We start from the raw sequence: 899,649 nt of genomic DNA, 5'->3' as shown, positions 1-899,649 counted from the left end.
GGCGTCGGCAGCGTCGGGCTCGACGTGGCGCAACGGCTGGTCGCGTCTGGTGTTCAAACAGTGGGAATCATGGACTTCGATGCTGTCGAAGTCCACAACCTCGACCGCATGATCGGCGCGAAGCGGATGGACGCACTTCTCGGCCGGTCCAAGGTCAAGGTGGCTCGACGGCTCCTCGCCGCCCAGGCAACGGCAGCGTCACCGCGGATCCAAGCCCACGAGACGTCGATCTGCGAACCTGCCGGGCTCGCGCTCGCGCTCGACTACGACATCGTCATCTCTTGCGTTGACCGCCCCTGGCCACGCGCGGTACTCAACCAGCTCGCCTACTCGGACCTGATTCCGGTCATCGACGGAGGCATCAACATCGAGCCGGACGAGCTGGGCGGGCTGAATCGGGCGACTGTGCGGGCGCACACCCTCACGCCTGGCCGTCCCTGCATGGTCTGCATCCGCCAGCTCAAGCCTTCCATGATCGCCCTGGACCGAGATGGGCTCCTCGATGACCCGGAGTACATCGCCTCCTCCAGGATCGACCTGGAGCGAGCTGGACAGAACGTCGCCACAATGTCGACGATGGTGAGCGCCATGCTGCTCGCGCAGTTCGTTAGCCTTGTGGCTATGCACGGTACGGTGGGGGTGCCAACCGCCCGTTGCTTCCATTTCGGACACCACATCCTGGAACCGTTGGACGAGATCACGCAGCCCGGTTGCCGCTGGGAAGCGAACATCGGCGAAGGCGACCTCCGACTGCCTATTGCGACCGGCCACCCTGAGGCGCTCGCTACGATCGCCTCACGTCGTGCTGCCGCAAGGTCTCCACGGCACTGGTTAGTGACCCTCAGAGGGCTGATCGACATGAGGCGTTTCCGGGATTGAGGGGTGGATTTGTTGGCGGCGTTCCCGGTCACAAGCGTCTTAGCAGGATGTTATTTCCTAGAGAACTAGTTGATCCCTCGGCTCAGTCGTTTCCAGACTCGTGAGAACGATCGCAGGCCGTCAACGTCGGGGTAGCAGTATGGATGGTCAATCCTCACACCGGGTGGAGGGCGGAGTTTGCCCCGTCTCGCGCGCCCTTCGAGTGCTTCCCTAACTGACGCCTTGTCGACGTGGATTCGGACCGAAACGCATCGGACCATCTGCATTTCGAACCGATGAGTCTTGGCCAGGTCAACCATCACGACTGGGATGGTCATCGTTGAGACCACCTCGGACCGAACCATGCGCCGCACAGTCCCGTGGTCGTTTGCGTACCGAATTGTCTTCGTAGAGGGAAGCTGGCCGAGAACAAACACGCCCTCTTGCGCAGCAAGCCGCGGGGATATTTCTCGTCTCGGCGTCCAAAGGCGGACTTCACCGGAAGGAATGTCGCCGATCCGTTCGGCCGAATCTGTGGGCAGACGCGAACTTTGCTTCGGCACTAGCACCGCGAACACTCGACCCTCCACGTCGTCCAAGGTTTCGACGGCGAAGAAAACCCCGACCAGCGGATTTCTTGAGAAGTCGACCATTCGCGTTGGAATGCCGTGATGCTGGAGAAGAGCGAGCCACTCTAGGTCAGTTTGAGGCATTTCGGGAGGGGCCGTCACCCAGCGTCTGGCCTCGTCGAGCAACTCGCCTTCGGCTCGGTTGAGGTCGGAATTCGTGATGCTTGTTGGCGAGTCTGAAATGCGTGAGAGTGAAGACGAGAGCGCCCATCCAGCGTCGACTTGTCCACGCCAAAACGGCTCGCAGCCGATCTCTTCTGCGAGTAACTGAACCTCTTCTATCCACTCCGCAAGCTCGCTGGAGGTCGTGACAACGCGCTCGTGCATAGCGAAGTGATCGCCGGGACTGATCAACATTGGCGAACTACCCAATTGCAGACGACGCACATGCGGAAAACAATGCCCGATTCACGCGTGCGTCACCACCCCTCGTCGCCGCGACAACAAGCCCTCGCTTTGGGCAACCCGATGCATGGCAGCAGGTCTAGCTGGCGAGGGAGTATGGCCCCTCCGTCGTGAATTTCTTAGCCGATGTGGTGGGATCGTGATGGAACGATCGTCTCGCGATCCTTGGTTTGACGCGCCACCAGGATTTTCACGAATACCCCGCCACTCGGCTCCGACGGCTGGCGCGGCTCCCTCCGTGTCGTGCGGGGAGCTGGCGCGACCTCGCTCCCGCAACGGAGCGTGGAGGTTCAGGTCGTCTCCCCGCGAACCAGCTCCACTACGCTGTCGAGGTCCAGCTCGGCGGGTACGGGGTCCGGTGCCGGCCGGCGCGTGGACAACATGGCGAGGTCCCGAACGAGGGTGTCCATGATGAGTGGCTGGTTCACCGAGACCGTACTCAGTCGGGGTGTGATCAGCTGGCCGACAGCAGTTCGGTCGACTCCGACGAGAGCGAGGTCTGCGGGCACTCGCAGGCCGAGGACCCGCGCGGCGGCGAGAACGGCGATGGCGACGTCGTCGTTGTAGCAGCAGATGCCGAGCGGAACGGAATTCTCCGCGAGGGCCGGCCCGAGCGCTGCGGTGGCACCGTCCGTGTCGAGGGGGATACGCACGGTGAGGGGAGCGTCGAGGCCGCGCTCGCGGGCTTCGCGCTCGATGCCGTCGAGTCGAGGCGGTCCGAATGGATCGAGCCGCTTGTCATCGAGCGCTGCATACACCAGTCGTCGGGGTCCCGTACGCAGCAGTTCGCGGACCTGGATCCGTCCGACGTGGATATCGATGGGGTCCGGGTCGGCATCGACGGGGATGGGGGTTCGGCGTGGAACGACGCGCGTTCCGAAGGCCTCGATGCGCTTGCGCTGTTCGCTGCTGAAGACGCCGAAGTCGACGATCGCCGTCGGTCGCAGATCCAGAACGGAGGTCAGCGTCGCTTCGTCCTGCGTGTTTGCAAAGTGCACTACGACGCTCATCCCCTCTCCCGAGGTCGCGTTGGTCAATCGGTCGACCGCGTCTTGCAGGTGGGGGCCATAGGTGGCGTTGGGTACGACAACGATGATGATGTCGCTGAGGCCGGTAACCAGGGCCCTGCCTGCCCGTGATGGTCGGTAGTGGAGCGCCTCCGCTGCCTCGAGGACGCGTGCGCGCGTCTCCTCGGGGAACCGGTCATCGCCGTTGAGGATCTGGCTGACCGTTGAACGTGAGACACCGGCGGCCGCTGCGACGTCCTTGCTCGTCGCGCGCCGGGCGTACCGCACATCCACCGTCATCAGACCAGTTTGGCACATCAGAGTTGACACGTGACACTGGCCCGCTCTACCGTAGGTGTCGCGTGTCACTGACACGTGACACTTGCCGGCAATGTGACCGGTCCCAACGTGACGAGGGAGTCAACAGTGGCGAAGGATTCAACCCGGACGTCGGCAGAACAGCAGAGAGCGGCGGTCGCCGTGAGTGCCGAGGAGTCGTTGACAGCATCCCTGGCTGCTCATGCGGTGGGCGAGGCGGTTGATGACGCGAGCGGTCAGAAGCTCACAATCCGCGAGCGGCTCGCGTACGGTGTCGGCGACATCGGCGGCAACCTGATCTTCGCGCCCATCTCGGCCTTCCTGCTCTTCTACTTCACCGACACCGTCGGCATCGGCGCCGCTATCGCGGGCACACTGCTGCTGTTCGGTCGCGTGCTGGACGGCACGATGGACCTCGTCCTCGGGGCACTGATCGACCGGACGAACACCCGGTGGGGTAAGGCCCGACCATGGATCCTGTTCGCCACCCCGGTCGTGGTGATCTCGTTCATCCTGCTGTTCAACATTCCCGCAGGGCTCGGAACGGGGGCCAAAGAGATCTACGCGTTCGTCATGTACTTCATCTGCCTCGGCGTCGGCTTTGTCGGGTCGAACCTGGCGTATCACACACTGCTCTCTGTGATCACGAGCAACTCGAAGATGCGGGTCTCGCTCACTGTCATCCGCACGTTCTTCGCCCTCGTGACCACGCTGGTCGTCAACTTCGTCACGATCCCGGTCATCACGGCGAACGGAGGCGGGCAGGCAGGATGGACGATCATCTCGATCATCTACGGCGGGATCTCGGCACTCACCTTCTTGATCGTGTTCTTCGGCACGAAGGAGCGGATCAGGGGGACGATCAAGCAGGACGACGGAAGCAAGCTGCCGCTGGGCAAGTCGCTCGGAATCCTGTTCCGTAACCCGTACTTCTTCCTCGCCTTCGGCTTCTTCTTGCTGAACTACGTCCTCACCGGTACCGCCGGAGTGGGCGTGTACTACGCGAAGGATGTCCTCGGCGACCCGAACATCTACAGCTTCCTCGGATTGGTTCAGCTGCTCCCGCTGATCATCGGTCTCTGGTTCATGCCCGCCATCATCGCTCGCTTCGGCAAACGCAAGCTCATCCTGATCGGTGCCGTGGTCACCGTCCTCGGCTGCGCCATCTCGCTCATCGATCCGAGCAGTCTCACACTCGTCATCGTCGGTGGGCTGGTGCGCGCGGTCGGCGGTATCCCCGCTGCCGCTGGTCTCTTCGCCCTCGTCGCCGACGTCGTGGACTACGGCGAGTGGAAGAGCGGTGTTCGCCTCGACGGCATGACGTATTCGGCCGCGACGGCGGGCCAGAACTTCGGGGCCGGTCTCGGCGTGGCTCTCGTCGGCTGGCTGCTCGCCGCTGGGGCCTACAACGGCCAGGTCTCCGCCCAGCCTGCATCAGCCGTCAACATGGAGGTCTTCCTGTACCTCTGGCTTCCGCTGATCATCTCCGTGCTCATGGGTGTCATCATCTGGTTCCTGAACATCGACAAGAACCTCTCGCAGATCCAGCGTGATCTGGCTGCACGGCGAGCAGCGAACGCCGCGACGGGCGAGTGATGACGTCATCGTCGGCGGGTGCGCTGAACTGGGCGGTTGTCGGCACCGGCTTCATCTCCCAGCTCATCGCGAACGATCTCGCGTTGACCCCTGGCGCCGTCTGCTACGCGGTGGTCTCCAGGGACCAGACGAAGGCGAACGCGTTCGCGGACGAACGCGGGTTCCCTGTCGCATATTCAAACCTGCACCGGGCGCTGGCAGACCCCGACGTGGACGTTGTCTACGTCGGGACCCCGCACGCTACCCACGCGAGGATCGCAGTGGCGGCCCTGGAGGCTGGAAAGCACGTCCTCGTCGAGAAGCCGATCGCCGTCGACGAGGGCGACGCGCGACGCATCGCCGACGCGGCGGCACGCAGTGGTCGATTCGCGATGGAAGGCATGTGGATGCGGTTCCTCCCCGCCTACCGCGCAGCACTCGAGGAAGCGTCCTCCGGCGCGATCGGCGACGTCCGCAGCGTGCGGGCATCCTTCGGCCTGCCTTTCGATGCACCGGAGTCGCCACGGTGGAGCGCAGAACGGGCCAGCAGCACGCTGTTGGACCAGGCGATCTACCCGGTCACCCTCGCGCTCGACGTCCTCGGCGCACCCGATCGCGTCTGGGCGTCCGGTCGCATCCGGTCAGACGGAGTGGACCTCGCTGAGCACATGACCTTCGACTACGCGGACGGGCGATTCGCCCAGCTGGCCGCGTCGATGGTCGACTACGCGGAACCCACGGCGACCATCAGCGGCACGGAAGGCTGGATCACCATCCCGGCACCCTTCTGGTCGGCATTCGAGTACCAGAAGCGCAGCGGTCCGATACCGGATGCCCTCGCAAGGGTCGACACGACGACGTTCAGCCGCGACGGATTCGGCTACGTGCCCATGCTCGCAGCTGTCACAGAGGCGATCATGGCCGGCCTCACGGAGCATCCCACCCATCCATTGGCCGACAGCGTCGCGACGCTCTCGGTGCTCGACACCATCCGACTACGCATCATCGAAACAGCGCACGAACAGAGGAGCACCCATGAAGCGCACATCCTTCAATGACGGCTGGCAGTACCGGGAGAAGGTGAACCCTTTCGCAGAGCTGGCCGGCATCAGCGCACCGTTCGAAGACATCGCCCTCCCGCATGATGCCCAGATCGGCCGGGCCCGGGATCCGGAGGGTGATCGCGCCGTCGCGTTCTTCCCGCCTGGCGCGTACCAGTACCGCAAGACCTTCATGGTGCCGTCCGAGTTCGACGGGAAGCGGCTCGTTCTCGAGTTCGAGGGCGTCTACCGGGATGCGACAGTGCACATCAATGGGAACTTCGCGGGCCACCGCGCCTACGGCTACTCGGGGTTCGCGATCGACGCCGACACCCACCTGCGCCCCGGCGAGGAGAACACCATCGAGGTCGAAGCGCGAAACGGAGAAGACTCCCGGTGGTACACGGGAGCCGGGATCTACCGCAATGTCTGGCTCCACGTCGGCTCCGAGGTGCACATCCCTGTCGACGGCGTGAAGGTAACGACACCGGACATCGAGGCGGACGCGGCCATCGTCGAGGTGGCCGTGACCGTGGCGAACACCCGCAACCGCCGCGCAACGGTGTCTGTCAGCGTCAGCATCGCCGATTCATCGGGTGCGACGGTTGCCACCGGAACAGTGCCCGTGAGCGTGGAAGCCAACGGTTCGGCGTTGAGTCGGCAGCGGCTGCGAGTGGAAGCGCCCGCCTTGTGGAGCGCCGAAACTCCCGCTTTGTACAGCGCGCACGCCGAGCTGTCGGATGAGGTCGTCATTGACGAAGCCCATAGCTCATTCGGGATCCGCAAGCTGCAGGTCGATCCGGTCCGGGGGCTGCGCGTCAACGGTCATATGGTCAAACTGCGCGGGGCGTGCATCCACCACGACAACGGCATCCTCGGCGCGGCGACCTTCGGCGCCGCGGAGGAACGTCGGGTTCGCCTGTTGAAGGAGGCGGGCTTCAACGCGATACGGTCCGCTCACAACCCGATAAGCGTGGGGCTGCTCGAGGCGTGCGACCGGCTCGGCATGTACGTGATGGACGAGACCTTCGACATGTGGACGTCCGGGAAGATGTCACACGACTACTCCCTCCATTTCACCGAATGGTGGGAACGCGATGTCGAGGCGATGGTCGTCAAGGACTTCAACCACCCGAGCGTCATTCTGTACTCGATCGGAAACGAAATCCCGGAGACCGGTTCACCGGCCGGGGGGATCACCGGCCGGGCGCTGGCGGAGAAGGTCCGAGCGCTCGATCCCACGCGGTTCGTGACCAATGCCGTGAACGGCCTGTTGGCCGTGATGGACGATCTGAAGGCGATGGGTGCCCAAAGCGACGGCAGCCCAGATGAAGAGGTCGGCATCAACACGATGATGGCCAGCGGGCCGGGGGCCTTCATGAACAAGATCGGGTCGTCCCCATTGGTGACTGAGAAGACCGCCGAGTCGTTCGGGCTGTTGGACATCGCCGGGATGAACTACTTGGATGCGCGATACGTGATGGATAGGGAGCTCTTCCCGAATCGTGTGATCGTCGGGACGGAGACGTTCCCGACCCACATCGACAACAACTGGGGCCTCGTCACCGACAACGCGCACGTCATCGGCGACTTCACCTGGACAGGGTTCGATTACCTCGGCGAGGTCGGCATCGGCGCCCCGCAGTACCTGGCCGAAGGGGAGCAGCCGACCCTCAGCGTCGACTTTCCCTGGATCGCCGCCTGGTGCGGCGACCTCGACCTCATCGGAGACCGTCGCCCGGCGTCCTTCTACCGAGAGATCGTGTTCGGGCTCAGGTCCGAACCGTACATCGCCGTGAACCGTCCGGGACGCGAGGGCAGCTTCTATGCGGGCCCCTGGACCTGGAGCGACAGCCTCGCCAGTTGGACCTGGTCGGGTCACGAGAATGCTCTGCTGACCGTTGAGGTCTACAGCGACGCGGACGAGGTCGAGCTTGCGTTGAATGGGGAAGTGATCGGGACTTCCGCAGCTGGTCGTGATCACGCTTACCGAGCCGAGTTCCCCGTGGCGTACACACCGGGGACGCTGGTGGCCACCGCTATCCGAAACGGTGTCCGGGCGGAGTCCCACACGCTCGTCACGGCGGGGCCGGCGGTTCAGCTCCTGGCGGGAGTGGACGCCGAGACCGCTGACGGTATCCGGTTCGTCCGCATCGGAATCGCCGACAGCGATGGTCGAATCGTATCCGGCGCCGACCGGCTGGTCACCGTCGAGCTGGAAAGTGAGGGACGCCTGGTGGCGGTGGGGTCAGGGAATCCGGCGCCCGCCGACTCGTACTTGAGTGGGCGGCACACCAGCTTCGATGGTCGTGCGCTCGCGGTCGTGCAGGTGGCCCGTGACGCAACGGTCGAGGTCACGATCTCGGCAGACGGCCTTACAGCGGTGCGGCTGTCATTGACCGCTGATGAGATGGAGATCCTCGACGGCGAGAAGTCGCTCAGCGCTGTGTGATGATGTCAGACGAAACGGTGAAAGAGGGGTCGGACGGTCTGTCCGGCCCCTCTTCGTCCGCTGGGGCTTGGTAAGAGCGCGCCCATTTCGGCTGCCATTGCTCACGGTCTGACACCGCATCCGCGGACCGAGTCGCAGCCTCAGCGGTTCGTCATCTGTCCGGGAACGACGCGTAGATGAGCTCCGGGTTTGTCGGGTCGCCCTTGAACTCGCAGATCCACACTTGGGGCTGGCCGCCCTCATTGTTCCCGACCGAGGACGCGAAGATCGCTACGTGACCCGCGCCGTCCTCCTGAGCGTCTCTGAGGGTGTCAGGAGTGAGGGGCCCGAACTCGGTGACACCTGGACTCGCCTGCTCCCAACTCGAGTACTGGGTTCGAACTGCCTCTTGGCACATGTCTCGAAGCTGAACGGCATCGAAGCCCAGCACGGTGTAGTCGGCCGTCGACGGTGCCGACGTCTCCGTCGGAGTCGGTGTCGGGGTCGGAGCGGGGGTGACGGACGGAGGCTCCGTGTCTCGAACCTCCGGAGTCGCGGTGTGGACCATCGGTGCCGTGGCGGGCGTGAGGAGGTGGGCGCTCAGCGCGTAAGCGACACCGCCACCGGAAACCAGAAGCGCCGCGATGACCAGACCGACGATCAGCGCCACTCGCTTGCGCGTACTGGTTCGCCCGGCTCGGTCGGCGCGGGCAGCCTCCACGATGGCGTTCCTCCAGGCCGCACTTCGGCCACTGTCGAAGCGGATGTCGTCATTCATCGGAAGTCTCCTTCCATCGAGGCAAGCGGGGTCGTTTCGTGGAGCAGGGCGGCCAGCCGGGCCTTGGCCCGCGAGAGGCGTGACTTCACGGTGCCGGGAGGGACCTGCAATACCGCTGCGGCGTCGGCCGTGCTGAGCTCCTCGATGACGCACAACGCGAGGATGTCCTGATCTCTCCGCGACAAGCGCGGAAGCGCCGACCGCAGAGCGCTCCGTCGCGGGTCGGAATCCAGCCGGTCGTCGACCGCGTCACTGTGATCCGGTGCGTTCTCCTGCTTGGGCAGAACGGTGAGCACGTGTTGGTAGCGGCGTCGTGAACGGGAGAAGTTCCGGCCGACGTTGTTCGCGGTCACCAGGAGCCACCCGATGACCGAGCCGTCGACATCGCGCATCACCTCGCGCCGCCGCCACGCCTCCAAGAACACCATGCCGGTCACGTCCTCGGCGTCGTGCACCGACGGCGTCAAACGCAGGGCATGACGGAATACGCGGTCGCGGTGCAGGTCGAACAGGTCGCCGAACGCGTCCGGATCGCCCGCTCGAGCGCGTGCCAGCAGGGCCGGCTCATCGATGTCATCGCTTCTCACATCTCGATAATGTCCGAACCCGTGAAACGGTTCCCGCGACCCACGCGCCTGTCTGCATCCACAGCCGCCCGCTCAGCGCGTATACGTCTGCGAGGCGTATCGACGTGCTCAGGAGTAACCGCAGCTTGGGCTCCCTCAACGTCGCGTTGCTGTTTCTTCTGTGTGTCGGCCGCGATTCGGAGACGAGCCGCCCCTACGATGCCCCTGTGTCCCGTGACTTCACTGACGAGGAGCGAATACTCCTCCACTTCCTCACGACAGGCGAGGATCCGACAGCGAAACTCGCACGGGTTCAAGTTGGCGCAGCCAAGTTCCTTGATTACTGGGGTGCGCATGATCAAAGCTTCGAGATCGAACCGGGGCCGGATGTCACCCCGCTGCCAACCGGAGACGGAATTTACAGGCCCTCAGACAAGTACTTCACCTTGGCGTCGGGCGAACAAGGTGGCTTGATGCTGTGGGTCACGTCCGGCCTGATCACTTCGCTTGAGGTCTACGGGTATGGGGACGAGATACCGAGACTGCCTATTCCCGACGAGATCGCAGACACGCCACACCTTCGCTGAGACGCCTTACAACGTCCGCAAGTCGGTCGACGAGCGGGATGCGAAACGGGTCAGCCGGCGGAAAGCAGACCGAGCAGATCTATGTGCTTCCACTCGCGAGCGATGTCTGCGGCGGATTGACCATCGTCGTTGAGCGCAGTGCGGTCGGCGCCGTCAGCGATCAGCGCCGTTGCCGCTTCCGTGTTGCCGGCCTGGGCGGCGTACATGAGGGCTGTCCAGCCATCGCTGTCTCGGTGGTCGACGTCGGCACCGGCGGCGAGGAGACGTTGAACAGAACCAGAAGCGCAACCACCGGCTGCGGCAGACAGGGGGACCTCGTCCGTGCCTGCGTTCGGATCTGCCCCGGCGTTGAGGAGGAACTCGACTCCGCGTTCGTCTTGATCTCCTGACGCGATCGTCAGGGGGGTCCTTCCGAGATGGTCCATCGAATCGATAGTCGCGCCGGCCGAGATCAGGATCGCCATCGCTTGCACCTGCGCTCGCCTGGCGGCAGCGTGGAGCGGGGTCTCCGCATCGTCCGGATTCGGCGCGTCGACATCCGCCCCGGAAGCGATCAATTCCCTCAACTCATCGAGCCGGCCCAGCTGGGCGGCCCGATGAAGCGGTGGATCGTCGGCGAGCCACGCATCATCCCACCGTCCCCACCGCCCAGTGTCGGGACGATCGGACAGCTCGACGAATTCGTCCCACGTCGCCGGGGTTCGCTCGACTTCCGCGTCCCTGAACATCACGGCCAGTTCACCGGTCGGGCTCACAAGCACCTGGAAGCGGTACCGTCCATCGTCGAGAATGTCGAGCTCCTGCGAGAGGAGCTCGGTCGAACCGTCCAGGAGTCTCAAGGTCGCCACGTCGTCGGCGTCGTTCGCAACTGCAGTCGCGCCGAAGAAGCGCAGAGTAATCCGGGCAAGGCTCTCGAGCGCGTTCTCGGTGATGAAGGACAGCTCTGCGACACCGTCCGCACCGAGGCTCCATCGGCTCACGCGTCCGTCATGGACACTCATATCGAGGAGAGAACGTACACCGGCCGGCAGGGTCGACTGGATGCCGTCGATGTATTCGTTGTAGGCGACCAGGCGCGCGAGGTCTTCCTCGGAGTCCAGGAGAACCGAGTCGACCCCGTTCGCGCGCATCGCCACGATGGTCGAGTCTAGCGATACGCAGCGACCGAGTGCGGGCAACGGCGATGTTGCCGACGCGCCCCTTGCGGCTCGCTGGATGCGAGCGGAGGGTGGGGAGGTGATCCGGATCGGCTCGATCGTGTGGGGTGCCCGGGATGTGCCGCGCGCGGTGGAGTTCTGGTGTGCGGCGCTCGACTACAGGCCGCTCCGGGAGCCCGACGACGATTGGGCGCTGCTGGGGCCGGCGGACGGCCGCGCAGACCGCGCGACGGGTCCCCAGCTCGCGATCAAGCAGGTCGGCAGCGAGGCGAATCCGAGTCCGCGGCATCACCTTGACCTCTACGCGTCCGATCAGGCTGCGGAGGTTCAGCGGCTGATCGAGCTCGGTGCGCGGGAGGTCGACTGGGATTACGAGGACGATGCGGACTATGTGGTGCTGGCCGACCCTGACGGCAATCGCTTCTGCGTCGTCGACGCCAGCGAGAAGGCCCTGTGACGAGACGGTCATACGACTCCTCGGAGGTGCGCGTCCCCGACTCAGCCTGCCGGCGTCAACCGGTCGCCGTCTAGGCGCAGCAGGTAGCCTCCCGCGAAGGACCAGGAGCCCGGGTACACGGCGGTGGAGCTCCACAGCTTCGCGCCCGACTGCCGGTCATAGGCGACGAGGTCGCCACTCGGTTCGTTGGGGAAGACGTAGGTGTTCTCCGGCCCGAAGAAGAGCCCGGAACCGCTCGGGACATCCGGCACAGGTTGCGGAGCGCCCGTCGACGCTTCGAAGGTGCAGGTCCGGGTACCGTCGTGCTGGACGATGATGGCGTCGTGCTCACTATCCAGGTAAACAGTAACCAGAGGCGAAGGTCGCCCAGCGCCGGTCACCAGATCGCAGCGAGTCGCGGCTGCTGTCCAGAGGGAAGTCCCGGAGCTGGAGTCGATTATGGTGAGCTCCGATGTGGACACGACAGCGATGAGATCCGTCGGGCCGGAAAACCTCGTGTCCACACCGGGAGTCCCGGTCAGCGAGCGGACGACGAAGGTGTCGGAGTCCGGGGGTAGCTGCCTGACCCAGGTCGTCCCTCCCGAAGAGTCGAGACCGGTCAGCTCGACGGGCAGTCCAGAAGCGTCGTATTTCGACACCACAGCCGGGTGGGTTTCGGTGTTCAGGAAGGCGTTGATGCTCCATCCCGAATCCAGGCCTCCCGTCTCGAGATCGATGCGCCCGTACTCGTATGGGTAGCCCGTGGGGTAGGGCTCGTTCAATTGGATGCTGACAGGGAGGAAGTCGGACTCTCCCGCCGGCGGGTAGACCCACGAGGACTTTCCAGAGATGGCCGTGGACCAGCGAGGCGTCTGAGCGTCACGAGGATCGACCCGGACGATCGCGCCGGGAGTGGTCATGACGATGTCCCCGGAATCACCCGGCACGGCCACCGCGTTGAGGACGATGTCGGCCTTCTGACCCGCGAATTCCCCCTCAGTCCTGCCGGTGGCCAGGTCGATGACCTCGTGCGGTCCGTCCCCCAATATCTGGTCGGCGACGAGAACCCTTCCGGACGTACCGAGCACGATCACGTCGACGTCGTACATCGGCGCTGCACGCCAGCTCCACTCACGCGACCAGATGGCCGTACCCCGCTGGGTGTCGACGAGCGATAGCGAGACGTGCTGCAGGTCGTCCTGACAATCGGGGCTGCCGTCGCCCACGACGTGCGCTCCCAGCTGGACGAGGGCGAGGCCGTCCGCGATGTCGTAGATGTCGCGCTGCTCGCAGGATCGTCCCGTGCCCGGGAGGTCGAGGGACCACGAAGCTGCTCCGAGCTGGTCGACGTCGTGCCGCTGGATCGGCGTCGTCTGAACGGCGATCGGGCGACTCGTGGGCGTCGGGGTGGACGTCGGCGTCGGGGTCGGGGTGGGCGTGAGAGTGGTGCTCGGGGTCGGCGGGGGCGGGACGTCCGGCGACCCGAAGTGCAGGACGCCGCTGAGTGCGAGCGCGGCGGTTCCACCCGCGAGGAGAGCGGCCGCGCCGACGAGGCCCGCGACGACAGCGAAACGCGTGCGTGAAGGACGTGGCGGTGCGGTGGCGACCGTCTCGTGGAGGATGTCGCGGAGGATGGCGCTGCGCGCCGGGTCGAAGGCGGGTCCGGTGGCGGTCATTCTGCACCTCCTTCGAGGGCGGGGTGGATCGGTTCGGAGACGAGGGTGAGATCGCCGAGACGGCGCTTGGCGCGGGAGAGCCGGGACTTGACCGTCCCGACGGGGACGCCGAGAGTGCGTGCCGCATCGGCCAGCGGAAGCTCTTCCAGCACGCACAGCGTGATCACGTTCTGATCGGCGGTGGACAGGGTGGCGAACGCGTCACGGACGCGTCGGTCCCGTTCCCGGTTGTCGAGGTCCTCGGCGACGTCGTCCGCGTGATCGGGCGTGCGACCGGGTTCGGACATGCGGGTGAGCGCCGCACGGTAGCGGCGCTTGCCCCGTTCCAGGTTGTGGACGGTGTTGTTCGCCGTGACGAGCAGCCAGGCGATGATGGATCCGTCCACGACACGCACTGCGTCGCGACGGCGCCAGGCCTCCAGGAAGACGACCGCGGTGACATCCTCGGCGTCGTGCGGCTGGCGCACCAGTCGCAGAGCGTGGCCGAAGACGCGGTCTCGATGCTTGTCGAACAGCGACGTGAACGCGTCGGGGTCCCCGTCTCGCGCCCGGGACCAGGCGACCGCCTCGTCCAAACCAGCGTTGTGCATATCCCCTAGTGTCCGATGGGCCGGAAAGGTTCCAACGCCGACCCCGCCCCGACGATCAGGGGCGCGCGGTGAGGTTGCCGACGGCCCATTCGCCGAGCTGATCGAGGATCGGGAGCAGACGGCTGCCGCTGTCGGTGAGGCCGTACGAGACGGTCACGGGCGGGCCAGGCGTGACCGTGCGGACGACGAGGCCGGCTTCGGCCAGGTCTGCGAGGCGGTCGGAGAGCACGGCGTCACTGATTCCGGGCACGGCGTGACTCACTCCGCGGAAGGTGGAGGCGCCGCTGCCGAGAGCCGACACGATCATCCCGTTCCACCGCTTGCCGAGGACGGAGAACGCGAGGGTGACGGCAGCATCACAGCGGATGACATCGTGCTCGGGCGCGTCCATGTCCCAATTGTACGCATGCTACAGTTCGCATAGTCGCTATGTTTTAAAGAGCGACTATGACAACTGATGGGAGAAGCATGGAGCTGTACCGACTGGACGCCAGCATCACACCGGCCACCTCAGCGAGCCGTTCGCTCGCCGACCTGGTCGAATCCGAATGGCTGTCCACGCATCCCGATTCCCGGGTCGTCCGCCGCGACCTCGCCGCAGATCCGATCCCTGCGACGGCGTGGCCCGACGTCGTGACCTCGGGCGCCATCGCGGAGTCGGATCGTACGGATCGTCAGCGCGCAGCACACAGCCTCGCGACCCAGCTGGCCGACGAGCTGGTCAGCGCTGACGCACTGGTGTTCGCCGTTCCCCTCTACAACTACGGTGTCTCGCAGCATTTCAAGACCTGGTTCGACCTGGTGTACACGGATCCCCGGACCAACCCCACGGGCACGGCACTGCGTGGCAAGCCGGCCACTCTCGTCACCGTCCTGGGCGGCAACTACGCGCCCGGAACTCCCAAAGAGGGATGGGACCACTCCACCGCGTGGCTTCGTCGCGTCCTCGAGGACGTCTGGGGACTCGACCTCCGCGTCGTTCAGCGGCCCTTCACGCTCGTCGGCGTCAACCCTGCGCTCGACGCGTTCGCCGACGCGGCGGCGGAGCTGAAGCAGGCCGCCGAAGAGGAAGCCGTGCACTCGGGACGCCACATCGCACAGAGCGCCGGGGCCTCGCTCGCCGGATAGAGCTCACCCGAACGAGATTCGAGAACGGCGGCTGATCATCGGCCGCCGTTCCCGTTCGCCAGGAGGTCGTCCTGAGGCTCGATCGCCCGCCGGACGGCACTCACAGCTTCGTCGATGACCCGTTCACGCGCAGCCGCATCCTCCCGCTCCGACTCGTACACGAACGCGGTCGCACCTCGGCGGCTGCCGCAGTAGTCGATGATGCCGTGCTCGATCTGTGTTCGAAGGGCCTGCTCGTAGCCGTGGCGCTCGTACACTCCGGCGTCGTCGCCGGCGACCGGGATCAGGTGGATGGTGAGGCGGCCGAGATTGCGCCGGATGCCGTGCTCGGGGTCGATGGTGAACGCCCATCCGTTGACGAAGACGCGGTCGATCCACCCCTTCAGCTGAGCCGGCATCGACCACCAGTAAACGGGGAACACCAGGACCAGATGGTCCGCCCCATCCACTCTCCGCTGCTCCGCGATCACGTCGGGCGTGACGTGACCTCCCGTCAGATACGTGCGACGGTCGGCAACGGTGAAGCGAGGGTCGAAGCCCTCGGCGGCCAGATCGACGATCTCGACCGGTGACGGGTCCAACATGCTCGCGAGTCGGCGGGCGATCTGGTTGGTCAGAGAATCAGGCTCGGGATGTGCGGTGACGATGAGGGTCTTCACACTCCATCATCACCGGTTCGCCGCACGGAATCGCCTCAGTCGCAGGCTGTTGGTGACGACGAAGACGCTGGAGAGCGCCATCGCGGCCCCGGCGAGAAGCGGGTTCAGGAGGCCGAGCATCGCGACCGGGATCGCCGCCACGTTGTATGCGAACGCCCAGAACAGGTTGCCCTTGATCGTGCCGAGCGTGCGGCGGGCGAGCCGGATGGCGTCGCCGACGGCGAGCAGATCACCGCTCATCACCGTGATGTCGCCGGCGGCGATCGCTGCGTCGGTTCCGGTTCCCATGGCGATCCCCAGGTCGGCGGCTGCCAGTGCGGCGGCGTCGTTGACCCCGTCGCCGGCCATCGCGACGACGTGACCGTCCTGCTGCAGCCGCCGGATGGCATCCAGCTTTCCCTGCGGTGTGACACCGGAGCGCACATCCACGATTCCCACGCGTTCCGCGACCGCGTTCGCGGAGCCCGCGTTGTCGCCGGTCAGCAGCACCGGGGTCAGCCCGAGCCGGCGGAACTCGGCGATCGCCGCCGCGCTCCACTCCTTGATCGTGTCGCTGACGACCACGACGCCGCGCACCGCGCCGTCCCACGCGACCGCCACGGCGGTCTCGGCCTCGCCCTCCGCATCGCGGATCCGGTCGCGCAGCTCCGCGGGCAGCTCGAGTGCCCACGCGTCCGCCAGCCAGGATGCCCGTCCGACGGTGACGTGCCGGCCGTCGACGGCGGCCTCCACGCCGAGGCCCTGCTTGGAACGGAACGACTCCGCCCCGAGCAGCGCGATACGCCGGTTGCGGGCGCCCTCGACGATCGCCCGGGCGACGGGATGCTCCGAGCCGTCTTCGGCGGCGGCGGCGACTGCGAGGACGGTGCCCTCGTCTTCGCCCGCCGCCACGTAGACGTCGGTGAGGCTCATCCGGCCGGTCGTGATGGTGCCGGTCTTGTCCAGCACGATGGTGTCGATGCGGCGGGTCTGCTCCAGCACCTGCGGACCGCGGATCAGCAGGCCGAGCTGCGCGCCGCGACCGGTCCCGACCAGCAGGGCGGTCGGGGTCGCCAGGCCCAGTGCGCACGGGCAGGCGATGATCAGGGTCGCGACCGCAGCGGTGAAGGCGACCTCGACACCGGCGCCGAGCACCAGCCAGAGGGCGAGCGTGAGCAGAGCAAGGCCGATCACGACGGGGACGAAGATCGCGGAGACCCGATCGGCCAGCCGCTGTGCTTCCGCCTTTCCGGTCTGGGCCTCCTCCACCAGGCGGCCGAGACGAGCCAGTTCGGTATCCGCGCCGACCGCCGTCACCTCGACCACCAGACGTCCGCCGACATTCACCGTTGCGCCGGTGACGTGATCGGTGGGAGAGACCTCGACCGGGACGGACTCGCCGGTCAGCATGCTCAGATCGATCGCGGAGGACCCCTCGACCACCCGGCCATCTGTCGCCACCTTCTCGCCCGGCCGGACCACGAAACGATCGCCGACCGTGAGGGACGAAACGGGCACCCGGGTCTCGACTCCGTCAGCGAGCAGGGACGCGTCCTTGGCGCCGAGCTCCAGCAGGGCCCGCAGCGCTGCGCCGGACTTGCGCTTGGCGCGGGCCTCGACATAGCGGCCCGCGAGGATGAATACGGTGACGGCCGAGGCGACCTCCAGGTAGATCTCGCTCGCGCCGGAACCCGGTTCGGCGATCAACTGGAAGGTCATGTGCATGCCGGGTTGGCCGGCCATGCCGAAGAACAACGCGTAGAGCGACCACCCGAAGGCGGCGATGACGCCGACACTGATCAGCGTGTCCATCGTCGCGGCGCCGTGGCGCGCGTTCACCCATGCGGCGCGGTGGAACGGCCACGCACCCCAGACCGCCACGGGTGCGGCGAGGGTCAGGGTCAGCCACTGCCAGTTCGTGAACTGCAGCGCGGGCACCATCGACAGCACGACGACGGGCACGGTCAACGCGGTCGAGATGAGGAGGCGCCGCCGCAGCTCTTCCGCCTCCCGGTCGGCGGCCGATACGGCTGGTGTCTCCTCGAGCGGCGGTGCCGGGACGGCGGCTGTGTACCCGGCGGCTTCGACGGCCTCGATCAGCGTGGAGGTGTCCACGCCGTCGGCGGTGATCCGGGCTTTCTCGGTGGCGTAGTTGACGGTGGCCTCGACGCCCTCGATCCGGTTGAGCTTGCGCTCGATCCGGGTGGCGCAGGAGGCGCACGTCATCCCGCCGATCTCGAGTTCGACGGCTCCGCCGCTCATGCCGAGACCAGCGAGTATCCCGCCTCGTCGATCGCAGCGCGGACAGCGTCCGTGTCGAGAGGCGCGGCCGAGGAGACGGTGACCGTGGAGGTTCCGCCCGCGTTCAGATCGACCCGGACGGCCTCGACGCCGTCGAGTGCTTGGAGCTCTTCGGTGACGCTGGCGACGCAGTGCGAGCAGGTCATCCCGGCTACCAGGTAGTCGACGGAGGAGGCCGCCGTGGATGCGACAACCGTGTCCGCGTGACCGTGTGCGTCCGCGCTACAGGTGCAGGCGCTGTTCTTGTCGGTGAGACCGAGGTCGCCACGGGTGGACGTGGTGCTGCGCATGATGGTGTCTCCTTCGATTCGTGGTCGGGAACGGCCCGGCGCGGGTGGTCGGCATACCCCCTATGGGTATAGGTTATACCCGGGCCGGGTACCGGACAAATTGCTTCTCTGCCAGGATCGAGGAGTGACTCATCGGAGCTCTCGTGTCCTGGCGGCCATCGGAATCGTCGCGCTCGCCCTCACTGCGACAACCGCGTGCACGACGGGTGCCGGCTCGCCCAAGCCGAGTGCGTCCGTCTCACAGCCCACCACGAGCGCGAGCCCGAGCCGCAATCCTGACAGCGGGCAGGAGCCGGTAAAGGGAGCGGCCGAGAGTTTCTCGGCGTGGCTCGCGGCGTCGCGCGTCCCGGACGTCGACACGGCCTGTGCGGGACTGGCGCCCCAGCTCGTGCAGCGGATGATCGCAGAGCTCAACGCGAACGCGGGAGTCAACGTGTCCACGTGCGAGGAGATGATCGCGGCCACTGCTCAGCTGTACAAGGCGGCGGGACAGGACGCGAGCGTCGACATCGCCGTCCAGCACGAGACCGCCACCGACGCCACGCTGTTCGTCACCTACGGCGCCTCCGGAGACTGCGGAACCGTCGTGATGCACCGGCCCGGTACGGCCTGGATCATCACCGAGCAATCCCAGGAGTGCGCGCGCTGAGGGATCAGCCCCGCGGCCGATCGGCCAGCAGCCCGAGATCGCGCAGGCTCTCGGCCGTCTCCACGATCGTCTCGACGGCGGGACGTGGCCGGAGGCCCAGCTCCCGCTTCGCGCGCTCATTGTGGATGACGAGGGGCGCGGGCTCCTCGCCGGGCAGCTCCTCGGTGGGCGCCTGGGCGGCGAGGTCGCCGAGACGCTCGCGCAGCACGTTCGCGACGTCGAGGAACGTCATCGTCGGCCCGTCCGCCAGCACCAGGTAGCGGTTGCCCGCCGCTCCCGGGGTGGACATGGCGGCGAGATGGGCCGCCGAGACGTCCCGCACATCCGCCATCCCGAAGCGCTGCCGCGGGACCGCCGTGATCGTGCCGTCCAGCATCCCCGTGAAGTAGGCGAGCGACGACCGCGCGGAGGAGGTCAGGGTCGGGCCGGCGATCCACGTCGGGTTGACGGCGACCAGCTCGAGGTCGCCGCCCTCCCGCTCGACGAAGTCCCAGGCGGCGCGTTCGGCGACCGCCTTCGACAGCGGATAGGCGGGCAGGCCGGGAGTGGAAGGGTCGGTCCAATCGCTCTCGTCGTAGTCGCGGGCCGGCTTGGGCGAGTACCCGACGGCAGCGAACGACGAGGTGAGCACGACGCGGCGCGCACCGGCGTCCCGTGCGGCGCGCAGCACGCGCAACGCGCCGTCGCGGGCGGGGACGACGACCTCGTCGGGCACGGAGGACTGGATCATCGGCGACGCGGTGTGGTGCACCTCCTCGATACCGGCGAGGGCGCCGGCCCAGCCGTCGTCCTCGGTGAGGGATGCGGCGACGAACGAGAGGCCACCGGCGTCGACGCCCGCACGACGGACGGCGTCGCGGACCTCGTCCGCGCGGTCGAGCGAACGGACGGTGGTGCGGACCGCGGTGCCGGACGCCAGCAGGTCGGCCAGCAGCCGTGTGGCGAGGTAGCCGGTGCCGCCGGTGACGAGGGTGGTCGGAGCGGGGGATGTCATCGGAAGGTCTCCTCGAGTCGGGGAAGGATGGATTCGAGCTCGGCGTACGCCTGAGCCTCGGCGGCGGAGTCCGCGTGATCCCGCGCATCCCACAGGGCGGCCTTCACCCTCAGGTAGTCGAGGTGCACGCGGAGCGTCGCGATCTGCTCCTCGACGCGGTCGGCGTGCCGAAGCAGGATGTCGCGCTGCTCGGCCGCCGCCTCGCGTCCGCGCCGGCGGTTCGCCTGGTACGTGCGCATGTCCTCGATCCCGACGCCCATGGCGCGCAGGCAGGCGAGCACCTGGGCGGCGTCGAGGTCGCCCTCGGCGTACCGCCGGTGTCCACTGCGCTCGTCGCGCGCGATCGGGCCGAGCAGGCCGACCTCTTCGTAGTACCGAAGGGTCGGCTCGCTCAGCCCGCTCTGACGGGAGACGTCCTGGATGGTCAACGTGGTCATGTCCCCATCAGAACAGACCTCAAGCGCTTGAAGTCAAGCGCTCCGTCGCGACCGGCTCAGGCGGCCAGGTGCTGACGTGCGCCGAAGAGCGTCACCGGGGTCTGCTCGCCGTGGCCGACGCAGACGAAGAAGACGAACTCCGTCGCCGCAGGGACCGTGACGACGGCGGCGACGTTCTGCCACGGGTCGTCCGGGAGGTCCTGCAGGCGACCCAGCTCGAGCGGGCGGCGCTCGATGTCGCGGGCGAGCCCCTGGACGGTGAAGAAGGCGTCGAGCCCGGCATCATTGGCCGGGTCGCCGAGCCAACCGACCAGCGGAGTGTCGGTGGCGTCGCTGACGGGCAGCGCGGTGAAGATCGCCGAGATCGTCTCCTCGAGCGGCGAGTCGACCGTCACGCTGTCCGCGCGGTTCGGGACCGGGCGCGAGGTGATGGCGATCCACTGCCCGCTGGTGAGCGTGGTCAGGCGTGTGAGAAGGCGGCTGGGAACGGTGGAGCTGATATTGCGCAACATGGAAGTTCGGGTACTTTCCGTTACGGCGCCTCGAACGGGCCGGCGTGATGTCGGGTCACACACGGTTTCGGGACGCGTTATGAAGGCGCTCGCGTGGGCCACCGGGTTGTCGGGTTGGGAGCCTCGTGCGTTCGCGGCCGGTGATTCGGGTTCACCGGTAGCCCAAAACTACTCCGATGTCCTCCATAGCGCGGACACCAAAACGGGGGTCATTTGTCCCCCTGTGAAAGCGCTCAGCTTCCAGCCATGCGGGGCTGGAAACGTGGTAGCCGGACGTCGAAACGACAGCCGCCGACCGTGTTCCGCACGGAGACATCCCCGTCGTGTGCGGTGACGATGCCATGCACGATCGCCAGGCCGAGCCCGGCCCCGCCGGACACGACTCCGCTGCGGGGCGATCGCGCCGCGCTGCCGCGCCAGCCGGCGTCGAAGACCTTCGGCAGGTGCTCCTCGGGGATGCCGCCGCCCTCATCCACGACGCTGAGGACGACGGACGAATGCGCTCCCTCCCGCACCGACACGTGGATGGCCGAACCGGCGGGCGAGTGCTCGATGGCGTTCACGAGCAGGTTGTGGATGACACGGGAGAGCTCCCGCGCATCTCCCCACACGGTGAGGTCGCCGTCCTGCGATTCGTTCAACGACACCGACCGGGTCGCCGCGAGGGGAGCGAGGTCGGCGACGGCGTCGCTGACGAGGTCGTACATCGACAGCGGTCCGAGCTCCAGCCGCAGGGCTCCGGACTGGATCTTGGACAGCTCGAACAGGTCGTCGACCATGTGACTGAGCGTGTCGGTCTGACTACGGAGCTGGCGGTAGTACCGCTCCGGATCGGCCGCGATGCCGTCCTCGAGCGCCTCCGCCATGGCCTGCATCGCGGCGAGGGGCGTACGCAGGTCGTGCGAGATCCAGGCGACGAGTTCTCGCCGGGACTCGTCGAGCATCCGCACCTCTTCGCGTGACTCCGCGAGGCGTCGGGAGACGTCGGCGAGGTCGTGCGAGAGGGCGCTGAACTCGCTGCTGTCCTGCCGTTCCGCGGGCACCACCTGGCCGTCGCCGACCGCCCGCGCGGCGACGCGGAGCGTGCGGCTGGTGCGCACCAGCCCCATCCCGAGCACGGCGGCCACACCCAGGCTCGCAACCGCCGCGACGCCGATGACCCAGGCGAGCACGACGAAGTCGTGCGACGAGATGTACATCGCCCGGGCGATGGCGACCGTGCCGCCGACGATCGACGCGACCGCAGCGAGCACGACGACGCCGAGGCGGATCAGGATGGAGGCGCGGCGCAGCAGATGCAGCACCATCACGGCGATGGCGGAGATCACGATGGCGACGATGAGGCTGGTGCCGACGATCACGGCGAGGTCTCCGAGGGCGATCATGCGGACATCCTCAGACGCTCATCCGGTAGCCCACCGCCCAGACGGTGGTCAGATGGCGCGGCTTGGTGGGGTCGTCCTCGATCTTCTCGCGCAGCCGGCGCACGTGGACGGTGACCGTCGAGAGGTCGCCGAAGTCCCAGCGCCACACCTCTTTGAGCAGCTGCTCCCGGCTGAACACCTGATTCGGATGCTTGAGGAAGAACGCGAGGAGGTCGAACTCCCGGGCGGTCAGGGTGAGCTCGCGTTCCGCCTTGGCGACCGTGCGGTTCGACGGATCGATGGAGAAGTCGCCGAGGCGGAACGGCGCCTCCGGGGTGAGCGCTCCGACGCTCCGGCGGAGGATGGACTGCGCGCGCAGCACCAGCTCGCGCGGCGAGAAGGGCTTGGCGAGGTAGTCGTCCGCTCCGGCCTCCAAACCCTGGATGCGGTCGTCGGTGGACCCCAGGGCGGTGAGGAGGATGATCGGCACAGGCCGTCGGCTGCGGAGCCGACGAGCGACCTCGAGCCCGTCGATTCCGGGCAGCATGCGGTCGAGCACCACCAGGTCCGGCGGCGTGCGCTCGGCGAGGTCGAGCGCGCGGAAGCCGTCGACGGCCTCGTCGACGATGAGGCCCGCGGAGCGGAGATAGCCGCTGGCGACCTCCCGCACGGTGGGGTCGTCCTCCACCACGAGCACGCGGCGGTCGCGCAGGTCGCGCGCCGCGGCTTCCGACAGCGGGGTGGTCATGCGCTCAGCATAGGTCGGTGGGCTGCGGGTCGGGACGGGTCACGGGGACACCGGCCTGACCGTCCGTGTTTCGTAAGATTCTGACCGGCCGGGCGGAGGCGGCGCTGCATAGCGTCGAATCGTGATCGAACCCATCGACGTCGTGTTCCCGTGCCTGAACGAGGAGGAGGCTCTGCCGGCCCTGCTGGCGGCCCTGCCTCCGCGCTACCGCGCCATCGTGGTCGACAACGGGTCGACGGATGCCACCGCCGAGGTCGCGCGCCGGGGCGGAGCGCGCGTCGTGGACGAGCCGCGGCGCGGCTACGGCGCCGCGGTGAAGGCCGGCCTCGAAGCGGCCACCTCCGAGCTGGTGGTGGTGTGCGACGGCGACGGAACCATCGACCCTCGTCAGTTCGACGCTGTCGTCCGGCCGGTCGACTCCGGCGCGGCCGATCTGACGATCGGACGCCGTCGACAGACGAGCCGCTCGGCCTGGCCGTTCGCCGCGCGCGTCGCGAACCGGGTGCTCGCACGGCTGATCCGCTCGCGCACCGGCGCCCCCCTCTACGATCTCGGCCCTGTGCGGGCGGCTTACCGGGTGCCCCTGCTGGAACTGGGCGTCACGGATCGGCGCAGCGGCTACCCGGTGGAACTGGTGCTGCGCGCGCATCGGCAGGGATGGCGTCTTCAGCAGGTCGCGGTGGACTACCTCCCACGCGTCGGGAGATCCAAGGTGACCGGCTCGGTCCGCGGCTATCTGACGGCGGTGCAGGATGTCCGCCGGCAGCTGGCGGAGTCGGCGCGATGACCGCCGTCGCCGTGATCGCGAAAGAGTGCGTGCCGGGCAGGGTGAAGACCCGCCTGCAGCCCGAGTTCTCGGCTGAGGAGGCGGCGTCCATCGCCGCCGCTGCGCTGGCCGACACCCTCGAGGTCGCCGCGGCGCTTCCGGCCTCCCGCCGCATCCTATATTTCGACGGCGACGCTCTGCCCCCGGGGGCCGCCGGGTGGGAGGTGATCCCGCAGTCCGGCGGTGGGCTCGACGAGCGCATCGCCGCGCTGTTCGACACGATCGACGAACCGCTGCTGCTGCTCGGGATGGACACGCCGCACGTCGACCCGGCGGTCCTCGCCGGGGTGTTCGCCGACGACCCCGAGGTCGATGCCTGGTTCGGCCCGGCGACCGACGGCGGCTTCTGGGCTCTGGCGATGCGGAGGCCGAACGGCGTTCTGATCCGCGGCGTGCCGATGTCGACGGACCGGACGGGAGCCCACCAGTTCGAGCGGCTGCGCGCCGCCGGGTTGCGCGTCCGGCTCCTGCCACCGCTCACCGACATCGACACCGCGGCGGACGTGCCGATCGCCGCACGACGGTCGCCGGCGGTCGCGCGGGTGCTGACTGCTCTGCGCCCGAGCGGGGTGCACGCGTGAGCGCGGCCCTGGAACCGGCGACGGCGCTCCCGTCGGCCTGGGAGATTCCGGCCGACTTCGGCGGGGGCGGCGCCGAACCCTACGAGCTCGCTCTCCGTGCGGGCGGCGGACTCCTGACCGTCGTCAGCGACGGTGCCGACGATGACGCGGCTCCCCTGGACGTCTCCGCCTACCTCGCGCCCGCGACCGCGGCGGAACGCCGAGTGCTCGCCCTGACGTCCGGGCCCGTACTCGACGTCGGATGCGGCCCGGCCCGGATGGTCCGGGCGGCCATCGAGACGGGCAGACTCGCGCTGGGGATCGACATCTCGGCGGTGGCGGTCGGGCACGCACGGGCCAGGGGGCTGCCGGTGCTGCGCCGATCCGTCTTCGAGACGCTCCCTGCGGAGGGGACCTGGGGAGCGGTCCTGCTCCTGGACGGGAACATCGGCATCGGAGGGGACCCCGCCGCTCTGCTCGCCCGCGCTTCCGAGCTGCTGCGCCCCGGCGGGCGGATGCTCGTGGAGACCCACGCCGACGGGGACCGCAGCGCGCGCTTCGTGGCGCAGCTCGTGCATCCCGTCGGCGCCCGAAGCGGGTGGTTCCCGTGGGCCGAGGTGGGGGAACGAGCCGCCACCCGCCTGCTCGACGGGCTCGGGATGCAGACCGCGACCGTCAGGAGCGGCGGCCGGACCTTCGTGCTCGCCACACGATGACGCCCGACGCGATGGCCACGGCGAGAGCGATCGCGATCCACAGCACGGCGAGCCGGAGGCCGTAGTCGCCGGGCAGCACGGTCGCGTTACGCGGCCCTCGAGCCTGGGCGATCAGTTCGGGCACGACCATCGCGGTGAGCAGGGCGCCGACCGCGAAGCAGGGCTCGACGACCGCCACCACGGCCGTCGGCAGACGGCGCGACACGCGCCGAAGCAGGAGATCGACCACCGTGACGACCGGAACCAGCACCGCGTCGTGCAGCACCGCGGCGGCGGCGAGCCACAGCACCAGTCCGGCGATCTGCACGGGCTGCAGATCCAGGACGAGGAACACCCCGCCGACACCGATCAGGGCCGCTCCCAGCGCGCCGATGGCCGCACGCGTCCGTATCATCCCGGCATCACCTCGATCGAACTCAGCCACTTGGTCTGCAGGACGCCAGGACGGCCCGGCGCGATCACCCGCGCCGGGTAGCCGTGGTCGAGATCGAGGGTCCGCCCGTTCAGCGACAGGGCCACGAGCGTGCTCGGGTCCTCGGCGAACTCGGGCCCCATCGTCGTCATGCGGTAGGCGCCGCGCGGTTGCAGGCTGGTGACCAGGATGGTGGATGCGGCGGGCGCGCCGACAAGCGCGAGCAGGTCGCGCATCCGCACACCCTCCCACTGCGCCGTCGTGCTCCAGCCCTCGACGCAGGCGATCGGCAGGGTGGCGCGCGCGTGCGGCAGACCGCTGAGCCGGGTGCGGTCGAGCACCTCGGTGCGGTCGCCGCGACGGACGGTCAGGGTCCAGTCCGCGGCTTGGGCCGCATCCACCACTCCCGCTGCCTTCGCCGTGGTGTTCACGGGCACCTGCTGCGGGCCGTAACCCTGGACGCGCGGTGCGAAGGCGTTCAGCGGCGCCAGCCATCCGAACGACTGACCGGCGGTGAGGCCGACCGCCGCGATGCCGGTGGCGGCGATCGTGCCGAGAAGCGCCCGGCGCGTGACCCTCTGTGGCTCAGTCATCGGTGACGCTCCGGTCGGTCGCTGTGCTGCGGCGGCGCCAGAAGCGGACGATCGTCGGCAGCTTCACGGCGATATGGATCGCCAGCGAACCGACGATCACCCAGGCCAGGGCGTAATGCGTCTGCCGGAACGGGAACGGCCACGGGTACCACTGGTACGTGTTGACCAGCCCGATCGCCGGTTCGAGCAGGGCGCTCGAGACCAGCAGGGCGATGGATGCGCGCTCCAGCAGCTCCCGCGCCGACCGCACCGGCGGCCACAGGAACAACCGCGGGTAGACGGTCCACAGCTTGCCGAGCAGGAGCGGGAAGATCGCGATGCCGACGGAGACGTGAAGGCCCTGGGTAAAGGCGTAGACGCCCGGCCAGGTCGGGAACCGCATCCCCGGCAGCGGCTCCTGCAGCAGGTGGCTGTAGAGGCCGGTGAGGAAGCAGACCAGGAACGCGGTGGCGAGGAGGCGGCCGATCACGACCGTCGTCCGCGCGCTGCGGGCGGGTGCGGCGAGCACGCCGCGGGCGCCGGCCATCCGCTCGGCGAGGGCGCTCGAGACACGTTCGGTGACGGACATGGTCCGATTCTGATCGGCGGCCTGAGGCCGCACGCCCGGCAAATCTTACGATCCCCGAACGGGACGCCCGATCGCGCTGTGCGGCACCGCCGGGCCGGTCACACTCGACAGCGTGAAGATCGCCATCGTCTCCGTGCTGCTCGCTGCCCTGGCGGCCGTCACCGCGCTGTCGACGGCGACCCTCGGCGGGTTCGCGCCCGGGGCGAAGGTCGCGCTGGGGGTGGCAGCGGGGGCGGCCTGGCTGCTTGCGGCGGCGGCGTTCCTCGTGCTCCTCCGCGTCCGGGGGCGCGCGGCGCTCGTGCTCGTGCTCGCCGGGTCGGCGGCGCTCGGCTGCGCGGCGCTGGCCGGACCGCCCAACCTCAGCACCGACTCCGCACGCTACGCCTGGGACGGCATCGTGCAGGATGCGGGGCTCTCCCCCTACGCGCATGTGCCGGCCGCCGATGCGCTCGACCGGTACCGCGTCGCGTGGCTGTTCCCTGAGCCTGTGCGGGGAACGGACGGCGCGCTGCACTGCGAGGGGCTCCGCATCCAGCAGACGACATCGGTGCCGGACGGCGACGTGCTCTGCACCGCGCTCAACCGGCCGCAGGTGCCGACGATCTACCCGCCCGCGGCGGAGGCGTACTTCGCGGCTGTGCGCTCGGTGGTTCCGGTCGGCGCCGAGTACGCGCCGCTCCAGGTGGGCGGCCTGCTGCTCAGCCTCGGAACGACGGTGCTGCTGATGTGGGGGATGCGCGCTCGCGGCCTCGATGCCCGCTGGGCCGCCTTGTGGGGCTGGTCGCCGTTCGTCGCTTCGGAGGCCGTGACCAATTCGCACGTGGATGCGCTCGGCGTGCTCTTCATCGTCGCCGCGACCTTCGCCGCGACATCGGCCGGCTCGCCGGCCGCCTGGTCGGTTCGGCGCCTCGGCCCGGACGGGAGCCGACGTCGTGCGGCGCTCGCCGGGGTGTTGATCGGGCTGGCCGCCGCGGCCAAGTTCGTCCCGGCGATCGCCGCACCGGCTCTTGCGCGCCGCCGACCGATCACCACGACGCTGGCTGCCGCGGCCACCTTCACCGTCAGCTACATCCCCTATGTCGCCGTCACGGGCTGGGCGGTCATCGGGTACCTCCCCGGCTACTTGGACGAGGAGGGTTACGACAGCGGCTCGCGGTTCGCGCTGCTGTCTCCGTTCCTTCCGGGCCTGTGGGCGACGGGTGCGGCGGCGCTGCTCATCCTGGCCGCGCTTTTCCTCGCCTGGCGTATGTCGGATCCCCGTGCGCCGTGGCATGCGCAAACGGTGTCCGTCGGCGCTGTGCTGCTGATCACGAGCCCGAGCTACCCCTGGTACGCGCTCGTGCTCATCCCGTTCATCGCCCTGAGCAAGCGGTGGGAGTGGCTGGTCGTCCCGATCGCGCTGACCCTGCGGACCCTGGTGCCGGGTCATCCGCTCGGGACGCTCGTGGTGGCGGCGGCCGCAGCGGTGGTCGCGACGGCCACCGTGGTGCGCTGGCGCCGTGCTCGCGCCGAGCGTCGCATCCCCAACCCCGCGCGTACGACCCGGACCGAGATCTCGAACCCCGCCGAACGCGCGCCCGCATCGACCGCCCCTGCCCGAGAGGAGACATCATGACCGAAGCCGACATCGCCGTGATCGGAGGCTCCGGCCTCTACCGGCTGTTCGACGCCGACGCCGACGTGGAGACCGTCGTCGTGGAGACCCCCTACGGGCCGTCGTCCGGACCGATCCGCATCGGCGAGGCCGCCGGACGCCGTGTCGCTTTCCTGGCGCGGCACGGCGAGGACCACGCGCTCGCGCCGCACCGCATCCCCTACCGTGCGAACATCTGGGCGCTGGCCGCGCTCGGCGTCCGCGCGGTCGTCACCTCGTCCGCGGTGGGCGGGCTGTCCGACCGCGCGCGGCCCGGCCGGTTCGTCGTCCCGGACCAGCTGATCGACCGGACGGCGGGGCGTCCCGACTCGTTCTTCGATCAGGATGACGTGCAGCACCTCGCGGCGGCCGACCCGTTCGACCCGGTCCTCAGCGCGGCGGCGGTGAATGCGCTCGCGAGTCTCGGCGAGGACGCGATCCCGGAGGGGACCTCGGTCGTCATCCAGGGCCCGCGCTTCTCGACACGGGCGGAGTCGGCCTGGTTCCGGGCGGCGGGCGCCGACATCGTGAACATGACGCAGTATCCCGAAGCCGTGCTCGCGGCGGAGCTCGGCCTGGGTCTCGTCACCATCGCGTTCGTCACCGACACGGATGCGGGCACCGCCGCCGGGGAGACCGCCGACGCGGCCGATGCCGCACTGGTGCTCGAGCGGATGGCGCAGGCGGAGCCGCGCATCCGTGCCGCGATCGCGGCGACCATCGCCGCCGTGCCCGACGACTACCGGCCGCGCGCCCTCATCCCCGCGGAGGCGATCCGCCGCGTGCTGTCGGCACCGGTGGCGGTCGGAGGCGTCCGGTGACGCATCTGCTCGTGACGGGAGGGCTGGGATTCATCGGGTCGCACGTGGTGGAGTCCGCGCTCGCTCGCGGCTGGCGGGTCACCGTCGTCGACTCCCTGCGACCGGACGTGCACGCGAGCGCCGACATCCCCGACTGGTTCCTTGCCCTCCGCGGCGACACGGACCTGCTCGTGTGCGACGCCGGCGCGGTTCCGCCGACACTGCTGCGCTCGGTGGATGCCGTGTGCCACCAGGCGGCGAAGGTGGGGCTCGGCGTGGACTTCGCCGACGCCCCGGATTACGTCGACTCCAACGTCGGCGTCACGGCGCGGCTGCTCGCGTCGATGGCCGAGGCGGGGACGACCCGGCTCGTGCTGGCGTCCTCGATGGTCGTCTATGGCGAGGGGCTGTACCAGGACGGGGATCGCGTGGTCCAGCCGCCCGTGCGAGCGGTCGACGACCTCCGTGCCGGCCGGTTCGATCCGCTGGACCGGGCCGGGCGGCCGCTACGGCCCGTGCTGATCGCCGAAGACCACCCGACGGAGCCCCGCAACGTCTACGCGCTGAGCAAGCTGGCGCAGGAGCACCTCGTCCGCTCCTGGGCTCGGTCGACCGGCGGGCGTGCTGTCGCGCTGCGCTATCACAACGTGTTCGGCGCGCGGATGCCGATCGGCACGCCGTACGCGGGGGTCGCCTCCCTGTTCCGCTCGCGGCTGGAGGAGGGCCGTGCGCCGCTGGTGTTCGAGGACGGCCGCCAGCGCCGCGACTTCGTGGACGTGCGGGATGTGGCCGAGGCGAACATCCGTGCTGTCGAAGCTCTGGCCGCGCGACCGGACGGCGATGTGCGCGCCTACAACGTCGGCAGCGGAGTGGTCCGCACGATCGGGGAGTTCGCCCGCGCGCTCGCGGAGGCGATGGCGGGCCCGGCTCCCGTCGTGACCGGTGAGTTCCGGCTCGGGGATGTGCGCCACATCACGGCGTCGTCCGACCGCATCGCCGCAGAGCTCGGCTGGCGCGCGCGCCAGCCGTGGCCGGATGCGGTGCGCGCGTTCGCGTCGGCGCCGATGCGGCCACGCGCCGGGGCTTCCGTCTGAGTGCGGGTCCGCGTCTTGACGTGTCGTGACGCCGAGTGCTTGATTGGTCGGACCTGGCGAGGAGGCCACCATGGGGCGCACGATCTGCGACATGTCCGTCTCGCTCGACGGCTACGTCACCGGCCCGAACGACAGCCGCGAGAATCCCTTCGGCGACGGAGCGGACGGCCTGCACGCCTGGTTGCGGCCGACGGCCTCGGACGAGGACCGTGCTGTGCTGCAGAGCGTCATCGGCAGCGTCGGAGCGATCATCATGGGGCGGACGTCGTTCGAGAAGAACGAGGGCGACGGGGGATGGGGCGACGCCGGGCCGATGGGCGACGTGCCGGTCTTCGTGCTCACGCACCACCCGCCGGACCGGCCGTATCCCCCGGGGTTCACCTTCGTCTCCGACGGCGTTCCCGACGCCATCCGGCAGGCCCGGCAGGTCGCGGCCGACAAAGACGTGCACCTCTTCGGCGCCACCGTGATGCAGCAGGCACTCCCCCTCGGCCTCGTCGACGAGCTGCACCTCCATGTGATGCCGATGCTCCTCGGCGGCGGCACCCCGCTCTTCGGGCCGCTCGACGCGGCGATCGCGCTGGAGCGTGTCGGGGCGCAGCTCACCCCGGCGGCGACGCACCTGCAGTACCGCGTGGTCCGTTAGCGCCGCGTCAGAACTCCACCGGATCGCGGATGATCGGGCACGTCATGCAGTGGCCGCCCCCGCGTCCCCGGCCGAGCTCCGCTCCGACGATCGGGATGACCTCGACACCCGCGTCGCGCAGGAGCGCGTTGGTGGCCGTGTTCCGGTCGTACGCGTACACCACGCCCGGGCGTAGGGCGACGGCGTTGTTGCCGCTGTCCCACTGCTGGCGTTCCGATTCGTAGTTGTCTCCGGCGGTCTCGATGACGTGCAACCGGGGAAGGCCGAGCGCCTCCGCGACGACGTCCACGAAGGCGCGGTCGCCGTGGTCGATCACCCGGAGTCCGGGGGCGGCGTCTTCCGGGACGAGGGTGAACGTGTGAACGGCATCCATGATCTTCGGGTAGAGGGTGACGATGTCGCGGTCCGCGAAGGTGAACACGGTGTCCAGGTGCATGGCCGCGCGGAGCTTCGGCATCCCGGCGACGATGACCTGGGTCGCGGCGCCCTGCGCGAAGAGTGCTGCGGCCGCCTGCGTGATCGCGTGCCGCGACGTCCGCTCGCTCATCCCGATCAGGACGACGCCGTTGCCGACCGGCATGACGTCGCCACCTTCGAGGGTCGCCTGGCCCCAGTCCGCCTCCGGGTCGCCCCACCAGACGGTGGCGTCGCGGAAGTCCGGGTGGAAGCCGTAGACGGCCTTCATGAGCAGTGTCTCGTCGTGACGGGCCGGCCAGTACAGGGGGTTGAGTGTCACTCCGCCGTAGATCCAGCAGGTGGTGTCGCGGGTGTACAGCGTGTTCGGCAGGGGAGGCATCAGGTACTCGCGGACGCCGGTGGACTCCCGGGCGAGGGCGACGTAGTCCGTCCGGTAGTCGTCGGGAAGGTCGGAGGTGGCCAGTCCGCCGATCAGGTAGCGGGCGAGTTCGGAGGGAGCGAGCGAGTCGAGGTACGCGCGCGTCCCCTCGATGAGGCCGAGACCGACCTCGCCTGCGACGATCTTGCGATCGAGCAGCCAGGACTTCGCGTCCGGGTCGCTGACCGTCTCGGCGAGGAGGTCGTGGAGTTCCACCACGTCGACGTCGTTCGAGCGCAGGTCGGCGACGAATGCGGCGTGATCCCGGATGGCGTTGTCCACCCACATCACATCGTCGAAGAGGAGGTCGTCGGCGTTGCTCGGCGTCAGCCGGTGGTGGGCGAGCCCGGGCGAGCAGACGAGCACCTTCCGCAGCCGGCCGACCTCGGAATGGACGCCGTACGTGGGCGCTGGGGATGAATCCGTCATCGTTCCTCCTTGGATGAGACCTCAGATGCTGATCCAGCCGGCGGCGAGGGCGACGATGCCGGTGACCGCGCCGATGACCGCGACGGCCAGGATGATCAGCTCCCGACCGGTGAAGACGCGCCGCCCTTGCTCGCGGCGCGCCATGACGAACAGCACCGTCGCCGGCGCGTAGATGATGAACGAGAGCAGCACGAAGGTCACGCCCGCAGCGAAGATGAGGTACGCCGTATAGAGGGTCGCGAGGACGGCGATGGTCGTCTCGCGCCCCCAGCCGCGCGGGGCGTCGCCGTACGTCTCCCTCGTGATGACCAGCTTCATCGCGTAGCAGGCGACCAGGAAGAACGGGATGAGCGTCAACGCGCTGGTGAGATCGAGCGCCAGGTTGAAGGCGTCGTGCGAGAAGTAGGTGATCACCAGGATCACCTGCACGAAGATCGCCGTCATCAGCAGGGCGGGGACGGGCACGTCGGCCGCGTTCGAGCGCGAGAGGAAGCGCGGCATGTCGTTGTCCTTGGCGGCGACGAACAGCACCTCCGCCGCCATGAGCGACCAGGCCAGGTAGGCGCCCAGCACCGAGACGACGAGTCCGATGCTCACGAACCAGGCGCCCCACGGTCCCACGGCGGCGGCCAGCACGCCGGCCATCGACGGCTGCCGCAGCTGCGCGATCTCGCCCATCGGCAGCACGCCGTACGACACGAGGGTCACCGACGCGAAGGTGGCGAAGACGCTGAGGAACCCGAGGATCGTCGCCTTGCCGACGTCGGCGCGCCGCTTCGCGTGACGGGAGTAGACGCTCGCCCCCTCCACGCCGAGGAAGACGAAGACAGTCACCAGCATGGTGCCGGTCACCTGGTCGAACAGCGACCCGGCGTAGTCGGCCCCTCCCCAGTTCTCGGCGAACACCTGCGGTTTGAGCACGAACAGGCAGAGCAGGATGAAGACGACGATCGGAACGAGCTTGGCCACGGTCACGATGCGGTTGATGACCGCCGCTTCCTTGATGCCGCGGCGGATGAGAAAGAAAAACCCCCACAGCCCCAGCGACGAGATCCCGATCGCGAGGAGGGTGTCGCCGTCACCCAGCGCGGGGGCGACCGCGCCGATGGTGGACATGATGAAGACCCAATAGAAGACGAGTCCCATCCCGGCGCTCGCCCAGTAGCCGATCGCGGAGAAGAAGCCGAGGAACTGGCCGAATCCGGCTTTCGCGTACGCGTACACACCGGCGTCGAGCTCGGGTTTCCGGTTGGCGAGCATCTGGAAGACGAACGCGAGCATCAGCATCCCGACGCCCGCGATCGACCACGCGATCAACGAGCCGGCGACCCCGGTCTCCTGGGCGAACCGGCGGGGGAGCGAGAACACGCCCGCTCCGACCATCGACCCGACGACCATCCCGGTCATCGTCAACATGGACAGCTTCGCGGCGGGTGCGGCCTCCCGCGGTGCTGTCTCGTCTGTTCTCGTCACCGACCCTCCCCAGGGGTGCGCTGCGTCGTCCAGCGGGGAGGTGAGCACGTTCCCCGCCACACGGTTCGACGCGCACATTCAACTCGCCGGGCCGCCTGCTGGCAAGGACGGAAATCGGGGAGGGGAGCCTCCGGGCGCTACGGGAAGCGCGTCAGGATGAAAACGACCGCATAGTAGAGGAAGCCGACCGTCCCGATGATCATGCCGGCGATCGCGAGCCCGCGGCCACGGGCGATCCCCTGCCGGGCGGCGCGGAAACCGCGCGCGGAGATGACGGCGCCAAGGGCTCCGATGAAGCCGAAGACGAACAGGCTGACGCAGGAGATGACGAAACCCCAGATCGCCGGCTTGCTGAAGGGCAGCGGTTCGGGCGCAGGGACCGCCGGTAGCGCGCCAGGGAAGTGCGGGGGCAGCGTCGGCTCAGCGTCACGCGACGTGCCGTCGGGCGGGAACGACGGGGTGTCGTCGGTCATGGGCGACAATCCTTCTCGTGATGGCGCCCCGGGGGACGCGTACTCGGCGGTGTGAGCCTGACAGGCGTGGACAGCGTAGCCACGCGACGCTTCGCCCGTGTCTTTCCGCTCGGATCGGCGTCTGCGAATGCTCTCAGCCAGTCGCCGGATGGGCGGGTCGGCCATTGCGTTCGCCCGGCGCATCCGACAGCGTGTCACTGTGGTGCGGGGGATGCGGCGGGGAATCCGTCAGAGGATGCCGGCGGCCGGGGCGGCCCTAGCGCTCCTCGGCGGTCTGACGGTGGGATGCACTGTCGCGCCCGCCCAGGACGCGCCGACGCGCACCGCACATCCCGTCGCGGTGACGAGCCCCACCCCGATGCCGACTCCGACCGCCGACACCGGGCTCGCCGACGAATTCCAGTACCTTCCGCCGGCGGGGACCGTGATGGGCACGGGCAGGCTCGGCGATGTCGACGGGCACGCAACCGGGGACGTGACGGTCAGCGTCGCACCTGACCTACGGTTCCAGGTCGTGCTCAGCGGGTTCAGCACGACCGCACAGGGAGCGACCGTCGCGCTCAGTGTCGACCGGTTCGGGGCGACGGCCGGAGCGCCGACCGTGCCGGCGCACGACGACCCCGTCGGGGTTCTCGAGGCGACCAGCGGCGACCAGGTCTTGCCGTTCGATTCGAGCGGGCGGACAGACCGTGGCAACCTGTCGTACTTCAACAGCGTCGAGCTGGTGATAAACGGCACGGTCGAAGCAGCAGCGCCGATCACCTGGACCATCCCGGACTTCTACCCCGGCCTCACCGTGAAGGATTCCGGACCCCGGCCATACGCCCGTGGAACCGTGAGCCTGTACGACGGGCAACCCGCCGCCTACGCCGTCTGGGGCAACGACAATTCGCAGGCGGTCGCGGATCGCTTCGGGATCACCCAGGACCAGTTGTTCTACCTGAACCCGCAGTTGCGCCGCGGCGACACGACGCTGCTGCGCGACACGAGTCTGAACCTCAGCGTCGCGTATCGCTAGCGCGTGCGCCGCGGCCGCCCCCGCGGCTCAGGCCTCCCGGGTCTTCGGCGACCGCGTCGCCGTGTGCGACGGGTCGCGCTCGACCGCGCCGCCGAGCACCTCGTCGATGCGGGCGAGCAGTTCGGCGGGGATCGTCACGCCGGAGGCCTTGACGTTCTCGACGACCTGCTCGGGGCGGGAGGCGCCGATGATCGCCGTGGCCACGTTGTCGTTCTGCAGCACCCAGGCGACAGCGAGCTGCGCCGGCGTGAGGTCGAGCTCCTGCGCGATCGGCGTGAGCTCCTGCACGCGGGTCAGCACGTCATCGGTCAGCCAGCGCTTGACCGCCCCAGCGCCGCCCTTCTCGTCGGTGGCGCGGCTGCCCTCGGGCAGCGGCGCACCCGGACGGTACTTGCCGCTCAGCACGCCCTGTGCGACGGGCGACCAGACGACCTGCGAGATGCCGAGCTCCTTCGAGGTCGGCACGACCTCCGCCTCGATGACCCGCCACAGCGCCGAGTACTCCGGCTGGTTCGAGATCAGCTGGATGTTCAGCTCCTTGGCCAGCGCGTGGCCGGCGCGCAGCTGGTCGGCCGTCCACTCGCTGACGCCGATGTAGAGCGCCTTGCCCGCGCGGACGACGTCGGCGAACGCCTGCATCGTCTCCTCGAGGGGCGTCTCGACGTCGTAGCGGTGAGCCTGGTAGAGGTCCACGTAGTCGGTCTGGAGGCGCTGCAGGGATCCGTCGATCGACTCGAGGATGTGCTTGCGCGAGAGCCCGACGTCGTTGTGGCCCTTCGGGCCGGTCGGGCCGAACACCTTGGTGAAGATCTCCAGCGACTGGCGGCGCTCCCCCTTGAGGGCCTCGCCGAGGACGGTCTCGGCCATCGTGTTGGCGTAGACGTCGGCCGTGTCGAAGGTCGAGATGCCGGAGTCGAGGGCGGCGCGCACGCAGGCGGCGGCCGTGTCGTTCTCCACCTGCGAGCCGTGGGTCAACCAGTTTCCGTAGGTGATCTCGGAGATCTTGAAGCCGGAGTTTCCCAGGTATCTGAACTGCACTGTCGTTCCTTTCGCACCGCTGAAGCGTGGTCATCGCGATGCTAGGCCGCATCCGTTCTGCGAATCCAACAGGAGAATCTTCTCGGATTGAGTCCGCCGGTCGATGAATGCCCGAGTGACGCCCGTTAGCGCCGCACGATCGCCCGGGCGCCCGCGTCGTGCGGGAGGCGGAACGCCCCGACCAGCGGAAGCACGAGCAGCGCCGCCGCCAGCGCGAACGCCCAGTGGTAGCCGGGCAGCGGCGACCCCGTCACGCCCTCCGACACCGCCGTCGATGCGCGCACGAACACCGCAACGACCGCCAGGCCGAGCGCCACCGCGACCTGCTGCAACGCGGACGCCAGGGTGTTCGCGTTCGTGGTCTCCTCCGGCTCGATGTCGGCGAACTGGAGCGTGTTGTACGCACTGAACCCGACCGAGCGGAACACCCCGCTCACGATCAGCAGCAGGATCAGCACGGGAACCGGGGCGTCGGGACCGATCGCCACGAAAGCGAGGAGCACCAGCATCCCGAGCCCGTTCGACCAGATGAGGATGCGGCGGAAGCCGAACCGCCGGATCAACGGCGTCGTGAAGGGCTTGATGCCGAGGTTGCCGACGAAGACGGCGATGACCATGAGCCCGGCGACGGTCGCGCTCCAGCCGTAGGCGAGCTGGAACAGGAGGGTGAACAGGAACGGCGCTCCTGTGATGATCATCCGGTACACGCCGCCGCTGAGGTTGCCGGCGCGGAAGGTGGTCCGCCGGAGCACGCTCCAGTCGAAGAGGGTGTCCGTGCGCTGTCGAGACGCGACGATGTTCGCCCACACGACACCGGCGGAGCCGACGATCGCCACGGCGCCCACGATCTCCAGGGCGGGATCGTCGGCGCTGAGCGCTTCCGCCCCGGCGGTCAGCAGGATGAGGGCGAACGCGATCGTCAGGTACCCGCGCACATCGAACGGCGTTCCCCGCTGCGGCTCGGAGTGCGGGATGAGGCTCAGCCCGGCGACGACGGCCGCGATCCCGAGGGGCACGTTGATGAGGAAGATCCACCGCCAGCCGACGGTGTCGGTGAGGATGCCGCCCAGTGCGGGTGCGATCACGGGCGCGATCAGCGCGGGCCAGGTGAGGTAGGCGATCGCATCCAGGAGGTCGCGCGGTTCCGTCCCGCTCAGGACGGCCAGCCGTCCGACCGGGACCATGAGGGCCCCGCCGATCCCCTGCAGGACGCGGGCGAGCGTCAGCAGGGTCAGGGTCGGCGCGAAGGCGCAGAGCACCGACGCGACCGTGAAGACGACGATCGCGGTGAGCAGCACCGGCCGGATCCCGATGCGCACGGAGAGCCATCCGGTGGCCGGGATGCCCGCGGCGACCGCGAGCAGGTAGGCGACCATCGCGATGCTCAGCTCGGCGGGGGCGACCCCGAACTCGCGCGCCATCGTGGGCGCGGCGGTCTGGATGATCGTGCCGTCCAGGTTCTCCATGAAGAACGTGGCGGCGACGAGGAGTGCGAGTCCGCGATGGAAGGAGGCCGACGGTCTGGTCATCGCCCGCGTGCCTCCGCCCGCACCCGCATGGTCAGCGCGTGATGCGTCACGGTCAGCGTCGCCGCGATCACCGAGCCATTGGGGTCGCCGTCGAGCTGGATCTCCTGCGGTTCCTCGAACCGCACCTGCAGCTTGCGCGCCTGCGCGTACCGGATCGCCCGCGGCTCGGGCGTCAGTCGGCCGACGAACCGGCCGAATCCGGTCCGGTGCAGCAGGCGGTTGAAGGTCAGGCGGTAGCCGATGTTCGTCCAGCCTGCGCCGCGCCCGGGCCGCAGGATGACGGCGTCCAGCATCCCGTCGTCGATGGTCGCGGCCGGGATCAGCAGCAGTCCGGCGGTGAGGCTGCCCGAGTTCCCGACGATGACGGTGTGGGCGCGGGTCGACACCTCCGGCTCGTCGTCCAGGCGGAAGGTGAGGTCGAACTGCCGGTTGCCGAGGATGCTGCGGGCGATCGGGTCCGAGTACGCGAGCCAGCCGATGCGCTTCTTCAGCTCCTGGTTGGTCTTCGCGGCCATCTGGGCGTCCAGTCCGATCCCGGCCATGACGAGGAACGCGCGCTCCACCGACTCGCCGTCCGGCCGTTCGAGCGTCGCCAGACCCAGATCGACCAGACGGTCGCGGCCGGTGAAGGCGACGGTGACGGCCGCGCGCAGGTTGTTCAGCGGCAGGCCCAGCTCGCGGGCGAACAGGTTGCCGGTGCCCGAGGGGATGAGGCCGATCGGGATGCCCGTGCCCGCCAGAGCCTCCGCGGCCGCTCGCAGCGTTCCGTCGCCGCCCGCGACGACGATCAGCTCGGGCTCGGATGCGGCCGCATCCAGGACGGCGGCGCGCCCGTCGTCGGCCGCGCTGGTCTCGAACCACGCCGAATCCGCCCATGCGCCCGCGGACTCCTCCGTGGCGACGGCGGTGCGCAGGGCGGCGACCTGGACCTTGCTCGGGTTGAACACGACCGCCGCCCGCCGAGCCGGCATCGACGGGATCAGGTCAGAGCTCACTCGACCACCGTACGCGGAAGCGGGCCCCAGGAAGCGACCGGTGGCCGCACGCGTCGACGGGAGCCCGGTGTCGGGTCACCAGGCCCCCGTCTCGCGGGAGTCGCGCGACTCCCTGGTCTGCGACAGCTCGGGTGCGTCGCATCCCACTGTTGATACGCCTGCCGCGGCGGGACCCGGATGGCGGCGTACCCGAACGACGGTCACCCGGGCCCGACCCGGGTGATGCGCCGAAAGAATTCGGGGACAACATCGCCGGGGTCTGGGGCGAACCCTCATATGTTCGCACCGATGTCGCCGGAACACTAGGGGAAAGTTCGCCCGCGAGCGGGACATGCGACCAGAGCGGCGAATGCCACCACCGCGGCTCCCGCCAGCAGAAGCGCGACGGGCGCTACGGTGCCGCGCCCTGAGGTCGCGATGAGAACGCCGCCCATCGCGGAGCCGGCGGCGATCCCGATGTTCAGGACGACGACGAAGAGGCCGGTCGCCGTCGGGCGGAACGTCGCAGACGCCGTCCTCGCCACCCGCGCCTGAAGGACAGGAGGCAGGCCGCCGATCCCGAACCCGACGAGCGCGGTGCCCGCCGCGGCCAGCGGCTGAGGGAGTCCGGATGCCGGCGCGATGGTGATCAGCAGGATCCCAGTCGGCACGGCGGCGACCAGGGCAAGCAGCGCGGTTGCCGGATACCGGTCGCTCAGCGCTCCGCCGAGGAGGAGTGCGACGGCGCCGGCGAGGCCGGCCATCAGCAGCACGGTACCGACACCGTCCGGACCGATCCGGGCAGCGCCCAGCACCGGCACGATGTACGCGTACAGGGTCATGTACCCCGTCAACAGGAGCGCGCCTGCCGAGAGAAGCGCGGCCACCGGGATCGCCGAGCGATCGAGGGAGCGGGTCCGCGTCCCTCCCGTAGCTGCTCCCGGCAGCCGGGGAAGGCCCATGGCGAGCACGAGGGCGGAGACGATCACGAGGCCGGCCGCGCCCAGGAAAGCCCATTGCCACGCACCCGCCGCGGCCAGGGCGGCGCCCGCCGGGACCCCGAGGACGGAGGCGAGGGTTCCGCCACCGAGGACGACGGCCATGGCCCGGCCCAGCCGTTCCGGCGGGGTCAGCATCGGAACGTATGCGAAGACGACCGACCACGACACGGCGGCCGCGAGCGCCGAGACGAGGCGTGCCACGACCACGACGGCGAAGACGGGGACGACGGCGACGACGACGGTCGCGACCGCGAGTACGGCGAGCGAAACGACCAGCAGCGGCTTGCGGGGCACGTGCCGGGTGACCTGCATGGCGGGCACCGTGCCGATGACGATCGTGACGGCCCACACCGCGACCAGCGCGCCCACGGCTGATGCGTCGACGCCGAGAGTCGAGGACATCCCGAGGATGAGCGCGGGAGGGAGGAGTTCGGTGCTGACGGAGGCGAACAGGGCGAGGCCGAGGCCGAGCAGAAGCGGCGTCCGCGTGCGGGCGGTCGGAGACGAGGCGATGCTTGCCGGGGATGCTGTCATGCTCGTACCGTAAACATTGACATCGATGAGAAGGTCAAGTGGATGGGGAGGAACGGCATGAGAATCGGTGAGCTCTCCCGGCGCACGGGTGTCGCCACCCGTCTCCTGCGCTACTACGAGGAGCAGGGGCTTCTCGAGTCGACGCGGTCGCCCAACGGATATCGGGACTGCGCCGAAGAGGATGTCGACACCGTCCTGCGGATCCGCGGCCTGCTCGCCTCGGGGATGACGACCCGGCTCATCCGCATGCTCCTCGACATGGAGGGCGTGCGGGGAACCGTGTCTGCCGCTCAGTGCACCCGGACGGTCGCCGGAGAGGTTGCGGAGGAACTCGCGCGCGTCGAGGAACGGTTGCGCTGCCTCTCCCAGAGCCGCGAAACGATGCGGGAGTGGCTCACGACGGCCGGCTATCCGGAACTCCTCGCCGAACCGGCCTGACGGATCGGCGGTCGCGTCGGGCCGCTCAGACCTCGTCGGCGGGCGCCCGCAGCCCGGCCAGCAGGATGCGCACCATGCGGTCGGCTCGCGGCGAGACCCCGCCCTTCGGGCCGGCGCCGTGGCAGAGGTTGGCGACGGCGCCGAGCAGCTCCGCCGCATCCACCTCCTGCTCGATGTCGCCGGCCGCTCGCGCCGCGGCGAGGAGGCGATCGAGCGTCGGGGCGAGGTGTGTGGAGAAGTAGTCGGCCAGCGGCTCGTAGGCGGGGTCGCCGGAGTGGAGTGCCGCCGCGAGGCCGCGCTTCGTGCCGACGAACTGCGTGTAGCGCATGATCCAGCGATCCAGCGCCTCGCCCGGCGGGTAGCTCGCCTCGATCTCGGTCGCCGCGTCGGCGCAGGCGTCGATCTCGGCGCGGAAGACCGCGGAGATGAGGTCCGACCGCAGGGGGAAGTGCCGGTAGAGCGTCCCGACGCCGACGCCCGCGCGGTCGGCGATGGCGCGCACGGGTGCCTCCACTCCGGACTCGGCGAAGACCGCCTTCGCGGCCTCGGTCAGCGCGGTGACGTTCTGGCGGGCGTCGGAGCGCTTCGGCCGGTTCGCCGCGGGCGCGACGGCGTCCGAGGTCGCCGAGGTGCGGGTGCTGGCGGCCATGGCGACTCCTCCGGTGGCAGGCTGAAACGACGGGTGTTGTAAGTGGAACACTGTTCCGGTACAGTTCGACGTATCCGGAGTGACGTTCCGCTTCTTCGGATTCTAGAGCACGGCAGACGCCCGTGCCACGGCCTCATCACATCTGGAGCAGAAGCAATGCAGTATCGAACTCTCGGCCGCACCGGCATCAAGGTCAGCCCGTACGCGCTCGGCGCGATGATGCTCGGGGCGCTCGGAAACCCCGATCGCGCGGACGGTGTCCGCATCATCCACCGCGCGCTCGACGCCGGCATCAACTTCATCGACACCGCGGACCGCTACGGCGACTCCGAAGAGGTCGTCGGCGAGGCCATCGCCGGCCGCCGCGACGACGTCGTGCTCGCCACCAAGTTCTGGGGACCGGTCGACGACGACATCAATCACCGCGGCGCATCCCGGCGCTGGATCATGCAGGCCGTCGAGCGCTCGCTCCGGAACCTGAAGACGGACCACATCGACCTCTACCAGTTGCACCGGCCGGACCCGGACACCGACATCGACGAGACCCTCTCCGCACTCACCGACCTGGTGCGGCAGGGCAAAGTGCGGGCGATCGGCTCGTCCTCGATGCGCGGCTCGGAGATCGTCGAGGCGCAGTGGATGTCGGAGCGCCGCGGCTACGAGCGGTTCCGCACCGAGCAGCCGAACTACTCCATCCTCGACCGCGAGATCGAGCGCGAGATCCTCCCGGTCGCCCAGCGCTACGGCATGGGAACTCTCGTCTACAGCCCGCTGGCGGGTGGAACGCTCACCGGCCGCTACCGGGCCGGCGGCGAGAACGACAACTTCCGGTCGACCCGGACGGGGATGCGTCACTTCCGCGACGAGCGCCGGCTGGCGGCGGTCGAGGAGCTCATCCAGCTCTCCGATGAGGTCGGCGTGAAGCTCACCCACCTGGCCATGGCCTTCGTCATCGCGCACCCGGGCGTCACCTCGGCGATCGCGGGACCGCGCACGATGGAGCAGTTGGAGGACACGCTCGCCGGGGTGGATGTCGCACTGTCGGACGACGTGCTCGACCGGATCGACGCGATCGTGCCGCCCGGCGAGAGCATCGGCGCGATGGATATGGTCTACCGCGGCCCTGAGGTCGGCGACGCGTCTCTCCGCCGTCGTCCGGCCGCCGCGCGATCGGCGGCATAGCGCTCCGTGCCCACGAGGGGGCCGCGCACCAACCCCCCGGTACGGTGCGCGGCCCGGTCCTCGTCCGGTGGACGGAAGTTCAGGCCCCCGGAGCAGGGATGCACGTTCAGCGGGCGCCCCTTCTCGCCGTCCTGATCCGTGTCCCTATAGAGAGATGTCCGGACGGGGCGGAAAGGTTCCATTTCCCTTTCGAGCGCGGAAATCGGCGGCTCAGACCGGTGCGAGCGCCTCGAACGGCTCCGCCGGAAGGCGCACGTCGATGGCGTCGCCGGGCCGCACGATGCCGCCGGTCACGACGACGGCCATGACCCCGGCCTTGCGGACCGTGGCGCCGTCGGCGTCGGTGCCCACGACTTCCTTGAGCAGGCCGGGCTCGAACCGGTCGATCTGGACGCACGGGTTGCGCAGCCCGGTCAGCTCGACGACGGCCTCCTCGCCCAGGTGCAGGCGGGTGCCGCGCGGAAGGCCCAGCAGCTCGAGCCCGTCGGTCGTCACGTTCTCGCCGAGCTGGCCCGGCGCGACGTCGGCCGTCACCTCGTCGAAGAGCTCGCGGTGGATGAGGTGGACCTGGCGCAGGTTCGGCTGCGTCGGGTCGCGCCGCACGCGGGAGAGGTGCTGCACCGTCGCGCCGAAGTGCGCATCCCCTTCGACACCGAGGCCGGCGACCAGGGTGATGGACTCCTGCGGCGGCTTCGAGAAGCGGTGGTCGCCGTCGCTGTTCACCGAGATCACGCGTGCGGTCGTCATCCCCCCATCGTGCCCCATGTCCGTCGACTCAGAGCGCCGCGGCCCACTCGTCGACGGTGGTGACGGCGGCCTGGCGTGGGAAGACCTTTTCGGTGAGCACGCGGTGCACCTCGGGGTCGGCGTCGCCGCACGCGTCGGCGAGCACGGTGAGCCGGTAGTCGAGGTCGGCCGCCTGGCGCAGCGTCGACAGCACGACGCCGCTGGTCGCGATGCCCGCGAGCACGAGCTCGTCGGCGCCGAGGCCGCGCAGCAGCACCTCCAGGTCGCTTCCCGCGAAGGCGGAGACGCGCTTCTTCACCACGACCGCCTCCTGGCCGCGTGGTGCGAGCGCGTCCACGACCTGGGTCGCAGGGTTGTCGACCAGCATGGCGTCGCCGGCGCTCGCCGCGCGGCCGCCGAACGCCAGGTTGGAGGCGGTGATCTCCGGGTAGCCGGGACGGAAGGCGACGCGGACGAAGACCGGCGGGATGCCGTGGTCGCGTGCGGTGGCGAGGGCTCGGGCGGCCGCCTCGACCGTCGGCTCGAAGCCGGGGCGGCCGGCGATGCCGTTCTGGAAGTCCATCAGCAGCAGGGCGGTGGTCATCGGGGATCCTCTCGACGAATCTAGACAGGTACAACTGTGCAGTTTAGACTGTCGATATGAGCACAGGTCAACCGGATGTGACACCGCAACAGATCGCCGTCGACCTCCGGGCGGTGCTCGCCCGGCTTCTTCGCAAGCTGCGCGAGGCCACATCCGACGCCATCACGCCCTCGCAGGCGTCGGCACTGTCACGCCTCAGCAAGGGCGGCGTGTCGACGGTGAGCGCGCTGGCGATGGCCGAACGGGTGCGCCCGCAGTCGATGGCGGCGATCGTGGAGGCGCTGGAGGCGCTGGGCTTCGTCACCCGCAGCCAGGACCCGAACGACGGTCGTCGGCAGATCGTCGACCTGACCGAGGCGGGATGGGCGCAGGTCGCCGGCCAGAAGGAGGCGGGCCTCGCCTGGCTCGACCAGGCGCTGTCCGAGCAGGCGTCGAAAGCAGAGCTGATCACGCTGGCAGCCGCGACCGCGATCCTCGAACGGATCCTCGACTGATGGCTCTCAAGCCTCCGCCGCCCCATCGCTTCGATCGGCGCCTGCTCGCGCCGATGATGCTGGGGGCGGTTCTCAATCCCGTCAACACCGCCATCATCGCGGTGGCGCTCGCCCCCATCGGGATCGCGCTCGGGGCGCCGGCGTCCGAGACCGTGTGGCTGGTGTCCGCCCTCTACCTCGCCACGGCCATCGGCCAGCCGCTGGTCGGACGGCTGGTCGACATCTACGGCGTGAAGCGACTGTTCCTCGCGGGCGGCGCGCTGGTGGCGGTGGCGGGCGCGATCGGCCTCCTCATCCCGGCGTCCCACGACAGCATCTGGTGGCTGGTGGTCGCGCGGGTCGTGCTGGGCCTGGGCACGTGTGCGGGCTATCCGGCGGCGATGCACATGATCCGCGCGGAGGGGCAGCGCACCGGCGTCGCGTCGCCCGCCGTCATCCTCACGGTCCTCTCGGTGACGACGCAGACGGTCGCGGTCATCGGCCCGACCCTCGGCGGTCTGCTCATCGGAGCCTGGGGATGGCGCGCCACGTTCGCCGTGAACCTCCCGCTCGGCGTCGCCAGTGTCATCCTGGGCTGGATCCTCCTCCCGCGTACGACGGGCCTGGAGCCGCCGCGCGACCAGCGGCCCCGCATCGACTGCCTCGGCATCCTCTTCTTCGCGGTGACGATGCTCGCCCTGCTGGTCTTCCTGCAGAACATCTCGGTGGCGACGCTGTGGATGGTCGCCGTGGCGCTGGTCGCGGGCACCGGCCTGGTCTGGTGGGAGCTCCGGGTGGATGCGCCCTTCATCGATCTGCGCGTGCTCGGCGGCAACGGGCCGCTGCTGCTGACGTACACGCGCTCGCTGCTCACCGCGACGATCTCCTACACGTTCGTCTACGGGTTCACGCAGTGGCTGGAGGAGGGCCGGACGCTCAGCCCGACGGCGGCCGGCCTCGTGCTGCTGCCCGTGTTCGCCGCGGGAATCGGGGTCGCGCTGGCCTTCGGCCGTCGTCCTGAGGTGCTCTGGAAGCTCCTGATCGGTTCGGTCGCGCAGCTCGCCGCCGGCATCCTCGTGCTGTTCATGGGCGGGACGACGCCGATCTGGTTCCTCGTCGTCACGATGCTCGTGCTCGGCATCCCGCAGGGACTCAACAATCTCGCGATCCAGAACACGCTGTACCACCAGGCCGAGCCGGAGCGGATCGCGTCCTCGGCCGGGCTGTTGCGCACCTTCTTCTACCTGGGCGCCATCGTCGCGTCCGTCGTCTACGGCAACGTCTACGGAGCCCACGCCACCACCGGTGGCCTGCACGTGCTCGGCTGGGTCGTCATCGGCATCTCGGTGGTCTTCCTGCTGATCACCGTGCTCGACCGCAGCCTGCGGGCGATCGGCCACGAGGGCGCGGGTGGCGGGGATGCAGGCGGCGCGGATGCGGGCGGCAGCCCCTCCACCGGCGAACCGTCCGCTCGTACGATGAGGGCGTGAGCAGGTCACGACACTGGGGAGTCGTCGGTGTGCCGTCGAGTGCCGGCGGTCACACGCCCGGCATGGACCTGGCGCCGGCAGCGATCCGTGAATCGGGCTTGATCGGGCTGCTCGGCGAGCAGGGACACGACCTCCGCGACTACGGGGATGTGCCCGGCTTCCGGCGGCGACCCGATCCGGCGAATCCCGACCGGCAGAACATCGGCGAGGTGCATCGGGTCGCCGTGGAGACGGCGGGCGCGGTGGCTGCGGTGATCGGCGCCGGGCGGACGCCGCTGGTGATCGGCGGCGACTGCACCGTGACCCTCGGCGTGGTGGCGGGCTTCCGACGGGCGGGTGCGCCGACCGCGCTGCTGTACGTGGACGGCGGCCCCGACCTCTACACGCCCGGTCGCATCGCGTACGGCAACGTCGACGCGATGGGAGTGGCGCATCTGCTGGCTCTTCCGGGCAGCGACCCGATCCTGACGACCCTGCAGGGTGAGCCTCCGCTGCTGCGCCCGGGCGAGGTGGTCCTCTACGGCGATGCGCTCCCGGAGGACGGCGACGACCTCGAGCGCACCCTGGTGGAGCAGCTCGGACTCGTCCGTGTTCCGGCGACGCGCATCCACGTGGATGCCGTCGAGGCCGCGCAAGCGGCGCTCGCAGCGGCGGAGGCGGCGGGAGAGCGCTTCGTCGTCCACCTCGATGTCGACGTGCTCGGCCACCTGCACCTGCCGCTGGCGAACATGCCCAACCCCGACGCCGCCCCCTGGGGACTCAGCGTGGCGGAGGTCGTGGCCAGCCTGCGCGTGTTCTCGGACAGCGACCGGTTCGCCGGCATCGTGCTGACCGAGGTCAACCCGAACAACGCCCCCGACGACGCGGCGGTGCGGGAGTACGTGGAGCTGGTCGCGAGCGGGCTCGGCGGGTCGGCGCGAGAGGGCTGACGCCAGAGTGCGTGGAGCTTGCGGATCGACGGCGAGTATGTAACGATACATCGCAGCGATCTTGTATCGATACAGGGTCATCGATGAGGATGGAGAGCCGACATGGGTGCAGGTGGTCCTGCCGGCCGGTATTTCGCAGATCCGGCGCTGGCGGCGTTCGGCGGGCGATTCTACGTGTACCCGACGACCGACGGCTCGCCCGATTGGTCCTCCACCAGTTTCCGAGTGCTGTCGTCTGCGAACCTCCGCGAGTGGGTCGATGAGGGAGAGATCCTCCGGCTCGGCGAGGACGTTGCATGGGCGTCCCGCCATGCCTGGGCGCCGGCGGCCGCCGAGAGGAACGGCCTGTACTACTTCTACTTCACGGCCGAGGACAACATCGGGGTGGCGGTCGCGACCAGTCCGACCGGGCCGTTCATCGACTCCGGCCGTCCCATCGTCGCGGAAGGAGCACATTCGGGACGAGCGATCGACCCGTCGGTGTTCATCGACGACGACGGCGCTTCGTACCTGGTGTGGGGCAACACGGTGGCCCACACGGCCCGGCTCAGTTTCGACATGCTCAGCATCGACGAGGAGACGGTGACGTCGTGGACGCACCCCACCTTCCGGGAGGCTGCCCACATCCACCGCCGCGGCGACCTGTATTACCTCACCTGGTCGGAGAACGACACCCGTGATCCGGAGTATCGGGTCCGCTGGGCGGTGGGGACGAGCCCGACTGGGCCGTGGGAGGACCGTGGAGTGCTCCTCGAGCAGCGCCCGGCCGAGGGCATCCTGGCGACCGGTCACCATTCCATCCTCCGACTTCCCGGGATCGACGACTGGGTCATCGCGTATCACCGGTTCGCGATCCCAGGAGGGAACGGCTTCCACCGCGAGATCGTGATCGACCCGCTGCGGCACCTTCCCAACGGCGACCTGGAGCCGGTCACTCCAGGAAGCGCTGCAATCCGCTTGACCTCAACAGCAATACCCGAAACCCTCGACACCTAAGAGAAAGAGAAAGCAATGTCGCTTCACACCTCGGCGCCGACCCGGCGCCGCGTCATCCGAGCGCTGGTCGCCCTGACGGCGGTCGCCACCGCTGCCGCCGCGCTGACCGGCTGCTCCAGCGGCTCCGGTTCCGGCTCCAAGACCGTCACCTTCCTGTCCTGGGACCCGAAGACGACGATGCAGCCGCTGATCGACGAGTTCCAGAAGGAGAACCCCGGGCTCACGGTCAAGGCGTCCTACACGCCGCCCGTCACGCAGTACGTCCAGAAGCTGCAGACGCAGCTGGGCTCGAACACCGCGCCCGACGTGTTCATCATCACCGCGGAGAACAAGCACCAGCTGATGGACGGCGGTTTCGTGAAGGATCTCAGCGGTGAGTCCTGGATCTCGAACATCGCGCCGGCCGCGAAGGACACCTACAGCAAGTCCGGGAAGGTCTACGGCGCGGCCGTGGCTTCGTGGGGAGGCGGCATCCTGATCAATAAGGACCTGGCCGCGAAGGCGGGCTACACCGCTCCTCCGAAGACCTGGCAGGAGTTCATCGACCTCGGCACGAAGCTCAAGGACACGGGCGTCACACCGTTCTACGAGGCCGCCGACGGCATCCCGGTGACCCTCTCCGCCCTGCTCGGCGTCGAGAACGCCAGCCGGGACGGCAAGATGGACGACCAGATCTGGTCCGGCAAGACGAGCTTCGAGAAGACCTGGACCGACCCGGTGAAGACCTGGAACGAGCTGTTCGAGAAGGGCGTCGAGCCGCGCACCGCTGCCGGCCTCACCGGCGACCAGGTGCTGCAGCAGTTCGAGCAGGGCAAGGTCGCCATGATCGGCACCGGCTCGTGGGCGCTCGGCGGTATCAAGCAGGCCGCACCGAACCTGAACCTGGACTACCTCGCCGTCCCGAACACGAAGGGCGACCTCTACTGGTGTGGCGCCGTCTCGCCCGGATACGCGATCAACGCCAAGGCGAAGAACGCGGCCGGTGCGGAGAAGTTCGTCGAGTTCCTCCAGAGCAAGAAGGGGGTCGAGCTGTACCAGAAGGAGACCCAGTCGATCACCACGACAAAGGACTTCACGCCGGACCTCGACCCGTCCCTCTCCGCAATGGCCCCGGCCGTCCGCGACGGCAAGATCTACCTGCCCGCGGTCAACTGGCCGAGCCACGCCGACGCGATGACCTCCGAGTCCGTCGCGCTGCTCCAGCAGACGATCTCCGGCAAGATCACCCCGGAGCAGTTCGCTCAGGGGATGGACACCAAGCTGAAGTCCCTTCAGTAACGAACCAGGAGGGCGGGCCCGCGCATCGGGCTGCCGGACCCGCCCTCCTTTCCCTCCGAAGCGCCGAACGAGGAAGAACGCCATGGCAAACGCCACCACTGTGGAACGACCGCCCAGCATCGTGGGCGCCGGTTCCATCGAACGCACTCGGAGCCGGTTCCGCCGGGCCCGCGAAGGGTTCGCCGCCTACTGGTTCGTGCTTCCGATCATCGTCGTGTTCGTTGTCCTGTACCTCGTCCCGATGGTGCAATCGCTGTACTGGAGCTTCACCGACTACAACGGGTACGAAGCCTCTCCGCACTTCATCGGGTTCAAGAACTACGCCCGGATCTTCTCCGACCCCTCTATGCTCTCGGCGCTCGGCTTCACCCTGGCCTATGCCCTGCTCACGACCGTCGCGGTGACGGTCTTGGCGATCCCGCTGGCCATGGTGCTGAACCGCCGCTTCGTCGGCCGCGGTTTCGTCCGCTCCGTGTTCTTCTTTCCTGCCGTGCCCAGCGTCGCGCTGCTCGGCCTCGTCTGGACCTTCATCCTGTCTCCGCTCGGCTCCGGCGTGATCAACTCGGTGATCGGCCAGCTGGGGATCGCGCCCGTCCCGTGGCTGTCCGACGAGACCCTGGCCCAGTTCAGCGTGATCCTCGTTGCCGTCTGGGCGCAGACCGGGTGGCACGCCATGCTCTACCTCGCCTACATGCAGAGCCTGCCGTCGGACATCTTCGAGGCCGCGAAAATCGACGGCGCAGGGCGCTGGCAGGAGTTCCGCCACCTGACGTTGCCGCTGCTGACTCCGGCGATCACAGTCAGCCAACTGCTCCTTCTCACCGGAGGGCTGAAGGTCTACGACCTGCCGTTCACCCTCACCCACGGGGGACCGGGGTTCGCCACCCGCACGCTGACGCAATCGATCATCGAGAACGGCATCGCCCAGTCCGACATCGGCAAGGCCTCGGCGCTGAGTGTGCTCTTCCTTCTTGCGGTGGGGATCGTCATCGCCGCACAGCTCGTCATCTCCCGCCGACTCGAGGAGCGCTACTCGTGAAGAAAAGCAGGGGCATCCTCCTCAGCGTCGTGATGATCCCCATCGCGTGCCTGGTGGCCGTGCCGTTCTATTACATCCTGGTGAACACCCTGAAGACCCAGCCGGAGACGGCGGCGAACCCGCTCGCTTTGCCGAGCTCGCTGTACTGGGGCAACTACGTGCACATCTTCGAGACCATCCCGGTGCTGCAGAGCTTCCTCAACACGCTCTACGTCACCGTGGTCTCGATCGTCGTGATGCTGCTGGTCGGGTCGATGGCGGCTTTCGGGGTGCTGATCGGGCGCGGACGGTTCGCCGCCGTGATCGGTGTCATCCTCGTCATCGCCTTCGTCGTGCCCGGACAATCGACGCTCATCCCGCTCTACCGGATGCTCGCAGGCGTCGAACTCGTCGACTCCCTCAATGGCCTCATCGTCATGTACTCGTGCGGGTCGATCTTCTGCTACTTCCTGATCATCGGATACATGCGGACGCTCCCCACCGAGCTGTTCGAGGCGGCACGGATCGACGGAGCCGGCGCGTTCCGGGTCTACCGGTCGGTGGCTCTCCCGCTGATCCGTCCCATCCTGGTGACGGTCGGCGTGTTCCAGACGATGTGGGTGTGGAACGACTTCATCACCCCGAACGTGTTCATCAACTCCCCGGAGAAGCAGACGCTCGTGCTGCAGGTGTACACCGCGGTCGGTCAGTTCACGACCGACTGGCCCGCCTTCATGACCCTCAGCGTCATCGTCCTGATCCCGATGGTCATCTTCTTCATCGTGGCCCAGCGACAGATCGTCAGCGGGCTGGTGAGCGGCAGCGTGAAGGGCTAATCCTTCGCGATCGCGGCCGTGGACCCCCGCTCGACGACACGGAACGGGCTGACGAATTCCACGGCCTCATGGTCGTTGTCCTCGATCCGGGCGGCGAGAAGCTCCACCGCCGTCCGTGCCATGAGGTCGTGGTCCGGGTTCACGGAGGACAACGACGGGACGAGGAACCGACTGAACTCCACGTCGTCGAAGCCGATGACCTTTACCGTGCCGGGAACATCCACGCCGGCGTCCGCCAGCTCGCGGAGGACACCGAGGGCCACATAGTCCGTCACGCAGAAGATCCCGTCGAAGGGGATGCCGGAGGCGATCAGCCGACGGACCGACTCCGCTCCGGCCTCGGGAGTGAACTCCTCGATCTCCACGACCAGCGACTCGTCGAACGGGATCCCGTTCTGCTCGAGTGCGGCCCTGTAGCCCGCGTGGCGCAGGCTCGACGCGCTCACCTCGTCGGGGCCGAAGCTTCCGTGCAGGGCGACGATACGTCGGCAGCCCCGCTCGATGAGATGCCGCACTGCGGCCGCAGATCCGTCCACATTGGCCATTGCCACGTGATCCACGGGCCCCTGGAAGATCCGCTCACCGAGGATCACGACGGGATAGTCCACGTTGAGGAGATCGCGGTCGCTGGAGCCGAGCCCGACGGCGCTGAGGATGAGGCCGTCGTACATCCGCACCCGCGAGGCGGCAAGCGCGTTGAGCTCGCTCTCCCGGGAGCGCCCCGTCTGCTCGATGACCACGTTGAGGTCGTGACGGGCGCCGTGCTCGATGACGGCGGCGGCGAATTGGCCGTAGTAGGGGCGGTCGACCTCCGGCACGGCGAGGCCGATGGTGTGTGTGCGTCCTCGCCGGAGGTTGCGGGCGGCCACGTTGACGCGATAATCGAGCCGGTCGATCGTGTCGAGGACCTTCTGCCGGGTGGCATCCGCCACGTGCGGCCGCTTGTTGAGCACGTTGGAAACGGTCATCGGCGAGACGCCGGCCGCTTGGGCGATATCGCGTATGGTCACCATGGTGCAGCCTTCCCCGGTCCGACACTGGCAGCGTGACTATAACGTTACATCACGGCGGCCCGGGCGACGAAATGTCGTGCGGACCGCCTGTTTGTATCGATACACTATACGCGGAGGTCCTGATGACTGGGTACAACGAGGCGCTCATGTTCGCCTACTTCGCCAATGGACGCGATGCCGACGCCGAGCAGGTGCGGTTCGCCGTGAGCGCCGGCCGCGACCCCCGCGAATGGACGCCGTTGCGGGACGGAAAGCCGATCCTCGTCTCCGACGTCGGGGAGCGCGGTGCCCGCGATCCTTTCCTGGTCCGTGACAGCCGCACCGGGAGGTTTCACCTGTTGGCGACGGACCTGCGCGCCGTCCCGGACGACGACTGGGATCGCGCGGTGCGGTGGGGGAGCCGCAGCATCCTGGTCTGGCACAGCGACGACTTGGTGAACTGGAGCGGGCCGTCCCTCGTCCCGGTGGCGCCCGATAACGCCGGCAACGCGTGGGCGCCGAAGGCCGTGTGGTCGAGTGCCTGGGAGACGTGGGTGGTGTTCTTCGCGTCGGCGCTGTATGACGAGGGCGACAACCGGGCTCGTGCGGGCTACCAGCGCATCCTGATGACAACGACGGACGATTTCGAGCACTTCAGTCCGGCGGAGGTGTTCCTCGACCGAGGCCACGATGTGATCGACGCGGCCTGCCTGGAGTTCGACGGCGTCACGTACCGGTTCTCGGCAGACGCGCTGAGCGCCGAGCCCGCAGAGGCCTCTCAGCACGTGTCGCAGGAGGCGGGCACCTCGCCTCTCGATCCGGACTTCTCCCCCGTACGTCAGAGGGTCGGCGCGGCGGAGATCGTGCGCGGCGAGGGGCCGGCACCGTTCCTGGATCTGGGCGGCGACGGCGCGTACCTGCTCATCGACGAGTTCGAGCTCCGCGGATATCAGCTGTTCCACGCCGCCGACCCGGCAACCGGCGAGTGGACCCGCGTCCCCGATGCGCAGCTTCCGCGCGAGGCGCGTCATGGTTCCGTCCTGCCGATCACCCACGAGGAGCAGCAGAGGCTTCTGGCCGCCTTCAGCGACGCTCCGGCGCACGTCACCATCACCGTGGACGACAATGCTCCCGGAACCCCGATCAACCCGGACATGTGGGGCGTCTTCTTCGAGGACATCAACTCCTCCGCCGACGGCGGCCTCTACGCCGAACTGATACGCAACCGCGACTTCTCCTTCACCGACCGCGACCATCCGGACTGGGACGCCCTCACGGGGTGGAGCACGCGCGGCGCGGTCATCGTCGACGATCGTGCCGGCGCGTCGGGTGGCCGCGCCGTCGTCGTGACGGCGGACGACGCTCCGGCGACGCTGACCAATCACGGATTCGGCGGCATCTCCGTGCGCGGCGGCGTCGACTGCGACGTCACGATCGTCGCCCAAGCGCTGACCGGTCACCCCCAGATCGAGGTTCGACTGGTCGACGAAGGCGGTGAGCCCCTTGCGGATGCGGTGCTCGCGCTTCTGCAACCGGGTCCGGAACGCGAGCTGACGACGTCCATTCGGCCCCTGTCCGATGCGTCCACGGCCGCACTGGAGATCCGGGTGACCGGAGGGTCGGTGCGGATCTCCTGGGTGTCGCTGTTCCCGGGCGACACGTTCCGTCGAACGGACAACGGGATGCGGGCCGACCTCGCCGAGGCGATCGCCGACCTTCGGCCGCGCTTTGTGCGCTTCCCCGGTGGATGCGTCGCTCACGGGCTGGGTCTCGACAACGTCTACCGGTGGAAGGACACCGTCGGTCCGCTCCGTCGACGCCGAGGTGATGTCAATCTCTGGGGGTACCACCAGTCGATGGGACTCGGGTACTTCGAGTACTTCCGGTTCTGCGAGCAACTCGGAGCAGAGCCGCTGCCGGTTGTCGCCGCGGGGGTGTGCTGCCAGAACACGCCGGGCGGACAGGCCGGCTACTCGAGCGAGCAGATGGACAGCTACATCCGGGATGTGCTCGACCTGATCGAGTACGCCAACGGCCCCGTCGACTCCCGCTGGGGAGCCGTCCGTGCGGCCGCCGGACACCCCGAACCGTTCGGCCTGCGCTATCTGGGCATCGGAAACGAGGACGAGCAGTCCGTGCTGTTCCGCGACCGGTTCGCGCAGCTGCTCGACGCTGTCCGCGGCCGGCATCCCGAGATCACCGTTGTGGGCACCGTCGGGCCCTTTCCCTCGGGCTCCGACTACGACGAGGGATGGCGCATCGCCCGGGAACTCGGCGTCGACATGGTCGACGAGCACTCGTACAAGTCGCCCAAATGGTACTTCGAGCACCTCGACCGCTTCGATTCGTACGATCGTTCCGGGCCGGCCGTCTACGTGGGCGAGTACGGCTCGCGCGGCAACACGCAACTGTGTGCGCTGGCCGAGGCGGCATACATGATGGCGATGGAGCGCAACGGCGACATCGTGCGCCTGGCCTCCTACGCTCCTCTTCTCGCCAAGATCGGCGACACGCAGTGGGAGCCGGACCTCGTCTACTTCGACAACACCACCCTCCATCGCACGCTGAACTACCACGTCCAGCGCATGCACGCGGAGACTTCGGGGACCCGGGCCCTGCCTGTCACCCTCCACGGGGCGCCGCGGTGGGAGCGACAGCTCTCGGACCGGGTGACGCTGGCCGTCCGGGCCGCGACCGGGCAGCTCAGCGTGGACGCCGCACGACTGGAGCACGACGGAGGACGCCTCGATATCCCAGCCGCAACCGGAACCGGACGCCTTCGTTTCCCGCTCGACGTCCGCTCCGCGGACTACACCCTCGCTTTGGATGCGCGGCTCGACGGGGGATCGGACGGCTTCACCGTGTCTTTCGGCGACCTCGAATCGGACTACTACTTCGAGTGGAACTTCGGCACCTGGCAGAACCGGTTCCTCGTGCTCGGTACGGTCGCCGACGGTCTTTACGACGAATGGACCGAGCCTCTGCCGTACACGTTCACGGACGGCAAGACCTATCGCCTGGAGATCCGGGTCGTCGCCCGGGGACAGCACATCACCTGCCTCATCGACGGGGAGGTGGTTCACGAGGTGACCCATCCGGGCGATCCCGAACAGCGCGTCTCGGCGACGGCGGTCGTGGACGACCGCACCGGGACGACCATCGTCAAGCTGGTCAATGCCACCGGCTCGGAGCTTCAGGCTGACGTGGTCCTGGTCTCTGGCGCAGAGCCGGTGGAACGTGACGTGGTGACCTTGTCGGCGCCGCCCGACGCCGGCTGGCCCCGACAGGAGGCCCCCGGCGAACCGGTGGCCCAGCGGCGTGGCGGCGGAGCGTTGAGCGTTCCGCCCTTCAGCTTTACGACCGTCCGGCTCCTGCCGACCTGCTGACGCGCACGGCGTCAGCAGGAGCCGTCGGCGAGGCAGGAGTAGCGGGGCAGATCGTCGAGAAGAGGTTCGCTTTCGACCTGGGCATCGGCCGTCCGCTCGGTGATGAGGTGCTGGTACTGCTCGTCGAGCATGTGCAGGATCACCTGCTGCTTCACCGTTTCGAATGCGCCGGAGAACCGGTCCGGGTGCGCGGTGTAATACGTGCGGGCGGCGGCGTCGCTGCCGTCGAGGTCGCCGCGGGCGGCGAGCTCGGTCTGCGCCTGCTGACCCAGGTTGCCGAGCAGGTAGTCGATGAAGTCCGATTCGGAGAACTGTTGCGGGCCGTACACCGGCTGGCCCTTGTCAATCGCATTCGCGCGGCGAGCGTTCTCGTTCTGCCACGCGCGGACGAGCTGGTCGTAGGTCTGCGGCGCGTTCACGTGTGCGCTCGCGGCGAGCTGCAACTGCACGTGCAGTCGCACGACGTCGTCCTTCGCCTTCGCGACGAGCTTCCGGGCGGGGGTGACACCGTCGATGGGGGTCTGCCAGAACGCGGCTGACCCGATGTCGGCTCCGCGGGCCTGGTACTCGGCGACTATCGCGGATCGGTCGCGGGCGAGGTAGAGCGCAAGCTCGCGGACCGGAACCGGGATGCGGTCGACGGTCAGCACCGTCGCATCCGGTGCCGGGCGGTCGGCGATCGGAGCTGCGGCGGTCGCCGTGACGAGGGCGTATGTCAGGAAGCCGCCGGCGCCGAGGACGGCGACGACGGCGGCCGCGATCCAGACGACCAGGCGGGACCGCCCGGCCGGGCGTCGGATGACGCCCGGCCGGTCGTGGTCACGGAGCTGCGAGTGTGCTGATCTGGCTCGCATTGAGGACCTTGTTGTAGAAGTGCACGTCGTCGATCGTCCCATTGACCGGATCCACGGGCGACAGCGCCCATTCGGCGCCGCCGAGCACGGTCGCACCGATGGACTTCCACGGCGTCGTGTAGGACGTCGAACCTTGGAGCACACCGTTCACATACAGCGAGATCGTTCCTGCTCCCTGGTCGTACATCCCGAGCACGTGGTACCACGTGCTCGTGGATGCGGTGGAGGTCGCCGATACCGAGGTCGCCGTCGAGTTGGTGTCGTCGGCGCTGCGCATGGTGAAGGCGAATTTCCCGCCCGAGAGCTGCAGGTAGAACGGGCTGATGTTGAACCCGGACATGCTGGCGAAGGTCTGGTTGCCAGCCGTGCTGTTCAGGTTCACCCAGGCGCCGACCGCGAAGCTCTTGCTGGTGTCGACCGCCGACACCGGCGTCTCCGCGTAAGCGCCGGGGCGCCCCGGGAAGCTCAGCGCGTTGCTGCCGATCTTCCCGCTTCCTGCCCAGGCTGCGCCCGACTCGAGGTGACCGGTCGGGACGCCGCTCGTGACGTCGTTGAACGTCGAGCCGGCGCCTTCGTCCAGCTCGAAGTAGGCGGTGGCCCCGGTTCCGAGGGCGAACGCCTCCCGATCGGTGACGGTGCCCGGGATGGCGTGGACATCGTCGACGACCGCGTTGGCGAAGTCGACGGGTGCTCCGTTCCACTTCGCCTGTCCGATCTTCGTGTGGCCGGTCGCCTTCCAGCCTGAGCTCCAGGCGGTGGAGCCCTGGAGTACGCCGTTCACGTAGAGCTTGATCACGTGCGCGGTCGCGTCGTACTCGCCGATCACGTGCGCCCAGGTTCCGACGGTCGCGCTCGGCCCGAACACCTGCGCATAGGTGGAGGAGGTGGAGTCTGCACTTCGCACGGTGAAGACGTACTTCCCGCCCTCGAGCTGCAGGTAGAACGGGCTGACCGTCGTGCCGTCGATGCTCACGTACGTCTGGTTGCCCGTGAGCGATGAGGGCTTGACCCAGGCGCCGATCGTGTAGCTGGCCGAGGTGTCGACCGCGGGCGCCGACGCGTCGACGTAGCCGGTCGACGTGCCGTTGAGGGATACGGCGCCGGCGCCCATCTGCGCGGACGTCGTCCACGACGCTCCCGCTTGGAGGGTGGCCGGGTTCGCGTGACCGGAGGTGTCGTTCGCGGTGGTCCCGGTGCTCTCGTCGAACCGCCAGTACGCGCCGGCCGTGGGAGTGAGCGCGGAGACCCCGGCTCCGTTGTACGCGCCGATGTTCGGGGCGGCCGTCGCGGAGACAGCGTTGCCGAAGTAGTCGGCGCCTCCGTTGCCGGAGATCACCGCACCCGCGCCGATCGCCGGAGAGCCCGTGCGCAGCTGATAGACGGAGGCGGAGGAGCGTCCCTCGCCGGCACCGCCCGGGTTCAGTAGGAGCGGGTCGGCGGTGATCTTCGCACTGTCCGTCGGCTCGCTCGCCGGGTGCTGGCCGTAGAACAGGTTGTGCGACCAGGTGGTGTTCGTCGTCTGGTAGCCGCCCGTCCCGTGCTTGACGATCAGGTTGTTGGTGAAGTTCACGTTCCCCGGAGGCGTCCCGTTGGTCACGTCCCCGTTGTCACCCGGAGCCATGTACACGGTGTTGTTGTAGAAGTTGGCCGTGCCGCCGCTGGCGATGCCCTGCAGGGTCGCCCACACGGCGTTCGATGCTCCGTCGTTCTGGCTGATGTTGTAGCGGATCGTCGTGGTACCCAGGGCGCCGAACGTGGAGGAGCAGCAGAACTCGAGCGAGCCCCACGGGTTGTCGTGCGTGTAGTTGTACTGCAGCGTCCAGTTCGTGTTGTTGTTGTCGATATCGAAGGCTTCGCCGTCGTACAGCGCCCTCCAGTTGCGAGCCACCTCGTTGTATTGCAGCACGGCGTTGTTGGTCCAGCCGCCCCAGATCGCGGCGCCCGAGAACCGGTAGCCGCTGTCCGTCACGACGTTCGACTGGATGAGCGGCGCCGAGCAGAACACGCAGACGATGGAGTTGCCCCCCGCATTCGTGATCGTGTTGTTCTGGATGACGATGTTGGTGGAGTTGATGTTGTGGTTCAGGCCGATGGCCGAGCCGATGTAGATTCCGCCCGCATCGTCGTCTTTCAGCGTGTTCCCGGAGATGAGCACGTCATCCCACGCCGCTGTTGCGTTGTTGTCGGTCTGGTCGAAGGAGATCGCCGAGGTGCGCGAAGGCTGCGGGTCACCGTTCTGCCAGTAGCCGCTCACCTTGTCGATGAGGTTGTTGACCAGGTGGATTCCGTGGAGGGTTCCCGCGGTGTCGTTGTCCGCCAGGAACCCGGCGCGGGCGGCGTTGCCCGTTGCGGTGTTGGTGATCTCGAGGTTCTGGATCGTCCAGTCGTGCTGGTTGTGCAGGTAGACGGTCGCTGAGACGCCTCCGCCGGCGAGGAGCGGTGCGGCTCCGGTGCCGTAGGAGGAGATGACGATCGGGTTTCCCGAGGCTCCGGAACCTTGGGGAGTGAGCTGTCCGCTCCAGCTTCCGCCCTTCTGGAACAGGATCTGGTTGCCGGCGGCGAACGTGGTGCCGTTGAGCTTGGCCAGCGTCTTCCATGGTGTTGTCGTGCTGCAGCCGGTGTTGCTGTCGCTGCCTGTGGGGGACACGTAGTAGGTGGTGCATGCCGCTTGCGCGGCGGTCGTGGTGGCGAGCGGGAGGGCCAAGGCGGCCACCGCTCCCACGGCGAGCATTGCTGCCCGCCGTTTCCATATGCCTTTCACAGCTGTGCCTTTCTCCGTGGTCGGGGAGGGTCACCGGTGCATCGGTGCGCCGGGTGGAACGTGCCGGAGGGAGGCGGGGGCTCCCCCTCCGGCACGCGATCAGGGAGCGACGTGGAACGTCGCATCGGCTTGGTCGAGAGCTGTGGCGATCGGCTGCAGCTCGAGGACGTAGTTGTAGTGGCGGATGTACCGGCCGGGGTAGTTGTACGACTGGAACGAGCTCCAAGCCGAGTTGGCCAGGCCGGGGACCTTTTTGAAAGTCGCGTCGGCGGCAAACTGGGCGGAGTTGTCGTCGACGTTCAGCACCAGGTCGAAGTTCGAGTGCCGGAGGTAGGAGCCGGGGTAGTTGACCGACTCGAACGAGACATCGGTGGAGTCGGCGAGGCCGGGGACGACCTTCCACTGCGAGTCGGCTTGCGGGTCGAAAGGCAACGGATCGATGCGGCCGACCCCGTTCTGGTGGCGCACGTACCGGCCGGGGTAGTCCCAGGATTTCAGCCGCATCGTCGACGTGGTGCCGTAGGTGCTGATTAGTGCGTTGTACTCGGTCGAGGTGATCGGCTGAATCGTGTTGTGCTTGGAGCCCAGCGGGGCGGTGTAGTTCGCCTTGCTGACCGCGGTCCAGTTGCCGCTGGCGATGTCGCCCTGCCAGACATCGAATGTGTTGTTCGGGCAGTAGTTGTCGCCCCACAGCCACCAGGTGTTGGGATTGGTCAGGGAGCGCACCACCGTCGGCGCTTCCACGCACTGGCCCTGGGGGGGAGCGGTGACGTATTCGGTGAAGGATCCCGGGTTCAGGCTGGTCGACTTCGCCCCGCGCAGGGTCGCGTCAGAGCCGCGGTAGTAGAGGTAGTTCACGCCGTTGACGCCGGTGATCATGTCGGCATCGATGATGTTCCCCTGGCCGTTGTTGTCGAAGAACACCTGCGGAGTGGAAGCGGTGACGAAGTCGCTGGTGTACGAGACGAGGATTTTCGACACCGAAGAGCCGTTCGGGATGCCGCTGAACAGAATTCCGTACTGCTTGCGGCCGGCGTCCCAGAACACCTCGGGTGCCCAGGAGTAGGACTGCGTGTTCACTGCGTTGACGGTCAGCATCCGGTCAGACGACCAGTGGACGAGGTCCGGTGAGGTCCACACGTGGATCGCAGGATTCGCGGCGAAGAAGTCACCACCCGTGAGAATGTCGGTGGCGACCAGCACCCAGCTGCCGTCCTGCAGTCGGTACACGTACGGGTCGCGGATGCCCTTGGTGCCGGCGGTGGGTACCAGGATCGGTTGATTCTCGTGCAGCGGCGTCCACTCGAGACCATCGGGGCTCACCGCCAGGTGCACGGTGTTCGAGTCTCCCGAACCGTTCGGGCTCTCGACGAAGTACGCCATGACATAGTCCGCGTTGACGGTCGCAGCGCGAGCGGGCAGCGCTGCCGGTGCGGTGACACCGATCGCGGTGAGGGCGGCAGCGAACACCGCGAACGCAGCGAGCCGGAGTCTGCCATGGTGAGCGTGATACATCGTTCTCCTTTCGTCGGCACTGACGATATGGGGAGCACACTAACGGAGATTTTAACGATACACAACAAGAAATGTGGATCGATACATATGCTGACGAACAGTGAAAGTCAGCGAGAGAGGCGTGCCGCCGAGAGCGCGGCCGCCGCCGCATCCACTCGGTCGCGCACGACCTCGACGATCGCGTCCGGCGTCGACCGCGGCGTCAGCAGCGGGGCGGTCACCACGTCGCCGCCTGCCCGCTCGGCAAGCGTGGCGAAGTAGCCGGGCGCGAGCAGGTACGTCGCAACGACCACGCGGGCGCCGGGATGCGCCTCGCGGGTCTGCCGGATCGCCTCGGGCAACGGCGGGGTCGCCGCCGAGATGAAGCCGACCGTGACGGGTCGCGCCAGCCGCTCCGCCAGGAGCGCTCCGGTGGTGCGGCAGTCTGCGACAGCGCGGGCATCGGAGGAGCCGGCCGCCGCGAGCACGACCGCGTCGGAGTCGCGGAGGCCGGCTTCGGTGAGGCGCTGGAGGAGCGCGTCGACCAGGCGGGAGTCCGGTCCCAGGGCGCCGGTCACGGACGCGGGCAGGGGTGCCTCGGCCGCGCTGTCCGCCAGGTCGACATAGACGTGGTACCCCGCCGAGAGCAGCAAGGGAACGATGAGGGCGTCGTCCGCGAGCGCGGCGGCGGACGAGAGTGCGGTGGGCACGTCGGGCTGCTCGACGTCGACGTGGCAGCCCAGTACCGGCGCGTCCACGGAGGCCGCGACGCGTTCCACCAGACGGCGGACGGCGGTCTGCCCGTCGGGTGAGGACGTGCCGTGCGAGGCGGCGACGACGGCCGTCGTCACGCGTCCTCCAGCTCGATCTCGATGAAGCCGCCGACGATGCGGGTGCGGAAGGTCTGCAGCGCGAGAGCGGGGTCGGTGAAGCACTCGCCGGTCCCCAGGTCGTACACCTGCTTGTGCAGGGGGGAGGCGATGGTCGGGCGGTCGCCGCGGGAGCCCACGATGCCGCGAGCCATCACCGGTGCGCCGCCGTCCGGGTCCTCGTGCGCGACGGCGTAGACCTCGCGCGGGCCGAGGAGGAAGACGGCGATCTGGCGCATCCTCAGCAGCACGGCCTCGCCCCAGGACGGCTCCAGATCGCCGACCCGGCACGCGCGCACCCAGTCCGCGCTCCGGGACTCCGAGAGGGGGGAGGTCTGCGTGATCGTCATGCCCCGAGACTAGGCAGCCGATGTTTCAGGCGGCGGCCGCTGCTGTTACTTCCCCGTGAATCGGTCCTCACATGCGCCGGCGGCCTCTGTGCGTCGCATGTTAACGCGCGGTTACAACCGCGAAATTCGGGGGAAACCGCGTCGCCGTACGCTCGAAAGGCACGAGGCGGGAGCGAATCCCGCCGGTGCGGCGGCAGCCGCCATGACTGGAAGGGGCCCGCATGACCGGACGCACAGTGATCGTGGGAGGCGGACCGGCCGCCCATCGGCTGGTGGATGCGCTGGTCTCGCGCGGAGCCGGCGCGACAGCAGGCGAGCGGTCCATCGTGGTGCTGGCCGAGGAGCCGCACCTGCCCTACGACCGCGTGCAGCTGAGCAAGCGGCTGGCCGACGGCGACGTCGACCTCACGCTCGAGCCGGCCTCCCACTGGGAGGACGCCGCCGTCGAACTGCGCGTGGGCGAGGCCGTCACGGCGATCGACCGGGTGGCACGCACCGTGACGACATCGGCCGGGGCGGTCATCGCCTACGACGACCTGGTGCTCGCCACAGGCTCATCCGCTCCCGTCCCCGATATCCCCGGAGCCCACGCCAGCCGCGTGTACCGCACCATCGCCGACGTGGATGCGCTGGTCGCCGAGGTCGCGGACCTGCGGGAGACCCTGGGGCGCGCCCCGCGGGTCGCCGTGGCGGGCGGCGGACTGCTGGGGCTCGAGGCCGCGGGCGGTGTGGCGGCTCTCGGCGCGGAGTCGGTCATCATCCACTCGGGCGGCTGGCTCATGTCCGCCCAGCTGGATGAGGGGGCCGGCCAGGCGCTCGGCCGGCTGATCCGGGCGCGCGGCATCGACCTGCATCTCGGCACCCGGCCCCGCGAGATCCTGCTCGATGGAGGCGGACACCCGACTGCCGTCCGCTGCGCCGATGGACGTGCCGTCCCGGCTGACATCGTCGTCTTCGCGATCGGCATCCGGGCACGCGACGAACTTGCGCGCGACTCCGGCATCGCGACGGCGGAACGCGGCGGCGTGATCATCGACGAGGCGTGCCGCACCTCCGACCCGGCCGTCTGGGCGATCGGCGAGGTGGCGGCGATCGACGGCCGGACGGTCGGTCTGGTCGCCCCGGCCAATGCCATGGCGGAGACCGTCGCCGACCGGCTGCTCGGCGGCGACGCCACCTTCACCACCGTGGACGACGCCACGAAGCTGAAGCTCTCGGGGGTCGATGTCGCCAGCTTCGGCGACGCGTTCGCCCGTGAACCCGGCGCGCTCGAGATCGTCTACGCCGACCCGGCACGCGGGCTCTACCAGAAGCTGGTGGTCAGCGACGACGCCCGCACCCTGCTCGGCGGGGTCTTCGTCGGGGACGCCTCGCCGTACACGAGCCTCCGGCCGCTGCTCGGCCGGGAGCTGGACGCCGAACCGGCCGCCTACCTGTCCGCGGCGGGAGCAGAACCGCCCGCGGGCGGCGCGCTCCCGGACGACGCCCTGGTCTGCTCGTGCAACAACGTCACCTCCGGCACCGTGCGGTCCGCCGTGGAGGACGGCTGCCACGACCTCGGCGAGCTGAAGGCGTGCACGCGAGCCGGTACGCAGTGCGGGTCGTGCGTCCCCCTGGTGAAGAAGATCCTGGAGGCCGAGCTCACCCGCACCGGCGCCACCGTCTCCCGCGCACTGTGCGAGCACTTCGACCTGTCGCGCCAGGAGCTGTTCGAGTCGATCCGGGTGCTCGAACTGACCAGCTGGGAGGAGACGATCGCGCGTCTCGGTCGCGGCCGGGGCTGCGACATCTGCAAGCCGGCGGTGGGCTCCATCCTCGCCAGCCAGCACAGCCAGTACCCGCTGGACGGCGGCCGCGGACAGCTGCAGGACACCAACGACCGCGCGCTCGCCAACATGCAGAAGGACGGCACCTACTCGGTGGTGCCGCGCATCCCGGGCGGCGAGATCACCCCGCAGAAGCTGGCCGTGATCGCCCAGGTGGCCACCGACTTCGGGCTGTACACGAAGATCACCGGCGGCCAGCGAATCGACATGTTCGGTGCACGTCTGGAGCAGCTCCCCGAGATCTGGAAGCGGCTGGTGGACGCGGGCTTCGAGTCCGGTCAGGCCTACGGCAAGGCGCTGCGCAACGTGAAGAGCTGCGTCGGATCCACCTGGTGCCGCTACGGTGTCCAGGACTCGGTCGGGATGGCCGTCGACCTCGAACTCCGCTACCGGGGCCTGCGCGCGCCGCACAAGTTCAAGTTCGGCGTCTCCGGATGCGCGCGCGAGTGCGCGGAGGCCCGCGGGAAGGACGTCGGCGTCATCGCCACCGACAAGGGGTGGAACCTCTACGTCGGCGGGAACGGCGGCTTCCAGCCCGCGCACGCGCAGCTGCTGGCGTCCGACCTCGACGACGAGACGCTCATCCGCTACATCGACCGCTACCTCATGTACTACATCCGCACGGCCGACCGCCTGCAGCGGACGGCCCGGTGGATGGAGGACCTCGACGGCGGCGTCGAGCACGTCCGCGCCGTCGTCGTCGACGACTCGCTCGGTCTCGCCGACGAGCTGGAGGCGGCGATGGCGAAGCACATCGACACGTACGAGGACGAGTGGGCGGCGACGCTGCGCGACCCGGAGCGGCTGCGCCGGTTCCGGTCGTTCGTGAACGCGCCGGACACCCCCGACCCCTCGATCGCCCGGGTCGAGGAGCGCGGCCAGCTGCGCCCGGCCACCGCCGAGGAGCGCGCCGCAGGTCCCGTCCTCGTCGCGGGCTCGACCATCCCGGTCCGGCCGGGCGTTGCCGACAGAGGAGAGACACGATGACACGCACAGGAACCGTGACGCTCGTCGGCGGCGGACCCGGCGACCCGGATCTCCTCACGGTCGCGGCGGTGCGGGCGCTCGCCGCGGCGGACGTGGTGCTGTTCGACCGCCTCGCCCCGCATGAGACGCTCGCGGAGCTCGCACCGCACGCGCACCTGATCGACGTGGGCAAGCGGCCGGGACACCATCCCATCCCGCAGGACGAGATCGAGCGCATCCTCGTCCGGCACGCGCAGGAGGGCTCGGACGTCGTACGGCTGAAGGGCGGCGACCCGTTCGTGTTCGGCCGCGGCGGCGAAGAGGTGGAGGCCTGCCGACGGGCGGGCGTCCCGGTTCGCGTCATCCCGGGCGTGACGAGCGCGATCTCGGTGCCGGCCGCGGCGGGCATCCCGGTGACCCACCGGAACATCAGCAGGATGTTCACCATCGTCTCCGGGCACGCCCCGCTCTCGCCGGCCGAGCTGGAGCACCTGGCCGGCCTCGGCGGCACCATCGTCATCCTGATGGGGATCACGAACCTCCCCTCGATCACCGCGGGGCTGGCACGGTTCGGGATGGACCCGGGCATGCCGGTCGCGGTCGTCGAGCAGGGCTACTCCGCGCGGCAGCGCACGACGTTCGGGAAGCTGTCGACCATCCTCACCGAGTCGGTGCGGGCGGGCGTCGGCTCGCCCGCGGTGGTGGTCATCGGCGAGGTCGTCCGGCTGGCGAACGACGGGGATGCGGCAGCGGCCGCCGCCCTGGCGAACGCGGCCGCGGTGACGGGACCGTGAGATGAGCGACGAGCGCCCCGGTGTCGCGGCGTTCCGCCCCGACCAGCTGGCCGGATTCCGCATCGGCGTCACGAGCGACCGCCGCTCCGCAGACCTGATCGACGCGTTCGAGCGCCGCGGCGCCACGGTGCTGCACGCTCCGACGGTGCACATGCGTCACGCCGACGACGACGCCCCCGTGATCGCGGATACGCAGCGGATCCTCGACGCGGCGCCCGACGTGCTCCTGGCCACCACCAGCTACGGGATGCGCCGCTGGTTCGAGGTCGCCGACTCGGCCGGGCTCGGGGAGGCGCTGCAGTACACGCTCGCGGAGTCGACCATCCTCGTCCGCGGCCCGAAGGCGCGCGGCGCGGTGCGTGCTGCCGGTCTCGACGACGCCGGGATGAGCGACGAGGAGACCACCGCATCCCTCGTCGGCAAGGTGATCGCCGAGTTCCCGTCCGGGATCACCGTCGCGGTGCAGCTGCACGGTCAGCCCGACGAGGCACAGCTCCAGCGGTTGCGCGACGCCGGCGATACGGTGATCACAGTCGCCCCGTACTCATGGTCGGTCGCCGCGGACACGGACGAGCGCGTCACCCGCCTGGTCGAGGCGATCGCCGCCCGCCAGCTGGACTGCGTGACGTTCACGAGCGCCCCGGCGGTCGACGGCCTGTTCGCCGCGGCGCTGGCCCGCGGCCGGTACACGGACGTGGTGGATGCGCTGAGCAGTGACGTCGTCGCAGCCGGGGTGGGCCCGGTCACGGTAGCCCCGCTCATCGCGGCGGGGATCGACCCTCTGCAGCCGGACCGCTTCCGGATGGGCGCCCTCATCCGGCTGGTCTGCGAGCACCTGGAGGCGCGATCCACCCGCCGGATCACCACTCGGCACGGCGATGTCGAGCTGCGCGGGAGCCTCGCGATCGTCCGCGGGACGCCGATCCGGCTGACCCCGACCTCGCTGTCGCTCTTCCGGGCGCTCGTGGCGGCCAACGGTGCGGTCGTGTCACGCAAGGAGCTCTCGATCGCGCTGGCGGACGAGTCCGACCAGTACGACGAGCACGCCATGGAGGTCTCGCTCAGCCGGCTGCGGCAGAGCCTCGGAACGCCCGGCCTGGTGGCGACCGTCGTGAAGCGGGGATACCGGCTCGACGTGTGAGGCACCGTGACGCCGGCCGTCATCCCGGCACCGCCTGCGCCGCCGCGAGGAGGCTCGCGATCCGGCCCTTGCATCCCCCGCAGCCGGTGCCCGCGCGCGTCTCGCGGCCGACCTGCTCGACCGTGCCGCAGCCACCAGCCGCGGCCTCGGAGATGCGCCCGGCCGTCACCCCGTTGCACCAGCACACCGTCGCCTCCGGGCCCTGCGGGTCGTCCGCGAGAACCTGCCCGTCGTCGGCGGCATCCAGCCGGAGCAGCGCGGACGGCTCGGCGGGAAGCGCGCCGCCGCGCTCGAACAGCAGCGTCAGCTCGGCGCCGGCGTGGGGGAGCCCGACCGAGACGAACCCCGTGAGCGCATCGTCGCGGACCACGGTCTTGAGGTAGGCGCCCCGGGCCCGGTCGAGCCAGACGGCGACCTCGGCGCTCTCGTCCCAGGCGTCGGCCGCGTGGTCGCCTCCCGCGACCACGTCGAGGCCGGTCGCCTTCAGCATCACGACGGCTGGACGCTCGCGCAGCGCCACGGCGGCATCCGCCCCTGCGGATCCTCCGGCCGCCTCGGCGCGCAGGCGGCGAGCGAGGGCGGCGGCCTGGCGCCAGCCCGGCCCGATCAGCCCGGACGGCGCACCGGCGACGCGGCCGTCGGCTCCCGCGTTCTCGGGCGACGCGACCTGTGCGCAGTCGCCGAGGGCGAAGACGTCCGGGTCGCTCCAGCTGCGCAGCTCCTCGTCGACGAGGATGCCGGACGAGCACGCCAGACCGGCGGCCAGCGCCAGCTCCATGCGTGCGCCGACGCCGCAGGACAGCACCAGCAGGTCGCCCGCGATGTAGGTTCCGTCAGCGCAGCCGATGCCGTCGAACACCGGTCCGCCCGGCTCGTCGCGGAAGCCGATGCTCTCGGCGCGCGCATGCGCGGCCATGCCGACGCCGAGGGTACGGGCCGCGCGGCTGAGCATCCGACCGCCCGGCTCGTCGAGGTTGCGCGCCATCGGCGTCGGACCGTGATGGACGACGACGACCTGCGCGCCGTGCTCGGCGGCGAGCAGCGCGAACTCCATCCCGAGCACGCCGGCTCCGAGCACGACGATGGTGCCGCCGCCCGCGACCACGGGAGCGACGGCCTCGGCGTCGGCCAGGTCGCGCAGGGCGACGACGCCGGTGGGCAGGGGACGCGCACCCTGGTCGAGCGCGGCTCCGGGCGCCGCCGAGCGGTCGCGCCTGGCGTGCTGGAGGCCGTCGAGCGTCGGGATGTTGGCGCGCGCACCCGTGGCGAGCACGAGCCGGTCGTAGGGGAGCTCCTCGCCGGTGTCGAGCAGTACTCGCTGGCGCTCCCGGTCGAGCGCGACCGCCACCTCCCCGAGCCGGATGTCGGCACCGGCCGCGCGCGCCGCAGCGGTGTCCGTGAGGTCGAGGCGCTCGCGTGCGGCCGCCCCGACGGCGTATTCGGCGACGAGGACGCGGTTGTAGGCGTCCTCGCGCTCGGCGCCCACCACGGTGAGCGTCGCCTCTCCGTCGGCGATGGAGGGCAGCAGCTCCTCGACGAAACGGGCACCGACCGGGCCGTAGCCCACCAGCACCACGCGCAGGGGACGTCCGCTCATGCCGCCTCCTCTTCCACAGCAGAGCGGACCGTCACGGCGGTCCGCTTGAACTCGGGCATCGCCGAGATCGGGTCGACGGCCGCCTCGGTGAGCAGGTTGGCGCACTGCCGGCCGGCGAAGTGGAACGGCAGGAACACCGTGTCGAGGCGCATCCCGGTCGAGAGCAGGGCGCGTGCGCTCACGTCACCGCGCTCGTTGCCGACGATGACCCGGTCGCCGTCGGCGATGCCCAGCCGGGCGGCCGTCGCCGGGTGCAGCTCGGCGCGCACCTCGGGCTGTGCGGCGACGAGCTCGGGCACCCGGCGGGTCTGGGCACCCGACTGGTAGTGCTCGAGCAGGCGCCCGGTGATCAGGGTGAGTTCGCCCGGCCGTCGCCCTGTCGTGAGTTCGCGGGCCTGCACGGCGACGAGACGCGCTCGTCCGTCATCGTGGCCGAAGCGGTCGAGGAAGAGGCGGGGCGTACCCGTCGATCCGGCGGGGTACGGCCAGTGGGCCGCCTCCCCGGTCTCCGCCTGTGCGTCGAGGAGGGCGTGGCTGAGTCCCGAGTAGTCCGCGACACCGCCCGCGGAGGCCCGAGCGAGTTCGTCGAAGACCTCCGCCGGGTCGTTCGGCCACACCGACGGCGCATTCAGCCGGTGGGCGAGGTCGGCCAGGATGTCGAGCTCGCTGCGCACCCCGGGCGGCGGATCGAGGGCGCGTCGCCGTCGCAGGACGCGACCCTCCAGGTTCGTCATCGTGCCCTCCTCCTCCGCCCACTGCGTCACCGGCAGCACAACGTCGGCCAGCTCGGCGGTCTCCGACAGCACGAAGTCGCACACGACGAGGAGGTCGAGCGCCTCGAGGCCGGAGCGGATGGCGCCGGCGTCCGGGCCGGAGACGACCACGTTGGAGCCGTGGACGAGCAGCACCCGCACGCCGTCGGGCCGCTGCCCGAGCATCCCGAGCAGTTCCACCGCGGGGACGCCGGGGCCGGGGATGACGGCCGGGTCGACGTCCCAGACCGCGGCGACCGCAGCGCGGGCCGCCGGGTCGGTGATCTTGCGGTAGCCCGGCAGCTGATCGCATTTCTGCCCGTGCTCCCGCCCGCCCTGCCCGTTGCCCTGACCGGTGAGCGTGCCGTAGCCGGATCCGGCCCGGCCGACCAGGCCGAGGGCCAGCGCCAGGTTGATGGCGGCTGTCGCGGTGTCCGTGCCGTCCACGTGCTGCTCCACGCCGCGCCCGGTGAGGATGAAGGTCCCACGCCCGCGCGCGAGCCGGCGGGCGACATCACGCAGCTGCCCGACCGGGACGCCCGTGTGCTCCTGCACCCGCTCGGGCCACCATCCCGCGACGCTCCGGCGCACCGCGTCGAAGCCGGTCGTGCGCGCTTCGAGGTACGCGGTGTCGCCGAGGCCTTCGGCCAGCACCACGTGCAGCAGCCCGAGCAGCAGGACCAGGTCTGTGCCGGGCGCCGGTTGCAGGTGCACGCCGGCGCCATCCGCTGTGAGCTGCGCCGTCTGCGACCGCCGCGGGTCGACCACGATCAGCCCGCCGGCCGCCCGTGCGCCGGAGAGGTGACCGAGGAACGGCGGCATGGTCGCCGCGACGTTCGAGCCGAGAAGCAGGATGGTGTCCGCGTCGTCGAGGTCGGTGACCGGGAACGGCATCCCCCGGTCGATGCCGAACGCCCGGTTGCCCGCGGCCGCCGCCGACGACATGCAGAAGCGCCCGTTGTAGTCGATGCGCGAGGTGCCGAGCGCCAGCCGGGCGAACTTGCCGAGGAGGTAGGCCTTCTCGTTGGTGAGACCACCGCCGCCGAAGACGCCGACCGCGTCGGCCCCGTGATCGCGCCGGATGTCCGCCAGGCGCTCTGCGATCATCCCGAGGGCGTCGTCCCAGGTCGCCGGCCGCAGCTCGCCGTCGCGGCGGATCAGCGGGACGGTGAGCCGGTCGGGCGTGCGCAGGAGCTCCGCCGACGTCCAGCCCTTCTTGCAGAGACCGCCGCGGTTTGTCGGGAAGGCGCGCCCGCTGACCGTGACCGGGTTCGCCGCGAGCGGATCCGGGGTCAGGGTCATCGCGCACTGCAGAGCGCAGTACGGGCAGTGGCTGTCGGCGGCCATGGACGGCGTCGCCCTAGATCCGCACTCCGCGGCGACGCCCGTGCAGGGCCACGCCGACGGTCACGGCGAGCAGTACGGCGTACGCGGCGACGAACCACAGCAGGCCGGACTCGTAGCCGCCGGTCGAGGTCTTGGAGAGGCCGAGCACCTGCGGGATGACGAACCCGCCGTATGCGCCGAAGGCCGAGACGATGCCGAGTGCTGCCGCCGCGGTGCGCTGGGCGGAGACGTCGCCCGCCGTGCTGTGGCCGTCGGCGGCGCCGGCACGCAGGGCGAACAGCGTGGGGATCATCCGGTAGGTCGCTCCGTTGCCCGCGCCACTCGCGATGAACAGCACGAGGAAGAAGGCGAGGAACAGCCAGAAGTTGTCCAGCGGAAGGGTGAGGACCACCGCGAGTGCGCCCGCTCCCATGACGACGAAGGCCGCGATCGTGATGACGCTGCCGCCGAACCGGTCGGCCAGCCGGCCGCCGAACGGGCGGGCCAACGAGCCGACGAGCGCGCCGAGGAAGGCGAGCGAGAGCGTCGCGCCGGCCACCGGGAAGGCGCTGAACGACGGGAACTGGTCGGCGATCAGCTTCGGGAAGACGCCGGAGAAGCCGATGAACGACCCGAACGTCCCGATGTAGAGGAGGGCCATCAGCCACAGCTCCGGGGCCTTCAGCGCGGCGAGGGAGGCGGTCAGGTCGGCCCGGGCGTTGGTCAGGTTGTCCATGCGCCGCCAGGCGCCGACGATCGCCAGGATGATGAGCGGCACCCAGATCAGGCCCGCGAGGGGCAGCTGCAGGGTCGCGCCGGCTCCGATGGTGATGACGATCGGGACGGCGAACTGCGCGACGGCCGCGCCGAGGTTGCCACCGGCCGCGTTGAGGCCGAGCGCCCATCCCTTCTTCCGCTGCGGGTAGAAGAACGTGATGTTCGCCATCGAGCTGGCGAAGTTGCCGCCACCGAAACCGGCCAGCGCCGCGACCAGCAGCATCACGCCGAACGGCGTCTGCGGGTTGGCGACGCAGACGGCCAGGCCGATCGCCGGGATGAGCAGCAGGGCCGCCGAGATCATCGTCCAGTTGCGACCGCCGAAGCGGGGGACCATGAACGTGTACGGGAAGCGGAGTGTCGCCCCGACCAGGCTCGGCATCGAGATCAGCCAGAACGTCTGCGCGGTGTCGAAGGTGAAGCCGGCGGCGGGAAGCGACACCACCACGATCGACCACAGCTGCCACACGACGAAGCCGAGGAACTCGGCGAAGATCGACCAGCGCAGGTTGCGTCGGGCGATGGCGGCGCCCTGGTCGCGCCACTGCGCCGGGTCTTCGGCGTTCCATCCCTCGATCCAGCGGCCGGGGCGGACGGTCAGGGCGGCGCCGGGGGCGGTCGCTTCGGAAGCGGTCGACTCGGGGGTTGCGGTCCCGGTCGTGGCCGGAGCGGAGACGGTGCTGGTCATCGGTGGACCTCCTGCGGGGAACCTGCGGGTGAAGTGGGTGCCCCCACGCTAGGAAGCCCGTGTTTCCGCCGACCGCTCCGTGCGTGAAAGCGGCGTAACGAACACCTCTCGCCCGCTGCGCGCCGCTGTGAGGGGAACGTAACGGGGTGAGCGCACGGGGGCAACGGGCCCGTCATCGCGCCCGCATAGCGTGTGTGACAGATCCCCGGGAGGTGGAGATGGATGCGACCGCGCTGACCGTCGACGGCTATCGTGCCGCCGTGCTCGAGCCGGTGCGGCCCCTGCCCGCGGAGGAGGTCGCCCTCGCCGACGGCGTCGGCCGCGTTACCGCGGGCGACTGGGCCGCCCGACTCCCTGTCCCGCTGTTCGACAACTCCGCGATGGACGGCTTCGCCGTGCGGGCGGCCGACGTCGCGGGTGCGAGCGCGGCGAACCCCGTGACGTTGACGGTCGCCAAGGGTGCCCGCGCCGGTGACCACCGTCCGGTCCCGATCAGGCCGGGGGAGGCGGTGTGCGTGATGACCGGCGCGCCTCTGCCCGACGGGGCGGACGTCGTCGTCCCGATCGAGCTCACCGTCGCCGGTCGGTTCACGGGCGACGCGACCGTGACCCTGTGGCCGCCCGTCAAGTCGAACATCCGGCGGGCGGGGGAGGACGTCGCGGCCGGGGCGTCGCTGCTGCCGGCGGGCGCGACGCTCACCGCTCGCGGGCTCGCCCTGCTCGCGGCGACGGGGCACAGCACGGTCGCGGTGCACAGGCGTCCGCGCGTCGCGGTGGTCTCCAGCGGCGACGAACTGGCGGGAGCCGGCCGACCGTTCGGTGACGAGCGAGATGCGGCCGCCTGCGTCATCCCGGATTCGAACGCCGTCTACCTCACCGCGGCGGCCCGGTCGCTGGGCTGCGAGCTGACGGGCGTGCACCGCGCCGGTGACACCGAGGAGGCTCTGCGGGCGGCCCTCGACGCGGCGTCGCAGGACGCCGACGTGATCGTCTCGACCGGCGGCCTCGGCGCGGGAACGCACGACTTGCTCGGCCGGCTCGCCGCAGCATCACCGGGCGGGATGCTCGCCCGCGTCGCGATGCGGCCCGGACGTCCCCAGGCGCACGGCAGCTGGGGCGGCGTGCCGTGGCTCGCCCTCCCCGGAACGCCCACCGCCGCCTTCGTCTCGTTCGAGGCGTTCGTGCGGCCGGTGCTCGACCGCCTCGCGGGCAGGGCGACGACGGACACGTCGGGCGCGGAGGTCGTCTCGTCCGGCTGGGCCGGGTCCGCCGGGGCGGTGCGCTACGTGCCGCTCGCGGTGACCGACCGCGGCGACGGTGTATCGGTGACCCCGGTGGGGGCGCCGGGTGCGGCCTCCCACGCGCTGTCCGCGATGTTCACCGCTCCGCTCATCGGTGTGGTCGGAGCCGACATCGACGACGTGATCGCGGGTCAGCTCCTGCCCGTGATCGCGCCGGCCTGAGCGAACGGCTCGGTTCCTCGCGGCGGCTACTGGTGCCGGCTACTCCCGGCCGTGCCACTGCCGCCCGGCCCACGGGTCGTAGTCGGCGATCAGCGGCTCCTGCTCCGGGCGATCGGGCTCGGGAACATGCTGCAGGTTCACCCGGACGCGGTACCAGAGCGAGCTGGAGCCGCGCATCCCGTCGACCAGTTCGTCCGCCGGGTGCAGCTGCGCCGCGACGTCCGGGTGGGCGGCCTTCCACTGTTCGAGCGCATCCACCGCCTCCGGCTTCGTCTTCGTGCGGGCGACCTCGATGAGGGGCATCTGCGAGACGCGGCGCCCGGCGCCGTCCCCGCTGCGGGGCGGCTTCTCGGCCGGCCCCAGCTTCTTCGCGAGAGCGAGCAGGGCGTCCAGCGAACCGACGGCGTCGTCGATGCCCTCGTGTGGGTCGCCGCGCTCGGTGAAACGAGCGAGCACCGTCCGGACGGTGAACTCCTCCGGTCGCCGATCGCGCACCTCGTCCCAGTCGAGCGGGGTCGAGACGCGCGCGTCGGGCAGCGGCCGGATGGAGTAGGCCGATGCCACCGTGCGGTCTTTCGCGTTCTGGTTGAAGTCGACGAAGACGCTCTCGCCGCGCTCCTCCTTCCACCACCGGGCCGTCGCGAGCCCCGGCGCGCGGTTCTCGACCTCGCGGGCCAGCGTCTCCGCCGCGAGCCGCACGTCGACGAACCCCCACTCGGGCGCGATGCGGACCAGGATGTGCAGGCCGCGCGACCCGCTCGTCTTCGGCCAGCCGACCAGCCCGTGATCGTCGAGCACCTCCCGGGCGACGAAGGCGACGTCCACGATCTGCGACCAGTCGACACCCGGCATCGGATCGAGGTCGACGCGGAGCTCGTCGGGATGGTCGAGGTCTTCGGCGCGGACGGCATGCGGGTTGAGGTCGAGGCAGCCGAGGTTCGACACCCACGCGAGCCCGGCCGCATCCCGGACCACCGCCTCCTCCGCCGACGTGCCGCTGGCGTAGTGCAGCGTCGCCGTGTCGATGTAGTCGGGGTGCCCCTCCGGCACCCGCTTCTGGAAGAACGGCTCCTGCGTCAGCCCCTTCACGAAGCGCTTCAGCACCATCGGGCGGCCGCCCGCACCGCGCAGCGCGCCGTCCGCGACCGCGACGTAGTACTGCGCGAGGTCGAGCTTCGTCAGGCCGGGCTCGGGGAAGACGACCTTGTCGGGGCTCGAGATGCGCACCTCCTGCCCCTCCACCTCGAGGAACGTCTCGGACTTCTTCGACGGGCTCATGCCCGCCACGGTAGCCGTGCCCGCCCGGCCGGGCCAGGGTCGGTCGCGGCGTCCGCCCGTGCCCGAAACGGAGGACATCCCGGCCCTCCGGTCTCGAACTTCCTCCCTTCGTGGCCGATCCACGGCGCGTCGGGCCGGATCGCCTCCCTTTCCGCATCGGGCCGCCCGCCCCGGCGACGCGTCGGAAAGGGAGGAGAAAAGCAGGATGCGCCCGCGCGCCGACGAGAAACGGAGGCGTCCAGGACCGGAATCAGGCCCGATCGCCTCCGTTTCCGTGGCCCCGCCCGACATCGAGCGGATCGCCTCCGTTCCTGCCGCCCGCCGGCCCGCCGGCTCTGGGCCGCGGCGACGGCTGCTGCTAGCGTGCCGTTCGGGGGGTACGCGATGCGGCGATGGGTTCTCGCGACGGCGATGGCGGCGGTGGTCGCGGTGGGGTTGAGCGGGTGCGTGTTCCCGCCGACACCGTTCGACGGGAAGCGCACGGCGGAGGATCGCATCCCGACCGACCTCATCCCGGACGTCCAGGGCGGCGACATGTCCACCTCCCGTTACCAGGGCAGGGCCGACGGCTGGGACATCTACCTGCTGCGCGGCACGCATCCGTTCGGCATCTGCCTGGCGTACACCGACGGCACGCCGGAGCGCTCCGGCGCCGCGTGCTCGGGCGGAACCTGGGTGCGCACAGGGGTGCCCGACGGCGACGAGTTCGAGGTGAACCTGAACGGCTTCATCGACACCCCGAAACCCGGCCAGCACGTCCTCTCGCCCTGGGTGCGTCAGGTCAGGCAGGGAACCGGCGGGTGAGCGGACCACGGGGCCGGAGGCGCTGGGCCGGCCTGGCGATCGGGGTCATCTGCTGCGCCGTGCTCGTGGGAGTCGCGACGTTCTTCGTGCAGGTCCATGACGCGACCGCCGACTGGTGGCCGCGAGCTATCCCGACCCGGGTCCAGTACGACCATCGCAACTTCACGTGCGGCGACCTTCCGCGCAGGGACGACGTCGGGCCGGAGGCGCTGACCGGCCTCCAACCACGCGGACGCACGATCGGAGGCGGCGTCATCTACGCGCCCCCGGGTTTCGACCTGCCGGACGGCATCGTCGTCTCGGCCGATGGCGAGCTCCGCGCGTGCCCGCTCAGCGGCGGGACCTGACCTCCGAACCGTCCGCGGATTGACAGAGGCGCGCGGCCCCCTCCGTCGGACACAATGGGTGCCATGGGATCCATGGACCTCAACCCGCCCATCGAGGAGCACGACGGCGTGCGGGTCCACCGCGCGCTGTGGCGGCACTGGGGAACACCCGCGGCGATCTACGGGACGATCGTCTACGCCAGCGTGATCGCGGCGACCTCGGTCGACAACGAGGACAGCGGCTCGGCCGTCCAGATCCTCGTGTTCAGCCTGGTCAGCATCGTCGTGTTCTGGATGGCGCACGTGTACTCCGACGCGCTCGGGTTCCACGGCGACGCCGACCGCCTGGGCGACCGGATGCGCGACTCGCTGCGGCACGCGCTGTTCGAGTCGAGCGGGATGCTGGAGGCCGCGGTCATCCCGAGCGTCCCCCTGCTCCTCGCCTCGCTGCACATCCTCTCCGCCACTGCCGGCGTCTTCCTGGCCCTCTGGTTGTGCGTCCTGCTTCTCGCTCTGCTCGGCTTCCTGGTCTTCCGCGTGCGCGGCCGCGGAGTGTGGGTCTGCCTGGTGGGGGCGGTGGTGACCGGGCTGTTCGGCGTGGTCGTCATCGTGCTCAAGTCGCTGCTCTCGCACTGAGCCCATAGCGCCGGAGGGCGCGGCGCGGAAGCGTCCGTGACGGCATGTGTCGGCGGCGAAACAGTAGGACACGCAGCATCGACGCCGCTTGCGGACTCCCGCATCCTGATGCGCATCCCCCGATGCCAGAGGAGTCCCCATGCGTTCCCGTCCCACCCGTTCCCTCGGCGCCGCAGCCGTCGTCCTGACCGGCGCGCTGGCGCTGTCCGCCTGCGCCTCCGGCTCCGACGCCGCAGCAGGCGGAGGCACCAAGGTCGACGGCGGCACCATCGTGTACGCCCACCAGCAGGAACCGGCCTGCGTGTTCGGCGGCTGGATCGAGCAGGCCTACCTCTCGTACCAGGTGCTCGACAACCTGACGTCGCTGGATGAGGACCACAAGGTGGTCCCGTGGCTCGCGACCTCCTGGAAGCAGTCCGACGACGGACTGACCTGGACCTTCGACCTGAAGAAGGACGTGAAGTTCACGGACGGGACGCCGCTCACCGCCGCGGCCGTCGCCTACAACTTCGACTACTGGCTGAAGGGCGGCAACAGCACGGCGCTGGTCTGGCTCGACGGCTACTACAAGGATGCGAAGGCCATCGACGACACCACCCTCCAGATCGACCTCTCCCGGCCGTACCCGCGCCTGGCGGACAACCTGTCGCAGGGCTACTTCGGCATCCAGTCGCAGCACGCGCTCGAGACCCGCAGCAAGGAGCAGAACTGCGAGGCGCCGATCGGCTCCGGAGCGTTCATCGTCGACAAATGGAACCGCGGTCAGGACATCATCCTGAAGAAGAACAAGGACTACACGTCGCCCCCGGCCAACGCGAAGCACACCGGCGCGGCCTACGTCGACGAGATCGACTGGAAGTTCGTGGCCGACCCGACCACCCGCGTCGCCGCGCTGCAGGGCGGCCAGGTCGACGCCATCTACGACGTCCCCGCCGTCCAGTGGAGCACGCTGAAGTCCGGTGGCTACCAGCTGGAGAAGTACGTGACGCCGGGTCGTCCGCAGCAGATCTCGTTCAACACGCAGCAGGGTCCGTTCACCGACGAGAAGGTCCGTCAGGCGTTCGCCTACAGCCTCGACCGCAAGCAGATCGTCGACACCATCGGCCGGGGAGTCATCCCGTTCGAGGGCAACGGGGGTGTCAGCCAGGCGACGCCGGGCTACAGCGAGAAGGCGGCCGACTGGTACAGCCAGGACCTGAAGAAGGCGGATGCGCTGCTCGACGCGGCCGGGTGGACGCGCCAGGGCAGCACCGGCGTCCGCGAGAAGGACGGCACGAAGCTGACCGTCTCGCTGCCATACGGCGCAGGCTCGATCATCAACGCGGACGGCGCGGCCATCCTGCAGGGCGTGAAGGAGCAGGCTGCGAAGGTCGGCTTCGACGTGAAGCTCGTGCCGGTCCCGCAGAGCGAGTTCTTCTCGGGCAAGTACGCCGGGCCGGACACCCACGACCTGGCCGCCGGCTACTGGACGGCCGTCACCGCGGGCATCCTCTACATCAACTGGCGTCCGTCGACCCCTGACCACCCCAACTACTCCAACGCCGCGTTCTACAACGACCCGACGCTCGAGCAGTACATCCTCGACGGCAACTCGGCCCCGACCGTGGAGGCGCAGAACGCCGCCTACGAGAAGGCGCAGGACTACATCGCCGAGCACGCGCTGTCGATCGGCGTCTACGACCGGCTGAGCACGCTCGCGGTCGCGCCGAAGCTGCGCGGGGTGTGGCAGGAGAACGCACAGGGAGGACCGACGTTCTATGACGCCTACTTCGTCAAGTGAGCTGACCGCCGCTACCGCGTCGGGCGCCACGACGGGGCCGATCGCGCAGAACGCGATCCGGCCCCGCCGGGGTCGCGCGGTCACGATCACGCTGCTGCGCAAGATCGGCGCCGCCGTCGTGGTGCTGTGGGGTGCGGCCACGGTCGCGTTCTTCGCCCAGCTGGCGCTGCCTGGCGACCGCGCGACGACCATCCTCAACATCCGGGCCGGCCAGGCGCAGGCGCGCACCCCGGAGGAACTGGCGCAGATCAACCAGCAGTACGGGCTGACCAAGCCCGTGATCGTGCAGTACCTCGACTACCTCCGCGGGCTGGTGTCCGGCGACTTCGGCACCTCGTACCAGCAGTACCGGCCGGTCACCGCGGTGATCGGCGAGCAGCTCGGCAGCACGCTGACCCTCTCGTTGACGGCCATCGCGTTCGCGTGGCTGATCATGGTCGCGTGGGTCACGCTGACGGCCGGTCGCGGGCCGCGGCTGACGGCCTTCGGGTCGACGGTGGATGTGGTGACCGCCGGGCTCCCCGCCTACTGGCTCGGCATCATCCTGCTCCTGGTCTTCGGCCTCGGACTGCACTGGTTCCCGATCATCAGCGGATCTTCGCCCGCCGGGATCGTGCTGCCGGCGCTGACGCTGGCCATCCCGCTCGCCGGGTTCATGGCGCAGAGCGTGCGCACCGAGTTCGAGCGGTCGCTCGATCAGCCGTTCGTGCTGTCGGCGCGGATGCGCGGGATGGGCGAGTGGGGCATCCGGCTGCGGCACGTGCTCCGGCACGCGGTCATCCCGGCCGTGACGCTCTCCGGCTGGGCACTGGGCGCGACACTCTCCGGCGCGGTGATCGTGGAGTCGATCTTCTCGCGCCCGGGCATCGGCTCGGTGCTGGTCAGCGCGGTCAACGCGCAGGACCTCCCGGTGGTCACCGGCATCGTCACCCTGGTGGCGGTCGTGTATGTGGCCGCGAACCTCATCGTGGACGTCGTCTACACCGTCATCGACCCCCGGCTGGAGCTGACATGACCGCGCTCGGAACGCCTCCGTCCCCCGCCGCAGCGGCGGTCCGCCCGACGCTCGCCACCCGTCTCGGCCGTGTGCCGTGGGGGCTGGTGCTCGCGGTCGCCTTCGCCGTGCTCCTGCTGGTGGCCGTGATCGCGCCGCAGGCGCTGACGACGCATCTCCCGACCGCGATCGACTACCAGGCGGCGCTGCAGCCGCCGAGCCTCGCGCATCCCTTCGGCACGGACGAGTCCGGCCGCGACCTCTACACCCGCGTGGTCTGGGGCGCCCGCGACTCGCTGACCATCGGGCTCGGAGCTGCGGCCGTCAGCGTGGGTCTCGCGCTCGTGCTCGGTACGCTCGCCGCCCTCGGGGTGAAGCCGGTGGCGGTCGTGATCGACCGGTTCGTGGAGATCCTCTTCGCATTCCCGGCCCTGCTCCTCGCCCTGCTGCTGATTGCGATCGCCGGCCCGAGCGCCGCGACGCAGGTCTTCGCGGTGGGCATCGGAACCGCCCCCGGGTACGCGCGGATGATCCGCGGGCAGATCCTCGGAGCGCGCAACTCCGGGTATGTCGAGGCGGCGACCGCGCTCGGGCATTCGCGCTGGCGCATCCTGCGCGCGCACATCCTGCCGAACGCCCTGCGGCCCCTGGTGGCGGTGTTCGCGCTGTCGATCGGGCAGTCGATCGTGTGGGCGTCAAGCCTCTCGTTCCTGGGTCTCGGCGTCGCGCCGCCCGCCTCGGAATGGGGTGCCCTGCTGGATGCGGGGCGCCAGTACCTGACGACGGCGTGGTGGCTCGTCGTCATCCCCGGACTCGTGATCGTCGCCGTGGCGCTCGCCGCGACGACCATCGGACGGCACATCCAGGCGCGCCTGGAGAAGGGAGAGCGGTCGTGAGCATCAGTACGGAGACCACGGAGGCCACGGAGACCGACGCCATCGTCGAGGAGCTGGACTGGCCCGCGACCCGGCTGCGGGTGCGCAACCTCCGCACGGCGTTCCGGGTCGACGGCGCGCTGCGTCCGGTCGTCCACGGCGTGAGCTTCGACCTGCGGCCCGGGGAGTGCGTCGCCATCGTCGGCGAGTCCGGCTCGGGCAAGTCGGTCACGGCCCGCTCGCTGGTCGGCCTCGCGGGCCGCTCGGCGGTGGTCGAGGCGGACGAGCTGACCATCCACCACGAGGACGTCCGCCGGTTCGGCCCGCGCGAGTGGAAGCGCATCCGCGGCCGGGACATCGGGTTCGTGCTGCAGGATGCGCTGGTGTCGCTGGACCCGCTGCGCCCGGTCGGACGCGAGATCGACGAGGCGCTCCGCCTGCACGGCTGGGGTGGGCGCCGGGCGCGTCAGGAGCGGGTGCTCGACCTGCTGACGCGCGTGGGCGTCCCCTTCCCGGCCGTCCGCGCGAAGCAGCGGCCCGACCAGCTCTCCGGCGGCCTGCGGCAGCGCGCTCTGATCGCCTCCGCCATCGCCCTCGATCCGGACATCGTGATCGCGGACGAGCCCACCACCGCACTCGACGTGACGGTGCAGGCGCAGGTGCTCGACCAGCTCGAACTCATGAAGGAGCGTGGAGCCTCCGTGATCCTGATCAGCCACGACCTCTCGGTGGTCGCGCGGCTGGCCGACCACATCCTCGTGATGCGAGGTGGCGACGTGCTGGAGCAGGGGCCGGCCGGCCAGGTGCTCGGCTCGCCGGCGCACGAGTACACGCGCGCTCTGATCGCCGCGGTGCCGGGCGAGGCGACCCGCGGGCATGCGCTCACTCCGGGCGCCGCAGCGGTGCCGGTCAAGCCGCCGGCCGGCGCCGTGGTGCTGGAGGCGACCGATCTGGTGAAGCGCTTCCACACCTCCGACGGCACGGTCACCACGGCCGTCGACCGCGTCTCCTTCTCGCTGCGCGCCGGGGAGACGCTGGGCATCGTGGGCGAGTCCGGATCGGGCAAGAGCACCACCGCGCGTCTCGCGCTCGGGCTGGAGTCCCTCGACGGCGGAACCGTCCGGCTGCACGGACAGCCCTGGGCGCCGCTCGCCGAGAGCCGGCGGCGGGGTCTCCGGAGTCGGATCGCCGTCGTGTACCAGGACCCGCTGAGCTCGTTCGATCCGCGCTGGAACGTCGAGCGCATCCTGCTCGACGCGTTGCGCTCCGAGCGGTTCGCGTCGGCGGAGGAGCGGCGCGCGCGTGTGCTCGAACTGCTGGAGCAGGTCGACCTTCCCGCGAACGTCCTCCCGCGGTTCCCGCTCAAGCTCTCGGGCGGGCAGCGGCAGCGCGTCGCCATCGCCCGGGCGCTCGCACCGCGCCCGGACGTGATCGTGCTGGATGAGGCTGTCTCGGCGCTCGACGTCACCATCCAGGCCCAGATCCTCGACCTCCTCGCCGAGCTGCAGCGCGAGTCCGGCGTCGCCTATCTCTTCATCTCGCACGACCTCGGCGTCATCAGTCATCTCAGCGACCGCGTCCTCGTCATGAAGGACGGGGTGGTGGTGGAGGAGGGCTCGCCGGATGATGTCTTCGAACGGCCCGCGCACCCGTACACTCGTGCCCTGATCGCCGCCATCCCGGAGTTCGATCCGGCCGCGCGAGCCGCCACCACCCCTGAAAGCGAGACCGCCGCATGAGCGAACCCAAGCAGCTCTTCGTGAACCTCTTCGAGATGGCCTGTGTGAGCCACATCACGCACGGCCTGTGGACGCTGCCGGGCAACAACCGGGAGCGCTTCGCCGACCTCGACTACTGGCTGGAGCTGGCGCAGCTGCTCGAGCACGGCGGGTTCGACGGCATCTTCCTCGCCGACGTGATCGGTGCGTACGACGTGTTCCGCGGCGGCCCGGAGACGGCGCTGCGGGAGGGGCTGCAGAGCCCGAACCTCGATCCGCTGCTGCTCGTCCCGGCGATGGCCGCAGTGACCGAGCGGCTCGGATTCGGCGTCACGTTCTCGACCACCTACGAGCCGCCGTTCGCCTTCGCCCGGCGCATGTCGACGCTCGATCACCTGACCAAGGGGCGCATCGGCTGGAACATCGTCACCTCGTACCTGCCCAATGCGGCCCGCAACTTCGGCCTCGACGGCGAGGTTCCGCACGACGAACGGTACCGCTACGCCGACGAGTACCTCGACGTGCTCTACAAGCTGTGGGAGGGCTCGTGGGATGACGACGCGGTCGTCGCCGACCGCGCGGCCGGGGTGTTCACCGACCCGTCGAAGGTGCGGTACATCGACCACGTCGGGGAGCGGTTCCGCGTCGCCGGGCCGCACATCGTCCATCCCTCGATTCAGCGGACGCCGACGCTGTTCCAGGCGACCGGGTCGCCCGCGGGCATCGAGTTCGCCGGCCGGCACGCCGAGGTGGTGTTCACCGGCGGACGCACGAGCGAGGAGTTCCGGCGCAATGCCGACGGGATGCGCGAGGCGGCCGTGCGGCACGGTCGCGAGCGCGACGACATCCGCTTCATCGCGATGGCCGGCGTCATCGTCGGCCGGACGCAGGAGGAGGCGGAGGACAAGTGGCGCCTGTACCGCGAGCGCGCGAGCCTCGACGGCATCCTCGCGCACAGCAGCCTGCCGGTCGACCTGACCGCGTTCCCGCGCGACATCACCGTGCGCGAGGCGCTGGCCCGGGCGGAGTTCCCGGCGGAGAAGGTGCCGTACCTGCCGCTCGACACGACGGTCGGTCAGGCGCTCGACTTCATCAAGGTGGGCCGCGACGAGCGGTTCCTCGTCGTCGGCGACCCGAAGACCGTTGCGGATGAGATCGAGCGCTGGCTGGACGAGGACGGCCTGGACGGGATCAACCTCCGGCAGTACCACTCCTTCGACACGGCGCGCGACTTCGCCGAGCTGGTGGTCCCGGAGCTGCGTCGCCGCGGACGGCTGCCGGAGGAGGGTGCCACGTCGGGGACGCTGCGCGAGCGGCTGTTCGGGGCCGGAAGCTCCCGGCTCCCGTCGCGTCACATCGGCACCCGCTACCGCGGAGGAGCGAACCTCGATGTGCCGGTCGAGCCGCTGCAGTTGCACTTCGAGCACGCGGCGTCCTTCTGACGGCGGGTTCCCCGGGTTCCTGGTAGAGAACCGTAGATTGTAGAGTTTCTAGCCAAGCTAGGTATATCCTGACGCCACGGCCGGCCCGGCCGACAGCAGAAGGAGCATCCCATGGCGAAGAAGCCCGGGGAGACGGTGGTCTTCGAGTACGACGGCAACGGGGATGTGGATGTCCTCGAGAAGCGGAGCCGGCCGCTGCCGAATCCGAGCGCGGACGAGGTGCTCGTCGAGGTCATCGCGACGGGCATCAACCACATCGAAGGGTTCATCCGCACCGGTCGTGAGGAGGCGTGGGCGGACGAGCCGTTCCCGCGCGGCTCGGGCAGTGACTTCGCCGGGATCGTCGTGACCGGCGATCTCGGCGGGCGGTTCCGAAAGGGCGCGGCGGTCATCGGGCACGTCCGGACCGGCGCGCACGCGGAGCACATCGTCGTCCCGGTCGGCGCGCTGGTGGCGAAGCCGCCGCACGTGCCGTGGGAGGTGGCCGGCGGTCTGTACCTCGCGGGTGTGACCGCACTCGACACCCTCGACGACCTCCGGATCGGACCGGACGACACCGTTGTCGTGTCGGCGGCGGCCGGCGGCGTCGGCAGCATCGAGGCGCAGCTGGCCAAGCATCGCGGAGCCCGGGTCATCGGAACGTGCGGTGACCGCAACTTCGACTACCTGCGTCAGCTCGGCATCCGGCCGGTGCGGTACGGCGAGGCCATCGAGGAGCGCATCCGCGCCGAGGCGCCCGGCGGGGTCACGGCCCTGATCGACAACTTCGGGCAGGACGGACGCGCCATCGCGGAGTCGCTCGGCGTTCCGCCGTCGCGATACCGGTCGAGCGAGGACCGCCGCGACACCGAGCTGCGGCTGCTGCAGGACGACCCGGAGACCGTCGCGCACGGCACCGCGCAGCTGGGCCGTCTGGCGCAGTTGGCGGAGGAGCGTGCGTTCACCCTGCTGATCTCGGGGTTCTATCCCCTCTCCGACATCAAGTACGCCTACGACGACCTCCAGAACCTGCACTCGCGCGGCAAGATCGTGCTGGGGACGCATCCCGTCACCACGTACTGGACGCTGAAGACCCGCGACGTGCAGGAGGCGCGGGCGTAGCGTCCGCCGCCCGGGCCGCTTGCCCGCGGTTGCGGAAACGGAGGCGATCCGGGCGCATCCGCTCCCCGCCGCCTCCGTTTCCCGCTGTTCTCCGGCGCGCCGCGCCTCAACTCCTCCGTTTCCGCCGGTGACGGAAACGGAGGAGATCCCGGCTGACGCGCCGCCGTGGTGCGGGAAACGGAGGAGATGAGTTCGGAATGCGACTCGTCGCTCCTCCGTCGCCGACTCTTCGCGCCGTCCCCACCCGTGCCGTAGCGTGGAGCGGGTCGGCAAGAGGAGGGGTGTGCGTGGGCGATCGGAGGTCCGTGGACGCCGTTCCGTCCGCATCCGGCGCCCCCGCATCCACCCCCGTGCTCGCTGCGGAGGCGCGCGGCGTTCGGGTGCGGCACGACGGAGCCGCCGCCTGGACCCCTGACGGCATCGACGTCACCGTCGCGCCGGGGGAGGTGCTGCTCGTCCTCGGGCCGAGCGGATGCGGCAAGTCGACCTTCGCGCTGACCCTCAACGGACTCGTGCCGCACGCCGTCCCGGCCGATGTCGAGGGGAGCGTCCGGGTCGGCGGTGTGCTGACGCGGGACGCGACGGTCGCCGCGCTGAGCGAGCACACCGGCATGGTGTTCCAGGACCCGGATGCGCAGCTCGTCGCGCGCACGGTGCTGGACGAGGTGTGCTTCGGACCGGAGAACCGTCTGCTCCCGGTCGCCGAGGTCGAAGCCCGGGCTGAGTCGGCGCTCCGGGCCGTCGGCCTGTGGGAGCGCCGCGACGACGACCCCGACACGCTCTCCGGCGGAGGGCGTCAGCGGCTGGCGATCGCCTGCGCGCTGGCGCTCGACGCCCCGCTGCTCGTGCTCGACGAGCCGACCTCCAACCTCGACCCCGCGGGCGCGGAGGAGGTCTACCGTCTGCTCGGACGCCTGACGGCCGCGGGGTCGACGCGGTCGGTGGTGCTGATCGAGCACGATCTGGACCTGGCGCTCCCGATCGCCGACACCGTCCTCGTGCTCGACGCGGCGGGCCGTCCGTTCGCGTACGGTCCGTCGCGGGAGCTGATCCGCGACCGCGCCGAGGAGCTGAACGAGCTCGGCGTCTGGCTGCCCACCGCGACGATCGCGGCCCTGCGACTGCGCGCGGCCGGCATCCCCCTCGACCCGCTGCCCCTCACGGCCTCCGACCTCACCCGCGCCCTCTCCTCAGCCCCCGTCCCCCCACCGTCGAGTACGCAAACTTTGTACGCTGACGCGCCGGATCGTGTGCAATTCGTGCGTACTCGACGGCGGGCGGAGTCCCCCGAGGGCGAGGAGCACGAGGGCGAGGGGCACGAGGGGGATGAGCACGGGGCGGCGGTTCGCGTCGAGGGGCTGACGGTGCGGCGCGGGCGGCGGACCGTGCTGGAGGATGTGTCGCTGCGCGTCGGACGCGGGGAGTTCGTCGCGGTCGTCGGGCCGAACGGCGCGGGCAAGACCACGCTCGTGCAGGCGATCGCCGGGGTCGCGCGCGCCCCGCGCTCGACCATCGACGTTCTCGGGCTCGACCCGGCGCGGGCGTCCGTCCAGGCACTGCGCGAGACCGTCGGGTTCGTCTTCCAGAACCCCGAGCACCAGTTCGTCACGCACACGGTCGAGGACGAGCTGGCGTTCGGGCTGCGGCAGCGTCGCCTGCCCACGGCAGAGATCGCGGACCGAGTGGATGCGATGCTCGCGGTCCTGGGGCTCGCCGACCGCCGTTCGGCGCATCCCTTCCTCCTCTCCGGCGGGCAGAAGCGCCGCCTGTCGGTGGGCACGGCGCTCATCGAGGGAGCGCCGGTGCTCGTGCTCGACGAGCCGACCTTCGGCCAGGACCGCGCCCGCGCGACCGAGCTGCTCGACCTCCTCGCCGAGCTCAACCGCAGCGGCACCACCGTGATCGCCGTGACGCACGATCTCGGGCTGATCGGCGAGTACGCCTCGCATGTGGCGATCGTCGCGGACGGCCGGCTGCCCGTCGTGGGCGAGACGGCCCGCATCCTCGGCGAACCTGCGCTGCTCGAATCGCACGGACTCCGTCAGCCCGTCCTGGCGCGCGCCCTCGCGGACCCCGCCGTTCCCGAACCCCTGCGCGGCCTCACCCGGCTCGCCGACCTCCCCGCCGCCCGATGACCGCGACAGCCACCGCACCGCGTCTCGCGGAACGCCCACCCGGCTTCCTCGCGCGCCTGAACCCGCTCGCGAAGGTCGCCGCGGTCGTCCCCGCGTGGATCGGGCTGCTCGTCACCCGGGACGCGGTCGTGCCGCTGGTCCTCCTCCTCACGGCGGTCGTCCTCCTGCTGGTCGGCGCCAGGCTCTCACCTCGGGCGCTCGTGTTGCTCCTGCTCGGACTGCCGGCCGGCGTGCTCCTGACGGCGATCGGTTTCGGCCTGTGGGCCGAACCGGGCAGGTCCGCGGACGCGACCGTCCTCGTCGCGGTCGGCTCGTACGAATTCACGGTCGGCGCGCTGGTCGTCGGTCTGACGACCGCGCTGCGAATCGCCGCGATCCTCGCGCTGGCACTCGTCGGCGGCCTCACGACGAGCGGACCCGACCTCGCCCGCGCCCTCACCGCGCAGCTGCGTGTCCCGTACCGGTTCGCGTACACCGCGGTCGCGGCCTACCGGTTCGTGCCGCTCTTCGCCTCCGAGCTGGCCGCGATCCGTCGCGCGATGCGGGTGCGCGGCGTCGCACCCGGCCGCGGACCGGTCGCCGCCGTGCGCCGGGCCTCCGCGATGGTGGTGCCGCTGCTCGCCTCCAGCATCCGTCACGCCGACCGGGTCGCGCTCACCATGGAGTCCCGCGCGTTCGGTGCCCATCCGCGCCGCACCGAACGCACCCCACCCCAGTGGCGCGTGCGGGACACGGTGTTCGTCGTCGCCCTGTGGGTGCTCACCGCGGCGGTGCTCGTCCTGCGCTGACCCGCTGACCCGACTGTTCTGCCCCCAGTACAGGGGAATACGGCCCTCCAGCAGGGTGAAGCCGGGGTGAAAAACGCTCAGCTGCGTCCCCGATTCCGAAAGACTCCGGCAGTACCCGACGCGTCGCGTGTTCCCGCACCCTCGCGATCTCCCGACTGTTCTGCCCGAAGGACCACGTCTTGCTTACCCGACTCCGTTCGTTGTTCCTGCCTGCCCGCGGTGCCCACGCCCGCCGCCGTACGCTCCGCGCTCCGGCCAGTGTGGCCGCGGGCATCGTGCTCGCCCTGATCGGCGCGGTGGCCGTCGGCGCTCCCGCGGCCAACGCCGACGACCTCGGCTCGGGTGTGCTCAACCTCTCCAAGACGGCGAACGTCACGGAGGTCACCCCCGGCCAGAGCTTCCTCTACACGCTCAACTACGGCTGCTCGTCCACGACGACGGGATGCGTCAACGCGGTGCTGACCGACCCCGTCCCCGCGCCGCTGCAGATCGTGGGCAAGCCGACCGTCGTCGGAGCGGGCAGCGCCACCACGACGGTCAGCGGAAACACCGTCACGGTCGCCTTCGCCGACAGCGTCCCGAACACCGTCCCGGCGAGCACGGGTCTCGCCGCGGGCACGACCGGGTCGGTGCAGATCCAGGTCACCATGCCGCAGAACGTGGACAAGTCCCTCGACGGCACGCAGCTGACCAACAACGCGACCTTCACGGCGACGAACGCGTCGACCGTCAGCGGCTCCGTGCCGGTGACCGTGCACGTCCCGGATGTGATCACCGCGTCCGTGTCGAAGACCTGGACGCCCGGCTCGACCCAGTACAACCCGGGCGAGACTTCCCAGGTCGCTCTGACCGTCGCGAACACATCCAACATCCCCGCCACCAGCCTGACGATCGCCGAGCCGGCCGATCCGTCCGCCGCCGGCAACACCTTCGAGTTCTACGACCTCGCGGGCTTCGGCGCCGTGACCTTCCCCGCGGGAGCCGACCAGGTCCAGGTCATCGCGCTCACCGCGGGCGGCCCGGTCGATGGACCGGTCGGCGCGACCCCGCAGCTGTCCTCCGAGGTGCAGCCGGGTGACGTCACGGGCCTCCGCTTCGTGTTCTCGTCGAGCACCGGCGACACCATCGAGGCCGGCGGCACCGCCGGATCGGTCGCCCTCAGCCTGGTCCAGCGCGCGACCGGCCGCACCGGAGGCGCGAGCCTGGTAACCGGCGGAACGCGCACCAACCAGGTCGGCGCGACCGTCAGCACGTCGAGTGGAGACGGACAGGCGCCCCTCGCCTCCGCCCAGCAGATCGTCGCCCCGCTCACCGTCTCGGTCTCGGCCGACAAGTCGTTCGTCGACCCGCAGATCCCCGCGGGCGACTCGTCCGTGGCCACCGTCACCGCCAAGAACACCTCGACCGGACCGCTCACCAGCCTGACGGTGACCGAGCCGGGCTCCGGCACCTTCTTCACGAACAAGGTGACCTTCGGAGGCTTCACCTCTGCCGCCGCGTGGCCGCAGGGGGCGACCGGCGCCACCATCCACTGGTTCGTCAACTCGGGAACCGCCCCTGCCGATTCCACCGTCGACCAGGCCTCCGGTCTGCCCGGCGCACCGACGCTCAGCGCCGGGCAGTACCTGATCGGCTTCCAGATCGTCTACACCGGTTCGATCGCGCCTGGCGCCACCGCCAGCATCCCCTTCACCGTCAACACGACGACGGATGCGGGACCCGCCGGCTCCGGTTTCGTCACCTACCCGAACACCGCGACGGTCGAGGGCGCCAACCCCGCCGGCACTGCGACCGACACGGCGAACGCCAACCTCGACGTGTACTTCCCCGAGGTCAAGCTCACTCTCGACAAGACCATCACGCCCAGCACGGTCATCCCGGGCGGGACGAGCCTCGTCCAGCTATCGGCGCAGACGCCCACCGGTACCAGCTCCGTCCGGCCCGACACCATCGTGATCACCGAGCCGCAGGACACCGCGAGCGCTCCCTACTGGAACGCCTTCGACGCGACCGCGATCGCTCCGACCAGCGTGCCCTCCGGCTCGAAGCTGACGATCGAGTACACCACCGACGGCACGACGTGGAACACGCTGACCGTCGTCGACGCGACGGCCGCAGCCAAGACGTACTCGGCGACTCTCGACAGCGTGCTGCCGAACGGGACGACGCACTCCGACGTCCGCGGCCTGCGCTTCACCTTCACCGACGCCGACGGCTTCGGTCAGGCGACCAACGTCAAGCCGGCGATCACCTTCACCGCGCGCGGCGAGCTGCGCGACGGCAGCGGCCCGACCAACCCGGGCGCCTACCCGACCGTCACGCCGTACCAGAACTGCGCGGTCAGCCAGGCGTCCGGCACGGTCGCCGGCTCCGGCATCACCAGCCAGCCCGCCGTCGACTGCGACACCGTCGGCGTGCAGGCGACGCAGGGCGGTCCCGGCCCGCTGCTCGCGGCGAAGAGCTGGGACGGCACCAAGGTCGTCCAGGCGCAGTCCGGCACCACCACCGGCGTGACGCTCGGCTGGGGCAGCCAGGTCAGCGGGATGCAGTCGATGACCATCCAGGACCCGGCCGTGCCGAGCCCTATCGGCGGCAGCGTCTTCCAGGCGTTCGACCTGGTCCGCATCGACGCGATCACGCCGACGTCCACCGCGGGCGCGACCCTCGACCCGCAGATCCGCTGGGACAAGGTCTCCAAGGTCGAGCTGTTCGACGGGACGCAGTGGAACGACATCACGTCCGCCGCCTGCCCCACGTCCAACGCCTGTGACGGCGTCTTCCCGGGCTACACGCTCACTGCATCGCAGCGCGCGAGCACCCAGGGCGTGCGTCTGACCGTGATCGAGAGCCCGAACCGCGCCGCGCGCATCCAGTCGACGGGTGACGCGACCGCCCCCGCTGTCGGGAGCGGCGTCGCCAGCGTCAGCGCGAGCGCCCAGCCGAACGGCCGGACCGTGCACCTCGACCTCGCCATCCGCAACACCGTCCGGGGCGGCACGGCCACTGACTGGGTGACCGGCACCCGCACCTACAACCTCGGCGGATCGCCGGGGGCCGTCGACAACACGGTGCGTGTCGGCGCGCAGCCGTTCGTCGGCGACCCGGTCAGCCGTGACGCGAACGACCACGTCACGATCATCGACCCGACGTTCACCACGAAGGTGACGAAGACCGCCTCCCCGCAGACGCTCGTCATCCCGCAGCCCGACGTCCCGGCGTCCGCGTACCCGAGCACCACGTATGCGACGACGGCCACGAACACGTCCACGAGCAAGACCTGGCAGTTGCGCCTCTCCGACCCGACGGAGTGCGTGAACGCCACAACGTCCGACCCGTGCGTGTTCGCGCCCTACGACGCGGCGGCCAACCCGTTCGAGCAGCTGAACCTGACGAAGATCGTGGTCGACCTGAGCCAGGCGCCGGGCGTCCAGACGAGCGCCAGCAGCGTCTCCCTGCTCCACCTGGCGGCGGACGGCAGCACCACGACCCAGACGGTGACGCTCGCGCAGGCCATGGCCCTGACGCCGGCCGACCTCAGCGATGTCGTCGCGGTCAGCGCGCTCCTGCGCGGCACCAACGCCCAGGGCACTGACGGCACCGGCGGCACGATCGCGCCGCAGCAGAAGGTCGGCCTGACGCTGACGGCGCAGCTGCGCAAGACGACCCGCACCGGCGGAACGGCTCCCGTGCCCAGCACGATCCTCAACAACGCGCACGCCACCCTCCACGACGACGTCTACCCGGCCGTGCAGGCCGCCGATGAGCAGGGCGTCATGGTGACGCTGCAGAACGGCAACCTCCAGGTCACGACCGGCAAGACCTTCAACCCGACGAGCACCCTGCAGGCCAACCCGGTCGACCCCATCCAGGTCAACCTGCGCGCCCGTTCGACCGGGACCCTGTCGCCCAAGGTCCTCGTCATCGAGGATGCGGACGACAGCTTCTGGAACGCCTTCACCCTGAAGTCGTTCACGCTGCCCAACACGCCGACCGGCGCCGACCGGGTCCAGGTGGATGCGCGCACGGGTCAGGGCGCGAACGCCCAGTGGCAGTCGGGAACGCCGACCGCGATCGGTTCGGCGGCCCTCCCCGCCGGCGTCGCCGCCGCGGACGTGACCGGCCTGCGATACACCTACACGCGTGCAGACGGTGCCGCCTTCTCCGCTTCGGAGGACAAGGACGACGTCCGGCTGAACGTGTCGCTCCGCGCCACCCTGCGTGACGGCAGCGGCCCGGTGACCTCGACCGTCGTCGCTCAGCCCATGCCGGGCGAGACGGCCGCAGGCACCATCTCCGACACGGTCACCGCCGACGCGTCCTACAACGACGTGCACGCCACCCAGGCGAACGCCAGCGCGACCTTCACCGTCGACCCGGGCACCGCGAAGCTCCAGGTCGAGAAGACCAGCCCGGGTCAGGCGGCCTCCGGACGCGAGGTGAACTGGACCCTGCGGTTCAAGAACAGCGGAACCGGCAGCCTGGCCAACCCCGTCGTCACGGACACCCTGCCGGCGGACGGTTCCTTGCTCTACGTGCCGACCAACGTTCCGACGTTCAGCACCTCCACCGGCGGAACGCTGCCCGTCGACGGCGCGGTGATCACCCGCACCTACGACGCCGCGACCGGCACCATCCGGTTCACCTGGCCGGCCGGTTCGCAGCTCGCGCCCGGAGAGACCTACAGCATCACCATCGGCCTGCAGATCAAGCCGGGACTCGCCCCGGCGAAGACGGCGGTGAACACCTTCGGGGTGTCCACCGACCGCCAGCTCACCGGCGCGAACTGCACCGCACTCAACCCGGGCAACGGGCGCGCCGTGACCTTCGCGGGCAACACCTGCTCGACCAGCAACGTCGTGACGACGCTGTCGCAGGGGTCGTTCACCGCATCCAAGGGCGTCAAGTCGTCCACCGGACAGGCGCAGAACGTCGTCAACCCGGCCCTGCCCTGCACTGCCGACGCGGACGGCTACTACCGGTACCCGTGTGCGGCGGTCAGCGCAATCGGCGCGACCGACGACTGGAAGCTCGAGATGGTCAACGGCGGAAACGTCGCGGCCAAGACGCTGACCGCGGTCGACGTCTTCCCGTACCCGGGCGACACCGGCGTGGTCGACTCGTCGCCTCGCGGCTCCGTCTACTCGCCGAAGTTCCTCGGCGACCTGACCTTCCAGCCGACCGGTGACGCCGCGGGTGCGGTGATGACCTGGTACGTGACGACCGCCGCGAAGCCGTGTGCCGCCGACATCACCCCGGGCTCCTCCTGCCCCACCGGCGCGTGGATCCCGTCGAGCGAGATCGGCTCGACCGTCCAGGCAGCGGATGTGACCGGCGTCAAGATGGTCTTCGACTTCAGCGGCACCGCATCCGGCACCCTCGCGGCCGGCGCCGCCGTGAAGGTCACCTACACGAGCACGAACGTGCCGACCACCACGGCTGGCGACCACCGCGCTCCGGTGAGCGCCCCGGTCACCGCCGTCCGCGCCTGGAACTCGTTCGGCTTCTACCCGACATACGTGTCCGGCTCGCAGCCGGCCGGCCCGCAGGAGCCGATCAAGGCGGGCGTCATCCTCACCGGCGGTCCGCTGCAGATCACCAAGACCGTCACGGGACCGGCGGCGCAGTACGCGCCGACCAGCTTCCAGGCGGATGTCAGCTGCACCATCGGCGGCGTCGCCGTCGGTCTCGCGGCGAACGCGACGGTGACGCTCAGCGCGGCGAACCAGTACACCGCGCGGATCGACGGCATCCCGACCGGCGCCCAGTGCGCGGTCGTGGAACACGGCGCCGATGGCTCCTACGGTGAGGCGAGCCGGACGGTCACGCCCGGCTCGGTCACCATCGCGGCGGCGGACGCCTCGGCTCCCGTGCCGGATGACCAGAAGGTCTCCATCGTCAACGACTACGGGACGACCGACCTGACCGTGACGAAGCACGTGGACACCGCGGCGACGGCCGGCACCTTCGGGCCGTTCGGCGTGAGCGTGGTCTGCACGGCTCCGCTCGGCCAGAGCATCCCGCTCGCCGCCGGTGACGCAGCGTTCACGCTCCAGGATGGCGGGTCGCACACGATCAGCGGTCTCCCGGCGCGCTCCAGCTGCGTCGTGACGGAGACGGATGCGGACGGTGCGGCGGCCTCGCCGAACCACGTCGCGATCTCGGTCGACGGAGCAGCGGCGACCGACGGAACGCAGGCGACGGTGGTGCTCGGCACCGGCCCGCAGGCGACGACCGCGGACATCACCAACCACTACGCGGCAGGCGCCCTCGCGATCGCTAAGATCGTCGACGGCGATGCGGCGGCGGGATACGGCGACGGCCCGTTCACCGTCCACGTCACCTGCGTCTACGCCGGAGACCAGACCCTGTTCGACGGCGACCTCTCCATCGTGGGCGGCCAGACCCTGGCCGTCCCGGGTGTCTACCCGGCGGGCACCGAGTGCTCGGTGGTGGAGACGACCGACGGCGGAGCGACGGGAAGCACCGTGGACTCGCCGACCGTCACCATCCCGGGTGCGACCGACGGCTCCGTGCCGACGGTCACCGTGAGCGTGACCAACACGTTCTCGGCGGGCAGCGTGACGATCGTCAAGCAGCGCGTCGGTGACGGCGTGGCCCGCTACGGTGCCGGTCCGTTCACGGCGCAGCTCGTCTGCACCTGGCAGAAGGACGGCCAGACGCTCACCATCCCGCTGCCGAACGCCGGCCTCGTCACCCTCGACGATGCGAACGGCTACACGGCCACGGTGACCGGGCTCATCCAGCGCGCGCACTGCGACGTGACCGAAACCGCGACGGGCGGGGCGACCGCCGTGTCCATCGCACCGAGCAGCGGCGTCACCGTCCCGGCGGGGGCACCGGCCGAGGTGACGATCACGAACACGTTCGACACCGGATCGCTCGTCATCGACAAGAAGCGGATCGGCGACGGCGTCGCCTCGTTCGGAGCAGGCCCCTTCACCATGCAGGTCACCTGCACGTACGAGGTGGATGGGGTGGTCACCCCGATCGACCTCGGCACCGACGGCACCGTGGTCCTGTCGAAGGCGAACGGCTACTCGGCCACCATCGACGGCCTGATCGCCGGCGCATCCTGCGCCATCGAGGAGACGGACGCCGGGCTGGCGACCGCCACCACGATGGACCCGGCCGACGGCACGGTGACGATCTCGGCTGGCGCCGCAGCGACGGTCACCGTCACCAACCGCTTCGACGTCGGGCATCTGCGGATCGCGAAGACGGCCGACCGGGCGACGGCAGCCGTCGGTGACACGATCGTCTACACGATCACCGTCACCAACGACGGGCAGATCGACGCCAAGGATGTGGCCGTGACCGACCACCTCCCCAGCGGCATCCAGGTGCTCGGCGCCCAGCCCGCGGCGGCGAAGGCGACCGACGGCGAGCTGCACTGGGTGATCCCGGGCATCGCAGCGGGCGAGAAGGCCACCATCACGCTGGCTGCGAAGCTCATCGCGCCGCAGGACACGACCAACCGCGCCAGCGTCGAGACGCCGAACGGCCCGTGGGATCCGTCCACCGGCGACGAGCGGTGCGGTGACGGCGCGACGGCGTGCGCGACTGTGACCGATCCGCCCGTCCACGGGCTGGCGAGCACCGGAAGCGACCTGCTGGGATCGCTGGCCTGGGCGATGACCGCGCTGGCCGCGCTCGTCGCCGGCGCCGGCCTGCTCCTGCTGCGCCGCCGGCCGAGGCTCCGGAAGCGATGAACCAGACCCGATCTGGTCAGCGACCGGCCGAGGGAGAGGCTGGGTAAGCCCTCTCCGTCGCGCGGCGGGGAGGACGGGAACCTCCCCGCCGCACTTATTTTCCGAACCGGCGTCATGATCCGGCCCGTCGGCACTCTCTTAAGCGGGGTCGCTCGACAGGGCCCGCGAGCGCGGCGAATTCGGCCCGCCGCCTCGCGGTGCCGCTCGTGCGGTCGCGGTGGGCCGGGTTTTCCCGGCCCGGTCCACCGCAGCGCGTCCCCGGGAGGCGATCGCGGAGCGGCCGGGCCGCATCCCCCTCCGTTCCGCGCAGCCTGCCCTAACCACGAACGGACGACGCTGCTGCCGGGCGTGTGTGGGAACGGAGGCGATCGTGGGGCGGCCGGGCGGGATGGCCTCCGTTTCGCGCGTCGTGCCCGCGCGTCGCCGCGTATCCCCTCCCTTCTGTTGCAGTCACGAAGGGAGGATGCGGCCACCGGCGTGCCGCCTCGCTGCCGGGAACGGAGGGGATCGCGGGCCGGTCGGGCGGGATGTCCTCCGTTTCGTGTCCGCCGCCGGGGTGGCGGTACGTATCTCCTCTGTTTCTGTTGCAGTCAGGAAGGGAGGATGCGGCGGTCGACGCGCCGCGTCCATGCCGGGAACGGAGGGGGATCGCAGAGCGGTGGGACGGGATGTCCTCCCTTTCGTGTGGGCGGGCAGTGTGGCGGTACGTATCCCCTCCCTTTCCGTTGCCGTCAGGAACGGAGGATGCGGCCGCCGCCGCGCCGCGTCCCCGCGGCGAACGGAGGGGATTGTGGGGCGGCCGGGCGGAATGTCCTCCGTTTCGTGTGGGCGCGCGGTGGCTGTGTGGAGCTCCTCCGTTTCCGGTGCGGTCGGAAAGGGAGGATGCGATGGGCGGCGCGCCGCGCGCACGCGCGAAACGGAGGAGGTTTCGGGGGTTCGGCGGCGGGACGCCTCCGTTATTGGCGGCCGGGACGCGTGTCAGGGGAGGGTGACGGGCACGTCGCTCAGGACGCCGTGACGCGCGTCGGAGAGGTACACGGCGCCGATGCGGTGGTCGCCCGCGGTCCAGCTGTATATCTGAGACGCGTTGCCCGCCGCGTCGAGGGTGAGCGTGTACGGCGTCGACTCGCTGTCGGCCCAGACCTGCACGGTCGAACCGGGGATGCCGTGCACGGTGATCGCGACGGTACCGGGTGACCCCAGGGCGGTGACGGTCGGCACGATCGCCGTCCCGGCAAGCGGCGCGGACTCGGCCGAGACGTTGCCGAGCACGTCCGTCTGCCGCGCCGTGAGGCTGTAGTCGGGGGAGATCGCGATCAGCTCGGGCGACGTCCACGCGCCCTCGGCGTCTGCCGTGACGGTCGCGACAGCCGTGCCGTGGTCGGACACCACGATCGTCGCGCCGGGCTCCGCCGTTCCGGTGAGGATGGGCGCGAGCCGGTCGGCGAGGTCTCCGGTGCCCGTGTCCGCGCTGACGATGACCGGGGGAAGCGCCGTCCGGTCGACGCCGATCCGCACGGACGCCGGCGCCGACGTCAGGCCGCTCCGGGTCTGCGTGACGGAGACGTCCCAGGTGCCGTCCGCGAGTCCGCTCAGGTCGGCGTCGAGGGTCCACGAGCCGTCGGGCGCGACCGTCGCGCCGCCCAGGACGACGGAGGGAGACCCGGCCGGGGAGGCGTCGAGCCGGGTCACCGAGGCCAGGGGCGACCCGGTGACCGCGATGGTGGCGCCCGGTTCGCCGCTTCCGGTCAGGGGGAGGGAGGTCGCGGCGGTCTCGAATCCCGAGGGGAACGTCGAGGCGACGACGGGGGCCGCCGGAGGAACGGCCGGAGGGCTCACGGGGGGAGTGACGGGAGGCTCGACGGCCGGCACCGACGCCGACGGCACCGCCGGCACGGCCGGCACGGCCGGCGGCGCATCGTCCGGCGCCGGACCGGGATCGGGCACTACCGGCGCGGCCGGCGGCGGTGAACTTACGGGCGGCTCCGGCGCGGTGCCGGTCGGCGCACCGGGCGCGTCAGGCGCCGCGGCCGACGGTGCATCCGATGGCTGCGCGACGGTCGCATCCTGTCGAGTGGATGCGAAGAGCTGCGGCCCGAGGACGACCGCGCCGACCACACCGGCCGCCGCCGCCACTCCGACGATGGTCGCCCCGACGCCGAAGGCGGCTCCATGCCCCCCACTCCGAGCCGCGCGCCCAGCACGCGCCGCACCCGCCGCTCCAGCTGAATGGCCGCCAGCACCGCCGCCGCCAGCACCGCCGCCGCCAGCACCGCCGCCACCGCCGCCGCCGCCCCCAGCACCGCCGCCGGCACCAGCACCGCCGCCCCCAGCGATCACCGCGCCCCCGGCCGCACCGCCCGCCGCCACTGCAGCCCCGCGCTGCAGGCTGGCCGCGTACGCCGCGGCCCCGCCCACGCCGAGCAGCAGCGGAAGCAGCACGAGCGTCAGCCGTGAGCCGACGTTCTGCGCCTCCGCCGCCACGATCGAGCACTTGGCGCATTCGGTCAGGTGCCGTTCCAGCCGGGCGGTCTCGCGTTTCCCGAGTCCGCCGCGGCTGTAGGCGCCGAGGCGCTCGGTCGTCCAGCGGCAGTCGGATCCTTCGGGGCTGGCCGAGATGTGCGCCTGGATCCATGCCTGGCGCAGCCCTTCGCGCGCCCGGTACGCCAGCGCCGCCGTGCCGTTCGGGGTCAGCCCGAGCAGGGGCGCAACGGTCGCCGGGCTCATCCCTTCGACCTCGCTGTACCAGAGCACCTCCTGCCAGCGCTGCGGCAGCGAGCGGAACGCGCGGGCGGTGAGCGACCTGTCCAGCGCATCCATGCTGGCCGCCTCGGTCGTCTCCGGGTCTTCGATCGTCGTCGCGTCCTCGATGGGAACGTCGCGGCGGGCGCCGCCCCAGGCCGCTGCGACGTTGCGGATCGTGGTGAAGAGGTACGGCCGGAAGCCGGCGCTCGGTCCGCGTCCGTCCCGCACCGCCTTCAGGATGCGGGCGTAGGCCTCGGCGACGACGTCGTCCGGGTCCTCGGTGCTGAACGACCGGGCCACCGTCCGGCCGGCCGCGGCGTGACGCAGCCACAGCTCGGCGAACGCGTCGTCGTCGCCGGCGCGTGCGGACTCGACGAGGTCCGTGTCCGAACGGTCGGACACGGTCTCCTTCTGGTCGTCGTCGCGCACGCTGTGCTCGTCCGCCCGGTCAGCAGATCCCGGCGAGAGCCTGCCGTCGCCGGAGGTCGGTGGGTTCGTGGCGCGCGCCGCCGACGCACACCAGGAAGAGGAAGGGCGCACCGTCCCACGGCACGCGGATCGTGCTCGAGATGCCGTCGGCGCAGTCGACCAGCACGTCGTCGGGCAGGGCGAAGAGCTCTTGGCGCCGTCCGGACCCGTCGCTCGCCAGGCCCTGAACGGCGCCGGCCAGGTCGGTGAACCGCGGGTGGTCGTCCTCCACCGCCCAGCCGGCGAGCGGACGGAGGGTGTCACGGCTGATCGGGAGGATATCGAAGACCGAGGCGGCAACCTCCTCGAGGGAGGCGTCGACGGTCAGTGACCGCGTCCTCTCCAGCATGGGCGCATTGGCCGAGCCGAGGGCGAGCCAGTCGCCGGGGCGGAGGTCGTCGAGCAGGGCGAGCAGTGCGCCGGTCATCGGCGGCGCGAACGGGTCGGGCATGACAGGGGCTTTCTGTGTGCACGCCGAGAGCGCCCGTCGGGTCGCGGGCACTCTCGGCGTCGAGCGGGGTTCGGGTCTCCCGGATTCGGCACCGTTCGATCGGCGTCGATCTGAGCGGCAGCGTTTCGGGTCGCCGCCGCTGGCGCACGTTCGGGTCATGCACCACCTAAGAGATCGCGAATGTCCGGAATCATGACGCCGATTCGCGAAGTTTTTTCCGGTCACCGGCCGCCCGCGGTTTCCCGGACGCCGGCGGAGGTGGCCGGGGCGGACAGGATGCGCACCAGCTCGTCGCTGAACAGCCGGCCGTCCTCGACGACGGCGTCGTTCGCGAGGCACCGCCGCGCGAGCTCGTCCTGCTCGAGGCCGGTGAGGGCTGCGATGTCGGCGAGGCGGATCCATCCCGCTTGGGCGCGCGTCCGGATCGACTCGCTGCGCACGCCGAGCTCGGCGGCGACCAGCCGGGCCGGGTAAGCGGCGCGCAGCAGGCCGCTGATCACCTGGCGGGTCAGGAGGTAGGCCGCCCGCCGCTGCGGTCCGAGCGCCTCCCGCTCGTCGGCGTGGGCGTTGTGCAGGAGCGCTGCCAGGTCGTCCGGAAGGGCGCGGTGCCACCGCGATGCGCTCGGCGCGTCGAGGCCGGGGCGACGGAGAGTCGGGGTGCTCTCGTCGATGGTCATGTCGTTCCTCGGGTGAGGGAGGGGGCGGGATGGGTAAGCGGGCGTGCAAGAGAACGCTACGTGCCCCGGTGCCACCGGCGGACCGATTTCACCCTGCGCTCACCCTCCAGTCACCCCGGCCTCAGTCGCGCTCGACGAGCAGGTTGCGCGTGAGCGCGACGGCGATCGCATCCTCCCGGTTGTTGACGCCGAGCTTCCGGTAGACGCTTCGCAGCTGCGACTTGACCGTGTTGGCCGACACCACGAGGGCTGCGGCGATCTCCGCGACGGATCCGGTCTTCATCAGCTCCGCCAGCACAGCGAGTTCGCGGTCGGTGAGCAGCAGCTCCGGCTCGGCGACGGGGAGCAGCGAGCGCAGGGGCACATCCCGGGTCACCTGGCCGTAGCCGACACCGTCGAGGGCGGCGACGACCCGGTCGAGGTCGTCGGCCGGCAGCAGGGCGAGCGCCAGGCGCTGCTCGGTGCGTTCCAGGACCGCGCCCAGGTGCTCCACCACACCGCGGGTGCGGGAGGTGGGGGCGAGTCGGAGCAGCGCTGCGGCCTCCAACGCGGCCGCCTCCGCGGTCTGCCGCGCCGTGAGGGGGCCGCGGACCGCCGCACGGAGCTCGCTCAGCGCCGATCCGTTCCGGCCGAGCGAGACGTGCACGCGTGCCCGTGCGATGTGCTGGTCGGGGCCGGCGACCGTGTCCCGCTCGACGATGACGGAGGCGGCGTCGGGATTGCCGAGCGCGAGCTGCTGCAGGGCGCGCATCCGGCCGAGGTCGTTACGTGCTGCGGGCGAGCGCGCCTCGCCGGCCCTCATCGACGCGTACGCCTCGAGGCCGGCAAGGGCATCGCCGGGCCTGCCGTCCACCAGCAGGGCCAGCGCTTCGACGCGTGCCACTGCGATCCAGTGCTCGATGGTGCGTGGGTCGTGCTCCATCTCGGCGAGGTGCTCGCGGGCCGCGCCCGCATCCAACCGCTCGAGCGCCAGGATCGCCTCGGCAAGGCGGTAGAAGGTTCCGATGTACGTCTTCCGCTGCCGGTCCGTCCACGGACCGGTCCTCGCGTACTCGACGTGCGCGCGTGCTTCGGGGAGGTCTCCCTGGAGCGCGTGGATGCCCGCGAGCATGGCGAGGTTGCTGAACCCGGGGGAGGGCGCCGTCGTCGGGGAGGCGGCCAGTCCTTTCGCGAAGGTCTCCATCGCCTGCTCGATCTCGCCCGCGTAGTACAGGGAGACACCCACCTGCGAGTAGATGCGCGGGAGTTCGGTGAGCTGCTGCCGGTCGTCGTCGCTGAGGCCGTCGAGGGTCGCGACCGCGGCCGTCGCGGGTCCGACCGCCATGCCCGGCCGTCCGATCAGTCGGTACGCGCTCGCCTCTGCGGAGCGGATCAGAGCGCGGTCGACGGGACTCAGCGCGGCATTGCGCGGCGATCGGGCGGAGCGCACGGCGGTCACGAAGTAGCGCAGCGCCCGGACGCGGTGGAATCCGAGGCCGTTGTAGGCGATGCCCAGCAGCATGGCGAGCAGGGGATGCACGCGCAGTTCGGACACGGGGATGCGCTCCAGCAGGAGGCGGGTGGCCTCGCCGTGCGCGCTCAACAGCTGGAACCATCCCGTTCGCACGGCCGCCGTCGCGGCATCCCAGTCGCCCGCGTCGATCGCGTCCTTGAGCGCGTCGAGCGCCGCCCGGTCGGCGGATGAGCGCTCGGACTCCGAGCCGCCGACCGTCTCGTCGTCCACTGATCCTCCTGAATCCATCATTCACCCCTCGCCGGGCGCGCTGCGCCGCTGGGCCACATCGATGTACGCAACGCGTCCACCATCTTTCTTTATTCGCCGATCGAACTGTTTCGAGCCACGGGCCTGTCGGAAACCGGGCAAGATGAAATGCCTGTATTCGGAAGGAGGGGTGGGATGTCGACGAGCCCGACCCCGCGGGGGACCCGGCGGCTGAGCACGCGTGCGCTTCTCATCATCGCGGCGTTCGGCGCGCTCGGCGCGCTCCTGCTCATCCTCGTGGCGCCGGTGACCGCCCTGCTCGCGGCGCTCTTCCCGCCCGCGTACGCGCTCGCGGCGGGCATGCACAGCATCCTGCCGTTCCTCGCGCGCCGGCTGGTCGGCTTCGCCTGGACGACCACCATCGCGTTCGCGCTGGTCGGTCTGCTGGCGATCGGCTTCACACCGCTCGGCGCGCTCATCCTCATCCCGCTCGTGGTCGCGGGCGTGGGATTCGACATCACCCTGCTCGCACTCGGCCGGCGCGGGACGCTCCGGCCCTGGCATTACGCGGCCGGAGCGCTCGTCACGGCCGTCCTGCTGTTCCTGGTCTCGCTGCCGGTCATGTCTCCGGACGATCTCGCTGCGCCCATCCTGCTGCTCACCCTGCTCGGCCGCGTGGTGAGCCAGCTCGCCGCGGCCGGGATCGCCTGGCTGCTGGGCGACCGCGTGCTCCGTGCCGGCATCATGCGGGCGCCGACGGGAGACCGCGGCGACGGCGCGGAGCCCGCCCTGCGGCACTGAGTCGCGCTTCACGATCGTCACTCCCTTTCCACCAGCAGGTGACGGTCGAGCGCGATCGCGATCGCCTCATCGCGCGTGGAGACGCCGAGCTTGCGGTAGACGCTCCGCAGCTGCGACTTCACGGTGTTCACCGACACGTTGAGCTGGGCCGCGATCGCACTGTGCGATGGATGCTGCAGCAGTGTCGCGAGCACGGCCGTCTCCCGCGGCGTCAGGGGGATGTCCGGTCCCTTTCCGCGCACCAGCGCGATGATCCGGTCGAGCGCCAGCGTCTCGCCGTACCCGAGGGCGGCGAGGGCGTGGGTCACGCGGGCGAGGTCTGCCGCGGGGAGGAGTGCGAGGGGCAGGAGCAGCCCGCTCCGTTCGATGATGGCGCCGAGGTGGTCGACGACCGACGTCACGCGGTCCTCGTTCGAGAAGCGCAGCAGCGCCGCCGCCTCCAGCGCGACCGCCTCGGCACGCCGGCGCGTCGACAGCACCGCGTTCGCGAGCGGCCGCAGGTGCTGCAGCGCGGCGCCGTGCCGGCCGAGGAAGAGCTGCACGCGCGCTGATCCGATGCGCTTCTCGATCTCGCCGGCGTCGCGTTCGAGCACAGCCTCAGCCGATTCAGGATGCCCGAGAGCCAGCTCGAGGACCGCCCGAGCGGTCGCGAGCGCTGCCCGCACGGCGGCCGACCGGCCTTCCGGACCGCGGGCTCCGATCGTCTGGTCGAGGTGGGCGAGTCCGCGGCCGGGGTGACCGCAGACCAGCTCGAGCGTCGCGGCGGTGACGGCGTACGGCATCCAATGCGGCGTGGTCCGGAGATCGACCGCCGCGTCGGCGAGGTGCTCCCGCGCGGCATCCTGGTCGAGGTCGTCGAGCGCGAGGATCGCCTCCGCGACGCTCAGCAGCATGGCGTCGTCGTGTCGCAGCTGCGGAGTATGTGCGCGAGCCGTGCGGATGTGCTCCCTGGCTTCTCCACTGTCGCCGTTCCTCGCGTGGAGCAGGGCGAGCATCACCACGTTTCCGAGCGACGAGCCGGAGGCGACGGGATGCGCGTGCGCCAGGCCACGCTCGAACGCGGCAAGCGCCTCCCCGCTGTTGCCGGTGTACAGCAGGCTCGTGCCCACGTGCGCGTGCAGGCCGCTCACCGTGTCCGCGTTCCTCCGATCGTCCGCGCTCAGGTGCTCGAGCTCGGTCGCGGCCCCGCGGGCCGCGGCCACCGCGCTCTGTGCCCGGCCGAGTGCGAGGTGCACCTGCGCCTGGTCGGAGAGCAGGATGGCCCGGTCGATCCGGCGCAGGTCGCGATCGGGGTCGCCGAGCAGGGCGGCGGAGTCGCCGACCCGCCGCAGGCCGCCGGTGCGGTGCGGGTGCGCGCTCGGGTCGGTGTGGCCGGCCAGCAGCGTGAGCAGCGGTCTCTCGCTCACCGTCCCCGGTGGCAGCCGGCGGAGCGCGGTTGCGCGATCCGGTACCGGTCCGGCCAGGAGGTCGAACCATCGACGACGGACCACCTCCGCCGCCGCATCGGGGCCGCCCGACGCGAGGGCGTCATCCAGTTCGGACCAGGCCTGGTCGAAGAGCGTTCGCTCTCCGCGGCCGGTCGCGTGTTCTTCCGTTGTGCTTTCCGCTCGTTCCACGAGCTGTCCTCCGAAGTTCAGGACGCGCGTCCGCGCGTTCGAGAGCCCGGGAGGATGCAGGCGCCCGCGCAGAGGGGTCGCCCTTCTCCGGGTCTCAGGAGCGCGGGTCGACGCGTCGGCTCACGCCCAGGACGGGCGTCTCTTGAACCGGCGCGACACCGAAGCATGTTCGGGCCGCTGCTGTGAGTGGAGGCGTCGTGCCTCCATCCGGAGGAAGGGGATCAGCCGGGGCTGACGTCGTGGTCGCCCGGTGGAGCGGAGGAGGGTTCGGTCGTCCGCGCGGCGCAGGACGTGTCGTACGGCGCGAACGGCGGGATCCAGGAGTCGACGGGCTCGGCTGCGGAGCCCGAACCGCCGGAGCCGGACGAGGTCAGGACGCCCTCGGCCGACGAGGACGGGCTGAACGCGGGCCCGTGGATGGGGCCGTCGGCCGGAGTGGCCACGGCCGAAGCAGTGACCGGAGAGGGGGCGGGAGTGGCGGTCGGAGCAGGGGATGGCGCGGCCTGGTCGGCGGCGGAGTCCGCGTCGGATCCGGTGGCCGCGGGCGCAGTGGCGACGGCCGGCGCAGGAGCAGGTGCGGCCGCGGGGTCGGCGTTGCCGGTCGCGGTACCCGGGTCGGCGGTTCCGCCTCCGGGGGTTGTCGTCGCCGGGGGAGGCGTCGGCTCGCCGGCCGGCGGTGGAGGCGGGGTGGGCGACGTCGTGCCGCCTCCCGAGCCGGTGACCCCGTTGACCACGCCGTCGACGATTCCGACGACCGAACCCGTCGGCGTCGGGCCGAGGAGCGTGTCGACGACGCCGCCCACGACGGGCAGCGAGGTGACAAGCGGATCCACAGCGCCGGTGACCGGTGCGAGCACCGAGCCGACGAGGCCGCCGGATGTGCCGGAGCCGGAACCCGCGCTCTGCGGCGAGGAGGTGCCCGGGAGCAGCGCGCCGACCGTTCCATTGACGACGGATCCCAGCAGAGAGTGCTGCGGCGGCGGAGCCTCGTCAGCGGAGGCGGGAGCCGACTGGAACAGGAAGCCGAGAGCGGTCAGCAGACCGGCTCCGGCGAGCCCGAGCAGAGCGAGTCGCAGAGCTCTGCGGGGGGAATCGGCTGCGGCGCGCGGCAGAGGTTCGACCAACTCGGTCACGATTCCCCCTTTCGCACGTCGCTGATCGGGACTATAGCGAATATGTTGTCGTCGCGGTGGAATTCCCCGTTACGCGCGCTGCTCCAGCTGGCGCTCCCAGTCGTGCGGGACGCGCTCCGCGGGACCGGGGACGGTCTGGTTCTCCGGGTGGCTGAGCGGCGGAGCCAACTCGGGTCCGCCGACGAACCCCTGGCGGCGGTAGTCCCAGAACCAGTCCTCGCCGGGCTCGTAGCTGCGGATGATGGGATGCCCGGTCGCCTCGGCGTGCTTCGTCGCGTGGGTGTTCAGCGAGTTGTCGCAGCACCCGATATGGCCGCACGCGGCGCACCGGCGGAGGTGGAGCCACCAGCTGCCGGTCTCCGTGCATTCGACGCAGCCGGGACCGGACGGGGGAACGGTGGGGTCGATCGCTTCCGTGTGGGCGTGGTCGGTCATCGCTGCTCCTCGGTGTGTTCGGTGTCGCGGGTCTGTTCGGCGGGTTCGTCCAGCTCCACGATCCCGCCGGGCGGCACCATCCGCAGCCGGGCGGTGAGGCCGTGCTCCGCGAACGCGGCACGCACCTCCTCCTGCCCCTGGGTGAAGTGCGCCCACCCTTCCGCATGCACCGGCACGATGACGGCGTCGCCCAGAAGGATCGCCGCGCGGGCGGCCTTGTCCGCGGTCAAGGTGAGGAAGGCATCCAAACGCGCCGTGCGGGCGGCGCCGACGTGGAGGACTGCGATGTCGATCGGTCCGAGGTTCTCGGCGACCTCCTCGACGACCCGCAGCGAGGCGTTGTCGCCGCTCACGTACACCGTCGGCAGCCCGTCGCCGGCCAGGACGAACCCGAGCACCGGTCCCGACGACGCCTCGGTGCCGTCCGGCCCGTGCTGTGCGGGGACGGCGTGCACCCGCAGCTCGGAACCGTCCGGGCGCGGGATGGTCAGGTGTGTCCATGGGCCGAGCCCGCGGACGGTTCCCTCGACCCGCTCGGCGGCGGCCGTCGTGCTTACGGTCAGCGGGGCGTCGCGGACGAAGACGCGCCCCCGGTCGTCGAGGTTGTCCGGGTGCTGGTCGTGCGAGAGGAGCACCGCATCCACCGCGCCGATCTCCTCCGGCGTGCGGCTCGGTCCGGTCGTCTTCACCAGCACGCGCTCGCCGACGGGGTGGTCCCCGGGCGGGTCGAACGTCGGATCGGTGAGGATGCGCAGGCCGCCCAGGTCGATCAGGGCCGTCGGGCCGCCGATCAGTTCGATGCGGACGGTCATCGCTTCTCCTCTCCGCGCTGCGGTCGCCGGGTCACCCGCAGTCGCACGAAACGGTAGCCGATCCCGACGGCGATCACCACGATCCCGGCGACGATGGCGGCGACCGGGAGGGCGGCGACGAGCGCGACGCAGCCGATCGCGCCCGCGACCGCGAGCAGCCGCGGATACCTCCGGTGCGCGCGGTCCTGCGTCCACGCGGACGCATTGGCGATCAGGTAGTAGAGCAGCACGCCGAAGGACGAGAAGCCGATCGCGCCGCGCAGATCCGTGACGGCGACCAGCACGCAGACGACCAGGCCGACGGCGAGCTCGGCTCGGTATGGAACGCGGAAGCGCGGGTGCACGGCCGCGAACCACGACGGGAGGTCGCTGTGGCGCGCCATCGCGAGGCTGGTCCGCCCGATGCCCGCGATCATCGCGAGCAGGGCCCCGAGCGCCGCCGCGGCAGCACCGATCCGGATGACGACGCCCGGCCAGGCGGCTCCGCTGGTGTCGGCCACGGCCCCGAGCGGAGCGACCGCCTCCGCGAGCCCTGCCGCGCCGAGCGCGTGCAGCGTCGCGAGCGCGACCAGCACGTAGACGACGAGGGTGATGCCGAGCGCCGTGACGATGGCCCGCGGGATGGTGCGCTCCGGCTCCACCACCTCCTCGCCCATGGTGGCGATGCGGGCGTACCCGGCGAACGCGAAGAACAGGAACCCCGCCGACTGGAGGATGCCGTAGCCGGTGACCGCGGGTCCCGGCTGCGCGGCGCTCGGCGCGGTGTGCGTGAAACCGATGACGACCGCGACCGTCAGCGCGATCAGCGAGACGGCGACCAGGATGCGCGTCAGCAGCGCCGTCCGCGTCACGCCGACGCTGTTGACCAGCGTGAGCACGGCGACAGCCAGAATCGCGACCGGCTTCACCCACGGACCCGGCACGGCGTAGGTCGCGAACGTCAACGCCATCGCGGCAGAGCTGGCCGTCTTCCCTACGACGAACGACCATCCCGCGAAGAAGCCCGCCCACTCGCCGAGGCGTTCGCGACCGTAGACGTACGTCCCGCCGGAGGTCGGGTACTGGGCGGCCAGCTGGGCCGACGACGTCGCGTTGCAGAACGCGATGAACCCGGCGATCACGAGCCCGACGAGCAGCCCGGCCCCTGCCGCAGCCGCAGCGGGGGCGAAGGCCGCGAACACCCCGGCGCCGATCATCGACCCCAGGCCGATGCCGATGGCGTCGCCCAGGGTGAGGCGGCGAGCGAGGGCGCCCCCTCGATCCGGGCTGGATGCGGCGGTCACGGAGTCACGAACCGACCCTCCTCCGCATCGCGGCTCGACTGCTCGCGCAGCACGAAATGCTGCTTCTTGCCGGTCGCAGTGTACGGGAGCTCGGTGACGAAGGCGTATCGCCGCGGGCGCTTGTAGTCGGCCAGCGAGACGCTCGCCCGGCAGTGCGCATCCAACTCCCGGGCCGCCGCCTGCGCGTCCGCCAATCGTCCGGGGCGCGGCTGGACGTAGGCGACGACGATCTCGCCCCACTCGTCGTCCGGCAGACCGACCACGATGCTGTCGGCGACATCGGGATGCGCGGCGAGCGCCTCCTCCACCTGGACGGGATGCACGTTCTCGCCGCCGGAGATGATCATGTCGTCCTTGCGGCCCACGATCGTCACGATCTCGTTCTCGTCCCAGCTCGCCAGGTCGCCCGGGTACATCCACCCGTCGCGGAACTTGCGGCCCTCCTCCTCCGGATTGTGCATGTAGGCGTATCCGCTCTTCACGCTCCGCATGATGACCTCGCCGATCTCGTGGCCGTCCTTCGCGGCGAGGTCGTCGGGAGCGGCGACGCGGTCGTCGCCGTACACCTTCACCACCGCGACGTCGTCGTCCAGGCAGGCCCGGCCGGCGGCCCCGGCGGCGTCCGGCAGGTCCTCGGGCCGCAGGTAGGTGTTCCAGAAGGCCTCGGTCGTGCCGTACCCGTTGGCGATGCGGGGCGTCAGCACCCGCTGGTAGCGCAGCGCCGCCGCGCGATCGAGCGGGGCTCCCATCGTGACGATGCCGTGCAGCGAAGACAGGTCGCGCGGGTGCGCCTCCTGCGCGTCTGCGAGTCGCTCCAGATTGGTGGGGGCGCCGATCACGTAGGTCAACGCATGCTCCTGGATGCCGTCGAGCACCGTGTCCGGGTCGAAGCGCGGCAACGTGACGACCTCGGCTCCGACGTAGAACGCGGTGTTCGGCCCGGCGCAGTAGTTGCCGCCGCGGTGGAACCACGGCGACATGTTCATCGTCCGGTCCGTCGGCGCGAGAGGGAAGTGCATGATCACGTCGTGCGCGGTGAGCACCTCGTTGAGGCTGGTGAGGGGAACCGCCTTGGGCATCCCCGTCGTGCCGCTGGTGTAGAGGCGCGAGGTCTCGTCCCACACGCTCGCGCCCTCGGGGGCGCGGAACGACGGGGCGTCGGGGGCCAGAAGCTCCTCGAAGCGGATGGCGCCGTCGAGCAGCGGACCGTCACCGACCGCCGCGAGAACGGCCGGACGATGTGCGGCCAGCTCCAGGGCGGTCCGGACGCTGTCGCTCGCGGCGGCGTCGTAGACGAAGACCGCAGGACGGGAGTCGTCGAGGATGTGCGCCGTCTCGCCCGGCGCCAGCCGGAAGTTCATCGGGGAGCTGACCGCCCGGAGCCCCTGCGCCGCGACGTACAGGAACGCGAACTCCGGAGTGTTCATCAGCTGGTAGGCGACGATGTCGCCGACGCCCACCCCGCGCTCGGCGAGGCCGGCGACGAGGCTTCCCGTCACCTGTCCGAGCTCTGCGTAGGTCCAGCTCCGTCCGGACGGGGGATCGGTGATCGCGACGCGCGAGGCGTACCGGTGCGTGTTGCGTTCCACCGCCGAGGCGTAGGTGAAGTGCTGCTCGAAGACGGCACGCAGGGTGCTCGGATCGTACTCGGTGTTCGGCTGGATGCCGGCGTGCGATGTCGGGTCGGTGAGGGTCATGGTTCTCCTCGGGGACAGGGGGTTCAGGCGTCCGGTGGGCGTCGACTCCGTCTCGGATCGGTGGGGGAGGCGTCCCGGCCGAGTTCCGACCAGAACGGGGGTGCGACGACGGTGAGTCCACCGTCGACGACGAGGGTGTGGCCGGTGATGTACCCGGCGGCGGGGGAGGCGAGGAAGCGGACGGCCTCGGCGATGTCGTCCGCGGTGCCGACGCGGCCGAGGGGGATGCGGGAGGTCATCACGTCGAGGTCGGGGACGCCGGCGTTCCCGTAGAAGAAGTGCAGCGAGTCGGTGTCGATCAGGCCGCCGTTCACGGCGTTCACCGTGATGCCGTCGCGGCCGAACTCGGCGGCGAGGTGGCGGACCCACGACTCGACGGCCGCCTTGTCGGAGCCGATGGCGCCGTACAGCGGGAACGCCCGGTGGCTGCCGTAGCTCGTGACAGCGATGATGCGGCCGCCCGTCCGTCCGCCCCCTGGTCCGCCCGCGCCGCCGCGCATCCGCCCGGCCGCTCGCTGGGCGAGCAGCACGAAGGAGCGGACGTTGGTCGCCCACGACCGTTCCAGGTGCCGCGAGGTCAGCTCGGCCGCCGGGCGGAAGGCGGACGCCGCCGCGCTGGCGACGAGCACGTCGAGACGCGTCCCGTCCGGGAATTCGTCCGCGAACAGGCGGTCGATGTCCTCTTCGCTTTCCAGCTCGAGGCGGTGGGCCCGGGCCGAGCCGCCCGTGGCGGTGATCGCGTCGACGACCTCGGCGGCGGCGTCCGCCTCTCGACGGAAGGTCAGCACCACGTCCATCCCCTCGGCGGCCAGCGTCTCCGCGATCCTGCGGCCGATGCCGCGCGAGCCGCCGGTGACCAGCGCGCGTGGCGGCTCGTTCCGCGGGCGCACGGCCTGGTCGTCGGGATCCGGGGAGTTGTTCGTGGGGGCCTCCGTGGTTTCGGAGGACAGTCTAGAACCGTCGGAGGGTCCCTCCGGTACGGCGGGTGCGACGCACCGGATGGACCTCCGCCGAGGATCGGCGTACCGTCGCGCGGTCAGGACAGAAACGGAAGGACACGCAATGAGCGACGAGAAGAACCGCCCCGACGCCGACGACCTGCCCGACGGCTCCGGCTCCGACGGCAGCGCCCCCGAGCCCGGCGAGGACACCACCTCCGGCGGCGGCCCCGAGGACCCCTCCCACTAGCCCCCTCCGCCCCCCGCCCTCCGCCCCCGTCGAGTACGCAAAAACTGCACGCTCCGGAGCCCTCCGGCGTGCAGTTTTTGCGTACTCGACGGTGGGGGCGAGCGGCGGGATGGGTCAGCGGCGGTGGAAGGGGCGCACGCTGAGGGACTCGACGGTGCCGGCGGGCGGCAGGTCGACCGCGGTACGGACGGTCGCTGCGACCATCTCGGGCGTGATCGTGTACGTCGTGTCGTAGTCGAGCCCCTCGCGGGCGACGAGGGCGCGCTGCATATCGGTGTCGACCCGCCCCGGGTGGATGCTGCTGACGCGCACCCCGTGCGGACGCTCCTCCTCGCGCAGCGCGTCCGTGAGCGCCCGCAGCGCGAACTTGGAGCCCGCGTAGACCCCGCCGCCCGGCCCGCTGGCCAGCCCCGAGCCGCTGTTGATGGCGACCACCAGCCCCTCCGCCGCCCGCAGCGCCGGGAGCGCGCGCCGCGTGAGCGCGGCGACCGCGAACACGTTCACCTCGAACACGTGACGCCACACCTCCGCGTCGGTCTCCTCGACCGTGCCGCCGTCCTCCACGCCGGCCGAGTGCACGAGCACATCGAGGCGCTCGGGAAGCGGCGGAAGGGATGTGCCGGACAGGTCGGCGACCAGATCGGCCACGTACGGCTCGGCCGACGGCAGCTCGGCGACCACCGCATCCACCGCGGCGGCATCCCGCCCGCCGACCAGGATGTGGTGCGTGCGCCCGAGCTCGACGGCGATCGCCCGTCCGATGCCGCGCGACGCGCCGGTCACCAGCGCGATCGGCCGGTCCGGTCCCGCGGAGGCGGCGGACGAGGTGTCGGAGGGAGTGGATGCGGTCATGCCTTCGACATTACGGCCGATCGCTCCCGCGGTCCGCCCCGGTTGGCCCTCCGAACCCGCCTCGCCCTAGGGTGTGGGTGTGTCGGAGGTGCAGGCGTGAGCGAGATCGGTCGGCCTCCGGGCGTGCGCGAGGTCGCCGCCGCCGCCGGTGTCTCGCGCCAGACCGTCTCCCGCGTGCTCAACGATCACCCGAGCATCCGGCCGGAGACCCGTGCCCGCGTGCTCGCCGCGATGGCCGACCTCGACTTCCGCCCGAACCGGGCCGCCCGCATGCTGACCACTGCGCGCTCCCGGACGATCGGGGTGCTGGCCGCCTCGGCCTCCTCCCTTTTCGGTCCGGCCTCGAGCATCGATGCCGTCGAGAACGCCGGCCGTGCCGCCGGGTACACCGTCACCGTCGCCCATGCCGCCTCGCTCGACCCGGCCGACCTGCAGGCGGCCATCGGGCACCTGCGCGAGCAGGCCGTCGAGGGCATCGTGGTGATCGCGCCGCAGCAGCGGGTTCAGGATGCGATGGGCCAGTTCTCACTGTCCCTGCCGTCCGTGACGCTGCACGGTGCGGGCGGCGCCGGGGACGAAGGCGTCTTCGTGGACCAGGAACTCGGCGCACGCCTCGCCACCCGGCATCTCCTGTCGGCCGGCCACCGTCGCATCGCGCACCTGAGTGGACCGGGCGACTGGACGGAGGCGCGCGCCCGACGGGACGGCTTCCTCGCCGAAATGGCCGCCGCCGGCGCGGATGCCGTGGTGTCGCGCGAGGGGGATTGGACGGCGGCCTCGGGCGCGGTGATCGGTGCGGAGCTCGTGGCCGACCGCTCCATCCAGGCCGTCTTCGCCTCGAACGACCAGATGGCGCTCGGCGTGCTGCATGCCGCGCGGGTCGCGGGGCGTTCGGTCCCGGACGATCTGGCCGTCGTCGGCTTCGACGACATCCCCGAGGCGGCGTTCTTCGCACCGCCGCTGACGACGGTCCGGCAGGAGTTCGCGGAACTCGGCCGACGCTGCGTCGCCCGCCTGGTCGCGCTGCTGGAGGGCGGCGACCTCGCGTTCGAGGAGCCGGTCGCTCCCGTCCTCGTCGTCCGCGACTCCGCCTGACCCGCGTCCCGCGCCTCCGCCTCTCGCTCCGTCTCTCGTCCCTCCGCCCCGCCACATTTGCGCCAAATCTCGGGAAAGCGGCCTCCTTTCCCCACATTTGCGCCAAATCTGCGTCCCGCGTGGTGCTCACCGCGCCACAGATTCGTGCCGAATGTGCGGAATGCCCGTCCCATTGCGCACATTCGTGCCGAATCTGCGCTCCGCCGGAAGCTCACCGGCCCCGCCACATTTGCGCCAAATCTCGGGAAAGCGGCCTCCTTTCCCCACATTTGCGCCAAATCTGCGCCTCGCGTGGTGCTCACCGCGCCACAGATTCGTGCCGAATGTGCGGAATGCTCCTGCCTAAACGCACATTCGGCACGAATCTGCGGGTGCACGGGTTGGGGAGCCGGCGCAGCGTAGCGCAGCGACGCACCGCCGCCGGAGCACGGAGTGGCGCGCCCGGCGGTGCGTGACGTATGCTCGCTGTGTCAATGTGACCGGTCACAAAGGAGTGGATGCCCCATGGTCCCAGCCGACGTCGCCTCCGCGGCCCCCGGAGCCGCGGCCGCCGCCCGCGCCCACGAGGCCATCGAGTCGGGCCGCACCGCGCTCGGCATCGAGTTCGGCTCGACGCGCATCAAGGCCTGCCTGGTGGATGCGGATGACCCGTCGGTCGTCCTCGCCGTCGGCGCCCACGAGTGGGAGAACTCCTACGTCGACCGCCTCTGGACCTACCCGATCGAGGAGGTCTGGTCCGGCGTGCAGGAGGCCTACGCCGCCCTGGCCGCCGACGCGCAGACCCGCCACGGCGTCGCGCCGACCACCGTCGGCTCGCTCGGTGTCTCGGCGATGATGCACGGTTACCTCGCGTTCGACGAGGCGGGCGAGCTGCTCGTGCCGTTCCGCACCTGGCGCAACACGAACACGGGAGCGGCGGCGCGCGAGCTGACGGACCTGCTCGGCGTCAACATCCCGCTCCGCTGGTCGATCGCCCACCTGCACCAGGCCGTCCTCGACTCCGAGCCGCATCTCCCGCGCCTCCGCTCCGTCACCACGCTGGCCGGGTACGTGCACCGCCGGCTCACCGGACGCCATGTGCTCGGGGTCGGGGATGCGTCGGGCATGTTCCCGATCGACCCCGCGACCGGCGACTACGACGCCGAACTCGTCGACCGCTATGACCGGCTCGCCGCCGGCCGCATCCCTCCGCTCCGCGACCTGCTGCCCGAGGTCCTCTCCGCGGGAGAACCTGCGGGCGACCTGACCGCCGAGGGCGCTGCGCTCCTCGACCCGTCCGGCACGCTGCGTCCCGGCGCCACCCTGTGCCCGCCCGAGGGCGACGCCGGCACCGGCATGGTCGCGACCGCATCCGTCGCACCGCGCACCGGCAATGTGAGCGCCGGCACCAGCATCTTCGCCATGGTCGTGCTGGAGCGTCCGCTGGCCGAGGTGCACGACGAGCTGGATGTGGTGACCACCCCCGCAGGCGACCCGGTCGCCATGGTCCACTGCAACAACGGCGCCAGTGAGCTCGCCGAGTGGGCGGGACTCTTCGGCCGGTTCGCCGCCGCGTCCGGCCGCCCCACCGATCCCGACGCCGTGTTCGACACCCTCCTCCGGGAGGCGCTGACCGGCGACGACGACGCCGGCGGCCTGCTCGCCTACAACCACCTGGCTGGCGAGCCGATCGCCGGGCTCACCGAGGGCCGTCCGCTCCTCGTCCGCACGCCGGGCAGCCGCTTCACCCTCGGCAACCTGGTGCGCGCCGAGGTCTACGGAGTGTTCGCGACCCTGGCGCTCGGGATGCGCGTCCTCGCTCGCGAGGGTGTCGCGCTCGACAAGATGCTCGCCCACGGTGGCGTGTTCCGCACCGCCGGGGTCGCCCAGCGCTTCCTGGCCGGCGCCCTCGATGCTCCCGTCTCCGTCGCGCACACCGCATCGGAGGGCGGCGCCTGGGGGATCGCCGTCCTCGCCGCCTACCTGGAGGCGCGCGCCGAGGGCGGACAGGACCTCGACACGTACCTGCGCGAGCGCGTGTTCCGCGATGTCGCGTTCGAGACCGCCGAGCCGCGGCCGGAGGACGTCGCCGGCTTCGCCGCCTACCTCGACCGCTACGACGCCGGCCTCGCCGTGGAGCGCGCGGCCGTCACCGCCCTGCCCGACACCACCGCCTCCGCCGATCGCCCAACGGAAGGATCCGACCAGTGACCGACGCCCAGACCCCGGCCCCCGAGTCCCCGGCCGTCCGCGCCGTCCGCGAGCGCGTCGCCGCCCTGCACGCCGAGCTGGTCCGCTACCAGCTGGTCGTCTGGACCGGCGGCAACGTCTCCGGCCGCGTGCCGGGCGAGGACCTGTTCGTCATCAAGCCGAGCGGCGTCGACTACGACGACCTCGCCCCCGAGAACATGATCCTGTGCACCCTCGACGGCGAGGTCGTCCCCGGGTCGCTCGGCTCCGAACGGTCGCCGTCGTCCGACACCGCCGCCCACGCGTTCGTCTACCGCAGCATGCCCGAGGTCGGCGGTGTCGTGCACACGCACTCCACCTACGCGACCGCTTGGGCGGCGCGCGCCGAGCCCATCCCGTGCGCCATCACCGCGATGGCCGACGAGTTCGGCGGTGAGATCCCGGTCGGACCGTTCGCGATCATCGGCGACGACTCCATCGGCCGCGGCATCGTGTCGACGCTGACCGGCCACCGCAGCCGCGCCGTCCTCATGCAGAACCACGGCGTCTTCACCATCGGCTCCGACGCCCGCGACGCCGTGAAGGCCGCCGTCATGGCCGAGGACGTCGCCCGCACGATGCACATCGCCCGCCAGGGCGGCGACGTCGTCCCCATCCCCCAGGAGGCGATCGACCGCCTCTTCGACCGCTATCAGAACGTCTACGGACAGACCCCGGAAGGACCCACCGCCTGATGCCGAAGCTCACCACCTCCCTCGACGTCTACGAGGTCTGGTTCCTCACCGGGAGCCAGCACCTGTACGGACCGGAGACCCTCGCGCAGGTCGCCGAGCAGTCGCGCGCCATCGCCGACGAGCTGGGCGCGTCTCCCGACGTGCCGGTGCGGATCGTGTGGAAGCCGGTCCTCACCGACGCCGACGCCATCCGCCGCATCATGCTCGAGGCTAACGCCGACGACCGCGTCATCGGCGTGATCGCATGGATGCACACCTTCAGCCCCGCGAAGATGTGGATCGCCGGCCTCGACGCGCTGCAGAAGCCGCTGCTCCACCTCCACACCCAGGCGAACGTCCAGCTGCCCTGGGCCGACATCGACTTCGACTTCATGAACCTCAACCAGGCCGCCCACGGCGACCGCGAGTTCGGCTACATCCTGACGCGCCTCGGTGTGCCGCGCACCACCGTCGCCGGGCACGTCTCGAACCCGGTCGTCTCGGCACGCGTCGGCACGTGGATGCGCGCAGCGGCCGGCCGGGCCGCAACACGCACGCTGAAGCTCGCCCGCTTCGGCGACAACATGCGCTTCGTCGCCGTCACCGAGGGCGACAAGACCGAGGCCGAGCACGTCTTCGGCGTCCAGGTGAACACGTGGGGCGTGAACGAGCTGGCCGATGCGGTCGCCGCGGCGCCGGCCGACGCCGTCGACGCCCTCGTCGCCGAGTACGAGGAGCAGTACGACGTCGCTCCGGAGCTGCGCCGCGGCGGCGACCGCCACCAGTCACTGCGCGACGGCGCGGCCATCGAGCTGGGCCTGCGCTCGTTCCTGGAGGAGGGCGGTTTCGGCGCATTCACGACCAGCTTCGAGGATCTGGGCGCCCTGAAGCAGCTGCCCGGGCTCGCCGTCCAGCGGCTGATGGCCGAGGGGTACGGCTTCGGTGCTGAGGGCGACTGGAAGACCGCCGTCCTGGTGCGCGCGGCCAACGTGATGGGCGCGGGCCTGCCCGGCGGCGCATCCCTCATGGAGGACTACACGTACGACCTCACGCCCGGCGACGAGCGCATCCTGGGCGCGCACATGCTCGAGGTGAGCCCGTCGCTCAGCTCGGCGACCCCCACGCTGGAGGTCCACCCGCTGGGCATCGGGGGCAAGGACGACCCGGTCCGCCTCGTCTTCACGGCGGACCCGGGTCCCGCGGTCGTCGTGGCGCTGTCGGACGTGCGCGACCGGTTCCGCCTGGTCGCCAACGTGGTCGAGGTGGTCGAGCCGTCGGCTCCGCTGCCGAAGCTGCCGGTCGGCCGCGCGGTGTGGAAGCCGCAGCCCGACTTCACGACGTCGGCGACCGCCTGGCTGGAGGCTGGCGCGGCGCACCACACGGTGATGAGCACCGCGGTCGGGGTCGAGGTCTTCGAGGACTTCGCCCGCATGCTGCGCACCGAGCTCATCGTCATCGACGACACGACGACGCTCCGCTCGGTGCGTCGCGACCTCGACGCGAACGCCGCCTACTACCGCCTCGCGCGCGGCATCTGACGCATCACCCGCGGCCGGAGCCGGATGTCAGCTCCGGCCGCCGGGTGCCGGCAGCGACGCGACCACCATCTCCAGCAGCCGGTCCGCCTGCGCGAGGCCGCCCGGTCCGGCCGGGACCCGCCAGAGCGCGCTGAGGAGAAGCAGGATGTCGCCGGGGTCGGCTCCTGGCTCAATGTCGCCGTCGGCGACCGCTGCATCCAGCAGCCGTCCGATCGCGTTGGTCACCGGCGCGTAGGTGGCGTCGATCACCGCCTGCGCCGAGGGGCTGGCCAGCGCTTCCCCGAGCCCGTGCTTGATGCGCACCAGCTCGGCCAACTGCCTCGACCAGCTGCGAAAGGCGTCGAGCGGCGGTTCTTTCGCCAGCAGCTCGTCCACCGCGACTTCGAGCCCGTCGATCTCCGCCGCGTAGACGGCGAGCAGCAGCGCTTCACGCGTGGGGAAGTGCCGGTAGAGGGTTCCGGCGCCGACGCCGGCGAGCTTGCCGATCTGGTTGAGCGACACGTCGGGGTTCTCGCGGAAGGCCGTCGCGGCGACGTCGAGGATGCGCGCGCGGTTGCGCTGCGCGTCGGCGCGGGTTGCGTCGGCTCGTCGGGGTTCCGGCATGCGTCTCCTTGCTAAACGGAGAATTCTCCGTTACCGTCGTAAATCAAGCGGAGAGTTCTCCGCTCACGTCCATTCAAGGAGTTCTCATGCAGTATCGCAAGCTCGGGACCACCGGCCTCGATGTCTCCCCGATCGCCATCGGCGCCATGAGCTACGGCGAGCCTGATCGCGGTCACCCCGTCTGGTCGAAAGGAGAGGAGGAGGCGAGGCCCCTCATCAAGCACGCCTTGGAGGCGGGCATCAACTTCTTCGACACCGCCAACATGTACTCGAACGGCTCCAGCGAGGAGATCCTGGGCCGTGCACTCCGCGACTTCGCCGACCGCGACGACGTCGTGATCGCGACCAAGGTCCGCCACCCGATGCGGCCGGGCCCGAACGGCCGCGGCCTGTCGCGCAAGGCGATCCTGGCGGAGGTCGATCACTCCCTGCAGCGCCTCGGCACCGATTACATCGACCTCTATCAGATCCACCGAAACGACCATTCGACCCCGTGGGAGGAGACGCTCGAAGTGCTGAACGACATCGTGAAGGCCGGCAAGGTCCGTTATCTCGGGGCGTCGTCGATGTTCGCGTGGGAGTTCGCGAAGGCCCTCAACCTGCAGAAGCAGCACGGCTGGGCGCGCTTCGTCACGATGCAGGATCACTACAACCTGCTCGCTCGCGAGGAGGAGCGCGAGATGATCCCGCTCTGCCTCGACGAGGGCGTCGGCACCATCATCTGGAGCCCGCTCGCCCGCGGCCGCCTCGCGCGCGCCTGGGATGACGCGCGGGCGACGGCGCGCTCGGAGACCGACGGCGACTACGCCGACCTGCTGTACTCGCCGGCCGAGGAGGCATCCAATCGGGCCATCGTGAATGCCGTCGGAGAGGCCGCGGCGGCGCACGGTGTGAGCCGTGCGGCGGTCGCCCTGGCGTGGCTGCACCGCCAGCCGGTCGTCACCGCGCCGCTCGTCGGGGCGGGATCCATCCAGCAGATCGACGACGCGATCGCCTCCCTGGATGTCGAGCTCACGGAGGACGAGGTGACGGCGCTGATCGCTCCGTACACCCCGCGGTACGACTTCCAGGGCGTCTCGGACGAGGCGACGATGAACGCGATCCGCGCGCGGGTTCCGGGAATGGCCCTCAGCTGAGGGCCCCGCGAACTGGGGGTAACCGGGGTACAAACTATGTCCTCATTAACGGGGACTTCTGAGGATAACAAGCGTAGCCTCGAAAGCAGATGAGAAATCCTCATCTCGCCCGAAAGCTCGAGCGAAGTCAGATGAGACGCTCCTGGGGGAGTGCCGGAGACGGTCATCATGATCGCGCAGACCACACGTTCACCTCACCGCTGGCACCGCCGCACGCCGCGGACCTCGCATCGGCGCTCGCCGCTCGCGATCGTGCTGACCACGCTCCTCGCCGTCGCCACCGTGGTGGCGGGCTGCCTCGTCGGCGGCGGACTGTTCTACGCGGGCAGCGTCGCGTCGACCTTCAACTCGACGGTGACGCACATCCCGCGCGCGTTCCCTCCAGCGGAGACACGGCCGACCCCCGTCTCGACCGGCGCCATGAACATCCTGCTCATCGGCTCCGACTCCCGCGGGGATCCGACGACCGTCGGGCAGGCCACCGAGTCCAACCAGCGCTCCGACACCATGATGCTCGTGCACATCGACGCGGACCGGAAAGACGTGTACATCATGTCGATCATGCGCGACCTCTGGGTTCCGATCCCCGGCAAGGGCACGGCCAAGATCAATGCTGCGCTCGCGTGGGGTGGGACGCCGCTGGTGATCCAGACGGTCGAGCAACTGCTCCAGACGCACATCGACCACGTCGCGATCATCGACTTCCAGGGCCTCGAAGGGATGACGGACGCGCTCGGCGGAGTGGATGTGGACAGTCCGGTCGGCTTCACCACGGTCAAGAAGCCGCACTACACCTTCGTTCAGGGCATGAACCACCTCGACGGCGCCCAGGCTCTCGCCTTCGCGCGGGAGCGGTACGCGTTCCCGACGGCGGACTACCAGCGGGTGGCCAACCAGCAGGCCCTCCTGCGGGCCATCGTCTCCAAGCTGCTCAGCCGCGGGACGCTCACCGACCCCGCCGCCGTGACGTCTTTCGCCGGTGCGACCGGCCGATACCTCAGTCTCGACGAGCAGTTCGACCTCCCGACGATGATCGGGCTGGCGGCGAGCATGCGCCTCGACGGTCCCTCCAGCATCCACGCCTTCACGATGCCGACCGCCGGAACCGGGACCTCATCCGACGGTCAGTCGATCGTCAACGTGGATGAGGGGTCACTCCCGGCTCTCCGCTCCGCACTCGCCGACGATGCTCTCGGGACGTTCACCTCGGTGCACTGAGACCGGACGGGGTCAGGCCCGGCGCAGCATCCGCAGGCCGGCCGGCACCGACAGGGCGGCGACCGCGGCGACGAACACCACCAGCACCGGCACCAGCGGCCAGAAGATGAGCGCCACGCCGACGAGCAGCACGGGCACCGCCAGACCGATGTACGCGATGAGGAAGATCGCGGCGAGCACCTCACCGCGGCGCTCCGGGGCGGCCAGGGAGGCTGCCGCGGCGATCGCCGAGCGGAACTGCAGGCCGACACCGGCGCCCGCCAGCACGCCGCTCACCAGGAAGACCGCGAACGAGGCCGTCAGCACGCCGGCCGCGAGGCCCGCGAGCCCGACGAGCATGAGGACGAGGGCCAGGATCAGCTGCGCGCGGGAGGAGACCCGGGCGAAGACGATCTGCGAGATCGCCGACGCCGCGAACACCGCGAACGGAACGAACCCGGCCAGCAGGTGCGAGGTCTGGTGGAGGGTCACGACGAGCACGCTGGGCGCGAGAGACGTGAACAGACCGAAGACGGCGAAGCCAGCGAAGGCGGCGACGGCCGCGGCGGAGAACGCTCCACGCGCCTCGGCGGGCAGTGAGATCCGCTGCGGACGGTAGGCCGGGCGCTCTTCGGCGCGCTCCACCGTCTCGGGGACGAGGGCGACGGCGACGGCCGCGACCGCGAGCACGACGAGGAACACCGCGTACGGGAGCAGCAGCGGCTCGGGCAGGAACTGCGCGAACGCTCCGCCGATCAGCGGGCCGAGCGCGAGTCCGCCCGTGTTGACGACCGTGGAGACGGTCCCGGCGGTCGCGGGGCCCTCGTCCGGTCGGGCGACGGCGCGCAGCTCGCTGAGGTGCGCGGTCGCGCTGGCCGTGAGGGCGCCGACGCCGATGCCGGAGAGCGTGCGCGCGACGATCAGGCCGGCGACATCGTTCCAGACCAGGAAGAGCGCGGCGGAGACGATCTCGATGAGGACGGCGATGAGCACCATCCGGCGTCGGCCGGCGATGTCGCTCAGGTGGCCGATGAGGAAGAGGCTGGCGATGACGCCGACCGCGTACGCGGCGAAGATGACGGTGACCACCCAGGTGGGGAAGCCGTCGCGCGCCTGGTAGAAGGCGTAGAGCGGAGTGGGGATGGTCGAGAAGGCCATCACGGCGAGGAACGCCGCCGCGATGACCCAGAAGCCGGCGCCGTGGCGCAGGCGGAAGGAGCGCCGGGTGCGGCCCGGTGCGGTCTCCATCCGAGGAGTGGAGCCGGTGGGGGCGGAGAAGTCGAGCGTGCTGGTCATGCTTCGATAGTGCTCCTCGCTGCCTATCGAGTCCAACGGAAATAGACGATGCTGACGATCGTTCTGCTCGATAGTACGTAGGATCGACCCGTGGACACCCGTCAGCTCGAATACCTGGTCGCGGTTGCCGACGAGCGCAGCTTCACGCGGGCCGCCGAGCGCGTCTTCGCCGCACAGTCCACCGTGTCCGCGGGCATTCAGAGCCTCGAGCGGGAACTCGGTGCCGCCCTGTTCGAGCGGGACGCGCACGGCGTCCGCCCGACCGAGGTGGGCGAGGCGGTGATCGCGGAAGCCCGGGCGGCTCTCGAAGCCGTCGAGCGGATGCGTGACCTGGCCGGCGATCAGGGGCCGCTTCGAGGGACGGTGCGGGTCGGCATCTTCACGAATCTGCGGAGCGTCGACCTGCCCGGCATCATGGGCGAGTTCCACCGTCGCCACCCCGACGTCGACCTCCGGCTCGGCCCATCGCCCGGGGGCTCGACCGGCCTGGTCGAAGACGTCCGGCAGGGGCGGCTGGACATCGCGTTCCACGGCCTGCCCGAGACGGTTCCCGACCTCCTGACGCGCCATCTGGTCGACTCCCCGTTCCTGGCGGTGCTGCCGGAGGGACATCCCCTCGCGCGCCGCCGCTCGGTCGCGCTCGCCGACCTGGCGGAGGAGTCCTGGGTGGATTCGCGCGCCGGCTTCGGCAACCGGGTCACTCTCGACCGCGCGTTCGCGGCGCTCGGTCTGACTCGGCGCGTGCCCACCGAGCTGGCCGACCTCGGCGAGATCCCGCGCTTCGTCGCCGCCGGTCTGGGCGTGGCCGCCCTGCCGGAGCTCACGATCATCCCGGCCGAGGGAGCCGTCACGCGCCCGCTGCGGGAGCCGGTGGGCTGGCGACTGAACGCGATCGCCCGTCCACGCCCCGGCCGCGCCGCCGAGGCGCTGCTGACGCTGCTCGCGGAGCGCATCCACGGCGCCTGATCGGGCGCACCGGCCAGAGCTCCGCCAAGGCTTCCCTGCGCAGCCGAGATGCGCGAGACTCGGCCCGGGAGGTCACGTGAGCGGCGAACCGGACACCACGGAGGAGCTGCGGCATGAACTGCGGCACCGGATCAGACCCATGCGCGGCCGCGACCCGCGGGAGCGGGGTCGCACCACGACGCCGCTCGAGCTGCTCTACGACCTGACCTACGTCGTGGCGTTCGCCACCGCGTCCGACCTGCTCGCCCAGCAGCTCAGCCACGGGGACATCTGGCCAGCGCTCGGCGCCTACATCTTCGCCGTGTGGGCGGTGAGCTGGGCGTGGCTGAACTTCACCTGGTTCGCGTCCGCATACGGCAACGACGACCTCCTGTTCCGCATCGCGACGATCGTGCAGATGATCGGCGTGATCGTGCTCGCCTACGGACTCCCGGTGAGTTTCGAGCGGGCATCGCACGGGGAGAGCCCCAACAACCTGCTGATGGTGATCGGGTACATCATCATGCGTGTGCCGCAGATCCTGCTCTGGCTGCGGGCGGCGCGGGAGGATCCGTCCCACCGCAAGAACGCCATGTCGTACGTCCTCATCATCTCGGTCGCCCAGGTCGCCTGGCTGCTGACCGCGATCGTCCCTCTCCCGGTGGGGGTGACGGTGACCGCGCTGATCGTCGTGGCGCTCTTCGAGATGATCGCTCCCGTGGTCGCCACGCGCAGCTATGGCTTCTCGCCGTGGAACGCCGGACACCTCGCCGAGCGCTTCGCGCTGCTCACGCTGATCACGATCGGAGAGGTGATCGCCGCGACGACAGCCGCGGTCGGAACGCTGACGCAAGCGGTGGGATGGACTCTGGAGGCCGTGCTCATCGCCTCCTCGGGGCTCGTGATGGCGGCCGCCGTCTGGTGGACGTACTTCCTGGTGCCGTCACGGTGGGTGCTGGAGCGGCGGCCGGAGCGGGCGTTCCCCTGGCGGTACGCCCACCTGGCACTGTTCGGATCCATCACTGCGATCGGCGCCGGGCTGCACCTGACCACGATCGCCATGGAGCACGGCGGGGTGTCCTTGCTCGGGATCGCACTGGCGCTGGCGGTTCCCCTCGCGATCACCATCGTCCTGGTCTTCCTCACCTGGAGCGTGCTCCTTCATTCGTTCGACTCCACGCATCTGCCGCTGCTGCTGCTCACCCTTGCGCCGCTCGTCGGCGCGGTCGTCGTCGGCGCGACGACATATCCCGGGCAGGCGATCGACCTCGATCAGCGGGGGTCGCTGACGAGCCTCAGCGTGGTGATCGGGCTGGTGGCCGCCGGCGCCGTGATCGAGGTGGTCGGCCACGAACTGGTGGGCTTCGGGCACACCGTCCGTGCGTGGAAGGCCGACGCCGCGGCGCGGCCGGCCGGCTCAGTCGGTGCCGGGCCGAGCGTTGCCGACGGGGACGGCGTCTCCGGCCCCTGACGCCTTACGGCGGTCGCCCCGCGTCTTCAGGAGGCTGGCGGTCGCGGCGACCGCGATCGTCGCGCCGATGAAGAGGAGCGAGAACCAGGTCGGGATCTCGGGGATCCACTCCACATGCCGTCCGCCGTTGATGAAGGGAAGCTCGTTGACGTGCAGTGCGTGGAAGACGAGCTTGATGCCGATGAAGCCGAGGATGACGGCGAGGCCCTGCGACAGGTAGACGAGCCGCTCGAGCAGGCCGCCGATGAGGAAGTACAGCTGGCGGAGTCCCATCAGGGCGAAGGCGTTGGCGGTGAAGACGATGTACGCCTCGCTGGTGAGACCGTAGATCGCGGGGATGGAGTCGACGGCGAAGACCACGTCGATGAGGCTGATCGCGATGATGGTCAGCAGCATCGGGGTGACGAACCGGCGCCCGTCCTTCTTCACCGTGAGCCGGTCGCGGTTGTACTCGTCGGTGACGGGCAGGTGCCGCCGGATGAACCGCATGACCCGGTTGTTCGTCGGGTCGGAGTCGTGGGAGCCGAACGCCTGACGCCACGCCAGGAAGAGCAGGAGGGCGCCGAAGAGGTAGAACACCCACGAGTAGTTCTCGATGAGCCCGGCTCCGACGGCGATGAACGCGCCGCGGAGGATCAGCGCGATGATGATGCCGATCATCAGCACCTTCTGCTGGTACGCCTTGGGCACGGCGAACGCCGACATCAGCAGCAGGAAGACGAACAGGTTGTCGACCGAGAGCACCTTCTCGGTGAGGTAGCCGGCGAAGTACTCGCCGCCGTACGTCCAGCCGGACACCATGCCGATCCCGACGCCGAACAGCAGCGCCAGGCCGATGTAGAACGCGGACCAGCGGGCGGACTCGCCGATCGTCGGCTCGTGCGGCTTGCGCACGTGGGCGAAGAACTCGTAGACGAAGAACGCGATCGTGACGGCGATCGTGATGATCCAAATGAGCGGGGTGACCTGCACCGGGAACTCCCAAGGGGTAGGCGGAACGTCTCGCCAAGGTCTCCTCCGCCCCGACCGGATCGACGATCTCGGTTCGGGACCAGTGGCCCGGGATGCGATGGCGCATCCGTAATGACGGGCTCACTGCCGACGGGAGTACTCCCCTTGTTGTCGTCCAGCCTATCGGGATTCGTGCTGGCAGAGTTCTGGGAACCCGAAGGGAACTCGCTGCGGCCCGGCGGTCACAGGTCGGTGCCGGTGTGCTCCCTCAGCGCGGCGACGACCGCATCCTGGAACGTCCGATCGGTGGCGGCGGGATGCGGTCGCTGCTGCCGCTGGTGGTGCCAGTACGCCGAGGTGCGGGTCTCCGGGTCTTCGCCCTCGGCGAGCCAGACCTGCGTGCGGTGACCGAGCTCGAGGTGGTCGGGCGCGTTGCGGCCGCCCATCCGCGTGGGCACCCAGCCCGGGTCGACCGCGTTGCTGAACACGCCGGGTCGGAGGCGGGGGAGCGCCGCCGCGAGCGCCGTCACGATCAGTTTGCTGTCCGAGTACGACGCGGTGCGCGTCCGCCCCGACCAGTCGAGTCCCTCGAGCGTCGCGTGGCCGCCGCGGTGCATCCCGCTGCTGAGATAGACGTAGCGTTCGGCCGGGACCAGCGCGGTCAGGAGGTAGGGGGCGACCACGTTGACCGGGAGGATGCCCGGGCCGTCGATCACGCCGGCGTTGTGGATGATCGCATCCACGCCGTCGGCGTCCGCCACCTGTTCGGCGAGCGCCCGGACCTGCTCCTCGTCGGAGAGCTCCGCCGCCAGGATCACCCCGTCGTCGCCCAGCGCATCCCGGAGCTCGCCGGCCCGGTCCAGGCTGCGGACGTGGCCGACCACGGTGTGGCCGTGGTCCGCCAGCTCGCGCGCGGCACCGAGGCCGAGCCCGCTCCCCGCGCCGGTCACCAGAATCCTCGCCATGTCGTCCTCCTCAGTCGAGACGCCATCCACGTTCGGGGTTGGCGAAGATCGCGTCAAGGGCCTTGGCCGGCGAGGGCTCTCGCTCGACGGTGACCCGACGACCCGCATCGCAGATGCGCTCGATATCCGGCAGAGCTGGCGACGCGGCACCCGCTGCCCTGACCGCCGAGAGGCCCCTTCGGCCGGAATGTTCGCTCACCGAACGCAGTGCGTGACCCGTCGGGGGGTGCTCCGATCGGTCGGAGGGTGAGTGCGGGGTTAACCGTCTAGCCGACCGACCGGTCTACCGCTAACTTCGCGCTCACGCGGGTACCCGCCCACGTCAGAACCGAAGGTGATCCTCATGACTCACGACTCCGCACCGATCGACAAGGCCGCCGCCGGCCGCCACGCCGGCGAGACGGGAGAAGGGAAGCCCCGCCGCCGCGTCTCCGGCCGCATCCGCGCTCTTCTCGCAGGAGGTCTCGTCCTCGGCGTCGGCGCGACGGTCACACTCGCCGCCTGGAACGACTCCGAGTTCGCGACGGCGACCTTCCAGGCCGGCACGTTCAACCTGCAGGGCTCGACCGACGGGACCGCCTTCTCCGACCACGCATCGGCGCCCGGCGCGGCCCTCGGGTTCAGCGTGACCGCCAATGCCCTCTCGCCGGGAGACGTCGTCTACGCCCCGTATGCCGTGCGACTCGCAGCCAACACCACGAGTCCTGCCACCGTCACGGTTACGGCCCCGTCCACCTCCGGCACGGTCGCCGGGCTCACCTACTCGCTCATCCAGCCGAGCGCGTTCGGCTGCAACGCGAGCACCACCGGGACCGTGCTCGTCCCGGCGGCGACGGCTGTCGGCTCCGTGCCCGGCACCGTCACCTTCGAGCTCGCGCCCGGCGCACCGACCACGTCGAGTGGGGCTGCGGTCGACTTGTGCTTCGTGGTCACCGCGGGTGCCTCACTGACGCAGTCGCAGACGGGGAGTGCGACGTGGCAGCTGCAAGCCGCTTCGCACTGATCCGGTCCACGATCCTCAACGTCACAGCGGTCGGTGGGGTGCTGTGCATCGCTTGGGTGGTGGCGGCTCTCGTGTTCCACCTGAGCCTCATCATGTTCCGGACGGGCTCCATGTCGCCTGGCATCCCCGCGGGATCGCTGGCGCTGGTGCGCGAGATCCCGGCGAATGAGGCCCACGTGGGCGATGTCGTCACGGTGGACCGACCGGGGCTGCTGCCGGTGACGCACCGGGTCGTCGAGGTGACGGCTCCCGCCAGTGCGCCCGCGGGGACGCCCGTGGAGATCGTCCTCAAGGGCGACGCCAACCCGACCGTCGACCCGGCCCCGTACCGCGTGTCGACGGTCCGGATCGTGCTGTGGTCGCAGCCGGGCCTCGCCCGAGCCGTCGTCTGGCTCGGGCATCCTGCTGTCATCGGCTCGCTGACCGTGGCGACGACGGCGCTGGTGACGTGGATGTTCTGGCCGCGCCGTGCCGTCTCCCGCCACCGGACGGCGTGACCATGCGCGTACGGATGCTCGGAGCAGTGCTCCTCGCGGCTCTCACGGCGGTGGCCCTGCCGTCGCCTGCGCTCGCGGCGACGCCTCCGCCCGGGACCGGCCCGCTCGTCGTCACTTCGGACGGCGGCGACATCACCCATCAGCTCGTGCCCGGAGCTACGTTCGTCTGGCCGATCAGGGTGACGGCGGACGTCGGCCAGCTCGATTCGCTCCTCGGTGGCCTGAGCGTCCGCGGCGGTCTCGCGCGCTCCGACGACATTACCGCGGAGGTCGCGAGCTGCACCGTCGCCTGGGCCGCCGACGGCTGCCCGCCGGGGGAGCACCGCGTGCTCGCGCCGACGCCGCTCGATCGGCTTCCCCGGGCGCACACCGCACTTCAGGCGGGAACCGTGCCCCGGCCGGGGACGACCTATCTCGAGGTGCGCATCCACGTCGCCTCGGATGCGCGCATCCCCGACGACGGCTCCCTGACGGCCGTGATGTGGGTGGATGCCTCTGGGCCCGAGGGCGGGGCCTCCTCCGAGCCGACGCTCTCCCTCTCTTCCCTCGCGGACACCGGGAACAACCTTCCCGGGGCAGCTGCGATCGCCGTCGGCGCGATCGCAGCGGGCCTCCTTCTCGCCGGGGCGACCCGCCTGCTGCGGCGCTGGAGGCGAGCGCATGCCTAACCGGTTCAGGATGCTGGTCGCCCTGGGCGGCGCTGCGAGCCTCTTCGTCGGCCTGGTGACCGCGACGGCCGTCAAGCCGGTGGACGCGCAGTGGCTGGACCGCGAAGTGGCCACCGCGACGCTCACGGCGAAGACCATCCCTCCGCCGCTGCTCGCCGGGACGACGCCCTATTGCAGCTGGAACTCGGTGATCACCACCACGGCTCTGATCTTCACCTGGGCGCCTCCGGCGGGTTACGCATCCACGTCGGTCCGCATCACGGCGCAGAAGGGCGGCGCAACGCAAGTCATCACCGGGGCGACGACGACATCGTCGGGCGGCGTGTACACCACGACGGTCCCGGTCAGCCTTCTGAACGCGCTCGGCAGCCTTCTCGGCGCCACCGTCGTCATCCACCTGGCGGTTGTCGATCAACCGACCGGCTGGCTGTCGAAACCGGTGGACTACACCTGGACGATGACGCTGGCCGGGATCGCGGTCTCCTGCTCGGGGCAGCCGACCTGACTCGAACCGATGTCCCGACTCAGGCTGGCGGGTCTCCGGCGGAGGGGTCGGCTACTTCGATGACGACGGGCGAGTCCTGCGTCTCGTCCGGCATCCGCCAGACGCGCGCCACGGCCCCGACGTCGGGCACGGCTGCCAGGGGTAGCGAGCGTGCCGACATCGTTCGCGGACGCCATCGGGCGCGAAGGGTCGACCGGTCGGCCATGACGACCTGGATGTCGAACGTCGACACCGCTCCGTCCTCGGAGAGGTTGACGGCACGGTTCACGACTCGTCCGGTCTCTGCTCGTGCGTGGGACCGGACGTGCAGCCACCGCGTGTTCAGGGCCCGCTCCTGGTTCGCCTCGATGACCGACCCCCGGAATACCCCCCACAGCGATGCAGCGAGACCGGCGATGACCACGGTGAACAGCACGTCGAACCACAGCCCGGGGGTATCGGCCGTCCAGATCCCGGCGATCATGGCGCCGGCCGCAATCGACGCGCCTGTATTGACGACAGCCAGCACTGTTCGACCGGCGGCGCCCATGCGGTGAGGGAAACCGAGCTGCTGGGGTGGAGCGGCCGGCGCACCGAGAGAAGGGAGCAGGTGAACGACGTGCGCTTCGGCGTCATCACGAGGCGTTCTCCGAACCACGGCATCAGGATACGCGCCGAGTGGGCCGGCGGCCTCCTTTCCGACCGATGGAGGCCGCGGAAGACCCGCTCCGCGGGGAGCCGCCATCCGAGTGGGCCGCCGGTGAATATTCCCGACACGTCATTACGATGAAGTGGACGCCACTCCTTACTACCCGAACCTGGAGTACACGCAATGAGCACGTTCTCGGATGAGTCCGCGCACTCCTTCTCCGCGGGCGCCGACCCCGAGCCCGCGAGTGATGACGACATCCGGCTCACGATCGACCGGGACGTTCTCCGGCTGTTCCAGAATGCCGTCGACGCGGGCGACTACGACGCGGCGACGGCGGTCGTCCGGGATCACTGGTTCGACGTCGTCATCGGGATCCGGCTGGGCTTCGCGCAGGTCGCCGAGCGCATCCCGGCGGCAGAGCTTCACACGCGTCCGCTGCTCATGATGATGCTCGGAATCGCCTACAACCTGCAGCCGAACCGGCGGATGAAGGGGCTGCGCTACTTCGTCGGAGCGGCCCGGGCCGCGCGCCAAGGCGTAGACCGGGTTGGACCTGTCGACCGCGCGCTCATCCTCGCCAGCGAGAGCGCCGCCTACCGGCTCATCGGGCGCCCGCGCCTCGGGATCACACCGGCGCGGAAGGCCGTCGCCGCGCTGGACGGACTCACCCTGGATCAGCGCGCCGCCGTGCAGGCGCTGTCGCGCATCTACGCGCACGTCGGCACGACCCAGTACTACGCGGGTCAGGTCGAGTCGGCCCTGGAGACGTTCGAGAAGGGGATGGCCGAATCGCCTCCCACCGGCTACTCCTCCGGCTTCGCCAACATCGCGATGGCGGCCGGCATCCACGCGCTGAGGGGCGACATCCACGAGGCGATGGCCTTCATCGAACTGGCCCAGGACGAGCAGTGGACCGCCCAGCAGCGCTCCTGGTATCCGGGCACGTTCTACCGCGTCGCCGAGGCGATCGTTGCGCTGGAGCGGTTCGACGCCGCGGAGGCGCGGGAGCAGCTGGCGGCGATGACCCACGATCGCCGGACGATCGAGCACTGGCGCGCCATCGCGGCGACCGAGGCGCTCGCCGATCTCGTCGCGGGTCGGCCCTCGGCCGGGCTCGCGGGGATCGACGCGTTCGCCGCGCTGCGCGGGGCGGAGGGTCGCGGGGCGGCCGCTCGGCGCGAGCTCGCACCCTATCGGGCGCTGCTGCACATCGCGCTCGGCGACCTCGCCGCGGCGTCTGCGGTGCTCCGGCAGCTGGAGTCGGGCAGCGTCCACCGCCACGTGGGCCTCGCCCGCGTCGAACTGGCCTTCGGCCGCACGGGCGCCGCGCTCCAGCAGGTGCGCCGAGTCGCCGGAGCGCCGATGGACGCACGCACCCATGCGGAGGTGCTGGCCCTGGAGGCCGCCGCGCTGCTGCGCTTCGCGAGCGGACCTCGTCGGACGGCGGCCGTGGACGAGCTGGGCGAACTCCTCCGCGCAACGGGACAGCGGCTCGCCGTCGCGCTGGTTCCCGTCGACGACTTCCCGGCCGTGCGCGACGCCCTCGACGGCGCCGGCTTCGGCGACGTGCTCGCCGGCGTCCCCGCCCGCTCCCTCCTGTTGCCGCTGCCGGAGGGAGAGGCGCTGAGCAAGCGCGAGCTGGCCGTCCTCGAGGTCTACCTGCGCATCCCGCGCGTGCCCCAGGTCGCGGAGGAGCTCGGCGTCTCGGTGAACACGGTCAAGAGCCAGATCCGCAGCATCTACCGGAAGCTGGATGTGTCCAACCGCGACGAGGCCATCGCCGTCGCGCTCGACCGGCACCTGGTGCGGCTGCCCGACTGACGTTCGCCGCAGCCGGGCCGCCGCCCGGGCGCAGCACGATGCTCGATTCGTTCAAGACTTGACCCGGGCGCCATCCCTACGGTCGAACCATGACCGGAATCGAGCGATTGCGCGAGCTCCTCGACGGGGACGTCCTCACCGCGGACTCTCCCGGCTACGAGCGGGCACGCCGTCCGGAGAACCGTGCGTTCCGGGACACGCTCCCTGCTCTGATCGTGCTGTGCCGGTCGGAGGAGGACGTCGTTCGAGCGATCGCCTACGCGCGCTCGACCGGACTCCGCCTGGTGCCGAGGGGAGGCGGTCACTGCTTCGCGGGTCGGTCCTCGACCGAGGGGATCGTCCTCGACCTGTCGGCCCTGAACGAGGTCGCCGTCCATCCGGACGGGACGGCCCTGATCGGCGCCGGTGCTCGTCTCGGGGCCGTCTACCGCGCCCTGCACGTGCACGGGCGCACGCTGCCCGCGGGATGCGGGCCGAGCGTCGGAATCGCCGGGCTGACGCTCGGAGGCGGGATCGGACTGCTCGGCCGTGCCTACGGGCTGACCTGCGATCGGCTCCTCGGTGCACGCGTCGTCCTCGCGGACGACTCCGTGGTCGACTGCGATGCGCAGAACGAACCGGAGCTGTTCTGGGCGCTGCGCGGTGCCGGTGGCGGACAGTTCGGCGTCGTCACCTCCCTCCGCTTCTCCACCCTCCCGGAACCCGCAGTGTGCCGGATCGAGGCGCACTGGCGCGACATCGACCCGCGTGCGGTGCTCACCGCGTGGCAGTCGTGGGCTCCCGACGCACCGGATGAGCTCACCCTGAATGCGACGGTCGAGAGGCATCCGGATGGCTCCGGTCTGCGCGTCCACATCGACGGCGCGTCCACGTTGTCCGAGAGCCGCACGCGTGAACTCCTGCACGAGTTCGCGAGCCGCGCGGGCCGGCCCACGCTGCTGGCGGTGAGCGAGCCGATGCCCTACTCGGCTCTGAAGGACGCGCTGTCGGATGACGCGAGGTCGTCGAGCACGGAAAGCGTCCGCATCCGCTCGGAGTTCTTCGACCGTCCGATCGACGACGGCGCCGTCTCCGCGCTCGTGTCGTGCCTCGAGACGGGTGAGGGCTCACGCAGCCGACGCCTGACATTCACCGCACTGGCCGGTGCGTACAACCGCATGGCAGAGACCGCGACCGCGTTCGCCCACCGCGGGCAACGATTCCTGCTCGAGCACGCCGGAACACCGGGCGACCCCTGGATCGATGCGTCGTGGGAGCTCGCACACGAACATGCCTCCGGTCGCGTCTATCCCAACTTCCCGGACCCGGCGCTCGAGGATCCGCTTCGCGCGTACCACGGTGCGAACGGTCCCCGGCTGTCCGCCGTGAAGCAGCGCTACGACCCGCGCCGGTTCTTCGACTTCCCGCAGGCGGTTCCGCCCGCGGGTGCAGAACGCCCAACCGACAACACGAAAGAGGTTCACCCATGAGCAATGTGATCTGCGGCCTGGCCGTCTCCGTCGACGGCTACATCACCGGCCGCGAGCCAGGACCGGGCCGCGGGCTCGGCGACGGCGGCGTCCTGTTCGACTGGTACGGCAGCGGCGACGTGCCCAGTCAGGTGTTCGACGGTTTCCGTCTGACGGAACCGAGCGCACGCATCTTCGACGAGCTGGCGTCCCGCGTCGGCGCAACGCTCGCGGGCCACACCACCTACACCGACTCCAACCGCTTCGCCGAGGGGGCACCGCATCCCACCGCGCCGCTCGTCGTCCTCAGTCACTCGGACTTTCCGCCGGCCAACCCACGGCAGACCATCGTCAGCACCGGCATCCACGATGCCGTCGACGTCGCCAAACGCGCGGCGGCCGGAAAGGATGTCGGGCTGATGGGCGGAGTGCTCGTGACGGAGGCGCTCGCCGCCGGCCTGGTCGACGAACTGATCCTGCATCAGGTGCCGATCCTGCTCGGCGCCGGACGGCGCTTCTTCCACGAACTGCCGCAGCACATCCGGCTGGGGATCCTCGAGGTCGTCGCGGCCCCCGATGTCACGCACCTGCACTACGAGGTGAAGCGATGATCCTCGTCACCGGCGGCCTCGGGATGATCGGAGCGCACACCGCCGCCGCCCTCGTCGACCGCGGGCACGAGGTCGTCGTCACCGCCCACCGCACGACCGAGGTGCCGTCGTTCCTCGACGGACGCGTCACCGTCGAGAACGTGGACATCGCCGACCGGGACGCGTTCCTGGCGCTGGACGACCGACACGACATCCGGGACATCGTGCATCTCGCCGGCAGCATCCCGGAAACGGACCCCATCGAGTTCTTCCGGCGCGACACCGCCGGGCTCCTCAACGCCCTCGAAGCCGCCCGCAGGTGGGAGGTGGGCCGGTTCGCCGTTGCGAGCAGCATCGGCGTCTACACCGGCCGCCCCGAAATCCCATGGACGGAGGATCTCGACCTCCCGTCGGCCGATCTTCCGCACGCCATCGTCGCGTTCAAGAAGGCGGTGGAACCGCTCACGCTGTTCGCGCTGGCGGGGACCGGCGTGCACCCCGTGCTGTTGCGGATCGGGAGCACGTGGGGACCGCTCATGGACCCGGAATCGCCTTTCAATCCCATCCCGCCCGCTGTCGGAGCGCTGCGTCGGGGCGAGCAGCCACCGGCGCTGCATGCCGACGACGGCGGCGACTTCGGCTATGCCCCGGACACCGGTCGCGCGATCGCGCTCCTGATGACCGCCGACGTGCTGGATCACACCGTCTACAACGTCTCCAGCGGGCATCGCTACACCCACCGCGAACTCGCCGAAGCCCTGGACGCCGCATTCCCCGAGACGCCGGTGCGGTTGCTGGAGGGTCGCTCCACGGGACCGGGAGAACATCCGTACCTCGATATCTCCCGTCTCCGGGCAGAGACGGGTTTCACGCCGGAGTTCGACGTCGCGGCCGCGGTCGCCGACTACGTGGCCTGGCGCAACGCCCACAGCCGCTGAACCACCACGACCAGAGAGGGAGGAAGCCGATGGAAACGGTGATGGGAATCGCTCGATTCGTGTTCCACGCGGGTGCCGTCGATGAGTTCACACGACTGTCCAGACAGTGCGTGCAGATCGTCGAGCAGGAGGACACGGGGACGACGCTGTACGAGGTGTACCTCAACGCCGATCGGACGGAGGCGATCGTGATCGAGGAATACGTCGACGCCGCCGCGTTCTTCGATCACCTCGCACACATCGGGCCCGACCTGATGGCGGCCATCTCGGCAACCGGAACGCTCACCGGCGAGGTCCTGGGCAGCCCGAGCGCGGAACTGCGCGAACAGCTGGAGAACGCACCGGTCTCTCTTTTCGCTCCGCACTTGCGCGCAATTACCTGATTAAGTAAATATGGGCAGGTGACTCCTGCAACTCGTCCCTATCGGTCCACCGAAGAGCGTCGGCGCGAGATCGTCGACGCGACGATCGCGGTGCTGGCCGAGCGGGGCTTCGCCGCCACCTCGTTCGCCCGCATCTGCGAGGACGCCGGCCTCAGCAGCACACGGATGATCTCGTACCATTTCGCCGACAAAGCGGCCCTGATGCAGGCGGTGGTCGCGCACGTGGTCGACGGCGCGGCCGCCGTGATGGTGCCGGCGATGGAGGCCGCCAGCACCTGGCGACGCAAGCTCGCGGCGTACATCACCACCAACCTCCGGTACCTGGCCGACAACCGCCTCGCCGCGCGCGCGGTGATCGAGGTCGTCGCCAACGCGCCGCGCGCCGACAACGGCCTCCGGGAGGACACCTCGGCGCTGCTGCTGTCGGTGCTGCTCTCACACGGCCAGGAGGCCGGCGAGTTCCGCGAGTTCGACACCCTCGTGGTCGCGCGCTCGATCCGGGCGACGATCGACGCGTTCGCCACGACGATGCCCGGCTCCCCCTCCGCCACCGATGCGGCGATCGCCGAGATCGTCGATCTCTTCGACCGCGCGACCCGACAAGGAGAACCCGCATGACGTCCACCGTCGCTCACCCGCTCGAGGTGCATTCCGCTCTCGCAGCCGTCACCCGGCTCTGGGTGCTGTGCGCCGCCGTGTCCTTGACCGCCCTCGGTGTGGCGGCGATCCTGAGCGCGGTCGATCCCGCCGACGTGAACTGGGTGGTCTGGCTCCGTGGCGCCGTCGTCGCCGGAGCGAGCATCGTCTTCATCTTCGTCACCCGGGCCGCCGCGCGGGGCAACCGCACGGCCTACACCCGGATGCGGTGGATCTCACTGCTCGCGCCGATCGGCATCGTCGTGATCATCGTCGCACCGGACACGGGCTATCCGATCTGGATGAAGGTCGAGCAGGCTGCGGTCGGCGCCATCATCGCGATCATCGCGGTGTTCCTGAACAGGCGGGTCGTGCGCCGGGCGTTCGCCAGGGTTCGCTGACGACGGGGGTCGGAGAGGGGGGAGCATGGAATCGTATGTCGAGCGGCCGCCGACGCCGGCGCTCGCGCGGGTGGTGCGCACGATCTGGATCCACCGCACCGGCGACGCCCCGTACGTCCAACGCCACCTCCCGACCGGCGGTGTCGAGATCCACGTGCCGCTCGGCGGCCAGCCCCGGCTGATGGGGCCACTGACCGGGCCGCGGCTGGAGGTCATCCCGCCGCACACCACCATCGTCGGGGCCCGGTTCCTGCCCGCCGGCGCGCCGCCGCTGCCGGTCATGCTCGACGAACTGGTCGATGAAAACGTCGGTCTGTCGGAGGTGTGGGGCGGATCCGCGGAGCGCCTCGGCGAGGCCATGGCGCTGTCCGGCCGGGACGAGCGCGCCGTGGCCGTCCTGGAGGCGTTCCTTCTGAGGGAGTTCCGCGCGGCGGAGCGGATCGACCGGGCCATCCGGGAGGCCGTCTCCGCGCTGATGCCGTGGCGACCCCACGATGTCGGCGCCGTCGCGGCACATGTCGCGCTGTCGGAGAGTCAGCTGCGACGTCGCTCCCTCCACACGGTCGGGCTCAGCCCGAAGGTGCTTCAGCGGACCCTTCGCTTCCAAGGATTCCTGGCGCTGGCACAGGCCGGCGTAGCGGCGAGCGGACGACGCGGAAGCGATGGGATCGCCGGGATCGCCGTCGACGCGGGATACGCCGACCAGGCCCACCTGAACCGGGAATGCCTGCGATTGACCGGCCTCACGCCCAGCCGATTGCTGCACGGCGATGTCGAGCGCTGTGCCTGCGGCCACGACCACTCCGCGTCGTACCTTCCGTTCCTCGCCAGCCGCTCACCGGGGCTCACCCCAGCGCCGGAGCTTCTCCGGATCCGCCACGACCCAGAGGTGGTCGACGGCCCCGACGACGCCGTCCGCGACAACGACGGCGAAGACGCGTCCCTCACGGGAGGCGACGAGACCTGAGCGCCCGTTCATCGGCCGGACGTCCAGGCCGAGCGATGCGGGGTCGCCGAGCAGGCCGTGCAGGAGCGTCAGGCCCGAGGCGACGCCGACGGCCACCGGTAGGGATGCGTCGCCGCCGCAGTCGACCACCACGTGGACGTCCGGACCGAGCAGCCGACCCAGGGCCGGTGGGTCGCCGGCGAGGTAGGCGTCGCGCAGCGAGGTCGTCAGAGCGGCGGCCGCCGCGGCCGCCTCCGCCTCATGCCGCGCCCGCCCGCGCCGCGCCCGACCGGGCCCCCTCGGTGTGCGTGATCGCCTCATCCGTTCGTCCTCCGGCGACGACCTCGTCGCGGGTCAGCGGGCCCACCGGCTCCAAGCGGTCTTCGAAGAACACCCGGGCGAGAGCCGCCCGGAGCCGTTCGGTGGGCCGGAGCCGCCCGTCCTCGTCCGGCCTGGCGTCGACCGGGTGCACGGCGACCGGGCCGGCCAGGCGGTACCGCTCGGCCGCACCCACCGAGCCGTGGACCTCCACGTACTCGCCGCCGGGCAGCCGGACGATGCGCCCGGTCTCGTAGCCGTGCAGCAGGATGTCGCGGTCGCGCTTCTGCAGCGCGAGGCACACGCGCCGGGTGACGACGAACGCCACGACAGGACCCAGCACCACGAGCGCCTGGTAGCCGGCCACCACGGACTCCACCGTGAGGTGGAAATGGGTGGCCACGAGATCGGCGCTCCCCGCGCCCCAGAGGGCGGCATAGAAGACGATGCCCGAGACGCCGAGGCCGGTGCGCGTCGGCTCGTTGCGCGGGCGGTCGAGGAGGTGGTGGTCGCGGTGGTCGCCGGTCACCCACTCCTCGACGAACGGGTACACAGCGATCGCGAGCAGGTAGAGCCCGACCACCGCGAGGGGGATGAGGATGGCGAGCGTCCAGGTGCGGCCGAGCCACTCGAACTCCCAGCCGGGCGGGACGAGGCGGAGCGCTCCGTCGAGGAAGCCCGTGTACCAGTCCGGTTGGCTGCCCGCCGACGCGTCGCCGGGCGAGGAGGGTCCGTAGAGCCAGATCGGGCTGATCGTGACCGTCGCGGCGATGAGGACGATCGCGCCGGTCGCGATGGCGAGGAGGCCGCCCGCTCGCGCCGCCAGATTCGGCAGCACGGGGACCCCGACGATCCGCTCCTCCGTGCGGCCCGGGCCGGCGAACTGCGCCGGCTTGTCGAGGTACGCCCGTCGCGCCCGCGCCGCGAGCAGCAGCACGAGCAGCGCCGGCACCACGGCGACGTGGATGGGGTAGAGGTTCTCGATGATCCGCCCGGGGAACTCGCCCCCGAACAGCAGCGCGGACAGCCAGGTGCCGACGACGGGGATGCCGAGGACGATGCCCTCCACGATCCGCAGTCCGGTGCCGGACAGCATGTCGTCCGGGAGCGCGTACCCGCTCCAGCCGCCGAGCAGGGCGGTGATCAGCAGGCCGAACAGCAGCACCCACGACAGTCGGCGCGGACGGCGGAACGCGCCGGTGAAGAACGACACCGCCAGCTGCAGCATGATCGCGGCCGGGAGCAGGAGGCCCGCCCAGTGGTGCGCCTGGCGCACGAGCAGGCCGCCGGGCACCTCGAACGTGATCGCCAGCGTCGACTGTAGGGCCTTCGACATTTCGGCGCCCGCGAGCGGCGTGTACGGGCCGTCATAGGTCACGCGCGTGCTCGACGGCGTGTAGACGAACATGAGGATGAAGCCGGTCACGAACAGCACCAGGACGCACGCGAACGCGATGACCCCGAACATGTTCGTCCAGTGCAGCGGCACGCGCCGGGTCCGGAGCTCGTCGCGCAGTGCGGCGACACGGCGTCCTGCAGCGCTGTTCGAGACGACTCCGGCGAGCCGCGCCGTCGCGGAGGGCCGGTGCCTGCGGTCGACGGGCATCAGGCGGCCCTCCCGACGAGCTCGCGCGCGTCGGACGCTTCCGGCACGCCACCCCCGACGAACGCCCGGCGGGGATGCTGCACCGAGAGCAGCGACACGATGTCGCGGCCGAAGAACACGGCGCTCGCCCAGATCAGCAGCACCCGCACCTTGCGCTCCCAGGTCGGGATCGCGAGCACGTGATACCCGCGGTGCATCACCCAGGCGAGGAATCCCGTGATGACGATTCCGCGCCACTGGAAGATGCCCGTGCCGAGGCCGAGGGTCGCGACGACGCCGAGGCTGTGGTGCACGTAGTCCTTCGGCTGCTCACCGCGCAGGGTGGCGACGATGTTCTTCGCCAGCCGCTTGGCCTGCCGGACCGCGTGCTGGGCGTTGGGAACCGTGACGGCGCCGTCGATCGGGGACGCCAGGTCCGGCACCGCCGCGTCGTCGCCGGCCGCCCAGGCGTCCGGCACGACCGCGTCCGGCGTGCCCACTCGTAGGTCGGCGCGCACCATCACCGATCCGCGCGCCGTGACCGGCAGGTCGGTGTGGTTCGCGACGACCGGGTTCGCGCCGTTGCCGGCGGTCCACACGATGGTGTGCGCGTCGAACTCCGCACCGGTCGAGAGCACCAGGTGGCCGCCGTCCGCCGAGACGAGCTGCGCATCCAGGTGGATGTGCGCCCCACGGCGTTCCAGAGCCCGCACCACCCAGCGTCCCGGCTCGTCGGTCACCTCGGGGAGGATGCGGTTGCGCGCCTCGATCAGGTGGAACGAGAGGTCCGAGAAGGTCAGCTCGGGATACGACTTCAGAAGCGCCGTGGCCAGCGAGAGCGTCTCGCCGAACCCTTCGACGCCCGAGAACCCGCCGCCGACGAACGCGACGGTGAGCAGGCGGTTGCGCTCCGGTCCGGGCGGCAGCACCGAGGCGCGGTCGAAAGCGTCGAGCAGCCGATCGCGGATGGCGACGGCCTCCTCGACGTGCTTCATGCCGATCGCCTGCTCGGTGATGCCCGGGATGGGGAAGGTGCGGGTGACGGCGCCGGCGGTGACCACGATGATGTCGTAGCCCAGCGGGAACGGCTCGCCGTCCTTCGGCAGCACCGTCACCGTCTTCGACGCGTGGTCGATCCGGGTCACCGACGCGGGGATGAGCCGCGCGCGCTTCAGGTGGCTGCGGAGCGAGATGGCGGCATGCCGCGCCTCGATCGACCCCGCTGCGACTTCCGGGAGGAACGGCTGGTACGTCATGTACGGCCGGGGGTCGATCACGACGATCTCGGCTTCGTCCCTCCGCAGCTTCTTCTCCAGCTTCCATGCGGTGTAGAAACCGGCGTAACCGCCGCCCACCATGAGGATCCGGCGCATGAGTGCCTCCTGTCCGGCCGATGAATGTGCCTTCACCCGCTATGACCGGACAGCGTCCCGATTTGTGACATCGGGGGCGGGATTTCACGCCGGGACGGGGATGCGTTCCAGCTTCTGCGGGTTGAGCACCCACTGGAGGCGGCGGATGCCGTCGGCGGTGACGTCGAGCGCGATGAAGGCGACCACGGCGCCGTCGCGGACCAGCACGGCCGCGGGGCCGCCGTTGGCTTCGATGAGGCGAACGGTGCCGTCCCAGAACCGGTCGGCGAAGGCGTGGACGTACTTCGCCACCGTCTCGCGGGTGAAGACCGGGATGCGCGACGCCCGGGCCAGTCCGCCGCCGTCGGAGTAGCTGACGATGTCGGCGGTGAAGATGCGCTCGAGTTCGGCGATGTCGCCGGACTGCGCGGCCTCGAGGAAAGCCGCCAGCATCCGCTTCTGCTGGGCGTGGTCGACCTCGCGCACGTGCCGCTCCTCTGCCAAGTGCTTCCGCGCGCGGCTGACGAGCTGCCGCGCGGACGCCTCGGAACCCTGGATGATCTCCGCGATCTGCGGGTACGGGTAGTCGAAGGCCTCCCGCAGCACGTAGGCGGCGCGTTCGGTCGGCGTCAGCTTCTCGAGCAGAACGAGCACGGCGAACTCGAGCGCTTCACCGCGCTCGGCGCCGAGAGAGGGGTCGGCGCTGGTGTCCACGGGCTCGGGCAGCCACGGCCCGATGTACGTCTCGCGCTTCACCCGCGCCGACTGGGCCTGGTTGATGGCCAGCCGGGTCGCCGCGGTCGCCAGGAAGGCCGCCGGCTCGCGCACCGCCGAGCGGTCGGTGCGCTGCCAGCGCTCCCAGGTGTCCTGGACGATGTCCTCCGCGTCCGCGACGGTCCCGAGCATCCGGTAGGCGATGCCGAACAGGCGCGGCCGCACCGCCGCGAACGTCGCCGCGGCGGTGTCGAGGTCGTCCTGCTCCACTGGCCCCGTCATGGTCGAATGTTAGTGGCGTTCCTCCAGCCAGCGGGAGAACGTCGTCCCGCCGAACCGGTGGTCGGTGATCGCGGGGTCGTTGCCCGGCGTGAGCGAGCGGTCGTCGACCCGGCCGCCGTAGTATCCGGCGTCGGGATCCGTCGCCACGGTCCGCGGGTCGCCCGTCGCGGAGAACAGCCGGCGCGCCAGTTCGTCGAGCCGCAGGGGCTCCGGACCGGCGAGCTCCACGATCCCGTTCAGGGGCGCGGCGACGGCCACTTCGGCCAGGGCGGCCGACACGTCCGTCGCGGCGATCGGCTGCATCAGCACATCCGACAGCACGGCCGTGCCATCTGTGGTTGCCCCGTCGGCGAGCGCGCCGATGAACTCGAAGAACTGCGTCGCGCGCACGATCGTGAACGGGACGCCGCTCTCGTGCACGATGCGCTCCTGCGTCACCTTCGCCCGCATGTAGCCGATGTCGGGCATGCGGTCGACGCCCACGATGGAGAGGACGACGTGGTGGCGGACGCCCGCGGCCTTCTCGGCCGCGACGAGGTTGGTGGCGGACCGCTCGAAGAACTTGTGCACCGGGCCGTCCTCGAACGACGGCGCGTTGGGCGTGTCGACGACGACGTCCGCACCCTCGAGGACCGCGGCGAGCCCTTCGCCCGTGACCGTGTCCACGCCGGTCGACGGCGAGGCGGCGACGACGTCGTGGCCCGCCTCCTGCAGACGAGAGACGACTCCGCGGCCGATCAGGCCGGTCCCGCCGATGGCGACGATCTTCATGTGCTGCTCCGTTTCTGCGCGGACGCTCCGCGCGTCACCAGCTCTGACCGGACAGGTGCCCGGGATGTGACAGCGGCGCGCGACGTCTCCGCTCAGCGCAGCAGAGCGTGGTGGCGGGACACCTCCGTCTCGGCCGGCTCGCCGCTGACGCCGCGAGGATTCCGGATACCGGCCGCCGAGATCAGGCCGCCCAGGGCGAGCGCGATGGCCGCTGCCCCGGCGAGCTCGTGGAAGCCGGCGACCGCCGACATCGCGGCCCCCGCCGAACCCGCAAGGGCCACCGCGACGAGGCCGGCGACACGGGACACCGCGTTGTTCACGGCCGACGCGATCCCGGACCGTGCCGGATCGACGGCACCCAGGATGGTCGCCGTCAACGGAGCGACCGTGATCGCCATGCCCAGCCCGAAGACGACGACGGCAGGCAGCACCTCGGTCAGGTAGTCGGCGTCGCGCGAGATCCGCAGCATCAGAGCGAACCCGCCGGCCGCGACCAACGGTCCGACCGTCATCATCAGTCTCGGCCCCACCCGGCCGCTGAGGCGGCCGAAGTACGCGGACAGGGCGATCAGCACGATGCTGGACGGGACCATCGCGAATCCGGCGAGAGTCGCCGAATATCCGGCCCCCTGCTGGAGGAACAGCGCAAGCGCGAAGGTGCCGACAGCGACGCCCCCGTAGATGAAGGCCGTCGCCACATTCCCCACGGTGAAGTCGCGTGCCCGGAAGATGGTGAGGGGCAGCATCGGCTGCGCCGCCCTCCTCTCGCGCAGGACGAAGGCGACGAGCGCCGCAGCGCCGACCGCGAGCGAACCGAGGATCAACGGCGAGCCCCATCCATATCGTGGATGTTCGATCAGGGCGAACACCGGCAGACCGAGCCCGAGCACGCCGAGGCCGGCACCCGCCCAGTCCACCCGGGCGCCGGGCCGGTGGGGAGCGTCCGCGGGAAGGGCGCGGACGAGCAGCAGCGCAACGGCGATCGGCAGGAGGTTGATCGCGAAGACCCATCGCCACGACAGGGCATCGACCAGCACACCGCCGAGCACGGGCCCCGCGATGCTGGCGAGGGAGGTGATCGCCGTCCAGACACCGATCGCCCGGCTCTGCGCTGCGCCGTTGAATGCGCCGAGGATCAGGGCGAGAGAACTCGGCACGAGCAGGGCGCCGGCGACGCCTTGGAGTCCCCGAGCGAGCACGAGAATCGCCGAGGTGGGCGCGAGAGCGCACAGCGCCGAGGCGATGGCGAAGCCGAGGAGACCCCAGAGCAGCACCCGACGGCGCCCGAACAGATCGGAGAGCGACCCGGCGAGCAGGATGACCGATCCGAGCGTCAGGAGGTACGCATCCACCACCCACTGCTGGACGGCGAGGCCGCCTCCCAGCTCCCGCCCGATCGCGGGGAGGGCGACCGTCACGACGCTGCCGTCGAGGAAGGCGATGAAGGTCGCCACGACGGCCACCGCCAATACCGTTCGCTGTGGCGCCGTCATCCATCCGGTCATCGTCTGTCGTCCGTTCGTCATGGTCCCGGGAAGGTCCCGGCTCCGGCTCTGACCGGTCAGCCCACCGTTCTGTGACGGAGACGCCGAGCTGCGACCTGTCACATTCGCGCCGCCTGTTCGGTCGTACTGGGTGACGGCTGCACACGGCCGCCGTCGGATGAGCATTCGAGGAGACACGACATGAAGATCGTCGTCATCGGCGGGACCGGCCTGATCGGTTCGAAAGTGGTGACCCTGCTGGCAAGCCACGGGCATGAGGCGATCGCCGCCTCTCCGAACTCCGGTGTGAACACGCTCACCGGTGACGGAGTGGATGCGGCGCTCGCCGGAGCGGACGTCGTCGTCGACGTCTCGAACTCGCCCTCCTTCGAGGACCGCGCGGTGATGGACTTCTTCACCACCTCCACCAACACGCTCATCGCCGCAGAGCGCAAAGCCGGAGTGCGGCACCATGTGGCGTTGTCGGTGGTCGGCACCGAGCGCATGACGGACAGCGGGTACATGCGCGCGAAGGTCGCGCAGGAGCTGCTCATCCGCGAGTCCGGCATCCCGTTCTCCATCGTGCACGCCACGCAGTTCTTCGAGTTCGTGAAGGCGATCGCCGACGCCGCCACCGACGGCGACACTGTGCGCCTTGCGCCCGTGGTCATCAAGCCGATCGCAGCGGAGGACGTCGCCACCGCCGTCGCCCGCACCGCCGCCGGTTCGCCCCTCGGGGGAGTGCTGGAGGTGAGCGGACCGGAGGAGTTCCGGCTGACCGAGCTGATCGCGCGCGGGCTGGCCGCGCGGGGCGACGCGCGTCAGGTCGTCGACGATCCCGAGGCGCGCTACTTCGGCGCGCACCTCAGCGATCGGGAGCTCGCCCCCGGTCCGGATGCGGAGGTCTTCCCCACGACGTTCGCCCAGTGGCTGGACGCCCAGGCGGTGACCACCCCGTGACAAGCCGGTCCGGCCGAGCCGTGAGGTAAGAGCGGGAACACCGGGTTTCAGGCGGCCCACTCCCCGGGCATGCGCCAAGCAGACCACGGCTGGTCCCTCCCGCCGCCGGACCCTTCACACCCGATACGAGAGAAAGGCGTTCCCATGTCGATGACAGCGTGGCTGCCCTCGGTGCTCACCCGGAGGCGACAGCTCGTGGGCGAGCTGCGCGCCGCCACCGCTGCGCGCGATGCCCGACGCCTGCGACGGCTCCTCGACCCCGACGTCGCCGTCGTGGTGGATGCGGGTGAGGGCGACCGCGCGAAGGTCCGCGTGGTGCGCGGAGTGGAGGATGCCGCGCTCCTGCTCGCCTACGGCCTCGGCGCCCGGAGCGGACGGGAGGTCGTCGAACGCCCGGTGAACGGCCGCCCGGGCTTGCTGCTCCGCCGTGACGGGCAGCCGGTCGCGACGATCGCCGTGGACGTGACCGCGGGGATGATCAGTGTGGTCTGGGTGCGGCTCGGTGCCACCGTGCTTCGGCGCGGCAACGCCGTGCTGCCCGTGTGAGGGCGCGACCGCGACCCGTCCGGGATCCCGTCCTAGATCCCCCGGTCGTGCGAGATGCCCGCGCAGAGGTCGCCGCCCTCATCGAGCACGATCAGGCCGCCGTTCGAGTTGGCCGAGTCTATCAGGCGGCGCAGCCATTCCCGGTTGATCGCGGGCGGCCGCGGGCTGTCGTAGTGGAACCGGAGAGGGAGCGAGGAGTCCAGCCAGATGGTGCTCCGGCCGCTTCCGTTGGCCTTCGACTCGCGCCACGAAAGGGCGAAGGACTCCTTGCGCTGGAGCTTGGCGATGATGGCGACCTCCAGGTGGGCGAGGACGACGTCGTCGAACGACACCCGTGCTGAACCGTCGTAAGCGAGGTACCCCATCGGACCCACCTCCTGGCCATACCGTATCCATTCCGGCGGCCTCCTCTGCCTCCCGATTTCCGGCCGCGGCTCGCCGTGTCGTCTACTATTCGGGGATGAAGAAGCCAGCTCCCATCGAGGACGTGTCGATCGGCGGCGACGCGATCCGGCTCGGGCAGTTCGTGAAGTTCGCCGGACTCCTCGACTCCGGCGGGAGCGTCAAGGAGGCCATCGCCGACGGTGATGTCGACGTCAACGGCGAGGTCGAGCTCCGGCGCGGGCGACAGCTGCAGGTCGGGGATGTGGTGACCTTCGCCGGACACGCGGTGCGCGTCGCCCCCTGAGGTCACTTCCTCGGCAATCCCTCGGAAGTCGTAGACCGTCGCGACCCGCGACTGACTCGCGCCGCGGGCGCGGTCCGTAGCGTCGAGAAGGTGACCGCATCCCTCTCCCTCCGTCCGACGCATCCGGCGCGCACCGCTCCCCGCTCGCTTCCGGCCGTGCTGTTCGCCGTCTACCTCGTGCTGCTGGTGTGGGCCGTGCTGTGGAAGTTCCACGTGCCCGACTTCGGCGGGGAGGGCGTGCGCGCCGTCAAGCTGGTGCCGTTCGTCGCGAGCGAGGGGTTCGGCGTCAACCGGCCCTCCGAAATGCTGGCGAACGTCGCTCTGTTCGTGCCGTTCGGCGTCTACCTCGGGGTACTCGCGCCCCGGTGGCGCGTGTGGCCGGTCGCCGTCGTGGCGGCGCTCACCAGCTGCGCTCTGGAGGCGGCCCAGTACGTGCTCGCCTCGGGGAGTTCAGACGTCACCGACGTCATCCTGAATACGTCCGGCGCCATCGGCGGATTCCTCGTCCTGTCGCTCGCCCGGTGGGTGTCGCGCGGCCGAGCCGTGTCCGCCGTCTACTGGATGTGCTTCATCGTCACGGTGGCCGCCGCGGTGTTCGGCGCCTCCCTGCTCGGGTCGCCGCTCCATTCGCTCCCGCCGCTGCACCGCTGACGACCCGCGCCGCGGCATGCGATGGAGGTGTCACTCGTTCGGGGGTCATCCGACCTTTCTGGGGGTGAAGCCAGGGTGAAATTCGGCCGCAGCCCGCTGGGCCGCCGCTAGCGTGTGGCGCGGCGGGCACCGGTCTCGGTGGTGCTCCGCCGCTCCATGACGCAGGACGAAGGGGATGCTGCTGTGTCTGCACACCAGGATGGGCGCGGCCGCCGCCGCGAGGGACGAATCGCGTTGGGTTCGCCTTGGCGCTGGCTGGCCGCATTGGTCGCCGGAACGCTCGCGCTCGCCGCGGCGCTTGTCGGAGCGCCGGCGATGGCGGCGCCGGTCTACCAGATCGAAGCATCCTGGGCCGCAGGAACCCCGACGACCGTGAAGAGCGGCGACGTGGTCACCGGCGTCTGGCGCATCAACGTCAACGACGACGCCCCGGCGCCGTCGAACGACCCGGTGGACAACGTGACGGTCACGATCACGGCGCAGAACGGCCGCTACACGGCGGTCCCCTCGCTCTGTCTCACCACGGGCGTCACGCCCGCCTCCAGTATCTCCGCCGACGGGCACACCCTCGTCTGCAACGTCGGGACGCGCGACCAGGGCACCGCGGTGGTGATCCAGGCGCCCATCGTCGCCGACGGCGCGACCGGCGACCAGATCACCGCGGACGGCAGCATCGGCGGTCAGACCGCGTCGCTGAGCCCGATCGACATCACGAATCCGTTCGGGATGGACATCCGCTGGGGTGTCGGAACGCCGACCTACTCAGTGGGCAACGGTGGATTCCTGATCGATTACGAGTGGACGTTGAGCAAGGCGCTGGGAAGCGAAGCCGGGCCGCCGACCGTCATCTACAACCTCGACATCGCGTCCGCCCAGGGAGCGACCTCCGTCGACGCCCAGGGGTGCACCCCGTTCGCCGGCCCGGCGATCGCCAACGGTCACCCGTGGTCGGGCGGGACGCATCCGGCTTCGCAGATGACCGCCCCGGCAGGCAACTGCACGATCACCCAGACCGGCGCGACCACGTTCCAACTGACCATCACGGGTATCGATTACGCGCCGGCGAACCCGCCGACGCTGGACTCGGCCGGGAACCGCCTTCCTGTCGACCAGGTCGCACTCGCGTCCGGCTCAATCTGGATCCGCGTCAACACGACAGCCTCCGGCTCTGCTGTTCTGAACTCCGACGCTCCGACCTACACATCGGTCAGCGGGCAGACGGCCCAGGACGACCCGTCCAACAACGCGGAGTCGAAGGCGTGGACGACGCCGGGTGTCTATTCCTCCGGCTGGGGCCGCGGCTACACGAACAGCGGCGGCACACAATGGGACGACACGTACCGGGTCTCCGCGGGTACGACGGTCGGGCAGTACATGGACACCGCGTACCAGCTGCACACGGACCGTCCGGACGATCGGATCGTCGGAATGTGCTCCGCCCTCGACACGAGGTATGTCACCTACGCAGGCTGGGGATGGGCCCAGCCGGTGACCGATAACACCATCGGCGCCACGGCGGAGTACTACGTCGGCAATGACCCCACCGTCGACCCGACGAGCGCCGGCTACGACCCGAATGCCTTCGACTGTGGCTCGACGACCGGATGGACAACCGTCCAGCCGGCCGACCTCACCACGGTCAAGGCGATGCGCATCACCGGTACGCAGGGCCAGTTTGAGCAGCTGTCGGCGCAGTCGAACATCACCGCCGTCGTGTACCAGAAGATCAACCCGAATGTCCCCGCGGGTACCGACATCTGGTCGTTCTTCTCCGGGGTTATCGACTTCGGCGCCACGAGCGCGTGGTGGAACGGGCAGAGCTGCATCACGCCGACCGACGGCTCGCGCTATCCCTGCACGACCGGGTTCCGTGACGTACTCCGCATCGTGACCGCCACGCCCGCCGTCGCCAAGTCGGCCGACCGCTCGGTCGTCAGCCCCGGTGACCCGGCCGTCTACACGCTGACCTACTCGGCGAACGGCGCCGGCGCCATCCCGGCGACCGTTGACGGCTACCAGCTGGTGGACACGCTGCCGGCGGGCGTCACCTACGTGCCCGGCACCGCATCCCCGGAGCCGGCGGTGTCGACCAACGGCTCCGGCCAGCAGGTGTTGACGTGGACTCTGAACGGCGTCACCACGAACGCTGACCACGCCCTCACCTACCAGGCGGTCGCGGACAGCAGCGTGACGCCGGGTTCCGCCCTGGTCAACTCGGTCAGCGCCAGCTACGGCGGCATCACGAAGTCCGCCACCGCCCAGGTCACCGTCGCCACCGACGGCTACACGACCGTGGTGAAGACCGCCGACGCTCCGTTCATCCCGAACGTGAACGGCGACGGCACGGGCACGGGATCGTGGACGGTCACCGTGAAGTCGTACGACCCGGTCACCCAGCCGTTCACGGACACGATCGACATCCTCCCGTACAACGGCGATGGACGCGGCACCGCGTACTCCGGTTCGTACGCTCTCACCTCGGTGAACGCCCCGCTCGGAGCGACCGTGTACTACACGACCGCCGACCCGACGACCCTGTCCGACGACCCGTCGGCTGCGCAGAACGGCGCTGCCCCGGGCGACCCGACCGGCAACACCGCGGGCTGGACGACGACCATGCCGGCGAACCCGACCGCGGTCCGCGTGATCGGCGGCAGCCTCGCGCCGGGCGCCACCCAGCAGTTCGGCGTCCACATCACGACGAACGGCGTGAAGGGCGGCGACACGCTCGTGAACCGGGCGCAGGCGATCGCGGGTCACACCGCACTCGTGATGCGCACCTCCGCGGCCATCAGCGTGGCGAACTACTACTCCGCGATCATCCTCAAGGAGGTGCAGGCGGCCGACGGCACGTGGCACGACGCCAACAGCTCGGTCGACTACCCCGCGTTCCACTACGGCGACACGGTCCACTACCGCGTCACCGTGACGAACACGGGTCAGGGCACGCTGACGAACGTCGACCTGACGGATGACAAGAGCCCGACGGCCGGTGCCTTCCACATCGCCTCGCTCGCGCCGGGGGCGTCCGAGTCGCACGAGTACGACCTGGTGCTCGACGAGACCCTCCCGGGCGGCGGGTTCGTCAACACGGCCTGCGCCACCGCCGACACCCCGGCGGACTCGGGTATCGCTCCGACCATCCCCTGTGACCCGGCCGGCATCGACATCGCGGGCTACTCGGTCGTGAAGACCGCCGACCCTGCTCCCGGTTCGGTCGTGCGCTCGGGTGACGTCATCCACTACACGGTGACCGTCACGCAGCGCGGGCCGGTCCCGTCGGCGGCGTCCTTCACCGATGACCTCAGCAAGGTCGTCGACGACGCCACCTACAACGGCGACGTCGCAGCGGATGCGGGCACGGCGACCGTGACCGGCAGCTCGATCGCCTGGTCCGGAACGCTGGGTGTCGGTGCGGTGGCGAAGATCACCTACTCGGTGACCGTGAAGGATGCGCGCTCGATGGGCGACGGCACGCTCGACAACGTCGTGACCTCCGACGGCTGCGCTCCCGCCTCCGACTGCGAGACGGTGCACCGGTTCGGCAGCTACACCTTCGCCAAGACGTCGAACCCGGCGTCCGGCCACGCGGTGAAGACCGGTGACCGCATCACCTACACCCTCACCATCGCGCAGTTCGGTGCGGCGCCGGTGACCGGCGGCAACGTCTTCGACGACCTCAGCAAGGTGCTCGACGACGCGACGTGGGCCGGCGACCAGAAGGCGACCTCGGGAACCGTGACCCGCGCGGGCTCGACCCTCACCTGGACCGGTGACCTCGCCGTCGGGCAGGTCGTCACCGTGACCTACTCGGTGGTGGTCACCGGGGATGGCGACAAGCAGATCGCCAACGTCGTCACCAGCCCCGACGGTGGCGCGTTCTGCGTGCCCGCGCCGGACAAGAACCCGGACTGCGCCACCAGCCACCGCGTCGACGACCCGGCCGTGACGGCGGGCCTCGCCTCGACTGGTTCGACGATCGGCTGGGGTGTCGGCGGCCTGGCGGGCATCCTGCTCGCCGCCGGGGGAGCGCTGCTCTTCCTGCGCCGACGCCGCATCAGTAACACCTAGCACCCATCACCACGAAGGCCGCCGGGCGTCGCTCGGCGGCCTTCGTGCTGCGCCGGGTCCGAGGTCGGGTCGGGTCGCGTTCAGGCGGTCCAGGCGCGGAACAGGATCGTCTGCACCGGGATGGTCGTCGGCGCGGGCCCGTACTCCGCCGCAAGCCGTTCCTCCACCGCGCGGATGAGCGCATCCACGTCTCCGGATCGCGACCGCACCTGATCGGAGACCGGATTGCCGCGGATCAGGCCGTCCGCGAAGTCCGACCACGAGGCCACGGGCGCGTCGTGCGGCAGCACGTCGATGCGGAGTGAGCCGAACCCGCTGTCCTGCGCCAGCCTCCGCAGCCGCTCGACGTCGCTCATCCCGAACGGCACCCGGTAGAACGGCGGAGGGTCGTCGGGGAACGTCTCCGTCAGCAGCTGGTCGACAAGCCCGGCGAACCGGTTGCGGTCGTGGCTGTCCCACACGCTGAACACGTACACGCCGCCGTCGGCGAGCACGCGCCGCGCCTCCCGGAATCCCGCGCCGACATCCGGCAGGAACATGATGCCGAACTGGCACGCCACCGCGTCGAAGCTCGCGTCCTCGAACGGCAGCGCCTGAGCATCCGCGACCTGGATGCGCGTCCCGACCGGCACCTTGCCGGCGGCCCGCTGCAGCATCGCCTCGTTCAGGTCGGTGATGACGAGGTCTGCCCCGGGATTGTGCGCGACGATCCCGCCCGACGAGATCCCGGTCCCGGCCGCCACCTCGAGGATGCGTCCGGGCGCCGTCGACGCCACCGCCTCACCCAGCACATCGGCGTAGTGGCGGAAGAGAACGGGTCCGAGCTCCGAGTCGTAGAACTCGGGAATGGACCCCTGGAATCGCGCGGCGTCGTCGTCCACGGTGGAAGGGTACCGCCGCCGGTGCGGTTCGTGGAGGGCGGGTTGCGGCCTTACTCGCAGGCCACTCCGTCGCCGTCACGGTCCAGTTTGCGGGAGTAGCCCGGCTGACCGGCGTACAGCGGAGCCTTGCCGGCCGCGCGGACGGCCGTGCAGTTCGGGTAGTCCACGCTCGGTGCCGGTGCCGGTGCCGGTGCCGGTGCCGGGGCCGGAGCTGGTGCCGGTGGAGCCGGCGCGGGCGCTGGCGCGACGGGTGCGGGTGCCGGCGCAACAGGAGCCGGTGCCGGAGCCGGTGGGGTTGCTGTGGTGGTCGCCGTGGGCGTTCCCGTCTGCCTCCCGGAGGTCCCCTTGGTGACGGTGAGCTTCACCGTTCCCCCGCGTTTGATACTCGCGCCGGCTTTCGGCGAGGATTTCGTGACGGTCCAGTTGCTCTTCACGATCACGAACTTCGACCACTTCCACTTCAGCCCGACCGCCTTGAGCGCCTTGCTCGCGGCTGCGCCGTCGAGACCGACGACTTTCGGTACGACGACCTTCTTGGCCGCTGTCACGGGCACGGTGATGACGGTTTCGGTCGGAGCGGCCGTCGCGGGCAGGGGCGCGGTCAGCAGCGAGCCGATGACGGCTCCCGCGAGCACGACGGTGGAGAGCAGCATTCGGTTGCGCATGAGAGTTCCTCGGAGATTCGGGTGATCGCCTCAGTCTCGCGGCAGCGGCCGCTAGACGGCAGACCCGCATACGAGGGGTGATCGAGCGGTCGCGGCCGGTATGCTCCGGACCATGCGAAGTCGGGGGGCACGCGCCGTTGCCGTGATGCTGATTGCGGCCGGCGCGCTGACGACCGCGGGGTGCTCCGGCTCGGGGTTTCCCCGCTACGCGTCGTGCCTTCCCGCCCGCATGAACGTGGATCCTGCGATCGTCGCGCCGGGTGATGTCGTGACCGTCTCCGCCGATCCGCCCGAGTGCGATCTGAACTATGAGCCCGGCCACCAATACATCATTCGGCTGCGGGCCGTCGGGGTGAGTTCGCCGCCGATCAGGGCGGATGTGGATCGGGACGGGCGCTTCTCGACGACACTCCCCATCCCCGCCGACTTCCCGTTGGGGCCGGCGACCGTCGACGTCACGGGCAGCCCGTACGACGAGTGCGGCACGAGCGGCTCTGGCTCGTGCGCGGGATACACAGTGGCCGTCGAGGTGAGGTGACGGCGGCGCCCGCACGCCCCCGCCGCCTCCGCCCCCCACTGCCGCCGGAGAAGCTGCCGCCGCCGGTCCGGTTCGTGGAGGGCTGGTTGCGGCTCAGCGGAGGTCGCGCCCGGCCGTCTCTTCGATGAGCCGCACGCCCAGGAGTTCGCCGAGGACCGGCCCGAAGCGAGCGAGCGCATGGCGATGAACATCCGTCGACGCATCCAGCACGGGCGACGAGACCGAGGCCGCTCCGGCGAGCGCCGCCACCGCATCGAGCTCTTCCACGACACGGTCGACGCCGAAGGTCGTCAGGTAGTCGCCCCGGAACACCGCAGGCAGATGCTCCGCCAGCGCAGTGCTGCTGCCCGCACTGTCGGCGAGCAGGGCGTGCAGGTGCTGAGGCGCGAGACCATGGCCGGCGCCGATCAGCAGCGCTTCTCCGGCCGCCACGGCGTTGGCGAACCACAGGGCGTTCGCGAGAAGTTTCACGACGACACCGTCACTGGGGCGCGGGCCGCACAGGCGAATCCCGCCGTCCGCCGACAGTCGGTTCAGGATGGGCGTGGCACGGCCCACCGCGTCGGGCGCCCCGCCGACGTAGAACGTCAGAGTGCCCCCGGCGGCATCGCTGGGGCCTCCGCCCATCGGGGCGGCGACGACCTCGATTCCCCGATCGGCCGCCGTCTCTGCGAGAGCCGACGTCCTGTCCGGATCCCCCGAGGTGAGATCGACCCAGACCGCTCCGCTGTCGAGTGCCGGGAGCGCCTCGCGCATGACCGCGTCCGTCTCGCCCGGTCCCGGGAGCACGGTGACGAGTACGTCGCTCGACCGGGCGATCGCCGTGATCGACTCCATCCAGGTGGCGCCCGCATGCTCTACGGCTTCGCGCCGGGCGGGATCGATGTCGAACGCCGCCACGGGACCCAGCGCCGTGAGCCGGGCGACAATGCCCGAGCCCATCCGGCCGATCCCGACGAGGCCGATGCGCTGCTCGTCCATCGAGTCACCTTCCTGTCGCACGCATCGGCCGGTGCGCCGATCCCGTCACGCGTCGCCGTTGCAGCAGTGTCGCACACCTCTGGTTATCGTCCGGTCGAGGTGAAGTGAGCCGCGGGGGAGTCAGACGCCCCCGCCGCCTCCGCCACCCCCACCGCCGCCGGAGAAGCCGCCGCCGCCGGTGCCGCCGGACGACGAGCTGCTCGCAATGGTCGTGCTGGAGGAGATCCCGCTGACCATCTGGGAGAGCACGGCCGCGTTGAATGCGGTCTGACCGGCGTACCAGGTCGGGCTCTCTCCGGTCTCCTCGTAGAACCGTCCGAGCTCGGCGAGCCACTTCTTCTCCTCGCCGAACAGCACGGCCCAGGGGAGGAGGCGCTCGGTGAGGCTCAGCATCTCCCGCGGGTCGTTCACGGCGACGGGCACGCGCTCCGCCCCCTGCGGTGACTGCAGGTAGCGGATGCGGTCGGCCTCGGCGAGGTGCACGTACATCTTGAGGCCCTCCACGTACTCGCGGAGGGTGCTGCCGGTGGTGCTCAGGGGTGAGTGCGACAGCAGGATGGCGGTGACGATGAGAAGCAGGATGGCACCGATGATGATGCCGACGGGGAGCGCGCCTCCGAAGACGCCCGCGAGACACAGCACCGCGCCGACGATGGCGAGGAGGGTGGCGCCCAACGCAGTGAAGAACACCGCGCGGACCGCCCCGCGTGGTCCCGTCCTCCGGTAGCCGTAGCGGGTGGCGTCCTTGTGCACGCGCTTCAGCAGTGCGGCGATGGCGCGAGCGACACGCGAGTTGGACGAGCCGAGTTCGAGCGTCGTCCCGGGCGCGGGCGACGTGCCGAAGAGGGCCTGAAGGAACTGGAGCTCGTCGGCGGTCGGGTTCGGTTCGCGCAACGCCTGGCGTCCGGTCGCCTGAGCGGAGACGAACTCCAGCGTGTACGTGGAGCGGCCGAAGAATCCCGTGCTCTGCAGCACGCGCACTCGACCGGAGACCGCGAGGTCGAGCGTCTGCGCGGCGACCACCTTCTTGCCGCCGCCGGCGATGTCCGCCGCGAGGAGGAGCCCCTCCTTCGGCGGAACGTACTCGGGGATGATCGTGCCGCGTCCGGGAGCGTCGCGTAGGAGTCGCACACGCACGACGACGGCGCCGATGAGGGCGAGGATGCCGAGCAGCAGGCCGGCCACGGCCGCGAAGCCCCAGCCGGTGTCGAACAGTCCGTCGGCGCGCGCCGTGAACGTGCCCGCCGCGAACCCGATGGCGAAGGTGAGGTTCTCGTGCGGACCGAGCGTGTCGGCGGTGAAGCGGAACCCGTCGTCGATGCGCTCGACCGTCGCCGCATCCGTGGATCCCTGGGCGCCGCGGTACGCGGACGGGTCGCCCTTCAGCGCCGCGGCCACGTCGGGCGCGAGGTGCACGGTCGCCGTCACGCGGTCGAACGGTTGCGCCCACGCCGTGCCGTTGGTGTCCCAATACAGTTCGTCGTCGTCGGTGTCGCCGAAGTAGCGCGTGACATTCGTCTGCCGGTAGGTGATGACGTAGGTCTGATCGCCGTGCACGTAGTCTTTCGCCGCGATCGTCAGCGAGAGGATGCCGTCTTCGGAATCGCTCGTGTACGGACGCGGCGTCCCGTTCTGGTCGGTCACGGACACGACCTCCAGGTCGGTCGGGTGGCCGTCGTAGTCTTCGACCAGCTCACGCCGGATGCCGTGGTTCTGGTCGGTCTCGGGGAACCGGGCCACCAGCGTCTCCACGGTGGTGAGCGTCGAGTGCCCCTCCGCGTCGCGGCCCAGCCGGTAGTCGCCGTCGAAGCTCGCGAACGTGAAGTCGTCGACCCCGGCGGGGGCGATGGTGCCGACCGCCGTGCGGGCGTCTGCGCTCGCACTCACGGGACTCCCCGCGAGGATGAGTGAGCAGGCTGCCACGGCGAGCGTCGTCGCGATGAGTCGCCCGGCCCACCCCAACGGCCGTCGGCTTCGAGCGCGGACCCTCATCTTCCTCGCCGTCCTCCGCCCCCGGCGGTTCGCGTGGGCCGCTGGCCCTCCCGGCGGCACGCGTCCCATCCTGACACGGCTGCGTCCGTCGCGGTCGGTCACGCCCGCGAGACCGCCATCGTCTACCCTGATCCGCGAGCCCCGCACCGTAACCACTCAAATCGGTTGCAGCGCACGAAGTCACCAGTTAGGGTGGTTACATGCACGCCTTCCCCTGCGGTACGTCCGCTCTCGATTTCGTCGGCACGCTGCGTGCTCGCCGCAACGACGTACCGACGGAGAAGCTGGGCTCGCCGGAGGCGCTCGATGCGTGGTTCCTCGAGGCCGGCCTGATGGATCGGTCCCCCCGCGCCACCACCGCCGACCTCCAGAAGGCGGTCGAGCTCCGCGAGGCCGTGTACCGCGTCGTGCACGCCCGCATGATGGGCGCGCCTTTTGCGGAGGACGACCTGCGCGTGCTCAACTCCCACGCCGCCGGGCGCCCGATCACGCTCCAGCTCGACGAGAGCGGCATGATCGATCGCGCGGCGGAGATCGCGGAGGGGCTGTCGCAGATCGCTCGGCAGACCGTCGAGATCGTCGGCGGAGCCGAGGGCGACGTGCTCCGCGAGTGCGGCCGCCCCGAGTGCACGCAGGTCTACCTCGACCACTCCCGCGGCCACCGTCGGGAGTGGTGCTCGATGAAGACCTGCGGCAACCGGATGAAGGCGACCGCGTTCCGCGCCCGGCAGAAGCAGCCCGCCGCGACGGCGTAACGCCTACGCTTCGGTGAGTTCACCGCCCGGGCCGAGCTCGAGAGTCATCGTGAGACCGAGTCGGGCGAGGAATCGGTCGTCGTGGCTGACGACGAGCAGTGCGCCCCGGTAGTCGGCCAGCGCATCCACGAGCTGATCCACGCTGCTGACATCGAGGTTGTTCGTCGGCTCATCGAGGATGAGGAGCTGCGCGGGCGGGTCGGCGAGGAGCAGGCGCGCGAGGAGGATGCGGAAGCGCTCGCCGCCGCTCAGTGTCCCGACCGGTCGATCGACGGCGTCGCCCTTGATCAGCAGACGGCCGAGCCGGTTGCGGATGAGCGAGTCGGGGACATCCGGCGCGACCCGGCGGACATTCTCCAAGGCGCCCACGCTTTCGTCGACGCCGTCGAGCCGCTGCGTCAGGTAGCCGACCCGGTCGGTGTGGAGCACTCCGCCGGCGCGCCCGGGCTCCGCGTCACGGCGGTGGAGCAGCGACTCGAGCAGAGTGGTCTTGCCCACGCCGTTCGCGCCGACGACGGCGACGCGATCCGGGCCCTGAAGAAGGTAGGTGCGGTTGCTCCCGTGCAGCTCCGCGATGCGGCGACCGGCGGGTACGTCGGGGTCCGGCAGCTGCAGGGTGATGCGCTGATCCGGGCGGATGCGCGCCGCGGCCTGTTCGCGCGCCGCTTTGGCCGCATCCACCCGGTCGTCCAGTCCCGAACGCAGCTTGCCGGCGGAGGCCTCCGCACGCGAGGCGAGCCCGTTCATCAGGATCTTCGAGCCCTTCTTGTTCTCGTTGGCCGTCTTCGCGTTCCTGGCCCGCTTGGCCAGCCGGCTCTCGGCCTCGGCGCGCTGCCGCTGCTCCGCTTTGACGGCGTGCTGTGCTGCCGCGGCCGCCTGCACGGCATTCGCCTGCTGCTGGTCGAGTGCCGCCTTCCACTCGCTGTACGGGCCGCCGAAGGTCGTCAAGCGGCCGCCGTACAGCTCGGCCGTCTGATCCATCCGCTCGAGGAGGTCCAGATCGTGGCTGACGACCACGAGGGTTCCCGGCCAGTCGTCGAGCATCCCGGCGAGGAGGGCCTTCGTCGGGCGGTCCAGGTTGTTCGTCGGCTCATCCAGCAGGGTGATCGGAAGCTCTCGCACCCGCAGGCCGGAGATCGCGATCAGCATGACCTCGCCGCCCGAGAGGGTTCTCACCGGGCGGTCGAGGTCGGCCGCCGAGAAGCCGATCGCCTGCAACTGCACCTCCGCGCGCGACTCGATGTCCCAGTCGTCGCCGATGGTGTCGAAATGCTCCACGGAGGCGTCGCCGCCCTCGACGGCCCGGATCGCATCCAGCACCGGCCCGATGCCGAGGAGGTCGGCCACAGTGGCTGTGTCGTGCCAGGTCAGCGACTGCCGGAGATAGCCGACGTCCCCCGCGGTGGAGATGCTGCCGGTGGATGGGGTGAGCTCGCCGGCGATGAGGCGCAGCAGGGTGGACTTCCCGGCGCCATTGTCACCGACGAGGCCGGTGCGACCAGTGGTGAACGACCCGGAGACCCCCGAGAGGGCGGCCTGGCCGTCCGGCCAGGAGAAGGAGACGTTGGAAAGAACGATGGCAGACGTGCCAGTAGACATGTGAAGACCTTGACGAGAGAGAGCGGACGAATCGGAACGCAGTCGGCCGCGCGGTGGCGTTTGCAGGAGCCACCGGTGACCGGTGGCTACGCTCTGTCGATCTCGTCAATCAGCACCATGGCATGCTACCAAAGCCCGCCGGCCCGGCCTCTGGCCTCCTTGCCTCAGCGGCCAGGGGCTCGCGTCACGATCTGCTGGATGGTCCAGCTGTTGCCGTCGGGATCGCTGAACGATGCGTACGTGCCGTAGCTGTCTGTCGCCGGGTGGGGACCGGGCACCCGGTTCGCCTCGTCGGCCCAGTGGAAGATCCCGTCCGCGTCGTGCCAGAGCTCGCTGACCGCGACTCCGTGTTCGATGAGCGTGTTGCGCGCCTCGACGATGTCCGGAGTGATCAGGTGCAGGCCCTGCGCCGTGCCGGGCTCGGCCGTGGTGAGGTGGTCGCCGAAGATGACGGATGCCGCCGACCCTGGGGGAGTCACCTGAACGACCCGCAGCCCTTTGTCGGTGGAGAAGTCGGCGTCGAGGCGGAAGCCGATCCCCTCGTAGAAGTCCTTCGCGCGGTCGGTGTCGGCGACGGGGATGACCACGATCTCGAGCTTGAGTTCCATGTGCAGAGCCTTTCGATAAATAACCGTTTAGGACGGTTATGACCCTCTCATGCGGTCGCATAACCTGTCAAACCAGTTATTCTGAGCAGCCGGATGTCATCGCCGGGACTCTTCCTCGGCGGTCAGCTCGGCGCGGGCCGGCTCGCTCCACGACGTCAGGATGCGCAGCCCATCGCTGGACGGGCTGCCGTTCTCTGCGGTCAGCACCATCAGACGTTGGCCGCTGCCGTCGGGACTCTGCCACGTGTCGCAGTCGAGGGTGAGCTCGCCGACCGTGGGATGCCGGTAGTGCTTCGTCCCGTAGGTCGCCGAGTTGACGTGCCGTTCGGCCCACCAGGTGCGGAAATCGGCGTCGCGGAGCGACAGCTCCCCGACCAGCGCGGCGAGCTCCGGGTCGTCAGGATCTGCCGCCGCCTCCATGCGCAGGGCGGCGACCGCATCGCGGGCGTCGTGGTCCCAGTCGAGGTGCATGGCGCGGACACCGGGATGCAGGAAGAGCAGCCGCAGGTAGTTGCGCTGGGGCGCGGGTACGGCGCCGAAGTCCGTGAACAGCGCTGCGGCCGCACGGTTCCACTGCAGCACGTCGAGGCGGCGTCCGAGCACGAGTGCAGGGGTGTCGGTCAGCTGCTCGAGCAGTCGCCGCATCGCCGGTCGCACTGTCTGGCGGCTCCGTCGCCGCCGAGGGGTTGCGTCGGCCTTGTGCGCGACCTCGTAGAGGTAGGCGCGCTGGTCGTCATCCATTCGGAGCGCGCGTGCCAGCACGCCGAGCACCGCCGCGGAGGCTTGGACGCGTCCCTGCTCCAGTCGCGTGTAGTAATCGACGCTGATCGACGCGAGCGCAGCCGCCTCCTCCCGCCGGAGTCCCGCGACGCGTCGATGACCTCCCGTCTCCGGAAGGCCGACGTCCTCGGGCCGCAGCCGCGCGCGGCACGCCTTCAAGAACGCCCCGAGCTCGTGGAGCTCCGCCGATTCACTCATGGATTCAGTCTCCCGTCCGGAGCGATCGTGTGGGAGGGAAGGATTCTTCCCCGGCAGATTCCTGCTGCTTACCCCTGACTCGGCGGCGCAACAGCATGGGATCCGTCGCGGCAGCCGCCGCACGGAACCCCATCGAGAACGGACCCACCATGACCACACGAACCGACGTCACCTTCGAGAGCGCAGGCATCCCCCTCGCCGCTCACCTCTATGTTCCGGACGGAGCCGTCGCCGGTTCGCCGGCTCTCGTCGTCGGGCATCCCGGTTCCGGGGTGAAGGAGCAGGCCTCGGGCCTGTACGCATCGCGGCTGGCGGACGCCGGCTTCGTGACCATCGCCTACGACGCCGCCTACCAGGGGGCGAGCGGCGGAACCCCGCGCGGTCTGGAGGATCCCGGCCAGCGCATCGAGGACATGAAGGCGGCGGTGTCCTACCTGACGACCCTCGACCTCGTCGATCCCCGGCGCATCGGTCTCCTCGGCATCTGCGCTTCAGGCGGATACTCGCTCGCGGCGACCGCCAGCGACCACCGCATCCGGGCGCTCGCCACTGTCTCGCCCGCCGACGTCGCCCGTCAGTTCCGGTACGGCGCCGACGGCGCCCAGGATCCGGCGGTGTTCCAGGGCATGCTGGATGCAGCGGCCGCCGCACGCACGGCGCAGGCCGCGGGCGAGGATGTCGCCGGCATCCCGCTGTTCCCGGAGACGATCGAGCAGGCGCGCGCCGCCGGCGGTGAACATGGCGCCGAGGGCTTCGACTACTACTGCACTCCGCGGGCCGCACACGACCGCGCCGCCCGGACGTTCGACTGGTCGAGCGTCGACAAGCTCGCCACCTTCGACGCGTTCACCCAGGTGCCGCTGATCGGCGACCGCCCCCTCCTCATGGTCATGGGCTCGCGGGCGGTCACCGCCTGGATGGGGATCGACGCCTTCCAGCGCGCGGTCGGCCCGAAGGAGCTCGTCTGGGTGGACGGCGCGAGCCACGTCGACCTGTACGACCGCGACCCGTACGTCGCGACCGCCGTGGAGCGCCTGGCCGAGTTCTACGGTTGGACACTGGCGACGGAGGCCTGAGGAACTGGAGCGAGTGACGGGAATCGAACCCGCGCTATCAGCTTGGGAAGCTGAGGTTCTACCATTGAACTACACTCGCGCGGCCCGCGAATCCCAGTAAATCACTGGGATGTGAGGCTGCCGCCCAGACTACCCGGTCGACGGTTTTTGGCCAAACCCGGCCAAGCCCCGGCCGCGTCTCCTCACCCCTTGCGCGCCTCGATGAGGTGCCGGCTCGAGTACGTGACGAACACGCCGTCGCGCCGGATCACCTCATCGAGCTCGCGCAGTCGGTCCCGGTACGCGTCGACGGTGAAGCCGGGCACCCACCAGATGACCTTGCGCAGCAGGTAGACGACCGCGGCGATGTCGAAGATCTCTATCCGCGTGCGCGCCGTCTGCAGGTCGACGATCTCGAGGCCGGCACGTCGCGCGGCCGCCGTCTCGTCGTCCGGATGGCGCCCGCGGCGCGCGTCGGGCAATGGGCCGAGGAAGAACTCGATGAGTTCGAAGGCGCTGGCCGGCCCGACGTGCTGCGCGAAGTAGGTGCCGCACGGCGCCAGCACTCGGGCGATCTCCTCCCACCAGATCGTCGCGGGGTGGCGGCTGGTGACCAGATCGAACGCGCCGTCGGCGAAGGGAAGCGGCGGCTCATCGGGGTCGTGCACGACGACGACGCCAAGGGGATGCAGGAGGCGCGTCGCCTTGGCGACGTTGGGTGGCCACGACTCGGTGGCGACGGCCGTCGGGGGGAATGAACCAGCCTGCGCCAGCACCTCGCCACCCCCGGTCTGGATGTCGAGCGATGCCCGCGCGTGCGGCATCCGTCCGGCAAGCCGACGCGCATAGCCCCACGGTGGACGCTCCTCGGTCGCACGCCCGTCGAGCCACGAGAAGTCCCATCCCGTGACATCGGCGCTCTCGCCGAGGGCGATCAGCTCCTCGAAGGTGGATCCGGCCATGTCACGATCATGCCAGGCGCCGGATTCGCGGCCCAGCGGCCAGGCCGCCCCCACAGATGCCCGAGGCAAGGGTGATTACGGGGTGAAAAACGGCCAACCGTCCCCTCTGCTCCGCCAGGCTGTGCAATTGCCGGGGGCGTTTCGACACCCGGCAGACACACGTTCATCGAGTGCCCCTCCGACCGGGAGCACTCGAAGTGAGCAGCTAGGGGATGGGCTTGAGACTGCAACCGTTCAATCGACGTCGGCGTGCACGCACGGATCGCCGTGCCGGTACCGCAATCGGGGGACTGCGGTCCCGGAGGATCCGATCCGTCGCCGCCCTGGTCGTGTCGGGGCTCACGCTGGCGATCGCCGCGGGCGGGATGCTGATCGCGGCGCCGGCCGCATCGGCCGCTCCGGGTTCGCCGGGCACTCCCGGAGCCCCGACGACGCTCTGGAGTGAGGGTTTCAGCAACTCTCCCGTCGGGCAGCCGTCGCGTCTCAACAACTACGTCGGGACGGGCGGGATGCGGTACACCGCCTCCCCGTACTGGCTGTCCCAGGCGGCCTGCAACGGCACGATCACCGCATTCAGCGACGCCAATGACCCGGTCTGCGGCGCGACCGCCGCCCCGCAGGCGCAGGCCCAGATCCGACAGCTGTCCTACGCCCTCGGTCAGCTGGCCGGCGCGGCGAACCCGGCGGCGAACAAGGCCGTGTCGACCTTCACCGGCACGTTCCTGACGCCCGAGGACACCTCGCACCCGAACGAGATCGAGCTCGCGACCACCGGCCAGATCGCTCTCCCTTCGGCCAGCGGCCGCTTCCTGACGTTCTCCGTCGACGCCGCCGCGCAGTGCAGCACAAGCCCGCCGCTGCTGCGCTTCTACTACCGCACCGATGCGGGGGCCGAGGTTCCGGTCAGCCAGAGCGCGATCAACCCCTGCACCGCTCCCGGCGGCCAGAACTTCACGACGCCCGCCAGCACAGACGCCTCGGGTGCCGCAGTCGGCAGCGGCGTCTACCGTGCCGGGTCCTTCACGGCCAACGGCTCGTACCTGGCCACCGGCCAGGGCATCGGGATCGTCATGCGGAACGAGCAGACCGTTCCGGGCAGCCGCGGCAACGACGGCGGTTTCGACAACATCCGGATCCTGGATGTGACCCCGCAGCTCGACAAGTCGTTCAGCCCGGCGATTGCGGCGACCGGCGGTGTCTCGACCCTGACGTTCACCGTCACGAACACGAGCGACCTTGCGGCCAAGAACGGCTGGTCGTTCACCGACGCGCTGCCCAGCGGGCTCACCGTCGCCTCCCCGTCCAGCGCGGCCACCACCTGTCCGAGCGGCAGCGTGACGGCAGCTCCCGGGAGCGGGACGGTCGGCGTCACCGGCAACCTGGCGGCGGGCATGGCGTCGTGCACGGTCACGGTCAACGTGACGTCCGCATCCATCGGCTCTTTCACCAACGGCCCCGATAACGTGACGACCACCGGACTCGACAAGCCGGGCAACGCGACCGTCACCTTCGAGGCGCCTGCGCTGTCGCTGGTGAAGCACGCGGCGACGCCGGTGGATGTGAACGGCAACGGCATCACGGACACCGGTGACACCATCCAGTACACCTTCACCGTCACCAACACCGGCGACGTGCCGGTCAGCGGCATCGTCGTGAACGACTCGAAGGTTCCGGCCATCGACTGCCCGTCGACCACCCTCGCTCCGGGTGCGTCGCAGCTGTGCACCGCCGCGGACCCGTACACCGTCACGGCGGCGGACGCGCAGGCGGGATCGGTCGACAACACTGCGACCGTCACGGGGACCTCGCCCGCGGGTGAGACGGTGACGTCCAGCCCGTCGTCGACCTCCACCCCGGCCGAGGTCGCGGCGCCGGCTCTGTCGCTCGTCAAGTCGGCCGACCCGTCCGATGCCGGCTCCTACCAGCCGGGTCAGGTCATTGCCTACAACTTCGTGGTGACGAACACCGGCAACATCACGATGAACGGCATCGCGATCGACGAGACGGCCTTCTCGGGCACGGGATCTCTTCCGGCAGCGACCTGCCCGGTGGCGACGCTCGCACCGGGAGAACAGGAGGTCTGCACGACCAGCTACACGCTGACCCAGGCGGACGTCGACGCGGGCTCCCTGCAGAACACCGCCACGGCCACGGGAACCCCGCAGGGGTCCACCGTCGAGGTGCCCTCGGAGCCGTCCACGGTGACCATTCCGCAGGTGCCGGCTCCCGGGCTCAGCATCGTCAAGTCGGCAACCCCCGGCACCGTCACCGCCGCGGGCCAGCAGATCACCTACTCGTTCGTCGTGAAGAACACCGGCAACGTCACTCTGCACGGCGTCGTGGTCGACGACTCGGACTTCTCCGGAACGGGGACCCTCGGGGCGATCGATTGCCCCACGACCACCCTGGTGGCCGGCCAGGTCGAGACCTGCACCGCGGACTACACGGTCACCCAGGCCGACGTCGACACCGGCACGCTGACCAACAGCGCGACGGTGACGGGCACTCCGCCCACCGGCGACCCGGTGCCGCCGGTGCCGTCGAACCCGGTGGACATCACCATCCCCCGTGCGCCCACCCTCTCCATCGTGAAGACGGCGAACGTGCAGGCCGCGGCGGTCGGTCAGACCATCACGTACACGTTCGTGGTGAAGAACACCGGCAACGTGACCATCACGGACCCGCAGGTGTCGGAGGGCTCCTTCTCCGGTACGGGGACGCTCTCAGCGATCGACTGCCCGCAGGGATCGGCCAGTCTCGCCCCCGGTGACACCTTCACCTGCACGGCGGACTACACGCTGACCCAGGCGGATGTGGATGCCGGCAAGCTGACCAACACCGCCACCGCGATCGGCACCCCGCCTCCTGGCACGGACCTGCCGCCGGTGCCGCCGTCGACCTCGACCGTGACGACCGATCCGCACCCGGCTCTCGCCCTCGTGAAGACGGCCGACACGAACAAGGCCACTGCGGTCGGTCAGATCGTGACCTACACCTTCACGGTGACCAACGTCGGGAACATCACCATCACGCAGCCCAGCGTGAAGGAGGGTGCCTTCACCGGTCACGGGACGCTGTCGAAGGTCACGTGCCCGAGCGGCGCGACGCTCCGGCCCGGTGACTCGCTCACCTGCACGGCGACGTACACGGTGGTGGCCGCCGACCTCACCGGCGGCACACTGAGCAACACCGCCACCGCGACGGGCACGCTGCCCAACGGCGACCCGCTGAGCTCGGACCCGTCGACCGCGACGGTGCAGGAAGTGGCCGTCGTGGCGGCCGGACTGGCGTCGACCGGCAGCAGCATCGCCGGGTGGGCCGGGGGAATCGCCCTGATGCTCATCGTGGGCGGGGCCGCGTTCCTTCTGATCCGCCGCCTGAACGGGTCGAAAGCCGCCTAGCGGCAGGGTGAGGCCGGCTCCCCCGGCCGGCCTCACCTGCCCGAGCCCCCCACCCGGCGGCCCGGGGGTGAAGCCGGGGTGAAAACTCTGCGACGCCGTTGCGCTCCGTTCGGGGCATCCGGGAGACTCGCCGAGGACCGGCACGTCGATTCGCATCCGCAGAGACGTCGCGGCTCCGTGGCGGAGGGGAAGAGCGTGCGCTCTCGCAAGATGGATGGTCGGGCTGTGTCTGCGCGCTGGGGCGCCGCTGTCGCACTGGTCGTCGGCGCCGTGACGTTGAGCGTCGGCGTGCCGATCGCAGCAGCGGCGGACTCGGTGGTGAGCACGATCCCGGTCGCCTCCACGACGGCGTCGGCGACGCCCACCGTGGTGGTGTCGCCCGACGGCTCGCGGCTGTACGTGTCCGACACGAACGCCGGGACGGTGTTCGTCGTCGACACCGCCACCCTGACGGTGCTCGGGACGATTCCGGTCGCGGGTCCCATCGGGCTCGCGATCTCGCCGGATGGATCACGCCTGTACGTCGTGTCGACGAACCCCGCGAACGTCCTGGTCGTCATCGATACGGCGACGCGAGCGGCCGTCGCGTCCGTCCCGGTCGGGTCGTCGCCTGCGGGAATCGCGATCTCGCCGGACGGCTCCCGCGTGTATGTCAGCAACTCCAGCGGAAACGGGTCGACCGCTGTGTCGGTCGTCGACACCGCCACCAACACGCTCGTCACCAGCATCGTGGATGCGCCGGGGCCGCGGTCGATGATCGTGTCGCCCGACGGGAGCCGGCTCTACGTCTCGCACACCGCTCCTTCGTCTCACGACATCTCCATCGTCAGCACGGCGACGAACACGGTGACCGGAACCGTCGCGATCGGCGCGTTCGCGGACGCCGCGACCGGCTTCGCGATCTCGGCCGACGGCAGCACCCTCTACGTGGCGAGCGCCAACGTGGGCCTCGTGCGAGTGGTCGACACCGCCACGGGGACCGTCACGGCCGCCATCCCCGCCGGTCCCGGCGCGTACGATGTCGCCCTCACTCCCGACGGCACACGGCTCTACGTGACCGACTCGACCGCGAACGCGGTCTCGGTGATCGACACGGCGACGAACGCGGTCGTCTCCACGATCGCGGTCGGCGTGACGCCGCGCAGCCTCACCATCTCACCGGACGGCGCCTTCGCCTACGTCGCGAACACCACCTCGGACACCGTCTCCGTGATCGGGATCGACACGTTCCCCGCGATCACTACGACGACCATCCCGGGCGGCACGATCGGTTCCTCTTACTCGACCGCCATCGCGACGACCGGATCCCCGGCGCCGACGCTCTCCGTGAGCGTGGGAGCACTGCCTCCCGGACTCTCGCTGGCCGGCGGCATCCTCAGCGGCACGCCGACAGCCGTCGGCTCGTACACGTTCACGCTCGCCGCGAGCAGCACCGTCAGCGGCATCCCGGCGACGGCCACGCAGTCGTACACGCTCGTCGTCGCCGCCCTTCCAGCCAGCGCTCCGCTGAACCTGACCGCGACAGCCGCCGGCGTGACCGCCGAGCTCAGCTGGACCGCACCCACCTCCGACGGCGGGGACGCGGTCAGCGGATACCGCATCGAACGCAGCACGGACGGCGCCGCGTTCACCACGCTCGTCGGCGACACCCAGTCCACCGCTGTCACTTTCACGGATACCGGCGTCACCGCCGGCCACACCTACCGCTATCGTGTGTTCGCGCTCAACAGCGCCGGGGCGAGCGCGCCGTCCAACGTCGCTGCGGTCGCGTTCCCTGCCGTCGCCACGCCGGCCGGCAGCACCCCGCCGACGTCGACCGACGGCTCCGCCGCAACGGATGCGCAGAGCACGCTGGCCGACACGGGCAGTGACGTCACCGCCGGTAACGTCACCGGCCCGCTGTCCCTTGCGTTCGGTCTGATCGCGGCGGGCGTGTTCGCCGGCGTCGTACGTCGCCGCAGCCGGAAGGCCTGACCCCGCGGCCGACCGTCAGTCCGCCGCGTCCTGCACCTCGTTCTCCAGCTTCTCCTCGTCGACGGCGATCTCCCTCTTGGTGATCCCGGTCGCGTTGGTCAGCAGCCGTTCGATCTCGCCCGCCTCGCTCGGGTCGACGACGACCACGATCCCGGAACTCCCCGCGTGCAGGGTCTCGCTGATCGCCTTGAGGTCTTGCGCGGACGACTTCTTGGAGATGTGGCCGGCGAGCGCGCCGATGCCCGCACCCGAGCCGCCGCCCACGAGGAGCGCGCCGCCGAGCGCGACGGCTGGGAACAGCGCGACCACCAGGCCGCCGGCGAGCCCGATGGCCAGGCCCTTCCGGCCACCGTGGTGCTTGCCGCCGTCGTCCCGCTTCGGGATGGAGACCTTGCCCTCCTTGTCGCGTACCACCACCGCCGCGTCGAAGGAGGCATGGTGACCGCGCTCCTTGTAGTGGGCGTGGAGGCGGTCGAAGTCCGCCACCGCCTCGTCCTCGCTCGCGTACTGGGCGGCGATCGCCACATACGGTTGATCGGTCATTGTTCCTTCACCTTTCTTGACGTACTCAGTCGTCTTGACGTGCTCAGTCGTCCGGGGTCTCGACCTGCTCGAGCAGCGCGCCGTCCGGCACCGTGCCCGGGATGGTCTTCTCGTAGAGGAATGCGGCCGCCTCCGGCCACGCGCTCGCCTCCGCGAGCCGGTAGACGGCGACCGCCTGGGCGCCCGCGTAGGTCGTCGCGGCCCGGATCAGCGCGGGCGGAGCGGCACTCACCACGGGGAGCTGAGCGCTGAAATCGTCCTCATCCTCATCCGGGTGCAGGAAGAGGGCTCGGTACGTCTCAGCGCTCACGCGACACCTCCGGGCGGCTAACGGCGCAGTTCTCGGCCGTGCACCGTGACCGCGTAGATCACGAGCACGTCCAGGGCGATCGCGATGATCGACCACCACGGCTGCGCCGGCAGCGACATCACATGAGACACGGCGCTGATCGCGGCGATGATCACGACGACGACGCGCGCCCACGTGGCCCCCTGGAGCAGGAAGAGGCCGGCGAGCAGCATCAGCACGCCGACGATCAGCGACCACCACCCCCACGCCGCCACGTTGAACGAAGCCACGCCGCCCCCGGACCCGACGAAGTAGGCCGTGTTGGGGCCGATGATCGCCATGATCCCGTAGAACAGGTCGATCGCCGCCCCGATGAAGAGCATGACCGCCGCGAAATAAGCCCAGCCGATCCAGCCGGTGGTTCTGACGTCCGACATCTCGCACCTCCCAGTGATCCTGTTGGGCGAATGGTGCGCCTCCGACAGCGCTTCTGGCTATGCACCACTTGTCCCGGCCCCGAAGGGTCGGCGGCAGGTGCTGTCTAGCCGCGGCGCGTCAGGAGGTTCACACTTCGGCCATGAGTGAAGCCGACATCACGGCACCCACCACGCTCGGTCCCGGTTATGTTCCGGGTGGGATGCCGTTGAAGATCCATCTGGGCGAACCGGAGTACGCCGCCCTGGTCCGCATCGCCCAGCACCGGCACACGACCGCCGCGAAGATGGTCGAGGAGCTCGTGCTCCACGCCCTCGCGCGTGCCGACGTCCCTCCGCCGGTGCAGGGCCCCATCAAGCGCCCGCACACCACCTACGACGACGCGACCCAGGGGTTCCGCCGAGACTGAGCGCACACGAAGGGACAGCCGAGAACGACGGGTGCGCGACCACGCCCACCCGATAGGCTGGCCACGTGCTTCTCTCCGATCGCGACATCAAGGCCGAGCTGGGTGCCGGGCGGATCTCTCTGGAGCCGTTCGAGGCGGAGATGGTCCAACCGTCCAGCATCGACGTGCGGCTCGACCGGTTCTTCCGGCTGTTCGACAACCACAAGTACCCCTTCATCGACCCTGCGGAAGACCAGCCTGAGCTGACCCGTTTCGTCGAGGTGGATGCGGATCAGCCGTTCATCCTGCACCCCGGCGAGTTCGTGCTCGGGTCGACGTTCGAGCTGGTGAGCCTGCCCGACGACGTCGCGGCGCGCCTGGAGGGCAAGAGCTCGCTCGGCCGGCTGGGACTGCTGACCCACTCCACCGCCGGATTCATCGACCCGGGATTCTCGGGTCACGTGACGCTGGAGCTGAGCAATGTCGCTACGCTTCCGATCAAGCTGTGGCCGGGCATGAAGATCGGCCAGATGTGCTTCTTCCGGCTGTCGTCCGCCGCCGAGCGGCCGTACGGATCGGCGGAGTACTCGTCCCGCTACCAGGGGCAGCGCGGGCCGACGGCGTCCCGGTCGTACCTCAACTTCCACCGCACCGACGTCTCCACCACCGAGGCAGGACGTCCCGCCTGACCCGCACGCCGACCGAGAGGGGCACCATGAGCGAGACCACCGACGCGGCCTTCGCACGGGCCCTGATCAGTTCGGGTCCGATGCCGGAGAACCCGCAGCGGATGCACCTGTTCGGCCGGCTGGTCGGCAGCTGGACCGCCGATGTCCGGCTGCTCGACGAGCAGACCGGCGTGTGGAGCGAGTCCACCAACGAGTGGATCTTCGCCTACACGCTCGGGGGCCGGGCGGTGCAGGACGTCCTCGTCATCCGCGACGAGACCGACCCGGACGGCACCCGCGGCCGCGGCTCGACGGTCCGTGTGTACGACACGGCCCTCGGTGCCTGGCGGGTCAGCTGGTTCGGGGCGGCGGCCGGCGACTTCTGCACCCTGGTCGCGACGCCCTACCGCCGTGACGGCATCCGGCAGGACGGCACACAGACCGATGGCCGCCCCATCCGCTGGAACTTCTCCAACATCACCGACGACTCGTTCGAGTGGGACGGCTGGGTCTCCGACGACGAGGGCCGCACCTGGTGGCTCGAGCAGCACATCGACGCCACCCGCACGGGATGAGGCCGGCGCGGTGTTCGACGACTTCGACGCGCCGCAGCTCGACCGCTCGGTCTGGCTTCCGCACTACCTGCCCGCGTGGAGCTCGCTCGCCGAGACGCGTGCGAGCTACCTGATCCACGACTCCCGCCTGGAGCTGAGCATCCCGCCGGATCAGGGCCTGTGGTGCCCGGACGAGCACCAGCCCCCGCTGCGGGTCTCCGGGATGCAGACCGGCAACTTCTCCGGACCGGTCGGTTCGACCGTCGGGCAGCAGCCGTTCCGCGACGGACTGCGCGTTCGGGAGGCGCAGGAGGAGTTCCGCGGCTGCCTGGTCGACCGCGGCACGGTCGGCATGCGCGCCTCCCTCTACCTCAGCCCGCGGTCGATGGCCTCGCTCTGGCTGGTCGGCTTCGAGGACGAGCCCGAGCGCAGCGGGGAGCTGTGCGTGATGGAGGTGTTCGGCCGCGACGTCGAGGAGGACGAAGCGCTGGTCGGGATGGGTTTCCACGCGTTCCGCGACCCGCGCCTCGCCGAGGACTTCGAGCGCATCCGGCTGCCGATCGACGTGACCGAGCCGCACGCCTACGAAGCGCACTGGGACGGCGACGAGGCGACGTTCCGGGTGGACGGCCGGGTGGTGCGGATACTGGATGCGCCCCCGCAGTACCCGCTGCAGCTCATGCTCGCCGTGTTCGACTTCCCGGAGTGGCCGGATGACCGTGCGGGCGGAGTGTTCGTTCCCACGCTCTCGGTCGACCGGGTCTGGGCGAACTGATTCGTGCCATCAGGGATGCCTGCGCGGGCATACGCCGCGCTAGTTATCCACAGTCAATTTCACAGGTGGAAAATATGAGCAGGACTCACAGCTGGCCCGAAGCTTCGAGGCTCTGGTCGGCGTACAGCGCGGGCAACTGGAGGGTCAGCCAGGGGCTGAACGCCCACGGCGTCTCGCCGACGGCCGAGAGCAGAGAGCGCGGGTCGGCCCACGCCCACTCGGCGACCTCGCTCGCGGCGGGCGACAGCTCGCCGACGACCGTGGCGGTGTAGACCGGGCACACTTCGTACTCGACGATTCCCGCCGCATCCACCGCGCGGTAGCGGAAGTCCGGGAGCGCGATCGTCAGGTTGTCGATGCGGGCGCCGAGCTCGTGCTCTGCGCGCCGGACGACCGCATCCTCGATCGCCTCACCCGGGCCGGGGTGCCCGCAGAACGAGTTGGTCCAGACCCCGGGCCACGTCTTCTTCGTCAGAGCGCGGCGGGTGACCAGGATGCGACCCTCCCCGTCGAAGAGGTGGCATGAGAAGGCGAGGTGCAGCGGAGTGGATTCCGTGTGCACCGTCGCCTTGTCCGCCGTGCCGATGGGCGTGCCGTCCTCGGCGAGCAGCACGACCTCTTCGCGGGGTGGCGTCATGCGTCCATACTAGGCGCGCCATCCTGCGACCCGGCCGGGCGACCCGGCTGCCAGCCGAGGTTGCGCGCCATGGTCTCCAGCGTGCTCATCGTGGTGGCGTAGTCCTGCTCCGAGATGCCGTTCGCGAGCTCGGTGCGCACAGCCTGGACGCGGGTGAAGGCCTCGTCGTGAGCGGCGCGTCCCTCGTCGGTCAGCGTCGCGCGGTCGCCGTCGAACCAGACCCAGCCGCGCTCGACGAACTCGGCGAGGACGCGGTGGATGCGGTGGGCGCCCCGACGTTCGCCGCGGCGATCGCGGTCGAACGGGTGGTGGCGGTGGCCCCACGGTCCGCCGAAGTCGCGCGCGGGACCCGGGAACGGGTATCCGCCGGGGAAGGGGCCGCCGACGTGCGGCGGGTAGGCGGCGAAGGGGTGGCCGGCGCGCACGGTGCCGAAGGCGAACCCGCGGTCGAAGCCGCGCTCGTACCCGCGCTCGAAGGCGTTCGGGTGGTCGTGGCCGTGGTGGTGGTCGTGGTGCCCGCGCTGGTCACCGCGGGGGTCGTCGCCGTTGTGATCATGTGCGCCGTCGTGCTCGGGGGAGGGACCGGCCGGTCGCTCGTCCCGCGGCTCCTGGCCGCGCCATCCCGGGCGGAACCCATGGCCGTGGCCGTAGCCGCGCCCGAATTCACGGCCGCCGGACTTCTCCGGCCGGTCGCCTCGGTCGCCTCGGTTGCCATGGTCGCCTCGGCCCCCGTGCGGCATCCGGGCGGCGAGCTCGTCGGGAGTCGCGGGTCCGTCGGCGAGGGTGTGCAGGATGCGCCAGCTTCCGCGGCGCAGTCCCTGGTCGGCCAGCGCGTCGCGCATGCGGTCGTGCAGCCGGCCTTCGATCACGCCGAACCAGTATCCGGGCGGCGTCTGTGCGGGTGGTGTCTGTGCGGAGTCGTCGATGTTCGTCATCGTGGACTCTCCTTTCGATGTATGTACTGTTACAAGTAAATGTATAGTTACATGCATGAGCGATGGACGTCAAGAGGATCCGCCGATTCCGCCAGAGGCGGACATCGTCGCCATGGTCGAGAACGCACTGCTCGCGGTGCGCCGCGACCAGTCGCGGAGGCGCCCGCCGTGGGCCGACGGAATGCCCCACGGCCATGGGCACCACGGGGGTCGTGGCGGCCACTGGGGCAGCGGTCCCTTCGGTGCAGGACCGTTCGGGGCCGGTCCCTTCGCCCCCGGGTCGGGCGGGTCCGGGGCCGCGCCGGGCGGTCCCGGTGCACCGGCCGGCGCGCCCTTCGGCGACTCCGCGCGCCCCGGTCCCGGACGCCGGGGCCGCGACGGCTCCCTCGGCCGCATCGCCCGGGTGCGGATGCTCGAGGCGCTGGAGGGGGCAGAGGCCGACGGTCGCAGCCTGTCGGTGAGCGGCGTGGCCGAGGCCATCGGCGTCGACCAGCCACGCGCGAGCCGCCTGGTGCAGGAGGGAGTGGAGCGGGGACTCGTGCGTCGGGTGCCGGACCCGTCAGACGCGCGGCGTGCGCTCATCCAGCTCACCACCTCCGGTAAGGCTCAGCTGACCGAGCTGCGGTCGCACCGCCGCTCCGCGGTCGAGGCGGCGCTGTCGGCCTTCACGCCGGAGGAGGCACGCACCTTCGCCGAGCTCTTCGACCGCTTCGTGCGGGCGTGGCCGCGCCCCGGCGAGAGGGACGCTGAGAGCTGACCGCATCCTCTTGCCGCCGCCCCGGCCGCTCCCTATCCTGGGGCCCTCCCGGCTCGCGGGCGACGGCGCACCCGGTCGCATGAACCGCCTCACCTCGCTTCGCTGACGATGGTCGTCGAGCGGCCGGCGAGTTCAGAGACGAGACCCGCGATGACCGATAACGCCGCTTCCTCTCCCACCGTCGTGCTCGTGCACGGCGCCTTCGCCGACGCCGGCAGCTGGGCGGGGGTGGTCGAACTGCTGCTCGCCGAGGGCGTGAAGGTGCAGGCGCCCGCGAACCCGCTGCGCGGCCTGGCCGCCGACGCCGCCTACGTCCGCAGCGTGATCGAGCAGATCGAGGGTCCGGTGCTGGCCGTCGGCCACTCCTACGGCGGCGCCGTGATCACGAACGCCACGACCGGTCTCGCCAACGTGCGCGGCCTCGTCTACGTCGCCGCGTTCGCGCCGGACGAGGGGGAGGCGCTCGGGGATGTGGAGGCCGGCTCGACGGACAGCGTGCTGAACGCGGCGCTCAAGCCGGCGACGTATCCGACCGACGGCGAGCCCGCTCCAGAGCTCTACGTCGACCCGGCGCGGTTCCATGAGGCGTTCGCCAGCGACCTGCCGCCGGACCAGTCGGCCGTGCTCGGGGCGTCGCAGCGGCCCGTCGCCGCGGCCGCTTTCGCCGAGAAGACGGGGTCGCCCGCGTGGAAGACCCTCCCGTCGTGGGCCGTCGTCGCCGCGGGCGACAAGGCGGCCGGCGCCGATGTGATCCGCTCGATGGCCGAGCGGGCGGGCGCCGATGCGATCGAGCTGGAGGGCTCGCACGTGATCATGATCTCGCAGCCGCGGGCCGTGACCGACCACATCCTCCGCGCGCTCAAAGCGGTCTCCTGATGTCGGATGCGCTGGCGGGCAAGCTACGGCGGACGGAGGTGCAGCATCAGCCGTCGTCGATCCCTGGGCGCGAGATCGTCCAGGTGCTGACCGAGATCCCGGTGGGAGTGGAGTCGGGCTGGCACATCCATCCCGGTGAGGAGGTCGGCTACATCCTCGCCGGATCGGTCGAGATGCGCATCCACGACCGGCCGACGCTGCACCTGAACGCGGGCGACGGGTTCCTCATCCCGCCCGGCACGCCGCACAACGCGCTGGATGTGGGGCCGGGCACCGGCGAGATGCTCTCGACGTACATCGTGGAGGTGGGGGAGGCGCTCGCCGTCTTCGTCGACGAGGGCGACCCCGTCGTGGACTGAGCCGAGCCCCGCCCGTCAGGCGGCGGACCGGCGCGGCGCCCGCACCGGCAGGAGCAGCGCGAGGCCCGCCGCCAGCACGAGCACGATCGCGAGGATGCCCCAGTACTGTGCCCCGCCGACCGCCACGAACACCGCGAACAGCGTAGGCGCCAGGAATGACACCGCGCGACCGGTCGTCGCGTAGAGCCCGAACACCTCGCCCTCGCGCCCGGCCGGCGTCACCCGCGCGAGGAACGTGCGGCTGGCCGATTGCGCCGGCCCGACGAAGAGGCAGAGCACGAGGCCGCCCACCCAGAATGCGGCTGCGCCGAGGTCGTGCGTGAAGAACACCGCCAGGCCGGCGACGATCAGTCCGATGAGCGACGTCACGATCACCGACTTGGGGCCGAACCGGTCGTCCAGCCGGCCGGACAGCAGCGTGCTGACGCCGGCGACGACGTTGGCCGCGATGGCGAAGATGATGACCTGTCCGCTGGTGAACCCGAAGGTGCCCTGCGCAAGGATGCCGCCGAACGTGAACACGCCGACCAGTCCATCCCGGAACAGGGCGGACGCGATCAGGAAGAGGACGGTGTTCCGGCTCTCCTTCCAGAGCTTGCCGATGTCGCGCACGAGCACCGCGTACGACCGGAAGAAGCCCACGCGTGGGGTGCGCGCGTTCGGCGGGATCTCGGGCACGACGAACAGCACGGGGAGCGAGAAGATCAGCGTCCACGCCGCCGCGATCAGCGCGATGATGCGGATGTTGAGGCCGTCCTCGGTCGGAACATGCAGCAGACCGCCCGAGCCCGTCACCATCCCGAAGTACACGATGAGGAGCAGGACGATGCCGCCCAGATACCCGGCGCCCCAGCCGAACCCGCTCACGCGCCCGACCGTCTTCGGCGTCGACACCTGCACCAGCATCGCGTTGTAGTTGACGGTCGCGATCTCGTAGAACACCGTCCCGATCGCCACAAGCGCGACGCCGAGCAGGAAGTACGACGGCTCGCCGACCACGAAGAACATGGATGCGGTGACCAGCACCACGACGCCGGTGTTGACCCCGAGCCACAGCTTGCGGCGTCCCGATCCGTCCGTGCGCTGGCCGAGCACGGGAGCGAGCAGGGCCACGACCGCGCCGGCGATGCCGACGCCCCACGCCAGCCCGCTCGACAGCACGGCGACAGCGGCGTCGTACGCGGCATGCGCCGGTCCTGACGTACTGGCCTCGGCATCCCGAGCCGCCACGATCGACGGCGAGACGAAGAGGCTGCTGGTCAGGTAGACGGTGAACACGAAGGTCGTGATGACCGCGTTGAAGGCGGCTCCGCCCCAGTCCCAGGCCGCCCAGGCGACCACCCACCCGCGGGGGATGCGGCGGTCGGTCGCGCTGTCGGCGAAGAGCGGGCTCGCGGTCGTCACCAGGGCGTCGCCGTCGACGCCGCGGGGTTCGGCACCTGTCATAGCCACAGCGTAGGGCGTGGCGGGGAACGGCCGGTGAACGGCGCGGCTCCGCGACCGCACGGTGGCCTTTTGGGTGGCCGCACGGATTCAGCCCACCGCTGGGCCACCGGTATCGTGACGAGCACCCGACCCGTGGAGGTTCCATCGTGAGCACCGCCTCGTCCGCCCCGAACCCGTACGCCTGGGTGCGGCACCTGCTGCCCCGCGTGGTGATCGGCGCGCTGATCGCTGCCGCCCTCGTCGGCGTCTACGCCGTCATCCTCGGCCGGTTCGACGACACCTGCTGGCGGCTGATCGGCACCATCGCCCTGTTCGTCTTCTTCGCCCTGATCTCCTGGTACGACGCCGACGTCTCGGCGCGCCGGGCGCCGTGGTTCGGCGCGGTCAGCGTCGTCACGTCGGTGTACCTGTTCGGGATCGGGCTGTGGAAGGTATGGGTCCCGGACGTGCAGCCGGTCGACGGCCTGTACGGGTCCGACGGCTACGACCCGTGGTGGCAGCCGTTCTCGTGGTTCCTGCTCGTGCTGGTGACGCGGATCGGCCTGCTCCACATCCACCTGGTGCTGAACACGCAGCGCCGGTTCACCGGGCCGATCATGAGCAAGGTGACGGTCGCGACCCTCGTGCTCGTCGGGCTGCTGACCGCCGGACTGTCGCTGCCGCTGATCTGGACGCACGTCGACTTCGGCGAGACGTACTGGCGTCTGGTGGCCGTGGTGGCCATTCTGGATGCGCTCGGCACGGTGCTCATCCCGCTCACGTACTCGCTGTTCGGGCCGAAGGCGGCGCGCCCTGCGCCGGGCCCCTATGCCGGTCCGGGCGCGATGCCGTATGCACCGCCGCCGATGCAGGCTCCCGCCCAGGGCCCGACGTTCGCGCCGCCCGCGGCGCCGACCGCTGCTCCCGGCTGGACGCCGACCGCTCCTCCCACGCCCGTTGCGGCACCGGCACCGGCACCGGCACCCGCCGCCGCGCCCGCCTCCGCGGCGGCGCCCACCTCCGCCTACCCGCGCCTCGACGCCTCCGCGGGACTCCGGCTCGAATGGCCGCGCTACATCAACGGCCAGCCGCTCCCCGCGCGTCCCGATGGCTCGCCGGACTTCACCGGGGTGGTCGGCTACTGACCGCTCAGCGCGACGCGGGGAGGCTGTAGACCGTTCCCCGGTCGTCGCCGCGCACCTGCCGGTGCAGGTCCTCCATCGTGAGGTCGAGCTGGCTCGCGGTGCCTGCCGCTGCGGTCAGATCGCGCAACAGGCCGGCCGGCACCTCGCCGTCGTACTTGTAGTAGATCTTGTGCTCGAGGCTGGCCCAGAAGTCCATCGCGACCGTCCGCAGCTGGATCTCGACCGGCACCAGCACCGGCCCGTCACTGAGGAAGACGGGAACCTCGACGATCACGTGCAGGCTCTTGTACCCGTTCGACTTCGGATGCGCGATGTAGTCCTTCACGCGCAGCACCCGGACGTCGTCCTGCGCGGTCAGCAGGTCGAACACCCGGTACACGTCGGAGACGAAGCTGCACACGATCCGGATGCCCGCGATGTCGGTGATCGCCTCGCGGATCGCGTCGAAGCTCGGCTCGCAGTTCTTGCGGATCACCTTCTGCTCGATGCTCTCGGGCGACTTGAGGCGGCTCGAGAGGTGCTCGATCGGGTTGTAGTCGTGGAGCTCGGCGAACTCCTCGCGGAGGATGCTCACCTTGGTCGAGATCTCGTCGATGCCGAACTTGTACGGCATGATGAACCGCGCGAAATCGTCCCGGAACGCCTGCACCTCGCTGAGCGTCGCGGGGTCGATGTTCTGCAGCGCCTCGATGGCGCGCGTGGAGAGGAGCGGGGCTGCGGCGGGATCCGTTTCCATGATTCCGACGCTATCGACGGTGCTTGTGCGGCCGGTGTGAATCGCACCGGGCCGCGCGATGCCGGGCCTATGGTGACGCTATGGCCCACACGCTCACCGGAGACGCCGATCTGTTCCTGCCGGAGTTCGACGACCCGCCTGCCGAGCCGGGCGGACTGCTCGAGGAGTGGGTCCGCCGGGCGAAGGAGCGCGGAGTGCGCGAGGCGCTCGCGGCGACGCTCGCGACCACCGACGAGGATGGCGCGCCGGATGCGCGCACCGTCGCTCTGAGGCGGCTCACGGCCGCCGGCGTCGAGTTCGGCACGTCGTCGGACAGCCGGAAGGGACGACAGCTCGCGGACGATCCGCGCGCCGCCGTCGTGCTCTACTGGCGAGAGCTCCTGCAGCAGGTGCGGGTGACCGGCCGGGTGGAGCGGCTCGGCGACGACGAGTCCGACGACCTGTTCGCGCGCAGGACGCGTGAGGCGCAGGCCGCCACGATGGTGAGCGAGCAGGATGCGCCCCTCGACGACCTCGACCTGCTGCGCGCCGCCGCCCGCGACATCCTGGCCGCGGAGGGTCCGATCGGCCGGCCGGAGCACTGGTACGCGTACCGTGTGGTGCCGGACCTCATCGAGTTCTGGCACGGCAGCCCGGACCGCCTGCATCGTCGGCTGCGCTACCTGCGGGTCGACGGCGGCGCGTGGACGGTCTCGCGCGTCCAGCCGTAGTGGGCGGGGATGAAGCGGTGGACGGGGAGGAAACCGTGGATGCGACGGCCCGGCCGGTCCTCATCGTGTACTGCGCGCTGCCGGGCGCGGGCAAGACGACGGCGGCGCGCGAGCGGGCGCGCGAGATCGGCGCCATCGGGTTCAGCCCCATCCGTTTCAGCACCGACGAGTGGATGGCCGACCTGGGTCTCGACTACTTCGACCCGCTGCGCGACCGGGTGCAGGCGCGGCTCGACCGACTGTGGCGGGAGCTGCTCGAACACGGGCAGAGCGTGATCCTCGAGGACGGGTCGTGGACACGGGCAGAGCGCGACGAGCTCCGGCGGGTCGCGCGGCGTTCCGGTGCCTTCACCGAGCTGCACGTCTTCGACATCCCCGTCGAGGAGCTGTGGCGACGACTCGAAGGGCGCAACGAGCGTCCGGGCCGTGGAGAGGTTCCGATCACGCGAGAGCTGCTCGACGAGTCACTCCAGAGGTTCGAGGCTCCCGATGCCGCGGAACTCGCGCTGTTCGACCGTTGGATCGTGCACACCAGTGGATCGTGATCATCGCGCCAGGTAAGGTAAGCCTTACCTAATCTGGCGACGGGAGCTCCGATGGCACGAACCAACATGCAGGCGACGCGCGTGAAGCCGGAGCGCTCCGAGTTGCTCGTCCTGCACGTTCTGCGCCGCGAACGGATCTCGTCCGGGTTCGTCCGCGTGACGCTCGGCGGCGGAGACATCGAGCGGTTCGTGCCGCTGGGATACGACCAGTGGTTCCGGCTGTTCATCCCGGTGGGTGACGACTCGACCCTCGACCGGCTGCCCACGAAGCTCGACACCCTGGCCTACGCACGCTACCTCGCCATCTCGAAGGCCGTGCGCCCGGTGCTGCGCAACTACACCGTCCGGGCCTTCCGGCCGGACGGTCCCGAAGGGCCGGAGCTCGACGTGGACTTCGTCCTGCACCGGGCGGCCGACGGTTCCAGCGGTCCGGCCGCATTCTGGGCGGAGGGATGCGCGCGCGGCGATGCGGTCGCCATCATCGACGAGGGCCGCACCTTCGCTCCGGCCGCGGAGATCGCGCACCTGCGGATCGTCGCCGACGAGACCGGACTTCCCGCTGTGGCCGGAATCCTGGCCTCTCTTGCCGAGCGCTCCAGCGCCTCGCCCGGCGTCGAGGGCACCGCCGTCATCGAGGTGCCGAACCCGGACGACGTGCAGGAACTCATCGCGCCCGCCGGGATGGATGTGCGCTGGGCTGTCCGGGGCGAGCGCGGTGGCGTGCCGGGCGCGCTCGCCGCCGATGCCGCGCGGTCGCTCGCCATCCCCGCGGTGCGCTCGTACGGCTGGGCTGTAGGCGAGTCGGAGCTGGCGGTCGGGATGCGCAGGCATTGGCTCTCCACCGGCTCGGCGAAGGCCGACATCGTGTTCTGCGGATACTGGAAATCGCGGCACTGACGGGGAATACCCATCCCCTCTCCAAAGTTGAGTCTGGTGTACTCAAGTTTTGGGCTTGACGTCTTGACACCATCCCTCGTGGATGACAGTCTTGAGCCGTCGAGGCTCAAGTCTTGACCACAGACTTTCACGGCCACAAGCCAGCAACAAAGGAGAGAAGCACACATGTCACGTGCAGTAGGAATCGACCTCGGAACCACCAACTCCGTCGTCGCGGTGCTCGAGGGCGGCGAGCCCACGGTCATCGCGAACGCGGAAGGTTTCCGCACCACCCCGTCGGTGGTCGCCTTCACCAAGGACGGCGAGGTCCTCGTCGGCGAGACCGCCAAGCGCCAGGCGGTGACCAACGTCGACCGCACCATCTCGTCCGTCAAGCGCCACATGGGCACGAACTGGACCCAGGAGATCGACGGCAAGAAGTACACGCCGCAGGAGATCTCGGCCCGCATCCTGCAGAAGCTGAAGCGCGACGCCGAGCAGTACCTCGGCGACACGGTGACCGACGCGGTCATCACGGTCCCGGCGTACTTCAACGACGCCGAGCGTCAGGCCACCAAGGAGGCCGGTGAGATCGCCGGCCTCAACGTGCTCCGCATCATCAACGAGCCCACCGCTGCCGCGCTCGCGTACGGCCTCGACAAGGGCAAGGAGGACGAGCTCATCCTCGTCTTCGACCTCGGTGGCGGCACCTTCGACGTCTCCCTGCTCGAGGTGGGCAAGGACGACGACTTCTCGACCATCCAGGTGCGTGCGACCGCGGGTGACAACCGCCTCGGCGGCGACGACTGGGACCAGCGCATCGTGGAGTGGCTGATCAAGCGCTTCAAGGACTCCACCGGCGTCGACGTCTCCAAGGACAAGATCGCGCTGCAGCGCCTGAAGGAGGCGGCGGAGCAGGCCAAGAAGGAGCTGTCGTCGAGCATGTCGACCAGCATCCAGCTGCCCTACCTGTCGCTCACCGAGAACGGCCCGGCCAACCTCGACGAGACGCTCACCCGCGCCCAGTTCGAGCAGATGACCAGCGACCTCCTCGACCGCACCAAGAAGCCGTTCCAGGACGTCATCCGTGAGGCCGGCATCAAGGTGTCCGACATCGCGCACGTCGTGCTCGTCGGTGGATCGACCCGTATGCCCGCCGTCTCCGAGCTCGTGAAGCAGGAGACCGGCAAGGAGCCCAACAAGGGCGTGAACCCGGACGAGGTCGTCGCCGTCGGCGCCGCACTCCAGGCCGGTGTCCTGAAGGGCGAGCGCAAGGACGTCCTCCTCATCGACGTCACCCCGCTGTCCCTCGGCATCGAGACCAAGGGCGGGATCATGACCAAGCTCATCGAGCGCAACACGGCCATCCCGACCAAGCGCAGCGAGACCTTCACCACGGCCGACGACAACCAGCCGTCCGTCGCGATCCAGGTCTTCCAGGGCGAGCGCGAGTTCACCCGCGACAACAAGCCGCTCGGCACCTTCGAGCTGACCGGCATCGCCCCGGCCCCCCGCGGCATCCCGCAGATCGAGGTCACCTTCGACATCGACGCCAACGGCATCGTGCACGTGTCCGCCAAGGACAAGGGCACCGGCAAGGAGCAGTCGATGACCATCACCGGCGGGTCCAGCCTGCCGAAGGAGGACATCGACCGCATGGTGCGCGAGGCCGAGGAGCACGCGGCGGAGGACAAGAAGCGCCGCGAGTCCGCCGAGACCCGCAACCAGGCCGAGCAGCTCGTCTACTCGATCGAGAAGCTGATCAAGGACAACGAGGACAAGCTCCCCGAGGACGTCAAGAACGAGGTCCAGGGCGACGTGGACGGCCTCAAGACCGCCCTCGCCGGCGACGACGACGAGGCGGTGAAGACCGCGTACGAGAAGCTCAGCTCCAGCCAGCAGAAGCTCGGCGAGGCGATCTACTCCTCGGCGCAGCCGACCGAGACCCCGGCCGGTGAGGCGGGCGACGGCCAGCAGGCCGGCGAGTCCTCCTCCGACGATGAGGACGTCATCGACGCCGAGGTCGTCGAGGACGAGGAGAAGAAGTAATCATGTCGGACCAGAACGGCGGCTCCCCGGAGCCAGAACACGAGGAGCCGATCATCCGCGACAAGCGGAGGATCGACCCCGAGACCGGGAAGGTCCGGCAGCCCGAGGGTGAGCAGAAGGCGGACGACGCCGGCGAGCACGACCTCGCGCACGAGGAGCTCGTCGACGTCGGACCGGCCGAGAACCAGGAGGAGGGTCCCATCCTGAGCGATGACGACCTCGACATCCTGTCCGGCCAGACGACCGCCGAGCAGCTCGCGGCCGAGCGTCTCGCCGACCTCCAGCGGGTGACCGCGGAGTACGCGAACTACCGCAAGCGCACCGAGGCCAACCGTGAGATCGAGCGCGAGCGTGCGGTCGGCGATGCGGTGAAGGGGCTCATCCCCGTGCTCGACGACCTCGAGCGCGCGGAGAAGCACGGCGATCTGGGGGAGGGCAGCGCGTTCTTCACCATCGCCGCCAAGCTCCGGACCGCGGTCGAGCGTCTCGGCCTCACCCCGTACGGCGAGAAGGGCGAGCCCTTCGACCCGCAGATCCACGAGGCGATCTTCCAGCAGCCCACCCCCGGCGTGACGGCGGACACCGTCGCCGAGGTGGTCGAGACCGGCTACCGGCTGGGCTCCACCACCGTCCGGGTGGCGAAGGTCGTCGTCGCGGTGCCGGCCTGACCCGGCGACACGGCGCACGGCATGGCGGAGCGGCGGGGAACGGTTCCCGCCGCTCCGCTCGGCCCGTGCGCGCTCGATTTTTCATGCAGACTTCATCCACGAACACCGACAACGACTTGAGAGGAGGCGCCCGTGGCTAGCCAAGACTGGTTCGACAAGGACTTCTACAAGGTCCTTGGCGTCTCCAAGGACGTCAGCGAGGCGGACCTCAAGAAGACCTACCGCAAGCTCGCCCGCAAGTACCATCCCGACTCCAACCCCGGCGATGCCGCCGCGGAGGCGAAGTTCAAGGAGATCAGCGAGGCCTACTCGGTGCTCAGCGATCCGGAAGAGCGCAAGGAGTACGACCAGATCCGCGCCATGGGGACCGGTGCCCGGTTCACGGCTCCGGGATCCGGCGCCCAGGGCGGCTTCGACGACGTCTTCGGCGGGATGTTCGGCCAGGGCGGAGCGGGTGGCCAGCGCTACACCTTCCAGCAGGGCGGCGGCGACTTCGACGACGTCTTCGGCGGGCTCTTCGGCAACGGCCGGTTCGGCACGACGACCGGCGGGTTCCGCGGCTACGGCGGCCCGACGCGCGGCCGTGACGTGACCGCACACACCACCATCGACTTCGTGACCGCGACGCGCGGCGAGACCATCACGCTGCAGGCGTCCGACGGCAAGCCCATCAAGGTCAAGATCCCCGCCGGCGTCGCCGACGGGCAGAAGATCAAGCTGCGCGGCAAGGGCCAGCCGAGCCCGGACGGCGGGGAGGCGGGCGACATCGTGCTCACTGTCTCTGTGCGCAAGCACCCCGTCTTCGAGCGCGACGGCCTGAACCTCCGCGTCAACGTCCCGGTCACCTTCGCGGAGGCCGCGCTCGGCGCGACCATCGAGGTGCCGACGCTCGGCGGCGACCCCGTCAAGCTGCGCGTCGCCCCCGGAACACCGAGCGGCCGCGTGCTGCGCGTGAAGGGCCGCGGCGTCGAGACCAGCAAAGGCACCGGCGACCTGCTCGCCGTGGTCCAGGTCGCCGTCCCGTCGCACCTGTCCGCCGACGCCAAGGAGGCGCTCGAGGCGTTCGCCGCGAAGCTTCCCGACGAGAACCCGCGCGAGGACATCCTGGCCAAGGCTCGGAGCTGACGATGGACGAGCACAGCCAGGTCTTCGTGATCTCGATCGCGGCGGAGCTCGCGGGCATGCACCCGCAGACGCTCCGCCAGTACGACCGGCTCGGACTCGTCAGCCCCAGCCGCACGGCCGGCAAGTCGCGCCGCTATTCGATGCGCGACATCGAGAAGCTGCAGGAGATCGCCCGCCTCGGCTCGGAGGGCGTCAGCCTGGAGGGCATCCGCCGCATCCTCGAACTGGAGGATCAGGTGGGCGAACTCCGCGGCCGCGTCCGGGAGCTGGAGAGCGCCCTCGCGGACGAGCTCCTGAATCGTCCGGGCCGCCGCGTGTTCGCGGCGGGCTCGGAGGGCGAGGTCGTCTCGATGCGCGCAGGCACCCGCGTGCGCCGCAGCAACCAACTCGTCGTCTGGCGCCCTCTCGAGCGCTGACGCCCTCCGCCCTCCCTCCATCTTCCGTCGAAGTGCACGTCGTGGCTGCTAAATCCCCGAAATAGCCGCCACAACGTGCGCTTCGGCGCCGGGTCAGAGCGAGGAGACGCCCTGGCCGACGTAGAGGGTGTTCTGGATGTTGTGCGCCTCGGTCGCGGCGATGTCGTCGTCGATCCCGGCCCGCACCTCGCGCATGAGCTTGTGCAGTTCGGCGTGCTTCTCCGGGAGCCGTGCGTGGCCGGTGCTGTCCCACAGGTTCGAAACCGGCAGCGTGTCACCGGCCTCGACCGCGAGCGTCCACTCCTCCGTTGTGGCGACGGCGGCGAACTCCGACTGCATCGTCACCAGCACGCTGCGGTGGAGGGCGTCCGCCGAGATCGCGCCGGCCTCGTTGACGAGGTCGAGCGTGCCCGTGGCATCGGACAGGAACTCGACGGTGAACCCGAGCTCGGACGCATCCCGAGCCGTCCCCGCGCAGCAGTGCTGCGTCATGTAACCGGCGATGGTGACCGTGTCGACGTCGTTGGCCCGCAGCCAGCTCTCGAGATCGGTGCCGGGGAACGCCGAGACGCTCCCCTTGGTCACCACGTGCGCGGGCGTGCGGTCGATGATCGTCTCGTGCAGCGCGGCGCCGTCCGAGCCGCGCGCGAAGACCGGCGACCCCTCGTCCTCGATGTGCTGCACCACGACGACCGGCACGCCGTGATCGTCGGCCGCGTCCCACGCGACCTCGATGTTGGGGATGGACGTCATCAGATCCGGGTAGCAGATCTTCAGGTTCCCGGTCACGTACTCGTTCTGCAGGTCGATCACGATCAGCGCGCGCTTCATGGCTGAACTCTAAAGGTCTCGCCGTCGTGTCGACAGCGGATCTCGACAATATGCTCCTGGTCGAACGTCGGAGGTCCATGACAGGCTGGGCTCTACCACCTCACATTGGAGCCCAGAGTGCGAAATGTCTCTCGTCAGTACCGAACGATCGCGGCGGCGGCGATCATGGCCATCACCGGGGCCGGCTTGGTCATGCCGGCCGAGCCGGCAGCAGCATCAGCCGTCGACCCGTCCAGCCGGGTCAGCGCGCAGGCGCAGGAGGTCGGGCATGTGACCGCACGAGCAGAGCTGGTGGATCCCGGATGGACCACCTCGAACCCGGCGCGCGTGGGCGACGCCGTCGCCATCCGCACGACGATCGCCAACACCGGAAGTGTCGCGCTCAACGGCACGCGCTGGAACAGAGCCGACGACCCCGGCTCTCCGTGGGGCGTCCGAGAAGACCCGCTTCAGCCCGGGGAGCAGTTCGTCGCGACGCTGAAGCACGTCGTCACGCCCCTCGATCTCCGAGTCGGCTACATCGACTACACCGTGGAAGTGAGCGCCTATTGGGAGGCGTCCCAGGGCGGCTACCGGGTGCTGTCGGCCCGCTCGCAGGCCGTGACAGTGCTGCCCGCGGCGGTGGTCGGCGATGTCCAGCTGGTCGCGCAGGTCAACGGACTGTACGTGACGGCGGAAGACGAGGGCGAGCGGCCGCTGATGGCGAACCGGTCGCAGGCCGGGCTGTGGGAGCAGTTCACCGTGCTCAACAATGGCGACGGAACCGTCAGCCTTCGCGCCGGCGCCAACGGCAAGTACGTCGTCGCAGAAGATGAGGGCGCCAGCGCGCTCATCGCGAATCGCACCGCGATCGGCCCCTGGGAGAAGTTCACGGTCGTCCCCAACAGGGACGGCACGATCAGCCTGCTCGCGGTCGCCAACGGAAAGTACGTGAGTGCCGACAACCCGGGTACGGGGGCGCTCATCGCCAACCGGACGACCATCGGCGCGGGGGAGAAGTTCCTGATGCAGTAACAACTCGAGGTGGTCGGCGCCATCGTCGTCATCGACGACTCACCCGATGCTGCGAGGACTAGGCTTTTGCTCGGCCGCCCGCGCCCACAAGGCGCACCGGCGGCCGAGCGATGAAGCACACCGACTCCCACGAGGAAGCGACGATGAGAGCCCTGTTCAAGAGCGAGGCCGGGCCCGGCCTCGAACTGGTGGATGTCCCCGAGCCCGAGATGGGTCCGGAGGATGTCCGGATCCGCGTTCTGCGCACCGGCATCTGCGGCACCGACCTGCACATCCAGCGCTGGGACGATTGGGCGGCGTCGGCCGTGAAGGCCCCGCTCATCCCCGGCCACGAGTTCTTCGGCGAGGTCGTCGAGGTCGGACCGCTGGTCCGCGATGTCGAGGTCGGCGACCTGGTGTCCGGCGAAGGGCATATCGTCTGCGGCACCTGCCGCAACTGCCGAGCCGGCCGCCGCCAGATGTGCATCCGCACCCAGGGTGTCGGAGTGCAGCGCGACGGCGCCTTCGCCGAGCAGCTCGTCCTCCCCGCGACGAACGTCTGGGTGCACCACAGCGCCATCGAGCCGGAGGTCGGCGCCCTGTTCGACCCGCTCGGCAACGCCGTCCACACCGCGCTCGCCTTCCCGGTCGTCGGCGAGGACGTCCTCGTCACGGGATGCGGTCCCATCGGCCTGATGGCCATCGCGGTCGCCCGCCACGTCGGCGCCCGCTTCATCGTCGGCACCGACATCAGCGCACAGCGGCTCGAACTCGCGCGCGGGATGGGCGCCGACTTCACCGTGGATGTGTCGCAGCACGACATCCATGAGGCGCAGAAGGCGCTCGGGATGCGCGAAGGCTTCGACGTCGGCTTCGAGATGAGCGGCGCCCCCACTGCGCTGCCGTCGATGATCGAGAACATGAACCACGGCGGCCGCATCGCCATGCTCGGGCTGCCGTCGAAACAGATCGCCGTCGACTGGGGCATCGTTGTCACCCACATGCTGACCCTCAAGGGCATCTACGGCCGCGAGATGTTCGAGACCTGGAACGCCATGGGCGCGATGCTGCAGACCTCGGTCGAACTGCATGACGCGATCGCCTCGATCGTCTCCGACCGGTTCCCCGCCCGCGATTGGGAGAAGGGGTTCGCCGCCGCCGCGTCGGCGGGCGGGGGCAAGGTCATCCTCGACTGGACGGAGGTCTGAATATGTACGGGAGCTTCCGGGAGCACATCGCGACACAGCTGCAGGAGATCGAGGAGGCCGGCCTCACCAAGCGCGAGCGCAGCATCCACGGCCCCCAGTCGTCGCTGATCACCGCCGACGGCCAGGAGGTGCTCAACTTCTGCGCCAACAACTACCTCGGGCTCGCCGATCATCCGGCCCTCCGCGACGCCGCCAAGACGGCGCTCGACGACTGGGGCTACGGGATGGCCAGCGTGCGCTTCATCTGCGGCACCCAGGAGCAGCACCTCGAGCTGGAGCGTCGGGTGTCGCGGTTCCTCGGCACGGAGGCGACCATCCTGTTCTCCTCCTGCTTCGACGCCAACGGCGGCGTGTTCGAGACGCTGTTCGGCCCGGAGGACGCCATCGTCTCCGACGAGCTGAACCACGCATCCATCATCGACGGCATCCGCCTGTCGAAGGCCCAGCGGTACCGCTACAAGAACCGCGACCTGGCCAATCTGCGGGCACAACTGGAGGCGGCGCGGGATGCGGGAGCTCGCTTCACCGTCATCGTCACCGACGGCGTCTTCTCGATGGACGGATACATCGCCCCGCTCGCGGAGATCTGCGACCTGGCGGACGAGTTCGGCGCCCTGGTCTTCGTCGACGACTCGCACGCGGTCGGTTTCGTCGGGGAGCACGGCCGCGGCACGCCCGAGTTCTGCGGGGTGTCCGACCGCGTCGACATCTACACGGGCACCTTCGGCAAGGCGCTCGGCGGCGCCTCCGGCGGCTACGTCTCGAGCCGCCGCGAGATCGTCGACTTGCTACGCCAGCGCTCGCGGCCGTACCTGTTCTCGAACACCCTCGCGCCGTCCATCGTCGCGGGAACCCTCGCTGCGCTCGACCTGCTGGAGCAGTCCGACCATCTGCGGGCGCAGCTCGTCACCAACGCGGAACTGTTCCGGCGGCTGATGACCGAGGCGGGATTCGAACTGCTGCCTGGGGCGCATCCCATCGTCCCTGTCATGTTCGGGGATGCCGCGCTCACCGCGCGCATGGCCGACGAGATGCAGCGCCAGGGCGTCTACGTGACCGCGTTCTCCTACCCCGTGGTGCCGAAGGGCCGCGCGCGCATCCGCGTGCAGCTGTCGGCAGCGCACACGGAGGAGGAGATCCGCCGCTGCGTGGATGCGTTCGTCGCGTCGCGGGAGGCCGTCGCGGCGTAGGACGAGATTTGCGCCAAATCTCCGTTATGAGCGACGGATAACCGAGATTTGGCGCAAATCGTGAGGGCGTGGGCTCAGTCGTCGAGCGACGCGCGCGGCCGGCGAAGCGTCACACCGCGGCGGGCGAAAAACAGGCCGAGCGTGATGATCAGGAACACCGCGAGCACCGACAGGTCGACCATCGCGACCGTCCCGCCGACCGCCGCCGCCTGCGTCAGACCGCACGCCCGGCCGGTCTGTTCCGCCGCGCACAGGAACCGGTCTCCCTGGCCTGTCGCGCCGGTCTTCACCCACGATCCGATCAGCTGGTTGTAGCCGGTGGCCAGGCCTTTCACCAGGGTCGGGCCGGAGTGGCCTTCGCCGGGCACGGCCCAGTAGGTGACCTTCCAGCCGGCGTTCTCGGCGGCGGTCGCGGTGTCTTCGACCTGCTGGCGGAAGTGCGGGTCCTCCGCGCCGGCGACGAAGATCCCGACCGTCGGCCGGGGGTAGTCGTTCGCCGCGAGGACGTTGGCCGGCCAGGTCTTCTCGTACGCCACCTGGTCGCCGCCGAAGTAGCGGTCGCGGGTGACGGTCGGCCGGTACTCGCCCGGCTTGTCCGGCCCGGAGATGTCGATGACCGCTCCCCAGGTGTCCGGGTACTTCGCGCCCAGGTACGCGGCGCACTCGCCGCCGTGCGAGAAGCCCGCGATCACGCGGTCGGCGCGGTCCGGTGACGCCGGGAGGTTCGCGTCGATCCACGCGGGGACATCCTGCGACAGGTATGTGTCGAGCTTGCCCGCGGAGGTGTCGGCGCACGGCGGGTTCTTGTCGACGGCGCCGAGCTGGTCGACGACGAGCACGAACGGCGCCTGGTCGAGCCGCTGCTGCCCGAGGCTGTGCAGGGCGTCGAGAGTGGCTCCGAGCGTCGGGTTGCCGGGCTGCCCCATCATCATCTCGACGACCGGACGCGTGCCCGACGGGTCGCGCAGCCACCCGGGCGGCACGAACAGGTGCGCGGCCCGCGCCTCGAAGCCGGAGCGGGTGGCCGGGATGCGCACCGCCAGCTGGTAGCCCTCGGCGAGGGTCTTCGCCGTGACGGGGATGCTGCGGCCGGCGACGATGGGCCGGGCCAACGCCGGCTGCGCGGTGACACCGACCACTCCGACCGTCAGCACGGCTGCGACCGCGGCGACAGCGATGCGCGCACCCCGCTGCCCGGCCGACTGCAGCACGTCCCCGATCGCCAGCGGCAGCACGGTCGCGGCGAGCAGCACCGCGAACCAGCCGGCCCCGGTCAGATCCGGGCGGGGCAGCAGTACGACGCCGAGCACGACGAGGGCGAGTCCGACGAGCTGCCCGGCGATCACCGCGATGACCGTCGCGGTCGCACGGAACCGCCAGGCCCGGCGGGCGAACCGGTACGCCGGGTACGCGCCCACCACGACGAGGGCGGCGGCGAGCCAGGCGAGCGCGGACATCGTTGTCAGTCTAGGTGCGCCCGTGTCCGTGGTCCGGGAGGAGCCTGCGTCGGGCGTACGGTTGCTCAAGAAGGAGGCGCGATGATCGTCGACAACGCCGTGTACGTGGACGGCGTCCGCACCGAACCGCCGTCGCTCGAGGAGACCAGCGAGACGGTGCGCGACCGCGGAGGCTTCGCCTGGATCGGGCTGTACCGGCCGAGCGAGAGCGAGCTGTCCGCCGTGGCGAAGGAGTTCGACCTTCCGGCGCTCGCCGTCGAGGACGCCCTCTCCGGTCACCAGCGCGCCAAGATCGAGAAGTACAGCGACATGCTCTTCGTCGTCCTGCGGCCGGCGAGCTACGTGGACGAGACGGAGAAGGTCGAGTTCGGCGAGGTGCACGTCTTCCTCGGCGACGACTTCGTCATCACCGTCCGGCACTTTGAGACCCCCGATCTGGCGCGGGTACGCAAACGGCTCGAGGGGGATGCCGCGCTGCTGGCGCACGGTCCGATCGCGGCGCTGTACGGCATCCTCGACGAGATCGTGGACGAGTACGCGCCCGTCGTCGCGGGCCTCGAGGACGACATCGACGAGATCGAGGACCAGCTGTTCTCCGGCGACCGCGGGGTGACGCGGCGCATCTACGAGCTGTCGACCGAGGTGATGCACTTCCAGCGCGCCGTGGACCCCCTGAAGGATGTGCTGCGCAGCCTGCGCGAGGGCCTGATCGCCCGCGAAGCGGACGAGGGCCTGCGGGACAGGTTCCGCGACGTCGAGGACCACGTGATCCGCGTCACCGAACGCGCGGACGGCTTCCGTCAGATCCTGCAGAACGCGCTCACCGTGCACACGGCGCTCGTGGGCCGGCAGCAGAACGACGAGGTGAAGAAGATCTCCGGCTGGGCGGCGATCCTGTTCGCCCCGACCCTCGTCGGCACGATCTACGGCATGAACTTCCGCGTCATGCCGGAACTGCACTGGGCCCTTGGCTACCCGTTCGCGCTCCTGCTGATGCTCGGGATGGGCGTCGGCCTGTACGTCGTCTTCAAGCGGAAGGGCTGGATCTAGCCCCGCGTCATCCCACCGGCATGCGCACGCGTTCGTAGCGCACACGCAGGCCGTCGAGCAGGGCGGTGAGCCCGATCTCGAACGCCGCATCCGCGGGCGCCGTCGCGCCGAGCGCCCGGTCGCGCGCCGCGTAGGCCGAGGCGAACGACGGAACCTGGTCCTCCGCTCCGGACGGGTCGAACATGTCGGCGGGCGCGATCGCGTCGAGCGCCGAGCCCAGGATGAACGACTCGACCGCGACGATCGTCGGCAGCACCTCGGGTTCCGGCCACCCGGCGCGCACCATCGCCTGGACGACCGTGTCGTACATGTGCATCGTGCGCAGCGCGCCGGTCAGCGGTAGGGTGGCGAGCAAGGCGATCGTCGGGGGATGCGTCGCGAAGGCGAGGCGATACGAGTGCGCCCAGTCGAGCATCGCGGCATCCCACGGCAGGGTCGCGAACGCGCTGACGTCGATGCGGTCGGAGATGAGCTCCCGGACGCCGGCGATGACGTCTTCCTTGCCGTCGACGTGGTTGTACAGGGCGCTGGGCCGCACGCGGAGGGCCTGCGCGAGCCGCGCCATCGTGAAGCCTTCAGCGCCCGATTCGTCCAGCAGGCGGAGGGCGGCCTCGGCGATGAGATCGCGGGTCAGCACCGTCGTCTTCGGGCGCCCCACCCGACGCGCCGGGCGATCGATCTCGGCCATGCTCTTCCCCTCCGGCTCGATCACACCCTAGTATCTGACGAAATAAAAGAACGCCGTTCATTTTTCTGTAACACGGAGGCTGTATGAGCACGACCGTCTTCACCGGTGGCACCATCCTGAGCAGCTATCGCTCCGACGCCGTCGAGCACACCGCGGTCGCGGTGGAGGACGGTCGGATCATCGCGATCGACGCCGAGGCCCGCGCCCTGAGCGCCACGGCGGACGAGACGGTCGACCTGCTCGGCGGTGTGCTCGCTCCTGCCTTCGGCGACGGTCACGCGCATCCCCTGCAGGGCGGGCTCGAGAAGCTCGGTCCCCAGGTGCGGAGCTGCACATCGGTCGAGGAGATCGTCGCGTGCGTCACGGCGTGGGCGGACGCGCATCCCGAGCAGGAGTGGATCTACGGCGGAAGCTACGACGCGACCCTGGCGCCCGACGGGATGTTCGACGCGCGCTGGCTGGACGCCGCCATCCCCGACCGCCCGGTCGTGCTGCGGGCGTGGGACTACCACACGGTGTGGGTGAACTCGGAGGCGCTTCGGCGGGCCGGGATCGACGCGAGCACGCCCGAGCCGGCGCTGGGCCGCATCCCGCGCCGGTCCGATGGATCTCCGCTCGGCATCCTGCAGGAGCCCGGAGCGGTCGACCTCCTGATCCCGGCCGAGCCCGGGCGGACGCACGACGAGCGTGTCGAGGCCCTGCGGCTCGCGACCGCCGAGTATGCGGAGCTCGGGATCGCGTGGGTGCAGGATGCCTGGGTCGAACCGGCCGAGGTGGAGGCGTACCTCGAGGCGTCCACGTGCGGGCTGCTGTCGACGCGGGTGAATCTGGCCCTCCGCGCCGACCCCGTGCGCTGGCGCGACCAGGTGCCCGAGTTCGTCGAGTCGCGCCGCCGCGTCGAGGAGCTCGGCGACCCGCTGCTGACCGCCGGCACGGTGAAGGTGTTCGTGGACGGCGTCATCGAGAACCACACCGCGGCGATGCTCGCCGACTACACCGACACCCCCGGCGACCGCGGACTCCCCAACTGGGATGCGGCCGAGCTCACCGCGGCGGCGGTCACCTTCGACAAACTGGGCTTCCAGCTGCATCTGCACGCGATCGGCGACGCCGCGACGCGCACCGCCCTCGACGTCTTCGAGGCGGTCGAGAGCGCGAACGGCGCGCGCGACCGCCGTCCGGTGATCGCGCACGTCCAGGTCGTCGACCCGGTCGACCTGCCCCGCTTCGAGCGCCTCGGCGTCATCGCCAACTTCGAGCCGCTCTGGGCGCAGCTCGATCCGATGATGCTCGACCTGACCATCCCGCGCCTCGGCCCCGAGCGCGAACGACTGCAGTACCCCATCCGCACCCTGCTCGAGTCGGCGAGCGTCTCCTTCGGGAGCGACTGGCCGGTCAGCAGCGCCGACTGGCGCCCCGGAGTCGCGACGGCGGTGACCCGCCAGACCGAGCAGCGGGTTCCGGAGGCCGGATGGACCCCCGCCGAGCGCATCCCGCTCACCGACGCGCTGGAGGCCTACTCCTCCGGCGTCGCCCGCCAGGCCTTCGCGCAGCGTGCGCGCAGCGAGCTGCGTCCGGGGTCGTCCCCGGATCTGGTCTGGCTCGACACCGACCCGCGCCACGTGGACCCGCACGACCTGCGATCCGTCCGCGTGCTCGGAACCTGGGTCGCCGGCGTCCGCCGCGCGACCACCGTACGGAGCTGATACCCACCCCCGATTGCACCACTCCATCCCAGAGAGGCAGCACCACATGACCACGACCGACCTGCCGCCCCAGCCGCGGCTCAAGAGGGCGCTCGGCCCGACAGCCCTCGTGCTGTTCGGCCTCACCTACCTCGCCCCTGTCACCGTCTTCACGACCTACGGCATCGTGACCCAGTCGACCGACAACCACCTGCCGTCCGCCTACGTCGTCGCACTGGTCGCGATGCTGTTCACGGCACTCAGCTACGGCGCGATGGCGCGTGCGTTCCCGGTGTCCGGTTCGGCGTACACGTATACCCAGCAGACATTCGGCGGCCACATCGGCTTCCTGACCGGGTGGACGCTGATGCTCGACTACCTCTTCCTGCCGATGATCAACTTCCTGCTGATCGGGCTGTACCTCAACACGCAGTTCCCCGACATCCCGGGCTGGGTGTTCGCCCTGGCGTCGCTGCTGCTCGTGCTGCTCTTCAACGTGCTCGGAATCACCCTGGTCAACCGGCTCAACGTGGCGATCGTGGCCCTGTCGGTGCTTCTCGTCGTCGTGTTCGCGGTGCTCGCCATCAAGGAGCTGCTCACCAACCCGTCGTCCGAGACACCGAGCCTGATCGAGCCGTTCCTGCCCGGGAAGGGCGGCCTGGGTCCGATCTTCGCGGGCGCCGCCGTGCTCGCCCTGTCGTTCCTCGGCTTCGACGCAGTCTCGACCCTGTCGGAGGAGGCGAAGAACCCGAAGCGCGACATCCCGCGCGCCATCCTCCTGACCACTCTCATCGGCGGCGCGATCTTCATCGTCGTCTCCTGGCTCGGCGCCCTGGTGTACCCGGACTGGCGCGACTTCGCCCAGGTCGACTCGGCCGGGGTCGACCTCATGGCCAAGGTGGGCGGCACGTTCCTGACGTCGTTCTTCGTCGCCGTGTATGTGGTCGGCGCGTTCGGATCGGGGATGACGACCCAGGTCAGCGTCTCGCGCATCATCTACTCGATGGGCCGGGATGGCGTGCTCCCGCGCATCTTCGGCACGCTCCATTCGCGGTTCCGCACCCCGTGGGTGGCGGCGCTCGCGGTCTCCGTCGTGTCACTGCTGGCCCTGGTACTGACGCTGGATCAGGCCGCGACGATGATCTCGTTCGGCGCGCTGGCGGCCTTCTCGATGGTCAACCTCTCGGTGATCAAGCACCACCTCTTCCCGAAGGGCGGCCGTACCGCGCCCTCGGCCGGGGAGTGGGTGCGCTACGGCGTGCTGCCCGCGATCGGTTTCGTCCTCACCGTCTGGCTGTGGACGTCGCTCACGGCCACCACGTTCATCGTCGGGCTCTCGTGGATGCTCGTCGGCGTCGTCTATCTCGCCGTGTTGACCCGCGGGTTCCGCCGTAAGCCTCCGACGATGGACTTCTCGGAGAAGGAGGAGCTGGAGGAGGAGGCCGCGCGGGCCTCCTGAGCTCCCGGCCGCCGCATCCCTGCGGATGTCACGCCCTCCGGTCGCCTCTGATTGACTGGAGGGCGTGACCTCCGCAGCCTCCGATTTCCCGTACGACCGCCTCCGGCGGCGTCCGGATGTCGAGGCGCCGAACCTGTTCGCCGCGGACGCCGCCGACCGCCTGTTGGCCGACATCGCCGGCGATGCGGTGCAGCAACCGGGTCTCGTGGTGATCGGCGACGGCTACGGAGCGCTGACCCTCGCGGCCGCCGCCCTCGGTGCGCGCGAGATCCGCGTGCACCAGGACGCCCTGACGGGCGAGCGTGCCCTCGACGCGAACGCCGCCGAGCTGGAACTCGCCGGCACGTACGAGCACCGGCCGCTCGACGAGACGCTCGTGCGCGGTGCGCGTACCGTCGTGCTCCGGCTGCCCCGCAGCCTGGACGCCCTGCAGGAGATCGCGACACTGATCGCGGAGCACGCGAGGGCCGATGTCGTCGTCTACGCGGGCGGGATGCTGAAGCACATGACGACGGCGATGAACGACGTGCTCGGCGAGGTCTTCGGCTCGGTGGAGGCGTCCCTCGCGCGGCAGAAGGCGCGCGTGCTGACCGTGCGCGACCCGCATCCCGCCGCCGCCACCGTGCTCGACCGCTGGCCGGAGCGCGCCCGCGACACCGCCACCGGGTTGTGGGTGTGCGCGCACGGCGCGGCGTTCGCGGGGACGTCCATCGACATCGGAACGCGTTTCCTGCTCGGCGTTCTCGATGCGGCCGTCCCGGAGGCGCGCACGGCGATCGACCTCGGCTGCGGGACGGGCGTGATCGCGTCGGCGCTCGCCGTGGCGCGTCCCGCCCTCCGCGTCATCGCCACCGACCAGTCGGCGGCCGCGGTCGCGTCGGCCGCTGCGACCGCGACGGCCAACGGCGTCGCGGAGCGGGTCACCGTCGTCCGGGATGACGGGCTGTCGTCGCAGCCCGACGCGTCCGCGGACCTCGTGGTGCTGAATCCGCCGTTCCACATCGGGGGAGCCGTCCACACGGGGATCGCGCACCGGCTCTTCGCCGACGCCGGCCGGGTGCTGGCCCCGGGCGGGGAGCTGTGGACGGTCTGGAACTCGCACCTCGGCTACCGCGCGGCGCTCGAGCGTGCGGTCGGCCCCACGCGGCAGATCGCCCGCAACCCGAAGTTCACGGTCACCGCGTCGCGCAAGCCGGCCTGACGGGACGCCTCAGCTGCGCAGGACCTCGCGCACGCCGGAGACGACCATCCCCCCGGCGCCCAATCCGCGGGCCTTGTCGGCGGCCGCACGCGACGGGACGATGTGCGCGAGCACCGGCTTGCCGCTCCCGGTGAAGGTCCGCCAGGCATCCTCGCCGCCGTTGTAGTCGAGCCCGAGCCAGCTCCAGCGCTCGGCGGTGGAGGCGAACAGCTGCGGGTCGGAGGCGAGTTCCGCCCCGTAGTAATACCCCCAGGTGCGGAAACCGCGGCCGCGCGCATCCACGGGCCACTCGCGGGCGGTGCAGTAGCCCTTGGCGACGAACGTGTTGGTCGGGTGGTCGACCGTCGCCATGAGCGCGAACAGCTCGCCGAAGTGCTCGACGGGGACCACTTTCGGGTCGACGAAGATCGTGTGCGTCGCGGCGTAAGCGGCGATGAGCTCCTCGAAGCGGAGATACGGCTGGGCAGGCTGGCGTGGATCGTTCGTCTCGGCGGCCGAGATGCGGTGCTGCCGGACCTCCTTCCAGGTGTGCTCCGCCGCGACGAATCCTGAGGTGCCGGAGGTGCGGTCGAGCGTCTCGTCGTGCAGCCCGAACCAGACGCCGTCCGACGTGCGGGCCAGCGAGATCTCCAGGGCGTTGACTCCGGCCGCCACCGAGTTCCGGTACGCCTCCATCGACATCTCCGGCCAGTCGAGGGAGCCGCCGCGGTGGGCGACGGTGAAGCCCTTCCGGTCGGTGAGACGGTCGACCAGGAGCCCGTCCTCCGATCCGCGGAAGATCCGCGGCACGACATACGCACCGCCCGCGACGGCCGCCGCGCCGAGAATGCCGCCGGCGACCCCGCCGATGAGGGCTCGCCGCGAGATGCGTCGGGCAGGCGGGGCGGCGGTCTCCTCGTCGTCGGGCATGCGCAACCCTAGGCATCCCGGTCGTCGCCGATCAAGCGACCCGCTCGGGGGTGGAGCGTGGCGTCCGGCATGCACGGCAACCCGTTCCGTTGTGGATATGGATATTCACAACGTTTTCAGGGTGCAATCAGTAAATCGGCAACCGAATCCGTCGTCATTCGCTTGTCCTTCAGGCCGGATGTTGCTAACGTCCCCCTGTCGCACACCGACGTCGCGCCCCCGCCCGTCGACCAGTGAACCTCGAAGCCAGGGAGAGCAATGACGCAGACCAGTTCCCGGCCGGATGCCTCGCACGAAGGCGGCGCCGACCAGCACAGGGGAGACCACCACGGCCTTGCGGCCGATGGTGTGAGCGCCGCCGGGTCCATCGTGATGGCCGTCGCGGGCAGTGCGCCGGCCTACTCGATCGCGGCCACCACCGCGACGCTCGTGGGAGCGGCCGCGCTCGGCGCGCCCGCCGCGCTGCTGTGGTGCGGCATCCCGATGCTCGGCATCGCCTGGGCGTTCCTGTACCTCGGACGGCTCGACGTGAACGCGGGCGCCGCCTACTCGTGGGTCGCGCGGGCGCTCCACCCCATCCTCGGCTTCCTCTCCGGCTGGGCGCTGGTCATCTCGGCGACGATCTTCATGGTCGCGGGCGCCCTGCCCGCCGGGGCCATGACGGTCACGCTGTTCGCTCCGGAGCAGGCCGAGAACGTTTCGCTCATCACCGGTGTCGGCGCGCTCTGGTTCCTCGTCATGGCGGCGTGCGTGCTGTTCGGCGTGCACGTCACCGCGCGGGCGCAGTGGATCATGTCGGTCATCGAGGTCGGCATCCTCGTGCTGTTCGCGGTGCTGATGATCGTGCGGGCGGCGACATCTGCCCACGCCGGGCCGTCGTTCTCGTGGGATTGGCTGGGCTTCCAGCACCTCACCGGCCAGGGCGTCTTCGTGTCGGCGGCGCTGGTCGCGGCGTTCTACTTCTGGGGCTGGGATGTGTCCGCCAACCTCAACGAGGAGACGAAGGACGGCCACAAGAACGCCGGGTCGGCGGGCATCATCGGCGTCATCATCGTCTTCCTGCTGTTCGAGATCTTCACGATCGCGACGCTGGTGATCCTGCCGCAGAAGACGATCGAGGAGCACAGCGCCAACGTGCTGTCCGTGCTCGGCGACGCCGTGTGGCCGGGCATCGGCGGAAAGGTGCTGGTGATCGCCGTCGCGCTGTCGACCATCGCGACGCTGGAGACGACGCTCATCCAGGTCACCCGGACGCTGTTCTCGATGGGACGCGACAACACCATCCCGAAAGCGTTCGGGCGCATCCACCCGAAGTGGCGCACGCCGGCCTTCGCGACGCTGGTCGTCGTCGGAGTGTCGATCGTGCTGTTCGTCGGATCGAACTTCGTCGGCAACGTCGGCGAGATCATGAACAACGCCATCCTGTCCATCGGCATCCAGATCGCGTTCTACTACACGCTCGCCGGAGTGGCCGTGGTGGTCGCCTACCGGAAGGTGCTCCTGAAGTCGGTCAAGAACTTCCTCCTCATCGGGCTTTGGCCGGCCGCCGGTGCGGTCTTCATGGGCGTGATGTTCGTGATGGGGATCGTGCAGAACTTCCAGGACGACGCGATCGTCGTCAACATCCTCGGGCTCGGGCTGATCGTCCTCGGCGTCGTGCCGATCGCGCTCTTCTACCGCAAGGCGCGCGGGTACTACACGCGCCGCCCGCTCGAACTCCCCGACGAGCTCGACGCCGCCGCCCCCGCCAACGTCGACGACCGCGACCCCGCCGCTCGCTGACCCCTCCGCCCCCCGTCGAGTACGCACAAATTGCACGTCCCCGGAGCCGGGAGCGTGCAATTTGTGCGTACTCGACGGTGGGGGTTAGGCGGGGGCGACGGTGGGGGACGGGAGGGGACGCGGGCGGAAGGTGAGGATGGCGGCCGCGGCCAGGAGCGCTGTGAGGGCGATCGTCCAGCCGGCGGCGAGGAAGACGCCGTCGGGGCGGACGATCGACTGGCCCGCGAGCGCCTGCACGGTGACGAGCGCGAGCACGGCCCCGTAGGCCGCGGTCGCCACGACGACGAGGCGCGTGCGCACCCGGTCGTCGGCCAGCGGGCGCCAGCGCCGGCCCAGCCAGCCGAGCAGCACCGCGAGCAGCGGCAGCAGGTGCAGGGCGTGCATCCCGATGAAGTGCGGGATGCGGAGGTCGCCGCCGACGGTGCTCCACCCCAGCACCGGGAGACCCGGTCCGCCGTCGGCGAGACCGACCGTGTGGGCGCCGGCGATGCCGCGGAAGTCGGCCAGCTGCGCCGCCGTCGGCCCGGTCATCAGGTAGGCGAGCCCCATCCCGGCCAGCGCGATCACGGCGCCCGCGCGCACGGCGAGGGTCGTCGACCGCGTGCTCAGCCGCAGGAAGAACACGGCGATCGTCGTGAGGAAGGTGCACACGTAGAGCGTGGTGATCGAGATCGCCATGACGCCCCAGACCGCGCTCGCGAGCGGGGACGAGACGTTGAAGTGGCTGGTCGTCCCCGCAGCCGCGACACCGATGATCAGCACCTGCTCGACGATGAGGGCGACGGCGACGACGGTCCCCGCGGCGTGGGCGATCCGGCGCCATCTCGGCAGGTGGGCGATGAGCCACGCCCAGGTCACGCTGTACAGCAGGATGGACAGGGAGAACTTGAGCGGCTTGGCCCACGCCTCCATCCCGGTGATCTGATGCGGGTCGACCAGCAGCCCGACCAGGCAGACGATCGTGCTGACGATCATCAGGGCGGCGACCGTCATCAACGGACGATGCCAGGCGAAGACGGTCTTCATGAGCTTCTACTTTCTTCGGTGACGACGGCCTGAGCCATTCGTCGCAGTCCGAGCGAGAGGGTGTCGCCGAGCACGGTGCCGATCACCATGAGCTCGGTCATGCGCGACGGGTCGGGCAGGGTGGCGACCGCGCCCAGGTCGGCTTCGGCGTGGATGCGCGCGGCGGCGGCGTAGCGATCGAGATAGTCGTCAGGAAGGGGGAACCCCGAGCCGGCGAACGCGTCGATCACGCGCGCGGCGATCTCGTGGCCGATGTTGTCCTCGCAGTCGGTCCATCCGGCGCGGGCGGCCACCGCATCCACTCGCGCCAGTGCCTCGGGTGTCGGTTCGGCGACGTCCGAGACGGCGGAGCGCGAGAGCGCCTGCTGCGCGACGTCGAACGTGTGGGCGATAGGGGCGCCCGGCTCATCCAGTGCGTTCAGGATGGTCTTGACGGAGGCGATGGACAGCTTGCCCACCTCGAGCATGGCGCGGATCAGCCGCAGCCGACGCTCGTGCTCTTCGCTGTAGATGGTGCGGTTGCCGCCCACGCGTTCGCCCGCGGGCAGCAGCCCTTCCCGCACGTAGTACTTGATCGTGGCGGCGGGAGTCGAGGAGCGTTCGGCGAGTTCGGTGATCAGCACGCTCTGATAGTAACACTACCGGTAGCGTCACTACCAGTGCTTTGTCTGCTCGACCGCTAGCGTGAGGGCAGCGAAAGAGGAGGGGCATCGTGGGCAAGACCGTGCTGTACGCATCCGTGTCGGTGGACGGCTTCATCGCCGATGACGGCGACCAGCCCGGTCCGCTGTTCGACTGGCTGCTCGGCGGCGACGTGCCGCTGGACGACAGCGGCGTGCTGAAGGTGTCGCAGGCCTCGTACGACTACGTCCGGCCCTACTGGGATGGGATCGGGGTGACGATCGTCGGCCGTCACGTCTTCGACATGACCGACGGGTGGGACGGGACGCCCCCGGGCGGCGTCGAGCACGTCGTCGTCGTGACCCACCGGGGCAGGCCGGAGGGCTGGTTCCCCGACGCTCCGTTCACGTTCGTCGACGGCATCGAGGCCGCGATGCGCACCGCCCAGGAGCTCGCGGGCGACCGCGTGGTCGAGGTCGCGGCGGGAGATGTGGGCGGCCAGGCGCTCGCCGCGGGTCTGATCGACGAGGTCCGGATGGATGTGGCACCTGTCGTGCTCGGCGCCGGGAAGCGCTTCTTCGGGTCCGTCGCAGCGCAGCACCTCCTCGAGGGACCGGAGGAGATCGTGCAGGGGGACGGCGTGCTCCACCTGCGCTATCGCGTGCGTCGGTGACGCTGCGCTGACCCGGAGCCGAAGCGAGACGAGCGCCTTCGCTCGAGCTCCGGCAGGTGCGTGCGTTGGGCGTCCTCTCGATGTCCGCTATTGCGGGTGTCGCAGACGCTGCGAGCTCTCCCTTCTGCGCGCTGCCACGGCGCATCAATTCCCTGGTGAAGCCTGGTTTCGAAGCGATGAATGTGGCAGTCGCTCGCTGCTTCACGACCTCGCGGTCGAAAGGATCACGTATGGCCGAGTTTCCTTCTTCGCGATCGACGCAGCCAGTGTGGAGCGAGGAATCGTTGACGCGACGCACGGGCCTCCAGGGCTGCACGAACTCGCGATCGACGTCCTTTCAACGACGAGAGGAACGTGAGATGCGCTTTCGAGGATTGCAGTCTATGAGCCGGCGCGCAGCTTTTGCTGCAGCCGCAGCTGTGATGGCCATGGGTTTCGTTGCTGCCGTAGCAGCTCCCGCCGATGCGTCTCCCAGCGCCGCGCGCGCAGTCGGATCCGATTCCGGCACGACCGTCCCCGTCATCCCGGACGCCGAGTCCGCGGCCTCACTACCGTCGGCGCAGCAGGCCGAGCTGGCTGCTCTGTCATCCAGCAGCGCAGCGATCGAAGAGGCCACGGCGAACGGAGAGTTCGATTACGCTCTCGCCGTGCGGAGCGGTGCCGACGAGACCGTGGCCCGGGAATGGGCGCAGGGCGTACAGCTCGCTGGAGGCGTAGTCCGGAATGCGCCGAATCCGACATCCCTGACACAAATGCCCGTTCGGATCGCCGCCTTGGCTGCCTGCCGCGGCCAGAACAGAATCTGGACCGACTATTTGGGCGGACATGCGCGTTTCAGCTCCTGCGTCGTCCCGAAAGCCGTCGCTGCCCTTCAAGCTGGTGTCGGCGCGACGGCATTGGCAGCGACCATCGCCACGGCGGCCTCCATGGGCGTCGCAGCAGTGTCGGCCATCGTGCCTGCCCTCCTCCAATACAGCGTGTGGTCGATCGATGCCTGTAGCAAGAACGGGACCGGCGTAGAACTGGCGTTCGCCGGATTCGTATGCTGGGCCCAGTAGAGAGGGCGGTGACTGTGCCCATGATCGATCGGCTTACGCTGCTCCTGGTCGGGATCCTCACCGGGTCGGCGGCCACGCTCCTGGTGATCGGAATCTCGCAGATCGGAAGCGACCCCGACCTCACCGGACAACTCTCCAGCGCCGGGACTGTTCTCGCGGCTGTCGCCCTGGCTGTCACCGTGGCGTGGGTCAGTTACAGAAGGCGGCATCAGTCCCGATGAGCGCAGCGCCTGCGGCTCGGCGACGCCCCCGTCACGCCTCGTCGTGCTTGCGGCGCGACGGCGAGTCGAGCAGGGACAGGACGAAGAGCAGCGCCAGCAGGGCGAAGATGCTGAGTGCCGCGATGAGGTCGCTCCACGTGAAGGGGATGAGCGCCCCGTCGATCGAGAGGACGAACACCGTCTCGACGACGCCGAACGCGACGAAGAACAGGCCGAGCAGCACGCGGGTCGTCCGGACGTTGTGGCCGCGGCGGTGCACCTCCACGCGCCGCAGCTCCACCATCAGGGTCAGCAGCAGGAGCGGCAGCACCTGGGCCAGGGTCGCGGCCGTCTGGCTGTCCATCAGCACCACGCGCAGGTCGGCCGGATCCACCATGGCGACAGGCTACCGCTCCGTGGGCGTCGCGGCGCCGGGCTGAGGCACCATCACGGGCGCGCATCCCGCCAGGATGCGGTCGATCGCGTCGTGCTCGGCGGGCGCGACCCACAGGTGGTACCGAGCCTTGACGGCGACCTGCGCCGCCACGTACTCGCATCGGTACGGCTTCACCGGCGGCAGCCAGGTGGCGGCATCCCCGTCGGATTTCTTCGCGTTCGTCGGGCCGTCGACGGCGACGAGGTTCAGCGGGTCGTTCGCGAACTGCCGGCGTTGCTCGAACGTGAGCTGCTGCGCGCCGGTCTGCCAGGCGTTCGCGAGCGGGACGCGGTGGTCGATCTGCACCTCGGCCGAGGTCGCGACGCCGCGGCGGAAGCTGATCGTCTTCCCGGTGTACGGGTCGTGGAGGGTGCCGGAGGTGACCTTGCAGGGGCCGTCCCGGACGATGTCGGTCAGGTCGCGGGCGAGGATGAGGTCCCGCGTCGAGCAGGCCTGCCCGGGCAGATCCCACGCCGGGCCGAAGTCGCCGACCCGGTCGTAGCCGGTCTTCGGCGCCTTTCCCTTGACCGGGAGCGTGGCCAGCAGGGCTCGGGCGTCGATCGAGCCGGCCGGTGCCGCGGACGCTGGCACGGCCGCCGGCGGAGTCGCAACCGTGCCCGCCGGCTCCGCGGCGCTCACGACGACGGAGCATCCGGTCAGGAGCAACGCGGCGGCCACAAGCGCGGCGGAGGCGGACAGCCTCCGCCTCGTCCGTTCCTGATCCGTCTGGCGCACGAGATGCGATCCTATGCGCCGCCTCCGACACCGGACGGAGGCACGCCAGGGGCGGACGCGAAGCGTTCACCGTGCCAGAATGCGCGGCATGGATGCCGAACCAGCAGACGACCGCGCGGTCGTCGAGGAGCGCTACCGGCACTACCTCGACCGCTGCAACGAGCACCGCTTCGGCGAGTTGGATGCGTTCGTCGCGCCGGACGTTCACGTCAACGGCGTGCGCGTCGGCATCCACGAGTACGGCGCGGGGCTGGCCGGGGTCGTCGAGCTGTTCCCCGACTTCCGGTGGACGCTCGAGGAGCTCGTGGTCGACGGGGACCGCATCGCCGCCCGTCTCACCGACACCGCCACGTCGGCCGATGGCGAGCGCCGCATCCGCATCCAGGAGTTCGCCCACTACCGGCTGGCCGGCGGACTCATCGCGGAGGCCTGGGGAGACCTCGACCGGTGGCGCCTCGACGCGGCCCCGGATGCCGGTGAACCGACGAAAACAGCCTCCTGAACGGAATATCCCCTCGCCAATCAAAGTTGAGCCTAGTAGACTCAAGTTTGCCCACAGAGAAATGGGAAAGGAACCACATGGCGAACATGCAGGGTGCGCCCTCCACGCAGGAGGAGGCGAAGAGCGCTCTCGAACAGTACGGCGTGAACCTCACGGAGATCGCCAAGAGCGGCAAGCTCGACCCGGTCATCGGGCGGGATGCCGAGATCCGTCGTGTCAGCCAGGTGCTGACCCGGCGCACCAAGAACAACCCCGTGCTCATCGGCGAGCCCGGCGTCGGAAAGACCGCGGTCGTCGAAGGCCTCGCCCAGCGCATCGTCGCGGGGGACGTGGCCGACTCCCTGAAGGGGAAGCAGCTGGTCGCGCTCGACCTGTCCGCGCTCGTCGCGGGCGCGATGTACCGCGGCCAGTTCGAGGAGCGGCTGAAGGCCGTCCTCAAGGAGATCAACGACGCCGAGGGCCAGATCATCACCTTCGTCGACGAGCTGCACATCCTGATGGGTGCCGGCGGTGGCGAGGGGTCGGTCGCGGCCTCCAACATGCTGAAGCCGATGCTCGCCCGCGGTGAGCTGCGCCTCATCGGAGCGACCACACTCAACGAGTACCGCGAGTTCATCGAGAAGGATGCGGCCCTCGAGCGCCGCTTCCAGCAGGTCTACGTCGGCGAGCCGTCCGTGGAGGACACCGTCGCGATCCTCCGTGGTCTGAAGGGCCGCTACGAAGCCCACCATGGGGTGACCATCGAGGACTCCGCCCTCGTCGCCGCCGCATCCCTCTCGAACCGGTACATCACCGCCCGGCAGCTGCCGGACAAGGCGATCGACCTGATCGACGAGGCCGCTTCCCGGCTGAAGATGGAGATCGACTCGGCCCCGGTCGAGATCGACACCCTGCAACGCCAGGTCGAGCGCATGAAGCTGGAGGAGTTCGCCCTCAAGAAGGAGAAGGACGACGCCAGCAAGGAGCGCCTCGCGCAGCTGCGTGAGCGCCTCCATCAGCAGGAGGACCAGCTGGAGGAGCTGCAGGCGCGGTGGCGTGCCGAGAAGGCGTCGCTCAACCGCGTCGGCGAACTGCGGTCGCAGCTGGAGGAGGCCAAGACCCGGCGTGACGTCGCGCTGCGCGACGGCCGGTACCAGGAGGCGTCGCGGATCGAGTACGAGACCATCCCGGGCATCGAGCGGGAGCTGGCGGAGGCCGAGCAGGCCGAGCACGAGCACCCGCGTATGGTGAACGAGCAGGTCACGGCCGACGACATCGCCGCCGTGGTGGCGGCGTGGACCGGCATCCCCGTCGACCGCCTCACCCAGGGCGAGACCGAGAAGCTGCTCAACCTCGAGCACGAGCTGGGTCGCCGCATCATCGGCCAGAAGAAGGCCGTCCAGGCGGTGGCGGATGCGGTCCGCCGCACCCGGGCCGGCATCTCCGATCCGGGCCGCCCGACCGGCTCCTTCCTGTTCCTCGGGCCGACCGGCGTCGGCAAGACGGAGCTCGCGAAGGCCCTCGCGGCGTTCCTGTTCGACGACGAGAAGGCCATGGTCCGCATCGACATGAGCGAGTACGGCGAGAAGTTCTCCGTCTCGCGCCTCGTCGGTGCGCCTCCGGGGTACGTCGGCTACGAGCAGGGCGGTCAGCTGACCGAGGCCGTTCGTCGCCGTCCGTACTCGGTGATCCTGCTCGACGAGGTCGAGAAGGCGCACCCGGAGGTCTTCGACGTGCTGCTGCAGGTGCTCGACGACGGCCGCCTGACCGACGGCCAGGGCCGAACGGTCGACTTCCGCAACACCATCCTGGTGCTCACCTCGAACCTCGGAAGCCAGTTCCTCGTCGACCCGACGTTGACCCCGACCGAGCGCGAGGAGGCGGTGCTGCAGATGGTGCGGCAGGCGTTCAAGCCGGAGTTCGTCAACCGTCTCGACGACATCGTCGTCTTCTCCGCGCTCACGCAGGAGGAGCTGGGCGAGATCGTCGAGCTGGGCATCGACCACCTGATGCAGCGCCTCACGGAGCGACGGCTGGAGTTGGCGGTCACCCCGGACGCCCGGGCGTGGCTGGCCGAGCGCGGGTACGACCCGATCTACGGCGCCCGCCCGCTCCGCCGGCTGATGCAGCGCGAGATCGAGGACCGTCTCGCCACCGCTCTGCTCGCCGGCGAGATTCGTGACGGCGACCTGGTCCGGGTCGATCTGGACCGCGAGGCCGACCACCTGACGGTCGCCGCCGTCCGCGAGTAGTCCGCACGACGAAGGGCCCCTACCCGATCCGGCGATCGGGTGGGGGCCCTTCGCGTAGGCTCGAAGCATGCGTGCTGCTGTCATCCACGGAGAGCGCGATGTGCGCCTCGAAGACGTCCCCACTCCCACCCTCTACACCGGCTCCGGATCCGACGGCCTCGACGCCGTGGTCCGCGTCGTCGCCGCGTGCGTCTGCGGCAGCGACCTGTGGCCGTACCGGGGCGTGACCCCGACCGACGAGCCGCGGCGGATCGGCCACGAGTTCGTCGGTGTGGTGGAGGAGGTGGGCGAGAACGTCCGCACCATCCGGCCCGGCGACTTCGTCATCGCCCCGTTCTACGACTGCGACATGACGTGCGTGAACTGCCGCAATGGCGTCAGCACGTCGTGCCTGCACGGCGGCTGGTGGGGTTCGCAGGACCGCATCGGCGGCTTCGCCGACGGCGGCCAGGGCGAGTACGTGCGCGTTCCGCACGCCGACGGCTCCCTCGTCGCCACCCCGGAGTACCCGCGCGCCGAGCTCATCCCGAGCCTGCTGACGCTGTCGGATGTGATGGGCACCGGCCACCACGCCGCGGTCTCCGCCGGGGTCACTGAGGGGAGCACGGTCGTCGTGGTCGGCGACGGCGCGGTCGGGCTGTGCGCTGTGCTGGCCTCCGCCCGGCTGGGGGCGTCGCGGATCGTGGCCATGTCGCGGCACGAGACGCGCCAGGCGCTCGCCCGCGAGTTCGGCGCGACGGACATCGTCGCCGAGCGCGGCGACGCCGGTGTCGCCGCCGTGAAGGAGCTGTTCGACGGGATCGGAGCGGACTGCGTGCTCGAGGCCGTCGGAACCAAGGAGTCGATGGACCAGGCCATCCGCTCGGCCCGCCCCGGCGGCACGGTCGGCTACGTGGGCGTGCCGAACGGGGGCCCGGAGCTGCCGGTCCGCCCGCTGTTCCAGAGCAACATCGGCGTCAACGGCGGGGTCGCGCCCGTGCGGAACTACGTGGAGGACCTGCTGCAGGACGTCTGGTCGGGCGCCATCGAGCCGGGTCGCGTGTTCGACCTCGAGGTGCCGCTGACCGACATCGCCGAGGCGTATGCGGCGATGGACGAGCGCCGCGCCATCAAGACGCTCGTGCGGCCGTAAGCGTCGACGCAGACAGAACGGCGCCCGCCGGGGGATGAACACATCCCGGCGGGCGCCGTGTCGTTTGCGGTCCGGAGCGGATCAGCCGTGCACTTCGGCGATCTCGTCGAGCGGGCGGCGGGTGCGCGGCGCGGCCTCGCGCGTCCGCAGCGGCTCGGGCAGCGTCTCGGCGTCGCCGAGCACTCCCAGTGCGGTGACGGAGACCGGCACGAAGCGCTCGCCGAGCTGGAAGGCCTCACGCAGTGCGTCGGCGTCGAATCCGCCCATCTGGTGCGCGTGGAGCCCGTCGTGGTGCGCCTGGATCGTCAGGTGCGCGACGGCCTGACCGAGGTCGTAGGTCGCCCACCGGCGCTCCTTGCCCTCCTCGTCGACGACCTCGGCGGCCGCGACGATCAGGACGGAAGCGGATCCGGCCCACACGGTGTTGAAGCCGGCCAGGTTGGCGACGATCGTGTCGAAGGCCTCGGTGCCGCGCCGGGCGACGATGAAGCGCCACGGCTGCGTGTTCGCGGCCGACGGCGACCAGCGCGCCGCCTCGAGGGCGGAGCGCAGCGTGATGTCGTCGATCCCGATCGACGGGTCGAAGGCACGAGGGCTCCAGCGCTCGGCGAGCGCGGGCAGCAGCGGGGCGGACGTCTCGGCGACGCGCGCAGTGGCTTCGGCGATGGACATGGAACTCCTCCGGGGTGTTGGTACGGGGTCTACCGGCTCCATTGCCTGGCTATACACATGTAAACGCATCGGATTCGAGGAAATTCCCGCTGTCTATCCGCGACGACGCAGCGCACGCGATGCTGTGCTCGACCGCAGGTTGGGTGGTCCAGATCGAGAGGTGGATGCGATGTCCGAGGTGCAAGTCCGTTCCGGATGGGTGGGATGGGCGCTGTTCGCAGCGGTACTCCTGCTCATCGCCGCGATCCTCGATGTGTTCTACGGGATCGTCGCGCTGCTCGGCCCCTCGACCGGCTATTTCGTGTCGTCGTCGGGCATCCAGACGTTCAGTCTCACGGCGTGGGGCTGGTGGTCGATCGTGCTCGGTCTGCTGATGCTGATCGCCGGCCTGTCCCTGATGCGCGGTGCCCTGTGGGCCCGCATCTTCGCGGTGTTCGTCGCGGCGCTGCACGCCATCGGGCAGCTGATCGCGTTCCCGGCCCAGCCGTGGTGGTCGATCGCGATGGTGACCGTCGACCTCCTCATCATCTACGCGGTGACGGTCCACGGCAGGGAGCTGCGGCGCGACTGACCCGGGGGAGACAGGGGGCGAACGCCCGTCGGCACACAAGTGCCGACGGGCGTTCCGTGTGAACGGCACATGTCGCACGTGTAAAAGTTCGTAACATTCAGAGTGCCCCCCGACGCCCCTCCTCCGGGGTACAAGATTCGAGCATCCCGGGCGTGCCGCGCTTCACCCTGGGGTGAAGTCGAGTTCCATGCATTTCTGTCCGCTGATCGGCCTCTCTGCCTCACGCCTCCCGTCGAGAGGTGCTCATCCCGCATGCCATTCCGGCTGTCCGCGTGTCTGCGGACACCACCCCGAGGGGGACGGCGCGACACGCTGAGGATGCCCGTTCCACCCCCACTTGCGGGGGCGCTCCCACGCCCCGTAGAACTGACCTCACCCGAACCCGACCAGATCCCCAGTGCTGTGGATGCCACCCCCACCCCACCGTGAGAGGTCCCGTCCGTGTTCATCTTCCTGTTGCAGCTCCGCCACATGCTGGGCGGGCACCCCGAGTTCTACCTCTTCGCGATCTACTCGGCACTGATCTGGGTCATCTGGATCGTCAAAGTGCTCATGTCCCGCCGCTACCGCGCCTACACCGGCGAGTTCCACGGGACGACCAGCGTGGTCGTCCCGGTCGTGGACGAGCCGCTCGACCTGTTCCGCGACGTCCTCGGCCGCATGGTCGAGCAGAAGCCCGGCGAGATCATCGTCGTCATCAACGGCGCCCCCAACCCCGAGCTCGCCGAGGTGTGCGAGGAGTTCGCGCCGCTGGTGCGCTGGGTCCACACGCCCATCCCGGGCAAGCGCAACGCCGTCATGATCGGCACCAAGATGTCGACCGGCGAGATCACGGTCCTCGTCGACTCCGACACGATCTGGACCGAGGGAACGCTGGCGGAGCTGGTCAAGCCGTTCGCGGACGACCGCGTCGGCGGCGTGACCACGAAGCAGCGCATCCTGGAGCCCACCCGCAGCTGGATCACCCGCTGGGCGGACTGGCTGGAGAACTCGCGGGCGCTCTACTCGATGCCCGCGCAGAGCGTCGTGGGCCAGATCGGCTGCCTCCCCGGCCGGACCATCGCCTTCCGCCGCTCGATCCTGATGCGGGTCATGGACAAGTTCATGACCGAGAAGTTCCTCGGCGTCTTTCTCGAGGTCTCCGACGACCGGACGCTGACGAACCTCACGCTGAAGGAGGGTTACCGCACCGTCTACCAGCACACCAGCCTCGTCTACACGGACGCCCCGCTGAAGGTGAAGAAGCTCTTCAAGCAGCAGCTCCGCTGGGCGCGAGGCAGCCAGTACAACACCCTCCGCATGCTCCCGTGGATGCTCGGGCACGCCCCGGTGCTGGCGTTCTTCTTCGTGATGGACATCATCCTCCCGTTCATGCTGGCCGGAGTCATCGGCGGCTGGATCTACCGCTCGATCACCGGCGGCGGCTACAACTTCTACGAGGGCTTCCTGAAGTCCTACGGGATCGAGGGCGGCATCCTCACCGTCGTGGCCCTGATGGTCGCGTCCTCGGTGATCAGCATGTCCATCCGGCAGATCCGCCACCTCTCCGAGAAGCCCAGCGACTTCTTCCGCCTGCCGGTGTTCATCATCGTGTCGACGTTCTTCCTCATGCCGATCCGCCTGATCGGGTTCTTCCGGATGGCGCACGCCAGTGGATGGGGCACCCGCGCCGGCGCCTACGCCGGCGGTCCGGGCGAGATCAGCTCAGAGGAGGAGATCGCGGCGCACGCCACCGCGGGCGCTCCGTCGGGTCACACGCCCGCCGTGCTGCCGGACTCCGTCGGCGGCATGACCACCGCGACCGCGCTGGCCACCCGCACGCAGCTCGCGACGCGCGCCGAGGTCAAGGCGGCAGCGACCGCTCCCGCCCCCAAGGCCAAGAAGGCCAGCCGCCGCAAGCTCAACCCGCTCGCCGCCATCCCGTATCTGATCGGAATCGCGATCCTGACCCTGGAGGCTCTCTTCCTTGTCTGACCAGACCGCCCCCGCACGGGCCGCCGCCTGGTGGTCCCAGTCCAAGTCCCGCTCGCAGGCGACCGCCGTGGCCGCCCTCGTGCTCACGGCCGTCCTCGTCGGGATCTCCGCCTACGTCTGGGTCTCGCCGACCGGTGCTCCGCTCCGCAAGGCCGTCGACCAGGCGGCAACGGCCGTGACGCCCTTCGCGGCTCAGAACGCCGAACTCAAGCGCAACCTCGACAAGGCCACCGAGACGATCGCCTCGCAGAAGGGCAAGCTGACCGCGCTGCAGAAGGCGACGCTGGCGGCCCAGGCCGCTGCGGCCAAGCAGCTCGCCACCGCCCAGCAGAAGGCCGCTGCGGCGGAGAGCCAGCTCGCGAGCGTGAAGGCGCAGCTGTCCGCCGCCCAGGCGAAGGGCACCTCCGGCTCGACCGCGTCGGGCTCCACCGCCTCCGGCCACAGCGGCTCCGGTTCGTCCGGGTCGTCCGGCGGGGACGCCGCCGCGCCGATCACCGCGCCGGCCCGCGCCGACCTGCTCAATCCCGCCAAGCGCTACTACGGCATGTACACCGAGCAGGCTCCGTTCAACTGGGCCACCTTCGACGCCACCAGCTCGAAGGTCGGCGTCTCGCCCAACATGGTCGGCTACTTCAGCGGCTGGGATGAGACCTTCCGTGCCAACGCGGTCACCCGTTCCTGGCAGCAGGGCCGGATGCCGATGATGACGTGGGAGTCGCGTCCCATCGACGCGGGCAACGACACTGTCAATGCTCCGGCGTACTCGCTGCCGAACATCATCCGCGGCGACTTCGACTCGTACCTGCACCAGTACGCCAAGGACATCGTGGCCACCGGACTGCCGCTGGCGATCCGCCTCGACCATGAGATGAACGGCGTCTGGTATCCCTGGTCCGAGACCGACGGCCAGGGCAACTCGATCAACGGCAACAGCGCGGGCGACTACGTGAAGATGTGGCGTCACGTCCACGACGTCTTCCAGCAGGAGGGCGCCAACAACCTGGTCGTCTGGGTCTGGGCGCCGAACATCGTCAACAACCTGCCCGCCACGCACAAGGCGCCCGGCTACCTCGAGTCGCTGTACCCGGGCGACGCGTACGTCGACTGGGTCGGACTCTCCGGCTACCTGCGCCCGCCGTACAAGCCCGACAACGACTTCAGCTTCGACTACACGTTCAAAGCGAGCCTGAACGAGCTGCGCTCCATCACGAGCAAGCCGATCATCCTCGCCGAGGTCGGGGCGTCGGAGACGGAAGGCCACAAGGCCGCCTGGATCACGTCCTTCTTCCAGGCGCTCGCGAAACCGGAGAACGACGACATCATCGGCTTCTCCTGGTTCAACCTCGCTGTGACCAGTTACGTCGAAGGCGTCCGCGCCACCAACGACTGGCGCATCGACTCCCGGGCGGACTCGCTCTCCGCCTTCATCACCGGCCTGACCAGACCTGAGGACGACTTCGCCCTCACTCCCGCTCCCTGACCACCAGAAAGGACGATCGCCATGACCGCTCCCAAGAAGTCCAAGGACCAGCCCGCTCCCCGCATCAGCGTGATCGGCACCGGCTACCTCGGCGCCACCCACGCGGCCGCCATGGCCGAGCTCGGCTTCGACGTCGTCGGCGTCGACACCGACCCGCGCAAGGTCGAGGAGCTGAAGGAGGGACGCGCTCCGTTCTTCGAGCCCGGCCTGCCGGAGCTCATCCGCCGGAACGTCGCCGCAGGGCGTCTCACGTTCACGACCGACCTCGCCGAGGCCGTCGCCGTCTCCGATGTGCACTTCATCTGCGTCGGAACGCCCCAGCAGTCGGGCTCGTTCGCGGCCAACCTCTCCTACGTGGAGGCTGCGGCCCGCGGCATCGCCGAGAACCTCACCCACGATGGGCTCATCGTGGGCAAGTCGACGGTGCCGGTCGGGACGGGCGCGCGGCTCCGCGCGATCATCGCGGACGCCGTGCCCGCGGGGATCGACGTCGAGCTCGTCTGGAATCCCGAGTTCCTGCGCGAAGGCAAGGCGGTGGACGACACCCTCTCGCCCGACCGTCTCGTGTTCGGAGGAACCTCCGCGAAGGCCGAGGCCACCCTCCGCCGCATCTACGAGAAGCCGATCTCCGAGGGCTGCCCGGTCCTCGTGGCCGACCTGCCGACGGCGGAGCTGGTGAAGGTCAGCGCAAACGCGTTCCTGGCCACGAAGATCTCGTTCATCAACGCGATCGCCGAGGTCTGCGACGCAGCCGGGGCGGACGTCTCGCTGCTGGCGGACGCCCTCGGCCATGATGTGCGGATCGGCCGCCAGTTCCTCAACGCCGGCCTCGGTTTCGGAGGCGGGTGCCTGCCGAAGGACATCCGTGCTCTCATGTACCGCTCCAACGAGCTGGGAGCGCACGCCGCGGTCGGCCTGCTGCAGCAGGTGGACGAGATCAACATGGGTCGCCGTCAGCGGGTCATCGACCTGGCGCTGAAGGCGCTCGGGGGTTCGGTGCTCAACCGTCGTATCGGCGTGCTGGGTGCGGCCTTCAAGCCGCACACGGACGACGTGCGCGATTCGCCCGCCCTCAACGTCGCCGCCGCCCTGCACCTCCGCGGTGCGCAGGTCGTCGTCTACGACCCGCAGGCCCGAGAGACCGCCCAGCGGCTCTATCCCACCCTCGGGTATGCCGACTCGATGGACGAGGCGCTCACCGGAGCCGACCTGACGGTCGTGCTGACCGAGTGGGACGAGTTCACGACCGCCGACCCGGCCGCCCTGCGCGAACTGGTCCGGGGCCGGACGGTCATCGACGGCCGCAACTGCCTCGACGCCGCCGCCTGGAACCGCGCCGGCTGGAGCGTGCTCGCGATGGGCACCGTGCCCGAGCTCGCCCCGCTGGCCGACGACCTCGCCGCCCTCGCCCCCGTCCGCTGACCCGACCTCGCCCCCACCTTTCGTCGAGGTGCACGTTGTTGCGCAGTCGCACGGCGTGTCGGCCACAACAACGTGCACCTCGGCGAGGAAGACAAGGAGAACGACCATGACCAGTTACGTGACGAAGGCGGTTATTCCGGCGGCGGGATTGGGAACGCGCTTCCTGCCCGCGACCAAGGCCATGCCGAAGGAGATGCTCCCGGTGGTCGACAAGCCGGCCATCCAGTACGTCGTCGAGGAGGCCGTCACCTCGGGCCTCAACGACGTGCTCCTCATCACCGGCCGCAACAAGAACGCGCTCGAGAACCACTTCGACCGCAACGCGGAGCTGGAGGACGCCCTCGAGAAGAAGGGCGACCGCGACAAGCTCCTCAAGGTCAGCTACTCGACCTCCCTCGCCGACATGCACTACGTGCGGCAGGGCGACCCGAAGGGCCTCGGTCACGCGGTGCTCCGCGCCAAGATGCACATCGGGCACGAGCCGTTCGCGGTGCTCCTCGGCGACGACATCATCGACGCGCGCGACCCGCTGCTCGCGCGGATGCTCGAAGTGCAGCACGCGCTCAACACGACCGTCGTCGCCCTGATGGAGGTGCCGCCGGAGTCCATCCACCTCTACGGCGCCGCCGCGGTGGTCGAGACGGACGATGACGACGTGGTGCGGATCACCGGCCTCGTCGAGAAACCCAGTCGCGAGAACGCGCCGTCGAACTACGCGGTCATCGGGCGGTACGTCCTGCGGCCCGAGATCTTCGACATCCTGGAGAAGACGGAGCCGGGCAAGGGCGGCGAGATCCAGCTGACGGATGCGCTTGAAGGGCTCGCGACCGCTCCCGCCTGGACGGGCGGCGTGCACGGCGTCATCTTCCGCGGCCGCCGTTACGACACCGGCGACCGGCTCGACTACCTGAAGGCGATCGTGCAGATGGCCGTCGCCCGCGAGGATCTCGGGCCCGAGCTGCTGCCGTGGCTCAAGGAGTTCGCCACGAACGCAGGGCCGGCCGAGACCGCGCCGATCCCGACGTTCCCCGCGCTCCCGGTCGCCGTCCCGGCACCCGCCGCGGCCGCCGCAGCCGCGACGCCCAAGCCGCGGGTGAAGACCGCGGCTGCCAAGGTCGCGCCGACGCGCGAACTGGTCCCCGCTCCCGTCGCCTGACGGCGCCTTCGTACCGGCCCGAGTCGTGACCAGCTGTCACGACTCGGGCCGAGTCGCGACGGGGTGTCGCACTTCGGCTAGTCGAGGCCGAGCCGCTTGAGCGTGTGCTTCTCGCTGTGCCCCGGGTCGGTCTCGATCTCGTCGATCGCGATCGGGATGCTGGGCCCGACGGCGAGCCAGACAAAGCCGTCGCGGTGCACCAGCGGGACGAGATCCGTCGTCCCGTCGCGAAGCAGGGTGCGGACGCGCTTGAGCAGCGCATAGCCTTCGGACGGCTTGGTCACGTAGGTCTTCCGCCGGTAGTGGATGACGTGGGCGACGGTCTTCGCGCTCAGCCCGGCGATCTCGCTCTCGGTGAGTGGTTCCGCGGCCGGGCTGTCGGCCGGGGTCTCGGTTCGGGTGTCGGTCATGCGACGCACGGTACGCCGCCTGCGCTAGCGTCGACAGGTGCTCCTGCCTGACGCCGCCTCCCTCGACCGCCTCGCCGACCATGGCTGGCCGGCGCTCGAGCGCGAGCAGCTGGACGGGTGGACGCTGCGCGCCTCCTCCGGCGTCACCAACCGAGCGAACTCGGTGCTGACCTCCGGTCCCGTCGGCGATCTCGACTCCGCTGCGGATGCCGCTGAGCGCTGGTACGCGGCGCGCGCTCTCCCTCCGGTGTTCCAGGTGAGCCCGGCCTCGCATCCTTCGCTGACCGATGCACTCGGTCGACGCGGGTATCGCGACCACTCGCCGACCGACATCCTCGTCGCCGACCGTGCCGCCGCCGCGGTGGCCGCGGTCGATCCCGCGGTGCGGATCACCGATCGTCCGGACGACGCGTGGCTCGACACCTGGTGGTCCGTCGACGGCCGGGGCGGAGCCGCCGAGCGCGATGTCGCCGCGCGCATCCTCCGCGGCGGACCGGCGCTGTACGCCGCCCACGGCGACCCGGCCGCGCCGGACGCCGTCGCCCGGCTCGCGCTCGTGGGCGAGTGGGGAGGGCTCTACGCCGTCGCGACGCGCCCGGAGGCTCGGCGCCGCGGGCTCGCCCGCGCGCTCGTCCAGACGCTCGCCGGCGCATCCGCCGAGCACGGCGTCAGTGGCCTGTGGCTGCAGGTGCTCGCGGACAACGCCGCGGCTCACGCCCTCTACGCGTCGCTGGGCTTCCGGCCGGCATCGCACTACTCCTACTGGTCCTGACCCGAAGATTCGGCACGAATGTGCGGTATGGCCGCGGCTAACCGCACATTCGGCACGAATCTGCAGGGGCACGGGAGGCGCTACACCTCCGCCGCGCGCTCCGGTCGGTAGGAGGCCAGGAAGGTCCCGGCGTACAGCGCGGCCGCGACGAGGAAGCCGACGGCCATCACGTACGAGGCCCAATCGCTGCCGATCGCGATCGTGAGGACACCGGCGAGGAACGTGATCACCATCACGATCAGGCCCCACAGGGCGAGACGTTCGCCGACGCCGGCCGCACGGGCCGCGAGCAGGACGCGGATGCTGACGACGACGAGTCCGATCGCGATCAGGATGTGCAGGATGACGATGATCGTGTCGACCACACGGACGAAGGTGCTGTCCGGCTCGCCGATCAGGTTGGCCGCCATGCCGAGCAGGTACTGAACGGCGAGGGCCGTCAGTGCCTCGCGGGAGCGGCGGCGGAGGTGCGCGGCGGGAGTCACTGCTGCGGCGGATTCGGACATGAGCGCTCCTCGAGGAGAGACGGTTACGGAGTCGGCGTCATTCTGCTCTTCCCCGGCCCCGCGGCACCAGGGGCGGTCACGCGCCGAAGATCGCCCGCAGCTCCTCGATCGGTGCCTTCGGCCGGCGGTCCTCGAAGAGCAGTCCGTTCGTCTCCTGACCGGTGTCGGCCAATTGCGTGTAGCAGTAGCCCGCGAGGGGAGCGGACGACCGCACGGCGTCGACCAGAGCGCGCAGCCGCTCCACCAGGTCCGCCGCGCTGGTCGCCGTCGAGTAGCCCCAGGCGTCCTCCGGCCCGTTCTCGGTGTACGAGATGCCGCCGAACTCCGTCAGCATGATGGGGGCGTCGAGCCGCTGCTCAGCGTCGACCACCAGGCGACGGCCCGGGAGGGTGAACGGCGCGCCGAGGATGCCCTCGCGCGTCGCATACCGCTCGCGGACCCGCTCCGGATCGTGGTCGTAGTCGTGGATGGACAGGATGTCGGACGCCGCGTGCTCCCAGCCGTCGTTGGAGATGACCGGCCGGCTCGGGTCGACCGTCTTCGTGAGGTGCACGAGCGCCTTCGCGTACGACACCATCCGGGGGTCGTGGGCGAGGTGCTGGACGCCCCAGCTCTCGTTGAGCGGCACCCAGGTGACGATCGAGGGATGCGACCGGTCGCGGTCGAGGATCGCCGACCATTCGGCGACACTGCGCCGCACGGCCTCCGGGCTGAACGCGTACGCCGCCGGCGCCTCGCCCCAGACGAGCAGACCGAGCTTGTCGGCCCAGAACAGGAAGCGGGGGTCTTCGTACTTCTGGTGCAGGCGCGTCGCGTTGAAGCCGAGGTCGAGGATGAGCTGGGCCTCTGCCCGCAGGGCGTCCGCGCTCGGCGCGGCCGAGTGCGACTTCGGCCAGTAGCCCTGGTTCAGCACGGAGCGCAGATAGAGGGGACGGTCGTTGAGCAGGAACCGGCCGCCCTCGACGGCGGTCGAGCGCAGACCGAAGTACGACGCGACGACGTCGCCCGCGCCCTCCCCGCCGTTCAGCGCGACGGTCGCATCCAGCAGCGTGGGATGCGCCGGCGACCACAGCAGCTCCTCGTAGGCCTGCCCGTTGGTCTGGCGGTGGATGCGGAACGGGATCTCCGCCTCCCGCCCCGCGATCGCGGTCTCGACGCTCGCGAGCGGTTCGCCGCCGAGCTGCACGGTGATCCGCGCGGTCGTGCCCGCAGGCGCCGACCGGCTCAGGCGGAGCTGCGCCGTGACCTCGCCGGCCGGCACGTCGGCCAGCCAGTGCAGCTGCTCGACCCGTAGCGCGGGCGCGGCTTCCAGCCACACCGGCTGCCAGATCCCGGTGGTGCGGTGGTACCAGATGGAGTGCGGGTGATGCCGCCAATCCTGCTTGCCGCGCGGCTGCGCCACGTCGGCGGGGTCGTCCTGCGCGCGGACGGTGATGGAGAAGTCGCCGTCGCCGACGAGGTCGGTGATGTCGAGGGCGAAGGGGGTCGAGCCGCCTTCGTGCCGTCCGGCCGAGTGTCCGTCGATCCAGACCTCGCAGGCGTGGTCGACCGCGCCGAAGTTCAGCAGCAGGCGCTCGCCGGCCGGGACCTCGTCGCGCAGGACGGTGCGCTGGTACCAGACGACCGGATGGAAGCCGGTGTCGCCGACGCCCGAAGCGTCCGACTCGAACGGGAACGGCACCTGGATGACACCGGCCAGCGACCGGGACGACTCCCAGTGCTCGCGCAGCCCGCGGTCGTCGTCGTCGAATGCGAACGTCCACGGACCGGAGAGGTCGAGCCAGTCGGCCCGGACGAGCTGCGGCCGCGGGTAGCGGCCGTCCTGGGCGGTGGCCGCATCCGTGCGGCGTTCCTCGGTGAGCATCCCATTAGCATGCACGATTCGTGCAGCGCTGTAAAGTCGGAAATCCGGCGTTCAGGGGAGGGCGGGCGCGCTCTCCCGGGTGACCAGCGAGAAGGGCGCCAGCTCATGCCGGCCCATGCCGTCGAAGCCGCCGACGCGCTCCAGGAGCATCTCCACCGCGCGCGACGCGAGCCCGCGCATGTCCGGCGCGACCGAGGTGATCGACGGGTAGGTGACCGCCGTCATCGGCGTGTTGTCCCATCCCGTCACCGCGACGTCGTCTGGCACGTGGATGCCGCGCTCCTGCAGGGCACGCAGGGCGCCGATCGCGGCGAGGTCGTCGCGGCAGACCAGGCCGTCGAACCGCAGTCCGGCGTCGAGGGCGGCGCCGACCGCGCGCACCGCGTTGCCCGCCGAGACGGCGATGCTCGAGATCAGCAGCTCCGGTTCCGGCGTGATGCCCGCATCCTCGAGCGCCTGCTGGTAGCCGGCGATGCGGAGCTTCGACGTCCGCGTCGGGCGCGCGCTCTCGTGGCCGGCGAACGCTATCCGCTTCCGGCCGAGCGACAGCAGGTGCTCCGTCGCCGTCCTGGCGGCCTCCACGTTGTCGATCATGATGCGGTCGACGGTCAGCGGGGCGGCGTTCTCGCCCAGGACGACCAGGGGGATGTCGGTGCGCGACTGCGCCAGCTCGGCGGAGTTCATGACGCTCGGCTGGAAGATCATTCCGTCGACCAGGCCGGACTCGCCCGCGGAGACGACCGCGCGCTCGCCCTCGATCGTCCCCTCGGTCTGCTCCAGCAGCACGCGGTAGCCGCGGCGCTCCGCCTCGTCGGCGACCACACGCGCGAGCTCGGCGAAGTAGGGCAGCGTCACGTCGGCGAACGCCAGGGCCAGAAGCCCGGTCCGGCCGGTCGCGAGGCGGCGTCCCATGATGTTGGGGCGGTAGCCGAGCTCGTCGATCGCGCGCTGCACACGCTCCCGCATCGCCGGACTGACGTGCGCGTAGTTGCGGACCACGTTCGAGACGGTCTTCATGGACACGCCCGCGTGCTCCGCCACATCCTGAAGCCTGACGGCCATGGCGCCTCCTTCCGCGTCATCGATCGGGTGCCTGCGGGGTCACTCTACAGGGAGCCAACCAATGCAGACATTGTGAGGTTGACACGCTCTGTTCAGCGCTGTAAATTCGCCAAGCATGCCGAGTGTATCCGGCTCCAGCACCACCGATCACGCCGTCGGCCCGATGGAAGGGCTGCGTGAAAGGCTCACTCAAGGGAGAGATCACATGAAGAAGCGATTCGCCGCACGTGCGATCGCAGTGGCGGTCACCGCGGGCCTCGGGCTCGCGCTGACGGCCTGCGGAAGCAGCAGCTCCGGAGGCGGCGGAGACGTCTCCTCCGCCGACTACACCGGACCGAAGGTCACCATCAGCTTCTGGAACGGCTGGACCGGCGGCGCCGCTCCCGTGCTCGTGCCGAAGCTGATCGACAAGTTCAACTCCGAGCACAAGAACATCGTCGTCAAGGATGTCCCGATGGAGTGGGCGGACATCGCCCGCAAGATGCCCCTGGCCGTGAAGGCGGGCAAGGGGCCGGACGTCGCGGTCGGCCACGGCGACGACATCGCCACCTACGCAGCGCAGGGTCTCGTGCTCAAGGCGGACAGCATCGTGAAGTCCCTCGGCTACAAGGCCGACGACTTCCCGGAGGGGCTGCTCGACGCCGGCAAGTACAACGGCAGCCAGTACGCCGTGCCGTGGAGCATCACGCCGCTCGGCCTGTACGTCAACAAGGACGTCCTGCAGGCGGCCGGGGTCGACCCGAACAGCATCCCGCAGGACAAGGACTCCTACCTGGCGGCGCTCGAGAAGCTGAAGGCCGCGGGCGTCCAGGGCGAGTGGGTCGACGGTTACGTCTTCACCGGGACCTTCGAGTTCGAGAGCCTCCTCTGGCAGTACGGCGGAGACCTCTTCAACAAGGACGTCTCAAAGGCGACATTCAACTCGGACGCGGGCGTCAAGGCGCTCACCTGGATGACCGACCTCATCAAGAAGGGCTACAGCCCGGCCGACGTGGCGCAGGACGGCAACATCAACGCCCTCATCGCCGGCAAGACCGCCTTCAACTGGAACGGTGTCTGGCAGACCACCAACACCGCGTTCGACAAGCTGAAGTGGCAGGCGGTCGCCGTGCCGCAGATCGGTGACGAGAAGGCCGTCTGGTCGAGCTCCACCCACTGGATGTTCATGAACAACAAGGGCCAGGACAAGAACAAGACCGCCGCCGCGGCGACGTTCGTCAAGTGGATGAACGACAACTCGGCCGACTGGCCGAAGACCGGTGAGCTGCCCGCCAAGAACTCGGTTCGCGACGACCCGAAGCTGGTGCAGACCTACCCCAACCTGAAGCCGTTCCTCGACGAGCTGCCGTACGCGCACTACGAGCCCATCGCACCGGGCATCACCACGGTGGAGGCGACGATCACCGTCGCGGTGAACGAGGCCATCACCGGCAAGAAGGACCCGAAGCAGGCTCTGGATGACGCGGCCGCCAAGGCCGACACCCTGCTGAAGCAGAACAAAGAGAAGTACGGTGACTGACACCGCTTCGATCGTGGCGCCCCGGGAGACCGGGGCGCCACGCCCGTCCCGCTCCGGCAGGAAGGCCGGCCGACGGCCCGGCGCACCCCGGCGCACCGGCGTCGCCTACATCTTCCTGGCGCCGTTCCTCATCCTCTTCATCGTGTTCGTGCTGGCGCCCGCGGTGTTCGGCCTGTGGATCAGCCTCACGAACTGGAGCCCCTTCCGGGCCACCCAGAAGTTCATCGGGCTCCAGAACTACATCGACCTGTTCACCCCCGGCAGCGCGACGTCGGGCGACTTCTGGCAGTCGATGGCCGCGACCGGCATCTTCACACTCGCGAGCGTCCCCTTCCTCCTGATCATCCCGCTGCTGATCGCAGTGCTGCTCAACCAGAGGATCCGCGCCGGCTCGTTCTTCCGCGGTGTCTTCTTCGCCCCGTACGTGCTCGGTGTCGCCGTCATCAGCGTCATCTGGAAGTACCTCCTCGACACCCAGTCCGGCATCATCAACCACCTGCTGGGGATGATCGGCCTGCCCGACAACCTGCCCTGGACGGTCGACGTGCCGTGGGTGTGGGTCACGCTGGCCGGCGTCACCGTGTGGTGGACCATGGGCTTCAACACCGTCATCATCCTGGCCGGCTTGAAGGGCATCAGCCCGGACCTCTATGAAGCCGCCGCGCTCGACGGAGCGGGCGCCTGGCGCCAGTTCATCAGCGTGACGCTGCCGGGCCTCCGCCAGGTGATGACCTTCGTCATCACGATCACCATCCTCGCGAGCGCGAACATGTTCGGGCAGGCGTTCCTCATCACGAAGGGCGGTCCGGGCAACACGACACGCACGGCGATCATGTACATCGCCGACCAGGGCCTGTCCCAGAACAACCTGGCCGCCGCGGCGGCGATGAGCTACGTGCTGTTCGCCTTCCTCGCGATCATCAGCATCATCAACTTCCGCCTCCAGCGGGAGCGGGCAGAGAAGAGCGCCTCATGACGACGACGGCCCCCGAGAAGACCGAGACCCCCCGGGCCATCCGCGCGCGGCGCAAGCAGACGCCGCAGGCGGCAGCCCGCAAGACCCTGCTCTACGCCGTGCTGATCGTGCTGGCGCTGGTGGTCATCCTGCCGCTGGCGTGGATCCTGCTGACCTCGTTCAAGACGGACGGCGACGCCATCCGCAACCCGTACTCGGCGTTCCCGAACCCGTTCTCGACCGAGGCGTACACGACGCTGTCGAGCGGTCAGCAACCGGTGTTCCGCTGGTTCCTGAACAGTCTCGCGGCCGCTGCGCTGCAGACGGTGCTCATCCTGGTCACGGCGAGCATGGCCGCCTATGCGCTCGCCCGCCTGGAGTTCTGGGGCAAGCGGATCGTCTTCGGCCTGATCATCTCCACCCTGCTCGTCCCGCCGGTCATCTTCCTCATCCCGAACTACCTGATCGTGCAGAACCTCGGCTGGCTCGACACGATCTGGGCGATCACCATCCCGGGTGCGGCGAGTGCGTTCGGCGTGTTCTTCCTCCGGCAGTTCTTCGTGGGCCTTCCGGCGGAGATCGAGGAGGCGGCGCGGATCGACGGCGCCGGCGACTTCCGGATCTTCCTCCAGATCGTGCTGCCGCTGGCCCGCCCGGCGCTCGCGACGCTCGCGGTGCTGAGCTTCCTCGCCAACTGGAACGACTTCCTGTGGCCGGTCTACGTGCTGCTCAGCCCGGAGAACCTGACCTTGCAACCCGGTCTGTCGCAGCTGCAGGGCGCATACTCCACGCACTACGCCATCGTGATGGCGGGCGCCGTGATCGCGTCGGTGCCGGTGCTCATCCTGTTCTTCTTCGCGCAGAAGCAGATCGTCGAGAGCGTCGCCACCAGCGGGGTCAAGGGGTGAGGATGCGCCGCACGGCCGCTGTCACGGCGACGGTCATCGCTCTGGCGACGGCGCTCGCGGGATGCTCGGCCGGCTCGGAGCCCAGCGCGTCGCCGTCGAGCGAGGTCGCGCCCTTCCAGATCGACAGCGACTTCCCCGATCCCGGCGCGCTGGTCGTCGGCGACCGGGTGTACGCGTACGCGACCAACACCCCGGCCGTGAACGTGCAGGTCGCCACCTCCGACGACATGAAGACGTGGACGCTGAGCGACGAGGATGCGATGCCCGAGTTGCCGTCGTGGGCCGTGAAGGGCAAGACCTGGGCCCCCGGCCCGGCGGAGCTCGCCGACGGCCGGTTCGCCCTGTACTTCACCGCGTCGGACGCCGCCAGCAAGTTCCAGTGCATCGGCGTCGCGTTCGCCGACCGGCCGGAGGGGCCGTTCACCTCGACGGCGGACAAGCCCCTGGTCTGCCCGGAAGACGAAGGCGGTGCGATCGACGCCAGTGTAACCGCCGACGAGAGCGGCCAGCGTTACCTGGTCTGGAAGAACGATGGCAACTGCTGCGGCTACGACACCTGGATCTCCGCTCAGCCGCTGTCGGCCGACGGCGCCTCGCTGACCGGGCAGCCGACCCGGCTGATCAAGCAGACCGAGTCGTGGGAGGGCACGCTCGTCGAGGCGCCGGTGATCGTGCGCCACGACGACGAGTACGTGCTGCTCTATTCGGCCAACGACTACGCCAACTCCTCCTATGTGACCGGTGTCGCGACGGCGAAGAGCCTGCTCGGGCCGTACACCAAGGAGAAGGAGCCGCTGCTCTCGACCCCCGGCTCGAAGGGACGGTACCTCGGGCCCGGCGGCGAGGACCTCGTGACCTTCCATGGCAAGGACTGGATGCTCTTCCACTCCTGGGACGAGGCGTTCGCCTACCGTGGCATGCACGCCGTCCAAGTGACGTGGAAGGGCGGCCTGCCGGAGCTCGCGCCGTGACCGGTGCCCTCCTCCACGTGGACCGGCATTGGGGTCCGATCTGGGAGGGGTACTTCGCCGACCCGTTCGTGCTGCGTCTGCCCGACGGCGGGTACGTCGCCTACGGCACCCATCCGGGCAGCGAAGGCGACCGCGTGTTCGAGGCATTGCGCTCGCCCGACCTGGCGCAGTGGGAGAGCGCCGGGGCCGTGCTGGAACGCGTGGACGACACTCTCGGGGCGGACTACTGGGCGCCCGAGGTGGCCTACGCGCACGGCGCCTACTGGATGTACTACTCGGTCGGCCGCGGCATCGAGGGTCACCACCTGCGGGTGGCGCGCTCCGACTCCCCGGTCGGACCCTTCCGCGACCTCGGCGTCGACCTGACCCCGGGCGAGATCTTCGCGATCGACGCGCACCCGTTCCAGGACGTCGATGGCCGCTGGTACCTCTACTTCGCGCACGACGTACTCGACCACGAGCGCCCGGGCACCCACCTCGCCGTCGCGCCGCTCGACGAGGGGATGACGGCCCTGGACGGACCGCCGGTCCCGGTGCTCGCCCCCGACGCCGACTGGCAGCTGTACGAGCGCGACCGGCTCATCCACGGCCGCAGGTTCGACTGGCACACGCTCGAAGGGCCCGCCGTGCTGCACCGCGACGGGCGGTACTGGTTGACGTACTCCGGCGGCGCCTGGACGGGGCCCGGGTACGCCGTCGGCGTCGCCGCTGCCGAGCATCCACTCGGACCTTGGAGCCATGTGGACCAGCCGGCGCTGCTGAAGAGCGGAGGCGACCTGCGCGGTCCCGGCCACAACTCGCTCACCGTCGCGCCGGACGGCACGGACGTGATCGCGTTCCACTCCTGGAACGCGGACGCGACCGCACGTCAGCTGCACCTGGGCGCCCTGCGCATCCGCCGTGCTGTGCTTCCGTCGTTAAACCACGATGCCGGGCTGTGGGAAGACTAGGGTTTCTTCACACGGCCCGGCATACGTTTCGGGGTTACGCCGGATGGATATTCGGGTTCCTCCGCCGCTCTTTGAGACTACAGGAAAAGTCCCCATTGTGTAGGTTGAATGGAGGACAATTTTGTACCCCGGTCTGGCCCCAGTGCGAGGGGTAAGCGTCGCTCAAGCCTTCAGTTCCTGCGCGAGCGCGGCCACGAAGGCGTCGATGTCCTCTTCCGTGGTGTCGAATGCGCACATCCAGCGCACTTCGTTGTTGGCCGCATCCCAGTCGTAGAACCGGAAGTGCTGCCGCAGCCGGTCGGCGACGCCGCTCGGGAGGGTCGCGAAGACTCCGTTCGCCTGTGTCTTCTGGCTGAAGCCGACGCCCTGGATGCTGCCGTCGGCGATGCCCGCCTCCAGCGCCGTGCGCAGCCGAGTCGCCATCGCGTTGGCGTGCGAGGCGGAGCGCAGGTACAGGTCGTCGGTGAGCAGTGCGATGAGCTGTGCCGAGATGAACCGCATCTTCGACGCCAGCTGCATGTTCAGCTTGCGGAGATAGATCATCCCCTCCGACGCCTGCGGGTTGAGCACGACGACGGCCTCGCCGTAGAGCATGCCGTTCTTGGTCCCGCCGAAGCTGAGCACATCCACGCCGGCATCCGTCGTGAAGGCCCGCAGGGGGACGCCGAGGGTGGCCGCCGCGTTGGCGATGCGCGAGCCGTCCATGTGCAGCTTCATGCCGAGCGCGTGGACGTGGTCGGCGATCGCGCGGACCTCCTCCACCGTGTACGCCGTACCGAGCTCGGTCGTCTGCGTGATCGACACGACCAGCGGCTGAGCGCGGTGCTCGTCGCCCCAGCCCCACGCCTCGCGGTCGATGAGCTCCGGCGTCAGCTTGCCGTCGGGCGTCTCGACCGGGAGCAGCTTGATGCCGGCCACCTTCTCGGGCGCACCGGCCTCGTCGGTGTTGATGTGCGCGGTCTTCGCGCACACGACCGCGCCCCAGCGCGGCAGCATCGACTGCAGGCCGACCACGTTCGCCCCGGTCCCGTTGAACACCGGATACACCTCGACGCCCTCGCCGAAGTGCTCGGCGAAGACCTCGTGCAGGCGGGCCGTGTAGACGTCCTCGCCGTATGCGATCTGGTGGCCGTTGTTCGCGGCCGCGATGGCGTCGAGGATCTCGGGGTGCACACCCGCATAGTTGTCGGAGGCGAAGCCGCGGAGGGTGAGGTCGTGGAGTTGAAGCGTCACTCGTCCATCTTCCCAGGCTCGAGGGGGATGCGTCGGCCGTTGACCGCCGCCGCGTCCTGCTCCCACAGGCGCACGACCTCGTCTCCGAGCTGCGGCTCGAGGCCCTCCAGGGTCTTCACGACGAAGACGGTCGCCGCCGACTGGGGCGCCTGCTTGGCGAAGCCCTGCGCGATGGCGCGCACCCAGGCGTCGGCTGCCGCCTTCGCTGCAGCGTAGTTCGCGCCGCCCGGGTACGGTTTCTCGACCGCGGTCGACGAGACGATCGCCAGCCGGCCGGCGGGCGAGGCGACGAGGTCGTCGAAGAAGATGCGGGTGGTGTTGCGGAGGGTGCGGAAGGCCCGCTCCAGGAACTCCCAGTCCTCGTCGCTCTGGCCCGCGATCCCGCCGCCGCCGCGCCAGCCGCCCACGAGGTGGATGAGGCCGTCGATGTGGCCGAACTTCAGGTGGATGCGCATGGCCAGCTCGGCCACTGCATCCCGGTCGGACAGATCGCAGGGACGCGTCTCGACGCCCGGGACCGCGGCGGCCAGCGCATCCAGCGCCTCCTGTCGGGTTCCGACCGCCAGGACGGTTGCACCGGCTGCGATCAGCGCGCGGGCGACCGCTTCGCCCGACGCGCTGGTGGCGCCGGCGATCAGGACGAGCCGGCCGCGGACGGTGTCCGCGCCGAGCGGCCCGGCCTCCGAGGAGGGCCGGGCCGCCTGGTCCGCCGAGGGGGCGTCCGTCATGCCGCGTCCGTCGTCCCGGTGATGCCGGCCGTCGACTCGATGACGGTCGCCATCTTCTTGTTCAGTGCCTCGTAGAACATCGAGAGCGGGAACTCGTCGTCCAGCACCTGGTCGGTGTAGCCCTTCGGCGGTCCGGCCAGGACCTCGTCCGACAGCCCGCGCGCCCAGTTGGAGGCGGGGTGCGGGGTGAGGGTCTCGGTGAGCATCTCGTATGCGGCCAGCCAGTGCGCCACCTTCGGCCGGTCGATCGAACGCCAGTACAGGTCGTTGATCCGGTCGCTGAGGGCGATGACCACGTCGGAGACGTTCTCCCAGTCGATGGTGAGCTGGGTGTCCGTCCAGTGCAGCACGTTGTGCTGGTGCATCCACGCGAACAGCAGTTGGCCGCCGAGTCCGTCGTAGTTGCGCACGCGGCTGCCGGTGATCGCGAACCGGAAGATGCGGTCGAAGATCACCGCGTACTGCACCAGGTGCGCGTGGTCGCGGATGGCGCGCTGCGCCTCCGAGAGCTCGGCGTCGGGCAGGGCGCTGAGTTCGCGCTCCAGCTTCACCGACTCGCGGAAGGCGGTCAGGTCGCACCGCAGCTCCTCCAGCGAGTAGAGGAAGAACGGCATCCGCTGCTTGATCATGAACGGGTCGAACGGCAGGTCGCCGCGCATGTGGCTGCGGTCGTGGATGATGTCCCACATCACGAAGGTCTCCTCCGTGAGGTGCTGGTCGTCCAGCATCGCAGCGGCGTCGTCCGGCAGCTCCAGCTTGGTGATCTCGGCGGCGGCGCGCACCACCCGGCGGTACCGGGCGGCCTCGCGGTCCTGGAAGATGGCACCCCAGGTGAACGCGGGGATCTCGCGCATGGCCACGGTCTCGGGGAACAGCACCGCCGAGTTGGTGTCGTAACCGGGCGTGAAGTCCACGAACCGCAGGGCGACGAACAGCTTGTTGCCGTAGTCGCCGGCCTCCAGCTCCGCCACGAACTCCGGCCAGATCACCTCGACCAGCAGGGCCTCGACGTGACGGTCGGGGCTGCCGTTCTGCGTGTACATGGGGAACACGACCAGGTGGCCGAGCCCATCCACACGGTGCTGCTGCGGCTGGAACTCGTTCAGCGCGTCGAGGAAGTCGGGGACCCCGAAGCCCTCGTCCGCCCAGCGCGTGAAGTCGCGCTGCAGCGCGGCCAGGTAGGACGCGTCGTGCGGGAACGCCGGTGCGAGTGCGGCGATCGAGTCGACGATGGTGCGGACGTGCTCTGCGGCGGCCGGGCGGTCGGACTCCTGCTCGACCGAGCCGTCCTTCACCTGGAGGGCCTGCAGCGCGACGGCGGCGTCCTTGAGGCGCAGCCAGGCGGGGTCGTTCGCGACCTCGCGGACCGGGCGGCCGTCCTCGACGACCTCGGGCTCCCCGACAATGGCGTCTGCGGTGAAGTGCTGGACGAATTGAGACATGACGAACCTCCCGTCGTTGGTCGGCCGCTCGCACGCGGCAGGGTGTGGATGTCACGAGCCTATCCGGGGATCGCGAGCGTTTTGTTGTCTCTTCCGGCGGAAAACTGCGCCGTCCCGCTCCGATGCGCAACAAACCCTTCCGTCACCCCCACCGTCGAGTCCGCACAAATTGCACACGAAACGCCGCGCGGGCGTGCAAAGTTTGCGGACTCGACGGTGGGCGGAGGCCGGAGGCGACGGGAGGGACGGACGCTGCGATGATGGGGGGATGGCGAGAACGGTTCGCGGGGCGCGTGTACTCATCACCGGCGCGGCCTCGGGCATGGGGCGGCTGTACGCCGAGCGCGCCGTGCTCGAAGGCGCGCGAGCGGTCGTGCTCTGGGACCGGGACGAGGCTGCGCTCACCGAGCTGACGCACCGGTTGCGGCGCGAAGTGCTCGCCGGACGCACCGCCGCTGCCTGGGGAGCGCCGCCACGGTCACCGAGTTCGGCGGCCGGGAAGGCATCCACCAGTGTGCTGCCCTACGTCGTCGACCTCGCGGAGCTCGGGGCGATCGCTCAGAGTGCGCAGGCGGTGCGCAAGGAGCTCGGCGGGATCGACGTGCTCATCAACAACGCGGGCATCGTGCGGGGCAAGTACTTCTGGGAGCACGACAACGGCGACGACACCCGCCCGACCATGCAGGTCAACGCTCTCGCCCCGATGTACGTGACGCGGGAGTTCCTGCCCGGGATGCAGCAGAGCCCACGCGAGGCCCGCATCGTCAACATCGCCTCGGCTGCCGGGACGATCTCCAACCCGCGCATGAGCGTATATGCCGCCAGCAAATGGGCGGTGATCGGCTGGAGCGACAGCGTCCGGCTCGAACTGCAGCAGCAGGGCTACGGCCACGTGAAGGTCACGACGGTCGCGCCGAGCTACATCGACACGGGGATGTTCGAGGGCGCCCGCGGGCCGCTCCTGACCCCCGTGATGAGCCCCGAGTACGTGGTCGACCGGGTCTGGCGGGCGATGCTCGCGGGCCGTCCGATGCTGATGCTGCCCTGGACGGTCGGGCTGGCCCGGACTCTGCGCGGCGTGCTCCCGACCCGTGCGTGGGACGCCGTCGCCGGCCGCGTCTTCGGTGTCTACGACTCGATGGAGGGGTTCACCGGCCGCCGATAGCCCGCGTCGGTACGGTCCGTTCACACTCGTGTGACTGGCGTGATGGTGGCCGCAATCGGCGCAGTGTGAATCTGCCCGTTGGAGCCGAGAGTCCCCGGAATCGGCCGCAGCTCGCATCGATCTTCGGGGTCGGTCGACTTGTCCCCGGACGGGCCGCTGGCTAGTTTTCGAGCGCGCGCATCGCGCGCTTTCGCATGGGAGGGGCAACAGGTTGTGACCGACGTAACCCCGGTTCCTCCGGGGCTATGGAACCGAGATTTCAAGCGCCTCTGGTGGAGTGAAGCGATCTCGTTTTTTGGAAGCCAGCTCACGCTGTTCGCGATTCCGATCGTTGCGCTCGAGTACCTGCACGCGTCCGCCTCCGAGGTCGCATGGATCACCACCGCGGCAGGCATCGGGACGCTCGTGTTTCTCGGATTTCTAGCACCCTGGACCGACAGGGGTCGAAGAACGCGGTTCCTGTTCCTGATGTCCGTGCTCCGGGCCGCCGTGCTGGGAGTCATCGGGCTCCTGTTCTTTGCTGACCACCTTTCGCTTCTCGTGCTCGCCCTCGCGGCCGGCCTGATCTCCGGTCTCACAGGTTTGTATGACAGCGCATTCTCGGCTCTTGTGCCGGGCATCGTGCACCGGTCCAGGTTGCCGGCGGCGAATACCTGGGTCGCGGGCATCCGCTCCGCCGGAGACATCGGCGCAGGCGCGACCGCCGGCATTCTCCTGCAGATATTCTCGCCACTGGCGTTGTTCCTGGCGGACGCTGTCACGTACGTCATCTCCGCTTTCTCGGTGCGTCGCGTTAGCGAGGCGGAGCCGGAGCCGGAGGAACGCCTCACGGTGAGGCGCTATGCATCGTCCATCGTCGCTGGGTTTCGGATGCTCTATCGGAGCACGGTGCTCTGGCCGGTGACCCTGGCCATCGCGCACTTCAATCTCTTCACCGCAGCGATTCAGGCGATCTACATCACTCATGCACTTCGGTCGGGATCGATGAGCCCGGCGGAAGTCGGAGTTGCAGGCGCTCTGGGCGGGGTGCTCGGGCTCCTTTCGATGGCGGCCGCTCCGCGTATCTGGGATCGCCTGCGACCGATCACTGCGCTGGCCCTGACCTTCGCTCTTCCCGCTGTGGCGGGTATCGGGATGCTCGCGCTCGTTCCAGGTCGCACCGTCCTCAACGTGGCCCTTCTTGCGCTCTCGCTGGGTCTGTGGGCAGCGAGCGTCATGACGAACATGACCGGCACGGAGACACTGAAACAGGTACTGGTGCCGAAGCGTGCGTTGGGCTCTTTTTCCGCGGCTAGCCGCATCGTCACCTGGGGGATCGACCCGCTGGGGGCCGCTCTTGCGGCGGTCCTCACTCTGGTGTTTCCGACCGGCGTTGTCCTCGCTCTGGCCAGTCTGGGGATCTTCACCTCCGCAGCATGGGTGCTCGCCTCACGAGCCGTTCGCCGTTTGCCTCGCCTGGCCAGCATTTCGGCGTCTGACGCGGCAGGGTGACCGGCCTGAGGGCCGCGATAAGGCTTTGCACTTCGGGGCATCGGGCCGCCAATAGTCCGCGTCGGTACTCCCATTTCTGTGAGAACTCACATACAGTGGCTCCCCGAGCGAACGTCGAAGGGAGCCGACCGTGAGCGATCCGTCGTGGACCCAGGTGGTCAAGACCGTCGAGCCGGAACAGCCGGAGCTGAAACGAGCCCTCGGGCCGGGACTGCTGCTGCTGTTCATCGTCGGCGACATCCTCGGCACGGGCGTGTACGCCCTGACCGGTCAGGTCGCCGCGGAGGTGGGCGGCGCGGCATGGCTGCCGTTCCTGCTGGCGTTCGCCGTGGCGACCGTGACCGCCTTCTCCTACCTGGAGCTGGTCACCAAGTACCCGCAAGCCGCGGGCGCCGCGCTGTACACGCACAAGGCGTTCGGCATCCACTTCTTCACGTTCATCGTGTGCTTCATCGTCATGACGTCCGGCATCACGTCGGCGTCGACGGCGTCGCGCGCGTTCGCGGTGAACCTCACCGTCGGCTTCGGCATCCCGGATGACAACGTGACGACGCTGCTCATCGCCCTCGCCTTCATCGTGCTCATCATGCTGGTGAACCTGCGCGGCGTCTCCGAGAGCGTGTGGCTCAACGTCGTGCTCACCCTCGTGGAGCTCTCCGGTCTGCTGCTGGTGATCTTCATCGGGCTCTGGGCGATCGGCGGCGGCAACGCGGACTGGTCGCAGGTGGTCGCATTCGAGACGCCGGAGGACAAGGGCGTTCTGCTGGCCGTGAGCACGGCGACCTCGCTGGCGTTCTTCGCCATGGTCGGCTTCGAGGATTCGGTCAACATGGCCGAGGAGACGAAGGAACCGAGCCGGATCTTCCCGAAGATGATGCTGAGCGGACTCGGCATCGCGGCGGTCATCTACGTGCTGGTGTCGATCACCGTCGTCGCGCTGGTCCCGATCGGCCAGCTGGCCGGCAGCGAGACGCCGCTGGTGCTGGCCGTCGAGGCGGCGGCGCCGGGCTTCCCGATCAACGACCTGCTGCCGTTCATCTCGATGTTCGCCGTGGCAAACACCGCTCTCATCAACATGATGATGGCGAGCCGCCTGCTCTATGGCATGAGCCGCCAGAACGTGCTTCCGCCGTTCCTGGCGAAGGTGTCGCCGAAGCGCCGGACGCCGTGGACGGCCATCCTCTTCACCACCGCGCTCGCCGTCGCCCTGATCATCTACGTGTCGCTCGACCCGAAGGGCTCGATCGTCGCGCTGCTGGGAGGCACGACATCCCTGCTTCTGCTCGCGGTGTTCGCGGTCGTCAACGTGGCCGTGCTCGTGCTGCGCAAGCAGCCGGTGGACCACAAGCACTTCCGGTCGCCGACGGTGCTGCCGATCATCGGCGCGATCACCTGCCTGTATCTGGTGTTCCCGTGGACCTCCGGCCGCCCGGTCGGCCAGTACACGATCGCGCTCGGGCTCCTCGGCATCGGCATCCTGCTGTGGATCGTCGAGCGGATCTACTCCGCGGTCGCACGCCGGCGCTCGACACCGGAGAAGGTCGACTCGACCCGCTGACCCGCTGACCCGCTGACCCGCTGACCCACGTGCGACGCCTGATCGCCCGCGCGGTCAGGCGTCGCCGGCGCGGTGACCCGGGTCGCCGCGCTCGACGATCGCGGCGGGGTCGAGGTCGTCCTCCGGTGGCACGGGGATGTCTCCCACGTCGTCGGGGCCGCCGGTGCCCGGGCGCACGGCGGTGCCGTCCGACTCCTCCTGCTTGACCTCCGTCTCGCGCTCGCTCGCTGGGCTGTACGAGCGGTCCTTCGCGGTCTGGTCGGCGTCGCTCTGGTGCTCGTCGGGTGCGTCCGGTGTCGCGTTCATTGGAGGGACGGTACGCGCACATCCCGAGCCGCCCAAGCCCCTGACGTTGTGGGGAAGCGGGTGTTCCGTGGAGGTACACGAATGGAGGTCGATGGATGTCTTTCCCCGAACAGCAGCAACAGCCGCCCGGTACCACCGACGCGATGGACCCGCGCCCCGACCACGGAGAGCAGAGCTACCGCGGCAGCGGCAAACTGGCCGGCAAGGTCGCGCTCATCACCGGCGCGGACAGCGGCATCGGCAAGGCGGTCGCCATCGCCTACGCCCGCGAGGGAGCCGATGTCGCCATCTCGTACCTGAGCGAGGACGACGACGCCGAGGACACCGCGAAGTGGGTGCGCGAGGCCGGACGGAAGGCCCTCCTCTTGCCTGGCGATGTCTCCGACCCGCAGCACTGCCGGGACATCGTCGCGAAGACCGTGGAGGAGCTCGGCGGCATCGACGTGCTCGTCAGCAACGCGGCGTACCAGATGACGCACGAGTCGCTGGAGGAGATCCCGGACGAGGAGTGGGATCACACCATCGCGACGAACATCTCCGCCTTCTTCCACCTGGCGAAGGCATCCGTGCCGCACATGAAGCCGGGAGCGAGCATCATCGGCTCGTCGTCCGTCAACTCCGACATGCCCTCTCCGACACTGCTTCCGTACGCGGCGACGAAGGCGGCCATCGCCAACATGACGGCATCGCTCGCGCAGCTGCTCGGCGAGAAGGGCATCCGGGCCAACAGCGTCGCGCCGGGTCCCATCTGGACGCCGCTCATCCCCTCCACCATGCCGGTGGAGAAGGTGAGCCAGTTCGGGAGCGACACCCCGCTCGGGCGGGCGGGCCAGCCGGCCGAGCTGGCGTCGGTCTACGTGCTGTTGGCGTCCGACGAGGGCTCGTACATCTCGGGTGCACGGATCGCCGTCACCGGCGGGCGTCCCATCCTGTAGTCGGTGGACACGGAGAACGGCGCCGGTGCAGATCGCACCGGCGCCGTTCTCGTCGCTCTGGGGGAGGAGCGGACGGATCAGACCGTGTCGCCGCGGTCCACCTCGCCGCGCCAGGCACCCGTCTCGGTGCCCTGCGACTCGATGAACTTCTTGAAGTTCTCGAGGTCCTTCTTCACGGCGTGGTCGTCGAGGCCGAACACGGACCCGATCTTCTCGAGCGCGTCGGACGGCGCCCACTCCAGCTGCACCGTCACCTTGGTCTCGGTGTCGGAGAGCCGGTGGAAGGTCACGACGCCCGCGTGCTCCGTGTCACCCGCGACGGACTTCCACGCCACCCGCTCGTCCGGAAGCTGCTCGGTGATGACCGTGTCGAACTGCCGCTCCGCGCCGCCGATCTTCACGCGCCAGTGGTTGGTGGTGTCGTCGACCTGGCGGATCTCCTCGACCTCGTCGAGGAAGTGCGGGAAGGACTCGAACTGGGTCCACTGGTTGTACGCCGTCGAGACCGGCACGTTGACGTCGATGGACTTGGTCACTGCAGCCATTACGGCTCCTTTCGCTGTCATCTGGGTTCCGGGACGACGGTAGGCCCGGCAGCGAATGGGTATAGACCCTGGACTTCACAGGTGGATCGTGCGACGAGCGCTCAGCCCCAGCGGCGGGCCGTCCACCGTTCGAACAGACCGAGCAGCGAGTCGGTGATGATGCCCAGGATCGCCAGCAGGATGATCGCCAGGAAGAGGCGGTCGGTCCGGCCGTTGTTCTGCGAGTCGATGAGCAGGAAGCCGAGTCCCATCGACGACGCGATCAGCTCGGCGGCGACGAGGAACAGCCATGCCTGCGCCATCGCGAGTCGGAGACCGGAGATCACCGACGGCAGCACGGCGGGGAGTTGGACGGTCGTCAAGAGCCGGACGCCGTTCAGCCCGAACGCGCGTCCCGCCTCCACCAGCTGACGGTCGACGTGCTTGAGCGCAGCGCCGACCGTCGTGTAGACGGGGAAGAACGCGCCGATCGCGATCAGGATGATCTTCGAGTCCTCGCCGATCTTGAACCACAGGATCAGCAGGGGCACCCAGGCGAGCGACGGAACCGCCCGGATGGCGGCGAGCGTCGGGCTGAACAGCACATCCGACCAGCGCGACAGACCCACCAGAGCCCCGAGCAGGAGGCCGAGGCCCGCGCCGAAAGCGAAGCCGATGAGCACCCGCTGGGTCGAGATCGCCACGAACTGCCCCAGCAATCCACGCTGGGCGAGGTCGACCGCGGCCTCCCACACCATCGCCGGCGACGGCAGCTGCGACGACGTGAACGCACCGGAGGTCGACGCCACCTGCCACGCGGCGAGCAGCACGACGGGGATGACGAACCCCGCGGCGATCCTCACCCCGCGGCGCGACAGCACGGACGTGCGGGTGGCCGCCGTCGTGACGACCTCCGGTGCGCTCTGGACGGTCATGGATGCGTCAGCCTTCGATGGCGCTCGGGTCGGCCTTCTTCGCGAAGGTCGGGTCGAGCAGCGAGTCGAGTGCCTTGTCGATGTCGGTCTGGGACTTCACGTCGCCGGATTCGACGAAGATCGGGCCCACCTTCTTCAGCACGGCCAGCTGCGCGTTGCCGGGGATGTTCGAGACGTCCAGGTTGGTGCGCTCGGTGATCACCGTGGTGGCGACGGCGGGGTCGATGCCGGCGACATCCGAGAGGATCTTCGCGGTCTCATCGGGGTGCTTCTCGGCCCAGGCCCGGGCGTACTCGTAGGTGTTCACGACGGTCTGGGCGACATCCGGCTTCGAGTCGAGGAACGACTCCGTGGCGTTGAGGAAGCCGTAGGTGTTGAACTTCACGTTGCGGTAGATGAGCTTCGCGCCCGACTTCTCGGCGTTGGCCATGATCGGGTCGAGGCCGCTCCACGCGTCGACGGAGCCGTTCTGCAGGGCGGCCCAGCCGTCGGCGTGCTGGAGGTTCTGGATGGTGACATCCTTGGCCGAGAGACCGTTCGCCTCGAGCGCCTGCAGCAGGAAGAAGTACGGGTCGGTGCCCTTCGTGGCCGCGACCTGCTTGCCCTTGAGGTCCTTCACCGACGTGATGGTCGAGTTCGGGCCGACGACGATGGCCGACCACTCGGGCTGCGAGAAGATGTCGATGGTCTTGATCTGCGATCCGTTCGAGCGGGCCAGCAGCGCGGCCGAGCCGGCGGTCGAGCCGACGTCGATCGCGCCGGAGCGGAGCGCCTCGTTCGCCTTGTTGGAGCCGGCGGACTGCACCCAGTTGACCGTGATGTCCTGCTTCTTCAGGGCCTTCTCCAGCCAGCCCTCCTTCTTGATGACGAGGCTGAGCGGGTTGTAAGTCGCGAAGTCGATGTTGAGCGTTCCGCCCTTCGTCACTCCGGCGGAGTTGGTGGCGCCGGAGGCGGAGCCCTCGCCGGCGACGCAGCCGGTCAGCAGCAGGCTGGCGGCCGCGACGATTCCGGCGGCGGCGGTCAGGATGGTGGGTCTGCGGCGCATGATGCCTCTCTCGGGGGTGTGTGGGGGAGCGGGTGGTGCGGCTGTGGTGGTGCTCTGGTGCGGGTGGTGCGGTTCAGTACGGGAAGACGGGGACGGTCGCCCGCTGCTCGTCGCGGGCGCGGCCGTGGCGGTCGATGCCGAGCCCGTCGAGCAGCTCGGCCCGCAGCTGCGCGAGTTCGGCGGAGCCGCGGTCGCGCGGTCGGGTGCCGGGCACGGTCGTGACGCTGCGGATCGTCGAGCCCGGCCGGCCGTCCTCTGCGCCGAGCAGCACGACGCGATCGGCGAGCTGCAGGGCCTCGTCGACGTCGTGCGTGACCAGCAGGATGGTGGCGGGCGCCGCAGCGTGGATGTCGAGCAGGAGGTCCTGCATCTTCAGGCGGGTGAGGGCGTCGAGCGCGCCGAACGGCTCGTCGAGCAGGAGGACGCCCGGGTTGCGGGCCAGGGCACGGGCGAGCGACGCACGCTGCGCCATGCCTCCGGAGACCTCACGGGGCCGGAGCGTCGCGGAACCGGTCAGTCCGACGAGCTCGAGCAGCTGCGCGACCCGCTGCTGCCCGGCGGCGCGTTCGAGGCCGCGCGGCAGACCGAGCGCGACGTTGTCGGCGAGCGAACGCCACGGCAGCAGCCGCGGCTCCTGGAATCCGACGGCGCAGCGGGCGTCGAACCCGGCGACCGCGGTTCCGTCGATGAGGGCGGCTCCGCCGGTGGGCGCGTCGAGGCCGCCGGCGATGCGCAGGAGGGTCGACTTGCCGCATCCACTCGGGCCGAGGATAGCGACGACCTCGCCCGCGCGGATCCGGAGGGACACATCCCGAAGCACCGTGCGCGTGGTGGGGGCCGACGCCTCGCGCCCGCGATCGCCCTGGGTGCGCTTCCCGGAGCGCCGGTTCGGCGCCGGGAACGAGCGCGCGACGCCGGAGAACTCGACGGGGTAGGCGGAGGACGAGGCGGTCATGGTGCTCTGAAACTACCGACGCGGGCGCTGCGCCCGCTGGCCCGGCGCAACGCTTCGTAACGAAAGTTGGCGCAGCCGGTCCGGATGCGGTGGAGGAACGCGACTAGAGGGAGGCGCCAGGCACACCGGAGATGACGAGCGCCGCGCCGCCGACCCACACGCCGACGGCGAGCAGGATGCCCGCGATCGGAACCCAGAAGCTGATGCGCCGGACGATCAGCAGCACCACGGTGACGACCACCGTGATCAGGGTGACGACGCCGGGCCCGAAGAGCGCGATGACGAAGCCGACGCCCATGCGATCGGTGTCGCACACCGTCGACGCCCCACAGGGGTCGCTCGCGAACGCGAGGAAGAACGCGGCGAACGTGAGGATGGCGGCGACGACGACGGCGAACACCAGCAGGATGATCGAGGTCACCAGATCCCAGACGACCACCGGCCGGCGTGCAGGCGCGGGCGGCGGGAAACCCGGCTGAACCGGGTATCCGGAATAACCGGGCGGAGGCGGCGTGCTCATCGTGCGTTCGTCAGCCGAAGATCATCGGTCGGTCGTCGTCATCGTCGGCCGCGGCGATGGGCGCGAGTTCGACGAGCACGGGCACGTGGTCGCTGGGGGCGTCGCCCTTGCGCTCGTTGCGGTGGATGCTCGCATCCACCACCCGGTCGGCGAACGCGCGGGAGCCGAGGATGAAGTCGATGCGGAGCCCCTCGTTGCGTGGGAACCGCAGCTGCTTGTAGTCCCAGTACGTGTAGCCGTCCGGCACGATCGGCCGGACGACATCGGTGAGCCCGGCCTTCTCGAAGGCCGCGAAGGCGGTGCGTTCCGGCGGCGAGATGTGCGTCGAGATGCCGGGCACCAGGCTCGGGTCGCCGACGTCGGAATCGAGCGGCGCGACGTTCCAGTCGCCCATGAGCGCCAGCTGGAGGGCGGGATCGTCGGCGAGCCAGCGCTGCGTGTCGGCGGCCAGCGCGGCCAGCCAGTCGAGCTTGTAGACGTAGTGCGGGTCGGCGAGCGATCGGCCGTTGGGCACGTACAGGCTCCAGAGCCGGATGCCCTCGACCGTCGCGCCGATCGCGCGCGCCTCCTTCGGGAGGTCGGGCCCGTCATGGTCTTTGAGGAATCCCGGCATGTCGGGGAACCCGATGGTCACGTCCTCCAGCGGCAGGCGGCTGGCGATGGCGACGCCGTTCCACTGGTTCAGGCCGTGCAGCACGACCTCGTAACCCGCGTCGTCGAACGGCTGGTACGGGAACTGCTCGGGCTTGCACTTGATCTCCTGCATGGCGAGCACATCCACGTCTTCGCGGACCATCCAGTCGACGACGCGGCCCACGCGGGTGCGGATCGAGTTCACATTCCAGGTCGCGACGCGCATGCTCCGATCGTATCGGCCGCCGCCGACGTCGCCCGAGCCGGGAGGCGTCCGTGGAACAGGGACGCCCTGTGGAGAACTCCCGGGGTCCGGCGGGTTCCCCTCTAGAATCATGGATGTGACCGACGCACGACAGCAGCTCATCGACTACATCGCCGCCGAGGCCGTGTTCCACGGCGACTTCACGCTCACCAGCGGCAAGAAGGCGAGCTACTACGTCGACCTGCGCAAGGTCAGCCTCGACCACCGCGTCGCGCCGCTCATCGGCCGCGTCATGATCGACCTCATCCGCGACATCCCCGACGTCTTCGCCGTCGGCGGCATGACCATGGGCGCCGACCCCGTCGCCGCGGCGATCCTCCACCAGGGTGCCGCCCAGGGCCTCACCTACGACGCGTTCGTCGTGCGCAAGGAGCCGAAGGACCACGGCCGCGGCAAGCAGGTCGAGGGCCCCGACCTCGAGGGCAAGCGCGTGATCGTGCTCGAGGACACCTCAACGACCGGCGGTTCCCCGCTCAAGGCCGCGGAGGCGCTGCGCAAGGTCGGCGCCGAGATCGCCGCCGTCGCCGTCGTGGTCGACCGCGACACCGGCGCCCGTGAGGCCATCGAGGCCGCCGGTTACCCCTACTACGCCGCCATCGGCCTGAAGGACCTGGGGCTGGCATAGTGTCCGACGAGCGCGGGCGGGGCGCTGCGGACGACGAACGTCCGTACGAACGACGGGACGCGCCCGAGGTCCCGGCCGAACAGCCGGAGGCAGAGGAGCCCGAGTTCGGCAGCGCCGACTGGCTGCTGCAGCAGCTGACCGGCGGGCGCCACGTCGATCGTCCCGCCGATGCGCCCGAGACAATCGAGGCGTCCGATGTTCCGGCAGGCGACGCTGAAGAAGAAGCGGACGCGGAACCGGCACCGGCCGCCCCCACTCCTCCGATCGCGATGGATGCCGCGCCCGCGACTGCGGCATCGGACGAGCCGTCGCCGTTCGACGAACTGTTGGGCAGTGTCATCGAGGAGCCCGAGGTCGTCGAGGAGCAGCCGACGGAGTTCCCGGTCGCATTCAACTGGAACCTGACTCCGGGAGTCGGCGGCGACCCCCTGGTCGAGCAGGAGGAGGCGTCCCGTCCGGCGGAGGAAGAGACGGCTCCCTTCGCTGCGGAGCAGAGCGAGCCGGTAGCGACGGCGAGCGAGCCGACGCCGACCGACCCGACGCCGACCGCACTCTTCGAACCGCTCGGAGTCGAGACGCCGTCCGACGAACCGGCCGCACCTGCGGAGCCGCTTGCGTCTGCGGAGTCGGCTGCGGCCGCCGAGCCCGAGCCCGAGCCGGAAGCCGATGCCGCGCCTCCACTCGTACCGCCGGTGTTCCGTTCGACGTTCGTGGAGCCGAAGGCACCCAGCTCGGCGGGCATCTTCGCCCCGTTCGCCGCGCCCGAGGAGCCGTCGCCGGCCGAGCCGTCGGCGACCGAGCCGTCGGACGACGAGGAGCCGCCCGCCGCCGTCCGTTCCTGGGTGATCGAACCGGCGCTGCCGACGCCCGCGCCCGAACCGGAGAAGCCGCGGACCATCTTCGACGCGCCCGAGATCCCCGCCGACGACGAGGATGAGTCGGACGAGCAGGAGGGCCACGGCCTTGCCGCGCTGCTCGGCTTCGGAGCGCCCGAGTCCGATGTTCCGTCCGGCCGATCCGTCATCGGTGACACGACGAGCGTCATCCCGATCGACCCGTCCGCGTTCACCCGGCCGCCCGCGCCGACCGAGCCGCCCGCCACGCCCATCGCCGATGCGATCCTCCCTCCGGCCGAGGATCCGCTCACGGTCCCGTCGTCGTTGCACCAGCCGGTCCTTCCCCCGATCGACGCGGCAGCGCTCTTCGAGCCGCCGGTCGAGACGCCGGAGCAGCAGCAGGATGCGGCGGAGATCGCCGACCTCCTGCGCGCGTCTCACGAGGAGCCGGAACTCGCCGCACCGCCCGCGTCGCCGTCGGCATACGAGCCGCCCGCAGTGTTCGACGCCCCGGACGTCGTCGACACCCCGACGCAGCAGCTCGACACATCCGAGATCGCTGCGCTGCTGCGCGACGAGCCCGTCGAATCCCTTCCGTCGGCTCCGGCCTTCCCCGCCGCGGAGGCCGAACTGGCGATGGGTGGCCTGCCGTCGCCCGCCACCAGCCCGATCGACGCCGAGAGCATCGCGAGCGCCTCAGAGCCGGAGCCGTTCGCCACGGACCCGTTCGCGCCGGAGCCGTTCGCCACTGAGCCGTCGGCCCCTGAAGCCGCTGACGAAACTGCAGCCGACGACGTCGAGGCGGAGGAGTCCGACGGACTGGCCGAGCTGTTCGGCGAGGTGGATGAGGAACCCGAGACCGGCCCCGCATCGCCGATCGTTGTAGAACCGCTCTCGGAGCCGGGCGACGAGAGCACGGACGAATCGATCGACGAAGCGCCGGAGCCCGCGGCCGGAGTCGAGGGTCCGCAGCTCACTGCGACGACACCCTTCGCGTTCACGCAGACCGTCCCTGTCGACACCACCGCAGCCCCGCCCACTGCACCTGAACCGTCCGCTGCCCCGGCGTGGGAGCTTCCCGCCGCGGCAGGCGCCTCGGCCGCAGCCGCCTCCGCTGCGACGGTCGGCACCGGCAGTGCCGCTACCGTTTCCGCGTCCACGGCCGACGGCGCAGCAGGCGCCACCGCCGCACCCGCGTCTCCGACCGGTGGCGACTTCTGGAACTCGCGCAACAACCGCATCCTGCTCATGGTCGGGGGCGCCCTGGCCGTCGTGCTGGTGCTCATCGGTCTCTTCGCGATCGGGACGCGCATCCCGTCGTGGCTCGGTGCCGCCAAACCCGCGCCGGTGGCGGCCACCGCGTCGGCTTCCGCGAAGCCCAGCGCGACCCCGACCCCGACGCCTACCCCGGTGCCCACCGTGACGCCCAAGCCCGCCGCCGCCGTCGGCGCCGGCACGCACCCGTGGGATGCGCTGGGCGGCGGCGAGTGCATCCAGCCGTTCACGACCGTGTGGGCGGAGGAGTTCACCGTCGTCGACTGCGCCGCACCGCACACCGCGCAGCTCGTCTACACCAACCTGCTCTCCGCCGACCCCGCGGCGCCGTATCCCGGCGCAGACGCCCTCGCGCAGCAGATCCCCGGCCTCTGCACGGCGGGCGGAGTTGTGGACCTCGGAGCCGCAGGCGCCTACCCGGACCTCCAGGTCACCGGCTCGTTCCCGGCCACGGAGCAGCAGTGGAAGGACGGCCAGCGCTCGTACTACTGCTTCGCCACCCGGTCGAGCGGCCAGCCGCTCACCTCGTCGGTCGCCGGTCCCGGCCCCGCCGCCTGACCCGCACCGGTCAGCCCTCCGCGCCTCCGGGCGCCGCCAGGTCGGCCTCATACCGCACGAGCGCGCCCGGCGGGTTGATCCGTCGCGCCGACGCGAGCAGCTCCGCCTCCGTGTCGTGTCCGGGGGTCGTCACGTTCAGCACCACCCCGTCACGGGAGGCACCCACACCGAAGAACCCCTCCGCGTCGAGATCTGCGAGCGCTCCGACCATGGCATCCAGCAGTTCCGCGTTGAGTTCGGAAGAACGCTCGTACGGGCCCCCGAGCGCGTCGAACAGTGGCTCGACCTCGGCGAACAGCGGGTCGCCGAAGAGGTCGTAGGGGGAGTCGTTGACCGCCCAGCGCAGCTCGTCCGCATCCACCTCCACGCCCTCGGCGCGACACCGTTCGACCGCGCGCTCCAGACCCTCGAGCGAGCACGCGGTGGGAGCCGGTCTGTGGGCGAGCGGCGTCGTCCAGAGACCGAAGTAGTAGAAGGTCTCCGAGGGGCGTTCGGCACGGAGCGCGGTCCACGCCGAGCGGGCCGCCGCGCGGAGGGCGGAGCGGATGTGCGCGACGTCGTCCACGGTGGAGCTCAGAGTCCGTGCGCCGGGCGGCTCAGAGCTCGGTCTCGATGGGTTCCCGCACGACGAGCTCGTCGACGCCCCGGAGCACCTCGTCCGGCCGGAACGGGTACCGCTCGATCTCGCTGCGGTCGCTGATGCCGGTGAGCACGAGGATGGTGTGCAGCCCGGCCTCGATGCCGGCCACGACGTCCGTGTCCATCCGGTCGCCGATCATGGCGGTGTTCTCGGAGTGCGCGCCGATACGGTTCATCGCCGACCGGAACATCATCGGGTTCGGCTTGCCGACCACGTACGGGTCGCGGCCGGTCGCCTTGGTGATCATCGCCGTCACGGCGCCTGTAGCGGGAAGCGGACCCTCCGCGCTGGGTCCGGTCGCGTCGGGGTTCGTGGAGATGAACCGCGCGCCCTTGCCGATGAGGCGGATCGCCTTGGTGATCGCGTCGAAGGAGTAGCTGCGCGTCTCGCCGACGACGACGTAGTCCGGGTTCGTATCGGTCATGATGAAGCCGGCCTCGTGCAGGGCCGTGGTGAGCCCGGCCTCGCCGATCACGTAGGCGGTGCCGCCGGGCATCTGCGACTTGAGGAAGTCGGCCGTCGCCAGCGCCGACGTCCAGATGGACTCCTCGGGCACATCGAGGCCGGAGGTGCGCAGCCGTGCCGCCAGGTCGCGCGGCGTGAAGATGGAGTTGTTGGTGAGCACGAGGAACGGGGTGCCCTGGTCGCGCCACTGCTGGATGAGGTCGGACGCTCCGGGCAGGGCCTGGTTCTCGTGGACGAGGACGCCGTCCATGTCGGTGAGCCAGCATTCGATCTCGTCGCGACGCGTCACGTGGGACCCCTTTCACCGGGAAGCGGATGCGTCCAGCTTAGGGGCCGCGCCTCTCTCGCGGTGAGGCGGGCGGCCGCGGTGGATACGCTGAACCTGTGGATGAGACGGCGAACCCGACGCACGAACTGACGACCAACGGTGTCGGTCCGTGGCAGGGCGAATGGCCCGACGACCCGCGTTACGACGCCGAACTGCTGCGCCACGGCGACACCCGCAACGTGATCGACCGCTACCGGTACTGGACGATGGAGGCGATCGTCGCCGACCTCGACGAGCACCGCCACCCGTTCCATGTGGCCATCGAGAACTGGCAGCACGACATGAACATCGGCTCGATCGTCCGCAGTGCCAACGCCTTCGCCGCGGACACCGTCCACATCATCGGCCGCCGCCGCTGGAACAAGCGAGGCGCCATGGTCACCGACCGCTACCAGCACGTCGTGCACCACGACGATGTCGCCGCTTTGGTGGAGTGGGCGCGCGGTGAAGGCCTTCCCGTGATCGCGATCGACAACGTGCCGGGGTCGGTCCGGATCGAGACGTTCGCGTTTCCGCGGGAGTGCGTCCTGCTGTTCGGACAGGAGGGTCCGGGTCTGTCGCCGGACGCCCTGGCCGCGGCGGATGCGGTGGTCGAGATCTCGCAGTTCGGCTCGACACGTTCCATCAACGCGTCGGCGGCCGCGGCCGTCGCCATGCACGGGTGGATCCGCCAGCACGTCGCTTTCGACTAGCGGTTGATCCGCCGCCAGACGAGCTTGAGCCCCGACCAGTCCTCGTCCACCGCCGCCACTTTCACATCGACGAGTCCGCGCTCGAGTGCGGCGTCGCGGATGAGGTTCTCCGTCATGTCGCTGACATGCCCGGCTGCTTTGCGCGGCCAGGCCGCCCACACCATCCCGTCGGGGCGGATGCGTTCCCCCAGCTCGTCCAGTTCGTTGAGGAACACCGACGCCTCCCGGTAGAACGCGAGGATGAGTCCGCTCGGCGCCTCGTCGGTCCAGTCGACCTCGGGTGCACCGTCGAGCGGGATGCTCCAGCCGGGATCGGCGTGGAGCACGCTCACGCGCATCCCGGCTTTCAGCCCGAGCTTCTTCCAGAGCGGTGTGCCCGAGTAGCCCGCGGGCGTCACCGTCGCCATCCGGCGTCGTCTGAGATGCGCTTGATTGCGGCCGCATCCAGGTCGTACACCGTCTCGCCGTCGTCCGGCGCCGGCGCAGACACCAGATGCGCCCGGATCGGGCCGTCGTCGGGCAGCTGCACCCACGCGAAGCCCGCGCCCCGCACGGCACGTTCCCGCGGTGCCGGCCAGAGCACATCGGTCGTGTTCGCGACCGCCGGCGCGACGACGACGGGGATGCCCGCCGGCCCCGCCTCGGTGAGGAGGCCGTGGTGGTAGTGCCCCGCCAGGATGAGCCGCACATCCCCCTCGCTGAGCGTGTCGAGCAGCGGCTGGGAGTCGACGAGCCGAAGCGACTCGAACAGCACGGTCGTCGGCGTCACGGGCGGGTGATGGAGGACGACGATGGTCCCGCTCTCGGACGGCGTGGCGAGCAGGTCGCGGAGGCGGTCGAGCTGTGCCTCCTCGACGCGGCCGTACCCGGCGAGCGGCACGCTCGTGTCGACGGTCACCACACGGAAGCCGCGCACGGTCGTCTCGGTCTCGCGCGCGCCGAGCACCTCCTCGAACCCGTCGGGGAGGTCGTGGTTGCCCATCGCGTAGACGACAGCCGCACCCCGCTCGGCCGCCCACGGCTCGAGCGTCGCCTTCAGCTTCCGGTACGACGCCGCCGAGCCGTCGTCGGACAGGTCTCCCGACGCGACGATGAGGTCGACCGCCTCGAGCGACGACGCACGCGCCAGCACGCGATCGAGCGCGGCCAGTGTGTCCACGATGCCGTAGTGCAGCCGGCCGTCGCCGTACAGATGCGTGTCGGAGAGGTGGAGGATGCGCAGCGTATCGGTCACGCCGCCACCCTAGCGCCGGCCACCGTCGCCGGACGCCGTCGCCTGCGCCGCCGCGCGGGCACCGTCACGTCACTCGGTGTCGAGCGCTTCGATGATGGAGTCGACCGCCGTCACCAGGTTGTGCAGCGCCTGGCGCTCGATCGAGTCCTCCGGCAGCTTCTGGATGTCGTAGCTGGCGGCGCTCGCCGCCTGCCGGGCTTGCGCGATGGCTGCCTGGACTTCGAGATCGGCCATGTCGTCCTCCTCGGTTGCGGGTGCTGTCTGCCGCCACCCTAGTGCGGGCGGCGGCCCGACCACCAGAGGTGCGCTGCCCCTCCGGGTCCGCCTACCCGATGAGCGACGGGCGCAGGTCGCGCAGCGTCCGGAAGTGCGTCATCCTCGTCACGCCGATCGCCGCGATGAGCAGCGCGATCAGCATCCACAGCGCGAGCACTCCCGCGTCCGCCCAGGCCGTCGCCGGATTGCCGCCGTACATCAGCTGGCGGATGCCGTCGACCGCGTACGACATCGGCAGCACGTGGTGCAGCGACGCCAGCGGGCCGGGGAGGGTCTGCCAGGGGAACGTGCCGCCCGCGGTGACGAGCTGGAGCACCATCAGCACGAGGCCGAGGAACTGCCCGACGCTGCCGAGCCAGACATTGAGCGCGAGGATGATCGCCGCGAACGTGACGGATGCCAGACCCATCAGCCCGTACATCCCGACCGGGTTGTCGATGCGGAACCCGAGCGCGCCGGAGACGATCGCGAACAGCCCGATCATCTGGATCGCCCCGAGGAGCCCAGGGGTGAGCCAGCCCGCGAGGGTGATCTTGACGGGCGAGTGCAGCGCGGTGATCGCCCGTCGCGACACGGGCTTGACGATGAGGAACAGCGCGTAGATGCCGATCCACGCGGCCAGGGCGACGAAGAACGGGGCGAGGCCGGCGCCGTACGTGCCCGCGGAGGTGATCGAGTCGTTCTTCAGGTTCACCGGGTCGGCGATGGTGGACGCCTGCTTCTTCTGCAGGCTGGGGGAGTTGTCCGGGATGCGGTCGACGCCCTGCTTCAGCCCGTCGCGCAGCTGCGTTGTGCCGTCGTGCAGGGTCGTCAGCCCGTCGCGCAGCTGGGCGGCCCCGCTCGCGGCGGTCGAGGCGCCGGAGGCCAGCTGTGAGGCGCCGGACGCGGCCTGCTGCGAGCCGGACGCGACCTGCGACGCCCCGCCGGCGACCTGGTCGGCGCCCGCGGAGAGCTGGTTGATCTGACCGACGGCGCCCTGGATCTGCGCGTTGCCGGATTGCACCTTCGTGTCGAGGTCGCCGAGCACCGCCTTCACCTCGGCGAGCTGGGCCTCCGTGGCCCCCGCTGCGGTCAGCCGGTTCAGGAGGTCCTGCTGGGCGGCGGGCGCGTCCGCGGCGATCTGGGCTGCCGCGGCGCCCGCCTCGTTCGCCTTCGCGGCGAGCTGCTGGTTGCCCGCGGCCACCTGGGCCGCGCCGTCGCTCACCTGCTGGGCGCCGGACGCCAGCTCTCCGAGCTTGCTCGCCAGCTCCTGAGAGCCGGAGGCGAGCTGTGACGTGCCGTCCGCCAGCTGCGAGGCTCCCGACTGCGCCGTGGCGCTGCCGTCGACCAGCTGGTTCGCGCCGTCGACGGCCGTGACCAGGTTGGATCGGATGTCGGCGAGCCCGACGAGGAACTGCTTGGCCGCCTGCTCGTTCACCTGCTTGACGATCGACGTGCGGATCTTCTCCGCCGCCTGCGTGCCGATCGTGGAGGCGAGGTAGCTGTTGGTGTCGTTGGTCGTCAGCGTGACGACCGCGCGATGCGGGCTGGTGCCGGAGGCGGAGGCCAGCGCGGAGGAGAAGTCCTTCGGGAAGGTGATGCTGAAGTCGTACTTCGAGTCGTCGACCCCGCTCGCGGCGGAGCTCTTCTCCACGCGGTGCCACTGGAACGAGCCGTCGTCGATGAGCTGGTCGGCCACGTCGTCGCCGTAGTTGACGGTCTTGCCGTCGACGGTCGTGCCCGCGTCATCCACCACGATGGCCGCCGGGATGCGGTCCAGGTTCGCGTACGGGTTCTGGTTGGCCCACAGGTAGAGGCCTCCGTACAGGACGGGGACGCACATCAGTGCGATGAGCGCCACGATCGACATCGGGCTGGCGGTGAGACGGCGGAACTCCGCCGCGATCATCTGCGGGATCTTCATGCGCCTTCTTCATTCGGCTGGGTCACGATCAGGTCCGGGAGATCGTCGGTGTCATCCCGGCCGGGGTCTTCGTCAAAGGTGTTCGGTCCGGTCTCGTCCATTCGGGAGACCAACGAGGCGGCGGCGATGGCCGCAGCGGAGGCGTCGCCGGCGACGATGAGCACGGCGATGTCGCGGCCGGCCAGCTCGCGGGCGAACCGCCACCATTCGACCGGGTCGCCTCCGTGCCGGTCGGGGGAGACGATGACCAGCGCATCCACGCCCTTCCGGAGCAGTGCGAGCTCGGCCATCAGCCGGATGCGCACGGTCGGCGGCACGGTGCCGATCGAGGAGCGCGCCCACTCGGAGGCGCCGAGCTCCTTCAGGCAGCGGGACACCGCGACGGGATGCGACGCCCGCCCGGCGAACATCAGCTCCTCGGCGACGATGCCGGCGACGGTCACGTCGGAGGCCGGCTCGGAGACGTCGGGGGCGTCGATGAGGGCGATCCTCCGGCGCATCGCGGCGTAATCGGTGCTGCCGTCGATCGTGACGCTGCCGGCGTCCGGCCGCATCCGCCCGGAAGCGATCAGCCCCAGGATGGTCGGCCGCTGTTCGGTCTCGGCGCGGGCGAGGGACGCGCGGCCGGTCTCGAACGTCGCGGACGTCGGCGGGAGGGCCGCTCCCTTGGTGACCTGATCGAGCACGACCTTCATCGCTGCGCACCTCCGTCGTTCGTCTCCGCGGGCGTGAAGGCCAGCTCGGGGGTGGACGCGATCAGCTCGCCCGCCTCGCGCCAGCTCATGCCTGCTGCGCCGAGCCCCGCCAGCATGACCAGGCGGTGGCCGGCTTCGGGGCTGAGGCGGGCGCGGGTGGCCTCGTCGAGCACCGACACGGCGGCGTTCTCGATGAGGCGCGTCGTGGTCTCGCGGTCGAGGTCTGTGCGGATGCGGCCCGACTCCATCCCGCGCCGGACGGTGTCGCGGAGGCGCTCGCGCGCGGGGTCGAGGGCGGTGCCGACCATCTCGCGGTGCGGGCCGCGGACGGCGAGTGCCGCGCTGACGCGGACATGTTCGACCTCGGCCCAGAGGGTCGCGCCGAACAGCGCGATCTCGACGAGGGGGTCGGGATGCGACACCGGGTCGAGCAGGGCGGCGAGCCGACGTGCGCCGCGGGTGAACACCTCGACCAGCAACTCGTCGCGGGTGGCGAAGTGCCCGTAGACGGCGCGGCGGCTGAGGCCGGCGCGCGCGGCGATGTTCTCGAGCGACGCGTCGATGTCCTCATTGAGGGCGATGGCGGCGGCTCCGAGGATGGCCTCGCGGTTCGCCGTGGCGTCGCGTCGCGGTGCGCGGGTGGAGGGGGTGGGCATGCATCCAGTGTACGCCCTTCTTGCACAGTTGTGTGCAACTTTACGGGTCGCGATAGGATCGAGTGCGACGGTCGTCCGCGTGGCGCCGACGTGTTCCAACCACCGAGAGGACGTGAAACGTGCCCGCGATCGTGATCATCGGCGCCCAGTGGGGTGACGAAGGCAAAGGCAAGGCGACCGACGTCCTCGGCAGCCGGATCGACTACGTCGTCAAGTTCAACGGCGGCAACAACGCCGGGCACACGGTCGTCGTCGGCGACGAGAAGTACGCCCTGCACCTCCTCCCCTCCGGCATCCTGACCGAGGGCGTCACGCCCGTCATCGCGAACGGTGTCGTCGTCGACATCGAGGTGCTGTTCGAGGAGCTCGACGCCCTGATCGCTCGCGGCGTCGACGTCTCCCGCCTCAAGGTCAGCTCGAACGCGCACGTGATCACCTCGTACCACCGCACCATCGACAAGGTGACGGAGCGCTTCCTCGGCAAGCGGCAGATCGGCACCACCGGTCGCGGCATCGGCCCGACGTACGCGGACAAGATCAACCGCGTGGGCATCCGCATCCAGGACATCTTCGACGAGAACATCCTGCGGCAGAAGGTCGAGGGCGCCCTCGACCAGAAGAACCACCTGCTGGTGAAGGTCTACAACCGCCGCGCGATCACGGTCGACGAGGTCGTCGAGCAGCTGCTCGAGTACGCCGAGCGCCTGCGTCCGATGGTCGTCGACAGCTCCCTCCTGCTCAACCAGGCGCTGGAGGAGGGCAAGTACGTGCTCTTCGAGGGCGGCCAGGCGACGATGCTGGATGTCGACCACGGCACCTACCCGTTCGTCACCTCCTCCAACTCCACCGCCGGCGGCGCTGCGACCGGCTCGGGCATCGGCCCCAACCGGATCGACCGCGTCATCGGCATCGTCAAGGCGTACACCACGCGCGTCGGCGCCGGTCCGTTCCCGACCGAGCTGTTCGACGAGTGGGGCGAGTTCCTGCGCGAGCGCGGCTTCGAGTTCGGCACCACCACGGGTCGTCCGCGCCGCACCGGCTGGTACGACGCCCCCGTCGCCCGCTACACCGCGCGCGTCAACGGGGTGACCGACTTCGTGCTCACCAAGCTGGACACGCTCACCGGCATCGACCGCATCCCGGTCGCGGTCGCCTACGACGTCGACGGCGTGCGCCACGACGAGGTGCCCGCCTCGCAGAGCGACTTCCACCACGCGAAGCCGATCTACGAGGAGTTCCCCGGCTGGACCGAGGACATCAGCGGCGCCCGCACGTTCGAGGACCTCCCGAAGAACGCGCAGGACTACGTGCTCGCCCTGGAGCGCCTCTCGGGCGCCCGCATCTCCGCCATCGGCGTCGGCCCGGCCCGCGACCAGATCGTGGTGCGCCACGACCTGATCGACTGAGTCAGGCGCGTTATTCCGGTTTGGCGGCCCTATTCCGGAATAACCAAGGGCTATTCCGGGCTACCGGACCGCGACGCCCGTCAGAACCAGGTGCTCAACCGCGGCGGGACGGCCGTGCGGAAGAGGCGGTCCAGCGCATCCACGTCGCCCTCGATGCGGCCGGCCAGGCCGAGCCCGCGTGCCAGGCCGTGCCCGAGGTAGACGCTGCCGAGGGATGCGACCGGCAGGGTGACATCGGCAGCGTCGTCGGTCGGGGAGACCTCGGCGCGTCCGTCCGTCACGGTGAGCCGGAAGCGGCCGGCGGCGAGGCCCAGGTCGTCCGTCACGTCGAGCACGAGCGAGCCGTCGCGTTCGTACGTCCGCGCCTGCAGTGCTGCGGGGACGTCGAGGATGCGCACCCAGAGGTGGTCCTCGAGGTCGGTGACCCGCGCGCCGCGGATGTCGGAGACCAGGGCGGGAAGGGGCTCGTCGACCCCGCGGGTCCACACCTTCACCGTGGCGACCAGGTCGAGGTCGAGCAGGTAGCGCCAGAGGGCGGTGAGTGCCTCATCCGTCGCGGCCGCCAGGTGGTTCACCTCGACGGTGTGGCGCGTGAAGTCGTCGTCGCCCTTGACCACGTACGAGACGAAGCCCTCGGGCTCGCCCGACGGGGAGTCGTAGCGCACAAGGCGGTACTTGTCAGCGTCGGGGCTGCCCTTGAGCGGACCGATCAGGCGGTGGGCCAGGTACGGCTCCAGCCCGATCTCGCCGGGTCGGCCGGCCATCACGGCGTCGAGCACGCGCTCGCCGGTCTCGCGATACTCCTCCGGGTCGGTGAACGACAGGCGGCCCGGCGTCTCGCCGCCCGCCCAGCGCACGCGCTTGGTGTCCACGTTCCAGGCGGTCGCGAACGTCGCGGGGCCGAATCCCCATCGCCCGTAGATGACCGACTCGGAGACGGTGAGGATGGCAAGCGGCACGCCGAGAGCATGTGCCGCGCGCAGCTCCCCGCCCAGCAGCGCACGGGCGATGCCGCGCCGGCGGTGGGTGGGCGCGACGGTGACCGAGCTGATCGCCCAGGCGCCGACGCGCTGGCCGCCCGGGACGGTGAGCGGTGCGACCCAAGAGTTCACGGTGCCGACCGGTTCGCGGGAGGGGATGGCGTCGTCGTAGACGCCGGTGGTGCGGCGGCGGCCCAGGTAGCCGCGCGCCTCCTCCAGCACCTCGTCCTTCGGACGTTCGCTGTGGAAACCGCGGAAGTCGGCGCGGATCCAGCCGTCGAACGCGGCGGGGTCGGAGGTGTCGACGAGGGTCAGGCGGAGTCCGCCCGCCGCGAGGTCGTTCTCGGAGGTCGGATCGATGGGCTGGGTGAGGTAGTCCATCCCTTCACCGTATCGGGCCGGCCGTGACAGCGGCAGGTCCGCGGTCGGCTAGCGTTGAGGCATGAAGGTGCGCGGTCTCATCCAGAGCAGCGAGACACAGGAGCTCACGGCGGAGGCGGACGACGCGCAGTCGGCCCGTGCGCTCATCGAGGAGCAAGTGCCCGAGGGGTTCGACCTTCTGCAGGTGCACAACGCCATGCCCCGCGGCGGTCGTGTGATCGCGAAGGCGATCATCCGCGAGGCCGCCATCGAGGAGATCGAGGCGGAGGGCGCCGACTACGCCGCCGCCCGGGACGCGCTGCGCGCCCGAGTGCCGTCCACGCACCGCCTCCTCTCGATCGTCCCCTTCGAAGCCAACGGCTCCTGAGTTTTTCGCACGAATCGCCTCCGATCGAGCGAAAAACTCAGGAGCTGTTCGCTTGTTAGCGGCTCAGAGGGGGAAGGGCTGCTCGGCGGCTCGCTCGAAGAGCGGCCAGAGGGCGGCGCCGAGGCGCGGCGAACGGGATGCTCTGGTCGCCGGCGCGTGCACCGGTGCGCCCTTCGTCCACAGCGCGGGCCCCAGGTAGTCGCCGCCGCCGATCGACGGGTCGAGCACCGCGCGGACCGGCGCGTGCGCGCCCTCGTCCTTGCCCTGCGTCCACGCCGCCTGCAGGTTGTCCGCGAACCGCTTCAGCCGTGACGGCTGATTGACGCCGCGGATTCCGGGTGTCCGCCCCGAGGTCGAGTAGCCGGGATGCACCACGATGCTCTGCACGTCCGACCCTGCCGCGCGCAGCCGGCGGTCGAGCTCGAACCCGAACACCTGCGCCGCGATCTTCGAGCCCGCGTAGGCGCGCCACGCGGTGTACGAGCGCTCCAGCTGGAGGTCGTCGACACGAACGCGGCCGAGCCGCGACGCCAGCGAACCCAGCGTGACGATGCGCGATCCGGGGGTCCGCTGCAGAGCCGGGATGCTACGTGCGACCAGGCGGAAGTGTCCGAGCACATTCGTGGCCAGCACCAGCTCGTTGCCGTACTCGTCGGTCTGCCGGGTACGCGGCGGGTGGACGATCCCCGCGTTCAGCACCAGCGCATCCACCCGCTCGTAGGCGAGGAGGGCGTCCGCCGCCGCGTCGATCGACCGCCGGTCCGTGACGTCCAGCGGCAGCGCCTCGACGCGGGCACCGGGCACGCGGCGGCGGATGGCCGACACCGCCGCTTCCGCGCGTTCCGGGTCGCGGCAGCCGAGCACCACCCGGGCGCCGGCCGTCGCGAGCTGCTCCGCGGTGAAGTAGCCGACGCCCGCGTTCGCACCGGTGATGACGACCGTGCGTCCGTGGGCGTCCGGCAGGGCGGATGCGTCCCAGCCCATGCGCTATCTGCCGTTCTCGCCGGCGATGCGCTCGTGGTGGTGGATGACCTCCGCGATGATGAATGTGAGGAACTTCTCCGCGAACGCGGGGTCGAGGTGACTCTCCTCGGCCAGGGCACGGAGGCGCTGGATCTGCTCCTTCTCGCGCTCCGGGTCGGCCGCCGGGAGCCCATGCTCGGCCTTCAGCGCACCCACCTGCTGCGTGAACTTGAATCGCTCCGCGAGCATGTGGATGACCGCGGCGTCGATGTTGTCGATGCTCTGCCGGATGCTGTGCAGCTGCTCAAGCGCAGCCGCCACGTCGCTGTTTTCGGGCATGCTTCGACCCTACTGGGTCACAGACTGGGGGATGGCTCCGCGAGCACCCGCGTGAGAACCGGCCGCGTGGCCCGCAGGGCCGCCCACACGAGCAGCACACCGGCGGCGAGGCACGCCGCCACCGTCACCAGTGTGAGCGGGGACAGCAGGAGGCTCATCCCGGTGAGCGGCAGCACCACGACCGCCGCCGTGACCGCCGACCCGATCGCGGTCACCCGCAGGGGCGACAGGATGGCGCGGCTGCGCGCGGCGTTCATCTCGGCGACGGGCATCCCGATCCGGTCGAGGCTCACGTAGAGGTCGCGGCGGTCGAGGATGGCGGCCGCCTGGTTCACGCCGGCCGAGCACGCGACCATCAGGAACGACGCGATGACGGTGATGAGCACGCCGGTGCGGATGTCCGCGACCAGCAGCCGCGACTGCGGGTCGCCCGAGTCGCCTGCCGCATCCATCAGGGCGACGCCGACGCCGGCGAACACGGCCATGAAGCTGGTCATCGCGACGCCGGACACCTGCCGCCAGGCGGCCTTCGGCGATTCGAGCACCACCCGAGCCGCCAGCAGGCGTCGAGCGGTCCGCGCCCGGCGGGCCTGCCCGGAGGCGACCAGCCGCAGGACCCACGGGCCGATGAGGTTCAGAACGGCGATGCTCCCGCCGAACCCGACGGCGAGGACGACCATCACGATCCCGACATCGGCCACCGCCCGCAGCGCGGTCATGGCGACGGCGACGACCGCCACCACTCCGACCGTGATCAGGACGCGCACCCAGTGCACCCGTGGCGCCTGCTGCCGCGTGCGCACGCCGAGGGGAGACAGGATGACGCCGCGCAGCCCGACGACGGCGCTCACCGCGGCCAGAGCCCCGATACCGGCCACGGCCACCGCCACCCACAGCGGGGACAGCAGGATGGACATCCCGAGCGGCTCGCCGCGGAACGGGATGAGCGCCACCAGGGGCGACACGAGCAGCGCCACCAGGGCACCCGTGATCGCCCCCACGAGCGCGAGCACGGTCGACTCGATGACCGTCAGTGCGGTCACCAGTGCAGGCGTCGCGCCGAGCAGCCGAAGGCTGGCCAGCCGGTCGTCCCTCCGTCGCGCCGAGAGCCGTGCCGCGGAGCCGCCGAGCGCGACGAGCGGCACCACGAGCAGGGAGAGGGCGATGACCGCGAGCACCTGGTAGAGGCCCGCGATGTCGTCCGTCCACGAGAAGAAGGCTTGCGCTCCACCCGCGACGATCAGCAGCAGCGCCGTCACGACGGCGAAGGCCACGACCGGCAGGATCACGGTGGAGCGGGCGGAGACACTGCGTCGGCCGAAGAGCCACGCGAGCCGCAAGGTCGTCATCGGGCGTTCACCTCGTCCACGATGCGCCCGTCGGCGAGGCGGAGGACGCGCGAGCACCGTGCGGCGACGGTCTCGTCGTGCGTGACGACGACGAGCGACCGGCCGCGGTCCGTCGTCGAGCGGATGAGCGCATCCATCACCTCGGCGGACGTCTGCGAGTCGAGGGCGCCGGTCGGCTCGTCGGCGAACACGACGGCGGCTCCGGTGGTCTGTGCGCGGGCGATCGCCACGCGCTGCGCCTGACCGCCCGAGAGCTGGCCGATGCGGCGCGTCTCGTACCCGGCGAGGCCGAGGGTGGCGAGCCACATCGCGGCCGTCTGCTCTGCGGCGCGGCGATCCGTCCCGGTCAGCATCAGGGGAAGGGCGACGTTCTCGATCGCCGTGAGCTCGGGCAGGAGCAGCCCCTGCTGGAACACGAAACCGAACGCTTCGCGCCGCAGTCGCGAACGACCGGCCTCATCCAGCGCCGTGATCTCGAGCGGGCCGGTCGCGGTCGCCAGCGACACCGATCCGCTGTCGGGCGTGATGATTCCGGCCAGGCAGTGCAGCAGGGTGGTCTTACCCGAGCCGGACGCGCCCATGATGGCGACCGACTCGCCGGGAGTGACCCGGAAGTCGACGCCGGCGAGCGCGACGGAGGGGCCGTAGGACTTGGTGAGCGCGGTGGCGACGATGGCCGGGGGCGCAGCAGCGGGAACTGAGGTCATGCCTCCAGCCTGGCCGCGGGACGGAAAGCAGGCATCGGCCGGGAGGCCCGTCGCTGCGCGGGCGGGTCATCCGGAGGATGTCATCCCGCGGTACCACGTCAGCCTGCGGCGACCCGGCCGACCTTCTCCGTCTTGTCCCAGCGCGCCTCCGCGCCCGCGAGCTCCTTGAGGTACGAGTCGAAGGTGATCGCGCACAGCAGGGAGCCGTATCCGGCCAGGTAGATCAGCGCGGGCGACAGCCAGCGGCCGGCGCGGACCTTCTCCGCCTTGCGAGCGAGCCAGGCGACGACCATGGAGAACGGGATCCAGATGTAGATCGCGAGCGTGATGGTGAACAGGGCCGGCTCGCTCAGCGTCACGCCGAACAGCCCGGGCAGCCACACCAGCATGACCGGCGGGAAGAGCGCGGTGATCATGACGAGCATGTTGATGATGCCGGGGAACAGCAGGACGTGGCCCAGCTCGTGCCTGGTCGACCTCCCGTCGGTCTGTGCTCCCAGGATGAGCACGAAGAGGTAGGCGAGCGCGGCCGAGATCCACAGGATGCGGAACACCGTCGTGGCGACCCCGTCCTGGAGGAACAGCAGACCGGCGAGCCCGATCGACGACAGGATCATGATGAGGGGGAGCAGCCAGAGGCTGAACCAGACGATGCCGAAGCTGATGCCGCCCAGGTGGTGGAGGCGGGACGGGCGGAACCACACCTTGGAGTACCGCGCGGTGACGGTGACGTTGCCGCGCGCCCAGCGGAGACGCTGCTTCCACAGGGCGTCGACAGCGCGGGGCTCCTCGGCGAGCACGTGTGCGTGCGGTTCGAAGACGACCTTCTTGCCGAGCAGCTGGGTCTCGAACGTGGTGATCGTGTCCTCCGCCAGCGACGACGTGTCGATGCGGCCGCCGATCGCGAGCAGGTTCTCGCGGGTGTGCAGCTGCGCGCCGCCGGCGAGGCACGCCTGTGCGCCCAGCACGTTCTGTGCACGGCGGGCAGCCGGCTGCGAGAGCACGTACTCGACGCTGATGAACTTGGTCAGGTAGTTGCGGTCGCTGCTGCCCTCGCTGATGTACGCCGACACGGCGCCCACGTCGGGGTCGGCCAGGTGCCGGGTCATGCGCCGCAGCGACTCGGGGGTGTAGATGACGTCGGCGTCCATGATGAGGAGCGCCTCCATCCAGTCGTCCTCCAGCACCTTCGCGATGCCGTGGTTGAGCGTGTGCGCCTTGCCCTGGCCGCCCTGTTCCCGGCGGAGCAGGTGGACGTTGCCCGGGTACAGCTCTGCGCGACCCCGGACGACCTCGGGGGTGTCGTCGGTGCTCGCGTCGTCGACCACGTAGATGCGCAGGGCGCCGCGCGGGTAGTCCAGTTTCATCAGCCGGTCGATGGATGCGCCGATCACCGCTCCCTCGTTCCATGCCGGAACGACGATCGCGACCCGCGGAAGGTAGGGGGCGGCCTTCTTGTAGTGGTTGATCCAGGCGTGGAAGGGGATGACGACGAAGGTCGCGGCCGCGGCGATGACCGGGATGAGCCCGGTGAGCGCGAGGACGAGGCACACGACGACGCCGATCGTGTGCAGCACGCTGAGAATGTCCAACCCCAAGACCTCCCTGTTCTACCCAGACCCTATCGCCCCTGCCTCGCGCGGCCGCGAGCCGCAGGGCGGGTGGCGCGGCGGCGTGTTCGCGAGGGGAAAGGCGCACAGCCGTGCGGGACGTTGATCGGGCTCCGGTCGCTCGTTAGGGTGAGGTCGAGTCGAGTCGAGTCGAGTCGGTCCGGGTTTCGGGTGCAGAGGGCCGGCCTCAGGGGGGCGTCATCCAGTCATGAGCGGTGCGACGACGCTTCGGCCGACGGACGAAGCTCTGCTCCGCGTCACGACGCTCGACGAGAGCGACCGCCCGGTGCGTCTTCTGACGGACGACTGGAAGTTGGTGGACGAGCTCGACGTCGCCGTCGAGCGGGCGCGCTCGCCGTTGCGTCGCGCATCGATTACCGCGCGCCTCGGCGACGCGGCGGTCATTCTCATGGCGTTGGCCGCCTGCATCATCGTCGGCATTTCTGCCGTTCCGAACCCAGCGAAACGGCCGATCATCGTCGCCGTTTTCGTGCTGGCGGCGGGTATTGAACTAGTCCGCCTCGAGTATCCGGGCTACCGCAACAAGCGGGCACGGATGCGGGGGCCGAGCATCGCGCGTCCGGTCTACTTCGCGGGCGGTTCGCCCTACTCCCGCCGCCGGCTCGTGCTCGGTCGGCGTTGCCTCTTCCTGATCTCGGAAGACGGTCGCATCTCCCAACTCCCGTGGAGCGACATCTCGGTGGTCGGGCTGGATTTCCGCATGTCCGGAGCCGTGATGGTGATGGCGGTGGACGGTGGATTTCTCCCGCTGGCGACCTCCGGGCGCGTCGGCGGTGCGCTATCGCTGGTGTGGGGCGGAAATTGGTGGGGTCGGCACGAGCAGTTCCGGACGTCGCTGAAGGACGACCTGGAACGCACCGGCGTACCCGTCGCCGTCATCGACTGGTCGGCTGTCGCGATCTGAGCCTTGCCTGGCCGCACACGACGACGGGCCCCGGTCGCCCGAGGCCCGTCGTTTCGTTCTGCTGCTACTTGCGCGCGCCCGGCAGCGTCCCGCCCGCGGCGAGGCGCATGAGGTCGGAGCCGAGGTCGATGCCCAGCTCGTTTCCGCCGGCCGAGCCGAACTCGTGCTGGTAGCTGTCCCACGACGTGTCCGTGATCTTGGACTCGACCTCGGACTCCATGAGCACGACCAGTTCGCGGGCGGCGCGGTCGATGCGCTTGCCGAGGGCCTTGTCCTGCCAGTCCTCGGTCGATGCGAACACCGAAGTCGGCGTCGTCATGGTCCGGAGGAACGCGAACAGCGACCGCATCTCGCCGTCGACGACGAGCGCGTGGCGGGCGGTGCCCGCGGTCGCGCCGAGCACGACCGGCTTGGCGATCAGCAGGTCGTTGTCGAGCACCTGGAAGAACGAGGTGAACAGCCCGCTCGGTCCCGCCTTGTACACCGGGGCGGTCGCGATGATGCCGTTGCTCTCTTACGGGACCGACTGACTCGGCTTCGCCATCTCGTCATCGCCGTCGCGTTCATCGGCCCGGTGCGCGATCCGATCCGCGACATCTGGGTGCTGCGCTTCGGGATGATCGCCTGCGTCATGGTGATCCCGTTCCCCTTGATCGCAGGCACGGTGCGCGGCATCCCGTGCGGCTGGCAGCTGGCCACACCGCTCCCGCGATCTGAACACCCCTTCGACCGGTGAGTCCCTGCTGACCACGCGCAGCGTCGAGCGTTGCTGAAAAAAGTCCACGGCTCGGCGTCATGAACTGAGGCTGGCTGCGTCTAAAGGAGTAACAGGCCTAACCGACCAGGAGTAGTGAACTGCCGACCGTTCCTGTTTGCCGGGTGACAGACAACCCCAGTTCATTTCGTTCGGTGTTGAACGAAGAGAAAGACTCAATGAAGAAGTTTCGTGTACTGATGCCTGCCGCAACGCTGGCCGGGGTCTGCGTTATCGCGGCAAGCCTGACCGGGTTCGCCGCGCTGGACGCTGAGGAGGTCAACGCAGTGGATGCGGTGGCCGCGATCCAAGGTGTCGCGCCTGAGTCGCTTTCCGGCCTTGCCGCGACGAGTAGGGACAGCGTCACCGCCGCGGCTGCCACCGTCGAGGGCGGCAGGGTTGTGGTCCCGGCTGACCCGACCGACGGCCTCTCCCTCGGGGACTCGGTTCAGATCGGGTTGCCGTTTGCCCAGCACGCGTCCGACGCGACGGACTCGCAGCTTCCCGGCGTCGTGGCGTACGACAACAAGAACGGCTCGACCACCGTCCCGCTCATCAAGGCCGACGGAACCCTGCAGATCAATACGGTGATCGACAATGCCAACGCTCCGAGACGGTACGACTACCCGATAGGCGTTCCCCAGGGGGCGACCCTCACGCAGGATGCGAACGGTACTGTTGCGGTTGTCGCAGCGGACGGGTCGCCGCTGCGGGTTTTCGGTGAAGCGTGGGCGAAGGACGCCAACGGCAGCCCGGTGCCGACCCGCTACGAGGTGCACGGAAGTACCCTCACCCAGGTCATCGAGTTCAGCGAGCACACAGCGTTCCCCGTCATCGCTGACCCGTCGACCGGTGTGTACTCGTACAACTGCGTGCTTCAGAACGGCAGCAGCTACTTCCTTAAGCCGGGGACCGCGCTCAACACATGCAAAGGTTCGTATCTGCAGAAGTACATCAACGGCGCAAAGGTCCAGACCATCGCGCTTACCGGCTACGGGACCCCCGCGAACCCCAAAGCGTTCGGCACCCCCGACTGTTACATTGCGATCGGTGTTGGGCTGGGAACGCTCTATGGTCCCGGCTGGTTGGTCCGCTTCCTTTCCGGTGCGATCGGATACGTTGCTACCCAGGGACTGCCCAATATCACTGCTTGTCGAGGATGAAAAATGAGTAAGTCGCATGACCTTCCCCGTTGGATGAGGTGGTCGTTTGGTTTGCCACGGCTCTGGACCGGATTCGCTTGGCTTGGTCTTGCAGCATGCGTGACCGTCTTTGGCATCACGGCCAACAACACCGCTTCGTATGTTTTCGGGGGGTTGGCCTGCCTGTTTGGTGTGATCTTTATCGTCATCGCCACTCACGATAAGAAGTACAGGGTTGGGCGATACCGGCGTCTCGACTGACCGCCCGTCACCGCGCAGCCAGTCCCCTGGACACGTTGTCCGGGGGGCTGTGCTGTTTCTACTAGCATGCGCGCGAGCTGGTGCCGAGGCCGGCCTGTGGTGCGCATCTCCCCGGCTGCGATTGCAGCTGCGGTGGCACGGGCGGAAGTTCGCGGGAGATTCCCCGTACTGCGGGTGGATGCTGACGGGGAAGTAGTGGTCCGGCTCGAAGGCGCCGTAGCCGTCGCGCAGCAGGTAGTCGATAGTTCCTCCGCACGGCCAGCAGCGGGCGGCTTGGCACAGCAGCCGAAACTCGGTGCGCAGGATGGCCGTGCGCCTACCTCGCCTACTGGCTCGCCCGGCGCTGGAACGCGAACAGGCGCCCGCCCGCGAGGGCGAGCGCCTGCCGGTCGCCGGTCAGCGGGTGGTGGGCAGCGTTCCGCCCGCGGCGAGGCGCATGAGGTCGGAGCCGAGGTCGATGCCCAGCTCGTTTCCGCCGGCCGAGCCGAACTCGTGCTGGTAGCTGTCCCACGACGTGTCCGTGATCTTGGACTCGACCTCGGACTCCATGAGCACGACCAGTTCGCGGGCGGCGCGGTCGATGCGCTTGCCGAGGGCCTTGTCCTGCCAGTCCTCGGTCGATGCGAACACCGAAGTCGGCGTCGTCATGGTCCGGAGGAACGCGAACAGCGACCGCATCTCGCCGTCGACGACGAGCGCGTGGCGGGCGGTGCCCGCGGTCGCGCCGAGCACGACCGGCTTGGCGATCAGCAGGTCGTTGTCGAGCACCTGGAAGAACGAGGTGAACAGCCCGCTCGGTCCCGCCTTGTACACCGGGGCGGTCGCGATGATGCCGTCGGCCGACTTCAGCGCCTCGATCGCCTTGGTGAACTTCGGCCCCAGGTGCCCGGACGCCAGGGCGGCGCCCAGCTCCGGCAGGAGCTCGCGCAGGTCGAGGTTGAGCGTCTCGACCGTGCGTCCGTCGCGCTGGGCGGCCGCCTCCACGCGCAGGGCGAGGCGGTCGGCGAGCATCTTGGTGGACGACGGGTCGCTGACGCCCGCGTTCACCACGACGACGCGGAACGGCCGCAGGTCTGATGTGTTCATGGTCTGTCCTTGTCTCGATCGATGGTCGGTGGATGCCGCCGGGCGTCAGAGCGCCGGGTAGCTCACCTCGACCTGCTCGTCGGTGTCCTGGTAGGGGGACGCGCCGGTGACGTTGTCGCCGCGGTTCGCGTTCGGGCGCGGCTGGCGCGGGTCCGCGTCGCCGTACTTCGCCTTCACGAGGGACGCGTGGGTGGGGGCGTCCGGCGTCTCAGGATCCTTGCGCGCCTCGGTCTCCTTGCGGAGGACGGGGATGACGTGCTCGCCGAGCAGGTCCAGCTGCTCGAGGACCGTCTTGAGCGGCAGGCCGGCGTGGTCCATCAGGAACAGCTGGCGCTGGTAGTCGCCCGCCCACTCGCGGAACGTCAGCGTCTTGTCGATGACCTCCTGCGGGCTGCCGACGGTCAGCGGGGTCGCATCCGTGAACTCCTCCATCGTCGGCCCGTTGCCGTAGACCGGGGCCTCGTTGAAGTAGGGGCGGAACTGGTTCTTCGCGTCCTGCGAGTTCTTCGCGATGAAGGCCTGGCCGCCGAGTCCGACGATCGCCTCCTTCGCGGTTCCGTGGCCGTAGTGCTCGAAGCGCTCACGGTAGAACGCGATCAGACGCTGGAAGTGCTCCTTCGGCCAGAAGATGTTGTTGGCGAAGAACCCGTTGCCGTAGAACGCGGCCTGCTCGGCGATCTCGGGGGTGCGGATGCTGGCGTGCCAGACGAACGGCGGCACGTCGTCGAGGGGGCGCGGCGTGGAGGTGAAGCCCTGCAGCGGCGTGCGGAAGCGTCCCTCCCAGTCGACGACGTCCTCGCGCCACAGGCGGTGCAGGAGGTTGTAGTTCTCGAGCGCGAGCGGAAGGCTCTGGCGGATGTCCTGGCCGAACCACGGGTACACCGGGCCGGTGTTCCCGCGCCCGACCATGAGGTCCATGCGGCCCTTCGACAGGTGCTGGAGCATCGCGTACTCCTCGGCGATGCGCACCGGGTCGTTCGTGGTGATGAGGGTGGTGGATGTGGTGACCGTGAGCCGCTCGGTGAGAGCGGCGATGTGGGCCAGCAGGGTGGTGGGCGACGAGGAGAAGAACGGCGGGTTGTGGTGCTCGCCGATGGCGAAGACGTCCAGCCCGACCTCCTCCGCGTGCTTCGCGATCTTCACGATCGCGTCGATGCGCTCCGCCTCGCTCGGCGTCTCACCGGACACGGGGTCGCGGGTGATGTCGCTGACGGAGAAGATTCCGTACTGCATGACTGGCTCCTCAGGTTTGTTCTCGCCGTTTCTATGCAAACGCATACAACGCGACAGGGGGCGAGGTATTCCCATCCTGGCGCGCGCGGTCGCATGGGGGTAGGCCGGCGGTGTGAAACCGCAGGTCAGAGGGCTTGAGGATCGAGGTTCAGCGACTGATTCTCGAGCAGGTTGAGGCTGCCGTCGTACGCGCGACCGCTCGGGTTCAGCCAGAGCAGGTCCTGCGACGTGATGCCGAACCGCTGCGCGACGCCGTCGAACGTGTCCCCGGCCGCCACGACATAGCGCGCGGGAGCGCCGGAGGAGGTCGTCTCCGGGACACTGCCTGCCGCACCCGCACGCGCACCGCCGTCGACGGGATGGACGTTGGTCGCCCGCTCGGGGATCGACCAGCGGACCGTGTTCACCGCGAGCACCTTGTCCGGGCCGAGCTCGACGGGCACGCCGTCGGGCGACGCGACGGACGAGTAGGTCACCAGGGCGCCGAGGTACGACGGGTTGCCGATGTAGCCCAGCGGGACCGTCGAGGCGGCGGCCGCGCCGGCCGTGGGTCCGCCGAGGGCGTGGTCGGCGACGCCATGCCAGGTGAGGCCGTCCCCGACCTGCGGCGGAACGTCGATCAACGTGACAGAGACAGGTACCGGGACGCTCGAGGTGAAGCCGCTGTATTGGATCGAGTACGTGTTGTCGCCGTTCGACACGATCCGGTAGTGGAAGTGGATGCTGCCCTTGGGCGACGCGACACTCGCCTCGGCGACGGTGGTGCCCGACGGGACCGGAGTGAGTGTCGGTGGCGGAGGCGGCGGTGTCGTCGGCGTCGGCGTCGCGCTGGGCGTCGGCGTCGGCGACGCGGAGTGCGTCGGCTTCGGCTTCGCCGTCGTGTGCCGCGCCACCGGCTTCGCGTGCGCGCCTCCGTCGAAGAGCGCGCAGCCGGACAGTGCGATGGCGAGCGCGACAAGCATCCCCGCGGCCGCAGCGGTGCGGACGCGCCTGTTCGTTCTGTACATGGTTCCCCCCTCGGGGAACGCTACCAAATACCGGCTGGCCGGATCTCATCCATCCGTGTCCGATTCCCGCGCGCGCCGGGTCGGCGGCACCCGCTAGCGTCGACAGGGTGAAGGTCGCTCTGCAGTTCGTCGCCATGGGTCTCGTGTGGGGCGCCAGCTTCCTCTTCATGAAGGTGGCGCTCGAGGGCGTGAGCTTCGGGCAGGTCGCGTGGGCGCGGCTCGTGTTCGGGGCACTGACTCTGGGCGTCATCGCGCTGATCATGCGCGTGCGGTTGCCGCGCGAGCCGATCGTCTGGGTGCACTTCGCGGTCGTCGCGGTCACCTACTGCGTCATCCCGTTCCTCCTGTTCGCCTGGGCCGAGCAGTACGTCTCGTCCAGCCTCGCGAGCATCTACAACGCCGTCACGCCGATCACGACGGCGATCCTCGTCACCGCCGCGTTCCGGGTCGAGAAGCTCAACCGCGACCAGGTGCTCGGCGTGCTGATCGGTGTCGTCGGTGTCGTCGTGGTGGTCGGGCCCTGGGCGGTGGACGCGCTGGCCGGCAGCCTCTGGGGCCAGCTCGCTTGCCTCGGGGCGGTCACGTGCTACGGGTTCAGCTTCGGCTACATCCGCAAGTTCATCAGCCCGCGAGCGGTGTCCGCGACGACGAGCGCATTCATGAACATCGGGTTGGCGGCGGTCATCATGATCCTTCTGACGCCCGTGGTGGCGTGGCACCCGATCACGTTCAGCTGGCCGGTGCTGCTCTCCCTGCTGGCGCTCGGGGCCCTCGGGACGGGCGTCGTCTACATCTGGAACATGAACGTGCTGCGCGCGTGGGGTCCGACCGCGACGTCGGGTGTCACCTACGTGACGCCGGTGGTCGGCGTGGCCCTCGGCATCCTCGTCCTCGGCGAACACCTGACGTGGAACGAACCGGTGGGCGCCGTGATCGTGTTCGCGGGCATCCTGCTCACCCAGCAGCGCGTCCGGCTGTTCACCCGGCGTCAGGCCGAGCTGGCCGCCCAGGAGGCCGCGGCGCGTTAGCTGTGGGCGCGGAGGAAGGCGATCGTCGCATCCAGCGCCGTGTGCGCCTCCGCGAACTTCAGATGGAACTGGTACTCGTGCGGCAGCGCGGGCTCGTGGTCGGCGGGCCAGAACAGCTCGGTCACGTCCACACCCTTCGCCCGGAGGGCGGCGGCCATCGGGACGGACTGCGTCCAGGTGAGTCCGTCGCCGTTCCCGCCGGAGATGTAGGTCGGCGGGAAGGCGGAGGTGACGTGCTGGATGGTCGACATGGTCGATCCGACGTAGGTCTGCGACCAGTCCTTCGTGCCGCTGTACGACCACAGGGCGGTCTTGAAGCCCCAGCCGTCGATCCCGGTCAGGCTGGCGAGCGCGTCGAGGTCATAGACGCCGCAGTTGAGCACGACGGCCGACAGCTGGTCCGGCTGGAGTGCGGGTGCGATCCCCATGAGGTTCGCGTACTCGGGGCTGGTGGTCAGGACGGCGAGCTGGCTGGCGAGCTGCGACCCGGCCGAGTCGCCGGCGAGGATGATGTGACTCGGGTCGATGCCGAGCGTCTCGGCGTGCGCGTCGAGGTACGCGAGCGCGTCGTTGAGCTGGCGCACGGCGGTCGGGTAGGTCGCCTCGGGCCCGACGGTGTAGTTGAGGCCGACGGTCGTGAACCCCTGGTCGGCCAGGATGCGCAGGTAGGGGTCGACGTCGGAGCTGACGCCCGAGATCCAGGCGCCGCCGTGGATCCAGACGACGGTCGGGAGCGGGTCCGTCGCGCTGTCGGGGCGGAAGACGTCGAACGTCGTGTCGGGCGATCCCGGCGCGTAGCGGAGCCCGGTCTGCGCCGTCACACCGGTGGTCGGCACGAACGGCTTCATTTCGGCGACCGTCTCGGCGGCGCCCCTCTCGAAGACGCTGCGGATCACCAGGGCGGACGGCCATGGGGACGACGACGCGAGGCTGGCGAGGATGAGCAGGCACAGCAGCACGATGGCGGTGACGGACACGACGCGGCGGGCGCGCCGCGAGAGCAGTGGAGGCGTCGGCAGCTCGTCGGCGCGGGCACGGGTCATGCCCTCACCGTAGCGACCCCCACCGCCGGCTCCTGAGTTTTTCGGCCTCCGACCGCGTGTCGGGGGCGAAAAACTCCGGAGCGGATGGCTGGGGAGGTGGCGCGGGAGGCGGGGGAGTTACGCGACCGTCGGGCCGAAGTGCTCGGGGAGCGTGGAGCGGTGGACGCCGCGGAGCTCCTCCAGGCCGATCGTGAAGAGGTCCTGCACCTCGAGCACGGGCTGGGCGCCGACCTCGGCGTCCGTCACGCCGATGCGGAGCGCGGGGATGCCGCGGCCGGCGCACAGGCCGCGGAACTTCACGTCGTCCTCGCGTGGGACGGTGACCAGGACGCGCGCGGTCGACTCCGAGAAGAGCGCGGTCGCCGCATCCACCCCGTCGCGCTCCTCGATCTCGGTGAGCCAGACGCGGGCGCCGACGCCGAAGCGGATGACGCTCTCGGCGAGGGCCTGCGCCAGGCCGCCGTCGGCGAGGTCGTGCGCGGACGAGACCAGACCCTCCAGCGAGGCCGCGTGCAGCGCCTCGGCGAGCGAGCGCTCGGCGTCGAGGTCGACCGCCGGCGGGTGTCCGCCGAGGTGGCCGTGGATGGTGCCGGCCCAGGCCGAGCCGTCCAGCTCCTCGCGGGTGATGCCGAGGAGGTAGATGTTCTCGCCCTCGTCCTGCCAGCCGCTCGGGATGCGGCGGGCGACGTCGTCGATCACGCCGAGCACTCCGACCACGGGGGTCGGGAAGATCGGGGTGTCGCCGGTCTGGTTGTAGAAGGAGACGTTGCCGCCGGTGACCGGGATCTCGAGCTCCAGGCAGGCGTCCGAGAGTCCTTCGACGGCCTGCGAGAACTGCCACATGACCTCGGGGTTCTCCGGGCTGCCGAAGTTGAGGCAGTCGGTCACCGCGACCGGCACCGCGCCGGAGGCGGCGACGTTGCGGTACGCCTCGGCCAGCGCCAGCTTGGCGCCCTGCTTCGGGTCGAGCTGGCAGTAGCGGCCGTTGGCGTCGGTCGCGATGGCGAAGCCGAGGCCCGACTCCTCGTCGACGCGGATCATGCCCGCGTCGTCCGGGAAGGCCAGCGCAGTGTTGCCGCCGACGAAGTAGTCGTACTGGTCGGTGACCCAGCCCTTGTCGGCGAGGTTGGCGCTGCCGAGGAGGGCGAGCGTCTGCTCGCGCAGCTCGTCGCCGGTCGTCGGGCGGGCGAGCACGGAGGCCGAGTCGTCTTGCAGGGCGTCGATCCAGGTCGGGTAGGCGACAGGACGCTCGTACACCGGGCCGTCGACCGCGACGGTTCGCGGGTCGACGTTGACGATCTCCTCGCCGTTCCAGTTGATGACGAGGCGGCCGGTCTCGGTGACCTCGCCCAGCACGCTGGTCTCGACATCCCACTTGGCGGTGACGGCGAGGAAGGCGTCGAGCAGCTCCGGCTTGACGACGGCCATCATGCGCTCCTGGCTCTCCGACATGAGGATCTCCTCAGCGGTGAGGCTCGGGTCGCGCAGGAGCACCTTGTCGAGCTCGATGAACATCCCGCCGTCGCCGTTGGAGGCGAGCTCGCTGGTCGCGCAGGAGATGCCGGCGGCGCCCAGATCCTGGATGCCCTCGACCAGCTTGTCGCGGAACAGCTCCAGGCAGCACTCGATGAGCATCTTCTCGGCGAACGGGTCGCCGACCTGCACGGCCGGACGCTTGGTCGGGCCGCCCGCGGAGAACGTGTCGGACGCGAGGATGCTGGCCCCGCCGATCCCGTCGCCGCCGGTGCGCGCACCGAACAGCACGACCTTGTTGCCCGCGCCGGACGCGTTCGCCAGGTGCAGGTCCTCGTGGCGGAGCACGCCGACCGAGAGGGCGTTGACCAACGGGTTGCCCTGGTACACCGGGTCGAAGTAGGTCTCGCCGCCGATGTTCGGCAGGCCGAGGCAGTTGCCGTAGAAGGAGATGCCGGAGACGACGCCGTGCACGACGCGCGCGGTGTCCGGGTTGTCGATGGCGCCGAAGCGCAGCTGGTCCATCACGGCGACCGGGCGCGCGCCCATCGAGATGATGTCGCGCACGATGCCGCCGACGCCGGTCGCGGCGCCCTGGAACGGCTCGATGTAGGAGGGGTGGTTGTGCGACTCCACCTTGAAGGTGACCGCCCAGCCCTCGCCGACATCCACGACGCCGGCGTTCTCGCCCATGCCGACCATGAGGTTCTTCTTCATCGCCGGGCTGACCTTCTGGCCGAACTGCCGCAGGTAGATCTTCGACGACTTGTAGGAGCAGTGCTCCGACCACATCACCGAGTACATCGCCAGCTCGCCGCTGGTGGGGCGGCGGCCGAGGATCTCGCGGATGCGGGCGTACTCGTCCTCCTTGAGCCCGAGCGCCGCGAACGGCTGCTCCCGCTCCGGGGTCTCGATCGCGTTCGCGACAGTGTCGACGACGTGGGCGGTGGCGGTGTCGGTCACGCGGGCACTCCAGGCTGGGCGGGGCTGGGCGGGGATGTGCTCCAGTCTACCGGGCTGTGGAGACGGTCAGGCCGGGCAGCGCTCGTAGGGAATGGTCTGAACGCTCTCGTTCTCGACGGGAAGGTCGGCCGCATCGGCGATCTGGATATCTACGACCATGCCGCCAGCGATACTGAATACGATCCATGAGCCGTGCCCGTTCGTGATTGCGTACTGCGGCAGGCCGCGCACGGTGATCGTGTTGGTGAGGGCGGGATAGGCCGCCTCCAGTTCGTCCAGGGTCGAGCCCAGTCCGATGCCGGAGCTTGTCTTGGGGGAGTCGGCCTGTGATTGCGGCAGCTGCGGCTGGGAGATCCCGAGCACGATGGCAGCGGTTCGTTGTCCTCCGTCTTGCGAGCCCGCAATTCGGACGACGAGATCGCTGGTTGCCTCGAGATCCAGATAGCTCGCGGAGCAGATCTGCTCTGTGACGTCCTTCAGAGTCGGAGCGACTGCTCGCTGAGCGTCGAAGGGCGCCTCCAGCTTGAACGGCCCGACCCCATCGAATCCGATGACCCAGGTCGACGGGTCGGCCGGGTCCTGCACCGGGACGGCTGGGATGGGGGTCGAGGTCGGCGTCGGCGTGGGAGTCGGCGTCGGCGTTACGGTCGGCGTCGGGCTGGGCGCCGCTGCGGGCGTCAGGTCGATGAGGCCGGTGCCGAGCGCATAGGCGACCGAGCCGCCGGAGATGGTCAGGGCGAGCACAACCAGCGTCGCCACCAGCGCAGTGCGCTTGCGGCCGCCCGCGCGTCCGGGGTGGGCGGCCGCGTTGTCGACCACCAGTTCGCGGATCGCCGCCTTGCGTCGCGGGTCGAAGGTGGGCTCGTCGCTCATCGCTCTCCTCCGTTCATCAGTTCTGCGAGTCGGGACTTGGCGCGGGACAGGCGCGACTTCACGGTTCCGGGCGCGATCCCCAGCGCCTCTGCCGCTTCGGCCGTGCTGAGTTCTTCGAGCACGCAGAGCGTCAGGATGTCCTGGTCGCGTCTCGGCAGCGTCGCGAGCGCCGTACGCAACGCGGCTCGGCGCGCATCCCGGTCGATGCGGTCGTCCACGGCGGTCGCATGATCGGGCGAGTGCTCCGGGGGTGGCAGCTGCTGCAGGCCGTCCCGGTAGCGGCGTGAGGCGCGTGCAAAGTTGCGGAAGACGAAGTTCGTCATCACCAGCAGCCAGCCGATGACAGAGCCGTTCACGACCCGCATCGAATCCCGCCGGCGCCACGCTTCGAGGAACACGACAGCGGTCACGTCCTCCGCGTCGTGGATGGACGCGGTCAGCCGAACGGCCTGGCGGAACACGCGGTCGTGGTGCAGGTCGAACAGTGCCCCGAACGCATCCGCATCACCGGCGTTCACGCGTTCGAGCACGTCCGGCTCGTCGATTCGGATACCCCTCACATCTATGAAGTGTCCACGACGGAGGTCGCGGTTCCCGAATCCCGAACACTGGGCCGCTGACCTTATCTGGCCTATCCGGCAACCCAGCGCTCTTCGCCATGAAGCGGTGAGAACGAGTGACTCAGCAGCGGAGTGGGCTCGGCGGGTCCGCACTGCTGCAAATATGGACGTGGGTCGAAAGGGTTGGAATGCGGCCATCTAGGTGAGGGGCGAGAGCATATCGTGACGAAAGCGGACCGGAACGGGAGCAGCCGAGGTGAAGAGCGCATCCGTCGTCTCTGAGGACAACGATCTGTTCGACAAGTTCGCATCGCTGCTCGCCGAGAACGGCGGTCACCGCACTCCGGATATGGCCCAACTCGTCGATGCCGAGGGCCGCATGCTCACCGTGTTCGCCACGACGTCCGACGAGTGGCTGGCGGAGTTGCAGCTACCTCCGGAAACGCCGGAACGCACTGTGGGGCGTCCGCCTGTGTCGCCGCTCTCGTCACTCACCGCCTGCACGGTGGAGTGTCGTTGGGAGACGGTGTTCGTATCCTGGGTCCAGCGGCTTGCGCGGCAGAGTTCGACCGACGTGTGGGTACTCGATGGGGATGACGTGCTCTGGGCATCCGACCAGCTCGACGCCGACGCGTTGCGCCTGTGATGCTTGGGCCACATCTCGAAGCTTTGGGGGGACATTGACGACGTTTCGGATGCTGTCGGCCGACACCATCGAGGAACTGTCCGGATCGACCGTTCACATCCTCGGCAGAACCGGTCTGCGCGTGACGCTGGGTGGCGACACGTACACGATCGACTCCGAGATGCTCGCACTGCCGATGAGCATCGTGCTGTATCGGAACTCAGTGGCGCCCGATGCTCCAGCCGGTTCAGCTGGAGTGTGTCAGTTCGCCGTCGATGCACTCACGTGGGCCGGGTTCGCGGTCGAGACGATCTGAATGAGCGTCTACTACCTCAGCTCCCTCGACTCCTCGCTGTTCGAGCCCGTGCGACGATGCACCGTGATCACGACGCTCGCCTTCGACGCCGGCAGATCGGCGCTCGAGGTCGACCTGGATCCCGCGGTCGTCGGGCAGAACTTCAACGTGGGCGAAGATCTGCGCCGCTTCATCCTGACATCCCGGTTCCAGGGGGACGATGTGGCGGCCATCGACCACTTTCCGTTCTTCGCCTACATCTGTCTGCCCAGGACCGGATCGCCGGAGCGCGAAACTCCTCTCCGCGCCGCCGATGTCGATATCGTCGGCCGGGGCGAGCTGTACCGCACAGCGGAGGATGCCTCGGCGCACCGGTTCGACCCGTAGGCGGGAGCGACGATGAAGACGCATCGGAGGGTGGCAGTGTCGGATGAACTCGACTTCGACAACGCAATGGCGAACGCGACCGCCGCGATTCTCGCGTCTGGCACCGACCGGATCTATTCGGTGCTCATGGCCGCCGGTCATCGCTTCGGCGACCTCATGGCGACCCGCCACGGTCCCGCGGCCTACCGAATCTGGATGAACATCAGCGACCTCGTCGACGACGATCGGGGCCCGCTGTCCGAGGAGGAGGCGCTGTCCGTCGCAACACAGGCGGCACGAGAATGGCAGACACTCGACACCCGGTCGCAGGAACAAGTGGACGCCTATTTCGCCCGCTGGTCGGACAGCGTCTGACCTTGCCGTGCAGCAGCGCGGCGGTTCCGCAGAGGTAAGCCGGATGGCCGCGCCGCAGCGCCCGGCGCTATCGTGTCCCGCGAGGAGGCCGCTATGCACGTTCCGCGCCCGTCGAAGGAGACCGAGGAGCTGTTCCGCTCGGTGGTGCCTGAGGCGCCCGATGTGCGCATCCGGCCGATGTTCGCCAACCTGGCCGCGTTCGTGAACGGCAACATGTTCGCCGGGCTGTTCGGCGACCAGGTCGGGGTGCGCCTTCCCGACCAGGCGGTGCGCGACGAGCTGATGGCGATCGACGGCGCCGGCCCGTACGGACCGCCGGAGCGGCCCTTGGGCGGGTACGTCGCGATGCCGGAGGTATGGAAGTCGGAGCCCGACCGGCTGCGCGAGTGGATCGGCGTGGCGCTGGATCAGGTCCGGGCGATGCCGCCCAAGGGTCCGCGGGGGGCCGCGGCGAAGTGAGGCGCTACGCCTCGACGAGGGCCGAGCGGATGACGGAAGTGAAGAACGTGAGGCCGTCCGTGCCCGAGCGCATCGCGTCGCGGGTGTCCGGGCCGAAGCCGGGCTCGACCGCGTGCTCCGGGTGCGGCATGAGGCCGACCACGTTGCCGCGCTCGTTGCGGACACCGGCGATGTCGTCGAGCGAGCCGTTCGGGTTGACGTCCTTGTAGCGGAAGACGACGAGGCCTTCGCCCTCGAGTCGTGCGAGTTCCTCGGCCGACGCGATGAAGCCGCCCTCGCCGTTCTTGAGGGGGATGACGATCTCCTGGCCCTGCTCGAACCCGTTCGTCCACGGCGTCTGCGTGTTCTCGACCGTGAGGTGCTGGTCGCGCCGGATGAAGGTGCCGTGGTCGTTGCGGATCAGGCCCCCGGCGACGAGGTGCGCCTCTGCCAGCATCTGGAAGCCGTTGCAGATGCCCAGCACGGGCATCCCCTTCTCGGCCGCATCCACGACCTCGGTCATGATCGGCGAGAGGGAGGCGATGGCACCGCAGCGCAGGTAGTCGCCGTAGCTGAAGCCGCCCGGCAGCACGAGGGCGTCGACGCCCTGCAGGTCGTGCTCGCCGTGCCACAGCGCGACCGGCTCGGCACCGGCGAGACGGACCGCCCGCAGTGCGTCGCGGTCGTCGAGCGAGCCGGGGAAGGTGATGACGCCGATGCGCATCAGGCGTCCACCTCGGCCGGGTAGTGGATGCCCACCACGTCTTCGATCACGGAGTTGGAGAGGATCTCGTCCGCGATCTCCTGCACCGTCGCGCGGACCGCGTCGTCGATGGGGCCGTCGACGGTCAGCTCGAAACGCTTGCCGACACGCACCCCGCTGACGACGCCGCGACCGGTGCGGGCGAGCGCTCCAGCGACCGCCTTCCCCTGCGGGTCGAGCAGCTCAGCCTTGGGCATCACTTCAACAACGATCGTCGGCACGGGGACACTCCGCTCACTCGGGCGCAAAGGGTGGGGGTTTCGCGTCGATTCTACCGTGCGGAGACGGGGATGCGGTCCGGTGCCGCGACGGCTGCGGCGTGGGAGACGGCGCGCTCCTCCAGGTCCGCGCGCAGCCGACGGAACAGTTCCGCGGAGGCGGCGCCCGGCCAGTCCGGCCCGAGTGCTGCCGCAGGGAGCCCGGGATCGCGGTACGGGATCACGCGCCACTCGTCGAGGGCGCGCATCCACGTGGCGAACGCCTGGGCGTCGTCGAGGGGATGCGGCAGATCGCCGAACCGCGCGAGGAACGATTCGTGCGCGGCGCGGATCGCCGGGAGGTCGTACCAGCGGGCGAGACCGGCGGCGAGGTCTCCGCGCGGGGCGGCGTCCGCGAACATCGCCACGACCGGCGAACCGGAGGGGTGCACGTCGGCCGACGTGGTTGACACGGCGGAGGTCAGCTCCGCCTCCAGCTCTCCCTCTAGCGCCGCTGGCGCGATCCACAGGCCGTCGGCGACCGTGCCGCAACCGAGCGCGGCGAGGCGGCGGCGCAACCGGTCGCGCGAACCCCGGGCCCGTTCCGGGAAGGACAGCGAGACCAGCAGCCAGCGGGAGGCCTCCACGCGCTCGCCGAAGATGCGGGCGTCTCCGCGCTCCAGCATCGGAACGGCGGCGGGATCGAGGGCGTACCCGGCGACGCCGCCCAGGGGCTCCCGTCGGAGGACGCCCCGCGCGCACAGCCGCGCCAGGCTCGACCGGGCGGTCGCCGCGGGCACGCCGAGCGCATCCATGAGCCGGACGGCTCCCGCCGCGCTCATCCAGCCGCCGATCGGGCGCAGGACGCTGCCCACCACGGTGCGCAGCAGCGCCGTCGCGCTGCCGCTGGCGGCCTCGGGGTCGTCGCGGACGACACGAGTGGCGAGCTCAGTCATGGGTCAGTTCGCCGAGGGCGTCGCGCACCGCGGCCATCCCGGCGCAGACCTCCTCGAAGCTGGTGCTGAGCGGCGAGAGGCCGACGCGCAGGCCGTCCGGATCGCGGTAGTCGGGGATGACATCGCGCTGCCACAGCAGTGCCGTGACCTCGCGCATGGCCGGGTGGCTGAGCGTGATGTGACCGCCGCGGCGCTCCGGGTCGCGCGGCGACGCGAGGGTCACTCCGAGCGGGGTCAGCCACTCGTCGGCGAGGGCGACCGCGAACTCCGTCAGTGCGACCGACTTGGCCCGAACCGCGGCGATCCCGGCCTCCTCGATCATCGCGACGGTGTCGCGCATCGCGAGCATCCCGACGATGGGAGGTGTTCCGCTGAGGAAGCGCCGGATGCTGTCGGCCGGCACGTACTCCGGGCCCATCAGGAAGACGTCGCCGGCGCCCATCCACCCCTGGATCGGCTGGGCGAGGCGCGGGATGAGCCGCGCGTTCACGTAGCCGAAGGCGGGCGATCCGGGGCCACCGTTGAGGTACTTGTACGTGCAGCCGACGGCGAGGTCGACGCCCGCCTCGTCGAGCTCGATCGGCACCGACCCGGCGGAGTGGCAGAGGTCCCACAGCACCAGCGCGCCCGCGTCGTGGACGATGCGCGTGATCGTGTGCAGCTCGGCCAGGAAGCCGGACCGGTAGGCGACGTGGCTGAGCACGACGAGGGCGGTCTGCGGTCCGACGACCGCGGCGACCTGCTCCGGCGTCACCCCCGCCTCGGTGTCCGCCTCGATCCACACCAGGCGCAGGCCGCGCTCACGCGCGATGCCGTCGAGCAGGTAGCGGTCGGTCGGGAAGTTGTCTGTGTCGAGCACGATCTCGCTGCGCTCCGGGAGGCTGTCGACGGCCGCCCGGGCCAGCTTGTAGAGGAGGACGGTGGTCGAGTCGCCGATGAAGGTCTGGCCCGGCGCTGCGCCGAGCGCCGCACGCCCCAGGTCGTCGCCGATGGCGAACGGCAGCTCCATCCACTCCTCGTCCCACCCGCGGATGAGCCGGTCGCCCCACCCCTCGACGAGGAAGCGCTGGATGCGCTCGATGCTCGCTCGCGTCGGGCGGCCGAGCGAGTTGCCGTCGAAGTAGGCGGTCACCGTGCTCGTGCCGTCGTCGATGCCGGCGAAGCGCGTGCGGAAGGTCGCAAGCGGGTCGGCCGCGTCCAGGGCGCGTGCAGCGGTCAGCGGATCGGGCGACAGGGCGGCGGGAAGGGCGATGTCGAAGTCGGTCATGCGTGATCCTCGGGGGTGGAGGGAAGAGGGGATGCGGTGGGAGCGTCGGCGCTCAGGGTGCCGTCGGCCGCCGCTCGGGTGAGCGCGCGGGCCGTCAGCCCGCGGGCGGTGGCAAGCCAGCCGGGGAGGGCGTCCGGCTCAGCAGGGGGCGGCGCGGGCAGCCAGGCCAGGCGCGGGCCGACGGTCGGCATGACGTGATCGTCGGGGCGGCGCGGGCCGGCGATGGACCGGATCAGGGCGTCGGACTCGACGCCCGCGTCGAGCATCCCGCGCAGCTCCCGCTCGTTCACGCCGACGGCGAGTGGACCGTTGCCGAGATCGGTCCCATAGAGCACGAGGCCGCCGGCGCGCGCGAACCGGCCCAGGTTCTCCGACGCGATGCCGTGCTGCTCGGTGGGATCTCCCCAGCCGTGGATGTCGAGGGTGCTGACCCAGCCGATGCCGCGGCGGACGCATTCGGCGATGAGCTCGTCGTCGACCCGCTCGGTAAACGGCGCGTGGGCGAGCTGGTCGGCACCCGCTCGGACGGCCCGCGCGGTCTGACCGTCACCCTGCACGTGGACCGTGACGGGAACGCCCTGCGCGTGGGATTCCGCGACGATGCTGTGGAGAACGTGATCGTCCACAGTTTCACCGGCCTCGGTGTTGAGCGTGACCTTGATGCGGGAGGCTCCCATCATGATGTTCGCCCGAACCGCAAGCCGTGCCTCGCGCTCGCCGCCTACTTCCGTCGAGGAGCCCGGCGGCCCCCACCCGGCGTTGACCGGGTAGCCGCCCTCGCAGGTGATCAGCGATCCGACGATCGCGACGGCCGGGCGCGTGAGGTCGTCGGCGAGCCAGCCGGCGGCGACGGCCGGAACCCAGCCGAGGTCGATCGCGTGCGTGATGCCTCCGGCGAAGACGGCGTGCTGATCGGTCAGACCGACGTGCGTGTGATGGTCGGTGAGTCGAGGGAAGAGTGTGCCGCCGAGGTGGTGGTGCGGTGCCCGCGACGGGATGTCGTCGACCGGGTGGAGGCGCTCGCCGTCGCTGCGGAAGGTGGTGGGGCCGAGGAAGCGGTGGCCGTTCCAGACGGCGTCGACCGTGAGGTAGGCGTCGGTGCCTATGGGGTCGGGGCCTGTGGGGTGGGGGCGTGTGGGGTGGGTGTCTGCGGGCTGCTCGCTCATGCGGGCGCTCCGATCTCGGTGCGGACGGCGTAGAGCTCGGGGAAGAACGTGAGTTCGAGCGCCTTCTGCAGGAACGCCGCTCCCGTCGACCCGCCGGTGCCGGTCTTCATGCCGATGGTGCGCTGCACGGTCTTCAGGTGACGGAAGCGCCAGAGCTGGAAGTTGTCCTCCAGGTCGACGAACTCCTCGCAGGCCTCGTACTCGGGCCAATGGTCGTTGGCGTGCTCGTAGATCTCGCGGAACACCGGCACCAGCTCCGGGGTGAAGACGTGCGCCTGTGTGACGTCCCGCTCCAGCAGCGAGGTCGGCACGGCGAAACCGGCCCGCGCCAGGTAGCGCAGGAACTCGTCGTAGATGCTGGGCGCATCCAGCAGCTGCGCGAGGAGGGCGTGGGCGACCGGGTCGCTCTCGAAGACGCTCAGCATGCGGCGGTTCTTGTTGCCGAGCACGAACTCGACGGCGCGGTACTGGTACGACTGGAAGCCGGACGAGTTGCCGAGGAAGCCGCGGAACTCCGCGTACTCGGTCGGGGTGAGCGTCGCGAGCACCGACCACTGCTCGGTGAGCGTGCGCTGGATGTGCTTCACGCGGGCGATGCGCTTGAGTGCGGGCGAGAGGTCGTCGGCGCGCAGAAGGTCGCGCGCCGACTCGAGTTCGTGGAGCACCAGCTTCAGCCACAGCTCCGTCGTCTGGTGCTGGATGATGAACAGCAGCTCGTCGTGATGCTCCGGGCGGCTCACCGGTCGCTGCGCGCTGAGCAGCGTGTCGAGCTCCAGGTAGGAGCCGTACGACATCCGCTCCCGGAAGTCGGTGACGATGTCGGGATCGAACTCTCGGGTGTTGTCGCCGTCGGCCATGCTGCAATTCTGCGCCGACCGTCGCAATAGTGCAACAGCGTTTGCGGCCGCAGGCGCGGCCCGCTCAGCCGACGATCAGTCGGGGCAGGTGGCCCGACGCGGTGAGGAGTCCGATCGTTACGGCCACAGCGATCGCCAGGACCGCGCTCAGGAGGAAACCGCGACGGCCGCGGCGCGACCTGACGCACAGGACGCCGATCGCTCCGAACAGCACCCCCTCCACCAGGAACCAGGGTTCGTTCCCGAACAGGTCCTGCAGGTCGGCAGCGCGCACGTCCACGGACGACCAGAGGGCTGACGGGTAGGTGACGGCCAGGGCACCGCCGATGCTGAGCACGCGCACCGTCATGTCGACCAGGGCGTGCATCACGCAGCCGACCACCACCACCCAGCATCCGACCACGTACGCGATGCGGAACCGCGTCGAGCGTATCCGCGGCGCCAGAAGCGCTGCGCCCGCCCCGAGAAGCAGTGCGACCATCGCGAACGCGTTGATGGCGGCGAAGGTGGCGTGCGCGTCGCCTCGGAGCCGGCCCGGAAGCGCAAGCGTGCCTCCGAAGGCGTAGTAACCGCGGAGAGCGCGTAGAGCGTCGACCAGCCGGCGGCCGTCCACGCCAGTGCGCGCAGACCGCGTGGCGTATCGTGCTCCGATTCCGGCGACGGAGGTCTCCGCGGAGCCGGCGCGATCGTCACGTGCGGAGGCTCTCCGCGTCGCGACGCGGGCGTACGCGGGCGCTCACACCCGCAGGGTCCCTTCGGCGACGACCAGCCCCGTGCCGGAGAGTTCGATCCGGTCGTCGTCCACGGTGACCCGCAGCCTGCTGGGGCGGCCGAGGGCCGCTCCCTGGATGATCGTCACCTGACCGTCCGGTGCCCGCAGCCCATCGCGGACGAGCAGTGCGGCGAGGGGGCCGGCGGCGGTCCCGGTGGCGGGATCCTCCGCGATGCCGACCGTCGGGTTGAAGAACCGGGCATAGGCGTCGGCCCCGTCGTCCCGATGCTCGGTGGAGTAGACGTAGCAGCCTTCGGCCTCGACCGACGCAAGCAGGGCAGCCAGTCGGCTGCTGTCCGGGATCGCGTCGTCGACGGCCGAGCGCCCCTTCAGCGGGACCATGAGGTGAGCCACGCCGGTGGACACGACCTGGGCCGGGCCCGGCGCGGCCTGGTCCGCATCCAGCGCCAGGATCTCCGCAAGCTCGCGATGCCGGTCCACTGCGCGAAGGAAACGGGGTGGAGCCTGCCTCATCGTGACCGTGGGCGGATGACCGGGCTTCCGATCGACGCCCACAGGCAGCGTCTCGTCGCCGATCTGCTGCCGGAACTCGGTGCGGTCGCCGGGAAGCGTCCCCGATCCCGCGAGCCAGATCCACGCGCCCATCGCGTTGTGCCCGGCGCCTCCGACTTCGACCCCGGCAGGGGTGAAGGAGCGTAGACGGTGGTCGGCGCCCGGCGAGGTCGGTGCAACCAGGAACGTGGTCTCCGACTGGTTGAACTCCCGCGCGATCGCCTTCAGTTGGGCCGTCGTGAGCGCATCTGCCGATGGCACGAGGGGCAGCGGGTTCCCCGTGAGTGCCGTGTCCGCGAAGACGTCGACCCAGAAGAAGCGCACATCCACTGCCGGCTCCTCTCCGCCTCTGATGCTCTCACGCGCACCCGCCGTCCGCACCCCGTTCACCCCCGCGTTACCTCCAGTTGCGACCACCGTCGCACCGGGCTCCTAGCGTTGCACACTGACCCACGAACAAGGCACGCGGTGAGCGGGGACGCAGGGAGGCTCCGGATGGGCAGGCACTACGACCTCGCGGTGGTCGGCGCCGGGATCGTCGGCCTCGGACATGCCGTCGCCGCGCTCCGGCGAGGACTGACCGTCGCCGTGATCGACCGGGCGTCCGGCGTGCAGGGCGCGTCCGTGCGCAACTTCGGCCATCTCGGCATCACCGGGCAGGAGGGCGAGGCTCGGGCCTACGCCGAGCTCGCCCGGGAACTGTGGCTGACCCTCGCACCGGAGGCCGGGTTCTGGCTGCGCGAGTCCGGCAGCGTCGTGGTGGCACGGGCGGACGACGAGCTCGCCGTGCTGGAGGAGTTCCGCGAGCGGCGGGGCGGCCACGATGTCCGGCTTCTCACTCCCGCCGAGGTGCGGGAGCGCGTCCCGGTCGCCGACGGCGTCGCGGTGGGCGGCGCGCTGCTTCCCTCCGACCTGCAGATCGACCCGCGGGAGGCCGCGGCGGCGATCGTCCGCTGGCTGGATGCCCACGGCGTCGACTTCTTCTGGCAGACCGCGGCGGCCGGCGTGGAGCCGGGACTGGTCCGCACGCCCCGCGGACGCGTGGCCGCCGACGCTGTCGTCGTCGCCGTCGGGCATGACGTCGACCACCTGTTCCCGGGCATCGCGGAGGCGCACGGCATCGAGCGCTGCGGCCTGGACATGATGCTCGTCGAGGCCGCGCTCGACCTCCCGCTTGCCGCGCCGGTGCTCACCGGATGGTCCCTGGTCCGCTACTCCGGCTTCGCCCGGACGCCCAGTGCCGAGGCTGTGCGCGAGCGGCTCGCCGTGGAGCAGCCGGCGCTGGCGGCGATGGACGTCAACCTCATGTTCACGCAGCGGCCCGACGGCACCCTGATCGTCGGCGACACCCACGCGCGCGGGGCGGACGCGTCGCCGTTCCAGCACGAGGAGGCGTTCGCCCTCCTGCTGGAGCAGACGCGCGAGCTGTTCGGCGTCGCCGACCTCAGGGTGCGGGAGCGCTGGCAGGGCGTCTACGCCGCCGCACCGGACGAGTTCCTGGTGGCCGCCCCGGCGCCCGGCGTCCGCGTCGTGTCCGTCACGACCGGCATCGGGATGACCACCGGTCTCGGCCTCGCCGACCGCGTCGTCGATGAGCTCTTCTCCGACGCCCCCGGCGCGCTGATCCCCGCGGGCGCCGCCCGCGTCCGCTAGACCGCACCATCGCAACGAAAGGCACCATCGTGACCCCAGACGGACGCATCACCAGCGAGTTCGACGACGTGACGGTCGACATCGAGCCGGTCCGCGGCGGGATTCCTGCGGCGGCCGGGCTCTCCGAGGAGGAGTGGGACGACCTGGACGACCTGGAGGACGGCCTGGACGAGGGCGACGCCGACGACCGTGACGAGGACGACCTCGCCGACCTGGAGCTGGTGGTGCTCGATCTCGCGGGCACGACCGTCCTCGACGACGGCCTCGTGCAGCGCGCGTTCGAGCGCGCCGTCGACGCCGCGGGCCTCGCGGAGACCCCGGAGCAGCGGATCGCCGCCCTCGATGTCGTCCGCGAGACCATGGGGCAGTCGAAGCTCGCGGTCTTCCGCTCGTTGAGCGCGGACGAGGACCAGGCGCAGCACGCGGACGCCGTCTTCGAGTCGACGTACGCCGAGCTGATCGCCGCGGAGGGTCTGCAGCCCGTCCCGGGCGCGGAGGACCTCATCCGCCGGTTGCGCGCGACGGGCGTCAAGGTGGCGCTGACCACCGGGTTCTCGCGGCGCACCCGCGATGTCGTCCTCGACGCCCTGGGCTGGCGCGACCTGGCCGATGTGACGCTGACACCGGCCGAGGCAGGCCGTGGTCGCCCGTACCCCGATCTGCCGCTGACGGCCCTGCTGCGCACGGGCGCATCCAGCGTCGAGGGGATGGTCGTCGTCGGCGACACCGCGAGCGACATCGCCTCGGGCATTGCCGCGGGCGCAGGCCTCGTCGTCGGCGTGCTGACCGGTGCGCACGACGAGCAGACCCTGCTGGACGCCGGCGCCGACGCGGTGCTCCCGAGCGTCGCCGACCTGCCGGAGCTGCTGGGCTACGACGTCCAGCGCGACACGGCATCGGGACACGGCATCCGGTGACGATCAAGGCGGTGACCCCGCGCGTCGTCGAGCCGCCGGCGCGCCTGGGGATGGGGGTCAGCGTGTATCCGTCGGCCACGGCCATGGTGTGGCCGGGCGACGCCCACACGCACGAGGCGGTGGCCGTGCCCGGCGTGCGCCTGGCGCCGGGGGACGTCCTGGTCGAGGTCGAGCTGGCGACGGTCTGCGGCACCGATGTGGAGGCGGTGCTCGGTCATCGCCGGACGCAAGCGCCGCTCGTGCTCGGTCACGAGCAGGTCGGCCGTGTGGTCGCGCTCGGCCGCGGCGGCGCGAAGACGACGGACGGACACCGCGTCTCGCTGGGGGAGCGGATCGTCTGGTCCGCCGCGGTCCCGTGCGGACGCTGCGTGCGCTGCCGCCGCGGCCTGCAACAGCAGTGCCTGAGCCTGCAGAAGTACGGACACGAGCGGATGCGCCGCGGCTGGGAGCTGTCGGGCGGCTTCGCCACGCACACGCACATCCTCGACGGCACTCCGCTCGTTCGCGTCCCGGAGGACATCCCGGCCGAGGTCCTCGCCCCGGCGTCGTGCGCGACCGCGTCGGTGGCGGCGGCGATCGAGGCGGCCGCCGAGCTCGTCCCGCTGGAGGGCGCCCTGGTGCTGATCGCCGGCGCCGGGATGCTCGGGCTGACCGCCACGGCGATGGCCGTCGAGGCCGGTGCGCGCGTGGTCGTGAGCGAGCCGATCCCCGAGCGCCGCGAGTCCGCCCTGGCTTTCGGCGCGTCGGGCGCCGCAGACCCGGCCGCGCCCGCGGGGTCTCCGACGGGACTGGCCGCCGTGCTCGCCAAGACGGGCGGCCGCACGCCGGCCCCGACCGTGGCGCTCGAGCTCTCCGGCAGCCCGGCCGCGGCGCGCTCCCTGCTCGACGCGCTCGACGTCGGCGGCGTCCTGGTGCTCGTCGGCCAGTCGGTGCCCGGGCCCGACCTCGGCATCGCGCCGGACGCCCTGATCCGGCGTCTGATTACCATCCGCGGCGTCCACAACTACGCCTCCCGGCATCTGGAGCAGGCCGTGCGGTTCCTGGCCGACGCGTGGCAGCGCTACCCCTTCGCCGAGCAGGTCGGCGAGACGTTCGCGCTCGCCGACGTGGATGCGGCGCTCGCCGCCCGCACGCATCCGCGCGTCGCGGTGCGGCCGTAGCCTGGGGTGGTGTTCGACCGATTCTTCGACATGATCCGTGCCGTCCCGGTGCCGGACGACGCCGAGCTGCTGTACGGCGACGACGAGCTCGGCCGCCTGCGGGAGCGCAACCTGCGCCGCTACCTCGCGGTGCCGCACGCGCCCATCCTGCTTCTCGGCGAGGCCCCCGGCTGGCGCGGGATGACGGTGACCGGAGTGCCGTTCACCTCGGTCCGCGAAGTGGATGCGGGCGTGCTGCCCGGTCTGGAGCTCCCGCCGGATCCGCAGGCGCCGTGGGAGGCGTCCAGCCGGGTCGTCTGGGAGACGATGCGCGACTGGCGCGGGCCGCTGCCGTTGTCGTGGCCGATCTACCCGCACCACCCGTTCGTCGCCGGCAAACCGCAGACGAACCGCACCCCGCGCTCGTCGGAGGTGCGCGAGGGGGCGCCGGTCGCGCTGGAGCTGATCCGGGAGCTGGGCGTCGAGACGATCGTCGCGGTCGGGCGGAAGGCGCAGGGTGCGCTCGCGGAGGCGGGCATCGAGGCGCCTGCCGTGCGGCATCCCGCGCAGGGCGGCGCACGGATGTTCTCCGAGCAGCTGATCGCGCTCAACCGGGCGATGCTCGACGCCGGCTGAACGCATCCCGCGAGGTCGGTCAGTCGAGCGCCACGGCCTCGCGGTGCTGCCGCGTCTTCTCGAGGTACACCGCGGCGTTCTGCGCGATGCCCTGCAGTTCGTCGTCGGTCAGCTCGCGGCGGACCTTCGCCGGAACTCCCGCGACGAGCGATCGCGGCGGGATGTCGGCGCCCTGTGTGACGACGGCTCCGGCGGCGACGAGGGATCCGGTCCCGATGCGGGCGCCGTTGAGGATGGTCGCGCTCATGCCGATGAGCACGTCGTCCTCGATCGTGCAGCCGTGGAGCACGGCGTTGTGGCCGACGGAGACGCGCTCGCCGAGGGTGAGCGGGAAGGCCGGGTCGACATGGGCCGAGACGTTGTCCTGGAGGTTCGAGTCCCGTCCGATGACGATCGGCGCGTTGTCGGCACGCACGACCGCGCCGTACCAGACGCTCGCTCCGGGATGCAGCGTGACGTCGCCGACGACCGTCGCGCCGGGCGCCACCCAGGCGTCCTCGGCGACTTGGGGTGAGCCTCCGTCGGGGAGGGCGAAGAGCATGGGATCTCCTTCCGGCCGTCGTGACCACGGTACTTGACGCGTATTCACCCATGCCGTATATTCCAAGTGGAATAATCAACCGAACAACATTGAGAGCATGTCCGAACCTCGCACCCTCACCCCCCTCGCCGTCGCCGCGCTCGCGCTGCTGGCCGAGGGCCCGTCGCATCCGTACGAGATGTACCAGACGCTCATGCAGCGTTCGGAGGACCGGCTGGTCAAGGTGCGGCCCGGCTCGCTCTACCACACCGTCGATCGGATGGAGGCGCACGGTTTCGTGCGCGCCACCGGCACCGAGCGCGAAGGCAACCGGCCGGAGCGCACCACCTACGAGATCACCGACGCGGGCACCCGCGCGCTGGGGGAGCGCATCACCGAGATCATCGGAACGCCCACCAACGAGTACCCGGAGTTCCCGCTCGGCCTCGGCGAGGCGCACAACCTCCCCATCGAGACCGTGATCGCGCTGCTCCGCAAGCGCGTGGCCTTGATCCGAGCCGACACCGGGGTGCTGGATGGCGCTATCGCCGACCTGACGCAGCGCGGGGTGCCGGCCAAGTACTGGCTGGACGTCCGCTACCAGCGGGCGATCACCGCCACAGAGGCGGACGTGCTCGAAACCCTGATCGCAGACCTCCAATCGGGCACCGTCTCGTGGTCCGAAGAAAAGCATTGAGAGAAGACTCATGGAACGTCAACTGAAGCCGTGGCCCGCCCTCTGGGCGCTCGTCATCGGGTTCTTCATGATCCTGATCGACACCACCATCGTGTCGGTCGCCAACCCGTCGATCATGGAGGGCCTGAAGCTCGGCACCGACTACAACGCCGTCATCTGGGTGACGAGCGCGTACCTGCTCGCCTACGCGGTGCCGCTGCTCATCACCGGCCGCCTCGGCGACCGGTTCGGCCCGAAGAACCTCTACCTGATCGGCCTGGTGGTGTTCACCCTGGCGTCCGCCTGGTGCGGTTTCGCCGGATCCATCGGCTTCCTGATCGCCGCGCGCGTGGTCCAGGGCCTGGGCGCCGCGCTGATGACGCCGCAGACGATGGCGGTCATCACCCGCATCTTCCCGCCGGAGCGCCGCGGCGCCGCCATGGGTCTGTGGGGCGCCGTCGCCGGCGTCGCCACCTTGATCGGCCCGCTGCTCGGCGGCGTGCTCGTCGACAGCCTGGGATGGGAGTGGATCTTCTTCATCAACGTCCCCGTCGGCATCGTGGCGTTCATCCTCGCGATGCGTCTCGTCCCGAAGCTCCCGACGCACTCGCACAGCTTCGACGTGCTCGGCGTCATCCTCTCCGGCGTCGGCATGTTCCTGCTCGTCTTCGGCATCCAGGAGGGCAGCACCTACGACTGGGGCGTCATCTGGGGCCCGATCTCGGTGTGGGGTCTGATCATCGCCGGCATCGTCGTGCTCGCCGCCTTCGTCGTCTGGCAGGCCTTCAACAAGAAGGAGCCGCTGCTCCCGCTGCCGCTGTTCCGCGACCGTAACTTCTCGCTGTCGAACGGCGCCATCACGACCGTCGGCTTCGCCGTGACCTGTATGGCGCTGCCGCTGGTGTTCTACTTCCAGACCGTGCGCGGCCTGACGCCGACCGAGTCGGCTCTGATGCTGGCGCCGACGGCCGTCTTCTCGGGCGTGCTCGCGCCGTTCGTCGGCCGGCTCATCGACAAGGTGAACCCGCGCAACATCGCCACCCCGGCGCTCGTGCTGTTCGCGTTCGCCCTCTTCCTCTACTCGCGGATGCTGTCGCCGGACGTCAACATCTTCCTGCTCCTCATCCCGAGCGCCCTGATGGGCATCGCGATGTCGGGCGTCTGGGGACCGATCTCCACCACGGCGACGCGCAACCTGCCGATGAACCAGGCGGGCGCCGGCTCCGGCGTCTTCAACACCACCCGTCAGATCGGCGCGGTGCTGGGCAGCGCATCCATCGCCGCCCTGATCGAGGGACGCCTCGCCGTCGACCTGCCGAAGATCCCAGGCGGCGCGAACGCCAGCGAGGCGGCCGCGGGGACGGAGCTGCCGCAGGTGCTGCACGCGGGCTTCACCCAGGCGATGTCGGAGGCCCTGCTGCTTCCGGCGGCCGTCGCCTTCCTCGGCGCGCTGGTCGTCGTCTGGTGGGAGCGGCCGAAGCCGCCCGCGTGGGCGCGTCAGGCCGGCGGAGCCGGTGCGGGTGCCGGTGCCGCTGTTGCGGGCGCCCCGGCCGCCGACGGCGCGCCGGTCGCCGCGGGTGCGACCGTCGAGTCCGCCGATGCCGCCACGCACGGCGCCCACGCCGCCCCGGTCCCGGTGGATGCGACACCGCACGGTGCGCACGCCGCTCCGGTGCCGCCCGCGACGGACCTCGCCCCCGGCGACGAGCCGCCGCACGGTCTCCACGCCGCGCCCGTCACCGACTGACGCCGACCGACACGAAAAAGGGAGGAGGTCGCAGCCACCCCGGCTGCGACCTCCTCCCTTTCGCGTTCTTTTCGGCCGCTCAGGCCGAGATCTCCTCCGCTTCCGTCACCACACGGACCGCGTTCGACCACGGATCGTCGAAGCCGAGCGACCGGCCGTCGTCGCGGGTCTGCACGCCGTAGTGCCGCATCCGCTCGGCCAGGGCGCCGACATCGTCGGACGACGGCAGCTTCAGCTGCACCTCGCCGAGGCCCAGGGCGAGCCGGCGGCGCCCGGCGCCGCGGCTGTTCCACGTGTTCATGGCCATGTGGTGGTGGTAGCCCCCGGCGCTGACGAACAGCGCCGAACCGCCGAGGGATGCGGTGGCCTCGAACCCGAGCCGGTCGACGTAGAACTCACGGGCCGTCGCGACGTCTCCGACCGAGAGGTGCACGTGACCGACGGAGGCGTCGCCGAACACCGGCGTCCCGTTCGAGACGGTGGCCGCCTCCGCAAGCGCGACGCCGCGCTCCGTCAGGTGCTCGTTGAGGAAGGCGTTCGGGTCGAGGTACAGCGTGTCCATCTCGACCTGGCCGTGCGTCCAGCTCCACAGCGAGCGGTCGCGGTCCCAGTACAGCTCGACGCCGTTCCCCTCCGGGTCGGTGAAGTAAAACGCTGTGCTGACCAGGTGGTCGGCGCTGCCGGTGAAGGTGCCCGGTGCGCGGCGGGCGACCGAGTACACGGCGGCGGCCAGCGTCTCGGGGGTGTCGAACACGATCGCGGTGTGGAACAGCCCGGCCTCGCCGGGGCCGGCGTGCTTCAGCTCGGGTGCGTGCTCGAGCACGACCGCGGGGGTCGCTCCGCGCCCGAGGACCACGCGGCCGCCCTCGGCGGCGAGGACGCTCAAGGTGACGGCGTCACGGTAGTACGCGGTCATCCGGTCGAGGTCGGCGACGCGGAGGGTCACCGCGCCCATCGCGGAGTCGGCGGGGAGGAGTTCGGTCATGGTGAGGACAACGCCCCAGGTCACCGGGGTATTTCTCGCGTTCGCCGAGAGCGGTTCTGGGCGTCAGGTCTCGATCGCTCCGCCCGTCTCGGCGAGGTAGCGGCGCAGGGTCAGACCCGGGTCGGCGGCCTGCATCCGGCGGTAGCGGGCGAAGTCGAGCTGGTCGCGCAGGGAGGCGCCCGAACGCATCCGCTCGGCCTGCGCCCCCTCGACCGATTGGATGCGCGCCGCCTCGGCGAAGAGCACATCGCGGTCCGCGGCGTCGATCACGAGCACTCCGTCGTCGTCGGCCACGATCCAGTGCTCCGGTGTGACCGCCACCCCGTCAAGGAACGCCGACCGCATCGCGGAACCGGCCGGCGGGACGCGGCGAGGACCGAAGGGATGCGCACCGCGGCTGAACACGGGCAGCCCGATCTCGCGCAACTGGGCGGTGTCGCGGTGACGTCCCCAGATGACCGCGCCGGACATCCCGGCGGTCGCCGCCTCCAGCAGCATCAGGTCGCCGACGCACGCCTCGTCGTCGCGGCCGCCGTTGTCCACGACGAGCACGGCGCCCGGGGGAGCGTCGTCGATCGTCTCCAGCAGCACGTCGACGCTTCCCAGATGCGTCACGGGAGCGGCGGGACCGGCGAAGGGCCGACCGGGGAGCAGGGCGACGAGGTCGACGGGAGCCGTCCCGACGGCGATGCCGAGACGTACGGCGGCGTCGGCGATCGCGGCGGTCGCGGGAGGTGCGGAGGAGAGGGCTGCAGCATCCATGTCGCGACGCTATACCGCGGGGCATGCGCGGTCGGGCATGCGAGCCGTCAAGCGGCGCGTGCGTCCTACTCGCCGGTGAGCCGCTCCAGCAGCTCGCGGTAGCGCGCGGCCGTCCGCTCGACGATGTCGGCGGGAAGCTCGGGCGGCGTTCCCGTCTTGTCCCAGTTCGCGGCCAGCCAGTCGCGCACGATCTGCTTGTCGAAGCTGGCCATCCGCTCCTCCGCCGTGGTCCCGGTCGCATACGCGGCGGCATCCCAGTAACGGCTGGAGTCGCTGGTCAGCACCTCGTCGGCGAGCGTGATCTCGCCTGTCGTGCGGTCGGCGCCGAACTCGAACTTGGTGTCGGCGATGATGATGCCGCGCGCCTCCGCGATCGCGGCTCCGCGCGCGTACACGTGCAAGGAGAGGCGCCGAAGCTCCTCCGCGACCTCCGGCCCGACCAGCTCGACTGTGCGCTCGAAGCTGATGTTCTCGTCGTGCTGCCCGATCGGCGCCTTCCAGGCGGGCGTGTAGAGCGGCTCGGGCAGCCGATCGCCGTTCTGCAGGCCCGATGGCAGCGGGATGCCGCACACGCTCTGCGACGCGCGGTACTCCGCCCAGCCGCTCCCGGTGAGGTAGCCGCGGACGACGCACTCGATCGGGAACATGTCGAGCGGCTTCACCAGCATCGAGCGTCCGGCGACCTCCGCCGGGATGCGCTCGACGACGGTGTCGCCGACGAGCGTGTGATCGGGGATGAGGTGGTTCGGCACGTCATCCAGCTGGTCGAACCACCACAGGCTCAGCGTCGTGAGCAGTTCGCCCTTCGCCGGGATGCCGGGCTCCAGCACGTGGTCGAACGCGCTCACGCGGTCGCTCGCGACGACGAGCACGCTGTCCGTGTCGGCGAGGCTGGAGGCGCCCTCCGGCACGTACAGGTCGCGCACCTTGCCTGAGTAGACGTGGACCCATCCCGGAAGTTCGCTCACCCGTCCATCGTAGAGCGAGCGGCGAACCTCCCGGGCGGGGTCGTCAGGCCGCTACGTCAGCAGCTTGGCCTTGGCGGCCGAGAACTCCTCGTCGGTGAGCACGCCCTGCGTGTGAAGCGTGGCCAGCTGCTGCAGCCGCGTCATCAGGTCGTCGGCCGGAGCCGCCTGCTGCTGCGCCGCCGCCTGCTGCGCGGCCGCCTGCTGGGCGGCGGCCTCCTGCTGCGCCTGCGCCTCCTGGGCCTGCTGCGCCGCCTGCTGCTGCTCGTACTGCTCCTGCTCGTACTGGTTCTGGTACTTCTGCTGCTGGTGGTGCTGGACACCGCCGGCCACCGCCGTCGCGGTGCCGGCGACGACCGCCGTGCGCGCCGCCATCCCGATCAGTCCCGGGCGTCCCATTCGTCTCAATGGCATGGTGTTCTCCTCAGCCTTCCGTGGTCTCGAGCTCGTCGTAGGCGTCGGACGCGACCGCGTTGAGCACCGGCGCGGGGATGCGCTCGCTGTGCAGCACGACACCGCCCGACTGGAAGAACCGGCTCGCCAGGTCCTTCGCCCAGAGGTGCTCGATCACGAGGATCGCCCCCGTGGATCCGGGCTCCAGGAGTTCGGCGATCTGCTGAACGTCCTCGTCCCCGGCGAGCCCGGTGGCGTCGAGCGTGATGTCGGTCATCCCGATCTCGTCGCCGATCTCCTCCAGCTCGATGATGTCGACGCTGCCGTCGTCGTGGCGTTCGACGAACACCAGGTCGAGCAGTCGCACCGTGCCGTTCTCGACCAGGTCGAGGATCGCTTCGACGACGCCCGCAGACGGTCGATCGGTGTCGAACTGGGCGACCATGAACTCCGCCGGACCGTACTCGAATTCGGCCATTTCATCCTCTTCTCCGCGGCCCACCCCGCTGTCACGCGCACCATACTGCGGCGCGGAGAGGCCCGGCAATGCACCACTTCCGCGGATCGGGGAGTGGCGTAATGTGCCCGGTCACATTTCCTAGAATGGGGATGTCGATCGGAGCGGATGGCCGCCCGACGACCAACCGGGAGGACCTCGATGGCCGAGAAGAACTGGGCGGGCAACTACGAGTATCAGGCCGAGCGCATCGCCCGGCCGGACACGATCGACGAACTGCGCGACCTGGTGCTGAGCGCCCCCGCGGTGCGCGCTCTCGGCAGCAGGCACTCCTTCAACGACCTCGCCGACACCCCCGGTCTGCTGATCAGCACGGCCGGCCTGCCCGGCGACATCCGCATCGACGAGGCCGCACGCACGGTCACCGTCGGCGGCGGCGTCCGCTACGGCGACCTCGCGCGCGAGCTGCAGGAGGCGGGATGGGCGCTGCACAACCTCGCGTCCCTCCCGCACATCTCGGTCGCGGGCGCCATCGCGACGGCGACGCACGGTTCGGGCGACCGCAACGGCAACCTGTCCACCGCGGTGGCGGGCCTGCGCATCCTCACCGGCTCCGGCGACCTGGTCGAGCTGCGGCGCGGCGACGAGGGGTTCGAGGGAGCCGTCGTCGGTCTCGGCGCGCTCGGCGTCGTAACGGATGTGACCCTCGACATCCGGCCGACCTACGACGCACGTCAGCGGCTGTTCGGCGGCGTGCCGTGGAAGGCCGTGATCGATCGGTTCGACGAGGTCACCTCAGCGGCCTACAGCGTGAGCCTGTTCACGACGTGGGATGAGGAAGCGGTCTCGCTCGCCTGGCTGAAGGAGCTCGACGGGGTCGAGACGCTGATCGAGGACGACTTCTTCGGGGCGCCGGCGCTGACCGAGCCGCGGCACATGATCCAGACGATGGATGTGCGCAACACCACCGAGCAGCTCGGCGTGGTCGGGCCGTGGAGCGAGCGGCTGGCGCACTTCCGGTTCGAGTTCACGCCGTCGAACGGAGCGGAGATCCAGTCGGAGTACCTGGTGCCGCGCGCCCGCGCCGTCGAGGCGATCGAGGCCGTGCGTGCGCTGGCTCCGGTGGTGGCTCCGCTGCTGCAGATCTCGGAGATCCGCACGGTCGCGGCCGACGACCTGTGGCTGTCGAGCGCGTACCAGACGGACGCGGTCGGCCTGCACTTCACGTGGTTCCGCGACCAGGCGGGCGTGGAGGCGGTGCTCCCGCAGTTGGAGGCCGCACTGCTGCCGCTCGGCGCGCGTCCGCACTGGGGCAAGCTGTACGTCGACCGCGACCGCGTCGTCCCGTCCCTCTACCCGCGCCTGGCCGACTTCGCGGCCCTCACGCAGCGCTTCGATCCCGCCGCGCGCTTCCGCAACCCGTTCCTCACGCGCCTCCTCCCCTAGCCCCCACCGTCACAAGCCAACAGCTCCTGAGTTTTTCCGCCTTTTCGTCCCGAAATGGCCGAAAAACTCAGGAGCTGTTGGCTTGGGGGAGGGGTCAGGAGACGCGGGCGGCGATATCGGTGCGGTACTGGGCACCCTCGAGGTGGATGCGGTCGAGCGCCGCGTAGGCACGGGAGCGCGCCTCGGCGAAGCCGGTGCCGCGCGCGACGACCGACAGCACGCGTCCTCCGGTCGCGATCAGCTCGCCGGTCGCCTCGTGGCGCGCGGTCGCCGCGTGCGCGATGGTCACCTCGGGCACGGCGGCCGCTTCACCGAGGCCCGTGATCGGCCGGCCGGTCTGCGGCGCCTCCGGGTACCCCTCGCTGGCGAGCACCACGGTCACGGCCGTGTCGAGCGCGAACTCCGGGCGGGGCAGTCCGCCGAGGCCGCCGGTCGCCGATGCGAGCAGCAGCGTCGACAGCGGGGTCACGAGCCGCGGGAGAACGACCTGCGTCTCCGGGTCGCCGAACCGGGCGTTGAACTCGATCACGCGGATGCCGCGGTCGGTCAGGATGAGCCCGCAGTAGAGCAGGCCGATGAACGGCGTCTGCTCCCGCGCCATCGTCCGGACGGTCGGCAGCGCGATCGTGTCGATGACCTCGTCCACGAAGCCTTCCGGCAGCCACGGAAGCGGCGAGTAGGCGCCCATCCCGCCGGTGTTCGGGCCGGCGTCGCCGTCGAGAAGCCGCTTGTAGTCCTGCGCGGGCGAGAGCGGCAGCACGTCGTGCCCGTCGCTGAAGAGGAACAGCGAGACCTCCTGCCCGTCGAGGAACTCCTCGACCAGCACGCCGCCGTGCCGCAGCCAGTGCGTCGCGTGCTCGACAGCGGCATCCCGCTCCTCGGTCACGAGCACGCCCTTGCCGGCGGCCAGCCCGTCGGCCTTGACGACGTAGGGCGCACCGAACTCGTCGAGCGCGCGCTCCGCCTCGGCCAATGTCTCGGCCCGCACCGCCCGCCCGGTCGGCACCCCGGCCGCATCCATGATGCGCTTCGCGTACGCCTTCGAGCCCTCCAGCTGAGCGGCCGCCTTGCCCGGTCCGAACACGGGGATGCCGCGGGTGCGCAGCGGGTCGGCGACGCCGGCGACGAGCGGCGCCTCGGGGCCGATGACGACCAGTTCGATGTCGTTCTCGAGCGCGTACTCGGTGACTGCGACGCCGTCCAGCGGATCGAGCGACGTCTCGACCCGGACGTCCTGTGCGATCCCGGCGTTCCCGGGCGCCGCCACGATGTCGTGGCGCACCTCCTCGGCGAGCAGGGCGGTGATGATGGCGTGCTCACGGGCACCGGAACCGAGGACGAGAATCTTCACGCCACCATGCTAGAGGGAGTGGATGCGGCGCTCCGGCTCCAGGCGTGCGCGGTGGAAGGATGGATGCCATGGCGAGAGCGAAGATCGCGGACGAGGTCGGCGGCCCGGCCGTCCGGGCGGCCGTCGCGGGCGGCGCCGACCGGAACACCACGGCGACGGCGGTGCGCTATCTGCTGCAGCTGCTGGCGGAGCGTGCGCCGGGCAACACCGTCGAGGTGCGCGTGCCGCCGTTCGGGGCGGTGCAATGCATCCCCGGTCCGCGTCACACGCGTGGGACGCCGCCGAACGTCATCGAGACGGATGCCGCCACGTGGCTTGCGCTCGCCTCCGGTTCGATGACGTGGGACGAGGGGATCGCGTCCGGTGCGGTGCACGCATCCGGCCAGCGGGCGTCCCTCGAAGGACTCCTCCCGCTGCGCTACTGAGCTGGCGGGCGCGTGGCCGGCGTGCCGTCAGCGCATCCCGCCCAGTACGCCCACGATCGCGGCGACGACCAGCAGCAGCGCGAACCCGCCCGCTGCCGCAGGGCCGAGTGCAGCGGCGATCCGGGATGCGGCTGCCGGGCTCTTCGAGGTGCTCATACCCATTCAGACGGCCGGGACGACGGGTCATGACGGCCGACGGCCGCTCAGGTTCGATCTGGGAGAATGAAGGCATGAGCGACACCCCCGAGGACCGGCAGGTCAGCGACCCGCAGGTCACCGACCCGCAGGTCGAGGAGACCGTCACACCCGCCGAGGTCCGCGTGCGCCGCTCCCCGCGCTACTTCCGCTTCATGATCACCGGCGCGATCCTCTTCGCCATCGTCGCTCTCATCCTCACCTTCTCCTTCCCGGAGAACCCGACGTACGACCGCGGTTCCGTGTTCGGCTTCCTGCTCGCGATCGGCGTGACGGTGGGCGTCGCGGTCGGCGCCGTCGTCGCTCTGGTGCTCGACCGGGTGACCGCCCGTCGAGCGCGCAGCGTCCAGGCGGATAGAATCGACGTGCGCGTCCCCGAGCCCGGGTCGTCGCCCGTGCGGCACGAGGGCTCGCAGCCGGAGCCCGGCACGAACGACAGCAGCACGAGCGACACCCAGAGCTGAACATCCCGACTTCCTGAAAGGGGTCCGCTGTGGCCGGAGGCGACGGTCTTCTCAGTCACGATCTGCTACCCGGCGAGAAGGGGCCGCAGGACGCCTGTGGTGTCTTCGGCGTCTGGGCTCCCGGTGAGGAGGTCGCCAAGCTCAGCTACTTCGGGCTCTACGCGCTCCAGCACCGCGGCCAGGAGTCGGCAGGCATCGCGACGAGCGACGGCGACAAGATCCTGATCTACAAGGACATGGGTCTGGTCTCCCAGGTCTTCAACGAGAACGCGCTGAACTCGCTGCCCGGCCACATCGCCGTCGGCCACACGCGTTATTCCACCACCGGCGCATCCAGCTGGCAGAACGCGCAGCCGACCCTCGGCTCCACGGCGAGCGGCACCGTCGCCCTCGGCCACAACGGCAACCTGACCAACACCGCCGAGCTGATGCAGCTCGTCCACGAGCGCTACCCGCAGCACGACGGCGAGCTCAGCCGGGGCAACACGACCGACACGGCGGTCGTCACGGCGCTCCTCACCGGCGACCTGGACCACACGCTCGAGGCGACCGCCCTGGAGGTGCTGCCGCGTCTGCGCGGCGCCTACTGCCTGGTCTTCATGGACGAGCACACGCTGTACGCCGCCCGCGACCCGCAGGGCGTCCGCCCGCTGGTGCTCGGCCGCCTGGAGCGCGGGTGGGTCGTCGCCTCCGAGACCGCAGCACTCGACATCGTCGGCGCCAGCTTCGTGCGCGAGGTCGAGCCGGGCGAGCTGATCGCCATCGACGAGAACGGCCTCCGCAGCCAGCGCTTCGCCTCCGAGAAGCGCGCGGGATGCGTCTTCGAGTACGTCTATCTGGCACGTCCCGACACCACCATCTCCGGCCGCGGCGTCTACGAGGCCCGCGTCGAGATGGGCCGCCAGCTCGCTCGCGAGCACGCGGTCGAAGCCGATTTGGTCATCCCGACGCCCGAGTCCGGCACCCCGGCGGCCATCGGCTACGCGCAGGCGTCCGGCATCCCGTTCGGTCAGGGCCTCGTCAAGAACTCGTACGTCGGCCGCACGTTCATCCAGCCGTCGCAGACCATCCGCCAGCGCGGTATCAAGCTGAAGCTGAACCCGCTGAAGGAGGTCATCAAGGGCAAGCGCCTGATCGTGGTCGACGACTCCATCGTTCGCGGCAACACGCAGCGCGCACTGGTGTCGATGCTCCGCGAGGCCGGTGCGGCCGAGGTGCACGTCCGCATCTCGAGCCCGCCCATCACCTGGCCGTGCTTCTACGGCATCGACTTCGCCTCGCGCGCCGAGCTGATCGCCACGGGCCTGGGGGTGGAGGAGGTGCGCCAGTCGATCGGCGCCGACAGCCTCGGCTACCTCTCCGAGGACGGCATGATCGACGCGACCGAGCAGCCGCGCGAGCTGCTGTGCACGGCGTGCTTCACGGGCAAGTACCCGATCGAGCTCCCGGACGCGCACCACCTGGGCAAGAACCTGCTCGAGCGTCCGGAGGTCAGCCCGACGGACGACGGCTCCGACGCGACGTCCGATGGATGCGAGCCCGGCCCGGACTCGGAGCTCGAGCCGCTGCTCAGCTTCGGTGACCCCGGCCGCCAGGAGTAGGGGCGCTTTTCCGCTGCCAACGGCCCCCGGATACGATGGACCGGTGACCGACTCCGCAGCCTCCTCGTCCGCTTCCTACGCCGCCGCCGGCGTCGACACCGCTGCGGGCGACCGGGCCGTCGAGCTGATGAAGGCGGCCGTCGGCCGCACCCACGGACCTGAGGTGCTGGGCGGCGTCGGAGGGTTCGCCGGCCTGTTCGACGTCTCGTTCCTGAAGGACTTCGACCGCCCGCTGCTGGCCACGTCCACCGACGGTGTCGGCACCAAGGTCGCCATCGCGCAGGCGCTCGACAAGCACGACACCATCGGTCAGGACCTGGTCGGGATGGTCGTCGACGACATCGTCGTGGTCGGGGCTCGTCCGCTGTTCATGACCGACTACATCGCGTGCGGCAAGGTCGTCCCGGAGCGGATCGCCGCGATCGTCGCGGGCATCGCGACCGCGTGCGCGGAGACCGGCACCGCCCTCGTCGGCGGCGAGACCGCCGAGCACCCTGGTCTGCTCGGGCCGGACGACTACGACGTCGCGGGCGCAGCGGTGGGAGCGGTCGAGGCGGATGCCGTGCTCGGCGCCGACCGCGTGCGAGACGGCGACGTCGTGCTCGCGATGGCCTCGTCCGGTCTTCACTCCAACGGCTACTCGCTGGTCCGCCACATCCTCGCCGCGCGCGGCATCGGGTTCACCGATCAGTCCGCCGAGTTCGGCGGTGTCGTCGGCGAGGCCCTGCTCGAGCCGACGCGCCTGTACACGGGCCCGCTCCTGCGCGTTCTGCAGGACCCGGCGCTCGACGGCGCCATCCACTCGCTCAGCCACGTCACCGGCGGGGGCATCGCCGCGAACCTCGCCCGCGTCCTCCCGGTGGGCTCGTGGGTCGAGGTCGACCGGTCCACCTGGTCGCCGACGCCGGTCTTCCGCATCCTGAGCGATCTCGCGGGCAGTTCGCTCGAGTCGAGCGAGGGCACCTGGAACCTCGGCATCGGGATGTTCGCGGTCGTCGCGCCGGAGGCCGCGGATGCGGTCGCGGCGGCGATCACGGCCGACGGCATCCCCACCTGGCGCGCCGGCGTCGTCTCGACGTCCGCGCGCGACCTGACCGGGTTCGAGCAGGGCGCCAAGGGCGTCGACGGCGGCGCCGTGCGCCTCGTCGGCTCCTACGCCGGCTGACCTCACGTCACCCTTTTTGGTCGGAGCGCGGTCGGGCGTCCTCCCGCTAGAGTGACGCGTGTGAGCCGACCGACCGCCCGCTTCCGCCTGGCGTCGGCGCTCACCCTTCTCGCTCTTTCCGGCCTCGGGGTCGTGGCCGCTGCCTCTCCGGCGCTGGCGGATCCGCCCGTCTCCGTGCAGCCCGCGCCGGCCGACGCGCTCACCCCGCTGGTCGACTGTGTTCAGGATGCGCCGCTCGGCACCGTCGCGGCCCGCACGGTCGTGCTCGGCTACCGTTCGACGGCGTCCGTGCCGGTCTCCGTCCCCGCTGGAGGCGGGTCGAACGACCTCACGACCGGTGCCGCCGACCGGGGCCAGCCGTCCGTCTTCGAGCCGGGCGAGCATCACGGTGTCTGGCTTCTGACCGTGGATGCCGCTGCCGAGCCCACGCTCGGCTGGCGCCTGGGCCCGACCACCACCGATTTCGCCGCCGCACCCGCCTGCACGGCGGCGACCGCTGTCACTCTCAGCACGCCGGCGAAGGTCGCGGCCGGCGGCACGGCTGCCGTCTCGGCGACGGTGACTCGGATGCTGCTCGCGGCCCCCGGATCCGGCACGGTCGCCTTCGCCCTCGACGGAGGGGCGCAGGTCGTTGCGCCCGTCTCCGCGTCCGGCGTCGCGCGCGCCGACCTCCCGGTGTCCGCCGCGGGCACGCACACCGTCACGGCGACGTTCCAGCCCGCGCAGGCGTCCGGGCTCCTCAGCGCGGTCGGAACCGCGACGTTCACCGCGACGGCACCGAGTGCCCCGCTGACCGTCGCGACCGACTCGGTCGTCGCCGGGAGCACCAGCGTCCTCGTCACTGTTGCCCGCTCGTCCGGCGCAGGCGATGCGACGGTCGACGTCATGACCGCCGACGGCACCGCCCGCGCAGGCGCCGACTACACGGCGCTGGCAACCACGGTCGCGCTGGCCGACGGTCAGACGACGGCCACGGTCCGGGTGCCGCTCGCCTCCCGCCCTGCGGGATCGCCCGCCGCAACCTTCTTCGTGCTGCTGCAGCGCGCATCCACCTCGGTGACGACGGCCTCGGCGACCGTCGCGCTGCCTGCCGTCGCCGCCGTGGCGCCCGCGACGGCAGCGGCCGCAGGCACGCATGGCGGTAATGCTGCGCCGGCGGCGGTCTCGTCCGTGCTCCCGCCGGACGACCCGACGGCCGCCGGCCCGGGCGCGACGACGGCCGCCGGACAGGACCTCGCCCTGCTGTTCGGGGGCATCCTGCTCACCGCGGGCGGCATCCTCGGCGTCCTCGGGCTCGTGCGTGCGGCCGGGATGCGCGAAGCACGGGCATGACAAACGTCACCCGCAGATCCTGACACCCGCTCTGCTCTGCGCCGGACGCCGGTCGGCACTCTGGAGAGGTGAACGAGACACCCGCCATCCACCTGTCCGGCCTGCGCAAGACCTTCGGCGCGCTGACCGCCGTCGACGGCGTCGATCTGAGCATCCGCCCGGGCGAGGTCGTCGCCTTGCTCGGCCCTAATGGGGCCGGCAAGTCCACCACCATCGACCTCGCGCTCGGGCTCGCGCGTCCGACCGCGGGACGGGCTGAGCTGTTCGGCGCCGCGCCACGCCAGGCGGTCGCCGCCGGCCGCGTCGGCGCCATGCTGCAGGGCGGCGCGCTGCTGCCCACGCTGACGGTCGCCGAGTCGGTGGCGCTGGTCGCCGCGGCCCACCGGCACCCCCTCAGCGTCGCCGAGGCCCTCGAACGCGCGCGGTGCACGGAGATCGCGCGTCAGCGCGTCTCCAAGCTGTCCGGCGGTCAGCTCCAGCGCGCACGGTTCGCCGTCGCCGTCGTCTCCGACCCGGACCTCCTGTTCCTCGACGAGCCGACGGCCGCGATGGATGTGGAGGCGCGCCGCACCTTCTGGCAGTCGATGCGCGAGTTCACCGACGCCGGGCGGACGGTCGTGTTCGCCACCCACTACCTCGACGAGGCGGACGAGTACGCCGACCGCATCGTCATGATGGCGCGCGGACGGATCGTGGCCGACGGCACGCCCGCGGAGGTCAAGGCGGTCGTGTCCGGTCGCCGCATCCGCGCCACCGCCGCTTTCCCGGAGACCGGTGCCGGCACCGCAGCGCTGAACGCGCTTCCCGGAGTGCGCAGCGCCGAGCGCCGCGGCGACGTCCTCACCCTCGTCAGCGACGACTCCGACGCCACCCTGCGCGCACTGCTCGCGACGCACCACGACATCCACGACATCGAAGTGACCGCGCACACCATGGACGAGGCATTCCTCGCCCTCACCGAGGCGCGCGACACCGAAGGAGCACTCTCATGAGCATCGCCTACCTGGGGCGCGAGTCCCTCCGCCAGCTGAAGAACATGCGCGCGATGATCTTCACCCTCGCCGTTCCGCTCGTCATGCTGTTCGCCTTCGGGGGCACGTTCGGCGGCGCCGGGCAGGTCGATTCGACGACGCACCTGCCGTGGATCGTGGTCACGACCATCCAGGTCGCCGCCTACGGCGGGATGATGTCGGCTCTGTCGCAGGCGTTCCAGATCGTCACCGAGCGCTCCATCGGCTGGAACCGGCAGCTGCGGATCACGCCGCTGAGCGGCACGGGCTACCTCGTGTCGAAGCTCGTCGCCGCCCTGGCGCTCGCCCTGTTCAGCATCGTCGTCATCATCGGCGTCTCCATCGCGCTGTATCATCCCGACCTGTCCGTCGGCAGCTGGCTTCTCGCCGGGCTGGCGATCTGGTGCGGTGTGATCCCGTTCGCGCTGCTCGGCATCCTGATCGGGCAGTTCGCCAAGCCGGAGTTCGCCCAGCCGCTGTTCATGGCCGTCTTCATGGGCATGGCCGTGCTCGGCGGCCTGTGGATCCCGCTGCAGGTGTTCCCCGCCTGGGTGGCGGACGTGGCGCGGGCCGTTCCGTCGTACTGGCTCAACCGCGTCGGTCAGCTCGGCGCGCTGCAGAGCGGCGACGCGCTGACGCCGGCGATCGTGCTCACCGCGTGGGCGCTGGCGCTGGGGGCGCTCATCGTCTGGCGCTACCGGCGCGATGCGGCGCGGGGCTGAGCGGCGCCGGGCCGCTGGCTAAGGTAGCAACGTGTTCTCGCGTGAGGTGCCGGAGGTCCGTCCGGTCGGATGGCGCGCCCGCCTCCTCCACCCGGCCGCGTACCGCTGGTACCCGGGCGCGACGATCGGCCTGCTGTACCAGGCCTCGGTGCTCGTCGGACTGTGGACGGCGCAGGGCACGGTCACCGAGAAGCTGGGGATCACGGCCCTGCTCGCCGTGGTCTACCTCGGCTTCCTCGTGCTCCCGCCGCTCCTCTGGTGGGAGACGGAGCGCCGGCGACTGGTCGGGATCGGCCTCTACTTCGCGCTCACGCTGACGCTCTTCCCGCTCATCGGGGTCGTGGCCTGCTGGACCTGGGTCTACGTGGCGTGCGTCGCCGGGATGGTGGTGTCGCGCACTCCGATCGCGTTGGCCATCATCGGGGCGCTCGGCGGACTCCAGCTCATCGTGCTGACGGTCGCCGGAACCGTGGACGACTGGTTCATCGCGCTGGTCACCGTGTCCATCGGCGTGATGATGAGCGCATTCGCCCGACAGATCGACGCCCTCCGACGGCTGCGCAACGCTCAGGGCGAGATCGCCCGGCTGGCCGTCATCGAGGAACGCGCCCGGTTCTCCCGCGACATGCACGACGTGCTGGGGCACTCGCTCACCGTCGTCACGGTCAAGTCGGAGCTCGCCCGCAAGCTCATCCCCGTCGACCCGGATCGGGCGGCGGAGGAGATCGCCGACATCGAGCGTCTCAGCCGGTCGGCGCTGGCCGACCTGCGCGCCGCTGTCGCCGGGTACCGCGAGATGAGCCTGTCGACCGAGCTGGCCGCTGCGCAGGCGGGACTGGCGGCCGCCGACATCCACGCGCACCTCCCCCGCAACGGTGAGGAGGTCGACCCGGAGCTGCGCGAGCTGTTCGGCTGGGTGCTGCGCGAGGGCGTCACCAACGTGATCCGCCACTCCGGCTCGCGCAACTGCTGGGTGACCGTCGGACCGGAGAGCCTCGACATCGAGGACGACGGGCGCGGCCCGCACGGGAGCGGGCCGGAACCGGCGCCGGTGGGGGCGGAGGTCTCGCCCTCCGCGCGCGACGGATCCGGCCTCGCCGGTTTGAGCGCCCGCGCCGCGCAGGTCGGCGCCAGGATCGCCGTCGGATCCGGACCCCGCGGAGGCACTCTGCTGAGCGTGAGGAGGGCCGTGTGACCGACACCATCCGGCTGTTGCTGGCCGACGATCAGGCACTGGTCCGCGGCGCGCTCGCTGCCCTGCTCGACCTCGAACCGGACCTCGAGGTGGTCGCCCAGGTCGGGAGGGGCGACGAAGTCGTGGATGCGGCCCGCGCATCCCGAGCCGATGTCGCGCTGCTCGACGTGGAGATGCCCGGCGCGGACGGCATCCAGACGGCGGCACAGCTGCGGGCCGCCGTGCCCGGGTGCCGGTCGCTGATCGTGACGACGTTCGGGCGGCCGGGCTATCTGCGCCGCGCGATGGAGGCAGGCGCTTCGGGGTTCGTCGTCAAGGACACCCCGTCGGGTCAGCTGGCGGATGCTGTGCGCCGGGTGGCCGCCGGGCTGCGGGTGGTCGACCCCGCGCTCGCGGCTGAGTCGCTCGCGTCTGGAGCGTCACCGCTGACAGTGCGGGAGGCCGAGGTGCTGGAGGTCGCAGCCGAGGGCGGGACCATCTCGGACATCGCCCGCCGGCTGCACCTCAGCGACGGGACGGTCCGGAACCACCTCTCGAGCGCGATCGGGAAGACGGGCGCGCGCAACCGTTCCGAGGCCGCGTCTATCGCGACACGACAGGGCTGGCTCTGAGCCGCGAAGGATCGCAGCTCAGTACGGGCGGTCGGCGCTAGGCGCGCTTCGGAGTGCCCGTCTCCTCGTCCTCGTCTTCGTACGCATAGGCGTCCTCGGACTCGGTCTCGTCCTCCGCCTCGTACTCGGCCCACTTCGCGTATTGCTCGTCGTCGCCATGGGAGTGGCCGGTCAGCTCACGCTCCAGAGCGTCGTAGTTCACATTGGGACTGAACGACTTCAACTGCCGCGCGATCTTGGTGTGTTTTGCCTTCTGACGGCCGCGCCCCATGCGTGACCCCCTTTTGGTCCCAGCCCGGGCGAGAGAGGCTCCCCGGGGATCGAATAGAAACAGTGAAAACTAGCATGGAGTTTAGCATGCGGACATCACGGACCCCCGAGTTCCCGCACAGCGAGAAGTGATGGGATAAGCGGGTGAGCACGACCAGGACCGAGACCCAGGTGGTGGTCATCGGCGCGGGCCAGGCAGGGCTCGCCGTCGCCTACTATCTGCGGCGGTTCGAGCTGACCCCGGGCGAGGATTTCATCGTCTATGACCGCGGTCCTGTGACCGGCGGAGCCTGGCAGCACCGGTGGGATGCGCTCAAGCTCGGCAGCGCCCATCACGTGAACGATCTGCCGGGGATGTCGGAGCTGGGTCTCAGCTTCGACACGGCCGACCGGTCGCTCCCGGCACGTGACATCGTCGCCGGCTACTACCGCCGCTACGAAGACCATTTCGGCCTCCAGGTGCAGCGACCGGTGGCCGTGCACAGCGTCTCCGACCGGGGCGCGGATCTCGTCGTCGAGCACAGTGCGGGTGAGACGGCGACGCGCATCGTCGTCAACGCCTCGGGAACCTGGGGCTCGCCCTTCGTGCCCTACTACCCGGGAATGAATGACTTCGCCGGGCGTCATGTCCACACCTCGACGTACCGCTCGGCCGACGAGTTCGCCGGTCAGTCGGTGGTCGTCGTGGGCGGCGGCACGAGCGCGATCGGCTTCCTGCTCGAGCTGGAGGGTGTGGCCGAGTCGCTTACCTGGGCGACCAGGCGGCCGGTGGACTTCCGCGACGAGTCGGAGCTCACCATCGAGGGCGGCGTCGCTGCGGTGGCGATGCAGGATGCGGCGGCGCGCGCCGGGGAGGCCCTCCCGTCGATCGTGAGCGGCACGGGCGTCCCTCGCACGCGACGGATCGCCGCCGGGATCGAACGCGGCGTGCTCATCGAGCGCCCGATGTTCACCCGCATCGAGAAGGACGGCGTGCGCTGGCCGGACGGCTCGTTCACCCGTGCCGACGCGATCATTTGGGCGACCGGGTTCCGGCCGGAGCTGCGTCATCTGGCCCCGCTGCACCTGCGGGAGAAGACGGGCGGTCTGACCGTCGCCTCCGGTGCCTCCTGGCAGGACTCGCGCATATTCCTCGCCGGGTATGGTCCGCAGGCGTCGACGATCGGCGCGAACCGCGCCGGCCGGATCATCGCGCGCCAGATCATGGCGCAGCTGTAAACGGCAGCTCTGCCCCGGCACGCGCGTCGTTTGCTCAGGCCCTCGGGTCACGCAGTGACGGAGCGGGGCCGGCCCTCGAAGCGGAGACCTTCCACCTCGATGCCGCCCGCCGTCTCGTCCGGGTCGACCTCGAAGCGGCCTTCCGAGGCGTCCGCGTGCAGGCCGAGCCGGGCGCTGAGCACCGCAACTGCGGCCGCCGCCGACCACGCCTGTGGTCGGCAGGCCGCGGGGTAGGGGATGGGTGCGCTGGTCTCCGAGGCGCTGTCGCCCGAGTGCAGCTCCGGCATCCGGTAGCCGAATCCCGCCGCCGCGGCGAGGAGCCCATCCGACAGCTGCGCGGCTTCCGCGCGGAAGCCGTCGCGCGCGAGCCCGGTGATCGCGATGGCCGTGTCGTGCGCCCACACGGAGCCGCCGTGGTAGCTGAGCGGCCAGTAGCCCGCCGAGTCCGTCGACATCGTGCGCAGGCCGTAGCCGGACGACAGCTCCGGCGAGACGAGGCGTCGTGCGACCAGCGCCGACTGCTCGGCATCCAGGATTCCCGTGCCGAGGAGGTGGCCGATGTTGCTCGTGACGGTGTCGACCTTGCGTTTGGCGGCGTCGAGCGCCACCGCGGGATACGCGCCGGCCGGGTCCGCGATCCAGAAGGCGTCGGCGAAGCGCTGCTTGAGGTCGGCCGCCCAGCCGCGCCAGGCGTCGCCTCCGGGGCAGTCGAAGGCATCCAAGAGTGCAGCGCCGCCGATGGCGGCTTCGTAGGCGTACCCCTGCACCTCGCACAGGGCGATCGGACCGTCGGCCAGCGTGCCGTCGCGCCACTGGATCGAGTCGCCCGAGTCCTTCCAGCCCTGGTTGGCGAGGCCGTGACCCGTGGTGTCGATGTACTCGAGGAAGCCGTCTCCGTCGCTGTCGCCGTAGTCGCGCATCCACGCCAGGGCAGCCTCCAGGTGGGGCAGCAGCGCTTGGACCTCGTCTCGGGGCATGCCCCAGCGCCAGGCGTCGTGCAGCAGACAGATCCAGAGCGCCGTCGCGTCGACGGTGCCGTAGTACAGCGGCGGGAGGACGACGCCTTCGCCGGGGATCACCAGCGCGCCGGGCCGCAGCTCGTGCATGATCTTGCCGGGCTGCTCCGCCGTCTCCGCGACCGACTCCGTTCCCTGGTACTCGGCGAGCACCCGCAGCGTCGACGCCGCGATCTCGTGGCCGAGCGGCAGCAGCATCCGAGCCGCCCAGAGCGAGTCACGTCCGAACAGAGTGAAGAACCACGGCGCGCCCGCCGCGAGGAAGACGTCGTTCGGGTGCTCGACCGTCGACATGCGGAGCGCCTGGAGGTCGGCGACCGCGCGGTCGAGCCAGGACGCCAGCCGGGAGTCGCCGGTGGTGGCGCGGAAGGCGGACCACTCCGGCGACGGCGCGGCACCGGCCACGACCGCCGTCGGATCGTCGACGCCGGTGCTCCACTCCACGACGGCCTCTCCGTGCGCGGGCACGTCCACGTCCCAGCGGAGGGTGACGTTCCGGCCGTCGACGGTTGCAGTCGCGCCGCGAGCCGACACCCGGGCGGTGACGGGACCGCTGCCGAGCACGACGGCCTCGCCCCCAGCGTTGCCCTCGCCCCGGTCGACGGTCACGGGGTACTCGCTCCCGGACAGTCCCGCTTTGATCTTCTGCATGGGGCTGAAGTCGGCCCGCAGTTCGACTTCGACAGTGGTTCGCAGGCCTTCGCCCAGGGCGTTGCGCACGACGATGCGCTCGCCGAGCGAGCCGGCAGCGACCGTCCGTCGCTGGTCGATCCGCACCCGCGGATCCGCCGTCGCATCGTCGATCCCCCGAGCCAGGGCGGTGAAGACGGTCGTGGCGGCATCCGGTGAGGCGGTCGCGATGGGCTCCGGCACGGCGCCTCCCACGCTGAGGAGGACGTGATCCAGCACCCGGAGGTCGGAATGGTAGAAGCCGTGGATGCCGTGCCCGTCGATGCTCCCGTCGGTGGCCGACCAGGCCTGGGACGGTGCGGTCAGCACCACGACGCTGTCGTGGAGGAGCGGCTGGAGGGGCTGGGTCATCGTGGTGATCGTGCCTTCGTGGTCGTCGCCGAGCGCGCGTGGGGCGTCAGCGGGGTGTTCGGTCGTGCGGTCGTCGGTGGGCGTGGATGGGGCGGAATCGCGGGAGACCAGGGGGTGGCGGTGGGTCCCGGTGTCGGAGGTCATGCGGCGACCTCCTCGCCGAGGAGGCGAGGCGCGAGGCGTTCCTCGCGCACGCCCTCGTCGGTACGGGTGAGCTGCCAGGCGGAGACGCCGGGGCGCTCGGCCACGATGTCCACCACGGCGCGGCCCCGGTAGACGAGGCCGACCCCTTCATCGAGCGCGTAGCCGTCGGGAAGTGTTCCGTCGGCCACGGCGCGCTGGTGCGCCGGGCGTCGTCGCGGGTCGGAGTCGTAGTGGACGGCCAGGGACCCGGGAACGAGGCCGATCCCGTCGCGGACGGCGGAGATGTCGGGGCCGAAGGACGATGTCGTCCCGCCCTCGTGCCAGCAGAGCGCGCCCGCGGATCCTCCGGCGAGCACCACCCCGCGCCGCCAGGCCTCGGTCAGGATCCGGTCGAGGCCGTGCGCCCGCCAGACGGCCAGGAGGTTGACGAGGCTTCCGCCGCTCACCCAGACGACATCCTGCGACAGGAGGCGCGCGCGGACATCGGCGATGTTGGGATGCGGGAAGAGCCGGAGGTGCGTCGCCTCGACACCGGCAGCCCGGGCCGCCTCGAGCTCGGCCCCCTCGACGTGGCGCTGGTCGCCGCCCGCGGTGTTGATGTGGGTGACGCGTGGGACGCGGCCGTGCACATCGGCCAGCTCGATGGCATGGTGCAGCAGCGACCCGTACACCGAGTCGGTCCACTCGCCGCCGTTCAGCCCGCCGCAGGTGGCGAGGATGGTCGGTTCCGCTGCCGTCATTCCTTCACCGCCCCCTCGCTGGAGTTCATGATCCGCCTCTGGAAGATGAAGAACAGCACCGCGACGGGGATGGTCATGATGGCCGCTGCCGCCAGTTTGAGCGGGTACTGACTGCCCTGGCTCAGCTGACCGCTGGCGAGCCCGGCGACGCCCTTCGTCAGGGTCGTCAGCGAGGGGCTCTGCGTTGAGACGATGAAGTGCGCCAGCTCGTTCCACGACCCCTGGAACGACAGGATGACGATCGTGATGAGGGCCGGCCGGGCCATCGGGAGCACGATCGACCAGAACACCCGGAAGGTGCCCGCTCCGTCGATCCTCGCCTGCTCCTCGACGCTCGCCGGGATGGACTCGAAGAAGTTCTTCATGATGAAGACGCCGGCGGCGTCCGTCAGTAGCGGCAGGATCATGCCCGTGTACGAGTCGTAGATGCCGAGCTGGTTGATGACGAGGAACTTGGGGATGAGGAGCACGACCATCGGCACGGACATCACCGCGACCAGCGCCGCGAACACGACGGTGCGCCCGCGGAAGTGCAAGCGCGCGAGAGCGTAGCCCGCGAGCGAGTCGAAGAACACCCGGCCCAGTGTGACGAACACGGTCACCACGGCCGAGTTGGCGAACCAGACCGGGAAGTCGGAGTTGACGAACAGCTTCGTATACGCGGCCGTGGTGAACGTCTGCGGGATGAGCGACACCGGGTTCGCCGTCGCCTCGGCGTCAGTCTTGAACGACGTGGCCAGCTGGATCAGGAACGGCATGATGTACACGACCGCCAGCGCGATCAGGATCGCGTACGTGACGGACGTGGCGACGATGGTCGCGGTCGAGCGTCGCCGACGCGGACGAGCCGGCGGCATCGGTGCGGGCGCAGTCGCACGCTCCGCCTGGATGGTGCTGGAGCTCATCGGATCGCTCCCTTCCGCTCGGAGTCGTCGCTGCGGGAGGAGGGGACGCTGCTCGGAGCGCCTCCCGCTGCCGTCCCGGCCGCCAACGCGGGCTGGTACAGCCGCATCCGCCTTCTGGAGACCGTGCGCTCGCGCAGGATCCACCGCTGCAGCAGGGTGAACACGACGATGATGACGAAGAGGATGAAGGCGATCGCGGCGCCCTGTCCCCATTCCTGGTTGACGAACGACGTCTGATAGGAGAGGTACGCGGGCGTCAGCGTCGTCTTGCCGGGTGCCCCTCGGGTTCCGGTGTAGATCTGGTCGAACACCTGCCAGCAGCCGATGAGCCCGAGCGTGAGCACCGTGAACAGCGTCGGCCGCAGCTGCGGGAGGGTGATCCTCCAGAAGCGCTGCCAGCCGTTCGCGCCGTCCATCATCGCCGCTTCCGTGATGTCGCCGCCGAGGTTCTGCAGCGCCGCGAGGAAGAGCAGCATGAACGTGCCGCTCGTGGTGAAGACGGCCATGATGATGTACGCCGTCATGGCGACGGACGGGCCGCCCAGCCAGTCCCACCACGAGACGCCGAGCGCGGTGTTCTGGGTGAGCGCCGCTGGGCCCTGCGTCACGCCGAAGACGGCGAGCAGGTCATGGATGATGCCGGAGGGGTCGTTGAACCAGTTCGGCCCGTGGATGCCGACCCACGACAGCACCTTGTTGACGGCGCCGCTGGTGCTGAACAGGAAGAGCCACAGCACCGTGATGGCGACGGAGCTGGTCACGGAGGGGAAGTAGAACGCCGTGCGGAAGAACCCGCGACCGCGCAGGATCGCACGGTTCACGAGCACCGCGAGGCCGAGCGACACCGCGGTCTGGATCGGCACGACGAGCACGACGTACCAGGCGTTGTTCTTGAGCGACATGCCGAAGTCCTGCTCGGCGAGACCGCCGCCGGCGAGGAGCTTCGTGTAGTTGTCGAAGCCGACGAAGTTCACGTCGGAGGAGAAGGGGCTGCCCCGGCCGCCCCAGTCGGAGAAGCTGACCCACAGCGCCATGAGCACCGGGATCACCAGGAAGACGCCGAGCAGCAGGATGACCGGGGCGGTGAACAACCACCCCGAGGCGGTCTCGCCGCGCCGCAGACCGGTGCGACGAGACCGACTCGTGGTTGTGGACATGACGGGAGGCTTCCTTACTTCAGCAGAGCTTCGAGGTTCTTCTGCGTGGCGTCGAGGATCGCCTTCGGGTCACCGGTGGCCAGCGACTCGAGCTTGCTGTTCAGGTCGGTGACGACATCGGCCGATCCCTTCGCGGTCGGAACGCCCTTGGCGTAGTCGGCGGCGTTCAGGAAGGGCACGAGGTCGGGGTTGGCGGACTTCCACTCGTCTGCGGCCGACTTGATCGACGGCATCGGGCCGAAGGCCTTCGAGAAGGCGAGCTGGTCGTCCTTGCTGGTGAGCTTCTCGACGAGCTTCAGCGCGGCGGCCTGGTTGGGGCTGTCGGCGGCGATCCCCCAGCAGTTCGTGAACTGCAGGGTGCCCTGTCCGGCCGGGCCCTCGGGCAGCTCCGCGACCTTGTACTTGATGTTCGGGAAGTCGGACTTCAGGGCGCCCGTGATCCAGTTGCCCTCGATCGTCATCGCCGCGAGACCCTTGCCGAAGGCTTCGCCGCCCCAGCCGGCGCCGAGGTCCTTCGCGTACTTCAGCTCACCGCCGTTGAGCATCTTCTTCACGAAGTCGAGCGCCTGGACGTTGGCGTCGCTGTTGGCGGTGGCCTTGGTGCTGTCGTCGTTCATCAAGTTGCCGCCGGCCTGGACCATGAACGACCCGACCCGGGCGTACTCACCGGAGATGCCGAGGCCGACCTGGCTGCCGGTGGTGAGCTTCTTCGCCACCGACTCCAGCTGGTCCCACGTCTTCGGGATGTCGGCGTCGGTGAGGCCCGCGGCGCTCCACGCGTCGGTGTTGATGATGAGCTGCAGCGTCGAGAAGTCCTTCGGGGCGCAGTAGAACTTGCCGTCGTACGTGAACGACTTCACGAGGCTCGGGTAGAAGTCGCTCTTGTTGCTGAGCTGGTCGCCGTAGGCGAGGAGCGAGCCGTTGGAGGCGTAGCCCGCCAGCGCGTCGGTGGAGAGGTAGAAGACGTCGGCCGGCTTCTTCGCGGCGAAGCCCTGCGAGAGCTGCTGGTTGAGGTCGCTTGCGGCGACGACGGACGCCTTGGTGCCGGAGCTCTTCGACCAGTCCGAGACCGCCGACTTGACCGCTGCGGTCTCGGCGTCGCCGGACGATCCGATCATGACCGTGAGGGCCTTGTCGGACGACGTCAGCTTTCCGGTGTCGTCGCCGCTGCTGCCGCCGCTGAAGCCGGACCCGCAGGCCGTGAGCGTGAGCGCTGCCGCGGCGGCGACGGCGCCGCCCGCGAGCCAGCGATGGGTGATCTTGCGCATTCGTGTCTCTCCTTGATGTGAGTGTGCCCGGTGGAGGGGGCGCACGCGTGCAGGGTGGGGGAGGTCGTGGACAACCCGGTGGATGGTGCTGGTTGTGAACAACTCGGCGTGCGGCGTGGAGGCGCTGATGCGACGCAGCAATGCGTGCATTTTCGACCTCCTCGTCACAGCCTGTCCGTCACTCCCGGCGTTTGATCGATCAAATTTTCACCTGCTACGGTGACTTTGAACGATCAAAGCGGGATGCTTGTCACACTAATCACGAGGTTCACGGGGTGTCAAGCAGACCAGTAGGGTCATATCCAGCCGCCGGAGGAGGGAGTCGCGATGGGTGCGCAGCCGACCGTCAGCGACGTCGCCGGGGTCGCCGGGGTGTCCCGCCAGACGGTGTCGAACGTCCTGAACGCCCCCGAACTCGTCCGTCCGGAGACGCGGGAACGGGTTCAGGCCGCGATCCATTCGCTCGGTTACCGGCCGCACGCCTCCGCCCGTCGCCTCCGCACCCAGAAGAGCTCGACCATCGGCATCCGGCTCGATCCGATCACGCAGGACGGCATCTCCGGGAGCATCCTCGACCGCTTCCTGCACGCGCTCACCGAGCGCGCCGACCGGCAGGGCCTGCGGATGCTGTTGTTCACCGCCGTCGGCCCGGACGACGAGATCGAGCAGTTCCGCCGTCTCTCGGATGCCGCGGACGTGGACGCGTTCGTCCTCACCTCCACCTTCCACGGTGATCCGCGGACGGAGTGGCTGATCGAGCACGGTCAGTCGTTCGTGACATTCGGCCGGCCGTGGGGGATCGACGACATGACCGATCCCGAGCACCTCTGGGTCGACGTGGATGGGCGCTCGGGCCTCCGCGACGCCACAGCGCACCTGCTCTCCCAGGGCCGCAGGCGCATCGGGTTCATCGGCTGGCCCGCGGGATCCGGCACCGGCGACGACCGCCGCGAAGGCTGGCTCGAGGCGATGCGCGAGGGCAGCGGCTTGACGGACGACGAGCTGCGGCTGCTGGAGGTGTCGGCCGAGGACCGCGTGCCGTTCGGCGCCGAGGCGATCCGGCGGCTCGAGGCCCAGGCCGGTGCGGTCGACGGCGTGGTGTGCACGTCCGACTCCCTCGCGCTCGGAGTCCTCACCGCCGCGGGCGGCCGCATCCCGGTCGTTGGGTACGACGACACCCCGGTTGCTGCGTCGCTCGGCTTCTCCAGCGTGGCCCAGCCGCTCGACGAGGTCGCCGCGGGGGTGCTGGAACTCCTGACGGGCGCGCACGGTGGCCGGGTCCGCCCCGGCGAGGAGGTCGCCGATCCGCGGCACCGGCTCGTCGCACCTCGCCTCGTCGTCCGCGACGGCCCGCCCCTCATCGGCCCGCGCTGACGCCGCGCTGACGCCGCCCGAAATCCGCGTGTAACGCGCCGCGGAGACAATGGAGGCATGTCTCCACAAGAGCCGCTTCTGGATGCGTCACGAGCGCGCCGCCTTCCCGTCACCGTCTCCATCACCCGCCGCGTCGACGGCAACCGTCTCGCCGAGGTGACCCACTGGGTCCAGTCCGGTGTCAACCTCGCGAACACGTACGACGGGTTCCTCGGCTCCGGCTGGGTGCGCGCGCACGCCGACTCGGACGAATGGCACATGCTGTACCGCTTCGCGGACGCCGACACGCTGGAGGCGTGGGAGGCGTCCGACGACCGCGCGGAGTGGCTCTATGAGGGACGCGAACTGGTGGAAGTGGCTCGGGTGGAGCGCCGCACGGGCATCGAGGGCTGGTTCGACGCGCCGCAGCCGGGCGTCCCCGCCGCTCCTCCGCGCTGGAAGCAGGCCGTGACGATCTGGCTGGGCTTCTTCCCGTTGTCGCTCCTGTTCACGACTCTCGTCACCTCCTTCGTCCCGGGCTGGCACGAGCTGTGGCCGATCGCGACCGTGCTCATTACCACGCTGTGCTTGACGCCGACGATGACGTATCTCCTCCTGCCGTTCGTCACCCGGCTGCTCCAGCCCTGGCTGCGGCGCTAGCGGCCCGCCGCGCCACGTCAGTTCGCGCCCGCTCAGGGTTCTCCCTGACCGCACCCTGAATCCAGGGGATTCGGACCGTCGAGGGCTTGCATCCACCCCACTCGCGATATATCGTGAATCCGTCAACAGTCGCGATATAACGCGAGTCACCGACGGCCCCGGCACGGGCCGGAAAGAAGGAGCAGGAAGCATGGCACAGGAGAAGTGGCTGATCCAGCCGGGCGAGAGCCGCACGATCGACATCGAGGTCGTCCGCACGCTCAAGGTCGGGTTCATCGGCGGTCAGATCGACATCGTCGGACACGATGAGCCCGGAGCGCGCATCGAGGTGCACTCGGTCACGCGCCGCGACCTGAAGATCGTGGTCGACGGCGACCGTCTCGAGATCGATCACCCGCAGCTGCGGTGGGACAACTTCATCGAGGTCTTCAAGTCGATGCGCTCCAGCGCCCGCGCCGATGTCAGCGTGCTCGTGCCGCGCGATGTCGAGCTCAAGTTCGGCGTCGTCTCGGCAGCTGCGCTGGTCTCGGGCCTCAACACTGACGCCCGCCTGAGCACTGTCTCGGGCGATGTCGTCGCCGATGGCCTCACCGGCGACGTCGAGCTCAACTCCGTCAGCGGCGAGCTGTCCGTCCGCGACCACACCGGCCGCATCAGCGCTCACACCGTCTCCGGCGACGTCACGGCGACCGGTGCCATCCGGCGCTTCTCGTCCGACGGCGTCTCGGGCGACGTGATGATCGACGTCACCGGCACTCCGGACGACATCGCCGTCAACACGGTGTCCGGCGACACGACCATCCGCATCCCGGAGGCCGTCGGCGCGCGCTACCGCGTCAACACGGTGTCCGGAAAGGTGCAGCTCGACAACATGACCGTGGTCGGCGGGATGGGCAAGGGCTACACCGGCACGGCCGGCACGCTCGACGGCACGTGGGTCGAGATCAGCATCAATTCGGTCTCCGGCGACGCCGCGGTGCTTCGCAGCGCTGCCGCCGAGCAGGGCGCGGAGGCGTCGGCGTGACTCCCGTCTTCTCGCACGGGAGCCTCCGGCTGTACCTGCTGAGCCTGCTGGATGAGGCGCCGCGACACGGTTACGAGCTCATCCAGGCGCTGACCGAGCGCTTCGGCGGCACCTACAGTCCGAGCGCCGGCACCATCTACCCGCGGCTGGCGAAGCTGGAGGAGGAGGGCCTGGTCACCAAGGCGACCGAGGGACGGAAGACGGTGTACCAGATCACCGACGCCGGCCGGGCCGAGCTCGAGGCTCGCCGACCGGAGCTCGACGCGATCGAGGAGGAGGTCACCGACTCCGTGCGCCGCCTGGCGGACGAGGTGCGCGCCGGGGTGAACGACGCAATGCGCACACTGCGCGCAGAGCTCGCCTCCGCGGCTCGCGAGGCCAAGCGGAACGGCTCGCGGGTGGATCCGCGTCAGGAGGCGCGCGACGCCGGGCGGGATGCGCGCGCGGCGGGCAACGCGGCCGCGCGCGAGGCCGAGGCGGCTCTGAACGACTTCCGTCAGCAGCTCCGCACGGACCTCCGCTACCAGGCCGCTCGCGGCGCGCTCCCAGCAGACATCGTCCCGCTTCTCAAGGACGAGCTGGACCGCGTCCGGCGTGTGCTCGTCGAGGCGATCGGCCGCCGCTGAGCGCCGGTCATCGGCTTTGGGAAAGAGTCAGGAAATGCTCATCCGGCTCCCAGTGAGACCTCTTCGGGTCGTTCCGCCGCGGCAATCCGCGGGGGAACGCCCCGTGGAGGAGCAGGCCCCAGTCTTTGCAGAACGACAGGGTTCGGAAGCCCCGACGCGCCGACTTGACAGTGGATTGCCAGCGAGTATGCTCGCCACTCGTGACAAATGAGGGGAGATCCCCGAAGCGCTGGTTGATCGGCGACCCGCTTCCGAGCGAAAAGCTCGAAGGGCAGCTGCTCCCGAAGCACCTCGCGCTACCCATCTTCGCCTCCGACGCGCTGTCGAGTGTCGCGTACGCTCCGCAGGAACTCCTGATGATCCTGCTGCTCGGCGGTCTCGCCTTCCTGACGTTCGCGCCGTGGGTCGCCGCGGCCGTCGTCGTGCTGCTCATCACCGTCGTGCTCAGCTACCGCCAGCTGGTGAAGGCCTACCCCTCGGGCGGTGGCGACTACGAGGTCGCTCACAAGAACCTCGGCGAGAAGGCCGGCCTGATCGTCGCCTCGGCGCTGCTCGTGGACTACGTCCTCACCGTCGCCGTGTCCGTCGCATCCGGCGTCGACAACGTCATCTCGGCGTTGCCGTTCCTGGCCCCGTGGCGCGTCGAACTGGCCATCCTCTGCGTCATCATCATCGCCGCCATCAACCTGCGCGGCGTGCGGGAGTCGTCGAAGGCGTTCGCGCTGCCGACCTACATCTTCATCGGCAGCATCGCCCTGATGATCGTGACGGCCCTCGTCCGCACGGTGTTCGGAGACGCACCGGTCGCTGAGTCCGCCGGCTACCAGGTGCACGCCGACTCGCTCACGCAAGCGGCCGTCGTCCTGCTCCTGCTGCGCGCCTTCTCGAGTGGATGTTCGGCTCTGACCGGTGTGGAGGCCGTCGCCAACGGCGTCCCCGCGTTCCGCACTCCGAAGATCCGCAACGCCCGCATCACCCTCGGCCTCATGGGCGGCATCGCGATCACCCTGTTCGCCGGCCTGACCGCCACCGCGCTGATCAGCGGCGTCCACTACGCCGAGAACCCGTGCGACCTGCAGGGATGGGCGCAGTGCGCCACCCAGCCGCAGCGCAGCCTCATCGCCCAGATCGCCGCGGCGACCTTCGGCAACAACACGTTCTTCTTCTTCCTGGTGCAGGCCGCGACGGCGGTGGTGCTGCTGCTCGCGGCCAACACCGCCTTCAACGGATTCCCGCTGCTCGGCTCCGTGCTCGCCCGCGACTCGTACGCTCCGAAAGCACTCAACACGCGCGGCGACCGCCTCGTCTACTCGAACGGCATGATCATCCTGGCGCTTGCCGCCACGGTCCTGCTGGTCGTCTATCAGGCGAACCTGACCCAGCTCATCCAGCTGTACATCATCGGCGTCTTCGTCTCGTTCACCCTCGGCCAGTCCGGGATGGTGAAGCACTGGATCACGCTGCTGCGCTCGGGAGGCCAGACCGGCCGAGAACGCACGGGCATCATCCGCTCGCTCTGCATCAACGCGTTCGGCGCCTGCCTGACCGCGATCGTGCTCATCGTCGTCACGATCACGAAGTTCACACACGGCGCGTACCTCGTCTTCATCTTCATGCCGATCCTCTGGTTCCTCATGCTCGGCGTGAACCGCTACTACCGCGACGTCGAGAAAGAGGTCGAAGTCGACCCGGTGACGACGTTCGGCAGCGTCGGCGACCATGCCATCGTCCTCATCGGCAAGATGCAGAAGCCGGCGCTGAAGGCGCTCGACTACGCGATCGCCGCGCGGCACGACTCGATCGAGGCCGTGCACGTCTCGATCGATGAGGAGTCGACGCAGAAGCTGCAGCGGCAGTGGGTCGAGCAGAACATCCACGTTCCGCTCACGATCATCGAGTCTCCGTATCGCGAGTTCGGCGTTCCGCTCATCAAGTACATGAAGCACCGGCGCGAGGAGCACGGCTCCGAGGTCGTGACGGTCTACCTGCCGCAGTACATCGTCGGCCACTGGTGGGAGGCGCTGTTGCACAACCACCGCGCACGCCGCATCAGCAAGCAGCTCATGCTCTGCCACGGCGTCACCGTCGCGCTCGTCCCGTGGCTGCTCGACTCCTCGTCGCTCATCTACGGCCGGCGCTCGCGCCCGCTCCCCGGCCAGGACCGTCGCGGCGAGCCCGTGCGCCCGGTCGCACGCCGACCGCTCGTGCCGGCGTCGAAGGCGCACACGCGCATCCACATCCACCCGGTGCCGATCACGATCGGGGAACCGCAGGACAGTGCGGAGGCGGTCGCCGGGACGATTCCGGAGCCGCAGCCCGAAGGTGGGCAGCCGGCTTCGGCGGCTGCCGGAGCTGCGGGGACCGGCACGCCTCAGAAGAAGGTGCCGGCGCGCGCGAAGCGCTGATCCGGCCGCGCCTCAGGGGCGCGCGCTCGCCGGGAACGCGACCAGCGGTCCGTGCCCCGGCAGCACCACCTCGGCGTCGCAGAGCACCAGCCTGCGCGCGCTGAGCGCGGCCTCATCGGGGTCGTGCTGGAAGAACGCGGGCAGCTGCTGCAGCTCACCGCTCTCGCGCAGCAGCGGATGACCCGTCACGATGGCGTCGCCGGTCAGTAGCGCGCGCGACGTCGGCTCGAAGAAGCAGACGCTGCCGGTCGTGTGGCCGGGGGCGGGGACGAGCTGGAGGGTGTGCCCCGTGCTCAGGGTGACCTCGTCCCCCTCCAGCGCGACCGCATCCCGGACCCCGACATCGCCCAGACCTCCCGCCCGCACGGCGGCGATCGCCCAGCGGACGGTGCCGCGCTTCAGCGCGGACGGCAGCAGGTCGGCGACCGAAACCTGCTCGGTGATGTCGCGCCGGACGTTCGGGAGCTCGGCCGGTGCCGCCGCGACGACCACGCCGAGCTCGGCGGCGAACTGCGCGCTCGCGCCGAGGTGATCCGAGTGGCCGTGCGTGATCAGGATGCGCTTCAGGTCGGCCGGGTCGGCACCCGCGAGACGGATCGACTCCTCGACCAGCGGGCGATCGGCCGGGTAGCCGCAGTCGACGAGCTCGACCGCTCCATCGCCGTGGAACACGGTCCAATTCGAGAGCGGACCCTCGACGAACAGGATGCCGGGGGCGACGCGGGTGGTCGAACGGATGCTGCGCACGCGAACACTGTAGCCCGGCCGCTTGACCTTGACGTAACGTCAACTCCTAGCGTGGATGACGCACCGCATGGAAGGAGGAAGACATGGACTGGTCCATCCAGGACATCGCGCGGATCGCCGGCACCACCAGCCGGACGCTGCGCCACTACGACGCCATCGGGCTGCTGAAGCCGAGCCGCGTCGGCGGCAACGGCTACCGGTACTACGACCGCGATTCCCTCGTGCGGCTGCAGCGCATCCTGCTTCTCCGGGAGCTCGGTCTCGGCCTCGACGCCGTCGGCCGGGTGCTCGACGACCGCACGGATGCGGTGCCCGCCCTGCGTGACCACCTTGCGTGGTTGCAGGCGGAGCGGGAACGGCTGGCGCGGCAGATCGCGTCGGTCGAGTCGACGATCCACGCAGTGGAGGAAGGAGAGGAGATCGTGGCCGAGCAGATGTTCGACGGATTCGATCACACCCAGTACAAGGACGAGGTCGAGCAGCGCTGGGGGAAGGACGCCTACGCGGCGTCGGACCGCTGGTGGCGCAGCAAGACCGCGGAGGAGCGTGCCGACTGGCAGGCCCGGCAGGAGCGGCTCGCGGCCGACTGGAAGTCCGCGGCGGCCGCCGGTGTCGCACCGGAGTCGGACGAGGCGCAGGCGCTCGCGAAGCGTCACGCCGAGTGGCTGGCCGGCATCCCGGGAACGCCGGGGTACGGCACCGGCGCGCCGACGGCCGCGTACCTGACCGGTCTCGGCGAGATGTACGTCGCCGACGAGCGGTTCGCCGCGAACTACGGCGGTGCCGAGGGCGCCTCCTTCGTGCGCGACGCCCTCCGCGTCTACGCCGCCCACCTCGCCTAACCCCGCCCCCAAACAAACAGCTCCTGAGTTTTTCGCACGATTCCTGTCGAATCGGGCGAAAAACTCAGGAGCTGTTGGCTTGAGAGTGCGGGATCAGGGGTCAGGGGTGGCGCGGGCGACGCGTGATGCGGTCGTCCAGCCAGTGCGCGGCGATCACGCGCGACGGGCGGTCTGCGCGCTCAGAGCGTGGAGCGCGCGGGGCGCGGTCGGGCTGCGGACCCCGGACGAAGGGGGAGTCGGCCCGGGATGCGCGTTCGTGCGCCGCCCGGTCGGATTCGAGCAGGATGCCGTCGCGCACGTCGAAACGGACGGCACCCTGCTCCTCCTCGAGGCCGGCCGACTGCTCGGCTGTTCCCTCGAGCTCGCTCTCCAGCCGTGCCGCAGTCGTTGCAGCGTCCTGCGGCAGGCGGATCGCGAAGAAGGGGAGGGTGATGCTGCACAGCGGGCCGACCAGGAGCGCGAACGCGAGCGTCCCCACCCCGACGTTCCCGCCGAGCACCCACCCGATGATGAGTACGGTCACCTCGATGGCGGTCCGCACCATCCAGATCGGCCGGCCGGTGCGGGCGTGCAGGCCGGTCATCAGCCCGTCGCGCGGGCCAGGGCCGAGGCGCGGACCGATGTACAGGCCGGTCGCGACGGCGAGCAGCGCGAGGCCGGCCACGAAGAACAGCACCTGCGCCCACAGCTCCGTCTGCTGCGGCAGCAGGTCGAGGCCGAGTTGCGCGCTCGGGCCGACCAGCAGCACGTTGAGCACGGTTCCGAGGCCCGGACGCTGCCGCAGCGGGATCCAGAACGCCAGCACGACGAGTCCGACCAGGTTGGTGACGAACCCGAAGGGGATGCCGGTCTTGAGCGACAGACCCTGTGCCAGAACATCCCACGGCGACAGGCCGATCCCGGCGCGCACCATGAGCGCGATCGCGATCCCGTAGAGGAAGAGTCCGATCAGCAGCTGCACGAGGCGGCGGGTGAGAAGAAGTCGGGCGGCCATGGGCACAATCCAATCGCAACGATTGGACTCGCAACAAGATGCCAATTCAACTAAAGTGGCCTGCATGTCGGATGCGCAACTCACCGCCCGCTCGCTGGAGCACCTGCTCGGAGCCTGGCGGACCGCCGGCGCCAGCTACCAGGCGCTCGCCGACCGCATCCGGCTTCTCGTGCTCGACGGCCGCATCCCGATCGACACACGCCTGCCCGCCGAGCGCGATCTGGCGGCCAAGCTGGAGCTGAGCCGGACCACGGTCGCCGCCGCCTACCGCCAGCTCCGCGAGGCCGGCTTCATCGACAGCGTCAGAGGCTCCGGCAGCGTCGCGCGTCTCCCCGGCCCGGCCCTCTCCCTGCCCGCAGTGGCCGGCGAGGGGATGCTCGACTTCACCAAGGCGTCGCTCCCCGCCGCGTCGTCCCTTCCCGCAGCCGCGCGTGCCGCCGCGGAGGAGCTGCCGCGCTTCCTCCCCGACCCGGGCTACGACCCCGTCGGACTGCCGCACCTGCGCGCCGAGATCGCCGCCCGCTACGCCAGCCGCGGCCTGCCGACGACACCGGACCAGATCCTGGTGACCGTCGGCGCGCAGCAGGCGATCGCGTTGATCGCCCGCACGTTCCTCGGCCGGGGCGACCGCGTCGTCATCGAGGTGCCGACCTACCCGCACGCCATCGAGGCGATCCGCTTGGCCGGCGCACGGTTGGTGCCCATCACGGTCACCGCGCCGGAATCCGGGCCGCACCGCATCGGCGACGAGTCCGACGGCTGGGATGTGGAGGCGATCGAGCAGACGTTCCGCCGCGCCAATCCCGCGCTCGCGTACCTCATCCCCGACTTCCACAATCCGACCGGGGCCACCATGTCGCCTGAGACGCGGGAGCGGGTGCTCGCGGCCGCCGCCGGTCACGGCGCGATCGTGGTCGCCGACGAGACGACGGCGGAACTCGACATCGACCGGGTCGGCGAGTTCCTGCCCCTGCCGGCCTACGCGGACTCCGCGTCCGCCGGCGCCCCGGTGATCATGATCGGCTCGGCCAGCAAGACGCTCTGGGGCGGCCTCCGCATCGGCTGGATCCGCGCCGAGCGCTCGCACATCCAGCGCCTGATCGCCGCGAAGCCGGCCACCGACCTCGGCACGCCGATGATCGAGCAGCTCGTCGTCGCGCGGATGATCCCGCAGCTTCCCGAGATCATGGAGGAGCGGCGCGAGCAGCTCCGTCTGGGGCGCGATAACGTCCGGCGCCTGGTCGCCGAGACGTTCTCCGACTGGACGATGCCGGTTCAGCACGGCGGGCTGACGGCCTGGGTGGGGATCGGCGCCCCGGTCAGTTCGGCACTCGCACTGGCCGCGCGCAGCCACGGCCTGCTGATCGCCGCTGGACCGCGGTTCGGCATCGACGGCGCCTTCGAGCGCTTCCTGCGCATCCCGATCACCTACACCCCGGACGAGTACGACCGCGCGTTCGCCGCCCTCACCCGGGCGTGGGCCGTCGCCGCGAACGAGCCGGTGCCGTACTTCGACTCCGGCGCTCTGCCCAGCGTGGTCTGACCCGCGCGGCCCGGCGGGCCGGGCCGACGGGGACTCCCGGCGGAGTAGCGGGATGTCGTACCCAGGCATGAAGATACCGCCCACCCTGCGATGTCATACTTCCCCTGCGCCAGTGTCGGCGCGGTCCTGAAACCGTCGTCCCCGAGGGGAAACCTGTGCACTTCCTCGCCGTCCTGAGCATGAAGAACCGTGCCCTGATCGCGCTTGTCACGATCGTCGCCGCGGTCTTCGGCGGACTCGCCCTGACCAACCTCAAGCAGGAGCTCGCGCCGTCGATCTCGTTCCCCCAGCTGGTGGTGCTCTCCAGCTACCCGGGCGCATCGCCGGAGGTCGTGAACAACGACGTCAGCACGCCGGTCGAGGCCGCCATCCAGGGCGTTCCCGACCTCGACAGCACCAGCGCGGTCAGCAGCACCAACCAGTCCATCATCACGGCGAAGTTCACCTACGGGACCGACCTCGCCACCGCCGAGCAGAAGATCGACCAGGCGGTCAACCGCATCAAGTCGACCCTGCCGTCGGGCGTCGAGCCGCAGGTGCTCTCGGGCAGCATCGACGACCTGCCTGTCATCCAGCTCGCGGTCACCGGCGGCGACGATCAGCGCGCTCTCGGCGACGACATCACGAAGCTCGTGCTCCCGGACGTCAAGGATGTGAAGGGCGTCAACGACGCGCAGCTCGTCGGCGAGATCGGCCGCCGCATCGCGATCACACCGGACCCGGTGAAGCTCGCCGCCGCCGGCGTCTCGTCATCGGCGATCAAGGATGCGCTGCAGCAGAACGGCGTGCTCATCCCGGGCGGCGACATCGCCGAGAACGGGCAGACGCTGTCCGTGCAGTCGGGGACGCAGTTGTCGTCGGTCGAGGACATCGCCGGACTGCCGCTGATCCGTTCGGCGGGCAGCACGGGCGCGGGTGGTGCCGGGGGCTCGAGCGGAGGAGCGGCCGGGGCAGGTGCCGCAGGCGCGGCGGGAGCGGCCGGCGGGGCTGCGGCCGGCGCAGCTGTCGCTCCGAGCACCCCGCCCACGATCGGCGACGTCGCGACCGTCGCCGAGACGGACGACCCGACCACGTCGCTCTCGCGCGTCGACGGCAAGCCCGCCCTGACGATCGCGGTCACCAAGCTGCCCTCCGCCAACACCGTCGAGGTCTCGCACGCGGTCAACGACCTCATCCCGAGCCTGGAGAAGAAGCTCGGCTCCGGCACGAAGATCACCGTCGTCTTCGACCAGGCGCCGTTCATCACGCAGTCGATCAACTCGCTCACCGAGGAGGGGCTGCTCGGTCTTGCCATGGCGGTCATCGTCATCCTGGTGTTCCTGCTGTCGGTGCGGTCGACGCTCGTGACGGCCATCTCCATCCCGACCAGCGTGCTGATCACGTTCATCGTCATGTGGGCGACCGGCTACACGCTCAACATCATCACGCTGGGCGCTCTGACGATCGCGATCGGGCGTGTGGTGGACGACTCCATCGTCGTGATCGAGAACATCAAACGGCAGCTGGTGCCCGGCGCAGACCGAGCGGTGACCATCGTGCGGGCGGTCCGTGAGGTCGCGGGCGCGATCACCGCATCCACGATCACGACCGTTGCGGTGTTCCTCCCGCTCGCATTCGTGGGGGATGTGACCGGCGAGCTGTTCCGGCCCTTCGCCCTGACCGTCACGATCGCCCTGCTGTCGTCGCTGCTCGTCGCCCTGACGATCGTGCCGGTGCTCGCCTACTGGTTCCTCCGGGCGCCGAAGGCGCACAAGCACGAGGGCGGCCCCGAGGTCGAGGCCGCTGCTCTGTCGGTGGAGGAGGCTGCGGCATCCGGCATCGACGAGCTCGAGCATCCCTCGCGGCTCCAGGCCGGCTACCTGCCGATCATCCGCTGGACGCTCAAGCGCTCGGGGCTGACCATCACCGCGGCCGTCCTGGTGCTCGTCCTCACGCTCCTCACGGTGCCGTTCCTGAAGACGAACTTCCTCGGGTCGAGCGGGCAGAACTCCCTCACCGTCACGCAGACCCTCGATCCCGGCGCGAGCCTCCAGTCCAAGGACGACGCGGCGAAGGTGGTCGAGAAGAAGCTGCTCGACACTGACGGCGTCAAGACCGTCCAGGTCTCCATCGGCTCCAGCGGCTCGTCGCTGCGGGACGCGTTCACCGGCGGGGGCGGCGGTGGGACGACCTTCTCCATCACGACCGACCCGAACGCCGACCAGGAGAAGCTGCAGAACACCATCGAGGACGAACTGGCCGACATCAAGGACCAGGGAGAGATCACCCTCTCAGCGTCCAGTGGCTTCGGCGGCTCGACCGACATCCAGGTCGACATCTCCGCCAGCAGCAACGCCGACCTGCAGAAGGCGACGGACTCGGTGGTCGCCGAGCTGCGAAAGAAGTCGTCGCTGAAGCAGGTGACCGACAACCTGAGCGCGTCGCTGCCCTACGTCTCGGTGGACGTCGATAGATCCAAGGCCGCAGCGGCCGGACTCAGCGAGGTGGCCGTCGGCACGATCGTCTCTCAGGCGGTCCAGCCCACGCAGGCGGGTTCCGTCGCCATCGACGACACCACGCTGAAGATCTACCTGCAGAGCGACAACCCGCCGACGACCGTCGCGGGGCTCGCGCAGCTGTCCATCCCGACGGCGACGGGGATCGTGCCGCTCGACACGCTCGCCAGCGTGAAGGAGGTCAAGGGCCCGGCGACGGTGACCACCCAGCGCGGGCTCCGGACCGCGTCCGTGACCGCCACCCCGGCGACGGACAACCTCACGACCGCGAACGCCGACGTCAACGCGGCCCTCAAGGCGGCGGACCTGCCCTCGGGTGCGACGGCCAAGATCGGTGGTGTCTCCTCGAGCCAGTCGGATGCGTTCCAGCAGCTGGGCCTCGCGCTCCTCGCGGCCATCCTCATCGTGTACATCGTCATGGTGGCCACGTTCCGCTCGCTGCGGCAGCCGCTGCTGCTGCTCGTGTCGGTGCCGTTCGCGGCGACAGGCGCCATCCTGCTCCAGCTCGCCTCGGGCATCCCGCTCGGCGTCGCGTCGCTGATCGGTCTGCTGATGCTCATCGGCATCGTGGTGACCAACGCGATCGTGCTCATCGACCTGGTGAACCAGTACCGACGGCGCGGCCTCGCGGTGGCGGACGCCGTTGCGCACGGTGCGTCCCGACGACTCCGCCCGATCCTGATGACGGCGCTGGCCACGATCGCGGCGCTGACCCCGATGGCGATCGGCCTGACGGGGCACGGCGGCTTCATCTCCCAGCCGCTCGCGATCGTCGTCATCGGCGGACTCATCTCCTCGACCGTGCTGACGCTCGTCGTGCTGCCGACCCTGTACAACCTGGTCGAGGGGCGACGGGAGCGGAAAGAGGCGCGGAAGGCGGCGAAGGCCGCGGCCGGAGGTGGCTCGGGCGACGACGGGACCGGGGATGGCGGCGCCGGCAATGGCGGGACTCCGGTGACCGGTGGACCGACCGGGCCAGAGGGTTCGGACGGTACGCGTACACCGACCGCTCCTCAGCCGCCCGTCTTCACCCGGCCGGCCGGAGGGACGCAGGTCTGATCCGACGGCCGCGTCCGGTATCCCAGACGGGCATGCCGGACGCGGCCGCTGCGTTTGCGCCGCCCATCGCTAGGGTCGCGGGTATGAGCGCACACGGACTCTCGGTCGACCCGCTGTGGCCGCGCGCAGGCGACTGGCCATCACTCGGACCGGATGGCGCGGGCCTGACGCTGATCGGCATCCCGACGCAGGAGACCTCGGTCTCGCCGACCGGTGCGGGTGCCACCCCTGCGGCCGTACGGGATGCGCTGCGTCGCTACTCGGCGTTCGCACCGGGAGAGGACGTCGAGGCGCTGCGCTTCGCGGACGCCGGGGACGTGCCGTCACCCGACGGCCCGGAAGGGCGGGAGCGTGCGCGTTCGGCGATGGCTGAGGCGTCATCCCGGTCGCGACTGACGGTTGCGGTCGGCGGCGACAACTCGCTCACGGTCCCTGCGGCGCTCGGGTCGTTCGGCGGGGACCTCGGCGCGGCGGGGCTGATCACGCTCGACGCTCACCACGATCTTCGCGACGGATCGTCCAACGGCTCTCCGGTGCGCGAGCTCATCGAGGCCGGGCTCGACGGCCGGCGGATCGTGCAGATCGGCATCGCCGACTTCGCGAACTCGGCCGCCTACGCCCGCCGCGCGGCGGACTATGGCATCACGGTGATCCTCCGCGACGAGCTGCACACGCGTCCGCTGGACGACGTCATGGCGGAGGCGCTGGAGATCGCCGGGGCGGGCGGCGGTCCGGTCCACGTCGATCTGGACGTGGACGTCTGCGATCGCTCGGTGGCTCCGGGGTGCCCGGCCTCGGTCCCGGGCGGCCTCACTGCCTGGGAGCTGCGCCGCTTCGCGCGGCTCGCCGGCGCATCCCCGCTGGTCCGTTCCCTCGACATCGCCGAGGTGGATGCGACCGCCGATGCCCCCGACCAGCGCACGATCCGCCTCGCGGCGCTCCTCGTCCTCGACGCCGCCGCCGGCCTCGCCTCCCGCTGACCCATCCCGTCCCGTCCCCGTAGCCCACCGTCGAGTCCGCAAACTTTGCACGCTCGCGGGGCGATTCGTGTGCAAAGTTTGCGGACTCGACGGCGGGGCGGAAGGGACTAGAGGCGGAGGGTGCGCTCGATGAGGGGGACGCCGGGCCGGTAGGCGAGGTGGATGTGGCTCGGGGCGCGGAGGACCGCCAGGTCGGCCCGCGCTCCGGGGCGCAGATGCCCGACGTCGTCGCGACGGAGCGCCGCGGCGCCGCCCAGCGTGGCCGTCTGCAGGGCCTCGGCCGGCGTCAGCCCGAGCTCACGCACGGCGAGGGCGATGCAGAACGGCATCGACGACGTGAACGACGACCCGGGGTTGCAGTCGCTGGCGAGCGCCACGGTCGCGCCGGCGTCGAGGAGGCGACGCCCGGACGGATAGGGATGCCGCGTCGAGAACTCGACGCCGGGGAGCAGCGTCGCGACGGTCCGGGAGGCGGCCAGCCGTTCGACGTCGTCGTCGGTCAGGTAGGTGCAATGGTCGACGCTCGCCGCATCCAGTTCCACAGCGAGGGCGACGCCGTCTCCGGGGCCGAGCTGGGCGGCGTGGATGCGCACGCCCAGCCCGCGTGCGGCCCCTGCCCGCAGGATCCGCTCCGACTGCTCGACGCTGAACGCACCCGTCTCGCAGAAGACGTCGATCCAGCGCGCGTGTGGTGCGCATGAGTCGAGCATCGGGCCGGTGACGAGATCCACGTAGGTGTCCGGGTCGTCGGCGTACTCGGCCGGGACGACGTGCGCACCCAGGAACGTGGTCTCGTCGGTCACCTCGCGCGCCAGTCTGAGCAGCCGCTCCTCGTCGACGACGGTCAGTCCGTAGCCGCTCTTGATCTCGAACGTCGTCGTGCCCTGCGCGTGCAGTTCGGCCACGAGCCGAGCCAACCGCGCGCGCAGTTCGGCGTCCGTCGCGGCACGCGTCGCTGCGACCGTGGACCGTATGCCGCCAGCGGTATACGGCCGCCCGGCCATGCGCGCCTCGAACTCCTGCGCGCGATCTCCGGCGAAGACGAGGTGGGTGTGCGAGTCCACGAACCCCGGGATCACGGCCGCGCCGGCGACGTCGACGACGCTGTCCGCATCCGATCGGGGGGCAGCGGCCGAGGGTCCGGTCCAGGTCACCCAGCCGTCGACGGCGAGAACAGCCGCATCACGAACCAGCCCGAGGGGTCCGGGATGCGCCGGGTCGAACGTCGTCAGCTCGCCGATGCCGGTGACGAGGGTGGCGGTCATCGGCCTTCGCGCATCGGGATGCGCAGCCCGCGCTCCTCCGCGACCTCGACCGCGCGCTCGTATCCCGCATCCACATGCCGCATCACGCCCGTGCCCGGATCGTTCGTCAGTACGCGCTCGATCTTTTCCGCGGCGAGGGGCGTGCCGTCGGCGACGACGACCTGTCCGGCGTGGATGCTGCGGCCGATCCCGACGCCGCCACCGTGGTGGAGCGACACCCAGGTCGCGCCGGATGCCGTGTTGAGCAGCGCGTTGAGGAGGGGCCAGTCGGCGATCGCATCGGAGCCGTCCGCCATCGACTCCGTCTCCCGGTACGGCGAGGCGACCGAGCCGGAGTCGAGGTGGTCGCGCCCGATCACGACCGGTGCGGACAGCTCGCCCGAGGCGACCATCTCGTTGAACCGGAGGCCGGCCAGGTGACGCTCCTTGTATCCCAGCCAGCAGATCCGGGCGGGCAGCCCCTCGAAGTGCACCTTCTCGCCCGCCTGGGTGATCCAGCGGCGCAGGTGCTCGTCGTGGGGGAACAGGTCGAGCACGGCGCGGTCCGTCGCGGCGATGTCGGCCGGATCCCCCGAGAGGGCGGCCCACCGGAACGGTCCCTTGCCCTCGGCGAAGAGCGGACGGATGTACGCGGGCACGAACCCGGGGAAGTCGAACGCGCGCTCGTAGCCGCCCAGCTGGGCCTCCGTGCGGATCGAGTTGCCGTAGTCGAAGACCTCGGAGCCGGCGTCCTGGAAGCCGACCATCGCCTCCACCTGGGCGGCCATCGACCGTCGGGCGTCGTCCGTGAAGCGCTCGGGGTCTGCGGCCGCGCGATCGTGCCACTCCTCGACGGTGTCGCCGACCGGCAGGTAGCTCAGCGGGTCGTGCGCGCTGGTCTGGTCGGTGACGATGTCGATCGGGACGCCGCGGCGGAGCAGTTCGGGGAAGACCTCCGCCGCGTTCCCGACCACGCCGACGGAAAGGGCGCGGCGCTCCTCCTTGGCCGCCAGTGCCTGCGCGACCGCGTCGTCGAGGTCGTCCGCCAGCACGTCGAGGTAGCCGTGGTCGACGCGGCGCTGCAGGCGGGTGCGGTCAACATCCACGATGAGCACCGCGCCGCCGTTCATGGTGACTGCGAGCGGCTGCGCACCGCCCATGCCGCCGCATCCACCGGTCAGCGTGAGGGTGCCGGCGAGGGTGCCGTCGAACCTCTTCCGCGCGACCGCGCCGAACGTCTCGTACGTGCCCTGGAGGATGCCCTGCGAGCCGATGTAGATCCACGAACCGGCGGTCATCTGGCCGTACATGGTGAGGCCGAGCGCCTCCAGCCGGCGGAACTCGGGCCATGTCGCCCAGTCGCCGACGAGATTGGAGTTGGCGATCAGCACCCGGGGAGCCCACTCGTGCGTGCGGAAGACGCCGACCGGCTTGCCGGACTGCACAAGCAGCGTCTCGTCGGCCTCAAGATCGCGGAGGGTGCGGACGATCGCGTCGAACGCCTCCCAGCTCCGGGCCGCGCGACCGGTGCCGCCGTAGACGACCAGGTCGTCGGGGCGCTCGGCGACCTCCGGGTCGAGGTTGTTCATCAGCATCCGCAGCGGGGCCTCGGTCTGCCAGCTCTTGGCGCTGAGCTCGGTGCCTCGCGCCGCGCGCACCGGTCGGGCTCCATCCATGGTTCTCGTTCCTTTCGTTACCCGTCCCTAGCCATCCGCTCCTGAGTTTTTCGGCCAGATCGTTCTGTTTCGTGCGAAAAACTCAGGAGCTGTTGGCTTGGGCTCGGGGGTGGGGGTCAGGGGAGGTGGGCGGCGGCGCGGAGGGCGCCGGAGGTCACGAGGGCGTAGGCGGCCTCGATCTCGGGGGAGAGGTGGCGGTCGGGGCCCGGGCCCGGGACGACCGTCCGCAGTGTCGCGATGACGGCTCCCGTGGCGGGGCCCGGCTGCAGCGGGGCGCGCAGGTCGGCTCCCCGGGCGGCGGTCATGACCTCGATCGCGATCACGCGGGCGAGCCCGTCGATGGCGCGGCGCAGTTTGCGTGCGGCCGCCCATCCCATCGACACGTGGTCCTCCTGCATGGCCGACGAGGGGATGCTGTCCACCGACGCCGGCGCAGCCAGCCGCTTCAGCTCGGAGACGATCCCGGCGGCCGTGTACTGGGCGATCATCAGACCGGAGTCGACGCCGACCTCATGGGCGAGGAATGGCGGCAGCCCCTGGTTGCGCGCCGGGTCGAGGAAGCGGTCGGTGCGGCGCTCCGACATGCTGGCGACGTCGGCGACGGCGATCGCGAGGAAGTCGAGCACGTACGCGACCGGCGCTCCGTGGAAGTTGCCGTTCGACTCCACCCGCCCGTCGAGGGTGAGCACCGGGTTGTCCACGGCCGAGGCCAGCTCGCGCTCCGCCACCAGCTCCGCGTGCGCGACGGTGTCGCGCGCGGCGCCGTGCACCTGCGGAGCGCACCGGAGCGAGTAGGCGTCCTGCACCCGGGTGCACTCCGGTCCCTTGTGACTCGCGACGATCGGCGAGCCGGCGAGCAGCGCGCGCAGGTTCGTCGCCGAGACCGCCTGGCCGGCCTGCGGCCGCAGCCGCTGCAGGTCGTCGGCGAACACCGCGTCGGTGCCGAGCAGCGCCTCGACGCTCATCGCGGCGGCGATGTCGGCGTCGGTCAGCAGGCCGTGGAGGTCGTGAATGGCAAGCGCCAGCATCCCGAGCATCCCGTCGGTGCCGTTGATGAGCGCGAGGCCCTCCTTCTCGGCGAGGACCACGGGCTCGATTCCCGCAGCGGCGAGGGCGTCGGCCGCGTCGACCGGTTCGCCGTCGACCCGCACGCGGCCCTCGCCCATCGCCGCCAGGGCGCAGTGTGCGAGCGGCGCGAGGTCGCCGGAGCACCCGAGCGAGCCGTACTCGTGGACGACCGGCGTGATCCCCGCATTGAGGAGGGCGGCGTAGGTCTCGACGGTCTGGGGCCGCGCACCCGTGCGCGCGGTCATCAGCGTGGACAGGCGCAGCAGCATGAGGGCACGGACGACCTCGCGCTCGACCTCGGGACCCGATCCGGCCGCGTGCGAGCGCACGAGGCTCGCCTGCAGCTGCGCCCGGCGATCGGCGGGGATGAACGTCGTGGCGAGTGCGCCGAAGCCGGTCGAGATGCCGTAGTGCGGTTCGGTGTCGTCGGCGAGGGCGTCGACGATCGCGCGGGAGGCGGCGACACCGGCGAGGGCGTCCGAGTCGAGTTCGACGCGGGCGTCGTGGCGCGCGACGGCGACCACGTCGTCGATGGTGAGCGGTCCGGCACCGACGGTGACGGCGGTCTGGGTCTGGAGCATGGTCCGATCCTCGCGCCGCGCAGTCGTGAGCGCGCCGGCTGTAGGCTGCTCGGTGTCCGGGATCCCAGACACGGGCGCGGCTACCGGCGCGAGGGGAGGTGGATGCGGTGAGCAAGGTCCCCGCGGCGGAGAACACCCTCCGCGTCCTCGCCTACCTCGGAGCCCAGCGCGGCCCGGCCCCTGCAGCCGCCATCGCCTCCGCCCTCGGGTTGCCCCGCTCGACCGTCTACCACCTGCTCGCCGTGCTGACCGAGCACGGTTTCGTGCTGCACTTCCCCGAGGCGCGCCGGTACGGGTTGGGCGTCGCCGCCTACGAGCTGTCGAGCGCGTTCTCCCGTCAGCAGCCGCTGAGCCGGCTCGGCCGGCCGATCGTGGCGGCGCTGGTGGATGCGATCGGCGAGTCCGGGCACGTCGCCGTGCTCCATGGTCGCGACGTCGTCTACATCGTGGAGGAGCGTGCGCCCCGGCGGCCGCGGCTGGTGACGGACGTGGGGGTGCGTCTTCCGGCTCACCTGACGGCGAGCGGACGCGCGCTTCTCGCGACTCTGCCGCGTGAGCAGCTCCGGGCGCTCTATCCGGATTCCGGCGCGTTCGAGGACCGCACAGGCTCCGGCCCGCACTCCTACGCCGAGCTGCGCCGTGTCGTGACGGAGGCCCGCGAGCGCGGCTACGCCACCGAGGACGGCGATGTCACCCCGGGTTTCGCCTCCGTCGCGGTCTCCGTGCGCGACCATGCGGGCTGGCCCGCCGCGGGCATCGCGGTCACCTTTCCACGCGACAACGTCCCGCCGGAGGGGTGGGATGCGCTCGCCGCCCGGGTGCGCGAAGCCGCCGCCGAGCTGTCCCGGCGCATCCGCGGGAGCTGACGCCGGCCGGCGCGGCGGCTAGCGTGTGGGAACGGCGAGCGACTTGGCGTAGCAGACCGACCACGGATCGTCGGCGTACGCCCCGAAGTTCGGGATGCGCACGTAGCCCGAGCGCTCGTACAGTGCGATCGCCGCGTGCTGCAGCGGACCGGTCTCCAGTCGCAGCTCGACGATGCCTGCCTCCTCGGCGGCGGACTCGATCGCGCCGAGCAGACGGCGGGCGAGGCCCTGACCGCGGGCGTCCTCGTGCACGAACATGCGCTTGAGCTCGGCGCGGGGGAGGGCGGCATCCTCGGAACCGCCTGCGTCCCCGGTGCCGTCGGCCACCAGGGCGGCGATGCCCAGCGCACGCCCGTCGACCCGTGCGACGAACACGGTGACGCCCGGGCGCTCGAGTTCGGACACATCCAGCAGGTAGCAGCTCTCGGCCGGGTACAGCGCGAAAGCGAACTCGTCGCTCAAGCGCAGCAGCTCCTCGACCTCCGGCTGCCGGGCCGGTTCGGGGCGGATCTCGATCGGCATGCGTCGATGCTAGCTGCGGCGTGTGTCGCCCGTGTTTCCCCAGCCGCTCGGGGATGCGCGAACGGAAGCGGGCCGACGGCTTCCCGCCGCCGGCCCGCCCCACCGCGTGAACCCGGCGTCAGGCCCGGCTGGGCGTCCGGTTCTCGGCGCTGACCATCCAGGCGTACTGCTCGAGCCGCTCGATGATCGCGTGCAGCAGGTCCGCAGAGGTCGGGTCCTCCTCATCCACGTCGTCGTGCACGTCGCGCATGGTGCGGACGACCGCCTCGAGGCGCTCGGTGATCAGGTCGACCGTCTCGGTGGTGTCGACCTCGCCGTTGGGGAACTCGGGCAGGCTGGTCTGCTCGGCGACGGTCGCGCTGCGGCCGTCGGGGGTCGCGTGGAGGGCGCGGAGGCGCTCTGCGACGTCGTCGCTGAACTCGCGCGCGGCTTCGACGATCTCGTCGAGCTGGAGGTGGAGGTCGCGGAAGTTGCGTCCGACGACGTTCCAGTGCGCCTGCTTGCCCTGCAGGTGCAGCTCGATCAGGTCGACGTGCACGCGCTGGAGGTTCTGCGCGAGTTCGGCGGAGGCGACGAAGCCGTGCTCGGCGTGCTCGCGGCGGGTCGGGGCGACGCCGACGGCGGCCGTACGACGTACGGAGGCGGTCTTCGGCGCGGTCTTCTTGGCGGTGCTCTTGGTGCTCGTCTTGGTCTGGCTTGCGGCCACGATGGGTCCCTTCCGTTCGATGGACGACGCTGACGGTAGGCCGTCGCCGACGGTTCGGGAAGCGGGTTGACGTGGTTGCGAACCCCTTGGCACTCTCCGGGCGTGAGTGCTAAAATCTGTGGTCGAAAAGAGAGTGCAAAGGGCCTCTCATCAGGTGATCCAGAAGAAAGGGGTACATCCAATGGCCATGTCGTTCGATCCTTTCTCCCAGCTGGACCGGATCGCGCAGAGCATCTTCGACACCAGCCGCCAGCCGCGCATCATGCCGGTGGACCTGTTCCGAGAGGGTGAGCGCTACATCCTGAACGCCGACCTCCCCGGCGCCGATCCCGCGTCGGTCGACGTCGACGTCGACGGGCACCTGCTCACCATCCGGGCGGTCCGCAGTGCGGCCGACCGCGACGGCGCCCGCTGGCTCGCCCAGGAGCGCCCGTACGGCGCGTACATGCGTCAGTTCACGATCGGCGACGACGTCGATCCCGACGGCATCACCGCGTCGTACGACAACGGTGTGCTCAGCGTCATCATCCCGGTGGCCGAGCGGGCGAAGCCGCGGAAGATCGCGGTGGAGTCGTCGGGCTCCAGCGAGACGAAGGCGGTGTCGGCCGGCTGATCGAGCCGGTCTCAGCGCACGAGCGGAGGGCGCGTCGTCACTGGGCGGCGCGCCCTCGCGCAACCCACTCCAGGCGACGCAGCGTCTCCGCATTGCGCACGTGCAGCATGCTGTCCGCCAGCACGTCCGGGATGCGGGTCACCGGACCGGAGTACGGGAACTCCTCCATCCGCACGACGCAGCCGCCTGCGCGGGGCTTCACGTCGATGATCACCCGCTCGGAGCCGAACGGCCGTGTCTTCGCCTCGAGCACCATCCGGCGCGGCGGGTCCCACTCGTCGATGCGCGTCTCGTCGTTCAGGACGAGCGGCCAGACGCCGATGGAGTGATGGAGACGGGATCCGACGGCCGGGTACCGGCTGTCGGCGGCGCGAAGTCGCGAGGCGCCGACGACCCAGGTCGGATAGACCCAGGGGTCGGCGAGGACGGCGAAGACCTGCTCGGGCGTGCAGGCCATACGGCGGACGTTGACAGACATGTTCACTGCTCCGGAAGCTCGTGGGGATGGACGGGGTCGGGCAGCGCGGCGACGGGCCGGGCGATCGTCTGGTCGGGCCCCGGCGCCAGGTCCGGCATCCGGGTGAAGCCGAACTCGTGACGCAGGGCGCTGCGCGCCGCGTAGTAGCCGCCGAGCCCGTGCACGCCGGGACCGGGTGCCGCGGACGACGACGCGAGGTACAGCCCGCGACCCGGCATCCGCCACGGGTCGGTGGAGAGGACGGGGCGGGCCACCAGCTGACCGAAGTCCGGCGCGCCCGCCGAGATGTCGCCGCCGATGTAGTTCGGGTCGTGCTGCTCCATCTGCGCGGCGTTCTTGGTCGCCGTCCCGATGATGAGGTCGCGGAAGCCGGGAGCGAACTCCTCGATGCGCCGGATGATCGCCTCCGTCTGATCCTCGGTCGAACCGCGCGGGACGTGCGTGTACGTCCACAGGACGTGCTTGCCCGCCGGCGCCCGCGTCCCGTCGAACAGGGAGGGCTGGGAGACCAAAACGTACGGTGCGTCGCTGTGCCGCCCGGCGGCGACGGCGTTCTCGGCGCGAGCCGCCTCGGCGCGCGATCCACCCAGGTGCACGGTTGCGGTCTCGTACAGGTCCGGATTCGTCCACGGCACCGGGCCGGAGAGCGCGAAGTCGGCCTTGAACAGGCCGTTGCCGTCGCGGAACCGGGAGATGCGCCGCAGGTAGCCGCTGGGCAAGAGGTCCGCGGCCAGCTGCGCGGCGTGCTTCACGTGCGTGTCGAAGACGACGATCCGTGAGTCGGGCAGCTCGGCGAGAGACTCGACGGGGGTGTCGGTGACGACCTCGCCACCGTGAGCGACGATGTCGGCGACCATCGCATCCGCGATCGCCTGGCTGCCGCCGACCGGGATAGGCCAGCCGCGTGCGTGCGCGTAGGTCGCCAGCGTCATTCCGGCGGCCGCTCCTGCGACGCTCGGCAGGGGGACGGTCGTGTGGGCGAAGACGCCGGAGAGCAGAGCGCCCGGCGCCTCGGTCCGGAACGGCAGGTCCCACCACGGGCCGCCCTGAGCGATGGCGGCCAGCCCGAACCGGGCGGCGACGAAGGGATGCCGTGGCACCTGCAGCAGCTGCGAACCGGTGAACTGGGCCACGGCGTCCGCGTGTTCGACCAGCGGTCCGAGCAGGGCGCGCCAGGCGGGGCCGTCGACGCCCAGCGCATCCACCGTGCGTTCGAGGTCGAGGTACGCCATCGCGACCCGGCCCCCAGGAAGCGGATTGCCGTATGACGCGGTCGGCACGACGAACGGCACGCGCTTCTCCAGACCGAATCTGCGGAAGAAGCCGGATGCGAAAGCCAGCGGATGGACGGCCGAGCAGACGTCGTGCCGGAAGCCGGGAAGGGTGAGCTCCTCGGTCCGCAGGCCGCCGCCCACCGTCGCGTTGCGCTCGTACACCCGCACCGACAGACCGGCGCGCGCGAGCGTGACGGCGGCGGAGAGACCGTTCGGGCCCGACCCGATCACGACGGCGTCGAGCTTGCCCGCTGCAGGCCGGTTCCCCGGGGGCGTGTTCGCGGAGGGAGCGCTCATACCTCCCTGTATACCCCGCACCTCGGCGCAGACGGAGAGGGATCAGCAGTCCGTTCCCAGGATCCATGCACTATCGTGGGGAGGTCGGCTCTTGACACTGCGCGATCTGCGCGGATGGGTTTGTCAGTCAAGTGGGCCGGTTCCGTACCCGATCGGCGGTATGGATCACACAATCGTGAACGGCCCCGGACACAGTTCGCCCGGGAATCATTCGGTGCGCTGCGGCGTGCCGCCGAGCACTCGACATGAACCCAGGAAGAACATCCATGCCCGGATACAACAACGACCGACGATCGCAGAAGCCGTCCCGCGGCGGAGCGCCCAAGAGCAGCAGCAACCCGAGCCCCAAGCACCGCGGCTACCGCGCGGAGGAGCCGGCGTCCGGCAAGAAGGCCCGCTGGAGCGCCGACGAGCGTGCCGCGCGCGGCCGCTCGACGTACGGAACCCGCGACGACAGCGCCGGCCGCGGCCGCACCGAGCGCCCCAACTGGGAGCCTCGCGGCAAGGACGCCCGCCGCACCGAGCGGGTGTGGGAGGAGCGCGCGCCGCGTCAGGACCGCCCCCGCCGCGACGGCGACGACCGTCCCCGCCGCAGCTTCGACGACCGCGCGGACCGTCCGCGTCGTGACTTCGGTGACCGGACCGAGCGTCCGCGTCGTGACTTCGGTGACCGGACTGAGCGTCCGCGTCGCGACTTCGGTGACCGCGCAGAGCGTCCGCGTCGTGACTTCGGTGACCGGACTGAGCGTCCGCGTCGTGAGTACGACGACCGCGCTGAGCGTCCGCGTCGCGACTTCGGTGACCGGACCGAGCGTCCGCGTCGTGAGTACGACGACCGTCCGCGTCGCGACTTCGGCGACCGCGCCGAGCGTCCGCGTCGTCAGTTCGACGACCGCACCGAGCGTCCGCGTCGCGAGTACGACGACCGTCCGCGTCGAGACTTCGGCGACCGCACTGAGCGTCCGCGCCGTCAGTTCGACGACCGCACCGAGCGTCCGCGCCGCGACTCGGACTTCTACCCGTCGCGCGACGAGAAGCCGGCCTTCACACCGACCGATGACGTCGTGCTCGAGCGTCTCGAGGCGGAGGCCATTCAGGCCGAGGACGTCGACGGCGTGACCTTCGCCGACCTGGGCCTCGGCGGCAACATCGTCCGTGCCCTCGCCGAGCTGGGAGCCGACAAGCCGTTCCCGATCCAGGCTGCGACGCTGCCCGATGTCCTCGCCGGCAAGGACGTGCTGGGCCGAGGCCGCACCGGCTCCGGCAAGACCATCGCCTTCGGCGCACCGCTCGCCGAGCGCCTCATGCAGCTGTGGGCCGACTCCGGCAAGGCCGGCGGCAAGCGTCAGCTCGGCCGCGCCCCGCGCGCCCTCATCCTGGCTCCCACGCGTGAGCTGGCGCTGCAGATCGACCGCACCGTGCAGCCCATCGCGCGCAGCGTCGGCCTCTTCACCACCCAGATCTACGGCGGCGTGCCGCAGGGTCGTCAGGTGGGCGCGCTCCAGCGCGGTGTCGACATCGTCATCGGCACACCGGGCCGCATCGAGGACCTGGTCGAGCAGGGCCGTCTGGACCTCAGCGAGGTGCAGATCACCGTCCTCGACGAGGCCGACCACATGTGCGACCTCGGCTTCCTCGAGCCGGTCCAGCGCATCCTGCGTCACACGGCCGAGGGCGGCCAGAAGCTGCTCTTCTCCGCAACGCTCGACTCGGGTGTGGCGCAGCTCGTGGACGAGTTCCTCGTGAACCCGGCCGTGCACGAGGTGGCGGGCGAGGACCAGGCGTCCTCGACCATCGACCACCGCGTGCTCGTGATCGAGCACCGCGACAAGGGCGCCATCATCGAGCAGCTCGCGGACCGCGACGGCAAGACCCTCGTCTTCGCCCGGACCCGTGCGTTCGCCGAGATGCTGGCCGAGCAGCTGGAGGACGCCGGCATCCCCGCCGTCAGCCTCCACGGCGACCTGAACCAGTCCCGCCGCACCCGCAACCTCGCGCAGCTCACCAGCGGCCGCGTGAACGTGCTGGTGGCGACGGATGTGGCCGCCCGCGGCATCCACGTCGACGACATCGACCTGGTCATCCAGGCCGACGCTCCGGACGAGTACAAGACGTACCTGCACCGTTCGGGCCGCACCGGCCGCGCCGGTAAGCAGGGCACGGTCGTCACCCTCATCCCGAAGCACCGCCAGCGCCGCATGAACGACCTTCTCGGCCGCGCCGAGATCGAGGCCGACTTCGTCCCGGCCGCCCCCGGCGACGACGTGCTCCTCACCCTCGCGCAGTAACCCGCGCGGGCTGCTCTCCGCCCACCGTCGACTCCACGAATTCGTGGAGCCGGCGGTGGGCGGAGTCCGTTAACGACCCGGACGGCCATTGCGGACAGGCGCGGGCATCGATCCGGGCTACCTTCATCCCGCGTGTGATATGTTGCGTTGGAACGTGTATTTCAATGAAAGGTGGTCCTCGTGGCCGTTATCAGTGTCACCCCGGATGAACTCAAGGCTCAGGCGCAGGTGTACATCACCGCGAAGGACGAGATCCAAGCCGCGGTTCAGAAGGTCAACAGCATGAACGGCACCATCGCCGAAGAGTGGAAGGGTGCGGCGTTCGACGCGTACCTCAACCAGTACGATCAGCTCTCCAAGAGCGTGCAGCAGTTCGAGCAGCTGCTCCAGAGCATCAAGGAGCAGCTGGTCGCCTACGCCGACACCGTTGCCGAGCGCGATGCTCAGGATGCGCAGAGCTTCGGCTTCTGACGCCGGCGTCGCCCGCCGCCGCGCGGGGGTGGCCGGGCTGGCCCTCACGATGGGTCTCAGCCTGGTTTTCCCCGCGGGCGCGGCGGCCTGGGCCGACACGGGATCCGACCCCGGCGTCGGCCCGGGTGGCGACGGCAGCCTGCAGTTGCTTCCCGAGGTCATCACCAACGACGGCGTGAGTGCCGGGGGATCGATCGACTTCCCGGTGCGCGCTGAGCTCTTCCTGGCGCCGATGAACGAGCGCGCCGCCTCCCGAGAACTCACAGAGGCGTCCATCCCCCACGTGATCGAGTCGACGGACTTCGCCCAGCACGCGAACCCGCTCTTCCTGCGGGACTACTCGGGCGCTCGAGCGCAGCTGTTCGAGAGCTACGCCCCACACGACCTCCCCGCGACGACGATCGACGGTTCCTCTCAGAGCGCGGACCTCTGGTACACGCTGATGATCGTCGCGGCCCTTCCCCTGACCCTGCTGGTGGCGTTCATCGGCTGGAAGACCGCGTCGAGACGACGGAGGACTCATGGCCGATCGGCACATTGACGTCAGCATCGACTTCAATTCTCAACAGCTCGACCTCCGGGTGCCTGCCGCCGTCACGTTGACGCGGCTGACGCAGCTGATCAGCACCGTGCTCGACGAGCACGGCATCGTCATGCCGAGCGATTGGCATCTCGCGGTGAAGGACAAACCGCTGCGCCTCGGCCCCTACGACGTCGTCGGCGACTTCCCGATCGGCGACGGGGACGTTCTGGCGGTGGTCACGCGTTCGCCGGCGACCTCCCCGAGCTCGTAGCGCGAATCCCGGTAGCGGAGAAAGCGGACATCGTCCGGGCTCACCCTCAGCAGAACATCCGCAGCGCCTCTGCGTAGCGCTCGGGATCGGCACGAGTTCCGGCGGTGACGAGGATCGCGTGCGGGCCGATGCGCCGGGTGAAGGCGCCCCGACAGGGAATCTGCACCACCGTGGTCAAACCGCACTTCCAGGCTTCGATCAGCGCCTCGAGCGAGAGGCGTTCCGGCTGCGCCTCCAGCCCTGCCGGCGACCGACGTGCTCGCCGTTCGAACTGAGCCTGCATCCACTGCTCCGCTCCCTCGGTGAACGCGTCGTCGCCGATCTCCTCGCGCCACGAGGGGCCGACGAGTTCCCGCAACAGGCGCGCACGATCGGGCGAGCCGTTCGGAGTCGCTTGCAGACGCTCGAAGATGTCGGGGCTGGGAGTGGTCCCCGCGTGCTGCAGCGCCTCCTCCCAGACGTGCGTCCAGGCAGCCTCCCATTCCGAGGTCGGTGCAGACCTCCTCACGGCGGGAGCCACGGCGGTGGGTGTGTCGACGAGCGCGGGCGGGAGATCGTCACCGACCGGCTGAAGCTGCCACGCCTCGCGTACCCACAGCAGTTCCAGCAGTGACTGCAGATCGTCATCGACCCTGATCATCATGTCGTGCGGCCACGGATTGCCAGGAATCGGCTCAATGGAGAACAACGGACTCCCCTCGACTCGTTGCTCCCATCCTGCCTTCGGGCACGAGAACCGACAATCGGTGGGAGTGCGAGCCGACGATCAGCCGCGCGCTCGCTTGCGGCGCCACGAATTCAGCACCGTCAGCAGGCCCCCGATCAAGGAGCCCGCGAGGAAGACGGGGATCCACGTGTAATCGAATGCCGGTGCGGATGTCGCCGCCTTGGGGGTGCTGTTCGTGGTCGTGATGGGATTCGCGAACGAGTCGTAGATCTTCGCAGGATCGGAGCCGTTTGCGCGCGTGTTGGCGAGCACGGTCGAGAACCGCTCGCTGTAGTCGCTGCTCGTCGCCAGGGCGGAGCTGCCGGTCGAGATGGTTCCGCTCATCGCATCGAGGACCGCCTGAGTCTCGGTCTGCGTTTTCTGAACGCTGGAGACGAGCTCGTCGAAGTCGGCCGAGTTGTCTGTGATGATCCGCGCGCTGGCCGCGACGTTCTTGGCATTCGCACTCGTCGTGGTCACCAGTTGCGAGAGGGTCTCGTAGAGCGCTGGCCCCGTCTTCTGGTCGAGATACAGCTCGGAGAGGCCCGGATCCTGGTCGTTCCAGGCGGTCGTCTTCAGCTGGATCACCGTGTTGGACTTCGCTTCCCAGAGAGCCGGAGCAGCGTTGACGCTGGTGATCGCTGCGGCGAACCACTGCTCGAGGGCCTGCACAGATCCCGAGAAGTAGCCCTCGGGCACGCTGAGCCCGTTCAGAGTCGCGACGTTGTCGGAGGTGGAGGCCAGTTGCCCTTTGACGGCGCCGATCTGCTTGATGATCGCAGCGATGTTGTCCTGGCCGAGTGCCTGGAAGTTGTCCACGTCCACGTCGCTGAGGTACTTCTCGATGTCGACGGCGTCGATGGTGCCGTACCGCTTGGAGACGGATTCCTCGCTGTGAGCGGCGACGATCCCGGTGGCTCCCACCGCGCTCGTGAAGCTCTCGAGGGTGTCGTCAGGCGCACCGTAGAGGAACTGGAGGAGGTTCGCCGCGGTCCGGATGTTGCCCAGGTACTCGGTGATGGCGACGAAATCGTCGCCCGCGATCCCGTTCTCGGCGGCATCGGCGGGGACGAGGACGTAGACATCCGTCCCGAGGCTCGTGGGCGGCGCGGGCTCTGCTGCCGTGGTGTCCTGCGCCGTGTACGACAGGGTGGCGCTGCCGGCGACATCCTCCAGGTCGATCGTGTAGGTCAGGCTCGCGGTGAGCGCGGCAGTTCCCTCGCTGTTGTCGAGGGTCGCCCTGCCGGTTGCCTGATCGACCGTCACGCAGTTCGGCGTCGCGTCCGCGCAGGCGGGGGCGACAGTTCCGAGGCCGACCGTCATGCGGGAGGCCTCAAGCGTCTCGGGGAGGTCGACCCTCACCGCGTAACGCGATCCGGCGGGAACCGTGACGGGCAGCGTCTTGGTGACCGACTGCTCCGCGGGCTCTGCTGGCGTGGAGACCACATTCAGCTGTGGCGCGGCAGCACCGGTCGGGTTCTCCCTCGCATAGTGCTGGATGAGGCCGAGCTGGCTGATGTACGGCTGGGGCTCGAACTCGTTGTGTGCGGCCTTGAGCGCGCTGAACAGCTCGGTGTACTGGGCGGGATCGGTCGGAATGAGGGCGACGAGCTGGTCGATCTTCTGCTTGTAGCGTTCCACGGTCGCTGCAGCGGCGCCGCTTCCGCTGAACGTGTTCGACAGCTTCTGAGCGAGTGCCTTCCTTGCGAGCTCGTGCGTCAATTCGGCCTTGTTGACGGTGTAGTTGCTGTCTGTGATCGGCATCGTGATGCCGAAGTACTCGGAAAGGAGGCGGGTCTCCAAGCTCATGAGGTCGTCGCGGGACCTGGCGAGTGCGTCCTCCTGATGTTTGAGCGACTCTTTGACTACTTCCACGCGCCCGTTGACAGAGTTGGCCATCCCGTCATACTTCTGCACCGTCTCCTTGAGCGACGCGAGCAGCCCGGCGTGCGTGCCCGAAGCGTCCGTCGATGAGAAGCCGTCCAATCCGCTCCAGCCGTCCGCGCCGGAGAACAACCCGTCGATGTGGTCCGCGAACGCCTGGTCGTAGTAGCTCTTGTCGGATGCGCTCTGATCGCTGAGGGCGGTGTTGCCGTTCGCCACGTTCGTCTTCGCGATCTGTTCCTGCTGGCGGAAGTACTCGGAGAGCGACGGCTGCTGCCGACCCAGGGAGTCGCTGACGGACGTCAGCGTGTCCGTCGTGTTCGTGGTGAATCCGTTCTGCGCCGACACCCACGCGCTGTTGAGTCCGCGCAGCACCGTCGCCATGTCGATGCTGCCGTCGTAGCTCTTCGCCGTCTTCTCGAGGTCGGGGCGCAGCGTGTTGGAGACACTGTCCAGGAGCGCAGTCTGGCTGGAGACGACGGACTCCATGTTGACCTGGGCCCCGGAGATGTTCGAGGCGACGCTCGCGAAGTACATCTGCACGATCCGGGAGTTGAAGTCGCGGATGATGGTGAACATCCGGCTTTCGAGCCGCTCCCGGGAGAGCTCGTCGTCGCCGACGACGCGGTAGTCGATGGTCGCCTTGACCGGATTCAGGTCCTGCAGGGTCAGCAGGTCATGCGAGAAGGTCCTCGGAAGCACGACGACAGCGCTCACCGTCTCATCGGTGAATGCTCTCTCCGCGACGCTTCGTGAGACGACCTGCCAGTTGTTCTGATCGGCGTTCGAGACGAGGCTGACGAACTCTTTGCCGAACAGGTAAGTGGTGCCGTTGAAGGTCGCGGGTTCGTCCTCGTTCACCAGTGCGATCGTCTGCCGGTCCGCAGGGGCGGCCGCCGTGGCTGCGCTGAGCACGTTCGTCGACGCGGCGAGGAGGAGCGCCGAGGCCACGGTGCCGATGCTGATCAGAACCTTCTTGAGCATGTCGATCCCCCATGAATTCGGTCTCGAAGACGAGCAGGATGTGACCTTATCAGGTTATGACCTGTTATATGTCTGTACTGTTACTTCTGAGCGTACGGCAGATCAGGTGCACGGGCACCGCGACGAAGTGGGTAGGTATGAGGGTTTTCGATGGGCGCGAGACGTTGGAGTTCGAACGCACCGGAGAGACGGTCCGGGTACTGCTGGCCGGTGCGCAGATACGCATGGATTCCATCGACATCATTCGTCACCATGTCACGCTCGCGGAGGAGGTTCCCGAGCAGTTCCAAGCCGTCTTGACCTATCGCGTTCCGGCGGCCGCGCGCACCCTCCGCCAAGCGGCTTCGGCGGCTCGCACCCGGCTCGAGAAGCTGCAGACCGCTCAGAAGGTGGCCGCTTTGCGGCCACTGGCCGGCAAGTTCCGAATTCCCTTCCTCCACCCCGAGAACATCGTGATCACGGGGGCAGGCGTCTCCGTGACGCACAGCGGCCTCGTCGGGATCCTCGCGCCGATGGCCTTCGACGACGCGCTGTTCCTGAAGGGATACAAGGCGCTCGTGCTGAGCATCCTGCATCCGCGTCTGCCGTTCGAGAAGCTCATCGATGGCACGGCGACTCTGAAGGACGACTTCAGCAAGCGGATCGCCTCCTTCCCGACCGTGGACGACATCGCTGCGTTCGTCGACCGGGAAGTGGCGGAGGAGGCCTCGAGAGCGGCGCGCGAGACCGTGTCGGTTCGGAAGCTCCGCTACCGGCTCACGACGGTGCTCGCAGCAGTCGCCGTCGTGGCCGCCTCGGTGTCGGGATGGTGGGCGTACCAATCCGTCGTGGTGGCTCAGCCGCGGCAGGAAGCGATCATCACGGCCCAGTCCGACTTCCTGACCAGCGACTATGCGCAGACGCTGAAGGACCTTCAGGAGTACGGCCCGAGCGATCTGCCGAAGTCGGCGCGCTACGTCCTGGCCGTGAGCTCGATCAAGCTGACGAAACTGACGGCCGTTCAGAAGCAGACCGTGCTCAACAACATCTCCACGAAGACGGACGACAACACGCTCGACTACTGGATCCACCTCGCACGAGGAGACTTGGATACGGCGCTCAACCTCGCCCAGAACCTCGGTGACGACCAGCTGACCCTGCTCGCGTACACCGACCTCTACGAGGCGACCAAGCTCGACACGTCGATGGAGGGTGCGCGCAAGCAGAAGCTGCTCGACGAGTACGCCAAGAAGATCGAAGAGCTGACCGCACGGCTCGGAGCGACCCGATGAGCGCGGGTCCCGGCACCGACTTCTTCGCGCTCTCGGCGACTGGACCCTCCGGCGGTGGGCTCCGCGACGACCGGTTGATCGCCGGATCCGTGTTGTTCTCCGTGTATGTGCTCGACGCGGAACTCGTGACGATCCCCCTCACCGAGGAGCGACCGTCCGCCGTCTTCGACGATCTCACCCTCGGGGTCGTCAACGATCGCCTGTTCATCAATGGCGCCGCCGTGCCCGCGGGCCTCACTGAGTGCAACGACCACGTGCTCCTCGTCGTGGATGCTCGTCGAGCGGAATCGACACACCTGGTGTTCGATCCCGACGACCATTTCCTCATCGGCGGCTCCGACAGCGCGAGCATCAGGACCCCGGGTGACACCATGGTCGCCATCCACGGCGATACCGTCATCGCTCGCACGGGCAGTGACTTCCTCTACGTGAACGAGCGGCGGGCGGACGAGCGTGAGATCATCCACGCGGCCGCCGTGGGCGACCGCGTCCTGACTGCGGACTACCTCGTCGAGAGGCGTGCGGCGCAGTGGAGGGTGACCACCTTCGCCGACGGCACGGAGCTGGACCGGAGCACGTTCCTCGAACAGGAGCAGCACGACGAGTTCCCGCCCGACTTCCCCGACTATCGTCGGAGCCCCAGGATCACCCTGGAGGTCCCGAGCGACAAAGTGCAGGTGCACAAGATCGCGCCGGCTCAGAAGCCCGACAAGAACAGCATCCTGAAGGCCCTTCTCCCGCCGCTGGGAATGGTCGCCGTCGGCGTGGCCACCACCGTGCTGTCCGGGCGCAATCCGCTGATGATGCTCGGCATGGCCATTCTGAGCCTGCTGACCGCCGCGTTCACCGTCTCCCAGTTCGTGGCAGATCGGCGTGAGCGCCGGAAGGAGGACGACGCTCGACGGGACGACTACGAGCGTTACCTCGTCAACGTCACGGCGTCGCTGACGCGTCTCTGCGAGCAGGAGAAGAGCGTCCGTGACTACAACGCGCCCGGTCCCGAGGCGCTGGTGCGCATGGTGACCGCCTACGGCCCGCGGATCTATGAACGGCTTCCCAACAACAAGGACTTCCTGGACGTCTCGCTGGGGACAGGAGACGCTCCGTCGTCCTTGACGGTCACCTCGGACGCCAACGAGAGAGATGACGACGCGGACACTCGACGGGTGGCCGAGCTGGTCGACCGGTTCTCGACGCAGCAGAACGTCCCGATCACGCTGAGCCTCCGAACGCAGACGCTCGGGCTGGTCGGCACGGATGACGCCGTGCGTACCGCCGCGGCGAACCTTCTGCTCCAGCTCGCCGTCTTCCAGTCCTATCGCGACGTCAACTTCATCGCCCTGGTTCCGGGCAAGTCGTATCGCGAGAACTGGCACCCGTGGCGCTTTCTTCCGCACTTCACGATGCAGGGCCTCAATGTCCGCGGGCTCGTCCACAACGCGAAGACACGGGACATGATCCTGAACAGCTTCACGCAGATCCTCAGCAAGCGACGGCAGGCGCTGACACAGGCGGGCCGGGAGAAGCCGGTCTTCTCCCCGCATTACGTGCTGTCGATCCTCGACGACTCCTACCTCGCCGGGCATGGCATCAACGAGTTCCTCGCCGAGGACATGACGGAGCTGGGCGTCACGGTCATCTGGTGCCGGGAGGACCGCAAGCAGCTTCCCGAGACGGTGTCCGCGCTCGTCGAGTACCGCAACCGGAGCGCCGGCGTGCTCGTGAACGACGACCGCGTCTACGTCGCCCGCGATTTCGTGCCGTATCCGACTCCGCCCGACCGCGACCTGGCGCTGCGCAGGCTCGCGAACCTCACTCACGTGGAGGTCGAGAAGAACGCCATCCCGAAGGCCGTCACCTTCTTGGAGATGTACGACGTCAAGCACGTAGACGACCTGGGCGTCGCCCAGCGGTGGGCAGGTGCGGACACCTCCAAGACGCTCGCCGTCCCGCTCGGTCTGCGCGGGAAGGACGACCTCGTCGAGCTGAATCTCCACGAGCGCGCGCACGGACCGCATGGACTCGTGGCGGGTACGACCGGCTCCGGCAAGTCCGAGATCGTCCAGTCGTACATCCTGTCTCTCGCCGTGAACTTCGCGCCGGAGGACGTCGGCTTCCTCCCCATTGACTTCAAGGGCGGCGGGATGGCCAACCTCTTCGCGCGGCTGCCCCACCTTCTCGGGTCGATCACCAACCTCGATGGCGCGGCCTCCGCTCGCGCGCTCGCCTCCATCCGCGCCGAGCTCCAGAAGCGCCAGCGGCTCTTCGCGCAGTTCGACGTCAACCACATCAATGGGTACACCCGGCTGTACAAGCTCGGAAAGAACTCCGACGACCGCGAGATCGGGGCGAAGTATCCGGCTCTGCCGATGCCGCATCTCTTCCTGATCTCCGATGAGTTCGCCGAGCTCAAGGCCAACCAGCCGGAGTTCATGGAAGAGCTGGTGTCGACGGCCCGTATCGGCCGATCCCTCGGCGTCCACCTGATCCTCGCGACTCAGAAGCCCAGCGGAGTCGTGAACGACCAGATCTGGTCGAACAGCCGCTTCAAGCTCGCGCTCAAGGTGGCCGACGTCTCCGACTCGCAGGAGATTATCAAGACCCCCGACGCGGCCGGCATCGTCGAGCCGGGACGCGCCTATCTCCAGGTCGGCAACAACGAGATCTACGAGCTGTTCCAGTCGGCCTGGTCGGGAGCCGACTACGACCCGGGCAAGACCGAGAAGAAGACGGTCGATGAGCGTATCTACCTGATCAACGACTTCGGTCAGTACGAGCTGTGGACCCGCGATCTGTCCGGCGACGAGGCGGCACAGGAGGCCCGGAAGGAGAAGGTGAGCGAGCTCGACGCGGTCGTCGAGCATCTGGCGGCGCTCGCCGCGGAGTCAGGGGCGGTCCTCCCGGAGAAGCCGTGGCTGCCGCCCTTGGGGAGCCGGATCCCGTCGCCTCCCGTTGACTCGGAGCCGGGCGTCCCGCTCGGTCTGCTCGACATCCCCAGCAAGCAGGCGCAGGAGGTGTACCGCTTCAGCCTCGCTGAGGCCGGGCACACGGCCGTCTTCGCCAGCCCGGGCTACGGCGCCTCGACGCTGCTCCAGACGCTCGTGATGAATCTGGCCCGGCAGAACACTCCCGAGCAGATTCAGTTCATGCTGTTGGACCTCGGAAACAACGGACTGCTCCCGTTGGCGCCCCTTCCGCATGTCGCAGACATCGTGACGTTGGAGGAAGAGGAGAAGTTCCAGAAGGCCATGGAGCGGATCGCCGGCGTGCTGGCCGACCGGAAGAGCCTCCTCCGCAGCGTCGGCGTGGCAACCCTCGCTCAGTACACGGTCAAGACCGGCCAGTCGCTCCCGACCCTGCTGAACGTCCTCGACGGCTACGACGGCCTCGCCCAGGACAAGCGGAAGGAGGCGATCGACGCCCAGCTCATCCAGGTCCTGCGAGAGGGCGCGGCACTCGGCGTGTACCTGGTGCTCACGGCGAACCGCGCGAACTCGATGCGCATGAACATGACCAGCAACATCCCGACCTCGATCGCCCTCTATCTGAACGATGAGGCGGACGTCGCGGCCCTCTTCGGTCGTGATCGGGTCATGCAGGCCGAGATCCTCGGCCGCGGCCAGCTCCATCTCGAGACTCCGACCGCGATCCAGATCTTCCTGCCCTGCGACGGAGCGGACGATGCGGCCGTTCTGGACACCCTGGAGAAGGAGGTCGCCGCCATCGGCGAAGCGTGGACGGGCGCGCGCCCGGAGCGGATCCCGATGGTGCCGCAGGAGCTGACGGTGGAGGCGTTCGGAAGCCGGGTATCCCGCGGGGCGTCCCAGAACAAGCTCTTCCTCGGGTTGAACAAGAGCAGTGCCCTGCCGGAGAGCTTCGACCTGTTTGTCGGTAAAGCGTTGGCCATCTTCCCTGCGACAGGGAAGCAAGCGGCGTCAACGTATCCGTTCCTGATCGAAGGTCTGCTGGATGCGATCGCCAGCGAACACCTTGTCGTCATCGACGCTCATGACACGCTCAGGCCGCTTCTCGGAGCTACCGAATGCCTCTACATCGGAAAGGCGGCACTGAAGAGTCATGCCGAGGCGGTCAAAAAGGCGCTGACGGATCTGACCGAGATCGGAACGCGGACGCCGAGCTGCATCCTGATCAACGGCATGACCGATGTGTTGGAGAAGCTCATGTTTCCGACCGATCAGCTCGCCGAGCTTCTCGGCGCCAGCGGCGAGCACGTCCAGGTGATCCTGTTGGACCACGTTTCCAAGGTGAACAGCAATTTCGGCTTGATCGCGACACTCAAGGAGAACGTGGACCAGCTCCTCTTCGGTGGCGACCTGGGAACGCAGCGGTTCGTCGACAACCTGCCGCTCGCGGCCCGGAGGCAGCCGGCCGGCAAGAACGTGCTCCATTCGCTCAAGGATGACGAACTCTCCGAGATCGTCATCCCCACCATCCAGCAGAACGAAGGATGACGATGACCCTCGAAATGACGGGCGACCTCCTGGGCTTGGGGTCCATCGTTCGGCTGGAGACCGAGAGCGCTTCGGGCTTGTTCGTCGTTCTGGCGAGAGGAGCGTTCCGGCCGGATAACACGCGGAACGAGGTCGTTCCGCGCTACCTGGTAGGTCCGCATCCCTATGGTGAGGCGCCGGACAGGGAGACGTTCCCTATTGTGGCCACTGAAATCCATACTGTTGTTCATCATGGCTACACTGATGCCGCTGATACGGAATTTCTCATGGATCTTCTCGACCAGATGGAGAACGGGCGTCGCAAGACGACGCAGGCAAAGCAGTTCGCGGGTGCCCTCACGGACATCGCCGATGCCGTCCAAAGCGAGGAGATCGAGAACATGGCGCGGGTTCGCGCGGACCCGTTCTTCGAACTTCGGGGGTTGGTCCAGCAGCAAGACAGGAAAGGTGAGTCGTGAAGGTCGCATCAAACGTCGGTGCCGCACAGGAGGCCGTCTCGGGGTTCGCGGAGCTTGATACGAGCGGGGGAGGGCAGCAGGTGACCCTGAGCGTGAGCAACGTTTCGTGCATGCAAGACGGATCAAGCGTCGCGAACAAGCTGCTTGACTGCATCTCTGAACTCGCGTCCGGCGTGAAAGGTCAGGCGAGCAACGTAACCGCCCTTGCGGCCGAGATCGAGGATCGGGACAAGCAGGACGCGAGCGGCTGGTGCGAAGCGCGATGAGGCATCTGAGTGCACAGCAGATCGAGATCGAGCAGAGGATTCGGGCTCACGAGGACAACACGGCCGAGCGGTTGGCGACGATTCGTGTGCTCGAGGAGCAGTGGGACGACTACCGGCGAGTGATGCGGGAGAACACGGCCCTGTTCGAACAAGCCGGCATCGCTATGGGCGCGGATAACTACTTCGTGAAGAAGGACCTAGTGGCGAGACGAGAGGTCGACAGTTACGTCGGCCAACTGGCGCATGAACAGGCCGAGTTCTTCGAGGAGACAGCGAGCGGCATCCGCTCGTCATCCGAAGAAGAGTTGGAACGCATGCGGCGAGAGAAAGCGGGCATGTCATGGGCTTGATTTACGACTCGGGCGACTCGGGAAACCTCAAAGCCGCACTGTCGGCGAACCTCACAGCCGCGTCTGCCGTGCTGACGAAGCTGAGTAGCGCGTCCAGCCGTCTGACCACCGCTCTGGGCACCGGGGAGCTGTCCGGGAAGGGCTATACGGCAGTCGATTCGTTGTTCGCGCAGATCATCGCGCCGTGCGTCAAAGAGGCGAAGGACGAGATCGACTCGATCTCTGGCGAGCTCGAAACCTATACGAGCGAAGACTCCAAGGTGAGCAGGTTCGGGGTGCTCAAAGAGGATGAGCTGAACACTCAACTCAGGGCGACCAAAAAGCAGCGCGACGCGACCGAACACCAGATCGAGGTCCACGAACGTGCCGCGGACTCATCGACGGCAGTGCCTGGCCTTAGTGAAGCGTTGGAGGCGAAGAACGCTCAATTGGAGTTGGTACTGAACCAGCTCGAGAAGGACATCCACGAACTGGAAGACAAGCTCAAAGCGCTGCGCGACTTCGCTGCGGCGACCAAGGGTCTCTTCATGGGGCGGCTCGAGAACCTGGCAGCTGCCACCGGCGACGTCATCGCCCTGCTGAAGAGCTTGAGCGAGCCGGCTGTGATGCCCGGTATGAAGCTCGACGTCCTCGGAGCCACCGGAAGCGCGCTGGGGGCCGCGGCGACGAGGAAGGAAATCCTCGAGTATCTCGCGGGCGGGAAGATCAAGGCTGACGGCAAGGGCCGTCTGAAGGTCGGTAAGACGTTTCTGTACGACCCGAAGGGTAAGTATCTCTACAGCGGGGGCAAGGGCCTCAACGCCGCAGCCGGAACGCGGATCGACCACTATTTGCAGCCGGTCAAGGCAGGCGCGAGCGCTGCGCTCAAGGCTCCCATCGACGACTTCACCGGGTGGAAGGGCACCTCTAATCTCAGCAAGCTCGGCAAGTTTTCTGGCGCTGCCGGCACCGTTCTTACCGTCGGGTCCAACGCTGACAAGTACTTCGGCGACGGTGTGCAGGGTAATGATGTGCCGGACTTCGCCGTCGATACCGGAGTCGACCTCGCGGGCGCGGCGGCCGCGGCCGGTGCGGGCGCCGCAATCGGCTCGCTCATTGTGCCTCCGGCTGGGACCATCGTTGGAGCGGTGGCCGGGTTTGTGGTGGGTTTGGCGCTGAACATCGAATGGGGCGGTGGTCCCTCAGCGACTGATGCCGCCAAAGAGATGATCAAGAAGACCTACCGCTGACATGATGCAAGAGAAGAAGCCGACTATCGCCGAGGCGAACCGTGCGTATTTCCAGGCCTTAGCCAACACTCGCGGATCCATCGCCATGCTGCCTGCTTTGGCAGGTCCCACAATTGTGGTGCTCTTTGCGGCGAACGTTGGGCCGTTGAATGCTCCCAGTGCATTCGAGGGCTACGGCGTACTTTCGTCCCTCTCGGCCATCAACGTTGTGCTCATCTGGACCAGCGCAATCTGCCTATTGCTGTCGGTGCTGCTCAAGGGTGTGAGCTACCGAGCCCAGGTGCTTTCCTCAATGGTCATGGCGGGCATGGCAGTGATCCTCGTCTATTGCCTATGTTTGCTGGCACTCGCAATAGCAACGCTTTCCCAGGCAAGAGGAGAGCAGTTCTATGCGACGCTCTTCAGCACCGTAGGCATCATCACTGTGGTGATTGTCGCCGGTTCGACGTCGGTGCACGTCCTCCTGCTGCGACGTCGGTTGCGAATCGGGCATTCCGAGAAGCGCACGATGGGCAACTTCCTAGCTGTGTCCCGATCCAATCGGTCCACGATGTTCTGGATTGCCTTCGGACTGGTGGCGGTGGTGTCCAACGTGGTGACGTCTGGGCAGTATCTCGTGAACACGGCTGGTGCGCTCGGGTTGCTCCTTTTTGCTTGTGTAATACCCAGTCTCCCGGTCGAGTTCGCGTACCTCGCCTATCTGAAGTCGAAGGATCGTGACTACTGGGAGCGTCCTCCTCGCCCCGTGGCGAAGGAAGTGCGCCTGAGGCTTGCCAGGAAGATCATCCTCTGGGTTGTGGGGATAGCGGGGGCTCTCGCTCTGTTCTGGGTACTGGCCAAGTACGTTCTGTGACCGCGGTTCCCGGCTCACCCGCCGCACATCGTGAACGGTTCTGAACGAGACAACGAGAAATGAGGACTCACCGTGAAACTCCAACCGCGCACGCTGAGCATGAACAACGTCGTGAGCTACACGCTCGACCTACACGAGGGCGACGAGCTTCTGGACATCGTCGACGGCACTGCCGCCTACTTCCGTGAGGTTCTGGTGCACAACGGTTACTACACCACGGGCCCAATGGTCTTTCGGGGACTTCCTGGATCGGAGACGTTCACCCTCATGACCACTCTGGGTAATCGTGTGAACATGGTCGGAGACCGCCACTGCGGATTCGAATTCCATGAGCGCCTAGAGCTGGAGACCGACTACTTCTACCGTCACTGGGATGTCGAGGAGCCACTGCCGTACCACGCGATCGAGGAGGCGGTGGCAGTAGGAGGATCGAGACTTCAGAGCGTCTATCACGTGATCCTCGACTTCTACGGCGAGTCCGTGCTCGACCTATACGCGCACGTGGAGAAGCGTTGATGGCCACACCGTTTCATGACGTGGCGTTCGGTGAAAGACTGTCCTTTCAGAACGTGGTGAGCCATCGCACAAAGTGTCACTACACGGAGATGGCGGCGCAATTCGACGAGTTCGTGTCCCGGGTCGAGGCGACCGGCTGCGAACCCGTGGGGCCGCTCTTCTACAGTCTCAACAACGTGCCAATGGACGAGATGGTCGATATCGAGACGTTCCTCCCGATTCGGCAAGGCACCTTCCCGCGTCACGAGGATTTTCTGTTTCATTCGTACGTCGACGTCTCCCCTCTCCTGAGAGGGATCGTCAAGGGTGAATTCGAGGAGCAGACAGAAGCGGTCTACGCGCAGCTTCTGGCGACGTTGGAAGCGAACGATCTGGAGATCAATTCGCCCTTTTACCACGTGTTCCAAAAGGACCCGTCGCCATTCGTCCTGGTCTATGTCGGGTACGTCGACCCGGACCAGAGCGCCCCATGATGAGCTTGCGCACCAAGGCAGTACGGAACAAGCACAACCTCGTACACACCCCGATGCAGTAGGTCGGGCTCGTGCGGGCGGCCGCTTCACCCCTCCTCGTCGCCGCGCTCCCGGTGCAGCACCCCCTTCACGCGCGCCACGCCCTCGGTGACCAGCGAGGTCGCCGAGTCCTTGATGGCGCCGAGCCCGTCCGGGTCGCCCTTCAGCAGCGCGAACGCCGTGTTCTTGGCGAACTCGGCCGTGATGTGCGGGGGGAGGGGAGGCACGTTCTTGCTGGTGTGCGCGTCGATCAGCGTGACGCCGCGGTGGGCGAATGCGGCATCCCACGCGGCGGCGACATCGTCGTCGTCGGTCACGGTGATGCCGTTGAAGCCGAGGAGGCGCGCCCACCCGGCGTAGTCGACGGACTCGACGGCCTGTGCGGTCTCCCAGACGGGGTTGGCGTCCTCGGTGCGCATCTCCCACGAGACCTGCGTGAGGTCGTCGTTGTGCAGCACCAGGACGATGAAGGTCGGGTCGGACCAGCGTGACAGGTACTTCTTGATGGTGATGAGCTCGTTCATCCCGAGCATCTGGAACGCGCCGTCGCCGATGGTGCAGACGACCGTCCGGTCGGGATACGCGAACTTCGCCGCCTCCGCGTAGGGCATCGCTGCGATCATCGTGGCGAGGCGGCCCGAGAGGTCGCCGAGCATCCCGTCGTGAAGCCGGATGTAGTGGCCGTACCAGTCGGCGGTGGTGCCCGCGTCGGCGGTGACGATCGCGCCGGCGGGCAGCCGCTTGTTCAACTCCGCGTACACCCGGCGCGGGTTCACTCCGTCGTCGTAGGTCTGGTCGGCCTGGGCGGCGAGCTCGTCGTCCCACGTCCGCATGTCGTCGACGACCTTCTCCTGCCAGGAGAGGTCCTCCTTCTGGGTGAGCAGGGGGAGGAGTCCGGTGAGGGCGGTCTTGACGTCCGCCCAGATGCTCACCTCGGTCGGGTACCGCAGGCCGAGCTGCTCGGGCCGCAGGTCGATCTGTACGGCCCGCGCCTGCCCGGTCGCCGGGAGGAACTGCCCGTACGGATAGTTCGTGCCGAGCAGCACGAGCGTGTCGCACTCCTTCATCTGGTGGTAGCTCGGCCGGGAGCCGAGGAGCCCCAGCTGCTGGGTGTGGAACGGCACGTCCGACGGCACGACCTGCTTCCCGCGGAGGGAGGTGATGACGCCGGCACCGGCGAGCTTCGCCGCCTCCAGCACCTCCGCCGTCGCGCCGTTCGCCCCGGCGCCCACCAGGAACGTGACGCGCTCGCCGGCATTGATCAGATCGGCGGCGGCCTGCAGTTGCTCCAGCGGGGGAGCGATAGCGGTGGATGGCGCCACAGCACTCGAACGCGACTGCCACATCTCGGGCCCCGGCTCCACCATCTTCTGCCCCTGCACGTCGTGCGGAAGGATGATCACGCACGGCTGCAGCCGGGTGATCGCGGTCCGGAACGCGGTGTCGACGACGGCCTGCGCCTGCGCGGGCGACACGATCGTCTGCACGTACGCGGCGACATCCGAGAAGGTCCGCTCGAGGTGGCTCTCCTGCTGGTTGAACGTCCCCAGCGAGTCGAGGCCCTGCTGGCCGACGATCGCGACGACGGGCTGGTTGTCCATCTTCGCGTCGTACAGGCCGTTGATCAGGTGGAACCCGCCCGGGCTCGACGTGGCGATGCACACGCCGACCTCACCGGTGAACTTCGCGTGCGCCGTCGCCATCAACGCGGCGATCTCCTCGTGCGTCGGACGGATGTACTCCACGCCCTCCCCGGCCCGTTCCGCCTTGCCGAGGGCGCCGTCGAACTCGCCGATGCCGTCGCCGGGGAATCCGAACACGCGCCGCACGCCCCACTCCCGGATCCGCTCGATCACGAACTCGCTCACCGTCGTCATGCTGTCTCTCCTTTTCGCGCGTCCTATCGTTCGCGCGCACATGGCCATCCAACGCCCCGAGACTCCCGGGTCAACGGGGTGGGACGGCGTCGATCAGTTCTTCTCCTGCGCGGCGGCCGCTTCACGGAACCGTTCCCGCGGCTCCTGCACCGTGCCGACCGGCGCCGCATCGCGTGGGGTGAGTCCATTGCCGACCCACCCCAGCACGAGGTGGAACCGTCGCGAGAGGCTGGGCAGGGCGATCGCGTGGTAGACCTTGTCGACGGCCCACGCCGCGACGCCGCGCAGGGGGATGCCGCGGACGACGGCGGCCCCGCGCATGCCGCTGTAGCTGGCGAGCGTCCCCAGCGAACGGTGACGGTACTCGGTCAGGCTCTCGCCGGCGATCGACCGCCGCAGGTTGCCGGCGAGCACCCGTGCCTGCCGGATCGCGTTCTGCGCGTTCGGCGGGTAGTAGGCGGGCTGCTTCTCGGCCAGCAGATCGGGCACCTGGGCGTCGTCTCCGAGAGCCCACACGCCGTCGAGGGGCGTGCCGTCGTCGCGGACCGCCTGCAGGCTCGCGTTGCACTGCACGTGCCCCTTCGGACCGCGCGGCACATCCGCTCGGTCGAGCACCGGGTTGGGAGTGACGCCGGCCACCCATACGAGCGTGTCGGTGGGATGCGTCTCACCGTTGCTGAGCACGACGTCGCCGTGCTCGCAGCTTTTCACCTCGGTGTGGAGCAGCACGTGGATGCCGCGCTTGCGCAACAGCCTCAGGGTCCAGGCGGAGAGCTGCTCGGGGAGCTCGGCGGCGATCCGGCCGGCGACCTCGATCAGCAGCCAGCTGATCCGTTCGCCGTCGAGCTCCCTGTAGCGGTCGAGTTCGGCAGCCGCGACACGCTGCAGCTCCGCGATCGCCTCGACGCCGGTGTACCCGCCGCCGACGAACACGAACGCCAGCGCCCGCTTCCGCTCTGCGGTGTCGCCGGTGGCGGCGGCGAAGCGGATGCGCTCCAGCACGTGGTCGCGCAGATATGCCGCCTCTTCGACGCTGGAGAAGCCGATCGCGGTCTCGGCGAGCCCAGGGATGGGCAGCGTCTTGGTGACGGCGCCCAGGGCGAACACGACGTGGTCGTAGGCGATAGCCCGCTCGGTGCCGTCGAGGGTCCGCACGACGGCGACCCTGGCGCCGGTGTCCACCGACTGGAGCGCCCCGGCGACGATGTCGGCGTTCTTGAGCGGGCGGCGCAGGGGCACGACCGAGTCGCGCGCCTGGGTCTCGCCGCCCGCCACCTCGGGCAGCAAGGGCTTGTAGGTCAGGTATGGCTCGGGCTCCACGACGGTCACGCGCAGGCGGTGGGCCGCGGCGTCGCGACGCAAGTCCCGCGCGAGCGTGAACCCGGCGAACCCTGCGCCGAGGATAAGGATGTGCGGTTCGGTCATCGCTCTCGCTCCTTTCCTTCTCCGGTGGCGTGCCCTCGCGCTCCGTCAGAGCCCCACGCTGCCGTGCATGATGCCGCCGTCGACGAAGACCGTCGTCGCGGTCATGTACTTCGCGGCATCCGAGACCACGAACGCGACGACATCCCCGATCTCGGAGGGTTCGGCGACCGTGCGGAGGGGGATGGAGTTCTCCAGCTTCTGGCGCAGCGCGTCATCCTTCATCGTGGCCGCGTTGATGGGCGTGTCGACCGCGCCGGGCGCGACGCTGACCACACGGACGCCCTGAGGTCCGAGCTCGACACCGGCGGTGCGCGTGAGCATCCGCATCCCGCCCTTCGATACGCAGTAGCTGAGGTTTCCGGGCATCGGCCAGTCCTCGTGGACCGAGGACACATTCACGACCACCCCGCCGGTTCCCTGCTGGATGAACCGCTTCGCCGCGCGCTGCGTCCCGAACACCGCGCTCGTGAGGTTCACGGCCATCACCTTCGCGAAGGTCTCCTCGTCCACCTCGAGCAGGCTGTGCCGCAGCTCCATGCCCGCGTTGTTGACGAACGCATCCAACTGCCCGAACTCGTCCACCGCCGTTCGGATCAGCTTGTCGATGCCCGCGGTCGTGGTGACGTCCGCCTCCACTCCGATGGCGCGACCGCCCGCCGCGACGATGTCCTTGACCAGGTCGGCGGCGTCCTCCGGCCGCGAGACGTAGTCGATGACGACCGCCGCTCCCGCGGCGGCCAGCGAACGGACGATCGCCGCTCCGATCCCGCTGTTTCCGCCGGTGACGACGACGCTCTTCCCGTGCAGGTCCACGAGCACCTCCCTCGATCAGCCACCATTGAACGCTCCGGTCGCCCGATTGCAACGGTTCCTGCGAGGGTCCGCAGGGGAGATGGCCGATGATGCCGACGCGCTGTACGTCATGTCGACGCATGCCCACACGCGTGGACGATGTGGCGGGTCACAGGTGCTTCGGAAGCCGTATTGTCATGATGGGCCACACCCGTTTCAGCGAAGAAGAGACCCGTTTCAGCGAAGAAGAGGAGCGCCATGAGCTACGCCGTGACCAATCCCGCCACCGGCGAGACGGTCAAGACCTTCGACACCATCAGCAATGCCGACCTGGAGGCGGCGATCGCGTCCGCAGACCACGCCTTCCGTACCTGGTCGCGGTCGACGACCACGCAGGAGCGGGCCGCACTGATCCGCCGTGTCGGCGAACTCCACGTGGAGCGCCGGCAGCAGCTCGCCGAGATCATCGTGCAGGAGATGGGCAAGCCCGTCGAGCAGGCGCTCGCCGAGGTCGACTTCGCCGGTGCGATCTACGAGTACTACGCCGACCACGCGGACGAGTTCCTGAAGGATGAGCCCATCCAGCTGCTCGACGGTGACGGGTCGGCCGTCGTCCGCCGATCGGCGCTCGGCGTGCTCCTCGGGATCATGCCGTGGAACTTCCCGTACTACCAGGTGGCCCGGTTCGCCGGACCGAACCTCGTGATCGGCAACACCATCCTGCTGAAGCACGCGGAGCAGTGCCCCGAGTCGGCCGCCGCCATCCAGCAGATCTTCCTCGACGCCGGCTTCCCCGAGGGCGCCTACGTCAACATCTACGCCAGCCACCCGCAGATCGAGACCGTCATCGCCGACCCGCGCGTCCAGGGCGTCTCGCTGACCGGCTCCGAGCGGGCCGGCGCGAAGGTCGCCGAGATCGCCGGCCGCAACCTGAAGAAGGTCGTGCTGGAGCTGGGCGGGTCCGACCCGTTCATCCTGCTCTCGACCGACGACCTGGATGCCGCTGTGCAGAACGCGGTGGATGCGCGCCTCGACAACAGCGGTCAGTCCTGTAACGCCGCCAAGCGGTTCGTCGTCATCGACGAGCTCTACGAGCCGTTCCTCGACAAGTTCACCGCGAAGCTCTCCGAGGTCGAGGCGAGCGACCCGACGAGCGAGGACTCGGCCCTCGGCCCGCTCTCGTCGCTGAAGGCGGCGGAGAACCTCGACGAGCAGGTGAAGCGCGCTGTCGACAACGGCGCGAAGCTGGTGCGCGGCGGAGGCCGCAACGGCGCCTTCTTCGAGACGACGGTGCTCACCGACGTGACACCCGACAACCCCGCCTCCAAGGAGGAGTTCTTCGGCCCGGTCGCGCAGGTGTACCGCGCGAAGGATGAGGACGACGCCGTGCGCATCGCCAACGACACCCCGTTCGGGCTCGGCTCCTACCTGTACACGACGGACAAGGAGCAGGCGTCGCGCGTCGCCGACCGCATCGAGGCCGGAATGGTGTTCGTCAACGTCGTCCTGGCCGACGGCGCCGAGCTGCCCTTCGGCGGCGTCAAGCGTTCCGGTTCGGGTCGCGAGCTGGGCCGGTTCGGTGCGGACGAGTTCGTCAACAAGAAGCTGATCCGCGTGGGGAACGACTGGTAGTCGTTTCGCGGTCAGTTGAAGGTGACCACGACCTTGTCGTCGTCGATCTTGATGTCGGCGCTGATGTAGCCGGCCTCGCCCGTGAGGTTCTCGCTCGCCGGGTTGCCGCTGAAGTCCGAGCCGGTCATCACGGCCGAGAACTTCCCCGGGCCGATCTTGAACTGGTAGTAGGAGTCGGAGTCGTCGCTGATCTCGACCTTCGGCGACTCGTCGACCTTCACGGCGACCGTCGACTTCGAGACGGCCATGTTGCTCGGGTAGCTGAGGTCGATGCCGCAGTCCTCCACGTCGTAGTACGACGTCTTGGTGGCGCACTCCGCGTAGTGGGCGTCGACCTGCTTCTGCACCTCGTCGAGGTAGGCCTGCGACGGGGTGAGCTTGAGGTCCTTCACCTGGTACGAGTCGGCGGCCACGGTCAGCTTGGGGGAGCCGGCCAGCTCGTAGTACTTGTTCGGCGCCTCGATGCTGTAGACGCCCGGGTAAGCGACGACCTCGGAGTCCTTCGACGTCAGCGAGTGGTCCGCGCCTGGCACCGAGTAACCCGGGATGCTCGACGACACGAACGGGAGCTGGTAGGTCAGCCCACGGCTGACGTACCAGCCCTTGTCGTCCTTATCCAGCTCGATGGTCCCGCGGTAGGTCTTGCCCGCGAGCTTGTACGTGACGCTCACCTGGGTGAGGTCGGAGCTCCGGCTGGTCAGTGTCCGGCTCACGACCGGCGCCGTGATGTGCTGCGCCTTGCCCAGGACGGCGTTGGTGAGCAGGAAGTTCTCGTCCTCCGAGGAGTCGACCCGCGCCAGCTTGTTGGCGGCCGAGGCGTTGCCCTTGGCGATGTCGTTCAGGTAGTCCTGCGCGACCGACTTGGCGCCGCTGCCGCCCAGCAGGTTCGCGATGAGAACGATCGCCACGATCACGACGGCGGCGAACGCGACGGCCCCGCCGATGACCCACCAGACCCACCGCGGGACGGCCGGCTTCTTCTTCTCGCCGACCGGCGGCGCGTACCGGTTCGGCTGGGCGCCCGGGTAGGGCTGCTGGCCGGGCGCGGTCGCGTAGGCGGCCTGCTGCTCGGGAGCGACCGGCTGGGTCGGCGGCGCCGGCTGCTCGGGTGCGGCGGGCTGCTCGGGTGCGGCCGGCTGTTCGGGTGTGGTCGGCTCGGATGCGGCCGGTGTGCCCTCCGGAGCCTTGTCGTGGTCGTCTGCGGGCACGGTCGGGTCGCTCAATATTCCCCCTTGATGATGTGATGACGATCGGATACCGCCCAAGACATGGGCGTCGATCAGAAACTTTTCAAGAATATCAGTCCTCGGTCCACAATCCAGTCCTCTGGAGGGTGAAAACGAGGGATTCGCGCGCTGGAGGCCGATGTCCTGTAGTCTTGCGGGAACCCGGTCAGCCGACGACGTCTCGCACCGGGTCGATTGAGCGCACCTTCCTCGTGACGTGTGCGCATGTGTACCCGCAGCCACGGCCGCGAAAAAGGAAAAGTATCTCACCCTCCGTCCGGCTCCATCAGCCGTTCAGCTCTCCGGCGAGGGCCACTCCCTCCCCGACGAATCGTCACGACCGCTCCATTCCGTCGTGGCGCTCAGCCGTCCGCGCTCTCTGCGCGGCGAACGGGACCGTCATGGTCCCCAACACCAAATAAGAAGGAAGAAACGATGGCCACAGGTACCGTCAAATGGTTCAGCACGGAGAAGGGCTACGGGTTCATCGCCCCGGATGACGGCACGGCCGACGTCTTCGCCCACTTCAGCGAGATCGCGTCGCAGGGCGAGTTCCGCAACCTGGCCGAGAATCAGAAGGTCGAGTACGAGGTGACCCGCGGCCCCAAGGGCCTCCAGGCATCCAACATCCGACCGGTCTGACCGGTCCTCGATGCGGGGCCGGTTCGCCGGTCCCGCATCGATCCCAAGCCCCTTCGGGCATATCTCGGTGCTGGCGCCCAGGAACGGCGCATATGCTTCGAGAATCTAGGGCGAAACGTCCAACACCTCGGCTGGGAAGTCGTCTGACACAGCGGAGGTCAAGAGTGACCGCTACCCTTCTCGGTCCGATCCGGACCACCAAGCCCCGCTCCGGCCGGCCGTCCGTCACGAGCACGTACAGCGAACTCCTCTCGGAGGTTCGCAGCGAGGGTCTCCTCGAGCGCCGCCGGGGCTTCTACATCACCACGTTCGCGGTCCTCATCCTCGCGCTCGCCGGCGCCTTCGCCGGGATCGTCCTCTTGGGCGACTCGTGGTTCGTCCTCCTGATCGCCGGAGCGCTCGGCATCATCTTCACCCAGCTCGCCTTCGTGGCGCACGAGGCCTCGCACCGTCAGGTGTTCGATTCCGGCCCCGCCAACGACCGCGCCGGGCGCTTCCTCGCCACCTGGATGGTCGGCATGAGCTACCACTGGTGGATGACGAAGCACACCCGTCACCACGCCAACCCGAACACCATCGGCAAAGACCCCGACATCGCCCGCGACACGATCTCGTTCACCGAGGCGGACGCCGCCCGGTCCACGGGTATCCTGCGCGCACTGACGCGTCGCCAGGGCTACCTCTTCTTCCCGCTGCTGCTGCTCGAGGGCGTCAACCTCCACTTCACGTCGCTGCGGACCCTCTTCGGCAAGGCGCCGGTCCCCGGCCGCGGCCGTGAGCTCTCCGCTATCTTCATCCGATTCGGCATCTACCTCAGCGCCGTCTTCCTGCTGATGCCGGTCGGCGTCGCCTTCGCGTTCCTCGGAGTGCAGCTCGCCGTGTTCGGCCTGTACATGGGGGCGTCCTTCGCCCCCAACCACAAGGGCATGCCGCAACTGCCCGAGGGCTCGCGCGTCAGCTTCCTCGACAAGCAGGTGCGCACCTCCCGCAACATCCGCGGCGGATGGTGGATGAACATCCTCATGGGCGGTCTCAACCACCAGGTCGAGCACCACCTCTTCCCGAGCATGCCGCGGCCGCACCTGGCGCGCGCTCGTGAACTGACAATCGCGCACTGTGCGGCGAACGAGGTGCCGTACACCGAGACGTCGCTCGTCCGGTCGTACACCATCGTCATCCAGTACCTGAACCGCGTCGGCCTCGCGGCCCGCGACCCGTTCGACTGCCCGGCCGCCGGGGCCTACCGCCGGGCCTGACCTTCCCTCCGCGCGTCCCCCCGGACATCGTCGAGCCAACGAACGTGCGTCTTGGCGTACGGTGTTGGCTGGAGGTGCCCGATGGGATACATGGTCTACGACAGCAGCACGATGATCACGTTCGAGGATCGCGTCCTCGCGCACCTCGAAGTGGTGATCGTGTCGAAGCTGCGCCGCAAGGAGTCGTTCGCTCTGAGCTGGCGCGAGACCGCGGAGAACGGCGACGGTCGCTCGACCGTCTGGATCGATCCGTCCATCCCCCTGCGTTTCCGGTTCAGCGGCTCACGACCGCCGACACTCGACCGCGACTGGATCGAGCGCCTCGCGGCAGCGGCGGCCAGCTCCTCCGGTCTGATCGCCGTGGATGAGGACGGCCAGCCGGTCGTCGGGTCCACCCACGAGCGGGGTATCTAGGGCGCGGTCGAAATCGCGAACGGCGCTGTCTCTCGCTCGCCGCGCTGCCTCGTTAGCGTGTGTCTGCGGCGGCACTGCGTCGCGGGCAGGAGACTTTAGATGCATCCGACCGAGTTCACCTTCGGCACGTGGTCGCTCTCCGGTGGCGGCACCCTCATCGACCTGATCGCGGCGACGACGAATGCTCTGAACGGTGCCCTGCTCGCGCGGCGACCGGACCACTATCGCAACTACACCTTCGTCGGCATCATCCTGATGGCCGTCATCGGCGGAATCGCGGGCGGGGTCATCCGGGACGTGATCTTGCAGGAGACACCGTCCGCCTTCGTCAACCCGGCCTACCTGGTCTTCAGCGTCGCGGCCGGTGTCGTCGGCTACCTCATCGCCTATGCGCACGGCCAGCTGTTCCGCGAGGGCCTCTTCCAGTTCATGACGTCGTTCTCGCTACCCTGGTACGCCATCATCGGAGCGCAGAAGGCGACGGAAGCCGGCTATCCCATCGTGGGCGCACTCGCGATCGCCGTGATCGCACCGACCGCGGGCCGCTATCTGATCGACGTAACCAGCGGTGTCACGCCCAAGCAGTTCGTGCGCGGCGAGTGGTTCGTCGCGACGGCCGTCGGCACCGGATTCGTCTGGATCGTGCTCTCGGAGGCGGGCGTGCCGTACTGGCTGAGCGTCGGGGCCGCCTTCCTGCTCGGGTTCACCTTCCGCGTTGTTGCGCTGTACCGCGGATGGGAGGAGCCGCTCGCCCGCGGGCCGAGGGGCCTCAAGGTGCATGCCGACCGGCGCCCGCTGCTCGGTCGCAAGCTCTCGGGGCGCTCACAGGAGGAGTTGCGGATGCTGGGTCTCGCCGTCGACGAGGAGCCCGCCGCCTGAGCGGGCGTTGCTGGCCGGAACTCGGGCGTTACTCCGGGATCTGCGCGAGTGCGTGCCGGGCCAGCGCCGCCATCCGCGGGTTGTCGTCCGACGCCATGGCCAGGGCGGACGCCATCGTCACCGCCCAGCCGCGCGCTCGCGCCCATGTCGCCGTGTCGGGCGTGACGGGAAGTGCACGGCGGAACCGCTCCCGCGCGTCCCGGTCGAAGGTGAGCCACGCGGTGGCGAGGTCCGTGGCCGGGTCGCCGGATGTGACGTCGCCGAAGTCGACGACCCCTGTCAGATCGCCGTCCGGGCCGAGCAGCAGGTTGCCGGGATGCAGGTCGCCGTGGAGCAGCAGGGGAGGCCCGTCCCAGGCGGGAGCGTCGAGGGCCTCGCGCCAGGCCTGTTCGAGGTCGGCGACCTCCATGCGGCCGGACAGCGAGCGGAGCCGGGTCGCGACGGCATCTCGGCGCGCCGCGAGCGGGATCCCGCGCACCGGGTTGTGCGGCGCTTCGGGGGCGGGCACGGCGAGCTCGCCGAGGAAGAGCGCCAGCGGCTCGGCCAGACCGACACGGCCCGCGGCGCCGACGGATGCGCCGTCGATGCCGTCGAACCACTCCACGACGCTCCATGGCCAGGGGAATGTCGCAGACGGGACACCGACGCGAACGGGGACGGGCACGCGGACGCTCACGCGCTCTGCGATCCCGGGGAGCATGCGCTGCTCGTGCTCGATGAGGTGCGCGGCGGCCTCCCGGCGCGGGACGCGGACGGCGAGACGGTCGCCGAGCCGGTACAGTTGGTTGTCCCAGCCGTCGCTCACCAGCCGGAGTTCTCCGTCGAGGTCGGGATGCTGCTCCGCGAGCAGCCGGGCGACCAGCGGGGCGTCGGTGGCGATGTCGGCGGCCGGAGTGTCACTCACCCGCTCGACCGTAGCAGGCCGCCCGATCGGCTGTTGCGGGGCGCTCGAAATATCCGAATGCTGCGCTGAACGAGCAAGAGAGTTGCGTTCAGCGCCAAACTCATGCGGGTTCTTTGTGAAAGCATGGCGATCGGAGGTTCCATGACTCAGCAGCCCGCTCAGCCGCACGACCGCATGCACGCGGTGACACCGGAGACCCGTGAACTCGTCGACCTGGTGCTCGACTACTCGCGCCGGCGCATCCTCAGTGAGGACACCCCGCTCGACAAGCCGCTGCCGGAGTACGAGCTGCGCCGCCTGGCGGGACAGACCGTCTCCGAGAACGGCATCGGCGCCGAGCGAGCGCTCGCCCTCTTCGAGCACGTCCTCGCGCCCGCGTGCATCACCACCGACCACCCGAGCTACCTGTCGTTCATCCCGACGGCCCCGACGAAAGCGGCCACCGCGTTCGACCTCGTCGTCTCGGCCAGCGCCGTCTACGGCGGCTCCTGGCTGGAGGGATCCGGCGCCGTGTACGCCGAGAACCAGGTGCTGGCGTGGCTGGCGGCCGAATTCGGGCTGCCCGCGACGGCCGGCGGCGTCTTCGTGCAGGGCGGGACGCTCGGCAACCTCTCCGCCCTGGTGGCGGCGCGGGATGCGGCCCGGACCGAGCGCGGCAACCCGGCCGGTCGCTGGGTGATCGTCTGCAGCTCCGAGGCGCACTCGTCGGTCTCGTCCGCAGCACGGGTGATGGATGTCGACGTCGTCGCCGTCTCGCCCGGGGAGAGCGGCGTGCTGAGCGGAGATGCGGTTCGTCCGGCACTGGAGGAGTACGGCGACGCGGTGTTCGCGGTCGTCGCCACGGGCGGCTCCACGAACTTCGGCATCGTCGACGACATCGCGTCGATCGCCGCCCTGAAGTCGGACTTCTCGTTCTGGCTGCACGTCGACGGCGCGTATGGGCTCGCGGGGATGCTCTCGCCGCTGGCCCGCCACCGTTTCGCCGGGGTGGAGAGCGCGGACTCGGTGATCGTCGACCCGCACAAGTGGCTGTTCGCGCCGTTCGACGCCTGCGCCCTGATCTATCGCGACCCGGAGGCCGGCCGACGGGCGCACACCCAGCACGCCGAGTACCTCGACACGCTGACCGAGACCACGGAGTGGAGCCCCTCCGACTACGCGGCGCACCTCACCCGCCGGGCCCGCGGACTGCCGTTCTGGTTCTCGCTGGCGTCTCATGGAGCCGCGGCCTACCGCGATGCGGTGACCGCATCCATCCGGCTGGCCGAGCGAGTGGCCGAGGAGATCGAGCAGCGGGACGGCTTCCGCCTCGTGCGACGGCCCCAGCTCTCGGTCGTGGTCTTCGAGCGCGACGGCTGGACCAAGGAGGACTACGCCGTGTGGTCCGCCCGGCTGCTGGAGGAGCAGCGCGCGTTCGTCACGCCGAGTTCGCACGCGGGCCGGCCGAACACGCGTTTCGCCATCCTGAACCCGCTGACCACGTTCGACAACCTGGTGGGGATCCTCGACTCGATGGAGTGAGCGTCCCCCTCGGACCTCGGTCGCAGGCTCCCTCGGCGCTGGGGTCGCGGCACCGCTCCGCGCTGCCCTGAGCTCCACCGCGCAACAGAAGACCCCGTGCCGGGAGGCACGGGGTCTTCCACGTTTCCAGAAGGGAGGGTGTCAGACGATGTCGTCCGACTCGCCCGTCCGGCGCGTCACGCGCTCGCCCGTCGCAGGATCGACGGCCGTGCGGGTGGTGGCGACGGAGGTGCGACGCCGAGTGAGCAGCACGATCCCGATGATGATGCCGATGACGCCGGCGAACATCAGGATGTAGCCCACCAGGTGGAGGTCGATCCAGGCCACCTGGACGTTGATGGCGAACGCGAGGATCGCGCCCACCACGACCAGGAAGATGCCAGCGCCGAGGCTCATCCGGTGACCTCCGGGCCTAGACCCGTCGGCTCCCGGTGAGCAGTCGCACGAGCCAGACGATCACAGCCAGGACGAGCAGGATGATTCCCACCCAGAGGAGGAAGTTCAGCGACTGCACGAACCCTCCGGTGAGCAGCAGGATGATCGCGATGATGGCGATGACGATGAGCAGGATGTTCATGGAGAAGTGTCCTTTCCTTGACGCGCTCCACACAACAACTGCTTCAATTGCCTAGCAATCCCCTTGACTTCAGGTTCGTTTCGGCCTAGCAGCGGCTCGTTCGGCGGCGATGCGGTCCACGGTCTGGCGCATCTTGGTGAGGAAGCGCGTGACGGTCTCGGCTTCGTCCGGGCTGAGCTCGGCGGTCGCGGCGGCGATCTGCTCCTGCGCCGCGGCCAGCAGCGGGCCGGTGTCGCCCTGCGCGGCCAGCGTCGGGACGAGCTCGACGGAGCGCTTGTCGACGGTGCTCTGCCGTCGTTCGACGAATCCGTCGCGCACGAGCCGGTCGATGAGCAGGGTGGTGGATGCGCTCGAGACGCCGAGGTAGGCGCTGATGTCCTTGGCGAAGGTCGGTCGGCCGGCCGACGTGTTGTCGAGGATGAGCCGGAGGGCGAGCAGATCGTTCTCGCCGATCCCCATGGCCGCCCCCGTGCGGCGACGCATTGCCGCTTCGGCCGCACGGTAGACCTGCAACGCCTCGAGCACGGCCGTGTCCGGCCGCGGCGTCTCCGGTTCGTGCTTCACCTTCTCCAGTCATGCCCGCAACGCCGATCCGCGCAACGGGGGTGGACCCGACTGTCGGCGGATTCACGGCCACGGATCCTGCGCGTATGCTCGCGCAGTGGACGACAGAGTGCTTCTCGACCGCTACGAGCTGAAGGACCGACTGGGCCGCGGCGGCATGGCGACGGTCTTCCGCGCCCACGACAGGCGCCTGGATCGCGAGGTCGCCGTGAAGGTCTTCACCTCCGGCGCCGCCGTCGACGATGCGCGGCGGCGCACCGAGGCGACGATGCTCGCGCGGCTGAGCCACCCGCACCTGGTGGCGCTGCACGACGCGCACCTGGCAGCGGACGGGGATACGACGCCGAGCTTCTTGGTGATGGAGCTGGTCGACGGGGAGGACCTCCGCTCCCGGCTCGAACGGGGACCGCTTCCTCCGGAGGATGCGGTCGAGATCGCCGTCGGGATCGCGGAGGCGCTCGTGGTGGTCCACGAGGCGGGAATGGTCCACCGCGACCTCAAGCCCGGCAACATCCTGCTGGCCGACGCGAGCGTGCCCGGCGGCCGGCCGGTCGTGAAGCTCGCCGACTTCGGCATCGCGCACCTGATCGGCTCGGAGCGGATCACGACCGTCGGAACGGTCATCGGCACCGCGGGCTACCTGAGCCCGGAGCAGATCTTCGGGGGCGAGCCGGGGCCGTCTGCGGACATCTACTCGCTCGGCCTCGTCGTGCTGGAGGCGCTGACCGGCGTCCGGGAGTTCCCTGGCACGCCCGTGGAGGCGGTGGCCGCCCGCTCGGCGCGCGACCCGCGCATCCCGTCGTCGCTGCCGGAGGACTGGCGCGGCTTCCTCGGCGCCATGACCGCCCGCGAACCGTCGATCCGGCCCACCGCCTGGGAGGTGGCGGTGATGGCGCGCGAGCTCGCGCCGCAGCTGGCCGGGTGGCGGGCGGATGAGCCGGATGCGGCGACCGTGGCGGCTGCGATCGGCGGCGGGGCTGCCGGGGGGACGTCGGCCGCGGCGATCGGCGATGCGGCGGGAGACCACGATGCGCCGACGCGCATCCTCCCGACGTCCGCGCGCAGGGATCCGGATCGCAGCGGCGAGACACCGTCGCGTAGTCGTCGCCGGGGGTTGCTGGTCGGCGGTGTGGCGGCGGCCGCTGTCCTCGTGACCGCATCCGCACTGGCGCTCGGTTCGATGATGGCGCCCGCCGCGCAACCCGAGACGGTCACGACGCCGCGCCCGACTCCCAGTGTGACCGCCCCGCCCACCACGGTCGCTCCTGCTACGACGACGGAGACGACGGATCCGGAGACGACGACGCCCAGTGAGGATCCGGGGCCGGCGAACAGCCCCTCGGACGACAAGACGGGTCCCGGCAAGGACAAGGGGCCGGGAAAGGACGCCCCGGGCGGCGGCCCGGGCAAGAACGGCGGCAAGGGCAAAGGCTGAGGGCTCCGGCCGCTTCCGCCATCGACCATCCGCCGGTACTGTCGGGGAATGCCCGAGCAAACGAGGACCGCCGCGATCGTCGTGAACCCGGTGAAGGTGGATGCGCCCGCCCTGCGCGAGGCGCTCCGAGCCGCCGAAGAACGGCACGGCTGGGCGGAGACGCTCTGGATCGAGACCACCGAGGACGACCCGGGTTCCGGGCAGACCGAGCAGGCGCTCGAGCGCAACGTGGATGTCGTCATCGCTGCCGGCGGTGACGGAACCGTCCGCACGGTCGCCGAGAAGCTTCAGGGCACCGGTGTGCCGCTGGCGCTGCTGCCTTCCGGCACGGGCAACCTGCTCGCGCGGAACCTGAACCTCACGCTCGACGACGTGGGCCATGCCCTCGACTCGGCGTTCGACGGAGAGAACCGGTCCATCGATGTCGGCGTGATCGAGCTGCGCGACGGGAGCGGCCCGACGCGCAAGCACTCCTACCTGGTGATGGCCGGCGTCGGGATCGACGCCCAGATGATCGCCGCCACCGACGACGACCTCAAGGCCCGGCACGGCTGGCTCGCCTATGTGAAGGCGATCGGGAAGGTGCTGCGCGACAAGAACGAGCTCCGCCTGCGCTACCAGCTCGACGACAAGGGTGTGCGCTCCGTGCGGGCCCACACGGTGCTGATCGGCAACTGCGGGTCGCTGCCCGCGAACATCCTGCTGCTCCCCGAGGCGGCCGTGGACGACGGGGAGTTCGACATCGTCGTGCTGCGCCCGGAGGGGTTCGTCGGCTGGGTGCAGATCGCCGTCAAGATCTTCTGGGAGAACGGCGTCCTCCGGCGCACCACCGTCGGCCGGCGGCTGATGGGCGCCGACAAGGAGGTGCGCGCGATGAACTACCTCAAGGGCCGCGAGTTCGTGATGCGGCTCAGCCGTCCCCAGGAGGTGGATCTCGACGGCGACCTGTTCGGCCGCGCGTCCGCTCTCCGCACCTGGGTCGACCCGTCGAGCCTGATGGTGAAGGTGCCGCGCGGTGGAGCTGAGGGCAGCGCGTAGCGATGCCGCGACCCCAGCGCCGAGGGAGCCTGCGACCGAGGTAACAGGCTCCCCGTGAACTAGCGGGCGAGCAACTCCAGCGTGTCGACCACGCGGTTGGAGAAGCCCCACTCGTTGTCGTACCAGGCGACGACCTTGACGTGTCGTCCGTCGACGCGGGTCAGCGCCGCGTCGAAGATCGACGACGCCGGCTGGCCGGTGATGTCGCTGGAGACGAGGGGCTCGTCGGCGTAATCGAGGATGCCGCGCAGCGGTCCGTCGGCAGCCGCGCGGTAGGCGGCCAGCACCTCGTCCCGCGTGACGTCGCGCTCGACGGTCGTGTTCAGCTCGACGATGGAGCCGACGGGAACGGGGACGCGGATGGAGTCGCCCGACAGCTTGCCGTCGAGCTGCGGGAGCACCAGGCCGATCGCCTTCGCGGCACCGGTCGTGGTCGGCACGATGTTGACCGCGGCGGCACGGGCACGGCGGAGGTCGCGGTGCGGGCCGTCCTGCAGGTTCTGCTCCTGCGTGTACGCGTGGACGGTGGTCATGAAGCCGTGCTCGATTCCGGCCAGGTCGTCCAGGACGGCCGCGAGCGGGGCGAGCGCGTTCGTGGTGCAGGAGGCGTTGGACACGATGACGTGCTGGGCGGGGTCGAAGGCGTCGGTGTTGACGCCGTAGGCCAGCGTCACGTCGGCGCCGTCGGACGGCGCGCTGACCAGCACGCGCTTCGCGCCGGCAGTGAGGTGTGCCCGGGCGGCCTCTGCGGAGGTGAAGCGTCCGGTGGACTCGAGCACGACATCCACGCCGAGCTCGCCCCACGGCAGGTCGGCGGGCTCGCGCTCCGCCAGCACGCGGATGCGGCGGCCGTCGACGACGAGAGCGTCCCCGTCGACCTCGACGGTGCGGCCCAGGCGGCCGAGGGAGCTGTCGTACTTCAGGAGGTGGGCAAGGGTGTCGGGCGCCGTCAGATCGTTGATGGCGACGACCTCGAGGTCGGAGTCGCGCTCGAGGAGCGCGCGGAGGGTGTTGCGGCCGATGCGGCCGAAACCGTTGATGGCGATGCGGGTCATGCTGTTCCTTTCGTGGGACCGCATCCAAGCTACGGCGTCGGCGATCCCGTCGAAAGTGGCTGGGACGACAGTGCGCGCAAGCATTCCGCCAGAGTGATCGCCAGCGTGCGCAAGGATCCCGCCACCCCGGGGGCGAGCGGCGCGAGCTCAGGCCGAGAACGTGCGGCGGTACTCCGTCGGCGAGGTGCCGAGGATGCGGTGGAAATGCATCCGGAGGTTCGCCGCCGTGCCGAGCCCGACCTGCGCGGCGATCTGGTCGACGCCCAGGTCGGAGCGCTCCAGCAGCTCCCGCGCCAGGTCGACGCGAGCCCGGAGGACCCACTGCATCGGCGTGTAGCCGGTGTCCTCCACGAACCGCCGCGAGAAGGTGCGGGCGGAGACACGGGCGTTGCGCGCCAGGCTCTCGAGCGTCAGCGGCTCGGCGAGGTGCGCGAGCGCCCACTCCCGGGTCTCGGCGAACAGGTCGCCCAGCGGCTCGGGAACGCTGCGCGGGACGAACTGCGCCTGGCCCCCGCTGCGGTACGGCGCGGCGACGAGGCGGCGGGCGACCCGATTGGAGAGACCGACGCCATGGTCGCGCCGCACCAGATGGAGACACAGGTCGATGCCGGAGGCCGCGCCGGCGGAGGTGAGGATGTCGCCCTCGTCGACGAACAGTACGTTCTCATCCACCCGCACCAGCGGATACCGCTTCGCCAGCTGGCGGGTGTAGTGCCAGTGCGTCGTCGCGCGCTTGCCGTCGAGCAGGCCGGTCGCCGCCAGGGCGAAGGCTCCGGTGGAGATCGCCGCCAGGCGCGCGCCGCGGTCGTGGGCGGCGAGCAGCGCATCCACCACGGCGGCCGGCGGATCAGTCGTCGCCGGGGTCCGGTAGCCGGGCACGAACACAGTGTCGGCCTGCTTTAGCGCCTCGAGGCCCTCCGCCACGTGATACGAGAGCCCGTCGCCACCGGTGATAAGGCCAGGGGACGGGCCGCACACGCGCACCTCGTACGGCATGCTCGGCCGGTTCGAGAACACCTGCGCCGGGATGCCGACGTCGAGCGGCTTCGCGCCCTCCAGCACGAGCACCGCGACGACGTGGTTGCCGCTCACGGGCGGGCGGTGACGATCTGCAGCAGGGCCGCGCGGAACGCCGCCGGGTCGTCCACCGCCGGGAACACCTCGTCTTCGAGCCCGCGAACACCCGCGAACGCCGATCGCCCGGCCTCGGTGATGGCGAGGACGTGGCGGCGCCGGTCGCCCGGGTCTGGGGCGCGGGTGACCAGGCCCTCGCGCTCCAGGCGGTCGACGGTTCGCGACATCGTCTGCGGCTCGACGTGCGCCATCCGGGCGAGATCCGACTGGGAGTCGAAGCCGAGCTCGAGCAGGTGCAGCACGATCAGACCGGCGTGGGTGAGGCCGCGCTCCTCCAAGGCATCCGCCCAGGCGCGCTCCACGGCTCGGGAGGCGGCGCCGAGCAGCCGGCCGAGCGGCCAGTTCTCGGGGCGGTGCTCCTCCGCTTCCGCCGCGTGCGCATCCATACCCTCATCGTACGGATGTCTCGGGCCGGTCGGGCAAGCGCGGCCCGGCCCGATGCGCGCGGGTGTTCGCCTCAGTCGGTGCCGGAGTCGAACGCCGCACCCTCGGAGCTGAGGTCGATCTCGCGCGAAAGCTCCTCATCCACGGGCTCGACGCCCTCGAGGATCGAACGCGCGCGGCCCTCCTCCAGCTCGCCGACCAGAGCGCCGGTCGGACCGCCGATGAGCCCGGCTGCGGCGTACTGCTCAAGCCGCGAACGGGAATCGGCGATGTCGAGGTTGCGCATGGTCAGCTGGCCGATGCGGTCGCCCGGGCCGAACGCCGAGTTGCCGACGCGCTCCATCGACAGCTTCTCCGGGTGGTAGCTGAGGTTGGGGCCGGCCGTGTCGAGGATCGTGTAGTCGTCGCCGCGACGCAGGCGCACGGTGACCTCGCCGGTGATGGCGGAGCCGACCCAGCGCTGCAGCGACTCGCGCAGCATCAGCGACTGCGGGTCGAGCCAGCGGCCCTCGTACATCAGTCGACCGAGGCGGCGGCCCTCGTTGTGGTAGTTCGCCACCGTGTCCTCGTTGTGGATGGCGTTGAGCAGCCGCTCGTAGGCGATGTGCAGCAGAGCCATGCCCGGCGCCTCGTAGATTCCGCGGCTCTTGGCCTCGATGATGCGGTTCTCGATCTGGTCGGACGCGCCGAGGCCGTGGCGGCCGCCGATCGCGTTCGCCTCGAGCACCAGGGCCACCGGGTCGTCGAACTCGACGCCGTTGATGGCGACAGGGCGACCGGCCTCGAAACGGACGGACACCGTCTCGGGGGTGACCTCGACGTCGTCGCGCCAGGCGGCGACGCCCATGATCGGGTCGACGATGTCGAGCCCGGCATCCAGCTCCTCCAGGCGCTTCGCCTCGTGGGTGGCGCCCCAGATGTTCGCGTCGGTCGAGTAGGCCTTCTCGCTCGGGTCGCGGTACGGGAAGCCGCGGGCGACGAGCCACTCGCTCATCTCGGTGCGGCCGCCGAGCTCCTCCACGAAGGCGGAGTCGAGCCACGGCTTGTAGATGCGCAGGCGCGGGTTGGCGATGAGGCCGTAGCGGTAGAACCGCTCGATGTCGTTGCCCTTGTAGGTGGAGCCGTCGCCCCAGATCTCGACCCCGTCGTCCATCATCGCGCGCACCAGCATGACGCCGGTCACCGCGCGACCGAGGGGGGTGGTGTTGAAGTAGGTCTTGCCTGCAGAGCGGATGTGGAAGGCGCCGCACTGAAGGGCGATCAGGCCCTCCTCGACGAGCGCACGCTTGGCGTCGACGAGCCGGGCGATCTCGGCGCCGTACTCCTTCGCGCGGCCGGGGACCGCGTCGATGTCGGGCTCGTCGTACTGGCCGATGTCGGCGGTGTACGTGCAGGGCACGGCGCCTTTCTCGCGCATCCAGGCGACCGCGCAGGAGGTGTCGAGACCTCCCGAGAACGCGATGCCGACTCGTTCACCGACGGGCAGACTGCTCAGAACCTTGGACACGCACCCAGCTTATCGGCCGCCTCACCCGGGCCCGGGACCGAGATTTGCGCCAAATCGCGGTAATGCGGCTCCCATAACCGCGATTTGGCGCAAATCGTGGGGCGGGGAACGTCAGTGGCGGGCGTCGAGACCGGGGTGCACACCGGCGCGGTAGCCGGCCGCGGCGACGAGGCGGGTGAGGGTCGCGACGAGCGCAGCGCGCTCTCCCGCATCGAGGGGCGCGAGCATCGCCTCCTCCTGCTCGTCGGCCAGGCGATCGCCGGCCTCGAGCACGGCGCGCGCCGCAGGGGTGAGGTGGATGGCGTACGCACGGCGGTCGTCCGGGTGGCGGCGACGCTCGACCAGGCCGCGCTCCTCCAGGTCGTCGATCATCCCGACCATGGAATTGCGGTGCAGGCCGAGGGCGGTGGCGAGCTCCTGCTGCGTGCGGCCCTCCTGACGGGCGAGATGCACGAGCACCCCGAACCGGTTCGGGGTGATGCCGAGCGGGGCGAGAGCTGCGGTGAAGCGCTGGGCGCTCTGCAGGCCGAGTTGTGACACGAGGAAGCTGGCCCGGGTCTCGAGCGCGGGCACAGCCTCGGGCCGCGGGGTCTCGGAGGACGACATCCCTCGATCGTACCAACGAGTGATTGCACGGCAGTGTGATTATCATCTAGCATGCCTACATGAAGCTCACCGTCTTCGGCGCCAGCGGGCGCACCGGCAGCCAGCTCGTCCGGCAAGCGCTGGATCGAGGCGACGAGGTCGCGGTCGTCCTCCGCCGTCCGGCCGAGATCGACCCGCGAGTCACCCCGGTCATCGTCCCCGACCTCTCCGATACGGCCGCCGTCCGGGACGCGATCGCCGGGTCGGACGCCGTGCTCTCCGCGATCGGTCCGCGATCCCGCGCGGATGCACCCGTCGCAGCGCCCGCCACGCGGGCGATCCTCGCCGCCCACCCCGGCCGCATCGTCGTCATCAGCGCAGCGCCGGTCGCACCTCCGCCCGCGGACGACAGCTTCATCAGCCGACGCGTTGCCCTGCCCCTCATCGGTCGCGTGCTGCGGCCGGTGTACGACGACCTGCGCGAGATGGAGGCCGAGCTCGCTGCCTCGGACAGCGTGTGGACGGCATTCCGGCCGCCGATGCTCACGAACGGGCCCGCGACGGGTCGGTATCGAACGCGCATCGGCGGTTCCGTCCCTCGCGGCATGACGGTGTCCCGGGCGGATCTCGCGGCGGCGATGCTGGCGAGCCTGGGCCGGGCGGACACCGAGCGCGCCGCCGTCGGCATCGCCCGCTGAGGCACCGCGCTCAGCCGCGGCGGCTCCTCAGCCGCGACCGTCGGGCGACTGCGGCGGGCAGGTGCCGCCGGGCGCCGTGCGCAGCTCGAAATGCCAGGCCTCGTTCGCGTAGACCTGGCAGAGTCCCCACTCGGCGCCGAAGCGGTTGAGGTAGTCCATCGCGCCGGCGTCGGCGATGTCGACCGCCTCGCCGCGGACGTGGGCGGAGTCGCTGCCGCGCTTCACCCACTTCTCGGCCTCCTCCTCGCTGCCGTACTGCTTCACCGCCTGCGCGAACAGGTGCTCCTGGTACCGCTCGGAACGCCAGCCGTCGGCGATGGTGATGGCGGACCCGCTGCCCTCGGCCTCCATCGCGGACTGCGCGTCCTCCAGTGCGGAGCGGAGGTCCGGGTCGAGCCGGGTGACCGCGGGCAGGTCGCTGTCGAGGGGGAGGGACGTGCCGTCCGCGATGTATCCGTCGTCATCGGTGAGGCCGCCGCTTTCGACCACCGATCCGCCCGCACTCGCCGGCTGCGCGAGGGAACCGGTGGGCGCGGAGGTGCAGCCGGCGAGGACGGCGCTGAGGGAGATGGATGCGGCGGCCACCGACAGGGCGGCGCCGAACAGTCGGGACTTCGAGGAATGCATGCCTTCAGCCTCGCCGGGCGGCGCGGGCGGCCGCGTCCCCCGCGAGGCCCATCCGCATCCACCGTGCGACGGACCCCGAGGAGGCTGGCGGGTGCTACCCGAGGCGCGGTGTGCGCGACGGCTCGGTGCGCCGCTCGCCGGTCGCCTCGAACGCCGCGGCGAGGGCGAGCAGCCGGGCATCGTCGTACGCGCGGCCGGCGAAGGTGAGTCCGACCGGCATCCCGATGTCGTCCATCGTGCCCATCGGCACGGTCACGGTCGGGATGCCGAGGTGCCGCGGCACGAGGTTGCCGTTCGCGACCCAGACGCCGTTGCGCCAGCCGAGGTCGGCCGAGTCCGGGTTCACGTCCATGTCGGCCGGCCCCACGTCGGCGACGGCGGGGAACACGACGACGTCGAGACCGAGCCCGTCCATCCACTCCTCCAGGTCGACGCGCCGGGTCTCCTCGAGGCCGCGCAGGCCGTCGGCCAGCTCGGGGATGTCGGCGAGGGCCGTGCCGGGATGCGCGCGCACCCAGGCGGGGTAGTCGGCGATGTCGTCCTCGAAGCCGTCGTAGCGGTCCGGCAGGGCGCCCTCCGGGTGGGGGAAGATGCGCTCGCCGTCGACGTCGACGAGAGTCCGGAGCGCCGGGTCGCCGTTGGCGGCGAGGAAGTCGTCCCACGCCCACGCCGACAGGTCGACGATCTCTCGCCGCAGGAACTCGGGGCTGACCAGCCCGCGCGTCGCGATGGAGGGTGCGCCAGCGCGGTCGCCCTCGTAGTTGCTGACTGCCGGGAAGTCGACCTCGACGACCGTCGCACCGGCCGCCTCCAGGTCGCGGCGGGCGCGCTCCCACAGCGCGATGACGGACGGGCGCGTCTCGATCCGCTGACCGGTCGCGCCCCCGATGCCACCGCGGCCGCTCGGTCCGCCGTCGCCTGTGCCCGCCTCCGGGTCGGCGTTGATGTACATCCGCGGCACGCCGAACCGCCGTCCGGCGAGCGAGGCGCTCCCGGCGAGGGCGGGATACGACGCGGGCCGCAGCTCCGACGCCCGCGGGATCGGCACCCACGGCTGCGCGCGCCAGAAGTCCCCGCGGGTCTCCGGGTCGTCGGCCACGATCACGTCGAGCACCTCGAGCAGATCCGCCACAGTGCGGGTGTGCGGCACCACCACATCCATCGTCGGCACCAGGGGCCAGTTGCCGCGCACCGAGATGATGCCGCGAGACGGCGTGTAGGCGCACAGTGCGTTGTTTGAGGCGGGGGCGCGGCCCGACGACCACGTCTCCTCGCCGAGGCCGAACGCCGCGAAGCTGGCCGCGGTGGCCGTGCCGGAGCCGTTCGACGAACCGGAGCCGAACGCGGCGGTGAGGTAGTCGCCGTTGTAGGGGGACTCGGCGCGCCCGTAGACGCCGCGCTGCATCCCGCCGTTCGCCATCGGCGGCATGTTGGTGAGGCCGAGGAGGATGGCGCCCCCGGCGCGCAGGCGCTCGATCGTGAACGCGTCGCGCTGGGCGACCAGGTGCTCGAAGGCCGGCGATCCGGCGGCCGCGGTGAGCCCGCGCGCCAGGTAGCTGTCCTTCGCGGTGTACGGGATGCCGTCGAGCGGTCCGAGCGTCTCGCCGCGCGACCGCCGGGCGTCGGAGGCGCGCGCCTCCGCGAGCGCGTCCGGGTTGCGGACCACGACCGCGTTGAGGCGCGGGCCGGCCGTGTCGTACGCGTCGATCCGGGCGAGGTAGGCGGTGACCAGCTCCTCGCTCGTGGTCTCGCCGGCCTCCAGCGCTCGCCGCAGCTCGGCGATGGGCGTCTCGACGACGTCGAAGGTCATCGGGCGTCCTGCGCTGTCGGGGCCACGGCGGGCTGCTGCTGGGTGATGCAGTGGATGCCGCCGCCGCGCTGGAAGATCGGGCGCGAGTCGACCATCGTCACCCGCCGGCCGGGGTACGCGGCCTCGAGGATCTCGGTGGCTTCCGCGTCCGCGCGCTCCTCGCCGAAGCCGCACGCCACGATGCCGTCGTTGACGACGAGGTGGTTGACGTAGCTCCAATCGACGAAGCCCTCCTCGTCCCGAAGGGTGGCGGGGGCGGGCAGGTCGATGATGTCCCAGCTGCGTCCGGCTGCATCCGTCGTGCCGGAGAGGAGGGCGCGCAGCTCGCGTGACACCTTGTGGTCGGGGTGCTCCGGGTCGCGCTGGGCGTGCAGCAGCAGCCGGCCCGGGGAGGGGATGGTGGCGACGATGTCGACGTGGCCGTTCGTCCCGAAGTCGTCGTAGTCGCGGGTGAGGCCGCGCGGAAGCCAGACGGCGTGCGTCGCGCCGATCGTGCGGGCGAGCTCGGCCTCCACCCGCTCCTTGTCGGCGTAGCGATTGCGCCGCGGGTCGAGCTGGACGGTCTCGGTCAGCAGCACGGTGCCTTCGCCGTCGACGTGGATGCCGCCGCCCTCGTTGACCAGGAGCGAACTGATCAGCTCGGCGCCGGTGCGCTCGGCGACGAAGCGGGCGATCTCGGCCGACTTGTGCCACTCGGCCCACTCGGGGTCGCCCCAGCCGTTAAAGGTCCAGTCGACGGCCCCGAGCACACCCGGCCGCTCGTCGTCGACCACGAAGGTGGGGCCGAAGTCGCGCATCCAGAACTCGTCGAGCGGGGCTTCGACCTGTTCGACGTGGCTGCCGAGCATGCGGCGGGCGCGGTCGCGCTCGGTGGGGTCGACGACCATCGTGATCGGCTCGTACTCGGCGACCGCGTGGGCGACGGCGGTCCACGACGCGTAGGCCTCCTCGGCTGATGCGGCGTCGTCGCCGAGGGTCAGGCCGGCGCGCGGGAACGCCATCCACGTGCGCTCGTGCGGTGCGGTCTCTGCGGGCATGCGCCAGGTCATCGGTGTCCTCCGCGGTCGGCGACGATTGTTGATCGAATGATCAATACGTGAGGCGACCGTACCTATACTGGGCGGACCATGTCAAGAGCACCCCGCCGCCCTCCCGCGGAACGTCGTGCCGAACTCTCGGCCGCCGCCCGCGACCTCGCGCTCACCGACGGGCTCACCGCGGTGACCATGCGCGGTGTCGCCGGTCGCGCCGGGGTCGCTCCCGCCCTGGTCGCGCACTACCACCCGGTGATGGATGAGCTGGTCGCCTCCGCCTTCACCGCGGTCGTCGCCGCCGAATTGGATGAGGTGCGTGCCCTCCTCGATCGGGAAGTCGACCCGACGGCGCGCCTCGCCGCGCTGCTGCGGACGCTGCTCGACGGCACCCGCGACGATGTCACCCTCGTCTGGGTCGAGGCCTGGGCGCTCGGCCGGCGGAACGAGGCGCTCGCCGCCGCCGTGCGCGACCAGATGGACGCCTGGCAGGCGCTCATCCTCGACGTCGTCGAGCGCGGTGTCGCAGCCGGGGTCTTCCACGCCGACGACCCGGCGCAGGCCGCGTGGCAGCTGCTCGGCATGATCGACGGCCTCAACGCGCAGGCCCTGGTCCGCTGGGGCGCGGGCGGCGACCGCGGGCCCGTCCTCGCCCACGCGGTCGAGGGGCTCCTCGGACTCCGCCGCGGCACGCTCGACGCAGCGCCGGCCCCAGGTGCCGCGGTCGAGTCGTGAGAACTCAGCCGATCCAGGCGAGCAGCTCGGCGCGGAACTCGTCCGGCTTCTCGATGTGGGCGGAGTGCCCGCAGTCCTCGAACACGACCTCGCGCGTGGTGCCTCCGGCCGCGGCGTAGCGGTCGAGCACGGCCCGCGTCTGCACGAGCATCGGCTGGGGCGGAGCGACCTGATCGCCGGGCCACCCCGGGATGATGCCTGCGGCGCCCAGCTGGTTGAGGTCGAAGAAGGAGGCGTCGCCGACGATCGCGTCGACCGCGCCGTGGATCCACAGGATGGGCGGCTTGGCCGGCGCATCCACGATGCCCGAGGTGTCGAAGTACGTCGGGGCCAGGGTGTTGAGGATGCCGCGCGTGCCCGGCGCGAATCCCGGCCAGTGCTCGGACGCGCTCGCATCGCCGGGGTAGTTGTCGGGGCCGGTCGCCGTGGACAGCATCGACTCCACCCAGAGGTCCTCGTACTCGGAGACGAACCCGGGCGCGACGTAGGAGGAGCGGTACACGGCGCGCGGCGACGTCGGAGCGTCCTCGCTGGTGTCGCCCGCGGCGAGCCGTGCGACGAAATCCGGGTTGGCGCCGCCGCCTCCCGTGCCCGACGCGTCCGGGTTGAGCAGGCTGCCGTCGGTGGCCGTCCCGCCGAAACCGTACGGCGAGACGGGGGAGACCAGGGTCAGGCTCGCGACGAGGTCCGGCCGGTCGAGCAGCAGCTGCATGACCACGCCGCCGCCGAGGCTCCAGCCGACCACGTGCACCGCGCCGAGACCGAGCTCGTCCGCCACCGCCGCGACGTCGTCGGAGAAGTCGCGGACGCCGCGGGTCGCATCCACCGGGAGGGTCTCGCTGTCGCCGAACCCGCGGAGGTCGACCGCGAGCGCGCGCACGCCCTCCGGCAGCGACTGCATGAGCGGCTGCCAGAACAGCGACGACGAGACGTTTCCGTGCACGAACAGCACGGTACGGAGCGGGTCGCCCGCGGCCGGGCGCTCCAGCACGTTGGCGGTGTAACGGGAGGTGCGGACGGCGCGGGCGTCGATGCCGGGCAGCAGCGTTCCACTCATCGGGGTGTCTCCTTCGGGTCGAGGACGGGGAGGACCTGCCGCAGGCCGGCATCGGTCATGAGGATCGTGTAGTGGTTCACGTCGTCGGCCTCGTGGATGCGCATCCCGGGCAGGCGCTCCCGCCACTCGGCGATGACGGCGGGGTCGTAGAGGGGCGGTCCGTCGAGGAGGCCGCGCGGTGCGCGCACGAAGTCGATCGGAAGGCGGAGGGCGGCCAGCGCCTCGGCGTAGCCGGCAGACCCGTCGAGCTCGAGCGCATTCACGGACACGGCATCGGGGTCGGCGCTCGACCGCAGCTCCGGCGCGTCGCCGACGAGGTCGTACGCGACGTAGTCGGCGATCGCGGCGTTCCACCACGGACCGATCGCGGGATGCCGCCGCCAGAACGCCTCGTACTCCTCCGGCGACGCGAACCGCATCCGCAGACGCTCGAGCGCCGGGCCGAGGATCACGGCCGGGAGGTCCTCGGGTGGGACGCCCTCGGGTGCGGGGACGGGCAGGCCGCCGTCGATCAGCACCAACCGCTCGACCCGGTGGGGGTGGCGTTCGGCGAAGCGGACCGCGACGAAGCCGCCCATGGAGTGACCGGCGGCGACGACCCGGTCGACCGCGAGCGCATCCAGTGCCCTGGCCAGATCGTCGGCGTGCTGCGTGAGCCCGAACGGGGCCGGGAGCCCGGAGCTGCGGCCGCGCCCGCGCAGGTCCGGCGCGATCAAGCGGTGGTGCGGCAGCGCGTCGGCGGCGAGGAGCCAGGCACGGTGACTGGCCGTGATGCCGTGGATGGCGAGGATCGGCATCCCCTCGGCGTCCGGATGCCACACACCGCCGGCGAGGTCGCCGCCGTCGACCGGGACCGCGAACGGCGTGTACTCCGTCGCGGTCGTCACCGGGCGCTCCACCCGCCGTCCATCGTGTAGCTGGCGCCGGTGACCATGCCGGCGTCGTCACCGGCGAGCCAGAGCGCCAGACTCGCCACCTCGGTCGGCTCCACCAGGCGTTTGATCGACGCCTCGGTCAGCATCACCTTCTCGACCACCTCGTCCTCCGGGATGCCGTGCAGACGTGCCTGGTCGGCGATCTGCTTCTCGACGAGCGGGGTGCGGACGTAGCCGGGATTGATGCAGTTGGAGGTGACGCCGTGCGCTCCACCCTCGAGCGCGGTGGTCTTCGAGAGCCCTTCCAGGGCGTGCTTGGCGGTGACGTACGCCGACTTGAACTCGGACGCCCGCAGGCCGTGGACGCTGGAGATGTTGACGATCCGGCCGAAGCCCCGCTCGTACATCCCGGGCAGCACAGCGCGGATGAGGAGGAACGGAGCCTCCACCATGATCCGCAGCATCAGGGCGAACGTCTCCGGCTCGAACTCGGGGATCGGACGGACGTGCTGGATGCCGGCGTTGTTCACGAGGATGTCGACATCCACCGCCGCGTCGGCAGCCGCGTCGGCCAGCTCGCCGGTCTTCGACAGGTCCACCTCCCAGGCGTCGCCGCCGAGCCGCGCCGCGACCTCGCGCGCCGCGTCGCCGTTCAGGTCGGCGATCGTCACCCGTGCGCCCGCTGCCGCGAACGCCTCGGCGCAGGCGAGCCCGATGCCGCTGGCGCCGCCGGTGACCAGCGCGCGCCTCCCCGTGAGATCGGTCATCGATGACGCTCCTTCCCGCCGGGCCAGCGGCCCGCGGGCCGCGGATCGCCGTGCGCTCCACGCGCACTCTAACGCCGGGCGACGGGAACGGGGAAGAGCGGTGGGCGGCCGGGTCGCACCTCAGCCGTAGACGAGTCCGATGCGCTCCCGGATGGTGTCGAGCGTGCCCATGATGGCGACCGACTGCGAGAGCGGCAGGCGGACATCCTCTCCGCCGCCTGCCGCGATCAGCCGTTCGATCGCGCGCGCCTGGTACTGCATCCCGCGCCCGTCGATGCGCGACTCGTACGTCTCGATGACGTGGCCCTTCGGATCGACGACCCGGAAGGAGGTGGGCGCGTAGAAGGTCGCGGCGAGCTCGACCCGAGCGTCCGTCCCGATGACGGTGGCGCTGTTGTCGCCCGCGGCGTCCAGCTCAGTGGTGAGCGTCGCCTGAGCGCCGCTCTCGTAGCCGAGCAGGATGGACGTCTGGCGGTCGACGCCGGTCGCGGTCGGTGTCGACAGGGCGAGCACCTGGTTCGGTGCGCCCAGCACATCCCAGGCGAACGACACCGTGTAGATGCCGAGATCGAGCAGCGCGCCGCCGCCGAGCGCCGGGTTCAGCATCCGGGCGGCCGGGTCGGGGTTCGTGAGTTGGACGTGGTGGGCGACGACCGAGCGCAGCTCGCCGAGGGTGCCGTCGCTGATGATCTCCTGCAGACGCTCCATGTGGGGCAGCCACCGCGTCCACATCGCCTCGAGCGCGACCAGTCCGCCCGCGCGGGCGGCGTCGGCGATCTGCTGCGCTTCGGCCTCGTTCATCGTGAACGGCTTCTCGACGAGGACGTGCTTCCCGGCTGCGAGCGCGAGCAGGGCGTTGGGGGCGTGCTGCGGATGCGGCGTCGCGACGTAGACGATGTCGACATCCGGATCGGCGACGAGCTCCTCATAGCTGCCGTGCGACCGGGGCACGGCGTGCGCGGCGGCGAACTGCGCGGCCGCCTCCGGGGTGCGGGATCCGACCGCGGCGACGGTGTGGCCGTCGAGCTGCAGGTCGCGGGTCATGGCGGCCGCGATGCCGCCCGTTCCGAGGATGCCCCACGCGGGGGAGGAGGTCGTCATGCGGTCATCGTACCGACGGCGGGCGGGTGGACGTTCGGCGGTCGGTCGTCCGGAACGGAGGTGGGTCAGGCCGCCGGCGTCGAAACGTCCTCCGTTTCCGGTGATTCATCGGCGCGGCGGAGGGATTCTCCTCCCTTTCCGAGCAGCCGAGCAGGTGGGCGAAAGGGAGGAGAAACGGCGCGACTCGCCCCCGCGAGGCCGGAATCGGAGGAGTTTCTGGGCGGGCCGGGCGTGGGATCCTCCGTTTCGCGCGGGTTGGTGAGGGGCACGGGACGGGGCTGGGACGGACGCGGGAGGCGGGGACGGACGCGGGAGGCGGGGAAGGGGAGGCGGCGCTGGGCGTTACGCGACCGGGAGACCGACCGCCTCCTCGGCGTGGTGGCAGGCCACCTCGCGCAGCGGGATGCCGGGTCCGTCGAGCGGGCGGAGCGGCGGGACCACCGTGCGGCACTCGTCGGTCGCCATCCAGCAGCGCGGGTTGAAGCGGCAGCCCGACGGCGGGTCCACCGGCGACGGCGGCTCCCCGGCGAGGATGCGCCGCTGCGCCAGGCGGCCCCGGCCCTCGCGGGTGGCGGTCGGCGTCGCGGAGAGCAGCGCCTGGGTGTAGGGATGCGACGGGCTCTCGTAGAGCACGTCGGTGTCGCCGAGCTCCGCGATCCGGCCCAGGTACATGACGGCCACGCGGTCGGCGATGTGCCGGACCACGGACAGATCGTGCGCGATGAACACGATCGACACCCCGAGGCGGCGACGGATGTCGCCCAGCAGGTTGATCACCTGCGCCTGCACCGACACGTCGAGCGCGGAGACCGGTTCGTCGCAGACCAGGACGTCCGGGTCGAGCGCCAGAGCGCGGGCGATGCCGATGCGCTGCCGCTGCCCGCCGGAGAACTGGTGCGGGAACCGCGTGAGCATGTCCTCGCCGAGTCCGACCAGCTCCAGCAGCTCGACGGCCCGTGCGCGCCGAGCGGAGCGGTTCATCGCGTGGGCCGCGGCGATCGGCTCGGTGACGATGTCGAGCACCGTCATGCGCGGGTCGAGAGAGGCGTACGGGTCCTGGAAGATCATCTGCACCCCCTCGCGGAGGTGCTTGCGGTCGCGCCGGCGGCCGCGTCCCACGTCGGTGCCGCGGTACGCGAGCGTGCCCTCATCGGGACGTTCGAGGCCGACGAGCATGCGCGCGAGAGTCGACTTGCCGCATCCCGACTCCCCGACGATGCCGAGGATCTCGCCGGCGTGCAGGTCGAGCGAGATGCCGTCGACCGCCGACACGGTCGCCGACCGCAACGCGGAGCCGGTCGCGAAACGGCGGACGAGGCCGTGCGCGCTGAGGACGACCTCGGCTTCCGGGGCGGTCGCGTCACCGGCGCGCGAGTCGGCGACGGTGCGGGTATCAGGGGACGAGTTCACCGATGAGCTCCTCGGATCGGATGCAGGCCGCCCGCCGACCGGGGGCGACCTCTTCGAGCGGGGGACGGACGCTGCGGCAGGCCTCGACGGCCAGGTGGCAGCGGGGATGGAACGAGCAGCCGGACGGGACGCGCGCCGGACTCGGCGGCGACCCGGGGATGGTGAGCAGATCCGACCCGCGCTGTGCCGCCTGCGGAACCGACCGCAGGAGAGCCTCCGTGTACGGGTGGGCCGGGCGGGCGAACACCGTGTCGGCGTCGCCGGACTCCACGATCCGGCCGGCGTACATGACGGCCACCCGGTCGGCGACCTCCATGACGACGCCCAGGTCGTGCGTGATCAGGAGCACGCCCATCCCGAGCCGGTCGCGCAGCGAGCCCAGCAGGTCGAGGATCTGCGCCTGCACGGTGACGTCGAGCGCGGTCGTCGGCTCGTCCGCGATGAGGAGTTCCGGCTCCAGGGCGATGGCCATGGCGATCAGGATGCGCTGACGCATGCCACCGGAGAACTGGTGCGGGTAGTCGTCGACCCGGCGCTCCGGGGCGGGGATGCCGACGAGCGCGAGGAGTTCGGCCGCGCGGGCGCGCGCCTCCTTCCGGCCGGCGCCGCGGTGCACGCGGAAGAGCTCGCCGATCTGGTCGCCGATCGTCATCACCGGGTTGAGTGCCGAGAGGGCGTCCTGCAGGACGAGCGAGATGCGCTCGCCGCGGAGTCGCCTGCGCGCCTCCTCGCTCACGGACAGCAGGTCGACGTCGCCCAGGCGCAGCACGTCGGCCGTGACCCGGGTGTTCTCCTCGCCGAGGCCCATGATGGCCCGCGCGGTGACCGACTTGCCCGAACCGGACTCGCCCAGGAGCGCCACGAACTCGCCCCGGCCGACGCGGAGGTCGACCTCGCGAACCGCGGGGATATCCGGGCCGCCGCCGGTGAAGGCCACGGAGAGATTGCGTACCTGCAGCACGTCGGTGCTGTGCGCGTTCGATGTGTCCACGTCGACATCCTCGCATGTGAGTCGTTTCCGGAATGTTTCAATCAGGAAACATCCGTGCCGAATTTTCAAATCAATGTTGACACAGCCGCCGGATATCCGCGAGATTGGCTGCTGTTGCGCCTGATTGCGCAGCGGCCTCAACCTCACCAGGACGAAGGAGACAGCGTGCTCGACCCCGCCCCGCGCTACACGGGCTACACCGCATACGACTACCTGGAGGCAGGCAAGGACTACCGCGAGTTCCGCTACGCCAAGCAGATCAACCGGGTGCCCGAGTACGCCGGCCTCGACCTCAGCGACGACCAGAAGGAGCGCACGACGCGCCTCCTCTCCGAGTCGACGGTCATCTCCCTGCACGACCACGTGCAGGTCTTCCCCGAAGACATGACCCAGCTCCGCGACCACATCCGCCAGGGCCGCGAACCAACCGGCTACCAGGGCCTCTCGCGCTCGGGGATCACGGCGGTCTTCGACAACGGGATGGACGGCACCTGCTGCATCTCGAGCGACGCCGGCTGGAAGTACCAGGACGTGCTCTTCGACCTCGGCGTCCGCATGGCCGACCTGGCCCACCAGGACTTCGTCATCAAGGGCGAGACGATCAAGGACATCGAGTACGCCGCCGAGACCGGGCGCATCGCCCACATCTTCGCCCTCGAGGCGGCGACCCCGATCGAGAACGAGGTCGACCGGCTCGACGTGCTCTACGGCTTCGGCGTGCGCCAGATGGGCATCGCGTACTCGGAGGCGAACTACCTGGGCTCCGGGCTCAAGGAGCGCGGTGACGGTGGGCTGACGTACTTCGGCGAACGCGCCGTCGAGCGGATGAACAAGCTGGGCATCGCGATCGACGTCTCGCACTCGGGCGACCGGACGGCGGTGGATGCGATCAAGGCCTCCGCCAAGCCGGTCTTCATCACCCACGCGGGAGCCCGCGGCCTGTGGCCGACGAACCGCATGAAGACGGACGAGACGATCATCGAGTGCGCCAAGCGCGGCGGTGTCATCGGCATCGAGGCCGCACCGCACACGACGCTGTCGCCCCAGCACCCGCGTCACTCGCTGGAATCGGTCATGGACCACTTCCAGTACTGCGTCGACCTGGTCGGCCTGGAGCACGTTAGCTTCGGACCGGACACCCTCTTCGGCGACCACGTCGGACTGCACGACGCGTTCGCGTCCAACCTGTCCCTCGGGCAGGCGCACGGGAAGGTCGACTACGAGAAGGTCGAGTACGTCGACGGCCTCGAGAACCCGGCCGAGGAGTTCTACAACATCATCGGCTGGCTGGTGAAGCACGACTACTCCGACGACGAGATCCGCGCCGTCGTGGGTGGAAACACTCTTCGGGTCCTGAAGGAGGTGTGGGTCTGATGCGCCCACGGAAGATCGCGGTCGCGGCGGCCACTCTCGCCGTCGCGGCCCTGGCGCTCAGCGCGTGCGCGCCGAGCGCACCGCCCGCGGCGAGCTCCGCCACGGCCGGCTCGGCGACGCTCACGATCGCCACGACGACCGATGTCGTCAACTACAACCCGCTCGTCGGCAACAGCCGGAGCGACTACTGGATCACCAACCTCATGTATCCGCACCTGCTGGAGATCGCGAACGACGGTTCGAAGAGGCCGCAGCTCGCCACCAAGTGGGGCTACGTGAACGACACCACCGGGTACTACGAGATCCGCGACGACATGAAGTGGAGCGACGGCCAGCCGCTCACCGCGGAGGACGTCGCGTGGACGATGAACGCGGTGAAGAAGGACAAGCCCTCCGGCACCTTCTACGGCCAGCTCGCCAACCTCGACACGGCGAAGGCGGTGTCGAAGACGCGGGTCGAGTTCACCCTGACCAAGCCGGATTCGTCGATCGTCGATGAGATCGGCTTCTGGGGCAACATCGTCCCGAAGCACGTGTTCGAGAAGGCCGACTCGGTCGCCACGTTCCCGAACGACGGCAAGGACGGCGGCTGGGTCAGCGCCGGACCGTACAAGCTGTCGGCGGTGCAGGTGGGGCAGAGCTACACGCTCGACCGCGTCGACGACTACCCGCTGGTCGAGGGAGGCACGCCGCTCTCCGCCAAGGTCGTGTACCGGGTCTTCCCGGACGTCAACACGGAGATCCTCGCGCTGCAGAGCGGTGAAGTGGATGCGATCGCCAACGCGCTGCCCCCGGCGCAGGTCGCGAAGCTGAAGTCGACGAGCGGCATCACGGTCACCGAGGCGGTCGGGCTGGGCTACGCCCACATGACCTACAACATGAAGAACCCGGTGCTCGCGAAGCTCGAGGTGCGTCAGGCGCTCGCCCACGCGGTCGACTACGACGCGATCCGCAAGGTCGTGCTGCAGGGTCAGGCCGTGTCGACCGGGTCGAGCCCGCTGATGCCGGTGCTGAAGGACTACTACGACAAGTCCATCAAGGAGTACTCGTTCGACACGGACGAGGCGCGGTCGCTGATGGAGAAGGCGGGATACACGGCCGGCTCCGACGGGATGTTCCCGGTCAAGTTCCGGCTGATCTACTCGCTCCAGGACAGCGTCACCTCGCAGTGGGCGACCCTCGTCAAGGACAGCGCGGCGAAGGCGGGCATCCCGATCGAGCTCCAGGGCACCGAGCGGAACACCTACCTCGCGATGACCAACAAGGGCGACTTCGACATCTACGCCGGCAACTTCGCCATCATGGACGACCCGGTGACGAACATGACGCTCGCCTACCTCCCCGGAGGCGCCATCAACTACACCTACGTCGACGACGCGAAGCTCAACGATCTGATCGCCCAGGGCGCCGCGACCACCGACAAGAAGGAGAAGGTGAAGCTGATGCGGGAGGCCGCGAAGATCGTGCGGGACAACGTGTACGACAACATCATGTACACGCAGAACCTGTACTTCGCGTCCAGCTCGAAGTGGACCGGGTTCGTCTCGAAGCCCAGCGAGCTCCTGTCCATCGTCAACCCGGTCTCGGTCGCCAGCGCGCACCCGACCGGCAAGTAGCCGAAAGCGAGGCCGACCCGCGTGTCCCGGTTCCTGTTCCTGCTCCCGAGGCTCGGGAGGGGTGTGCTCACGATCTGGTTCGCCGTGACCGTGACGTTCCTCCTGCTGCGCCTGCTGCCCGGAGACCCGGCGCTGGCGGTCGCCAGCCCGAACATGACCGAGGACACGCGGGCGGCCCTGCTCCAGCAGTACGGGCTCGATCAGCCGCTGATCGTGCAGTACGGCATCTATCTGTGGCAGCTCGTCCAGGGAAACCTGGGGGTCTCGTTCACGCAGTCGATTCCTGTGCTCGACGTGCTGATGCAGCGACTCCCGTGGACGCTGCTGCTCACCGGCACCGCTCTGGTGCTCACGGTGGCCGTCGGCATCCCGCTCGGGGTGCTGGCGGCCTCCCACCGCGGCCGCTTCCTCGACAAGGTCGTGCAGATCGTCGGCGTCACCGGACAGTCCATCTTCGTCCCGAGCATCGGCGTGCTGCTGCTGTTCGTGTTCGGGCTGATGCTGCACTGGCTGCCGATCGGCGGAGCGTACGACCAGGACGCCTACGGGATGGCCTGGTACGGCTCGGTGGCCAGCCATCTCATCCTCCCGGCGGTGTCGCTCATGCTGGTGCAGCTCGGCTCGTACGTGCTCACCATGCGCTCGACGTTGATCGACGCGCTGGGGGAGGACTACACGACCCTGGCCCGGGCCAACGGCCTCCCGTACCGCCGGGTGCTGTGGAAGCACGCCCTGCGGAACGCGCTGCTCCCGACCACGACGCTGATCGGGCTCCAGCTGGGCTTCCTCGTCGGCGGCGCCGTCCTCACCGAGACCGTGTTCGCCTATCCGGGCATCGGCCGCGGGATCTACGAGGCGGTCACGCAGCTCGACTTCCCGGTGCTGCAGGGCGCGTTCCTGATGCTCGCCATCACGGTCGTGGTGGCGAACATGATCACCGACACCGTCTACGGATTCCTCGACCCGAGAGTGAAGAAGGCATGACCCAGGCAGCAGTCACCGAGGCCGCGGTCGGCATCGAGCCGGTCGCCCTGGAGAACGGCCGCGCGGCCGCGCAGACCTGGCGGGCGTTCCGCCGGGAGCCGCTCGGGATGCTGGCGCTCGCCGTTCTCATCCTGCTCACCATCGTCGCGATCGCGGCCCCGCTGATCGCGCCCTATCCGCCGAGCTACGGCGACCCCGTCCTCGCGCCGCCGAGCGGCGCCCACTGGTTCGGCACCGACAGCCTCGGCCGGGATGTGTTCGGCGAGGTGGTCTGGGGGTCGCAGCAGAGCATCCTGGTCGCGGTGGCGGCCTCCGCCATCGCCATCGTCGTCGGGACCATCGTCGCCGTCGCCGGCGCGTACTTCCGGCGGCTCGACGGCTTCATCAGCGTCATCGTCGACCTGACCCTGTCGCTCCCGGTGCTGCCGCTGATGATCCTCATCGCCGCGCTGGTGGGACCGAGCACCACCACGATCATCCTCGTCGTCGCCGCCTTCTCCTGGCCGGAGGTCACGCGGCTGGTGCGGTCGCAGGCGCTGACCGTCGTGCGCCTCCCGTACGTCGACGCCGCCCGGCTGATGACCTCCTCCCCGCTGTGGATCATCGTGCGGCACGTGGTCCCGGCGGTCACTCCTGTCATCGTCGTCTCCGTCGTCGTCACCGCCTCGCGCGCCGTGCTCTCCGCCGCGGGCCTCGCCTTCCTCGGGCTGGGCGATCCGAATGTCTGGTCGTGGGGGCGCATCCTCTACGAGGCGCAGCAGTCGGGCGCGATGTCGAGCGCCTGGTGGCTGACCCTGTTCCCGTCCATCGCGATCCTGCTGCTCGTGCTCTCGGCGACGCTGCTGTCCATCGCCTACAACGACGCGCGCAACCCCAAGTCGCGTCGCCGCTGATCCGAAGGAGACCCGTGTTCCGCACCCGGCTGACCGCCGACGCGCTCGACCGCATCCAGGACCGCGTCCGCTCCCGGCTCGCCACCGAGGGGCTCGACGCCCTGCTGACCGACTCGCCGGAGGACGTCGCCTACCTGACCGGCTTCTTCCATCATCCGAGCGAACGGCCGGTGGCGGTGTGGATGGATGCGGAGGGTCGAACGGTCCTCCTCGTTCCCGAGCTCGAGCGGGAGAACGCGGAACGCCAGTCCGCCCGGGCGGAGCTGGTGTCCTATCCCGAGTTCCCCGGTGTCCTTCCGCCGTTCCGCGCGCTCGCGGACCGGGTTGGGCGGGCCGGCCGGGTGGGGTTCTCGACCGGGATGACGTGGGAGCGGCAGGCCGCTGCGTCCGCCGAACTCGACGCAGCCGAGGCCGTTGCGACGCCGCTGGTCACCGTGGCGCGCTACGTGAAGCTGCCCGAGGAGGTCGCCCTGCACGCCGAGGCGGCGCGCATCACCGACCTGATGCTCGAATCCGGCGTCGCCCTGATCCGCGAGCGCGTCTCGGCCGGCGGCGAGCTGCCGAGCGAGGCGGAATTGGCCTCGCATGTCGGCGGCGTCGGCGTCTCGACGATGTACGCAGAGCACGACGATGTCGTCGTCGTGTCGCCGCTCGCGGGCGGCCTCGTCTACGCGGGCGCGAACTCCGCCTACCCGCACGGGCTGCCGTCCGGGTACCGACTGCGGCCCGGCGACACCTTCATGCTCTCGCTCGGCTGCGCCGTCGGCGGCCGCTTCGTCGAGGGGGAGCGCACCTTCGTGCTGGGCACGCCGACCGCCGACCAGCGGCGCTACCACGACGCCGTGCGGCTCGCGCAGGCCACCGGCGCCTCCGCCATCCGGCCCGGCCGCGAGTGCCGCCAGGCGAACGCCGACTGCCTCGACGTCATCCGGGAGGCGGGCCTCGGCGAGTACCTCCGCCATCGGCAGGGGCACGGCATCGGACTCGGGATGCACGAGCCGCCGTGGCTGGAGGACGGCGACCCGACGCCGCTCGAAGCGGGGATGATCGTCTCCAACGAGCCGGGCGTCTACATTCCCGGGCATGCCGGTTACCGCATCTCCGACTCCATGCTGGTCACGGAGGACGGCGCGAGACCGCTGACCTCGTTCCCCCGCGACCTGGACCACTGCACCATCGACCTCTGAACCACCGATCTCTGAACCACCGCACCACGGCACCGCCATCGAAAGGAACACCGTGACCACAGACGTCTCCCCCGAGTTCGCCGCCGCGACCACCACCGCGCAGTTCGTCGAGATCAACGGCAACCGCCTCGCCGTCGAGGTGCTCGGACCCGAGGGGGCGCCGGTGATCATCACCCACCACGGCGCGCCCGGTCTCGGTTCGCGCGCCGAGCCGCGCGCCAGCTTCGGGCGCCTGGCGGACGAGTACCGCGTCGTCGTGTTCGATGCGCGCGGCTCGGGCGAGAGCGAGGGCAACGGCGAGTTCAGCCACGAGCAGTGGGCGGCAGACATCGACGCGCTGCGCGAGTGGATCGGCGCCGAGCGGATCGTCATGGCCGGCGGCTCGTACGGCGGCTTCATGTCGCTGGAGTACGCGACGCGGTACCCGGACCGGGTACTCGCCCTGGTGTTGCGCGACACGGCCGCCGACAACTCCCACTCGGAGCTGTCCCGGAAGAACGCGCTCGCCTCCGACCGGGTGACCGTCGACATGGACAAGTTCGACCGCATCGACGAGGGCCGCGTGCGCGACAACGACGACCTCCGCGACTGCTGGCGCGAGATCCTCCCGCTGTACGACTACGTCTACGACCCTGAGGCGGTCAAACGGAAGGTCGAGGCCACCCCGTACCGCTACGAAGCGCACAACTACGCCTTCTCGAAGAACCTTCCGACCTATGATCTGAAGGGGGCGCTCCCGGGGATCACCGCACCCACGCTGGTGACCGTCGGGCGGACCGACTGGATCACGCCGGTCTCGTGCTCGGAGACGATCGTGTCGCTCATCCCGGATGCGCGGCTGGCGATCTTCGAGAAATCGGGTCACTCCCCCCAGATCGAGGAGGCGGAGGCATGGACGGACACGGTGCGGGGATTCCTGCACGAAGCGGTGCCGCCGGTGCGGAGCGCGGCGTCCGAGTGAAGGCGCTCGACACCCTCGACGACCTCGACCGCCGCATCATCGTCGCGCTCCAGCACGACGGACGAGCGAGCTGGACCGCGATCGCGGACATGGTCGGCAGCTCCTCCGCCACCGTCGCCCGCCGCGGCCAGCAGCTGGTGCAGGACGGCGTCGTGCGGATCGCCGTCGTGCCGGCGCTCGGCAGCTCCGGGCAGGTCGACACCTTCCTGGTGCGCCTGAACTGCCGTCCGGGCACGCAGCTCGAGGTCGCGGCAGCGCTCGTGGAGCATGCCGACGTCCGCTTCCTCACGCTGGTGACCGGGCAGTACGACATCATGGCCGAGGTCGTGGTGACGGGAGGGGCAGCCCACTACCCCCAGCTCATCCAGCAGCTGCAGTCCATCGCCGGCATCAAGCGCTGGCGCAGCGACCTCATCATGCACGTGCACAAGGTGCGGCACGACTGGAGCCGGCAGTTGTTCGCCGAGACGATGAAGCTCCCGCAGGAGGACGAGAAGGCGTCGCTGGTCGACGCCGAGATGTGCGAGCCCGACCACCTCGACGAGGCCGACCGCCGCATCCTCGCCGCCCTCCGCGACGACGGCCGCGTCACCTTCCAGGCCATCGGCGACCGGACGGGCATGAACGAGTCCAGCGTGCGGCGCCGCTTCGACCGGATGCGCGCGAACCACTGCCTCGACATCCTCACGCTCGTGCCCGCGGCGGCGCTCGGGATGGGCGCGGAGACGCTGCTGCTGGTCAAGGTCGCGCCGTCCCGGCTGGAGGCGGTCGCGCAGGAGCTCTCCGGGTATCCGGCCGTGCGCTACCTCGCCTCGCTGCTGGATGACAACTCCCTGTTCTGCGAGCTGATCACGCCGTCCGTGGGCGAACTGAACCAGTTCATCTCCCACACCCTCTCGGTACTCGAGGGCGTCGAGGGCTGGACCGGCGCGATGGAGCTGCTGTACCTCAAGCGCGGCTTCATCGAGACGCCGTGGTGGCGGGCGCAGGTCGGCTACGCCGACGAGGCGGAGCGGCGGGAGGCGGCGCGCCTGCGGGCGTGACGCTCGCGTCCGCGCCCAGCGCGGCCACTCCGTCGGTGCTGCGGAAACGGAGGACATCCAGCACGTGCGGCTCCGCGCATCCTCCGTTCGTGGCGAATCGCCGCGCGTCGCCGTGGGAGTTCCTCCCTTTCCACGGCCGCCGGGGCACCTTTCCCGCGTCCGCGAGGAGGCGGGAAACGGAGGAGTTTCCGTCCGACACTCCGGCGGAATGCGCGGAACGGAGGAGTTCCCGAGCCGATCGGACCCGGAACTCCTCCGTTTCGGTCCGAGGGTGGCGGGTGCAGGGCGGTCACTCCCGGAGGAGGCCGCGCAGCGTCTCGATCGTGTCGGCCTCGCCGGCGTCCTTGTCGTCGCGGTAGCGCTTGACGCGGGCGAAGCGCAGGGCGATGCCGCCGGGGTAACGGGTGGAGCGCTGCACGCCGTCGATCGCGATCTCCACGACGGTCGTCGGCGCGACCCAGACCGTCCCGGCGGTTCGCCGCACCTCGATCTCCTGGAAGTGCTCCGTCTGCCAGGCGAGGAGCTTGTCGGTGAGGCCCTTGAAGGTCTTGCCGACCATCACGAACCTGCCCGGCTCGCCGAACGCGCCCTCCGGATCGCGGGCGCCGAGGTGGATGTTCGACAGCAGCCCCTGCCGCCGCCCCGACCCCCACTCCACGGCGAGGACGACGAGGTCGTAGGTGTGCACCGGCTTCACCTTCACCCAGCTGGAGCCCCGGCGACCCGCAGCGTACGGAGAGTCGATCGCCTTGACGACCACACCCTCCTGCCCGGCGGTGAGGGCGTCGCGCGAGACGCGCTCGGCAACCTCCGGGTCGGCCGTGACCTCCCCGGGGATGCGGTGATCGCCGGCCACGCGCTCCAACTCCGCCAGCCGGGTGGACAGCGGCTCGTCGAGCAGATCGCGGCCGTCGACGTGCAGGATGTCGAAGAACCACGGATGAAGCACCGTCTCGCGCACGGCATCGGGACCCTCAGTCGCAGGCTCCTTCGGCGCTGGGGTCGCGGCGTCGCTTCGCGCCGCCCCTGAGCTCCACCGCGCAAATCTCGACATGGTCTCCTGGAAGGGCCGGGGAGCGCCGCCCTCATCCAGCGACAGGGTCTCTCCGTCGAGGATCACGTCGCGCACCGGCAGTCGCCGCGCCACCTCGACCACCTCCGGCACGCGGTGGGTGATGTCCGCGAGGTTGCGGGTGAAGACGCGCACCTCGTCTCCGAGACGATGCACCTGGATGCGCGCGCCGTCGAGCTTGTACTCGACCGACGCCTCGCCGGTCGTTGCCAGGGCCTCCGCCGCGCTCGGGGCGGACGCCGCCAGCATCGGCAGAACCGGTCGGCCAACGACCAGGCCGACCGCATCGAGCTCCTCCGCGGAGCCGGTCAGCGCGAGGCGGGCGGTCTCGCCGAGGTTTCCGGACAGCATCGCCGCGCGGCGAACGCTGTCGCCGGGGCGGTCCGCGGCCCGGGCGATCGCATCCATGAGCACGCCCTCGAGTGCCCCGGTGCGCATCTCGCCGAGGAGCACGCGCGCGATGAAGTCCTGCTCGCGTGCGGTGGCCTGCGCCGTGAAGTCGAGGAGCGCGCGGTTGCGCTCGCCGGCCGAGCCGGATCCCGACAGCGCCGCGAGGCGGTCGAGCAGCGCATCCAGATCGTCGACGGTCAGAGTGGCCTCCGACGCGGGTTCGCCCATCGCGCCGTTGAGCCCGCGCCAGCCGACGCCGACGCGCCCCTGCCGCGCTTTGCCGACGAGGAAACCGACGGCCGGGGCGATCTCCTCCGGGTCGAGGTCGGCGAGGAGCGCCGCGAGCGCATCCACCTTCGCCAGCCGGGAGCGAGTGGATGCGACGGTCTCGGCCGTCGTCACGAGCGTGTCGAGGAGCACGTCCCCATACAACCACCGGCCTCCGACGTCGCACGGCCGGGCCGGTTCTAGGCTGAGCCCATGAACACGGTCCACAACCTCGACGCCGCCTTCGCCCTCATCCCGGAGCCCTGGCAGCCGCACCGGCTCGCGAGCGTCAACGACTACGACGTGAAGGTGGCGCGCCTGCGCGGCGAGTTCGTCTGGCACGCGCATCCCCAGACCGACGAGCTCTTCCTCGTCATCGAGGGGCGGCTCACCATCCAGCTGCGCGACGGGGATGTGGAGCTCGGTCCGCACGACGTGTTCGTCGTCCCGCGCGGCGTCGACCACTGCCCGAAGGCCGACGAGGACGCGCTCGTCGTGATGGTGGAGCCGAAGGGGACCGTCAACACCGGCGACCGTCCGGGCGAGCGAACCGCCGAGCTGCGCGAACTCGCCGACGAGGTCTGACCGGCCGCGGGCGGCATCGAAACACTCGCAACACCACCGAAACGCGGGCGAAACGCGTCGCCGATAGCGTCTGGCCATGGGCGAGCTGTTCGGTGGATACGCGACCGCGACGTCCGGCAGGCGTCAAGGCGGCAGCACCCCCTTCGATGAGATGTTCGCGGACGCGACAGCAGCGGAGGGCGGTATCCGCCCGGCCTATCGCGAGCTGTTCGCGGCCCTCGCCTCGCTCACCCAGGAGGAGCTGCGGGGGCGGACGGAGGCGCTGGCCAGGTCGTACCTCGCGCAGGGCGTGACCTTCGACTTCGCCGGCGAGGAGCGCCCGTTCCCGCTGGATGCCGTCCCGCGGGTGATCGAGCAGGACGAGTGGGCCCACGTCGAGGCGGGAGTCAGGCAACGCGTCCGGGCGCTCGAGGCCTTCCTCAGCGACGTGTACGGCGACCAGAATGCTGTCCGCGACGGTGTCATCCCGGCGGGGCTGATCACCTCGTCGGCGCATTTCCACCGGGCGGCGGCCGGGATCACGACGGCCAACGGCGTGCGGATCCAGGTGTCGGGCATCGACCTGATCCGTGACGAGGTCGGAGCGTGGCGCGTTCTCGAGGACAACGTCCGCATCCCGAGCGGTGTCAGCTACGTCATCTCGAACCGGCGCGTGATGGCCCAGACGCTCCCCGAGCTGTTCACGTCGATGCGGGTGCGCCCGGTCGGCGACTATCCGTATCGCCTGCTCCAGGCGCTCCGGGCGAGCGCCCCGGACGGCATGGAGAACCCGAACGTCGTCGTGCTGACCCCCGGCGTCTACAACTCCGCCTACTTCGAGCACACCCTCCTCGCCCGGCTGATGGGGGTCGAGCTGGTCGAAGGGCGCGACCTGTTCTGCTCGGGGGGTCACGTGTGGATGCGCACCACGTCGGGACCGCAGAAGGTCGACGTGATCTACCGGAGGATCGACGACGACTTCATCGATCCGCTTCAGTTCCGCGTCGACTCCGTCCTCGGCACGCCGGGCCTGATGCTGGCCGCGCGCCTCGGGAATGTGACGATCGCCAACGCCGTCGGCAACGGCGTCGCCGACGACAAGCTCGTCTACACGTACCTGCCCGACCTCATCCGCTATTACCTGGCCGAGGAGCCGGTGCTCCCCAACGTCGACACCTGGCGCTTGGAGGAACCGGAGTCGCTCGCCGAGGTGCTCGACCGGCTCGACGAGCTCGTCGTCAAACCGGTCGACGGCTCCGGCGGCAAGGGCCTCGTGATCGGGCCGGACGCCTCCCGCGCGGAGCTCGCCGACCTTCGCGCACGTCTCGCCGCCGACCCGCGCGGGTGGATCGCTCAGCCGGTCGTGCAGTTGTCGACCATCCCCACACTGGTCGACGACGGGATGCGCCCGCGACACGTCGACCTCCGCCCGTTCGCCGTCAACGACGGCCGAGACATCTGGGTCCTCCCGGGAGGTCTCACCCGGGTCGCCCTCGCCGAGGGCCAGCTGGTCGTCAACAGCAGCCAGGGCGGCGGATCGAAGGACACCTGGGTGGTCGGCGCCGCGGCGACCGACGTGCCGGCCGACCGTTCGGGTCAGCGGCGCCCCGGCGATGCATCGGAGGGGGCCTCCCGGGTGGCGGGAATCGTCGCCGAGCAGGCGGCGGGCCCCGGTGTCTCCGCCCAGCACGTGCCCGACCACTCTGCGGAGGACGCGCCGCGCTCCGATCAGCAGCAGCAACAGCAGCAACAGCAGCAGCAGGGCGTCCCGGGGGAGGTCACCTCATGCTGAGTCGCATCGCCTCCTCGCTCTTCTGGATCGGCCGCTACATCGAGCGGAGCGACGGCACGGCCCGCATCCTCGACGTTCACCTGCAACTCCTCCTCGAAGACCCGTGGATCGACGAGGACACCGCGTGCCGATCGCTCCTCAGCGTGATGGGCAGCCCGGCGCCGGAGTCCGCGATCGTTCGGGAGGACGTGCTCCGCATCCTGGCGGTCGACCGCGCGGCGCCCGCATCCATCGTCTATTCGCTCGCGTCTGCGCGGGAGAACGCCCGACGCGCCCGCGAGATCATCTCGACCGAACTCTGGGAGTGCCTCAACACCACGACCGCGCGGATGCCGCGACGGGTGACCAGCGACAAGGTGCACGAGTTCTTCAGCTGGGTGCGCGAGCGGGCGGCCCTCGCCGTCGGGCTGATGGAGTCCGGGGCGAGCCGCGACGAGGCCTGGCACTTCTTCACCCTCGGTCGCAGCCTGGAGCGGGCCGACATGACGGCACGCCTGCTCGCGACGCGGTCGCTGACCGAGGCGAGCGGGCCGAGCTGGACGACCCTCCTGCGCTCCTGCGGCGCCTACGAGGCGTACCTGCGGACGTACCGCGGAGTGCCGTCCGCGAGGAACGCTGCGGAGTTCCTCCTGCACGACAGGCTCTTCCCGCGATCGATCCTCTACTCGGTGGCGCGCGCGGTGGACAGTCTGCGCGAGATCGAGCCGAGACTGGAGCGGGTCGGGGTCTCCGATCAGGCGGCACGGATGCTCGGGCAGGTGCGCAGCGAGCTCGAGTTCCGGCCGGTGGCCGACGTGCTCGACGACCTCCCGGCCTTCATGTCCGCCATCCAGGACGCGACGAGCGCGGCGACGACGGCGGTCGCCATGCGCTACTTCCCTGAGAGCGTTGCGCCGAGCTGGACGGGGGACAGGGCGTGAAACGGCTCAGGATCGTGCATTCGACGGGCTACCGCTACGACGGCGACGTGACCGCCTCGTACAACGAGGCGCGCATGCTCCCGGTCTCCGGCTCCCGGCAGCTCGTGCTCCACTCGTCCCTCGATGTGCAGCCGGTCTCCTCCCACCACCAGTACACCGACTACTGGGGCACCAGGGTCCTGGCGTTCGATGTGCTCGCCCCGCACAGCGAACTGACGATCACGGCGAGCAGTCTCGTGGAGGTGCTCGAGGCGGAGCATCCGACCTCGACTGTCGGCTGGGAGGAGCTCGCCGCCGTCGTCCCGAGGTCCGCCGCGTGCGTCGAGCAGCTCCGTCAGACGGCGCTCACCGCGCCGCCGCCCTCGCTGGCCGAGCTCGCCGCATCCGTCGTGGCAGGCCTGGGACCCGAGGTCGACGGACCCTGCGCCGCCGCCCAGGCGATCGTCGCCGCCGTGTCGTCCGAGATGGAGTACGTGAGCGGAGTGACCGGCGTTCGAACCGCTGCCGCCGAGGCGTGGGATGCGCGGAGCGGTGTCTGCCAGGACATCGCCCACGTCGCGGTCGGGGCGCTCCGCTCGGTGGGGATTCCCGCGCGCTACGTCTCCGGCTATCTGCATCCTCAGGCCGACGCCGCCGTCGGGGAGACCGTCGTGGGGGAGTCGCACGCGTGGGTGGAGTGGTTCTGCGGCGGGTGGCACGGTTACGATCCGACGAACAGCATCCCCATCGGCGATCGTCACGTGCGCGTCGGCCACGGCCGGGACTACACCGACGTCACACCCCTCCGAGGCGTCTACGCGGGCGGCAGCGGGTCAGAACTGTTCGTCTCCGTCTCCATCACCCGGGAGGCATGAGTCGGCGCTGAGGATCCCTTCGCGCCGTGTTCGTTTCCCCACCCTCCCGTGACCGCTTTTCCTCTGGTGGAGGGGCGCCCACGATATCGTCGTCTCACACGCCACTTCGGGAGACGGGCCTTCGCATGCCGAGACAGGAGCGCGCGGAGAGAACGCGCCTCGCCATCCTCGACGCCGCCGCCGCGGAGTTCGACGAGCACGGGTACGAGGGCGCTCGCCTGGAGCGGATCGTCGAGCGGACGGGCGCGACAAAGGGCGCGGTGTACTTCCACTTCCGTTCGAAGCTCGACATCGCTCGGGCCCTCGTCGCCGAGAAGTACGCGAACTGGCCGGTCATCATCGGCGAGGTCGAGGAGTCCGGGTTGCGGGGGCTCCCTGCCGCGCGGGAGCTGACGCGCCGCGTCGGTGCGCTGCTGGCCTCGGACGTGCGCGTCCGTGCCGCCATGAAGCTGTCGCAGACCGTGCTCCCGCCGTCCGCCGACGAGAACCCCTACGCGCGCTGGGTCGCCGTCCTCTCGCGGTTCCTGGAGCAGGAGACCGAGGACCGCGGCGGGCCGGAGGTGGATGCGCGAGCCGTCGCGACGGTCGCGGTGCACGGCATCTTCGGGGCGTACATGATCGCGGACGAGCGCGGGACGCTCGACGCGCTCGCGTCGGACATCGAGAGGATCTGGGACGTCCTCGCCGTGCCCTTCGGCCGCTGAACCCGATTTGCACTCAAACCGGTGAGTCCGTATGTTTTGGCGCGGGGACACCGACGACACTCGGCGTCGTCACCGGGGGAGTACGCCCCGTCTCTTCGCGAGTCGGGGCGTACCCCCGACCCGAGCCCACCCGCGCGTCTCGGTCAGGACGACGGGTCCGCATCCCGTCGCGTTGCGCGATGACGCAGGATGCGGCGGAGCACCAGCCATCCGAGCACGAGACCGACGGCCGCGTAGACGACGATGTCGATGTACTCCGTGTACCTCTCGACGAGGTGGTACTGCGTGCCGAGGGCGAACCCGGCACCCACGAGGATCGCGTTCCAGAGCAGCGTCCCGGCCAGGGTGAACGCCGCGAACCGGCCGAACGGCATCCGTGTCGCGCCCGCCGGGAGCGAGATCAGGCTCCGCACCAGGGGCACGAGCCTCCCGAAGAAGACGGCGCCGCGGCCGTGGCGCTTCAGCCAGTCGGCGGCCTTGGTGAAGTCCTCCTCCTCGACCAGGGGCAGCCGTGACAGCAGACGGACGGCGCGGTCCTCCCCCAGCGTGCGGCCGAGGACGTACAGGATGGCCGCCCCGGCGAAGCTGCCGAGCGTCGCCGCGACCAGCACGAGCACCACGTTCAGCGACCCCTGGTACGCGAGGAATCCGGCGAACGGCAGGATCACCTCGCTCGGGATCGGCGGGAACACCACCTCCGCCAACGAGCACAGTCCCACCCCGATCTCGCCGAGGGCGGTCATGACGCGGGCGGCGAGACCGGCGATGCCGCCGAGCTCGGACGGGTCGGCCTGCGTCTGCAGCGGAGACGCGGCCACGGGCAGGGCGAGAAGCTGTCCTGTCATGGCGACGACGGTACCCGCGACTCGATGGGAAACGCGTGGATGTGCGGGGGCCTCCCAGCACCCGCGGTGTTACATCCCTGGTCGCCGGCCGGGCGGCCGTTCCACGCGCGCGAGCGCCAGAAGGCTGTCGAGGCCGTCCGCCGTCCCCGGCCAGTTGCGTTCGAGCGCGTCGTAGCCCGCGTGCTTCACGGCGAAGCGCACCGCGACGATCGTGAGGATCGCATCGTCGGCGTAGCCGATACCGGGAAGGAAGTCGGGGATGAGGTCGATCGGGAGGATCAGGTACACGAGCAGTCCGTAGAGCCACCAGCGGGTGGCGCGCGGTACGGCCGGATCGGTGGCGAGCCGGCGGATCAGGCGGACGACGTCGGGCACCAGGCGCAGGATCGCCCGCCAGTCCACATCGCGTCCGGCCCGGCGCTGCTGCACGACGAGGACCACGACGAGGGCGATCCACATCACGACCAGGGCGACGAGCACACCGATGACGGTCCAGATCCATCCCGGCATCGTCACTCCCGGAAGATGTGGACGGCCTCGCGCGCGGCGTAGGCGACGATGACCAGGGCGGCCACCGGGTCCGCCCACCACCAGCCGAGGAGCCCGTCGAGGCCGATCCCGAGCAGGACGCTCGTGGCGAGGATGCCGTCCACCAGGGTGACGCGCCCCTCGGCGGCCAGCACCGGGTTGGCGAGGAGACGGCCGACGCGTGCCTTCCCGAAGGCCAGCAGGAACATGACGGCGGCGGTCGCGGCCGTCCATCCCGCTCCCAACGGGCTCGGAGCTGCGCGGTGGCCCGTCGCCAGCGTGACGGCCGCTTGGACGAGCAGGTAGGCGCCGAGGAGGACGAACGCGATGCCGATCAACCGGAGGGCGAGTCGCTGCCGCCCCTCGTCCGATCCGGTGAGTTCCCAGATCACCACCGTGCTGGCGCCGATCTCGATCAGGCTGTCGAGCCCGAACCCGAGCAGGGCGACCGAGGCGCTGGAGGAGACCGCGATCGCGAGGACGACGACGCCGACGACGTTCCAGCCGAGGGTGGTCGCTTCCAGGCCGATGCCGGCCCGGACGAGCCTCTTCCGGCGTGCGACCTCCGCGGATGCGCTCATCGGCTCGGCGGGTTCGCCGCTTCATGATGGTCGGGCACGGTGACCGTGTCCGGCGGAGTCACTTCGAGATGCAGTTCGTCGAGCGTGCGCAGGTGCTCCTGCGCGTGCGCGCGGGCGGCGGCCGCTATCCGGTGGGCGTCGCCGAGGACGACCGCGTCGACGGCGAGCTCGGCGCTCCCGTGCAGCCGGTGGCCCACCCAGCGCAGTTGCACGCGCGGTGCCGCGACGACTCCGGGCGTCTCGATCAGGGCGTGCTCGAGCTGCTCCACCAGATCCGGCTCGATGCCGTCGAGCAGCCGGCGGCCGATGCTCCGGACGGTGCCCCAGAGCAGCACGACGATCGCGGCCGAGATGAGCACACCCACGATGGGATCGGCGAGAGGGAACCCCAGCATCACGCCCAGGGCGCCGAGGACGACCGCGAGGGAGGTGAAGCCGTCGATGCGGGCGTGGACGCCGTCGGCGACCAGCGCGGCCGAGCCGATGCGCCGGCCGACCCTGATGCGGTAGATCGCGACCGCCTCGTTGCCGGCGAACCCGATGAGGCCGGCGACGATCACCCAGCCCAGGTTCTCCAGCGGGTGCGGGTGGAACAGCCGGTCGATCGACTGCCACGCCGCCACGACCGCCGACAGTGCGACGACGGCGATGATGAACAACCCGGCCAGATCCTCGGCGCGGCCGTACCCGTAGGTGTAGCGGCGGGTGGCGACCCGGCGTCCGAGCACGAAGGCGACCCAGAGGGGGACGGCGGTGAGGGCGTCCGAGAAGTTGTGGACCGTGTCCGCCAGCAGGGCGACGGAGCCGCTGAACGCGACGATCACCGCCTGCAGAAGTGTGGTCGCGAGCAGGACGAACAGACTGATCTTCAGGGCACGGACGCCCTCGGTGCTCGCCTCCATCGCGTCATCGATCGAGTCGGCCGCGTCGTGCGAGTGCGGGACGAACAGCCCGTACAGGAAGCCGCGGAACCCGGTCGGGTGGTGGTGGTCGTGGTCGTGTGGATGCTCGTGGTCGTGAGGGTGCCCGTGGTCGTGCGTGTGCGTCTCGTGGGTCACGCGGTCGCCTCGTCCTCTGCTGTCGCCGCCTGGTGGTGGTGGCGCGGCGTGCCGCCGAGCGAGTGCTCGGCCTGGAAGATCGCGTCGCTCACGAGCCGGCTCGCGTGCTCGTTCTCCAGCCGGTAGAACACCCGCTGGCCGTCCTGCCGGGTGGCGACGATCCGTGCCAGCCGGAGCTTCGCCAGGTGCTGCGACACCGCTGCGGGCTGCTTGTCGAGGATGTCCGCGAGATGGTTCACCGACAGCTCGCCCGCATCCCGGAGCGCCAGGACGATGCGCACGCGGGTGGCATCCGCCAGCATCGCGAAGACCTCGACGGCGAGTTCCACGTACTGGCTGTCGGGGAGGCGCCCGCATATCGGCTTATCTGCATGCATACGCAGATTAAAGCGCGTCGGGACCGGTACAGCAACTCGGGCGGGCTGGAGGCGGCTCCATTGTCGAAGCGGTTCGATGAAATTGCTTGACGTATGCGCAGTAACGGCGCTACCGTGCCCGTGTGTGGAATCGAACCGGTTCGACGGTCGCATTCCCGCCACCTCTATCCGCATGGCCCGATGCAAGGGAGCATCCATGAAGAACCCGTCTGACGCTCGGACGGCGCGGCGCGCAGCGCCCGCCATCGGCGCCGACACATCCGATCGACGCCGCGGTATCGCCCTCCGGCGTGTCACGGCCACGGTGGCGAGCGCCGCACTGCTCGCCGCCGGGAGCAGCCTCATCGCTCTTCCCGCCCAGGCCGCGCCCACCGCATCCAACACGCTGGTCGTCAACGCCGACCAGCCGTTCCGGCCGGTCACCCATGTCGCGACCGGCTCGCTGTACGGCCTCGCCAACGCAACGACACCGTCCGACGCCCTCGTGCAGGCCATCAAGCCGAACACCTTCGTGATGATGCCCATCGGCGGGCACCAGCAGGGTTCCGGCGACATCGGCAAGACCTGGCAGAAGGCGGCAGCGGCCGGGGCCAAGGTCGTCGACCGGCTCTCCGACTACTACGCCGGCTGGCCCTACCAGTTCAGCTGGAGCAGCTGGGACCAGGTGGTGACCGACCAGGTGCAGCAGGTCAAGGCGTCGGGCATGACGAACCTCGCCGCCTATGCGCCCTGGAACGAATCCGACAACACGTGGCTCGCATCCAACGGCACCTTCGAGGACTTCTGGACGCACACGTACCGGCTGATCCGCAGCCTCGACCCGACCACGCCGATCCAGGGCCCGAGCTTCTCGGACAACATCGGCGACATGCAGAACTTCCTCAACAACGCGGTCGCGACGAACACGGTGCCGGACATCCTCGCCTGGCACGAGCTGGAGACGTCGTCCAAGATCGCCGGGGACGTCGCCAAGGTCCAGGCGATGGAGGATGCCCTCGGCATCCAGCGCCGCCCCATCGCGATCGAGGAGTACGCGGCTCCGGCCGAGGTGGGCATCCCCGGTTCGCTCGTGGGGTACATCGCGAAGTTCGAGCGGCTGGGCATCCATGACGCCGAGCTCGCGTTCTGGAACCAGTCCGGTGCTCTCGGCGACCTGCTGACGGGCCAGGGCGGGAGCCCGAACGGCGCCTACTGGCTCTACACGTGGTACGCCGGCATGAGCGGTGACATGGTCACGACGACGCCGCCGGGGAACAACAACTTCGACGCGGCCGCCGCGGTCACCTCCGACAAGAAGGAGGTCGACGTCATCACCGGGGGAACCTCCGGCCCCGCGGGCATCCGCATCGCCGGTCTCGACAAGCTCGCCCTCGGATCCAAGGTCAACGTCAAGCTCGAGTTCACGCCGTCGTACGGCCGGACCGTCGCCGTGGCCGCCCCGACCACGATCTCGACGACCACCTACGCGGTCGCCGCCGACGGGTCCGTGACGGTGCCCGTCGTGATGAACCCTGCGTACGGGTACCACATCGTCGTGACCCCGGCGAGCGACACCGCCGACCTGTCCGGGACGTACACGATCACCAACGTCAACAGCGGTCTCGCCCTCGACACCCAGTCGGCGGCAACTGCCCCGGGAACCGCGGCCGTGCAGTCGGCGCCCGCCGCCGGGGGCAGCGCGACGCAGACCTGGCGCATCACCTCGGCCGGATCGGGCCTCTACCGGATCATCAACCCGGCGACAGGCCTGCTGCTCGGCATCCCGAACGGCGCCACATCCACAGGAGCGCCGGCTGCGGTGTGGGGGGATTCCGGTACCGACGACCAGCTCTGGCAGCTGGTCCCTGACGGGAAGGGCGACTACCGCTTCGCGAACTACGGCACCGGTCTCGTGCTCGGCGTGGCCGGGATGAGCAAGGCCGATGGCGCAGCGGTCGTCCAGTGGACCGACGGATCGGTGACCTCGGGATGCACGGCCACCGGCCCGCGACAGCCCGGGAAGATCGGGTCCGCTCTGTCGTTCTGCAACAGCACCGCGTACGCGACGCTCCCCACCGGAGCGGTCAGTGGCGTGACCGGCGACTACACCGTGTCCGCCTGGGTGAACCCGGCGAGCAACGCCTCCTGGCAGCGGCTGTTCGACATCGGGTCGAGCAGCAACGCGAGCATGTTCCTGACGCTCAATGACGGCACCGAGCTGCGCTACGCGATCACGACCAGCGGTGCCGGCGGTGAGCAGCGGCTCGACAGCAGCACGAAGACGCTGCCGCTCAACCAGTGGTCGCTCGTCACGGTGACCGTCGCCGGCACGACCGGGACCCTGTACGTCAACGGGCAGGTCGTGGCCACCAACTCCGCCATGACGCTGCACCCGTCGGCGTTCGGTCAGAGCACGCGCAACTACATCGGCAAGTCCCAGTACGGCAGCGACCCGGCGCTGAACGCCACGGTCGACGACTTCAACATCTACAGCCGTGCCCTCAGCGCGGCCGAGGTCGCCACCCTGGCATCCGGACAGGCGGGCAGCGGAGACGTCGTGCACTATGCGTTCGACGAGGCGGGCGGCACCACGCTGGTCGACTCGTCGGGGGCCGGCCGAAACGGCACCGTCGTCGCGGGCAGCTCCGCGACCACGAGCACTTCGGCGACCGACGCCCAGACCGCGGACCACTTCTGGACGCTCCACGCGGTCAGCGCGCCCGCCGCGCCGACCGGGATCTCGGCCAGCGCGACGTCCTCCGCGGTCACCGTGAACTGGACCGCGGCGGCGGACGATGGAGGCTCTCCGGTGACGGGATACCGCGTGTACCGGCAGGGAGTGACCGACCCGGTCGCGACCGTCGGACCCGACGCCGTCTCGGCGACGGTCACCGGGGTCTGGCCGGGTGACACCGCGCAGTTCTCGGTCTCTGCGGTCAACGCCGCGGGTGAAGGTGCGAAGTCCGAGTGGAGCGCGCCCGTCATCGTCCCCGATGGCGCCACCAGCAAGCCGGGTCAGGCTGCACTGTCGAACGACAACGGCTGGGACACCGGCCTCAAGGACGGCGACTACAACGTCGTCATGAACCTGTGGTGGGGCGAGGAGGGATCGATCTACCGCCTGTACGAGAACGGGGTGCTGATCGCGACCAAGCAGCTCACCTTCGGCGGAGTGGGAGCGCAGAACCTCTCCATCCCGGTGCACGGCAAGGCCAACGGCACCTACGTGTACACCGGAGAGCTCGTCAACAGCAAGGGAACCACCGCGACGACGAGCACCACGGTGAAGGTCACCGAGGCGACGCCGGGAACCCCCGTGCTGAGCAACGACGACTGGAGCGGAGCCGGTACGTTCACCGTCACCGCCAACATGTGGTGGGGCACCAACGCGACCTCGTACACGTTCTACGAGAACGGCGTCGCGGTGAGCCAGGGGCAGCTGACGGCGAACACCCCGAACGCGCAGTCCGCCACGCTGAAGGTCGAGGGGAAGGCCACAGGGTCGTACACGTACCGGGTCGACTTCACCAACGCCGCAGGCACCACCAGCAGCAAGACGATGACGGTCACCGTCACCAAGTAGCAGGGAGCGGAGGCGGCGCCGACCAGGTCGGCGCCGCCTCTGTGCGACCGGCTGAAATCACGCCCCCGTCACGACGAGCCTCCCCGCCCGGGCGGCGGCTGGACCGAGATCCCGGCCCTCTGTGCGATGTCCGCCGCGGCGGCCCGTGAGTTGACGCCGAGCTTGCGGTAGAGCCGGGAGGCGGTGGCCTTGAGCGTGTTCGGACTGATGAAGAGCTCCGTCGCGATCTCGCTCATGGAGCGGGTGGTCGTGAGCTGCTGCAGCACGTCGCGTTCCCGCTTGGTCAGCGACCCGACCTCGGTTGCCGACTCTCTTCGTCGCGGCGCGAGGAGGCTGTGGGCGCCGGGGGCCAGGGTCTGCAGGTGCGCGTCACTGATGAGGTGGTAGCTGGCGCGCATGTCCTCCTGCTCGATGATGGAGTGCGCGAGCCGGAAATTGTGGGCGGCGGAGCGGGAGCGTTGCAGCGCGAGGGACGATGCGGCCGTGATGAGGAAGGCGCCGGCGCGCACGCGGGGCGGGCTGAGGGGCTCGGCGGCCTGCGCGGCGTCGTCGATCGCCTCGATGAAGCGGCCGCGCCGGTACTCGCCGATCGCCCGGAGCAGGTGGTCGTCGGGCGTCACCGGACGGTGTCCGGCCACGGATCGGCCCAGCCGCATCCACGTGGCGCGCACGTACTGCCCGTTCATCCCACGATTGGAGACCGCCGGCGGGTGCCTCCCGAGCTCGCGGGCGAGCTCCTCTTCGAGGAGCACCTGCTCGGCCTTCGTGTGAGCGAGGAAGGACCGCACCCAGCTGGCGGCCGCCCAGTACTCGCCGACCGGGTGGGCCGCGACGAGCGCGAGTTCGTGCGCGGATGCATCCTCCTGCACGCGGTCGGCGTGGACGAGGGCGGCGGCGAGATGGTGGGCGGCGTCGTAGCGCGGGTTCGATTCGCCGGTGTTCCTGGCGCGGTGCGCCCAGTCGAGTGCCGCGCTCAACCGGCCTCGGGCGGCGAGATGCCAGGCGAGGTGGCCGGCGGCCCGGCGGGCGACCTGGGGCTGCTCGGTCATCACGGCGACGCGGTGCGCTTCTTCGTACTCGTAGGCGACGGGGAGGGTGTGGTCCCCGGAGAGCTCGAGCGCCCGGCCCCACTGCACGAACAGATGCGGGAGGTTGGCGAGACGGTGCCCGACCTCGCCCGGCTCCGCTGCCGTCAGCGCCCGGCGTGCCTCGGTCGCGGCCTCGACCGCCGCCGCGTGCTGTCCCTTGGTGCGTGCCGTGGCCGATGTGCCGGTGAGCCCGATCAGGTACTCCACGAGATCGCCTGAGCGTCGACCGGGGACCGTCGTCGCAGCGGGATGCTGCTCGAAGCGGTCGGGACCGCCTCCCGAGACGACGTGCTTGAGGTAGTTCGCTGCGGACACCAGGGCGACATTGTCGACGAATGCCTCTCCAGGGAGCGCCCGGAGGGCGGCGAGCAGGGCTCCGGGGTCGGTGTGTGCGTACCGGTCCCAGTGTTCCGCGATCACCGCGGCCGCGACGGCCGAACCGGCCCGGCGCGCCGTCTCGGCGACGACCGCGGCAAGGCTGTCTGCGGGTACGCCCTCCTCGGTCCCACGGTGGTCGCCATCGGCGGGGAGCGAGTCTGACGGGGAGGGCACGGACGGAGTTCCTACAGGGTCGGGGGAGGGGCGGAGCGGATGCCGAGGTGCGTCGGCGGGGACGATCACCTCGATTCGATTGAACACGTCCCCGGAGCCGATTGTGGTCCTTCACCTGGGGGACATTCGGCATTCGTCAGGGTTAAATCCGGGGTGAATTTTTGTTCGTCGTGTGGAAATCCTTTGCGCCCCCTCAGAAGACTGAGCCTGATTCACAGGATCGTCAGCCGTCTGTCTCACTGACCGGCGGACGGGGGAGGACACCAATGCACCTGGCAGCTCGGCACCGGAGACGGCGCAACGCTCAGCACTCAACGGACTCGTCGTCGGGAAGGCGGCTGGTCTTCTCGCTGAGCAACCGTCGCAGCAGATTCGCCGCAGCCGTTCTCAGCGTCGGACTGCTCGCGAGCGGGCTGAGCACGTGGGCGCTGCTGGGCACATCGGCCGCTCCGGCCGCGGCTGCTCCCGGCAACCCGGGCACCCCGTCGGCGCCGACCGTGGCGTTCCAGGAGAACTTCGAGAACGGGGTCGGAAACGCACCGGTGGCGCTGACGGCGTACACCGGCGCCACCGGTCAGAAGTACACGGCCGACCCGGCGTGGCTCACCGGGTGTAACGGGCAGATCCGCAACTTCAACACTCCCGCCGCCTCACTGGGGAACTGCGCCAACGATGGCGAGACCTCGATGCTGAACCAGCTCGCGTACGCGCTCGGTGCTCATGCCGGTTCGGCCACTCCCGCGACGAATCACGCCGTGACCGCTTACACGGAGGGCAACCCGGGGGCGAACTCCACGGAGTTCAAGACGGCGACGAACATCGCGTTGGCTTCCTCATCGGGCAGATTCCTGACGTTCAGCGTCGACACGGCCGCCGTGAACTGCCAGGTCTCGGCTCCCCAGTACCAGTTCGCCTTCCTTGACCAGGCCGGCACGGCGACGAACGTCGGCGGTCTCCTCAACGCGTGCTCGTCGGGTCAGACCGTGAACGTACCGGCGAACGGGGTTCAGCCGGCCCACACCGTCAACGTGGGCACGTACACCTCGAACGGATCGGTGCTCTTCAGTGGTTCCTCCCTCGGCGTCCGGATGCAGAATGCGAACGGATCCGGCCTGGGGAACGACGCCGCGTTCGACAACATCCGCATCCTGGATGTGACGCCGCAGCTGGACAAGGCGTTCAGCCCGACGGCGGCACCGACCGGTGGCACGTCGACCCTGACCTTCACGGTCACGAACACCAGCGAGCTCGCCTCCAAGGCGGGCTGGGGCTTCACCGACACCCTTCCGGCGGGCCTGACGCTGGCGAACGGCACTGTGGGCGGCACCTGTAACGCGACGACCACCGCTGTCGCCGGCGGCACGTCCGTCGCCGTGACCAACGGCACCCTCGCCGCCGGGCAGACCTCGTGCACCATCACCGTCCAGGTCACCTCGCCGGTCGCCGGCAGCTTCACCAACGGACCGGGCAACGTGACGGAGACGGGCCTGAACCCGCCCGGCACCAGCACCGTCACCTTCTCCGACCCGTCTTACACCGTGACGAAGACCGCCTCGACCGCGGTCGCCCACCCGGGCGGCACCGTCACCTACACGGTGTCGGTGAAGAACACGGGCGCGTGGCCGTACACGGCCGCGAACCCGGCCTCGTTCACCGACGACCTGTCGAAGGTGCTCGATGACGCCACGATCAGCTCCGGACCCACCAACGGGGCAACCGTGAACGGGACCACCCTCACCTGGTCGGGCCCTCTCGCTGTGGGCGCGACGCAGACGATCACCTACACGGTGACGGTCGGAGCGGCCGGCACGGGCGACGGGGTGCTGACGAACGCCGTCGTCCCGGGCGACGGCGGAACCTGCGACCCGGCCGGCTCCTGCACGACGACCACCCCGGTGCAGGCCTTCAGCGTGACCAAGAAGGCCGACAAGACCGATGTCGTGCCCGGCCAGACGATCAACTACACGATCACGGTGAAGAACACCGGCGTGGTCGACTACACGGCCGCTGCGCCGGCGTCGTTCACCGACGATCTGTCGGCCGTCCTCGACGACGCCACGTACAACAATGACGCGACAAGCGGTGCCACCTACGCGGCACCGACCCTGTCGTGGTCCGGCGCCCTCGCTGTCGGCGACACCGTCACGATCACCTACTCCGTGACGGTGAACGACCCGATCACCGGAGACTCGCATGTGGACAACGCCGTGGTCACCCCGCCCGGGGTGGGCGGCGACTGCCCGGCCGGGTCGACCAACCCGGACTGCATCGTGCTGATCCCGTCGGGCTCCTTCACGGTCGCGAAGACGGCGTCCACGACGGAGGTCACCGCGGGCAGCACGGTCACGTACACGGTGACGGTGACCAACACCGGCGCCCGCGACTACACCGCCGCCCTTCCGGCCAGCTTCACGGACGACCTGTCCCGCGTCCTGGATGACGCAACCGTCACCGCCGGTCCGGACAACGGAGCGACCATCAACGGGAACGCCCTGTCGTGGTCGGGTCCGCTCGCGGCCGGTGCGACAGTCGTGATCACGTACACCGTGACGGTGAACAACCCGGACACCGGCGACAAGGAACTGCGGAACACGGTTAGCCCGACCGGCCCTGGCGGCTCGTGCGACCCGGCCGGGGAGTGCACGACCACCACGAACGTGCGCTCCTTCACTACCGCGAAGTCGGCGTCGCCGGCCGGTGCGGTGAACCCGGGCGAGACGGTCACGTACACGGTCACCGTCACCAACACGGGCACCGCCGACTTCACCGCGGCCAACCCCGCCGGCTTCACTGACGACCTGTCGGCAGTGCTGGATGACGCCACCATCACCGGTGTTCCGGACAACGGAGCGACCATCACCGGGAGCACGCTGTCCTGGTCCGGCGCCCTCGCGGCCGGCGCCACGATCGTGATCACCTACACGGCGACGGTCAACGCCCCCGACACCGGCGACCACACGCTGACCAACGCGGTGGTCCCGGGCGACGGCGGCAGCTGCCTCACGGCAGGCGACTGCGCGACCACCACCCCGGTGCAGTCGTACACGGTCGCCAAGGCCTCGTCGGCGGCCGGCCCGGTGCACCCGGGTGACACGGTGACGTACACGGTCACCGTGACCAACACCGGTCAGGCCGACTACACGGCCACCGCTCCGGCGTCGGTGACCGACGACCTCTCGCAGGTGCTGGACGACGCCACCTATGTGGCCGGTTCGGCCACCAACGGCGCGGTCGTCAACGGCACCACGCTGACCTGGTCGGGCCCGCTCGCTGTCGGCGCTGTCCAGACGATCACCTATCAGGTGCTCGCGGGCCCGGCCGGTACGGGTGACGGCACGCTGACCAACACGGTCACGGCCCCTCCGGGCGACGGTGGCGGCTGCGCGACTCCGGGCGACTGCACCACGACGAACCTGCTGCAGGCGTTCACCGTGACCAAGACGGCCGACAAGACCGACGTGGTCCCCGGCGACATCGTGACGTTCACCGTCACGGTGAAGAACACCGGGCAGGTCGACTACACCGCTACCGACCCGGCCTCCTTCACCGACGACCTGTCGGCCGTGCTGGATGACGCCTCCTACAACAACGACGCCACCGCGGGAGCAACCTACGCGGCGCCGACGCTGTCGTGGTCGGGTGCTGTCGCCGTCGGTGACACGGTCACGGTGACGTACTCGGTGACCGTCAACGACCCGGACACGGGCGACAAGGTGATCCACAACACGGTCGTCACCCCGCCCGGTGGTGACTGCCCGGCCGGCACCGACAACGCCGCGTGCACCGTTCAGATCCCGTCGGGGTCGTTCACGGTTGCCAAGGCCGCGTCCTCGCAGACCGTCACCCCCGGCGGCACCATCACCTACACGGTGACGGTGGTCAACACCGGCAAGGCGGACTACACCGCGGCCAAGCCGGCGTCGTTCAGCGACGACCTGACCAACGTCCTCGACGACGCCGCCTACAACGGTGACGCCAGCAACGGTGCGACCGTGGCCGGGAACACGCTCAGCTGGGCCGGTCCGCTCGCGGTCGGCCAGACGGTGAAGGTCACGTACTCGGTGACGGTGAACAGCCCGGATGCCGGCAACCACCACCTGGTCAACGCGGTCATGCCCACCGGGCCGGGCGGGTCGTGCGACCGGGCGGGCAGCTGCCTGACCAACACCCCGGTCGCCTCGTACACGGTGCACAAGACGGTCTCCACGACCAACACCGTGAAGCCGGGAGCCGTGGTCAGCTACACCGTCACCGTCACGAACACGGGTGAGTTCGCCTACACCGCGAGCACTCCCGCGAAGTTCACCGACAACATGAGCGACGTGCTCGACGACGCCCACTACAACGGCGACGCGACGCACGGAGCGACCCTCAGCGGCACCGTGCTCTCCTGGGCCGGCCCGCTGGCTGTCGGCGAGACGATCGACGTCACGTACTCGGTGACGGTCAACAACCCGGCGGCGGGCAACCACCGCTTGGTCAACACCGTCGACCCGGCCGTGGACGGCGGGTCGTGCGACCCGTCGGGCGCCTGCGACACCCGCACGCCGATCGACCCGGGCCCCGGCCTGGCGTTCACCGGTAGCGATCTGGTCGCACCCGGGATCATCGCCGTGCTGCTGCTGGGCGCCGGAGCAGCCTTCGTGCTGATCCGCCGACGCCGCGCGACCGAGTAAGACCCCGTGACAGTGGGCCGGCATTTCCCCAAGGTGCCGGCCCACTGTTGCGGGTTCCAGCTGACGTGTCCGGGGGGAGCGTCAGCCCACCGAGGTGCCGGCTCGGGCGCCGGCACCTCGGGTCACGGAGTGCCCATCCGACGACCTCGACATCCTCAGCCCACCCGCACCAGCGTCTGCTGCCACCCGGTCGATCCGTTCGGCGCGATCGGCGTGCGCTTCTGCTCCTGCACGCGGCCCGCGCGATCGGTGGCGCGCACAGCGAGGGTGTGGCTGCCCGCTGTGGCGTCCCAGTCGAGCGACCACTGCACCCAGGTGTCGGCGTTGATCGGAGTGGAGAGCTTCGCCTGCTGCCACTGGCCGCCGTCGATCCGCACCTCGACGGTGCGGATGCCGACCGTCTGCGCCCACGCGACACCGGCGATCTTCGTCGGGCCGGCGGAGAGCGGCTTGTCCACGCGCGGGGTGTCGATGCGGCTGGAGAGCTTGATCGGGGCTTTCGCGCTGTAGCCGCGGGGAGTCCAGTACGCCTGGTCGGCGGCGAAGGTCGTCACCTTCAGCTCGGTCAGCCATTTCGTCGCCGACACGTAGCCGTACAGGCCCGGCACCACCATCCGCACCGGGAAACCATGCTCGAGGGGGAGCGGTTCGCCGTTCATCCCGATCGCGAGGATGGCGTCGCGGCCGTCGTCGGTGAGCGCATCCAGCGGGGTGCCGGCGGTGAAGCCGTCGATGCTGCGCGACAGCACCATGTCGGCGCCCCTTCGTGGACGGGCGAGGGCGAGGATGTCGCGGACCGGCACGCCCAGCCACCGCGCGTTCCCGACCAGGTTGCCGCCGACCTCGTTCGACACGCACGTCAGGGTGACGCCGTACTCGGCTGGGCGCATGTCGACGAGGTCCTGGAAGCTGAGCTCGACGCGCTTCTCGACCATCCCGTCGATGGTGAGGCGCCAGTTCGCCGGGTCGACCGACGGCACGGTGAGGGCCGTATCCACCCGATAGAAGTCCTTGTTCGGCGTGAAGAGCGGGCTGATGCCGGGGGCGTCGAGTTCGGCGCCGGCAGGCACTTTCAGGCGGGAGGCCGGCGTCGGGAGCGTGAGCGCCGAGCGGACCGCGGCGATGGATGACGTGACAGCGGACCCCAGGCGCGACCCGACCCCGGCGACCAGGGCTCCCGCCGCTGCGACCGACGTGAGCACCAGGAACCGGCGGCGGTCGACGCCGACCCTTTCCGCTCCCGCGGTCCCGTCGCGCCAGGCGTGAAGCCGCCCGATCAGCAGTCGCAGCACCACTGCGCCGAGCACGGCGCCGATCGCGGCCGGAAGGAAACCGAACGGGCTGGCCCCCGTGCGGGTCAGCGTCGCGACCACGGCCGCGACACCCGCGAGAACGAACAGCGCGACGCCGACCCACCGACGCCACCACTCCAGCACCCCCGCGACGGCGGCGGCAACGAGGACCGCGAGGCCCAGGCTCGCCAGGAGGAACAGCTTGTCGTTCGACCCGAACAGGTCGATCGCCAGTTCCTTCGCCCAGCGGGGGACGATGTCGATCACGAACGAGCCGACCGCGATGATCGGGCTCGCGTCGCGCACGGTCAGCAGGGCCACCAGTTCGGCCGCCCCCAGGAACACGCCACCGCTCACCGCCCCGGCGAGTGCGGCCAGGGCGATGGTGCCGATTCTCTTCTTCGCTGACATGCCTGGAGTTCGTGGCGGAGAGGCCCCGCGGATTGGTTCCAATCCGATTCGCCGCCGGGGCCGAACCCCTGATGACCGCCCCGCAGCGGCCGTAACGATCGTCACCATCCCTCGAAGGAGAAGAACCATGCGATCCACAGCTCGTCTCGCAGCGGCAGCCATCCTGGCCGCAGCCGCCCTCACCCTCACCGCCTGTTCGTCCGGTGCGGGCAGCGCCACCTCCAGCGACTCCGGCTCCTCGATGAGCAAGTCCACCCCGTCCGCCTCGAAGATGGACCCGGCCGCCGACCTCGTCGGTCCCGGCTGCGCGGCATACGCCAAGCAGGTCCCGTCGGGTGCGGGCTCCGTCTCCGGCATGGCCGAGGACCCGGTGGCCACCGCGGCCAGCAACAACCCGCTGCTGACGACGCTCGTCGCGGCCGTCTCGGGCAAGCTGAACCCGCAGGTGAACCTGGTCGACACCCTGAACGGCGGCGACTTCACCGTCTTCGCCCCGGTCGACGACGCCTTCAAGAAGATCGACCCGGCGACCATCGAGTCGCTGAAGACCGAGGCGGGCACGGCCACGCTGACCTCGATCCTCACCTACCACGTGGTGCCCGGACAGCTTGCGCCGTCTGACATCGACGGCACCCACAAGACCGTCGAGGGCGGCGACGTCACCGTCACCGGCTCCGGCGACTCCATGAAGGTCAACGACGCCAACGTCATCTGCGGCGGCGTCAAGACGGCCAACGCGACCGTGTACCTGATCGACTCGGTCCTGATGCCCCCGGCCAAGTAACTCCCGGCATCAGCCCGCCCCCGGCGCGGCCGTGCAGCCTCCCCGCTGCACGGCCGCGCCGTCTGTGTACGGGCCGTAAGCTGCCTCCATGCGCGTGGGCGGACTCCGAGTGGATGCGATCTCCGACGGCGCGTTCGTTGCGCGTCCGAGCTACTTCGGCGACCGGGTGCCCGCGACGGCCCGGCCGGACGTCTTCGACCGCGATGGGGCGGCGTGGCTGCCGATCGGCTGCTTCCTCATCCGGCAGGAGCGGGCCGACCCGGGGGCCTCGGCTCCCGTCGTGCTGGTGGATGCCGGACTCGGCCCGGCCCTCGACCCGATGCCCGACGGGATGATGCTGGTCGGCGGGCAACTGCCGACCGGACTGCGCGGGGCGGGCATCCACCCGGCCGAGGTCACCGACATCGTGATCACCCACTTCCATATGGACCACGTCGGCTGGCTGTTCGGCACGGATGAACAGCCCACCTTCCCGAACGCCCGCCTCTGGTTCGGAGCGGGCGAGTGGGCGCACTTCGTCGAGGGCCCTGGCCAGATGGCGCCGCACATTCGGGCCGGCCTCCGAGCCCGCGCCGGGACGCCGACGCTGCGGCCCGTCGATACGGAGGTCTGCATTGCGCCCGGAGTCCGGGCCGTGCCCGCACCCGGACACACGCCAGGACACCTGGCCGTCGTGGTCGAGTCGCGCGGTGAGCGGCTCATCCTGCTGGGCGACGCGATCACGATCCCGCAGCAGATGGCCGAAGAGAACTGGCGCTCCCTGGGCGACGTGGATGCGGCCCGCGCCGAGCAGTCGCGTCAGGAGCTCTGGGCGCTGCTCTCTGCGCCGGGTGCCACCGGTGTCGGCGCGCACTTCCCCGAGCTGCGGAACGGACGGGTCGTGAGCGGGGAGTGGTCGCCCGTCGGCGGGTAGCCGACATCTGATCCGTCGTGCATCACTCGGACAGGAAGCCGCTGAGCGCCTGGGTCAGCTCTTCGCGAGCCGTCTCGTCGTCGATGGTGGCCGGTCGGTCGCCCGGCTGGGCGCCGTAGTCGCCGAACTGCGCGTGGTCCATGCCGTCGATCTCCACCATCCGCGCGTCCTCCGGCAGCAGGTGCCGGTTCGCCGCGAGCTTGGCGGGCGTGCTCAGGCCGTCGCGGCTGCCGCCGATCGACAGCACGCGCAGATCGGCACCGCTGAGGTCGTTTGCGCAGTACGAGCCGAACAGGATGAGTCCGGTCACCTTCGGATCCTCGGCCAGCTGGCAGGCGCGGACGCCGCCGAGGGAGTGGCCGCCGACATACCAGTCCGTCACCTCCGGGGCGTGGGCGGTGAACGTGGACAGCGGCCGCTGGTCGAAGAACGCCAGGTTGAGCGTCGGCTTCGTGATCACCACGGTGAGGCCTGTCTCGGCGACGGCGCCCGAGAGCTTGTTCAGGTAGGCGTACGGGTCGACAAGCGCGCCGGGAACGAACACCAGGCCGTCGCCGGAGGGCGTTCCGGTCGGCTCCATGACGACGGAGTCGCCGGCGTCGTGGATCCGGACGGCCGGGTCGCGCCAGGCCTCGAGCGCCGCGGACCGGTCGCCCATCATCGGGGTGGACGCCCAGGCCAGGAAGCCGACCACGGTCAGGACGAGGACGCCGAGGACAGCGCCGCCCGCGATGAGGATGCGGCGACGGGTTCTGCTGGACCGGCTCACGAATCCAGCGTAGCCCGACCATAAGCTTGCTGACTAATCTCCTAGCAAGGGAGTTTCGGTGTTCTCGCGCTCAGGCGGAGGCGCTCCACTGCTCGCCGGGCCGATAGGAGCCGAAGCTCCACTCCCGGCCGCCGGGGTCGAGCACACGTGCCCGGCGGCTGCCCCACTCCGTCTCCTCCGGCGGGAAGACCACCGTCGCGCCGGCGTCCACCGCGCGTGCGAACATCCCGTCGACGTCCTGGGTCACCAGGTACAGGCCGACTCCGGTCGAGGCGCCGACCAGGGGCGGGACGTCGTAGGCCGCGTCGTCCGAGGCCAGCATCACGACGGTGTCGGCCCAGCGCAGTTCGCTGTGCAGCACCGAGCCGTCCTGCCCGGACTGCAGCTGGAGCACGTCGAACCCGAGCGCTTCGAGCCACGCGATCGCGGCCGGGGCGTCGCGATAGCTGAGGGTGACCGCTGACGAGATCATGGTTCCTCCCGGCCCGTCGGGGTGCTCAGTCGTCCAGCACGGACGATGGCGGTCGTGCCTGCAGGTCGGCGCGGATGCCGTCGAGGACGGCGTGCACCGAGACGCGCTTGGCCTCGGTGTCGACGACGTTGGCGGGCACGGTGACGACCAGGCCGGAGCGGTAGAACGCCCGCACGCGGAAGCCGCCCTGCCACGACGACTCGCTGCTGTTGTCGCTCTCCGTGCCGCCGGAGAGCTCGAAGCGCAGCAGACCCGCGCGGCTCTCCACACGCGTCACCACCTGTGCTCCCGGCGTGCTGTCGTCGATGACCTCGGCGGCGACGACCGTGTGCTCCGTGAAGATGCCGATGCGCAGCGTGACGGTGGAGAGCCCGGAAGCGATGGCGGCGCCCAGGTAGATGATGCGGGCGTCGCCGACGGCGAGCTCCAGCTGGCGGATCAGCACGGGGTACCACTCCGGGTTGGCGCCGAGCAGCTCCTTCAGCCCGCGCTCTCCGTCGAGGAGCTCGCGCAGCTGGTCCTGGATCGCCGCCGTGTCCGTCATGGCCTGCCCTTCGGTCGCCACAGAGGCGCGGCGGGAGCCGCGTCTCCCGCTCAGCCTATCGCTAGCCAGGCTAGAGGAGCGATGGTCTACGGATTCTCAGACGGCCCGGGATGCGGCCACCTTGTAGCGGGCTCCGCGGTGCGTCTCCGGCAGCCGGTCGCCCGCGCCGTGCAGCTTGTTGCGCAGTGTCCCCGGGGCGTACTCCTCGGGATACGCGCCGCGCTTGCGCAGCTCCGGGATGACGTACTCGACGATGTCCTCGAACGTCCCGGGCGTGATGGCGTAGGCCAGGTTGAACCCGTCGACGTCGGTCTCCTCGACCCATTCCTGCAGCTGGTCCGCGATCTCGGAGGCCGAGCCGACGATGAACGGCCCGAGCCCGCCGATGGCGCCGTTGCGGCCGATGTCGCGCACCGTCCACTCGCCGCCGTCCTCGTTCGGCCGCTGGAAGTTCGCGACCGCCGACTGGATGGCGTTGCTGTCGACGTTGCCGATCGGCTCGTCCAGGTCGTACTGCGAGAGGTCCACGCCCATCCACCCGGACATGAAGACGAGCGCGCCCTCGTCGCTGGTGTACTGCAGGAAGTCCTGGAACTTCGCCTGCGCCTTCTCCCTGGTCTCGTCGGTGATGATCGTCAGCAGTGTGTAGATACGTGCCGAGTACCGGTCGCGTCCCGCCGCCTCGAGGGCGTCGCGGAGCTTGCCGACGGTCGCCTTCAGACCCTCCTTGGTGGAGGCGGCGACGAAGATCGCCTCCGCGTTCTCTGCCGCGAACGCGATGCCGCGCTTGGAGGCGCCGGCCTGGTAGATGACCGGCGTGCGCTGCGGGCTCGGCTCGGAGAGGTGGATGCCCGGCACCGTGAAGTGCTTGCCGCGGTGGCCGATCTCGTGCACCTTCGACGGGTCGGTGAAGACGCCGGACTCGCGGTCGCGGATGACCGCGTCGTCCTCCCACGACCCCTCCCACAGCTTGTAGAGCACCTCGAGGTACTCGTCGGCGTGGTCGTAGCGGTCGTCGTGCTGCAGTTGGTCGTCGTGGCCCATGTTGCGGGCGGCGGAGGGCAGGTACCCGGTGACGACGTTCCAGCCGACGCGGCCGTTGGTCAGGTGGTCGAGCGTCGACATGCGGCGTGCGAACGGGTACGGGTGCTCGTAGGCGGTGCCCGCGGTGATGCCGAAGCCCAGGTTCTCGGTCACCAGCGCCATCGCCGAGACGAGCAGGATGGGGTCGTTCACCGGCACCTGGGCGCCGTGACGGATGGCGGCCTCATTGCTGCCGCCGTACACGTCGTACGTGCCGAGCACGTCGGCGATGAAGATGCCGTCGAAGTTCCCGCGCTCCAGCAGCTTGGCCAGCTCGGTCCAGTAGGTGAGGTCCTTGTAGCGCCACGCCTGGTCCTCGGGGTGCCGCCACATGCCGGACGACTGGTGGGCGACGCAGTTCATGTCGAACGCGTTGAAGCGGATCTGCCTGGTCATTCGTCCAGGATGAGCGAACCCGGCCTGGGCCGCACGCGCACCGTCATGGTGCGTAACGCGCGCGCCTCAGCTGCGCTGGCGGAGATGCTGCCGCGTCAGTTCGGCCAGCTCCTCGTCGCTCAGGTCGTCGTAACGCTTGCCCTCGGTGCGTTCCAGGCGCATCCATCGGACGAACAGCAGGACGAGCACGGGCACGTCGGCGACCTCCGCGATGAACCACAACAGGTCGCCGGAGAGGTGCTGGTCGTGGAGGGGAGTGGGGAACCAGAACGGCATCCGCCCGACGATCGCCGGGGCGTGGTCGAGGATGCCGTCGTTGAGGCGCAGCAGGAGGCCGGGGATCGCATCCAGCACCAGTTCGACGAACGCGAGCAGGAACTCCACCGTGATGAAGAACCCGGTGCGGACGACCGAGTGCGCGACGATCGGCAGCACCAGCAGGAGGCCGACGAGCGGGGCGAGGACGGAGATGGTCCACTCGGACCACACCGAGTCGCGCAGCACGGCGGCGAGCGGCGTGAGGAAGACGAGGAACACGGCGCACGCGAAGGCGGGGGCGGCGATCGCGTTGCCGAACGCGCGCACAGGCCGGGAGCGCATCACCCGGTCGGTGCGGCGGCGGCCGGTGGGTCCGAGCGCCACGCGGGCGAGGGCGACGGGCCGCCCGAGGGCGAGGAACGCGGGGACGACGAAGAGCAGGAGCGCGATCCGGGTCGTGAACGCCCAGCGGAGGTCGGTGCTCTCGGCGCCGAGGAACCCGAACGAGATGACCGCGTACGACCCGAGGCCGAGGAGCACGAACGAGGCCGTCAACCGGAGCGACCAGCGGCGGCCCCTGCGGCGGAGCCGGAGGACGCCGCCCACGTACAGCACGGCTGCCACGGCGAGCAGCGCGGCGGCGGCCGGGTCGAACGACCAGGTGGTGAGGAAGACGGCGACGGGGGGCGTGGGCGGCTCCGATCGGTGGCGGGCCTCACCATTGTCTTCCCCGGCCGGGCGCATGATCCGGCCGGCGGCCTCCGTCTGAGAGGAACATCAGCCCGACTCAGAGGACTCCCGGTGGAGCCGGGATGCGGCCCCTTAGGCTCGATCCCGGTCGCGCGGACTTCGGGCGATGGGGTGCGGGTCGTGAGACGGACGAGGTCTGGATGACGGGCGGCGAACGACGGCGGGCTCTGGAGCAGGAACAGGCTGAGCGCGGCGGCGGCACCTCGCGGAGGCGTGGCGCACGACGAGCGTCCGCACGCCGAACCTCGCGCCGCGGGATCGCGCTCGGCGCCTCCGGTGCCACCATCGCACTCCTCGCCGGCATCGCCATGGCGCCGCCGGCCGTCGCGGAGCCCATCGACATCGTGACGGCCGCCGCGAGCGGGCACGCGGCCCACCAGGCCATGACCGTCTCGGCCATCGTCGCCTCCGCCCGTATCGACCGTGACGACCCCGTCGCCTCGGCGGTCGCCGGCATCATCGCCGGCCAGGGCGGCGCTGCGGGCGAGCGGGCCGCTGGGGCGATCGTCTCCGCCCTCGCCCTCGGCGGCGCGCGCGAACAGATCGTCGCCACCGCGCTCAGCTACCTCGGCGACCCGTACGTGCTCGACGGCTCGGATCACTCGGGCATCGACTGCTCGGGACTGGTCATGGTCTCGTACGCGGCCGTCGGCATCCCGCTCGGGCACCTCGTCCACCTGCAGGACGACGCCGGGCGACAGATCAGCGAGAGCGACGCCCAGCCCGGCGACCTGGTGGTGTTCGACGACGAGGAGCACATCGCGATCTACCTGGGCGACGGGATGCTCATCCAAGCGCCCGAGGAAGGCCGTCCGGTCGAGATCACCACCGTCTGGCAGGGCGTTCCCCACCACTTCACGCGCCTGCTGCCCTGAGCGGCCTGCATACTGGTCGCATGACCGTCGCCAGCCTGCTCGCCTTCGCCGGCCTCTGCCTCGTGCTCGCGCTCACGCCGGGGCCGGACACGTTCCTCGTCCTCCGTTTCAGCCTGGCGCGGCAGGGCGCGGGCATCGCGGCCGCCGCGGGCACCGCGCTCGGGTCGCTGGTGTGGGCAGTGGCGGTGGCCCTGGGGCTCGCCGCCGTGCTCGAGCAGTCGGCCGAGGTCTTCCGCATCCTCAAGATCGTCGGCGGTCTGTACCTGATCTACCTCGGCGTGGCCGCGTTCATCGCGAGCCGGAAAGGCAAGGCGCACGGTGTCGAGCCGACCTCCCGTCGCACCGGGCTCCGTTCGGGATTCACCGCGGGGATGCTGTCCACGATGATGAACCCGAAGGTCGGCCTGTTCTTCCTGGCCATCGCGCCGCAGTTCGTCCCCCACGACGGCTCGACCATCGCCAGCACGCTGCTGCTCGGAGCGATCGTCGCCGTGGTCGGCTCGCTCTACCTCGTGGTGGTCGCGCTGCTGGCCGGCCGCGCGGTCGCCTGGCTGAAGCGTCCGGCTGTCACGACCTGGCTCGAACGCATCTCGGCCGGGATCCTGGCCGCGCTCGGGATCGGGACCATCGCGCTCAGCGCGGAGTCGTAAGCCGAAACACACCCCGTGGGCTTACTACTTGTCGCCCCTCGGGTGAGGAGTAGGCGACCAGGCGTTTGCGGCCGGGACCCAACTCCCGGCCAAGAGAGCCAGCATTGTGACTACGGACATCACCCACGTCGGCAGACCGCTCCCGGGCGCGAACACGACCATAATCAGCGTGGAGAGCAAGACGACCACCACGACGGCAAGATATACGCGAACGGCGGCGGTCAAGGGTGGCGGGAAGACGGGACCCCTGACACGACTCCACACTCGATCAAAGGTCGCGCACAGAAGCGCTCCCACCGTCAGCGCCATCCCGCCCCACGGCTGTGGGAGGAGCGAGGCACCCAGCAATGTGCCCCCCACGACGAGAGCCGTTGAAGCAAAGTATGCGAAGTGACGAGGCCGCGTCGTCATCAGAACCCTTTACAACTTCCGGCGATTCCCGCCGCCGCGAATGCGCTAGTCACGACCCAGGCTGTGACCCCAGCAGGCGGGAACCACACCAGTGCGACCGCCGCTCCACCGAGGGCGAGGATGCATCCGCTCTTCCAGGTGACGTTTGTGTAAGCACCGCCATGGTAGACGAGGCCGAGCGACTGAACCATGCGGCCGTTGATGTACTTCTGGAGGTAGCTCCCCTTGCAGTTCGTAAGGTTCTCGTTCGGCTTCATGAAATAGCTGCTGCCGTTCGAGTTCACACAGTTGTACGAGTACACCCCGGTCGTCGTCGGATCAGCGACGACGGGGAAGGTGGTGTGCTCCGTGAAGTCGACAACCTGCGTGAGCGTGTTGCCGCGCACCTCATAGTGGGTCGGCACAGCCTCCCCGTTGGCGTCCTTCGCCCATGCTTCACCGAAGACGCGCAACGGCGACCCGTCCGCTTCGACCGCTACAGTGCCGTTCGCGTCCTGAGTGAGCGAAGCGTCGGCGGGAACGTCGATCGGGTAGTCGTACCGTTTGGGGGCGCTGGCGTTCTCGATCACCGTGTTGATCTGCACGGCACCGTCCGCCTTGATGAGCGGGACGGTGGTCGAGCCGTTCTTGTTGTCGAACGCCACCACGCCCGAAAGCTGTGAATCCGCGGCGTCGGACGCCTGCTGAGCAAACGGCAACCCGATCTGAACCGAGCCACCAAGCGAGAGGCCGTCGGCAGGGTCAACCGGGACTTCCACCCGGCCGCCCTCAAGGGTAGCCGCCGCCGCAGTGTCGCTATCACTACTCACCGTGGCCAGGCCGGAAAGCGACTCGGGCACAACGCCTTGGATCGCGGCCACCGCATCCACCGCGTTGACGTGCTCCGCGTCCAGCACAGCGAAACCAGTCAGGCTCGCCCCGATAACGCAGGATCCTGCCAGCGCCGCGGCTGACACCAGTACACGAGACTTCTTCACTGAGGTCTCCTTTTCGTTCTCACGTGGAACGAAGTGGACACGCGCCCATCACCCGGCAAGCCGGAACGGTCCTTGTCCACCACTCGCAAGGGCAAAGCGCCCTTCTACCTACTCAGACGCAGCAACCACAGGGTCGTGACGCCTTCCTTCAGAACACCTCGGTCTTTGCGGACGTATTGCGATCCGATGGATCGCGCAGACGTGGAAGGGGGAGGAGTCCGGGTGGACTCCTCCCCCTCACGATGTGCTGCCGGTCAGACCTGCGGGGCACCGCCCGCGCGGCGACGGCCGCGGGTGACGAACAGGTAGCCCGCGATCAGCAGGGCCAGCGCGACCACCACGATGAGCGGCGCGACGATCGAGCCGGTCGAGGCGAGCGAGCCCGCGGAGGTGGATCCGGCGGTCACCGCGCCGTTGCCGCCACCGGCCGATCCGCCGGCCGATCCGCCGGGCAGGGCGCCGGAGGGCTGGCCGTCGGCGGTGACCTCGAAGTTCACCGTCACCGCCTTGCCGCTCTGCGCTCCCGTGACGGTGATGGTGTGGGCGCCGAGGTCGGTCGGGGCGGTCGCCGTGATGGCCGCCGATCCGCCGAGCACGTCGGTGCGCGGCAGCGCGACGGGGTCGGACTGCATGGTCCCGGTGACCTGACGGTCGCCGCGGAAGCCCGCCAGCGTCGCGGTGATCGGGTCGCCCGGCTTCACCGTCGTGGCGTTCAGCGTCACCGACGCGCCGGCGCTGAGGGCCGCGTAGTCGCGGTTCAGCTCCAGAGCGCGGGCGATGGTGAAGAACGTGTCGGACTGGTCGGTCAGGCCGACGACGTCGGCCGCGCCGGGGCCGTACCCGGCGATGCGCAGCTGGGCGCCGGTGTGCTGCTGCGAGCCCCCGGCGGCCGCGGTGCCGTAGGCGACCTTCATCACGGTGCCGTCGGCGGTCGTCAGCGCGGTCGACAGGGTCGCCGGCGGGGTGCTGTCGACGATCTGGCTGGTGTGGGCGTGGTCGGCGGTCACGATGACCAGGGTGTTGCCGTCCTTCTTCGCGAACGCGAGCGCTGCCTGCACAGCCTCGTCGAGGTCGACGGTCTCGCCGATCTGGCCGCACGCGTCGGCCGAGTGGTCGCGCTTGTCGATGCTGGCGCCCTCGACCTGGAGGAAGAAGCCGTCGCCGCCCGGCTTGTCCAGCAGGGAGATGGCCTTGTTCGTCAGCGACGAGAGGGAGAGGTCGGTCGCCAGCCGGGCCGGGTTCGGCGTGCAGGTGACCGGCGCCTGGTCCGCGCCGCCGACGGTCGCCGTCGTCGAGGCGTAGCGCGTCGGGAAGTTGCCGGGGGTGAACAGGCCGAGCAGCGGCTTCTGCTGGTTCGCCTCCGTCACACCCGCGAGGCCCGCGGCGTCGCCGACGACCTGGTATCCGCGCTCGGCGGCCTGGTCGAACAGCGTCTCGTCCTTCCACTGGCCGGCCTTCGCGGTCTGCGTGAAGGAGGTCGACCCTCCGCCCAGGGTCACGTCGGCACGGGCGTCGAGCAGTTGCTCGCTGATGGAGCCGAGTCCGCCGTTCTCGAGGGCGTCGGAGCCGCACGATGCGCTGTCCGGCCCGTAGCAGGAGCGGGCGCCCACGTGCGCGACCTCGACGGCCGGGGTCGCGTCCTGGATCTCGGCGGTGCTGACATTGCCGGTGCGGAGGCCGTTGGCGCGTGCCAGCTCCAGCAGGGTCGCCTGCGGCTTGCCGTCGATGTCGACGGAGATCGCGTTGTCGTAGGTCTTGGTCCCGGTCGCCCACGCGGAGCCGGTGGCGGCGGAGTCCGGCACGTAGTCCGGCTTGCCCTTGTTCGCGCCGTCCTTGTACACGGAGTAGGTCGTGTACTGGCCGGTGAGCGGCAGCGCGTCGATGCCGGGAAGCATGCCGCCCGCGCCGTACTGGTAGTTGCGGGCGACCGTGATCTCGCTGTCGCCCATCCCGTCGCCGATGAGCAGGATGACGTTCTTGGCGGGCCCGTTGACGATCGACTGGCGGAGCGCCGTCGTGGAGTCGTCGGGGTTGCGGGCGGCGCCCCCGTTGTCGGAGGTGGCGGCCAGCGCGGGCGCGGGGAGCAGCGCGGCGGCGAGCACGCCGGAGGCGGCGACGAGCACGGCGCCGCCCTTCCAGCGCGAAGCGGAACGGAACATGCGGACGGGTCCTTTCGGTCGAGTGACCGGACCATCCGAGCGGGTTGCGGTGACGCGCGGATTAACCTGAGAGAGCGTACATGTGAACTCTCACAGGGGTCGGGGCGCGCCCGCCCGTCAGGCGCCGAGTTCGCGCCGCATCAGCCACCGCACCTGGCCGCCCGAGTGGGCGTCCGTGGCCAGCACGCGCGAGAAGCCGTGCTTCTCGAAGAGCTCGACCGTTCCGACGTAGCCGCTGATCACATCCACGCGCTCGCCGCCGGTGTCGACCGGGTAGCCCTCGACCAGCGCGGCGCCGGAGGCGCGGGCGTGCTCGACCGCGCCGTCGAGCAGGTCGTGCATCAGGCCGCGCTTGCGGAATCCGCCGCGGACGACGAAGCAGACGATCGACCAGGGGTCGCGTTCCTCGTCGAGGTGGGGGATGGTGCGGGAGTTCATCAAGCGGCGGTACGTCGACTTCGGCGCGACCGAGCACCAGCCCGCCACCTCGCCGTCGAGGTACGCGAGAACGCCGGGGCCGGGCTCCGAGGAGCACTCGGCGCGCATGTGGTCGACCCGGCCCGCCGTGTTGAGCCGGGCATCCCGGTAGGACATGCAAACGCAGCCGCCTCCGCCCGGTTTGCGGGGCACCATGAAGGTTGCGAAGTCGTCGAAGCGGCCCGTGGCGGGGAGGACGTCGATGGCCATGCCGGAAGTGTATTCCGGGCCACCGACGACGTCAGGCCCACCGACTACGCCAGGCTGGACCCCGTGCTCGCGATACCCGCGAGCGCCTCGCCGCGGAGACCCAGCTCGGGGAAGGCGAGCAGCACCATGTCGACGAGCTCCTCCAGCGGACGGGTCAGCGGGTCGGTGACGGGGAGGCCGAGCCCGGCTTCGTGCTCGGCGATCGTGTCGTCGATCCCGGCCGCCGTCAGACCCTCGTGGTTGATGGTGACGCCGATGACGCTGGTGTCGCTGAACGCCTGGATCAGGGCGATCTCACTCGCGGCCGTCGGCATCGGCATCATCGGGAAGTCGCCCAGCATCACGCGCCCGGGGGCGTGCTGGAGGATGACGCCCTCCGGTCGGCTGCCGCGCAGGATGGCGCCCGAGCTGAGGTAGGCGGGGTGGCTCAGCGCACCCTGGCCTTCGACGATGATGACGTCCGGGTCCTCCTCCTCGAACGCGGCGACGACCTGCGCCTCCACCTCGCCGGAGCAGAACTGGGGGATCGTCGCGTCGAGCGCCACCGCGTACCGGGCTCCCTGGATCAGCGACGTCTGCCCGGTCCCGACCATCACCGCGCGGATGCCCTGCGCGTTCAGCGCCTGAGTAAGAAGGGTGGCCGTCGTGCGCTTGCCGACCGATCCGTCCGTGCCGAGCACCGCGATGCGCGGGCAGGTGACGTCGAAGATCCGGCCGCTGAACAGCTTCAGCTCCGCGATCTCCTTCGGTCGCCGGACGTCCTCGATCGTCACACCGGCCACGAGGGCTGCTGCGACGAACTCGGCGTCATCGTTGAGGTACTCGTGCAGTCCGTTGACCAGGTTCATCCCGCGGTCGATGCCGTCGAGGAGCACGGCGCGGTGGTCGGCGGTCAGCAGGCCGTCGGTCGGCGCCATCCCGAAGATGAGGGTGTCGGGGATGAAGCCCGCGCGCTCGAGGGATGCGTCCAGGCTCGCGAGCACCGGGATCCCGTTCGGTGCGCCGTCCAGGACCTCGCCTGCGTCGCCGCCCGCACGGGTGCTGTCGATGACGCTGAGGATCTCGTACTTCTCGGAATGGCGGACGAGACCGTTGGCGGTCTTGCCGTCGAGCCTCCCGAACAGTCCTTCGCAATAGACGACGGCTTTCACGGACGCGGGCATGGCGCTCCTCTTGTTTGCACAGAGGAGGCGACGAGTCGTGGCCGGATCCGGAGGATCCATCTGTCAACGAGGCGTCTTCCCTGAAGCCGGCGCACTGCCGGCTCGGGAACCATAGCAGCGCAACCTGGGCGCGGTGCTCGTCGTGACAGCCGCCGGGGGAGGGCACGGCCGAGCCGGCCCGCCCCCGGGGCTATCTCTCCCCGCTCACTCCCCGGTCGTGTGCGTCCGAGCGCGTCGGCGGAGCAGGACCAGCAGACCGCCGCCGATCAGCAGCGCCAGGGCGATCAGCCCGGCTGCCGAGCTCACATTGGACCCGGTCGAGGCGAGGGCGGCCGGATCGCCGCCCGACACCGTGGCGCCGGCGGCCGTCACATTGAAGGCCGCCGAGGCGACGACCGTGCCGCCGATCGCCGCGGTCACGGTGTGCGCACCCGCCGGGACTGCCGGCACCGCGAAGGCGAAGGTCAGCGTCCCGTCGGATGCAGCGGTCGCCGTGCCGAGGGTGACCGGAGTCGAGTTGAACACGAACGTGACCTGTGTGCCCGGCGCGAAGTGCGTGCCCGTGACCGTGATGCGGTCGCCGACGGCACCCGAACCGGCGGACAGGCTGACCGCCGCCACCGGGTCCGTCGCCGGGCCGGAGACGCCCTGGCCGCCGAGCTGCAGGTCGCACGCGATGCGTCCGCTGTAGAGGGCGTGGCCCTCCGTCGGGCTGCCCGGGCCAGCGCCGTACACGCCGTCGTCCGACCACAGGGCTTCGCGAGTCCCTCCGGTGCAGGTCGATGCCGGGGCCAGGGCGAAGCCCTCCAGGTTGTCGTTCGGCAGACCGGCGGGGCGGCTGTAGACGACCTGCGGGACGATGGTTCCCGTCCCGTCGATCTTCAGCACGGTGGAGGAGACGCCGCAGGTGTTGTCGCAGAGCGCCCAGATGCGCTGGGTGGCAGCGTCGAACTGCACGTCCATCACGTGGCCCATCTTCGTGTCCACGACCGCGACCCGGTGGAAGGTGTGGTCGCTGTTGAGCGCGTAGGCGTACAGCTTTCCGTCGTTCTCCAGCGCGGCGAAGTAGAGGCCGGTGCCGTGCAGCGGGTAGTCGGCGGGCTTGTACGTCGTGCCGGTCGACTGGTCGACGAAGCCGTTGCCGGTCAGGTAGCTGTCCGGCACGAAGGTCACGCCCTCGAAGCCCAGGTTCGCCTCCGTCTTGTTCCCGGCGTGAAGCTCGGGGAACTCCGCGGTCAGGTTCCACTGGTCGGTGGCGACCAGTGACGTGGCCGACGAGGTCGGGTCGATGCGCAGGATGGAGTTGAGCGGGATGGTGTTAGCGGCGTTGTTGCGCTCGGTCGTGACGTAGAGCGCGCCGTCCGGTCCGACCGTGAGCCCCTCGGAGTCCGGCTGATTCGTCGCGGTGTCGCTGCTGCCCGGGAAGAAGATCTGCTTGCCCGCTGCCCAGCCGTTGGCGGTGTCGGCCACCCAGAGGCCGTTCTCCTTGACCATGCGGAACACCCAGCTCTTGTTCTTGACGCTGTAGAGCACGTTCGCGTTGGTCGGGTCGAAGACCAGGCCGCTGACGTCACGGCCCTCCGGACCGGTGGTGGTCTCCCACGCGCACAGCGAGTCGGCGACCGAAACGGTGGCGCTTCCCGGCCAGGCGACGGGAGTGCCCCCGCCGGCGGGGAGGGTGCCCGTGCCGGACGGCGCCTCCGGCTGGCAGGTCAGCGTGTTGCCGCCGCCGTTGCCGCCGTCGGCGGGGTTGGTGAGCACGTTCTGGCACGCGGTGGCGTTGGAAGCGCCGAAGCTCTTGGTCGCCACCGAGGCGAAGGATCCCGTGCCGTCGGGGCAGCGCGCGTAGGCGCCCGCTCCGAACTCGTTGCCCTCGTCGGTGCCGGCTTCGCCTGCCGTGTAGTCGACGGAGTCGACCAGGGTGCCGGCGGTGCCTCCCGTGCCGTCCGGCAGGTAGAGCTTGACGCCGTCCCCGCCGCTGCTCAGGCCCTTGGTGGACGAGAAGTACGCGTAGCCGTGGGCGGGCACGACCGTCGTCGGGGTCCCGTCGGCGAGGCTGGCCGAGAAGGTCGTTGCAGCCGTCGCTGCCCCGCTGTCGATCTGAAGCCAGCCGGTGATGTCCACATCCACCGACCCGCTGTTGACGAGCTCGATCGCGTCCCCGACCGGGGTGGCGGTGTTGTCGGACGACACCTCGTTGATGTGGATGCTCTTCCACGCCGGCTGCGCCGGGGCGAAGCGGCTCTTGCCCGGCGAACCGATGTCACCGCTGACCGACGTCCACGAGCCCTCCGCGTCGCCGACGGCGGAGAGCTGCCACTGCGAGGCGTCGTTGGCACCGAGCGCCGCGGCCGTAGTGGGCACGCCCGACTTCCCCTGCGTGCGCGGGCCCTTCACCGTGCCGGTGCCCTGGTCGTTGTAGGTGAGCCGGTCGACGAGGTTCGCGACCGCATCCGGGCCGTCGAAGAGGTTGATCTCGTCGGCGCGGCCGAGGCCGGTCGTGTTGCCGGCGAGCACCTTCACGTCGGCGCCGAGCGACCATTCGGTCCGGAAGGCGGCATCCGCCGACTCGGTGATGATGGCGGATTCGCCGGACGCCAGCGTCCCGAGCCCGTCCAGCGGGACCGCGCCGGGCGTCTGGCTGTCGTCGTCGAAGGACCAGCCAGCGAGGCTGACCGGCGTCGTGCCGAGGTTGGTGAGCTCGATGAACTCGCCGCCGGTGGTGCCGGGGCTGTACATCCACTCGGTGATCCGTACGTCGGGCGTTGCCGCGGCCTGCGCCGCGGTGGGGAGGGCGAGCGCCAGTGTGCCGGCGGTCGCGGTGGCGGCGAGGACCGCCACGGTTCGGGTTCTGAGAAGTCGCACAGAGACGGAAGCTACCGAAGCCGGCGGTATGCGGAGGAACGGGGAGGTGAACGGAGGACTCCTCGTCGTTGAACGGACCGTGTCCGCCCGGCTAAGGTATGCCCACCTCGAACGGCGACGACCAGGAGGCAGCGATGACCAAGGTGCGACTGGAAGCGTTCACCGACGGGGTCCTCGCGGTGGCCATCACCCTCCTGGTCCTGGACCTTCACCTCGAGCCGGGCAACGGTGAGAGCCTCTTGGACCAGGTCCTCGCGTCCGGGCCGTCGTTCGCCGCCTACGTAGTGAGCTTCTTCGTCATCGGCGTGATCTGGGTCAACCACCATTCGATCTTCGGTCTCGCGACCACGGTCGACCGCGTGCTGCTGTTCTGGAACCTCATCCTCCTGATGTTCGTGTCCGCCGTCCCCTTCACCACCGCGACGCTCGCGGGCGCCATCGCCGAGGGCAGCGCCGCGGACACCCGGGTCGCCGCCGTGCTGTACGGCGGGGTCGCGACCGGCTTCGCGATCGCCTTCACCCTGGTCTACGGGCGCATCATGCTCGTCCTCGTCCGGACGGGATCGATGGATGCGGGGACTCGGCGGAGCGCACTCCTCCGGTTCGGCGCGGGGACGCTGTTCTACCCGCTGCTGACCGCGATCGGCATCGTCTACGCGCCGGCCATGCTGGTCGGGTTCGCTGCGCTGAGCGTGTACTACCTGTTCAACCAGACGGGCACGACGGAGTGACAGCGCTCGGGCTCGCGCTCGCGTGACGCAGTTATATAGTTGACGCATATAAACAACCGAACTTCCACGTACTCGCGCGCACTCTGACAAGGACTCCCGTGGCCCGCACCGGCATCTTCACCAAAGACCACCCGCACTACCGCTGGGTGGCACTCTCGAACACCACCCTCGGCATGCTCATGGCGACGATCAACTCGTCGATCGTCATCATCTCGCTGCCCGCCATCTTCACCGGCGTCAAGCTCAACCCGCTGGAGCCGGGCAACGTCTCCTACCTGCTGTGGATGCTGATGGGCTACATGCTCGTCACCGCCGTGCTCGTCGTCATGTTCGGGCGGATGGGCGACCAGTTCGGGCGCGTGCGCATCTACAACCTCGGGTTCGTCATCTTCACGCTCGCCGCGATCGCGCTCTGCCTCGACCCGTTCAGCGGGGGCCCTGGCGCGATGTGGCTGATCGTCTGGCGGTTCGTCCAGGGCGTCGGCGGCGCGATGCTGTTCGCCAACTCGACCGCCATCCTCACCGACGCCTTCCCGGCCAACAAGCGCGGGTTCGCCCTCGGCCTCAACCAGGTCGCGGCCATCGCCGGAAGCTTCATCGGCCTCATCCTCGGCGGCGTGCTCGCCGAGATCGACTGGCGTGCGGTCTTCTTCGTCTCGGTGCCGTTCGGCGTGATCGGCACCATTTGGTCCATCAAGTCGCTGCACGAGGTCGGCCAGAAGAACCCCGGCCGCATCGACTGGCTCGGCAACGCCACGTTCGGCATCGGGCTCATCGCCCTCCTCACCGGGATTACCTACGGCATCCAGCCCTACGGCGACTCCAGTCAGGGATGGGGCAACCCGTGGGTGCTCGGATCGATCATCGGCGGCATCGTGCTGCTCGCGCTGTTCGTCGTCGTCGAGCTGAAGGTGCCCGCGCCGATGTTCGACATGAGGCTGTTCCGCATCCGCGCCTTCTCTTCGGGCATCTTCGCCGGATTCCTCGCCGCCATCGGGCGCGGCGGCCTGCAGTTCATGCTGATCATCTGGCTGCAGGGCATCTGGCTGCCGCTGCACGGCTACAGCTACGAGTCGACGCCGCTCTGGGCGGGCATCTACATGCTCCCGATCACGATCGGCTTCCTCATCGCCGGACCGATCTCCGGTGCGCTCTCCGACCGGTTCGGGTCGCGCGCGTTCGCGACGGTCGGCCTGCTGCTCGTGGCGGCGACCTTCGTGGGCCTGCTGCTCATCCCCGTGAACTTCGAGTACTGGCAGTTCGCGGTGCTCACCGGTCTCAACGGCATCGGCTCCGGCCTGTTCTCGTCGCCCAACCGCACGGCGATCATGAACAGCGTCCCGGCGAACGAACGCGGCGCCGCATCCGGGATGGCCGGTGTCGCGCTCAATGCCGGAAGCTCGCTGTCGATCGGCATCTTCTTCTCGCTGATGATCGCGGGGCTGTCGGTCGCGCTGCCGTCGGCCCTCACCAACGGGCTGACCTCGCACGGCGTGCCCTCGCACATCGCGGCGCAGGTCGGGAACACCCCGCCCGTAGGCAGCCTGTTCGCCGCATTCCTCGGCTACAACCCCATCCAGAGCCTGCTCGGTCCGACCGGGATCCTCACCGCGCCGCACGTCGACGGCGCCACTCTGACGGGCAAGGAGTTCTTCCCGCAGTTGATCTCCGGACCCTTCCACGATGGTCTGGTGGTCGTCTTCATCGCCGCCGCCGTCATGAGCGTCATCGGCGCCGTCGCCTCCTTCCTGGGCGGAGCCAAGTATGTTCATGAGGAGGCCGTCGCACCCCAGCGGCAGGCCACCGAGGAAGGCGAGGAAGTCGGTGCCCACCGCGCATGAAGCTGACGAGCGGCCGGCGGCCGGACGCGACGACGATGTCCCCGGCCGCCTGGCCCTGGCCGCTGGGCGGCTGAACCGCCGCATCCGCTCATCCACCGGAGGGCTCAGCCACGGGCAGCTCTCCGCCCTGTCGACCATCGTCCGCAACGGACCGCTGCGCCCGAGCGAGCTCGCCGCCATCGAGGTGGCGGCGGCGCCCACGATCACGCGCATTGTCGCCGAGCTCGAGGCGCGAGGCCTGGTGGAGCGCACGCCCGACCCGCAGGATCGCCGCTCGCTGTTCGTCTCCGGCACCGACGCGGGAACGGCGCTGCTGCTGGAGGCGCGGTCGGACCGCGCCCGGGCCGTCGCCGACATCCTCGCCGAACTCACGCCCGAGCAGGTGGACGCCATCCGCGCCGCCCTCCCCGCCCTCGAACGCGCCGCGCAGGTCACGCCGCCCACGCCTCCCGCGCCCTGACCTCCCGCGAGGTGCACGTAGATGCGCGCGACACGCCGGCCGCGGCCGCAACGACGTGCACCTCGGGGTCCGGTCGAGAGGCGCGTCAGGTGAGGGAGAGGAGCGCTGCGGCGGCGACGGCCAGCACGAGGCCGACCCACTGGACGGGCGCGACCCGCTCGCGCAGCACGATGGCGGCCAACAGGATGGTGCCCGCCGGGTAGAGCGCCACCAGCACCGACATGGTGGTCAGGTCGCCGAGCCGTAGGCCGAGCAGGATGAGGACGTTGGCCGAGACATCGAGCGCGCCTCCCGCCGCGGCGATGCTGGTTCCGCGCGGTTCGAGGTGAGGCGGATGCCCGTCCACCCGCCGTCGCGCGCGGAGCACGAGGACTCCGACGAGCGTCCACATCACGGCTCCGTTCACCGCGCGGTTGGCGATCAGCGGCACGACCCCCGAATCCTCGGGCGTCTGGTCGAGCAGGATGAGGAACACGCCGATCATCGCGCCGGCCCCGACCGCCATCAGCAGGGCGCGGGCGGTCGGCCGCACGGCGCCCTTCTCCGGGACGAAGCCGACGAGGACCACCGCGACCAGCGCCATCCCGATCGCGACATAGCCGATGGCCCCGAATCGGTCGCCGCCGAGGAGCCCCCACGCCATCGGCACGATGGCCGACATCAGGGCGGTCAGGGGCGACAGGATGCTCATGGGCCCGATCGCGAGGCACGCATACAGCAGACCGACAGCGACCGAGCCCGCCAATCCGGACAGCGCGCCCCAGCCGAGAGCGGCCGCCGACCACTCCCCGCCGACGAACGGCAGGGCGAGCAGGAGCAGCAGGAGGCCGCTGACGGCGCCGACGGCGGTCGTGCGCACCGGGCCGATGCGCCGGGCGGCCACGCCGCCGAGGAAGTCGGCGGAACCGTAGACGACAGCGCTCAGCAGCCCGAGGACTGCGGCCGGCATCAGCTCCCGGCCAGCCGGTACGTATGCAGGACCGCCCCGGACTCGAACCGACGCAGCTCGGTGAGCTCGAACGTCCACTTCTCGCGATCGTCGGGGAAGATCCGGATGCCGCCGCCCACCATCACCGGGTAGACGAGCAACCGCAGCTCGTCGACGAGGCCCCAGACGAGCAGGGAGCGGACGAGGGATGCGCTGCCGGCGACGAGCAGAGGGCCGCCGTCGCCGTCCTTCAGCGACTGGACGGATGCGCGGACGGGCGCCTCGAGGGCGGTCGCGTTCCAGGCCAGCTCGGCCGGCCGCGAGGTGGCGACGGCTTTGGGCATGCCGTTCATCTTGTCGGCGAACTCGCCGTCGCGCGGGGGCCACGCCTCCGCGAACTGCTCGTACGTGCGTCGGCCGAGGAGCAGGGATTCGGCCTCCAGCACCTCCTGCAGCTTGAACGCGCGGAGGTCGTCGGAGCTGAACGGGATCGTCCATCCCGAATGGCGGTGGGTGGGCTCGCCGCCGGGAGCCTCGACCACTCCGTCGAGCGTCATGAACTCGGTCACGATGAGCCGCCGCATGTCCGCGATGGTACCGGAGGCCGGCCTGTGGATGCGGAAGTTCTCCACAGATCGGCACAGCCCGGCCGATCGTCGGCGGCCCCGGATACGATCGAGGGATGAGCTTCACCGACGGCTGGATCCCCGACGACAGGGATGCCCCTCCCCTCGACGAGGAGCCGCCGATGCCCGAGTTCGGCGACCCGTACGCGGGTGCGCCGTGGCCCGGGGAGGAGCGGGCTGGGGGTGGCGCTGGCCCGGGCGTCGCCGCGCGCACGGCACCCGTCGTCCGCTCGACGCCGCCGCGGTTCGCGTCCGCCGCCGAGGCCTTGCGCACGGTGTTCGGGTACGAAGAGTTCCGCGGGCAGCAGCAGGCGATCATCGAGCGCGTGGCCGAGGGCGGCGACGCCGTCGTCCTGATGCCGACCGGTGGCGGCAAGAGCCTCTGCTATCAGATCCCGTCGCTGCTGCGCGAGGGCACCGGCGTGGTCGTCTCCCCGCTCATCGCCCTGATGCAGGACCAGGTGGATGCGCTCACCGCGGTCGGCGTGCGCGCGGCCTTCCTCAACTCGACGCAGGATGCCGCGGCGCGATCCGCGGTCGAGCGCGCGTACATGTCGGGCGAGCTCGACGTGCTGTACGTCGCGCCGGAGCGGCTGTCGTCGGAGTCGACGAAGCGGTTCCTCGAGCGCGGCAGCATCGCACTGTTCGCCATCGACGAGGCTCACTGTGTGTCCCAGTGGGGGCACGACTTCCGCCCGGACTACCTGGCGCTCTCCGAGCTCGCCGACCGCTGGCCGGACGTCCCGCGCATCGCCCTGACCGCGACGGCGACGGAGGCGACGCACAAGGAGCTCACGTCCCGCCTGAAGCTGGAGGGTGCTGAGCACTTCGTCTCCGATTTCGACCGGCCCAACATCCAGTACCGCATCGTGCCGAAGGTCGAGCCGCGCAAGCAGTTGCTCGACTTCATCACCAGCGAGCACCCCGGCGACGCGGGCATCGTCTACGCCCTGTCGCGGGCGTCGGTCGAGAAGACGGCGGAGTTCCTGTCGTCGCACGGGCTCACGGCGCTGCCGTATCACGCCGGGCTCGAGGCGTCCCGTCGCGCGCAGACGCAGTCGCGGTTCCTGCGCGAAGAGGGCGTGATCGTCGTCGCCACCATCGCCTTCGGCATGGGGATCGACAAGCCGGATGTGCGGTTCGTCGCCCACATCGACCTGCCCAAGTCGGTCGAGGGCTACTACCAGGAGACCGGTCGTGCCGGGCGCGACGGCCTCCCCTCGACGGCGTGGCTCGCCTACGGCCTGCAAGACGTCGTGCAGCAGCGCCGTATGATCGACGACTCCCCGGGCGACCTCGCGCACCGGAGGAGGATGACGCAGCACCTCGATGCGATGCTCGCCCTCTGCGAGACCGTCCAGTGCCGCCGCATCGACCTTCTCGGCTACTTCGGCCAGCCGTCCGGCCCGTGCGGCAACTGCGACACCTGCCTGACGCCGCCGGAGAGCTGGGACGGCACGGTGCCGGCGCAGAAGCTGCTCTCGACCGTCGTGCGCCTGCAGCGGGAGCGCAACCAGCGTTTCGGCGCCGGGCACCTGATCGACATCCTCCGCGGCAAGCGCACCCCGCGCGTGGAGCAGTACGGGCACGACCGCCTATCGACGTGGGCGATCGGCGACGACCTCTCCGAAAGCCAGTGGCGCGGTGTCATCCGCCAGCTGATCGCCAAGGAGCTGTTGAAGCCCGAGGGGGAGTACGGCGTGCTCACCATCACGCCGGCGAGCGCCGAGGTGCTTGCCGGCACGCGCCCGGTGGTGCTGCGCCGGGAGCCGGACCGTCCCGAGCGCGCGCCGCGCGCATCCCGCAGCACGGCGTCCGCCGACCTCGCCGCCGCCGACCAGCCGCTGTTCGAGGCGCTCCGCAGCTGGCGCGCCGGCCAGGCCCGCGAGCAGGGCGTCCCCGCGTACATCGTCTTCGGCGACGCCACGCTGCGCGCTGTCGCGTCCGCGCGTCCAGCCTCCCTCTCCGACCTCGACGGGATCACCGGCATCGGAGCCAAGAAGCGCGAGGCCTACGGCGAGGCCCTCCTCGCCGTCGTCGCCTCCGCCTGACCGACCCCTTTGCGCCCGGCGAAAGGCGGGGTATCGTCCGTCGTTCCGGGCGGCCATCAGGGAATCTTTTCCTGCCCGCCTGCGTTATGACATTGAACGATTACTGCGGCGATCTCGGAGGAGGAAGTAGTAGATGGCACGAATGATCGAAGAGCTCGAGGACGAGACCGGCGCCGTCATCAAGTACAAGCGTCACGTGAACGGCCGAGGCCTGGTCTCGCCGTCCGCGCGGGTGGCCGAGTCGGCCTACATCGAGCCGACCGCCTACGTGGAGGCCGACGCGCGCGTCGGCATGGAGGCGTACGTCGGAGCCGGCAGCTGGATCGACAAGGGCGCGACGGTGGGCGACCGCACCTTCGTGGGCGCCAATGTCCACATCGGCGCGGGCTGCATCGTCGGCAGCGGAGTGAAGATCGGCAGCGGAGCGAAGCTCGGCGAGAACGCGATGGTCGGCAACGGTGCGCGCATCGAGCGCGACACCCAGGTGGCGGCCGGTTCCGTCATCGAGCTGAAGGGTGCCGCCGCCGCACGCGCGGCGCTCACCACGCCGCTCCGGTCGCCGCGTCCGCAGCAGCGCGACCTGCGCTCCGTGCGTGCGCCGCGCACCCCGCGTCGCGCGGCCTGACCCGCGAGCTCTCAGAAGACGCCGCCCCGGTTGCCCGGGGCGGCGTTTTCGCGCTCCCAGCCCCTTGTGCGGGGTGTCACGCCGCAGGGGGTCCGATTTGGAGGTTTCCACAATCGGGCGGAGGGGCGTCGGACACGCGGTTTGTAGGCGGCGCACGGTCGTTTTCCGGTTGCGCTCGACCGGTCGTAGCGTGGCGGAATCCACGATTTTCGTTAGGAGAGGTCATGGTCGACACTGCCGAACGCGTCCCCAGCGCGACCCCCGCATCCCCTGCCACGCCCGCCGCCGCGAAGGCGCCCGCTCCGGCCACCGCACCCGGCGTCACGCCGCGCGTCGACGTCGAAGCGCTCGGCCGTCAGCTGCTGGGCGACTGGGCGGAGGCCCGTCTGGCGTCGCGCGAGCTGGCCAAGCGCCCGGAGATGCAGAAGCAGGAAGGCCTCTCGGTCGCCGACCACCGCACGCGCGTGTTCGGTCAGCTGAAGCTCCTGGTCGAGAACGGACAGGTGCACCGCGCCTTCCCGAAGTCGCTGGGCGGCAGCGAGGACAACGGCGGCAACATCGCCGCCTTCGAGGAGCTCGTCGCGGCCGACCCGTCCCTCCAGATCAAGTCCGGCGTGCAGTGGGGGCTGTTCGGGGCGGCCGTCCTGCACCTCGGCACCGAGTCGCACCACCAGAAGTACCTGCCGGCGATCATGTCGCTGGAGGTTCCCGGCGCCTTCGCGATGACCGAGACCGGCCACGGCTCCGACGTCGCCAGCATCGCGACCACCGCGACGTACGACCCGGAGACGCAGGAGTTCGTCATCGACACCCCGTTCCGCGGCGCCTGGAAGGACTACCTGGGCAACGCGGCGGTGGATGCGACGGCGGCGGTCGTGTTCGCTCAGCTGATCACGAAGGACGTGAACCACGGCGTCCACGCCTTCTACGTGCCGATCCGCGACGCGAACGGCGACTTCCTCCCGGGCATCGGCGGCGAGGACGACGGCCAGAAGGGTGGCCTGAACGGTATCGACAACGGCCGCCTGCACTTCAGCGGCGTCCGCATCCCGCGCACCGACCTGCTCAACAAGTACGGGGATGTGGCCGAGGACGGCACGTACACCTCGCCCATCCAGAGCCCCGGCCGCCGCTTCTTCACCATGCTCGGAACACTGGTGCAGGGACGCGTCTCGCTCGACGGGTCCGCGACGATCGGCGCCAAGATCGGCCTGAAGATCGCGCTGACGTACGCCGACCAGCGCCGCCAGTTCACCGCGGGGAGCGACACCGACGAGGAGGTGCTGCTCGACTACCAGCGGCACCAGCGCCGTCTGCTCCCGCTGCTCGCCACCACGTATGCGGCGAGCTTCGCCCACGAGGTCTTCCTGCACAAGTTCGACGACGTCTTCAGCGGGAAGGCCGACTCCGACACCGATCGGCAGGACCTCGAGACGATGGCGGCGGCGCTCAAGCCGCTGAGCACCTGGCACGCGCTCGACACCCTGCAGGAGGCCCGCGAGGCGTGCGGCGGCTCCGGCTTCCTCACCGAGAACCGGCTGACCTCGCTCCGCCAGGACCTCGACATCTGGGTGACCTTCGAGGGCGACAACAACGTCCTGCTGCAGCTCGTCGCGAAGCGTCTGCTCACCGACTACAGCCGCAAGTTCGCGAAGGCGGATGCGGGAGCGCTCGCCCGCTACGTCGTCACGCAGGCCGCGGGGAAGGCCTACCACGGCTCGGGTTTGCGGACGGTGGCCCAGACGGTCCGCGACTTCGGCTCGACGGCGCGGTCGGTCAACTGGCTGCAGGAGCCGGCCACCCAGCGCGAACTGCTGACCGGTCGCGTGGAGACCATGATCGCGCAGATCGCCGGGCGGCTGCGCCCCGCATCCAAGCTGGGCAAGAAGGCCGCGGCCGAGCTGTTCAACTCGCAGCAGAACGAGCTCATCGAAGCGGCTCGCGCACACGGCGAGCTGCTGCAGTGGGAGGCGTTCACGGATGCGCTGGAGCAGGCTCCCGACGCGGGCACGAAGCAGGTGCTCACCTGGCTGCGCGACCTGTTCGGCTTCGGTCTGATCGAGAAGCACCTCTCCTGGTACCTGATGAACGGACGCCTCTCGCCCCAGCGGGCGCAGGCGGTCTCGGCGTACATCGACCGGCTGCTCACGCGCATCCGTCCGCACGCCGTCGACCTGGTGGATGCGTTCGGCTACGGCCCGGAGCTGGTGCGCGCGAAGATCGCGTCCGGCGCCGAGGCGGAGCGTCAGGCGGAGGCTCGCGCCTACTACGCCGAGCGCCGCGCCGCGGGCACCCTCCCCACCCCCGAGAAGTCGCAGAAGAAGCGCTGACCCCTCTCGAGATTTGCGCCAAATCTCCGGTATGAGCCCGTCATAACCGCGATTTGGCGCAAATCTCGCAGATGGGGCGGCGAGACCGGGGTCAGAGGAGGCCGAGGGCGCGGACGGCGTCGCGCTCGGCGACGAGCTCGGCGACGGAGGCGTCGATCCGCTCGCGCGAGAACGCGTCGATCGCGAAGTCGGGCACGATCCGCCACTCCCCGTCGACCGACCGCACCGGGAAGGACGACACCAGCCCCTCGGGCACCCCGTAGGAGCCGTCGGAGACGATGGCAGCGCTGGTCCAGCGGCCTCCGGTGCCGTTGACCCAGTCGTGGATGTGGTCGATCGCGGCGCTCGCGGCCGACGCCGCCGACGACGAACCGCGCACGTCGATGATCTCGGCGCCGCGCTTGGCGACCCGGGGGATGTACTCGTCGGTGAGCCAGCGCTCGTCGACGAGCTCGGTGGCCGGCCGCCCGTCGACGGTCGCGTGCGTGACGTCCGGGTACTGGCTGGCCGAGTGGTTGCCCCACACGATCACGCCGTCGATCGAGCGGACGGGCGCGTGCAGGTGCCGCGCGAGTTGCGCGACGGCACGGTTGTGATCGAGCCGCGTCATCGCGGTGAAGCGCTCCGCCGGCACATCGGGAGCATGCGCGCTCGCGATGAGCGCGTTGGTGTTGGCCGGGTTGCCCACGACGAGCACGCGAACATCGTCCGCCGCCCCGGCGTTGATCGCCTCGCCCTGCGGGCCGAAGATGGCGCCGTTGGCTTCGAGCAGGTCGCTGCGCTCCATCCCCGGCCCCCGCGGGCGCGCGCCGACGAGCAGCGCGACGTTCACGCCGTCGAAGGCCGCGCGCGCGTCGTCGGTCACGTCGATGCCGTGCAGCAGCGGGTAGGCGCCGTCCTCCAGTTCGAGTGCGGTGCCCTCGGCGGCCCGCAGACCTGCCGGGATCTCGAGCAGCCGCAGATGCACGGGCGTCTCCCGCCCGAGGAGCTGCCCGGAGGCGATGCGGAACAGCAGCGCGTAGCCGATCTGCCCGCCCGCCCCGGTCACGGTCACGTTCACTGGGGGTGTGGATGCGCTCACGCTGCCGAGCCTAGACCGCGGCCGACGCGCCCGGGAGTCGCCGATCGCGGCGTACCGTGTGCGGCATGACGTTCGATCCGAATGCCGACATCAGTGGTGGCAAGGTGCGCCGACGCGGGCGCACCGCCGGGATCGCGGCGGGGGGTGTCGGTCTCGGAGCGGTGGTCATCCTGCTGGTCTCGCAGCTGTTCGGCGTCGACCTGACCGGGATCGTCGGCGGGGATGCGGGCGGCAGCACCCAGCAGATCGGCACGGGCGACCAGGCGGTCGACTGCTCGACGGGCGCCGAGGCGAACGCCAGCGTCGACTGCCGCATGAAGGGGGCTGCGGCGTCGCTCGAGGCGTACTGGTCGAGCGAGCTTCCGGAGCTGGGCGCCACGTACTCGTCGCCCGAGTTCATCCTGTTCGAGGGCCAGACGGGCACGGGATGCGGCTCGGCGACGAGCGCGGTCGGCCCGTTCTACTGTCCGCCCGACCGCACGCTGTACGTCGACACCGGCTTCTTCGACGAGCTGCGCTCGCGCTTCGGCGCGAGCGGCGGGCCGTTGGCCGAGATGTACGTGGTGGCGCACGAGTGGGGACACCACATCCAGAACATCGGCGGCATCATGGAGCAGCACAGCAGCAGGCAGACCGGTCCGGCGTCGGACAGCGTCCGCACCGAGTTGCAGGCCGACTGCTTCGCGGGCAGCTGGGCGGGCGCCGCATCCACCACCGACGACCCGAGCGGCCGGCCGTTCCTGGAGCCGATCACGGACGAGCAGATCGCCGACGCCCTGAGCGCCGCTGCAGCCGTGGGCGACGACCGCATCCAGCAGGCCTCGACCGGACGCGTCGACCCGGAGGGCTGGACGCACGGCTCGGCCGAGCAGCGGCAGCGCTGGTTCACCACCGGTTTCCGGCAGGGCGCGGCGGCGTGCGACACGTTCTCCGTCCCGGCGTCGCGGCTCTGAACCGCTACCCTCAAGCCATGCGGAGCCTGTACCCCGAGATCGAGCCGTACGACAGCGGAATGCTGGACGTCGGCGACGGCCAGCAGCTGTACTGGGAGGTCAGCGGCAATCCCGAGGGGAAACCGGTCGTGTTCCTGCACGGCGGCCCGGGCGGCGGCACGACGCCGGCCCACCGACGGCTGTTCGATCCGGAGCGCTACCGCATCGTGCTGTTCGATCAGCGAATGTGCGGCCGCAGCCTCCCGCATGCCAGCGAGCCGGAGGCCGACCTCAGCGTCAACACGACCTGGCACCTGGTGGACGACATCGAGCGTCTGCGCGAGCACCTCGGCGTCGACCGTTGGCAGGTGTTCGGCGGTTCGTGGGGCAGCACCCTGGCGCTGGCGTACGCGGAGACGCATCCCGAGCGGGTCACCGAACTCGTGCTGCGCGGGATCTTCACGCTGCGCGCGCACGAGCTGGACTGGTTCTACGAGGGCGGCGCGTCCGCGCTGTTCCCGGATCTGTGGGAGGGGTTCCTGGAGCCCGTCCCCGAGGGCGAGCGGTCACGTCTGATGCGTGCGTACAACCGCCTGCTGTTCGACACCGACCCGGCCGTGCACCTGCCCGCCGCCGTCGCCTGGTCGCGCTGGGAGTCGTCCACGATCACCCTGCTGCCGCGGCCGGAGCTCGTCGAGGCGTTCACCGAGCCGACGCATGCCGTCGCGTTCGCGCGCATCGAGAACCACTTCTTCGTCAACGGCGGCTGGTTCGAGGAGGGCCAGCTGATCCGGGATGCGGAGAAGCTTGCCGGGATCCCCACCGTGATCGTGCAGGGCCGCTACGACGTGTGCACGCCGCCGATGACCGCGTGGGACCTGCATCGAGCGCTCCCGGAGGCGGACCTGCGGATGATCCCGGACGCCGGGCATGCGTTCGACGAGCCGGGCATCCTGGATGCGCTGATCGAGGCGACCGACCGGTTCGCCGACGAAGATGGGGACTCAGCCGGCTAGGACCGCGAGCGCCTTCCGCAGCTGGGTGGACGACGTGGTCATCGTGTACGGGAAGTACACGACCTCGACGCCGACGGCCGCGAACTCGCGCTCGAGCCGCATCCCCTTCTCGGTGCCGCGCCAGTCGTCGCCCTTGAAGAACACGTCGAACCGCAGTTCGCGCCAGGTGTCGAGCTTGTCGGGGACGGTCTCGGCGACCGCCTCGTCGACGTAGTCGATGCTCTGGACGATCTCCAGCCGCTCGGCGAGGGGGATGACCGGGGTGATGCCCTTGGTGAGCTCCAGCATCTCGTCGGAGACGACGCCCGCGATCAGGTAGTCGCACTGGCTCTTGGCGTGTTTCAGGATGTTCAGGTGTCCGATGTGGAACAGATCGAACGCCCCTGCGGCGTAGCCGACGCGTCGGGTCACGGGCTTCCCCCCTTGGTTTGAGATTTCCTCACCTATTCTGGCGGATTAGTGAGGATTTGTCACCAAGTGATCTCGGGGAGCGCTGAATGTGCCCTGTGCGGGTGTCAGGCGGTCTGTGCGGCCTCCAGGAGCGCAGGTGCGATGCGCTGTACCAGCGGCTCGATCTGGCCGAGTGCCGCCTGATACGCGGCCTCACCCCGGCCGTACGGATCGAGGATGTCGCCCTCGTCGTATCCCCGGCGGGTGGGAGCGCCGAGCGAGCGGATGCGGAGCGCCGGACGGTGTGCCGCCGCCCACGCGACGAGCTCGCGCAGGTCCGAGCCCTCTGGCGCCCCGACGATCGCGTCGGCGAACTCCGTGAGGGTGAAGGCGCGGCGCACGATCCGCGGCTCGTGCTCGGTCACCCAGGCGAGATGCTGCTGCGTCGCGGTGAGCACCAGGTCGGACCCGGCGAGCAGCTGTCGATCCGCCTGCCGGGCGACGAACTCGGAGACGTCGATCCCGCGGTCCTCCAGCAGGCGGTCCATGGGCGGGTTCACCGGCCAGCCGCGCTCCGCGTGCGTCCCAGCGGAGTGCACGTGGAAGCGCGGATCGGACTCGAGCGCCTGAGCCAGCAGGAACTCCATCGCGGGGGAGCGGCAGATGTTCCCCGTGCAGACGGTGAGGATGCGGAAGGTGTCGGAGCCGGGCATACAGCCATTCTTCCGGAAACGCCCGGGAAGGGGCCGACGGCTGCGAAGCGCCTGGCTGGGCCACCCGAAAGGGGGGGTGTATCGCCATAGCGTGTCGACAGGGACGCGCGATAGATTTAACGGTTTTGGTTCGCGGACTCGCAGGGGCACGTGCTAGCTTCTTCTCAGCTCCGCGCAGAAGGCCTGGTCTCACCTCTGTGTTTTTCTGTTCGCGAACTATCAGTATTGGAAGACAGTCCATGGTCCGCAAGGCCAGACACCGCCTCACCAACACCCAAAAGTCCCCCGCTCCCCGCATCTTCACCCGCAACATCGTCGTCACCGCTGTGGCGACGGTCGCCACCGCCGGTATCGCCGTCTTCGGCCTGCCGGCGATCACGGCGTCGGCTGCACCCTCCAACTACGTCGTCGGCAGCCAGCTGGTCTCCGACGACTTCTCTCGCGTCACAGCGGGTGGATGGGGCAGCGCGCCGGTCGGCGGCGCCTACCGGACCACCGGCACGACGCCCTTCTCGGCGACCGGCGACGCCGGCAGCATGACACTGCCGCGTCCCGGCTCGTCGCTCACGGCGACCCTGCCGTCGGTCACCGCCGGTGACGTCACGACGTCGGCGACGATCGACGTCCCGCGCATCCCCTCCGGGGGTAACGGCATCTTCGCCGGTGTGCAGACCCGCGTCGCCGCCGGCTCGTACTATCAGGCCAACATCCGGGTGAACGCCACAGGCGCCCTCACCCTCACGATCCTCCGCATCAACGGCTCCACGGCCGACCAGACGACGGTCGGCAAGGAGATCCGGGTCGCGACCGGCCTCAAGGCCGGGGCATCGGTGCACCTCGAGTTCCAGGCGACCGGGTCGAACCCCGTCCACCTGCAGGCTCGCGCCTGGCCTGAGGGCCAGGCGAAGCCGGACTGGCAGTCCGTCGCCGACGACTCCAGCGCGAAGCGGCTGACCTCCGCAGGCAGCCTCGCCGCGTGGTCGTACGTCTCCGGCTCGACCGCCGCTCAGCCTGTCGCGTTCGACACGCTCGCAGCGTCCACGCTGAAGCCGGTGGAGGAGACCCCGACGCCGACTCCGACGCCGACCACCACTCCGACGCAGACGCCGACCCCGACGCAGACGCCGACCCCCCAGCCGAGCGAGCCGACCGCACCGGTGGACCCCGCGCCGCCGGTCACCCCGCCGACGCAGCCGCAACCCGCTCCGACCGGCGACCCGTCGATCGACACGTCCGGCACCCGCTTCCCGACGGGCGCGGCCGCCATCGGCAGCACCGCGTACGCGGTTCCCGCCGGCGCCCTGCTCGTGGCCCCGAACGGCTCCGACACCGGAGCGGGGACGGCATCCAGCCCGTTCCGCACCGTGCAGCACGCTATCGACGTCGCCGGGAACGGCGCGACGATCGTCCTGCGAGCCGGCAGCTACCACGAGTCGCTGACCGTGCCGGCGACGAAGAAGCTGACCATCCAGTCGTACCCGAAGGAGGCCGCCTACCTCGACGGCAGCTCCGTCGTGAAGGGCTGGACGCAGAGCGGCACCACCTGGGTCGCCGGAGGCTGGAACCACGTCTTCGACTCCAGCCCCACCTACACCCGTGGCGCCGGTGACGGCTCCACGCCGGGCTGGCAGTGGCTGAACCCGTCGTACCCGATGGCCGCGCACCCCGACCAGGTCTGGATCGGCAACGCCGCCCAGCAGCAGGTCGCGAGCCGGTCGCAGGTCCGCCCGGGCACCTTCTACTACGACACCGCGGGCAAGACGCTCGTGCTCGGAACCAACCCGGGCAGCCAGGAGGTGCGCGCAAGCGACCTGCAGAAGGCGATCAGCGTCCAGTCCGCCGGCTTCGTCCTGAAGGGCGTCGGGGTGCGCCGCTACGCGCCTTCGGTCCCCGACATGGGTGCGGTCACCGCGTGGAAGGGCGGAGCGCTCTTCGAGAACGTCTCCTTCACCGACAACGCCACGACCGGTGTCTCGCTGGGCGGCGACGGCAACACGCTGCGCTCCGTCACGGCGGCCCGGAACGGCCTCCTCGGTGTCCACGCGAACTACTCCGACCACCTGACGCTCGACGGCGTGCTGGCCGCGGACAACAACGCCGAGCACTTCAACACCTCGCCCGTCTCGGGAGGCGTGAAGATCACGCGATCGCGGATCATCGACATCCGTGACAGCGCATTCCTGCGCAACCAGGCGGCCGGGCTGTGGCTCGACGAGTCGGTCTACGGCATGACGATCGCGCACAACGACGCCATCGGCAACGCGGGCAACGGCATCTCGCTGGAGATCTCGTCGACCGCGACCCTGGTGGACAACGTCGCGTCGCGGAACACCTCGGCCGGCATCAAGCTGAACAACATCAGCTCGGCCAAGGTGTGGAACAACACGCTCAGCGACAACGCGCGCAACCTCGACATCACGCAGGACTCGCGTCGGGGCAACAACTCGTCGGACGCCGGTCACGACCCGCGCCAGGCGTTCCCGGACCCGACCATGACCTGGGTCACCGGGCCGGTCACCATCCGGAACAACGTCATCTCCGGCGGGACGGGCAACTGCCTGCTGTGCGTCGAGGACTACTCGCACCAGCTGTCCGCCGAGCGGATGCAGATCAGCAGCGACTACAACCTGTACCGCAGGGCCTCGGCTTCGTCCCCGTCGTGGGCCGTGATCTGGTCCCGCGGCGCCGGTGACCCGGCCGTGTACTCCACGTTCTCGGCGTTCACGTCGGCGACCGGGCAGGAGGCGCACAGCACGATCGCGGAGAACGCACCGTCGCTCGCGCCCTCGCAGCTGATCGCTTCGGTGGTCGGCGCGGCCACGGCCCTCCCCGGCGACATCGCGTCGCTCATCGGAAAGCCGGCCGGCACCGTCCACGTCGGCGCCTGGTAACACCGGGGCGCCCGCAGCGCGGGTTCCTCTAGAGCACGTCCTCTCGGCCGTCGTCGGGCACTTCCGCCCGACGGCGGCCGAGGTCGTGTGTGACGTACCAGAGGTTGGGCAGCACCTGGCAGACCAGGACGCTGATCGCGGAGCCGATGATCGGTCCGCCCGCACCGATGACGCCGATCAGCCACCAGGAGAGCACGAGGTTCAGGGGCACGCTGGCGAGGATCGGCCATACCTGGAAGGTGAGGCCGCGCTTGTCCGTCATGTACATCCCCGCCGGGTACTTGGCGGCCTGCAGCGCGACGAACACCACGAACCCGCCGACCAGCCACGGGTCGAGGGTGAACCTGTCGCCCGCGATGAAATGGGTGAGCAGCGGCGAGAGCGCGGCGAGCAGGAGCCCCAGTCCGAGGCCGCCGGCGAGGAACCACATCGTCGGCTTCATCGGCGACTCGATGCGCGACTCCGACCGGGCTCTCGCGTAGATCGGCCAGAGTGCGACGCCCGCGGCGGCGATGGTCTGCACGACCAGGCCGAACAGCTGGGAGGCGAGGTTGTACTGCGCGAGCTCGGTGCCGGTGGTCAGGTGGCTGAGCAGGAGGCGGTCCGTCTGCATGGCGATCGGGAGGGCGACCATCTGCACGAGCATCGGCCACGCGACGCCCATGGCGGGAACGCCCGGGTAGCGCCGGGGGAACGGCACCTCCCGGAGGGCCTTCCCGATCTGCGGACGGATGAGCCGCGCTGCGACCAGGAGGCAGATCAGCGATGCGAGGCCGTTGGCGATGTACGAGAGAACCGCGAGGAAGCTGCCCGCCGGAGCCGACAGGGCCACCAGGGTCGCGAGCCCGAGGAACATCGCCGGGGCGACGACGGCCTGGCTGGCGGTCTGGGTGCTGGTGCGGCCGAGCCCGACGAGCACGCGCGAACCGACCGTGAGCGGCAGTACCAGCGCGAACGTGCCGAGGCACAGGAACGCGGCGAGGCTCCCGCCGTCCGGCAGCAGCGCACCGCCGAGGATCGCCGGCCACCAGCCGAGCAGCGAGATCACGAGGCCGACGCCGACGATGGCGGCGGCGGAGCACAGCAGGATGCGGAAGGCCGTCACGATCGTGCTGCGGACCAGACGGTCGGATGCCGGTTTGTCGGAGCCGGCCACCGCGTTGATGACGACGGCCGCGATCCCGAGGTCCGCGAACGGCAGCAGGGCGGGAAGCGCCGCGAGCAGGCCGTACTGGGCGTAGGCGTCGGTGCCGAAGTTCTGGATGATGAGCCGGCTGTTGACGATGCCGATGAGCCCGGAGATGCCCATCACGACGACCTTGATGACCGCCGTCGACCCGACGGCGCGCACCATCCCGGTCCGCTGCGGCTTCAGGGTCGTCATGCCGGCACCTGCTCTTCGAACAGGGCGCGACCGGCGGCGATGCGGCCGTCGACGGCGGGGAGGGCGGAGCGGATGTCGGCGGCCGTGCGGTGGCGGGCGAGCGCCGCATCCACCCCGTCGGCGATGCGCGCGGCGTCGGCGTCCCCCGGAAGGACGAGGTGGCCGGCGTCGATGAGGAACTCGGCGATGCCGGTCTCCGACGTGGTGACGACCTCGCAGCCGTGGGCGAGCGCCTCCACCAGAGGAAGACCGATCTGCTCGCGCCAGTCGCCGACCCGTCGTGACGGCAGCACGAGGACGTGCGCGCGGAGCAGTTCGGTGTGGATGACGTCCCTCGGCGGATCGACGAGGAGCCGGATCGAGGGGTCGGCGTCGGCCGCGGCCCGTGCTTCGTCGAGCATCCCGCCCGACCCGATCAGCGTCAGCGTCGCCAGCGGACGCCGGGAGCGGATGGCCGGCCACGCGGCGAGCACGTCGCCGAAGCCCTTGCGCGGGGAGAAGGCGCCGAGGAAGACGACGCCGTCGGGGTCGCGCTGGACCGTCCGCTCGGCGTCGCAGCGGCACGGGCTCGGGAGCGCTTCGACCGTCAGCTGGCGGCGGGGGCGGCGGGCGAAGGTCTCGCCGTAGAGGTCGCGGGCGCCGGGCGTCCCGTAGACGACGGTGTCGAGACGGTGCCAGACGTAGGCGCTCAGCATCCGCTCGACGGCGCGACGCAGGCGGCTGCGGAGGCGAGGCGGGCGGGCGGCGAAGGGGTCGAGGTTCTCGATCGCGTACGTGGCGACTTCGGCGCGTGGTGCACCGAACAGGCGCTTGAGCCCGAGCGCGGCGAGCACGGCGGCGGTCCGGGGGAGGGAGTCGAGGTAGAGCGGCTCGTCGACCTCGACTCGCGTGATCCTGCTGCGGAGGGCCATCCGTGCCGCCGCGAGGCTGCCGGCCTGCGCGAGCTCGATACCGGAGGCGAGCTCAGGATCGAAGTCGTAGCGCTTCACGCGGTACACGATGGCCGCGGGGTCGAGCTCGTGGGCGCGCTCGAGGTGCACGCTGCGCACCTGGTCGTACAGGCGGACGTGCTGGTGGTGAAGAGTTGGCGCTTCGCTGGCCACGGGCAGCTCCGGGGTCTGGTCGGGGCCCTCGAGTCGGGTGTCGGGCCTCTGCTGAGCGAGTCTAGACAGGCGGAGGCCAAATAACGAGATATTCTCAAAAATGCACCCAGTCTTGGGGGTCAGCCCTGGCTCTGACCGCGGAACGGCCCCTAGGGTGGATCGCACCATGACCGAGCCCGAGCGAATCGTCGTCCAGCAGTCCTTCCCGGATCCGCGGCCCACCACCAACCCGTACATCGTGATGCTGCGCGACGCGCTCACGTCGACGCCGGGTCTCGAGGTGCGCACGTTCTCGTGGCGGCGCGCGCTACTCGGCCGGTACGACGTGTTCCACGCGCACTGGCCCGAGATCCTGGTTTCGGGGCAGAGCCGGATGAAGGCGCTCGTCCGCCAGGCGCTGACGGTCGTGCTCATCCTCAAGCTCCGAGTGACGCGGACGCCGATCGTGCGGACGGTCCATAACCTGCACCTGCCGGACGGCATCTCGCGGCGCGAGCGCGCCATCCTCCGCTGGTTCGACCGGCGGACGACGCTGCGCATCCGACTCAACCCCACCACACCGTTCCCGGATGGCACGGCTTACGAGACGATCCTGCACGGCGACTACCGGGAGTGGTTCGGCCGCTATCCGCGTCCGGCGCGCGAGCACGGCCGGCTGGGCTACTTCGGGCTCATCCGCCGCTACAAGGGGGTCGAGCAGCTGCTGGAGGTCTTCGCCCGGGTTCCAGGAGACGACCTGCGGCTGACCGTCGCGGGCAAGCCGTCCACCGAGGAGCTCGCCGAGACGATCCGCGCGCTCGCCGACCGCGACGAGCGTGTCCGGGTGCAACTGAGCTTCCTGCAGGACTCCGAGCTGGCGGACCTGGTCGGACGCAGCGAGCTGATCGTGCTGCCCTATCGCGACATGCACAACTCGGGAGGGGTGCTCACCGCGCTGTCGCTCGATCGGCCCGTGCTCGTGCCCGACAACGAGACGACGGCGGCGCTCGCCGAGGAGGTCGGACCCGCGTGGGTGAGCCGGTACGCCGAGCTCACGCCGGCGGTGATCCGCGACGCCGCCGAGCGCGCCCGCGGCGTCGAGGGCCGCCCCGACCTGAGCGCGCGTTCGTGGGCGGACGCGGGGCCGCAGCACGCGACCGCGTACCGCCGGGCGATCGACCTCGTGCGCGGCGGCCGGGGTCGGCGCCGCAGCCGGGAGCAGACGGTCAGCTCCTGAACCGGGCCTCCCGCACCAGGCGGCCGTTCGCGGCCGCTGCGCCGAGCGAGGTGAGTCGCAGTCCGCGCGCCGCGTAGCCGGCCACGACCTCGGGGAGCAGCGTGGCGTGGTCGACCGTGGGGGCAGGCCCGTCGTCGACGCCGTCGACCGCATCCGCGTGCCCGTCGTGGCCGAGGATGATGGCGCCGCGTTCTGCAGACAGGGCCAGACGGAGCCGCTCGTCGTGCGGGGCGTCGCGCCAGTCCGCCAGCGTCGGTCCCCAGAGCACCGGCTCCATGCCCGCGGCCTTCACGGCACGCCAGGAGCGCAGACTCTGCGCGCCGTACGGCGGCCGGAACCAGTGGATCGGGCGCCCGGCGAGGTCCTCCAGCTCGGCGCGCGCGTCGCGCATCCGTCCGGCCAGTGCGTCAGGCGGCAGCGTGGTGAGGCGGCGGTGGTCGGGGCCGTGCAGGGCGAGCTCGTGGCCGCCGCCGAGGATGTCGTCGAGCAGGCCCGGGTCGCGACGGGTGCGGCTGAGCAGCACGAAGAATGTCGCCGTTGCGCCCGCGTCGGCGAGGGCGGACAGCACCGTGGAGGTGCGGAACGACGGGCCGTCGTCGAACGTCGCGACGACCACCGGCTCCTCGGTGCGGACCCGCATGACAGACCCCACCGGAGCGCCTGCACGGCGGACGAGGGTGATCGCCCGGTCGCGGACGCTCACAGCGGAGTGCCCTGCGTCGTCCGCGCGTACTCCTGGTAGACGCCGCCGAACGCCGCCCACACCATCCCGGCACCGCGGTAGGCGGCGCGGGATCCGCGCGCCTGGTGGCCGGGGGAGCGGAGGAGCAGGCCGAGTGCCGTCCTGGCCACGCCGAGTACGACACGCGCAGCCCCGCCGACGGCGGCACGGGCCCGCGCGACGGCGCGACCGGTCGCGCCGCTCGCCAGGCGCACGCTGACGACAGCGGTCGAGTTGCCGTGACTCCACGCCCGTCGGAGCACCCAGCGGCGGCTGATCCGCGCGGACGGCACCAGATCGGTGATCACCGACTCGTTGCACCACACCATCCGGTAGCCGGCATGGGCGAGCTGACGGCTGAACAGGGTGTCCTCCCCGCCGCTCAGACCGAGGTCGAGCGCGAACCGTACGCCGCTCTCGCGCACCTGGTCGAGGTCGAGCAGGAGGTTGCCGGCCGCGGCGACGTGGAGCGGCGTGCCCGTCGGCAGGGAGCGCCGCACGAAGAACCGGCCCTCCTCGATCCACCGTCCGGGCGGTCGCTCGAACTCCGCGACGACCCGGCCGGAGACCAGAGCCGGCTCCGAGATGCGCCACACCCGGACGAGCTCGCGCAACCAGCCGGCGTGGGGGTGCTCGTCGTCGTCGATGAAGGCGAGCAGCCGCGACCCTGTGCTCTCGTCGAGGGCGCGGTTGCGCGCGGCCGCGATGCCGGGCTGCGGCTCGACGACGTACCGGACACCGGCCTCCTCGGCCGCCGTGCGTCCGCTCGCACCGGGGTCGTTGTCGACCACCAGGACGTCCGTGGTCGTGGTGCCGGCGGCGTCCAGATCGTCGGCCTGCGCCTTCAGCAGGGGCAGCAGCACGCGCAGTTCCTCGGGCCGATGGAACGTCGGAACGGCGATCGTCACGGGCAGGCGCTGGTCGGTCATCGAGTTCTGGTCCTCGCATCGGGTGGCGGAGTCACCATGCTCACACAGGTATAGGCTTCACGCCAGCGCCCGGACGGGGGCGGCCGGCAGGAGGGGAGCAGGATGGCGTTCGAGGGGTTGGCCGTGATCGTCGTCGGCTACGGCTCCTCGGGACTGCTCGCCGAGAACCTCGCCCCGCTGACCCGTCGGCTGGAGGGCGCGCGCACGTTCGTCGTCGACAACCGCACCTCCGACGCGGAGCGCGAGGCCATGCGCCGGCTCTCCGCGGCGGAGGGATGGGACCTGCTCGAGCCGGCGGAGAACCTGGGCTTCGGGCTCGGGATGAACGCGGCAGCGGAGCGCGCCATCGCCGCCGGTGCCGCCCACCTGCTGCTCCTGAACCCGGATGCGACGATCGAGCCGGCGGACGTCTCGGCTCTGCTCGGCGCGGCCGGTGACGACCCGCTCGTCCTGCTCGCGCCGCGCGTGCTCCGGCCGGACGGGTCGGTGTGGTTCGATGGCTCCGACCTGCATCTCGGCGACGGGCGGATCACGGCGACCCGCAACCGCGAGCGCCTGGGCGTCCGCGACGCCGAGCAGTGGCTGAGCGGCGCGTGCCTGCTGGTGACCGCCGAGTTGTGGATGCGGATCGGCGGGTTCGGCGACGGCTACTTCCTGTATTGGGAGGACGTCGAGCTGTCGTACCGTGCGCGACGGGCGGGAGGCCGCGTGGAGGTCGTGGAGGCCGCGACGGCGGTGCACGCCGAGGGCGGGACGCAGGGCGACGGCCACGCGACGAGCGGCGAGGCGAAGTCCACGACGTACTACTACTTCAACATCCGGAACCGGCTGGTCTTCGCGGCACGCAATCTCGACGCCGCGTCGGTGAAGCGGTGGCGGCGGGCCAGTATCCCGATCGCCTACGAGGTGCTGCTGCAGGGCGGGCGGCGCCAGTTCCTGCGGTCGGCGGCCCCGCTCGCGGCGGCGTTCCGTGGCGTGCGCGACGGTCTGCGGGCCTCCCGGGGTACACGCTCCGGGTGAAAGTCCCCCGAACAGGGGAGCAACAATTGAGGATTTCTCGTCATAGACTGTGAGAGCAACAGAGACCCGACCCTGGTGCACACCGAAGACCGAGACACGCGGATTCTCGCCCGCCCGTCACGGTCGACGCTTCCGTCGTCGGGTTTCTCCGTACCGACCGACGAGAACGAGAGAAGCCGATGCAGAGCAAGGCGAGGCGATCAGGGGAACCGCTCAGCATCGCCATGGTCGGCACGCGTGGTGTGCCCGCCCGGTACGGCGGCTTCGAGACCGCCGTCGAGGAGGTCGGCTCCCGGCTGGCGGAGCGCGGTCACCGCGTCGTCGTCTACTGCCGCCCGGCCGACGGAGAGCATCCCGCCGAGTACCGCGGGATGGAGCTCGTCCACAAAGGCGCGATGCATCGCCGCTCGCTCGAGACGCTGAGCCACACCGGCCTCTCGGTCGCTCACCTTCTCCGCCACCGCACGGACGTCGCCCTGGTCTTCAACGCGGCCAACTCGCCCTACCTCCCGCTGATCCGCGCCGCGCGCATCCCGGTCGCCACCCATGTCGACGGTCTCGAGTGGAAGCGCGACAAGTGGAAGGGGACGGGCCGCCGCTACTACCGGCTCGCCGAATCCGCGGCCGTCCGCTGGTCCGACGGGCTCATCGCCGACGCGCAGGGCATCGCGGACTACTACCGCGACGAGTTCCACACGCCGACCCGGCTGATCGCCTACGGCGCTCCCCGCGTGGCCGACGAGTCCGACCTGCTGGCAAGCCTCGGACTGGAGCCGCAGGGTTACCACCTGCTGGTGGCCCGCTTCGAGCCGGAGAATCACGTCCATACCATCGTCGACGGGTATCGCCGCAGTGGCGCCCGGCTCCCGCTGATCGTCGTCGGGTCCGCCCCCTACGCGGACGCCTACACGGCCCGGGTCCACGAGCTCGCGGACGACCGCGTGCGGTTCCTCGGCGGGGTCTGGGACCAGCGCCTGCTCGACCAGCTCTACGCCAACGCCTTCAGCTACCTGCACGGCCACTCGGTCGGCGGGACGAACCCGTCGCTGCTCCGCGCGATCGGCGCCGGAGCGCCGACGCTCGCCTACGACGTCGTCTTCAACCGCGAGGTGCTCGGCGACAGCGGCGCGTACTTCACCACCGAGGGGGATGTCGCCCGCGTCGTCGAGGCGGCGGAAGCCGACCCCGATGGGCACCCCGGGCGCCGAGCGGCCACCCGCGCCCGCGCCGCCGGATACGACTGGGACGACGTGGCCGACAAGTACGAACTCCTCTGCCGCGACCTCGCCGATCGCGTGCAGGTGCGCGCGAGGCGACCGCTCACCGTCCAGCGCGTAGGGTCCGCCCCGCGCCTCACCGGCGAGGCGGTGGAGTCGTGACCGGCGGAACGCTCGACGGTGCGACGACCCGCGAGACCTACGGCTCCGTCCTCCGCCGGCTCGCCGCCGCGCAGAAGCCGGCCGCCCGCAGTGCCCCCGCCTACTCCCGGTTCGTCAACCGCCGGCTCGGCCGGTACCTGACGGCCTGGGCGTACCGGGCCGGACTCACCCCGAACGGCGTCACGGCGATCAGCGCCGCGTGGACGTTCGCCGCCCTCATCCTGCTCGTCGTGTTCCCGCCGTCCTGGCTGCTGGGCATCGGCGTCGCGCTCATGCTCCTCATCGGCTACGCCTTCGACAGCGCGGACGGCCAGCTCTCCCGGCTGACCGGGCGCAGCAGCCCGGCCGGCGAGTGGCTCGACCACATGGTCGACGCCACGAAGGTGGTCAGCATGCCGCTGGCGCTCGGCCTCGGGCTCTACCTGCATGACGCGGTCCCGGTCGCCTGGCTCGTCGTCCCCCTCTTCTCCGCGGTGATCTCCTCCGTTCTCTTCTTCGGGATGATCCTCACCGAGCAGCTGAGGCGTCAACACGGCCGGGTCTCCCTGGCCGCCGATGCGCCCGGCCGTCCGTCCTGGATGCGCGCGGTGCTCGTCCTTCCCATGGACTACGGGGTGCTCTGCCTCTCGTTCGTCCTGCTCGGCTGGCTTCCGGGCTTCCTCGTGCTCTACACCCTCATCGTCCTCGCGACGACGCTCTTCCTGTTCGCCGCAGCCGTCACCTGGTTCCGCGAGCTCCGTTCCGAAGGAGGCCGGCCATGACGTCGGACGACAACACCACCCCGCTGCCCACGCCGGACGATCAGACCCCGGAGAACCAGACGCCGGAGCAGAAGGGCCGCTGGACGCGCAAGCGCATCGGGCTCGTCGCGCTCGCCGCTGTCGGCGGTCTCGCCATCGTGGCCGCGATCGTCATCGCCTCCGTGTACTCGTTCTCGCGGCCCGCGGGCGGACCGGTGCCGGACGCACTCAAGCCGGCGGCGACGCAGCTGCCGCGGCCAACGGACAGCGCGGACTCCGCGCCGTCCACCTCCACGCCGTCCGACGCACCGAAGGGGTCGCCGGCGACGGCCTCCCCGGCGAAGAAGGGCGAGATGGATGCGCGCTTCGGCGGCGTCGTCGCCCAGACCGCCGAGGTCAAGCAGGATGTGAAGACCCCGTCCGGTCTGACCGCGAACGTCGTCTCCGTCGAGTCCTACACGGCGACCGCCACGCGCCCCGGCGAGGTCAGCGGACCGGCTGTGAAGGTGACCCTGCGCCTGACCAACGGGACGGGCGGCGCATTCCCCCTCTCGACGGCGACCGTCAACGCCTACTACGGTTCGAGTGCGACGCCCGCAGCACCGGTCGCCGGCGACTCCGCCGCCAAGCCCTTCACCGGATCCCTCCAGCCCGGAGCATCCGCGACGGCGGTGTACGTCTTCACGGTGCCGGCGGACGACGACAAAGCGGTCACCGTGACCCTGAGCGACCAGGCGGGCGCCCAGCTCGTGGTGTTCCAGTGAGGGCGGCGGACGACCGGGTGACCGAGGGGGAGAATCGATGAGCTCCAAGCAGTACGCGCAGGCGTTCCGGCGATTCTGGTACGTCGTCGTCATCGCGACGATCGCGGGAGCGCTGCTGGGCTTCGGCCTGTCGCAACTGGCGGTCAAGAGCTACACCGCGACCTCCGGACTGTACTTCTCGCTCAACTTCGGCGGGTCCGCGAACGACCTGAGCCAGGGGTCCACGTACACGCAGAACCAGATGCTGTCGTTCGCCCAGCTGGCCGAGTCGCCCGTCGTGCTCACGCCGGTCGTCGACCAGCTCGACCTCTCCATCACGCCGAGCCAGCTCGCCGACTCGATCTCGGTGAGCACGCCGCAGAACACGGTCATCCTCGAGCTGTCGGTGACCGACACGAGCCCGCGCCAGGCGGCGGACATCGCGAACGCGGTGGCGGCCAGCCTGTCGAGCACGGTCGAGCAGATCGCGCCGAAGACGGCGCAGGGCGCGGCGACGGTCTCCGTCCGCGTGATCGAGCACGCCGCCGTTCCCAAGTTCGCGTCGTCGCCGAACACGCGGCTGAACGTGCTCTCCGGACTGCTGCTCGGGCTCATCGCCGGCGCTCTCATCGTCGTGCTGCGCGCCACCTTCGACACCGGCGTCCACAACGCCGAGACCGCGACGGAGGTCGCGAAGGCTCCACTCGTCGGGTCGATCCAGCGCGAACGGAACAAGGACGGCGTCCCCGTGCTCGTCTCGGCGCCGCTCTCCAACGCGGCGGAGGCCTATCGGCAGCTGCGCTCGAACCTCGAGTTCGTCACGCTCGGCTCGCCGACCCGATCCTTCGTGATCACGTCGTCGATCCCGTCCGAGGGCAAGTCGCTGATCTCGTCCAACCTGGCGCTCGCGCTCTCCGAGACGGGCCAGCGCGTCCTGCTGATCGACGCCGACCTGCGTCGCCCCGCCATCGCCGGGTACACGTCCCTGTCGGGCAACGCCGGGCTGACGTCTGTTCTCGCCGGCCGCGCCGACTTCGAGGACGTGGTGCAGCGCTGGGGCGCGGGCGACCTGGATGTGCTCGCCGCCGGTCCCATCCCGCCGAACCCGAGTGAGCTGCTCTCGTCGCGGGCCATGAGCGACCTGCTGGAGCGCCTCCGCGCCCGGTACGACGTGATCGTCATCGACACCGCGCCCCTCGGCTCGGTCGCCGACGCATCCATCCTCGCCCGCCAGGTGGACGGCGCCCTCGTGGTCGTCGACCGCACGCGGGTGCGCAAGCAGCAGCTCGCGCAGACCGTCGACTCGCTGCAGAAGTCGGGTGCGGCCGTGCTCGGCATCGTGCTGAACCGCGTCGCGGCGGGCAAGGAGCGCAACGCGTACTACATGGCGGAGCAGCCGCCGCGCCGTCTCGGCCTGCCGGGTCGTCGTGGCGGAGCTGCAGCGGAGTCTGCCGACACGGCCGAGGCCGGAAGCACGGCGAAGCGCCCCGCGAAGGGCAAGGCGGCGGAGGGCGAGCCGGCCGAGAACGCCGCCGCGCCCGATTCCCCCTCGGACGCGGCGCGCAGTCACAGCGCCTCCTGACCCATGAGCTTCCTCAGCGGCGCGCTCGTCGACCGGCTGCTCCTGCTGGCCGTCGCGCTGGGTGTCGCCGTGCTCGGCTTCCTCGTGCTGCGCCGCGCGCCGCGCCTGGCGGTCGCCACCTGGATCGTCGTGCTGTGCTTCGTGCCGATCTGGCTCGGGTTCGGCATCGGCTTCAACGGCAACTACTACCTGCCGCCCGCGACCGCGGCCGCCGTGCTGGTGGTCGCCGCGCTTCTCCCCGTCCGCCGCTTCCGGCTGAGCTGGATGGATGCGCTGATGACGCTCGTGGTCGTGGCGGCGCTCGCCTCCATCCTCGCCGGGAATGCGGGTATCGCGCTCGGCGCCGCGATCATCGTGGTCACCTACTTCGTCGCGGGCTACATCGTGGGCCGCGTCGCCCCGCTGCGCGTCGACCCGGCGTGGGTCCACGGCGCCATCGCCGTCTGCTTCACGATCGTCGCGGTCCTCGCCATCATCGAGGGGCTGACGCACTGGAACCCGTTCGTGCTGATCAAGTCCGGCAACTCGCTGTACTCGATCTGGGGCACCATCCAGGAGCGCGGCGGCGTGCCTCGGGCGGAGGGCGCTTTCGGGCACAGCATCGCGCTGGGTGCCAGCCTCGCGATGGCCGTCCCGATCACCCTGGCAGCCCCGTTCCACCTCTGGGTGCGCGGCCTGATGGTGCTGACGATGCTCGTCGCGACGGTGTACACGTTCAGCCGGATCGGGATGATCTGCTCGCTGCTCGGCGTCGCCCTCTCGGTGCTCTTCATGCGGGATGCGATCTCGCGTCGTGCGCGCATCGCCATCACCACGATCGTGGTCGTGGCCTCTGCCGTGGTGTTCCCGCTGGTCTCGGCCGTGTTCGACGACGCCGGTGCCGAGGCCTCCGACAGCGCGGACTACCGTGGGGACCTCGTCTCCCTGTTCGGGACGATGAACCTCGTGGGCGTCGCGGGCTCGGCGCAGAAGAACTCGGCCGGCTCCCTCTACTTCGGCAACTTCCGGTCGATCGACAGCCAGCTCATCCTGACCGGGCTGACGAACGGGATCATCGTGCTGATCGCGATCGCCGTCGCACTCGCCTTCGGCATCCTGCTCGTCCTGCGGGGGAAGGCGTCGCCGGCGACGATCGCCCTCGTGGCGCAGATCCCCGCGTTCGCGACGGTCGCGCTGATCACGCAGTACTCGATCTTCGTCTGGTTCGTCGCGGGCCTGGCAGCCACCACGCAGCTCGCGCCGGATGCCAGCAGGCCGCTCGTGCTCGGCCGGCCGACGCGTGTGCCGCAGCCGGAGCCGGATGCGCTCCCTGCCGGTCGCGGCTGATCGGCGCTACGCCTGATCGGCGCTACGCCTGACCGGTGTTGAGCCTGACCAGACTCGAGCGGCTGCTCAGTGCCGGGCGACGGCCCGGACGAGCTCCGCGATGCGCCGGCGGTACGACTCGGGGCTGTGCTTGCGCCGTGCGGTCTCGGCGTCGTCGTCGAGGAGCGGCGCCGACGCCTCCCATTCGGCGATGGTGCGCTCGAGCGCGTCGGCCAGCGACGTCGCGTCGCCCGGCTCGACGGTGACCGTGGTGCGGTAACCGTCGGTCGCCTCCAGGAGTCCGCTGGTCGCGCTGGCGATCACCGGGCGTCCGCTCAGGATGCCCTCGACCGCCGTGTTGCCGAACGGCTCGTCGGCGACCGACGGCACGAGGACGACGTCACCCGTGCTCAGGAAGTCCCAGACGGACGGCTGGAAGCCGCGGAAGGAGACGCGCGACTGGAGGCGCTTGGCCTCCACCTTGTCGCGCAGGTCGCGCTCATACCACTCGTAGCCGGGGAAGACCGCGCCGACGAGGTCGAGGCGGGCGGGGATCCCGCGGGCGTCGAGCTCGGCGATCGCGTCGATGGCGACGTCGACGCCCTTGCGGGGCGAGAGACGCCCGATGTAGGTGACCCGGAGGTCGCCGTCGAGCTCCGGGCGGGCCGGGCTGCGGGTCTCCGGACCCGGTACGGCGTTGTAGACGATGTGGGTGCGGCGCCCGAGAGCCGGGAAGGCGCTCTCGAGCACGCCGACGCTGAAGCGGCTGTTGGCGATGACGCTCCCCGCCAGCAGCAGTGGCGCCGAGAGGACGCGCTTCACCAGGCGGGATGCGGTGGCCTCGCCCTCGTGGACGTGCGCGACGACCGGCACGCGGGCCAGTCGGGCGAGCCCGATCCACAGCGGGATGGTGACCGTGTTCACGTACACGGCCGCCGGCCGCTCACGGCGCAGCAGCGCGGAGCCGGACCGGATGCCTCGGGCCGTCGTCGCGGCGAAGCGGAGGAAGCCCCGCGGCCGTAGGACGCTCTTGCGGAGGACGGGCGAGGCGCACAACTCCACCCGTGCACCCCTCCGCCGCAGTTCGGAGACGAGGGGGCCGTCACCGGGGACCGCCACCACGACGTCCCAGCCGTCGTCGACCAGCCCGCTCACGGACTCGAGGAGCACCCGGTCGGAGCCGTAAAGCTCCGAACCGGGGTGCGCCACGAGGATGGTGCGGCGAGCTCTGCTCGCTGCGCTCACGGGACCGGAACCACCGCGAAGTTGTCGAACCGGGTGGTGACGGGGATGTCGGTCGCGGTGCCCGAGATGTAGGTGCGCAGCCCGGTCGTACCGGCCACCTGGAGGGCGGCGGTCGTGTCGGTGGTGCTGAGCATCCAGTTCGCGGGCTCGGTGCCGCCTGCGGCCCACACCTTGGCGCGGATGGTGGTCGGCGAGGTGCCGAACACCTGGACCCGCACCTTGAGCTGGTCACCCGCGAGAGCGGTCAGCCCGGTGATGTTCGCGGCCTGGAGGGTGGTGGAGCCCTGCAGCAGCTGGAGCTGCACGGCGCCTCCCGCCTTCACCCAGACGCGGCCCTCGTAGTCCGTCGATCCGACCATGCGGCCGATCGCCGAGTAGTAGATGCCGCCGCCGGTCGCCGCCTTGTCGGCGGAGATGGTGACCGTGACATCCGACCGGGTCGAGGTGACCGCGTTGAGCAGGGCCGTCTTGGTGGACCCGGCCGCCGCCACCTGCTGGCCGAGGCCGTTGGTGGTGTTGAAGCTGGTCGCGCCGCCCGAGAGCGTCCACGCCCCGCCGATGTCGGCGGTGCCCCATCCGTTGGCCGTCGTCCGCTCGAAACCGTCCTGAGCGATCGCGTTGGGCGCCGGCGCGGTGGCCGTCACGGTCTTGGTGGCCGTGGCTGTCCCTCCGCGGTTGTCCGTCACCGTCAGCGTGATCGTGTAGGTGCCGGCCGCCGCGTAGGTGTGGCTGTCGGTGGCTCCGGTCCCGGTGGCGCCGTCACCGTACGCCCAGGCGTACGAGGCGATGGTGCCGTCCGGGTCGGCCGATGCGCTGCCGTTCACCGACACCTGCAGGTTGCTGGCCGTCGCCGTGAAGGAGGCGGTCGGCAGCTGGTTCGGCGGGACGGTGGTGGTCACCTGGTGCTGGACCTGGTTGGTCGCTCCCTTGTCGTCCGTCACCGTCAGGGTCACGGTGAACGTGCCGGCCGTTGCGTAGGCGTGGGTGGTGGTCGCTCCGGTCGCCGTCGCTCCGTCACCGAAGTCCCAGGCGTAGGAGGCGATGGTGCCGTCAGCGTCGGTCGAGACCGAGCCGTCGAACGCTGCCGACAGGTTGGTCACCGACGAGGTGAACGCGGCCGCGGGCGGCTGGTTCGGCGGCGGAGCCTGCACGGTGATGTCGTGCTGGACGCTCGTCGGCGTTCCCTTGTCGTCCGTCACCGTCAGCTTCACCGTGAAGGTGCCCGCGGCGGCGTAGCTGTGGGTCGCGGTCGCACCGGTCCCCGTCGCTCCGTCTCCGAAGTCCCAGGCGTAGGAGGCGATGGTGCCGTCCGGGTCGGACGAGCTGGATGCGTCGAACGAAGCGTTCAGGAAGGTCGCGTTCGAGGTGAATGCGGCCACCGGGGGCTGGTTCGGCGGCGGTGCGGTGACGCCGACGTTCTGCGTCGTCGCGTTGGTCGCGCCCTGGTTGTCGGTCACAGTCAGCGTCACGGCGTAGACGCCGGTGCCGTTGTAGGTGTGCGACGCGGTCGCTCCCGTGCCGGTCGAGCCGTCACCGAAGTCCCAGGCGTAGGAGGCGATGGTGCCGTCCGGGTCGGACGACGCCGACGCATCCACGTTCACCGTCAGCACCGAGGTGCTCTGGGTGAACGAGGCCACCGGGGTCTGGTTCGGCAGGGTGCCGGTCGTGGCCAGGCTGTAGTGGTTGGCCACATCCTGAGCCGACAGGACCGTGGAGTACACCGCGGCCTCATCGAGCGTTCCGTTGAAGTACGGGCCGGCGGAGCCCCAGGTGTTGTCGCCGCCGATGCGCCAGTAGCCGTTGTAGGCCTGCGCTCCGGTCGCCGGGTTGGTGCCGACGAGCTGGCCGTCGACGTACAGCTTCATGCCGTCGGCGCCCTGCGAGGCGACCGCCTGGTGCCACTGGTTGTTGTTCAGCGGATTGGGCGAGGTGATGGTGTTCGCCTGCCCGGTCCAGGTGCCGAACACGATCCGTCCGTCGTTCTGCATGTAGACGTGACGGTCGTAGTTGCCCGACAGACCGGTCTTGGCGTCGCCGAAGCCGATCAGCTTGCCGCCCTTGGTGGTGCTGGTCTTGAACCAGATCTCCTCGGTGTAGGTGGTGGGGTTCGCGAACTGCTGGTTGCTGGTGACGATGCCGCCGTTAGAACCGTTGATGTTGGTGTTGAACTTCACCGCCTTGTCCGCGGTGCCCGGGAGGACACCGGTCTGGTTCTTCGTGGTGGCCGTGCCGGAGTACGTGCCGTTGTTCGTGTACGCGTCGGCGCTGTTGGCCGTCGATCCGCTGGTCTCGTCGAGACGCCAGAAGATGTCGGGGTTGCCGTTGTACACCGCGGCGCCGTAGGCGTCGGCCGGAGCCGGCGCCAGGGGCGACGGGCGTCCGGAGGCGACGTACTGGTTCACCACGGTGGTGCGGTCCAGCACGGTCGGGTAGATCGCGACCTGCCCGATGCTGCCGGCGAAGAAGTTGCTCGCCGGCTGGCTGGGCCAACCGCCGATGTTGTCTCCGCCGACTCGCCAGTAGCCGGTGTAGCCCTGGCCGCTGGTCACGTCAGTGCGGGAGCCGGCCAGCTTGCCGTCGATGTACAGCCGCATGCCGTTGGTGCCGAGGGAGGCGGTCACCTGGTGCCACTGCCCGTCGTTGAGGCCGGCGGCACTGTTCAGCGTCTGGACCGATCCCGGGTAGACACCGAAGTAGATGCGCCCGCTGTTGTCCATGTAGACGTGACGGTCGTAGCTGCCGGAGGTGCCCGTGTTGGCGTTGCCGAATCCGATGATCTTGCCACCGCTGGTGGATGTGGTGTTGAACCAGGCCGAGACGGTGAACGTGTCCGGTCCGGTGATCGCGGTGGGCGTCACGGCCAGGCTGGTGCTGCCGTTGAACGTGCTCGCCGTGACTCCGGAGATCGGTCCCGCGGCGCCTTGGGTGATCGCGGTCTCCTGCAGGTCGTTGAAGCCGATGTGGTCGAACGCGGTGGTGCCGCTCGCCTCATCCAGCGGCCAGTAGGCGGAGGCGCCTGCCTGCGTCACCGAGTCGGCGTAGGGTCCGCCGCTGTTGGTGGCGGCGACCGTGACCGCGTTGGTGTCACGCGATGTGGTGTTGTTGAACGGGTCGTAGACCTTCACGTGGTAGATCGGGTGACTGCCGGGCGTGAGGCCCTTGTCGGTGAATCCGATCATCGGCCGCGTGTAGAAGTTCGAGCGGACGGTCGTCTGGTAGACGGGCGTGGTGCCCGCGTCACGGTAGACCTTGTACGTCAGGTAGCCGTTGTCCATGTCGTAGGTGGCGGCGAAGCTGACGCGCACCTCTCCGGCGTTGAACGAAGCTGCCGTCGGTGTCAGCGGGATGCCCTGCGGGCCGACCTTGTTCGGTGCGGACGACGGGACGGCGAAGCGGGCGAGGCCCTGCTGGGCGATGCCGTTCACGGTCGGGAACTCGCCGCCGTAGACGACGTACTTGCTGTTGCCCGAGACGCTCCAGGTGGCCTGGCTCTGACCGGTGAAGGTGCCGACGGTCCACTTCGGGAACCAGTCGAGCAGCGACGGGGACGGCGTGCCGGCCCAGTTGTAGTAGCCGTACGGGTCAGCGGTGATCGTGCCGGTCGCGGCCTTGCTGAACGCGATCGAGTTGTAGAACGTCCACTGGGGGCTGGTCTGCGGGAAGCCGCCGATGTTGCCGCAGTAGTGCGGGTGGCCGGCGACGTAGAGCGGACCGTTGTCGCCCTGCGGGTAGATCGAGTACGTGTCGCCGTGGCAGTCCTCGACCCAGTTGATCGACCCGGTGTTCGGGTCGGCCGAGAAGCTGCCCTCGAGGTTGCCGCCCTGGCCGAAGACGTAACCGGAGCCGTAGATCCGGTCACTGGTCGCGTAGAGGGCGGTGATGCTCGCCTGGGTTCCCGCGTTGCGCACCGTCTGGTTCGCAGCGAACGGGAGGATGGCGGCGGTGCTGGCGTCCACCGCGGCGAGGCCGTAGTTGGCGACGCCGCCGATGTTCTGGAAGCGGCCGCCGACGATCAGCTTGGAGCCGTCCTTGGTCAGCGTCAGCGCATCCACCGGGGCGTCCGCGTTGGCCTGCCAGTTGAGGGTCGATCCGTCGGTGGCGCTCACCGCTCCGACGTACGCACGGGCGACGCCGTTGATGGTGGATGCGTCGCCGCCGGTGTAGACCACCGTGTTGGATGCCGCGACAGCGCGCGTCTGCGACTCCATGATCGGCTTGAACGCGCTGATGATCGTGTTCGTCGCGGTGGAGAACGCGGCCAGGCGGTAGTAGCCCTTGCCGTCGATCGAGGTGAAGTCGCCCACCACGTAGATCCGGCTGCCGTCCGGCGATGCGGTGATGCCCAGCGCCTGCGCGTTCAGGTTCGGCGCGAACGGGAGGAGCGCGCCTGTCGTGATGTCGTACGCGAGGAGGTTGTTGCGGGGAACCTCGTTCGTCCCGGCCGGCGACCCTGCCGGACGGGCGGAGGTGAACTTGCCCGCGACATAGACCGTGTTGCCCACGACCGTCTGCGCCCATGCGACGCCGTTGATCTGCGGCGTCGGGAGCACGTCGTCGCTGACGGTGATCGGCGTCGCCGGGTTCGTCGGGTCGGGTGGGGCCGTGTCCGCTGCGGCGGGCTGCGCGATGGCGAGTCCGCCGAAGACCAGGCCGATCGCCGTGAGGACGGCGGTCAGGATGCCCAGTGAGCGAGAGCGTGGGCGTTGTGTTGTGCTCATGACAACCTCGGTGTCTTTCGGTCGGGGGAGGGAGCGAGGAGGTTGGGTGCGGGGGCGCATCAGTACGCCCCCACGGGATGTGTCAGCACCTTCACGGTGCGCCACATGATGACGAGGTCGCCGGTCAGCGACCAGTTCTCCACGTAGTAGAGGTCCAGGCGGACGCTCTCCTCCCAGGAGAGATCGGATCGACCGTTCACCTGCCACATCCCGGTGAGTCCCGGCTTGATGTAGAGGCGGCGGTGGACGTGGTTCTCGTAGCCCTCGACTTCGGCGGGCAGCGGCGGGCGCGGGCCCACCAGGCTCATGTCGCCGAGGAACACGTTGACCAGCTGCGGAAGCTCGTCGAGAGAGAACTTGCGCAGGTAGTGGCCGACGCGGGTCACGCGGGGGTCGTTCTTCATCTTGAAGAGCAGTCCCTGGCCGTCGTTCTTCTCCTGCAGGGCGGCGAGGCGGGCCTCGGCGTCGATGACCATGGAGCGGAACTTGTACATCTTGAAGCGCTCGCCGTTGCGGCCGACGCGCTCCTGCGCGAAGATGACCGGCCCGTTGTCGTCGAGCTTCACCAGCAGGGCGATCGCCAGGAAGAGCGGCGAGAGCAGCAGCAGTGCGAGGCCGGAGGCGAAGAAGTCGAAGGCGCGCTTCAACACGTGCTTGCCGCCCTCGAACTGCGGGATCTCCACGTGGATGAGCGGAAGGCCCTCGACAGGACGGAAGTGGATGCGCGGACCCGCGACATCGGTGAGCGGCGAGGCGAGCACCAGCTCGGTCGCCGTGCCCTCCAGCTTCCACGCCAGCTTGCGGACGAAGTCCCCGCCACTGAGGGCGCGGCCGGCCACGATCACCGTGTCCGCGCCCAGCCGCGCCGCAGCGTCTGCGACCCCCGACAGGTCGGAGACGATCGGTACCTCACGCTCGGGGCCGGCGATCCGGCGCCGCATTTCGGCGTCCTTCTTCGCCCCCTTGCGCTTTCCTGTGTCGAGAGCGGCACCCACGACGTTGTAGGCCGCTCCCGACTTCTGGTGGATCTGGCGGACGACGTAGTCGACGTCGTCGAAGCGCCCGACCACGAGCGCACGCGAGAGGTAGTGGTCGAAGATGCGCTGGCGGATGAGCCAGTGGCGCCACAGCCAGCGCGAGAACAGGACGCCGGCGAGGCCGGCGGGCAGCGCGACGATGAAGTAGCCGCGCGCGATGTCGACCTTGGCGACGAGGAAGAGGATGGCCAGCAGGCCGAAGGTCGTCGCGGTCGCGGAGACGACGCGGCGGTATTCGGCGACGCCGAGCCCGACGACCCGCGCGTCGCGCGTGTGGTAGACGGAGAGCGTGAAGAGCCAGGTCGCGGCGATCATCAGCGACAGGTAGAGGTAGTCGATGTGGAACACCGACGTCGGCGCCGCCGCGTCGTCGAAGCCGAAGCGCACGAAGACCGCGCCGATCGTGGCGACCAGGATGATGGCCGTGTCGGTGGCGAGCAGACGGTAGCGGTAGAGACGGGCCCAGTTGCGCTCGGAGCTCAGTCCGCGCAGCGCGCTGGGGGCGACCGGCGCGTGGAGGCGCGGGCGGATGACAGTCATGCCAGGACCTCCACGAGACGGCCCACCGGGGAGCCGACGGCGGCTGGGGGGAAACCGTGGTCTCGAACGGCTTCACCGCCGCCGACTCCGCTCAGGGGGTGACGGTCGTGGAATCGCGCGCGCCGAGCGCTCCCCGTTCGGATGGGGTTGAGTGCGGGAAGCGCTCGGCGTGGCGAAATCGGGTACACGTTTGTCACCTGCGGGTCGGGTTGGTGCATCTTCGGGTGGTGTGGACGATCGGAGTTCGGGTACCGTTAAGTGACTGTTCCTCACCTATCCACAAAAGTGAGAATACATCGTTTTCTCAGCTTCGCGTCACCCGCTTTTGGGGGTGAAAATTCCTCAACTTCGGTCGGCGAACATCCTTTCGGGTCACATGTCGGTCGTCGCGCCTAAGCTGGCGGCATGTGCGGCAGGTTCGCGATGGACGACAAGGTCAACGCCGAGATCACGGAATTCGTGGAGGCGACCGGTCGCCGGCCCGAGGAGTGGACGGCGAACTGGGAGGCCGACTACAACATCGCGCCGACCGACGACATCCCCGTCCTCATCGACTCCCCGAAGACCCGGGAGTTGCGGTTCGAGCGCGCACACTGGTCGCTCGTGCCGTCCTGGTCCGACACCCTGAAGCTCAAGTTCCCGACGTTCAACGCCCGGGCGGAGGAGATCGCCGAGAAGTCGACGTGGAAGAAGCCGGTGCAGTCGCACCGCGCGATCGTCCTGGCGCGCGGCTACTACGAGTGGCAGGGGCCGAAGGGCAGCAAGACTCCGTTCTTCATCCGCTACCCGGAAGGCCGTCTGATGGGCTTCGCGGGGCTGTACTCCTGGTGGCGCGACCACAGCAAGGCCGACGACGACCCCGACCGCTGGGTGCTGACGGCCACGATCCTCACGTCGGACGCCGTTCAGACGCTCGCCGATATCCACGACCGCAACCCCGTCATCCTCCCCGAGGAGATGTGGCAGCACTGGATCGACCCGTCGATCGTCGGCGACCAGGCGCTCGTCGACGAAGCGGTCCGTGCGGGGGTCGCCGAGGCGGAGACGCTGCACTTCGACCAGGTCGCGCCGTTCAAGACGTCCGACGACGGTCCGCAGCTCATCCAGCCGGTCGACGCGGCCTAGGTCGATGGAGGAGATGCGGGCGATGGGGGAACTGCGGGCGGTGGAGGTGGGCTGGCTCCCGGGCCGGCCGGACGACGGCTCCGACCAGTGCGCCCACGGCACGGTGTCGTTGACGGTCGGGGACCAGACGCTCGTGGACCCGTCCGATGGCGAGTTCACGCTGTCGGCCGCGGGGCTGTATCTGCTGCGCGCCCTCGGCGCCGACCATCGTGCCGGAGACGGCCTCACCGACGGGAACGCGCTCTTCCCCTGCTGTGGACATTCCGTGTTCGAGATCGCCGGCCGCTGCGTCGTCATGGGCTGCGACTCGGGAGTCGATCTCTCGGTGACGACGGACGGCGACACCGTCACGCTCTCCCGCGGGGATCGCTCTGCGGTGCTGGCGCGCTCAGACTGGCGCACCTCGGTCCTGGGTTTCGTCGAGCAGGTGGAGGCGGTGTACTCCCGCTCCGTGCCCCGGGCCGCGCCTTCGGACGCCGCGGATGCCGCCGGGTGGAGGCTGTTCTGGGAGGAGTGGCACGCGCGCGTTCGCGCTGCCGCGGAGGAGGACGGCGGAGCGGGCGCTACCGGGTCAGCTCGATGATCGCGCTCCGGTGCGTCTCGATCCGGCGTCCGGTCTCTGCGAAGCCGAGCGACTCCAGCTCGCCCAGCCCCCAGGTGTCTTCGACGCCTTCGACGTCCACCTCGATCAGCCACACCCGTTCGACTCCGTCGAACCGGCCGCGCTTCGCCGCCTGGTCCACCGAGTAGGCGCGGTCCGCCCACCAGGTGTTGCGGTCGTACGGCACGTGGAGCGTCACATCCTTGAGGCCGCGGAAACCGTCCGGGTAGGTGCGCATCGCCAGGCGGGGGCGCTGGGACGGCTTGGCCGACTCGTCGAACACGACGGCGTCGCCCGGCCCCGCGTTCGCGGCCATCGCCGCACTGACCTCCGCCCAGTCGCTGTCGTTCTTGGCGTAGGGACCGCGCTGGAGGGCGTAGACCGGCGCGCACAGCACCGCGAACGCGATCGTGGCGCCCGCCGTCATCGCGACCGTCCGCCGTGTATCCCGCCCGAGCATCCGGCCGAGCACGAGGATGCCCTCGGCCACCAGGAGCGCGGCCGCGGGTGCGGCGAAGGTGGAGTAGCGCCCGGTGTACATCGGGAACGCCAGGTTCACGAGCAGCATCGCGCCGGTCGGCAGGAAGAGCCAGGTCGCGCCGACGAGTCGGGTCGACACAGCGCGGGGTCCGGGCGGGAGCGGGAGCGCGCCGGAGGTGCGTAACCGCCACGCGCGCCAGGCGGGCCACAGGGCGAGCCCGATGAGCGGCCACGCGGCCACCGCGACCCACGGCATCCCGAACCAGAGGAAGAAGTACCAGGTGGACGCCTCTTCCGGCGCGCCGCTGAGGTAGGCGATCTGCCCGCGCTCGAGGTACGCGACGACCGCCAGCGGTGCGACGGAGAGCAGGGCGGCGCCGGCGGAGACGGCCCACCTCCGCAGCGTGTCCCGCGGTGCGCGGGCGCACAGCAGGATGGCGGCGTGCGCCACGAGGAGTGTCACCGAATAGAGGAAGAGGTACGCCGCGGCCGCCGTTCCGACCGCGTACAGCAGCCACGCGAGTCGTCGGGCGCGGGGTGCGAGCCGTCGACCGCCGTCGACCAGCCACACCAGCAGGAGGGTGAGCCAGGCGGCTGCCGCGGCCGTGAACGCGTACGAGCGCGCCTCTTCGCCGGCGTAGGTGAGCCGCGGGAGCACGCAGGCGACGATGCCGGCGACCAGCGCGGCCCGTGCTCCGCCCCGGCGCCCGGCGAGCAGCGTCACCGCCGCAACCGCGGCGCCGGCCGCGAGCGCGCTCGGCAACCGCAGGGCGAACGCGCTCTCGCCGGCCAAGCGGATCCAGCCGTGCATGAAGAGGTAGTAGACGCCGTGCACCGCATCCACGTGCAGCAGCATCCCGAACAGGCTCCCGAGCGGGCGCTTCGCCGAGAGCAGCGTGGCCGCCTCGTCGCCCCACAGCGACGGCACCCAGCTGAACGCGGCGCACAGGATGGTCGCGACGAGCCCTGCGGCGACCGCGATCGTCCACGGCCGGACCGCGCGCAGCGGCTGGCCGGCGCGGAGATCCGGTTCGACGAGGACGGTCATATCTACAGCTTCTAATCGCCGGACGAGTACCCCGCCCAGACAAGCAGACAACGCTGGGCGAACCCCGGGCGAGCACTTCGGAAACTCATAGCCGGCCCGCTGGTGTTACCGGACCCCGGGCGTTCCAGCAGCTCACGCCGGGCGCCCGGGGTCCGCCCCACACACGCCGGGAAACGTCGGACGCCTCGAGGGCGCCGCCAGCACATCCAGCGTGCTCGCTGCCGACGCTAGGCCGTGCGGGAACGGGTGGGCAGGGGATGACGGGGGTGGGATGCGGTGGTAGGTCGCATCCTTGGCATCACACCTCCCCGCGCCGCGCTCCCGCCCACAGGTCGACGCCGGCGTCGGTGGCGTGCTCGTCGATCTCCGCGAGCTCCTCCGGCGAGAACTCCAGGTTGCCCAGGGCCGCGACGTTCTGCTCCAGCTGGTCGACGCTGCTGGCGCCGATGACGAGAGAGGTCACGCGGTCGTCGCGCAGAGCCCAGGCGAGCGCCAGCTGCGCGAGGGTCTGCCCGCGCCGCTCCGCGATCCCGTTGAGCGCGCGCAGGCGTGCGACGGCGTCGTCGGTGAGCCAGTCGGAGTCGAAGGAGGTGCCCGCGCTCGCCCGCGAACCCTCCGGGATGCCGTTCAGGTACTTACCGGTCAGCATGCCTTGCGCCAGCGCGGTGAAGCCGATGACGCCGACACCCAGCTCGCCGACGGTGTCGAGCAGTCCCTCGGTCTCGATCCAGCGGTTCAGCATCGAGTACGACGGCTGATGGATGAGCAGGGGAGTGCCGAGGTCGCGCAGGATCTCGGCGGCGCGGCGGGTCTCCTCCGGTCCGTACGACGAGATGCCGACGTAGAGGGCCTTGCCGGACCGGACGGCGGTGTCCAGCGCCTGCATCGTCTCCTCCAGTGGTGTGGACGGGTCGGGCCGGTGCGAGTAGAAGATGTCGACGTAGTCGAGGCCGAGACGCTGCAGCGACTGGTCGAGGCTGGCCAGCATGTACTTGCGGCTTCCGCCGCCCTGCCCGTACGGGCCGGGCCACATGTCCCACCCGGCCTTGCTCGACACCACGATCTCGTCGCGGTACGGCCGGAGGTCCTCCGAGAGGATGCGGCCGAAGTTGATCTCGGCCGCGCCGTAGGGCGGGCCGTAATTATTGGCCAGGTCGAAGTGGGTAATGCCCAGGTCGAAGGCGCGGCGGACGATGGCGCGCTGGGTCTCGAAGGGGCGGTCGTCGCCGAAGTTGTGCCAGAGCCCGAGCGACAGGGCGGGCAGGTCGAGTCCGCTGCGTCCGGTGCGGCGGTAGATCATGTCGTCATAGCGGGAGGGGTTCGCAACGTAGGCCATGCATCCAGATTCGCGGACGTGGACCGTCGCTGTCCAACATCCCGTGCAGATCGCATCCATCGGCCGCGCTGCTCGATCGCGAGGGTGTCAACCCCTTGCCGCCCGGGATGGGCGCGGCGCTGGCTGGTGGCATGACCGATGAACTGACCCCCAGCGATGACGCGACCGCCGACGCGACCGCCGACGCGACCGCCCCCGGCCAGCCGCAGGGCGCTCCGGCGCCCACCGACACCCCGGTGCACGACCAGCCCACGGCGGCGGGCCAGGCACCTGCCGGCGGCGCACTGGACGGCGAGAACGACCTCCCCGCCGACGACGAGACCGCCGACACCCTCCAGAACGACGCCCTCCTCGACGAAGAACAGCCCTGACCCGGCCCGCGTGCCACACAAACGGAAGCGGCGACCGCGCCGGAGGGCGCGGCCGCCGCTTCGCGGTCGGGGGACGGGATCAGGTCCGGCTCGCACCTCGTCTGAGCCACCCGACGATCGCGGTGATGACGAAGAACACCAGTCCGAGGATCGCCAGCCAGAGCAGGCCCTTGATGGCGAACCCGAGGATGGCGAGCACCGCCCAGATCACCAGCAGAATAATGATGAGAGCTATCATGCCTTCATCTGACTCCGGTCCGGGCGTCTCGTCAACGTCGCCGGGCGGGCCTTGCGGCGCGGCCCGGTTCGTGGCAAGACGCGCGAGGATCGGCCGTCACCGTACCGGCAGCTTGGTGTCGTCCTGGTGGTACAGGAACTCCTCCAGCGGGTACGGCTTGTGCTCGATCGCGGCCGCGATCGCCAGCTGGGCGATCACCGTCTCGACGATCGCGCGCTCGAACACCCCGAGGCCCGCGGGCAGCGGGACGACGGTGAGGTTCGCGTGCCCGGCGGCCGGGATCGTCGCGGGGTCGGCGGCCGTCACCAGCACGACGGGCACGCCGGCATCGAGAACCGACGATGGGATGCTCACCTCCCGGCCGTCGCCGAAGATCACGAGGGCGTCGTCGTCCGAAAGCACCTCCATCGGCCCGTGCAGGTACTGGAACGTCTCGAAGGCGGCGCTCGGCGTGCGGAGCCCCTCGCGGACCATCAGCGACAGCTCGGCGGCGGCGGTCAGCGACGCACCGCGGCCCACGACGTCGATGGTCTTCGCCGTGGCGAGCACGCGCCCGACCGTCGCGGCCGCCTCGGCGTAGTCACGCAGCACGTCGGCCACCCGGCCCGGGATGCGGTCAGCCTCGGCCGCGCCCTCGTACACCCCGACATGGTCGAGGAGCAGGGCGTAGGCCAGGATGGTCGCCGTGAAGCCGCTGGTGTACACCGGCGAGTCGGGGAACCCGCCCAGGCCGAGAACCGCATCCACCTCGTCTCTGATCGGCTGATCGGGGAAGTTGCTGATGCCGATCCGCGTCCCGGCGGCGAGTTTACGGGCGGCCGCCAGGGGCTCGGGGCTGCGGCCCGACTCGGAGACGACGATGTTGTGGTCGGCGCGCACCACGGCGAGCCCGTCGGCGAGGTCGGAGGCGACGACGCCGGACGCCGGGTGCCCGGCGGCCGCGAGGGCCGCGACGAGCGCGTGCGATGAATTGAGCGACGCGCCCATGGCGACGACGGCGACACTGTCGCCCGCGTCCCAGCGGGGGAGGCCGGCGCTCGCGAGGTCGCGGAGCACGGTCTCACGCGCTCGGGCGAGGTTCTCGGGCTGAGCGCGCATGGCGTCGACGAACGAGGCTGTAGGTTCCATGGAAGTCCTTCTATCGGTGGTCGGAGGAATGGGGTCGCTGGGGTCGCGAGGCGGTTCAGCCCTTGACGGCGCCGGCGGCCATACCGCTGACGACGTACCGCTGGAAGATGAGGGCGACGACGATGGGCGGCAGCGCCGCGAGGATGCCGCCCGCCGCCACCAGTCCGAAGTCGGTCGTGTATCGGCCGGCGAACTCGCTGATGGCCACCGGCAGGGTCTTCGCCGCGTTCGACGAGGTGAAGATCAGCGCATACATGAACTCGTCCCAGGCCAGCAGGAACGCGAACATGATGGCCGCGAAGATGCCCGGTCGGGCGGCCGGAAGCACCACACGGAACAGGGCGCCCAACCGGGAGGCACCGTCGATGCGCGCCGCCTCCTCCAGCTCCTCCGGGATGGTCAGGAAGTAGTTGCTGAGGATCCAGAGCACGAACGGCACCACCAGCGAGCAGTCCACGATGATCAGCCCGATCACCGAGTCCAGCAGCCCGAGCGAGTTCAGGATGAGGTAGAGCGGGATCAGCAGTGCGATCTGCGGCAGCATGTACGTCGCCAGGAACAGGATGAGCACCGCCTGCCGGAAGCGGAACCGCAGCCGGGCGAACGCGTACGCGCCCAGGATCCCGACGATCATCGACACGGCGACCGTGCCGACGGCGACGATCGTCGTGTTCGCCAGCGCCGCCCGGAAGGTCGCGCCGACGCTCTCGGCGCCGCCGCGGAAGATCAGCTCGTACCGGCTCCAGTCGAGCGTGTCCGGGATCCACTGCAGTGGGGTGGAGATGAGGATGCGCTGCGGCGTGACGCTGGCGATCACCATCCACCCGAAGGGAAGCAGGATCACCACGGCGACGACCAGTGCGGCCAGGTGGATGAGGATCGAGTTGCGGGTCGCGCGTTTCACAGCAGGCTCATCTCGGATCGGCGCAGCATGCGCAGGTAGACGAAGGTCAGCACCAGGATGACCAGCACGATGATGTACGAGAGCGCCGCTCCGACGCCGAAGTTCTGGTCCGAGAACGCCGTCGTGTAGGCGTAGTAGGCGACGGTCTGCGTACCGTTCACCGGGCCGCCGCGCGTCATCGCGTAGATGATGTCGAACACCTTGAACGCCTCCACCGTGCGCAGCACCAGCACGATCGAGATGGAGGGCACGAGCATCGGGAGCACGATCGTGCGGAAGATGCGCGGCCAGCTGGCGCGGTCCATCTTCGCCGCCTCGTACAGCTCGTTCGGGATGGACGTCAGTCCGGCGAGCAGGAAGAACGCCACCAGCGGGGTCGTCTTCCAGACGTCCGCGACGATCACCATGTTGAGGGCGAGCGTCGGGTCGCCGAGCCAGGCCTGGTACTGGTCGATGATCCCGAGCTGCGTGAGGGCCGCATTGAGCGCGCCGTACTGCGCGTTGAAGATGCCCTTCCACATCGCCGCGTTGACGATGGTGGGGATCGCCCAGGGGATGATCACCACGGCCCGAAAGAGCCACCGCGCCCGCAGCTTGGCATTGAGGAGGCCGGCCACGATGAGTCCGAGGACGAGCTCCAGCGCCGTGGAGACAAGGGTGAAATACAGCGTCCGCCCCATCGCCGCCCAGAAGCCGGGAGCGGTGAGGACGTCGATGTAGTTCTGCAGACCGACGAACGGGGTGTCGGTCGCCAGGGCCGAGTTCACCTCGAAGAACGAGATGAGGAGCGTGCGGAGGATCGGGTAGACGATCACCCCGAACACCGCGACCGCGGCCGGCAGCAGCAACCAGAAGGCGAGCTGCCCCTGGTTGTCGCGCCTGCGGCGGTCGCGGCGCCCGCGCGTGGTGGGCGCGCGCCGTTCCGTCTCGACTCCGGCGACCGACACGCCGCTCATCCGAGAGTCTCGTTCGCGGACTTCACCGCGTCGTCGAGGGCCTGCTGCGGCGACTTCTTGCCGAGTAGTGCGTTCTGCAGCTCGACCTGGATCGCCTGGGAGACGGTGTTGTAGTTCGGCACCGGCGGGCGCAGGATCATCGAGTCGTAGGCCTTTCCGGCGGCCGCGAAGACCTCCGGGTTGGTCTTGGTGATGTCCGGCTTGGTGTAGCTCGACTTCCAGTTCGTCATCGAGCTCTTGACGTACTTGTCCTGCACGGCCTCGCTGGTCATGTACTCGATGAACTTCCACGCGGCGAGCTGGTGCTTCGACTTCGCGCCGATCGCCAGCGCCATGGAGCCGTTCACGCCCGGGTTGTCGCCGTTCGGGCCCGCGGGCGGCGGAGTGACGGCGATCTGGCCGACGACCTTCGAGATCGACGGGTCGTTCTGGTCGCGGAAGGTGGACTCCCAGTTGAGTTCCATGGCGGTCTTGCCCGCGGCCATGGACTTGTCGGTGTCGTCCTCGAGGAACGTGGTCGACGCCGGGTCGGTGAGCCCCTCATCCAGCGACTTCTTCATGAACTCGAGCGCCTGAACGCCCGCGCCCTTGTTGATGGAGAGCTTGCCGCTGGAGTCGGTGAACTGGCCGCCGTAGGCGCCGAGCAGTTCGGCGTAGTCGCAGACGAGCGCCTCGGCCTGCGACCAGCTCCAGGCGATCGGGTACTGGACGACGCCCGCATCCTTCAGCTTCTTCGCCACGGCGAGGACGCCGTCCCACGTCTTCACGTCGTCCGCGGTGGCGCCGACCTTCGCGAGCATGTCCTTGTTGTAGAAGAACAGCTTGGTCGACGGACCCCACGGGACGCCGTAGTACTTGCCCTTGTACTCGGCGCTGGAGAGCGCGCCGCCGAGCATGTCGCTCTTCCACGAGTCGGGGAACCGCTTCGTGACGTCGGTGATGATGTTCTTGGAGGCGAACTCGGCCGGCCAGATCACGTCCAGGTGCACGACGTCGTAGGTGCCGGCGGGCGCAGAGGTGACGATCTTGTCGTGGAGCGCCTCGTACGCCACGAAGGTCGGCTTGACCGTGATCTTGGGGTTCTTCTCCTCGAACGCCTTGATCATCGCGTTGACGTCGGACTCCGAATAGCCGGCCTGCTTCATGAACAGCGCGTTGATCGTGCCGGTGCCGTCGCCTTCGCCTCCCGACGAGGTCCCGGCGCCCGTCACGCTGCACGCGCTCAGGGCGAGCGCCGCCGTCGCCGCGAGCGCGAGGCCCGCGAGCGTGCGGTGACGCCCGGTGGATGCGATTCTCATGACTTCCTCCGTGATGGTGTGGGTGGTGCCAAGGGGGCGACGGGGGCCGCCTCCGTGAGCCGCCGGGCGAGCGCGAGCGCGCCGCGCACCGGAGGGACATCCAGCAGGTGGATGGAGTGGGTGAGCCCGCGGGCGCGCAGGCGCTCGCCGAGGGCGTCGAAGAGCCGGGGCTGATGGCTGACAACGCCGCCCGCGCAGACGACATCGGTGCCGGCGGCGCCGCGGCGGTGGACCAGCTCGACGCTGCGGGCGAGCTCGTCGGCGGCCGCGTCGATGACGCGCGCCGCCCGGATGCTGCCGGCGTCGGCCGCGGCGAAGACGAGGGGAGCGGCCGCACCCCAGACGGTGACGCGCGGGTGGACAGTCAGCGCGTTGGAGAGGCCGACGATCTCCTCCACGCCGAAGTGTGCGTAGAGCGCGTCGGCCAGGGCGTCGCGCGGCTCGCCCTCGTCGACGGCCTCGAACAGGGAGCGGACGGCGTCGCGCACCAGCGCGGGCGCGCTGCCCGGGTCGTTGAGGATGTAGCCGTAGCCTCCCGCGCTCACCAGAGTCCCGTCGGCTCGGCGGCCGACGACCTTGCTGCCGGTGCCCGCGATGACGGCGATGGCCTCGTCGTATCCGGCGGCGGGGCCGACCAGCTCGACGTCGTTGACCGCGAGAGCGGGGCCGTCGTGGAGCGCGGCGAGCGTCTCGGAGAAGGCCAGCGTCTGGCCCTCGCTGTCGAGCCCGTGCGCGCCGACCACCAGGGGAGCGGAGGCGGCGCCGGGTACGTCGTCGAGGAGCGCGAGGAGCCCGCGCACGTTCCGCTCCGAGTGGAGGTCGCCGCCGTGCTGCCAGTCGGCGGTCTGCACCGACCGGTCGAGGAGCACGGCGCCGGCGTCGTCCTCGACGCACACGTGCGTCTTGGTGCCGCCGATGTCGATACCGACGATCACGTCTGCTCCTCTGCGTCGCTGTAGGGATCACCTCTTCTTTCCTATCGGAGTGAGAAGAAGTTGACGCCAAACCTAAGCGACGCTGCGCGCCCCCGTCAATACCCGCACCCCCGCGTGCCCAGGTCAGGTTCGAGATTTGGCGCAAATCGTGGTTATGAGGGCGGCATGACCGAGATTTGGCGCAAATCTCGGCGGCGGGGAGGGGGAGGGCTCAGAAGGCGAGGTAGGCGAAGCCGTTGACCTCGGCGGCGGCGAGCTCGGCAGCGCCCAGCAGCACCGCATCCTCTCGGTGGGTGGCCGGCTCGATGCGCGGAACCCGGATGATGCGGCCGCGCAGCCGCTCCTGGATGCCCGGGATGACCGTGTCGGAGCTGCCGACGAAACTGCTCCCCACCACCACCAGCTCCGGGTCGAGCACGATCACGAGTGCCGCCACCGCGATGGCCACCATGTCGAGGATCTCGTCCGCGAGCTCCTGCGCGTCGGCGTTGCCGTCACGGGCCAGCTCGAACACGTCCTCGGCCGTCAGCGACCCGCCGTCCGGGATGGGGATGCCGCGCTCGCGCGCCCGCTGGGTGAGCGCGAGCGATCCGATGCGATCCTCCAGGTCGCCGCGCGCGTCGTACGAGCGCCCGAGTGAGGACCGCTCCATCAGCAGGTAGCCGATCTCGCCCGCCTCCGCGCGGGCGCCGCGGTGCAGTTCGCCGTTCGCCACGATCCCGGCGCCGAGGCCGTTCTCGAGGAACAGCGCGACCAGGCTCGAAAGGCCGCGACCCGCACCGGTGTGGAGTTCGCCGAAGGCCAGCGCGTTCGCGTCGTTCTCCACCACGACCGGCAGGTTCGTCCTCTGTCGGAGGAGCGTGCCGAACGGAACGCCCGTCCAGCCGAACTCCGGCATCGTGCCGACGACGCCATCCGGCTGTTGCACGACTCCCGGCACGGCGATCCCGACGGCGAGGCAGGGCGTGCCCATCGAGTCGGCCGTCGCGATCAGGTCGTCGAACAGCCGGAACACCTTGCGCAGCTGGCGCTCCTGGTCGGTCGCGCGTTCGGGCGATTCCGCGTCGGCCCCCGCCGGGTCGCCCGCCTGCCGTGCGCCCAGCGGAACCGAGCGCCGGAACACGATCTTGCCGTCGAAGTCCACGAGAATGCCCGTCACCGTCTCCGCGCGGAGCTGGATCGCGGCGACTAGGCGGGAACTGCCGGCGTATCGCAGGAGCACGGACGGTCGGCCGCCGGTCGACGGCTCCTGGCCGGCGGCGACGACGAGCCCGTCCTCGATGAGGGACGCCGTCAGCCGGTTGATGGTCGCCGGGCTCAGGCCCGTCTTGGCGCCGAGCTGCTGCCGGGACAGCGCGCCGGACTCGCGGAGGGCTTCGATGATGGCCGTCTGGTTGACGCGGGCCAGCGTGCTGGTGGTCGCGGTCGCGCGCGTCCGTTTGGCCACCGACGCCTCCTCATCCCCAACCCGAGTCGCGGCCGCCCAGCGCGGCCAGAGCAAACTTTACTATCGCAGTGGATGGATCTGGCTAGCGCGATGACCGCATCGGGCGCGTCCCGCTCGCGGTCAGCATCCGACGTGGCCGCGGAGCGAAATGCCGCCGCCCATCAGGCCCGCGTCCTGGAGTGCTTTCGAGATATGGTCCGACAGCACGCCCGAGAGCATCTCGGCTTCGCTCTCGCCGCGGTCCTTCTCGACCTGACGCTCCTCGGCTCCCAGCTCGTCCAGCGAGACGGGCTCCGCCTCCCAGTTCGTGGAGAGCAGGAGTTTCCGGGCCGCCGCGATGCGCTCGTCCGTCTGAGCGTCCGCGGTCGCCTCGTCGCGCTCGACCGCGACCTGCACGCAGCCGGGCGCGGTGCTGCCGTCGCTGAGCAGGAACGTGCGGTGCACGTCGAGGTCGTACGTGACCGCCGGTGCGCTTCGGGTCGGGCTCGGCGTCGGTGGAGCGATCGAGGTGGCGGCGACGGACCGCTGGTCGAGATCGGCGCATCCGGCGAGCGCTGTCGCGATGCCGAGTGCGGTTGCGATCGTCACGGCTCTCGCCGCACATCCCCGCTGTCGTCGGTACATCCGTCTCCCCCCTTCGGCCCCGTCGGGCCGTTCCCCGCGGGTCAGCATAGCGCTGGGCCGCTCGCTCTTCGGCCTCAGGCGTCGTCGCCGAATCCGCGCGCGAGGACATCGAACAGCGCGCCTACCCGCGCCCGCTGGGCCGCGGCGACGTCGTCGGCCGGTTCGCCCGCGATCAGCCGCCGAGCCGCATCCACGAGGAGCACCGCATAGCCTCCGATGAACATCGCGGCGAACAGGGCTGCGTCGCCGTCGAAAGCGGGATCCGCCTCGAGTTCGGTTGCGAGCCCCTGCTGCAATTCGCCGGCGAGCTCGCGGGCGCGGGCGACCAGGGCGGGGGAGCCGCCGACAGTGCGGAAGAACGGAACGGAGCGCGCGTCGAGGCCGGAGAGGGGATGACGCTCGTCGAGCAGCCGCAGCGTCGCCTCCCTCAGCGAAGCCAGCACGCCGGTGCCGTCCGCGCGGTCCCGGACGGCGGTGCGCAGGAGGTCTTCGGCGTCGGCCGAGCGGTCGAGGTAGAGGTCCTCCTTGCGGGGGAAGTGCTTGAACACGGTCACGCTGGACACGCCGGCCTCGCGGGCGACGTCGGCCACGGTCACGGCGTCGAAGCCGCGTTCAGCGAAGAGCCCGGAGGCGATTCCGGCGATGCGGGCACGCGTCTGCGGGCCGCCGCGCTCGCTGGTTCTGGGCATGCGGGCGTCGTCCTTCCACGATTAGCTTGTGTCACTAAGGTTAGTCGCATAACCTAGTGACATGTCCTCTGAGCAGACCGCTCCCATTGTCCCCGAGCCGCCCGTCCGTGTCGGCCGCCACGCTCCGCGCTCCCTCCGCGATGCGTGGATGGCTCTCACCGGCCTCTCCGCCGTGTTCCTCTTCGAGATGCTCGACAACTCGATCCTCAACGTCGCACTGCCCACCATCGGCCGCGATCTCCACGCCTCGACCGCCGGTCTCCAATGGGTGACAGGCGCGTACGCGGTCGTGTTCGGCGGCTCCATGCTCGCCTTCGGCGCCATCGCCGACCGGTACGGCCGCCGCCGGGTCATGCTCATCGGCCTTGTCCTGCTTGGCCTCGCCAGTCTCGCGACCGCGTTCGTCTCGACGACGGAAGAGCTGATCGCCGTGCGCGTCGGCATGGGAATCGCCGCCGCGATGACGACACCCGGCTCGATGGCGCTCGCGTTCCGGCTGTTCGCGGCGGACGACCTCCGCGTCAAGGCGATGACCGTCATCTCGACGGTCGGGCTCGTCGGACTCGCGATCGGACCGACGGCCGGCGGCTTCGTGCTCGCCATCGCCCCCTGGCAGGTGCTCCTGCTGGTGAACGTCCCCATCGCGGCGCTGGCGATCGTGGGCGTGCGGCTCGGCATCCCCGCCGACGACCCCGCTGGGCTGCATCGGGACCCGATCGACCTGGCGGGTGCGGCGCTGGGCACCGCCGCCATCGTGCTCGCGCTGATCGCCCCGACCCTGTTCGTGGAGCAGGGCATCGACGCGTGGATGCCCTGGCTGGTGACGGCCGCGGCCGTCGGGGCCGGGGTCCTCTTCGTCGTGCGGCAGCGGACCGCCCGCCATCCGCTCCTCGAGCTGTCGCTGATCGCGCATCCCCTCGTCTCCAGCGGTCTGGCGTTCAAGGCCGCTGCCGCGATCGCCACGGCGGGACTGGGATACCTCGTCACGCTGCAGCTACAGCTCGACTGGGGGTGGCCTCCCGCGCTCGCGGCGCTCGGGATGCTGCCGCAGGTCGTCGTCCTGCTCGCGGGAGGGGCGGTCATCACCCCGTTCGTACGCCGGGTGGGGATGGAGCGGGCGGCCTGGATGAGCGCGACCGCCGTCGTGGCGGGCCTCGCCGTGTACGCCGTGCTCGGCCGCCTCGGATACGGCTGGATCGCCGTGGCCCTGGTGCTGGTCGCGGCGGGCATCCGGGTCGTCGGCGTGGTCGCAGGCACCAACGTCCTCCGCGGTCTCCCCGAGAGCCGGACCACCATCGGCGCGGCGCTCACCGACACCGCGTCCGAAGTCGCCTCGGGCGTCGGGCTCGCCGTCGCGGGGACGGTGCTCGCGGGACTCTTCGCGGGGAGCATCGCGACGGCGGGATGGACGGTGCAGCAGACGGCGGAGTTCCGCGAGGCCGTCACGGTCGCGGGGCTGGCGCTCACGGTGGTGGCGGGTGCGCTCGTGCTCTGGGGCTTCCTGCGCGCCCGGGGCGGCGCGGCAATGCCCGAGGCGCCCACCGCATCCTGACCCCCGCCGCATCCTGACCCTCACCGAATCCTGACACCGCCGCATCCTGACCACCGCCGCGGTGCCGCGCTGCGCCCCGCGAATACGGGCCACTCGTATTGGGGCGCGCAACACGGCGGAGGGAGGTCTACCGTGGGCGGCATGTTCCGGTTCCCTCGTGAAGCGACGCGCCGGCGGCGGCCAGACCCCGCCGTCGGCTCGTTGCTCGCGGGCGCGATGGCGGGCGGCATCCGTGACATCTACGGTCACACCGTCACGTACGTCCCGGAGGACCTGGTCTATGTCGAGCGGCTGTTCACCGACCTGCGCACCGACGACGGCTTCGTCGGCGACGAGTTCACCCTGCAGAGCCTGGGCTGCCTGATCGGCGAGATCCTGGTGCGGACCGACGGCGGCCGATGGAGCAGCGCAGCGCCGCGGCGCGGGGTGCCGGAGGACGCGGGGCTTGCGGTGGTGCTCCCGAACGGGCGAACGGTGAACCCCATCCGCGCCGCCTACGACCGCGCCGACCACGGATCCGACTCGTCCGTCATCCGCTTCCGTCAGGTAGCCCTCGCCTCCTGACGTCCGGGCGATACTGCCTAGCCGACCCGCGCCGGCCGCGCTCATACTGGCGCCGTGAATCCAGCGCACCGACTTCGCCCCGCCACCGGACGTGCCATCGCGGGCGCCTCGGCGCTCCTGCTGGCGCTCGCCGCTCTGGCCGGCTGCGCCCCGTCGAGCGCCTCCGATTACACCGGAACCTGGACCTCCGCCCATCCGGCCGGCACCAGTCTCGACCTGAAGGACGGCGGCCAGCTCAGCGGCAACGACGGCTGCAACTCGCTGACCGGCACCTGGAGCGAGTCGAAAGGATCGATCACCTTCGGCGCGCTGGCCGCGACCAAGATGGCGTGCGCCGACGTGGATCCGTGGCTGTCGAAGGCCGCAAGCGCGCGCTCCGACGGCGACACCCTGAACGTCTACGACGAGGCCGGGACGCAGATCGGCGTGCTCGACCGCAAGTGATCCTCCGGGGTCACCCCTCGACGTGGATGCGCAGCCGCCCCAGCGCCGCATCCCACCGTGCCGATGCCTGCTGCAGCAACTCGCCGGCCGACGCGAGCGCGACCGGGTCGACCCGCCAGAGCCGTTCCCGCCCGCGGCGCTCACTGTGCACCAGGCCTGCAGCGTCCAGCACCGCGAGGTGCTTCTCGACCGCCTGCCGTGTCACCGGGCGTTCGGCCGCGAGCCGCGCCGCCGTCCTCGGGCCCGTCTCGCCGAGGGCGAGCACCAACCCCAGCCGGGTGGGATCGCCGAGGGCGGCGAACACCGGCGCTGCGGCGTCGAGCGTCGCGATCACGGGCGTTCCAGATACGTACTGAGCAGCCGGGTCTGCGCCTCCCAGCCGCCGTCGTTGTTCTCGCGCGTCTGATCGCGGACGTCCTCGGGCAGTACCCCGAATCCGTCCTCCGTGATGGTGACGCGGACGCCGTCGCCCTCGGTCGCCAGGCGGAACTCGACGGTCGTCAGCACGTCGGATCCCGGCGCCGGCTGCCAGCGGAAGGCGAACCGCGTCGGCGGCTCGATGGCGATGACCTCGGCCGTGATCGGGGATCCGCGGTGCGGCTCCTGTGCGGCGGCGACCTCGGCGTCGACCGTCGTCGGGACGATCCGTCCGGTCGTCGTCCGGCCGACCTCGAACGGCCCGTCGAACTCCGCGCCGAACCACGTCCCGAACTCCCTGGAGTCGACGATGGCCGCCCACACCCGCTCCTGCGTCGCCCGCACCACGATGCTGCGCTCCACATCCACCATAATAAGCAACCTCCCGGTTGCCTTTCTACCACACCACCCCCGCGCGCCCACACCCCCCACCGTCGAGTCCGCAAACTTTGCACGCTCGCCCGGCGCGGCGTGTGCAAAGTTTGCGGACTCGACGGTGGGGGGTGTGGGGTGGGCGACGGAGAGAGGTGCCGAGTAGGGTGTGGCCGAGGGAGGAGACCGCGTGCGGGTGACGTCCTGGCTCCGACGCCACGATCCGGGCTTCAGCGCGCTGCGTCGCGCGGCGCGCGCGGCCATCGCGGTGCCCCTGCTGTTCCTGCTCGGCAGCCGGGTCATCGGCAACCCCGAGGTCGCACTGTTCGGCGCGTTCGGCGCGTTCGCCATGCTGCTCTTCGTCGACTTCGGCGGTCCGCTGCGCGAGCGGGTGCAGGCGCACGCAGCGCTCGCCGTCACGGGAGCGGTGCTCGTCTGCCTGGGAACGCTCGCCTCCTCGCCGATCTGGCTGTCCGCGCTCGCGATGGCCGTGGTCGCCCTCGTCGTGCTGTTCGCCGGTTCGGTGAGCTCCGTCATCGCGTCGGCCGGCACCTCCCTTCTCCTCTCCTTCGTGCTGCCCGTCACCCTGCCGGGGACGGTGGCCGACATCGGCCCGCGGCTGCTCGGCTGGGGCGTCGCCGCGGCCGTCGGCCTCGTCGCGATCACCCTCCTCTGGCCGGCGCCCGCACGCGAGCCGCTGCGCCTCCCCGCCGTCGAGGCGTCCCGCGCGCTCGCCGCACGCATCCGGGCCGAGCTCCCCGCGATGGGGGATGCCGCCGAGATCGCCGCCCTGCGCGAGCGGACCGCTGCGGCGGGAGAGGCCGCGGTCGGAACACTGCAGAGCGTCTTCCTGGCCACCCCGTACCGCCCGACCGGGCTGAGCGCGCCGGCGCGGACCGTCGTACGGCTGGTCGACGAGCTGAACTGGCTGAATGCGGTGATCGGCCAGATGGTCCGCCACCGTGCCGCGCCACGCGACGAGGTGGATGCCGTCGGCCCGCGCTCGGCGACGGCTGCGGCAGCGCGGCTGGGGGCGGCCGCGGCCGATGTGCTCGAGGAGGGCGCGCTCGTTCTCGCCCAGCACGCCGCGGATCCCGCAGCACTGGAGTCGGCGCTCGACCGTCTCGCGGTCGAGCGGGCGGCCGTGGAGCAGACGACGCTCGCCGTCTCCCCGGTGGGGCGGACCGCCGCCTCCGACGAGCAGGCCGAGCGCTTCGTGGCCGCCCTCGACCCCGGGTTCCGCGCGCAGGAGCTCGCCTACGCCGTCGAGACCGTGGCGGGCAACATCGCCCTGACAGCGCGGGCGGAGCGACGCACCTGGTGGCAGCGGATGCTGGGTCGTCAGCCCGGTGATCTGAACGGTCCGCTGGCGGCGGCGACGGAGCGGGCGACCGGGTTCGTCGGCTGGAACTCGGTGTGGCTGCGCAACAGCATCCGCGGTGCGATCGGGCTCGGCCTCGCCGTCCTGCTCGCTAAGGCGACGGGCGTGCAGCACTCGTTCTGGGTGGTGCTCGGAACGATGTCCGTGCTGCGCTCGAGCGCCCTCAACACCGGGCAGACCGCCCTGCGCGGCGTGCTCGGCACGGTCGTCGGCGTCATCATCGGTGCGGCCGCCCTCTTCGTCATCGGCGACAACCCCGTCGCGCTCTGGCTGGTGCTCCCCGTGGCCATCCTCGTCGCGGGCGTCGCCCCCGCGGCGATCTCGTTCGCCGCCGGTCAGGCCGCGTTCACGGTCGTCCTCGTCCTGCTGTTCAACGTCATCGCGCCGACGGGATGGACGGTCGGTCTCATCCGGATCGAGGACATCGCCCTCGGCTGTGCCGTCAGCCTCGTCGTCGGCGCCCTGTTCTGGCCGCGCGGCGCCTCCGCGTCGCTGCGCACGGCCGTCGGGGATGCGTATCTGGCCGGCATCGACTATCTCCGTGCCGCCGTCGAGTTCGGGCTGGCGCGCTGCGACCCGGCGACACCGCGCGGCGCCGAGCCGCGCCAACAGTCGCTGCGGGCCGCCGCGGCATCCCGTCGGCTGGACGATGCCTTCCGCACCTATCTGACGGAGCGCGGTGCCAAGCAGCGCCCGCTCGCTGAGGTGTCGGCGACCGTCACCGGCGTCGCCGGCATCCGGCTCGCCGCCGACGCCATCCTGGAGTTGTGGCGCGGTCAGGCGTCCGACGTGGCGGCCGCTCCCAGCGCGGCCGCCGCTCACACGACCCTCGACGGGCAGGTCGACCGCCTGGAGGAGTGGTACCGCGCCCTGGCCTCCGCCCTCACCGCCCGCGCTGATCTGCCGACGCCGGCGCCCCCGGATCCCGCCGCCGACCGCTCCCTCGCCTCGGCGGTGCTCGGCGAGCTCGACCATTCGACCGCCGGGGCCGCGACGGCCGTCCGCATCATCTGGACGGCAGACTACCTGGAGGTCGTCCGCCGGCTGGAGCGCGCGATCGTCGAGCCCGGCGCGCCGCCCGCGTAGTCGGTGCGCACCAGCGGTCGCGTCTAGCCGCGGACCTGTGCGGCGGTGGATGATCTGCCCGACACCACCGCGACGAGGGGATGCAGCATGCAGCAGAACGATCCGGCTCCGTCCATCCGAGAGGCCCACCGGGCAGCGAGCGCAGCGCTCCCGTTCTCCGACGACGCGGACTTCGCGGCGGCCGAGCGCGGCTTCCTCGGCACCCTGGACGACCCGGCCATCCGCGACGCGTCCGGCGCGGTCGTCTGGGACACCTCCACCTTCGGCTTCCTCGACGGGGATGCGCCGCTCACGGTTCACCCGAGCCTTTGGCGCCAGGGGAAGCTCGTGCTGAAGAACGGCCTGTTCGAGGTGACGGAGGGCCTCTACCAGGTGCGCGGGCTGGATCTGTCCGTGATGTCGTTCATCGAGGGGGACTCCGGCGTCATCGTCGTCGATCCGCTTCTCACGAAGGAGACCGGAGCAGCCGCCCTCGGACTCTACCGGCGGCACCGCGGCGACCGCCCGATCGTCGCGGTGATCTTCACGCACAGCCACCTGGACCACTTCGGCGGCGTGCTCGGCATCGTCAGCGCGGAGGAGGTGGATGACGGCCGCGTCGAGATCGTCGCCCCGGCCGGGTTCATCGAGCACTCCATCTCGGAGAACGTCTACGCGGGCACGGCGATGGCGCGGAGGGCCGGCTACATGTACGGCGCCGCCCTGGACCGTGGACCCTCCGGTCAGGTCGGCGCAGGCCTCGGCCTGACCCTGTCGACGGGTGAGACGACCCTGCTCGTGCCGACGATCGACGTCGCCGAGACCGGCGAGAAGCTCACCTTCGACGGGGTGGAGTTCGAGTTCCAGCTGGCCCCGAACACCGAGGCTCCCGCGGAGATGCACTTCTTCATCCCGCGCTACAGCGCGCTGTGCATGGCCGAGAACGCGACCCACAACCTCCACAACCTGCTGACGCTCCGCGGTGCCCTCGTGCGCGACCCGCACGTGTGGTCGGAATACCTCACCGAGGCGATCGAACGCTACGGCGACCGCGCCGACGTGCTGTTCACTTCCCACCACTGGCCCACCTGGGGGCGGGAGGAGCTGGTCGCCTTCCTGCGCGTCCAGCGCGATCTGTACGGGTACCTGCACGACCAGACCCTCCGGCTGCTGAACAGGGGGCTGACCGGCACCGAGATCGCGGAGGAGCTGACGCTGCCGCCGGCGCTGGAGCGGGAGTGGAGCACGCGCGGCTACTACGGGTCGGTCTCGCACAACGTCAAGGCGATCGCGCAGCGCTACCTCGGCTGGTTCGACGGCAATCCGGCGCGGCTCTGGCCGCATCCACCACAGGCGCTCGCCGAGCGGTACGTGACGGCACTCGGCGGCGTAGACCGCGTCGTCGAGCTGGCACGGGCGGCCTACAACGATGGCGACTTCCGCTGGGCGGCCACCCTGCTCGACCACGCCGTGTTCGCCGATCCGGACAGCACGGACGCGAAGTCCCTCTACGCCGACGCCCTGGAGCAGCTCGCCTACGGCTCGGAGAACGCGACCTGGCGCAACTTCTTCCTCTCGGGCGCCACCGAACTGCGGGAGGGCAACTTCGGAACCCCGACCGCCGCGAACGCCCCGGCCGTGCTCGCCGAGCTGACGCCCGAGCAGATCTTCGACTCGATCGCCGTCACCGTCGACGGCCCGCGTGCGTGGGATCTGGACCTGTCACTGGAGGTCGTCTTCAGCGACCTCGGCCGCACCTTCCACCTGACGCTGACGAACGGCGTGCTCATCCATGTCGAACGCCGTGCGCCGGGAGACGTGCCGCTGCGTTTGACGATCACCAAGCCGGACTTCCTGGCGCTGCTGGGCGGCAATCCGTCGCCGGCGAGCATGTCGCTGGAGGGCGATGCCGGGGTGCTGCAGCAGCTGACGGCAGTCCTGCAGCCAGGCGACCCGGACTTCCACATCGTCCTGCCATAGAACCAGCGCGCGTCTCAGGTGCGGCGGGCCGACCGCCGTTCGGGCCGCGACGGCGTGGGCTCGGGCGACCCGCCGACGATCTCGCGAGGCAGGTTGCGCGAGAAGAACAGCGCGCCGCACGACACCAGGGCGAGCGCCGCGAACGACAGTTCGAGCGACCGCAGCTGCGACGTCTCGTACAGCCCGGCCAGGGCTTTCGCGTCGTCGTCGCCGAGCCCGGCGTCCGACGCGATCTTCGGCACGTCCGCGACGGCGACCGGGGTGATGCCCTCCTGGGTGCGCTCCTGCACCGTGCTCTTGACGTCGTCGGGCAGCGTGCTCTCGGCCACCGCCCCGGCGAACACGCTCGAGAGCGACGCGATCATGACCGACCCGATCAGCGCTGTGCCGAGCGACGAGCCCAGGTTCTGGAAGACGCCCTGGATGCCGCCGGCCTCGCTCAGCTGGGTGGGCCCGACCGCCGACATCGTCACGTTGCCGAGCTGGGAGGCGAGCAGGCCGAGCGCGGCCCCAGCGATGAACATCCCGGTGGCGAAGAGCCAGTTGTTGAGCTCCACATCCACCGAGCCGAGCAGGATGAGGCTGGCCACCACCAGCGTCAGTTGGCCGATGCGCGCGATCAGGCGCGGCGAGAACCGTTTCGAGAACATCGTGCCGAGGACCGAGAAGAGGACGAGGGAGATCGAGAGCGGGAACACGCGGATCCCGGTCTCGAGCGCATCCAGCCCCAGGGTCAGCTGCAGGTAGATCGGAACGATGAAGAAGAGCCCGGCCGTGACGGTGTACTGGATCGCGAGACTGCCGACGCCCGCGCGCAGCTGCGAGATCCGCAGCAGCGACACATCGAGCAGCGGGGGCCGGCCGCTGGCCACGAGCCGGCGCTGCCGTACGAAGAACAGCCACAGCAGGACGCAGCCCGCCGCCACAAGATACGGCACCGGCGACAGCCCGAGCAGCGTGTACGGCGCTCCCGCCCCGGCGAGGATCCAGCCCCAGCTCTTGGTCTGCAGCAGGGCGTAGACGATGAGCACCAGACCGGCGGCGGAGAGCAGGACGGAGAGGATGTCGATGCGGATGCGCGATCGCATCCCGTGATCGCCGACGAGGAAGCTGAACAGCAGGACGACGGCCATGATGACGACCTCGCCGGCGAAGACGTACCGCCAGCTCGCGTAGGTGGTCAGGAAGCCGCCGATGAGCGGACCCGCGGCGACGGCCGCTCCCGACGACGCCCCGATCACGGCGAACGCGGTGACCCGGGCGTGCCCCTGGTAGTTGTCGGCGATCAGCGCCGCGATCGCGGGGATGACCAGCACGGCGCCGAGTCCTTCGACGATCGACCAGCCGAGGAACAGTACGACGATGTTCGGGCTGAGCGCCGTCGTCAGCGAACCGATGGCGTACACGATCGATCCGATGATGAGCGCGCGCTTGCGGCCCCAGACATCACCGAGCTTCGCTCCGAGGAGCATGAACGCCGCCATCGTCAGCGTGTAGAAGGTGATCGCCGTCTGCATGGCGGCGATGGTCGTGTCGAGGTCCGCCACCACCGTCGAGATGGACACGTTCATGACCGTGCTGTCGAGCACCATGACGAACTGCGCCGCCCCCAGGACCGTCACCGCACCCCAGCGTCCCGCCATGGCTGCACCTCCCGTGCTCCCGGTGGCCGCATGCTAGCCCTGCGCGTGTGTCGGCGGACACCCACGGTTTCCGGCGACGGGACCGGCGTATCAGGCGCCGGAGGTCGAAAGACCCTTCCCGAGCCCCCGCTCGCCCCTGAGGATGTGGCCACGACGACGCAGGCGGGAGAGCGACATGGCTGACGGGACGAACGCGAGGACGATCGTGCGGGACGGGCCGTGGGGGTTCTTCTTCCTGCTCGCGTACATCGGCGCGGCGATCTATTTCATCTCGGTGTCCGACGGCTCGTTCTGGGGCGTCGTCCTAGGGCTGCTGCAGGCGATCGTCTGGCCGGCCTACGTGGTCTACCACCTCTTGGTGCTGCTCGGCGCCTGACCGTGTGGTCGAGTCCCAGGGACGCTGCCGACGGAACTCGAGGAGCTGTGCGCCGAGCCCGAAGGACACCATCCCGACCCAGACCAGGATGTTGAGCCACGGGATCTGCAGCCCGACGATCAGGATCAGACCGCCGAGGAACGACGCGCCGATCGTCACCAGCGGCGCGCCTGCGCAGGTGTGATCCGGGACGTGAGCGGCCGGCGTCCCCTCACGCTGCGTCAGAACTCGCAGCCGGCACGTGCTCCAGACCCAGGCCGGGCTGACCGTAGGTGCCGACGACCTCGGCGATGACGATGCGGTAGGCGCCGATCCACCGATCGTGCAGCCGCTTGGCCTCGCGGTGCGTGTCCATGCCGATCAGCCGCTGCAGCGCCTCGCGCGTCTCCCAGTAGTAGACCTCCGCGTGCAGACCGGTCTCCTGGTTGCTCCACGCCTCCTCGCCGAGGAAGCCGGGGATGGCGCGGGCGCGCTCCGCGATCTCGTCGTTCAGCCGGTGGAAGTCGTCGTCGTAGGGCTTCGCCTCGAAGATGAAGGTCGACGTGTACATGGGCAACTCCTTCGTCGCGATGATGCTAGCAATCACGATCGGCCCGTGACTCGAACCAGGATCGCCTCTCCAGCTCGCTGTATATCCACGCGTCCTCGGCCGCAGCTACCGTGTGGCTGGCCGGCCACGCCAACGTGGACGGGGCGCCGCGAACAGGGAGCAGAGGATCGCGCGATGGTGAACGAGCCGAGGCAGCACAGCGACCGGCGTCCCCTGCGGGTGCGAGTGGCGGTGGGTGCGCTCGTCGCCGTCGCGGCGTTCGCATTTTCGGGATGTTCGGGCGAAGTGAGCCCTGTCGATCGTGCTCAGGCGCAGGTCACCGCGAAAGAGAAGGCGGTGAAGGAAGCACGGTCGGCGGCGGATGCGGCTTCGCAGGAGTTCTGCCAGGCGAGTAAGACGTACATCGAAGCTCTCGACCGGTACGGCGACATCCTCACGCAGACCGCTCCGACTGTGGGCGACGTGAAGGATGCGGGCTCCGATCTGGCCAAGCCGAGATCCTCCGCGTTCGATGGCGCGGAAGCGGCCGTCGAGGCTCACCAGGAGCTCGCGACGGCCGAACAGGAGCTCGTCGCCGCCCGAACCGCCCTCGACCAGGCGCGAGGGGAGTCCTCCGGCACCCCGGAGAGCGATGCGACTCCGCAGCCGAACGCGACCCCGCTCGTCCCCAGCGCGACCGTCGATCGTGTGAAGCAGGCCGACGCGGAGTTCGCCGCCGCTCAGTCCGCCATCACGGACCAGACCACCCTCGCGGCCGCTTCGGAGCAGTTCAACAGTGCGGCGGTCGCTCTCGAGTTCTCCTGGCTGCAGCTGTTCTCGCAGGCCGGCTGCATTCCCGACGCTCAGGCCCAGGAGGCCTCCGCGGCCGTCAGCCACTACGTGACCGAACTGCAGCAGAGTCTCGCCGCCGCCGGCTACTACTCGGGCGCGATCGACGGCGTATACGGTCCGCAGACCGTCGCGGCCGTCGAAGAGCTCCAGACCGTGAGCGGCCTGCCGGTGACGGGCACGGTCGACAAGGCGACTGCGGCGGCGCTGGATGCCACGCTCCTCGCCCTCGGTGGCGCCGCCGCGCAGACGAACACGGCCAGCACCGCCGCCCTCCAGCAGACGCTGAAGCTCGCGGGCTTCTGGAGCGGCCCGATCGACGGCGTCTGGACTCCCGCGCTCACGGAGGCCCTGCAGGCGTTCCAGACGAAGCTCGGAGTCGAGGCGACCGGAACGGTGAATGCCGCAACGATCAGCGCCTTCGACAAGGCGCTCGCGCAGGCCGAGCAGGCGCAACAGGCTCCGAGCACGACTCCGACGCCGTCTCCCTGACGAAGCCCAGTCACTTCCCCGGGCCGACGAGACCCGCAGCATCCCGAGGATGGCGTTGACAGGCGATTGCTAGCCAAGAAAGATGTCTAACACCCGGGCCGGACATCCGGATCCGCGCGGGGGCTCTTCACACCACTTTCGGCTGTTCTCATCCCCTGGGGAAAGGTAAGAACGCATGCGAATCCAGCCTCGGCTGTGGATGGGGTTCCTGATCTGGGCCGGCTACGTCGTCGTGGTCTTCGTCGTCAGCGCTCTGATGGGTGTGCCCTACACCAGGATCGGTGCCTCCGCCGGCGAGACATGGAGGGGCGCGGTCGTCGACCTGGCCGTCGCCGCACTCTTGCTCGCGGTCACCACGTCCTTGCTGGGCTGGTGGAGGCCGGCGCTGTTCGAGCGCAAACCTTCTCGTCATGTCTGGCCCGTCTTCGTCCCGATCCTGATGGCGGTCGTGGCACTGGTGAACATCCTCACGACGGACTGGTCGAAGTTCGACGCCTCCTTCCTCCTCGCTCTCGTCGCACTCGGTGTCCTGGTGGGCTTCAACGAGGAGCTGATGACACGCGGCCTCGTGCTCACAGCGTTCCGCTCGCGGCTGCGCGAGGGGTGGGCCTGGTTCCTGTCCAGCGTCCTGTTCGGGGTGATGCATCTCGTCAACGCGGCGCTGGGAGCCCCGCTCGGCGGCACAGTCGCGCAGGTCGGTCTCGCCTTCGCCTCCGGCACGGCGTTCTACATCGTGCGGCGGGTGACGGGATCCCTGATCTGGGCCATGCTGTTGCACGGGCTCTGGGATGTGTCGGTGTTCGCGGTCGGGCACGCGCCGCTCGGCGTGCCGTTCGCGACCTTCCTGACGCCGGTCATCGGCATCCTCGCGCTCGCGGTCGTCTACTGGGTCATCACGGGAGCCGACGAGAAGCAGGATCGCGAGCTGGCCGCACGCAGAGCTCAGGATGGCCGCGGGCCGGAGGTGCCAGGATCGGGTGCCGCGGTCCCCGGCTCGACCGGTTCCGGGTCCGTCTGAACCGTCTTGGTGTCCGCCGGGTCGTTCTGGCGCCGGCTGGCGAACAGGAACGGGATGCCGATCAGCTCGACCGCTCCGCCGATGACGAGCGACGTGCCGTAGCCCCAGAGGTCGGCCGCGCGTCCGAGCGCCGGTTGGATGAACACCCCGCCGAGGCTGCCGAACAGCGAGTCGAACGACAGCACGGTCGCGCGCTGCTTCGAGGGGATCATGTCGTTCAGGTAGGCCTGGCGAACCGGGCCGGCCACCGCGAACACGAAACCCCAGATCACCAGCAGGGCGACGGCGAGCCAGAAGAGGCTGGTCACCCCCAGCGCCACGAGGATCACGATGCTCGTCAGAGATGCCCCGATGACCGTCGTCGTGCGCTTCGCGAACAGACGGCGGATGCGCGGGGCGAGCACCCCGCCCGCGACCTGCGCAAGCGACAGGATAGCGGCGGCGAGCCCGGCGATCGAGTACGCGGTCTTGTCGCCGTAGAGTTCCAGCAGGTACGGCTGCAGAGCGTAGAAGGCGTAGATGCCGACGCCGGAGGCGAACGGCGCGGACAGGATCACCCAGCGCACCGACCGTTTGCGCAGCCCGTGATCGATCGACTGCTTCAGCACGTTCCTGGTCGCCGCGACCGGGCCCATCGAGTGGTCGGGTGTGAAGCCGAGGTCTTTCATCACGATGGCGGCGAACACCAGCATGACGACCAGCACCCCGGCTCGCAGCAGGAAGGGCACGCCGAGATTCGTCGCCTGAGCGATGATCCCGCCGAGAACCGACCCGGCGAACATCGAGATCCCCGTGACGACCAGGCCGCGGCCGAACACGGCCTCCAGGCTCCCGGTGTACTTGGCGAACGCCAGGGCGTCGACGAGCCAGGCGTCCACCGCGCCCGAGAAGAACGTGAAGCCGAGACCGAGCAGCGCCGACACGATCGCCCACCAGACGAACGGCGCGTGCCAGAGCCACAGCATCCAGTACAGACCGGTGGTCACCGACAGCGTGATCGTGCCCAGCAGATAGGACGCCTTGCGCCCGACCGTGTCGGCGACGACGCCCGTCGGGATCTCGAAGATCACCATCCCGGCGGTGAAGAACGCGTTCGCGGCGAACGCCTCGAAGTTCGAGAGCCCGGCGTCGAGCAGGAAGAGGGTGTTGATCCCCCAGATGAATGACGCCGCCAACGTGTTGCCGAGCATCAAGGTCAGGTAGACGCGCTGCACGCGGCGAGCCGCCGGATTCATGACCCGCGACCGATCGGTTCATCCCGCCTCGTCACCCCGGCATCATGGACCCGATCGGGTGGGCCTGGCTACTCGCCACCCACGGTCTCCGGCCGAAGCGACGTGGCTCGAGACAGTGGGAGGCGAGATACTCACTAGCATCCAATCCAGCGCCCCCGTGGCGTGCAGGACGAAAGGCCACCTCTGTGCACGACCTCCGTGATGTTGTCGTCGTCGGCAGTATCAACGTCGACCTCACCGCCATCGCCGACCGCCTCCCCACCGCGGGGGAGACCGTCGGGAACGCTGCCCTGCATCGAGACGCAGGAGGTAAAGGGGCGAACCAGGCTGCCGCGGCAAGCCGCCTCGGCGCGCGTGTCCGGATGGTCGGTGCCGTCGGGGATGACGCGGACGGGCGGTGGATGCTGGATGAGCTGCGAACTGCCGGGGTCGATGTGTCCGCCGTACGCATCGTCGACGAGCCGACGGGCACGGCGCTGATCGCTGTCGATCGGCACGGGGAGAACCAGATCGTCGTCTGCCCGGGGGCGAACAGTGAGGTGTCTCTCAACGGTCTCCGCATCGCGGACGACGAGGTCGTCCTGACCCAGCTCGAGGTCGACACCGGGCTGGTGTGCGAACTGGCACGTTCGACCGCTGCCTTCTTGGTGGTCAATGCGGCTCCTGCGCAGGCGCTTCCCGCTGAGCTGGTCCGTCGCGCAGATCTGTTCATCGTCAACGAGTCCGAATTCGCGCTCATGCCTGAGCTGGCCGACGCGCAACGCGTGGCCGTCACCTACGGCGGAGACGGCGCCGCGCTCTACGAGAACGGATCACTGGTGGTTCGCGTACCGGCCGTGCGCGCCGAGCCCGTGAATACGGTCGGGGCCGGTGATGCCTTCTGCGCTGCCCTTGCGCTCTCGTTGACCGCCGGTGTCGAGCCGGAACACGCCCTGGGGATAGCGTGCGCGGTGGGAGCGGCAGCGGTGGAGGACGAGAGAAGCCAGCCGGATTTCGCCAACCTGGCCGACTATGCGGGCGATCTTGCGCGGTAACCGACGACGCACGCACGTGATGCGGTCGCGGACGCGACTCCGTCCTATCTAGTGAAAAACCCCGGCATCCTCAAGGATCCGGGGGTTTTCTCTGGTGGCTCCGACCGGCATCGATCCGGTGACCTTTCGATTTTCAGTCGAACGCTCTACCAACTGAGCTACAGAGCCAGGGGATGCTCGCGCATCCACCTAGACGGAAGCCCTTCCTAGTGGAAGGGCTTGTCGCCGTGGCGACCCTGACGGGACTTGAACCCGCGACCTCCGCCGTGACAGGGCGGCACGCTAACCAACTGCGCTACAGGGCCTTAGTGTGTTGCTTTTTGAGTTATCTGGTGCTGATTAATACTAGTGGACACCGTTCGGCGTGACCCCAACGGGATTCGAACCCGTGCTACCGCCGTGAAAGGGCGGCGTCCTAGGCCGCTAAACGATGGGGCCGGATTGTCTCGAATTGCTTCCGCTTTCCGATGACCACCGACGCATAAGCATACGGAAGTGCGACAGAGAATGCGAATCGGGTTCGGATCCCGGGCGGGTCGGCGCCCGGCGGCCCGTTGCCGGTTCGCGCAACGCCATTGCGAAATCCGGGGACGGGGCGGAGACGCGACATAGTCTGCGACCCAGGCGGCCCCCCCGGCCGCTCGTGCGGACGCACGCCGACCCCCATCGTTCCGGCCTCCGACCAGGCCGGAAAATCGCCATGTTGATAGAGTGACGCATGTTGACAGTGGGGCACGTGTGACTCGCGTGACGGACGTCGACGCAGAAGTGAGCGGGCCGAGAAACACCATGAGACGCGAAACGACCAGCCGAACGGTTCCCCCGACCACCCGCGGTTCACGCCGCCGGGCGGTCATCGGTGCCCGCGCGACGCGCGCGATGGCGGCCCTGATCGTCGGCGTGGTGGCCTCGGTCGGCGCCGTCTCCGCCCCGGCGTACGCGGACAACTACCCCAGTTGGCAGGACGTCCAGGCCGCGAAGGCCAACGAGTCCGCCGCTTCCGCGCAGGTCAACCGCATCAACGGTCTCATCGCCCAGCTCAAGCAGGAGGTGGCCGACACTCAGGCGGCCGCGGTGAAGCGCGGCGAGGAGCTCGAGGTCGCCCAGGCGAACTTCGATCAGGCGGCCATGAAGGCCCTCGATCTCGAGTCTCAGGCGGCGGCCAGCCAGAAGAAGGCGGATGACGCGAGCGCCCAGGCGGGCAAGCTTGCCGCCCAGCTCTACCGCACCGGTGGCCGGAATCTGACCGCCAACCTGTTCCTCTCCGGCAACAACGCCACCTCCAAGAGCCCGGAGCAGCTCCTCTCCGACCTCGGCAGCATGTCGAAGCTGGTGGAGCAGTCCAACAAGGTCTACGCCGACGCCAAGGCCGCGCAGAACACGGCGAAGTCGCTGTCCGACCAGGCGGTCGTAGCCAAGGCCGACCGCGAGCGCCTCCGCGTCGTCGCCGAGGCGGCGATGCAGGCGGCGATCGAGGCGGCGAAGGCGGCGCAGGACAAGCTCGCCGAGCAGCAGAAGCAGATCGTCGTCATGCAGGCGCAGCTCGCGGCGCTGAAGGACGCGACCGCCAAGACCGTCGCCGGCTACGAAGCCGGTGTCGCGGCGGCCGCCGCTGCTGCCGCAGCTCGCGGCTCGGGCGGCCTCCCGGGCGGTTACGTCGGACCCCAGGGCTGGGCCGTGCCCGCCGCCGGCCCGATCACCGACGGCTTCGGCGCACGCCCCTCGCCGGGCGGTGTCGGCAGCACCTACCACCTGGGCATCGACATCGGCGCCTCGTGCAACGCGCCCATCTACGCGGCCCACGACGGCACCGTCGTCTACGCCGGACCGAACGGCTCGTACGGCAACTTCGTCCTCATCGACAACGGCGGGGGCATCCAGACGGGCTACGCCCACATCCGCAACGGCGGCATCCTCGTCGGCATCGGCCAGCAGGTCGGCGCCGGCCAGCCCATCGCCCGCGTCGGCACCACCGGCGCCTCCACCGGCTGCCACCTCCACTACGAGGTCCGCATCGGCGGCGAGAAGATCGATGGGATCCCGTTCATGAGAGATCGGCAGGCACCCCTTGGCTAACGAGAACGAGAAGAGCAGCCGCGTCCGCCCCGGCCTCGCCATCGGCGCGGGGGTCATGGGCGCGGTCACGGCATCCATCGGCATCGTCGCCCCAGCGCAGGCGGTCGACTACCCGTCGTGGAACGACGTCCAGCAGGCCAAGAACAACGTGGCCAACCAGCAGGCGATGATCGACAACATCACGTCGCTGATCGGCAACCTCCAGTCGAGTGTGGATGCGGCCCGCATCGCCTCGGAGAAGGCGGCGGAGGCCTACTTCCAGGCCAAGGACGCCCTCGACGCGGCGACCGCCAAGGCCGCCGACCTGGAGAAGCAGGCGGGAGCCGCGGCCGAGAAGGCCAAGACCTCCAAGATGCGCGCCGGTCTTCTGGCGTCGCACCTGGCGAAGTCCGGCGGCGGCGACGTCACCACGGACCTCATGCTCAAGGGCGGCGGGTCCGGCGACGCCGCTGACAAGCTCCTGTTCCAGCTCGGGACGATGAGCAAGCTCACCGAGCAGTCGAAGGCCGTCTACGAGCAGGCGACGAAGGACAAGAACACCGCCGACGCGCTGACCGCTCAGGCGAAGTCGGCCAAGACGGAGCGCGAATCGCTGGCCGACGAAGCCGACAAGGCTCTGGCTGCGGCCCAGGATGCGCAGGCGAAGGCGCAAGCGGCCCTCGCCACCCAGCAGCAGAAGTCGACCGAGCTCGTCGCCCAGCTCGCGACGCTCAAGAACACCTCGGCGCAGACAGAGGCCGCGTACCTGCAGGGCGAGCAGATCAAGGCTCAGCAGGAGGCCGCACGGCGGGCTGCTGCCGCTGCTGCCGCGGCGGCAGCGGCCGCGGCGGCAGCGAACCAGCCCTCATCGGGTGGTGCAGCGCCGGCGGGCGGCGGTGGGGGAGCGGCTCCGGCCGCGCCCAACGGCAACGTCGTCGACACCGCGATCGCATACGCCCGCGCCCAGCTCGGCAAGCCGTACATCTTCGGCGGCGAGGGTCCCACCGGATACGACTGCTCCGGACTGACGATGAAGGCGTATGCCTACGCCGGCGTCTACATCGGATCCCACTCCGTGAACAACCAGTACTACACGGCCGCCGACAGGGGTCAGCTGGTCTCGTACAGCGCCAAGCAGGCGGGCGACCTGATCTTCTGGGGGGACGGTCCCGGCGACTTCTACCACGTCGGCATCTACATCGGCGGCGGCATGATGATCGCTGCTCCGACCGAGGGCGACGTCGTCAAGGTCCAGTCCGTCTGGGGTTCCCCCTGGCGCCTCGTGGCCCGTCCTAGCGCCTAGCTCCCGAACCCCCACCGTCGAGTACGCAAAAACTGCACGCCATCCGGCCGGACGGCGTGCAGTTTTTGTGTACTCGACGGGGGTCGGAGGTCAGTGGCCCTCGGCGGCGAGCTTGGCGATGGCCTTCTGGATGAGGCCGTCGGCCTCCGCGGCGTCGCCCCAGCCGTCGATGTTCACGAACTTGCCCGGCTCGAGGTCCTTGTAGCGGGCGAAGAAGTGCTCGATCTCCTTGCGGGTCTGCTCCGGGATGTCGGCGACGTCCTGGATGTGCTGCCAGCGCGGGTCCTTGTACGGCACCGCGATGACCTTCGCGTCGCCGCCCGCTTCGTCGCTCATGTTGAGGACGCCCACCGGGCGGACCTTCACGCCGACGCCCGGGAACAGCGGGTACTCGAGCAGCACCAGGGCATCCAGCGGGTCGCCGTCGTCGCCCAGCGTGTTCTCGAAGAAGCCGTAGTCGGTCGGGTAGACGAAGCTGGTGAACAGCACGCGGTCGAGGTACACGCGACCCGTCTCGTGATCCACCTCGTACTTGTTGCGGCTCCCCTTCGGGATCTCGATGACGACGTCGTATTCGGCCATTCCGTACTCCTTAGCTCTCGGCAAAACCTGCACTAACGTTACTGGATGCACCTCGACGGATCGGAGGCCGGGCAGGCCTCGCCCGACCCGCAGCGCCGCCCGCGCCTGACCCCGCCGATCGCCGACGCGCGCCGCGCCGTCCGCACTGCGCTCGCCGCGGCGGCGGCCTTGCCGGAGGTCGATCAGCACGACGACCACGGCCCCGAGCGGCCGGCGCCCCTACGACCGGGAGCCCTCGTGCTCGTGGGTCTGAGCGGGGGAGCGGACTCGCTCGCGCTCGCCGCCGCGACCGCCTTCGAGGCGCCGAGGAACGGCTTCCGCGCCGGCGCCGTGATCGTCGACCACGGCCTCCAGCCGGGTTCGGATGCGGTGGCCGCGCGGGCAGCGGAGCAGGCGACGGCCCTCGGCCTCGAGCCGGTGCTGGTCGAACGGGTCGCCGTGGAGCGGGAGGGCGGCCCGGAGGGGGCGGCACGCGCTGCCCGCCACGCCGCGTTCGACCGGGCGATGGCCGCGACCCGCGCTGAGCGCATCCTGCTCGCCCACACTCTCGATGACCAGGCCGAGACGGTCCTGCTCGGTCTCGCGCGCGGTTCTGGTCCGTCGAGCCTGCAGGGGATGCTGCCCGACACCGGCCGCCTGCTGCGCCCGTTCCTCGGTCTCCGCCGCAGCGAGACGCGTGGGTTCTGCGCCGACAGCCGCCTGGAGCCCTGGGACGACCCGCACAACGACGACCCCTCCTACACGCGCGTGCGCGTACGCGCGGAGGTCCTCCCGGTGATGGAGCGGGAGCTCGGCCCCGGCGTGGCCGAAGCCCTGGCGCGGACCGCCGAGCAGCTGCGCGAGGACGACGAGGCGCTCGACGGCCTGGCGCTGGAGTGGGCGCTCGAGCTGGTCAGCCAGACCGACGACGGCGCGGTCGCGCTCGACGTCCGCGGGCTGGCGGCGGACCCGGCGGCGCTCCGCCAGCGGATCATCCGGCTGGTCGTCTCCGCGGAGTTCGGGGTGTCCCTCACACGTGCTCACACTCTGGCGGTCGCGGCCCTCATCACCGACTGGCACGGGCAGGGGCCGGTCGACCTGCCAGGCGTTAGAGTGGTCAGGCAGAACGGGCTGCTCACGTTTCACCCCACCACGTAAGGACAGCGCCTCCCCCATGGAACTCACGGACGTTCAGAACGACCTGACCGAGATTCTGATCACCGAGGAGCAGATCCGCTCCCGCATCGCCGAGCTGGCGCGGGAGGTGGAGCGGGACTACGCCGGCAAGGACGTCCTGCTGATCGGCGTCCTGAAGGGCGCGGTCATGGTGATGGCCGACCTGTCCCGTGAGCTCCGCATGCCCGTGACGATGGACTGGATGGCCGTCAGCTCCTACGGCAGCGGCACGCAGTCCAGCGGCGTCGTGCGCATCCTCAAAGACCTCGACACAGACCTGAGCGGCAAGACCGTCCTGATCGTCGAGGACATCATCGACTCGGGCCTCACGCTCTCGTGGCTGCTGTCGAACCTGCGCAGCCGCGGTCCCGAGTCCATCGAGATCTTCACGCTGCTCCGCAAGCCGGAGGCGGCGCGCGTCGAGATCGACGTCAAGTACGTCGGATTCGACATCCCGAACCAGTTCGTGGTCGGCTACGGCCTCGACTACGACGAGCGCTACCGCACCCTGCGCGGCGTCGGCATCCTGGCGCCCGCCGTCTACAGCTGACGGCAGCGGCCCGCGCGCAGACCGCCCAGAGCGAACACGCAGCCGACCCACAGCGCCCAGGCGGTACTGTGGTCGCACCATGAACGTCAAGAAGATCTTCCGCGGCCCGATCCTGTACGTCGTGCTGGCGATCATCATCGTCTGGATCGGCTCGAGCCTGATCACGATGTCGGGCTTCAAGAGCGTGTCGACGCAGAAGGGCCTGGAGTACCTCTCCCAGGACAAGGTGTCGAGCGCGAAGATCGTCGACGGTGAGAACCGTGTCGACCTGACGCTCAAGGAGCCGGACGGCAACCTGGGCAACCAGGTGCAGTTCTACTACGTCACCCCCCGCGGCGAGGATGTCGTGAAGGCGGTCGACGACGCGAACCTCCCCAAGGGCTACGACGACGAGGTCCCGCAGCCGAACTGGTTCGTCAACATCCTCGGCTTCCTCATCCCGGCTCTCCTCATCGGCGTGTTCTTCTGGATCATGATCTCCGGCATGCAGGGCGGCGGGAACAAGGTCATGCAGTTCGGCAAGTCGCGCGCGAAGCTCGTGACCAAGGAGACGCCGAAGGTCACCTTCGACGACGTCGCCGGGTCGGACGAGGCCATCGAAGAGCTGCAGGAGATCAAGGACTTCCTGAAGGAGCCGGCCAAGTTCCAGGCCGTCGGCGCCCGTATCCCGAAGGGTGTGCTGCTGTACGGCCCTCCCGGTACGGGCAAGACCCTGCTCGCCCGCGCCGTCGCGGGTGAGGCCGGTGTGCCCTTCTACTCGATCTCCGGTTCGGACTTCGTCGAGATGTTCGTCGGTGTCGGCGCCAGCCGTGTCCGCGACCTGTTCCAGCAGGCGAAGGAGAACTCGCCCGCCATCATCTTCATCGACGAGATCGACGCGGTCGGCCGTCACCGCGGCGCCGGCCTCGGCGGTGGGCACGACGAGCGCGAGCAGACGCTGAACCAGCTCCTGGTGGAGATGGACGGCTTCGACCCGAAGACCAACGTCATCCTGATCGCGGCGACCAACCGTCCCGACATCCTCGACCCCGCACTCCTGCGTCCGGGCCGCTTCGACCGCCAGATCGGCGTGGATGCGCCCGACATGCTTGGCCGGAAGAAGATCCTCGAGGTGCACGGTCGCGGCAAGCCGCTGGCGGCGTCGGTCGACCTCGAGGTGCTCGCCCGCAAGACGCCGGGCTTCACCGGAGCCGACCTGGCCAACGTCCTCAACGAGGCCGCACTGCTCACCGCACGCTCGAACGCGCAGCTGATCGACAACCGCGCGCTCGACGAGGCCGTGGATCGCGTCATCGCCGGTCCGCAGAAGCGCACCCGGGTCATGAAGGACCAGGAGAAGCTCATCACGGCGTACCACGAGGGCGGACACGCGCTCGCCGCCGCGGCGATGCGCCACACCGACCCCGTGACGAAGATCACCATCCTGCCCCGCGGCCGCGCCCTCGGATACACGATGGTGCTCCCGCTGGAGGACAAGTACTCGGTCACCCGCAACGAGCTCCTCGACCAGCTCGCGTACGCCATGGGCGGCCGCGTCGCCGAGGAGATCGTGTTCCACGACCCGACCACCGGCGCCTCGAACGACATCGAGAAGGCGACCTCCATCGCCCGCAAGATGGTCACCGAGTACGGCATGAGCGCCGACATCGGATCGGTCAAGCTGGGCCAGGCGAACGGCGAGATGTTCCTCGGCCGTGACATGGGCCACCAGCGCGACTACTCCGAGCGGATCGCCGAGCGTGTCGACGCCGAGGTGCGCGCCCTCATCGAGAAGGCGCACGACGAGGCGTGGGAGGTGCTCAACGACAACCGCGCGGTCCTCGACCGCCTGGCCGCCGCGCTTCTCGAGCACGAGACCCTCGACCACAACCAGATCGCCGAGATCTTCGCCGACGTGAAGAAGCTGCCCGAGCGCCCGCAGTGGCTCTCCAGCGACAAGCGCCCGATCTCGGACGTCCCGCCCATCCCGTTCCCCAAGGCCCCGATCGACGCGGGCGCGGTGGACGGCGGCGTCGACTCCGAGCCGCCGGCGACGAAGCCGAAGCGTTCGCCCGCGATCAAGCCGCGCCCGGCGACCGCCTAGGGCCGTCGCGCGCATGAGCGGCATCGATCGTCCGCGCATCGAAGCGGCCGTCGCCGAGATCCTCGCCGCCATCGGCGAGGATCCGTCGCGTCCGGGCCTCGAGAGCACGCCGTCGCGTGTTGCGGATTCGTACGCCGAGTTCTTCGCGGGGATCGGCCGGGATGCCGCTGCCGAGCTGGGTGAGCCGGTGCCGCTCGAGCAGGGCCACCAGGCCGACACGGTGCTGCTGCGCGACATCGAGTTCCGCTCCGTCTGCGAGCACCACCTCCTGCCCTTCCTCGGCGTCGCCCACGTCGCGTACCTGCCCGGCGACAGCGTCATCGGGCTGGGACGCATCCCGCGCGCGATCGAGACCCTCGCGTCGCGTCCGCAGATCCAGGAGCGCCTGACCGAGCAGATCGCCGACACGATCGAGCAGGGCGCTTCCGCACGCGGCGTGCTCGTCGTGCTCGATGCCGCGCACTCCTGCGTCACGACCCGTGGCGCCCGGCAGTCAGGCAGCACGACCGTGACCGTCGCCGCCCGTGGGGCGTACACCGACCCCGTGGTGCGGGCCGAGCTCATCGCGTTGATCGGACGCGGCGTCAAGTGACCCTCATCATGGGCGTCCTCAACGTGACGCCGGACTCGTTCAGCGACGGCGGACTCTGGCTGGAGCCCGACGCCGCCATCGCGCACGGCCTCGACCTGGTCGCCCAGGGGGCCGACATGGTCGACGTCGGCGGCGAGTCCACCCGGCCCGGAGCCGCGAGCGTCGACCCGGTCGACGAGCAGGCCCGCGTCGTCCCCGTGATCCGCGAGCTGGCCTCCCGCGGGGTGACGGTCAGCGTCGACACCCTCAACGCGTCGACCGCACGGGCCGCGGTCGAGGCGGGCGCGGCGATCATCAACGATGTCTCGGGCGGCCTCGCCGACGAGCGGATGCCGGACGTCGTGCTCGAGACGGGCGCCCAGTACGTCGCGATGCATTGGCGCGGCCGGCTCGACGCGGCCGACTCGCGGGCCGTCTACGAGCACACGGTGGCGGAGGTGCGGGCGGAGCTCTCCGCGCGCGTCACCGACCTGGTGCGGCGCGGCATCGACCCGGCCAAGCTCATCCTCGACCCCGGTCTCGGCTTCTCGAAGAACGCACGCCACAACTGGCAGGTCCTCGCCGGGCTGCACGAGATCGAGACGCTGGGGTACCCGGTGCTGATCGGTGCATCCCGCAAACGGTTCCTGGGGGCGTTGCTGCCCGAGGGTGCGCCGGCGGAGGCGCGCGACGCCCCGACGGCCGTCATCTCGGCGCTGGCCGCGCAGGCGGGCGCGTGGGCCGTCCGTGTCCACGATGTTCCGTCGACACGGATCGCCCTCGACGTGGTGCGGGCATGGCAAGCTGGACGCGATGAGTAGCATCCAGCCGCGGCCCGCCGACTCGATCATCCTGACCGGTCTGCGCGTCCGCGCCAACCACGGAGTGTTCGACTTCGAGCGCGCCGACGGGCAGGACTTCGTCGTCGACGTCACGGCCTGGCTCGACCTCTCGGTCGCGGCGGCCGGTGACGACCTCGCGTCGACCGTCCACTACGGCGAGCTCGCCGAAGAAGTGGTGGCGGCCGTCGAGCGGGACCCCGTCGACCTCATCGAGACCGTCGCCGAGCGGGTCGCCGCGACCGTGCTGGCGCACGAGCCGGTGGATGTCGTCGAGGTGACCGTCCACAAGCCGCAGGCGCCGATCAGCGTGCCGTTCGGGGATGTCGCCGTGCGCATCACGCGGGGGCGCGCGTGAACGCCGCTCCGCTGGGGAAGCCGGTCCGCATGCGGGTCGGCGTTCCGGCCGTGCTCGCGTTCGGGAGCAACCTCGGCGACCGCGCCGGCACCATCCATGCGGCCGTTGATGCGCTGCGCGAGGAGGCCGGGGTCGATGTGCAGTCGGTCTCGCGGCTGTACGAGACGCCCGCGCTGAAGCCCGACGGGATCGACGCGGAGGCGCCCGCCTACCTCAACGCGGTGGCGCTCGTCCGCACCCTGCTCGATCCGCTCGCGCTGCTCGGCGTCGTCAACAGCGTCGAGGACCGGCTGGGCCGCGTCCGCGAAGAGCGGTGGGGCGACCGCACCATCGACATCGACATCGTCGACTACGACGGGATGGTGTCCGACGACGACCCGCGCATCGTGCTGCCGCATCCGCGGGCACACGAGCGTGCCTTCGTCCTCGTGCCGTGGCTCGACGTCGACCCGGATGCCCGGCTTACCGGCTTCGGATCGGTCGCCGAGCTCGCCGCTCGCGCCACCGATCCCGTCCGTCTCTGGGAGGGCCGCTCGTGAAGCGCACCCGTCCGAGCTCGCTGATCGGCCTCGGCGTCGCCGGGCTCGTCGTCGGCTTCCTCGCCGAGCTGGCCGCCGCCGGCATGGGCCAGCCCGTGTTCATCCCGCCGCTGACGCTGCCGATCACACTGGTGGCGGTGGCGATCATCGTCATCGCGTTCGCTCTGCCGATCCGCCGTGCCGTGCGCGGGCGGAGCGTGCGCCGCATCGACCCGTTCCAGGCCACCCGGATCGTCGTGCTCGCCAAGGCGTGCGGGCTGAGCGGTGCGCTGCTCACGGGCATCGGCATCGGGATCGGCGCCTACCTGCTCAGCCGCGACGTCCTGCCGGGCGGCAACGCCATCCTGCTTACCGCGCTCACGACGGCCGGAGCGGTGATCCTGCTCGTCGCCGGTCTCGTCGCCGAGCTGTTCTGCACCCTGCCCCCGGGCGACGACGACGACCGCACGGAGACCGTGAATGCCCGATCGGATTGACCTCAACGTCGGCGAGTGGCGCCGCGTCTCGCCCAAGTACGTCCTCGTCGTCATCGCGAGCACGGTGATCACCGGGCTCGTGCTCGCGGCGGCTTCGCTGTTCCTCTGGCTGGTGGGCGGTTGGCCGTTCGGCTGGGTGGCGCTCGTCGTCGTGGTCGTCATCTCGGTGATCGCGCTCATCATCGCGCCGCGCCGCGCCCGCTCGATCGGGTACCGGCTGCGCGACGACGACCTGCTGTTCCGCCGCGGCATCATGTTCCAGCGCTTCGTCTCGGTTCCGTACGGGCGCATGCAGCTCATCGACATCAACCGGGGACCGGTCAGCCGGATGCTCGGACTGGCCGACCTCAAGTTCGTCACGGCCGCCGCATCCACCGGCGTGATGGTCCCTGGCCTCCCGGAGCCGGAGGCCGCCGAGCTTCGCGACCGGCTCGTCGAGCTGGCGGAGAGCAGACGGGCGGGACTGTGAGCGCCCCGGATGGCGGCGCGCCGGCAGGTCCGCCCGTCGGCCGCCCTCTGACGCGTGCGGAGCGCGCCGCCGAGCGGTACACCGACGGCGAGTGGCACCGGCTGCATCCCGCGACGCCTCTCCTTCGCGGCGGCATCGTGTTCATCGCCCTGTTCGGATTCGTTCTCTCGAACCTGCGCGAGCGCCTGATCGGCTTCTTCGTCGGCGCGCCCGAGTACGGCGGAGACCCGCTGGACGCGATCTACAACCACGGTTGGGAGGGCTGGGCGCTCCTCGGGGTGGCGGTGGTGCTGCTGCTCTGCTTCGGGGCCTTCTACCTCTCGTGGCGCATGCACAGCTTCCGGATCACAGGCGACGCGGTCGAAGTGCGCAGCGGCATCCTGTTCCGTACGCAGCGCAAGGCGCGGCTCGACCGCATTCAGGGCATCAACGTCGTGCGGCCGGTGCTGGCGCGCATCTTCGGAGCGGCCAAGCTGGATGTGTCGGTCGCCGGCCACGACGCGAACGTGCAGCTGGCCTACCTTGGTTCGTCTCTGGCTGACGGCCTGCGAGCGGATGTGCTGCGGCTGGCCTCCGGCGTGCGGGCGGCGGAGGCGGCGGAAGCCGAGGCGGCAGCGTCGGGCGGTGCGGCCGCAGTTGCCGTCAGCGAGAGTGACTCGGGTGCACCGGCAGGCGCACCTACGGCCGGCGGTGCTCCGTCCCGTGCGGCCGCGGTCGGGGACCTCGTCGGCCGTCGCGTGAATGAGTTCCTCGCGCCCGAGCTGGATCCGAACGCCGCGCCGCCGGAGTCGGTCGTCAAGATCCCGCCGCTGCGGCTGCTGGGCTCGCTCCTGCTGAGCGGGTTCACGGTGTTCGTGCTGGTCGTGATCGCCTTCCTGATCTGGGGCGCGTCGAGCGGCGAGCTGTGGCTCCTCATCGTCGTGCTGCCCGGTCTGATCGGGTCCGCCAGCTTCTACATCAACCGCTTCACGAAGTCGTTGCGGTACTCGATCGCCGGGACCCCGGACGGAGTGCGCGTCGGCTTCGGTCTGCTGAGCACGAGCAACGAGACGCTGCCGCCCGGCCGCATCCATGCCGTCGAGGTGCTGCAGCCGCTGCTGTGGCGGCCGTTCGGCTGGTGGCAGATCCGCATCGACACCGCAGGTCATTCGCGCGAGAAGGGCGCGGCCGGACAGCCGAACACGACGATGCTTCCGGTCGGCGACGCGGCTGACGTCTTCCGCGTCCTGTCCCTGGTGCTGCCGGGCTTCGCAACGGACGAGCACCGGGAGCTGATCGAATCCGGGATGACGTCGGCCGGGCGGGACGCGTTCGTCGGCAGTCCGCGCCGGGCGGTGTGGATCCGTCCGTTCTCCTGGCAGCGCACCGGATACCGCGTGGTCGATGACGCGATCCTGCTGCGCCGTGGGTTCGTCTGGCGGAGTCTCGCGATCGTGCCGCTCGCGCGTCTGCAGAGCCTGGAGCTCCAGCAGGGTCCTCTGGATGCGGGCCTCGGGCTCGCCGATGCGCGGTTCCACACCGTGTCCGGCCCGGTTCACCCGCGGCTGGCGGCGATCGACGCACCGAACGGTGTCCGGTTGTTCGAGGAGGTCTCGACGCGGGCCGTCGCCGCGGCGGCCGCGGATCGGAGCCACCGGTGGGGGCAGGCCACGAACCACACCGAGAAGGAGCACTGATGTTGCCGTCCGCCCGTCCGCCTTCGCAGCGTTCCGGCCGGCTGGGGCTGGGCATCATCGGCGCCGGTCGCGTCGGCCCGGTGCTCGGACTCGCCCTGGCCGGCGCGGGACACGCGATCGTCGGGGTCTCGGCCGTGTCGGAGCAGAGCCGGGAGCGCGCGGAGGCGATGCTGCCCGGAGTCCCGGTCCTCGACATCCCTACCGTGGTGGAGCGCAGCGAGCTGGTGATCCTTGCCGTGCCCGCGGCCGAGCTCCCGAGCCTGGTCGCGGGTCTCGCAGCGACGGGAACGTGGCAGCCCGGCCAGATCGTCATGCATACGGCTCCCGGGTTCGGAATCGACGTGCTGCAGCCCGCGGCGGCGGCTGGCGCCATCCCGCTGGCCGTCCACCCGGCCCTGGAGTTCACGGGCACAAGTCTGGACCTCGCCCGGCTGGGTGAGAGTTACTTCGCCGTGACGGCCCCGGCACCGGTCCTCCCGATCGCGCAGGCGCTGGTGGTGGAGATGGGCGGCGAGCCGGTGGTCGTGGATGAGGCGGACCGGCCGGCTTACGCCGAGGCGATCGCGACGGCGACGGCGTTCTCCCGGTCGATCGTGGAGCAGTCGACGGGGCTGCTTCGGAGCATCGGTGTCGAGAAGCCCGGCTCCTTCCTCAGTTCGCTCATCCGCTCCGCGGTAGACAACGCGCTCACCCGCGCCGGTGCTCCGACGCGGCTGGACCTCGACGTGATCGGCGCGCTGCAGGACGACGCTGCAGGCGGTGTCGCGGGAGGTACCGGCCCCGAGGGCGATCCCGGTGACGACGGGCGCGGCTGGTTCCTGCGCGGCGAGTAGCCTGGTTGCGGCCGGTTTCGAGCCGGCCGAAGGGATGCGCATGCCAGAGATCATCACCACCATCGCCGAGCTGCGGGCCCGGGTCGCGGACGCGCGCCGTGTCGCACGCCAGGACGGCCCGGTGGACGCGCCCACGGGCCGCGTGGTGCTCGTGCCGACCATGGGGGCGCTGCACGAGGGACATCTCCGCCTGGTGTCGCAGGCGCGCGACCTCGGGGGTCTCGTCGTGGTGTCGATCTTCGTGAACCCGCTGCAGTTCGGCCCCGGAGAGGACTTAGATCGCTACCCTCGCACGCTGGACGCGGACGTCACCGCCCTCGAGGGCCTCGCCGACGTCGTGTTTGCTCCCTCCGCCTCGGAGATGTATCCGGACGGCCCTTCGGAGACCCGGGTGACGGCGGGGGAGTCCGGAACCGTGTTCGAGGGAGCCTCCCGCCCCGGTCACTTCGACGGTGTCCTGACCGTCGTCAGCAAGCTCTTCAACATCGTGCAGCCGGACGTCGCCGTCTTTGGTCAGAAGGACGCCCAGCAGGTGCATGTCATCGGCCGCATGGTCGATGACCTCAACCTGCCGGTCTCGATCGCCGTCGTGGACACTGTCCGCGAGTCGGACGGCCTCGCCCTTTCCAGCCGCAACCGCTACCTGGATGAGGACCAGCGCCTCGCCGCGGTCACCCTGTCCCGCTCCCTGTCGGCGGGCTCGGAGGCCGCTCGCGATGGCGTGGAGGCTGCCCTCGGAGCCGCCCGCGCGCACGTCGAGGCGGACCCAGCCGTTAAGCTTGACTATCTCGCGATCGTCGACCCGGATACCTTCCGCGAAGCGTCGCCTGACCACCACGGTCCCGCCCTGATGCTGATCGCCGCTCGCGTCGGAACGACCCGGCTGATCGACAACCAGCGCCTCACGACGTGACCACCGCACCACCGCCCGCCCCCTCGAACGGAAAGACAGCGATGACCGACGCGCAGACCACCGCGGCCGACCTCGGCGACGACCAGCTCGGCGAAGACGAGATCAGCGAGCAGAAGGCGGTCCGGCTCGGCAAGCGCGACCGTCTGCTTGCCGAGGCGGAGGGCCCCGGCGGCGGCGCGTACCCGGTGCAGGTTCCGGTCACCACGACCATCCCGGCCGTCCGCGCGAAGTGGGATCACCTGCAGCCGGACGAGGGCTCCGGCGAGATCGTCGGCATCGCCGGCCGGGTCGTGCACCTGCGCAACACCGGCAAGCTGTGCTTCGCGGTGCTGCAGGCCGGCGATGGCTCGCGCATCCAGGTGATGGTGTCGCTCGCCGAGGTGGGCGAGGAGTCGCTGGGCGCGTGGAAGGAGCTCGTCGACCTCGGCGACCACGTGTTCGTTTCCGGCGAGGTCGTCTCGAGCCGCCGCGGCGAGCTCTCGGTCATGGCGCGCGAGTGGCGGATCGCCGCCAAGGCGCTGCTTCCCCTGCCGAATCTGCACAGCGAGCTGAGCGAGGAGACCCGCGTCCGCGCCCGCTACCTGGATCTGATCGCCCGCGACCAGGCGCGGAAGACGGTCCTCGATCGCGCGGCGGCCGTCGCGAGCCTGCGCCGCACGTTCGCGGACCGCGGCTTCGTCGAGGTCGAGACGCCGATGCTGCAGGTCATCCACGGTGGCGCGTCCGCTCGCCCGTTCGTCACGCACTCGAACGCCTTCGACACGGAGCTGTACCTCCGCATCGCGCCGGAGCTCTACCTGAAGCGCGCCGTGGTCGGCGGCATCGACCACGTGTTCGAGATCAACCGCAACTTCCGCAATGAGGGCGCGGACTCGACGCACTCCCCGGAGTTCGCCATGCTGGAGGCCTACCAGGCCTACGGCGACTACAACTCGATCGCCGACCTCACCCAGACGCTCATCCAGGATGCCGCCGTCGCGGTCTCCGGATCGCACGTCGTCACGTGGGCGGACGGCACCGAGTACGACCTCGGCGGCCAGTGGGACCGCATCCGCATGTACGACAGCCTCTCGGACGCGATCGGCGAGGAGATCACGCCGGAGACCCCCATCGAGCGCCTCCGCGAACTCGCCGCTCTCGCCGGGATCGAGATCGAGCACCCGCTGCCGGGCAAGTACGTCGAGGAACTGTGGGAGCACTACGTCAAGACCGACCTCGTGCGTCCGACCTTCGTCATGGACTTCCCCGTCGACACCAGCCCTCTGGTGCGTGCGCACCGCTCGCGGGAAGGCGTCGTCGAGAAGTGGGATCTGTACACGCGGGGCTTCGAACTCGCGACCGGCTACTCCGAGCTCGTCGACCCGGTCGTGCAGCGGGAGCGCTTCGTCGAGCAGGCGAAGCTGGCAGCCGCGGGCGACAACGAGGCGATGCGTCTCGACGAGGAGTTCCTCCGGGCTCTCGAGTTCGGCATGCCGCCGACCGGTGGCATGGGCATGGGCATCGACCGCCTGCTGATGGCCCTGACCGGCCTGGGCATCCGTGAGACGATCCTCTTCCCGCTGGTCAAGTAGGCTCCCAGGACCCGGCGGTACGATGGACACGCTATGAACGACGTCATCAGCGGTATCGTCTGGGCCCTCGCGCCGACCGTCCTGGTCGGTCTGCTGTTCTGGGCGATCATGCGAGCGATCGTGCGCGCCGACCGCAACGAGCGGAAGGCCTACTCGCGCTTGGAAGCCGAGGAGCGCGCTCGCCGCGGCCTCGCCCCCAAGGCCTGACTCCTCCCCACCCAGCGCCGTCGGCCACGTGACCTTCGCCGCCCGCGTGCGGAGGGCCTCGCCGCTCGACGTTCGCGTTCCCGCTACGGTATGTCTGGGGACGCATAGGCGTCTTTCTGGGATCGACCGAGGGATGCGTGCATGGAGACGGGGTTCTGGGTCTCGTTCTTCATCGTCCTGGCACTTCTGATCGACTTCGTCATCCGCGTCCTCGCCATCATCATCGTCCCGCGCAACCGCAAGCCGACGTCGGCCACCGCGTGGTTGCTCGCGATCTTCCTGATCCCCTACATCGGCATCCTCTTCTTCCTCCTGATCGGCAGTTACAAGCTGCCCAAGAGCCGCCGCCAGAAGCAGGACGAGATCAACCGCTTCATCATCGACAGCACCGAGGGCATCGAGCGGGTGCGCCGTGACCACCCGTGGCCGCCGTGGCTCGAAGGGGTCGTCGAGCTGAACCGCAAGCTCGGGGCCATGCCACTCGTCGGCGGCAACCGGGCGACACTCAACGGCGACTACCAGGGGTCGCTCGACGCGATGGCCGCGGAGATCGGCAAGGCGAAGCGATACGTCCACGTCGAGTTCTACATCTTGACGCTCGACAAGACGACCGCCCCGTTCTTCGATGCCCTGGAGGCCGCCGTGGAGCGCGGCGTGACCGTACGCGTGCTCCTCGACCACATCGCCTCGCTGCGGACGCCCGACTACAAGCGCACTCTCGAGAGACTCACGGCGATGGGCGCCCGGTGGCAGCTCATGCTCCCGGTCCAGCCCTTCAAGGGGAAGTATCAGCGCCCCGACCTCCGGAACCACCGCAAGCTGCTCGTGGTCGATGGTCGCGTGGCGTTCATGGGTTCCCAGAACGTCATCGACCGGAGCTACAACAAGAAGTCGAACATCCGGCGCGGGCTGAAGTGGAAGGAACTCATCGTCCGGCTCGAGGGCCCCATCGTCGCCGGTCTGAACGCCATCTTCATCACCGACTGGTACAGCGAGACGGACGAACTGCTCCGCCGCGAGACGGAGCCCATCACCGACGAGATCGAGGCCAACGAGCTCGACGCCCAGGTGGTGCCCTCCGGACCGGGATTCGCCGGCGAGAACAACCTGCGCCTCTTCCTCGCCCTCCTCTACTACGCGCAGGAACGCATCGTCATCACGTCCCCGTACTTCGTGCCGGACGAATCGATGCTCATGGCCGTCACCTCGGCCGTGCAGCGCGGGATCCGCGTCGACCTGTTCGTCTCCGAGATCGGTGACCAGGCACTCGTCTATCACGCTCAGCGCTCCTACTACGAAGCGCTCCTGCGCGCAGGAGTCCGGATCTGGATGTACAAGGCGCCCTACATCCTTCATGCGAAGCACTTCACCATCGACGACGACGTCGCCGTCATCGGTTCGAGCAACATGGACATGCGTTCCTTCCAGCTCAACATGGAGGTCTCCCTCATGGTGCGAGGGCGTTCGTTCGTGGATGAGATGCGGAAGGTCGAGGACGGCTATCGCCAGGACAGCCGCGAGCTCACGCTGGACGAGTGGATGAAGCAGCCGCTCCGCTCCACCGTTTTGGACAACCTGGCCCGGCTGACCTCCGCGCTGCAGTGACCCGCCGGACCTGCGGAGCCGTGTGCGCGACGGTCAGGCCGGCTGAAGCTCGCTCAATCGCCTGACCTCGCACCACCGCTCGGCAGCCGCGGCGAGGCGGTCGTCCGCCGTCACGAGGGGCAGCTCCATGAGACGGGCGAGCGCGACGTACATGGCGTCGTAGGCGCTCAGGTTCTCTCGCCAGCGCCAGGCGTCGGGCCAGAGTGGCTCGTGCTCCACACGCATGATCTCGAGTCGGTAGAACTCGAGGATCACCTGCTCGGCGAGCTGAGCGTCGTCCGGGTGCCGGAGGGCATGCTTGCGCATCGCGCTCACGAACTCCGGGTCGATCAGGTGGGGCGCCACCAGGATGCACTCGGCCAGCTCGTCGTTCTCTTCGAACGCAGCGAGTCCCTCGCGCGAGAGCAGTTCGACGAGAGCGCTGCAGTCCATCACCGCCGCGATCATCGGCTTCCCCGGTCGTCGCGGATGCCCTGGACGATCTCCTCCGTGGTGATATTCAACGGTCGTCGACCGCTGGCGCTCGGAGGCTGACGCTGCGCCAGCACACGCTGCTCGACCGTCACCTCCGCCCAACGCTCCTCGATGCGCAGCCTCTCGGCGATGCGGGTGAGCTGCCGACGGAGGTACTCCGAGTAGGACAGCCCTTTCGCTGCTGCTGCCGCCTTCAGGCGATCGTTGACGGCCGGATCCAGATCTCGCACTTGCACGGTGACTCCCATGGGTTCAGTTTAGGGTGGGGTGCATGCAGATGCAATGGATTTGCATGCAGTGAGACCATCCTGACGTGCCAGAGGCCGGGAGGGGCCGAGGGAGCTCGAATTGTGGAGAAGTGCCGCGGTCGCGGAGATGTGGACGGATATGAGTCAGCCGCGCGGCCGCAGGCGGACCGTCGGTAATTCCGGCGCAGGCAACGGCGTTCCGTCGTAGCCCTCGACGGTCCCGAAACGTCCGTGAGGATCGGCTCCGGCGATGACCTCGCCCTGCCACTGCGCCCGGTAGGCGACCACGTCCTCATGGCTCCGGCCGATGAAGTTCCACCACATCACGATCTGCTCGCCCAGCGGCTCTCCGCCGAGGAGCACGATCCGGGCGTCTGCTCCCGAGCTCACCGAAAGGCTCGTGCGACCGGGATTCAGGTAGGCCAGATGAGAGACCGGAACAGGTGTGCCGTCGATGGTGACGTCGCCCGCATCGACGAGCACGCCGTGCTCGAATCCCTCCTCGAGGGGGACCTCGATCGTGGTGTCGGCCGGCATGACGATCTCGGTGCCGACCAGCGGCGAGAACACCGTCGCGGACGTGCCGCTTCCGGCGAGCGATCCGACGAAGGTCCGCACGGAGGCCGGGCCGATGCTGCCCGCCACGGGAGTGTGGTGCTCGAAGAACGGTTCGACATCGCGCGAGGCGTTCGGCAGGGCCACCCAGAGCTGGACGCCGTGCAGTCGCCGCGTCCCCGGCGTGGACACCTCCGAATGGCTGATCCCGCGACCTGCGGTCATCAGATTGAGCTCTCCCGGTCGGACGAGAGCGTGACTGCCCACGCTGTCGCGATGGTCGATCTCGCCCTCGAAGAGCCAGCTCACCGTCTGCAGTCCCGTGTGCGGATGCGGCGGGACGCGCATCCCGCCGGTCGCCGAGACATCGTCGGGACCGTAGTGGTCGATGAAGCACCAGCCGCCGATCAGCGAACGGCGACGCTGCGGGAGCGTCCGGCGGACGGTCATCGCGCGCGGGCCGCCGAGCGGAACATCCCGCGGTTCGAGGATCTCCACGCCGGCGTCCGTGAGCACGGCCGACGTCGCGACGAGCTCGGCCGGATCGCGCTCCAAGTTGCTCATAGCGGCATCCTAGGCGTCGGGCATGACGGCCGGAGCCCGGGTTCCTAGAATGGTCACGTGCTCCGGACCACGACCAGACTCCTCCCCGCCGTCGCGGCGATCCTGGTGGTCGCCGCGCTCGCCGGATGCAGCACAGCGCCGGGCAAACCGGTCGACGATTACGCGGGCGAGCCGAAGGGGGTCGACGCGCCGGCGAGCAGCGCGGGCGGAGCATCCTGGGCCGCCTGGCTCGACGGCGGCGAGCGGTTCGCGATCGTCCTCTACGGGAGCTCGACCTGCCCACCGAAGGTCGCCACCGTGTCCGCCACCGCGAACGACTCGATCACCGCCACACTCGCGCCCGCCCCCGGCGGGGTCTGCACCCACGACTTCGTGCCCCACACCACGGTCTTCACCACGCCCGACCGCATTGCGAAAAGCGGCGAGGTGAGTGTCGTCCTGCCCGACTCGACGCTCACGCTGCCCGCCGATCGGGGCTGATCGGCCGCAATCCGCTCGGTCGCCGACGGCACGTCACGCCCACGGCGAACAGGGCCACGTGACAGGGCGAGCGGTGGTTACTCTCTTTGTATCGACGCCGAACCTGCAACGGTGTCGTACGAGGAGTAGACATGTTCGAGAGATTCACCGACCGCGCCCGCCGTGTCGTCGTCTTGGCCCAGGAAGAGGCCAAGATGCTGAACCACAACTACATCGGGACGGAGCACATCCTGCTCGGCCTGATCCACGAGGGTGAGGGCGTCGCCGCCAAGGCGCTCGAGTCGCTCGGCATCTCGCTGGACGCGGTCCGCGAGCAGGTCCAGGACATCATCGGCCAGGGCCAGCAGCAGCCGACCGGGCACATCCCGTTCACGCCGCGCGCCAAGAAGGTGCTGGAGCTCAGCCTCCGCGAGGCGCTGCAGCTCGGCCACAACTACATCGGCACGGAGCACATCCTGCTCGGCCTGATCCGCGAGGGCGAGGGCGTCGCCGCCCAGGTCCTCGTGAAGCTCGGCGCCGACCTCAACCGAGTACGTCAGCAGGTCATCCAGCTCCTCTCCGGCTACCAGGGCAAGGAGCAGGTCCAGGTCGGGGGCAACGATCAGAACACCGCGCAGGCCGGTAGCCAGATCCTCGACCAGTTCGGCCGCAACCTCACGCAGGCCGCGCGCGACAACAAGCTCGACCCGGTGATCGGGCGCGAGAAGGAGATCGAGCGCGTGATGCAGATCCTGTCGCGTCGGTCGAAGAACAACCCGGTGCTGATCGGTGAGCCCGGCGTCGGCAAGACCGCCGTCGTCGAGGGTCTCGCGCAGGCCATCGTGCGCGGCGACGTGCCGGAGACGCTGAAGGACAAGCAGCTCTACACGCTCGACCTCGGCTCGCTCATCGCCGGTTCCCGCTACCGTGGTGACTTCGAGGAGCGCCTGAAGAAGGTCACGAAGGAGATCCGCACCCGCGGCGACATCATCACCTTCATCGACGAGATCCACACCCTCGTCGGCGCAGGTGCCGCGGAGGGCGCGATCGACGCTGCCAGCATCCTCAAACCGCTGCTGGCCCGCGGCGAGCTGCAGACCATCGGTGCGACCACACTCGACGAGTACCGCAAGCACTTCGAGAAGGATGCCGCGCTCGAGCGCCGCTTCCAGCCCATCCAGGTGGCCGAGCCGTCGCTGCCCCACGCGATCAACATCCTGAAGGGTCTGCGCGACCGCTACGAGGCGCACCACAAGGTGTCCATCACCGACGGTGCGATCGTGGCCGCGGCGAACCTCGCCGACCGTTACATCCAGGACCGCTTCCTCCCGGACAAGGCCATCGACCTGATCGACGAGGCCGGCGCCCGCCTGCGTCTGTCGATCCTCTCGGCGCCGCCGGAGCTGCGCGAGTTCGACGACAAGATCGCCGCCGTCCGCTCCCAGAAGGAGGGCGCGATCGAGGACCAGGACTTCGAGAAGGCCGCCAGCCTCCGCGACGAGGAGAAGAACCTCCTCGGCGAGCGGCTGCGTCTCGAGAAGCAGTGGCGCTCGGGCGAGGTCAAGACCACGGCCGAGGTCGACGAGGGCCTCATCGCCGAGGTGCTGGCCCAGGCGACCGGCATCCCCGTGTTCAAGCTCACCGAGGAGGAGTCGGCCCGGCTCGTCTACATGGAGAAGGCGCTGCACGAGCGCGTCATCGGCCAGGAGGAGGCCATCGCGGCCCTCTCGAAGACGATCCGCCGCACCCGCGCCGGCCTCAAGGACCCGAAGCGTCCGTCCGGCTCGTTCATCTTCGCCGGTCCCACCGGTGTCGGTAAGACCGAGTTGGCGAAGGCGCTCGCCGAGTTCCTGTTCGACGACGAGTCGGCCATGATCTCCCTCGACATGTCGGAGTACGGCGAGAAGCACACCGTCTCCCGTCTGTTCGGCGCCCCTCCCGGGTTCGTCGGATTCGAGGAGGGCGGCCAGCTCACCGAGAAGGTCCGTCGCAAGCCGTTCAGCGTCGTGCTGTTCGACGAGATCGAGAAGGCGCACCCCGACATCTTCAACTCGCTGCTCCAGATCCTGGAGGAGGGACGTCTGACAGATGGCCAGGGACGCGTGGTCGACTTCAAGAACACCGTCATCATCATGACCACGAACCTCGGCACGAAGGACATCTCCGGCGGCCCCGTCGGGTTCCAGATCGAGGGCGACCCGCAGACCGGCTACGACCGGATGCGCGGGAAGGTCTACGAGGAGCTGAAGAAGAACTTCAAGCCCGAGTTCCTGAACCGTGTCGACGAGATCATCGTCTTCCCGCAGCTGGACAAGAGCGAGCTCCTGCAGATCGTCGACCTGTTCATCAAGCGGCTGTCGACCCGTCTGCTCGACCGCGACATGACCATCGAGCTGACCGTCCCGGCGAAGGAGCGGCTGATCGAGGTCGGGTTCGACCCGACGCTCGGCGCCCGTCCGCTCCGCCGCGCGGTGCAGCACGAGATCGAGGACCGGCTGAGCGAGCGGATCCTGCACGGCGAGCTGAACGCGGGCGACCACGTCCACGTCGACTTCGCCGACGGGGAGTTCGTCTTCACGACGACCGCCCGCAAGGAGCCCATCGGGGCCGGCATCAACGCCACCGCCGCGATCGGCACCGGCCCGGCGACCCCGGACCTCGCAGCGAACGAGTGATCGTCGCCGCGACTGCGTGACCCACGACAAGGGCCGGCCTCTTCGGAGGTCGGCCCTTGTGGCGTCTCTGCCCGTGTGACATCTCGGGGCTCGGTAGGGTGGAACGGTGAGCGGTGAGAACGGTCCAGGGTTCAGCATCCGGCGGGCGCGGACGGGCGACGTCAAGCGCATCCAGGAACTGGTGGAACCGCTGGTGCAGCGACGCATCCTTCTCGGCAAGGAGACCGTCACGTTCTACGAGTCGGTGCAGGAGTTCCGGGTGGCGGAGGACGCCGACGGCCGCCTGATCGGTTGCGGTGCACTGCACGTGATGTGGAGCGACCTCGGGGAGGTGCGCACTCTCGCGGTCGCCGACGAATGGCTCGGCCGCGGCGTCGGCAGGGCGCTGCTCAGGCGGCTGGAGTCGGATGCGCGCGAGCTGGGCCTTGATCGGCTGTTCTGCCTGACGTTCGAGGTCGACTTCTTCGGGCGCAACGGGTTCGAGGACATGGGGGAGTCGACGGTCGACCCGCAGCTGTATGCCGAGCTGGTGCGCTCCAATGACGAGGGCGTCGCCGAGTTCCTGGACCTGGCGCGAGTGAAGCCGAACACCCTCGGCAACACGCGGATGCTGAAGCGGCTCTGAGCCGCCGCATCCGGCGTCGGCGGGGCTCGCTGAACGCTCTCGGAACCTCGGGCGCGCCTGCCCGTCGCGCCGTCGCGCCCTGGCTATAGTGCGGGCATGTCGACGTTCAAGAACCCGGTCGGCCCCCAGCCCAGCGGCGTCTACTGGCGCCGCAGGCTCATCGTCCTCCTCGGTGTGATCGCCGTCGTCGTCATCATCGTCCTGATCGTCGTGCGCCCGGGCGCGTCCAACGGGGAGCCCGCGGACAAGAAGCCCGCGCCGGGGAGCACCGGGACTCCGGCCGCGGTGGCGACGAGCATCCCGACCTCCAGTGCGACGGCCGACGGCCAGCCGTGCAAGCCGGGCGACGTGAAGGTGGAGGCCGTGACCGACAAGGACGTCTATGCCGCGGGCGAGCTCCCGCAGTTGTCGGTCGCGCTGACCAACACGGGTTCTAAGGCGTGCACGATCGACGCCGGCACGGCGCAGCAGGTGTTCACGATCACCAGCGGCTCGGAGGTGTACTGGAAGTCGACGGACTGCCAGACCGACAAGGTGGATGCGGAGGTGCTGCTGGAGCCGGCGAAGACGATCTCATCGAAGGCACCGATCACCTGGGACCGCACGCGCTCTGACCCGTCGACCTGTCAGGCGAGCCGCGAGCAGGTGCCTGCCGGCGGAGCCTCGTACCACCTGGAGACGACCGTCGCGGGCGTCAAGAGCTCGGAGACCAAGCAGTTCATCCTGCAGTAGGTCGGGGCGTTCAGTCGGTGGAGTCGGCCTCGCGCATGTAGGAGCCTTCGATCTCGCGCACTTCGACGCCTGATCCGTGTCGCGTGGCCGGGTTGCGGCGGGCGATGGCGAGTGCGGCGTCGAGGTCGGGAGCGTCGATGATGCCGATGCCGGCGATCAGCTCTTTGCTCTCGGTGTAGGGACCGTCGGTGATGCCGTCGCCTCGGACGGCGCGCGCCGCGGTGTGCGGGGCGAGGGCGTAGGCAGCCGTGAGCGCACCGGACTGGATGAGGTCGGCGGAGTGGGCGTCGTGCTCGGCGAGTTCGGCGGCGTCGTGCTCGGCGGTCGGGTCGGAGTAGATGAGGATGGCGTACTGCGGCATGGTCGTTCCTTCCGTATGACGGATGTCGTCACCAGGACGTCGTTCGGCGGCGCGTGTTTTCGACCGGCGGTCAGAACGCGGCGTCGAGTTCGCGCTCCCGATCGGTGCTGGCGGCCATGAACGCGAGGCGGAGCGCCTCGCGGACGGTGGCGCTGCGGTCGTCCACGCGCGTCGTGAAGCCGAGGCGTGCGGCCTCGGCCGTGCGCTGTTTGCCGCTCACGACCGGTCGGATCTCGCCGGCCAGGCTGATCTCGCCGAAGGCTGCGAGCGTGTGGGGGATCGCGCGTTCGGTCGCCGCCGAGGCGATGGCGAGCGCGATGGCCAGGTCGGCGCCCGGCTCGGTCAGGCGGACCCCTCCGACCGTGGACACGTAGACGTCTTTGTCGCCCAGCCGGATGCCGGCGCGGCGCTCGAGGACGGCCAGGAGCATGGCGACGCGGGACGCATCCACCCCGTTGGTGACCCGGCGCGGGTTGGGCGCCGTGGTGCCGACGACGAGCGCCTGGACCTCGACGGGGAGCGGTCTGCGCCCTTCCATCGCGACGGTGACGCAGGTGCCGGAGACCGGGGTCGTGTTCCGGCTGAGGAAGAGGCCGCTGGGATCGGTGACCTCCGCGATGCCGTCGCCGGCCATCTCGAAGCAGCCGACCTCGTCGGTGGGCCCGAAGCGGTTCTTGAGCGCGCGGATGAAGCGGAGCGCCGTCTGACGGTCGCCCTCGAACTGGCAGACCACATCTACCAGGTGCTCGAGCAAGCGCGGACCGGCGATCGAGCCGTCTTTCGTCACGTGACCGACGATGAGGATGGGGAGATCTCGCTCTTTCGCGATGCGGATCAGCGCGCTGGCGACCTCGCGCACCTGGCTTGGCCCACCCGCGATGCCTTCGGCCGAGCTGCTCGACACGGTCTGGACCGAGTCGACGATCACGAGTGTGGGGTCGACGGCGTCGATCTGCGCCACGATCGTGGACAGATCGGTCTCGGACGCGAGGTAGAGCTCGTCGTGGACGGCCCCGGTGCGCTCGGCTCGCATCCGCACCTGGCTCACCGACTCCTCGGCGCTGACGTACAGCACACGGTTGCGGGCTCGCGCGGCGCGGGAGGCGACCTCGAGCAGCAGGGTGGACTTGCCGACGCCGGGCTCGCCGCTGAGCAGGATGGCCGCCCCGGGGACGATGCCGCCGCCGAGCACGCGATCGAACTCCCCGATGCCGCTCGGCCGGCGGTTCGCGCCGTCGCCGGGCGCGATGTCGGTGATCGCCCGCGCTTCGCGGCCGGCGGCGATGGTCACGGGCTTCACGGCGCGGAGTACCCCGGTCGCCTGGGCGGTCTCGGCCATCGTGCCCCACGCCTGGCACTCCGGGCAGCGGCCCACCCACTTGGCTGTGGTCCACCCGCAGTCGGAGCAGCGGTAGTTGACAGACGCCTTCGGCACGGCACCTCCTCGATCGGGGTCAACACTACGGTGAGCCACCGTCATCGGAGGGAGGATCGCGGAGGCCGTGGACAAGTCGGAGGTCGGGGCGGGTGTGAGCACATCCGTCGGGCCGAGCCGACCGTCCATCGCCCCTTCTGCGTGTCGGTGCAGGCGTGCACAATGGGCCGCATGGCTGATCGTACGTTCTCCCTCCGCTCCGGCCGTGTGCTCGGGCTGACCGGCTTCGGCGACTCCGACGCCGAGCGGCTCGTGATCTTCTGCCACCCCGCCCCGGGGTCGTCCGTGTTCGATCCGGATCCGGACGCGTCGGCCGAGCGCCGCGCGCACATCGTCGCGCTCGACAGGCCCGGTTACGGCTCCAGCGATCCGTGGCCGTTCGGGAGCTGGCCCAGCATCGTCCAGGCCGCCGACGACATCGCCGAGTATGTGCGCTCCGTCGTCGTCGCCGAGTCGGTGATCGGCGTCACCCGCCCGCGCACGGTCGGGGTTGTCGGCTGGTCGGCCGGCGGCCGGGTCGCGCTCGCGTTCGCGGCGCGCCATCCCCAGCTCGTCGACCGGGTCGCGATCGTCGGGACGCCCGCTCCGAATGAAGCAGTTCCCTGGATCGACCCGAAGCTGCAGCAGATGTCCGATCAGCTCGCCACACTCACGCCCGACGAGGCGATGAGCCGCCTGTCCGCCATGCTCCAGCCTCAGGCCGACGCCGTCGCAGCGGCCACCGAGCCGGCGGACGTGCCGCTGGACGCGCTCGGCATCGGCGCCGTGGACGAGCAGGCGCTGGCGCGCCCGGGAGTTCGCGACCGGCTGGGCAGGATGCTGATCGACGCGTACACCCAGGGTCCGCGCGGCGTCGCCGGCGACATCCTGAGCTACACCGCCCGTCCCTGGGGCTTCGACCTCGCGGACGTCACCGCGAAGACGCTCGTGATCGCCGGCCAGGCGGATGCGCTGACCGGCCACGCGCATGCGGCCTGGTACCAGCGGTCGCTGCCCGATGCGCGCATGGAGATGGTGCCGGGCGCCGGGCATCTGGCCATCGTCCCGACATGGGGACGCATCCTCTCGCACGTCGCCCCCGCACACGTGACGCACTGAGCTGCGGCGTGCCGGAGGTCAGGCGCTGAGGGCTTCCTGCTGCTCGGTCTCGCCGTGGCGCGGGTACAACTCGCGGGCGCGGGCGGTGACCGCCGGGAGGAACGCGGACGCCCACACGCGGTAGCCGTGGTCGTTGGGATGGAAGAGATCTTCGGCGAACTGGGTGAACGCTCCACGCAACCCCTGCCGACGCATGGTCGCGTGGAGGGGAACCACCGTGAGTCCTCGGGCGGTGGCCTCCTCGCGCAGGATGCGGTTGCCCTCGGCGACGAGCCGTTCGTTCCATGGCAGGTAGAAGTAGGGCAGGTCGGCCACGATCGCGTGCGGCGGCAGCGCGGCGAACACTGCGCGCATCCCCTCGCGGAACCGATCCGGATCGAATGCCGCGATGTCGTTGGCGCCGATCGACACCGTGACGATGTCGGGCTCGAGGCTCGCGAAGCGCGGCAGCTGGTCGGCAACGGCCAGGGCGACCGTCGCGCCGGAGACCGAGAGGTTGACGATCCGCACAGACCGACCCGTGACGGCACGCAGGTGGTCGGCGATCACACCGACGTAGCTGTTCTTCGGTGCGGAGGCGCCGATCCCCTGGGCGGCACTGTCGCCGATGGCCACGTAGAGCAGCTCGCCCGGGTCTTTCGCGGCATCCCGCCACCACTTCGAGTGGATGGGCAGCATCTCGTTGAGCCGTACCCGCCCCTCGGCGACGGCGGCACGCTTCGCCTGGACGCGCTGCCACCCCACGGCGGTGAGAACGGCCCCGGCCACCAGTCCGGCCGCGGCCGCGAGGATGCGACGGAGAGCTTTCATGGACGGAACAGTACCCCGGACCAACGACCCCGCGATGCCCACTCCGCCCGATTGGAGACGACCGCGGGAATCGCGTACGATAGTCCGCGGTACCGTGTCCGAGCGGCCGAAGGTGCAACTCTCGAAAAGTTGTGTGGGTGAAAGCCCACCGTGGGTTCAAATCCCACCGGTACCGCCATAGAAAACCCCCGCGATCCCGGTGTTTACAAGGGATCCGGGGGTTTTTTCGTGCCGGTCACAAAGGACCGAGCACGTCGGTCACGGCAGCGTCCAGTTCGAGGCCTTCGAGGACCGTGAGGAGTTGCTGTTCCTCATAACGGAAGTGGCTTTCCATGATCGCGGTGATGCCGGCCAGGTGGCGGTCGAGGTCATCGGTGGAGACCGCGTGGTCGAGCGCTGCCCGTAGCTCCGTCAGGAGATGCGAGATCATCGAGTGGTCCTGTTCGAGCGCGCGAAGCACGGGAGCCAGATCCGGGTGGGCTTCCTCGATCGCAGGGAAGAGGGCCCGGTCTTCGCCTCGGTGGTGGCCGTCGAGTGCAGCGCAGAACCCGTGGCAGTACAGGAGCAGGTCGCGGCCGACGTGCTCGACGTCGCCGCCACTTCTGAGCGCCTCCTGCGTGACGCGCACGGCGTCGCGGAGGCGTCGGTGAACGCGTCGTAGTTCGCTGCTCCAGACGATGAGCCTGGTCGTCTCGCGGTCAGTCACGCGAGAGGGAAAGGAGTGATGAAATCATCGACAGTCCTTGGGTCCGACGCCTCCATGCCTGGCACAGACTGCCACCGGCACGCGACGCTACAACGATTGTAGGAGGGCGACGTCACAGGCATTGCCTCTGGTCGCGGCCGATCGACGCGCGTACCGTCAAGCCATGACGAACCTCATCGAGAGATTGGCTGACTCCGTGCCCGCCTGGGGCGCGCGGCTCGCCTACGGCGAGAAGACCACGCTCGACGGACACGACATCCTTCCCGTCGCGATCGTCTTCTTCGGCTTCGGAGGCGGGGAGGGGTCCGGTGACGATCCCAACAGCGCCATGCGAGGCGAGGGCAGCGGCGGCGGTGGAGGCGGCTACGCGATACCGATCGGCGCCTACATCGGCGGGCCCCACGGTCCGACGTTCTGCCCGAATCCGGTCGCACTGGTGATCGCCTCGGCTCCGCTGGTGTCAGCGGCCGGGCTGGCGCTGGCTCGGTTGCTGCGGTCCAGCTGATCCGGGCGCGGGGTCGAATCGCCGCCCTAGAGCGTGTCCGCGTCGTCCCGACGATCGTCGTCCGACTTATCGGCGCTGTCCTTCAGGTGGGCTTTCACGTCGGCGACCGTGTCCTTCACGCTCCCCTCCGCCTGCTCCATCTTGCCTTTCACCACGCGAGACTCGTCGTCGGTGACCTTGCCGATGACCTCGTCGACCTTGCCCTTCAGCTTGTCGCCCTTCGCGTCGACCTTGTCGTCGATGCCCATGATGTCCTCCTCGTCGATCCGTTCTGCTCTGTGGTTGCCGGTCACCGTACGCGGATTCGGGCGAGTGAGTAGTGTCGCGTCATGTCCGAAAAGCATCGCGCTTCGCCGGCATCCGCCGCGCTCAGTGGGAGCGCGTCAACGCCCTCGCGCTCCGCAGGAAGGACGCCTCGAGCTCCTCGGCCGGGTCGAGGTAGCCGGCGACCATCGCGCCGTCACGGATGAGCATGAGATCGTCGGCGACGCCGCGCGGATCCGCGAGCCCGAGAGGCTCGACGATCTCGCGGAACGTGTTTTTGCACCACGCGCGGTGAGCGTCCACCGTCTGGCGGACGGAGCTCTCCGGGTCGGGGTACTCGGCAGCGGCGTTGATGAAGGGACAGCCGCGGAATCCCTGCAGGCAGGAGAACTCCCCGAGCTGGGCGGCGATGAGCTGGAACACCCGGTCGGGGTCGCCGTCCGCAGCTGCGATCGCCCCCAGGATCCCGTCGCGCTCCTGCTGTGCGCGCAGCTCGAGGTGTGCGACGACCAGGTCGTCCTTGCTCTTGAAGTGGCGGTAGAAGGTCACCTTGGTGGTGCCGGCGCGTTCGATCACCTTGTCCACGCTGACCGCGCGCAGGCCTTCGGCGTAGAACAGCTCCGTCGCGGCGCCGACCAACAGCTCGCGCATCGACGTCTTCACGTTCTCGATCATAGGTGGCTCTTTTCCGGGTCGCTTGCGAACACCGCTCGTTTGTGACTAGGGTGACGCATGTAGAGTTACTAGTCATTCTACATCGACTTACGAGAGAACGGAACGGCATGACAACCACCACATCCGAGGCGCGTCCAGCGGCCATCGCCTCGTCCCTGCGCACCCTCTACTTCGTCCGATTCGGCTTCGCGATCGTCTGGGCCATCATCGTCGGCGTGACGGCGGCGACCATCACGCCGCTGAGCGCCACGCTCCTCGTGCTCTACCCGGTGTTCGACGCTGTTGCCGCGGTCATCGATCACCGCGCCTCGCGGGGGACCCGATCGGCTGCCCTCCTGTACGTGAACATGGGGTTGAGCCTCCTCGCGGCCATCGGTCTGGCCTTCGCCGTGACGTCCGGCCGTGCCGCCGTGCTGCTGGTCTGGGGTCTGTGGGCGATCACGGCCGGCCTGGTGCAGCTCATCGTCGGGATCTCGCGGCGCTCTCTCGGAGGTCAGTGGCCGATGATCCTCAGTGGCGGGATCTCGGTGCTGGCAGGGGCGGCCTTCGCGCTGCAGTCCTCCGGAGCTTCGGCCTCCCTGGTGGGCCTAGCCGGCTACGCGACGCTTGGTGGCATCTTCTTCCTGGTGTCGGCCATCCGCCTCAGCCGGACCGCCAAGGCGAACGACCGATGAGCGGGGCGGAGTACGACGTCATCGTCATCGGCGCCGGCCCGGTGGGGGAGAACGTCGCCGACCGCGCGGTGCAGGGCGGTCTCTCCGTCGTGATCGTGGAGGCGGAGCTGGTCGGCGGCGAGTGCTCGTACTGGGCCTGCATGCCGACGAAGGCCCTGCTGCGCGACGCGGCCGCCCTTCGCGCGGCCCGGAGCCTACCGGGCGCCGCGTCGGCGATCACGGGGGAGCTCGACACGGCCGCGGTACTCCAGCGCCGGGATCGGTTCGCGTCGCACTGGCACGACGATGGTCAGGTCGAGTGGCTCGAGGGTGCCGGCATCGCACTCGTGCGCGGCCACGGGCGCCTCCTCGGTCCGCGCACCGTCGAGGTGACCGCGTCCGACGGGAGCGCCACGGTTCTGGTGGCGAGGCACGCAGTGGTCGTCGCGACAGGCACCAGCGCAGCCCTTCCGCCCATCCCCGGTCTAGCCGAGTCGAAGCCCTGGACGAGCCGGGAGGCCGTCTCGGCCGAACGCCTCCCCGAGCGCCTCGCGATCATCGGCGGAGGCGTGGTCGGCAGCGAGATGGCCACGGCCTATAGTTCGCTCGGCACGGCGGTGACGCTGATCGCCCGCGACGGCCTCCTTCCCCGTGTCGAGCCGTTCGCCCGCGACCAGGTGGCAGCCTCCCTTTCGGCCGACGGCGTGCGGCTCCTCCTCGGGGCAGAGCCGACGGAGGTCGCCCGGGAGACCGACGGAACGATCCGCATCCGCTTGAGGGACGGTGAGACGGTACGAGCCGACGAGGTGCTGGTCGCCACCGGCCGCCGGCCCAATACCAGCGACATCGGCCTGGAGACCGTCGGGCTCGAACCCGGGAGCTGGCTCTCCGTCGACGAGACGCTCCGCGTGGTTGACGGCGACGGCATCCCCATCGCGAACGGAGGGTTGTACGCCACCGGCGACGTCAATGGTCGCGCCCTCCTCACCCACCAGGGCAAGTACCAGGCCCGTGCCACCGGTGACGTGATCGTCGCCCGCGCACTCGGCGCCGAGGTCGACGACGCTCCGTGGGGCCGGCATGCCGCAACGGCTGACCGCCACGCGGTGCCCCAGGTCGTCTTCACACATCCTGAGATCGCGTCCGTCGGCCACACCCTGGCGAGCGCGACCGCGGCGGGCCTGCGAGTGCGCCCGGTCGAGTACGACCTCGGCGCCGTCGCGGGTGCCGCTCTCCACGCGGACGGATACACCGGGCGGGCGAGCATGCTGATCGACGAGGATTCCGGAACGATCGTCGGCTTCACCGCCGTCGGTCCGGACACCGCCGAGCTGCTGCACGCGGCCACGATCGCCATCGCGGCGGCCGTCCCGATCGAGCGGCTCTGGCACGCCGTACCCGCCTACCCGACGATGAGCGAGCTCTGGCTGCGCCTGCTCGAGACGGCGGGCAGCGACACCCGCAACCGCACACACCGATCCACCGAACAGCTCGTCACGAGCGACCGATAACGAAAGAAGGACACCATGCCCACCAAGATCACCCTCATCATCGACAACCCCGCCGACGCAGCCGCGTTCGAGCGCGACTACACCGAGGCCGAGGCGCTCGCCCGCCGCCTCCCTGGCCTTCTCCGAGTGGAGGCCGCAAAGGTCTGGCCCAAGGAGGACGGCACGCCCACCCCCGCGCACCGCACGCTCGATCTGTACTTCGACAGCTACGAGGACGCGTCCGCTGCGGTCTCCACACCGATCGCGGGCGAGTTCTTCCAGCGCCTGGTCGCAACGGGGACGCCGTTCACGGGACTCTTCTCGGACATCGAGCAGGGCTGACCAGCTCGCCTTCGCTAGATAAGAGCTACGGCCTGGGCGCCGCCCCTGAGGCGGCGCCCTCGGCGGCCGCCCGCTGTTCCGCCTCCAGCCGCTCCGCTTCCTCTCCGCCGATCGCTTCGCCCCGCGCGACGAGGCCGGCCTGGTCCGAGAGCGGGATCTGCTTGAGGAAGAGGGCGAGCAGGAAGGCGACGACGATGAAGGGCAGGAGGTACCAGAACACCGGTGCCAGGGCGTCCGCGTAGGCGTTCACCACGCCGGTGTGCAGTGCGTCCGGGAGCTTGTTGAGGGCCTCCGGGCTCAGCGTCGCGGTGGCACCCGCGGCGTCGGCGGGGGAGGCGCCGGCCTTCGTGAAGACGCTGGTGAGGTTCTCGGTCAGTCGCGTGGTGAACAGGGTTCCGAACACCGCGGTACCGAGTGCGGCACCGACCTCCCGGAAGTAGTTGTTCGTCGAGGTCGCCACCCCGATCTGCGCCGCGGGGACCGCGTTCTGCACGACGAGCACGACGACCTGCATGATCAGTCCGAGGCCGGCGCCGAAGACGAACAGGAAGACGCAGATCAGCCAGATCGGCGTCGACGCCGACAGCGTCGTCATGCAGACCATCGCGATGCCGGTGAGGATCGTCCCGAGGATGGGGAACAGCTTGTACTTCCCCGTCCGGGTGATCGCGATGCCCGACAGGATGGACGTGCCGATCAGCCCGACCATCATCGGCAGCAGCAGGAGACCGGAAGCCGCGGCGGACGTGCCCGACGACATCTGCAGGAAAGTCGGCACGAAGCCGATGGCTGCGAACATCCCGATCCCGAGTGCGAGGCCGATCGCGGTCGCGTTCAGGAAGATCGGGTTGCGGAAGAGGGACAGCGGGATGATCGGGTCCTTCGCCCGCGCTTCGACCACCACGAAGAGCACCGCGGCGGCGAGCAGGCCGATGCCCCAGGCCCAGGTGCCCAGCGAGCTCCAGCCGTGGTCCTTGTCGCCGCCGAAGTCGGTGAAGAAGATCAGGCAGGTGGTGGCGATGGAGAGGAGCAGGATGCCGAGGAGGTCGACCGGCTGGGTCGCCTTCTTGTTCGGCAGGCGCAGGGCGAACAGGGCGATCACCAGGGCCGCGATGCCGACCGGGATGTTGATGTAGAACGCCCACTGCCAGGTCAGGTGGTCGACGAAGAAGCCGCCGAGCAGCGGACCGCCGACGGCGGAGAGGCCGAAGATGCCGCCGAGCGGTCCGAGGTATTTGCCGCGCTCGTTGGCCGGCACGATGTCGGCGATGATCGCCTGCGACAGGATCATGAGGCCGCCACCGCCGAGACCCTGCATCGCGCGGAACACCACGAAGGTCCAGAAGTCGCCCGCGAATGCGCAGCCGATGGATGCCGCGGTGAAGACGGCGATCGCGATGATGAACAGCCACCGCCGGCCGAACACGTCGCCGAGCTTCCCGTAGACGGGCATCACGATCGTCGTGGCGAGCAGGTAGGCGGTGGTGATCCAGACCTGGTGCGAGACGCCGCCGAGGTCGCCGACGATGGTCGGCATGGCGGTCGAGACGATGGTCTGATCGAGGCTCGAGAGCAGCATCCCGGCGATGAGGGCGCTGAAGATGATCCAGATGCGGCGCTTGGTGAGCAGCATCGGCGCGGGGGCGATGGCCGTGGTCATGGTGTCCGTTCGGGTGTGGGTGAAGGGGTCAGACGAAGAGTTCGCGCACCACGCGGATGCGGCGGCGGACGATGGTGGGGAGATCGTCCGTCGTGTCCGGACGGAAGAACTCCTCGATGCCGGCGCGGAGCACACCGCCGACGAGCTGCACCGCCGCGGCGGCGCGGAGGTCGCCTGCGGGGAGGCCCTCGCGTCGCTCGACGAGTTCGATGTCGTCTCGCTCGGCGGCGCCGGCGACGGCGAGCAGGTGGCCGACCAGACGCGGCTCGCGCTCGAAGGCCTGGATGAGCTGGGCGACCTCGTCCGCGGTGATGCCCCCGAACGACCAGCGGTCGAGGTGCAGGGCGACGAGATCGTCGACCAGGGCCGGGATCCCGCGTGCGCCGGATGCGGCGAACCGCTCGGCGGCGCCGGACTCGTCGGCGTCGACCGGGACGCCGATCACGGCGTTCTCCTTCGAGGCGAAGTAGTTGAAGAAGGTGCGGCGCGAGACGCCGACCTCGTCGCACAGCTCCTCGATCGTGTAGCCGTGGAGGCCGCGCTCGATGGTGAGTCGACGCGCGGCATCCTTGAGGCCGCGCGCGGTCTCGGCCTTGCGGCGGTCTCGGGTTGAAAGTGCACTCTCGGTCACGAGGTGCAAGTTTGCACTCTTTTACTGAGAGTGCAATGAGAGCGTCAGCCGGCCCGCCTGCCCTGCGAACGCACGGTGTCGGAGGGGCGTTCGCCGAACTCCCGCTGGTAGGCGGCCGCGAACCTGCCGAGGTGGACGAACCCCCAGCGGGCCGCCACCTCCGTGACCCGCGTGCTGCCCGGCTCCGCTGACTCCAGGTCGTCGTGAACCCGCTGGAGCCGGAGGCACCGGAGGTACGCCATCGGTGTGGTGTCGAGCGACCGGCGGAATCCCTCCTGCAGGCTGCGCACGCTGACGGACACCTCCGCGGCGAGCTCGCCGACGGTCCAGGGATGCGCGGGGCTACTGCGCATCGCCTCCACGGCCCGGGACACGGGAGTCGTTCCGCTCGCGGGAGCGGGGCCGACGAGCGTGGAGGAATAGTTGTGCGGCTGGGAGAACAGCAGGCTGTGCATCAACACCTGCTCCAACCGCTGCGTGACCAGTGGATACGCCAATGGGCCGCCGTCATCCCGTCGCGAAGCGTCGTCGATGAGCTGGAGGGAGTGGAGCACCATCTGCCCTCCGGGGGTCGCCAGGTCGAGTTCGGCGCTGAACTCGAGGGGGCGCGGGAGCTGCTCGCCGAGCAGGGCGGCCAGCTCGAGTTGCAGAGACTCCCGGGGGAACATCAGGGAGAGCTGGGCGAAGTGGTCGTCGCAGTCCAGCTCGACCGGTCGACCGGGCATGAAGACACCCGCCGCCTGCTGCGTCCCGTAGACCGGTGTCCCCAGACCCGCACGCATCATCGCGCGACCCACCGTGGGGATGTCGACGTGGAAGTTCTGCGCCTCCGCCGTCTGGATGCGGACCGCATCCCGGAACCGCATGTACCCGCACGTGACCTCGCCGACCTGCAGTGCGTTGAGGTCCATCGCCATCGGGTCCGAGGCCCGCGCCGACGGGAAGTCGATGGGCAGGAAGACGTCGCTCAGCGCCTCCCGAGCCTCCTCGACCCCTCGGGACGACGCGACACGACGGGTCGCGAACATCTCCACCACCTCCGATCGCATGCCGGGATTCTATGTGTCGGTTCTGAGGGTCGGAGCGCGCTGCGTGCGCAGATCGGATGCTCGCCCGCGTTCGCCGGATATCGGGTTCGCCGCACGTGCGCATAGCGTCAAAACCGTCGCGGCGCCCCCGGCCCGACGACGCACGGTGGCCCTCCCCTTCGGGTGGGGAGGGCCACTGTGTCCTCGAAACAGTCCCGGTCCCTCCCGGCGACCGATGACCCCGAAGGCGGTACCCGTGCGGATAAGTGGCGCGCGCCGAACCGCGACGGTCGTCCTCCATGGATGAGTCCGACCTTCGCGGACGGCCGAGGTGGTGCTCCCGCTGCGGCGCCCGCACGCGGATCGTCGTCAACCCGTACTACGGCGTCGGACTCGCCGTCCACCAGTACATCTCGACCTGCAAACGCTGCGGACTCGTCGAGTTCGTGAAGACCAAGCGCGTCGAGCCGAAGGCCGCGGAGCTGAGCGACGTTCCGTCCGCACCTCCTCGGCGGGCGGTGCTGACCTGGGCGGCGGCCCATCGCGTCGCTCTGAGCATCGCGGTCGTTCTCGGAGTGCTCTCGATCGCGATGGCGATCGCCGCCCTTGTCAGCTGATCTACCGGCGCGTGAGTGCGCTCACTTTCAAGCATTGGATGAGGCGTGTCCGACTCGGGGGTGGATGGCGGTTCAAACGAGCTGTCTGTAAAGCACCTCTCAACTGCATTTTTACTGCACGACACCAGCGCTGCGTGACTAGACGCCCAGCGTAATCGGAGTGCGCAGAGGCGCGAAAGTCGCATTTGACAGCGTTCGATAGTGCGCTAACATGGCCGACACGAACCCCAATCAACAAAGGAGTTGGACGTGACTGAGCCGTACACAGTCGTAGCGCTCTCGCCGCTGCAGATCCCGATCGTCGAGCCGGAAGACGCGCTGAAGAACACCAAGCGCATCATCTCGTTCATGAAGACGGCGGTCGGCGTTGCTGCGACCGAGGGCTACCCGGTGAAGCTCGTCGTCATCCCCGAGATGGCGATCCAGGGAATGCACATGGCATTCACCGCAGGCAACCGCGAGGCGGAGAAGAAGTTCGCCCGCACTATCCCCGGTCCGGAGACCGACGAGCTCGGCAAGGCCGCGCGCGAACTGAACACCTACATCGCCGGCGAGCTGTACCTCGTCGCCGACGACGACTTCCCGGACCGCTACTTCAACTGCGCGTTCATGATCGACCCGAATGGCGACGTCATCTACCGCCGCGCGAAGGCGACCAGTGACGGCTTCGAGGGCGGCACCCTCGGAACCACCAACCCGCACGATCTGTGGGACGAGTGGATCCAGAAGAAGGGTGATGGCAACGTGATGGACGCCATCTACCCCGTCGCGAAGACGCCCGACATCGGCAACATCGGCTACGTGATCTGCCACGAGGGCGCGTACCCCGAGATCGCCCGGGGGCTCGCCATGAACGGCGCCGAGATCATCATCCGCGCCACCCTCATCGAGCCGCAGACCTCGCAGGGCATGTGGGAGGTGCAGAACAAGGCGCATGCGCTGTTCAACAACGCGATCGTCGTCGCACCGAACCTCGGCCCGGAGCTCGGTCCGGACGGCGTCATCAACGACCTCTTCGGCGGCCGGTCGATGATCGTCAACCAGCGCGGCAAGATCATCACCGAGACGCCCGGCGTGACCGCCGGCGACACCTTCGTCAGCACGACGATCGACATCGACGCCCTGCGACGCGACCGTCAGTCGAACGGCGTGTTCAACGGCTTCAAGGATCTGCGCACCGAGCAGTACGCGGCGATCTACGAGAAGCCGATCTACCCCAAGAACCAGTACCTCGACGCTCCTCCGTCGGAAGGCTGGCTGGCCCGCGAGCGCGAGACGCGCGCCCGCAACATCAAGCTGCTCGAGGAGCGCGGGGTCTTCACCCCGCTCGACTGAGCGACCGACGGCGGCGGCATCCCGGACAAGTCCATCCCCTTGGTCCGGGATGCTGCCGCCCGCACCACCTGCACCACGCACCATTCGCTCCACGCCCCCCCACGTGGCGCCGCCCGGCGCGCGAACACCCCCAGCTCTACCTCGCCCCGATCACCTCACAAGGAAGTGGAAAAATGATCAGCACCCGAACCCGGTCCATCCTCAAAGTCGCAGGAATCGCCGCGGCCACAGCGCTCCTCTTCACCGGATGCGCACGCGGCGGAACCGACGGAGCCGCCGCGAGCGACACCGACAAGAAGACGGGCAAAGGCCTCGTCATCGGCTGGAGCCAGCGCGGCATCAGCGGCAGCGACTGGTGGAAGACCCTCGTCGAAGGCGGCCAGGCCGAGGCGAAGAAGCTGGGCGCGACCATCCAGCTCCTCGACGCGAACGGCGACACGGTCCGCCAGAACGCCGACGTGCAGACCCTCATCACCAAGAACGTCGACGTGGTGATCATGAACCCGAACGACCCGATCGGCGTCGGCGCGTCCGTTGCCGCGCTGCAGAACGCGGACGTCCCCCTGGTGACCGTCAACTCCAACCTCGACCCCTCGCTGGTCAAGGACATGTACTGCTACGTCGCCGAGGACCAGGGCTACACCGGCTCCCTTGCCGGCGAGGTCGCTGCGAAGAAGGCGCTTGAGAAGTTCGGCGAGACCGGCGAGATCAAGATCGTCGGCATCGGCGGCTTCCCGGGCGATGTCCTCAGCGACCTGCGCTTCAACGGGTTCATGAAGGGTTACGAGAAGGTCATGAAGGACCACCCCGGAATCACGACGAAGAAGCTCGAGACGAAGTACGGCGAGTGGAAGCCGGACAAGGCTCTCGCGCCCATCCGCGATGTCGCGACGGCGAACCCCGACCTCAAGATCGTCTACAGCATGAGCGACGTGATGGAGGGCGGCATCGAGCAGGGTCTCCAGCAGGCAGGCATCTGGGGCGACGGCGTCATCGTCGCCGGGTACGACGGCGGAATGAACGTCGTCAAGGAGATGGTCGACAACCCGACCGGTCCGCTGCAGGCCACCGCCTCCAACCAGCCCTGGGACCAGGGGGTCGCCGCGGTGAAGATGGCCGTCGCCGCCTACAACAACGACAAGTCCGCGTGCCCCAAGAAGGAGGTCTTCATCAAGACCACCGTGGTCACGCCGGAGAACGCCAAGCAGTACTACAAGCCCGCCGACACCTACGTGCGGGCGAACGACTAGGCGCGAAGCAGCGCCTCCAGGAGTCGCTGCGCCCGATGTCATCGGTTCGGGCGCAGCGACCAGGTCTTCGAAGAACACACGTCACAAGGAAGTGCAGAGGAAACATGGACGAGCTCCAGCTCGAGGGCATCACCAAGGGATACCTCGGAGTCCAGGCCCTCAAGGGGGTCAGCTTCTCGGTCAAGCGGGGAAGCATCCACGCCCTGGCGGGTCAGAACGGCGCCGGCAAGTCGACGCTCGTCAAGATCCTCTCCGGTGCCGAGACGCCCGACGGCGGAACCATCCGCCTCGGCGGCGAGGTCATGCGGTTCCGGGAGCCGACGGATGCGCAGGCCGCCGGCATCCACACCATCTACCAGGAGCTGAGCCTGGTGCCGTCGCTCTCGGTGGCGGAGAACATCTTCCTCGGCACACTGCCCACCAAAGGCGCGGTCGTCGACTGGAACACGATGCAGGCGAAGGCGCGCGAGGCGCTGGCGCGGGTCGGCTTCGACCTCGATGTCCGTCAGCCCGTCTCGAGCTTCTCCGTCGCGGAGCAGCAGGCCGTCGAGCTGGCCAAAGCGCTCCACAAGGATGCGCGGGTGCTGCTCCTCGACGAGCCGACCTCGACCCTCCCGCTGCCCGATGTCGAGCGCCTGTTCACGGTGCTGCGCCGCCTCGCCGCCGAGGGCGTCACCCTCCTGTACATCTCTCACCGCATGGATGAGCTCTACAACCTGTGCGACGCCGTCACCGTCCTGCGCGACGGCGTCACGGCCGCGAACCTCAGCACGGCGGAGACCAAGCCCGCGGATGTGGTGACGGCCATGGTCGGGAAGAGCCTCGAAGGATCGATCGCCGACGCCGCCCTGCGTGGCGAGCGCAGCCCCCGGCTCGGCGCCGGCCGCACCGACACCGTCCTGATGTCCGCACGCGGCCTCGGTGAGGACGAACGGGTCTCGGATATCGACTTCGACCTGTACCAGGGCGAGGTGCTCGGCATCGCCGGTCTCATCGGCTCGGGCCAGTCGGAGCTCGCGAGCCTGCTCGCCGGCGCCCGCAGGAAGACGGACGGTGCGCTCCTGATGGACGACAAGCCGGTCGACTTCGCTTCGCCGCGCGACGCCATCCGCCGCGGCATCGGCTTGCTGCCGCAGGACCGCAAGGCCCAGGGCTTCATCCCGGAGATGGGCGTCGCCGGCAACATCACGCTCGCGAGCATGCCGATGTTCAGCCGGCTCTCCGTCATCGACGGCAAGCGCGAGAAGCGCGCGGCGCAGGACATGGTGACGAAGCTCGGGATGAAGGTCTCCGGCGTCAACCAGCCGATGAAGACCCTGAGCGGCGGGACGCAGCAGAAGGGCATCCTCGCCCGGTGGCTCGTGCGCTCCTCCCGTCTCCTCATCTGCGACGAGCCGACCCGCGGTGTCGACGTCGGCGCCAAGGAGGACATGTACGAGCTGATCCGCGACTTCGCCCGGTCGGGCGGAACCGTGATCATCGCGAGCTCCGAGATCTCGGAGGCGATGATGTGCGACCGCGTCCTCGTGATGGCGCGCGGCCGCGTCGTGGCCGAGTTCGATCACGACGAGATCGATCCGCAGGGCCAGCGGATCCTCCAGCTGCTCGCCTGAGCGGCACCGAATCCAGAAAAAGACCCCTGACGAGAAACCCAATGACGGGAAAGACAATGTCGAACAACACCCTCCAAGAGCCGGTGAAGTCCACCGGCGAGTCCTCGGACACGCGCTCCCGCTCGGCGTGGAGCAGCGTCCTCAAGCGCCTCCTGCCGAAGACCTACCTCCTGCTGGTGCTCGTCGTGATCATCGTGATCGGCTACTACGTCTCCGGCGACTTCCTCACGCTGAGGAACGCGGAGAACGTGATCGCGGCGGCGTCCATCGTGGCGGTGCTCGCGGTCGGCCAGTTCTTCGTGATCCTCACCGGCGGCATCGACCTGTCGGTCGGCTCCATCCTGGCCATGTCTACCGTCATCGTCGCGCTGACCCTGCAGGCAGGGATGGCGACCGGGCTCTCGGTGGCCTTCACCCTGTTCTGCTGCGGGATCGCCGGGCTGATCAACGGCCTGCTCGTCGTGTGGCTGCGCATCCCGCCGTTCATCGCGACGCTCGCCATGATGAGCGCCGTCAAAGGCTTCAGTTACATCATCCAGTCGACCAGCCTCATCCAGATCACGGATCAGACCTTCATCGACCTGTTCGCCCGCGGCACGAGCCTCGGGCTGCAGAACCCGGTCATGATCTTCCTGGTCGTGATGATCGTCGCCGCACTCGTGGCGAAGTTCACCACCTTCGGCCGCTCGCTCTACGCGATCGGCGGCAATCCGGAGGCCGCCCGTCTGTCGGGTCTCCCGGTGGCGCGCAACCTGATCATCACGTACACGATGTCCGGACTGCTGGCCGGTCTGGCCGGCCTCATCGCCGCTGCCCAGCTGCGTCAGGGGAGCTCCCTCATCGGTGTCGGCTACGAGCTGGATGCGATCGCGGCCGTCGTGGTCGGCGGCGCCTCCCTGATGGGCGGCAAGGGCGACCCGATCAGCGCGGTCATCGGTGTGTTCGTCCTCGCGACGATCATCAACGTGATGAACCTGGTGGGCATCTCCTCGGAGCCCCAGCTCGTCATCAAGGGCGCGGTGATCGTGGTCGCGGTCTTCCTGTCCAGTGCGGGCGGCGTTCAGAGGATCTCCGGATTCTTCCGCAAGCACTTCGGCCGCCGCACCGTCCGGGCTGCGAGCTGACGACGTGTCGGCACCATCGAGCAACGAGAACCCGTCGACGACTCGCGGTGCCAGGATGATCGATGTCGCGCGTCTCGCCGGGGTCTCCCAGCAGACCGTCTCGCGAGTGGTCAACGGAAGCCCCAACGTGGCCCCGGAGATCCGGGATCGCGTGGAGGTGGCCATCCGCCAGCTCCGCTACCGCCGCAACCCCGCGGCACGCGCCCTGGCGAACGGCCGGACGATGAACATCGGGATCGTCAGCTTCGGCCTGGCCCAGTACGGCCCGTCCGTCGCCCTGAGCGGCATCGCCGACGAGGCCAGGAAGGCCGGCTACGCGACCAACCTCGTCACCCTCGGCGACGTGGACCGGGCCGCCATGAAAGCCGCCCTCGACCACCTGGTGGAGGACTCCGTCGACGGGATCGTGGTCCTGGCACCCGTGCAGGCGGCACTCGAGGCGATCTCCGGGCTGGATGCAGGAGTGCCGCTCGTGGTCTTCGAGCCCGGTGCCCCGGAGGGGACGCGGAGCGTTGCGACGGACGAGGTCGCCGGAGCAGAACTCGCGACGCAGTACCTCCTCGACCTCGGCCACGAGACGGTCTGGCAGGTGGCGGGGCCAGCCGGATGGCTGGGCAGCGAGGCGCGGATCCGGGGCTGGGCGCGCACCCTCGCCTCGGCGGGGCGCGTCACCAACCGGGTCATCTCCGGCGACTGGTCGACCCGATCCGGGTATGACGCGGGATGTGAGATCGCGCGCAACCCGAAGATCACGGCGGTCTTCGTCGCCAACGACCAGATGGCGCTCGGCGTCGTCAAAGCTCTCGCCGACGCGGGCCTCCGCGTGCCGGAGGACGTCAGCGTCGTCGGCTTCGACGATGTCCCCGAGTCGCAGTACTACCAGCCGGCGCTCACCACCGTTCGCCTGGACTTCGAGGAGGTCGGGCGTCTGGCGGTCGACCGCATCCTGCACCTGATGCGGGGTGGCCAGGCCGGCCCGCTTCCCCGGGTCGACCCGACGCTCGTCGTCCGACAGAGCACCGCGCCGCCCTCCTGAACGAATACGTACCACCCACACCCCTTGAGAGAGAAAGCGAAGCTCATGACCACCAAACAATTCGGGCGCACCAGCCTCACCGTCTCCGACGTCTGCGTCGGAACCAGCGCCCTCGGCAGCTTCCCCGCCCAGTACGGATACGAAGTGGACACCGAGACGGCGGTCGCGACGATCCGGCGCGTCTTCGAGGGACCGTTCTCCTTCATCGACACCTCCAACGAGTACGGCGGCGGCGAGAGCGAGAAGCGCATCGGGCAGGCCATCCGTGAGAACGGGGGAGTCCCGGAAGGTGTCGTCGTCGCCACCAAGGTCGACCCGATTCCCGGGACCACCGACTTCTCCGGCGACCGGGTGCGCCGGTCGGTCGAGGAGAGCCTCGAACGGCTCGGCCTCGACACCCTCCCGCTGGTCTACCTGCACGACCCCGAGAAGATCAGCTTCGAGGAGGGCGTCGCTCCCGGCGGCCCGCTCGAGGCACTGATCGCCCTGCGCGACCAGGGGGTCATCGACTACCTCGGTGTCGCCGGCGGACCGATCGACCTCGAACTGCAGTACCTCGCGACCGAGGCGTTCGACGCGGTCATCAGCCACAACCGGTTCACGCTCGTCGACCAGTCGGCCGAGCCGCTGCTCGACGACGCCCAGGCGCGCGGGGTGGCCTTCGTGAACGCGGCACCGTTCGGCGGCGGGATGCTCGTGAAGGGCCCGGACGCCGTCCCCACCTACTGCTACGCCCCCGTCGCCGACGAGGTGCTGGAGCGCGTGCGCCGGATGGAGGCCCTCTGCGCCGAGCACGGTGTCCCGCTCGCCGCCGCCGCACTGCAGTTCTCGCTCCGTGACCCGCGGGTCACCTCCACCATCGTCGGGATGTCCGAGCCCAAGCGGGTCGCCCAGACGGTCGAGCTCGCCGAGTTCGAGATCCCCGACGCCCTCTGGGATGCGCTGCTGCCGATCGCGCGACTGGGTCGCGCCGGCGTGCTCGCCTGAGCGAAGCATCCCGGACCAGAACGTTCACACGGAAGGACAGACAATGACCACCCTCAAGAACCCCGAGCCCGTCGACGTCGTGATCGTCGGCGCCGGCGCCGGCGGTGCGACCGCCGCCAAGGTGCTGACCGAGGCCGGCCTCCGCGTCGTCGGTCTCGAGCGGGGCCCGTGGCTGAAGCCCGAGCACGCATCCGGCGACGAGCTGAAGTTCCTCAACCGCAACTTCATCTGGCAGGACCCGAAGCTCAAGCCCCGCACCTACCGCCAGAACGACAGCGAGGAAGCCGTCATCACCAACTTCTCGGCGACCCCGCAGGTGGTCGGCGGCGGCACCACCCACTGGGGCGGCATGGTCCCGCGGATGACGGAGAACGACTTCCGCCTCCGCTCGATCCACGGCGACGTCGAGGGCGCGAGCCTCGTCGACTGGCCCATCACCTACGACGACCTCGAGCCGTACTACACCCGCGTGGAGTGGGAGTTCGGCACCTCGGGCCTCGGCGGGGCCAACCGGTGGGAGGGACGCCGCAGCCGCGACTACCCCACAAAGCCGGCGCCGCTCAGCCAGATCGGCCGCAAGTTCGCCACGGCGATGAACAAGATGGGGCACAGCACCTTCCCGATGCCGCAGGGCATGGTGACCGAGCCCTACCGGGGCCGCAAGCCGTTCAGCGAGAACGGGTTCTGGCAGCAGTACCCCGACCCGGGCAACGGCAAGTCGTCGACGCTCATCAGCTTCATTCCGGACGCCATCAACACGGGCCTCTACGACCTGCGTTCCGACTGCTACGTCAGCGAGATCCTCGTCGACAAGACGGGCAAGGCGACCGGCGTGCGCTACCAGGACGAGAACGGCAACGAGTTCGTCCAGAACGCCAAGGCCGTCATCGTCTGCGGCGGCGGCATCGAGACGCCGCGCCTGCTCCTCATGTCGAAGTCGGCGCTGTTCCCCGACGGCCTCGGCAACGGGAGCGGCCAGGTCGGCAAGAACGCGACGTTCCACCAGTACTCGTTCTCCGTCGGCCTGTTCGACAAGGAGCTGCACGATCCGCTTTACGGATGGTCCGGCCACTACATGAACCTGTGCTCGTTCGACTTCTACGAGACCGACGAGTCGCGCGGGCACATCCTCGGCTCGCTGATCTTCCCGTCGATGCTCGGGCACCCGGTCAACTGGAGCTTCCCGGGCCGGCCCACGTGGGGCCAGGCCGCGAAGGACGCCGACCGCGACCTGTTCAACTACAGCATGAAGATCGGCATCCTGCTCCACGATCTGCCGGTCGAGTCGAACCGCGTCGACCTGGATCCGACGGTGAAGGACGCGTGGGGCCTCCCGGTCGCCCGCATCACCCACACGCCGCACGCGAACGACTTCGCGCAGGAGAAGTGGCAGGTGAAGAAGAACGGTGAGATCCTCGAGGCCGCGGGAGCATCCAAGGTCGTGCCGGTCAACATGGAGCGGATCACGGGCAACACCTCGCACGAGCTCGGCACCGCCCGCATGGGCAACGACCCGGCGACCTCGGTCGTCGACAAGTGGTGCCGGTCGCACGAGGTGCCGAACCTCTACGTGTTCGACGCGAGCTTCTTCCCCACGGCCACCGGCATCAACCCCGCGCTGACGATCATGGCCAACGCCTGGCGCTGCGCCGACCGCATCATCGCTGTGGACCGCCACGGCTGGACCGACTGACACGCGACTTCAGAGGAGACGACGAAACATGGGACAGGCAGAATGGGTGACCGTACCGATCTCGACGCGAGACACGGATGGTCCGCTCTTCTTCACGGAGCACGAATGGGCGACTGTCGAGGCCGCCACTGCGCGCATCATTCCGACGGACCACCACCCGGGGGCGAAGGAGGCGGGCGTGGTCCGCTTCATCGACCGGATGCTGGCGGGGACGCAGTTCGTCTTCCCCGCCGCTGACGGCAAGGGGTTCCTGCGCATGGAGGGGCTCGAGGAGAAGGCCTGGCAGGAGCGCATCGAGAGCCGCCAGCGGTTCTACCGCGAGGGCATCGTCGAGCTGGACGCGATCTCGGCCGAGAAGTTCGGCTCCGAGTTCATCGAGCTCGACGACGAACAGCAGGATGCCGTGCTCGAGACCATCTCGAGGAAGGAGAAGCCGGCGAGGTTCGTCTTCACCGAGTCCGACGGTCAGGGCAGCGGGGGAGCGCCGGCCGGCAACCAGCCGGTCAACGAGGACTTCCTCGAGTTCTTCCCACTGCTGGTGCTGAACACCCGGCAGGGCTTCTACGGTGATCCGGTCTACGGCGGGAACGACAACCGCGTCGGGTGGAGGGTCATCGGCTTCCCGGGGCCGCCGTCGCTGGCGTCGACCATGGACGGCAGCTACACGACGCTGGAGTACATGATCCCCGAAGCGGAGTGGCCGTACGAGCAGCACCCGGCGGTGCTGCGCTACGGCAACCGCTGAGCCGTCGGCTCCACCCGTCACCGGCCGGGCGCTCGCAGGCCCCCGGCCGGTGACGGCCATAATTGGGGGATGACGGAGACGAGAACCGGCGTGCCGCGTGCGGCGCGCATGGTCGATGTGGCCCGCCTCGCCGGAGTGTCGCAGCAGACGGTCTCGCGGGTGGTCAACGGCCACAGCAACGTCTCTCCCGACATCCGGGACCGGGTGGAGGCCGCGATGGTGCAGCTGCGCTACCGCCGGAATTCCGCCGCGCGGGCGCTGGCGACCAGCCGGTCGATGAACCTCGGGGTGCTCAGCTATGCGCTCTCCGTCCACGGCCCGGCGCTGGCGCTGTTCGGTATCGCGGAGGAGGCGCGGCGCAACGGCTACTCGACGAGCCTCGTCAGCATCGCGGAGATCGACCAGGCCAGCATCCGGGCAGGCCTCGACTCGCTCGTCGACAGCGGCGTGGACGCGATCGTCGTGCTCGCGCCGATGACCGCGGCGGCGGAGGTCCTGCAGCGACTCGACTCCGACGTGCCCGTCGTGCGCTTCGAGCAGGGGTCGCCCGCGGGACCTGCCACGATCTCCATCGACGAGACGCTGGGCGCCCAGCTGGCGACCCGCCACCTTCTCGATCTCGGACACCGGACCGTCCACTTCGTGGGCGGCCCCGCAGGTTGGATGGCCTCCGAGGCGCGTCGGCACGGGTGGCGGACGGAGCTCGCCCTCGCGGGCCGACCGGTCCCCGAGGTGTTCGAGTCGGACGATTGGTCCGCCGAATCCGGGTACCGGGCCGGGCTGAGGATCGCCGCCGACAGATCCATCACCGCGGTGCTGGCCATCAACGACGTGATGGCGCTCGCCGTCATCAAGGCGCTCGCCGACCAGGGTGTCAGCGTTCCCGGCGACGTGAGCGTCGTCGGTTTCGACGACCGGGACGAGTCCGCGTACTTCCAGCCCGCGCTGACGACCGTCCGGCTGGATTTCACCGAGGTCGGACGTCGTGCTGTCGAAAGCGTTCTGGGTGCGCTTCGAGGCGAGACGCCCGCCACCATCCCGCTGATCCAGCCCGAACTGAAAGTACGGGACAGCACGGGACCGGTGCGCTGACTCTGCTCAGCCGCCATCCAGCTCAGCCGCCGGATTGGCCGATGCTGGTGACCAGGTTGATGGCCACGGCGATCAGGACCGTTCCGAAGAAATAGGACAACAGGGCGTGGGCGAGCGCTTTGCGGCGGATGTCCGTCGCCGTCGGCTGGATGACGGACGCCGAGTACGACATCCCGATCGTGAACGCGAAGTAGGCGAAGTCGCTGTAGGTGGGCTGCGTCTCCTGCTTGAGGTCGAACCCGCTTCGCTGATGATCGATGAAGTACATGCGTGCGTACTTCAGCGCGTAGACCGTGTTGACCAGCGCCCAGGCGACGATGGTGCCGAGGCACCCCAGGATGACGAGCGCGACGGAGACGGCGTCCCCGTTCCTGTCCCGGGATTGCACGACGGCCAGGATCACGGCGGCGACGCTGGCGAAGCACGCCGTGACGATCGCGTCGTCGGTCACGTGCGAGATCGACTCCTCGCGGGCGACGCGCTCGGTGCCCTCGGGGTCCTGCGGCCAGCAGATCACCCACACCCACACGAGTGCGGTGAGACCGGCGATGCACCACCCCACCAGCGGACCGAGGGGCGGTGTCAGCAGCACCGCCGCGAGGATGCCGGCTACCCCGCCCGCCGCGACGCACAGGAGCGCGCGGCGGACGGAGAGCACCCGGCGGCTGGTCGAGGACGCGCGACGACCGCTGGTGCCGGTGGCCATCTCAGGCGCCGACGGGGTGCAGCACGACCTTGGTCCAGCCGTCGTCGCGGTTGTCGAAGTGCTCGTAGGCGTCGGGCGCCTCGTCGAGGGACAGCTCGTGGCTGACGATCCAGGACGGGGTGGCCTTTCCGGATGCGATGAGGTCGCGCAGACGCCGGTTGTACTTCTTCACCGGGGCCTGACCGCTGCCCATCTTCTGACCGCGGAACCAGAACTCGCCGAAATCGAACACGACTTCGCCCTGTTTCGCGAAATCGTCCGACGCCCCGGGGTCCTGGGGGATGTAGACGCCCACCACCCCGATGTCACCGGTGAACCGGACCGACTTGACCAGCCGGTTCAGGGTCATGTTTGGGTGCTCGTGGCCTTCGACGTCGTGCGCCTGATATCCCACGCATTCACAACCGTTGTCGGCGCCGAGTCCCATCGTCATCTCGTTGACGGCCTCGACCGGGTCCACCTTCGAGTCGTCGATCGCGATCGCTCCGATCTCCTCGATCAGCCTCAGGCGGTCGGGGTGACGGTCGACGACCATGACCTTGCTCGCCCCCTTCAGGATCGCGGAGTAGGCGGCCATGCATCCCACCGGACCGGCTCCGTAGATCACCGTCTGATCACCGGGTTTGACGTTGGCCATCTCGGTGGCGTGGTAGCCGGTCGGGAAGATGTCGGCCAGCATGACGTAGTCGGTCTGCTTCTCTTCGGCGTCCTCTCCCAGGTGCAGACAGTTGAAGTCGGCCCACGGCACCCGGAGGAACTCCGCCTGCCCACCGGCCCAGGGGCCCATGTCGGCGAAGCCGTAGGCGGCGCCCGCCCACTCCTTCTTCGGCTGCGCGGTCAGGCAGTAATTCGTGAGTCCGCGCTCGCAGTTCTTGCAGTGCCCGCAGGCGACATTGAAGGGGAGCACGACGTAGTCGCCCACCTTCACCTTGTCGACGCCGTCTCCGACCTCGATGACCTGACCCATGTTCTCGTGGCCGAACCAGCGTCCGGTCTCGAAGTCGGTCCTCCCTTCGTACATGTGCAGGTCGGAACCGCAGATATTCGTCGTGGTGATTCGGACGAGGGCGTCCGTCGGCCGCTCGATGCGAGCATCCGGGACGTCGTTGACACTGACCGATCGCGCACCCTCGTACACGACTGCTTTCATGATCTTGTCTTCCATGGATGGTGATGATCCGCAACTGCAAGGCCTCAGCGGCCACGGCTCGGAGGGAGCGGTCGAGGGCCGTCCGGAATCATCAGAGGCAGCCCTGATCATCGTGATCGCCGAAGTCGGGCTCGGGTCTCCCCGATCGCTCTGCACAGCGGGACTCATCCCTTTTCCCATCGCACACGCGAGTGCATCAACACGCTGGATGCTCCCCCCGAGTCCTCGTCTGTGAAAGGGGGTGCACGACACGATGTATTCTTGAGTATACTCAAAATTGAGCGAACTCAAGAAAGGTGCAGAGATGAAAGCCATCGTTCTCCCCTCGTACGCGTCCTCCCTCCTTGCGGAGGACGTGCCGGAGCCGGTGCCCGGACCGCGCGACGTGCTGATCGACGTGCACGCCGCCGGTCTGAATCAGCTCGACGAGAAGCTCCGCGCGGGCGAGTTCAAGCAGATCGTCCCGCTCAAACTCCCCACGATCCTCGGGCATGATGTCGCCGGCATCGTCGCCGCGGTCGGGTCGGAGGTGCGGGCGTTCGCGCCAGGCGACCGGGTGTACGGGAGGGTGCGGGACGGGCGGATCGGCACCTTCGCTCAGCGCATCGCCGCCGACGAGAACGACCTGGCCCCCGTTCCGGCCGGCCTCACGATGCACGAAGCCGCATCCCTTCCTCTGGTTGCGCTGACCGCGTGGCAGGCGCTCGTGGTGCGGGCCCGGGTGCAGCCGGGACAGAAGGTCCTCATCCACGCCGGCGCCGGGGGAGTCGGCTCGATCGCGATCCAGCTGGCCACGCACCTCGGGGCCACGGTCGCCACGACGGCGAGTGCGGCGAACGCCGAGTTCGTGAGCTCGCTCGGCGCCGACACCGTGATCGACTACCGCGCGGACGATTTCGAGCAGCAGCTCAGCGGCTACGACGTGGTGCTCGACAGCGTGGGCGGCGAGAACCTGATGAAGTCGCTGCGCACCCTGCGCCCGGGTGGCGTCGCCGTCGGGATCGCCGGGCCGCCGGATCCGGCTTTCGCACGTCGGCTCGGACTCAGTCCCGTCCTGCGCGCGGGCATAGCCGCGCTCAGCAGCAGTGTGCGCCGCACCGCCCGACGGCTCGGCGTGGAGTACTCCTTCCTGTGGATGTCGGCCAGCGGCGAGCAGCTGCGCCAGATCTCCGCGCTGGTCGAGTCCGGCGCGATCCGTCCGATCGTCGACCGGGTCATCCCGTTCGAGGAGATCCCGGAGGCGGTCGCACGCCTAGGGGAGGGCGGTGGCCGCGGCAAGACCGTCGCCGCGATCGCGGGCGCTGGAGGGGACTGACCGACCGGCGTCGGCGGGCGCGTTAGGGTGATCACCAGCCGAACCGTGAAGGGATGAGATGACCGCCACCCCCGCAGCCCCCGGCCGGCGAGAGCGCAACAAGCAGGAGAAACTCGACCGGATCATCGCGGCGGCCGGCGCCCTCTTCGCCGAGCGCGGCGTCGATGAGGTCACCACCCAGGAGGTGGCCGCGGCCGCGGACATCGGCGCGGGCACCCTGTTCTTCTACGCCCGCACCAAGGGCGAGCTCCTGCTGATGGTGCAGAACGCCCTCTACGCCGACGCGCTCGAAGAGGGGCGCGAAGCCGCCCAGGCGCTCGATGATCCGGTGGATGCGGTGCTCGCCATCGCCGACCCGATCATCCACTGCAACCGCGCGCAGGTCGACAACGGGCGCACCTACCTCCGCGAGATGGTCTTCGGTGACCCGACGGAACCGCACCACGCCAAGGCGCTCGAGATCGTCGCGCAGACCGAGCAGGCGATGGCCGAGACGATCGCGCGCACGGCCGGCGGTGTCGGCGATCCCGCCGTCGTCGCGCACATCGTCTCCGCCATCCTCTTCATCGCGATGTCCGCCAGTCCCGCCGGCACCAGCGTGGAGGCGATCCGGGAGGATGTGCGGCGCCAGCTCGGCGCGCTGCTCGGGTAGCGGTCGGGTTCAGGGGTCGAGAGCCAGGCTCAATGCCGCATGGCGCGGAACGTGCCGAACATGGCGCGAGCGATCGCAACAACTCCTCCGACGATCAGCAGGGGCTTCCACGCGAGATAGATCGCCGGGAGGATGCATCCCGTCGGGGTCGTGCACGGTGCGTTTGCCATGCCTCGGATGATGAGGATCGCTGTCACGACGATTGCGGCACCCGCCCAGAGCCGGACGAGTTGGGACCGACTCGCGCGCTTGCGTCGCGCCTGTGGCGCTCTCCGCGTTGCCGGAGCGATCGGTTTCCGTGACTCGACTCGGCGCCCTCGCGAGCTTTCGGCGATCGGATTCGAGACGCGAGAGACCAGCCGTTCGAACCGTTGCATCACGCGAAGGGTGTCGGCGGCTCGAGGGTCGACGTGCCAGGTCTGCGGTTCTTCCGCAGCGAGTCTGAGCAGCTCGACCTTCGTTGTGCTGAGCTGTGATGGCCGTGCCTTCAGCCACGCGACCAGCTGATCGGCGTCCACCACAGCGATCGACTGATTTTGCGCAGATCGGCCGTCCTTCACGGAGCGGGCATTGAGAACGGCAATGACCGGCGTCACCGGGACGGGGAATCCGACCTTCTCGGCGAGCCGGCGCCCGACATCCAACGCATCGCTTCGCGCGACCTTGAGATGGGTCGTGTTCGCATTGTTCACCCGCAGCACGTGATCACCGACCCAGACCGACGCTCCGTGGTGATGCTTGGTGTTGATTGCGTAGACGCCGCTTGGCCCGATGACGAGATGATCGACGTCCTTCGTATCGGCCCCGATCGGCACCGAGTGGCGAACAAACCAGTCGGTCCCCAAGTCGCTGAGCATCTCTCCGACGCGCATCTCGCCGAGGGCACCCTGGTACCAGGACCATGCGTCCGGGTGCAGCGTGACGCGCTTGTCTGTCCGCAGTCCGGGGTCTCGCCCTTCGGCCTCGGCTTGGATCTGCAGGCACTTCAGCGCGACAGCGTATCCGGCTGGGCGAGAGGAGAGCGCGCTAATGCCCGCGAAGTCCACGTGCGAGACCGCTTCCGGCGCGGACGCGGTTGACTCATCCCCCATGGATACGACGCTAGGCGAGCAGACGGGGGAGCACCTGCCCCAGAGGAGGGGATGAGTGGCCCCTGCCCGCGCATACGCGGCCTGCGGTATGACGTGCGTATGCCCAGGACCCGAGGCCGGGGCTCGAACCTCGTTCCGATCGCCGGCCAGCTTCGCACCTACAAGCGTTCGTGGCTGCGCGGCGATCTGATCGCCGGCGTGACCGTCGCCGCGCTCATCGTCCCCAAGAACCTGGGGTATGCGGGCATTGCGGGCATCCCGCTGCAGAACGGGCTCTACGCGGCCGCCGCCGGAGCGATCGTGTACGCGATCTTCGGCACCAGCCGGCAGATCTCGATGGGTCCGAGTTCCGGGCTGGCTGCCGTGGCCGCCAGCGCCGTGCTCGCCGCGGGCATCACGGGGGAGCAGGATGTCGCATCCTTCGTCGCCGGCATCACCCTCGCGTCGGGCGTCCTGTTCCTGCTCCTCGCCGTGCTCAAGATGGGCTGGATCGCCCAGTTCCTGTCGCGTGCCGTGGTCACGGGGTTCCTGTTCGGCGCGGCGATCGACGTTGTCATCGGGGAGCTGCCGAAGCTGACCGGAACCGAGGTCACGGGGTCCAACCCCCTCCAGGAGCTGTGGTCGTGGATCGGGTCGCTCGGCGACGCGCACCGCACGACGGTCCTCTTGGGAGTCATCTCGTTGGTCGTCGTCTTCGGGCTGCGGGCGATCGCGCCGCGCGTGCCCGGGGCGTTGGTCCTCGTGGTGGGCGGGCTGGTGGCAGCGGCTGTCCTCGATCTCGGCGCCAAGGGCGTCGCGCTGGTCGGGGACGTTCCGCGAGGACTGCCCGCGCCCGAGGTGCCGGACCTGGCGCAGCTCTGGGAGCACGCCGGCACCGTCGCGGTCGCTGCGGTCGCTCTCGTGCTGATCGGGTTCTCGCAGACGGCGGGGGACGCGCGCACCTTCGCCGCCAAGCACCGCTACCAGATCGACATCAACCAGGAGTCGGTCGCCCAGTCGCTGGCGAACATCACGGCGGGGCTGTTCCGGGGAATGCCGGTCTCGACGAGCCTGTCGGCGAGCTCGCTGAACGACCGATCCGGGGCGAAGACGGGGGTGGCCTCCCTCACCTCCGGGGTCACCGTCCTGCTGACGCTGCTGTTCCTGGCGCCGCTGTTCTCGAACCTGCCCAAGGCGGTACTCGGTGCGCTGATCATCGAGGCGGTGGTCATGGGGATGATGGACCTGCCGGAGATGCGGCGGCTCTTCCGGGTGAAGAAGGTCGACTTCTGGATCGCCGTCGTCGCCCTCGTCGGGACGCTGGTCTTCGGTGTGCTCGCGGGCGTCGTCATCGGCATCGGACTCTCGCTGGTGTGGCTGATCGCCGTGGCGACCCATCCGGAGATGCCGGTCCTCGGCCGGGAGCGCGGAACGCAGGTGTTCCGCGAAGTGGATGAGCATCCCGAGGACGAAGTGCTGCCCAGCGTGGCGGTGCTCCGGTTCGATGGCGGCCTCTTCTTCGCCACTGCTGACGCGCTCGAGGACAGGCTCCGCGATGTCATTCAGAGAGAGCCCGCGCTCACCGGGGTCGTGATCGACTGCGAGGGCATCAACTTCATCGACTCGCAGGGCGCGGCCACGATGGCCGACCTCGTCACGCTCGCTCGCGACGCCGGCCTCGACCTCCGCATCACCCGTCTGAAGCCGGGCCCGCGGGCCGTTCTGGAACGGGATGGTGTGATCGCGTTGGTCGGCGCCGACCACATCCACGGCAACATCCACCGCGCCGTGCAGTCAGAACAGGATGCGGCCGAGCGCGGCCGGGACGACGCGGGCTAGTCCGCAGTCAAGACCTCAGCGGTCGAACCGCTCCCAGTGCCCCTCGCTGATCACCTCGACATGTCCGTCGACGACGGAGATCGCCGTCTGGTCGTCGATCGCGTAGGAGCGGCCCGGGATGCGCTCGGCCCAGCGCCGGGCGGCTTCCGTCGTGTTCTCCGTCCAGCCGGGGTAGTCGAGGTGGGGGAAGATCGAGAAGTCGACGACGCCGAGGGTGTCGTCGGGGCCGTCCGGCTGCCAGTCGAGGAACTCGCGTCCCACGCGCGGCGTCATGACCATGCTTCCGGCACTCACGCCCACCCAGACGGTGTCGGCGAGCTCGGGCAGCAGCGCGGCCAGGCCCGACCGCTGCATCCACTCGAAGAGGTACCTGGCCTCGCCGCCGTCGACCAGCAGGACGTCCGTCTCGCGCACCCACGGCGTCCATCGGTCTTCCGCGAGGCTTGGCAGCGCCGTCAACTCGAGTACGCCGACAGATTTCCAGCCGAGGCCGACGAGACCCGGGCCGCCATCCCAGGCGTCCGCGGTAGACCGCCACACGCTCTCCGGGCTGCACGCGGGCTGCCCCCACTGCGCGGTCGGGATGAAGAGTGCCCTGCTCTCGGTGATCGGTTTGCCGAGCATCCCGACCAGCGCCTCGCGGATGCTGGCGTTGGTGACACCGCCGGACGTGAGAAGCAGCTTCATCGATTCCTCCCGAACGCGCTGGGCCGCCGCCCACCGTAGACGCGATCGGCGCGCGGCGGCAAGCATCCGTTGGGAGTCGAGCGCGGGATGGAGCGGTGCGGGGCTGCGGTGGTTGGATGGCGTGACCGATGCCGAAGGAGGCTCGCATGGCTGACGTGTACACGAAAGGCCCTGTTCCGGCCGGGCTGGAGAACGCGGAGTTCGTCCTTCGTCCCATCGCCGCCGCCGACGCTGAGAAGGACCACGCCGCCGTCATGGAGTCGCGCGCCTACCTGCGGCTGTGGGAGCAGTCGGCCTGGCCCGAGGATGACTTCACGGTCGACGCTGACCGGGACGACCTGGCCGGTCTCGCCGCCCGACATGCCGACGGGAGGGCGTTCACGTTCACGGTGCTCAGCGCGGACGGGGAACAGTGTCTGGGGTGCGTGTACATCTTCCCTCCGGGAGCGACGTTCCTCGCGCGGGCGGCGGTGACCGCGCTCGGCACGGACCGCTGGGAGGATCTCGACATCGTCGCCTACCTCGCGACCCGCTCGGCGGAGGCGCTCGCCGTGACGGCCGTCCAGGTCGACGCGGAGTCCGCGCGGAACACCGTGCTCGACTCCGGGACCGACGATCAGGTCGTCCTCGACCGTGCGGTCAACGCGTTCCGGGCGACTCCGACCATCGGAGGCTGACTGTTCCGTTCGGCCTGGGCGAACCCGGGACTCCGCGCAACGGCTCCGGGAGATACTGGGGGAGTGACGAGCATCCCCATCCGGCCGGCCCGGCCCGACGAGTACGCGGCGATCGGCGAGCTGACCCACGCGGCGTACACCAACGACTACACCGACCTCCCCGCGCACTACCGCGATGAACTGAAGCATCCCGAAGCCCTGCTCGACGACTTCGAGTTCTTCGTCGCCGAGGACCCGGAGACCGGACAGCTGCTCGGCACCATCGCGCTGCTGCGGCCCGGCCACGACCAGGAGGGCCGGATCGGGCCGGACGAGCTGTACTTCCGGCTGCTCGCCACGCACCCGGCGGCCCGCGGGCGGGGGATCGGGATCGCGCTCACGGAGTTCGCGCTCGATCAGGCCGCGCAGCGCGGTCAGCGCGTGGTCGTGATGAACAGCGGACCCGATATGGTCGGCGCCCACGCGCTCTACCGCAAGCTCGGCTTCCGCCGCGAAGCCGAGCGCGAGGGCATCGTCGAACTCCCGGACGGCCGGACCTTCCAGCTGCTGACGTTCGTGCGCGAGGTCGCCGCCTGAAACACGGCGATTCTGCCTACTAGCCGCGGATGATCCCGGCGTCGTAGCTTCAGGCCACGCGAAGTGCTGGCCGCTCCGCCCAACGAGAAGGAGTTGCTATGACTTTCTGGGATTTCATCGTCTGGACGTTCTGGTTCTATCTGGTCGTCGTCTGCATTTCGATCTTCATCCGCGTGATCATCGACGTCTTCCGCGACCCCGAGCTCAATGGATGGGCGAAGGCGCTGTGGGTGCTGTTCCTCGTCATCGTGCCGTTCCTCGCGGCGTTCATCTACCTGATCGCACGCGGCGGCCGCATGGCCCAGCGCAGCGCGGCCGGGGCGATGGAGGCGCAGGCGGCCGCGACGGAGCACATCCGCACGGTGGCGGGCACCAGCTCGCCGTCCGCCGAGATCGAATCGGCCAAGCGCCTGCTCGACAGCGGCGCGATCACTCCCGCCGAGTTCGAGACGCTCAAGGGGAAGGCGCTCACCGGGGTCGCGTGAGCCCGACCGAACGCTGACCCGGGGCCGTCGCCGTCGCACCCGCGACGACGACGGCCCCGGCTTGTCAGCAGCATCCTGCTTGTCAACAACATCCTGCTTGTCAGCAACAATCCGGCGCGCAGGAGCCGTCCGGCAGCGTCTGGCACTCGTCGGTGTCGCAGCATCCCATGGTGGCCCTCCCTTCTTCATCGATGGTTGTCGATGAACCACGATGGACGCATACATTGACGTTTGTCAATGTATCGACGAGAATCGATGCATGGCGATCACCGAGCTCCTCCCGCTGCGCGACCTGCAGGCCTGCTGCGCACCGCTCACGACGGAAGTGATGAGCGAGGAGAACGCGCACTCGGTCGCGCGAGCGATGAAGGCCCTCGCCGATCCCGCTCGACTCCGGTTGATCTCGATGGTCGCGGCGCACGACGGCGGCGAGGCCTGCGTGTGCGACCTGACGGAACCGCTCGGACTCTCGCAGCCCACCGTCTCCCACCACCTGAAGATCCTGGTCGACGCAGGCTTCCTCAGCCGGTCGAAGCGAGGGACATGGGCGTACTACCGTCTGGTTCCCGGATCCCTCGACACGGTCTCCTCGTTCCTCGCGTCGGTCTGACGGCCCCCGGTCAGAGCCTCAGCCGGCGCTCCACGATGTCGGAGGCGACCTGCGAGATGCCCTTCTGATTGCGCCGCGCGTAGTCGCGGATGAGCGTGAACGCCTGGTCGATCGGCACCGCGCGGGTCTGCGCGACCACGCCCTTGGCCTGCTCGATGATGATCCTGCTGTTCAACGCGAACTGCAGTTGCTGTCGGATCGCGTCGCTCTCGGCCAAGCTGCGCTGGTGCAGGATGCCGATGGTCGCCACATCCGCGAACGCCTGAGCGGCCACCAGGTCGTCCTCCGGCAGGTCGCCGGTGGCGGCGCGGAACAGGTTCAGCGTGCCGATCGTCTGTGCGCGGAGGCGGAGCGGAATGGCGTCGATGGCGGCGAAGCCCTGCTCCAGGGCTCGGTCGCGGAAGGCCTGCCAGCGGTGGGGCACCTGCTCGATGTCGGCGACCGAGACGACGGCGCCGGTCTCGAAGCTCTCGATGCACGGGCCCGCGTAGGCGCTCAGCTGCATCACCTCGACCAGGCGGCTGGCCTCGCTCGTGGATGCGATCACATCCAGTTCTCCGTGCTCGTCGGCCAGCATCACGCCGGAAGCCGTGGCGCCGAGGAAGCGGCTGGAGAGGTCCACCAGGTTCTGCAGCAGGTCGACGACGTCGTAGTCGGCTACGAGCGTGTCGGCCAGTTGGGCGAACGCCCGCAGGATTCCTTGTTCGCGAGTGAGGGTCATCGTGATCGACCGTCCCCTCCGTCGAGCGCCGAGAAGTCGAGGCGACCGTCGAGGACGTCCCGCGAGACCTCCATCATCGAGCGATCCGTCGCGTAGGCGTGCGCTTGGATGACCATGCGGGCGTCGTCAGCGCTGACATCCAGCTGGGCGAGCACCATCCCGGTGGCCTGATGCACGACGCGCCGGGAGAACGGGTTCGCATCCTCGGCCGGTTCCTCGCGGCCCATGGTGTCGAGAGCGCGCTTCAGCAGCGTGCGTCCGGCGGCCTCGGCGAGCTTGGTGGCCGCCTGTGTGTGCGCTTCGTCCAGGGCGACGGGTTCGCGTGTGTACATGTCGACCGCGCCGATCCGCAGCGGCCCGACGAGCATCGGGAAGGCGAACAGGGCGCCGACCCCCGCCTCGATCGCGGCCGGCGTGAACGAGGTCCACTGCTGTTGCGGCCGCTGGCGCAGATCGGGCTCGAGCACGGGGCGGCGCAACCGCAGGGCGTCCCAGCAGGGGCCCTCGCCGAGGTCGAACTGCAGCTCGTCGAGACGGGCGGCCACGGTGTCGCTGGCCGAGACCGTCTCCGTCCCGAGCAGGTCGCCGATGGTCGAGACGGCCGTCCCCTCGACCGGGAGCGCCTCCATGAAGGGGCGCCAGTATTCCGCCTGCGGTGCGTCGCCCGGAGGCGCATCGGTGGTTCTCTTGTTCATCCGCGGCCGCCGTCCATTCCACCCACGCTACCGGTCAGTAGCCCCGCCCGTGCAGATCCTGCAGATGCGGAGTAGCCGTCGCCAGCGTCACGCCCGCCTCCGTCTCTGCCGCGATGCTCTCCTCCGTCATGATCAGCAGCCCCTTCGAGCTGTTCGCGGAGTCCAGGAGCGCATCCACCCAGGCGGGGTTGATCTTCGGGAACCGGCTGCCGCTGAACTTGAAGTACAGGTTCTGCGAGGGGTGGATCCAGATGGAGCTGTGGCCGTCGCCGGTCTCGTTCGAGTCTCGCCAGGCCATGAAGAAGCTCTCGCCCCGACGGATCTTCTGGGCGATCACGATCTGGAGATGTGCGAGCAGGCGGTCGTCGAACTCGATCACGATGCCGTCGTATCTCAGCGAGCCCATGACGCCGTCCCTCCCGCGGATCCCCGGTTGGGTCAAGCGTGCTCTCTCTGCGGGGGGAAGTCCAGATCGAGGTCGGGCCAGTTGTCTGCCAGGTCACTCGCAGAGAAGGGCAGGCCGCGCGGTACCGTGAGCTCCTCCTCCCGGCGCCGGAGATCGTCGACGTTGGCGGCGTCGAGCAGTTCCGGGCGGTCGGTCGGCACGGTCGTCGTCGTGGCATCCATCAGCCAGCCGACCAGGAATGCGGAGCGCCCGCGCTCCCCGCCGGGCAGGATCACCGGGATGTCGACGATGTCGACACGGCCGTGGCGCGCCAGCGCGAGGGCGTACCGCTGGACGGCGTCGGCGATGGCGGTGCCCGTCAGGCACGTCGTCGAGTTGGTGGAGATGGTTTTCATGGGGACCCCGGGTCTCTGGAGATCGCCGGGGTCCGGGGCGTGAACTCCCCACCGACGGTAGTCAGGGCGCACACCGGAGTCAACCGGCTGAGTTGTGCGGTCTTCGGCCTCTGCCGATCTGCGACCGCCCGCCGTGCCCTCGCGGGTGTAGACAAGTCGGGTGGGAGTGCGTGAGCTGCTGGGCATCGAGGCCCCTGTCGTCCTGGGGCCGTTCGGGGGGATGTCGTCCGTCGAGCTGACGGCGGCGGTGAGCGAGGCGGGCGGCCTCGGGTCGTTCGGCCTCTACGGGCTGAGCGCCGAGCGCATTCGGGCCGTCGGCGACGAGCTGCGGTTGCGGACTTCCCGTCCGTTCGCCCTCAACCTGTGGCTTCCGTTCCGGGCTCCCGGCGAGCCGGATGCCGGCGAAGGCTTCGGTCGCGACGATGTCGAGCGCGCGATCGCGGCCCTGCGGCCGTTGTTCGACGAGGCGGGGGCGTCTGTTCCGGAGTGGCCGATCGCGCCGCTGCCCGACTTCGATGCACAACTCGCGGCCGCGCTCGACGCCCGGCCGGCGGCGCTGAGCTTCGTGTTCGGGGTACCGCCTGCCGACGTCGTCGAGGAGGCGCATCGGCGCGGTATCCGTATCATCGGCACGGCGACGACGGTCCCCGAGGCGCGGGCACTCGAGGCCGGCGGGGTGGATGCGGTGGTCGCGTCCGGTTCCGAGGCGGCAGGGCACCGGCCCTCCTTCCTCGCAGACCCGGCAGACAGCCTGGTGGGCGGTCTCGCCCTGATCCCGCAGGTCGTCGACGCGGTGGGCATCCCCGTGATCGCCGCGGGCGGCATCGCCGACCGCCGTGGCGTCGCGGCCGCGTTCGCCCTCGGAGCGTCGGGTGTGCAGGTCGGTTCCGCGTTCCTGGCCACACGGCAGTCGGCGGCGCCGCCGGTCCACCGGGACCGCATCCGGAGCGCACTCGCCCACGAGACCGTGCTGACCCGGGCGATGAGCGGCCGGCCGGCGCGCGGGCTGCCGAACCGCGCGGTGCGGACCATCGAGCAGAGCGGCGCGATCGCCCCGTTCCCGCTCCAGAACATCCTCACGGGCGTCTTCCGCCGCCGGGCGGCCGAGACCGGCGACGCCGAACTGCTCAGCCTGTGGATGGGACAGAGCGCCGGCTTGTCGCGTCACGACGACGCGGCGGACGTCTTCGCCGAGCTGGCCGCCGGGGTGCCGGGGCGGACCGAGGGGGATTCATGATCGCAACAGACGCACGAGATCAGGTGAGCCCGACGCGGCCCCGCGCGTTTCGGCTCGTCGGGTCGCTGGTGCTCGGTGTCGGGGTGGGACTGCTGGCCTCCTACCTCGTCGTCGTGGCCGTGACGGCACCGATCCTCCCGGGAGCCTTCGTCATCCATCCGGTGTCGTTGCTGCTGACGGCGGCGGTCGCCGGCCTCGCGGTCGCCGTCGGATGGCGCTGGCCGGTGGTCGGACTGACGGCGGGCATTGTCGTCCTCGTGCTCGTGGCCTTCGCGCTGACCGGGCTGGGATGGTCGCCCTCGGACTGGGCGAATCCGTTCAACGCCGTCGCCTACGGTGCGCGAAGCGCCTACCCGACGATGCTCGGAGCCGTGATGATCACCGTCTCGGCCCTGAGGCTGCGGTCTCGCCGGACGCGATAGCGCGCATCCCGTGCAGCAGCACCTCACCCGGGTCACCACCGCCGACGGCACGGACATCGCCGTCGCCTCGGTCGGCGCGGGCCGGCCGGTCGTGTACGTCTCCGGCTGGCTGAGCCACCTCGAACGGGGATGGCAGCTCGCCGAGGAGCGCGCGTTCTACGAGGATCTCGCGCACGGGTGCCGGCTGGTTCGCTACGACCGGGCCGGATGCGGGCTGTCGGGGCCGGCCCGGCAGCCTCCGTCGCTGTCGTCCGAGCTCGAGCAGCTCGCGGCGGTGGTCGCGCCGCTCGGCCCGGAACCGTTCGACCTCATCGGCGTCTCGCTGGGGGCGCTGGTCGCCGTCGCCTGGGCGGCCGCGCATCCCGAGACGGTCCGGCGGCTCGTGCTCTACGGGGGCTGGGCGTCAGGCGCGGAGGTCTCACCGCCGAGCGCGCGCGAGCACGTGCTGGCCCTGGTCGGATCGCACTGGGGCCTCGGCTCGGACGTGCTCACCGACCTGTTCGCCCCGGATGCGTCCGCCGCAGCGCGCACGGAGTTCGGCCGGTATCAACGAGCCGCCTCGGACGCCGCCACGGCGCAGTCGCTCCTCGCGCTGAGCTACGCGCTCGACGTGCGCGGGCTGCTGCCGCAGGTGCGCACTCCCACGCTCGTCGTTCACCGGGAACGCGACCGGGCGGCTCCGCTTGCGCAGGCGGAGGCGTTGGCGCACGGTATCCCGGGCGCCGAGTTCGTCGTCCTCCCCGGGAGGTCGCACCTTCCCTGGGCCGGCGATGCAGCGGCGCTCGCCGCGACGATCCGGCGGTCCCTCGGCCTGCGCGCGATCCGGACCCCCGCGGGGACATTGACGCCCCGGCAGCGGGAGGTCGCGGCCCTGGTCAGCGAGGGGAGGACCAACCGCGAGATCGGCGAGCGGCTCGGGATCGAGGAGCGGTCGGCGGAGGGGCATGTCGAACGCATCCGGCTGCGGCTCGGCCTCCGGTCGCGCGCGCAGATCGCGGCGTGGTGGACCGCGCAGGGTGATCAAGCGCCGGAGTCACGGCGAGCGTGACCGGCGAAGTGGGGTAGTTCCCCGCCTGATCGGCGAGTGGATGCGCGGCAGAGTCGTCCTGTCAGCATCCACGATGGAGGAACCGGCATGAGCAGGACGACTACGACAGGTGACCGACAGGCGACGGGGTTCGCCCAGCGTCCCGGACGCGGACGCTTCAACGCCGCCTTCTTCCGGCTGATGGGACCGTACCTAGAGCGGTCGCTGCGTCCGCGCAAGCGACGCGTGTTCGCCGGGGTGGCCGGCGACGTCGCGGAGATCGGGCCGGGAGTCGGCGCGAACCTCCCCTACCTGCCCGCCGGGGCGGCGCTGATCGCCATCGAGCCCAACCGGTACATGCACGACGGTCTCCGCACGGCGGCCCTCCGTTCCGGCGTCGCGCTAGACCTGCGGGAGCGGACCGCCGAGCAGACCGGCCTGCCCGACGCCAGCGTCGACACCGTCATCTCGTCGCTCGTGCTCTGCTCCGTGCAGGATCCGGATGCGGTGCTCGCCGAGATCCGCCGCATCCTGCGCCCCGGTGGTTCATTCCGGTTCGTCGAGCACGTGGTCGCCCCGAGCGGGACGCCGACCCGCGCCTCACAGCGGCTGTTCCGCCGGCCGTGGGCGTGGACGTTCGAAGGATGCTCGTGCGAGCGCGATCTCGAGCGCTCGCTCCGATCGGCGGGTTTCGCCGAGGTCGAGGTGGAGCACTACCGTCTCCACACGCCGCTCCTGCCGTTCAATCCGCAGATCGCGGGTGTGGCTCGCGCCTGACCTCGCTCAGTAGTCCTCGCGGCGATCCTGTTCGGCGTCGACGACCGGCTCGGCCTCGGCCAGCTCGCTCAGCGTCTGGCGCAGGTGCCGGGTCAGCCACTCGTTCGACGGCTCGCCGCCGGAGACGATGTCGTCGAGCTGCCGCAGCCGCTCGGACGCTGAGCCGTGAAGGTCGTCCATGATGTCCTCCCACCCTCGCGCGGGCCCCGGATAGGACCGCCTGCGATGAGGCTAGTACCGCCGTGTTCCGATGGCCATGCGCGCCGTGCTGCTCAGCTCCGGGATGCCGCCGTCTCGCCGCGCAAGATCGACGACATCTTCTTGCCGCGCGCCACCTCGTCGACGAGCTTGTCGAGATACCGCACCTTCTGCATCACCGGGTCGTCGATCTCCTCGACACGGACGCCGCAGATGACGCCGGTGATGAGCGACGCGTTCGGGTTCCAGTGCGGAGCGGTAGTGAGGAACGTCTCCAGGTCGACCCGGTCGGCGATGGCCGCCTCGATGCCCGCGTCGTCGTAGCCGGTGAGCCAGCGGGTGACCTCATCCACCTCGTCCTTGGTGTGCCCCTTGCGCTCCACCTTGGTCACATAGAGCGGGTAGATGTCGGCGAACGGCATGGCGAAGATGCGGTGGCTCATGGCGTCAACGGTAGCGCGCGGGAGGGGAAGTGTGACCGGTCGATCCGGGCTAGCGCGGCTGCTCCATCGGCCGCGATCGCTTCAGATACTCGCGCGAGCGGGCGACCTGCTGGTCGAGCGCGTCGACCGTCGTCGCCATCCGCGCCACCGCCTCCGTGCGGTAGGTGTCGATGCTGTCCATCGTCGCGAACACGTTGTCGAAGGCGCGCTGCAGCACCTCCACATCGACCGCCGACGAGGTCTGCTCCTTCTGCACCTGCTCGGTCTGCGTGCGGAGCACCTCGCCCGTCCGGCCGATGAGCGCGTTGGTGCTGTCGTGGAGGGCGCCCAGCTGGTCGATGACGAGCTTCTGGTTCTCCAGCGCCTGGGCGACGACGACGGCGGTGCGGAGGGCCGAGACCGTCGTCGTCTTCGCGCGCTCGACGCCCTTGATCAGCTCGACGTTGTTCTTCTTGATGACGTCGAGTGCCAGATACGCCTGCACCGAGACTGCGATCTGAGTCGTGAGATCCTGTCGGCGCTGGCGGATGGGGAACAGCGCCTCCTTCTCCAGCAGCGTCGCGCGCGCCGGGTCGGTCATGCGCAGGTCGGCCGCCGCATCCACCGTCGCCTTGTCGAGGGCAGCGGTCAGCACCACGTACTCGTTGAGCCGCTCGGTCGTCTTCCAGAGGGACGCCCGCTCCTTCTCGATCTCGGCATTGTCGCGGGCGAGCCACTCCTGCCCGTGATCGAGCGCGGCGACGATGCCGTCGAGCTGCTTCTGCGCCGACTCGAAACGCTGGACGTACTGGCGCAGCCTCCGCCCGCCCGGCACCCGGGAGAGCATCCGGTTGCGGCCGGTCAGGTGCTGGGGGTCGAAGTCGCTGACGGTCGCGCGGAGGTCCTGCAGCGTCCGGATCACCCCGTACTGCGGGTCGGTGCGCACCGCCTTGCCGCGGGCTGCGGCGAGCGAACTGGCCGGGCGGCTGAGCAACTGGCGGGAGGCGTCGCTGGATGCGCGCATCTCGGCCTCGCCCAGGTGCGAGAACCCGATGATCTTGCGCGTGAACGCCTCCGAACCCGGTTCGGCAGCGGCCAGTTCCCGGATGAAGTCGCGGGCCCGCTGCTCGAGCTCCGCCTCGCGTTCGGCCGAGACGGCCACCATCTCCACGGCCTGCTCCTCCTGTAGTTCCGGTACGGCGTCCGGTGGGCGCAGTGTGTCCTCGGGTGCCTCGTCCATGAGCCGCTCCCTCCGCCGCTGTCGTTGCGACGAGGATAGATCGCCCGGCGCGCCGCGTGGAGGGGTTGCAGCGAACCCTCAGGTGCGCTTCGGCGTGCGCGTGCGTCCTCGACCGCGGGACCAGAAACGGAGGCGTCACGGGTGCACTTGCCGCGAATCGCCTCCGTTCTCCGCGTCAGACACCCCTTCTCGGGTGTTTCTCCTCCGATTCCGCTGGCAGGCGGCGTGAAGGAAAAGGAGGTGAACGGCTCGTGGCGCGCCAGGAGCAGGAAACGGAGGACGGGGCGACCCCGCGGCCCGACGAAGTCCTCCCTGCCCCGCGCGGCCGCGCTCCACTGTCTATTCGGCCCGTCGGCACCGCGCGTATCCTCCGGGGCCATGAACAGGACACGCTCGGCCGCGCTCACGGCCATCCTCGCCCTCGGTCTCGCCCTCACGGCGTGCACCCCGCAGGGAGGCGGCGTCCCAGGGAAGTGGGGGAGCACCGACCCCGGGGAACCGAATCTCATCATCAACGCGAACGGCTCGTACTCGGGGTCCGACGGCTGCAACACCATGAAGGGGACCGGCACGATCTCGGGCAACACGATCGATCTCGGCACCGTCGCCGCGACGCAGAAGGTCTGCAACGGAGTGGACACGTGGATGTCGACGGCCGCGAGCGGGAAGGTCGACGGCAACGTCATGACGGTCTACGACTCGTCCGGCGCGCGCATCGGAACGATCGACCGCGACGACTGATCGCCGTCCCGGCGCGCTCCCGGTGCTCCCGGAATGACCGCTTCCCGCGTAGCGTTCGAGCGAGTGGATGCGTCGGAAGGAGCGGACGATGACCGACACGGAGAAGACGGCGACGGAGGCTGCGGAGTTCTACGCGGGCGTGGCCGCCGAGTTCCTGCAGCACTACGCCCGGGGGCCGCGATTCGTCGCGGTGACCGGGGTCCCGGCCGCGGATGAGGCCCGGGTGGCGGACGCGTTCGCAGCGGCGCTGCGCGATGCGGGCCAGGAGGTCGAGCGCGCCGGCACCGACGCGGAGAGCGGAGCGGATGCGTTCCGCGAGGGCGTCGTCACCCCGTTCCGGGCGCGCGACGGGGTGCTGGTCGTCGACGGTCGCGGTCTGCTGAACCCGGATTTCCGCGGATTCTGGAACTTCTCGCTGTGGGTCGAGCACGACCCGGAGCGGAGCCCGGACTGGTCGTTCGTGACCACCGGGCAGAAGGATCCGCTCGGCGCGCCGCGCGAGGTGGCATCCGTCCTGCTGGACGACACCGACCCCGAGCGGCCGCGCCGCCTGTGGGCCGACTCCTGCTGAGCGGGCGCTGCAACTGAACGAGCGCTCCTGCTGAACGCGCGGACCGGCTGAGCCGGCCCTGCCAAGCCGGCCGGCGCCCCGCTAGCGCGCCGCGCGGAGTACTCACCCGAGCGAATCGAGCTCCTCGCGGACGAAGCGCGCGAACTGCGCCGCGGCCGCCGACTGCGACCGGGTGCGGTTGCGCGCCAGGCCGATGATGCGCGTCGCTTCGTCCCGCAGCGGCACCGCCACGATCCCGGGCTCGGCCGGAGTGTCCGGGATGAGGGCGGCACCGACGCCGTCGCGCACGAGTCCGCGCAGGGTCGAGAGCTCGGTGACCTCGATGACGGGGCTCATCACGACCCCGTGCGCGGCGAAGTAGGCGTCCGCGATGTGGCGGAGACCGGAGCCGGTGCGCAGGGCCACCAGGTCGTAGGGCTCGAGGTCCGGAACGCTGACCGCCGTCGCCCCGGCGAGGGGATGCCCCTCCGGCACGCCGAGCACCAGCCGTTCGGCGGTCAACGGCTCCCATTCGATCTCCGGGTCGCGCGGGTCAGGGCTGAGGAACGCCACGTCGGCAGCGCCGTCCCGCAGCGCATCCAGCACCGTGTCGGCGGTTCCGCCGCTCAGCACGAAGCGGATGTCGGGGAACAGGCCTCGGTACTCGCTGATGACCTTCGGGATGAGCCATCCGCCGAATGACGAGACGTAAGCGACCGAAACGGTGCCGCCGGACGGGTCGCGGAGCGCCTCGATGCGCGCTCGCGCGTTCTCGAGCTCCGACTCGGCCCGCACCGCGTGCGCGAGCAGGATCTCGCCGTACTGGTTGAGCTCCAGGTGGCCGCGGCGGCGGTCGAACAGCTCGACGCCCATCTCCTGCTCGAGCCGTGCGAGCGAGCGTGTGAGGGTCGACTGGGACACCCCGAGGGTCTCGGCGGCGAGAGCCGGATGGCCCTCCGCGGCCAGCGCCCGGAAGTGGGCGATCTCGTCGATCCGCATGCCTCTCATCATGGCGTATCGGCGCGTTCCCCCGTGCGGTGCTCAAATGAGCGGTCTACCCCTGAACGAGTTTTCTGTACGTTCACACACGAGAAACAGTCCCGTTTCACGCCGTCCCTACGGTGGGCGCGGACTCATCCCACACCTCACCGACCGAGGAGAACAATGTCAACCAGATTCGGCAGGCTGGCGCGTGTCGCCGCCGCCGCGCTCGCGGGGGCCGGCCTCGCCGCCGGTTCGCTCGTCGCGACCCCGGCATTCGCCAGCACCGACGGCACCGGTGTCGTCATCAACGAGGCGTATCTGTCCGGCGGGAGCGCCGGCGCCGCCTTCACGAACAAGTTCGTCGAGCTCTACAACCCAGGGGACAGCGCCGTCAGCCTGGCGGGATGGAGCATCCAGTACCGCCCGGCCACCGGCACGAGCGCATCCACCGGCGTCGTGCCGCTGACCGGCTCTATCGGCGCCAAGAGGTACTACCTCGTCGCCGGCGGGTCGAACGGCACCAACGGCCAGGCCTTGCCGACGCCGGATGTCGCGAGCGGTGCCCTCAACCCGAGCGGCACCACCGGCACCCTGGTCCTCGCCAAGACGGCCTCGGCGCTGACCCTTCCGACCGGCTCGGTGACCGGCAACGCGGACGTCGCCGACCTCCTCGGCTACGGCACCTCGAACACGTTCGAGAAGGCGAAGGCCACGGCCCCGTCGGGCAACACCGACGTCAAGTCGCTGGTCCGCACGAACTTCGCCGACACCGACGACAACAGCGCAGACTTCACCCTCAGCGCCACGATCACGCCGCAGAACGCCGCGAGCGCGCCCGGCGACCCCGGCGACCCGGGCGACCCGGGCACGCCCGGTGACGCCGCCACCGTCCCGATCGCGGAGATCCAGGGCACCGGCGACACCAGCCCGAAGGCGGGCACGACGGTCACCACCGTCGGCGTCGTCACGGCCCAGTACGCGACCGGCGGATTCAACGGGTTCTACATCCAGACCCCCGGGACGGGCGGCGCGGTCGACCTCGCCACGCACACGGCCTCCGACGCCGTCTTCGTCTACGGCTCGTCCTTCGCAGGAACGGTCGCCGCGGGCGACTACGTGAAGGTCACGGGCGCCGTCAGCGAGTTCAACGGCCTCACGGAGATCACCGCGACCGGCGTGACGAAGCTCGACGCGTCGACGGTCACCGCACCGGTGCCGGCGACGGTCGGCCTGCCCGGCACGGCCGCCCAGCGTGAGAGCCTCGAGGGGATGCTGCTCGCGCCGCAGGGCGCGTTCACCGTCACCGACGTGTACGCCGCCAACCAGTACGGCGAGATCGGCCTCGCCGCCGGTGACAAGCCGCTGGTGCAGCCGACCGAGGCTGCGCGTCCGGGTTCGCCCGAGTACGCCGCGGTCGTCGCCGACAACGCGGCCCGCGCGGTCACGCTCGACGACGGCGCATCCACCAACTTCCTGAGCGCGGCGAACAAGTCGAAGCCCCTGCCGTACCTCTCGTTGAGCAACCCGGTCCGCGTCGGCGAGCCGGTCGCGTTCACGAAGCCGGTCGTGCTCGACTACCGCAACAACGCCTGGAAGTTCCAGCCGACCAGCGAACTCACGCCGGCGAACGCCGACGCCGTGCAGCCGGTCACGTTCACGAACACCCGCACCGCCGCCCCCGAGAACGTCGGTGGCGACCTGCGGCTCGCGACGTTCAACGTGCTGAACTACTTCACCACGACGGGCGACCAGCTCAGCGGCTGCACGTTCTACACGGACCGCGACGGCAACCCCATCACGGTCAACAGTGGATGCGACGCCCGCGGCGCCGCCGACGCGACCAACCTGAAGCGCCAGCAGGACAAGATCGTCGCGGCGATCAACGGCCTGAGCGCCGACGTCGTGTCGCTCGAGGAGATCGAGAACTCGGCCCGCTTCGGCGAGAACCGCGACTCCGCCCTCGCCAGCCTGGTCACCGCCCTGAACGCGGCGGCCGGCTCCGAGGTCTGGGCGTACGTGAAGTCGCCGGCGACCCTGCCGGCGACGGAGGACGTCATCCGCACCGCGTTCATCTACAAGAAGGCGAACGCGGCCCCGGTCGGCGACTCGAAGATCCTCGACGACCCGGCGTTCTCGAACGCGCGGCAGCCGCTCGCCCAGGCCTTCAAGAAGGTCGGCGCGAAGGACTCCTCCGCGTTCCTCGCCATCGTGAACCACTTCAAGTCGAAGGGGTCCGGCAGCGGTGAGGACGCCGACCAGGGAGACGGCCAGGGCGCATCCAACGCCTCCCGCGTCAAGCAGGCCAACGCCCTCGTCGCGTTCGCGAACGAGCGCAAGACCGCGCTGAAGACCGACAAGGTGCTCCTCATCGGCGACTTCAACGCGTACCTGAAGGAGGACCCGATCAAGGTCCTCACCGACGCCGGCTACGTCGACCAGGTCAGCACCCGCACGACGAAGGCGACCTACTCCTTCGGCGGAACGGTCGGCTCGCTCGACCACGTCCTCGCGTCGCCCGCGGCGAACACGGCCATCACCGGCGCGGATGTGTGGAACATCAACTCGGGCGAGTCCGTGGCGCTGGAGTACAGCCGCTACAACTACAACGTCACGAACTTCTACGCGGCCGACCCGTACCGGTCGAGCGACCATGACCCGATCGTCGTGGGCCTCGGCCTCACGCCCAAGCCGGTCACGCTGAACCTGCTGAACATCAACGACTTCCACGGCAGGATCGACGCCAACACCGTGAAGTTCGCGGGAACGATCGAGAAGCTCAAGGCGGAGGCGGGCGACGCGAACTCGCTCTTCCTCTCCAGCGGCGACAACATCGGCGCCTCGCTCTTCGCATCGGCGACCGCGGGCGACATCCCGACGATCGACGTGCTCAACACGCTGCAGCTGAAGGCGAGCGCCGTGGGCAACCACGAGTTCGACAAGGGCTACGCCGACCTGACGGGACGCGTGAAGGATGCGGCCGACTTCTCCTACCTCGGCGCCAACGTGTACGAGAAGGGCACGAAGACTCCGGCACTCCCCGAGTACGCCACCTTCGCCGTCGACGGTCTGACCGTCGGCGTCATCGGAGCCGTCACGCAGGAGACCCCGACCCTGGTCTCGCCGGCCGGCGTCTCGTCGCTCGACTTCGGCGACCCGGTGGAGGCGGTCAACCGCGTCGCCGGTGAGCTGACCGACGGCGACCCCGCCAATGGCGAGGCCGACGTGCTGGTCGCGGAGTACCACGAGGGCGCCGGCTTCGGCACGCCGGAGGGTGCGACGCTCGCGCAGGAGGTCGCGGCAGGCGGAGCGTTCGCCGACATCGTCACCAAGACGAGCGCGAAGGTCGCGGCGATCTTCACCGGCCACACCCACAAGCAGTACGCGTGGGACGCCCCGGTCCCGGGAGTGGATGGCAAGACCCGCCCGATTCTCCAGACCGGCAGCTATGGCGAGAACATCGGCCAGGTGAAGTTGACGGTGGACCCGGAGACCGAGACGGTCACCTCGTACACCGCCCGCAACGTCGCCCGCACCACGGACGCCGATGACGCCCTCGTCGCCGCCTACCCGCGAGTCGCCGCCGTCAAGACGATCGTCGACAAGGCGCTCGCCGACGCGGCCGTGATCGGCAACCAGAAGGTCGGCTCGGTGACGAAGGACATCACCACCGCCTACCTCAACGGAGCGCGTGACGACCGTTCGAGCGAGTCGACCCTCGGCAACCTGGTCGCCGACTCGCTGCTGTCCAGCCTCTCCTCGCAGGAGCTCGGCGGCGCCGAGATCGGCGTGGTCAACCCGGGCGGTCTGCGGGCGGAGCTCCTCTACGGCACCGACGGGACGGTCACCTACGCCCAGGCCAACGCGGTGCTGCCGTTCGTGAACAACCTGTGGACCACGTCCCTCACCGGGGCGCAGTTCAAGCAGGCGCTCGAGCAGCAGTGGCAGCGCAACGCCGACGGCACCGTTCCGAGCCGTCCGTTCCTCAACCTGGGACTGTCGAAGAACGTCAGCTACACGTACGACGCAGCCCGGCCGGAGGGCGACCGCATCACGAGCATCATCGTGAACGGCCAGCCCATCGACCCCGCCAAGTCGTACCGCATCGGGTCGTTCTCGTTCCTCCTGCAGGGCGGCGACAACTTCCGCGCCTTCGCTGCCGGGTCGAACACGAAGGACTCCGGACTGATCGACCGCGACGCGTGGATCAGCTACATCCAGAAGAACAGCCCGCTGTCGCCCAGCTTCGCCAAGCGCGGCGTCGGCGTCAGCGGCGTGCCGACCGGGACGCTGCAGCGCGGTCAGCAGGTCACCCTCCAGGTGTCCAAGCTGAACCTCACCTCGCTCGGCAGCCCGGCGAACACGAAGCTCGACCTCTCCTGGAACGGCTCGACCGCGATCGGCTCCGTACCGGTGGACGCAGCGGGCAACGCGACCGTCACCTTCACCGTCCCGGCGGATGCGGCCGGCGCCAGCGCGCTGGTGCTGACGGCTCCCGACTCGGGCACGACGGTCCGCGTCCCGCTCACCGTGGCGGACGCCCCGACCAACCCGAAGCCGGGTACCGACCCGAAGGCGGCCAAGGAGTCGGCGCTCAAGAAGGCGCTCGAGGACAAGGTCACCGTCGACAAGGACACCTACCGCCCGGGTGACACCGTGCGCGTGACCGTCGGCACGCAGCACGCCGGCGAGTGGGTGTCGGTCTGGCTGTACTCGAAGCCGCAGAACCTGAGCGGTGGATGGGTGCAGGTCCCGGCGGACGGCGTGCTGACGCTGACGCTGCCGAAGGACGCGGACAACGGCCAGCACAAGCTGTCCGTGCAGGACGCGTCCAACAGCGTGATCGGCTGGACCACCCTCAAGGTGAAGGCCGACAAGCCTCACACGGGCATCCCGGTCCTCGACTGGCTGCTCGACCTGCTGGACCGCCTGTTCGGCTGGTTCTAGCAGCACCCTGACGGACGCCGGGCACGCGAGAGCGTGTCCGGCGTCCGCGCGTTCGGGGCGGGTTCAGCTCTCGAAGTAGAGGTGGGTGTGCAGCCGGCAGCCCGGGTTGAAGGCGGCGCCGCACTCCGGGCAGTCGTCGGTGGCGAGGTAGTCGGCGATAGTGAGCTCGTGACCGCAGACCCCGCACAGCACCGCGCGCTCGTCGCGGCGGTCGGCCGTCCACTGCCGGGCGGGATGGTCGGCCGTCTCTGCGTGGCACAGGTGGCACGGGTAGTACTCGCCGCAGCACGCGAACCGGATCGCGATCACATCGAGCGGCGAACGGTAGTGGATGCAGCGGGTCTCGTCGTCGACGACGGGTCCCAGCACCCGGGGACGGCCGTTCACCGCACGCCCCGCGCGGACAGCGCCTCGCCGAGCTGGTCGGCGTGCTTGAGCGACAGGATGAGGAACGGCACCGCGAAGAAGCGGAGGCCCGGCCGCGCGCCTCGGGCGCGCTGCGCCTCATGGACCTCGCCCGCGAGACGTCCGAGCACCGGCACCGTCGTCAGGGCGACGGTCAGCAGCACCGCGGCGCGCTCGGAGTCGAACCGCAGGCGGTCGAGCGGCCGCAGCCCGCGCTCGACGGCGTCGAGCAGGTCGCTGACGCGCGTGGTGAGCACCAGAAGGCCGGCCAGCACGACGGCGGCGGTCACGCGTGCGGTGTTCGACACCGCCTGCTCCGGTCCGAGGAAGATCAGCTGCGCGGCGATGGTCACGACGATGAGCCAGCGGAGCGCCACGACCTGACGGCCCAGCTCGCGCATCCCGAGCATCCCGTCGCGCAGCCCTGCTACCGCGTAAGCGACGATCGCGGCGCCGGCGGCGACCGTGGCCGCCCACCACGTGGAGGGGAGCAGTGAAACGGCGAGCACGACCGCGAGAAGCAGGAGCAGCTTCGGCCCGGCGGGAAGGCGGTGCAGGAGGCCGTCACCCGGACGGTAGAGGCTCAGCACGACAGTGCCGCCTCGTACTCGGCGATGACCTCCGCGGGACGACCGACCGCCTCGACCCGGCCACCCGCGAAGAGCACGGCGGTCTCGCAGCGTTCGGCGAGGGCGAGATCGTGGGTGACGAGCACCAGGCGGTGCCCGGCGTCGGCGAGCAGGTGGTCGGACACCCGCCGGGCATTGCGGGCGTCGAGGTATGTCGTCGGCTCGTCGGCCACCACGAGCTCGGGCTCGCGGACGAACGCGCCGGCGAGGGCGAGCAGCTGCTTCTGACCGCCGGACAGGTCGTGCGAGGAGCGCTCGCGCAGGTCGGAGAGCCCGAACCGCTCGAGTGCCGCATCCACTCGACGTCGCAGCTCCTCGCGGCTGAGGCGCTCAGGCCGGAGGGAGAACGCGACGTCCTCGGCGACGGTCGGCATCACGATCTGCGCGTCGGGGTTGCTGAACACGACGGCGACGCGGCGCCGGAGCTCGGTCGCCTGCCGCACGGGGTCGAGGCCAATGATGCGCGTGACGCCCGTGGTGGGTGCGACGAGTCCGGCGAGCAGCCGGGCGAAGGTCGACTTGCCGGAGCCGTTCTCGCCGACCACCGCGATGGTGCGGGCGTCGAGCGCCAGGCTGACGTCGCGGAGCGCATCCACCTGTCCGAGGCGCACGCCCACGCCGTCCAGCCGCAGGGCGGGGACGGCGGCGGGCAGGGGAGCGGGGGTGGCGCCGGTCACGGGACGCGCGACTCCGCGGGCGCGGCCGGATCTGCGGCGACGGCGCGCTGGTCGCTGACCCAGGTGCGGCGGAACGCGCGGGGGTAGGCACGCACGAGCGTCGTCACCACAGCCGTCGCGATGACCGCCTTGACCAGATCGCCGGGGACGAAGACGAGGCTCATGAGGGCCGTGGCATCGAGGGGCAGACGGGTCACAAGACTCTGTACCGGCACACCGAACAGGTAGACGACGAGGATGCCGCCCACGATCATCCCGAGCAGCGTGCGCCACCAGACGGGAGCCCGGCGACCGGCGTGCACGATCAGGCCGATGACGAACGCGCCGGCGATCCAGCCGAAGAGGTAGCCCGCCGACGGCCCGACGAAGGCTCCGATGCCGCCGTGTCCGCCCGCGAGGAGGGGGAGTCCGACCGCGACGAGGGCGAGCAGGACGGCCATGCTCAGCGCGCCGAGCCACGGGCCGAGGATGGCGCCCGCCAGCATGACGCCGAGGGTCTGAGCAGTGATCGGCACGGAGCCGAAGACGGTGACGCCGGACGGCAGACCGAGCACGGCGACGAGCGCGGCGAAGACGGCGACGCGGGCGAGATCGGTCGCGTCGAGGCGGCGGCGGGGGGCGACGGGGGTCGTGAGGGTCATGCGGGATTCCTAACCTGAACACTGTTCACCTGAACGGTGTTCACTATAGTGAGAACGTGGCAGGGAACGAAACCGGACGACGACACTCGCGCGACGATGTGGTGGAGGCGGCGCTGCGCATCCTCGACGACCTCGGGCTGCCGGACCTGACCATGCGACGGCTGGCGGCATCCCTCGACGTGCAGCCCAGCGCGCTGTACTGGCACTTCCCGAACAAGCAGACGCTGCTGGCCGAACTCGCCGACCGCATCGTCGCGACGCGGCCCTCCGTCGACGCGGCCGCGGAGGATGCCGACTGGGCCGATTCGGTGCGCGCAGAGGCGGCCGCCCTGCGCGATGCGCTCCTCGCGTACCGCGACGGCGCCGAGGTCGTCTCCAGCACCCTCGCGCTCGGTCTGGGCTCGCCCGAGACCGTCGACCGTTTGGGCCGTGCGGTCGCCCGCGGCGGCTTCGATGCCGAGACCTCCCGGCGTGCCGCGACCGCGCTGCTGCACTTCGTGCTCGGCCACGTCTCGCACGAGCAGCAGCGCCTGCAGTACGACTCGCTCGGCGTTCTGGCCGCCGGCGACAGCTCGCCGCTCGACGAGGACGACCCCGCGGCGGCCTTCGCCTTCGGCGTCGACCTGCTGGTCGGCGGCCTGGAGCTCAGTCGCTCCCGAAGGTGACCTTCCAGCCGCCCACGACGTGGACGGCGAGGTTGAACAGGGCGGCGAAGATCGCTCCGAGGGCGGACACCACGATCACCTCGAGCAGTGCGACGACGAGCGTGAACGTCATCACGTTGGGGAAGGTCAGTCCGGCGACGAGGTTGGCGCCCTGCGCCCCCGCGATGTCCTCGAGGAAGTTGCTGGCAGCGGCGACCAGACCGAATCGTTCGAGCGCGCTCCAGATGAGCAGGCCGATGACGACCGTGATGGCCGCGACGATGATGCTGACCAGGAAGGACATCTTCAGTGCCGACCAGAAGTCGATGTAGACGAGCCGCATCGTCGCGCGCTTCTTCTGTTTGCTGCCCCGAGACGGCATGCGGCCCCTCCCCATGATGCTTCCGCCGTCTCCGGCGTTCCCCGTCGGCCAAGTCTAGGGGACGCACTCTCGCGGCCCGCGCTGGGCGTCGTCCGAGAGTCCATACCGATCGTCCGGTTCTGCCGTAGAATAAGCATGTATTCCGGCGCGGCCGTAGCGGATTGGGGGCGCTGCGGCCGGGTCGGTACGGCTTCAGCGCGGAGTTGACGCAACACGCCGTCGACCGCCGCGGCCGGACGGCGTGTTGCGTCAACCCGATGGGCCAGCGAACCGGGGCTAGCGGATGAGGTCCGGCAGGCGGCGGAGCCGGTCGAGTTCGTCGGGTGGCACGATGCCCGGCAGCAGCACCGTCCACAGGTCGCGGACCCGCTCAAGCAGGTCCTTCCGTCGCGCGACCGTCTCCGACACCAGTTGGACGCCCGTGTACGCCGGGACGACAACGCTCGCCAGCATCCCCGGGTCGAGGTCCGGGCGCAGGTCGCCCTCGTCGACCGCCTGGCGGAACAGCGCTTCCGTCGTGCGCAGCCAGTCCTCGTACGGCTCGGTCACCGGCGGATCGAACATCGACACGTCGGTCGTGAGCCGGATGCCGGCCTGCACGACGGGATCGGTCAGCAGCTGGTGCGCGAGCACCGCGCTCAGCCGGACCATCGTCTCCAGCCCCGGAAGTCCCTGCTCGACGACCTCGGCCGCGGCGGCCATCGTGCGTCGGTGCTGCTCGGTGATGACCGCGCGGGCCAGCTCGTCCTTCGACGGGAAGTGGAAGTACAGCGCGCCCTTGGTGACGCCCGACTCTTCGGCGATGTCGGCGATGGAGGCGAGGCCGTATCCTCGGCGGCCGAACACCGCGGCGGCTCCGGAGACGATCGTCCCGCGCGTCACCTGCGCCCGCTCCTGCTTCACCATGATGGGCTCACGTTAACGCACAGTTGCTTTGAGGAGGATGCGGCGATTCACGTGCGCGGCGTAGCGTTGGCTGTGCCGGGCCGCCCGCCGCGGGCCGGAAGCACCGCATCCGATTCGAGGGGAGACCGCCGTGCCCACTGTCGCCGATACCGCCGTCGAGATTCTGAGGGATGCGGGGGTGACGCGCGTCTACGGCATCCCCGGGGACTCGCTCAACGGCTTCACCGACGCCATCCGCCGGAACGACGGTGTGACGTGGGAGCACGTGCGGCACGAGGAGGCGGCGGCGTTCGCGGCCTCCGCCGAGGCAGCGCTGACCGGCGAGCTGGCCGTCTGCGCCGGAAGCTGCGGTCCGGGCAACACTCACCTCATCAACGGCCTGTACGACGCCAACCGCAGCCGTGTACCCGTGCTCGCGATCGCCGCGCAGATCCCGGGCGCCGAGATCGGCAGCGGGTACTTCCAGGAGACGCACCCGCAGGAGCTGTTCCGCGAGGCGAGCGTCTACACCGAGCTCGTCAGCCAGGCGGACCAGATGCCGCGCATCCTCGAGATCGCCATGCGCACCGCCGTTGAGCGCCGCGGCGTCGCGGTGATCGTCGTGCCCGGCGAGATCTTCCTCGCCGACAGCGCGGGCCGCCGCAAGTCCGCGCCGATCACCTTCTCGCCGCGCGTGACCCGCCCCACCGATCCCGAGCTGCAGGCTGCCGCCGACATCCTCAACGACGCCAAGCGGGTCACCATCCTCGCCGGCGCAGGGGCGGAGGGCGGCCACGACCAGCTGCTCGCCATCGCCCAGAAGCTGCAGGCGCCGATCGTCCACGCCATGCGGGGCAAGGAGTTCGTCGAGTACGACAACCCGTACGACGTCGGCATGACCGGCCTCCTCGGGTTCTCCTCCGGCTACCGCGCGATGGAGTCGTGCGACGCGCTCCTGATGCTCGGCACCGACTTCCCGTACCAGCAGTTCTTCCCGTCGAAGGCGAAGATCGTGCAGGTCGACATCCGCGGCGAGAACCTCGGCAGGCGCGTCCCGCTCGACCTGGGCCTCGTCGGAAGCGTGAAGGACACGGTGGATGCGCTGCTCCCGCTGCTGAAGGACCGCAAGGACCGCAAGCACCTCGACTCCTCGCTCAGCCATTACGCCAAGACGCGCAAGAGCCTCGACGACCTGGCGGTCAACGACCGCAACCGCACGCCCATCCACCCGCAGTACGTCGCACGGCTGATCAGCGAGCTCGCCGCGGACGACGCCGTGTTCCTGCCCGATGTCGGCTCGCCGGTGGTCTGGGCCGCGCGCTACCTGCGGATGAACGGGCGCCGGAGGCTGATCGGCTCGTTCACCCACGGCAGCATGGCGAACGCGCTGCCGCAGGCGATCGGCGCCCAGACGGCGTTCCCGGGGCGGCAGGTGGTCGCGCTCGCCGGGGACGGCGGCCTCGCGATGCTGCTCGGCGAACTGCTCACGCTGCGCCAGAACAAGCTGCCGGTGAAGATCGTGGTCTTCAACAACTCCTCGCTCAACTTCGTCGAAGTCGAGATGAAGGCCGCCGGGTTCGTCAACTTCGGCACCAGCCTCGAGAACCCCGACTTCGCCCAGATCGCCCAGGCCGCGGGTCTGCACGGTCAGCGCGTGGAGAAGCCGGATGAGCTGGAGAGCGCCCTGCGGACGGCGTTCGCCCACGACGGCCCCGCCCTGGTGGATGTGGTGACAGCCCGGCAGGAGCTCAGCATCCCGCCGGCGATCACGGCGAAGCAGGTCGGCGGCTTCACGCTGTACGCGCTGCGGACGATCATGAACGGCCGAGGCGACGAGCTGATCGACCTGGCGGACACGAACGTGTTCCGCCGCCTGTTCGACTGACGCGCGTCGCAGCGGCCGCGACGCCCTCAGCCGCTGACCACCGGCAGGTTCTGGATCGCACGCACGGGCAGGGTGAGACCTGCCTCGGGCGAACCGATGCGCGTGCCGTCGGGGGCGGTCCCGACCGCGGTGGCCCGGTCGGAGATCGTCGCGGCGAGCAGGAGATCGGAGGCCGTGGTCGTGTAGGTGGCGGAGCACGTCATCCGCTCGCCGGGCGCCAGGATGCTCGCCGGGCAGTCGACGGCGGACAGGTTCGCCTGGTCGGACGGCGCAGCGACGGTGTCGGAGACCGTGACGTCGGCGAGCGTGACGTTGCCGGTGTTCGTCACCAGGAACGCGAAGCGGACCTGCTGACCCACCATCGTCACGGCCGCGGTGTCCGAGGTCTTGACCACGCTGAGCCCTGGATCGTCGGCCACCGCGATGGTGACGGTCGACGCGGCGGAACGGATCGGGTCCGGCGTCGAACCGCCCGGCGGGGTCGGCGGGGTGCCGGAGGCGGTGGCGGTGTCGGTGACGGAGCCGTTGTCCACGTCGGCCTGGGTGGTGGTGTACGTCGCGGTGCACGTGAGCTGCCCTCCGACGGGCAGGGGATCGGCGGGGCAGTCGATCGGCGACAGGCCGCCCGCTGACGACGGCGCGGCCACCTGGTCGTCCACGGTGATCCCGGTCAGCGGGACATTGCCGGTGTTGGTGACAAGGAACGTGTACGGGATCTGTTGTCCCGCTCGGACCACGCTCGTCGTCGTGGAGGACTTCTCGACGCGGATCCCCGGGAGGTCGTCCGCCGTGATGGTCACGCTGGACGGCGGTGAGGCGATCGCCGGAGGGTTCGGAGCGTCGGGTCTCGGCGCGGGGACGGCGGTGGCCACGGCCGTGTCGGTGAGCGACCCGTTGTCGACGTCCGCCTGACTGACCTCGTACGTGGCGGTGCAGGTCATGTCCTGCTGCGGCGCGAGTGTGGTCGCCGGGCAGTCCACCGGCGAGAGGGCGGCTTGGACGGCCGGGGCCACCTGGACATCGGTCACGACGATGTCCGTGAGCACGGTGTTTCCGGTGTTCGTCACCAGGAAGTCGTAGGGGATGCGCAGGCCCGCCGTGAACGGGACAGTGCTCGGCTGCGCCATGGACTTCAGCACGGTGATCGAGCTCGTGTGGGTGACGGGGAGCGTTACGGTGACCGGCGGCGAGGCGACCCGCGGCGGGTTGGGCTCATCCGGAGTGGCGGGTGGCGTGCCCGTGGCGGTCGCGGTGTCCGTGACGGAGCCGTTGTCGAGGTCGGCCTGCGTGGTGGTGTAGGTGGCCGTGCAGGTCATGCTGGCCCCGCCGGCGAGGGCGCTCGCGGGGCAGTCAACCGCCGAGAGGCCGGCCGGATCCGATGGCGCGGCGACCACATCCTCGACGGTGATGCCGGTGAGCGGGCTGTTGCCGGTGTTCGTGACCAGGAAGCTGTAGGGGATCTGCTGGCCGACCTGCACCACGTCGGTGGTGGTCGACGATTTGACCACCTCGATGCCGGAGACGATCCCGAAGTAGTGCGACGGATCGTCGTCATCGATCCGCACTGCCGCCGGGTCGAGACCCGTGACGGTGCCCGTGTTGGCGTACTGCCCGGCGGTGGCCGTCCCGGTCGCGACGCAGGTGAAGGACGCGCCGGGTGCGAGCGGCCCCGCGATGACGTTGCCTCCTGTGGCGTCGCAGTCGATGTCGGCGGCCGCGACCTGGTCGTCCGTGACCGTGACGTCGGTCAGGTCGACAGCGCCCGAGTTCGTGACGACGTACGTCCACTGCACGGCGCCGCCGACCGGGACGAGCGGTCCGGGAGCGTCGTCGGCGTCCTCCGTGTTGGTGGCCTTCTCGATGTGGATGCCGGGTGCCGGCAGCACGGCGAGGTCGACGGTGAACGCGGTGAACGAGTCGGGGATGAGCTCGCCGGCGAGTCCGGCGACGTCGTCACCGGAGGGGCCGTTGCCGCCGACGAGGGCGCCGGCCGCGTACTGGTTCGCCAGCGTGACCGGAGTGCTCGTCAGCCCTGTCGCGGCGGGGTCGGGGGAGGCGGTGTTGTTGTTGTCGGCATCCTCGTTCGGCGTCAGCGCCGGGCTGGATGCGGTGGTGCGGACCACCGTCCCGGCCAGCGGGCCGCCCGCCCCGAACATCGCGGCGGGAAGGTGCACGACGTACCGGCCGGCCGGAAGCGACGTCACCGACCAGCGCCCGTTCGTATCCGTCGTCGCGGTGCCGACGACATCCCCGTTCTCGGTCAGCACCTGCACGGCGACGCCGGGGATGCCGTGCTCCCCGCCGTCGAACTTCCCGTCCCCGTTGCTGTCGAGCCAGACCAGGTCGCCCAGGGAGAAGCCCGGCATCAGCACGTAGGGCTCGTTCGACAGCAGCGGCTGGTTCGCGAAGGTGGCCGAGAAGATCATGGCCCGGTTCACGTACACGTTGTCGAGGTCGTTGCTCGTCGACACCGCGGGGATGGATGCGCGCACCCGGGTCTGCACACCGAGGAACCCGCTGGAGACGAACCGGACGGCGGTCACCGCGCCGAAGTCGGCGACCTCGCCCGCTGTCTGCCAGAGCCCTCCTGGTGCCGCGGGGTTCGCATTCGACGGGTCGCGCGGATCGTGGATCAGCGTGGCGGGAGGTGCGCTCGAGTAGTACCACGTGCCCGGCACGGCCCCGGTGGCGCCGCGGAGGTAGGTCGGCGCCGCGAGCGGCCCCGACAGCCGCGCGGTTCCGGTGTAGTCGGAAGCGTACTGCGATCGCGCCGAACCGGACGCGGGGTCGCCGTCGCCGTTCCACGGCAGCACGTCGATCACGTCCGGCGGCTGGAAGGCGATCTGCGTGGAGGTGTTCCCCCACTCCAACGACCAGGTGTACGTCTCGCCGCTCGCCACGAACGGCTTGTCGACGCTCTTCGTGATGCCGAGCTGGCCCGATCCGACGATCTGGATCGTCGCCTGCGCCGTCGGCGCGTTCTCCGCGTTGTCCGCCAGCGCCTGCACGGTGTTGACGTGCGTGTCTCCGGGCTGCGCGAGGCTGTCGACCGTCGTGCAGATCCGCAGACGTCCGCGGGTCGCTCCGGGGGTGGGGCTGAAGACGGTCTGGCTCGGAGCGGTCACGATCGGGATGTCTCCGGCGACGAAGGTGACGCGTCGCGTCTGCTGGTCGTAGCTCACGGTCACTCCGGGCGGCAGCAGGTTCTGCGTGCAGACGGAGTCGAAGTGCAGATCGGCGGGGATCGTATCCACGAGCCGCAGGTTCTGCAGCGTCGCCCCGACCGTGGTGCGGCTGATCGATGCCGTCAGATCCCAGATGGCGGTGTCGCCTGGGAAGTACTGGGTGGGGACGATCGCCTTGGCGACGCCGAGCAGCATCCCCGAGAACGGGATCTGGCGCGACACGGTGCCCCACCCGTTGCCGGTGGCGCCGGTCGGCCAACCACCGACATTGGTCACGCGCACGCCGGACGGGATCGCCTCCGAGGCGTTGGGGCCGCCGTTGTAGAAGGTCCGGGTCTCGAGCTCGAAGATCAGGTGCGCGGCGAACGGCCCTGTCTCGACCCGGGTCGGGTCGACCGGCCGGATGCGCACCATGTTGACGGCGTCCTGCCAGTTCGCGCCGAAGGCCGCCGCCGGGTCGGTCGTCCACGGACCGGGCGCGTTGCGACAGTCCGTCGCCGCGCCCGTGATCGACGACGCGTCGATGGGGTAGAGGCCGCCGGTAGGCGGGCCGTTCTGGGTGTTCACCTGATTGGGCCCGACCGCGTACTCGATGACGTAGTTCGCCGGGTTCACGTTGGTGCCGGACGGGAAGGTCCCCATCCGTGGCGTGCCCGCGACGAGCTTCAGCACCGAGACATCGAACACGTCGCACAGCTTGAGGTCGGGCACGGACACCCGGTTGTTGTTCGCCGAGAGGCTGACGAACGATTGCACGACGTCGCCGCCGAAGGTCGGACCGTTGTAGGTGGCGCCGTTGCGGATGTACTGCTTGTTGCCGGTGAGGGAGCCGCACTCCCCGGCGGAGGGGCGCACGCTGCGTACGTCGAGGTTGTTGCCGGTCGCGGTCGTGCCGTTCCATCCCGGCTCGAAGCCCGTGCCGTTGTTGAGGTCCCCGCCCGCCGTCCACGGGTCGGAGTCGATCGCCTCGTTGCGCAGATCGAGGGTGACGTTCGACTGGCAGGGGTCGGCCGGCAGCGTGCTCATCGGGATGAAGAAGCGGACGACGATGTTCATGCGGCGATCGTTGAACCCGCGCTGGTTCGGCGTCGGTCTGATCGTCCACCCGGCCGCCGGCTGGGCACCCATGTCGCACGTGACGGTCGCCGCGTTGGGGTCGGGCTGCAGAGCATCGCAGCTCGTCAGAAGTGCGCCGGGATGGCTGACCAGCCTGTCCTTGAACGTGACGGGCAGGTCCAGCCACGGTCCGACATTGTCGGGACCGGCCAGATCGACGATGTTGAGGAGGTAGTCGACCCGGTAGCCGTTGACCGGGACGCCGTTGACCGTCTGCGTGGTGAAGAACGGTCCTCCGAAGAAGCTCTTCTGCAGGTCCCACGTGGGTGCGGCCGCGTTTCTGACGATCGTCACGAGGTTGTTGCCAGTGCCGTTCGAGCCGGGTTCGTGATCCGGGCCGTAGTTCGGCGCGCCGCCGTTGATCACCCAGCGGTCGGTGTCCTGAGCGCGGTTCTGGAAGTCGAACGTGCCGGTCGGGTTGGGCTGACCCGGCTGCCAGGAGGGGTCGATGGCTCTGTTCATGTCGTCGAGCGGGACGAAGATCGTCATGATCATGTGGCCCTTGCCGGTGTCGCTCCCGCGGCCGCTGTTGGGCCGGATGCTCAGCTGCCAGCCGTCGGTTCCCTGGACCTCCTCCAGCGGGCAGGTCAGCGTCCACGGCGACGACAGCGAGTTGTCCGCGGGTTCGGCCGAGCGGCACTGGGTGATCCGCGCATTCGGGAACTCGGGCATCACGTCGGTGAAGGTGGCCGGCCAGACCAGATCGCTGGCGCCGGCTCCGTGGAGGGTGTCGACGACGTTGAACTTGTAGCGGACGAGGTACCCCGAGACGGCGACGCCGTTGTACGTGCGGATGGTGAAGTCCGGCCCCGCATTGCCGACGCCGGACGGCGGGTACGGGATCTTCTCCAGGTCCCACTGCGCCGTCCCGGTGACCTCGACCTGCGGGCCGTCGACGGTGGCCGACGTCCCGGCATCGCCCGCGGGCGCGAATGCCGACATCGTGATCCCAGCGTGCGACGGGATGGGCGTGTTCGACGCGAAGCGGTAGGCGAGCTGCAGCGCGGCGACATTCGACGACAGGCTTCCGATGTTGCAGATGACGGTGATTGACCCGTCGGCATTGACGGTGCGTGACGACGGCGGATTGGCGCCGTTCGCCGCGCCCAGGCATCCTGCCGGGAGCCCGTTCGTGCCCGGCCCGACGAGTTCGAGCTTCGCGCCGTCGGGCGAGGAGACGGTGAACTGGGCGACCACGTTCGGCACCGAGGCGCCGGTCGGGAGTCCGGTCAGGGCGACGGAGTAGTTCTGCGACACGGTGTCCATGACGCGCACGATGCAGTTGCCCGGGCCCGAGTCCTTCCCCGGGGCGTCGGTCGCGTCGAACGGCGGGGTTCCCGTGACGGCGAATCCTTCGCATCCCTCCGCGACCGGCAGCCGCGCGACGCTGAGGTCGGCGATCGGCTGCATCCCCGCGTCGATCCCCACCGCCTGCGTCGTCCCGGCGATGGTCAGCGGCGCCGTCACGCCGCGCTCCGGCTGGCCGACCGGAGGCGGCCCGGTGGTGACGAAGTCGTTCTCGCCGGAGGCGGTCGCGGGGAAATGGAACGCGGCGCTCGCGTCCGCGCGGACGACGAAGGTGCCGTCCGCCACGTCCGGGAACCGGTACACCCCGGCCGCGCTGGTCGTGGTCGTCGCGACGACCACACCGCCCGGAGAGGTCAACAGCTGGATGGGGATCCCGGCTTTCACGGGCTCGGTGCTCTGGTGCACGCCATCCCGGTTGACGTCCGCCCAGACGACGCCGGAGACGAGGCTTCCGGGCGCCGCCGTCGCGGTGGACCCGCCCGTGACGGGGATGGCGATCCCCGCGATCAGCGCCACCACGGTGGCCCAGACGGTCGTCGCGCGAGGCTTCCGCCGCGCCCCTCCTGGATTCGATTCGCTGTTCGAGGAAGCGAACGGAAGCGTGAACATGGTGCATCCCCCCGGACGAGCGCTGGTCAGGCTGGGCTCGTGGGGGTCACCGTAACTCCGGCCAGGACCGGTCCGAAAGAAGGCTGCGCCGGGAGGCGTCCGCGATCAGTTGATGCAGACGGTGTCGCTGTAGTTCGTGGCGGGGCCGGTCGGAGCGGGAGTCGGGGCCGGGACAGGAGCGGTGCCACCACCCGCAGCGGGAGCCGTCGGCATGATGCCGTCGTCGCCGAGGACGACCGTGACGGTGCTCACGGACGAGGTCTCCTGCACGCTCGCGCCCGGCAGGTAGGCGGCGACGGCCTTGGCCTGCGCCTCCTGTCCGGAGGGGTACTGGATCACCGTCGTCGCGCGGGTGTCGGCGTCGCCTGGAGTGCCCGTCTTGAAGCCGGCGCCCGCGAGGGTCTGGCTGGCGGTCGTCGCAGCGCCGTTCTGACTGCCGCCGTTGAGCACGGTCACCGAGGTGTCCGCCGGCTTCGCCGCCGTCGCCTTCTCGTAGGCGCTCGGGGTGCCCATCAGGCTCTGGATGAACGCCGGCATCGCGGCCGTGTCGACCTCGACGATCGAGATGTCGTCGCCGTCGACCGTGATCGTCGGGGTCCCGGAGATCGGGATCGTCGCCGACTGGATCTTCCCGCCGGTCAGCCCCTGCAGCTGGGCCGCGAGCTGCAGGAAGTTCAGGCCGGGATCGGTCTCCAGGGAGCCGCTCACCGCATCCAGCACCTTGGTCAGCTTGCCCGGGTTCAGCAGCGTGCCGGCCGACAGGAACTTGTGCGCCTCCACCGAGAGGAAGTACTGCTGCCGCACGACGCGGTCGAGGTCGCCGCGGGGGAGTCCGTGGCGCTGACGCACGAAGGACAGCGCCTGCTTCGCGTCCAAGGTTGAGACGCCCGCCGGGAAGTTGGCGCCGGAGTACGGGTCGTCGACCGCGTTGTTCAGGCACACCTGCACCGGGCCCAGCGCCTGCGCGATCGTGTAGAAGCCGAGCAGCGAGACGCGCACGTAGTGGTCGATGCTGAGGCCGGTGAGGTTCTGCACGGTCTGGATGAGCAGCTTCGCACCGCTCGCCGCATCGGTCGCGCCGCCGCCCAGGGAGAAGGCCGCGTTGAGCTTGTTCATACCGTGGCCGGGCACCTCGACCCAGGAGTCGCGCGGGAGCGAGATCAACGTCGCCGACTTCCCGTTCGCGGGGATGTGCAGGATCATCATCGTGTCCGTGTTGGTCCCGCCGCCGTCGTCTGTGGTGCTCAACTGGTCGAGCTCCGCCTGCGAGGCTCCGTCGGGCCGATGATCGTCGCCGACCAGCAGGATGTTCTGGTCCTGGCCGTCGACATCGTTCGCGGGCTTGGAGATCACATCCACATGCTTGACGCCGCCGACGAACCGGAAGTAGCTGTAGGCGGCGTACCCGCCCACCACGACGAGGATCACCGCGAGGGCCGCGGCGGTCCAGCCGATGATGCGCTTCGTGCGGCGGCGCTTGCGCGGAGCCTTGTCCCGGCGGCCGCCCGGGGGCGGAGTGGGGGTGCCGCCGTCGTCGCCGCCGGGTCCGTCGCCGTTGTCGCCGCCTCCGTTGCGGCCGCCGCCTCCGTTGCCGCCGTTGCCGCGGCCGTTGCCACCGCGGCGCCCGGCGCCGTCGCCGCCGAGGCCCGGGGCGTCGCCGCCCATCCCGAACGGGTCGAACGGGGCCCCACTCGCTGTGCCACCGCTCGCAGCGCCGCCGCTCCCGGTGGGCACGCCGGAGGCCGGACGCGTCGCGCGCACGGGGCGGCGCGGGTCGGCGGACGGCGCGCGTCCGAACACCTGGGTGGGCGGCAGCTGCTGGTCGCTGCCGTCCGCACCGGGATCTGAGGCGGGGAAGTTCGGGCGTCGCACACCGAAACGCTAGGGGGCGGCGCCTTGGAACCGCCTGGTTTCGCGCGGTGTTCCCGAGGAATCACCAGCTTTTCCGCCTCAGCCTCCCAGCCCAGACCCGGATGGGGCGGCGGGTCGCCTGCGAGAACGCTCAGTCGTCGCAGTCGGCGGGCGGCTCGCACTCCTCGTCGTCGATCGCCGCGTTCATCGTGCGTGCGATGCCGAGCAGGGAGTCCTGCTGCTCGGGCGTCAGGGCGTCGAACAGGATGCGGCGAATGGTCGCCGAGTGCTTCGGCAGCGCGCGCACCACCACGCGCCGGCCCTCGCCGGTGAGGTGGATCCACATCGCGCGGCGGTCCTCCTCGCACTCCTGGCGCTCGACGAACCCGCGGGCGACCATGCGGGTCACCTGGTGCGAGACGCGGCTCTTCTCCCAGCCCGTCGCATCCACCAGATCCCGGACCCGCAGCCGCCGCCCGGGCGAGCGGACGAGAGCCATCAGCACCTCGAGCTCGGAGATCGAGATGCCGTCGTCCTGCTGCAGCTGCGCATCCAGCGTCCGGTCGAAGCCGCGCCGCATCAGGTGGAAGGCGCGGAACAGCTCCAGCTCGTCGTCCGACAGCTTCCTCGGGTCGGGACGGGTGCGCACGGTGGCCATACGCCATCCTGACACGCGCCGCGGGTCAGTGGGCGAGCGCCTCCAGGAAGACGACGAGCACGCCGAGCGCGACCACGACGACCAGCACCGCGAGCTGCCGCCAGCCGGAGAGTCCGGTGCGCGAGACGGCGATCCGGGTGATGACGGCGAGCGAGGCGATGAGCGCGACGATCGCGATGGTGAGGCCGGTACGGTCCTCGATGACGTCGAACACCGCCAGCCCCACGGCGATGAGCGGTACCACCAGCACGCCGAGCGCGCGCGACGACACCGCCAGCATGTGCCGGAACTCAGCGACCGACGGGAGGGTGTTGTGCACGATCATGTGCGACACGAGGTCGGAGACGAGGCCGGCGAGCAGCACTCCGACGACGGAGATGACCAGCGTCCAGAGCACGGTGGGCGAGTCGAGCGCCTCTCCGTGCGAGTTCATCGCCATGAGGATCGCGAGGGCCGTGAAGGTGACGTAGATCCGCTCGCGCAGGCGGTCGCCCGCCTGGCGTCGTTCGTTCTCGGACGCATCCTCGGGCAGATGGATGTCGTCGTTGCGGTGTTCGCGCTGGTCGGACATGCGGCGAGCCTAGCCGGGAATGAATCGCGAACGCGGCTGGTTCGCGTTGGATGACACGTCATCAAAAACGAAAGGCTGACATGACGAAGATCGCCATCATCATCGGAAGCACGCGTCCAGGGCGCAACGGCGAGGCCGTCGCCCGCTGGGTCTACGAGAACGCCGCGAAGCGCTCCGGCGTCGAGTACGAGCTCGTCGACCTGAAGGACTGGGACCTCCCGCACCTCGACGAGGCCATGCCCGCCGCCATGGGGCAGTACGCCGGTGAGCACACCAAGGCGTGGGCGGCGAAGATCGCCGAGTTCGACGGCTTCGTGTTCGTCACCCCCGAGTACAACCACAGCACCTCCGGCGCCCTCAAGAACGCGATCGACTACGTCGGGGCCGAGTGGTACAACAAGGCCGCCGGGTTCGTCAGCTACGGCGTCTTCGGTGGCGCTCGCGCCGTCGAGCACCTGCGTCTGGTGCTGTCGCAGCTCCAGGTCGCCACGGTCAGCGCGCACGTGGGCCTCAGCCTCGCTCACGACTTCGAGAACTGGCAGCTGAAGCCGACCGACCAGCAGACCGCCGCTCTCACCCCGCTGTTCGACCAGCTCGAGGCCTGGTCCGCCGCGCTCGAGACCGTGCGCACGGGTGCCGCAGCCGAGCAGGATGAGGACGAGGCCGCCGCCTGACGCTCCTCTCCGTTCCTTCTCCGGCTTCTGCCCGGTCCGGCTTCTGCCCGGTCTGCTACGTCTGGCAGACCGGGCAGAAGTATGTGACCCGCTCTTCGAGGTCCGTCCGGCCCAGCGACGACGACTGGATGCGCGTGCCGCAGCGACGGCAGGGCTGGCCGCGGCGGCCGTAGACCCACGTGTTGCGTCCGCGGCGGGTGTCGCCGGTGGTGACCCGGAGCGGCCGGTCGCGGTTCGCCGTGATGAGCCGGAGACCGAGGTCGACGGCCGCGGGGATGTCGGCATCCCGAACCGGTCGGGTGGGAAGCATCCCGCGCAGGAAGCACAGTTCGTTGGCGTACACGTTGCCGAGGCCGGCGAGGTTGCGCTGGTCGAGGAGCGCGACCGCCACCGGCACGTCCGGATTCTCCGTGATCCGACGGACGGCCTCGTCGGCGTCCCAGTCGGAGCCGAGGAGGTCCGGGCCGAGATGCCCGACCACGTCGTCCTCCCGGTCGCGGGGGAGGACCTCCAGCACGCCGAGCTGGAACCCCACGGCCTGCGCGTCGGCCGTGCGGAGCACTGCCCGCGCCTGGTAGCCGGGATGCCGCCAGCGGCCGTCGGGCGGGTACACCTCCCATGACCCCTCCATCTTGAGGTGGCTGTGGATGATGTGGTCACCCACGTGCATCAGCAGGTGCTTGCCGCGGCTGACGACCTCGTCCATGCGCTCGCCGGAGAGGTCGACGGTCGCGTAGGCGGGGACGCGGAAGTCGGTCTCCGTGAGGATCTGACCCGCGAGGGCACGGTGGAGGCGCTGAGCCGCCTGGTAGACGGTGTCGCCCTCAGGCATGCGCGGCTTCCCGGCCGGTGTCGACCCTGTCGGCCGTCATGCGCGCAGCCGCAATCCGCGCGGAGTGGCGAGGAAGCCCGCCTCGGACAACGCATCGCCGACGGGCGAGCCGAGGATGAACCCGCCGTTGACGGTCTCCACCGCGAGCTTGTCCACGCGGCGCGAGGTGACGAGCGCCGCGAGGGCGCGGGCCGCCGCGGCCAGCACGAGTCCGGACTCCTCCGTCGGTTGCTCGGGCCCCGCTGTGCCGCCGGAGCCGGTGGCTTCGGCCACGAAGCAGAGCAGGCTCTTCCCGCCGCGCTCGACGTAGAGCGTCAGCTCGCCGTCGACGAGCACGACCAGCGCTCCGGCCTTCCGGCCCGGGCGGTGGCCCGTGCCGCTCTCGCTCGGCACCGCCGGCCACGGCAGCGCCGCGCCGTACGGGTTCGCGGGGTCGGTCGCCGCCAACGCGACGGCTTCGTACGGGCGCTGCTGCGTGTGGTCGCGCGCGTAGGACCGCAACCGGTCGACCGTCGCACCGTTGGCGAACTGGGCGCCGCCCAGCGTCTCGATGAAATAGCCGCGGCGCGCCCGCCCGGTCTCCTCGAATCCGCTGAGCACCTTGTACGCGAGCGCGAATCCGCCGGGCGTCCCCTCGTTCATGACGGATCCGCGGGTGACGACCCCGTAGCGGTCGAGCAGCGTCTCGGCCTGGCCGTGCGCGCGCACGGTGGAATCGAGGTCGCGCTCGGGGAGCAGCGACCATCGTCCGGCCGCGGTGGGCGGTCCCATCCGCGTGACCATCGCGCTTCGCGTCGGAACGCGGCCGCGGTACATTCGCGCCCGTGTCGGCTGCCGCGGCCGCTTGTGCGCCCCCGATCCACCCGCGGTCAGCGTCCGGAGCGGAGCGAGGGTGTCGTTGGTGATGCGCCCGGCCCACACGAGATCCCACAGCGCCGTCACGAGTTCGGAGTCGTCGATCGCCGAGCCGCGCTCGATGCCGAGCGTGTCGGACAGCTGCCGGAAGAAGTACCCGCCTCCGCGGCCGAGCGCATCCAGGATGCCGCGCTGCAGCTCATCCGGCTCGTGATCCGAGGGCGGCGCGAGCGTGAGCGGAGCGGAATCGGCCAGGTGGAGGCTGATCCAGCCGTCGTCGCCGGGAAGGCTGCCGTCACCCGACCAGATCACCTCGCCCGTCGCCGTCAGCTCGTCCAGCATCGCCGGGCTGTAGTCGGCCACGCGGCTCGGAAGGACGAGCGACTCCCACGCCGATGCCGGGATGCGCGCACCGGACAACTGCTCGATGACCGAGGCGACCGCATCCACCCCGCGCAGCGTGGAGCCGACGTGCTGCCACTCGGGAAGGAACCGCCCGAACGTGGCGGTGTCGACCGGCTCGACCTCGTGGCGCAGCGCCGCGAGCGACATGCGACGCAGCCTCCGGAGGACCTCGGCGTCGCTCCACTCGGTGCCGTGCGCGTGCGGACGGAACTCGCCCTCGACCACGCGCCCGTCGCGGGCGAGCCGTCGGAGGGCGTCGTGGACGATCGCCGGGCCGAGACCGAGCCGGCTCGCGATGTCGACCGTCTCGAACGGCCCGTGCGTGCGCGCGAAGCGGCTCACCAGATCGCCGAGCGGGTCGTCGACGGGTTCGATGAAGGCCACCGGGACGCCGATCGGCAGCGGGACTCCTAGGGCGTCGCGGAGGCGACTGGCGTCTTCGATCGCGGCGAAGCGCTCCACTCCCGCGACGGTGACCGCGAGCGCCCGGTGCGTGTCGACCAGGGTCGCAAGGTGTCCGGCGGCGGTTTCCCGGTCTGCGTGCGGTGCCGTGAGCTCTGGCTCGCCGGGTTCGCCGCCCTCGCCGAGTTCGCCGCCCTCGTCGGGTCGGCCGGCCTCGTCGGACTCCTCCGAACGGGCGGAGGCAGCCCTCTCGCCTTCGGCTTCGAGACGCTCGGACACCTCCTCCACCGACAGGGGACCCAGCAGCCGCAGCAGGTCGGCGACGCCCTCGACCCCGCGTACTCGGCGTTCGGGTGCAAGCCGCTGCAGTTGGAGCTCGACGCGCTCGATGACCGTCGGATCGAGCAGTTCGCGGAGCTCGGCTCGGCCGAGCAGCTCGGCGAGCAGCCCGGCGTCGAGAGAGAGCGCCGCAGCCCGGCGCTCCGCCAGCGGGCTGTCGCCCTCGTACATGAACGCAGCGACATATCCGAAGAGCAGCGAACGCGCGAAGGGAGAGGCGGTCTCGGTCGACGCCTCGACCAGCCGGATGCTGCGCTGCTCGATCTGCTTCGCGACATTCGTCAACGCGGCGAGATCGTAGACGTCCTGCAGCACCTCGCGGATGGTCTCGAGGATGATCGGGAAGCTGGGGTACTTGCGCGCCACGTCCAGCAGCTGCGCCGCCTTCTGCCGCTGCTGCCAAAGTGGCGACCGCTTGCCCGGGTTGTACTTGGGCAGCAGCAGTGCGCGGGCAGCGGACTCGCGGAACCGCGAGGCGAACAGCGCCGAGCCGCCGACCTCCGCCGTCACCAGTTCGTCCAGCTCCTGCGGCTCGAACACGAACAGTTCGCCACCGGGCGGCTGTGCCTCCGTGTCGGGGATGCGGACGACGATGCCGTCGTCGGCCGCCATCGCCCCCGCGTCGACCCCGTACCGTTCACGCACCCGGGCCTGCACCGCCAGTGCCCACGGCGAATGCACCTGCATGCCGAATGGGGAATGCAGCACCACCCGCCAGTCGCCGAGCTCATCGCGGAAGCGCTCGACGACGAGCGTCTTGTCGGTCGGGACGTGGCCGGTCGCCTCCTTCTGCTCGCGCAAGAACGACAGCAGGTTGTTCGTCGCCCAGGCGTCGAGGCCGGCTTCGACGCAGCGCAGTTCCGCATCCGCCGGCGACGCCGTGCTCACCTCGCGCATGAAGGCGCCGACCGCGCGGCCCAGCTCGGCGGGACGGCCGATCCCGTCGCCCTTCCAGAACGGCAGACGGCCGGGTTCGCCGAACGCGGGGGTGACGAGGACGCGGTCGTGCGTGATCTCCTGGATGCGCCAGCTCGTCGAGCCGAGCGCGAACACGTCGCCGACCCGTGACTCGTAGACCATCTCTTCGTCGAGCTCGCCGACCCGGCTGGCCTTCTCGCCCACCATGTAGACGCCGAACATGCCGCGGTCGGGGATGGTCCCACCGCTCGTCACCGCCAGACGCTGGGCGCCCGGGCGCCCGGTGATGGCGCCGGTGTCGCGGTCCCAGACGATGCGGGGCCGGAGCTCGGCGAACTCGTCCGACGGATACCGGCCGGCGAGCAGGTCGAGGGTCGCGTCGTAGGCGCTGCGGGGCAGCGTCGAGAATGGGGCGCTCCTCCGGACGGTGTCGAACCAGTCGTCGGCATCGATCGATTCGAGGGCCGCCGCGGCGACCGTCTGCTGGGCGAGGATGTCGAGCGGGTTCGCCGGCACGGACAGGGACTCGATCAGCCCGGCGGTCATCCGCTCCGTGGCGACCGCCGAGTGGATGAGGTCGGCGCGATGCTTCGGGAAGACGACGCCGCGCGAGATCTCGCCGACCTGGTGTCCGGCTCGGCCGACGCGCTGCAATCCGCTGGCGACCGACGGGGGAGCCTCCACCTGGACGACCAGGTCGACGGCTCCCATGTCGATGCCGAGTTCGAGGCTCGACGTGGCGACGACGCAGCGAAGGCGACCGGACTTCAGGTCGTCTTCGATGAGCGCCCGCTGCTCCTTGCTGACCGAGCCGTGGTGGGCGCGTGCCAGCACGAGCGCCTCCGCATCGGCGACGGCCTGGGACCCGCGGGTTTGACCAGAGCCTCCCATCAGTTCCGCAGGCGCGCGGCTGGGCGCCTCGCCGGCCGTGCCGCCGAGGATCCTCTCCTCGTAGATCTCGTTCAGCCGGGCGGTCAGGCGTTCGGCGAGCCGGCGCGAGTTGGTGAAGACGATCGTGGAGCGGTTCTCGATCACGCGGTCGACGATCGCCTCTTCCACGTGCGGCCAGATCGAACCGGCCTGGGGCGGAGAGCCGTCACCCGGGTTCTCGCTGGCGTACGTGGAGGTGCCGAGCTCGCTCATATCCTCGACCGGGACCACCACGCGCAGATCGAAGCGCTTGCCGGCCGGCGGCGCGACGACCTCCACGGGCGCGCTCCCTGCCAGGAACCGCGCGACTTCTTCCGGCGGTCGGACGGTCGCCGACAGCCCGATGCGCTGCGCCGGACGTTCCAGCAGCTGGTCGAGCCGCTCGAGCGACAGGGCCAGGTGCGCTCCGCGCTTGGTCGACGCCACCGCGTGCACCTCGTCGACGATGACCGTCTCGACCGAGGTCAGCGTCTCACGCGCCTGCGAGGTGAGCATCAGGAACAGCGACTCGGGAGTCGTGATGAGGATGTCGGGCGGATTGCTCAGCAGCGCCCGCCGATCCGAGGCGGGTGTGTCGCCCGAACGCACCCCGACGCTGACGTGCGGTGGCTCGGCCCCCAATCGCTTGGCCGTCTGCGTCACGCCGACGAGCGGAGCGCGCAGGTTGCGCTCCACATCCACGCCCAAAGCCTTCAGCGGAGAGATGTAGAGGACGCGCGTACCGGGCTTCGCGTCGGCGGGACGCGGGTGGTTCGCGAGGCGGTCGATCGCCCAGAGGAAGGAGGCGAGAGTCTTGCCCGAACCGGTCGGCGCGATGACCAGCGCGTGCTTGCCGTGCGAGATGGCCTCCCAGGCACCCTCCTGCGCGGCCGTGGGCGCGGCGAAGGCCCCCCGGAACCACTCCCGGGTCGCGGGGGAGAATCGATCCAGCACATCGGCCATCCCTCCATCCTGCACCCGGCCACCGACACTGTCAGGGGCTCCGGCAAGACCTGTGGATAACGCTCAGCGAGGCAGATTCGTGCGGATGAACGACGAGATGTCGCCGAGTTCGAGCGGCGAGATGGCGTGCCCCATCCCCTCGTAGATGCGGGCATCGAGTGCGGAGTGCTCCGGAAGCCAGTCCGACGTCCGGTCGAGCGACGCCGTCGGGATCGCGTCGTCCAGCGTGCCGCGGCCCCAGAAGACGGGCACCTGCGCTTCGGCGAGCTCCGCGTCCCGCGGCTGATCGCCCTTCACGACGAACCCGGAGAGCTGCACCGCGTAGTCGAAACGTTCGGGAGCGAGGCGCAGCAGCTGGAGGGCCATCGCGCCGCCCTGCGAGAAGCCGAGGAGGCCGGTGGGCACGCGCGGCTGCTCGTCCAGCCAGTCGAGCACGGCGCGCGCGGCGGCGTCCGCGTTGCCCGCGAGCGGATCGCCGGGGACGTTCGTGAAGCGCGAGAACCAGGCGAAGCCGGCGCCCTCGGGGATCGGTGCGCGCAGCGACGCGATCACCGGCTCCAGCGGCAGGTAGGCCGCGATGCCGAACAGGTCGGCCTCGTCGGAGGCGTACCCGTGCAGGAGGATGAGCAGCGGTCGCCCGGCGCGGTCGCGTTCCGAGGCGGACCACAGGACGGCGTCACGGTCGATGCGCAGGTCGGGAGCGGGAAACGGCACCCTCCATTGTGCGCTGGGAAGCGGAGTCGTCCACAGCCCCCGTCGGAGTGCCGTCATCCACAGATCGTCCCGGCTGCCGTAGGTGGTCGCCGATCTCGTCCGTAGGATTCATGCATGAGCGTTCGCACCCCGGATCCGGACCCCACGCCCGACCCCCTGCCCAGCGACGGCCCGCAGCCGGGTCCGGCCTGGCTGTCGGACATCGAGCTGGAGCAGATCCGTCGCAGGCTCCCGCTGCTGTATGTGGAGGCCGTGCCCGTGCGGGTCGACGGCCTCGGGCAGGTGACGGAAGTCGGGATCCTGCTGCGTGCCAACGCCGTCGGGCAGATCACCCGCACGCTCGTGTCCGGCCGCGTCATGTACGGCGAGACGCTGCGTGAGGCGCTGTTCCGTCACCTCGAGAAGGATCTCGGGCCGATGGCCTTCCCGCAGCTGCCGGCGAGCCCGGTACCGTTCCAGGTGGCCGAGTACTTCCCGATGCCAGGCGTCTCGCACTACACCGACGAGCGACAGCACGCCGTGTCGCTCGCCTACGTCGTGCCGGTAACCGGCACATGCGATCCGCGACAGGATGCCCTAGAGCTGACGTGGATGACGCCGGAGGAGGCCGTCTCGCTGACGGTGTCCGAGGAGCTCGAAGGCGGCCGCGGTGCGCTCGTGAAGGCGGCCATGGCGTCGCTCGGCCGCATCGCCTGATCGGCGCCGGGCCCCGGCCGAATTGCCTCTTGCGTCAATTAGCTAATGGCATTAGCTTTATGGCTATGAATACTTCCATCGAGTCGCAGGTGCGCTACCTCGAGCGTCCGCAGGGGCGCGTCAGCTTCACCGTCGAGGGCGCCGGCCCTCTCGTGGTCGCCGTGCCGGGCATGGGCGACCTCCGCTCCAGCTACCGCGAACTGGTCGCGCCGCTGGTCGCCGCCGGGTACCGCGTGGCCGTGACGGATCTCCGGGCGCACGGCGACTCGGACACCACCTTCACCGAGTTCGGCGACGTCGCCACCGCCCGGGACCTCATCGCCCTGATCGAGGAACTGGGCGGTCCCGCCGTCGTCCTCGGCAACTCGATGGGTGCGGCAGCCGCCGCGTGGGCTGCGGCAGAGCGTCCGGACCTCGTCTCCGGTCTCGTCCTGTACGGTCCGCTCCTCCGCGATCCGGCGATGGGCCGGTTCGCCACGGGCCTGCTGCACCTGCTGTACCGCGGGATGTTCGCCAAGCCGTGGGGCGCCGCCCTGTGGGCCGGGTACTACCGCTGGACGCTCAACCGCGGCCGCACCGCACCGTGGCTGGGGGAGCACGTCGCGGCGATCCGTGCCTCCCTCTCCGAACCCGGCCGGCTGCGCAGCTTCCGCCGTCTCACTCTGCAGCTCACCCACTCGGTGGTGGAGCCGCGGCTGGGTGACGTCCGTGCGTCGATGCTGGCGTTCGTCGGCGATCTCGATCCCGACTTCCGCGATGTCGCCGCCGAGTGCTCCTGGATGGAGTCGATCGGCGCCGAGGTGGTCCGCGTTCCCGAGGCGGGACACTACCCGCACGCCCAACGTCCGGATGTCACGGTTCCTGGCACGCTCGACTTTCTCGCGGCACGCCGCGCGGCGGACACCGCGTGGGCCGCGCGTGCCTAGGGCCGGGCTGACGCGGGAAGCGGTGGCGTCCGTCGCCATCGACCTCGTGGACGACGGCGGGACTGCCGGCTTCGACCGCCTGACGCTGGCCGCTGTCGCCGGCCGGGCGGGCGTCGCCGTCCCGAGCCTGTACAAGCACGTGTCGTCGCTGGACGACCTCCGCCGCCTGGTCGCGACGGCCTCGGTGGCGGAGCTGACCCGGGTGCTCGCCGCCGCGACGATCGGCCGGGCTGGACCGGATGCGGTGCGTGCCGCGGCGGACGCCATCCGCGCGTTCGCCCACCGCCACCCGGGACGGTATGCGGCGACGCAGGTCGCGCCGAGCTCCGACCCCGCCGACGCGCAGCTCGTCGCTCGTGCCGACGAGACGCTGACGGTCCTCGCCGGGGTGATGCGCGGCTTCGGGTTGCCCGACGACGAACTGGTGGATGCGATCCGGATGCTGCGCAGTGCGGTTCACGGGTTCATCACCCTCGAACTGGGCGGAGGCTTCGGCCTGCCTGACGACCTCGACCGCAGCTACGCCGTGCTGATCGACGGTGTGATCGCGGGAGTGGAGCGTCTGGCGGCCTAGCCGGCACTTGGGGAGGTGGAGACGACAAACGCGGGCGTTCCGTCGGAACGCCCGCGTCTGAGCGAGTGTGGAGCGGGGCGTCAGCCCTGCGCGCGGCGGGAGCCGTTGCCGCGACGCACCGTGGTGTCGCCGTGGCCCGCGGTCGCCCGCGGTGCTCCGCCGGAGCGCGAGGTGCCGGCCGACTGAGCGCCCGCGGGGCGCTGCGAGCCGCCGCGACGGCGCGAGCCGCCGGCGGTCCCGCCGCCCGCGGTGGCGCCGTGCGAGCCGGAGCCGTTGCCTGCGCCGCGACCCGAGCCGTTGCCGGCACCCTGGCCGCCACGGCTGGAGCCTGCGCCGCGACCCGAACCGTTGCCTGCGCCCTGGCCACCACGGCCGGAGCCGTTTCCGGCAGCCTGCCCGCCACGGCCGGAACCGGAAGCCGAGCCGCCGCCCTGGCCGCCGGCGCGCCGGGCGCGCTTGCGCTGGGCGTTCGCACCCTGCGAGACACCGCCGCCGGTGCGCTCCTCGCGGAGCGACGGGGCGACGCGGGGCGCGACATCGCCGACGAGCGTGATGACGGCCGGCGAGGTCGCTGTGACGCGCTGCGGGGTCGCAGCGATGGCGGCCTTGCGGAGCAGCGTCTTCACGTCGGCTGCCTGGTTCGAGAGCATGACGGTGACTACGTCACCGGCGCTGCCCGCGCGAGCCGTGCGGCCAGAGCGGTGGAGGTACGCCTTGTGCTCCGCCGGCGGGTCGACGTGGACGACCAGCTCGACGTTGTCGACGTGCACGCCGCGGGCGGCGACGTCGGTGGCGACGAGCACCTTCACGTCACCCTCGCCGAAAGCGGCAAGGTTGCGGTCGCGGGCGCCCTGGGCGAGGTTGCCGTGCAGGTCCACGGCCGGGATTCCGGACGCGGTGAGCTGCTTGGCGAGCTTCTTCGCCTGGTGCTTGGTGCGGGTGAAGAGGATGCGGCGACCGGTGCCCGAGGCGAGCGCCTCCACCAGGTCCTTCTTCTCATCGGGCGTCTCGACCTGGAGCACGTGGTGGGTCATCGCCTCGACGGGGCTGTTCGCGTCGTCGACGGAGTGCAGGACGGGGGAGTGCAGGAAGCGCTTTACGAGCTTGTCCACACCGTTGTCCAGCGTGGCCGAGAACAGCAGGCGCTGGCCGTCGGTGGGCGTGGCCGTGAGGATGCGCGTGACGACCGGCAGGAAGCCGAGGTCGGCCATGTGGTCGGCCTCGTCGAGCACGGTGATCTCGACGGCGTCGAGGTTCACGAATCCCTGCTTCATGAGGTCTTCGAGGCGTCCAGGGCAGGCGACGAGGATGTCGACGCCGGCCTTCAGCTCGGCGACCTGCTTGTTCTGCGAGACGCCGCCGAAGACGGTGGAGACGCGCAGGCCGTAAGCGTCGGCGAGCGGACGGAAGGTGGTCGCGATCTGGGTCGCCAGCTCACGGGTGGGTGCGAGCACGAGGGCCAGCGGGCGTCCAGGGCGGCGGCGTCCGCCGGCGAGGACGGTGCCGAGGCGCGCGACGAGCGGCAGGGCGAACGCGATGGTCTTGCCCGAGCCGGTCTTGCCGCGGCCCAGCACGTCCTTGCCCGCGAGGGCGTCGGGCAGCGTGTCGGCCTGGATCGGGAACGGGGTGGTCTTGCCGTCGGCCGTCAGGACGGCGACGAGCGGAGCGGGTACGCCGAGTTCGGCGAAGGAGAGAGTCAAGGATGTGCCTTTCAGGCATCGACCCGGTCGGCAGTGGCGGACCGGGGTGAATGGCGAGCGCACCGAGCGGCGCGATCGTTCGCCGTATGAAGAGAAGCGTGGCGGGGACATGGCCCGGCGCGACGCGAAGCGTTCTACGACGCCGCGGGCAGAATCGTCGCCCGCTCCCTCCACCCTAGAGCATCCGGCCGTACGAGTGCTGAGAGCGCACTCGCATCCGGAGGTCGTAGACTGTCGGCCCGGAAACGAGAGGTGGCCATGGGCGTGCTGGAATCGGAGCTCGAACGCGAGCGCGCCGTGGTCGCTGGGCTGTATCAGCGGCTCGACGAGCTGCGTGCCGAGACGGAGGAACGGCTTGCCCGCGTGCGCCGCGACAGCGTCGGGAGCAACCATCAGGCGCGCAGCGAGCGCGACGCCTTCGCGCGTCTCTACGAGGACCAGCTGACCCAGCTGCGGGATGTGGATGCGCGTCTCGTGTTCGGCCGCCTGCTGCTGGAGGAGCCGGTCGACGGCTCCGACCACCGCTACATCGGGCGCGTCGGCCTGCGCGACGATGACCAGCGCTCCCTCCTCGTCGACTGGCGGGCCCAGCAGGCCGGCGCCTTCTACCAGGCGACGGCGAGCGAGCCGATGGGCGTCCGCGCCCGGCGGCACCTGACCATGTCTGGCCGCCAGGTCACGCGCATCGACGACGAAGTGTTCGACGAGGCGCTGCTCGACGGCGACCGCGCGGGGGAGCAGGTGCAGGGCGAGGGCGCCCTGCTCGCCGCGCTGACGGCGCAGCGCACCGGCCGGATGCACGACATCGTCGCGACCATCCAGGCCGAGCAGGACCGCATCATCCGCTCCGACCTCCGTGGCGCGCTGGTCGTGCAGGGCGGCCCGGGCACGGGCAAGACGGCGGTGGCCCTGCACCGCGCCGCCTATCTGCTGTACGCGAACCGGCAGCGGCTGAGCACGTCCGGCGTCCTGGTCGTCGGCCCGTCGACGGCGTTCCTGCGCTATATCGAGGCGGTGCTGCCGTCGCTCGGTGAGACGGGCGTCGTGATGTCGACGCTCGGCGAGCTGTTCCCGGGCGTCGAGGCGACCGCCGAGGATGCGCCGGAGGCCGCCATCCTGAAGGGCTCCGCCCAGATGGCCCGCCTGCTCTCACGGGCCGTGAAGTCGCGGCAGAAGGCGCCCGTCGAGGAGCAGACGATCGTCGTCGACAACGAGCGCCTGGTGGTCGCGCCGGACCTCATCCAGCGCGCCATCGCCAAGGCCCAGCGCACCGGCAAGCCGCACAACGTCGCGCGGGTGACGTTCGTCAAGAACGCGCTCTCGGAGCTCACCGATCAGTTGGCGACGCAGCTGCGCGCTTCGGGGTCGACCATCGACGACGCCGATCTGAAGGTGCTCCGCGAAGACCTCCGCACCTCGTACGACGTGCGCGTCCTACTCAACACCGCGTGGCTGCCGCTGACCCCCCAGAAGCTGCTGCAGGACCTCTACGCGCGCCCAGCGTGGCTGGCGGAGCTGACGCCGCGCTGGTCGCAGCAGCAACGGGATGCGCTCCGCCGCGACCGCACCGAGCCGTTCACCGTCTCGGACGTCCCCCTGCTGGACGAAGCGGCGGAGCTGCTCGGCGACTTCCCTGGCCGGCCGGACCCCGCCGACCGCGAGCGCGACCGTCAGCGCAAGCGCGACCTGGAGAACGCGCGCGCGGCCATCCGCAACATGGGCGTCCAGGGGCTGGTCAGCGCCGAGCAGCTGGCCGACGGTTTCGCCGAGCAGGCCGATCGCGGCACGACGGCGGAGCGTGCCGCCGCCGACCGCAGCTGGACCTACGGCCACGTCGTGGTGGACGAGGCGCAGGAGCTGTCGCCGATGCAGTGGCGGGTGCTCGTGCGCCGCTGCCCGATGAAGTCGTTCACCATCGTCGGCGACATCGCCCAGGTGGCTTCCGCTTCCGGTGCGACCAGCTGGCCGGATGCGCTGGACCCGATCTTCAAGGACGCGTGGCGCTTGGAGGAGCTGACGGTCAATTACCGGACGCCCGCGCAGATCACGCGGGAGGCCGAGCGCATCGCCTCCTCGGCAGGCCTGCCGATCACGCCGACGCGTGCCGTCCGCGAGGGCGACTGGCCCATCCGCCGCGTCCGTTCGGGCGAGGGGGATGCGGCTGACGGGGATGCGGCGCTCGCCGCAGCCGTCGCCGACGCCGTTGCGCATGATCGTGGCATCGACGCGGGCGGCACGCTCGCGGTGATCACGACCGAGTCGGACCTCCCGGCGGTCGCCGCCACGGTGGAGGAGCGCTTCGGCGACGCCGCGGGCCGGGGCGCGACCGGCCTCGGTCGCCCGATCGCCGTGCTGACCGGCTATGAGGCGAAGGGTCTCGAGTTCGACGCCGTGGTGCTGGCCGACCCGGACGCGCTGGCCGCCGAGTCGCCGCGCGGTGCCGCATCCCTCTACGTCGCGATGACCCGCCCGACCCAGCGCCTCACCCTCGTCTCCCGCTGACCCCCACCATCGAGTCTGCAAAAACTGCACGCGGGGCCCCGCGAAAACGTGCAAAATGTGCGGACTCGACGGTGGGCGGGAGGGAGCGGGTGCGGGTCAGGCGCCGGCGTAGCGCTCGCCGACGGGGATCTCGACGGGGAGGGTGTTGCCGGCCTGCGCGAGCGGGCACGCCCACGCGGGGTCGTACGCGCACGACGGGTTGTAGGCGAAGTTGAAGTCGAGCACGAGCGAGGCCTCTCCGTCGTCCGTGTCGAGCCCGAGGTCGGCGCCCTTGATGGTGTCGATCAGGTAGCGTCCACCGCCGTAGGTTCCGCCGGGCCGCCCGGCCAGCGCATCCTTCACCGGCACGAACAGGCCGCCGCCGTACGACGAGAGCCGCCAGACGTCGAGTGTTCCCGCCAGGGGGACACGGACCGTGCCGAGCAGCTCGAAGGGCACGACGCCGTCGGTGCCGGTCTCCACGTCCATTCGCACGGCCTCGGCGGCCGGGTGGATGGGCAGCTCGAACCGCCAGTCGGGGTCGTACCGGGTCACGGGGAGTCCGGTGAAGCCCTCCAGGTCCTCCGGCAGAAGCGGCGATGCGGGATGCGACGAGAACAGGTCGTTGCGGCAGGACGTCCAGTGCGCGTGGGCTTCCGCGGGGTCGTGGGCGGCGAGCCGGCGGACGGAGGCGTACAGCGCGAACACGCGCCGTCTCCAGTCCGCGGTCTGCACGGCGGTGACCGCACGGGCCGGCCGCTCGGCCGCGCTCCCGTCTTCCGTTCCGCCGGTGCCTGTCGCGGGTTCGGCGTTCGTCATCTGTCCTCCGGTGTCGTGGTGTCGCTTGCGGCCTCTCCGTCTGCCGGGGTCCGCACTTCGGGATCGTAGGCCCAGGTGGGCGCCAGCTGCCGGAGGCGCACGCCGCGCCACTGCCAGAACAGCCAGAAGGCGTACCAGGCGAACGGGGTGAGCGCCCCGGCGCGCACGATCAGCTGGTCACGGTAGAGGGTCCGCAGCCGTCCGTTCTCGTCCGGTCCGGCCGGGTCGGGGGCGATCGCCATCCGGTGGTCGAGCCGCGGGATCGCGGACAGCATCCCGCCGGTTCCCCCGCCGCTGTCGTGCAGGATGCGCGTCGCCTGCTCGCGCGGATCGGTCGACCGCAGCGTGTCGAGCCGGATCGCCTGCGTCCCGACGGTGAACGCTCCGAGCGCCTTCACACGGACGCGGTGCTCCGAGCCCCAGCGCGTCGGGAAGCCGCCGGGCTCCTCCGACCGGAAGTCGAGCCACGGCAGGGCGACCTCGCGGAACGCCGTCGGACTCTGGAGGGCACGCCAGGCGGCATCCGGATCGCAGTCGAGGGTCAGCTTGAGGAGCACGCGCATGATCTCAGTCTCACCCCGGGAAGCGGTGAGGAGGCCAGGGGATGGGCGGTTCCTCAGCCTTCTTCGGGCTCAGGCTTCTTCGGGCTCAGTCTTCTTCGGGCTCAAGCTTCCTCGGCCCGCGCCAGCAGCAGCTCCCGTTCGCGGGCGTTACCGGTCATCGCGGCGGCGCGCTGGAACTCCTGCCTGGCCTCGTCGCGTCGCCCGAGCCGGAGCAGCAGGTCGGCGCGCACTGACGGGAGCAGGTGGTACGACTCCAGTGCCCCCTCGATCGCCAGCCGGTCGACGACCTCGAGCCCGGCCTCCGGCCCGTACGCCATCGACAGGGCGACCGCGCGGTTGAGCTCGACCACGGCGGACGGGTGCAGTTCACCGAGCGCGCCGTACAGCGCGACGATCTCCTCCCAGTCGGTCGCCTCCGGCGTCGGTACGGTGGCGTGGCACGCGGCGATGGCCGCCTGCAGCGCGTACGGCCCGCGGCTGGCGGGCGGCCGCCTGCTGAGGCGCAGGGCGTCGGAGCATTCCAGGGCCGCGACGCCGCGGCCGATGAGGAGGCGGTCCCAGCGGGCGCGGTCCTGGTCCTGCAGCAGGATGGGGCTGCCGTCCTCGGCCGTGCGGGCTCCGAGCCGGGACGCCTGGAACTCCATCAGCGCGACCAGCCCGTGCACCTCGGGCTCCCTCGGTGTCAGTTCGGCGAGCACCCGGCCGAGCCGCAGCGCCTCCCGGCACAGGTCCGGCCGCATCCAGTCGTCGCCGGCCGTGGCCGAGTAGCCCTCGTTGAAGATCAGATAGACGACCTCGAGCACGGAGGCCAGCCGCTCGGGGAACTCCGCCCGCTCGGGCACCTCGAACGGCACCCCCGCAGCGCTCAGGGTGCGCTTGGCGCGGACGATCCTCTGGGCCATGGTCGCCGGCGGGACGAGGAAGGCCCGGGCGATCTCCTCGGTCGAGAGGCCGCCGAGCAGCTTCAGGGTCAGCGCGACCCGCGACGCCTGGGGGAGGACCGGGTGACAGGCGACGAAGACGAGCCGGAGCAGGTCGTCGCCGATCGGCTCCTGTGCGACGCGTGCCGGATCGTCCGAGCCGAGCTCCTGTTCGAGGTCGTGCGCGATGGCGGCGTACCGGTCGTCGAGGCGTTCCCGCCGGCGCCAGCCGTCGACCGCGCGGCGCTTCGCGACCGTCGTCAGCCACGCCCCGGGGTTGCGCGGGATTCCCGTCTCCGGCCACTGCTCGAGGGCGGCGACGAGCGCATCCTGAGCAAGCTCCTCGGCCAGCCCGACATCGCCGGTGGTTCGGGCGAGCCCGGCGATCAGGCGTCCGGACTCGATGCGCCAGACCGATTCGACGGTGCGGCGGGTCTCGTCGAGTCGTTCGCGCTCGTCGGTCATCGGCCCACGTCGCCCGCCACCCGGCGCACCTCGACGCTGCCGTGCGTCAGCGGCAGCCGTCGGGCCCACTCGAGCGCCTCCTCCTCGCCGGCGGTCTGCAGCATCCACAGTCCGGTCACCCGGGCGGCCGACGGGCCCGGCGAGCGGTCGAGGGTGCGGTCCTCGCCGTCGAAGTGGATGCGCGCGCAGGCACCCGTCGGCTCGAGGGCCTCGGCCGCGAGCAGCACTCCGGCGCGCACCAGATCCTGCTCGTAGCGGTCGAGGGCGGCACGGTCCGGCACGGCGGGCTCGACGCCGTCGCCCTCCTCGGCCTGTGCCATCAGCACGAAACGCATGGTCCCATCCTCTCGTCGAACACGTCTGGAGTCATCCATGCGTCGAATGGGATGCGGCGCTTTCGACACGAGTGACGGTGGTGTGCGCTACAACGGGAGCATGGCGATCCGTTACTGGCTGGGCGTTGTGCAGCTCGATCACGTGCTGCGTGGCGTCGCCGGCGGCTTCGCCCAGGTCAACCACGGCGCCCGGGCTCCCCTGGAGCGGATGGGCCCGGCCGACGGTTTCGTGTATTACTCGCCGCGGGCGACGTATCCGGATGGCGAGCCGCTCAAGCAGTTCACGGCCGTAGGCAGACTGGCCGACGACGACGTGTTCCAGGTGACGCAGGGGCCGGCGATGCAGGGTCCGGCGTCGGACTTCAAGCCGTGGCGGCGACGGGTCGAGTGGGATCACGACGCCGTGGCGACGCCCATCCGCCCGCTGCTCGGCGCTCTCGACTTCACGCGCGACAAGCCGGACTGGGGCTACCAGCTGCGCCGCGGGCTCATCGAGCTGTCCCGGCACGACTTCGAGCTGATCCGCCGGCAGATGCGTCCGTCACCGGGCGAAACACGGCCGCGGCGCGGCGACCACCGCATTACGATGGCCCGGTGACTCAGCCGACCCCTCTCGACTCCGACACGATCTCCGCCGAGATCCCGGCCGCGCACCGCCAAGCCAAGTACCAGGTGCGGTTCGACTGGGCGGCCGACGGTGCCGCCGCCGTCGCGGCCGACGCCGACGTGGTGGTGTGGGTGGATGCGCTGGCCGACACTCCTGCGCCCGAGCTGCCCGGCGACGGCGCCGTGCTGGCCGCCGGACTGACCGACGCCACCGCCGTCGCCCGCTGGATCCTCGCCGAGCAGGTCCGTCTCGGCCGGCGCGCGATGATCGCCCTCGTGGCCGCCGGAGGTGCGACCCCGTCCGGCTCGACCCGCTTCGCCGTGGAGGACCTGCTGGCCGCGGGTGCCCTGGTGGATGCGCTCGCCTCCGTCGGCATCGACTACTCCTCGCCGGAGGCTGCGGCGGCCTGCGCGGCGTTCACCGGTCTGCGGGGCGCTGTCGCGCACCTGCTGACGGCGTCCGTGTCCGGCCAGGAGCGGGTGGCCGCGGGCGCCGGCCCGGCCGACATCGCCCCCGCCGGACGGCTCGACTCGTCCGACGCTGTGACGGTGCTCCGAGCTCCCCGGCAGAACGGTGCGCTCCCGGCGGAATGATCGCCCGTCGGCGTACGTTGCCGTGCACAGGAGGTTTTAATCGATGAAAGCCGTGCTGAACGACACCGTGATCGCCGAGGCCCCGCAGGAGGACCTCATCCGCATCGAGGGCAACTGGTACTTCCCTCCGGCGAGCGTCAATTCCGAGTACCTCGTAGAGAGCGCCACCCCTTACACGTGTCCGTGGAAGGGCGAGTGCCAGTACTTCTCCGTGAAGTCGGATGACGGTCTGCTGCAGGATCGCGCGTGGAGCTATCCCACTCCGTACCCGAGCTCCTTTGACCGGGTGGGCAAGGACTACAGCAATTACGTCGCGTTCTGGAAGGACGTCCGCGTCGTCGACTGACGACCGGGAGTCGCGATGTTCCGTCACGGCCGCCGCCTGAGCCTCCTGGCTCTGGCGGCGGCCGCGCTCGTTCTGGCGGGATGCTCGACCCCGCCTCCGACGCCGACGGTCACGCGCACGCCCACAGCGACGCCGCGGCCGACCGGCACCTCGGCTGCGGTCGCCGCGATCCCCTGGCAGCCGAGCGGGCAGACGACCGTGCTCGAGACGGGGCTGGAGTCGCCCTGGTCGGTCGTCCCGCTGCCGAGCGGGTCGGCGCTGATCAGCGAACGCGACTCGGGCACCATCCGGGAGCGGCTGCCGCAGGGCGGACTCCGCACGGTCGGCAGCGTCCCCGGCGTCGTCCACACCGGCGAGAGCGGCCTGCTCGGGCTCGCGGTGCAGGCCGAGTCCGCACCGAAGTACCTCTACGCGTACCTCACCACCGCCGACGACAACCGGGTCGTGCGGCTGTCCCTGTCCGGGGTGCCGGGCAGCTACGCGATCGGGGCGCCGGAGCCCGTGCTCACCGGCATCCCGAAGGCGTCGAACCACGACGGCGGTCGGCTCGCATTCGGCCCCGACGGGATGCTCTACGTGACCGCAGGGGACGCCTCGAACCCGGGCAACGCCCAGGACGTCGCCTCGCTCGGCGGCAAGATCCTGCGGATCACGCCGGAGGGTCAGGTGCCGGGCGACAACCCGTTCCCCGGCTCGCCGGTCTGGTCGTACGGGCACCGCAACCCGCAGGGGATCGGCTGGGATTCGCGCGGCACGATGTGGGCGAGCGAGTTCGGCCAGAACACCTGGGACGAGCTCAACATCATCCGTCCGGGCGCGAACTACGGATGGCCCACCGTCGAGGGTGTCGGGGGCGACCCGAAGTACACGGACCCTGTGTACCAGTGGCCGACGGACGCGGCGAGCCCCAGCGGCCTCGCGGTCGTCGGCGACACGATCTTCCTGGCTGCACTGCGCGGCGAGCGGCTGTGGACCGCCTGGCCGACCGATGGCGCCGCCCCCGTGACCGCGGCACCGTTCTTCGACGGCGAGTTCGGCCGGCTGCGCGACGTGGTCGCCGTCGGTGACCGCTTGTGGCTGCTCACGAACAACACCGACGGGCGCGGTTCGCCCCGTTCCGGCGACGACCGGCTCGTCGAGGCGCCGCTCGTTCCGGCGCAGGCGGTCAAACGCCCCGGCTGACCTTCACCCGGGTGCGGCCGCTCCTGCGGGTAGTCTTGGGGGGAACCACCGATCGGGAGCAGAACCCTGAGCATCATCCTCGGATACGATCCGACCACCCTGCGCGAACGCGTCGATCTGCGCGCTGCCGGCGAGCGTCTGGAGGAGCTGGGCAGCTTGCGCAGTCTCAGCGCGCTCAACGAGAAGACCGTTCTGCTGCGGCTGCTGGGCCGGCTCGACGAGGCGATCGAGATCGGCAACGAAGCGGTCCGTCAGGCGCGCTTCACCGGCGACCGCGAGCAGCTGCTCGGAGCGCGCATCCGCCGTGCCCAGGTGCTGCAGTACCAGGGCAAGTCCGATGAGGCCGTCGTGGAGTTGACCGGATGCGTCGACGAGGCGCGCGGTCGCGAGTGGACGGCGCTGGAGGCGTTCGCCATCCAGAGCCGGGGCAAGGTGTACTTCGACACCGGCGACTACGAGAACGCGCTCGCCGACATGACCGCGGCCGTCTTCCTGCGCGAGAAGCTGGGCGCGTCGCCGGCCGAGATCCAGGCGGCGCTGACCGCGGTCGCCGTCGTGCAGTCTGCGCTCGACGCCCAGCGCGGAGCCGCACGCGGGGAACGCGGCGAGGGCGACCCCGATCACGCGTAGGATGCACGTCATGGAGGTAGGGAGCGCTCCGGACGGGACCCGTCGCTGATGGCCGAACTCGACCGCGTGCGCCGGTGGGCGGAGGCGCTGATCGCCCTGCACCTCGACCCGGCCGTGTGGAGCTTCGGTTTCGACAACGCCAAGACGCGCGCCGGCCTCTGCAACTACACGTCGAAGCGGATCACGGTCTCGCGGTACCTGGCGGCTCGGTACGAGGACGACGAGATCCACCAGATCCTCCTCCATGAGGTTGCCCACGCGCTCGCCGGTTCCCGCGCCGGGCACGGGCCGCGCTGGCGCGCCATCGCGCTCGACCTCGGATACGAGGGCAAGCGCCTGCACGGCGGGGCGATCGCCGACGACCTGGCGCCATGGGTGGGCACCTGCCCGAACGGGCACACGCACTATCGCTACCGGAAGCCGGCGCGCGCGCTCGCCTGCGGTGCGTGCAGCCGCCGTTTCGATGCCGCGAACCTCATCTCCTGGCAGCACCGCGAGGTGTCGCCGGCGCAGCGGCGCACGGCCGCGGCGGCAGCGACCGAGTAGCGGTCCCGGCGGCTGTTCGCGGCGACGCCGTCAGGCGTGCGCGACGCCGAGGCGAGCGTCCAGGCCGTCCCGCACGCTCGGCCATTCTTCGCTGAGGATGGAGTACACGGCCGTGTCGCGCCAGGTCCCGTCCGCGCGCAGCTGGGTGTGTCGCAGGACGCCCTCGAACTGCGCGCCGAGGCGGAGGATGGCCGCGCGGGACCGCGCGTTGAGCACATCCGCCTGCAGCTTGACGCGCTCGAAGCCGTGGTGGAACGCCGTCCCGAGCAGCAGCCGCTTGGTCTCGGCGTTCACCAGCGTGCCCCAGGTCTCGGGCGCGTACGCCGTCCAGCCGATGTGGGCGGAGCGGTTGGCGAGGTCGAAGTCGCCCAGCGTGGTCGTGCCGACCAACCGGTCGCCGTCGCGGAGCACGACGGCGGTCACGTTCGCGGTGTCCCAGGCGAGGTAGCGGAGGATGAACTCCCGCCACTCCTCGTAGGTGTCGCGATAGGCCGCTGGACCGCCTCCCCAGCCTCCGGCGAAGACTTCGGGATGCCCGATCGCATCGAACAGGTCCGGCAGGTCGTCGAGGGTGAGGGCGCGCAGGCGGACGGTCACGCCCTCGAGCGGAGCGGCCGGGTCCGGGCGGGTGGCGGTCATCCGCCCAGTATGCCAGGGCGTCGCTGGCCGCTTCCGGTCCGTTGCCCGACCATCCGCGGGTCGCAACGCGCCGTTATGGCGCGCCCATAACGGCGTGTTGCGACCCACGGACGGTGGCCGGTCGGCGGCTAGGCTGGCGGAGGTAACGCCCGCGTCGAGAGGCCCGCTGGTAACCGACTATGTTGGTTACATGGCGACGGAAGCGATTCTCACCCGAGGCACCGGTCAGTGGATGGAACCGAGCGACGGTCAGCGCTGGTGGTTCGACTCCGGGTCGCTCGCGCTCGACTTCGCCTACACCGGTGAGTTCGCGCACGCGGCCGACACCGACGGCGACGCCGACCCCGACCGGCACGCCGTCCGCGACGCCCACGGCCTCAACGCGTGGCTGGTCGAGAGGTTCCCCGAGGTCGCGCCGACGGCGGGGGACCGCGAGTTCCGCGACGCGCGCACCCTCCGGACCGCGATCGGCCGCCTCGCCCGGCAGGCCAGCCGCGGCGACGAGTTGTCGCCCGACGACATCGACGTCGTCAACCTCTTCGCGGCGACTCCCGACATCCCGCCGGTCCTCGCCGGTGGCGGCCGCCAGGCGGGGCGCACGAACGCCCGTCCGCATCAGGCCCTCGGTACCATCGCGCGGGATGCGGTGCGCCTCTTCGGCCCGGACGTCGACGGCCGCATCCGCGAGTGCTCGGCCGACGACTGCGAGCTCGTCTACCTCGACACCTCGCGCAGCGGCACCCGGCGCTGGTGTTCGATGCAGCGCTGCGGCAACCGCGCGAAGGTGCGTGCGCACCGCGCTCGTGCGGCCCGCGGACCCGGGGCGCACGCCACAATAGGGGCATGAGCCGTTCCGTCGACCTCAACAGCGACCTCGGGGAGTCGTTCGGCGCCTGGTCGATGGGCGACGACGCCGCACTGCTGCGGATGGTCTCCAGTGCCAATGTGGCCTGCGGGTTCCACGCCGGCGACCCGTCGACGATGCTCGCGACCTGCCGCGAGGCTGCCGCGAACGGCGTGACCGTCGGCGCCCACGTCTCCTATCGCGACCTCGCGGGATTCGGGCGGCGCGCGATGGACGTGCCCGCCGGCGAGCTCCGTGACGAGGTGCTGTACCAGCTTGCCGCCCTCGCGGGCCTCGCCCGGGTGGCCGGAACCTCCGTACGCTACGTGAAGCCCCACGGCGCCCTCTACAACCGCATCGTGCACGACGCGGGTCAGGCGCGGGCCGTGGTGGATGCGGTGGTCGCCTTCGACCCGACGCTCGCCCTGCTCGGACTGGCCGGCTCCGCCGTCGAGCGGGCGGCCGGCGAGGCCGGAGTCCGGTTCGTCCGCGAGGCGTTCGTCGACCGCGGCTACCGCTCCGACGGCACGCTGGTGCCGCGCACCGACCCGGGCGCGCTGCTCTCCGATGACGGGGAGATCGCCGCGCGGGCCGTGCGCATGGTCACCGAGGGCCGCGTCGTCGCCGCCGACGGCACCGACATCCCCGTCGGAGTCGACTCGTTGTGCGTTCACGGCGACACCCCGGGCGCGGTCGCGATGGCGCTGGCCGTGCGCGACGCGCTCGCCGAAGCGGGCGTGAGTGTGGAGCCGTTCGCGTGACCGCGCGCATCCTGCCCTACGGCGACCACGCCCTGCTCGTGGAGCTGGACGGGCTGGATGCCGTGCTCGCGCTGTTCCGCGGGCTCGAGGCATCCCGACCGGACGGCGTCGTGGAGCTGGTGCCCGCCGCCCGCACGATCGCGGTCGTGGTCGAGCCGCGCATCCTCCCGCTCAGCGCTGCCCGCGGTTGGGTCGAGCGCACCGCGCCGCTTCCCGCCGGGGCGGTCGACGAGCGGGTCGTCGAGCTCGACGTCCGCTACGACGGCGACGACCTCGCGGAGGTCGCCCGGCTCACCGGGCGGACCGAGGCGGAGGTCGTCGCGTTCCACACCGGCACCCCGTGGCGGGTCGCGTTCGGCGGCTTCGCGCCCGGCTTCGCCTACCTGGTGAGCGACGGCCCGGCGGGCGCTGACGCGCTGGAGGTCCCGCGCCGGGCGACGCCGCGCACGGCGGTGCCGCCGGGGTCGGTCGGCCTCGCAGGGACGTTCAGCGGTGTCTACCCACGGTCGAGCCCGGGCGGCTGGCAACTCATCGGCCGCACCCACGCGACGCTGTGGGATGAGACGGCCGATCCTCCCGCGCTGCTCCGGCCGGGAGCGGTCGTGCGCTTCCGGGAGGTGCGATGAGCGGCCTGCGCATCGTGAGCCCTGGTGCCCTCACGCTCGTCCAGGATCTCGGGCGCCCCGGCTTCGCCGCCCTCGGCGTCGGCCGGTCGGGTGCCCTCGACCGCGCCGCGCTGCGGCTGGGCAACCGGCTGCTGGGCAACGACGAGGGCGACGCCGGGCTCGAAGTGCTCCTCGGCGGGTTCGAGGCGCGCCTCGAGCGCGACGCCTGGTTCGCTGTGACCGGGGCGACCGGCCCGCTGCTCCTCGACGATCGCCCGGTGGATGCGCACCAGGCTGTGCGGGCGCGGCCCGGACAGCTCCTGCAGATCGGGTCCGCGACGGCCGGACTGCGCTGGTACCTGGCCGTGCGCGGCGGGGTAGCCGTGACTCCGGTGCTCGGGTCACGCTCCCGCGACACTCTGGCCGGTCTCGGGCCTGCACCTCTGCAGGTGGGCGAGCTGGTGCCGATTGGCGAGCATCCCGGCTCCGACGTCCCGTTGCTGGACTTCGTCCCGGTCGCCGACCCAACGCCCGAGGCTGTCGAGGTGCGCGCTCACCCGGGCCCTCGGGCGGACTGGTTCACCCATCGGGCACTGGAGTCCTTCTTCTCCGTCGAGTGGCGCGTCGCCGCCGAGAGCGACCGCATCGGCGCGCGGCTCGACCCCGTGCGGGCGCCCGCGCACGCGGCGGGCGTGACGCCGCATCCCGATCCGCTGCTGGAGCGGGCGATCCGTCACGAGCTCCCGAGCGAGCCGATGGTCGCCGGCGCCGTGCAGGTCTCGCCCGATGGTCGCCCGACCGTGCTGCTCGCGGACCATCCGGTCACCGGCGGGTACCCGGTGATCGCCGTGGTGGCCGACGGCTCGCTCGATGCGTTCGCCCAGCTGCGGCCCGGCCAGCCGGTGTCTTTCCGGCACGCCTGACGGCGCGGCGCAGCGCGCTCAGTCACGGCGCGTGCCCGTCTGGAAGATGCTGCGCGCGGGAGGCGGCGACGGCACGCTGGTCGCGTCGGTCACGATCGGCGCGCCCGCGGCGAACGTCCGCAGCTCCTCGCCCGCCACGGCCTTCGCGGGATGCGGCCCGCTCGCCAGCAGGCGCGGCAGCCACTCCAGGGGGAGCGGCGAGTTCGATCCGACGAGCACCACGTTCCCGAAGCGACGGCCCTTCAGCACCTGGGTCTCGGCGAGCGCGGCGACATTCTCGACGACCGAGCCGAGCGTCGACACCTGGCTGCGGGCGAAGCTGAGCGGCGGTCCGTCCGCGACGTTCACGAGCACGATGCCGTCCGGCTTGAGCAGCGAGACCGCCGAGCGGTAGAACTCGGCGCTCGTGACGTGGGCGGGCGTGCGCGACCCGCTGAAGATGTCCACCACCAGCAGATCGACCTCGCCGCGCAAGCCGTTCGGCAGCTTGCCGACGACCTCGCGCGCGTCGCCGTGGCGGATGCGGATCTGGGCGTACCGGGGGAGCGGGAGCTGCTCGCGCACCAGGTCCACCAGTCGGCTCTCCAGTTCGACGACCTGTTGCCGCGAACCGGGGCGCGTGTAGGCGATGTACCGGGGAAGTGTCAGCGCACCCGCCCCGAGGTGCACGGCCGTGATGGGCTGGCCGGGGTCGCCGATCAGGTCGATGACGTTGCCCATCCGCTGGATGTACTCGAAGAAGAGCTGGGACGGGTCGTCGAGGTTGACGTGCGACTGCGGGGTGCCGTCGACGACGAGCTGGTAGGCGCCGGGCACGAACCGGTCGGGCTCAACGGTCGCCAGGTAGCCGCTCTCCGAGAGGACGACCGAGGGGTTCTGGGGGGTCGGGTTCGGAGACACACCGGCAGCCTAGTCGCGGTGGATGCGCACAGAAGCGCCGCGATCTCCACGCGTGACCTCCACCTGCGATCTCCACCCGGCCTCCACCCGCAGGCGGTGCCGCCCGGAACGGCGGGACGCGACGCTGGAGTGGTGCCGGATACTCCGGCCAGGCTCCGCCCAGCATCCGCTCTTCCGAAAGGCGATCATGACCGTCCAGACCCTCGGCAACGCTCTCCTCATCCTGCTGCTCATCGGATGGGTCGGCTACCGGCAGCTGACCTGGCGGCCCGTGGTGGTCGCGAAGATGTGGCGGATGCCCGTCATCCTCGCCGTCGTCGGCGCGGTGCAACTCGTGCAGCAGGTGAAGCCGACGACCATCACCCCGCTCGACATCGCGGTGGTCGCCGGCGAGGTCGTGCTCTCCCTCGCCATCGGTGCGTGGATCGGCGGGATCGCCCACTTCCGCCGCCTGCCCGAGCCGGTCGTCGGCAAGAACCCGTCCGAGGTGGCCGTCTACGAGTCGCGCACCGGCGTGTTCGGTCTGGTGCTGTGGGTGGCCGTCATCGCGGTCCGTGTCGGGGTGGACGTGCTCGCAGCCCAGGCCGGGTCGCACCTGGTGGCCGCGACCGGCATCATCCTGCTGGTCTTCGCGGCGAACCGGCTCGCCCGCACCGCGGTGTTCGCCGCGCGCCTCGACCGTCACGCCGCCCTCGCCGCGTGAACCGGCGGCGCGCGGAGGCCTCGGGCAGCATGATGGTCGAGTGAACGTCTCCGTCCGCCCCAGCTGGCTCGCCCTGGCCCTGACTGCCGTCGGCGCCGGGGCCATCGGCTACGCGCTGATCCGTACCCACACCGAGCATCGCCCGGTGTGGGTGCTCGTCCTCGGGCTGATCTCCGTGGTGCTGTGGGTGGTGCGCAGCGCGCTGGCGAAGGCCGGACTCCGTCGCACCGCTTTCGCCTGCGCGGTGGTCGTCGTTGTCGTCGGCGCGCTGGTCGCGGCGCCCACGGACGGTCTCACGGTCGTCCCCGCCGCGATCGGCGTGCTCGTCGTACTGGGCGACCCACGGGATCCGCTGTGGCTCGGACTGCTCGTCGGCGGCGTCGGCATCGCCCTGGTCGCGGTCGGCGCCGTCCCCAGCGGGACCGACATCCCGAACCTCCTCGGCATGATGGGCGGGATGCTGCTGGGCGTCTTCGCCGGTCTCAGCCGGCGGCAGTTCCGGGTGGCGGAGGAGCAGGCGGTTCTCCTCCGCGAGCGCGCGGTCGCGATGAAGGAGGAGGCGTCGCGCATCGCCATCGCACGCGACCTCCACGACGTCCTGGCGCACAGCCTCGGCGGGCTCGTCATCCAGCTGGATGCGGTGGATGCGCTCCTCGAGTCCGGCGACACCGACGGCGCCCGCTCGCGGGTGGTCGCCGCCCGCGGCCTGGCCGCCGACGGGCTCGGTGAGGCCCGTCGCGCCGTCGCCGCCCTGCGCGACCCGGAGCCCGCCGGCGCGGAACCGGTGCCGGCCGCCGCGCTCCGGGCGGCCCTGGACGACCTGATCGCGGCGCACCGCTCGCTCGGCGGGCGGGCGGATCTCCGGGTGACGGGCGCCGGCACGGACCTCACCGCGCAGCAGGCCGAGGCGTTGCAGCGCGCGTTTCAGGAGGCCTTGAGCAACGCCCGAAAGCATGCGCCCGGCCAACCCGTCGCGGCCGAGCTGGTCTGGCAGGATGACCGCGTGCGCCTCATCGTCTCCAATCCGCTCCCGGCGACCCCCGCCGGCGCGGTCGGATCCCCGGTGTCGGCGCTCGCCGCATCCGGCGGCCACTACGGGCTCGAGGGGATGGGCGAGCGCTTCGCTGCGCTGCCGTCCGGTGGCTCGGTTCAGGCCGCAGCGGTCGACGGCCGGTTCGTCCTGACGGCGGAGGCGATGCTGCGGTGACCGGCGAGGCGCGCATCCGGGTCGCGGTCGCCGACGACCAGGCGATCATCCGCGACGGCCTGGTCACCGTGCTCGGCCTGCTGCCCGACATCGAGGTGGTCGGCGAGGCCGCCGACGGCGAGGAGGCGGTCGCGCTCGCCGTGGCCGCGCATCCCGATGTCCTGCTCATGGACCTCCGGATGCCGGTGCTCGACGGCGCGGGGGCGACCGCCCGCGTGCGCGAGGTCGCACCGGAGACCGCGGTGCTCATCCTCACCACGTACGCCGACGACGAGTCGATCGTCGGTGCGCTGCGTGCGGGGGCGCGCGGCTATCTGACGAAGGACGCCGGCCGAGCCGAGCTCGCCGCGGCCGTGCGTGCCGTCGCCAGCGGGCAGACGACGCTTGCTCCGGAGGTCGGCGCCCGGGTCATCGGCGCGCTCACCGGCGCTGCGCCCGCTCCGGTCACCGAGGTGGATGCGGCAGGCGCCCTGCTCGCCCGCTTCCCCTCGCTGACGCGTCGCGAGGCCGAGGTGCTCGCCTTGATCGGCGACGGACTGAGCAACGCCGAGATCGCGCGCACCCTCTTCGTCAGCGTCGCGACGGTCAAGACGCACATCAACGCGATCTTCGCCAAGCTCGCCGTGCGCGACCGCGCGCAGGCGATCGCGCTCGTCCGCTCCTGACGGGCCGCCCGCCCCGCTTCCCAACGGCACGCCCCCGGGGAAGGATGGGGGAGTGAGCGACCCGAACGCGGCAACGCCGCCCTCCACCCCGCCGGCCGACCTGGTGCTCGTGACCGGCGGCTCCGGATTCCTCGGCGCGCACTGCATCCTCGCGCTGCTCGACGCCGGCTACCGGGTGCGCACCACGATCCGCACACCCGCGCGGGCCGCGGACGTCCGGCAGCAGCTCGCGGCCGGCGGCGTCGACGACCCGGGCGACCGGCTCGAGTTCGCCATCGCCGACCTGACCTCCGACGACGGATGGGCCGACGCCGTCGCCGGCTGCAGGTTCGTCCTGCACGTCGCCTCGCCGTTCCCCTCCTCCCAGCCGAAGGACGCGGACGACCTGATCGTCCCGGCGCGCGACGGCGCCCTGCGTGTGCTGCGTGCCGCCCGGGACGGCGGCGTCGAGCGCGTCGTGCTCACCTCATCCTTCGCGGCGATCGGCTACGGGCATCCGCCGACCGACCGGCCCTTCACCGAGGAGGACTGGACCGACCTCGACAGCGGCCGCCGGCTGAGCCCGTACGTGCAGTCGAAGACCATCGCCGAGCGCGCGGCGTGGGCCTTCGTCGCGGCGGAGGGCGGAGGCCTCGAGCTCGCCACCGTGAACCCGGTCGGCATCCTCGGCCCGGTGCTCGGCCCGGACATCTCGACGTCGGTCGAACTGGTGCGCCTGGTGAAGGAGGGACGCCTCCCGCGCCTTCCCGACGTGCACTTCGGCATCGTCGACGTGCGCGACGTCGCCGCACTCCACCTCCTCGCCATGACGCGGCCGCAGGCCGCCGGGCAGCGTTTCCTCGCCATCGCCGGCGAGGTCATGTCGGCGCAGGAGGTCGCGCTGCTCATCCGCGGTCATCTCGGCGAGGCGGCAGGCCGACGGGTCAGCACCAAGCTCATGCCCGAGTGGATGCTGCGAGCGGTCGCCCCGTTCAGCCGCCGCGTCCGCGACTCCCTCCCCGACATCGGGACGGCACGGCGCGCCACCGCGCAGAAGGCGATCACCGTGCTCGGCTGGGCTCCGCGATCCCGTGAAGAGGCTGTCATCGCGACCGTCGACACCCTGCCGACGTACCACCCGCGCCAGCGCTGAATCCGGCCGGATCTCCGGCCGGGAGCCCCGGGAATAGCACCGCGAGAGTCGCGTTATACATCAGGACGTGTCTCCGGTCAAGAAAAGACTGGACACGGCGCGTCCGATTGACATATAGTTGTTCTTTGCGCTCCCAGTCAAACTTCTGCCTTCATATTGCGGTCGGCTCTGACTTTCTCCGCGTGTGCCTGGGCCCGTTCTTTCGGGTCAGATACGGCAGCGCGACGTGACTGGGAGTTCTCGTCCTGATAGATACACGACCGACAGTAACTGGCCCGACGGGGCCCCGGAGGTTATTTCCTTGGCTGCTGCGCGCAACGCAACCAACACCGACAAGACACCCAAGAACGGACGAGCCGCATCCCGACTCTCCTTCGCCAAGATCACGGACACCCTGACCGTTCCCGATCTGCTCGCACTGCAGACCGAGAGCTTCGACTGGCTGGTCGGCAACGACGCGTGGAAGGCTCGCGTCGCAGAAGCCGAGGCCCAGGGCCGTCAGGATCTTCCCGCCAACACGGGCCTCGAGGAGATCTTCGAGGAGATCTCTCCCATCGAGGACCTCGGCGAGACCATGCAGCTCTCGTTCACGAACCCGTTCCTCGAGGAGAAGAAGTACTCGATCGACGAGTGCAAGGAGAAGGGCAAGACCTACGCTGCCCCGCTCTACGTCGAGGCCGAGTTCATGAACCACCTCACCGGTGAGATCAAGACCCAGACGGTCTTCATGGGCGACTTCCCGCTCATGACCGAGAAGGGCACCTTCATCATCAACGGCACCGAGCGTGTCGTCGTCTCGCAGCTCGTCCGCTCCCCGGGCGTGTACTTCGAGGCCACCCCCGACAAGACGTCCGACAAGGACATCTTCTCGGCACGCGTGATCCCGAGCCGCGGTGCGTGGCTCGAGTTCGAGATCGACAAGCGCGACCAGGTCGGTGTCCGCATCGACCGTAAGCGCAAGCAGTCGGTCACGGTGTTCCTGAAGGCCCTCGGCCTCACCAGCGAGGAGATCCTCTCCGAGTTCGCCGGGTACCAGTCCATCGAGCTGACCCTCGAGAAGGACGCCATCCTCACCAAGGAGGAGGCGCTCAAGGACATCTACCGCAAGCTGCGTCCGGGCGAGCAGGTCGCCGCCGAGGCCGCGCGTGCGCTGCTCGACAACTTCTACTTCAACCCGAAGCGCTACGACCTCGCCAAGGTCGGCCGTTACAAGATCAACCGCAAGCTCGGCCTCGAGGCCCCGCTGTCGGAGTCGGTGCTGACCGTCCAGGACATCATCGCCACGATCAAGTACCTGGTCGCCCTGCACGACGGCCAGACCACGATCAAGGGTCTCCGCAACGGCGTCGAGACGGACATCCGCCTCGACATCGACGACATCGACCACTTCGGCAACCGTCGTATCCGCGCCGTCGGCGAGCTCATCCAGAACCAGGTCCGCACCGGTCTGTCCCGCATGGAGCGCGTCGTCCGCGAGCGCATGACCACGCAGGACATCGAGGCGATCACGCCGCAGACCCTGATCAACGTGCGACCCGTCGTCGCGGCGATCAAGGAGTTCTTCGGGACGTCGCAGCTGTCGCAGTTCATGGACCAGAACAACCCGCTCGCGGGTCTGACCCACAAGCGTCGCCTCTCCGCGCTCGGCCCCGGTGGTCTGAGCCGTGAGCGTGCCGGCGTCGAGGTCCGTGACGTCCACCCGTCGCACTACGGCCGCATGTGCCCGATCGAGACGCCGGAAGGCCCGAACATCGGTCTGATCGGCTCGCTCGCATCGTTCGCGCGGATCAACTCCTTCGGCTTCATCGAGACGCCGTACCGCAAGGTCGTCGACGGCCGGGTCACCGACCAGATCGACTACCTCACGGCCTCCGAAGAGGACGACTTCGTCGTCGCGCAGGCGAACGCCCCGCTCGACGCGAACGGCCACTTCGTGGAGGAGCGCGTCCTCGCCCGTCAGAAGGGCGGCGAGGTCGACCTGATCCCCGCCGAGGAGATCGGCTACATGGACGTCTCGCCGCGCCAGATGGTGTCGGTCGGTACGTCGCTGATCCCCTTCCTCGAGCACGACGACGCCAACCGAGCCCTCATGGGTGCGAACATGCAGCGCCAGGCGGTGCCGCTGCTCCGCTCGGAGAGCCCGGTCGTCGGAACCGGTATGGAGGGCTACGCGGCCATCGACGCCGGTGACGTGATCACCGCCGAGAAGTCCGGTGTCGTCACCGAGGTCTCGGCCGACGCGGTCACCGTCCAGGCGGACGACGGCACGTACCAGACCTACTACCTGCGCAAGTTCGACCGCTCGAACCAGGGCACGTCCTACAACCACCGCGTGATCGTGGACGAGGGCGACCGCATCGAGCAGGGCGAGGTCGTCGCCGACGGTCCCGCGACCGAGAACGGCGAGCTCGCGCTCGGCAAGAACCTGCTCGTCGCGTTCATGCCGTGGGAGGGTCACAACTTCGAGGATGCGATCATCCTCAGCCAGAACCTGGTGAAGGACGACACCCTCTCCTCGATCCACATCGAGGAGTACGAGGTCGACGCCCGCGACACCAAGCTCGGCAAGGAGGAGATCACCCGCGACCTCCCGAACGTCAGCCCGGACCTCCTGGCCGACCTCGACGAGCGCGGCATCATCCGCATCGGCGCCGAGGTGCGCCCCGGCGACATCCTCGTCGGCAAGGTCACGCCGAAGGGCGAGACCGAGCTGTCGGCCGAGGAGCGCCTGCTCCGCGCGATCTTCAACGAGAAGAGCCGCGAGGTGCGCGACACCTCCCTCAAGGTCCCGCACGGCGAGGAGGGCACCGTCATCGGTGTCAAGGTCTTCGACTCGCAGGACGGCGACGACGAGCTCGGCTCCGGCGTGAACCAGCGCGTGGTGGTCTACATCGCTCAGAAGCGCAAGATCACCGCGGGTGACAAGCTCGCCGGCCGTCACGGCAACAAGGGCGTCATCTCCAAGATCCTTCCGGTCGAGGACATGCCGTTCCTCGCCGACGGGACCCCGGTCGACGTCATCCTCAACCCGCTGGGTGTCCCCGGTCGAATGAACTTCGGTCAGGTCCTGGAGATCCACCTCGGGTGGATCGCCAAGAACGGCTGGGAGATCAAGGGCAAGCCGAAGTGGGCCGCTGAGCTCCCCGAGGCCGCATTCTCGGCCGAGCCGAACACGAAGGTCGCGACCCCGGTGTTCGACGGCGCGAAGGAGGAGGAGATCGCAGGTCTGCTCGACTCGACCCTCCCGACCCGCGACGGCGACCGCCTGATCGGCTCCTCCGGTAAGACGCAGCTGTTCGACGGTCGCTCCGGCGAGCCGTACCCGGACCCTGTGTCGGTCGGCTACATGTACATCCTGAAGCTGCACCACCTGGTCGACGACAAGATCCACGCCCGTTCGACCGGTCCGTACTCGATGATCACCCAGCAGCCGCTCGGTGGTAAGGCGCAGTTCGGTGGTCAGCGCTTCGGTGAGATGGAGGTGTGGGCCCTCGAGGCCTACGGTGCCGCGTACGCGCTGCAGGAGCTCCTGACCATCAAGTCGGATGACATCCTCGGCCGCGTCAAGGTGTACGAGGCCATCGTCAAGGGTGAGAACATCCAGGAGCCGGGCATCCCGGAGTCCTTCAAGGTGCTCATCAAGGAGATGCAGTCCCTCTGCCTGAACGTGGAGGTCCTGTCGGCCGACGGCCAGGCGGTCAGCCTGCGCGACTCGGACGACGAGGCCTTCCGCGCCGCGGAGGAGCTCGGCATCAACATCTCCTCCCGCTTCGAGTCGTCGTCGATCGACGAGATCTAAGCGGCAGCCAGACCTACTGACGAATCTTCCATAGGAGAGAAGGAACATTGCTCGACGCAACAACTTTTGACGAGCTGCGTATCGGCCTGGCCACCGCTGACGACATCCGTCGTTGGAGCTATGGCGAGGTCAAGAAGCCGGAGACCATCAACTACCGGACCCTGAAGCCGGAGAAGGACGGACTCTTCGGCGAGCAGATCTTCGGACCGTCCCGCGACTGGGAGTGCTCGTGCGGCAAGTACAAGCGCGTCCGGTTCAAGGGCATCGTCTGTGAGCGCTGCGGCGTGGAGGTCACCAAGTCCTCCGTCCGTCGTGAGCGCATGGGCCACATCGAGCTCGCCGCCCCGGTGACGCACATCTGGTACTTCAAGGGTGTGCCCAGCCGTCTCGGCTACCTGCTCGACATGGCGCCGAAGGACCTCGAGAAGGTCATCTACTTCGCCGCGTACATGGTCATCGAGGTGGATGAGGACGGCCGTCACGCCGACCTCCCCGGCCTTGAGAACGAGCTGCGCCTCGAGATCAAGACGCTGTCCGACCAGCGCGACGCCCGCGTCGCCGAGCGTCTGCAGCGCCTCGAGACCGACCTCGCCGCGCTCGAGGAGGAAGGCGCGAAGGCCGACCAGAAGCGTCGTGTCAAGGACACGGCGGAGAAGGAGATGGGCCAGATCCGCAAGTCCTTCGACGAGGACATCGCCCGCCTGGAGCGCGTGTGGGAGTCGTTCCGCACCCTCAAGGTCGGCGACCTCAAGCCCGAGGACGCGGACTTCAACGAGCTCGTCGACCGCTACGGCCTGTACTTCGAGGCCTACATGGGCGCCGAGGCGATCAAGCGTCGCCTGCAGGCATTCGACCTGACCGCCGAGGCCGAGCTGCTCCGCGAGCAGATCGCCAACGGCAAGGGCCAGAAGAAGATCCGCGCGATCAAGCGACTGCGCGTGGTCTCGTCGTTCCTGGCGACCGGCAACTCGCCGGCCGCGATGGTCCTCGACGTCGTCCCGGTGATCCCGCCGGAGCTGCGCCCGATGGTCCAGCTCGACGGTGGCCGTTTCGCCACCAGCGACCTGAACGACCTGTACCGCCGCGTGATCAACCGCAACAACCGCCTGCGTCGTCTGCTCGACCTCGGTGCTCCCGAGATCATCGTGAACAACGAGAAGCGCATGCTGCAGGAGGCCGTCGACGCCCTGTTCGACAACGGCCGCCGCGGTCGTCCCGTAACCGGTACCGGCAACCGCGCCCTCAAGTCCCTCAGCGACATGCTGAAGGGCAAGCAGGGTCGCTTCCGCCAGAACCTGCTCGGTAAGCGCGTGGACTACTCGGGCCGTTCGGTCATCATCGTGGGTCCGCAGCTCAAGCTGCACCAGTGCGGTCTGCCCAAGCAGATGGCTCTGGAGCTGTTCAAGCCGTTCGTCATCAAGCGCCTGATCGACCTGAGCCACGCTCAGAACATCAAGGCCGCGAAGCGGATGGTGGAGCGTTCGCGCCCGCAGGTGTGGGACGTGCTCGAGGAGATCATCCGCGAGCGCCCCGTGCTGCTGAACCGTGCACCTACCCTGCACCGTCTGGGCATCCAGGCGTTCGAGCCGCAGCTCGTCGAGGGCAAGGCCATCCAGCTCCACCCGCTCGTCTGCGCCGCGTTCAACGCGGACTTCGACGGCGACCAGATGGCGGTGCACCTGCCGCTGTCGGTGGAGGCTCAGGCCGAGGCCCGCATCCTGATGCTCGCCTCGAACAACATCCTGAAGCCGTCGGACGGCCGCCCGGTCACCCTGCCCTCGCAGGACATGATCATCGGTCTGCACCACCTCACCACCGTCCGCGAGGGCGCTGTGGGCGAGGGTCGCGCGTTCTCCTCGGTCTCCGAGGCGATCCTCGCGAAGGACCAGGGCACGCTGCACCTCAACGCCAAGGTGAAGATCCGTCTGGACAACTACGTTCCGTCCGACGCGGCCGACACCGGTGCCACCCCGATCACCGCCATCGTGGAGACGACCCTGGGCCGCGCCCTCTTCAACGAGACGCTCCCGGCGGACTACCCCTACGTGGAGGAGGTCGCCGACAAGGGCACGATCTCGTCGATCGTGAACGCCCTCGCGGAGCGGTACCCGAAGGTGGAGGTCGCCGCGGCGCTCGACCGGATCAAGGACGCCGGCTTCTACTGGGGCACCCGCTCGGGCGTCACGGTGTCGCTGAGCGACATCCTGACCCCGCCGAACAAGGCGCAGATCGTGGCCGGCTACGAGAAGAAGGCCGCCAAGATCACCTCCGAGTTCGAGAAGGGTCTGACGACCGACCTCGAGCGTCGCCAGGAGCTGGTGAAGATCTGGACCGAGGCGACCAACGAGGTGGCCGAGGCCATGCGCGCCAACTTCCCGGCGGACAACACCATCAACCGCATGGTGACGTCCGGTGCCCGTGGTAACTGGCTGCAGGTCCGCAACATCGCCGGTATGCGTGGTCTGGTGAACAACCCGAAGGGTGAGATCATCCCTCGTCCGATCATCTCCTCGTACCGCGAGGGGCTGTCGGTGGCGGAGTACTTCATCGCGACGCACGGTGCCCGTAAGGGTCTGGCCGACACGGCTCTCCGTACGGCGGACTCGGGCTACCTGACCCGTCGTCTGGTGGACGTCTCGCAGGATGTCATCATCCGTGAGGACGACTGCGGCACGACCAAGGGTCTCGACCTGCCGATCGCAACGGTCGGTGCGGACGGCGCCCTCACCCGTGACCCGAACGTCGAGAACTCGGTGTTCGCCCGCACGCTGGCCGCTGACGCGGTCGGCACGGACGGCACCGTGGTCGCGAAGGCGGGCGACGACGTGGGCGACGTGCTCATCGACAAGCTGGTCGCGGCCGGCGTCACCGACATCAAGGTCCGCTCCGTGCTGACCTGTGAGTCGGCGGTCGGCGTCTGCGCCGCCTGCTACGGCCGTTCGCTCGCGACCGGCAAGCTGGTGGACATCGGCGAGGCGGTCGGCATCATCGCCGCCCAGTCGATCGGCGAGCCCGGAACGCAGCTCACCATGCGTACGTTCCACACGGGTGGTTCGGCCTCCGCGGACGACATCACCCAGGGTCTGCCGCGCGTCCAGGAGCTGTTCGAGGCTCGTACCCCGAAGGGTGCGTCCCCGATCGCCGAGGCCGCCGGCCGCATCGTCATCGAGGAGACGGACAAGTCCCGTAAGGTCATCCTGACCCCGGACAACGGCGACGAGCCGCACGTCTACCCGGTGCTGAAGCGCTCGACCCTCCTGGTGGAGGACGGGCAGCACGTCGAGCTCGGCCAGCAGCTGATCGTCGGCACCGTCGACCCGAAGGAGGTCCTCCGGGTCAAGGGCGTCCGCGAGGTGCAGAAGCACCTGGTGGGCGGCGTGCAGGGCGTCTACCGCTCGCAGGGTGTGCCGATCCACGACAAGCACATCGAGGTCATCGTCCGCCAGATGCTCCGCAAGGTCACCGTCGTCGACCACGGCGACACCGACCTGCTGCCGGGTGAGCTCGTCGACCGTTCGCGGTACAACGAGATCAACCGTGCTGCGCTGCAGGAGGGCAAGAAGACGGCGTCCGCCCGTCAGGAGGTCATGGGTATCACCAAGGCCTCGCTGGCGACCGAGTCGTGGCTGTCGGCCGCGTCCTTCCAGGAGACCACCCGCGTCCTGACGCAGGCGGCCATGGAGGGCAAGTCCGACCCGCTGATCGGTCTCAAGGAGAACGTCATCATCGGTAAGCTCATCCCGGCCGGAACGGGTCTGTCGCGCTACCGGAACGTCTCTGTGGAGGCGACCGAGGAGGCCAAGGCGGAGCGGTACCCCAACCGCATCTTCGCCGACGACTCCGCGTTCAGCGAGAGCGACCTGAGCTTCGTCGACTTCGACAGCTTCAGCTCGGACGACTACACCCCGGGCACCTACAACTAAGCAGGTACCCGTACGACGAGGCCCCCGGCGCACTGCGCCGGGGGCCTTCGTCGTTCCCGGGCCGTTCGCCCCCGCCGCCGCGAGATTTGCGCCAAATCGCTGTAATGCGGCCGCCATAACGACGATTTGGCGCAAATCTCGCGGGGTCGACCTGGGAGAATGGGACCATGTGGCGCCAGCTCTTGCAGTACACGGACACCGCGGGGCGGGCCATGCTCGGCTTCGGTGCCGTGCTCCTGGTGGTCGCCGTGGTCAGCTTCGTCGTGGGCATCGCGCAGGCCGTCTCCGGCCACGCCGCCGCGACCCTCCCGTACTGGCTGACGACGATGGGCTGCGCGGTCGTCGCCGGCATCCTCGTGTACCTGGCGAGCCGTCGCGGAAAGCTGGGCTGAGAGGGCGCCAGCTTCACCCGATCGGGTGGCCCCCACCGGTGGGGCACCCTCTCGCGGGGCTGTTTCCCCAGGCACGCTGCCGGTTACTGTGGCAAGGCCCCGCCTCGACCCGGAGCAGATCCGGGTCGAAGCGCGCCCTGTCGTGACGCCCGAAGCTCGGCAGGATCCCTATCCGAGGAGGTCCCCGTGGCGTCCATGACCGAGATCCTCATCCTTCACGGCCATCTGCCCATCGAATACCTCGACGCCGTCTCGGCGTCAATGTCCGACGACACCGTCGCGCGCGATCTGCTCGAACGGGGCGTCATCACGTCCACCCAGCTCGCTCATGCGCGGGCGGCGCAGGCGGGCGTGGCTTTCGTCGAGCTCGTCGACTACCCGGTCGACCGCACGGCCGTCGCGAGTGTGAGCAGTGCGATCTGCCGACGGCATTCCGTCCTGCCCATCGCCCTGGATGCGGGCACGCTGATTCTTGCCATGGCCGACCCGGGCGACGTCTTCGCGATCGACGACGTCCGCGCCGCGGCGCGGATGCCCGTCCAGGTGGTGGTCGCCGAGCCCGCGGACCTCGCAGCCGCCATCGACCGCCACATCCGCGCCGACGACGAACTGAACGACCTCTCCACCACATTCGAGGAGGAGACCGCACCGGCGCAGGACCCCGCCGCATCGATGGAGGAGTCCCCGGAGGACGAGGCGCCCATCGTCCGCTTCGTCAACCTCATCGTGAGCCAGGCGATCCAGGACCGCGCGTCCGACATCCACATCGAGCCGGGCGAAGACGCCTTGCGCGTCCGCTACCGCATCGACGGGGTACTCCACGAGATGCAGAGCGCGCCCAAGTCGGTGCAGAACGGCGTGATCTCGCGACTGAAGATCATGAGCGACATCAACATCGCCGAGCGCCGCAAGCCGCAGGACGGGCGAATGTCGGTCGTCCACGGCGGACGGCAGATCGACCTGCGCGTAGCGACGCTTCCCACCGTGTGGGGAGAGAAGGTCGTCATGCGCATCCTCGACAACACCAACACCTCGCTGACGCTCACCGACCTGAACCTGCTCGAGCGCAACCTCGAGACCTTCCGCACCGCCTACACCAAGCCGTACGGGATGATCCTGGTGACCGGTCCGACCGGTTCCGGCAAGTCGACGACTCTGTACACGACATTGAACGCGGTCTCGAAGCCGGAGATCAATGTCATCACGGTGGAGGACCCGGTCGAGTACCGGATGCCCGGCATCAACCAGGTGCAGGTCAATCCCAAGGCTGGGCTCACCTTCGCCAGTGCGCTGCGCAGCATTCTGCGCAGCGACCCGGACGTCGTGCTGCTCGGCGAGATCCGCGACCACGAGACCGCGCAGATCGCCATCGAGGCTTCGCTGACCGGCCACCTCGTGCTTTCGACCCTGCACACCAACGACGCACCGAGCGCCGTGACGCGGCTGACCGAGATGGAGATCGAGCCGTTCCTGGTCGGCTCGGCGCTCGATTGCGTGGTCGCCCAGCGCCTCGCACGCCGGCTGTGCGAACGCTGCAAGAGTCCGGCGTCGTACGCGGCCGACGACTTGCGTCGCCTCCGTTTCCCGATGACCGCGGAGGGGGAGCCGCCCCTGATCTACGGCCCGGTCGGCTGCACCGCATGCTCGAACACCGGCTACCGCGGACGTCTCGCGGTCCACGAGGTCATGGCGGTCACCGAGGAGATCGAAAGGCTGACTGTGGAGCGCGCATCCAGCGCGGAGATCGGACGAGCGGCCAGGGAGCAGGGCATGCTCACGCTTCGTGAGGACGGCTGGGAGAAGGTCAAGCTCGGCCTGACGTCGGTCGACGAGATCATTCGAGTGGTGGCCTAGGAGGACACATGGCGACGGACGGCAGCAGTGACGGATGGGGGATCCCGGGACCGGGCGACCCCCGGCCGATCTACGAGATCCCGGTAGTGGCTCCGCGCGCGGACGACCTGTGGTCGCCCACCCCCGCGCCGGCCACCCCTCCGGTGACGCAGGCCCCGCCGTCGCCGGCCGGCCGTCACGGGTTCGCGGCAGGACCGAGGGAGGCGGAGCCGCTACCGGCGTCGCCACCCGCGTCGGCGCCGCAGGTGTCGGATCCGTCGGCGACCAGCCTCGCCGACGAATACGACACCTCCACTCTGACGCCCGCCGAACGCGAGGCGCTCAGTGCCGCGGATTCGGAACTCGTGGCGGCGCTCCGCACCGTCGTCGCCTCGCGCGCCTCCGACCTTCACGTGACGGTGGGCGCAGCGCCGATGATCCGTGTCGACGGCTCGCTCACTCCAGCGGGATCCCACGAGCCGTGGGGACACGAGCGAACACGCGCCGCCCTCTTCAGTCTGCTGAACGAACGGGAGCGCGCCGCGTTCGAACGGGAACTCGAGCTGGATTTCGCTTTCACGATCTCGGCGAATTCGCGCTTCCGCGTCAACCTCTACCAGCAGCGAGGCGCTGTCGGCGCGGCGTTCCGCCTCATCCCGACCGAGATCAAGGGGCTCGTCGAGCTGGGCGTCCCGGAGAGCGTCGGTCAGCTGTCACAGCTCCCGCGCGGCCTCGTGCTCGTCACCGGACCGACCGGCTCCGGCAAGTCGACGACGCTGGCTGCACTCATCGATCTGGTGAACTCGACCCGTGCCGATCACATCGTCACGGTCGAGGACCCGATCGAGTTCATGCATGTGCACAAGAAGTCGATCGTGAACCAGCGCGAGGTGGGCCACGATACCCGGAGCTTCGGCAACGCGCTCAAGCACGTGCTCCGCCAGGACCCCGACGTCATCCTGATCGGCGAGCTCCGCGATCTCGAGACCATCTCCGTCGCGCTGACAGCGGCCGAGACCGGCCACCTGGTCTTCGCCACCCTCCACACGCAGGACGCACCGCAGACCATCGACCGTGTGATCGACGTGTTCCCGCCCCACCAGCAGCAGCAAGTCCGCGCGCAGCTCGCCGCGACCCTCCAGGGCGTCATCTGCCAGACACTCGTGAAACGGGCATCGGGCCGTGGCCGAGCCGTCGCGACCGAGGTGCTGATCATGACGCCCGCCATCGCCAACCTCATCCGTGAGGGCAAGACCTACCAGATCGGCTCGATGATGCAGGCGGGCCGTGGATCGGGGATGCACACGATGGACCAGCACCTCGCCGATCTCGTCAACAGCGGCCAGATCACTCACGCTGCGGCGCTGGAGAAAGCGCACGACGTCGAAGGCATCAGACGGCTGATCCAGCGCACCGACTCGCCGACGGACCAGGCAGCGCGCGCGTTCGCCGCGAGCGGTCCCGATTACGGCGACTCCTACTCCCAGGTGGTGCGCTGATGGCCACCCTGCAGGCGTACGCGTACCGCGGTCGCAATGCGGAGGGCCGCATCGTCAAGGGCCGGATCGACGCCGCCAGCGAGGGGGCGGTCGCTGCGCGCCTGCGCGTCATGGGACTCTCTCCTATCGCCATCGCGGAGGCGGACGCCACCGGCCTGAACCGGGAGATCAACCTCGGCTTCGGCTCCGGGGTCAAGCTCAAAGACCTGGCCATCATGAGCCGACAGATGAGCACCATGATCGGCGCCGGTCTGTCGCTCCTGAAGACCCTCACCGTGTTGTCCGAGCAGACGGAGAACAAGAAGCTCGCCAAGATCCTCGTGGACGTCACGGAGCAGGTGGAGGCGGGCACGGCCCTCTCGGACGCCTTCCGGAAGTACGACGACGTCTTCCCACCGCTCATGGTCAATATGGTGCGCGCCGGCGAGACCGGCGGCTTCCTCGACGGGGCCCTCGACTCCGTTGCGACCAACTTCGAGAAGGAGGTCAAGCTCCGAGGAACGATCAAGTCGGCTCTGACCTACCCCGTGATCGTCCTCATCATGTCGGTCCTCGCCGTCGTCGGCATGCTGCTGTTCATCGTCCCGGTGTTCGACAACATGTTCAAGAGCCTGGGCGGCCAGCTCCCGCTGCCCACGGAGATCCTGGTCGTGATGTCGCACAACATGGTGTGGCTCGGACCGCTGCTGCTCGTTCTGGTGGTGGGCTTCGCCTGGTGGTGGAGCCGAAACAAGCACGAAGAGCGGGTCAGGCGTGTCGTCGACCCCATCAAGCTGAAGACGCCCGTCTTCGGCAAGCTCCTCAAGAAGATCGCCATCGCCCGGTTCAGCCGGAACTTCTCGAACATGATCGGGGCCGGTGTCCCGATCCTCCAAGCGATCCGCATCGTGGGGGAGACCAGCGGCAATTACGTGATAGAACGCGCCCTCGTGGCGGTGGCGGAGTCCGTGCGGCAGGGCGAGTCGATCGCCCGCCCCCTGCAGGACCACCCTGTGTTTCCTTCGATGGTCACGCAGATGATCGCCGTGGGCGAGGACTCCGGCTCACTGGAGACGATGCTCGACAAGATCGCGGACTTCTACGACCAGGAGGTCCAGGCGTCCACCGAGCAGCTCACCGCCATGATCGAGCCGCTCATGATCGCGTTTCTCGGGGTCGTGATCGGCGGGATGGTCATCGCGCTCTACATGCCCATCTTCCAGATCTCCAGCCTGATCAAATAACAGGCGTGAGCTATACCACGACCACCCGCGGTTGTCCTCGATCTCGAGGACAACGCGCGTGATTCACCCTCGCTTTGGGGTCATGATCAGGGGTTAAACCCCCCACTCAAGGGATTCTGGCAGGGATTCCAGCGCCCATACCATCGTCAGCGAGCGGGGCCACCACCTCCGCCCACCCCGCATCCTTCCCGACCGAATGGACACCGCAATGTACTTCCGCATCATGGGCAAACTGAACCGCCGCCGTCAGGGGCTGCTCGAGGAGAACGAGAAGGGCTTCACCCTGATCGAACTCCTCGTGGTGGTCATCATCATCGGCATCCTCGCCGCCATCGCCATCCCGGTGTACCTGGGCATCCAGAACAACGCCAAGGACAGCGCGACGAAGTCCGACCTGACGAATCTCAAGACTCAGGTGGTGGCGGCTCAGACGAACAGCAACGGTACGCTCCCAGCCGACCAGACCGCGGCCAACATTCCGACGACCGTTGGCGGCACTACCAACGTGGCCTACACGGCCGACACGACCACCAATCCCCCTACGTTCTGCATCCAGGGCAAGAGCGGCTCGGGCGACACCTACAAGATCACCGACTCCACGTCGGCCGCCAAGGGGACTTGCTAGTACAAAACTCCGCCGGGTGAGCCGACAGCATGTTGTTGGCTCACCCGTTCTCCCGTTCTGACCCACCCGATCCGACCCGAAGGGAGGTGGAAGATGAACAGTACACAGGCATCCAGCAATCGCATCGTCCGAGTCGCTGATGAAAGCGGCTTCGGCATCGCCGAGGTCCTCGTCGCCATGTTCCTCCTCGGCCTGATCGCGGTCGCCCTCATCCCGATCCTGGTCCAGGGCCTCCGGGTCTCGGTCCAGAACGCCTCCCTCGCCACAGCTACACAGCTCGCCAACCAGCAGATCGAGCAGGTGCGCAGCCTCACCGCGTGCAGCTCCATCACGGCGGCCACCTCGGCCGCGACGGCGCAGAACGTGCCGCTGAAGGCCGTCCGCACGGTCGGCACTACATGCCCGTCGACGGCGACCGGTTACCCCACAACGGTGAAGGTCTCGGTCACCGTCACCCGCACCGACACCAGCGCGGTGCTCGCCACGGCGAAGACGCTCGTCTTCGTGACGGGACCCTGAGATGGCCGCCGCGAAGGACACGAGCGACGACGGGTTCACCCTCGTCGAACTGGTCATCGCCGCGATGATCCTGGTGCTCGTGCTCGCCGTCGTGGGCGCCATGATGTCCAGCCTCTCCACCACCTCCAGGACGGTGAACTCCATGACCGCGACGACGACCTCCGCACAGCTCGCCGCCGAGTCGGTCGAGCGCGGGATCCGCAACTCGTCGGACTTCATGCTGACCTCTCCCTCCGGGACCGATCAGTTCCTGGTCGCTCGTACCGCCAAGGGGGGCGCGACTCTGAGCTGGCAGTGCGTCGCCTGGTATTACTCCGCCGCCGACGGCAGTATCCGCTACACCGTCTCGCCCTCCGCGATCGCGGTCCCGACGTCGTCGACGCTTCCCACCTGGACCCTGCTGACCAAGGGCGTCCACCCCAACATCGGCACCGGGATCTTCAGCGGGTCCACCCCCAACCTCGCGATCGGGTTCACCGGGCAGTCGTCCGGGGCCGGACCCGTCGCCATCAACAGCACGGTCGTCAGCCGTGCAGGATCGTCAGGGACGCCGGCATGCTACTGATCACGCGACTCCTCCGCGCACACCGCCAGCCCGAGCGCGGCTCCGCCCTGATCGCAGTCCTGGGCGTGATGATCTTGGGCATCATCCTCACGACCCTCATCGCCACCTCGGTCGTGTCGGCGTACGGCTTCAGCTCCTCCACCCGCGCCGGCGTGCAGTCGCACGCTGCAGCGGATGCGGGTGTCGCCGCGGCCCGAGCCGGGTTATACACACCCGGCAATTGTTCAGCGCAGCCGACCCCCGGCGTCTACACGGCGACGGGCACGCTCGCCTATTCCGCTGCAGTCTCATTCGACGCCGGATCCGGGTGGCAGGCCGGGTGCCCGACCTCCAGTGCCAGCCGGGTGCGGATCGTCTCCACCGGCAGTCCGCAGGCGCCCGGAATCTCGGGCAACACCTCAGGCAACGCACGCAAGGTCGAGGCCGTCTTCAACTGGCTGGTCCCCGGAATCACCCCATCCGGCACGTCCATCGACCTCTACAGCGGCGGCCAGGTGGAGGCCAATTCCGGCTTCGACCTGTCCGAAAGCAGCGGGCTGGTCGTGCAGAACGGCAACCTGATCTGCAACAAGAACAACTCCGTGTTCAACGGGAATCTCACGGTCGGGGGAGCGTCGCCCAACGGCAACCTCACCTTCGGCGGTACCTGCACAGTTAACGGCAACGTGAAGGTGCAGAACACCGCAGACCTCGGCAGCGGCCGGATTGTCGGCAACCTGAGCGCGGGTGCGGTCCTCCCGAACCCCCCGGGCTCGAAAGTCTCCGGGACCTACACACAGTCGGGGTCCGTGCCGACGGTCCCGCCGTGGGTTGACGTCACATACAAGCCCAGCGACTGGGTGGATGCGACGGGCGCAGCGTTCCAGGTGAAGGTCGCTCCCGCCGACGTGCCGTGCAGCTTCACGACAGGCAACCTCGGGGGCACTCAGCCGGGCAAGCCCGTGATCATCAACATGCTCGGCTGCGTCGGCGGTCCGTCAGCGAACAACAACACGACCGTGTCGTTGACCAGCGACGTGGTCATCTTCGCCAACCAGTTCAACTTCAGCGGAACGAACAAACTGGCGTTCACCTCGTCCAGCACCGCCGTCCACCGCCTCTGGTTCATCACCCCGGACAACGTGGCCGATCACCAGCCGACGTGCAATTACGCTCCCGCTGCGACGGACCCCACCCACCAAGACGACTTCGTCGCGAAGAACGACTTGACCGCCTCTGATGTGATCTCCACCGACAACGCCGTGCAGGCGATGCTCTACACACCGTGCGCGCTGGTTTCGAAGAACAACCTGACGTGGAACGGACAGATCTACGCGGGCACGTTCAGCACGGTTATCAACAATCCGATCTACACCTTCGATCAGGTCGGGATCGCTGGCTACGATCTCAACACCGGCGCCGCCCTCCCGACCCTGACGAGTCCGCAGCCCGGATCTCTGATCTCGAACCGCGACCTAGGGGGCAGCTGACATGCCGGTCGTCGTCCTGGGCCTGTTCGGATCGCTCATCGGGTCGTTCCTCAACGTCGTGATCTTCCGCGTCCCTGCGGGGCGCTCGATCGTGGCGCCGCCGAGCGCCTGCGGTTCGTGCGGTGCCCGCATCCGGGGGTACGACAACATCCCGGTCGTCTCCTGGCTGGTCCTCCGCGGCCGCTGCCGCGACTGCGGCGCCTCGATCTCGGCGCGCTACCCCCTGGTCGAACTGGGCACCGGACTCGCCTTCGCCGGCATCACCGTCTGGGCGCTCGAGCGCTGGGGCTTCCCGGCCGAACTGGACAGCCACGCGCTCGGCGCCGCCCTGGCATCGATCGCGTTCCTGTACCTCGGGGCGATCAGTATCGCGCTGGCGCTCATCGACATCGACACCCACCGACTGCCGAACCGGATCGTCCTGCCCGCTTACGCCGTGGGCGCTGTCCTGCTCACCGGCGCTGCGTTCGCTCTTGGCGACCCCGCCGCGCTCGGCAGGGCGGCGATCGGCATGGGCGGGATGCTCGTCCTCTACCTCGCGCTCGCGCTGGTGCGCCCCGGTGGGATGGGCCTCGGCGACGTGAAGCTGGCGGGCGTGCTCGGTCTCTTCCTCGGGTTCCTCGGCTGGGGCGAGCTCGTCGTCGGCGCCTTCGCCGGCTTCGTCTTCGGCGGCCTGTTCGGACTGGTGCTTCTTGTGACCCGCCGCGCCGCGCGAGGCAGCGGCATCCCGTTCGGCCCGTGGATGGTCGCAGGAGCGTGGCTGGGGATCGTCGCCGGAGACGCGATCGCGCACGGGTATCTTTCGTTGCTCGGGATCGCCTGATCCGGCGGCGTGGTCAGAAGGGAAACGCAATGGTCTCTCGAATCGTGGGTGTGGACGTCGGAAACGACGTGCTCCGCGCCGTGGAGGTCGCGGACTTCGACAAGCCCCGCCCCACCGTGCTGAGGTACCACCAGGCGGTCCTTCCGGACGGAGCGGTGCAACGCGGTGAGGTGATCGAGCCGAACACCGTGGCGGAAACGCTGAAGCACCTGTGGAAGACGGGCGGCTTCACCTCCAAGCGGGTCGTCCTCGGAGTGGGCAATCAGCGTGTGTTCGCGCGCGAGCTCATCGTCCCCCGGGCGCCGCTCAAGCACATCCGCGAGGCCCTGCCCTTCCAGGTGCAGGACATGCTCCCTGTTCCGGTGGCCGACGCCGTCCTCGACTTCTACCCCGTCGCCGAAGCGGTGACGGACCACGGTGCGCCGGGCATCCGGGGGCTGCTCGTGGCGGCGGTCAAAGAAGCCGTCGCCAACAAAGTGCTCGCAGCGAAACTCGCGGGCCTGACGGTCGTCGACGTCGATCTCGTCCCCTTCGCCGTGAGCCGCGTCCTCATCTCACGGCCGGGGATCGGGGGCGGTGTGGTCCTGATCGACATCGGAGCGAACACCACCAGCGTGGTGATGACGGCAGACGGCGTGCCGCAGTTCGTGCGCATCATCCCTGCAGGAGGCGAGGATGTCACCCGAGCGCTCGTCTCCGAGCTCGGGATGGACGCGGCTCAGGCCGACGCAGCGAAGCGCCGGCTCGGGCTCGTAACCAACGTCGATCCGGGCGATCATCCCCGTGCGGAGGTCATCCACCGCGTAACAGGCGAGCTGATCAACAGCCTGCGCAACACCGTCTCGTTCTTCGCGAACACACGACCAGACCAGGCGATCGGCCAGGTCGTCCTGAGCGGCGGTGGATCGTACCTCGCCGGCCTCCCGGACTCTCTCAGCCGAGTGACCGGTCTTCCTGTGACGCTCGGCGACGCGCTCGCTGCAGTCAAGGTTTCGCCCAAGCTGACCGGCGGGGACATCGGACGCGATCGCGTCGCCATCAGCGCAGCACTGGGACTCGCAGTGGGGAGCGCAGCATGACGCAGACAGCCGAACGCAAGGACACCGGCCGGCGCGCATCGAAGGGCTCGGGTCCGGAAGGCTCCACGAGCACGCCGGGTGCGAAGCCCGGCCGCAACGGCCGCAGGAAGGTGGGGGATACCGCCGGAGGGACGCCGCGTTCCAGCGGGTCCGGCCGTCGGGACGGTGTCGCCGTCGGCGCGGAGCCGCGCGTGCATCTGCTTCCGCCCGAGGTGCTCGCTGACCGCAAGGCTGCGGTGATCCGCAGTCGCCTCCTCCTCGGAGTCGTTGCGGTCATCGCCCTGACCGTGCTCGGCATCCTGGGCGCCGGTGCCCTCGCCGTCTCGGCACAGCGCGACCTCGCCGCGGAGCAGGCGACGACCCAACAGCTGCTCAAACAACAGCTCCAATACGTCAAGGTGCGCGCCGTCCAGCAGCAACTCGACCTCATCAAGACCGCCCAGGAGGTGGGAGCCTCGACGGAGATCGCCTGGACTCCGTACCTCCAGAAGGTGCAGGCCACGCTCCCGCCGAACGTCACGATCACCGGAGTGGCTGTGGACTCGTCGACCCCGATCGAGCTCTATCCGCAGTCGACCGCATCCCTGCAGGGACCCCGCGTCGCGACCATCGTCTTCACCGCGCAGAGCCCGTCCCTCCCGGAGGTCCCCTCCTGGCTGATCGCGCTGAAGACGCTGCCGGGGTACGCGGACGCGCTCCCCGACTCGGTGAACCTCGATTCCAGCGGCACCTACACCGTGACGATCACCATGCACGTCGACGAGAAGGCGTTCTCGAACCGCTTCTCGACGAAGCAGAACACGGAGAAGTGACCATGGACAAGAACAAGTTGTGGATCATCGGCTCGGTGCTCGTCATGGCGGTCGTTCTGGCGCTCGGCTGGTTCCTGGGGATCTCTCCCCAGCTGGCGAGCGCGGCCTCCGCCAGCCTTCAGCGCCTGGACGTGCAGACGCTGAATGCGACGCAGGAGGCGACACTCGAGAAGCTGAAGAAGGATTACGCCAGCATGGACGAGTTGAACGGGCAACTCGCCGAACTCTCGCAGTCCGTGCCGAGCGATGCGGCCGCCGACGCCTTCGTCGACGAGGTCGACGCCATCGGCGGGGCCGCGGGCGTCATCGTCGCAGGGATCACCGTCGCGGACGCGAAACCGTACGAGCCCGTGTCCGCTCCGGCTCCTGCGGGCGGTGCAGCGAGCCCCGCGCCCACGCCGACAGCCACGCCGACCCCGGCGGCGACACCGGCGCCGACGCCGACCGCGGACCCGACGCCGGCCCCCGGGATGCCTCCGGTGACGAGCCCGAAGATCACTGCGGCGAACTTCTCATCTCTGGCGGTCACCTTGACGGTCAGGGGCACTTATGCGCAGACGCTCGCCTTCGTGGAGGGCCTGCAGCATGGCAAGCGGCTGTTCCTCGTGAGCGGGATCACGACCTCATCCACCTCCGGCACGACGAGTTCGACGAGCGCGCTGGCCGCAGGGATGGAAAGCGCGACGATCACCGGCCTGATCTTCGCCGTCACCCCATCGAGCCCGACGACCGCTCCAGCCCAGAAGTAGCACCCCCGGTCCCGCCTCCCCGGTCTCGGCCACCCCCGTTGCTACAGTGGGCGCAACGGGCCCGCCGGGCCGATGGAGGAGCCAGGATGAGCGACACGCCGGACGCGCCGAAGCGCGCGACCTACGAGCCGGGGCCGGACGACACACGGCCGGAGTCCGAGCAGGCGGCCGCCGAGCAGGCCGGCGCACCCGCGACCGCACCCGCCGCGTCCGCCGCTGCAGAGCCCGCCACGGACACGGGAGCACAGGTCGTCGAGCCGCCGTCGAATCCCGTTTCGGCGCGTGGTCACCTCAACCGTCCCGCAGACGACGCCGAGCAGGAGGCAGACCCCGTGGCCGTCGCGCCGGCCGAGCCGCAGCGTCCCGCCGCGATCGCCGAGCCGGAGCCGGTCGTCGCGAGCGATGACGACGTGGCAGCAGCCATCGCCCGTAACAGCCCGCAACCGGGAGCGACCGCCGCGGGCGACGCGACGGTCGACACCGCCTCACCTGTCGAGTCGGCCACTCCGGTGATCGTCGCAGCCGAAGCCGCCACTCTGAGCCAGGGCGACACCGCAACGACCGCGTATGGCAGCGTCCCGCCGGACGCACCGGCCGCGGCCACCACCGCCCCCGGCCCGCAGCCGGTCGCCCCGATCTACCTCACGCGCCCCGAGCCGCCGAAGAAGAAGAGCAACCGCGGCGTCGGCATCCTCATCGCCCTCGTCGGCACCGTCGCGTTCGCCATCCTGTGGGCCGGCGCCGTGCTCATCGTGGGGTCGCTGCTGACGCCGAGCAACGAGTTCGGCCCGGCGCTCCTCGAGTTCTTCACGGGTGGTCGCGCGTTCGGGATCCGCGGTTGGGCGCCGGTCGTGGCGTTCTTCATCGGGATGGTCGTGCTCATCCAGATCCTGAACCGCGCGCGCTGGTGGGCCTACATCCTCGGCGGCCTGTTCGTCGCGGTGTTCGTGTACTTCGTCTACATCGGTGCCGGCCTGATCGATGCCCAGTACTGGCTCCGCAACTCCGAGGAGTTCGCGATCCTCATGCGCAGCGCCTGGGTGAGCCCCCTCGCCGTCCTCGCCGGCGTGATCGCCCGCGAGGTGTCGATCTGGACGGGCGCGTGGCTCGCCGCCCGCGGTCGCAAGCTGAAGGCGCGCAACGCCGAGGCGCAGGCCGACTACGACCAGCAGGTCGCCGACGCCCAGAACCAGGCCGTCGCCGCCTACGCGCAGCAGGGGTACTGACCGGGAGGGCCCGCAGCCGACCATGCGTGACGAGCGCGTCTACGCAACCGTCGTCGCCTTCTTCGCGACGGGGCTGTACCTCGCTCTGGTCGTCGCCGCGTTCGGCCTGGTCTCCCTCGCGACCGACAGCGATGTCGTCGCCGACCCGGACGTCGGGCCGCTGGTCGGCCCCGTCATGGTGGTGGCGTCGGCGGTCATGCTGCTGGTGTTCCTCATCGTGCTCGGGACGCGTGTCCCGGCCGAACGCCAGCGGGTCTCGCCCGGTGTCGCGTTCGGCGTCGGGGTCGCCTGCTATGCCGTGTTCATCGCCGCGGGCGGTATCGCCGGTGCGGCCGGCGACCCGAACGACCCGTTCCACTACTTCCTGTTCGCGTTCGCCCAGCTCCTGCGCTGGCCCGCCATCACGATCGCGGTCCTGGCGTTCGCGGTGACGCTGCTCTACCAGCTGGTGCTCGTCGGACGCTTCCGGCAGCGCGGGCGACCGCGCTGGCCGTGGGAGGGCGACGACGAGGAGTAGGCCTGCCCGACCGGGTCAGACACGGACGCGCGCCGGGAGGGACGCATCCACCAGCGGCACCTGAACCCGCGTGAAGCCGCCCTTCTGGATGAACACACCGCGTCCCGGAGGGAACTCGGACCGGTTCAGGCGCGGCAGCGGCGTCTTCAGCAGGATGTCGCCCTCGACCGAGTCCGGCTGCAGCAGCAGCCCGCGCCGGCCGTTCTTCACCTCGCCGAGCAGCGGCCACGACGTGCCCCACGCGCTCGACTCCGCCTCCGCGACGAGCAGGTGATCGCTGCGTCGGATGGCGCGGATCAGCTCCACGATGGGGGAGTCGGCGGGCGTCTGCAGGAAGTCGCCGATGCTCTCGACGAACACCGCGATCCGCCCCTCGGTGTCCGGGTCGGCGATGGCGACGGCGAGGTCCTTCGCGAGCTCGGCGGCGTCCGCCGGCGTGAGCGCTCGGTCCGTCCACAGGCTCGACCCGGAGAGCGGAGACCGGGCGCTTCCCACGTAGTACAGCCGCGTCTCGGCGTCGAAGCGCGCCACCGCATCCGCCACCGCCGCCAGTGCGGTCGTGCGACCGCTGGCCGGGGGACCGGCGACCAGCAGCGTCCCCGATGGCTCGAAGCCGAGCGGGCCGAGGTCGATGTCGCCGATGCCGAGCACGGGCAGTCCGCCGACGCCGTCCGGAAGGGATGCGGGGTCCAGCTCCTTCGGCATCGAGCCGACGACGGGCGCCTCCGGGATGCCGGCGCGCTCCATCGCCTCCGCGAGACGACGGACGGCCTCCGACTGGTCCGCGACGGCACGCGACCCGCCGAGCACGGCGATCTGCGTCTCGTAGCCGTCGACGATCCCGCGGCCTGGAGGGGAGGCGGGCGAGAGGATGTCGCTGGGCACGTCGAGCATCCCGTACCCGTCGTCCGCCAGACGCAGCACGACGCGGCGCTGCACGAGCGAGCCGATCGCGGTGGGGACGGCGCCGGCACGGTCGCCGGTCAGCGCCACGTGCATCCCGAGCCGCCGGCCGTCGGCCAGCAGGTCGCGGAACACGTCGTACCATTGCGACCGCCCGGCCGGGATCTCGAAGTCCTCGCGGAAGCTGGGGAAGCCGTCGACGAGAAGCAGGATGCGCGGCTCCTCCTGGCGGCCGGTCAGCGACCGGTACTCCGTGATGTTGGACGCGTTCGCTTCGGCGAAGCGCGGGCCGCGGTCCTCGAGCGTCTCCTTCAGCATCCGGAACAGCCGGATGATGCGCTCCGGGTCGTCGCCGGGGATGATCGACCCGACATGCGGGAGCTTCTCCAGCATCCGCAGGCTGCCGGCGCCGAAGTCCAGACCGTAGACGTGCACCGGGCCGCCGCGCGGAGTGATCGCGGCGGCGGAGGCGAGGGTGCGGAGCACCGTGGACTTGCCGGAGCCGCCGGTGCCGTAGACGGCGAGGTTGCCGTCGACATCGGGCTGGAAGTAGACGGGACGCTGCTCCTGGCGGTCGGGGATGTCGGCGACACCGAGCAGCAGTTCCGCGTCGGTGCGCTGCCGCAGCAGCCCGAGGTCGTAGGCGGCGGCGAGTTCGTCGAGCCACGGACGGCGGGGAGCCGGGATGTGCGCCGCCGACTGCGCGCGCACGATCGCGGCGACCATCCGCTGCTGGTCCGTGGGGCCGAGGTCGCGCTCCGGCTCCTCGGCGGGCCGCTCCTCCTCCCAGCGCACCTCGCCGCCGAAGCGGAGCTCGGCGACCTCGACGCCCGCCCGCTCGGGCTCGCGGGTGGTCCAGCCGCCCGCGTAGGCCGACTGGAACCGCACGAGACGGCCTGGACCGGTCTTCGCCATTCCGCGGCCGGGGATGCTCGGGTCGAAATGCGCGGCGTCGGCGACGCCCACCACGTCCTGGCTGTCGGACTCGTCGGCCATGCGCAGCGCGATGCGGAGGTTGGTGTTGGCGCGGAGGTTGTCCTTGATGACACCCGCCGGCCGCTGCGTCGCCATGATGAGGTGGATGCCGAGCGAGCGTCCGCGCTGGGCGATGTCGACGACGCCGTCGACGAACTCCGGCACCTCGCCGACCAGCGCGGCGAACTCGTCGATGACGAGCACGAGCGCGGGCGGGCTGTCCGGGTCGCCGCGCTTCTCCAGCTCCAGCAGATCCTTCGCCTTCTTCCGGTTGAGCAGGTGCTCGCGGTAGTGCAGCTCGGCGCGGAGGCTGGTGAGCGCACGGCGCACCAGGTGCGGGCTCAGGTCGGTGACGAGGCCCACGCAGTGCGGGAGGCTGACGCAGTCGGCGAACGCGGACCCGCCCTTGTAGTCCACGAAGAGGAAGGTGACCCGGTCGGGGCTGTACTCGGCGGCCATCCCAAGCACCCACGCCTGCAGGAATTCGCTCTTGCCGGCGCCGGTGGTGCCTCCGACGAGGGCGTGCGGTCCCTGCGTGCGCAGGTCGAGGTGCATGGCATCGACGCCGGCCGACCCGATGGTCGCGCGCAGCGTGCCGGGGCGGCGTCGCGTGGGCTTCGCGCCGGCGGTGCGGTCGTGGATGGAGGCGTTCTGCCGCCAGCGGTCGACCACCGCACTCGACGACTCGGCCAGCTCGTGTCCGAGCAGCGTCACCAGCGACACGGAGCGCGGCAGGTCGCTGGCGTCGGCGACGAGGGCTCCGGCGTCGATGACGGGGGCCATCCGCTTGGCGTAGTCGAGCGCGGTCGCGGCGCTGACCGGCTCGGTGACGACGTCCTCCACCGTCTCGCCGATGCGGACGAAACCGGCCCGCGCGCGGTGCGGCTGGTCGGTGTGCTGAAGGAACGTGCGGCAGACGGCCGGGAGCCGGTCGACGTCGTCCGAGATCCACACCGGGAAGACTCCGGCGTCGGCCGCCGCCTCCGCGAGCTGCACGAGGCGGGCGCGGTCGACGGCGACGTCGTCGGAGATGACGACGATCACGGCCGGGACCGGCGACGGCGTCCCGTTGCTGGTCTGCGAGCGGCCGACCTCCGCGCCGCGCTCGAGGGCGGCGCTCTCCTGCTCCATGGCACCACGCCGCTGCGGGCCGGCCTTCGCGGCCGCGAGGCGTTCCTCGACGAGGCCCTCGAGCGAGCTCAGCACGCCGGCGGCCGAGGATGCGCTGTCGGCGAGGTGAGCGCCGGCCAGCGGGCTGTGCGGGGACGACGTGTGCGGCATCCACTTCAGCCAGCCGAGCTCGCGCGACCACCGCGGTGAGACGAGGGCGGCGACCGCCAGCTCGGAGGGGGAGTGCAGGGCGGTGAGCTGGACGAGCACCGAGTTCACCGATCCCGCGACGAGGTCCGTCGGTCCGGCGATGCCGAGCGCCCCGGACTCGTACAGGTTGTCGAGCACCGGGACGTCCTCGACCAGGGCGTTGTCGGCGATGACCGTGTCGAGGCGCTCCTGGAACTCGACGATCAGCTCGCCCCGGTCGACGGCCTGCACGGTGTTCCGCGAGCGCATGGTGCCGCGGCCCAGCTGCAGGTTGAGGAACGACCAGTGCTCCGGGCGCCGCGTCCAGAGCAGCGGACCGCGGCGGACCGCCTCGGCGAGGGCGTCCGCGGTGGTCGGCGTCTCCGCCTGGCGCAGCTCGACCTCCGTGGTGCGCTCCTGCTCCAGCTTGCTGGAGAGCGCCTCGAGCCGCTGCTCGAACAGCGCGATCTGCTTCTTGAGCTTCCGCTTGCCGCGGGTGCGGCCGCTGATGTAGTTGCCGACGAGCATCACCGGCGACAGCAGCACGAAGAGCAGGCTGGTCGGGTTGTGCGTGAGGAAGAACATCGCGCCGCCGAGCAGCAGCGGCGTGATCATGGCGAGCAGGGGGAAGGGCGGGTCGTCCTTCTCGCCCGGCACCTCGGGCGCCTGGAAGACCTGCCCGGAGTATCGCCGCTCGACGCGCGGCGACCGGTTGAAGAACACCGGGCCCGCGGTGGGCGGAGCCGCCGGCAGCTCGGAGTCCGACTTCACCTCGAGCTCCACCTCGGTGTCGCCGAGCAGCAGTGTCTCCGACCGCCGCACGGTGAACCGGGTCACCAGCCCGCCGTCGACGACGACACCGTTCGCCGAGCCCAGGTCGACGACCTCGACGCCGTCGCCCGCCTCGAACCGCACGTGACGCTTCGAGACGAGGGGATCCTGCAGCACGATGTCGCACGACTCGTCGCGACCGAGCACAGTGGTCCCGGCGCGCAGAGGGAACTCCGTGCCCTCCTGCGGACCGCTGAGCACCCGCAGCGTCGCGACGACCGGCACGTCGCCGAGTTCGGGGGAGACGTAGTGGAGGCCGGCGTCGGCCAGCGCGACCGTCGCACCGCTGCCGATCCAGGCCTCCCCGACCGGGGCGTCCGGCGGCAGGACGAGCGGATCGGCCTGTCCGGGGAGCTGGGCGCGGAGCGTCAGCGCGCCTGGCGCGGCGACCGGTCCGGTGCGCCGCGGATCGATCCGCGCCACGGTCGAGGCGACCTCGGCGATGCTGGCGGCGGCGTCGGCGGTGACGACGATGTCATCGCTGCTGCCGGACGGGCGGGCGAGAGTCAGTTTCAGTCGCACTTCAGCACCATACCCATCTCCTCGCCCGCACGTGGATGGGGACCGCTCCCCATCGCTTCCCCGCTGGTCCACCGGTACGTTGCTGAAGGCAGGATGACCGGAGGACTCCGGCGGTCGCCACCGGAAGGGGAGGAACAGTGTCCGATCTCGTACTCAAGCTGGACGAGCTGGTGCAGCTGCGCGATGACCTCGACGCCGTCGTGCGCGAGTTCCAGAACGCCGACGACTTCAGCGACTCCGTCGCCGAGGCGACCGGGCACGACGACCTGCACAGCCACGTCCGCGACTTCGCCCACAAGTGGAACGAGAAGCGCAAGGAGATGACCGAGAACGTGAAGAACGTGCAGCAGGTCATCGCCGCGGTGGCGGACAACTTCGTGAAGGTGGACGGCGACCTCGCCAAGGCGCTGGACGAGAAGAAGGGTGCGGACCACAAGTGAGCGACAAGGAGTTCCAGCCGCTGACCGGCGACCCCGACGTCCTGGAGGCGAAGGCCCGCCACTACGAGTCGATCGGCGAGGCGATCCAGCGCTCCGTGAAGGAGCTCAACAAGATCCACGACCTCGACGGCTACAAGTCCCAGGCCGTGTCGAAGCTGCAGGAGATGTCCAAGGACACCGCAGAAGACATCAACAAGGCCAAGGACCGCTACTCGAAGACGGCGAACGCGCTGATCACGTACGCCGCCCAGCTGCGCGAGGCGCAGGACGACGCCGACAAGGCCATCGCGCTGATCGAGCAGAAGCAGAGCGCGGCGGATGCGGCGCACAAGGCGGCGACGACCGCCCACACCGACGCGCAGAAGGCGAAGCCGGAGGACGCCGCGACCGCAGGTAAGTCGGCCGACAAGGCCGACGATGCCGCCCGCGACGCGAACGCAGCCCTGCAGGCGGCGCACCAGGCCTGGTACGACGCCCGCGACAAGAAGAACCGCGCGGCCGAGAAGGCGGTCGACGCGATCGTCGACGTCGTCGACCACCACAACAACGGCCTGAAGAACCCGGGCTTCTGGGACAAGGTGATGGATGTCATCGAGACCATCGGCGACATCGCCGGGGTCCTGGCGATCTTCCTCTCCTGGGTTCCGATCCTCGGACAGGTGCTGGTCGTGATCGCGCTGGTCGCATCCATCATCAAGCTGGTCGATGCCGTCGTGAAGTTCGCGAACGGCGAGGGCACGTTCCTCGACATTATCGGAGCCGCCGTCGGCGTCGCGCTGAGCCTCTTCGGCGGACGCATCTTCGCGTTCCTCGGAAAGGCCGCGCGCATCAAGGCGCTGGCCCGTGCTCCGCGGCTGGTCGGCGGTGTGCGCACCAGCCCGAACGCCATGCTCAAGATGCAGATCGGCAAGCGCTTGATGAAGTCGGCGACGAAGAAGCTCTTCGAGAAGCCGCTCAACGACGTCAACCCGGTCAAGATCTGGCAGGCCGCCGGCGAGTCGGCCGCCGGCCAGCGCGCCGCGTACAAGGCCCTGGTGACGGATGGCGCCGACAAGGCGAAGGCGATGCGGACGCTGCTCGGCATCGACCAGAACGTCGTGCGGGCCGTCTCGCATGACGTCGGCGCCCGCGAGGTGAACCCGCTCACCGTCGTCGCCGCGTACCACCAGGGCACCGCGCTGATCAACAAGGGCATCGAGCTGGTCAACGCTCCGGGCAAGGTGGACGAGATCGCCAACAAGTTCGACGGCGGCAACCACACCGATCTGCCCAAGATCCCCAGCATCGACCTGCAGAAGTTCGCGCTCGGCCAGGCGGACAAGTATGTTCCGACCTACAAGAGCAACAACGGCTGAGGAGGCTGACCCGGTATGACGCTGCGCCCGCGCGACATCGTCGACTTCACGTTCGAGGCCCCGGAGGGCTGGTACGACGTCGAGCTGCTGAGCGAGGACCCTCGAGGGGACTGGCCGGAGCGATTCGCGGCCACCCTGGACGCGGGTGAGCAGGCGGCCGGCCTGACGGCCCAGCTCCGCGCCCTGCAGCAGGTGCTGCACGCCGAGGACCCGACCGGAGGCACCCGCGCGCGGGTGTACATCCCGATCCCGTCGGCGGGCGTCCTCAACGCCTACCAGACGTTCGAGCTGCTGCAGCTCGAGGTCGACGACAGCCCGGAGAGCTATCTCGCTGCGACCGACGCGGATGCGGCCGAACGCCGCCCCGGCTACGAGACCCTCGGCTACCGCTCCTGGCGCACGGCCCATGCGGTCGGGGAGCTCGTCGGCTTCACGCACCTGACGGCCCTCGCCGACGACGACGCGGGCGACGCGCTCCTGGAGCAGCGGGTGGTCTTCGCGATCTTCCCGGTCGGGTCCGCACAGGCGTTCCACACCGTGTTCCGATCGGGATTCATCGGCGGCTTCGACGACATGGTCACCGACACGCAGGCCATCGCCGACTCGCTGCGCGTCACTCTGGGGGAGTTCGCATGACCGACGCACGTCTGACCTCGCTCGACGATGAGCTCACCATCGTCTTCCCCGGCACGTGGGTGATGATCCCGCTGCACGACGAGGAGGCGGCCTCCCGGCGCATCGCGCGCCTCGTGACCGAGCGGGTCGGTCGCGCCGACCGGTTGGCGCGCGTCCGGCGCACGGCGAAGACCGAGCTGGAGCACCTGGTCGCCCTGGCGGACGCGACCTCGGCTTTCGCCCTCGCGCTCTCGATGGAGATCCTCCCGGGGGTGCCGTTCCCCGCCTCCATCGTGCTGTCGCGCGAGGAGTGGCCGACGACACCCGGACCGGACGACGACACCGCCACGCACCTGCAGCGCTGCTTCCCGGACGACGACGCGCTCGAGTTCTCCATCGGGCCGGTGCGACGTCGATCGCAGGTCCGGCAGACGACCTACGACGAGCAGTCCGCTCCCGAACTGGTGGCCGACTACCGGTTCGCGGTTCCGGACGGCTCGCGTCTCATCCACGCGCGCATCAACGCGCCGATGGCGACGGCTCCGGAGCTCTACCTGGAGTTGTTCGACGCGATGATCGACTCGATCAGCTTCCGCGCGCCTCTCGTGCAGCCGGCCTCCGCCCGCTGACCTTCCGTCCGCTCACCTTCCGCCCGCTCACCCGGCGGCGGTACTCGCGGACGATCAGCACGACGGTGGTCACCACGAGCGCCGCCGTCACGACGGTCCAGACGACCGCGCCGATCGGGCCGACCGGCCAGAACAGCCAGCCGGCGACGAGGAACGACGCGAGACCGTAGGGGATGCCGGCGACCAGCACGGCGCGTCCCGGTCGCCAGCCGAGGAACATGATCTCGGTCCAGAACGCCGTCCAGCGCGTCATCCGGACGGGGAGCAGCGACAGTGCCGTCTTGCCGACCGTGACCGGCCCGATGACATTGCGCGACCATCCCGTGCTCGACAGCCGCTCGCCCGCATACGACGGTCGCAGGCTGCGGACCACGTACGTCCACGAGAGCACGGCGAGCGAGACCGATCCGAGCGCGAGCGCGACGAAGGCGTACCCGAGAAGCGGGACGAGCACGATGAGGGCGAACACGAGGAACAGCACGATGATCACGGTGTCACCGCCCGTGACGAACTCGCGGGAGCTGAAGTCGGGGTTCGTGCTCCAGAGACCGAAGGGCAGGGCGGCGGGGAGAGCCAGGGTGACCGCGCCCAGCACCGTCCACACCAGGGCCACCAGCAGGTATCCGAGAGGGCGGAGCGCGCGCTCGGCCTGCGACGGCGGTGTCGAGGAGCGGTCCGAACGCGACCTGGTTCCGCGTGCAGCGGCGGAGTTCGGGTTCGGCTTCATCGGGCTGTACGACGGCATGGCAGCCACGCTATCCCGCTGGCCCGGCGAGCGTGAACTCCGGCGGATGGGGAGTGCTCCCCATTCCGTCCTCTCCGCAGGCCTGGTTAGGTGGACGTAGCTGGTCGGCCCCGGGGGTACGGCCTCTTTCGAACCGAAGGGATAAGGACCGTCATGGCCAACATGAACGTCACGTACGGCGAGATGACCGATGCCGCCAACCGCCTCATCGCGGGCAAGGACGACATCACCGCGAAGCTCCACGAGCTGCAGAACCTGGTGAACGGGCTCGTGAACGGGGGCTTCGTCACCGACCAGGCGTCCGGCGCCTTCCACACCTCGTACGAGCAGTTCACCAAGGGCACCACCGAGGCGGTGAACGGACTCGACGGGATGTCGCAGTTCCTCACCAAGGCGGCCGACGCCCTGCAGAACGTCGACAGCGAGCTCGCCAAGGGCATCGGCGGCTGAGCCGAACCCAAACGACAGCGGAGCGCGGGTACCCCGAAAGGGTGCCCGCGCTCTTCTGCGTCCCGCCCCTAAGCTGATTGTCGGCCGATCGGTATCCGGCCGGTATGGGGGAGTCCACGTGAGCACCGAGTCCGAAGCCGCGCCCGCGAAGCGCACCGTCCGCGTCCGCTGGTTCTGGTGGGTCCTCGCCGCCGCTGCCGTGCTGTGCACGGCCGTCGGCGCCTTCTTCTCCGTCACCACCGTCGCGGCGGCGCAGAGCATGCCGCGCACCGTGGTCGCGCGCTATCTCGACGCCCTCGTGCACGGCCATGCCCGGGAGGCGATGACGCTGGGCGGGATCACTCCGCGATCCGGCGACATCCTGTTGACCCAGAAGGCCTACGCCACCGCGACCGACCGCATCACCTCGTTCACGCTCGGGGCCCCGGTCACCCGCAAAGGCGTGACGACGGTGGATGCGACGGTCGAGCAGGGCGATCGCCCGTACCACCGCTCCTTCCGCGTCGTGCGCGCGGGTGGCCTGCCGTTCCTCCCGCTGTGGAAGCTGGCACCCGTGACGCCGGACACCGTCGAGGTCGAGACCGCGGGGCCCAGCGGCCTGAGCTTCACCATCGCGGGTGTCACGCCGTCGAGCGATGACGCTGTTGCGAAGCTGCGCGCCCTCCCCGGCAGCTACCCGGTGAAGGTCAACTCGTCGAGCGCCGACTACTCCGCGAAGAGCGGTGTCGCCATCTCGCATCCGGTCGGCAGCGTCGTCACTCCGACGCAGTTCGCCGCCGAGCTCTCCGAAACGGGCTACGCGGATGCGAAGAAGGCCGTCGAGGACTGGCTGGACGCCTGCCTCGCCACGCAGGACGCCGCTCCGGCGAACTGCCCGTTCCTGGTGAAGGACGAGACGGCGAACGGCGTCCGGCTGAGCGACCTGCGGTGGGCGCTGGTGACGCGCCCCGAGGTCGACATGTACGGAGACTGGCACGACGGAGGGTGGGACGTCCGCGGCTCCGGCGGCTCGGTCACGGCGACGGCGAAGGTGACCAGGCTCGCCGACGGCGCCACCGGGCAGGTCTCGACCGGCGACATCCCGTTCGCGTACTCGGGCACGGTCACCTTCACCGGCGACGGTGCAGTCTTCACGCCGGCGCGCGGCGACGGGTCCCAGGGCTGACCGTGGAGAAGTCGACACGGACGGCGCTGTGGCTGGGCGCCACGGCGGCGGTACTCGCCACGCTGGCGGGCGCCGTGATGTCGGTCGCGACGATCGGCATGGCGCAGGAGCTGCCGCGCACGCTGGTCGCGCGGTACCTGACCGCGCTCGAGCACGGCAAGGCGGAGCAGGCGATGCGCATCGCCGGGATCCACCGCTCGGCCGGGGATATCCTGCTGACCGACACGGCGTATGCCAAGGCCACGCATCGCATCACGTCGTTCACCGTCGGCCACCCGGTGACCCGGTCGGGCCGCACGACCGTTGAGGCCGTCCTCACGCAGGGCGACCAGGAGCAGCGCCGAACGTTCGCGTTCGAGCGGACCGGCGGGCTCCCCGGCGTCCCGCTCTGGCGCATGGCGAAGGTCGCACCGGACACGGTCTCGTTCGAGGTGCAGGCGCCGGACGGGATGACCTACTCCATCGCCGGCATCCGGCCCGAGAAGCAGGCGCTGCGCACGATCGTCACATTCCGCGCTCTCCCGGGCAGCTACCCCATGAGCTTCACGTCGCCCAACGCCGCCTACCGGATCTGGGATGCGGACGTGCCGTCCAGCCCGTCCGATCGGGCGAAGACCACCCGCTTCCCGGCCCAGCTCTCGTCCGATGGCGACACCGCCGCGCGCGCCGCCGTCGACGCGTGGCTGGACGCGTGCCTGGCGACGACCGTTCCCGATCCGGCCGGATGCCCGTTCGTCGTGGACGACACGACCGACGACGGCTACACGGTGAGCGGCGTCCAGTGGAAGCTGGATCAACGCCCTCTCGTCGCGGTCGACTCCTCGTGGGCGCACGGCGGATGGATGGTGTCGAGCGACGAGGGGACCGTCGAGGCATCCGGAACGGTGACGAGCCCCACGGACGGCTCGACCGGCCCGGCGTCGACGGATCCGTTCTCGTTCCAGTACTTCGGATCCGTGACGTTCGGCCCGGACGGCGCCCCCGTGTTCACGCCCCAGTACGAGGACGGGACGACCCAGGGCTGACGGGTGCCGCAGTGGGTTTCGCCCTGCGCGGACACCGGCCGCCCGCACCCGTGCTCATTTGACCGACCGGCCCCCGGCGGATAGTATTTATCGGGTGTGCGCTCTGTCGCGCGCTTGCTTCGTGCCCGGTTTCCGGGCCAGGAGCGAGCGGGTTGGCACGTACTCATCCGATGGGCAGGGAGACCGCACGGGACCCCCGCCCCCACGGCATATCGGCCGGCTCTGCCGTCCGATTCCCCCAAGTGCCGTTCCACCCGACGACAGCCTCCATCGTTCCGATGGCGGGCGCGAAGCCGGTGGGTGGCTCATGGGGAAGAAGCAACAACTGTCACCGTGCAGTCCATAAAAGGAGAAGTTCAGTGCCAACCATTCAGCAGTTGGTCCGTAAGGGCCGGACGCCGAAGGTCACCAAGACCAAGGCTCCCGCCCTGAAGGCCAACCCGCAGCAGCGCGGCGTGTGCACGCGTGTGTACACCACCACCCCCAAGAAGCCGAACTCGGCGCTCCGCAAGGTCGCCCGTGTGAAGCTGTCGAACGGGACCGAGGTCACCGCTTACATCCCCGGTGAGGGCCACAACCTGCAGGAGCACTCGATGGTGCTCGTCCGCGGCGGTCGTGTGAAGGACCTCCCGGGTGTCCGCTACAAGATCGTTCGTGGCGCCCTGGACACCCAGGCCGTGAAGAACCGCAAGCAGGCTCGCAGCCGTTACGGCGCGAAGATGGAGAAGAAGTAATGCCTCGCAAGGGTCCCGCTCCGAAGCGCCCCGTCGTCGCCGACCCCGTGTACGGCGCGCCGGTCGTCAGCCAGCTCGTCAACAAGATCCTCCTCGACGGCAAGAAGGGCCTCGCCGAGCGCATCGTCTACGACGCGCTCGAGGGTGTCGCCACCAAGTCCGGCCAGGACGCGGTCACCACGCTGAAGAAGGCTCTCGACAACATCCGTCCGACCCTCGAGGTCCGCTCCCGCCGTGTCGGTGGCTCGACCTACCAGGTGCCGGTCGAGGTCAAGCCGCACCGCGCGAACACGCTCGCGCTCCGCTGGCTCACCAGCTACGCCAAGGGTCGTCGCGAGAAGACGATGACCGAGCGTCTCCAGAACGAGATCCTGGACGCGTCCAACGGTCTCGGCGCCGCTGTCAAGCGTCGCGAGGACACGCACAAGATGGCCGAGTCGAACAAGGCCTTCGCCCACTACCGCTGGTAAGCACCGCACCGCGGTAATAAATCTGGCCGTCCGGGCGTTATACCTCATAGTGCCGCGCCCGGACGGCACCCCTCACTTTCAACAATTCGGAGGAACCCTGTGGCACAGGACGTGCTCACCGACCTGAACAAGGTCCGCAACATCGGCATCATGGCCCACATCGATGCCGGCAAGACCACAACGACCGAGCGCATCCTGTTCTACACGGGCGTCAACCACAAGATCGGCGAGACGCACGATGGCGCCTCGACCACTGACTGGATGGAGCAGGAGAAGGAGCGCGGCATCACCATCACGTCCGCGGCCGTGACCTGTTTCTGGAACAAGAACCAGATCAACATCATCGACACGCCCGGTCACGTGGACTTCACCGTCGAGGTGGAGCGTTCGCTCCGCGTCCTCGACGGCGCCGTCGCCGTTTTCGACGCGAAGGAGGGCGTCGAGCCCCAGTCGGAGACCGTGTGGCGTCAGGCCGACAAGTACGTCGTCCCGCGCATCTGCTTCGTCAACAAGATGGACAAGCTCGGTGCCGACTTCTACTTCACCGTCGACACCATCATCTCGCGCCTCGGCGCCAAGCCGCTGGTGATGCAGCTCCCGATCGGTTCCGAGTCCGACTTCGTCGGCGTCGTCGACCTGATCGAGATGCGTGCGCTGGTCTGGCCCGGCGACGCCAAGGGTGATGTCACCATGGGAGCCAAGTACGAGGTCCAGGAGATCCCCGCCGACCTCCAGGCCAAGGCCGAGGAGTACCGCGCGAAGCTCATCGAGACCGTCGCCGAGAGCGACGACGTGCTGCTCGAGAAGTTCTTCGGCGGCGAGGAGATCACCGTTCCGGAGATCAAGGCGGCCATCCGCAAGCTCACCGTGAACAACGAGATCTACCCGGTCCTCTGCGGTTCGGCGTTCAAGAACCGCGGTGTGCAGCCGATGCTCGACGCCGTGATCGATTACCTCCCGTCGCCGCTCGACGTGCCCGCCATCGAGGCGCACAACCCGCGCGACGAGGAGCAGGTCATCCTGCGCCACGCCGACGCCACCGAGCCGTTCTCCGCCCTGGCCTTCAAGGTCGCGGTGCACCCGTTCTTCGGTCGCCTCACCTACGTGCGCGTCTACTCGGGCCGCATCGACTCCGGCGCCCAGGTCATCAACTCGACCAAGGGCAAGAAGGAGCGCATCGGCAAGATCTTCCAGATGCACGCCAACAAGGAGAACCCGGTCGACTTCGTCACCGCCGGCAACATCTACGCGGTGATCGGCCTCAAGGACACCACCACCGGTGACACCCTGAGCGACCCGGACAACCAGGTCGTGCTCGAGTCGATGACCTTCCCGGAGCCGGTGATCGAGGTCGCCATCGAGCCGAAGACCAAGGCCGACCAGGAGAAGCTGGGCACCGCGATCCAGAAGCTGGCCGAAGAGGACCCGACGTTCCGCACCGAGCAGAACCAGGAGACCGGCCAGACCGTCATCAAGGGCATGGGCGAGCTCCACCTCGACATCCTCGTCGACCGCATGAAGCGCGAGTTCAACGTCGAGGCGAACGTCGGCAAGCCCCAGGTGGCCTACCGCGAGACCATCCGCCGCACGGTGGAGAAGTACGACTACACCCACAAGAAGCAGACCGGTGGTTCCGGTCAGTTCGCTAAGGTGCAGATCAGCCTGGAGCCCATGGAGGTCACCCCGGAGACCTCGTACGAGTTCGTGAACGCCGTCACCGGCGGTCGCGTCCCGCGCGAGTACATCCCCTCGGTGGACGCGGGCATCCAGGACGCGATGCAGGTCGGCGTCCTCGCCGGCTTCCCGACGGTGGGCGTCAAGGCGACGCTCCTCGACGGTGCAGCGCACGACGTCGACTCCTCGGAGATGGCGTTCAAGATCGCCGGCTCGATGGCCTACAAGGAGGCCGCTCGGAAGGCGAACCCGGTGCTCCTCGAGCCGCTCATGGCGGTCGAGGTGCGTACGCCGGAGGAGTACATGGGCGACGTCATCGGCGACCTGAACTCCCGTCGCGGGCAGATCCAGTCCATGGAGGACGCCAGCGGTGTCAAGGTGGTGCGTGCCAACGTCCCGCTGTCGGAGATGTTCGGTTACATCGGTGACCTGCGGTCGAAGACCTCGGGCCGCGCGGTGTACTCGATGCAGTTCGACAGCTACGCGGAGGTCCCGAAGGCTGTGGCCGACGAGATCGTCCAGAAGAGCAAGGGCGAGTGACCTCGGGTCTCAAGCCTTCGGCAACATCCCGTAACATAAGAAACCAATCCCGTAGAGCTTCCGGTCGAAATCCATCGACCGGCGCCTCTACACGAGAGTCCTGAGGAGGACCCACAGTGGCTAAGGCCAAGTTCGAGCGGACTAAGCCGCACGTCAACATCGGAACCATCGGTCACGTCGACCACGGCAAGACGACGCTCACCGCGGCGATCTCCAAGGTGCTTGCTGACAAGTACCCGTCGGCGACCAACGTTCAGCGCGACTTCGCGTCGATCGACTCGGCTCCGGAAGAGCGTCAGCGTGGTATCACGATCAACATCTCGCACGTCGAGTACGAGACGCCGAAGCGCCACTACGCGCACGTTGACGCCCCGGGTCACGCCGACTACATCAAGAACATGATCACCGGTGCTGCTCAGATGGACGGCGCGATCCTCGTGGTCGCCGCCACCGACGGCCCGATGGCTCAGACCCGTGAGCACGTTCTGCTCGCCAAGCAGGTCGGCGTCCCCTACCTGCTCGTCGCGCTGAACAAGTCCGACATGGTGGACGACGAGGAGATCCTGGAGCTCGTCGAGCTCGAGGTTCGCGAGCTGCTCTCCAGCCAGGACTTCGATGGCGACAACGCCCCCGTCGTGCGCGTCTCGGGCCTCAAGGCTCTCGAGGGCGACGAGAAGTGGGTCCAGTCGGTCCTCGACCTCATGGACGCCGTCGACAACTCCATCCCCGACCCGGTGCGTGACAAGGACAAGCCGTTCCTCATGCCGATCGAGGACGTCTTCACCATCACCGGTCGTGGCACGGTCGTCACGGGCCGCGCCGAGCGTGGCACCCTGGCCATCAACTCCGAGGTCGAGATCGTCGGCATCCGCCCGACGCAGAAGACCACGGTCACGGGTATCGAGATGTTCCACAAGCAGCTCGACGAGGCCTGGGCCGGCGAGAACTGTGGTCTGCTCCTCCGCGGTACCAAGCGCGAGGACGTGGAGCGCGGCCAGGTCGTGGCGAAGCCGGGTTCTGTGACCCCGCACACCAACTTCGAGGGCACTGCCTACATCCTCTCGAAGGACGAGGGTGGCCGTCACAACCCCTTCTACACGAACTACCGTCCGCAGTTCTACTTCCGTACCACCGACGTCACCGGCGTCATCTCGCTGCCCGAGGGCACCGAGATGGTCATGCCCGGCGACACCACCGACATGTCGGTCGAGCTGATCCAGCCGATCGCCATGGAGGAGGGCCTCGGCTTCGCCATCCGTGAGGGTGGCCGCACCGTGGGCGCCGGTACGGTGACGAAGATCATCAAGTAAGTCCTTCGACTTCACTCGTGAGAGGGTCGGGCCTTCGGGTCCGGCCCTCTTTCGCGTTCCTGGCTATCCGCTCCGACCGCTTTACCTGAGGGCGATGGAGTCGCAGAATGGACGCACCGTTTCAACCGGACGGTTCCGTTCGACGAGAGGAGCGCCTATGGATTCCCACAGCCTCGCAAACCAGCCCACATCGCTGACAGGTTCTCGTAACGGAAGTTCGGGGGCCGCATAGCGGTCGTGGACATCAGTTGAGTAGCGGCGCGAGGCGCTACTCGAGCGGGGTCGGCTAGGGTCGGCCCCGCTCCGCTATGTGTGGCGTCCGCTCGCCGGACGTCGTCACGGCAGGGTGAAGCGGCGGGGATCCAGGTCGTACTCCAGCTCGATCCCGGAATTCAGCCGCACGATGAGCGTGCACGAGTCCACCTGCTCGCCGCGATCGGGCCGCGACTGAGCGTGGGCCGACCGGGCTTCCTCATCTTCATCTCGCATCCCCCTGCTCCTTCCGCTGCGCATTCGCGGCTGGTGACGAGCGTGCAAGCACATGGTGCATCACAGCGGCCCGCTCTGGCTACGGATGGTTTCCCGACGCCGCGACACGCCCGGGTTGCAGGTTGGGCCGCGATCTGGCAAACTTGTCTAGTTCAACATTCCGGAACGAGCGCGTCTACGCGCGCTTCGACCGGATCACTGCCAGGCAGTGCATAGCCCGTTGCACCGTGTTCATTCGCGGTTTTGGCGACGTGAGGTTAGGCCGCAGGCAGCAGGACACGCTCAATTCGAACACCCACGAGACCAGGGGCTAACTCTGTGCCTGTGACAGGTTCGATCACGAGTTGACAGAAGAATAGTGGCGTTCCACCGCGTACGTCGCCCGCGTCCAATGCGAAGAACGGCTCGAGAGAGCCGTCTCGTACGACGCCATAACAAGAGAGAGAGTCAGACATGGCGGGACAGAAGATCCGCATTCGGCTTAAGTCGTATGACCACGAGGTCATCGACACCTCGGCGCGCAAGATCGTCGACACGGTGACCCGTGCCGGCGCGACCGTCGTCGGCCCGGTGCCGCTTCCCACCGAGAAGAACGTGGTGGTCGTCATCCGTTCGCCCCACAAGTACAAGGACAGCCGCGAGCACTTCGAGATGCGCACGCACAAGCGGCTGATCGACATCATCGACCCGACGCCGAAGGCCGTCGACTCGCTCATGCGTCTCGACCTGCCCGCCGACGTCAACATCGAGATCAAGCTCTAAGGGGGAGTGCCACCATGTCCAACGCTGACACGAAGACTTCCAAGGGCCTCCTCGGCAAGAAGCTCGGAATGACCCAGGTCTGGGACGAGAACAACAAGCTCATCCCCGTGACCGTCATCGAGATCACGCCGAACGTCGTGACCCAGGTCCGCACCCCCGAGGCCGACGGCTACAACGCCGTCCAGATCGCGTACGGCCAGATCGACCCGCGCAAGGTCAACAAGCCGTCCGCCGGCCACTTCGACAAGGCGGGCGTCACCCCGCGTCGTCACCTCACCGAGGTCCGCACCGCCGACGCCGCCGAGTACGCGGCCGGCCAGGAGCTCACCGTCGACGGGACCTTCGAGGTCGGCCAGCTGGTCGACGTCGTCGGGACCTCGAAGGGTAAGGGCTTCGCCGGTGTGATGAAGCGCCACAACTTCCAGGGCGTCTCCGCTTCGCACGGTGCGCACCGCAACCACCGCAAGCCGGGCTCCATCGGCGCCTCCTCGACCCCGAGCCGTGTCTTCAAGGGCATGCGCATGGCCGGTCGCATGGGTGGCGAGCGCGTCACTGTCCTGAACCTCAAGGTGCAGGGCATCGACGCCGAGAAGGGCCTGCTGCTGGTCAAGGGCGCCGTTCCCGGCGCTCGTGGCCGCATCGTTTTCGTCCGCAACGCAGTGAAGGGGGCCTAAGGTAAATGGCTACCTCGATTGACGTCGTCGACCTCAAGGGCAAGAAGGCCGGCTCCATCGAGCTTCCCGACGCCCTGTTCGACGTTCAGACCAACATCCCGCTGATCCACCAGGTCGTCACCGCCCAGCTCGCCGCGGCGCGCCAGGGCACGCACAAGACCAAGGGTCGTGGCGAGGTCTCCGGCGCCGGCCGCAAGCCGTTCAAGCAGAAGGGCACCGGTCGCGCCCGCCAGGGTTCCATCCGCGCCCCGCAGATGACCGGTGGTGGCATCGTCCACGGACCGACGCCGCGCAGCTACGCTCAGCGCACCCCGAAGAAGATGATCGCCGCTGCTCTGCTCGGCGCTCTCTCGGACCGCGCCCGCGGCAGCCGCCTCCACGCCGTCCAGGCCTTCACCACCGGTGACGCCCCGTCCACCAAGGCCGTCGTCGACCTGCTGAGCGGCATCGCGACCTCGAAGCACGTCCTCGTCGTGCTCGAGCGTGACGACGAGCTCGCCTTCAAGAGCGTCCGCAACGTGCCGACCGTGCACGTGCTGACGTACGACCAGCTGAACGCCTACGACGTCCTGGTGAGCGACGACATCGTCTTCTCGCAGGCGGCGCTCGAGGGCTTCATCGCCGCCAAGAGCAACAAGGAAGAGGTGAACGCGTAATGGCCGTCAACAAGGACCCGCGCGACGTCATCATCGCCCCGGTCGTCTCTGAGAAGAGCTACGGCCTGATCGACGAGGGCAAGTACACCTTCCTCGTCGACACGCGTTCGAACAAGACCGAGATCAAGCTCGCCATCGAGTCGATCTTCAAGGTCGAGGTCGCGTCGGTGAACACCCTGAACCGTCAGGGCAAGACCCGCCGCACCCGCTTCGGCACCGGCAAGCGCAAGGACACCAAGCGCGCCATCGTCACGCTGAAGTCCGGTTCCATCGACATCTTCACGGCCGTCGGCTGAGCGAAGGACTAGAGGAAAACAGACATGGCAATTCGTAACTACAAGCCCACGACCCCCGGTCGTCGCGGCTCCTCGGTCGCCGACTTCGCCGAGATCACCCGCTCGACGCCGGAGAAGTCCCTTCTCCGTCCGCTGTCGAAGACCGGTGGCCGCAACAACCAGGGCCGCATCACGACCCGTCACATCGGTGGTGGCCACAAGCGCCAGTACCGCGTGATCGACTTCCGTCGCAACGACAAGGACGGCGTCAACGCCAAGGTCGCCCACATCGAGTACGACCCCAACCGCACGGCGCGCATCGCGCTGCTGCACTTCGTGGACGGCACCAAGCGCTACATCCTGGCGCCCGCCGGCCTGAAGCAGGGCGACGTCGTCGAGTCGGGTGCCGGCGCGGACATCAAGCCGGGCAACAACCTGCCGCTGCGCAACATCCCGACCGGTACCGTCGTGCACGCGATCGAGCTGAAGCCGGGCGGTGGCGCCAAGCTCGCCCGTTCGGCCGGTGCCTCGGTCCGCCTCGTCGCGAAGGACGGCCCCTACGCCCAGCTGCGCCTCCCCTCGGGCGAGGTCCGCAACGTCGACGCGCGCTGCCGCGCCACCGTCGGCGAGGTCGGCAACGCCGAGCAGTCGAACATCAACTGGGGCAAGGCCGGCCGCATGCGCTGGAAGGGCGTCCGCCCGACCGTGCGTGGTGTCGCGATGAACCCGATCGACCACCCGCACGGTGGTGGTGAGGGCAAGACCTCCGGTGGTCGCCACCCGGTCAGCCCGTGGGGTCAGAAGGAAGGCCGTACGCGCCACCCCAACAAGGAAAGCGACAAGCTCATCGTCCGCCGTCGCAACGCCGGCAAGAAGCGCAAGTAGGAGTTCGAGAAGATGCCACGCAGTCTCAAGAAGGGCCCCTTCGTCGACGAGCACCTGTTTCGCAAGGTGGTCGCCGCGAACGAGGCCAACAGCAAGAACGTGATCAAGACCTGGTCGCGCCGCTCGATGATCGTCCCGGCCATGCTGGGTCACACCATCGCCGTGCACGACGGTCGCAAGCACATCCCGGTGTTCGTCACCGAGACCATGGTCGGTCACAAGCTCGGCGAGTTCGCGCCGACCCGCACCTTCCGTGGACACGTGAAGGACGACAAGAAGGGTCGCCGCCGCTGACCGCGGTGGCGTAAGGAGGAGAGAAATGGTGGAGTCGATCGCCCGCGTGCGACACATCCGCGTTACCCCCATGAAGGCCCGCCGCGTCGTCAACATGATCCGCGGCAAGCAGGCTCAGGAGGCCCTGGCCATCCTGAAGTTCGCCCCCCAGAGCGCGAGCGAGCCTGTTTACAAGCTCGTCGCCTCGGCCATCGCCAACGCGCGTGTCAAGGCCGACCAGAGCAACACCTACCTGGACGAGCAGGACCTGTACGTGAGCCGCGCCTTCGTGGACGAGGGGACCACCCTCAAGCGGTTCCAGCCGCGTGCACAGGGCCGGGCCTTCCGCATCAACAAGCGCACCAGCCACATCACGGTCGTCCTCGCGACGCCGGACGAGGCCGAGGCCGCCCCCGTCAGCAAGAAGGCGAGCAAGTAATGGGTCAGAAAGTCAATCCGTACGGCTTCCGTCTGGGGATCACCACCGACCACGTGTCGCGGTGGTTCTCCGACAGCACCAAGCCGGGTCAGCGTTACAGCGACTACCTCGCCGAGGACGTCAAGATCCGCCGTCTGCTTCAGACGTCGCTCGACCGCGCGGGCGTGTCCCGCATCGAGATCGAGCGCACCCGTGACCGCGTCCGCGTCGACATCCACACCGCCCGCCCGGGCATCGTGATCGGTCGTCGTGGCGCCGAGGCCGAGCGCATCCGCGCCGACCTCGAGAAGCTCACGGGCAAGCAGATCCAGCTGAACATCCTCGAGGTGAAGAACCCCGAGGCCGACGCCCAGCTCGTCGCGCAGGGCATCGCCGAGCAGCTCTCCGCCCGCGTGGCCTTCCGCCGCGCGATGCGCAAGGGTCTGCAGGGCGCGCAGCGCGCCGGCGCCAAGGGTGTCCGCATCCAGGTGTCCGGCCGTCTCGGCGGCGCCGAGATGAGCCGCTCCGAGTTCTACCGCGAGGGTCGTGTGCCGCTGCACACGCTCCGCGCCAACATCGACTACGGCTTCTACGAGGCCAAGACCACCTTCGGTCGCATCGGTGTAAAGGTGTGGATCTACAAGGGCGACATCACGAACAAGGAACTGGCTCGCGAGCAGGCCAACCAGAAGCCGTCGCGCGAGCGCAACGACCGTCCGCGTCGCGGTGGCCGGGGCAACGCCCCCGAGACCGCTGGCGCGCCGGCCGCAGCAGGAGTTGAGGCATAACCATGTTGATCCCACGCAGAGTCAAGCACCGCAAGCAGCACCACCCCGGCCGTAGCGGCCAGGCGACCGGTGGCACGAAGGTCTCCTTCGGCGAGTTCGGCATCCAGGCCCTGACGCCCGCTTACGTGACCAACCGTCAGATCGAGTCCGCTCGTATCGCCATGACGCGTCACATCAAGCGTGGCGGCAAGGTGTGGATCAACATCTACCCCGACCGTCCGCTCACGAAGAAGCCGGCCGAGACCCGAATGGGTTCCGGTAAGGGTTCGCCGGAGTGGTGGGTCGCCAACGTCAAGCCGGGTCGCGTCCTCTTCGAGGTCTCCGGAGTCTCCGAGCAGCTCGCTCGCGAGGCCATGACCCGTGCAATCCACAAGCTGCCCCTCAAGGCACGCATCATCAAGCGCGAGGAGGGCGACGCGTAATGGCGATCGGATCCAAGGAGCTTGCCTCGAGCGAGCTCGACACTTTCGAAGACGAGCGTCTCGTCGACGAGCTGAAGAAGGCCAAGGAAGAGCTGTTCAACCTCCGCTTCCAGTCGGCCACCGGCCAGCTCGAGAGCCACGGCCGCCTGCGCGCCGTGAAGCGTGACATCGCTCGTATCTACACCGTGATCCGCGAGCGCGAGCTCGGGATCCGGGCTACCCCGGCCCCGACCGAGGCAGCGCCGGCCGAGAAGAAGAAGACCCGCGCCAAGAAGGCGGCCCCGGCCGCCGAGGCCGAGGTCGACACCACGAATGAGGAGGCCAAGTAATGGCTGAGACCACCAAGGCCGCGGCCGCGGAGTCGGCGGCCGACGAGGCCCTCGTCCGCGGGTACCGCAAGGCCCGTCGCGGTTACGTCGTCAGCGACAAGATGGACAAGACCATCGTCGTCGAGGTCGAGGACCGCGTGAAGCACCCCCTGTACGGCAAGGTCATCCGCCGCACCTCCAAGGTGAAGGCGCACGACGAGAACAACACCGCCGGCATCGGCGACCTCGTTCTCATCAACGAGACCCGTCCCCTGAGCGCCAGCAAGCGCTGGCGCCTGGTTGAGATTCTGGAGAAGGCCAAGTGATCCAGCAGGAATCCCGACTCAAGGTCGCCGACAACACCGGCGCCAAGGAGCTCCTCGCGATCCGCGTGCTCGGCGGCTCCAGCCGTCGCTACGCCGGCCTCGGCGATGTCATCGTCGCCACGGTCAAGGACGCGATCCCGGGTGGGAACGTCAAGAAGGGCGACGTCGTCAAGGCGGTCGTCGTGCGTGTTCGCAAGAACACCCGCCGCCCGGACGGCTCCTACATCAAGTTCGACGAGAACGCCGCTGTCATCCTGAAGAACGACGGTGACCCCCGCGGCACGCGCATCTTCGGACCGGTCGGCCGCGAGCTCCGCGACAAGAAGTTCATGAAGATCATCTCGCTCGCACCGGAGGTGCTGTAACCCATGGCGAACATCAAGAAGGGCGACCTGGTCCAGGTCATCTCGGGCCGTTCGCAGGCCCGCGGTGGTGACCGTGGCAAGCAGGGTCGCGTCATCGAGGTTCTCGTCGAGCAGAACCGTGTCATCGTCGAGGGCGTCAACTTCGTGACGAAGCACGTGCGCGTCGGCCAGACGCAGCGTGGCACGAAGACCGGCGGAATCGAGACCCACGAGGCCCCGATCCACGTCTCGAACGTGGCGCTGGTCGACCCCGAGACCAAGAAGCCGACCCGCGTCGGCTTCCGCGAAGAGAGTGTCACGAAGGACGGCGTCACCAAGACGGTCCGCGTTCGTTACGCCAAGAAGTCTGGTAAGGACCTGTAATGACCGACACTGCAACCGCTGCTGGCAAAATCCAGCCGCGCCTGAAGCAGAAGTACAAGAACGAGATCTCCCAGCAGCTCCAGGGCGACTTCGGCTTCACCAACGTGCACCAGGTGCCCGGTCTGGTGAAGATCGTCGTCAACATGGGTGTCGGCGAGGCGGCTCGTGACGGCAAGGTGATCGACGGTGCGGTCAACGACCTCACCCTGATCACCGGTCAGAAGCCCCAGGTCACGAAGGCCCGCAAGTCCATCGCGCAGTTCAAGCTACGCGAGGGTCAGCCGATCGGCGCGCACGTCACGCTGCGCGGCGACCGCATGTGGGAGTTCCTCGACCGTCTCCTCACGCTCGCGCTTCCGCGAATCCGCGACTTCCGCGGCCTCAGCGACAAGCAGTTCGACGGGAACGGCAACTACACGTTCGGTCTCACGGAGCAGTCGATGTTCCACGAGATCAACCAGGACCGCATCGACCGCGTCCGCGGCATGGACATCACTGTGGTGACCACCGCCAAGAACGACGACGAGGGCCGCGCACTGCTCAAGCAGCTCGGCTTCCCGTTCCGTTCCAACGACGCGGCCAACTAGGCCCACCTGCGGGCCGGCCGTCCGGCCGGCCCGCTTCCACCACAGGTCGTCAGTCGTGTACCGGCTGAACGAAACCTGGTGACCGTAAGGAAAACCGAAATGACCATGACAGATCCGGTCGCAGACATGCTGACCAGACTGCGCAACGCGAACTCGGCTCACCACGACACCGTGTCGATGCCGCACTCGAAGCTCAAGGCCCACATCGCCGAGATCCTCACCAAGGAGGGCTACATCTCCGGCTGGGACGTCACCGACGCCCGCGTCGGCAAGACGCTGACCCTGCAGCTCAAGTTCGGACCGAACCGCGAGCGTTCCATCGCCGGTATCAAGCGCGTGTCGAAGCCCGGCCTTCGCGTCTACGCGAAGTCCACGGAGCTCCCCAAGGTGCTCGGCGGGCTCGGCGTCGCCATCCTGTCCACCTCCTCCGGTCTGCTCACGGACCGCCAGGCTGAGAAGAAGGGCGTGGGTGGGGAAGTCCTCGCCTACGTGTGGTAATCCGCCATGTCGCGTATTGGAAGACTGCCCATCGACATCCCGACCGGGGTCGATGTGAAGATCGACGGCCAGGCCGTCACCGTCAAGGGCCCGAAGGGTGAGCTCAGCCTCACCGTCGCCGAGCCCATCGAGGTCAAGCTGGAGGAGAACCAGGTCTTGGTTACCCGTCCGGACGACGAGCGCGCTTCGCGTTCGCTGCACGGCCTGACCCGCACCCTCATCAACAACCAGATCATCGGAGTCACCCAGGGCTATTCCAAGGGCCTGGAGATCGTCGGCACCGGTTACCGCGTCGTCCAGAAGGGCTCGGCCGTCGAGTTCGCGCTCGGCTTCTCGCACCCGGTGACCGTCGAGCCGCCGGCTGGCATCACGTTCACGGTCGAGGGCAACAACCGCCTGACCGTGGCCGGGATCGACAAGCAGGCCGTCGGTGAGGTCGCCGCGAACATCCGCAAGATCCGCAAGCCCGAGCCGTACAAGGGCAAGGGCGTGCGCTACGCCGGCGAGGTCGTTCGTCGCAAGGCCGGAAAGGCTGGTAAGTAATCATGGCTCTGGGTACCAGAGGAAAGAGCAAGGCGGCCGCTCGCGACCGCCGTCACACCCGCCTTCGCAAGAAGATCGAGGGCACCGCGGTCCGTCCGCGCCTGGTCGTGACCCGTTCGGCCCGCCACGTCTTCGTGCAGGTCGTCGACGACGCGCAGGGCCACACGCTGGCGTCCGCGTCGACCATGGAAGCGGACCTGCGCACCTTCGACGGTGACAAGACCGCCAAGGCCCGCAAGGTCGGAGAGCTCGTCGCCGAGCGCGCGAAGAGCGCCGGTGTCGACGCCGTCGTGTTCGACCGTGGAGGCAGCAAGTACGCGGGCCGCGTCGCCGCTGTCGCCGAGGGAGCTCGAGAGGGTGGACTGAACCTGTGAGCGACGAGAACAACAAGGAGCAGACCGTGGCCGATCAGGTAACGGACAGCGCGCAGCCGGTGGAGACCGCTGCGGGCACCGACAACAACACCCGGAGCGAGCGCGAGCCGCGCCGTGGTGGCCGCGAGCGCAACCCCAACCGCGACCGTGGCAGCCGTGACGCCGACAAGAGCCAGTTCCTGGAGCGCGTCGTCACCATCAACCGCGTCTCGAAGGTCGTGAAGGGTGGTCGTCGCTTCAGCTTCACCGCTCTCGTGGTCGTCGGCGACGGCAACGGCCTGGTGGGCGTCGGCTACGGCAAGGCCCGTGAGGTGCCGCTGGCGATCTCGAAGGGCGTCGAGGAGGCGAAGAAGAACTTCTTCCGCGTCCCGCGCGTCGGCAACACCATCCCGCACCCGGTGCAGGGTGAGGCCGCCGCCGGTGTCGTCCTCCTGCGTCCGGCCGCCGCCGGTACCGGTGTTATCGCCGGTGGTCCGGTGCGCGCCGTCCTGGAGTGCGCCGGCATCCACGACGTGCTGAGCAAGTCGCTCGGTTCGTCCAACACGATCAACATCGTGCACGCGACCGTCGAGGCGCTGAAGCAGCTCGAGGAGCCCCGCGCCGTCGCAGCTCGCCGTGGTCTCGACTACGACCAGGTCGCCCCGGCGCGCCTGCTTCGCACCGAGGCAGCGCTGGCCGAGGCCGCCGCGACCGCGAAGGCAGGTGCCTGATGGCTGCGCGTCTGAAGATCACGCAGATCAAGTCGAAAGTGAGCGAGAAGCAGTACCAGCGCGACACGCTGCGCAGTCTGGGACTGAAGCGCATCGGTGACGTCGTCGTCCGCGAGGACAACCCGCAGAACCGTGGGTACGTCAACACCGTCGCTCACCTGGTGAAGGTCGAGGAGATTGACTAATGGCTGAAGAGAAGGCCACCACAGAGGCCGCTGAGAAGCCGGCCGCCAAGAAGCCCGCGACCAAGGCCGCGAGCACGAAGGCTGCCGCCGACAAGCCGGCCGCCGAGAAGACCAGCACCGCGAAGAAGGCTCCGGCCAAGAAGGCGTCGGCTTCGGCCGCTGCCGACAAGGCCGCCGCCTCCAGCACGGACGACACCGTGGCCGCAAAGCCGGCCGCGAAGTCCTCCGCCAAGAAGGACGTCGCCGCCCCGCGCGAGCAGGTCCTGAAGGTGCACCACCTCCGCCCCGCCGCCGGCGCCAAGAAGGAGAAGACCCGCGTCGGACGCGGTGAGGGCTCCAAGGGTAAGACGGCCGGTCGCGGTACCAAGGGAACCAAGGCGCGCTACCAGGTGCGTCCGGGCTTCCAGGGCGGCCAGCTTCCGCTGCACATGCGTGCGCCGAAGCTGCGCGGCTTCAAGAACCCGTTCCGCGTCGAGTACCAGGTCGTGAACCTGGAGAAGCTCGCCGAGCTGTACCCGTCGGGCGGTGACGTCACCGTCGCCGACCTGGTCGCCAAGGGTGCCGTTCGCAAGAACGAGAAGGTCAAGGTTCTCGGCAACGGGGACATTGCGGTTAAGCTGAACGTTGCGGTCGACAAGGTCTCCGGCTCTGCTGAGCAGAAGATCGTCGCCGCAGGTGGCTCCGTCAAGTAGTCATCCGCAGAGCAGCTCAGTCGGGTGGCCGGGGAACCGGCCACCCGACTGACTCTTAGGAAAGCAGGACGCAGGATTGTTTAGCGCCGTTGGGCGGATCTTCCGCACCCCGGATCTTCGCCGGAAGATCTTCTTCACGCTGGGCATCATCGCCCTGTTCCGGCTGGGATCCTTCATCCCTGCGCCATTCGTCGATTTCGGCAACGTCCAGACCTGTCTGAACGCTAATCAGGACACTTCCGGCCTGTATTCGCTGGTGAATCTGTTCTCCGGCGGTGCCCTCCTCAAACTCTCGATCTTCGCGCTCGGCATCATGCCGTACATCACCGCGTCGATCATCGTGCAGCTGCTGCGTGTGGTCATCCCGCGCTTCGAGACCCTCTACAAGGAGGGCCAGGCCGGCCAGGCCAAGCTCACGCAGTACACGCGCTACCTCACCATCGCGCTGGGCGTCCTCCAGTCGACGACCCTCATCACCGTCGCCCGCAGCGGCGCGCTGTTCGGCACCACCGCCGTCTCCCAGTGCACGCAGCTGATCACGGACGACTCCTGGTACGCGATCATGCTCATGGTCGTCACCATGACGGCCGGCACGGGCCTCATCATGTGGATGGGCGAGCTCGTCACCGAGCGCGGCATCGGCAACGGCATGTCGCTCCTCATCTTCACCTCGATCGCCGCGCAGTTCCCGTCCTCCCTCTGGGCGGTCGGCCAGTCGCAGGGCATCGAGATCCTGCTGGTCGTGATCGCGATCGGGTTGCTCATCGTCATGGGCGTCGTCTTCGTCGAGCAGTCGCAGCGGCGCATCCCCGTGCAGTACGCGAAACGCATGGTGGGTCGACGGACCTACGGCGGCAACAACACGTACATCCCGATCAAGGTCAACATGGCCGGTGTCGTGCCCGTCATCTTCGCGTCGTCGCTGCTGTACCTGCCGGCGCTCATCGCCCAGTTCAACCAGCCGGCCGCAGGCAAGGCACCGGCGCCGTGGGTCACGTGGATCACGAACTACCTGACCAAGGGCGACCACCCGCTGTACATGCTGCTGTACTTCCTCCTGATCGTCGGGTTCACCTACTTCTACGTGGCGATCACCTTCAACCCGGAGGAGGTCGCGGACAACATGAAGAAGTACGGCGGCTTCATCCCCGGCATCCGCGCGGGCCGTCCGACGGCCGAGTACCTCGATTACGTGCTCACGCGGGTGACCCTGCCCGGATCCTTCTATCTGGGCATCATCGCGCTGATCCCATTGGTCGCCTTCGCGTTGATCGGCGCAAGCCAGAACTTCATGTTCGGCGGCACGTCCATCCTGATCATCGTCGGTGTCGGGCTGGAGACGGTCAAGCAGATCGACTCCCAGCTCCAGCAGCGGCATTACGAAGGGCTTCTGCGTTGACCCGAATGCTGATCGTCGGACCCCCCGGAGCGGGCAAGGGCACTCAGGCCTCCCGCATCACCACCGCCTACGGGATCCCCGACATCTCCACGGGCGACATCTTCCGGGCCAACATCAAGAACGAGACGCCGCTCGGCAAGCAGGTCAAGGCCATCGTCGACGCGGGCGACTACGTCCCCGACACGCTCACCAACCAGCTGGTCGCGGACCGGCTCGACGAGGAGGATGCCAAGAACGGCTTCCTGCTCGACGGGTACCCGCGGACGCTCGCGCAGGTCGACTACCTCGACGAGCTCCTCGCCGGCAAGGGGCAGAAGCTGGATGCGGTTATCCAGCTGACGGCCGATCAGGACGAGATCGTGCAGCGCCTGACCAAGCGGGCTCACGAACAGGGTCGAGCGGACGACTCGGAAGAGGCCATCCGCCACCGCCAGCAGGTGTACGTGCGCGAGACCTCGCCGCTGATCGACGTGTACCGCGAGCGCGGTCTCCTCGTGCCGGTCGACGGCCTGGGTGCGATGGACGAGGTCGCCGAGCGGATCACCTCCGCCCTCGCCGAGCGGGGCATCGTCCCGGTCGCGGGCGCAGGCGCGTCCACCGGCGAGTCCGTGGCCTAGAAGTGGTCTTCAAGAGGTCGATCTACAAGACGCCCGCTCAACTCCGCGACATGGTCGCGCCCGGGCGCGCGACGGCCGCATCCCTCGAAGCGGTCGCGGCGGCGGTCGCTCCCGGCGTGTCCACCCTCGAGCTCGACGTGATCGCCGAGCGCGCCATCGTGGACGCGGGCGGTGCGTCGAACTTCCAGTTGGAGCCCGGCTACCATCACACGATCTGCGCGTCGGTGAACGACGAAGTGGTGCACGGGATCCCCGGTCAGCGCATTCTCGAGCCCGGCGACATCCTGTCGGTCGACAGCGGCGCGATCCTGGGCGGCTGGAACGGGGATGCGGCGCGCACCTTCGTGCTGCCCGATCCCGCGCATCCCGAACTCGTGGCCGAGCGCACCCGCCTCTCAGAGGTGACGGAGCAGTCGCTGTGGCGCGGGATCGCGACCCTGGCGTCCGCCCGCTACCTCAACGACGTGGGCGAGGCGATCGAGGACTACATCTCGGCGCAGGGCGACTACGGCATCCTGACCGACTACATCGGCCACGGCATCGGGCGCCGCATGCACGAGGAGCCGCCGGTGTTCAACTACCGCGTGCGCGCCAAGGGGCCGGAGGTGCGCCCTGGGCTCGTCGTCGCGATCGAGCCGATGGTCGTGCTCGGATCGCAGGAGACCTACGTCAAGGACGACGGCTGGACCGTCGCGACGGAGGACGGCTCGGCGGCCGCCCACTGGGAGCACAGCGTCGCCGTGCACGCGGACGGAATCTGGGTGCTCACCGCGAGCGACGGAGGCGCCGCCGGCCTCGCCCCGTTCGGTGTGACGCCGGTTCCGATCGCCTGATGGGCGCCCGGATCACGGTGTTCGCCCAGAGCGGCGGAGGATCATACACTCGGATTGGCGGATTCGCGCCCTTTCCCATAAGATAGATCCTTGGTGTCTTAGGCGCGTTCTCACGTGCCTTCCGCCGATCAACGCACGACCAGCAAACCACGACTTTTAGCGACAGTGAGGCTATGGCCAAAAAAGACGGTGTCATCGAGATCGAAGGATCCGTGATCGAGGCTCTTCCCAACGCGATGTTCCGCGTGGAGTTGACGAACGGTCACAAGGTTCTTGCCCACATCTCCGGCAAGATGCGCCAGCACTACATCCGCATCCTCCCCGAGGACCGCGTGATCGTGGAGCTGAGCCCTTACGATCTGACCCGCGGCCGGATCGTCTACCGCTACAAGTAAAGGTCTGCTGTAAGTAACGGCCCCACCCAACGGGTAGCCCCGGGTGAGGTACGAGGACAGCGAACAAAGGTAAGAAACACTCATGAAGGTCAACCCCTCGGTCAAGAGGATCTGCGACAAGTGCAAGGTCATCCGCCGCAACGGCCGGGTCATGGTCATCTGCGAGAACCCGCGCCACAAGCAGCGCCAGGGCTGAACGCAGTCATAACCGAATAGAAGAACAGGCGATGCCAGAACCCGCGTCCGGAGACGGACACGGGGGACACCCTCGGAGGAGGCCGGGGCACCGGGATCGCTGCAGACCTCCACTCATCACAGGAGAAGCCAACACATGGCACGTCTAGCAGGCGTCGACATCCCGCGCGAGAAGCGCGTCGAGGTCGCACTCACCTACATCTATGGAGTCGGCCGCACCCGCGCCCTCCAGACTCTGCGCGAGACCGAGATCTCGGGCGACATCCGCGTCAAGGACCTGACCGACGAGCAGCTCGTCGCTCTCCGCGACTACATCGAGGGCAACTTCAAGGTGGAGGGTGACCTGCGCCGCGAGGTCGCCGCCGACATCCGCCGCAAGGTCGAGATCGGCAGCTACGAGGGTATCCGCCACCGTAAGGGCCTCCCGGTCCGCGGCCAGCGCACCAAGACCAACGCTCGTACCCGCAAGGGTCCGAAGCGCACCGTGGCCGGCAAGAAGAAGGCGCGCTAAGGCCCGCGGCCCCACGCTCTTAGGATTCAGGAGAAGAAATGGCAGCACCCAAGTCGGCCGCTCGCAAGCCGCGCAAGAAGGAAAAGAAGAACATTGCTGTGGGCCAGGCCCACATCAAGAGCACGTTCAACAACACGATCGTCTCGATCACCGACACCACCGGTGCCGTGATCAGCTGGGCCTCGTCCGGCGGCGTCGGATTCAAGGGCTCCCGCAAGTCGACCCCGTTCGCGGCGCAGCTCGCCGCCGAGTCGGCCGCGCGTCAGGCGCAGGAGCACGGCATGAAGAAGGTCGACGTCTTCGTCAAGGGCCCGGGTTCGGGTCGCGAGACGGCGATCCGCTCCCTCCAGGCCGCCGGCCTCGAGGTCGGCTCGATCAACGACGTCACCCCGCAGGCGCACAACGGTTGCCGCCCGCCCAAGCGCCGTCGCGTCTGAGTTCTCTTCTCGTCCGCCGCAGGCGGCGGTCCATTCGGGCCGCCGCCTGACGGCGTGACGAAACCCACCCCAGTAGAAGCGAATGTCATATAGCGGACATTCAGCCGAAAGGAATCAATAGTGCTCATTGCACAGCGTCCTACGCTCACCGAAGAGAACATCTCCGAGTTCCGCTCGCGGTTCGTCATCGAGCCCCTGGAGCCCGGCTTCGGATACACCCTCGGCAACTCCCTGCGCCGCACCCTCCTCTCCTCCATCCCCGGCGCGGCTGTCACCAGCATCCGCATCGACGGCGTGCTGCACGAGTTCAGCACCGTTCCGGGCGTCAAGGAGGACGTGACCGAGATCATCCTGAACATCAAGGGTCTGGTGGTCTCCAGCGAGCACGACGAGCCCATCACCGCGTACCTCCGCAAGACCGGCGCCGGTCAGGTCACCGCCGCCGACATCTCGGCTCCGGCCGGTGTGGAGATCCACAACCCCGAGCTGGTCATCGCGACCCTCAACGACAAGGCGAAGTTCGAGGTCGAGCTGACCATCGAGCGGGGCCGCGGCTACGTGTCGGCCCAGCAGAACCGCAACGAGTACAGCGAGGCGGGCCAGATCCCGATCGACTCGATCTACTCGCCCGTCCTGAAGGTCACCTACCGCGTCGAGGCCACCCGTGCCGGTGAGCGCACCGACTTCGACCGCCTCGTGGTCGACGTCGAGACCAAGCCCGCGATCAGCCCGCGCGACGCCATCGCCTCGGCCGGCCGCACGCTGGTCGAGCTGTTCGGTCTCGCTCGCGAGCTCAACAGCGCCGCAGAGGGCATCGAGATCGGCCCGGCTCCGGTCGACGCCGTCCTCAGCTCCGAGCTGTCGATGCCGATCGAGGACCTCGACCTCTCGGTCCGCTCGTACAACTGCCTCAAGCGCGAGGGCATCAACACCGTGAGCGAGCTCGTCTCGCTGTCGGAGACGCAGCTCATGAACATCCGCAACTTCGGTCAGAAGTCGGTGGATGAGGTCAAGGACAAGCTGACGGAGATGGGTCTGTCGCTGAAGGACTCGGTCCCCGGGTTCGACGGCGCCCACTTCTACAGCGGCTACGACGAGGACGAGTCCACCACCATCTGAGGCTCGTCGCCCGACTCAGCCATCAGACCTTTTCAACACTGGAGATAACCGATCATGCCTAAGCCCACCAAGGGCCCCCGCCTCGGGGGCGGCCCGGCGCACGAGCGCCTCATGCTCGCCAACCTGGCCGCTGCGCTCTTCACGCACAAGAGCATCAAGACCACCGAGACGAAGGCCAAGCGCCTGCGTCCCGTGGCCGAGCGCCTGATCACGTTCGCGAAGCGCGGCGACCTGCACGCCCGCCGTCGCGTGCTCGCCGTGATCAGCGACAAGTCCGTCGTGCACGAGCTCTTCACCGAGATCGCGCCGCTGGTCGCCGAGCGTGAGGGCGGCTACACCCGCATCACGAAGCTCGGCTTCCGCAAGGGTGACAACGCGCCGATGGCGCAGATCGAGCTCGTGCTCGAGCCCGTCACCCCGAAGGTGAAGTCGTCCAAGACCACCGCCGCCCCCAAGGCTGCGCCGGTCGAGGAGGCCCCCGCCGAGGAGACCGCGACCGAGGAGACCCCGGCCGAGGAAACCAGCACCGAGGAGACCAGCACCGAGACCGCCGCCGCCGAGGCGGAGGTCGTCGAGGACGCGACCGCCGACGCCGACGCCGCCGGTGAGACCGACGCCGAGAGCGAGGCGGAGAAGGCGTAACGCCCTCCCCTTTCCACACGAAGGCCCTGCATCCGTGGATGCTGGGCCTTCGTCGTTCCCGCCGTCTGTGGGTCGCAACACGCCGTTATGGCGACCGCAAAACGGCGTGTTGCGACCCACGGATGCCGGGCGGGGGCGGGAGGCGAGGCTCTAGGGTGAAGGGATGACCGACGACACTCTGAGCCCGCTCCGCGAGCGGGTCGCCGCGCCGCCGACCTACCGCCCGCAGCATCCCCTCATCGCCGAGTGGCGCCCCGCGACGGCGGCCGATGTGGATGCGGTGCACGAGGTGTACCGCGCGATCGCCGTCCAGGACCACCCCAACTACGTCACGACACGCGAAGAGGTCGAGGAGGAGCTGGGCTACAGCTTCATCGACCTGGATGCCGACTCGCTGCTGGCCGTCACCGCCGACGGACGGGTCGTCGCCGTCGGCATCGTGATGGAACCGCCGCGGCAGGAGACGCTGGTGCGCGAATTCATGAACGGCGGCGTGCATCCCGAGTTCCGCGGCCAGGGGATCGGACGTGAGCTGCTGGCGTGGCAGCGTGCCCGGGGCGAGCAGAAGCTGGCCGCGTCGGATAAGGCGCTGCCGGGCTGGCTGGTGGGTTACGCCGACCGGCGCGCGCCGGATCGCGAGCGGCTGCTCCTCGCCGGCGGGTTCGAGGTGGCCCGGTACTTCCGGACGATGGAACGCGACCTGCGCGACCCCATCCCCGAGGTGGCGCCGACGATCGATGTGCGGATCGTCCCGTATACGAGCGAGCTGGCCGACGCCGTCCATGCGGCGCGCGATGACGCGTTCCGGGACCACTGGGGCAGCCAGCCGCTGAGCGACGAGCAGTTCGACGGTCTGGTGTCGGGAGTGTTCGTCGCCGAGCTCTCGTTCGTCGCGCTCGCGGGCGATGAGGTCGCAGGCGTCCTGCTCACGGATGTGAACGAGGACGACTGGCCCGGACAGGGCTTCACGGGCGCGTACGTGTCCACCGTCGCGGTGACGCGGCCGTACCGGGGGAGGCGCATCGCGCCGTCGCTGCTGCGAGCGGTGCTCGAGGCGTGCGCTCAGCGCGGCTGGGACAAGGTCGTCCTCGACGTCGACGCCGAGAATCCCACCGGTGCGCTGGGGCTCTACACGGGGATGGGGTTCGTGACGACGCAGGCCGAGACGGGGCTCGTGCGTGCCTACTGATGCTGTGGCCGCCGACCACGCGCGGCGGTACCGCCTCGACGTCGCCTACCAGGGCACGGACTTCAACGGCTGGGGACGTCAGCCCGGGCTGCGGACGGTGCAGGGGACGTTGGAAGACGCCCTCGCGACGATCTTCCGGCGGGCGGGGGAGCCGCCGCTCCTGACCGTCGCCGGCCGCACGGATGCCGGGGTGCACGCCGTCGGGCAGGTCGCCCACGTCGACCTGTCCCCGGCACAGGAGGCGGTCCTCCGGAAGCCACACGGGAAACGTCCGCCGCTATCCGCCGAGGAGGCGCTCGGCCGGCGGCTGAACGGCATCCTGGGCCCGGTGTCCGACGTCGTCGTGCTGTCCGCGACCGTCGCGCCCGAGGGATTCGACGCGCGTTTCTCGGCCCTCTGGCGACGCTACGAGTACCGCGTCGCCGACCGCGCGGCCCTCCGCGACCCGCTGCAGCGCCACCGGACCGCCTGGGTGTCAGCCGACCTCGACGTGGATGCGATGGATATGGCTGCCCACGGACTCCTCGGGCTCCACGACTTCGCCAGCTACTGCAAGGCTCGCGAGGGCGCCACGACCATCCGCACTCTCCAGGCGTTCAGCTGGCGTCGCGACGAGGATGGCGTGCTCGTCGCCGAGCTCACGGCCGACGCCTTCTGCCACAGCATGGTGCGCGCGCTGGTCGGCGCATGCGTCGAGGTCGGTGAGGGCAAGCTCGGCGCCGGCGACCTCGTGGTGCTGCGCGACGAGAAGCAGCGCACCAGCGCCTTCAAGGTGATGCCAGCCCGCGGCCTCACGCTTATGGAGGTCGGCTACCCCGAGGGAGCGGAATTGGCGCTCCGTGCGGAGCGAACGCGCGCGATGCGCGAGCTGTGAGAGCCGCTCACCGTACGAGCCCGTTCTCGTAGGCGAACGCCACCAGTTGCACGCGCGACGCGAGCCCGAGCTTGGCGAGGATGCTGCGGACGTGCGACTTGACGGTCGCCTCGGAGATGAACGCCGTCCGGCCGATGTCGCCGTTGTTCAAACCGCGGGCCGCGAGGAGGAACACCTCCTTCTCGCGGACGGACAGGGCATCGATCGCCTCCGGGCGACGGCGGGCCAGCGTGCGGAACAGGTCCGTGGTCGCCTTCGGTGCGATGACCGAATGACCATCGTGCACGGTGCGGATCGCCGCCAGGATGAACTCCGGCGTCGCATCCTTCAGCACGAAGCCGTCCGCTCCCGCTCGAAGCGCCGCGGCGACCGCCTCGTCGCGTTCGAAGGTCGTGAGGACGACGATGCGGGGGAGTGGTTCCGCGTTTTCCCGCCGGATGCCCTCTGTCGCTGCGATGCCATCCAGCACCGGCATCCGGATGTCCATGAGCAGCACATCCGGTCGTGCCGAGCGGGCCAGTTGCATCGCCTGCAGGCCGTCCGGGGCGCTGCCGGCGAACTCGAGATCGGGTTGCGACTCGATCATCATCTGCAGGCCCGTGCAGAACAGCGGCTGGTCGTCGGCGATCGCCACCCGGATCACGCGGTCACCGCATTCCGGCCGGTCGCCGGGATGTAGGCGGTCACGAGATACCCGCCCGGCTGGTCCTCGTCCTCGCCTGCGTCGAGCCAGCCTCCGGCGAACCGGGCGCGCTCGTGCATCCCGATGAGGCCGCGGCCCGCCGGATTGGGGGGAGGCGCATCCCGTGGAGCCGAGGGCTGGGATGCCAGGGACAGGGCGATGCCGTCTTCTCGCTCGTCCAACGCCAGCCGCGCGCGTGCACCGGCCCCAGCGTGCTTGAGCGCGTTGGTGAGGCCCTCCTGGACGATCCGGTAGACGGCGAGTTCCTGTGCCGCGCTGAGCTCAACGGAGCCGCCGAACCGCTCGACGGAGATCACGAGGCCGGCGTCGGACATCCGCTCCACCAGATCGTCGAGATCGGTCACGCCGGGATGCACGGGTCCGTCGGGACTGCCGACGAGCGTCTCGATCAGCACTCGGACCTCGGTCAACGACGCCCGCGCGGTGTCTGCAATGGTCGCGAGCGAGGGCGCTACGGATGCGGGGCGCTCGTCCACGAGCATGCGAGCGCCGTCCGCCTGGGCGAGGATGACCGACAGGGAGTGCGCCATGATGTCGTGCACGTCTTGGGCGATGCGCTCCCTCTCTCCGGCGACCATCGTCTCGACCTCCGCGCTGCGGAGTTCGGCCGTCGTGCGCGCGAGCTCCTCCTCGCTCCGCCGCGTGCGCATCCACACGCCGATGAGGGTGCCGATGACCCAGGCGAACGCCGCCGCTCCGGCGCAGACGACGAAGAATGTCACTCGGATCGCAGCATCGGTGTGCCCGATCTCTTGGGCCCAGGACAGGAGTCCCGCGACGGACACTCCCGCCCCGACGGCGAAGGCGAGGGCGACGACCCGCAGACGACCGTGCACCGTGGCGGCCACGACGACGATGACGACGGCATAACCGAGGTAGATGGCCGCGTTCTGGAAGATCCCCGACGGGAAGAGGAGTTGCCCGATGAGCACCGCGGTCCCGGCCGCCATGGCCACGACAGGACTGAGCCGCGAGAGCCCGATGGCGCACGCGAGCACGAGCAGCGCGGCCCAGAACGGAACGGTGGCGCGGAGGGCGGAGGGCAGGAGCTGGTTGCGGCCCGCTTCCGTCAGTGCCCAGAACACGAAGAACGTCACGGCGAGGGCGGGCTCCAACAGCCACCGGCTGCGCGTCAGGATCGGACTCATACGGGCAACGCTAGGGTGAGGCCGCCGATTGTGCGCGTGATCGGGCGAGGTTTCAGCCCTGGGGCTGAGTGCGGGTCAGCCCGCCCTGGAGGGTCTGGGCTCCGATGACCGACAGCAGGCGCAGCTTCTCCGCGGACTCGCTGCCCGGTATCGCGGTGTAGACGAGCAGCGAGTGCGCGTGACCCGGGTCCACGAGCTGCTGGCAGTGCAGTTCGAGTTCCCCGACTTCCGGGTGAGTGAAATGCTTGACCTCCTTCGGCCGGAGCCCGACCTCGTGCGCCGCCCAGAGGGTCCGGAACTCGGCACTGCGGTCGAGGACGTAGTCCGCCAGAGCGGCCGCCCGCGAGCCGGGACCGCGCGCTGTCACGACCTCGCGCAGACCGGAGGCGAACATCCGGCTCAGGAAGTCGTGGTCGCGAGGGGCGTACAGGCTGCGCGAACCCGGGTCGGTGAACCAACGCACCCCGAGGCTGCGCTCCGGCCCGCGGAGCGACGCCGTATCGCCGGTCAAGGCCACGCCCATCCTGCTCTGCCGCAGCGTCTCTCCCACTTCGGTCACGATCTCGGCCGGGGTGTCGTCGAGCCGATCGAGCACGCGCAGCAGGCCGGGGCTCACGTGCTCGCTCTCCGAGCCCTGCGCGGGCGGGGTGTGGCCGGCGAGGCGGAACAGGTGATCGCGCTCCGCGTGGGAGAGGTGCAGTCCCTGAGCGATCGAGGCGAGCATCTGCTCCGACGGCTGGGGACCTCGCTCCCGCTCCAGCCGGGCGTAGTAGTCGACCGACATGTGCGCCAGGGCGGCAACCTCCTCGCGCCGCAGCCCGGACGTGCGGCGGCGGCTGCCGCGCGGGAGGCCCACGTCCTCCGGCTGGAGCAGGTCGCGCCGGGTCCGGAGGAATTCGGCGAGTCCGATACGGTCGATCACCCCTCATGTCTACCGTGTGGCGCTCTCCGTAACCACGGATCGCCGGGCCGTGGCTACGGATGGCCCGAGCGCTCAAGGTGGAGTCACCGAACGAAGGAGAACACCGTGGCACGCACGATCGACATCGACATCCCCCCGCTCAGCGGCAGACGGGCCGTCGTCACCGGGGCCAGCGACGGCATGGGGACGGTCATCGCGGCACGGCTTGCGCAGGCGGGCGCGGAGGTCGTCATGCCGGTGCGCGACCGAGCCAAGGGAGCTGCAGTTGCGGATCGGATCCGCTCCACCGTCCCGGATGCGCGGCTGGTGCTTCGTGACCTCGACCTGGCCTCGCTCGACTCGGTCGCCGCGTTCGGCGAGGGGATGCGAGTGGACGGGCAGCCGGTCCACATCCTCATCAACAACGCCGGGCTGATGACGCCTCCGGAGCGACGCACCACCGTGGACGGCTTCGAGCTGCAGTGGGGCACCAACCACCTCGGCCACGTCGCGCTCGTGGGAGCCCTCTTCCCGCTGCTCCAGGAGGGGCGGGCGCGGGTCACATCGCAGGTGAGCGTCGTCGCGAGGAGCGGCGCGATCGACTGGGACGACCTCGGCGCCGAGCGGTCGTATCGCGCCCAAGCGGCATACCGTTCCTCGAAGATCGCGCTCGGCCTGTTCGGGCTGGAGCTCGATCGGCGGAGCGCGGCGGCCGGATGGGGCATCAGCAGCAACCTCGCGCATCCCGGGGTCGCTCCCACGAACCTGCTCGCAGCGCAGCCCGGGTACGGGCGTGCGGCGGACACCGGGGCGGTCCGGATGATCCGCTGGCTGTCCGCCCGCGGCCTCTTGGTCGGCACCCCGGAGACGGCCGCGCTTCCCGCGCTGCTCGCGGCGACGGGGCCGCATGCGGAAGGAGGCAGGATGTACGGCCCGAGCGGACCCGGGCACCTCGGGGGTGCTCCCGCGGAGCAGACACCGTATCCGCCGCTCCGCAATGCCGCGGAGGCCGTCCGGGTGTGGGAGGTCTCCGAGCAGCAGACGGGCATCTCCCTCCCGGTTTGACCGGGCGTGTCCGGCTCCCGTAGTATTGACCTTTGGTGTCCGGGCCCCTGCGGCCGGACACACGAACGTGAGCCCTCCACCGGTCCGGTTCGACGCCGTCGCGAGCGAACCACCAACGGAGTGGGATTCACGAACACCTCCGTTCGAGACAGAAAGCAGCCACTACTGTGACGCGCACCTATTCCCCGAAGGCAGACGAGATCCAGCGCGACTGGGTCGTCATCGACGCGACCGATGTCGTGCTCGGCCGTCTCGCCAGCCACACCGCCGCCCTCCTCCGCGGCAAGCACAAGCCGACCTTCGCCCCGCACATGGACAGCGGTGACTTCGTCATCATCGTCAACGCCGACAAGGTCGCGCTGACCGGTCAGAAGGCTCTGCAGAAGAAGGCCTACCGCCACTCGGGCTACCCGGGCGGACTGAAGGCGACCACGTACTCGGAGCTCCTCGAGAAGAACCCGGTGCGCGCCGTCGAGAAGGCCGTCCGCGGAATGCTGCCGAAGAACTCCATCGGCCGCGCCCAGCTCCGCAAGCTGAAGGTCTACACCGGAAGCGAGCACCCGCACGCCGCCCAGCAGCCGAAGCCGTACACGCTCGGCCAGGTCGCCCAGTAAGCGCGACGACGCAGACCTTCACGACTTAAAGAGACAAAGGATTATCACCACCGTGGCGAAGATCGCAGACAGCATCGACTCGGCCCAGGCCGAGAACGTCGAGTCCTACTCGACCGAGACCCCGGCCTCTGAGGCCCCGGCCGCCCCGCGCGCCGTCCTCTCCGTTCCCGGCGCGGCCGTCGGCCGCCGCAAGGAGGCCATCGCGCGCGTGCGCCTGGTCCCGGGTTCCGGCACCATCACGGTCAACGGCCGTGAGTTCGCCGACTACTTCCCGAACAAGCTGCACCAGCAGCTCATCAACGACCCGTTCAAGGTGCTCGACCTCATCGGCTCCTACGACGTCGTCGCTCGCATCACCGGCGGTGGCCCCTCGGGTCAGGCGGGCGCCCTGCGCCTCGCCATCGCGCGCGCTCTCAACGAGATCGACCGCGACAACAACCGCCCGACCCTGAAGAAGGCCGGCTTCCTCACCCGTGACGCCCGCGTCACCGAGCGCAAGAAGGCCGGTCTCAAGAAGGCCCGCAAGGCGTCGCAGTTCTCCAAGCGCTAGCGCTCGCCAGCGTTTAGGCTTCGGTCCATGCCACGCCTCTTCGGAACCGACGGCGTTCGCGGTCTCGCGAACGGCAGTCTCACCGCCGACCTGGCGCTCGGCCTTGCGCAGTCAGCTGCTGCTGTACTGACGCAAGGCCGAAGCGCCGAGGCGCGCCGCGCCGCCGGCAAGCGCCCAACGGCCATCGTCGCCCGCGACCCCCGTGTCTCGGGTGAGTTCCTCTCCGCCGCCGTCGCTGCCGGGCTCGCCAGCTCGGGCATCGACGTGTACGACGCGGGAGTCATCCCCACGCCGGCAGCGGCCTTCCTCATCGCCGACTTCGACGCAGACTTCGGTGTGATGGTCTCGGCCTCGCACAACCCGGCCCCCGACAACGGGATCAAGATCTTCGCCCGCGGCGGCACCAAGCTCCCCGACGTCGTCGAGGACCGCATCGAGCAGCACCTCGACCTCGAGAAGCTGACCCCGACCGGCGCCGACGTCGGCCGCATCCGACGCTTCGCCGACGCGGAGGACCGCTACGTCCTCCACCTCCTCGGCAGCCTCCCGCACCGCCTCGACGGCATCCACGTCGTCCTCGACTGCGCCCACGGCGCGGCGGCGGGGATCTCGCCCGAGGTGTTCACCGACGCGGGGGCGCGAGTGACCGTCATCGGCGACGCGCCGGACGGCATGAACATCAACGACGGTGTCGGCTCCACGCACCTCGATAACCTCGCGAAGGCCGTGCTTGCGGCCGGCGCCGACGTCGGCATCGCCCACGACGGCGACGCGGACCGCTGCCTCGCGATCGACGCCGACGGCAACGTCGTCGACGGCGACCAGATCATGGCGATCCTCGCGGTCGGCATGAAGGAGCGCGGCAAGCTGCGCGACGACACCCTCGTCGCCACGGTGATGAGCAACCTGGGCCTGAAGCTCGCCATGCGCGACCACGGCATCCGGATGGTCGAGACCGCGGTCGGCGACCGGTATGTGCTCGAGGAGATGAACGAGCACGACTACTCCCTCGGCGGAGAGCAGTCCGGCCACGTCATCATGCGCGAGTTCGCGACGACGGGTGACGGCATCCTCACCGGGCTCCACCTCCTCAGCGAGATGGCACGCCAGGGCAAGACGCTGGCGGAGCTCGCCCGCGTGATGACCGTGTACCCGCAGGTGATGGTGAACGTGAAGAACGTCGACCACCACGCGGTCCACACCGACGAGGGACTCCGCACGGCCGTTCAGACGGCGGAGAGCGCGCTCGGCGACACCGGGCGCGTGCTGCTGCGCCCGTCCGGCACCGAGCCGCTCGTCCGCGTCATGGTCGAGGCCGCGGATCAGGTCACGGCAGAGCGTCTGGCGAACGAGCTCGCGGATGTCGTGCGGGAGCGGCTGGCTCTCTAGCCGTTCAGCGCGTCTCGCGCGTCAGCACTCTCGCACGTCAGCGCGTCTCGTGCGCCCGGCGTGCCGCGAGGAAGTCTGCCACGGAGTAGGCGCGCGAGCGGTCGGGCAGCATCTCGGTGCCGTACAGTCCCGCCATCAGGGTGCCCGGGTCGACGTCGAGCGCCGTGGCGATACGGACGATGGTGTGCAGCTCGGAGTTCGCCTCACCGCGCTCCACCCGCCCGTAGTTCGTCACGTGCATGTCGGCCAGGTTTGCGATGTCCTCCTGGCTCATCCCGAGCGCGATGCGTGCCTCACGAACCCGCTGCCCGAAGAGCTCGGCGGCGCGAGAACGTGGTGCTGGCATGCCTCATGCTTACGGGTCGTATGCATGCATGGCCAGAGCACCACGACCTCATTTATGCATGCCTGAGGTTTAGAAGCCAGATCAGAGCTTGCGCAGCAGGACGGAGCTCACCGCGTGGTCGGCATCCTTCCGCAGCACCAGCTTGGCGCGCGAGCGTGTCGGCCGGATGTTCTGGAGCAGGTTCGGCTCGTTGATCGCCGTCCAGATGGATGCGGCCCGCGCTCGCGCCTCATCCTCCGTGAGCTGGGCATAACGGTGGAAGTACGACTTCGGATTGGCGAACGCACCGCGCTGCAGCTTCAGGAAGCGCTCCTCGTACCAGTGCGCGATGTCGCGGGTGCGCGCATCCACGTAGACGCTGAAGTCGAACAGGTCGCTCACGGCGAGCCGGTTGCCGCCGCCCGCCGGCTGCAGCACGTTGAGGCCCTCGACGATGAGGACGTCCGGGCGCCGCACGACGATCTCCGCATCCGGAACGATGTCGTAGCTGAGGTGGGAGTAGAAGGGGGCCCGGACCTCCGGGGCGCCGCTCTTGATGGCCGTGACGAAACGCAACAGCGCCCGCCGGTCGTACGACTCCGGGAAGCCCTTGCGCTCCATCAGGCCGCGGCGCTCGAGTTCGGCGTTGGGAAGGAGGAAGCCGTCCGTGGTCACCAGCTCGACGCGCGGGGTGTCGTCCCAGCGCGACAGCAGCTCGCGCAACAGGCGCGCGATGGTCGACTTGCCGACGGCGACCGAGCCCGCGACGCCGATGACGAACGGCGTGCTGGCCGCCCGCTCGCCGAGGAAGTCGCTCGTCACCCGATGGAGCTGCTTCGCGCCGCCCACGTACAGATTGAGGAGACGGCTGAGCGGGAGGTAGACCTCCGACACCTCGCGCATGTCGAGCGGATCGCCGAGGCCGCGGAGCTGGACGATCTCCGTCTCCTGCAGCGGCAGTCTGGTGTTCTCCGCCAGCTCCGCCCAGTCGGCCCTGCTCAGCTCGACGAAGGGGGTGGAGGAGTCGCCGTTCGGAAGCATAGGGCACCAATTCTAGGGGGCGCTCCGAGCCGGCTCCCACTTACGCCCACGATAGACTCGGGTGCATGTGTGGAATCGTGGGGTACGTCGGTACCGACAAGAGCCTCGAGGTGCTTCTCGGCGGTCTGAAGCGCCTGGAGTACCGCGGATACGACTCCGCGGGCATCGCCGTGATCGGCCCGGACGGCGCCCTCGGCACCGCTAAGAAGGCCGGGAAGCTGTCGGTGCTGACCGAAGACCTGCAGGAGCACCCCATCCCGAACGGGCAGACCGGCATCGGTCACACCCGCTGGGCGACTCACGGCGGCCCGACCGACGTGAATGCGCACCCGCACCTGGGCGACGACGGTCGCCTCGCCGTCATCCACAACGGCATCATCGAGAACTTCGCAACGCTGAAGGACGAGCTGCTCGCCGACGGCTTCGCCTTCGAGTCCGAGACCGACACCGAGGTCGCAGCCGTGCTGCTGGGCCGCGAGTACCGCCGGACGGGCGACCTGCCCGAGGCGTTCCAGAGCGTCGTCTCACGCCTGGAGGGTGCATTCACCCTTCTCGCGATGCACCAGGACCAGCCGCACGTCGTCGTCGGCGCGCGCCGCAACTCGCCGCTCGTCATCGGGCTCGGCGAGGGCGAGAACTTCCTCGGCTCGGACGTCGCCGCGTTCGTCGAGCACACCCGCAAGGCGATGGCGATCGGTCAGGACCAGATCGTCACCATCACGCCGGACAGCGTCACGGTCACCGACTTCGCCGGCGCGCCCGTCGAGGTCGAGCCGTTCGAGGTCGCGTGGGACGCCTCCGCCGCCGAGAAGGGCGGCTGGTCGTCGTTCATGGCGAAGGAGATCGCCGAAGAGCCGGATGCGGTGGCCAACACCCTCCGCGGCCGCCTCGTCGAGGGCGCCGTCCACATCCCCGAGCTCGACGCGCTCGGCGACGAGTACTTCGCCGGCATCGACCGCATCACGATCATCGCGTGCGGCACTGCCGCGTACGCGGGCCTGGTGGGCAGCTACGCGATCGAGAAGTGGGCCCGCGTGCCCGTCACGGTCGAGCTGAGCCACGAGTTCCGCTACCGCGAGCCCGTGCTGACCGACGGCACCCTGGTGATCTCGATCAGCCAGTCGGGCGAGACGATGGACACGCTGATGGCCGTCAAGTACGCCCGCGAGGGCGGCGCCAAAGCCATCTCGGTCTGCAACACGCAGGGCGCGACCATCCCGCGCGAGTCCGACGCCGCGCTGTACACGCACGCCGGCCCGGAGGTCGCCGTCGCGTCGACGAAGGCCTTCGTCGCCCAGATCACCGCTCTGTACCTGTTCGGCCTTCACCTGGCGCGCGTCCGCGGCACCCTGAGCGCGGCGCAGCAGCGCGACGCGATCGAGGAGCTGCAGGAGGTGCCCGCCAAGATCGCCACGGTGCTCGAGTCGCACGCCGAGATCGCGCAGCTGGCCAAGTGGATGTCGGACACCCGCGCGGTGCTGTTCCTCGGTCGTCACGTCGGCTACCCGATCGCGCTGGAAGGTGCGCTCAAGCTCAAGGAGCTCGCGTACATCCACGCCGAGGGCTTCGCGGCCGGCGAGCTGAAGCACGGACCGATCGCCCTGATCGAGCCGGGCCAGCCGGTGTTCGTCGTCGTGCCCAGCCCGCGCTGGTCGGACGAGCTGCACAAGAAGGTCGTCTCGAACATCCAGGAGATCCGCGCCCGCGGCGCCCGCGTCATCGCGATCGCCGAGGCCGGAGACGCCGCCGTGCTGCCGTTCGCCGACGAGGTCATCCGCATCCCGCTGGCCGCGCCGCTCTTCGAGCCGCTTCTCGCGGTCGTCCCGCTGCAGATCTTCGCCATGGAGCTGTCGGCGGCGAAGGGCCTCGACGTCGACCAGCCGCGCAACCTGGCCAAGTCCGTCACCGTCGAGTGACGCAGTGATCGCCGGCATCGGGGTCGACGTGGTCGATCTGGCCCGCTTCGAGCGGTCGATCGCCCGCACGCCGAAGCTGCGCGACCGGCTGTTCACCGAGGCGGAGCGCCTGCTCCCCGTGCACTCGCTCGCGGCCCGGTTCGCCGCGAAAGAGGCGCTGATCAAGGCGCTCGGCGGCTCCGAGGGCGTGCGCTGGCACGACATGGAGATCGTCCCCGACGAGGAGAGGAACCCCGGTTTCGTGCTGCACAACGTCGTCGAGGCGCAGGTCCGCGAGCGCGGCATCGTGCGCATCCACGTGTCGATGACGCATGACGCCGGCGTCGCGACGGCGTTCGTGGTGACGGAGTGCGCGCCGTGACCGCGGTGTTCCGGGAGCGGGTCGTCGACCTGGATGCGGTGAGCGCGAACGTCGCACGCCTGCGCGAGCTCGTCGGCACGCCGCACGCCATGGCGGTCGTCAAGGCCGACGCGTACGGCCACGGCGCCGTCGAGTGCGCCCGTGCAGCGCTCGCCGGCGGGGCGGACTGGCTCGGCGTCGCCGAGATCTCCGAGGGCCTCGCGCTGCGGGAGGCCGGCATCACCGCGCCCGTGCTGGCGTGGCTGCACGACCCCGACGACGACTTCGCCGACGCCGTCCGCGCCGACCTCGACCTCGGGATCTCGTCAGGCGTCCAGCTGGAGGCCGCAGCGGCCGCAGCCACGGGCGACCGGCCGGTCTTCGTCCAGCTCAAGATCGAGACCGGTCTGAGCCGTAACGGCGTCCCGGAATCCGAGTGGGATGCGGTGGTCGCGCGCGCACGCGAGCTCGAGGTCGCCGGTCTCGTCCGCGTCCGCGGCGTCTTCTCGCACCTCTCCAATGCGTCGCCGGAGGACGACCGCGCCGCGATCGCCGCGTTCGAACGTGCGCTCGATCGCGCATCCGCCGCCGGACTCGATCCCGAGCTGCGGCACATCGCGGCCAGTGCGGCCGCCCTCTCACTGCCGGAGTCGCGGTTCGACCTCGTCCGCCTCGGCATCGCCGTGTACGGGCTGTCGCCCTTCGGCCGGGAGTCGGCCGTCGAGCTCGGGCTGCGTCCCGCGATGACGCTGCGCGGGCGGGTGGCCGCGGTCCGGCGCGTGCCTGCGGGCACAGGCGTCTCCTACGACTACACGTACCGCACCGAGAAGGAGACGACGCTCGTCCTCGTCCCCCTCGGCTATGCGGAGGGCATCCCGCGTCATGCGTCCAACCGCGGTCCCGTCGCGATCGGCGGCCGCACGTTCCGGATCAGCGGGCGCGTCGCCATGGACCAGTTCGTGGTCGACGTCGGCGACCTGGACGTGGCGGTCGGCGACGAGGTCGTCCTGTTCGGTGACCCCGCAGTCGGCGTGCCGGGGGCGGACGACTGGGCCGAGGCCGCCGACACCATCAACTACGAGATCGTCACGCGTCTCGGCGGACGACTGAGACGGAGCTACACCGGAGGCGGCCGATGACGGACGCGCTGCAGGTGCCCGCCGTCCGGCGGGTCGCCACGGCGGACGAGATGCACGAACTCGGCCGGGATCTCGCTGGCGTCCTCCGAGCGGGCGACCTCGTCATCCTGTCCGGTCCGCTCGGGGCGGGCAAGACGACGCTGACGCGCGGGATCGGCGAAGCGCTGGACGTGCGCGGCCCGGTGACCAGCCCCACGTTCGTGCTCGCCCGGACGCATCCCAGTCTCTCCGGCGGCGCGCCGCTCGTCCACGTCGACGCGTACCGCCTGTCGAGCGCGCTGGAGCTCGACGACCTCGACATCGACTTCGCGCGCTCGGTCGTGGTGGTGGAGTGGGGCGCCGGGATGCTCGACGGCGTCGCCGAGTCGTGGCTCGAGGTCGCGATCGAGCGGCCGACCGGAGCGGCGGAGGGCGCGGCCGTAGACGCCGATGCCGTCGACGAGACGGACGAACCGCGTACCGTCACGCTGACCGGGTTCGGTCCGCGCTGGGCGCCGCCCGCGGGCTCCTCGTCCGCCGATCCCGCTTAGGCTGGATGCATGCTGCTCGCCATCGACACGTCCGCCGGGACCAGCGTCGCCGTCGTCGACCGGGAGGGCGGGGTGCTCTCGGAGATCATCGAGACCGACAGCATGCGTCACGCGGAAGTGATCGGCACTCTGATCGACGAGGCGCTGACCGTGGCCGGCATCGAGGTGCGCGCTCTGTCGGGTGTCGTCGCCGGGATGGGACCGGGCCCGTTCACGGGACTCCGGGTCGGCATCGCCGCGGCGAAGGCGTTCGCGATCGGCGCGGGCAAGCCGCTCGTCCCCGTCGTCAGCCATGACGCCGTCGCCTACGACCGCTACGCGTCCGGGCACGAGGGTCCGCTCCTGATCGTGACCGACGCCCGGCGCCGCGAACGCTACTGGACGGCCTACTCGGGCGTCGACGGCTTCGGTCTGCCGATGCGCCTCGACGGGCCGGGCCTCGCCCGCCCGGACGAGCTGCCGCATCCCGATATCGCGCGAGTAGACGCCGACGTCGTACCCGCCGGGCGGCTCGGCATGATCGCCGAGCTGCGCTACGCGAACCGGCTGCCCATGGACCCCGATGTCGCCCTGTACCTGCGCTCGCCGGATGTGACGCCGTCCGCCGGGCCGAAGCGGGTGACGGCGTGACCGATCCCGCCCGCACCGTGCACCAGCTGCGCCGCGCCGAGCCCGCCGACGTGCCCGCGATCATGGAGCTGGAGCGCAGCGTCTTCGAGAACGACGCGTGGTCGGAGCGATCCATGCGCTCGGAGGTCGCCGGCGAGCACGGCTACTACCTCGTCGCGTTCGCACCGGAGTCGCCCGACCGCCTCGCCGGATATGCCGGACTCCTCGCCCCGCGCGGGGGAGGGGACGGCGACATCCAGACCATCGCGGTCGCCCCGCACGCTCGCCGCCGCGGGCTGGGACGTCAGCTCATGCTCGCCCTGATCGCCGAGGCGCGGAAACGCGGCGCACGCGAGGTGTTCCTCGAAGTGCGCGCCGACAACCCGGGCGCCCAGACCCTCTACCGCGACCTCGGTTTCGAGGAGATCGGCGTGCGCCCGAAGTACTACCAGCCGGACGGTGTGGATGCGATCGTGATGCGTCTCGCCGTCCCCAGTCCGGAGACCACCCTCGCATGACCAGTGCAGCATCCACTCGCCTCGATCCGGCGTCCGTGAAGGAGCCGCTCGTGCTCGGCATCGAGACGTCATGCGACGAGACCGGTGTGGGGATCGTTCGCGGCACGACTCTGCTCGCCAACACGATCGCGTCGTCGATGGAGGAGCACGCCCGCTACGGCGGCGTCGTCCCGGAGGTCGCCGCCCGCGCACATCTGGAGGCCCTGGAGCCGACGCTGCGCACCGCGGTAGCGGATGCGGGGATCGAGCTGGCCGACGTCGACGCCATCGCTGTGACCAGCGGCCCCGGACTCTCGGGTGCGCTCATGGTCGGCGTCGGCGCGGCAAAGGCGCTCGCCGTCTCCCTCGGCAAGCCGCTGTATGCCGTCAACCACCTCGTCGGCCACGTCGGCGCCGATCTGCTCGACGCGCAGGGCGGCCCGGGTCATCCCGTCGAGCTGCCGACGATCGCCCTGCTCGTCTCCGGCGGCCACACCTCCCTGCTGCTCGTCCGCGACCTCGTCTCGGACGTCGAGCTGCTCGGTGAGACCATCGACGACGCAGCCGGTGAGGCGTTCGACAAGGTCGCCCGCGTGCTCGGCCTGCCGTATCCCGGCGGCCCGCAGATCGACCGCGTCGCCGCGGACGGCGACCCGAAGGCGATCCGCTTTCCCCGGGGTCTGACCCGGCCGAAGGACCTGGAGAAGCACCGGTACGACTTCTCCTTCTCCGGGCTCAAGACCGCGGTCGCGCGCTGGGTCGAGCAGCGTCAGGATGCCGGGGAAGAGGTGCCGGTCGCCGATGTCGCTGCGTCGTTCCGGGAGGCGGTGGCGGATGTGCTGATCACGAAAGCGCTGGCCGCATGCCGCGATCACGACGTGCCCCGACTGCTGCTCGGCGGCGGTGTCGTGGCGAACGCCCGGGTGCGCCAGCTCGCCATCGCGCGGGCGGCCGAAGCCGGTGTCGCGCTGCGCATCCCGGCTCTTTCGCTGTGCACGGACAACGGCGCGATGATCGCGGCGCTGGGGGCGCAGCTGATCATGGCGGGTCACGGCCCGAGCGAGCTCACCTTCTCGGCGGACTCCACGCTCCCGGTGACGGAGATTCAGGTCACCGCCTGAGTGGTGCGTTGACACCCTCCCGGACCCCCTGCCACGATGGGTGTGATACAGCGTTCTCTCAGGAAATCCGTTTCCGCTGAGGCGCCGACCACCAGCTTCCCGCACCGAAGGAGATGGGTCTCATGACCGACCCGAACGCCCCCGTCGAACCGACGGACCCGAACTCGCAGAACGGATCGGTTCCGCCGCCGCCGCCCGCCCCGCCCGCGTCCGACACGGGGGCCGTGCCCCCGCCTGCGCCGGGTTACGGTCAGCAGCCGCCGGCTCCGGACTACGGTCAGCAGCCGCCGGCTCCGGGATACGGCCAGCAGCCGCCCGCGCCGGGATACGGCCAGCAGCCGCCGGCCCCGGGATACGGTCAGCAGTACCAGCAGCCCTACGGCCAGCAGCCGGGCCAGCCCCAGCAGCCGTACGGCCAGCCGGCGTACGGACAGCCCGCCCCCGGCTACACCCAGCCGTACGGGCAGCCCGCCGCCAAGTCGCCGATCCTGAGCATCCTGTCGCTCGTCGGCGGCATCCTCGGCATCGTGCTCAACATCGCCTGGGGCATCGGCTTCCTGTTCGGCATCGCGGCGGTCGTGCTCGGCTTCATCGGCCGCAACAAGGAGCCGCAGGCCAAGGGCTTCTGGCTCACCGGCATCATCCTCGGCTTCGTGAGCATCGCGATCGCGATCATCTACTGGATCTTCCTGGCGATCATCTTCGCGAGCATCGCGAACTACCAGGGCACGTACTGATCAGAGCCCTGTGAAACGGTTCGCCGACGGCCTCAGAGCCGTTCGGCGAGCAGCGCCGTGTGCCGCCCGGCGACCCTGGTGAGGATCAGGGTCGCCGGGCGGTCGCCGTTGAGGCCCAGCCGGCGGCGCAATGCGGCCGGGTCCACATCCACCCCCCGCTTCTTGATCTCGAGGGTGCCGATGCCGCGCTGACGGAGAGCCTTCTTCAGGTCCTTCTCGGCGTAGGGGAGCGTTTCGAGAACGCGGAAGCCGGCCGCGAACGGGGTCTCGGCGGGCCGATCGGTCGTGATGTAGGCGATCTGCTCCGAGAGCATCCTGCCGCCCAGCCTGCGTGCGAGATCGCCGATGAGGCGCGCTCGGATGACCGCGCCATCCGGCTCGTAGAGGAACTCCCCGAGCGGACCGGCCTCCTCGTCGGGACTGTCGGCATCGGCGGTCAGTTCGTCCGCCCGATCGCCGCGGAGCACGAGTGCGGCGCGGTGGATGCCGGGCCGGGCCAGCGCTCCGAACCAGAGGCCCAGCTCGACGACCTGTCCGTCGGCGGAGACCCACTGCGCCTCCGCCGTCGAAGGGATGAGGTCGCGGTCGAATCCCGGACCGAGCTTCAGGCCGACCGATCGGCCGGTGGCGAGCTCGTACGCGAAGCCGAGCGACGGCGTGTAGTCGTCGGGGTCGGTGAGGCGCTCCGTCTGCGTGTGCCCGGCGGTCCGTCGTGCCGGGTCGAGGAAGACGCCGTCGATCTCGCGCAGGTCGACGTCTTCCGCACGCCGCTGCTCGACCCGAGCGCTGGGGAACGGGGCCAGGTTGAAGGAGGCGATGGCCGCGGTGACCTCGTCGGCCTCGATCGCCAGGACGTCCAGCTCGAGGGCGGCGAGGGCGAGAGCGTCGCCGCCGATCCCGCAGCCGAGGTCGGCGACCCGGCGGATCCCCGCCGCGCGGAACCGTCCGGCATGCCGCGCGGCGACCGGCAGCCGGGTGGCCTGCTCCAGGCCGGCCTCGGTGAAGAGCATCTGCGACGCGAAGTCGCCGAACTTGGCCACGGCCTTGCGGCGCAGTTTCGACTGCGTGAGAACGGCCGCGACCAGCGCGGGGGAGTGGCCCTGCTTGCGGAGGTCGCTGACGATCGCGAGCACGTCCCGCTCGCTGTTGTAGGGCGGAAGGGAGTCGAGCAGCCGCAGTCCCTCCGGGCTCAGGAGGGCGACCAGCTCGGAGCGTTCCATGCGCTCAACGCTACCCTGGACGTGCCGCCCCGCCCGGTCTGGCACTCACGTTGCGTGACTGCTAACGCACCCCCTAGACTCGTGTTAGCACTCTCAGTGCGAGTTTGCTAATCAGTCTTAGTAGAGACACTGTTCTTCACAGGAAAGGGGTCAACGTGTCGGTCTCCATCAAGCCGCTCGAGGATCGCATCGTCATCAAGCAGGTCGAGGCTGAGCAGACCACTGCTTCCGGTCTGGTCATCCCCGACACCGCCAAGGAGAAGCCGCAGGAGGGCGAGGTCGTCGCGGTGGGCCCTGGTCGCATCGACGACAACGGCAACCGCATCCCGCTCGATGTCGCTGTCGGCGACAAGGTCATCTACTCGAAGTACGGCGGCACCGAGGTGAAGTTCGGCGGCGAGGACTACCTCGTCCTGTCGGCCCGCGACGTGCTCGCGGTCGTCGTCCGCTGACGCACCCCCTCTTCTCGACGGCCCGGATGCTCTGAGCATCCGGGCCGTCGTGGTGTCTGCGGTCGCAGGTAGAGTCGGACGAGTGGCACCCTCCGACGACCTCAGTTCCCACCGCACATCCGGACTCGTCTACGCGGTCTCCGCGTACGTCCTGTGGGGCATCCTCCCGATCTACTTCCTGGCCCTCGCGCCCGCCTCGGCCTGGGAGATCGTCGGCTGGCGCGTGATCTTCTCGCTCGGATTCTGCGCCATCGCCCTCACGGTGACCCGTTCCTGGCGCGCGTTCACGGCGCTGCTCACCGACAAGCGCGTCCTGTTCACGATGGGCCTCGCCGGCGCTCTCATCTACGTCAACTGGCAGACGTATGTGCTGGCGACGGTGAACGGCCACGTCGTCGAGGCGGCCCTCGGCTACTTCATCAACCCGATCGTCACGGTGTTCCTCGGCGTCGTCGTCCAGCGCGAGAAGCTGCGCGTCGCCCAGTGGGTCGCCGTCGGCGTGAGCGTCGTCGCCGTCATCGTCCTCGCGGTCGGCTACGGCTCGATGCCGTGGATCGCCCTCATCCTCGCCTTCTCGTTCGGCCTGTACGGCCTGATCAAGAAGCGCGTGGGCAACCGGGTGGATGCGCTCTCCGGCCTCACCCTCGAGACGATGTGGCTGACCCCGGTGGCCATCATCCAGCTCGTCGTCGTCGCCGTCACCGCCGGGCTCACCATTGGCACCGCAGGGGTGTGGCACACCGTTCTGCTCGTCGGCGCCGGTGTCATCACGGCCGTCCCGCTGCTGTTCTTCGCCGCGGCATCCCGTCGCCTCCCGCTCGTCTACATGGGCTTCATCCAGTACTTCGCCCCGTTCATCCAGTTCATCGTCGGCGTCGCCGTGCTGCACGAGGCGATGCCGCCGGAGCGCTGGGTCGGCTTCGCGATCGTCTGGCTCGCACTGCTCATCCTGAGCATCGACATGATCGTCGCCGCGCGACAGGGGAAGCGGGCGGCGGAACTCGACCTGGCACCGGTGGACTGACCGCGACGCGGTCGGAATATCCGTCCAGATTCTGCCGTTACCATTGAGCATCCACAGTCGCGCGTCCTCACACGGGATGCATCTTTGAAGGGGTGAGATGGATCAGGCGGATCCGTTCGGTTTCATCGGTTTGACCTACGACGACGTCATGCTCCTCCCCGGGCATACCGACGTCATCCCGAGTGAGGCGGACACGTCCACCCGCTTGACCAAGCGCATCTCGATGGCGACTCCGCTGCTCTCGAGCGCGATGGACACCGTCACCGAGTCGCGCATGGCCGTCGCCATGGCGCGCCAGGGCGGCATCGGCATCATCCACCGCAACCTCTCGATCGAGGACCAGGCGGCGCACGTTGACAAGGTCAAGCGGTCCGAGTCGGGCATGATCACCAACCCGGTGACCACGACGCCGGACGCGACCGTCGAAGAGGTCGACGCTCTGTGCGGCCAGTTCCGCGTCAGCGGTCTCCCCGTCGTCGAGCCGGACGGCACCCTCGTCGGCATCATCACCAACCGCGACATGCGTTTCGTGTCGCCGTTCGAGCGGTCGACCACCAAGGTCCGCGACGTCATGACCCGTCAGCCGCTGATCACGGCTCCGATCGGCATCGACCCGGACGCGGCCGTCGCCATCTTCGCCGAGCACAAGATCGAGAAGCTCCCCCTGGTGGACGCCGACGGCAAGCTCGGCGGCCTCATCACGGTGAAAGACTTCGACAAGAGCGAGAAGTACCCCGACGCCACGAAGGACGACGAGGGCCGGCTCCGTGTCGGCGCCGCGATCGGCTTCTTCGGCGACGCCTGGCAGCGCGCGATGACCCTGGTCGACGCGGGGGTCGACGTGATCGTCGTCGACACCGCCAACGGCGACAGCGCCGGCGTTCTCGACATCATCCGCCGTCTCAAGGCGGAGCCCCGCGCGTCGCACGTCGACGTCATCGGCGGCAACGTCGCCACCCGTTCGGGCGCTCAGGCGCTCATCGACGCGGGTGCCGACGCCATCAAGGTCGGTGTCGGCCCGGGCTCCATCTGCACCACGCGCGTCGTCGCCGGTGTGGGTGTGCCCCAGGTCACCGCGGTCTACGAGGCGTCGCTCGCCGCGCGCGAGGCCAACGTCCCGCTCATCGCCGACGGCGGCCTCCAGTACTCGGGCGACATCGCGAAGGCGCTCGTCGCAGGTGCGGACAGCGTCATGCTCGGATCGCTGCTGGCCGGCACCTCCGAGTCGCCGGGCGAGCTCGTGTTCGTCAACGGCAAGCAGTTCAAGAACTACCGCGGGATGGGGTCGCTCGGCGCCCTGCAGACGCGCGGCAAGAAGACCTCCTACTCGCGTGACCGGTACTTCCAGGCGGATGTGCCGAGCGACGAGCAGCTGATCGCCGAGGGCATCGAGGGTCAGGTGCCGTTCCGCGGCCCGCTCTCCGCCGTCGCCTACCAGCTCGTCGGCGGTCTGCGGCAGTCGATGTTCTACGTGGGCGCCCGCACCATCCCGGAGCTCAAGCAGAACGGCAAGTTCGTGCGCATCACCGCGGCGGGGCTCAAGGAGTCGCACCCGCACGACGTGCAGATGGTCGTGGAGGCTCCGAACTACCGCCGCTGACACGCAGCTTCAGGTCTGAGAAACCGCCGCCCGTTCCCTCGGGCGGCGGTTTCGTTTACTCTGGAAGGCTTTGCCCGCCTCCCGAGATACAGGATCACTCCATGAGCCACATCGACGTCTCCGGCGTCTCGTACACCCTTGCCGACGGCCGGCCGCTGCTCGACGACGTCTCGTTCCGGGTCGGGGATGGGCGCGTCGGCGCTCTGATCGGCGCGAACGGTGCGGGCAAGTCGACCCTGCTGCGCATCATCCGGGGTGAACTCCGGCCCGACGCGGGCGGCGTCGTCATCGACGGCGGCCTCGCGGTGATGGACCAGTTCGTCGGACACGTCCGCGACGACCGGACGGTGCACGACCTGCTGGTGGGAGTGGCGCCGAAGGCGGTGAAGGCCGCCGCCGAAGCGCTGGAGGCGGCCGAGAACGCCATCATCGAGCGCGACGAGACCGACACACAGCTGCGGTATGCGAACGCGCTTGCCGAGTACGCCGACGCCGGCGGATACGAGCAGGAAGTCGTCTGGGACCAGTGCACGGTCGCCGCGCTCGGCGTCCCGTTCGAGCGAGCGCGATACCGGGCGGTCCGGACCCTGTCGGGCGGAGAACAGAAGCGGTTGGTGCTGGAGGCGCTGCTGCGCGGTCCGGAACAGGTGCTGCTGCTCGACGAGCCGGACAACTACCTCGACGTGCCGGCCAAGCGCTGGCTGGAGGAGCAGCTCCGGGCGACGCAGAAGACGGTGCTGGTCGTCTCGCACGACCGCGAGCTGCTCGCCAACGCGGCCGACCGCATCATCACGCTGGAGCTGGGGGCCGCCGGCAACACGACGTGGACGCACGGGGGAGGTTTCGCCGGCTACCACGACGCCCGGCGCGAGCGGATGGAGCGGCTCGAGGAGCTTCGCCGCCGGTGGGATGAGGAGCACGCGAAGCTGCGGGCGCTCGTGCTGCGCTTCAAGGAGAAGGCGAAGTACAACAGCGACCTCGCGAACGCCTACCAGGCCGCGCAGACCCGGCTCTCCCGCTTCGAGGCGGCCGGTCCGCCGCAGGCGGTGCCGCGCGAGCAGAACGTGCGGATGCGCTTGACCGGCGCACGCACGGGCCGCCGCGTGCTCGAATGCACAGATCTCGAATTGACCGGCCTCATGCGGCCGTTCGACGCCGAGGTCTGGTTCGGTGAGCGCGTCGCGGTGCTCGGCTCGAACGGATCCGGGAAGTCGCATTTCCTCCGGCTGCTCGCGGCCGGCGGCACGGATCCGGACCCGTCGGCCGGGCACCTCGCCGCAGCGGAGAACGCCGGCGCCGTTGTCCCGCACACGGGGAACGCGAAACTCGGTGCCCGGGTCGCTCCCGGCCTGTTCGCACAGGCTCACGAGCATCCCGAGCTGGTCGGACGGACGCTGCTGGAGATCCTGCACCGCGGAGACGAACGCCGCGACGGGATGCCCCGGGAGGCCGCGAGCCGGGTCCTCGATCGGTATGGCCTCGCCGGTGCCGCCGAGCAGACGTTCGAATCGCTGTCCGGCGGCCAGCAGGCGCGGCTGCAGATCCTGCTGCTCGAACTCTCCGGTGCGACGCTGCTGCTGCTCGACGAGCCAACCGACAACCTCGACCTGGTCTCGGCCGAGGCGCTCGAGGAGGGCCTCGCCGGCTTCGAGGGCACGGTGATCGCGGTCACGCACGACCGCTGGTTCGCTCGCGGGTTCGACCGGTTCCTGGTGTTCGGTTCCGACGGCGCGGTCTACGAGACCGACGAGCCGGTGTGGGACGAGCGGCGGGTCAGCCGCGCGCGCTGAGCTCGGCGATCCGGTCGATCGCGTCGGTGAGGACCTCCGGAGAGCACGCCAGGTTGAGGCGGATGAAACCGGCGCCGGGCGCACCGAACTCGATGCCGGGATTGACGGCGACGCGGGCCTCCTCCAGGATGCGCGTGGCAGGGTCGTCGCCCCAGCCGAGGGCGCGCAGGTCGATCCAGGCCAGGTAGCTGGCGAGCGGCTCCCGGTAGCGGGCGCGCGGCAGACGGTCGGTCAGCAGGACGGACAGCAGTTCGCGGTTGGTCTCGATGGCCCGCAGCACGTCGTCGAGCCAGGGTCGCCCATCCCGGAAGGCCGCTTCGGTGGCGATCCGGCCGAAGTGGCTGGTGCGCACCTCCACCTCGATGGGCAGGGCGTGGATGCGCTCGGCCTGCTCCGGCGACGCCGTCACGAACAGTGCGCACTTCAGGCCGGCCAGGTTCCAGGCCTTGCTGGCGGAGTGAGCGGCCACGCCGATCCGTCGCGCCTCCTCCGACACGGAGAGGAACGGCGTGAACGTCGCATCGGTGTGCGTGAGCGGTGCGTGCACCTCGTCGCTCACGACGAACACACCGTGGTGGGCCGCCAGAGCGGCGACCGCCTCCAGCTCGGCGCGCGGGTGGACCAGACCGAGCGGATTGTGCGGGTTGCAGAGCAGGAACGCCTTCGCCCCTCCCGCGAACGCCCGCTCCAGACCGGCGAGATCGAGCGCCCAGCCTCGGCCGTCGGTCCCGCCGTCGAGCAGCGGCACCTCCTCGACGACGCCCCCGGCTTCGGGGATCAATTCGAAGAACGGCGGATAGACCGGCGGGGTGATGACCACGCGGTCGCCCGGCTCGATCAGCATCCGCAGGGCCTCGACGATCACCACGCTCACGTCGGTGGTGGTCCGCGTCTGCGCGGGGTCGACCTCCCAGCCCCACCGGTCGCGCGCGAAGTCGGCGAACGCCCGCTGAGTGCGGTCGTCCGGCCCGATGTACCCGGTGTCGCTGCGGTCGACCGCAGCGTGCAGGGCCGCGGCGATCGGCGGGGCGAGCGGGTAGTCCATCTCGGCGACGAACAGCGGGAGGACGTCGTCGGGGTACGCGCGCCACTTCTCGCTGGTGCGCTGGCGGAGACGGCTGAGGGGTTCGGCTTCGACGGTCACGAGACCACCTTTCCACAGGCCCCCGACGCCGAACAGGCGCGCGGCCTAGACTGAAGCGCGTGAGTATGGAGATCGAGATCGGCCGCGCCAAGCGCGCCCGCCGTGTGTACGCCTTCGACGACGTCGCCGTGGTTCCGAGCCGGCGCACCCGCGACCCGGAGGACGTCTCGGTCTCGTGGACGATCGACGCCTACCAGTTCTCCATCCCGTTCATCGCGGCCCCGATGGACTCGGTGGTCTCGCCGACGACGGCCATCATGATGGGTCAGCTCGGCGGCCTCGGCGTTCTCGACCTCGAGGGCCTCTGGACCCGGTACGAGGACCCGGAGCCCCTGCTCGCCGAGATCCGCGAGCTCCCGGCCGAGCGCGCGACGAGCCGGATGCAGGAGATCTACTCCGAGCCGATCAAGCCGGAGCTGGTCACTCGCCGCCTCGCCGAGATCCGCGAGGGAGGCGTAACCGTAGCGGGCGCGCTCTCGCCGCAGCGCACGCAAGAGCTCTACGAGACGGTCGTCGACGCGGGCGTCGACCTGTTCGTGATCCGCGGGACCACGGTCTCGGCCGAGCACGTGTCGAAGAACGTCGAGCCGCTCAACCTCAAGAAGTTCATCTACGAGCTGGATGTGCCGGTCATCGTCGGCGGGGCCGCCACCTACACCGCGGCGCTGCACCTGATGCGCACCGGTGCGGCCGGAGTGCTCGTCGGCTTCGGCGGCGGGGCCGCGTCGACCACGCGATCCACCCTCGGCATCCACGCGCCCATGGCGACCGCCGTGGCCGACGTCGCCGGCGCCCGCCGCGACTACATGGACGAGTCCGGCGGCCGCTACGTGCACGTCATCGCCGACGGCGGCCTCGGCAGCTCGGGCGACATCGTCAAGGCCATCGCCTGCGGCGCCGACGCCGTCATGCTCGGCACCACGCTCGCCCGCGCCACCGATGCGCCTGGCGGCGGATGGCACTGGGGTGCCGAGGCGCACCACTCGCAGCTGCCGCGCGGCAATCGCGTCGCCGTCGGTCAGGTCGCGCCGCTCGAGGAGGTCCTCTACGGGCCGGCTCCGGTGGCTGAGGGCTCTGCGAATCTCGTGGGAGCCTTGCGCCGGAGCATGGCCACGACGGGATACTCGGACTTGAAGGAGTTCCAGCGCGTCGAGGTCGTCGTCGCGCCGTATCGTACGCAGTAGAGCAGCGCCGGCCGATGGCGGCCGGAGAGGGAGAGAACGATGGTGAAGTCCCAATCTGCCCCAGGCGGCGACAGGCACGCGACGCCCGCGTCGAACCCGGCCGTGACCTACCCGTCACGGCTCGGTCCGGCGGAGCGCGCCGCGGCGATAGCGGCGCTCAAAGACACGGAGCTCGACATCCTCGTGGTCGGCGGCGGCATCGTCGGAGCCGGATCCGCGGTGGATGCGGCGACCCGTGGTCTGACCACCGGGCTGGTGGAGGCGCGCGACTTCGCCTCCGGCACCTCCAGCCGCTCCTCCAAGCTGGTCCACGGCGGCATCCGGTACCTCGAGCAGCTCGACTTCCGCCTGGTCCGCGAGGCGCTCATCGAGCGCGGGCTGCTGCTGCAGCGCATCGCTCCGCACCTCGTGAAGCCCGTTCGCTTCCTGTACCCGCTGCACAAGCGGGTGTGGGAGCGCTTCTACATCGGCGCCGGCATGATGCTGTACGACATCTTCTCGTACAGCGGCGGGCGGCCTCCCGGTGTTCCGCACCATCGGCACCTCAGCAAGCGGCAGGTGCTGAACGCCATCCCGTCGATGAACAAGGACGCCCTGATCGGCGGCATCACGTACTACGACGCGCAGGTCGACGACGCCCGCTACGTCGCCAACCTGGTGCGCACGGCCGCGCACTACGGCGCCCACGTCGCCTCCCGCGTCCGGGTGGAGGGCTTCATCAAGGTGGGCGAGCGGGTGGTCGGCGTGCGCGCCCACGACCTCGAGACCGACGAGCGGTTCGACATCCGCGCCAAGCAGGTCGTCAACGCGACCGGCGTGTGGACGGACGACACGCAGTCGATGGTGGGGGAGCGCGGCCAGTTCAAGGTGCGCGCATCCAAGGGCATCCACCTCGTGGTGCCGCGCGACCGCTTCCAGTCGAAGATGGGCCTGCTGCTGCGCACCGAGAAGAGCGTGCTCTTCGTCATCCCGTGGGGCCGGCACTGGCTGATCGGCACGACGGACACCGACTGGCACCTCGACAAGGCGCACCCCGCGGCGACCGCCGCCGACATCGACTACCTGCTCGCGCACGTCAACGAGATCCTCAACATCCCGTTGACCCGGGAGGACGTCGAGGGCGTCTACGCGGGCCTCCGGCCGCTCCTCGCCGGTGAGTCCGAGCAGACGTCGAAACTGTCGCGCGAGCATCTGGTCGCCCACTCGGTGCCGGGCCTCGTCGTGATCGCGGGCGGCAAGTGGACGACGTACCGGGTCATGGCGAAGGATGCGGTGGATGCCGCCGTCAGCGCGATCGACGGCAGGACTCCTCCCTCCACGACGATGGACATCGCCCTGGTCGGAGCCGAGGGGTACCAGGCCGCGTGGAACCGCCGCCACCGGATCGCCCAGGAGTCCGGCCTCCACGTCGCCCGCATCGAGCACCTGCTGAACCGCTACGGCACGTTCGCGGAGGACATCCTCGCGCTCATCCGCGAGGACCCGTCGCTGGCCGACCCGCTGCCCGGAGCGGACGACTACGTCGGCGCCGAGGTCGTCTATGCGGCGACGCACGAGGGCGCCCTCCACCTGGAGGACGTGCTCGCCCGCCGCACCCGCATCTCGATCGAGGCGTGGGACCGCGGCGCCTCCGCCGCCCCGGTCGCCGCGTCGCTGATGGCGCGGGTGCTCGGCTGGGATTCGGAGCGGGAGGAGCGCGAGGTGCGCACCTACCTGCGCCGGGTCGAGGCGGAGCGTGCCAGCCAGCTGCAGCCGGACGACGAGTCCGCAGACCGCATCCGACTCGAAGCGCCCGACATCGTGGAGGCCGACGCCGAAGCCGCGAAGGCGGCCGCATCGAAGGCCGGCACCCCGACGAGCGTCGACCAGGCGCCGAAGCACGTCGAGGGCGCCGGTGCGGAGGACGCGCCCGGGACCGACGGGTAGGCGACGTACGCTGCCTCAGGCGCGGGAGCGACGGAAGAACGAGAAGCGCCGCTTCCGCGCTGGGGCGGCGGGCGGCTCAGGCTCCTGCGCGGGAGCGGCGGCCGGCAGCGGGGGCAGACCGAGCGCTGAGCGGAGCGCGAGTACTTGTGCGGTCCGAAGCCCGTGCGTTCCCCGCTCGAGGAGCCGCGCAATCTCGTCGTCAGCGCTCGGCGTCAGGTAGGCATTCGGGAGAACCAGGTCGACGAACACCTTCAGATCCAGTCGAGCCCGTTCACCCAGCTGATCGTCGTCCGCCAGCGAGAGATCGGTGAGGATGCGTGTCCGCGCATCTCGCGCGGTCAACAGCCGGAACCCGGCGAGCCGGACATGCGGGCGTTCTCCGCGATCCAGCAGGGGTCGGAGGAGCTCGGCGTCCACCCTTCCCGGTGAGCGACGCAGCGCCCTAGTGGCCTCCCGGGCCACCCCGGGCGACGTGTCGTGCAGGGCTGCCAGGAGAACCGACTGGTCGGCACCGCCGAGGGTTCGCAGCGCGTGCGCGGCCTCGACCCGGATCGCAGGATCGGGGTTGCGGAGGAACGGTACGAGCAGTGCCGCATCCTCCCGTGACCCGGTCTCGCGAAGACCTGCGACCGTTTCGCGCCTGAAGGTGCCGGTGGACAGCTCCGCCCGGTAGAAGTCGGCGGGGGACTCACCTGCCGCGCGCACAGCGACCTGCGCGGCGCTGCGTACCCGATGGGCGCGATCGCCGAGGGCCGCGCGCGCCGGCCCGAGGTCGCCGCTCATCGCCAGAGCGGTGATCGTGAGAGCGCGCAGCTCCGCCGAGCGGCTCTGCAGCAGACCGTGCACCTCTTCCGCCGGTGTCCCGCGAAGCACTGCCTCGGCGCTGGCGGCACGGATGGTCGGATCGGAGTCGCCTTCCGCGACGGCGCGAAGATCCTCCGACGTCAGGACGGCGCGACGGATCGCGACCCTGACCACGGCACGCCGGAACACGTGGTCCCGGCTCTGCAGGCACTGACGTATCCCGTCGGCATCGAGGGTCTCCAGGCGGTCGCGGATCACTCCGGCGAGCCAGGAGCCCGCCTCTCGTGCCGCCAGTGCCAACCCGAGCGGTCCCGCCAGCATGATCGTGCCGGGATCCGCTTCGAAGCGGTCCATGAGCGCACGGCGGGCCCGCTCGCGGACGGGCGGGACCCAGTCGGATGCGCGGATCGCCAGCACGGGCACGACCGCCCTCTCGCTCAGCGACGACAGCTCGTCGACGGCCGGCTCGCGTATGTAGCCGGACGCGTGGAAGGCGTCGCGGTACAGGTCGCCGAAGGGGTGCGGACGATACCGGCTGTCGCTTCGGGCGCTGTCGGCGAACGCCATCCACTCGCGCGGCGAGGCGTCGGGATCGGGGAGTTCGGTCGCAGACATAGCCGACCAGTATTGCACCGCGGGGAGGGCCTTCGCACGCCTCCGGTAGGCTGGATGCATACCCCCCTTATGCCGGCCGGCCCGGCGGATGGAGACGGATGATGGTAGACGTTCGACGGGTGAAGCTGCCCGGGGTCGGGGTGCTTCACACCTTCGTGACCGACGATGGCGGCAAAGTCGGCGTCATCGCGCACCGGTCCGGCCACAGCGACCTGATCACGTTCTCGGACCACGAAGACGGCAGCGACGTCACCAAGGTGTCGCTCCGGCTCAACGAGGATGAGGCCCACACGCTCGCGGAGCTGCTCGGCGGCACGCAGATCACCGAGGCTCTGACCGCGCTCGACCAGATCCCCGGTCTCAGCATCGACTGGTTCACCGTCGACTACGACGACTACATCGCCGGTCAGCAGCTCGGCGCGCCCGGCGACCGCGGCTTCGTCGGCCTGACGGTGGTCGCGGTCGTGCGCGGGGACTCCGCCAACCCGGCGCCCGCTCCCGACTTCAAGGTGTTCCCCGGGGACACGCTCGTGGTCGCCGGCACGCCGGAGAAGGTCGCGAAGGCGTTCTCGTTCTTCCGCACCGGCGAGGTCGCCCACCGTGTCACCGCCGACGCTCCGCCCGGAGGCTGATTGACGATGCATCTCGGCGAAGACCTCATCGTTCTCGGCATCCTGCTGCTCGTTGCGTACGTGCTCGGGCGCCTCGGCAGGTTGGTGAGTCTCCCCGCGATCCCCATCTACATGCTGGTCGGGTTGCTGGCCAGCCCGCACACCGGCTGGTTCCCGCTCAACTTCGAGAGCGACTACATCGAGCTCATCGCGATCTTCGGGCTCATCCTGCTGTTGTTCAACCTGGGTCTGGAGTTCGACCAGGACGAGTTCTTCGGTAACTTCGGCAAGCTGATCGTCTCCGGCGGCTCATACATCGTCATCAACATGGGCGTCGGCCTGATCTTCGGGTTCATGGTCGGATGGGGCACCCGCGAGGCGCTCATCATCGCCGGGATGACGGCCACGTCGTCGTCGGCGATCGTCACCAAACTGCTCATCGAGCTGCGGCGGCTGGCGAACACCGAGACGCCGATGATCCTCGGTGTCACCGTCGTCGAGGACATCTTCATCGCCATCTACCTGGCGATCGTCTCCGTGGTGCTCAGCGGCGAGACCGACTTCTGGCCCGTGGTCGGCAAGCTCGCCATCGCGTTCGCCTTCCTCGTCGTGATGTTCACGATCGCGCGCTGGGGCGGCCGGTTCGTCTCGCGGCTGTTCCGCACGAAGGACGACGAGCTCTTCACCATCCTCTTCTTCGGGTTCGCGGTGCTGTTCGCCGGCATCGGCGAGTTGCTCGGCGTGACCGACGCGATCGGCGCCTTCCTCATCGGCCTCGTCCTCGGGGCGACGAAGTACCGCCGCAAGATCGAGCAGATCGCCATCCCGCTCCGGGATGTGTTCGCCGCGTTCTTCTTCCTCAACTTCGGCCTCGCGCTCGACCCGGCGAAGTTCCCGTCCGTGCTCCTGCCCGTCGGGATCGCCGTCGTCATGACGATCGTGCTCAACATCGGCGCCGGCCAGTTCGTGGCCTGGATCAACGGGATGGGCGTGCAGGCCGGCATCAACACCACGGTCATCCTTCAGAACCGCGGAGAGTTCGCCCTCATCCTCGCCACGCTGTCGCTCGCCGCAGGACTGGACGAGCGCATCCAGCCGTTCGCCGGTCTCTATGTGCTCATCATGGCGATCATCGGCCCGATCCTCGCAGCGAACTCCGAGAAGATCGGTGCGATGATCCTACGGTCCGGCCCGTCACGCCGACGGGAGCGGAAGAAGACGAAGAAGCGCGAGCCGATGCTGGACGAGGAGATCGCCCTGGTCGAGGCCGCGACCGCCGACCTCGACTCCGACGCCCGGCGCGAGACGGAGAGCGTCGACGAGACGCAGCGGGCCGTCGACAGGATGGTCGAGCGGGCCATGCAGGATGACACGAGCGGCGAACGGGAACGGGACTGACCATCGAGACGACCACGGGTGCCGAGCCGATCGCCGGCGAGACCACCCTCTTCCAGATGATGCGGCGCCCGCGGTGGATCGGCGCGCTGGTATTCGCGCTGCTCCTCGCCGCCGGGTTCGCCTGGCTCGGTCAGTGGCAGCTCGAGCGGGCCGTCGAATCGGGAAAGGCCGTCGAGGCCCCCAGTGAGACCGTGCTCCCGCTCGCGGATGTCGCCGGTCCGTCGTCACCCCTCCGCGATGTGGCCGTCGGGCAGCTGGTCGAGTTCACCGGGACGTTCGTGCCCGAGGACTACCAGCTGCTTCACGACCGGCTCAACAAGGGACGCAGCGGCTGGTGGGTCGTCGGTCACGTGAACCTCGAGCGCGACGGCCGACCGGTCGCGCTCGCCGTTGCGCGTGGGTGGGCTCCCGACAAGGCGTCCGCGCAGGCGGCAGTCGAGCGGCTGTCGCGGCAGGCGGACACGGATCCGCAGCGCATCGTCGGTCGCATCCTGCCCGACGAGCAGCCCGAGGTGCCGACCGACAAGAAGGATCCGACGGCGATGCGCACGCTCGGCGTCGGCGCCCTCTACAACTTGTGGACCGGGGTCGACGGCATGCCCGTCTATGCGGCCTACGTCGTCGAGCGCGGGGCGCCGGCCGGGCTGGTCCAGATCTACTCGCCCCCGCCGATCGCTCAGACCGAGCTGAACTGGCTCAACATCTTCTACGCGGCCGAGTGGATCATCTTCGCCGGGTTCGCGGTGTTCCTCTGGTACCGCCTCGTGAAGGACGCGAAGCAGCGGGAGGACGAGCTGCGCGAGGAGCAGCTGCTCGAACGTGAGAAGCGTGAGAAGCAGGATGCGATGGCCGGGAAGAACCCCCAGTCCGAGCCTTTAGAATAGGCCCATGCCCCTCGCTCCCAAGCTCGAAGACTTCCCGAAGATCCGCGGGGCGCTCCGGTTCTACCAGGTGTTCGCGTACGTCACGGGCATCATGCTGCTGCTCCTGTGCGCCGAGATGGTCGTCAAGTACGGGCTCGGCTACGAGCTCTTCGCGTTCAGCAACTACGGCGCGCTGACCTTCGTCCCGGTCGAGACCGCCGTCGCTCCGACCGGAGTGGACCTGAGCACGGGCATCCTCATCGCACACGGCTGGCTGTACGTCGTGTACCTGATCTCCGACTTCCGCCTGTGGAGCCTGATGCGCTGGCCGTTCACGAAGTTCGTGATGATCGCCCTCGGCGGCGTCGTCCCGTTCCTCTCGTTCTTCGTGGAGGCGCGCATCACCAAGCAGGTGAAGTCCTACCTGGCCGGCCGCGAGGCCGAGGCAGCCGACCTCGTGGAGGCGACACATTAGCGGCGAGACAAGGAGCCCTGACCCGATGAGCACGGATGCGGCGTTCACCGATCTTCTGGGCGGAGCCGACTCCGCCAACCCGTCCGGGCCCGTCCTGGTCGTCGACTTCGGCGCGCAGTACGCGCAGCTGATCGCCCGGCGCGTGCGCGAGGCGAATGTGTACTCGGAGATCGTCCCGCACACGGTGACCGCGTCCGAGGTCGCTGCCAAGCGCCCCTCCGGGATCGTGCTCTCGGGCGGACCGTCCTCGGTGTACGAGGAGGGCGCACCGCGGCTCGACGAGGCCATCCTCGACCTCGGCGTCCCGGTGCTCGGCATCTGCTACGGCTTCCAGGTCATGGCGACCGCGCTCGGCGGCGAGGTCGCGAAGACCGGCCAGCGCGAGTACGGCTCGACCGCCGTGCGGATCAGCGACTCCGGCATCCTGCTCGACGGCCAGCCGGAGGAGCAGACGGCCTGGATGAGCCACGGCGACTCGGTCGCCCGCGCGCCAGAAGGGTTCGACGTCCTCGCGTCGACCGACGGAACGCCCGTCGCCGCCTTCGCGAACGACGAGCGCAAGCTGTACGGCGTCCAGTGGCATCCCGAGGTCAAGCACTCCACCTACGGCCAGGCCGTTCTCGAGAACTTCCTCCACCGGGCCGCCGGCATCCCGGCCGACTGGAACAGCGGCAACGTGATCGCAGACCAGGTGGCGGCAATCCGTGCCCAGGTCGGTTCGGGCCGTGTGATCTGCGCGCTCTCGGGCGGGGTCGACTCCGCCGTCGCGGCTGCGCTGGTCCACGAGGCCGTCGGCGACCAGCTGGTCTGCGTGTTCGTCGACCACGGCCTTCTTCGCAAGGATGAGGCGCGCCAGGTCGAAGAGGACTACGTCAAGGCGACGGGCGTCCGGCTCGTGACGGTCGATGCGCAGAAGCAGTTCCTCGACGCGCTCTCCGGCGTCAGCGACCCGGAGACGAAGCGCAAGATCATCGGCCGCGAGTTCATCCGCGTCTTCGAGAAGGCTCAGGCCGACCTGATCGCCGAGGCGGCCAGCGAGGGCGACCCCATCCGCTTCCTCGTCCAGGGCACCCTGTACCCGGACGTCGTGGAGTCGGGCGGCGGAACGGGCACGGCCAACATCAAGAGCCACCACAACGTCGGCGGCCTGCCGGAGGACCTCCAGTTCGAGCTGGTCGAGCCCCTCCGCACGCTGTTCAAGGACGAGGTGCGCGCCATCGGCCGCGAGCTCGGACTGCCGGAGGAGATCGTCTCCCGCCAGCCGTTCCCCGGACCGGGCCTCGGCATCCGCATCGTCGGAGAGGTCACCCAGGAGCGTCTCGATCTGCTGCGCGACGCCGACGCCATCGTGCGCGCGGAGTTGACCGCCGCAGGCCTCGACGCCGAGATCTGGCAGTGCCCGGTCGTGCTGCTCGCGGACGTGCGCTCGGTCGGCGTGCAGGGCGACGGCCGCACCTACGGGCACCCCATCGTGCTGCGCCCGGTCTCCAGCGAGGACGCCATGACGGCCGACTGGACCCGCCTGCCGTACGACCTGCTGGCCAAGATCTCGAACCGCATCACCAACGAGGTGGATGGCGTGAACCGGGTCGTGCTCGACGTCACGTCGAAGCCGCCGGGGACCATCGAGTGGGAGTGATCCCGCACTGACGACAAAGGCCCGGGATGCTGAACCAGCATCCCGGGCCTTCGTCGTGAAATGTGGGTGTCAGTCGCGCGAGATCGCCAGCATGCGGAGGATCTCGAGGTACAGCCAGATGACCGTGACCATGATGCCGAAGGCACCCGACCAGCCGTAGATGCGCGGGGCGCGGTTCGCCACACCCTGCTTGATCGCGTCGAAGTCGAGCACCAGCGAGTAGGCGCCGAGCAGGACGACCAGGAGGCCGATGATCAGGCCCAGCTTGATGCCGGTGTTGCCGAGCTCGACGCTGTTCAGGCCGAAGCTTCCGCCGGTCACGCCCGTCCACATGAGGACCAGGTTGACCAGCGAGTAGGCGAGGTAGCCGAACATCGCGATGAGGAAGATCTTCGTCGCCTTCGCCGAGGCGCGGATCTTGCCCGAGGCGAAGAGCGCCAGAGTCACGCCCACGACGGCGAACGTCGCGATGACCGCCTGGATGACGATGCCCGACCACTGCGACTCGAAGAACATCGAGATGGCGCCGAGGAAGATGCCCTGCGCGGCCGAGTATCCGAGGATCAGGCCGGGGGACGGCTTGCGCTTGAAGATGTTGACGAGCGCCAGCACGAAGCCGACGATCGCGGCGGGGATGGCGAGAACAGGGACGAACCAGCCGACGCCGGCGCCCGCGAGCAGGAGAACGAAGCAGATCGCCGTCTTGGTGATGGTGTCTTCGACCGTCATCCGGTCGGTGTCCACGGCCGTCGCCGACGGCGACTGGTACATCTGCTCCAGTTTCTCGGCGGAGACGGTCGCCGCCTGGCCGTTGGTGGAGAACGCCGGGTTCGTAGAGAAGGCCGGGTTGTTGAGTGCCATGAGCTCCTCGTTCTGTGGGTGGACCGGTTACCGGTCGTCTCCGTCCAATCTACGGGGTTCTTTTCTGAGAGTTCTGACAGATTGCCATGAATCGAATCGGATAGCGATCCATTTCGCGAGCCACGCGGCCCCGACGATGACCGCCGTGCTTGTGGCGATGGTGATCCAGCCGTGCTCGTAGTCGTGCACGAACAGGGGGAGGAGGGCGCTCCACGCGGCCGGGAGGAGGAGCACGGCGAACGAGGGGAGCGGGCGGAGCCGGACGAGCAGCCAGGCCGCGAGGACGACCGCGTAGCACCAGGCGAAGCCGGAGCCGCCCAGCATGAGCCAGGTGAACCCGAGGACGGGAAGGGGGACGGCGACGCGCCGGCCGATCGTCGACGGGAGCACGGCCCAGCCGGCCGGCTGCATGAGCGATCCGATGAGGAGGAGCGTGAGGCTGTACGTCGTGGTCCCGAGCACGCACGCGGTTCCGACGACGAGCATCGCGAGTCCGACGATCAGTCGGGGGCGGTAGGCGCCCCAGCGGAGCGGGAGCAGGGACGCGGGCTCCCTCCAGCCGCCGTGTGCAGGCGTGCCGGTGTCCGGCCGGGCGGGGTCGCGGGGCGCGGGGGCCGTGTTGGGATCGGCGGACACCCGTCGATTCTGGCACTCCTCACGCGTCGACGACCCGGCATGTCGGTGCCCGGGGTGGCATGCGTGCTCCGAGCTAGGATCGGGCCATGCGCGCGCGAACGGCTCCGGTGGTCATCGGCCACCGCGGGGCTCCGGGGTATCGGCCGGAGCACACGCAGGGCTCGTACGAGCTGGCGTTCCAGCTCGGTGCCGACGCCGTCGAGCCCGACATCGTGGCGACGAAGGACGGAGTGCTCGTCCTCCGGCATGAGAACGAGATCTCGGGAACGACGGATGTCGCGGACCACACGGAGTTCGCCGATCGCCGGACGACCAAGGAGGTCGACGGGGTCGCGCTGACCGGCTGGTTCACCGAGGACTTCACCTGGGACGAACTGTCGACGCTGCGGGCGCGGGAGCGCATCCCGGCTCTGCGGCAGCACAGCTCGACCTTCGACGGGCACTACCCGATCCTCCGCCTGCGTGACCTGCTCGAGCTGATCGATCGCACGGGCGAGGGCTCTGGGCGGCCGCTGGGTCTCGTGGCCGAGCTGAAGCACGCGACGTACTTCGAGGCGGCGGGGTACCCGCTGGACGAACTGCTGTTGCGGGATCTCGCGGACGCGGGTTGGACGGATCGAGCCGGTGTGGTGGTCGAGAGCTTCGAGCGCACCGTCCTGGTGAAGCTGCATGAGCGCGGCTTCCGAGGTCGCCGCGTGTATCTGCTGGAGGATTCGGGCGCTCCGGCGGACCGTGTCGCCGCCCTCGGACCGTCGGCACCCGGGTACGACGCCGATCTCAGCCTGCGCGGTCTGTACGCGCTGGGCTCGGCGGCCCCGTCGGCAGCCGATCGGGTCGACGGAATCAGCGTCGAGACGTCGCTGGTGCTGTCCTCCGGCTCGGTGTCGATGGCGCTGTTCGGGGAGGACGACGGCGCGGACGTCGGCGCGGTCACGTCCGATCTGGTCGATCTCGCGCATTCCGCGGGTCTCGCCGTGTTCTGCTGGACGCTGCGTCCGGAGAACGGGATGCTCCCCGCCGAGTTCCGGACCGAGGGCGCGGAGGCGACCTGGGGGGATTGGCGACGCCACTTCTCGATCCTGCTGCACTCGGGAGTGGACGGCGTGTTCGCCGACCATCCTGACCTGGCGGTGGCCGTGCGCGACGGTCGCTGACCACGCTCGCGGCCGAATGACGGTGGCAGCGACTAAAATCGACTGCAGACATGACGAGCCTTCCCGACGCCCCGCAGACCACCCCTTCCTCCGTCCCGATCATCCTGGACGGGTGGCAGGGCGACGGCACCGACGTCGACGCGACCCCGGGCTCCGGCCCGGGCACCGGCGGCGGGCGGGGCTCGCGCGGAACGGGAGGGCCAGGCGGTTCCGGCCACTGGCGCGGGCCGAGCGAGCGCCTGTTCGAGGGCCTCAACCCGCAGCAGCGCGAAGCGGCCGAGTATCGCGGCCAGGCGCTGCTGATCGTGGCGGGCGCCGGCTCCGGCAAGACCAGCGTCCTGACCCGGCGCATCGCCGGGCTGATCGAGAGCCGCGAGGCGTGGCCGAGCGAGATCCTGGCCATCACCTTCACCAACAAGGCGGCCAACGAGATGCGCGAGCGCGTCGAGCAGCTGCTCGGCGGCAAGGCGCAGGGAATGTGGATCTCGACGTTCCACTCGGCCTGCGTGCGCATCCTCCGGCGCGAGGCCGAGACGATCGGCAAGACTCCGAGCTTCACCATCTACGACTCGGGCGACTCTCGTGCCCTGCTGAAGCGCATCATCAAGGAGCTCGACGCCGACACTCTCGGATTCACCGTCGGCAGCGCGGCGAACCGCATCTCGAAGCTCAAGAACGAGCTGACCGATCTGGAGACCCACGCACGCTCGGCCAACCTCAGTGACCCGCAGGAGGTCATGTTCCTCGAGATCTTCCGCCAGTACACGCGGGAGCTCCGACGCGCGAACGCTTTCGACTTCGACGACCTGATTGCCGAGACGGTCTTCCTCTTCCGCGCCTTCCCGCGGGTGGCTGCGCTGTACCAGAGCCGGTTCCGCCACATCCTGGTCGACGAGTACCAGGACACCAACCACGCGCAGTACTCGCTGATCCGCGAGCTCACCATGCCGGTCGCTCCGGACATCGCCGACGATCTGGAGGCCCACGGCCGCAACGTCGGCCCGCTGCGCGATGCTGCGGGCGTCATCCCGAGCGCCTCCCTCACGGTGGTCGGCGACTCGGACCAGTCGATCTATGCGTTCCGTGGCGCCGACATCCGCAACATCGTCGAGTTCGAGCGCGACTTCCCGGGCGCGAAGGTGGTGCTGCTGGAGCAGAACTACCGCTCGACGCAGAACATCCTGAGCGCTGCCAACGCGGTCATCTCCAACAACTTCGACCGCAAGGACAAGAAGCTGTGGACCGCCGTCGGCGACGGCGAGAAGATTGTCGGCTACACCGGGTACTCGGGCCACGACGAGGCCCAGTTCGTGGCCGACGAGATCGAGAAGCTGCACAGCGCGGGGATGGACTACAAGGACATCGCCGTCTTCTACCGCACCAACGCCCAGACGCGTGCGCTGGAGGAGATCTTCATCCGCTCGGCCTTGCCGTACAAGGTGATGGGCGGCACGAAGTTCTACGAGCGGGCCGAGATCAAGGACGCGATGGCGTATCTGATCACGGTCGCGAACCCGAGCGACATGCTGGCGCTCCGCCGCATCCTGAACACGCCGAAGCGCGGCATCGGACCGGCGACGGAGACGCAGCTGGCGAGCTACGCGGAGGACAACGGACTCACGTTCCGTGCGGCCATGCGTGACGCTGGCTCTTTGGGTCTCGGCCCGAAGGTGACGAACGCGATCCTGCAGCTGTCGAATCTTCTGGACGAGGCGGCCGCCAAGATCGACCCGTCGAATCCGGCCGGAGTCTCGCCGGTCGCAGACATCCTCACCTTCCTGCTGGACGGCAGCGGCTACCTGGACGTGCTGCGCAACAGCCGCGACCCGCAGGATGAGGCGCGCGCCGAGAACGTGGACGAGCTCGTGGCTGTGACGCGCGAGTTCGCGCGCAACAACCCGGATGGGACGCTGGTCGACTTCCTCACCGAGGTATCGCTGGTCGCTGCCGCGGATGAGATCGACGACTCGAGCGGCTCGGTGTCGCTGATGACGCTGCACACGGCGAAGGGCTTGGAGTACGACGCCGTGTTCCTGACCGGCATCGAGGAGGACCTCCTCCCGCACCGGATGTCGGCGAACGAGCCCGGCGGCCCGGCGGAGGAGCGCCGCCTGTTCTACGTGGGCATCACGCGTGCGAAGAAGCGACTGTTCCTGTCGCTGGCGATGACGCGGGCGCAGTTCGGCGAGACCGCGGTCGCGATGCCGAGTCGTTATCTGCAAGAGATCCCTGCCGATCTGATCGATTGGCGGCAGTCGCCGGGTTCGGCGAACGGCCGCGGCGGCACGCAGTCTCGCGCGCTCAACGCCCGGCGTCCGGGTCTGGGCGCCGGGTCCGGCGGGACCGGATGGAACGACCCGCTCTCGTCGTCGACGTTCCGCCAGGAGCGCCCGAAGGCGGAGTGGCCGAACCGTGTCACGGGCAAGGTCCGCGACAACGGCGACCTGGAGCTGGCGCCCGGCGACCGCATCCGCCACGCCGACTTCGGCGAGGGTCGGGTCACCCAGGTGACCGGGCAGGGCGCCAAGCGCGTCGCGCATGTCCAGTTCGACAAGGTGGGCGCGAAGAAGCTCCTCATCAAGATCGCCCCGATCGACAAGCTGTGACGGCGGCTGCTCCGACAGAGCGGAAGGGCGGAGCGCCGCGCAACCTCGAGGTGGGTCTGCGGGCGGCTGTCGCTGTCGCGGTGCCATTGTTCATCCTCTTCGCGGTCGACCGTCTCGATCTGACGGCGTACGCCACCTTCGGCGCCTTCACGGCGCTCTATGGAAGGAACGAGCCGTATCGGGTGCGGGTGCGGACCCTCACCGTCGCCGCCCTTGCGCTGCTTCTCAGCATCTCCGCCGGCGTGGGTCTCGCCGTGCTCGGTGAACCGCTCGCGCTCGTGGCCGTCGCACTGGTGCTGGTCGTCGGCGGTGGAACCCTGTTCGTCACGGTTTTCCAGATGATGCCGCCGCAGGCGCTGTTCTTCGTCTTCGCCCTGCTGGTCTGTGCCGCCGTGCCGACTCCGGCGGCGGACGCGCTCCCGCGCATCGGCCTCGCCGCAGCGGCGGCGGCGTTCGCGTGGTTGCTGACGATGTCCGGCTGGGCCGTGCGTCGCATCCCGGGCGTCTCGCGCAGTGCGTTGGGGCGCTCCGGGTTCGTGCCCGACCTGCGTCGGCGGCCCGGCATCGACCTCGCGGCCGTGCGGGATCCTCGGGTCTGGCTCACAGTCGCCCAGAACGTCGCCGGTGTGCTGATCGCCGGCGGCGTCGCCCTCGCGTTCGGACTGGGTCACGCCTATTGGGCCGTGGTGAGCGTCGTGGCCGTGATCCCTCCTGCGCGGGCGGCCCACTCCATCTCGCGTTCCCTGCACCGGATCGTGGGCACGATCGTCGGTGTCGCCGTCACGGCCGTGCTCCTGGTCTGGTCGCCTCCCGCGATCGTGGTGATCTGCGTGATCGTGGTGTGCCAGTTCTTCGCCGAGATCCTCGTCGCGAGGCACTACGGCGCGGCTCTGGTGTTCATCACTCCGCTGGCTCTGTCGGTCTCGCACCTGGCGAGTCCGACACCGTTGAACGTCCTGGTCGTCGACCGCGTCCTGGAGACGGTTCTCGGTGCGGGCGTCGGTATCGCATTGGTGCTTCTCGCCCGCGTCGTCGAGCGTCGGCGCGGTCTCGCCGCCTAGCGCGGCGCGGTCGGCTTCATCGCGGCACGGTCGCCGGCGGCGGCTGGACGCGCTCTGCGCACCGCACGTCGGAGCTTCGCCCGGTAGCGCTCGCGCGGGAGATGGCGCAGGGGGAGCGGCAGCCGGGGGTAGACCGCCGCCGTCCACCGGATCGCGCGGTCGAACCGGCGCTGGCGCTGCTCGTTCCAGGCGAGATCGAACTGACGTCGCACCGCGTCGGGCAGAAGGCCGGCCGTGACGAGCCGCACCAGCGGCAGTGTCGGGCGGAGCCACCACGGCACCCGACGCGGGTACAGGATCTGCCGTGAGATCGCTCGCACGTCGTCGTCCACCCGGAGCGCCAGGACCATTCCGTCCCAGTAGGCGTCGAAGTCCGCGCGCCGGGCCGGCCACCGGTCGTGGGTGAGCTGCAGATTGGACAGCGCTCGCGAGAGCTCGTCGTACGCTCTGTCCGCCTGCGCGGGAGTGAGCGGGCCGAAGACCCGCCGGTGCAGGTCCATCACCGTCTGGTAGAGCGTGGCGGCCACCCAGAGCTGGAGCTCCGGATCGAACGCATTGTAGGCCGATCCGTCCGCCGAGTTCTCCCCGCGGACGGGCGCATGCGCTCGGTTCACGATCCTCCGCATTGCCGCGAGCTCCGCCTCCGAGCCGAACATCGTCGCCGTGAGATAGAGCATCGTGCCGTCGAACCGGTCCATGAGCCGCTCGGCGAAGTCGCTGTGCTCGACGACGCCGCGGCCGACCGAGGGATGTGCGATCTGCAACAGAAGAGCGCGGCCCCCGCCCGCCAAGGTCAGCGCCTCGGAGACGATGTCCTCGACCTCGACGGGCCGATTGCGGGGATTTCTGCGCACCCGGACATCCTGTCGTCGGCTCCTGCGAGTGACCGGAGAGTGAGAGTTGCGTGCTGCTCACGGTGCTACCCAGGTGGAGCGGGCGCGCCGCGGCCGCAGGTTCCGTCGGCCGGTGACGCGCGGCGGCCTACCGGGGCGGCCGACCGACTCGGGGTCGAGGACCGCTCCCTCGAGAGCCGCGAGTCTCCCTCGTGGCCGACGAACTCCGCGGGTACGCAGTCGCCCGGCGATCAGCAGAAGCACACCTGCGACGCTGGTCCCGGAGCCCCAGAGTGCCGGCACCAGCGTGTCCGTGCCCGTGTCGGCCAATCTCGTCTGAGTCAGGGCGGGCTCGATGTCCGGCACGGGGACGACGGGAGTCTGCGCCCGGGTGATCTCGGTGGCGATGCCGAACTCGGACGTCCACGGGTGCACCCGTGCTCCGCCCGCATCGGGATCGGTGCGCGCCGGGTCGATGCGTTCGGTCCAGACGTAGTAGCCGTCGGCCGGGAGCGTGCAGCTCGGCGTGGTGTATTCGCCGACGCCGTCGATCACCGTCTCGACCGTGCAGACCGTGGGCGAGTCCGGCGGCGGCGCGGGAGCGTGGGAGATAGGTTCGGCGAACGGCCCGTGCAGCGTGCTCTCGACGACCGCTGTGATGGCGGTGAAACCGTCATCGCTGGCGCGAACGCCCCAGGTCGGAAGCAGGCCATCGCCCTCGGCGACGCTCACGGTGAGGTGGTCGGCGATCGCGGCACCCGGATGCGCCTCGGCCAGGGACGTGCGTGTACCCACCTGCGGCTGGAACGGCAGCGGTGACGGGCCGGTCGCGTGCGCCTCGGCCTGCGCATTCGCCGTGGACGGTTCCGCGATCAGCACGGCCTGTGCGTCCGTCGTCGGCAGAGCGACGGTGATCCGGTTGCCGTAAGGGAGTTCGCCCGTCTTCGCCGTGGCGCTCACGGCGACGCTGGCCTCCGATCCGGTCGGCCGGATGGCGACATCGGTCCCCGACCGAATGGTGCCGGTGCTCCCGCCGTCGTCGAAGGTGGCACCCGTGAGGGCCACCGACACGGGATGAGCGCCGCTGGGGAGCAGCTCCGGGCCGGCGATGCGGTCCACGGTCAGTTCGACGCGTACGCGGCCGGCTCCCGTCTCGGCGAGTTCGACGACCACGGCGACGCGCACCCCAGTCGAGGCGCGGCTTCGGGCCTCGGCCAGCATCTCGACCGCCCGCGCGTAGACGCGGTCGCTGTCGGCGCCCGCCCGTGCCGCGTGCTCTCGGGCCTCTGGTTCGGACATCCCGGCGTACATCCATGTCGCCAGCTGCCCCGAGGCAGCGGTGAGGCGGTCGCTGCTTCCCGCCCAGGTGCGGGCGAAGTAGGCGAACATCGCCGACTGCTCCGGCGTCCACCAGCCCATTCCGGCGGGGTCCGCGTAGCTGTACTGGAGGCCGACCGGTGCCACCTTGCCGGGATTCAGGCAGAAGCCGAGTGCGCCGTCGTCGAAATGGTAGGCGCCCAGCCACCAGCCGTCGGGGGACTGGTAGCCGGGACCGTGGCCGTCGCCCACGAGGGCGCGCGCAGGCCCGGCAGCGGAGGTGAGCGCTCCATGGAGGACGCCGAGGAAGACGGCCAGCCCCGCGAGGCATACAGCGGAGATCAGGGTGAAAGGTCGATGAGTCATGCCTCCACCGTCGCGGCGACGTCGGCTCCGCGGGGCCGCCGTCGGCGGATCGGTGGACAACGGCGTTCGCCGAGGACCTGTGAACACCTCGGCCGGTTTCGGCCCGTTCAGGGGAAGGGTCTAAAGTTCTTCCTGGCGAATTTATCTCGGCGTCGAGCTATTCTCGCGCCGGACCGTCAGGAGAAATCAGCCGGCAGCCACGAGCGCACCGGAACACCAGCGGATTGGATAACCGTGGATCTATACGAGTACCAGGCCAGAGACCTGTTTGAGAAGTACGGGGTCCCGGTGCTTCCGGGCATCGTCGCCGACACCCCCGAGGAGGTGCGTGCGGCTGCCGAGAAGCTGGGCGGCGTGACCGTCGTCAAGGCGCAGGTCAAGACCGGTGGTCGCGGAAAGGCCGGCGGTGTCAAGGTCGCGAAGAACGCCGATGAGGCGGAGGCAGCGGCCCGGGCCATCCTCGGACTCGACATCAAGGGCCACGTCGTCCGTCGTGTCATGGTCGCCGGCGGCGCCCGCATCGCCCGCGAGTTCTACTTCTCGGTGCTCCTCGACCGCGCCAACCGCTCCTACCTCTCGCTGACCAGCGTCGAGGGCGGTATGGAGATCGAGCAGCTCGCCGTGGAGAAGCCGGAGGCGCTCGCCCGCGTCGAGGTCGACCCGCGCGGCGGCATCGACCACGCGAAGGCCGTCGAGATCGCACGGGCCGCCGGATTCCCGGAGGACCTGGTCGAGAAGGTCGCCGATGTCTTCGTGAAGCTCTACGAGGTCTACACCGGCGAGGACGCGACCCTCGTCGAGGTGAACCCGCTCGTCCTCACCGAGGAGGGCGACATCATCGCGCTCGACGGCAAGGTCTCCCTCGACGAGAACGCGGACTTCCGTCACCCCGACCACGAGGCCCTCGAGGACAAGGACGCGGCCGACCCGCTGGAGGCCAAGGCCAAGGCGGCGAACCTCAACTACGTCAAGCTCGACGGCCAGGTGGGCATCATCGGCAACGGCGCCGGACTCGTCATGTCGACCCTGGACGTCGTCGCCTACGCCGGCGAGAAGCACCAGGGCGTCAAGCCGGCGAACTTCCTCGACATCGGCGGCGGCGCATCCGCCGAGGTGATGGCGGCGGGTCTCGACGTCATCCTCAACGACCCGCAGGTGAAGAGCGTGTTCGTGAACGTCTTCGGCGGGATCACCGCGTGCGACGCGGTCGCCAACGGCATCGTGAAGGCGCTGGAGATCCTCGGCGACGAGGCGAACAAGCCGCTGGTCGTGCGCCTCGACGGCAACAACGTCGACGAGGGGCGCCGCATCCTGACCGAGGCGAACCACCCGCTGGTCACCCTCGCACTCACCATGGACGAGGGCGCCGACAAGGCCGCCGAGCTGGCCGCGAAGTAAGCGAAGGACGAACGAGAATGTCTATCTTCCTCAACAAGGACTCCAAGGTCATCGTCCAGGGCATCACCGGCGGTGAGGGCACCAAGCACACCGCCCTCATGCTGAAGGCCGGCACCCAGGTGGTCGGCGGTGTCAACGCCCGTAAGGCCGGCACGACCGTCACCCACGGCGATGTCGAGCTCCCCGTGTTCGGCACGGTCGTCGAGGCCATCGAGAAGACCGGCGCAGATGTGTCGATCATCTTCGTGCCGCCGGCGTTCGCGAAGGACGCGATGGTGGAGGCCATCGACGCCGAGATCCCGCTGCTCGTCGTGATCACCGAGGGCATCCCGGTGCAGGACTCCGCAGAGGCGTGGGCCTACGCCAAGGAGAAGGGCAACAAGACCCGGATCATCGGCCCGAACTGCCCCGGAATCATCACGCCCGGCGAGTCGCTGGTGGGGATCACCCCGGCGACCATCACCGGCAAGGGCCCGATCGGCCTCGTCTCGAAGTCGGGCACGCTGACCTACCAGATGATGTACGAGCTGCGCGACCTCGGCTTCTCGACCGCCATCGGCATCGGCGGAGACCCCGTCATCGGCACCACGCACATCGACGCGCTCGCCGCGTTCGAGGCCGACCCGGAGACGAAGGCCATCGTGATGATCGGCGAGATCGGCGGCGACGCCGAGGAGCGCGCCGCGGACTTCATCAAGGCGAACGTGACCAAGCCGGTCGTCGGCTACGTCGCGGGCTTCACGGCTCCCGAGGGCAAGACCATGGGCCACGCCGGCGCCATCGTGTCGGGCTCGGCGGGCACCGCCCAGGCCAAGAAGGAGGCGCTGGAGGCTGCGGGCGTCAAGGTCGGCAAGACGCCGTCCGAGACGGCGGAGCTGCTGCGCGAGGTCTACGCCGCGCTGTAATCGCGAGACGCACCACCGCGAAGGCCGGGACCGGGAGGTCCCGGCCTTCGCTGTTTCCGGCCCGCGTCATCCCGTTCAGGTACTCCCTGCCGCACACGGTGACCGCGGCGCTACAGTGAGCGCACCGTGCCGGAAGGAGACGCTGATGGCTCGTCCGACGAACACCGAGCTGCTGCAGCGCATCGCAGCTCTGGAGGAGGAGAACGCCGCGCTCCGGATGCAGAGCGGCGACCCCTCGATCGACACGGTGCCGATCGCACCGTTGCCGCCGACGAAGCGCCCGCGCAGCTGGGCCTGGACCCTGCTGGCGACCGTCCTGATCGTCCTCGGTGCCATCCTCGCGCCCGTCGCGGTGGTCGCGTCCTGGGCGAAGGTCCAATTGACGGACACCGACTCGTTCGTCGCGACATACGCGCCACTTGCGCACGACCCGGGCGTCCAGGCGTTCGTGACCGACGAGGCCGTGAAGGCCGTGCAGGACAATGTCGACATCGATCAGCTCACGTCGCAGGTGATCGACGGCATCACCGACCTGGGCACCGGTCCGGTCGCCACCAAGGCCCTGGAGTCGCTGAAAGGTCCGCTCGCGCAAGGCGTCGAGTCGTTGCTGCGCTCGACCGTCCAGCGCTTCGTCGCCTCCGACGCGTTCGCGCAGGTCTGGCAGCAGGCGCTCCGGACGAGTCACGACCAGTTGATCGCGACGATGCAGAACGACCCGAAGGCGGCCATTACCGTGGGGTCCGACGGTTCCGTCGGCATCCAGCTCGCCCCGATCATCGACCGGGTGAAACAGCTCCTGCTGGATCAGGGGGTCACGTTCGCGGCGCAGATCCCCTCCGTGGATCGGACCATCACCGTCGCACAGAACTCGTCCATCCCGACGCTGCAGCTCTTCTACGGCCTGGCGGTGGCTGCCGGGGCGTGGCTGCCGTGGGTCGCGATCGGACTGCTGGCGCTCGGTGTCGTCGTCGCCCGCCGTCGTGCCCTCGCTCTGATCTGGGCTGCGGTCGCGCTGGGTCTCGCCATGGGCATCACGCTGGCCGCGATCGGCATCGGCCGGCTCGTCTTCGTCTCCTCGGTCTCTCCGTCGTTGGTGCCCTCGGGATTGGCGCAGACGCTGTTCTCGACGGTGACGGACGCGATGATCGCGACTGCGGTCGCCGTCCTCGTCCTCGCGATCGCTGTCGCCGTGGTCGGGTGGTTCTCCGGCCCGTTCGCCGTTCCCCGAAGGCTGCGCGGTTTTTTCGGCGACGGTGTCGCCTGGGTGCGCCAGTCGGCGGAGCGTCACGGCATCACGACCGGCCGGGCGGGCGAGTGGATGTACGCCCAGCGCACGCTGCTCCGCGCGGCCGTAGCGGTGATCGCCGCCGCCGTCGTGCTGTTCGTCCGCCCGCTCACACCGGCTCTGATCATCTGGACGCTGGTGCTGGCGGCGCTGGTCGTCGCGATCCTCGAACTGGTGCAGCGGCCGGTCATCACCGTGCCGGAGCAGGCCGACGACGAGACGCCGGTGGTCACGGTCTCCTGAGCGCCGAAGTGTCGGCCCTCCGCGCCGCGTGCGCGCCGGTAGGCTCCGTTCGGTCATGAGTCGCACAACCGTCGCCCTGCTCGCCGCGCTGGAGGCGCTCATCGTCGCCGCCATCGGCATCGGGATCTGCCTCGTCCCGATCACGATCCTCTGGGCGGCGCAGTACCAGCTCGGCGCCGACTTCACGGTGGTGTGGCGGTCCGCCGCCGACATCTGGCTGGTCGGCCACGGCGTCAACCTGACCATCGCGCTCGACCCGCAGACGGTCGCGCAGCTCGGCCTGCCGGGTGCGGCCGTGCCGTTCCAGGTGACCATCGCGCTGCTCGGGTTCGCCGCTCTGACCGCTGGGCTGGGCGTTCGGACCGGGATGCGTGCAGCGGAGACGGATCAGCGTCTCGTCGGTGCAGTGACGGCCCTCGCGGCCTTCGCGGTCATCTCGACACTGGTGGTCCTGACCGCGGGTTCGCCGGTCGCGCAGCCGTCCATCTGGCAGGGGGTCATCCTGCCGCCCTTCGTCTACGGGGTGGGGATCGCCGCCGGATTCGGCTTCGCCGCGCTGCGTGGCGGGGCGCCCGCCGAGACGGCTGCCGCGACCGCGTCGCCGGATCGGGATGCGACGGGCGCGCTCGACGGCGACATCGGCGGCTCCTCGTCGGGGAGGGCAGCCGCGCCGGCCGTCCTCTCCGTTCTTCGGACCGCGACCCTGCCGATCCCCGGCGCCCTGCGCACCGGCGCCGGCGCCGCACTGCGCGCCGGGACGGCGGCGACCGCCATCGTGATCGGCGTGGCCGCTCTGGTGGTCGCGCTGCTGATCTTCGGCAATTACGGGACGATCATCAGTCTCTACGAGCAGCTGCAGACCGGTGTCGCCGGGGGAGCGGCCCTGACCATCGGGCAGCTCGCCGTCATCCCGAACGTCGTGGTGTGGATGGCGTCGTGGCTGGTAGGCCCCGGCTTTGCCCTCGGCACCGGGTCGTCGGTGAGCCCGATCAGTACCGCGCTGGGGCCGTTGCCGGGGTTGCCGCTCTTCGGCATCATCCCGGCCGGCGGCTGGAGCTTCGGGCTGGTCGGCGTCGTCGTCCCGATCCTCGCGGGCTTCGTCTCCGGTGTCCTCGTCCGCTCGCGGACGGAGGTTCGCGGGCTCGACGGCCTGCAGGCCCTGCTGCTGACCGCGCTCGGGATCGGTGCGGTCGCCGGGATCGAGCTGGGGCTCCTCGCGTGGTGGTCGTCCGGCGCCCTCGGCCCGGGGCGCCTGCACGACGTCGGACCGAACCCGTGGCTGGTCGGCGCGCTGGCGGCCGCGGAGGTCGCCGTCGCCGCGGCGATCGGGCTGGCCGCAGCCGGCCGCGGCCGCCGGTGACGGAACCGGTCGTCTCACGCCGCTAGGCTGGTGGCGTGCTCTCGATCGTGGTGCTGATCTCCGGTGGCGGCTCCAACCTGCGTGCCCTGCTGGAGGCCTCGGAGGACGCCGAGTTCCCCGCCCGCGTCGTCGCCGTCGGCGCCGACCGCGATGCGGACGGCTTCGAGCACGCGGAGCGCTTCGGCATCCCGACCTTCACGGTGCCCTTCACGTCGTATCCGAGCCGGGAGGAGTGGGGCGACGCCCTGCTCGAGCAGATCCGGCAGTGGGAGCCCGACCTGACCATCCTGTCCGGCTTCATGCGCCTGGTGCCGCCGCGGGTGGTCGAGGCGTTGTCGCCGCGGCTCATCAACACGCACCCCGCGTACCTGCCCGAGTTCCCCGGCGCGCATGCGGTCCGCGACGCTCTCGCCGCCGGCGTGACGCAGACCGGGGCGAGCCTGATCGTCGTCGACAACGGTGTGGATGCCGGCCCCATCATCAGCCAGGAGCGCGTGGAGGTGGAACCGGGCGACACCGAGGCCGCCCTCCACGAGCGCATCAAACCTGTGGAGCGACGGCTGCTCATCGACGCCGTGCTCGACATCGCCAACGGACACATCGACCTCGAGGAGCTTGCCCGAGCATGAGCGGACCCCGTCACGACGCCAGCCTGTACCGCGAGCGGGATCTCGTCCCGATCCGCCGCGCTCTGATCTCGGTCAGCGACAAGACCGGACTGCTCGACCTGGCGTCCGCGCTCGCCGCGGCCGGCGTGGAGATCGTCTCGACCGGCTCGACGGCGCAGACGATCCGCGACGCCGGTCACGCGGTGACCGATGTCGCCAGCGTCACCGGGTTCCCGGAGTCGCTCGACGGGCGTGTGAAGACGCTGCACCCGGCCATCCACTCGGGACTCCTCGCCGACCTCCGGCTGGCGTCGCACGAGGAGCAGCTCAAGGATCTCGGCATCGAGCCGTTCGAGCTCGTCGTCGTCAACCTCTACCCGTTCGTCGAGACGGTGGCTTCCGGCGCGATCGGCAACGACGTCGTCGAGCAGATCGACATCGGCGGCCCGGCCATGGTGCGCGCCGCCGCGAAGAACCACGCGAACGTGGCGATCGTGGTGTCGCCCTCCGACTACGACGGCATCGTGGAGGCCGTCGCCGCCGGCGGCACGACCTTCGACCAGCGCCGGGAGCTCGCATCGAAGGCGTTCGCGCACACGGCCGCCTACGACGGCGCCGTCGCCGCCTGGTTTGCGGGTGAAGCCCCCTCCACCGACGACTTCCCCGAGCGCTGGGAGGCGCGTGCCGAGCTCAAGCAGACCCTCCGCTACGGCGAGAACTCGCACCAGGCGGCCGCCCTCTACGCCGACCCGAAGGGCACCGGCATCGCCCAGGCGACCCAGCTCGGCGGCAAGGAGATGTCGTACAACAACTACGTGGATGCGGATGCCGCCCTGCGCAGCGCCTACGACTTCCGCGAGCCGGCCGTCGCCATCATCAAGCACGCGAACCCCTGCGGAATCGCCGTCGCGGACGACATCGCCGAGGCGCATCGCAAGGCGCATGAGTGCGACCCGGTGTCGGCGTACGGCGGCGTGATCGCGGCCAACCGCACGGTCACCCTCGCCATGGCGGAGACGGTGAAGGGCATCTTCACCGAGGTGCTGATCGCCCCGGGCTACGAGCCGGAGGCGCTGGAACTCCTGCAGACGAAGAAGAACCTCCGCATCCTGCAGCTGCCCGAGGGGTACGCCCGCGCGCTGACCGAGTTCCGCCAGATCTCGGGTGGCGTGCTCGTGCAGGACTCCGACCGCTTCGATGAGTTCTCTTCCGACGGATGGACCCTGGTCGCCGGCGAGGAGGCCGACGCGGCGACCCGTGCGGATCTCGAGTTCGCCTGGAAGGCGTGCCGCGCGGTGAAGTCGAACGCCATCCTGCTTGCCCACGACGGCGCATCCGTCGGGGTCGGGATGGGTCAGGTCAACCGCGTGGACTCGTGCACCCTGGCGGTCAGCCGGGCGGGGGAGCGGGCGGCCGGATCCGTGGCCGCATCCGACGCGTTCTTCCCGTTCGCCGACGGCCCGCAGATCCTCATCGACGCGGGCGTCCGCGCGATCGTGCAGCCGGGCGGCAGCATTCGCGACGAGGATGTGATCGCGGCGGCGAAGGCAGCAGGAGTCACCATGTACTTCACCGGCGAGCGGCACTTCTTCCACTAGGAGAACGCGCGGCGACGTTGCCTCCGGGGCCCGGTCGCGGGAGAATGGACGGCGGTCCACAAGACCGTCACACATTTTCACCGCGATCCCACGAGGAGACACCGATGTCCGTCCTGCCCGCAGACCTGCCGCACGAAACACTGCACGTGGTGAGGGGGAGGCGGAGCGGCCTCACCATCAGCATCGCGGTCCACTCCACCGTCCTCGGGCCGGCCCTCGGCGGATGTCGGGTCTGGACGTACGACTCCTGGCAGGAGGCGGTTGCCGACTCGCTGCGGCTGGCCGAGGGGATGACCCTCAAGAACGCCGCGGCAGGTCTCCACCGCGGCGGTGGCAAGGCCGTCGTCTACCTGCCGCGCGGCACGGTGCTCACGCCGACCGAGCGCTACGAGGTCATGCTCGACCTCGGCGACGCCGTCGAGACGCTCGGCGGCAGCTACATGACCGCAGAGGATGTCGGAACGAGCGCCGAGGACATGTCCGTCGTCGGCACGCGCACCGCCCACGTCTGCGGCCTCCCGCCGTCGGAGGGCGGCGTCGGCGAGCCCAGCGACGCGACCGCCGCCGGTGTGTACGCCGGTCTGCAGGCCACCATGGAGCGGGCGTTCGGCAGCCGGGATGTCAGCGGCCGCCACGTGATCGTGCTCGGCCTCGGCCACGTGGGATCGCTCATCGCGATGCGCCTCGCCAGCGAGGGCGCCGTGCTGACCGTCACGGACGTGAACCCCGCGAAGCGCGCCCTCGCCGACGCGCTCGGCGCCACCTGGGTGAAGCCGGACCAGGCCCACCGCGTCGAGGGCGATGTCTTCGTCCCCGCCGGTGTCGGAGGAGTGCTGACCGACCGGGTGATCGACGAGCTCCGGGTCGCCGCGGTCGTCGGCCCCGCGAACAACCAGCTCGCGTACCGCTCCGGAGCGGAGCGTCTGGCCGCACGCGGCATCCTCTGGGCGCCGGACTTCGTCGTCAACGCGGGCGGGGTGATCTTCCTGTCGATGGCGGGCGAGACCGGTGTGACCGCCGAGGCCACGCAGGAGCGGGTCGAGCGGATCGGCGACACGGTCGCGGAGATCTTCCGGGCCGCCGACCAGCGCGGTGTCACCACGCTGCAGGCCGCGGAGGAGCTCGCGCTCGACCGCCTCCGGGAGCCAGCGAACGCATAGCAGCGCTCCGCTAGGTTGGAACCCATGACGTCTTCCTGGGGCCGCCGGCTCATCGCATCCCTTGTCGCTGCCCTCGTGGTGGTCCTCGTCGTTCACGCGGCGATGATCGCCGCGTTCTACGTGGGGAGCCTCGCCGGGTCGTCGGCTCTGTCCGGGGCGTTGATCGTCGCTGTCAGCAACTACTTCTCGCTGACTAGCGTCATCGCCTTCGTCCTGCTCTGGGTGGCGGGTTTCGTCGGCGCGTTCGACCGGTGGTGGACGGCTCTGATCGCGGGCGTGCTGGCCGGTGTGCTCGCGCCCGTGGTCGGGACCATCCTGAGCGCCACCTCGGGCGGCTCGCCGTTCAGCGGCGACCTGATCGCCGCCGTGCTCGGCACCCTGCTGGGGATCAACCTGCTCTACGCCGTCGCCGTCACCGCGCTCACCCCGACGTTCGGCCGCTGGCTGTTCCGCGTCGTCGAGGGCACCCGCAGCCGGTTCGAGACGGACCGCAAGGTCGCGCTGGTCCGCATCCCCGCCGGCAACCTCGCCGAGGGCCTGGTGACGCACATCGACCGTGAGCCGGTGGATGCGGAGCGCGCGGACGCGCAGTGGGACGCCTACGTCGCAGCTCTCTCCGAAGCCGGCTGGCAGACCGTCGAGGTCACGAGTGCTGACACCCTGGCCGACTCGGTCTTCGTGGAGGACACCGCCGTCGTCTTCGGCGACACCGCCGTGATCACGCTGCCCGGCGCCGAGTCGCGCCGCGCGGAGGTCGTCGGCACCGAGGCCGCGCTCCGTGCGCAGGGGCTGCACCTCGAGCGCATCGAGGCGCCGGGGACGCTCGACGGCGGCGACGTCCTCAAGGTCGGCTCGACGGTCTACGTCGGCCGCGGGGGGCGGACCAACGCCGAGGGCATCCGTCAGCTGCGCGCTCTCGTGGCGCCTCTCGGATACACCGTCGTCGCCGTCCCGATCACCAAGGCGCTGCACCTGAAGACGGCCGTGACCGCCCTGCCCGACGGCACGGTCATCGGCTACGAGCCGATCGTGGACGAACCGCGCGTCTTCGAGCGTTTCCTCCCGGTTCCCGAGGCCCACGGCACGGCGGTCGTCGTGCTCTCGGACGACACAGTGCTGATGTCGTCGTCCGCCCCGCAGTCGGTGGCGCTCGTCGAGGACCTCGGCTACACCGTCATCCAGGTCGACATCTCCGAGTTCGAGAAGCTCGAGGGATGCGTCACCTGCCTGTCGATCCGGATCCGCTGACTCCCTCCAGCGACTCCCGGCGCGCTCCGAGTGGAGCCGGCAGGGCGCACCACGCCGCGGTCGCCGCAGCGAGGAGGGCCGCGGCCGCCCATCCCGCACCGACGCCCGCAACCGAGGCCACGAGCACCAGCGCGGAGGTGCCGAGTGCGGTTCCGAGCTGGGCTCCGGTGTTGAGGATGCCGCTTGCGCTGCCGGCGAGTTCGTCGGGCACCGTCGTGCCGATCGTCGTCGCGGCGACCGACGACAGGCCCAGCCCTGCGCCTGCCAGCGCCACGCCGACGAAGACGCCCCACCACGTGCCGACGGTCAGCGCCATCAGCAGGCAGCCGAGGGCGATCGCCGCGATGCCCATCCCGCATACGGCGTAAGCGCTCAGCCGTTTCAGCAACGGGCGCGTGCTAGTCGAGGTGAGGATGACGGCGACACTCAGCGCCATCAGTGTCAGTCCGGAGGCGATCGGGTCGATTCCGAGCCGTTCCTGCAAGAACAACGTGGCCAGAACGGCCGTCGAGCTGGTGGTCGCGGTGTTGACGAACGACAGCAGGGTGCCCTGCCGCAGCGGGCGCGACCGGAAGGCGGCTGCGGGGATGAGGGGTGCGCGGGCGGTGTGCAGCCGGATGCCGAGGAGCACGGCGAGGACGACGCCGGCGCCGACCGTCGCGACGCCGATCACCCGGGTGGCGGGTTGCTCGATCCAGGCCGCGCCGGCGATGACGGCCATGACCGTGAGGATGAGCAGGGCGGCGCCCAGGGCATCGACCGGCTCCTCGTCGGTGCGCTCGCGCGCACCCGTCACCGTGGCGAGGGTGCCGATCGTCAGCGCGCAGGCGAGCGGAAGGTTGACCCAGAAGACGGCCGGCCACCCGAACGCTTGCACCAGCAGGCCACCGACCAGGAAGCCGGATGCGCCCGCCGCCGCTCCTGTGGCGCTCCACGCCGCGAGGGCGCCCCTGCGCCGCGGCGCCTCTGGCGTCGCCGAGAGCAGCAGCCGCAGCGCCGAAGGGACGGACAACGCGGCGGCGGCACCCTGCAGCGCCCGGCCGACGAGGACGACGGCCAGGGCTCCCTGATGCCAGACCGCAGCTGTACCGCCCAACACGGAGACAGCGCCGAACATGCCGATGCCCACAAGCAGAACGCGTCGATGTCCGAAACGATCGCCCAGCCGCGCGCCCAGGATGAGGAGGCCGCCGAAGAACATGGCGTAGACCGTCGCCAGGGGTCCGGCCGCGGATTCCGGCGCGCCCAGACCGCTCAGGATGGCAGGAATCGCCGTGGTCGCACTGGTCACGCCGAGGACGTCGACGAACTGCACCAGGCACAGCACGAAAACGGCCCCTCTGCGCATGCGGCCACCGTACCCGGCGCCTCCGACAGGCCGACCCTCCACTGGGATGTGAGAAAAACTCTTGCGTTCGTCGAGAACCTGGCAATATGCTGTAGGGCTGCCTTGTCGCGGCAAAACGGACGTGTACATCGAGGCTGGGAGGACGCCATGACGACGATCGAGACCGCACGAAAGACCACCGTGCCCGGGTTCGTCGCCGCCCTCGCGGCCGACGCCCGACCGTCCGGGCGGTAGCTCCCCGCCCCTCGCCGCGCGCCGCCGCGCACGACACCGGGAGCGTCCGCGGACGCTCCTCGCATCCCCACCACAAGACCCGCCATCGTCGGCGTGTCTTCGGCGACTCCTCCGCGTGCTCGCCGCCGGCTCCATGACGTCGGACACTCACAGAAAACGGATCATCCATGTCTGTCGCCCAGACTCCGAACACTCAGACTCCGAAGACCACCGCGAAGCGGAAGAGCACCGCGCGCATCCTGCTGCGCATCCTCCCGTTCGCCAAGTCCGCCGCGCCCCGCATCATCCTGGGCATGGTGGCCGCGCTGCTGGCCAGCCTCGTCGCGCTGAGCATCCCGCAGGTGCTCCGCTGGCTGGTCGACGGCCCGCTGTCGACGGGTGACCCGTCGGCCGTGTGGCCTGCTGCGCTGCTCGTGGTCGGGCTGGGCGCTGCCGAAGCGGTGTTCATCTCGCTGCGGCGCTGGTTCGTGCTGACCCCTGGAACTCACGTCGAGGCGAAGATGCGCAACGCGCTGTACGCGCAGTTGCAGGATCTCCCGGTCGCGTTCCACGACCGCTGGCCGAGCGGTCAGCTCCTGTCGCGCGCGGTCAGCGACCTCAGCATGATCCGTCGGTGGCTGTCGTTCGGCATCGTGCTGCTGGTGGTCAATGTCGTCACGATCGTGGTCGGGTTCGCGATCCTGATCGGGTGGAACTGGATCCTGGGGCTCATCTTCCTGGTGTGCTCCATCCCGCTGTGGATCTACGGGTTCGTGTTCGAGAACAAGTACTCGGTCATCGCGCGGCGCAGTCAGGACCAGGCGGGCGACCTGGCGACGGCGGTCGAGGAGTCGGTGCACGGCATCCGTGTGCTGAAGGCGTTCGGGCGCGGCAAGCACGCGCTGAAGACCTTCGAGTCGCGCGCGGAGGAGCTGCGCGGCACCGAGATCGAGAAGGCGAAGGCCATCGCCGGCATCTGGCTCTGGCTGCTGCTGGTCCCGGACGTCGCGTTCGGCATCTGCCTCGTCGTCGGGGTCTGGCTGTCGGCGCAGGGCCAGCTGTCGGTCGGCGAGCTCGTCGCGTTCTTCGCCACGGCGACCGTCCTGCGGTTCCCCGTGGAGTCGATCGGCTTCCTGCTGTCGATGACCTTCGACACCCGCACGGCGGCGGACCGCTACTTCGAGGTGATGGACGAGGTCAACACGATCACCGACCCCGCCCAGCCCAAGCGCATCGCCGAGCCGCGGGGAGAGCTCGTCTTCGACGACGTGCACTTCCGGTACCAGGACTCGCCGGAGCGCTTCCCGGACCTGCTCGACGGCATCCGCCTGACGGTCCGCCCGGGGGAGACGATGGCCCTGGTCGGCCTGACCGGCTCCGGCAAGTCGACCCTGACCGCCCTGACGACACGGCTGTACGACGTGACCGGCGGCGCGGTGAAGGTGGACGGCGTGGATGTGCGCGACCTCACCCGCTACGACCTGCGCAAGGCGATCGCCATGGCGTTCGAGGATGCGACCCTGTTCTCGGCGTCCGTGCGCGACAACGTCCTGCTCGGCCGCGACGACCTCGACCCCGCCTCGGCGGAGGCCGAGCGCGTGCTCACCGAGGCTCTCGAGGTGGCGCAGGCGGGCTTCGTCTACGACCTCCCCGAGGGCGTCGAGACGAAGGTCGGCGAGGAGGGGCTCAGCCTGTCCGGCGGTCAGCGACAGCGGCTCGCGCTCGCGCGCGCCGTCGCCGCGAACCCCAGCATCCTGGTGCTCGACGACCCGCTGTCGGCGCTCGACGTCGACACCGAGGCGCTCGTCGAGGCCGCGCTGCGCCGGGTGCTCGCCTCGACCACGGCCCTGATCGTCGCGCACCGCCCGTCCACCGTGATGCTCGCCGACCGGGTGGCCCTGCTGGAGGACGGCCGCGTCACCGCGGTGGGTACCCACCACGACCTGCTCGCCAGCAGCGAGCACTACCGCTTCGTCATCTCCAGCCTGGAGGACGAACAGAACGAAGAGATCCTCGAGGAGGTGAACCTGTGAGCACCACGACCGTCCTGGGCGTCGAAGGCGAAGAGCGCAACGACCTCAGCAAGGAGGAGAGCCGGCAGGTGCGGCGCCGTTCGCTGCACCTGCTGGGTTCGCTGCTGCACCCGCTGCGGATGCGGCTGGCGCTGACGGCCGTCGTGGTCGTCGTGAGCACGGCCGCCCAGGTGGCAGGCCCCGCGATCATCGCGTTCGGCATCGACAACGGCCTGCCGGCCCTGCTGAAGCAGGACTGGTTCCCGCTGGCGGCCGCCGGTCTCGCCTACCTGATCACCGGTGTGATCGGCGCGGTGCTCATCGCCTGGTACACGGTGCTGAGCGCGCGGATCAGCCAGGCCATCCTGCTCGACCTGCGCAAGCGGGTGTTCCTGCACACGCAGAAGCTGTCGCTCGAGTTCCACGAGTCGTACACGTCCGGCCGGATCATCTCGCGCCAGACGAGCGACCTGGACTCCATCCGGGAGCTGCTCGACTCGGGCATCAACCAGCTGGTCCAGGGCTTCCTGTACATGCTGTTCATCGCGATCGCGCTGTTCTCGATCGACTGGATCAGCGGTGTCGTGCTGCTGGTGTCGCTCGTGCCGCTGTACCTGCTGACGCGGTGGTTCCAGAAGCGCTCGCAGGTGCTGTTCCGCATCTCGCGGGTCGCGTCGGCGAAGCTGATCGTGCACTTCGTGGAGACCATGACCGGCATCCGCGCGGTCAAGGCGTTCCGCAAGGAGAAGCGCAACGAGAAGGACTTCGGCGGCCTGGTCGAGGAGTACCGGGATGTGAACGCCCGCGTCATCCAGCTGTTCGGGATCTTCGACCCGGGCCTCGTGATGATCGGCAACGTGACGGTCGGTGTCGTGCTGCTGGTCGGCGGCTTCCGGGTCGCCGACGGGCAGCTGGCGATCGGCGTGCTTCTCGCGGTGCTGCTGTACACGCGTCGCTTCTTCGACCCGATGGAGGAGATGGCGATGTTCTACAACTCCTACCAGTCGGCCGCCGCGGCGCTGGAGAAGATCTCCGGCGTCCTGGAGGAGGAGCCCAGCGTTCCGGATCCGGTGCAGCCGGTCGACCTGTGGTCGGCGCAGGGGCATGTGAGCTTCGACGAGGTCTCGTTCGCCTACAAGAAGGACCGCGTCATCCTGCCGGAGTTCACGCTCGACATCCCGGCCGGGCAGACGGTCGCGCTGGTCGGTTCGACCGGTGCGGGCAAGTCGACGCTGGCGAAGCTGATCTCGCGTTTCTACGACCCCACCGCGGGTTCGGTGAAGCTGGACGGCGTCGACCTGCGGGATCTGCACCCGAAGGATCTGCGCCGGGCGATCGTGATGGTCACCCAGGAGGCGTACCTGTTCAGCGGCTCGGTCGCCGACAACATCGCCCTGGGCAAGCCGGATGCGACGCGCGACGAGATCGTGCGGGCGGCGGAGGCCGTCGGCGCGCACGAGTTCATCGAGGGTCTGCCGAACGGCTACGACACCGACGTGAACAAGCGCGGCGGCCGCGTCTCCGCGGGACAGCGGCAGCTGATCTCGTTCGCGCGGGCGTTCCTCGCGGACCCGGCCGTGCTCATCCTGGACGAGGCGACGAGCTCGCTCGACATCCCGAGCGAGCGCCTGGTGCAGGAGGCGCTGCAGACGCTGCTCGCCGATCGCACGGCCGTGATCATCGCGCACCGTCTGTCCACCGTCGCGATCGCCGACCGGGTGCTCGTCATGGAGCACGGCCGCGTGGTCGAGGACGGCACGCCCGACGACCTCATCGCGGGCACCGGCCGGTTCGCCCAGCTGCACGCGGCCTGGCGCGACTCGCTGGTGTAGCGGTCACGGTCGCGCGTGCGGCCGCTCGGCCGCCGGGGACCACGGGGAGACCTCCGTGGTCCCCGCCGCTGTCTCGGTGCCCCGTGGGATACGGCGATTGACCGCTATCAGCGGGCCATGGCGCGGTGGCCGCTAAGGTCCGTCATGTCGCGGGGACCGCTCTGGTCCTGCACTGCGACGGGATGGAGTGCTCTATGGAAGTCAGTCTGGATCTGGATGCGGTGCTGCATGGGGCGTCGCCGCTCCCCGGTGTGCGCGGTTCGCTGCCGAGCGGGTTGTTGCCGGCGGTGCTCGGGGTGGGCGACCCCACAGTGGATACCGCGCGGGTTGCCCTGAGCGACTGGTGGACGACGATGAGCGCGGGGATGGCAGACGACGTCGACGCACTGCATCAGCTCGTGACGGCGGCGGCGAACGCACAAGCTGCCCTGGATCGCCGGGCGGCGGCGGATATGAACAATGCCGGGGATCCAATGGCTCCCTTCCGGGTGAGGTAAGCGATCATGGCGGAATTCACAAAAGAGGACCCGGGCTGCGGCAACCCGGAGGGCATCGACGAACTGATGGAGCAACTGCTGCGGGATCAGGTACAGCTGGAGAACGCCCACACCGTCATCAACGATTCGGCGTGGGCGGTGAAGCAGCATTGGAAGGGAAAGGCCGGGGAGGCGGCGGCTGCAACGCACGAGGCGTTGAAGAGCAACATCGCTGCCAAGCATTCCCTGATCGGGGGCGCATTCACCGCCTGCCGGGACTATCGTGACGCGCACGAGACGGTGAAGGATCAGGCACGCGTCTGGGTGAACCAACTCGAAGCGGCACGGCAGACCATCAATGCAGCGTCAGAGATGATCAAAGGCCCGAAAAATGCTCCGGGCATGGCGGAGCTGATCGAAATCGCGGCCCGGAGCAAAGCGGCAGCCGTCGTCGAGGAAGCCGAGGCGCTCGAACGTCTCACGGCGCTCTACGAGGACCGCGTCGAGGCGCGAGACGCCTTTCGGAGTGCGATCGCGTACCTCACTGAGGAAGACGGCGGCATCAACGTCAAAGTGCGTGCGATCGACAATCCGAGTCCGAGCGGGCCGCCACGTCGAACGCAGGGGCCGAATGAGGCGGACCTCGGATCCATCCGCAACCTGATCGACCAGGCGAACGAATCGGTGTGGAGGATGGTCGCGGCGTGGGTGAGCGGGAAGGGGCCGCGCACCTTCGCCTGGGATGAGAGTGATCCGTTCACGCAGCTCTTCGTGCGGAGCGACAGCGTGGCCAAGGTCAAGGCGAGCATTCAAGAACAGATCCTTAACGGAAACTATCGCGACACGGGGCGTTATGACGCGCAAGGCGAAGATCTCCCGCGCGACCTGGAGACGATCACAAGTCTCGGGGGCAAAGGCAACCTGCCGGAGGCTTTCATGGGGTCATTCGCATACGACTACGACGTGACAACGGTGAATGGTGACGGCACTGCAACCGTCACCATTCACGCCTGGAACTACACCGACGTCGAATCAGCGACCCGTATCCCCGGAACCAGCAAAGCGCCCGGTGGCCCCTACTACCTTGGGCCGTACGCATCCATGAAATTCGTCCAGGACGTCCTCGGTGGCTATCAGACGATCCGGCAGGACATTACGTGGACCGAAACGGTGAGACTGCCATGATGTCGACATTGAGGGGGTCGAGCCGGGGAAATCCCGTCTGGTTGCTGTGGTTGATTCTGGGTCTCACGTTTCTGTTCATCGCGTGGGAGGTCGGTTCCTGGTTCTGGTTGCAGCGTCCGGTCGAGTTCACGGAGCGAGATCTGTACGGGACCTGGGTGAGCGATGGTCCGCATCCGACGACCCTGGATTTCACGAAGGATGGTGTCGTGACGATTTCCGGTGCGCCCCTCCCTCAGGCGCCTGAATACGAGCATCCTTCGGTGAGCGGTGTGACCCAGTGGAAGTTCTTCCCGGATACGCGCGATCCCCACGTGTCGGTCGGCGGAACCTCCACCCAGTCCATTTACGCGGAGAACTCGATGTTCTCGACCGTTCTGGCCTTGTACACCGGCGACCCGGACTCGGCCGGCACGAGAGTGGTCTTCAGGCACATGGGCGGCTAGCCCTGGTCGGGGCAAGCCTCGACCTCGCGGGCGATTCCGGCGGGGACCACAGGAAACCTCCCGTGATCCCCGCCGCCGGTCGCCGGGCGGTCAGGGGTTGAGTCAGCCGGCCGGGGACCAGGTCGAGCGCGCCCGCGACGGGCGCAGCGTGCGGTGTCCGCCCGCGCGAGCGTGCGGGGTGCGGCGCACGGAGGGTGCCTCGCGCGCCAGCGCCGTGCGGAAGAGGGGCAGGCGGGACAGCAGGCTGTCGCGCATCCCGTCGCGGAGCACGACCACCTCGCAGCCCGCGTCGATGTAGGCGCTCGCCGTCGGGCCGTCGGCGAAGCGTGCTGCCGCGCCGGCGGAGACGGTGATGCAATCGGCGACGAGCGCGCGGCCGGCCGTCGCCAGCACGGTGGTGCGGGAGGTCGCCGGGGCGACGAGCGAGCGGATGGTGCGGGCGAGCGTCGGCCACTCCGCCGGACGGATCGCCGTGCCGTCGGAGAACGTGTCGCCCAGGTCGAGCAGTTCGAGGCGGCGGCCGGTCGCGGCGGACACCTCTGCGCTCGCACGCACGGCGCGCTGCAGCAACGTGACCAGGTCGGAGGCGGCCGTGTCCGGTGCGACGGGGAGGGAGAGGCCGGCGACACGGACGCCGAGAGCCGCTGCGTACCGCGCGACCGCAACGGCGATGGCCGGGTCGACCCGGAGCAGCACGGCCGTACCGGACGGTGCGGAGACGAAGGTGTCGAGATCGTCCGGGTCGTCGACGACGAACCGGCGCACCCCCGCCTCCCAGGCGGAACGCCGCTGCAGCCAGCGCGCACCGGGCGCGGCGTGCAGCACCCGGCCGAGGTCCGCATCCACGCGGCGCAGCGCAGGGAGGGCGGCGTCGTGGGTCACGGTGAAGCCGGCGCCCTCGGCGGAGACGGTGGCGAGCAGAGCCGGATGTGCGAGAGCGCTCACGTCGAAGTGCACGTCAACCCAGGGGAAGGCGGCGCGCAGGTCGCGGAAGCGGCGAGCGGCGCGGGAAAGGTCCATCACGACGACGGGCAGCTCGTCGTCATCGCGTCGGCCCCGCCCGGAGTGACGGCCGTCCACCGCGCCCGCCCCGGTCGCCGCGTCCGTTCGGACGGCTGCGGCGCCGGTCGGGTCGGCGGTTCGGGTCGCGGTGGACATCGCCATCTCCTCGGGTGGACCTTCGTCCCGCCCAGCGGCGGGAACCTCGACGTTCGGGTCGTTGAGGTTGTCTCACATCCTGGCCCCGGCCCAGATGGCCCACATCCGGGGGGTCACCTCATTCCGTTTGCGTGGAGGCACGGATGACCCTCGGGGTGCGTGCGGAGATGATGGTGCCATGTACCTCCGCGTTGTGATCGTCGACGACCACGAGCGGTTCCGCGAACAGGCGGCGGAGCTGCTCCGCCTGGAGAGCTTCATGGTGGTCGGCGACAGTGCGACCGCCGCCGGCGGCATCGAGTTGAGCCGCCGCCTGGCCCCCGACGTCGTGCTGCTCGACGTCGGTCTGCCCGACGCCAGCGGCTTCGATATCGTGCCCGCGATGCGGGCGACGGGCGCCGCCGTCGTGCTCACGTCGAGCCGGTCGGCGACCGACTACGGAAGGCGCGTCGCCGACAGCGGCGCGGAGGGTTTCATCAACAAAGACGAGCTGACCGGTGAGGCGATCCGCACCCTGCTAAGGTAAGCGCGTGAGCGGGGGACAGACTGTAGAGTCTCGCGCGCTCAGAGTGGCCGTCGCCGACGATGCAGTGCTGCTGCGCGAGGGGATCGGACAGATCCTGCGCGCGGGCGGTATGGAGGTCGTCGCCTCGGTGGACACCGCCGAGGAACTTCTGCGCGCCGTCGCGGCCGACGGTGATGTGGACGCGATCGTGCTCGACATCAAGATGCCGCCCACCCACACCGACGAGGGCCTGCGCGCTCTGGAGCGTCTGCGTGCGAGCGGTTCGCGCGCCGGCATCCTGCTTCTCTCCATGTACACCACCGCGTCGTACGCGATCCGGGCGATGGGCGCCGGCAGTGGCACCGGATACCTGCTCAAGGACCGCGTCGCCGACGCCGACACCCTGGTCACCGCCGTCCGCACCGTCGCACGCGGCGGCTCGGTGGTCGACCCGGAAGTCGTGCAGTTGCTCGTCACCGCACGGTCATCGGAGGCGACGGTCGAGTCGCTCTCTTCCCGAGAACGCGATGTTCTACGGCTGATGGCGGAGGGCAAGTCGAACGTCGGCATCGCGAGCGAACTGCACCTGAGCCTCCGCACCGTCGAATCCCACATCGGGCACATCATGGCGAAGCTGGGCGTGGAGGATTCCGCCGAGGGCCACCGGCGGGTGCTCGCGGTGCTGCGCTTCCTCGGCCGGGACGCCTGACCCCATGGATGCCGCGCTCCCGGCGCATCCGGAGGTCGCGCGCACCGGCGACGTGGGCATCGCCCCCGCACGGCCAGGTGCGGGCCGGCTGATCCTCCGCGCGCTCGCCGTGACCGTCACCATCGCGTCGAACGTCACGGCCCAGGTGCTCAGCGCGATCACCGGCGACTACGGGCCGCGTCCCTCCGGCGTCGGCTGGGCCATCGTCTTCATCTCCGTCGCGGTCGTCTACGTCGTCTGCGCGGTGATCGCCTGGCGGATCGTGCGGAGCCCCATCCCCGGCTGGCTCATGGTCGGAGCCGCCTTCTTCTGGTCGGCGGGCGCCTGGTACCCGTTGGTCCGTCAGTGGGGCTGGGTGTGGCCATGGGTGCAGGGCGTGACGGACTTGTGGGCGGTGCTGGTCGGGCTCCTCGTGCTGTGCTACCCCACGGGGAGGCTGGTCGCGCGTTTCGACCGCGCCATCCTGCTGGCCATCTCGATCGCCTTCGCGGTGCGTCTCGGCGGCACCCTGCTGTTCTCGTCGCCGGAGCCGTCCGAGTGCGGCTGCGTGATGAACCCGTACGCCGTGCTCCCCAGCGACACGGCCGACTACTGGCTGGGGCTGGCGTGGCGGTTCGTCGGCCTCGCCCTCATGCTGACCGTGGCGGCCCGCCTGATCGCCCGCTGGTTCACCAGCTCCCTCCCGGCCCGCCGGGTGGCCTTCGTGATGCCGCTCGCCATCCTGCTCTGGTGCTACGGCACGGTGCAGGACTCGCTGAGCTTCGCGTTCGGCTGGGACAGCGGATGGTTGCAGTTCATCCCGCCGGTCGCGATCGCGCTCATCCCTCCGGCGTTCGTCGGCGGTGTGCTCTACGCGCGGGGACTGCGCTCGCGGATGGCGGACCTCGTCATCGTCGCGCGCGACAAGGTCGACCGCGGTCTCTGGGAGTCGAGCCTCGCACGGATGCTGCACGACGGATCCCTGCGCGTGTTCTGGTGGGATGAACCGCTGCAGAGCTACCAGACCAGCGACGGCAAGCCGGTGCCAGAAGCCGGCCTGACCGACCGGCCGGGACGCTCGGTGCTCGCGATCGACTCCGACCAGGGACCGATCGCCCTGATCGAGCACGATGTGGCGCTCAGCCAGGACGACCGCCTGCTCGACGCCGTCTCCTCGGCCCTCCTGCTCTCGGTCGACAACGACCGGCTGCGCGGGAGGCTGGAGCGCACCATCCAGGAGCTGCGGGAGTCGCGCTTGCGCATCGTCGAGGAGGGCTACCTCGCCCGCCGGAAGCTGGAACGCGACCTGCACGACGGCAGCCAGCAGCAACTCGTGTCGTTGGCCATCAGCCTCCGCATCGCGACGTCCAAGGCCGAGGCGCACGGTGACGAGGAGCTCGCGGGCGACCTGCAGCGCGCCTCCGAGCAGCTCGCGGACGCCCTCCGCGAGCTCCGGGAGCTCGCCCGCGGCATCCACCCCACCGTGCTGACCGACGGCGACCTCCGTTCGGCGATCGAGGAGCTGGGACTGCGGAGCCACGTACCCGTCGAGGTCCGCGTCGACATCGCCGAGCGGCTTCCCGAGGTGGTCGAGGAGACCATCTACTACTGCGTCTCGGAAGCCCTCGCCAACGCCGCCAAGCACGCGCGGGCACGCACGTGCACCGTCATGGTCTCGCGAGCGGACGCGACGGTCACGGTCATCGTGAAGGATGACGGCCAGGGCGGCGCGCGCATCGAGCCGGGCGGTGGCCTCGAGGGCCTCCGCGACCGGGTGGAGGCGGTGTCCGGCCGGGCGGAGGTGCGCTCGGTCGAGGGCCTCGGCACGATCATCGAGCTCACCATCCCGGTGCAGGGTTCCTGACCCGGTTGCACCGTCTCATGCCCGCGACCCCGACCCGGTTGACGCTGGCCCTGCGGCAATAACAGCAATCTCAGCGTCATAGCGACCCTGGGATTCGCGTCTCAAGGGATAAGCAGGTGTTCCGATACGACGGACGCCTCGTATCCGGAAGCGAGACGCCATGAGCGGAGCTGCTCAGATCACTCGAATTGTCATCGCCGCTATCGCCAGCCCTGGTCTCATGGCTAGCCTGTCCGCCACCTCCGCCTCGGCATGAGTGCCTGCTTCGAGGTGCGCATTCTCGAGGTTGATCGGCGTGCGTGGCACAGATGAACCCGCTGGCTCGGGAAGCGCCAATGGTGGCCGTACCTACGCATCAGGAGGCCTCGGCGACGCAGTCGACTCCATCGCGAACGATGCCCGATCAGACAAGAACCTTCCCATCTACGTCGAGGCCCTGAATTACCCGGCGACGGCCTACCAGGCACCATTCACTACCTACATCAACAGCGTCAACGCCGGTGTGGTGCGCCTTGCCGCCGAGGTGGAGAACCTGGCTACTAGCTGCCCGAGCACGAATATTCTGCTGGTCGGCTACTCGCAGGGGGCGCACGTCATCAGCAACATGTTGTCCGCATCGAATCCGCCAGCCTTCACCACCGTCGCCTTGTCGCCCGCCGCCAGGGCGCACATTAAAGCGGTCGTCTTGCTCGCGAGCCCGTCGTTTCGGCCGGGTCAGAGTTGGAACGCACCCAACCAGGCGCGGACCACTGCCGGACTCTTTCCCGCTGATGCTGGCAAGCTCAGCGCGTGGACGGCCCTCGCCTGGAACTCGAATTACACGGCCCGGACGCAACAGCCGATTGTGCGCGAATGGTGTTTTGAAGGCGACGCATTCTGTCAATCCGCGTTTCCCAATGGCATGACGATTCATCGCAATTACTGGAAGTCGAGCGCGATGGCGGAAGCGTGGGGATTCATCTACCAGAAGATCACGTCGAATGAATAGGAGCGGTCAGGTGCAGAAGACAACGCGCCCGAGCAGCGCGGATGCCGCGATGGCGATCGTCCTGAGCGTCCTCGCTGTCTTCATAGGAGGCGTACTCACCGGTGCCATCGCACTACTCGATATGGGCGTCGCAGCCTGCGGACCAGCAACCGATTGCGACTATGGTGCGCTGTGGGTGGTCGGTCTCATCACGCCGAGCACCACGGTTGCCGGGGTGATCTTCATCCTCGTGATGATCTACCGCCTCGGCCGGTCCAGGCGCGTGTGGTGGATCCCCCTCCCCGTGATCGGTGGGATCGTCGTCGCCTTTCTCATCTCGGCCGCGATCACCGCGGAACTCCTTCCGTAGGTCGCTCACCATCCCGGTGCAGGGTCCCTGACCAGAATTCATCCGCCGTTCACGAAGGCGGGCGGGGATCGGCGTACTCAGGGGGTGGGCGCAGCGAGCGTCCGTCCCCTTTCCGGAAGGACCGCCGATGGACATCCTCGTCACGGTCGTCGCCGTGATCGTCGTCGCCCTCGTCTTCGACTTCACGAACGGCTTCCACGACACCGCCAACGCGATGGCGACCTCCGTCGCCACCGGTGCACTCAAGCCCCGGACGGCCGTGCTCATCTCGGCCGTCCTCAACCTGGTCGGGGCGTTCCTGTCGACCGCGGTCGCCCAGACGATCTCCGGCGGCGTCATCAAGGAGGGGTCGTCGGGTGTCGACATCACCCCGACGATGATCTTCGCCGGGCTGGTCGGCGCGGTGCTGTGGAACCTGGTCACCTGGTACTTCGGTCTGCCGTCGAGCTCGACCCATGCGCTGTTCGGCGGCCTGATCGGCGCCGCGGTGATCGGGGCGGGCTTCGGAGCCGTCGACTGGGGCGTGCTGCTGAGCAAGGTCATCGTCCCCGCCCTGCTGTCGCCCCTGGTCGCGGGAGGCGTCGCCCTGGTGGCCACCTTCGCGGCCTACCGCATCACCCGTAACGCGCGGGTCCACGGGGCGGAGGCCGGATTCCGGCACGGCCAGACGGTGTCTGCCTCGCTGGTCTCGCTCGCGCACGGCACGAATGACGCCCAGAAGACCATGGGTGTCATCACATTGACGCTGATCGCCGCCGGCTACCTGAGCTCCGGGAGTGCGCCGCCGTTCTGGGTGATCGTCTCCTGCGGCCTGGCGATCGCGCTCGGAACCTACCTCGGCGGCTGGCGCATCATGCGCACCGTCGGCAAGCGGATCACCGACGTCAAAGCGCCGCAAGGCTTCGCGGCCGAGACGTCGTCCGCGGCCACCATCCTGGTCTCGTCGCACCTCGGCTTCGCCCTCTCCACAACGCAGGTCACGTCGGGCGCCGTGGTCGGCAGCGGCCTCGGCAAGAAGCTCGCCTCGGTGCGCTGGGGCGTCGTCGGACGGATCGCGACGGCCTGGGTGGTGACGCTGCCCGCCGCGGCACTCGTCGGCGGGCTGGCGGCCTGGATCGCCTCCGCCAGCCTGGTCGGGCTCATCGGCGTCGCCGTGGTCGGGCTCCTCGCCGGTCTCGGACTGTGGGCGCTGTCGCGCCGCAACCCGGTCACCCGGCACAACGTCAACGAGGGCGACGAGGCCGAGGACGACGCGTCCGGCTCGCGCGCGACGGCGTCCGTCGGCGCCGGACAGGAGGGATGAGGATGCGACAGCTCATCGCGCACACGGCGGCACCCGATGGATCGTTCCTCGGAGTGGACTGGGGGTCGTTCGTCGTGGTGCTGCTGGTCGCCTTCGCGGCGACGACGGTCGTCGTCATCAGCTACGCGACGGCCCTGCGGCTGTTGGCCGTCGGGGCTCCGCTCGACGCCGACGAGGGAGCGGCGAGCGTCCGGACAGGGCGGCGTCCGCTCGCCGCGACGGTCGGAGCGGTCGTGTGCTTCGCCATCGGCGTCGCCGCTGTGGTCTACGGGATCTGGCTGATCGTCCCGCAGTTCCACTGACGACGCAGTGGGCCCGGCGCTACTTCTTTGTCGGTGACTTGACCGCCCACACCTGCTGACCGATCCCGAAGGCGGCCCATCCGTTCGGGCACTTGGAGGACTCGGGCGGGATGCCCTGAACAGGCCACCAGCTGTCCTCGATAGGGGGCTTCGGCGTCGCGACGGAGCCGGAGCACACGTTCGGCGCGAGGAGGGTCTTCGACGTGTAGGTCATGATCGCCGACCCGTTCTGGGTGTCGTAGTCGACGCGGATGACCGTGGCGTCATCCGGCACGAAGGTCGGCGAACCGATGAGGGCCGTGTTCGAGGCCTTCATCTCCTTCGCCGTATCCCAGATCGCCGAGTCGACGTGAGGCTCGAACGCGGTCAGCACCGAGCATCCGGACAGAGCCAGGGCGAGTGCGGACGTCGTCGCGATGACTCCGGCGGTTCGGATGCGGGGCACGGCAGCTCCAGGGGAAAGGGACAAGGATCTCCTACGAGTGAACACTACGGAACTGAGTGGTTCATCGGTCGGAGGGATGATTCCGCGCGTCGTCGAGGCGGGCCGCCCGTAAATCTACCCGGTACGGCGTCTTTCCGCCGCCCAGCAGGGGAGTGCCCTCCGCGCGGTAGTGCTGCAACGCGATGTGCTCGTGGCCCACGGCAGGGTGCCCGCTGGCCCGCACGACCCGCCACCACGGCACGTCCGAGCCGTAGTACGCCATGACCTGGCCGACCATCCGGGCCGCGCGCGACCCCAGTGTCGCTGCCACATCCCCGTAGGTCATCACGAGCCCGGGTGGGATCGCATCCACGACCTCGAGCACCCGCTCGACGAAGGATGCGCTCGCCGCGTCCTCCTGGTCGGGTTCCCGGTCAGAGATCGAGGGCACCGATCGTCTCGCCGTACTGGGTCTCGCCGACCGGCTGGAAGCCGCTGCGCAGGAAGAACTGCTCCGGTCCGAGCTCGCCCGACTCCCAGATCACGTAGAGACGCTGGTGTCCGCGTGCGCGCGCCTCGTCGGCGAGGGCCCGCACGGCGAACGTCCCGATGCCGCGACCCTGGTCGTCGGCGTCGACGTTGATACGCCAGAGGATCGCCTTGAACTCCTCGTGCTCGGCGTTCGGGTCGAAGTTGCCCATGATGAAGCCGACCACCTCGTCGCCGTCGAGCACGACGCGCTGCCACGAGGTGTTCGGGTCGGCGACCGCGGCCGCGGCCGAGTAGGAGACCGGAGCGATGAACTGCTCCTGGCCCGGCTTCAGCGTGAGCGCGTTCGCCGCCACAACGGTCCGCGCGCTCAACTCTTCCAGTCTCAACTCAGCCATGACGAAAGGGTAACGTGCGCGGGTGACCGGGGCATAGTCGCGCGGCACCCGACGATCCGCCGAGAGAAAATGTCTCGATGTCAAGATAGTTGTCGCGCTCGGGTAAGCTGTCGTCGGCGTAAAACGGCAGACACCCCAGGAGAACCATGGACAAGATCAAGGTTGACGGAACGGTCGTCGAACTCGACGGCGACGAGATGACACGCATCATCTGGAAGGCCATCAAAGACTCTCTCATCCACCCGTACCTCGATGTGAACCTCGAGTACTACGACCTCGGCATCCAGAAGCGCGACGAGACCGACGACCAGATCACGATCGACGCGGCCCACGCCATCCAGAAGCACGGCGTCGGCGTGAAGTGCGCGACCATCACGCCCGACGAGGCGCGCGTCGAGGAGTTCGGCCTGAAGAAGATGTGGAAGAGCCCGAACGGCACGATCCGCAACATCCTCGGCGGCGTGGTCTTCCGTGAGCCGATCATCATCTCCAACATCCCGCGACTGGTCCCCGGCTGGAACAAGCCGATCGTCATCGGCCGTCACGCCTTCGGCGACCAGTACCGCGCCACCGACTTCACGTTCGACGGCCCGGGCACCCTCACGATGAGCTTCCAGCCGGCCGACGGCGGCGAGGCCCAGTCCTTCGAGATCTACCAGGCGCCCGGCGCCGGTGTCGCGATGGGCATGTACAACCAGGACGCGTCCATCCGCGACTTCGCGCGCGCGTCGTTCAACTACGGCCTCGACCGTCAGTACCCGGTGTACCTGTCGACCAAGAACACGATCCTGAAGGCCTACGACGGCCGCTTCAAGGACCTGTTCCAGGAGGTCTTCGACACGGAGTACAAGGAGAAGTTCGACGCGGCCGGCCTCACCTACGAGCACCGCCTCATCGACGACATGGTCGCCTCCAGCCTCAAGTGGGAGGGCGGCTACGTCTGGGCCTGCAAGAACTACGACGGCGACGTGCAGTCCGACACCGTCGCGCAGGGCTTCGGGTCGCTCGGCCTGATGACCTCGGTGCTGACCACGCCGGACGGCTCGGTCGTCGAGGCGGAGGCCGCACACGGCACGGTGACGCGCCACTACCGCCAGTACCAGCAGGGCAAGCCGACCTCGACGAACCCGATCGCCTCGATCTTCGCCTGGACGCGCGGCCTCGCGCACCGCGGCAAGCTCGACGGCAATCAGGACCTCATCGACTTCACGCACACCCTCGAGGACGTCGTCGTGAAGACGGTCGAGGAAGGCAAGATGACGAAGGACCTCGCGCTCCTCGTCGGCCCGGAGCAGAAGTTCCTCACGACGGAGGAGTTCCTGGACGCCATCAGCGAGAACCTGAAGGCGCGCCTGGGCTGATCCCCCTCTGACACATTCGTGCCGAATGTGCGCTATCGCGACGCGAGAACGCACATTCGGCACGAATCGTTAAGGGGTCAGCAGCGGGTCAGCGGGCGGTCCAGCCGCCGTCGATGGCGAGGGTCTGGCCGGTGATCAGGGAGGCGGACGGGGACGCCAGGAACGCGACCGCGCCGGAGACCTCGCGCGGCTCGCCGATGCGGTGGAGCGCGGCGATGCGCTCCACGGTGTCGGCACGGAAGGCGTCGTCCGAGAGTGCGGAGGCGGTGCCGTCGGTCTCGATGAAGGTGGGCGCGACCGCGTTGACGCGGATGCCGTACTCTCCCCACTCGACGGCCAGGCAGCGCGTCAGGTGGACGACGGCGGCCTTCGCCGCGCAGTAGGACGCCTCGCCGGGCAGCGCTACGAGCCCGGCCTGCGACGCGACGTTCACGATCGCGCCGCCTCCGTTCTCCCGCATGCTCTTCGCGACGTGCTGCGACAGGAAGAACGTCGAGCGCGTGTTGAGCTGCCAGACGTGGTCGAAGTCGTGCTCGGTGACCTCGAAGGCGGGGGAGTCGATCCCGCCACCGGCGTTGTTGACGAGGATGCCGATCGGACCGCCCTCCTCCGTCACCGCGTCGATGGCCGCGCGGCAGGCGTCCAGATCGAGCACATCCATCCGGATCGCCACCGCGTCGACGCCGAACGCGCGCAGCTCGTCGACCAGCCCGGCCGAGCCGCCGGGGTCGCGGACGCCGAGCACGACGTCGGCGCCCTGGCCGGCCAGTTCGAGCGCGATCTCACGGCCGAGGCCGCGGCTGGCGGCGGTGACGAGGGCGCGTGAACCGGTGAGCGCGAACGGGGCGCGGGTGGATGCGGTGGGGGCTTCTGTGACCATGGGGGGAGCCTAGCCCGGGCCGCGGCGCGAACCCCTCACCCGCCGCGGGCCTGCGTCTGAGGTTGGCGGGAAACCCCCGCGCGGCACGGCGACCGGCGGTCGTATCGTGGCCACCGCACGCCCCGGCGAGCCGTCGCATCCGGACGTGACCCTCACGACAGAAGGAGCTGCGACCATGAGCATCACCGACGACGCGCTGCGCGCCAACGCCACTCTCGCCGGCGACTACGACCCGGCGGGCGCGGGACCACCGGCGCCGAAGATCGCCATCGTCACCTGCGCCGACCCCCGCCTGAGCGGGGTGGTGCGGCTGATGGGGCTCGCGGACGCCGACGTCGACCTCATCCGCAATGTCGGGACGGTGATCGACGACGACGCGATGCGTTCGCTCATCGTCTCGACGCGGATGCTGGGAACGCGCGAGATCCTCGTCATCAATCACGACGACTGCGGCCTCTCGCGCTTCTCGGGCGACGACCTCGTCGAGCGCCTGCGGGCCGAGACCGGACGCTATCCGATCGCGCCAGCGCAGTTCTTCACGTTCACGGACGCCGAGCGGAACACGCGGGAGCAGGTGCTCAAGGTCCGCTCGCACCCCTGGATCTCGCCGGACGTCCCGGTGCGCGGCTTCGTCTTCGGCGTCCGCACGGGTCGGTTGACCGAGGTGCTCGTCGAGGACCCCGTCGTTCCCGCGGCGGGCTGACAGGGTCGAGGGTCGACGTGCCGAGCACGGAGATGGAGGCCGCCCTGGCGGTCATGCGCGCCCGGCAGCGCGCCGCCGCAGCCGCTGTCGAGGCGGGCCAGGCGGAACCGACCCCGGACGAGGCGCGCGCCTCCTTCGTGCCGGGCGACACCCTCCACCCTCTTCCCGCTGACGTGCGGGTCACCGACGTGGATGCAGGCGGAGTGGCGGCCCATTGGCTGGATGTCCAAGGCGAGAACCGGACGAGCGTCCTCGTGTTCCTCCACGGCGGGGGATTCCAGCTCGGGTCCCTCGCGAGCGACGGGGAGCTCGCCGCCCGACTCGGCCGGGCGGCGGGGATGCGCGTCCTCTTCGTCGACTACCGGCTCGCACCGGAGCACCCGTTCCCTGCCGCGCTCGACGATGCTCGCACCGCGTGGGAGTGGCTCTGCGTCGCTCAGGGCTCGCCGCCGATGTCGGTCGCATTCGCCGGGGACTCCGCGGGCGGTGGGCTCGCGCTCTCGACCCTGGTCGCAGCGCGCGACGCCGGCGAGCCGCTGCCCGCCGCCGTCGTGCTGATGTCGCCGACGGTCGATCTGACCGGCTCCGGAGAGTCGATGCGGGACCGTGTCGCTGAGGATCCGGTCTCGACGCCGCAGCTTCTCGCCCGCCTGGCCGCCGACTATCTCGACGGTGTGGACCCCCGCACGCCCGCCGCCTCGCCCCTGTTCGGATCGCTGGCGGGGCTTCCTCCCCTCCACATCGAGGTGGGGACCGCCGATCTGCTGCTGAGCGACGCGGAGCGGCTCGCCGCAGCGGCGACCGCCGCGGGGGTCGAGGTGCAGTTGGTGGTGGGGCAGGGACTCCCGCACGTGTTCCCGCTTCTGCTCGGGACGCCCGAGGCTCAGGATGCGACGGAGCGCATCGCGCGATTCCTCCGCGAACGGGTGGAAGGGCTCTGAGCGTCCGGCCGCATCGCCGGTGTAACAACTTCGTTTCGTCTCTTGCAATTCATTTGTTCGTAAGCTTTACTAACAAACATGACGACGACCGAGGTGCAGGGAAGCGCCGGGGGACTGACCCCGGGGCGGGCACTCCGGCCGCGCGCCAAGGTGCTCCCCGAGCACGCTCGCAGCCACAACCGGTCGCTCGTGCTCCAGACCCTGTATCGGGATGGCCAGCGCAGTCGCGCAGACCTCGCCCGGGAGACGGGGCTCACCCGGGTGACGGTCTCCGACCTGGTCGCCGAGCTGCTCGCCGAAGGGCTCGTCATCGAGCTGGGCCAGCGGGAGTCGGCGCGACCCGGCAAGCCGGCCGTCCTTCTCGACATCGACCGCGCGGCGCACCAGATCATCGGAGTGGACCTCAGCGACCACGACCGTTTCCGCGGCGCGGTCATGGACCTGGACGGGCGCATCCTGGCCAGGGCCGAGGTCATGCTCGCGGACGGCGAGGGCGGCGAGTCCGCCACCGGCGAGTCCGCGGCCGCCAAGGTCGACGCCCTGGTCGACCGGCTGGTCGCCGCCACCACCGCACCCGTGCTCGGGATGGGAGTGGGCTCACCCGGTGTCGTCGACCTGACCGGCACCATCCTGACGGCGCCGAACCTCGGCTGGGACGACCTCCCGCTGCAGCAGCGCCTCGCGGCACGCACGGGTCTGCCCGTCGTCGTCGCCAACGACGCCAACGCCGCAGCGCTCGCCGAGCACACGTACGGCGGAGCCGCGGGCGACATGATGCTCATCCGCGTCGGCCACGGTATCGGCGCGGGCCTCCTCGTCGCCGGCGCGCTCGTCTACGGCAGCCACTTCGCTGCGGGCGAGATCGGGCAGGTCATGGTCGGGACCGACCTGGGCCTCGAGACCACGTACAACCGCGACCAGGTGCTCGAGCACTGGCTCAGCGTCCCGCAACTGCAGCGCGGCATCCGCGAGGCAGAGGCCGCCGGCGTCGACGCGACGCCGATCCTCCGCGAGGCGGGGCAGCGGCTCGGCATCGCCCTCGCGCCCGTCGTCGGCGCGCTCAACCTGTCGGAGATCGTGCTCAGCGGCCCGACCGAACTGCTCGACGGCCCCCTCGCCGAGGCGACCGTCCACACGCTCCGGAACCGGACCATGGCCCAGAACCATGCCGACCTGTCCCTCCGGATGACCACGCAGGGGCAGGACATCGTCCTCCGCGGCGCGGCCGTACTCGTCCTCTCCGGACAACTCGGGGTCTCTTAACACAGCACCACCCGAACCACGACCCCTGCACCGACGGTGTGCTGCACCTGCAGCCACTGACCACTACGAAAGGAACCAGCAATGAAGAGAAAGCTCGTCGGCCTCGCCGCTGTGGCAACAGCTTCCGCTCTCGTGCTCGCCGGATGCGCCTCGGGAGGCTCGACCGCCGCGAGCACCGACGGCAAGGGCAAGACGGTCACCCTGTGGCTCGTCGGCTCCGACACCCCGGACAAGCTCCGCGATTACCTCAAGACGGAGTTCAACAAGGAGACCGGAGCGACCCTCAAGATCGAGCAGCAGGACTGGGGAGACATCGTCACCAAGCTCACCACGGCCCTCCCGGACGCCAACAACACGCCCGATGTGACCGAAATGGGCAACACCCAGTCGCCCACCTTCACCAACGTGGGCGCCTTCCTCGACATCTCCGACATGTACAAGGACCTCGGCGGGAGCGACCTGCTGCCGTCCTTCGTCGAGGCCGGAAAGGTCGACGGCAAGAACTACACGCTGCCCTACTACTTCGGGTCGCGCTACATGTTCTACCGCAAGGACATCTACCAGGCGGCCGGGGTCAGCGTCCCCACGACGCTGGACCAGTTCAACACGAACGTGGCCGACATCACGGCGAAGAACCCGAAGGGGATCAACAACTTCTCCGGCTTCTTCCTCGGCGGCCAGGACTGGCGCGACGGCATCTCCTGGATCTTCGCCAACGGCGGGGACATCGCCAAGAAGGACGGCGACAAGTGGAAGGCCACCCTCGAGTCGGAGGAGTCGCTGAAGGGTCTCCAGCAGCTCCAGGACCTGTACAAGAACGCATCCAAGGCGCCGAACGACGCCAAGGACTCGAACCAGTACATCTACCTCAACGACACCGACCAGACGCTCGACGCCGACGGCAACAAGACGGGTGACACCTCCCTCGCGGCGGCCACCATCATGGCTCCGGGATGGGCGCACTGGTCGATCGGCGACCTCGGGAAGGGCGACGACGGCAAGCCGACGCGCACCTGGAACGACGCCACGTTCGGCACCTTCGTGCTCCCGGGCAACGACGGCAAGCCGGCCCCCGTATTCGCGGGCGGCTCCAACATCGGCATCTCGGCGAAGACCAAGGAGCCGGGGCTGTCGAAGACCCTCCTGAAGATCATCTTCTCCAAGGAGTACCAGGAGATGCTCGGCAAGAACGGCCTGGGCCCGGCGAACGAGAAGTACACCTCCTCGCTCGGCGACGACCAGTTCGCGAAGGCGCTCATCGAGTCGGCATCCAACTCGAAGCTGACCCCGGCCGCACCCGGCTGGGCCTCGGTCGAGGCGGGCAACGTGATGGAGGAGTTCTTCTCCAAGATCCGTGACGCGTCCGACCTGAAGGCGCTCGCGCAGGAGTACGACAAGAAGATCGACGCGCTGCTCAACGTCAAGAGCTAGCGCTCAGCGATCGGCGAGGGCGCGGAGGCACCCCTTCCGCGCCCTCGTCGCTGCCCTCAGACTGACTCCGCAACACAGAAAGGAGGACGCCCGTGACCGCCACCGAGGACACCCGCCTCGCCCTCGCGACACCACCGGCACCGGCGCGGGACGCACCGCGCCGCCGCCGAGGGAAGCTCACGCCGTACTCCCTGCTGCTCCCGGCCATCCTCATCCTGCTCGTCGCGCTCGGCTACCCGATCGTGTGGCAGCTGATCACGTCGATGCAGCACTTCGGACTCGCCCAGCAGTTCGGCAAACCGGCCGAGTTCGTCTGGTTCGAGAACTACATCACGCTCTTCTCCGACGGTTACACCTGGGTCGTCGTCGGCCGTTCGATCGCCTTCTGCCTGGTCACCGCCTTCGTCACGGTCGTCATCGGCGTCGGGATGGCGCTGCTGATGAACGCGGTCAACAAGGTCGTGCGCATCATCCTGCAGGTCTCCCTGCTGCTCGCCTGGGCGATGCCGGTCGTCGCGGCCATGACGGTCTGGAACTGGCTGTTCGACTGGCGCCGCGGCGTCGTCAACTACGTGCTCACCTCGTGGGGGCTCGACTTCCAGGACCACAACTGGCTGCAGAACCCGCTCTCCTTCTTCTTCGTCGCAATGGTGATCGTGACGTGGATGAGCGTGCCCTTCGTCGCGTTCTCCGTCTACGCCGGACTGACCCAGGTCTCCACGGAGGTCGTCGAGGCCGCGCAGATGGACGGCGCGCGGGGATGGCAGCGGCTGCGCTACATCATCCTGCCGATCATCCGGCCCGTGCTCGGCATCGTCCTGCTGCTGCAGATCATCTGGGACCTGCGCGTCTTCGCGCAGATCAAGCTGCTGCAGGACAAGGGCTCCATCGCCAGCGAGACCAACCTGCTCGGCACCTACATCTACCAGCTCGGCGTCGGATCGAGCGACTTCGCGATGGCGAGCGCCGTCAGCGTCTTCGTGCTCGTGCTCACCGTCGCGCTCAGCTGGTTCTACGTGCGCTCCCTGCTCAAGGAGGACGAATCGTGACCACCGCGACCTCGACCCGGCCCGCCGCCGTGACGGCTCGGCCAAGGACCCGCCGGCGCATCCGCGCCTCCCGCGTGCTGCTCGGCGCGCTCGGCATCGTGCTCGCCCTGGTGTGGGTGTTCCCGGTGTACTGGATGGTGAACTCGTCGCTGCTGCCGAACGTCATCCTGCAGAACACCACGCCGACGTGGCTGCCGTTCGGCGGATCCTTCGACAACTTCTCCGCGGTCGTCGAGGGCGGGACGTTCTTCCCGGCGCTCGGGATGAGCGTCGCTGTCGCCCTCATCACCGTGGTGTGCTGCCTGGCGTTCGCGTTCCTGGCCGCGCTCGCGATCAGCCGGTTCAAGTTCCGCGGGCGTCGCTCGTTCGTGCTCGCCGTGCTGTTGATCCAGATGCTCCCGGCCGAGGGGCTGTTCATCGCCCAGTACAAGCTGATGGGCACCCTGGGCCTGCTCAACACGGTCGTCGGGGTCAGCATCCTCTACATCGCCGCCGTCGTGCCCTTCACGATCTGGATGCTGCGCGGCTTCGTCGCCGGCATCCCCGCCGACCTCGAAGAGGCGGCCATGGTGGACGGCCTCAGCCGGACCCAGGCGTTCCTCCGGATCACCTTCCCGCTCCTCGCCCCGGGGCTGGTCGCCTCCGGCGTCTACGCCTTCCTGCAGGCCTGGAACGAGTTCACGGTCGCGCTCGTCATCCTCCCGCAGTCGAGCAGCGCGACGCTTCCACTGTGGCTGCGCGGGTTCGTCCAGCAGTCCGCGTCGCGGGCGACCGACTGGGGACAGGTCATGGCGGCCTCTACGCTCGTGGCGGTGCCGGTGATCATCTTCTTCCTCATCGTGCAGGGCCGGATGACCAGCGGTCTCGTCAGCGGGGCGGTGAAGGGGTGAGCGGCGCGTCCGTCGCCCACACCGCCGTCACCGATCCGGACCTCCGCCGCAGCATCGCGGCGACGCTGCTGCCCGGGTTCGTCGGGACGACACTGCCCGCATGGCTCGAGGAGCGCCTGCGCGGCGGCCTCGGCGGCGTGTGCCTGTTCGGGCAGAACATCGCCACCGCGGAGCAGCTGCGCGCGCTGACCGACGCGATCTACGCGGCCAACCCGGATGCGGTGGTCGCGATCGACGAAGAGGGAGGCGACGTCACCCGGCTGTACTACGGGAGCGGTTCGCCCTACCCGGGCAACGCCATCCTGGGCCGCCTCGGCGATGCCGGCTACACCGAGCGCGTGGCGCACCGGGTCGGCCAGGAGCTGCGGCGCGCGGGCGTGAACCTCGACTTCGCCCCGGACATCGACATCAACTCCAACCCGGACAACCCGGTGATCGGCGTGCGGAGCTTCGGCTCGACGCCCGAGGTGGTCGCCGAGCACGGCGCCGCCTGGACCCGCGGGCTGCAGTCCGCCGGCGTCGCGGTCGCCGCCAAGCACTTCCCCGGCCACGGCGACACCGGAACCGACTCTCACCTCGAGCTGCCCGTCGTCGACCTGTCGGTGCGGCAGCTGCGCGAGCGGGAGCTCGTCCCGTTCCGCGCCGTGATCGACGCGGGCGCCCGGGCGGTCATGACGTCGCACATCCTGCTCCCGCAGCTGGATGCGGTGCACCCGGCCACGCTCAGCCCCGCGATCATCGAGGGGATGCTGCGCGGCGAGCTCGGCTTCGATGGCGTCGTCGTCAGCGATGCGCTCGACATGCAGGGCGCCAGCGGTGAGCGCGGCATCCCGGAGGCGGCCGTGCTGGCGCTCGCCGCCGGATGCGACCTGCTGTGCATCGGCACCGAGAACACCGACGAGGAACTCGCCGCGATCGAGCAGGCGATCGCCGACGCCGTTGCGGCAGGCCGCCTCCCCGCGGCCCGCATCTCCGCCGCGGCCGCCCGCGTCCGCGCCCTCGCCCGTTCCCTCCCGCCCACTCCGCCCACCGTCGAGTCCGCGAATTCTGCACACGACGCGCCGGATGAGCGTGCAAAGTTTGCGGACTCGACGGTGGGACAGAGCCAGGTGCGGGAGGCGGATGTCGCGGCGGCGGAGCGCGCGTTCGACGTGAGCGAGCACGCGCGCGAGTGGCTGCGGGAGAACGGCGGCGGACGGTACTCGGTCGTCCGTATCGACACAGTCGCCAACATCGCGGTCGGGACGGCGCCCTGGGGGCCGTTCTCCGAGGTCGAGGCCGACCCCGGAACCGCGTGGGCCGCAGCATTCACCGCCAACCCGGCGGTCGTCTTCACGGAGAACGACCACCCCGACCTGGTGCTCGCCGCGCAGTCCCCAGTGCTCGTCATCGGCAAGGACAACCACCGGCACGCATTCGCCCGAGCCGCCATCGACCGGCTGCGCGCCGAACGTGAGCGCGTGCTGGTCGTCGACATGGGCTGGCCCAGTGACGACCGCGCGTACGCCGACATCGCGACCTTCGGCGCCTCCCGCCTGGTCGGTCGCGCCCTCCTCGAACTGCTCGGACGCCGGACGTGAGGCTCGGGATCGACATCGGCGGCACCAAGACCGACGCGGTCGCCGTCGACGAGCTCGGCGCGCTCACCCAGCGGGTGCGCCTGGCGACCGGGTTCGGGCATGATGCCGTCGTCGAGACCGCCGTGGCCGCCGTGTCGCGCATCGGCGAACTGACCGGCCTCGCACCGGGCGGCTTCCAGTCGATCGGGATCGGCGTGCCCGGGATGGTCGACACCGTCTCCGGACAGGTTGCACACGCGGTCAACCTGGGGCTCGAGCAGCTGGAGCTCGGCGGGATGCTCGCCGGCCGCCTCGGCGTCGGCGTCCGTGTCGAGAACGACGTCAAGGCTGCGGCCGTCGGTGCGTACCACCTGCTCGGCCTGACCGGCACGATGGCGTTCCTCAACCTCGGGACCGGGATGGCCGCCGGCATCGTCGTCGACGGACGGCTCTGGCGCGGGAGCACGGGCATCGCCGGCGAGATCGGACATCTGCCCGTCGACCCGCAGGGAGCCCTCTGCGCCTGCGGCCAGCGCGGCTGCCTGGAGACCGTCGCGAGCGGATCGGGCGTCGCCCGCCAGTGGCCCACCGACGACCCGCTGCCGGTGCGCGCGGTGTTCGCCGCGGCGGACGACGGCGACCCCGTCGCCCGCGCGATCACGGCTAGGCTGGCTGCGGGCATCGCCTCCGCGGTGCGCGTCCTCGTGCTCACCGTCGATGTCGGCACCGTCGTCATCGGCGGCGGTCTGAGCCACCTGGGGAAGCGCCTGCTCGACGACGTCCACGAGGTGCTGCACGACTGGGAGCGCACGTCGCCGTTCCTGGCGTCGCTCGACCTGCCCGGGAGGGTGCGCCTCGTTCCCGAAGGCACCCCCGTCGCCGCGCTGGGCGCGGCACTCGTAGGAGAGAACTGATGGCCGAAATCGTCGTCGTCCGCGACCAGGACGCCGCGGGCGAGCTCGCCGCGCGCAGCATCCTCGATCTGATCGCCGCCAAGCCCGACGCGGTGCTGGGCCTCGCGACCGGGTCCACTCCGCTGGCGGTCTACCGGGCGCTCGAGCGCGGCATCCACGAGCGCGGTGTGGATGTGTCCCACGTGCGCGGGTACGCGCTCGACGAGTACGTTGGGCTGCCGGCCGGGCATCCCGAGTCGTACCGCGCGGTGATCACGCGTGAGGTCGTCGAGCCTCTCGGACTGACGCCGTCGCTCATCCACGTGCCCAACGGCTCGCTCGACGGCATCGAGCACGCCGGGGCCGACTACGAGAAGGCGATCGCCGAGTCCGGGGGAGTGGATGTGCAGCTCCTCGGCATCGGGACCGACGGCCACATCGGGTTCAACGAGCCCGGCTCGTCGTTCGCGTCGGTGACCCGCGTGAAGACGCTGACCGAGCAGACCCGCAAGGACAACGCCCGCTTCTTCGCGTCGGAGGACGACGTGCCGATGCACTGCATCACGCAGGGGCTGTCGACCATCCTGCGCGCGCGGCATCTGATGCTGCTGGCGTTCGGCGAGGGCAAGGCGGAGGCCCTGGCGGGTGCGGTGGAGGGTCCGGTATCGGCCTCGAACCCAGGCTCCGCCATCCAGCTGCACCCGCACGTGACGGTCCTCGTGGACGAGCCGGCGGCCTCCCGCCTGCGCAACCTCGACTACTACCGCTACGCCTACGCGAACAAGCCCTCCTGGCAGGCCCTCTGACCCGTCCTCACCCGCATGCGCCCCGCCTCGAGTCCGCACAAACTGCACGCGATACGCCGCCCGGGCGTGCAAAGTTCGCGTACTCGACGGCGGGGGGGACGGCGCGCGCGGACGTAGGGGGATCGGGCGCGGTCAGGCGAGCGGGGCGCCGTCGGCGACGACGGCCGTGACGCGCCAGTCGTGGTCGAGGAGGACCGCGTCGGCGACGTAGCCGGCGTGCAGCCGTCCGAGGCGGTGGCCCTCGCCGAGCACGTGCGCGGGGGTCCGTGTGAGCGCGGTGACGGCGGTGACCGGGTCGAGTCCGGCGAGCGTGACCGCGTTCCGCAGCGCGACATCCTGCGTCAGCGTCGAGCCGGCGATCGTGTCGGTGCCGGAGAGCACGGCCAAACCGTTGTGGACGGTCACGTTGAGGCCGCCGAGCCGGTAGTCGCCGTCGGTGGCGCCGGCCGCGGCCATCGCGTCGGTCACGAGCGCGACGCGCCCCGGCGCCTCGCGGAACAGCAGCGCACCGACGGTCGGGTCGACGTGCAGCCCGTCGAGGATGAGCTCGAGCGTGACCTCGGGGTTGTCGATCGCGGCCAGGACGGGGCCCGGCGCCCGGTGGTGGATGCCCGGCATCGCGTTGAACGCGTGCGTCAGCAGCCGCGCGCCCACCTCGAAGGCGCGGGCCGTCTCGGCGTACCCGGCGGTCGTGTGGCCGACGCCCACGACCGCACCGGCCTCGATCAGCACGCCGATCGCCTCCAGGGCGTTGGGCAGTTCCGGCGCGATGGTCGCGGTCCGGAGGGTTCCGCGGGCGGCGGCGATGAGCTCCTCGACGGCCTCCGGCTCGGGGTCGCGGAGGAAACGGGCGTCGTGCGCTCCGCGTCGCTCCGGCGCGAGGAACGGGCCCTCCAGGTGCGACCCGAGCACGAGCGGGTCGCTCGCCGTCAGCTCGGCGACGACGGCGAGGCTCTCGCGCAGCGAGGCCAGCGGGTTCGCGACGTGCGAGATCAGGGAGCGGGTCGTGCCGTGCGCGCGGTGCGTCGCGAGCGCGGCACGCATCTGGTCGATGCCGTCGTCGTAGGGGTGGCCTCCGCCGCCGTGGCAGTGCAGGTCGATGAAGCCCGGGGTCAGCCAGAGACCGTGCGCGTCGATGATGTGCGGCTCGGCGGTCGATGAGGCGTCGTCGTCCGTGCCGCGCAGCGCCTCGCGCCAGCCCGATCCGGTGCCGGTCGCGGTGATGTGCGCTCCATCGGTGGCGAGCCAGAAATCGTCGACCAGCCCATCCGCATCCACCTTGCGGGCGCTGTGGATGACGAGGCCGCTCATGAGAACTCGCGCCGTCCGTTGATCACGCCGCTGATCGTCGCGATCACCGCGAAGACGATGGCGACGACCGGCTGGCCGAGATCCCACCAGGCGAACGCCGCGGAGCCCATCACGACGATCTCGACGATCGCCTTCACGAACGGGTCGACGTGCAGCACCGCGCGCGGCGAGCGGAACAGCGCCCACAGCAGGATGGCCACGACCGGAGCGCCGATACCGACGAGGATGTTCCACGGCAGCGGCCAGGCCAGGAACCCCCAGATGCCGAGCGAGACGATGGCGAACAGCTCCAGGACGAAGCGCAGGATGTCGTTCGGCCCCACCGTGAGCCGGGCGTGCTGGTCGGGTGCTGAGGTCACCACGGCAGTCTACCGACGCGCCGTGGGGCTGAGACAGCGCGGCTCAACGGAAGATGATGGTGCGCGCGCCGTCGAGCAGCACGCGGTCTTCGGCGAACCACTTCACGGCTTGCGTCAGCGTCCGGCTCTCCTCGTCCTGTCCGATCGCCACCAGCTCCTGCACGGTGTTGCTGTGGTCGACCCGGACGACGTTCTGCTCGATGATCGGCCCTTCGTCGAGGTCGCTGGTGACGAAGTGGGCGGTCGCTCCGATCAGCTTCACGCCGCGCGCGTGCGCCTGGCGGTACGGGTTGGCGCCTTTGAAGCCGGGGAGGAAGGAGTGGTGGATGTTGATCGCGCGCCCGGCGAGGCGCTCGCAGAGCTCCGGCGAGAGGATCTGCATGTACCGCGCGAGCACCACCAGCTCGATGTCGTGCTCGTCGACCGCCTCGAGGATGCGCTGCTCGAACGCCGCCTTAGAGTCCGGGTCGGTGACGACCCGCGACTCGAAGGGGACGCCGTAGAACCCGGCGAGGTCGCTCAGGCTGTCGTGGTTGGAGAGCACGAGCGGGATCTCCACCGGCAGCTGGCCGGCGCGCTGGCGAAACAGCAGGTCGTTGAGGCAGTGCGCGGCCTTGGACACGAGTACCAGCGTCCGGAGCGGACGGCCGACGTTGTCGACCCGGTGCGTCATCCCGAACTCCTCGACGACCGGGGCGAGCGCGCGTTCGAACTCGTCGCGTCCCGCCGCCGACTCGACCTGCAGCCGCATGAAGAAGCGGCCGGTGTCGGTGCTCGCGAACTGCTGGCTCTCGGTGATGTTGCCGCGCGCGGCGACGATCGCGCCGCTGACCGCGTGCACGATCCCCGGGCGGTCGGAGCAGCTGAAGGTGAGCACCCAGTGGTTGGAGGCGGAGGAGTCGGTCACCAGATCAGGGTAGCGGTCGGGGTGATAGCCTTGGTTGATATCCAAAATATGTCTGCATTAGGAGGCATTTGATGATGAAGCAAGTATCGGTGACCGTCGGTCTCGACGTGGACATCTACGAGACCCTCGAGCTCATGGCTCGCGGCGAGAGTCGGACGGTCGGTGAAGAGCTCGAATACATCGCGGGACGGGTCGCGGTGGGGGAACCTGTCGACCCGCGTCCGAACTACAAGAAGCTGGGCTTCGTGGAGTTCATCCGCAACCGGGTCGAAGCGATGGACGAATGATCCTGCTCGACACGAACGTCCTGTCGGAGTTCGCGAAACCCGAGCCGGACCCGCGTGTGCTGTCCTGGTTCGCCTCCGTCGGCGAGGACGAGCTGCGAATCTCGGTCGTCACCGTCATGGAGATGCTCACCGGAGCCAATCGCATGCAGGACGGCCGTCGGTCGGAACACAAGGCCGGGATCATCCTCGAGATCCTCGGGTACTACCACGCCCGCACGCTCCCGTTCGATCCGGTCGCCGCGGCGGAGTGCGCCACCATCAGATCGGTCCGGGAGGCGGCGGGCCGCCCGATCGCGCTCGCCGACGCCATGATCGCAGCAACGGCCCTCGCCGCCGAAGCCGACGCTGTGGCGACTCGCGACAAGGATTTCGCCGACGTCGGCGTCCCCGTCATCGATCCTTGGGCCGCCTGAGCCCGCTCCGGTTGACGCGCCGGGGCGGGGTGCACCACGATCGGTGCATGACCAGCACCGGTGAGGATGCGCCCGATACCCGTTCGGGCGCGGCGTCCGCTTTCGACGTGGAGCTGAACGGGCTCAACACCATTCACGAGAGTGAGCGGAAGGGACGGCCGCGCGACCTGTTCTGGCCGTGGTTCGGTGCCAACGTCTCGGTGTTCGGGCTCAGCTACGGGTCGTTCCTGCTCGGGTTCGGCATCTCGTTCTGGCAGGCGACGATCGTCGGCGTGGTCGGGATCGTCGCCTCGTTCCTGCTGTGCGGCGTGATCGCGCTAGCCGGCAAGCGCGGATCCGCGCCGACGATGGTGCTCAGCCGCGCCGTGTTCGGGGTGGAGGGCAACCGGGTCCCCTCGGCGCTGTCGTGGCTGCTGACGGTCGGGTGGGAGACCGTGCTGGTCTCGCTGGCCGCGCTCGCCACCGCGACCGTGTTCCAGCAGCTCGGCTGGGAGGGCGGGGTCGTCACCAAGCTGGTGGCCCTCATCGTCGTCGTCGCGCTCGTCATCGTCGGCGGCGTGATCGGCTTCAACCTGATCATGCGCATGCAAATGGTCATCACGATCGTGACCGGCGTGCTGACCGTGGTCTACATCCTGCTGGTCCTGAACCACATCGACCTCGGCGCCGTCGCTGCACTCCCGGCGGGAGACGCGCCGCATGTGATCGGCGGGTTCGTGTTCATGCTCACCGGCTTCGGACTCGGCTGGGTGAACGCTGCCGCCGACTACTCCCGCTACCTGCCGCGCAGCGCCCGCAGCGGGGGAGTAGTGGGATGGACGACCTTCGGCTCGTCTCTGGCCCCGGTCATCCTGCTGATCTTCGGCATCCTGCTGGCGGGCTCCTCGTCGAAGCTGAGCGAGGCCATCGCCGCCGACCCGATCGGCGCGCTCGCGTCGCTGCTGCCCACCTGGTTCCTGGTGCCGTTCGTCATCGTCGCCGTGCTCGGGCTGGTCGGCGGTGCGGTGCTCGACATCTACTCGTCCGGGCTGGCGCTGCTCAGCGTCGGCGTCCGCGTCCCGCGGTACGTCGCGGCGGGCATCGACGGCGTCATCATGACCGCCGGCGCGATCTACGTCGTGTTCTTCGCCACAGACTTCCTCGGCCCGTTCCAGGGCTTCCTCATCACGTTGGGCGTGCCGATCGCCGCCTGGTGCGGCATCTTCGTCGCCGACATCCAGCTGCGTCGGCGCGACTATGCGGAGGCCGAGCTGTACGACCGGCGCGGTCGCTACGGCGCCATCCGCTGGCTGCCGATCGCCCTGATCGTGATCGGAACCGCGATCGGCTGGGGCCTCGTCACCAACGGCTCGGCCTCGTGGCTGGCCTGGCAGGGCTACCTGCTCGGTCCGATCGGCGGCAAGCAGGGCGACTGGGCCTTCGCGAACCTCGGCGTCCTCGTCGCCCTGGTCATCGGATACCTGGGCACGCTGCTGTTCTCCCGCGCTGCGGTGCGCCGGCAGGAGGAGCGATGACCGGCCCGACCCTTGTGGTCGTCGACATGCAGCAGGTGTTCGGCGACCCGGCGAGCCCGTGGTTCACGCCGCGCTTCGCGGACGCGGAGGCCGTGATCGCGGGGATGGTGCCCGCCTTCGAGCGCGTCGTGTTCACGCGCTTCATCGCACCGGAGCGGCCGGAGGGCGCCTGGGTGCCGTATTACGAGCAGTGGCCGTTCGCGCTCGTCCCCGCCGACGACCCGATCTACGACCTGGTGCTCGCCTTTCGCGACACCGGGCATCCGGTGGTCACCGAGACGACGTTCGGCAAGTGGGGTCCTGCTCTGCGGGATGCGCTCGACGGGTCGCAGGATGTGGTGCTCGCCGGCGTCTCCACCGACTGCTGCGTGTTGAGCACGGCTCTGGGAGCCGCGGACGCGGGCGTGCGCATCCGGGTCGCGGCCGACGCGTGCGCCGGCCTGAGCGACGCCGACCACCAGCGCGCACTGGATGCGATGGCGCTGTACGCGCCGCTGATCGAGATCTCGGACAGCGCTGCCATTCTCGACGGCCTCCGGTAGAATCGTCCGTGGTCGGCGGTTCCCGCACGGCCCTGGGCGCGCACATGGGCGCGTAGTCGACCCGCCATCCCCTCCCGGAAAGCCGCAGCCAGCCACTGGCACCGGCGCCGAGGCCCGCAGTAGCGGCGGAATGGCCGGGGAACGCCGTCCGTTGGACAGATCCGTATGACTGCCACTTCGACGACTCCGGCGCGCATTGCGCCGAAATTCCCGTGGACCGGGCTGATCGCCCTGGCTACGGCCACCTTCCTCTCGGTGACCAGCGAGATGATCCCGACCGGTCTGCTGCCGGACATGAGCGCCTCCCTCGGCGTGAGCGAGGCCCAGATCGGGCTGCTCGTGACGGTGTTCGCGTTCACCGTGGTGGTCACCAGCGCCCCGTTGACGGCGTTGACCCGGCGCTGGCCGCGGCACGGCCTGCTGATCGGCATCCTGGTCGTGCTCGGCATCTCGAACGCGCTCACCGCCATCGCGCCCGACTACGCCTTCGTGGTCGGCTCGCGCGTGCTCGGCGGTGTGGCGCACGGGATGTTCTGGTCGATCGTCGGCGCGTACGCCGGCCACCTGGTGCCCAAGCAGCAGATCGGCCGGGCCGTCTCCATCACCCTCGGCGGCGGGACGCTGGCGTTCGTGCTCGGTGTGCCGCTCGGCACGTTCGCCGGGCACGTCTTCGGCTGGCGGCTGTCGTTCGGGCTGCTCGCCGCCCTCATGATGGTCGGCGCCCTGGTCATCTGGAGGTTCCTGCCGGCGGTCGAGCGGGAGGCGGACGGCAAGCGACGGCGCGAGCGCGATCGCACGGTTCCCCGACCGCGCGACCGCACCATCCCGCTGGTCATCATGGTCTGCGTGATCGCGGCCGTCACGATGGTCGGGCACTACGCGTTCTACACGTTCGTGGTGCCGTTCCTGACCGGGCCGATGGGCGTGCCGTCGGGCGACGTCGGTGCGCTGCTGTTCCTCTACGGCATCGCCGGTGCGGGCGGCCTGATCCTCGCCGGTTCGGTGTTCGGTCCGCGGCCGCAGCTCGGGCTCATCCTCGCGCTCGTCGTGACCGGGATCGCCGTTGCGGCGCTCGCCGTGCTCTCCGGCCAGATCGTGCTCGCGCTGATCGCGTTCATCCTGTGGGGGCTCGCCTTCGGCGCGCTCCCGCCGCTGCTCCAGACGCGGATGCTGCACACGTCCTCGCCGGCGTTCCGCGACACCGCGAGCGCGCTGTACACGACGTCCTTCAACGTCGGGATCGGCGGGGGAGCGCTCGTCGGGGCGGTCATCTACGATGCGGGCGGCTTGATGGTGCTGCCGTGGGCGTACGTCGGTCTGCTGGTGGTGTCGGTCGCGCTGGTGCTCGTGGTCGGCCGAATGTCGCGGACGGTCGTCGCGACGCACTGACCGCGGCTGTGGGACGCAACACGCCGTTATGGGCCGCCCATAACGGCGTGTTGCGACCCACGGATCAGGCGACTGGTGCGCCCGCCGCCCACACCTGGCGGACGCGGAAGTCCGCGTCCAGCAACACGGCGTCGGCCGCGTAGCCTGGGGCCAGACGGCCGAGGTCGTGAGCGCGCCCGACGGCTGCGGCCGGCGTCTCGGTGAGCGCGCGCACCGCCTCGGCGACCGGGATGCCGACCTCGAGCACCGCGCGCCGCAGAGCGTCGTCGAGGGTGAGAGTCGAACCGGCGATCGACCCTCCGCCGGCGAGCCGGGCGACACCGTCGCGCACCTCGACGTCCAGCGACCCGAGCACGTAGTCGCCGTCGGCGGAACCGGCGGCGGCCATCGCGTCCGTCACCAGGGCCATCCGGCCGGGGGCGGCGGCGAAGGCGATCCGGACCATCTCGGGATGGACGTGCACGCCGTCGTTGACGATCTCGAGCGTCACCCCCGGGGTGCGGGCGGCCGCGGCGACCGGTCCGGGCGCGCGGTGGTGAAGTCCCGGCATGGCGTTGAACGCGTGCGTGAGGATGCTCGCGCCCGCGTCGAAAGCGGCCAGCGCCTGGTCGTAGTCGGCGGCGGTGTGACCGACGGCGACGGCCGCGCCGGCGGCGGAGAAGGCGCGCACCGCGTCCATCCCGCCGGGACGTTCGGGCGCGATGGTGACCTGTCGCAGGGTGCCGGCGGCAGCATCCACCAGCAGCTCGATGTCGGCCGGGGTCGCCGAGCGCAGCAGTGCCGGGTCGTGGGCGCCCTTGTGCCCGACGTCGAGGAACGGCCCCTCCAGGTGCGACCCGAGGATGCGCGGGTCGGCCGCTGTGAGCGCGGCCACCTCCCGCACCCGCCGGGCCAGCTCCGGTACCGGCGCCGTGACGAGCGACAGCACCGAGCGGGTGGTGCCGTGCCGCCGGTGCAGCTCCAGGGCCCGGTCGATCGCGTCGGGCCCGTCGTCGAAGCTCGCGCCCCCGCCGCCGTGGACGTGGATGTCGACGAAACCGGGCGTGAGCCACGCCCCGCCCGCATCCGTCACAGTCACGCGATCGGTGCCGGCCACATCCAGTACGCCCGGCTCATCGCGCCATGTCGCGCCGCTGCCGACTGCGGCGATCATGTCGCCGTCGAACCGCACCCAGCCGTCCTCGACGACCGTGCCGCCGTCGACCAGCCGAGCCGAGTGGATGAGATGGCCGTCGCTCACGCGACGATCACCTCGATGCCCTGCTCGATGAACGCGGCACGCTGCTCGGCGGTGATGCCCTCGTCGGTGATGAGCGTCGTCAACACCTTCGGACCGCCGAGGGTGGCGAACGCCTTGCGGCCGATCTTGGACGAGTCGGCCACCACGACGGCGCGGGTCGCCCGTCGTGCCATCAGCGAGTTGACGCTCGCCTCGCCCTCGTCGTGCACGGTGGCGCCGACCACCGGGTCGATGCCGTTGACACCGATGAACGCGATGTCCATCGTGATCTTCTCGAGCACGACGTCGCTGTACGGCCCGACGAGTTCGTACGAGCGCGCGTGCACGACGCCGCCGGTCATCACGGTCTTGATCTGGGGTCGCATCACCAGCTGTGCGGCGATGTTGATGGCGTTGGTCACAACGGTGAGGCTGGGATGCGGCGAGGGCTCCATGAGGTCGGGGCGCGACCCGAGCACGGTCGCGACGGCGGTGCTGGTCGTTCCGCCGCACAGGCCGACCACGGCGCCGCGGGGCACGAGTGCGCTCGCCGCCTGCGCGATCCGCAGCTTCTCGGGCGCGTGCTGCTCGCGCTTGTACCGGATGGGCAGGTCGTAGGCGACCGACTGGCCGATCGCTCCGCCGCGGGTGCGGGTGAGCAGCTGCTGCGACGCCAGGGCGTCGAGGTCGCGGCGTGCGGTGGCCGCCGACACATCCAGCTTGGCCACGATGTCGTCGACCTCGATCTGGCCGGCCTCGGCCAGCAGGTCCAGCACGGCGTTCAGCCGTTCGGCTCTGTTCATCGCTGTGCGCTCTCCGTTCCGCCTGCCACATCGAACAGGGTCATCAGCCGTGCCGCCTCCCTGGTCACCGCGGCGCGTCCCTCCCGCACGTACTTCCGGGGGTCCACCACATCGGGATGCGCGCTGAGGTACGCCCGGATCGCGTCCGTGAAGAACCGGTTGAGGTGGGTGGAGACGTTGACCTTGGTGATCCCTGCGCGGATCGCCGCCTCGATCGTCTCATCCGCGACGCCGCTGGAGCCGTGCAGGACCAACGGAACCGGCACGGCGTGTCGCAGCCGGGCGATCAGGTCGAGGTCGAGGGAGGCGGTCCGTTCGGTCATGGCGTGCGAGCTGCCGACCGCGACGGCGAGGGCGTCGACCCCGGTCTCCTCGACGAAACGGCGGCCCTCGTCCGGGTCGGTCCGGACGCCGGGTGCGTGCGCGCCGTCCTTCCCGCCGATCTCGCCCAGCTCCGCCTCCACCAGCACGTCGTTGGCGTGGGCGTGCTCGACGACGCGCACGGTGGCAGCGACGTTGCGGTCGTAGTCGAGCGCGGCGCCGTCGTACATGACCGAGCCGAAGCCCAGCTCGACCGCCTGCCGCGCGAGCTGCTCGTCCTCGGCGTGGTCGAGGTGCACGGCGACGTGCGCCGTCGACTCCCGGGCCAGTGCGAGGGTCGCCGACGCGATGGGGTCGAGCGAGCCGTGGTACGCGACGCAGTTCTGCGAGATCTGCAGGATGACGGGGAGCCCGGTCTGCTCGGCCGCGTCGACGAGGGCCTCGGCGGTCTCCAGCTGGATGACGTTGAACGCGGCGAGGCCCGTGCGGCGCCCGACGGCCGCGTACAGCAGGTCGGCGGTGGGGACGAGGGGCATGGCGGCGGCTCCGGGCGAGGGTGGATGGGCGAAGGGCGGATGGGATGGGATGGATCGGCCGGCTCAGCCGGTCTCGATCCGCCCCTCGAACTCCCGGAAGTCCGGGGCGAGCTCGCCGGCGAGGGGCGCGAGCACTGCGGCGGCCGACCAGGCGGTGGCGCGCCGGACGAGCGTCGACGGGTGGGTGACGCCGACGGCGAGCAGGCTCGCGATCGCGGCGACGGCCGCATCCCCCGCACCGGTGGCGTTGCCGGTCAGCGGCGAGCCGAGCCGTGCGTGGACGGGTGCGCCGTCGCGCGGCACCGCGAGCATCCCCTCGGCGCCGAGCGACACCACCACCAGGCCCGCGCCGGCGTCGAGGAGAACGCGCGCCCCGGCCACGGGGTCGTCGTGGCCGGTCGTCTCCGTCAGCTCACGGCGGTTGGGCTTCACCACGGAGGCCCCGGCTTCGGCCGCGAGCACGAGCGGCGTACCGACGGCGTCGATCACACTCGGCAGACCACGGGCGGAGGCCGCCGCGACCAGGCGCGCGTAGACGTCATCGGGAGCATCGGGCGGCAGGCTTCCCGAGCCGACGACGCAGGTCGCGGGCACGACGAGCCGGTCGACGGCGTCGTGCAGGGCCGTCCACTCGGCCGCGCTGAGGGTGCCGCCCGTCTCGTTGATGACCGTGGTCTCGCCGGTGGACTCGTCGACGACGGCGACGCTGCTGCGGGTCGGCGCCTCGACCGGCACCAGCTCCGAGGGCAGATGCGACGCCTCGAGGTCGTCGGCGAGCCGCAGCCCGGGCGGGCCACCGGCGGTGGTGAGAATGAACGCCGCGGTCCCGGTCTGGGCGAGCACCCGCGCGACGTTGAGGCCCTTGCCGCCCGCCCGCACGGCGGGGGCTGCCGCGCGATGCGTCTCGCCCGGTTGCAGACGGGGCACGCGGTAGGTGAGATCCAGGGCCGGGTTCGGCGTGACGGTGAGGATCACGACGCCACCTCGGCGGTGGATGCGGCCGACGGCATCGACGTCGAGGTGGATCCGGCCAGCCGGTCGCGTGCCCGCAGGGCCGCCCCGATCAGCCCGGCGTTCTCGCCGATGCTCGCCGGCAGCAGCACCGGACGCCGGTGGAAGGTGAGGATGGCGTCCAGCTTCTCCGCGAGCGGCTCGAACAGCGCGGGGCCGGCCTGCGCCAGTCCGCCGCCGATCACCACGGCCTCGGGCGCCAGCAGCGCGACGGTGTGCGAGAGGTCGAGTGCGAGCGCATCCACTGCCGAGTCCCACACACCCCGAGCGGTCTCGTCTCCCGCCTGCGCCAGCACGAGCACCTCCCGCGCTCCCGGGACGCCCGCCCCGGTGAGCGCGTTGTACCGGCGCGCGATGGCTGCGGCCGAGGCGACCGCCTCCAGGCAGCCGATGCCCCCGCAGGCGCACAGGGGCCCGTCGGCGACCCGGGAGTGCCCCATCTCGCCGGCCATGCCGCCACCCGTGTGCAGGCGGCCGTCGAGGAAGATCGCCCCGGCGATCCCCGTGCCGATCGCCATGACGACGACGTCGCGGTAGGGCGCGGCGGCACCGAGGCGGTGCTCGGCCTCTCCCGCCCCGCGCACGTCGTGACTGAACGCCACCGGGATGCCGAGGGCGGCCTCCGCCCGGTCGCGGAAGGGGAAGTCGCGCCAGCCCAGGTTCTCGGCGAAGACGCCGATCCCCGCGTCGTCGTCCACGTGCCCGGGCACCAGCAGCCCGGCCGCGCGCGGCGCGATACCGGGGTGCTCCTCCCGGAACCGCTCGGCGAGACCGGCGATCGCGGTCACCACGGCGTCGCCGGTCGCGTCGCCCGCATGCGGGGTCGGGATGCGCACCACCTGCACCAGCCGGCCGCGGTCGTCCACGAGCGCGGCCTTGGTGTCGGTCCCTCCGACGTCGAACGCCAGCACCGGTGCGCCGTCTCCCAGCGGAGCGGCGGCCGGTGGCGGGGTCAGGGGGTCTCCGGTCACGAGGGGAGGATGACCGATCGAGTGAGGTTGCGGGGGCTGTCGGGGTCGAGGCCGGCGCGGCGGGCGCGCGCGAGAGCGACCCGCTGTGCGCGCACCAGGTCGGCCATCCCGTCGATGGGGCGGTCTTCGAAGCGCGCCCCGGTGACGGCGAGGTCGCCGGAGAGCCCTGCGGGCGCCTCGCCCAGCATCCAGGTGACCCGGCCGGGAGCGGCGATCGCGATCGGGCCGTGGCGGTACTCCTTGGCGGGATACGACTCCGTCCACGACTGCGACGCCTCGCGCATCTTGAGCGCGGCCTCGTGCGCGAGCCCGACCGTCCACCCGGCGCCCAGGAACGAGTACTGGTCGGCGGTGACGAGCTCGTCGTCCAGCTCCTCCTCGATGGCCGCGGCCGCCTGGTCGATCGCGGGGGAGAGGTCGTGGCCGAGGGAGGCACGGACGAGGGCGAGCGCCGTGGTCGCGAAGCGCGTCTGCACGACGGACTGCTCGTCGGCGAACGGGAGCCGGATGGCGACGTCCACGAGGCTCACGAGCGGGGTGTCCGGGTCGCCGACGATCCCCACGGTGCGCGCCCGGTTGCCCGAGGAGCGGAGGCCGTCGAGCAGCTCGAGCACCTCGGTCGTCGTCCCGGAGCGCGTGATGGCGACGACCGCGTCGTAGTCGCGGTCGACGAACGCCTCGGAGGCGGCGAACGCGTCGGTGACACCGTGCCCCGCGCTCTCGCGCAGCACCGCGTACGACTGCGCCATGAACCAGGAGGTCCCGCAGCCGACGACGGCGATGCGCTCACCGGCGGCGGGGAGCAGCGACTGCTCCTCGCGCAGACCGGCCGCGGTCGCCCAGGTCTCCGGCTGCGACCGCAGCTCGGCCTCCATGTGGGCTCCGGCGGTGGGTGCGTGCGTCACTGATCGCTCCTGTTCTGCGCTTCTCGCGGCTGAGTGCGTGGATGTCTCGTCACAATGATCACTGATGATCGAACACTATGTCTAGTGATCATGTTCAATCGTTTCTCCGGGATCCCTTGGTCGTGTCGAGTCGTCCTGTAAACGCCGTGTAACGATCTTGCGCATTGTCCTTGACGCGGAGAACCGAACGCGCCATGATTTCGATCATCCATTGAGTGCAAGTGCTTGTTTCAAGCAGAAACAAATCACTAAGCATCAACAGCTACGCATCGTCGCGCAGGTTCCATCGGCAGTGACGGTTCGCGTTTTCCCTTCAAGAAGTGAGGAAGTCAATGAAGAAGTCACTGCGGTGGGGAGCGGCGGTCGCAACAGCGGCGGTCGCCACCATGACGCTCGCCTCCTGCGGCTTCAGCGGCGGGTCCGGAGGCTCGTCCGGCGGCGCGCAGACGCTCGACCTGATGGTCGCCAGCTACTCGGACAACACCAAGACCGAGTGGCAGCAGATCATCAAGGACTTCGAGGCGAAGAACAGCGACATCAAGGTCAACCTCGACGTCGAATCCTGGACCGACATCAACAACGTCATCAAGACGCGGATCCAGGCGCAGAAGCAGCCCGACATCCTGAACATCGACGCGTTCGCCGGCTTCGCGGCCGACGACCTGCTCTACCCGGCGAAGGACATCGTCTCCTCCGCCACGCTCGACGACTTCCAGGACGCCTTCAAGAAGAACGCGAGCATCGACGGCACGCAGTACGGTCTCCCGTTCATCGCATCCGCCCGCGCGCTGTTCTACAACAAGGACGACTTCTCCAAGGCCGGCATCTCCGCCCCGCCGAAGACCTGGGCCGAGTTCGAGGACGCCGCCGCCAAACTGAAGGCCGCCGGGATCACCCCGTACGGCATGCCGCTCGGCAGCGAGGAGGCGCAGGCCGAGACCGCCATCTGGTTCTACGGAGCCGGCGGCGGATACGGCGACGCCAAGAAGCTGACCATCGACAGCTCGGAGAACGTCGAAGGCGCCACCGAGATGCAGAAGATCATCACGCAGGGCTACACGGAGGCGAACCCCGGTTCGACCAACCGCACCCCGCTGCTGAACGTCTTCATCCAGGGCCAGCTCGGCATGCAGGTCGGCCTGCCGCCGACAGTCGGGCAGATCAAGGACAAGAACCCGTCGCTGCAGTACGGCATCGCGCCGATCCCCACCAAGGACGGCTCGCCGTTCACCCTGGGCGTCGCGGACCACCTGATGGCGTTCAAGAACAAGACGGACAAGACGGCGTCGATCAAGAAGTTCCTCGACTACTTCTACTCGAAGGACGTCTACACGAAGTGGGTCTCGGCCGAAGGCTTCCTGCCGACGACCAAGTCCGGTGCCGACGCGATGGGCTCCGACGAGACCATCAAGCCGTTCCTCGACCTGCTGCCGAACGCGAAGTTCTACCCGTCCACCAACCCGAACTGGTCGGCCGCGCAGGGCGCGATCCAGAGCCAGATCGGTCAGCTCGGTCAGGGCGCCAAGCCCGAAGACCTGCTGAAGTCCATCCAGGCGAAGGCCGACGGCCAGTAACCCGGATGACCAGCACCGCTGAAGCGACCCGCGCGGGGGCGGCCACCGGCCGTCCCCGCCGCGGGGCGTCCCCCAAGCCCACCGGCGGGGCGTCCGACCTGTGGCACGCCGTGCCGTGGACGCTGCCCGCCCTCATCCTGATCTTCGGCGTCGTGCTGTTCCCGGCCGGCTACATGATCTACAACTCCACCCGGAAGATCTCCATCGCCGGCGTGGACCACGGATCGGTCGGCCTGAAGAACTACGTCACGGTGCTGTCGCGGCCGGAGCTCCCCGGCATCCTGCTCAACACCCTGGTCTGGGTGGTCTCGGTCGTCGTCATCACCGTGGTGATCTCGCTCGCCCTCGCCCAGTTCCTCGACAAGAACTTCCCCGGTCGGCGCTGGGTGCGGATGGCGATCATCGTCCCCTGGGCGGCCAGCGTCGTGATGACCACGACCGTGTTCGTCTACGGCCTCGACCCCTTCTACGGGATCATCAACAAGTTCCTGGTCGACATCCACGTGCTCGCCGAGCCGTTCGGCTTCACCAAGGAGCCGATCCCCGCGTTCATCTCGTCGATCGGCATCGCGGTGTTCGTCTCGCTGCCGTTCACGACCTACACGATCCTCGCCGGGCTCGCCGGCATCCCGGGCGACATGCTCGAGGCGGCGAAGATGGACGGCGCCGGCGCGTTCCGCTCGTACTTCAGCGTGACCCTCCCGAACCTGCGGAACGCCATCGCACTGGCCGCGCTGATCAACATCATCAACGTGTTCAACTCGCTGCCCATCCTGAAGCTGATGACCGGGTCCATTCCGGGGTACAAGGCGGACACGACGACCACCTACGTGTTCAAGCTGCTCCAGAACGAGCAGCGCATCGACCTGTCCAGCGCTCTCAGCGTGATCAACTTCCTGATCGTGCTCGTCGTGGTCGGCATCTACCTCTGGGTCGTCAAGCCGATGAAGGAGGTCTCGTGACCGCGCCAGCCCCCGTCGCGCTCGCCGGAGCGCCAACGCCGCGCCGCCGTCGCTCCCGGTCCGCCGGATCCTCCTGGCGCGTCGCCGGGAAGACCATCGCCGGCACCGTGATCGCCCTGGTCTTCATCGCGCCGTACCTGATCATGCTGATCGGCTCGTTCAAGAGCAGGAACAACATCCTCGCCGTCCCTCCGACCTATCTGCCCGAGCAGTGGCATCCCGAGAACTACCTCACGATGTGGTCGACGCCGGAGACGCCGCTGCCGTACAACCTCATCTCCACCATCGTGATCTCCGTGTTCGCGACGGTGCTGGTGCTGGTGGTGTGCGTCCCCGCCGCCTATTACACGGCACGGTTCCGGTTCCCGGGGCGCGGGATCTTCCTGTTCCTCGTCATCGTGACGCAGATGCTCCAGCCGACGGTGCTCGCGACAGGTCTCTTCAAAGAGATGGTGGCGCTCGGGATCAACGACACCTGGCTGGCGATGATCCTCGTCAACGCGGCGTTCAACCTCGCGTTCGCGATCTGGATCATGCACAGCTTCTTCGCGGGAGTGCCGAAGGAGGTCGACGAGGCCGCCCAGCTGGACGGTGCGGGAAAGTGGACCGTGCTGTTCCGCGTCCAGCTTCCGCTCGTCTGGCCCGGCATCGTCACGGCGATCATCTACACCTTCGTCGCGTCGTGGAACGAGTTCGCGGCGAGCCTCGTCATCCTGTCGACGGATGCGAACCAGCCGCTCTCGGTCGCGCTCACCAAGTTCGTCGGCCAGTACGACGCCGCGTGGCAGTACGTGTTCGCGGTGTCGGTGGTGGCCGTGATCCCGGTGGTCATCCTGTTCATGCTCATCGAGAAGCGCCTCGTCGGCGGTCTCACCGCGGGCAGCGTGAAGTAGGGCTCACCCCGACCCGGCGGGAGGCGCCGCGCGTGTGGCGCGATGCGGTGGCCTCCCGCCGTATGAGGACTCTCTCAGGCCGCGTCAACCGGCTGCCGGAGGACCGTTTCCGGCGGGTACCATCCCAAAGGGCGATTCCCCGACGGGGATCGGATGGCGACGGACGGGACGATGACAGCGGGCACCACGAGCACCAGGCGACCGGAGCTGCCCGGCCGCCCGATGGCGGTACCGCGGCGGCTGCGCTTCGCCGGCCGCGAGGTGCCCTGGTGGGCGGCGGTGCTGGTGCTCTACGCCGTCTCGCGGCTGCTCACGACTACGCTCATGCTGGCGCTGTTCGTCACCGCCAACGTCGCGCACTGGGACTACGCCAGCCCGCGGATGAACCCGACCTTCTTCACGTTCTCGGGCTCGTGGGACGGCTCGTACTACAGCCAGATCGTGGAGCAGGGATACCCCACCCGCCTTCCGCTCGACAGCGACGGCTCCGTGCAGCAGAACCCGTGGGCGTTCCTGCCCCTGTTCCCGATGGTCGTACGCGTCGTGATGCTCCTCACCGGGCTGAGCTTCTATCCCGCCGGGTTCGCCGTCGCGATCGTCTTCGGGGCCGCCGCCAGCGTCGTGCTGTTCCGGCTGGTCGCGGCGCGGGCAGGAGTCTCGAGCGCGTTCTGGGCGACCGCGTTCTTCTGCTTCGGCCCGCTCTCCTTCGTTCTGCAGATCGCGTACGCCGAGAGCATGTTCTTCTTCCTGATGTTCGCGGCGCTGCTGACCATGATCCAGCGGCGGTACTGGCTGATGCTGCCGTTCGCGGTCGCCGCGGCGTTCACCCGCCCGGGGGCGCTCGCCCTGCCGCTCGCCCTCGCGATCGTGCTCGTCGTCCGGATGGTGCGGGCCCGGCGCGGCACGGACGCGTTCCTGCCGCGGGAGCGCCTCACGATGCTGCTGACCGGCGGGCTGATGGCGCTGGCCGGTCTCGCCTGGCCGATCATCGCGGCCGCCGTGACGGGGACGGGCGACGCGTACGTCAGCACCGAGCTCTCGTGGTGGACCGGCTTCATCGGCAAGGTGGCGTTCATCCCGCTGACCCCGTGGTTCCTGCTCAGCTGGAAGTACCTCAGCATCCTGGGCGCGCTGATCGTGCTCGCGATCGTCGCCGGGTTCGCGTGGGTGGTGACGCGGCCGTCCGTCCGGGCGCTCGGGACGGAGACCGTCGCGTACGCGGTCAGTTACGGGCTGTACCTGTTCGCGGTGTTCCTGCCGCAGCAGAGCACGTTCCGGTTGCTGCTGCCGCTCGCACCCCTCGCGGGAGCGCGCGGCCTCACGCGTCATCGGAAGGCGCGGAAGGCGGTGCTCATCGCGGGCATCGCCCTGCAGCCGGTGGCGATCGTGCTGCTGTGGTTCATCGGATACCCGTGACCTCTCGCCACGGCACCTCGGGCACACGCCGGTAGCGGGTGCCCGCGGCATCCCAGTGCTCGGCGAGCTCGGCCACGCGCCCGGTGAAGTCGTCGAGGTCGCGTGTCGCCTCGATGGGCTCGGTGTCGGCGGGCGCGCGTGACCAGCCCACCTCGGCGACTGCCGCGAGTCGGGGGAGGACCATCTCCTCCACCTCCTCGATGGAGGTGACCGTCTCGGTCCACAGGGCGGCCTCGACGCCCAGGATGTGCGCATCCCCGACTCCCGGGATGACGCGAGCCGGGTCCCACACGAACGCGTCGCGCAGAGTGGTCGGCTTGCCGGTCCAGTCCTGGCCGATCGGGTCGCCCTCCGCGTAGACGATGTCGAGGTAGGCGGCGTCCGACGGCGAGAGGATGAGGGACCCGCCGCCGCGGACGAAGGTGACCGCGTACTCGGCCGAGCGCTCGCGCGGCGTGGTGAAGTCCCAGTACTGCCCGACGGTCCCGGCCGGCAGGTCGCCCGCCTTGCCCATCTCGTGCCAGCCGACGGCCGTCTTTCCGTTCTCGGCGACCACCCGGGCGGCCTCCTCCACGAACGCGACGAAGTCGGCCGGCGACGTGCTCAGGCACTCGTCGCCGCCGAGGTGCAGCAGAGGTCCCGGCGTGAGCGCGGCCACCTCGCGGACGACGTCGCGCACGAAGCGGCGGGTCACCGCATCCCCCGTCTGCAGCGTGCTGAAGCCCACGGCGGACCCGGTGTAGAGCGGGCGCGCGACCCCGTCCGGATTCAGCTCGGGATACGACGCGAGCGCCGCGTTCGTGTGGCCCGGCATGTCCAGCTCCGGGACCACGGTGACGTGCTGCTCGGCTGCATACGCGACGAGATCGCGGAACTCGTCCTGCGTGTAGAACCCGCCGCGGCTGCCGTCGCTGCCGGTCGAGCCGCCGACGCGGGTCAGCTCCGGCCACGACTCGATCTGGATGCGCCAGCCCTGGTCGTCGGTCAGGTGCAGGTGCAGGTGGTTGACCTTGAGCAGGACGATCGCGTCGATGAACCGCTTCACCTCGGCCGGCGTGAAGAAGTGGCGCGCCACATCCAGCATCGCTCCGCGGTACGCGTACCGGGGATGGTCGTGGACGCGCACGGGCTCGATCGTCAGCGGGTCGCCGTCGCAGACCGCCGGGACCAGCTGGCGCAGCGTCTGCACGCCCCAGAACGCACCGGCCGGGGTGGCGGCGCCGATGCGCACGCCCTCCGCGGCGATTTCCAGCGTGTAGCCCTCCGCGCTGTCCGAGCCGTCCTCGTGCGGACCCTCGCCCGGTGCGATCACCACGGCGATGTCGCCGAACGCGGGCGGCTCGTCCACGATCGCGAGATCGCGGGCGCAGTCGGCGGCCAGGGCGTCGCGGAGGAGCCGTGCGACGGCGTCCGCTCCGGGCCCGGCGACGCTGATGCGAGCGGTCGGCGCGAGCACGAAGGGCGAACCCTCCGACGGCTCGGCGGAGACAGGGCGGGGCACGACCACGGTGAGCTCCCTTGCGGGTCGGGGCAGAGCGGATGGGACCGACTCCGCCCGCCCCGCATGCGTCGGCCATCAGCGAGTATCGCAGGGCCTTCGGCGATGGGCAAGGGTTCCGCCCGGCCCCCGCTTTGCTATGCTTGGCCCGTCGCGACTGGCGCTCAGATGGTCACCATCGGGGAGCGACACGGAACCTCGAGAACACGGATGGATGCGGCCGCGCGCCTGGGTCGCTACGCAATAGTCCATCCCTGTACGAAGGAGCCGGCAATGACCGATACCCTCCCCTCGACGTTCACCGCCCCTCTGGCGGAGGTCGACCCCGAGATCGCGGAGGTGCTGCAGCTCGAGCTCGGCCGCCAGCGCGACTACCTCGAGATGATCGCCTCCGAGAACTTCGTGCCGCGCGCGGTGCTCGAAGCGGTCGGCTCCGTCCTCACCAACAAGTACGCGGAGGGCTACCCGGGCCGCCGCTACTACGGCGGCTGCGAGTACGTCGACATCGCCGAGCAGCTCGCGATCGACCGGGCGAAGGCCCTGTTCGGCGCCGAGTACGCCAACGTCCAGCCGCACTCCGGCGCGTCGGCCAACGCTGCGGTTCTCTCCGCCATCGCGACTCCCGGCGACACCATCCTGGGCCTGGAGCTCGCCCACGGCGGTCACCTGACCCACGGGATGAAGCTCAACTTCTCGGGCAAGCTCTACAACGCCGTGTCGTACGGCGTCGACCCCGAGACGTTCCTCGTCGACATGAACGTCGTGCGCGACAAGGCGCTCGAGCACAAGCCGCAGGTCATCATCGCCGGCTGGTCGGCTTACCCGCGTCAGCTCGACTTCGCGGCGTTCCGTGAGATCGCCGACGAGGTCGGAGCGAAGCTGTGGGTGGACATGGCGCACTTCGCCGGTCTCGTTGCCGCTGGACTGCATCCCTCGCCCGTGCCCTTCGCCGACGTGGTCAGCTCGACCGTCCACAAGACCATCGGCGGCCCCCGCTCCGGCTTCATCGTGAGCCGCGACACCGAGCTCGCTAAGAAGCTCAACTCCAACGTGTTCCCGGGCCAGCAGGGCGGACCGCTCATGCACGTGATCGCCGCCAAGGCGACCGCGTTCAAGCTCGCGGCGACGGAGGAGTTCAAGGACCGCCAGGAGCGGACCATCCGCGGCGCGAAGCTGCTCGCCGAGCGCCTGACCGCCGACGACTCCCGCGCCGCCGGTGTGGACGTGCTCACGGGCGGCACCGACGTGCACCTCGTGCTCGCCGACCTGCGCACGTCGGAGCTCGACGGCCAGCAGGCGGAGGACGTGCTGCACGAGGTCGGCATCACCGTGAACCGCAACGCCGTGCCGTTCGACCCGCGCCCGCCGATGGTGACCTCCGGTCTCCGGATCGGCACCCCGGCGCTCGCGACCCGCGGCTTCGGCGACACCGAGTTCACCGAGGTGGCCGACATCATCGCGCTGGCCCTGCGTCCGGGTGCGGACACCCGCGCGCTGCGTGCCCGCGTCGACGCGCTGACCGCGGCGTTCCCGCTCTACCCGGGCCTGACGCCGTCCGGCGCCGAGGCCGTCCAGGTCGAGCTCCCCTCCTCCATCTGACCCACCCCCTCCATCTGACCCACCCACCGTCGAGTACACGAACTTTGCACGTTCGCGAGGCGTTCGCCGTGCAGTTTTCGTGTACTCGACGGGGGAAACGCAAGGAGACAACGTGACCGCACAGATTCTGGACGGGAAGGCGACCGCCGCCGCGATCAAGGCGGAGCTGAAGGAGCGCGTCAGCGCGCTGCGTGAGAAGGGCATCGTCCCGGGGCTCGGCACGATCCTGGTCGGCGACGATCCGGGCTCGCAGTGGTACGTCGCGGGCAAGCACCGCGACTGCGCCGAGGTCGGCATCGCCTCCATCCGCCGCGACCTGCCCGCCGACATCTCGCAGGCCGAGCTCGAGGCCGTGGTCGAGGAGCTCAACGGCGACCCCGACTGCACCGGCTTCATCGTGCAGCTGCCGCTGCCGGGCCACCTCGACACCGACGCGATCCTCGAGCTCGTCGACCCGGCGAAGGATGCGGACGGCCTGCACCCGACGAACCTCGGCCGCCTCGTGCTCAACGTCAACCGGCCGATCACGTCGCCTTTGCCGTGCACGCCGCGGGGCGTGATCGAGCTGATGCTGCGGCATGGCATCGACATCCGCGGCAAGGATGTCGTGGTCGTCGGGCGGGGAGTCACGGTCGGCCGCTCGATCGGCGCACTGCTGACCCGCCGCGAGTACAACGCGACCGTCACGCTCACCCACACCGGAACCCACGATCTCGACGCGCACCTCCGACGCGCCGACATCATCGTGGCCGCCGCCGGTGTCGCCGGGCTGGTCACCGCCGCGAACGTCAAGCCCGGCGCGATCGTGCTCGACGTGGGCGTGAGCCGCGTGGAGGACCCGGTGACCGGCAAGAGCGTCGTCGCGGGCGATGTGGCTCCGGATGTGGCCGAGGTCGCCTCCTGGGTCTCCCCGAACCCGGGCGGGGTCGGCCCGATGACGCGCGCGCTGCTGCTGCAGAACGTCGTCGAGTCGGCGGAGCGGGAGCTGCTGTGACCGACGCGTCGCACGAGCGGACGCATCCTGCTGTCGAGCGCGTCGAGGCGGCGCTGCTCGCGGTGGGGGTCGAGCCGCGGGTCCGCTGGTTCGAGTCGGCGACGCCGACCGCGGCGTCTGCCGCCGCCGAGCTCGGGGTCGAGGTGGGGGCGATCGCGAACTCGCTCGTCTTCACCATCGACAGCGAGCCCCTCCTCGTGATGACCTCCGGCGCCCACCGCGTCGACACCGCGTTCCTCGGCGAGCGGCTCGGCGGCCGCATCCGTCGCGCCGACGCCGACACCGTCAAGGCGGCGACCGGGCAGACGATCGGCGGCGTCGCACCCGTCGGTCACCCCCAGAGCCTGCGGACCGTGGTGGATGTGGCGCTCGCCGGCTACCCGGAGGTCTGGGCCGCCGCGGGTCACGCCCACACCGTCTTCCCGACGACGTTCGACGAGCTGGTGCGCCTCACGGGCGGCGAGCCGCACCCCGTCGAGCCCTAGCCCCTCCTAAACCCCCGCCCCCACCGTCGAGTCCGCACACTTTGCACACGACGCGCCGTCGGAGTGTGCAAAGTGTGCGGACTCGACGGTGGGCGGAGGGGAGCGGGTCAGCGGTCGACGACGACGATGAAGCGCTTCGTGACGACGCGCTCGCCGGGCGTGCCGCGGAGTTCGCCGAGGGCCGCGAGAACGCGGTCGAGGATGCGCGGGCGCAGCGGCAGCGGTGCCTCATCCGGCTGGTCCACCGTCCCCGCCGGATAGTCCACGCCCGGCTCCGTGGACATCTCGATGTGCGCGCCGCGCAGCTCGCGCACGGGCGCGGGCGGGTCGTCGCGGAAGCGGATCAGCCGCTCGATCGTCGCCCGGTACTGGCCGAGGTCGCGCACATACAGCCGGGCGGGGAGGACGGTGTCGCCGGTGAACAGGATGCCCGTCTGTCGGTCGAAGAACACCACGGCGGAGGGCTCGTGCCCCGGCCCGCCGATGACGTCGATCACCCGGCGGCCCAGATCGTACGTGACGGCCGCATCCGGCCAGGTCGGGAACCCGAAGAAGCCGATCACCTCGGCCGGGCTGGTGCCGACGACCGTCGTGCCCGGCCGATCTCGCAGGAGCGCATCACCCGCGATGTGGTCGCCGTGCGCGTGCGAGTGCGCGACGACGAGGGGATACGGCCGCACGAACACGACCGGGTTGCGCCGCAGCCAGTCGGCGATCAGGCCTTCGACCGTCGCTCGCAGCGGGAACACCGCCTCATCGGAGGTCGCGCCGGTGTCGATCAGGAGGGCCCGCTCACGCCCGAACAGCAGGTAGAGGAACGGCGCCTCCCAGTGCGACGTCTTGGGCTGCCGCACCTGGACGGTGTCCGCGTCGAGCCACACGACGACCGGATCGTTCACTCCCTGTCCACTCACGCGTCACAGTGTGACACCACAGGGTGACCGGGAGGTGAACCGGCCGACCGGCCGAACAGGCCGCCCGCTCAGCTCTCGCGCCGAGCACCCTCCGACGCCTGCACCGTGAAGAGGTCCGGCTGGCCGAACCCGTGCTCCGCGAACGCGCCGTCCAGCGCGACGAGCACGCGGCTGAGCGCGTCCGTCGGCACGAGGGCGATGGCCGAGCCTCCGAAGCCGCCGCCGGTCATCCGCGCGCCGATCGCGCCGTTCGCCTGCGCCGTCTCCACGGCGAGGTCGAGCTCGGGCACCGAGATCTCGAAGTCGTCGCGCATCGACACGTGGGACGCGTCGAGCAGCTCGCCGATCGCGGCCGGCCCCTGCTCGCGGAGGGTGCGCACGGTGTCGAGCACCCGCTGGTCCTCCGTGACGACGTGACGGACGCGACGGAAGGTCACGTCGTCCATGAGCTCGCGCGCGCGGTCGAGGTCGCCGACCGACACATCCCGCAGCGCCTCGACGCCCAGGATGCGCGCGCCCTCTTCGCACGAGGCGCGGCGCTCGGCGTACCCGCCGGTGGCGTGGGAGTGCGTCACACCCGTGTCGATGATGAGGATCTCGAGCCCGGCGGCCTCGAGCCCCAGCGGCACGACCTCGGAGTCGAGCGACCGGCAGTCGAGGAAGACGGCCGCGTCGCGCTCGCCGAGGAGGGACGCGGACTGGTCCATGATGCCCGTCGGCGCTCCGACCGCGACGTTCTCGGCGCGCTGGCCGACCCGGGCGAGGGTGCGGCGGTCGAAACCGAGGCGCCACAGGTCGTTGAGCGCCACAGCGACGGCGCCCTCGATCGCCGCGGACGACGACAGGCCGGCGCCGACGGGCACATTGGAGTCGAGCAGGATGTCGACGCCCGGCACGGCGGCAAGGTCGGTGCCGAACTGGCCGAGCGCCCAGGCGACGCCCAGCGGGTACGCCGACCAGCCGGAGAGCACCTCGGGCGCCAGATCGTCGAGCGGGATCTCGACCACCTCGTCCGCGAAGGTGCTCCCGACGCGGATGACGCGGTCGTCACGCGCCCCGACCGCGGCGACGGTGCGCCGGTTGATCGCGAACGGCAGGACGAATCCCAGGTTGTAGTCGGTGTGCTCGCCGATCAGGTTGACCCGGCCCGGCGCCGACCAGACGCCGTCGGGTTCGCGGCCGAACACCTCGGCGAAGTCGTCGCGGACGCCCGTGCGCAGGTCGGTCATCGGTCAGCCTCTCGGTCGGAAGTGGATGCGGCGCCCGCCGGAGCCGCGACGGGCTCGGTGACGAGCCCGGTCACGGAGACCGGCAGTTCGCCGACCGGGTTGTCGCGGTCGGCGCCGGCGACGGCCTCGCGGAGTGCAGCGGCCGCCTGCTCGGGCGGGATGTCGCCCACCCAGGCGCCCATGGCCGACTCCGAGCCGGCCAGGAACTTCAGCTTATCCGCGCCGCGGCGGGGCGAGGTCAGCTGCAGCATGAGGCGGATCTCGTCCCGGCGGACGCCGACGGGAGCCTGGTGCCACGCGGCGATGTACGGCGTGGGGGAGTCGTAGAGCGCATCCACCCCGCGCAGCACCCGGAGGTAGAGCGTGGCCAGCTCGTCCCGCTCGGCGGCGTTGGTCTCGGAGATGTCGGCGACATGGCGGTGCGGGAGCACGTGGATCTCGATCGGCCAGCGCGCGGCGAACGGCACGTATGCCGTCCAGTGCTCTCCGGCGAGGACGACGCGCTCGCTGGCGCGCTCCCGCTCCAGGATGTCGGCGAACAGCGTCGGTCCGTACGCGTCGAGCGAGCGGATGAGCGCGGAGGTGCGCGGCGTGATGTACGGGTAGGCGTAGATCTGTCCGTGCGGGTGGTGCAGCGTGACACCGATGGCCTCGCCGCGGTTCTCGAACGGGAACACCTGCCGGACGCCGGGCAGGGCGGAGAGCTCGGTGGTGCGGTCCGCCCACGCCTCGATGACCGTGCGTGCGCGCGACGGGCTGAGGCTTCCGAAGGATCCGGTGGTGGCCGGGCTGAAGCAGACGACCTCGCAGCGGCCGACGGACGTGCGTGTGCGCCCCAGACCGACCTGGGCCAGGTCGTCGATCCCCTCGGGGGCGTTGTCGTCGACGAGCAGCGGCCCGAAGGAGGGCGACTTGTTCTCGAACACGGCGACGTCGTAGAGGTCGGGGATCTCGGACGGGTTCGTCGGTGTCGCGGGAGCGAGCGGATCGAGCTCGGCGGGTGGGAGCATCACCCGGTTCTGGCGCGCTGCCGCGATGGAGACCCATTCGCCGGTGAGTGGGTCCTGCCGCATCGTCGCGGTGGCCGGTCGGGGTGCCGGCTCCCGGAGGTCGGGCTTGCGCTCCGGGCCGAGCATCGTGTCGGCGTCGTCGTAATAGATGAGGTCCCGACCGTCGGAGAGACGGGTGGGACGCTTCGTGATCGAGGCCATGCCATCCTTTCGATTGCGAAAGCGAGGATACCGCTTCCGCTTTCGTATTGACAAGCAATCGCAAGCGCTCCAGCATGGGCGTATGAGCGAAGCCCTCCCCGCGGCGCTCCGGCGCGAACGAATGCTCGAGCTGATCGGGCGCGCCGGCTTCGCCCGGGTGTCCGACCTGAGCGAGGCGTTCCAGGTCTCCGACGTCACCGTCCGCAGCGACCTGGATGCGCTCGACCGCGAGCAGAGCATCCGGCGCGTCCACGGCGGGGCTGTGCTGCGAACAGCAGGGATGCGGGAGCCGAGCTTCGAGGAGGCCCTGGAGTCGTCGGCAGAGGAGAAGCGCCGGATCGGCCTGGCTGCGGCGGCGATGGTCTCCTCCGGCAGCAGCGTGCTGCTCGATGTCGGAACGACCCCCGCCGCTATCGCCCGCGCCCTCGTCGAGCGGGACGACCTGGAGAACGTGACGGTCATCACGAACGGCCTGACCATCGCGCTAGAACTGGAACGCGCCATCCCGCGGTTCGAGGTCGTCGTCACCGGCGGCACTCTGCGGCCGCTGCAGCACTCGCTCGTCGAGCCGCTCGCCGCCGTTCTCCTGGGCCGTGTGCACGCCGACATCGCCTTCATCGGCTGCACCGGCGTGCATCCCACCGGCGGCATCACCAACGTGAACCTGCCCGAGGCCGACCTCAAGCGCGTCATGGTCGGTTCGGCCGAGCGTGCGATCGTGGTGGCCGACGGCAGCAAGCTCGGCCGCACGCATCTCGGCCGGATCGCCGCGGTGGATGAGGTGGCCGAGCTGGTCACCGGCGAGTCGGCTGCACCGGAGGCGGTGGCGGCCCTGCGGGACGCGGGGCTGCCGGTGATCGTCGCCTGAGGCCTAATCTGTTGCCATGCGACCCGCCACCGGTGAACAGTACGAACTCGACTTCGGCGACCTGAGCGCCACCATCGTGCAGGTGGGAGCGGGCATCCGCTCCCTGCGCTTCGCCGAATCCGACCTGACCGAGCCCTACCCTTCGGGGGAGCAGCCGCCCTCGGCCTGCGGGATCGTGCTCGTCCCGTGGCCCAACCGGGTCGCGGACGGCCGGTGGGAGTTCGACGGGGAGCCGCGGCAGCTCGACCTGACCGAACCGGCGAAGCGGAACGCCATCCACGGCCTGCTGCGGCGCCGCCCGTACGAGCTGGTCGAGCAGTCCGACTCGATGGTCACGCAGGCCGCGACCGTCTATCCAGAGCCCGGGTACCCGTTCCTTCTCGACACCACGGTGACCCACGAACTGCACACCGAGGGGTTGCAGGTCACCCACACCATCAGCAATGCCGGCGAGACGGCTGCGCCGGTGGCCGTCGGCGCGCATCCCTACCTCCGCATCGCGGACGTTCCGCCGGAGCAGTTGACCGTCACCGTGGCGGCGCGCACCCGGTTCGAGACGGACGACCGAAGCAACGTCACCGGCGAGTCGCCGGTCGCGGGAACGTCGTTCGACCTCTCGGCGGGTCGCCGGGTCAGCGAGCTGCAGCTCGACACCGGCTTCGCCGACCTGCCCGACGGGCCGGTGGAGCACATCCTCGCCGCCGATGACGGCCGCCAGGTCGTGCTCTGGGCCGATGAGGCGTTCCGTTACGTGCAGGTGTTCACGCACCGGTCGTTCGCGACGAAGCCCGGGGGAGTGGCGCTCGCGATCGAGCCCATGACAGCCCCGGCGAACGCCCTCAACTCGGGCCGCGGTCTGCGCTGGCTGGAGCCGGGCGAGACCTGGTCGGTGAGCTGGGGCGTCCGCCCGGAAGGATTCGGCGGCGAGGCCTACCTGGCCAGCTGGGGGTAGAGCACGCGCACGTCCTCGTGGAGGTGCGACTTGACCTGCTGCGCGACCTCTCCGACGATCGCCTCCGCTCCACCCTCCTGCACGGTGTCGAGGGCCTCGTCGGCGACCTGACGCGGCGGGACCTTCACACCGGTCGCGTCCGCCGCCATCTCGGTGTCGACGTAACCGACGTGGACGCCGACGACCTGGATGCCCGCGGGCGCGAGCTCCACGCGGCTCGAGTTGCTTGCCGACCACAGGGCGGCCTTCGTCGCGCTGTAGGAGCCGAAGGCGAGCCAGCTGAGGGCGGAGTGCATGTTCACGATGGCGCCGCCGCCGTTGGCCTCGAGGACGGGGGCGAAGGCGCGCGTGACGAGCACCGGTCCCCAGAAGTTGGTGTCGAACTCGCGGTGGATTTCGTCGAGGTCGCCGGTGACGAGCGACTCGTTGACGGCGATGCCCGCGTTGTTGACGAGGATCGTGACGTCGCTCGCGACCTCGGCCGCCCGGCGGATGCTGTCCGTATCGGTCACATCGAGGGCGAGGGGGACGACGCGCGGGTCGTCGCTCGTGACGGTCTCGGGGCGGCGGGCGGCGGCGTAGACCTTCGTCGCGCCGCGCTCGAGGAGCGCTGCGACGAAGGCGGCACCGAGGCCGCGATTGGCGCCGGTGACGAGGGCGACGCGGCCGGTGATGTCGGTCATGTGAGGAGTCCTTCCGAAGGTAAACCGATCTGTGTACTCGCAATGTACACAGATCGGTTTACTTTTTGCAAGCGCCTGACTAGGATCGAGGCATGTCCACAGCCACCGCCCCCTCCCGGCCGAAGCCGCGGGATCGCGTGGTCGCGGCCGCCGCACGTCTGTTCGTGCGCGAGGGCGTCAACGCGGTCGGCGTCGACCGGCTCGCTCAGGAGGCCGAGGTCTCGAAGCGCTCGATCTACCAGCACTTCGACGGCAAGGATGCGATCGTCGCAACCATGCTCCAGGAGTACGGGCCGCGTGTCGTCACGGGATACTTCGACGCCGACGAGGGTGCCGCCCCACGGGACCGCGTGCTCCACGTCTTCGACGCCCTGCACGCCGCCGCGGAGGCCAGCGACTTCTACGGCTGCCCCTTCGTCAACGTTGCGACCGAGCTGCGCGACCGCGAGCATCCCGCCGCCGTGGTCGCCCGCGGGTTCAAGGACGAGCTGACCGTCTACTTCGAGCGCCAGGCCGCGGCCGCCGGAGCTGCTGACCCCCGCACCCTCGCCATCCAGCTGACTCTGCTGTTCGACGGCGCTTCGGCGAGTGCCGCCATGCGCGGCGGCACGCCCGACGCGGCCCGCCTCGCCGCCGCCCAGCTCTTCGACGCCGCGACCGCCGCCTGACCTGCGCGCACATTCGTGCCGAATGTGCGTTCTGGCGTCCCCAAACCGCACATTCGGCACGAATGTCGCGAGCTAGGGCGCGATCGACAGGAAGATGAACGCCGCGAACAGCACCAGGTGGATGCCGCCCTGCAGCCGCACCGCGCGTCCCTGCACGATGGTGAGGATGCTGACGAGCACTGTCAGCACCAGCAGAACGATCTGACTCGACCCGAGTCCGAGGTGCAGTGCGCCCGGCAGCCAGATCGACGCGACCGCGATCGCCGGGATGGTGAGCCCGATGCTCGCCATCGCCGAGCCGAGCGCCAGATTGAGGCTCGTCTGCGTGCGGTTGCGCGATGCCGCCTTGGCTGCGGCGATTCCCTCCGGCAGCAGCACGAGCAGCGCGATGACGACGCCCACGAACGACTGCGGCAGCCCGATCCCGGTCACCGCCCGCTCGATCGGTGTCGACTCCAGCTTGGCCAATCCGACGACCGCGACCAGGGACACGAGCAGAAGCCCGAGGCTGATCAGGGCCGCGCGCTTGGTCGGCGCTTCGGCGTGGTCGTCCTCGGTCAGGGGCTTGCCCTTTCTGCCCACCGGGAGGAAGAAGTCGCGGTGCGCCACCGTCTGGGTGAAGACGAACATCCCGTACAGGGCGAGGGAGGCGATCGCCGCGAACACCAGCTGCGGTCCGGAGAACACCGGGCCGGGCGCCGACGTGAAGCTCGGCAGCACCATCGTCAGGGTGGCGAGCGCGGTGACTGTCGCCAGGGCCGCTCCACTGCCCTGCGCGTTGAAGGCGGTGGACTCGCGGCGGGATGCGCTGAGCAGCAGCGAGAGGCCGACGATGCCGTTCATCGTGATCATCACGGCCGAGAACACGGTGTCGCGCGCGAGCTCAGGGGAGTCCTTGCCCGTGGTCATGAGCGTCACGATCAAGGCCACCTCGATGATGGTGACCGCGACGGCGAGAACCAGCGAACCGAACGGCTCCCCGACCCGGTGGGCCACCACCTCCGCGTGCTGGACGGCCGCCAGCACCGTCCCGGCCAGGACCACGGCGATCACGATGACGGCGATCGTGTTCAGCTCCACCGCCCAGAACGCCACCAGGACCACGACGCCGATCACCGGCACCCCGATCGTCCACCATCGTGCGAGCCAGGTGCCGAGCGCTTTCATGCGTCCATCCTGCCAGGCCGCCCTCCGGGGGCCCCGGGCGGGTTCCGTCGCCGTCGTCCGGCGGGTCCCGCGGGTTCGGCTGCCGGGTACCTGTTGGATGGGCGCATGACCGGGACTCCGACCCTCCGCGCGCTCTCCGCGACCGCCGGCGCCTTCACGTTCGCCGTCCTCCTGGCGGGATGCGTCTCGCCGAGTCCGTCGCCGACCGGATCGCCCTCCGCATCCACCACCTCGACATCACGGCCGACCCCGACCTCCACGGCGCCCTCGACGCCGATCGACGGCCAGTGCGACACGGGAGACCTCTCCGGGACTATCGCACAGGGTGGCGGCGGGGCGGCGGGCAGCGTCGAGGTGACCCTCGTGCTCACGAACAACGGTTCCAGCGAATGCTCTCTGCAGGGCTGGCCGGGGGTGTCGTTCGTCGGCGATGGAAACGGCACACAGCTGGGTGCCGCGGCCGAGTTCGACCGCAGTACACCGCATCCGACCGTCGTGCTCAAGCCGGGCGGCACCGCGCAGGCGCCGCTGCGCATCACCCAGGCGCTGAACTACCCCGAGGCGGACTGTGCTCCGAAGCAGGCCGACCGCTTCCGGGTCTACCCGCCCGGGTCGACCGAGTCGCTGTTCGTGAAGGACGCGGGCGTGACGGCCTGCACGAAGGATTCGGTGTCGCTGCTCACCGTCGGGGCGCTGGTCGCCGGCAGCTGACCCGGCATCCGAGTCACTGGCAGACGCGGGCGAGCGGTCCGTCCCACGACTCCCGCAGATCTGCCGCGGCCCTGTTCGCGTCGGCGAGTGCCGCGGCGGGGTCGCCGGCGAAGGCCTGCCCGTCGACGGCGCCCTGCAGTTCGTCCAGCCTCCGGTCGACGGGATCGAGGGCGCGCTCCACGGCGTCCGTCGCGATGTCGCTCGTGTCCGCGCGGAACGTCGTAACGGCCTCTTGGATCGCCGACCCCGCCTCGACGGGATGCGCGCCGAGCGCCGCGAGGTGTGCATCCAGCGCGGCGTCGAGGGCGTGGCGCGCGCTCCGGATCGTCGTGCAGTCCCGCCCGCGCTCGGCCGACGCCTCGGAGAACAGTGGGAACTCGGAGGCGGCCGCGACGCCGAGCATCGCGATGGCCGCAACGCAGCCCAGCATCAGCGCCGCAGCTCCCGGCCAGAGCCGGACCGCACGCGCCAGCATCCCGGACCGGGTGCGGGTCGCCGCATCCACGGCCGGCGTCGAGCGCGGAGTGCCGGCATCGACATCCGGCACGCTCGGGCGCGAGATGGTCACGGTCGCAACGCTAGGGCCGCTCGGTGAACAGTTCGTTGCATGATTTCCGCTGAGGGACCGATGAGAGACCGCGCTGGGTCGTCCGCCTCGTCGTAGCGGTGCGGTAACCGCGATCGCATGAGAATTCCTCGCATTGCGAGCGAATCGGGGATACCGTGGCGCCCGGGAGGCGGAGGATGACGCGGATCGAGGAGAATGACCGCTGGGCCGCTGCGGAGCGGCTCGCGGCGGGAGAGGTCGACGAACGGTTGATGCACCGTCGCGGCACCACGCTGTTGTGGATCGTGGTGCTCGTTCTCGTGGGCGTTGTAACGGGCATGCTCTTCGCTCTCCTGCTTCCCTCGCGCCCGGAGCACACTGACGCTGCCGTCATCCAGTCGCATGTCCTCATCGGCTGGAGCATCAGCGGGTTGGGGTTCGCGGTCGCAGTGGTCGCTTTCGTCTGGGGGAGACGCACCGGTCACTACATCCCGCGATGGCGAGCGGTGCTGAGCCCTCTCTCGCGGGAGGAACGGAAGTCCGCCGTCCGCCAACTCCGCGGCAAGGAAGCGCTCGACACGCGGCATGCGACCGTGATCGTCGCGGCCGCACGGCAATCTCAGCGGGCGACGTGGGGATACGTGCCGCTGGTGGTCGCTCTGACGCTCATGGCGGTGGGGTCGGCGATCTCGAGCGGCATTTTCTGGGCCACCTGGTTGTTCGCGGCGGCCGTGGTGCTCTTCGCCGCCTCCGGCATCGTCAGCCTCATCCGGTATCGAGAGGTCGCGGCGTTCCTGAATGCGCACGAGGGGACGCTCGGCGACTGATCCGAAAGCTCGTCGAGGCTGGCGCCTCCCGGTACCGTTGCTCCATGGACGCCACCTCCGACATCGACGTTCTCGTGTTCAGCGCTGAGTTCGGCTGCTGCGGCGTCCCCTTCGCAGCGGGCGAGGACGTGACGCTGACGGTTCGAGCCCCGGTTGAGGATCTGTCGGCCCAGGATGGCGTGCCCACGTATCTCCATGAGCTCCATCCCGTTGATGACCGTGTGCCTCTCGCCGATGTCACCGGGCGCGTCGAGCGGATCGTGGCGTCGTACGAGCGGTTGGTCCCGGTCCCCGGTGCTCACTACCGCACCAACGACCCGGAGGATCGGATCGAACGCGATGTCGACCGGGTGCCGACCGAAGACCACCCGGCGGGTTATGGCGGCCCGGACTACCGGGTGCGCATCAGCATCCCCTCCGATACGCGCCTGCCCGATCCCGCTCCCGAGGTCGAGCTGTCGCCTGCGCTCGACATCGATCGCCCGCCGCCGTCGCGGGTCCTGCCCCTGCTGACGACGCTGGTCGCGGAAGTCGCGTCGGAGTTCGGAGACGCGGTGGATGTGCTCCGCGGCCGCGAGGACGCCTCCGTCACGCTGCAGCCGCGTCGGGAAGGGGCGGCCGCTGTGCGGTGGAACGCCTACCTCGATCAGCTCACGGCGGAGATCGAGCATGCGGAGTGGACGCTGACCGACGACGAAGCTGGCGTCGCCGTCCTCTGCGACCTCGTCGCCGCAGCCGCGGCCGGGCGCTTCTCCGAGACGGAGGAGGACTGGACGATCGTCTCCGTCGCGACGACGGCAGATGGGCGCGCATACGAGGCGACGACGACCGTCTCGCGGTTTCCCCTCGGCGGCGACGTCGTGATGCTGGGAGGTTCCGACCACGAGCGGATCGAGCGCGCGCGGTCCGGAAATCCTTTCCTTCCGTGGAGCGACGAAGTCTGATGGCAGGTCGCGCGCATCCACTCGCGTCGGCGGCCCCCGATACGATCCCGGAGTGATCTCCACCGTCGCCGTCTCCGGCTACCGCTCGCTGCGCGACCTCGTCATCCCGTTGGGGCGGCTGACCGTGGTGACCGGTGCGAACGGGGCGGGCAAGTCGTCGCTCTACCGGGCGTTGCGCCTGCTGGCCGGGTGCGGGCGGGATGAGGTGGTCGTCGCGATCGCGCGCGAGGGCGGCCTCGACTCCACCCTGTGGGCCGGTCCGGAGCGCCTCGGCCGGGCGATGCTCCAGGGCGACGCGCCCGTCCAGGGAACCGTGCGTCGTGATCCGGTCGCGCTCCGGCTGGGCGTTCAGCTCGACGACGGCGGCGTTGGCCTCGGCTACGCCCTCGACCTCGGACTGCCGCAGCCCAGCAAGGACACCGCTTTCGGCCGCGATCCCGAGCTGAAGCTGGAGACCGTGTGGACGGGTCCGGCGCCTCGACCGTCGAGCCTGGCGGCCGAGCGGCGCGGCGGCCACGTCCGCGTGCGCGGTGACGACGGCGGCTGGACGGAGCTCGGCAAGACCCTGCGCACGTTCGAGAGCATCCTCACCGAGGTCGTCGATCCTGTCCGTGCCCCGGAGGTGCTGCGGGTGCGCGAGAACCTGCGCGCGTGGCGCTTCTACGACCACTTCCGCACCGACACGGCGGCCCCGGCGCGGCTTCCGCAGCTCGGAACCCGCACGCCGGTGCTCGCCGCCGACGGAACGGATGTCGCGGCGGCCATCCAGACCATCCGCGAGTCGGGCGGCGGCGACCCCTTCGACGCGGCCGTTGATGCGGCGTTCCCCGGCAGCCGGGTCGAGATCGTGGTCGACGGCGCCCAGTTCTCGGTGGCCGTCCGGCAGCCCGGGCTGCTCCGTCCGCTCGCGGGCGCGGAGCTGTCGGACGGCACCCTGCGCTTCCTGCTCTGGGCGGCCGCGCTGCTGTCACCGCGTCCGCCGCAGCTGCTGGTCGTCAACGAGCCGGAGACCAGCCTGCACCCGGACCTGCTGCCAGCCCTCGGCTCCCTCATCGTCGCCGCGTCGGCCAACGCGCAGCTCGTGGTCGTCACGCACTCTCCCGACCTGCAGGATGCGATCCAGCGTTCCGCGGCCGACCGCGACCTCGTCGACGACGTGAGCCGCATCCACCTGGAGAAGCAGCTGGGGGAGACCCACGTGCGCGGCCAGGAGGGCCTCCTCGACCGTCCCAGCTGGCACTGGCCCACCCGCTGAATGCTCATTGCGGCTCCGGTGTAGATTCTGGCGTGTGAGTGACCCCGGCCGGCGGCACCGATGGGACCGCATGGTCGCGCGCCCGCTGACGGGACAGCGCCTGGCGGTCGACCCATGAAAGAGAGCCGAGCGTCGGGACTCGCGCAGCCCGGCGGATGGCTGGCGGGTGTCACGACGCCCCCGCGGCCGGTGAGCACGTGGGGGATGGCCTGGCGGCTGACCGCGCGGTGGACGGCCACGTTGGTCATGTCCGCCTTCCTCGCCGCTGCCATCTGGTCCGTCGCGGCGACGCCGTCGTCCCAGCACTGGCTCGTGCTGCTCGCGGTCGTCGGCGGCTGGCTCTACAGCGTCCTGGTGACCGTCGTCCTCACTGTGGTGCTAGTGCGGGCTCCGCGAGCGACGCGCCGAGGGTGAGCGCCGCTGTCAGCTAGCGCTTCTCTCGGGCTGGATGACCTTCCCTCGGGTCAAGCCCCCGAACTGGGGCATACCACGATGGTCCCTACAGTTCCATGAGAATTGATTAAGAATTCGCCGGGCGGCTAGGGTGTGGCTTGGCCGCCGGGGGCGGCCAGTGTCTCGGGGGGATTTTTCGTGAAGTTGTTCTCTGCTGCCGGTTCATACCGGATGCCCGCTTTTCTGCTCGCCGCGGGCCTGTGCGTCGCATTCGGGGCCGGATCGCTCGCCGCCCCACAGCCGGCGCAAGCCATGGACAGCGCGCCGGCCGCTGAGGCGCCTGCCGATTCTCAGCAGGTCGAGTCCGAGGCGGAGGCCCGTGAGGTGGCCGCAACCCACAACCACGAGGTCGTCGTCGCAGACCAGTCATCGCCGAACGTCCTGGTCAAGGCGCGCCCTGACGGGTACATGGAGGCAGTGAGCAGCCAGGTGCCCGAACAGGCGGAAGTCGGCGGCGTCTGGACTGCTGTGGATACGACACTTGTCGAGAAGGAAAGCGGCTACGAACCGAAGGTCGCTGCCGTGCCGGTGCGAATCGGCAAAGGCGGTTCCCCGCTCATCGTCTCGGTGAAGTCGGAGTCGGGCGACTGGGTCAGTGAGAGCTGGCCGTATGGCGATCTTCCGGTGCCGACCGTGAGCAAGAGCGTTGCCGTGTTCGCGAACGTCCTGCCGGACGTGGACCTGAGGGTGACCGCGACGAAGGCCGGTATGCGTGAAGTCCTGGTCGTGAAGACAGCGGATGCGGCAGCCGACCCGCGGCTGGACGAGGTTCGTCTGACGATCAAGGGCGCTCGGCTGGTGATGGCGACCGAGACGGACACCATGCAGGCCCACACCGGGTCGGGGGACCCCGTGGTCGCCGCAACGCCACTGTGGTGGGATTCGTCGCATGAAAGCGCCAGCGCGGAGTCACCGGGGGCGGTGGAGCCGAAAGCCGTCGAGGCGACAGTGGACGGCTCGCAGTCGGTGCTGGACGTCGGAGCCGTGACCGACGGGGACGTGACATATCCGCTGTACGTGGACCCGGACTGGAGCGCATACCTGCAGTACGACTGGTACACAGACCGGGCCTACCCGAATCAGGCGTACTTGAACCCGCCGGAGAACAGCGTTGGCTACGGCATTCAGAACGGTGTCGGCTATCTGTCCCGGGCCTTCTATCGGTTCGATACGAGTTTCCTCGCCGGGAAATCTGTTTCGAGCGCCCATTTCGATGTCGTGCAGAACTGGGCCAACAGTTGCGCGAGCACGTGGACCCAACTCTGGCAGTACGGTGGCTCGGCTGTCGGCTTCACCTGGAACACCGACCCCGGCCTATGGGTGCGCGCGATCGATGCCCAGGCATACAACAACGGCGGTCCGTGCAGCCCCAACCCGGCGTGGGTCGGGTTCTCCGCTACTCCCACGGCGCAGGACGCCGCGACATACTCGGCTCCGTTCATCGTGTTGGCCCTCAGGACCGCCGACGAAGGGAATTCGCTGTCCCGCAAGCACTTCCGCTGGGATGCAAAACTCACGGTCACCTACAACTCCCGGCCGAATCAGCCGGCGAATCCCGCAATGACCGCGCCCTCGCGCGGCTGCAGCACCGATCCGAACAATCCCTCCTATGTGTACGGGAAAGCGAAGATCACGATGAAGGTGAACGTCACCGACCCGGACACCGATCAGCTGACGGCAGCCAACTTCTTCCTCAAGAGGATCTCGACCGGTGCCGTGAAGACCACCCCGACGTCCTTCCAGGCTCAGGGCGCCAACTTGACCTACACGATCGATCCGGCCTCCGCGACGCTGAGCGCTGTGGAGAAGCTCGTCGACGGTGAGAAATACGCGTGGTCGGCGAGAGGAAGCGACAACATCCAGGACTCCGCGACGGATTCTCCGTGGTGCTATTTCGTCGTCGACTCGAGCGCGCCGGCACTACCGACGGTCTCCATCGATACGTCAGGGGGCGCCCGGATCGGATCGCCTCTGACGGCCACCATCACGCCGGCGCCTGGTGAACAGATCGCCGGCTACCAACTCTGGTGGACGGACACCGCGAAGACGAGCTCCAGCCCGGCGGCTCCGGTCACCTCGTACACCACGGAGTTGCCAGGGTGCGGCGCAGGAGTGGTGGGGACCGTGCGCGTGATCTGCGCCTCCGCTTCGGGAGGGGCGACCGTCACCGTTGCGCCGATCGCGAATCCCTCGACACTGTGGGTGGCCGCGTACGACAAAGCCGGAAACGTGTCGTTCGATGCGGCGACCAACTCCTCCGCGGCAGGCGCGCAGGTGGACGCTACGCTGCCGCTGGATCTGTCCGGTGGTCACCTGTGGAAGGCGGACACGGATCCGCCGGTCGGGCTCTCCGATGTGATCGGGACGGCCGCTGTCACGATGGGGAGCTTCAACGGCTGGGGGACTGATGCCGGCGAGAACGATCCGCAGCTGACGTCGGTCGGGCTGACCGCCCTGAATCGCTACGTGAAGGCGGGAGTCGGGCACGCCACCGAGGTAGACGGGGGACAGGTGCCCGGATACACCCTCGAATTCCCCGTCGGTCACGTCGCCCGATACGGTGCGGGCAGCAAACAACCCGTGAACTCGCAAGTGCTCTATGCGTGCAAGTACGGCGTGGGCAACATGCTCTCCACGTCCGCGACGTGCGAGGGAACCGGGCTCACAGGTCGCCCGCTCGGCTATGACTGGAAGACCGCGGCGGACGTTCCGTCGGGGTATCAGGCTCGGGAGATCTTCCGTTGCCGGATCGGGACGGACTACTTCGTCAGCGTCGTTCCGGCCTGTGAGGGTGGCGCAGCCGTCGAAGGAAGCCGGGGCTTCGTCGCGGTCTACGTCCCCACCACCACAGCGGCGGGCGTGGTGGACACCACCAAATCGTTCACGGTCTCGGCCCGAGTGAAGGCCAACGGTGGGAGCGAAGCCCAGACGATCGTCTCGGCCAGCGGGGCTACCAACGCCGGGTTCTATCTCCAGAACTCGGGCGGCTACTGGCAGTTCTGCGTCCGCTCCCAGGGCGCGACCCTCATGACAGCGTGCGCAAAGGGTGCAGCGATTCCGGCGACGCCCCGGTTCGTGACCGTCTCCGGCGTGTGGGATGCGATCAACAAGCAGGTCATGCTGGTCGTTCACGACGAGGACCTCACTGAGGCGACCACGACCAGTTACACCCCACCGGCCGACGACAAGGCGGCGACGGGCGCGGTGATGTTCGGGGCCGCCGGCTCGGGATCCACACCGTTGCAGATCCTCGACGGGCAGATCGCAGACGTGTCTCTCTATCCGGTGGCGTTGCCACGGACCGCGCTGTCCCAAGTCCCCGTCCCCGCTCCCTGACACGCTGCAACGAAACTGAGGATTCGACGTGACATTCTCCACTTGGTTAACTCGCAGCTCGGCGCTCGGCGGCCTCGTCATCGCCACGCTGGTCGCAGCCACCCTGCAGGGCGCGCCTTCCTCCGCCGCTGAGGCGCCGACACCTCCGGCGTGGGCGAAGGTCGTGCCCGGCTCTGCCGCGAAAGAGCACGTCGGCAAGGGCGGCACACCCCCGGAGTCGGCTGCGATCTCCACCGCCCCCGCGCCAACGGGCGACTATCAGGTCGATATCGACGGCGGGGCGAAGGGCGAGTCGATCGCGGTCGACGACACGGCCGGTCGATCCGCCGTCGTCGTCGACGGGAAGTGGCATCCGGTCGGCGACACCGGACTCACGGTCGCCAGCGCGGGAGACACGCAGTCCGCTGCGGATGCGCGCAAGCAGCTCGAAGCTTCCAAGATGGGGACCGCGAAGGCCAAGGCCAAAGACCGGGCCGAGAAGGTCTCTGTGAAGTTCCTCCCGTCCGCGAGTGCCGAGAAGCTCGGCGCGGCCGGCCCGATCGTACAACTGAGCCGCGCAGACGGTTCTGCGACCGAGGCGGCGATCGGGGTTCGGATTCCGACGAAGGTCCTGGCTGCGGCGTATGGCGCGGACTTCGCCTCCCGCGCCCACTGGGTTCAGCTCGACGGGACGGCGCTGCCCAAGTCCGGGAAGGACCTGCGGAAGAAGGCCACCTCTGTTCCGTCGGAAGTGGATTCCGAGTCCGGAACGGTGACAGCGGCCCCGACGATCGGTCGCGCACCAGTACTGATGATGGCCCTCGCCACCGCGACGGGCGCGTCCGGGACAGGGGATTTCACAGCTACGTCGCTCAAGCCATCGGCGGCATGGGATGTGTCAGCGCAAACCGGGACATTCAGCTGGAAGTATCCGCTGCGAATCCCGCCGGCGCCTGCCGGCCCGGCCCCCGACCTCGCGCTGTCGTACGACTCTCAGTCCGTCGATGGGCTCACGGGCTCGACCAACAACCAGCCATCCGCGATCGGTGAGGGCTGGTCTCTCGCCGGAAGCGGATTCATCGAGCGCTCCTATGTCGGCTGCGCAGTGGACGACGGTGCGTCGGGGCCGGTGAAGACCTCCGGTGATCTGTGCTTCAAGAACGCGAATGCCACCGTCTCCTTCGCGGGCCACTCCGGCGAGCTGATCCGGGTCGGTGCCACCAACCAGTACCGCCTCGCCGCCGACGACGGCACGCGTTTCACGGAGTACAAGGGAGCGCCGTGCGCCTCCAACGGCACCGCCGACACCGCCTGCTGGCAGATGGTCACCACTGACGGCACTCAGTACTTCTTCGGGCTGAACCAGCTCCCCGGATACGTCGCGGGGAAGCCGACCACCAATTCGGCCTGGACGGTGCCGGTGTTCGGCAACGACGCGGGCGAGCCGTGCCATGCCGACACTTTCGCGGCGTCATCCTGCCAGCTGGCGTGGCGGTGGAACCTCGACTATGTCGTCGACGTGCATGGCAACGCGGAAGCGTATTACTACAACGCGCAGACGAACATGTACGCGAAGAACGGGTCGACTGCGACCGCTTATGTGCGCGGCGGTGAGCTCGAGCACATCGAATACGGCCTCAGCGCTTCCACCGTCTTCGGTGCAAACGCCGCGTCGGGCAAGGTGTTCTTCAGCTACGACAAGAACGGGCGCTGCTCCGACGGCAGCGGCGCACAGTGCACCACGCAGCCGGCGGCCGGCAACGCCGTCAAGCCGGCGAACGCCGCCTCCTATCCCGACATCCCGTTCGACCAGCTGTGCGCGTCCGGCACCTGCGCAGGCCTGGTGTCGCCAACATTCTGGACCACGTCGAAACTGTCGACAGTGAAGACGCAGGTCCTGTCGGCCGGTACCTACAAGGACGTCGACTCGTGGGCGCTCAAGCAGTCCTTCCCCGCTCCGGGCGATGGGACGTCGCCTGCGCTTTGGCTGGACAGTGTCACCCACACCGGCTATTCCGGTACCGCCACCTTGACCGAGCCGACGGTGAGCTTCGGCGGCGCGGTCCTCCAGAACCGGGTCTGGGCTGTTGACGGCCTCGCGCCGCTCGACAAGTGGCGGATCGGATCCATCAAGACCGAGCTCGGCGCGACCGTCAGTGTCAACTACTCGGCCCAGGAGTGCGTGCCCGCCGACCGGGCAGCGATCTTCGCAGCACCGCAATCGAACATCAAACGCTGCTACCCGCAGTGGTGGTCGCCGTCGGTGACGCCACCGCAGGCGCCCCAACAGGATCTGTTCCACAAGTACGTCGTCACCAGCGTCATCGACAACCCCAACACCGGGGGAGCCGGTGCGCCTGCCGTCGAGAAGTACTACGTCTACGGCACGCCCGCTTGGCGGTACAACGATTCTCCGCTCGCTCCGGCGGAAAAGCGGACCTGGTCGATCTTCGCTGGTTTCGACACCACCGAGGTTCGCGTCGGACAGGCGACGAAGCCGTCCGAGCAGAACGTCACCAAGTACACCTTCTTCCGCGGATTGGATGGCGACAAAGCGTCACCCGCGGGCGGAGTGAAGTCCGTCCAGGTGGGTGGCGTCCCCGACTACCGCCCGTTCGCCGGGAAGATCCGCGAACAGGTCGCCGCTCTCGGCGTCGGGGGAGCAGTCCTCTCGACGACGACCACCACGCCGTGGGGGTCCGCACCGACCGCCAATGACGGTGTGCATTCCTCGTGGTACACCGGCGACTCTCAAGTCGTGGTGGTCGAGCCCGTATCGACCGGCGGGACTCGATCCACGACCACGACAACGAGTTACGACCCCACCTGGGGGCTGCCGACGAGCGTGCAGACCACCCACACGGACGCGCCGGCGACGTGCGTCACCACCACGTACGCGCCGGCGAACACCAGCCGCCACCTCATCGGAAGCGTGGCGGAATCTCTCACGACTGCAGGGACGTGTGACCAGGCAGCCACAGCGGAGGCCGACCGGCTCATCAGCGATGTGCGCACGAGTTATGACGGCCAAGCTCCAGGAGCGGCTCCGACGACCGGTGACCCGACCACGGTCGAAACCGTCACGTCGATGACCGGAACTTCGAAGACGTGGTCGACCATCGCCACGACCGGCTATGACGCGATGGGCCGGACTGTGCAGGTCACGGACGCCCTCAACCGGATCACCAAGACGGCGTACACGCCGGCCGGCACCGGCGGGCCGACGACCAAGGTGGTCGTCACCAACCCACTCGGCTGGACCTCCAGCACGGAGTTCGACCCCGCATGGGGCGCCGTGCTCAAAGCGACGGATGAGAACAGCAAGATCACATCCGCCAGCTACGATGCCCTCGGCCGGCGCACGGGCGTGTGGCTTCCCAACAAGTCCCAGACGACCTATCCGACTGCCCCGTCGACGAAATACACGTACAACCTGTCCCAGAGCCTCGCTTCAACGGTGGCCACCGAGTCCACCATCCCGGGCAGCACCATCACCGCCTACGACCTGTATGACGGTCTGGGCCGGATCGTGCAGCACCAGGCCAAGGCGGTACAGAGCGGGGGTGTGATGACCGACACCGCCTACGACTCCCAAGGCCGGACGATTTCGAGCACATTGCCGTACTGGGCAACGGCCGCCCCATCGAGCAGCCTGTTCATTCCCACGAGCATGGCGCAGGTGCCTTCCCGTACGGACACGGTCTACGACGCCGCCGGGCGCACAACCGCGTCGATCCTTTACACCTACGGCAACGAGAGCTACCGCACCACAACCGGGTACCCCGGTGCCGACCGGGTGGACGTCACCCCGCCCACAGGCGGCACTCCGGCCAGTACGATCACCAACTCGGCCGGTCAGAAGACAGCACTCACTCAGTATCAGGCGCCCACTCCGACCGGTAGCGGACTCACGACCTCCTACGCGTACACGCCGGCAGGCAAGCTCGCCCGGATGACGGATCCGGCAGGAAACGCGTGGTCGTGGCAGTACGACCTGCAAGGCAACCAGATCGTCGCCGACGACCCCGACTCCGGTCACACCACCTCCAGCTACGATCTCGCGGGTAACGTCCTTTCCACCACGGACGCTCGAGGTCAGGTCCTCGTCTACAAGTACGACGACCTCAACCGCAAGACCGAGAAGCGCTCCGGATCGATAACCGGCCCGCTGCTGGCATCGTGGACCTACGACACGGCGGCGAAGGGCAAGCCGGCGTCGGCGACGAGCTACACCGGCTCGACGGCAACCACTCCGGGACTGGCCTACGTCACGTCCACCGACAGCTACGACGACCTTTACAACCCGACGTCCACCACGGTGAAGATCCCGGCAGGAGCGCCGGCGTTCGGCGGCACCACGTACACGGTGACGATGACCTACAACAACGCAGGCCTGCCGCAACAGCGCACTCTCCCGGCGATCGGAGGGCTGCCGCTCGAGCGCATCCGCATCGGGTACAACGGCATCGGCAGTGTCGACAACGTTCAGGGCGCGACGATGTACGGGGTCACCTCCTACAGCCCGACCGGTCAGCTCGCCGCCATCACGCGCGGCACCAGTGGGTACACGTTGAACACCACCTTCGGCTACGACCCGAGCACCGGGCAGCGCAATCAGGTCATCGACACCGCGTCTACGCCGACCGGCTCCGGTACCCAAGCGAACCGGCTCTACAAGCGCAATCCGGCCGGGGATGTCACAAGCATCCAAACAACGGGCCTCACCGGCACAGACACGCAGTGCTTCCGGTACGACGCCATGCGTGCACTCACCGAAGCGTGGACGCCCAGCACCACGGACTGCGCCGCCGACCCGACAGTGGCGGGACTCGGCGGAGCGGCGCCCTACTGGACCTCGTACGCGGTCGACCCGGCGACGGGAAACCGTACTTCTACGACCAGTCACGCGGCGGCTGGCGACACCTCCACCCCGTATGGCTACCCAGTGGCTGGACAACCGCACCCCCATGCGGTGGCGTCTGCCGGGCAGTCTTCGTATTCATACGACGCCAGTGGAAACATGATCACTAGGGATAGCCAAACGCTCGGATGGGATGAATCGGGCAAGCTTTCCACAGTCGCTACGGCCGAGGGAACAGAAATCCGCCTGTATGACGCCGATGGGAATCTGCTTGTTCAGAGCGACTCTAAGTCGGGATCCAGGCTCTTCCTGAGCGAGACCGAACTAACGCTCCCGCCAGGGGCCTCAGCAATTTCGGCCGTTCGCACGTACACAGTCGCGGGAGTCGTGGTTGCCGAACGATCAACGAAGGTAGGGACCACGGGGTCGAGCGTTGCATGGGACTCCGGCGATCTAAATGGCACGCAGGACATCGCCCTCGACCAGGCGACGGGCGCGCTCACTCGCCGATTTGCGGACCCCTATGGAAATCCTCGTGGTGTGAGCCCGCTATGGGGAAGCAGTCACGGGTACCTGAACGCTCCCGTTACCACTTTTGGGACGCTTGTCCAGCTGGGGGCACGCGCCTACGACCCGCTACTTGGAACCTTTGCCTCCGTTGACGAGGTACTCGCGCCCGAGAATCCGTCTCAAAACAACGGCTATCGGTATGCGTCGAATAGCCCGATCACTTTCAGTGATGCAGACGGCAAGTGCTACAACGTCACTAATGACTCGCTGTCGATGCATACGAACTGCATCGGGTCGAAGGGAAGCGCTGCGGCCCCTGGCCCCGCGTACGTCAAACCGGGCGTAGGCTCCTCCGGCAATTCGAGCAGTGACTATGGTCGATATCAAGTCGACAAGATCCTACGTACAAAGTCGAGCACCTCTAGTTGGGCGCAGGACACCCGATGCTCGGGCGTGTGTCTCGGCGAGGGTGCGGCGTACAACTTGATCACTGGTTTCGCGCTAGGACAAGCACCCAAGGCGCTCCACTATGGTCAGGGATCCTCCCTTCTCAACGGCCTCATGACGGACGATGCAACCACCGCAGCTCTCGCTGAGATTCGAAAGAGATTACGCAACGGCGAGCGGAGTACCTTCGAAGAAGACGCAAGCTACCATTCTCAGGACAGCAAGGGGCTGCCTAATTTGCTTCGCGATATTAAGACTTATCTCTTGCTGGCTTCGTCCGGCGAGGAAGACAAGGCGCTCGCTGCTCTGGGCTCCTATGTTGCAACTGCGAAGGTGGCGAACGTCGATCGTGGCGCTCACACCGCAGACATAATCTTTTCTGGAAGCAACATTTCAACGGCGGGTTCTGCATTCGGACTTCTCCCGGCGGTGAGGGAGCCTCTCAACGCCTGGGTTACTGCGAGAGACTCCATTCAGGGTAGCGGCCCCTTCACTCCGATCAACGAAACCTTCACGTGGAAGCAGACAATAACCTGGTGACGCAAAAACGACTCATTACGGCCCTTCCGCTGCTTGTTCTGATACTCGCCTCCGTGGGCTGTTCGGCGGCGCCCACGCAAAGTTCTGAATTGAGGGGTTCGTGGGTCAGCGATGGTCCCGACGGCCAGCGCGCCGTACTTATACTCGCGAAAGATGGCGAGGCTTGGGGGTGTGGCCTTCCTTCGCCTGTGTTTCAGCGGGCGCTCGAGACGGAGCCGGATTGGAATAGCGAGTTAGATTTCGTCGGCAGATGGTCGTATATGAGCGGTCGAGTGCACCTTGAAGCAGATCACTTCTACCGGGACGGTCTGCCAGTGGCCGGGGGCAGAGGGAACAACCTTCAGACCGACGAGGGAGGCGGCGAAGCACGTCTCACTATTTCGATCGGGGACCCCGATTCGGGCAAGGACTTCACCTTCCATCACTCAGCCAAGGCGGTGCCTTGCGAGCGCCCTGATAGTGGCGGCTGATATCGGAATAGCCGAACGCGCGAACGCGGCACGATCGTTCGAATCGGTATTTGCACGTTGTGGCCTTCGCATTGGTCGGGTGCACGCGGACTGTAGCTCCTTGGGCGGTTCCCAGTTGCTGCCGACATGCGCTCACACCACCGACACGGACGCGCCTGGGGCGTGCGTCCCACCACGCACGCCCGGGCGAGCGCCAGCCGTTGTCTCATCGAACGCGTGGCGAATCTCGCACTTCCGCTCCCGAGCGGTCGTCCATTTCGACTGAGTGAGCCCACTGAGCCGCTGGGTGGGTCGAAGAGTGCAGACGAGCGCTGAGGCACGCGGGATAATGCGCCCGCGCCTGCAACTTGTTATCGAGGCTGCGGCTACGCCTCCAGCTATGCACGCGTGTCTGGATTCGCGACCTACGTGGAGAACGTCGTGCGGCCGTATCCGGGGACGGGCAAGAAGCGCGACCCCGCTAGCCTGCTCAACGACTATTACGCGATCATCACCAACGTCGCAGGCGGCTATAACGACTACGTTGCCGAGTACTTCAACGATCTCGCGCCCCGAGACTTCATCGAACAGGTCCTCCGCGATCCCACCGCTCAACGGTTCGCGGAGTTCGAACAGTTCGCTCGCCAGGTCGATGACTTGGATGAGCAATTCCGGCGGCTGCTCACTCCGATACCGGTCGCGCGCGGCGAAAGCTGGTGGACGACACACCTGCCGTTACGCGCTGGGCGCAGGTTCAACGACGAGATGTGGACACTCTTCGACTACCGAGCTGAACCCGCCGAAGACGGGGGCGGCACCTGGTACTGAGTGGCATGGCGGTCAACTGACCCGCTTGGAAACGGGGGATCACCCCACCAGCCCACACCGCCGGCATCGAACACGAGTCGGTCGGCGAAGCGCCCCAGCGGCTCGGCGATGCTGAAGTCGGCGATGTCCATCCCGAACTCCTCCGCCGTCGGTTGATCGGTGTACGCACCGGAGTATTGCTCGCCGGTTGCCGTGACACGCAGCCCCGCCGTGGGACCCCAGGGTGATCCGTAGATGACGCAGAAGCCGTCGTCGAACGCCCACGCGTCGACGACGGTCACCTCTTCCGCGGAGGTCGGGCCGCCCGAACGGAGACGCTCGAGACAGCTCAGCAGAGCGGTCTGACCCCACGAGCGATTGTTCAGGGTCCGCAGCTCGTCGATCGCTGCGCTGTGAGCGGGGGTCACGCTCACAGCGCAGTCCTCTCCACGCGGTCGGAGAGGAGCCACTCGCGCGGGTTCCATGGCGGCTCTGCGCCACCGACCGGTCCGATGTCCAGCCGCGGGTCGTCCGACCGGATCACGCACAGGATCCGGTTGCCGAGGAGTGCTCCGAGACGAGCCGTGTCGACGAGGATGTCGAGCAGGATCTCACAGGCGGCCGGCATCGTCGCGCGGAACCGATCGAGGTGGTCGAGTTCGATGACGAGCCCTGTGTCGGCCGCCGTCCATCCGTACGCCTGCTCGGCGACGTCCTGAAGGCAGTCGGCCAGCGCGGAGAAGTTGCGCCCGTAGTAGGACGGGAAGCCGAGGGCTGCGCTCAGCGCGTCGTGGAGGTCGGCTTCGTCGGTCCAGGATGCGGTATCCAGTCGAACGACGCGGTAGCAGGCCGACCGGAAAAAAGCGAGCGACTCATCGACGACGGCTGCCGAGTGGAACTTCGTCACGAATCCGTTCCTGGCCAGTTGGAATCCGGGATCCTGGTCGTCCGCCTTCCATACCGCCACGAGAGAAACCTACCTCGCACGAGGCATCGTCGACCAAGCGACAGCCACTGCGCCAAGAGTCATCGCGGCTCCCGTGTAGATTCTGGCGTGTGAGTGACCCACGAACCTCCGACCGGACCGAGGAGGAGGTGACGACGCCGTCGGGGCCCGCCACCCGCTACCGGAGGAGATGGGGACCTTTCGTCTGGTACTCGATCGCTCTGTGCACCGGGCTCGGCGTGCTCATCCACGGGACGGCGACGGCGCCGCCGTTGGGGTGGACTCCGCCTCTGGTCGCGGGTTTCTACGTGTTGTTCCTGTTCATCTGGACGATCCCCACCTCGATGCTGCTCGGCTTGGCACTCGGGCTGGGGCTTCGCCGTGCGATCGACTGGTCTGAGCGGCGGGCGCCCGCATGGTGGCGCTCCGGGATCGCGCTGTCGCTCGCGTACGGTCTGCTGGCAGCGGGAGGCTTCACTCTAATCTTCTCCCGCTTGTGGACGAACGGCGTGGGCCTGTTCGCGGCGGGAGCGGGTTTCTGCGTGGGCGTGGCGATGGTGCTCGTCCTTCGGAAGACGCTGGACACTCGTGCAGCGCATCACTGACCCCGATCGCCTTCAGGCCGTCGTCGGCCTGAGGGACGCTGCCGCCGACGGCCCCTACGACCTCCGCGCCGAGTGGCTGTCCGCTACGGGTTCCTCCGTTCTCGCACAGGAGGCTGCGGCGCGGATCGACCCCGACCAGATCGAGCGCATCATCACAGCGAGTGCCGCGCACGGCATCGGGCGCTACATCGCCGTGTCGAACGACGATACGTTCGTGGACCCGACGACGATGGCCTTCGAGGTCGACGTGACGCAATCGGACCTCGACGCCTGCAGCGACGAGTTCTTCGGCCTCAACATGATGCTCTTGGCGCCGGACCGTGCCGTCGCGCTGCTCTCCACCGTCGACGACTACTCGATCCTTGCTGGCCCTCGAGCCTTCATTCTCGGCTACGAACCCGACATCGATGGGGCGCTCGAGGAGTTCAGATCGTTTGCGCTTCAGCAGATTGAGAGCCTCCGCCCTGCTGCTCTTCGGGCACTTGAGACTTTTGAGCGCCGTCTGCCGACACGATCGGTCGACTGAACGTTCCGCGGCGGGCAGAGCTTGTCCTGCGCGCCGTCGACCAAGCGAAGGGCCGGACCCGATGTCGCGGGTCCGGCCCTTCCGGGCGGCGCCTGTCATGCTGGGGGCGACAGGCGCCACTTGAGAAGCGGTGTACGTTACCGGACGACCGCCCCCGCGGGGGAGGAGAACTGCGCATAGTCGAGCTCCGCGTAGTTCTGGTTCGCCTGGTGGGCGATCGTGACCGTGTTCGTGCCTGCGTTGAGCTGCACCGTCGTGGTCGCCACCGGGAAGGATCCACCGTTCGCACCCCACGGCCCCGTGACGGGGAGGGTCACGTTCGTCGCGGCTCCACCGTTCACGGAGAGCCCGACCACCGCATCCAGCGTCCCGTTCTGCGTGTAACCCCCGTCGTTGGCGTAGCCCAGCTGGAGCCGGTAGGTGCCGGCGGTGGGGACGTTGGGGCGGAAGGTGACCGAGCTGGTGGAGGAGTCGAGTCCGCCGACGAAGCTTCCGCCGGACGCGTTCGACGAGGCGGTGACGTTGCCGCCGGAGATTGTTCCGGACTCCGCCTCCAGCCGCTGCACGAAGGTCGCCGCAGGCGGATTCGACGGCTGCGACCAACCGGGGACGGCAGCGGTCGTGGACAGGGAGATGGAGTCGAGCTCGGCGTAACCGGTGCCTCCGGCGAAGTACGGCGACCCCTTCGCGAGCCGGATCATGTTGTATCCGGCGGTGAGGTGGAGGGTCGGTCCGGAGACCGTCGCGAACTTCCCTTGGGCGCCCCATCCGCCGGTCGCGGGATAGCTGACCGTGCTCCAGGCGCCGCCGTCGTAGGCGATGCCCTGGGTGGAGGTGGCACCCGTGCCGTTGGCGTAGCGGATCGACAGACTGTAGTCGGCCGCGACCGGGACGTTGACCAGGAAGTCGACGAAGCCGTCGTTCCGCATGTCGCCGCTGTTGTCCAGGCCGCCGACGTATCCGCCGTTGGACGCGGCGGAGGAGGAGTATCGGATGCCGTTGACCACGGAGGCGTTCTCTGCCTCGTAGGTCTGCTGGTACGAGGTGACCGGTCCGCTGGTCGGCGTGACGACGATCTCGTACGCGGCACCCGGGTCCTGCCCGGTGAGCGGGACGCTGATGGCTCCGTTCGTGACCGTGAGGGATCCCGACCAGATGGTCGTCGGAGCGGACACGGCGTGCAGGCGGCCGGAGTCCGGCGTGGAGAGCACGGTGACCGCGACCGACGAGCCGAAGCCGCTGAGGTTCTTCACCGATACGGAGTTGTCGCCGGTTGCCCCGCCCGCGACGGCCGTGAGGATCTTGCGGGTGGTGTCCAGTGAGGCGATGCCGTCCTGCAGGCCGTTCTGGGCCACGGACACCATGTTGCCGGTCATGTCGCCGTACCACTTATAGAGCCAGTAGGTGCCGGTCGGCTGCCCGTTGACGAACAGGCCGTTCATCGTGCCGGACTCGTACCAGTAGGCGCGTTCGGCGTCACGGACATCGGTGGCGCGCTCGAAGGTCGCGAGGTAGCGCAGTGATGCTGCGGGCACATCCACCTGGTCGGGCCAGGCGTACTCGTTGATCGACACCGGGCGCGGGGAGATGCCGAGTGAGCTCTCGATCCCGCGCAGGTCGGCCAGTTCGCCGGGAAGGGCGTCCGAGTTCCACAGGTGCCAGCTGATGACATCCGGCACGGTGCCGGCGTTCTTCGCGGCGGTGAGGAAACTGGTCATCCAGTCGTGGTTGTAGCTGGAGATGCTCGGGCCGACGATCGGGGTGACGGTGTCGTACTTCTTGACCTCGTTGTAGATGCGCGACCAGCCGTCGTTGAACGGACCTGCCGCCGAGGTGTTCCAGGTGCCGTCCGGCTCGTTCCACAGCTCCCACCCGTTGATGTTGGTTGTGGAGGTGGCCGAGACGCGCGCCTGGACCATCGTGTCGACCTTCGACAGGTAGTCGCTCCAGCTGACCCATTTGTACGGCCAGTCCGGGTAGATATCCGGCATGCGGACGGTCTCCTGGCCTCCCGCGGAGATCAGCGACGGCGCGACCTTGAGCGCGTCGCCGGATGGAGTGGTCGCGCCGTTCCCCAACTGCTGGACGCCCGGTGCCGGCTGGGTGAACTGGTTCACGTGCAGCGGCAGCAACGAGGCGGGATCGGGCGTGCTCGCGGTCGCGAGACCGTACAGGCCGCCGGCGGCGACATGCGTGACGGGACGCACGACCGACGCCGCGTCGATGGAGAGGGTGTTTCCTCCGATTGCCGCGACGGCAGGAAGCGCTGCTCCGGCAGCGACCAGAGAAGCGGCTGCAGCGCCCGCGACAGACATGCGCAACAGGGGGGACCGGCGGCGAGATCGCCTGCTCGCGACGGTCGAGTGGGTGAGTGACATGGTCGGATGCTCCTTCGCATCAAAACGGTGACGGACTTCGGCACCGCATTGTCGAACCGGTTCGACAGTCACCTTAGCGCAAACGCTTTGCACCGCCAATAGATGTTGTTTCGCGCAACATTTGACCGAATAGTCGCGTGAATCTCCGCGTCGGGTCGGGTGTTCGGCACGTGCATCGAACCGGTTCGAGCAGCGAATTCAGCGGCACCTGAGTCGTGAGCGGGCGTTACGACCTGACTCCCTCAGCGGGCCTATTCGACATCATGCAGCCAGTCTCTCGCCGCTTCAGCCGGTGGTTCCCCCGCCATCGCCGCGAGGGCGGTCTGATAGTGATCGCCGAAGATCACCGTCGTGATGGTCTTGAGTTTGTAACCCAGAGCCCCTTTGTCCCAGGTGGCTTGGGGAGTGGCTTCCCAGAGATAAAGGAACTTCTTCGTCAGGCCGCCCGGTACGCCTATCCACATTCCGTCGAGTCGACGGTCCCGCTCGATGCCAACCAGGTGACTCGGGACGAGGAGCGATCGCAGCATCCGTTTGGTGCCGTCGAGGTCGGGTTCCGTGCTGACGGGAGGCAGCGCTGGGGGCCACTCGGGCCTGGTCTTGGCGAACTCCGACTGAAACGACCGATCCGGCCGCACGCTCTTGACGTCGCTGATTCGAATCGCCGCATAGCCGTCCAGGTAGCCACCCGCGGTCGTCTGTGAGAGCAGCACCCACTGTCGTCCGACAGCGAGGACGAATCCATCGATCGTGTAGCCCGGACGCGATCGCCGACGGATCTTCATGATCTTTTCGCGGCCGACGCTGGCCTTCAGCCTTGAGCGGATCTTCGCGCGCGACGCCATGCGTTCATACTGTCATGTCGGATCGTTCGGGCTCCGGGTCGCGAGTCAGTCGCGTCATGACGCGGGTGGGCCCGGTGGGGCTCGAACCCACGACCCGCGTTCTCTACCACCTCAAGTGATCTCATTCAGGTGTGGCAGAAGGAGCGACTCGAGGTGCAAACCACTTCGATTGGCATCCGCATTCTCGCTCGCGACGTCGTCACATGCGGTCCATCGCCTGAGGCTGTCCGGACGTCTGCGCTTCCGTGACCCATGCGCGGAGGATCCTCAGCCGCTTGTTGTTGTATTCCGTCACATCCGGGAGGGGATGCGGATTCGACCACAAGGCGCTGAGTGGAGTAATCAATCCGAGCCCGGATCGGGTGTGCCAGCGGATGGAGGAGTAGCCACCGGTGACACGGTCGACTTGCCGCAAGGGGATGCTGCGCGACCACAGCATTCCCGTGACGATGACTCGATCGCCGTGTCGTCGGATTCCCGCGAAAAGGATCCAGCGTGCGGCGACGTAAAGACTCGCTGAGGTGAAAATGACGGCAACAATTACACCGCCTGCGTTGAAATTCTGTTGCAGGGCCGCGATCGATGCGACCGAGACCACGCCGGTGGGGAGCAGCACGCCCGCGCGCGGCAGCCAGTGGGGGTGAATGCGCGCCTCCGACGGGGTGTCTCGGTTGCTCAGATCCACGATGCGAAGCTATCGCATTCGAGAGTCGCTAAGCCGAACTGGACAAGCCGCTCCAGACGTCGTGGGCAAAAACCCGAATCGCGACTTCCGAATCGGCCGCTGATGGGCCGAGATCCCAATGCTTGTAAGGGTGGGCCCGGTGGGGCTCGAACCCACGACCCGCGGATTAAAAGTCCGATGCTCTGCCAACTGAGCTACAGGCCCTCACCTCCAATCTAGCGTGGATTCACCCCGTCCCGCGGCGGGGGCAGAATAGGGGGATGTCTGACCGGTTCCACAAGCCCGCGCTGTTCACGAGTGGGATGTTCGAGGCCTTCATGGGCGGGGAGGATCCCGCGCAGATCAGCAGGGTCGCGCATGAGACCGCCCGTGCCCTGCTCGCGCGGGTGCGCGAGAACCCGGACGCGGAGGTCGTGGACCGGCTGGTCGCGTTCACCGACCAGCACGGCATCGATGCGCTCGCCGAACTGTGGTCTCGGTCCAACGCCAGGAGCCTGCCGGGCGCGCTGTGGCGCATCTACCTCATCCGGCTTCTCATTCGCCAGGATGCGGAGGGCACCGCGTACCTGTTCCAGCGCGGCACCGAGGTGCTCGGGTCCATCGACGCGGTCGTGGCGGGCGCCCCGAATCCGGCGGGACCGGCGGAGATCACCGAGCTCGCCGACCGCATCCTCCGCGGCCTGTTCGAGGGCGACTTCGCGGTGGCGCTCGACCGGGCGGCCGCGTTCTGCCGAGTCGCGGCGGCCGGAGCCGCCTCCGTCGCCGACGACCGCGACGTGCTCGACCCGGAGCGGGCGAGTGAGCTGACCACGCGGGCTCTGCGCTTCACCCGCACAGCAGAGGAGCTGACGGCGTGCGCACGGCTGTGGCGGTCGGGATCGCTCGACTGAGCAGGTCAACCCCCGCGGCGGCATCCGCGTTCTCCCGCTGCGAACGCCACGCCGATAGGCGCCGCGAACCGCTCCTGTACACTGGATGTCGCCGGGCCGCAGTAACCCCGGGCTCCAAAACTAGCCGCTTCGAGCGGCCTCGCGCCGAGAGGCGTTCTGCGGCCCGGCACTCTTCTGCCAGGAGAAGCCCGTTCGAGCATCGGCGGGACGACTCTCGGCAGGCCGGATGAGAGCGGAGACGACGTGGACGACGCCCCTGCGGTCGACCTCGACGCCCTCCTCGTCCGCACCGCCGCCGGCGATCTGGAAGCGTTCTCACGCTTCTACGACTTGACCGCGGCGCGCGTCCTCGGACTCATCCGCCGGCTCCTCATCGACGGCGCGCAGTCGGAGGAGGTCGCCCAGGAGGTCTTCCTCGAGGCGTGGCAATCCGCTCCGCGGTTCGATCCGAATAAAGGTCGAGCGCAGACGTGGATCATGACCATGGCCCACCGGCGCGCTGTCGACCGGATCCGCGCGTCTCAGGCGTCGCGCGATCGGGACACAGTGGTGGGCATCCGCGACCTCCCGACCGCCTACGACCAGGTGGCCGAGACGGTGGAGGTCCGGGTCGAGCACGAGAGGGTGGAGGTGGCCATGGCGAAATTGAGCGAGCCGCAACGGCAGGCCGTCACCCTCGCCTACTACGGAGGGCTCAGCCAGTCCGAGGTCGCGGCCGAGCTCGGAATCCCGCTCGGCACAGCGAAGACTCGGCTGCGCGATGCGATGATACGGCTGCGAGAGGAACTGGGGGTGACGACATGACCCGCGAGGACGACCGAGACGCCGGGCGCCTCGGCTACCGCCTGGGCGCGGACGACGAGCAGGAGGCCCGTGCCTTCGAGGACGTCGCCGCCGAACTGGCGCTCTCCACCGAGCCCGTCCAGCCCCGCCCGGAACTCAAGGCGGCGCTGTTCGCGCAGCTGCAGAACACCCCGCAGCTGCCGGCTCAGGATGTCGCCCAGCCGACGGCGGAGCCCGTCGCGGCCCCGGCCGAAGCAGCCGACGCCTCTCCGGCCCCCGAAGCAGCTCCCGGAGCCACCCCGGGCCGCGCCGAGCGCGCCGCACAGCGCCGCTGGTTCCAGCGCCCTGGACTTCTCCTCGGCGCCGCGGCCGCCGCGATCGTGCTGTTCGTCGGCGGAGCGTTCGTCGGCTCGACACTCTCCGGCGGCAACTCGTACCAGTCGCAGCAGGCGTCCGCCCTGGCCGAGATCAACGCGGCTCCGGACGTGCAGCGGGCGACCGCGCAGGTCGAGGGCGGCGGAACGGCGACCCTGGTGTGGTCGGGCGAGCTGGGGCGTTCCGCGCTCGTCGCCAACGACCTCCCGGCGCTTCCCGACGGCAAGACCTACGAGCTCTGGTACATGCGCGACGGGCAGGCGATCCCCGCCGGGACGATGAATCCGGCGAACTCGGGATCGACCTGGCGCGTGCTCACCGGCGACATGGCGGCGGGGGACACGGTCGGCGTCACGGTGGAGCCGAGCGGTGGGTCCGACAAGCCGACGAGCCCGCCCATCGTCGCCATCGCGTCCTGACCGGGATCGTCCGGCAGGACACGACGAGCGCATATGCAGAACGCCGCCGATCGCACTGATCGGCGGCGTTCTCGCGTTTGCTGCGACCGCAGGGTCGCGCCCGGATCAACCGAAGCGGCCGGAGACGTAGTCCTCGGTGGCCTGCACGGTCGGGTTGGAGAAGATCTGGTTGGTGTCGTTGTACTCGATGAGCTTGCCCGGCTTGCCGGTGCCCGCGATGTTGAAGAACGCGGTGCGGTCCGAGACGCGCGACGCCTGCTGCATGTTGTGGGTCACGATCACGATCGTGTAGTCGTTCTTCAGCTCCTCGATGAGGTCCTCGATCGCGAGCGTCGAGATCGGGTCGAGGGCCGAGCACGGCTCGTCCATCAGCAGGACGTCGGGGGAGACGGCGATCGCGCGGGCGATGCACAGACGCTGCTGCTGGCCGCCGGAGAGCCCGGAGCCGGGGAGGTTGAGGCGGTCCTTGACCTCGTTCCAGAGGTTGGCGCCCTGCAGCGAGCTCTCGACCAGGTCGTCGGCCTCGCTCTTCGACATCCGGCGGTTGTTGAGCTTCACGCCGGCGAGCACGTTGTCGCGGATGCTCATGGTCGGGAACGGGTTCGGGCGCTGGAACACCATGCCCACCTGGCGGCGCACGAGGACGGGGTCGACGCCCGGGCCGTACAGGTTGTTGCCGTCGATGAGCACCTCACCCTCGACGTACGCGCCGGGGATGACCTCGTGCATGCGGTTGAGGGTGCGGAGGAACGTCGACTTGCCGCATCCCGACGGGCCGATGAAGGCCGTCACGGAGCGGGGCTCGATGGTGAGCGAGACGCCCTCGACGGCGCGGAACTTGCCGTAGTAGACGTTGAGGTCGTTGACTTCGATGCGCTTGGACAATTGATTCCTTGGCTGTCGGGTGGAGGGGTGCGGGTTCAGCGGCCGTACTTGGGAGCGAAGGCCTTGGCGATGATGCGGCCGGCCAGGTTGAGCAGCATCACGACGATGATCAGCGCGAGGGCGCCCGTCCAGGCGCGGTCGATCTGGGCCTGCGCGTGGAGCCCGGCAGCCTGCGTGTACTGGGTGTACACGAACACCGGGAGAGTCATCATGCGGTCGCTGAAGGGGTCGTAGTTCATGCTCGTGGTGAAGCCGGCGACGATGAGCAGCGGTGCCGTCTCCCCGATGACACGGGCGATGGCGAGCATGACGCCGGTGACGAGACCGGCGAGCGAGGTCGGCAGCACCACCTTGAGCACGGTCAGCCACTTCGGGACGCCGAGGGCGAGGGACGCCTCACGCAGTTCGTTCGGGACGATCCGCAGGATCTCCTCACTGGACCGCACGACGACCGGGATCATCAGGACCGAGAGGGCGACGGCTCCCATGAAACCGTTGCGGATGCCGGGACCGAAGAACAGCGCGAACAGGGCGTACGCGAACAGGCCGGCGACGATCGAGGGGATGCCGGTCATCACGTCGACGAAGAAGGTGATGCCGCGCGAGAGCATGCCGCGCCCGTACTCCACCAGGTAGATGGAGGTGAGCAAGCCGATCGGCACGGAGATGACCGCTGCAATCAGGGTGATCTCGAGCGTTCCCACGATCGCGTGGAGCGCGCCGCCGCCGTCGCCGATGACGTTGCGCATCGACTGCGAGAAGAAGGCGATGTCGAAGCGGGCGAGACCCTGCGAGACGACCGTCCAGCCGAGGGAGATCAGCGGGAGGAGGGCGATGATGAACGCGGTCGCGACCAGCGACGTGACCAGCCTGTCCACGGCCTTGCGGGAGCCCTCGACCAGCAGGGATGTGGTGTAGATCGCGACGTCGAACAGCACGGTCCCGAAGAAGATCGCGCCGACGATGTTGAAGTCCTTCGTTGCGCCGCTCGCGGCCAGCATCGCGAAGATCGCGGCGAAGACGACCCACGAGACGACGAGCATCGTCCACGGCGCCCAGCGGGGCAGCTTGCCGGCGGTGTAGGAGTTGGCGAGGGGGCGCGGGGCGGTAGCGGTGGTCGTGGCCATCAGTTCGCTCCAGAGAAGGCCTTGCGGCGGCTGACGATGTAGCGGGCGAGCATGTTGATGAGCAGGGTCACGACGAACAGCACGAGACCGGAGGCGATGAGCGCGTTCACGCCGAGGCCGGTCGCCTCGGGGAACTGCAGGGCGATGTTCGCCGCGATCGTGTTCGGGCTCTGCGCCTGCAGCACCGCGATCTTGACGAGGAGTGCGGGCGAGAGCACCATCGCGATGGCCAGCGTCTCGCCGAGGGCGCGGCCGAGGCCGAGCATGATGGCGGAGATGATGCCGCTGCGGGCGAAGGGGAGGACGGCCATCTTGACCATCTCCCAGCGCGTCGCGCCGAGGGCGAGGGCGGCCTCCTCGTGGAGGCGCGGAGTCTGTAGGAAGATCTCGCGGCAGATGGCGGTCATGATCGGGATGACCATGACGGCGAGCACCAGGCCGGCGGTGAGGATGGTGCGGCCGGTGCCGGAGACCGGCGGCGCGAAGAACGGGATCCAGCCGAGGTTGTCGCCGAGCCAGACGTAGAAGGGCTGGACGAACGAGGAGAGCGTCGCGATGCCCCAGAGGCCGAAGACGACGGAGGGGACGGCGGCGAGAAGGTCGATGATGTAGCCGAGCACCGAGGCGACGCGGCGCGGCGCGTAGTGCGAGATGAACAGCGCGATGCCGATGGACAGCGGGGTCGCGATCAGCAGCGCGATCAGCGCCGCCCAGATGGTGCCGAAGACGAGCGGCCAGACCCACGACCAGAAGTTCGTCGCGTTGTTGGGCAGCTCGCCTGCGTGGGCGAACAGAGCCGGGATGCTCTGCACGACCAGGAAGATCGCAACGGCGGCGAGGGTGGCGAGGATCAGGGATCCGGCCACGATGGTGCTGGTCGAGAAGACCCGGTCGCCGAGGCGGACCTTCGCCTTCGGCCTGATGGCTCCTACTGTTCCGGCGGTCATTCGTTGCTTTCTCTCATCGGGTGCGCCGTGGGGGACGGCTGAGGACGGGAGCACCGCTCGGCCCGGGCTGCGGGGCAGCCCAGGCCGAGCGGCGTGGTGTTACTTGATGCTGGCGACGGCCTTGGAGACCTTGTCGGCCAGGTCGCTCGCGAGCGGGGCCGAGCCGGCCTGCTCCGCAGCGGCCTTCTGGGCGTCGCTCGAGATGATGTAGTCCACGTAGCCCTTCACCAGGTCCGCCTTGGCGGCGTCCTTGTACTCCTGGCACGCGATGATGTAGGAGACCAGGACGAGCGGCCAGGCGCCCTTCTTGGTGTCCTTGCGGTCGATCTGGATGGCCAGGTCGTTGGCCTCGCGACCATCGGCGATGGGGGAGGCGGCGACCACGGCGGCAGCACCGTCGGCGCTGATCTTCTCGTAGTTGTCGCCGACCTTGAGCTGGGCGATGCTGAGGCCCGCCGAGCCCGACTCGTCGATGTACGTGATGGAGTTCTTCGCGTTCTTGGTGGCGTCCGCGACACCCGAGGTGCCCTTGGCTGCGTCACCGACCTGGAACGGGAAGGTCTGGGAGGCCGGGGCCGTCCAGACGTCGGGGGCGTTCGCGGCGAGGTACTCGGTGAAGTTCTGGGTGGTGCCCGAGTCATCGGAGCGGTGAACGACCGTGATCGGGGCCGACGGGAGCGAGGCGCCCGAGTTCTGGTCCTTGATCTTGGCGTCGTCCCACGTGGTGATCTTGCCCGAGAAGATGCCGGCGATGGTCGCGGCGTCGAGCTTGAGGTCCTTCACGCCGTCGACGTTGTACGCGATCGCGATCGGGGAGATGTAGACGGGGAGGTCGATGCCCTTGCTGTCCGCGGCGCAGCCGGCGAACGTGGAGGCGAGCTCCTCGGTCTTCAGCGCGGCGTCGGAGCCGGCGAAGTCGGCAGCACCCGAGATGAAGCTCTTGCGGCCGGCGCCGGAGCCCTGCGGGTCGTAGTTGATGGTGGCCTTCGGGTTGGCCTCCTGGAAGCCGGCGGCCCACACCGTCTGCGCCGCGCCCTGGGCGGACGAGCCGATGCCGTTCAGCGTGCCGGACAGGTTCGAGGCCTTGGCCGTCGTGGTCGACGGCGTGCTGCCCTCGTTCGCCGCACAGGCGGTGAGAGAGATGGCGGCTGCGGCGAGGAGTGCCACGGGAGCGCCGATGCGCTTGAGTTTCACAGTTGTCCCTTCGGGGATCAGTAACAACAGGACGGGGTCGGTGCGACCCGCGTGAGACGCTATTCCCGGTGTCTGTCCAGAGTCCCCCGCGGTGGTAAACGGGAGGTTAACGCCGGGCGTCCTCTTGTCCTCGTGCTCCTGTGAATCCGCGGGTCAGCCGGTGATCTGCACCGGTGTCCCGAGGGGGAGGGCGTCGACGGCGGCGATCGCCTCGGCCGACAGGCGCACGCAGCCGTGCGAGACGGCGCCGGCCGCCGTCGACTGGTAGTGGATGCCGATGAGGCCGCCGTCGGAACCGTCGTAGGGCTCGTCGGCCGCGGTCGCATGCAGCGAAGTGAGTTGGATGCGGTGCTCCTCCTGGCCCTGCGCGGGGTCCAGGTAGCGGGCCTGCAGGTAACCGGTGCCGGTCGGAGTGGGCGTCGAGTCGGTGCCGACGCCGACCGCGAACTCCTGCAGGGTGCGGCCCGCGCCATCCAGGATGCTGAGCTTCTGCTCCTCCGTCGAGATCACGACCCGCTTGGTAAGGGTCGCCGAGACGCGCAGCAGCCTCGTCGGCACCCAGGCTGCGCTCTGGGCGGGTGCGGGGTCGTCCGCGGTCGCCTTCGAGGGGAGCTGTTTCCGTGCCGGCGTGAGGATGAGTGACCAGTCGCCGCGCGTCTTCACGCGGACCACCACGGTCGGCTCGCCGAGGAAGTTGTTGGCGGGGATGAGCGCGACCGGCGTCCGGAAGTCGCCGGCGTACGCGGCGGTGTCGAAGGCCAGACGGAACGCGGTGCGGATCTCGGCCTTCTCGGGTGCCGCGATGAGGCCGGGGATGACCGCGTCGAAGGAGGCGGCGGGGAGGGCCTTCAGCTCGGACGGGGAGAGGCCGGGCGGCAGCGCGGGGCCGGCTTCGGCGGTTGCCGTGGGCCGCGGTGAGGCGCTGTGGGTGGGCTTCGCGTCGCCGGGGGCACAGGCTGAGAGCGATGCGAGCAGGGCGGCGGTGCAGAGCAGGGCGGGGAGGATGCGGCGGTTCGTCATGGTGTCTCTGTCGTCGGGTCAGGTCTGGGCGGGGTCGGAGGGTGTGTGGGATGGAGGGCGCCGTGAACCGCGAGTGGCGGCGCGGACCGATCGGGTCCGCGCCGCCACGAATCGTCAGGCGCCGATCAGCCGCTGACGACGGGGAGGCGCGACGGGCCGGAGGCCGCCGCGGTCGCAGCGCCACCGAGCGACGGCGCGGTGCCGCCGCCGACGACGACGTCCTCGCCGGTGACCTGGATGGTCACGCTCTGGCTGACGCCGGACTGCTGACCGGCGACCGTCACCGTGAGCGGGCCGGCGGTCGCGACGCCGCCGGCGAGGTAGAAGCCGAAGACGACGGAGCCGTCCGCCTCGACCGTGTACGGGCCGAGGTCGAGGGCGTCACCCGCATAGTCGACCGTCACCTTCACCTGCTCGCCGGGGGTGTAGCCCGAGGCGAGGATGGAGATGCCGCTGTTCTTGTCGGCCAGCTGCGCCGTCGTGATGGTGGAGACGCTCGAGACGATGCCCTTCGGCAGCGTCGCGGGGTTCACCGTGAGCGGCACCGAGTTGGAGGTGTCACCGAGGTTGCTCGTCGCGGTCACCGAGAGGGTGTCGCCCGCGGCCGGGAGGGGCAGCGTGACGAACGGGGTGTAGGTCTCCTGGAAGGAGCCGGACGCGTCGGCCGTCACGTCGTGCAGGTCGATGGCGGTGTGGTCGGAGGTCTCCACGGTTATGGTCACGACCGCGTCGGCGGTGAAACCGGAGCCCGCGACGTTGAGGCCCGCACCCCAGTCGCCCGCGGTGAACGTGGTGTTGGCGAGCGTCAGGGTGCCGGTCGCGGCAGTGGCCGGAGCGGCGGCGAAGAATCCGCCGGCGACCACGGCAGCGGCTGCCGTGAGCGCGCCGAAGCGGATGCGCGTTGAGCTGGTCATTCATTTCCTCTGGTGGAACGGAGACGTGCCGAATGGCACTCACCGACACTAACAGGGTGATATCTCAGCTGCAACTATGGAAGATGGATGTGCGGTGTGCTAACCCTCCACGGGTGCGTAGGTCTCGATGGAGACGATCCCGGACGCCGGGTTCGTCGCCGAGAGATGCACGACCGAGAAGCCGCCGGTGTCAAGATCGGCCGCGTCGTCGAGGTAGGCGCCCGGCATCGTGCCGGTCGCCAGGGCGATCTCGCGCATGATCTCGGGCAGCACCGGGCCGTGGCTGCACAGCACGGCCGTCTTGCCGGAGCGGACGCGCTTGCCGACGACGCCCCGCACATCCCCGCGGCCCTCCTCGTAGGCGTCCTGGCTGATGTCGTGGTCGCGGTGGGGCTTGATGCCGGTCGCCGCCGCGAGCGGAGCCACCGTGGTGACGCAGCGCACCGCGTCGCTCGTGACGATCCGCTTCGGACGCCACGTCTCGAGGGTCGCCACGTCGGCCGCGGCCTGCTTGACGCCGCGCTCTGTGAGCGGCCGGGAGGCGTCGGAGCCGTCCCAGCGGTCGCGGGGCGCCGCCTTGCCGTGTCGCAGCGCGATCAGCGCGAAGGTGGAGGTGATGCCCTGGTGGACGAGCGCGTCGAACGCGTCGAGGATCTCGACATCCCGCTCGTAGGTGAGGTAGCCGCGCGCCTTCTTGATCGTGACCCACTCGATCGCGGCGATCTCGCTGTTCGGCACGAAGGTGGAGCGCAGGATGGCCTTCTCGCCGACCTCCGCCGCCCAGTAGTGCACGATCTTCTCGCGGCCGCTGCTGAGGGGATAGGTCGAGACGCCGAGCGGGACTCCGAGGCCGATCTTCAGCCCCGTCTCCTCCTCGATCTCGCGCACGGCCGTCTGCGGCAGCGTCTCGCCGGGGTCGACTTTTCCCTTGGGGATCGTCACGTCGCCGTACTTGGTGCGGTGCACGACGAGCACGACGATCCGATCGTCCACGACGCGCCAGCAGAGGGCGCCCGCGGCGTAGATGGCCGGGCTCACCGCCTCGTTCCCGTACGGGTGCTGCGTGGGCGGTGACTGTACTGCTGGATGAGCTTGTTCTGCAGGTCGACCAGCGGTTTGCCGTTCTCGTCGAGGTGGTGACGCGTCCACACGCCGTCCTGGTCGAGCTTCCACGTGGCGGTGCGCTCGTCGAACGCGAGGTCGAAGAGGTCGCTCAGCTCGCGCAGGTGCTCTGGCTCGGTGAGGCGGACGAGCGCTTCGACCCGGCGGTCGAGGTTGCGGTGCATCATGTCGGCGCTACCGATGTACACCTGCGGGTCGCCGCCGTTGACGAACGAGAAGACGCGGGAGTGCTCGAGGTACCGGCCGAGGACGGAGCGGACGCGGATGTTCTCCGAGAGCCCTTCGCGGCCCGGCACGACTCCGCAGATGCCGCGCACCCACAGGTCGACGGGAACGCCGGCCTGGCTCGCCCGGTAGAGCGCGTCGATGATGGCCTCGTCGACGATCGAGTTGAGCTTGATCCGGATGCCGGACGGCCGGCCGGCTTCGGCGTTGGCCCGCTCGGTGTCGATCCGCTTGAGGAGCCCCTTCCGCAGGTGCAGCGGGGCGACGAGCAGCCGCTTGAACTTCTTCTCGATCGCGTAGCCGGAGAGCTCGTTGAACAGGCGGGTCAGGTCTTTTCCGACCTGGTCGTCGTCGGTGAAGAGCCCGAGGTCTTCGTAGATGCGGGAGGTCTTGGGGTTGTAGTTGCCCGTGCCGATGTGGCTGTAGCTCTTGAGCACGCCCTTCTCCTCGCGGATGACGAGGGCGAGCTTGCAGTGCGTCTTGAGACCCACCAGGCCGTAGACGACGTGCACGCCGGCCTTCTCGAGCTTCCGTGCCCAGGAGATGTTGTTCTGCTCGTCGAAGCGGGCCTTGATCTCGACCAGGGCGAGCACCTGCTTGCCGGCCTCCGCTGCGTCGATCAGCGCCTCGACGATCGGGCTGTCGCCCGAGGTGCGGTACAGCGTCTGCTTGATGGCGAGCACGTGCGGGTCGGCCGCCGCCTGCTCCAGGAAGGCCTGGACGCTGGTCGCGAACGACTCGTACGGGTGGTGGACGAGCACATCCTGCCGGGCGATCGCCGCGAAGATGTCGGGCTTGGCGTTCGGCTCGCTCGGCATCAGCTGCGCCGGCGTGGTCGGCACGTGGTTCGGGTAGTGGAGGTCGGGGCGGTCGATCTTGGCGAGGTCGAAGAGTCCGCCGAGGTCGAGCGGCGCCGGGAGGCGGTACACCTCCTGGTCGGTCACATCGAGCTCGCGCACGAGAAGCCCGAGGGTGACCGGGTCGACGTCGTCGGTGACCTCCAGGCGGATCGGCGGACCGAAGCGTCGCCGCAGCAACTCGCGCTCGAGCGCCTGGATGAGGTTCTCGGTCTCGTCCTCGTCGATCTCGACGTCTTCGTTGCGGGTGACGCGGAAGACGTGGTGGTCGAGGATCTCCATGCCGGGGAAGAGGTCGCCGAGGTGGTTGGCGATGAGCTCCTCGAGGGTGATGAAGCGCACCTGGCCGACGGTCTCGCGCTGGTCGATGCGGACGAACCGCGGCAGCATCTGCGGCACCTTGAGGCGGGCGAACTGCTCCTTGCCCGTGCGCGAGTTGCGGACGCGCACGGCGAGGTTGAGCGAGAGCCCCGAGATGTAGGGGAAGGGGTGCGCCGGGTCGACGGCGAGCGGCATCAGTACCGGGAAGATCTGCTGCGAGAAGATCTCGCGCAGCTGCACCTTGTCGGCGTCGTCGAGCTGGTCGTACGTCACGACCGTGATGCCCGCATCGCGCAGGGCGGGGAGGACCAGGTCGTGATACGCCCGTGCGTGGCGCAGCTGCAGCTCGTGCGCCTTCTCGGAGATGTCGGCGAGCACGTCCTGCGGGGCGCGCCCGACGTTCGTGGGCACTGCGAGTCCTGTGGCGATGCGGCGCTTCAGGCCGGCGACGCGGACCATGAAGAACTCGTCCAGGTTGCTCGCGAAGATGGCGAGGAAGTTCGCGCGCTCGAGCACGGGGAGCAGCGGGTCCTCCGCCAGCTCCAACACGCGCTGGTTGAACGCGAGCCAGCTCAGCTCGCGATCGAGGTAGCGGTCGTCCGGCAGGGTCGGGTCGGGCTCGTAGATGAAGGGAGCGAAGTCGTCGTCGAAGTCGCTGCCCAGGCTGCCGCCCAGCCCCGTGTCGAGAAGGCCGTTCTCCAGAGTCGTGCGCTCGTCCATCCCCCCATCATGGCACCGGGAGCGGGCCGTGGTGACGGCGCTGCGTAAACGGTGGATAAACGCTGCCTGTGGAGGGAATCCGCGTAGATGAGCTACGCCGTGCGGTCCCTGCGGTACCGGATGTCGACCGTGTGGTCGACGAACCCCGCAGAGCGGTAGAGCGCGAGCGCCGGCTCGTTGTCGCCCTCCACGTAGAGGCCGGCCGTGCTCACACCGCGGTCCGCCAGCCGGGCGAACCCGGCGCGCAGGAGGCTCCGGCCGAGCCCCTGCCCCGCGAGCTCCGGGTCGACGCCCAGCACGTAGATCTCGCCGGCGTCGTCCTCCACCTTCAGCCAGTCGTAGCCGACCATCCGACCGTCGCCGTCGCGCAGCACGAGCAGGTCGTCCGCATCGAACCACGGCTCCTCGATCCGGTCGCGGAGGTCGTCGACGGTGAGCGAGCCCTGCTCGGGATGCGACGAGAAGATGCGCGCGTTGAGCGCCACCCACTCCTCGTCGTCGGCGCCCGGGCGGAACGCCTCGATCGAATACGGCGCGGAAATAGGCCAAGGGCCCGGCGCTGACGACGCCGGAGGCACGGGGGCGGTCAGGTGGAGGAGCCGCCGCACCGGCACGAATCCGAAGCGCTCGGCCAGCCGTGCGGCCGCGGGATGCGCCCCGTGCGACCACGCGGTCAGCGACCCGGCCGCGCTCGCGAGCATCCCCTCGAGCACGGCCTCTCCGAAGCCGAGGCCGCGGAACAGCGGGTCGACGACCAGGTCGAGTTCGCCGCGTCCGACCGCCCCGGCCGCGACCACCCGTCCGTCCGCCGCGTCGCCGGTCGCGGTGGCGACGACGGGGGAGCGCCGGCCGGCATCGAGATCGAGGCGCGCCTGCTCGTTGAAGGCGTCGGCGCCGTCCTCTTCCGCGGCGGCCGCGGCGACCTCGAAGAACGCCTGCCGTTGTGCGGGATCGCCGAGGTCAGGGACGGAGAGACGTAGGGAGGCGGTCATTCTCCTCCTCGTACACGTTGAACCGGTATCCGACGTTGCGCACGGTGCCGATCAGCGACTCCAGGTCGCCGAGCTTGGCCCGCAGGCGTCGCACGTGGACGTCGACCGTCCGGGTGCCGCCGAAGTAGTCGTACCCCCACACCTCGCTGAGCAGCTGCTCGCGGGTGAAGACGCGAGAAGGATGCGTCGCGAAGAAGCGGAGCAGCTCGAACTCCTTGAACGTGAGGTCGAGCTGGCGGCCGTGGGCCTTGGCGGAGTAGCTGGCCTCGTCGATCGTGATGCCGGAGGCCTGGATCTTCGACTGCGAATGCTCCTGCGTCTGGCGCCCGATGGCGAGACGGATGCGCGCATCCAGCTCGGCGGGGCCCGCGGAGTCGAGCACGACGTCGCTGACGCCCCAGTCCGCGCTGACCGCGGTGAGACCGCCCTCGGTGAGCACCAGAACGAGCGGGACCGTGACGCCGGTCGTCGTGAGGATCTTGCAGAGCGACTTCGCACTCGCCAGGTCGCGCCGCGCATCCACGAAGATGAGGTCGCAGCTCGGGGCGTTCACCAGGGAGGCCGGTTCGGCCGGGATCTGACGCACCCGGTGGCTCAGCAGCGCGAGGGACGGCAGCACCTCCGCGCCCGGACCGGCGGCGTCGGAGACCGAGGAGGTCGCCCCTGGAGTGCGGGGCGCGGTGGGGTTCGGCGCAGAGGTCAGGATCAGAAGCTGCGCCACACATTCCTCCTCACCCGCCGGGAAACCGTGCCGTAATGCTACCGGAAACAGCCGCCCGCCCTGTCCGGCAGCCGCCGCGGGCCCGCGCCGGGGCACAATGGGAGGGTGAGCGACGACACCCCGGACACCCCGCCGATGCACGTGATGGGTCCGGCCGCCGCGGCCGGTCCCGTGCAGCCGCCGCTGCCGCGATGGGCCACGCTCACCAGCATCGGCGCCGTGTGGGCCGTCTCGTTGCTGCTGGGCATCCTCATCGCCACGGTGGCGCGATCGGCCGAGTACGCCTCCTGGCTGTCCCTCGCGCTGGGCGTCTCGGTGCTCCTGGGTTTCGTCGCGCAGCTGGCGACGCAGCAGAAGGACGGCTTCATCGACCGGCTCGCGGTGACCTTCGTCGGCAGCTTCATCATCCTGGGCCTGTTCGGAGGCGTTCTTGCCCTGGTGTCGGCGGCTGCTGGGTAGACTGGCAGCATGCTGGTCGCTCTCGAACTCTTCTTCATCGGCCTTCTGGGCCTGGCCACTCTCGCCATCCTCGGCGTCTCGGGCGTGGTCGTGTACAACCTCTTCCGCGGTCAGCGCTGAGCCCTGAGGCCGAAGCCATGATCGAGATCCCCACCGATCTCCCCGCCGAGCTCGTCCCTCTCTCCTGGCTGATCGGCGTCTGGGAGGGCACAGGTGTGCTCGACTACACGGTCGACGAGGAGCACACCCAGCTGGAGTTCGGCCAGCGTGTCAGCTTCAGCCACGACGGGCTCGGTTACCTCAACTACTCGGCGACCTCGTGGGTGCTCGACGAGCAGAACACGCCGCTCGCCGCCGAGACCGGCTACTGGCGGCTGCGCCGCAAGCTGGTCGAGGGCGACGCCGGTCCGGCGATGCTCCCCGGTGTCGGCTCCCGCCCGTTCAACACGGCGCAGTCGGTCGAGACCCTGCGCAATTCGCACGGCGCCTTCGACATCGATGTCTCGATCATCCATCCCGACGGCGTGAGCGAGATCTACGTCGGCCAGGTGGCCGGTCCGCGCATCGACCTGGCGACCGACGCCGTGCTGCGGACGGCCGGGGCGAAGGAGTACACCGCGGCGACCCGCCTCTACGGTCTGGTGGACGGCCACCTGCTGTGGGCGTGGGACATCGCCGCCCTGGGCCAGGAGCTGCGCACGCACGCCTCCGCCCGGCTCGCCAAGGTCGACTGAGAGGCGCCGCCGATGTCCGACCAGCTGGAGCCCGATCAGCGCTCCCCGTTCCTCGATCTGCCGGGCGCCGTCGACACCGACGGCACGGGCGTTCCCACGCATTACGGCAGCCCTCTCGCCGAGCAGCGCGCCCTCGCGGAGCGCGGCGCGATCGTCGATCTGTCCGACCGGGCCGTTCTGACCGTCCAGGGTCCGGACCGTCTCAGCTGGCTGAACTCCCTCACGAGCCAGGCGCTCACCGGGCTGCGGCCGGGGGAGTCGTCGGAGACCTTGCTGCTGGACGTGACGGGCCGTGTCGAGCACGCCGTCCGGCTGGTCGACGACGGCGAGACCCTGTGGCTGCTGGTGGACCGACCGGAGGCGGAGGGTCTGCTCGGCTGGCTCGACTCCATGCGTTTCATGCTGCGCGTCGAGCTCGCCGACCGCACGGCCGACCTCGCCACGATCGGCACGCTGGGCGACCCGCCCCTGCCCCTGGCGGCGCCCAACGCCGTTCCCCTGGTCTGGCACGATCCCTGGCGCGCCGTGACGCCGGGAGGTCACCAGTACGCGCACGGCGAGCATCCCGGAGCGGGATGGTCGTGGAGCGAGCGCCTCGTCCCGCGCGACGCGCTGCCCTCGATCGTCGCCCGCGTCCGCTCGGGCGAGCTGTCGGTCGCCGGAACGCTGGCCGCCGACGCCCTGCGCATCGCGGCCTGGCGACCGCGCTTCTCGACGGAGGTCGACGAGCGGACCATCCCGCACGAGCTCGACTGGCTACGCACGGCGGTGCACCTGAGCAAGGGCTGCTACCGCGGGCAGGAGACCGTCGCCAAGGTGCACAACCTCGGCCACCCGCCGCGGCGCCTGGTCATGCTACATCTGGACGGTTCGGAGGGTGTGCTCCCCGCATCCGGAGCCGTCGTCTCCGCCGCCGACCGCGAGGTGGGTGCCGTGACCTCGTCGGCGGTGCACTACGAGCTGGGACCGATCGCGCTCGCCGTGGTGAAGCGGTCGACCGATCCCGACGCCACGCTCACCGTCGAGGCGGACGGCGTGCAGGTCGCCGCCGGGCAGGAGATCGTTGTGCCGCCGGAGGCCGGCTCGGCCGCTCAGGTTCCGCGGATCCCGCGCCTGGGCGCCGTCACCCGCACTCCGCGTTCCTGACCGACGTCGGCGACGCCCGCTGGGCCGCTGTATCCGGCTGCCGCTTGGCGACCGAGTTAGGTTAAGCTAACCTAACTTTCGTGACTGCGACCGCCGGCCTTCTCGCCTCCGACGTGACCATCGCCTACGACGGCGTCGACGTCGTCCACGGCGCCGACCTCCTCCTCCCGCGCGGGCGCGTGACCGCCCTCATCGGCCCGAACGGCAGCGGCAAGTCGACACTCCTCCGCGCGATCGCACGGTTGAAGGATGCGCGCGGCGGCTCGGTGCTGCTGCCCGGCGCGGCAGACGCGGACGCCACGGAGATGGTCGACGCGCTCGCCCTCTCCCGCCCGGAGTTCGCCCGCCGCGTCACGCTGCTCGCCCAGAGCCGTCCGACGCCCGCGGGCTTGAGCGTCCGTGAGGTCGTCGGCTTCGGCCGTCACCCGTACCGCCGTCGCTTCCGCTCGACCGACCCCGAGGGCCGCGCCGCCATCGACCGGGCGCTCCAGCTGACCGGCGTCGCGGCGTTCGCCGACCGCGGTGTCGAGTCGCTCTCCGGCGGCCAGTTGCAGCGCGTGTGGCTCGCGTGCTGCCTCGCACAGGAGACGGATGTACTGCTGCTGGACGAGCCGACGACGTACCTCGACCTGCGCTACCAGGTGGAGATCCTCGACCTCGTCCGCGAGCTGGCGGACCTGCACGGCGTCACCGTCGGCCTCGTGCTCCACGACCTCGACCAGGCCGCCGCCGTCTCCGACCGCGTCGTGCTCCTGCGCTCCGGCCGCGTCGTCGCCGCCGGTTCCGCCGCCGAGGTGTACGACCCCGAGCTCCTGACCGACGTCTACGGCATCCGCATCGACGTCGAGACCGATCCGATCTCCGGCGTCCCGCGCACGCGGGCCGTCGGCGCCCACCACCTCCGAACCGAAAGGACCCGATGAACATCCGACGACACCTGCCCGTGGCAGCCCTGGCGGTCGCCGCCGCAATCGCGCTGAGCGGCTGCGGCACGACCGAACCCGCCAGCGGCGAGACGAACGGCGGGGCCGCCCTGACGGTCACCGACGCCCGTGGCGAGAAGGTCCGTCTCGACGGTCCGGCGAAGAAGGTCGTCGGCACCGAGTGGAACGTGGTCGAGATGCTGCTGACCCTCGGCGTCGAACCGGTGGGCGCCGCGGATGTGAAGGGCTACAGCGCCTGGGACACCGCGGAGAAGCTGCCGAAGGGCGTGAAGGACATCGGGACGCGCGGGGAGCCGAGCGTCGACACCGTCGCCGCGCTCAAGCCGGACCTGGTGGTCGCGACGACCGACCTCTCGGACTCCGCCATCGACCAGCTGGAGCGCGTGGCGCCGGTGCTGGTGGTCCGGTCGGCCGACGCCTCCCGCCAGCTGGAGCAGCTGACCGACAACGTGAACCTGATCGCGAAGGCGACCGGGACGGAGGACCGCGCGAAGACCGAGCTGGCGTCGTTCGAGACGGCTGTCGCCGACGGCAAGAAGAAGCTCGCCGATGCGGACCTGTCCGGTGCGAAGGTCGCGTTCGCCGACGGATGGGTGCAGGGCAACAGCGTCTCCGTGCGTCCGTACGCGGCCGGGTCGCTGATCTCGGACGTGAACGAGAAGCTCGGGCTCGCCAACCCGTGGACGCTGAAGGGCGACGAGGCGTACGGCCTCGCCGCGACCGACGTGGAGGGGCTGACGTCCCTCGGAGACGTGCAGTTCGCCTACATCGCGAACGACGTCGACGGCAGCGACCCGTTCCAGGGGGCACTGAAGGACAACGCCGTGTGGGCCTCCCTTCCGTTCGTCACGGCCGGCGACGTGCACCGCCTGCCCGACGGCATCTGGATGTTCGGGGGCCCCGCGTCGATGAAGCAGTACGTCGCGGCGCTGGTCGACGCCCTCACGAAGTGACACAGGCCGTCGCCGTCCGCCGGGGAGCCGGCGGACGGCTCGCCCTTCTGGCCTGCGCGGCCGCGGTCGCGGTGGTGGGGCTCTCCCTCATCCACCTCTCGCAGGGGACCGCCGTGCTCGGGCCGGACGCCCTCTGGCGTGCTCTGACCGGGGGAGCGGGGGCGGGGGAGTCGGGTGCAGCGCAGGCGGATGCCGTGCTCGCCGCCTCCCGGCTGCCCCGACTCGCGGCCGGGCTCGTGGTCGGCGCGACCTTGGGTGCGGCGGGGGCGGCCCTGCAGTCCGTCTCCCGGAACCCCCTGGCCGCTCCCGACACGCTTGCGGTGAACGCGGGCGCCTACCTGGCCGTCGTCGCCGTCGCCGCCTTTGGCATCTCCCTTCCGGTGCTGCCGGCGGGAGCGATCGCCTTCTGCGGCGGTCTGATCGCGGCCGTCGTCGTGCTCGGGCTGTCGCGTGGGGGAGCCGGCCCGGTCCGGCTGGTTCTGGCGGGTTCCGCGCTGACGCTCGCGCTGAGCGGGGTCAGCGGGATGCTGCTGCTCTTCTACTCGCAGGAGACGACCGGTCTGTTCGCGTGGGGCAACGGGTCGCTCGTGCAGACCGGGATGGACGGGGTGCTGCAGCTCCTGCCGCTCGCCGTCGTCGCATTCGCGGGTCTGCTGGTGCTCTGCCGGCGGCTCGACATCCTCGCCCTGGGTGATGACGGCGCCGCCTCGGTCGGGGTGAACCCGCGCACCACTCGCGCGGTGGTCGTCGTTCTCGCGGTGCTCCTCTCGGCGGTGGCGGTGACCATCGCAGGGCCGATCGCGTTCGTCGGGCTGTGTGCGCCCGCGATCGTGCGGCTGCTGGCGTCGCGGGTGCCCGGGCTGGCCCGCCATCGGGCGTTCCTCCCGGCCTCCGCGGTGGCGGGGATGCTCGTCGTCCTGATCGCCGACGTGCTGCTCCGCGCGGTGTTCGGCGGGCAGGCGGGCGTCGCGGTGCCGACCGGGATCGTGACAACGATCTTCGGCGCCGGCGTGCTCGTGTTCCTGGCCTACCGGTCGCGCGACACGTCGTCGAACACCGCGACGAACGCGGCGGTGAAACTGCGCAGCAGGCGCGCCTTCGTGATCACGCTCGTCGTCTGCTGCGTCGCCCTCGTCGCGGCGGTGGTCGCCGCAGTCCTCCTGGGGGATGCGCGCCTGCTTCTCGGCGACGTCTGGAACGGCATCACCGGCCGCGCCGGACGCGTGGTGTCCTTCGTGCTCGACACGCGCCTCCCGCGGGTCGCCGCAGCACTCCTCGCGGGTGCGGCCCTCGCCCTGGCGGGCACGATCGTGCAGGCGGTGTCGCGCAACCCGCTCGCCGAACCCGCCATCCTCGGCGTCGTCGGGGGAGCGGGCGTTGGAGCGATCGCCGTCATCACGGCCGTCCCGCTGGCGAGCTTCTGGCTGGTCGGAGGAGCAGCGCTCGCCGGTGCGGCGGCCGCCGCCCTGCTGGTGTTCGGCCTCGCCGCACGGCGTGGGCTGGAGCAGAACCGTCTCATCCTGATCGGCATCGGCGTCTCCTCCGGCGCGACCGCCCTGACCAGCCTGTTGATCGTGCTGACCGACCCGTTCAACGGAGCGAAAGCCCTGGTCTGGCTGTCCGGCTCGACGTACGGCCGCACGTTCCCGCAGGTGCTGCCGGTGCTGGTGGTGCTGCTGGTCGCGGTGCCGCTGCTGGCCGCGGCCACGCGGGAGCTCGACATCGTCGGACTCGACCCGGACACCCCGCGGGTGCTCGGCGTCCGGCTCGGCCGCGCCCGGCTCGGGCTGCTGGCGATCGCGGTCGCCCTCACCGCCGCGGCCGTGGCGGCGGTCGGCGTGATCGCCTTCGTCGGGCTGGTCGCTCCGCACGCCGCCCGATCGCTGGTCGGACAGCGGCACGCGCGTGTGCTGCCGGTGGCCGCGCTGCTCGGGGCGATCCTCGTCAGCGTCGCCGACACGGTGGGCCGGACGCTGATCGCGCCCGCGCAGATCCCGGTCGGTCTGGTCACCGCCGTGATCGGGGCGCCGTACTTCCTGTGGCTGCTGTGGAGGTCGCGGGCGGAGGCGTGAGCGCCGCGGCGCGAACAGCCGCTTGGTTCAGGGGTTCGGCGCCACCGCATCCCACGCCACGGTCAGCTCGCCCAGCCGCCAGCGCGTCCGGCCGCCGACGACCGGCCAGCCCGCGTCCCGCATCCCCTGTGCCACGGCGATCCACCGCTGGCTCGGGCCGTAGGCGGCGAGGGGCGAGTGGATGCGCCACAGCCGGTCGAGCTCGGCCAGGAAGTCGTGCACGCGCTCGCCCGGAACGTTCCGGTGGATGAGTGCCTTCGGGAGCCGCTCGGCGACGATCGAGGGGGTGTCCAGACCACGGAGCCGCAGCGAGACGGTCAGAGTGCGCGGGCCGGCGGTGTCGAGCTCCACCCAGCTGGAGATCCGCCCGATCTCGTCGCAGGTGCCCTCGACCAGGATGCCGCCCGGCTGCAGGCGCGCGCGCATCCGCTCCCAGGCCTCGGCGACATCCGCCTCCCGGTACTGCCGCAGCACGTTGAACGCGCGGATCACCGCGGCACGCCGGCCGTCGGGAAGCGGTACCTCGAAGCCGCCCAGCGCGAACCGGATGCGCGCGTCCGCTGCGAAGCCCGTCCGGCCCTCGCGCATCGCGGCCAGCTGCTCGTTCGCCGTGCGCACCCGGCCCGGCTCGATCTCGAGGCCGACGACCTCCACATCCGGCCGCACCCGGGTCAGCCGCTGGTGCAGCTCCAGCGCGGTGACCCCGCTGGCGCCGTAGCCGAGGTCGACGACGACGGGGTCGGAGGTGCGGCGGAGCACCGGCTGCGCGGCGATCCAGCGGTCGACACGGCGCAGCCGGTTCGTGTTCGTCGTGCCACGGGTGACCGTGCCGACCGCACCGGAAGCCATGCCTCCATCCTGGCAGCGGGCGGGTCTCCGCCGCGCTCGCCGGCACCGGCGACGCGATAGATTGGGGGCATGGCCGCTCCCTACACCCTGATCCTCCTGCGCCACGGCAGCAGCGAGTGGAACGAGAAGAACCTGTTCACCGGCTGGGTCGACGTGCGACTCAGCGAGACCGGCGTCGCCGAGGCGAAGCGGGCGGGCGAACTGCTCCGCGACTCCGGGCTCGAGCCCGATGTGCTGCACACGTCCGTCCTGACGCGCGCGATCCAGACCGCGAACTACGCGCTCGACGTCGCCGACCGTCTGTGGGTCCCCGTCGAGCGCTCCTGGCGGCTCAACGAGCGTCACTACGGCGCGCTGCAGGGTCTCGACAAGGCCGAGACGCTCGAGAAGTACGGTCCGGAGCAGTTCCAGCTGTGGCGCCGCTCGTTCGACGTGCCGCCGCCACCGCTCGCCGACGACAGCGAGTTCTCGCAGGTCGGCGACCCGCGCTACGCGGGCCTGGGCGACGACCTGCCGCGCACCGAGTGCCTGAAGGACGTCATCGCCCGGATGCTGCCCTACTGGGAGTCGGACATCACGCGCGACCTCGCCGAGGGTAAGACGGTGCTCGTCACCGCGCACGGCAACTCGCTGCGCGCCCTGGTGAAGCACCTCGACGGCATCTCCGACGAGGACATCGCCGGCCTCAACATCCCGACCGGCATCCCGCTCGTCTACAAGCTCGGCGAGGACTTCACGCCGCTCGAGCCGTCGTACTACCTCGACCCGGAGGCAGCGGCCGCCGGTGCCGCCGCGGTCGCCGCGCAGGGCAAGAAGTAGCCACGACCAGCACCTTCGTCGTCGTCGCGTTCCTCCGGGGACGCGACGACGACGTGTTTCCGGGCTCGTTTCCGGCCACGTTTCCGGCCGGCGACTGGCCGCTGCATGTCACCATCGTGCCGCCGTTCGACACCGAACTCGATGCGGATGCGGTCGCCGCGCTCATCCCGCGTGTTCCGCCCATCCCGGTCGTCGCTGCAGCCCGCGAGCGGTTCGGAGCCCACCGGACGGTTCCGGTGACGGTGCTGCGCGCCTCCGAGCCGCTGCATGCCCTGCACCTCGCGGTGGTGGATGCGCTGGAGGCCGCCGGCGCCGTCATCCGCGACCAGCGCCACCTGCGAGACGGCTACCGTCCGCACGTCACCGACCAGACCGCCGGCCGTCTGCACCCCGGCGAGCACGCCCTCCTCGCGGAGCTCTCCGTCGTCGCCCGCGCTTCGCACTCCACCCGAACCGTCGCCGCGCGCATCCCCCTCGCGCCCTCCGCCCCTGACGCCCCGGACTCAAGCCAACAGCTCCTGAGTTTTTCGCGCGAAACGCCGGAGCGCGAGGCGAAAAACTCAGGAGCTGTTGGGTTGAGTCGGGGAGTGGACTAGGAGGCGAGCTCGGGCGCCCAGTCGCCCGTGGCTAGGTACTGCACCTTCTTGGCGATCGAGACCGCGTGGTCGGCGAAGCGCTCGTGGTAACGGGAGGCGAGGGTCGCGTCGACCGTGTCGACGGCCTGGCCCTTCCACGTCTCGCCGAGCACCTTGTCGAAGACGCTGATGTGCAGCTCGTCGATGTCGTCGTCGTCGTTGCGGATCTCGTCCGCGAGACGGAGGTCCTGCGAGCGGAGCAGCTCGGCCAGCTTCTGCGCGATCTGCACGTCGAGGCGCCCCATCTCGGCGAACGTCGACCGGAGGCTCTTCGGCACGACCTTGTCCGGGAACCGGTACCGGGCCAGCTGCGCGATGTGCTCGGCCATGTCGCCCATCCGCTCGAGCGACGCGCTGATGCGGAGCGCGCTCACGACGATGCGCAGGTCGCGGGCGACCGGCTGCTGCCGGGCGAGGATCTGGATGGACAGCTCGTCGAGCAGCACCGTCAGCTCGTCGATGCGGTGGTCATTCGCGATGACGTCCTCGGCGAGCGTCACATCCGAGTCGTTGAACGCCTGCGTGGCGTTCTGGATGGAGCGGACGACCAGCTCGGCGATCTCGACGAGGCGGTCCTGAACTTCCGCCAGCTCCTGCTGGAAGACTTCGCGCATGGGGTGTGGTCCTTCCTGGCGTGCGCGGGCACGCGGGATGTCGGGGCCTTCTGACCCCGTATTGCATGTTCGCCGTGGCAGGTTAACAAACGGTGCCCCCTGGCTGAACACTGTCTAACGTACCCGCGAAAACACGCGGCCGGTGGCGGGATGCGTCCATGCGCGTGCATCGTGATCACCTACGCTTGGGGCCATGGACTCCACCTGGTTGGTGCTGCTGTCGCTGGGCCTGGGGCTCGCCGTCGGCGCCGGTTTCGTGTGGATCCTGCACATCGCCGCGCGACGCGGCCATCACGCCGCCGAGGTGGTCAACCCGGCGGTGCCGGACGGCGTCGACCAGGTGCTGGACGCGCTCGAGTCCGCCGGCGTCGTGCTCGACCCGTCCAACAACGTCATCAAGGCGTCGCCGGGCGCCCACGCCATCGGCCTGGTCTGGAACGGCGCCCTCGTGCACCCGCACCTCGTCGACCTGGTGAACCGGGTGCGACGGAGCGGAGAGTCGCTCACCGAGGAGTGCGAGCTGTCGCGCGGACCGTTCGGCGACGCCGGCATCCATCTGAGCGTGCGCGTCGCCCGGCTCGGCTCGCGCTACATCCTGCTTCTCGCGGAGGACCGCACCGAGTCGTTCCGGCTGGATGCGGTGCGCCGCGATTTCGTCGCGAACATCAGCCACGAGCTCAAGACGCCGATCGGAGCCGTCAGCCTGCTCGCCGAGGCGCTCGACGGCGCCTCCGACGACCCGGAGCAGGTGCGCCGCTTCGCCCTGCGGCTGTCGGAGGAGGCGCAGCGTCTCGCCCGCATCACGCAGGACATCATCGAGCTGAGCCGGCTCCAGGCGACGGATGCGCTGGGCAACGCGACCGAGCTGTCCGCCAGCAAGGTCGTCAAGGCCGCCATCGACCAGAACCGTGTGGCGGCGGAGACCCGCAACATCGAGATCGCCATGCGCGGCGACAAGGACGCCCAGGTCATCGGCAACGAGAACCTGCTGGTCACGGCCGTCCACAACCTCATCTCGAACGCCATCCAGTACTCGCCCGACGACTCCCGCATCGGGATCGGCGTGCGCAGCACCGGGGGCGTGGTGGAGATCGCGGTGACCGACCAGGGCGAGGGCATCCCCGAGGAGGACCTCGACCGGGTGTTCGAGCGCTTCTTCCGCGTCGACCAGGCCCGCTCGCGCAACACCGGCGGCACCGGGCTCGGCCTCTCCATCGTCAAGCACGCCGTGCAGAACCACGGCGGCGAGGTGCGCGTCTGGTCACAGCCCGGCCGCGGTTCCACGTTCACGATCCGGTTGCCCGAGGCATCCAGTGTCCGACCCCCGTTAGGAGACAACCAGTGACATCCATCCTGCTCGTCGAGGACGAGGCCTCGCTCAGCGAGCCGCTCGCGTACCTGCTCAAGCGGGAGGGCTACGAGGTGGAGGTCGCGGAGGACGGCCCGTCCGCGCTGGCCGCCTTCGACCGCGACGGCGCCGACCTCATCCTGCTCGACCTCATGCTCCCGGGCATCCCGGGCACCGAGGTGTGCCGCGAGATCCGCACCCGCTCAAACGTGCCGATCATCATGCTGACCGCCAAGGACTCCGAGGTGGACATCGTGGTCGGGCTGGAGCTCGGCGCCGACGACTACGTCACGAAGCCGTACTCGTCGCGGGAGCTGCTGGCGCGCATCCGTGCGGTGCTCCGCCGCCGCGTCGACGAGGAGGAGCAGCAGGATGACGGCGTGCTCGAGGCCGGGACGGTGCGGATGGATGTGGACCGCCACACGGTCGCCGTGAACGGCGCGGAGATCTCCATGCCGCTGAAGGAATTCGAGCTGCTCGAGTTGCTGCTGCGGAACGCCGGACGCGTGCTGACCCGGGGCCAGCTGATCGACCGGGTGTGGGGGAGCGACTACTTCGGCGACACCAAGACACTCGACGTGCACATCAAGCGCATCCGCTCGCGCATCGAGGAGAGCCCCTCGGAGCCGCGGATGCTGGTGACCGTACGCGGGCTGGGCTACCGCTTCAACGCCTGAGGCGTCTCCCCGCCCGGTCCTCTGGAACACGAAGAAGCCGCCCCACGCGATGCGCGGGGCGGCTTCTGCTGTCTGGGTGCCGGCCGGTGATCAGCCCGCGGCAGGGAGGATGGTCGGCGGCACGAGGCTCGCATACTCGGGCAGCTGGCCGTCGAGCACCGGGACCTTGAGGTTGACGCCGGTCTGGTCGCCGTACTGGAAGTAGACGGGGAACAGGGCGCCGGGCTTGGTGGTGAACTCCGGGATCAGGACGTTGCCGGTGCCCCCGTTCTCCGGGTCCTGGCCGAGCTGCTTGACCTGGCCGGGCTGGACGGTGACGTACGCCGCGCTGGAGCTCTGGTCGCCGGCGCTGATGGCGACGCGGTGGCTCTTGGTGTCGGTGTTCACGAGGGTCACGACGAGGTTGCCGACCGTTCCGTCTTTCGCGTCGGTGACGATGATCGCGTTGCGGACGTCAATCGAGCCGACATTCCCGCTCACGCCGTCGCTCGCGTCGTAGTGCTTCGTGGTGGCCTGTGGGGCGATGAAACCGCATCCCGCGGTGCCGAACGCGACGGCCAGGGCGAGGGCGACGGACGCCGCGACTCGAGCTTTCACTGAATGACCCTCCCGGTGATTTTCCCCTGCAACTCTATCCCATCCGGAGGGGTCGTCCGGGGCGTCGGGAGGCGTGAGGGCGAACCTTAGCACGTGCCTCATGTGGTATCCTATTCATTGCTGAAGGGACAACAAATCTATGCTTTTCGAGGTTGGCGAGACCGTCGTCTATCCGCACCACGGTGCCGCAACGATCACCGAAGTCAAGAAGAGAATCATCAAGGGTGAAGAGAAGCTGTACCTCAAGCTCAACGTGACGCAGGGCGACCTGACCATCGAGGTCCCCGCCGAGAACGTCGATCTGGTCGGTGTGCGCGATGTCATCGGCCGCGAGGGTCTCGACCGCGTCTTCGAGGTGCTGCGCGCTCCGTTCACCGAGGAGCCGACCAACTGGTCCCGCCGCTACAAGGCCAACCTGGAGAAGCTCGCTTCCGGCGATGTCATCAAGGTCTCCGAGGTCGTCCGCGACCTGTGGCGTCGCGACCAGGACCGCGGTCTCTCCGCCGGTGAGAAGCGCATGCTCGCCAAGGCCCGCCAGATCCTGATCTCCGAGCTCGCGCTCGCAGAGAAGACCGATGACGAGAAGGCCTCCAGCCTGCTCGACGAGGTGCTGGCCTCCTAGGCTCTCCCGACGAATTCGAAGGCCCCGTCGCTCCGTGCGGCGGGGCCTTCGTCGTGCGCGGAGCGGGCCGCCGGGTACGCTCGACGCGTGGACAGCATCCCCGGACCGCGCGTCGCGGTCGTCGTCGTGGCAGCAGGATCGGGCACGCGCCTGGGCGCCGAGCTCCCGAAGGCTTTCGTGCCGCTGCACGGCCTGACTCTGCTGGAGCGGTCGCTCCATGCCGTCCGCGGCATGCGGCACGCGGTGGAGCCGATCGTGGTCGTGCCGTCCGATCGTCTCGACGAGGCCGAAGCCCTGGCGCGGCGCGCGATCGGCGGGCCGGTGACCGTTGTGGCCGGCGGTGCGACCCGGCAGTCGTCCGTCGCGGAGGGGCTCGCCGTGGTGGATGCGCGAGCCGACATCGTCCTCGTTCACGACGCGGCCCGGGCGCTCGCGCCGACCGAGCTGTTCGATGCGGTGGTGGATGCGGTGGTCGAGCGCGGATACGGCGTGATCCCCGGCCTGCCGGTCAGCGACACGGTGAAGCGCGTCGGTGACGACGGCCAGGTGCACGAGACCGTCGACCGGTCCGCGCTGTCGGCCGTGCAGACGCCGCAGGGATTCCCGCGCGAGCAGCTGCTGACGGCGTACGCGCTGGCCGAGAGCGACGAGACGGACGACGCCGGGCTCGTGGCCGCCGCAGGCTTCCGGGTGGATGTGGTGCCCGGCGACGCGCACGCCTTCAAGGTGACGACGCCGTGGGATCTGCGGCGGGCCGAGGAGCTGCTCGCGGGATCCACGACGCCGAGGATCGGCAGCGGGAGCGACACGCACGCCTTCGACGAAGGCGCGGAACTGTGGCTCGCCGGGCTGCACTGGCCGGGGGAGCCGGGGCTCGCCGGGCACAGCGACGGCGACGCCGTGGCGCACGCGATCGTCGACGCGCTGCTGTCCGCCGCGGGGCTGGGCGACATCGGCGGGGTGTTCGGGACGGGCGATCCGCGGTTCTCGGGCGCCCACGGGGATGTGTTCCTGGCCGAGGCTCGGCGCCTCGTCGAGGAGGCGGGTTTTCGGATCGGCAACGTGGCCGTCCAGGTGGTCGGCAACCGGCCGAAGTTCGCGCCGCGCAGGCAGGAGGCGCAAGACCGCCTCTCGGCGATCCTCGGGGCTCCGGTGTCGGTCGGGGCGACCACGACGGACGGGCTCGGCTTCACCGGACGCGGCGAGGGGATCACCGCGCAGGCGACGGCGCTGCTTCTGGGCTGAATCCGTCCACAAGCCACGACAGCACGAGGTTTTCCCCAACTCGGTCATGACGGAGCGACGGCCGGGGCGCGGCCCGTAGGCTTATGCCGTGACTCTTCGGCTCTACGACACCAAGGCGGGCGCTCTGCGCGACTTCGTCCCGTTGCGCGACGGCGAGGTCGGAATGTACGTGTGCGGGCCCACCGTGCAGTCGTCGCCGCATATCGGGCACCTGCGCTCGGCCCTCGTCTACGACCAGCTGCGTCGGTGGCTCAGCTACCGCGGGCTCGACGTCACGCTGGTGCGCAACGTCACAGACATCGACGACAAGATCCTGGTCAACGCGGCGGCCGCGCACGCTGCAGGGGGCAGCGAGGAGTGGTGGGCGCTCGCCTACCGCTTCGAGCTGGAGTTCAGCGACTCGTACCGCGCGATCGGTGTCCAGCCGCCCACCTACGAGCCCCGGGCGACGGCCAGCATCCCTCAGATGCAGGAGATCATCCAACGCCTCATCGATGCCGGTCACGCGTATGCCGCGGCGGACGGCTCAGGCGACGTCTACTTCGACGTGAAGAGCTGGCCGTCCTACGGCGAGCTCACCCGGCAGAGCATCGACAACATGGAGGCCGCGGCCGACGCAGATCCGCGCGACAAGCGCGACCCCCGCGACTTCGCTCTGTGGAAGGGCCGGAAGGAGGACGAGCCCGCCTCGGCGGCGTTCCCCTCGCCCTGGGGCGACGGGCGCCCCGGCTGGCACATCGAGTGCTCGGCCATGTCGCGCCGCTACCTCGGCCCGCAGTTCGACATCCACGGCGGCGGACTCGATCTCCGCTTCCCGCACCATGAGAACGAGCTGGCGCAGTCGACGGCGGCGGGGGATGCCTTCGCGAACTATTGGGTGCACAACGGCCTCGTCAACGTGAACGGGCAGAAGATGAGCAAGTCGCTCGGCAACTCGGTCTACGCGGCCGATCTGCTTGGTGCCGCGCGTCCGCTGGTCGTGCGCTACTACCTCGGATCGGCGCACTACCGGTCGACCATCGACTACCACGACGGCTCGCTGAGCGAGGCCGAGGCCGCGCTCGACCGCATCGCCGGGTTCTTCGAGCGCGTGGAGCGGCGGCTGTCCGGAACCAGGTTCGCCGGGCACGGCGTCGAGGTCGTCCCCGACGCCTTCGCCGAGGCGATGGACGACGACCTCGCGGTGCCGCAGGCGCTCGCCGTGCTCCATGACACCGTGCGTTCAGGCAACGCGGCGCTGGATGCGGAAGACTTGGAGGCAGCGGCCACCGCGCGCGGGCATGTTCTCGCGATGACGGAGGTGCTCGGCATCAACCCGCTCTCGCCGCAGTGGCGGAGCGGGGGCTCGACCGCCGCGGACTCCGCGCTCGGCGAGCTCATCGGTCGGCTTCTCGCCGACCGGCAGGCGGCCAGGGCCGCACGCGACTTCGCCGCAGCCGATCGCATCCGCGACGAGCTGGCGGCGGCAGGAATCACCATCGAAGACACCCCGACGGGGTCGCATTGGAGCATCGGATCATGAAGAACTCGGGTGGAAAGCCCCGCGCCGGAGCGGTGCGCAAGAGCAAGAAGGGCGCCCAGGTCGGCACCGGCGGCCACGGCCGCAAGGCGCTGGAGGGCCGCGGCCCGACGCCGAAGGCGGAGGACCGCGACTACCACCCCGCGGGCAAGGCCAAGGCGCTGCGCGAGCGCGCGGCGGCGAAGGCCGCACGGAGCGGGCGCGACACCGCCCCCCGTGGCGCCTCGGGAGCCTCGCGTCGGGCGAAGAACGGAGACGAGAGCGAGATCGTCACCGGCCGTAACTCGGTGCTCGAGGCCCTGCGGGCCGACATCCCGGCGTCGACCCTCTATGTCGCCGCGCGCGTGGAGTTCGACGACCGCATGAAGGAGATCCTCTCCATCGCGACGGGCCGGGGCATCCCCATCCTCGAGGTCATGCGGCCCGAGCTCGACCGCCTCGCGGGCCGCGACGCGGTGCACCAGGGCGTCGCCCTGAAGGTGCCGCCGTACGAGTACGCGCACCCCGGTGAGCTGCTCGACCGCACCCTCCGTTCGTCGGAGACCCCGCTGTTCGTCGCGCTCGACGGCATCACCGACCCGCGCAACCTCGGGGCGATCATCCGCTCGACCGCGGCCTTCGGCGGCCAGGGCGTGATCGTGCCGCAGCGCCGTTCGGTCGGCATGACCGCCGCGGCCTGGAAGACGTCGGCCGGGGCGGCCGCACGCACTCCCGTCGCGATGGCTCCGAACCTGACGCAGACGCTCAAGGAGTTCAAGAAGGCCGGAGTCTTCGTGCTCGGCCTCGATGGCGGCGGCGACGTCAGCCTCCCGGGCCTCTCGTTCGCCGACCGGCCCGTGGTGATCGTCGTCGGCAGCGAAGGCAAGGGCCTGTCCCGCCTGGTGACCGAGACGTGCGACGCCGTCGTGTCGATCCCGATCACCGCGGCGACCGAGTCGCTGAACGCCGGGATCGCGGCGAGCGTCACGCTCTACGAGATCGCCAAGCTGCGCGCCGAGGCCCGCGCCGCGAAGTAACGCGCGGCGTCAGACCTTCGACGGCGTCAGACCTTCGACCGCCAGTCGTCGTCGTCCTCGTCCTCGTCGTCCGCCGCGGCCCCGCTGCTGAGCACCGGGAGGCTGATGGTCTCGGTCGGCGGGGCGATGACGGTCGCCTCATCGCGGCGGTGGCGCAGGATGTCGTTGATGTACGAGGTCAGGGCCTCCGCCAGAGGGACATCGCGTCCCTCCTTCTGCGACATGAACCAGCGGTGCTCCAGCAGCTGGTGGAAGACCTCCGCCGGCTCCAGCTTGCCCTTGAGGTCCGCGGGGATCGAGCGCACGACCGGCTCGAACACGCGCATGAGCCACTCGTGCGCCATGGCCTCCTCGTCGAGCCCCTCCTTGCCCAGGGTGGCCGCGTACGAGTCCAGGTCGTTGAGCAGGCGCCGGGCCTGATTCTCGCCCGTGTCGAGGCCCGTCAGGCGAAGCAGGCGGCGCTGGTGGTGTCCGGCATCCACGACCTTCGGCTGGATGCGCACCTTCGTGCCCTCGTCCGACGTCTTGATCGCCAGCTCCTCGATGTCGAAGCCCAGCTCGTTCAGCCGCTCCACGCGCTCGCTGATGCGCCAACGCTCCGACGACGAGAACGACTCGCTGCCCGTCAGTTCCTTCCAGAGCTTCCGGTACGCCGCCACGATCCCGTCGGAGAGGCTGATCGGGTCGAGCTCCTCATCCACCCGGCCGCCGGCCTCCAGGTCCATCAGCTCGCCGGCGATGTTGACCCGCGCGATCTCGAGGTCGTTCTCGCGCTGCCCGTTCGAGAGGCCGCCCTCGTACAGCTGGCCGGTCTCCGCATCCACCAGGTAGGCGGCGAACGCGCCGGCGTCACGACGGAACAGGGTGTTGGAGAGCGACACGTCGCCCCAGAAGAAGCCGACGATGTGCAGGCGCACCAGGAGCACCGCGAGGGCGTCGACCAGGCGGGTGGCGGTGTCCGGCCGGAGGGTCTGCGAGAACAGAGCGCGGTAGGGGAGTGAGAACTTGAGGTGCCGGGTGACGAGGGCCGCGTTCAGCGGGGTGCCGTTGTCATCGGTCCGGTTCTTGATCACCGCGACGGGATCGACGCACGGCACATCGAGTCGCTGCAGCGTCCGCAGCATGTCGTACTCGCGTTGCGCCATCTCCGCGGTCGTCTCCTTGATGGCGATGACGTAGCCGGAGAGGTTGGCGAACCGCACCAGGTGGCGGCTGATGCCCTTCGGCAGGAGGGCGATGTGCTCGTTCGACCACTCCTCCAGCGGAATGTTCCAGGGGAGGTCGAGAAGCGCCGGGTCGACGGTCGCTGCGGTGATGTTGACGGATCCGGCCACGATGGTCCTCCGGTCGGTGGTGGGGCGGTGCTGGCTGGCGCAAAGCACTCTGCCGCAGCCCGATCCGGACTGCGGCAGAGTGAGGAATCGCTTCTTGGACCTTAGTCGACGACAGCTCCGCCGAGGCGCTCGCCCGACTCCGCGTGGAAGACGTGGACGTGGCCCGGCTTCGGGGTGATGTAGACCGTGTCGCCCGCGTTCGGGTGGATACGGCCGTCGACGCGACCGACGATGTCGGTGCGCTTGCCGTCGACCTCGGAGTGACCGTACAGGTAGCCGTCCGCGCCGAGCTCCTCGACGAGGTCGACCGTGACCTTGAGGCCGGTGCCCTCGGTGTTCGACACGACGACGTCCTCCGGGCGGACACCGATGGTGACAGCCGAACCGGCGTTGGCGATGGTGTCGCGCTCGACCGGCACGACGGCCGAGCCGAACTTGACGCCGCCGTCGGTGACGTCGGCCGTGAACAGGTTCATGGCCGGGCTGCCGATGAAGCCGGCGACGAACACGTTGTTCGGCTGCGCGTACAGGTCGCGCGGGGTGCCGACCTGCTGCAGGACGCCGTCCTTGAGCACCGCGATGCGGTCGCCCATGGTCAGAGCCTCGGTCTGGTCGTGCGTGACGTAGACGGTGGTGACGCCGAGACGGCGGGTCAGCGACGCGATCTGCGTACGGGTCTGGACGCGGAGCTTGGCGTCGAGGTTCGACAGCGGCTCGTCCATGAGGAACACCTGGGGCGAACGCACGATCGCGCGGCCCATGGCGACGCGCTGACGCTGACCACCGGAGAGCGCCTTCGGCTTGCGGCCGAGGTACGGCTCCAGGTCGAGCAGCTTGGCGGCCTCGAGGACGCGCTGGGCGCGCTCCTCCTTGCCGACACCGGCGATCTTGAGCGCGAAGCCCATGTTCTCGGCGACGGTCATGTGCGGGTACAGCGCGTAGTTCTGGAACACCATCGCGATGTCGCGGTCCTTCGGCGGGACGTCGGTGACGTTGCGCTCGCCGATGAAGATGTTGCCGTCGTTGACCTCTTCGAGGCCCGCGAGCATGCGGAGGGACGTGGACTTGCCGCAACCGGAGGGACCGACGAGCACGAGGAACTCCCCGTCTGCGATCTCCAGGTCCAGTGCGTCCACGGCGGGGCGGGTCGATCCCGGGTAGAGCCGGGTCGCCTTGTCGTAGGTGACTGTCGCCATTTTCTTCTTTTCTCCTTCACCGGCAGGTACGTGCCGGACGATCCGTTGTGAATGGATGAACGTGGCGTCTACGTCCGATGGGCGCCGATGCCACGTGGCCATAATATGGCATCGGCGGACATGCTCATGACCGGAGCCCCACCCGGACGTGCGGATGCTCGCCGCAAGCGCAATAACCCGCGCGTTTCCGCTGTACCCGCGCGTCCAGCCACCGTCTGGTCGATTCCCAGACAGCCGGTTTACGCTTTCCCGGTTGTGTGCGCCGGAGGTGCGCCACCCGCCGCGTCCCCCGCGCGGCCCGTTCGACCCGAGAGCAGTATTCGGAAGATATGAGCCCTATGACCGATCCCGACGACAGTCGCAACAGCGACGTCCGCGCGGCTGCGCGGGAGAAAGCACGACAGCTCCGCACCACGCAGCAGCGCAGGGACCGCCGGAACCGGCTGCTGCTGTCCGGCGGCATCGTCCTCGGAGTCCTCGCGGTCGTGGCCATCGTCGCCGTCGTGATCGTCAGCGCGATCCGTCCGACCGTCCCCGGTCCCAAGAACATGGCCAGCGACGGCGTCGTCGTCGGTTCCGGACTCAAGGTCAAGACGACGACCGCTCTCGCCGCCGACGCGAAGCCGGTCGCGAGCACGCCGGACCCGGCGGGCAGCACGGTCGACATCCGCATCTACGCCGACTACCTCTGCAAGCTGTGCGGCGACTTCCAGCGCACGAACCTCGAGCAGCTCGAGCCGCTGGTGAAGAACGGCGCGGTGACCGTCGAGATGCACCCGGTCGCGATCTACACCAGCCACTCCGCGGGCACGAAGTACTCGCTGCGCGCGGCCAACGCCGCCGCCTGCGTGGCCAACTACGATCCCAACGCCTTCTGGAAGTTCAACGCATCGCTGTTCGAGAAGCAGCCGGCGGAGGGCGGCCCCGGCCTCAGCGACGACACCCTCAAGAAGCGCGTGGATGCGGCGGGCGCGACCCGCACGAGCGAGATCGACTCCTGCATCGACGAAGGACGCTTCAAGACGTGGGTGACCACGGCGAGCGACCGGGCGCTCAGCGGCCCCATCCCGAACTCGGACGTCAAGAAGATGACGAACGCCCTGCTGGTGCTGGTGAACGGGAAGCCGTACACCGGGTCGCTGACGAGCGCGGACGACTTCAAGGCCTTCGTGCTGCAGGCGCAGGGCGACGAGTACTCGTCGACGGCGACGCCGACACCCACCCCGTCTCCCTGATCCGGCGCGTCCGCCCGCTGCCCTAGGATGGGGTCGGCGGGAGACCGCCACCGCCGGCTTAGCTCAGTTGGTAGAGCACTCGCCTTGTAAGCGAGCGGTCGCGGGTTCGAGTCCCGCAGCCGGCTCCGTCGCGTCATATTCCGGGGTCATCGGACGTCTCTTGCAGGTGTGACCGATGACATCCGCACCGAGCTCCCGACCGCCCTCTCCTCCCGTGAGCACTACGTTCTGGGCGTGCCCGAGCGCGCGCAGCGCCTGGAGGCCGACACCGTGGCCGCAATCGCGGCAGCCGTGGTCGGCGTCGTGTGCGTGCTGGCGTCCGCCGTCGGGGTGATCGCGCTGTTCGTCGCCCCGCTCGGGGCGGGCGCTGTCGTTCTGTCGTCCGTGGTGGCCGGCGCGGTCGCGACGACCCTCCTCGCGGGCGGCGTCTGGGCCTGGTTCACCGATCGGCGCGGCCACGGCGCGTGAGTCGTTCGCGGGGTCGCAAGACGAGCCGCCGCGCGCTCAGCCCGCGGATTCAGTCGGCGCGCGCGGTGCCCGTCGCAGCGAGCAGCAGTCGATCGAGCGCGTCGGTCGGCGTCGTGGCGTAGCGGATCGCCACATCCCACACCCGCTCGTAGGCGGCCTCGCTGACGGCAAGCGATCGCGGATCGCTGCGCTCCCACGACGGCTCACGAACCGGGAGGCGGAGCAGCCGCTCCCGGAGCAGGAACGCGATGTTGTCGGCGGGCGCGATGCCGCGCTGGCCATCGCGGATCGACATGACGAGGTCGCCGATGGTCGTCGCGTGCCGTACCTGCGCGATGGTCATGCCCGCGAACCGGGCGAACTCGTCCACCGTCAGCAGGTCGGGGAGCTTCGCCGCGTACTCCTGCGCGATGGCTCCGCGGAGCTGCATCCACGCGGCCTTCCGCTGCTCGACGCTGCCGGAGGTGCGCTCCGTCGTTGTGATGTCGGCCATTCTGTTTCCCCCGATCCTTGGGCGTATCGACGATGCCGTCCTACCCATAAGGGACGAGGTGTGCCGCGTCCGCATGACGCGGCGCACAGGACCCGTTCAGGTCCGGTTGCGCAGTCGGGGCTCTGCAGACGTGCGTCAGGCCGTCTCGCCCGCGTCCGTCCGCCGCCGCAGCTCCTCCTCGAGCCGCCGGATGCGCTGGTCGCGTTCGGCCTCCGCGATCTCGCGCTCGAGTGCGGCGAGCTGCGCTTCCGTGCTGCTCGGTGCGAGGTCACGCCCCGGGGCCGATACTGTCGGCTCGGCGTGGACCGCCGGCATCCGGAGCGTCCGCCGGGGACGGGAGGACGGCGCGTACTCTCGGCCGACCGCGAACCACAGGATGCTGCCGATCAGAGGCAGCAGGATCACGATGAACACCCACGCCAGCTTCGGCAGGTGCCGCACCTGGTCGCTCGGTCGCAGGATGATATCCACCAGGGCGAACACGAACAGCGTCATGACGAGCAGCGGGATGACGAGCATGCCGCCGAGTCTAGAGGGAACGCTCAACCGAAAGTCAGGACCTGCTCGCCCCAGCCGGCACGCAGGCGGGCGTCGAGATCGGGCACGACCCGGTCGGTCGCGCCGATGACGAGCGTCGCACGGCGGTGCGGTTCGTACGTCGGCCAGCCCGTGCCGGGTACGCCCGTGCGGGCGAAGTCCGCCCAGCGCCGGCGCATCCGCTCGGAGACCGCTTCGGCGGACCGTCGGCCACCGAGCAGGAACGACGGGTCGCGGGGAAGCGCGTCGAACTCGCCCCAGACGTACGGCAGGTCCGTCGCATGGGACGCCCCGACGCCGGTGATCCGGAGCAGGGGAGGGGCGAAGTCGAAGCGGTAGAGGTGGGTGGGGGCGACGGCGCTGTGCCCTGCGGCGACCCAGAGGGCCGGCATCCGGAACGCGATGTCGGTGGCGACGCGGACGCCGCGTGCGGGACGCCGACGGCCGTAGACCGAGAGCATCCGCTCGCGCTCGGGGAGGGATGGGCCGCCGCGCTCCTGCTCGGAGCGCATGGCGTCGAACATCCGGCGCAGCGCGGTCCGCCGGATGGGGAGCAGCGGCGACCGCATCAGGCGGAACAGCGTCGCCTCGTCGTGGGTACTTCCGATGAGGAGCGGGACGGGCATCCCGCGTCCATCGCTGAGCACACGGATCGGCGCCTCGGGCAGCAGATCGTCGCCGACGACCGGGGCGAAGGCGAGCATCCCGGGATGTTCGCGCGGGATCTCCGTGCACACCGCTGCGCCCGCATCCACGATCGCCTCGACCGGGACCCCGCGGAGGGCGCCGGGCGTCCGCGCGCCGGGGCCGAGCCGTTCGACGAACGCCCGGGCCACAGTCGCAGCGCGCTCCGGCCCGTACATCGACCCGGCGGGCGGACTCTGCGCGATGGCACGGTGGAACAGACCGGCCGCCGCGGGAGAAGCGAGAAGTGCGGTGACAAGGCCGGCGCCCGCGCTCTGGCCGAACACGGTCACCGAGTCCGGGTCGCCGCCGAACGCGTGGATGTTGTCGCGCACCCAGCGGAGCGCGAGCAGCACATCCCGCAACGCGACATTCGTCTCCGCGTCGTCCACCCCGACGCTGCGGACGTCGAGGAAGCCGAGCGCGCCCAGGCGGTGGTTCAGGGTGACGAGCACGACATCGCCGTCCGGCACGAACCGGTCGCCGCGGTAGATGCGCTGACTGGATGCGCCCAGCGCGTACGCCCCGCCCTGCAGCCACACCATCACCGGGCGGACGCCGCCGGACGTGGGCTCGTGGGACGGCCGGATGACGTTGAGGAACAGGCAGTCCTCATCCATCCGCGTTTCGCCGGGCGGCCCGAGGGGCACTGCCGGGTTGGGGCGCTGCGGCGCCGCCGGCCCGAAGGCGACAGCATCCACGACGCCGCTCCATGGGGCAGCGGGCACGGGCGCTCCAGCGTAGCCGGCCGGTCGGCGGCTCGCCGTACCGGATGCCGCGCCATGTGGACACGCGGCCGTCGTCGCGTCCGCGGACCGCGCCCGCGGACGTGACGACGACCGGCCGACCGTTCACGCCGGGGCGGTCTCGTCCCACTGCATGAACGGGCGCAGCTCGAGCTGGCCGTTGCGTGCCATCGGGTGCCGCGAGGCGATCTCGATGGCCTCGTCCAGGTTCTCGACCTCGAGGATGTCGAATCCGCAGATCCACTCCTTGGTCTCGGCGAAGGGGCCGTCGGTGACGTAGCGCTTCCCGTCGCGGACGCGGACGACCCGCGATTCGGTCGGAGCCTGCAGCACCTCGCCGATGACGCGCTTGCCGCTGGCATCCAGTTCGTTCACCCAGATGTCGACATCGGACTCGTCCGACACGGTGTCCCGCTGGGAGTCGGTGACCACGAACATCATGTACTTCATCGTTCTTCCTCTCGATCGCGAACGCTTTCATACCGGACGTCGAACGAGACGGCCCCTGCTCGACATTCTGGCCCGGGACTTCCCGATCGCGAAGGAATCGGGGCAGGGATCGGGCACGGCGGTCTCAGCGGATCGACAGGAGGCGCGAGAGGAAGTTAGTGTAGCCTTACCTTAGTCCCGCCCCCTGCTTCGGAAGGCCGCCGTGACCATCCTCGCCCCCACCCGCACCGAGCGCCCCCGCCCCGCGTACCGGCCCTACCGCGCGGCCGTCGAGCGGGTCCAGCGGCTCAGCCCGCACTTCACGCGCGTCACCTTCCGGTGCGACGACTTCACGCACTTCGGGACCGAGTGCCTCGACCAGCGGATCAAACTCCTCTTCCCGCTCGCGGACGGCTCGTACTCCGACCTCGGCATCGACGACGAGGAGGCCCACTTCGCGGGCGACTGGTACGAGCGCTGGCGCGCGCTCCCGGACCACCTCCGCAACCCGTTCCGCACCTACACCGTGCGGGCGATCGATACCGATGACTGCCGGCTCGACGTCGACTTCGTCGTCCACGCGGACGGTGGCCCCGCGTCCCGCTGGCTGCTCGGCGCGGCCCCCGACGACGAGATCGTCGTGATCGGACCGGATGCGCGCAGCGAGCACCGCGGCGTCGGCATCGACTGGCGCCCGGGCGAGGCGCGCGAGCTGCTGCTCGTCGGTGACGAGACCGCTGCGCCGGCCATCGCATCCATCCTCGAAGCGCTGCCCGGCGGGTGCCGCGCGCGGGCGTTCATCGAGGTGCCGTCGGGAGACGACGCCCTGGAGCTCCGGCTGCCGCCTCACGCCTCCGTCACCTGGCTGCCGCGCGGCGACGCGGTGACGGGAACCGAACTCGTGCCGGCCGTCCAGGGTTGGCTCGCCGAGAACCCGCACGTCGTCGCGGCGGCGTCGGCGACCGCGTCGCAGAGCCTCGACGAGGTGGATGTGGACCGCGACATCCTCTGGGAGACCCCGGAGGACACGCATCCCGGCTTCTACGCCTGGATCGCGGGGGAGTCGGCGGCCGTCAAGACGCTGCGCCGGCTGCTCGTCCGGGACAACGGCATCGACCGCTCCCGCGTCGCCTTCATGGGCTACTGGCGCCTCGGCCGCTCCGAGAACTGACCCTCGCGCTCTTTCCGCCCACCGTCGAGTCCGCACAAACTGCACGCCGCGCACCTCCGCCGCGTGCAAAGTTTGCGGACTCGACGGTGGGGGGAATCGGAGAGGGCGGAAGCGGCGAGGGCTACTTGTCCTCGCGCTCGACGCCGCGGAAGACGTCGGGGTAGTCGTCGAGCCACGACCAGTGGCTGGCCGGCCAGCTGATCACGAACGCCTTGCCGACCACGTCGGAGAGCGGCACGAAGCCCTTGCCCGGATCGTCCATGTGGTAGCGCGAGTCGGCCGAGTTGTAGCGGTTGTCGCCCATCACCCAGACCGAGCCCTCCGGCACCGTCACGTCGAACGACTTCTCGGACACCGCCTGAACTCCGGCGGGCAGCAGCACGTAGGGCTCCTTGAGCGGGACGCCGTTCACGCTCATCTGGCCGAGCGCGTTGCAGCAGCTGATGTGGTCGCCTGGAAGACCGATGAGGCGCTTCACGAGGTGCTGGTCGGAGTCCGAAGCGCCCAAGCCCACGAAGTCGAGCACCGCGCCGACGCCCTGCTGGAACGCGTTGCCGGTCTCCGGCGGGGCCGGCGGGAGCCATCCACCCGGATCCTTGAACACGACGACATCGCCGCGCTGTAGGCCGAACACCTTCGGCTGGAGCTCGTTGACGATGATGCGGTCGTTGATCTGGAGGGTGTTCTCCATCGACCCGGACGGGATGTAGAACGAGCGGGCGACGAACGTCTTGATCAGGAACGACACCAGCACCGCCACCACGAAGATGATCACCACATCGCGCAGCAACGTCTTCCAGCTGGACGTGCGCCGGGCGGATCGTCGCGGGCGCGCGGTGGCAGTACTGTCGGTCACAATCTCTCACCGTAACGTGCGGATGCTGTGAGCCGCATCCGACCTCGAACGGGTGTCTTGTTCCCCACCCCGAGCAGTGAGAGCATCTCACTACAGGCCGAACGGCGTATGCCGCCGGCCCGTTCTGATCATGCACGCATCGCTCGGACGACACAGGAGAGCGACGCGACCCGGGGGGCCGCGCCTGACTCCCGCGTGGGCGGCGCTGGTTCTGGTCGCCGGCAGCCTGCTGGGCGTCTCCTCGCCCGCCGTGGCCGACGAGTGCACGACAGAGTGCGCGCCCGCGGCGACGGACGGATCGGGCGCATCTGGAGCGGGTTCGACGGGCGACACGCCTGCGACGCCGGATCCGACGCCGTCGGGCGATCCCGACCCGACACCGGATCCGACACCCACGCCCGATCCGACCCCGACCCCGGACCCGACGCCGACACCGACCCCCACTCCCACGCCCACGCCCAGCCCGTCGACTCCTCCGACGTCCCCTGCACCTCCCGCCCCGAACCCGCCCGCAGCCCCGGATCCGGCGCCGTCGGATGAGATCACTCTCAGCGTTCCCGACCTCCCGCAGTTCCCCACGGTCGACCCGGCCGACCTCGAGCGGGCCGTGCAGCTGGCCAGCGACCTCGCCTCGGCGCAGGCGCAGCTGGCCGACGCGATGAACGAGTCGGAGGCCGCCCAGCGCGAGCACGATCAGGCTCAGGCCGCGGCGGATGCCGTGCAGAAGCAGGCCGACGCCGCAGCCGAGCAGGCGCGCAAGAGCGCCGCGTTCGCGACCGCGCTGATCCGTTCGTCCGGCACCCACTTCCTGACCCAGGATCCGCTCAGCGCCGCCCTGCAGGGCTCCGGCGACCTGTTGACCAAGCTAGGCGCCGCCGACCGGCTCGCCGCGCTCTCGAAGGATCGCGACGCCGCCATCCGCGAGGCCTCCGCCGAGAAGAAGCTCGCGAAGAGCTGGGCCGAGAAGGCGCAGAGCGCGGCGGACGCGGTCGCAGCGGTGGATGTGGACAGCAGCCAGCAGGCCGTGGCCGACGCGCAGGCCCAGGTCAACGCGGCCTCCGCCGCTCTCGCCGCCGCGCCGACGGTGATCGAGGCCGGCTCGGGCTGGCAGGTGCTCACCTCCGACCCGACACTCATCGCGAGCGGGTGGGCGCTCCCCGTGCAGGGGTCGCTCACCGACGTGTTCGGCCCGCGGCCGTCGCGTCCCCTCGGCACCGACCCGTTCCATCCCGGTGACGACCTCGGCGCCGCCTGCGGAACCACCATCTACGCGGCGGCGGCCGGTACGGTCGTGCGCGCAGGGCCGTACAGCGGATACGGCAACTTCATCCTCATCGACCACGGCGGGGGCGTGCAGACCGCCTACGGTCACATCCGCGACGGGGGAATCGGGGTGACCGCCGGACAGCAGGTCGCCGCGGGTCAGCCGATCGCCCAGGTCGGGTCGACGGGGCTGTCGACCGGCTGCCATCTGCACTTCGAGGTGCGCGTCAACGGCCTGCAGATCGACCCGCAGCCCTTCCTGGCCGCCCGCGGTGTCGTGCTCGGCCGGCACTGATCCTCAGGATTCGCTGGACGCGGCGCGCAAACGGCGGAGCGGGCGTACGGTTCAGGCATGACCGAACTCACCGAGCTGGTCGGGACGTGGATGCGACGTCAGCGCTGGTACTCGACGAAGAACGTCGAGCCGCGCCTGCGGCTTCTCGCGTCGTTCGACGCCGAACCCGTGGACGCCGATGTCCGCGTCGTCACCCACTTCTTCTGCGATGAGGCACCCCGTACACCGCGCGTCTATCAGGTGCCCGTCGTGGCGCGCGCGAGCCGCGACGGCGATGAGGCCGCGCTCATCGGCGAGGCCGGAGGACGGTACCTCTACGACGGCCCGACGGAGGAGGCGTATGTCGCGTCCCTCGTCCAGCTGATGACCGGCCAGGAGCACGCCGAGGGCCGGGATGCGCACGCGCAGGGGCACACGCTCGGCGAGCGGATCGCGGTGCGCTCGTCGCGGCGGCTGACCGGGGAGCAGTCGAACACCTCCATCGTCGGCGAGCTCGAGGACGGCCGTCTCGCCCTCATCAAGGTGTTCCGCGTGGTGCAGGACGGCGAGAACCCCGACGTCTCGACGCTCGCCGCGCTCACCGCCGGCGGATCCAGACGGACACCCTCCCTGCTCGGCTGGCTCACCGGCAGCTGGCCCACGCCGTCGGGCGGGACCGCATCCGGCGAGCTCGCCCTCATGCAGGACTTCGTGCCGGGCGCGGAGGACGGCTGGGAGCTGGCGGTCAGCGCCGCCGAGCGCGGCGAGGACTTCACCGACCGCGCGTATCGGCTGGGCGCGGGCACCGCGGAGCTGCACCGCCTCATGGCGCGGTCGCTGCCGACGAAGCCGGCGACGAAGGACGATGTCGCACTCGCCCTCGACGGCATGTTCCGACGGCTCACGGTCACGACGACCGAGGTCCCGGAGGTCGAGGACCTCCGGGCCGGGATCGCCGCCGTCTACGAGGACGCGGCCGCTGCGCCGCTCCCACTGCTGCAGCGCATCCACGGCGACCTCCACCTGGGCCAGGTGCTGTACGCGCCCGACCGCGGCTGGCAGTTCATCGACTTCGAGGGGGAGCCGCTGCGCCCGCTCGCCGAGCGCGCCCTGCCCGATGCGACCATGCGGGATGTCGCCGGGATGCTGCGCTCGTTCGACTACGTCGCCGGCTCCCTCGCGCGGAGGGAGACGCCGGTGGATGCGACGGCCTGGGCCGCGAACGGCCGCCAGGCGTACCTCGACGGGTACGCGTCGGTCGCCGGCTCCGAGGTCGAGGACTTCCGCCTGCTCCTCGATGCGTTCGAGCTCGACAAGGCGGTGTACGAGATCGCGTACGAGGCGCGGCACCGGCCGGCGTGGATCCCGATCCCGCTGTCGGCAGTGCAGCGGCTGCTGGCGACCCGCGTCAGCTGACGCCGCTGGGCTTGCCGCCGCCGTCGCGGCTGGGCTCGCCGCGGAGCGACGTGATCATGCTCCGCAGGATGCGGCGGGCGGCCGCCTGCTCCGTCTCCGCGAGTCCCGAGAGCATCCGGACCTCGACGGATCGTACGGCCGCGCTCGCCTGCTCGAGGCGCCGACGGCCGCGCGCGGTGAGCCGGGTGGGCAGGACCTTCCCGACGGGTGCCTCCGACGGGCGCGTCACGTCCCCCTCCCGCTCCAGGGCCTGAAGGAGCACGTTCATCGACTGGCGGGTGACGAAGGTTCCGCGCGCGAGTTCGGAGTTCGAGAGGCCGGGGCGCTGCGACAGCAGCTCCAGGCACGAGTAGTGCGTGATGGTCATGCCGAGAGGGCGGAGGACATCCTCCATGGCCGCGCGCAGCGTGCTCGACGCCTCTTTGAGCAGGTAGCCCAGGGACGTCTCGAGGTCCACGCCGACTCCGTCTTGACTCATGTCAGTATTCTGACATAGGTTGAGCCGTGTCAGATAACTGACACGAAACGAAGGAGCACCCCATGCCCGCCACCGGACCCGACTTCCTCTCCCTGCAGGTGCGTGACCTCGACGCATCCCAGGCCTTCTACGAGCGCTACCTCGGGCTCGTCCGCTCGCCGGTTGGCCCTCCGCACGCCGTGGTCTTCGACACGAAGCCGATCGCGTTCGCGCTCCGCGACCTGGTGCCCGGCACCGACCTCGATGCGGCAGCGCAGCCCGGGATCGGCGCAGCGATCTGGCTCCACGCGACAGACGTCCAGGACATCCACGACGCGCTCGTCGCCGACGGCCGCACGATCGTCGCCGCGCCCATCGACGGCCCGTTCGGCCGCACGTTCACGTTCGCCGACCCCGACGGCTACCACATCACTCTGCACGACCGCGTCTGACGAGCCGGCGGCAGCGACCGCGCGCGGAAACCGGAAGCGCCTCAGTGGCCGGTGAAGCCCGGCTTCCGCTTCTCCTGGAACGCGCGAAAGCCCTCGCGGTAGTCGTCGGTGTCGCGCAGGGCCGCCTGAGCGGCGTTCTCGGCGGCGACAGATCCCCACAGGTCCAGGGACCCGTCGCGCAGACGCGAGACGATCCTCTTGCTCGCGAGGAAGGCCTGGGTGGCGCCGGATGCGGCTGCCGCGGCCGCCGCATCCACCTCTTGGCGCAGGGCGTCTGCGGGAAGCGCCCGTGAGAACAGGCCGCCCGCGACGGCTTCGGCGCCCGAGAGGAGCCGCCCGGAGTAGATGAGGTCGAGCGCGCGGTGCGGACCGAGTCGCGAGACCAGCAGCCAGTGGCCGCCGGAGTCGAGGGCGGCCCCCAGGGCGGCGAACGGGGAGCCGACCTTCGCGTCGTCTGCGACGTAGACGACATCCGTGGCGATCAGGAGTCCGAGGCCGACACCCAGGCAGGCGCCCTGGGCGGCGGCGAAGGTCGGCGCGGGGAAGTCCGCGATGCGCCGAAGCAGCGGCGTCACCAGTCCGTCCAGATAGCCGCTCACGTCGTCCGTCGCAGGGTCGACACCCGCGATGTCGCGTCCGGCGCAGAACGCGCGGCCTTGCCCGCGCAGCACCAGGGCGCGCACGCCGGCGGCCTCCGCGTCGGCGTAGGCCGCATCCAGCGCCCGGAGGTCGTCCGGGCCGAGCGCGTTGAGCCGCTCGGGCGCGTCCAGCGTGATGCGGGCGATCCCGTCGGTGATGTCCAGGTCGATCACAGGGCCTCCGCTGTTCAGACGTCGTAGTCGACAACGACGCGGTCGGTGAGGGGATGGGACTGGCAGGTCAGCACGTAGCCGCGCTCGAGCTCCTCGGGCTCCAGCGCGTAGTTCTCCGTCATCCGGACGTCGCCGCTGACCAGACGCGCACGGCAGGTCCCGCAGACACCGCCGGTGCACGCGAAGGGCACGTCAGGGCGCACCCGCAGGGCGGCGTTCAGCACCGACTCGTTCGCATCCACCGGTGTCGTGACCGTCGAGCTGAGCCCGTCGAGCGTGAACTCGATCTCGGCCGTGCGCTCGCCGTCGTGCACGACCACCGGACGGCCGGCGTCGCCGCGCGGCTCGACCGGGTCGCCGGTGAACAGCTCGAAGTGGATGCGCTCCCGCTCCACCCCGTACGTCTCGAGCACATCGCGGCACAACTGGACGAGCTCGAAGGGTCCGCAGAGGAACCACTCGTCGACGGTCACCGGCGGGATGAGTGTGTCGAGCATCCTGCGCAGCCGGTCCTCGTCGATGCGGCCCGAGAGAAGGGGAGCCGACCGCTGCTCGCGGGAGAGGACGTGGTGCAGCGCGAGCCGGGACGGGTAGCGGTCCTTCAGATCGGCGAGCTCCTCCAGGAACATGACGTCGATGGCCGTGCGGTTCGTGTACACGAGCGTGAACTGCGCGGTGGGGGAGCCCGCGAGGATGCTGCTCGCGAGCGCCATCAACGGGGTGATGCCGGATCCCGCCGCGATGCCGACGACGTGCCGGCCGTCGACGCGGGAGGGGTCGACGGTGAACGTGCCCTGCGGGCTCATCACGTCGATCCGGTCGCCCGGCCGCAGTTCGCTCGTCGCCCAGGTCGAGAACGCGCCGCCCAGGTCACGCTTGATCGCGACGCTGATGCGACCGGCGTGTTCGGCGGTCGGCGGCAGCGGCGGCCGGCAGAGCGAGTAGCTGCGCCGCAGCTCCCGGCCGTCGACGTGGGCGCGGAGTGCGACGTGCTGCCCGGGCAGGTAGTCGTACTCGCCCCGGAGCTCCTCGGGCACCGCGAAGGTGACCTCGACGCTCGCCGCCGTCAGCGGCCGCACCTCGGCGACCGCGAGCGTGTGGAACCGTGCCCGCGCCATCAGGCCGGCCTCACAGCGCCTTGAAGTGATCGAACGGCTCGCCGCACGACCGGCAGACGAACAGCGCCTTGCAGGAGGTCGACCCGAAGTGCGCCACCTCGCGCGTATCGAGCGAGTCGCAGTGCGGGCACTTGACCGACATGCTCAGACGGACCGGGCCCGCGGCCGACGGCGGAGCGATGCCGTACTCCTTGAGTGCGCTGCGGCCTTTCGCGCTGATCCAGTCGGTGGTCCACGCGGGCGACAGCACGAGCCGGACGCGCACGTCGCCGAACCCCTCCGCGGCCAGGGCGCGCACGACGTCCTCGCGGATCGCATCCATCGCCGGGCATCCCGAGTACGTCGGCGTGATGACGACCTCGACGCCGGTGTCCGAGACGGTCACCTCGCGCAGCACGCCCAGGTCGTCGATGCTGAGCACCGGCACCTCGGGGTCCACCACGGCTGCGACCGCCGACCACGCCCGCGCGGCGTCCGCGTGATGCGTCACCACGACGCCCCCGGATGCTGGCGGGCGAGCACTTGCAGTTCGGCGAGCAGCGGCGCGAGATACTCGGAGTGGCGGCCCAGGCGGCCACCGCCGGCCGCATGGAAGGCGGTCGGCGGCTCCAGCTGCGCCTCCGCGAGCACGGGGGCGACCTCCGCCTCGAACGGCTCCCGCAGCGACGACGGCCGCACGGCGACGCCGTCGAGCGCGGCGAACAGGTCGTCGTCTCCGGCCGCGTCGTCCGAGAACAGCTCGTCGACGTACGGCCAGACGTCCTCCATCGCGCGCAGGGTGCGGCGGCGCGACTCGTCCGTCCCCAGCGCGAGGCGCAGCATCCACTGGTCCGCGTGGTCGCGGTGGTAGTCGACCTCCTTCACCGCCTTGGCGGCGACGCCGGCGAGCACCGGATCGGTGGATGCGCGCAGCCGCTCGTACAGCGGGTGCAGATAGTGCGCGGCGGCGAACTGGCGGACGATCGTGTGCGCGAAGTCGCCGTTCGGCTGCTCGAACAGGTGCGCAGAGCGGAACCCGGTCTCGTCGCGCCAGTAGGCCAGGTCGTCCTCGGTTCGTCCCGTCGCCGAGCCGGCGTAGCGCAGCAGCGAGCGGGCGTGGCCGAGCAGGTCGAGGGCGATGTTCGCGACGGCGACATCCTCCTCCAGCTCGGGCGCGCGGGTGATCCAGCCGCCCAGGCGCTGCGCCAGGATGAGCGCGTCGTCGCCCAGCCACATCGCGTACTCGGCGACCTCGGGCGAGGCCGGGGCGTCGGCGGAGACGAACTCCTCGGAGAGGACGACGGCGCTGAGCTCGACGTGGCCGTGGTCGGCGTCGGCATCGGCGAGGTCGTGGTCGGTGTCGGTCACAGGTGCTTCACCCCCTCGGCGGCGGTGTAGTAGGTGGCGTGGCGGAAGTTCTTGCCCTCCGGCGCGGTGAAGAAGGCATCCTTCGCGTCCGGGTCGCTCGCGGTGATCAGGTCGGAGCGCACCACCCAGATCGAGACGCCCTCGCCGCGCCGGGTGTACAGGTCGCGGGCGTTCCGCACCGCGAGCTCCTCGTCGGGGGCGTGCAGTGAGCCGACGTGCACGTGGCTGAGGCCGCGCGAGGCCCGGACGAAGACCTCCCACAGCGGCCACGGCTCGGCGGTCATGCGTCGGCCTCCGCGGTCTCGCGGGCCGAACGCTGCTTCTCGGCGTACGCGGCCGCCGCCTCCCGCACCCAGCGGCCGTCCTCGTGCGCCTCGCGCCGACGCTGCAGACGCTGCGCATTGCAGACGCCGCGGCCGGCGATGACCTCCTGGAGCTCGCTCCAGTCGATCGGGCCGAGGTCATACGCCTGGCGCTCCTCGTTCCAGCGGAGCTCCGGGTCGGGCAGCGTGACGCCGAGCGCCTCCGCCTGCGGGACGAGCATTGCGACGAAGCGCTGACGCAGGTCGTCATTCGAGAAGCGCTTGATCTTCCACGCCATCGAGCGGGCCGAGTTGGGGGAGTCGCCGTCGGGCGGCCCGAACATCATCAAGGACGGCCAGTACCAGCGGTTCACCGCATCCTGGGCCATCCGCTGCTGCTCGCCGGTGCCGTGCATGAGAGTCAGCAGGATCTCGAAGCCCTGTCGCTGATGGAACGACTCCTCTTTGCAGATGCGGACCATCGCTCGGCCGTACGGCGCGTAGGAGCAGCGGCAGAGCGGCACCTGGTTGCAGATCGCGGCGCCGTCGACCAGCCAGCCGATCGCACCGATGTCGGCCCAGCTGAGCGTCGGGTAGTTGAAGATCGACGAGTACTTGGCGCGGCCGGAGAGCAGCTGCTCGGTGAGTTCGTCGCGCGTGATCCCGAGGGTCTCGGTCGCCGAGTAGAGGTAGAGCCCGTGGCCCGCTTCGTCCTGCACCTTGGCCATGAGGATCGCCTTGCGCTTCAGGCTCGGGGCGCGCGTGATCCAGTTGGCCTCCGGCTGCATCCCGATGATCTCGGAGTGGGCGTGCTGCGACATCTGCCGGATGAGCGTGCGGCGGTAGTCGTCGGGCATCCAGTCGCGCGGCTCCATGCGGGAGTCGGAGGCGATCAGCTCGTCGAAGCGTGCCCGGCCGTCGGTGTCGGTTGGCGCCTCTGTGGTGGTGGTCATCGTCGACCCTCTCCTCGCAGATCACTACTTACTGATCGTTCGTTCAGTATATCCACGAGAGGGGCGCGCGTGCCAGACTGGGCGCGTGACCGAGACGCTCCGCTCCGACGCCCTGCGCCGAGGGCGGCCCGGCTACGACCAGCGGGGCATCCTCGAGGTCGCGGTCGCCGCGTTCAACGAGCACGGCTACGACGCGACCTCCATCGGGATGCTGGCCGACCGCCTCGGGCTGTCGAAGTCGGCGATCTATCACCACGTCTCATCCAAGGACGAGCTGCTCGCCCTCGCGCTCGACGAAGCCCTCGACGGGCTGGAGGGCGTGCTGCGGGCGCCCGAGGCGACGACCGGGCCAGCGGCCGACCGGCTCGCGTACGTGCTGCGTGGCGCGGTGCGGGTGCTCGCCGACCGCCTGCCGTACGTGACGCTGCTGCTGCGCGTGCGCGGCAACACCGAGGTGGAGCGGGCGGCGCTGGCCCGTCGCCGCGCGTTCGACCACGCGGTCGCCGAACTGGTGGCCGAGGCACGGGCCGAGGGCTCCTTGCGCACCGACGCGGATCCCGCGGTCGTCGCGCGCCTCCTCTTCGGCATGATCAACTCCCTCACCGAGTGGTACACCCCGTCCGGCCCCCTGACCCCCGACGACCTCGCCGACACCATCCTCGCCCTCGCACTCCGCTGACCCGCGATTCCGCCCCCCGTCGAGTCCGCAAACTTTGCACGTTTTCGGGGCGCGCGGCGTGCAAAGTTTGCGGACTCGACGGTGGGGCTATTTGGCTACGAGAGTCAGGACGTCGTAGGTGGCGACGAGCTCGTCGTGCTGGTTCAGGATGCGCGCATCCCACCGCACCTCGCCGTAGTCGTCGGTCTCGCGCGGCGTGATCTGCTTCGCCGTCAGGGCAACGCGGATGCTGTCGCCGGGCACGACGGGCGTCAGGAACCGCAGGTCCTCCAGCCCGTAGTTGGCGAGCACCGGCCCCGGCGCCGGGTCGACGAACAGTCCGGCCGCCCACGACACAAGCAGGTACCCGTGCGCCACCCGCCCGGGGAAGAACGGGTTCGCGGCCGCGGCCTCCTCATCCATGTGCGCGTAGAACGTGTCGCCCGTGAACGCCGCGAACGTCTCGATGTCGTCGAGCGTGATCTGCCGCGAGCCGGACTGCACCTGGTCGCCGATCCGCAGTGTCGCCAGCGACTTGCGGAAGGGATGCGGCGGCTCGGCCGACGCGGCGGCACCGGGATGCCACACCCCGGTGATCGCGGTGAGCAGATCCGGAGACCCCTGCAGCGCCGTCCGCTGCATGTGGTGCAGCACCGCGCGGATCCCGCCCAGCTCCTCACCGCCTCCGGCTCGCCCCGGCCCGCCGTGCACCAGGTGCGGCATCGGGGAGCCGTGCCCTGTGGAGGTGCGGGCGTCGTCGCGGTCGAGCACCAGGATGCGCCCGTTGTAGGCCGCAGAGCCCAGCACGAACGTGCGCGCGAACTCCGGGTCGTGCGTCGCCACGCTGGTCACGAGCGACCCGCCGCCGCGCGCGACCAGCGCGACCGCTTCCTCCGCCGTGTCGTACGACAGGACGCTCGCGACCGGCCCGAACGCCTCGATGGTGTGCGCCTCCGGCGTCCACGCGTCGGCGAACCTCAGCAGCACCGGCGCGACGAAGGCACCCTCCGGGGAGACGCCGGTCGTACCGTCGGCCCGCACGACGGTCGGCTGGTCGAGTCCGCCGAGCACCAGCTCGCCGCCCGCCGCGACGAGCCGCCCCACCTGGCGCAGCACCTCCTCGCGCTGCGTGCGCGAGGCGAGCGGCCCCATCGTCACGCCCTCGGCGCGCGGATCGCCGATCACGACGCGCGCAGCGATGCGGTCGCGCACCGCCGCGATCACGGAGTCCGCGAGCGGGGCCGGGACGATCGCCCGGCGGATGGCCGTGCACTTCTGCCCGGACTTGGCCGTCATCTCGACGACCAGTCCCTTCACGTACGCGTCGAACTCCGGCGTCCCGGCGACGGCATCCGGCCCGAGCACCGACGCGTTGATCGAGTCGGTCTCGCTCGTGAACCGCACCCCGCCGGTCTGCACCGAGTCGTGCGCCTTCAGGCGTTCGGCGGTGGATGCGGACCCCGTGAACGCGACAAGGTCACCGAGCCGCAGGTGGTCGAACAGGTCGGGGACCGATCCGCTCACCAGCTGCAGGGAGCCCGCGGGCAGGAGCCCGGACTCGACCATGATCCGCACGGCGGCCTCGGCCACGAACGCGGTCGGGGTGGCCGGCTTGACGAGCGTCGGCATCCCGGCGAGGAAGGACGGCGCGAGTTTCTCCAGCATCCCCCAGACCGGGAAGTTGAAGGCGTTGATCTGCACGGCGACGCCCGGCAGCCGGGTGTACACGTGGCGGCCGAGGAAGCTGCCGTCCTTCGACAGCTGCTCGGCGGGGCCGTCGAGCACGACCTGCGCGTTGGGCAGCTCGCGTCGTCCCTTCGAGCCGTACGTGAACATCGCGCCGATGCCGCCGTCGACGTCGATCCAGGCGTCGGCGCGGGTCGCGCCGGCTTGGGCGGACAGCTCGTACAGCTCGTCCTTGCGCTCGGTGAGTGCCTGCGCGAGCTGCTTGAGCAGTAGCGCGCGCTGGTGGAACGTCAGCGCGCCGAGGGAGCGCTGCCCGACGGTCCGGGCGTGGTCGAGCGCGCCCGCGAGGTCGAGGCCGGCGGTGCTGACCCGCGCGATGACGGCGCCGGTGGAGGCGTCGAGCACCTCGGCGGCACCGCCCTCGGTACCGTCCTCAGTGGCGCCGCCGGCAGCACCGACCGCGGATTCGGGCGTCCACCATTCATCGCGGATGTAGCTGGGCAGGATCATCGAAGGCCTCCTCGAGTGGATGCGTATGCTGGCGGCATGGCCGACGGCGACTGGACGATCGAACTGGGTGAGCTCGACGTGAAGATGGGGGTGCGCATCCTGGAGCAGTCCGCGGAGCGCGTGGTGGCGACGATGCCGGTCGAGGGCAACCGCCAGTCGTTCGGGCTGCTGCACGGCGGCGCGTCGGTCGCGTTCGCGGAGGCGCTCGGGTCGTGGGCGGCCGTCATCCACGCCGGTCCCGGGCGCAGCGCGGTCGGCGTCGACATCAACGCGACCCACCACCGGGCGGCGCGGTCGGGCGTGGTGACCGGGGTCGCGACGGCGATCCGGCTGGGTCGTACCATCGCGTCGCACGAGATCGTCATCACCGACGAGGACGGCAACCGGCTCTGCACGGCGCGCATCACGAACCTCATAGTGGACGCTCCCGGGCGGTAGGGACCGGCGACCCGTCCTCACCCCAGGCGAAGAATCCCTGGCCGGACTTCCGGCCCAGCATCCCCTCGGCGACCATGCGCCGGAGCAGCTCGGGCGGCTCGAAACGCGGCCCCAGCTCGCGGGCGAGGTACTCGGCGATGTCGAGCCGCACATCCAGCCCGACCATGTCGGTGAGCCGCAGCGGACCGACGGGATGCTTGTAGCCGAGCTCCATCGCGGTGTCGATGTCGTCGGGGGTGGCGATGCCCTCTTCGACCATCCGGATCGCCTCCAGCCCGAGCAGCACCCCGAGGCGGGAGGAGGCGAAGCCGGGGGAGTCGCGTACGGTGATCGCGGTCTTCCCCAGCGCGCGCACCCACCGTTCGGCGGCCTCCCCAGCGGTGGCGGCGGTCGCGGTGCCCAGGACGACCTCCACGAGAGTGGATGCGGGGACCGGGTTGAAGAAATGCAGCCCCAAGAACGCGCCCGGCCGGGTTAGCCCCTCCGCCAGGGTGTCGATCGACAGAGACGATGTGTTCGTCGCGAGCACCGCATCCACCGGCAGCAGCTGCTCGGCGCGGGCGAGGGCCTCGCGCTTCAGGTCGAGCAGCTCGGGCACCGCTTCGATCGCGAGGCCCGCGCCGTTCAGCGCCTCCCAGGTCACGGTGACGAGCAGGCGCGCGGGGTCGGGGGCCGGGGAGCCGCGGCGGACGCTGCCCTCGACAGCGGTGAGGATGCGGTCCCGCGCCTCCGACGCGGCGGTCGCGTTCTGCTCGACCACGGCCACCTCCGCACCCGCCATGAGGAACGCGTGCGCGATGCCCGCGCCCATCCGTCCACCGCCGATCACGGCGACCCGTTCGGGCAGGCCTGTCGTGCTCATCTCCTGCTCCTCCGCTCCAGGAACTCGGTCATCCTCCGTCGCTTGTCCGGCGACTCGAAGAGCACCGCCTGCGCCTCGCGCTCGGCGGCAGGATGCCGCTCCGTGGGCTCGCGCAGCACGCGCTTGGTGAGGCGGGTCGCCTGCGGGTCGTTCGCGGCGATCCGGTCGGCCAGGGCGTGGGCCCCCGCCAGCAGCTCACCCGGCTCGAACAGGTCGCCGACGAGTCCTGCGGCCAGCGCCTCCTCGCCCGTCAGGATGCGCCCGGTCAGCACCAGCTCGGTGGCCAGCGGGAGACCGACGAGATGCGGCAGCCTCCACAGCGCGCCGGCGGCGGCGATGATCCCGAGGCCGGTCTCCGGGTTGCCGATGCGCAGACGCGGGGTGCCGATCCGCAGGTCGGCCGCGTAGGCGAGCTCCGCTCCGCCGCCCAGCGCGTACCCGTCGAGCGCGGCGATCACGGGCATCGGGAGCATCGCGATGCGGGTGAAGATCGTGTCGTTGATGCCGCTGGCGGCGTCGGCGGCGGTCCGTTCGCGCAGCTCGGCGATGTCGGCGCCGGAGGCGAACACGCCGTCCGACCCGGTGAGGATGAGGATGCGCGGCTGCACCTCCAGGGTCGCGCAGACGCGGTGCAGCTCGTCCACCATCTGCTGGTCGATCGCGTTGCGGCGCTCCGGCCGGTCGAGCGTGACCACGACCCGGTCGCCGCGCTCCTCGACCGCGAGGGTGCTGTATTCGGTCATACCGCCTCCACGATCAGCGAGGTGCCCTGGCCGACGCCCACGCACATGGTCGCGAGCCCGCGTCGTGCCCCCTCCCGCTCCATCCGGCCCAGCAGGGTGACGAGGATGCGCGACCCGCTCGAGCCGAGCGCGTGGCCGAGGGCGATGGCGCCGCCGTCCGCGTTGACGACCGCGGGGTCGAGCCCGAGACGGCGGATGCACGCGATGGCCTGGCTGGCGAACGCCTCGTTGAGTTCGACGGCGCCGAGGTCGGAGACGTCGAGCCCGGCCCGGGCGAGGGCCTTCTGTGTCGCGGGCACCGGACCGAGCCCCATGACCTCCGGGGCGACGCCGGCGCTCGCCGCGGCGACGACGCGGGCCCGGGGTTGCAGTCCGTACCGCTCGATGGCCGCTGCGCTCGCCACCACGATCGCCGATGCTCCGTCGTTCAGCGGCGACGCGTTGCCTGCGGTGACGACACTGCCGCCCGCGACGACCGGCTTCAGACGCGCCAGCGCATCCATCCCGGTGTCGCGGCGGATGCCGTCGTCGGCGGTGACCATGCCGGTCAGTGTCTCGACCGGCAGCAGTTCGGCGTCGAACCGTCCGCCGTCGGCCGCGGCCGCAGCTCGCCGGTGGCTCTCCAGGGCGAAGGCGTCGGCCTCCTCGCGCGTGATGCCGTCGATCCGGGCGACCTCTTCGGCCGTCTCGGGCATCGTGTAGGTCGCCTTGTCACGTTCGAGCAGGCGCGGGTTGGTGAACCGCCAGCCGATCGACGTGTCGTACTGCGGCCCGGGCTTCGCCCAGGGGCGTTCCGGCTTCGCCTGCACCCAGGGCGCGCGCGTCATCGACTCGACGCCGCCTGCGACCACCAGGTCCGCATCCCCGGCGCGGATCGCCTGCGCGGCTTGGATCACCGCGGTCAAGCCGGATGCGCACAGCCGGTTGACGGTCATGGCCGGCACCGCGTCGGGCAGCCCGGCGAGCAGGACGGCCATCCGGGCGACGTTGCGGTTGTCTTCGCCGGCCTGGTTCGCGGCGCCCAGGATCACCTCGTCGAGGGCATCCGGGGGAGCAGCCGCTCGGCGCACTGCCTCGGCGACGACGAGCGCGGCGAGGTCGTCGGGCCGGACGCCGGCCAGCGCGCCGCCATAGCGGCCGACGGGCGTGCGTACTCCGCCCACGAGGTAGGCCTCCGCCATCGCGCTCTCCCTCGAACCCGAATTACCGAACGAGCGTTCAGCAATTGCATCGTCGCAGAATCGCCGCCCCTGGGCAACCCGTCCGTCGGCTCCCGCCGGCGAGGGGTCGCAACACGCCGTTATCCGGCGCGCATAACGGCGTGTTGCGACCCACAGGAGTGGCCGTCAGCGCTGGTCGTGGTCCTCGAACACCAGCGACGTCTTCGTATCCCGCACCGACGGGATGCTCGTCAGCTCCTCCAGCACCACCCGCCGCAGGTCTTCGTTGTCGCGAGCCCGGACCAGCAGGATGACGTCGAAGTCGCCGCCGACGAGGGCGAAATGCTCCACCTCGGGGATTTGCCGCAGCCGGTCGCGCAGGTCGTGCCAGGCTGCCTGCTCCACGCGCATGGTCACGTACGCCGATGACCGGCGCCCGGACAGCCGCGGGTCGACCTTCGCGGTGAAGCCGGTGATGACGCCGTCCGAGACCAGCCGGGAGAGCCGCGCATACGCGTTGGCGCGCGACACGTGCGCCGCCTCCGCGACCGCCGTGATGGAGGCGCGGCCGTCGGCGCGCAGAGCGTCCAGGATGCGTACGTCGATGTCGTCCATGGTGCTGGACAGTCTGGCACTCGAACGCGCCCAGCGCATCCATTCGTCTCGACTCCGGCGCACCCGTAGCGTCCGGGGTCCAGCGAAGTCATCCTGATGATGAGCGACGTCTTTCAAAGGAGAACGGATGCACGCCGACGCACCGCTGCGGGCGGACGACCTGCTGCCGGGCGACACCCCGCTGCGGCTCATCGACCAGGACGGGTCCGCGGACCCGAGCGGCCACGCCGCCCTCGCGCAAGGCCGTGTCCCCGACCAGGACACCCTGCGGGACGGTTACCGCCGTCTCGTCCTCGCCCGCCGCCTCAACGACCAGGCCGACGCCCTTGTCCGTCAGGGCCGCCTCGCGGTGTACCCGTCGTCGCACGGCCAGGAGGCGTGCGAGATCGCCGCCGCGATGGTGCTCGGCGAGCAGGACTGGCTGTTCCCGACCTACCGTGACACCGTCGCGGTGATCGCGCGTGGCGTCGACCCGTTCGAGGCGTTCGTGCTCCTCCGCGGCGATTGGCACTCCGGCTACGACCCCAACCGGCACCGCGTCGCACCGCAGGCGACGCCGCTGGCGACTCAACTGCTCCATGCGGTCGGCTTCGCCCACGCGGCCCGCCTCCGCGGCGAGGACACCGTGGTGCTCGCGATGTGCGGCGACGGCGCGACCAGCGAGGGCGACTTCCACGAGGCGCTCAACTTCGCCGCCGTCTTCCACCTGCCCGTGGTCTTCCTGGTGCAGAACAACGGCTACGCGATCTCCGTGCCCCTCAGTCGGCAGACGGCCTCGCCGAGTCTGGCGCACAAGGGCGTCGGCTACGGGATGCGCGGGCGCCTCGTCGACGGCAACGACCTCGCCGCTCTGCTCGCGGTGCTCGGGGAGGCCGTCGAGGAGGCGCGCGAGGGCGGAGGCCCGACGCTCGTCGAGGCGGTCACCTACCGGGTCAAGTCGCACACCAACGCCGACGACGCCACCCGCTACCGCACCTCCGACGAGGTGGAGCCGTGGCTCGCGCGCGACCCGCTGCTCCGCCTGCGCGCCTGGCTGACCGCTCAGGATGCCCTCACCGAGGGCGACGACGCCGAGGCGCACGCGCACGCCGAGCGGGTCGCCGCTGACCTCCGCACGGCGATCATGGCCGACGCCGAACCGCATCCCGAAGACCTGTTCGCCCACGTCTACGCCACCCCGACCCCGCAGCTACGCGAGCAGGCCGAGCAGCTCGCCGCCGAGCTCCGCGCCGCCGACGCGGGCCACGCGGGCCAGCCGACCAGCCAGGAGGCCGCACGATGACGCTCATGCACGACGCTCCCGCCGAACGCCCGGCCGGCGCGGAACCGGAGCGTGCCGCATCCACCGCACCCGCCACCATGACGATGGCGCAGGCGCTCAACCGGGCCCTCGCCGACGCGCTCGCCGCCGACCCGTCCGTCGTCGTGTTCGGCGAGGACGTCGGCGCCCTCGGCGGCGTCTTCCGCATCACCGACGGGCTGACCGCCCGCTTCGGCGAGAGCCGCTGCTTCGACACTCCGCTGGCCGAGTCCGGCATCGTCGGCACGGCGGTCGGCATGGCCATGAACGGGATGCGCCCGGTCGTCGAGATGCAGTTCGACGCCTTCGCGTATCCGGCTTTCGAGCAGATCGTCGACCACGTCGCCAAGATGGGCAACCGGACGCAGGGCCGCGTGCGCCTTCCGATGGTCGTGCGCATCCCGTACGCCGGCGGCATCGGCGGGGTGGAGCACCACTCCGACTCGTCGGAGGCGTACTACGTGCACACGCCCGGGCTGACCGTGGTGTCCCCCGCGACCCCGCAGGACGCGTACGGGCTGCTGCGCGCCGCCATCGCGCATCCCGATCCGGTCATCTTCCTCGAGCCGAAGAAGCTGTACTGGTCGACCGGCGAGGTGGATGTGGAGGCGCCTCTCCCCGAGATCGGCCGCGCGCGGGTGGCCCGGGAGGGCGACGACGTGACGTTGATCGCGTACGGCCCGTCCGTGCCGGTCGCGCTCGCCGCCGCCGAGGCCGCGGCGGAGGACGGCCGCAGCGTCGGGGTCATCGACCTGCGGTCGCTCGTCCCGTTCGACGACGAGACCGTGTGCGCGGCGGTCCGCCGCACCGGCCGCGCGGTCGTCGTGGCGGAGGCGCCCGGTTTCGCCAGCATGGCGGCCGAGATCGTGGCGCGGGTGTCGGAGCGCTGCTTCCACCACCTGCTCGCGCCGGTGCACCGCGTGACCGGGTTCGACACCCCCTTCGCGCCGCCCAAGCTGGAGCGGTTCTACCTGCCCGACATCGACCGCGTACTGGATGCGGTGGATGCGCTGCAGTGGGAGGACGCATGACCGCGCGGGTGTTCACCCTCCCGGATCTCGGCGAGGGCCTGACCGACGCCGAACTGGTGCGGTGGCTGGTCGCGGTCGGCGACACCGTCGTCACCGACCAGCCGATCGCCGAGGTCGAGACGGCGAAGTCCGTCGTCGAGGTGCCGTCGCCGTATGCCGGGCGGATCGCCGCGCTGCACGGCGCGGAGGGCGAGAACATCCTGGTCGGCGCCCCGCTGATCGAGGTCGAGGAGGAGGCGGCGGAAGCGTCGGTGACCTCCAGCGGTTCGGGCGCGGTGCTGGTGGGGTACGGCACGACGGCGCACGCCGGTCGCCGGCCCCGCGCCTCCCGCACGGCGACGCTCGAGCCGCCCCGTGCGACCGCCGTCAAACCGCCCCGCCCGCACGTCGTGCCCGTCGTCTCGCCGGTCGTCCGCGCGCTCGCCCGCAGCCACGGCATCGACCTATCGACCCTCCGCCCGGGCCGCCCGGACGGCGTCGTCACGCGGCACGACGTGGAGGCGGCGCTGTCGGTGCGCACGCAGACGCCGGCGCGCGCATCCACCGCGTCCCCGTCGCCCACTGCTCCCGCGGCACCCGCCGCTCCCGCGGCACCCGCCGCTCCCGCGGAGACCGACCCGCGCACCGGCCTCACCGTGCGCGAGACGAGCGCGTTCTCGCGCCTGCGCCGCACGGTCGCCGAGACCATGACGCGCAGCCGCGCCGAGATCCCCGAGGCCACGGTCTGGGTGGATGTGGATGCGACCGAGCTGTGGGACGGGCGCCGTCGCCTCGCCCGAACGGGTCGCGCTCCCTCGTTCCTCTCTTTCGTGGCCCGGTTCGCCCTCACCGCGCTCGCCCGGCATCCCGAGCTCGCCGGACGCGTCACGACCGACGGGCAGGGCCTGCAGCTGTTCGAGGGCGTCAACCTGGGTTTCGCCGCCGACACCGACCGCGGGCTCCTCGTCCCGGTCGTCCGCCGGGCCGACCGGCTCTCCGTGCGCGAGCTGGACGCGGAGCTCGACCGTCTGGCGCAGGCGGCCCGCGAGGGCACCCTCCCGCCCGCCGATCTCGCCGGCTCGACGTTCACGATCAACAACTACGGAAGCCTGGGGGTCGACGGCAGCGCGGCGATCATCAACCACCCCGAGGTCGCCATCCTCGGCCTCGGCCGGGCGATCGAGCGGCCGTGGGTCGTGGACGGCGCGATCGTGCCCCGCCGCATCCTGCAGCTGTCGCTCGTGTTCGATCACCGGGTCACCGACGGGGGAGTCGCTGCGGGGTTCCTGCGCGACATCGCCGACGCGATCGAGTCGCCGCTCGGCGCGCTGGCGGACACGCCCGGCGCTGTCGCCGGCTGAGCGTAGGGTGGCGGCATGAGCGACAAGAAGAACGACGACGACTACGACCTCACCGAGGAGAAGGAGGTCGCGCCGGAGGAAAACATCGACTGGCTGCCGAAGCCGGAGCCGACCGACGGCGAGGCGCCCGCTCCCTGAGCCGTTCCGCGGGCGGGCCTAGGCTTGGGGGAGTGACTCCTCGCTCGTTCCCGCTCTGGCTCGCTCTCGTCCTTGCGCTCCTGTGCGGTGCGCTGGTCGCGCTGCAGTCCCGCGTCAACGGCGAGCTGGGGAGCCGGCTCGGTGACGGGTTCACCGCTGCCGCCATCTCGTTCGGCTCCGGCCTCGTGATCCTCACCGTCGCGCTGGCGATCGTGCCGGCCGGCCGACGAGGCCTGGCGCGCGTGCGTGACGCGCTCCGCGGGCGCGGTTTGCTCTGGTGGTACGTGCTGGGCGGCGCCGCCGGCTCGTTCCTGGTGCTCTCGCAGGGATTGACGGCCGCCGCGCTCGGCGTGGCGCTGTTCACCGTCGCGGTCGTGGCCGGTCAGACCATCAGCGGCCTCGTGCTCGACCGCGTCGGGCTCGGCCCGGGCGGCCGCCGCCCGCTGACGGCCGCACGACTCGTCGGAGCGCTGCTCGCCCTCGTCGCGGTCACCTGGGCGGTGTCCGCACAGTTCGGGGGCAGCGCCCCGGTGTGGATGATGGTGCTCCCGTTCATCGCGGGTCTCGGCACCGGCTGGCAGCAGGCGGTCAACGGCCAGGTCCGCGTCGTCGCCGGGAGCGCGCTGACGGCGACGTTCATCAACTTCGCCGTCGGCACGTCGGTTCTGCTGGTGCTCATGCTCGGACACTGGGCGCTGGCCGGACTCCCCGCACGCCTGCCGACGGAACCCTGGCTCTACATCGGCGGGGCGATCGGCTGCATCTTCATCGGGGTGACCGCGTTCCTCGTGCGGATCACCGGGGTGCTGCTGCTCGGGCTCGCCACGGTAGCCGGCCAGCTGGCCTCCGCCCTCCTGCTCGACCTGCTGCTGCCGACCGCAGGTCACACCCTCGCGTTCTCGACGATCGGCGGCACGCTGCTCGCGATCGTCGCGGTCGCCATCGCGAGCATCCGCTGGGGCTGGCGACGGCAGTCCGCCTAGTCCGCCGCCGTCAGGAAGCGCTCGGGATCGAGCGACCGGCGGTACCCCTCCTTGCTGTCCGCGGGGATGCCACCCACGTACAGCCAGCCGAGCAGCCGCTCGTTCTTCTTCAGTCCGTGCATCCTGTGCACCGCCTTTGACCGGGTGTGGTGGCCGGTCCGCCACATCACGCCCCAGCCCGCGTCGTGGAGCAGCAGGCTCAGGATGTGGGCGACTCCCGACGCCACAGCATCCTGCTCCCAGCCGGGCACCTTCTCGCTCTTCGTCCGCACGGACACGATCGCGATCAAGAGAGAGGAGCGCAGCGGCTTGGATGCGAGCTTCTCCGCCTCCGATCCGGTCGCCTTCGCATCCCGCACGAACGCCTGGCCGAGCCGCAGCCGCGCGTCTCCGCGGAGCTCGATCAGACGCCACGGGTGCAGCGCGCTGTGGTCGGCGACCCGGCCGGCCGCCGCCACCAGGGGCAGCAGCTCCTCGTGGGTCGGCGCGTCCGGCGTCACCCGCGAGTACGACCGGCGCGCGGCGACGCGCTCGGCGAGGTCGCCGGCGGAGCCCGCGGCCGTCGCGCCTGTCGTCATCAGGACTCCGGCGTGAAGTTCAGCGACAGCGAGTTCATGCAGTAGCGGTCGCCGGTCGGGGTGCCGAAACCGTCGGGGAAGACGTGCCCGAGGTGCGAACCGCAGGAGGCGCAGCGCACCTCGGTACGGACCATGCCGAGGCTGGTGTCCTCGATCAGCTGCACGGCCTCCGGGCGGACGGACTCGTAGAAGCTCGGCCAGCCGCATCCCGAGTCGAACTTGGTGCCCGACTTGAACAGTTCCGCGCCGCACGCCGCACAGGTGTAGAGGCCGGCGCGGCTCTCGTCGAGCAGCTCACCGGTCCACGGGCGCTCCGTCCCGGCCTCGCGCAGCACCGCGTACTGCTCGGGGGTGAGCTCCTCGCGCCACTCGTTCTCGCTCTTGGAGACCGTGTATCCGTCCTGGGCCGTCTCGTTCGTTGCCATGCCTCTCCCTTTCGTCGTCACCAGACTAAACGGCGACGCCGCGACGGCTGTTCCCGTTTCGTCCCGCGACGTGCCGGGAGGAAACGGGGAACACACAGGGCCTGCGCCCTAGGATGATGCGCGAGCGCGGGGCGCGACCGGCATGTCCGGCACCGTCCGGCGTCCGTGACGAGGGAAGGCGGTGCGCGTGACCCGGTCAGCCGACGAACGGCCTGCCGCCGACCGCGAGCCCTCGGACACGGACCAGCTGAGCGATCGGGATGCCGCGATCCTCGCGTTCGAACGCCAGTGGTGGCGTCACGCCGGAGCCAAGGAGCAGGCCATCCGCGAGGAGTTCGGTCTCTCGGCGGCTCGGTACTATCAGTTGCTCGGTGCGCTGATCGACCGCCCGGCCGCTCTCCGCCACGACCCCATGCTCGTCAAGAGGCTGCTGCGGCTGCGCGAGGCGAGGCTGGCCGCACGACACGCACGGACCCTCCCGTCCGGCGACTGACCCCGAGGACCGCATCCCCCGATGGCTGAGAAGTACCCCCGCGACAGGTTCGACGAGATCCCCGACGACCTGAAGCGCGTCGGCGCCCACCGAGCGCCGCGCCCGCGGGGCCGCGCATGGATGGCGGTGGGATGGGCGGCGCTCGCCACGATCGTGCTGGTCGGCGCCGGCATCTTCGGTCTCTCCGTCATCAACGGCAACATCTCCTTCCACGGGCCGTCTGCCTCGGCATCCCGCTCGCAGACGCCGACGCCCACCCCGACCCCGACGATCGTCCCGACCGTGAACCCCGCGCTGCAGGTCAACGTGCTGAACGGCACCTCGACGGAGGGCCTGGCGCAGACCGTCGGCGACAAGCTGAAAGCCGCCGGCTGGACGGTCAGCGCGCTCGCGAACGCCGACCGCAACGACCTGGCGACGACCATCGTCTACTACGGCAATCCCGCCAACCAGGCCGCCGCCCTCGGGGTCGTGCAGTCGCTGCCGGGCGCGACCATCCAGCAGAGCAATGCCTTCGACGACACGGGCGCGGACATCACCGTCGTGATCGGCGCGAACTACCAGGGCTGATCCGGGCTCCGTGACCGCCCGATCCCTTTGTTTCGCGCGTGTTTAACTTTCGCCTCATTTCGGAATCGATTCACGAAATCTCTGGCGTCGCCGCCTATTGAAAGCATTAGTATCGGGAGTCAACGTGCGGCGTCGGATCGCGCGAGCGACACAGCAATGGGAGTAATGCATGGCGAACGGGACCGTGAAGTGGTTCAACGCTGAGAAGGGCTACGGCTTCATCACCGTCGATGGAGGGGGACAGGACGTTTTCGTTCATTACTCCGCGATTGACATGAACGGATACAAGGTCCTCGAAGAGGGCCAGCAGGTCGTTTTCGAGGTCGGCACCGGGCAGAAGGGTCCGCAGGCCGAGTCGGTGCGGCTGGCCTGAGCACAGCGAACCAACGAATCTGTGGAGCGCCGTCCCCATCGGGGGCGGCGCTTCGCCGTTGCTCCCGGTGTTCGCCGGTCGCGGTGGACCTCGGTCGCAGGCTCCCTCGGCGCTGGGGTCGCGTCATCGCTCCGCGCTGCCCCTAGCTCCACCGCGCATCTTGCACTCGACAGCGGCGAGTGCCAGAATCGCTTTAGCACTCCATCTGATCGAGTGCTAATAGACGGAATCTTTCGCACACGTCCGGGAGGGACGAGAAACACATGGCAAAGATCATTGCTTTCAACGAGGACGCCCGCCGCGGCCTCGAGCGCGGCCTGAACACCCTGGCCGACACGGTCAAGGTGACCCTGGGCCCGCGCGGTCGTAACGTCGTCCTCGAGAAGAAGTGGGGCGCCCCGACGATCACCAACGACGGCGTCTCCATCGCGAAGGAGATCGAGCTCGACGACCCGTACGAGAAGATCGGCGCGGAGCTCGTCAAGGAGGTCGCCAAGAAGACCGACGACGTCGCCGGTGACGGAACCACCACCGCGACCGTCCTCGCTCAGGCCCTGGTCAAGGAGGGCCTGCGGAACGTCGCGGCCGGCGCTGACCCGATCACCCTGAAGCGCGGCATCGAGAAGGCCGTCGCGGCGGTCACCGAGGAGCTCGTCGCCTCCGCCAAGGAGGTCGAGACCAAGGAGGAGATCGCGGCCACCGCGTCCATCTCCGCCGGCGACACCACCATCGGCGAGATCATCGCCGAGGCGATCGACAAGGTCGGCAAGGAGGGCGTCGTCACCGTCGAGGAGTCGAACACCTTCGGCACCGAGCTCGAGCTCACCGAGGGCATGCGCTTCGACAAGGGCTTCCTGTCGCAGTACTTCGTGACCGACCAGGACCGCCAGGAGGCGGTGTTCGAGGACCCGTACATCCTCATCGCCAACCAGAAGATCAGCAACATCAAGGACCTCCTGCCGATCGTCGACAAGGTGATCCAGGCCAACAAGCCGCTCCTCATCATCGCTGAGGACGTCGACGGCGAGGCCCTGGCGACCCTGATCGTCAACAAGATCCGCGGCATCTTCAAGTCCGTCGCCGTCAAGGCTCCGGGCTTCGGCGACCGCCGCAAGGCCATGCTGCAGGACATCGCGATCCTCACCGGCGGCCAGGTCATCTCTGAGGAGGTCGGTCTCAAGCTCGAGAACGTCACCCTCGACCTGCTCGGTCAGGCCCGCAAGGTCGTCATCACCAAGGACGAGACCACGATCGTTGAGGGTGCGGGCGACCCGGAGGTCATCGCCGGCCGCGTGCAGCAGATCCGCAACGAGATCGAGTCGACCGACTCGGACTACGACCGCGAGAAGCTGCAGGAGCGCCTCGCCAAGCTCGCCGGTGGCGTCGCCGTCATCAAGGCGGGCGCGGCCACCGAGGTCGAGCTCAAGGAGCGCAAGCACCGCATCGAGGACGCCGTGCGCAACGCGAAGGCCGCCGTCGAAGAGGGCATCGTCGCCGGTGGTGGCGTCGCCCTCATCCAGGCCGGCAAGACCGCCTTCGAGAAGCTCGAGCTCACCGGTGACGAGGCGACCGGCGCCAACATCGTCAAGGTCGCCATCGAGGCTCCGCTGAAGCAGATCGCGATCAACGCGGGCCTCGAGGCCGGCGTCGTCGTCGAGAAGGTCCGCAACCTCCCGGTCGGCCACGGCCTCAACGCCGCGACCGGCGAGTACGTCGACATGCTGGCCTCCGGCATCAACGACCCGGTGAAGGTCACCCGCTCGGCGCTGCAGAACGCAGCGTCCATCGCGGGCCTGTTCCTCACCACCGAGGCCGTCGTCGCCGACAAGCCCGAGAAGAACCCGGCTCCGGTCGGCGACCCGGGCGCAGGCATGGACTTCTAAGTCCCCGCACCACGCAGAGGGCGTCTCCCCATCGGGGAGGCGCCCTCTTCGCATTGCGGCGCTTTCGCGCGAGGTGCACGTAGTTGCGCTCCCGCACGGCGTGTCGCGCGCATCTACGTGCACCTCACGAGCCCGGAGGGGGACGGGAGCGGGGGACGCTACGGGGCGAGCGGACTCGGGGAGGCGGGGGAGCCGGCGAGCGGCAGCGAGACGCGGAAGGTCGCGCCCCCGCCCTCGGTGTCGACCACGTCGACCGTGCCGTTGTGGGCGGCGACGATGGAGGAGACGATGGCGAGGCCGAGGCCGCTTCCGCCGGTCTCGCGGGCGCGGGACGTGTCGGCGCGCCAGAAGCGCTGGAAGATCTTCTCGCGGATCTGCGGCGGGATTCCCTCGCCGTGGTCGCGGACCTCGATGATGCCGCGCTCGGTGCGGTGGTCGATCTGCACCGCGATCTCGATCGGGCTGCCCTCCGGTGTGTAGCGCAGGGCGTTGCCCATCAGGTTGGTGACGACCTGACGGAGTTTGTTCTCCTCCGCCATGACGATCGCGGGCTCCGATGGGGCGGGCTGCGTGAGCACCACCTTCTCGGCCGTCGTGATGGGCAGTGGCTCGGTCGCCCCGCGGCGGCTGCGACCGCGGCGCAGGCGGGCGAGCGCCGATCCCGCGAAGGCGATCGGGCCCGTGGCGTTCGCGGCGCGCGCGTCGGTGTCGGGGATGGTCATCGGGACGGTGTCGAGCCCGGGCTCCGCGGCGTCGTCGTCCGCAGGCGGAAGCGGCTCGGGCGTGAGGACCGTGACGACGCGTCCTGGCGAGCCGGCCATCGCATCCATCGCCGCGTCCTGCGCGATCTTCACGAGGTCGACGCGGCGCAGGTCGAGCGGCTTGGTCTCATCGAGCCGGGCGAGTTCGAGGAGGTCCTCCACGAGGATGCCCATGCGGATCGCCTCCTTCTCGATGCGATCCATGGCCTGTGCGACGTCCTCGGGCGTCTGCAGCGCACCCATCCGGTACAGCTCGGCGTAGCCGCGCACCGAGACCAGCGGGGTGCGGAGCTCGTGGGAGGCGTCGCCGACGAAGCGACGCATCTGATCGATCGTGCGCGCGCGGTCGCTGAACGCGCGGTCGATGCGGTTCAGCATGGTGTTGAGGGAGCGGTTGAGCCGTCCGACCTCGGTGTTGGGAGTCGCCCCGCCGAGGCGCTGGCTGAAGTCTCCGTCGGCGATGGCGGCGGCCGTCTGCTCCACCTCGCGCAGCGGCGAGAACGTCGTGGTGACCAGCATCCGGGTGAGCCCGGCGCCGACCACGATCACGATCACTCCGAAGCCGAGGAAGATCGCGAGGAAGCTCGCCATCACCGTGTCGATCTGCGATGTGGAGGTGGCCACGATCGCCGTCGCGAGCTCCCCGCTTCCGGCGATGGTCACGGTCTGCGCGAGAGCCCGATAGGTCGTGCGGCCGTCATTGCTCGGGAGCGGGAAGCCCCCGGTCATCGCCTTGCCCTCCGGCACCGTCAGCGTGGTCGGAATGGCCGGACGGTGCGCGTACGGGATGTTGTTCCAGTTGTGCTTCACCATCGACCCGTCGGAGTCGTAGAGCACGGCGAAGTAGTCCGACGGGCTGGCGTCGGCGGCGATCTGGTCTTCCTTCGCCGTCGACTTGAACAGATACGTGTTCAGGTACGTCGGGCCGGAGGCGGCCGAGAGCTGCGCATCCAGCTGGTCGAGGAGCACCGGCTTCAGCATCGACATCGTGCCGATGCCGGTCACGAGCAGCCCGAGCGTCAGCATGAGCACGGTCACGCCCGTGATCTTCGTGCGCAGGGAGATCGCGTTCCAGCGGTCGAGCAGACGTGAGTGCATCAGGCCGTCAGTCTATGCAGGGGATGCTGTGCCGGGCATGTGTGCGCCCGGTGCGCACCTCAGGCTTTCGCGGCCTTCAGCATGTAGCCGAACCCTCGCTTGGTCTGGATGAGCGGCTCGCTGGAGTGCGCATCCACCTTGCGGCGCAGGTACGAGATGTACGACTCCACGATGCCCGCGTCGCCGTTGAAGTCGTACTCCCAGACGTGGTCGAGGATCTGCGCCTTCGAGAGCACGCGGTTGGGGTTCAGCATGAGGTAGCGCAGCAGCTTGAACTCGGTGGGGCTGAGTTCGATGGGGGTGTCGCCGACGAAGACCTCGTGCGTGTCCTGGTCCATCGTCAGCTCGCCCGCACGGATGACCGCGTCTTCGTCGGCCTGCATCGTGCGGCGCAGGATGGCCTTGATGCGGGCGACGATCTCGTCGAGGCTGAACGGCTTGGTGACGTAGTCGTCGCCGCCGACGGTGAGGCCGGTGATCTTGTCCTCGGTGTCGTCCTTCGCCGTGAGGAACAGGATGGGCGCGGTGTAGCCCGCGCCGCGGAGGCGCTTGGTGACGCCGAAACCGTTCATGTCCGGCAGCATGACGTCGAGGATGATGAGGTCGGGCTCCTCTTCGAGGACCGCGGAGATCGCCTGCGCGCCGTTCCCGACCGCGCGGACGGCGAACCCGGCGAAACGGAGACTGGTGGTGAGGAGGTCGCGGATGTTCGGCTCGTCGTCGACGATGAGAATGCGGGGTCCTGCGTTCATGGAGACAGTATCTGCGCGTCGGCTGGGTCTTACCTGTGAGCCGTCGGTGCGCCCTAGGTGCGCAGGTCTGGCGCCCGCAGTGTGAAGAGTGGATGCTGAGATCATGTCTGAACCCACCGTCGTGATCGCCGGGGCCGGCCTGGCCGGCGCGACCGTCGCCACGGAGCTGCGCGAGCGCGGCTTCGGCGGCCGCATCCTGCTGCTCGGTGCGGAGGAGCACCATCCGTACATCCGGCCGCCGCTGTCGAAGGAGTTCCTGAAGGGCGAGGCCGGGATCGAGGATGCGGACGTGCATCCCGCCGAGTGGTACGCCGACAACGCGGTCGAGTTCATCCCCAACGTCGAGGCGGGTTCATTCGAAGCGGACGCGCACGAGCTGTTCGTGTCGGAGGGCGGCCGGATCACCTACGACAGCCTCGTCCTCGCCACCGGGGCGCGAGCGCGCCCGCTCGGCGTTCCGGGCAGCGGTCACGGCGCGGTGTTCCCGCTCCGGACCCGGGAGGACTCCGCCTGGCTGCGCGCGGCCCTCGAGGTCGGCGGCCGACGTGTCGTCATCGTCGGGTCCGGGTGGATCGGCATGGAGGTCGCGGCTGCGGCCCGCGGGTACGGCAACGACGTGACCGTGATCGGTCACTCGGCGGTCCCGCTCAGCGGGGCCATCGGTCGGGAGCTCGGCGGCGTCTTCGAGCGGCTCCACCGGGACAACGGCGTCGCGTTCCGCAACGGCGCAAAGGTGGTCGGCGTCGACGGCGGCGAGGAGCAGCACGTCGTGCTCGCGTCGGGGGAGCGCATCCCGGCCGACGTGGTGGTCGCCGGTGTCGGGGCGTCGCCGAACAGCCTGGTGGCCGAGCGCTCCGGAGCGGCGGTCGCGGAGGGCGTGCTGACGGACAAGGGGATGCGGACCAGCATCGACGACGTCTACGCCGTCGGCGACGTCGCCACTCCCTTCCTTCCGGCGATCGGGCGCCACCTCCGCAGCCAGCACTGGGCGAACGCGATCGCCAGCGGCAAGGTCGCCGCCCACGCCATCCTGGGCGAGCGCGCGTCGTACGACGACATCCCGTACTTCTACTCCGACCAATACGATCTGGGCATGGAGTATTCGGGCTACGGGCCCCTCACCGCCGGCGCCCGGGTGGTGTACCGGGGCGACGTCGACGCCCGCGAGTTCATCGCGTTCTGGCTGCGCAACGACCGGGTGGTGGCCGGCATGAACGTGAACGTGTGGGACGTGCAGGACGACATCCAGCGCCTCATCCGGCTGGGGGAGCACGTGGATGCGGACCGCCTGGCCGATCGGGACGTCGACCTTGCCGCCCTCTGAGCCGTACCTGCCGCCGCTGCGCGTGCCGGTCCGGCGGATCGGCGCGCGCACCTTCGACTTCTCGCGGCAGGTCGCGGTCATGGCCGTGGTGAACCGCACCCCCGACTCGTTCTTCGACCAGGGCCGCACGTACGCGTTCGATCGGGCGGTGGATGCGTGCTTCGAGGCCGTCGCGCTCGGCGCTGACTGGGTGGACATCGGTGGCGCGCCGTTCGCTCCGGGCGAGCCGGTCCCGGTGGAGGAGGAGATCGAGCGCGTCGTCCCGGTCGTGGCGGCGCTGCGTGCCGGGTCGGACGTCGTCATCTCGGTCGACACCTTCCACGCGGCCGTCGCCCGGGAGGCCATCGCCGCCGGAGCGACCGTCATCAACGACACCACCGGGCTGCGCGATCCCGAGCTACCGCGGGTCGTCGCCGACAGCGAGGCCACTCTCGTCATCACGCACAGTCTCGCCGAGCCGCGACGCCCGTACCCGAAGCCGCAGTACGGGGATGTGGTGGCGGAGGTGTCCGCGTTCCTGCTCGACCGCGTCGAGCGTGCGCAGGCGGCGGGCATCCCGGAGGAGCGGATCATCGTCGACCCCGGCCACGACCTCAACAAGAACACGCTGCACTCGCTGGAGCTGACCCGCCGTCTCAGCGAGATCGCGGACCTCGGCTACCCGACCCTCGCCGCGGTGTCGAACAAGGACTTCATCGGCGAGACGCTCGACGCCCCGCGCGCCGACCGGCTGGAAGGGTCGCTCGCGGCCGCGGTCATCAGCATCGTCAACGGCGCGCGTATCGTGCGGATGCACGACGTGCGCGCCTCCGTCGCCGCCGTGCGCATGACCGAGGCCGTGCTGGGCCTCCGCCAGCCCGCCTACCTGAAGCACAACATGGGAGACGTGAATGAGTGAGCCCGCCATCCACCGCCTGTCGCCGCTGCCGTCGCAGACCGAGCTGACCGACGACGACATCACCGCCCTCTACCTGGAGGGGACGGGCGATCCGTGGCTGCGGGTCAACTTCGTCAGCAGTGCGGACGGCGCGGCCACCCATCAGGGGCTCTCGGGCGGGCTGTCCAACGACGTCGACAGCCGCGTGTTCGAGTTGCTGCGGCGACTCTGCGATGTCGTGCTCGTCGGTGCGGGCACTGTTCGTGCCGAGGGGTACGGTGCGATGCGCGTCGCCCCGGAGTCGGCTCGCGTCCGCAGCGGCGCGGGGATGACCGCGCATCCCGTCTTCGCGATCGTGTCGGCCGGGCTCGACCTGGACCCGCGCAGCTCGATCTTCCAGGACGCCCCCGAGCGGCCGATCATCCTGACTACCGAGCTGTCGCGGCCGGAGGCGCGCGAGACGCTGTCGGAGGTGGCGGACGTCGTGGTCTGCGGTCGGGAGCGCGTGCAGGCCGAGCGCGGACTGCGGGTGCTGCACGAGCGGGGGCTCACGCGCATCCACTGCGAGGGAGGTCCGCACCTGTTCGCCGACCTGATCGCGGCGCGTGCGGTCGACGAGCTGTGCCTGACGGTCAGCCCGCGGCTGGAGGGCGGGACGTCGTCTCGGATCGCGACGGGCGCAGCACCGATCGCCCCGCTCGGGCTGCGGTTGGCGCACACGCTGGCGGGGGATGACACCCTGCTGCTGCGGTATGTCCGGGGCTGAGGATGCTGTGACCGCCGAGCTGCGGCCGGTGATCGACGCGGGTGTGGTGCGTCGTCTCGTCGACGCGCAGTTTCCGCAGTGGCGGGGGCTGCCCATCCTGCCGGTCGAACACGACGGCTGGGACAACCGGACATTCCGGCTCGGCGAGGAGCTGAGTGTCCGCCTGCCGAGCGCCGCCGGCTACCGCGAGCAGGTCGCGAAGGAGCAGGAGTGGCTGCCGCGGCTGGCTCCGCTGCTGCCGTTGCCCATCCCGCAGCCCGTCGCCGCGGGCACGCCGACGGAGGAGTACCCGCTGCCCTGGTCGGTGTACCGCTGGCTGCCCGGCCGCCCGGTGGTGCTGCTCGGCGATGTGTCGCGGGATGCGGTGCTCGCGGAGGCGATCGGGCGCTTCCTCGTCGCCCTGAGGGAGGCGCCCACCACGGGCGCGCCCCAGCCCGGGACGCACAATTTCTTCCGCGGCGCTCCGCCGGACGTCTACGGCGAGGAGGCGCTCGCCGCGTTCACGCTGCTCCCGCCCGCTGACGCCGACCGCGCGCGCGGCCTATGGGCCGAGGCGACAGCATCCCGCTGGGGTCGGCCGCCGGTGTGGTTCCACGGCGACGTCGCGCCGGGCAACCTGCTGACGGATGCGTCGGGCGCGCTGTCCGCGGTGATCGACTTCGGCACGTCCGGTGTCGGAGACCCGGCTTGCGACCTCGTGCCCGCCTGGACGATGTTCGAGGGCGCGGCCCGCGACAGGTTCGTCGCCACCGTCGGCCTCGACGACGACACCTGGGCGCGAGCGCGCGGCTGGGCACTCTGGAAGGCCGCCATCACGCTCCGCGACCGCCCCGCAGACCTCGAGGCGCGTGCGACCCTCGCCCGCATCCTGCGCTGACGATCGGGCCCGAGATTTGCGCCAAATCTCTGTTATGCGGCGCCGATAACCGCGATTTGGCGCAAATCTCGCGCGGGCAGGTGGCGAGGGCAGGGCGGCGCGGGGAGGGCGACGCAGGGCAGCGCGCTACGCCGCCTGCAGCGCATGCGCGTCGAGGATCGTGTACGAGTAGCCCTGCTCGGCGAGGAACCGTTGGCGGTTCTGCGCGAAGTCCTGGTCCACGGTGTCGCGCGCGACGAGGGTGTAGAAGTTCGCCGACAGGCCTGACTCCTTGGGCCGCAGCAGCCGTCCGAGCCGCTGCGCCTCCTCCTGGCGGCTGCCGTACGAGCCGGAGACCTGGATGGCGACGGTCGCCTCGGGCAGGTCCACCGAGAAGTTCGCGACCTTGCTCACGACGAGCACCTTCGTCCGGCCGTCGCGGAACTCCTGGTAGAGCCGCTCCCGCTCGTCCACGGGCGTCGCGCCGGTCAGCTGCGGTGCGTCGAGGGCTTCCGCGAGCTCGTCGATCTGGTCGAGGTACTGGCCGATGATCAGGATGCGCTCTCCCTCGTGCCGAGCGACGAGCTGACGCACGATGTCGAGCTTCGCGGGGGCCGTCGCCGCGAGGCGGTACCGCTCGTCGTCGGGGGCGGCGGCGTAGCTGAGCCGGTCCGACGGCGGCAGGTCGACGCGCACCTCGTAGCAGGCGGCCGGGGAGATGAAGCCCTGCGCCTCGATCTCCTTCCACGGGGCGTCGAAGCGCTTCGGGCCGATGAGGCTGAACACGTCGCCCTCGCGGCCGTCCTCGCGCACCAGTGTCGCGGTCAGGCCGAGGCGGCGGCGGGCCTGCAACTCGGCCGTCAGCTTGAAGACGGGCGCCGGAAGCAGGTGCACCTCGTCGTAGACCACGAGGCCCCAGTCGAGTGCGTCGAGCAGCGCCAGGTGGGCGTACTCGCCCTTCCGCTTGGCGGTGAGGATCTGGTAGGTCGCGATCGTGACCGGCTTGACCTCCTTCACCTGCCCCGAGTACTCGCCGATCTCCTCCGCCGTCAGCGTCGTGCGGCGCAGCAGCTCGTCGCGCCACTGCCGGGCCGACACGGTGTTGGTGACGAGGATGAGCGTCGTGGTCTTCGCGGTCGCCATCGCGCCAGCGCCGACGAGCGTCTTACCCGCGCCGCAGGGGAGCACCACGACTCCGGAGCCGCCGTCGAAGAAGTTGGTGACCGCCTTGCGCTGGTAGTCGCGCAGCGCCCAGCCGTCCTCCTTCAGCCCGATCTCGTGCGGTGTGCCCGGCGTGTACCCGGCGAGGTCCTCCGCCGGCCAGCCGAGTTTCACGAGCTCCTGCTTCAGCTGCCCGCGCGCCCAGGCCTCCACGACGAACGTCGTGTCGTCGCGGCGCTGCAGCAGCAGCGGAGCGATCCGCTTGGCGCTCGCGACCTCGGTCAGCACGGCCAGGTCGCTGGAGCGCAGCAGCAGCGTCCCCTCGTCATCACGCTCGATCACGAGCCGCCCGTAGCGGGCGACGGTCTCGGAGACGTCGACGGAGACGGTCTGCGGGATCGGGAACTTCGAGTACCGCTCGAGCGTCCCGAGCATGTCCTCCGCGGTGTGCCCGGCGGCCCGCGCGTTCCACAGCCCCAGCCGGGTGATGCGGTAGGTGTGGATGTGCTCGGGCGCGCGCTCCAGCTCGGCGAACACGGCGAGGTCGTGGCGGGCGTCCTCCGCCTCCGGGTGCGCGACCTCCAGCAGGACGGTGCGGTCGCTCTGGACGATCAGGGGGCCATCGGACATAGCTCACCAGCCTACGCCCTGCGCCCTGGGGTTCGGCCGGGTGGCCGGGAACCGGACGCGGCCGCACCGCCGCCGCGATCACGGCGCCGGGCGCACGCCGCGGATGCTGGAGAGCGGGAGTGTCCGCTCGATGTCCGCTGCACGGTCGCGTCCGCGCAGCCGGCCGCCGCCGACTCCGGTCGGCTCCAGCAGGTAGTCGACGACGTCGCCGCCGGGCATGGCCACCTCGACGATGACCGTCTGGCGTGCCTTGACCGCCGCATCCAGCTGCCGCGCCAGCCAGCGCTCGCCCGTGTCCTCGCCGGCGTCGTCCTCGGCCTGCCGCAGCCGCGAGACCAGTTCGGCGTCGCGGTCGGCCTCCTCGGCGGCGCGGGGATGCGCGAACCGCTGGCGACGGAGTGTCACCTCGCGCCCGTCCGCGTCCTCCGCCACCACCGGGTAGCGCGCGTCGCTGAGCGCCCAGAACACCACATCGCGTGGGTACCGGCTCACCAGTTCGCCGTCTCCGGTCGGGATGAGCCGCAGAGAGCTGAGCGCCTGGTCGATCTGGATGCTGCGGAGCAGCGTCGCGTCCGTCGAACGGACCGCCGACCGCACATTTTCGCGTTCCGCTTCGTGCACGCGGACGCGCCCGTGGCGCTCGGCGGCATCGGCGATCAGGTACTCGATCGGCTGCGGGAGTCCGGTCAGCGAGATCGTGCTGAGGAACCCGCGGATGCCGTCTGCGGTCTCGCCCGCCGTCAGCGCACGGTCGACCGACGCGGCGGAGAGGCGGAAGGTCGCGGCGAGTGCTCGGGATTCGAGGTCGGCGATCCCGCGCAGGCGTCCCTCGATCTCCGGCGCCAGCGGCCCGGGGGAGACGATCGTGAGGTCGTGCTGCAGGTAGACGCGGTCGACCTCGGCCGGGAACGCGGCGGCCATGACCTCCGTAGCAGCCTCCGGACCGCTCTCGACCAGGGCGGTGCCTGCGGAGGACGGCGCCTGGTGCGCGGTGACGCCGAGCCATTCCGCGAGGCGCGTGTGCGCATCCACGCGCCGCTGCGCCTCCTCGACGGCTGCCGGGTACAGCCAGGCGACGTGCTCGCGCAGGCTGTCGCCCCAGGCGGCGCGGCTGCGCAGGGCGAGCAGGGTGCGGAGGTCGGCGGGGAGGGCGTCGAGCCACGCGGCGGCGAGGGCCCGCCAGCGGTCGCGAGTGGGGGAGTGCGACCAGTCCGCCGCGGCCTCGGTCGGCAGCCACATCCCGTCGTCGACGGCGACGAGCCCGGCGCGCTCGGCGGCGGAGAGGACCACGGGGACGACGTCCGCCTCCACCGAGAGGGCCTCGGCCAGGCGCTTGACCGCCGGGAGCGCGAGTCCGCCCTTCTGCAGCCGCCGGGCGCCCTCGCGCGCGAGTTCCGCGAGCAGTTCGGACACGGCCGTCACGGCCTCGAAGGCGCGCTCGGAGGCGAGGCGGTCGGTGAAGCGGCTCTCCGTATCCGGCACGGGCGCCAGCGCGGGCGGAGGCGGGGTGCCGAGCAGCTCGGCCGGCGACGGGAGTCCGGAAGCCGGCCACGAGGCGAGGTGCTCGGTCACGGCGACGTAGACGACGACGCGGCCGACGGGCGCGTCGGAGGCGGGGTCGGCGTCGGCGTCGGCGGGATGGACGAGCAGGAGGCCGTCCAGGTCGGCGAGGGCGGCCGCGGCCGAGTCGACCGTGGTTCCGGCGGTCGCCGGCTCGCGGGTCAGCCGGTCGGCGAGCTCCTCGGCGGTCAGAGGGCCGCCGCCGCTGCCCAGCGCGACGAGCGCCGCGAGGCGTGTCCGGTCGAGCGGCGTCAGCGCGCGCTGGAGGGAGTCCGCGTCGAGGAGGGCGTCCGCAAGGTCGAAGAAGTCGGACACCCCCGTCCGGCGGTAGGTGCGCCGGTGCAGCGCGGAGACGAGCTCAGCGTCATCCAGCTCCCGCAGTCGTGCTGCGAGAGCGAGCGTGGTCGTCATGGCGCCGAACCGCCGGTCGCCCCGGCCCCTAGCGCCGGCCCTTGGGTCCGGTGGGCGCAGAGCCGGGCGTGCCGTTCGCCCGGTTGAGAGCGCGGTTGCGGCGGGCGCTGACGATGATCAGCACGACGATCAGCACGAACGCGATCGGAAGCGCGACCAAGGGGAAGAAGAACACCGTCGGCCAGAGGCCCTGACCCGATCCCTGGGCGGCGAACTGACCCGCTGCGGTGCCGATGAGGATGGCCGCGATGCAGACCAGGGAGACGATGACGAGCGCAGCGATGATGTACGCAAGGATGCGCTGGAGCCGCGATGCCGGCGGCGGGGTCTGTTGGGTCACGAAATCAAGGATAATTGAGGTTGGTCATACGATCCCCCATGCGAAGTGAGGTTCCCATGCCAACCGGCAAGGTCAAGTTCTACGACGAGGAGAAAGGCTTCGGCTTCATCAGCTCCGATGACGGCCAGGAAGTCTTCCTGCACGCCTCGGCGCTTCCCGCCGGTGCCGTCGTCAAATCGGGAACCCGTCTGGAGTTCGGTATCGCCGACGGCAAGCGCGGTGCGCAGGCGCTGTCCGTGCGCGTCCTGGAGGCTCCGCCGAGCCTGGTGAAGATGAAGCGCAAGTCGGCTGACGACATGGCGATCATCGTCGAAGACCTCGTGAAGCTGCTCGACGGCATCGGCGCGAACCTGCGCCGCGGCAAGTACCCCGACAAGGCGCACGGCGCGAAGATCGCGGCCGTGCTGCGCAAGGTCGCGGACGACCTGGATGCCTGAGCGCGGCGACGAGGTCGAACCGGCCGCCGAGGCGGTCGAGAGTGAGACGGTGCCGGAGGACGTCGAGGTCGAGGAGATCGACATCGTCGAGGTGATCGAGGATGCGGAGCCGGCCGAACCGCTGGTGGCCGATCCCGAGCTGCTCGCCGCTGTCCCGTTGGCGCTCCAGGCGCTGAGTGAGATCACTCCGGAGAACACGATCGGCGAGCCCCTCGGGCACGTCGTCGAGGCGCCGGGTGTCGTCTCCCTGCTGTTCGCCAGCCGCCTGTCCGGTTACCCGGACTGGCACTGGACCGTCACCGTCGGCCGCGCGAGCGATGACGACGAGCCGACCGTGCTCGAAGCCGAGCTCATGCCCGGCGACGGGTCGCTGCTCGCGCCCGACTGGGTGCCGTGGTCGGAGCGTCTCGCCGAGTACCAGGCCGCGCAGGAGGCGAACGCCGGTGCGGAGGCCGAGTCGGAGGACGACGACGACGCGGATGACGACGAGGACGAGGGCGACGACGAGTCCGAGGAGGGCTTCGACGACGCCGAGGACGACCACGACGTGCACGACCTGCACGACGACGACGATGTGGACGGCGTGGACATCGACAGCGTCGACGTCGACTTCGACGAGGAGACGGACGTCGACACCGACCTCGACCTCGAGGCGGAGGAGGCGGCGGCGCTCGCCGACGAGGACGCCGACGACGAGGACTCGGACGACGACGACGATGACGCCGAGCCGGATGAGGACGAGGACGAGTCGGACGACGACGAGCCCGACGCCTCAGCGGCGGCGCTTGACGGTGAGGTAGCCGAGTCCGAGGACGCCGAGGACGAGTCCGACGACGATGGTCCAGAGCCAGGTGCCGGAGGCGACGACCGGTCCGCCGACGACCAGCACGACGACGAGGGCGATCACCCACAGGGCTAGCCCGACGACGACGGCCCGCCGGTCATCCGTCTTGACGGGGACCGGATCGGGCCGACGTTCGTCGTCGCGGAGCCAGAGGCGCATCGCGCTCTCAGCCCAGCCGCTCGACCACGTATTCGATGCAGCCGATCAGGGCGCGCACATCCGCCGGCTCGATCGCGGTGAAGGTCGCGACGCGGAGCTGGTTGCGGCCGAGCTTGCGGTACGGCTCCGTGTCGACCACGCCGTTGGCCCGCAGCGTCTTCGCGACCGCTGCCGCATCCACGCGCTCGTCGAAGTCGATCGTGACGACGACCTGCGACCGGTGGTCGGGGTCGGCGACGAACGGGGTCGCGTACTCGACCGACTCGGCCCACGAGTACAGCGCGCCAGACGACTCGCGGGTGCGGGCGTCGGCCCAGGCGAGGCCGCCGTTGCCGTTCATCCACTCGAGCTGGTTCTCGAGCAGCACCAGCGTCGCGATCGCCGGGGTGTTCAGCGTCTGGTTGAGGCGCGAGTTGTCGACGGCGTTCTTGAGGCTGAGGAACTCGGGGATGTAGCGGTCGCTCGCCGCGATGCGCTCGACGCGCTCCAGGGCGGCGGGGGAGAAGATGGCGAGCCACAGGCCGCCGTCCGACGCGAAGTTCTTCTGCGGGGCGAAGTAGTAGACGTCCGCCTCGCTGACATCGAGGTCGACCCCGCCGGCGGCGCTGGTCGCGTCGATCACCGTGAGCGCGCTGTCGTCGCCGTGGACGCGGCGGACCGGCGCCATGACACCGGTGGACGTCTCGTTGTGCGGCCAGGCGTACAGGTCGACGCCCTCCACGACCTCGACCTCGCTGCGCGATCCGCCCGGCGCCTCGATGACGTGCGGGGCGTCCAGCCACGGGGTCTGCGCCGCCTTGGCGAACTTGCCGCCGAACTCGCCGAAGACGAGGTTCTCGCTGCGCTTCTCGATGAGACCGAACGCCGCGGCGTCCCAGAACGCGGTCGACCCGCCGTTGCCGATGACGACCTCGTAGCCCTCGGGCAGGCGGAACAGCTCGCCGAGGCCCTCGCGCACGCGGCCCACCAGGTTCTTGACCGGTGCCTGGCGGTGGGAGGTGCCCAGCAGCTCCGCACCGGCGCCGGCCAGGTAGGCGACCTGCTCGGGCCGGACCTTGGAGGGTCCGCATCCGAATCGACCGTCGGCGGGCAGCAGCTCAGAGGGAATCGTGACGTCCGGCATAACTGAAGTGTATTGGCTGTTGCACGTCCAGGACGGCGCGCACCGGCGCTCCGCCCGCGCCTGCGCCAGGCTGTCAGCCGCACCAAGTAGGCTGATATCCGACGTTCGCGCGCCGTCACGTGGAGGGGTTCATGACCGATCTGATCGATACGACCGAGATGTACCTTCGCACCATCCTGGAGCTGGAGGAGGACAACATCGTCCCCCTGCGTGCGCGCATCTCCGAGCGTCTCGGCCACTCCGGTCCGACCGTCTCGCAGACCGTCGGCCGCATGGAGCGCGATGGACTCGTCGTCGTCTCCGGCGACCGCCACCTGGAGCTCACCGACGACGGACGCCGCAAGGCCGTCCACGTCATGCGCAAGCACCGCCTCGCGGAGCGCCTGCTGAGCGACGTCATCGAGCTCGAGTGGGAGTACGTCCACGAAGAGGCGTGCCGCTGGGAGCACGTGATGAGCGAGCAGGTGGAGCGCAAGCTGCTCACCATGCTGGGCCATCCGACCGAGTCGCCGTACGGCAACCCGATCCCCGGTCTCGGCGAGCTGGGCGCCGTCGACTCGTCGCTTTCGACCGAGAACCTGATCAACCTGGTCGACGTCGTCCGCAGCAGCGATTCCGGGGTGACTGCCAGGATCCGGCGTCTGGGCGAGCCCGCCCAGGTCGACCCCGAGCTCCTCCTGCAGCTCAAGCAGGCGGGCGTTTTTCCGGGCTCGACCGGCACTTTCTCCGCCGCGGGCTCGTACGTCGCCGTGCAGATCGACGGGTTCGACACCGGGCTCGAACTGCCCAACGAACTCGCGGCGCACATCTTCGTCGACGCCTGAATCCCGTTACCGATTCGTTAAAAAGCGGCCAAAAAGATGTGACAAACGGGGTCTCGTCCCGTAGTCTCTTACGAGTCCGAACGGGCCACCACCCGGCCCATCAGGACCCTGGATCGAGACGCTCCACCCCCCTATACCCGTCTCTCGATCCGTGAAGCCGAAGCCACTCGTGCGGACGGGGGCAGCTCCCTAGTGCTGCCGGAGCGTTGGAGGTCACACTTTGGCAGACTCGAGCACGACCGGTCCCTCCCAGGACCGTTCGAACCCGGACCAGAGCAGCACGGACATCACTTCATCCCCTTCGACCCCTGTCTCCCGCCGCGCGCAGCGCGTGCAGCGTGAGGCCGCAGCGTCGTCCCGCACGGCATCGTCGCCGGCGCGCACGAACGGCCGCGCCGCCTCGACCGCCGTCCGCACGGCCACCGGCTCCACGGCTGCTCAGGCGAAGAAGAAGCGCAAGGGCGGATGGATCCTCAACGCCGGTGTCATCACCGTCGCCACCGGGATCATCGCGACCATGTCCCTCCCTGCTTTCGCTTTCAACCCGAACGACGCCGAGAGCGCGGGCTTCGGCCCCAGCGCCGCCGACTCGATGAAGAAGGCGCAGTCGCAGACCGTCGAGGTCGGCGGTGTGGCCGCGTCGACCGTCAACCGTGACGCCGCCTCCGCGACCACCGAGGAGCAGCTGGCCCAGCAGAAGGCCGCCGCCGCTGCGGTCGCCGCCGCCGAGGCCGCACGCCGTCAGGCCGCCGTCGAGCTGGCCACTTACGCGAGCAAGTCGACCGGCCCGTCGGTCTCCGACTTCCTCGCCAACCCGCCGTACCCGAGCTTCAGCCTCTCGCAGGTGTTCTCGGTGGCCCAGCAGTACATCGGCACCCCGTACGTGTACGGCGGCGCCAGCCCCGCGGGCTTCGACTGCTCCGGCTACGTGATGTACGTGTACGCCCAGTTCGGGATCTCCCTCCCGCACTCAGTGTCGGGTCAGGCCGCGATGGGTAAGCGCATCTCGATCGCCGACGCCCAGCCGGGCGACCTTGTGATCATGCCGGGCCACGACGGTTTCTACGCCGGCAACGGCAACATCATGGACGCCCCGGACACCGGCCGGTCGATCTCGATCCGCCCGATCTGGACCAGCGACTACTACATCGTCCGCTTGGGCATCTGAGCCCAGTCGGCATCCCCTCCGGACCGGACCTGAACGGTTTCCGTCCGGTGAACACTCCGCACCACAGCACCGGAACGGCGCGCCCCGAATAGGTGGCGCGCCGTTTCTGGGTTACCCTGGCGTTCTGACGCTGCGTCATGCAGCCGCAGAATCGGAGGATCCGATGGCCGGAACACGTTCCGCCGGGCCGCTGAGGGCGACCGGGTGGGACGAGCGCGGCCTTCCGACGGGATCGAGCATCACGCTCTCCCGCTGGGGTGACTTCCTCGCCTGCCGTCACCACGTCGAGGCCTGCCACCGCCACCATGTGGCGTGCCGCCACCATGCCGCCTCCTCCTTGGGCGCTGTCCGCACGGACAGTGCCCTTTTTGTTTGCCCGAGCACCCTCCCGTTTGTCCCGAAAGGCCGCAGATGAAGACTCTGGTTCTCAACGCCAGCTACGAGCCGCTCGGCGTGATCGCGACGCGACGCGCGATCATGCTGGTGCTGAGCGGCAAAGCGTCGACGATCGCCGGGAGCGGGGCGCAGCTGCACAGCCGCTCCCTGGTTCTGGATGCGCCAAGCGTCGTTCTCCTGAACCAGTTCATCAAGGTGCCCCACCGCCGCATCCCGTTGACCCGCAAGTCGGCCCTGGAGCGCTACGGCCACGTGTGCGCGTACTGCGGCAAGTACGGCGATACCCTCGACCACGTCATCCCGCGCGCCCGCGGCGGCACGCACACGTGGGACAACGTCGTCGTCGCCTGCTTCCGCTGCAACAACGTCAAGTCGGATCGTCTGCTCAGCGAGCTGGGCTGGAAGCTCCCCTTCGAGCTGAAGGAGCCGCACCTGAACATGGCGTCGCTGATCAGCATGCGCTGGAACGACCCCAACTGGGAGGAGTTCACGGAGCCGTGGCGCCGCCACGAGCTGCAACTCGCCGGGTGAGCACGCCTGCATGAAAGCGGGGGCCGAGGCGCGCGTCGACGGATACTGGGCCGAAGTCTTCGAGGTGGAGGTCGCCCGGATCTGGGAGCCGGGCATCCATACGACCTGGGCGCGCGACCCGTGGCCAGGGGTCTACGTCCTGGTCCGACCCGGTGTGGTGCGTCTTCGCGCCCCGGGCCGCGAACGGGCGAAGCTCGAGCCCATCCTCGACGCGGTTCCCGCCGAGGACGCGTTGGACGCGGGCCGCTGGCGAGTGGCTCTCGACGCGTTCTCTCCGCACGTGCTCGGGCCCGCCATCCACTCGTACCGCAGCGACCCCGTGGCGTCCGACCCCAGTGACATCGCGGTGGTCTCCGAGCGGGACGTCCGGCTGTTCGCAGACGAGGTCGGGGAGGGCGAGTTCGAGGAGTCGGGCCTGGCGGATGCGACCACGGTGTTCGGGATGCGGGAGAACGGTCGGCTCGTTGCTGCGGCCGGACTGAGCGTCTGGATGGCGGAGCCGTCGGACATCGGCGTGCTCACCCTCCCGAGTGCCCGGGGGAGAGGGTATGGCCGCCGGGTCGCCGCGGCGGCGGTGAACGAGGCGATAGAGCTGGCGGGCATCGCCCGCTGGAGGAGCCTGGCGAGCAACGCGGCCTCGCGTTCTCTGGCGCGGTCGCTCGGCTTCGAGGACCGCGGGGAGAACCTCGGGATCAGGCTGAGCCTCTAGCCATGAGCGGCGCGAACCCCAAGACAGGAGTTTCGCTGGTGCGCGTGCCGCACGCAGTCTCGCGGTGGGACACTCCCGTCATGGATATCGAGCAGTGGTGGCCCCAGCTGACTGAAGCGACGAGGGCGTGGCTGATCGCCAACAACGGGGATGCCGTTCCCGAGCCGATGGCGGATGAGATTGTCGCGGCCGGCGGGGTTCTGACCGCGGGCTCCGCGGAGGACGGCGATGGTGGCCCGGACGGCCTGTATCTCTCTGACGAGGAGACGGATTGGATCGAGACGGTCGCGAACGGCGAGGAGTGACTCAGTATCTCGGTGATCGGTTCTCGGCGGCGGGCGACGCAGGCGGTGCGGAGCGGCTTAACGACCGAAGCGGAAGGTCCTGTCGGAACCTTCCGTTCGGTGCCGGGGCCGGCAGCGGTGACCCCGGTCAACCCGCGGTGATCTTGCGGCGGTAGATGACCATCGCGAAGGCGTACGCGATGACGAGGATGCCGACGAGCCAGGCGAGGGCGATCCAGATGTCGCTGCCGACCGGCTGCTGCTCGAACAGCGCCCGGATGGTGTTGACGATGGACGTGACCGGCTGGTTCTCGGCGAACCAGGCGACCGGGCCGGGCATCGACGTGGTCGGAACGAACGCCGAGCTGATGAAGGGCAGGAAGATCAGCGGGTAGCTGAAGGCGCTGGCCCCATCCACTGTCTTCGCCGACAGTCCCGCGATGACCGCGAGCCAGGTGAGGGCGAGGGTGAAGAGGATGAGGATGCCGGCGACTCCGAGCCAGGCCCAGACCGACGCTCCCGTGCGGAAGCCCATGATCAGTGCGACGCCGATGACGATCGCCATGGAGACGATGTTGGCGACCACGGACGTGAGCACGTGCCCCCACAGCACGCTGCTGCGGGCGATCGGCATCGACTGGAACCGCTCGAAGATGCCGCCCTGCAGGTCGAGGAACAGCCGGTACGACGTGTACGCGACCCCGGAGGCGATCGTGATGAGCAGGATCCCGGGCAGCAGGTAGTTGACGTACGAGCTGCTGGAGCCGGTGTTGATCGCCCCACCGAGCACGTACACGAACAGCAGCATCAGGGCGATCGGCGTGACCGCGGTGGTGATGATGGTGTCGGGACTGCGGAGGATGTGGCGGAGCGAGCGCCCGGTGAGCACACCGGTGTCGCTGAGAACGGTGGCGGTCATCGTGCTTTCCTTCCTGTGGCGGCCGCGCCGTCGGTGCGGTCGGTGGTGGTGTCGGTGTCGGCGTTCTCGCCGCTGTCGTCTCCCGTGTCGCCGACGAGGGCGAGGAAGACCTCCTCGAGCGTCGGCTGCTTCTCGACGTATTCGACCTTCGCGGCCGGGAGCAGCCGCTTGAGCTCGTCGAGGGTGCCGTTCTGGATGATCGTCCCCTTGTGGAGGATGGCGATCCGGTCGGCGAGCTGCTCGGCCTCGTCCAGGTACTGCGTGGTGAGCAGCACCGTGGTGCCCTGCCCGGCGAGGCGCTTGACCGTGTCCCAGACTTCGATCCGCGCCTGCGGGTCGAGTCCGGTGGTCGGCTCGTCGAGGAAGATGATCGGCGGGTTGCCGATCAGGCTCATCGCGATGTCGAGCCGGCGCCGCATCCCACCGGAGTAGGTGGCGGCCTTGCGCTTGCCCGCGTCGGTGAGCGAGAAGCGGGCGAGGAGGTCGTCGGCGATGCCGGCCGGGTCCTTCAGGTGGCGGAGTTTGGCGATGAGGATGAGGTTCTCGCGTCCGCTGAGCACCTCATCCACCGCCGCGAACTGCCCGGTGAGGCTGATCGCGCCGCGGACGTCGCCCGGCTTGGCCGCCACATCCACCCCTTGCACGGTGGCGGTGCCGCTGTCGGCGCGGAGGAGGGTGCTGAGGATGCGGACCAGCGTCGTCTTGCCGGCCCCGTTGGAGCCGAGCAGGGCGAAGATGGTGCCCGCCTGCACGTCGAAGTCGACCCCGCGGAGCACTTCGATGTCTTTGAACGATTTCTGGATGCCGCGGACGCTGATCGCGGTTGCGCTCATTTCTTCTCCTCCTGTTCTGCCTCCTGGACCGCCTTGATGAGGCGGGCCCGCTCCTTGTCGATCCACTTCACGCCGCCGTACGACTCCGTGTAGGTCTCGGCGAAGTCGATGGGGTCGCCCCCGACGAGCTCGCTGATCGGCGTGCCGTCGATGGCGGCGCGCTCCCACATGTCGGCGAAATCGGTGAGCATCGTGACGAGCGTGTCGCCGTCGGTGATGCCGCCGTTGTACATGAAGTACCGCTCGAACGCCTTCGCGGCGCCGCGGTACGGCTCCGGCAGGGCCTGCACGCGGGCCTTGTACTGCCGGTACTGCTTCTTCTGTTCGAGGGATCCGGTGATCGTCTCGATCCACTTCGCTGCCATGATCAGTTGTCTCCTTCGTGGAGCTGTTCGATCCGCTCTGCGAGGAAGCTCCACGTCCTCCAGAACTCTTCGAGGTAGTCACGACCCCGGGCGTTGAGGGAGTACACCTTGCGGGGCGGACCCTTCTCGGATGGAACCTTCTCGACATCCACCAGCCCGCGCTGTTCGACCCGGACGAGGAGGGCGTAGATCGTGCCCTCCGCGATGTCGGCGAACCCCTGGTCGCGCAGCCATGCGGTGATCTCGTACCCGTATGCGGGCCGACGCGACAGGATGGCGAGCACGATGCCCTCGAGCGTCCCCTTGAGCATCTCGGTCTCTTGCTTGCCCATGGGACCCTCCTTCCTGCTTGCTAGTCAGTGTTGCTGATTACCGGTACATAGTAAGCATGAGTACCGGTAGATAGCAACACTGAATAGTGTTTTTTTTGAAAGGTGATGGCGTGGGGTTCGGTAGACTCGACGGGCCAGCCTCTGTAGCTCAATGGAAGAGCAGTTCCGTCCTAAGGAAACGGTTGGGGGTTCGAGTCCCTCCAGGGGCACTTGGAGTCCAATCAAGTCGCTGTTCAGGCCGCATTTTCACTGGACCCGTTCTGCGGGCAATGCACTTCTTGCCCACAATTGCCCACACGAGCGCCAAAGACTCAGCGGAACCTCTAGAGCAACACTGAGCTGGCAGAACGTTGATTTGCATCCCGTGTCCGAACTCCACGCGCCCGTCGCCCGTGCGTTTGAGCCCCAACCATCGCGCGCCGCTGCGGGTGGGTCTCACGCGAGCGTCTCTTGCGCAAACGTCTTCGCCCAACCCGAACCCGATTTACTCAGGCGACGCTCTCGTGAACGACCTGCTCACGAGGGCCGTCGCTGCTGTATGAATGAAGCGTGAGCGAAAGCATCGTCGATTGGCGTCAAGCGTTCCGTGACGCTGACGCACTTCCAGACAGCGCCTCTGCTCAAGAGAAAGCCGCGCGTGGACGCCAATTTGAGCGTCTCTTGAGCGCAATGTTCGATGAGGCAGACCTTCGACCGCGCCTCAGCTATAGGCCCACGGGAGAGGAAATCGACGGGTCGATCTGGTTCGAGGGCCGAACCATACTTATCGAGGCTAAATGGACGAGCGATCCGCAACCCGCGTCCAGCCTCTATCAATTCAAGGGCAAGGTTGATGGGAAGCTCGTGGGCACCCTCGGCCTCTTTATTAGTGTCGGTGGATACAGCCCTGACGCCGTCGACGCGTTGGTCGCTGGCAAAGAGTTGAATATCGTTCTCGCCGACGGTGATGACATCAGGACGCTCGTCGACTCGCGGCTGATGGTGGTTGAGGCCTTAACGCGAAAGCTACGTGCCGCCGGAGACTCTGGAACGCCTTTCTTGTCCCTGGAGGTCACGCCAGACATCGCGACGTCCCCGCTCGGAAATCGCGTGGTGGTTGTGGAGGGGCAGGTGGATGCCCGTTACCTACGAGCGGCCCAACGCCTGCTCGGTGCGCCGACGACGGTCAAAATTGTCGCAGCAGGCGGGCCTTCGAACATACCGCCGCTGCTGGAGTCCCTGGTCGAGTCGGGGGCCGCGCAGTCGATCTTAGTCGTCGTGGACGCGAACTGGGGGGCACCCACCCTCGAAGAGCTCAAACGCGAACTCCGATCTCGTAGTCATGTCTCAGGCGCAGAAATCCAACTCGTTGCGATTCGCCCGGATCTAGAGACTGCGCTCGGGTTGGCAGCGCCAGACCAATCGTTTGGCAGTCGCGACTGGCTACGAAAACCATCCTCCGAGCAGGTCACTCAGTTGCTGCGGGACGCAGACCTGCGGCATCGCGCCTCAAACGATCCTTTGCTCCATCAGGTGCTTGATGCAATCGGGATCGATCTAATTGGCTGAGGAGGTGTGGCGTCACCAACCACTATCCGCACTCGCGCCCGGTACCGTTGTCTGACGATCTCCACAAGGACGATTCCGGCGGTGCGCCTCCAGGCGCCCCGACAATTGACAGGATGCGAGTCGAGGCGAGATGAAGAAACTCAAGATAGAGCTCACCAACTGCCATGGCATTCATCAACTAGATTCCGAGATCAACTTCAAGGACGCTAGCGCCGCTGCAATCTACGCGCCGAACGGTCTCATGAAGACATCGTTCGCACGCACCTTCGGAGACCTCTCGCGTGGGGTGGAGTCTTCAGATCACTTGTTCCCCGAGCGCGCAAGCTCGCGGAAAATCACTGACCAAGACGGTGTAGCCATCGACCCCAGCCAGGTCGTCGTCATCGTGTCTTATGACGAGGAGATCGGCCCGACCGAAGAGACGTCGACGCTACTGGTCGACAAGGTCCTTCGCAACGAGTACGAGAAGTTGCAGCGGGGGATCAATGAGGCGCAGGCAAAGCTCGTCGCCGCCCTGAAGGTTCAGGCATCTACTAAGAAAGACGTAGTACGGGAGGTATCTCTCGCTTTCACGAGGGACGACCAGAGCTTCTTCCGTTCGCTGCTGCGCGTAGAGGAAGAACTTCAAGATGAGGAAGCACCCTACGCAGAACTGCCATACGACACGCTCTTCGACGATAAAGTACTTACTCTCCTCGCCACGAACGACTTTGCCGAGACTCTGGCCGACTACGTGCAACGATTCGAGGAGCTTCTCGACGCCTCGACCTACTTCAGTCGCAACACATTCAGCTATTACAACGCCGAAACTATCGCGAAGAGTCTGGGTGCCAACGGCTTCTTCGACGCCCACCATACGGTCATCCTCCATGACGGTTCGGAAGGTAAAGCCGTCCGTAGTCAGAAGGATTTGGTTGATCTGATCAACTTCGAGAAGGACCGGATCAGCGATGACCCCGCGCTTCGTAAGACGTTCGCCGCGATCGAAACTAAGCTCACGCGAAATGCAGAGGTTCGCCGCTTCTGGGACTTCATTTCTGAGAACCAGTCCATACTGCCTGAGCTCATCAACGTTGACCGGTTCAAAGAACGAGTGTGGAAGTCCTATCTCAAGGCAAATGAGGGACTCTACAGTGAGGCCGTTGCGTGCTTCCGGGGTGCTGAAGTCCGAAAGAAGGAGATTCAGGCGGCAGCGGCGGCACAGCGAGGCCAATGGGAAGAAGTCATCGAGATCTTTAACCGGCGGTTCTTCGTTCCGTTCACCCTCGCAGCAAAGAACCGCACCAACGTCGTGCTCGGCCTCGACACAGTGGCGAAGCTCGGCTTCGAGTTCGAGGACCAAGGCGATAGCGTCGAAGTGGAGCGCGACGATCTCCTCGAGGTGCTCAGTACCGGCGAGAAGAAGGCTCTATACATCCTGAATGTTCTGTTCGAAGTCGAGCGGCGCAAGAATCAACCGGGAGAGACGATTTTCATCGTGGATGACATCGCCGACTCGTTCGACTACAAGAACAAGTACGCGATCATCCAGTATCTAAAGGACATCGCGGACGTCGCCAACTTTCGACTGGTGGTGCTAACGCACAACTTTGACTTCTATAGAACGCTCGAAAGTCGTTTTGTCCCGTACAACCAGTGCTTGATGGCCCAGAAGACCGAGGAAGGTGTCGCCCTCGTCAAGGCTGCAGGCATCAAGAATCCGTTTATCAAGGACTTCAAACCCAACTTCTTTGTCGACGCGAGCAAGCGGGTCGCCGCCATCCCGTTCATCCGCAACCTGCTGGAGTACACCCGTGGGGAGGAAGACCCCGACTACGTAAAGCTCACGTCACTCCTGCACTGGAAAGCCGACACGGCATCGATCACTCAGGCGGACCTCGACGCCATCTTCAATAAGCTGTTCGGCACATTCGAGCAATGGCACGACCAGGCCGGTGCCGTCATCCAGATGGTCATGGAACAGGCCGACGCCTGTGTCGGCGACAGCACCAGCTTGAACCTGTCGAACAAGATCGCACTTTCGATCGCCATTCGCATTACGGCTGAGAAGCACATGGTCGAAGCGATCAACGATCCGGAGTTTCTCGCCGCAGTGCGTGCAAATCAGACGCCGCAGCTTCTGGCGCGATACAAGAAGGACTTTCCCTCTGAAGTGCTCGCGATCAGGACCATCGATGGTGTCGTCCTAATGACACCTGAACACATCCACGTGAACTCCTTTATGTACGAGCCGATCCTAGACATGTCGGACGAACACCTCGTGCGGTTGCTCACCGAGGTCAAGGCGCTCGATTCACAATGAGCGCGGCCGCTTAACTCCACACCGTTCCGTTTGTTGCTCATCCTTGATTGTCATCGCGCATGGTTTCTTGGATTCCCATTCCCTCGTCGGAGAATTCCTTTGGCTCCCTCGATACGCAGATGGTTGAAGCGATCTAGATCTGGTCGAGCGCGCGGTAGAGATCCTCACGGTGCGCGTCTGCATTCGGCCCGACATCGAAGAACACCAGATGGCAGACAGGGTCGAACTCCTTGACGTGGAGGGGGCCCGGATACGCGTCGCCAGCCGCCAGGGAGATCGGGTATAGGAGAGCTACTTTTTCGGTTCTCAAGCCCGAGTGACGTGCGTATGCGACTACCTGGTAGATGTCGGCCCGTCGTACGCGAATGCGTTGTCCACGCGCTGGTGTGAGGTCAATTGTCTCGTCATTTATTGGACTGGCGGCGGGTATGACGTTCTTGTACTTGGCATCGAGGACAAGCTCGACGCCATCCGCGCGCCGTACGACATAGTCGGGTTTCACTGGCGTTGACCCGTTGACGGCTCCGTCGGTGCTGAGAAGGGTAGCGCGGTGGCGGCCGCGCACCCGAGACGCACCGGGCCACGCGTCAAGCACGTTGCCCAGTGCTTGTTCGTACAGACCATTGAGTGACCACATGATGGCGTCTTGAGCGTGGCCGCCGATCTCGGTGGATACGTACGCGCCTTCCAGAAGGGCGGTGGTAAATTTCACGATCGGCCCATAGTGGCGAAGGGGGCCGGAAAGGTTGAAGCGGTGCGCGTCCTCCGGACGAGCAGGCACATCCCCCACTCCAGCGAACAACGACAGAGCACGACGGGTTAGCTCATCGAGCGATAAGCGGGCATTCTCAAGTGGAACACTGCGTGAGAGCACTGCCACATGGCGCAGCCCGGCCTTCAAATAGCGGTTGGCGTGGGTGTCTTGCGAGGGTTCGGTGAAACGAGCGGGAATTACGTGCGGCCGTCCCTGAGCAACAGACCGGCTTAGGTACCGTGCGACGTCGATCCGACCGCGCACGCGGCCAACTAGGTCTTCTTCGCGAACCACATAGCCCCGACGAAGCCAGCGCGTTGCAAACGTCAGAACTTCGGCGACGTACCAGCCGAGCAAGCAAGCGGCCGGCTCGGATCGCAGCGCCGCGAGGTTCGCCCTCGCGTCCTTGAGCTTCTTGCCAACGCTCTGGGTTCCGTAGGCCCAATCGGCGAGGAAGAAGAGGTCGAGTCCGTCGATTTTCGGACTGACCCGGAGATGGACGGGATCTCCGTGGATGTTGAGCCGCGCTATGCCTGTGAAGTCGCTGGCCCGTACCAGCCAATCGGCGTCCCCAGGCGTCTTCTGGAATGACAGGTTGAGGTCCTGCCAGCGGTCGGACGCGATGGAAGCAACGAGTGCGTCCGTGGCGCGAACCGTTGATTGTTCGACAATTTCCAGAATCGGTTTGCCGACAAACCAATCCGCAGCCTTAGTGTGGTCACTCATTGCCGAGAGGTTCAGCCTCAATTGGCTCCGCCTCGGTGAGCCACAGCAACAGGGCGTCTTCAACTGCCTCCTGCTTGTCCGTATTGCCCACGACACCGACGGTGCTCAGCGCGGAGGCGAGTTTGGTCGCGTCGACAAGCCCCTCCGCCGCGTACTCATTAAGCAGGGGGACGACCTCGTACGCGAACCTTCGCGCCACGGAGCTAAGAGAGTCCGCTTCCGTTACGGCGTCGCCCGAGGGCAGGAAGTACGAGTGACCGACCGCGAGTGCGACATTGTTATCGGCCGGCGTGAATAACCCTGAAACGGCATCAAACAGGTGTCGAGCCGCGTCTCGATCAGTGGTGCCACGCCAGGCAGCGTTGTCGATGACGGCGCCATCTGGTTCTAGGTCAATGAAAGTGAACCTCCGTCGCAGGGCGTAATCGATGAGCGCTATCGAGCGGTCGGCGGTGTTCATGGTCCCAAGCAAAATGAGATTCGAGGGGAGGGTCATGGAGGCGTCGCCATCCACCGTGTAGGGCGTGCGAACCGGGGAATCACGGTACTCGAGGGCATAAAGAAGCTCCCCGAATACCCTCGCGATGTCTGCCCGGTTAACTTCGTCGACGATGAGTATCACGTCGCAGTCGCTCCCGGACTCACGCAACTCAACAGCGACCGCAGCGAGAAAGCTAAGCACTCGGTGCTCGGCGCGGAAAGTAACGCCGTTGGCGGTCGGCGCTGGTGCGAGGGTTCGGACGAAGTCTTCGTACCCGTAGCTGGGGTGGAACTGCGCAATGTCCCAAACTGCGGTGAGTCCCTGTCGGATGGCTGCCTGCGCGACGTCAGACGGGTTGCGCTCATTTGCTGGCAGGGTTGCAAGGATGGCCGAGAGGTTCGAATCGTTGCCGCGTCCAGCGGATGCCCACTCGACGTAGCGCTTGGCGATATAGGTCTTGCCGGTACCGGGTGCGCCCTGCAAAACGACCTGCTTTCTCCGACGCGCTTCCTCATGCAGCACGCGCAAGCCGGGTGGGAGTGCATCCCGCGATGACAGGGACGTGGTCACGCGGGGATGCGCCGCTGCGCGGAACTCGTCCTTGGTCAGTCCGAACCAACGGTTCGTTTTCCATAGAAGGGCGAGCTCGACCGAGTCTCCCCGCTTCGCGACCACTTTGCTTACCTGGCCACGGATGCGCTCCTCGAGGAATTCGACCACAGCAGGCACAAACTGCGCCGTGGGCAGGAAACGGGTCGCTTGCACAATCGTCGAACCAAAGCGCTGGGGTTGGAAGAGAGGGACAGCGGCGGCCTGGTTCATAAGCGACGAGGCTGCTTTACGAGCCTGCGCTCCGACTCCAAGGCGTTCGAACGCCTGCTCGACGACATCCGTCGAGAAACCGGCTGGATCAAATGTCCCGTCCACGCCAGCTAGGGTGTCTTCCACCACCTCGGCAATTCGGGGTTCTGCGAAAACGCGGGCCGCCCAGGCCAGTGCGTTAGCGGTGTCCGTGTCGCCGGCGCGTGCGGCCCGGAGCCATGCGTCGTCCGCAAGCACCCCGTTATTGAAGGTGAACATGCTCTCGATCCAGCTCGAGGCTGACTCCGCGCTGTTGGCGTCGGCAATATCCATCACCTGCTGCAGGGTCATTCCGGGCGTGATCGCCCCCGCGGTGGTCGTCAGACTCGCGAGGGTTGTGTTCCGTGTCAGGGACATATGTTCAAGGCCGACATCCATGGGCTGATGCTATCGGTGGCTTGTCGGGCGTCGTGGATTGCGACATACGCGGCGTCCGGCGCATACAAGGTCGGAGGCAAGATCTAAAGTAGGGTCATTCCCAAGATCCAAGTTGGAGACCGCACTGTGACATCGATCGTCGAGCCGACTCGCGCTCGCCAGAGAACCATCGCACCGCTTCGTCAGGAGCAAGCACCCCCGCCGCTACCGACGGTCGAAGGCGGGTTCAAGACTGTCTACGCCGACCCGCCGTGGCAATTCCAAAATAGGACCGGTAAGGTCGCCCCCGAGCACCGGCGCCTCGACCGCTACTCGACGATGACGCTCGATTCGATCAAGGCGCTGCCGGTCGCAGATCACGTCGCGAAGAACGCGCACCTCTACCTGTGGGTACCGAACGCGCTCCTCCCGGATGGCCTCGCCGTCATGGAGTCGTGGGGGTTTCGCTACATCAGCAACATCATCTGGGCCAAGCGACGTAAGGATGGTGGTCCGGACGGCCGGGGAGTGGGTTTCTATTTTCGGAACGTCACCGAAATTCTGCTTTTCGGAGTGCGTGGCTCTATGCGCACATTGGCCCCGGCGCGTTCGCAGGTGAACATGGTTGAGACCCGAAAGCGCGAGCACAGCCGCAAGCCGGATGAGTTCTACCCTCTCATCGAGGCGTGCTCGCCTGGGCCGTTCCTTGAGATGTTCGCTCGCCGCGCGCAACCAGGGTGGCATGTGTTTGGGGACGAAGCGCCGGACGAAGTCGACCCGCGAGGGCGTGAGCAGAAGGGGTACAGCGGAGGCGAGATAGATCGTGCCTGGCTACCCGATCAGGCACCGAAACTCGCACCACACCAGCGCATCGACGGCGAAGCGGCGGACGAGCTCGCAAAGCTTGTGCGGGCGTTTTACGACTCCGGCCAAAGCATTCGCGATATTGCGTCAACGACCGGGTACAGCATCCAGCGCGTGCGCACGCTACTTCAGCACGCCGGTGCGGACCTGAGAGCTCGCGGCGGGACACACGGATAGCCCGACAGGGAAGCAAGCCATCGCAAAGGTGTGCCGAAAGGTCCCGTGCCCATTGCCGCAGGCGGGCCCGCCTGCGGCAATGGGTACTAAGAGTGATTCGCTGTCAGGATCCTGACGAACGGGAGCGGGCGACAGGTCTTGCTTGACAGGATCGCGGCCACCTGCCATCCTAAAACTGCTTTCCGCAAGGAAGGCAGGGCAATACCGCAACACCGGCCGCTCCGTGAGGAGTGGCGACAACTACTGCAAGTCCGAAAGGGCTTCTGGATAACCCAAAGACCGCGCATCCCGCACGATTGAGATATCAGAAGCCGACGCAAGTCGGCTTTTTTGGTTTCCGGGCCAGAGGTTCTTCTTCATCACATAGGAGAACGAGAATGACCTTCAACACTGCAACTATCCCTACCGTCGTCACGATCAAGTTTGAGCAGCTCGCCCGGCAGACCGCCGGCGGAATCACGCGGATCTCAGGATTCTTGCGGGCGCGGCATTTCATTGCGATCATCGACGCTCTCGACTTAGAAGCGAATCCCCGGGCGGCCCGTGTCGGCCGCGTCACCAACGCGATCATCGAGTCCATTCAGACCACGCCGAAGGAGTTTCCCTTCAAGACAAAGGGTGTTCTTCTTGGAGCGACCGAGTTCGACGTCCTCGACCGCGGTCGTGTGAAGGCGGTCTTCACTGAGCCCGGCAAAGAGGGCATCCTCGACGGCGGACACAACACGATGGCGATCGGCATTCACATCCTCCGTGCGGCCGGGGTTCCCGACGCGAAGGTCCGCAAGGCAAAGGATTGGGCCTCGTTCCGCGCCCTGTGGCTGGACGAGGCCGAGGCGGTCAAGACGCTCCGCGGTGAGCCCTCTGCTTTCGGCCAGTCCGAATCGACAGAGGACGGTGAGCTCGCCTTCCTCATCCCTGTCGAGCTCATCGTGCCGAGCGACCCCGATGACCTTGCGATCGTAGACGCATTTCAGTCGTCGATCCTTGAGATCTGTGCGGCGCGGAACAACAATGCCGAGCTCGTTGTCGCCGGCAAGTCGAATCAGGCCGGATTCTATGAGGACCTCAAGCAGCTCTTGCCGCCTAAGATCAGCGCCCGGATCGAATGGAAGACCGGAGAAGGTCAGCCGGTGAAGGTCTCGGACTTGATCGCGATGAGCTGGATCCCCTTGAGCCTCTTGGAGCCCATGCCGACTGACGAAGGGGTGCGTCCGGTTGTTGCTCCGATCCCGCAGAACCTTTACCGGAACAAGGGAGAGTCCCTCATCAAGTTCGACGACCTCATGCGCCTCGAGGCGGTCACGTTTCAGGCCGACGGCAAGTTCGAGTTGCGCAACCAGCGTGTCCGCAGTGCGCTGAAGGTGGCGGCCAAGATGCCTGAGGTGTTCGATCTCATTGAGGAACTTTTTCCTGACGCGTACAACAAAGCCGATGGCAAGTACGGCCGGATTGGCGCGGTGAAAAAGATGAATCAGTCCAAATCGCCGAAGACCTCGAACTTCGAGGGCCGTCCGATCCCGGTCGCTAGCCCGGACGGCTTCCTGTACCCCGTGATCTACGGCGTACGGGAGCTGATGATCCAAACCGCCGACGGCAACATCGAGTGGCGGGTCGAACCGCTTAGCTTCGTGCGGGAGCATCTCGTAGAGATCGCGGAGGCGTACAAGGCAGTAGTCTCTGCTCTGGACTGGGATCCGGTGCGGGTCGGTAAGGCGCCTCTCGCCTATCAGGTCGTCGCCACCGCATATCAGGCGGCACTCGCGAACTCGGGCAAGTAGGCGTTAGCCCGACGATGACGACATAGTTCACCACGGGCTTGGGGGTGGAAGTCAAGCCAGGCTTCCACCCCCACATCGCCCTCCAACCGAACCAATGACGCGGTGACGGACGCACGTGGCGCTCCGGCAGGACGATGACTACGTTTCGTCGATCACGCCCAGCTACTGTCGCGGTCTTGAAGAGGCGGGATCATCTCGCCATAGACCGAGGTCGAAAGTCTCTTGCACCGACTGGGCAACTGACGGACGCATATGACAGCGGGTCCTGTGTTTCCGCTTGAGCCGCTCGTGAGGGGTCTGGCCTGTCTCTGGATGCAGGAGCGAGAGTCCTGAGTCGCAGTCGTGAGCACCCGAGCGCTCCATCCGAAGGGGCCGCAAGTACTTCGGCGAAGACACGTTGCGGGTGCGTGCCCGGTCGGTGCCTACGGCCCCGTTCCGATCTATTTGCTCTCAACCCGAGCCGGGCGCAAAGGGCGTTGCGGTTTAGGGGCCCCAGCACGCCGGCCCCTAGAGCGCCGCCATCCTCACCGCCCACCCACCCACCGTTCGATCCTCCGGTGGTCCGGCGTAAACCCGTGCTCCACGCCCCACAGCACAGCCTGCGTGCGGCTGCTCGCGCCGATCTTGCGGTAGACGCTGCGGATGTGCGACTTGACCGTGTTCGGGCTCAGGTACGTCAGTTCGGCGACGGCCGCGTTGCTCTTGCCCTGCGTGATGAGGGCCAGGATCTCGGACTCGCGGTCCGTGATCCCCTCCTCTTTGCCGGGCCAGTCGAGTTCCTCGGCGCTGCGGGCTCGCGCGGGGGAGTCGCTCACCACGATCTGGCCGGAGTTCACGGCTTCGAGGGCGGCGACCAGCTCTGAGGCTGTGAGGGTCTTCGAGAGGTAGCCGTGGACGCCCTGAGCGCTGGCGCTCTCGATGAGTTCGGGATGGAAGTTCCACGTGTAGACGACGACGTGGCGGGCTCGGGGGTTCCTGACGAGCTCGCCGATCTGCGCGTGACCGGACTCGGGTTGCGCGAACGCGTCGTACAGGACGACGTCGATCGGCTCATCCAGCCGGGCGTTCGCGTCGATCTCGGCGACGACCAACCGGTCGCGGAAGTCATCCAGCATGTGCGCGAGGCCGAGCAGCACGACGTCGTAGTCGTCCACAAGGGCGATCGTGAACGGCTTCGTGGCTACGTCCGGGGCTGCCGACATGGCCGCACATTACACCCCTAGGGGTGAGGCGCCCCGACCTCGCCGGTGGTTGCGTGGAGCCATCAACCCCCGACCAGAAAGGGTCAACTGATGAATATCCTGCTCATCATCATCGCTGTGATCGCCATCATCCTCCTGCTCACGGGAGGGTTCGTCTCGTCGCTGAACTTCCTGCTCTGGGTCGGGATCGTGCTCCTCGTCATCGCGGCCATCGTCTTCCTCGTCCGGATGCTCACGGGAAGCCGGCGCGTCTGACCCAACCCACCGAGGCGGTGCGGGGGAGGAGCGGTCGTCCGCTTCGTCCCCGGGCCACGGCATCCAGCTCGCCGCCGAAAACGCGGGTGTCCTCAGGTGTCCGAGCGCCGGCGCCGGCGCACCAGCGCGACGATGATCAGCACGACACCGGCGATGAGCACGATGGGGCCGATGGTGCCCCACACCGGTGACCCGCTCATGACCGAACCACCGAGCACATTCAGCCCCTGAAGCGTCCACAGCAGTCCGATGAGGACGAGCACGATGCCGATGACGAGGAACAACCACTTCGTTTTCACGATGCGAGGCTACGTCTCCTGTGGCGATCCGTGGGTGCTCCGCCCGAATCCCGAGACGCTCAGTCGTGAGGAGGGCGACGCAGCCGCTTGATGTCCGTGCGCCGCTTCTTCGCATCCAGGCGCCGTTCCCGGGCTCCGCGACTCGGCCTCGTCGGTCGTCTCGGCGCCGCGGGCGGCCGGAGGGTGTCGGCCACGATGTCGGCCAGCCGAGCGCGCGCGGCCTCCCTGTTGCGCAACTGTGCGCGGTGCTCGGATGCGGCGATCGTCAGCTTCCCGTCGACGAGGCGACCGCCCAGACGCTCGAGGAGCCGATCGCGCTGCGCGGGGGAGAGAACGGCGGAACCCGCCACATCCCACACGAGTTCCACCCGGGAGTCGGCCGTGTTCACCCCTTGCCCGCCGGGGCCCGACGACCGCGAGAACCGCCACGACAGCTCGGACTCGGGGATGGTGAGTCCCGAGTCGACCTGAAGGCCGGGGCGGTGAGGGGCGGGCATGAGTCCATCATCCCGCGCTCCCGCTAGCTGGGTCGGAATCGCAGCGCGGTCACCCCTGACCGGAACTCCTGGCGATCCACGAGGTCCAGCTGGATGCGCTCGCGCAGACCCGCCAGCAGCGTCGGCCCGTGCCCGGCGATGATGGGATGCACGACGAGCACGTACTCGTCGATCAGCCCCAGATCCGCCAGCGCGAGGGGGAGTGTCACCCCGCCGACGAACAGGCCATCACCGGGCTGCTCCTTGAGCCGTTCCACCGCTTGCCCCACGTCGCCCTGCAGCAGTTCGGCGTTCCAGTCGACCTCGTTCAGCGTGCTCGATACAACGTGCTTCTTCGTCCCATCGATGGCCTCGGCGAACGGGAGCTGCGACTCATTCATCCACTCGGGCCAGGTGCCGGAGGCCGGCCGCCGCCACGCGGACTCCATCATCCCGTAGGTCACCCGCCCGAAGATGAGGGCGTCGGCCCGCTCCATCTCCGCGGTCCAGTAGCGCATCGACTCCTCGTCCGGGGGAAGCCCTGCTTCGTGATGGCAGCAGCCGTCGAGGGTGACGTTGATGGCGTAGCGAAGCGGTCTCATCCCGTTCTCTCCCTTGATGTGCGATGCGCCTACTTACGGGACGGTACTACCTCGCCGCGTGACCATGGCCTCCGCCGTCGCCACGACGTGGCTGCGGTAGCGGCGCTTGGCCTCCTCATCGGACACGTCGCCGAACACCATCCGGACCAGTTGTGGCGCTGCCACGAACCAGTAGCACATGGCGATGATCGAGAAGAAGGTGGCCTCCGCATCGCCGTCCGCGTCCCCTTCGCTGTCGAGTGCGGCCCGCACGGCGGCGACCCGGGACTGGAAGTAGTCGGACCGCTCCGCAAGGGCGGGCACGTCGTCCGCGCCGTAATGCAGCCCCTCCTGCTCGAACAGCCACGCCACTGACGGGTCCGCGGTGAGGAAGTCGAACAGGTCGCCGGCGTACGCGGCGAGGTCGTCGGACTGGATGGCCACCGTCTTGGCCAGCTCGCCGAGCTTGGATTGCAGGGTCGCCTCGAACAGGTCGTCCTTGTTGCCGATGTAGGAGTAGATGGACGCCTTGTTGACCTCGGCCCGGTCGGCGATCCGCTCGATGCGCGCGCCCCCGACGCCATGGCGCGCGAACTCCTCGGCACTCGCCTCCAGGAGCAGGCGGATGCTCTCATCCCGGTCGTACCGTCTGGCCATGGCGCCTCCCGCTTTTCTTTTGCCTGGACATGACCTACCATACAACTAAACGTTTATTTATATTGGAGGTCGCAATGAACGTCGAACTCACGCAACGCACCATCACCGAGGCTCGGCTGGACGCCGCGCAGGTGGCAGAACTCACCAGCCGCCCGCAGGCAGCAGGCCCGCAGGTGGTACTCCAGGCCGAGGGTCTGGGCTCCCCCCGTCAGTGGACCGCGCAGCTCCCCACCGCTGCAGACCGCATCGTCGTCGAGTACGACTCGACCGGCGGGCGCTTCGAGCGCGTGTGGGCACTGTCAGCGCAGACCGGCAGCACCCGGTACTACACGCTGGAGCACGACACCGACGGCGAGTACATCAGCCGCTGACCGCAGCAACCACGTCAGCCGGACGAGAAAGGGCGCAGCATTCGCTGCGCCCTTTGCTGTGTCCGGGATGCGATGCCCAGGCCCCGACGAACTGGGAGCGTCGCCCTACTGGTGTTCGGGGAGCAGCGGCGTCGACCAGCCGGGATCGCGACCGAGCTGTGCGGCGCGCGCGACCGAGGTTGCGCCGAAGCGGTCGCGGACCGCGTCGAGCACGGTGTCGAGACGCGCGCCGTCATCCCAGTCGATGGGCAGCTCGGGCTGGAAGCTGTCCGATCGCCCGAGGTGCGAGAGCGAGATGCCGATGAGGCTGATTCCCCGCTCGGCGATCTCGGGCTGAACCGCGGCGAGGAGGCTGCGGGCCACGGTCAGCAGCACGGAGGTGCGGTCTGACGGGAAGCCGAGCGTGCGCGATCGCGTGGCGCGAGCGAAGTCGGCGAAGCGCAGCCGCAGCACGATCGTGCGGCAGGTGCGATCCCCATCCCGCAGCCGTCGAGCCAGCCGGTCGACGATCTGGGTCAGGATGAGGTCGAGCTCCTCCGGCGTGCGCGGGCGGCTGCCCAGTGCGCGTTGCGAGCCGATGGAGCCGCGGCGCTTCGTCGCGTTGACCGGGCGGGGGTCGCGCAGGCGGGCCAGGGCGTGCAGGTGCGCGCCGGCCGCCCTACCGAGCAGCCTCTCGGCGGTGGCTTCTTCGAGTTCGGCGAGCTGACCGACGGTGCGGATACCGAGGCGGTGGAGCTTCTCCGCGGTGACGGCGCCGACGCCCCAGAGGCGTTCCACGGGGAGCGGGAGCAGGAACTCCTGCTCCCGGTCGGGTTCCACCAGGATGAGGCCGTCGGGTTTGCTTACGGCGCTGGCGACCTTGGCGAGGAACTTCGTTCGGGGGATCCCGACCGAGATAGCGAGTCCGACTTCCGCGCGAACGCGTTCCCGCAGCCGGGTCGCGATCTGCTCGGGCGTGCCGGCGATGCGTCGGAGTCCACCCACTTCGAGGAAGGCCTCGTCGATCGACAGCCCCTCCACGATCGGGGTCGTATCGCGGAAGATCGCGAACACGTCCTTGCTCGCGGCGGAGTACGCCTCCATCCGTGGCGGGACGACGACGGCCTCCGGGCACAGGTCCCGCGCCTGCCGGCCGCCCATCGCGGTGCGCACCCCGCGCGCCTTCGCCTCATAGCTGGCCGCGAGCACAACGCCGCCGCCGACGATGACCGGGCGGCCACGCAGCTCGGGCGCATCGCGCTGCTCGACGGAGGCGTAGAAGGCGTCGAGGTCGGCGTGCAGCACGGTCGCCTCGCCCCGCATGCCAGCTTCCGATCCATCGAACGGGTGTTCAGAGGAATCGTCGCAGGGACCGCGGACATCGGAGGTGTCCGCTCGCTGGCCGGCTAATGAGCGTGCAGGACCGCCCAGGCGATGAGGCTGTCGAGCCGGCGAACGTCAGCGCCGCGGCCCAGCTTCACTTTGATGTGCCCTGCACGCGTCCAGAGCTCGATTTCAGCGTTCAGGTCGAGCTTGCCGGCGTTCTCGGACGACCACATGTTGATGGAGCTGTAGGGGAGGGAGTAGATCTCCACCTTCTTGCCGGTGACGCCCTGCGCGTCGCGGACGATCAGTCGCTTGGTGGTGAAGATCGCCGAGTCACGAAACGTCTTGAATGCCGCCACCGCCTGCTCGCCATCCACGAGAAGAGGAGTCACATCCTCGGGAATGGGGATTTCGTTGTGAAGGGTCCAGGCGGTGATCGGTGCAGTTTCCATCCCGCAAGCCTGTCAGGCGAGAAGTCGGTGAGCATCACCCCAGTGCGGGGCGGTGGGGCCTTTCGACCGTCCACCGCCCCATCGATCCGGCGCGTCAGTGCAGCGTGATGGTCTGCCCCTTCGAGAAGGCGTTGTCGCTCACCTGGATGCTCGCCGCCTGAGTGCCCGCGGGGACGTCGAAGAGGATCGGACCTTGGATCGCGTTGCCGGGGTTGATGGCGGCGACCCAGGCGCTCTGATCCGGGCTGGCGTAGAGCGTCGCGGTCGGGTCGGCGTCGAACGTCTTCCCGGAGGCGTCGACGAGCTTCACATAGTTGACGATGAAGGTTGCGGCGCTGTTGCCCGTGTTGGCGATCTTCAGATCCACCTGGAGGTACGTTCCCTGGGCGGTCTGCGTCAGCGGAGATGTTCCCACGGTGGTGCCCGCCTCCTGAGACCCCAGGACCGTGTACTCGAACGAGCCGACCTTCACGGGCGTGTTCAAGCCAGGCGCCGCGGGCTTCGAAGCAGCGGGCGCCGAAGCAGCGGGCGCCGACGCATTGCCGCCCGTGCCCCCGGCGCCCCCGGCCGGCTGCGGCGTGCTGCTGCAGCCGGTCAGTGCCAGCCCGGTCGCGAGCGCGGCAATGGTGGCGAGTGCGGTGATTCGACGGAACATGGGTCCTCCTGGTGGATGCGATGCCGGTTATTCGGCCCACCAAGCGAATCGTGAGGCGGGAGGGTCTCGGCACCCCGGTTCGGTCCGAGCCCGCCGGACGAAAGGAGGGGCGCTGCCCCTCCGAAAGGCGGCGCAGTCCGGCGAGTCGCCGCCTCTACGATCGGTTCATGGCACACACCCCGCCCGCGCCGAGCGCACAGAGGCCACGCACCGCGGCGGAACCTTCTCGCGCCCGACGCGCATGGGCGCTCGTCGGTTCGGTCGGACTGTCCGTTTTGTGCGCCCTGCTGGCCATCTCGGCGGGCGGAATACACGCCGGTGAGGGATCGACGTTCGCCCCACCCGTTCAGCTGCTCGCCACTGTCGGGGCATTCGCCATGATCGCCGTCTCGGTGACGCTCGTGTGGCGTCACCGATATCCGGTGCTCGTTTCCTCGCTCGCCATCGGTGGTGCGGTCGTCTTCCCGACGACGCCCCTTCCCGCGCTGGTCAGCCTCGCCGCGGTCACCGCCGTCACGACGGGATGGAGGCGCTGGGCATTCGTGGCCGCCACCTACCTTGCCACCGTCGTGGCGCTCTGCTGGGATGTCGCCTCGCACGTCTCGCTGCTCTCCGACTTCGTCGGCGAACCGGCCGCCGGTACCCCCGAGCGGTTGGCGCTGTACTGGGCTGTGCCGATCGTCGCCGGGGTGATGGTCGTCCCTTTCGCGGCTTTCGGATTCGTCCGGCAGCTGCGATCCGAACGCGACGTCGCCCAGCGCGGCACGGAGGCGGCCAACCGGAATGTCGCGCTCCTCCACAGGGAGGTCGAGCGGGAGCGCGAGCGGCAGGAACTGGCCCGTGAGCTGCACGACACACTGGCGGCGCGGCTGAGTTCCCTCTCTCTGCACGCCGGAGCGCTGGAACTGACCGTCGGGGGCTCGGATGAGAAAGCGGCGGCAGCAGCGCGTGCGGTTCGCGAGACCGCACAGCATTCCTTGGACGAGCTTCGGGATGTCGTGCAGGTTCTCCGGCATCCATCCCCGACCGCAGGCGGTACCGGTTTGGCCGACCTGGCCGGGCTCGTGGACGCTGCGCTGCGGGAGGGCGCGGACGTGCGGGCCCAGCTGGTGATCACGGACCCCGCGTCCTGCGATCCTCACGTCGCGCACGCCTGCTACCGGATCGTTCAAGAGTCCCTGTCGAACGCGCGACGCCATGCGCCGGGCACGCCGATCCGTCTGGAGGTCAGGGGCGCACCGGGGGCGGGTCTCACCATCTCGACCACCAACTGGCTGACGCCAGGCGCGCAACCGACCTCGGTCGGCGGTGGACACGGTCTCACCGGCATGAGCGAGCGGGTCGCCCTGGTGGGAGGGTCCTTCCAGGCCGGAACGACCCAGGATGGCACCTTCGCGATCGTCGCATGGCTGCCGTGGAGGTCCCCGCCGAGCTGAGTTTCGCGAGCCGGCTGTACCGCTCGATAGACTCCGGTCTGTGACCGACCCTCACATCCGCGTGCTCGTCGTCGATGACGATCCCATGGCCGCGGCCGGCGTAGCCGCGGTTCTCGGAGCTGCGGGCGACATCGAGGTCGTCGGACGCTGTTCCGATGGCGATGAGGTCGCGCAGGCTGTCGCCCTGCACCATCCCGACGTCGTCCTCTGTGATGTCCGAATGCCAAGGATGGACGGCGTCGCGGTCGTCGAATCCTTCGACAGCGTTCGTCCGCGTTTCCTCATGATGACGGCGTTCGACGAGGACGGTCGCGTACTCGACGCCGTGAGTGCCGGAGCCGCCGGGTTCATGCTGAAGGACGAGGACCCGCACCGGATCATCGAAGCAGTCCGTCAGGTCGCGGCCGGCGATGCCGCCTTCTCGCCGCGCGCGGCGCGCCAGCTCTCCGCCTGGGTCCGGGACGCGCGCAGTGCGACCGCGCGACGCGACGCCGCCGCGAAGATGGCGGAACTCACGCCTCGGGAACGCGAGTTCGCCATTGCGGTGACGAACGGGGCCTCCGACGCGGAACTCGCGCAGACGTTCTTCGTCGCGGAGACGACCGTCAAGTCCACCCTCGCGGGGATCCGTGCGAAGTGGGGCGTCCGGACGCGAACCGAACTTGCCGTGGTGGTCGCGCGCTCCGGTGCCTGAGAATGCGGGCCGTGTGGTCCGAGCCGATCAGTGCAGCGTCACCGTAGCGCCGTCGCCTCCCCACCAGCCGGTGATCAGCTTCACGCGGTCGAGGCCGGCTCCGGCGGGCACATCGAAGTAGACGCTGCAATTGACGCTGAGCCCGGGGTTGACGGTGGTCGAGAAGGAGTCTTCTCCGAAGCTGCCCAGGCTGGTGTCCGCTTCGTAGCGGGCGTTTCCGATGTACCCGAAGACGTCCCACGTGGAGACGTTCTGCGGTTGCGAGCTGCCGTTGGCGACGACGAAGTCGACCTTGCAGAACTGGCCCTTCGGCGCGACCGTGCCGAAAACGTCATCCTGCGTTCCGAGACCGCATTGAACGCCTGTCACGGTGAAGGAGACTCCGCTCCGGCTCGCGACGCTTTGCCCGATGCCGGGCAACGACGGAGGGGCGGACGGGGCTGGGCTCGGAACGGCCGGGTTCGGGCTTGGCGTGGGGGTCGGAGACGGCGCAGTGGCGTTCGGTGAGGTCGGAAGGGCCGCCGGCTCGGCATCGGGGGTGGCCCCGCCGGCGATCCCGAACGATGCGATGCCGACGAACAATGCGATCAGCCAACCGATGCTCGCGACGCTGATCGCCGAGATCGACTGTCCCTTGCCCGCTTGACCCTTCACGAGGGCGCGGATGGCGAGAACCAGCGCGGGCACGAACAACAGCCACGCGATCCATGCTGCGAACGGGATCACGCCGAAGACGAATCCGATGATCGCGAGGATCAGCGCGAGCGTCGCAAGGGACGAATCACGCGAGGGGCGAGCGTTGTCACCCCCGTCGTTGCGCAAGGGGGAGGAGTCGCGGGGCGTTGCCGGGCCGCTCGGGGCTCGGTTCACTGTCCAAGCAGAGCCGTCCCAGTAGCGCTGTTGTCCGGGATACTCGGGATCCGGGTACCAGCCGGCAGGAGGATTCGTCATCGTCGTAGCGACATGGGTCCCGCCGCGCGTACGGCGGGACCCACGAGAGCCTTACTCGTCGCCGGTGCCCGTGGCGAGGCAGCTCACCGTGGCGAACTGCCCGGTGGCGGTCTGCTCGGAGACGACCTTGCCGCCCACGGTGATCTTGCACGCGACGTCGCCGCCGTCCTGGCCGGCGGTCGCCGTGACGGAGAAGCTGCTGAAGTCGAACGTGCCACCCTTCTTGACGGAGATCGTCTTCGTCCACGGCAGCGGCGTGTTCGACGCCGTCTCGGACTTCGATCCGCCATCCGCGTACGTCGAGTACACGATGGTGGTGTCGGTGCTCGTTCCGGTGACGTCGTAAACGACCTCGACGGGCTGGGAGGCGACCGCATCCTGCTTCTTGATCTCATCGTTCACGGCGTCGTTGACCGCCGAGGCGAAAGCCGCCGTGTAAACGATCGACATGACGATCGACAGGATGATCGCGACGCCCGAGAGGATCGTGCCGGTCAGCGCCACGCCCTTGGACTTGTTCTTCTGGACCAGCCCGATGATCCCGAGGATGAGACCGATGAGACCGAAGAACCACGCGCCGTAGCTCAGGAACGGGATGAAGGCGCTGACGAGCGCGATGATTCCGAGGATCAGTGCAGCGATGCCGAGGCCGTTACCGGTCTTCTGAGGCGCGGGTGCTGCGTACTGCTGCTCGGGTGCGGGCGGCGGAGGAAGGGTGCTCATTCGTGGTCCTTTGCTGTGTGGAAATCTGCAGCGGAGGCATAGGTCCTCCAAAGCCTTCTTAGGCTCTCAGAAATGAGACTTCCTCTTCCAACCCCCGAAGGGGGGTCCGCGATGCCGCTGGCCCGCTGCTCACGCCACGCTGCCCCTCGAGTCTCAGCTACGATCACGGCGCGGGCGACCCGTCACCCCCGCGCTACGTACTCCACCAGCAGCGCCCCCGTGTCCATCGTCCGCGACGACACCAGCTCCAGGTCGGCACCCGGACCACCGGACGCGAACACCGATCGCCCGCTTCCGGCAAGGCGCGGCATGAGGAGCAGACGGTAGCGGTCGACGAGCCCCGCCGACACGAGCGACTCGACCAGGGACAGGCCTCCGACGGCGACGATCTCGCCGTCGATGTCGTGCTTGAGGCGGGCGATGACGTCGGGGAGCGGACCCCGGGCGACGGTGGTGTTCCAGCCGGGGTTCTCGAGGGTGTTGGAGACGACGACCTTCGGGAGGGCGTTCATCGTGCGGGCGAAGGCGCGGTAGTCCTCCGGGTTGTTCTCGTCGGCGGCCGCGGTGGGCCAGTAGCCGGCGTTGAACTCGTAGGCGACGCGGCCGTAGAGGAGGGTCTGGCCCTCGTGCGCGTTCGCGCCGGACCAGTACTGCTGCATGTCATCCGACCAGTCCGGCGAGATCAGTTCGCCGTCCGTGGTCTCGGTGTAGCCGTCGACGGTCAGGAACATGGCGGCGGTGATGGTTCCCATGGTGGTTTCTCCTTCGTGAGATTCGGTCAGGCGGCGCGGTGCCGGCGGACCAGGGTGAGCGCAAGCGGGAGGGCCAGCGCGAGGATGAGGAAGGCGAGCGGGCTGCCGATCAGGGCGGCCAGCGCGCTGACGGCGAGGGCGCCGACGGCCATTCCGCCGTCGTAGCCGGCGTTCCAGAGGGCGCTGACGGTCCCGAACTGGCGTTCGTCGGCGTTGGCGTACATGTCGGCGATCGTCGCGTTCTGCAGAGCGCCGAAGCCGAGGCCGAAGAGGGCTGCGCCGGCGAGCAGAAGCAGGATGTTCGAGGTCGCGGCCAGCGCGGCCATCCCCGCCGCCGAGAGCAGGATGCCGGGGACGAACAGCCGACGGTGGCCCACGCGGTCGCCGAACCGGCCCGCAACCCAGCGGCCGACAGCCGTGGTGGCGGGCTGCACCAGCAGCAGCGCCGGGCCGAAGGCGACGGCACCGCCGGACAGCGCGCCGGGGACGCAGGTGACGACGACACCGGCCACGGCGGCGGAGGCGGCGAAGACGAGCGCTGGGCGGAGGATCGACGGGGAGCGCAGTCCGGCGAGGATGCCGGCCGATGCGGCTTCGACCGGAGATGCAGGGCGGAGCGACCGTCCGGGCAGGCCGGCGACGGTTGCGAGGGCCAGCAGCGGCGCCGCCCCGGCGATCCAGAACACCAGAGCCGGTCCGGCCGCGGCGGTCAAGGTCACGCCGAGCGGCAACGCGATCAGCGACGGGACGGCGCTGACCAGGCCGGCGACGGCCAGCCCCTCGCCGCGACGCTCCGCGGGGACCAGCGCGGCCGTCACGGCACCGCCCGCCACGATGGCGAGGGCGAAGCCGAGGCCGCGCAGCACCCCGACCGCGACGAGCGCGGGGACGGAGGAGGAGCCGAGCAGCAGGAAGGTCGGAGCCCCGAGCAGGATGAGGCCGGCGGCGAGCACCGCGCGAGCGCCCAGCCGCTGCATCAGCCAGGGCGAGACCAGTTCGCCCGCCACGGTCGCCCCGAGCAACGCGCCGTTCGCCAGGCCGCCCGCGATCGGCGAGGCCGACTCGGCGAGCAGCGGCACGACGGCCAGCGGGAGGAAGAACCCCACGGAGCACGCCACGATCGACACGAAGCGCAGCAGCAGTGGGCGGGTGATCAGCCGCGGCCGGGCGGTGCGGCCGGTGGTCGGGGCGGTGGTGGTGAGTGTCGTCGCGGTCATGGGTACGACACTAGGAACCGGGTGGCTCAGCAGTAAGATCCATTGCCATGGCGGTGGAGTGGTCCAATTCGAGTCCCGAGCTGCTGATCCAGCTCGACCGGGACTCGGGCGAGCCGCTGCGGTCGCAGCTCCAGACCCAGCTGCGGGATGCCATCCAGACCGGACGGCTGAGCGCGGGGGAGCGGCTGCCGTCGTCGCGCGACTTCGCCCGGAGCCTCGGTGTCGCCCGCGGCACGGTGCAGGACTGCTACGAGCAGCTGCGATCGGAGGGGTACCTCGTCGCCCAGACCGGATCGGCCACCCGGGTCGCCGACCTGCGTGTCGAGCCGGCCGGGGCTTCGACGGCCCCCGGCGCACCGATGACGACGCCCGACCCTCACCCGCCTCGCCGGTGGATCGCCGACTTCGCCTCCGGCGTCCCCGACCTCGGCACCGTCCCGCGCGACGACTGGACGTGGGCCCTGCGCGAGGCCACCCGCACCGCCCCCAACGCCGCCTTCGACTACGGCGACCCCCGAGGGGATGCGGACCTCCGAACCGTCGTCGCCTCCTACCTCCGCCGGGTGCGCGGCATGAGCGCGCATCCACACCAGGTCGTCGTCTGCGCGGGGTTCGCACAGGGCATCGCGCTGACGTTCCGTGCGCTCGCCGACCGCGGGATGACACGGGTCGCGGTCGAGGACCCCGGCTCGATCGGCACGGTCACCCGGGCGGCGGAAGCGGCGGGCGGGACGGCGGTGCCGGTCGCGGTCGACGATTCGGGGATCGATGTGGATGCGCTGGACGCGAGCGGCGCACGCGTCGTCGTTCTCACCCCGGCGCACCAGTGGCCGACCGGCGTCGTGCTCGCGCCGGAGCGCCGCCACGCGCTCATCGCCTGGGCCGAGCGCCGCGACGCCGTGATCGTCGAAGACGACTACGACGCCGAGTTCCGCTACGACCGGGAGCCGGTCGGATCGCTGCAGGGACTCGCGCCCGACCGCGTCGTCACGCTCGGCACGGTCAGCAAGTCGCTCGCGCCGGCCCTGCGGCTCGGCTGGGCCGTCGCACCCGTGCACCTGGTCGAGGCCCTGACCGCGGCGAAGGAGGCGGCCGACCGCGGTGCGCCGACGCTCGACCAGGTCGCGCTCGCCCGGCTCATCGAGTCCGGACGCTACGACCGGCACCTCCGGCGGATGCGCGCACTGTACGGAGCACGGCGGGATGCGCTCGCGGCGGCGCTGCGGGAGGCTGCTCCGCGCCTCCCGCTCACCGGTCTCGCGGCGGGATTCCACGCGGTCGCCCACCTGCCGAGGGGTGCCGACGAGCAGGCCGTGATCGCGGCGGCCGCAGAGCGGGGAGTCCGGCTGTACGGGATGAGCACCTACCGCTCGACGCGCAGCGCGCATCCCCCGCAGCTCGTGTTCGGCTTCGGCAACACGTCCGTCGAGGCGATCCGCGATGGGATCGCGGCGGTCGCCGACCTGCTGAGGTGAGCGCCTTGCCAGTCTGGAGGGCGAGGCGTCCGACTCACGGCAGGTAGCGCAGCCACTCCTGGCGCGACAGCCGTATCCGGCGTCCGTGGTGGTCGACGATCCACTCGGTCAGCGTGGACGAGATGTAGACCGCGATGATGGTCTCGGCCGTCCACTCCTCGCGTCCGCGCGTCCACCGGATCAGATGGAACTCGGCCCCGCGGCGAGGCGTCAGCCCGATGGGCAGATCGATGTAGGTCACGTCCGCTCCTTCCCCGAACCCATGCCGGCCGGAGGGCCCGAACCTCCGACCGGCACGAGAGTCGCATCACTACATCGAGGACGCTAAGGCGCGGGGCGGCCGGCGGCGTCACCCGAACGGGGTGACCTTGTGCAGGTGCGGTGGGAACGGCGTGCAGGCGTCAGCGCTCGTCGACCAGGTCCAGCGGCTCCAGCAGGCCGAGCTCCGCCGCACGGTCGACCGCGGCCGCGCGCGACTGCACGTCGAGCTTGCGGTAGATGCGCGCGATGTGGGTCTTCACGGTGTTCAACGACACGTAGCCCCGGGCCGCGATCTCGGCGTTGGACAGGCGTGTCGGCAGGTAGGCGAGGATGGCCAGCTCGCGACGGGTGAGCGGATCTGGCAGCTCGTCGGGCCGGGTGCTCACGACCAGCCCCGCGAGCCGCACGACCTCGCGGCGGAAGGCGTCGGGTGCGCCGGGCAGCGCCTCGATCAGTCCGGCGACGGGTCGGCCGGCGCGCACGAAGACGTCGATCAGACCCTCCGGCTCGGCGACGGCCAGCGCGCGAGCCAGGTGCAGCTCCGAGCCGGCGCGGTCGCCGGCGGCGGCGAGGAACCATCCCCGAGCGACGTCGCGCTCGACGCGCTCGACGATCGACGCGGACGGTCCGGCGGGCGGCAACTCGTCGAGGCGGCGCCCGGCGGCCGAGACGTCGCCGCGCGCCAGCCGTCCGACGATCTCCTCGAAGGCGACCGGCGACCACGCGGCCGGAGAGTCGTGCGCCGGCTCCGGCTGTCCGGCGAGCCGGGCATGACGGAGGCGCAGCGCATCCAACTCCACCTGCACGATCGGCGGCGCCTCGGTGACGGGATCGGCGACCTCGGGCTCTGCATCGGGCGGCAGCCCCAGCCGCTCGGCCAGCACGGCCAGCCACAGCAACTGCAGCCGGGCGTTCCAGGAAGCGCGCAGCACACCCTCCCGCAGCGACAGCGCGCCGGAACCCGGCCGTCCCCGCCGGACGGCGACGAGCGCGAGCGCGATGTGCGCATCCCCGGTCGCCGGATGGTCGAGCAGTGCGGACTCCTCGGCCAGGCGCAGGGCCTCATCGGCCCGGGCCGCGGCGCGCACGAGTCGCCCGCTGAAGGCGTCGGCCACGGCCAGGCTTCCGAGCGCGTGGATGCGGTACGGCGTGTACTGCCCGCCCGCCGAGTTCAGCATCCGTTCGATCCACTCCTGCGACTCGTCCAGGTTGCCGAGGAACAGCTGCGCGCGCCCGGCGGCCACCAGCGAGATCGCGAGCAGCAGGTCACGGCGGTTCAGCTGGAGCAGGTCCGGCAGGGTCAGATCGGGGTCGGCGAGGAGGAGCGCCACGGCGCTCGCCGCCTCCTCGTAGGCGGTCTCCGCCGGCGGGTTGAACTGCACGGTGACGCCCAGCCACGCCAGCGCGACCGCGCGGCGCCCGGGGTCGACGTCCGACCGCGCGGCGACACTGCGGAGGAACTCGGCGGCCTCCCGCGCGCGTCCCGTCATCCCATACGTGATCGCGTAGACGATCTCCGCATCCACCGACGTCCGCCGGATGTCGTCCGGGACCGTCCCGAGCCACCGCGCCACCGTCGCGACGTAGCCGCGCTCGAACACCTCCCGGCCGGAGGTGACGACCAGCTCCATCGCGTCGTCCCAGGCCTGGGCGCGCAGCAGCGCCTCGACGGCCGTCGCGGTGTCCCCGCGCCCGCGCGACCAGTCGGCGACGCGCACTAGCAGCGTCCGCTCGAGGCCGGGATGCTCGGCTCGCAGGCGCATCCGCATCAGTTTCCGGAACAGCGCGTGGAAGGCGAACCAGCCGGGCTTCTCCGGAAGAGCGGAGAGGAACATCGACTCCCGCTCCAGCCTGCCGAGCAGGTCCACGCCGAGATCCGCCTCCGTCAGGATGGCCACCAGGTCGGGGTGCAGCTCGTCGGCGACGGACAGCCGCAAGAGGGCCTCGCGCCGCTCGGGCGATTGCGCGTCGAGCACCTCCTCGCCCAGATAGTCGACGATCAACCGGTCGGACTCCGCGAGACTGGCCACCAGATCCTCGCCCGGCCGCGAACGCAGGGTGAGCCCCGCAAGCTGGACGCCCGCGGCCCAGCCGTCGGTGTGCTGGCGGACGGTCGCGGCGGTGCGGAGGTCGACCGCGGAGCCGGTGAGCCGCCCGAGCAGGTCCTCCGTCTCGTCGTCGGCGAAGGTCAGCTGGTGCTGCCGGATCTCGACCAGCGCGTGCTGTAGACGGTGGTGGGTCAGCCGCATCCCGGCGTCCGAGCGGGAGGCGAGCACGAGGTGGGCGTTCGGCGGGAGGCGGTCGGCCAGGTTCGACAGGTCGTCCACCAGTTCGGGCAGGAGCACGTGGACGTCGTCGATGACGATCACGATCTCGACACCCGCCTCTGCCAGGGCGCCGACGAGCGCCTCGAGATAGCTCTCGCCGAGGCCGCCGGTCGCCTCGGCAGCCGGGCGCACCTCGGCCACGGCGGGATGCGCGGCGGCGAGGTCGGCCGCCAAGCGGCGGGCGAAATGCGTGACATCGCGGTCGGCCCGCGTCGCATGGAACCACGCGACCGCGAGATCGGGGCGCGAGGCCGTCCACTGGGACAGCAGCACGGTCTTCCCGGACCCGGCCGGGGCGATGATGACCGTCAATGGGCCGCGGACGCCGACATCCAGCAACTCGAACAGCGCGGGGCGGTCGACCGCGTGCACGGGGGCGAGGCGATGGTCTGGCATCGAGGCGGCTCCGGTCGGCGCGCGTCGGGTCTGCGCCTGCCGAAATCATCCCACAGGGGTGACGACCTCGGGATGCTCGACTGGAAAGATGACGCCCCCTCCTGCATTTCCAGGATACCGGTCGGGCGGGGGCTTGCGGCAAGGCCCATCCCATCCACCAGAATGGCTGGTCGCGCGTGAAATCGTGGCGCGCGGCGGAAGCGAGGATGGGGAGACGCATGGGTTCTGACGTGTTCGACGTGATCATCAGCGGGGGCGGGCCGACGGGCATGATGCTGGCGAGCGAGCTGCGCCTGCACGGCGTGGAGGTGCTGGTGCTGGAGCGGGACGTGGAGCCGACGACCGCGGTCCGGTCGCTCGGCCTGCACCCGCGCAGCATCGAGATCATGGACTCGCGTGGGCTGCTCGACCGTTTCCTCGCGGCCGGCACGGCCTACCCAGGCGGTGGACGGTTCGCCGGCATCCCGAGCCCGCGGCCGGTGCACCTCGACACGACGCACGACTACATCCTCGGGATGCCCCAGCCCGTCACCGACCGCATCATCGCCGAGCGCGCGGCCGAGCTGGGGGCGCAGATCCGCCGCGGCGCGGAGGTCGTCGGGTTCTCGCAGACCGCTGACGGGGTGGAGGTCGAGCTCGCGTCGAGCGAGCGGGTGCGCGGACGCTGGCTGGTCGGCTGCGACGGTGGGCGCAGCCTGGTGCGGCGGACGCTCGGGATCGGCTTCCCCGGCGAGGCGGCGACCACCGAGTGGATCCTCGGCGAGGTCCAGGCGACCTCGTCGGCGGAGGAGATCGCCGCAGTCTCCGAGGAGGTGCGTAAGATTCACCGCGGCTTCGGGATCGGGCCCAACGGCGAGGGGCTCTACCGGGCGGTCGTTCCGGCCGCATCCGTGTCGGAGGACCGGTCGGTGCCGCCGACGCTCGACGAGTTCCGGACGCAGCTGCGGGCGTTTGCGGGAACCGATTTCGGCATCCACTCGCCGCGCTCGATCACGCGGTTCACCGACGCGACGCGGCTCGCCGAGCGGTACCGCGTCGGGCGGGTGCTGATCGCGGGCGACGCTGCGCACATCCACCCGCCGCTCGGAGGGCAGGGACTGAACCTCGGCATCCAGGACGCCTTCAACCTCGGCTGGAAGCTCGCCGCGGAGGTCGGGGGATGGGCGCCCGACGGGCTGCTCGACACCTACTTCGGCGAGCGGCACCCGGCGGCGGAGGACGTGCTCACGATCACGCGGGCGCAGAGCGAGCTGATCTCGCCGGAGCCCGGGCCGCAGGCGGTGCGGCGGCTGCTGACCGAGCTGATGGATGTTGACGGGGTGCGGGAGTTCTTCGGCGCGAAGGTCGCCGGGATCGCGGTGCGGTACGACGTAGGGGAGGTGGACGCGGTCTCGGACGCGGGCGGGCTGCTCGGGTGGCGGCTGCGTGACGTCCGGCTGTCGCGGGGGCGGCTGTACGAGCACCTCCACGACGGGCGCGGGCTGCTGCTCGACCAGACGGGAACGCTCAGCGTCGCGGGATGGGCGGGCCGGGTCGATCTCGTGTCGGACGTCAGTGACGAGCTGGATGCGCCGGCGGTGCTGTTGCGGCCCGACGGGCACGTGGTCTGGGTCGGGAACTCGCAGGAGGAGCTGGAGGTTCGGCTGGCGCGCTGGTTCGGGGTCGCGTGAGTCCTCCCTGACCGTGGGCGTGCGCCTCGAAATGGGGTGCGGTCGGGGCGAGACTCGCGGGCTGCGGGTGTGGGAGGCTGTCCTCCGCGCCTCGGTGGGAGGCCGGGATGGGGGACACGCGTGACCGACGCGACAGACGACCGAACTCAGCCGCGATACGGGGAGCTCGCGCCCGGGGAGCCGACGCAGGAGCCGGCGCAGGAGCAGGCGGCAGCGGTGCCCGCGGAGGCACCTGCCGCGACGCCGCCGGCGGATGCCGACGCGCCTTCCGCGGCCGAGTACCCGTCGGCGGAATCGCTCGCGCCCGGCGGACCGCTCACCCAGCAGGAGCGGGTCGGCCGGGGCCTCGCGCTCGCGCTCGTCATCATCCCGGCCGGGGTGATCGCGTGGACCATCCTGTGGAACATCGGCTTCGTCGCCTCCATCGTGTCGTGGGGTGTCGCGGCGGGAGCGGTGTGGCTGTATCGCGCCGGTTCGAAGGCGCGCGTCACGCGTGGCGCCTTCTGGGGGCTCGTCGCGATCGTGGTCGTGACCGTGGTGCTCAGCCTGCTCGCCGGGATCTTCACCGATCTCGTCAGCGCGGTCGGCATCCCGCTGACCCAGGCGCTGACCGACCCGGACTTCTGGGGACTGTTCGCGGACAACATCTTCAACAACGGCGAACTGTGGCAGGCGTACCTGCCGCAGGTGGTCTTGGCCCTGGCGTTCGCGTTCCTCGGCT

863 protein-coding genes, 8 tRNA genes, 3 pseudogenes and 1 riboswitch (2 of these 875 only partly in view) are annotated in these 899,649 nt (G+C 69.7%); of the genes and pseudogenes, 498 read left to right on the top strand and 376 right to left on the bottom strand.

The features are described 5' to 3' along the window. Nucleotides 1-879, top strand: partial view of a ThiF family adenylyltransferase gene (locus ABIC47_RS05155; protein WP_354477936.1) — the 3' portion only. It extends 612 nt beyond the left edge of the window; the window shows 879 of its 1,491 coding nt (coding positions 613-1,491); its start codon lies off the left edge, out of view; it ends in the stop codon at nt 877-879. 65 nt (nt 880-944) lie between these two features. Here ABIC47_RS05155 and ABIC47_RS05150 read toward each other — a convergent pair whose 3' ends face one another. Together ABIC47_RS05150 and ABIC47_RS05145 are read right to left on the bottom strand one after the other, a co-directional pair. Then, nucleotides 945-1,814, bottom strand: coding sequence for an FRG domain-containing protein (locus ABIC47_RS05150; protein ID WP_354477933.1), 870 nt, complete (start codon nt 1,812-1,814; stop codon nt 945-947). A 368-nt stretch (nt 1,815-2,182) separates the two neighbouring features. Beyond that, a complete protein-coding gene (locus tag ABIC47_RS05145) occupies nt 2,183-3,268 on the bottom strand; it encodes a LacI family DNA-binding transcriptional regulator (RefSeq protein WP_354477930.1) in 1,086 nt (361 codons plus the stop codon). A gap of 57 nt (nt 3,269-3,325) precedes the next feature. Here ABIC47_RS05145 and ABIC47_RS05140 point away from each other — a divergent pair, with 57 nt between their 5' ends. Genes ABIC47_RS05140 through ABIC47_RS05130 form a run of 3 tightly spaced genes read left to right on the top strand, consistent with a single transcriptional unit; the run spans nt 3,326 to nt 8,284 of the window. Continuing rightward, entirely contained in the window at nt 3,326-4,813 is a 1,488-nt protein-coding gene (locus ABIC47_RS05140) for an MFS transporter (RefSeq protein WP_354477927.1), read from the top strand. Beyond that, the gene (locus ABIC47_RS05135) at nt 4,813-5,850 is read left to right on the top strand and encodes a Gfo/Idh/MocA family protein (protein WP_354477924.1); all 1,038 of its coding nucleotides are present in this window, start codon (nt 4,813-4,815) and stop codon (nt 5,848-5,850) included. The genes ABIC47_RS05140 and ABIC47_RS05135 overlap by 1 nt, the downstream gene beginning before the upstream one ends. Then, nucleotides 5,828-8,284 (top strand): glycoside hydrolase family 2 TIM barrel-domain containing protein, encoded by a 2,457-nt coding sequence (locus ABIC47_RS05130; protein ID WP_354477921.1) that lies wholly within the window; start codon nt 5,828-5,830, stop codon nt 8,282-8,284. Before ABIC47_RS05135 ends, ABIC47_RS05130 begins: the two co-directional genes overlap by 23 nt. Before the next feature lie 151 nt (nt 8,285-8,435). Here the strand turns inward: ABIC47_RS05130 and ABIC47_RS05125 are convergent, their stop codons facing one another. Both ABIC47_RS05125 and ABIC47_RS05120 read right to left on the bottom strand, forming a co-directional pair. Next, nucleotides 8,436-8,933 carry a hypothetical protein gene (locus ABIC47_RS05125; protein WP_354477918.1) on the bottom strand — a complete coding sequence of 166 codons (498 nt, stop codon included), beginning with the start codon at nt 8,931-8,933 and terminating at the stop codon, nt 8,436-8,438. 104 nt (nt 8,934-9,037) lie between these two features. Further along, a complete protein-coding gene (locus ABIC47_RS05120; protein ID WP_354477915.1) occupies nt 9,038-9,628 on the bottom strand; it encodes an RNA polymerase sigma factor in 591 nt (196 codons plus the stop codon). A gap of 206 nt (nt 9,629-9,834) precedes the next feature. Here ABIC47_RS05120 and ABIC47_RS05115 point away from each other — a divergent pair, with 206 nt between their 5' ends. Next, nucleotides 9,835-10,194: a hypothetical protein gene (locus ABIC47_RS05115; protein WP_089878774.1), complete on the top strand. Its 360-nt coding sequence runs from the start codon at nt 9,835-9,837 to the stop codon at nt 10,192-10,194. Nucleotides 10,195-10,244: 50 nt separating this feature from the next. On the opposite strand, the gene ABIC47_RS05110 is transcribed toward ABIC47_RS05115, so the two are convergent. Further along, nucleotides 10,245-11,324, bottom strand: coding sequence for an ankyrin repeat domain-containing protein (locus ABIC47_RS05110; RefSeq protein WP_354478703.1), 1,080 nt, complete (start codon nt 11,322-11,324; stop codon nt 10,245-10,247). Nucleotides 11,325-11,430: 106 nt separating this feature from the next. Between ABIC47_RS05110 and ABIC47_RS05105 the strand changes: the two genes are divergently transcribed. Further along, on the top strand, nt 11,431-11,808 hold the full coding sequence (locus ABIC47_RS05105) for a VOC family protein (protein ID WP_354477912.1): 378 nt from the start codon (nt 11,431-11,433) through the stop codon (nt 11,806-11,808). 41 nt (nt 11,809-11,849) lie between these two features. Here ABIC47_RS05105 and ABIC47_RS05100 read toward each other — a convergent pair whose 3' ends face one another. From ABIC47_RS05100 to ABIC47_RS05090, 3 genes are read right to left on the bottom strand one after another with little or no spacing between them, the layout of a single operon-like run. Beyond that, nucleotides 11,850-13,463: an outer membrane protein assembly factor BamB family protein gene (locus ABIC47_RS05100; protein ID WP_354477909.1), complete on the bottom strand. Its 1,614-nt coding sequence runs from the start codon at nt 13,461-13,463 to the stop codon at nt 11,850-11,852. Further along, on the bottom strand, nt 13,460-14,053 hold the full coding sequence (locus tag ABIC47_RS05095; protein ID WP_354477906.1) for an RNA polymerase sigma factor: 594 nt from the start codon (nt 14,051-14,053) through the stop codon (nt 13,460-13,462). The genes ABIC47_RS05100 and ABIC47_RS05095 overlap by 4 nt, the downstream gene beginning before the upstream one ends. A 55-nt stretch (nt 14,054-14,108) precedes the next feature. Then, the gene (locus ABIC47_RS05090) at nt 14,109-14,444 is read right to left on the bottom strand and encodes a winged helix-turn-helix transcriptional regulator (RefSeq protein WP_018192582.1); all 336 of its coding nucleotides are present in this window, start codon (nt 14,442-14,444) and stop codon (nt 14,109-14,111) included. A 77-nt stretch (nt 14,445-14,521) separates the two neighbouring features. Here ABIC47_RS05090 and ABIC47_RS05085 point away from each other — a divergent pair, with 77 nt between their 5' ends. Next, nucleotides 14,522-15,181 (top strand): FMN-dependent NADH-azoreductase, encoded by a 660-nt coding sequence (locus ABIC47_RS05085; protein WP_354477903.1) that lies wholly within the window; start codon nt 14,522-14,524, stop codon nt 15,179-15,181. A 35-nt stretch (nt 15,182-15,216) separates the two neighbouring features. Here the strand turns inward: ABIC47_RS05085 and ABIC47_RS05080 are convergent, their stop codons facing one another. The 3 genes from ABIC47_RS05080 to ABIC47_RS05070 are packed head-to-tail and all read right to left on the bottom strand — an operon-like array spanning nt 15,217 to nt 18,410. Beyond that, the gene (locus tag ABIC47_RS05080) at nt 15,217-15,840 is read right to left on the bottom strand and encodes an NAD(P)H-dependent oxidoreductase (RefSeq protein WP_354477900.1); all 624 of its coding nucleotides are present in this window, start codon (nt 15,838-15,840) and stop codon (nt 15,217-15,219) included. Between the two features lie 9 nt (nt 15,841-15,849). Continuing rightward, nucleotides 15,850-18,081: a heavy metal translocating P-type ATPase gene (locus ABIC47_RS05075; protein WP_354477897.1), complete on the bottom strand. Its 2,232-nt coding sequence runs from the start codon at nt 18,079-18,081 to the stop codon at nt 15,850-15,852. Continuing rightward, nucleotides 18,078-18,410: a heavy-metal-associated domain-containing protein gene (locus ABIC47_RS05070; RefSeq protein WP_354477894.1), complete on the bottom strand. Its 333-nt coding sequence runs from the start codon at nt 18,408-18,410 to the stop codon at nt 18,078-18,080. Before ABIC47_RS05070 ends, ABIC47_RS05075 begins: the two co-directional genes overlap by 4 nt. Before the next feature lie 124 nt (nt 18,411-18,534). On the opposite strand from ABIC47_RS05070, the gene ABIC47_RS05065 reads away from it, so the two are divergent. Beyond that, entirely contained in the window at nt 18,535-19,059 is a 525-nt protein-coding gene (locus ABIC47_RS05065) for a hypothetical protein (protein ID WP_354477892.1), read from the top strand. Nucleotides 19,060-19,063: 4 nt separating this feature from the next. On the opposite strand, the gene ABIC47_RS05060 is transcribed toward ABIC47_RS05065, so the two are convergent. The 5 genes from ABIC47_RS05060 to ABIC47_RS05040 all read right to left on the bottom strand — a co-directional run bounded on the left by ABIC47_RS05060 (nt 19,064) and on the right by ABIC47_RS05040 (nt 23,114). Further along, entirely contained in the window at nt 19,064-20,053 is a 990-nt protein-coding gene (locus ABIC47_RS05060) for an NAD-dependent epimerase/dehydratase family protein (RefSeq protein ID WP_354477889.1), read from the bottom strand. Beyond that, nucleotides 20,050-20,490 carry a MerR family transcriptional regulator gene (locus ABIC47_RS05055; protein WP_354477886.1) on the bottom strand — a complete coding sequence of 147 codons (441 nt, stop codon included), beginning with the start codon at nt 20,488-20,490 and terminating at the stop codon, nt 20,050-20,052. The genes ABIC47_RS05060 and ABIC47_RS05055 overlap by 4 nt, the downstream gene beginning before the upstream one ends. 56 nt (nt 20,491-20,546) lie before the next feature. Continuing rightward, nucleotides 20,547-21,002, bottom strand: coding sequence for a hypothetical protein (locus ABIC47_RS05050; protein WP_354477883.1), 456 nt, complete (start codon nt 21,000-21,002; stop codon nt 20,547-20,549). Between the two features lie 233 nt (nt 21,003-21,235). Further along, nucleotides 21,236-22,387 carry a sensor histidine kinase gene (locus tag ABIC47_RS05045; protein ID WP_354477880.1) on the bottom strand — a complete coding sequence of 384 codons (1,152 nt, stop codon included), beginning with the start codon at nt 22,385-22,387 and terminating at the stop codon, nt 21,236-21,238. Nucleotides 22,388-22,397: 10 nt separating this feature from the next. Further along, complete coding sequence (locus ABIC47_RS05040; RefSeq protein WP_018192572.1) at nt 22,398-23,114, bottom strand: response regulator transcription factor; 717 nt, start codon at nt 23,112-23,114, stop codon at nt 22,398-22,400. A 121-nt stretch (nt 23,115-23,235) separates the two neighbouring features. Between ABIC47_RS05040 and ABIC47_RS05035 the strand changes: the two genes are divergently transcribed. Genes ABIC47_RS05035 through ABIC47_RS05025 form a run of 3 tightly spaced genes read left to right on the top strand, consistent with a single transcriptional unit; the run spans nt 23,236 to nt 25,216 of the window. Further along, nucleotides 23,236-23,901 carry a glycosyltransferase family 2 protein gene (locus ABIC47_RS05035; protein WP_354477877.1) on the top strand — a complete coding sequence of 222 codons (666 nt, stop codon included), beginning with the start codon at nt 23,236-23,238 and terminating at the stop codon, nt 23,899-23,901. After that, entirely contained in the window at nt 23,898-24,521 is a 624-nt protein-coding gene (locus ABIC47_RS05030) for a TIGR04282 family arsenosugar biosynthesis glycosyltransferase (protein ID WP_354477874.1), read from the top strand. Before ABIC47_RS05035 ends, ABIC47_RS05030 begins: the two co-directional genes overlap by 4 nt. Further along, nucleotides 24,518-25,216: a methyltransferase domain-containing protein gene (locus ABIC47_RS05025; protein WP_354477871.1), complete on the top strand. Its 699-nt coding sequence runs from the start codon at nt 24,518-24,520 to the stop codon at nt 25,214-25,216. Before ABIC47_RS05030 ends, ABIC47_RS05025 begins: the two co-directional genes overlap by 4 nt. Here the strand turns inward: ABIC47_RS05025 and ABIC47_RS05020 are convergent. The 3 genes from ABIC47_RS05020 to ABIC47_RS05010 are packed head-to-tail and all read right to left on the bottom strand — an operon-like array spanning nt 25,176 to nt 26,789. Then, nucleotides 25,176-25,610 carry a hypothetical protein gene (locus tag ABIC47_RS05020; RefSeq protein ID WP_354477868.1) on the bottom strand — a complete coding sequence of 145 codons (435 nt, stop codon included), beginning with the start codon at nt 25,608-25,610 and terminating at the stop codon, nt 25,176-25,178. The genes ABIC47_RS05025 and ABIC47_RS05020 overlap by 41 nt on opposite strands. Then, complete coding sequence (locus ABIC47_RS05015; protein WP_354477865.1) at nt 25,607-26,221, bottom strand: molybdopterin-dependent oxidoreductase; 615 nt, start codon at nt 26,219-26,221, stop codon at nt 25,607-25,609. Before ABIC47_RS05015 ends, ABIC47_RS05020 begins: the two co-directional genes overlap by 4 nt. Further along, nucleotides 26,214-26,789, bottom strand: coding sequence for a hypothetical protein (locus ABIC47_RS05010; RefSeq protein ID WP_354477862.1), 576 nt, complete (start codon nt 26,787-26,789; stop codon nt 26,214-26,216). Before ABIC47_RS05010 ends, ABIC47_RS05015 begins: the two co-directional genes overlap by 8 nt. A gap of 112 nt (nt 26,790-26,901) precedes the next feature. Between ABIC47_RS05010 and ABIC47_RS05005 the strand changes: the two genes are divergently transcribed. The 4 genes from ABIC47_RS05005 (at nt 26,902) to ABIC47_RS04990 (ending at nt 30,962) form a co-directional block, all read left to right on the top strand. Beyond that, nucleotides 26,902-28,404, top strand: a complete 1,503-nt coding sequence (locus ABIC47_RS05005) for a glycosyltransferase 87 family protein (RefSeq protein WP_354477860.1) — start codon at nt 26,902-26,904, stop codon at nt 28,402-28,404. Beyond that, on the top strand, nt 28,401-29,243 hold the full coding sequence (locus ABIC47_RS05000; protein ID WP_354477857.1) for an MTAP family purine nucleoside phosphorylase: 843 nt from the start codon (nt 28,401-28,403) through the stop codon (nt 29,241-29,243). The genes ABIC47_RS05005 and ABIC47_RS05000 overlap by 4 nt, the downstream gene beginning before the upstream one ends. After that, nucleotides 29,240-30,316 (top strand): NAD-dependent epimerase/dehydratase family protein, encoded by a 1,077-nt coding sequence (locus ABIC47_RS04995; protein WP_354477854.1) that lies wholly within the window; start codon nt 29,240-29,242, stop codon nt 30,314-30,316. The genes ABIC47_RS05000 and ABIC47_RS04995 overlap by 4 nt, the downstream gene beginning before the upstream one ends. A 70-nt stretch (nt 30,317-30,386) precedes the next feature. Then, nucleotides 30,387-30,962: a dihydrofolate reductase family protein gene (locus tag ABIC47_RS04990; protein ID WP_354477851.1), complete on the top strand. Its 576-nt coding sequence runs from the start codon at nt 30,387-30,389 to the stop codon at nt 30,960-30,962. A 7-nt stretch (nt 30,963-30,969) separates the two neighbouring features. On the opposite strand, the gene ABIC47_RS04985 is transcribed toward ABIC47_RS04990, so the two are convergent. The 3 genes from ABIC47_RS04985 to ABIC47_RS04975 form a co-directional block, all read right to left on the bottom strand. Continuing rightward, nucleotides 30,970-32,226: an arginine deiminase gene (locus ABIC47_RS04985; protein ID WP_018192563.1), complete on the bottom strand. Its 1,257-nt coding sequence runs from the start codon at nt 32,224-32,226 to the stop codon at nt 30,970-30,972. 21 nt (nt 32,227-32,247) lie between these two features. Continuing rightward, nucleotides 32,248-33,699: a basic amino acid/polyamine antiporter gene (locus tag ABIC47_RS04980; protein ID WP_029042920.1), complete on the bottom strand. Its 1,452-nt coding sequence runs from the start codon at nt 33,697-33,699 to the stop codon at nt 32,248-32,250. A gap of 137 nt (nt 33,700-33,836) precedes the next feature. Next, the gene (locus ABIC47_RS04975) at nt 33,837-34,172 is read right to left on the bottom strand and encodes a DUF4190 domain-containing protein (protein ID WP_354477847.1); all 336 of its coding nucleotides are present in this window, start codon (nt 34,170-34,172) and stop codon (nt 33,837-33,839) included. Nucleotides 34,173-34,407: 235 nt separating this feature from the next. On the opposite strand from ABIC47_RS04975, the gene ABIC47_RS04970 reads away from it, so the two are divergent. After that, nucleotides 34,408-35,190, top strand: a complete 783-nt coding sequence (locus ABIC47_RS04970; RefSeq protein ID WP_354477845.1) for a hypothetical protein — start codon at nt 34,408-34,410, stop codon at nt 35,188-35,190. A gap of 27 nt (nt 35,191-35,217) precedes the next feature. On the opposite strand, the gene ABIC47_RS04965 is transcribed toward ABIC47_RS04970, so the two are convergent. The 4 genes from ABIC47_RS04965 to ABIC47_RS04950 form a co-directional block, all read right to left on the bottom strand. Next, a complete protein-coding gene (locus ABIC47_RS04965; protein ID WP_018192559.1) occupies nt 35,218-36,228 on the bottom strand; it encodes an aldo/keto reductase family protein in 1,011 nt (336 codons plus the stop codon). Nucleotides 36,229-36,353: 125 nt separating this feature from the next. Beyond that, a complete protein-coding gene (locus ABIC47_RS04960) occupies nt 36,354-37,757 on the bottom strand; it encodes an MFS transporter (RefSeq protein WP_354477842.1) in 1,404 nt (467 codons plus the stop codon). Continuing rightward, nucleotides 37,754-38,752, bottom strand: coding sequence for a diacylglycerol/lipid kinase family protein (locus ABIC47_RS04955; protein ID WP_354477840.1), 999 nt, complete (start codon nt 38,750-38,752; stop codon nt 37,754-37,756). Before ABIC47_RS04955 ends, ABIC47_RS04960 begins: the two co-directional genes overlap by 4 nt. A gap of 302 nt (nt 38,753-39,054) precedes the next feature. Then, nucleotides 39,055-40,266 (bottom strand): MFS transporter, encoded by a 1,212-nt coding sequence (locus tag ABIC47_RS04950; RefSeq protein WP_354477837.1) that lies wholly within the window; start codon nt 40,264-40,266, stop codon nt 39,055-39,057. A 57-nt stretch (nt 40,267-40,323) separates the two neighbouring features. On the opposite strand from ABIC47_RS04950, the gene ABIC47_RS04945 reads away from it, so the two are divergent. Beyond that, entirely contained in the window at nt 40,324-40,704 is a 381-nt protein-coding gene (locus tag ABIC47_RS04945) for a MerR family transcriptional regulator (protein WP_354477834.1), read from the top strand. A 25-nt stretch (nt 40,705-40,729) separates the two neighbouring features. On the opposite strand, the gene ABIC47_RS04940 is transcribed toward ABIC47_RS04945, so the two are convergent. Next, nucleotides 40,730-41,353 carry a TetR/AcrR family transcriptional regulator gene (locus ABIC47_RS04940; RefSeq protein ID WP_354477831.1) on the bottom strand — a complete coding sequence of 208 codons (624 nt, stop codon included), beginning with the start codon at nt 41,351-41,353 and terminating at the stop codon, nt 40,730-40,732. 156 nt (nt 41,354-41,509) lie between these two features. Here ABIC47_RS04940 and ABIC47_RS04935 point away from each other — a divergent pair, with 156 nt between their 5' ends. Then, the gene (locus ABIC47_RS04935) at nt 41,510-42,535 is read left to right on the top strand and encodes an aldo/keto reductase (RefSeq protein ID WP_354477828.1); all 1,026 of its coding nucleotides are present in this window, start codon (nt 41,510-41,512) and stop codon (nt 42,533-42,535) included. 210 nt (nt 42,536-42,745) lie between these two features. Here ABIC47_RS04935 and ABIC47_RS04930 read toward each other — a convergent pair whose 3' ends face one another. Together ABIC47_RS04930 and ABIC47_RS04925 are read right to left on the bottom strand one after the other, a co-directional pair. Beyond that, nucleotides 42,746-43,282 carry an MOSC domain-containing protein gene (locus ABIC47_RS04930; RefSeq protein WP_018192552.1) on the bottom strand — a complete coding sequence of 179 codons (537 nt, stop codon included), beginning with the start codon at nt 43,280-43,282 and terminating at the stop codon, nt 42,746-42,748. A 28-nt stretch (nt 43,283-43,310) separates the two neighbouring features. Then, on the bottom strand, nt 43,311-43,865 hold the full coding sequence (locus ABIC47_RS04925; RefSeq protein WP_354477825.1) for a cysteine hydrolase family protein: 555 nt from the start codon (nt 43,863-43,865) through the stop codon (nt 43,311-43,313). A gap of 56 nt (nt 43,866-43,921) precedes the next feature. On the opposite strand from ABIC47_RS04925, the gene ABIC47_RS04920 reads away from it, so the two are divergent. The 7 genes from ABIC47_RS04920 (at nt 43,922) to ABIC47_RS04890 (ending at nt 50,885) form a co-directional block, all read left to right on the top strand. After that, on the top strand, nt 43,922-44,359 hold the full coding sequence (locus tag ABIC47_RS04920) for a MarR family winged helix-turn-helix transcriptional regulator (RefSeq protein ID WP_231371199.1): 438 nt from the start codon (nt 43,922-43,924) through the stop codon (nt 44,357-44,359). Next, nucleotides 44,359-45,828: an MFS transporter gene (locus ABIC47_RS04915; RefSeq protein ID WP_354477822.1), complete on the top strand. Its 1,470-nt coding sequence runs from the start codon at nt 44,359-44,361 to the stop codon at nt 45,826-45,828. The genes ABIC47_RS04920 and ABIC47_RS04915 overlap by 1 nt, the downstream gene beginning before the upstream one ends. Continuing rightward, complete coding sequence (locus ABIC47_RS04910; RefSeq protein WP_354477819.1) at nt 45,825-46,757, top strand: arginase family protein; 933 nt, start codon at nt 45,825-45,827, stop codon at nt 46,755-46,757. Before ABIC47_RS04915 ends, ABIC47_RS04910 begins: the two co-directional genes overlap by 4 nt. Before the next feature lie 102 nt (nt 46,758-46,859). Then, nucleotides 46,860-47,753 carry a family 43 glycosylhydrolase gene (locus ABIC47_RS04905; protein ID WP_354477816.1) on the top strand — a complete coding sequence of 298 codons (894 nt, stop codon included), beginning with the start codon at nt 46,860-46,862 and terminating at the stop codon, nt 47,751-47,753. A 15-nt stretch (nt 47,754-47,768) separates the two neighbouring features. Next, nucleotides 47,769-49,031, top strand: coding sequence for an ABC transporter substrate-binding protein (locus ABIC47_RS04900; protein ID WP_354477813.1), 1,263 nt, complete (start codon nt 47,769-47,771; stop codon nt 49,029-49,031). An 82-nt stretch (nt 49,032-49,113) separates the two neighbouring features. Continuing rightward, entirely contained in the window at nt 49,114-50,070 is a 957-nt protein-coding gene (locus ABIC47_RS04895; RefSeq protein ID WP_354477810.1) for a carbohydrate ABC transporter permease, read from the top strand. Further along, entirely contained in the window at nt 50,067-50,885 is an 819-nt protein-coding gene (locus ABIC47_RS04890; RefSeq protein ID WP_309854898.1) for a carbohydrate ABC transporter permease, read from the top strand. Before ABIC47_RS04895 ends, ABIC47_RS04890 begins: the two co-directional genes overlap by 4 nt. Here ABIC47_RS04890 and ABIC47_RS04885 read toward each other — a convergent pair. After that, nucleotides 50,882-51,898 carry a LacI family DNA-binding transcriptional regulator gene (locus ABIC47_RS04885; protein WP_309854896.1) on the bottom strand — a complete coding sequence of 339 codons (1,017 nt, stop codon included), beginning with the start codon at nt 51,896-51,898 and terminating at the stop codon, nt 50,882-50,884. The genes ABIC47_RS04890 and ABIC47_RS04885 overlap by 4 nt on opposite strands. 122 nt (nt 51,899-52,020) lie before the next feature. On the opposite strand from ABIC47_RS04885, the gene ABIC47_RS04880 reads away from it, so the two are divergent. Continuing rightward, nucleotides 52,021-55,263, top strand: coding sequence for an alpha-L-arabinofuranosidase family protein (locus tag ABIC47_RS04880; protein ID WP_354477806.1), 3,243 nt, complete (start codon nt 52,021-52,023; stop codon nt 55,261-55,263). 11 nt (nt 55,264-55,274) lie between these two features. On the opposite strand, the gene ABIC47_RS04875 is transcribed toward ABIC47_RS04880, so the two are convergent. The 5 genes from ABIC47_RS04875 to nirD form a co-directional block, all read right to left on the bottom strand. Continuing rightward, nucleotides 55,275-56,117 (bottom strand): hypothetical protein, encoded by an 843-nt coding sequence (locus ABIC47_RS04875; protein ID WP_354477803.1) that lies wholly within the window; start codon nt 56,115-56,117, stop codon nt 55,275-55,277. After that, the gene (locus ABIC47_RS04870) at nt 56,083-58,848 is read right to left on the bottom strand and encodes a LamG-like jellyroll fold domain-containing protein (RefSeq protein WP_354477800.1); all 2,766 of its coding nucleotides are present in this window, start codon (nt 58,846-58,848) and stop codon (nt 56,083-56,085) included. Before ABIC47_RS04870 ends, ABIC47_RS04875 begins: the two co-directional genes overlap by 35 nt. Nucleotides 58,849-58,977: 129 nt before the next feature. Next, nucleotides 58,978-60,393, bottom strand: coding sequence for a glycoside hydrolase family 43 protein (locus tag ABIC47_RS04865; RefSeq protein ID WP_354477797.1), 1,416 nt, complete (start codon nt 60,391-60,393; stop codon nt 58,978-58,980). A gap of 107 nt (nt 60,394-60,500) precedes the next feature. Continuing rightward, nucleotides 60,501-61,223 (bottom strand): sirohydrochlorin chelatase, encoded by a 723-nt coding sequence (locus tag ABIC47_RS04860; RefSeq protein WP_354477794.1) that lies wholly within the window; start codon nt 61,221-61,223, stop codon nt 60,501-60,503. Further along, a complete protein-coding gene (gene nirD / locus ABIC47_RS04855) occupies nt 61,220-61,591 on the bottom strand; it encodes a nitrite reductase small subunit NirD (RefSeq protein ID WP_309854883.1) in 372 nt (123 codons plus the stop codon). Before nirD ends, ABIC47_RS04860 begins: the two co-directional genes overlap by 4 nt. A gap of 221 nt (nt 61,592-61,812) precedes the next feature. On the opposite strand from nirD, the gene nirB reads away from it, so the two are divergent. The 3 genes and pseudogenes from nirB (at nt 61,813) to ABIC47_RS04840 (ending at nt 66,318) form a co-directional block, all read left to right on the top strand. Continuing rightward, nucleotides 61,813-64,404 (top strand): nitrite reductase large subunit NirB, encoded by a 2,592-nt coding sequence (gene nirB / locus ABIC47_RS04850; RefSeq protein ID WP_354477790.1) that lies wholly within the window; start codon nt 61,813-61,815, stop codon nt 64,402-64,404. 8 nt (nt 64,405-64,412) lie between these two features. Beyond that, nucleotides 64,413-65,177, top strand: a pseudogene (cobA, locus tag ABIC47_RS04845) (uroporphyrinogen-III C-methyltransferase); the annotation flags it as partial. Nucleotide 65,178: 1 nt separating this feature from the next. After that, nucleotides 65,179-66,318, top strand: a complete 1,140-nt coding sequence (locus ABIC47_RS04840; protein WP_354477784.1) for a uroporphyrinogen-III synthase — start codon at nt 65,179-65,181, stop codon at nt 66,316-66,318. 19 nt (nt 66,319-66,337) lie between these two features. Here the strand turns inward: ABIC47_RS04840 and ABIC47_RS04835 are convergent, their stop codons facing one another. The 3 genes from ABIC47_RS04835 to ABIC47_RS04825 are packed head-to-tail and all read right to left on the bottom strand — an operon-like array spanning nt 66,338 to nt 71,458. Then, nucleotides 66,338-67,915, bottom strand: a complete 1,578-nt coding sequence (locus ABIC47_RS04835) for an FAD-dependent oxidoreductase (protein WP_354477782.1) — start codon at nt 67,913-67,915, stop codon at nt 66,338-66,340. Beyond that, nucleotides 67,912-70,014, bottom strand: coding sequence for a molybdopterin oxidoreductase family protein (locus ABIC47_RS04830; protein ID WP_354477779.1), 2,103 nt, complete (start codon nt 70,012-70,014; stop codon nt 67,912-67,914). Before ABIC47_RS04830 ends, ABIC47_RS04835 begins: the two co-directional genes overlap by 4 nt. A gap of 13 nt (nt 70,015-70,027) precedes the next feature. Beyond that, nucleotides 70,028-71,458 (bottom strand): MFS transporter, encoded by a 1,431-nt coding sequence (locus ABIC47_RS04825; RefSeq protein WP_354477776.1) that lies wholly within the window; start codon nt 71,456-71,458, stop codon nt 70,028-70,030. Nucleotides 71,459-71,652: 194 nt separating this feature from the next. Here ABIC47_RS04825 and ABIC47_RS04820 point away from each other — a divergent pair, with 194 nt between their 5' ends. Then, nucleotides 71,653-72,921, top strand: a complete 1,269-nt coding sequence (locus tag ABIC47_RS04820; protein ID WP_354477773.1) for a molybdopterin molybdotransferase MoeA — start codon at nt 71,653-71,655, stop codon at nt 72,919-72,921. 39 nt (nt 72,922-72,960) lie between these two features. Here ABIC47_RS04820 and ABIC47_RS04815 read toward each other — a convergent pair whose 3' ends face one another. Beyond that, complete coding sequence (locus ABIC47_RS04815) at nt 72,961-74,199, bottom strand: DNA polymerase domain-containing protein (protein ID WP_354477770.1); 1,239 nt, start codon at nt 74,197-74,199, stop codon at nt 72,961-72,963. Nucleotides 74,200-74,583: 384 nt separating this feature from the next. Between ABIC47_RS04815 and ABIC47_RS04810 the strand changes: the two genes are divergently transcribed. The 12 genes from ABIC47_RS04810 (at nt 74,584) to ABIC47_RS04755 (ending at nt 94,528) form a co-directional block, all read left to right on the top strand. Next, nucleotides 74,584-75,003: a hypothetical protein gene (locus ABIC47_RS04810; protein WP_354477768.1), complete on the top strand. Its 420-nt coding sequence runs from the start codon at nt 74,584-74,586 to the stop codon at nt 75,001-75,003. Beyond that, complete coding sequence (locus ABIC47_RS04805; protein WP_354477765.1) at nt 75,000-75,350, top strand: hypothetical protein; 351 nt, start codon at nt 75,000-75,002, stop codon at nt 75,348-75,350. The genes ABIC47_RS04810 and ABIC47_RS04805 overlap by 4 nt, the downstream gene beginning before the upstream one ends. A gap of 63 nt (nt 75,351-75,413) precedes the next feature. Beyond that, nucleotides 75,414-75,965 carry a hypothetical protein gene (locus ABIC47_RS04800; RefSeq protein WP_018192543.1) on the top strand — a complete coding sequence of 184 codons (552 nt, stop codon included), beginning with the start codon at nt 75,414-75,416 and terminating at the stop codon, nt 75,963-75,965. Between the two features lie 139 nt (nt 75,966-76,104). Beyond that, complete coding sequence (locus ABIC47_RS04795; protein WP_089878606.1) at nt 76,105-77,745, top strand: ABC transporter substrate-binding protein; 1,641 nt, start codon at nt 76,105-76,107, stop codon at nt 77,743-77,745. Then, entirely contained in the window at nt 77,723-78,760 is a 1,038-nt protein-coding gene (locus ABIC47_RS04790; RefSeq protein WP_354477761.1) for an ABC transporter permease, read from the top strand. Before ABIC47_RS04795 ends, ABIC47_RS04790 begins: the two co-directional genes overlap by 23 nt. Next, complete coding sequence (locus ABIC47_RS04785) at nt 78,757-79,635, top strand: ABC transporter permease (protein ID WP_354477758.1); 879 nt, start codon at nt 78,757-78,759, stop codon at nt 79,633-79,635. Before ABIC47_RS04790 ends, ABIC47_RS04785 begins: the two co-directional genes overlap by 4 nt. Further along, nucleotides 79,632-81,353, top strand: coding sequence for a dipeptide ABC transporter ATP-binding protein (locus ABIC47_RS04780; RefSeq protein ID WP_354477755.1), 1,722 nt, complete (start codon nt 79,632-79,634; stop codon nt 81,351-81,353). The genes ABIC47_RS04785 and ABIC47_RS04780 overlap by 4 nt, the downstream gene beginning before the upstream one ends. Then, nucleotides 81,350-82,774: an LLM class flavin-dependent oxidoreductase gene (locus tag ABIC47_RS04775; RefSeq protein ID WP_354477752.1), complete on the top strand. Its 1,425-nt coding sequence runs from the start codon at nt 81,350-81,352 to the stop codon at nt 82,772-82,774. Before ABIC47_RS04780 ends, ABIC47_RS04775 begins: the two co-directional genes overlap by 4 nt. A 111-nt stretch (nt 82,775-82,885) precedes the next feature. Beyond that, nucleotides 82,886-83,875 carry an NADP-dependent oxidoreductase gene (locus ABIC47_RS04770; protein WP_354477749.1) on the top strand — a complete coding sequence of 330 codons (990 nt, stop codon included), beginning with the start codon at nt 82,886-82,888 and terminating at the stop codon, nt 83,873-83,875. 287 nt (nt 83,876-84,162) lie between these two features. Continuing rightward, nucleotides 84,163-86,010 carry an ABC transporter ATP-binding protein gene (locus tag ABIC47_RS04765; RefSeq protein ID WP_354477746.1) on the top strand — a complete coding sequence of 616 codons (1,848 nt, stop codon included), beginning with the start codon at nt 84,163-84,165 and terminating at the stop codon, nt 86,008-86,010. After that, nucleotides 86,007-86,798 carry an energy-coupling factor transporter transmembrane component T gene (locus tag ABIC47_RS04760; RefSeq protein WP_354477743.1) on the top strand — a complete coding sequence of 264 codons (792 nt, stop codon included), beginning with the start codon at nt 86,007-86,009 and terminating at the stop codon, nt 86,796-86,798. The genes ABIC47_RS04765 and ABIC47_RS04760 overlap by 4 nt, the downstream gene beginning before the upstream one ends. Before the next feature lie 179 nt (nt 86,799-86,977). Continuing rightward, nucleotides 86,978-94,528 carry a DUF5979 domain-containing protein gene (locus ABIC47_RS04755; protein ID WP_354477740.1) on the top strand — a complete coding sequence of 2,517 codons (7,551 nt, stop codon included), beginning with the start codon at nt 86,978-86,980 and terminating at the stop codon, nt 94,526-94,528. Nucleotides 94,529-95,506: 978 nt separating this feature from the next. Here ABIC47_RS04755 and ABIC47_RS04750 read toward each other — a convergent pair. From ABIC47_RS04750 to ABIC47_RS04735, 4 genes are all read right to left on the bottom strand, one after another. After that, nucleotides 95,507-97,702, bottom strand: coding sequence for a sigma-70 family RNA polymerase sigma factor (locus ABIC47_RS04750; RefSeq protein WP_354477737.1), 2,196 nt, complete (start codon nt 97,700-97,702; stop codon nt 95,507-95,509). A 19-nt stretch (nt 97,703-97,721) separates the two neighbouring features. Further along, complete coding sequence (locus ABIC47_RS04745; protein ID WP_354477734.1) at nt 97,722-98,192, bottom strand: hypothetical protein; 471 nt, start codon at nt 98,190-98,192, stop codon at nt 97,722-97,724. A 221-nt stretch (nt 98,193-98,413) separates the two neighbouring features. After that, entirely contained in the window at nt 98,414-98,869 is a 456-nt protein-coding gene (locus ABIC47_RS04740; RefSeq protein WP_354477731.1) for a hypothetical protein, read from the bottom strand. Nucleotides 98,870-98,990: 121 nt separating this feature from the next. After that, nucleotides 98,991-100,592 (bottom strand): response regulator transcription factor, encoded by a 1,602-nt coding sequence (locus ABIC47_RS04735; RefSeq protein ID WP_354477728.1) that lies wholly within the window; start codon nt 100,590-100,592, stop codon nt 98,991-98,993. A 174-nt stretch (nt 100,593-100,766) separates the two neighbouring features. Between ABIC47_RS04735 and ABIC47_RS04730 the strand changes: the two genes are divergently transcribed. Beyond that, nucleotides 100,767-101,372 (top strand): hypothetical protein, encoded by a 606-nt coding sequence (locus tag ABIC47_RS04730; RefSeq protein WP_354477725.1) that lies wholly within the window; start codon nt 100,767-100,769, stop codon nt 101,370-101,372. Nucleotides 101,373-101,389: 17 nt separating this feature from the next. Here the strand turns inward: ABIC47_RS04730 and ABIC47_RS04725 are convergent, their stop codons facing one another. From ABIC47_RS04725 to ABIC47_RS04695, 7 genes are all read right to left on the bottom strand, one after another. Then, complete coding sequence (locus ABIC47_RS04725) at nt 101,390-102,988, bottom strand: helix-turn-helix transcriptional regulator (RefSeq protein ID WP_354477722.1); 1,599 nt, start codon at nt 102,986-102,988, stop codon at nt 101,390-101,392. Nucleotides 102,989-103,209: 221 nt separating this feature from the next. Then, complete coding sequence (locus tag ABIC47_RS04720) at nt 103,210-104,121, bottom strand: hypothetical protein (RefSeq protein WP_354477719.1); 912 nt, start codon at nt 104,119-104,121, stop codon at nt 103,210-103,212. 69 nt (nt 104,122-104,190) lie between these two features. Further along, nucleotides 104,191-104,556, bottom strand: a complete 366-nt coding sequence (locus ABIC47_RS04715; protein ID WP_089878563.1) for a UBP-type zinc finger domain-containing protein — start codon at nt 104,554-104,556, stop codon at nt 104,191-104,193. Next, entirely contained in the window at nt 104,553-105,368 is an 816-nt protein-coding gene (locus tag ABIC47_RS04710) for an MBL fold metallo-hydrolase (RefSeq protein ID WP_354477716.1), read from the bottom strand. The genes ABIC47_RS04715 and ABIC47_RS04710 overlap by 4 nt, the downstream gene beginning before the upstream one ends. Then, entirely contained in the window at nt 105,365-106,651 is a 1,287-nt protein-coding gene (locus ABIC47_RS04705; RefSeq protein ID WP_354477714.1) for an APC family permease, read from the bottom strand. Before ABIC47_RS04705 ends, ABIC47_RS04710 begins: the two co-directional genes overlap by 4 nt. Then, a complete protein-coding gene (locus ABIC47_RS04700) occupies nt 106,648-108,348 on the bottom strand; it encodes a class I adenylate-forming enzyme family protein (RefSeq protein WP_354477711.1) in 1,701 nt (566 codons plus the stop codon). Before ABIC47_RS04700 ends, ABIC47_RS04705 begins: the two co-directional genes overlap by 4 nt. A gap of 23 nt (nt 108,349-108,371) precedes the next feature. Continuing rightward, the gene (locus ABIC47_RS04695; RefSeq protein WP_354477708.1) at nt 108,372-109,238 is read right to left on the bottom strand and encodes an SDR family oxidoreductase; all 867 of its coding nucleotides are present in this window, start codon (nt 109,236-109,238) and stop codon (nt 108,372-108,374) included. A 172-nt stretch (nt 109,239-109,410) separates the two neighbouring features. Between ABIC47_RS04695 and ABIC47_RS04690 the strand changes: the two genes are divergently transcribed. Beyond that, on the top strand, nt 109,411-109,536 hold the full coding sequence (locus ABIC47_RS04690) for a hypothetical protein (RefSeq protein ID WP_018192523.1): 126 nt from the start codon (nt 109,411-109,413) through the stop codon (nt 109,534-109,536). A gap of 114 nt (nt 109,537-109,650) precedes the next feature. Here ABIC47_RS04690 and ABIC47_RS04685 read toward each other — a convergent pair whose 3' ends face one another. Continuing rightward, a complete protein-coding gene (locus ABIC47_RS04685; protein ID WP_354477705.1) occupies nt 109,651-110,388 on the bottom strand; it encodes an SDR family oxidoreductase in 738 nt (245 codons plus the stop codon). Between the two features lie 96 nt (nt 110,389-110,484). On the opposite strand from ABIC47_RS04685, the gene ABIC47_RS04680 reads away from it, so the two are divergent. From ABIC47_RS04680 to araA, 4 genes are all read left to right on the top strand, one after another. After that, nucleotides 110,485-111,483 (top strand): LacI family DNA-binding transcriptional regulator, encoded by a 999-nt coding sequence (locus ABIC47_RS04680; protein WP_354477702.1) that lies wholly within the window; start codon nt 110,485-110,487, stop codon nt 111,481-111,483. Between the two features lie 504 nt (nt 111,484-111,987). After that, complete coding sequence (locus tag ABIC47_RS04675; protein WP_354477699.1) at nt 111,988-113,673, top strand: xylulokinase; 1,686 nt, start codon at nt 111,988-111,990, stop codon at nt 113,671-113,673. After that, a complete protein-coding gene (locus ABIC47_RS04670) occupies nt 113,670-114,386 on the top strand; it encodes an L-ribulose-5-phosphate 4-epimerase (RefSeq protein ID WP_018192519.1) in 717 nt (238 codons plus the stop codon). The genes ABIC47_RS04675 and ABIC47_RS04670 overlap by 4 nt, the downstream gene beginning before the upstream one ends. Beyond that, the gene (gene araA, locus ABIC47_RS04665) at nt 114,386-115,903 is read left to right on the top strand and encodes an L-arabinose isomerase (protein WP_354477696.1); all 1,518 of its coding nucleotides are present in this window, start codon (nt 114,386-114,388) and stop codon (nt 115,901-115,903) included. Before ABIC47_RS04670 ends, araA begins: the two co-directional genes overlap by 1 nt. A gap of 27 nt (nt 115,904-115,930) precedes the next feature. Here araA and ABIC47_RS04660 read toward each other — a convergent pair whose 3' ends face one another. Continuing rightward, nucleotides 115,931-116,506: a TetR/AcrR family transcriptional regulator gene (locus tag ABIC47_RS04660; RefSeq protein WP_354477693.1), complete on the bottom strand. Its 576-nt coding sequence runs from the start codon at nt 116,504-116,506 to the stop codon at nt 115,931-115,933. Between the two features lie 86 nt (nt 116,507-116,592). Here ABIC47_RS04660 and ABIC47_RS04655 point away from each other — a divergent pair, with 86 nt between their 5' ends. Then, nucleotides 116,593-117,642, top strand: coding sequence for an aldo/keto reductase (locus ABIC47_RS04655; protein ID WP_354477690.1), 1,050 nt, complete (start codon nt 116,593-116,595; stop codon nt 117,640-117,642). Nucleotides 117,643-117,810: 168 nt separating this feature from the next. Next, on the top strand, nt 117,811-118,860 hold the full coding sequence (locus ABIC47_RS04650) for an LCP family protein (protein WP_354477687.1): 1,050 nt from the start codon (nt 117,811-117,813) through the stop codon (nt 118,858-118,860). Between the two features lie 12 nt (nt 118,861-118,872). Here the strand turns inward: ABIC47_RS04650 and ABIC47_RS04645 are convergent, their stop codons facing one another. Further along, nucleotides 118,873-120,135, bottom strand: a complete 1,263-nt coding sequence (locus tag ABIC47_RS04645; RefSeq protein ID WP_089878534.1) for an MFS transporter — start codon at nt 120,133-120,135, stop codon at nt 118,873-118,875. 90 nt (nt 120,136-120,225) lie between these two features. Between ABIC47_RS04645 and ABIC47_RS04640 the strand changes: the two genes are divergently transcribed. Continuing rightward, nucleotides 120,226-121,101 (top strand): LysR family transcriptional regulator, encoded by an 876-nt coding sequence (locus tag ABIC47_RS04640; protein WP_354477684.1) that lies wholly within the window; start codon nt 120,226-120,228, stop codon nt 121,099-121,101. Nucleotides 121,102-121,177: 76 nt separating this feature from the next. After that, entirely contained in the window at nt 121,178-122,551 is a 1,374-nt protein-coding gene (locus ABIC47_RS04635; protein ID WP_354477681.1) for a low temperature requirement protein A, read from the top strand. Here the strand turns inward: ABIC47_RS04635 and ABIC47_RS04630 are convergent. Both ABIC47_RS04630 and ABIC47_RS04625 read right to left on the bottom strand, forming a co-directional pair. Further along, nucleotides 122,498-123,523 carry a TerC family protein gene (locus ABIC47_RS04630; protein ID WP_354477678.1) on the bottom strand — a complete coding sequence of 342 codons (1,026 nt, stop codon included), beginning with the start codon at nt 123,521-123,523 and terminating at the stop codon, nt 122,498-122,500. The two genes, ABIC47_RS04635 and ABIC47_RS04630, sit on opposite strands and share 54 nt — an antisense overlap. Before the next feature lie 221 nt (nt 123,524-123,744). Next, nucleotides 123,745-124,467, bottom strand: a complete 723-nt coding sequence (locus ABIC47_RS04625; protein ID WP_354477675.1) for an SDR family NAD(P)-dependent oxidoreductase — start codon at nt 124,465-124,467, stop codon at nt 123,745-123,747. A 343-nt stretch (nt 124,468-124,810) separates the two neighbouring features. On the opposite strand from ABIC47_RS04625, the gene ABIC47_RS04620 reads away from it, so the two are divergent. From ABIC47_RS04620 to ABIC47_RS04605, 4 genes are read left to right on the top strand one after another with little or no spacing between them, the layout of a single operon-like run. After that, complete coding sequence (locus tag ABIC47_RS04620; RefSeq protein ID WP_089881666.1) at nt 124,811-125,470, top strand: SipW-dependent-type signal peptide-containing protein; 660 nt, start codon at nt 124,811-124,813, stop codon at nt 125,468-125,470. Then, on the top strand, nt 125,443-125,967 hold the full coding sequence (locus ABIC47_RS04615; protein ID WP_354477672.1) for a signal peptidase I: 525 nt from the start codon (nt 125,443-125,445) through the stop codon (nt 125,965-125,967). Before ABIC47_RS04620 ends, ABIC47_RS04615 begins: the two co-directional genes overlap by 28 nt. A gap of 14 nt (nt 125,968-125,981) precedes the next feature. After that, nucleotides 125,982-126,635 carry a hypothetical protein gene (locus tag ABIC47_RS04610; protein ID WP_354477669.1) on the top strand — a complete coding sequence of 218 codons (654 nt, stop codon included), beginning with the start codon at nt 125,982-125,984 and terminating at the stop codon, nt 126,633-126,635. Next, nucleotides 126,628-127,140, top strand: coding sequence for a hypothetical protein (locus ABIC47_RS04605; protein ID WP_354477666.1), 513 nt, complete (start codon nt 126,628-126,630; stop codon nt 127,138-127,140). Before ABIC47_RS04610 ends, ABIC47_RS04605 begins: the two co-directional genes overlap by 8 nt. 19 nt (nt 127,141-127,159) lie before the next feature. Here the strand turns inward: ABIC47_RS04605 and ABIC47_RS04600 are convergent, their stop codons facing one another. Then, complete coding sequence (locus ABIC47_RS04600; protein ID WP_231371206.1) at nt 127,160-127,669, bottom strand: hypothetical protein; 510 nt, start codon at nt 127,667-127,669, stop codon at nt 127,160-127,162. A gap of 282 nt (nt 127,670-127,951) precedes the next feature. Here ABIC47_RS04600 and ABIC47_RS04595 point away from each other — a divergent pair, with 282 nt between their 5' ends. The 8 genes from ABIC47_RS04595 to ABIC47_RS04560 all read left to right on the top strand — a co-directional run bounded on the left by ABIC47_RS04595 (nt 127,952) and on the right by ABIC47_RS04560 (nt 134,955). Continuing rightward, the gene (locus tag ABIC47_RS04595) at nt 127,952-129,592 is read left to right on the top strand and encodes a helix-turn-helix transcriptional regulator (RefSeq protein ID WP_354477663.1); all 1,641 of its coding nucleotides are present in this window, start codon (nt 127,952-127,954) and stop codon (nt 129,590-129,592) included. Between the two features lie 89 nt (nt 129,593-129,681). Further along, nucleotides 129,682-131,061: an FAD-binding oxidoreductase gene (locus ABIC47_RS04590; protein ID WP_354477660.1), complete on the top strand. Its 1,380-nt coding sequence runs from the start codon at nt 129,682-129,684 to the stop codon at nt 131,059-131,061. After that, a complete protein-coding gene (locus ABIC47_RS04585; RefSeq protein WP_354477657.1) occupies nt 131,058-131,651 on the top strand; it encodes a dihydrofolate reductase family protein in 594 nt (197 codons plus the stop codon). Before ABIC47_RS04590 ends, ABIC47_RS04585 begins: the two co-directional genes overlap by 4 nt. Further along, nucleotides 131,648-132,568, top strand: a complete 921-nt coding sequence (locus ABIC47_RS04580; RefSeq protein WP_354477654.1) for an NAD-dependent epimerase/dehydratase family protein — start codon at nt 131,648-131,650, stop codon at nt 132,566-132,568. The genes ABIC47_RS04585 and ABIC47_RS04580 overlap by 4 nt, the downstream gene beginning before the upstream one ends. A gap of 41 nt (nt 132,569-132,609) precedes the next feature. Further along, nucleotides 132,610-132,951 (top strand): antibiotic biosynthesis monooxygenase, encoded by a 342-nt coding sequence (locus ABIC47_RS04575; RefSeq protein ID WP_354477651.1) that lies wholly within the window; start codon nt 132,610-132,612, stop codon nt 132,949-132,951. An 18-nt stretch (nt 132,952-132,969) separates the two neighbouring features. Continuing rightward, nucleotides 132,970-133,569 (top strand): TetR/AcrR family transcriptional regulator, encoded by a 600-nt coding sequence (locus ABIC47_RS04570; RefSeq protein WP_354477649.1) that lies wholly within the window; start codon nt 132,970-132,972, stop codon nt 133,567-133,569. After that, nucleotides 133,566-133,988, top strand: coding sequence for a hypothetical protein (locus ABIC47_RS04565; protein WP_089878511.1), 423 nt, complete (start codon nt 133,566-133,568; stop codon nt 133,986-133,988). Before ABIC47_RS04570 ends, ABIC47_RS04565 begins: the two co-directional genes overlap by 4 nt. A gap of 25 nt (nt 133,989-134,013) precedes the next feature. Then, complete coding sequence (locus ABIC47_RS04560) at nt 134,014-134,955, top strand: helix-turn-helix domain-containing protein (protein WP_354477644.1); 942 nt, start codon at nt 134,014-134,016, stop codon at nt 134,953-134,955. Nucleotides 134,956-135,193: 238 nt separating this feature from the next. On the opposite strand, the gene qcrB is transcribed toward ABIC47_RS04560, so the two are convergent. The 5 genes from qcrB to ABIC47_RS04535 form a co-directional block, all read right to left on the bottom strand. Beyond that, a complete protein-coding gene (gene qcrB, locus ABIC47_RS04555) occupies nt 135,194-136,858 on the bottom strand; it encodes a cytochrome bc1 complex cytochrome b subunit (RefSeq protein ID WP_354477641.1) in 1,665 nt (554 codons plus the stop codon). Further along, a complete protein-coding gene (locus tag ABIC47_RS04550) occupies nt 136,858-138,210 on the bottom strand; it encodes an NAD(P)/FAD-dependent oxidoreductase (RefSeq protein ID WP_354477638.1) in 1,353 nt (450 codons plus the stop codon). Before ABIC47_RS04550 ends, qcrB begins: the two co-directional genes overlap by 1 nt. A gap of 84 nt (nt 138,211-138,294) precedes the next feature. Continuing rightward, on the bottom strand, nt 138,295-139,185 hold the full coding sequence (locus tag ABIC47_RS04545; RefSeq protein WP_354477635.1) for an RNA polymerase sigma-70 factor: 891 nt from the start codon (nt 139,183-139,185) through the stop codon (nt 138,295-138,297). Nucleotides 139,186-139,194: 9 nt separating this feature from the next. Beyond that, nucleotides 139,195-139,956 (bottom strand): SDR family oxidoreductase, encoded by a 762-nt coding sequence (locus tag ABIC47_RS04540; protein ID WP_354477632.1) that lies wholly within the window; start codon nt 139,954-139,956, stop codon nt 139,195-139,197. Between the two features lie 92 nt (nt 139,957-140,048). Then, on the bottom strand, nt 140,049-141,482 hold the full coding sequence (locus ABIC47_RS04535; protein ID WP_354477629.1) for an MFS transporter: 1,434 nt from the start codon (nt 141,480-141,482) through the stop codon (nt 140,049-140,051). A gap of 159 nt (nt 141,483-141,641) precedes the next feature. On the opposite strand from ABIC47_RS04535, the gene ABIC47_RS04530 reads away from it, so the two are divergent. Next, entirely contained in the window at nt 141,642-142,400 is a 759-nt protein-coding gene (locus ABIC47_RS04530) for an SDR family oxidoreductase (RefSeq protein WP_354477626.1), read from the top strand. 144 nt (nt 142,401-142,544) lie between these two features. Then, entirely contained in the window at nt 142,545-142,946 is a 402-nt protein-coding gene (locus ABIC47_RS04525; RefSeq protein ID WP_354477623.1) for a hypothetical protein, read from the top strand. Nucleotides 142,947-142,978: 32 nt separating this feature from the next. Here the strand turns inward: ABIC47_RS04525 and ABIC47_RS04520 are convergent, their stop codons facing one another. Then, complete coding sequence (locus ABIC47_RS04520) at nt 142,979-143,311, bottom strand: DUF7882 family protein (RefSeq protein ID WP_354477620.1); 333 nt, start codon at nt 143,309-143,311, stop codon at nt 142,979-142,981. A 95-nt stretch (nt 143,312-143,406) separates the two neighbouring features. On the opposite strand from ABIC47_RS04520, the gene ABIC47_RS04515 reads away from it, so the two are divergent. From ABIC47_RS04515 to ABIC47_RS04505, 3 genes are all read left to right on the top strand, one after another. Continuing rightward, nucleotides 143,407-143,634: an RNA-binding S4 domain-containing protein gene (locus ABIC47_RS04515; RefSeq protein ID WP_020076496.1), complete on the top strand. Its 228-nt coding sequence runs from the start codon at nt 143,407-143,409 to the stop codon at nt 143,632-143,634. Between the two features lie 90 nt (nt 143,635-143,724). Continuing rightward, the gene (locus tag ABIC47_RS04510) at nt 143,725-144,285 is read left to right on the top strand and encodes a VanZ family protein (RefSeq protein ID WP_354477617.1); all 561 of its coding nucleotides are present in this window, start codon (nt 143,725-143,727) and stop codon (nt 144,283-144,285) included. A gap of 183 nt (nt 144,286-144,468) precedes the next feature. Further along, complete coding sequence (locus ABIC47_RS04505; protein ID WP_354477614.1) at nt 144,469-148,356, top strand: DUF7927 domain-containing protein; 3,888 nt, start codon at nt 144,469-144,471, stop codon at nt 148,354-148,356. 80 nt (nt 148,357-148,436) lie between these two features. Here ABIC47_RS04505 and ABIC47_RS04500 read toward each other — a convergent pair whose 3' ends face one another. Both ABIC47_RS04500 and ABIC47_RS04495 read right to left on the bottom strand, forming a co-directional pair. Further along, the gene (locus ABIC47_RS04500) at nt 148,437-149,237 is read right to left on the bottom strand and encodes a class I SAM-dependent methyltransferase (protein WP_354477612.1); all 801 of its coding nucleotides are present in this window, start codon (nt 149,235-149,237) and stop codon (nt 148,437-148,439) included. A gap of 50 nt (nt 149,238-149,287) precedes the next feature. Then, a complete protein-coding gene (locus tag ABIC47_RS04495; RefSeq protein ID WP_354477609.1) occupies nt 149,288-149,902 on the bottom strand; it encodes an excalibur calcium-binding domain-containing protein in 615 nt (204 codons plus the stop codon). A gap of 112 nt (nt 149,903-150,014) precedes the next feature. On the opposite strand from ABIC47_RS04495, the gene ABIC47_RS04490 reads away from it, so the two are divergent. Continuing rightward, nucleotides 150,015-150,440 (top strand): hypothetical protein, encoded by a 426-nt coding sequence (locus ABIC47_RS04490; RefSeq protein ID WP_354477606.1) that lies wholly within the window; start codon nt 150,015-150,017, stop codon nt 150,438-150,440. Between the two features lie 93 nt (nt 150,441-150,533). Here the strand turns inward: ABIC47_RS04490 and ABIC47_RS04485 are convergent, their stop codons facing one another. Both ABIC47_RS04485 and ABIC47_RS04480 read right to left on the bottom strand, forming a co-directional pair. After that, nucleotides 150,534-151,442 (bottom strand): NAD(P)-dependent oxidoreductase, encoded by a 909-nt coding sequence (locus ABIC47_RS04485; RefSeq protein WP_354477603.1) that lies wholly within the window; start codon nt 151,440-151,442, stop codon nt 150,534-150,536. 99 nt (nt 151,443-151,541) lie between these two features. Then, a complete protein-coding gene (locus ABIC47_RS04480; protein WP_354477600.1) occupies nt 151,542-153,308 on the bottom strand; it encodes a DUF2207 domain-containing protein in 1,767 nt (588 codons plus the stop codon). Between the two features lie 305 nt (nt 153,309-153,613). Here ABIC47_RS04480 and ABIC47_RS04475 point away from each other — a divergent pair, with 305 nt between their 5' ends. Next, the gene (locus tag ABIC47_RS04475) at nt 153,614-154,168 is read left to right on the top strand and encodes a CGNR zinc finger domain-containing protein (RefSeq protein ID WP_354477597.1); all 555 of its coding nucleotides are present in this window, start codon (nt 153,614-153,616) and stop codon (nt 154,166-154,168) included. A gap of 3 nt (nt 154,169-154,171) precedes the next feature. On the opposite strand, the gene ABIC47_RS04470 is transcribed toward ABIC47_RS04475, so the two are convergent. From ABIC47_RS04470 to ABIC47_RS04460, 3 genes are all read right to left on the bottom strand, one after another. Then, on the bottom strand, nt 154,172-155,767 hold the full coding sequence (locus tag ABIC47_RS04470) for an ABC-F family ATP-binding cassette domain-containing protein (RefSeq protein WP_354477594.1): 1,596 nt from the start codon (nt 155,765-155,767) through the stop codon (nt 154,172-154,174). A gap of 164 nt (nt 155,768-155,931) precedes the next feature. Then, nucleotides 155,932-156,375, bottom strand: a complete 444-nt coding sequence (locus ABIC47_RS04465) for a VOC family protein (RefSeq protein ID WP_354477591.1) — start codon at nt 156,373-156,375, stop codon at nt 155,932-155,934. Nucleotides 156,376-156,471: 96 nt separating this feature from the next. After that, nucleotides 156,472-157,353, bottom strand: a complete 882-nt coding sequence (locus ABIC47_RS04460; RefSeq protein WP_354477588.1) for a helix-turn-helix domain-containing protein — start codon at nt 157,351-157,353, stop codon at nt 156,472-156,474. Nucleotides 157,354-157,502: 149 nt separating this feature from the next. On the opposite strand from ABIC47_RS04460, the gene ABIC47_RS04455 reads away from it, so the two are divergent. Continuing rightward, on the top strand, nt 157,503-158,429 hold the full coding sequence (locus ABIC47_RS04455) for an alpha/beta hydrolase (RefSeq protein WP_354477585.1): 927 nt from the start codon (nt 157,503-157,505) through the stop codon (nt 158,427-158,429). A 5-nt stretch (nt 158,430-158,434) separates the two neighbouring features. Here the strand turns inward: ABIC47_RS04455 and ABIC47_RS04450 are convergent. Continuing rightward, nucleotides 158,435-158,508: transfer RNA gene (locus ABIC47_RS04450), tRNA-Gly, on the bottom strand. Between the two features lie 103 nt (nt 158,509-158,611). After that, nucleotides 158,612-159,370: a methyltransferase domain-containing protein gene (locus ABIC47_RS04445; RefSeq protein ID WP_354477582.1), complete on the bottom strand. Its 759-nt coding sequence runs from the start codon at nt 159,368-159,370 to the stop codon at nt 158,612-158,614. A 329-nt stretch (nt 159,371-159,699) separates the two neighbouring features. On the opposite strand from ABIC47_RS04445, the gene ABIC47_RS04440 reads away from it, so the two are divergent. Beyond that, nucleotides 159,700-162,771, top strand: a complete 3,072-nt coding sequence (locus ABIC47_RS04440) for a CLIPPER-2 domain-containing protein (RefSeq protein WP_354477579.1) — start codon at nt 159,700-159,702, stop codon at nt 162,769-162,771. Between the two features lie 225 nt (nt 162,772-162,996). Then, nucleotides 162,997-164,745 (top strand): beta-propeller fold lactonase family protein, encoded by a 1,749-nt coding sequence (locus ABIC47_RS04435; RefSeq protein WP_354477576.1) that lies wholly within the window; start codon nt 162,997-162,999, stop codon nt 164,743-164,745. Between the two features lie 15 nt (nt 164,746-164,760). On the opposite strand, the gene ABIC47_RS04430 is transcribed toward ABIC47_RS04435, so the two are convergent. Genes ABIC47_RS04430 through ABIC47_RS04420 form a run of 3 tightly spaced genes read right to left on the bottom strand, consistent with a single transcriptional unit; the run spans nt 164,761 to nt 166,014 of the window. Continuing rightward, nucleotides 164,761-165,288, bottom strand: a complete 528-nt coding sequence (locus ABIC47_RS04430; RefSeq protein WP_018192467.1) for a DUF1269 domain-containing protein — start codon at nt 165,286-165,288, stop codon at nt 164,761-164,763. Between the two features lie 43 nt (nt 165,289-165,331). After that, complete coding sequence (locus ABIC47_RS04425; RefSeq protein WP_354477572.1) at nt 165,332-165,598, bottom strand: hypothetical protein; 267 nt, start codon at nt 165,596-165,598, stop codon at nt 165,332-165,334. A 17-nt stretch (nt 165,599-165,615) separates the two neighbouring features. Then, nucleotides 165,616-166,014 (bottom strand): DUF7144 family membrane protein, encoded by a 399-nt coding sequence (locus ABIC47_RS04420; RefSeq protein WP_018192465.1) that lies wholly within the window; start codon nt 166,012-166,014, stop codon nt 165,616-165,618. A gap of 140 nt (nt 166,015-166,154) precedes the next feature. Between ABIC47_RS04420 and ABIC47_RS04415 the strand changes: the two genes are divergently transcribed. The 4 genes from ABIC47_RS04415 to ABIC47_RS04400 all read left to right on the top strand — a co-directional run bounded on the left by ABIC47_RS04415 (nt 166,155) and on the right by ABIC47_RS04400 (nt 168,397). Beyond that, nucleotides 166,155-166,421, top strand: a complete 267-nt coding sequence (locus ABIC47_RS04415; protein ID WP_018192464.1) for a hypothetical protein — start codon at nt 166,155-166,157, stop codon at nt 166,419-166,421. 65 nt (nt 166,422-166,486) lie between these two features. After that, nucleotides 166,487-167,089: a dCTP deaminase gene (dcd, locus tag ABIC47_RS04410; protein WP_018192463.1), complete on the top strand. Its 603-nt coding sequence runs from the start codon at nt 166,487-166,489 to the stop codon at nt 167,087-167,089. Between the two features lie 26 nt (nt 167,090-167,115). Next, on the top strand, nt 167,116-167,643 hold the full coding sequence (locus ABIC47_RS04405) for a hypothetical protein (protein ID WP_354477568.1): 528 nt from the start codon (nt 167,116-167,118) through the stop codon (nt 167,641-167,643). Between the two features lie 10 nt (nt 167,644-167,653). Further along, the gene (locus ABIC47_RS04400; protein WP_354477565.1) at nt 167,654-168,397 is read left to right on the top strand and encodes a glycoside hydrolase family 16 protein; all 744 of its coding nucleotides are present in this window, start codon (nt 167,654-167,656) and stop codon (nt 168,395-168,397) included. Nucleotides 168,398-168,482: 85 nt separating this feature from the next. Here the strand turns inward: ABIC47_RS04400 and idi are convergent, their stop codons facing one another. Together idi and ABIC47_RS04390 are read right to left on the bottom strand one after the other, a co-directional pair. Further along, the gene (idi, locus tag ABIC47_RS04395; RefSeq protein WP_018192460.1) at nt 168,483-169,034 is read right to left on the bottom strand and encodes an isopentenyl-diphosphate Delta-isomerase; all 552 of its coding nucleotides are present in this window, start codon (nt 169,032-169,034) and stop codon (nt 168,483-168,485) included. Then, the gene (locus tag ABIC47_RS04390) at nt 169,031-169,969 is read right to left on the bottom strand and encodes a winged helix DNA-binding protein (RefSeq protein ID WP_354477562.1); all 939 of its coding nucleotides are present in this window, start codon (nt 169,967-169,969) and stop codon (nt 169,031-169,033) included. Before ABIC47_RS04390 ends, idi begins: the two co-directional genes overlap by 4 nt. A 55-nt stretch (nt 169,970-170,024) precedes the next feature. On the opposite strand from ABIC47_RS04390, the gene ABIC47_RS04385 reads away from it, so the two are divergent. The 3 genes from ABIC47_RS04385 to ABIC47_RS04375 all read left to right on the top strand — a co-directional run bounded on the left by ABIC47_RS04385 (nt 170,025) and on the right by ABIC47_RS04375 (nt 171,961). Then, the gene (locus ABIC47_RS04385; RefSeq protein WP_231918767.1) at nt 170,025-170,726 is read left to right on the top strand and encodes a MarR family winged helix-turn-helix transcriptional regulator; all 702 of its coding nucleotides are present in this window, start codon (nt 170,025-170,027) and stop codon (nt 170,724-170,726) included. A gap of 150 nt (nt 170,727-170,876) precedes the next feature. Beyond that, nucleotides 170,877-171,602: an alpha/beta fold hydrolase gene (locus ABIC47_RS04380; RefSeq protein ID WP_020076530.1), complete on the top strand. Its 726-nt coding sequence runs from the start codon at nt 170,877-170,879 to the stop codon at nt 171,600-171,602. After that, nucleotides 171,602-171,961 (top strand): cupin domain-containing protein, encoded by a 360-nt coding sequence (locus ABIC47_RS04375; RefSeq protein WP_354477558.1) that lies wholly within the window; start codon nt 171,602-171,604, stop codon nt 171,959-171,961. Before ABIC47_RS04380 ends, ABIC47_RS04375 begins: the two co-directional genes overlap by 1 nt. A 15-nt stretch (nt 171,962-171,976) precedes the next feature. On the opposite strand, the gene ABIC47_RS04370 is transcribed toward ABIC47_RS04375, so the two are convergent. Continuing rightward, on the bottom strand, nt 171,977-173,407 hold the full coding sequence (locus ABIC47_RS04370; protein ID WP_089878412.1) for an MFS transporter: 1,431 nt from the start codon (nt 173,405-173,407) through the stop codon (nt 171,977-171,979). A 146-nt stretch (nt 173,408-173,553) separates the two neighbouring features. On the opposite strand from ABIC47_RS04370, the gene ABIC47_RS04365 reads away from it, so the two are divergent. Beyond that, nucleotides 173,554-174,531 carry a hypothetical protein gene (locus tag ABIC47_RS04365; RefSeq protein WP_354477555.1) on the top strand — a complete coding sequence of 326 codons (978 nt, stop codon included), beginning with the start codon at nt 173,554-173,556 and terminating at the stop codon, nt 174,529-174,531. A gap of 4 nt (nt 174,532-174,535) precedes the next feature. Here the strand turns inward: ABIC47_RS04365 and ABIC47_RS04360 are convergent, their stop codons facing one another. Continuing rightward, the gene (locus tag ABIC47_RS04360; protein WP_018192455.1) at nt 174,536-175,267 is read right to left on the bottom strand and encodes a GTP pyrophosphokinase; all 732 of its coding nucleotides are present in this window, start codon (nt 175,265-175,267) and stop codon (nt 174,536-174,538) included. Between the two features lie 80 nt (nt 175,268-175,347). On the opposite strand from ABIC47_RS04360, the gene ABIC47_RS04355 reads away from it, so the two are divergent. The 7 genes from ABIC47_RS04355 to ABIC47_RS04325 all read left to right on the top strand — a co-directional run bounded on the left by ABIC47_RS04355 (nt 175,348) and on the right by ABIC47_RS04325 (nt 181,656). Beyond that, on the top strand, nt 175,348-175,977 hold the full coding sequence (locus tag ABIC47_RS04355) for a pyridoxal 5'-phosphate synthase (RefSeq protein WP_354477552.1): 630 nt from the start codon (nt 175,348-175,350) through the stop codon (nt 175,975-175,977). 17 nt (nt 175,978-175,994) lie between these two features. Next, entirely contained in the window at nt 175,995-176,522 is a 528-nt protein-coding gene (locus ABIC47_RS04350; protein ID WP_354477549.1) for a P-loop nucleotide/nucleoside kinase family protein, read from the top strand. 51 nt (nt 176,523-176,573) lie between these two features. Beyond that, nucleotides 176,574-177,419 carry a siderophore-interacting protein gene (locus ABIC47_RS04345; protein ID WP_354477546.1) on the top strand — a complete coding sequence of 282 codons (846 nt, stop codon included), beginning with the start codon at nt 176,574-176,576 and terminating at the stop codon, nt 177,417-177,419. Between the two features lie 165 nt (nt 177,420-177,584). Continuing rightward, entirely contained in the window at nt 177,585-179,447 is a 1,863-nt protein-coding gene (gene dnaK / locus ABIC47_RS04340; RefSeq protein ID WP_018192451.1) for a molecular chaperone DnaK, read from the top strand. A 2-nt stretch (nt 179,448-179,449) separates the two neighbouring features. Beyond that, nucleotides 179,450-180,115 carry a nucleotide exchange factor GrpE gene (locus tag ABIC47_RS04335; protein ID WP_018192450.1) on the top strand — a complete coding sequence of 222 codons (666 nt, stop codon included), beginning with the start codon at nt 179,450-179,452 and terminating at the stop codon, nt 180,113-180,115. Nucleotides 180,116-180,247: 132 nt separating this feature from the next. Continuing rightward, the gene (locus ABIC47_RS04330; RefSeq protein WP_354477541.1) at nt 180,248-181,240 is read left to right on the top strand and encodes a DnaJ C-terminal domain-containing protein; all 993 of its coding nucleotides are present in this window, start codon (nt 180,248-180,250) and stop codon (nt 181,238-181,240) included. A gap of 2 nt (nt 181,241-181,242) precedes the next feature. Beyond that, entirely contained in the window at nt 181,243-181,656 is a 414-nt protein-coding gene (locus ABIC47_RS04325) for a heat shock protein transcriptional repressor HspR (RefSeq protein WP_018192448.1), read from the top strand. Nucleotides 181,657-181,749: 93 nt separating this feature from the next. Here the strand turns inward: ABIC47_RS04325 and ABIC47_RS04320 are convergent, their stop codons facing one another. Beyond that, complete coding sequence (locus ABIC47_RS04320; RefSeq protein WP_089878402.1) at nt 181,750-182,487, bottom strand: cysteine hydrolase family protein; 738 nt, start codon at nt 182,485-182,487, stop codon at nt 181,750-181,752. 117 nt (nt 182,488-182,604) lie between these two features. Between ABIC47_RS04320 and ABIC47_RS04315 the strand changes: the two genes are divergently transcribed. The 3 genes from ABIC47_RS04315 (at nt 182,605) to ABIC47_RS04305 (ending at nt 185,878) form a co-directional block, all read left to right on the top strand. Next, nucleotides 182,605-183,501 (top strand): fascin domain-containing protein, encoded by an 897-nt coding sequence (locus tag ABIC47_RS04315; protein ID WP_354477536.1) that lies wholly within the window; start codon nt 182,605-182,607, stop codon nt 183,499-183,501. Between the two features lie 143 nt (nt 183,502-183,644). Further along, nucleotides 183,645-184,688 (top strand): L-threonine 3-dehydrogenase, encoded by a 1,044-nt coding sequence (tdh, locus tag ABIC47_RS04310; protein WP_026307314.1) that lies wholly within the window; start codon nt 183,645-183,647, stop codon nt 184,686-184,688. A gap of 2 nt (nt 184,689-184,690) precedes the next feature. Then, nucleotides 184,691-185,878 (top strand): glycine C-acetyltransferase, encoded by a 1,188-nt coding sequence (locus ABIC47_RS04305; protein ID WP_354477532.1) that lies wholly within the window; start codon nt 184,691-184,693, stop codon nt 185,876-185,878. Between the two features lie 74 nt (nt 185,879-185,952). Here ABIC47_RS04305 and ABIC47_RS04300 read toward each other — a convergent pair whose 3' ends face one another. After that, nucleotides 185,953-187,335 (bottom strand): alpha/beta hydrolase, encoded by a 1,383-nt coding sequence (locus ABIC47_RS04300; RefSeq protein WP_354477529.1) that lies wholly within the window; start codon nt 187,333-187,335, stop codon nt 185,953-185,955. Nucleotides 187,336-187,416: 81 nt separating this feature from the next. Between ABIC47_RS04300 and corA the strand changes: the two genes are divergently transcribed. Then, complete coding sequence (corA, locus tag ABIC47_RS04295) at nt 187,417-188,385, top strand: magnesium/cobalt transporter CorA (RefSeq protein WP_354477526.1); 969 nt, start codon at nt 187,417-187,419, stop codon at nt 188,383-188,385. 7 nt (nt 188,386-188,392) lie between these two features. Here corA and ABIC47_RS04290 read toward each other — a convergent pair whose 3' ends face one another. Next, nucleotides 188,393-189,073 (bottom strand): TetR/AcrR family transcriptional regulator C-terminal domain-containing protein, encoded by a 681-nt coding sequence (locus ABIC47_RS04290; RefSeq protein WP_354477523.1) that lies wholly within the window; start codon nt 189,071-189,073, stop codon nt 188,393-188,395. A gap of 83 nt (nt 189,074-189,156) precedes the next feature. Between ABIC47_RS04290 and ABIC47_RS04285 the strand changes: the two genes are divergently transcribed. The 3 genes from ABIC47_RS04285 to ABIC47_RS04275 all read left to right on the top strand — a co-directional run bounded on the left by ABIC47_RS04285 (nt 189,157) and on the right by ABIC47_RS04275 (nt 193,418). Continuing rightward, nucleotides 189,157-190,779, top strand: a complete 1,623-nt coding sequence (locus tag ABIC47_RS04285) for an amidohydrolase (protein WP_354477520.1) — start codon at nt 189,157-189,159, stop codon at nt 190,777-190,779. Nucleotides 190,780-190,825: 46 nt separating this feature from the next. After that, nucleotides 190,826-192,217: an APC family permease gene (locus ABIC47_RS04280; RefSeq protein ID WP_354477517.1), complete on the top strand. Its 1,392-nt coding sequence runs from the start codon at nt 190,826-190,828 to the stop codon at nt 192,215-192,217. A gap of 64 nt (nt 192,218-192,281) precedes the next feature. After that, on the top strand, nt 192,282-193,418 hold the full coding sequence (locus tag ABIC47_RS04275) for a class I SAM-dependent methyltransferase (RefSeq protein ID WP_354477514.1): 1,137 nt from the start codon (nt 192,282-192,284) through the stop codon (nt 193,416-193,418). Between the two features lie 9 nt (nt 193,419-193,427). Here the strand turns inward: ABIC47_RS04275 and ABIC47_RS04270 are convergent, their stop codons facing one another. Further along, the gene (locus tag ABIC47_RS04270) at nt 193,428-194,327 is read right to left on the bottom strand and encodes a glycerophosphodiester phosphodiesterase (protein ID WP_354477511.1); all 900 of its coding nucleotides are present in this window, start codon (nt 194,325-194,327) and stop codon (nt 193,428-193,430) included. A 258-nt stretch (nt 194,328-194,585) separates the two neighbouring features. Here ABIC47_RS04270 and ABIC47_RS04265 point away from each other — a divergent pair, with 258 nt between their 5' ends. Next, entirely contained in the window at nt 194,586-196,109 is a 1,524-nt protein-coding gene (locus ABIC47_RS04265) for an APC family permease (RefSeq protein ID WP_354477508.1), read from the top strand. An 84-nt stretch (nt 196,110-196,193) separates the two neighbouring features. Here ABIC47_RS04265 and ABIC47_RS04260 read toward each other — a convergent pair whose 3' ends face one another. Then, nucleotides 196,194-197,135, bottom strand: a complete 942-nt coding sequence (locus tag ABIC47_RS04260; protein WP_354477505.1) for a hypothetical protein — start codon at nt 197,133-197,135, stop codon at nt 196,194-196,196. Then, on the bottom strand, nt 197,132-197,758 hold the full coding sequence (locus ABIC47_RS04255) for a MerR family transcriptional regulator (protein ID WP_354477502.1): 627 nt from the start codon (nt 197,756-197,758) through the stop codon (nt 197,132-197,134). Before ABIC47_RS04255 ends, ABIC47_RS04260 begins: the two co-directional genes overlap by 4 nt. Before the next feature lie 89 nt (nt 197,759-197,847). Here ABIC47_RS04255 and ABIC47_RS04250 point away from each other — a divergent pair, with 89 nt between their 5' ends. The 3 genes from ABIC47_RS04250 (at nt 197,848) to ABIC47_RS04240 (ending at nt 199,708) form a co-directional block, all read left to right on the top strand. Further along, on the top strand, nt 197,848-198,429 hold the full coding sequence (locus tag ABIC47_RS04250; protein ID WP_354477499.1) for a dihydrofolate reductase family protein: 582 nt from the start codon (nt 197,848-197,850) through the stop codon (nt 198,427-198,429). A 383-nt stretch (nt 198,430-198,812) separates the two neighbouring features. Continuing rightward, nucleotides 198,813-199,487 carry a hypothetical protein gene (locus ABIC47_RS04245; RefSeq protein ID WP_354477496.1) on the top strand — a complete coding sequence of 225 codons (675 nt, stop codon included), beginning with the start codon at nt 198,813-198,815 and terminating at the stop codon, nt 199,485-199,487. Nucleotides 199,488-199,507: 20 nt separating this feature from the next. After that, a complete protein-coding gene (locus ABIC47_RS04240) occupies nt 199,508-199,708 on the top strand; it encodes a hypothetical protein (protein ID WP_354477493.1) in 201 nt (66 codons plus the stop codon). A gap of 31 nt (nt 199,709-199,739) precedes the next feature. Here the strand turns inward: ABIC47_RS04240 and ABIC47_RS04235 are convergent, their stop codons facing one another. Together ABIC47_RS04235 and ABIC47_RS04230 are read right to left on the bottom strand one after the other, a co-directional pair. Continuing rightward, nucleotides 199,740-200,084: a hypothetical protein gene (locus ABIC47_RS04235; protein ID WP_018192434.1), complete on the bottom strand. Its 345-nt coding sequence runs from the start codon at nt 200,082-200,084 to the stop codon at nt 199,740-199,742. A gap of 9 nt (nt 200,085-200,093) precedes the next feature. Next, the gene (locus ABIC47_RS04230) at nt 200,094-200,858 is read right to left on the bottom strand and encodes an HNH endonuclease family protein (protein WP_502910212.1); all 765 of its coding nucleotides are present in this window, start codon (nt 200,856-200,858) and stop codon (nt 200,094-200,096) included. Between the two features lie 88 nt (nt 200,859-200,946). Between ABIC47_RS04230 and ABIC47_RS04225 the strand changes: the two genes are divergently transcribed. The 3 genes from ABIC47_RS04225 (at nt 200,947) to ABIC47_RS04215 (ending at nt 204,723) form a co-directional block, all read left to right on the top strand. Then, the gene (locus ABIC47_RS04225) at nt 200,947-201,360 is read left to right on the top strand and encodes an ester cyclase (protein ID WP_354477491.1); all 414 of its coding nucleotides are present in this window, start codon (nt 200,947-200,949) and stop codon (nt 201,358-201,360) included. Between the two features lie 77 nt (nt 201,361-201,437). After that, the gene (locus tag ABIC47_RS04220) at nt 201,438-203,591 is read left to right on the top strand and encodes an ATP-dependent Clp protease ATP-binding subunit (protein ID WP_089878363.1); all 2,154 of its coding nucleotides are present in this window, start codon (nt 201,438-201,440) and stop codon (nt 203,589-203,591) included. A 67-nt stretch (nt 203,592-203,658) separates the two neighbouring features. Beyond that, nucleotides 203,659-204,723: a zinc-dependent alcohol dehydrogenase family protein gene (locus ABIC47_RS04215; RefSeq protein WP_354477489.1), complete on the top strand. Its 1,065-nt coding sequence runs from the start codon at nt 203,659-203,661 to the stop codon at nt 204,721-204,723. Nucleotides 204,724-204,804: 81 nt separating this feature from the next. Here ABIC47_RS04215 and ABIC47_RS04210 read toward each other — a convergent pair whose 3' ends face one another. Continuing rightward, a complete protein-coding gene (locus tag ABIC47_RS04210; protein ID WP_018192429.1) occupies nt 204,805-205,395 on the bottom strand; it encodes a nitroreductase family protein in 591 nt (196 codons plus the stop codon). 169 nt (nt 205,396-205,564) lie between these two features. Here ABIC47_RS04210 and ABIC47_RS04205 point away from each other — a divergent pair, with 169 nt between their 5' ends. From ABIC47_RS04205 to galU, 5 genes are all read left to right on the top strand, one after another. Then, entirely contained in the window at nt 205,565-205,966 is a 402-nt protein-coding gene (locus tag ABIC47_RS04205) for a DUF7144 family membrane protein (RefSeq protein WP_018192428.1), read from the top strand. A 441-nt stretch (nt 205,967-206,407) separates the two neighbouring features. Beyond that, a complete protein-coding gene (locus ABIC47_RS04200) occupies nt 206,408-207,940 on the top strand; it encodes a glycosyltransferase family 2 protein (RefSeq protein WP_018192427.1) in 1,533 nt (510 codons plus the stop codon). After that, nucleotides 207,933-209,420 carry a glycoside hydrolase family 26 protein gene (locus ABIC47_RS04195; protein WP_020076562.1) on the top strand — a complete coding sequence of 496 codons (1,488 nt, stop codon included), beginning with the start codon at nt 207,933-207,935 and terminating at the stop codon, nt 209,418-209,420. Before ABIC47_RS04200 ends, ABIC47_RS04195 begins: the two co-directional genes overlap by 8 nt. 21 nt (nt 209,421-209,441) lie before the next feature. Then, nucleotides 209,442-210,842 (top strand): UDP-glucose dehydrogenase family protein, encoded by a 1,401-nt coding sequence (locus ABIC47_RS04190; protein ID WP_018192425.1) that lies wholly within the window; start codon nt 209,442-209,444, stop codon nt 210,840-210,842. Nucleotides 210,843-210,948: 106 nt separating this feature from the next. Then, complete coding sequence (gene galU / locus ABIC47_RS04185; RefSeq protein WP_029042931.1) at nt 210,949-211,998, top strand: UTP--glucose-1-phosphate uridylyltransferase GalU; 1,050 nt, start codon at nt 210,949-210,951, stop codon at nt 211,996-211,998. A 77-nt stretch (nt 211,999-212,075) separates the two neighbouring features. On the opposite strand, the gene ABIC47_RS04180 is transcribed toward galU, so the two are convergent. Then, on the bottom strand, nt 212,076-212,408 hold the full coding sequence (locus ABIC47_RS04180) for a hypothetical protein (RefSeq protein ID WP_089878358.1): 333 nt from the start codon (nt 212,406-212,408) through the stop codon (nt 212,076-212,078). A gap of 37 nt (nt 212,409-212,445) precedes the next feature. Here ABIC47_RS04180 and ABIC47_RS04175 point away from each other — a divergent pair, with 37 nt between their 5' ends. After that, nucleotides 212,446-213,180 carry a GNAT family N-acetyltransferase gene (locus ABIC47_RS04175; RefSeq protein WP_354477483.1) on the top strand — a complete coding sequence of 245 codons (735 nt, stop codon included), beginning with the start codon at nt 212,446-212,448 and terminating at the stop codon, nt 213,178-213,180. A gap of 80 nt (nt 213,181-213,260) precedes the next feature. Here the strand turns inward: ABIC47_RS04175 and ABIC47_RS04170 are convergent, their stop codons facing one another. From ABIC47_RS04170 to ABIC47_RS04160, 3 genes are all read right to left on the bottom strand, one after another. Beyond that, nucleotides 213,261-213,686, bottom strand: a complete 426-nt coding sequence (locus tag ABIC47_RS04170; RefSeq protein WP_089878352.1) for a hypothetical protein — start codon at nt 213,684-213,686, stop codon at nt 213,261-213,263. A gap of 76 nt (nt 213,687-213,762) precedes the next feature. Continuing rightward, nucleotides 213,763-215,550: a glycoside hydrolase family 2 protein gene (locus ABIC47_RS04165; protein WP_354477480.1), complete on the bottom strand. Its 1,788-nt coding sequence runs from the start codon at nt 215,548-215,550 to the stop codon at nt 213,763-213,765. A gap of 51 nt (nt 215,551-215,601) precedes the next feature. Then, nucleotides 215,602-216,612 carry a LacI family DNA-binding transcriptional regulator gene (locus ABIC47_RS04160; RefSeq protein WP_018192419.1) on the bottom strand — a complete coding sequence of 337 codons (1,011 nt, stop codon included), beginning with the start codon at nt 216,610-216,612 and terminating at the stop codon, nt 215,602-215,604. A 205-nt stretch (nt 216,613-216,817) separates the two neighbouring features. On the opposite strand from ABIC47_RS04160, the gene ABIC47_RS04155 reads away from it, so the two are divergent. Genes ABIC47_RS04155 through ABIC47_RS04135 form a run of 5 tightly spaced genes read left to right on the top strand, consistent with a single transcriptional unit; the run spans nt 216,818 to nt 221,915 of the window. After that, entirely contained in the window at nt 216,818-218,131 is a 1,314-nt protein-coding gene (locus ABIC47_RS04155; protein WP_018192418.1) for an ABC transporter substrate-binding protein, read from the top strand. Further along, complete coding sequence (locus ABIC47_RS04150; protein ID WP_020076569.1) at nt 218,124-219,107, top strand: carbohydrate ABC transporter permease; 984 nt, start codon at nt 218,124-218,126, stop codon at nt 219,105-219,107. The genes ABIC47_RS04155 and ABIC47_RS04150 overlap by 8 nt, the downstream gene beginning before the upstream one ends. After that, complete coding sequence (locus tag ABIC47_RS04145) at nt 219,104-219,994, top strand: carbohydrate ABC transporter permease (protein WP_354477475.1); 891 nt, start codon at nt 219,104-219,106, stop codon at nt 219,992-219,994. The genes ABIC47_RS04150 and ABIC47_RS04145 overlap by 4 nt, the downstream gene beginning before the upstream one ends. A gap of 2 nt (nt 219,995-219,996) precedes the next feature. Beyond that, entirely contained in the window at nt 219,997-220,965 is a 969-nt protein-coding gene (locus ABIC47_RS04140) for a glycoside hydrolase family 43 protein (RefSeq protein WP_354477473.1), read from the top strand. Beyond that, the gene (locus ABIC47_RS04135) at nt 220,962-221,915 is read left to right on the top strand and encodes a glycoside hydrolase family 43 protein (RefSeq protein ID WP_354477470.1); all 954 of its coding nucleotides are present in this window, start codon (nt 220,962-220,964) and stop codon (nt 221,913-221,915) included. Before ABIC47_RS04140 ends, ABIC47_RS04135 begins: the two co-directional genes overlap by 4 nt. A 162-nt stretch (nt 221,916-222,077) precedes the next feature. Here the strand turns inward: ABIC47_RS04135 and ABIC47_RS04130 are convergent, their stop codons facing one another. From ABIC47_RS04130 to ABIC47_RS04120, 3 genes are read right to left on the bottom strand one after another with little or no spacing between them, the layout of a single operon-like run. Further along, nucleotides 222,078-223,148 carry a threonine aldolase family protein gene (locus tag ABIC47_RS04130; RefSeq protein ID WP_018192413.1) on the bottom strand — a complete coding sequence of 357 codons (1,071 nt, stop codon included), beginning with the start codon at nt 223,146-223,148 and terminating at the stop codon, nt 222,078-222,080. Continuing rightward, complete coding sequence (locus ABIC47_RS04125; protein ID WP_354477467.1) at nt 223,145-223,876, bottom strand: SDR family oxidoreductase; 732 nt, start codon at nt 223,874-223,876, stop codon at nt 223,145-223,147. Before ABIC47_RS04125 ends, ABIC47_RS04130 begins: the two co-directional genes overlap by 4 nt. Continuing rightward, complete coding sequence (locus tag ABIC47_RS04120) at nt 223,873-225,318, bottom strand: DUF6421 family protein (RefSeq protein ID WP_354477464.1); 1,446 nt, start codon at nt 225,316-225,318, stop codon at nt 223,873-223,875. Before ABIC47_RS04120 ends, ABIC47_RS04125 begins: the two co-directional genes overlap by 4 nt. Before the next feature lie 268 nt (nt 225,319-225,586). Between ABIC47_RS04120 and ABIC47_RS04115 the strand changes: the two genes are divergently transcribed. From ABIC47_RS04115 to ABIC47_RS04105, 3 genes are all read left to right on the top strand, one after another. Next, nucleotides 225,587-226,483, top strand: a complete 897-nt coding sequence (locus ABIC47_RS04115; protein ID WP_354477461.1) for an SDR family NAD(P)-dependent oxidoreductase — start codon at nt 225,587-225,589, stop codon at nt 226,481-226,483. 213 nt (nt 226,484-226,696) lie between these two features. Then, nucleotides 226,697-227,974 carry an MFS transporter gene (locus tag ABIC47_RS04110; protein WP_354477458.1) on the top strand — a complete coding sequence of 426 codons (1,278 nt, stop codon included), beginning with the start codon at nt 226,697-226,699 and terminating at the stop codon, nt 227,972-227,974. Nucleotides 227,975-228,104: 130 nt separating this feature from the next. Beyond that, the gene (locus ABIC47_RS04105; RefSeq protein WP_354477455.1) at nt 228,105-229,532 is read left to right on the top strand and encodes an APC family permease; all 1,428 of its coding nucleotides are present in this window, start codon (nt 228,105-228,107) and stop codon (nt 229,530-229,532) included. A gap of 54 nt (nt 229,533-229,586) precedes the next feature. Here ABIC47_RS04105 and ABIC47_RS04100 read toward each other — a convergent pair whose 3' ends face one another. After that, complete coding sequence (locus tag ABIC47_RS04100) at nt 229,587-229,838, bottom strand: hypothetical protein (RefSeq protein ID WP_354477452.1); 252 nt, start codon at nt 229,836-229,838, stop codon at nt 229,587-229,589. Between the two features lie 95 nt (nt 229,839-229,933). Here ABIC47_RS04100 and ABIC47_RS04095 point away from each other — a divergent pair, with 95 nt between their 5' ends. Further along, nucleotides 229,934-230,773: an SDR family oxidoreductase gene (locus ABIC47_RS04095; protein WP_354477449.1), complete on the top strand. Its 840-nt coding sequence runs from the start codon at nt 229,934-229,936 to the stop codon at nt 230,771-230,773. A gap of 77 nt (nt 230,774-230,850) precedes the next feature. Here ABIC47_RS04095 and ABIC47_RS04090 read toward each other — a convergent pair whose 3' ends face one another. The 6 genes from ABIC47_RS04090 to ABIC47_RS04065 form a co-directional block, all read right to left on the bottom strand. Further along, nucleotides 230,851-231,318 carry an SRPBCC family protein gene (locus ABIC47_RS04090; RefSeq protein WP_018192407.1) on the bottom strand — a complete coding sequence of 156 codons (468 nt, stop codon included), beginning with the start codon at nt 231,316-231,318 and terminating at the stop codon, nt 230,851-230,853. A 101-nt stretch (nt 231,319-231,419) separates the two neighbouring features. Beyond that, complete coding sequence (locus tag ABIC47_RS04085) at nt 231,420-232,232, bottom strand: ABC transporter permease (RefSeq protein ID WP_354477446.1); 813 nt, start codon at nt 232,230-232,232, stop codon at nt 231,420-231,422. A 7-nt stretch (nt 232,233-232,239) separates the two neighbouring features. Continuing rightward, complete coding sequence (locus ABIC47_RS04080; RefSeq protein WP_354477443.1) at nt 232,240-233,277, bottom strand: aliphatic sulfonate ABC transporter substrate-binding protein; 1,038 nt, start codon at nt 233,275-233,277, stop codon at nt 232,240-232,242. A gap of 73 nt (nt 233,278-233,350) precedes the next feature. After that, nucleotides 233,351-234,232 (bottom strand): ABC transporter ATP-binding protein, encoded by an 882-nt coding sequence (locus ABIC47_RS04075; protein WP_018192404.1) that lies wholly within the window; start codon nt 234,230-234,232, stop codon nt 233,351-233,353. Between the two features lie 103 nt (nt 234,233-234,335). Further along, the gene (locus tag ABIC47_RS04070) at nt 234,336-234,752 is read right to left on the bottom strand and encodes a hypothetical protein (protein ID WP_354477440.1); all 417 of its coding nucleotides are present in this window, start codon (nt 234,750-234,752) and stop codon (nt 234,336-234,338) included. Between the two features lie 10 nt (nt 234,753-234,762). Next, entirely contained in the window at nt 234,763-235,611 is an 849-nt protein-coding gene (locus tag ABIC47_RS04065) for an exodeoxyribonuclease III (RefSeq protein ID WP_354477437.1), read from the bottom strand. A gap of 109 nt (nt 235,612-235,720) precedes the next feature. Between ABIC47_RS04065 and pyrE the strand changes: the two genes are divergently transcribed. Both pyrE and ABIC47_RS04055 read left to right on the top strand, forming a co-directional pair. Next, nucleotides 235,721-236,275 (top strand): orotate phosphoribosyltransferase, encoded by a 555-nt coding sequence (pyrE, locus tag ABIC47_RS04060; protein WP_089878297.1) that lies wholly within the window; start codon nt 235,721-235,723, stop codon nt 236,273-236,275. Continuing rightward, a complete protein-coding gene (locus ABIC47_RS04055; RefSeq protein WP_354477433.1) occupies nt 236,275-238,944 on the top strand; it encodes a hypothetical protein in 2,670 nt (889 codons plus the stop codon). The genes pyrE and ABIC47_RS04055 overlap by 1 nt, the downstream gene beginning before the upstream one ends. Before the next feature lie 10 nt (nt 238,945-238,954). Here the strand turns inward: ABIC47_RS04055 and ABIC47_RS04050 are convergent, their stop codons facing one another. Further along, entirely contained in the window at nt 238,955-239,509 is a 555-nt protein-coding gene (locus tag ABIC47_RS04050; RefSeq protein WP_354477430.1) for a DUF4303 domain-containing protein, read from the bottom strand. Between the two features lie 31 nt (nt 239,510-239,540). Next, nucleotides 239,541-240,338 carry an HAD-IIA family hydrolase gene (locus ABIC47_RS04045; protein WP_018192399.1) on the bottom strand — a complete coding sequence of 266 codons (798 nt, stop codon included), beginning with the start codon at nt 240,336-240,338 and terminating at the stop codon, nt 239,541-239,543. A 95-nt stretch (nt 240,339-240,433) separates the two neighbouring features. Here ABIC47_RS04045 and ABIC47_RS04040 point away from each other — a divergent pair, with 95 nt between their 5' ends. Further along, a complete protein-coding gene (locus ABIC47_RS04040; RefSeq protein WP_354477427.1) occupies nt 240,434-241,069 on the top strand; it encodes a TrmH family RNA methyltransferase in 636 nt (211 codons plus the stop codon). Here the strand turns inward: ABIC47_RS04040 and ABIC47_RS04035 are convergent. The 6 genes from ABIC47_RS04035 to ABIC47_RS04010 all read right to left on the bottom strand — a co-directional run bounded on the left by ABIC47_RS04035 (nt 241,066) and on the right by ABIC47_RS04010 (nt 245,833). Continuing rightward, on the bottom strand, nt 241,066-241,476 hold the full coding sequence (locus ABIC47_RS04035; protein WP_354477424.1) for a DUF3052 domain-containing protein: 411 nt from the start codon (nt 241,474-241,476) through the stop codon (nt 241,066-241,068). The two genes, ABIC47_RS04040 and ABIC47_RS04035, sit on opposite strands and share 4 nt — an antisense overlap. Beyond that, nucleotides 241,464-242,303, bottom strand: a complete 840-nt coding sequence (locus ABIC47_RS04030) for a metallophosphoesterase family protein (RefSeq protein ID WP_089878282.1) — start codon at nt 242,301-242,303, stop codon at nt 241,464-241,466. Before ABIC47_RS04030 ends, ABIC47_RS04035 begins: the two co-directional genes overlap by 13 nt. 69 nt (nt 242,304-242,372) lie before the next feature. Next, nucleotides 242,373-242,537, bottom strand: coding sequence for a hypothetical protein (locus ABIC47_RS04025; RefSeq protein WP_018192395.1), 165 nt, complete (start codon nt 242,535-242,537; stop codon nt 242,373-242,375). Nucleotides 242,538-242,628: 91 nt separating this feature from the next. Further along, on the bottom strand, nt 242,629-244,482 hold the full coding sequence (locus tag ABIC47_RS04020) for a YhgE/Pip family protein (protein WP_354477421.1): 1,854 nt from the start codon (nt 244,480-244,482) through the stop codon (nt 242,629-242,631). Beyond that, a complete protein-coding gene (locus ABIC47_RS04015) occupies nt 244,479-245,177 on the bottom strand; it encodes a hypothetical protein (protein WP_354477418.1) in 699 nt (232 codons plus the stop codon). Before ABIC47_RS04015 ends, ABIC47_RS04020 begins: the two co-directional genes overlap by 4 nt. Continuing rightward, nucleotides 245,174-245,833: a TetR/AcrR family transcriptional regulator gene (locus ABIC47_RS04010; RefSeq protein WP_018192392.1), complete on the bottom strand. Its 660-nt coding sequence runs from the start codon at nt 245,831-245,833 to the stop codon at nt 245,174-245,176. The genes ABIC47_RS04015 and ABIC47_RS04010 overlap by 4 nt, the downstream gene beginning before the upstream one ends. A 119-nt stretch (nt 245,834-245,952) precedes the next feature. Between ABIC47_RS04010 and ABIC47_RS04005 the strand changes: the two genes are divergently transcribed. Then, a complete protein-coding gene (locus tag ABIC47_RS04005; RefSeq protein WP_018192391.1) occupies nt 245,953-247,239 on the top strand; it encodes an adenylosuccinate synthase in 1,287 nt (428 codons plus the stop codon). Between the two features lie 80 nt (nt 247,240-247,319). Here the strand turns inward: ABIC47_RS04005 and ABIC47_RS04000 are convergent, their stop codons facing one another. Further along, a complete protein-coding gene (locus tag ABIC47_RS04000; RefSeq protein WP_354477414.1) occupies nt 247,320-248,600 on the bottom strand; it encodes a GNAT family N-acetyltransferase in 1,281 nt (426 codons plus the stop codon). Nucleotides 248,601-248,661: 61 nt separating this feature from the next. Between ABIC47_RS04000 and ABIC47_RS03995 the strand changes: the two genes are divergently transcribed. Beyond that, nucleotides 248,662-248,967, top strand: a complete 306-nt coding sequence (locus ABIC47_RS03995; RefSeq protein WP_354477411.1) for a hypothetical protein — start codon at nt 248,662-248,664, stop codon at nt 248,965-248,967. A gap of 63 nt (nt 248,968-249,030) precedes the next feature. On the opposite strand, the gene ABIC47_RS03990 is transcribed toward ABIC47_RS03995, so the two are convergent. From ABIC47_RS03990 to ABIC47_RS03970, 5 genes are all read right to left on the bottom strand, one after another. Beyond that, the gene (locus tag ABIC47_RS03990; RefSeq protein WP_089878268.1) at nt 249,031-249,951 is read right to left on the bottom strand and encodes an SDR family NAD(P)-dependent oxidoreductase; all 921 of its coding nucleotides are present in this window, start codon (nt 249,949-249,951) and stop codon (nt 249,031-249,033) included. A 3-nt stretch (nt 249,952-249,954) separates the two neighbouring features. Further along, entirely contained in the window at nt 249,955-250,269 is a 315-nt protein-coding gene (locus tag ABIC47_RS03985) for a chorismate mutase (protein ID WP_018192386.1), read from the bottom strand. Nucleotides 250,270-250,286: 17 nt separating this feature from the next. Next, nucleotides 250,287-251,618: an FtsX-like permease family protein gene (locus ABIC47_RS03980; RefSeq protein ID WP_354477407.1), complete on the bottom strand. Its 1,332-nt coding sequence runs from the start codon at nt 251,616-251,618 to the stop codon at nt 250,287-250,289. Next, complete coding sequence (locus ABIC47_RS03975; protein ID WP_354477404.1) at nt 251,615-252,325, bottom strand: ABC transporter ATP-binding protein; 711 nt, start codon at nt 252,323-252,325, stop codon at nt 251,615-251,617. The genes ABIC47_RS03980 and ABIC47_RS03975 overlap by 4 nt, the downstream gene beginning before the upstream one ends. A gap of 98 nt (nt 252,326-252,423) precedes the next feature. After that, the gene (locus ABIC47_RS03970; protein ID WP_354477401.1) at nt 252,424-253,902 is read right to left on the bottom strand and encodes a glycosyltransferase; all 1,479 of its coding nucleotides are present in this window, start codon (nt 253,900-253,902) and stop codon (nt 252,424-252,426) included. Between the two features lie 319 nt (nt 253,903-254,221). Here ABIC47_RS03970 and ABIC47_RS03965 point away from each other — a divergent pair, with 319 nt between their 5' ends. After that, nucleotides 254,222-254,860 carry a hypothetical protein gene (locus ABIC47_RS03965; protein ID WP_354477398.1) on the top strand — a complete coding sequence of 213 codons (639 nt, stop codon included), beginning with the start codon at nt 254,222-254,224 and terminating at the stop codon, nt 254,858-254,860. 64 nt (nt 254,861-254,924) lie between these two features. On the opposite strand, the gene ABIC47_RS03960 is transcribed toward ABIC47_RS03965, so the two are convergent. Then, nucleotides 254,925-255,344, bottom strand: a complete 420-nt coding sequence (locus ABIC47_RS03960; RefSeq protein ID WP_354477395.1) for an NAD(P)H-dependent oxidoreductase — start codon at nt 255,342-255,344, stop codon at nt 254,925-254,927. Nucleotides 255,345-255,434: 90 nt separating this feature from the next. Here ABIC47_RS03960 and ABIC47_RS03955 point away from each other — a divergent pair, with 90 nt between their 5' ends. Beyond that, nucleotides 255,435-255,596, top strand: a complete 162-nt coding sequence (locus tag ABIC47_RS03955) for a hypothetical protein (RefSeq protein ID WP_354477392.1) — start codon at nt 255,435-255,437, stop codon at nt 255,594-255,596. A gap of 143 nt (nt 255,597-255,739) precedes the next feature. Then, entirely contained in the window at nt 255,740-256,777 is a 1,038-nt protein-coding gene (locus ABIC47_RS03950) for a hypothetical protein (protein ID WP_354477389.1), read from the top strand. 636 nt (nt 256,778-257,413) lie between these two features. Here the strand turns inward: ABIC47_RS03950 and ABIC47_RS03945 are convergent. The 3 genes from ABIC47_RS03945 to ABIC47_RS03935 all read right to left on the bottom strand — a co-directional run bounded on the left by ABIC47_RS03945 (nt 257,414) and on the right by ABIC47_RS03935 (nt 260,343). Further along, the gene (locus tag ABIC47_RS03945; protein ID WP_354477386.1) at nt 257,414-258,103 is read right to left on the bottom strand and encodes a CE1759 family FMN reductase; all 690 of its coding nucleotides are present in this window, start codon (nt 258,101-258,103) and stop codon (nt 257,414-257,416) included. Nucleotides 258,104-258,148: 45 nt separating this feature from the next. Continuing rightward, a complete protein-coding gene (locus tag ABIC47_RS03940; RefSeq protein ID WP_018192380.1) occupies nt 258,149-259,336 on the bottom strand; it encodes an LLM class flavin-dependent oxidoreductase in 1,188 nt (395 codons plus the stop codon). A 125-nt stretch (nt 259,337-259,461) separates the two neighbouring features. Beyond that, nucleotides 259,462-260,343: a LysM peptidoglycan-binding domain-containing protein gene (locus ABIC47_RS03935; RefSeq protein ID WP_354477383.1), complete on the bottom strand. Its 882-nt coding sequence runs from the start codon at nt 260,341-260,343 to the stop codon at nt 259,462-259,464. A gap of 107 nt (nt 260,344-260,450) precedes the next feature. Between ABIC47_RS03935 and ABIC47_RS03930 the strand changes: the two genes are divergently transcribed. Further along, nucleotides 260,451-261,371, top strand: coding sequence for a DMT family transporter (locus tag ABIC47_RS03930; protein ID WP_354477380.1), 921 nt, complete (start codon nt 260,451-260,453; stop codon nt 261,369-261,371). On the opposite strand, the gene ABIC47_RS03925 is transcribed toward ABIC47_RS03930, so the two are convergent. The 4 genes from ABIC47_RS03925 to ABIC47_RS03910 all read right to left on the bottom strand — a co-directional run bounded on the left by ABIC47_RS03925 (nt 261,368) and on the right by ABIC47_RS03910 (nt 266,283). Then, nucleotides 261,368-262,414, bottom strand: coding sequence for an alpha/beta hydrolase (locus ABIC47_RS03925; protein ID WP_354477377.1), 1,047 nt, complete (start codon nt 262,412-262,414; stop codon nt 261,368-261,370). The two genes, ABIC47_RS03930 and ABIC47_RS03925, sit on opposite strands and share 4 nt — an antisense overlap. Nucleotides 262,415-262,531: 117 nt before the next feature. Beyond that, nucleotides 262,532-264,850, bottom strand: coding sequence for a phosphoribosylformylglycinamidine synthase subunit PurL (purL, locus tag ABIC47_RS03920; protein WP_354477374.1), 2,319 nt, complete (start codon nt 264,848-264,850; stop codon nt 262,532-262,534). Between the two features lie 66 nt (nt 264,851-264,916). After that, complete coding sequence (locus ABIC47_RS03915; protein ID WP_354477371.1) at nt 264,917-265,723, bottom strand: hypothetical protein; 807 nt, start codon at nt 265,721-265,723, stop codon at nt 264,917-264,919. Continuing rightward, nucleotides 265,720-266,283, bottom strand: a complete 564-nt coding sequence (locus ABIC47_RS03910; protein WP_354477368.1) for an RNA polymerase sigma factor — start codon at nt 266,281-266,283, stop codon at nt 265,720-265,722. Before ABIC47_RS03910 ends, ABIC47_RS03915 begins: the two co-directional genes overlap by 4 nt. 256 nt (nt 266,284-266,539) lie before the next feature. Here ABIC47_RS03910 and ABIC47_RS03905 point away from each other — a divergent pair, with 256 nt between their 5' ends. The 5 genes from ABIC47_RS03905 (at nt 266,540) to ABIC47_RS03885 (ending at nt 268,403) form a co-directional block, all read left to right on the top strand. Further along, complete coding sequence (locus ABIC47_RS03905) at nt 266,540-266,929, top strand: hypothetical protein (protein WP_354477366.1); 390 nt, start codon at nt 266,540-266,542, stop codon at nt 266,927-266,929. A gap of 49 nt (nt 266,930-266,978) precedes the next feature. Next, nucleotides 266,979-267,224: a hypothetical protein gene (locus ABIC47_RS03900; RefSeq protein WP_089878186.1), complete on the top strand. Its 246-nt coding sequence runs from the start codon at nt 266,979-266,981 to the stop codon at nt 267,222-267,224. Further along, nucleotides 267,225-267,590, top strand: a complete 366-nt coding sequence (locus ABIC47_RS03895) for a hypothetical protein (RefSeq protein ID WP_354477363.1) — start codon at nt 267,225-267,227, stop codon at nt 267,588-267,590. A 36-nt stretch (nt 267,591-267,626) separates the two neighbouring features. Continuing rightward, nucleotides 267,627-267,944: a hypothetical protein gene (locus ABIC47_RS03890; protein ID WP_089878180.1), complete on the top strand. Its 318-nt coding sequence runs from the start codon at nt 267,627-267,629 to the stop codon at nt 267,942-267,944. Nucleotides 267,945-268,037: 93 nt separating this feature from the next. Continuing rightward, nucleotides 268,038-268,403, top strand: coding sequence for a TfoX/Sxy family protein (locus ABIC47_RS03885; protein ID WP_354477360.1), 366 nt, complete (start codon nt 268,038-268,040; stop codon nt 268,401-268,403). 4 nt (nt 268,404-268,407) lie between these two features. On the opposite strand, the gene purQ is transcribed toward ABIC47_RS03885, so the two are convergent. From purQ to ABIC47_RS03845, 8 genes are all read right to left on the bottom strand, one after another. Beyond that, a complete protein-coding gene (gene purQ, locus ABIC47_RS03880; protein ID WP_354477357.1) occupies nt 268,408-269,106 on the bottom strand; it encodes a phosphoribosylformylglycinamidine synthase subunit PurQ in 699 nt (232 codons plus the stop codon). Continuing rightward, the gene (gene purS / locus ABIC47_RS03875) at nt 269,106-269,366 is read right to left on the bottom strand and encodes a phosphoribosylformylglycinamidine synthase subunit PurS (RefSeq protein WP_029042938.1); all 261 of its coding nucleotides are present in this window, start codon (nt 269,364-269,366) and stop codon (nt 269,106-269,108) included. The genes purQ and purS overlap by 1 nt, the downstream gene beginning before the upstream one ends. Nucleotides 269,367-269,416: 50 nt before the next feature. Then, the gene (locus tag ABIC47_RS03870; RefSeq protein WP_354477354.1) at nt 269,417-270,298 is read right to left on the bottom strand and encodes a PaaX family transcriptional regulator; all 882 of its coding nucleotides are present in this window, start codon (nt 270,296-270,298) and stop codon (nt 269,417-269,419) included. Then, on the bottom strand, nt 270,291-271,565 hold the full coding sequence (locus tag ABIC47_RS03865; RefSeq protein ID WP_354477351.1) for a kynureninase: 1,275 nt from the start codon (nt 271,563-271,565) through the stop codon (nt 270,291-270,293). The genes ABIC47_RS03870 and ABIC47_RS03865 overlap by 8 nt, the downstream gene beginning before the upstream one ends. Continuing rightward, complete coding sequence (locus ABIC47_RS03860; RefSeq protein ID WP_354477348.1) at nt 271,562-272,731, bottom strand: amidohydrolase family protein; 1,170 nt, start codon at nt 272,729-272,731, stop codon at nt 271,562-271,564. The genes ABIC47_RS03865 and ABIC47_RS03860 overlap by 4 nt, the downstream gene beginning before the upstream one ends. Then, nucleotides 272,728-273,588 (bottom strand): tryptophan 2,3-dioxygenase, encoded by an 861-nt coding sequence (gene kynA / locus ABIC47_RS03855; RefSeq protein ID WP_018192360.1) that lies wholly within the window; start codon nt 273,586-273,588, stop codon nt 272,728-272,730. The genes ABIC47_RS03860 and kynA overlap by 4 nt, the downstream gene beginning before the upstream one ends. Nucleotides 273,589-273,652: 64 nt before the next feature. Beyond that, a complete protein-coding gene (locus ABIC47_RS03850; RefSeq protein WP_354477345.1) occupies nt 273,653-274,201 on the bottom strand; it encodes a hypothetical protein in 549 nt (182 codons plus the stop codon). Nucleotides 274,202-274,324: 123 nt separating this feature from the next. Further along, on the bottom strand, nt 274,325-275,203 hold the full coding sequence (locus ABIC47_RS03845; protein ID WP_354477342.1) for a PhzF family phenazine biosynthesis protein: 879 nt from the start codon (nt 275,201-275,203) through the stop codon (nt 274,325-274,327). A 165-nt stretch (nt 275,204-275,368) separates the two neighbouring features. Between ABIC47_RS03845 and ABIC47_RS03840 the strand changes: the two genes are divergently transcribed. The 4 genes from ABIC47_RS03840 to ABIC47_RS03825 are packed head-to-tail and all read left to right on the top strand — an operon-like array spanning nt 275,369 to nt 279,218. Continuing rightward, nucleotides 275,369-276,526, top strand: coding sequence for a TIGR03364 family FAD-dependent oxidoreductase (locus tag ABIC47_RS03840; protein WP_020076631.1), 1,158 nt, complete (start codon nt 275,369-275,371; stop codon nt 276,524-276,526). A gap of 29 nt (nt 276,527-276,555) precedes the next feature. Next, nucleotides 276,556-277,443 (top strand): phosphonatase-like hydrolase, encoded by an 888-nt coding sequence (locus ABIC47_RS03835; RefSeq protein ID WP_354477339.1) that lies wholly within the window; start codon nt 276,556-276,558, stop codon nt 277,441-277,443. Next, a complete protein-coding gene (locus ABIC47_RS03830) occupies nt 277,440-278,603 on the top strand; it encodes an alcohol dehydrogenase catalytic domain-containing protein (protein ID WP_089878151.1) in 1,164 nt (387 codons plus the stop codon). Before ABIC47_RS03835 ends, ABIC47_RS03830 begins: the two co-directional genes overlap by 4 nt. A 9-nt stretch (nt 278,604-278,612) precedes the next feature. Beyond that, a complete protein-coding gene (locus ABIC47_RS03825) occupies nt 278,613-279,218 on the top strand; it encodes a uracil-DNA glycosylase (RefSeq protein ID WP_354477336.1) in 606 nt (201 codons plus the stop codon). 19 nt (nt 279,219-279,237) lie between these two features. Here ABIC47_RS03825 and ABIC47_RS03820 read toward each other — a convergent pair whose 3' ends face one another. Continuing rightward, nucleotides 279,238-279,759: a gamma carbonic anhydrase family protein gene (locus tag ABIC47_RS03820; protein WP_354477333.1), complete on the bottom strand. Its 522-nt coding sequence runs from the start codon at nt 279,757-279,759 to the stop codon at nt 279,238-279,240. 97 nt (nt 279,760-279,856) lie between these two features. Between ABIC47_RS03820 and ABIC47_RS03815 the strand changes: the two genes are divergently transcribed. Beyond that, nucleotides 279,857-280,435 carry a PadR family transcriptional regulator gene (locus ABIC47_RS03815; protein WP_354477330.1) on the top strand — a complete coding sequence of 193 codons (579 nt, stop codon included), beginning with the start codon at nt 279,857-279,859 and terminating at the stop codon, nt 280,433-280,435. A gap of 10 nt (nt 280,436-280,445) precedes the next feature. Beyond that, nucleotides 280,446-282,161 carry a DHA2 family efflux MFS transporter permease subunit gene (locus tag ABIC47_RS03810; RefSeq protein WP_354477327.1) on the top strand — a complete coding sequence of 572 codons (1,716 nt, stop codon included), beginning with the start codon at nt 280,446-280,448 and terminating at the stop codon, nt 282,159-282,161. 79 nt (nt 282,162-282,240) lie between these two features. Here the strand turns inward: ABIC47_RS03810 and ABIC47_RS03805 are convergent, their stop codons facing one another. The 5 genes from ABIC47_RS03805 to ABIC47_RS03785 form a co-directional block, all read right to left on the bottom strand. Continuing rightward, nucleotides 282,241-283,146 carry a VOC family protein gene (locus tag ABIC47_RS03805; RefSeq protein ID WP_354478697.1) on the bottom strand — a complete coding sequence of 302 codons (906 nt, stop codon included), beginning with the start codon at nt 283,144-283,146 and terminating at the stop codon, nt 282,241-282,243. 63 nt (nt 283,147-283,209) lie between these two features. After that, on the bottom strand, nt 283,210-283,908 hold the full coding sequence (locus ABIC47_RS03800) for an RraA family protein (RefSeq protein ID WP_354477324.1): 699 nt from the start codon (nt 283,906-283,908) through the stop codon (nt 283,210-283,212). A 65-nt stretch (nt 283,909-283,973) separates the two neighbouring features. Beyond that, nucleotides 283,974-284,876, bottom strand: a complete 903-nt coding sequence (locus ABIC47_RS03795; protein ID WP_309854384.1) for a phosphoribosylaminoimidazolesuccinocarboxamide synthase — start codon at nt 284,874-284,876, stop codon at nt 283,974-283,976. A 51-nt stretch (nt 284,877-284,927) separates the two neighbouring features. After that, nucleotides 284,928-285,272: an SHOCT domain-containing protein gene (locus tag ABIC47_RS03790; protein WP_018192349.1), complete on the bottom strand. Its 345-nt coding sequence runs from the start codon at nt 285,270-285,272 to the stop codon at nt 284,928-284,930. Nucleotides 285,273-285,297: 25 nt separating this feature from the next. Beyond that, a complete protein-coding gene (locus ABIC47_RS03785; protein ID WP_354477319.1) occupies nt 285,298-285,744 on the bottom strand; it encodes a DUF6325 family protein in 447 nt (148 codons plus the stop codon). 180 nt (nt 285,745-285,924) lie between these two features. On the opposite strand from ABIC47_RS03785, the gene ABIC47_RS03780 reads away from it, so the two are divergent. After that, nucleotides 285,925-287,169: an FAD-binding protein gene (locus tag ABIC47_RS03780; protein ID WP_354477316.1), complete on the top strand. Its 1,245-nt coding sequence runs from the start codon at nt 285,925-285,927 to the stop codon at nt 287,167-287,169. Nucleotides 287,170-287,263: 94 nt separating this feature from the next. Here the strand turns inward: ABIC47_RS03780 and purD are convergent, their stop codons facing one another. Then, nucleotides 287,264-288,520 carry a phosphoribosylamine--glycine ligase gene (gene purD, locus ABIC47_RS03775; RefSeq protein WP_020076642.1) on the bottom strand — a complete coding sequence of 419 codons (1,257 nt, stop codon included), beginning with the start codon at nt 288,518-288,520 and terminating at the stop codon, nt 287,264-287,266. 68 nt (nt 288,521-288,588) lie between these two features. On the opposite strand from purD, the gene ABIC47_RS03770 reads away from it, so the two are divergent. Beyond that, nucleotides 288,589-288,945: a sterol carrier family protein gene (locus ABIC47_RS03770; RefSeq protein ID WP_089878123.1), complete on the top strand. Its 357-nt coding sequence runs from the start codon at nt 288,589-288,591 to the stop codon at nt 288,943-288,945. 27 nt (nt 288,946-288,972) lie between these two features. Here the strand turns inward: ABIC47_RS03770 and ABIC47_RS03765 are convergent, their stop codons facing one another. Continuing rightward, entirely contained in the window at nt 288,973-289,101 is a 129-nt protein-coding gene (locus ABIC47_RS03765) for a hypothetical protein (protein WP_354477311.1), read from the bottom strand. 74 nt (nt 289,102-289,175) lie between these two features. Between ABIC47_RS03765 and ABIC47_RS03760 the strand changes: the two genes are divergently transcribed. The 8 genes from ABIC47_RS03760 (at nt 289,176) to ABIC47_RS03725 (ending at nt 297,240) form a co-directional block, all read left to right on the top strand. Beyond that, nucleotides 289,176-289,604: a hypothetical protein gene (locus tag ABIC47_RS03760; protein ID WP_354477308.1), complete on the top strand. Its 429-nt coding sequence runs from the start codon at nt 289,176-289,178 to the stop codon at nt 289,602-289,604. A gap of 29 nt (nt 289,605-289,633) precedes the next feature. Continuing rightward, the gene (gene purF / locus ABIC47_RS03755) at nt 289,634-291,205 is read left to right on the top strand and encodes an amidophosphoribosyltransferase (RefSeq protein ID WP_018192343.1); all 1,572 of its coding nucleotides are present in this window, start codon (nt 289,634-289,636) and stop codon (nt 291,203-291,205) included. A gap of 43 nt (nt 291,206-291,248) precedes the next feature. Continuing rightward, entirely contained in the window at nt 291,249-292,370 is a 1,122-nt protein-coding gene (purM, locus tag ABIC47_RS03750; protein ID WP_020076645.1) for a phosphoribosylformylglycinamidine cyclo-ligase, read from the top strand. 60 nt (nt 292,371-292,430) lie between these two features. Beyond that, nucleotides 292,431-293,702, top strand: a complete 1,272-nt coding sequence (locus tag ABIC47_RS03745; RefSeq protein ID WP_354477303.1) for a Calx-beta domain-containing protein — start codon at nt 292,431-292,433, stop codon at nt 293,700-293,702. Nucleotides 293,703-293,770: 68 nt separating this feature from the next. Further along, nucleotides 293,771-294,694 carry an ABC transporter ATP-binding protein gene (locus ABIC47_RS03740; protein WP_354477300.1) on the top strand — a complete coding sequence of 308 codons (924 nt, stop codon included), beginning with the start codon at nt 293,771-293,773 and terminating at the stop codon, nt 294,692-294,694. Further along, entirely contained in the window at nt 294,691-295,434 is a 744-nt protein-coding gene (locus tag ABIC47_RS03735; RefSeq protein ID WP_018192340.1) for an ABC transporter permease, read from the top strand. The genes ABIC47_RS03740 and ABIC47_RS03735 overlap by 4 nt, the downstream gene beginning before the upstream one ends. A gap of 31 nt (nt 295,435-295,465) precedes the next feature. Beyond that, nucleotides 295,466-296,629, top strand: a complete 1,164-nt coding sequence (locus ABIC47_RS03730) for a sensor histidine kinase (protein ID WP_354477297.1) — start codon at nt 295,466-295,468, stop codon at nt 296,627-296,629. After that, nucleotides 296,626-297,240 (top strand): response regulator, encoded by a 615-nt coding sequence (locus ABIC47_RS03725; RefSeq protein WP_354477294.1) that lies wholly within the window; start codon nt 296,626-296,628, stop codon nt 297,238-297,240. Before ABIC47_RS03730 ends, ABIC47_RS03725 begins: the two co-directional genes overlap by 4 nt. A 37-nt stretch (nt 297,241-297,277) precedes the next feature. Here ABIC47_RS03725 and ABIC47_RS03720 read toward each other — a convergent pair whose 3' ends face one another. Further along, entirely contained in the window at nt 297,278-297,511 is a 234-nt protein-coding gene (locus tag ABIC47_RS03720; RefSeq protein ID WP_018192337.1) for a DUF3073 domain-containing protein, read from the bottom strand. Nucleotides 297,512-297,654: 143 nt separating this feature from the next. On the opposite strand from ABIC47_RS03720, the gene ABIC47_RS03715 reads away from it, so the two are divergent. Continuing rightward, nucleotides 297,655-298,728, top strand: coding sequence for an NAD(P)-binding domain-containing protein (locus ABIC47_RS03715; protein WP_018192336.1), 1,074 nt, complete (start codon nt 297,655-297,657; stop codon nt 298,726-298,728). 47 nt (nt 298,729-298,775) lie between these two features. Here the strand turns inward: ABIC47_RS03715 and ABIC47_RS03710 are convergent, their stop codons facing one another. Genes ABIC47_RS03710 through ABIC47_RS03690 form a run of 5 tightly spaced genes read right to left on the bottom strand, consistent with a single transcriptional unit; the run spans nt 298,776 to nt 304,999 of the window. Further along, nucleotides 298,776-300,929 (bottom strand): glycogen debranching N-terminal domain-containing protein, encoded by a 2,154-nt coding sequence (locus tag ABIC47_RS03710; protein ID WP_354477290.1) that lies wholly within the window; start codon nt 300,927-300,929, stop codon nt 298,776-298,778. Next, on the bottom strand, nt 300,926-301,669 hold the full coding sequence (locus ABIC47_RS03705; protein ID WP_354477286.1) for a Type 1 glutamine amidotransferase-like domain-containing protein: 744 nt from the start codon (nt 301,667-301,669) through the stop codon (nt 300,926-300,928). The genes ABIC47_RS03710 and ABIC47_RS03705 overlap by 4 nt, the downstream gene beginning before the upstream one ends. Further along, nucleotides 301,666-302,574 carry a carbohydrate ABC transporter permease gene (locus ABIC47_RS03700; RefSeq protein WP_020076653.1) on the bottom strand — a complete coding sequence of 303 codons (909 nt, stop codon included), beginning with the start codon at nt 302,572-302,574 and terminating at the stop codon, nt 301,666-301,668. Before ABIC47_RS03700 ends, ABIC47_RS03705 begins: the two co-directional genes overlap by 4 nt. After that, nucleotides 302,571-303,731 (bottom strand): carbohydrate ABC transporter permease, encoded by a 1,161-nt coding sequence (locus ABIC47_RS03695; protein WP_354477283.1) that lies wholly within the window; start codon nt 303,729-303,731, stop codon nt 302,571-302,573. Before ABIC47_RS03695 ends, ABIC47_RS03700 begins: the two co-directional genes overlap by 4 nt. A 14-nt stretch (nt 303,732-303,745) precedes the next feature. Continuing rightward, the gene (locus ABIC47_RS03690) at nt 303,746-304,999 is read right to left on the bottom strand and encodes a sugar ABC transporter substrate-binding protein (RefSeq protein WP_354477280.1); all 1,254 of its coding nucleotides are present in this window, start codon (nt 304,997-304,999) and stop codon (nt 303,746-303,748) included. A 327-nt stretch (nt 305,000-305,326) separates the two neighbouring features. Between ABIC47_RS03690 and ABIC47_RS03685 the strand changes: the two genes are divergently transcribed. The 5 genes from ABIC47_RS03685 (at nt 305,327) to ABIC47_RS03665 (ending at nt 311,067) form a co-directional block, all read left to right on the top strand. Next, a complete protein-coding gene (locus ABIC47_RS03685) occupies nt 305,327-306,373 on the top strand; it encodes a LacI family DNA-binding transcriptional regulator (RefSeq protein WP_354477277.1) in 1,047 nt (348 codons plus the stop codon). Nucleotides 306,374-306,430: 57 nt separating this feature from the next. After that, a complete protein-coding gene (locus ABIC47_RS03680; protein ID WP_354477274.1) occupies nt 306,431-307,012 on the top strand; it encodes an antibiotic biosynthesis monooxygenase in 582 nt (193 codons plus the stop codon). 190 nt (nt 307,013-307,202) lie between these two features. Further along, nucleotides 307,203-308,036 carry a DUF4097 family beta strand repeat-containing protein gene (locus tag ABIC47_RS03675; protein WP_354477271.1) on the top strand — a complete coding sequence of 278 codons (834 nt, stop codon included), beginning with the start codon at nt 307,203-307,205 and terminating at the stop codon, nt 308,034-308,036. Further along, the gene (locus tag ABIC47_RS03670; protein WP_018192327.1) at nt 308,033-308,662 is read left to right on the top strand and encodes a PadR family transcriptional regulator; all 630 of its coding nucleotides are present in this window, start codon (nt 308,033-308,035) and stop codon (nt 308,660-308,662) included. Before ABIC47_RS03675 ends, ABIC47_RS03670 begins: the two co-directional genes overlap by 4 nt. Before the next feature lie 233 nt (nt 308,663-308,895). Then, complete coding sequence (locus ABIC47_RS03665) at nt 308,896-311,067, top strand: APC family permease (protein WP_018192326.1); 2,172 nt, start codon at nt 308,896-308,898, stop codon at nt 311,065-311,067. Nucleotides 311,068-311,079: 12 nt separating this feature from the next. On the opposite strand, the gene ABIC47_RS03660 is transcribed toward ABIC47_RS03665, so the two are convergent. After that, nucleotides 311,080-311,814 carry an MBL fold metallo-hydrolase gene (locus ABIC47_RS03660; RefSeq protein WP_354477268.1) on the bottom strand — a complete coding sequence of 245 codons (735 nt, stop codon included), beginning with the start codon at nt 311,812-311,814 and terminating at the stop codon, nt 311,080-311,082. 83 nt (nt 311,815-311,897) lie between these two features. Between ABIC47_RS03660 and ABIC47_RS03655 the strand changes: the two genes are divergently transcribed. Beyond that, nucleotides 311,898-312,656 carry a MerR family transcriptional regulator gene (locus ABIC47_RS03655; protein WP_354477265.1) on the top strand — a complete coding sequence of 253 codons (759 nt, stop codon included), beginning with the start codon at nt 311,898-311,900 and terminating at the stop codon, nt 312,654-312,656. Nucleotides 312,657-312,756: 100 nt separating this feature from the next. On the opposite strand, the gene yczE is transcribed toward ABIC47_RS03655, so the two are convergent. After that, complete coding sequence (yczE, locus tag ABIC47_RS03650; protein WP_018192323.1) at nt 312,757-313,650, bottom strand: membrane protein YczE; 894 nt, start codon at nt 313,648-313,650, stop codon at nt 312,757-312,759. A 64-nt stretch (nt 313,651-313,714) separates the two neighbouring features. Between yczE and yczR the strand changes: the two genes are divergently transcribed. The 3 genes from yczR to ABIC47_RS03635 all read left to right on the top strand — a co-directional run bounded on the left by yczR (nt 313,715) and on the right by ABIC47_RS03635 (nt 319,727). After that, a complete protein-coding gene (yczR, locus tag ABIC47_RS03645; RefSeq protein ID WP_354477262.1) occupies nt 313,715-315,193 on the top strand; it encodes a MocR-like transcription factor YczR in 1,479 nt (492 codons plus the stop codon). 155 nt (nt 315,194-315,348) lie between these two features. Then, on the top strand, nt 315,349-318,747 hold the full coding sequence (locus ABIC47_RS03640) for an efflux RND transporter permease subunit (RefSeq protein ID WP_354477259.1): 3,399 nt from the start codon (nt 315,349-315,351) through the stop codon (nt 318,745-318,747). Between the two features lie 83 nt (nt 318,748-318,830). After that, the gene (locus ABIC47_RS03635) at nt 318,831-319,727 is read left to right on the top strand and encodes an arginase family protein (RefSeq protein ID WP_354477256.1); all 897 of its coding nucleotides are present in this window, start codon (nt 318,831-318,833) and stop codon (nt 319,725-319,727) included. Nucleotides 319,728-319,834: 107 nt separating this feature from the next. Here ABIC47_RS03635 and hutI read toward each other — a convergent pair whose 3' ends face one another. From hutI to hutH, 3 genes are all read right to left on the bottom strand, one after another. Then, nucleotides 319,835-320,992, bottom strand: a complete 1,158-nt coding sequence (gene hutI / locus ABIC47_RS03630) for an imidazolonepropionase (RefSeq protein ID WP_354477253.1) — start codon at nt 320,990-320,992, stop codon at nt 319,835-319,837. Further along, complete coding sequence (hutU, locus tag ABIC47_RS03625; RefSeq protein ID WP_354477250.1) at nt 320,989-322,647, bottom strand: urocanate hydratase; 1,659 nt, start codon at nt 322,645-322,647, stop codon at nt 320,989-320,991. The genes hutI and hutU overlap by 4 nt, the downstream gene beginning before the upstream one ends. A gap of 116 nt (nt 322,648-322,763) precedes the next feature. Continuing rightward, the gene (gene hutH / locus ABIC47_RS03620; RefSeq protein WP_354477247.1) at nt 322,764-324,296 is read right to left on the bottom strand and encodes a histidine ammonia-lyase; all 1,533 of its coding nucleotides are present in this window, start codon (nt 324,294-324,296) and stop codon (nt 322,764-322,766) included. A 107-nt stretch (nt 324,297-324,403) separates the two neighbouring features. On the opposite strand from hutH, the gene ABIC47_RS03615 reads away from it, so the two are divergent. Next, the gene (locus ABIC47_RS03615) at nt 324,404-325,162 is read left to right on the top strand and encodes an IclR family transcriptional regulator (protein ID WP_089878046.1); all 759 of its coding nucleotides are present in this window, start codon (nt 324,404-324,406) and stop codon (nt 325,160-325,162) included. A gap of 18 nt (nt 325,163-325,180) precedes the next feature. On the opposite strand, the gene ABIC47_RS03610 is transcribed toward ABIC47_RS03615, so the two are convergent. Beyond that, nucleotides 325,181-325,684: a GNAT family N-acetyltransferase gene (locus ABIC47_RS03610; protein ID WP_354477243.1), complete on the bottom strand. Its 504-nt coding sequence runs from the start codon at nt 325,682-325,684 to the stop codon at nt 325,181-325,183. A 118-nt stretch (nt 325,685-325,802) separates the two neighbouring features. Beyond that, complete coding sequence (locus tag ABIC47_RS03605) at nt 325,803-326,390, bottom strand: Dps family protein (RefSeq protein ID WP_018192314.1); 588 nt, start codon at nt 326,388-326,390, stop codon at nt 325,803-325,805. 181 nt (nt 326,391-326,571) lie between these two features. On the opposite strand from ABIC47_RS03605, the gene ABIC47_RS03600 reads away from it, so the two are divergent. Beyond that, nucleotides 326,572-327,003: an Hsp20/alpha crystallin family protein gene (locus ABIC47_RS03600; RefSeq protein WP_018192313.1), complete on the top strand. Its 432-nt coding sequence runs from the start codon at nt 326,572-326,574 to the stop codon at nt 327,001-327,003. A 37-nt stretch (nt 327,004-327,040) separates the two neighbouring features. Here the strand turns inward: ABIC47_RS03600 and ABIC47_RS03595 are convergent, their stop codons facing one another. Both ABIC47_RS03595 and ABIC47_RS03590 read right to left on the bottom strand, forming a co-directional pair. Beyond that, a complete protein-coding gene (locus ABIC47_RS03595; RefSeq protein WP_020076667.1) occupies nt 327,041-327,487 on the bottom strand; it encodes an SRPBCC family protein in 447 nt (148 codons plus the stop codon). After that, nucleotides 327,484-329,052 (bottom strand): phytoene desaturase family protein, encoded by a 1,569-nt coding sequence (locus ABIC47_RS03590; RefSeq protein ID WP_354477238.1) that lies wholly within the window; start codon nt 329,050-329,052, stop codon nt 327,484-327,486. The genes ABIC47_RS03595 and ABIC47_RS03590 overlap by 4 nt, the downstream gene beginning before the upstream one ends. Nucleotides 329,053-329,318: 266 nt before the next feature. On the opposite strand from ABIC47_RS03590, the gene ABIC47_RS03585 reads away from it, so the two are divergent. The 4 genes from ABIC47_RS03585 to ABIC47_RS03570 all read left to right on the top strand — a co-directional run bounded on the left by ABIC47_RS03585 (nt 329,319) and on the right by ABIC47_RS03570 (nt 332,605). Then, nucleotides 329,319-331,340, top strand: a complete 2,022-nt coding sequence (locus tag ABIC47_RS03585; RefSeq protein WP_354477236.1) for a DEAD/DEAH box helicase — start codon at nt 329,319-329,321, stop codon at nt 331,338-331,340. Between the two features lie 180 nt (nt 331,341-331,520). Continuing rightward, nucleotides 331,521-331,811 carry a WXG100 family type VII secretion target gene (locus ABIC47_RS03580; RefSeq protein ID WP_354477234.1) on the top strand — a complete coding sequence of 97 codons (291 nt, stop codon included), beginning with the start codon at nt 331,521-331,523 and terminating at the stop codon, nt 331,809-331,811. Further along, on the top strand, nt 331,789-332,352 hold the full coding sequence (locus ABIC47_RS03575; protein WP_354477231.1) for a hypothetical protein: 564 nt from the start codon (nt 331,789-331,791) through the stop codon (nt 332,350-332,352). The genes ABIC47_RS03580 and ABIC47_RS03575 overlap by 23 nt, the downstream gene beginning before the upstream one ends. Further along, nucleotides 332,333-332,605, top strand: coding sequence for an EsaB/YukD family protein (locus tag ABIC47_RS03570; protein WP_354477228.1), 273 nt, complete (start codon nt 332,333-332,335; stop codon nt 332,603-332,605). Before ABIC47_RS03575 ends, ABIC47_RS03570 begins: the two co-directional genes overlap by 20 nt. Before the next feature lie 46 nt (nt 332,606-332,651). On the opposite strand, the gene ABIC47_RS03565 is transcribed toward ABIC47_RS03570, so the two are convergent. Further along, complete coding sequence (locus tag ABIC47_RS03565; RefSeq protein ID WP_354477225.1) at nt 332,652-333,293, bottom strand: hypothetical protein; 642 nt, start codon at nt 333,291-333,293, stop codon at nt 332,652-332,654. Between the two features lie 78 nt (nt 333,294-333,371). After that, complete coding sequence (gene esaA / locus ABIC47_RS03560; protein ID WP_354477222.1) at nt 333,372-336,179, bottom strand: type VII secretion protein EsaA; 2,808 nt, start codon at nt 336,177-336,179, stop codon at nt 333,372-333,374. Nucleotides 336,180-336,316: 137 nt separating this feature from the next. Here esaA and essB point away from each other — a divergent pair, with 137 nt between their 5' ends. The 9 genes from essB to ABIC47_RS03515 all read left to right on the top strand — a co-directional run bounded on the left by essB (nt 336,317) and on the right by ABIC47_RS03515 (nt 346,067). Next, nucleotides 336,317-337,450, top strand: coding sequence for a type VII secretion protein EssB (gene essB, locus ABIC47_RS03555; RefSeq protein WP_354477219.1), 1,134 nt, complete (start codon nt 336,317-336,319; stop codon nt 337,448-337,450). Next, nucleotides 337,447-341,922, top strand: a complete 4,476-nt coding sequence (gene essC / locus ABIC47_RS03550; RefSeq protein ID WP_354477216.1) for a type VII secretion protein EssC — start codon at nt 337,447-337,449, stop codon at nt 341,920-341,922. The genes essB and essC overlap by 4 nt, the downstream gene beginning before the upstream one ends. Nucleotides 341,923-341,924: 2 nt before the next feature. Continuing rightward, entirely contained in the window at nt 341,925-342,380 is a 456-nt protein-coding gene (locus tag ABIC47_RS03545; RefSeq protein ID WP_354477213.1) for a DUF4176 domain-containing protein, read from the top strand. Continuing rightward, the gene (locus ABIC47_RS03540; protein ID WP_020076676.1) at nt 342,377-342,646 is read left to right on the top strand and encodes a hypothetical protein; all 270 of its coding nucleotides are present in this window, start codon (nt 342,377-342,379) and stop codon (nt 342,644-342,646) included. The genes ABIC47_RS03545 and ABIC47_RS03540 overlap by 4 nt, the downstream gene beginning before the upstream one ends. Beyond that, complete coding sequence (locus tag ABIC47_RS03535; protein WP_354477210.1) at nt 342,643-342,996, top strand: hypothetical protein; 354 nt, start codon at nt 342,643-342,645, stop codon at nt 342,994-342,996. Before ABIC47_RS03540 ends, ABIC47_RS03535 begins: the two co-directional genes overlap by 4 nt. Then, a complete protein-coding gene (locus tag ABIC47_RS03530; RefSeq protein ID WP_354477207.1) occupies nt 342,987-344,225 on the top strand; it encodes a hypothetical protein in 1,239 nt (412 codons plus the stop codon). The genes ABIC47_RS03535 and ABIC47_RS03530 overlap by 10 nt, the downstream gene beginning before the upstream one ends. 4 nt (nt 344,226-344,229) lie before the next feature. Beyond that, nucleotides 344,230-345,078 (top strand): hypothetical protein, encoded by an 849-nt coding sequence (locus ABIC47_RS03525; RefSeq protein ID WP_354477204.1) that lies wholly within the window; start codon nt 344,230-344,232, stop codon nt 345,076-345,078. 111 nt (nt 345,079-345,189) lie between these two features. Continuing rightward, nucleotides 345,190-345,594 carry a hypothetical protein gene (locus tag ABIC47_RS03520; RefSeq protein WP_354477201.1) on the top strand — a complete coding sequence of 135 codons (405 nt, stop codon included), beginning with the start codon at nt 345,190-345,192 and terminating at the stop codon, nt 345,592-345,594. Continuing rightward, nucleotides 345,594-346,067 (top strand): DUF5085 family protein, encoded by a 474-nt coding sequence (locus tag ABIC47_RS03515; RefSeq protein ID WP_354477198.1) that lies wholly within the window; start codon nt 345,594-345,596, stop codon nt 346,065-346,067. The genes ABIC47_RS03520 and ABIC47_RS03515 overlap by 1 nt, the downstream gene beginning before the upstream one ends. A gap of 86 nt (nt 346,068-346,153) precedes the next feature. Here the strand turns inward: ABIC47_RS03515 and ABIC47_RS03510 are convergent, their stop codons facing one another. The 3 genes from ABIC47_RS03510 to ABIC47_RS03500 form a co-directional block, all read right to left on the bottom strand. After that, nucleotides 346,154-347,983 carry a thiamine pyrophosphate-requiring protein gene (locus tag ABIC47_RS03510; RefSeq protein ID WP_354477196.1) on the bottom strand — a complete coding sequence of 610 codons (1,830 nt, stop codon included), beginning with the start codon at nt 347,981-347,983 and terminating at the stop codon, nt 346,154-346,156. A 93-nt stretch (nt 347,984-348,076) separates the two neighbouring features. Continuing rightward, a complete protein-coding gene (locus ABIC47_RS03505; protein WP_354477194.1) occupies nt 348,077-349,408 on the bottom strand; it encodes an NAD(P)/FAD-dependent oxidoreductase in 1,332 nt (443 codons plus the stop codon). A 45-nt stretch (nt 349,409-349,453) separates the two neighbouring features. Beyond that, complete coding sequence (locus ABIC47_RS03500; RefSeq protein WP_354477192.1) at nt 349,454-350,221, bottom strand: glucose 1-dehydrogenase; 768 nt, start codon at nt 350,219-350,221, stop codon at nt 349,454-349,456. A 237-nt stretch (nt 350,222-350,458) separates the two neighbouring features. Between ABIC47_RS03500 and ABIC47_RS03495 the strand changes: the two genes are divergently transcribed. Then, a complete protein-coding gene (locus ABIC47_RS03495; RefSeq protein WP_354477190.1) occupies nt 350,459-351,832 on the top strand; it encodes an NAD-dependent succinate-semialdehyde dehydrogenase in 1,374 nt (457 codons plus the stop codon). Between the two features lie 11 nt (nt 351,833-351,843). Here ABIC47_RS03495 and ABIC47_RS03490 read toward each other — a convergent pair whose 3' ends face one another. After that, a complete protein-coding gene (locus ABIC47_RS03490) occupies nt 351,844-353,055 on the bottom strand; it encodes a nuclear transport factor 2 family protein (RefSeq protein WP_354477187.1) in 1,212 nt (403 codons plus the stop codon). A gap of 438 nt (nt 353,056-353,493) precedes the next feature. Here ABIC47_RS03490 and ABIC47_RS03485 point away from each other — a divergent pair, with 438 nt between their 5' ends. From ABIC47_RS03485 to ABIC47_RS03470, 4 genes are all read left to right on the top strand, one after another. Beyond that, complete coding sequence (locus tag ABIC47_RS03485; RefSeq protein ID WP_018192289.1) at nt 353,494-353,700, top strand: cold-shock protein; 207 nt, start codon at nt 353,494-353,496, stop codon at nt 353,698-353,700. 164 nt (nt 353,701-353,864) lie between these two features. Next, entirely contained in the window at nt 353,865-354,956 is a 1,092-nt protein-coding gene (locus tag ABIC47_RS03480; RefSeq protein ID WP_354477184.1) for a fatty acid desaturase family protein, read from the top strand. Between the two features lie 81 nt (nt 354,957-355,037). Then, complete coding sequence (locus ABIC47_RS03475; RefSeq protein ID WP_018192287.1) at nt 355,038-355,370, top strand: DUF7882 family protein; 333 nt, start codon at nt 355,038-355,040, stop codon at nt 355,368-355,370. 99 nt (nt 355,371-355,469) lie between these two features. Continuing rightward, nucleotides 355,470-356,249: a TRIC cation channel family protein gene (locus ABIC47_RS03470; protein WP_354477182.1), complete on the top strand. Its 780-nt coding sequence runs from the start codon at nt 355,470-355,472 to the stop codon at nt 356,247-356,249. A 28-nt stretch (nt 356,250-356,277) separates the two neighbouring features. On the opposite strand, the gene ABIC47_RS03465 is transcribed toward ABIC47_RS03470, so the two are convergent. Continuing rightward, nucleotides 356,278-357,153: an aminoglycoside phosphotransferase family protein gene (locus ABIC47_RS03465; protein WP_354477179.1), complete on the bottom strand. Its 876-nt coding sequence runs from the start codon at nt 357,151-357,153 to the stop codon at nt 356,278-356,280. Between the two features lie 123 nt (nt 357,154-357,276). On the opposite strand from ABIC47_RS03465, the gene ABIC47_RS03460 reads away from it, so the two are divergent. Next, nucleotides 357,277-358,674 (top strand): pyridoxal phosphate-dependent decarboxylase family protein, encoded by a 1,398-nt coding sequence (locus ABIC47_RS03460; RefSeq protein ID WP_018192284.1) that lies wholly within the window; start codon nt 357,277-357,279, stop codon nt 358,672-358,674. A gap of 141 nt (nt 358,675-358,815) precedes the next feature. On the opposite strand, the gene ABIC47_RS03455 is transcribed toward ABIC47_RS03460, so the two are convergent. The 3 genes from ABIC47_RS03455 to ABIC47_RS03445 all read right to left on the bottom strand — a co-directional run bounded on the left by ABIC47_RS03455 (nt 358,816) and on the right by ABIC47_RS03445 (nt 359,815). After that, on the bottom strand, nt 358,816-359,070 hold the full coding sequence (locus ABIC47_RS03455) for a DUF6458 family protein (protein ID WP_018192283.1): 255 nt from the start codon (nt 359,068-359,070) through the stop codon (nt 358,816-358,818). Nucleotides 359,071-359,086: 16 nt separating this feature from the next. Further along, nucleotides 359,087-359,251, bottom strand: a complete 165-nt coding sequence (locus tag ABIC47_RS03450; RefSeq protein WP_018192282.1) for a hypothetical protein — start codon at nt 359,249-359,251, stop codon at nt 359,087-359,089. Between the two features lie 69 nt (nt 359,252-359,320). Then, nucleotides 359,321-359,815 (bottom strand): MarR family winged helix-turn-helix transcriptional regulator, encoded by a 495-nt coding sequence (locus tag ABIC47_RS03445; protein WP_018192281.1) that lies wholly within the window; start codon nt 359,813-359,815, stop codon nt 359,321-359,323. A gap of 97 nt (nt 359,816-359,912) precedes the next feature. On the opposite strand from ABIC47_RS03445, the gene ABIC47_RS03440 reads away from it, so the two are divergent. Continuing rightward, a complete protein-coding gene (locus ABIC47_RS03440; RefSeq protein ID WP_354477175.1) occupies nt 359,913-361,250 on the top strand; it encodes a serine/threonine-protein kinase in 1,338 nt (445 codons plus the stop codon). Between the two features lie 48 nt (nt 361,251-361,298). Further along, the gene (locus tag ABIC47_RS03435; RefSeq protein WP_442911228.1) at nt 361,299-362,288 is read left to right on the top strand and encodes a diacylglycerol/lipid kinase family protein; all 990 of its coding nucleotides are present in this window, start codon (nt 361,299-361,301) and stop codon (nt 362,286-362,288) included. A gap of 59 nt (nt 362,289-362,347) precedes the next feature. On the opposite strand, the gene gap is transcribed toward ABIC47_RS03435, so the two are convergent. The 5 genes from gap to ABIC47_RS03410 form a co-directional block, all read right to left on the bottom strand. Then, nucleotides 362,348-363,343, bottom strand: coding sequence for a type I glyceraldehyde-3-phosphate dehydrogenase (gene gap / locus ABIC47_RS03430; RefSeq protein ID WP_018192278.1), 996 nt, complete (start codon nt 363,341-363,343; stop codon nt 362,348-362,350). Nucleotides 363,344-363,490: 147 nt separating this feature from the next. Then, nucleotides 363,491-364,435: a GlxA family transcriptional regulator gene (locus ABIC47_RS03425; RefSeq protein ID WP_354477172.1), complete on the bottom strand. Its 945-nt coding sequence runs from the start codon at nt 364,433-364,435 to the stop codon at nt 363,491-363,493. Further along, nucleotides 364,432-364,863, bottom strand: coding sequence for a MarR family winged helix-turn-helix transcriptional regulator (locus ABIC47_RS03420; RefSeq protein ID WP_018192276.1), 432 nt, complete (start codon nt 364,861-364,863; stop codon nt 364,432-364,434). The genes ABIC47_RS03425 and ABIC47_RS03420 overlap by 4 nt, the downstream gene beginning before the upstream one ends. Before the next feature lie 71 nt (nt 364,864-364,934). Then, nucleotides 364,935-366,368 carry an argininosuccinate synthase gene (gene argG, locus ABIC47_RS03415; protein WP_354477169.1) on the bottom strand — a complete coding sequence of 478 codons (1,434 nt, stop codon included), beginning with the start codon at nt 366,366-366,368 and terminating at the stop codon, nt 364,935-364,937. A 111-nt stretch (nt 366,369-366,479) separates the two neighbouring features. Next, entirely contained in the window at nt 366,480-366,974 is a 495-nt protein-coding gene (locus ABIC47_RS03410) for a MarR family winged helix-turn-helix transcriptional regulator (RefSeq protein WP_354477166.1), read from the bottom strand. Between the two features lie 59 nt (nt 366,975-367,033). On the opposite strand from ABIC47_RS03410, the gene ABIC47_RS03405 reads away from it, so the two are divergent. Then, complete coding sequence (locus ABIC47_RS03405) at nt 367,034-367,651, top strand: NAD(P)-dependent oxidoreductase (protein ID WP_089877959.1); 618 nt, start codon at nt 367,034-367,036, stop codon at nt 367,649-367,651. Between the two features lie 27 nt (nt 367,652-367,678). On the opposite strand, the gene ABIC47_RS03400 is transcribed toward ABIC47_RS03405, so the two are convergent. The 3 genes from ABIC47_RS03400 to ABIC47_RS03390 all read right to left on the bottom strand — a co-directional run bounded on the left by ABIC47_RS03400 (nt 367,679) and on the right by ABIC47_RS03390 (nt 371,137). Continuing rightward, entirely contained in the window at nt 367,679-368,278 is a 600-nt protein-coding gene (locus tag ABIC47_RS03400) for a M15 family metallopeptidase (RefSeq protein ID WP_354477163.1), read from the bottom strand. A 94-nt stretch (nt 368,279-368,372) separates the two neighbouring features. Beyond that, a complete protein-coding gene (locus ABIC47_RS03395; RefSeq protein ID WP_354477161.1) occupies nt 368,373-370,088 on the bottom strand; it encodes an amidase in 1,716 nt (571 codons plus the stop codon). After that, nucleotides 370,085-371,137: an agmatine deiminase family protein gene (locus tag ABIC47_RS03390; protein ID WP_354477158.1), complete on the bottom strand. Its 1,053-nt coding sequence runs from the start codon at nt 371,135-371,137 to the stop codon at nt 370,085-370,087. Before ABIC47_RS03390 ends, ABIC47_RS03395 begins: the two co-directional genes overlap by 4 nt. 78 nt (nt 371,138-371,215) lie before the next feature. Between ABIC47_RS03390 and ABIC47_RS03385 the strand changes: the two genes are divergently transcribed. After that, nucleotides 371,216-371,854 (top strand): TetR/AcrR family transcriptional regulator, encoded by a 639-nt coding sequence (locus tag ABIC47_RS03385; protein ID WP_089877946.1) that lies wholly within the window; start codon nt 371,216-371,218, stop codon nt 371,852-371,854. A gap of 4 nt (nt 371,855-371,858) precedes the next feature. On the opposite strand, the gene ABIC47_RS03380 is transcribed toward ABIC47_RS03385, so the two are convergent. From ABIC47_RS03380 to ABIC47_RS03355, 6 genes are all read right to left on the bottom strand, one after another. Beyond that, entirely contained in the window at nt 371,859-372,911 is a 1,053-nt protein-coding gene (locus ABIC47_RS03380; protein WP_354477155.1) for an alpha/beta hydrolase, read from the bottom strand. After that, nucleotides 372,908-373,798, bottom strand: coding sequence for an alpha/beta hydrolase (locus ABIC47_RS03375; RefSeq protein ID WP_354477153.1), 891 nt, complete (start codon nt 373,796-373,798; stop codon nt 372,908-372,910). The genes ABIC47_RS03380 and ABIC47_RS03375 overlap by 4 nt, the downstream gene beginning before the upstream one ends. Further along, nucleotides 373,795-374,553: a 3-hydroxybutyrate dehydrogenase gene (locus ABIC47_RS03370; protein WP_354477150.1), complete on the bottom strand. Its 759-nt coding sequence runs from the start codon at nt 374,551-374,553 to the stop codon at nt 373,795-373,797. The genes ABIC47_RS03375 and ABIC47_RS03370 overlap by 4 nt, the downstream gene beginning before the upstream one ends. Before the next feature lie 120 nt (nt 374,554-374,673). Then, a complete protein-coding gene (locus ABIC47_RS03365) occupies nt 374,674-375,654 on the bottom strand; it encodes a Gfo/Idh/MocA family protein (RefSeq protein WP_354477147.1) in 981 nt (326 codons plus the stop codon). A 342-nt stretch (nt 375,655-375,996) separates the two neighbouring features. Beyond that, a complete protein-coding gene (locus tag ABIC47_RS03360; protein ID WP_354477145.1) occupies nt 375,997-377,064 on the bottom strand; it encodes an ABC transporter ATP-binding protein in 1,068 nt (355 codons plus the stop codon). Continuing rightward, on the bottom strand, nt 377,048-378,055 hold the full coding sequence (locus ABIC47_RS03355) for an ABC transporter ATP-binding protein (protein ID WP_354477142.1): 1,008 nt from the start codon (nt 378,053-378,055) through the stop codon (nt 377,048-377,050). The genes ABIC47_RS03360 and ABIC47_RS03355 overlap by 17 nt, the downstream gene beginning before the upstream one ends. Nucleotides 378,056-378,220: 165 nt before the next feature. On the opposite strand from ABIC47_RS03355, the gene ABIC47_RS03350 reads away from it, so the two are divergent. The 7 genes from ABIC47_RS03350 to ABIC47_RS03320 are packed head-to-tail and all read left to right on the top strand — an operon-like array spanning nt 378,221 to nt 386,113. Then, entirely contained in the window at nt 378,221-379,429 is a 1,209-nt protein-coding gene (locus tag ABIC47_RS03350; protein ID WP_354477139.1) for a dipeptidase, read from the top strand. After that, nucleotides 379,429-381,045: an ABC transporter substrate-binding protein gene (locus ABIC47_RS03345; RefSeq protein ID WP_354477137.1), complete on the top strand. Its 1,617-nt coding sequence runs from the start codon at nt 379,429-379,431 to the stop codon at nt 381,043-381,045. Before ABIC47_RS03350 ends, ABIC47_RS03345 begins: the two co-directional genes overlap by 1 nt. Before the next feature lie 21 nt (nt 381,046-381,066). Next, a complete protein-coding gene (locus ABIC47_RS03340) occupies nt 381,067-382,029 on the top strand; it encodes an ABC transporter permease (RefSeq protein ID WP_018192260.1) in 963 nt (320 codons plus the stop codon). Beyond that, on the top strand, nt 382,026-382,922 hold the full coding sequence (locus tag ABIC47_RS03335; RefSeq protein WP_354477134.1) for an ABC transporter permease: 897 nt from the start codon (nt 382,026-382,028) through the stop codon (nt 382,920-382,922). Before ABIC47_RS03340 ends, ABIC47_RS03335 begins: the two co-directional genes overlap by 4 nt. A gap of 14 nt (nt 382,923-382,936) precedes the next feature. Next, the gene (locus tag ABIC47_RS03330) at nt 382,937-384,109 is read left to right on the top strand and encodes a M24 family metallopeptidase (protein WP_354477133.1); all 1,173 of its coding nucleotides are present in this window, start codon (nt 382,937-382,939) and stop codon (nt 384,107-384,109) included. Between the two features lie 52 nt (nt 384,110-384,161). Beyond that, entirely contained in the window at nt 384,162-385,070 is a 909-nt protein-coding gene (locus ABIC47_RS03325; protein WP_354477130.1) for an alpha/beta fold hydrolase, read from the top strand. Continuing rightward, entirely contained in the window at nt 385,001-386,113 is a 1,113-nt protein-coding gene (locus ABIC47_RS03320; RefSeq protein WP_231371233.1) for an Lrp/AsnC family transcriptional regulator, read from the top strand. Before ABIC47_RS03325 ends, ABIC47_RS03320 begins: the two co-directional genes overlap by 70 nt. Nucleotides 386,114-386,402: 289 nt before the next feature. Here ABIC47_RS03320 and ABIC47_RS03315 read toward each other — a convergent pair whose 3' ends face one another. Beyond that, nucleotides 386,403-387,995, bottom strand: coding sequence for an ATP-dependent DNA ligase (locus ABIC47_RS03315; RefSeq protein WP_354477126.1), 1,593 nt, complete (start codon nt 387,993-387,995; stop codon nt 386,403-386,405). A 60-nt stretch (nt 387,996-388,055) separates the two neighbouring features. Here ABIC47_RS03315 and ABIC47_RS03310 point away from each other — a divergent pair, with 60 nt between their 5' ends. The 5 genes from ABIC47_RS03310 (at nt 388,056) to ABIC47_RS03290 (ending at nt 392,676) form a co-directional block, all read left to right on the top strand. Next, nucleotides 388,056-388,427: a cupin domain-containing protein gene (locus ABIC47_RS03310; RefSeq protein ID WP_354477123.1), complete on the top strand. Its 372-nt coding sequence runs from the start codon at nt 388,056-388,058 to the stop codon at nt 388,425-388,427. Between the two features lie 76 nt (nt 388,428-388,503). After that, nucleotides 388,504-390,198: a circularly permuted type 2 ATP-grasp protein gene (locus ABIC47_RS03305; RefSeq protein WP_354477120.1), complete on the top strand. Its 1,695-nt coding sequence runs from the start codon at nt 388,504-388,506 to the stop codon at nt 390,196-390,198. Further along, nucleotides 390,192-391,118: an alpha-E domain-containing protein gene (locus ABIC47_RS03300; protein ID WP_018192252.1), complete on the top strand. Its 927-nt coding sequence runs from the start codon at nt 390,192-390,194 to the stop codon at nt 391,116-391,118. Before ABIC47_RS03305 ends, ABIC47_RS03300 begins: the two co-directional genes overlap by 7 nt. Continuing rightward, nucleotides 391,115-391,972, top strand: a complete 858-nt coding sequence (locus ABIC47_RS03295) for a transglutaminase family protein (protein WP_354477117.1) — start codon at nt 391,115-391,117, stop codon at nt 391,970-391,972. The genes ABIC47_RS03300 and ABIC47_RS03295 overlap by 4 nt, the downstream gene beginning before the upstream one ends. Before the next feature lie 125 nt (nt 391,973-392,097). Then, complete coding sequence (locus ABIC47_RS03290; RefSeq protein ID WP_354477115.1) at nt 392,098-392,676, top strand: TetR family transcriptional regulator; 579 nt, start codon at nt 392,098-392,100, stop codon at nt 392,674-392,676. 143 nt (nt 392,677-392,819) lie between these two features. Here the strand turns inward: ABIC47_RS03290 and ABIC47_RS03285 are convergent, their stop codons facing one another. The 5 genes from ABIC47_RS03285 to ABIC47_RS03265 form a co-directional block, all read right to left on the bottom strand. Then, nucleotides 392,820-393,521 (bottom strand): DedA family protein, encoded by a 702-nt coding sequence (locus ABIC47_RS03285; protein WP_354477112.1) that lies wholly within the window; start codon nt 393,519-393,521, stop codon nt 392,820-392,822. Nucleotides 393,522-393,590: 69 nt separating this feature from the next. Then, nucleotides 393,591-394,031, bottom strand: coding sequence for a YkvA family protein (locus ABIC47_RS03280; RefSeq protein WP_026307299.1), 441 nt, complete (start codon nt 394,029-394,031; stop codon nt 393,591-393,593). Nucleotides 394,032-394,033: 2 nt separating this feature from the next. Next, the gene (locus ABIC47_RS03275; protein WP_354477109.1) at nt 394,034-394,630 is read right to left on the bottom strand and encodes a cation efflux transmembrane domain-containing protein; all 597 of its coding nucleotides are present in this window, start codon (nt 394,628-394,630) and stop codon (nt 394,034-394,036) included. Beyond that, nucleotides 394,627-395,688: a cation diffusion facilitator family transporter gene (locus ABIC47_RS03270; protein WP_354477107.1), complete on the bottom strand. Its 1,062-nt coding sequence runs from the start codon at nt 395,686-395,688 to the stop codon at nt 394,627-394,629. Before ABIC47_RS03270 ends, ABIC47_RS03275 begins: the two co-directional genes overlap by 4 nt. Then, nucleotides 395,685-396,065 carry an ArsR/SmtB family transcription factor gene (locus tag ABIC47_RS03265; protein ID WP_354477104.1) on the bottom strand — a complete coding sequence of 127 codons (381 nt, stop codon included), beginning with the start codon at nt 396,063-396,065 and terminating at the stop codon, nt 395,685-395,687. Before ABIC47_RS03265 ends, ABIC47_RS03270 begins: the two co-directional genes overlap by 4 nt. Nucleotides 396,066-396,261: 196 nt before the next feature. Between ABIC47_RS03265 and ABIC47_RS03260 the strand changes: the two genes are divergently transcribed. Next, nucleotides 396,262-399,627 carry an RICIN domain-containing protein gene (locus ABIC47_RS03260; RefSeq protein ID WP_354477101.1) on the top strand — a complete coding sequence of 1,122 codons (3,366 nt, stop codon included), beginning with the start codon at nt 396,262-396,264 and terminating at the stop codon, nt 399,625-399,627. Between the two features lie 68 nt (nt 399,628-399,695). Here ABIC47_RS03260 and ABIC47_RS03255 read toward each other — a convergent pair whose 3' ends face one another. Continuing rightward, complete coding sequence (locus ABIC47_RS03255) at nt 399,696-401,267, bottom strand: helix-turn-helix transcriptional regulator (protein WP_354477098.1); 1,572 nt, start codon at nt 401,265-401,267, stop codon at nt 399,696-399,698. A gap of 266 nt (nt 401,268-401,533) precedes the next feature. Between ABIC47_RS03255 and ABIC47_RS03250 the strand changes: the two genes are divergently transcribed. Next, the gene (locus tag ABIC47_RS03250) at nt 401,534-405,943 is read left to right on the top strand and encodes a beta strand repeat-containing protein (RefSeq protein WP_354477095.1); all 4,410 of its coding nucleotides are present in this window, start codon (nt 401,534-401,536) and stop codon (nt 405,941-405,943) included. Between the two features lie 155 nt (nt 405,944-406,098). On the opposite strand, the gene ABIC47_RS03245 is transcribed toward ABIC47_RS03250, so the two are convergent. Next, nucleotides 406,099-407,646, bottom strand: a complete 1,548-nt coding sequence (locus ABIC47_RS03245; protein WP_354477093.1) for a molybdopterin-dependent oxidoreductase — start codon at nt 407,644-407,646, stop codon at nt 406,099-406,101. 127 nt (nt 407,647-407,773) lie between these two features. Between ABIC47_RS03245 and ABIC47_RS03240 the strand changes: the two genes are divergently transcribed. Both ABIC47_RS03240 and ABIC47_RS03235 read left to right on the top strand, forming a co-directional pair. Next, nucleotides 407,774-408,430 (top strand): fasciclin domain-containing protein, encoded by a 657-nt coding sequence (locus tag ABIC47_RS03240; protein ID WP_018192240.1) that lies wholly within the window; start codon nt 407,774-407,776, stop codon nt 408,428-408,430. An 88-nt stretch (nt 408,431-408,518) separates the two neighbouring features. Next, entirely contained in the window at nt 408,519-409,343 is an 825-nt protein-coding gene (locus tag ABIC47_RS03235; protein ID WP_354477090.1) for an MBL fold metallo-hydrolase, read from the top strand. A 22-nt stretch (nt 409,344-409,365) separates the two neighbouring features. On the opposite strand, the gene ABIC47_RS03230 is transcribed toward ABIC47_RS03235, so the two are convergent. From ABIC47_RS03230 to ABIC47_RS03210, 5 genes are all read right to left on the bottom strand, one after another. Continuing rightward, nucleotides 409,366-410,112: an alpha/beta hydrolase gene (locus ABIC47_RS03230; RefSeq protein WP_354477087.1), complete on the bottom strand. Its 747-nt coding sequence runs from the start codon at nt 410,110-410,112 to the stop codon at nt 409,366-409,368. A gap of 70 nt (nt 410,113-410,182) precedes the next feature. Further along, nucleotides 410,183-410,584: a VOC family protein gene (locus ABIC47_RS03225; protein WP_089877854.1), complete on the bottom strand. Its 402-nt coding sequence runs from the start codon at nt 410,582-410,584 to the stop codon at nt 410,183-410,185. 25 nt (nt 410,585-410,609) lie between these two features. Then, nucleotides 410,610-411,128: a hypothetical protein gene (locus ABIC47_RS03220; RefSeq protein ID WP_089877851.1), complete on the bottom strand. Its 519-nt coding sequence runs from the start codon at nt 411,126-411,128 to the stop codon at nt 410,610-410,612. Nucleotides 411,129-411,224: 96 nt separating this feature from the next. Next, a complete protein-coding gene (locus ABIC47_RS03215) occupies nt 411,225-412,607 on the bottom strand; it encodes an LLM class flavin-dependent oxidoreductase (RefSeq protein WP_354477084.1) in 1,383 nt (460 codons plus the stop codon). A gap of 66 nt (nt 412,608-412,673) precedes the next feature. Then, nucleotides 412,674-413,609 (bottom strand): cytochrome c oxidase assembly protein, encoded by a 936-nt coding sequence (locus tag ABIC47_RS03210; RefSeq protein ID WP_354477081.1) that lies wholly within the window; start codon nt 413,607-413,609, stop codon nt 412,674-412,676. 146 nt (nt 413,610-413,755) lie between these two features. Between ABIC47_RS03210 and ABIC47_RS03205 the strand changes: the two genes are divergently transcribed. Next, the gene (locus tag ABIC47_RS03205) at nt 413,756-414,490 is read left to right on the top strand and encodes a C40 family peptidase (RefSeq protein WP_354477078.1); all 735 of its coding nucleotides are present in this window, start codon (nt 413,756-413,758) and stop codon (nt 414,488-414,490) included. Nucleotides 414,491-414,510: 20 nt separating this feature from the next. Beyond that, entirely contained in the window at nt 414,511-415,140 is a 630-nt protein-coding gene (locus tag ABIC47_RS03200; RefSeq protein ID WP_020076717.1) for a LysE family translocator, read from the top strand. A gap of 410 nt (nt 415,141-415,550) precedes the next feature. On the opposite strand, the gene ABIC47_RS03195 is transcribed toward ABIC47_RS03200, so the two are convergent. The 5 genes from ABIC47_RS03195 to ABIC47_RS03175 all read right to left on the bottom strand — a co-directional run bounded on the left by ABIC47_RS03195 (nt 415,551) and on the right by ABIC47_RS03175 (nt 423,378). Then, nucleotides 415,551-416,528, bottom strand: a complete 978-nt coding sequence (locus tag ABIC47_RS03195; protein WP_354477075.1) for a hypothetical protein — start codon at nt 416,526-416,528, stop codon at nt 415,551-415,553. A gap of 254 nt (nt 416,529-416,782) precedes the next feature. After that, nucleotides 416,783-418,687, bottom strand: coding sequence for an alkaline phosphatase (gene phoA / locus ABIC47_RS03190; RefSeq protein WP_354477072.1), 1,905 nt, complete (start codon nt 418,685-418,687; stop codon nt 416,783-416,785). A gap of 117 nt (nt 418,688-418,804) precedes the next feature. Next, nucleotides 418,805-419,374, bottom strand: a complete 570-nt coding sequence (locus tag ABIC47_RS03185; RefSeq protein WP_354477070.1) for a GNAT family N-acetyltransferase — start codon at nt 419,372-419,374, stop codon at nt 418,805-418,807. Nucleotides 419,375-419,418: 44 nt separating this feature from the next. Continuing rightward, a complete protein-coding gene (locus ABIC47_RS03180; protein ID WP_354477068.1) occupies nt 419,419-420,537 on the bottom strand; it encodes an N-acetyltransferase DgcN family protein in 1,119 nt (372 codons plus the stop codon). A gap of 204 nt (nt 420,538-420,741) precedes the next feature. Beyond that, nucleotides 420,742-423,378 carry a lamin tail domain-containing protein gene (locus ABIC47_RS03175; RefSeq protein WP_354477066.1) on the bottom strand — a complete coding sequence of 879 codons (2,637 nt, stop codon included), beginning with the start codon at nt 423,376-423,378 and terminating at the stop codon, nt 420,742-420,744. A 158-nt stretch (nt 423,379-423,536) separates the two neighbouring features. On the opposite strand from ABIC47_RS03175, the gene ABIC47_RS03170 reads away from it, so the two are divergent. From ABIC47_RS03170 to ABIC47_RS03160, 3 genes are all read left to right on the top strand, one after another. Beyond that, nucleotides 423,537-424,133: a TMEM175 family protein gene (locus tag ABIC47_RS03170; RefSeq protein ID WP_354477063.1), complete on the top strand. Its 597-nt coding sequence runs from the start codon at nt 423,537-423,539 to the stop codon at nt 424,131-424,133. Between the two features lie 98 nt (nt 424,134-424,231). Further along, nucleotides 424,232-425,974 (top strand): MFS transporter, encoded by a 1,743-nt coding sequence (locus tag ABIC47_RS03165; protein WP_089877800.1) that lies wholly within the window; start codon nt 424,232-424,234, stop codon nt 425,972-425,974. Then, entirely contained in the window at nt 425,958-426,434 is a 477-nt protein-coding gene (locus ABIC47_RS03160) for a MarR family winged helix-turn-helix transcriptional regulator (RefSeq protein ID WP_354477060.1), read from the top strand. The genes ABIC47_RS03165 and ABIC47_RS03160 overlap by 17 nt, the downstream gene beginning before the upstream one ends. A gap of 85 nt (nt 426,435-426,519) precedes the next feature. Here the strand turns inward: ABIC47_RS03160 and ABIC47_RS03155 are convergent, their stop codons facing one another. After that, nucleotides 426,520-427,383, bottom strand: coding sequence for an EamA family transporter (locus ABIC47_RS03155; protein ID WP_354477058.1), 864 nt, complete (start codon nt 427,381-427,383; stop codon nt 426,520-426,522). Then, complete coding sequence (locus tag ABIC47_RS03150) at nt 427,383-427,946, bottom strand: dihydrofolate reductase family protein (protein ID WP_231918789.1); 564 nt, start codon at nt 427,944-427,946, stop codon at nt 427,383-427,385. Before ABIC47_RS03150 ends, ABIC47_RS03155 begins: the two co-directional genes overlap by 1 nt. A 98-nt stretch (nt 427,947-428,044) precedes the next feature. Here ABIC47_RS03150 and recQ point away from each other — a divergent pair, with 98 nt between their 5' ends. The 3 genes from recQ (at nt 428,045) to ABIC47_RS03135 (ending at nt 432,994) form a co-directional block, all read left to right on the top strand. Further along, a complete protein-coding gene (gene recQ, locus ABIC47_RS03145) occupies nt 428,045-430,039 on the top strand; it encodes a DNA helicase RecQ (protein WP_354477055.1) in 1,995 nt (664 codons plus the stop codon). 133 nt (nt 430,040-430,172) lie between these two features. Beyond that, the gene (locus tag ABIC47_RS03140) at nt 430,173-430,664 is read left to right on the top strand and encodes a DapH/DapD/GlmU-related protein (protein ID WP_231374476.1); all 492 of its coding nucleotides are present in this window, start codon (nt 430,173-430,175) and stop codon (nt 430,662-430,664) included. 224 nt (nt 430,665-430,888) lie between these two features. Continuing rightward, nucleotides 430,889-432,994 carry an acyl-CoA dehydrogenase family protein gene (locus ABIC47_RS03135; protein ID WP_354477052.1) on the top strand — a complete coding sequence of 702 codons (2,106 nt, stop codon included), beginning with the start codon at nt 430,889-430,891 and terminating at the stop codon, nt 432,992-432,994. A 91-nt stretch (nt 432,995-433,085) separates the two neighbouring features. Here ABIC47_RS03135 and ABIC47_RS03130 read toward each other — a convergent pair whose 3' ends face one another. Further along, complete coding sequence (locus tag ABIC47_RS03130; RefSeq protein WP_354477049.1) at nt 433,086-434,075, bottom strand: malate dehydrogenase; 990 nt, start codon at nt 434,073-434,075, stop codon at nt 433,086-433,088. Nucleotides 434,076-434,140: 65 nt separating this feature from the next. Between ABIC47_RS03130 and ypfJ the strand changes: the two genes are divergently transcribed. Both ypfJ and pip read left to right on the top strand, forming a co-directional pair. Further along, nucleotides 434,141-435,028: a KPN_02809 family neutral zinc metallopeptidase gene (gene ypfJ, locus ABIC47_RS03125; protein ID WP_018192207.1), complete on the top strand. Its 888-nt coding sequence runs from the start codon at nt 434,141-434,143 to the stop codon at nt 435,026-435,028. 17 nt (nt 435,029-435,045) lie between these two features. Further along, nucleotides 435,046-436,023, top strand: a complete 978-nt coding sequence (gene pip, locus ABIC47_RS03120; protein WP_354477047.1) for a prolyl aminopeptidase — start codon at nt 435,046-435,048, stop codon at nt 436,021-436,023. On the opposite strand, the gene ABIC47_RS03115 is transcribed toward pip, so the two are convergent. Both ABIC47_RS03115 and ABIC47_RS03110 read right to left on the bottom strand, forming a co-directional pair. After that, complete coding sequence (locus ABIC47_RS03115; RefSeq protein ID WP_018192205.1) at nt 436,012-436,434, bottom strand: FAD synthase family protein; 423 nt, start codon at nt 436,432-436,434, stop codon at nt 436,012-436,014. The genes pip and ABIC47_RS03115 overlap by 12 nt on opposite strands. A 104-nt stretch (nt 436,435-436,538) precedes the next feature. Further along, entirely contained in the window at nt 436,539-437,126 is a 588-nt protein-coding gene (locus tag ABIC47_RS03110; protein WP_089877768.1) for an arsenate reductase/protein-tyrosine-phosphatase family protein, read from the bottom strand. Between the two features lie 239 nt (nt 437,127-437,365). On the opposite strand from ABIC47_RS03110, the gene ABIC47_RS03105 reads away from it, so the two are divergent. Next, on the top strand, nt 437,366-440,017 hold the full coding sequence (locus ABIC47_RS03105) for a right-handed parallel beta-helix repeat-containing protein (RefSeq protein WP_354477043.1): 2,652 nt from the start codon (nt 437,366-437,368) through the stop codon (nt 440,015-440,017). 28 nt (nt 440,018-440,045) lie between these two features. Here ABIC47_RS03105 and ABIC47_RS03100 read toward each other — a convergent pair whose 3' ends face one another. Continuing rightward, on the bottom strand, nt 440,046-441,401 hold the full coding sequence (locus tag ABIC47_RS03100) for a lipopolysaccharide biosynthesis protein (protein ID WP_018192202.1): 1,356 nt from the start codon (nt 441,399-441,401) through the stop codon (nt 440,046-440,048). Then, complete coding sequence (locus tag ABIC47_RS03095; protein WP_231371240.1) at nt 441,398-442,504, bottom strand: glycosyltransferase family 4 protein; 1,107 nt, start codon at nt 442,502-442,504, stop codon at nt 441,398-441,400. Before ABIC47_RS03095 ends, ABIC47_RS03100 begins: the two co-directional genes overlap by 4 nt. A gap of 166 nt (nt 442,505-442,670) precedes the next feature. Between ABIC47_RS03095 and ABIC47_RS03090 the strand changes: the two genes are divergently transcribed. Further along, nucleotides 442,671-443,720, top strand: coding sequence for a glycosyltransferase (locus ABIC47_RS03090; protein WP_354477038.1), 1,050 nt, complete (start codon nt 442,671-442,673; stop codon nt 443,718-443,720). Here the strand turns inward: ABIC47_RS03090 and ABIC47_RS03085 are convergent. Both ABIC47_RS03085 and ABIC47_RS03080 read right to left on the bottom strand, forming a co-directional pair. Further along, complete coding sequence (locus tag ABIC47_RS03085; RefSeq protein ID WP_354477035.1) at nt 443,710-444,360, bottom strand: polysaccharide deacetylase family protein; 651 nt, start codon at nt 444,358-444,360, stop codon at nt 443,710-443,712. The genes ABIC47_RS03090 and ABIC47_RS03085 overlap by 11 nt on opposite strands. A gap of 59 nt (nt 444,361-444,419) precedes the next feature. Then, the gene (locus tag ABIC47_RS03080) at nt 444,420-445,370 is read right to left on the bottom strand and encodes a glycosyltransferase family 2 protein (protein WP_354477033.1); all 951 of its coding nucleotides are present in this window, start codon (nt 445,368-445,370) and stop codon (nt 444,420-444,422) included. 102 nt (nt 445,371-445,472) lie between these two features. On the opposite strand from ABIC47_RS03080, the gene ABIC47_RS03075 reads away from it, so the two are divergent. From ABIC47_RS03075 to ABIC47_RS03050, 6 genes are all read left to right on the top strand, one after another. Further along, on the top strand, nt 445,473-446,390 hold the full coding sequence (locus tag ABIC47_RS03075) for a glycosyltransferase family protein (RefSeq protein ID WP_354477030.1): 918 nt from the start codon (nt 445,473-445,475) through the stop codon (nt 446,388-446,390). A gap of 179 nt (nt 446,391-446,569) precedes the next feature. Next, nucleotides 446,570-447,769 (top strand): DUF1972 domain-containing protein, encoded by a 1,200-nt coding sequence (locus ABIC47_RS03070; RefSeq protein WP_354477027.1) that lies wholly within the window; start codon nt 446,570-446,572, stop codon nt 447,767-447,769. Beyond that, nucleotides 447,766-448,530, top strand: coding sequence for a CDP-alcohol phosphatidyltransferase family protein (locus ABIC47_RS03065; RefSeq protein WP_018192194.1), 765 nt, complete (start codon nt 447,766-447,768; stop codon nt 448,528-448,530). Before ABIC47_RS03070 ends, ABIC47_RS03065 begins: the two co-directional genes overlap by 4 nt. Beyond that, complete coding sequence (locus ABIC47_RS03060; protein WP_354477023.1) at nt 448,527-449,273, top strand: hypothetical protein; 747 nt, start codon at nt 448,527-448,529, stop codon at nt 449,271-449,273. The genes ABIC47_RS03065 and ABIC47_RS03060 overlap by 4 nt, the downstream gene beginning before the upstream one ends. Nucleotides 449,274-449,310: 37 nt before the next feature. Next, on the top strand, nt 449,311-450,834 hold the full coding sequence (locus ABIC47_RS03055) for a tyrosine-protein kinase domain-containing protein (RefSeq protein WP_354477021.1): 1,524 nt from the start codon (nt 449,311-449,313) through the stop codon (nt 450,832-450,834). A 3-nt stretch (nt 450,835-450,837) separates the two neighbouring features. Then, nucleotides 450,838-452,160: a hypothetical protein gene (locus tag ABIC47_RS03050; protein ID WP_354477018.1), complete on the top strand. Its 1,323-nt coding sequence runs from the start codon at nt 450,838-450,840 to the stop codon at nt 452,158-452,160. Between the two features lie 66 nt (nt 452,161-452,226). Here the strand turns inward: ABIC47_RS03050 and ABIC47_RS03045 are convergent, their stop codons facing one another. The 3 genes from ABIC47_RS03045 to ABIC47_RS03035 are packed head-to-tail and all read right to left on the bottom strand — an operon-like array spanning nt 452,227 to nt 459,679. After that, nucleotides 452,227-453,384: a glycosyltransferase gene (locus ABIC47_RS03045; protein WP_089877724.1), complete on the bottom strand. Its 1,158-nt coding sequence runs from the start codon at nt 453,382-453,384 to the stop codon at nt 452,227-452,229. Continuing rightward, a complete protein-coding gene (locus ABIC47_RS03040) occupies nt 453,381-458,102 on the bottom strand; it encodes a PKD domain-containing protein (protein WP_354477015.1) in 4,722 nt (1,573 codons plus the stop codon). Before ABIC47_RS03040 ends, ABIC47_RS03045 begins: the two co-directional genes overlap by 4 nt. 59 nt (nt 458,103-458,161) lie before the next feature. Further along, nucleotides 458,162-459,679: a sugar transferase gene (locus tag ABIC47_RS03035; RefSeq protein WP_354477013.1), complete on the bottom strand. Its 1,518-nt coding sequence runs from the start codon at nt 459,677-459,679 to the stop codon at nt 458,162-458,164. A gap of 405 nt (nt 459,680-460,084) precedes the next feature. On the opposite strand from ABIC47_RS03035, the gene ABIC47_RS03030 reads away from it, so the two are divergent. Together ABIC47_RS03030 and ABIC47_RS03025 are read left to right on the top strand one after the other, a co-directional pair. Continuing rightward, nucleotides 460,085-460,804, top strand: a complete 720-nt coding sequence (locus ABIC47_RS03030) for an SOS response-associated peptidase (protein ID WP_081626621.1) — start codon at nt 460,085-460,087, stop codon at nt 460,802-460,804. Between the two features lie 22 nt (nt 460,805-460,826). After that, nucleotides 460,827-461,387 carry a hypothetical protein gene (locus ABIC47_RS03025; protein WP_354477010.1) on the top strand — a complete coding sequence of 187 codons (561 nt, stop codon included), beginning with the start codon at nt 460,827-460,829 and terminating at the stop codon, nt 461,385-461,387. Here ABIC47_RS03025 and ABIC47_RS03020 read toward each other — a convergent pair. Both ABIC47_RS03020 and mgrA read right to left on the bottom strand, forming a co-directional pair. Beyond that, nucleotides 461,368-462,933, bottom strand: a complete 1,566-nt coding sequence (locus ABIC47_RS03020) for a glycosyltransferase family protein (protein ID WP_354477008.1) — start codon at nt 462,931-462,933, stop codon at nt 461,368-461,370. The genes ABIC47_RS03025 and ABIC47_RS03020 overlap by 20 nt on opposite strands. A 298-nt stretch (nt 462,934-463,231) precedes the next feature. Next, nucleotides 463,232-464,269, bottom strand: coding sequence for an L-glyceraldehyde 3-phosphate reductase (mgrA, locus tag ABIC47_RS03015; RefSeq protein ID WP_018192177.1), 1,038 nt, complete (start codon nt 464,267-464,269; stop codon nt 463,232-463,234). Nucleotides 464,270-464,400: 131 nt separating this feature from the next. On the opposite strand from mgrA, the gene ABIC47_RS03010 reads away from it, so the two are divergent. After that, a complete protein-coding gene (locus ABIC47_RS03010; protein ID WP_354477006.1) occupies nt 464,401-464,640 on the top strand; it encodes a hypothetical protein in 240 nt (79 codons plus the stop codon). 79 nt (nt 464,641-464,719) lie between these two features. Here ABIC47_RS03010 and ABIC47_RS03005 read toward each other — a convergent pair whose 3' ends face one another. From ABIC47_RS03005 to ABIC47_RS02965, 9 genes are all read right to left on the bottom strand, one after another. Next, nucleotides 464,720-464,878, bottom strand: a complete 159-nt coding sequence (locus ABIC47_RS03005) for a hypothetical protein (RefSeq protein WP_020076764.1) — start codon at nt 464,876-464,878, stop codon at nt 464,720-464,722. Between the two features lie 96 nt (nt 464,879-464,974). Continuing rightward, nucleotides 464,975-466,006 carry an SIS domain-containing protein gene (locus ABIC47_RS03000; RefSeq protein ID WP_354477003.1) on the bottom strand — a complete coding sequence of 344 codons (1,032 nt, stop codon included), beginning with the start codon at nt 466,004-466,006 and terminating at the stop codon, nt 464,975-464,977. Nucleotides 466,007-466,061: 55 nt separating this feature from the next. Continuing rightward, a complete protein-coding gene (locus tag ABIC47_RS02995) occupies nt 466,062-466,910 on the bottom strand; it encodes a carbohydrate ABC transporter permease (protein ID WP_018192173.1) in 849 nt (282 codons plus the stop codon). Further along, nucleotides 466,907-467,866, bottom strand: a complete 960-nt coding sequence (locus tag ABIC47_RS02990; RefSeq protein ID WP_354476999.1) for a carbohydrate ABC transporter permease — start codon at nt 467,864-467,866, stop codon at nt 466,907-466,909. Before ABIC47_RS02990 ends, ABIC47_RS02995 begins: the two co-directional genes overlap by 4 nt. Beyond that, on the bottom strand, nt 467,863-469,164 hold the full coding sequence (locus ABIC47_RS02985; RefSeq protein ID WP_354476997.1) for an extracellular solute-binding protein: 1,302 nt from the start codon (nt 469,162-469,164) through the stop codon (nt 467,863-467,865). The genes ABIC47_RS02990 and ABIC47_RS02985 overlap by 4 nt, the downstream gene beginning before the upstream one ends. Continuing rightward, on the bottom strand, nt 469,161-470,099 hold the full coding sequence (locus ABIC47_RS02980) for an N-acetylglucosamine kinase (protein ID WP_354476995.1): 939 nt from the start codon (nt 470,097-470,099) through the stop codon (nt 469,161-469,163). The genes ABIC47_RS02985 and ABIC47_RS02980 overlap by 4 nt, the downstream gene beginning before the upstream one ends. A gap of 211 nt (nt 470,100-470,310) precedes the next feature. Beyond that, a complete protein-coding gene (locus ABIC47_RS02975) occupies nt 470,311-471,546 on the bottom strand; it encodes an ROK family transcriptional regulator (protein WP_020076768.1) in 1,236 nt (411 codons plus the stop codon). A gap of 120 nt (nt 471,547-471,666) precedes the next feature. Continuing rightward, nucleotides 471,667-472,134 (bottom strand): hypothetical protein, encoded by a 468-nt coding sequence (locus ABIC47_RS02970; protein WP_089877675.1) that lies wholly within the window; start codon nt 472,132-472,134, stop codon nt 471,667-471,669. A 110-nt stretch (nt 472,135-472,244) separates the two neighbouring features. Further along, nucleotides 472,245-472,859, bottom strand: coding sequence for a TetR/AcrR family transcriptional regulator (locus tag ABIC47_RS02965; RefSeq protein ID WP_354476991.1), 615 nt, complete (start codon nt 472,857-472,859; stop codon nt 472,245-472,247). Between the two features lie 61 nt (nt 472,860-472,920). Between ABIC47_RS02965 and ABIC47_RS02960 the strand changes: the two genes are divergently transcribed. From ABIC47_RS02960 to ABIC47_RS02950, 3 genes are all read left to right on the top strand, one after another. Next, complete coding sequence (locus tag ABIC47_RS02960) at nt 472,921-474,411, top strand: MFS transporter (RefSeq protein ID WP_502910210.1); 1,491 nt, start codon at nt 472,921-472,923, stop codon at nt 474,409-474,411. 141 nt (nt 474,412-474,552) lie between these two features. Beyond that, complete coding sequence (locus ABIC47_RS02955) at nt 474,553-474,975, top strand: hypothetical protein (protein ID WP_231371245.1); 423 nt, start codon at nt 474,553-474,555, stop codon at nt 474,973-474,975. A 54-nt stretch (nt 474,976-475,029) separates the two neighbouring features. Then, the gene (locus ABIC47_RS02950; RefSeq protein ID WP_354476988.1) at nt 475,030-475,419 is read left to right on the top strand and encodes an META domain-containing protein; all 390 of its coding nucleotides are present in this window, start codon (nt 475,030-475,032) and stop codon (nt 475,417-475,419) included. Nucleotides 475,420-475,429: 10 nt separating this feature from the next. On the opposite strand, the gene ABIC47_RS02945 is transcribed toward ABIC47_RS02950, so the two are convergent. Further along, a complete protein-coding gene (locus ABIC47_RS02945; protein ID WP_354476985.1) occupies nt 475,430-475,753 on the bottom strand; it encodes an ArsR/SmtB family transcription factor in 324 nt (107 codons plus the stop codon). Continuing rightward, a complete protein-coding gene (locus ABIC47_RS02940) occupies nt 475,750-476,208 on the bottom strand; it encodes an SRPBCC domain-containing protein (RefSeq protein WP_354476982.1) in 459 nt (152 codons plus the stop codon). The genes ABIC47_RS02945 and ABIC47_RS02940 overlap by 4 nt, the downstream gene beginning before the upstream one ends. A gap of 196 nt (nt 476,209-476,404) precedes the next feature. On the opposite strand from ABIC47_RS02940, the gene ABIC47_RS02935 reads away from it, so the two are divergent. Continuing rightward, a complete protein-coding gene (locus ABIC47_RS02935; protein ID WP_354476979.1) occupies nt 476,405-478,675 on the top strand; it encodes an FUSC family protein in 2,271 nt (756 codons plus the stop codon). An 87-nt stretch (nt 478,676-478,762) separates the two neighbouring features. After that, complete coding sequence (locus tag ABIC47_RS02930; RefSeq protein ID WP_354476976.1) at nt 478,763-480,634, top strand: alkyl/aryl-sulfatase; 1,872 nt, start codon at nt 478,763-478,765, stop codon at nt 480,632-480,634. A 14-nt stretch (nt 480,635-480,648) separates the two neighbouring features. On the opposite strand, the gene ABIC47_RS02925 is transcribed toward ABIC47_RS02930, so the two are convergent. Further along, entirely contained in the window at nt 480,649-482,277 is a 1,629-nt protein-coding gene (locus ABIC47_RS02925; protein ID WP_354476973.1) for an MFS transporter, read from the bottom strand. A 175-nt stretch (nt 482,278-482,452) separates the two neighbouring features. Between ABIC47_RS02925 and ABIC47_RS02920 the strand changes: the two genes are divergently transcribed. Further along, the gene (locus ABIC47_RS02920) at nt 482,453-482,653 is read left to right on the top strand and encodes a hypothetical protein (RefSeq protein ID WP_089877642.1); all 201 of its coding nucleotides are present in this window, start codon (nt 482,453-482,455) and stop codon (nt 482,651-482,653) included. Between the two features lie 211 nt (nt 482,654-482,864). On the opposite strand, the gene ABIC47_RS02915 is transcribed toward ABIC47_RS02920, so the two are convergent. Continuing rightward, nucleotides 482,865-483,203 (bottom strand): antibiotic biosynthesis monooxygenase family protein, encoded by a 339-nt coding sequence (locus ABIC47_RS02915; RefSeq protein ID WP_354476970.1) that lies wholly within the window; start codon nt 483,201-483,203, stop codon nt 482,865-482,867. A gap of 174 nt (nt 483,204-483,377) precedes the next feature. On the opposite strand from ABIC47_RS02915, the gene ABIC47_RS02910 reads away from it, so the two are divergent. Both ABIC47_RS02910 and ABIC47_RS02905 read left to right on the top strand, forming a co-directional pair. Then, nucleotides 483,378-484,523 (top strand): peptidoglycan-binding domain-containing protein, encoded by a 1,146-nt coding sequence (locus ABIC47_RS02910; RefSeq protein ID WP_354476967.1) that lies wholly within the window; start codon nt 483,378-483,380, stop codon nt 484,521-484,523. A gap of 175 nt (nt 484,524-484,698) precedes the next feature. Continuing rightward, complete coding sequence (locus tag ABIC47_RS02905) at nt 484,699-485,541, top strand: CPBP family intramembrane glutamic endopeptidase (protein WP_354476964.1); 843 nt, start codon at nt 484,699-484,701, stop codon at nt 485,539-485,541. Here ABIC47_RS02905 and ABIC47_RS02900 read toward each other — a convergent pair. After that, nucleotides 485,466-486,776, bottom strand: a complete 1,311-nt coding sequence (locus ABIC47_RS02900) for an MFS transporter (RefSeq protein ID WP_354476961.1) — start codon at nt 486,774-486,776, stop codon at nt 485,466-485,468. The two genes, ABIC47_RS02905 and ABIC47_RS02900, sit on opposite strands and share 76 nt — an antisense overlap. Nucleotides 486,777-486,961: 185 nt before the next feature. Here ABIC47_RS02900 and ABIC47_RS02895 point away from each other — a divergent pair, with 185 nt between their 5' ends. Next, nucleotides 486,962-487,810 carry a ribokinase gene (locus ABIC47_RS02895; RefSeq protein WP_502910209.1) on the top strand — a complete coding sequence of 283 codons (849 nt, stop codon included), beginning with the start codon at nt 486,962-486,964 and terminating at the stop codon, nt 487,808-487,810. Between the two features lie 92 nt (nt 487,811-487,902). Here ABIC47_RS02895 and ABIC47_RS02890 read toward each other — a convergent pair. The 3 genes from ABIC47_RS02890 to ABIC47_RS02880 form a co-directional block, all read right to left on the bottom strand. Continuing rightward, nucleotides 487,903-487,978: transfer RNA gene (locus tag ABIC47_RS02890), tRNA-Phe, on the bottom strand. Nucleotides 487,979-488,038: 60 nt separating this feature from the next. Further along, nucleotides 488,039-488,115 (bottom strand) — tRNA-Asp (locus ABIC47_RS02885). Between the two features lie 60 nt (nt 488,116-488,175). Beyond that, nucleotides 488,176-488,248, bottom strand: a tRNA-Glu gene (locus ABIC47_RS02880). 351 nt (nt 488,249-488,599) lie between these two features. Between ABIC47_RS02880 and ABIC47_RS02875 the strand changes: the two genes are divergently transcribed. Both ABIC47_RS02875 and ABIC47_RS02870 read left to right on the top strand, forming a co-directional pair. After that, nucleotides 488,600-489,886 (top strand): peptidoglycan DD-metalloendopeptidase family protein, encoded by a 1,287-nt coding sequence (locus ABIC47_RS02875; protein ID WP_354476955.1) that lies wholly within the window; start codon nt 488,600-488,602, stop codon nt 489,884-489,886. Then, entirely contained in the window at nt 489,879-491,168 is a 1,290-nt protein-coding gene (locus ABIC47_RS02870) for a C40 family peptidase (protein ID WP_354476952.1), read from the top strand. Before ABIC47_RS02875 ends, ABIC47_RS02870 begins: the two co-directional genes overlap by 8 nt. A gap of 90 nt (nt 491,169-491,258) precedes the next feature. On the opposite strand, the gene ABIC47_RS02865 is transcribed toward ABIC47_RS02870, so the two are convergent. After that, a complete protein-coding gene (locus tag ABIC47_RS02865; RefSeq protein ID WP_354476949.1) occupies nt 491,259-491,750 on the bottom strand; it encodes an inorganic diphosphatase in 492 nt (163 codons plus the stop codon). A gap of 45 nt (nt 491,751-491,795) precedes the next feature. On the opposite strand from ABIC47_RS02865, the gene tilS reads away from it, so the two are divergent. The 15 genes from tilS to cls all read left to right on the top strand — a co-directional run bounded on the left by tilS (nt 491,796) and on the right by cls (nt 505,595). Next, on the top strand, nt 491,796-492,887 hold the full coding sequence (tilS, locus tag ABIC47_RS02860) for a tRNA lysidine(34) synthetase TilS (RefSeq protein WP_354476946.1): 1,092 nt from the start codon (nt 491,796-491,798) through the stop codon (nt 492,885-492,887). Between the two features lie 16 nt (nt 492,888-492,903). Next, a complete protein-coding gene (gene hpt, locus ABIC47_RS02855; RefSeq protein ID WP_018192131.1) occupies nt 492,904-493,455 on the top strand; it encodes a hypoxanthine phosphoribosyltransferase in 552 nt (183 codons plus the stop codon). 79 nt (nt 493,456-493,534) lie between these two features. Beyond that, complete coding sequence (gene ftsH, locus ABIC47_RS02850) at nt 493,535-495,538, top strand: ATP-dependent zinc metalloprotease FtsH (RefSeq protein ID WP_018192130.1); 2,004 nt, start codon at nt 493,535-493,537, stop codon at nt 495,536-495,538. 13 nt (nt 495,539-495,551) lie between these two features. Continuing rightward, on the top strand, nt 495,552-496,130 hold the full coding sequence (gene folE / locus ABIC47_RS02845; RefSeq protein WP_018192129.1) for a GTP cyclohydrolase I: 579 nt from the start codon (nt 495,552-495,554) through the stop codon (nt 496,128-496,130). Further along, nucleotides 496,127-496,930 carry a dihydropteroate synthase gene (gene folP, locus ABIC47_RS02840; protein ID WP_018192128.1) on the top strand — a complete coding sequence of 268 codons (804 nt, stop codon included), beginning with the start codon at nt 496,127-496,129 and terminating at the stop codon, nt 496,928-496,930. Before folE ends, folP (ABIC47_RS02840) begins: the two co-directional genes overlap by 4 nt. Next, on the top strand, nt 496,923-497,306 hold the full coding sequence (gene folB / locus ABIC47_RS02835; protein WP_018192127.1) for a dihydroneopterin aldolase: 384 nt from the start codon (nt 496,923-496,925) through the stop codon (nt 497,304-497,306). Before folP (ABIC47_RS02840) ends, folB begins: the two co-directional genes overlap by 8 nt. Then, the gene (gene folK, locus ABIC47_RS02830) at nt 497,303-497,845 is read left to right on the top strand and encodes a 2-amino-4-hydroxy-6-hydroxymethyldihydropteridine diphosphokinase (protein ID WP_354476940.1); all 543 of its coding nucleotides are present in this window, start codon (nt 497,303-497,305) and stop codon (nt 497,843-497,845) included. Before folB ends, folK begins: the two co-directional genes overlap by 4 nt. After that, entirely contained in the window at nt 497,842-498,321 is a 480-nt protein-coding gene (locus tag ABIC47_RS02825; protein WP_089877565.1) for a DUF3180 domain-containing protein, read from the top strand. Before folK ends, ABIC47_RS02825 begins: the two co-directional genes overlap by 4 nt. Beyond that, a complete protein-coding gene (locus ABIC47_RS02820) occupies nt 498,305-498,790 on the top strand; it encodes a PH domain-containing protein (protein WP_018192124.1) in 486 nt (161 codons plus the stop codon). Before ABIC47_RS02825 ends, ABIC47_RS02820 begins: the two co-directional genes overlap by 17 nt. Beyond that, nucleotides 498,787-500,466, top strand: coding sequence for a PH domain-containing protein (locus ABIC47_RS02815; RefSeq protein ID WP_354476937.1), 1,680 nt, complete (start codon nt 498,787-498,789; stop codon nt 500,464-500,466). Before ABIC47_RS02820 ends, ABIC47_RS02815 begins: the two co-directional genes overlap by 4 nt. Further along, a complete protein-coding gene (locus ABIC47_RS02810) occupies nt 500,466-501,299 on the top strand; it encodes a Rossmann-like and DUF2520 domain-containing protein (protein ID WP_354476934.1) in 834 nt (277 codons plus the stop codon). The genes ABIC47_RS02815 and ABIC47_RS02810 overlap by 1 nt, the downstream gene beginning before the upstream one ends. A 34-nt stretch (nt 501,300-501,333) precedes the next feature. Next, the gene (gene panC / locus ABIC47_RS02805; RefSeq protein WP_354476931.1) at nt 501,334-502,212 is read left to right on the top strand and encodes a pantoate--beta-alanine ligase; all 879 of its coding nucleotides are present in this window, start codon (nt 501,334-501,336) and stop codon (nt 502,210-502,212) included. 41 nt (nt 502,213-502,253) lie between these two features. Then, a complete protein-coding gene (gene lysS, locus ABIC47_RS02800; RefSeq protein WP_354476928.1) occupies nt 502,254-503,783 on the top strand; it encodes a lysine--tRNA ligase in 1,530 nt (509 codons plus the stop codon). Between the two features lie 33 nt (nt 503,784-503,816). After that, nucleotides 503,817-503,990: a hypothetical protein gene (locus tag ABIC47_RS02795; RefSeq protein ID WP_018192119.1), complete on the top strand. Its 174-nt coding sequence runs from the start codon at nt 503,817-503,819 to the stop codon at nt 503,988-503,990. Between the two features lie 141 nt (nt 503,991-504,131). After that, on the top strand, nt 504,132-505,595 hold the full coding sequence (gene cls / locus ABIC47_RS02790) for a cardiolipin synthase (protein WP_020076823.1): 1,464 nt from the start codon (nt 504,132-504,134) through the stop codon (nt 505,593-505,595). Between the two features lie 33 nt (nt 505,596-505,628). Here cls and ABIC47_RS02785 read toward each other — a convergent pair whose 3' ends face one another. From ABIC47_RS02785 to ABIC47_RS02775, 3 genes are all read right to left on the bottom strand, one after another. Continuing rightward, nucleotides 505,629-506,027: a type II toxin-antitoxin system VapC family toxin gene (locus ABIC47_RS02785; protein WP_231371299.1), complete on the bottom strand. Its 399-nt coding sequence runs from the start codon at nt 506,025-506,027 to the stop codon at nt 505,629-505,631. 11 nt (nt 506,028-506,038) lie between these two features. Continuing rightward, nucleotides 506,039-506,317 (bottom strand): FitA-like ribbon-helix-helix domain-containing protein, encoded by a 279-nt coding sequence (locus ABIC47_RS02780; RefSeq protein ID WP_018192116.1) that lies wholly within the window; start codon nt 506,315-506,317, stop codon nt 506,039-506,041. Nucleotides 506,318-506,461: 144 nt separating this feature from the next. After that, nucleotides 506,462-507,436, bottom strand: coding sequence for a pirin family protein (locus tag ABIC47_RS02775; RefSeq protein WP_354476923.1), 975 nt, complete (start codon nt 507,434-507,436; stop codon nt 506,462-506,464). A 57-nt stretch (nt 507,437-507,493) separates the two neighbouring features. Between ABIC47_RS02775 and ABIC47_RS02770 the strand changes: the two genes are divergently transcribed. From ABIC47_RS02770 to ABIC47_RS02755, 4 genes are all read left to right on the top strand, one after another. Further along, nucleotides 507,494-507,916, top strand: coding sequence for a hypothetical protein (locus ABIC47_RS02770; protein ID WP_354476920.1), 423 nt, complete (start codon nt 507,494-507,496; stop codon nt 507,914-507,916). 131 nt (nt 507,917-508,047) lie between these two features. After that, complete coding sequence (locus ABIC47_RS02765) at nt 508,048-510,570, top strand: ATP-dependent Clp protease ATP-binding subunit (protein ID WP_018192113.1); 2,523 nt, start codon at nt 508,048-508,050, stop codon at nt 510,568-510,570. 106 nt (nt 510,571-510,676) lie between these two features. Continuing rightward, nucleotides 510,677-511,195 carry an amino-acid N-acetyltransferase gene (locus tag ABIC47_RS02760; protein WP_018192112.1) on the top strand — a complete coding sequence of 173 codons (519 nt, stop codon included), beginning with the start codon at nt 510,677-510,679 and terminating at the stop codon, nt 511,193-511,195. Between the two features lie 96 nt (nt 511,196-511,291). Beyond that, entirely contained in the window at nt 511,292-511,927 is a 636-nt protein-coding gene (locus ABIC47_RS02755) for a hypothetical protein (protein ID WP_354476917.1), read from the top strand. A gap of 10 nt (nt 511,928-511,937) precedes the next feature. On the opposite strand, the gene ABIC47_RS02750 is transcribed toward ABIC47_RS02755, so the two are convergent. Together ABIC47_RS02750 and radA are read right to left on the bottom strand one after the other, a co-directional pair. Beyond that, complete coding sequence (locus ABIC47_RS02750) at nt 511,938-512,288, bottom strand: YciI family protein (RefSeq protein WP_354476915.1); 351 nt, start codon at nt 512,286-512,288, stop codon at nt 511,938-511,940. 70 nt (nt 512,289-512,358) lie between these two features. Further along, the gene (radA, locus tag ABIC47_RS02745; protein ID WP_354476913.1) at nt 512,359-513,723 is read right to left on the bottom strand and encodes a DNA repair protein RadA; all 1,365 of its coding nucleotides are present in this window, start codon (nt 513,721-513,723) and stop codon (nt 512,359-512,361) included. A gap of 171 nt (nt 513,724-513,894) precedes the next feature. Here radA and ABIC47_RS02740 point away from each other — a divergent pair, with 171 nt between their 5' ends. Continuing rightward, the gene (locus ABIC47_RS02740) at nt 513,895-514,821 is read left to right on the top strand and encodes an alpha/beta fold hydrolase (RefSeq protein WP_354476911.1); all 927 of its coding nucleotides are present in this window, start codon (nt 513,895-513,897) and stop codon (nt 514,819-514,821) included. Nucleotides 514,822-514,839: 18 nt separating this feature from the next. Here ABIC47_RS02740 and ABIC47_RS02735 read toward each other — a convergent pair whose 3' ends face one another. Then, complete coding sequence (locus ABIC47_RS02735) at nt 514,840-515,631, bottom strand: SGNH/GDSL hydrolase family protein (RefSeq protein ID WP_354476909.1); 792 nt, start codon at nt 515,629-515,631, stop codon at nt 514,840-514,842. Nucleotides 515,632-515,719: 88 nt separating this feature from the next. Here ABIC47_RS02735 and ABIC47_RS02730 point away from each other — a divergent pair. Next, a tRNA-Ser gene (locus tag ABIC47_RS02730) sits at nt 515,720-515,809 on the top strand. Nucleotides 515,810-515,866: 57 nt separating this feature from the next. On the opposite strand, the gene ABIC47_RS02725 is transcribed toward ABIC47_RS02730, so the two are convergent. After that, nucleotides 515,867-516,259 (bottom strand): hemerythrin domain-containing protein, encoded by a 393-nt coding sequence (locus tag ABIC47_RS02725; RefSeq protein ID WP_354476907.1) that lies wholly within the window; start codon nt 516,257-516,259, stop codon nt 515,867-515,869. A gap of 241 nt (nt 516,260-516,500) precedes the next feature. On the opposite strand from ABIC47_RS02725, the gene ABIC47_RS02720 reads away from it, so the two are divergent. Beyond that, nucleotides 516,501-516,842, top strand: a complete 342-nt coding sequence (locus tag ABIC47_RS02720; RefSeq protein ID WP_354476905.1) for a hypothetical protein — start codon at nt 516,501-516,503, stop codon at nt 516,840-516,842. A 26-nt stretch (nt 516,843-516,868) separates the two neighbouring features. Here the strand turns inward: ABIC47_RS02720 and ABIC47_RS02715 are convergent, their stop codons facing one another. Together ABIC47_RS02715 and ABIC47_RS02710 are read right to left on the bottom strand one after the other, a co-directional pair. Continuing rightward, nucleotides 516,869-517,090, bottom strand: coding sequence for a CsbD family protein (locus ABIC47_RS02715; RefSeq protein WP_354476903.1), 222 nt, complete (start codon nt 517,088-517,090; stop codon nt 516,869-516,871). 121 nt (nt 517,091-517,211) lie between these two features. Next, nucleotides 517,212-517,781 carry a TetR/AcrR family transcriptional regulator gene (locus tag ABIC47_RS02710; protein ID WP_089877288.1) on the bottom strand — a complete coding sequence of 190 codons (570 nt, stop codon included), beginning with the start codon at nt 517,779-517,781 and terminating at the stop codon, nt 517,212-517,214. 107 nt (nt 517,782-517,888) lie between these two features. Between ABIC47_RS02710 and ABIC47_RS02705 the strand changes: the two genes are divergently transcribed. From ABIC47_RS02705 to ABIC47_RS02695, 3 genes are read left to right on the top strand one after another with little or no spacing between them, the layout of a single operon-like run. Continuing rightward, nucleotides 517,889-518,455 carry a hypothetical protein gene (locus ABIC47_RS02705; RefSeq protein ID WP_354476901.1) on the top strand — a complete coding sequence of 189 codons (567 nt, stop codon included), beginning with the start codon at nt 517,889-517,891 and terminating at the stop codon, nt 518,453-518,455. After that, nucleotides 518,452-519,945 (top strand): dihydrolipoyl dehydrogenase family protein, encoded by a 1,494-nt coding sequence (locus tag ABIC47_RS02700; protein WP_354476899.1) that lies wholly within the window; start codon nt 518,452-518,454, stop codon nt 519,943-519,945. Before ABIC47_RS02705 ends, ABIC47_RS02700 begins: the two co-directional genes overlap by 4 nt. Nucleotides 519,946-519,960: 15 nt before the next feature. After that, the gene (locus ABIC47_RS02695) at nt 519,961-520,266 is read left to right on the top strand and encodes an EthD family reductase (protein ID WP_354476897.1); all 306 of its coding nucleotides are present in this window, start codon (nt 519,961-519,963) and stop codon (nt 520,264-520,266) included. A gap of 25 nt (nt 520,267-520,291) precedes the next feature. On the opposite strand, the pseudogene ABIC47_RS02690 reads toward ABIC47_RS02695, so the two are convergent. From ABIC47_RS02690 to ABIC47_RS02680, 3 genes and pseudogenes are all read right to left on the bottom strand, one after another. Further along, nucleotides 520,292-521,941, bottom strand: a pseudogene (locus ABIC47_RS02690) (MDR family MFS transporter); the annotation flags it as partial. A 13-nt stretch (nt 521,942-521,954) separates the two neighbouring features. Then, nucleotides 521,955-522,557: a TetR/AcrR family transcriptional regulator gene (locus tag ABIC47_RS02685; protein ID WP_089881591.1), complete on the bottom strand. Its 603-nt coding sequence runs from the start codon at nt 522,555-522,557 to the stop codon at nt 521,955-521,957. Nucleotides 522,558-522,601: 44 nt separating this feature from the next. Beyond that, nucleotides 522,602-523,606 carry an AraC family transcriptional regulator gene (locus ABIC47_RS02680; RefSeq protein WP_354476893.1) on the bottom strand — a complete coding sequence of 335 codons (1,005 nt, stop codon included), beginning with the start codon at nt 523,604-523,606 and terminating at the stop codon, nt 522,602-522,604. A 278-nt stretch (nt 523,607-523,884) separates the two neighbouring features. On the opposite strand from ABIC47_RS02680, the gene ABIC47_RS02675 reads away from it, so the two are divergent. The 10 genes from ABIC47_RS02675 (at nt 523,885) to ABIC47_RS02630 (ending at nt 535,077) form a co-directional block, all read left to right on the top strand. Then, nucleotides 523,885-524,202 (top strand): hypothetical protein, encoded by a 318-nt coding sequence (locus ABIC47_RS02675; RefSeq protein ID WP_354476891.1) that lies wholly within the window; start codon nt 523,885-523,887, stop codon nt 524,200-524,202. A gap of 249 nt (nt 524,203-524,451) precedes the next feature. Beyond that, nucleotides 524,452-525,537: a nitrilase-related carbon-nitrogen hydrolase gene (locus tag ABIC47_RS02670; protein WP_018192084.1), complete on the top strand. Its 1,086-nt coding sequence runs from the start codon at nt 524,452-524,454 to the stop codon at nt 525,535-525,537. 173 nt (nt 525,538-525,710) lie between these two features. Beyond that, the gene (locus ABIC47_RS02665; protein ID WP_018192083.1) at nt 525,711-526,787 is read left to right on the top strand and encodes a sugar ABC transporter substrate-binding protein; all 1,077 of its coding nucleotides are present in this window, start codon (nt 525,711-525,713) and stop codon (nt 526,785-526,787) included. Between the two features lie 104 nt (nt 526,788-526,891). Continuing rightward, nucleotides 526,892-528,400 (top strand): sugar ABC transporter ATP-binding protein, encoded by a 1,509-nt coding sequence (locus ABIC47_RS02660; protein WP_020076852.1) that lies wholly within the window; start codon nt 526,892-526,894, stop codon nt 528,398-528,400. A 41-nt stretch (nt 528,401-528,441) separates the two neighbouring features. Next, the gene (locus tag ABIC47_RS02655) at nt 528,442-529,524 is read left to right on the top strand and encodes an ABC transporter permease (protein WP_231371250.1); all 1,083 of its coding nucleotides are present in this window, start codon (nt 528,442-528,444) and stop codon (nt 529,522-529,524) included. 55 nt (nt 529,525-529,579) lie between these two features. Beyond that, on the top strand, nt 529,580-530,560 hold the full coding sequence (locus tag ABIC47_RS02650; protein ID WP_018192080.1) for a LacI family DNA-binding transcriptional regulator: 981 nt from the start codon (nt 529,580-529,582) through the stop codon (nt 530,558-530,560). A 45-nt stretch (nt 530,561-530,605) separates the two neighbouring features. Continuing rightward, nucleotides 530,606-531,547, top strand: a complete 942-nt coding sequence (locus tag ABIC47_RS02645) for an aldo/keto reductase (RefSeq protein WP_354476887.1) — start codon at nt 530,606-530,608, stop codon at nt 531,545-531,547. 43 nt (nt 531,548-531,590) lie between these two features. Next, the gene (locus ABIC47_RS02640) at nt 531,591-533,240 is read left to right on the top strand and encodes a GMC family oxidoreductase (RefSeq protein ID WP_018192078.1); all 1,650 of its coding nucleotides are present in this window, start codon (nt 531,591-531,593) and stop codon (nt 533,238-533,240) included. A 28-nt stretch (nt 533,241-533,268) separates the two neighbouring features. Next, nucleotides 533,269-533,985 (top strand): gluconate 2-dehydrogenase subunit 3 family protein, encoded by a 717-nt coding sequence (locus ABIC47_RS02635; protein ID WP_089877273.1) that lies wholly within the window; start codon nt 533,269-533,271, stop codon nt 533,983-533,985. A 108-nt stretch (nt 533,986-534,093) separates the two neighbouring features. Then, a complete protein-coding gene (locus ABIC47_RS02630) occupies nt 534,094-535,077 on the top strand; it encodes a LacI family DNA-binding transcriptional regulator (RefSeq protein WP_502910223.1) in 984 nt (327 codons plus the stop codon). A gap of 22 nt (nt 535,078-535,099) precedes the next feature. Here the strand turns inward: ABIC47_RS02630 and ABIC47_RS02625 are convergent, their stop codons facing one another. After that, a complete protein-coding gene (locus ABIC47_RS02625; protein ID WP_354476883.1) occupies nt 535,100-535,783 on the bottom strand; it encodes a DUF1345 domain-containing protein in 684 nt (227 codons plus the stop codon). 1 nt (nt 535,784) lies between these two features. Beyond that, the gene (locus tag ABIC47_RS02620) at nt 535,785-536,948 is read right to left on the bottom strand and encodes a glutathione-independent formaldehyde dehydrogenase (RefSeq protein WP_354476881.1); all 1,164 of its coding nucleotides are present in this window, start codon (nt 536,946-536,948) and stop codon (nt 535,785-535,787) included. A 289-nt stretch (nt 536,949-537,237) separates the two neighbouring features. Between ABIC47_RS02620 and ABIC47_RS02615 the strand changes: the two genes are divergently transcribed. Both ABIC47_RS02615 and ABIC47_RS02610 read left to right on the top strand, forming a co-directional pair. Continuing rightward, nucleotides 537,238-538,248: an NADP-dependent oxidoreductase gene (locus ABIC47_RS02615; RefSeq protein ID WP_354476879.1), complete on the top strand. Its 1,011-nt coding sequence runs from the start codon at nt 537,238-537,240 to the stop codon at nt 538,246-538,248. Between the two features lie 58 nt (nt 538,249-538,306). After that, nucleotides 538,307-538,900 carry a TetR/AcrR family transcriptional regulator gene (locus ABIC47_RS02610; protein WP_354476877.1) on the top strand — a complete coding sequence of 198 codons (594 nt, stop codon included), beginning with the start codon at nt 538,307-538,309 and terminating at the stop codon, nt 538,898-538,900. Between the two features lie 29 nt (nt 538,901-538,929). Here the strand turns inward: ABIC47_RS02610 and ABIC47_RS02605 are convergent, their stop codons facing one another. Further along, a complete protein-coding gene (locus ABIC47_RS02605; RefSeq protein WP_354476875.1) occupies nt 538,930-539,991 on the bottom strand; it encodes a nuclease-related domain-containing protein in 1,062 nt (353 codons plus the stop codon). Between the two features lie 99 nt (nt 539,992-540,090). Between ABIC47_RS02605 and ABIC47_RS02600 the strand changes: the two genes are divergently transcribed. Then, the gene (locus tag ABIC47_RS02600; protein ID WP_354476873.1) at nt 540,091-541,809 is read left to right on the top strand and encodes a SulP family inorganic anion transporter; all 1,719 of its coding nucleotides are present in this window, start codon (nt 540,091-540,093) and stop codon (nt 541,807-541,809) included. Nucleotides 541,810-541,824: 15 nt separating this feature from the next. Here ABIC47_RS02600 and ABIC47_RS02595 read toward each other — a convergent pair whose 3' ends face one another. Further along, nucleotides 541,825-542,496: a Type 1 glutamine amidotransferase-like domain-containing protein gene (locus tag ABIC47_RS02595; protein ID WP_354476871.1), complete on the bottom strand. Its 672-nt coding sequence runs from the start codon at nt 542,494-542,496 to the stop codon at nt 541,825-541,827. A gap of 146 nt (nt 542,497-542,642) precedes the next feature. Between ABIC47_RS02595 and ABIC47_RS02590 the strand changes: the two genes are divergently transcribed. The 4 genes from ABIC47_RS02590 to ABIC47_RS02575 all read left to right on the top strand — a co-directional run bounded on the left by ABIC47_RS02590 (nt 542,643) and on the right by ABIC47_RS02575 (nt 544,844). After that, nucleotides 542,643-543,173 carry a GNAT family N-acetyltransferase gene (locus ABIC47_RS02590; RefSeq protein ID WP_354476869.1) on the top strand — a complete coding sequence of 177 codons (531 nt, stop codon included), beginning with the start codon at nt 542,643-542,645 and terminating at the stop codon, nt 543,171-543,173. 63 nt (nt 543,174-543,236) lie between these two features. Next, a complete protein-coding gene (locus ABIC47_RS02585; RefSeq protein WP_089877209.1) occupies nt 543,237-543,749 on the top strand; it encodes a GNAT family N-acetyltransferase in 513 nt (170 codons plus the stop codon). A gap of 98 nt (nt 543,750-543,847) precedes the next feature. After that, nucleotides 543,848-544,234: an SHOCT domain-containing protein gene (locus ABIC47_RS02580; protein WP_018192059.1), complete on the top strand. Its 387-nt coding sequence runs from the start codon at nt 543,848-543,850 to the stop codon at nt 544,232-544,234. A gap of 259 nt (nt 544,235-544,493) precedes the next feature. After that, nucleotides 544,494-544,844 carry an ArsR/SmtB family transcription factor gene (locus ABIC47_RS02575; protein ID WP_020076872.1) on the top strand — a complete coding sequence of 117 codons (351 nt, stop codon included), beginning with the start codon at nt 544,494-544,496 and terminating at the stop codon, nt 544,842-544,844. A gap of 10 nt (nt 544,845-544,854) precedes the next feature. Here ABIC47_RS02575 and ABIC47_RS02570 read toward each other — a convergent pair whose 3' ends face one another. The 4 genes from ABIC47_RS02570 to ABIC47_RS02555 are packed head-to-tail and all read right to left on the bottom strand — an operon-like array spanning nt 544,855 to nt 547,061. Next, nucleotides 544,855-545,565 carry an ANTAR domain-containing protein gene (locus tag ABIC47_RS02570; protein ID WP_354476866.1) on the bottom strand — a complete coding sequence of 237 codons (711 nt, stop codon included), beginning with the start codon at nt 545,563-545,565 and terminating at the stop codon, nt 544,855-544,857. Next, the gene (locus ABIC47_RS02565) at nt 545,562-546,260 is read right to left on the bottom strand and encodes a GAF and ANTAR domain-containing protein (protein WP_354476864.1); all 699 of its coding nucleotides are present in this window, start codon (nt 546,258-546,260) and stop codon (nt 545,562-545,564) included. Before ABIC47_RS02565 ends, ABIC47_RS02570 begins: the two co-directional genes overlap by 4 nt. 34 nt (nt 546,261-546,294) lie before the next feature. Continuing rightward, complete coding sequence (locus ABIC47_RS02560; protein WP_354476862.1) at nt 546,295-546,666, bottom strand: DUF7882 family protein; 372 nt, start codon at nt 546,664-546,666, stop codon at nt 546,295-546,297. Nucleotides 546,667-546,698: 32 nt separating this feature from the next. Beyond that, on the bottom strand, nt 546,699-547,061 hold the full coding sequence (locus ABIC47_RS02555; RefSeq protein ID WP_354476860.1) for a hypothetical protein: 363 nt from the start codon (nt 547,059-547,061) through the stop codon (nt 546,699-546,701). Between the two features lie 166 nt (nt 547,062-547,227). On the opposite strand from ABIC47_RS02555, the gene ABIC47_RS02550 reads away from it, so the two are divergent. The 4 genes from ABIC47_RS02550 (at nt 547,228) to ABIC47_RS02535 (ending at nt 550,524) form a co-directional block, all read left to right on the top strand. Further along, entirely contained in the window at nt 547,228-548,298 is a 1,071-nt protein-coding gene (locus ABIC47_RS02550; RefSeq protein WP_354478689.1) for an NAD(P)H-dependent flavin oxidoreductase, read from the top strand. After that, a complete protein-coding gene (locus tag ABIC47_RS02545) occupies nt 548,295-548,720 on the top strand; it encodes a hypothetical protein (RefSeq protein ID WP_354476858.1) in 426 nt (141 codons plus the stop codon). The genes ABIC47_RS02550 and ABIC47_RS02545 overlap by 4 nt, the downstream gene beginning before the upstream one ends. A 10-nt stretch (nt 548,721-548,730) precedes the next feature. Beyond that, nucleotides 548,731-549,768: an alpha/beta fold hydrolase gene (locus tag ABIC47_RS02540; RefSeq protein ID WP_354476857.1), complete on the top strand. Its 1,038-nt coding sequence runs from the start codon at nt 548,731-548,733 to the stop codon at nt 549,766-549,768. Nucleotides 549,769-549,855: 87 nt separating this feature from the next. Further along, nucleotides 549,856-550,524, top strand: coding sequence for a class I SAM-dependent methyltransferase (locus ABIC47_RS02535; RefSeq protein WP_354476855.1), 669 nt, complete (start codon nt 549,856-549,858; stop codon nt 550,522-550,524). Nucleotides 550,525-550,530: 6 nt separating this feature from the next. Here ABIC47_RS02535 and ABIC47_RS02530 read toward each other — a convergent pair whose 3' ends face one another. The 3 genes from ABIC47_RS02530 to ABIC47_RS02520 all read right to left on the bottom strand — a co-directional run bounded on the left by ABIC47_RS02530 (nt 550,531) and on the right by ABIC47_RS02520 (nt 552,384). Continuing rightward, complete coding sequence (locus ABIC47_RS02530; protein ID WP_020076878.1) at nt 550,531-550,704, bottom strand: hypothetical protein; 174 nt, start codon at nt 550,702-550,704, stop codon at nt 550,531-550,533. 92 nt (nt 550,705-550,796) lie between these two features. Beyond that, the gene (locus ABIC47_RS02525) at nt 550,797-551,165 is read right to left on the bottom strand and encodes a DUF2200 domain-containing protein (RefSeq protein WP_018192050.1); all 369 of its coding nucleotides are present in this window, start codon (nt 551,163-551,165) and stop codon (nt 550,797-550,799) included. Nucleotides 551,166-551,214: 49 nt separating this feature from the next. Then, a complete protein-coding gene (locus tag ABIC47_RS02520) occupies nt 551,215-552,384 on the bottom strand; it encodes a toxic anion resistance protein (RefSeq protein WP_020076879.1) in 1,170 nt (389 codons plus the stop codon). 378 nt (nt 552,385-552,762) lie between these two features. On the opposite strand from ABIC47_RS02520, the gene ABIC47_RS02515 reads away from it, so the two are divergent. Both ABIC47_RS02515 and ABIC47_RS02510 read left to right on the top strand, forming a co-directional pair. Continuing rightward, entirely contained in the window at nt 552,763-553,125 is a 363-nt protein-coding gene (locus ABIC47_RS02515) for an META domain-containing protein (RefSeq protein ID WP_020076880.1), read from the top strand. An 88-nt stretch (nt 553,126-553,213) separates the two neighbouring features. After that, complete coding sequence (locus ABIC47_RS02510; protein ID WP_354476852.1) at nt 553,214-553,696, top strand: nucleoside/nucleotide kinase family protein; 483 nt, start codon at nt 553,214-553,216, stop codon at nt 553,694-553,696. Between the two features lie 102 nt (nt 553,697-553,798). Here the strand turns inward: ABIC47_RS02510 and ABIC47_RS02505 are convergent, their stop codons facing one another. After that, nucleotides 553,799-554,674, bottom strand: a complete 876-nt coding sequence (locus ABIC47_RS02505; protein WP_018192040.1) for a LysR family transcriptional regulator — start codon at nt 554,672-554,674, stop codon at nt 553,799-553,801. A 165-nt stretch (nt 554,675-554,839) separates the two neighbouring features. Here ABIC47_RS02505 and ABIC47_RS02500 point away from each other — a divergent pair, with 165 nt between their 5' ends. Continuing rightward, nucleotides 554,840-559,603 carry an ExeM/NucH family extracellular endonuclease gene (locus ABIC47_RS02500; RefSeq protein ID WP_354476850.1) on the top strand — a complete coding sequence of 1,588 codons (4,764 nt, stop codon included), beginning with the start codon at nt 554,840-554,842 and terminating at the stop codon, nt 559,601-559,603. A gap of 63 nt (nt 559,604-559,666) precedes the next feature. Here the strand turns inward: ABIC47_RS02500 and ABIC47_RS02495 are convergent, their stop codons facing one another. The 4 genes from ABIC47_RS02495 to ABIC47_RS02480 are packed head-to-tail and all read right to left on the bottom strand — an operon-like array spanning nt 559,667 to nt 561,955. Then, nucleotides 559,667-559,990, bottom strand: a complete 324-nt coding sequence (locus tag ABIC47_RS02495; protein ID WP_354476848.1) for a CHY zinc finger protein — start codon at nt 559,988-559,990, stop codon at nt 559,667-559,669. Then, nucleotides 559,987-560,598, bottom strand: coding sequence for an energy-coupling factor transporter transmembrane component T (locus ABIC47_RS02490; protein WP_354476846.1), 612 nt, complete (start codon nt 560,596-560,598; stop codon nt 559,987-559,989). Before ABIC47_RS02490 ends, ABIC47_RS02495 begins: the two co-directional genes overlap by 4 nt. Next, nucleotides 560,592-561,314, bottom strand: coding sequence for an energy-coupling factor ABC transporter ATP-binding protein (locus ABIC47_RS02485; protein WP_354476844.1), 723 nt, complete (start codon nt 561,312-561,314; stop codon nt 560,592-560,594). Before ABIC47_RS02485 ends, ABIC47_RS02490 begins: the two co-directional genes overlap by 7 nt. After that, nucleotides 561,311-561,955, bottom strand: coding sequence for a biotin transporter BioY (locus ABIC47_RS02480; protein WP_018192035.1), 645 nt, complete (start codon nt 561,953-561,955; stop codon nt 561,311-561,313). Before ABIC47_RS02480 ends, ABIC47_RS02485 begins: the two co-directional genes overlap by 4 nt. 101 nt (nt 561,956-562,056) lie before the next feature. Here ABIC47_RS02480 and ABIC47_RS02475 point away from each other — a divergent pair, with 101 nt between their 5' ends. Continuing rightward, nucleotides 562,057-562,620, top strand: coding sequence for a TetR/AcrR family transcriptional regulator C-terminal domain-containing protein (locus ABIC47_RS02475; RefSeq protein ID WP_354478686.1), 564 nt, complete (start codon nt 562,057-562,059; stop codon nt 562,618-562,620). Here ABIC47_RS02475 and ABIC47_RS02470 read toward each other — a convergent pair. After that, entirely contained in the window at nt 562,601-562,981 is a 381-nt protein-coding gene (locus ABIC47_RS02470) for a DUF3566 domain-containing protein (protein WP_018192033.1), read from the bottom strand. The two genes, ABIC47_RS02475 and ABIC47_RS02470, sit on opposite strands and share 20 nt — an antisense overlap. Before the next feature lie 276 nt (nt 562,982-563,257). Further along, nucleotides 563,258-563,887, bottom strand: coding sequence for a ScbR family autoregulator-binding transcription factor (locus ABIC47_RS02465; RefSeq protein WP_354476841.1), 630 nt, complete (start codon nt 563,885-563,887; stop codon nt 563,258-563,260). A 130-nt stretch (nt 563,888-564,017) separates the two neighbouring features. Here ABIC47_RS02465 and poxB point away from each other — a divergent pair, with 130 nt between their 5' ends. Further along, nucleotides 564,018-565,751 (top strand): ubiquinone-dependent pyruvate dehydrogenase, encoded by a 1,734-nt coding sequence (gene poxB / locus ABIC47_RS02460; RefSeq protein WP_026307278.1) that lies wholly within the window; start codon nt 564,018-564,020, stop codon nt 565,749-565,751. Nucleotides 565,752-565,777: 26 nt separating this feature from the next. Here poxB and ABIC47_RS02455 read toward each other — a convergent pair whose 3' ends face one another. The 4 genes from ABIC47_RS02455 to ABIC47_RS02440 form a co-directional block, all read right to left on the bottom strand. Beyond that, nucleotides 565,778-571,879, bottom strand: coding sequence for a CLIPPER-2 domain-containing protein (locus tag ABIC47_RS02455; RefSeq protein WP_354476839.1), 6,102 nt, complete (start codon nt 571,877-571,879; stop codon nt 565,778-565,780). Nucleotides 571,880-572,074: 195 nt separating this feature from the next. Further along, nucleotides 572,075-573,841 carry an LCP family protein gene (locus ABIC47_RS02450; protein WP_354476837.1) on the bottom strand — a complete coding sequence of 589 codons (1,767 nt, stop codon included), beginning with the start codon at nt 573,839-573,841 and terminating at the stop codon, nt 572,075-572,077. 130 nt (nt 573,842-573,971) lie between these two features. Then, complete coding sequence (locus tag ABIC47_RS02445; RefSeq protein ID WP_354476835.1) at nt 573,972-574,478, bottom strand: MarR family winged helix-turn-helix transcriptional regulator; 507 nt, start codon at nt 574,476-574,478, stop codon at nt 573,972-573,974. Nucleotides 574,479-574,503: 25 nt separating this feature from the next. Continuing rightward, a complete protein-coding gene (locus ABIC47_RS02440; RefSeq protein WP_354476833.1) occupies nt 574,504-575,049 on the bottom strand; it encodes a hypothetical protein in 546 nt (181 codons plus the stop codon). A gap of 80 nt (nt 575,050-575,129) precedes the next feature. On the opposite strand from ABIC47_RS02440, the gene ABIC47_RS02435 reads away from it, so the two are divergent. After that, the gene (locus ABIC47_RS02435) at nt 575,130-575,723 is read left to right on the top strand and encodes an NADPH-dependent FMN reductase (RefSeq protein WP_020076900.1); all 594 of its coding nucleotides are present in this window, start codon (nt 575,130-575,132) and stop codon (nt 575,721-575,723) included. 55 nt (nt 575,724-575,778) lie between these two features. Here ABIC47_RS02435 and ABIC47_RS02430 read toward each other — a convergent pair whose 3' ends face one another. The 3 genes from ABIC47_RS02430 to ABIC47_RS02420 form a co-directional block, all read right to left on the bottom strand. Beyond that, nucleotides 575,779-576,555, bottom strand: coding sequence for a DNA-formamidopyrimidine glycosylase family protein (locus ABIC47_RS02430; RefSeq protein WP_354476831.1), 777 nt, complete (start codon nt 576,553-576,555; stop codon nt 575,779-575,781). 36 nt (nt 576,556-576,591) lie between these two features. Continuing rightward, nucleotides 576,592-581,346 (bottom strand): Lhr family ATP-dependent helicase, encoded by a 4,755-nt coding sequence (locus tag ABIC47_RS02425; RefSeq protein ID WP_354476829.1) that lies wholly within the window; start codon nt 581,344-581,346, stop codon nt 576,592-576,594. A gap of 63 nt (nt 581,347-581,409) precedes the next feature. Next, nucleotides 581,410-582,060: an alpha/beta hydrolase gene (locus tag ABIC47_RS02420; RefSeq protein WP_020076903.1), complete on the bottom strand. Its 651-nt coding sequence runs from the start codon at nt 582,058-582,060 to the stop codon at nt 581,410-581,412. Nucleotides 582,061-582,174: 114 nt separating this feature from the next. Here ABIC47_RS02420 and ABIC47_RS02415 point away from each other — a divergent pair, with 114 nt between their 5' ends. The 3 genes from ABIC47_RS02415 to ABIC47_RS02405 all read left to right on the top strand — a co-directional run bounded on the left by ABIC47_RS02415 (nt 582,175) and on the right by ABIC47_RS02405 (nt 584,256). Then, the gene (locus ABIC47_RS02415) at nt 582,175-582,756 is read left to right on the top strand and encodes an NUDIX hydrolase family protein (protein ID WP_354476827.1); all 582 of its coding nucleotides are present in this window, start codon (nt 582,175-582,177) and stop codon (nt 582,754-582,756) included. Between the two features lie 65 nt (nt 582,757-582,821). Beyond that, nucleotides 582,822-583,682: an alpha/beta fold hydrolase gene (locus ABIC47_RS02410; RefSeq protein ID WP_354476825.1), complete on the top strand. Its 861-nt coding sequence runs from the start codon at nt 582,822-582,824 to the stop codon at nt 583,680-583,682. Nucleotides 583,683-583,704: 22 nt separating this feature from the next. Further along, on the top strand, nt 583,705-584,256 hold the full coding sequence (locus ABIC47_RS02405; protein ID WP_354476823.1) for a TetR-like C-terminal domain-containing protein: 552 nt from the start codon (nt 583,705-583,707) through the stop codon (nt 584,254-584,256). Nucleotides 584,257-584,336: 80 nt separating this feature from the next. On the opposite strand, the gene ABIC47_RS02400 is transcribed toward ABIC47_RS02405, so the two are convergent. Then, nucleotides 584,337-585,956: a DEAD/DEAH box helicase gene (locus ABIC47_RS02400; protein WP_354476821.1), complete on the bottom strand. Its 1,620-nt coding sequence runs from the start codon at nt 585,954-585,956 to the stop codon at nt 584,337-584,339. A 258-nt stretch (nt 585,957-586,214) separates the two neighbouring features. On the opposite strand from ABIC47_RS02400, the gene ABIC47_RS02395 reads away from it, so the two are divergent. Next, nucleotides 586,215-588,458, top strand: coding sequence for a HelD family protein (locus ABIC47_RS02395; protein WP_354476819.1), 2,244 nt, complete (start codon nt 586,215-586,217; stop codon nt 588,456-588,458). Between the two features lie 96 nt (nt 588,459-588,554). Here ABIC47_RS02395 and ABIC47_RS02390 read toward each other — a convergent pair whose 3' ends face one another. The 4 genes from ABIC47_RS02390 to ABIC47_RS02375 all read right to left on the bottom strand — a co-directional run bounded on the left by ABIC47_RS02390 (nt 588,555) and on the right by ABIC47_RS02375 (nt 591,539). Then, nucleotides 588,555-589,256, bottom strand: coding sequence for a DUF1684 domain-containing protein (locus ABIC47_RS02390; protein WP_020076907.1), 702 nt, complete (start codon nt 589,254-589,256; stop codon nt 588,555-588,557). Beyond that, entirely contained in the window at nt 589,253-589,819 is a 567-nt protein-coding gene (locus ABIC47_RS02385; protein WP_018192015.1) for a hypothetical protein, read from the bottom strand. Before ABIC47_RS02385 ends, ABIC47_RS02390 begins: the two co-directional genes overlap by 4 nt. A 101-nt stretch (nt 589,820-589,920) precedes the next feature. Then, a complete protein-coding gene (locus ABIC47_RS02380; RefSeq protein WP_354476816.1) occupies nt 589,921-591,204 on the bottom strand; it encodes an RNA polymerase sigma factor in 1,284 nt (427 codons plus the stop codon). Next, entirely contained in the window at nt 591,201-591,539 is a 339-nt protein-coding gene (locus ABIC47_RS02375; protein ID WP_354476814.1) for a YciI family protein, read from the bottom strand. The genes ABIC47_RS02380 and ABIC47_RS02375 overlap by 4 nt, the downstream gene beginning before the upstream one ends. A 100-nt stretch (nt 591,540-591,639) precedes the next feature. Between ABIC47_RS02375 and ABIC47_RS02370 the strand changes: the two genes are divergently transcribed. The 6 genes from ABIC47_RS02370 (at nt 591,640) to ABIC47_RS02345 (ending at nt 595,443) form a co-directional block, all read left to right on the top strand. Beyond that, nucleotides 591,640-592,137: an EVE domain-containing protein gene (locus ABIC47_RS02370; protein ID WP_231374464.1), complete on the top strand. Its 498-nt coding sequence runs from the start codon at nt 591,640-591,642 to the stop codon at nt 592,135-592,137. Next, entirely contained in the window at nt 592,134-592,739 is a 606-nt protein-coding gene (locus ABIC47_RS02365) for a 2-phosphosulfolactate phosphatase (RefSeq protein WP_018192011.1), read from the top strand. The genes ABIC47_RS02370 and ABIC47_RS02365 overlap by 4 nt, the downstream gene beginning before the upstream one ends. A gap of 43 nt (nt 592,740-592,782) precedes the next feature. Continuing rightward, complete coding sequence (locus tag ABIC47_RS02360) at nt 592,783-593,085, top strand: DUF427 domain-containing protein (RefSeq protein ID WP_018192010.1); 303 nt, start codon at nt 592,783-592,785, stop codon at nt 593,083-593,085. Between the two features lie 15 nt (nt 593,086-593,100). Next, nucleotides 593,101-594,267 carry a PQQ-dependent sugar dehydrogenase gene (locus tag ABIC47_RS02355; protein ID WP_354476811.1) on the top strand — a complete coding sequence of 389 codons (1,167 nt, stop codon included), beginning with the start codon at nt 593,101-593,103 and terminating at the stop codon, nt 594,265-594,267. A gap of 156 nt (nt 594,268-594,423) precedes the next feature. After that, on the top strand, nt 594,424-594,897 hold the full coding sequence (locus ABIC47_RS02350) for a hypothetical protein (protein WP_018192008.1): 474 nt from the start codon (nt 594,424-594,426) through the stop codon (nt 594,895-594,897). 48 nt (nt 594,898-594,945) lie between these two features. Continuing rightward, complete coding sequence (locus ABIC47_RS02345) at nt 594,946-595,443, top strand: SprT-like domain-containing protein (protein WP_018192007.1); 498 nt, start codon at nt 594,946-594,948, stop codon at nt 595,441-595,443. 30 nt (nt 595,444-595,473) lie between these two features. Here ABIC47_RS02345 and ABIC47_RS02340 read toward each other — a convergent pair whose 3' ends face one another. Next, nucleotides 595,474-596,082 carry a GNAT family N-acetyltransferase gene (locus tag ABIC47_RS02340; RefSeq protein WP_354476808.1) on the bottom strand — a complete coding sequence of 203 codons (609 nt, stop codon included), beginning with the start codon at nt 596,080-596,082 and terminating at the stop codon, nt 595,474-595,476. 190 nt (nt 596,083-596,272) lie between these two features. Here ABIC47_RS02340 and ABIC47_RS02335 point away from each other — a divergent pair, with 190 nt between their 5' ends. From ABIC47_RS02335 to ABIC47_RS02320, 4 genes are read left to right on the top strand one after another with little or no spacing between them, the layout of a single operon-like run. Continuing rightward, complete coding sequence (locus ABIC47_RS02335) at nt 596,273-596,929, top strand: CGNR zinc finger domain-containing protein (protein WP_354476806.1); 657 nt, start codon at nt 596,273-596,275, stop codon at nt 596,927-596,929. Next, nucleotides 596,926-597,687 (top strand): LamB/YcsF family protein, encoded by a 762-nt coding sequence (locus ABIC47_RS02330; protein WP_354476804.1) that lies wholly within the window; start codon nt 596,926-596,928, stop codon nt 597,685-597,687. Before ABIC47_RS02335 ends, ABIC47_RS02330 begins: the two co-directional genes overlap by 4 nt. After that, entirely contained in the window at nt 597,684-598,313 is a 630-nt protein-coding gene (locus ABIC47_RS02325; RefSeq protein ID WP_354476802.1) for a 5-oxoprolinase subunit B family protein, read from the top strand. The genes ABIC47_RS02330 and ABIC47_RS02325 overlap by 4 nt, the downstream gene beginning before the upstream one ends. Next, a complete protein-coding gene (locus ABIC47_RS02320; protein WP_354476800.1) occupies nt 598,310-599,215 on the top strand; it encodes a 5-oxoprolinase subunit C family protein in 906 nt (301 codons plus the stop codon). Before ABIC47_RS02325 ends, ABIC47_RS02320 begins: the two co-directional genes overlap by 4 nt. 18 nt (nt 599,216-599,233) lie before the next feature. On the opposite strand, the gene ABIC47_RS02315 is transcribed toward ABIC47_RS02320, so the two are convergent. Beyond that, complete coding sequence (locus tag ABIC47_RS02315) at nt 599,234-600,115, bottom strand: spermidine synthase (protein ID WP_354476798.1); 882 nt, start codon at nt 600,113-600,115, stop codon at nt 599,234-599,236. Between the two features lie 187 nt (nt 600,116-600,302). Between ABIC47_RS02315 and ABIC47_RS02310 the strand changes: the two genes are divergently transcribed. The 20 genes from ABIC47_RS02310 to ABIC47_RS02215 all read left to right on the top strand — a co-directional run bounded on the left by ABIC47_RS02310 (nt 600,303) and on the right by ABIC47_RS02215 (nt 624,875). After that, a complete protein-coding gene (locus ABIC47_RS02310) occupies nt 600,303-600,818 on the top strand; it encodes a hypothetical protein (RefSeq protein ID WP_018192000.1) in 516 nt (171 codons plus the stop codon). 40 nt (nt 600,819-600,858) lie between these two features. Beyond that, the gene (locus ABIC47_RS02305; protein ID WP_354476796.1) at nt 600,859-602,025 is read left to right on the top strand and encodes a sensor histidine kinase; all 1,167 of its coding nucleotides are present in this window, start codon (nt 600,859-600,861) and stop codon (nt 602,023-602,025) included. Continuing rightward, entirely contained in the window at nt 602,022-602,690 is a 669-nt protein-coding gene (locus tag ABIC47_RS02300) for a response regulator (protein WP_354476794.1), read from the top strand. The genes ABIC47_RS02305 and ABIC47_RS02300 overlap by 4 nt, the downstream gene beginning before the upstream one ends. A 52-nt stretch (nt 602,691-602,742) precedes the next feature. Next, nucleotides 602,743-603,822: an SDR family oxidoreductase gene (locus tag ABIC47_RS02295; RefSeq protein ID WP_354476792.1), complete on the top strand. Its 1,080-nt coding sequence runs from the start codon at nt 602,743-602,745 to the stop codon at nt 603,820-603,822. A 301-nt stretch (nt 603,823-604,123) separates the two neighbouring features. After that, the gene (gene rpoB, locus ABIC47_RS02290; protein WP_018191996.1) at nt 604,124-607,621 is read left to right on the top strand and encodes a DNA-directed RNA polymerase subunit beta; all 3,498 of its coding nucleotides are present in this window, start codon (nt 604,124-604,126) and stop codon (nt 607,619-607,621) included. 47 nt (nt 607,622-607,668) lie between these two features. Further along, a complete protein-coding gene (gene rpoC, locus ABIC47_RS02285) occupies nt 607,669-611,544 on the top strand; it encodes a DNA-directed RNA polymerase subunit beta' (RefSeq protein WP_018191995.1) in 3,876 nt (1,291 codons plus the stop codon). A gap of 167 nt (nt 611,545-611,711) precedes the next feature. Then, on the top strand, nt 611,712-611,936 hold the full coding sequence (locus ABIC47_RS02280) for a hypothetical protein (RefSeq protein WP_018191994.1): 225 nt from the start codon (nt 611,712-611,714) through the stop codon (nt 611,934-611,936). A gap of 186 nt (nt 611,937-612,122) precedes the next feature. Continuing rightward, complete coding sequence (locus tag ABIC47_RS02275) at nt 612,123-613,790, top strand: GspE/PulE family protein (RefSeq protein ID WP_354476789.1); 1,668 nt, start codon at nt 612,123-612,125, stop codon at nt 613,788-613,790. Between the two features lie 8 nt (nt 613,791-613,798). Beyond that, nucleotides 613,799-615,268: a type IV pilus twitching motility protein PilT gene (locus ABIC47_RS02270; protein WP_354476787.1), complete on the top strand. Its 1,470-nt coding sequence runs from the start codon at nt 613,799-613,801 to the stop codon at nt 615,266-615,268. Continuing rightward, complete coding sequence (locus ABIC47_RS02265) at nt 615,268-616,491, top strand: type II secretion system F family protein (RefSeq protein WP_354476785.1); 1,224 nt, start codon at nt 615,268-615,270, stop codon at nt 616,489-616,491. Before ABIC47_RS02270 ends, ABIC47_RS02265 begins: the two co-directional genes overlap by 1 nt. 196 nt (nt 616,492-616,687) lie before the next feature. Then, on the top strand, nt 616,688-617,116 hold the full coding sequence (locus ABIC47_RS02260; protein WP_354476783.1) for a type II secretion system protein: 429 nt from the start codon (nt 616,688-616,690) through the stop codon (nt 617,114-617,116). A gap of 93 nt (nt 617,117-617,209) precedes the next feature. Further along, nucleotides 617,210-617,635, top strand: a complete 426-nt coding sequence (locus ABIC47_RS02255; RefSeq protein WP_354476781.1) for a type IV pilus modification PilV family protein — start codon at nt 617,210-617,212, stop codon at nt 617,633-617,635. Nucleotide 617,636: 1 nt separating this feature from the next. Beyond that, the gene (locus tag ABIC47_RS02250; protein ID WP_354476779.1) at nt 617,637-618,200 is read left to right on the top strand and encodes a PilW family protein; all 564 of its coding nucleotides are present in this window, start codon (nt 617,637-617,639) and stop codon (nt 618,198-618,200) included. Further along, entirely contained in the window at nt 618,191-619,669 is a 1,479-nt protein-coding gene (locus ABIC47_RS02245; RefSeq protein ID WP_354476777.1) for a hypothetical protein, read from the top strand. The genes ABIC47_RS02250 and ABIC47_RS02245 overlap by 10 nt, the downstream gene beginning before the upstream one ends. 1 nt (nt 619,670) lies before the next feature. Beyond that, entirely contained in the window at nt 619,671-620,492 is an 822-nt protein-coding gene (locus ABIC47_RS02240; protein WP_354476775.1) for a prepilin peptidase, read from the top strand. Nucleotides 620,493-620,521: 29 nt separating this feature from the next. Beyond that, a complete protein-coding gene (pilM, locus tag ABIC47_RS02235) occupies nt 620,522-621,571 on the top strand; it encodes a type IV pilus assembly protein PilM (protein ID WP_354476773.1) in 1,050 nt (349 codons plus the stop codon). Then, nucleotides 621,568-622,383 (top strand): hypothetical protein, encoded by an 816-nt coding sequence (locus ABIC47_RS02230; protein WP_354476771.1) that lies wholly within the window; start codon nt 621,568-621,570, stop codon nt 622,381-622,383. Before pilM ends, ABIC47_RS02230 begins: the two co-directional genes overlap by 4 nt. Before the next feature lie 2 nt (nt 622,384-622,385). Next, on the top strand, nt 622,386-623,132 hold the full coding sequence (locus ABIC47_RS02225) for a hypothetical protein (protein WP_354476769.1): 747 nt from the start codon (nt 622,386-622,388) through the stop codon (nt 623,130-623,132). Between the two features lie 86 nt (nt 623,133-623,218). After that, nucleotides 623,219-624,358: a hypothetical protein gene (locus ABIC47_RS02220; protein WP_354476767.1), complete on the top strand. Its 1,140-nt coding sequence runs from the start codon at nt 623,219-623,221 to the stop codon at nt 624,356-624,358. 22 nt (nt 624,359-624,380) lie between these two features. Continuing rightward, complete coding sequence (locus ABIC47_RS02215; protein ID WP_354476765.1) at nt 624,381-624,875, top strand: DUF6121 family protein; 495 nt, start codon at nt 624,381-624,383, stop codon at nt 624,873-624,875. Between the two features lie 15 nt (nt 624,876-624,890). On the opposite strand, the gene ABIC47_RS02210 is transcribed toward ABIC47_RS02215, so the two are convergent. Further along, nucleotides 624,891-629,405: a type VII secretion EssC family protein gene (locus ABIC47_RS02210; protein WP_354476763.1), complete on the bottom strand. Its 4,515-nt coding sequence runs from the start codon at nt 629,403-629,405 to the stop codon at nt 624,891-624,893. Between the two features lie 137 nt (nt 629,406-629,542). Here ABIC47_RS02210 and ABIC47_RS02205 point away from each other — a divergent pair, with 137 nt between their 5' ends. The 4 genes from ABIC47_RS02205 to ABIC47_RS02190 are packed head-to-tail and all read left to right on the top strand — an operon-like array spanning nt 629,543 to nt 632,444. Then, nucleotides 629,543-629,845 carry a hypothetical protein gene (locus ABIC47_RS02205; RefSeq protein ID WP_018191980.1) on the top strand — a complete coding sequence of 101 codons (303 nt, stop codon included), beginning with the start codon at nt 629,543-629,545 and terminating at the stop codon, nt 629,843-629,845. Continuing rightward, nucleotides 629,842-631,200 (top strand): putative T7SS-secreted protein, encoded by a 1,359-nt coding sequence (locus tag ABIC47_RS02200; RefSeq protein ID WP_020487544.1) that lies wholly within the window; start codon nt 629,842-629,844, stop codon nt 631,198-631,200. Before ABIC47_RS02205 ends, ABIC47_RS02200 begins: the two co-directional genes overlap by 4 nt. Nucleotides 631,201-631,215: 15 nt before the next feature. Then, nucleotides 631,216-631,836: a hypothetical protein gene (locus ABIC47_RS02195; RefSeq protein ID WP_354476760.1), complete on the top strand. Its 621-nt coding sequence runs from the start codon at nt 631,216-631,218 to the stop codon at nt 631,834-631,836. Further along, the gene (locus ABIC47_RS02190; RefSeq protein WP_018191978.1) at nt 631,833-632,444 is read left to right on the top strand and encodes a hypothetical protein; all 612 of its coding nucleotides are present in this window, start codon (nt 631,833-631,835) and stop codon (nt 632,442-632,444) included. Before ABIC47_RS02195 ends, ABIC47_RS02190 begins: the two co-directional genes overlap by 4 nt. Here ABIC47_RS02190 and ABIC47_RS02185 read toward each other — a convergent pair. Continuing rightward, nucleotides 632,401-633,189 (bottom strand): hypothetical protein, encoded by a 789-nt coding sequence (locus ABIC47_RS02185; protein WP_354476758.1) that lies wholly within the window; start codon nt 633,187-633,189, stop codon nt 632,401-632,403. The two genes, ABIC47_RS02190 and ABIC47_RS02185, sit on opposite strands and share 44 nt — an antisense overlap. Before the next feature lie 153 nt (nt 633,190-633,342). Here ABIC47_RS02185 and ABIC47_RS02180 point away from each other — a divergent pair, with 153 nt between their 5' ends. The 7 genes from ABIC47_RS02180 (at nt 633,343) to tuf (ending at nt 640,557) form a co-directional block, all read left to right on the top strand. Next, the gene (locus ABIC47_RS02180) at nt 633,343-633,639 is read left to right on the top strand and encodes a WXG100 family type VII secretion target (RefSeq protein ID WP_018191976.1); all 297 of its coding nucleotides are present in this window, start codon (nt 633,343-633,345) and stop codon (nt 633,637-633,639) included. Nucleotides 633,640-633,757: 118 nt separating this feature from the next. Further along, a complete protein-coding gene (locus ABIC47_RS02175; RefSeq protein WP_354476756.1) occupies nt 633,758-634,804 on the top strand; it encodes a hypothetical protein in 1,047 nt (348 codons plus the stop codon). A gap of 2 nt (nt 634,805-634,806) precedes the next feature. Then, nucleotides 634,807-635,829 carry a hypothetical protein gene (locus ABIC47_RS02170; protein ID WP_354476754.1) on the top strand — a complete coding sequence of 341 codons (1,023 nt, stop codon included), beginning with the start codon at nt 634,807-634,809 and terminating at the stop codon, nt 635,827-635,829. A 359-nt stretch (nt 635,830-636,188) separates the two neighbouring features. Beyond that, nucleotides 636,189-636,563, top strand: a complete 375-nt coding sequence (rpsL, locus tag ABIC47_RS02165) for a 30S ribosomal protein S12 (protein ID WP_011186743.1) — start codon at nt 636,189-636,191, stop codon at nt 636,561-636,563. After that, complete coding sequence (gene rpsG, locus ABIC47_RS02160; RefSeq protein WP_018191973.1) at nt 636,563-637,033, top strand: 30S ribosomal protein S7; 471 nt, start codon at nt 636,563-636,565, stop codon at nt 637,031-637,033. The genes rpsL and rpsG overlap by 1 nt, the downstream gene beginning before the upstream one ends. Before the next feature lie 99 nt (nt 637,034-637,132). After that, nucleotides 637,133-639,247: an elongation factor G gene (gene fusA, locus ABIC47_RS02155; RefSeq protein ID WP_018191972.1), complete on the top strand. Its 2,115-nt coding sequence runs from the start codon at nt 637,133-637,135 to the stop codon at nt 639,245-639,247. Nucleotides 639,248-639,363: 116 nt separating this feature from the next. Then, on the top strand, nt 639,364-640,557 hold the full coding sequence (gene tuf, locus ABIC47_RS02150) for an elongation factor Tu (RefSeq protein ID WP_018191971.1): 1,194 nt from the start codon (nt 639,364-639,366) through the stop codon (nt 640,555-640,557). A gap of 336 nt (nt 640,558-640,893) precedes the next feature. Here tuf and ABIC47_RS02145 read toward each other — a convergent pair whose 3' ends face one another. Continuing rightward, entirely contained in the window at nt 640,894-641,046 is a 153-nt protein-coding gene (locus ABIC47_RS02145; protein ID WP_018191970.1) for a hypothetical protein, read from the bottom strand. A gap of 453 nt (nt 641,047-641,499) precedes the next feature. Between ABIC47_RS02145 and rpsJ the strand changes: the two genes are divergently transcribed. From rpsJ to truA, 31 genes are all read left to right on the top strand, one after another. Continuing rightward, complete coding sequence (gene rpsJ / locus ABIC47_RS02140; RefSeq protein ID WP_018191969.1) at nt 641,500-641,808, top strand: 30S ribosomal protein S10; 309 nt, start codon at nt 641,500-641,502, stop codon at nt 641,806-641,808. Between the two features lie 14 nt (nt 641,809-641,822). Beyond that, nucleotides 641,823-642,482 (top strand): 50S ribosomal protein L3, encoded by a 660-nt coding sequence (gene rplC / locus ABIC47_RS02135; RefSeq protein WP_020076939.1) that lies wholly within the window; start codon nt 641,823-641,825, stop codon nt 642,480-642,482. A gap of 5 nt (nt 642,483-642,487) precedes the next feature. After that, nucleotides 642,488-643,138 (top strand): 50S ribosomal protein L4, encoded by a 651-nt coding sequence (gene rplD / locus ABIC47_RS02130; protein WP_018191967.1) that lies wholly within the window; start codon nt 642,488-642,490, stop codon nt 643,136-643,138. Next, nucleotides 643,138-643,434 (top strand): 50S ribosomal protein L23, encoded by a 297-nt coding sequence (gene rplW / locus ABIC47_RS02125; RefSeq protein ID WP_018191966.1) that lies wholly within the window; start codon nt 643,138-643,140, stop codon nt 643,432-643,434. Before rplD ends, rplW begins: the two co-directional genes overlap by 1 nt. Nucleotides 643,435-643,458: 24 nt before the next feature. Continuing rightward, the gene (gene rplB / locus ABIC47_RS02120) at nt 643,459-644,298 is read left to right on the top strand and encodes a 50S ribosomal protein L2 (protein WP_018191965.1); all 840 of its coding nucleotides are present in this window, start codon (nt 643,459-643,461) and stop codon (nt 644,296-644,298) included. 12 nt (nt 644,299-644,310) lie between these two features. Further along, on the top strand, nt 644,311-644,592 hold the full coding sequence (rpsS, locus tag ABIC47_RS02115) for a 30S ribosomal protein S19 (protein WP_018191964.1): 282 nt from the start codon (nt 644,311-644,313) through the stop codon (nt 644,590-644,592). 25 nt (nt 644,593-644,617) lie between these two features. Then, a complete protein-coding gene (gene rplV, locus ABIC47_RS02110; protein ID WP_018191963.1) occupies nt 644,618-645,010 on the top strand; it encodes a 50S ribosomal protein L22 in 393 nt (130 codons plus the stop codon). Next, nucleotides 645,010-645,777, top strand: coding sequence for a 30S ribosomal protein S3 (gene rpsC, locus ABIC47_RS02105; protein WP_020076940.1), 768 nt, complete (start codon nt 645,010-645,012; stop codon nt 645,775-645,777). Before rplV ends, rpsC begins: the two co-directional genes overlap by 1 nt. Nucleotides 645,778-645,779: 2 nt before the next feature. Continuing rightward, nucleotides 645,780-646,199, top strand: a complete 420-nt coding sequence (gene rplP / locus ABIC47_RS02100) for a 50S ribosomal protein L16 (RefSeq protein WP_018191961.1) — start codon at nt 645,780-645,782, stop codon at nt 646,197-646,199. Continuing rightward, the gene (rpmC, locus tag ABIC47_RS02095; protein ID WP_018191960.1) at nt 646,199-646,528 is read left to right on the top strand and encodes a 50S ribosomal protein L29; all 330 of its coding nucleotides are present in this window, start codon (nt 646,199-646,201) and stop codon (nt 646,526-646,528) included. Before rplP ends, rpmC begins: the two co-directional genes overlap by 1 nt. Then, nucleotides 646,528-646,833 carry a 30S ribosomal protein S17 gene (gene rpsQ, locus ABIC47_RS02090; RefSeq protein ID WP_018191959.1) on the top strand — a complete coding sequence of 102 codons (306 nt, stop codon included), beginning with the start codon at nt 646,528-646,530 and terminating at the stop codon, nt 646,831-646,833. The genes rpmC and rpsQ overlap by 1 nt, the downstream gene beginning before the upstream one ends. After that, entirely contained in the window at nt 646,830-647,198 is a 369-nt protein-coding gene (gene rplN, locus ABIC47_RS02085; protein WP_018191958.1) for a 50S ribosomal protein L14, read from the top strand. The genes rpsQ and rplN overlap by 4 nt, the downstream gene beginning before the upstream one ends. Nucleotides 647,199-647,201: 3 nt before the next feature. Then, a complete protein-coding gene (rplX, locus tag ABIC47_RS02080; protein ID WP_018191957.1) occupies nt 647,202-647,561 on the top strand; it encodes a 50S ribosomal protein L24 in 360 nt (119 codons plus the stop codon). Continuing rightward, the gene (rplE, locus tag ABIC47_RS02075) at nt 647,561-648,148 is read left to right on the top strand and encodes a 50S ribosomal protein L5 (protein WP_018191956.1); all 588 of its coding nucleotides are present in this window, start codon (nt 647,561-647,563) and stop codon (nt 648,146-648,148) included. The genes rplX and rplE overlap by 1 nt, the downstream gene beginning before the upstream one ends. 99 nt (nt 648,149-648,247) lie before the next feature. After that, complete coding sequence (gene rpsH / locus ABIC47_RS02070) at nt 648,248-648,646, top strand: 30S ribosomal protein S8 (protein WP_018191955.1); 399 nt, start codon at nt 648,248-648,250, stop codon at nt 648,644-648,646. Nucleotides 648,647-648,652: 6 nt separating this feature from the next. Further along, nucleotides 648,653-649,189: a 50S ribosomal protein L6 gene (rplF, locus tag ABIC47_RS02065; protein WP_018191954.1), complete on the top strand. Its 537-nt coding sequence runs from the start codon at nt 648,653-648,655 to the stop codon at nt 649,187-649,189. 2 nt (nt 649,190-649,191) lie between these two features. Continuing rightward, on the top strand, nt 649,192-649,563 hold the full coding sequence (gene rplR / locus ABIC47_RS02060) for a 50S ribosomal protein L18 (RefSeq protein ID WP_018191953.1): 372 nt from the start codon (nt 649,192-649,194) through the stop codon (nt 649,561-649,563). Then, on the top strand, nt 649,560-650,273 hold the full coding sequence (gene rpsE, locus ABIC47_RS02055) for a 30S ribosomal protein S5 (RefSeq protein ID WP_018191952.1): 714 nt from the start codon (nt 649,560-649,562) through the stop codon (nt 650,271-650,273). Before rplR ends, rpsE begins: the two co-directional genes overlap by 4 nt. Beyond that, complete coding sequence (gene rpmD / locus ABIC47_RS02050) at nt 650,273-650,458, top strand: 50S ribosomal protein L30 (RefSeq protein WP_018191951.1); 186 nt, start codon at nt 650,273-650,275, stop codon at nt 650,456-650,458. Before rpsE ends, rpmD begins: the two co-directional genes overlap by 1 nt. After that, on the top strand, nt 650,458-651,150 hold the full coding sequence (gene rplO / locus ABIC47_RS02045; protein ID WP_309853371.1) for a 50S ribosomal protein L15: 693 nt from the start codon (nt 650,458-650,460) through the stop codon (nt 651,148-651,150). The genes rpmD and rplO overlap by 1 nt, the downstream gene beginning before the upstream one ends. A 76-nt stretch (nt 651,151-651,226) precedes the next feature. Further along, nucleotides 651,227-652,549 (top strand): preprotein translocase subunit SecY, encoded by a 1,323-nt coding sequence (secY, locus tag ABIC47_RS02040; protein ID WP_018191949.1) that lies wholly within the window; start codon nt 651,227-651,229, stop codon nt 652,547-652,549. Further along, the gene (locus tag ABIC47_RS02035; RefSeq protein WP_029042970.1) at nt 652,546-653,166 is read left to right on the top strand and encodes an adenylate kinase; all 621 of its coding nucleotides are present in this window, start codon (nt 652,546-652,548) and stop codon (nt 653,164-653,166) included. The genes secY and ABIC47_RS02035 overlap by 4 nt, the downstream gene beginning before the upstream one ends. A gap of 2 nt (nt 653,167-653,168) precedes the next feature. Beyond that, nucleotides 653,169-653,999, top strand: coding sequence for a type I methionyl aminopeptidase (gene map / locus ABIC47_RS02030; protein ID WP_354476744.1), 831 nt, complete (start codon nt 653,169-653,171; stop codon nt 653,997-653,999). A 173-nt stretch (nt 654,000-654,172) separates the two neighbouring features. Further along, entirely contained in the window at nt 654,173-654,394 is a 222-nt protein-coding gene (gene infA / locus ABIC47_RS02025; protein ID WP_011186713.1) for a translation initiation factor IF-1, read from the top strand. 82 nt (nt 654,395-654,476) lie between these two features. After that, a complete protein-coding gene (rpmJ, locus tag ABIC47_RS02020) occupies nt 654,477-654,590 on the top strand; it encodes a 50S ribosomal protein L36 (RefSeq protein WP_018191946.1) in 114 nt (37 codons plus the stop codon). 135 nt (nt 654,591-654,725) lie between these two features. Beyond that, entirely contained in the window at nt 654,726-655,100 is a 375-nt protein-coding gene (gene rpsM / locus ABIC47_RS02015; RefSeq protein WP_018191945.1) for a 30S ribosomal protein S13, read from the top strand. Between the two features lie 38 nt (nt 655,101-655,138). Further along, complete coding sequence (gene rpsK, locus ABIC47_RS02010) at nt 655,139-655,537, top strand: 30S ribosomal protein S11 (RefSeq protein WP_018191944.1); 399 nt, start codon at nt 655,139-655,141, stop codon at nt 655,535-655,537. 120 nt (nt 655,538-655,657) lie between these two features. Beyond that, a complete protein-coding gene (locus tag ABIC47_RS02005) occupies nt 655,658-656,656 on the top strand; it encodes a DNA-directed RNA polymerase subunit alpha (protein ID WP_018191943.1) in 999 nt (332 codons plus the stop codon). 54 nt (nt 656,657-656,710) lie between these two features. After that, nucleotides 656,711-657,298, top strand: a complete 588-nt coding sequence (gene rplQ / locus ABIC47_RS02000; protein ID WP_354476740.1) for a 50S ribosomal protein L17 — start codon at nt 656,711-656,713, stop codon at nt 657,296-657,298. Between the two features lie 163 nt (nt 657,299-657,461). Further along, nucleotides 657,462-658,487: a GNAT family N-acetyltransferase gene (locus ABIC47_RS01995; protein WP_354476738.1), complete on the top strand. Its 1,026-nt coding sequence runs from the start codon at nt 657,462-657,464 to the stop codon at nt 658,485-658,487. A gap of 4 nt (nt 658,488-658,491) precedes the next feature. Next, nucleotides 658,492-659,361, top strand: coding sequence for a tRNA pseudouridine(38-40) synthase TruA (gene truA, locus ABIC47_RS01990; protein ID WP_354478681.1), 870 nt, complete (start codon nt 658,492-658,494; stop codon nt 659,359-659,361). Nucleotides 659,362-659,368: 7 nt separating this feature from the next. Here truA and ABIC47_RS01985 read toward each other — a convergent pair whose 3' ends face one another. From ABIC47_RS01985 to ABIC47_RS01975, 3 genes are read right to left on the bottom strand one after another with little or no spacing between them, the layout of a single operon-like run. Continuing rightward, complete coding sequence (locus ABIC47_RS01985) at nt 659,369-660,004, bottom strand: response regulator (RefSeq protein WP_354476736.1); 636 nt, start codon at nt 660,002-660,004, stop codon at nt 659,369-659,371. Next, the gene (locus tag ABIC47_RS01980) at nt 660,001-661,212 is read right to left on the bottom strand and encodes a sensor histidine kinase (RefSeq protein ID WP_354476734.1); all 1,212 of its coding nucleotides are present in this window, start codon (nt 661,210-661,212) and stop codon (nt 660,001-660,003) included. Before ABIC47_RS01980 ends, ABIC47_RS01985 begins: the two co-directional genes overlap by 4 nt. Before the next feature lie 52 nt (nt 661,213-661,264). Further along, nucleotides 661,265-662,134 carry a helix-turn-helix transcriptional regulator gene (locus ABIC47_RS01975; protein ID WP_354476732.1) on the bottom strand — a complete coding sequence of 290 codons (870 nt, stop codon included), beginning with the start codon at nt 662,132-662,134 and terminating at the stop codon, nt 661,265-661,267. 105 nt (nt 662,135-662,239) lie between these two features. Here ABIC47_RS01975 and ABIC47_RS01970 point away from each other — a divergent pair, with 105 nt between their 5' ends. The 4 genes from ABIC47_RS01970 to glmM all read left to right on the top strand — a co-directional run bounded on the left by ABIC47_RS01970 (nt 662,240) and on the right by glmM (nt 665,731). Beyond that, the gene (locus tag ABIC47_RS01970; protein WP_354476730.1) at nt 662,240-663,178 is read left to right on the top strand and encodes an SDR family oxidoreductase; all 939 of its coding nucleotides are present in this window, start codon (nt 662,240-662,242) and stop codon (nt 663,176-663,178) included. Between the two features lie 167 nt (nt 663,179-663,345). Beyond that, on the top strand, nt 663,346-663,792 hold the full coding sequence (gene rplM, locus ABIC47_RS01965; protein ID WP_018191935.1) for a 50S ribosomal protein L13: 447 nt from the start codon (nt 663,346-663,348) through the stop codon (nt 663,790-663,792). A 52-nt stretch (nt 663,793-663,844) separates the two neighbouring features. Further along, nucleotides 663,845-664,342 carry a 30S ribosomal protein S9 gene (gene rpsI / locus ABIC47_RS01960; RefSeq protein WP_018191934.1) on the top strand — a complete coding sequence of 166 codons (498 nt, stop codon included), beginning with the start codon at nt 663,845-663,847 and terminating at the stop codon, nt 664,340-664,342. Nucleotides 664,343-664,369: 27 nt separating this feature from the next. Further along, nucleotides 664,370-665,731 (top strand): phosphoglucosamine mutase, encoded by a 1,362-nt coding sequence (glmM, locus tag ABIC47_RS01955; RefSeq protein WP_018191933.1) that lies wholly within the window; start codon nt 664,370-664,372, stop codon nt 665,729-665,731. Nucleotides 665,732-665,768: 37 nt separating this feature from the next. Here glmM and ABIC47_RS01950 read toward each other — a convergent pair whose 3' ends face one another. Both ABIC47_RS01950 and coaA read right to left on the bottom strand, forming a co-directional pair. Continuing rightward, on the bottom strand, nt 665,769-666,077 hold the full coding sequence (locus tag ABIC47_RS01950; RefSeq protein ID WP_029042973.1) for a helix-turn-helix domain-containing protein: 309 nt from the start codon (nt 666,075-666,077) through the stop codon (nt 665,769-665,771). Nucleotides 666,078-666,158: 81 nt separating this feature from the next. Then, nucleotides 666,159-667,097 carry a type I pantothenate kinase gene (coaA, locus tag ABIC47_RS01945; RefSeq protein ID WP_020076953.1) on the bottom strand — a complete coding sequence of 313 codons (939 nt, stop codon included), beginning with the start codon at nt 667,095-667,097 and terminating at the stop codon, nt 666,159-666,161. Nucleotides 667,098-667,162: 65 nt separating this feature from the next. Here coaA and glmS point away from each other — a divergent pair, with 65 nt between their 5' ends. The 8 genes from glmS to ABIC47_RS01905 all read left to right on the top strand — a co-directional run bounded on the left by glmS (nt 667,163) and on the right by ABIC47_RS01905 (nt 673,986). Further along, nucleotides 667,163-669,013, top strand: coding sequence for a glutamine--fructose-6-phosphate transaminase (isomerizing) (gene glmS / locus ABIC47_RS01940; RefSeq protein WP_029042974.1), 1,851 nt, complete (start codon nt 667,163-667,165; stop codon nt 669,011-669,013). A gap of 4 nt (nt 669,014-669,017) precedes the next feature. Continuing rightward, nucleotides 669,018-669,374 carry a holo-ACP synthase gene (locus tag ABIC47_RS01935; RefSeq protein ID WP_018191929.1) on the top strand — a complete coding sequence of 119 codons (357 nt, stop codon included), beginning with the start codon at nt 669,018-669,020 and terminating at the stop codon, nt 669,372-669,374. After that, a complete protein-coding gene (gene alr / locus ABIC47_RS01930) occupies nt 669,362-670,492 on the top strand; it encodes an alanine racemase (RefSeq protein WP_354476726.1) in 1,131 nt (376 codons plus the stop codon). The genes ABIC47_RS01935 and alr overlap by 13 nt, the downstream gene beginning before the upstream one ends. Further along, nucleotides 670,489-671,022 (top strand): tRNA (adenosine(37)-N6)-threonylcarbamoyltransferase complex ATPase subunit type 1 TsaE, encoded by a 534-nt coding sequence (tsaE, locus tag ABIC47_RS01925; protein WP_018191927.1) that lies wholly within the window; start codon nt 670,489-670,491, stop codon nt 671,020-671,022. The genes alr and tsaE overlap by 4 nt, the downstream gene beginning before the upstream one ends. 9 nt (nt 671,023-671,031) lie before the next feature. Continuing rightward, nucleotides 671,032-671,652 (top strand): tRNA (adenosine(37)-N6)-threonylcarbamoyltransferase complex dimerization subunit type 1 TsaB, encoded by a 621-nt coding sequence (tsaB, locus tag ABIC47_RS01920; RefSeq protein WP_354476724.1) that lies wholly within the window; start codon nt 671,032-671,034, stop codon nt 671,650-671,652. Beyond that, on the top strand, nt 671,649-672,149 hold the full coding sequence (gene rimI, locus ABIC47_RS01915) for a ribosomal protein S18-alanine N-acetyltransferase (RefSeq protein WP_354476722.1): 501 nt from the start codon (nt 671,649-671,651) through the stop codon (nt 672,147-672,149). Before tsaB ends, rimI begins: the two co-directional genes overlap by 4 nt. Beyond that, nucleotides 672,146-673,249, top strand: coding sequence for a tRNA (adenosine(37)-N6)-threonylcarbamoyltransferase complex transferase subunit TsaD (tsaD, locus tag ABIC47_RS01910; RefSeq protein WP_354476720.1), 1,104 nt, complete (start codon nt 672,146-672,148; stop codon nt 673,247-673,249). The genes rimI and tsaD overlap by 4 nt, the downstream gene beginning before the upstream one ends. Nucleotides 673,250-673,371: 122 nt before the next feature. Continuing rightward, nucleotides 673,372-673,986, top strand: coding sequence for a DUF4190 domain-containing protein (locus ABIC47_RS01905; RefSeq protein WP_020076959.1), 615 nt, complete (start codon nt 673,372-673,374; stop codon nt 673,984-673,986). Nucleotides 673,987-674,018: 32 nt separating this feature from the next. Here ABIC47_RS01905 and ABIC47_RS01900 read toward each other — a convergent pair whose 3' ends face one another. Then, complete coding sequence (locus ABIC47_RS01900; protein ID WP_354476718.1) at nt 674,019-675,206, bottom strand: class I SAM-dependent methyltransferase; 1,188 nt, start codon at nt 675,204-675,206, stop codon at nt 674,019-674,021. Between the two features lie 155 nt (nt 675,207-675,361). Here ABIC47_RS01900 and groES point away from each other — a divergent pair, with 155 nt between their 5' ends. The 4 genes from groES (at nt 675,362) to ABIC47_RS01880 (ending at nt 680,072) form a co-directional block, all read left to right on the top strand. Beyond that, entirely contained in the window at nt 675,362-675,658 is a 297-nt protein-coding gene (groES, locus tag ABIC47_RS01895) for a co-chaperone GroES (RefSeq protein ID WP_018191921.1), read from the top strand. An 82-nt stretch (nt 675,659-675,740) separates the two neighbouring features. Beyond that, nucleotides 675,741-676,682, top strand: a complete 942-nt coding sequence (gene rarD, locus ABIC47_RS01890; protein WP_354476716.1) for an EamA family transporter RarD — start codon at nt 675,741-675,743, stop codon at nt 676,680-676,682. Between the two features lie 97 nt (nt 676,683-676,779). Beyond that, nucleotides 676,780-678,282: an IMP dehydrogenase gene (gene guaB / locus ABIC47_RS01885; protein ID WP_018191919.1), complete on the top strand. Its 1,503-nt coding sequence runs from the start codon at nt 676,780-676,782 to the stop codon at nt 678,280-678,282. 101 nt (nt 678,283-678,383) lie between these two features. Continuing rightward, nucleotides 678,384-680,072 (top strand): ABC-F family ATP-binding cassette domain-containing protein, encoded by a 1,689-nt coding sequence (locus ABIC47_RS01880; protein WP_354476713.1) that lies wholly within the window; start codon nt 678,384-678,386, stop codon nt 680,070-680,072. Here the strand turns inward: ABIC47_RS01880 and ABIC47_RS01875 are convergent. After that, the gene (locus ABIC47_RS01875; RefSeq protein ID WP_354476711.1) at nt 680,056-681,216 is read right to left on the bottom strand and encodes a MalY/PatB family protein; all 1,161 of its coding nucleotides are present in this window, start codon (nt 681,214-681,216) and stop codon (nt 680,056-680,058) included. The genes ABIC47_RS01880 and ABIC47_RS01875 overlap by 17 nt on opposite strands. A gap of 65 nt (nt 681,217-681,281) precedes the next feature. Between ABIC47_RS01875 and ABIC47_RS01870 the strand changes: the two genes are divergently transcribed. Then, on the top strand, nt 681,282-682,400 hold the full coding sequence (locus tag ABIC47_RS01870; RefSeq protein ID WP_018191916.1) for a GuaB3 family IMP dehydrogenase-related protein: 1,119 nt from the start codon (nt 681,282-681,284) through the stop codon (nt 682,398-682,400). A 39-nt stretch (nt 682,401-682,439) separates the two neighbouring features. Beyond that, nucleotides 682,440-684,326 (top strand): glycerol-3-phosphate dehydrogenase/oxidase, encoded by a 1,887-nt coding sequence (locus ABIC47_RS01865; protein ID WP_502910205.1) that lies wholly within the window; start codon nt 682,440-682,442, stop codon nt 684,324-684,326. A 15-nt stretch (nt 684,327-684,341) separates the two neighbouring features. Here the strand turns inward: ABIC47_RS01865 and ABIC47_RS01860 are convergent, their stop codons facing one another. Continuing rightward, nucleotides 684,342-685,745, bottom strand: coding sequence for a HEAT repeat domain-containing protein (locus tag ABIC47_RS01860; RefSeq protein WP_354476709.1), 1,404 nt, complete (start codon nt 685,743-685,745; stop codon nt 684,342-684,344). Nucleotides 685,746-685,843: 98 nt separating this feature from the next. Here ABIC47_RS01860 and ABIC47_RS01855 point away from each other — a divergent pair, with 98 nt between their 5' ends. Genes ABIC47_RS01855 through guaA form a run of 5 tightly spaced genes read left to right on the top strand, consistent with a single transcriptional unit; the run spans nt 685,844 to nt 690,731 of the window. Further along, nucleotides 685,844-686,377 (top strand): cation:proton antiporter regulatory subunit, encoded by a 534-nt coding sequence (locus tag ABIC47_RS01855; protein WP_231374462.1) that lies wholly within the window; start codon nt 685,844-685,846, stop codon nt 686,375-686,377. Nucleotides 686,378-686,383: 6 nt separating this feature from the next. Further along, a complete protein-coding gene (locus ABIC47_RS01850; RefSeq protein ID WP_018191913.1) occupies nt 686,384-687,754 on the top strand; it encodes a cation:proton antiporter in 1,371 nt (456 codons plus the stop codon). Nucleotides 687,755-687,810: 56 nt separating this feature from the next. Beyond that, nucleotides 687,811-688,638, top strand: a complete 828-nt coding sequence (locus ABIC47_RS01845; protein ID WP_018191912.1) for an SURF1 family protein — start codon at nt 687,811-687,813, stop codon at nt 688,636-688,638. Between the two features lie 4 nt (nt 688,639-688,642). Further along, entirely contained in the window at nt 688,643-689,092 is a 450-nt protein-coding gene (locus ABIC47_RS01840; RefSeq protein ID WP_018191911.1) for a DUF3817 domain-containing protein, read from the top strand. A gap of 25 nt (nt 689,093-689,117) precedes the next feature. Beyond that, nucleotides 689,118-690,731 carry a glutamine-hydrolyzing GMP synthase gene (gene guaA / locus ABIC47_RS01835; protein WP_018191910.1) on the top strand — a complete coding sequence of 538 codons (1,614 nt, stop codon included), beginning with the start codon at nt 689,118-689,120 and terminating at the stop codon, nt 690,729-690,731. A 69-nt stretch (nt 690,732-690,800) separates the two neighbouring features. On the opposite strand, the gene ABIC47_RS01830 is transcribed toward guaA, so the two are convergent. Together ABIC47_RS01830 and ABIC47_RS01825 are read right to left on the bottom strand one after the other, a co-directional pair. Continuing rightward, nucleotides 690,801-691,592 carry a Bax inhibitor-1/YccA family protein gene (locus ABIC47_RS01830; protein ID WP_018191909.1) on the bottom strand — a complete coding sequence of 264 codons (792 nt, stop codon included), beginning with the start codon at nt 691,590-691,592 and terminating at the stop codon, nt 690,801-690,803. Between the two features lie 27 nt (nt 691,593-691,619). Then, complete coding sequence (locus tag ABIC47_RS01825) at nt 691,620-692,228, bottom strand: hypothetical protein (protein WP_354476705.1); 609 nt, start codon at nt 692,226-692,228, stop codon at nt 691,620-691,622. Nucleotides 692,229-692,314: 86 nt separating this feature from the next. Between ABIC47_RS01825 and ABIC47_RS01820 the strand changes: the two genes are divergently transcribed. Genes ABIC47_RS01820 through ABIC47_RS01810 form a run of 3 tightly spaced genes read left to right on the top strand, consistent with a single transcriptional unit; the run spans nt 692,315 to nt 697,049 of the window. Then, on the top strand, nt 692,315-693,382 hold the full coding sequence (locus ABIC47_RS01820; RefSeq protein WP_354476703.1) for a glycerophosphodiester phosphodiesterase family protein: 1,068 nt from the start codon (nt 692,315-692,317) through the stop codon (nt 693,380-693,382). 50 nt (nt 693,383-693,432) lie between these two features. After that, entirely contained in the window at nt 693,433-695,988 is a 2,556-nt protein-coding gene (locus ABIC47_RS01815; protein ID WP_020076968.1) for an ATP-dependent helicase, read from the top strand. Continuing rightward, on the top strand, nt 695,985-697,049 hold the full coding sequence (locus ABIC47_RS01810) for an FUSC family protein (protein WP_354476701.1): 1,065 nt from the start codon (nt 695,985-695,987) through the stop codon (nt 697,047-697,049). The genes ABIC47_RS01815 and ABIC47_RS01810 overlap by 4 nt, the downstream gene beginning before the upstream one ends. Here ABIC47_RS01810 and ABIC47_RS01805 read toward each other — a convergent pair. Beyond that, entirely contained in the window at nt 697,046-697,903 is an 858-nt protein-coding gene (locus ABIC47_RS01805; protein ID WP_354476699.1) for an oxygenase MpaB family protein, read from the bottom strand. The two genes, ABIC47_RS01810 and ABIC47_RS01805, sit on opposite strands and share 4 nt — an antisense overlap. 57 nt (nt 697,904-697,960) lie before the next feature. Further along, nucleotides 697,961-699,565, bottom strand: coding sequence for a hypothetical protein (locus ABIC47_RS01800; protein ID WP_354476697.1), 1,605 nt, complete (start codon nt 699,563-699,565; stop codon nt 697,961-697,963). 234 nt (nt 699,566-699,799) lie between these two features. On the opposite strand from ABIC47_RS01800, the gene sucC reads away from it, so the two are divergent. The 8 genes from sucC (at nt 699,800) to ddaH (ending at nt 709,370) form a co-directional block, all read left to right on the top strand. Next, nucleotides 699,800-700,963 carry an ADP-forming succinate--CoA ligase subunit beta gene (gene sucC, locus ABIC47_RS01795; protein ID WP_018191901.1) on the top strand — a complete coding sequence of 388 codons (1,164 nt, stop codon included), beginning with the start codon at nt 699,800-699,802 and terminating at the stop codon, nt 700,961-700,963. A 17-nt stretch (nt 700,964-700,980) separates the two neighbouring features. Further along, the gene (gene sucD / locus ABIC47_RS01790; protein ID WP_018191900.1) at nt 700,981-701,868 is read left to right on the top strand and encodes a succinate--CoA ligase subunit alpha; all 888 of its coding nucleotides are present in this window, start codon (nt 700,981-700,983) and stop codon (nt 701,866-701,868) included. 145 nt (nt 701,869-702,013) lie between these two features. Further along, nucleotides 702,014-703,396, top strand: a complete 1,383-nt coding sequence (locus tag ABIC47_RS01785; protein ID WP_354476695.1) for a hypothetical protein — start codon at nt 702,014-702,016, stop codon at nt 703,394-703,396. A 55-nt stretch (nt 703,397-703,451) separates the two neighbouring features. Next, nucleotides 703,452-704,756, top strand: a complete 1,305-nt coding sequence (locus ABIC47_RS01780) for a cell division protein PerM (RefSeq protein ID WP_354476693.1) — start codon at nt 703,452-703,454, stop codon at nt 704,754-704,756. Between the two features lie 35 nt (nt 704,757-704,791). Further along, nucleotides 704,792-705,385: a phosphoribosylglycinamide formyltransferase gene (purN, locus tag ABIC47_RS01775; protein WP_018191897.1), complete on the top strand. Its 594-nt coding sequence runs from the start codon at nt 704,792-704,794 to the stop codon at nt 705,383-705,385. After that, complete coding sequence (gene purH / locus ABIC47_RS01770; RefSeq protein ID WP_354476691.1) at nt 705,382-706,962, top strand: bifunctional phosphoribosylaminoimidazolecarboxamide formyltransferase/IMP cyclohydrolase; 1,581 nt, start codon at nt 705,382-705,384, stop codon at nt 706,960-706,962. Before purN ends, purH begins: the two co-directional genes overlap by 4 nt. Before the next feature lie 104 nt (nt 706,963-707,066). Then, nucleotides 707,067-708,122, top strand: coding sequence for a Glu/Leu/Phe/Val dehydrogenase family protein (locus tag ABIC47_RS01765; RefSeq protein ID WP_354476689.1), 1,056 nt, complete (start codon nt 707,067-707,069; stop codon nt 708,120-708,122). Between the two features lie 24 nt (nt 708,123-708,146). Further along, complete coding sequence (gene ddaH / locus ABIC47_RS01760) at nt 708,147-709,370, top strand: dimethylargininase (RefSeq protein ID WP_354476687.1); 1,224 nt, start codon at nt 708,147-708,149, stop codon at nt 709,368-709,370. Here ddaH and ABIC47_RS01755 read toward each other — a convergent pair. Next, nucleotides 709,342-710,718, bottom strand: coding sequence for an MFS transporter (locus tag ABIC47_RS01755; protein ID WP_354476685.1), 1,377 nt, complete (start codon nt 710,716-710,718; stop codon nt 709,342-709,344). The genes ddaH and ABIC47_RS01755 overlap by 29 nt on opposite strands. A gap of 401 nt (nt 710,719-711,119) precedes the next feature. Between ABIC47_RS01755 and ABIC47_RS01750 the strand changes: the two genes are divergently transcribed. The 5 genes from ABIC47_RS01750 to ABIC47_RS01730 all read left to right on the top strand — a co-directional run bounded on the left by ABIC47_RS01750 (nt 711,120) and on the right by ABIC47_RS01730 (nt 716,879). Then, the gene (locus tag ABIC47_RS01750) at nt 711,120-712,964 is read left to right on the top strand and encodes an ABC transporter ATP-binding protein (RefSeq protein ID WP_354476683.1); all 1,845 of its coding nucleotides are present in this window, start codon (nt 711,120-711,122) and stop codon (nt 712,962-712,964) included. Continuing rightward, complete coding sequence (locus ABIC47_RS01745; protein WP_089877002.1) at nt 712,961-714,775, top strand: ABC transporter ATP-binding protein; 1,815 nt, start codon at nt 712,961-712,963, stop codon at nt 714,773-714,775. The genes ABIC47_RS01750 and ABIC47_RS01745 overlap by 4 nt, the downstream gene beginning before the upstream one ends. A gap of 194 nt (nt 714,776-714,969) precedes the next feature. Further along, entirely contained in the window at nt 714,970-715,272 is a 303-nt protein-coding gene (locus ABIC47_RS01740) for a hypothetical protein (protein ID WP_089877000.1), read from the top strand. 6 nt (nt 715,273-715,278) lie between these two features. Next, a complete protein-coding gene (locus tag ABIC47_RS01735) occupies nt 715,279-716,436 on the top strand; it encodes a hypothetical protein (protein ID WP_089876998.1) in 1,158 nt (385 codons plus the stop codon). Further along, nucleotides 716,436-716,879, top strand: a complete 444-nt coding sequence (locus ABIC47_RS01730) for a hypothetical protein (RefSeq protein WP_157695061.1) — start codon at nt 716,436-716,438, stop codon at nt 716,877-716,879. The genes ABIC47_RS01735 and ABIC47_RS01730 overlap by 1 nt, the downstream gene beginning before the upstream one ends. A gap of 102 nt (nt 716,880-716,981) precedes the next feature. On the opposite strand, the gene ABIC47_RS01725 is transcribed toward ABIC47_RS01730, so the two are convergent. Continuing rightward, complete coding sequence (locus ABIC47_RS01725) at nt 716,982-718,037, bottom strand: type III PLP-dependent enzyme domain-containing protein (protein WP_354476680.1); 1,056 nt, start codon at nt 718,035-718,037, stop codon at nt 716,982-716,984. 178 nt (nt 718,038-718,215) lie between these two features. On the opposite strand from ABIC47_RS01725, the gene ABIC47_RS01720 reads away from it, so the two are divergent. The 7 genes from ABIC47_RS01720 to ABIC47_RS01690 all read left to right on the top strand — a co-directional run bounded on the left by ABIC47_RS01720 (nt 718,216) and on the right by ABIC47_RS01690 (nt 724,036). Next, nucleotides 718,216-718,563, top strand: coding sequence for a response regulator (locus ABIC47_RS01720; RefSeq protein WP_018191889.1), 348 nt, complete (start codon nt 718,216-718,218; stop codon nt 718,561-718,563). A gap of 43 nt (nt 718,564-718,606) precedes the next feature. Next, entirely contained in the window at nt 718,607-719,251 is a 645-nt protein-coding gene (locus tag ABIC47_RS01715) for a LuxR C-terminal-related transcriptional regulator (protein ID WP_354476678.1), read from the top strand. 4 nt (nt 719,252-719,255) lie between these two features. Continuing rightward, complete coding sequence (locus tag ABIC47_RS01710; protein WP_354476676.1) at nt 719,256-721,094, top strand: histidine kinase; 1,839 nt, start codon at nt 719,256-719,258, stop codon at nt 721,092-721,094. A gap of 295 nt (nt 721,095-721,389) precedes the next feature. After that, complete coding sequence (locus tag ABIC47_RS01705; RefSeq protein WP_354476674.1) at nt 721,390-722,082, top strand: cutinase family protein; 693 nt, start codon at nt 721,390-721,392, stop codon at nt 722,080-722,082. Between the two features lie 49 nt (nt 722,083-722,131). Beyond that, nucleotides 722,132-722,431 (top strand): hypothetical protein, encoded by a 300-nt coding sequence (locus ABIC47_RS01700; RefSeq protein WP_020487543.1) that lies wholly within the window; start codon nt 722,132-722,134, stop codon nt 722,429-722,431. Between the two features lie 127 nt (nt 722,432-722,558). Then, the gene (locus ABIC47_RS01695; RefSeq protein ID WP_018191884.1) at nt 722,559-723,734 is read left to right on the top strand and encodes an inorganic phosphate transporter; all 1,176 of its coding nucleotides are present in this window, start codon (nt 722,559-722,561) and stop codon (nt 723,732-723,734) included. Nucleotides 723,735-723,736: 2 nt separating this feature from the next. Continuing rightward, on the top strand, nt 723,737-724,036 hold the full coding sequence (locus ABIC47_RS01690) for a hypothetical protein (protein ID WP_354476672.1): 300 nt from the start codon (nt 723,737-723,739) through the stop codon (nt 724,034-724,036). A 19-nt stretch (nt 724,037-724,055) separates the two neighbouring features. Here ABIC47_RS01690 and ABIC47_RS01685 read toward each other — a convergent pair whose 3' ends face one another. The 3 genes from ABIC47_RS01685 to ABIC47_RS01675 form a co-directional block, all read right to left on the bottom strand. Next, on the bottom strand, nt 724,056-724,481 hold the full coding sequence (locus ABIC47_RS01685) for a hypothetical protein (RefSeq protein ID WP_018191882.1): 426 nt from the start codon (nt 724,479-724,481) through the stop codon (nt 724,056-724,058). Between the two features lie 61 nt (nt 724,482-724,542). Then, a complete protein-coding gene (locus tag ABIC47_RS01680) occupies nt 724,543-724,911 on the bottom strand; it encodes an MGMT family protein (protein ID WP_089876984.1) in 369 nt (122 codons plus the stop codon). After that, nucleotides 724,895-725,347 carry a GNAT family N-acetyltransferase gene (locus tag ABIC47_RS01675; protein ID WP_026307266.1) on the bottom strand — a complete coding sequence of 151 codons (453 nt, stop codon included), beginning with the start codon at nt 725,345-725,347 and terminating at the stop codon, nt 724,895-724,897. Before ABIC47_RS01675 ends, ABIC47_RS01680 begins: the two co-directional genes overlap by 17 nt. Nucleotides 725,348-725,493: 146 nt before the next feature. On the opposite strand from ABIC47_RS01675, the gene ABIC47_RS01670 reads away from it, so the two are divergent. Continuing rightward, the gene (locus tag ABIC47_RS01670; protein ID WP_018191879.1) at nt 725,494-726,708 is read left to right on the top strand and encodes an NADP-dependent isocitrate dehydrogenase; all 1,215 of its coding nucleotides are present in this window, start codon (nt 725,494-725,496) and stop codon (nt 726,706-726,708) included. Between the two features lie 88 nt (nt 726,709-726,796). On the opposite strand, the gene ABIC47_RS01665 is transcribed toward ABIC47_RS01670, so the two are convergent. Next, on the bottom strand, nt 726,797-727,588 hold the full coding sequence (locus tag ABIC47_RS01665; protein ID WP_354476668.1) for an SDR family NAD(P)-dependent oxidoreductase: 792 nt from the start codon (nt 727,586-727,588) through the stop codon (nt 726,797-726,799). A gap of 175 nt (nt 727,589-727,763) precedes the next feature. On the opposite strand from ABIC47_RS01665, the gene ABIC47_RS01660 reads away from it, so the two are divergent. From ABIC47_RS01660 to nagB, 9 genes are all read left to right on the top strand, one after another. Continuing rightward, nucleotides 727,764-728,291, top strand: a complete 528-nt coding sequence (locus ABIC47_RS01660) for a beta-class carbonic anhydrase (protein ID WP_354476666.1) — start codon at nt 727,764-727,766, stop codon at nt 728,289-728,291. A 17-nt stretch (nt 728,292-728,308) separates the two neighbouring features. Next, nucleotides 728,309-729,232 (top strand): alpha/beta hydrolase, encoded by a 924-nt coding sequence (locus tag ABIC47_RS01655; protein WP_354476664.1) that lies wholly within the window; start codon nt 728,309-728,311, stop codon nt 729,230-729,232. Nucleotides 729,233-729,310: 78 nt separating this feature from the next. Then, nucleotides 729,311-730,495 (top strand): ROK family transcriptional regulator, encoded by a 1,185-nt coding sequence (locus tag ABIC47_RS01650; protein WP_018191875.1) that lies wholly within the window; start codon nt 729,311-729,313, stop codon nt 730,493-730,495. Nucleotides 730,496-730,576: 81 nt separating this feature from the next. Then, nucleotides 730,577-731,926 (top strand): extracellular solute-binding protein, encoded by a 1,350-nt coding sequence (locus ABIC47_RS01645; RefSeq protein WP_089876974.1) that lies wholly within the window; start codon nt 730,577-730,579, stop codon nt 731,924-731,926. A gap of 92 nt (nt 731,927-732,018) precedes the next feature. After that, entirely contained in the window at nt 732,019-732,975 is a 957-nt protein-coding gene (locus ABIC47_RS01640; protein ID WP_020076992.1) for a carbohydrate ABC transporter permease, read from the top strand. Beyond that, nucleotides 732,972-733,865, top strand: coding sequence for a carbohydrate ABC transporter permease (locus tag ABIC47_RS01635; RefSeq protein ID WP_018191872.1), 894 nt, complete (start codon nt 732,972-732,974; stop codon nt 733,863-733,865). Before ABIC47_RS01640 ends, ABIC47_RS01635 begins: the two co-directional genes overlap by 4 nt. Beyond that, complete coding sequence (locus ABIC47_RS01630) at nt 733,862-735,445, top strand: glycoside hydrolase family 3 protein (protein ID WP_354476661.1); 1,584 nt, start codon at nt 733,862-733,864, stop codon at nt 735,443-735,445. The genes ABIC47_RS01635 and ABIC47_RS01630 overlap by 4 nt, the downstream gene beginning before the upstream one ends. Next, nucleotides 735,442-736,338: an ROK family protein gene (locus ABIC47_RS01625; protein ID WP_354476659.1), complete on the top strand. Its 897-nt coding sequence runs from the start codon at nt 735,442-735,444 to the stop codon at nt 736,336-736,338. Before ABIC47_RS01630 ends, ABIC47_RS01625 begins: the two co-directional genes overlap by 4 nt. Next, nucleotides 736,338-737,123: a glucosamine-6-phosphate deaminase gene (gene nagB, locus ABIC47_RS01620; protein ID WP_354476657.1), complete on the top strand. Its 786-nt coding sequence runs from the start codon at nt 736,338-736,340 to the stop codon at nt 737,121-737,123. Before ABIC47_RS01625 ends, nagB begins: the two co-directional genes overlap by 1 nt. 132 nt (nt 737,124-737,255) lie before the next feature. Here nagB and nagA (ABIC47_RS01615) read toward each other — a convergent pair whose 3' ends face one another. The 3 genes from nagA (ABIC47_RS01615) to purU are packed head-to-tail and all read right to left on the bottom strand — an operon-like array spanning nt 737,256 to nt 739,700. After that, entirely contained in the window at nt 737,256-738,434 is a 1,179-nt protein-coding gene (gene nagA / locus ABIC47_RS01615; RefSeq protein ID WP_354476655.1) for an N-acetylglucosamine-6-phosphate deacetylase, read from the bottom strand. Beyond that, a complete protein-coding gene (locus ABIC47_RS01610; protein ID WP_231947045.1) occupies nt 738,431-738,793 on the bottom strand; it encodes a YrdB family protein in 363 nt (120 codons plus the stop codon). Before ABIC47_RS01610 ends, nagA (ABIC47_RS01615) begins: the two co-directional genes overlap by 4 nt. A gap of 43 nt (nt 738,794-738,836) precedes the next feature. After that, nucleotides 738,837-739,700 carry a formyltetrahydrofolate deformylase gene (gene purU, locus ABIC47_RS01605; RefSeq protein WP_354476653.1) on the bottom strand — a complete coding sequence of 288 codons (864 nt, stop codon included), beginning with the start codon at nt 739,698-739,700 and terminating at the stop codon, nt 738,837-738,839. A gap of 71 nt (nt 739,701-739,771) precedes the next feature. On the opposite strand from purU, the gene ABIC47_RS01600 reads away from it, so the two are divergent. From ABIC47_RS01600 to ABIC47_RS01580, 5 genes are all read left to right on the top strand, one after another. After that, nucleotides 739,772-739,987, top strand: coding sequence for a hypothetical protein (locus ABIC47_RS01600; protein ID WP_018191865.1), 216 nt, complete (start codon nt 739,772-739,774; stop codon nt 739,985-739,987). After that, on the top strand, nt 739,984-740,400 hold the full coding sequence (locus ABIC47_RS01595) for a PIN domain-containing protein (RefSeq protein WP_354476651.1): 417 nt from the start codon (nt 739,984-739,986) through the stop codon (nt 740,398-740,400). Before ABIC47_RS01600 ends, ABIC47_RS01595 begins: the two co-directional genes overlap by 4 nt. Nucleotides 740,401-740,447: 47 nt before the next feature. Further along, nucleotides 740,448-741,914: a purine-cytosine permease family protein gene (locus ABIC47_RS01590; RefSeq protein WP_354476649.1), complete on the top strand. Its 1,467-nt coding sequence runs from the start codon at nt 740,448-740,450 to the stop codon at nt 741,912-741,914. Then, a complete protein-coding gene (locus ABIC47_RS01585; protein ID WP_020077000.1) occupies nt 741,911-742,456 on the top strand; it encodes a cysteine hydrolase family protein in 546 nt (181 codons plus the stop codon). The genes ABIC47_RS01590 and ABIC47_RS01585 overlap by 4 nt, the downstream gene beginning before the upstream one ends. 165 nt (nt 742,457-742,621) lie before the next feature. Then, nucleotides 742,622-743,845, top strand: a complete 1,224-nt coding sequence (locus ABIC47_RS01580) for an MFS transporter (protein WP_354476647.1) — start codon at nt 742,622-742,624, stop codon at nt 743,843-743,845. Nucleotides 743,846-743,909: 64 nt separating this feature from the next. Here ABIC47_RS01580 and nagA (ABIC47_RS01575) read toward each other — a convergent pair whose 3' ends face one another. The 6 genes from nagA (ABIC47_RS01575) to ABIC47_RS01550 form a co-directional block, all read right to left on the bottom strand. After that, nucleotides 743,910-745,085, bottom strand: a complete 1,176-nt coding sequence (gene nagA / locus ABIC47_RS01575) for an N-acetylglucosamine-6-phosphate deacetylase (protein ID WP_354476645.1) — start codon at nt 745,083-745,085, stop codon at nt 743,910-743,912. Beyond that, nucleotides 745,082-745,867: a DeoR/GlpR family DNA-binding transcription regulator gene (locus tag ABIC47_RS01570; protein WP_354476643.1), complete on the bottom strand. Its 786-nt coding sequence runs from the start codon at nt 745,865-745,867 to the stop codon at nt 745,082-745,084. The genes nagA (ABIC47_RS01575) and ABIC47_RS01570 overlap by 4 nt, the downstream gene beginning before the upstream one ends. Beyond that, nucleotides 745,864-746,724 (bottom strand): class II fructose-bisphosphate aldolase, encoded by an 861-nt coding sequence (locus ABIC47_RS01565; RefSeq protein ID WP_354476642.1) that lies wholly within the window; start codon nt 746,722-746,724, stop codon nt 745,864-745,866. The genes ABIC47_RS01570 and ABIC47_RS01565 overlap by 4 nt, the downstream gene beginning before the upstream one ends. A 63-nt stretch (nt 746,725-746,787) precedes the next feature. Further along, nucleotides 746,788-747,699: a 1-phosphofructokinase family hexose kinase gene (locus ABIC47_RS01560; RefSeq protein WP_354476640.1), complete on the bottom strand. Its 912-nt coding sequence runs from the start codon at nt 747,697-747,699 to the stop codon at nt 746,788-746,790. Further along, complete coding sequence (locus ABIC47_RS01555; RefSeq protein ID WP_354476638.1) at nt 747,696-748,706, bottom strand: ROK family protein; 1,011 nt, start codon at nt 748,704-748,706, stop codon at nt 747,696-747,698. The genes ABIC47_RS01560 and ABIC47_RS01555 overlap by 4 nt, the downstream gene beginning before the upstream one ends. Further along, on the bottom strand, nt 748,703-749,581 hold the full coding sequence (locus tag ABIC47_RS01550; protein WP_089876952.1) for an SIS domain-containing protein: 879 nt from the start codon (nt 749,579-749,581) through the stop codon (nt 748,703-748,705). The genes ABIC47_RS01555 and ABIC47_RS01550 overlap by 4 nt, the downstream gene beginning before the upstream one ends. Nucleotides 749,582-749,943: 362 nt before the next feature. Here ABIC47_RS01550 and ABIC47_RS01545 point away from each other — a divergent pair, with 362 nt between their 5' ends. From ABIC47_RS01545 to ABIC47_RS01530, 4 genes are all read left to right on the top strand, one after another. Then, nucleotides 749,944-751,185 (top strand): extracellular solute-binding protein, encoded by a 1,242-nt coding sequence (locus ABIC47_RS01545; protein ID WP_018191854.1) that lies wholly within the window; start codon nt 749,944-749,946, stop codon nt 751,183-751,185. A gap of 5 nt (nt 751,186-751,190) precedes the next feature. Continuing rightward, nucleotides 751,191-752,147: a carbohydrate ABC transporter permease gene (locus tag ABIC47_RS01540; protein ID WP_018191853.1), complete on the top strand. Its 957-nt coding sequence runs from the start codon at nt 751,191-751,193 to the stop codon at nt 752,145-752,147. Continuing rightward, on the top strand, nt 752,144-753,040 hold the full coding sequence (locus tag ABIC47_RS01535; RefSeq protein WP_354476636.1) for a carbohydrate ABC transporter permease: 897 nt from the start codon (nt 752,144-752,146) through the stop codon (nt 753,038-753,040). The genes ABIC47_RS01540 and ABIC47_RS01535 overlap by 4 nt, the downstream gene beginning before the upstream one ends. A gap of 153 nt (nt 753,041-753,193) precedes the next feature. Continuing rightward, nucleotides 753,194-754,456, top strand: coding sequence for a glycosyltransferase family protein (locus tag ABIC47_RS01530; RefSeq protein WP_354476634.1), 1,263 nt, complete (start codon nt 753,194-753,196; stop codon nt 754,454-754,456). On the opposite strand, the gene ABIC47_RS01525 is transcribed toward ABIC47_RS01530, so the two are convergent. Then, a complete protein-coding gene (locus tag ABIC47_RS01525; protein WP_354476632.1) occupies nt 754,440-755,963 on the bottom strand; it encodes a beta-N-acetylhexosaminidase in 1,524 nt (507 codons plus the stop codon). The two genes, ABIC47_RS01530 and ABIC47_RS01525, sit on opposite strands and share 17 nt — an antisense overlap. Nucleotides 755,964-756,097: 134 nt before the next feature. After that, nucleotides 756,098-756,195: riboswitch (ZMP/ZTP riboswitch) on the top strand. Between the two features lie 32 nt (nt 756,196-756,227). On the opposite strand from ABIC47_RS01525, the gene glyA reads away from it, so the two are divergent. The 3 genes from glyA (at nt 756,228) to ABIC47_RS01510 (ending at nt 759,032) form a co-directional block, all read left to right on the top strand. Next, nucleotides 756,228-757,553 (top strand): serine hydroxymethyltransferase, encoded by a 1,326-nt coding sequence (gene glyA, locus ABIC47_RS01520; RefSeq protein WP_354476630.1) that lies wholly within the window; start codon nt 756,228-756,230, stop codon nt 757,551-757,553. 112 nt (nt 757,554-757,665) lie between these two features. Further along, a complete protein-coding gene (locus ABIC47_RS01515; RefSeq protein WP_018191848.1) occupies nt 757,666-758,547 on the top strand; it encodes a bifunctional methylenetetrahydrofolate dehydrogenase/methenyltetrahydrofolate cyclohydrolase in 882 nt (293 codons plus the stop codon). Then, entirely contained in the window at nt 758,544-759,032 is a 489-nt protein-coding gene (locus ABIC47_RS01510; RefSeq protein ID WP_354476628.1) for a YbaK/EbsC family protein, read from the top strand. The genes ABIC47_RS01515 and ABIC47_RS01510 overlap by 4 nt, the downstream gene beginning before the upstream one ends. Before the next feature lie 107 nt (nt 759,033-759,139). Here the strand turns inward: ABIC47_RS01510 and ABIC47_RS01505 are convergent, their stop codons facing one another. The 3 genes from ABIC47_RS01505 to galT form a co-directional block, all read right to left on the bottom strand. After that, complete coding sequence (locus ABIC47_RS01505) at nt 759,140-759,946, bottom strand: MBL fold metallo-hydrolase (RefSeq protein ID WP_354476626.1); 807 nt, start codon at nt 759,944-759,946, stop codon at nt 759,140-759,142. A gap of 68 nt (nt 759,947-760,014) precedes the next feature. Further along, the gene (galK, locus tag ABIC47_RS01500) at nt 760,015-761,175 is read right to left on the bottom strand and encodes a galactokinase (RefSeq protein WP_089876938.1); all 1,161 of its coding nucleotides are present in this window, start codon (nt 761,173-761,175) and stop codon (nt 760,015-760,017) included. Then, complete coding sequence (gene galT / locus ABIC47_RS01495; RefSeq protein WP_354476624.1) at nt 761,172-762,386, bottom strand: galactose-1-phosphate uridylyltransferase; 1,215 nt, start codon at nt 762,384-762,386, stop codon at nt 761,172-761,174. The genes galK and galT overlap by 4 nt, the downstream gene beginning before the upstream one ends. 82 nt (nt 762,387-762,468) lie before the next feature. On the opposite strand from galT, the gene ABIC47_RS01490 reads away from it, so the two are divergent. Together ABIC47_RS01490 and ABIC47_RS01485 are read left to right on the top strand one after the other, a co-directional pair. Further along, entirely contained in the window at nt 762,469-763,254 is a 786-nt protein-coding gene (locus ABIC47_RS01490) for a DeoR/GlpR family DNA-binding transcription regulator (protein WP_089876934.1), read from the top strand. A 16-nt stretch (nt 763,255-763,270) separates the two neighbouring features. After that, nucleotides 763,271-764,206: an aldose 1-epimerase family protein gene (locus tag ABIC47_RS01485; protein ID WP_020077017.1), complete on the top strand. Its 936-nt coding sequence runs from the start codon at nt 763,271-763,273 to the stop codon at nt 764,204-764,206. On the opposite strand, the gene ABIC47_RS01480 is transcribed toward ABIC47_RS01485, so the two are convergent. Next, nucleotides 764,185-764,889, bottom strand: a complete 705-nt coding sequence (locus ABIC47_RS01480; protein WP_354476621.1) for an SDR family oxidoreductase — start codon at nt 764,887-764,889, stop codon at nt 764,185-764,187. The two genes, ABIC47_RS01485 and ABIC47_RS01480, sit on opposite strands and share 22 nt — an antisense overlap. A 92-nt stretch (nt 764,890-764,981) precedes the next feature. Here ABIC47_RS01480 and ABIC47_RS01475 point away from each other — a divergent pair, with 92 nt between their 5' ends. Then, nucleotides 764,982-765,557: a TetR/AcrR family transcriptional regulator gene (locus tag ABIC47_RS01475; protein WP_354476620.1), complete on the top strand. Its 576-nt coding sequence runs from the start codon at nt 764,982-764,984 to the stop codon at nt 765,555-765,557. Between the two features lie 72 nt (nt 765,558-765,629). On the opposite strand, the gene ABIC47_RS01470 is transcribed toward ABIC47_RS01475, so the two are convergent. After that, entirely contained in the window at nt 765,630-766,724 is a 1,095-nt protein-coding gene (locus ABIC47_RS01470) for a calcium:cation antiporter (protein ID WP_018191839.1), read from the bottom strand. A gap of 105 nt (nt 766,725-766,829) precedes the next feature. On the opposite strand from ABIC47_RS01470, the gene ABIC47_RS01465 reads away from it, so the two are divergent. Continuing rightward, on the top strand, nt 766,830-767,435 hold the full coding sequence (locus ABIC47_RS01465) for a DUF4232 domain-containing protein (protein WP_354476618.1): 606 nt from the start codon (nt 766,830-766,832) through the stop codon (nt 767,433-767,435). A gap of 13 nt (nt 767,436-767,448) precedes the next feature. Here the strand turns inward: ABIC47_RS01465 and ABIC47_RS01460 are convergent, their stop codons facing one another. Then, nucleotides 767,449-768,003, bottom strand: a complete 555-nt coding sequence (locus tag ABIC47_RS01460; protein ID WP_354476616.1) for a transporter — start codon at nt 768,001-768,003, stop codon at nt 767,449-767,451. A 176-nt stretch (nt 768,004-768,179) separates the two neighbouring features. On the opposite strand from ABIC47_RS01460, the gene ABIC47_RS01455 reads away from it, so the two are divergent. From ABIC47_RS01455 to ABIC47_RS01425, 7 genes are all read left to right on the top strand, one after another. After that, nucleotides 768,180-768,809 (top strand): hypothetical protein, encoded by a 630-nt coding sequence (locus ABIC47_RS01455; RefSeq protein ID WP_354476614.1) that lies wholly within the window; start codon nt 768,180-768,182, stop codon nt 768,807-768,809. A gap of 44 nt (nt 768,810-768,853) precedes the next feature. Next, nucleotides 768,854-769,753 carry a DUF6578 domain-containing protein gene (locus ABIC47_RS01450; RefSeq protein ID WP_354476612.1) on the top strand — a complete coding sequence of 300 codons (900 nt, stop codon included), beginning with the start codon at nt 768,854-768,856 and terminating at the stop codon, nt 769,751-769,753. 52 nt (nt 769,754-769,805) lie between these two features. After that, nucleotides 769,806-771,008, top strand: a complete 1,203-nt coding sequence (locus tag ABIC47_RS01445) for an AAA family ATPase (protein ID WP_354476610.1) — start codon at nt 769,806-769,808, stop codon at nt 771,006-771,008. 114 nt (nt 771,009-771,122) lie between these two features. Further along, nucleotides 771,123-771,422, top strand: coding sequence for a hypothetical protein (locus ABIC47_RS01440; protein WP_354476608.1), 300 nt, complete (start codon nt 771,123-771,125; stop codon nt 771,420-771,422). Nucleotides 771,423-771,599: 177 nt separating this feature from the next. Beyond that, nucleotides 771,600-774,797, top strand: coding sequence for a LamG-like jellyroll fold domain-containing protein (locus tag ABIC47_RS01435; protein WP_354476606.1), 3,198 nt, complete (start codon nt 771,600-771,602; stop codon nt 774,795-774,797). Between the two features lie 28 nt (nt 774,798-774,825). Continuing rightward, on the top strand, nt 774,826-781,134 hold the full coding sequence (locus ABIC47_RS01430; RefSeq protein ID WP_354476604.1) for an RHS repeat domain-containing protein: 6,309 nt from the start codon (nt 774,826-774,828) through the stop codon (nt 781,132-781,134). Nucleotides 781,135-782,012: 878 nt separating this feature from the next. Further along, nucleotides 782,013-782,411 carry a hypothetical protein gene (locus ABIC47_RS01425; RefSeq protein ID WP_354476602.1) on the top strand — a complete coding sequence of 133 codons (399 nt, stop codon included), beginning with the start codon at nt 782,013-782,015 and terminating at the stop codon, nt 782,409-782,411. Here the strand turns inward: ABIC47_RS01425 and ABIC47_RS01420 are convergent. Beyond that, entirely contained in the window at nt 782,366-782,824 is a 459-nt protein-coding gene (locus ABIC47_RS01420; protein WP_354476600.1) for a hypothetical protein, read from the bottom strand. The two genes, ABIC47_RS01425 and ABIC47_RS01420, sit on opposite strands and share 46 nt — an antisense overlap. After that, nucleotides 782,821-783,357: a barstar family protein gene (locus ABIC47_RS01415; RefSeq protein ID WP_354476598.1), complete on the bottom strand. Its 537-nt coding sequence runs from the start codon at nt 783,355-783,357 to the stop codon at nt 782,821-782,823. Before ABIC47_RS01415 ends, ABIC47_RS01420 begins: the two co-directional genes overlap by 4 nt. Nucleotides 783,358-783,446: 89 nt before the next feature. Here ABIC47_RS01415 and ABIC47_RS01410 point away from each other — a divergent pair, with 89 nt between their 5' ends. Both ABIC47_RS01410 and ABIC47_RS01405 read left to right on the top strand, forming a co-directional pair. Further along, nucleotides 783,447-783,941 (top strand): hypothetical protein, encoded by a 495-nt coding sequence (locus tag ABIC47_RS01410; protein ID WP_354476596.1) that lies wholly within the window; start codon nt 783,447-783,449, stop codon nt 783,939-783,941. Then, nucleotides 783,925-784,467: a hypothetical protein gene (locus tag ABIC47_RS01405; RefSeq protein ID WP_354476594.1), complete on the top strand. Its 543-nt coding sequence runs from the start codon at nt 783,925-783,927 to the stop codon at nt 784,465-784,467. Before ABIC47_RS01410 ends, ABIC47_RS01405 begins: the two co-directional genes overlap by 17 nt. A gap of 137 nt (nt 784,468-784,604) precedes the next feature. Here ABIC47_RS01405 and ABIC47_RS01400 read toward each other — a convergent pair whose 3' ends face one another. The 4 genes from ABIC47_RS01400 to ABIC47_RS01385 form a co-directional block, all read right to left on the bottom strand. Then, entirely contained in the window at nt 784,605-786,782 is a 2,178-nt protein-coding gene (locus ABIC47_RS01400; RefSeq protein ID WP_354476592.1) for a CBM35 domain-containing protein, read from the bottom strand. Between the two features lie 314 nt (nt 786,783-787,096). Further along, nucleotides 787,097-787,690 carry a hypothetical protein gene (locus tag ABIC47_RS01395; RefSeq protein ID WP_354476590.1) on the bottom strand — a complete coding sequence of 198 codons (594 nt, stop codon included), beginning with the start codon at nt 787,688-787,690 and terminating at the stop codon, nt 787,097-787,099. 199 nt (nt 787,691-787,889) lie between these two features. After that, a complete protein-coding gene (locus ABIC47_RS01390; protein WP_354476588.1) occupies nt 787,890-788,375 on the bottom strand; it encodes a hypothetical protein in 486 nt (161 codons plus the stop codon). Nucleotides 788,376-788,506: 131 nt separating this feature from the next. Then, nucleotides 788,507-788,579, bottom strand: a tRNA-Lys gene (locus tag ABIC47_RS01385). Between the two features lie 56 nt (nt 788,580-788,635). On the opposite strand from ABIC47_RS01385, the gene ABIC47_RS01380 reads away from it, so the two are divergent. The 3 genes from ABIC47_RS01380 (at nt 788,636) to ABIC47_RS01370 (ending at nt 790,842) form a co-directional block, all read left to right on the top strand. Further along, nucleotides 788,636-789,265 carry a DNA-directed RNA polymerase subunit beta gene (locus ABIC47_RS01380; RefSeq protein WP_354476586.1) on the top strand — a complete coding sequence of 210 codons (630 nt, stop codon included), beginning with the start codon at nt 788,636-788,638 and terminating at the stop codon, nt 789,263-789,265. 243 nt (nt 789,266-789,508) lie between these two features. Continuing rightward, a complete protein-coding gene (gene sigK / locus ABIC47_RS01375) occupies nt 789,509-790,069 on the top strand; it encodes an ECF RNA polymerase sigma factor SigK (RefSeq protein ID WP_354476584.1) in 561 nt (186 codons plus the stop codon). Beyond that, complete coding sequence (locus ABIC47_RS01370) at nt 790,066-790,842, top strand: anti-sigma factor (protein ID WP_354476582.1); 777 nt, start codon at nt 790,066-790,068, stop codon at nt 790,840-790,842. The genes sigK and ABIC47_RS01370 overlap by 4 nt, the downstream gene beginning before the upstream one ends. 105 nt (nt 790,843-790,947) lie before the next feature. On the opposite strand, the gene pstB is transcribed toward ABIC47_RS01370, so the two are convergent. The 10 genes from pstB to ABIC47_RS01320 form a co-directional block, all read right to left on the bottom strand. Then, complete coding sequence (gene pstB, locus ABIC47_RS01365) at nt 790,948-791,727, bottom strand: phosphate ABC transporter ATP-binding protein PstB (RefSeq protein WP_018191823.1); 780 nt, start codon at nt 791,725-791,727, stop codon at nt 790,948-790,950. A 35-nt stretch (nt 791,728-791,762) separates the two neighbouring features. Further along, on the bottom strand, nt 791,763-792,854 hold the full coding sequence (gene pstA / locus ABIC47_RS01360) for a phosphate ABC transporter permease PstA (protein ID WP_354476580.1): 1,092 nt from the start codon (nt 792,852-792,854) through the stop codon (nt 791,763-791,765). Then, nucleotides 792,854-793,801 (bottom strand): phosphate ABC transporter permease subunit PstC, encoded by a 948-nt coding sequence (gene pstC, locus ABIC47_RS01355; RefSeq protein ID WP_354476578.1) that lies wholly within the window; start codon nt 793,799-793,801, stop codon nt 792,854-792,856. Before pstC ends, pstA begins: the two co-directional genes overlap by 1 nt. 99 nt (nt 793,802-793,900) lie before the next feature. Further along, on the bottom strand, nt 793,901-794,995 hold the full coding sequence (pstS, locus tag ABIC47_RS01350; protein ID WP_354476576.1) for a phosphate ABC transporter substrate-binding protein PstS: 1,095 nt from the start codon (nt 794,993-794,995) through the stop codon (nt 793,901-793,903). A 153-nt stretch (nt 794,996-795,148) separates the two neighbouring features. Then, complete coding sequence (locus ABIC47_RS01345; RefSeq protein WP_354476574.1) at nt 795,149-796,015, bottom strand: L,D-transpeptidase; 867 nt, start codon at nt 796,013-796,015, stop codon at nt 795,149-795,151. 125 nt (nt 796,016-796,140) lie between these two features. Continuing rightward, nucleotides 796,141-796,929, bottom strand: coding sequence for a hypothetical protein (locus ABIC47_RS01340; protein WP_354476572.1), 789 nt, complete (start codon nt 796,927-796,929; stop codon nt 796,141-796,143). Between the two features lie 99 nt (nt 796,930-797,028). Continuing rightward, entirely contained in the window at nt 797,029-797,967 is a 939-nt protein-coding gene (locus ABIC47_RS01335) for an NUDIX hydrolase (protein ID WP_354476570.1), read from the bottom strand. Then, nucleotides 797,964-800,174 (bottom strand): RNA degradosome polyphosphate kinase, encoded by a 2,211-nt coding sequence (locus ABIC47_RS01330; RefSeq protein WP_018191816.1) that lies wholly within the window; start codon nt 800,172-800,174, stop codon nt 797,964-797,966. Before ABIC47_RS01330 ends, ABIC47_RS01335 begins: the two co-directional genes overlap by 4 nt. Nucleotides 800,175-800,266: 92 nt before the next feature. Then, entirely contained in the window at nt 800,267-801,166 is a 900-nt protein-coding gene (gene mshD / locus ABIC47_RS01325; RefSeq protein ID WP_354476568.1) for a mycothiol synthase, read from the bottom strand. Then, entirely contained in the window at nt 801,135-801,887 is a 753-nt protein-coding gene (locus tag ABIC47_RS01320; RefSeq protein WP_018191814.1) for a response regulator transcription factor, read from the bottom strand. The genes mshD and ABIC47_RS01320 overlap by 32 nt, the downstream gene beginning before the upstream one ends. Before the next feature lie 105 nt (nt 801,888-801,992). Between ABIC47_RS01320 and ABIC47_RS01315 the strand changes: the two genes are divergently transcribed. The 6 genes from ABIC47_RS01315 (at nt 801,993) to ABIC47_RS01290 (ending at nt 808,195) form a co-directional block, all read left to right on the top strand. Then, entirely contained in the window at nt 801,993-802,346 is a 354-nt protein-coding gene (locus tag ABIC47_RS01315; protein ID WP_020077037.1) for a hypothetical protein, read from the top strand. 137 nt (nt 802,347-802,483) lie between these two features. After that, entirely contained in the window at nt 802,484-803,080 is a 597-nt protein-coding gene (locus ABIC47_RS01310) for a heme-binding beta-barrel domain-containing protein (RefSeq protein ID WP_018191811.1), read from the top strand. Nucleotides 803,081-803,092: 12 nt separating this feature from the next. After that, nucleotides 803,093-804,226 carry a CAF17-like 4Fe-4S cluster assembly/insertion protein YgfZ gene (gene ygfZ, locus ABIC47_RS01305; RefSeq protein ID WP_354476565.1) on the top strand — a complete coding sequence of 378 codons (1,134 nt, stop codon included), beginning with the start codon at nt 803,093-803,095 and terminating at the stop codon, nt 804,224-804,226. Nucleotides 804,227-804,306: 80 nt separating this feature from the next. Then, a complete protein-coding gene (locus ABIC47_RS01300; RefSeq protein WP_089876892.1) occupies nt 804,307-805,149 on the top strand; it encodes an ABC transporter ATP-binding protein in 843 nt (280 codons plus the stop codon). Continuing rightward, nucleotides 805,146-806,123 carry an ABC transporter substrate-binding protein gene (locus ABIC47_RS01295; protein WP_354476563.1) on the top strand — a complete coding sequence of 326 codons (978 nt, stop codon included), beginning with the start codon at nt 805,146-805,148 and terminating at the stop codon, nt 806,121-806,123. The genes ABIC47_RS01300 and ABIC47_RS01295 overlap by 4 nt, the downstream gene beginning before the upstream one ends. Next, nucleotides 806,120-808,195 (top strand): iron ABC transporter permease, encoded by a 2,076-nt coding sequence (locus tag ABIC47_RS01290; RefSeq protein ID WP_354476561.1) that lies wholly within the window; start codon nt 806,120-806,122, stop codon nt 808,193-808,195. Before ABIC47_RS01295 ends, ABIC47_RS01290 begins: the two co-directional genes overlap by 4 nt. 27 nt (nt 808,196-808,222) lie before the next feature. Here ABIC47_RS01290 and ABIC47_RS01285 read toward each other — a convergent pair whose 3' ends face one another. After that, nucleotides 808,223-809,044 carry a class I SAM-dependent methyltransferase gene (locus tag ABIC47_RS01285; protein WP_354476559.1) on the bottom strand — a complete coding sequence of 274 codons (822 nt, stop codon included), beginning with the start codon at nt 809,042-809,044 and terminating at the stop codon, nt 808,223-808,225. 69 nt (nt 809,045-809,113) lie between these two features. Between ABIC47_RS01285 and ABIC47_RS01280 the strand changes: the two genes are divergently transcribed. Together ABIC47_RS01280 and ABIC47_RS01275 are read left to right on the top strand one after the other, a co-directional pair. Then, nucleotides 809,114-809,863 (top strand): phosphoglyceromutase, encoded by a 750-nt coding sequence (locus ABIC47_RS01280; protein ID WP_354476557.1) that lies wholly within the window; start codon nt 809,114-809,116, stop codon nt 809,861-809,863. A 53-nt stretch (nt 809,864-809,916) separates the two neighbouring features. Next, nucleotides 809,917-810,459: a 2'-5' RNA ligase family protein gene (locus ABIC47_RS01275; protein WP_354476555.1), complete on the top strand. Its 543-nt coding sequence runs from the start codon at nt 809,917-809,919 to the stop codon at nt 810,457-810,459. On the opposite strand, the gene phoU is transcribed toward ABIC47_RS01275, so the two are convergent. Next, nucleotides 810,456-811,112 (bottom strand): phosphate signaling complex protein PhoU, encoded by a 657-nt coding sequence (gene phoU, locus ABIC47_RS01270; protein ID WP_018191803.1) that lies wholly within the window; start codon nt 811,110-811,112, stop codon nt 810,456-810,458. The genes ABIC47_RS01275 and phoU overlap by 4 nt on opposite strands. A 193-nt stretch (nt 811,113-811,305) precedes the next feature. Between phoU and ABIC47_RS01265 the strand changes: the two genes are divergently transcribed. Beyond that, nucleotides 811,306-812,457, top strand: a complete 1,152-nt coding sequence (locus ABIC47_RS01265; RefSeq protein WP_354476553.1) for a sensor histidine kinase — start codon at nt 811,306-811,308, stop codon at nt 812,455-812,457. Continuing rightward, nucleotides 812,454-813,137 carry a response regulator gene (locus ABIC47_RS01260; RefSeq protein ID WP_018191801.1) on the top strand — a complete coding sequence of 228 codons (684 nt, stop codon included), beginning with the start codon at nt 812,454-812,456 and terminating at the stop codon, nt 813,135-813,137. The genes ABIC47_RS01265 and ABIC47_RS01260 overlap by 4 nt, the downstream gene beginning before the upstream one ends. A gap of 90 nt (nt 813,138-813,227) precedes the next feature. Here ABIC47_RS01260 and ABIC47_RS01255 read toward each other — a convergent pair whose 3' ends face one another. Next, nucleotides 813,228-813,734, bottom strand: a complete 507-nt coding sequence (locus ABIC47_RS01255; protein ID WP_018191800.1) for a hypothetical protein — start codon at nt 813,732-813,734, stop codon at nt 813,228-813,230. A 139-nt stretch (nt 813,735-813,873) separates the two neighbouring features. Between ABIC47_RS01255 and ABIC47_RS01250 the strand changes: the two genes are divergently transcribed. The 4 genes from ABIC47_RS01250 to rlmB all read left to right on the top strand — a co-directional run bounded on the left by ABIC47_RS01250 (nt 813,874) and on the right by rlmB (nt 818,136). Beyond that, the gene (locus ABIC47_RS01250) at nt 813,874-814,356 is read left to right on the top strand and encodes a CarD family transcriptional regulator (protein WP_018191799.1); all 483 of its coding nucleotides are present in this window, start codon (nt 813,874-813,876) and stop codon (nt 814,354-814,356) included. An 87-nt stretch (nt 814,357-814,443) separates the two neighbouring features. Continuing rightward, nucleotides 814,444-815,601: a 2-C-methyl-D-erythritol 4-phosphate cytidylyltransferase gene (gene ispD, locus ABIC47_RS01245; protein ID WP_354476550.1), complete on the top strand. Its 1,158-nt coding sequence runs from the start codon at nt 814,444-814,446 to the stop codon at nt 815,599-815,601. Between the two features lie 88 nt (nt 815,602-815,689). Then, nucleotides 815,690-817,123, top strand: a complete 1,434-nt coding sequence (gene cysS, locus ABIC47_RS01240) for a cysteine--tRNA ligase (RefSeq protein ID WP_354476548.1) — start codon at nt 815,690-815,692, stop codon at nt 817,121-817,123. Continuing rightward, nucleotides 817,120-818,136: a 23S rRNA (guanosine(2251)-2'-O)-methyltransferase RlmB gene (gene rlmB / locus ABIC47_RS01235; protein ID WP_354476546.1), complete on the top strand. Its 1,017-nt coding sequence runs from the start codon at nt 817,120-817,122 to the stop codon at nt 818,134-818,136. Before cysS ends, rlmB begins: the two co-directional genes overlap by 4 nt. 26 nt (nt 818,137-818,162) lie before the next feature. On the opposite strand, the gene ABIC47_RS01230 is transcribed toward rlmB, so the two are convergent. Further along, nucleotides 818,163-819,470 carry a DUF4032 domain-containing protein gene (locus ABIC47_RS01230; RefSeq protein WP_018191795.1) on the bottom strand — a complete coding sequence of 436 codons (1,308 nt, stop codon included), beginning with the start codon at nt 819,468-819,470 and terminating at the stop codon, nt 818,163-818,165. Nucleotides 819,471-819,571: 101 nt separating this feature from the next. Continuing rightward, nucleotides 819,572-820,666, bottom strand: a complete 1,095-nt coding sequence (locus ABIC47_RS01225) for an ABC transporter ATP-binding protein (RefSeq protein ID WP_018191794.1) — start codon at nt 820,664-820,666, stop codon at nt 819,572-819,574. Nucleotides 820,667-821,004: 338 nt separating this feature from the next. On the opposite strand from ABIC47_RS01225, the gene ABIC47_RS01220 reads away from it, so the two are divergent. The 3 genes from ABIC47_RS01220 (at nt 821,005) to ABIC47_RS01210 (ending at nt 822,369) form a co-directional block, all read left to right on the top strand. Next, on the top strand, nt 821,005-821,901 hold the full coding sequence (locus ABIC47_RS01220; RefSeq protein ID WP_018191793.1) for a DsbA family protein: 897 nt from the start codon (nt 821,005-821,007) through the stop codon (nt 821,899-821,901). Nucleotides 821,902-821,953: 52 nt separating this feature from the next. Continuing rightward, nucleotides 821,954-822,026: transfer RNA gene (locus ABIC47_RS01215), tRNA-Thr, on the top strand. A 43-nt stretch (nt 822,027-822,069) separates the two neighbouring features. After that, on the top strand, nt 822,070-822,369 hold the full coding sequence (locus tag ABIC47_RS01210; RefSeq protein ID WP_354476544.1) for a hypothetical protein: 300 nt from the start codon (nt 822,070-822,072) through the stop codon (nt 822,367-822,369). Between the two features lie 49 nt (nt 822,370-822,418). On the opposite strand, the gene ABIC47_RS01205 is transcribed toward ABIC47_RS01210, so the two are convergent. The 4 genes from ABIC47_RS01205 to ABIC47_RS01190 all read right to left on the bottom strand — a co-directional run bounded on the left by ABIC47_RS01205 (nt 822,419) and on the right by ABIC47_RS01190 (nt 825,279). After that, nucleotides 822,419-822,862, bottom strand: a complete 444-nt coding sequence (locus tag ABIC47_RS01205; protein ID WP_354476542.1) for a hypothetical protein — start codon at nt 822,860-822,862, stop codon at nt 822,419-822,421. Nucleotides 822,863-822,997: 135 nt separating this feature from the next. Next, nucleotides 822,998-823,381, bottom strand: coding sequence for a PLD nuclease N-terminal domain-containing protein (locus tag ABIC47_RS01200; protein WP_354476540.1), 384 nt, complete (start codon nt 823,379-823,381; stop codon nt 822,998-823,000). 23 nt (nt 823,382-823,404) lie between these two features. Then, a complete protein-coding gene (locus ABIC47_RS01195) occupies nt 823,405-824,811 on the bottom strand; it encodes a carboxylesterase/lipase family protein (RefSeq protein ID WP_354476538.1) in 1,407 nt (468 codons plus the stop codon). A gap of 123 nt (nt 824,812-824,934) precedes the next feature. Beyond that, nucleotides 824,935-825,279 carry a YciI family protein gene (locus tag ABIC47_RS01190; RefSeq protein WP_089876862.1) on the bottom strand — a complete coding sequence of 115 codons (345 nt, stop codon included), beginning with the start codon at nt 825,277-825,279 and terminating at the stop codon, nt 824,935-824,937. A 202-nt stretch (nt 825,280-825,481) separates the two neighbouring features. On the opposite strand from ABIC47_RS01190, the gene ABIC47_RS01185 reads away from it, so the two are divergent. Continuing rightward, a complete protein-coding gene (locus ABIC47_RS01185; protein ID WP_354476536.1) occupies nt 825,482-826,429 on the top strand; it encodes a siderophore-interacting protein in 948 nt (315 codons plus the stop codon). A 121-nt stretch (nt 826,430-826,550) separates the two neighbouring features. On the opposite strand, the gene lepB is transcribed toward ABIC47_RS01185, so the two are convergent. Further along, on the bottom strand, nt 826,551-827,285 hold the full coding sequence (gene lepB / locus ABIC47_RS01180; RefSeq protein ID WP_026307261.1) for a signal peptidase I: 735 nt from the start codon (nt 827,283-827,285) through the stop codon (nt 826,551-826,553). Between the two features lie 130 nt (nt 827,286-827,415). On the opposite strand from lepB, the gene ABIC47_RS01175 reads away from it, so the two are divergent. Both ABIC47_RS01175 and ABIC47_RS01170 read left to right on the top strand, forming a co-directional pair. Continuing rightward, the gene (locus ABIC47_RS01175) at nt 827,416-828,843 is read left to right on the top strand and encodes a M23 family metallopeptidase (protein ID WP_354476533.1); all 1,428 of its coding nucleotides are present in this window, start codon (nt 827,416-827,418) and stop codon (nt 828,841-828,843) included. A gap of 57 nt (nt 828,844-828,900) precedes the next feature. Continuing rightward, nucleotides 828,901-830,238 (top strand): maltokinase N-terminal cap-like domain-containing protein, encoded by a 1,338-nt coding sequence (locus ABIC47_RS01170; protein ID WP_354476531.1) that lies wholly within the window; start codon nt 828,901-828,903, stop codon nt 830,236-830,238. Here the strand turns inward: ABIC47_RS01170 and ABIC47_RS01165 are convergent. Further along, entirely contained in the window at nt 830,231-830,716 is a 486-nt protein-coding gene (locus tag ABIC47_RS01165; protein ID WP_354476529.1) for a MarR family winged helix-turn-helix transcriptional regulator, read from the bottom strand. The genes ABIC47_RS01170 and ABIC47_RS01165 overlap by 8 nt on opposite strands. Nucleotides 830,717-830,778: 62 nt before the next feature. Between ABIC47_RS01165 and ABIC47_RS01160 the strand changes: the two genes are divergently transcribed. Continuing rightward, nucleotides 830,779-831,147: a VOC family protein gene (locus ABIC47_RS01160; RefSeq protein ID WP_354476527.1), complete on the top strand. Its 369-nt coding sequence runs from the start codon at nt 830,779-830,781 to the stop codon at nt 831,145-831,147. Nucleotides 831,148-831,188: 41 nt separating this feature from the next. Here the strand turns inward: ABIC47_RS01160 and ABIC47_RS01155 are convergent, their stop codons facing one another. Genes ABIC47_RS01155 through paaA form a run of 6 tightly spaced genes read right to left on the bottom strand, consistent with a single transcriptional unit; the run spans nt 831,189 to nt 835,679 of the window. After that, nucleotides 831,189-831,959: an enoyl-CoA hydratase/isomerase family protein gene (locus tag ABIC47_RS01155; RefSeq protein ID WP_354476525.1), complete on the bottom strand. Its 771-nt coding sequence runs from the start codon at nt 831,957-831,959 to the stop codon at nt 831,189-831,191. 14 nt (nt 831,960-831,973) lie between these two features. After that, nucleotides 831,974-833,077: a 1,2-phenylacetyl-CoA epoxidase subunit PaaE gene (gene paaE / locus ABIC47_RS01150; protein ID WP_354476523.1), complete on the bottom strand. Its 1,104-nt coding sequence runs from the start codon at nt 833,075-833,077 to the stop codon at nt 831,974-831,976. Nucleotides 833,078-833,087: 10 nt separating this feature from the next. Next, nucleotides 833,088-833,570, bottom strand: coding sequence for a 1,2-phenylacetyl-CoA epoxidase subunit PaaD (paaD, locus tag ABIC47_RS01145; protein ID WP_018191778.1), 483 nt, complete (start codon nt 833,568-833,570; stop codon nt 833,088-833,090). Continuing rightward, entirely contained in the window at nt 833,564-834,424 is an 861-nt protein-coding gene (gene paaC / locus ABIC47_RS01140) for a 1,2-phenylacetyl-CoA epoxidase subunit PaaC (RefSeq protein ID WP_354476521.1), read from the bottom strand. The genes paaD and paaC overlap by 7 nt, the downstream gene beginning before the upstream one ends. Then, nucleotides 834,421-834,708: a 1,2-phenylacetyl-CoA epoxidase subunit PaaB gene (gene paaB / locus ABIC47_RS01135; RefSeq protein WP_354476519.1), complete on the bottom strand. Its 288-nt coding sequence runs from the start codon at nt 834,706-834,708 to the stop codon at nt 834,421-834,423. The genes paaC and paaB overlap by 4 nt, the downstream gene beginning before the upstream one ends. Continuing rightward, complete coding sequence (gene paaA, locus ABIC47_RS01130) at nt 834,705-835,679, bottom strand: 1,2-phenylacetyl-CoA epoxidase subunit PaaA (protein ID WP_354476517.1); 975 nt, start codon at nt 835,677-835,679, stop codon at nt 834,705-834,707. Before paaA ends, paaB begins: the two co-directional genes overlap by 4 nt. An 85-nt stretch (nt 835,680-835,764) precedes the next feature. Here paaA and ABIC47_RS01125 point away from each other — a divergent pair, with 85 nt between their 5' ends. Then, complete coding sequence (locus ABIC47_RS01125) at nt 835,765-836,358, top strand: TetR/AcrR family transcriptional regulator (RefSeq protein ID WP_354476515.1); 594 nt, start codon at nt 835,765-835,767, stop codon at nt 836,356-836,358. Between the two features lie 87 nt (nt 836,359-836,445). Here the strand turns inward: ABIC47_RS01125 and paaZ are convergent, their stop codons facing one another. After that, nucleotides 836,446-838,533 (bottom strand): phenylacetic acid degradation bifunctional protein PaaZ, encoded by a 2,088-nt coding sequence (gene paaZ / locus ABIC47_RS01120; protein ID WP_354476513.1) that lies wholly within the window; start codon nt 838,531-838,533, stop codon nt 836,446-836,448. Between the two features lie 36 nt (nt 838,534-838,569). Between paaZ and ABIC47_RS01115 the strand changes: the two genes are divergently transcribed. Continuing rightward, a complete protein-coding gene (locus ABIC47_RS01115; RefSeq protein ID WP_089876846.1) occupies nt 838,570-838,971 on the top strand; it encodes a PaaI family thioesterase in 402 nt (133 codons plus the stop codon). Here ABIC47_RS01115 and ABIC47_RS01110 read toward each other — a convergent pair. The 4 genes from ABIC47_RS01110 to ABIC47_RS01095 form a co-directional block, all read right to left on the bottom strand. Beyond that, the gene (locus ABIC47_RS01110) at nt 838,946-839,833 is read right to left on the bottom strand and encodes a 3-hydroxyacyl-CoA dehydrogenase family protein (RefSeq protein ID WP_354476511.1); all 888 of its coding nucleotides are present in this window, start codon (nt 839,831-839,833) and stop codon (nt 838,946-838,948) included. The genes ABIC47_RS01115 and ABIC47_RS01110 overlap by 26 nt on opposite strands. Then, nucleotides 839,830-840,576: an enoyl-CoA hydratase/isomerase family protein gene (locus tag ABIC47_RS01105; RefSeq protein ID WP_354476509.1), complete on the bottom strand. Its 747-nt coding sequence runs from the start codon at nt 840,574-840,576 to the stop codon at nt 839,830-839,832. Before ABIC47_RS01105 ends, ABIC47_RS01110 begins: the two co-directional genes overlap by 4 nt. After that, entirely contained in the window at nt 840,573-841,757 is a 1,185-nt protein-coding gene (locus tag ABIC47_RS01100; protein WP_354476507.1) for a thiolase family protein, read from the bottom strand. Before ABIC47_RS01100 ends, ABIC47_RS01105 begins: the two co-directional genes overlap by 4 nt. Nucleotides 841,758-841,922: 165 nt before the next feature. After that, a complete protein-coding gene (locus ABIC47_RS01095; RefSeq protein ID WP_018191768.1) occupies nt 841,923-842,351 on the bottom strand; it encodes an Lrp/AsnC family transcriptional regulator in 429 nt (142 codons plus the stop codon). A gap of 127 nt (nt 842,352-842,478) precedes the next feature. Between ABIC47_RS01095 and pdhA the strand changes: the two genes are divergently transcribed. Genes pdhA through ABIC47_RS01070 form a run of 5 tightly spaced genes read left to right on the top strand, consistent with a single transcriptional unit; the run spans nt 842,479 to nt 847,143 of the window. Further along, nucleotides 842,479-843,633: a pyruvate dehydrogenase (acetyl-transferring) E1 component subunit alpha gene (gene pdhA / locus ABIC47_RS01090; protein ID WP_354476505.1), complete on the top strand. Its 1,155-nt coding sequence runs from the start codon at nt 842,479-842,481 to the stop codon at nt 843,631-843,633. After that, nucleotides 843,630-844,682 carry an alpha-ketoacid dehydrogenase subunit beta gene (locus tag ABIC47_RS01085; protein WP_354476503.1) on the top strand — a complete coding sequence of 351 codons (1,053 nt, stop codon included), beginning with the start codon at nt 843,630-843,632 and terminating at the stop codon, nt 844,680-844,682. The genes pdhA and ABIC47_RS01085 overlap by 4 nt, the downstream gene beginning before the upstream one ends. After that, complete coding sequence (locus ABIC47_RS01080) at nt 844,679-846,022, top strand: dihydrolipoamide acetyltransferase family protein (protein WP_354476501.1); 1,344 nt, start codon at nt 844,679-844,681, stop codon at nt 846,020-846,022. The genes ABIC47_RS01085 and ABIC47_RS01080 overlap by 4 nt, the downstream gene beginning before the upstream one ends. Nucleotides 846,023-846,037: 15 nt before the next feature. After that, the gene (locus tag ABIC47_RS01075) at nt 846,038-846,160 is read left to right on the top strand and encodes a hypothetical protein (RefSeq protein ID WP_018191764.1); all 123 of its coding nucleotides are present in this window, start codon (nt 846,038-846,040) and stop codon (nt 846,158-846,160) included. A 32-nt stretch (nt 846,161-846,192) separates the two neighbouring features. Beyond that, nucleotides 846,193-847,143: a DMT family transporter gene (locus tag ABIC47_RS01070; protein WP_354476499.1), complete on the top strand. Its 951-nt coding sequence runs from the start codon at nt 846,193-846,195 to the stop codon at nt 847,141-847,143. Here ABIC47_RS01070 and ABIC47_RS01065 read toward each other — a convergent pair. Together ABIC47_RS01065 and msrB are read right to left on the bottom strand one after the other, a co-directional pair. Then, a complete protein-coding gene (locus ABIC47_RS01065) occupies nt 847,140-847,721 on the bottom strand; it encodes a nitroreductase family protein (RefSeq protein ID WP_354476497.1) in 582 nt (193 codons plus the stop codon). The genes ABIC47_RS01070 and ABIC47_RS01065 overlap by 4 nt on opposite strands. Next, the gene (gene msrB, locus ABIC47_RS01060) at nt 847,721-848,146 is read right to left on the bottom strand and encodes a peptide-methionine (R)-S-oxide reductase MsrB (RefSeq protein ID WP_354476495.1); all 426 of its coding nucleotides are present in this window, start codon (nt 848,144-848,146) and stop codon (nt 847,721-847,723) included. The genes ABIC47_RS01065 and msrB overlap by 1 nt, the downstream gene beginning before the upstream one ends. A gap of 181 nt (nt 848,147-848,327) precedes the next feature. Here msrB and ABIC47_RS01055 point away from each other — a divergent pair, with 181 nt between their 5' ends. From ABIC47_RS01055 to groL, 4 genes are all read left to right on the top strand, one after another. Beyond that, nucleotides 848,328-848,639 carry a DUF3263 domain-containing protein gene (locus ABIC47_RS01055; protein ID WP_018191760.1) on the top strand — a complete coding sequence of 104 codons (312 nt, stop codon included), beginning with the start codon at nt 848,328-848,330 and terminating at the stop codon, nt 848,637-848,639. A gap of 21 nt (nt 848,640-848,660) precedes the next feature. Beyond that, a complete protein-coding gene (locus tag ABIC47_RS01050) occupies nt 848,661-849,209 on the top strand; it encodes a LytR C-terminal domain-containing protein (protein ID WP_018191759.1) in 549 nt (182 codons plus the stop codon). 169 nt (nt 849,210-849,378) lie between these two features. Beyond that, the gene (locus ABIC47_RS01045) at nt 849,379-849,582 is read left to right on the top strand and encodes a cold-shock protein (RefSeq protein WP_018191758.1); all 204 of its coding nucleotides are present in this window, start codon (nt 849,379-849,381) and stop codon (nt 849,580-849,582) included. A 263-nt stretch (nt 849,583-849,845) separates the two neighbouring features. Continuing rightward, the gene (gene groL, locus ABIC47_RS01040; protein WP_018191757.1) at nt 849,846-851,465 is read left to right on the top strand and encodes a chaperonin GroEL; all 1,620 of its coding nucleotides are present in this window, start codon (nt 849,846-849,848) and stop codon (nt 851,463-851,465) included. A gap of 158 nt (nt 851,466-851,623) precedes the next feature. Here the strand turns inward: groL and ABIC47_RS01035 are convergent, their stop codons facing one another. Further along, nucleotides 851,624-853,324, bottom strand: a complete 1,701-nt coding sequence (locus ABIC47_RS01035) for a sensor histidine kinase (protein WP_354476492.1) — start codon at nt 853,322-853,324, stop codon at nt 851,624-851,626. Between the two features lie 59 nt (nt 853,325-853,383). Beyond that, nucleotides 853,384-854,076, bottom strand: coding sequence for a response regulator transcription factor (locus ABIC47_RS01030; protein WP_018191755.1), 693 nt, complete (start codon nt 854,074-854,076; stop codon nt 853,384-853,386). 103 nt (nt 854,077-854,179) lie between these two features. Here ABIC47_RS01030 and ABIC47_RS01025 point away from each other — a divergent pair, with 103 nt between their 5' ends. Genes ABIC47_RS01025 through ABIC47_RS01010 form a run of 4 tightly spaced genes read left to right on the top strand, consistent with a single transcriptional unit; the run spans nt 854,180 to nt 857,920 of the window. Continuing rightward, nucleotides 854,180-855,400 (top strand): NAD(P)/FAD-dependent oxidoreductase, encoded by a 1,221-nt coding sequence (locus ABIC47_RS01025; protein WP_354476490.1) that lies wholly within the window; start codon nt 854,180-854,182, stop codon nt 855,398-855,400. Continuing rightward, nucleotides 855,354-856,298, top strand: a complete 945-nt coding sequence (gene folP, locus ABIC47_RS01020) for a dihydropteroate synthase (RefSeq protein ID WP_354476488.1) — start codon at nt 855,354-855,356, stop codon at nt 856,296-856,298. Before ABIC47_RS01025 ends, folP (ABIC47_RS01020) begins: the two co-directional genes overlap by 47 nt. Further along, a complete protein-coding gene (locus ABIC47_RS01015) occupies nt 856,291-857,043 on the top strand; it encodes a pyrimidine reductase family protein (protein ID WP_089876827.1) in 753 nt (250 codons plus the stop codon). The genes folP (ABIC47_RS01020) and ABIC47_RS01015 overlap by 8 nt, the downstream gene beginning before the upstream one ends. A 7-nt stretch (nt 857,044-857,050) precedes the next feature. Continuing rightward, nucleotides 857,051-857,920, top strand: a complete 870-nt coding sequence (locus ABIC47_RS01010) for an aminoglycoside phosphotransferase family protein (RefSeq protein ID WP_354476486.1) — start codon at nt 857,051-857,053, stop codon at nt 857,918-857,920. Between the two features lie 126 nt (nt 857,921-858,046). Here the strand turns inward: ABIC47_RS01010 and ABIC47_RS01005 are convergent, their stop codons facing one another. The 3 genes from ABIC47_RS01005 to ABIC47_RS00995 all read right to left on the bottom strand — a co-directional run bounded on the left by ABIC47_RS01005 (nt 858,047) and on the right by ABIC47_RS00995 (nt 862,001). Continuing rightward, the gene (locus ABIC47_RS01005) at nt 858,047-859,690 is read right to left on the bottom strand and encodes a DNA repair helicase XPB (protein WP_018191750.1); all 1,644 of its coding nucleotides are present in this window, start codon (nt 859,688-859,690) and stop codon (nt 858,047-858,049) included. 78 nt (nt 859,691-859,768) lie between these two features. After that, a complete protein-coding gene (locus tag ABIC47_RS01000; protein ID WP_354476484.1) occupies nt 859,769-861,661 on the bottom strand; it encodes a helicase-associated domain-containing protein in 1,893 nt (630 codons plus the stop codon). Between the two features lie 28 nt (nt 861,662-861,689). Next, nucleotides 861,690-862,001 (bottom strand): hypothetical protein, encoded by a 312-nt coding sequence (locus ABIC47_RS00995; protein ID WP_018191748.1) that lies wholly within the window; start codon nt 861,999-862,001, stop codon nt 861,690-861,692. Nucleotides 862,002-862,057: 56 nt separating this feature from the next. Between ABIC47_RS00995 and ABIC47_RS00990 the strand changes: the two genes are divergently transcribed. Together ABIC47_RS00990 and ABIC47_RS00985 are read left to right on the top strand one after the other, a co-directional pair. Beyond that, nucleotides 862,058-862,438, top strand: a complete 381-nt coding sequence (locus ABIC47_RS00990; protein WP_020077081.1) for a cold-shock protein — start codon at nt 862,058-862,060, stop codon at nt 862,436-862,438. Then, nucleotides 862,431-863,357: a DUF3027 domain-containing protein gene (locus ABIC47_RS00985; RefSeq protein ID WP_354476482.1), complete on the top strand. Its 927-nt coding sequence runs from the start codon at nt 862,431-862,433 to the stop codon at nt 863,355-863,357. Before ABIC47_RS00990 ends, ABIC47_RS00985 begins: the two co-directional genes overlap by 8 nt. Here the strand turns inward: ABIC47_RS00985 and ABIC47_RS00980 are convergent. Then, nucleotides 863,277-863,441: pseudogene (locus ABIC47_RS00980) on the bottom strand (DUF2530 domain-containing protein); the annotation flags it as partial. The gene ABIC47_RS00985 and the pseudogene ABIC47_RS00980 overlap by 81 nt on opposite strands. A gap of 7 nt (nt 863,442-863,448) precedes the next feature. Next, a complete protein-coding gene (gene serC, locus ABIC47_RS00975) occupies nt 863,449-864,564 on the bottom strand; it encodes a phosphoserine transaminase (protein WP_354476480.1) in 1,116 nt (371 codons plus the stop codon). A 131-nt stretch (nt 864,565-864,695) separates the two neighbouring features. Between serC and ABIC47_RS00970 the strand changes: the two genes are divergently transcribed. The 5 genes from ABIC47_RS00970 (at nt 864,696) to ABIC47_RS00950 (ending at nt 868,497) form a co-directional block, all read left to right on the top strand. Further along, complete coding sequence (locus ABIC47_RS00970; RefSeq protein WP_018191744.1) at nt 864,696-865,388, top strand: iron-dependent transcriptional repressor DtxR; 693 nt, start codon at nt 864,696-864,698, stop codon at nt 865,386-865,388. A 331-nt stretch (nt 865,389-865,719) separates the two neighbouring features. Next, nucleotides 865,720-866,556 (top strand): C40 family peptidase, encoded by an 837-nt coding sequence (locus tag ABIC47_RS00965; RefSeq protein WP_354476478.1) that lies wholly within the window; start codon nt 865,720-865,722, stop codon nt 866,554-866,556. Between the two features lie 411 nt (nt 866,557-866,967). After that, nucleotides 866,968-867,483, top strand: a complete 516-nt coding sequence (locus tag ABIC47_RS00960; protein ID WP_018191742.1) for an HNH endonuclease — start codon at nt 866,968-866,970, stop codon at nt 867,481-867,483. A 10-nt stretch (nt 867,484-867,493) separates the two neighbouring features. Continuing rightward, nucleotides 867,494-868,192 (top strand): GNAT family N-acetyltransferase, encoded by a 699-nt coding sequence (locus ABIC47_RS00955; RefSeq protein WP_354476476.1) that lies wholly within the window; start codon nt 867,494-867,496, stop codon nt 868,190-868,192. Nucleotides 868,193-868,194: 2 nt separating this feature from the next. Continuing rightward, complete coding sequence (locus ABIC47_RS00950) at nt 868,195-868,497, top strand: hypothetical protein (protein WP_354476474.1); 303 nt, start codon at nt 868,195-868,197, stop codon at nt 868,495-868,497. 127 nt (nt 868,498-868,624) lie between these two features. Here the strand turns inward: ABIC47_RS00950 and ABIC47_RS00945 are convergent, their stop codons facing one another. From ABIC47_RS00945 to ABIC47_RS00930, 4 genes are read right to left on the bottom strand one after another with little or no spacing between them, the layout of a single operon-like run. After that, the gene (locus ABIC47_RS00945) at nt 868,625-869,395 is read right to left on the bottom strand and encodes an ABC transporter permease (protein WP_018191739.1); all 771 of its coding nucleotides are present in this window, start codon (nt 869,393-869,395) and stop codon (nt 868,625-868,627) included. Next, nucleotides 869,392-870,228, bottom strand: a complete 837-nt coding sequence (locus ABIC47_RS00940) for an ABC transporter ATP-binding protein (protein ID WP_354476472.1) — start codon at nt 870,226-870,228, stop codon at nt 869,392-869,394. Before ABIC47_RS00940 ends, ABIC47_RS00945 begins: the two co-directional genes overlap by 4 nt. Then, nucleotides 870,225-870,593, bottom strand: coding sequence for a DUF1048 domain-containing protein (locus ABIC47_RS00935; protein WP_020077086.1), 369 nt, complete (start codon nt 870,591-870,593; stop codon nt 870,225-870,227). Before ABIC47_RS00935 ends, ABIC47_RS00940 begins: the two co-directional genes overlap by 4 nt. 2 nt (nt 870,594-870,595) lie before the next feature. Then, on the bottom strand, nt 870,596-870,925 hold the full coding sequence (locus ABIC47_RS00930) for a PadR family transcriptional regulator (RefSeq protein WP_020077087.1): 330 nt from the start codon (nt 870,923-870,925) through the stop codon (nt 870,596-870,598). Nucleotides 870,926-871,062: 137 nt separating this feature from the next. On the opposite strand from ABIC47_RS00930, the gene ABIC47_RS00925 reads away from it, so the two are divergent. The 3 genes from ABIC47_RS00925 (at nt 871,063) to ABIC47_RS00915 (ending at nt 874,775) form a co-directional block, all read left to right on the top strand. Further along, a tRNA-Arg gene (locus ABIC47_RS00925) sits at nt 871,063-871,134 on the top strand. Nucleotides 871,135-871,474: 340 nt separating this feature from the next. Then, nucleotides 871,475-872,473, top strand: a complete 999-nt coding sequence (locus tag ABIC47_RS00920; RefSeq protein ID WP_354476470.1) for a restriction endonuclease — start codon at nt 871,475-871,477, stop codon at nt 872,471-872,473. 130 nt (nt 872,474-872,603) lie between these two features. Next, entirely contained in the window at nt 872,604-874,775 is a 2,172-nt protein-coding gene (locus ABIC47_RS00915; RefSeq protein WP_354476468.1) for an AAA family ATPase, read from the top strand. 133 nt (nt 874,776-874,908) lie between these two features. Here ABIC47_RS00915 and ABIC47_RS00910 read toward each other — a convergent pair whose 3' ends face one another. Continuing rightward, a complete protein-coding gene (locus tag ABIC47_RS00910; protein WP_354476466.1) occupies nt 874,909-876,255 on the bottom strand; it encodes a 5-methylcytosine restriction system specificity protein McrC in 1,347 nt (448 codons plus the stop codon). After that, the gene (locus ABIC47_RS00905) at nt 876,248-877,975 is read right to left on the bottom strand and encodes an AAA family ATPase (protein WP_354476464.1); all 1,728 of its coding nucleotides are present in this window, start codon (nt 877,973-877,975) and stop codon (nt 876,248-876,250) included. Before ABIC47_RS00905 ends, ABIC47_RS00910 begins: the two co-directional genes overlap by 8 nt. A 126-nt stretch (nt 877,976-878,101) precedes the next feature. Here ABIC47_RS00905 and ABIC47_RS00900 point away from each other — a divergent pair, with 126 nt between their 5' ends. Both ABIC47_RS00900 and ABIC47_RS00895 read left to right on the top strand, forming a co-directional pair. Continuing rightward, nucleotides 878,102-878,995 carry an MT-A70 family methyltransferase gene (locus ABIC47_RS00900; protein WP_354476462.1) on the top strand — a complete coding sequence of 298 codons (894 nt, stop codon included), beginning with the start codon at nt 878,102-878,104 and terminating at the stop codon, nt 878,993-878,995. Nucleotides 878,996-879,372: 377 nt separating this feature from the next. Next, complete coding sequence (locus ABIC47_RS00895; RefSeq protein ID WP_354476460.1) at nt 879,373-880,773, top strand: hypothetical protein; 1,401 nt, start codon at nt 879,373-879,375, stop codon at nt 880,771-880,773. 524 nt (nt 880,774-881,297) lie between these two features. Here ABIC47_RS00895 and ABIC47_RS00890 read toward each other — a convergent pair. After that, nucleotides 881,298-881,975, bottom strand: coding sequence for a response regulator transcription factor (locus ABIC47_RS00890; RefSeq protein WP_354476458.1), 678 nt, complete (start codon nt 881,973-881,975; stop codon nt 881,298-881,300). 90 nt (nt 881,976-882,065) lie between these two features. Here ABIC47_RS00890 and ABIC47_RS00885 point away from each other — a divergent pair, with 90 nt between their 5' ends. After that, nucleotides 882,066-882,230 (top strand): hypothetical protein, encoded by a 165-nt coding sequence (locus tag ABIC47_RS00885; RefSeq protein ID WP_018191731.1) that lies wholly within the window; start codon nt 882,066-882,068, stop codon nt 882,228-882,230. Nucleotides 882,231-882,322: 92 nt separating this feature from the next. Here the strand turns inward: ABIC47_RS00885 and ABIC47_RS00880 are convergent, their stop codons facing one another. From ABIC47_RS00880 to ABIC47_RS00865, 4 genes are read right to left on the bottom strand one after another with little or no spacing between them, the layout of a single operon-like run. Further along, entirely contained in the window at nt 882,323-882,529 is a 207-nt protein-coding gene (locus tag ABIC47_RS00880; RefSeq protein WP_029042984.1) for a hypothetical protein, read from the bottom strand. Between the two features lie 59 nt (nt 882,530-882,588). Further along, nucleotides 882,589-883,026, bottom strand: a complete 438-nt coding sequence (gene arfB / locus ABIC47_RS00875; RefSeq protein WP_354476455.1) for an alternative ribosome rescue aminoacyl-tRNA hydrolase ArfB — start codon at nt 883,024-883,026, stop codon at nt 882,589-882,591. A gap of 23 nt (nt 883,027-883,049) precedes the next feature. Next, nucleotides 883,050-883,607, bottom strand: a complete 558-nt coding sequence (locus tag ABIC47_RS00870) for a dihydrofolate reductase family protein (RefSeq protein WP_354476453.1) — start codon at nt 883,605-883,607, stop codon at nt 883,050-883,052. A gap of 33 nt (nt 883,608-883,640) precedes the next feature. Further along, complete coding sequence (locus tag ABIC47_RS00865) at nt 883,641-884,243, bottom strand: TetR/AcrR family transcriptional regulator (protein ID WP_354476451.1); 603 nt, start codon at nt 884,241-884,243, stop codon at nt 883,641-883,643. Between the two features lie 74 nt (nt 884,244-884,317). Here ABIC47_RS00865 and ABIC47_RS00860 point away from each other — a divergent pair, with 74 nt between their 5' ends. Continuing rightward, on the top strand, nt 884,318-884,614 hold the full coding sequence (locus ABIC47_RS00860) for a hypothetical protein (protein WP_354476449.1): 297 nt from the start codon (nt 884,318-884,320) through the stop codon (nt 884,612-884,614). Between the two features lie 105 nt (nt 884,615-884,719). Here ABIC47_RS00860 and dinB read toward each other — a convergent pair whose 3' ends face one another. The 3 genes from dinB to ABIC47_RS00845 form a co-directional block, all read right to left on the bottom strand. Then, nucleotides 884,720-885,916, bottom strand: a complete 1,197-nt coding sequence (gene dinB, locus ABIC47_RS00855) for a DNA polymerase IV (protein WP_354476447.1) — start codon at nt 885,914-885,916, stop codon at nt 884,720-884,722. 83 nt (nt 885,917-885,999) lie between these two features. After that, complete coding sequence (locus ABIC47_RS00850) at nt 886,000-886,371, bottom strand: PH domain-containing protein (RefSeq protein ID WP_089876784.1); 372 nt, start codon at nt 886,369-886,371, stop codon at nt 886,000-886,002. Between the two features lie 94 nt (nt 886,372-886,465). After that, nucleotides 886,466-887,026: a DUF4352 domain-containing protein gene (locus tag ABIC47_RS00845; RefSeq protein ID WP_354476445.1), complete on the bottom strand. Its 561-nt coding sequence runs from the start codon at nt 887,024-887,026 to the stop codon at nt 886,466-886,468. A 167-nt stretch (nt 887,027-887,193) separates the two neighbouring features. Between ABIC47_RS00845 and ABIC47_RS00840 the strand changes: the two genes are divergently transcribed. Further along, on the top strand, nt 887,194-888,462 hold the full coding sequence (locus ABIC47_RS00840; RefSeq protein ID WP_354476443.1) for a sensor histidine kinase: 1,269 nt from the start codon (nt 887,194-887,196) through the stop codon (nt 888,460-888,462). A gap of 40 nt (nt 888,463-888,502) precedes the next feature. Further along, nucleotides 888,503-889,156 (top strand): response regulator, encoded by a 654-nt coding sequence (locus ABIC47_RS00835; protein ID WP_354476441.1) that lies wholly within the window; start codon nt 888,503-888,505, stop codon nt 889,154-889,156. 27 nt (nt 889,157-889,183) lie between these two features. Here ABIC47_RS00835 and ABIC47_RS00830 read toward each other — a convergent pair whose 3' ends face one another. The 4 genes from ABIC47_RS00830 to ABIC47_RS00815 form a co-directional block, all read right to left on the bottom strand. Then, nucleotides 889,184-890,107 (bottom strand): DUF4352 domain-containing protein, encoded by a 924-nt coding sequence (locus ABIC47_RS00830; RefSeq protein WP_354476439.1) that lies wholly within the window; start codon nt 890,105-890,107, stop codon nt 889,184-889,186. A 51-nt stretch (nt 890,108-890,158) separates the two neighbouring features. Next, the gene (locus tag ABIC47_RS00825; RefSeq protein WP_089876777.1) at nt 890,159-890,830 is read right to left on the bottom strand and encodes an MmpS family transport accessory protein; all 672 of its coding nucleotides are present in this window, start codon (nt 890,828-890,830) and stop codon (nt 890,159-890,161) included. 182 nt (nt 890,831-891,012) lie between these two features. Next, entirely contained in the window at nt 891,013-891,582 is a 570-nt protein-coding gene (locus tag ABIC47_RS00820; protein WP_354476437.1) for a dihydrofolate reductase family protein, read from the bottom strand. A 26-nt stretch (nt 891,583-891,608) separates the two neighbouring features. Then, entirely contained in the window at nt 891,609-892,799 is a 1,191-nt protein-coding gene (locus ABIC47_RS00815) for an MFS transporter (RefSeq protein WP_354476435.1), read from the bottom strand. A 47-nt stretch (nt 892,800-892,846) separates the two neighbouring features. On the opposite strand from ABIC47_RS00815, the gene pdxR reads away from it, so the two are divergent. Continuing rightward, nucleotides 892,847-894,274, top strand: coding sequence for a MocR-like pyridoxine biosynthesis transcription factor PdxR (gene pdxR / locus ABIC47_RS00810; protein ID WP_354476433.1), 1,428 nt, complete (start codon nt 892,847-892,849; stop codon nt 894,272-894,274). A gap of 34 nt (nt 894,275-894,308) precedes the next feature. On the opposite strand, the gene ABIC47_RS00805 is transcribed toward pdxR, so the two are convergent. Together ABIC47_RS00805 and ABIC47_RS00800 are read right to left on the bottom strand one after the other, a co-directional pair. Next, complete coding sequence (locus ABIC47_RS00805) at nt 894,309-894,515, bottom strand: hypothetical protein (RefSeq protein WP_018191719.1); 207 nt, start codon at nt 894,513-894,515, stop codon at nt 894,309-894,311. 160 nt (nt 894,516-894,675) lie between these two features. Next, complete coding sequence (locus tag ABIC47_RS00800) at nt 894,676-897,258, bottom strand: winged helix-turn-helix domain-containing protein (protein ID WP_354476431.1); 2,583 nt, start codon at nt 897,256-897,258, stop codon at nt 894,676-894,678. Nucleotides 897,259-897,476: 218 nt separating this feature from the next. Between ABIC47_RS00800 and ABIC47_RS00795 the strand changes: the two genes are divergently transcribed. After that, the gene (locus ABIC47_RS00795; protein WP_354476429.1) at nt 897,477-898,928 is read left to right on the top strand and encodes an FAD-dependent monooxygenase; all 1,452 of its coding nucleotides are present in this window, start codon (nt 897,477-897,479) and stop codon (nt 898,926-898,928) included. A gap of 120 nt (nt 898,929-899,048) precedes the next feature. Further along, nucleotides 899,049-899,649, top strand: the 5' portion of a protein-coding gene (locus tag ABIC47_RS00790) for a hypothetical protein (RefSeq protein ID WP_354476427.1). Its footprint extends 44 nt past the window's final position; only the first 601 of its 645 coding nucleotides appear in the window; the start codon lies at nt 899,049-899,051; its stop codon lies beyond the right edge, outside the window.

Source organism: Leifsonia sp. 563, assembly GCF_040545055.1.
Classification (GTDB): Bacteria; Actinomycetota; Actinomycetes; order Actinomycetales; family Microbacteriaceae; genus Leifsonia.
Note: the sequence above shows the minus strand (reverse complement) of the source record. Positions and strands in the feature narration are given on the sequence as shown.

What these genes read in the sequence shown, in the direction of transcription:
- ABIC47_RS02765 (WP_018192113.1), top strand. Translation starts at nt 508,048, where the DNA reads ATGTTCGAGAGATTCACCGACCGCGCCCGCCGTGTCGTCGTCTTGGCC.
- ABIC47_RS04070 (WP_354477440.1), bottom strand. Translation starts at nt 234,752, where the DNA reads ATGAGCACGCCGCCTCCGCCCGGTTATTCCGGATACCCGGTTCAGCCG.
- ABIC47_RS03055 (WP_354477021.1), top strand. Translation starts at nt 449,311, where the DNA reads ATGAGCTCCAAGCAGTACGCGCAGGCGTTCCGGCGATTCTGGTACGTC.
- ABIC47_RS01030 (WP_018191755.1), bottom strand. Translation starts at nt 854,076, where the DNA reads ATGAACGCAGGACCCCGCATTCTCATCGTCGACGACGAGCCGAACATC.
- ABIC47_RS03525 (WP_354477204.1), top strand. Translation starts at nt 344,230, where the DNA reads ATGCAAGAGAAGAAGCCGACTATCGCCGAGGCGAACCGTGCGTATTTC.
- ABIC47_RS03200 (WP_020076717.1), top strand. Translation starts at nt 414,511, where the DNA reads ATGACCGTCGCCAGCCTGCTCGCCTTCGCCGGCCTCTGCCTCGTGCTC.
- ABIC47_RS03790 (WP_018192349.1), bottom strand. Translation starts at nt 285,272, where the DNA reads ATGGGACGCCCGGGACTGATCGGGATGGCGGCGCGCACGGCGGTCGTC.
- ABIC47_RS03975 (WP_354477404.1), bottom strand. Translation starts at nt 252,325, where the DNA reads ATGACCTCAGTTCCCGCTGCTGCGCCCCCGGCCATCGTCGCCACCGCG.
- ABIC47_RS03025 (WP_354477010.1), top strand. Translation starts at nt 460,827, where the DNA reads ATGGGGGAACTGCGGGCGGTGGAGGTGGGCTGGCTCCCGGGCCGGCCG.
- ABIC47_RS05015 (WP_354477865.1), bottom strand. Translation starts at nt 26,221, where the DNA reads ATGACTGAGCCACAGAGGGTCACGCGCCGGGCGCTTCTCGGCACGATC.
- ABIC47_RS04270 (WP_354477511.1), bottom strand. Translation starts at nt 194,327, where the DNA reads ATGCCCGACGACGAGGAGACCGCCGCCCCGCCTGCCCGACGCATCTCG.
- purH (WP_354476691.1), top strand. Translation starts at nt 705,382, where the DNA reads ATGAGCGGACCCCGTCACGACGCCAGCCTGTACCGCGAGCGGGATCTC.
- ABIC47_RS02785 (WP_231371299.1), bottom strand. Translation starts at nt 506,027, where the DNA reads ATGGACTGCAGCGCTCTCGTCGAACTGCTCTCGCGCGAGGGACTCGCT.
- ABIC47_RS04010 (WP_018192392.1), bottom strand. Translation starts at nt 245,833, where the DNA reads ATGCCCACCCCCTCCACCCGCGCACCGCGACGCGACGCCACGGCGAAC.
- ABIC47_RS04875 (WP_354477803.1), bottom strand. Translation starts at nt 56,117, where the DNA reads ATGCGAGCCAGATCAGCACACTCGCAGCTCCGTGACCACGACCGGCCG.
- ABIC47_RS02985 (WP_354476997.1), bottom strand. Translation starts at nt 469,164, where the DNA reads ATGAGAATCGCATCCACCGGGCGTCACCGCACGCTCGCGGGCCTCGCG.
- folP (WP_354476488.1), top strand. Translation starts at nt 855,354, where the DNA reads ATGCGGACCGCCTGGCCGATCGGGACGTCGACCTTGCCGCCCTCTGAG.
- ABIC47_RS02560 (WP_354476862.1), bottom strand. Translation starts at nt 546,666, where the DNA reads ATGGGCTCGCTGAGATACGACGGCATCGTGATCGAGTTCGACGACCGC.
- ABIC47_RS03400 (WP_354477163.1), bottom strand. Translation starts at nt 368,278, where the DNA reads ATGCATTCCTCGAAGTCCCGACTGTTCGGCGCCGCCCTGTCGGTGGCC.
- ABIC47_RS01000 (WP_354476484.1), bottom strand. Translation starts at nt 861,661, where the DNA reads ATGACGACCACGCTCGCTCTCGCAGCACGACTGCGGGAGCTGGATGAC.
- ABIC47_RS03260 (WP_354477101.1), top strand. Translation starts at nt 396,262, where the DNA reads ATGAAGAACCCGTCTGACGCTCGGACGGCGCGGCGCGCAGCGCCCGCC.
- ABIC47_RS04920 (WP_231371199.1), top strand. Translation starts at nt 43,922, where the DNA reads ATGAGCACAGGTCAACCGGATGTGACACCGCAACAGATCGCCGTCGAC.
- araA (WP_354477696.1), top strand. Translation starts at nt 114,386, where the DNA reads ATGCCGAAGCTCACCACCTCCCTCGACGTCTACGAGGTCTGGTTCCTC.
- arfB (WP_354476455.1), bottom strand. Translation starts at nt 883,026, where the DNA reads ATGCCCGCCCCTCACCGCCCCGGCCTTCAGGTCGACTCGGGACTCACC.
- nirB (WP_354477790.1), top strand. Translation starts at nt 61,813, where the DNA reads ATGACCGGACGCACAGTGATCGTGGGAGGCGGACCGGCCGCCCATCGG.
- ABIC47_RS01170 (WP_354476531.1), top strand. Translation starts at nt 828,901, where the DNA reads ATGACCGAACTCACCGAGCTGGTCGGGACGTGGATGCGACGTCAGCGC.
- ABIC47_RS01175 (WP_354476533.1), top strand. Translation starts at nt 827,416, where the DNA reads ATGCACGCATCGCTCGGACGACACAGGAGAGCGACGCGACCCGGGGGG.
- ABIC47_RS04455 (WP_354477585.1), top strand. Translation starts at nt 157,503, where the DNA reads ATGACCACACGAACCGACGTCACCTTCGAGAGCGCAGGCATCCCCCTC.
- rpsC (WP_020076940.1), top strand. Translation starts at nt 645,010, where the DNA reads ATGGGTCAGAAAGTCAATCCGTACGGCTTCCGTCTGGGGATCACCACC.
- ABIC47_RS02255 (WP_354476781.1), top strand. Translation starts at nt 617,210, where the DNA reads ATGAACAGTACACAGGCATCCAGCAATCGCATCGTCCGAGTCGCTGAT.
- ABIC47_RS00950 (WP_354476474.1), top strand. Translation starts at nt 868,195, where the DNA reads ATGAGCGGCGCGAACCCCAAGACAGGAGTTTCGCTGGTGCGCGTGCCG.
- ABIC47_RS04385 (WP_231918767.1), top strand. Translation starts at nt 170,025, where the DNA reads ATGAGCGATGGACGTCAAGAGGATCCGCCGATTCCGCCAGAGGCGGAC.
- ABIC47_RS02700 (WP_354476899.1), top strand. Translation starts at nt 518,452, where the DNA reads ATGAGCGGGGCGGAGTACGACGTCATCGTCATCGGCGCCGGCCCGGTG.
- ABIC47_RS04100 (WP_354477452.1), bottom strand. Translation starts at nt 229,838, where the DNA reads ATGAACGCGACACCGGACGCACCCGACGAGCACCAGAGCGACGCCGAC.
- ABIC47_RS04730 (WP_354477725.1), top strand. Translation starts at nt 100,767, where the DNA reads ATGTCGACGAGCCCGACCCCGCGGGGGACCCGGCGGCTGAGCACGCGT.
- ABIC47_RS01800 (WP_354476697.1), bottom strand. Translation starts at nt 699,565, where the DNA reads ATGACTCATCGACCTTTCACCCTGATCTCCGCTGTATGCCTCGCGGGG.
- ABIC47_RS01720 (WP_018191889.1), top strand. Translation starts at nt 718,216, where the DNA reads ATGTACCTCCGCGTTGTGATCGTCGACGACCACGAGCGGTTCCGCGAA.
- folE (WP_018192129.1), top strand. Translation starts at nt 495,552, where the DNA reads ATGAGCGGCATCGATCGTCCGCGCATCGAAGCGGCCGTCGCCGAGATC.
- tsaE (WP_018191927.1), top strand. Translation starts at nt 670,489, where the DNA reads ATGACGGACGCGCTGCAGGTGCCCGCCGTCCGGCGGGTCGCCACGGCG.
- ABIC47_RS02380 (WP_354476816.1), bottom strand. Translation starts at nt 591,204, where the DNA reads ATGACCGACGAGCGCGAACGACTCGACGAGACCCGCCGCACCGTCGAA.
- ABIC47_RS02605 (WP_354476875.1), bottom strand. Translation starts at nt 539,991, where the DNA reads ATGGGGGATGAGTCAACCGCGTCCGCGCCGGAAGCGGTCTCGCACGTG.
- dinB (WP_354476447.1), bottom strand. Translation starts at nt 885,916, where the DNA reads ATGCGGGGCGAGGCGACCGTGCTGCACGCCGACCTCGACGCCTTCTAC.
- ABIC47_RS05075 (WP_354477897.1), bottom strand. Translation starts at nt 18,081, where the DNA reads ATGAGCGGCGGAGCCGTCGAACTCGAGATCGGCGGGATGACGTGCGCC.
- ABIC47_RS04495 (WP_354477609.1), bottom strand. Translation starts at nt 149,902, where the DNA reads ATGCGCAACCGAATGCTGCTCTCCACCGTCGTGCTCGCGGGAGCCGTC.
- ABIC47_RS00940 (WP_354476472.1), bottom strand. Translation starts at nt 870,228, where the DNA reads ATGAGCGCAACCGCGATCAGCGTCCGCGGCATCCAGAAATCGTTCAAA.
- yczR (WP_354477262.1), top strand. Translation starts at nt 313,715, where the DNA reads ATGTCGGATGCGCAACTCACCGCCCGCTCGCTGGAGCACCTGCTCGGA.
- ABIC47_RS02190 (WP_018191978.1), top strand. Translation starts at nt 631,833, where the DNA reads ATGACCGACGCACGTCTGACCTCGCTCGACGATGAGCTCACCATCGTC.
- ABIC47_RS01600 (WP_018191865.1), top strand. Translation starts at nt 739,772, where the DNA reads ATGATGAAGCAAGTATCGGTGACCGTCGGTCTCGACGTGGACATCTAC.
- ABIC47_RS00985 (WP_354476482.1), top strand. Translation starts at nt 862,431, where the DNA reads ATGCCTGAGCGCGGCGACGAGGTCGAACCGGCCGCCGAGGCGGTCGAG.
- ABIC47_RS04775 (WP_354477752.1), top strand. Translation starts at nt 81,350, where the DNA reads ATGAGCGAACCCAAGCAGCTCTTCGTGAACCTCTTCGAGATGGCCTGT.
- ABIC47_RS01450 (WP_354476612.1), top strand. Translation starts at nt 768,854, where the DNA reads ATGGACGCCACCTCCGACATCGACGTTCTCGTGTTCAGCGCTGAGTTC.
- ABIC47_RS03395 (WP_354477161.1), bottom strand. Translation starts at nt 370,088, where the DNA reads ATGACCTTCGACGTCGTCGAGACGCCCATCGCCGAGCTGCGGCGAGCG.
- ABIC47_RS01815 (WP_020076968.1), top strand. Translation starts at nt 693,433, where the DNA reads ATGACGAGCCTTCCCGACGCCCCGCAGACCACCCCTTCCTCCGTCCCG.
- ABIC47_RS01830 (WP_018191909.1), bottom strand. Translation starts at nt 691,592, where the DNA reads ATGGCACTCAACAACCCGGCCTTCTCTACGAACCCGGCGTTCTCCACC.
- ABIC47_RS02905 (WP_354476964.1), top strand. Translation starts at nt 484,699, where the DNA reads ATGCGAATCCAGCCTCGGCTGTGGATGGGGTTCCTGATCTGGGCCGGC.
- ABIC47_RS04235 (WP_018192434.1), bottom strand. Translation starts at nt 200,084, where the DNA reads ATGGTGGATCCGGCCGACCTGCGCGTGGTGCTGATGGACAGCCAGACG.
- ddaH (WP_354476687.1), top strand. Translation starts at nt 708,147, where the DNA reads ATGACGTCTTCCTGGGGCCGCCGGCTCATCGCATCCCTTGTCGCTGCC.
- ABIC47_RS03405 (WP_089877959.1), top strand. Translation starts at nt 367,034, where the DNA reads ATGAAGCTCACCGTCTTCGGCGCCAGCGGGCGCACCGGCAGCCAGCTC.
- ABIC47_RS02915 (WP_354476970.1), bottom strand. Translation starts at nt 483,203, where the DNA reads ATGTACACGTCGACCTTCATCTTCGAGGCGAAGCCCTACGACGACGAC.
- ABIC47_RS04905 (WP_354477816.1), top strand. Translation starts at nt 46,860, where the DNA reads ATGGGTGCAGGTGGTCCTGCCGGCCGGTATTTCGCAGATCCGGCGCTG.
- ABIC47_RS02265 (WP_354476785.1), top strand. Translation starts at nt 615,268, where the DNA reads ATGGCCACCCTGCAGGCGTACGCGTACCGCGGTCGCAATGCGGAGGGC.
- corA (WP_354477526.1), top strand. Translation starts at nt 187,417, where the DNA reads ATGATCGTCGACAACGCCGTGTACGTGGACGGCGTCCGCACCGAACCG.
- ABIC47_RS01565 (WP_354476642.1), bottom strand. Translation starts at nt 746,724, where the DNA reads ATGCCCCTCGTCCCCACCGCCGACCTGCTGTACGCGGCCGTCGGGCGC.
- ABIC47_RS04880 (WP_354477806.1), top strand. Translation starts at nt 52,021, where the DNA reads ATGACTGGGTACAACGAGGCGCTCATGTTCGCCTACTTCGCCAATGGA.
- ABIC47_RS01165 (WP_354476529.1), bottom strand. Translation starts at nt 830,716, where the DNA reads ATGAGTCAAGACGGAGTCGGCGTGGACCTCGAGACGTCCCTGGGCTAC.
- ABIC47_RS05130 (WP_354477921.1), top strand. Translation starts at nt 5,828, where the DNA reads ATGAAGCGCACATCCTTCAATGACGGCTGGCAGTACCGGGAGAAGGTG.
- ABIC47_RS03980 (WP_354477407.1), bottom strand. Translation starts at nt 251,618, where the DNA reads ATGACGACCTTGCGGCTCGCGTGGCTCTTCGGCCGACGCAGTGTCTCC.
- groL (WP_018191757.1), top strand. Translation starts at nt 849,846, where the DNA reads ATGGCAAAGATCATTGCTTTCAACGAGGACGCCCGCCGCGGCCTCGAG.
- ABIC47_RS02465 (WP_354476841.1), bottom strand. Translation starts at nt 563,887, where the DNA reads ATGGTGAAGCAGGAGCGGGCGCAGGTGACGCGCGGGACGATCGTCTCC.
- ABIC47_RS01900 (WP_354476718.1), bottom strand. Translation starts at nt 675,206, where the DNA reads ATGGAACGCTCCGAGCTGGTCGCCCTCCTGAGCCCGGAGGGACTGCGG.
- ABIC47_RS02595 (WP_354476871.1), bottom strand. Translation starts at nt 542,496, where the DNA reads ATGAAGCTGCTTCTCACGTCCGGCGGTGTCACCAACGCCAGCATCCGC.
- ABIC47_RS01840 (WP_018191911.1), top strand. Translation starts at nt 688,643, where the DNA reads ATGCCCCTCGCTCCCAAGCTCGAAGACTTCCCGAAGATCCGCGGGGCG.
- ABIC47_RS04405 (WP_354477568.1), top strand. Translation starts at nt 167,116, where the DNA reads ATGAGCGAGACCACCGACGCGGCCTTCGCACGGGCCCTGATCAGTTCG.
- ABIC47_RS03040 (WP_354477015.1), bottom strand. Translation starts at nt 458,102, where the DNA reads ATGAGCACAACACAACGCCCACGCTCTCGCTCACTGGGCATCCTGACC.
- ABIC47_RS01480 (WP_354476621.1), bottom strand. Translation starts at nt 764,889, where the DNA reads ATGACCGACATCACCGGCCGCGTCGCCCTCGTCACCGGCGCCAATCGC.
- ABIC47_RS01765 (WP_354476689.1), top strand. Translation starts at nt 707,067, where the DNA reads ATGTCCGTCCTGCCCGCAGACCTGCCGCACGAAACACTGCACGTGGTG.
- ABIC47_RS03685 (WP_354477277.1), top strand. Translation starts at nt 305,327, where the DNA reads ATGGGTGCGCAGCCGACCGTCAGCGACGTCGCCGGGGTCGCCGGGGTG.
- ABIC47_RS03570 (WP_354477228.1), top strand. Translation starts at nt 332,333, where the DNA reads ATGGCCGATCGGCACATTGACGTCAGCATCGACTTCAATTCTCAACAG.
- paaB (WP_354476519.1), bottom strand. Translation starts at nt 834,708, where the DNA reads ATGACCGCCGAGCCGTGGCCGCTGTGGGAGGTCTTCGTCCGGGCCTCG.
- serC (WP_354476480.1), bottom strand. Translation starts at nt 864,564, where the DNA reads ATGCCGGACGTCACGATTCCCTCTGAGCTGCTGCCCGCCGACGGTCGA.
- ABIC47_RS03590 (WP_354477238.1), bottom strand. Translation starts at nt 329,052, where the DNA reads ATGAGCGCTCCCTCCGCGAACACGCCCCCGGGGAACCGGCCTGCAGCG.
- folB (WP_018192127.1), top strand. Translation starts at nt 496,923, where the DNA reads ATGAGTAGCATCCAGCCGCGGCCCGCCGACTCGATCATCCTGACCGGT.
- ABIC47_RS04685 (WP_354477705.1), bottom strand. Translation starts at nt 110,388, where the DNA reads ATGACCGCATCCACTCCCTCCGACACCTCGTCCGCCGCCTCCGCGGGA.
- ABIC47_RS03805 (WP_354478697.1), bottom strand. Translation starts at nt 283,146, where the DNA reads ATGACCGAACTCCTCCCCGCCGACTCCGCGATGGGCGCGGTGACCCTC.
- ABIC47_RS04870 (WP_354477800.1), bottom strand. Translation starts at nt 58,848, where the DNA reads ATGCTCGCCGTGGGAGCGGTGGCCGCCTTGGCCCTCCCGCTCGCCACC.
- ABIC47_RS03760 (WP_354477308.1), top strand. Translation starts at nt 289,176, where the DNA reads ATGAGCGACACCCCCGAGGACCGGCAGGTCAGCGACCCGCAGGTCACC.
- ABIC47_RS03110 (WP_089877768.1), bottom strand. Translation starts at nt 437,126, where the DNA reads ATGCCCGGCTCCGACACCTTCCGCATCCTCACCGTCTGCACGGGGAAC.
- ABIC47_RS03655 (WP_354477265.1), top strand. Translation starts at nt 311,898, where the DNA reads ATGGACTGGTCCATCCAGGACATCGCGCGGATCGCCGGCACCACCAGC.
- ABIC47_RS04335 (WP_018192450.1), top strand. Translation starts at nt 179,450, where the DNA reads ATGTCGGACCAGAACGGCGGCTCCCCGGAGCCAGAACACGAGGAGCCG.
- ABIC47_RS03935 (WP_354477383.1), bottom strand. Translation starts at nt 260,343, where the DNA reads ATGTACAGAACGAACAGGCGCGTCCGCACCGCTGCGGCCGCGGGGATG.
- ABIC47_RS04590 (WP_354477660.1), top strand. Translation starts at nt 129,682, where the DNA reads ATGACCGGAATCGAGCGATTGCGCGAGCTCCTCGACGGGGACGTCCTC.
- ABIC47_RS02335 (WP_354476806.1), top strand. Translation starts at nt 596,273, where the DNA reads ATGGCGACGGAAGCGATTCTCACCCGAGGCACCGGTCAGTGGATGGAA.
- ABIC47_RS02145 (WP_018191970.1), bottom strand. Translation starts at nt 641,046, where the DNA reads ATGCGAGATGAAGATGAGGAAGCCCGGTCGGCCCACGCTCAGTCGCGG.
- pstC (WP_354476578.1), bottom strand. Translation starts at nt 793,801, where the DNA reads ATGACCGCCGGAACAGTAGGAGCCATCAGGCCGAAGGCGAAGGTCCGC.
- ABIC47_RS04550 (WP_354477638.1), bottom strand. Translation starts at nt 138,210, where the DNA reads ATGCGCCGGATCCTCATGGTGGGCGGCGGTTACGCCGGTTTCTACACC.
- rplE (WP_018191956.1), top strand. Translation starts at nt 647,561, where the DNA reads ATGACCGACACTGCAACCGCTGCTGGCAAAATCCAGCCGCGCCTGAAG.
- ABIC47_RS04760 (WP_354477743.1), top strand. Translation starts at nt 86,007, where the DNA reads ATGACCGCGACAGCCACCGCACCGCGTCTCGCGGAACGCCCACCCGGC.
- ABIC47_RS02515 (WP_020076880.1), top strand. Translation starts at nt 552,763, where the DNA reads ATGAACAGGACACGCTCGGCCGCGCTCACGGCCATCCTCGCCCTCGGT.
- ABIC47_RS04035 (WP_354477424.1), bottom strand. Translation starts at nt 241,476, where the DNA reads ATGGCGACGGTGACGCCCGCGGGCTACTCGGGCACACCGCTCTGGAAG.
- ABIC47_RS01950 (WP_029042973.1), bottom strand. Translation starts at nt 666,077, where the DNA reads ATGCCAGCACCACGTTCTCGCGCCGCCGAGCTCTTCGGGCAGCGGGTT.
- ABIC47_RS02755 (WP_354476917.1), top strand. Translation starts at nt 511,292, where the DNA reads ATGTCGACGTTCAAGAACCCGGTCGGCCCCCAGCCCAGCGGCGTCTAC.
- ABIC47_RS02710 (WP_089877288.1), bottom strand. Translation starts at nt 517,781, where the DNA reads ATGATCGAGAACGTGAAGACGTCGATGCGCGAGCTGTTGGTCGGCGCC.
- cls (WP_020076823.1), top strand. Translation starts at nt 504,132, where the DNA reads ATGGAGACGGGGTTCTGGGTCTCGTTCTTCATCGTCCTGGCACTTCTG.
- ABIC47_RS04360 (WP_018192455.1), bottom strand. Translation starts at nt 175,267, where the DNA reads ATGGAAACGGATCCCGCCGCAGCCCCGCTCCTCTCCACGCGCGCCATC.
- ABIC47_RS05010 (WP_354477862.1), bottom strand. Translation starts at nt 26,789, where the DNA reads ATGTCCGTCACCGAACGTGTCTCGAGCGCCCTCGCCGAGCGGATGGCC.
- ABIC47_RS03435 (WP_442911228.1), top strand. Translation starts at nt 361,299, where the DNA reads ATGCCCGAGCAAACGAGGACCGCCGCGATCGTCGTGAACCCGGTGAAG.
- coaA (WP_020076953.1), bottom strand. Translation starts at nt 667,097, where the DNA reads ATGCTTCCGAACGGCGACTCCTCCACCCCCTTCGTCGAGCTGAGCAGG.
- yczE (WP_018192323.1), bottom strand. Translation starts at nt 313,650, where the DNA reads ATGGCCGCCCGACTTCTTCTCACCCGCCGCCTCGTGCAGCTGCTGATC.
- ABIC47_RS00895 (WP_354476460.1), top strand. Translation starts at nt 879,373, where the DNA reads ATGACCTTCAACACTGCAACTATCCCTACCGTCGTCACGATCAAGTTT.
- ABIC47_RS04165 (WP_354477480.1), bottom strand. Translation starts at nt 215,550, where the DNA reads ATGCTCACCGAGGAACGCCGCACGGATGCGGCCACCGCCCAGGACGGC.
- ABIC47_RS01980 (WP_354476734.1), bottom strand. Translation starts at nt 661,212, where the DNA reads ATGAGTCCGATCCTGACGCGCAGCCGGTGGCTGTTGGAGCCCGCCCTC.
- ABIC47_RS01730 (WP_157695061.1), top strand. Translation starts at nt 716,436, where the DNA reads ATGTCGACATTGAGGGGGTCGAGCCGGGGAAATCCCGTCTGGTTGCTG.
- ABIC47_RS04245 (WP_354477496.1), top strand. Translation starts at nt 198,813, where the DNA reads ATGAGCCGGCGCGCAGCTTTTGCTGCAGCCGCAGCTGTGATGGCCATG.
- ABIC47_RS05100 (WP_354477909.1), bottom strand. Translation starts at nt 13,463, where the DNA reads ATGACCGCCACCGGACCCGCCTTCGACCCGGCGCGCAGCGCCATCCTC.
- hpt (WP_018192131.1), top strand. Translation starts at nt 492,904, where the DNA reads ATGGAACTCACGGACGTTCAGAACGACCTGACCGAGATTCTGATCACC.
- ABIC47_RS03460 (WP_018192284.1), top strand. Translation starts at nt 357,277, where the DNA reads ATGGCGATCGGAGGTTCCATGACTCAGCAGCCCGCTCAGCCGCACGAC.
- tdh (WP_026307314.1), top strand. Translation starts at nt 183,645, where the DNA reads ATGAGAGCCCTGTTCAAGAGCGAGGCCGGGCCCGGCCTCGAACTGGTG.
- rpmJ (WP_018191946.1), top strand. Translation starts at nt 654,477, where the DNA reads ATGAAGGTCAACCCCTCGGTCAAGAGGATCTGCGACAAGTGCAAGGTC.
- ABIC47_RS04940 (WP_354477831.1), bottom strand. Translation starts at nt 41,353, where the DNA reads ATGGCCGCCAGCACCCGCACCTCGGCGACCTCGGACGCCGTCGCGCCC.
- ABIC47_RS02230 (WP_354476771.1), top strand. Translation starts at nt 621,568, where the DNA reads ATGACGCAGACAGCCGAACGCAAGGACACCGGCCGGCGCGCATCGAAG.
- ABIC47_RS01475 (WP_354476620.1), top strand. Translation starts at nt 764,982, where the DNA reads ATGTCCACAGCCACCGCCCCCTCCCGGCCGAAGCCGCGGGATCGCGTG.
- ABIC47_RS04215 (WP_354477489.1), top strand. Translation starts at nt 203,659, where the DNA reads ATGCGTGCTGCTGTCATCCACGGAGAGCGCGATGTGCGCCTCGAAGAC.
- ABIC47_RS04225 (WP_354477491.1), top strand. Translation starts at nt 200,947, where the DNA reads ATGGATGCCGAACCAGCAGACGACCGCGCGGTCGTCGAGGAGCGCTAC.
- ABIC47_RS05045 (WP_354477880.1), bottom strand. Translation starts at nt 22,387, where the DNA reads ATGATCGCCCTCGGAGACCTCGCCGTGATCGTCGGCACCAGCCTCATC.
- ABIC47_RS03050 (WP_354477018.1), top strand. Translation starts at nt 450,838, where the DNA reads ATGAGCTTCCTCAGCGGCGCGCTCGTCGACCGGCTGCTCCTGCTGGCC.
- kynA (WP_018192360.1), bottom strand. Translation starts at nt 273,588, where the DNA reads ATGGCCGACGGCGACAACACCCGAGAGTTCGATCCCGACATCGTCACC.
- ABIC47_RS04605 (WP_354477666.1), top strand. Translation starts at nt 126,628, where the DNA reads ATGCCTAACCGGTTCAGGATGCTGGTCGCCCTGGGCGGCGCTGCGAGC.
- ABIC47_RS02680 (WP_354476893.1), bottom strand. Translation starts at nt 523,606, where the DNA reads ATGCGATCGGAGGTGGTGGAGATGTTCGCGACCCGTCGTGTCGCGTCG.
- ABIC47_RS04970 (WP_354477845.1), top strand. Translation starts at nt 34,408, where the DNA reads ATGCCGGCGGCCGGGGCGGCCCTAGCGCTCCTCGGCGGTCTGACGGTG.
- ABIC47_RS04745 (WP_354477734.1), bottom strand. Translation starts at nt 98,192, where the DNA reads ATGCCCGACCCGTTCGCGCCGCCGATGACCGGCGCACTGCTCGCCCTG.
- esaA (WP_354477222.1), bottom strand. Translation starts at nt 336,179, where the DNA reads ATGCTCAAGAAGGTTCTGATCAGCATCGGCACCGTGGCCTCGGCGCTC.
- ABIC47_RS03240 (WP_018192240.1), top strand. Translation starts at nt 407,774, where the DNA reads ATGCGATCCACAGCTCGTCTCGCAGCGGCAGCCATCCTGGCCGCAGCC.
- rpsK (WP_018191944.1), top strand. Translation starts at nt 655,139, where the DNA reads ATGGCAGCACCCAAGTCGGCCGCTCGCAAGCCGCGCAAGAAGGAAAAG.
- ABIC47_RS02650 (WP_018192080.1), top strand. Translation starts at nt 529,580, where the DNA reads ATGATCGATGTCGCGCGTCTCGCCGGGGTCTCCCAGCAGACCGTCTCG.
- ABIC47_RS03310 (WP_354477123.1), top strand. Translation starts at nt 388,056, where the DNA reads ATGAACACGGTCCACAACCTCGACGCCGCCTTCGCCCTCATCCCGGAG.
- ABIC47_RS01530 (WP_354476634.1), top strand. Translation starts at nt 753,194, where the DNA reads ATGGCGACGGACGGGACGATGACAGCGGGCACCACGAGCACCAGGCGA.
- ABIC47_RS02810 (WP_354476934.1), top strand. Translation starts at nt 500,466, where the DNA reads ATGTTGCCGTCCGCCCGTCCGCCTTCGCAGCGTTCCGGCCGGCTGGGG.
- rlmB (WP_354476546.1), top strand. Translation starts at nt 817,120, where the DNA reads ATGAAGAACTCGGGTGGAAAGCCCCGCGCCGGAGCGGTGCGCAAGAGC.
- ABIC47_RS04545 (WP_354477635.1), bottom strand. Translation starts at nt 139,185, where the DNA reads ATGACGGGGCCAGTGGAGCAGGACGACCTCGACACCGCCGCGGCGACG.
- ABIC47_RS02320 (WP_354476800.1), top strand. Translation starts at nt 598,310, where the DNA reads ATGAGCGGCCTGCGCATCGTGAGCCCTGGTGCCCTCACGCTCGTCCAG.
- ABIC47_RS01550 (WP_089876952.1), bottom strand. Translation starts at nt 749,581, where the DNA reads ATGGAGGCCGAGCTGCGGTCGCAGCCGGAGACCTGGGCGACCGCGGCC.
- ABIC47_RS01845 (WP_018191912.1), top strand. Translation starts at nt 687,811, where the DNA reads ATGATGCGGCGCCCGCGGTGGATCGGCGCGCTGGTATTCGCGCTGCTC.
- ABIC47_RS00845 (WP_354476445.1), bottom strand. Translation starts at nt 887,026, where the DNA reads ATGTTCCGTCGAATCACCGCACTCGCCACCATTGCCGCGCTCGCGACC.
- rpsM (WP_018191945.1), top strand. Translation starts at nt 654,726, where the DNA reads ATGGCACGTCTAGCAGGCGTCGACATCCCGCGCGAGAAGCGCGTCGAG.
- ABIC47_RS02215 (WP_354476765.1), top strand. Translation starts at nt 624,381, where the DNA reads ATGCGTGACGAGCGCGTCTACGCAACCGTCGTCGCCTTCTTCGCGACG.
- ABIC47_RS04460 (WP_354477588.1), bottom strand. Translation starts at nt 157,353, where the DNA reads ATGAGTGAATCGGCGGAGCTCCACGAGCTCGGGGCGTTCTTGAAGGCG.
- ABIC47_RS03185 (WP_354477070.1), bottom strand. Translation starts at nt 419,374, where the DNA reads ATGGCCATCGACGTCCTCCCCGCCACGGGCCGCTTCGACGACTTCGCA.
- ABIC47_RS02940 (WP_354476982.1), bottom strand. Translation starts at nt 476,208, where the DNA reads ATGGTGGATGTGGAGCGCAGCATCGTGGTGCGGGCGACGCAGGAGCGG.
- tsaB (WP_354476724.1), top strand. Translation starts at nt 671,032, where the DNA reads ATGCTGCTCGCCATCGACACGTCCGCCGGGACCAGCGTCGCCGTCGTC.
- ABIC47_RS04885 (WP_309854896.1), bottom strand. Translation starts at nt 51,898, where the DNA reads ATGGTGACCATACGCGATATCGCCCAAGCGGCCGGCGTCTCGCCGATG.
- ABIC47_RS02575 (WP_020076872.1), top strand. Translation starts at nt 544,494, where the DNA reads ATGGCGATCACCGAGCTCCTCCCGCTGCGCGACCTGCAGGCCTGCTGC.
- ABIC47_RS04220 (WP_089878363.1), top strand. Translation starts at nt 201,438, where the DNA reads ATGGCGAACATGCAGGGTGCGCCCTCCACGCAGGAGGAGGCGAAGAGC.
- ABIC47_RS02645 (WP_354476887.1), top strand. Translation starts at nt 530,606, where the DNA reads ATGACCACCAAACAATTCGGGCGCACCAGCCTCACCGTCTCCGACGTC.
- ABIC47_RS03785 (WP_354477319.1), bottom strand. Translation starts at nt 285,744, where the DNA reads ATGGCCGAATTCGAGTACGGTCCGGCGGAGTTCATGGTCGCCCAGTTC.
- rplD (WP_018191967.1), top strand. Translation starts at nt 642,488, where the DNA reads ATGGCTACCTCGATTGACGTCGTCGACCTCAAGGGCAAGAAGGCCGGC.
- ABIC47_RS04930 (WP_018192552.1), bottom strand. Translation starts at nt 43,282, where the DNA reads ATGACGACCGCACGCGTGATCTCGGTGAACAGCGACGGCGACCACCGC.
- ABIC47_RS04000 (WP_354477414.1), bottom strand. Translation starts at nt 248,600, where the DNA reads ATGGACTACCTCACCCAGCCCATCGATCCGACCTCCGAGAACGACCTC.
- ABIC47_RS01850 (WP_018191913.1), top strand. Translation starts at nt 686,384, where the DNA reads ATGCATCTCGGCGAAGACCTCATCGTTCTCGGCATCCTGCTGCTCGTT.
- ABIC47_RS04925 (WP_354477825.1), bottom strand. Translation starts at nt 43,865, where the DNA reads ATGACCACCGCCCTGCTGCTGATGGACTTCCAGAACGGCATCGCCGGC.
- ABIC47_RS01645 (WP_089876974.1), top strand. Translation starts at nt 730,577, where the DNA reads ATGAAGAGAAAGCTCGTCGGCCTCGCCGCTGTGGCAACAGCTTCCGCT.
- ABIC47_RS03985 (WP_018192386.1), bottom strand. Translation starts at nt 250,269, where the DNA reads ATGCCCGAAAACAGCGACGTGGCGGCTGCGCTTGAGCAGCTGCACAGC.
- ABIC47_RS04115 (WP_354477461.1), top strand. Translation starts at nt 225,587, where the DNA reads ATGGCGAGAACGGTTCGCGGGGCGCGTGTACTCATCACCGGCGCGGCC.
- ABIC47_RS04095 (WP_354477449.1), top strand. Translation starts at nt 229,934, where the DNA reads ATGTCTTTCCCCGAACAGCAGCAACAGCCGCCCGGTACCACCGACGCG.
- guaB (WP_018191919.1), top strand. Translation starts at nt 676,780, where the DNA reads ATGGATCAGGCGGATCCGTTCGGTTTCATCGGTTTGACCTACGACGAC.
- ABIC47_RS03710 (WP_354477290.1), bottom strand. Translation starts at nt 300,929, where the DNA reads ATGACCTCCGACACCGGGACCCACCGCCACCCCCTGGTCTCCCGCGAT.
- ABIC47_RS00945 (WP_018191739.1), bottom strand. Translation starts at nt 869,395, where the DNA reads ATGACCGCCACCGTTCTCAGCGACACCGGTGTGCTCACCGGGCGCTCG.
- rplW (WP_018191966.1), top strand. Translation starts at nt 643,138, where the DNA reads ATGGCCGTCAACAAGGACCCGCGCGACGTCATCATCGCCCCGGTCGTC.
- ABIC47_RS04895 (WP_354477810.1), top strand. Translation starts at nt 49,114, where the DNA reads ATGGCAAACGCCACCACTGTGGAACGACCGCCCAGCATCGTGGGCGCC.
- ABIC47_RS03720 (WP_018192337.1), bottom strand. Translation starts at nt 297,511, where the DNA reads ATGGGGCGCGGCCGTCAGAAGGCAAAACACACCAAGATCGCGCGGCAG.
- ABIC47_RS01675 (WP_026307266.1), bottom strand. Translation starts at nt 725,347, where the DNA reads ATGGCTGAGTTGAGACTGGAAGAGTTGAGCGCGCGGACCGTTGTGGCG.
- ABIC47_RS01780 (WP_354476693.1), top strand. Translation starts at nt 703,452, where the DNA reads ATGAGTCGCACAACCGTCGCCCTGCTCGCCGCGCTGGAGGCGCTCATC.
- ABIC47_RS04810 (WP_354477768.1), top strand. Translation starts at nt 74,584, where the DNA reads ATGCGGCGATGGGTTCTCGCGACGGCGATGGCGGCGGTGGTCGCGGTG.
- ABIC47_RS03280 (WP_026307299.1), bottom strand. Translation starts at nt 394,031, where the DNA reads ATGCCGGGATGGATCTGGACCGTCATCGGTGTGCTCGTCGCCCTGGTC.
- ABIC47_RS01690 (WP_354476672.1), top strand. Translation starts at nt 723,737, where the DNA reads ATGCGACAGCTCATCGCGCACACGGCGGCACCCGATGGATCGTTCCTC.
- ABIC47_RS01995 (WP_354476738.1), top strand. Translation starts at nt 657,462, where the DNA reads ATGACCGACGACACTCTGAGCCCGCTCCGCGAGCGGGTCGCCGCGCCG.
- ABIC47_RS01785 (WP_354476695.1), top strand. Translation starts at nt 702,014, where the DNA reads ATGGCTCGTCCGACGAACACCGAGCTGCTGCAGCGCATCGCAGCTCTG.
- rplC (WP_020076939.1), top strand. Translation starts at nt 641,823, where the DNA reads ATGTCCAACGCTGACACGAAGACTTCCAAGGGCCTCCTCGGCAAGAAG.
- ABIC47_RS03900 (WP_089878186.1), top strand. Translation starts at nt 266,979, where the DNA reads ATGCTGTCGGCCGACACCATCGAGGAACTGTCCGGATCGACCGTTCAC.
- ABIC47_RS03290 (WP_354477115.1), top strand. Translation starts at nt 392,098, where the DNA reads ATGCCGAGACAGGAGCGCGCGGAGAGAACGCGCCTCGCCATCCTCGAC.
- ABIC47_RS04600 (WP_231371206.1), bottom strand. Translation starts at nt 127,669, where the DNA reads ATGGGCGCCGCCGGTCGAACAGTGCTGGCTGTCGTCAATACAGGCGCG.
- rpsJ (WP_018191969.1), top strand. Translation starts at nt 641,500, where the DNA reads ATGGCGGGACAGAAGATCCGCATTCGGCTTAAGTCGTATGACCACGAG.
- ABIC47_RS04160 (WP_018192419.1), bottom strand. Translation starts at nt 216,612, where the DNA reads ATGGCCGTCAGGCTTCAGGATGTGGCGGAGCACGCGGGCGTGTCCATG.
- ABIC47_RS01585 (WP_020077000.1), top strand. Translation starts at nt 741,911, where the DNA reads ATGACCGGCCCGACCCTTGTGGTCGTCGACATGCAGCAGGTGTTCGGC.
- ABIC47_RS00870 (WP_354476453.1), bottom strand. Translation starts at nt 883,607, where the DNA reads ATGAGACCGCTTCGCTACGCCATCAACGTCACCCTCGACGGCTGCTGC.
- ABIC47_RS02385 (WP_018192015.1), bottom strand. Translation starts at nt 589,819, where the DNA reads ATGCGCGTGCTCCTCAAGCTGACCCTCGACTGCGATCCGGATGCCGCC.
- ABIC47_RS02535 (WP_354476855.1), top strand. Translation starts at nt 549,856, where the DNA reads ATGAGCAGGACGACTACGACAGGTGACCGACAGGCGACGGGGTTCGCC.
- ABIC47_RS02330 (WP_354476804.1), top strand. Translation starts at nt 596,926, where the DNA reads ATGAGCCGTTCCGTCGACCTCAACAGCGACCTCGGGGAGTCGTTCGGC.
- ABIC47_RS04205 (WP_018192428.1), top strand. Translation starts at nt 205,565, where the DNA reads ATGTCCGAGGTGCAAGTCCGTTCCGGATGGGTGGGATGGGCGCTGTTC.
- ABIC47_RS04125 (WP_354477467.1), bottom strand. Translation starts at nt 223,876, where the DNA reads ATGACGGACGCCCCCTCGGCGGACCAGGCGGCCCGGCCCTCCTCGGAG.
- ABIC47_RS03735 (WP_018192340.1), top strand. Translation starts at nt 294,691, where the DNA reads ATGAGCATCGCCTACCTGGGGCGCGAGTCCCTCCGCCAGCTGAAGAAC.
- ABIC47_RS01285 (WP_354476559.1), bottom strand. Translation starts at nt 809,044, where the DNA reads ATGGCTTCCGGTGCGGTCGGCACGGTCACCCGTGGCACGACGAACACG.
- ABIC47_RS01665 (WP_354476668.1), bottom strand. Translation starts at nt 727,588, where the DNA reads ATGGTCACAGAAGCCCCCACCGCATCCACCCGCGCCCCGTTCGCGCTC.
- ABIC47_RS03680 (WP_354477274.1), top strand. Translation starts at nt 306,431, where the DNA reads ATGTCTCCACAAGAGCCGCTTCTGGATGCGTCACGAGCGCGCCGCCTT.
- ABIC47_RS03085 (WP_354477035.1), bottom strand. Translation starts at nt 444,360, where the DNA reads ATGCGGGTCCGCACCGAGGAGCCGGTGGTCGTCGCGACGTTCGACGAC.
- ABIC47_RS04790 (WP_354477761.1), top strand. Translation starts at nt 77,723, where the DNA reads ATGACGCCTACTTCGTCAAGTGAGCTGACCGCCGCTACCGCGTCGGGC.
- ABIC47_RS02960 (WP_502910210.1), top strand. Translation starts at nt 472,921, where the DNA reads ATGTCCTCTGAGCAGACCGCTCCCATTGTCCCCGAGCCGCCCGTCCGT.
- ABIC47_RS04260 (WP_354477505.1), bottom strand. Translation starts at nt 197,135, where the DNA reads ATGAAGACCGTCTTCGCCTGGCATCGTCCGTTGATGACGGTCGCCGCC.
- ABIC47_RS03150 (WP_231918789.1), bottom strand. Translation starts at nt 427,946, where the DNA reads ATGCGGCGGCTCATCGTGACCGAGTTCATGACGCTCGACGGAGTGGTC.
- ABIC47_RS04715 (WP_089878563.1), bottom strand. Translation starts at nt 104,556, where the DNA reads ATGACCGACCACGCCCACACGGAAGCGATCGACCCCACCGTTCCCCCG.
- ABIC47_RS03180 (WP_354477068.1), bottom strand. Translation starts at nt 420,537, where the DNA reads ATGCCCGCGTCCGTGAAAGCCGTCGTCTATTGCGAAGGACTGTTCGGG.
- ABIC47_RS02920 (WP_089877642.1), top strand. Translation starts at nt 482,453, where the DNA reads ATGGCTGACGGGACGAACGCGAGGACGATCGTGCGGGACGGGCCGTGG.
- ABIC47_RS01395 (WP_354476590.1), bottom strand. Translation starts at nt 787,690, where the DNA reads ATGGCGTCGCGCGCGAAGATCCGCTCAAGGCTGAAGGCCAGCGTCGGC.
- ABIC47_RS03170 (WP_354477063.1), top strand. Translation starts at nt 423,537, where the DNA reads ATGACCAAGGTGCGACTGGAAGCGTTCACCGACGGGGTCCTCGCGGTG.
- ABIC47_RS03535 (WP_354477210.1), top strand. Translation starts at nt 342,643, where the DNA reads ATGAGGCATCTGAGTGCACAGCAGATCGAGATCGAGCAGAGGATTCGG.
- ABIC47_RS02425 (WP_354476829.1), bottom strand. Translation starts at nt 581,346, where the DNA reads ATGGCCGATGTGCTGGATCGATTCTCCCCCGCGACCCGGGAGTGGTTC.
- ABIC47_RS03765 (WP_354477311.1), bottom strand. Translation starts at nt 289,101, where the DNA reads ATGAGCACCTCGAAGAGCCCGGCAGCCGCATCCCGGATCGCCGCTGCA.
- ABIC47_RS00825 (WP_089876777.1), bottom strand. Translation starts at nt 890,830, where the DNA reads ATGAGCACCCTTCCTCCGCCGCCCGCACCCGAGCAGCAGTACGCAGCA.
- ABIC47_RS05055 (WP_354477886.1), bottom strand. Translation starts at nt 20,490, where the DNA reads ATGACCACGTTGACCATCCAGGACGTCTCCCGTCAGAGCGGGCTGAGC.
- ABIC47_RS04950 (WP_354477837.1), bottom strand. Translation starts at nt 40,266, where the DNA reads ATGACAGCATCCCCGGCAAGCATCGCCTCGTCTCCGACCGCCCGCACG.
- ABIC47_RS04180 (WP_089878358.1), bottom strand. Translation starts at nt 212,408, where the DNA reads ATGACCGACACCCGAACCGAGACCCCGGCCGACAGCCCGGCCGCGGAA.
- ABIC47_RS02260 (WP_354476783.1), top strand. Translation starts at nt 616,688, where the DNA reads ATGGACACCGCAATGTACTTCCGCATCATGGGCAAACTGAACCGCCGC.
- ABIC47_RS02735 (WP_354476909.1), bottom strand. Translation starts at nt 515,631, where the DNA reads ATGAAAGCTCTCCGTCGCATCCTCGCGGCCGCGGCCGGACTGGTGGCC.
- ABIC47_RS04370 (WP_089878412.1), bottom strand. Translation starts at nt 173,407, where the DNA reads ATGACAGGTGCCGAACCCCGCGGCGTCGACGGCGACGCCCTGGTGACG.
- ABIC47_RS03205 (WP_354477078.1), top strand. Translation starts at nt 413,756, where the DNA reads ATGACGGGCGGCGAACGACGGCGGGCTCTGGAGCAGGAACAGGCTGAG.
- ABIC47_RS04210 (WP_018192429.1), bottom strand. Translation starts at nt 205,395, where the DNA reads ATGTCCATCGCCGAAGCCACTGCGCGCGTCGCCGAGACGTCCGCCCCG.
- ABIC47_RS02185 (WP_354476758.1), bottom strand. Translation starts at nt 633,189, where the DNA reads ATGCCGTCGTACAGCCCGATGAAGCCGAACCCGAACTCCGCCGCTGCA.
- ABIC47_RS04960 (WP_354477842.1), bottom strand. Translation starts at nt 37,757, where the DNA reads ATGACCAGACCGTCGGCCTCCTTCCATCGCGGACTCGCACTCCTCGTC.
- ABIC47_RS02740 (WP_354476911.1), top strand. Translation starts at nt 513,895, where the DNA reads ATGGCTGATCGTACGTTCTCCCTCCGCTCCGGCCGTGTGCTCGGGCTG.
- ABIC47_RS04595 (WP_354477663.1), top strand. Translation starts at nt 127,952, where the DNA reads ATGAGCACGTTCTCGGATGAGTCCGCGCACTCCTTCTCCGCGGGCGCC.
- ABIC47_RS04975 (WP_354477847.1), bottom strand. Translation starts at nt 34,172, where the DNA reads ATGACCGACGACACCCCGTCGTTCCCGCCCGACGGCACGTCGCGTGAC.
- ABIC47_RS02925 (WP_354476973.1), bottom strand. Translation starts at nt 482,277, where the DNA reads ATGGCGGGACGCTGGGGTGCGGTGACGGTCCTGGGGGCGGCGCAGTTC.
- ABIC47_RS04710 (WP_354477716.1), bottom strand. Translation starts at nt 105,368, where the DNA reads ATGACCGTCCGCATCGAACTGATCGGCGGCCCGACGGCCCTGATCGAC.
- ABIC47_RS02470 (WP_018192033.1), bottom strand. Translation starts at nt 562,981, where the DNA reads ATGCCGTCTCGGGGCAGCAAACAGAAGAAGCGCGCGACGATGCGGCTC.
- ABIC47_RS01700 (WP_020487543.1), top strand. Translation starts at nt 722,132, where the DNA reads ATGGCGATCGTCCTGAGCGTCCTCGCTGTCTTCATAGGAGGCGTACTC.
- ABIC47_RS02965 (WP_354476991.1), bottom strand. Translation starts at nt 472,859, where the DNA reads ATGCCCAGAACCAGCGAGCGCGGCGGCCCGCAGACGCGTGCCCGCATC.
- lysS (WP_354476928.1), top strand. Translation starts at nt 502,254, where the DNA reads ATGACCGACGCGCAGACCACCGCGGCCGACCTCGGCGACGACCAGCTC.
- ABIC47_RS04580 (WP_354477654.1), top strand. Translation starts at nt 131,648, where the DNA reads ATGATCCTCGTCACCGGCGGCCTCGGGATGATCGGAGCGCACACCGCC.
- paaE (WP_354476523.1), bottom strand. Translation starts at nt 833,077, where the DNA reads ATGGCGCGGGCACGGTTCCACACGCTCGCGGTCGCCGAGGTGCGGCCG.
- ABIC47_RS01865 (WP_502910205.1), top strand. Translation starts at nt 682,440, where the DNA reads ATGGTGAAGTCCCAATCTGCCCCAGGCGGCGACAGGCACGCGACGCCC.
- ABIC47_RS01580 (WP_354476647.1), top strand. Translation starts at nt 742,622, where the DNA reads ATGACTGCCACTTCGACGACTCCGGCGCGCATTGCGCCGAAATTCCCG.
- ABIC47_RS04120 (WP_354477464.1), bottom strand. Translation starts at nt 225,318, where the DNA reads ATGTCTCAATTCGTCCAGCACTTCACCGCAGACGCCATTGTCGGGGAG.
- ABIC47_RS03585 (WP_354477236.1), top strand. Translation starts at nt 329,319, where the DNA reads ATGCCCGGATACAACAACGACCGACGATCGCAGAAGCCGTCCCGCGGC.
- ABIC47_RS02750 (WP_354476915.1), bottom strand. Translation starts at nt 512,288, where the DNA reads ATGCCGCAGTACGCCATCCTCATCTACTCCGACCCGACCGCCGAGCAC.
- ABIC47_RS03545 (WP_354477213.1), top strand. Translation starts at nt 341,925, where the DNA reads ATGACCCTCGAAATGACGGGCGACCTCCTGGGCTTGGGGTCCATCGTT.
- ABIC47_RS04795 (WP_089878606.1), top strand. Translation starts at nt 76,105, where the DNA reads ATGCGTTCCCGTCCCACCCGTTCCCTCGGCGCCGCAGCCGTCGTCCTG.
- ABIC47_RS04065 (WP_354477437.1), bottom strand. Translation starts at nt 235,611, where the DNA reads ATGCGCGTCGCGACCTGGAATGTGAACTCGATCCGCACCCGCGTGGGC.
- ABIC47_RS00915 (WP_354476468.1), top strand. Translation starts at nt 872,604, where the DNA reads ATGAAGAAACTCAAGATAGAGCTCACCAACTGCCATGGCATTCATCAA.
- ABIC47_RS02525 (WP_018192050.1), bottom strand. Translation starts at nt 551,165, where the DNA reads ATGAGCCACCGCATCTTCGCCATGCCGTTCGCCGACATCTACCCGCTC.
- ABIC47_RS02220 (WP_354476767.1), top strand. Translation starts at nt 623,219, where the DNA reads ATGAGCGACACGCCGGACGCGCCGAAGCGCGCGACCTACGAGCCGGGG.
- ABIC47_RS03485 (WP_018192289.1), top strand. Translation starts at nt 353,494, where the DNA reads ATGGCCACAGGTACCGTCAAATGGTTCAGCACGGAGAAGGGCTACGGG.
- ABIC47_RS00890 (WP_354476458.1), bottom strand. Translation starts at nt 881,975, where the DNA reads ATGTCGGCAGCCCCGGACGTAGCCACGAAGCCGTTCACGATCGCCCTT.
- hutI (WP_354477253.1), bottom strand. Translation starts at nt 320,992, where the DNA reads ATGACCGCCACCCTCGTCACCGGCATCGGCGAGCTGACGACGTTCGAC.
- ABIC47_RS00990 (WP_020077081.1), top strand. Translation starts at nt 862,058, where the DNA reads ATGCCAACCGGCAAGGTCAAGTTCTACGACGAGGAGAAAGGCTTCGGC.
- ABIC47_RS00935 (WP_020077086.1), bottom strand. Translation starts at nt 870,593, where the DNA reads ATGGCAGCGAAGTGGATCGAGACGATCACCGGATCCCTCGAACAGAAG.
- ABIC47_RS01455 (WP_354476614.1), top strand. Translation starts at nt 768,180, where the DNA reads ATGACGCGGATCGAGGAGAATGACCGCTGGGCCGCTGCGGAGCGGCTC.
- ABIC47_RS01340 (WP_354476572.1), bottom strand. Translation starts at nt 796,929, where the DNA reads ATGACCAGCTCAACGCGCATCCGCTTCGGCGCGCTCACGGCAGCCGCT.
- ABIC47_RS02310 (WP_018192000.1), top strand. Translation starts at nt 600,303, where the DNA reads ATGACCGTCCAGACCCTCGGCAACGCTCTCCTCATCCTGCTGCTCATC.
- ABIC47_RS02660 (WP_020076852.1), top strand. Translation starts at nt 526,892, where the DNA reads ATGGACGAGCTCCAGCTCGAGGGCATCACCAAGGGATACCTCGGAGTC.
- ABIC47_RS01880 (WP_354476713.1), top strand. Translation starts at nt 678,384, where the DNA reads ATGAGCCACATCGACGTCTCCGGCGTCTCGTACACCCTTGCCGACGGC.
- ABIC47_RS04470 (WP_354477594.1), bottom strand. Translation starts at nt 155,767, where the DNA reads ATGTCTACTGGCACGTCTGCCATCGTTCTTTCCAACGTCTCCTTCTCC.
- ABIC47_RS03695 (WP_354477283.1), bottom strand. Translation starts at nt 303,731, where the DNA reads ATGTCCACAACCACGAGTCGGTCTCGTCGCACCGGTCTGCGGCGCGGC.
- ABIC47_RS04075 (WP_018192404.1), bottom strand. Translation starts at nt 234,232, where the DNA reads ATGACCGCCTCGTCCTCCGCCTACCCCGTCGAGTTCTCCGGCGTCGCG.
- ABIC47_RS01370 (WP_354476582.1), top strand. Translation starts at nt 790,066, where the DNA reads ATGACCCGCGAGGACGACCGAGACGCCGGGCGCCTCGGCTACCGCCTG.
- paaZ (WP_354476513.1), bottom strand. Translation starts at nt 838,533, where the DNA reads ATGATCCTGCCCAGCTACATCCGCGATGAATGGTGGACGCCCGAATCC.
- ABIC47_RS04620 (WP_089881666.1), top strand. Translation starts at nt 124,811, where the DNA reads ATGACTCACGACTCCGCACCGATCGACAAGGCCGCCGCCGGCCGCCAC.
- pilM (WP_354476773.1), top strand. Translation starts at nt 620,522, where the DNA reads ATGGTCTCTCGAATCGTGGGTGTGGACGTCGGAAACGACGTGCTCCGC.
- ABIC47_RS03235 (WP_354477090.1), top strand. Translation starts at nt 408,519, where the DNA reads ATGCGCGTGGGCGGACTCCGAGTGGATGCGATCTCCGACGGCGCGTTC.
- ABIC47_RS03420 (WP_018192276.1), bottom strand. Translation starts at nt 364,863, where the DNA reads ATGGATGCGCACGCGGCGGAAGCGGAGGAGCACCGCCCCGAGAACTGG.
- ABIC47_RS01755 (WP_354476685.1), bottom strand. Translation starts at nt 710,718, where the DNA reads ATGCGCAGAGGGGCCGTTTTCGTGCTGTGCCTGGTGCAGTTCGTCGAC.
- ABIC47_RS04825 (WP_354477776.1), bottom strand. Translation starts at nt 71,458, where the DNA reads ATGACCAGCACCGTCTCCGCTCCGGCCACGACCGGGACCGCAACCCCC.
- ABIC47_RS02480 (WP_018192035.1), bottom strand. Translation starts at nt 561,955, where the DNA reads ATGACCCTCACGACCCCCGTCGCCCCCCGCCGCCGCCTCGACGCGACC.
- ABIC47_RS02795 (WP_018192119.1), top strand. Translation starts at nt 503,817, where the DNA reads ATGAACGACGTCATCAGCGGTATCGTCTGGGCCCTCGCGCCGACCGTC.
- ABIC47_RS00860 (WP_354476449.1), top strand. Translation starts at nt 884,318, where the DNA reads ATGAACGTCGAACTCACGCAACGCACCATCACCGAGGCTCGGCTGGAC.
- ABIC47_RS01075 (WP_018191764.1), top strand. Translation starts at nt 846,038, where the DNA reads ATGAGCGACAAGAAGAACGACGACGACTACGACCTCACCGAGGAGAAG.
- ABIC47_RS05085 (WP_354477903.1), top strand. Translation starts at nt 14,522, where the DNA reads ATGGAGCTGTACCGACTGGACGCCAGCATCACACCGGCCACCTCAGCG.
- ABIC47_RS01220 (WP_018191793.1), top strand. Translation starts at nt 821,005, where the DNA reads ATGACCGATCCCGACGACAGTCGCAACAGCGACGTCCGCGCGGCTGCG.
- rplR (WP_018191953.1), top strand. Translation starts at nt 649,192, where the DNA reads ATGGCTCTGGGTACCAGAGGAAAGAGCAAGGCGGCCGCTCGCGACCGC.
- ABIC47_RS00930 (WP_020077087.1), bottom strand. Translation starts at nt 870,925, where the DNA reads ATGGGCAAGCAAGAGACCGAGATGCTCAAGGGGACGCTCGAGGGCATC.
- ABIC47_RS03610 (WP_354477243.1), bottom strand. Translation starts at nt 325,684, where the DNA reads ATGCCGATCGAGATCCGCCCCGAACCGGCCCGGCAGCCGGAGGTCGAG.
- ABIC47_RS03635 (WP_354477256.1), top strand. Translation starts at nt 318,831, where the DNA reads ATGAGCGCACACGGACTCTCGGTCGACCCGCTGTGGCCGCGCGCAGGC.
- essB (WP_354477219.1), top strand. Translation starts at nt 336,317, where the DNA reads ATGAGGGTTTTCGATGGGCGCGAGACGTTGGAGTTCGAACGCACCGGA.
- ABIC47_RS01065 (WP_354476497.1), bottom strand. Translation starts at nt 847,721, where the DNA reads ATGACGACAGGCGCGACGGCCGCGGGCTCCGCCGGCGACCTCGCCGAG.
- ABIC47_RS01105 (WP_354476509.1), bottom strand. Translation starts at nt 840,576, where the DNA reads ATGACCGAATACAGCACCCTCGCGGTCGAGGAGCGCGGCGACCGGGTC.
- ABIC47_RS02430 (WP_354476831.1), bottom strand. Translation starts at nt 576,555, where the DNA reads ATGCCTGAGGGCGACACCGTCTACCAGGCGGCTCAGCGCCTCCACCGT.
- ABIC47_RS02640 (WP_018192078.1), top strand. Translation starts at nt 531,591, where the DNA reads ATGACCACCCTCAAGAACCCCGAGCCCGTCGACGTCGTGATCGTCGGC.
- glmM (WP_018191933.1), top strand. Translation starts at nt 664,370, where the DNA reads ATGCCACGCCTCTTCGGAACCGACGGCGTTCGCGGTCTCGCGAACGGC.
- ABIC47_RS01870 (WP_018191916.1), top strand. Translation starts at nt 681,282, where the DNA reads ATGGAGATCGAGATCGGCCGCGCCAAGCGCGCCCGCCGTGTGTACGCC.
- ABIC47_RS05050 (WP_354477883.1), bottom strand. Translation starts at nt 21,002, where the DNA reads ATGTTGCGCAATATCAGCTCCACCGTTCCCAGCCGCCTTCTCACACGC.
- rpsS (WP_018191964.1), top strand. Translation starts at nt 644,311, where the DNA reads ATGCCACGCAGTCTCAAGAAGGGCCCCTTCGTCGACGAGCACCTGTTT.
- ABIC47_RS04610 (WP_354477669.1), top strand. Translation starts at nt 125,982, where the DNA reads ATGCTCGGAGCAGTGCTCCTCGCGGCTCTCACGGCGGTGGCCCTGCCG.
- ABIC47_RS03220 (WP_089877851.1), bottom strand. Translation starts at nt 411,128, where the DNA reads ATGACGGACACGGCGGCGATCCAGGACCAGCTGCGCGAGCTCCTCGAC.
- ABIC47_RS01735 (WP_089876998.1), top strand. Translation starts at nt 715,279, where the DNA reads ATGGCGGAATTCACAAAAGAGGACCCGGGCTGCGGCAACCCGGAGGGC.
- ABIC47_RS03810 (WP_354477327.1), top strand. Translation starts at nt 280,446, where the DNA reads ATGGAACGTCAACTGAAGCCGTGGCCCGCCCTCTGGGCGCTCGTCATC.
- ABIC47_RS03990 (WP_089878268.1), bottom strand. Translation starts at nt 249,951, where the DNA reads ATGGGCTGGGACGCATCCGCCCTGCCGGACGCCCACGGACGCACGGTC.
- ABIC47_RS05150 (WP_354477933.1), bottom strand. Translation starts at nt 1,814, where the DNA reads ATGCACGAGCGCGTTGTCACGACCTCCAGCGAGCTTGCGGAGTGGATA.
- ABIC47_RS04145 (WP_354477475.1), top strand. Translation starts at nt 219,104, where the DNA reads ATGACGACGACGGCCCCCGAGAAGACCGAGACCCCCCGGGCCATCCGC.
- ABIC47_RS02555 (WP_354476860.1), bottom strand. Translation starts at nt 547,061, where the DNA reads ATGAAAACCATCTCCACCAACTCGACGACGTGCCTGACGGGCACCGCC.
- ABIC47_RS04835 (WP_354477782.1), bottom strand. Translation starts at nt 67,915, where the DNA reads ATGAGCGGACGTCCCCTGCGCGTGGTGCTGGTGGGCTACGGCCCGGTC.
- ABIC47_RS03450 (WP_018192282.1), bottom strand. Translation starts at nt 359,251, where the DNA reads ATGAACATCCTGCTCATCGTCATCGCCATCATCGCGATCATCCTGCTG.
- ABIC47_RS04770 (WP_354477749.1), top strand. Translation starts at nt 82,886, where the DNA reads ATGGCGAAGAAGCCCGGGGAGACGGTGGTCTTCGAGTACGACGGCAAC.
- ABIC47_RS03010 (WP_354477006.1), top strand. Translation starts at nt 464,401, where the DNA reads ATGACCGATGAACTGACCCCCAGCGATGACGCGACCGCCGACGCGACC.
- galT (WP_354476624.1), bottom strand. Translation starts at nt 762,386, where the DNA reads ATGGCCTCGATCACGAAGCGTCCCACCCGTCTCTCCGACGGTCGGGAC.
- ABIC47_RS03105 (WP_354477043.1), top strand. Translation starts at nt 437,366, where the DNA reads ATGGTCCGCAAGGCCAGACACCGCCTCACCAACACCCAAAAGTCCCCC.
- ABIC47_RS01540 (WP_018191853.1), top strand. Translation starts at nt 751,191, where the DNA reads ATGACCAGCACCGCTGAAGCGACCCGCGCGGGGGCGGCCACCGGCCGT.
- infA (WP_011186713.1), top strand. Translation starts at nt 654,173, where the DNA reads ATGGCCAAAAAAGACGGTGTCATCGAGATCGAAGGATCCGTGATCGAG.
- ABIC47_RS03700 (WP_020076653.1), bottom strand. Translation starts at nt 302,574, where the DNA reads ATGAGCTCCAGCACCATCCAGGCGGAGCGTGCGACTGCGCCCGCACCG.
- ABIC47_RS03925 (WP_354477377.1), bottom strand. Translation starts at nt 262,414, where the DNA reads ATGACCCGTGCCCGCGCCGACGAGCTGCCGACGCCTCCACTGCTCTCG.
- ABIC47_RS03675 (WP_354477271.1), top strand. Translation starts at nt 307,203, where the DNA reads ATGGCACAGGAGAAGTGGCTGATCCAGCCGGGCGAGAGCCGCACGATC.
- ABIC47_RS02580 (WP_018192059.1), top strand. Translation starts at nt 543,848, where the DNA reads ATGACTTTCTGGGATTTCATCGTCTGGACGTTCTGGTTCTATCTGGTC.
- ABIC47_RS02565 (WP_354476864.1), bottom strand. Translation starts at nt 546,260, where the DNA reads ATGAACAAGAGAACCACCGATGCGCCTCCGGGCGACGCACCGCAGGCG.
- ABIC47_RS00800 (WP_354476431.1), bottom strand. Translation starts at nt 897,258, where the DNA reads ATGCCAGACCATCGCCTCGCCCCCGTGCACGCGGTCGACCGCCCCGCG.
- ABIC47_RS03510 (WP_354477196.1), bottom strand. Translation starts at nt 347,983, where the DNA reads ATGACGACGGTGAGCGAGTTCGTGATCGAGCGGATCCGGGAGTGGGGC.
- ABIC47_RS01050 (WP_018191759.1), top strand. Translation starts at nt 848,661, where the DNA reads ATGGCTGAGAAGTACCCCCGCGACAGGTTCGACGAGATCCCCGACGAC.
- ABIC47_RS02500 (WP_354476850.1), top strand. Translation starts at nt 554,840, where the DNA reads ATGTCAACCAGATTCGGCAGGCTGGCGCGTGTCGCCGCCGCCGCGCTC.
- ABIC47_RS01695 (WP_018191884.1), top strand. Translation starts at nt 722,559, where the DNA reads ATGGACATCCTCGTCACGGTCGTCGCCGTGATCGTCGTCGCCCTCGTC.
- sucD (WP_018191900.1), top strand. Translation starts at nt 700,981, where the DNA reads ATGTCTATCTTCCTCAACAAGGACTCCAAGGTCATCGTCCAGGGCATC.
- ABIC47_RS00850 (WP_089876784.1), bottom strand. Translation starts at nt 886,371, where the DNA reads ATGGAAACTGCACCGATCACCGCCTGGACCCTTCACAACGAAATCCCC.
- ABIC47_RS01005 (WP_018191750.1), bottom strand. Translation starts at nt 859,690, where the DNA reads ATGTCCGATGGCCCCCTGATCGTCCAGAGCGACCGCACCGTCCTGCTG.
- rplQ (WP_354476740.1), top strand. Translation starts at nt 656,711, where the DNA reads ATGCCTAAGCCCACCAAGGGCCCCCGCCTCGGGGGCGGCCCGGCGCAC.
- ABIC47_RS01470 (WP_018191839.1), bottom strand. Translation starts at nt 766,724, where the DNA reads ATGAAAGCGCTCGGCACCTGGCTCGCACGATGGTGGACGATCGGGGTG.
- ABIC47_RS03070 (WP_354477027.1), top strand. Translation starts at nt 446,570, where the DNA reads ATGCAGAGCAAGGCGAGGCGATCAGGGGAACCGCTCAGCATCGCCATG.
- ABIC47_RS04465 (WP_354477591.1), bottom strand. Translation starts at nt 156,375, where the DNA reads ATGGAACTCAAGCTCGAGATCGTGGTCATCCCCGTCGCCGACACCGAC.
- ABIC47_RS05095 (WP_354477906.1), bottom strand. Translation starts at nt 14,053, where the DNA reads ATGCACAACGCTGGTTTGGACGAGGCGGTCGCCTGGTCCCGGGCGCGA.
- ABIC47_RS01190 (WP_089876862.1), bottom strand. Translation starts at nt 825,279, where the DNA reads ATGAAGTACATGATGTTCGTGGTCACCGACTCCCAGCGGGACACCGTG.
- ABIC47_RS03600 (WP_018192313.1), top strand. Translation starts at nt 326,572, where the DNA reads ATGGCCATGTCGTTCGATCCTTTCTCCCAGCTGGACCGGATCGCGCAG.
- ypfJ (WP_018192207.1), top strand. Translation starts at nt 434,141, where the DNA reads ATGACGTTCGATCCGAATGCCGACATCAGTGGTGGCAAGGTGCGCCGA.
- ABIC47_RS05040 (WP_018192572.1), bottom strand. Translation starts at nt 23,114, where the DNA reads ATGACCACCCCGCTGTCGGAAGCCGCGGCGCGCGACCTGCGCGACCGC.
- ABIC47_RS00970 (WP_018191744.1), top strand. Translation starts at nt 864,696, where the DNA reads ATGACCGATCTGATCGATACGACCGAGATGTACCTTCGCACCATCCTG.
- ABIC47_RS04900 (WP_354477813.1), top strand. Translation starts at nt 47,769, where the DNA reads ATGTCGCTTCACACCTCGGCGCCGACCCGGCGCCGCGTCATCCGAGCG.
- ABIC47_RS02620 (WP_354476881.1), bottom strand. Translation starts at nt 536,948, where the DNA reads ATGGAAGACAAGATCATGAAAGCAGTCGTGTACGAGGGTGCGCGATCG.
- ABIC47_RS04740 (WP_354477731.1), bottom strand. Translation starts at nt 98,869, where the DNA reads ATGACCATCGACGAGAGCACCCCGACTCTCCGTCGCCCCGGCCTCGAC.
- ABIC47_RS01740 (WP_089877000.1), top strand. Translation starts at nt 714,970, where the DNA reads ATGGAAGTCAGTCTGGATCTGGATGCGGTGCTGCATGGGGCGTCGCCG.
- ABIC47_RS01200 (WP_354476540.1), bottom strand. Translation starts at nt 823,381, where the DNA reads ATGCTCGTCATCCCGCTGCTCGTCATGACGCTGTTCGTGTTCGCCCTG.
- ABIC47_RS01035 (WP_354476492.1), bottom strand. Translation starts at nt 853,324, where the DNA reads ATGCACTCACGTCTGCTCGACCGCTGGAACGCGATCTCCCTGCGCACG.
- ABIC47_RS03265 (WP_354477104.1), bottom strand. Translation starts at nt 396,065, where the DNA reads ATGCATGCAGATAAGCCGATATGCGGGCGCCTCCCCGACAGCCAGTAC.
- msrB (WP_354476495.1), bottom strand. Translation starts at nt 848,146, where the DNA reads ATGGCAACGAACGAGACGGCCCAGGACGGATACACGGTCTCCAAGAGC.
- ABIC47_RS01080 (WP_354476501.1), top strand. Translation starts at nt 844,679, where the DNA reads ATGACCGCGCGGGTGTTCACCCTCCCGGATCTCGGCGAGGGCCTGACC.
- ABIC47_RS03820 (WP_354477333.1), bottom strand. Translation starts at nt 279,759, where the DNA reads ATGCTCTTCGCCCTCCCCGACGGAGGCTCACCCCAAGTCGCCGAGGAC.
- tsaD (WP_354476720.1), top strand. Translation starts at nt 672,146, where the DNA reads ATGACCAGTGCAGCATCCACTCGCCTCGATCCGGCGTCCGTGAAGGAG.
- ABIC47_RS03495 (WP_354477190.1), top strand. Translation starts at nt 350,459, where the DNA reads ATGAGCTACGCCGTGACCAATCCCGCCACCGGCGAGACGGTCAAGACC.
- purQ (WP_354477357.1), bottom strand. Translation starts at nt 269,106, where the DNA reads ATGCGCATCGGCGTCATCACCTTCCCCGGCTCGCTCGACGACCGCGAC.
- ABIC47_RS03305 (WP_354477120.1), top strand. Translation starts at nt 388,504, where the DNA reads ATGGGCGAGCTGTTCGGTGGATACGCGACCGCGACGTCCGGCAGGCGT.
- ABIC47_RS04520 (WP_354477620.1), bottom strand. Translation starts at nt 143,311, where the DNA reads ATGGGGTACCTCGCTTACGACGGTTCAGCACGGGTGTCGTTCGACGAC.
- ABIC47_RS05030 (WP_354477874.1), top strand. Translation starts at nt 23,898, where the DNA reads ATGACCGCCGTCGCCGTGATCGCGAAAGAGTGCGTGCCGGGCAGGGTG.
- ABIC47_RS00820 (WP_354476437.1), bottom strand. Translation starts at nt 891,582, where the DNA reads ATGGGAACCATCACCGCCGCCATGTTCCTGACCGTCGACGGCTACACC.
- ABIC47_RS03005 (WP_020076764.1), bottom strand. Translation starts at nt 464,878, where the DNA reads ATGATAGCTCTCATCATTATTCTGCTGGTGATCTGGGCGGTGCTCGCC.
- ABIC47_RS03800 (WP_354477324.1), bottom strand. Translation starts at nt 283,908, where the DNA reads ATGGATGCTGCAGCCCTCTCCTCCGCACCTCCCGCGACCGCCGCGATC.
- qcrB (WP_354477641.1), bottom strand. Translation starts at nt 136,858, where the DNA reads ATGCCCGTCGACCGCAGGCACCGGCCCTCCGCGACGGCGCGGCTCGCC.
- ABIC47_RS02180 (WP_018191976.1), top strand. Translation starts at nt 633,343, where the DNA reads ATGGCCAACATGAACGTCACGTACGGCGAGATGACCGATGCCGCCAAC.
- ABIC47_RS04560 (WP_354477644.1), top strand. Translation starts at nt 134,014, where the DNA reads ATGGAATCGTATGTCGAGCGGCCGCCGACGCCGGCGCTCGCGCGGGTG.
- ABIC47_RS03090 (WP_354477038.1), top strand. Translation starts at nt 442,671, where the DNA reads ATGACCGAGCCCGAGCGAATCGTCGTCCAGCAGTCCTTCCCGGATCCG.
- ABIC47_RS03140 (WP_231374476.1), top strand. Translation starts at nt 430,173, where the DNA reads ATGGCACGAATGATCGAAGAGCTCGAGGACGAGACCGGCGCCGTCATC.
- rpsQ (WP_018191959.1), top strand. Translation starts at nt 646,528, where the DNA reads ATGGCTGAGACCACCAAGGCCGCGGCCGCGGAGTCGGCGGCCGACGAG.
- ABIC47_RS01205 (WP_354476542.1), bottom strand. Translation starts at nt 822,862, where the DNA reads ATGGCCGACATCACAACGACGGAGCGCACCTCCGGCAGCGTCGAGCAG.
- ABIC47_RS01115 (WP_089876846.1), top strand. Translation starts at nt 838,570, where the DNA reads ATGGCCGACGGCGACTGGACGATCGAACTGGGTGAGCTCGACGTGAAG.
- ABIC47_RS03300 (WP_018192252.1), top strand. Translation starts at nt 390,192, where the DNA reads ATGCTGAGTCGCATCGCCTCCTCGCTCTTCTGGATCGGCCGCTACATC.
- ABIC47_RS02715 (WP_354476903.1), bottom strand. Translation starts at nt 517,090, where the DNA reads ATGGGCATCGACGACAAGGTCGACGCGAAGGGCGACAAGCTGAAGGGC.
- rplP (WP_018191961.1), top strand. Translation starts at nt 645,780, where the DNA reads ATGTTGATCCCACGCAGAGTCAAGCACCGCAAGCAGCACCACCCCGGC.
- ABIC47_RS04285 (WP_354477520.1), top strand. Translation starts at nt 189,157, where the DNA reads ATGAGCACGACCGTCTTCACCGGTGGCACCATCCTGAGCAGCTATCGC.
- ABIC47_RS03915 (WP_354477371.1), bottom strand. Translation starts at nt 265,723, where the DNA reads ATGAGCGACGAGCCCACCTTCGACCCGCGACGCAAGGCGGCGATCCGC.
- ABIC47_RS02695 (WP_354476897.1), top strand. Translation starts at nt 519,961, where the DNA reads ATGCCCACCAAGATCACCCTCATCATCGACAACCCCGCCGACGCAGCC.
- ABIC47_RS02240 (WP_354476775.1), top strand. Translation starts at nt 619,671, where the DNA reads ATGCCGGTCGTCGTCCTGGGCCTGTTCGGATCGCTCATCGGGTCGTTC.
- ABIC47_RS02625 (WP_354476883.1), bottom strand. Translation starts at nt 535,783, where the DNA reads ATGGCCACCGGCACCAGCGGTCGTCGCGCGTCCTCGACCAGCCGCCGG.
- ABIC47_RS03870 (WP_354477354.1), bottom strand. Translation starts at nt 270,298, where the DNA reads ATGACTGAGCTCGCCACTCGTGTCGTCCGCGACGACCCCGAGGCCGCC.
- ABIC47_RS04380 (WP_020076530.1), top strand. Translation starts at nt 170,877, where the DNA reads ATGACCGATAACGCCGCTTCCTCTCCCACCGTCGTGCTCGTGCACGGC.
- ABIC47_RS03780 (WP_354477316.1), top strand. Translation starts at nt 285,925, where the DNA reads ATGGCCGAGAAGAACTGGGCGGGCAACTACGAGTATCAGGCCGAGCGC.
- ABIC47_RS05110 (WP_354478703.1), bottom strand. Translation starts at nt 11,324, where the DNA reads ATGCGCGCGAACGGGGTCGACTCGGTTCTCCTGGACTCCGAGGAAGAC.
- ABIC47_RS03370 (WP_354477150.1), bottom strand. Translation starts at nt 374,553, where the DNA reads ATGACCGATCTCACGGGGAGGCGCGCGCTGGTCACCGGCGGCGCCAGC.
- pip (WP_354477047.1), top strand. Translation starts at nt 435,046, where the DNA reads ATGCGGAGCCTGTACCCCGAGATCGAGCCGTACGACAGCGGAATGCTG.
- ABIC47_RS01400 (WP_354476592.1), bottom strand. Translation starts at nt 786,782, where the DNA reads ATGTCTGTCGCGGGCGCTGCAGCCGCTTCTCTGGTCGCTGCCGGAGCA.
- essC (WP_354477216.1), top strand. Translation starts at nt 337,447, where the DNA reads ATGAGCGCGGGTCCCGGCACCGACTTCTTCGCGCTCTCGGCGACTGGA.
- ABIC47_RS04445 (WP_354477582.1), bottom strand. Translation starts at nt 159,370, where the DNA reads ATGGCCGGATCCACCTTCGAGGAGCTGATCGCCCTCGGCGAGAGCGCC.
- rpmC (WP_018191960.1), top strand. Translation starts at nt 646,199, where the DNA reads ATGGCGATCGGATCCAAGGAGCTTGCCTCGAGCGAGCTCGACACTTTC.
- ABIC47_RS05070 (WP_354477894.1), bottom strand. Translation starts at nt 18,410, where the DNA reads ATGCGCAGCACCACGTCCACCCGTGGCGACCTCGGTCTCACCGACAAG.
- ABIC47_RS03885 (WP_354477360.1), top strand. Translation starts at nt 268,038, where the DNA reads ATGCACGTTCCGCGCCCGTCGAAGGAGACCGAGGAGCTGTTCCGCTCG.
- ABIC47_RS03470 (WP_354477182.1), top strand. Translation starts at nt 355,470, where the DNA reads ATGCATCCGACCGAGTTCACCTTCGGCACGTGGTCGCTCTCCGGTGGC.
- ABIC47_RS03250 (WP_354477095.1), top strand. Translation starts at nt 401,534, where the DNA reads ATGCACCTGGCAGCTCGGCACCGGAGACGGCGCAACGCTCAGCACTCA.
- ABIC47_RS02245 (WP_354476777.1), top strand. Translation starts at nt 618,191, where the DNA reads ATGCTACTGATCACGCGACTCCTCCGCGCACACCGCCAGCCCGAGCGC.
- ABIC47_RS02440 (WP_354476833.1), bottom strand. Translation starts at nt 575,049, where the DNA reads ATGTCCGACCAGCGCGAACACCGCAACGACGACATCCATCTGCCCGAG.
- ABIC47_RS01100 (WP_354476507.1), bottom strand. Translation starts at nt 841,757, where the DNA reads ATGGCGGAGGCCTACCTCGTGGGCGGAGTACGCACGCCCGTCGGCCGC.
- ABIC47_RS04375 (WP_354477558.1), top strand. Translation starts at nt 171,602, where the DNA reads ATGTCGGATGCGCTGGCGGGCAAGCTACGGCGGACGGAGGTGCAGCAT.
- ABIC47_RS02510 (WP_354476852.1), top strand. Translation starts at nt 553,214, where the DNA reads ATGACCGACACGGAGAAGACGGCGACGGAGGCTGCGGAGTTCTACGCG.
- ABIC47_RS02665 (WP_018192083.1), top strand. Translation starts at nt 525,711, where the DNA reads ATGATCAGCACCCGAACCCGGTCCATCCTCAAAGTCGCAGGAATCGCC.
- galU (WP_029042931.1), top strand. Translation starts at nt 210,949, where the DNA reads ATGACCAGTTACGTGACGAAGGCGGTTATTCCGGCGGCGGGATTGGGA.
- ABIC47_RS04430 (WP_018192467.1), bottom strand. Translation starts at nt 165,288, where the DNA reads ATGACCGATCAACCGTATGTGGCGATCGCCGCCCAGTACGCGAGCGAG.
- ABIC47_RS04025 (WP_018192395.1), bottom strand. Translation starts at nt 242,537, where the DNA reads ATGGCCGATCTCGAAGTCCAGGCAGCCATCGCGCAAGCCCGGCAGGCG.
- ABIC47_RS01860 (WP_354476709.1), bottom strand. Translation starts at nt 685,745, where the DNA reads ATGTCTGCGACCGAACTCCCCGATCCCGACGCCTCGCCGCGCGAGTGG.
- ABIC47_RS03225 (WP_089877854.1), bottom strand. Translation starts at nt 410,584, where the DNA reads ATGATCTCGTCAGCGGTCACCCTCAGCTATCGCGACGCCCCGGCCGCG.
- mgrA (WP_018192177.1), bottom strand. Translation starts at nt 464,269, where the DNA reads ATGGCCTACGTTGCGAACCCCTCCCGCTATGACGACATGATCTACCGC.
- ABIC47_RS04800 (WP_018192543.1), top strand. Translation starts at nt 75,414, where the DNA reads ATGGGATCCATGGACCTCAACCCGCCCATCGAGGAGCACGACGGCGTG.
- ABIC47_RS04565 (WP_089878511.1), top strand. Translation starts at nt 133,566, where the DNA reads ATGACGTCCACCGTCGCTCACCCGCTCGAGGTGCATTCCGCTCTCGCA.
- ABIC47_RS01310 (WP_018191811.1), top strand. Translation starts at nt 802,484, where the DNA reads ATGATCGAGATCCCCACCGATCTCCCCGCCGAGCTCGTCCCTCTCTCC.
- ABIC47_RS01280 (WP_354476557.1), top strand. Translation starts at nt 809,114, where the DNA reads ATGGCCGCTCCCTACACCCTGATCCTCCTGCGCCACGGCAGCAGCGAG.
- ABIC47_RS01725 (WP_354476680.1), bottom strand. Translation starts at nt 718,037, where the DNA reads ATGTCCACCGCGACCCGAACCGCCGACCCGACCGGCGCCGCAGCCGTC.
- ABIC47_RS04785 (WP_354477758.1), top strand. Translation starts at nt 78,757, where the DNA reads ATGACCGCGCTCGGAACGCCTCCGTCCCCCGCCGCAGCGGCGGTCCGC.
- ABIC47_RS03895 (WP_354477363.1), top strand. Translation starts at nt 267,225, where the DNA reads ATGAGCGTCTACTACCTCAGCTCCCTCGACTCCTCGCTGTTCGAGCCC.
- ABIC47_RS04305 (WP_354477532.1), top strand. Translation starts at nt 184,691, where the DNA reads ATGTACGGGAGCTTCCGGGAGCACATCGCGACACAGCTGCAGGAGATC.
- ABIC47_RS04290 (WP_354477523.1), bottom strand. Translation starts at nt 189,073, where the DNA reads ATGGCCGAGATCGATCGCCCGGCGCGTCGGGTGGGGCGCCCGAAGACG.
- ABIC47_RS02340 (WP_354476808.1), bottom strand. Translation starts at nt 596,082, where the DNA reads ATGACCGCCACCCGCCCGGACCCGGCCGCTCCGCTCGAGGGCGTGACC.
- ABIC47_RS04830 (WP_354477779.1), bottom strand. Translation starts at nt 70,014, where the DNA reads ATGGCCGCCGACAGCCACTGCCCGTACTGCGCTCTGCAGTGCGCGATG.
- ABIC47_RS02990 (WP_354476999.1), bottom strand. Translation starts at nt 467,866, where the DNA reads ATGAGCGGCGTGTCGGTCGCCGGAGTCGAGACGGAACGGCGCGCGCCC.
- idi (WP_018192460.1), bottom strand. Translation starts at nt 169,034, where the DNA reads ATGACGCCACCCCGCGAAGAGGTCGTGCTGCTCGCCGAGGACGGCACG.
- ABIC47_RS00910 (WP_354476466.1), bottom strand. Translation starts at nt 876,255, where the DNA reads ATGAGTGACCACACTAAGGCTGCGGATTGGTTTGTCGGCAAACCGATT.
- ABIC47_RS03455 (WP_018192283.1), bottom strand. Translation starts at nt 359,070, where the DNA reads ATGAGCCTCGGCGCTGGCATCTTCCTGGTCGTGGTGGGCGCGATCCTC.
- ABIC47_RS02225 (WP_354476769.1), top strand. Translation starts at nt 622,386, where the DNA reads ATGGACAAGAACAAGTTGTGGATCATCGGCTCGGTGCTCGTCATGGCG.
- ABIC47_RS04985 (WP_018192563.1), bottom strand. Translation starts at nt 32,226, where the DNA reads ATGACGGATTCATCCCCAGCGCCCACGTACGGCGTCCATTCCGAGGTC.
- ABIC47_RS02610 (WP_354476877.1), top strand. Translation starts at nt 538,307, where the DNA reads ATGACCGCCACCCCCGCAGCCCCCGGCCGGCGAGAGCGCAACAAGCAG.
- ABIC47_RS00840 (WP_354476443.1), top strand. Translation starts at nt 887,194, where the DNA reads ATGGCACACACCCCGCCCGCGCCGAGCGCACAGAGGCCACGCACCGCG.
- ABIC47_RS04585 (WP_354477657.1), top strand. Translation starts at nt 131,058, where the DNA reads ATGAGCAATGTGATCTGCGGCCTGGCCGTCTCCGTCGACGGCTACATC.
- ABIC47_RS01710 (WP_354476676.1), top strand. Translation starts at nt 719,256, where the DNA reads ATGGATGCCGCGCTCCCGGCGCATCCGGAGGTCGCGCGCACCGGCGAC.
- ABIC47_RS04650 (WP_354477687.1), top strand. Translation starts at nt 117,811, where the DNA reads ATGATCGCGCAGACCACACGTTCACCTCACCGCTGGCACCGCCGCACG.
- ABIC47_RS01490 (WP_089876934.1), top strand. Translation starts at nt 762,469, where the DNA reads ATGAGCGAAGCCCTCCCCGCGGCGCTCCGGCGCGAACGAATGCTCGAG.
- ABIC47_RS04475 (WP_354477597.1), top strand. Translation starts at nt 153,614, where the DNA reads ATGCACGCCTTCCCCTGCGGTACGTCCGCTCTCGATTTCGTCGGCACG.
- ABIC47_RS02655 (WP_231371250.1), top strand. Translation starts at nt 528,442, where the DNA reads ATGACGGGAAAGACAATGTCGAACAACACCCTCCAAGAGCCGGTGAAG.
- dnaK (WP_018192451.1), top strand. Translation starts at nt 177,585, where the DNA reads ATGTCACGTGCAGTAGGAATCGACCTCGGAACCACCAACTCCGTCGTC.
- pyrE (WP_089878297.1), top strand. Translation starts at nt 235,721, where the DNA reads ATGGATGTGACCGACGCACGACAGCAGCTCATCGACTACATCGCCGCC.
- ABIC47_RS01650 (WP_018191875.1), top strand. Translation starts at nt 729,311, where the DNA reads ATGACGACGACCGAGGTGCAGGGAAGCGCCGGGGGACTGACCCCGGGG.
- ABIC47_RS04525 (WP_354477623.1), top strand. Translation starts at nt 142,545, where the DNA reads ATGTCGATGACAGCGTGGCTGCCCTCGGTGCTCACCCGGAGGCGACAG.
- ABIC47_RS02370 (WP_231374464.1), top strand. Translation starts at nt 591,640, where the DNA reads ATGGCGATCCGTTACTGGCTGGGCGTTGTGCAGCTCGATCACGTGCTG.
- ABIC47_RS02505 (WP_018192040.1), bottom strand. Translation starts at nt 554,674, where the DNA reads ATGCGGATCGACGAGATCGCCCACTTCCGGGCGCTGGCCGCGGAGGGC.
- ABIC47_RS03575 (WP_354477231.1), top strand. Translation starts at nt 331,789, where the DNA reads ATGCGCAGAGCTTCGGCTTCTGACGCCGGCGTCGCCCGCCGCCGCGCG.
- ABIC47_RS03530 (WP_354477207.1), top strand. Translation starts at nt 342,987, where the DNA reads ATGGGCTTGATTTACGACTCGGGCGACTCGGGAAACCTCAAAGCCGCA.
- ABIC47_RS03505 (WP_354477194.1), bottom strand. Translation starts at nt 349,408, where the DNA reads ATGACCGAACCGCACATCCTTATCCTCGGCGCAGGGTTCGCCGGGTTC.
- ABIC47_RS02390 (WP_020076907.1), bottom strand. Translation starts at nt 589,256, where the DNA reads ATGACGAACGCCGAACCCGCGACAGGCACCGGCGGAACGGAAGACGGG.
- ABIC47_RS01265 (WP_354476553.1), top strand. Translation starts at nt 811,306, where the DNA reads ATGGACTCCACCTGGTTGGTGCTGCTGTCGCTGGGCCTGGGGCTCGCC.
- ABIC47_RS00955 (WP_354476476.1), top strand. Translation starts at nt 867,494, where the DNA reads ATGAAAGCGGGGGCCGAGGCGCGCGTCGACGGATACTGGGCCGAAGTC.
- ABIC47_RS04815 (WP_354477770.1), bottom strand. Translation starts at nt 74,199, where the DNA reads ATGAGCCCGTCGAAGAAGTCCGAGACGTTCCTCGAGGTGGAGGGGCAG.
- ABIC47_RS02930 (WP_354476976.1), top strand. Translation starts at nt 478,763, where the DNA reads ATGCAGCAGAACGATCCGGCTCCGTCCATCCGAGAGGCCCACCGGGCA.
- ABIC47_RS01045 (WP_018191758.1), top strand. Translation starts at nt 849,379, where the DNA reads ATGGCGAACGGGACCGTGAAGTGGTTCAACGCTGAGAAGGGCTACGGC.
- ABIC47_RS02355 (WP_354476811.1), top strand. Translation starts at nt 593,101, where the DNA reads ATGTTCCGTCACGGCCGCCGCCTGAGCCTCCTGGCTCTGGCGGCGGCC.
- phoU (WP_018191803.1), bottom strand. Translation starts at nt 811,112, where the DNA reads ATGCGCGAAGTCTTCCAGCAGGAGCTGGCGGAAGTTCAGGACCGCCTC.
- hutH (WP_354477247.1), bottom strand. Translation starts at nt 324,296, where the DNA reads ATGCTCCAGACCCAGACCGCCGTCACCGTCGGTGCCGGACCGCTCACC.
- ABIC47_RS03475 (WP_018192287.1), top strand. Translation starts at nt 355,038, where the DNA reads ATGGGATACATGGTCTACGACAGCAGCACGATGATCACGTTCGAGGAT.
- nagB (WP_354476657.1), top strand. Translation starts at nt 736,338, where the DNA reads ATGGCCGAAATCGTCGTCGTCCGCGACCAGGACGCCGCGGGCGAGCTC.
- ABIC47_RS04320 (WP_089878402.1), bottom strand. Translation starts at nt 182,487, where the DNA reads ATGAAGCGCGCGCTGATCGTGATCGACCTGCAGAACGAGTACGTGACC.
- rpsH (WP_018191955.1), top strand. Translation starts at nt 648,248, where the DNA reads ATGACCATGACAGATCCGGTCGCAGACATGCTGACCAGACTGCGCAAC.
- ABIC47_RS02590 (WP_354476869.1), top strand. Translation starts at nt 542,643, where the DNA reads ATGGCTGACGTGTACACGAAAGGCCCTGTTCCGGCCGGGCTGGAGAAC.
- ABIC47_RS02910 (WP_354476967.1), top strand. Translation starts at nt 483,378, where the DNA reads ATGGTGAACGAGCCGAGGCAGCACAGCGACCGGCGTCCCCTGCGGGTG.
- ABIC47_RS05000 (WP_354477857.1), top strand. Translation starts at nt 28,401, where the DNA reads ATGACCGAAGCCGACATCGCCGTGATCGGAGGCTCCGGCCTCTACCGG.
- ABIC47_RS03285 (WP_354477112.1), bottom strand. Translation starts at nt 393,521, where the DNA reads ATGACAGGACAGCTTCTCGCCCTGCCCGTGGCCGCGTCTCCGCTGCAG.
- ABIC47_RS04625 (WP_354477675.1), bottom strand. Translation starts at nt 124,467, where the DNA reads ATGGCGAGGATTCTGGTGACCGGCGCGGGGAGCGGGCTCGGCCTCGGT.
- ABIC47_RS03275 (WP_354477109.1), bottom strand. Translation starts at nt 394,630, where the DNA reads ATGAGCGCATCCGCGGAGGTCGCACGCCGGAAGAGGCTCGTCCGGGCC.
- ABIC47_RS04080 (WP_354477443.1), bottom strand. Translation starts at nt 233,277, where the DNA reads ATGCGCCGCAGACCCACCATCCTGACCGCCGCCGCCGGAATCGTCGCG.
- ABIC47_RS04280 (WP_354477517.1), top strand. Translation starts at nt 190,826, where the DNA reads ATGACCACGACCGACCTGCCGCCCCAGCCGCGGCTCAAGAGGGCGCTC.
- ABIC47_RS01330 (WP_018191816.1), bottom strand. Translation starts at nt 800,174, where the DNA reads ATGGACGAGCGCACGACTCTGGAGAACGGCCTTCTCGACACGGGGCTG.
- ABIC47_RS01750 (WP_354476683.1), top strand. Translation starts at nt 711,120, where the DNA reads ATGTCTGTCGCCCAGACTCCGAACACTCAGACTCCGAAGACCACCGCG.
- ABIC47_RS02250 (WP_354476779.1), top strand. Translation starts at nt 617,637, where the DNA reads ATGGCCGCCGCGAAGGACACGAGCGACGACGGGTTCACCCTCGTCGAA.
- ABIC47_RS00830 (WP_354476439.1), bottom strand. Translation starts at nt 890,107, where the DNA reads ATGACGAATCCTCCTGCCGGCTGGTACCCGGATCCCGAGTATCCCGGA.
- ABIC47_RS04575 (WP_354477651.1), top strand. Translation starts at nt 132,610, where the DNA reads ATGGGAATCGCTCGATTCGTGTTCCACGCGGGTGCCGTCGATGAGTTC.
- ABIC47_RS03365 (WP_354477147.1), bottom strand. Translation starts at nt 375,654, where the DNA reads ATGACGACCTCCTCCCCCGCGTGGGGCATCCTCGGAACGGGCGGCATC.
- ABIC47_RS00885 (WP_018191731.1), top strand. Translation starts at nt 882,066, where the DNA reads ATGAATATCCTGCTCATCATCATCGCTGTGATCGCCATCATCCTCCTG.
- panC (WP_354476931.1), top strand. Translation starts at nt 501,334, where the DNA reads ATGCGCATGCCAGAGATCATCACCACCATCGCCGAGCTGCGGGCCCGG.
- ABIC47_RS03380 (WP_354477155.1), bottom strand. Translation starts at nt 372,911, where the DNA reads ATGAGTGGAACGCTGCTGCCCGGCATCGACGCCCGCGCCGTCCGCACC.
- ABIC47_RS01465 (WP_354476618.1), top strand. Translation starts at nt 766,830, where the DNA reads ATGACCGGGACTCCGACCCTCCGCGCGCTCTCCGCGACCGCCGGCGCC.
- ABIC47_RS03840 (WP_020076631.1), top strand. Translation starts at nt 275,369, where the DNA reads ATGGGCAGGCACTACGACCTCGCGGTGGTCGGCGCCGGGATCGTCGGC.
- ABIC47_RS04655 (WP_354477690.1), top strand. Translation starts at nt 116,593, where the DNA reads ATGCAGTATCGCAAGCTCGGGACCACCGGCCTCGATGTCTCCCCGATC.
- ABIC47_RS02955 (WP_231371245.1), top strand. Translation starts at nt 474,553, where the DNA reads ATGTTCCGGTTCCCTCGTGAAGCGACGCGCCGGCGGCGGCCAGACCCC.
- ABIC47_RS03390 (WP_354477158.1), bottom strand. Translation starts at nt 371,137, where the DNA reads ATGACCTGGCGCATGCCCGCAGAGACCGCACCGCACGAGCGCACGTGG.
- ABIC47_RS04865 (WP_354477797.1), bottom strand. Translation starts at nt 60,393, where the DNA reads ATGTATCACGCTCACCATGGCAGACTCCGGCTCGCTGCGTTCGCGGTG.
- ABIC47_RS03020 (WP_354477008.1), bottom strand. Translation starts at nt 462,933, where the DNA reads ATGACCGTCCTCGTCGAACCGGATCTCCGCGCCGGCCAGCCGCTGCGC.
- ABIC47_RS00905 (WP_354476464.1), bottom strand. Translation starts at nt 877,975, where the DNA reads ATGGATGTCGGCCTTGAACATATGTCCCTGACACGGAACACAACCCTC.
- ABIC47_RS01095 (WP_018191768.1), bottom strand. Translation starts at nt 842,351, where the DNA reads ATGGACGACATCGACGTACGCATCCTGGACGCTCTGCGCGCCGACGGC.
- ABIC47_RS02195 (WP_354476760.1), top strand. Translation starts at nt 631,216, where the DNA reads ATGACGCTGCGCCCGCGCGACATCGTCGACTTCACGTTCGAGGCCCCG.
- ABIC47_RS04420 (WP_018192465.1), bottom strand. Translation starts at nt 166,014, where the DNA reads ATGTCGGACGTCAGAACCACCGGCTGGATCGGCTGGGCTTATTTCGCG.
- ABIC47_RS00960 (WP_018191742.1), top strand. Translation starts at nt 866,968, where the DNA reads ATGAAGACTCTGGTTCTCAACGCCAGCTACGAGCCGCTCGGCGTGATC.
- ABIC47_RS04915 (WP_354477822.1), top strand. Translation starts at nt 44,359, where the DNA reads ATGGCTCTCAAGCCTCCGCCGCCCCATCGCTTCGATCGGCGCCTGCTC.
- ABIC47_RS03940 (WP_018192380.1), bottom strand. Translation starts at nt 259,336, where the DNA reads ATGCAGTACGGAATCTTCTCCGTCAGCGACATCACCCGCGACCCCGTG.
- ABIC47_RS02820 (WP_018192124.1), top strand. Translation starts at nt 498,305, where the DNA reads ATGCCCGATCGGATTGACCTCAACGTCGGCGAGTGGCGCCGCGTCTCG.
- ABIC47_RS02630 (WP_502910223.1), top strand. Translation starts at nt 534,094, where the DNA reads ATGGTCGATGTGGCCCGCCTCGCCGGAGTGTCGCAGCAGACGGTCTCG.
- ABIC47_RS04515 (WP_020076496.1), top strand. Translation starts at nt 143,407, where the DNA reads ATGAAGAAGCCAGCTCCCATCGAGGACGTGTCGATCGGCGGCGACGCG.
- ABIC47_RS04535 (WP_354477629.1), bottom strand. Translation starts at nt 141,482, where the DNA reads ATGACGAACGGACGACAGACGATGACCGGATGGATGACGGCGCCACAG.
- ABIC47_RS03060 (WP_354477023.1), top strand. Translation starts at nt 448,527, where the DNA reads ATGACGTCGGACGACAACACCACCCCGCTGCCCACGCCGGACGATCAG.
- ABIC47_RS03410 (WP_354477166.1), bottom strand. Translation starts at nt 366,974, where the DNA reads ATGTCGTCCTCCGAGACCCCGCGGCCCGAGGCTGTGCCCGCGCTCGAG.
- ABIC47_RS02435 (WP_020076900.1), top strand. Translation starts at nt 575,130, where the DNA reads ATGACGAAGATCGCCATCATCATCGGAAGCACGCGTCCAGGGCGCAAC.
- ABIC47_RS04690 (WP_018192523.1), top strand. Translation starts at nt 109,411, where the DNA reads ATGAGCGACGAGAAGAACCGCCCCGACGCCGACGACCTGCCCGACGGC.
- ABIC47_RS02280 (WP_018191994.1), top strand. Translation starts at nt 611,712, where the DNA reads ATGTGGCGCCAGCTCTTGCAGTACACGGACACCGCGGGGCGGGCCATG.
- ABIC47_RS03245 (WP_354477093.1), bottom strand. Translation starts at nt 407,646, where the DNA reads ATGTCAGCGAAGAAGAGAATCGGCACCATCGCCCTGGCCGCACTCGCC.
- ftsH (WP_018192130.1), top strand. Translation starts at nt 493,535, where the DNA reads ATGAACGTCAAGAAGATCTTCCGCGGCCCGATCCTGTACGTCGTGCTG.
- ABIC47_RS01820 (WP_354476703.1), top strand. Translation starts at nt 692,315, where the DNA reads ATGCGCGCGCGAACGGCTCCGGTGGTCATCGGCCACCGCGGGGCTCCG.
- ABIC47_RS03320 (WP_231371233.1), top strand. Translation starts at nt 385,001, where the DNA reads ATGGACGGACACGGTGCGGGGATTCCTGCACGAAGCGGTGCCGCCGGT.
- ABIC47_RS03000 (WP_354477003.1), bottom strand. Translation starts at nt 466,006, where the DNA reads ATGGAACCTACAGCCTCGTTCGTCGACGCCATGCGCGCTCAGCCCGAG.
- ABIC47_RS03080 (WP_354477033.1), bottom strand. Translation starts at nt 445,370, where the DNA reads ATGACCGACCAGCGCCTGCCCGTGACGATCGCCGTTCCGACGTTCCAT.
- hutU (WP_354477250.1), bottom strand. Translation starts at nt 322,647, where the DNA reads ATGGATGGAGCCCGACCGGTGCGCGCGGCGCGAGGCACCGAGCTCAGC.
- mshD (WP_354476568.1), bottom strand. Translation starts at nt 801,166, where the DNA reads ATGACCGCCTCCCTACGTCTCTCCGTCCCTGACCTCGGCGATCCCGCA.
- ABIC47_RS04700 (WP_354477711.1), bottom strand. Translation starts at nt 108,348, where the DNA reads ATGACCCTCACCGACCCGACATCGCACGCCGGCATCCAGCCGAACACC.
- ABIC47_RS04935 (WP_354477828.1), top strand. Translation starts at nt 41,510, where the DNA reads ATGCAGTATCGAACTCTCGGCCGCACCGGCATCAAGGTCAGCCCGTAC.
- nirD (WP_309854883.1), bottom strand. Translation starts at nt 61,591, where the DNA reads ATGACGATCACGCAGACCTCCCCCCTCTCGGAGTCCCGGAGCGCGGAC.
- ABIC47_RS01110 (WP_354476511.1), bottom strand. Translation starts at nt 839,833, where the DNA reads ATGAGCACGACAGGCCTGCCCGAACGGGTCGCCGTGATCGGCGGTGGA.
- ABIC47_RS04660 (WP_354477693.1), bottom strand. Translation starts at nt 116,506, where the DNA reads ATGCCGGAACCCCGACGAGCCGACGCAACCCGCGCCGACGCGCAGCGC.
- ABIC47_RS01345 (WP_354476574.1), bottom strand. Translation starts at nt 796,015, where the DNA reads ATGACGAACCGCCGCATCCTCCCCGCCCTGCTCTGCACCGCCGCCCTG.
- rplO (WP_309853371.1), top strand. Translation starts at nt 650,458, where the DNA reads ATGGCTGAAGAGAAGGCCACCACAGAGGCCGCTGAGAAGCCGGCCGCC.
- ABIC47_RS02865 (WP_354476949.1), bottom strand. Translation starts at nt 491,750, where the DNA reads ATGGCCGAATACGACGTCGTCATCGAGATCCCGAAGGGGAGCCGCAAC.
- ABIC47_RS04645 (WP_089878534.1), bottom strand. Translation starts at nt 120,135, where the DNA reads ATGACCAGCACGCTCGACTTCTCCGCCCCCACCGGCTCCACTCCTCGG.
- ABIC47_RS01085 (WP_354476503.1), top strand. Translation starts at nt 843,630, where the DNA reads ATGACGCTCATGCACGACGCTCCCGCCGAACGCCCGGCCGGCGCGGAA.
- ABIC47_RS02775 (WP_354476923.1), bottom strand. Translation starts at nt 507,436, where the DNA reads ATGAGCAACTTGGAGCGCGATCCGGCCGAGCTCGTCGCGACGTCGGCC.
- guaA (WP_018191910.1), top strand. Translation starts at nt 689,118, where the DNA reads ATGAGCACGGATGCGGCGTTCACCGATCTTCTGGGCGGAGCCGACTCC.
- rplF (WP_018191954.1), top strand. Translation starts at nt 648,653, where the DNA reads ATGTCGCGTATTGGAAGACTGCCCATCGACATCCCGACCGGGGTCGAT.
- ABIC47_RS05135 (WP_354477924.1), top strand. Translation starts at nt 4,813, where the DNA reads ATGACGTCATCGTCGGCGGGTGCGCTGAACTGGGCGGTTGTCGGCACC.
- recQ (WP_354477055.1), top strand. Translation starts at nt 428,045, where the DNA reads ATGAGCTTCACCGACGGCTGGATCCCCGACGACAGGGATGCCCCTCCC.
- ABIC47_RS00795 (WP_354476429.1), top strand. Translation starts at nt 897,477, where the DNA reads ATGGGTTCTGACGTGTTCGACGTGATCATCAGCGGGGGCGGGCCGACG.
- ABIC47_RS04265 (WP_354477508.1), top strand. Translation starts at nt 194,586, where the DNA reads ATGACGCAGACCAGTTCCCGGCCGGATGCCTCGCACGAAGGCGGCGCC.
- ABIC47_RS01225 (WP_018191794.1), bottom strand. Translation starts at nt 820,666, where the DNA reads ATGGCGACAGTCACCTACGACAAGGCGACCCGGCTCTACCCGGGATCG.
- ABIC47_RS04990 (WP_354477851.1), top strand. Translation starts at nt 30,387, where the DNA reads ATGGGGCGCACGATCTGCGACATGTCCGTCTCGCTCGACGGCTACGTC.
- pdxR (WP_354476433.1), top strand. Translation starts at nt 892,847, where the DNA reads ATGGCGGTGGAGTGGTCCAATTCGAGTCCCGAGCTGCTGATCCAGCTC.
- ABIC47_RS02375 (WP_354476814.1), bottom strand. Translation starts at nt 591,539, where the DNA reads ATGCGTTTCGTGCTGATGGCACAGGCCGAGGAGGGCGACGGCGTCGAG.
- ABIC47_RS01660 (WP_354476666.1), top strand. Translation starts at nt 727,764, where the DNA reads ATGAGCATCACCGACGACGCGCTGCGCGCCAACGCCACTCTCGCCGGC.
- ABIC47_RS01570 (WP_354476643.1), bottom strand. Translation starts at nt 745,867, where the DNA reads ATGAACAGAGCCGAACGGCTGAACGCCGTGCTGGACCTGCTGGCCGAG.
- ABIC47_RS04945 (WP_354477834.1), top strand. Translation starts at nt 40,324, where the DNA reads ATGAGAATCGGTGAGCTCTCCCGGCGCACGGGTGTCGCCACCCGTCTC.
- ABIC47_RS01160 (WP_354476527.1), top strand. Translation starts at nt 830,779, where the DNA reads ATGCCCGCCACCGGACCCGACTTCCTCTCCCTGCAGGTGCGTGACCTC.
- ABIC47_RS02635 (WP_089877273.1), top strand. Translation starts at nt 533,269, where the DNA reads ATGGGACAGGCAGAATGGGTGACCGTACCGATCTCGACGCGAGACACG.
- ABIC47_RS01485 (WP_020077017.1), top strand. Translation starts at nt 763,271, where the DNA reads ATGCGACCCGCCACCGGTGAACAGTACGAACTCGACTTCGGCGACCTG.
- ABIC47_RS00815 (WP_354476435.1), bottom strand. Translation starts at nt 892,799, where the DNA reads ATGACCGCGACGACACTCACCACCACCGCCCCGACCACCGGCCGCACC.
- ABIC47_RS04240 (WP_354477493.1), top strand. Translation starts at nt 199,508, where the DNA reads ATGATCGATCGGCTTACGCTGCTCCTGGTCGGGATCCTCACCGGGTCG.
- ABIC47_RS03515 (WP_354477198.1), top strand. Translation starts at nt 345,594, where the DNA reads ATGGCCACACCGTTTCATGACGTGGCGTTCGGTGAAAGACTGTCCTTT.
- ABIC47_RS05090 (WP_018192582.1), bottom strand. Translation starts at nt 14,444, where the DNA reads ATGGACGCGCCCGAGCACGATGTCATCCGCTGTGATGCTGCCGTCACC.
- ABIC47_RS03865 (WP_354477351.1), bottom strand. Translation starts at nt 271,565, where the DNA reads ATGACCGACTTCGACATCGCCCTTCCCGCCGCCCTGTCGCCCGATCCG.
- ABIC47_RS04140 (WP_354477473.1), top strand. Translation starts at nt 219,997, where the DNA reads ATGCGCCGCACGGCCGCTGTCACGGCGACGGTCATCGCTCTGGCGACG.
- ABIC47_RS04015 (WP_354477418.1), bottom strand. Translation starts at nt 245,177, where the DNA reads ATGAAGGTCGTGCTCGATCAGGTCACCAAGGGAGCGGCCCTCCCGCCG.
- ABIC47_RS01590 (WP_354476649.1), top strand. Translation starts at nt 740,448, where the DNA reads ATGACCAGCACCGGTGAGGATGCGCCCGATACCCGTTCGGGCGCGGCG.
- ABIC47_RS00865 (WP_354476451.1), bottom strand. Translation starts at nt 884,243, where the DNA reads ATGGCCAGACGGTACGACCGGGATGAGAGCATCCGCCTGCTCCTGGAG.
- ABIC47_RS03945 (WP_354477386.1), bottom strand. Translation starts at nt 258,103, where the DNA reads ATGAACACATCAGACCTGCGGCCGTTCCGCGTCGTCGTGGTGAACGCG.
- pstA (WP_354476580.1), bottom strand. Translation starts at nt 792,854, where the DNA reads ATGGCCACGACCACCGCTACCGCCCCGCGCCCCCTCGCCAACTCCTAC.
- ABIC47_RS05060 (WP_354477889.1), bottom strand. Translation starts at nt 20,053, where the DNA reads ATGACATCCCCCGCTCCGACCACCCTCGTCACCGGCGGCACCGGCTAC.
- ABIC47_RS02600 (WP_354476873.1), top strand. Translation starts at nt 540,091, where the DNA reads ATGCCCAGGACCCGAGGCCGGGGCTCGAACCTCGTTCCGATCGCCGGC.
- ABIC47_RS03030 (WP_081626621.1), top strand. Translation starts at nt 460,085, where the DNA reads ATGTGCGGCAGGTTCGCGATGGACGACAAGGTCAACGCCGAGATCACG.
- ABIC47_RS02875 (WP_354476955.1), top strand. Translation starts at nt 488,600, where the DNA reads ATGAGACGCGAAACGACCAGCCGAACGGTTCCCCCGACCACCCGCGGT.
- galK (WP_089876938.1), bottom strand. Translation starts at nt 761,175, where the DNA reads ATGACCGACCTGCGCACGGGCGTCCGCGACGACTTCGCCGAGGTGTTC.
- ABIC47_RS04490 (WP_354477606.1), top strand. Translation starts at nt 150,015, where the DNA reads ATGCGAAGTCGGGGGGCACGCGCCGTTGCCGTGATGCTGATTGCGGCC.
- ABIC47_RS03135 (WP_354477052.1), top strand. Translation starts at nt 430,889, where the DNA reads ATGGTCGACACTGCCGAACGCGTCCCCAGCGCGACCCCCGCATCCCCT.
- ABIC47_RS01905 (WP_020076959.1), top strand. Translation starts at nt 673,372, where the DNA reads ATGACCGACCCGAACGCCCCCGTCGAACCGACGGACCCGAACTCGCAG.
- ABIC47_RS02410 (WP_354476825.1), top strand. Translation starts at nt 582,822, where the DNA reads ATGAATACTTCCATCGAGTCGCAGGTGCGCTACCTCGAGCGTCCGCAG.
- rplB (WP_018191965.1), top strand. Translation starts at nt 643,459, where the DNA reads ATGGCAATTCGTAACTACAAGCCCACGACCCCCGGTCGTCGCGGCTCC.
- ABIC47_RS02720 (WP_354476905.1), top strand. Translation starts at nt 516,501, where the DNA reads ATGACGAACCTCATCGAGAGATTGGCTGACTCCGTGCCCGCCTGGGGC.
- ABIC47_RS03335 (WP_354477134.1), top strand. Translation starts at nt 382,026, where the DNA reads ATGACCCAGGCAGCAGTCACCGAGGCCGCGGTCGGCATCGAGCCGGTC.
- ABIC47_RS04170 (WP_089878352.1), bottom strand. Translation starts at nt 213,686, where the DNA reads ATGTCCGAATCCGCCGCAGCAGTGACTCCCGCCGCGCACCTCCGCCGC.
- ABIC47_RS01295 (WP_354476563.1), top strand. Translation starts at nt 805,146, where the DNA reads ATGAACATCCGACGACACCTGCCCGTGGCAGCCCTGGCGGTCGCCGCC.
- rplV (WP_018191963.1), top strand. Translation starts at nt 644,618, where the DNA reads ATGGTGGAGTCGATCGCCCGCGTGCGACACATCCGCGTTACCCCCATG.
- ABIC47_RS03215 (WP_354477084.1), bottom strand. Translation starts at nt 412,607, where the DNA reads ATGACCAGGCAGATCCGCTTCAACGCGTTCGACATGAACTGCGTCGCC.
- ABIC47_RS01250 (WP_018191799.1), top strand. Translation starts at nt 813,874, where the DNA reads ATGCTTTTCGAGGTTGGCGAGACCGTCGTCTATCCGCACCACGGTGCC.
- ABIC47_RS02780 (WP_018192116.1), bottom strand. Translation starts at nt 506,317, where the DNA reads ATGGGAGTCACCGTGCAAGTGCGAGATCTGGATCCGGCCGTCAACGAT.
- phoA (WP_354477072.1), bottom strand. Translation starts at nt 418,687, where the DNA reads ATGTTCCGTTCCGCTTCGCGCTGGAAGGGCGGCGCCGTGCTCGTCGCC.
- ABIC47_RS01595 (WP_354476651.1), top strand. Translation starts at nt 739,984, where the DNA reads ATGATCCTGCTCGACACGAACGTCCTGTCGGAGTTCGCGAAACCCGAG.
- ABIC47_RS02445 (WP_354476835.1), bottom strand. Translation starts at nt 574,478, where the DNA reads ATGGCCACCGTGCGCACCCGTCCCGACCCGAGGAAGCTGTCGGACGAC.
- ABIC47_RS02530 (WP_020076878.1), bottom strand. Translation starts at nt 550,704, where the DNA reads ATGGACGACCTTCACGGCTCAGCGTCCGAGCGGCTGCGGCAGCTCGAC.
- ABIC47_RS02360 (WP_018192010.1), top strand. Translation starts at nt 592,783, where the DNA reads ATGAAAGCCGTGCTGAACGACACCGTGATCGCCGAGGCCCCGCAGGAG.
- ABIC47_RS03100 (WP_018192202.1), bottom strand. Translation starts at nt 441,401, where the DNA reads ATGACGACCCTGAAGCCGCAGCGGACCGGGATGGTGCGCGCCGTCGGG.
- ABIC47_RS02675 (WP_354476891.1), top strand. Translation starts at nt 523,885, where the DNA reads ATGGATGAGTCCGACCTTCGCGGACGGCCGAGGTGGTGCTCCCGCTGC.
- ABIC47_RS04300 (WP_354477529.1), bottom strand. Translation starts at nt 187,335, where the DNA reads ATGTCCGCGCTCGCCTGGCTCGCCGCCGCCCTCGTCGTGGTGGGCGCG.
- ABIC47_RS01670 (WP_018191879.1), top strand. Translation starts at nt 725,494, where the DNA reads ATGGACAAGATCAAGGTTGACGGAACGGTCGTCGAACTCGACGGCGAC.
- rpsG (WP_018191973.1), top strand. Translation starts at nt 636,563, where the DNA reads ATGCCTCGCAAGGGTCCCGCTCCGAAGCGCCCCGTCGTCGCCGACCCC.
- ABIC47_RS04840 (WP_354477784.1), top strand. Translation starts at nt 65,179, where the DNA reads ATGAGCGACGAGCGCCCCGGTGTCGCGGCGTTCCGCCCCGACCAGCTG.
- glmS (WP_029042974.1), top strand. Translation starts at nt 667,163, where the DNA reads ATGTGTGGAATCGTGGGGTACGTCGGTACCGACAAGAGCCTCGAGGTG.
- ABIC47_RS02395 (WP_354476819.1), top strand. Translation starts at nt 586,215, where the DNA reads ATGGGCGTGCTGGAATCGGAGCTCGAACGCGAGCGCGCCGTGGTCGCT.
- ABIC47_RS02900 (WP_354476961.1), bottom strand. Translation starts at nt 486,776, where the DNA reads ATGAATCCGGCGGCTCGCCGCGTGCAGCGCGTCTACCTGACCTTGATG.
- ABIC47_RS04190 (WP_018192425.1), top strand. Translation starts at nt 209,442, where the DNA reads ATGACCGCTCCCAAGAAGTCCAAGGACCAGCCCGCTCCCCGCATCAGC.
- ABIC47_RS03155 (WP_354477058.1), bottom strand. Translation starts at nt 427,383, where the DNA reads ATGCCGGCCGCAGTCCTCGGGCTGCTGAGCGCTGTCGTCTACGGTTCC.
- ABIC47_RS02615 (WP_354476879.1), top strand. Translation starts at nt 537,238, where the DNA reads ATGAAAGCCATCGTTCTCCCCTCGTACGCGTCCTCCCTCCTTGCGGAG.
- ABIC47_RS04090 (WP_018192407.1), bottom strand. Translation starts at nt 231,318, where the DNA reads ATGGCTGCAGTGACCAAGTCCATCGACGTCAACGTGCCGGTCTCGACG.
- ABIC47_RS01545 (WP_018191854.1), top strand. Translation starts at nt 749,944, where the DNA reads ATGAAGAAGTCACTGCGGTGGGGAGCGGCGGTCGCAACAGCGGCGGTC.
- ABIC47_RS04675 (WP_354477699.1), top strand. Translation starts at nt 111,988, where the DNA reads ATGGTCCCAGCCGACGTCGCCTCCGCGGCCCCCGGAGCCGCGGCCGCC.
- ABIC47_RS03770 (WP_089878123.1), top strand. Translation starts at nt 288,589, where the DNA reads ATGGCGAGAGCGAAGATCGCGGACGAGGTCGGCGGCCCGGCCGTCCGG.
- paaA (WP_354476517.1), bottom strand. Translation starts at nt 835,679, where the DNA reads ATGACCACCACCACAGAGGCGCCAACCGACACCGACGGCCGGGCACGC.
- ABIC47_RS04085 (WP_354477446.1), bottom strand. Translation starts at nt 232,232, where the DNA reads ATGACCGTCCAGAGCGCACCGGAGGTCGTCACGACGGCGGCCACCCGC.
- ABIC47_RS04325 (WP_018192448.1), top strand. Translation starts at nt 181,243, where the DNA reads ATGGACGAGCACAGCCAGGTCTTCGTGATCTCGATCGCGGCGGAGCTC.
- ABIC47_RS03385 (WP_089877946.1), top strand. Translation starts at nt 371,216, where the DNA reads ATGTCAAGAGCACCCCGCCGCCCTCCCGCGGAACGTCGTGCCGAACTC.
- ABIC47_RS04540 (WP_354477632.1), bottom strand. Translation starts at nt 139,956, where the DNA reads ATGAAGATCGTCGCCATCGGCGGGACCGGCCTGATCGGCCGCGGAGTC.
- ABIC47_RS03705 (WP_354477286.1), bottom strand. Translation starts at nt 301,669, where the DNA reads ATGACGGCAGCGGAACCGACCATCCTCGCCACCTGCGGCGGGCTGAAC.
- ABIC47_RS01855 (WP_231374462.1), top strand. Translation starts at nt 685,844, where the DNA reads ATGATGGTAGACGTTCGACGGGTGAAGCTGCCCGGGGTCGGGGTGCTT.
- rplX (WP_018191957.1), top strand. Translation starts at nt 647,202, where the DNA reads ATGGCGAACATCAAGAAGGGCGACCTGGTCCAGGTCATCTCGGGCCGT.
- ABIC47_RS01015 (WP_089876827.1), top strand. Translation starts at nt 856,291, where the DNA reads ATGAGTGAGCCCGCCATCCACCGCCTGTCGCCGCTGCCGTCGCAGACC.
- ygfZ (WP_354476565.1), top strand. Translation starts at nt 803,093, where the DNA reads ATGTCCGACCAGCTGGAGCCCGATCAGCGCTCCCCGTTCCTCGATCTG.
- ABIC47_RS03210 (WP_354477081.1), bottom strand. Translation starts at nt 413,609, where the DNA reads ATGCGCCCGGCCGGGGAAGACAATGGTGAGGCCCGCCACCGATCGGAG.
- ABIC47_RS04345 (WP_354477546.1), top strand. Translation starts at nt 176,574, where the DNA reads ATGGCACGAACCAACATGCAGGCGACGCGCGTGAAGCCGGAGCGCTCC.
- ABIC47_RS02415 (WP_354476827.1), top strand. Translation starts at nt 582,175, where the DNA reads ATGAGCGTTCGCACCCCGGATCCGGACCCCACGCCCGACCCCCTGCCC.
- glyA (WP_354476630.1), top strand. Translation starts at nt 756,228, where the DNA reads ATGACCGATACCCTCCCCTCGACGTTCACCGCCCCTCTGGCGGAGGTC.
- ABIC47_RS03690 (WP_354477280.1), bottom strand. Translation starts at nt 304,999, where the DNA reads ATGCGCAAGATCACCCATCGCTGGCTCGCGGGCGGCGCCGTCGCCGCC.
- ABIC47_RS04355 (WP_354477552.1), top strand. Translation starts at nt 175,348, where the DNA reads ATGGCCCACACGCTCACCGGAGACGCCGATCTGTTCCTGCCGGAGTTC.
- ABIC47_RS01380 (WP_354476586.1), top strand. Translation starts at nt 788,636, where the DNA reads ATGTCTGACCGGTTCCACAAGCCCGCGCTGTTCACGAGTGGGATGTTC.
- ABIC47_RS03860 (WP_354477348.1), bottom strand. Translation starts at nt 272,731, where the DNA reads ATGAGCGAGCAGCCCGCAGACACCCACCCCACACGCCCCCACCCCACA.
- ABIC47_RS02345 (WP_018192007.1), top strand. Translation starts at nt 594,946, where the DNA reads ATGGCCGAACTCGACCGCGTGCGCCGGTGGGCGGAGGCGCTGATCGCC.
- ABIC47_RS01440 (WP_354476608.1), top strand. Translation starts at nt 771,123, where the DNA reads ATGAAAGAGAGCCGAGCGTCGGGACTCGCGCAGCCCGGCGGATGGCTG.
- ABIC47_RS03995 (WP_354477411.1), top strand. Translation starts at nt 248,662, where the DNA reads ATGAAGGTGCGCGGTCTCATCCAGAGCAGCGAGACACAGGAGCTCACG.
- ABIC47_RS03815 (WP_354477330.1), top strand. Translation starts at nt 279,857, where the DNA reads ATGTCCGAACCTCGCACCCTCACCCCCCTCGCCGTCGCCGCGCTCGCG.
- ABIC47_RS03345 (WP_354477137.1), top strand. Translation starts at nt 379,429, where the DNA reads ATGCGCCCACGGAAGATCGCGGTCGCGGCGGCCACTCTCGCCGTCGCG.
- gap (WP_018192278.1), bottom strand. Translation starts at nt 363,343, where the DNA reads ATGACCCGCATCGCCATCAACGGTTTCGGCCGCATCGGCCGCAACACC.
- nagA (WP_354476655.1), bottom strand. Translation starts at nt 738,434, where the DNA reads ATGAGCGGCCTCGTCATCCACAGCGCCCGCAAGGTGGATGCGGATGGG.
- ABIC47_RS02270 (WP_354476787.1), top strand. Translation starts at nt 613,799, where the DNA reads ATGGCGACGGACGGCAGCAGTGACGGATGGGGGATCCCGGGACCGGGC.
- ABIC47_RS02570 (WP_354476866.1), bottom strand. Translation starts at nt 545,565, where the DNA reads ATGACCCTCACTCGCGAACAAGGAATCCTGCGGGCGTTCGCCCAACTG.
- tilS (WP_354476946.1), top strand. Translation starts at nt 491,796, where the DNA reads ATGCACCTCGACGGATCGGAGGCCGGGCAGGCCTCGCCCGACCCGCAG.
- ABIC47_RS04155 (WP_018192418.1), top strand. Translation starts at nt 216,818, where the DNA reads ATGAAGAAGCGATTCGCCGCACGTGCGATCGCAGTGGCGGTCACCGCG.
- ABIC47_RS04530 (WP_354477626.1), top strand. Translation starts at nt 141,642, where the DNA reads ATGAAGATCGTCGTCATCGGCGGGACCGGCCTGATCGGTTCGAAAGTG.
- ABIC47_RS05020 (WP_354477868.1), bottom strand. Translation starts at nt 25,610, where the DNA reads ATGATACGGACGCGTGCGGCCATCGGCGCGCTGGGAGCGGCCCTGATC.
- ABIC47_RS02545 (WP_354476858.1), top strand. Translation starts at nt 548,295, where the DNA reads ATGATCGCAACAGACGCACGAGATCAGGTGAGCCCGACGCGGCCCCGC.
- ABIC47_RS04415 (WP_018192464.1), top strand. Translation starts at nt 166,155, where the DNA reads ATGAGTGAAGCCGACATCACGGCACCCACCACGCTCGGTCCCGGTTAT.
- ABIC47_RS04390 (WP_354477562.1), bottom strand. Translation starts at nt 169,969, where the DNA reads ATGACGAACATCGACGACTCCGCACAGACACCACCCGCACAGACGCCG.
- ABIC47_RS01025 (WP_354476490.1), top strand. Translation starts at nt 854,180, where the DNA reads ATGTCTGAACCCACCGTCGTGATCGCCGGGGCCGGCCTGGCCGGCGCG.
- ABIC47_RS03075 (WP_354477030.1), top strand. Translation starts at nt 445,473, where the DNA reads ATGGCGTTCGAGGGGTTGGCCGTGATCGTCGTCGGCTACGGCTCCTCG.
- ABIC47_RS03035 (WP_354477013.1), bottom strand. Translation starts at nt 459,679, where the DNA reads ATGACTGTCATCCGCCCGCGCCTCCACGCGCCGGTCGCCCCCAGCGCG.
- pdhA (WP_354476505.1), top strand. Translation starts at nt 842,479, where the DNA reads ATGCACGCCGACGCACCGCTGCGGGCGGACGACCTGCTGCCGGGCGAC.
- ABIC47_RS02520 (WP_020076879.1), bottom strand. Translation starts at nt 552,384, where the DNA reads ATGGACGAGGCACCCGAGGACACACTGCGCCCACCGGACGCCGTACCG.
- ABIC47_RS04020 (WP_354477421.1), bottom strand. Translation starts at nt 244,482, where the DNA reads ATGAAGATCCCGCAGATGATCGCGGCGGAGTTCCGCCGTCTCACCGCC.
- rpmD (WP_018191951.1), top strand. Translation starts at nt 650,273, where the DNA reads ATGGCTGCGCGTCTGAAGATCACGCAGATCAAGTCGAAAGTGAGCGAG.
- ABIC47_RS02705 (WP_354476901.1), top strand. Translation starts at nt 517,889, where the DNA reads ATGACAACCACCACATCCGAGGCGCGTCCAGCGGCCATCGCCTCGTCC.